Origin of the sequence: Pseudoalteromonas sp. B160 (assembly GCF_037162485.1) — a bacterium.
GTDB classification, from domain to species: Bacteria; Pseudomonadota; Gammaproteobacteria; order Enterobacterales; family Alteromonadaceae; genus Pseudoalteromonas; species Pseudoalteromonas rhizosphaerae.
The window spans coordinates 1-922,746 of record NZ_JARLUX010000002.1 but is presented as its reverse complement, the minus strand read 5'-3'; the positions used below and the strand labels follow the sequence as shown (position 1 = coordinate 922,746).

At 40.0% G+C, this 922,746-nt stretch carries 707 protein-coding genes and 69 pseudogenes; 353 read left to right on the top strand and 423 right to left on the bottom strand.

All coding sequences use genetic code 11. From position 1 onward, the window contains the following. Positions 1 to 275: 275 nt before the first annotated feature. The 3 genes from P4S61_RS22530 to P4S61_RS22520 all read right to left on the bottom strand — a co-directional run bounded on the left by P4S61_RS22530 (position 276) and on the right by P4S61_RS22520 (position 4,571). Entirely contained in the window at positions 276 to 629 is a 354-nt protein-coding gene (locus P4S61_RS22530) for a hypothetical protein (RefSeq protein WP_210798735.1), read from the bottom strand. A 389-nt stretch (positions 630 to 1,018) separates the two neighbouring features. After that, positions 1,019 to 3,973 carry a DEAD/DEAH box helicase family protein gene (locus P4S61_RS22525; RefSeq protein ID WP_337119249.1) on the bottom strand — a complete coding sequence of 985 codons (2,955 nt, stop codon included), beginning with the start codon at positions 3,971 to 3,973 and terminating at the stop codon, positions 1,019 to 1,021. Beyond that, positions 3,966 to 4,571 (bottom strand): class I SAM-dependent methyltransferase, encoded by a 606-nt coding sequence (locus tag P4S61_RS22520; protein WP_337119247.1) that lies wholly within the window; start codon positions 4,569 to 4,571, stop codon positions 3,966 to 3,968. The genes P4S61_RS22525 and P4S61_RS22520 overlap by 8 nt, the downstream gene beginning before the upstream one ends. Before the next feature lie 791 nt (positions 4,572 to 5,362). On the opposite strand from P4S61_RS22520, the gene abiEi reads away from it, so the two are divergent. From abiEi to P4S61_RS22505, 3 genes are all read left to right on the top strand, one after another. Continuing rightward, on the top strand, positions 5,363 to 5,887 hold the full coding sequence (gene abiEi / locus P4S61_RS22515; protein ID WP_145238776.1) for a type IV toxin-antitoxin system AbiEi family antitoxin: 525 nt from the start codon (positions 5,363 to 5,365) through the stop codon (positions 5,885 to 5,887). Further along, positions 5,888 to 6,778 (top strand): nucleotidyl transferase AbiEii/AbiGii toxin family protein, encoded by an 891-nt coding sequence (locus tag P4S61_RS22510; RefSeq protein ID WP_337119246.1) that lies wholly within the window; start codon positions 5,888 to 5,890, stop codon positions 6,776 to 6,778. A 1,161-nt stretch (positions 6,779 to 7,939) separates the two neighbouring features. Continuing rightward, a complete protein-coding gene (locus P4S61_RS22505) occupies positions 7,940 to 8,833 on the top strand; it encodes a tetratricopeptide repeat protein (RefSeq protein ID WP_145238782.1) in 894 nt (297 codons plus the stop codon). Here the strand turns inward: P4S61_RS22505 and P4S61_RS22500 are convergent. The 6 genes and pseudogenes from P4S61_RS22500 to P4S61_RS22475 form a co-directional block, all read right to left on the bottom strand. Continuing rightward, positions 8,822 to 9,142 (bottom strand): hypothetical protein, encoded by a 321-nt coding sequence (locus P4S61_RS22500; protein ID WP_145238785.1) that lies wholly within the window; start codon positions 9,140 to 9,142, stop codon positions 8,822 to 8,824. The genes P4S61_RS22505 and P4S61_RS22500 overlap by 12 nt on opposite strands. Before the next feature lie 50 nt (positions 9,143 to 9,192). Further along, positions 9,193 to 9,801, bottom strand: a complete 609-nt coding sequence (locus P4S61_RS22495) for a nuclear transport factor 2 family protein (protein WP_442961619.1) — start codon at positions 9,799 to 9,801, stop codon at positions 9,193 to 9,195. Between the two features lie 82 nt (positions 9,802 to 9,883). Beyond that, positions 9,884 to 10,018, bottom strand: coding sequence for a hypothetical protein (locus tag P4S61_RS22490; protein ID WP_337119245.1), 135 nt, complete (start codon positions 10,016 to 10,018; stop codon positions 9,884 to 9,886). Between the two features lie 62 nt (positions 10,019 to 10,080). After that, positions 10,081 to 10,822 (bottom strand): annotated as a pseudogene (locus P4S61_RS22485) (ferredoxin--NADP reductase). Positions 10,823 to 11,059: 237 nt separating this feature from the next. After that, a complete protein-coding gene (deoD, locus tag P4S61_RS22480; RefSeq protein WP_145238795.1) occupies positions 11,060 to 11,761 on the bottom strand; it encodes a purine-nucleoside phosphorylase in 702 nt (233 codons plus the stop codon). After that, positions 11,761 to 12,993, bottom strand: a complete 1,233-nt coding sequence (locus P4S61_RS22475; protein WP_337119244.1) for a phosphopentomutase — start codon at positions 12,991 to 12,993, stop codon at positions 11,761 to 11,763. The genes deoD and P4S61_RS22475 overlap by 1 nt, the downstream gene beginning before the upstream one ends. A 191-nt stretch (positions 12,994 to 13,184) precedes the next feature. Between P4S61_RS22475 and udk the strand changes: the two genes are divergently transcribed. The 3 genes from udk to P4S61_RS22460 all read left to right on the top strand — a co-directional run bounded on the left by udk (position 13,185) and on the right by P4S61_RS22460 (position 15,921). After that, positions 13,185 to 13,814 (top strand): uridine kinase, encoded by a 630-nt coding sequence (gene udk / locus P4S61_RS22470; RefSeq protein ID WP_145238801.1) that lies wholly within the window; start codon positions 13,185 to 13,187, stop codon positions 13,812 to 13,814. A gap of 18 nt (positions 13,815 to 13,832) precedes the next feature. Further along, positions 13,833 to 15,056 (top strand): NupC/NupG family nucleoside CNT transporter, encoded by a 1,224-nt coding sequence (locus P4S61_RS22465; RefSeq protein ID WP_182731970.1) that lies wholly within the window; start codon positions 13,833 to 13,835, stop codon positions 15,054 to 15,056. A 193-nt stretch (positions 15,057 to 15,249) separates the two neighbouring features. Beyond that, entirely contained in the window at positions 15,250 to 15,921 is a 672-nt protein-coding gene (locus P4S61_RS22460; protein ID WP_337119243.1) for a substrate-binding periplasmic protein, read from the top strand. Positions 15,922 to 15,972: 51 nt separating this feature from the next. Here the strand turns inward: P4S61_RS22460 and P4S61_RS22455 are convergent, their stop codons facing one another. Together P4S61_RS22455 and P4S61_RS22450 are read right to left on the bottom strand one after the other, a co-directional pair. Then, a complete protein-coding gene (locus P4S61_RS22455; protein WP_145238810.1) occupies positions 15,973 to 16,695 on the bottom strand; it encodes a substrate-binding periplasmic protein in 723 nt (240 codons plus the stop codon). A 145-nt stretch (positions 16,696 to 16,840) separates the two neighbouring features. Next, positions 16,841 to 17,050 (bottom strand): cold-shock protein, encoded by a 210-nt coding sequence (locus P4S61_RS22450; RefSeq protein ID WP_058559473.1) that lies wholly within the window; start codon positions 17,048 to 17,050, stop codon positions 16,841 to 16,843. Between the two features lie 615 nt (positions 17,051 to 17,665). On the opposite strand from P4S61_RS22450, the gene P4S61_RS22445 reads away from it, so the two are divergent. Continuing rightward, complete coding sequence (locus tag P4S61_RS22445; protein WP_145238813.1) at positions 17,666 to 19,831, top strand: M3 family metallopeptidase; 2,166 nt, start codon at positions 17,666 to 17,668, stop codon at positions 19,829 to 19,831. Between the two features lie 188 nt (positions 19,832 to 20,019). On the opposite strand, the gene P4S61_RS22440 is transcribed toward P4S61_RS22445, so the two are convergent. Together P4S61_RS22440 and P4S61_RS22435 are read right to left on the bottom strand one after the other, a co-directional pair. After that, positions 20,020 to 20,733 (bottom strand): M15 family metallopeptidase, encoded by a 714-nt coding sequence (locus tag P4S61_RS22440; protein WP_337119242.1) that lies wholly within the window; start codon positions 20,731 to 20,733, stop codon positions 20,020 to 20,022. 66 nt (positions 20,734 to 20,799) lie between these two features. Next, positions 20,800 to 22,352: pseudogene (locus tag P4S61_RS22435) on the bottom strand (sensor domain-containing diguanylate cyclase). 857 nt (positions 22,353 to 23,209) lie between these two features. Between P4S61_RS22435 and P4S61_RS22430 the strand changes: the two are divergent. Next, complete coding sequence (locus P4S61_RS22430) at positions 23,210 to 23,878, top strand: DUF5009 domain-containing protein (RefSeq protein WP_337119241.1); 669 nt, start codon at positions 23,210 to 23,212, stop codon at positions 23,876 to 23,878. 104 nt (positions 23,879 to 23,982) lie between these two features. Continuing rightward, positions 23,983 to 24,285 carry a hypothetical protein gene (locus P4S61_RS22425; protein ID WP_257326729.1) on the top strand — a complete coding sequence of 101 codons (303 nt, stop codon included), beginning with the start codon at positions 23,983 to 23,985 and terminating at the stop codon, positions 24,283 to 24,285. A gap of 13 nt (positions 24,286 to 24,298) precedes the next feature. On the opposite strand, the gene P4S61_RS22420 is transcribed toward P4S61_RS22425, so the two are convergent. Then, entirely contained in the window at positions 24,299 to 25,063 is a 765-nt protein-coding gene (locus P4S61_RS22420) for a (Fe-S)-binding protein (RefSeq protein ID WP_337119240.1), read from the bottom strand. Next, on the bottom strand, positions 25,027 to 27,162 hold the full coding sequence (locus tag P4S61_RS22415) for an FAD-binding and (Fe-S)-binding domain-containing protein (RefSeq protein ID WP_337119239.1): 2,136 nt from the start codon (positions 27,160 to 27,162) through the stop codon (positions 25,027 to 25,029). The genes P4S61_RS22420 and P4S61_RS22415 overlap by 37 nt, the downstream gene beginning before the upstream one ends. A gap of 373 nt (positions 27,163 to 27,535) precedes the next feature. Here P4S61_RS22415 and P4S61_RS22410 point away from each other — a divergent pair, with 373 nt between their 5' ends. The 5 genes from P4S61_RS22410 to P4S61_RS22390 are packed head-to-tail and all read left to right on the top strand — an operon-like array spanning position 27,536 to position 32,620. Next, positions 27,536 to 29,353 (top strand): glycoside hydrolase family 3 protein, encoded by a 1,818-nt coding sequence (locus P4S61_RS22410; RefSeq protein WP_337119238.1) that lies wholly within the window; start codon positions 27,536 to 27,538, stop codon positions 29,351 to 29,353. A gap of 17 nt (positions 29,354 to 29,370) precedes the next feature. Next, positions 29,371 to 30,168 carry a putative hydro-lyase gene (locus P4S61_RS22405; protein ID WP_149980357.1) on the top strand — a complete coding sequence of 266 codons (798 nt, stop codon included), beginning with the start codon at positions 29,371 to 29,373 and terminating at the stop codon, positions 30,166 to 30,168. A 12-nt stretch (positions 30,169 to 30,180) separates the two neighbouring features. Beyond that, entirely contained in the window at positions 30,181 to 30,912 is a 732-nt protein-coding gene (locus P4S61_RS22400; RefSeq protein ID WP_337119293.1) for a 5-oxoprolinase subunit PxpA, read from the top strand. After that, positions 30,897 to 31,763, top strand: coding sequence for a glutamate cyclase domain-containing protein (locus P4S61_RS22395; protein ID WP_182731975.1), 867 nt, complete (start codon positions 30,897 to 30,899; stop codon positions 31,761 to 31,763). The genes P4S61_RS22400 and P4S61_RS22395 overlap by 16 nt, the downstream gene beginning before the upstream one ends. Then, a complete protein-coding gene (locus P4S61_RS22390) occupies positions 31,763 to 32,620 on the top strand; it encodes an aminotransferase class IV (RefSeq protein WP_145238837.1) in 858 nt (285 codons plus the stop codon). Before P4S61_RS22395 ends, P4S61_RS22390 begins: the two co-directional genes overlap by 1 nt. Positions 32,621 to 32,694: 74 nt before the next feature. Here the strand turns inward: P4S61_RS22390 and P4S61_RS22385 are convergent, their stop codons facing one another. From P4S61_RS22385 to P4S61_RS23065, 3 genes are all read right to left on the bottom strand, one after another. Next, positions 32,695 to 32,829 carry a hypothetical protein gene (locus P4S61_RS22385; protein ID WP_337119237.1) on the bottom strand — a complete coding sequence of 45 codons (135 nt, stop codon included), beginning with the start codon at positions 32,827 to 32,829 and terminating at the stop codon, positions 32,695 to 32,697. A 318-nt stretch (positions 32,830 to 33,147) separates the two neighbouring features. Beyond that, on the bottom strand, positions 33,148 to 33,675 hold the full coding sequence (locus P4S61_RS22380) for a WD40 repeat domain-containing protein (RefSeq protein ID WP_337119236.1): 528 nt from the start codon (positions 33,673 to 33,675) through the stop codon (positions 33,148 to 33,150). A gap of 409 nt (positions 33,676 to 34,084) precedes the next feature. Then, positions 34,085 to 34,216: a MerR family transcriptional regulator gene (locus tag P4S61_RS23065; protein WP_222428961.1), complete on the bottom strand. Its 132-nt coding sequence runs from the start codon at positions 34,214 to 34,216 to the stop codon at positions 34,085 to 34,087. Positions 34,217 to 34,461: 245 nt separating this feature from the next. On the opposite strand from P4S61_RS23065, the gene P4S61_RS22375 reads away from it, so the two are divergent. Together P4S61_RS22375 and P4S61_RS22370 are read left to right on the top strand one after the other, a co-directional pair. After that, positions 34,462 to 35,181: a 4'-phosphopantetheinyl transferase family protein gene (locus P4S61_RS22375; RefSeq protein WP_182735471.1), complete on the top strand. Its 720-nt coding sequence runs from the start codon at positions 34,462 to 34,464 to the stop codon at positions 35,179 to 35,181. Positions 35,182 to 35,280: 99 nt separating this feature from the next. After that, positions 35,281 to 37,305: a S9 family peptidase gene (locus P4S61_RS22370; protein ID WP_337119235.1), complete on the top strand. Its 2,025-nt coding sequence runs from the start codon at positions 35,281 to 35,283 to the stop codon at positions 37,303 to 37,305. Between the two features lie 626 nt (positions 37,306 to 37,931). Here P4S61_RS22370 and P4S61_RS22365 read toward each other — a convergent pair. Next, positions 37,932 to 39,533, bottom strand: coding sequence for an isocitrate lyase (locus P4S61_RS22365; protein WP_145238853.1), 1,602 nt, complete (start codon positions 39,531 to 39,533; stop codon positions 37,932 to 37,934). 256 nt (positions 39,534 to 39,789) lie between these two features. On the opposite strand from P4S61_RS22365, the gene P4S61_RS22360 reads away from it, so the two are divergent. After that, complete coding sequence (locus P4S61_RS22360; protein ID WP_182731980.1) at positions 39,790 to 41,967, top strand: malate synthase G; 2,178 nt, start codon at positions 39,790 to 39,792, stop codon at positions 41,965 to 41,967. 223 nt (positions 41,968 to 42,190) lie between these two features. Here P4S61_RS22360 and P4S61_RS22355 read toward each other — a convergent pair whose 3' ends face one another. The 4 genes and pseudogenes from P4S61_RS22355 to P4S61_RS22340 form a co-directional block, all read right to left on the bottom strand. Continuing rightward, a complete protein-coding gene (locus P4S61_RS22355) occupies positions 42,191 to 42,916 on the bottom strand; it encodes a YebC/PmpR family DNA-binding transcriptional regulator (RefSeq protein ID WP_182761151.1) in 726 nt (241 codons plus the stop codon). A 167-nt stretch (positions 42,917 to 43,083) separates the two neighbouring features. Continuing rightward, positions 43,084 to 43,717: pseudogene (locus P4S61_RS22350) on the bottom strand (HAD family hydrolase). Positions 43,718 to 43,877: 160 nt separating this feature from the next. Next, positions 43,878 to 44,396, bottom strand: a complete 519-nt coding sequence (locus P4S61_RS22345) for a DUF6702 family protein (RefSeq protein WP_145238863.1) — start codon at positions 44,394 to 44,396, stop codon at positions 43,878 to 43,880. Beyond that, on the bottom strand, positions 44,396 to 46,837 hold the full coding sequence (locus tag P4S61_RS22340; RefSeq protein ID WP_337119234.1) for a M1 family metallopeptidase: 2,442 nt from the start codon (positions 46,835 to 46,837) through the stop codon (positions 44,396 to 44,398). The genes P4S61_RS22345 and P4S61_RS22340 overlap by 1 nt, the downstream gene beginning before the upstream one ends. Positions 46,838 to 47,141: 304 nt before the next feature. Between P4S61_RS22340 and P4S61_RS22335 the strand changes: the two genes are divergently transcribed. The 6 genes from P4S61_RS22335 to P4S61_RS22310 all read left to right on the top strand — a co-directional run bounded on the left by P4S61_RS22335 (position 47,142) and on the right by P4S61_RS22310 (position 54,422). After that, a complete protein-coding gene (locus tag P4S61_RS22335; RefSeq protein WP_145238869.1) occupies positions 47,142 to 47,396 on the top strand; it encodes a hypothetical protein in 255 nt (84 codons plus the stop codon). 128 nt (positions 47,397 to 47,524) lie between these two features. Next, complete coding sequence (locus tag P4S61_RS22330; protein WP_145238872.1) at positions 47,525 to 47,764, top strand: hypothetical protein; 240 nt, start codon at positions 47,525 to 47,527, stop codon at positions 47,762 to 47,764. Positions 47,765 to 47,840: 76 nt separating this feature from the next. After that, a complete protein-coding gene (locus tag P4S61_RS22325) occupies positions 47,841 to 49,085 on the top strand; it encodes an exonuclease SbcCD subunit D C-terminal domain-containing protein (protein ID WP_182819654.1) in 1,245 nt (414 codons plus the stop codon). Next, positions 49,082 to 52,723 (top strand): AAA family ATPase, encoded by a 3,642-nt coding sequence (locus P4S61_RS22320; RefSeq protein WP_182819653.1) that lies wholly within the window; start codon positions 49,082 to 49,084, stop codon positions 52,721 to 52,723. The genes P4S61_RS22325 and P4S61_RS22320 overlap by 4 nt, the downstream gene beginning before the upstream one ends. A gap of 9 nt (positions 52,724 to 52,732) precedes the next feature. Beyond that, positions 52,733 to 53,398, top strand: a complete 666-nt coding sequence (locus P4S61_RS22315; protein WP_337119233.1) for a class I SAM-dependent methyltransferase — start codon at positions 52,733 to 52,735, stop codon at positions 53,396 to 53,398. 364 nt (positions 53,399 to 53,762) lie between these two features. Then, entirely contained in the window at positions 53,763 to 54,422 is a 660-nt protein-coding gene (locus P4S61_RS22310) for a hypothetical protein (protein ID WP_182739343.1), read from the top strand. Positions 54,423 to 54,499: 77 nt separating this feature from the next. Here the strand turns inward: P4S61_RS22310 and P4S61_RS22305 are convergent, their stop codons facing one another. Together P4S61_RS22305 and dgt are read right to left on the bottom strand one after the other, a co-directional pair. Next, a complete protein-coding gene (locus tag P4S61_RS22305; RefSeq protein ID WP_337119232.1) occupies positions 54,500 to 56,044 on the bottom strand; it encodes a hypothetical protein in 1,545 nt (514 codons plus the stop codon). A 59-nt stretch (positions 56,045 to 56,103) separates the two neighbouring features. After that, complete coding sequence (dgt, locus tag P4S61_RS22300; RefSeq protein ID WP_145238889.1) at positions 56,104 to 57,567, bottom strand: dGTPase; 1,464 nt, start codon at positions 57,565 to 57,567, stop codon at positions 56,104 to 56,106. A 203-nt stretch (positions 57,568 to 57,770) separates the two neighbouring features. Between dgt and P4S61_RS22295 the strand changes: the two genes are divergently transcribed. Further along, positions 57,771 to 58,982, top strand: a complete 1,212-nt coding sequence (locus tag P4S61_RS22295; protein ID WP_145238892.1) for an alkaline phosphatase family protein — start codon at positions 57,771 to 57,773, stop codon at positions 58,980 to 58,982. A gap of 58 nt (positions 58,983 to 59,040) precedes the next feature. Here the strand turns inward: P4S61_RS22295 and P4S61_RS22290 are convergent, their stop codons facing one another. Then, positions 59,041 to 59,784 carry a zinc-dependent metalloprotease family protein gene (locus P4S61_RS22290; RefSeq protein ID WP_145238895.1) on the bottom strand — a complete coding sequence of 248 codons (744 nt, stop codon included), beginning with the start codon at positions 59,782 to 59,784 and terminating at the stop codon, positions 59,041 to 59,043. A gap of 58 nt (positions 59,785 to 59,842) precedes the next feature. Beyond that, complete coding sequence (locus P4S61_RS22285; protein ID WP_145238898.1) at positions 59,843 to 60,544, bottom strand: hypothetical protein; 702 nt, start codon at positions 60,542 to 60,544, stop codon at positions 59,843 to 59,845. 460 nt (positions 60,545 to 61,004) lie between these two features. Between P4S61_RS22285 and P4S61_RS22280 the strand changes: the two genes are divergently transcribed. Both P4S61_RS22280 and P4S61_RS22275 read left to right on the top strand, forming a co-directional pair. Next, on the top strand, positions 61,005 to 62,006 hold the full coding sequence (locus P4S61_RS22280; RefSeq protein WP_337119231.1) for an ATP-grasp domain-containing protein: 1,002 nt from the start codon (positions 61,005 to 61,007) through the stop codon (positions 62,004 to 62,006). Between the two features lie 239 nt (positions 62,007 to 62,245). Next, the gene (locus P4S61_RS22275) at positions 62,246 to 63,403 is read left to right on the top strand and encodes a benzoate/H(+) symporter BenE family transporter (protein WP_182757826.1); all 1,158 of its coding nucleotides are present in this window, start codon (positions 62,246 to 62,248) and stop codon (positions 63,401 to 63,403) included. A 158-nt stretch (positions 63,404 to 63,561) separates the two neighbouring features. Here P4S61_RS22275 and P4S61_RS22270 read toward each other — a convergent pair whose 3' ends face one another. The 10 genes from P4S61_RS22270 to P4S61_RS22225 form a co-directional block, all read right to left on the bottom strand. Beyond that, a complete protein-coding gene (locus tag P4S61_RS22270; RefSeq protein ID WP_145238906.1) occupies positions 63,562 to 64,605 on the bottom strand; it encodes a DUF2955 domain-containing protein in 1,044 nt (347 codons plus the stop codon). Between the two features lie 12 nt (positions 64,606 to 64,617). Beyond that, positions 64,618 to 65,679, bottom strand: a complete 1,062-nt coding sequence (locus P4S61_RS22265) for an HlyD family secretion protein (RefSeq protein ID WP_182819651.1) — start codon at positions 65,677 to 65,679, stop codon at positions 64,618 to 64,620. A gap of 3 nt (positions 65,680 to 65,682) precedes the next feature. Continuing rightward, entirely contained in the window at positions 65,683 to 66,159 is a 477-nt protein-coding gene (locus tag P4S61_RS22260) for a MarR family winged helix-turn-helix transcriptional regulator (protein WP_145238912.1), read from the bottom strand. Positions 66,160 to 66,256: 97 nt separating this feature from the next. Further along, positions 66,257 to 67,183, bottom strand: a complete 927-nt coding sequence (locus P4S61_RS22255; RefSeq protein ID WP_337119230.1) for an FAD:protein FMN transferase — start codon at positions 67,181 to 67,183, stop codon at positions 66,257 to 66,259. 24 nt (positions 67,184 to 67,207) lie between these two features. Then, the gene (locus P4S61_RS22250; RefSeq protein ID WP_182819650.1) at positions 67,208 to 68,512 is read right to left on the bottom strand and encodes a DUF3570 domain-containing protein; all 1,305 of its coding nucleotides are present in this window, start codon (positions 68,510 to 68,512) and stop codon (positions 67,208 to 67,210) included. Then, positions 68,503 to 68,724, bottom strand: coding sequence for a DUF4266 domain-containing protein (locus tag P4S61_RS22245; RefSeq protein WP_182819661.1), 222 nt, complete (start codon positions 68,722 to 68,724; stop codon positions 68,503 to 68,505). Before P4S61_RS22245 ends, P4S61_RS22250 begins: the two co-directional genes overlap by 10 nt. A gap of 9 nt (positions 68,725 to 68,733) precedes the next feature. Beyond that, complete coding sequence (locus P4S61_RS22240; protein ID WP_182819660.1) at positions 68,734 to 69,207, bottom strand: TlpA disulfide reductase family protein; 474 nt, start codon at positions 69,205 to 69,207, stop codon at positions 68,734 to 68,736. Positions 69,208 to 69,502: 295 nt separating this feature from the next. Then, positions 69,503 to 70,387 (bottom strand): spermidine synthase, encoded by an 885-nt coding sequence (locus P4S61_RS22235; RefSeq protein WP_149980333.1) that lies wholly within the window; start codon positions 70,385 to 70,387, stop codon positions 69,503 to 69,505. Beyond that, positions 70,380 to 71,000, bottom strand: a complete 621-nt coding sequence (locus P4S61_RS22230) for a fused MFS/spermidine synthase (RefSeq protein ID WP_145238924.1) — start codon at positions 70,998 to 71,000, stop codon at positions 70,380 to 70,382. Before P4S61_RS22230 ends, P4S61_RS22235 begins: the two co-directional genes overlap by 8 nt. Before the next feature lie 375 nt (positions 71,001 to 71,375). Next, on the bottom strand, positions 71,376 to 73,442 hold the full coding sequence (locus tag P4S61_RS22225; RefSeq protein ID WP_337119229.1) for a TonB-dependent hemoglobin/transferrin/lactoferrin family receptor: 2,067 nt from the start codon (positions 73,440 to 73,442) through the stop codon (positions 71,376 to 71,378). A gap of 204 nt (positions 73,443 to 73,646) precedes the next feature. On the opposite strand from P4S61_RS22225, the gene P4S61_RS22220 reads away from it, so the two are divergent. Genes P4S61_RS22220 through P4S61_RS22205 form a run of 4 tightly spaced genes read left to right on the top strand, consistent with a single transcriptional unit; the run spans position 73,647 to position 76,958 of the window. Then, positions 73,647 to 74,393, top strand: a complete 747-nt coding sequence (locus tag P4S61_RS22220) for a heme/hemin ABC transporter substrate-binding protein (RefSeq protein ID WP_337119228.1) — start codon at positions 73,647 to 73,649, stop codon at positions 74,391 to 74,393. Next, the gene (locus tag P4S61_RS22215; RefSeq protein WP_145238934.1) at positions 74,390 to 75,436 is read left to right on the top strand and encodes a FecCD family ABC transporter permease; all 1,047 of its coding nucleotides are present in this window, start codon (positions 74,390 to 74,392) and stop codon (positions 75,434 to 75,436) included. The genes P4S61_RS22220 and P4S61_RS22215 overlap by 4 nt, the downstream gene beginning before the upstream one ends. Continuing rightward, positions 75,436 to 76,227 (top strand): heme ABC transporter ATP-binding protein, encoded by a 792-nt coding sequence (locus P4S61_RS22210; protein WP_337119227.1) that lies wholly within the window; start codon positions 75,436 to 75,438, stop codon positions 76,225 to 76,227. Before P4S61_RS22215 ends, P4S61_RS22210 begins: the two co-directional genes overlap by 1 nt. Beyond that, entirely contained in the window at positions 76,224 to 76,958 is a 735-nt protein-coding gene (locus P4S61_RS22205) for a HugZ family pyridoxamine 5'-phosphate oxidase (RefSeq protein ID WP_182717315.1), read from the top strand. The genes P4S61_RS22210 and P4S61_RS22205 overlap by 4 nt, the downstream gene beginning before the upstream one ends. A 126-nt stretch (positions 76,959 to 77,084) precedes the next feature. On the opposite strand, the gene P4S61_RS22200 is transcribed toward P4S61_RS22205, so the two are convergent. After that, the gene (locus tag P4S61_RS22200; protein ID WP_149980329.1) at positions 77,085 to 77,585 is read right to left on the bottom strand and encodes a lactoylglutathione lyase family protein; all 501 of its coding nucleotides are present in this window, start codon (positions 77,583 to 77,585) and stop codon (positions 77,085 to 77,087) included. Between the two features lie 103 nt (positions 77,586 to 77,688). On the opposite strand from P4S61_RS22200, the pseudogene P4S61_RS22195 reads away from it, so the two are divergent. The 4 genes and pseudogenes from P4S61_RS22195 (at position 77,689) to P4S61_RS22180 (ending at position 80,464) form a co-directional block, all read left to right on the top strand. Then, positions 77,689 to 78,559, top strand: a pseudogene (locus P4S61_RS22195) (LysR family transcriptional regulator). Between the two features lie 408 nt (positions 78,560 to 78,967). Further along, positions 78,968 to 79,417, top strand: coding sequence for a GyrI-like domain-containing protein (locus P4S61_RS22190; RefSeq protein WP_145238947.1), 450 nt, complete (start codon positions 78,968 to 78,970; stop codon positions 79,415 to 79,417). A gap of 442 nt (positions 79,418 to 79,859) precedes the next feature. After that, positions 79,860 to 80,069, top strand: coding sequence for a cold-shock protein (locus tag P4S61_RS22185; protein ID WP_145238950.1), 210 nt, complete (start codon positions 79,860 to 79,862; stop codon positions 80,067 to 80,069). A 185-nt stretch (positions 80,070 to 80,254) separates the two neighbouring features. Continuing rightward, on the top strand, positions 80,255 to 80,464 hold the full coding sequence (locus P4S61_RS22180; RefSeq protein ID WP_016706518.1) for a cold-shock protein: 210 nt from the start codon (positions 80,255 to 80,257) through the stop codon (positions 80,462 to 80,464). A 243-nt stretch (positions 80,465 to 80,707) separates the two neighbouring features. Here the strand turns inward: P4S61_RS22180 and P4S61_RS22175 are convergent, their stop codons facing one another. Then, the gene (locus P4S61_RS22175; protein WP_337119226.1) at positions 80,708 to 81,502 is read right to left on the bottom strand and encodes an alpha/beta hydrolase; all 795 of its coding nucleotides are present in this window, start codon (positions 81,500 to 81,502) and stop codon (positions 80,708 to 80,710) included. A 345-nt stretch (positions 81,503 to 81,847) separates the two neighbouring features. On the opposite strand from P4S61_RS22175, the gene katG (P4S61_RS22170) reads away from it, so the two are divergent. Continuing rightward, positions 81,848 to 84,025 (top strand): catalase/peroxidase HPI, encoded by a 2,178-nt coding sequence (gene katG, locus P4S61_RS22170; protein ID WP_337119225.1) that lies wholly within the window; start codon positions 81,848 to 81,850, stop codon positions 84,023 to 84,025. An 84-nt stretch (positions 84,026 to 84,109) separates the two neighbouring features. On the opposite strand, the gene P4S61_RS22165 is transcribed toward katG (P4S61_RS22170), so the two are convergent. The 3 genes from P4S61_RS22165 to P4S61_RS22155 form a co-directional block, all read right to left on the bottom strand. Then, positions 84,110 to 85,936, bottom strand: coding sequence for a metallophosphoesterase (locus P4S61_RS22165; protein WP_337119224.1), 1,827 nt, complete (start codon positions 85,934 to 85,936; stop codon positions 84,110 to 84,112). A gap of 79 nt (positions 85,937 to 86,015) precedes the next feature. Further along, on the bottom strand, positions 86,016 to 87,761 hold the full coding sequence (locus tag P4S61_RS22160) for a TonB-dependent receptor (RefSeq protein ID WP_337119223.1): 1,746 nt from the start codon (positions 87,759 to 87,761) through the stop codon (positions 86,016 to 86,018). Beyond that, positions 87,739 to 88,785 carry a TonB-dependent receptor plug domain-containing protein gene (locus P4S61_RS22155; RefSeq protein ID WP_337119222.1) on the bottom strand — a complete coding sequence of 349 codons (1,047 nt, stop codon included), beginning with the start codon at positions 88,783 to 88,785 and terminating at the stop codon, positions 87,739 to 87,741. The genes P4S61_RS22160 and P4S61_RS22155 overlap by 23 nt, the downstream gene beginning before the upstream one ends. A gap of 219 nt (positions 88,786 to 89,004) precedes the next feature. On the opposite strand from P4S61_RS22155, the gene P4S61_RS22150 reads away from it, so the two are divergent. The 5 genes from P4S61_RS22150 (at position 89,005) to P4S61_RS22130 (ending at position 94,823) form a co-directional block, all read left to right on the top strand. After that, positions 89,005 to 89,544 carry an RNA polymerase sigma factor gene (locus P4S61_RS22150; protein ID WP_335679630.1) on the top strand — a complete coding sequence of 180 codons (540 nt, stop codon included), beginning with the start codon at positions 89,005 to 89,007 and terminating at the stop codon, positions 89,542 to 89,544. 60 nt (positions 89,545 to 89,604) lie between these two features. Next, positions 89,605 to 90,480 (top strand): FecR family protein, encoded by an 876-nt coding sequence (locus P4S61_RS22145; RefSeq protein ID WP_337119221.1) that lies wholly within the window; start codon positions 89,605 to 89,607, stop codon positions 90,478 to 90,480. A 101-nt stretch (positions 90,481 to 90,581) separates the two neighbouring features. Further along, positions 90,582 to 92,612 carry a TonB-dependent receptor plug domain-containing protein gene (locus tag P4S61_RS22140; protein ID WP_337119220.1) on the top strand — a complete coding sequence of 677 codons (2,031 nt, stop codon included), beginning with the start codon at positions 90,582 to 90,584 and terminating at the stop codon, positions 92,610 to 92,612. Next, positions 92,596 to 93,435 (top strand): TonB-dependent receptor domain-containing protein, encoded by an 840-nt coding sequence (locus P4S61_RS22135; RefSeq protein ID WP_337119219.1) that lies wholly within the window; start codon positions 92,596 to 92,598, stop codon positions 93,433 to 93,435. The genes P4S61_RS22140 and P4S61_RS22135 overlap by 17 nt, the downstream gene beginning before the upstream one ends. Positions 93,436 to 93,698: 263 nt before the next feature. Next, complete coding sequence (locus P4S61_RS22130) at positions 93,699 to 94,823, top strand: sialidase family protein (RefSeq protein ID WP_337119218.1); 1,125 nt, start codon at positions 93,699 to 93,701, stop codon at positions 94,821 to 94,823. Here the strand turns inward: P4S61_RS22130 and P4S61_RS22125 are convergent. Next, positions 94,816 to 95,484 (bottom strand): FMN-dependent NADH-azoreductase, encoded by a 669-nt coding sequence (locus tag P4S61_RS22125; protein ID WP_337119217.1) that lies wholly within the window; start codon positions 95,482 to 95,484, stop codon positions 94,816 to 94,818. The genes P4S61_RS22130 and P4S61_RS22125 overlap by 8 nt on opposite strands. A gap of 129 nt (positions 95,485 to 95,613) precedes the next feature. Between P4S61_RS22125 and P4S61_RS22120 the strand changes: the two genes are divergently transcribed. Beyond that, positions 95,614 to 95,811 (top strand): LysR family transcriptional regulator, encoded by a 198-nt coding sequence (locus tag P4S61_RS22120; protein WP_337119216.1) that lies wholly within the window; start codon positions 95,614 to 95,616, stop codon positions 95,809 to 95,811. A gap of 50 nt (positions 95,812 to 95,861) precedes the next feature. Continuing rightward, the gene (locus P4S61_RS22115; RefSeq protein ID WP_337119215.1) at positions 95,862 to 96,047 is read left to right on the top strand and encodes a hypothetical protein; all 186 of its coding nucleotides are present in this window, start codon (positions 95,862 to 95,864) and stop codon (positions 96,045 to 96,047) included. Between the two features lie 583 nt (positions 96,048 to 96,630). Here the strand turns inward: P4S61_RS22115 and P4S61_RS22110 are convergent. The 5 genes and pseudogenes from P4S61_RS22110 to nhaR all read right to left on the bottom strand — a co-directional run bounded on the left by P4S61_RS22110 (position 96,631) and on the right by nhaR (position 100,965). After that, positions 96,631 to 98,031, bottom strand: coding sequence for an AAA family ATPase (locus P4S61_RS22110; protein ID WP_337119214.1), 1,401 nt, complete (start codon positions 98,029 to 98,031; stop codon positions 96,631 to 96,633). Next, entirely contained in the window at positions 97,991 to 98,602 is a 612-nt protein-coding gene (locus tag P4S61_RS22105; RefSeq protein ID WP_337119213.1) for a reverse transcriptase domain-containing protein, read from the bottom strand. The genes P4S61_RS22110 and P4S61_RS22105 overlap by 41 nt, the downstream gene beginning before the upstream one ends. Positions 98,603 to 98,627: 25 nt before the next feature. Then, positions 98,628 to 98,951, bottom strand: a complete 324-nt coding sequence (locus tag P4S61_RS22100) for a hypothetical protein (RefSeq protein ID WP_337119212.1) — start codon at positions 98,949 to 98,951, stop codon at positions 98,628 to 98,630. Positions 98,952 to 99,464: 513 nt separating this feature from the next. Then, positions 99,465 to 99,767, bottom strand: a pseudogene (locus P4S61_RS22095) (alpha/beta hydrolase family protein); the annotation flags it as partial. A gap of 304 nt (positions 99,768 to 100,071) precedes the next feature. Then, entirely contained in the window at positions 100,072 to 100,965 is an 894-nt protein-coding gene (nhaR, locus tag P4S61_RS22090) for a transcriptional activator NhaR (RefSeq protein ID WP_145238972.1), read from the bottom strand. A gap of 108 nt (positions 100,966 to 101,073) precedes the next feature. Here nhaR and P4S61_RS22085 point away from each other — a divergent pair, with 108 nt between their 5' ends. Continuing rightward, on the top strand, positions 101,074 to 101,385 hold the full coding sequence (locus P4S61_RS22085; protein WP_145238975.1) for a hypothetical protein: 312 nt from the start codon (positions 101,074 to 101,076) through the stop codon (positions 101,383 to 101,385). Between the two features lie 190 nt (positions 101,386 to 101,575). On the opposite strand, the gene P4S61_RS22080 is transcribed toward P4S61_RS22085, so the two are convergent. From P4S61_RS22080 to P4S61_RS22070, 3 genes are all read right to left on the bottom strand, one after another. Beyond that, positions 101,576 to 103,918, bottom strand: a complete 2,343-nt coding sequence (locus P4S61_RS22080) for a S9 family peptidase (RefSeq protein ID WP_337119211.1) — start codon at positions 103,916 to 103,918, stop codon at positions 101,576 to 101,578. A 196-nt stretch (positions 103,919 to 104,114) separates the two neighbouring features. Next, a complete protein-coding gene (gene tmpT, locus P4S61_RS22075; RefSeq protein ID WP_337119210.1) occupies positions 104,115 to 104,756 on the bottom strand; it encodes a thiopurine S-methyltransferase in 642 nt (213 codons plus the stop codon). A gap of 9 nt (positions 104,757 to 104,765) precedes the next feature. Continuing rightward, positions 104,766 to 105,257: a DUF2938 domain-containing protein gene (locus P4S61_RS22070; protein WP_337119209.1), complete on the bottom strand. Its 492-nt coding sequence runs from the start codon at positions 105,255 to 105,257 to the stop codon at positions 104,766 to 104,768. 100 nt (positions 105,258 to 105,357) lie between these two features. Here P4S61_RS22070 and P4S61_RS23060 point away from each other — a divergent pair. Next, positions 105,358 to 106,247: pseudogene (locus P4S61_RS23060) on the top strand (LysR family transcriptional regulator). Here P4S61_RS23060 and P4S61_RS22055 read toward each other — a convergent pair. Genes P4S61_RS22055 through rmuC form a run of 3 tightly spaced genes read right to left on the bottom strand, consistent with a single transcriptional unit; the run spans position 106,244 to position 109,225 of the window. Beyond that, positions 106,244 to 106,822: a DJ-1/PfpI family protein gene (locus tag P4S61_RS22055; protein WP_145238987.1), complete on the bottom strand. Its 579-nt coding sequence runs from the start codon at positions 106,820 to 106,822 to the stop codon at positions 106,244 to 106,246. The pseudogene P4S61_RS23060 and the gene P4S61_RS22055 overlap by 4 nt on opposite strands. A gap of 16 nt (positions 106,823 to 106,838) precedes the next feature. Continuing rightward, on the bottom strand, positions 106,839 to 107,750 hold the full coding sequence (locus P4S61_RS22050) for a hypothetical protein (RefSeq protein ID WP_259397117.1): 912 nt from the start codon (positions 107,748 to 107,750) through the stop codon (positions 106,839 to 106,841). A 5-nt stretch (positions 107,751 to 107,755) separates the two neighbouring features. Beyond that, positions 107,756 to 109,225 carry a DNA recombination protein RmuC gene (rmuC, locus tag P4S61_RS22045; protein ID WP_182819645.1) on the bottom strand — a complete coding sequence of 490 codons (1,470 nt, stop codon included), beginning with the start codon at positions 109,223 to 109,225 and terminating at the stop codon, positions 107,756 to 107,758. 215 nt (positions 109,226 to 109,440) lie between these two features. Here rmuC and P4S61_RS22040 point away from each other — a divergent pair, with 215 nt between their 5' ends. Then, the gene (locus P4S61_RS22040; RefSeq protein ID WP_182731205.1) at positions 109,441 to 109,989 is read left to right on the top strand and encodes a hypothetical protein; all 549 of its coding nucleotides are present in this window, start codon (positions 109,441 to 109,443) and stop codon (positions 109,987 to 109,989) included. Here P4S61_RS22040 and P4S61_RS22035 read toward each other — a convergent pair. The 6 genes from P4S61_RS22035 to P4S61_RS22010 all read right to left on the bottom strand — a co-directional run bounded on the left by P4S61_RS22035 (position 109,986) and on the right by P4S61_RS22010 (position 120,490). Beyond that, complete coding sequence (locus P4S61_RS22035) at positions 109,986 to 111,617, bottom strand: tetratricopeptide repeat protein (RefSeq protein ID WP_337119207.1); 1,632 nt, start codon at positions 111,615 to 111,617, stop codon at positions 109,986 to 109,988. The two genes, P4S61_RS22040 and P4S61_RS22035, sit on opposite strands and share 4 nt — an antisense overlap. A gap of 157 nt (positions 111,618 to 111,774) precedes the next feature. Continuing rightward, positions 111,775 to 112,575: a serine/threonine-protein kinase gene (locus P4S61_RS22030; protein ID WP_337119206.1), complete on the bottom strand. Its 801-nt coding sequence runs from the start codon at positions 112,573 to 112,575 to the stop codon at positions 111,775 to 111,777. After that, a complete protein-coding gene (locus P4S61_RS22025) occupies positions 112,559 to 113,548 on the bottom strand; it encodes an FHA domain-containing protein (RefSeq protein ID WP_337119205.1) in 990 nt (329 codons plus the stop codon). The genes P4S61_RS22030 and P4S61_RS22025 overlap by 17 nt, the downstream gene beginning before the upstream one ends. A 1,166-nt stretch (positions 113,549 to 114,714) precedes the next feature. After that, on the bottom strand, positions 114,715 to 117,861 hold the full coding sequence (locus tag P4S61_RS22020) for a DEAD/DEAH box helicase (RefSeq protein ID WP_145239006.1): 3,147 nt from the start codon (positions 117,859 to 117,861) through the stop codon (positions 114,715 to 114,717). A 412-nt stretch (positions 117,862 to 118,273) separates the two neighbouring features. Beyond that, positions 118,274 to 119,236 carry a transcriptional regulator gene (locus tag P4S61_RS22015; RefSeq protein ID WP_337119204.1) on the bottom strand — a complete coding sequence of 321 codons (963 nt, stop codon included), beginning with the start codon at positions 119,234 to 119,236 and terminating at the stop codon, positions 118,274 to 118,276. 15 nt (positions 119,237 to 119,251) lie between these two features. After that, a complete protein-coding gene (locus tag P4S61_RS22010; RefSeq protein WP_145239012.1) occupies positions 119,252 to 120,490 on the bottom strand; it encodes an AAA family ATPase in 1,239 nt (412 codons plus the stop codon). Positions 120,491 to 121,261: 771 nt separating this feature from the next. Between P4S61_RS22010 and P4S61_RS22005 the strand changes: the two genes are divergently transcribed. Further along, positions 121,262 to 122,476 carry a replication protein A gene (locus P4S61_RS22005; RefSeq protein ID WP_145239015.1) on the top strand — a complete coding sequence of 405 codons (1,215 nt, stop codon included), beginning with the start codon at positions 121,262 to 121,264 and terminating at the stop codon, positions 122,474 to 122,476. 57 nt (positions 122,477 to 122,533) lie between these two features. Here the strand turns inward: P4S61_RS22005 and P4S61_RS22000 are convergent, their stop codons facing one another. Further along, positions 122,534 to 123,409 carry a DNA replication terminus site-binding protein gene (locus tag P4S61_RS22000; RefSeq protein ID WP_337119203.1) on the bottom strand — a complete coding sequence of 292 codons (876 nt, stop codon included), beginning with the start codon at positions 123,407 to 123,409 and terminating at the stop codon, positions 122,534 to 122,536. Between the two features lie 1,280 nt (positions 123,410 to 124,689). On the opposite strand from P4S61_RS22000, the gene P4S61_RS21995 reads away from it, so the two are divergent. Next, positions 124,690 to 126,039: a class II 3-deoxy-7-phosphoheptulonate synthase gene (locus P4S61_RS21995; RefSeq protein WP_145239021.1), complete on the top strand. Its 1,350-nt coding sequence runs from the start codon at positions 124,690 to 124,692 to the stop codon at positions 126,037 to 126,039. Between the two features lie 94 nt (positions 126,040 to 126,133). Here P4S61_RS21995 and P4S61_RS21990 read toward each other — a convergent pair. Then, a pseudogene (locus tag P4S61_RS21990) lies at positions 126,134 to 126,875 on the bottom strand (pyruvate, water dikinase regulatory protein). A gap of 220 nt (positions 126,876 to 127,095) precedes the next feature. On the opposite strand from P4S61_RS21990, the gene ppsA reads away from it, so the two are divergent. Continuing rightward, on the top strand, positions 127,096 to 129,471 hold the full coding sequence (gene ppsA / locus P4S61_RS21985) for a phosphoenolpyruvate synthase (RefSeq protein WP_149980298.1): 2,376 nt from the start codon (positions 127,096 to 127,098) through the stop codon (positions 129,469 to 129,471). A 77-nt stretch (positions 129,472 to 129,548) separates the two neighbouring features. On the opposite strand, the gene P4S61_RS21980 is transcribed toward ppsA, so the two are convergent. Beyond that, entirely contained in the window at positions 129,549 to 129,758 is a 210-nt protein-coding gene (locus P4S61_RS21980; protein WP_145239030.1) for a PGPGW domain-containing protein, read from the bottom strand. A gap of 149 nt (positions 129,759 to 129,907) precedes the next feature. Between P4S61_RS21980 and ydiJ the strand changes: the two are divergent. Continuing rightward, a pseudogene (gene ydiJ / locus P4S61_RS21975) lies at positions 129,908 to 132,964 on the top strand (D-2-hydroxyglutarate dehydrogenase YdiJ). A 55-nt stretch (positions 132,965 to 133,019) separates the two neighbouring features. On the opposite strand, the gene P4S61_RS21970 reads toward ydiJ, so the two are convergent. Together P4S61_RS21970 and P4S61_RS21965 are read right to left on the bottom strand one after the other, a co-directional pair. Next, positions 133,020 to 134,210, bottom strand: a complete 1,191-nt coding sequence (locus P4S61_RS21970; RefSeq protein ID WP_182819638.1) for a cation:proton antiporter — start codon at positions 134,208 to 134,210, stop codon at positions 133,020 to 133,022. Next, positions 134,211 to 135,422: a tyrosine-type recombinase/integrase gene (locus tag P4S61_RS21965; protein ID WP_149980295.1), complete on the bottom strand. Its 1,212-nt coding sequence runs from the start codon at positions 135,420 to 135,422 to the stop codon at positions 134,211 to 134,213. Between the two features lie 142 nt (positions 135,423 to 135,564). On the opposite strand from P4S61_RS21965, the gene P4S61_RS21960 reads away from it, so the two are divergent. Further along, entirely contained in the window at positions 135,565 to 136,128 is a 564-nt protein-coding gene (locus tag P4S61_RS21960) for a YSC84-related protein (RefSeq protein WP_145239042.1), read from the top strand. A gap of 711 nt (positions 136,129 to 136,839) precedes the next feature. Beyond that, positions 136,840 to 137,484 carry a DUF4238 domain-containing protein gene (locus P4S61_RS21955; RefSeq protein ID WP_337119202.1) on the top strand — a complete coding sequence of 215 codons (645 nt, stop codon included), beginning with the start codon at positions 136,840 to 136,842 and terminating at the stop codon, positions 137,482 to 137,484. Positions 137,485 to 137,747: 263 nt separating this feature from the next. Here P4S61_RS21955 and P4S61_RS21950 read toward each other — a convergent pair whose 3' ends face one another. Together P4S61_RS21950 and P4S61_RS21945 are read right to left on the bottom strand one after the other, a co-directional pair. After that, positions 137,748 to 138,794, bottom strand: coding sequence for a patatin-like phospholipase family protein (locus tag P4S61_RS21950; RefSeq protein WP_337119201.1), 1,047 nt, complete (start codon positions 138,792 to 138,794; stop codon positions 137,748 to 137,750). A gap of 73 nt (positions 138,795 to 138,867) precedes the next feature. Next, positions 138,868 to 140,273 (bottom strand): annotated as a pseudogene (locus P4S61_RS21945) (alanine/glycine:cation symporter family protein). Positions 140,274 to 140,569: 296 nt separating this feature from the next. Between P4S61_RS21945 and P4S61_RS21940 the strand changes: the two are divergent. Continuing rightward, a complete protein-coding gene (locus P4S61_RS21940) occupies positions 140,570 to 141,217 on the top strand; it encodes a helix-turn-helix domain-containing protein (protein WP_259401935.1) in 648 nt (215 codons plus the stop codon). Between the two features lie 50 nt (positions 141,218 to 141,267). Beyond that, entirely contained in the window at positions 141,268 to 142,134 is an 867-nt protein-coding gene (locus tag P4S61_RS21935; protein ID WP_182819669.1) for a DMT family transporter, read from the top strand. Between the two features lie 83 nt (positions 142,135 to 142,217). Here the strand turns inward: P4S61_RS21935 and P4S61_RS21930 are convergent. The 3 genes and pseudogenes from P4S61_RS21930 to P4S61_RS21920 form a co-directional block, all read right to left on the bottom strand. Beyond that, positions 142,218 to 143,197: pseudogene (locus P4S61_RS21930) on the bottom strand (patatin-like phospholipase family protein). A 239-nt stretch (positions 143,198 to 143,436) separates the two neighbouring features. Then, a complete protein-coding gene (locus P4S61_RS21925) occupies positions 143,437 to 144,432 on the bottom strand; it encodes an LLM class flavin-dependent oxidoreductase (RefSeq protein ID WP_337119200.1) in 996 nt (331 codons plus the stop codon). A 258-nt stretch (positions 144,433 to 144,690) separates the two neighbouring features. Then, entirely contained in the window at positions 144,691 to 145,449 is a 759-nt protein-coding gene (locus P4S61_RS21920; protein ID WP_337119199.1) for a rhamnogalacturonan acetylesterase, read from the bottom strand. A 423-nt stretch (positions 145,450 to 145,872) separates the two neighbouring features. Between P4S61_RS21920 and P4S61_RS21915 the strand changes: the two genes are divergently transcribed. From P4S61_RS21915 to P4S61_RS21860, 11 genes and pseudogenes are all read left to right on the top strand, one after another. Then, the gene (locus P4S61_RS21915; protein WP_145239069.1) at positions 145,873 to 148,587 is read left to right on the top strand and encodes a TonB-dependent receptor; all 2,715 of its coding nucleotides are present in this window, start codon (positions 145,873 to 145,875) and stop codon (positions 148,585 to 148,587) included. Between the two features lie 533 nt (positions 148,588 to 149,120). Further along, the gene (locus P4S61_RS21910; protein WP_337119198.1) at positions 149,121 to 152,144 is read left to right on the top strand and encodes a TonB-dependent receptor; all 3,024 of its coding nucleotides are present in this window, start codon (positions 149,121 to 149,123) and stop codon (positions 152,142 to 152,144) included. Positions 152,145 to 152,369: 225 nt separating this feature from the next. Further along, entirely contained in the window at positions 152,370 to 153,461 is a 1,092-nt protein-coding gene (locus P4S61_RS21905) for a rhamnogalacturonan acetylesterase (protein WP_337119197.1), read from the top strand. Positions 153,462 to 153,535: 74 nt separating this feature from the next. Continuing rightward, positions 153,536 to 154,186 (top strand): hypothetical protein, encoded by a 651-nt coding sequence (locus P4S61_RS21900; protein ID WP_337119196.1) that lies wholly within the window; start codon positions 153,536 to 153,538, stop codon positions 154,184 to 154,186. Between the two features lie 327 nt (positions 154,187 to 154,513). Further along, entirely contained in the window at positions 154,514 to 155,983 is a 1,470-nt protein-coding gene (locus P4S61_RS21895; protein ID WP_337119195.1) for a glycoside hydrolase family 28 protein, read from the top strand. A gap of 22 nt (positions 155,984 to 156,005) precedes the next feature. After that, positions 156,006 to 156,628, top strand: a pseudogene (gene eda, locus P4S61_RS21890) (bifunctional 4-hydroxy-2-oxoglutarate aldolase/2-dehydro-3-deoxy-phosphogluconate aldolase). 91 nt (positions 156,629 to 156,719) lie between these two features. After that, the gene (uxaC, locus tag P4S61_RS21885) at positions 156,720 to 158,168 is read left to right on the top strand and encodes a glucuronate isomerase (RefSeq protein WP_182819674.1); all 1,449 of its coding nucleotides are present in this window, start codon (positions 156,720 to 156,722) and stop codon (positions 158,166 to 158,168) included. A 49-nt stretch (positions 158,169 to 158,217) separates the two neighbouring features. Continuing rightward, a complete protein-coding gene (locus tag P4S61_RS21880) occupies positions 158,218 to 160,767 on the top strand; it encodes a glycoside hydrolase family 88 protein (RefSeq protein WP_182819675.1) in 2,550 nt (849 codons plus the stop codon). A gap of 106 nt (positions 160,768 to 160,873) precedes the next feature. After that, positions 160,874 to 162,088 carry a glycoside hydrolase family 88/105 protein gene (locus P4S61_RS21875; protein ID WP_259401936.1) on the top strand — a complete coding sequence of 405 codons (1,215 nt, stop codon included), beginning with the start codon at positions 160,874 to 160,876 and terminating at the stop codon, positions 162,086 to 162,088. A gap of 3 nt (positions 162,089 to 162,091) precedes the next feature. Continuing rightward, positions 162,092 to 163,758, top strand: a pseudogene (locus P4S61_RS21870) (glycoside hydrolase family 43 protein). A 6-nt stretch (positions 163,759 to 163,764) separates the two neighbouring features. Continuing rightward, a complete protein-coding gene (locus tag P4S61_RS21860; RefSeq protein ID WP_337119192.1) occupies positions 163,765 to 164,721 on the top strand; it encodes an alpha/beta hydrolase in 957 nt (318 codons plus the stop codon). Between the two features lie 69 nt (positions 164,722 to 164,790). Here P4S61_RS21860 and P4S61_RS21855 read toward each other — a convergent pair whose 3' ends face one another. Next, a complete protein-coding gene (locus P4S61_RS21855; protein ID WP_145239096.1) occupies positions 164,791 to 166,218 on the bottom strand; it encodes a pectate lyase family protein in 1,428 nt (475 codons plus the stop codon). Between the two features lie 190 nt (positions 166,219 to 166,408). Here P4S61_RS21855 and P4S61_RS21850 point away from each other — a divergent pair, with 190 nt between their 5' ends. Beyond that, positions 166,409 to 169,372: a TonB-dependent receptor gene (locus tag P4S61_RS21850; protein WP_337119191.1), complete on the top strand. Its 2,964-nt coding sequence runs from the start codon at positions 166,409 to 166,411 to the stop codon at positions 169,370 to 169,372. A gap of 78 nt (positions 169,373 to 169,450) precedes the next feature. Then, on the top strand, positions 169,451 to 175,621 hold the full coding sequence (locus P4S61_RS21845) for a pectinesterase family protein (protein ID WP_337119190.1): 6,171 nt from the start codon (positions 169,451 to 169,453) through the stop codon (positions 175,619 to 175,621). A 610-nt stretch (positions 175,622 to 176,231) separates the two neighbouring features. Here P4S61_RS21845 and P4S61_RS21840 read toward each other — a convergent pair. The 6 genes from P4S61_RS21840 to P4S61_RS21815 all read right to left on the bottom strand — a co-directional run bounded on the left by P4S61_RS21840 (position 176,232) and on the right by P4S61_RS21815 (position 181,890). Further along, positions 176,232 to 177,251, bottom strand: coding sequence for a LacI family DNA-binding transcriptional regulator (locus tag P4S61_RS21840; protein WP_145239108.1), 1,020 nt, complete (start codon positions 177,249 to 177,251; stop codon positions 176,232 to 176,234). Between the two features lie 190 nt (positions 177,252 to 177,441). Then, entirely contained in the window at positions 177,442 to 178,743 is a 1,302-nt protein-coding gene (locus P4S61_RS21835) for a TRAP transporter large permease (protein ID WP_145239111.1), read from the bottom strand. Further along, positions 178,743 to 179,231 (bottom strand): TRAP transporter small permease, encoded by a 489-nt coding sequence (locus tag P4S61_RS21830; RefSeq protein ID WP_145239113.1) that lies wholly within the window; start codon positions 179,229 to 179,231, stop codon positions 178,743 to 178,745. Before P4S61_RS21830 ends, P4S61_RS21835 begins: the two co-directional genes overlap by 1 nt. Positions 179,232 to 179,240: 9 nt before the next feature. Beyond that, a complete protein-coding gene (locus P4S61_RS21825; RefSeq protein WP_259397119.1) occupies positions 179,241 to 180,218 on the bottom strand; it encodes a TRAP transporter substrate-binding protein in 978 nt (325 codons plus the stop codon). Between the two features lie 41 nt (positions 180,219 to 180,259). After that, positions 180,260 to 181,102, bottom strand: coding sequence for a 5-dehydro-4-deoxy-D-glucuronate isomerase (kduI, locus tag P4S61_RS21820; protein WP_145239116.1), 843 nt, complete (start codon positions 181,100 to 181,102; stop codon positions 180,260 to 180,262). 23 nt (positions 181,103 to 181,125) lie between these two features. Beyond that, complete coding sequence (locus P4S61_RS21815; RefSeq protein WP_337119189.1) at positions 181,126 to 181,890, bottom strand: SDR family oxidoreductase; 765 nt, start codon at positions 181,888 to 181,890, stop codon at positions 181,126 to 181,128. A gap of 185 nt (positions 181,891 to 182,075) precedes the next feature. Here P4S61_RS21815 and P4S61_RS21810 point away from each other — a divergent pair, with 185 nt between their 5' ends. Genes P4S61_RS21810 through P4S61_RS21795 form a run of 4 tightly spaced genes read left to right on the top strand, consistent with a single transcriptional unit; the run spans position 182,076 to position 185,978 of the window. Then, complete coding sequence (locus P4S61_RS21810) at positions 182,076 to 183,533, top strand: tagaturonate reductase (protein WP_145239122.1); 1,458 nt, start codon at positions 182,076 to 182,078, stop codon at positions 183,531 to 183,533. Position 183,534: 1 nt separating this feature from the next. Then, on the top strand, positions 183,535 to 185,022 hold the full coding sequence (locus tag P4S61_RS21805; protein WP_145239125.1) for a UxaA family hydrolase: 1,488 nt from the start codon (positions 183,535 to 183,537) through the stop codon (positions 185,020 to 185,022). Beyond that, entirely contained in the window at positions 185,023 to 185,163 is a 141-nt protein-coding gene (locus P4S61_RS21800) for a hypothetical protein (protein WP_337119188.1), read from the top strand. It abuts the gene before it with no gap. A gap of 20 nt (positions 185,164 to 185,183) precedes the next feature. Next, positions 185,184 to 185,978: a sugar kinase gene (locus P4S61_RS21795; RefSeq protein ID WP_337119187.1), complete on the top strand. Its 795-nt coding sequence runs from the start codon at positions 185,184 to 185,186 to the stop codon at positions 185,976 to 185,978. Positions 185,979 to 186,218: 240 nt separating this feature from the next. Here P4S61_RS21795 and P4S61_RS21790 read toward each other — a convergent pair whose 3' ends face one another. Further along, positions 186,219 to 186,971, bottom strand: coding sequence for a siderophore-interacting protein (locus tag P4S61_RS21790; RefSeq protein WP_182759774.1), 753 nt, complete (start codon positions 186,969 to 186,971; stop codon positions 186,219 to 186,221). Positions 186,972 to 187,081: 110 nt separating this feature from the next. On the opposite strand from P4S61_RS21790, the gene P4S61_RS21785 reads away from it, so the two are divergent. From P4S61_RS21785 to P4S61_RS21775, 3 genes are all read left to right on the top strand, one after another. After that, entirely contained in the window at positions 187,082 to 187,501 is a 420-nt protein-coding gene (locus tag P4S61_RS21785; RefSeq protein WP_145239134.1) for a MarR family winged helix-turn-helix transcriptional regulator, read from the top strand. An 82-nt stretch (positions 187,502 to 187,583) separates the two neighbouring features. After that, on the top strand, positions 187,584 to 187,997 hold the full coding sequence (locus P4S61_RS21780; protein WP_145239137.1) for a LexA family protein: 414 nt from the start codon (positions 187,584 to 187,586) through the stop codon (positions 187,995 to 187,997). Continuing rightward, positions 187,985 to 189,247, top strand: coding sequence for a Y-family DNA polymerase (locus P4S61_RS21775; RefSeq protein WP_145239141.1), 1,263 nt, complete (start codon positions 187,985 to 187,987; stop codon positions 189,245 to 189,247). Before P4S61_RS21780 ends, P4S61_RS21775 begins: the two co-directional genes overlap by 13 nt. Before the next feature lie 22 nt (positions 189,248 to 189,269). Here the strand turns inward: P4S61_RS21775 and P4S61_RS21770 are convergent, their stop codons facing one another. The 5 genes from P4S61_RS21770 to P4S61_RS21750 form a co-directional block, all read right to left on the bottom strand. After that, positions 189,270 to 189,734 (bottom strand): hypothetical protein, encoded by a 465-nt coding sequence (locus P4S61_RS21770; protein WP_145239144.1) that lies wholly within the window; start codon positions 189,732 to 189,734, stop codon positions 189,270 to 189,272. Between the two features lie 111 nt (positions 189,735 to 189,845). Continuing rightward, a complete protein-coding gene (locus tag P4S61_RS21765; protein ID WP_145239146.1) occupies positions 189,846 to 190,364 on the bottom strand; it encodes a DUF4240 domain-containing protein in 519 nt (172 codons plus the stop codon). Further along, positions 190,361 to 190,555 (bottom strand): YwbE family protein, encoded by a 195-nt coding sequence (locus P4S61_RS21760; RefSeq protein WP_145239148.1) that lies wholly within the window; start codon positions 190,553 to 190,555, stop codon positions 190,361 to 190,363. Before P4S61_RS21760 ends, P4S61_RS21765 begins: the two co-directional genes overlap by 4 nt. 180 nt (positions 190,556 to 190,735) lie before the next feature. Further along, positions 190,736 to 191,017 carry a hypothetical protein gene (locus P4S61_RS21755; protein ID WP_145239153.1) on the bottom strand — a complete coding sequence of 94 codons (282 nt, stop codon included), beginning with the start codon at positions 191,015 to 191,017 and terminating at the stop codon, positions 190,736 to 190,738. Continuing rightward, a complete protein-coding gene (locus P4S61_RS21750; RefSeq protein ID WP_145239155.1) occupies positions 191,010 to 191,255 on the bottom strand; it encodes a hypothetical protein in 246 nt (81 codons plus the stop codon). The genes P4S61_RS21755 and P4S61_RS21750 overlap by 8 nt, the downstream gene beginning before the upstream one ends. Before the next feature lie 102 nt (positions 191,256 to 191,357). Between P4S61_RS21750 and P4S61_RS21745 the strand changes: the two genes are divergently transcribed. Next, positions 191,358 to 192,164 carry an ion transporter gene (locus P4S61_RS21745; RefSeq protein WP_182731243.1) on the top strand — a complete coding sequence of 269 codons (807 nt, stop codon included), beginning with the start codon at positions 191,358 to 191,360 and terminating at the stop codon, positions 192,162 to 192,164. A gap of 191 nt (positions 192,165 to 192,355) precedes the next feature. Continuing rightward, complete coding sequence (locus P4S61_RS21740) at positions 192,356 to 194,650, top strand: sensor domain-containing protein (protein WP_337119186.1); 2,295 nt, start codon at positions 192,356 to 192,358, stop codon at positions 194,648 to 194,650. A gap of 94 nt (positions 194,651 to 194,744) precedes the next feature. Here the strand turns inward: P4S61_RS21740 and P4S61_RS21735 are convergent, their stop codons facing one another. Continuing rightward, positions 194,745 to 196,703, bottom strand: coding sequence for a methyl-accepting chemotaxis protein (locus tag P4S61_RS21735; RefSeq protein WP_182735185.1), 1,959 nt, complete (start codon positions 196,701 to 196,703; stop codon positions 194,745 to 194,747). A gap of 563 nt (positions 196,704 to 197,266) precedes the next feature. Here P4S61_RS21735 and P4S61_RS21730 point away from each other — a divergent pair. Continuing rightward, the gene (locus P4S61_RS21730) at positions 197,267 to 199,012 is read left to right on the top strand and encodes a PAS domain S-box protein (RefSeq protein ID WP_182731234.1); all 1,746 of its coding nucleotides are present in this window, start codon (positions 197,267 to 197,269) and stop codon (positions 199,010 to 199,012) included. 115 nt (positions 199,013 to 199,127) lie between these two features. Here the strand turns inward: P4S61_RS21730 and asd are convergent. The 13 genes and pseudogenes from asd to P4S61_RS21665 all read right to left on the bottom strand — a co-directional run bounded on the left by asd (position 199,128) and on the right by P4S61_RS21665 (position 216,954). Then, a pseudogene (asd, locus tag P4S61_RS21725) lies at positions 199,128 to 200,269 on the bottom strand (aspartate-semialdehyde dehydrogenase). Positions 200,270 to 200,502: 233 nt separating this feature from the next. After that, positions 200,503 to 203,136 carry a TonB-dependent receptor domain-containing protein gene (locus tag P4S61_RS21720; RefSeq protein WP_337119185.1) on the bottom strand — a complete coding sequence of 878 codons (2,634 nt, stop codon included), beginning with the start codon at positions 203,134 to 203,136 and terminating at the stop codon, positions 200,503 to 200,505. Between the two features lie 78 nt (positions 203,137 to 203,214). After that, positions 203,215 to 206,012: pseudogene (locus tag P4S61_RS21715) on the bottom strand (hypothetical protein). 312 nt (positions 206,013 to 206,324) lie between these two features. Next, positions 206,325 to 207,632 (bottom strand): tetratricopeptide repeat protein, encoded by a 1,308-nt coding sequence (locus tag P4S61_RS21710; protein ID WP_145235570.1) that lies wholly within the window; start codon positions 207,630 to 207,632, stop codon positions 206,325 to 206,327. A gap of 33 nt (positions 207,633 to 207,665) precedes the next feature. Then, the gene (locus P4S61_RS21705; RefSeq protein WP_149980248.1) at positions 207,666 to 208,271 is read right to left on the bottom strand and encodes an energy transducer TonB; all 606 of its coding nucleotides are present in this window, start codon (positions 208,269 to 208,271) and stop codon (positions 207,666 to 207,668) included. 10 nt (positions 208,272 to 208,281) lie between these two features. Next, positions 208,282 to 208,692, bottom strand: a complete 411-nt coding sequence (locus tag P4S61_RS21700) for an ExbD/TolR family protein (protein WP_145235576.1) — start codon at positions 208,690 to 208,692, stop codon at positions 208,282 to 208,284. 50 nt (positions 208,693 to 208,742) lie between these two features. Next, positions 208,743 to 209,270, bottom strand: a complete 528-nt coding sequence (locus P4S61_RS21695) for a MotA/TolQ/ExbB proton channel family protein (RefSeq protein ID WP_145235579.1) — start codon at positions 209,268 to 209,270, stop codon at positions 208,743 to 208,745. A 3-nt stretch (positions 209,271 to 209,273) separates the two neighbouring features. Further along, positions 209,274 to 210,641 carry a MotA/TolQ/ExbB proton channel family protein gene (locus P4S61_RS21690; protein WP_145235582.1) on the bottom strand — a complete coding sequence of 456 codons (1,368 nt, stop codon included), beginning with the start codon at positions 210,639 to 210,641 and terminating at the stop codon, positions 209,274 to 209,276. 9 nt (positions 210,642 to 210,650) lie between these two features. Beyond that, positions 210,651 to 211,403, bottom strand: a complete 753-nt coding sequence (locus tag P4S61_RS21685; RefSeq protein WP_024605229.1) for a DUF3450 domain-containing protein — start codon at positions 211,401 to 211,403, stop codon at positions 210,651 to 210,653. Positions 211,404 to 211,618: 215 nt separating this feature from the next. Continuing rightward, complete coding sequence (locus P4S61_RS21680) at positions 211,619 to 212,236, bottom strand: DsbA family protein (protein WP_337119184.1); 618 nt, start codon at positions 212,234 to 212,236, stop codon at positions 211,619 to 211,621. After that, entirely contained in the window at positions 212,226 to 213,338 is a 1,113-nt protein-coding gene (locus P4S61_RS21675; RefSeq protein WP_337119183.1) for a GGDEF domain-containing protein, read from the bottom strand. Before P4S61_RS21675 ends, P4S61_RS21680 begins: the two co-directional genes overlap by 11 nt. A 33-nt stretch (positions 213,339 to 213,371) precedes the next feature. Further along, entirely contained in the window at positions 213,372 to 215,261 is a 1,890-nt protein-coding gene (locus P4S61_RS21670; protein ID WP_182735191.1) for a methyl-accepting chemotaxis protein, read from the bottom strand. 421 nt (positions 215,262 to 215,682) lie between these two features. After that, positions 215,683 to 216,954: pseudogene (locus P4S61_RS21665) on the bottom strand (sugar MFS transporter). A 650-nt stretch (positions 216,955 to 217,604) separates the two neighbouring features. Here P4S61_RS21665 and P4S61_RS21660 point away from each other — a divergent pair. After that, positions 217,605 to 219,335 (top strand): hypothetical protein, encoded by a 1,731-nt coding sequence (locus P4S61_RS21660; protein ID WP_182819687.1) that lies wholly within the window; start codon positions 217,605 to 217,607, stop codon positions 219,333 to 219,335. A gap of 71 nt (positions 219,336 to 219,406) precedes the next feature. Here P4S61_RS21660 and P4S61_RS21655 read toward each other — a convergent pair whose 3' ends face one another. The 3 genes from P4S61_RS21655 to P4S61_RS21645 all read right to left on the bottom strand — a co-directional run bounded on the left by P4S61_RS21655 (position 219,407) and on the right by P4S61_RS21645 (position 222,320). Next, a complete protein-coding gene (locus P4S61_RS21655) occupies positions 219,407 to 219,907 on the bottom strand; it encodes an RNA methyltransferase (protein ID WP_182819688.1) in 501 nt (166 codons plus the stop codon). Further along, the gene (locus P4S61_RS21650) at positions 219,907 to 220,404 is read right to left on the bottom strand and encodes a YcgN family cysteine cluster protein (RefSeq protein WP_149980241.1); all 498 of its coding nucleotides are present in this window, start codon (positions 220,402 to 220,404) and stop codon (positions 219,907 to 219,909) included. The genes P4S61_RS21655 and P4S61_RS21650 overlap by 1 nt, the downstream gene beginning before the upstream one ends. 95 nt (positions 220,405 to 220,499) lie before the next feature. Further along, entirely contained in the window at positions 220,500 to 222,320 is a 1,821-nt protein-coding gene (locus P4S61_RS21645; protein WP_182819689.1) for a DUF885 domain-containing protein, read from the bottom strand. Positions 222,321 to 222,466: 146 nt separating this feature from the next. Here P4S61_RS21645 and P4S61_RS21640 point away from each other — a divergent pair, with 146 nt between their 5' ends. Together P4S61_RS21640 and P4S61_RS21635 are read left to right on the top strand one after the other, a co-directional pair. Further along, a complete protein-coding gene (locus P4S61_RS21640) occupies positions 222,467 to 223,735 on the top strand; it encodes a Xaa-Pro dipeptidase (RefSeq protein WP_182819690.1) in 1,269 nt (422 codons plus the stop codon). A gap of 208 nt (positions 223,736 to 223,943) precedes the next feature. Then, on the top strand, positions 223,944 to 226,355 hold the full coding sequence (locus P4S61_RS21635; RefSeq protein ID WP_182819691.1) for a TonB-dependent receptor: 2,412 nt from the start codon (positions 223,944 to 223,946) through the stop codon (positions 226,353 to 226,355). A 47-nt stretch (positions 226,356 to 226,402) separates the two neighbouring features. Here the strand turns inward: P4S61_RS21635 and adhP are convergent, their stop codons facing one another. Continuing rightward, complete coding sequence (adhP, locus tag P4S61_RS21630; protein WP_149980237.1) at positions 226,403 to 227,413, bottom strand: alcohol dehydrogenase AdhP; 1,011 nt, start codon at positions 227,411 to 227,413, stop codon at positions 226,403 to 226,405. A 544-nt stretch (positions 227,414 to 227,957) separates the two neighbouring features. Between adhP and P4S61_RS21625 the strand changes: the two genes are divergently transcribed. Next, positions 227,958 to 228,500, top strand: a complete 543-nt coding sequence (locus P4S61_RS21625; RefSeq protein ID WP_182819692.1) for a GbsR/MarR family transcriptional regulator — start codon at positions 227,958 to 227,960, stop codon at positions 228,498 to 228,500. A 373-nt stretch (positions 228,501 to 228,873) separates the two neighbouring features. Here P4S61_RS21625 and P4S61_RS21620 read toward each other — a convergent pair whose 3' ends face one another. Then, a complete protein-coding gene (locus tag P4S61_RS21620; protein WP_182740933.1) occupies positions 228,874 to 229,755 on the bottom strand; it encodes an SDR family oxidoreductase in 882 nt (293 codons plus the stop codon). A gap of 94 nt (positions 229,756 to 229,849) precedes the next feature. On the opposite strand from P4S61_RS21620, the gene P4S61_RS21615 reads away from it, so the two are divergent. Continuing rightward, positions 229,850 to 230,458 carry a TetR/AcrR family transcriptional regulator gene (locus P4S61_RS21615; protein ID WP_145235634.1) on the top strand — a complete coding sequence of 203 codons (609 nt, stop codon included), beginning with the start codon at positions 229,850 to 229,852 and terminating at the stop codon, positions 230,456 to 230,458. Between the two features lie 994 nt (positions 230,459 to 231,452). Further along, entirely contained in the window at positions 231,453 to 231,914 is a 462-nt protein-coding gene (locus P4S61_RS21610) for a hypothetical protein (RefSeq protein WP_257326615.1), read from the top strand. Between the two features lie 270 nt (positions 231,915 to 232,184). On the opposite strand, the gene P4S61_RS21605 is transcribed toward P4S61_RS21610, so the two are convergent. Next, positions 232,185 to 233,201, bottom strand: coding sequence for a lytic murein transglycosylase (locus tag P4S61_RS21605; protein ID WP_182797812.1), 1,017 nt, complete (start codon positions 233,199 to 233,201; stop codon positions 232,185 to 232,187). 4 nt (positions 233,202 to 233,205) lie between these two features. Then, positions 233,206 to 233,487: a YcgL domain-containing protein gene (locus P4S61_RS21600; protein ID WP_145235637.1), complete on the bottom strand. Its 282-nt coding sequence runs from the start codon at positions 233,485 to 233,487 to the stop codon at positions 233,206 to 233,208. A 169-nt stretch (positions 233,488 to 233,656) separates the two neighbouring features. Here P4S61_RS21600 and minC point away from each other — a divergent pair. The 3 genes and pseudogenes from minC to minE all read left to right on the top strand — a co-directional run bounded on the left by minC (position 233,657) and on the right by minE (position 235,445). Then, positions 233,657 to 234,359 (top strand): annotated as a pseudogene (gene minC, locus P4S61_RS21595) (septum site-determining protein MinC). A 5-nt stretch (positions 234,360 to 234,364) separates the two neighbouring features. Next, complete coding sequence (minD, locus tag P4S61_RS21590; protein ID WP_145235643.1) at positions 234,365 to 235,174, top strand: septum site-determining protein MinD; 810 nt, start codon at positions 234,365 to 234,367, stop codon at positions 235,172 to 235,174. Between the two features lies 1 nt (position 235,175). Continuing rightward, on the top strand, positions 235,176 to 235,445 hold the full coding sequence (minE, locus tag P4S61_RS21585; RefSeq protein WP_145235646.1) for a cell division topological specificity factor MinE: 270 nt from the start codon (positions 235,176 to 235,178) through the stop codon (positions 235,443 to 235,445). A 222-nt stretch (positions 235,446 to 235,667) separates the two neighbouring features. On the opposite strand, the gene P4S61_RS21580 is transcribed toward minE, so the two are convergent. The 3 genes from P4S61_RS21580 to P4S61_RS21570 form a co-directional block, all read right to left on the bottom strand. Continuing rightward, a complete protein-coding gene (locus P4S61_RS21580; protein ID WP_182819518.1) occupies positions 235,668 to 236,666 on the bottom strand; it encodes an isoaspartyl peptidase/L-asparaginase family protein in 999 nt (332 codons plus the stop codon). Between the two features lie 116 nt (positions 236,667 to 236,782). Then, on the bottom strand, positions 236,783 to 239,632 hold the full coding sequence (locus P4S61_RS21575; RefSeq protein ID WP_182819517.1) for a discoidin domain-containing protein: 2,850 nt from the start codon (positions 239,630 to 239,632) through the stop codon (positions 236,783 to 236,785). A 158-nt stretch (positions 239,633 to 239,790) separates the two neighbouring features. Next, complete coding sequence (locus P4S61_RS21570) at positions 239,791 to 242,775, bottom strand: TonB-dependent receptor (protein WP_337119182.1); 2,985 nt, start codon at positions 242,773 to 242,775, stop codon at positions 239,791 to 239,793. Positions 242,776 to 243,174: 399 nt separating this feature from the next. Between P4S61_RS21570 and P4S61_RS21565 the strand changes: the two genes are divergently transcribed. Further along, entirely contained in the window at positions 243,175 to 243,915 is a 741-nt protein-coding gene (locus tag P4S61_RS21565; RefSeq protein ID WP_337119181.1) for a copper homeostasis protein CutC, read from the top strand. Continuing rightward, positions 243,908 to 244,783 (top strand): BadF/BadG/BcrA/BcrD ATPase family protein, encoded by an 876-nt coding sequence (locus P4S61_RS21560; protein WP_337119180.1) that lies wholly within the window; start codon positions 243,908 to 243,910, stop codon positions 244,781 to 244,783. Before P4S61_RS21565 ends, P4S61_RS21560 begins: the two co-directional genes overlap by 8 nt. Here P4S61_RS21560 and P4S61_RS21555 read toward each other — a convergent pair. Further along, on the bottom strand, positions 244,780 to 245,505 hold the full coding sequence (locus P4S61_RS21555; RefSeq protein ID WP_145236298.1) for an AraC family transcriptional regulator: 726 nt from the start codon (positions 245,503 to 245,505) through the stop codon (positions 244,780 to 244,782). The genes P4S61_RS21560 and P4S61_RS21555 overlap by 4 nt on opposite strands. A 162-nt stretch (positions 245,506 to 245,667) precedes the next feature. On the opposite strand from P4S61_RS21555, the gene P4S61_RS21550 reads away from it, so the two are divergent. From P4S61_RS21550 to P4S61_RS21515, 8 genes are all read left to right on the top strand, one after another. Beyond that, complete coding sequence (locus P4S61_RS21550) at positions 245,668 to 246,828, top strand: Gfo/Idh/MocA family protein (RefSeq protein WP_337119179.1); 1,161 nt, start codon at positions 245,668 to 245,670, stop codon at positions 246,826 to 246,828. Positions 246,829 to 246,831: 3 nt separating this feature from the next. Further along, complete coding sequence (locus P4S61_RS21545; protein WP_337119178.1) at positions 246,832 to 247,884, top strand: sugar phosphate isomerase/epimerase family protein; 1,053 nt, start codon at positions 246,832 to 246,834, stop codon at positions 247,882 to 247,884. An 18-nt stretch (positions 247,885 to 247,902) separates the two neighbouring features. Beyond that, positions 247,903 to 249,117 (top strand): MFS transporter, encoded by a 1,215-nt coding sequence (locus P4S61_RS21540; RefSeq protein WP_145235670.1) that lies wholly within the window; start codon positions 247,903 to 247,905, stop codon positions 249,115 to 249,117. 37 nt (positions 249,118 to 249,154) lie between these two features. Continuing rightward, positions 249,155 to 249,847, top strand: a complete 693-nt coding sequence (locus tag P4S61_RS21535; RefSeq protein WP_337119177.1) for a 3-keto-disaccharide hydrolase — start codon at positions 249,155 to 249,157, stop codon at positions 249,845 to 249,847. A gap of 2 nt (positions 249,848 to 249,849) precedes the next feature. Further along, positions 249,850 to 251,529: a GMC family oxidoreductase gene (locus P4S61_RS21530; RefSeq protein ID WP_337119176.1), complete on the top strand. Its 1,680-nt coding sequence runs from the start codon at positions 249,850 to 249,852 to the stop codon at positions 251,527 to 251,529. Between the two features lies 1 nt (position 251,530). Beyond that, entirely contained in the window at positions 251,531 to 252,292 is a 762-nt protein-coding gene (locus tag P4S61_RS21525; protein WP_145235681.1) for a gluconate 2-dehydrogenase subunit 3 family protein, read from the top strand. Positions 252,293 to 252,358: 66 nt separating this feature from the next. After that, complete coding sequence (locus tag P4S61_RS21520; protein ID WP_337119175.1) at positions 252,359 to 253,048, top strand: sugar phosphate isomerase/epimerase family protein; 690 nt, start codon at positions 252,359 to 252,361, stop codon at positions 253,046 to 253,048. Between the two features lie 50 nt (positions 253,049 to 253,098). Then, a complete protein-coding gene (locus P4S61_RS21515; RefSeq protein WP_337119174.1) occupies positions 253,099 to 253,230 on the top strand; it encodes a hypothetical protein in 132 nt (43 codons plus the stop codon). Positions 253,231 to 253,314: 84 nt separating this feature from the next. On the opposite strand, the gene rnd is transcribed toward P4S61_RS21515, so the two are convergent. The 3 genes and pseudogenes from rnd to P4S61_RS21500 all read right to left on the bottom strand — a co-directional run bounded on the left by rnd (position 253,315) and on the right by P4S61_RS21500 (position 257,121). Beyond that, a complete protein-coding gene (rnd, locus tag P4S61_RS21510; protein WP_145235687.1) occupies positions 253,315 to 254,445 on the bottom strand; it encodes a ribonuclease D in 1,131 nt (376 codons plus the stop codon). A 49-nt stretch (positions 254,446 to 254,494) separates the two neighbouring features. Further along, positions 254,495 to 256,149, bottom strand: a pseudogene (gene fadD, locus P4S61_RS21505) (long-chain-fatty-acid--CoA ligase FadD). 120 nt (positions 256,150 to 256,269) lie between these two features. Continuing rightward, positions 256,270 to 257,121 (bottom strand): alpha/beta fold hydrolase, encoded by an 852-nt coding sequence (locus P4S61_RS21500; RefSeq protein ID WP_337119173.1) that lies wholly within the window; start codon positions 257,119 to 257,121, stop codon positions 256,270 to 256,272. Positions 257,122 to 257,221: 100 nt separating this feature from the next. On the opposite strand from P4S61_RS21500, the gene P4S61_RS21495 reads away from it, so the two are divergent. Next, positions 257,222 to 258,511: an alkaline phosphatase gene (locus P4S61_RS21495; RefSeq protein ID WP_182819509.1), complete on the top strand. Its 1,290-nt coding sequence runs from the start codon at positions 257,222 to 257,224 to the stop codon at positions 258,509 to 258,511. Between the two features lie 168 nt (positions 258,512 to 258,679). Here P4S61_RS21495 and P4S61_RS21490 read toward each other — a convergent pair whose 3' ends face one another. From P4S61_RS21490 to P4S61_RS21470, 5 genes are all read right to left on the bottom strand, one after another. Then, complete coding sequence (locus P4S61_RS21490; protein ID WP_149980212.1) at positions 258,680 to 259,009, bottom strand: hypothetical protein; 330 nt, start codon at positions 259,007 to 259,009, stop codon at positions 258,680 to 258,682. Positions 259,010 to 259,084: 75 nt separating this feature from the next. Continuing rightward, a complete protein-coding gene (gene tsaB, locus P4S61_RS21485; RefSeq protein WP_182718779.1) occupies positions 259,085 to 259,795 on the bottom strand; it encodes a tRNA (adenosine(37)-N6)-threonylcarbamoyltransferase complex dimerization subunit type 1 TsaB in 711 nt (236 codons plus the stop codon). A gap of 13 nt (positions 259,796 to 259,808) precedes the next feature. Further along, the gene (locus P4S61_RS21480) at positions 259,809 to 261,635 is read right to left on the bottom strand and encodes an ATP-dependent DNA helicase (RefSeq protein ID WP_337119171.1); all 1,827 of its coding nucleotides are present in this window, start codon (positions 261,633 to 261,635) and stop codon (positions 259,809 to 259,811) included. A 191-nt stretch (positions 261,636 to 261,826) separates the two neighbouring features. Continuing rightward, positions 261,827 to 263,692 (bottom strand): M28 family metallopeptidase, encoded by a 1,866-nt coding sequence (locus tag P4S61_RS21475; protein WP_337119170.1) that lies wholly within the window; start codon positions 263,690 to 263,692, stop codon positions 261,827 to 261,829. A 90-nt stretch (positions 263,693 to 263,782) separates the two neighbouring features. Continuing rightward, a complete protein-coding gene (locus tag P4S61_RS21470; RefSeq protein ID WP_337119169.1) occupies positions 263,783 to 265,969 on the bottom strand; it encodes a M4 family metallopeptidase in 2,187 nt (728 codons plus the stop codon). A 585-nt stretch (positions 265,970 to 266,554) separates the two neighbouring features. Between P4S61_RS21470 and P4S61_RS21465 the strand changes: the two genes are divergently transcribed. Next, positions 266,555 to 267,835, top strand: a complete 1,281-nt coding sequence (locus tag P4S61_RS21465) for a cation:proton antiporter (protein WP_337119168.1) — start codon at positions 266,555 to 266,557, stop codon at positions 267,833 to 267,835. Between the two features lie 87 nt (positions 267,836 to 267,922). Here P4S61_RS21465 and P4S61_RS21460 read toward each other — a convergent pair whose 3' ends face one another. Further along, entirely contained in the window at positions 267,923 to 268,156 is a 234-nt protein-coding gene (locus P4S61_RS21460; RefSeq protein ID WP_149980207.1) for a hypothetical protein, read from the bottom strand. Positions 268,157 to 268,517: 361 nt separating this feature from the next. On the opposite strand from P4S61_RS21460, the gene hisG reads away from it, so the two are divergent. The 13 genes from hisG (at position 268,518) to P4S61_RS21395 (ending at position 278,952) form a co-directional block, all read left to right on the top strand. After that, positions 268,518 to 269,417: an ATP phosphoribosyltransferase gene (gene hisG, locus P4S61_RS21455; protein WP_145235723.1), complete on the top strand. Its 900-nt coding sequence runs from the start codon at positions 268,518 to 268,520 to the stop codon at positions 269,415 to 269,417. Between the two features lie 4 nt (positions 269,418 to 269,421). Continuing rightward, positions 269,422 to 270,723: a histidinol dehydrogenase gene (gene hisD / locus P4S61_RS21450; RefSeq protein WP_145235726.1), complete on the top strand. Its 1,302-nt coding sequence runs from the start codon at positions 269,422 to 269,424 to the stop codon at positions 270,721 to 270,723. Beyond that, on the top strand, positions 270,713 to 271,798 hold the full coding sequence (gene hisC, locus P4S61_RS21445; RefSeq protein WP_182732285.1) for a histidinol-phosphate transaminase: 1,086 nt from the start codon (positions 270,713 to 270,715) through the stop codon (positions 271,796 to 271,798). The genes hisD and hisC overlap by 11 nt, the downstream gene beginning before the upstream one ends. Next, the gene (hisB, locus tag P4S61_RS21440) at positions 271,795 to 272,856 is read left to right on the top strand and encodes a bifunctional histidinol-phosphatase/imidazoleglycerol-phosphate dehydratase HisB (RefSeq protein ID WP_145235732.1); all 1,062 of its coding nucleotides are present in this window, start codon (positions 271,795 to 271,797) and stop codon (positions 272,854 to 272,856) included. Before hisC ends, hisB begins: the two co-directional genes overlap by 4 nt. Then, the gene (hisH, locus tag P4S61_RS21435) at positions 272,853 to 273,443 is read left to right on the top strand and encodes an imidazole glycerol phosphate synthase subunit HisH (protein ID WP_149980203.1); all 591 of its coding nucleotides are present in this window, start codon (positions 272,853 to 272,855) and stop codon (positions 273,441 to 273,443) included. Before hisB ends, hisH begins: the two co-directional genes overlap by 4 nt. Before the next feature lie 38 nt (positions 273,444 to 273,481). Beyond that, positions 273,482 to 274,216 (top strand): 1-(5-phosphoribosyl)-5-[(5-phosphoribosylamino)methylideneamino] imidazole-4-carboxamide isomerase, encoded by a 735-nt coding sequence (locus P4S61_RS21430; RefSeq protein WP_149980202.1) that lies wholly within the window; start codon positions 273,482 to 273,484, stop codon positions 274,214 to 274,216. Beyond that, positions 274,198 to 274,977, top strand: coding sequence for an imidazole glycerol phosphate synthase subunit HisF (gene hisF / locus P4S61_RS21425; protein WP_182732287.1), 780 nt, complete (start codon positions 274,198 to 274,200; stop codon positions 274,975 to 274,977). Before P4S61_RS21430 ends, hisF begins: the two co-directional genes overlap by 19 nt. Beyond that, complete coding sequence (hisIE, locus tag P4S61_RS21420) at positions 274,968 to 275,582, top strand: bifunctional phosphoribosyl-AMP cyclohydrolase/phosphoribosyl-ATP diphosphatase HisIE (RefSeq protein ID WP_145235744.1); 615 nt, start codon at positions 274,968 to 274,970, stop codon at positions 275,580 to 275,582. Before hisF ends, hisIE begins: the two co-directional genes overlap by 10 nt. A gap of 276 nt (positions 275,583 to 275,858) precedes the next feature. Further along, positions 275,859 to 276,821 carry an alpha/beta hydrolase gene (locus P4S61_RS21415; RefSeq protein ID WP_337119167.1) on the top strand — a complete coding sequence of 321 codons (963 nt, stop codon included), beginning with the start codon at positions 275,859 to 275,861 and terminating at the stop codon, positions 276,819 to 276,821. Between the two features lie 38 nt (positions 276,822 to 276,859). Beyond that, the gene (locus tag P4S61_RS21410) at positions 276,860 to 277,105 is read left to right on the top strand and encodes a hypothetical protein (RefSeq protein ID WP_337119166.1); all 246 of its coding nucleotides are present in this window, start codon (positions 276,860 to 276,862) and stop codon (positions 277,103 to 277,105) included. A 170-nt stretch (positions 277,106 to 277,275) separates the two neighbouring features. After that, the gene (locus P4S61_RS21405) at positions 277,276 to 278,013 is read left to right on the top strand and encodes a hypothetical protein (RefSeq protein WP_182758276.1); all 738 of its coding nucleotides are present in this window, start codon (positions 277,276 to 277,278) and stop codon (positions 278,011 to 278,013) included. A 184-nt stretch (positions 278,014 to 278,197) separates the two neighbouring features. Continuing rightward, on the top strand, positions 278,198 to 278,710 hold the full coding sequence (locus P4S61_RS21400) for a hypothetical protein (RefSeq protein ID WP_145235753.1): 513 nt from the start codon (positions 278,198 to 278,200) through the stop codon (positions 278,708 to 278,710). 53 nt (positions 278,711 to 278,763) lie between these two features. Beyond that, the gene (locus P4S61_RS21395) at positions 278,764 to 278,952 is read left to right on the top strand and encodes a DUF1289 domain-containing protein (RefSeq protein WP_149980198.1); all 189 of its coding nucleotides are present in this window, start codon (positions 278,764 to 278,766) and stop codon (positions 278,950 to 278,952) included. Between the two features lie 7 nt (positions 278,953 to 278,959). Here the strand turns inward: P4S61_RS21395 and P4S61_RS21390 are convergent, their stop codons facing one another. Next, entirely contained in the window at positions 278,960 to 279,619 is a 660-nt protein-coding gene (locus tag P4S61_RS21390; protein ID WP_149980197.1) for an NADPH-dependent FMN reductase, read from the bottom strand. 151 nt (positions 279,620 to 279,770) lie between these two features. Beyond that, positions 279,771 to 281,042: pseudogene (locus tag P4S61_RS21385) on the bottom strand (O-acetylhomoserine aminocarboxypropyltransferase/cysteine synthase family protein). Positions 281,043 to 281,537: 495 nt separating this feature from the next. On the opposite strand from P4S61_RS21385, the gene P4S61_RS21380 reads away from it, so the two are divergent. Beyond that, positions 281,538 to 283,955: a PAS domain-containing hybrid sensor histidine kinase/response regulator gene (locus tag P4S61_RS21380; protein ID WP_337119165.1), complete on the top strand. Its 2,418-nt coding sequence runs from the start codon at positions 281,538 to 281,540 to the stop codon at positions 283,953 to 283,955. A gap of 150 nt (positions 283,956 to 284,105) precedes the next feature. Here the strand turns inward: P4S61_RS21380 and P4S61_RS21375 are convergent, their stop codons facing one another. Then, positions 284,106 to 286,265 (bottom strand): S46 family peptidase, encoded by a 2,160-nt coding sequence (locus P4S61_RS21375; protein WP_182758273.1) that lies wholly within the window; start codon positions 286,263 to 286,265, stop codon positions 284,106 to 284,108. A 217-nt stretch (positions 286,266 to 286,482) separates the two neighbouring features. On the opposite strand from P4S61_RS21375, the gene P4S61_RS21370 reads away from it, so the two are divergent. Continuing rightward, positions 286,483 to 287,283, top strand: coding sequence for a glycosyltransferase family 25 protein (locus P4S61_RS21370; RefSeq protein WP_182734168.1), 801 nt, complete (start codon positions 286,483 to 286,485; stop codon positions 287,281 to 287,283). Between the two features lie 21 nt (positions 287,284 to 287,304). On the opposite strand, the gene P4S61_RS21365 is transcribed toward P4S61_RS21370, so the two are convergent. Further along, positions 287,305 to 289,089 (bottom strand): M61 family metallopeptidase, encoded by a 1,785-nt coding sequence (locus P4S61_RS21365; protein ID WP_337119164.1) that lies wholly within the window; start codon positions 289,087 to 289,089, stop codon positions 287,305 to 287,307. Between the two features lie 217 nt (positions 289,090 to 289,306). Here P4S61_RS21365 and P4S61_RS21360 point away from each other — a divergent pair, with 217 nt between their 5' ends. From P4S61_RS21360 to P4S61_RS21335, 6 genes and pseudogenes are all read left to right on the top strand, one after another. Further along, complete coding sequence (locus P4S61_RS21360) at positions 289,307 to 290,842, top strand: GGDEF domain-containing protein (RefSeq protein WP_337119163.1); 1,536 nt, start codon at positions 289,307 to 289,309, stop codon at positions 290,840 to 290,842. Between the two features lie 41 nt (positions 290,843 to 290,883). After that, positions 290,884 to 292,227, top strand: coding sequence for a nucleotide 5'-monophosphate nucleosidase PpnN (gene ppnN / locus P4S61_RS21355; protein ID WP_145235807.1), 1,344 nt, complete (start codon positions 290,884 to 290,886; stop codon positions 292,225 to 292,227). Between the two features lie 14 nt (positions 292,228 to 292,241). Further along, on the top strand, positions 292,242 to 293,015 hold the full coding sequence (gene xni / locus P4S61_RS21350; protein WP_145235810.1) for a flap endonuclease Xni: 774 nt from the start codon (positions 292,242 to 292,244) through the stop codon (positions 293,013 to 293,015). Positions 293,016 to 293,084: 69 nt separating this feature from the next. Then, positions 293,085 to 293,468: a DUF3192 domain-containing protein gene (locus P4S61_RS21345; RefSeq protein WP_145235813.1), complete on the top strand. Its 384-nt coding sequence runs from the start codon at positions 293,085 to 293,087 to the stop codon at positions 293,466 to 293,468. Positions 293,469 to 293,478: 10 nt separating this feature from the next. After that, positions 293,479 to 295,029: a hypothetical protein gene (locus tag P4S61_RS21340; protein WP_337119162.1), complete on the top strand. Its 1,551-nt coding sequence runs from the start codon at positions 293,479 to 293,481 to the stop codon at positions 295,027 to 295,029. A 481-nt stretch (positions 295,030 to 295,510) separates the two neighbouring features. Then, positions 295,511 to 296,519, top strand: a pseudogene (locus P4S61_RS21335) (isocitrate dehydrogenase). Positions 296,520 to 296,583: 64 nt separating this feature from the next. Here the strand turns inward: P4S61_RS21335 and P4S61_RS21330 are convergent. After that, positions 296,584 to 299,616, bottom strand: a complete 3,033-nt coding sequence (locus P4S61_RS21330) for an immune inhibitor A domain-containing protein (RefSeq protein ID WP_442961611.1) — start codon at positions 299,614 to 299,616, stop codon at positions 296,584 to 296,586. 541 nt (positions 299,617 to 300,157) lie between these two features. On the opposite strand from P4S61_RS21330, the pseudogene P4S61_RS21325 reads away from it, so the two are divergent. Together P4S61_RS21325 and ilvN are read left to right on the top strand one after the other, a co-directional pair. Next, positions 300,158 to 301,881 (top strand): annotated as a pseudogene (locus tag P4S61_RS21325) (acetolactate synthase 3 large subunit). After that, positions 301,881 to 302,378 (top strand): acetolactate synthase small subunit, encoded by a 498-nt coding sequence (gene ilvN, locus P4S61_RS21320; RefSeq protein WP_149980181.1) that lies wholly within the window; start codon positions 301,881 to 301,883, stop codon positions 302,376 to 302,378. Before P4S61_RS21325 ends, ilvN begins: the two are co-directional and overlap by 1 nt. A 69-nt stretch (positions 302,379 to 302,447) precedes the next feature. Here the strand turns inward: ilvN and P4S61_RS21315 are convergent, their stop codons facing one another. The 15 genes and pseudogenes from P4S61_RS21315 to P4S61_RS21245 all read right to left on the bottom strand — a co-directional run bounded on the left by P4S61_RS21315 (position 302,448) and on the right by P4S61_RS21245 (position 313,689). Continuing rightward, positions 302,448 to 302,723 carry an HU family DNA-binding protein gene (locus tag P4S61_RS21315; RefSeq protein WP_145235830.1) on the bottom strand — a complete coding sequence of 92 codons (276 nt, stop codon included), beginning with the start codon at positions 302,721 to 302,723 and terminating at the stop codon, positions 302,448 to 302,450. 208 nt (positions 302,724 to 302,931) lie between these two features. Further along, complete coding sequence (locus tag P4S61_RS21310; RefSeq protein WP_182758268.1) at positions 302,932 to 303,465, bottom strand: DUF3833 domain-containing protein; 534 nt, start codon at positions 303,463 to 303,465, stop codon at positions 302,932 to 302,934. A 1-nt stretch (position 303,466) separates the two neighbouring features. Next, positions 303,467 to 303,958 (bottom strand): chalcone isomerase family protein, encoded by a 492-nt coding sequence (locus tag P4S61_RS21305; RefSeq protein ID WP_145235840.1) that lies wholly within the window; start codon positions 303,956 to 303,958, stop codon positions 303,467 to 303,469. A 44-nt stretch (positions 303,959 to 304,002) separates the two neighbouring features. Further along, positions 304,003 to 304,515 carry a DUF2878 domain-containing protein gene (locus P4S61_RS21300; protein WP_145235843.1) on the bottom strand — a complete coding sequence of 171 codons (513 nt, stop codon included), beginning with the start codon at positions 304,513 to 304,515 and terminating at the stop codon, positions 304,003 to 304,005. Next, entirely contained in the window at positions 304,493 to 305,755 is a 1,263-nt protein-coding gene (locus P4S61_RS21295; protein ID WP_145235846.1) for an SAM-dependent methyltransferase, read from the bottom strand. The genes P4S61_RS21300 and P4S61_RS21295 overlap by 23 nt, the downstream gene beginning before the upstream one ends. Before the next feature lie 26 nt (positions 305,756 to 305,781). Then, positions 305,782 to 306,516 carry a DUF1365 domain-containing protein gene (locus P4S61_RS21290; RefSeq protein ID WP_145235849.1) on the bottom strand — a complete coding sequence of 245 codons (735 nt, stop codon included), beginning with the start codon at positions 306,514 to 306,516 and terminating at the stop codon, positions 305,782 to 305,784. Next, positions 306,509 to 307,765: an NAD(P)/FAD-dependent oxidoreductase gene (locus P4S61_RS21285; RefSeq protein WP_182734158.1), complete on the bottom strand. Its 1,257-nt coding sequence runs from the start codon at positions 307,763 to 307,765 to the stop codon at positions 306,509 to 306,511. The genes P4S61_RS21290 and P4S61_RS21285 overlap by 8 nt, the downstream gene beginning before the upstream one ends. Beyond that, positions 307,762 to 308,472: an SDR family NAD(P)-dependent oxidoreductase gene (locus P4S61_RS21280; RefSeq protein ID WP_337119160.1), complete on the bottom strand. Its 711-nt coding sequence runs from the start codon at positions 308,470 to 308,472 to the stop codon at positions 307,762 to 307,764. Before P4S61_RS21280 ends, P4S61_RS21285 begins: the two co-directional genes overlap by 4 nt. After that, the gene (locus P4S61_RS21275) at positions 308,472 to 308,900 is read right to left on the bottom strand and encodes a nuclear transport factor 2 family protein (protein WP_182734157.1); all 429 of its coding nucleotides are present in this window, start codon (positions 308,898 to 308,900) and stop codon (positions 308,472 to 308,474) included. The genes P4S61_RS21280 and P4S61_RS21275 overlap by 1 nt, the downstream gene beginning before the upstream one ends. A gap of 1 nt (position 308,901) precedes the next feature. Continuing rightward, positions 308,902 to 310,294: pseudogene (gene phrB / locus P4S61_RS21270) on the bottom strand (deoxyribodipyrimidine photo-lyase). Further along, positions 310,294 to 311,247, bottom strand: a complete 954-nt coding sequence (locus tag P4S61_RS21265; RefSeq protein WP_182758266.1) for a YbgA family protein — start codon at positions 311,245 to 311,247, stop codon at positions 310,294 to 310,296. Before P4S61_RS21265 ends, phrB begins: the two are co-directional and overlap by 1 nt. 8 nt (positions 311,248 to 311,255) lie before the next feature. After that, complete coding sequence (locus P4S61_RS21260; protein ID WP_145235871.1) at positions 311,256 to 311,918, bottom strand: ChrR family anti-sigma-E factor; 663 nt, start codon at positions 311,916 to 311,918, stop codon at positions 311,256 to 311,258. Then, positions 311,911 to 312,534 (bottom strand): sigma-70 family RNA polymerase sigma factor, encoded by a 624-nt coding sequence (locus P4S61_RS21255; RefSeq protein WP_145236307.1) that lies wholly within the window; start codon positions 312,532 to 312,534, stop codon positions 311,911 to 311,913. Before P4S61_RS21255 ends, P4S61_RS21260 begins: the two co-directional genes overlap by 8 nt. A 66-nt stretch (positions 312,535 to 312,600) precedes the next feature. Further along, positions 312,601 to 313,179, bottom strand: a complete 579-nt coding sequence (locus P4S61_RS21250; protein WP_145235874.1) for an LON peptidase substrate-binding domain-containing protein — start codon at positions 313,177 to 313,179, stop codon at positions 312,601 to 312,603. A 213-nt stretch (positions 313,180 to 313,392) separates the two neighbouring features. Continuing rightward, positions 313,393 to 313,689, bottom strand: a complete 297-nt coding sequence (locus P4S61_RS21245) for a hypothetical protein (RefSeq protein ID WP_182758265.1) — start codon at positions 313,687 to 313,689, stop codon at positions 313,393 to 313,395. A 255-nt stretch (positions 313,690 to 313,944) separates the two neighbouring features. On the opposite strand from P4S61_RS21245, the gene trhA reads away from it, so the two are divergent. Further along, positions 313,945 to 314,583 (top strand): PAQR family membrane homeostasis protein TrhA, encoded by a 639-nt coding sequence (trhA, locus tag P4S61_RS21240; protein WP_145235882.1) that lies wholly within the window; start codon positions 313,945 to 313,947, stop codon positions 314,581 to 314,583. 9 nt (positions 314,584 to 314,592) lie between these two features. Here the strand turns inward: trhA and P4S61_RS21235 are convergent, their stop codons facing one another. Together P4S61_RS21235 and P4S61_RS21230 are read right to left on the bottom strand one after the other, a co-directional pair. Beyond that, the gene (locus tag P4S61_RS21235; RefSeq protein ID WP_145235885.1) at positions 314,593 to 314,898 is read right to left on the bottom strand and encodes an MGMT family protein; all 306 of its coding nucleotides are present in this window, start codon (positions 314,896 to 314,898) and stop codon (positions 314,593 to 314,595) included. After that, entirely contained in the window at positions 314,899 to 315,792 is an 894-nt protein-coding gene (locus tag P4S61_RS21230) for a LysR family transcriptional regulator (protein ID WP_145235888.1), read from the bottom strand. Between the two features lie 122 nt (positions 315,793 to 315,914). Between P4S61_RS21230 and P4S61_RS21225 the strand changes: the two genes are divergently transcribed. Both P4S61_RS21225 and P4S61_RS21220 read left to right on the top strand, forming a co-directional pair. Then, the gene (locus P4S61_RS21225; protein WP_337119159.1) at positions 315,915 to 316,997 is read left to right on the top strand and encodes an efflux RND transporter periplasmic adaptor subunit; all 1,083 of its coding nucleotides are present in this window, start codon (positions 315,915 to 315,917) and stop codon (positions 316,995 to 316,997) included. A gap of 1 nt (position 316,998) precedes the next feature. Continuing rightward, positions 316,999 to 320,061 carry an efflux RND transporter permease subunit gene (locus P4S61_RS21220; RefSeq protein WP_145235895.1) on the top strand — a complete coding sequence of 1,021 codons (3,063 nt, stop codon included), beginning with the start codon at positions 316,999 to 317,001 and terminating at the stop codon, positions 320,059 to 320,061. A gap of 60 nt (positions 320,062 to 320,121) precedes the next feature. Here the strand turns inward: P4S61_RS21220 and rluF are convergent, their stop codons facing one another. From rluF to P4S61_RS21170, 10 genes and pseudogenes are all read right to left on the bottom strand, one after another. Beyond that, a complete protein-coding gene (rluF, locus tag P4S61_RS21215) occupies positions 320,122 to 321,045 on the bottom strand; it encodes a 23S rRNA pseudouridine(2604) synthase RluF (protein ID WP_145235899.1) in 924 nt (307 codons plus the stop codon). 304 nt (positions 321,046 to 321,349) lie between these two features. Continuing rightward, positions 321,350 to 322,435: a DUF418 domain-containing protein gene (locus tag P4S61_RS21210; protein ID WP_145235902.1), complete on the bottom strand. Its 1,086-nt coding sequence runs from the start codon at positions 322,433 to 322,435 to the stop codon at positions 321,350 to 321,352. 16 nt (positions 322,436 to 322,451) lie between these two features. Next, positions 322,452 to 323,663: an EAL and HDOD domain-containing protein gene (locus P4S61_RS21205; protein ID WP_182731590.1), complete on the bottom strand. Its 1,212-nt coding sequence runs from the start codon at positions 323,661 to 323,663 to the stop codon at positions 322,452 to 322,454. 118 nt (positions 323,664 to 323,781) lie between these two features. Next, entirely contained in the window at positions 323,782 to 325,329 is a 1,548-nt protein-coding gene (locus tag P4S61_RS21200) for a glycogen synthase (RefSeq protein WP_337119158.1), read from the bottom strand. 31 nt (positions 325,330 to 325,360) lie between these two features. Continuing rightward, on the bottom strand, positions 325,361 to 326,662 hold the full coding sequence (glgC, locus tag P4S61_RS21195) for a glucose-1-phosphate adenylyltransferase (RefSeq protein WP_145235911.1): 1,302 nt from the start codon (positions 326,660 to 326,662) through the stop codon (positions 325,361 to 325,363). Positions 326,663 to 326,676: 14 nt separating this feature from the next. Next, positions 326,677 to 329,203: pseudogene (locus tag P4S61_RS21190) on the bottom strand (glycogen/starch/alpha-glucan phosphorylase). After that, positions 329,193 to 331,252: pseudogene (gene glgX, locus P4S61_RS21185) on the bottom strand (glycogen debranching protein GlgX). The pseudogenes P4S61_RS21190 and glgX overlap by 11 nt, the downstream one beginning before the upstream one ends. Continuing rightward, positions 331,236 to 333,464: pseudogene (gene glgB, locus P4S61_RS21180) on the bottom strand (1,4-alpha-glucan branching protein GlgB). Before glgB ends, glgX begins: the two co-directional pseudogenes overlap by 17 nt. Beyond that, complete coding sequence (gene malQ, locus P4S61_RS21175) at positions 333,465 to 335,462, bottom strand: 4-alpha-glucanotransferase (protein ID WP_145235924.1); 1,998 nt, start codon at positions 335,460 to 335,462, stop codon at positions 333,465 to 333,467. 10 nt (positions 335,463 to 335,472) lie between these two features. Then, positions 335,473 to 335,772 (bottom strand): isoamylase early set domain-containing protein, encoded by a 300-nt coding sequence (locus P4S61_RS21170; RefSeq protein WP_145235928.1) that lies wholly within the window; start codon positions 335,770 to 335,772, stop codon positions 335,473 to 335,475. 645 nt (positions 335,773 to 336,417) lie between these two features. Between P4S61_RS21170 and P4S61_RS21165 the strand changes: the two genes are divergently transcribed. Both P4S61_RS21165 and P4S61_RS21160 read left to right on the top strand, forming a co-directional pair. Continuing rightward, positions 336,418 to 338,331, top strand: coding sequence for a putative bifunctional diguanylate cyclase/phosphodiesterase (locus P4S61_RS21165; protein WP_145235932.1), 1,914 nt, complete (start codon positions 336,418 to 336,420; stop codon positions 338,329 to 338,331). Positions 338,332 to 338,421: 90 nt separating this feature from the next. After that, entirely contained in the window at positions 338,422 to 339,381 is a 960-nt protein-coding gene (locus P4S61_RS21160) for a hypothetical protein (RefSeq protein ID WP_337119157.1), read from the top strand. On the opposite strand, the gene P4S61_RS21155 is transcribed toward P4S61_RS21160, so the two are convergent. Together P4S61_RS21155 and P4S61_RS21150 are read right to left on the bottom strand one after the other, a co-directional pair. Further along, positions 339,341 to 340,366 carry a GGDEF domain-containing protein gene (locus P4S61_RS21155; RefSeq protein ID WP_182758259.1) on the bottom strand — a complete coding sequence of 342 codons (1,026 nt, stop codon included), beginning with the start codon at positions 340,364 to 340,366 and terminating at the stop codon, positions 339,341 to 339,343. The genes P4S61_RS21160 and P4S61_RS21155 overlap by 41 nt on opposite strands. A 211-nt stretch (positions 340,367 to 340,577) precedes the next feature. Next, positions 340,578 to 341,006, bottom strand: a complete 429-nt coding sequence (locus P4S61_RS21150; RefSeq protein WP_145235943.1) for an Lrp/AsnC family transcriptional regulator — start codon at positions 341,004 to 341,006, stop codon at positions 340,578 to 340,580. Positions 341,007 to 341,210: 204 nt separating this feature from the next. Here P4S61_RS21150 and P4S61_RS21145 point away from each other — a divergent pair, with 204 nt between their 5' ends. The 4 genes and pseudogenes from P4S61_RS21145 to P4S61_RS21130 all read left to right on the top strand — a co-directional run bounded on the left by P4S61_RS21145 (position 341,211) and on the right by P4S61_RS21130 (position 345,845). Beyond that, a complete protein-coding gene (locus P4S61_RS21145) occupies positions 341,211 to 342,416 on the top strand; it encodes an aspartate aminotransferase family protein (RefSeq protein ID WP_145235948.1) in 1,206 nt (401 codons plus the stop codon). Positions 342,417 to 342,460: 44 nt separating this feature from the next. After that, on the top strand, positions 342,461 to 343,495 hold the full coding sequence (gene astA / locus P4S61_RS21140) for an arginine N-succinyltransferase (protein WP_149980153.1): 1,035 nt from the start codon (positions 342,461 to 342,463) through the stop codon (positions 343,493 to 343,495). 18 nt (positions 343,496 to 343,513) lie between these two features. Next, positions 343,514 to 344,994, top strand: a pseudogene (gene astD / locus P4S61_RS21135) (succinylglutamate-semialdehyde dehydrogenase). A gap of 47 nt (positions 344,995 to 345,041) precedes the next feature. Beyond that, the gene (locus P4S61_RS21130; protein WP_337119156.1) at positions 345,042 to 345,845 is read left to right on the top strand and encodes a DUF1338 domain-containing protein; all 804 of its coding nucleotides are present in this window, start codon (positions 345,042 to 345,044) and stop codon (positions 345,843 to 345,845) included. Positions 345,846 to 345,992: 147 nt separating this feature from the next. Here the strand turns inward: P4S61_RS21130 and P4S61_RS21125 are convergent, their stop codons facing one another. After that, positions 345,993 to 347,273, bottom strand: coding sequence for a flavohemoglobin expression-modulating QEGLA motif protein (locus tag P4S61_RS21125; protein WP_145235968.1), 1,281 nt, complete (start codon positions 347,271 to 347,273; stop codon positions 345,993 to 345,995). Positions 347,274 to 347,339: 66 nt separating this feature from the next. Further along, positions 347,340 to 348,155: a redoxin family protein gene (locus tag P4S61_RS21120; protein ID WP_337119155.1), complete on the bottom strand. Its 816-nt coding sequence runs from the start codon at positions 348,153 to 348,155 to the stop codon at positions 347,340 to 347,342. Positions 348,156 to 348,401: 246 nt separating this feature from the next. Here P4S61_RS21120 and P4S61_RS21115 point away from each other — a divergent pair, with 246 nt between their 5' ends. The 5 genes from P4S61_RS21115 (at position 348,402) to P4S61_RS21095 (ending at position 352,199) form a co-directional block, all read left to right on the top strand. Further along, the gene (locus P4S61_RS21115; protein WP_149980149.1) at positions 348,402 to 348,659 is read left to right on the top strand and encodes a DUF3081 family protein; all 258 of its coding nucleotides are present in this window, start codon (positions 348,402 to 348,404) and stop codon (positions 348,657 to 348,659) included. 2 nt (positions 348,660 to 348,661) lie between these two features. Then, on the top strand, positions 348,662 to 348,964 hold the full coding sequence (locus P4S61_RS21110; protein ID WP_337119154.1) for a hypothetical protein: 303 nt from the start codon (positions 348,662 to 348,664) through the stop codon (positions 348,962 to 348,964). 106 nt (positions 348,965 to 349,070) lie between these two features. After that, positions 349,071 to 350,669: an AbgT family transporter gene (locus P4S61_RS21105; RefSeq protein WP_182731581.1), complete on the top strand. Its 1,599-nt coding sequence runs from the start codon at positions 349,071 to 349,073 to the stop codon at positions 350,667 to 350,669. Between the two features lie 142 nt (positions 350,670 to 350,811). Then, a complete protein-coding gene (locus P4S61_RS21100; protein WP_145235990.1) occupies positions 350,812 to 351,348 on the top strand; it encodes a fused DSP-PTPase phosphatase/NAD kinase-like protein in 537 nt (178 codons plus the stop codon). 62 nt (positions 351,349 to 351,410) lie between these two features. After that, entirely contained in the window at positions 351,411 to 352,199 is a 789-nt protein-coding gene (locus P4S61_RS21095) for a hypothetical protein (RefSeq protein ID WP_337119153.1), read from the top strand. A gap of 50 nt (positions 352,200 to 352,249) precedes the next feature. Here the strand turns inward: P4S61_RS21095 and P4S61_RS21090 are convergent. Both P4S61_RS21090 and fdxA read right to left on the bottom strand, forming a co-directional pair. Beyond that, a pseudogene (locus P4S61_RS21090) lies at positions 352,250 to 354,480 on the bottom strand (DUF5916 domain-containing protein). 134 nt (positions 354,481 to 354,614) lie between these two features. Continuing rightward, positions 354,615 to 354,938, bottom strand: coding sequence for a ferredoxin FdxA (gene fdxA, locus P4S61_RS21085; protein ID WP_337119152.1), 324 nt, complete (start codon positions 354,936 to 354,938; stop codon positions 354,615 to 354,617). A gap of 165 nt (positions 354,939 to 355,103) precedes the next feature. On the opposite strand from fdxA, the pseudogene P4S61_RS21080 reads away from it, so the two are divergent. After that, a pseudogene (locus P4S61_RS21080) lies at positions 355,104 to 356,713 on the top strand (NAD(P)/FAD-dependent oxidoreductase). 72 nt (positions 356,714 to 356,785) lie between these two features. On the opposite strand, the gene P4S61_RS21075 reads toward P4S61_RS21080, so the two are convergent. Together P4S61_RS21075 and dapA are read right to left on the bottom strand one after the other, a co-directional pair. Continuing rightward, positions 356,786 to 358,087, bottom strand: a complete 1,302-nt coding sequence (locus tag P4S61_RS21075; protein WP_145236005.1) for a DEAD/DEAH box helicase — start codon at positions 358,085 to 358,087, stop codon at positions 356,786 to 356,788. Positions 358,088 to 358,284: 197 nt separating this feature from the next. Next, the gene (gene dapA / locus P4S61_RS21070) at positions 358,285 to 359,205 is read right to left on the bottom strand and encodes a 4-hydroxy-tetrahydrodipicolinate synthase (RefSeq protein ID WP_145236009.1); all 921 of its coding nucleotides are present in this window, start codon (positions 359,203 to 359,205) and stop codon (positions 358,285 to 358,287) included. A 169-nt stretch (positions 359,206 to 359,374) separates the two neighbouring features. Here dapA and P4S61_RS21065 point away from each other — a divergent pair, with 169 nt between their 5' ends. Then, a complete protein-coding gene (locus P4S61_RS21065) occupies positions 359,375 to 360,028 on the top strand; it encodes a DUF6058 family natural product biosynthesis protein (protein ID WP_145236013.1) in 654 nt (217 codons plus the stop codon). 233 nt (positions 360,029 to 360,261) lie between these two features. After that, positions 360,262 to 360,426: a hypothetical protein gene (locus P4S61_RS21060; RefSeq protein WP_182758289.1), complete on the top strand. Its 165-nt coding sequence runs from the start codon at positions 360,262 to 360,264 to the stop codon at positions 360,424 to 360,426. A 21-nt stretch (positions 360,427 to 360,447) separates the two neighbouring features. Here the strand turns inward: P4S61_RS21060 and P4S61_RS21055 are convergent, their stop codons facing one another. From P4S61_RS21055 to P4S61_RS21045, 3 genes are read right to left on the bottom strand one after another with little or no spacing between them, the layout of a single operon-like run. Further along, on the bottom strand, positions 360,448 to 361,062 hold the full coding sequence (locus tag P4S61_RS21055) for a response regulator transcription factor (RefSeq protein ID WP_337119151.1): 615 nt from the start codon (positions 361,060 to 361,062) through the stop codon (positions 360,448 to 360,450). Further along, on the bottom strand, positions 361,040 to 361,177 hold the full coding sequence (locus tag P4S61_RS21050) for a hypothetical protein (protein ID WP_337119150.1): 138 nt from the start codon (positions 361,175 to 361,177) through the stop codon (positions 361,040 to 361,042). Before P4S61_RS21050 ends, P4S61_RS21055 begins: the two co-directional genes overlap by 23 nt. Continuing rightward, complete coding sequence (locus P4S61_RS21045; RefSeq protein WP_337119149.1) at positions 361,165 to 362,184, bottom strand: sensor histidine kinase; 1,020 nt, start codon at positions 362,182 to 362,184, stop codon at positions 361,165 to 361,167. The genes P4S61_RS21050 and P4S61_RS21045 overlap by 13 nt, the downstream gene beginning before the upstream one ends. A gap of 150 nt (positions 362,185 to 362,334) precedes the next feature. On the opposite strand from P4S61_RS21045, the gene P4S61_RS21040 reads away from it, so the two are divergent. From P4S61_RS21040 to P4S61_RS21025, 4 genes are all read left to right on the top strand, one after another. Continuing rightward, on the top strand, positions 362,335 to 363,504 hold the full coding sequence (locus P4S61_RS21040; protein ID WP_337119148.1) for an acyltransferase family protein: 1,170 nt from the start codon (positions 362,335 to 362,337) through the stop codon (positions 363,502 to 363,504). 53 nt (positions 363,505 to 363,557) lie between these two features. Next, entirely contained in the window at positions 363,558 to 363,857 is a 300-nt protein-coding gene (locus tag P4S61_RS21035; RefSeq protein ID WP_145236026.1) for a hypothetical protein, read from the top strand. Between the two features lie 170 nt (positions 363,858 to 364,027). Then, the gene (locus P4S61_RS21030; protein ID WP_337119147.1) at positions 364,028 to 365,146 is read left to right on the top strand and encodes an ISAs1 family transposase; all 1,119 of its coding nucleotides are present in this window, start codon (positions 364,028 to 364,030) and stop codon (positions 365,144 to 365,146) included. Between the two features lie 39 nt (positions 365,147 to 365,185). Further along, positions 365,186 to 365,563, top strand: a complete 378-nt coding sequence (locus P4S61_RS21025; RefSeq protein WP_337119146.1) for a hypothetical protein — start codon at positions 365,186 to 365,188, stop codon at positions 365,561 to 365,563. A gap of 632 nt (positions 365,564 to 366,195) precedes the next feature. On the opposite strand, the gene P4S61_RS21020 is transcribed toward P4S61_RS21025, so the two are convergent. Further along, positions 366,196 to 366,483: a hypothetical protein gene (locus tag P4S61_RS21020; RefSeq protein ID WP_337119145.1), complete on the bottom strand. Its 288-nt coding sequence runs from the start codon at positions 366,481 to 366,483 to the stop codon at positions 366,196 to 366,198. A 224-nt stretch (positions 366,484 to 366,707) separates the two neighbouring features. Here P4S61_RS21020 and P4S61_RS21015 point away from each other — a divergent pair, with 224 nt between their 5' ends. Both P4S61_RS21015 and ykgO read left to right on the top strand, forming a co-directional pair. After that, positions 366,708 to 366,959 carry a type B 50S ribosomal protein L31 gene (locus tag P4S61_RS21015; protein ID WP_145236032.1) on the top strand — a complete coding sequence of 84 codons (252 nt, stop codon included), beginning with the start codon at positions 366,708 to 366,710 and terminating at the stop codon, positions 366,957 to 366,959. A 2-nt stretch (positions 366,960 to 366,961) separates the two neighbouring features. Beyond that, positions 366,962 to 367,105, top strand: a complete 144-nt coding sequence (gene ykgO / locus P4S61_RS21010; RefSeq protein ID WP_149980141.1) for a type B 50S ribosomal protein L36 — start codon at positions 366,962 to 366,964, stop codon at positions 367,103 to 367,105. 72 nt (positions 367,106 to 367,177) lie between these two features. Here ykgO and P4S61_RS21005 read toward each other — a convergent pair whose 3' ends face one another. Then, positions 367,178 to 367,567, bottom strand: coding sequence for a cytochrome b562 (locus P4S61_RS21005; protein ID WP_182718730.1), 390 nt, complete (start codon positions 367,565 to 367,567; stop codon positions 367,178 to 367,180). 269 nt (positions 367,568 to 367,836) lie between these two features. On the opposite strand from P4S61_RS21005, the gene P4S61_RS21000 reads away from it, so the two are divergent. Further along, a complete protein-coding gene (locus P4S61_RS21000; protein ID WP_337119291.1) occupies positions 367,837 to 368,796 on the top strand; it encodes an ABC transporter substrate-binding protein in 960 nt (319 codons plus the stop codon). A 62-nt stretch (positions 368,797 to 368,858) separates the two neighbouring features. On the opposite strand, the gene P4S61_RS20995 is transcribed toward P4S61_RS21000, so the two are convergent. The 5 genes and pseudogenes from P4S61_RS20995 to upp all read right to left on the bottom strand — a co-directional run bounded on the left by P4S61_RS20995 (position 368,859) and on the right by upp (position 375,668). Continuing rightward, a complete protein-coding gene (locus P4S61_RS20995) occupies positions 368,859 to 370,631 on the bottom strand; it encodes a sugar phosphorylase (RefSeq protein ID WP_145236046.1) in 1,773 nt (590 codons plus the stop codon). Between the two features lie 68 nt (positions 370,632 to 370,699). Beyond that, positions 370,700 to 371,919: pseudogene (locus P4S61_RS20990) on the bottom strand (glycosyl transferase). Beyond that, entirely contained in the window at positions 371,912 to 373,654 is a 1,743-nt protein-coding gene (locus tag P4S61_RS20985; RefSeq protein WP_337119144.1) for an HAD-IIB family hydrolase, read from the bottom strand. Before P4S61_RS20985 ends, P4S61_RS20990 begins: the two are co-directional and overlap by 8 nt. A gap of 149 nt (positions 373,655 to 373,803) precedes the next feature. Next, on the bottom strand, positions 373,804 to 375,036 hold the full coding sequence (locus P4S61_RS20980) for a solute carrier family 23 protein (protein WP_149980136.1): 1,233 nt from the start codon (positions 375,034 to 375,036) through the stop codon (positions 373,804 to 373,806). A 2-nt stretch (positions 375,037 to 375,038) separates the two neighbouring features. Further along, positions 375,039 to 375,668, bottom strand: coding sequence for a uracil phosphoribosyltransferase (gene upp / locus P4S61_RS20975; RefSeq protein ID WP_145236059.1), 630 nt, complete (start codon positions 375,666 to 375,668; stop codon positions 375,039 to 375,041). A 199-nt stretch (positions 375,669 to 375,867) separates the two neighbouring features. On the opposite strand from upp, the gene P4S61_RS20970 reads away from it, so the two are divergent. Beyond that, on the top strand, positions 375,868 to 376,713 hold the full coding sequence (locus tag P4S61_RS20970; RefSeq protein WP_145236063.1) for an ABC transporter substrate-binding protein: 846 nt from the start codon (positions 375,868 to 375,870) through the stop codon (positions 376,711 to 376,713). Between the two features lies 1 nt (position 376,714). Here the strand turns inward: P4S61_RS20970 and P4S61_RS20965 are convergent, their stop codons facing one another. Genes P4S61_RS20965 through P4S61_RS20955 form a run of 3 tightly spaced genes read right to left on the bottom strand, consistent with a single transcriptional unit; the run spans position 376,715 to position 378,637 of the window. Further along, positions 376,715 to 377,686 carry a Gfo/Idh/MocA family protein gene (locus tag P4S61_RS20965; RefSeq protein ID WP_337119143.1) on the bottom strand — a complete coding sequence of 324 codons (972 nt, stop codon included), beginning with the start codon at positions 377,684 to 377,686 and terminating at the stop codon, positions 376,715 to 376,717. A gap of 1 nt (position 377,687) precedes the next feature. Further along, positions 377,688 to 378,194, bottom strand: a complete 507-nt coding sequence (locus P4S61_RS20960; RefSeq protein ID WP_337119142.1) for an oxidoreductase family protein — start codon at positions 378,192 to 378,194, stop codon at positions 377,688 to 377,690. Beyond that, positions 378,167 to 378,637, bottom strand: a complete 471-nt coding sequence (locus tag P4S61_RS20955) for a hypothetical protein (protein WP_337119141.1) — start codon at positions 378,635 to 378,637, stop codon at positions 378,167 to 378,169. The genes P4S61_RS20960 and P4S61_RS20955 overlap by 28 nt, the downstream gene beginning before the upstream one ends. 463 nt (positions 378,638 to 379,100) lie before the next feature. Between P4S61_RS20955 and P4S61_RS20950 the strand changes: the two genes are divergently transcribed. Then, positions 379,101 to 379,286 (top strand): DUF6435 family protein, encoded by a 186-nt coding sequence (locus tag P4S61_RS20950; protein WP_145236073.1) that lies wholly within the window; start codon positions 379,101 to 379,103, stop codon positions 379,284 to 379,286. A 128-nt stretch (positions 379,287 to 379,414) separates the two neighbouring features. Here P4S61_RS20950 and P4S61_RS20945 read toward each other — a convergent pair whose 3' ends face one another. From P4S61_RS20945 to dnaK, 6 genes and pseudogenes are all read right to left on the bottom strand, one after another. Continuing rightward, positions 379,415 to 381,670, bottom strand: a complete 2,256-nt coding sequence (locus P4S61_RS20945) for an acyl-CoA dehydrogenase (RefSeq protein ID WP_145236077.1) — start codon at positions 381,668 to 381,670, stop codon at positions 379,415 to 379,417. A 310-nt stretch (positions 381,671 to 381,980) separates the two neighbouring features. Continuing rightward, positions 381,981 to 382,441, bottom strand: a pseudogene (gene ybaK, locus P4S61_RS20940) (Cys-tRNA(Pro) deacylase). An 84-nt stretch (positions 382,442 to 382,525) separates the two neighbouring features. Continuing rightward, positions 382,526 to 384,847 carry a Fe(2+) transporter permease subunit FeoB gene (gene feoB, locus P4S61_RS20935; protein ID WP_337119140.1) on the bottom strand — a complete coding sequence of 774 codons (2,322 nt, stop codon included), beginning with the start codon at positions 384,845 to 384,847 and terminating at the stop codon, positions 382,526 to 382,528. Further along, the gene (locus P4S61_RS20930) at positions 384,844 to 385,077 is read right to left on the bottom strand and encodes a FeoA family protein (protein WP_145236087.1); all 234 of its coding nucleotides are present in this window, start codon (positions 385,075 to 385,077) and stop codon (positions 384,844 to 384,846) included. Before P4S61_RS20930 ends, feoB begins: the two co-directional genes overlap by 4 nt. A gap of 537 nt (positions 385,078 to 385,614) precedes the next feature. Next, positions 385,615 to 386,757: a molecular chaperone DnaJ gene (dnaJ, locus tag P4S61_RS20925; RefSeq protein WP_145236090.1), complete on the bottom strand. Its 1,143-nt coding sequence runs from the start codon at positions 386,755 to 386,757 to the stop codon at positions 385,615 to 385,617. Between the two features lie 187 nt (positions 386,758 to 386,944). Then, entirely contained in the window at positions 386,945 to 388,861 is a 1,917-nt protein-coding gene (dnaK, locus tag P4S61_RS20920) for a molecular chaperone DnaK (protein ID WP_182732509.1), read from the bottom strand. A gap of 243 nt (positions 388,862 to 389,104) precedes the next feature. Between dnaK and P4S61_RS20915 the strand changes: the two genes are divergently transcribed. Next, the gene (locus P4S61_RS20915) at positions 389,105 to 389,920 is read left to right on the top strand and encodes a thioesterase family protein (protein ID WP_337119139.1); all 816 of its coding nucleotides are present in this window, start codon (positions 389,105 to 389,107) and stop codon (positions 389,918 to 389,920) included. On the opposite strand, the gene P4S61_RS20910 is transcribed toward P4S61_RS20915, so the two are convergent. Further along, complete coding sequence (locus P4S61_RS20910; RefSeq protein ID WP_337119138.1) at positions 389,909 to 390,637, bottom strand: substrate-binding periplasmic protein; 729 nt, start codon at positions 390,635 to 390,637, stop codon at positions 389,909 to 389,911. The two genes, P4S61_RS20915 and P4S61_RS20910, sit on opposite strands and share 12 nt — an antisense overlap. 196 nt (positions 390,638 to 390,833) lie before the next feature. On the opposite strand from P4S61_RS20910, the gene P4S61_RS20905 reads away from it, so the two are divergent. From P4S61_RS20905 to P4S61_RS20895, 3 genes and pseudogenes are all read left to right on the top strand, one after another. After that, positions 390,834 to 392,060 carry a paraquat-inducible protein A gene (locus tag P4S61_RS20905; protein ID WP_145236310.1) on the top strand — a complete coding sequence of 409 codons (1,227 nt, stop codon included), beginning with the start codon at positions 390,834 to 390,836 and terminating at the stop codon, positions 392,058 to 392,060. A gap of 9 nt (positions 392,061 to 392,069) precedes the next feature. Continuing rightward, positions 392,070 to 393,724 (top strand): annotated as a pseudogene (pqiB, locus tag P4S61_RS20900) (intermembrane transport protein PqiB). Then, a complete protein-coding gene (locus P4S61_RS20895) occupies positions 393,724 to 394,347 on the top strand; it encodes a PqiC family protein (protein ID WP_182758522.1) in 624 nt (207 codons plus the stop codon). Before pqiB ends, P4S61_RS20895 begins: the two are co-directional and overlap by 1 nt. Before the next feature lie 102 nt (positions 394,348 to 394,449). Here the strand turns inward: P4S61_RS20895 and P4S61_RS20890 are convergent, their stop codons facing one another. The 6 genes and pseudogenes from P4S61_RS20890 to P4S61_RS20865 form a co-directional block, all read right to left on the bottom strand. Beyond that, positions 394,450 to 394,773 carry a GNAT family N-acetyltransferase gene (locus P4S61_RS20890; RefSeq protein ID WP_337119137.1) on the bottom strand — a complete coding sequence of 108 codons (324 nt, stop codon included), beginning with the start codon at positions 394,771 to 394,773 and terminating at the stop codon, positions 394,450 to 394,452. A 41-nt stretch (positions 394,774 to 394,814) separates the two neighbouring features. Beyond that, positions 394,815 to 395,219 (bottom strand): NUDIX hydrolase, encoded by a 405-nt coding sequence (locus tag P4S61_RS20885; RefSeq protein ID WP_149980118.1) that lies wholly within the window; start codon positions 395,217 to 395,219, stop codon positions 394,815 to 394,817. A gap of 84 nt (positions 395,220 to 395,303) precedes the next feature. Next, on the bottom strand, positions 395,304 to 396,329 hold the full coding sequence (locus tag P4S61_RS20880) for a zinc-binding dehydrogenase (RefSeq protein ID WP_145236115.1): 1,026 nt from the start codon (positions 396,327 to 396,329) through the stop codon (positions 395,304 to 395,306). 17 nt (positions 396,330 to 396,346) lie between these two features. Then, positions 396,347 to 397,724 (bottom strand): annotated as a pseudogene (locus tag P4S61_RS20875) (TolC family protein). Further along, entirely contained in the window at positions 397,717 to 400,872 is a 3,156-nt protein-coding gene (locus P4S61_RS20870) for an efflux RND transporter permease subunit (protein WP_149980116.1), read from the bottom strand. Before P4S61_RS20870 ends, P4S61_RS20875 begins: the two are co-directional and overlap by 8 nt. Positions 400,873 to 400,880: 8 nt before the next feature. Continuing rightward, positions 400,881 to 402,047: an efflux RND transporter periplasmic adaptor subunit gene (locus P4S61_RS20865; protein ID WP_149980115.1), complete on the bottom strand. Its 1,167-nt coding sequence runs from the start codon at positions 402,045 to 402,047 to the stop codon at positions 400,881 to 400,883. Between the two features lie 118 nt (positions 402,048 to 402,165). Here P4S61_RS20865 and P4S61_RS20860 point away from each other — a divergent pair, with 118 nt between their 5' ends. After that, on the top strand, positions 402,166 to 403,110 hold the full coding sequence (locus P4S61_RS20860; RefSeq protein WP_337119135.1) for a LysR family transcriptional regulator: 945 nt from the start codon (positions 402,166 to 402,168) through the stop codon (positions 403,108 to 403,110). On the opposite strand, the gene P4S61_RS20855 is transcribed toward P4S61_RS20860, so the two are convergent. Then, positions 403,107 to 404,144 carry a diguanylate cyclase gene (locus P4S61_RS20855; RefSeq protein WP_182734103.1) on the bottom strand — a complete coding sequence of 346 codons (1,038 nt, stop codon included), beginning with the start codon at positions 404,142 to 404,144 and terminating at the stop codon, positions 403,107 to 403,109. The genes P4S61_RS20860 and P4S61_RS20855 overlap by 4 nt on opposite strands. 129 nt (positions 404,145 to 404,273) lie before the next feature. Then, positions 404,274 to 405,140 (bottom strand): DUF6279 family lipoprotein, encoded by an 867-nt coding sequence (locus tag P4S61_RS20850; RefSeq protein ID WP_145236138.1) that lies wholly within the window; start codon positions 405,138 to 405,140, stop codon positions 404,274 to 404,276. A 531-nt stretch (positions 405,141 to 405,671) separates the two neighbouring features. On the opposite strand from P4S61_RS20850, the gene P4S61_RS20845 reads away from it, so the two are divergent. Further along, entirely contained in the window at positions 405,672 to 406,397 is a 726-nt protein-coding gene (locus tag P4S61_RS20845; RefSeq protein WP_145236141.1) for a tetratricopeptide repeat protein, read from the top strand. 40 nt (positions 406,398 to 406,437) lie between these two features. On the opposite strand, the gene P4S61_RS20840 is transcribed toward P4S61_RS20845, so the two are convergent. From P4S61_RS20840 to P4S61_RS20730, 23 genes and pseudogenes are all read right to left on the bottom strand, one after another. Further along, positions 406,438 to 407,868 (bottom strand): coniferyl aldehyde dehydrogenase, encoded by a 1,431-nt coding sequence (locus P4S61_RS20840; protein WP_337119134.1) that lies wholly within the window; start codon positions 407,866 to 407,868, stop codon positions 406,438 to 406,440. Between the two features lie 110 nt (positions 407,869 to 407,978). Continuing rightward, positions 407,979 to 409,454 carry an SLC13 family permease gene (locus P4S61_RS20835; RefSeq protein WP_145236148.1) on the bottom strand — a complete coding sequence of 492 codons (1,476 nt, stop codon included), beginning with the start codon at positions 409,452 to 409,454 and terminating at the stop codon, positions 407,979 to 407,981. Between the two features lie 11 nt (positions 409,455 to 409,465). Beyond that, complete coding sequence (locus P4S61_RS20830) at positions 409,466 to 410,428, bottom strand: porin (protein WP_145236151.1); 963 nt, start codon at positions 410,426 to 410,428, stop codon at positions 409,466 to 409,468. 228 nt (positions 410,429 to 410,656) lie between these two features. Next, on the bottom strand, positions 410,657 to 412,024 hold the full coding sequence (locus P4S61_RS20825) for a sigma-54-dependent transcriptional regulator (protein ID WP_145236154.1): 1,368 nt from the start codon (positions 412,022 to 412,024) through the stop codon (positions 410,657 to 410,659). Continuing rightward, complete coding sequence (locus P4S61_RS20820) at positions 412,021 to 413,757, bottom strand: sensor histidine kinase (protein WP_145236157.1); 1,737 nt, start codon at positions 413,755 to 413,757, stop codon at positions 412,021 to 412,023. The genes P4S61_RS20825 and P4S61_RS20820 overlap by 4 nt, the downstream gene beginning before the upstream one ends. 36 nt (positions 413,758 to 413,793) lie before the next feature. Next, positions 413,794 to 414,609: a TonB-dependent receptor domain-containing protein gene (locus P4S61_RS20815; RefSeq protein ID WP_337119133.1), complete on the bottom strand. Its 816-nt coding sequence runs from the start codon at positions 414,607 to 414,609 to the stop codon at positions 413,794 to 413,796. Beyond that, positions 414,543 to 415,769 (bottom strand): TonB-dependent receptor plug domain-containing protein, encoded by a 1,227-nt coding sequence (locus P4S61_RS20810; protein WP_337119132.1) that lies wholly within the window; start codon positions 415,767 to 415,769, stop codon positions 414,543 to 414,545. The genes P4S61_RS20815 and P4S61_RS20810 overlap by 67 nt, the downstream gene beginning before the upstream one ends. A 118-nt stretch (positions 415,770 to 415,887) precedes the next feature. Then, complete coding sequence (locus P4S61_RS20805; RefSeq protein WP_145236163.1) at positions 415,888 to 416,151, bottom strand: CBU_0592 family membrane protein; 264 nt, start codon at positions 416,149 to 416,151, stop codon at positions 415,888 to 415,890. A 194-nt stretch (positions 416,152 to 416,345) separates the two neighbouring features. Further along, positions 416,346 to 417,155, bottom strand: a complete 810-nt coding sequence (locus P4S61_RS20800) for a PoNe immunity protein domain-containing protein (RefSeq protein ID WP_337119131.1) — start codon at positions 417,153 to 417,155, stop codon at positions 416,346 to 416,348. A 33-nt stretch (positions 417,156 to 417,188) separates the two neighbouring features. Continuing rightward, the gene (locus P4S61_RS20795) at positions 417,189 to 417,554 is read right to left on the bottom strand and encodes a PoNe immunity protein domain-containing protein (RefSeq protein WP_337119130.1); all 366 of its coding nucleotides are present in this window, start codon (positions 417,552 to 417,554) and stop codon (positions 417,189 to 417,191) included. A gap of 200 nt (positions 417,555 to 417,754) precedes the next feature. Beyond that, the gene (locus tag P4S61_RS20790; RefSeq protein WP_182740070.1) at positions 417,755 to 418,588 is read right to left on the bottom strand and encodes an ADP-ribosylglycohydrolase family protein; all 834 of its coding nucleotides are present in this window, start codon (positions 418,586 to 418,588) and stop codon (positions 417,755 to 417,757) included. A gap of 100 nt (positions 418,589 to 418,688) precedes the next feature. Continuing rightward, positions 418,689 to 419,306, bottom strand: coding sequence for a hypothetical protein (locus tag P4S61_RS20785; RefSeq protein WP_337119129.1), 618 nt, complete (start codon positions 419,304 to 419,306; stop codon positions 418,689 to 418,691). A 195-nt stretch (positions 419,307 to 419,501) separates the two neighbouring features. Beyond that, a complete protein-coding gene (locus tag P4S61_RS20780; protein ID WP_337119128.1) occupies positions 419,502 to 420,170 on the bottom strand; it encodes an ISAs1 family transposase in 669 nt (222 codons plus the stop codon). After that, positions 420,139 to 420,618 (bottom strand): ISAs1 family transposase, encoded by a 480-nt coding sequence (locus tag P4S61_RS20775; protein ID WP_337119127.1) that lies wholly within the window; start codon positions 420,616 to 420,618, stop codon positions 420,139 to 420,141. Before P4S61_RS20775 ends, P4S61_RS20780 begins: the two co-directional genes overlap by 32 nt. Before the next feature lie 707 nt (positions 420,619 to 421,325). After that, positions 421,326 to 421,520: a transposase family protein gene (locus P4S61_RS20770; protein WP_182785176.1), complete on the bottom strand. Its 195-nt coding sequence runs from the start codon at positions 421,518 to 421,520 to the stop codon at positions 421,326 to 421,328. Positions 421,521 to 421,608: 88 nt separating this feature from the next. Further along, positions 421,609 to 422,223, bottom strand: a complete 615-nt coding sequence (locus P4S61_RS20765; RefSeq protein ID WP_182717833.1) for a hypothetical protein — start codon at positions 422,221 to 422,223, stop codon at positions 421,609 to 421,611. Between the two features lie 170 nt (positions 422,224 to 422,393). Beyond that, complete coding sequence (locus tag P4S61_RS20760) at positions 422,394 to 422,879, bottom strand: hypothetical protein (RefSeq protein WP_337119126.1); 486 nt, start codon at positions 422,877 to 422,879, stop codon at positions 422,394 to 422,396. Positions 422,880 to 423,705: 826 nt separating this feature from the next. Continuing rightward, complete coding sequence (locus P4S61_RS20755) at positions 423,706 to 423,957, bottom strand: hypothetical protein (protein WP_149980101.1); 252 nt, start codon at positions 423,955 to 423,957, stop codon at positions 423,706 to 423,708. Between the two features lie 43 nt (positions 423,958 to 424,000). After that, entirely contained in the window at positions 424,001 to 424,405 is a 405-nt protein-coding gene (locus P4S61_RS20750; RefSeq protein ID WP_145236169.1) for a DUF1761 domain-containing protein, read from the bottom strand. A gap of 277 nt (positions 424,406 to 424,682) precedes the next feature. Next, positions 424,683 to 425,219, bottom strand: a complete 537-nt coding sequence (locus tag P4S61_RS20745) for a response regulator transcription factor (RefSeq protein WP_337119125.1) — start codon at positions 425,217 to 425,219, stop codon at positions 424,683 to 424,685. Further along, a pseudogene (locus tag P4S61_RS20740) lies at positions 425,216 to 426,456 on the bottom strand (ATP-binding protein). Before P4S61_RS20740 ends, P4S61_RS20745 begins: the two are co-directional and overlap by 4 nt. Positions 426,457 to 426,526: 70 nt before the next feature. Then, a complete protein-coding gene (locus P4S61_RS20735) occupies positions 426,527 to 426,931 on the bottom strand; it encodes a nuclear transport factor 2 family protein (protein WP_337119124.1) in 405 nt (134 codons plus the stop codon). An 8-nt stretch (positions 426,932 to 426,939) separates the two neighbouring features. Beyond that, entirely contained in the window at positions 426,940 to 428,253 is a 1,314-nt protein-coding gene (locus P4S61_RS20730; protein ID WP_337119123.1) for a metal-dependent hydrolase family protein, read from the bottom strand. A gap of 153 nt (positions 428,254 to 428,406) precedes the next feature. On the opposite strand from P4S61_RS20730, the gene P4S61_RS20725 reads away from it, so the two are divergent. Both P4S61_RS20725 and gloA2 read left to right on the top strand, forming a co-directional pair. Next, the gene (locus P4S61_RS20725; RefSeq protein WP_145236180.1) at positions 428,407 to 429,483 is read left to right on the top strand and encodes a ketoacyl-ACP synthase III; all 1,077 of its coding nucleotides are present in this window, start codon (positions 428,407 to 428,409) and stop codon (positions 429,481 to 429,483) included. A 55-nt stretch (positions 429,484 to 429,538) separates the two neighbouring features. Further along, entirely contained in the window at positions 429,539 to 429,925 is a 387-nt protein-coding gene (gene gloA2 / locus P4S61_RS20720) for an SMU1112c/YaeR family gloxylase I-like metalloprotein (RefSeq protein WP_145236314.1), read from the top strand. Positions 429,926 to 429,945: 20 nt separating this feature from the next. Here the strand turns inward: gloA2 and P4S61_RS20715 are convergent, their stop codons facing one another. Further along, positions 429,946 to 431,307: a leucyl aminopeptidase family protein gene (locus P4S61_RS20715; protein WP_337119122.1), complete on the bottom strand. Its 1,362-nt coding sequence runs from the start codon at positions 431,305 to 431,307 to the stop codon at positions 429,946 to 429,948. Positions 431,308 to 431,401: 94 nt separating this feature from the next. Beyond that, positions 431,402 to 431,851, bottom strand: coding sequence for a hypothetical protein (locus tag P4S61_RS20710; RefSeq protein ID WP_145236186.1), 450 nt, complete (start codon positions 431,849 to 431,851; stop codon positions 431,402 to 431,404). Positions 431,852 to 432,013: 162 nt separating this feature from the next. On the opposite strand from P4S61_RS20710, the gene P4S61_RS20705 reads away from it, so the two are divergent. From P4S61_RS20705 to P4S61_RS20695, 3 genes are all read left to right on the top strand, one after another. Then, on the top strand, positions 432,014 to 432,184 hold the full coding sequence (locus tag P4S61_RS20705; RefSeq protein ID WP_145236189.1) for an oxidoreductase-like domain-containing protein: 171 nt from the start codon (positions 432,014 to 432,016) through the stop codon (positions 432,182 to 432,184). A gap of 300 nt (positions 432,185 to 432,484) precedes the next feature. Next, on the top strand, positions 432,485 to 435,061 hold the full coding sequence (locus P4S61_RS20700; RefSeq protein WP_145236193.1) for a TonB-dependent receptor plug domain-containing protein: 2,577 nt from the start codon (positions 432,485 to 432,487) through the stop codon (positions 435,059 to 435,061). A gap of 103 nt (positions 435,062 to 435,164) precedes the next feature. Then, positions 435,165 to 436,622, top strand: a complete 1,458-nt coding sequence (locus P4S61_RS20695; RefSeq protein ID WP_337119121.1) for a tetratricopeptide repeat-containing sulfotransferase family protein — start codon at positions 435,165 to 435,167, stop codon at positions 436,620 to 436,622. Here P4S61_RS20695 and P4S61_RS20690 read toward each other — a convergent pair. Then, positions 436,576 to 437,488, bottom strand: a pseudogene (locus tag P4S61_RS20690) (alpha/beta fold hydrolase). The gene P4S61_RS20695 and the pseudogene P4S61_RS20690 overlap by 47 nt on opposite strands. 123 nt (positions 437,489 to 437,611) lie before the next feature. On the opposite strand from P4S61_RS20690, the pseudogene rlmF reads away from it, so the two are divergent. Continuing rightward, positions 437,612 to 438,558 (top strand): annotated as a pseudogene (gene rlmF / locus P4S61_RS20685) (23S rRNA (adenine(1618)-N(6))-methyltransferase RlmF). Next, the gene (gene ltaE, locus P4S61_RS20680; RefSeq protein ID WP_337119120.1) at positions 438,555 to 439,568 is read left to right on the top strand and encodes a low-specificity L-threonine aldolase; all 1,014 of its coding nucleotides are present in this window, start codon (positions 438,555 to 438,557) and stop codon (positions 439,566 to 439,568) included. The pseudogene rlmF and the gene ltaE overlap by 4 nt, the downstream one beginning before the upstream one ends. Here the strand turns inward: ltaE and P4S61_RS20675 are convergent. The 12 genes and pseudogenes from P4S61_RS20675 to P4S61_RS20620 all read right to left on the bottom strand — a co-directional run bounded on the left by P4S61_RS20675 (position 439,545) and on the right by P4S61_RS20620 (position 454,850). After that, entirely contained in the window at positions 439,545 to 440,135 is a 591-nt protein-coding gene (locus tag P4S61_RS20675) for a thymidine kinase (protein ID WP_145236208.1), read from the bottom strand. The genes ltaE and P4S61_RS20675 overlap by 24 nt on opposite strands. Positions 440,136 to 440,249: 114 nt before the next feature. Beyond that, positions 440,250 to 440,723: a methylated-DNA--[protein]-cysteine S-methyltransferase gene (locus tag P4S61_RS20670; protein WP_145236211.1), complete on the bottom strand. Its 474-nt coding sequence runs from the start codon at positions 440,721 to 440,723 to the stop codon at positions 440,250 to 440,252. Continuing rightward, positions 440,720 to 442,082, bottom strand: a pseudogene (locus P4S61_RS20665) (DNA-3-methyladenine glycosylase 2 family protein). The gene P4S61_RS20670 and the pseudogene P4S61_RS20665 overlap by 4 nt, the downstream one beginning before the upstream one ends. A 78-nt stretch (positions 442,083 to 442,160) precedes the next feature. Next, positions 442,161 to 442,787, bottom strand: coding sequence for a superoxide dismutase (locus P4S61_RS20660; RefSeq protein WP_337119118.1), 627 nt, complete (start codon positions 442,785 to 442,787; stop codon positions 442,161 to 442,163). A gap of 31 nt (positions 442,788 to 442,818) precedes the next feature. Then, entirely contained in the window at positions 442,819 to 443,325 is a 507-nt protein-coding gene (locus P4S61_RS20655) for a hypothetical protein (RefSeq protein ID WP_337119117.1), read from the bottom strand. 90 nt (positions 443,326 to 443,415) lie between these two features. Beyond that, on the bottom strand, positions 443,416 to 443,907 hold the full coding sequence (locus P4S61_RS20650) for a GNAT family N-acetyltransferase (protein ID WP_149980086.1): 492 nt from the start codon (positions 443,905 to 443,907) through the stop codon (positions 443,416 to 443,418). A 27-nt stretch (positions 443,908 to 443,934) separates the two neighbouring features. Further along, positions 443,935 to 448,676: pseudogene (locus P4S61_RS20645) on the bottom strand (PAS domain-containing protein). A 113-nt stretch (positions 448,677 to 448,789) separates the two neighbouring features. Next, positions 448,790 to 450,016: an efflux RND transporter permease subunit gene (locus P4S61_RS23055; protein WP_442961609.1), complete on the bottom strand. Its 1,227-nt coding sequence runs from the start codon at positions 450,014 to 450,016 to the stop codon at positions 448,790 to 448,792. A gap of 11 nt (positions 450,017 to 450,027) precedes the next feature. Continuing rightward, on the bottom strand, positions 450,028 to 451,929 hold the full coding sequence (locus P4S61_RS23050; RefSeq protein ID WP_442961608.1) for an efflux RND transporter permease subunit: 1,902 nt from the start codon (positions 451,927 to 451,929) through the stop codon (positions 450,028 to 450,030). A gap of 11 nt (positions 451,930 to 451,940) precedes the next feature. After that, complete coding sequence (locus P4S61_RS20630; protein WP_337119114.1) at positions 451,941 to 453,161, bottom strand: efflux RND transporter periplasmic adaptor subunit; 1,221 nt, start codon at positions 453,159 to 453,161, stop codon at positions 451,941 to 451,943. A gap of 16 nt (positions 453,162 to 453,177) precedes the next feature. Next, on the bottom strand, positions 453,178 to 454,416 hold the full coding sequence (locus P4S61_RS20625; protein WP_337119113.1) for a TolC family protein: 1,239 nt from the start codon (positions 454,414 to 454,416) through the stop codon (positions 453,178 to 453,180). A gap of 53 nt (positions 454,417 to 454,469) precedes the next feature. Beyond that, a complete protein-coding gene (locus tag P4S61_RS20620) occupies positions 454,470 to 454,850 on the bottom strand; it encodes a hypothetical protein (protein ID WP_182758504.1) in 381 nt (126 codons plus the stop codon). A 166-nt stretch (positions 454,851 to 455,016) separates the two neighbouring features. Between P4S61_RS20620 and P4S61_RS20615 the strand changes: the two genes are divergently transcribed. From P4S61_RS20615 to bfr (P4S61_RS20590), 6 genes and pseudogenes are all read left to right on the top strand, one after another. Next, complete coding sequence (locus tag P4S61_RS20615; RefSeq protein ID WP_145236243.1) at positions 455,017 to 455,880, top strand: cation diffusion facilitator family transporter; 864 nt, start codon at positions 455,017 to 455,019, stop codon at positions 455,878 to 455,880. Between the two features lie 112 nt (positions 455,881 to 455,992). Further along, positions 455,993 to 457,065 (top strand): annotated as a pseudogene (locus tag P4S61_RS20610) (PepSY-associated TM helix domain-containing protein). Positions 457,066 to 457,354: 289 nt separating this feature from the next. After that, positions 457,355 to 457,636, top strand: coding sequence for a hypothetical protein (locus P4S61_RS20605; RefSeq protein ID WP_182730858.1), 282 nt, complete (start codon positions 457,355 to 457,357; stop codon positions 457,634 to 457,636). Positions 457,637 to 457,758: 122 nt separating this feature from the next. Further along, positions 457,759 to 459,897, top strand: coding sequence for a TonB-dependent receptor (locus P4S61_RS20600; RefSeq protein WP_337119112.1), 2,139 nt, complete (start codon positions 457,759 to 457,761; stop codon positions 459,895 to 459,897). Positions 459,898 to 460,119: 222 nt separating this feature from the next. Next, positions 460,120 to 460,593, top strand: coding sequence for a bacterioferritin (gene bfr / locus P4S61_RS20595; RefSeq protein WP_149980077.1), 474 nt, complete (start codon positions 460,120 to 460,122; stop codon positions 460,591 to 460,593). 10 nt (positions 460,594 to 460,603) lie between these two features. After that, complete coding sequence (gene bfr / locus P4S61_RS20590; protein ID WP_145236253.1) at positions 460,604 to 461,068, top strand: bacterioferritin; 465 nt, start codon at positions 460,604 to 460,606, stop codon at positions 461,066 to 461,068. A 98-nt stretch (positions 461,069 to 461,166) separates the two neighbouring features. Here the strand turns inward: bfr (P4S61_RS20590) and P4S61_RS20585 are convergent, their stop codons facing one another. The 6 genes and pseudogenes from P4S61_RS20585 to P4S61_RS20565 form a co-directional block, all read right to left on the bottom strand. Then, the gene (locus P4S61_RS20585; RefSeq protein WP_145236256.1) at positions 461,167 to 461,361 is read right to left on the bottom strand and encodes a (2Fe-2S)-binding protein; all 195 of its coding nucleotides are present in this window, start codon (positions 461,359 to 461,361) and stop codon (positions 461,167 to 461,169) included. Between the two features lie 231 nt (positions 461,362 to 461,592). Next, positions 461,593 to 462,219, bottom strand: coding sequence for a YceI family protein (locus P4S61_RS20580; protein WP_259397088.1), 627 nt, complete (start codon positions 462,217 to 462,219; stop codon positions 461,593 to 461,595). Positions 462,220 to 462,743: 524 nt separating this feature from the next. Further along, positions 462,744 to 463,121 carry a hypothetical protein gene (locus tag P4S61_RS20575; protein ID WP_337119111.1) on the bottom strand — a complete coding sequence of 126 codons (378 nt, stop codon included), beginning with the start codon at positions 463,119 to 463,121 and terminating at the stop codon, positions 462,744 to 462,746. 539 nt (positions 463,122 to 463,660) lie between these two features. Then, complete coding sequence (locus tag P4S61_RS20570; protein ID WP_337119110.1) at positions 463,661 to 465,328, bottom strand: TonB-dependent receptor plug domain-containing protein; 1,668 nt, start codon at positions 465,326 to 465,328, stop codon at positions 463,661 to 463,663. Positions 465,329 to 465,351: 23 nt separating this feature from the next. Next, positions 465,352 to 465,459 (bottom strand): annotated as a pseudogene (locus P4S61_RS23045) (hypothetical protein); the annotation flags it as partial. Then, a complete protein-coding gene (locus P4S61_RS20565; RefSeq protein WP_337119109.1) occupies positions 465,449 to 465,709 on the bottom strand; it encodes a hypothetical protein in 261 nt (86 codons plus the stop codon). The gene P4S61_RS20565 and the pseudogene P4S61_RS23045, both read right to left, overlap by 11 nt. A gap of 103 nt (positions 465,710 to 465,812) precedes the next feature. Here P4S61_RS20565 and P4S61_RS20560 point away from each other — a divergent pair, with 103 nt between their 5' ends. After that, positions 465,813 to 466,670 (top strand): LytTR family DNA-binding domain-containing protein, encoded by an 858-nt coding sequence (locus P4S61_RS20560; RefSeq protein WP_182758498.1) that lies wholly within the window; start codon positions 465,813 to 465,815, stop codon positions 466,668 to 466,670. 293 nt (positions 466,671 to 466,963) lie between these two features. Beyond that, a complete protein-coding gene (locus P4S61_RS20555) occupies positions 466,964 to 467,521 on the top strand; it encodes a TMEM165/GDT1 family protein (RefSeq protein WP_145236272.1) in 558 nt (185 codons plus the stop codon). Between the two features lie 13 nt (positions 467,522 to 467,534). On the opposite strand, the gene P4S61_RS20550 is transcribed toward P4S61_RS20555, so the two are convergent. The 3 genes from P4S61_RS20550 to P4S61_RS20540 form a co-directional block, all read right to left on the bottom strand. Next, positions 467,535 to 468,728, bottom strand: a complete 1,194-nt coding sequence (locus P4S61_RS20550) for a PepSY-associated TM helix domain-containing protein (RefSeq protein WP_337119108.1) — start codon at positions 468,726 to 468,728, stop codon at positions 467,535 to 467,537. Positions 468,729 to 468,745: 17 nt separating this feature from the next. Further along, positions 468,746 to 470,902 (bottom strand): TonB-dependent siderophore receptor, encoded by a 2,157-nt coding sequence (locus P4S61_RS20545; protein WP_337119107.1) that lies wholly within the window; start codon positions 470,900 to 470,902, stop codon positions 468,746 to 468,748. A 99-nt stretch (positions 470,903 to 471,001) separates the two neighbouring features. Further along, a complete protein-coding gene (locus P4S61_RS20540; protein WP_182730866.1) occupies positions 471,002 to 471,565 on the bottom strand; it encodes a hydrolase in 564 nt (187 codons plus the stop codon). Positions 471,566 to 471,744: 179 nt separating this feature from the next. On the opposite strand from P4S61_RS20540, the gene P4S61_RS20535 reads away from it, so the two are divergent. Both P4S61_RS20535 and P4S61_RS20530 read left to right on the top strand, forming a co-directional pair. Further along, positions 471,745 to 474,690, top strand: a complete 2,946-nt coding sequence (locus P4S61_RS20535; protein WP_337119106.1) for a two-component regulator propeller domain-containing protein — start codon at positions 471,745 to 471,747, stop codon at positions 474,688 to 474,690. A 62-nt stretch (positions 474,691 to 474,752) separates the two neighbouring features. Continuing rightward, positions 474,753 to 476,234, top strand: coding sequence for a putative bifunctional diguanylate cyclase/phosphodiesterase (locus P4S61_RS20530; protein WP_337119105.1), 1,482 nt, complete (start codon positions 474,753 to 474,755; stop codon positions 476,232 to 476,234). Between the two features lie 4 nt (positions 476,235 to 476,238). On the opposite strand, the gene P4S61_RS20525 is transcribed toward P4S61_RS20530, so the two are convergent. From P4S61_RS20525 to P4S61_RS20515, 3 genes are all read right to left on the bottom strand, one after another. Then, a complete protein-coding gene (locus tag P4S61_RS20525) occupies positions 476,239 to 476,667 on the bottom strand; it encodes a response regulator (RefSeq protein ID WP_337119104.1) in 429 nt (142 codons plus the stop codon). Next, complete coding sequence (locus P4S61_RS20520; protein ID WP_337119103.1) at positions 476,616 to 479,015, bottom strand: sensor histidine kinase; 2,400 nt, start codon at positions 479,013 to 479,015, stop codon at positions 476,616 to 476,618. Before P4S61_RS20520 ends, P4S61_RS20525 begins: the two co-directional genes overlap by 52 nt. Positions 479,016 to 479,091: 76 nt before the next feature. Beyond that, positions 479,092 to 479,979: a cation diffusion facilitator family transporter gene (locus P4S61_RS20515; protein ID WP_145236287.1), complete on the bottom strand. Its 888-nt coding sequence runs from the start codon at positions 479,977 to 479,979 to the stop codon at positions 479,092 to 479,094. 217 nt (positions 479,980 to 480,196) lie between these two features. Here P4S61_RS20515 and P4S61_RS20510 point away from each other — a divergent pair, with 217 nt between their 5' ends. Both P4S61_RS20510 and P4S61_RS20505 read left to right on the top strand, forming a co-directional pair. Continuing rightward, positions 480,197 to 481,639 carry a sensor domain-containing diguanylate cyclase gene (locus P4S61_RS20510; RefSeq protein WP_337119102.1) on the top strand — a complete coding sequence of 481 codons (1,443 nt, stop codon included), beginning with the start codon at positions 480,197 to 480,199 and terminating at the stop codon, positions 481,637 to 481,639. 101 nt (positions 481,640 to 481,740) lie between these two features. Beyond that, entirely contained in the window at positions 481,741 to 482,772 is a 1,032-nt protein-coding gene (locus tag P4S61_RS20505) for an IS110 family transposase (RefSeq protein WP_337119101.1), read from the top strand. Positions 482,773 to 483,588: 816 nt separating this feature from the next. On the opposite strand, the gene P4S61_RS20500 is transcribed toward P4S61_RS20505, so the two are convergent. The 4 genes and pseudogenes from P4S61_RS20500 to P4S61_RS20485 all read right to left on the bottom strand — a co-directional run bounded on the left by P4S61_RS20500 (position 483,589) and on the right by P4S61_RS20485 (position 486,862). Beyond that, positions 483,589 to 484,464, bottom strand: a complete 876-nt coding sequence (locus tag P4S61_RS20500) for an SMP-30/gluconolactonase/LRE family protein (protein ID WP_182730869.1) — start codon at positions 484,462 to 484,464, stop codon at positions 483,589 to 483,591. Positions 484,465 to 484,503: 39 nt separating this feature from the next. Continuing rightward, positions 484,504 to 485,211, bottom strand: coding sequence for a sulfite exporter TauE/SafE family protein (locus P4S61_RS20495; protein WP_145234128.1), 708 nt, complete (start codon positions 485,209 to 485,211; stop codon positions 484,504 to 484,506). A 99-nt stretch (positions 485,212 to 485,310) separates the two neighbouring features. Then, positions 485,311 to 485,996 (bottom strand): annotated as a pseudogene (locus P4S61_RS20490) (SDR family NAD(P)-dependent oxidoreductase). Between the two features lie 134 nt (positions 485,997 to 486,130). Beyond that, a complete protein-coding gene (locus tag P4S61_RS20485) occupies positions 486,131 to 486,862 on the bottom strand; it encodes a FadR/GntR family transcriptional regulator (RefSeq protein WP_145234132.1) in 732 nt (243 codons plus the stop codon). Between the two features lie 247 nt (positions 486,863 to 487,109). On the opposite strand from P4S61_RS20485, the gene P4S61_RS20480 reads away from it, so the two are divergent. Beyond that, the gene (locus P4S61_RS20480; protein ID WP_145234135.1) at positions 487,110 to 488,738 is read left to right on the top strand and encodes a sodium:solute symporter; all 1,629 of its coding nucleotides are present in this window, start codon (positions 487,110 to 487,112) and stop codon (positions 488,736 to 488,738) included. A 124-nt stretch (positions 488,739 to 488,862) separates the two neighbouring features. After that, a complete protein-coding gene (locus tag P4S61_RS20475; protein WP_337119100.1) occupies positions 488,863 to 492,117 on the top strand; it encodes a glycoside hydrolase family 88 protein in 3,255 nt (1,084 codons plus the stop codon). A gap of 58 nt (positions 492,118 to 492,175) precedes the next feature. Here P4S61_RS20475 and P4S61_RS20470 read toward each other — a convergent pair whose 3' ends face one another. Further along, positions 492,176 to 493,204 (bottom strand): glycoside hydrolase family 43 protein, encoded by a 1,029-nt coding sequence (locus P4S61_RS20470; RefSeq protein WP_145234137.1) that lies wholly within the window; start codon positions 493,202 to 493,204, stop codon positions 492,176 to 492,178. Between the two features lie 102 nt (positions 493,205 to 493,306). On the opposite strand from P4S61_RS20470, the gene P4S61_RS20465 reads away from it, so the two are divergent. Next, positions 493,307 to 494,317, top strand: coding sequence for an arabinan endo-1,5-alpha-L-arabinosidase (locus P4S61_RS20465; RefSeq protein ID WP_337119099.1), 1,011 nt, complete (start codon positions 493,307 to 493,309; stop codon positions 494,315 to 494,317). 96 nt (positions 494,318 to 494,413) lie between these two features. On the opposite strand, the gene P4S61_RS20460 is transcribed toward P4S61_RS20465, so the two are convergent. From P4S61_RS20460 to P4S61_RS20430, 7 genes and pseudogenes are all read right to left on the bottom strand, one after another. After that, the gene (locus tag P4S61_RS20460) at positions 494,414 to 494,848 is read right to left on the bottom strand and encodes an FKBP-type peptidyl-prolyl cis-trans isomerase (RefSeq protein WP_182757385.1); all 435 of its coding nucleotides are present in this window, start codon (positions 494,846 to 494,848) and stop codon (positions 494,414 to 494,416) included. A 10-nt stretch (positions 494,849 to 494,858) separates the two neighbouring features. Further along, positions 494,859 to 497,309, bottom strand: a complete 2,451-nt coding sequence (locus P4S61_RS20455; protein WP_337119098.1) for a glycoside hydrolase family 127 protein — start codon at positions 497,307 to 497,309, stop codon at positions 494,859 to 494,861. Between the two features lie 22 nt (positions 497,310 to 497,331). Continuing rightward, positions 497,332 to 498,275 (bottom strand): annotated as a pseudogene (locus P4S61_RS20450) (glycoside hydrolase family 43 protein). A 14-nt stretch (positions 498,276 to 498,289) separates the two neighbouring features. Further along, a complete protein-coding gene (locus P4S61_RS20445; RefSeq protein WP_145234145.1) occupies positions 498,290 to 499,627 on the bottom strand; it encodes an MFS transporter in 1,338 nt (445 codons plus the stop codon). A gap of 248 nt (positions 499,628 to 499,875) precedes the next feature. Continuing rightward, positions 499,876 to 502,683: a TonB-dependent receptor gene (locus P4S61_RS20440; RefSeq protein WP_145234147.1), complete on the bottom strand. Its 2,808-nt coding sequence runs from the start codon at positions 502,681 to 502,683 to the stop codon at positions 499,876 to 499,878. Between the two features lie 528 nt (positions 502,684 to 503,211). After that, complete coding sequence (locus P4S61_RS20435) at positions 503,212 to 503,883, bottom strand: hypothetical protein (protein WP_337119097.1); 672 nt, start codon at positions 503,881 to 503,883, stop codon at positions 503,212 to 503,214. Next, positions 503,817 to 506,048 carry a TonB-dependent receptor gene (locus P4S61_RS20430; RefSeq protein WP_337119096.1) on the bottom strand — a complete coding sequence of 744 codons (2,232 nt, stop codon included), beginning with the start codon at positions 506,046 to 506,048 and terminating at the stop codon, positions 503,817 to 503,819. Before P4S61_RS20430 ends, P4S61_RS20435 begins: the two co-directional genes overlap by 67 nt. Before the next feature lie 557 nt (positions 506,049 to 506,605). On the opposite strand from P4S61_RS20430, the pseudogene P4S61_RS20425 reads away from it, so the two are divergent. From P4S61_RS20425 to P4S61_RS20400, 6 genes and pseudogenes are all read left to right on the top strand, one after another. Beyond that, a pseudogene (locus tag P4S61_RS20425) lies at positions 506,606 to 507,570 on the top strand (glycoside hydrolase family 43 protein). 325 nt (positions 507,571 to 507,895) lie between these two features. Next, positions 507,896 to 511,321 carry a LamG-like jellyroll fold domain-containing protein gene (locus P4S61_RS20420; protein WP_337119095.1) on the top strand — a complete coding sequence of 1,142 codons (3,426 nt, stop codon included), beginning with the start codon at positions 507,896 to 507,898 and terminating at the stop codon, positions 511,319 to 511,321. A gap of 147 nt (positions 511,322 to 511,468) precedes the next feature. After that, entirely contained in the window at positions 511,469 to 512,329 is an 861-nt protein-coding gene (locus P4S61_RS20415; RefSeq protein ID WP_149980049.1) for a poly(ethylene terephthalate) hydrolase family protein, read from the top strand. Between the two features lie 11 nt (positions 512,330 to 512,340). Beyond that, positions 512,341 to 513,102 carry a carboxylesterase family protein gene (locus P4S61_RS20410; protein ID WP_337119094.1) on the top strand — a complete coding sequence of 254 codons (762 nt, stop codon included), beginning with the start codon at positions 512,341 to 512,343 and terminating at the stop codon, positions 513,100 to 513,102. A gap of 4 nt (positions 513,103 to 513,106) precedes the next feature. Continuing rightward, positions 513,107 to 513,934, top strand: coding sequence for a carboxylesterase family protein (locus tag P4S61_RS20405; RefSeq protein ID WP_337119093.1), 828 nt, complete (start codon positions 513,107 to 513,109; stop codon positions 513,932 to 513,934). 113 nt (positions 513,935 to 514,047) lie between these two features. Further along, a complete protein-coding gene (locus P4S61_RS20400) occupies positions 514,048 to 514,467 on the top strand; it encodes a hypothetical protein (protein WP_337119092.1) in 420 nt (139 codons plus the stop codon). Positions 514,468 to 514,756: 289 nt separating this feature from the next. Here the strand turns inward: P4S61_RS20400 and P4S61_RS20395 are convergent, their stop codons facing one another. The 8 genes and pseudogenes from P4S61_RS20395 to P4S61_RS20360 form a co-directional block, all read right to left on the bottom strand. Continuing rightward, positions 514,757 to 515,521 (bottom strand): substrate-binding periplasmic protein, encoded by a 765-nt coding sequence (locus tag P4S61_RS20395; protein ID WP_337119091.1) that lies wholly within the window; start codon positions 515,519 to 515,521, stop codon positions 514,757 to 514,759. A gap of 415 nt (positions 515,522 to 515,936) precedes the next feature. After that, complete coding sequence (locus P4S61_RS20390) at positions 515,937 to 517,907, bottom strand: RICIN domain-containing protein (RefSeq protein WP_337119090.1); 1,971 nt, start codon at positions 517,905 to 517,907, stop codon at positions 515,937 to 515,939. Beyond that, positions 517,879 to 519,846 carry a glycoside hydrolase family 97 protein gene (locus P4S61_RS20385; RefSeq protein WP_337119089.1) on the bottom strand — a complete coding sequence of 656 codons (1,968 nt, stop codon included), beginning with the start codon at positions 519,844 to 519,846 and terminating at the stop codon, positions 517,879 to 517,881. Before P4S61_RS20385 ends, P4S61_RS20390 begins: the two co-directional genes overlap by 29 nt. Then, positions 519,846 to 520,913 (bottom strand): aldose epimerase family protein, encoded by a 1,068-nt coding sequence (locus P4S61_RS20380; protein WP_246175459.1) that lies wholly within the window; start codon positions 520,911 to 520,913, stop codon positions 519,846 to 519,848. The genes P4S61_RS20385 and P4S61_RS20380 overlap by 1 nt, the downstream gene beginning before the upstream one ends. A gap of 215 nt (positions 520,914 to 521,128) precedes the next feature. After that, the gene (locus P4S61_RS20375; protein WP_337119088.1) at positions 521,129 to 521,719 is read right to left on the bottom strand and encodes an HAD family hydrolase; all 591 of its coding nucleotides are present in this window, start codon (positions 521,717 to 521,719) and stop codon (positions 521,129 to 521,131) included. A gap of 88 nt (positions 521,720 to 521,807) precedes the next feature. Next, positions 521,808 to 523,307 (bottom strand): L-arabinose isomerase, encoded by a 1,500-nt coding sequence (gene araA / locus P4S61_RS20370; protein WP_149980044.1) that lies wholly within the window; start codon positions 523,305 to 523,307, stop codon positions 521,808 to 521,810. Positions 523,308 to 523,329: 22 nt separating this feature from the next. Then, positions 523,330 to 524,032, bottom strand: a pseudogene (locus P4S61_RS20365) (L-ribulose-5-phosphate 4-epimerase). Then, positions 524,029 to 525,681: a ribulokinase gene (locus P4S61_RS20360; protein WP_149980043.1), complete on the bottom strand. Its 1,653-nt coding sequence runs from the start codon at positions 525,679 to 525,681 to the stop codon at positions 524,029 to 524,031. Before P4S61_RS20360 ends, P4S61_RS20365 begins: the two are co-directional and overlap by 4 nt. 238 nt (positions 525,682 to 525,919) lie before the next feature. Between P4S61_RS20360 and tal the strand changes: the two genes are divergently transcribed. Further along, the gene (tal, locus tag P4S61_RS20355; protein ID WP_182739555.1) at positions 525,920 to 526,873 is read left to right on the top strand and encodes a transaldolase; all 954 of its coding nucleotides are present in this window, start codon (positions 525,920 to 525,922) and stop codon (positions 526,871 to 526,873) included. Between the two features lie 107 nt (positions 526,874 to 526,980). On the opposite strand, the pseudogene tkt reads toward tal, so the two are convergent. Beyond that, positions 526,981 to 528,982: pseudogene (gene tkt, locus P4S61_RS20350) on the bottom strand (transketolase). A gap of 879 nt (positions 528,983 to 529,861) precedes the next feature. Beyond that, positions 529,862 to 530,020: pseudogene (cas6f, locus tag P4S61_RS20345) on the bottom strand (type I-F CRISPR-associated endoribonuclease Cas6/Csy4); the annotation flags it as partial. A 389-nt stretch (positions 530,021 to 530,409) separates the two neighbouring features. Between cas6f and P4S61_RS20340 the strand changes: the two are divergent. From P4S61_RS20340 to P4S61_RS20305, 8 genes and pseudogenes are all read left to right on the top strand, one after another. Further along, a pseudogene (locus P4S61_RS20340) lies at positions 530,410 to 531,363 on the top strand (SPFH domain-containing protein). Positions 531,364 to 531,381: 18 nt separating this feature from the next. After that, positions 531,382 to 531,834 carry an NfeD family protein gene (locus tag P4S61_RS20335; protein WP_145234181.1) on the top strand — a complete coding sequence of 151 codons (453 nt, stop codon included), beginning with the start codon at positions 531,382 to 531,384 and terminating at the stop codon, positions 531,832 to 531,834. A gap of 317 nt (positions 531,835 to 532,151) precedes the next feature. Continuing rightward, complete coding sequence (locus tag P4S61_RS20330; RefSeq protein ID WP_145234184.1) at positions 532,152 to 532,826, top strand: ABC transporter ATP-binding protein; 675 nt, start codon at positions 532,152 to 532,154, stop codon at positions 532,824 to 532,826. Then, the gene (locus P4S61_RS20325; RefSeq protein ID WP_182757399.1) at positions 532,820 to 533,791 is read left to right on the top strand and encodes an efflux RND transporter periplasmic adaptor subunit; all 972 of its coding nucleotides are present in this window, start codon (positions 532,820 to 532,822) and stop codon (positions 533,789 to 533,791) included. The genes P4S61_RS20330 and P4S61_RS20325 overlap by 7 nt, the downstream gene beginning before the upstream one ends. After that, complete coding sequence (locus P4S61_RS20320) at positions 533,781 to 534,941, top strand: efflux RND transporter periplasmic adaptor subunit (protein WP_182757400.1); 1,161 nt, start codon at positions 533,781 to 533,783, stop codon at positions 534,939 to 534,941. The genes P4S61_RS20325 and P4S61_RS20320 overlap by 11 nt, the downstream gene beginning before the upstream one ends. Further along, positions 534,938 to 536,134, top strand: a complete 1,197-nt coding sequence (locus P4S61_RS20315) for an efflux RND transporter periplasmic adaptor subunit (protein WP_337119087.1) — start codon at positions 534,938 to 534,940, stop codon at positions 536,132 to 536,134. Before P4S61_RS20320 ends, P4S61_RS20315 begins: the two co-directional genes overlap by 4 nt. After that, positions 536,134 to 537,369: an ABC transporter permease gene (locus tag P4S61_RS20310; protein ID WP_145234192.1), complete on the top strand. Its 1,236-nt coding sequence runs from the start codon at positions 536,134 to 536,136 to the stop codon at positions 537,367 to 537,369. The genes P4S61_RS20315 and P4S61_RS20310 overlap by 1 nt, the downstream gene beginning before the upstream one ends. 29 nt (positions 537,370 to 537,398) lie before the next feature. Then, complete coding sequence (locus P4S61_RS20305) at positions 537,399 to 538,244, top strand: patatin-like phospholipase family protein (RefSeq protein WP_259400332.1); 846 nt, start codon at positions 537,399 to 537,401, stop codon at positions 538,242 to 538,244. Between the two features lie 155 nt (positions 538,245 to 538,399). Here P4S61_RS20305 and P4S61_RS20300 read toward each other — a convergent pair whose 3' ends face one another. Continuing rightward, on the bottom strand, positions 538,400 to 540,025 hold the full coding sequence (locus tag P4S61_RS20300) for a methyl-accepting chemotaxis protein (protein ID WP_337119086.1): 1,626 nt from the start codon (positions 540,023 to 540,025) through the stop codon (positions 538,400 to 538,402). A gap of 140 nt (positions 540,026 to 540,165) precedes the next feature. Here P4S61_RS20300 and P4S61_RS20295 point away from each other — a divergent pair, with 140 nt between their 5' ends. Next, positions 540,166 to 540,924 carry a transporter substrate-binding domain-containing protein gene (locus tag P4S61_RS20295; protein ID WP_337119085.1) on the top strand — a complete coding sequence of 253 codons (759 nt, stop codon included), beginning with the start codon at positions 540,166 to 540,168 and terminating at the stop codon, positions 540,922 to 540,924. Positions 540,925 to 541,176: 252 nt separating this feature from the next. After that, positions 541,177 to 541,647 (top strand): DM13 domain-containing protein, encoded by a 471-nt coding sequence (locus P4S61_RS20290; protein ID WP_145234199.1) that lies wholly within the window; start codon positions 541,177 to 541,179, stop codon positions 541,645 to 541,647. 98 nt (positions 541,648 to 541,745) lie between these two features. Here P4S61_RS20290 and P4S61_RS20285 read toward each other — a convergent pair whose 3' ends face one another. The 3 genes from P4S61_RS20285 to ahpC all read right to left on the bottom strand — a co-directional run bounded on the left by P4S61_RS20285 (position 541,746) and on the right by ahpC (position 544,533). Next, positions 541,746 to 542,150, bottom strand: coding sequence for a GFA family protein (locus P4S61_RS20285; protein ID WP_337119084.1), 405 nt, complete (start codon positions 542,148 to 542,150; stop codon positions 541,746 to 541,748). Between the two features lie 136 nt (positions 542,151 to 542,286). Next, on the bottom strand, positions 542,287 to 543,861 hold the full coding sequence (ahpF, locus tag P4S61_RS20280; protein WP_337119083.1) for an alkyl hydroperoxide reductase subunit F: 1,575 nt from the start codon (positions 543,859 to 543,861) through the stop codon (positions 542,287 to 542,289). Between the two features lie 102 nt (positions 543,862 to 543,963). Next, positions 543,964 to 544,533: an alkyl hydroperoxide reductase subunit C gene (gene ahpC, locus P4S61_RS20275; protein WP_337119082.1), complete on the bottom strand. Its 570-nt coding sequence runs from the start codon at positions 544,531 to 544,533 to the stop codon at positions 543,964 to 543,966. A 244-nt stretch (positions 544,534 to 544,777) separates the two neighbouring features. On the opposite strand from ahpC, the gene P4S61_RS20270 reads away from it, so the two are divergent. From P4S61_RS20270 to P4S61_RS20250, 5 genes and pseudogenes are all read left to right on the top strand, one after another. Beyond that, entirely contained in the window at positions 544,778 to 545,197 is a 420-nt protein-coding gene (locus P4S61_RS20270; RefSeq protein WP_149980032.1) for a DUF3429 domain-containing protein, read from the top strand. A gap of 57 nt (positions 545,198 to 545,254) precedes the next feature. Beyond that, a pseudogene (locus P4S61_RS20265) lies at positions 545,255 to 545,625 on the top strand (hypothetical protein). 8 nt (positions 545,626 to 545,633) lie between these two features. Further along, the gene (locus tag P4S61_RS20260; protein WP_145234211.1) at positions 545,634 to 546,437 is read left to right on the top strand and encodes a class I SAM-dependent methyltransferase; all 804 of its coding nucleotides are present in this window, start codon (positions 545,634 to 545,636) and stop codon (positions 546,435 to 546,437) included. A 2-nt stretch (positions 546,438 to 546,439) separates the two neighbouring features. Then, positions 546,440 to 547,429: a Gfo/Idh/MocA family protein gene (locus tag P4S61_RS20255; protein ID WP_337119081.1), complete on the top strand. Its 990-nt coding sequence runs from the start codon at positions 546,440 to 546,442 to the stop codon at positions 547,427 to 547,429. Between the two features lie 213 nt (positions 547,430 to 547,642). After that, a complete protein-coding gene (locus P4S61_RS20250; RefSeq protein ID WP_337119080.1) occupies positions 547,643 to 549,319 on the top strand; it encodes a methyl-accepting chemotaxis protein in 1,677 nt (558 codons plus the stop codon). 61 nt (positions 549,320 to 549,380) lie between these two features. Here P4S61_RS20250 and P4S61_RS20245 read toward each other — a convergent pair whose 3' ends face one another. Further along, the gene (locus tag P4S61_RS20245; protein WP_337119079.1) at positions 549,381 to 551,456 is read right to left on the bottom strand and encodes a TonB-dependent receptor; all 2,076 of its coding nucleotides are present in this window, start codon (positions 551,454 to 551,456) and stop codon (positions 549,381 to 549,383) included. A 356-nt stretch (positions 551,457 to 551,812) separates the two neighbouring features. On the opposite strand from P4S61_RS20245, the gene P4S61_RS20240 reads away from it, so the two are divergent. From P4S61_RS20240 to P4S61_RS20230, 3 genes are all read left to right on the top strand, one after another. After that, entirely contained in the window at positions 551,813 to 552,109 is a 297-nt protein-coding gene (locus tag P4S61_RS20240; RefSeq protein WP_337119078.1) for a hypothetical protein, read from the top strand. Beyond that, positions 552,106 to 553,680, top strand: a complete 1,575-nt coding sequence (locus P4S61_RS20235) for a PepSY-associated TM helix domain-containing protein (RefSeq protein WP_337119077.1) — start codon at positions 552,106 to 552,108, stop codon at positions 553,678 to 553,680. The genes P4S61_RS20240 and P4S61_RS20235 overlap by 4 nt, the downstream gene beginning before the upstream one ends. Positions 553,681 to 553,811: 131 nt before the next feature. Next, positions 553,812 to 554,675 carry a DMT family transporter gene (locus P4S61_RS20230; protein WP_337119076.1) on the top strand — a complete coding sequence of 288 codons (864 nt, stop codon included), beginning with the start codon at positions 553,812 to 553,814 and terminating at the stop codon, positions 554,673 to 554,675. Positions 554,676 to 554,747: 72 nt separating this feature from the next. On the opposite strand, the gene P4S61_RS20225 is transcribed toward P4S61_RS20230, so the two are convergent. From P4S61_RS20225 to P4S61_RS20215, 3 genes and pseudogenes are all read right to left on the bottom strand, one after another. Continuing rightward, positions 554,748 to 555,611, bottom strand: coding sequence for a diguanylate cyclase domain-containing protein (locus tag P4S61_RS20225; protein WP_182757410.1), 864 nt, complete (start codon positions 555,609 to 555,611; stop codon positions 554,748 to 554,750). 253 nt (positions 555,612 to 555,864) lie between these two features. Next, positions 555,865 to 557,883 carry a hybrid sensor histidine kinase/response regulator gene (locus P4S61_RS20220; RefSeq protein ID WP_145234230.1) on the bottom strand — a complete coding sequence of 673 codons (2,019 nt, stop codon included), beginning with the start codon at positions 557,881 to 557,883 and terminating at the stop codon, positions 555,865 to 555,867. 431 nt (positions 557,884 to 558,314) lie between these two features. After that, positions 558,315 to 560,214: pseudogene (locus P4S61_RS20215) on the bottom strand (TonB-dependent receptor domain-containing protein). Positions 560,215 to 560,334: 120 nt separating this feature from the next. Between P4S61_RS20215 and P4S61_RS20210 the strand changes: the two are divergent. The 3 genes from P4S61_RS20210 to P4S61_RS20200 all read left to right on the top strand — a co-directional run bounded on the left by P4S61_RS20210 (position 560,335) and on the right by P4S61_RS20200 (position 562,039). Then, positions 560,335 to 561,018: a LysR family transcriptional regulator gene (locus P4S61_RS20210; RefSeq protein WP_337119075.1), complete on the top strand. Its 684-nt coding sequence runs from the start codon at positions 560,335 to 560,337 to the stop codon at positions 561,016 to 561,018. Beyond that, positions 560,997 to 561,242 (top strand): LysR substrate-binding domain-containing protein, encoded by a 246-nt coding sequence (locus P4S61_RS20205; RefSeq protein ID WP_337119074.1) that lies wholly within the window; start codon positions 560,997 to 560,999, stop codon positions 561,240 to 561,242. The genes P4S61_RS20210 and P4S61_RS20205 overlap by 22 nt, the downstream gene beginning before the upstream one ends. 107 nt (positions 561,243 to 561,349) lie before the next feature. Continuing rightward, a complete protein-coding gene (locus tag P4S61_RS20200) occupies positions 561,350 to 562,039 on the top strand; it encodes a VC0807 family protein (protein WP_145234236.1) in 690 nt (229 codons plus the stop codon). A 17-nt stretch (positions 562,040 to 562,056) separates the two neighbouring features. Here the strand turns inward: P4S61_RS20200 and P4S61_RS20195 are convergent, their stop codons facing one another. Beyond that, positions 562,057 to 562,662: a TetR/AcrR family transcriptional regulator gene (locus tag P4S61_RS20195; RefSeq protein ID WP_145234238.1), complete on the bottom strand. Its 606-nt coding sequence runs from the start codon at positions 562,660 to 562,662 to the stop codon at positions 562,057 to 562,059. Between the two features lie 170 nt (positions 562,663 to 562,832). Between P4S61_RS20195 and P4S61_RS20190 the strand changes: the two genes are divergently transcribed. From P4S61_RS20190 to P4S61_RS23040, 3 genes are all read left to right on the top strand, one after another. Then, positions 562,833 to 563,882, top strand: a complete 1,050-nt coding sequence (locus P4S61_RS20190) for an efflux RND transporter periplasmic adaptor subunit (RefSeq protein WP_337119073.1) — start codon at positions 562,833 to 562,835, stop codon at positions 563,880 to 563,882. After that, the gene (locus P4S61_RS20185; RefSeq protein ID WP_182819316.1) at positions 563,882 to 566,971 is read left to right on the top strand and encodes an efflux RND transporter permease subunit; all 3,090 of its coding nucleotides are present in this window, start codon (positions 563,882 to 563,884) and stop codon (positions 566,969 to 566,971) included. Before P4S61_RS20190 ends, P4S61_RS20185 begins: the two co-directional genes overlap by 1 nt. A gap of 230 nt (positions 566,972 to 567,201) precedes the next feature. Then, positions 567,202 to 567,594: a GreA/GreB family elongation factor gene (locus tag P4S61_RS23040; protein WP_182757415.1), complete on the top strand. Its 393-nt coding sequence runs from the start codon at positions 567,202 to 567,204 to the stop codon at positions 567,592 to 567,594. Positions 567,595 to 567,899: 305 nt separating this feature from the next. Here P4S61_RS23040 and P4S61_RS20180 read toward each other — a convergent pair whose 3' ends face one another. The 4 genes and pseudogenes from P4S61_RS20180 to P4S61_RS20165 all read right to left on the bottom strand — a co-directional run bounded on the left by P4S61_RS20180 (position 567,900) and on the right by P4S61_RS20165 (position 574,035). Continuing rightward, positions 567,900 to 570,632: a choice-of-anchor I family protein gene (locus P4S61_RS20180; protein WP_337119072.1), complete on the bottom strand. Its 2,733-nt coding sequence runs from the start codon at positions 570,630 to 570,632 to the stop codon at positions 567,900 to 567,902. A 357-nt stretch (positions 570,633 to 570,989) separates the two neighbouring features. Then, a pseudogene (locus tag P4S61_RS20175) lies at positions 570,990 to 571,214 on the bottom strand (alpha/beta hydrolase family protein); the annotation flags it as partial. 71 nt (positions 571,215 to 571,285) lie between these two features. Then, positions 571,286 to 571,510, bottom strand: a pseudogene (locus tag P4S61_RS20170) (alpha/beta hydrolase family protein); the annotation flags it as partial. A gap of 71 nt (positions 571,511 to 571,581) precedes the next feature. Continuing rightward, complete coding sequence (locus tag P4S61_RS20165) at positions 571,582 to 574,035, bottom strand: S9 family peptidase (protein WP_337119290.1); 2,454 nt, start codon at positions 574,033 to 574,035, stop codon at positions 571,582 to 571,584. Positions 574,036 to 574,229: 194 nt separating this feature from the next. On the opposite strand from P4S61_RS20165, the pseudogene P4S61_RS20160 reads away from it, so the two are divergent. The 5 genes and pseudogenes from P4S61_RS20160 to P4S61_RS20140 all read left to right on the top strand — a co-directional run bounded on the left by P4S61_RS20160 (position 574,230) and on the right by P4S61_RS20140 (position 582,776). Continuing rightward, a pseudogene (locus P4S61_RS20160) lies at positions 574,230 to 575,217 on the top strand (LacI family DNA-binding transcriptional regulator). Continuing rightward, the gene (locus P4S61_RS20155) at positions 575,214 to 576,434 is read left to right on the top strand and encodes a glycosyltransferase (protein ID WP_337119069.1); all 1,221 of its coding nucleotides are present in this window, start codon (positions 575,214 to 575,216) and stop codon (positions 576,432 to 576,434) included. The pseudogene P4S61_RS20160 and the gene P4S61_RS20155 overlap by 4 nt, the downstream one beginning before the upstream one ends. Before the next feature lie 117 nt (positions 576,435 to 576,551). Further along, positions 576,552 to 577,778 (top strand): threonine/serine ThrE exporter family protein, encoded by a 1,227-nt coding sequence (locus tag P4S61_RS20150; RefSeq protein ID WP_149980016.1) that lies wholly within the window; start codon positions 576,552 to 576,554, stop codon positions 577,776 to 577,778. Between the two features lie 800 nt (positions 577,779 to 578,578). Further along, complete coding sequence (locus P4S61_RS20145) at positions 578,579 to 581,137, top strand: TonB-dependent receptor (RefSeq protein WP_182730907.1); 2,559 nt, start codon at positions 578,579 to 578,581, stop codon at positions 581,135 to 581,137. 319 nt (positions 581,138 to 581,456) lie between these two features. Beyond that, positions 581,457 to 582,776, top strand: a complete 1,320-nt coding sequence (locus P4S61_RS20140) for a TonB family protein (RefSeq protein ID WP_337119068.1) — start codon at positions 581,457 to 581,459, stop codon at positions 582,774 to 582,776. On the opposite strand, the gene P4S61_RS20135 is transcribed toward P4S61_RS20140, so the two are convergent. Further along, complete coding sequence (locus P4S61_RS20135; RefSeq protein WP_337119067.1) at positions 582,757 to 584,928, bottom strand: winged helix-turn-helix domain-containing protein; 2,172 nt, start codon at positions 584,926 to 584,928, stop codon at positions 582,757 to 582,759. The genes P4S61_RS20140 and P4S61_RS20135 overlap by 20 nt on opposite strands. A 212-nt stretch (positions 584,929 to 585,140) precedes the next feature. Between P4S61_RS20135 and P4S61_RS20130 the strand changes: the two genes are divergently transcribed. The 8 genes and pseudogenes from P4S61_RS20130 (at position 585,141) to P4S61_RS20095 (ending at position 600,056) form a co-directional block, all read left to right on the top strand. Continuing rightward, positions 585,141 to 587,414, top strand: coding sequence for a TonB-dependent receptor (locus P4S61_RS20130; RefSeq protein ID WP_337119289.1), 2,274 nt, complete (start codon positions 585,141 to 585,143; stop codon positions 587,412 to 587,414). 35 nt (positions 587,415 to 587,449) lie between these two features. Next, a complete protein-coding gene (locus P4S61_RS20125; protein WP_337119066.1) occupies positions 587,450 to 587,686 on the top strand; it encodes a hypothetical protein in 237 nt (78 codons plus the stop codon). A gap of 92 nt (positions 587,687 to 587,778) precedes the next feature. After that, the gene (locus P4S61_RS20120) at positions 587,779 to 589,827 is read left to right on the top strand and encodes an alpha/beta hydrolase family protein (RefSeq protein ID WP_182734021.1); all 2,049 of its coding nucleotides are present in this window, start codon (positions 587,779 to 587,781) and stop codon (positions 589,825 to 589,827) included. A 230-nt stretch (positions 589,828 to 590,057) separates the two neighbouring features. After that, positions 590,058 to 590,482 (top strand): annotated as a pseudogene (locus tag P4S61_RS20115) (hemerythrin domain-containing protein). Between the two features lie 307 nt (positions 590,483 to 590,789). Then, entirely contained in the window at positions 590,790 to 593,114 is a 2,325-nt protein-coding gene (locus tag P4S61_RS20110) for a TonB-dependent receptor domain-containing protein (protein WP_337119065.1), read from the top strand. Between the two features lie 249 nt (positions 593,115 to 593,363). Then, positions 593,364 to 594,374, top strand: a complete 1,011-nt coding sequence (locus P4S61_RS20105) for an alpha/beta fold hydrolase (protein ID WP_337119064.1) — start codon at positions 593,364 to 593,366, stop codon at positions 594,372 to 594,374. A gap of 473 nt (positions 594,375 to 594,847) precedes the next feature. Next, on the top strand, positions 594,848 to 596,989 hold the full coding sequence (locus tag P4S61_RS20100) for a glycoside hydrolase family 16 protein (protein WP_145234289.1): 2,142 nt from the start codon (positions 594,848 to 594,850) through the stop codon (positions 596,987 to 596,989). A 73-nt stretch (positions 596,990 to 597,062) separates the two neighbouring features. After that, positions 597,063 to 600,056, top strand: a complete 2,994-nt coding sequence (locus tag P4S61_RS20095; protein WP_337119063.1) for a TonB-dependent receptor — start codon at positions 597,063 to 597,065, stop codon at positions 600,054 to 600,056. A 73-nt stretch (positions 600,057 to 600,129) separates the two neighbouring features. Here P4S61_RS20095 and P4S61_RS20090 read toward each other — a convergent pair whose 3' ends face one another. Continuing rightward, positions 600,130 to 601,602, bottom strand: coding sequence for a S41 family peptidase (locus P4S61_RS20090; RefSeq protein ID WP_337119062.1), 1,473 nt, complete (start codon positions 601,600 to 601,602; stop codon positions 600,130 to 600,132). A 338-nt stretch (positions 601,603 to 601,940) separates the two neighbouring features. On the opposite strand from P4S61_RS20090, the gene P4S61_RS20085 reads away from it, so the two are divergent. Continuing rightward, positions 601,941 to 603,473 (top strand): sensor domain-containing diguanylate cyclase, encoded by a 1,533-nt coding sequence (locus tag P4S61_RS20085; protein WP_337119061.1) that lies wholly within the window; start codon positions 601,941 to 601,943, stop codon positions 603,471 to 603,473. A gap of 24 nt (positions 603,474 to 603,497) precedes the next feature. Here the strand turns inward: P4S61_RS20085 and P4S61_RS20080 are convergent, their stop codons facing one another. Then, entirely contained in the window at positions 603,498 to 603,920 is a 423-nt protein-coding gene (locus P4S61_RS20080; RefSeq protein ID WP_337119060.1) for a VOC family protein, read from the bottom strand. Positions 603,921 to 604,511: 591 nt separating this feature from the next. Between P4S61_RS20080 and P4S61_RS20075 the strand changes: the two genes are divergently transcribed. Then, positions 604,512 to 606,695 carry a fasciclin domain-containing protein gene (locus P4S61_RS20075; RefSeq protein WP_337119059.1) on the top strand — a complete coding sequence of 728 codons (2,184 nt, stop codon included), beginning with the start codon at positions 604,512 to 604,514 and terminating at the stop codon, positions 606,693 to 606,695. 70 nt (positions 606,696 to 606,765) lie between these two features. Here the strand turns inward: P4S61_RS20075 and P4S61_RS20070 are convergent, their stop codons facing one another. Together P4S61_RS20070 and P4S61_RS20065 are read right to left on the bottom strand one after the other, a co-directional pair. Then, positions 606,766 to 607,590 carry a sterol desaturase family protein gene (locus P4S61_RS20070; RefSeq protein ID WP_182734009.1) on the bottom strand — a complete coding sequence of 275 codons (825 nt, stop codon included), beginning with the start codon at positions 607,588 to 607,590 and terminating at the stop codon, positions 606,766 to 606,768. Continuing rightward, positions 607,580 to 608,029, bottom strand: coding sequence for an SRPBCC family protein (locus P4S61_RS20065; protein WP_182759434.1), 450 nt, complete (start codon positions 608,027 to 608,029; stop codon positions 607,580 to 607,582). The genes P4S61_RS20070 and P4S61_RS20065 overlap by 11 nt, the downstream gene beginning before the upstream one ends. Before the next feature lie 96 nt (positions 608,030 to 608,125). Between P4S61_RS20065 and P4S61_RS20060 the strand changes: the two are divergent. Both P4S61_RS20060 and P4S61_RS20055 read left to right on the top strand, forming a co-directional pair. After that, a pseudogene (locus P4S61_RS20060) lies at positions 608,126 to 609,125 on the top strand (AraC family transcriptional regulator ligand-binding domain-containing protein). Between the two features lie 94 nt (positions 609,126 to 609,219). Then, positions 609,220 to 609,975, top strand: a complete 756-nt coding sequence (locus P4S61_RS20055) for a substrate-binding periplasmic protein (protein WP_337119058.1) — start codon at positions 609,220 to 609,222, stop codon at positions 609,973 to 609,975. On the opposite strand, the gene P4S61_RS20050 is transcribed toward P4S61_RS20055, so the two are convergent. After that, positions 609,972 to 610,382 (bottom strand): nucleotide triphosphate diphosphatase NUDT15, encoded by a 411-nt coding sequence (locus P4S61_RS20050; protein WP_145234311.1) that lies wholly within the window; start codon positions 610,380 to 610,382, stop codon positions 609,972 to 609,974. The genes P4S61_RS20055 and P4S61_RS20050 overlap by 4 nt on opposite strands. Positions 610,383 to 610,634: 252 nt before the next feature. Here P4S61_RS20050 and P4S61_RS20045 point away from each other — a divergent pair, with 252 nt between their 5' ends. Beyond that, positions 610,635 to 612,524, top strand: a complete 1,890-nt coding sequence (locus P4S61_RS20045) for an AMP-binding protein (protein ID WP_337119057.1) — start codon at positions 610,635 to 610,637, stop codon at positions 612,522 to 612,524. A 119-nt stretch (positions 612,525 to 612,643) separates the two neighbouring features. After that, complete coding sequence (locus tag P4S61_RS20040) at positions 612,644 to 613,912, top strand: mechanosensitive ion channel family protein (protein ID WP_182739522.1); 1,269 nt, start codon at positions 612,644 to 612,646, stop codon at positions 613,910 to 613,912. Positions 613,913 to 613,915: 3 nt separating this feature from the next. Here the strand turns inward: P4S61_RS20040 and P4S61_RS20035 are convergent, their stop codons facing one another. Continuing rightward, positions 613,916 to 614,800 carry a LysR family transcriptional regulator gene (locus P4S61_RS20035; RefSeq protein WP_149979999.1) on the bottom strand — a complete coding sequence of 295 codons (885 nt, stop codon included), beginning with the start codon at positions 614,798 to 614,800 and terminating at the stop codon, positions 613,916 to 613,918. 110 nt (positions 614,801 to 614,910) lie between these two features. On the opposite strand from P4S61_RS20035, the gene P4S61_RS20030 reads away from it, so the two are divergent. Beyond that, a complete protein-coding gene (locus P4S61_RS20030; RefSeq protein WP_337119056.1) occupies positions 614,911 to 616,053 on the top strand; it encodes an alkene reductase in 1,143 nt (380 codons plus the stop codon). A gap of 82 nt (positions 616,054 to 616,135) precedes the next feature. Here the strand turns inward: P4S61_RS20030 and P4S61_RS20025 are convergent, their stop codons facing one another. Further along, the gene (locus P4S61_RS20025; RefSeq protein WP_337119288.1) at positions 616,136 to 616,657 is read right to left on the bottom strand and encodes a hypothetical protein; all 522 of its coding nucleotides are present in this window, start codon (positions 616,655 to 616,657) and stop codon (positions 616,136 to 616,138) included. A 332-nt stretch (positions 616,658 to 616,989) separates the two neighbouring features. Here P4S61_RS20025 and P4S61_RS20020 point away from each other — a divergent pair. Further along, positions 616,990 to 618,329, top strand: a pseudogene (locus P4S61_RS20020) (L-cystine transporter). 315 nt (positions 618,330 to 618,644) lie between these two features. Beyond that, positions 618,645 to 620,912, top strand: coding sequence for a catalase/peroxidase HPI (gene katG, locus P4S61_RS20015; protein WP_337119055.1), 2,268 nt, complete (start codon positions 618,645 to 618,647; stop codon positions 620,910 to 620,912). Positions 620,913 to 621,059: 147 nt separating this feature from the next. Here the strand turns inward: katG (P4S61_RS20015) and P4S61_RS20010 are convergent, their stop codons facing one another. The 3 genes from P4S61_RS20010 to exaC all read right to left on the bottom strand — a co-directional run bounded on the left by P4S61_RS20010 (position 621,060) and on the right by exaC (position 624,731). Beyond that, a complete protein-coding gene (locus tag P4S61_RS20010; RefSeq protein ID WP_145234329.1) occupies positions 621,060 to 621,257 on the bottom strand; it encodes a CPXCG motif-containing cysteine-rich protein in 198 nt (65 codons plus the stop codon). A gap of 540 nt (positions 621,258 to 621,797) precedes the next feature. After that, positions 621,798 to 622,532, bottom strand: a complete 735-nt coding sequence (gene bla / locus P4S61_RS20005) for a subclass B1 metallo-beta-lactamase (RefSeq protein ID WP_182730757.1) — start codon at positions 622,530 to 622,532, stop codon at positions 621,798 to 621,800. A gap of 678 nt (positions 622,533 to 623,210) precedes the next feature. Further along, complete coding sequence (exaC, locus tag P4S61_RS20000; protein WP_145234333.1) at positions 623,211 to 624,731, bottom strand: acetaldehyde dehydrogenase ExaC; 1,521 nt, start codon at positions 624,729 to 624,731, stop codon at positions 623,211 to 623,213. 189 nt (positions 624,732 to 624,920) lie between these two features. Here exaC and P4S61_RS19995 point away from each other — a divergent pair, with 189 nt between their 5' ends. After that, positions 624,921 to 625,823: an AraC family transcriptional regulator gene (locus P4S61_RS19995; RefSeq protein WP_182733996.1), complete on the top strand. Its 903-nt coding sequence runs from the start codon at positions 624,921 to 624,923 to the stop codon at positions 625,821 to 625,823. Between the two features lie 306 nt (positions 625,824 to 626,129). After that, positions 626,130 to 627,511, top strand: a pseudogene (locus P4S61_RS19990) (Na+/H+ antiporter NhaC family protein). Positions 627,512 to 627,588: 77 nt separating this feature from the next. Here P4S61_RS19990 and P4S61_RS19985 read toward each other — a convergent pair. Together P4S61_RS19985 and P4S61_RS19980 are read right to left on the bottom strand one after the other, a co-directional pair. Continuing rightward, complete coding sequence (locus P4S61_RS19985) at positions 627,589 to 628,005, bottom strand: phosphate ABC transporter substrate-binding protein (protein ID WP_310736407.1); 417 nt, start codon at positions 628,003 to 628,005, stop codon at positions 627,589 to 627,591. Between the two features lie 10 nt (positions 628,006 to 628,015). After that, positions 628,016 to 629,094: pseudogene (locus tag P4S61_RS19980) on the bottom strand (porin). A 446-nt stretch (positions 629,095 to 629,540) separates the two neighbouring features. Between P4S61_RS19980 and P4S61_RS19975 the strand changes: the two are divergent. Further along, positions 629,541 to 631,721 (top strand): OsmC domain/YcaO domain-containing protein, encoded by a 2,181-nt coding sequence (locus P4S61_RS19975; RefSeq protein WP_337119054.1) that lies wholly within the window; start codon positions 629,541 to 629,543, stop codon positions 631,719 to 631,721. A gap of 80 nt (positions 631,722 to 631,801) precedes the next feature. Here P4S61_RS19975 and P4S61_RS19970 read toward each other — a convergent pair whose 3' ends face one another. The 5 genes from P4S61_RS19970 to P4S61_RS19950 form a co-directional block, all read right to left on the bottom strand. Next, a complete protein-coding gene (locus P4S61_RS19970) occupies positions 631,802 to 632,206 on the bottom strand; it encodes a DUF1801 domain-containing protein (RefSeq protein ID WP_182777452.1) in 405 nt (134 codons plus the stop codon). A 150-nt stretch (positions 632,207 to 632,356) separates the two neighbouring features. Then, positions 632,357 to 632,950, bottom strand: a complete 594-nt coding sequence (locus tag P4S61_RS19965; RefSeq protein WP_337119053.1) for a DUF1287 domain-containing protein — start codon at positions 632,948 to 632,950, stop codon at positions 632,357 to 632,359. Positions 632,951 to 632,980: 30 nt separating this feature from the next. Then, positions 632,981 to 633,370, bottom strand: coding sequence for a DUF6768 family protein (locus P4S61_RS19960; protein ID WP_337119052.1), 390 nt, complete (start codon positions 633,368 to 633,370; stop codon positions 632,981 to 632,983). Positions 633,371 to 633,382: 12 nt separating this feature from the next. Further along, positions 633,383 to 633,901, bottom strand: coding sequence for an RNA polymerase sigma factor (locus P4S61_RS19955; RefSeq protein ID WP_182733989.1), 519 nt, complete (start codon positions 633,899 to 633,901; stop codon positions 633,383 to 633,385). A 131-nt stretch (positions 633,902 to 634,032) separates the two neighbouring features. Beyond that, on the bottom strand, positions 634,033 to 636,912 hold the full coding sequence (locus tag P4S61_RS19950; RefSeq protein WP_337119051.1) for an insulinase family protein: 2,880 nt from the start codon (positions 636,910 to 636,912) through the stop codon (positions 634,033 to 634,035). A gap of 154 nt (positions 636,913 to 637,066) precedes the next feature. Between P4S61_RS19950 and P4S61_RS19945 the strand changes: the two genes are divergently transcribed. Beyond that, on the top strand, positions 637,067 to 637,486 hold the full coding sequence (locus P4S61_RS19945; RefSeq protein WP_149979989.1) for an MAPEG family protein: 420 nt from the start codon (positions 637,067 to 637,069) through the stop codon (positions 637,484 to 637,486). Positions 637,487 to 637,536: 50 nt separating this feature from the next. On the opposite strand, the gene P4S61_RS19940 is transcribed toward P4S61_RS19945, so the two are convergent. Continuing rightward, entirely contained in the window at positions 637,537 to 638,280 is a 744-nt protein-coding gene (locus tag P4S61_RS19940) for a peptidylprolyl isomerase (protein WP_337119050.1), read from the bottom strand. Between the two features lie 263 nt (positions 638,281 to 638,543). Here P4S61_RS19940 and P4S61_RS19935 point away from each other — a divergent pair, with 263 nt between their 5' ends. Together P4S61_RS19935 and ushA are read left to right on the top strand one after the other, a co-directional pair. Further along, the gene (locus P4S61_RS19935; RefSeq protein WP_145234351.1) at positions 638,544 to 638,741 is read left to right on the top strand and encodes a hypothetical protein; all 198 of its coding nucleotides are present in this window, start codon (positions 638,544 to 638,546) and stop codon (positions 638,739 to 638,741) included. A gap of 77 nt (positions 638,742 to 638,818) precedes the next feature. Further along, positions 638,819 to 640,453 carry a bifunctional UDP-sugar hydrolase/5'-nucleotidase UshA gene (gene ushA / locus P4S61_RS19930; protein WP_182733985.1) on the top strand — a complete coding sequence of 545 codons (1,635 nt, stop codon included), beginning with the start codon at positions 638,819 to 638,821 and terminating at the stop codon, positions 640,451 to 640,453. Positions 640,454 to 640,531: 78 nt separating this feature from the next. Here the strand turns inward: ushA and P4S61_RS19925 are convergent, their stop codons facing one another. Together P4S61_RS19925 and P4S61_RS19920 are read right to left on the bottom strand one after the other, a co-directional pair. Then, on the bottom strand, positions 640,532 to 641,479 hold the full coding sequence (locus P4S61_RS19925; RefSeq protein WP_182730841.1) for a hypothetical protein: 948 nt from the start codon (positions 641,477 to 641,479) through the stop codon (positions 640,532 to 640,534). Further along, positions 641,472 to 642,366 (bottom strand): annotated as a pseudogene (locus tag P4S61_RS19920) (hypothetical protein). The gene P4S61_RS19925 and the pseudogene P4S61_RS19920 overlap by 8 nt, the downstream one beginning before the upstream one ends. A 221-nt stretch (positions 642,367 to 642,587) precedes the next feature. On the opposite strand from P4S61_RS19920, the pseudogene P4S61_RS19915 reads away from it, so the two are divergent. From P4S61_RS19915 to P4S61_RS19905, 3 genes and pseudogenes are all read left to right on the top strand, one after another. Further along, positions 642,588 to 643,450: pseudogene (locus tag P4S61_RS19915) on the top strand (S1/P1 nuclease). A gap of 31 nt (positions 643,451 to 643,481) precedes the next feature. Further along, positions 643,482 to 646,658, top strand: coding sequence for a TonB-dependent receptor (locus P4S61_RS19910; RefSeq protein ID WP_337119049.1), 3,177 nt, complete (start codon positions 643,482 to 643,484; stop codon positions 646,656 to 646,658). A 274-nt stretch (positions 646,659 to 646,932) separates the two neighbouring features. Beyond that, a complete protein-coding gene (locus P4S61_RS19905; protein WP_182757446.1) occupies positions 646,933 to 650,010 on the top strand; it encodes a carboxypeptidase regulatory-like domain-containing protein in 3,078 nt (1,025 codons plus the stop codon). 63 nt (positions 650,011 to 650,073) lie between these two features. Here P4S61_RS19905 and P4S61_RS19900 read toward each other — a convergent pair whose 3' ends face one another. Beyond that, on the bottom strand, positions 650,074 to 650,505 hold the full coding sequence (locus P4S61_RS19900; RefSeq protein ID WP_149979983.1) for a MarR family winged helix-turn-helix transcriptional regulator: 432 nt from the start codon (positions 650,503 to 650,505) through the stop codon (positions 650,074 to 650,076). A gap of 129 nt (positions 650,506 to 650,634) precedes the next feature. On the opposite strand from P4S61_RS19900, the gene hmgA reads away from it, so the two are divergent. Both hmgA and maiA read left to right on the top strand, forming a co-directional pair. Further along, complete coding sequence (hmgA, locus tag P4S61_RS19895; RefSeq protein WP_337119048.1) at positions 650,635 to 651,936, top strand: homogentisate 1,2-dioxygenase; 1,302 nt, start codon at positions 650,635 to 650,637, stop codon at positions 651,934 to 651,936. 7 nt (positions 651,937 to 651,943) lie between these two features. Then, positions 651,944 to 652,573, top strand: coding sequence for a maleylacetoacetate isomerase (gene maiA / locus P4S61_RS19890; protein WP_182717586.1), 630 nt, complete (start codon positions 651,944 to 651,946; stop codon positions 652,571 to 652,573). Positions 652,574 to 652,579: 6 nt separating this feature from the next. Here the strand turns inward: maiA and P4S61_RS19885 are convergent, their stop codons facing one another. Then, positions 652,580 to 652,813 (bottom strand): TIGR02647 family protein, encoded by a 234-nt coding sequence (locus tag P4S61_RS19885; RefSeq protein WP_145234371.1) that lies wholly within the window; start codon positions 652,811 to 652,813, stop codon positions 652,580 to 652,582. Positions 652,814 to 652,994: 181 nt separating this feature from the next. Here P4S61_RS19885 and P4S61_RS19880 point away from each other — a divergent pair, with 181 nt between their 5' ends. Continuing rightward, positions 652,995 to 653,297 (top strand): DUF1496 domain-containing protein, encoded by a 303-nt coding sequence (locus tag P4S61_RS19880; protein ID WP_182730768.1) that lies wholly within the window; start codon positions 652,995 to 652,997, stop codon positions 653,295 to 653,297. A 65-nt stretch (positions 653,298 to 653,362) separates the two neighbouring features. Further along, entirely contained in the window at positions 653,363 to 653,629 is a 267-nt protein-coding gene (locus P4S61_RS19875) for a VF530 family DNA-binding protein (protein WP_145234376.1), read from the top strand. Positions 653,630 to 653,671: 42 nt separating this feature from the next. On the opposite strand, the gene P4S61_RS19870 is transcribed toward P4S61_RS19875, so the two are convergent. Beyond that, entirely contained in the window at positions 653,672 to 655,297 is a 1,626-nt protein-coding gene (locus tag P4S61_RS19870) for a diacylglycerol kinase family protein (protein WP_145234378.1), read from the bottom strand. Between the two features lie 274 nt (positions 655,298 to 655,571). Continuing rightward, the gene (locus P4S61_RS19865; RefSeq protein WP_182717589.1) at positions 655,572 to 656,573 is read right to left on the bottom strand and encodes a branched-chain amino acid aminotransferase; all 1,002 of its coding nucleotides are present in this window, start codon (positions 656,571 to 656,573) and stop codon (positions 655,572 to 655,574) included. Between the two features lie 362 nt (positions 656,574 to 656,935). Between P4S61_RS19865 and P4S61_RS19860 the strand changes: the two genes are divergently transcribed. The 7 genes from P4S61_RS19860 (at position 656,936) to P4S61_RS19830 (ending at position 663,357) form a co-directional block, all read left to right on the top strand. Continuing rightward, positions 656,936 to 657,475 carry a sigma-70 family RNA polymerase sigma factor gene (locus P4S61_RS19860; RefSeq protein WP_182734204.1) on the top strand — a complete coding sequence of 180 codons (540 nt, stop codon included), beginning with the start codon at positions 656,936 to 656,938 and terminating at the stop codon, positions 657,473 to 657,475. Continuing rightward, positions 657,472 to 658,158: an anti-sigma factor gene (locus P4S61_RS19855; RefSeq protein WP_145234383.1), complete on the top strand. Its 687-nt coding sequence runs from the start codon at positions 657,472 to 657,474 to the stop codon at positions 658,156 to 658,158. The genes P4S61_RS19860 and P4S61_RS19855 overlap by 4 nt, the downstream gene beginning before the upstream one ends. Before the next feature lie 177 nt (positions 658,159 to 658,335). Continuing rightward, positions 658,336 to 659,928 carry a DUF4331 domain-containing protein gene (locus P4S61_RS19850; RefSeq protein WP_337119047.1) on the top strand — a complete coding sequence of 531 codons (1,593 nt, stop codon included), beginning with the start codon at positions 658,336 to 658,338 and terminating at the stop codon, positions 659,926 to 659,928. Positions 659,929 to 659,939: 11 nt separating this feature from the next. Next, positions 659,940 to 660,455, top strand: coding sequence for an Ig-like domain-containing protein (locus P4S61_RS19845; protein ID WP_145234389.1), 516 nt, complete (start codon positions 659,940 to 659,942; stop codon positions 660,453 to 660,455). 51 nt (positions 660,456 to 660,506) lie between these two features. Beyond that, positions 660,507 to 661,514 (top strand): hypothetical protein, encoded by a 1,008-nt coding sequence (locus tag P4S61_RS19840; RefSeq protein ID WP_337119046.1) that lies wholly within the window; start codon positions 660,507 to 660,509, stop codon positions 661,512 to 661,514. After that, a complete protein-coding gene (locus P4S61_RS19835; protein WP_182730773.1) occupies positions 661,511 to 662,629 on the top strand; it encodes a HupE/UreJ family protein in 1,119 nt (372 codons plus the stop codon). The genes P4S61_RS19840 and P4S61_RS19835 overlap by 4 nt, the downstream gene beginning before the upstream one ends. A 140-nt stretch (positions 662,630 to 662,769) precedes the next feature. Beyond that, on the top strand, positions 662,770 to 663,357 hold the full coding sequence (locus P4S61_RS19830; protein WP_182819290.1) for a GNAT family N-acetyltransferase: 588 nt from the start codon (positions 662,770 to 662,772) through the stop codon (positions 663,355 to 663,357). Positions 663,358 to 663,449: 92 nt separating this feature from the next. Here the strand turns inward: P4S61_RS19830 and P4S61_RS19825 are convergent. The 5 genes and pseudogenes from P4S61_RS19825 to P4S61_RS19805 form a co-directional block, all read right to left on the bottom strand. Then, positions 663,450 to 664,065 (bottom strand): annotated as a pseudogene (locus P4S61_RS19825) (TetR/AcrR family transcriptional regulator). A 136-nt stretch (positions 664,066 to 664,201) separates the two neighbouring features. Further along, on the bottom strand, positions 664,202 to 665,611 hold the full coding sequence (locus P4S61_RS19820; protein WP_337119045.1) for an efflux transporter outer membrane subunit: 1,410 nt from the start codon (positions 665,609 to 665,611) through the stop codon (positions 664,202 to 664,204). Beyond that, a complete protein-coding gene (locus P4S61_RS19815) occupies positions 665,611 to 668,742 on the bottom strand; it encodes an efflux RND transporter permease subunit (RefSeq protein ID WP_182757454.1) in 3,132 nt (1,043 codons plus the stop codon). Before P4S61_RS19815 ends, P4S61_RS19820 begins: the two co-directional genes overlap by 1 nt. Before the next feature lie 12 nt (positions 668,743 to 668,754). Then, positions 668,755 to 669,912 carry an efflux RND transporter periplasmic adaptor subunit gene (locus tag P4S61_RS19810; protein ID WP_337119044.1) on the bottom strand — a complete coding sequence of 386 codons (1,158 nt, stop codon included), beginning with the start codon at positions 669,910 to 669,912 and terminating at the stop codon, positions 668,755 to 668,757. A gap of 409 nt (positions 669,913 to 670,321) precedes the next feature. Further along, on the bottom strand, positions 670,322 to 672,022 hold the full coding sequence (locus tag P4S61_RS19805; RefSeq protein WP_337119043.1) for a cyanophycinase: 1,701 nt from the start codon (positions 672,020 to 672,022) through the stop codon (positions 670,322 to 670,324). Between the two features lie 339 nt (positions 672,023 to 672,361). Between P4S61_RS19805 and P4S61_RS19800 the strand changes: the two genes are divergently transcribed. The 3 genes from P4S61_RS19800 (at position 672,362) to iadA (ending at position 678,035) form a co-directional block, all read left to right on the top strand. Beyond that, positions 672,362 to 675,286 carry a TonB-dependent receptor domain-containing protein gene (locus P4S61_RS19800; RefSeq protein ID WP_337119042.1) on the top strand — a complete coding sequence of 975 codons (2,925 nt, stop codon included), beginning with the start codon at positions 672,362 to 672,364 and terminating at the stop codon, positions 675,284 to 675,286. A gap of 163 nt (positions 675,287 to 675,449) precedes the next feature. Next, positions 675,450 to 676,856, top strand: coding sequence for a putative basic amino acid antiporter YfcC (yfcC, locus tag P4S61_RS19795; protein ID WP_182717600.1), 1,407 nt, complete (start codon positions 675,450 to 675,452; stop codon positions 676,854 to 676,856). A 12-nt stretch (positions 676,857 to 676,868) separates the two neighbouring features. Then, on the top strand, positions 676,869 to 678,035 hold the full coding sequence (gene iadA / locus P4S61_RS19790) for a beta-aspartyl-peptidase (protein ID WP_182730782.1): 1,167 nt from the start codon (positions 676,869 to 676,871) through the stop codon (positions 678,033 to 678,035). A 26-nt stretch (positions 678,036 to 678,061) separates the two neighbouring features. On the opposite strand, the gene P4S61_RS19785 is transcribed toward iadA, so the two are convergent. The 3 genes from P4S61_RS19785 to P4S61_RS19775 form a co-directional block, all read right to left on the bottom strand. Further along, positions 678,062 to 679,360 (bottom strand): hemolysin family protein, encoded by a 1,299-nt coding sequence (locus tag P4S61_RS19785; RefSeq protein WP_149979967.1) that lies wholly within the window; start codon positions 679,358 to 679,360, stop codon positions 678,062 to 678,064. 131 nt (positions 679,361 to 679,491) lie between these two features. Next, on the bottom strand, positions 679,492 to 680,184 hold the full coding sequence (locus P4S61_RS19780) for a substrate-binding periplasmic protein (RefSeq protein ID WP_182797638.1): 693 nt from the start codon (positions 680,182 to 680,184) through the stop codon (positions 679,492 to 679,494). Between the two features lie 124 nt (positions 680,185 to 680,308). Continuing rightward, positions 680,309 to 681,421: an arginase family protein gene (locus tag P4S61_RS19775; RefSeq protein ID WP_145234417.1), complete on the bottom strand. Its 1,113-nt coding sequence runs from the start codon at positions 681,419 to 681,421 to the stop codon at positions 680,309 to 680,311. A gap of 429 nt (positions 681,422 to 681,850) precedes the next feature. On the opposite strand from P4S61_RS19775, the gene udp reads away from it, so the two are divergent. Beyond that, positions 681,851 to 682,606 (top strand): uridine phosphorylase, encoded by a 756-nt coding sequence (udp, locus tag P4S61_RS19770; protein WP_149979966.1) that lies wholly within the window; start codon positions 681,851 to 681,853, stop codon positions 682,604 to 682,606. Here the strand turns inward: udp and cdd are convergent. The 3 genes from cdd to ppc all read right to left on the bottom strand — a co-directional run bounded on the left by cdd (position 682,587) and on the right by ppc (position 686,985). Beyond that, positions 682,587 to 683,519, bottom strand: a complete 933-nt coding sequence (gene cdd / locus P4S61_RS19765; protein ID WP_145234421.1) for a cytidine deaminase — start codon at positions 683,517 to 683,519, stop codon at positions 682,587 to 682,589. The genes udp and cdd overlap by 20 nt on opposite strands. 48 nt (positions 683,520 to 683,567) lie before the next feature. Continuing rightward, a complete protein-coding gene (locus tag P4S61_RS19760) occupies positions 683,568 to 683,945 on the bottom strand; it encodes a hypothetical protein (RefSeq protein ID WP_145234423.1) in 378 nt (125 codons plus the stop codon). A 394-nt stretch (positions 683,946 to 684,339) separates the two neighbouring features. After that, complete coding sequence (gene ppc, locus P4S61_RS19755) at positions 684,340 to 686,985, bottom strand: phosphoenolpyruvate carboxylase (RefSeq protein WP_337119041.1); 2,646 nt, start codon at positions 686,983 to 686,985, stop codon at positions 684,340 to 684,342. 220 nt (positions 686,986 to 687,205) lie between these two features. Between ppc and P4S61_RS19750 the strand changes: the two genes are divergently transcribed. From P4S61_RS19750 to P4S61_RS19740, 3 genes are read left to right on the top strand one after another with little or no spacing between them, the layout of a single operon-like run. Then, on the top strand, positions 687,206 to 687,571 hold the full coding sequence (locus P4S61_RS19750; RefSeq protein ID WP_149979962.1) for a thiol-disulfide oxidoreductase DCC family protein: 366 nt from the start codon (positions 687,206 to 687,208) through the stop codon (positions 687,569 to 687,571). A 2-nt stretch (positions 687,572 to 687,573) separates the two neighbouring features. Further along, positions 687,574 to 688,305 (top strand): SDR family NAD(P)-dependent oxidoreductase, encoded by a 732-nt coding sequence (locus tag P4S61_RS19745; protein ID WP_337119287.1) that lies wholly within the window; start codon positions 687,574 to 687,576, stop codon positions 688,303 to 688,305. A 9-nt stretch (positions 688,306 to 688,314) separates the two neighbouring features. Continuing rightward, entirely contained in the window at positions 688,315 to 688,929 is a 615-nt protein-coding gene (locus P4S61_RS19740; protein WP_337119040.1) for a flavin reductase family protein, read from the top strand. A gap of 187 nt (positions 688,930 to 689,116) precedes the next feature. Here P4S61_RS19740 and P4S61_RS19735 read toward each other — a convergent pair whose 3' ends face one another. After that, a complete protein-coding gene (locus P4S61_RS19735) occupies positions 689,117 to 689,494 on the bottom strand; it encodes a fascin domain-containing protein (protein ID WP_337119039.1) in 378 nt (125 codons plus the stop codon). After that, complete coding sequence (locus P4S61_RS19730) at positions 689,491 to 689,925, bottom strand: hypothetical protein (protein ID WP_337119038.1); 435 nt, start codon at positions 689,923 to 689,925, stop codon at positions 689,491 to 689,493. The genes P4S61_RS19735 and P4S61_RS19730 overlap by 4 nt, the downstream gene beginning before the upstream one ends. Positions 689,926 to 690,362: 437 nt before the next feature. On the opposite strand from P4S61_RS19730, the gene P4S61_RS19725 reads away from it, so the two are divergent. Continuing rightward, positions 690,363 to 691,337, top strand: coding sequence for a transposase (locus tag P4S61_RS19725; protein ID WP_182730787.1), 975 nt, complete (start codon positions 690,363 to 690,365; stop codon positions 691,335 to 691,337). A gap of 311 nt (positions 691,338 to 691,648) precedes the next feature. Here P4S61_RS19725 and P4S61_RS19720 read toward each other — a convergent pair. Beyond that, positions 691,649 to 692,733, bottom strand: a pseudogene (locus P4S61_RS19720) (M24 family metallopeptidase). A 665-nt stretch (positions 692,734 to 693,398) separates the two neighbouring features. Between P4S61_RS19720 and P4S61_RS19715 the strand changes: the two are divergent. Beyond that, complete coding sequence (locus tag P4S61_RS19715) at positions 693,399 to 694,250, top strand: GNAT family N-acetyltransferase (RefSeq protein WP_257326912.1); 852 nt, start codon at positions 693,399 to 693,401, stop codon at positions 694,248 to 694,250. 39 nt (positions 694,251 to 694,289) lie between these two features. Here P4S61_RS19715 and P4S61_RS19710 read toward each other — a convergent pair whose 3' ends face one another. Further along, positions 694,290 to 694,481 carry a hypothetical protein gene (locus P4S61_RS19710; protein ID WP_337119037.1) on the bottom strand — a complete coding sequence of 64 codons (192 nt, stop codon included), beginning with the start codon at positions 694,479 to 694,481 and terminating at the stop codon, positions 694,290 to 694,292. A 481-nt stretch (positions 694,482 to 694,962) separates the two neighbouring features. On the opposite strand from P4S61_RS19710, the gene P4S61_RS19705 reads away from it, so the two are divergent. After that, entirely contained in the window at positions 694,963 to 696,183 is a 1,221-nt protein-coding gene (locus P4S61_RS19705; protein ID WP_337119036.1) for a M24 family metallopeptidase, read from the top strand. A gap of 142 nt (positions 696,184 to 696,325) precedes the next feature. Then, positions 696,326 to 696,979, top strand: coding sequence for a DsbA family oxidoreductase (locus P4S61_RS19700; RefSeq protein ID WP_337119035.1), 654 nt, complete (start codon positions 696,326 to 696,328; stop codon positions 696,977 to 696,979). A 74-nt stretch (positions 696,980 to 697,053) separates the two neighbouring features. Here the strand turns inward: P4S61_RS19700 and P4S61_RS19695 are convergent, their stop codons facing one another. Together P4S61_RS19695 and P4S61_RS19690 are read right to left on the bottom strand one after the other, a co-directional pair. Next, positions 697,054 to 697,794: an SIMPL domain-containing protein gene (locus tag P4S61_RS19695; protein ID WP_337119034.1), complete on the bottom strand. Its 741-nt coding sequence runs from the start codon at positions 697,792 to 697,794 to the stop codon at positions 697,054 to 697,056. 168 nt (positions 697,795 to 697,962) lie between these two features. Continuing rightward, on the bottom strand, positions 697,963 to 698,343 hold the full coding sequence (locus P4S61_RS19690) for an AAA family ATPase (RefSeq protein ID WP_337119033.1): 381 nt from the start codon (positions 698,341 to 698,343) through the stop codon (positions 697,963 to 697,965). 376 nt (positions 698,344 to 698,719) lie between these two features. Between P4S61_RS19690 and P4S61_RS19685 the strand changes: the two genes are divergently transcribed. After that, a complete protein-coding gene (locus P4S61_RS19685; RefSeq protein ID WP_337119032.1) occupies positions 698,720 to 700,132 on the top strand; it encodes a YfcC family protein in 1,413 nt (470 codons plus the stop codon). Between the two features lie 109 nt (positions 700,133 to 700,241). Here the strand turns inward: P4S61_RS19685 and ppiC are convergent, their stop codons facing one another. Beyond that, positions 700,242 to 700,520 (bottom strand): peptidylprolyl isomerase PpiC, encoded by a 279-nt coding sequence (gene ppiC, locus P4S61_RS19680; protein ID WP_182730794.1) that lies wholly within the window; start codon positions 700,518 to 700,520, stop codon positions 700,242 to 700,244. Positions 700,521 to 700,573: 53 nt separating this feature from the next. Continuing rightward, on the bottom strand, positions 700,574 to 700,999 hold the full coding sequence (locus P4S61_RS19675; protein ID WP_182730795.1) for a thiol-disulfide oxidoreductase DCC family protein: 426 nt from the start codon (positions 700,997 to 700,999) through the stop codon (positions 700,574 to 700,576). A 793-nt stretch (positions 701,000 to 701,792) separates the two neighbouring features. On the opposite strand from P4S61_RS19675, the gene P4S61_RS19670 reads away from it, so the two are divergent. From P4S61_RS19670 to P4S61_RS19655, 4 genes are read left to right on the top strand one after another with little or no spacing between them, the layout of a single operon-like run. Beyond that, positions 701,793 to 702,605: a hypothetical protein gene (locus P4S61_RS19670; RefSeq protein ID WP_337119031.1), complete on the top strand. Its 813-nt coding sequence runs from the start codon at positions 701,793 to 701,795 to the stop codon at positions 702,603 to 702,605. Further along, positions 702,606 to 703,646: an extracellular solute-binding protein gene (locus tag P4S61_RS19665; RefSeq protein WP_145234493.1), complete on the top strand. Its 1,041-nt coding sequence runs from the start codon at positions 702,606 to 702,608 to the stop codon at positions 703,644 to 703,646. Continuing rightward, positions 703,646 to 705,145, top strand: a complete 1,500-nt coding sequence (locus P4S61_RS19660; RefSeq protein ID WP_145234494.1) for an ABC transporter permease — start codon at positions 703,646 to 703,648, stop codon at positions 705,143 to 705,145. Before P4S61_RS19665 ends, P4S61_RS19660 begins: the two co-directional genes overlap by 1 nt. 14 nt (positions 705,146 to 705,159) lie before the next feature. Beyond that, positions 705,160 to 706,176 carry an ABC transporter ATP-binding protein gene (locus P4S61_RS19655; protein ID WP_149981802.1) on the top strand — a complete coding sequence of 339 codons (1,017 nt, stop codon included), beginning with the start codon at positions 705,160 to 705,162 and terminating at the stop codon, positions 706,174 to 706,176. An 88-nt stretch (positions 706,177 to 706,264) separates the two neighbouring features. Here the strand turns inward: P4S61_RS19655 and P4S61_RS19650 are convergent, their stop codons facing one another. Further along, positions 706,265 to 709,039, bottom strand: coding sequence for a collagenase (locus P4S61_RS19650; protein WP_337119030.1), 2,775 nt, complete (start codon positions 709,037 to 709,039; stop codon positions 706,265 to 706,267). 392 nt (positions 709,040 to 709,431) lie between these two features. Between P4S61_RS19650 and P4S61_RS19645 the strand changes: the two genes are divergently transcribed. Further along, positions 709,432 to 710,493, top strand: a complete 1,062-nt coding sequence (locus P4S61_RS19645; protein WP_337119286.1) for a LacI family DNA-binding transcriptional regulator — start codon at positions 709,432 to 709,434, stop codon at positions 710,491 to 710,493. Positions 710,494 to 710,518: 25 nt separating this feature from the next. Here P4S61_RS19645 and gtfA read toward each other — a convergent pair. Continuing rightward, a pseudogene (gene gtfA, locus P4S61_RS19640) lies at positions 710,519 to 711,990 on the bottom strand (sucrose phosphorylase). Between the two features lie 176 nt (positions 711,991 to 712,166). Here gtfA and P4S61_RS19635 point away from each other — a divergent pair. The 3 genes and pseudogenes from P4S61_RS19635 to P4S61_RS19625 all read left to right on the top strand — a co-directional run bounded on the left by P4S61_RS19635 (position 712,167) and on the right by P4S61_RS19625 (position 717,030). Next, positions 712,167 to 713,396, top strand: coding sequence for an MFS transporter (locus tag P4S61_RS19635; protein ID WP_149981806.1), 1,230 nt, complete (start codon positions 712,167 to 712,169; stop codon positions 713,394 to 713,396). A 167-nt stretch (positions 713,397 to 713,563) separates the two neighbouring features. Next, positions 713,564 to 715,956: pseudogene (locus tag P4S61_RS19630) on the top strand (TonB-dependent receptor domain-containing protein). A gap of 129 nt (positions 715,957 to 716,085) precedes the next feature. Next, positions 716,086 to 717,030: a carbohydrate kinase family protein gene (locus P4S61_RS19625; protein ID WP_337119029.1), complete on the top strand. Its 945-nt coding sequence runs from the start codon at positions 716,086 to 716,088 to the stop codon at positions 717,028 to 717,030. A gap of 199 nt (positions 717,031 to 717,229) precedes the next feature. Here the strand turns inward: P4S61_RS19625 and P4S61_RS19620 are convergent. The 3 genes and pseudogenes from P4S61_RS19620 to P4S61_RS19610 all read right to left on the bottom strand — a co-directional run bounded on the left by P4S61_RS19620 (position 717,230) and on the right by P4S61_RS19610 (position 719,092). Further along, positions 717,230 to 717,630, bottom strand: a pseudogene (locus P4S61_RS19620) (STAS/SEC14 domain-containing protein). A gap of 121 nt (positions 717,631 to 717,751) precedes the next feature. After that, on the bottom strand, positions 717,752 to 718,444 hold the full coding sequence (locus tag P4S61_RS19615; RefSeq protein ID WP_337119028.1) for a cupin domain-containing protein: 693 nt from the start codon (positions 718,442 to 718,444) through the stop codon (positions 717,752 to 717,754). A 27-nt stretch (positions 718,445 to 718,471) separates the two neighbouring features. Further along, positions 718,472 to 719,092: a glutathione S-transferase family protein gene (locus P4S61_RS19610; protein WP_337119027.1), complete on the bottom strand. Its 621-nt coding sequence runs from the start codon at positions 719,090 to 719,092 to the stop codon at positions 718,472 to 718,474. A 179-nt stretch (positions 719,093 to 719,271) separates the two neighbouring features. On the opposite strand from P4S61_RS19610, the gene P4S61_RS19605 reads away from it, so the two are divergent. Further along, entirely contained in the window at positions 719,272 to 719,790 is a 519-nt protein-coding gene (locus tag P4S61_RS19605; protein WP_145234516.1) for a TetR/AcrR family transcriptional regulator, read from the top strand. A gap of 131 nt (positions 719,791 to 719,921) precedes the next feature. Here P4S61_RS19605 and P4S61_RS19600 read toward each other — a convergent pair whose 3' ends face one another. After that, entirely contained in the window at positions 719,922 to 721,385 is a 1,464-nt protein-coding gene (locus P4S61_RS19600; RefSeq protein ID WP_145234518.1) for a carbon starvation CstA family protein, read from the bottom strand. A 244-nt stretch (positions 721,386 to 721,629) separates the two neighbouring features. Further along, entirely contained in the window at positions 721,630 to 724,131 is a 2,502-nt protein-coding gene (locus P4S61_RS19595; RefSeq protein WP_182757475.1) for a S8 family serine peptidase, read from the bottom strand. Positions 724,132 to 724,722: 591 nt separating this feature from the next. Here P4S61_RS19595 and P4S61_RS19590 point away from each other — a divergent pair. Genes P4S61_RS19590 through P4S61_RS19575 form a run of 4 tightly spaced genes read left to right on the top strand, consistent with a single transcriptional unit; the run spans position 724,723 to position 727,876 of the window. After that, positions 724,723 to 726,237 (top strand): curlin, encoded by a 1,515-nt coding sequence (locus P4S61_RS19590; RefSeq protein WP_337119026.1) that lies wholly within the window; start codon positions 724,723 to 724,725, stop codon positions 726,235 to 726,237. A gap of 33 nt (positions 726,238 to 726,270) precedes the next feature. Further along, the gene (locus P4S61_RS19585) at positions 726,271 to 726,672 is read left to right on the top strand and encodes a curli production assembly/transport protein CsgE (protein ID WP_337119025.1); all 402 of its coding nucleotides are present in this window, start codon (positions 726,271 to 726,273) and stop codon (positions 726,670 to 726,672) included. Then, a complete protein-coding gene (locus tag P4S61_RS19580; protein WP_145234528.1) occupies positions 726,662 to 727,102 on the top strand; it encodes a curli assembly protein CsgF in 441 nt (146 codons plus the stop codon). Before P4S61_RS19585 ends, P4S61_RS19580 begins: the two co-directional genes overlap by 11 nt. Further along, positions 727,103 to 727,876 (top strand): CsgG/HfaB family protein, encoded by a 774-nt coding sequence (locus tag P4S61_RS19575; protein WP_145234530.1) that lies wholly within the window; start codon positions 727,103 to 727,105, stop codon positions 727,874 to 727,876. A gap of 584 nt (positions 727,877 to 728,460) precedes the next feature. On the opposite strand, the gene P4S61_RS19565 is transcribed toward P4S61_RS19575, so the two are convergent. Beyond that, positions 728,461 to 729,153: a response regulator transcription factor gene (locus tag P4S61_RS19565; RefSeq protein WP_145234532.1), complete on the bottom strand. Its 693-nt coding sequence runs from the start codon at positions 729,151 to 729,153 to the stop codon at positions 728,461 to 728,463. A gap of 1,185 nt (positions 729,154 to 730,338) precedes the next feature. Between P4S61_RS19565 and P4S61_RS19560 the strand changes: the two genes are divergently transcribed. After that, positions 730,339 to 731,088, top strand: coding sequence for a hypothetical protein (locus P4S61_RS19560; RefSeq protein WP_337119024.1), 750 nt, complete (start codon positions 730,339 to 730,341; stop codon positions 731,086 to 731,088). Positions 731,089 to 731,459: 371 nt separating this feature from the next. On the opposite strand, the gene P4S61_RS19555 is transcribed toward P4S61_RS19560, so the two are convergent. From P4S61_RS19555 to P4S61_RS19545, 3 genes and pseudogenes are all read right to left on the bottom strand, one after another. Then, entirely contained in the window at positions 731,460 to 732,956 is a 1,497-nt protein-coding gene (locus P4S61_RS19555) for a trehalase family glycosidase (protein ID WP_182757477.1), read from the bottom strand. Continuing rightward, positions 732,953 to 734,203, bottom strand: a complete 1,251-nt coding sequence (locus P4S61_RS19550; RefSeq protein ID WP_337119023.1) for an MFS transporter — start codon at positions 734,201 to 734,203, stop codon at positions 732,953 to 732,955. The genes P4S61_RS19555 and P4S61_RS19550 overlap by 4 nt, the downstream gene beginning before the upstream one ends. Before the next feature lie 101 nt (positions 734,204 to 734,304). Further along, positions 734,305 to 735,311 (bottom strand): annotated as a pseudogene (locus tag P4S61_RS19545) (LacI family DNA-binding transcriptional regulator). 256 nt (positions 735,312 to 735,567) lie between these two features. On the opposite strand from P4S61_RS19545, the gene P4S61_RS19540 reads away from it, so the two are divergent. Then, complete coding sequence (locus tag P4S61_RS19540; RefSeq protein ID WP_337119022.1) at positions 735,568 to 737,835, top strand: TonB-dependent receptor; 2,268 nt, start codon at positions 735,568 to 735,570, stop codon at positions 737,833 to 737,835. A 57-nt stretch (positions 737,836 to 737,892) separates the two neighbouring features. On the opposite strand, the gene P4S61_RS19535 is transcribed toward P4S61_RS19540, so the two are convergent. The 4 genes from P4S61_RS19535 to P4S61_RS19520 all read right to left on the bottom strand — a co-directional run bounded on the left by P4S61_RS19535 (position 737,893) and on the right by P4S61_RS19520 (position 743,293). Next, on the bottom strand, positions 737,893 to 739,098 hold the full coding sequence (locus P4S61_RS19535; RefSeq protein ID WP_337119021.1) for a sugar efflux transporter: 1,206 nt from the start codon (positions 739,096 to 739,098) through the stop codon (positions 737,893 to 737,895). Between the two features lie 175 nt (positions 739,099 to 739,273). Beyond that, positions 739,274 to 742,240 carry a M1 family aminopeptidase gene (locus P4S61_RS19530; protein WP_337119020.1) on the bottom strand — a complete coding sequence of 989 codons (2,967 nt, stop codon included), beginning with the start codon at positions 742,238 to 742,240 and terminating at the stop codon, positions 739,274 to 739,276. After that, positions 742,218 to 742,430 (bottom strand): hypothetical protein, encoded by a 213-nt coding sequence (locus P4S61_RS19525; protein WP_337119019.1) that lies wholly within the window; start codon positions 742,428 to 742,430, stop codon positions 742,218 to 742,220. The genes P4S61_RS19530 and P4S61_RS19525 overlap by 23 nt, the downstream gene beginning before the upstream one ends. Continuing rightward, positions 742,421 to 743,293 (bottom strand): ABC transporter ATP-binding protein, encoded by an 873-nt coding sequence (locus P4S61_RS19520; protein ID WP_337119018.1) that lies wholly within the window; start codon positions 743,291 to 743,293, stop codon positions 742,421 to 742,423. Before P4S61_RS19520 ends, P4S61_RS19525 begins: the two co-directional genes overlap by 10 nt. 216 nt (positions 743,294 to 743,509) lie before the next feature. Here P4S61_RS19520 and P4S61_RS19515 point away from each other — a divergent pair, with 216 nt between their 5' ends. Together P4S61_RS19515 and P4S61_RS19510 are read left to right on the top strand one after the other, a co-directional pair. Continuing rightward, a complete protein-coding gene (locus tag P4S61_RS19515; RefSeq protein ID WP_337119017.1) occupies positions 743,510 to 745,021 on the top strand; it encodes a sensor histidine kinase in 1,512 nt (503 codons plus the stop codon). Next, complete coding sequence (locus P4S61_RS19510; RefSeq protein ID WP_337119016.1) at positions 745,015 to 745,689, top strand: LytR/AlgR family response regulator transcription factor; 675 nt, start codon at positions 745,015 to 745,017, stop codon at positions 745,687 to 745,689. Before P4S61_RS19515 ends, P4S61_RS19510 begins: the two co-directional genes overlap by 7 nt. Here P4S61_RS19510 and P4S61_RS19505 read toward each other — a convergent pair. From P4S61_RS19505 to P4S61_RS19495, 3 genes are read right to left on the bottom strand one after another with little or no spacing between them, the layout of a single operon-like run. Next, positions 745,672 to 746,283, bottom strand: coding sequence for a GDSL-type esterase/lipase family protein (locus tag P4S61_RS19505; protein WP_257326878.1), 612 nt, complete (start codon positions 746,281 to 746,283; stop codon positions 745,672 to 745,674). The two genes, P4S61_RS19510 and P4S61_RS19505, sit on opposite strands and share 18 nt — an antisense overlap. 1 nt (position 746,284) lies before the next feature. Beyond that, entirely contained in the window at positions 746,285 to 746,809 is a 525-nt protein-coding gene (locus tag P4S61_RS19500) for a DsrE family protein (RefSeq protein WP_257326877.1), read from the bottom strand. 32 nt (positions 746,810 to 746,841) lie between these two features. Beyond that, positions 746,842 to 747,306 carry a flavodoxin family protein gene (locus tag P4S61_RS19495; RefSeq protein ID WP_145234552.1) on the bottom strand — a complete coding sequence of 155 codons (465 nt, stop codon included), beginning with the start codon at positions 747,304 to 747,306 and terminating at the stop codon, positions 746,842 to 746,844. A 97-nt stretch (positions 747,307 to 747,403) separates the two neighbouring features. Here P4S61_RS19495 and soxR point away from each other — a divergent pair, with 97 nt between their 5' ends. Together soxR and P4S61_RS19485 are read left to right on the top strand one after the other, a co-directional pair. Then, positions 747,404 to 747,871 carry a redox-sensitive transcriptional activator SoxR gene (gene soxR, locus P4S61_RS19490; protein WP_145234554.1) on the top strand — a complete coding sequence of 156 codons (468 nt, stop codon included), beginning with the start codon at positions 747,404 to 747,406 and terminating at the stop codon, positions 747,869 to 747,871. Between the two features lie 237 nt (positions 747,872 to 748,108). Further along, complete coding sequence (locus P4S61_RS19485) at positions 748,109 to 749,962, top strand: S8 family serine peptidase (RefSeq protein ID WP_145234556.1); 1,854 nt, start codon at positions 748,109 to 748,111, stop codon at positions 749,960 to 749,962. A gap of 341 nt (positions 749,963 to 750,303) precedes the next feature. On the opposite strand, the gene P4S61_RS19480 is transcribed toward P4S61_RS19485, so the two are convergent. Next, positions 750,304 to 750,738, bottom strand: a complete 435-nt coding sequence (locus tag P4S61_RS19480; RefSeq protein ID WP_182717645.1) for a GNAT family N-acetyltransferase — start codon at positions 750,736 to 750,738, stop codon at positions 750,304 to 750,306. Between the two features lie 9 nt (positions 750,739 to 750,747). Further along, a complete protein-coding gene (locus tag P4S61_RS19475; protein WP_145234560.1) occupies positions 750,748 to 751,374 on the bottom strand; it encodes a LysE family translocator in 627 nt (208 codons plus the stop codon). A gap of 88 nt (positions 751,375 to 751,462) precedes the next feature. Between P4S61_RS19475 and P4S61_RS19470 the strand changes: the two genes are divergently transcribed. Further along, positions 751,463 to 752,080: a GntR family transcriptional regulator gene (locus P4S61_RS19470; protein WP_337119015.1), complete on the top strand. Its 618-nt coding sequence runs from the start codon at positions 751,463 to 751,465 to the stop codon at positions 752,078 to 752,080. Beyond that, the gene (locus P4S61_RS19465) at positions 752,032 to 752,856 is read left to right on the top strand and encodes an aminotransferase class I/II-fold pyridoxal phosphate-dependent enzyme (protein ID WP_337119014.1); all 825 of its coding nucleotides are present in this window, start codon (positions 752,032 to 752,034) and stop codon (positions 752,854 to 752,856) included. Before P4S61_RS19470 ends, P4S61_RS19465 begins: the two co-directional genes overlap by 49 nt. Before the next feature lie 231 nt (positions 752,857 to 753,087). Here P4S61_RS19465 and P4S61_RS19460 read toward each other — a convergent pair whose 3' ends face one another. The 34 genes from P4S61_RS19460 to P4S61_RS19295 form a co-directional block, all read right to left on the bottom strand. Further along, positions 753,088 to 753,531 (bottom strand): hypothetical protein, encoded by a 444-nt coding sequence (locus P4S61_RS19460; protein WP_337119013.1) that lies wholly within the window; start codon positions 753,529 to 753,531, stop codon positions 753,088 to 753,090. A gap of 145 nt (positions 753,532 to 753,676) precedes the next feature. Beyond that, the gene (locus P4S61_RS19455) at positions 753,677 to 754,153 is read right to left on the bottom strand and encodes a hypothetical protein (RefSeq protein ID WP_337119012.1); all 477 of its coding nucleotides are present in this window, start codon (positions 754,151 to 754,153) and stop codon (positions 753,677 to 753,679) included. Further along, positions 754,146 to 754,715, bottom strand: coding sequence for a hypothetical protein (locus tag P4S61_RS19450; RefSeq protein ID WP_182757487.1), 570 nt, complete (start codon positions 754,713 to 754,715; stop codon positions 754,146 to 754,148). The genes P4S61_RS19455 and P4S61_RS19450 overlap by 8 nt, the downstream gene beginning before the upstream one ends. Before the next feature lie 269 nt (positions 754,716 to 754,984). Continuing rightward, positions 754,985 to 756,052, bottom strand: a complete 1,068-nt coding sequence (locus tag P4S61_RS19445; RefSeq protein WP_182757488.1) for a hypothetical protein — start codon at positions 756,050 to 756,052, stop codon at positions 754,985 to 754,987. Next, entirely contained in the window at positions 756,045 to 756,665 is a 621-nt protein-coding gene (locus P4S61_RS19440; RefSeq protein WP_182757489.1) for a hypothetical protein, read from the bottom strand. The genes P4S61_RS19445 and P4S61_RS19440 overlap by 8 nt, the downstream gene beginning before the upstream one ends. A gap of 151 nt (positions 756,666 to 756,816) precedes the next feature. Continuing rightward, positions 756,817 to 757,800, bottom strand: a complete 984-nt coding sequence (locus P4S61_RS19435) for a hypothetical protein (protein WP_337119011.1) — start codon at positions 757,798 to 757,800, stop codon at positions 756,817 to 756,819. A gap of 103 nt (positions 757,801 to 757,903) precedes the next feature. Next, positions 757,904 to 758,890, bottom strand: a complete 987-nt coding sequence (locus P4S61_RS19430) for a hypothetical protein (protein ID WP_182757491.1) — start codon at positions 758,888 to 758,890, stop codon at positions 757,904 to 757,906. Between the two features lie 103 nt (positions 758,891 to 758,993). Continuing rightward, positions 758,994 to 759,836, bottom strand: a complete 843-nt coding sequence (locus tag P4S61_RS19425; protein WP_337119010.1) for a hypothetical protein — start codon at positions 759,834 to 759,836, stop codon at positions 758,994 to 758,996. 148 nt (positions 759,837 to 759,984) lie between these two features. Further along, positions 759,985 to 760,296, bottom strand: coding sequence for a hypothetical protein (locus P4S61_RS19420; RefSeq protein WP_337119009.1), 312 nt, complete (start codon positions 760,294 to 760,296; stop codon positions 759,985 to 759,987). A 255-nt stretch (positions 760,297 to 760,551) separates the two neighbouring features. Next, positions 760,552 to 761,544, bottom strand: a complete 993-nt coding sequence (locus P4S61_RS19415) for a hypothetical protein (RefSeq protein WP_337119008.1) — start codon at positions 761,542 to 761,544, stop codon at positions 760,552 to 760,554. Positions 761,545 to 761,611: 67 nt separating this feature from the next. Beyond that, positions 761,612 to 762,382, bottom strand: a complete 771-nt coding sequence (locus P4S61_RS19410) for a hypothetical protein (RefSeq protein WP_337119007.1) — start codon at positions 762,380 to 762,382, stop codon at positions 761,612 to 761,614. Beyond that, positions 762,301 to 762,672 carry a hypothetical protein gene (locus P4S61_RS19405; protein WP_337119006.1) on the bottom strand — a complete coding sequence of 124 codons (372 nt, stop codon included), beginning with the start codon at positions 762,670 to 762,672 and terminating at the stop codon, positions 762,301 to 762,303. Before P4S61_RS19405 ends, P4S61_RS19410 begins: the two co-directional genes overlap by 82 nt. Next, on the bottom strand, positions 762,665 to 764,398 hold the full coding sequence (locus P4S61_RS19400) for a hypothetical protein (protein WP_337119005.1): 1,734 nt from the start codon (positions 764,396 to 764,398) through the stop codon (positions 762,665 to 762,667). The genes P4S61_RS19405 and P4S61_RS19400 overlap by 8 nt, the downstream gene beginning before the upstream one ends. 74 nt (positions 764,399 to 764,472) lie before the next feature. Further along, entirely contained in the window at positions 764,473 to 765,714 is a 1,242-nt protein-coding gene (locus tag P4S61_RS19395; RefSeq protein ID WP_337119004.1) for a hypothetical protein, read from the bottom strand. Position 765,715: 1 nt separating this feature from the next. Then, positions 765,716 to 766,834 carry a DUF4150 domain-containing protein gene (locus P4S61_RS19390; protein ID WP_259399512.1) on the bottom strand — a complete coding sequence of 373 codons (1,119 nt, stop codon included), beginning with the start codon at positions 766,832 to 766,834 and terminating at the stop codon, positions 765,716 to 765,718. Further along, the gene (locus P4S61_RS19385; protein WP_182757494.1) at positions 766,834 to 767,739 is read right to left on the bottom strand and encodes a hypothetical protein; all 906 of its coding nucleotides are present in this window, start codon (positions 767,737 to 767,739) and stop codon (positions 766,834 to 766,836) included. The genes P4S61_RS19390 and P4S61_RS19385 overlap by 1 nt, the downstream gene beginning before the upstream one ends. 1 nt (position 767,740) lies before the next feature. Next, complete coding sequence (locus tag P4S61_RS19380; RefSeq protein ID WP_182785200.1) at positions 767,741 to 768,775, bottom strand: DUF2169 family type VI secretion system accessory protein; 1,035 nt, start codon at positions 768,773 to 768,775, stop codon at positions 767,741 to 767,743. Then, the gene (locus P4S61_RS19375; protein WP_145242475.1) at positions 768,765 to 769,934 is read right to left on the bottom strand and encodes a hypothetical protein; all 1,170 of its coding nucleotides are present in this window, start codon (positions 769,932 to 769,934) and stop codon (positions 768,765 to 768,767) included. The genes P4S61_RS19380 and P4S61_RS19375 overlap by 11 nt, the downstream gene beginning before the upstream one ends. 4 nt (positions 769,935 to 769,938) lie before the next feature. Then, positions 769,939 to 770,355 carry a hypothetical protein gene (locus P4S61_RS19370; protein ID WP_145242477.1) on the bottom strand — a complete coding sequence of 139 codons (417 nt, stop codon included), beginning with the start codon at positions 770,353 to 770,355 and terminating at the stop codon, positions 769,939 to 769,941. A 17-nt stretch (positions 770,356 to 770,372) separates the two neighbouring features. Next, entirely contained in the window at positions 770,373 to 772,394 is a 2,022-nt protein-coding gene (locus tag P4S61_RS19365) for a type VI secretion system Vgr family protein (protein ID WP_182719407.1), read from the bottom strand. A gap of 34 nt (positions 772,395 to 772,428) precedes the next feature. After that, positions 772,429 to 775,167 carry a type VI secretion system ATPase TssH gene (gene tssH / locus P4S61_RS19360; protein ID WP_182719401.1) on the bottom strand — a complete coding sequence of 913 codons (2,739 nt, stop codon included), beginning with the start codon at positions 775,165 to 775,167 and terminating at the stop codon, positions 772,429 to 772,431. Between the two features lie 27 nt (positions 775,168 to 775,194). Then, positions 775,195 to 776,178, bottom strand: a complete 984-nt coding sequence (gene tssG / locus P4S61_RS19355; protein ID WP_337119003.1) for a type VI secretion system baseplate subunit TssG — start codon at positions 776,176 to 776,178, stop codon at positions 775,195 to 775,197. Continuing rightward, on the bottom strand, positions 776,175 to 777,893 hold the full coding sequence (gene tssF, locus P4S61_RS19350; RefSeq protein ID WP_145242483.1) for a type VI secretion system baseplate subunit TssF: 1,719 nt from the start codon (positions 777,891 to 777,893) through the stop codon (positions 776,175 to 776,177). Before tssF ends, tssG begins: the two co-directional genes overlap by 4 nt. 24 nt (positions 777,894 to 777,917) lie before the next feature. Next, a complete protein-coding gene (tssE, locus tag P4S61_RS19345) occupies positions 777,918 to 778,325 on the bottom strand; it encodes a type VI secretion system baseplate subunit TssE (RefSeq protein ID WP_145242485.1) in 408 nt (135 codons plus the stop codon). 54 nt (positions 778,326 to 778,379) lie between these two features. Further along, positions 778,380 to 778,865: an Hcp family type VI secretion system effector gene (locus P4S61_RS19340; protein WP_007584479.1), complete on the bottom strand. Its 486-nt coding sequence runs from the start codon at positions 778,863 to 778,865 to the stop codon at positions 778,380 to 778,382. A 243-nt stretch (positions 778,866 to 779,108) separates the two neighbouring features. Further along, positions 779,109 to 780,635 carry a type VI secretion system contractile sheath large subunit gene (gene tssC / locus P4S61_RS19335; RefSeq protein ID WP_145242487.1) on the bottom strand — a complete coding sequence of 509 codons (1,527 nt, stop codon included), beginning with the start codon at positions 780,633 to 780,635 and terminating at the stop codon, positions 779,109 to 779,111. 10 nt (positions 780,636 to 780,645) lie between these two features. Beyond that, entirely contained in the window at positions 780,646 to 781,167 is a 522-nt protein-coding gene (gene tssB / locus P4S61_RS19330; RefSeq protein WP_145242489.1) for a type VI secretion system contractile sheath small subunit, read from the bottom strand. 64 nt (positions 781,168 to 781,231) lie between these two features. Continuing rightward, positions 781,232 to 782,791 (bottom strand): TssA family type VI secretion system protein, encoded by a 1,560-nt coding sequence (locus tag P4S61_RS19325; protein WP_145242491.1) that lies wholly within the window; start codon positions 782,789 to 782,791, stop codon positions 781,232 to 781,234. After that, complete coding sequence (tagF, locus tag P4S61_RS19320; RefSeq protein ID WP_145242493.1) at positions 782,788 to 783,780, bottom strand: type VI secretion system-associated protein TagF; 993 nt, start codon at positions 783,778 to 783,780, stop codon at positions 782,788 to 782,790. Before tagF ends, P4S61_RS19325 begins: the two co-directional genes overlap by 4 nt. A gap of 8 nt (positions 783,781 to 783,788) precedes the next feature. Beyond that, positions 783,789 to 787,505, bottom strand: coding sequence for a type VI secretion system membrane subunit TssM (tssM, locus tag P4S61_RS19315; RefSeq protein WP_145242495.1), 3,717 nt, complete (start codon positions 787,503 to 787,505; stop codon positions 783,789 to 783,791). A gap of 9 nt (positions 787,506 to 787,514) precedes the next feature. Further along, on the bottom strand, positions 787,515 to 788,240 hold the full coding sequence (gene icmH, locus P4S61_RS19310) for a type IVB secretion system protein IcmH/DotU (protein ID WP_261375633.1): 726 nt from the start codon (positions 788,238 to 788,240) through the stop codon (positions 787,515 to 787,517). 10 nt (positions 788,241 to 788,250) lie between these two features. After that, positions 788,251 to 789,591: a type VI secretion system baseplate subunit TssK gene (gene tssK, locus P4S61_RS19305; RefSeq protein WP_145242497.1), complete on the bottom strand. Its 1,341-nt coding sequence runs from the start codon at positions 789,589 to 789,591 to the stop codon at positions 788,251 to 788,253. Further along, on the bottom strand, positions 789,591 to 790,058 hold the full coding sequence (gene tssJ, locus P4S61_RS19300) for a type VI secretion system lipoprotein TssJ (protein WP_145242499.1): 468 nt from the start codon (positions 790,056 to 790,058) through the stop codon (positions 789,591 to 789,593). Before tssJ ends, tssK begins: the two co-directional genes overlap by 1 nt. Before the next feature lie 120 nt (positions 790,059 to 790,178). Next, positions 790,179 to 790,511 (bottom strand): hypothetical protein, encoded by a 333-nt coding sequence (locus tag P4S61_RS19295; protein WP_337119002.1) that lies wholly within the window; start codon positions 790,509 to 790,511, stop codon positions 790,179 to 790,181. A gap of 314 nt (positions 790,512 to 790,825) precedes the next feature. On the opposite strand from P4S61_RS19295, the gene vgrG reads away from it, so the two are divergent. The 19 genes from vgrG (at position 790,826) to P4S61_RS19200 (ending at position 805,310) form a co-directional block, all read left to right on the top strand. After that, complete coding sequence (vgrG, locus tag P4S61_RS19290) at positions 790,826 to 794,422, top strand: type VI secretion system tip protein VgrG (RefSeq protein WP_337119001.1); 3,597 nt, start codon at positions 790,826 to 790,828, stop codon at positions 794,420 to 794,422. Beyond that, positions 794,419 to 794,877, top strand: a complete 459-nt coding sequence (locus P4S61_RS19285; protein WP_337119000.1) for a DUF4303 domain-containing protein — start codon at positions 794,419 to 794,421, stop codon at positions 794,875 to 794,877. The genes vgrG and P4S61_RS19285 overlap by 4 nt, the downstream gene beginning before the upstream one ends. Before the next feature lie 144 nt (positions 794,878 to 795,021). Further along, entirely contained in the window at positions 795,022 to 795,366 is a 345-nt protein-coding gene (locus tag P4S61_RS19280; RefSeq protein ID WP_337118999.1) for an immunity protein YezG family protein, read from the top strand. 392 nt (positions 795,367 to 795,758) lie between these two features. Next, on the top strand, positions 795,759 to 796,136 hold the full coding sequence (locus P4S61_RS19275) for a hypothetical protein (protein WP_337118998.1): 378 nt from the start codon (positions 795,759 to 795,761) through the stop codon (positions 796,134 to 796,136). Between the two features lie 64 nt (positions 796,137 to 796,200). Further along, positions 796,201 to 796,482 (top strand): SMI1/KNR4 family protein, encoded by a 282-nt coding sequence (locus P4S61_RS19270; RefSeq protein ID WP_337118997.1) that lies wholly within the window; start codon positions 796,201 to 796,203, stop codon positions 796,480 to 796,482. Between the two features lie 208 nt (positions 796,483 to 796,690). Beyond that, a complete protein-coding gene (locus tag P4S61_RS19265) occupies positions 796,691 to 797,035 on the top strand; it encodes an immunity protein YezG family protein (RefSeq protein WP_337118996.1) in 345 nt (114 codons plus the stop codon). Between the two features lie 230 nt (positions 797,036 to 797,265). After that, complete coding sequence (locus P4S61_RS19260; RefSeq protein ID WP_337118995.1) at positions 797,266 to 797,391, top strand: hypothetical protein; 126 nt, start codon at positions 797,266 to 797,268, stop codon at positions 797,389 to 797,391. A gap of 13 nt (positions 797,392 to 797,404) precedes the next feature. Next, the gene (locus P4S61_RS19255) at positions 797,405 to 798,265 is read left to right on the top strand and encodes an immunity 49 family protein (RefSeq protein WP_337118994.1); all 861 of its coding nucleotides are present in this window, start codon (positions 797,405 to 797,407) and stop codon (positions 798,263 to 798,265) included. 366 nt (positions 798,266 to 798,631) lie between these two features. Continuing rightward, complete coding sequence (locus tag P4S61_RS19250) at positions 798,632 to 799,426, top strand: HNH endonuclease (protein WP_145242508.1); 795 nt, start codon at positions 798,632 to 798,634, stop codon at positions 799,424 to 799,426. 2 nt (positions 799,427 to 799,428) lie between these two features. Then, a complete protein-coding gene (locus P4S61_RS19245; protein WP_145242511.1) occupies positions 799,429 to 799,902 on the top strand; it encodes an SMI1/KNR4 family protein in 474 nt (157 codons plus the stop codon). Positions 799,903 to 800,001: 99 nt separating this feature from the next. Beyond that, positions 800,002 to 800,334 (top strand): immunity protein YezG family protein, encoded by a 333-nt coding sequence (locus tag P4S61_RS19240; RefSeq protein ID WP_182730839.1) that lies wholly within the window; start codon positions 800,002 to 800,004, stop codon positions 800,332 to 800,334. A gap of 33 nt (positions 800,335 to 800,367) precedes the next feature. Further along, positions 800,368 to 800,703, top strand: coding sequence for a DUF600 domain-containing protein (locus P4S61_RS19235; protein ID WP_145242514.1), 336 nt, complete (start codon positions 800,368 to 800,370; stop codon positions 800,701 to 800,703). A gap of 40 nt (positions 800,704 to 800,743) precedes the next feature. Next, the gene (locus P4S61_RS19230; RefSeq protein WP_337118993.1) at positions 800,744 to 801,592 is read left to right on the top strand and encodes a hypothetical protein; all 849 of its coding nucleotides are present in this window, start codon (positions 800,744 to 800,746) and stop codon (positions 801,590 to 801,592) included. A 121-nt stretch (positions 801,593 to 801,713) separates the two neighbouring features. Then, positions 801,714 to 802,181: a YrhA family protein gene (locus P4S61_RS19225; RefSeq protein ID WP_145242518.1), complete on the top strand. Its 468-nt coding sequence runs from the start codon at positions 801,714 to 801,716 to the stop codon at positions 802,179 to 802,181. 24 nt (positions 802,182 to 802,205) lie between these two features. Further along, complete coding sequence (locus P4S61_RS19220) at positions 802,206 to 802,538, top strand: immunity protein YezG family protein (protein ID WP_337118992.1); 333 nt, start codon at positions 802,206 to 802,208, stop codon at positions 802,536 to 802,538. 61 nt (positions 802,539 to 802,599) lie between these two features. Continuing rightward, positions 802,600 to 802,842 (top strand): hypothetical protein, encoded by a 243-nt coding sequence (locus tag P4S61_RS19215; protein WP_145242522.1) that lies wholly within the window; start codon positions 802,600 to 802,602, stop codon positions 802,840 to 802,842. 263 nt (positions 802,843 to 803,105) lie between these two features. After that, positions 803,106 to 803,450, top strand: a complete 345-nt coding sequence (locus tag P4S61_RS19210; RefSeq protein ID WP_145242524.1) for a PEGA domain-containing protein — start codon at positions 803,106 to 803,108, stop codon at positions 803,448 to 803,450. Between the two features lie 155 nt (positions 803,451 to 803,605). After that, a complete protein-coding gene (locus P4S61_RS19205) occupies positions 803,606 to 804,235 on the top strand; it encodes a hypothetical protein (protein ID WP_259397348.1) in 630 nt (209 codons plus the stop codon). Beyond that, entirely contained in the window at positions 804,225 to 805,310 is a 1,086-nt protein-coding gene (locus P4S61_RS19200) for a rhomboid family intramembrane serine protease (protein ID WP_337118991.1), read from the top strand. The genes P4S61_RS19205 and P4S61_RS19200 overlap by 11 nt, the downstream gene beginning before the upstream one ends. Before the next feature lie 50 nt (positions 805,311 to 805,360). Here the strand turns inward: P4S61_RS19200 and P4S61_RS19195 are convergent, their stop codons facing one another. Both P4S61_RS19195 and P4S61_RS19190 read right to left on the bottom strand, forming a co-directional pair. After that, complete coding sequence (locus P4S61_RS19195) at positions 805,361 to 806,557, bottom strand: iron-containing alcohol dehydrogenase (protein WP_145242012.1); 1,197 nt, start codon at positions 806,555 to 806,557, stop codon at positions 805,361 to 805,363. A gap of 46 nt (positions 806,558 to 806,603) precedes the next feature. Continuing rightward, on the bottom strand, positions 806,604 to 806,963 hold the full coding sequence (locus P4S61_RS19190; protein ID WP_182830860.1) for a DUF1294 domain-containing protein: 360 nt from the start codon (positions 806,961 to 806,963) through the stop codon (positions 806,604 to 806,606). A 52-nt stretch (positions 806,964 to 807,015) separates the two neighbouring features. Here P4S61_RS19190 and P4S61_RS19185 point away from each other — a divergent pair, with 52 nt between their 5' ends. Beyond that, entirely contained in the window at positions 807,016 to 807,543 is a 528-nt protein-coding gene (locus tag P4S61_RS19185; protein ID WP_145242016.1) for a hypothetical protein, read from the top strand. 266 nt (positions 807,544 to 807,809) lie between these two features. Here the strand turns inward: P4S61_RS19185 and P4S61_RS19180 are convergent. Together P4S61_RS19180 and P4S61_RS19175 are read right to left on the bottom strand one after the other, a co-directional pair. Beyond that, positions 807,810 to 809,929 (bottom strand): annotated as a pseudogene (locus P4S61_RS19180) (methyl-accepting chemotaxis protein). A 440-nt stretch (positions 809,930 to 810,369) separates the two neighbouring features. Next, entirely contained in the window at positions 810,370 to 810,798 is a 429-nt protein-coding gene (locus P4S61_RS19175; RefSeq protein WP_145242020.1) for an organic hydroperoxide resistance protein, read from the bottom strand. A gap of 125 nt (positions 810,799 to 810,923) precedes the next feature. On the opposite strand from P4S61_RS19175, the gene P4S61_RS19170 reads away from it, so the two are divergent. The 5 genes and pseudogenes from P4S61_RS19170 (at position 810,924) to P4S61_RS19150 (ending at position 814,857) form a co-directional block, all read left to right on the top strand. Then, on the top strand, positions 810,924 to 811,355 hold the full coding sequence (locus tag P4S61_RS19170; RefSeq protein WP_145242022.1) for a MarR family winged helix-turn-helix transcriptional regulator: 432 nt from the start codon (positions 810,924 to 810,926) through the stop codon (positions 811,353 to 811,355). Positions 811,356 to 811,458: 103 nt separating this feature from the next. Then, the gene (locus P4S61_RS19165) at positions 811,459 to 812,469 is read left to right on the top strand and encodes a zinc-binding alcohol dehydrogenase family protein (RefSeq protein ID WP_337118990.1); all 1,011 of its coding nucleotides are present in this window, start codon (positions 811,459 to 811,461) and stop codon (positions 812,467 to 812,469) included. A 361-nt stretch (positions 812,470 to 812,830) separates the two neighbouring features. Next, positions 812,831 to 813,061: a helix-turn-helix domain-containing protein gene (locus P4S61_RS19160; protein WP_182719062.1), complete on the top strand. Its 231-nt coding sequence runs from the start codon at positions 812,831 to 812,833 to the stop codon at positions 813,059 to 813,061. A gap of 64 nt (positions 813,062 to 813,125) precedes the next feature. Continuing rightward, positions 813,126 to 814,473 (top strand): annotated as a pseudogene (gene astB, locus P4S61_RS19155) (N-succinylarginine dihydrolase). Positions 814,474 to 814,476: 3 nt separating this feature from the next. Then, positions 814,477 to 814,857: a GNAT family N-acetyltransferase gene (locus P4S61_RS19150; protein WP_337118989.1), complete on the top strand. Its 381-nt coding sequence runs from the start codon at positions 814,477 to 814,479 to the stop codon at positions 814,855 to 814,857. A gap of 405 nt (positions 814,858 to 815,262) precedes the next feature. Here P4S61_RS19150 and P4S61_RS19145 read toward each other — a convergent pair whose 3' ends face one another. Next, positions 815,263 to 816,117, bottom strand: coding sequence for a mechanosensitive ion channel family protein (locus tag P4S61_RS19145; protein WP_145242032.1), 855 nt, complete (start codon positions 816,115 to 816,117; stop codon positions 815,263 to 815,265). A 345-nt stretch (positions 816,118 to 816,462) separates the two neighbouring features. Here P4S61_RS19145 and P4S61_RS19140 point away from each other — a divergent pair, with 345 nt between their 5' ends. Continuing rightward, a complete protein-coding gene (locus tag P4S61_RS19140; RefSeq protein ID WP_182733872.1) occupies positions 816,463 to 817,143 on the top strand; it encodes an SDR family oxidoreductase in 681 nt (226 codons plus the stop codon). Between the two features lie 58 nt (positions 817,144 to 817,201). Here the strand turns inward: P4S61_RS19140 and P4S61_RS19135 are convergent, their stop codons facing one another. From P4S61_RS19135 to P4S61_RS19100, 8 genes are all read right to left on the bottom strand, one after another. Beyond that, the gene (locus tag P4S61_RS19135) at positions 817,202 to 819,520 is read right to left on the bottom strand and encodes a family 20 glycosylhydrolase (RefSeq protein WP_145242036.1); all 2,319 of its coding nucleotides are present in this window, start codon (positions 819,518 to 819,520) and stop codon (positions 817,202 to 817,204) included. Continuing rightward, positions 819,513 to 820,454 (bottom strand): PfkB family carbohydrate kinase, encoded by a 942-nt coding sequence (locus P4S61_RS19130; protein ID WP_182732114.1) that lies wholly within the window; start codon positions 820,452 to 820,454, stop codon positions 819,513 to 819,515. Before P4S61_RS19130 ends, P4S61_RS19135 begins: the two co-directional genes overlap by 8 nt. Further along, a complete protein-coding gene (locus tag P4S61_RS19125) occupies positions 820,447 to 821,895 on the bottom strand; it encodes a sodium:solute symporter family protein (protein WP_145242040.1) in 1,449 nt (482 codons plus the stop codon). Before P4S61_RS19125 ends, P4S61_RS19130 begins: the two co-directional genes overlap by 8 nt. Before the next feature lie 161 nt (positions 821,896 to 822,056). Further along, positions 822,057 to 822,440: a RidA family protein gene (locus tag P4S61_RS19120; protein ID WP_145242042.1), complete on the bottom strand. Its 384-nt coding sequence runs from the start codon at positions 822,438 to 822,440 to the stop codon at positions 822,057 to 822,059. Beyond that, positions 822,433 to 823,728: an N-acyl-D-amino-acid deacylase family protein gene (locus P4S61_RS19115; protein ID WP_337118988.1), complete on the bottom strand. Its 1,296-nt coding sequence runs from the start codon at positions 823,726 to 823,728 to the stop codon at positions 822,433 to 822,435. Before P4S61_RS19115 ends, P4S61_RS19120 begins: the two co-directional genes overlap by 8 nt. Continuing rightward, positions 823,674 to 823,904, bottom strand: coding sequence for a hypothetical protein (locus P4S61_RS19110; RefSeq protein ID WP_337118987.1), 231 nt, complete (start codon positions 823,902 to 823,904; stop codon positions 823,674 to 823,676). Before P4S61_RS19110 ends, P4S61_RS19115 begins: the two co-directional genes overlap by 55 nt. Next, positions 823,904 to 824,755 carry a MurR/RpiR family transcriptional regulator gene (locus P4S61_RS19105; RefSeq protein ID WP_145242044.1) on the bottom strand — a complete coding sequence of 284 codons (852 nt, stop codon included), beginning with the start codon at positions 824,753 to 824,755 and terminating at the stop codon, positions 823,904 to 823,906. Before P4S61_RS19105 ends, P4S61_RS19110 begins: the two co-directional genes overlap by 1 nt. Positions 824,756 to 824,767: 12 nt before the next feature. Then, a complete protein-coding gene (locus tag P4S61_RS19100) occupies positions 824,768 to 826,015 on the bottom strand; it encodes an amino acid deaminase (RefSeq protein ID WP_145242046.1) in 1,248 nt (415 codons plus the stop codon). 201 nt (positions 826,016 to 826,216) lie between these two features. On the opposite strand from P4S61_RS19100, the gene P4S61_RS19095 reads away from it, so the two are divergent. Then, positions 826,217 to 829,156: a TonB-dependent receptor gene (locus tag P4S61_RS19095; protein ID WP_337118986.1), complete on the top strand. Its 2,940-nt coding sequence runs from the start codon at positions 826,217 to 826,219 to the stop codon at positions 829,154 to 829,156. A 137-nt stretch (positions 829,157 to 829,293) separates the two neighbouring features. Here P4S61_RS19095 and P4S61_RS19090 read toward each other — a convergent pair whose 3' ends face one another. From P4S61_RS19090 to P4S61_RS19070, 5 genes are all read right to left on the bottom strand, one after another. Continuing rightward, the gene (locus P4S61_RS19090; RefSeq protein WP_145242050.1) at positions 829,294 to 829,830 is read right to left on the bottom strand and encodes a hypothetical protein; all 537 of its coding nucleotides are present in this window, start codon (positions 829,828 to 829,830) and stop codon (positions 829,294 to 829,296) included. A 134-nt stretch (positions 829,831 to 829,964) separates the two neighbouring features. Further along, positions 829,965 to 830,381 carry a hypothetical protein gene (locus P4S61_RS19085; protein ID WP_182732112.1) on the bottom strand — a complete coding sequence of 139 codons (417 nt, stop codon included), beginning with the start codon at positions 830,379 to 830,381 and terminating at the stop codon, positions 829,965 to 829,967. Between the two features lie 272 nt (positions 830,382 to 830,653). Then, positions 830,654 to 831,451 carry a response regulator gene (locus P4S61_RS19080; protein WP_182761786.1) on the bottom strand — a complete coding sequence of 266 codons (798 nt, stop codon included), beginning with the start codon at positions 831,449 to 831,451 and terminating at the stop codon, positions 830,654 to 830,656. Positions 831,452 to 831,476: 25 nt separating this feature from the next. Next, positions 831,477 to 832,193, bottom strand: coding sequence for an SIR2 family NAD-dependent protein deacylase (locus P4S61_RS19075; RefSeq protein ID WP_337118985.1), 717 nt, complete (start codon positions 832,191 to 832,193; stop codon positions 831,477 to 831,479). A gap of 17 nt (positions 832,194 to 832,210) precedes the next feature. Beyond that, on the bottom strand, positions 832,211 to 832,993 hold the full coding sequence (locus tag P4S61_RS19070) for a GGDEF domain-containing protein (RefSeq protein WP_337118984.1): 783 nt from the start codon (positions 832,991 to 832,993) through the stop codon (positions 832,211 to 832,213). A 783-nt stretch (positions 832,994 to 833,776) separates the two neighbouring features. Here P4S61_RS19070 and P4S61_RS19065 point away from each other — a divergent pair. Together P4S61_RS19065 and P4S61_RS19060 are read left to right on the top strand one after the other, a co-directional pair. Then, entirely contained in the window at positions 833,777 to 834,334 is a 558-nt protein-coding gene (locus tag P4S61_RS19065; protein ID WP_145242058.1) for a DJ-1/PfpI family protein, read from the top strand. A gap of 161 nt (positions 834,335 to 834,495) precedes the next feature. After that, entirely contained in the window at positions 834,496 to 834,711 is a 216-nt protein-coding gene (locus P4S61_RS19060) for a ribbon-helix-helix domain-containing protein (protein ID WP_337118983.1), read from the top strand. Here the strand turns inward: P4S61_RS19060 and P4S61_RS19055 are convergent. Then, positions 834,708 to 837,629 carry a TonB-dependent receptor gene (locus tag P4S61_RS19055; protein WP_337118982.1) on the bottom strand — a complete coding sequence of 974 codons (2,922 nt, stop codon included), beginning with the start codon at positions 837,627 to 837,629 and terminating at the stop codon, positions 834,708 to 834,710. The two genes, P4S61_RS19060 and P4S61_RS19055, sit on opposite strands and share 4 nt — an antisense overlap. 162 nt (positions 837,630 to 837,791) lie before the next feature. After that, positions 837,792 to 838,907, bottom strand: coding sequence for an FAD-dependent monooxygenase (locus tag P4S61_RS19050; protein ID WP_337118981.1), 1,116 nt, complete (start codon positions 838,905 to 838,907; stop codon positions 837,792 to 837,794). A 103-nt stretch (positions 838,908 to 839,010) separates the two neighbouring features. On the opposite strand from P4S61_RS19050, the gene P4S61_RS19045 reads away from it, so the two are divergent. Beyond that, positions 839,011 to 839,898: a LysR family transcriptional regulator gene (locus tag P4S61_RS19045; RefSeq protein ID WP_337118980.1), complete on the top strand. Its 888-nt coding sequence runs from the start codon at positions 839,011 to 839,013 to the stop codon at positions 839,896 to 839,898. A gap of 208 nt (positions 839,899 to 840,106) precedes the next feature. On the opposite strand, the pseudogene P4S61_RS19040 reads toward P4S61_RS19045, so the two are convergent. The 6 genes and pseudogenes from P4S61_RS19040 to P4S61_RS19015 all read right to left on the bottom strand — a co-directional run bounded on the left by P4S61_RS19040 (position 840,107) and on the right by P4S61_RS19015 (position 846,378). Continuing rightward, positions 840,107 to 840,824, bottom strand: a pseudogene (locus tag P4S61_RS19040) (SIR2 family NAD-dependent protein deacylase). 25 nt (positions 840,825 to 840,849) lie between these two features. Next, a complete protein-coding gene (locus P4S61_RS19035) occupies positions 840,850 to 841,176 on the bottom strand; it encodes a cyclic-phosphate processing receiver domain-containing protein (RefSeq protein ID WP_337118979.1) in 327 nt (108 codons plus the stop codon). 75 nt (positions 841,177 to 841,251) lie between these two features. Further along, positions 841,252 to 842,349, bottom strand: coding sequence for a cell division protein FtsZ (locus P4S61_RS19030; RefSeq protein WP_337118978.1), 1,098 nt, complete (start codon positions 842,347 to 842,349; stop codon positions 841,252 to 841,254). A 78-nt stretch (positions 842,350 to 842,427) separates the two neighbouring features. Further along, positions 842,428 to 843,402 carry a helix-turn-helix transcriptional regulator gene (locus P4S61_RS19025; protein ID WP_337118977.1) on the bottom strand — a complete coding sequence of 325 codons (975 nt, stop codon included), beginning with the start codon at positions 843,400 to 843,402 and terminating at the stop codon, positions 842,428 to 842,430. 15 nt (positions 843,403 to 843,417) lie between these two features. After that, positions 843,418 to 844,293, bottom strand: coding sequence for an HNH endonuclease (locus P4S61_RS19020; protein WP_337118976.1), 876 nt, complete (start codon positions 844,291 to 844,293; stop codon positions 843,418 to 843,420). A gap of 63 nt (positions 844,294 to 844,356) precedes the next feature. Next, the gene (locus P4S61_RS19015) at positions 844,357 to 846,378 is read right to left on the bottom strand and encodes an AAA family ATPase (protein ID WP_337118975.1); all 2,022 of its coding nucleotides are present in this window, start codon (positions 846,376 to 846,378) and stop codon (positions 844,357 to 844,359) included. A 250-nt stretch (positions 846,379 to 846,628) separates the two neighbouring features. On the opposite strand from P4S61_RS19015, the gene P4S61_RS19010 reads away from it, so the two are divergent. The 15 genes and pseudogenes from P4S61_RS19010 (at position 846,629) to P4S61_RS18940 (ending at position 861,049) form a co-directional block, all read left to right on the top strand. Continuing rightward, complete coding sequence (locus tag P4S61_RS19010) at positions 846,629 to 847,090, top strand: hypothetical protein (protein WP_337118974.1); 462 nt, start codon at positions 846,629 to 846,631, stop codon at positions 847,088 to 847,090. Positions 847,091 to 847,280: 190 nt separating this feature from the next. Then, entirely contained in the window at positions 847,281 to 847,628 is a 348-nt protein-coding gene (locus P4S61_RS19005; RefSeq protein WP_337118973.1) for a hypothetical protein, read from the top strand. Positions 847,629 to 847,663: 35 nt separating this feature from the next. After that, a complete protein-coding gene (locus P4S61_RS19000; protein ID WP_337118972.1) occupies positions 847,664 to 847,870 on the top strand; it encodes a hypothetical protein in 207 nt (68 codons plus the stop codon). A gap of 105 nt (positions 847,871 to 847,975) precedes the next feature. Beyond that, entirely contained in the window at positions 847,976 to 848,215 is a 240-nt protein-coding gene (locus tag P4S61_RS18995; protein ID WP_024611833.1) for an HTH-like domain-containing protein, read from the top strand. Between the two features lie 32 nt (positions 848,216 to 848,247). Beyond that, on the top strand, positions 848,248 to 850,728 hold the full coding sequence (locus tag P4S61_RS18990; protein WP_337118971.1) for a type I restriction-modification system subunit M: 2,481 nt from the start codon (positions 848,248 to 848,250) through the stop codon (positions 850,726 to 850,728). Beyond that, on the top strand, positions 850,725 to 852,092 hold the full coding sequence (locus tag P4S61_RS18985; RefSeq protein ID WP_337118970.1) for a restriction endonuclease subunit S: 1,368 nt from the start codon (positions 850,725 to 850,727) through the stop codon (positions 852,090 to 852,092). The genes P4S61_RS18990 and P4S61_RS18985 overlap by 4 nt, the downstream gene beginning before the upstream one ends. Then, positions 852,092 to 852,592, top strand: coding sequence for an AlbA family DNA-binding domain-containing protein (locus P4S61_RS18980; protein WP_337118969.1), 501 nt, complete (start codon positions 852,092 to 852,094; stop codon positions 852,590 to 852,592). Before P4S61_RS18985 ends, P4S61_RS18980 begins: the two co-directional genes overlap by 1 nt. A 26-nt stretch (positions 852,593 to 852,618) precedes the next feature. Further along, positions 852,619 to 853,557, top strand: coding sequence for an ATP-binding protein (locus P4S61_RS18975; protein WP_337118968.1), 939 nt, complete (start codon positions 852,619 to 852,621; stop codon positions 853,555 to 853,557). 161 nt (positions 853,558 to 853,718) lie between these two features. Next, a pseudogene (locus P4S61_RS23035) lies at positions 853,719 to 854,266 on the top strand (DUF262 domain-containing protein); the annotation flags it as partial. A gap of 42 nt (positions 854,267 to 854,308) precedes the next feature. After that, positions 854,309 to 855,157: a DUF7834 domain-containing protein gene (locus P4S61_RS18965; protein WP_442961617.1), complete on the top strand. Its 849-nt coding sequence runs from the start codon at positions 854,309 to 854,311 to the stop codon at positions 855,155 to 855,157. After that, positions 855,150 to 856,676, top strand: a complete 1,527-nt coding sequence (locus P4S61_RS18960; RefSeq protein ID WP_337118965.1) for a DUF262 domain-containing protein — start codon at positions 855,150 to 855,152, stop codon at positions 856,674 to 856,676. The genes P4S61_RS18965 and P4S61_RS18960 overlap by 8 nt, the downstream gene beginning before the upstream one ends. After that, entirely contained in the window at positions 856,666 to 856,983 is a 318-nt protein-coding gene (locus P4S61_RS18955; RefSeq protein ID WP_337118964.1) for a GmrSD restriction endonuclease domain-containing protein, read from the top strand. The genes P4S61_RS18960 and P4S61_RS18955 overlap by 11 nt, the downstream gene beginning before the upstream one ends. 67 nt (positions 856,984 to 857,050) lie before the next feature. Beyond that, on the top strand, positions 857,051 to 857,176 hold the full coding sequence (locus P4S61_RS18950) for a hypothetical protein (protein WP_337118963.1): 126 nt from the start codon (positions 857,051 to 857,053) through the stop codon (positions 857,174 to 857,176). A gap of 1 nt (position 857,177) precedes the next feature. Further along, a complete protein-coding gene (locus P4S61_RS18945) occupies positions 857,178 to 860,318 on the top strand; it encodes a type I restriction endonuclease subunit R (protein WP_337118962.1) in 3,141 nt (1,046 codons plus the stop codon). Continuing rightward, on the top strand, positions 860,318 to 861,049 hold the full coding sequence (locus P4S61_RS18940) for a M48 family metallopeptidase (protein WP_337118961.1): 732 nt from the start codon (positions 860,318 to 860,320) through the stop codon (positions 861,047 to 861,049). The genes P4S61_RS18945 and P4S61_RS18940 overlap by 1 nt, the downstream gene beginning before the upstream one ends. A gap of 115 nt (positions 861,050 to 861,164) precedes the next feature. Here the strand turns inward: P4S61_RS18940 and P4S61_RS18935 are convergent, their stop codons facing one another. From P4S61_RS18935 to P4S61_RS18920, 4 genes are all read right to left on the bottom strand, one after another. Continuing rightward, complete coding sequence (locus P4S61_RS18935; RefSeq protein ID WP_082355570.1) at positions 861,165 to 861,410, bottom strand: YfhL family 4Fe-4S dicluster ferredoxin; 246 nt, start codon at positions 861,408 to 861,410, stop codon at positions 861,165 to 861,167. Positions 861,411 to 861,420: 10 nt separating this feature from the next. Then, positions 861,421 to 862,824: a prephenate-dependent tRNA uridine(34) hydroxylase TrhP gene (gene trhP, locus P4S61_RS18930; protein WP_182732105.1), complete on the bottom strand. Its 1,404-nt coding sequence runs from the start codon at positions 862,822 to 862,824 to the stop codon at positions 861,421 to 861,423. A gap of 151 nt (positions 862,825 to 862,975) precedes the next feature. Then, a complete protein-coding gene (locus P4S61_RS18925; protein WP_182819795.1) occupies positions 862,976 to 864,301 on the bottom strand; it encodes a methyl-accepting chemotaxis protein in 1,326 nt (441 codons plus the stop codon). Between the two features lie 556 nt (positions 864,302 to 864,857). Continuing rightward, on the bottom strand, positions 864,858 to 865,445 hold the full coding sequence (locus P4S61_RS18920) for a hypothetical protein (RefSeq protein WP_145239686.1): 588 nt from the start codon (positions 865,443 to 865,445) through the stop codon (positions 864,858 to 864,860). Between the two features lie 243 nt (positions 865,446 to 865,688). Between P4S61_RS18920 and ndk the strand changes: the two genes are divergently transcribed. The 9 genes and pseudogenes from ndk to der all read left to right on the top strand — a co-directional run bounded on the left by ndk (position 865,689) and on the right by der (position 876,293). Continuing rightward, complete coding sequence (gene ndk / locus P4S61_RS18915; RefSeq protein ID WP_008111339.1) at positions 865,689 to 866,120, top strand: nucleoside-diphosphate kinase; 432 nt, start codon at positions 865,689 to 865,691, stop codon at positions 866,118 to 866,120. 171 nt (positions 866,121 to 866,291) lie between these two features. Then, complete coding sequence (locus P4S61_RS18910; protein WP_337118960.1) at positions 866,292 to 867,425, top strand: bifunctional tRNA (adenosine(37)-C2)-methyltransferase TrmG/ribosomal RNA large subunit methyltransferase RlmN; 1,134 nt, start codon at positions 866,292 to 866,294, stop codon at positions 867,423 to 867,425. Between the two features lie 112 nt (positions 867,426 to 867,537). Beyond that, positions 867,538 to 869,499 (top strand): type IV pilus biogenesis/stability protein PilW, encoded by a 1,962-nt coding sequence (gene pilW, locus P4S61_RS18905; protein WP_337118959.1) that lies wholly within the window; start codon positions 867,538 to 867,540, stop codon positions 869,497 to 869,499. Next, positions 869,496 to 870,368 carry a RodZ domain-containing protein gene (locus P4S61_RS18900; protein WP_337118958.1) on the top strand — a complete coding sequence of 291 codons (873 nt, stop codon included), beginning with the start codon at positions 869,496 to 869,498 and terminating at the stop codon, positions 870,366 to 870,368. The genes pilW and P4S61_RS18900 overlap by 4 nt, the downstream gene beginning before the upstream one ends. A 5-nt stretch (positions 870,369 to 870,373) precedes the next feature. Then, positions 870,374 to 871,492 carry a flavodoxin-dependent (E)-4-hydroxy-3-methylbut-2-enyl-diphosphate synthase gene (gene ispG / locus P4S61_RS18895; RefSeq protein ID WP_145239699.1) on the top strand — a complete coding sequence of 373 codons (1,119 nt, stop codon included), beginning with the start codon at positions 870,374 to 870,376 and terminating at the stop codon, positions 871,490 to 871,492. 136 nt (positions 871,493 to 871,628) lie between these two features. Next, a complete protein-coding gene (gene hisS / locus P4S61_RS18890; RefSeq protein WP_145239702.1) occupies positions 871,629 to 872,909 on the top strand; it encodes a histidine--tRNA ligase in 1,281 nt (426 codons plus the stop codon). Between the two features lie 16 nt (positions 872,910 to 872,925). Next, positions 872,926 to 873,546, top strand: a complete 621-nt coding sequence (locus tag P4S61_RS18885; RefSeq protein WP_145239705.1) for a YfgM family protein — start codon at positions 872,926 to 872,928, stop codon at positions 873,544 to 873,546. A gap of 9 nt (positions 873,547 to 873,555) precedes the next feature. After that, entirely contained in the window at positions 873,556 to 874,734 is a 1,179-nt protein-coding gene (gene bamB / locus P4S61_RS18880; RefSeq protein WP_182757529.1) for an outer membrane protein assembly factor BamB, read from the top strand. Between the two features lie 93 nt (positions 874,735 to 874,827). Beyond that, positions 874,828 to 876,293: pseudogene (gene der / locus P4S61_RS18875) on the top strand (ribosome biogenesis GTPase Der). A gap of 241 nt (positions 876,294 to 876,534) precedes the next feature. Here der and P4S61_RS18870 read toward each other — a convergent pair. The 7 genes from P4S61_RS18870 to P4S61_RS18840 all read right to left on the bottom strand — a co-directional run bounded on the left by P4S61_RS18870 (position 876,535) and on the right by P4S61_RS18840 (position 883,425). Then, on the bottom strand, positions 876,535 to 877,641 hold the full coding sequence (locus P4S61_RS18870) for a cytochrome-c peroxidase (RefSeq protein ID WP_259401978.1): 1,107 nt from the start codon (positions 877,639 to 877,641) through the stop codon (positions 876,535 to 876,537). A 38-nt stretch (positions 877,642 to 877,679) separates the two neighbouring features. Continuing rightward, positions 877,680 to 877,913, bottom strand: coding sequence for a hypothetical protein (locus P4S61_RS18865; protein ID WP_145239716.1), 234 nt, complete (start codon positions 877,911 to 877,913; stop codon positions 877,680 to 877,682). Positions 877,914 to 877,925: 12 nt separating this feature from the next. Further along, a complete protein-coding gene (locus P4S61_RS18860; protein ID WP_337118957.1) occupies positions 877,926 to 879,476 on the bottom strand; it encodes a TonB-dependent receptor in 1,551 nt (516 codons plus the stop codon). A gap of 61 nt (positions 879,477 to 879,537) precedes the next feature. Continuing rightward, positions 879,538 to 880,428 carry a TonB-dependent receptor gene (locus P4S61_RS18855; RefSeq protein ID WP_337118956.1) on the bottom strand — a complete coding sequence of 297 codons (891 nt, stop codon included), beginning with the start codon at positions 880,426 to 880,428 and terminating at the stop codon, positions 879,538 to 879,540. Positions 880,429 to 880,623: 195 nt separating this feature from the next. Beyond that, complete coding sequence (locus tag P4S61_RS18850) at positions 880,624 to 881,004, bottom strand: hypothetical protein (RefSeq protein ID WP_337118955.1); 381 nt, start codon at positions 881,002 to 881,004, stop codon at positions 880,624 to 880,626. 68 nt (positions 881,005 to 881,072) lie between these two features. Continuing rightward, positions 881,073 to 881,759, bottom strand: coding sequence for a hypothetical protein (locus P4S61_RS18845; RefSeq protein ID WP_337118954.1), 687 nt, complete (start codon positions 881,757 to 881,759; stop codon positions 881,073 to 881,075). Continuing rightward, the gene (locus P4S61_RS18840; RefSeq protein ID WP_337118953.1) at positions 881,728 to 883,425 is read right to left on the bottom strand and encodes an Ig-like domain-containing protein; all 1,698 of its coding nucleotides are present in this window, start codon (positions 883,423 to 883,425) and stop codon (positions 881,728 to 881,730) included. The genes P4S61_RS18845 and P4S61_RS18840 overlap by 32 nt, the downstream gene beginning before the upstream one ends. A gap of 165 nt (positions 883,426 to 883,590) precedes the next feature. On the opposite strand from P4S61_RS18840, the gene P4S61_RS18835 reads away from it, so the two are divergent. Then, positions 883,591 to 883,971 (top strand): VOC family protein, encoded by a 381-nt coding sequence (locus tag P4S61_RS18835; RefSeq protein ID WP_337118952.1) that lies wholly within the window; start codon positions 883,591 to 883,593, stop codon positions 883,969 to 883,971. A gap of 106 nt (positions 883,972 to 884,077) precedes the next feature. Then, on the top strand, positions 884,078 to 884,314 hold the full coding sequence (locus P4S61_RS18830) for a hypothetical protein (protein WP_337118951.1): 237 nt from the start codon (positions 884,078 to 884,080) through the stop codon (positions 884,312 to 884,314). Between the two features lie 14 nt (positions 884,315 to 884,328). On the opposite strand, the gene P4S61_RS18825 is transcribed toward P4S61_RS18830, so the two are convergent. Continuing rightward, complete coding sequence (locus P4S61_RS18825; RefSeq protein WP_145239731.1) at positions 884,329 to 884,835, bottom strand: TFIIB-type zinc ribbon-containing protein; 507 nt, start codon at positions 884,833 to 884,835, stop codon at positions 884,329 to 884,331. Between the two features lie 41 nt (positions 884,836 to 884,876). Further along, on the bottom strand, positions 884,877 to 885,470 hold the full coding sequence (locus tag P4S61_RS18820) for a DUF4202 domain-containing protein (RefSeq protein ID WP_337118950.1): 594 nt from the start codon (positions 885,468 to 885,470) through the stop codon (positions 884,877 to 884,879). A 136-nt stretch (positions 885,471 to 885,606) separates the two neighbouring features. On the opposite strand from P4S61_RS18820, the gene P4S61_RS18815 reads away from it, so the two are divergent. Beyond that, entirely contained in the window at positions 885,607 to 886,245 is a 639-nt protein-coding gene (locus P4S61_RS18815) for a winged helix-turn-helix domain-containing protein (RefSeq protein ID WP_337118949.1), read from the top strand. A 266-nt stretch (positions 886,246 to 886,511) separates the two neighbouring features. Continuing rightward, positions 886,512 to 886,844 carry a hypothetical protein gene (locus P4S61_RS18810; RefSeq protein ID WP_337118948.1) on the top strand — a complete coding sequence of 111 codons (333 nt, stop codon included), beginning with the start codon at positions 886,512 to 886,514 and terminating at the stop codon, positions 886,842 to 886,844. 35 nt (positions 886,845 to 886,879) lie between these two features. Here the strand turns inward: P4S61_RS18810 and P4S61_RS18805 are convergent, their stop codons facing one another. The 3 genes from P4S61_RS18805 to P4S61_RS18795 all read right to left on the bottom strand — a co-directional run bounded on the left by P4S61_RS18805 (position 886,880) and on the right by P4S61_RS18795 (position 888,889). Next, positions 886,880 to 887,191: a mechanosensitive ion channel family protein gene (locus P4S61_RS18805; RefSeq protein ID WP_337118947.1), complete on the bottom strand. Its 312-nt coding sequence runs from the start codon at positions 887,189 to 887,191 to the stop codon at positions 886,880 to 886,882. Between the two features lie 238 nt (positions 887,192 to 887,429). Next, complete coding sequence (locus tag P4S61_RS18800) at positions 887,430 to 887,888, bottom strand: TlpA family protein disulfide reductase (protein WP_337118946.1); 459 nt, start codon at positions 887,886 to 887,888, stop codon at positions 887,430 to 887,432. Positions 887,889 to 888,010: 122 nt separating this feature from the next. Beyond that, on the bottom strand, positions 888,011 to 888,889 hold the full coding sequence (locus P4S61_RS18795) for a LysR family transcriptional regulator (RefSeq protein WP_182732409.1): 879 nt from the start codon (positions 888,887 to 888,889) through the stop codon (positions 888,011 to 888,013). A gap of 284 nt (positions 888,890 to 889,173) precedes the next feature. Here P4S61_RS18795 and P4S61_RS18790 point away from each other — a divergent pair, with 284 nt between their 5' ends. The 5 genes from P4S61_RS18790 to P4S61_RS18770 all read left to right on the top strand — a co-directional run bounded on the left by P4S61_RS18790 (position 889,174) and on the right by P4S61_RS18770 (position 895,961). Continuing rightward, positions 889,174 to 890,745 (top strand): NADH-quinone oxidoreductase subunit L, encoded by a 1,572-nt coding sequence (locus P4S61_RS18790; RefSeq protein ID WP_182732408.1) that lies wholly within the window; start codon positions 889,174 to 889,176, stop codon positions 890,743 to 890,745. After that, complete coding sequence (locus P4S61_RS18785) at positions 890,742 to 893,165, top strand: YbcC family protein (RefSeq protein WP_337118945.1); 2,424 nt, start codon at positions 890,742 to 890,744, stop codon at positions 893,163 to 893,165. The genes P4S61_RS18790 and P4S61_RS18785 overlap by 4 nt, the downstream gene beginning before the upstream one ends. A gap of 5 nt (positions 893,166 to 893,170) precedes the next feature. Next, positions 893,171 to 893,968 (top strand): DUF6671 family protein, encoded by a 798-nt coding sequence (locus tag P4S61_RS18780; RefSeq protein ID WP_182732406.1) that lies wholly within the window; start codon positions 893,171 to 893,173, stop codon positions 893,966 to 893,968. A 12-nt stretch (positions 893,969 to 893,980) separates the two neighbouring features. After that, the gene (locus P4S61_RS18775; RefSeq protein ID WP_182735289.1) at positions 893,981 to 894,988 is read left to right on the top strand and encodes an L-threonylcarbamoyladenylate synthase; all 1,008 of its coding nucleotides are present in this window, start codon (positions 893,981 to 893,983) and stop codon (positions 894,986 to 894,988) included. A gap of 478 nt (positions 894,989 to 895,466) precedes the next feature. Then, positions 895,467 to 895,961, top strand: coding sequence for a hypothetical protein (locus P4S61_RS18770; protein ID WP_145239743.1), 495 nt, complete (start codon positions 895,467 to 895,469; stop codon positions 895,959 to 895,961). Here P4S61_RS18770 and P4S61_RS18765 read toward each other — a convergent pair. Then, positions 895,958 to 897,161: pseudogene (locus tag P4S61_RS18765) on the bottom strand (anhydro-N-acetylmuramic acid kinase). The gene P4S61_RS18770 and the pseudogene P4S61_RS18765 overlap by 4 nt on opposite strands. Positions 897,162 to 897,362: 201 nt before the next feature. On the opposite strand from P4S61_RS18765, the gene P4S61_RS18760 reads away from it, so the two are divergent. Both P4S61_RS18760 and P4S61_RS18755 read left to right on the top strand, forming a co-directional pair. Then, positions 897,363 to 897,497, top strand: coding sequence for a hypothetical protein (locus tag P4S61_RS18760; protein WP_337118944.1), 135 nt, complete (start codon positions 897,363 to 897,365; stop codon positions 897,495 to 897,497). Between the two features lie 56 nt (positions 897,498 to 897,553). Next, complete coding sequence (locus P4S61_RS18755; protein WP_337118943.1) at positions 897,554 to 900,106, top strand: TonB-dependent receptor domain-containing protein; 2,553 nt, start codon at positions 897,554 to 897,556, stop codon at positions 900,104 to 900,106. Between the two features lie 213 nt (positions 900,107 to 900,319). On the opposite strand, the gene P4S61_RS18750 is transcribed toward P4S61_RS18755, so the two are convergent. The 7 genes from P4S61_RS18750 to P4S61_RS18720 form a co-directional block, all read right to left on the bottom strand. Continuing rightward, on the bottom strand, positions 900,320 to 901,837 hold the full coding sequence (locus P4S61_RS18750) for a glycoside hydrolase family 10 protein (protein WP_337118942.1): 1,518 nt from the start codon (positions 901,835 to 901,837) through the stop codon (positions 900,320 to 900,322). A 59-nt stretch (positions 901,838 to 901,896) separates the two neighbouring features. Continuing rightward, the gene (locus P4S61_RS18745; protein ID WP_337118941.1) at positions 901,897 to 904,245 is read right to left on the bottom strand and encodes a TonB-dependent receptor; all 2,349 of its coding nucleotides are present in this window, start codon (positions 904,243 to 904,245) and stop codon (positions 901,897 to 901,899) included. Then, the gene (locus P4S61_RS18740; RefSeq protein ID WP_337118940.1) at positions 904,224 to 904,535 is read right to left on the bottom strand and encodes a hypothetical protein; all 312 of its coding nucleotides are present in this window, start codon (positions 904,533 to 904,535) and stop codon (positions 904,224 to 904,226) included. Before P4S61_RS18740 ends, P4S61_RS18745 begins: the two co-directional genes overlap by 22 nt. Positions 904,536 to 905,078: 543 nt before the next feature. Further along, positions 905,079 to 905,219, bottom strand: a complete 141-nt coding sequence (locus tag P4S61_RS18735) for a hypothetical protein (RefSeq protein WP_182732401.1) — start codon at positions 905,217 to 905,219, stop codon at positions 905,079 to 905,081. 239 nt (positions 905,220 to 905,458) lie between these two features. Continuing rightward, positions 905,459 to 906,301: an SMP-30/gluconolactonase/LRE family protein gene (locus P4S61_RS18730; protein WP_442961604.1), complete on the bottom strand. Its 843-nt coding sequence runs from the start codon at positions 906,299 to 906,301 to the stop codon at positions 905,459 to 905,461. Positions 906,302 to 906,314: 13 nt separating this feature from the next. Further along, on the bottom strand, positions 906,315 to 906,554 hold the full coding sequence (locus P4S61_RS18725) for a hypothetical protein (RefSeq protein ID WP_337118939.1): 240 nt from the start codon (positions 906,552 to 906,554) through the stop codon (positions 906,315 to 906,317). Beyond that, entirely contained in the window at positions 906,551 to 906,739 is a 189-nt protein-coding gene (locus P4S61_RS18720; protein WP_337118938.1) for a hypothetical protein, read from the bottom strand. Before P4S61_RS18720 ends, P4S61_RS18725 begins: the two co-directional genes overlap by 4 nt. 259 nt (positions 906,740 to 906,998) lie before the next feature. On the opposite strand from P4S61_RS18720, the gene P4S61_RS18715 reads away from it, so the two are divergent. The 3 genes from P4S61_RS18715 to P4S61_RS18705 all read left to right on the top strand — a co-directional run bounded on the left by P4S61_RS18715 (position 906,999) and on the right by P4S61_RS18705 (position 910,594). After that, positions 906,999 to 908,030 (top strand): NADP-dependent oxidoreductase, encoded by a 1,032-nt coding sequence (locus P4S61_RS18715; RefSeq protein ID WP_337118937.1) that lies wholly within the window; start codon positions 906,999 to 907,001, stop codon positions 908,028 to 908,030. A 46-nt stretch (positions 908,031 to 908,076) separates the two neighbouring features. Beyond that, a complete protein-coding gene (locus P4S61_RS18710) occupies positions 908,077 to 908,694 on the top strand; it encodes a glutathione S-transferase family protein (protein ID WP_145239764.1) in 618 nt (205 codons plus the stop codon). 277 nt (positions 908,695 to 908,971) lie between these two features. Beyond that, complete coding sequence (locus tag P4S61_RS18705; RefSeq protein ID WP_145239767.1) at positions 908,972 to 910,594, top strand: methyl-accepting chemotaxis protein; 1,623 nt, start codon at positions 908,972 to 908,974, stop codon at positions 910,592 to 910,594. Between the two features lie 16 nt (positions 910,595 to 910,610). Here P4S61_RS18705 and P4S61_RS18700 read toward each other — a convergent pair whose 3' ends face one another. Together P4S61_RS18700 and P4S61_RS18695 are read right to left on the bottom strand one after the other, a co-directional pair. Further along, on the bottom strand, positions 910,611 to 911,279 hold the full coding sequence (locus P4S61_RS18700; RefSeq protein ID WP_149981938.1) for a response regulator: 669 nt from the start codon (positions 911,277 to 911,279) through the stop codon (positions 910,611 to 910,613). After that, a complete protein-coding gene (locus P4S61_RS18695) occupies positions 911,272 to 912,597 on the bottom strand; it encodes a DUF4118 domain-containing protein (protein ID WP_145239773.1) in 1,326 nt (441 codons plus the stop codon). Before P4S61_RS18695 ends, P4S61_RS18700 begins: the two co-directional genes overlap by 8 nt. Positions 912,598 to 912,802: 205 nt before the next feature. Here P4S61_RS18695 and P4S61_RS18690 point away from each other — a divergent pair, with 205 nt between their 5' ends. The 3 genes from P4S61_RS18690 to P4S61_RS18680 are packed head-to-tail and all read left to right on the top strand — an operon-like array spanning position 912,803 to position 916,290. After that, entirely contained in the window at positions 912,803 to 914,257 is a 1,455-nt protein-coding gene (locus P4S61_RS18690; protein ID WP_145239776.1) for a TrkH family potassium uptake protein, read from the top strand. A gap of 12 nt (positions 914,258 to 914,269) precedes the next feature. Continuing rightward, positions 914,270 to 914,923, top strand: a complete 654-nt coding sequence (locus tag P4S61_RS18685; protein ID WP_145239779.1) for a potassium channel family protein — start codon at positions 914,270 to 914,272, stop codon at positions 914,921 to 914,923. A 2-nt stretch (positions 914,924 to 914,925) separates the two neighbouring features. After that, positions 914,926 to 916,290, top strand: coding sequence for a TrkH family potassium uptake protein (locus P4S61_RS18680; protein ID WP_182735296.1), 1,365 nt, complete (start codon positions 914,926 to 914,928; stop codon positions 916,288 to 916,290). A 569-nt stretch (positions 916,291 to 916,859) separates the two neighbouring features. Here P4S61_RS18680 and P4S61_RS18675 read toward each other — a convergent pair. The 3 genes from P4S61_RS18675 to P4S61_RS18665 form a co-directional block, all read right to left on the bottom strand. After that, positions 916,860 to 917,240, bottom strand: a complete 381-nt coding sequence (locus P4S61_RS18675) for a VanZ family protein (RefSeq protein WP_337118936.1) — start codon at positions 917,238 to 917,240, stop codon at positions 916,860 to 916,862. A gap of 88 nt (positions 917,241 to 917,328) precedes the next feature. Further along, a complete protein-coding gene (locus P4S61_RS18670; RefSeq protein WP_089369063.1) occupies positions 917,329 to 917,655 on the bottom strand; it encodes a YkgJ family cysteine cluster protein in 327 nt (108 codons plus the stop codon). 45 nt (positions 917,656 to 917,700) lie between these two features. Further along, positions 917,701 to 919,650, bottom strand: a complete 1,950-nt coding sequence (locus P4S61_RS18665) for a RecQ family ATP-dependent DNA helicase (RefSeq protein ID WP_337118935.1) — start codon at positions 919,648 to 919,650, stop codon at positions 917,701 to 917,703. A 266-nt stretch (positions 919,651 to 919,916) separates the two neighbouring features. Here P4S61_RS18665 and P4S61_RS18660 point away from each other — a divergent pair, with 266 nt between their 5' ends. After that, positions 919,917 to 921,221, top strand: coding sequence for an NAD(P)/FAD-dependent oxidoreductase (locus P4S61_RS18660; RefSeq protein WP_337118934.1), 1,305 nt, complete (start codon positions 919,917 to 919,919; stop codon positions 921,219 to 921,221). 383 nt (positions 921,222 to 921,604) lie between these two features. Then, complete coding sequence (locus P4S61_RS18655; protein WP_337117620.1) at positions 921,605 to 922,723, top strand: ISAs1 family transposase; 1,119 nt, start codon at positions 921,605 to 921,607, stop codon at positions 922,721 to 922,723. Positions 922,724 to 922,746: the final 23 nt, after the last annotated feature.

The window sequence follows — 922,746 nt, the reverse complement described above, 5'->3', positions numbered from 1 at the left end:
TTTATTTTCTAAACCAATTACTTCCCTCGATTCACAATCCGTAATCTTACTTTGAAGCTCCTCAAGTACATAAAGATATACAGGGTTTTCTTCTTTTAATTTTTCATGATCACTAATTAGCTGCTTAAGCGACTCAGCTCCTACAGAAATATCAAAGGAAGGTAACTTTACAACCCCCCTATCACTAAGTCACCGCCTATCTCGTTACTGCATATAGTATTATCTGTGATTGCATTTGCAACTGGATACCCTATAGGCTGGTCTTGAATACTCATTTATTTTCCACCAATACTCATAGAGCCTTTGACTTTATTGCCCTTAATTTTATTTTTTGTAATATTTGTTGATGAACCACCAATACTTAAATTTTCATCTACTTCATTATCTGAAATCGTATTATTGTGGACTTTAGAATCAGTACCTTTATTAACCTCTTGCTTTTGATTTTTAATCCAAAGCCACCCCATCAGAAAGCAAAATAAAAAGATAATAATTAATAGTATGATATTTAGAGCTATGTTTGTTTTAAAAACTTCAGAAAACTCTAAGTACTTATTTATTAAGTGATAAAATACCCAAGCAGCTATAGCTGATGGCCCTGCTACTTTTAACGTACTTTTCAGATCCATAATTTTTCCTCTAAACTATTTAGCAAATATTGTTATAACCATCAATCTACCAGCACACTCCAACTCCCCGTGATCACACCTGAAACGATCGTAATGATGAGTAATTTACAGCATGGATGCTGTAAAAAGCGTAGCTTGGCCATGGATGGCCTATCTACGCTGGTTACGTTCACATCATTAACGCAAGTTGAAGATCAAGTGTGATCCTCGGGCGCGCCGTGGGATTCCAAAGGGCGGTCGGCGGCAGCCGCCCTTTGGTTGCCATCGCCAACGCGATAAAACCTCGAATAGAGGTTATTAATCCCTTTCCCAAACCATGTAAAAATCATGGTTAAAGCGCTTTTCGCGCGATCAAGCTCTGCGCCTACAAGTTAAAGCGCGACTACAAACTACTCAGCAACCACTTGTTTAAACCGCGCAAAGGTTCGCATACTTTCATCTGCAATCATTACTTCGTAATCTGGGTTTTGAGCAATTAGCTCATATTGCCCATTGGGTAATTTATTAACTTTGCGCAGTAAATACTGCCCTTCCCCGCCTATATCATCTCGCTCTATTGCCACTATTTGGCCGCGTAGCGATCCTGCTTTATCGGAGGTTATAAGCTCAAGTAGCAGTAAATCACCATCAAGTATTGGGTGCTTACCGCCATTCATAGAATTACCCGACGCATGCGCTAAAAAGTGTACTTGTGGGTCGAGCTTGCCCGCGCCAAGTGGCGCGTCCATCAATTCCATATCGCTTTCATCCCCTGTTTTAAAATGCCCGCAGGCAATTTTAATATTTGGAAAATACGGCAGCTTTAATGCGTTATCTTGCTCTTTTGCTGTATCGGCAAGAGCTTTAAACTCTAGCTGAGTCACATTGTCAGCTTGTTGCTCGGTATTTTGTTTAGTTGTTGCTATGTTTACTTTTAGCCGTTGGCTGTATTTAGCTAAGCTGTATTCAACCAGCTCTAACACGGCGTTGTTTAGTAATTCGCATTTTTCTGCGGGTACGTCAAACGTGGCTTTTACTGTGTCGTTTTCTAGCGTAAACCACTGCGTGCCATCTTTATTTTTATTGGTGTAAGCTTTGATTGGGTTTTTACGCCAGTAGCTTTGCCATGTTTGTGAATCAGCGGCAGCTTGCTGCTCTTTGGCTGATAAATCGTGTTGCTTTAAATTTGGGTGGCGCGCTAATACTTTAGCACTCATGGCTGCAAGTTCTGCAACTGTTGGGGGAATGGTAAAACCATTTAATGCCACATAAGCTTCAAGCAAAATAGCTTTAAAGCATTTGGTCATACTGGTTGTTTGTATGCCCTTATGTAAAAAGTCATAGAACGGCGCTAGTTGCTCAGCACCTTGTTGTGCCTCATCATCAATGTTTTGTGTTTTAGCAATTAGCTCAAACCAACTAGTGTAATTGCTGTTTACCTTTTTTATATCCCCATAGTGGTAGTAAAACTCACTTAAGGTGGGTAAATGCCCAAGTTGCTCAGCAAGTTGTGTTATATCTTCAAGCGCCGTGGTGCGCTGCGCCTTAGCTAGCTGTTGCCAGAAGTCGGTGGCTTTTAAATCAATATTTATAAAACAGCCATCAGCTAGATTTGGCTTTTTAAGCTTTTTCACTACACCACTTGGCGTAGTTTCATGGAGTAACGCATAAGGCTTATTTAAAAAGCTATGGTGGTTACCAATAAAGTCGAGCACCACTAAATGCGTTTTACCTTCTAGCGTACGCAAACCACGCCCTAATTGCTGTAAAAACAGGATTTTAGAATCACTTGGGCGCAGCATTAAAATAGTATCAATGCTGGGTAAGTCAGTCCCTTCATTAAACAGATCAACGGTAAATAGCACTTCAACTTGGCGTTGTTCTAATTGTTTAAGTGCCTCATTTCTGCGTACTTTTGATTGGCTATGTACTGATAGTGCTTTTACACCCGCTTTATTAAACGCATCAGCCATGTAATCGGCATGTTTGGTGGAAATACAAAATCCCAAGGTGCGTTTTTGTTTATATTGTTGCCACTGTGCAAGCGCATGATCGGCTCGTTTTTGTGTCGCAAATTTGTTTTCTAGTGCTGCAGGATCAAATCGACCATTGCGCCATGGAATGGCTTGGTAGTTTACGTTTTCGTCCCAAATACCATAGTAATGAAACGGCACTAACGTTTTTTGATCAATTCCTTGCGTTAAGTTTCTCTCAAACACTAAATTGTTGTCGCACAATCCTAAAATATCGGCTTGGTCGGTTCGTTCTGGCGTGGCGGTTAAACCGAGTAAAAACTGTGGTTCAAAATAGTTTAATAGCTGACGATAAACACGTGCGCTGGCATGATGAAACTCATCAACAATGATGTAGTCGAACGCCGTTGGTGCAAATTGCTTTAAATGATTACTTCGACCAATTGTTTGAATAGAGGCAAATAAACAGTCAGCGTTTTTGTCTCGCTGTTTACCGTTATAAAATCCCGTTGAAAGCGGCAGTAGTTCAGAAAATGTACGCTGTGCTTGTACAAGTATTTCTTCTCGATGTGCGACGAATAACACCCGTTTAGCTTTGAATTGTTTAACATCAAACGCGCTTAACCATGTTTTACCCATGCCTGTTGCTAACACCACTAAGCCACGTTTAAAGCCCTCAGCGCGAGTTTGCGCTAAAGCATTGAGCGCTTCAATTTGAGCTGGTCTTGGTGTTTTAGCTTCGCTTTGTTCAATAATTTGTTCAGCTGTATCGGTATCGTTTACCGCTACAAACTGCTGTACTTTACGCCTAGCAATGTAGTTATCAATCCATTCATGACTTAAGTGTGTAACAAACCCGTGGTTGAAAATATCGTAAAAAGCATTACGAATACTTAAAAATTGCTGCGCTGCTTGGCTTGTTTTTGGCTGTATGTAATCATGTCTAAAATTCCACTCATGACCTTTAGTAAGTGCGCTGGCGCTAATGTTACTTGAGCCAATAAAGGCACAACCAGACGTAATTTCGTTGGTGTCGTTTGTTTTGACAAAAATATACGACTTCATGTGAAAGCTTTGGTTGCTCTGTGTTTGGTAAATACGCACATCGGCACCACGATCCACTAATACCATTAGCTCTCTGAGCGCATTAGGATGAGTAATATCAAGGTAATCGGAGGTTAACAGCTTTAGTGTTGCGCCACTTTGTAAAGCTTCATTGAGTGGGTCAAATAACAAAGCCAAGCCACTGGGTTGGATAAATGACACTGTGATTTCAATCTCTGTGGCATTATTTATTGCATGTACAAGATTAGGTAATAGCGGGTCATCGGCACCCGTAATAAGCTGCTGCTTATTACTTTGCAATTGGTGCTGTTCGTTAAAGCTATTCATTTATTAATTCGCTGCGCGTTAATAACGCATTGAGCCACACTTCGCTTTCGCGCTCTGGGCGCTGATCAACACTTTGCCATTGTTTTAGTATTTTAAGCTCGGTGTGGTGGGCAATTAATGCGGTTAGGCCATCTTCATTTAAATCGGTAAATTCGCGACCATTGTGCACGCGTTCTTGCGTGCCATATTTAAACGACACATACAAAACACCGTTTGGTTTTAGGGCATTTTGCAGTTTTAAAAACACCTGCGGTAACTCTACTTTTGGTACGTGCAATAAACTGGCGCAACACCAAATGCCATCGTACTTATTGGTACAATTAAGCTGCTGAAAGGTTTTAACTTCTACAGCTTGTTGTAAGTAATTACTGGCTAACTTTGCAATGTTTTCGCTTGCATCAAATGCGCTAACAGTAAAACCTTGCTGTTTAAAATACATAGCATCGCGGGCACTGCCACAGCCAGCATCTAATATATGGCCGTGTTTAGGGATAAGCGGTAAAAACTCAGCGTAAAGCGCCGACATATCAACATTAAGCGTTGAGTCGCTAAAGCTTTGTGCGTTTTGGTTGTAGTAACTGAGTGTTTTAGTAGGCACTAAATCTACCGCTCCGTGGTTAATTAATGGTACTTAATGATTAGATCGTTAAGCTTTCATTAAGTTTAACTCTAACCTAACATGAAAATGTATTAAAAACATAGAGTTTTCCGATGAGTACCAAGTACATAGCGGCTAATTAGCAAAAATTAAGAATTTTGTATTGGTTATATTTATTGAGCGAAGGTGCTAGGTTTTAGGGAAGTGACTAGGTGCTAGGATTAACCCGCCGTCCGTTATCTTCTCTGTGTAGCGCAGCGCCTCGGTGTTCTCGGTGGTAAAATAGCTTTTAAAACAATCACAGATCGAAAAAGCTGCGAGGCTCTAGGGAGTAACAGGCACTAGGATCTAGGAAAGTGACTAGACTCTAGGCTGTATTCGTTACTCGTCGCTCGAAGCCCGATATTCGCAGCTCGTTGCTCGCAACTCGTTACCTTCTCTGTGTAGCGCAGCGTCTCGGTGCCCTCGGTGGTAAAATTAATTTTAAGTGATTTATTCACCACAGAGATTAAGAGGCCTGCGCTTTAGAGAAAAACATAAAGAGTCTAATGTAGGTCGTGCTTTAGCGCGTCAATTTTCAACATTAGACATTGTCGCCATAAATGACGACCTACAAGGAAATGCTAAGATTAGCCCGCAGCTCATTGCCCGAAGTCGGTTTATAGGGTGATATAAGTACGAGGGCTAGATGACAATACAAGTCAAACTAGAGTTAATCTAAACTCTAGTTTGCTTCAACTAAGCTTAAGGTCTACAATTAATAACATTATAAGTATGTAATTGTAGACCAAATGAATAAAGCAGAAAGATTATTAGCAATACTAGCTAGCTCTGTTAAAGCAGGTGGCGGTATTCATACCAGTGCAGAATTGGCTTTTATGATGGCTGAAAAACCCACTCCTGCATTCACTAAGTTTCTGACTGACAATGTTAATAAAGGGCTATTAAGAAGAGTCTGCAATGGTATTTTTGAAAGCACGCTCACGCCACCTGACCCCACCACCGCGATTTATAAAATAGTAAAAAAACTACGTGGCGACGTTTTAAATTACATTAGCTTAGAAAGCCAACTCAGTTACACGGGCGATATTTCGCAAATATTAATGGATAGGTTAACGGTAATAACGAAAGGTCGTAGTGGCACATTTTCAACTCCGTATGGGGTTATTGAGCTGACCCATACAAAAAAACCAATTGATAAATTTGCGAAAAACCTATATTTCGATAAAAGCATCAAGATGTACCGAGCAAATACGCTGCAAGCGATTGCAGATCTAAAAGCCTGCAATCGCAACGTACACATGCTGGAGAACTAAATGCTAACAGAATATATACGCCAAATTATAGCTGCAAATCCAGAGTACGCTGGCGTCACGCCTGTGATTGAAAAAGAAATTCTTCATCACGACATTATGGCTGCAATTGTAAAACAAGGTGTTATGCCTTCGCTTACTTTTATTGGTGGCACCTCACTTCGTTTGTGCCATAACAGTTCTAGATTATCTGAGGATTTAGATTTTAATGGTGGGCATGACTTCAAGCCAAGTAGTTTCAGTGGCTTAGAAGTTGAAATCCAAAAATACATACAAAATAAATATGAGGTGCAGGTATGGGTAAATAAACCAGCTGAAGATAATCAAGCTAATACTTCATCTTGGAAAATAAGTATCGAAAAAGAAAGTAATCGTCCTGATCTTCCCCGCCAAAAAATGCATATAGATATTTGCGCTATCCCGTCATTTGATATCGAAAAAAGGCCATTAATAAATCACTATAATATTGTCGCGCCAACAGAAGGTTTACTGATCCCTGTACAATCATTAACGGAAACGCTTGCAGACAAGTTTATTGCATTAGCCTACCCTGCTAGGCGCATTAAACCGCGCGATGTATGGGATATAGTTTGGATAAAACAAAGAGGTGTTGCGGTATCTAAGCAACTGATCAATAAAAAGCTTGTGGCCAGGGGTAAAACCAACGAAGACTTTATTGAGGCACTGACTATTCAATTAGACAAGCTACAGCATGACGATGAAGTTCGTAAAGACTTCAATATTGAAATGAGCCGTTTCATTCCAAATCAAATCAAAGAAAGAACAATCGATAACCCTGATTATTGGCCATATGTACAATCAGAAATTAGTACTATGTCACTCTCAATCCTTAATAATGGTATTAAAAATAATAAGTTTGATATGGGGAGCTAACTTTAAGGCCTACAAAAAAGCACCTTAAAGGTAATATTTTGTAGACCAATATTCACTGTTCATGTGCAAACGATCTTTAAGTAATTTATTCACAAAGAGGCTGTGAGGCGCTGCGCTGAAAGGGAAGGCTAAAGGCGCTAGGTTTTAGGGAAGTAACTAGGTGCTAGGCTGTTTGCACAAGCTCGCTGCTCGTAACTCGAAGCCGTTATCTTCTCATTTACCCTCACTCACTTCTTTTTGTGCAAAATGCCTTTAAGTGATTTATTCACCACAGAGGTTAAGAGACGCTGCGCTGAAGAGGTGATAGGTTAAAGGTGCTAGGTACTATCGGTGTAAAAACATATTTTTGTGGAAACAGGCTTTAGCCGTGATGCTGTTTTAGGTTATGTGTTAAAACCAATCGGCGCTAAAGCGCTCTCCTACGAAAGTAAAAGGTGCTAGCTGTATTCACAGCTCGCTGCTCGTAACTCGAAGCCGTTATCTTCTCATTTACCCTCACTCACTGCTCCTTGTACAAAAAAGTTATTAACTGACTGATTCACCACAGAGGTTAAGAGACGCTGCGCTGGTGAGAAATAATAAAGACCGCGTCAGCAAGCTTAACGCCTACGGTAGTAAAAGGAGCTTGGTGCTAGGGTGTATTCCGTAGCACCAAACCCCCAGCCGGTTTATAGGTCGCGAGGTAAACTCGCGGCTACAATTTTTAAATCATTTTGATAACCCTGTCACCAGAATATTTACTCAACAATGACCGTATTCTTTACGAGCAAATTGTTTAGTTACCATGCAATATCACCCAACGGTGGCTAAGGTAAATGATCTGCGTGGAATTAATGGGGCCAAAAAGTATTTTCCAATATTTGTAATGCTTTAAATATTAAGACGTTGTTCAGATATATTTGGTTATTATAAACGCTCACTCCTGTTGATATCCCTAACGACTTTAAGTTGTTTAAGCAGTTTGGCCAGCTCTTCTTAGAGCTGGTTTTTTTGCCTGTTTTTACTGGCTTTATTTTCTTCCACTACAGCAAAGCAGCAATTACCCAGCATATTGCTGTAAAAATAACCTCGAAAAATCAACGCGGCCTAGTTACTCATAGGTAGTCATGTTACAGTTTCAGTAATTTACTTAGCACTTTAATTTATCGACTAGGCAGTAGTATGCGTCATTATTTTGTATCAATTTTACTTCTTTTTGCCACTTTTGTGGCAGCTCAGGCACAGGCTGAAGAGTCTCGCGCTGCACCCAGCCCACAACAGCAACAACAGGCACTCAAAAAACTTCAAGAGCCGATGTATAGACCCTTGATGGAACGCTATATTCTTGATGAACTCAAAGCGGTACGCCAAGATCAGCAAAAACTACGTGAAGACGTTACCAAACAAGTCACTCATGCTCAGCTTGATACCGCTGACCGCGCACTGACTTACACCACAGATACAATTAATAATGTATTTTTTATCATCACTGCCACAGCCTCTATTTTGGTACTGGTTGGTTGGAACTCGTTACGTGATGTAAAAAACAAAGTCGAAGATATTGTAAATACCCGTGTCAGCGTGATCACCAATGAATACGAAGCACGTTTGAATACATTTGAAGAAAAGCTACGCGAGCGCTCTGAAGAAATCTTAAGTAACCAACAAAAAATATCTGTGACCAATGAAGTCCACTCTTTATGGATGCGTGCAAATTTAGAAAGCGATATAGCTAATAAGATCGAAATATTTGATGAGATTTTAAAACGTAAACCCGAAGATGTTGAAGCTATCGCTTACAAAGCCGATGCATTACTAGAGCTTAATGAAACAGCTCAGGCGATAGAGTTGTGTAACCAAGCCTTGGATATAGACAGTGACTATGGCTACGCTTATTGGCAACGTGCATGTGCTTATGCGTTGACTCATAAACACGCTGATGCGTTGGCCGATATAAAAATGTCGTTGGAGTATTCACCAAACTTACGTAATGAGCTATTACATGAAAGTGCATTTGCCAGTTTGCACGACAATAGCAGCTTTAATGCGATTGTATCTGGCGACTTAACGTTCTAAAAAGCTTTCGATTGCTTGAGTGAGCAGTTCGTCGAGTTGCTCTTCAAACTCATCTTTGTTGGTTTTAAAATGCGCAAGATAAGCCTGCGCATGCTGATCAGACAACAGCCGAGCATTAATACTGTATTCGCGCTCGGCTTTAGTTTTATCAAACCGTGGGGTAAAGTGATAAAGGGCAAAATAAGGGGCGACCAATTGCTGATTAGCATAATCACAGAAACGCTCAATGGTTTGTGCTCCCGTTGGCCCTAAACAGCCAGGCTCTACACGATAAAGTAACTGAATTTTTTTATCATCACTAATTTGCATGCTAGTCGCGGCCCCTTTATCTGCCTATAAACAATCTGCTTATTAATACTCTATCTAAAAAAGAGTACTTTGGTTATTTTGCCATTTTCAACTTGATAGCTAGAGATTAACTCTCCGCGCTTATCAACTACATTTGGATCTGTTGAACAGGTTTCTGAAAGTTCATGATCGATAACGATATTACCGTGCACAATACGTTTAATTGGGGATGATTTTATACACTTTAATTTTTTAAACATTATTCCGTAACGGGCAATCAGTTTTTCTTTGCCCTTAAAAAGTAACTCGTTTGGAAAGGCATAAAACTCTACATTTTCATCATACATACTAATAAATGCGTCGATGTTTCTGGCATTATACGCCTTAATTAATTGCTCAATAACGGCTAACGATTCGCGTGACTGTTTGGCTTTAACTTGTTGTTTGAGTGTTAGCGCTTCTTTAGCTTGGATCACCGCTTGCTCTGCTTGTGCGACAGCAAGCTGTTTTTCTTGTTGTGTTTTAGGAAGTTCAGCAGGCTTTGCCGCTTCGGTGCCAAGTACCTTACTGGTATCAACTTCAGGCTCGCTTGGTTTGCTGGTGTCTGATTTAATTGGCTGAGTTGGTTCAACGTTTACAGGCTCAGCTGATTGCTTATTTTCTGGCGTTAAGGTGATCACCGCTGGGCTATCTTGTAGTTCAGCCTCAGTTGATTTTGTTGGGGCTTTACTCTGCACTGATTTTTCTTCGCCAGTGCTAGTGTCAGTCGTTTTTACTTGCAGCAGGCAATTTAGCTGCTGTTGTTTCAGTTTTAGTCTGTGGTTCAACTACATCAGCTGCAGTTGCTAATAACTGCCACGGAAATAGCAAACTTACTAAAAAAAATAACGGTTTCATACTGTTCCTGAGTAATTTAAGAAACTCTAAAATAACAAAATTTACCGGATCGCGATAGCTTTTTACCAATACTGCTCAACGGTGATTTGCCCAGGCTCCCTACGACGATTGCGAGTGTAGCCTTGCTCGGTTAATAATGCGCTGGTGTCTTTAACCATTTGTGGATTACCACAGATCATAAATTGACTATTTTGCGGGCTAACTGCGCTATCACAATGCTTAAATAAGGTGCCATCGGCGATTCGATCAGTAATACGTCCATCTAAGCCGACAATTGCCTGCTCGCGACTCACTACGGGCAGATAACTCAATTGCGGATACTGCTGCTGTAACTGCGCAATTTTTGCTTGATAACTTAAATCTGCATTCAAACGCACACCATGCACTAAGGTAACGTGCTTAAATTGCTGCCACACATCAGGCTGCTCTAAAATGGATAAAAACGGCCCAATTGCGGTTCCGGTGCTAAGCATAAATAACTGTTCACTGGCGGGGATTTCATCAATAGTAAAAAATCCACTGGCGCGGCTTTCAATCATCACCGTATCGCTCAGGTTTAAGCTTGGCTAATTGTTGTGATAATAAGCCATCTGCCACGTTAATAAGATAAAACTCTAAATCGGGAGAGCTTGGTGCATTTACGTAAGAGTACGCCCGTGCAATACGTTTTTCATCCATCATCATAGAAAGCTTAGTAAACTGTCCTGCTTTAAACGGCTCCACATCGGCATTCACAATTAAACTAAATAACGTATCAGTCCACCAAACAATATCTTTAACACTTGCCTCAACCCAATTAGACACAATTAACACTCCTTAATTATTGCTTTGTATAACAGTGGCAAGAGTGCACAGCATTGTCAATGTTTGCGAGTTTGCATTCACTTATAAGGAGTGCGAGTTTGCGAGTCTCGCTAGCTTTTCCCCATAAAAAAAGCCGCTTAGTTTAACTAGGCGGCTTTGGAGGTTAGTCTCACATTATTTTGGGCGTGTCTCCAAAATACTGCGAATACGTTACCAAGGAACTTTTGTTTATTACGCTTAGATTGACTCTAAGGCAATTTTAACCATTTCATTGAAGGTGCTTTGACGCTCTTCACTTGGGGTTGCTTCACCGGTGATCACGTGGTCACTCACGGTAAATAATGCCATGGCCTTTGCGCCATATTCAGCAGCAACGCCGTATAAACCGGCTGTTTCCATATCTACCGCTAACATGCCTAGTTTATCAAGTTCTTGATAAAAGCTGTTATCGGCTTGATAAAAGGTATCGGTGGTAAATACGTTACCCACTTTCGCTTTAATACCTAGCTCTTTTGCTGCATTAACGCCGTTTAATAGTAAATCAAAATCAGCAATTGCTGAGAAATCATAACCACGTACACGTGCACGGTTTACATTTGAATCTGTGCTTGCGCCTTGTGCAAAGATAACGTCACGAATTTTAATGTCGCTACCAATACCGCCGCAAGTGCCGATACGAATAAGGTTTTTAACACCGTAGCTGACGATTAGTTCGCGGGCATAAATCGACATTGATGGAATGCCCATACCAGAACCCATAATGCTTACTGGTTTACCTTTATAAGTGCCAGTAAAACCATACATGTTACGAACGCCGGTTACTTTTACAGCATCATCAAGAAAATTTTCAGCAATGTATTGCGCACGTAATGGATCACCCGGCATTAATACCGTTTGTGCAAAATCGCCATTATTTGCGTCAATATGTGGAGTACTCATTATTCGTTTCCTTTTACTTTTAGCGCGTTAAGCTTATCAATAAAGCCATCGCCATATTCAAGTGCAGGTAAGTTAAACCACTGGGCAAGTGTTTGACCTATGTCTGCAAAACTAGCACGTTCACCAAGCGGGGTATTTTCAAGCCCTACCTGATAAGCAAGTACAGGCACATATTCGCGGGTGTGCTCACTGCCCAGGAATGTTGGATCACAACCGTGATCCGCCGTAATAATTAGTACGTCGTCGGCTTTAAGCTGCTTAAGTATCGTTGGTAAGTAATCGTCCAACTGTTTAAGCGCTTTTGCATACCCAACAGGGTCGCGGCGATGACCAAATTTTTCATCAAAATCAACTAAATTAGTAAATATCAAACTGTGATCTGGCGCTGATGCCATTACCTCAGTGGTTTTTGCTAACAAGTTTTGTAAGCCTGGGGCTTTGTGTTTTTGGGTAATACCTTGATGCGCATAGATGTCAGATATCTTCCCTATGCTAATCACTTCACCACCGTCATCTGCTAGTTTGTCTAGCAATGTTGGCGCTGGCGGTAACACTGAATAATCTCGACGATTGCCCGTTCTGGCAAAGTCTTGATTATTGGAACCCAAAAATGGCCGCGCAATCACTCGTCCTATGTTCATTTCATCAAGCAGCGCCCGTGTGATTTCGCAGACCTGATAAAGTTTTTCTAGACCGAAAGTTTGTTCATGCGCGGCTATTTGAAACACGCTATCAGCTGAGGTGTAACAGATTGGTTTACCTGTTTTTATGTGCTCTTCACCTAGCTGTTCTAAAATCGTAGTACCCGAGGCATGGCAGTTGCCTAAAATCCCTGGGATACCGGTACGAGCAATCAGCTCGTCAATTAACTGTTGTGGAAAACTCGGTTGTGTTTTAGGGAAATATCCCCAATCGAATAACACCGGTACACCTGCCATTTCCCAATGACCTGATGGAGTATCTTTGCCGCTAGAAAGCTCTTTTGCGTAACCCCAAGCAGCAATCGGTGTTTGACGGTCGCTAACAAGGCACGGTTCATTGCCTGCAGCTTCACATGCATCAACTAAACCTAATAACGATAGGTTAGGTAGTGATAGCCGTTCGCCGGTTTCTTCAAAGTATGCTTTAAGCAAATGTGCAAAAGTGTTTGCGCCCAAGTCACCAAACTTGTCAGCGTCTGGTGCTGCACCTATGCCTAGGCTATCTGCCATTAATATAATTGCTCTTGCCATACTCACCTCGATTATCCAATGTAGCTACTTTATATTTTTGTGCTTTTTAACGTACAGGACATAAGTCCTGTTTCATAAAACCTAAACATTATAAATTTCACACCTTAAAGCGAAGCAAGAGAGATTATTCGTGTCTTTTTTGCTATTGTGATCTACCAACAATGTATCCTTCTGTGTGGATGAGAACTTTAGTGACACGAACAATAATAGCCATTGCTGGCGCTTCTGCGTCTGGCAAATCTCTTTTTAGCCAAACAATTTACAATGAATTGGTGAATGAGCTTGAACCAGGCGCCATCGCCGTGATTGAAGAAGATGCGTACTATAAAGACCAATCGCATTTGCCGTTTGATCATCGTACGCAAACGAATTACGACCATCCTGATGCGTTTGAACATGAGTTAATGTGTAAACATTTAACACAGTTACGTGATGGCGAAGCGGTAGAAGTACCTACCTATGATTATGCGCAGCATACTCGCAGTGACAAAACACGCACTGTGATGCCAGCAGAAATTCTCATAGTTGAAGGGATTTTATTGCTTAGTGATAAAGCGCTACGTAAAGAATTTGATATCAAAGTGTTTATTGATACACCGCTTGATATTTGCCTGATGCGCCGTATGCAACGTGATATGGAGCAACGAGGCAGAACATTACAGTCCGTTGTTGAACAATATCAAGCTACTGTGAGACCGATGTTTTATCAGTTTATTGAGCCTTCAAAGCACAAGGCTGATTTAGTGGTTACACGTGGTGGTATGAATCGTGTTGCGATTGATATAATTAAAAGTAAAATAAAATATTTACTGCAAAAATAACAACGGGAATAAGCAAAGATGACAACATTTATGAGCTTAGTCGGCATGTGTATGCTGCTAGGCATTGCATTTGCGGCTTCGACAAATCGCAAAGCAATTAGTTTTAGAACTGTCGGTATCGCTTTTGCCCTGCAATTTATAATTGGTGGTTTTGTCCTGTTTTCAGACGCAGGTAAAAATGCATTAGTTGGCATGTCAAAAGCCGTATCATCAGTGATCGGGTTTGCTAATGATGGGATCAGCTTTTTATTTGGACCGTTAGCAAATCAGGATACGTTAGGGTTTATTTTTGCTATTCAGGTATTGCCAGTTATTGTGTTTTTCTCAGCATTAGTTGCTGTGTTATATCACTTAGGCATTATGGATTGGATAATTAGAATATTAGGCGGTGGTTTACAAAAACTGTTGAAAACCTCACGCACGGAGTCGCTTTCAGCAACCGCAAACATTTTTGTTGGTCAAACTGAAGCGCCACTGATTGTTAAGCCGTTCATTGCAACGATGACTAAGTCAGAGTTATTTGCAGTAATGGTAGGTGGCTTAGCAACGGTAGCGGGCTCAGTAATGGCCGGTTACGTGATTATTGGTGTAGAGCTTAAATATTTAATTGCAGCCAGCTTTATGGCAGCGCCGGGTGGTTTCTTAATGGCCAAGATGATTGTGCCAGAGACCGAAACACCAAAAGATACTTTAGCTGATTTAGAGCTTGACGAAGACAAGCCTGTTAACGTAATTGATGCAGCAGCATCGGGTGCAGCAAACGGTATGCATTTAGCCTTGAATGTAGGCGCAATGTTACTGGCATTTGTAGCTTTAATTGCGCTGTTAAACGGTTTATTAGGTGGTATTGGTGGTTGGTTTGATTATCCAACCCTAACACTACAAGAAATTTTAGGTTATATATTTGCGCCGGTTGCCTGGTTACTAGGTGTACCGTGGAATGAAGCAATTATAGCTGGTAGCTTTATTGGTCAAAAATTAGTAGTAAACGAGTTTGTTGCTTATTTAGACTTTATGAATTATCGCGATACGTTAAGTGCGCACACACAAGCGATTGTCACATTCGCGTTATGTGGGTTTGCTAACTTATCATCGATAGCCATTTTACTAGGTGGATTAGGCGGTATGGCGCCTAGTCGGCGAAAGGATATCGCACGCTTAGGGCTCAGAGCAGTGTTAGCAGGATCTATGGCTAACCTTATGAGCGCCGCAATTGCAGGTTTTTTCCTCTCGCTAGCTTAGAAACTTTGAGATGAGCCTTGGTTGCAAAACAATAGGATAAGCCTTTAAGGGGTTAAAGACTTATCTTACTTGAACGATACTTCACAAAGGGCCTTTATGGCCCTTTTATCGTTTTTAATTCACTGTTTACTTTCATAATACTTTTCCTAGTTATTGCTATACTCAAAGTTCTATCGTCAAAAAGAGAAAATAAATGCGGCTATTTATTAATCTGCTACTTCTTTGTATCAGTGTCCATAGTACTGCAAATCAAAACTTAATGGTTGTGACCGAGTTGTCACCGCCGAATCAAGTTTTGCTGAATAATCAGGTAACTGGTTATAGTACTGAGTTAGTAAATATGATTATTTTAGAGGCTAAGCTCAATGCCCCAATCAACATGTACCCTTGGGCACGTGCTTATAAAATGGCGGTTAATAATAGCAACACCTTAATTTACAGTATGGCACGCACAACGGATCGCGAGACACTATTCCATTGGATAGGGCCAGTAGCACAGTTTGAAATGGGCTTTGTAAAACTCTCTGAGCGCAGTGATATTAACTTTGATAATACAGAGCAAGCTAAGCAATATAAAATTGCCGTACAGCGCCATGACCTTGCATCGCAAGTATTAGTAAAACGTGGTTTCGAAGTATTGCTGACCACTGATATTCAAAAGTCATATCAGTTACTACTAGCAAGAAAAGTTGATCTGGTAGTCGACGATGCTAATTATCTAGCTTCAATGAGTGAGCAGCTAGCGATCAATGCTAACGCACTGACGTTCGTACATGCCATAGAAGGACTGGCAGTAGCTGGTTACTTAGCTGCAAATATCAATACTGATGAAGATATTATAAAAGCACTGCAGCAGGCTTTTTAAAGGTTAAAAGTACTGAAAAATACCGTCAATTAATAACGGCTCATTAACTAGCTATTGTACATAACGATGCCGATAAGCGTCAAAGTTATCCACCGCTTTAAGTTTTTCTAACTGCTCATTGAAGCGTTCAACTATTTCAATAGGCATCTCTTTATTAAATACTACGTAGTTACCCTGTAATGTATTTACTGGTAGCTCAACTAGTTTGACGACTTCTTTACCACCATGACCAAATTGCTGCAGTTGGTAATCTAAGGCAAACTCTGAGCCGAGAATTAAATCGATTTTATTTTTAAAAAATAGGTTCATATATTCATAGTGATGAGCTACTTTTAATAAGTTTTTATCTTGTTGGAAACCAATACTCTCCACTAGCCCCTCATAAATATTGCCTCTAACGACACCTAAGGTGTATGCACTAACTTGAGTAATATCAGTTGGATTAATGTGTTTGTTGTCGCGAAGACGATAAAAAAATGTACGTGAAGAAACCAATGGGCCAACCCAGTAAAATAAATCTTCTCGCTCAGCACTGCGAGCGGTTGATACTAGCCCTGAGAGCTGATTTTTTTGCACTAAATCGTATGCCCTTGCCCAAGGCAACAGCTCAAATTTGCACTCCACTTGTGAAAGCTCACACAACGTACGCACAATATCTAAATTAATCCCTTGCAGCTGCCCTTTATTCGAAAAATTATAAGGGGGAAACTGTTCAGTAAAAATAGTAATTATTGGCTTTGCAGCGCAAGTAAAAGTGAATCCAAGGCTAAACACTAGGATAAGTAATCGGTAGATAATCTATCTCGTTACAGAATAATAATAATAGATAAAGAATAGGAGGGGGAGCAAGTTACGTCAATTTTAAAACACAAAAAAGCAAGCCTAAGCTTGCTTTTTTTATTCTACCTAAAAGGTAAAATTATACAGCAGTGATGTTCTCTGCTTGTGGACCTTTTTGACCTTGTGAAAGAGTGAACTCTACACGTTGGCCTTCAGCTAAAGTTTTGAAACCTTCGCTTTTGATTGCTGAGAAATGTGCGAAAACGTCTGGGCCATTTTCTTGCTCGATGAAACCAAAACCTTTAGACTCGTTGAACCACTTAACTGTACCTGATACGATGTTTGACATTGTAATATCCTGATATAAAAATAAAATAATTGCTCTAGTGAGCGGTGTAGCAAAAAATGAGATGGTACTTTAAAAACTTCAGGACGGTACTACAAGTATTACTTATACAACATCGAAATGGAGATTTATAGCTTTCATGCTTTCTTTCTAGCTGCAGCAAACTATACAGGGTTAATAAATTATGTCAACCCCCTTTCGAGTCTTTATTTACCTTAGCCAATACTTAAGGCGCGTTGAGTAATTTTTTCTATCACCGATGAGTGTTACTTTTTTTGTTACAGTTGATTGCTCAGCATCATTTTTTGCAATCTATCACATATTTGAAAACTCACTGAAAAAATTGCGTAAAAGTAAAAATATATTCCATTCTTAGTGAGATTTCACCACTTATCGCAGCTAATAATCGCCTTATCTCAATAGGTGAGATTATTAGTAGTTATCTGCAGTATGCTTGGGCCATTGAGCACATAGTGATATTTGCCCCATTTAATTGCGCTTTGCTGCTATTTTTTGTGCACTTCAACTTTTATGACAGCAGGCACCTGCTGATTTACAAAGCGCTTACTGCGCTTATATCGGCACAATTTAATTTTTAAAAATGATAAGAGAAAAATAATGAAACACTTATTAGCAACCGCGATCAGTTCAGCGTTATTATTAACAGCCTGTTCTGAGCCCCAAACAACAGCAAACAACATTAAAGCCGAACAAACGGCTACAGCTGATCAAGTACAGCAAGCTAATCCACTGTTAGTGAAAAGCGTTTTACAATACGAAACGCCAGATTTCAATGCGATTAAAGACGAACACTTTATGCCGGCTTTTAATCAAGGTATGGCTGAGCAAATGGCTGAAGTACAAACGATTATCAATAATCCTGCTAAGCCTGATTTTGCTAATACAATTGTTGCGCTTGAAGAAAGTGGGGAATTATTAACCCGTACCCGTAGCATTTTCTATAACCTAGCAGGCAGTGACTCAAACCCAACGCGTCGTGAGATACAAAAAGAGCTAGCGCCAAAAATGGCAGCACACAGCGACAACATTTTCTTAAATAAAGCATTATTTGAAAAAGTAGCAACATTACACGCAGAGTCAGACACTCTGGCTTTAACAGCTGAAGAAACTCGCTTACTCGACGTTTACTACAAACGCTTTATCAGAGCGGGCGCAAAATTAAACGCAGAACAAAAACAACAAATTCGTGATATCAATACCAAGCACTCAAGCTTAACCACTCAGTTTTCACAAAACTTACTAGCATTGACTAACAGCAATGTTGTTATCGTTGACGATAAAGCGCTGCTTGATGGTTTATCAGCAGGCCAAATAGAGCAACTTGCCAATGCTGCAACACAAGCGGGTCACTCAGGTAAATATCTGATAAAAATCACTAACACAACGCGCCAACCAATTTTAGCAGCGCTTAAAAACCGTGAGCTACGTGAAAAAGTATGGCGTGCATCATCAGAGCGTGCGCTATCGGGTGAAAATAGTAACCGCGAAATCGTGGCTGAACTAGCTCAGCTACGTGCTCAAAAAGCAAAACTACTTGGTTACGACAGTTGGGCTGCGTTTGGATTAGAATCACAAATGGCGAAGAAACCAGAAGCAGTATTTGATATGTTTGCCAGCATGATCCCTGCGTTGATGCAAAACGTTAATGCTGAAGCTGCTGCGATCCAAGCGAAAATCGATGAGTCTGGCGATCAATTTAAGCTACAGCCTTGGGATTGGCTATTCTACGCAGAGCAAGTACGTAAAGATAAGTACAACTTAGACGAAAATGCAGTAAAAGAATACTTTGAGTTTAATCGTGTACTAGAAGACGGCGTATTCTTTACCATGAACCGCTTATATGGCATTACTTTCAAACCACGCACTGATATTCCGGTTTATCACCCAGATGTAAAAGCATATGAGCTATTTGATGCTGATGGTAAGAGCCTTGCGATTTTCTTTGCTGATTACTTTGCGCGTGAAGGCAAACGTGGTGGCGCATGGATGAGCTCGTTTGTAAAACAATCTGGCTTAAAAGAACAAAAGCCTGTGGTTGTGAATGTAATGAACATTCAAAAAGGCGCCAAAGGTGAACCAACGCTAATCAGCTATGACGAAACAACAACTATCTTCCACGAATTGGGTCACGGCCTACATGGTATGTTCTCGAACGTGAAATACCCAACTTTATCGGGTACTTCAGTATCTCGTGACTTCGTTGAGTTCCCATCAACGTTTGAAGAAGATTGGGCTATGTATCCTGAAGTTATCGCAAACTATGCAAAACACCACGAAACAGGTGAGCCAATTCCTGATGAGTTACTGACTAAAGTAATTCAATCACGTAGCTTCAACCAAGGCTATGACACCCTTGAGTACGTTGCAGCGGCACTTTTAGATATGGAATGGCACTCATTGCCTGCTGATGCCCCGTTACAAGATATTGAGAAATTTGAGCAACAAGCACTAACTAAGCACGGTGTAAATGTGCCATTTGTGCCACCGCGTTATAAGTCTGCGTTCTTCTCACACTCAATGGGTGGCGGTTACTCAGCGGGCTACTACGCATACATGTGGAGTGAAATTTTAGCGGCCGATGCATTTGCTTACGTTCAAGAGCAAGGCGGTTTAACCCGTAAAATGGGCGATAAATACCGTAAAGAGATCTTAGAAGTTGGTAACTCACGTGACCTAATGGAGTCGTTCAAAGCGTTCCGCGGTCAAGAGCCTGACACCTCAGCGTTATTAAAACGCCGTGGTTTAAAAGCAACCGTTCAGTAAAAACAAGCTACGGATGGGAAAGTTAGAAACTAGCTATTTCCTGCTTAACGATCAAGGCGCGAAACTAATTTCGCGCCTGTAACTAGCAATGGCTATATACCGCCTCATTATGAGTGTATAAATTAGTGGGCTGAATAGATGTACTTAGTTCAGCTCACTAACTTTACTGTTTTTAACTCGCTAGCCCCTCACTGCACCACAAAATCAAAATAAGTATTTGGATAGGCTTGTGGCTGATAGGTAAAGTGCCACCACTCCATTGCGTAAGGCGAAAATCCAGCGGCCAACATGATATTTTTTAACTTATATCTGTTTGCTTGTTGATCTTGAGTAATACGCGGATCATCGGTATTTGAGATGGTATCGAACATATCAAACAATGAGCCCATATTTAATGCTTTGCCTTGACTATCAGTCAAAGTTAAATCAATTGTTGAACCACGGCTGTGGCCTGATTTAGCTGCGATATAATCACCGAGTAACTGATCTTTTCCTAAATTAGGGTAATACGCAGCTTTGGTTTTTGTGTCAGTTTCGTCGTTAACCCAACGCACAAAGTGGTCAACGGCTCGTTGTGGCCGATAACAATCATAGATTTTAAAATTATAACCTGCTTGCTCCGCCTGAGAATGTGCTTTTACCAGCGCTGCAGCTGCCGTTTTATGCAATAAGCATTTAGGCGCGTTATAACCTTCGATTGGTTTACCAACAAAGTTTTGCCCACTAAAATAGCGAATATCAAATAATGCGGTCGGTATTAACGTTGCAACATCAACAAACTCACTACGATAGCTTTGAGCTGGGTCGGAAAATGTAGCGTTAGCGTCATGGGCAATTGCTGCACTGCTTAAAGCATACACTCCAAGCAGTGACATTAGTTTAAAACTGATATTTAACAACATTGTAGTAGCTTATAACATTAAAAACAGGCTATTAATATTGCATAGTTAAAAGCCATTGCCAATAAATTATTCCTGCTCGACAAGTTCAGATTGGATAAACTGAGAATCATCAGATTGGATAAACTGAGAATCAATAATACACCGATTACGACCCGTTTTTTTCGCTTTGTATAAAGCCTGATCCGCTTGTTTGAGTATCTCTTCAACACTCAATTGCATCAGTGGCCAGCCAGAAATACCTATTGATATGTTGATACTTCCTACTGGTTCGATGATTGTTTCTGATACACGCATACGTAATCGTTCCGCAAGTTGATAAGCTGATTTGGCGTTAATATTTGGTAATATAACAATAAACTCTTCTCCCCCGTACGTGCAACAAAATCATTTTCACGGGTTACATCAACAATAATTTTAGCCAACGATTGCAAAACAATATCACCAATATCATGGCCAAACTCATCATTAACACGCTTAAAAAAATCAATATCGATAGCAAGCACAGTGAAGGGTGTTTGCTGTAAAGTTAATTGATCTAACATGAGCTCCAGGCTACGTCTGTTATGTAAGCCCGTAAGTGGATCTGTTTGTGCTTCATGCTGTAATAGACCAATCTGGTTTTGTAATAAGCCGACTCCTTTTAGCATAGCTAAACGCAGTTCAGAGCTTTCATAATACCAAGACCGCACTTGCTTTAACTGTTGCGAAGTTGACGGGTTATCAAGTGTTTTAGCCGTTTCTGCAAGTTGCCTTAACGGCTTTGAAATTAACCGAGCTAGCACCCAAATAAATATAAAGGTTGCCAACCCTACTGGCAGGGTTCGATATAAAACATTCATCATTAAATCGTCTAATGGCGCAAATGTAGCGTCTAATGGTCGTTGTGTGACAATGCCCCAAGAGGCACTTTTTAATGGTGCATAACCTGCCAGCATGACAATGTTTTGACTATTAATTAACTGCCTAGTGCCGCTTTCACCTCTTAGCACCGCTTCGATCACTGGATTGCCAAAAACTTGTTCACCGATCCGAGCAACATCAGGGTGATAAAGTAAGCGCCTATTCTTATCAACAACATAGATATATGAGCCGTCTTTATGAAAATGTACTTGCAGTAAGTCGTGTAAAATCCCTTTTTGTTTTAGATATAATGTCCCTCCTATGTAGCCAAGGTATTCACCTTGAGAGTTAAATATCGGATGCGAAATAACTATCACGAGGTTCCCTACCGCAGAAATATAAGGCTCACTGATCATTGGCTTTTTATTCGCTAGTGCTTGTTTTGCACCATCACTTTCTAAAAGTTGACCTTTTAGCTTTAGACTCAATGGTGAATGGGCTAATACCACACCATTTTTGTCAACGACAACCGTTGAGTTAAAGCTATCAGTTTGCAACCTAAGTCGCTGCGCCTCTTGCGCAAGAGTGTTTGCATCATTAAATTGGATTGCAAGAATTTTTGCTGAATAAGCGAGTTGCTGCTGAGCAGCCAGTAGAAACCGGTCAGTGGCAGAGACAAGTTTAGCGGCATACGCATTATGGTTTTTTAAGGTTTGCGATTGTAGCTGCTGTTTTTGTACTTGGTAGCTGGAATAAAAGCCATTTAGAAAGGTGATCACAGTCACTGAAATAGCTAAAAATAAGATTAACTTTTTTAAATCAAGATTGATATTAACACGGCCTAGCAAAATACTTACTTCTCTATGCTGGCCTTGTATTTCCTTGGCAATTATACTAACGATAAATGATAGCAAATAGCTCCCATACGATCCAGCTAAAAGCTCGTAAAGTACTTATTTCTGTTGTTCCCAACGGCTAATAATTTATCTCTATGCAATTTTTAGACCGCGCTCAGCTTGGCTCTCGCGACATAAAAATTTTAAATTCAAATACTTGTAATATTATTTGAATTTTCACTACATGCCAGTTGAACTTATGCAACAACTTGTTGCTGAGCTTGCGCTAAGCGATTGCTGTTTCCCCATAGAAAAATCAATTTATCTGTTTGCGCTTTTAACAAAATAAGCGAAGAAAATTTACCTTGCTCAAAATGAATAAATTATTACAATTAAAAGACAAATAACAAATAAAAGAACGTTATGGTTAAACATCACTGCCAGAATATATTGTCACAATTACCCAGTCATCGTTTGCTCGCCTTAGATGTACTGCGAGGGTTCACTATCACTGCGATGATTCTAGTCAATAACCCAGGAAGTTGGTTATATACCCAAACCACCTCATGATACAGAATTCAGCGTTGCACAGGGGCTTAATATCAAGGCGTTACTTTGCAACAATGGCAGTCCCTTTTAAGAAGTAACAACGATGAGAGTAAGTGCCTGTGAAACGCCCAACGGGTTGGTTTAAAAGCGATTTATACTACGTTATTGATTTTAACAATAGAACCACTATTACTTGCAATCAATGCCTGGCCTACATCGCTTTTAATTCCAACTGAAACTCGGATCTTGAGGTGGTTTGGGTATCTCTGTACTGGCCGCTTAAACATGCTGATTGGCATGGCCTAACACCCACTGATTTAATTTTCCCATTTTTTATTTTTATTGTTGGGATGTCGATCACACTATCGGTTAATGCCATGCTGACAAAAGGAGTGACTAAACAAAGTATACTCAGATCTGGTGTAGTGCGTACGGTAAAGCTAGTTGCATTAGGTTGGTTTTTAGCCCTGTTCTACTATAATTTTCGCGATCCTAATTTCAGCTGGCTAGATGAACGTTTAGCAGGTATTAGGATCATGGGCGTTTTACAACGCATCGGTCTAGTTTATCTGATTGCCTTAGCTTGTTACCTTTATATAAAACCAAAGTATATTGCGCTTACCTTTGTGAGCTTACTCATCGGGTACGGCGCGTTAATGATATATACGCCCTATTCATTGCCTAACGGTGAAATCGTTAAAGGGCTGTGGCTGCATGGTAATAACCTCAGCGCTTGGCTTGATAATTTACTGCTCGGTGCAAATCATGTTTACTATGCCACAGCAAAACCTTTAGCATTTGATCCAGAAGGAATACTCTCAACCTTACCTGCAATTGCAACGGCATTATCAGGAATATTATGCAGATACTATATTAGCACTGAAAAAACCTTGGCAAACAAGTCAGAATATTTACCCTAGTGGCTATTACAAGCATTGTTTGCGGGTGCTTACTTTCACTTTTAATACCAATAAACAAAGCACTATGGACACCAAGCTATGTAATAATCAGCTCAGGACTAGCGATGTTATGCTATGCACTGTGTAGCTATATTCTCGATATTCGTAAAGTTCGCTTGTGGAGTGCGCCGTTTTTAGTGTTTGGCGCTAACGCTATTTTGTTCTTTATGTTTGCTGGCATCGTAGCGCGTATTTTAATTATGATCCCAGTGGCTGATACAAGTTTAAAAGGTGCTATATTTAATCAAGTATTACAACCGCTATTTGGTAATTATTTAGGCTCTTTTAGCTATTCGTTGCTATTTTTACTCGCCTCTTATCTAGTGATGTATGCGTGCTATAAACGCGGGATTTTTTGGAAAGTATAATGTCGAAGCCTCATCAAGAGGCTGCTTGACTCACTTTATCTAATAAATACAGCACAGATTGGTAGTTAATACCGCTGTGCTGAGTTAAGCCAATTTCACAACTGCGGCTATTAGAAATACCGCTACTGCAATTTTGAGGCACTTGGTTACGCAGCGTTTTTAATGCATTAGCATTTAGCTCTGGCAAGTTAAAGCCCTTATCGCCGGCAAAGCCACAACATTCAATATCAGCCGGAATAATTACTTCGTTACTGCATGCTTTAGCTACGGCAACAAGTTGTTGTTCACTGCCACGGCGTTTGCTACTACAGGTAACATGTAACATAACCGGCTCTGGTTGGGCTGTGATGGTCAGCTTAGGCAATAAATATTGATAAGCAAACTCAGCGCTTTCGAGTACTGTTAAACCGCGCTGTTGCGCTGCTTCATTGCTTGTTAATGCACATGGACTGGCGTCAAAAATAATCGGGTAACGACCATTTTCAGACACCTGCTGCGCGATATCGAGTAACTGCTCAGCTTTACTTTTTGCCTGTTCAGGTAAACCTTTACTGGCAAAGGGCATGCCACAACATAGCCCATTAATTTGCATCGGCAGTAACAGTTCAATTCCCGCTTTAGTCGCGAGGCTATGCATAACTTGCATAATTGAGCGGCGATCATCCGCTTGCTCATCGGCTGCAAACACCCTGCTGGCACAACTGGGAAGATAAACCACTTTATCAGGCTGTTGTGCCTGTACTATGCTGTGATTAATTGGCTGCTCCCCCTTGGCCACGCTGAATAATAAAGTGGGGTGCCAATCAGCTTATTAGTAGGTTTGGTTAAAGTACGCAGTGCCTGTGCACCAATGATGTTTCGCACCATCGCCATACTGGTTAAACCAAAGCGTGCTGTATTTGCTAATACCGCAAAATGTTTGACCGCAAAACTGGCTATGCGCGGCGCCACTTTTGCATTGAGTTGCTTTTTTGCCCTCAGGGATTTTATAAATTCACCGGTGTTAATACCAACGGGGCATTTCATGCCACACAGCCCGGTTGCTGCACAGCTATCAATACCTAAATATTGAAAATCTTTTTCGATACTGCTGAGCTGACGATTAATGTGCTGTTTTTCGCTAATATCACCGGTGTTACTAAGTTGATTAACCAATTCAGTGCGACGTCGCCACAGCGTAATACGTTGGCGCGGCGTTAAGGTGAGTCCTTTTGATGGGCATACGGTTTCGCAAAAACCACACTCAATACATTTGTCGATTATATCGTCGCTGCTAGGCATGGTTTTTAAATGTTGAATATGGCAGTTTTCATCGGTATTGATGATCACTCCTGGGTTTAAAATGTGGTCTTTATCAAACAATTGTTTAATACGTTGCATCACAGCAAAACCATCAGTGCCCCATTCAGTTGCCACAAACGGCGCCATATTTCGCCCAGTACCATGCTCAGCTTTTAATGAGCCATTCAGTTCAACCGCCACCAGTTGCGACACGTCCCGCATAAATTGCTCATAACGCGCTACTTGCGCTGGTGTATCGAACGCTTGGGTAAATACAAAATGCAAATTACCCGCTAAGGCATGGCCAAAAATAATCGCTTCATCGTAACTGTATTTATCAAATAATTGATGCAGAGCTTTAACACCCTGAGCTAATACATCCAGCTCAAAAGCCACGTCTTCAATGATCACAGTGGTGCCATTTTCGCGCACTGCACCAACTGCCGGGAACGTACCTTTACGAATATTCCATAATGATGCATTGCGCTTAGCATCTGTTGAAAACGCCATAATCGCTAATTGATGGGCGCTAAAATGTGCGACAAGCTGATCCACTTGTTGTTGTAAATTAACTAATTTTGTTGCGTCTTCTGCACGTACTTCGATTAATAATGCTGCACTATCTGCTGGGTAGTTATGAACATCTTTAGGCATGATGTCATGATGCGCGACGCACAGGAGCGAGCGCTTATCCAATAACTCAACCGCCGCTACATCAAGCGTTGCTAGCTGCTTTACTAATTCACAGACTTGGCTTATATCATCAAAAATAATAAACGCTGAGCTTTTATGAGCATGATCAATCACCGTGTGGTAAGTAATATCAGCAATAAACCCCAGCGTACCTTCAGAGCCAATCATTAAATGCTTAATGATCTCAATCGGATCAGTGTAATCAATTAGCGCGTTTAAACCATAACCAGTGGTATTTTTTAAGCGGTATTTATGAGCGATACGCTGTGCCAACTCAGGATTATTTGTAACCTGCTGGGCAAGCGCAGTGATATCGTTAATAAACGGTTGATGGCTATGTAAAAATTTAGAACGGCTTTGCTCACAGCGTGTATCAAGCACTGTACCGTCAGCGAAGATTAAGGTCATGTCCTTTACTGTATGGTAACTATTTTGTGCCACGCCACAGCACATACCTGATGAATTGTTGGCTGCCATGCCAGCGATTTTACAACTATTGATTGAAGCGGGATCAGGGCCAATTTTACGGCCAAAAGGCGCAAGTACGGCATTGGCACGAGCACCAATAATAGCTGGCTCTAACCGAATGGCAGCGCCGTTATCTTCAATTTGATAACCAGACCAGCAATCACTAAGCAGCACTAATACAGAATCTGTAATTGCTTGGCCTGATAGGCTAGTACCGGCGGCACGAAAAGTAATGGCAACTTTATATGTTGCAGCGGCACTGATGACCTGTTGCGCTTGTTGCTGATCAGCAACCAGTACTATTAATTGCGGCACTAAACGATAAAAGCTGGCATCAGTGCCAAAAGCATAGCGCCTAGGGTAATCTTCAATAAACGCCGAAGCAGGCAGCTTATCACTGAGTTGTTGTTGAAATAGTGTCAGTGCTGTTGCCATTATTTGCCCCTTTGCGTTCTGTTAATTTACTCGCTTGGCGACCCACCAAGCATTATGGAATATATTATTACTTGAAATAAGAGCGAATTACCATTAATAAAAGCTCGTCTAATATTATTTTTTTCATCTAAATAACTATTAACTCTTAATATTTATGTAATGATCAGGCAAGCATGTGATTCGTCGGTGGTTTTTGCAGTTCTGCAAAAAAACCGTTAATGTGACAAAAATATGTTGTATTTTAATCCAAAATGGCATTACCATCAGGAATAAAATATTCATAAATAAAATAAGCAATTCAGCTTTGGAGCCTACTGTGTTAAATAAGTTTGCCATATCATCAATTCTCTTTGGACTAGGGTGTTTATTACCAATGAAATCGACCTTTGCAGCGACCAATTTAACCCTTGAGCAACAGCTTGGCCAAAAGCTGATGCTCGATTTTCGTTATTATTGTGAGCAAGACAGCGAGAACACACCTGAGCAAAAATGCCGTAATGCAGTCACTGAATTACCTGCAGATTTAGCCAAGGTGATCACTAAACATAATATTGGTGGGGTGATCTTATTTGCTGAAAATATCGATAATATTGCGCAAATCGTTAAATTAAATAATGCTATGCAACAAGCTGCTGCAAAGTCGAGCTTAGGCGCACCATTATTTATTTCAATTGACCAAGAAGGCGGACGTGTTGCACGTATTCCTCGTGATATTGCCACTTCATTTACTGGTAATATGTCGATTGGCGCAAGTTATGCGGTTCACGGCACCAAGTTTGCTACACAATCTGCACAAGTGATTGCTGATGAATTAAAAGCCATTGGTGTGAATGTTAACTATGCACCAACTGTTGATGTAAACATGAACCCTGATAACCCGGTTATTAATGTGCGCTCATACGGTGAAGATCCAACACTTGTGAGTATTTTAGGTGGCGCACAAGTTGCTGGCTTTGAAGGTAATGGCGTAATTACCTCACTGAAACACTTTCCAGGCCATGGTGATACAAACGTTGATAGCCACACCGGCTTGCCAAAAGTAATGCACGATAAAGAAACTATCTGGGAAAAAGATTTACCTCCGTTTCAAACTATTATTAAAAAGCAAAACCCTGGCATGATCATGACTGCGCATATTCAGTACCCAGCACTGGATAGCAGCACATTTGTTAGTAAAGATGGCAAAACCATGATCAAACCTGCGACGATGTCGCATAAAATCATCAGCGAATTATTACGCGATGAAATGGGCTATCAAGGTGTAGTGATCACCGATGCGCTAGATATGGCTGGTATTAGCCACTTTTTCGAACCAATTGAAGCCGTTGTAAATACTTTTGCTGCTGGGGTTGATATTGCTTTGATGCCAATTGAAATTCGTAGTCCAAAAGATTTAGTCGTATTAGATAAACTGATCAGCCGCTTAGTGAGCGAAGTTAAAAAAGGTAATTTACAAGCCGACGAAGTCGCTATCTCTGCTCAACGCATCATCAATTTAAAAAGTAAATTTAAACTGACCACAGAGCTTGACGAATCGTTAGCAATGCAAAAAGCACAACTTATTCTCGGTGATAATAATCATCGCAAAGTCGAAGCTGAGCTGGCTCTTGCCGCCATTACCCAAGTTAAAAATGACCAGCACACTTTACCGATTAAACTGACGAAAAATAGTAAAGTACATATCATCATGCCTGATACCCGCAAGTGTTTGGCGCTACAACAGGCAATTGCAGAAAATACTCAGCAACCACTTGCATTTAGCTGCACCAGTTTACAAGGCTTTGAGCCCACTGCGACGTTAAAAGCAATCAATGAAGCGGATATCATCATTGCAGGCAATGCATCACCAAACCAAAGCGCGGTAGAAATTGGCGGCATGGATGACCTTGCTGATAACCCTGCATTTGCAATTGCAAAATCGGCGCAAGGTCCGGCACTTGAAAAACTGCTTCAGCAAGCGCAACAAGCTGATAAGAAAACCGTTTTTGTTAGTTTACGAGCACCATACGATATTGCCACATTTGGCCAATATGCGGATGCAATTTTAGCAACTTATGCGTATAACATAGATGTAGATAATGATGTTAAAGTAGCAGGGCCAGCTTTTACTGCTCTTGCAAAAGTACTAGTTGGTAAAAAGCCAGCGCAAGGTACTTTGCCTGTTACCGTCAGTGGCATTAACAACAACTAAAAGTTTACGAGGATACTATGCAACATAACGCATCACTTACTACGCCTTACGCTATTCGTAATATGATCAGGAATGAAGATTATACCGGTAGTACATCGGGCTTTGTTCCTGGCTTTGTACAGGCTAATTTAGTGATTTTGCCCCAGCGCTATGCGTTTGATTTTTTACAATTTTGCCAAGCAAACAAAAAAGCGTGCCCAATTGTAGCAAGTAGCCGCACGCCTGGAGCTACCAGCATTCCAAATGTTGCTCATGATTTAGATATTAGGACTGACATACCTCGCTATCGTATTTTTAAAAATGGCCAATTGATTGAAGAAGTAACGAATATCAAAGAGCAATGGCGCGATGACTTGGTCACTTTTTTAATTGGTTGCTCGTTTTCATTTGAAGAGTCGTTAAAGTTGGCGGGCCTAGAAATACGTAATATTACGGAAAATAAAAATGTACCTATGTACATGACTAATATTCCTTGCGAAAGCGCCGGTATATTTCATGCTAACATGGTCGTTAGTATGCGACCGATGAAGCCGGCAGATGCGATTCGGGCAATCCAAATATGTAGTCGCTTTCCAGATGTGCATGGAGCGCCAGTTCACTTTGGGGATCCAGCTGCAATAGGTATTAAAGATATTAATCGCCCTAACTTTGGTGAATCTGTCACCATTAAAGACGGTGAAGTACCGGTATTTTGGGCCTGTGGTGTCACGCCGCAAGTAGCCATAGCTAATGCTGCGCCTGATTTTTGCATTACACATAGCCCAGGTCATATGCTGATCACCGACATTCAAAACGCCCATATCTCGGCTTTTTAAACGGGAATAATGATGAAGCTCAATTGTGATTTAGGGGAAAGCTTTGGTGCATGGCAAATGGGCCTTGATGAAGAGGTAATGCCGCATATTGATATGGCTAATATTGCTTGTGGTTTTCATGGCGGTGATAGTGATGTTCTAGCACGCACCCTGATGCTTGCTAAACAACATAACGTCATTATAGGCGCGCACCCCAGCTATCCTGATAAACAGGGCTTTGGGCGTCGCTCCATGGCATTAACACCACAAGAGCTAAGCAATTGCCTGCATTATCAAATAGCCGCAATTGAAGGCATGGCAAAAGTTCAAGGCCTCACTTTAGAGTATGTGAAGCCACATGGCGCGTTATATAACGATATGATGGCCGATAAAACAATTTTGACCACGGTGATACAAGCTGTTGCCAGTTACCCGAGCCCTTTAAAACTAATGCTTCTCGCCACTGCGAAAGCAGAGCAACATCAACAACTTGCTCAACAATATAACCTTGAATTAATTTTAGAAGCATTTGCTGATCGCCAATATACCGATGACGGTCAATTAGTATCACGGAAAATTGCTGGTAGTGTGCATGATAAACCTGCGCTAATAGCGCAAGTTAAACAGTTACTCGCCACCGGCTGCGTAACCACACAATCGGGCAACCAACTGCCTTTACACGCCGACAGTTTATGTGTGCATGGCGATAACGCTGCAGGCATTGCCCTAATTCAAGAGATCAAAGCGTTATGCCACACTCGTTAAGTGATGAACAATTAAGTCAAGCAATCGAAACCATGATGGTAGAACAAAACCTACGTGGTATGCAAAATCTCTATGCCTATCAACAGACAGGGACTTATCTGCGCGCTGCAAAGTCGTTATTTGATGCCAAAAGTACGGTACTCATTGGTACCGGTTTTGCCGTCAAGCAAACCTTTGAAACCGATGGCCCTGTTGGCGCCATTGCTTTATACAATGCTTTAATTACGCTGGGTAAAAATCCTATTTTAGTCTGTGGAAACCCCCTTTACAGTGCACTGAAAAATGAATTTAACTGTTTTGAATTGCCACTGAATAATTTTACTGATGCAATGGCTTTTAGCAAAGCTGCGCTGGCTGAGTTAAAACCAGATTGCGTATTGTCTATCGAGCGCCCTGGGCTGTGTCACGGCAATAAATATTACAATATGCGTGGTATTGATATTTCGGCTGATTGTGGTTGTTTTGATTTTTTTGTCAGCCAAGCACCCTGCCCAACGGTAGCTATTGGTGATGGCGGTAACGAAATAGGGATGGGCAATTTATCACAATATATGACTGAGCTGAGCATTATGCCGTGCCTTACTTGCTGCGATGAACTGCTGTTAGCGGATGTATCAAACTGGGCAGCTTACGGCATTATTGCGTTTTTAAGCCGCTGGCATAGCCAAGACTTACTCGCAGAAGTCGATACTTTAGCAATCCTGCAATATTTGAGTGAACGTGGCAGTGTAGATGGCGTTACTCACAAAAACGAATTAACCGAAGATGGCTTACATGCTATGCATGGCCAACAACTCATCGCAAGACTACGTCAGCTTAGCGATGTTGCCAATCAGAATGAGGATTTATAATGAGTACGGTGTATTTAAACGGCGACTATATGAACGCAGAGCACGCAAAAATATCGCCAATGGACAGAGGCTTTTTATTTGGCGATGGTATTTACGAAGTGATCCCTGCCTATAATGGCAACATGCTTGGCTTTGCAGCGCATATTGAACGCATGAAAAATGGTTTAAATGAACTGGAAATTGTACTCGATTATACAGCTGATACATGGCGTGAAATCTGTCAGCAGCTGTGTGAGAAAAATCACGGCGAAAACCTTGGTATTTATTTGCACGTTAGCCGTGGCGCTGATACTAAGCGTGCTCATGCATACCCGAGTGGTATTACGCCTACGGTATTTGCCTACGCCTTTGAAATTCCAGCACAACCCGTTAGTGATATCGACAACGCCACGACTTATACTGTATCCGTTGAGCAAGATAAGCGCTGGCAGCGTTGCCACATCAAGTCAACCGCATTACTCGGCAACGTGATTCATTACCAGCATGGTGCGGCGGCTGGCAATAAAGAAACCATTTTATACAATCGCTTAGATGAGCTTACAGAAGCAAGCTCAAGTAATGTGTTTATTGTTAAAGATGGCGTGATCAGCACACCACCATTGGATAACCAAATTTTACCGGGTATCACTCGCTGGTTAATTTTAACGATATTACACAGCCACAGTGACTTTAAAGTTCAAGAACGTATTATTACTAAGCAGGAACTATTTGCAGCCGATGAAGTGTGGATCACCAGTGCCACAAAAGAAGTTGGCCCAGTGGTAAAACTCAACGGTCAACTGGTCGCTGATGGCAAACCAGGGAAAATATGGCAACAAGTACAGAGCTTATTTACTGAACATAAGTTTGATTATTAATAGCGCTAAGCGGTAATTATAAAAGCCGTGTTTGTTAAGTAAACACGGCTTTTAAAATCCAATTAAATTGTCGCTTACTTAGGCTGATACGGCCAAACTTCTAGTACTCCATCACTGCTTTCGCTGACAATTGTTTTATTTTCTTTATCATACGCTACAGCTAAAACTGAGCCACGAATGCGCAGTTGTGTCGCTTTATACTCAGCCAATAATGTACCATCTTTTACACGCCATAATTGTATCGTGCTTTTCGGTGAGCCGGTTAAAAACCATTTATCATCATTTACAAACCGCGAGTGGTTAAACTCTATAAAATTAGTAAATATATTTAGCTCAGCTTTTTTAATACCGGTGTTTAAATCAAGAAATATACGATCATCAACAGAATCTATCGCAAAACCTAAACTTGCATTTTCGTTTATACTGACATGATTAACACGAGTCGCTAATTTGAACTCTTTTAAAATAGTGCCATCTTTCGTTGACCATAAATAACTAAACTTATCGCTTGAACCGCTTAATGCTGTTTATCCATCGGCAGATAGTGCTACAGAATTAATATCAAGGCGATGAACTTGAAATAGCGTATTTTGCTTCGTTAGAGAGTTGATCACATCAGCTTCACCGCTACGATAGCCTACCACTATTAACTGACCGTTTGCTGATATTGCAATATCACGAGCAATGTTTTTCCCTGTTGACCAACTACCCAGTAGTTGACCATTTACAACTGAAAATAAATGTACTGACATGCGGTTAGAAATATAAAACTTAGTTTTATCATCACTAAAGCCAAGCAATTCAATATGTTTTGCATCATCACCGGAAATGCAACTAAACAAGATTTTGCTTATCTTATTATCCCATACACATACCTTACCTTGCTCTGAGACAACACTTAGCTGGCCATCATTAGATAACGCTGCTGACTCAACAATTTCTTGCGTATGGCGAAATTGTGATGTTGATGGAGCTTCAAAAACTGGCTCTCCTGAGCAACCAACCAGTGCCGATAAAATCCCTATTAAAACGAGTGTTAAAATACAAAAGCGCACACGTATTCTCACTTATATTATTGTTATTAAACGGTACTTAAAGATCTTACAAGCTATAAAGTAAAGTCTATACTCTCATTTCATCGCCATTTTAGCCATCTGTTTTAAGCACTTAGCCCGCTACTTTGTCGTTGAACTGATGATTGGACCAATATGCGTTATTTTTAGCACTTTAATGCCACACAAGCCTAAAATTGTGTGCTTCAACTGCTTTGTCACACAGTCTCCTTGAAAATAACGATAATAAACGGGGGTATCAAGCGTTAGTACAACCTCTGCGGTAAGTACTTTAAGAAGTTTTTCAGGAATGCTTTTATTAGGTTGATATTGAAAGGCAAAGCCATTAACGCAGGCCAATCTAAGTCATGTCTAGTGACTTTTAGCTGTTTTAATTGAGTTAAACTTAACCCTAATAATTGTGCACGTTTATAAGCGAAACAAATTCCACATCAGCGTTATCATAAATACGGTAACAACCTTGACGTTCTATGTTTGTCAGTAGACCTATACTTTCATAATGCCTAATTGCTTTAATTGACACGCCTGAACGCTTGCCATTTCACGTAGACCGGCTGCGCCCTTATCAGTAGCGCCAAGCTCAATCGCTTTGTTATCCCTGAAAATTTCCGGCTGGGGAGTAAAATAATATTAATGCTAAAATAAATATGTTAGTAAATCTCTTAACCAAAGCTCAGCTTAAATAGTCATAGCCTTTACTTTATTTATGAAGTTATTAGCGTATTATCAAAGTCTTACTAATGACACTAAACAAAACAGCAAAATGTTATGGATTTTTCTCTTTATACTAAACTGAGCCCACAACTTAGTCATAATAGTTATTGTTGTGAGTTTGACAGTAGCAGTTTTATTGACAGTGACTTTTTAAATTATCAGATTGTGTTACCGCAACAACTACAAAAGGCTGTTGTTAAACGAAGAGCTGAATACCTCGCCGGCCGTTTTTGCGCAAAACAGGTGTTAACCGCCCTCAATATCCCCTGTTTTGATATTATCTCAGGCCCCGATCGCGCGCCCATATGGCCTAAAAACATTATTGGTAGCATTACCCACACGCAAGGGATCGCAATGGCTATAGCATGTCAGCACACTGATATCGCTGGAATTGGTATTGATATAGAGCAACTAATGAGTGCCAAACAAGAGCTAGAGCTACAAAAGCAAATTTTGCATCCCGATGAATATCCACTGTTTAGGCGATTGGCTGGGCAGCTTTCACATCCATTAACCGTCATTTTTTCAGCAAAAGAAAGTATTTTTAAAGCACTATATCCAAGCGTAAAGCAATTTTTTGGTTTTGAAGCTGCACAGCTAATTGCTTTTAATCAGCAACAATTGCAGTTTAAAATTACAAAAACGCTCGCAGAGCAAGTGCCTCAAGACACTTACGTAACCGTTTTCTATCAATGTAATAAAAGTGTAGTACTCACCGAGTGTGAATTTACTATCGCAGCTCAACCACTCAAAAATACTAATGTCGGCAAGTAGCCACTAATAATCAATCAGGTATTCATCGCATGATGGTGTACCTTTGGGTTTTGTTATTCTATAACGGTTAGGTGCGATAATTAATAACAAGGAATTAAAATGAAATTGATTGCCCCCGCAGCCCTCCTAACCTCGCTGTGTTTTTCAGTATTAGCCAATGATAACCTGCAAACTTTTCAACTAGAAAATGTATTCGACCTTGAATATGCCAATCAAATTGAAATGACTAACGACGGTAAAACCGTCTACTTTGTTCGAAATCGGATGGACATTAAATCAGATAGTAAAGTTAGTAATATTTGGTCTGTCGACAGTAGTTCAAAGCAATTACAACCGCTTACATCGGGTGTACATATGGATTACTCCCCTGTCTTGTCGCCAGACCAATCACGTTTAGCGTTTATTTCAACTCGTGATGGCAGTAGCCAAATTTATGTAAAATGGCTAAAAACAGGCGCTGTTGCAAAAATTAGTAATCTTACTCAAAGCCCTTCAAGTTTGCAGTGGTCACCTAATGGTCGGCAATTACTGTTTAGCCAATTTGTACCGAGTAAAGTTAGGTCTCCTATTAACTTACCAGGCAAGCCTGAAGGTGCCAGCTGGGCAGAGCCTGCTAAATTTATTGATGACGTATATTATCGTGCCGATGGCGGCGGTTATACCAAGCCTGGTTTTCGTCATTTGTTTACTATTGAAGCCAATGGCGGTAATGCCCGTCAGTTAACCTCTGGCGACTTTTATCATGGCGGGCCAGTTAGCTTTTCTGATGATGGTAACAGCCTTTATTTTTCGGCTAATCGCCATGCTGACTTTAAACTCAAACCAACAAATTCTGAAATATATCAGCTGACATTAAATGATCTACAAATAACAGCGCTTACCGACCGAGAAGGTCCTGATCAGCAACCGCAAATATCACCAGATGGGCGTTATCTTGCCTATACCGGTTATGATGATAAACGTACCAATTATGAAAATACCCAGCTATACATTCGCGATTTAAAATCGGGTGATACCACAAGTTTAACCGCTGATTTTGACCGCAGTGTCGAGCAAATTAAATGGGCTGATAATTCTAGAGGGCTTTATTTTAGTTACGCCAGTGAAGGCCAAACCGCACTCGCTTATCAACCACGTAGCGGCAAACGAAAAGTGATCACACAAAAAATAGGGAGTGTTTCATTCGGTCGCCCTTATTCTGGTGGTGACTTTGATATAAGCGACGATGGTGATGTGGCAATCACGCTTGCTGATACCCAACGTCCTGCTGATATAGCAATAGTTAAAAATGGTAAAACACAACGTTTAACAAAATTAAATGACGACGCGCTTGGTAATAAACAGCTGGCAAAAGTAGAAGAAATTTGGCTGAAATCAAGTTATGACGACTTACCAATTCAAGGTTGGGTCGCCTACCCTCCTGGGTTTGATAGTAGTAAAAAATATCCCCTTATTTTAGAAATACACGGCGGCCCTGTCGCTAACTACGGTCCACACTTTAGCGCTGAAATACAATTATTTGCCGCTAAAGGTAATGTGGTTTTATATATGAACCCGCGTGGTAGTGATTCATACGGGAAGCAGTTCGCGCAAACTATTCATCACAATTATCCTAGTAACGATTTTGATGACTTAATGACTGGCGTTGATGCGCTTATTGGCAAAGGTTTTATTGATCAGTCAAAACTGTTTGTAACCGGTGGCTCAGGTGGCGGTGTACTTACGGCGTGGATTGTTGGCCATACAGACAGATTTGCCGCCGCTGTTGTTGCCAAGCCGGTGATCAATTGGATCAGCTTTGTACTAACTGCCGACTTCTACCCATTCTTTGCCGATTACTGGTTCCCAGGTAAGCCATGGGATCATATTGAGCATTATATGAAACGCTCGCCAATTAGCTATGTTGGTAATGTTAAAACACCAACCATGCTACTCACTGGTGAAGCGGATTACCGCACTCCTATTTCTGAGACCGAGCAATTCTATCAAGCATTAAAGCTACAAGGAGTTGATACAGCAATGGTACGTATTCCTGATGCATCACATGGCATAACAAAACGGCCGTCAAACTTGATGGCTAAAGTAGCTTATATTCAATGGTGGTTTGATAAGCATAGTAAATAGAAGTTAGTTAGCGGCGAGAGTAAAGTTAACAAGTTGCAAGTGTGAAGCTAGAAACCGTAGCTTGGTCCTTAACAACTTTTACTCTCGCTAATTTGTCCCTAGTCAAATCCCCTGTAAACCCCCTTTACAAAAAGTGAGTGCTCATTCACATATTCTAAAGTTTACACAAGTATCGGACTTTGTAAAAAATCGAGTTAGTAAAATTTCGGTTTATGACATTTTTTGGTCATCGAGTTAGTAAAAAATCGGTTTGAGTCACTGTTTATGGCGTTTAAGTTGGTAAAAAAGTGGTTTGTAGTCGGTTAGAGTTGGTAAAAAATCGGTTTATATTTTCTGATTAATGGCTAATAACGGCCATTTTTATCAAAATCCCCCTTTCCAAAGAGCTAAAAGCTGATTAAATCGCTAAATTGATAAAAAATACCGCCAAAAAATTCACTTGATTAAACTCTGATCCAAAAATTGAAAATAAATCTGATGCTAGTTAAATACTGATCCAAGCCTTAGTTAAAATCTGATCTGAGCGGTAAAGTTAGCAAGTGTAAAGCTGTATATCCTCTGTAATTGCTAGCATCAAAAAAAGGGCCTTGCGGCCCTTTGTAACATTGTTGAGTTGGACTGTTATGTTAGAACTGGTTCATAGTGTTTGCTTCGCCGCCAGCTTTAAGCGCATTTTCACCTGAGAAGTACTCTTTATGGGTATCTCCCATGTTAGAACCTGCTAAGTCTTGATGCTTAACGGATGCTTGTTCGCGGCGAATTTCTTGACGCTGCACATCACGTACATAAGCCAGCATACCTAAGTCACCAAAGTAGCCTTCTGACAGAATATCAGTGCTCAATGCAGCCGTGTGATAGGTCGGTAGCGTAATTAAGTGGTGGAAAATACCAGCTTCGCGCGCGCCATCACGTTGGAAGTTTTGTACTAACTCATCTGCTGCGACTGCAAGTTCAGTTGCATCCATCTCTGGTGCCATTAGCGCCTTATTATCATCAATGCTTGGATAAGCAGATAGATCTTTACCTTCGTCTAACCACTGTTGATAAACTTGCTCGCGGAATTTCAATGTCCAGTTGAAAGAAGGTGAATTGTTATAAACCAGTTTAGCGTCAGGAACTTGCTCTTTAACCCGATTAACCAGTTCAGCAATTTGTTTTACATGTGGTTTTTCAGTTTCAATCCACAGTAAATCAGCACCCGATTGCAAGCTGGTAATACAATCTAGTACAACACGGTCTTTTTCTGTGCCTTCGCGGAATTGGTATAAACCATTATCAAGGCGAGTCGGCTTGCATAGTTGGCCGTTCAGCTTCATTGCCGTATCACCTTCATTTAAATCTTCAACACCGTTAATTGGTGTGGTTTCTAAAAACGCATTGTACTGACTAGCAAGGTCGCCAGGTGTTTGTGATACCGGCACTTTTTGGGTCAAGCTGGCACCAAGTGAGTCAGTACGTGCGACAATAATACCGTTATCAATACCCAGTTCTAAAAAGGCATAACGCACGGCGTTAATTTTTGCTAAAAAGTCTTCGTGTGGGACAGTTACTTTACCTGCTTGGTGACCACATTGCTTCGCGTCTGAAACTTGGTTTTCGATTTGGATAGCACATGCCCCCGCTTCAATCATTTTTTTAGCGAGTAAGTAGGTTGCTTCTTCATTACCAAAACCAGCATCAATATCTGCGATGATCGGCACCACATGACTTTCAAAGTTATCTATTTTATCAAGTACCGCTTGTACATCACCACCAGTTGCTTTGGCGTTATCTAAGTCTTTAAATAAATGGTCAAGTTCACGAGCATCGGCTTGTTTTAGGAAAGTATAAATTTCTTCAATCAACGCCGGTACTGAGGTTTTTTCGTGCATACTTTGATCCGGTAGTGGGCCGAACTCAGAGCGCAGCGCAGCAACCATCCAACCGCTTAGGTATACGTAGCTACGCTTAGTGGTTTTTTGGTGACGTTTAATCGCCATCATCATTTGTTGGGCAGTAAAACCATGCCAGCAACCAAGCGATTGTGTGTATTGGCTGGTATCAGCATCATATGCAGCCATATCTTCACGCATGATGTCAGCTGTAAACTGAGCGATGTCTAATCCCGTACGAAAACGATTTTGCAAACGCATACGACTTGCGTATTCAGGATTAATTGCTTGCCATGTTTTACCTTGTGCTTGACAAAGTGTAGCTAAAGTATCGGTTTCACGTTGATAAGTAGTCATAATAAAAAATCCTCTGAACGGGTTAAAACTAAATTTTATTTATATGGTTGTGTGAGAGGCTAAGAGTTAATGCTCTGTAGCGCTTAAATCAACATTAGGCCGATTTATTGGATTTAGTAAATTTATAGTTGTTATGCTGGCTATATATTTAGTGAATGGCCAAAAGAACACCTATTGCGTATTTTTAGGTTATGGTTAACAAAAGATTGCTCACATGCAGTCAATTGCACCGCGACCGTTTAAAAGGATATCGATTATGACACTCTCTCACAGCCAATTTGGATTAACCGTAGATAACCAATTAGCCGATTTTGTTAACCAGCAACTGCTACCCGGTACAGGTATTAGCGAACAACACTTTTGGCAAGGATTTGCTGAAATTATTGATGACCTTAGTCCGCTTAACCGTGCATTATTAGTCAAGCGTGAAGACCTACAACACCAAATTGATAGCTATCACCTAGCAAATAAACACTGGGATGCAGCGCAATACCAACAGTTTTTAACTGACATTGGTTATTTAGTCCCTGAGCCCGATAATTTTTGCATTGAGACAGAAAATGTTGAGCCTGAAATAGCCCGCACAGCTGGCCCTCAGCTGGTTGTGCCAGTAAGTAATGCACGCTTTGCACTTAATGCCGCTAACGCACGCTGGGGGTCGTTATACGATGCCTTATACGGCACTGATGTACTTAGCGAAGAAGATGGCGCTGAAAAAGGCAGCAACTATAATCCTGTTCGCGGTTTTAAAGTAATGGCCTACGCAAGGCAGTTTTTAGATAAAGCGTTACCACTTGAAAATGGCTCACATATTGAAAGTACTAATTATTCGGTAGTTAATGGCCAGCTCATCATCACCTTACGTGATAGCTCACAAACAGGCTTAAAACAACCAGCGCAACTTATTGGTTTTCAAGGTGAAGCACAAAACCCCAGTGCAATTTTATTACTCAGTCATGGCCTCCATATAGAGCTACAAATAGATCATAATCATAGCATTGGTGCAGCCGACAAAGCGGGCTTAAAAGACGTCCTCCTCGAAGCTGCACTTACCACCATTATGGATTGTGAAGACTCCGTTGCCGCCGTTGACGGCGAAGATAAAGTGCAAGTTTATCAAAATTGGTTAGGCTTAATGAAAGGAACTCTCGCTGAGTCATTCACAAAAGATGGCAAAACGATTGAGCGTACACTCGCTAAAGACCGCAGTTATTCAGGTATTGATGGGAAACCGCTAAGTCTAAAAGGGCGTAGTATGATGTTTGTGCGTAATGTTGGCCATTTAATGACAAACCCTGCGATTCAAGATAGCCAAGGCCGCGACGTATTTGAAGGTATCATGGATGCAATGATCACGGTCACTGCCGCACTGCATGACTTAAATGGCAATAGCCCGGTAAAAAATTCAACTGCAGCCAGTATCAATATCGTCAAACCGAAAATGCATGGTCCTGAAGAAGTTGCTTTTACCAATACATTATTTAGTCGTATTGAACAGCTTTTACAGTTACCCAAAAACACCATCAAAATGGGCATTATGGATGAAGAGCGCCGTACATCGGTGAACTTAAAAGCCTGTATTAATGCTGCTAAACAACGTGTGGTATTTATCAATACTGGCTTTTTAGACCGTACAGGTGATGAAATTCATACCTCAATGCAAGCAGGTGTAGTATTACCAAAAGCAGCCATTAAACAACAACCTTGGATCAATGCTTATGAAGACAGAAATGTCGATATCGGTTTGCAAACCGGGTTAAGTGGTCGCGCACAAATAGGCAAAGGTATGTGGCCAATGCCCGATAAAATGGCGTTGATGATGGAGCAAAAAATTGCCCATCCGCAAGCAGGCGCTAACACTGCCTGGGTGCCCTCCCCTACTGCAGCCACCTTACATGCTATGCACTATCATGACGTTGATGTGTTTGCCTGTCAAAAAGCGATTGCCCAGCGACAACAAGCTAGTTTAACAGAACTATTAACTCCGCCTTTGATGGTTGATCCTAATAGTTTGAGCAAAGAAGATATTCAGGCAGAGCTGGATAACAATGCTCAAGGTATTTTAGGTTATGTAGTACGTTGGATTGATCAAGGTGTAGGCTGTTCTAAAGTGCCTGACATTAACCATATAGGATTAATGGAAGATAGGGCTACACTGCGTATTTCAAGCCAACATATGGCTAACTGGTTGCAGCATGGGGTATGCACGCAGGCACAAATAGAAACTACTATGGCGAAAATGGCAAAAGTAGTGGATGGCCAAAATGAAGGGGATCCGGCTTATGTTAATATGGCCGATTCAGTGCAAAGCTTAGCACAAAGTATTGCATATCAAGCTGCATTAGCCCTTGTATTAGAAGGAGTTAAACAACCCAGTGGTTATACTGAACCATTATTGCATGCGTTTCGTATAAAATATAAAGCGCAACAATAGCTCCCCTTCGAGTTTGTTAGTGTCATATTGCCAGCCCTCGGGCTGGTTTTTTTGCTTAAATTATCCTTTAACCATAACTTTCCTGAATAATCAGCATTCAGAAAAATAAGCTATCAACAACAAAAAAGCACATTCCAACAATGAAATGCGCTTTTGCATCTTCTCGAAACTACTAACTTGCTAACTTTATAACTTTATAACTTTATAACTTTATAACTTCAGCCTAATTCACTACCGTGGCGTTATGATAAACGTTTTGTACGTCGTCACAATCTTCCAACATTGCAATAAATTTATCAAAATTAGCGATAACATCGGCATCAGTAATTTCTATATGCACTTGTGGTACAAAGGTGATTTCGTCAACTTCAAAAATAATACCTGCAAACGCCTCTTCTAATGCTGTTTTTGCTTTGTAATATTCGGTATGTGGAGCAAAAACCGATACTTTGCCATCTTCAACTTCTACATCGGTTACATCAACATCAGCCATCATTAAAGCTTCAAGTACCACTTCATCATCGTCACCACTAAAGCCAAGTACAGCTAAATGATCAAACATATGTGCTACACAGCCTGGCGTACCTATTTTTGAATCAGTTTTAGTAAACGGTAAGCGAACATCTTTAATAGTACGATTTGGGTTATCTGTTAAACAGTCAACAATCACCATACAGTTACCTGGGCCATAGCCTTCGTAACGGGCTGTTGCATAATCCTCACCAGCTCCGCCAGCAGCTTTTTCTATCGCTTTTTCGATGACATGTGCTGGTACTTGATCTCGCTTTGCGCGTTCGATTAAGCGTTTTAGCGACTGGTTTACTTCTGGATCAGGTTCACCATTTTTTGCTGCTACGTAAATTTCTTTACCGTACTTAGAATTAACTTTGGTTTTAGCATTGGCTGTTTTCGCCATGGAGCTTTTACGTACTTCAAATGCTCTGCCCATCTTATGCCTCTATTGGAAACTCGATATTGGCAACATTTTAACAATTAGCGCGGTATTGAGCTAGTGATTAAATGACTGCAAAATCACAATTATGACATTTCATTTGACAGTACTCATGTTTATAAAAGTTAAACAACGCACTATTTAACATAACATATTTAATACCTTTAAATGGAGACATTTAAAATACGTGATTGTCGTGTTTGTCCTAAATTATTTATTAAGTTAGGCAATTCAGAAAAATGGTGCAGAATATAATCAGCTTGATCTGCATATGCAGGCACATCACTCGGTGCATATAAGCAAGCACGCATATTGGCATTATGTGCAGCCTGGATATCATAAAGATAATCACCAACATAAAGTATGTGTTGCTGATCTATTCCCCATAACGTTGCAATTGCATTCAAAGCGCTCGGATCTGGCTTAGGGGGCATCACTACGCGTGAGTACTGTTTGAATTGGCAACGGATTATTTTTTAATTTCAGCGCAGTAGCGCGATCGTAATTGCGAGTCACGATTGCCATTGGTATTGCTTGCTCTTTTAAACACGCGATAGCTTGCGCTACGCCAGGTAACAACGTTGCATGTTGAGCATCTATAAGCTCATGTTGATGGACAATATTCATTGCTTCCTCACGCATGTAAGGCGAAGGAAGACCATCAATAAAACTAAGTAGATCAAGCTCGTCAGGACACCCGACTTGAGCTTTGATAAGAGTAAAATCAAGTTCAGATGATACTAAGGTGCCATCTAAATCAAAAATAACCCCAGCTACTGCACTTTGATACGTGTTCATACCACTCCTTGTATATGATTTAATTTTCATCCAAATTACTTACTTTAAGATAGTTTAAGCAATTGGATATGAAAAGAAACATATTCGTATTTAATTAAAAATTAATAAAAAAAGCGCACAAAACCACTGTGCGCGTCGGTTGGGGGACTATTAAACTTGCCTACTTTGTTTGCTCTACCGCTGTATTAGCTGGTTCAAAGCGCGCTTCTAGCCAAGTGTCATCTTGGGTAAAGTGCAGTGTTTTCACTTTGCCTTTACCTTCAACATTAACCATATTCACTTGCGCAGGCCATAAATCGCGCAGCGCGCCGTGACTCATACGGATCCCTTTAATATCCTTTGGGATCGGTGCTTCTTGGTAAACCCAAAAAAACTTACCATCAACTTGCGCACCCACTTCTTTCAACACTAGCGGCTCTCCATCGAGTGTTTGTAAAGCAACATGTGATTCGATGTAATCTACAAAGCGTTGTTGATCTTCTTTATTACTAATAATATCGGCGCCACCGGCAAATAAATGCTCCACAGCATGCTCGGTATCATGTAAATAAAAACGATGCATTAGCTCAATATTGCTAGTACGTTTATTGAATAAAACAGTAGTTACTGATGCTTTAAGTTGATGTGCCGTCGCAGGCATAGCAACTATAAAAGCAAGAATAATAAGCATAAAACGCATTATTCTTGTTCCTTAGCGTCATCTTTTTCGTCATCTGTTTTTAGTTCAGTTTTAATATCGTGCATGATATCGCGGCTGACTTTGGCTTTACTTTGCTCTTTTTTATACACTTCAATACGTGAAGGAATAATACGACGAGGGTAGTTATTATTTTCAACATCTACGTCTGCAGTTTCCCAACGAGGATCAACCGTTACAGATACCAAAGGCTTGTTCTTATCAGTAATAATAAGTTTTTGCACATGTTTGTGGTTGCGACGCCAGATTTCGGCAGGGATCATACGATCTTCTTTAGTACCATCTTCATAGGTAAGCTCAAGTAAAATTGGCATTACTAGGCCGCCTAAATTCGAAAATTCAAGCACGTAATAGTTTTTATCTTCTGCAACTGCGCGATCGAGTACTTTACGCTCCCATGGCTCTAAGCCTTTTAAAAATTTATTATACGAGTTGCGCTCTTTGTTAGTAACAGTGAAGCGGTCGTTTTCATCGTAGAAATCAGTTACGTCGGAGTTTTCTTCAACCCATAGCTTTTTAGCTTCAGCCTTATTGCGTTCCACAAATAGTGGCATAGGTTTAGCCGCTTCAATATCACGTAGGCGATTAAAATCTATATCAGGGTTTTTAGTATCTAAACGTAATTGATAGACTTTATCGAGCGAGATATCAACATGATCAGTGCTATAGAACCAGCCACGCCAGAACCAATCTAAATCAACACCTGATGCTTCTTCCATGGTACGGAAAAAATCAGCAGGGGTAGGGCGCTTGTACTTCCAACGCTGGGCGTACTCTTTAAACGCAAAATCAAACAGCTCACGGCCTAAAATCACTTCACGCAAAATATTTAGTGCGGCCGCAGGTTTGGTATAAGCATTAGGCCCTAAACGCAGTACGCTATCTGACTGAGTCATTACCGGCACTTGATTTTCAGACTTCATGTAGGCAACAACGTCACGCGGTTCAACACCCCATGGAATAGTTGGATCCCATTCACGCCCAGCAACACCATCTAAAAAGCTGTTTAAACCTTCATCCATCCAAGTCCATTGGCGCTCATCAGAGTTCACCACCATAGGAAAATAAATATGACCAACCTCGTGGATCACCACGCCAATTAAAAAGCGCTTTTCAGCTTGTGAATAAGTACGCGAACCGTCATCCTGTAACTCAGTTCGTGGGCCATTAAATGTGATCATTGGGTATTCCATACCGCCTACTGGACCATTGACTGACTGCGCAACAGGGTATGGATAATCAAATGAAAAGCGCGAATAAACTTCCATTGTATGTACGATTGCTTCGGTCGAATACTTCTTCCATAGATCGCCACCTTCTTTAGGGAAAAATGACATAGCCATCACTAATGGCTGATCATTACCTCCTTGTTGGTAACCTTTTGCATCCCACATAAATTTACGCGACGACGCCCATGCAAAGTCACGCACATTTTCCGCTTTAAAGTGCCATGTTTTGGTCTTGTCTGTGCCTTCTTTTTCATTTTCTAAGGCTTCATCTTCAGTAACGATAAATACTGGACGCTTTGTATTTTTGGCTTGTTCTAAACGGTTTCGCTGAGAACGGGTCAGCACGCTACTAGCATTATCAAGCTTACCCGTTGCTGAGACGATATGATCGGCAGGAACAGTGATCTCAACATCATAATCACCAAATTCTAGCGTAAACTCACCACTGCCTAAAAAGGCTTTATTAGTCCATGCTTCGTAATCTGTATAAGCAGCTAAACGCGGAAACCATTGAGCAAGTAAGAATATGTCGTTGCCATCTTTTTCAAAATGCTCGTAACCAGAGCGAGCGCCAACGGCATCTTCTTCGACGATGTTAAAAGCAAAGTCCATGCTGAATTCAGTGTCTTTGCCTGGTTTCAGTGGTTCATTTAAGTCAATACGCATTAGTGTATCAACAACTGTGACTTTTAATTCTTTACCGTTATCATCTTTAACATTAGCAATTGTAAAGCCAAGTTCATTGTCACTCATAAATTGTTGACGACGTAACTGACTTAAACTTAATTTAGTTGCTTTTGGTTGTGGATCTCCCTGTAGGGCAGAGCCGTTAAATGTAGCAGTACGTTCTGCAATAGAGTCGCTTTTAAAAATATTTTGATCGAGTTGCAACCATAAATACTTGAGTGTGTGCGGTGAATTATTTTTATACTCTATGGTTTGACTTGCTGTTAAGCGACGTGCATTTTCATCAAGCTTTACATCGATGTCGTAATTAACATGCTGCTGCCAATATTTTTCACCAGGCTCACCTGCTGCACTACGATAAACATTCGGTGTAGGCAGCACTTCATCAAGTTGGCGAAACTTATCAACATAACTGCCTTTTGTTTGCTCAACTGCAGAAGCCATAACAGTACTTGAGAGAGCTAACGGTAAAAATATAGCCCCTAAAGTTACAACTGCTTTTTTCATAATTAATCCTGTTAATTTTTCGTAAGCATACTTTGTCAAAATAGTGAGATATATTCAATGAAATAGCGATAAACCGCCGCATTTATAGGGTAAAAAATAACTTATTCTTAAATACTGATGATTAACAACAAGGCAATTATTGTAAAGGGGTTTACAGCAACTTTTGTACGAAATTCAGGCTTAATTAATGCAAGTCAATTACAGTTAGCTTTACAGTTTGTAAACACGTTAACCTAAACGATGAGTAGTAAACCCTCTTACCATAGTATTGAATAAGTTAGCTGACAGCTTGCAGGGGTAACCGATGAAATTTTACATTGTAAAAAAAGATAATAGTGTTGCGGCAATTCCAGCTCAGACTGAGCAACTAAATGAATATCAAAAGCGGGGCTTTGAGTTTGTTGAAGTCGTTGCGGCTTGCGATAAAAACGACGCACTCGCTCGCTTTCCAAAACATAGTAAAAAACGTAAAAAGTGGCTTGTTTTATGCAGTAGTTTGGTGGTTATAAGCATAACTTTTAGCTTAATTTCGGCTATTTTTGTATTAATGGCTAAATAATGAATTCTTTAGTTGACCTTTATAGTCATTTGTATTTAAAATCGCCCACTTTTTTGATTTGAGGGGGTTAAAAGCATCGCTTTTCTCCTCAAAAGTGTTTCAACATACTAGTAAAATGCGGTGGGCATATGGATTTTTATATCCTAAAAAAACAACAAGAAGTAATTGCAATTCCAGCAGATGAACAAAGTTGTAAACAGTATTTAGATTCAGGTTATTTTTATATTGATAAAGTAGCTGCCTGTAACGAAACGAATGCGTTAAAAGTACTGCAGGCCAAACAAACCAAAGCACTCAAAGTACCATTAGTGCTGGCATTGTTAGCTTTACCCATGGTGATCTTTGCTTGGTATAACCTAACAAGTTAAAGATTAAGCTTGTGCCCTTGCATCTTAATTTAGCTTGGGTATATTGACGCTCTTAACTGTTTTTTAAGAGCGTGACATGAAAGTCTTACATACCTCAGATTGGCATTTAGGCCAACAATTTTACGAACACAATCGCTGCCAAGAGCATCAGGTGTTTTTCAGTTGGCTGATAGACACGCTCGTCACACAACAAATAGATCTGCTGTTAGTCGCTGGTGATATTTATCACACAGCTACCCCACCTGCTAGCAGTGAAAATCAACTCTACCAATTTATAAAAGATGCCAAAAAACACTGCCCTGCATTACAAATAGTGCTTATTGCCGGTAATCATGATTCTGCAAATCGCATAATGGCCGCCCAGCCGCTGCTTGCTCAGTTTGATACTCAGGTCGTAGGCCGTTTTGATGCGAACAGCCCAGCAGATGTGGTACTGCGTTTAAATAGCAACTCTGTAACAGCTCATATCGTTGCAATGCCATTTTTACGTGCCAGTGATGTTAGTTCGCTTAGTCACACTGAAAACGGTCACGATTACGCTCAAGGCATAGCTAAGGCGTACCAGCTAAGTATTGATCATGCGCTCATTGATAAGCCTGCAACAACGCCGCTGATAGTGATGGGGCACTTACATGCCAAGGGCGGCGATATCTCCAGTGATTCTGAGCGAAATTTGATAATTGGCGGAGAAGAATCAGTCACAGCAAACGTGTTTAGCAATCATGCTGATTACGTTGCGCTGGGCCACTTGCATAAAGCGCAAATAGTCGCAAAGTCCGAGACAATCCGCTATAGCGGTACACCAATACCGATGTCGTTTTCAGAGCGTAACTATAAACACCAAGTATGTGTTGCTGAGTTTACAACCACCACTGATGATACGATTGCAGTGACTGTAAACCCCCTTTACATTCCTCGCCCAACAGAAGTGATTCTATTACCTGAAGGAGAGTGCGTACCTCTTGAACAATTATGCCAACAACTATCGAGCCTAGACCTAAGCCAATATAGCCAAGCTCCGTATTTAAGAGTAAAGCTCGGTGCAGGGGATACCGATACAACTTTTCGAGAGCAAATTGAAAAAGCACTAGAGAACAAAGAAGTGCGCTTTTGCGGCATAGAACGCGTTCGTCAGCAAAATAAAGAGCAGCGTTTAACTGTCTTTGAAGATTTAAGCCAAGTCGAAATGCTCAACCCGCAAATGTTATTAGAGCAAGCGTTTGCCAATAACAAAGACATGGCGGGGCAAGCTGTCCCGGATGAGCTAAAAGCCCTTTTAAACGATGTAATAAGCGAACTTGCGGAGCAAGAACAACTATGAAAATAACCGCAGTACGCATCCATAACTTAGCCTCAATTGTTGACGCCGAAATCGACTTTACCAAAGCACCGTTAAGGGATGCTGGTTTATTTGCCATAACAGGCGACACCGGTGCAGGAAAAAGCACTTTTTTAGATGCGATTTGCTTAGCCCTTTATACCAAAACAGCTCGATTAAGAGGTGATAAAGGTAACTTAATAGATTTTAATGGCGACAGTATAAAGTTAAATGATCCACGTAACTTATTACGTAAGGGTAAATGGGAAGGTTTTGCCGAGGTCGATTTTTTAGGCCAAGATAAACAGCTCTATCGCGCGCGCTATACCATTCAAAGAACTCATAAAAAAATAACCGGCAAGTTAAAAGTAGCTGAGCACAGCCTCTATACTTTGCCAGACGAAACGCTAATAGCTGATAAAAGCAACACCATAAAAGAAGTCGAAAGTAAAATAGGGCTCAACTTTGAACAATTCTCGCGGGCGGTATTATTAGCGCAACATGAGTTTGCGGCATTTTTAAAGGCCACGGGTGATGAACGAGCCCAGCTTTTAGAATGCTTAACTGGCACAGATAAATTTAGCTTGATTGGTAAACGTATTTTTGAGCGCCATAAAGAACAGCTAAATAAACTCGAATTGCTCAAAGCCAGTTTAGCCAGTTATACCTTACTCACTGACGAAGAACTTGCCGCGAAAACTCAACTACTTGATGATTTAAAACAGCAAATTGAAGATACTACAAAAACCTTAGCTGGCATCGAGCAGGGTATAAACTGGTATAAGCAAGCCAATAGTTTAGAGCAAGCACTGAATCTAGCACAACAAAATCAACAACAAGCCAGTACAGCGCTTAAAGCCATTGCAACACAAAGTGAACAGGCTAAACAAGCGCAAAGTGCACTGGAAATTAAAGACAATCGCAATCGTTTTAAAAGCTTAACGGCGCAAAATAATGAACTAAATACCAAGGTAAATGATTTAAAGAGTATTGATCACGCGGCACTCATTACTGATCTTGCCAGCGCACTTGAAAAGCACAACGAGAGCTTGCAAACGGCGAAAAAACAACAAAAAAGCGCAGAACCAATCATTGCTAAAGCACGTGAGCTCGACAATCAACTTGCGATGCAAACACAAACAATAACCAGTATTACAAGGCAAAATGAAAAAGAACAAAAACAACTTACTCATTTACAGCAGCAATTTAAACAAAGCCAAGCAAGTCATCAACAAGCAAAAAAACATTCCGAGCAACATCAGCAATGGCTAACCCAGCATAGTCAACTTAAGCAACTAGCGAGTGATTGGAATTACTATCAGCATAGCTTTAATCAGTTTTTGCACGCTAAGCAGCAATTTGCAACAACGACTGAACAAAGTACACAGTTAGCAGCTGAGCTTATACGGCAAAACGAGCAGCTGGAAACACAAACTAAAAAACTGACGCTAAGCGAACAAACACTTTTAAGCGAACAACAAAAGCTTGATCAACTCAACAAGCAACACGGCCAATTTAATATTGAGCAATGTGATGCCAAACTTAAAAGTATCGATTACTTAAAAGAGCAACGCGAGCGTTACAAACAGTTTAATCAAGAGCTAAAGCAAAGCACGCAACAACAAAGTGTTATTGCAAGCAAACTAAGTCAGGGCGAGCAAACACAAACAACGCTAACCCAGAACCTTGTAACACGAGAACAAACGCTTAAACACAGTGAATACGCACTAAATCAAGCTCGCTTACGTGCCAGCGAAAGTGTCGAACATTTACGTGCTCAACTTACGCCAAATGAACCTTGTTTGGTATGTGGGGCAACCGAACACCCATTCGCAGATCAGCAATTAACTAACTTAATCGCTGCTTTTGAAAATGACTATAAAACTGCAAAACAGCACTACGAAAATGCCCTAGCAGAGCTTCACTCGCATCAAACTCAGCATGCTGTGCTCGTTGCTGAACACACACAACACAGCCAAGCGGTACAGACTGCACAGACTAAACAGCTTGAAATAAAACATACCATGCAAGCGGCCCGCACTGAACTTAATGACTTAACCTCAGAGCAATTGGAGGCCAGTTACATTGCGCTCAATGAACAAAAAACACAGTATTATGCAACACAAAAGCAACAGCGCAACTTGCAAGAGCAAGTAAACCAACTGCAAAGTATCTTTAAAAATGAGCAGCAAGCTCAACAACAGTTACATACACGCCACGTTGAACTAAGCAATCAACAAAGCCAGCTCAATAGCAAGCTAAGTGAGCTAAGCACACAAATTAATGAGCTAACCGCGACCCTTGGTTCACAATTTCAAGAGGCTCAATTTTGGCAACAACTGCAAAATAATACGCTTGATTTAACTGAGTTAAACCAGCAAGTTGAGCAATATCAGCACAACCAAGAGCAGCTTGAGCAAGCGCAAAAACAACTCGATAGCGCTGACCAACAGATGCAGCAGTTTACACCGCTGATCAGTGATGCGGAGCTGATCTTAAAAAACCTAAATGATGATTTAGCCAAAGCACAGCAACAACATAGCAGCTCGCAAAGTGAGCGCTTAGCGCTATTTAATAATGAACACATTAGTGCTGACGACTACCAAACGAAGCTAGCTGCTCAACAAGAGCAATGCCAAGCACAGCTTCAGCACAGCCAAAAAGCGCACGATAACGCGATAAAACAACGCGACGAGCACGCGATAACGCTGCAAGGCCTCGAGCAACGGCTACTTGAAAATGCGCAAGAACAAGCCGACCTCGATACTCGCTATAATCAATGGTTTGCTGAATTTAAAAGCCGCTACAGCGATGCAAGCCACGAACAGGTCACAATTTTACTAACACTAAGTAGCGATGAAATTAAAACGCATTTAAAGCAACATGAACAATTAGCGCAAGCTTTAATAGATGAAAATGCCGCGTTAAAGCAGCACAAACACGCTTACTTACAGCATCAAAACAGCGATAAACCTAAGCAAAGTCATGCTGAGCTTATTCAACAGTTAGCCAATTTAAACGATCAGCAAGCTGCTCAGCACAAAACACAGCTTGCAACCAATACTGTACTTGAACAGCACAATCAAAACCGTCAGGCGCTGCAAGGCAAACAAACTGAATTGGCAACCTTGCAAAAACACGTCGAGCAATGGCATGTACTTAATAAAGTGTTGGGTGATGCAACGGGTAAAACAATGCGTAACTTAGCACAAACGCAAACGCTGAAAATATTATTACACTATGCAAACAGCCACTTACGAACGTTAAACAAACGCTATGAACTTACCGCTATTGAGCAAACCTTGGATATCGCCATTGTTGATAAGGACATGGCCGATGAGCAACGTTCAGTTAATACCTTATCCGGCGGCGAGTCGTTTTTAGTCTCGTTGGCACTTGCGCTGGGCCTTGCATCTTTGTCATCCAATAAAGTAAGTATTAACTCTTTGTTTATTGACGAAGGCTTTGGTACGTTAGACAGTGAAACATTAAGCATTGCCATGGATGCACTTGATTCATTACAAGCGCAGGGGCGCAAAGTGGGCGTGATCTCCCATGTATCTCAAATGACAGAACGGGTTGCTACCCAAGTTCATGTCGCCAAGAAACCTGGTGGCTATTCGACTGTTACAATTATTTAAGGAATAGTAATGCCAACATTTACACAAGACGAAGCAACGCAGTATGATTCTCGCATTCCTCGTTTAGTACCAGGGTATGAATTACTGCACAACAGTACCGCAGCGCAACTACAAGCAACGCTCGGCGATGAAGCACATATTTTGGTAATAGGCGCCGGTACCGGTAAAGAAGTCGCCCTCCTTGCTGCCTTGCAGCCTAAATGGCATTTTACTGCACAAGATACCTCACAAGACATGCTCGATATCGCAAAGCAACGATTTGTTGAGCTTGGGATCAGTGAGCGGGTTACTTTACACTTAGGCTCGCCATCCGAACTTAAACAACAAGCGGATGCCGCATTATGCTTATTAGTGATGCACTTTGTGGCAGATAACGGCGATAAAAAAGCCATGTTGCAAGCAATTAGCACACAGCTAAAAGCACATGGGCAATTATATTTAGCCGATTTAATGCGTCCAGAAACACTTTTTGAGCGTGATGCCCAATTGATACTCAGCAAACAATTAGGCTTAACTAAAACAGGGGTAGAGCGCATGCAGCATAATTTTGAGCATGAGTTTTTCCCACTTGATAGAATTCGTCTTGCCGACTTACTCGATGAAACAGGCTTCAATAGTGGCAAGTTGTATTTTAAAACACTTGGTTTTAGTGGTTATGTGGCACAAAAACGCTAAACGTAAACTAATAATTTACCTTTCACAATGCTGTATTACTTCCTAGACATGCATTAAAGCATTTTTAAAACCGTTAACCCAACGCTGGTTAACGGTTTTAATATTGACACTTTATTTTTCAATATCTTACCCTAACCAAATAGACTCGTATTAGGTCTAATAAAACCACCATTACTTGGGATTGTGTATCATCCCACTAACAACAATGTACTGACACACTTAGAATCAATAATAATTTTTTCATGTGCTTTTAAGCCAAATATAAGCTTTTAACGGTTACCGTCTTATTTGGTTGTACCTATAAAGTTTGCAATAACAAAAAATAATGGTAGGCTGTAAGTTCATCTTTTACAGGACGTAACTAATGAAAAAATGGATTTTTATATTAATCTCCCTCAGTTTCAGCCCGCTATGTACTGCATCCGCTGTTTACTCCCCTTTGACACAACCGCAATTAGAACAACCTGACACAACACTATTAACTCGACTAGCTGATTTTTGTAATCGCAGAGAAAACATCACAACATCAACCGATAAAGACAGCTTCGCGAATATAATTGAATCACCAATAACAGCTGGTTTTTATCTACACTCATATAACAACACGGCAAAACAGACTGCATGGCGCAATTTTTATGAGTTGCCAGCGCGCTGTAAAACTAAAGAAAACGCCACCATTAATGCACTTTGGTGTACGGAGCATCAGCGAAAAAAACGCCAACAGTTTGAGTTACAATGGCAAACAGCGGGCAACTTACAACGTGCCGAAGTACAACCTAATGATCATGTCTATGAAATCATCCTACCCAGAAAAGGCATGCAATCGATTAGTTTAGCTACTCAAAACGTAAAGTCACTCCCCCAAACAAGCTTATTACAACATGCTTCTTCATTAATGGGGATTGTCTGTATTTGTTTGTTTATTACCGTTGTGATTTTATTTTTTAGTTGGCGACATGCTAAAAGGGTGAAGCGGTTCGTAATCTTAACTCATACAAATAAAGTAATTTATAGCAGCAAGTAACAGCCCAGAGCAGGCTGCTACTAAACGAAATAGTCTGAGCTTTGGAGAATAAACAACCCCCAGCGACAATTAATAAATTAATCGTCGGTTTTTAACTGTTTTGCACGCTCTTGTGCTGCAATTAATTTGGCTGATTTTGGCACTGTTTTTTTCGGGACAATCGTCGGCTTTTCTTTTGAATTTGGATCCCAAGTAGGGTCGAGTGATAAATTAGCAAATGGATTAGCTTTACGCTGATTTGGATCTGCTACAGATGCGCCAGATATATCATCTCTTTCATCTTGCTCTGATACACTATGCTGCTCTGCTGCTAATTCATCGTTTAATGCAGCAAGCGCCTGTGCTATTTCATCATCACTGTCAGTTACCGTTAAAGTATCAGCTTGTGGTTGAACATCCACGGTCGTTGATAGCTCAACTTCCCTCATTTGCGAAAGGCCTGATGTGAGCACTTGGCCACTACTATTAACAGCATCCGAATGGACAATTTCATTTGCTACTTCATTCGTTGCGCAATGAATAACGTTTTCATCATCCATTTTAGGTAATAGCTCAGCTTCGCTATCGAGCTCTGTTGTGGTCGTTTGGTGTGGTTCTAAATTAGTATCAAGATCAGCTTCAACATTTATCGTCGCAGACTTTATGACATCTTTAGGTTGTTGTGGTTTCTGACCTGGTAATGGCGCATCAGGATCAAACATACGCACTTCAGGCTCTTTAAAATCATGCTCATTTTTAAAAAGCCGCTGCGTTAGCTCAACTTTTACGTTCACATCGTCTGCACTTATCACTTCAGTTTGTGGAGTTGCAATCACTACTTGCTCTGCTATAACCGCTTTTTTTGGCGCAACAGTGGATTCGCTTGCTACGGGCTCAGCTTTTGCGGGGGTTAATTTTGATACAGCGGCTTCTGTACTTGAAGCCTCATCAGTTGCAGGAATTAGCGGTGCAGTTTCAACTGCTTTTTTGTTAGCCCGTAAGCGCAGCAGCAACATTGCAGCTAATAATAAAACTACTAACAACAATAAACTTGGCATTAATAACGAATCCGACTCAGTGCGCACTGGTTCTGGGGCTGTTACCTTTATCGTCGCAGGTTCGCTTGTTATTACTGCTTCGGGTGTAGCATCAACTACATCATTGTTTTGCCCAAGCGGCTGTTCGACTGTGGTTTCTGCGCTGCTCTTTTGCTCAACTTCAATACTTTGGGCATTCTCAACATTTTCAACATTTTCAACATTTTCAACAATTACAGACGCCTCCCTTTGAACTTCTGCTGGCTCATTTTTGGCTACTGACGAATTGCTGTCAAGGGGGTTTACAGTCGAGTTTTGCGTCTCTAATGTAGATTTTATTTTATTATCAACATGTGTTTTTGGTGCAACCACTACAGGTGCTGGTTTCGCTTGAGACGCTGGAGGTGGGTTACTGCAGTTGTTTTTATAATCTTTTGCCGCATTTCGATAACTACGGCTACTTGTATTATCGCTGTATTGTTGCATTTGTTGTTTATACAAAATGCACATAGCTTCACTGTATTTAGCAAAGCTATTGAAACTAAAAGTAAATAAAATAAATAAGCAAAGTCGTAATACGTGAGCCATCATAAATCTATTAAACAAAATAACACAATAAACCCAGTTTAATAGTTGTGCGCAAATTTATCTAGCAGTGTGTTTTGCTAATCAATTACCATCAAGGTACGGTATTCATCGTAAGCAAATTGATCTGTCATGCCGCTGATATAATCTTGAATAAATCGACAGCGATAATAAAACTCATAAGCGAGTACATGATCGGGTTCTGCTTGCATCGCTTCAATGGCTTGTAAATAGCTATTTAAATGCTTTTTCGAAAGCTTTTTGAGCAACCGTGTTTCAATTAAGAAACGATCATCCCCTTTGATCACCCGTTTAAAGTCATCATGACTTAACAGCAGTAATGGCTTATAACAATCAAGTAATCCATTGATAATTCGATAGCCTTGTAATTCAAGTTTACCGACTTCCTTATGTGAAAACACATACTCAAACGCCACTTGTTTCAAAGTGGTGGTTATAGCGTGTAAATGACTGCGGTCTTCTAACAAGGCCTGATTAAAATCACCATGATAAACCGCTTCAATATTATCTATAAAACGTTTGGCCGCATAATTAACCAGAGGGTGGAGTAGAGTTACCCGTAAATAAATAAAAAACTCGCTATTAAAGTTATAAGGTTGCTGAGCGGCCTTATCGAGGGCATAGTTAACTGCTTTTTCAACCACGTGCTGATGTTCTGCATCGTCAATAGTAAGATTAGTTAACACTTTTTGATAATGCTGTTTGAGTTTATCGCATAATAACTCAACAGTGATAATGCCCTTTTCTACGGCATCTTCAATATCAGCTAAGCAATATGAAATATCATCAGCCGCTTCCATTATATAACTGGCGGGGTGGCGACATTGTGGCTCTATCAATAGCTCTTTTTGCAATCTTTCAACAAAGTTTTTTTCACTGTAGTAAAAGCCTACTTTTTTCATCAAATAATTTTTAGTTCGCGGTATATCTTCTTTAGCCATACTTGCCGGACGCGTGTATTTTAAAATACCAGCCGTTTGGCTATAGGTTAAATTAAGTGATAACAGTGAGTGTACAATACGGATACCTTGCGCATTACCTTCAAAGTTACAAATATCTTGTGCTAAATGTTTAAATATTAAGCCAATTCCCGTGTGTGGATCGGCGCAGCGCTGAGGGGTAAGCGTTGCTAAATTTGCGTTAAACCAGTGATTAATCGCAGCTTCACCAAAATGACCAAACGGTGGATTACCTATATCGTGCATCAAGCAGGCCATTTCAACCAGACTTTCTAGCGGCCTCTCTAACCCTGTTAGGCCATATTCAGCTTGTTGTTTGGCCGTTAAATTCGCAAAGATGCGTTGCACTATAAAACGCCCAACCTGTTGTACTTCGAGGGAGTGAGTTAACCGCGAGCGGACCGCAGCATTGCGCTCCAACGGAAACACTTGCGTTTTTTGTTGTAAGCGGCGAATTGCAGCACTATTGATGATACGGCCACGATCGCTTTCTAACGCCATCTGTAAATTAGGGGTTGAGCGCAGCTCACGCGCTGACGTTATTTTTTTGCTGAAATCGATCATAGACGCTCCTTTTATTGTCTACTTTTAATCTAACAGCTTGTTTACTAAATTAATATCTATGACTGCTGTTCGCACATAAATTTATCTATTAATAATTATCACGGTCATAAAATAGCGGTACACTGCATATTAAACATAAGCATATCGTAACGTATTTGTTTATTTTCTGATTACCAATAACGCCCAACAAAGGTATTAATACAATGAAGCCTATTTTAAGTTTTCTGTTATTAGCATTGCTCATTTATGGCTCTTTTAGCCACGCTAAAGACGATAGAAACTCTGCTAATAATACCGTAGTACTTGTTTCTCTTGATGGATTCCGCTGGGATTACATCGAAAAACACGGTGCTGAAAATTTAGCCGCAATAGCTAAATCGGGAGTTCGCGCAACTAAAATGCGCCCGGTATATCCGACTAAAACATTTCCTAATCATATATCTATCATTACTGGTTTATTGCCAATTAATCATGGCGTAGTAGATAACCGCTTTTGCGATACACAAAGAAATGAATGCTATAGCATGGGAAAAGGGAAAGACGACAGCACATGGTTCAACGGCATTCCACTGTGGAATTTGGCGTCGATGCAGGGATTAAAATCAGCCGCTTATTTTTGGCCCGAATCAGATGCGCGATTTAATGGCATGCTGCCGAATTACTTTTACCATTATTCAAAACACAGTAATTATCAAAATCGTGTTGATCAAATTATTCAATGGCTAACATTGCCAGCAGCGCAGCGCCCGCAATTAGTTGTTAGTTATTTTTCACTGGTAGATAGTATGGGCCATGAATATGGGCCTGATGCTGAGCAAACCAAGCAAGCGGTAAAAGAAGTAGATGTATTAATGGGGCAATTACAGCAACGCCTCAATGAACTAGAGCAAAATGTTAACTTAGTGATTGTCTCCGATCATGGTATGAGTACGGTTGAGCCAAACCAAAGTATTGCTATCAGTAGCTTACCGAAAGACGACAAGTTTATGGTTAAAAATACCGGACCGAGAGTATTGATCTATGCTAATAAAGGCACTACAAAAGCTGAGATCACAGCATATAAACAACACTTAACGAAAGCAGCAAAAGGGCGCTATACCGTACTAAGTGATGAACAACGTAAGCTTTATCACTATGCTAACAATGGCCGAACTGGTGATATTATTTTACAAACCACAGCACCAAGAAGTTTTGCTGATACCGGTAAAGTAAGCTATTTAGGTACCCATGGCTATGCTTATAGCGAAGATATGGCGGCAACCTTTATTGCCAATGGCCCAGCATTTAAAAATTCATTAGTAATCGATGAAGTAAATAACTTAGATGTTTACCCACTTATTGCCAAAGTACTGGGAATTAAAGTACTCAATGCAATCGATGGCGATGGCGCAACACTTTGGCCTGCTTTAAATTAAATAATAAAAAGAGCGCTAATGCGCTCAAAAGGGAAAAACTGTTCACTAAAAATAAACGCTATTTAAAGTTAGCAATACTGTCTTTAGTGGCATTTACTGTACGCCATGCAAACGATTCACCAGTTACACCGTAAGGAATACCATTAACACTCCAGTTCGGGTTAGAAAAATAATCATACTGCGTGGCACTACCAAATACATGAGGGTACGCCATAATACTGGCAAACTGATTTTGTACGCCATGGCCCATACCATCAACATAAACACCACCTGATGTATCACCTTGCTTACGAGAGTGTGCTAAGCCTTGATTGTGGCCTAATTCATGTACAAAGGTTGTTGCTCCACAATCTACCGCTGTAATACTGTACATACTGTTACTTACTGAGCTATATAAATTACCATTACTGCCATTGCCAACCCACGCAATACCACACGAAATTAGGTTACTGCCAGCACTTTGACCAGTACCAAGCACCGCAACCATATCTGCCCCCCAACTATTGCGTAAACCTTGAATATAACTACTGTTAGTGACTGAATTTAGCCAGCTGCTAGAAGGTGTAATTGCATGATTACCTAAGTTTTCGCTGCCTACTAAACGCAGTGAAATATCAATACCATTTTGGCTATAAACCTGATTACTAAAAGCAATATACTGGTTAATTTTAGTATTAATGTTTGCAGTGGCCGCCGCCGCTTGATCTGTATATAAAATCGCAATATCAATAGTCGCGGCGTGGCTAGTTGCAGTCATACCTAATGCACATAATGCAGCTAAAGTAGTTAGTCGTTTATTCATAGTAGTTCCTTGTCAGGTTGTGTTGTATTACTGTGTTAAAGTCTGCTCTGAAAAATTTCTATAAGTTATTACCTTCTGCTTTTGGTGCAAACGGATCCTCACCATTGCTTGGCTCTAATGTGGGTTGATTAGTGACTTGATGTTCCATGTGGTTTTTATAAAGATCTCGCTTTGCCGCAAGCCAACCATATTGCCCTTTACCTTCAAATACATAATTACCGCTTGGTGCAGTTAATTGGCCATATATAGCGTCTGCGCCAATAGTCATCACGGTGGTGTGAAATCGCCCATCAGCACCAAGCACTCGGCCAAAAATACTTTTATCACCATTGCTAGCAGCAATTACATTGGTAACCTCTGCGCTAAAGGTTTCAGCGGTTTGTGGAATAGCTAGATCAAAATTATCGCCTTGCTTTAGCTTTCTGAGCGCAACTAAGTCAAATTCTATATAAACCTCATTATGTAAATCTGTAGGCAAAAATCCTGAGGCTTTGAGAATCTGCTCTGCTTTCTCTGAGAGTCGATTAATAGCATCAAATTCATCATGTGTTTGATTTACAGCTACTTTAGGTTTAGCTAAAACTCTTGGTAACGATATATCTGGTGATGTTTTAGCCCCTAACTTAGGCGCTATAGTCGATAACTGAACGTCACTCGTAGGAACCGAATGGGTTACATTGCTTTCTTTGTAGATAACGAACTCATATAGCAAAAAAGCACTGATCGGAACGATAACAATAAATGCAATAGCCCTTTTCATTTGTCTCTCTTTTAGATCTAAAGGTTAATATATTGTTATTTTTACATCAGAGTAAATTAAATCGCAAGCATAAATTTGTTACCGAAAACAAAAACGAAACTTTCAATATTTATCATATTAATCTTACAGTTAATAAATTAAATATATAAAAGTTATGAATGAATAACTTTAATACTAAAAATACAACGCGTTAAGTTAACATTAACTTATCAATTATACCTTTTGTAGTTACATACTTTATTGCAATAAAAAAACACCTACTATTGATTAACCAAAATGAGATATGAAAAATAATATTATCGTGACGATAAAATTTATTTGTTTTACTGCACATCAGATGAACCTCATACTCCGCGTCTTTTGCCGCAGACTCTCATCATCATAAGTGACTGTGAACATCTATAACGTAGTGAGCCTATTTTTTCTGTGAGCTGCGGATCAATACTCAAGAGGAAATACCATGCGTGGCTGGATCATTTATAAAGACAGTGCTGGATTACTAAAACAAGAGACCTACGAAGTAGAGCGTTTACTGGCCGCAGCAAAAGAAGAAGGTATCGATTTACAAGTTTTCTCTCCCGATCAATTTGATTTAACTATCACCCGCGAAGATGGCAAAAGCATTCTAATTGACGGTGTAACCACAACTTTGCCTGACTTTGTTATTCCTCGCATGGGCGCCAGCACCACCTATTTTGCACTAGCAATTATTCGCCATCTCGAGCGACTAGGGGTGTACTGCGTTAATAGCTCACAATCAATTGAGACGGTAAAAGATAAACTGTTTGCACAGCAAATTTTAGCTGAGCGTAACTTACCTACACCAAATACTATGCTGGTAAAATTTCCAGTAAATATCGACTTAGTAGATAGGCAAATAGGCTTTCCAGTGGTGATTAAAACACTTTCAGGCTCGCAGGGCAGTGGCGTATTTTTATCAAAGTCAAAAAGCGAATTTGACGATTTAATGCAATTAATTGAAGCCGCCAACCCGCAAGCTAATATCATCTTGCAACAGTTTGTTAAATCTAGCCATGGTCGTGATTTGCGAGTACTCACTATTGGTGGCCGTGCTGTCGCATGTATGGAGCGAAACTCTGGCGGTAAAAACTTTAAAGCGAACGTGAGTGCAGGTGGCACTGGTAAACCGCACCCAATTACTCCAGAGATTGAATGGTTAGCTACACAAACAGCTAATGTACTCAATTTAGACGTTGCTGGTATTGATTTATTATTTGATGATAATCACTTTAAAATTTGCGAAGCAAATTCAAGCCCTGGATTTGAAGGCTTAGAAGCTGCACTGGGGATCAATGTGGCTCGTGAAATCTTGCATTTTATTCGCATTCGCTTGGGTATTTTTGACCGCCTAGAGAATTTAAGCTTAGCCTTGGATGAAGACAGTAAAGCAGCGATGGAACAGCCTACTCCAAGCCCCATATTAAGCGCTGTAGTACAGTAAAATTTTAGTCGTAAATAACGACTATTGCTTTGTATACTAAGCTGTCATTGGTGACGTGTGAAAACTGTTACACCGTCGCCATTACAAATCTAACACTTTATCACTACCTCAGAACATCAATACTTTCTCCAACCAGTAAGACCTTAGTCATAAGTAACCTCGAAAGATAAACACGCCCTAGCATCAAAGTAATATTTGTGTATAAATAGAACGATTGAATTCAACGATTTAGGAACCACATGCAACTCTCAAATCAACTATTAAACCGTTTAACTGCGGGCTTAGTTGCGGTGATCATCGGTTTTACCAGCTCTATCGCACTTATTTACCAAGTCGTTATTGTGCTAGGTGGCACAGCGGAGCTCGTTGCAAGTTGGGTACTTATGTTAGGTATTGCGATGGGTGTCACTTCAATTGGCTTATCGTACTACTATAAAATCCCAATTTTAATTGCCTGGTCAACAACCGGTGCCGCTTTACTCATTACCAGTGCCCAAGGTTATAGTTTAAATCAAGCTGTAGGCGCATTTATGTTCAGTGCTTTACTGGTATTTATATCAGGGATCACTGGCTGGTTTGAAAAAATAATGCAACGTATCCCGAGTCAAATTGCTTGTGCAATGCTTGGCGGTGTTTTAGTGACTTTTGGCATAGATGTATTTAACTTTATGGGTGAAAAACCATTGCTAATTGGTGCGATGGTGCTGGTTTATTTAGTCTGTAAGCGTTTAATGCCACGTTTTTCGATGCTTATGGTACTGATTGCTGGGTTTGTAATGGCTGGCGTTACAGGGCAAATAGATACCAGCAGTTGGCAATGGAAAATGAGCGAGTTTGCGTTTATCGCTCCTGAATTTAATTTACAAGCGATGATCAGCGTTGGTATTCCGCTTTATATCGTCACCATGACTTCACAAAACTTGCCAGGCATTGCAGTGTTAAAAGCACATAATTACCCTGCACCCGTCTCTGCAGCGCTCAATGTCACTGGTTTTAGTAATATCCTTATTGCCCCTTTTGGTGGCTATGCCATTAATTTAGCTGCTATTACTGCGGCAATTTGCATGAGTGAAGATGCCGACAGCGACCCTAAAAAGCGTTACTGGGCAAGTATCGCGGGCGGTGGTTTTTATATCCTGATGGCGATTGGAGCAGCGACTCTAGTGGGTTTAGTGGCAAGTTTGCCACAAGCACTTATTTTAGCCTTGGCGGGGATTGCTTTATTCACCACCATTGCCTCGAGCTTACAGCAAGCTTTGTCTGATAGTTACTACACTGAGGCGGCAATGATCACTTTTTTGGTCACCGCCTCTGATCTTACTTTATTTTCTATTGGCTCGGCATTTTGGGGGATATTGTTAGGCGCGCTGACTTTATGGTTGATCCCGCGAAAATAACACTCGCAATAAATCAGCTTAACGCATCGTTGAGTAGCGATTGTGTTAATTAGTGGTTTATAAACTCACGCCTAAAGTGATCATTATTTAAACACAGTTAGTATAACAAAGTAATAACCGCCCTAGTGCATAAGGAACTGACTAAGGCGGTTATTATATTAGTCGAAAGTATGATGACGGGTGACACTAAACCGATTAAGAATATGATGCATAATATACACCGCACATAAACTCACGATTATCGCAACCGATACAGACGAAAACCGATAAAGCGCACTGTAAACCAAGTCTTGCCCAGGTCCGAGAGACTGACCAAATAAAATTCCAAATGTGGTAATAACCCCAAATCCAACACCAGGAATACCGCCACCTAAAATATGATAACGGCTAAATATAAAAGTTAAAATCCACAAGATCAGCGCCGGAAAAATCAGAATATCGGTGTGATTATACAAAAACAGCTGCGATACTAACGCTAAATTACAACCAATTAATGTGCCAATTGCTCGTTGCCAGCCAGCCATGCCAGCGGCTTTCCAGCACAAAGGAAACAAAATTAAGATCGATGCCGCTTGTGCTGAAATTGAATCTTGTAAATCAAATACCTGAAAAATCACAAACGACAGTGTAGCAACTGTAGCGCACAACAGTACTTCGTGGCGAATACTCTCTTTTGCTTTTGTTGGCATCACCCGACCTTGGCGTGGTGCAACATCAGGAAATACAAAGTGCATTAATACCGCCGCTAACACGGTCACTACGACTGCTAAACCATTGCTGATGATCAACGGATAAATACTCGTGCCATTACCAACATAACTAGAAAAGTGCAGTTGAATAGATAAACTAACGACACTTAAAGCACCAAACAAAAAGTTAGCACCACAGCTCATTTGATAAAACAAAAATGCAAACGCTAAAAAGCACAGCAAGGTCATCGCCACTGGTAAATGAGAAAATAAACCCTGTACTATTAATACAAATAACCCACTAAATGCCGCGCTGGCAAAAAACTGACGAATGATATGTGCATTTAAAATCGGCACTAATCCTAATAACAACATAGGATAAACGGTGAAGAAAATACCATTTGGCCAATTCATCAATTTACATAAACTAAATCCCAACGCGCTGCCGCCAGCGATACGCAACGCTTGCCGAAGGCCATTCTGGTCTAGTTTTACAGGGACTGATGCAGACATAATAAAGCCTTATTAGTAAATGTAATGCAGTAAACTGATAAAGCGAATTTGCATGACACCAAACCATTGCCCAATTACTGACTCAGGCAGTAGCTGCACTGTTGCACGTGCACCACTAGGTAGTTTACTTAATAGCTGTGCTTGCTCTAAATCAATGTGAATACGTTGGCGCTGCGCATCACGAACCCAGCGATTACTGCTTTCAGTACTGCTTAATAAGCCATTAGCATTGAGCTGCCCATTACTTACGCCAGCTTCAAAAGAGCTCACTGTAGCTGCAAATACTTGGCCTGGCAGAGCATCAAACGTTACTTTTGCTTTGCTGCCCACTTTGATATTAACTAACGATTTTTCACGAAAATCAGCCACTAAATCAGCTTTATTGGCCACAATAGCTAACATCGGTTGACCTTTATTAGCAAATGTCCCGGTGCTTACTTGCAAGTTTGCGACTTTACCATCAGCATCAGCAGTCACTATGCTGTATGATAAATTGAGTTTCGCTTGTGCCAGTTGGTTTTGCGCATGGCGTAATGCTAGGTTGTCTTCGCCTAATTGCCCACGTGCCAGTTTTGCCTCGGTTAACTGTGCTTCAATAGCTGCGACATTCGCTTTACTTGATTGATAATTAGCGCTAATTGTTTCGTACTCTTGCTCCGAAATAGACCGTTTTTTCAATAACAATTCACTGCGATCAAATAACAACTGTTGCTCATGCAGCTTGGCATTTCCAGCGGCTAGCTGAGCCTGTATCGCTTTAACACTGCTATCTAAGCGCTGGTTTTGCAACTGCGCATCAGCATAAGCCAGTTGTGCTTGCTCTAGTGCTAATTTAAAAGGGGCTGCTTCTATTAAAAATAGCGCTTCACCCGCTTTAATCGCTTGATTATTATTCACCAATACTTGGTTCACGCGGCCACTTACTTGTGGCGTTACTTGTACTACAGGGTGATATACGCGCGCTTGCGGAGTAACCGGTAAAAACATATCGGCAACGACAAAGTAAGCGAACAATAAAATAAACCCAACTAATGATATTTTTACATAGCGGGCAAATTTCTGATCCGGTGTCATGAATTATTTCTCTCCAGAAAAGTGGCTAATACAACGTCGAGCATTGGCTTCCATTTGCACTAAACCATAGGCCATAGTATCAAGCTGCTGCGTTGTAAGTTCTGCATAAAGTTGTGTTTTAACCTCAGCCATAATGTCTTTAAGTGCATCTAATAATAGTAACCCTTGCTCAGTAAAATAGATTTTACGACTACGTTTATCATCGCTGTCAATGCGACGGACAATAATCGCTTGTTGCTCTAACTGTTTAACTGTTCGCGTTAGTGAAGGCATTTCAATCCCCAAACTGCTAGCCAGTTCTTGTTGTGTAACACCTTGTTTTAAATGATGGATATGGATCATCGCAGTCCAACGAGATTGTGTTAACCCTAAAGGCTCAACAGCGAGAGTAACGGCATCGCGACAGAGTCGAAAAACGCGCCCCATGCTACCGCATAAACTTAAATCTAAAGTTTCATGAAAAGGAGGTGATGAAATCATAATAGTACCTAGTTATTTAGCATGCTAACTAGTTTAACATTACTTAGCATGCTAAGTAAATATCAAAATGATCTAAAAAATAACGGCAAAGAGGGCTTTAAAAACGATTTAATATCACTGTGTTGAGCAAATTAGCGAATGATCCAATGGGGAGGGGTTGTGAATCGAGCAATATCTGCGCATCGCGACCTTGTAGCATGGCCAGAGTTGCTAACATGCCTGCTTGTATACATTGCGGCGCAGCGACGGTAACTGAGCGCGGCGCATCAGTGATCGAACAGCCAGTGCGAGGGTTAAGAATATGGCTATAACGAATGCCGTCTTTTAATAAATAACGCTTAGCATCGCCACTGGTTGCCAGAGCGCCGCTGCGCAAAGACACCACCATAGTTTGTTGTTGTACAAAGCCCGGATGTTCAATGCCAATTTGCCAGGCTTGACCGTCACTACGCTCAGTGGTGACAGCTAAGTCGCCCCCTAAATTAACTAACGCTGCAACAGGGCTGTGTGCTTGGAGTAACTGAATGCATTTATCAACTGCATACTCTTTGCCAATCCCTCCAAAATCAAGCTCCATACCTTTAGGCAAGGTAATACTGGACTGATCAAACACAATTTTGTTGAAACCGATATTAGGCAATAATGCACTTATTTGTGCCGGAGTTGGCAGGTTGTCGGAACAATCAAAATGCCATACACGCCGTAAAATACCCGAGCTAATATCAAACAGCCCGTCGCTTAAATAAAAGCATAGCTTGGCAAAATTAAGTAAAGCATAGGTTTCGTTATCGATGGCAAGTGGCAGCCCTTGGCTTTGATTTATAGCAGAGCAAACACTTTGAGTATTGTAACGACTGTATTTCTGTTCAATACGCCACACTTCGTTTGCAACCAGCTGCCCAAGTTGCTCGCCAAGCTGCTGATCGACGCTATCGACTAACAATTCACAAGGGCTGGCCATAGCGTTAAATTTTACACTTAGACCAGCGGCTTGCGGATGGATTGATATTGCTTGTGCAGCCACGTTAGTAACTTAACCTATAACTCGTTAGAATGAATAACTAAATTGTAGCACTACCGCATCCACACTTGGGAATAAATCAAGTGATGCCAGCGCACCAGGTTGCTCAAACCCATTATTGGTAGGCTGCTGAGTGTAATATTCAGCACGTACCGACATACTGTGGCCATTACTAAGCTTAGTACCGTATTCTAAACCCAGCGTGTAAGTATCCATTTCACCAATACGATAATCAGCACTAGCAAACTGCGGTACAGCCGCTGCTGCATTTAAAAATGGCTGATAGAACTCTGCCGCCGATTGCTGATAGTAGCGAAAATGCGGTTCTAGGTAACTGTCGTCCCCCAGTAATAGACGCCAACGTGAATCAACCGTATGCGATGTTATCTCCCAGTCATCCCACATATAACGATATGAAAGGTCAACAATACTGTTGTCAAAATGGTATTTGGTTTGCCAATATAGGCTTTGCTTGGTACGTTCATCAGGGCGGTTCTCGTATTGATAATCTTGTGTTAAACCATCATTATTTACCACACTAAGCACTTTAAACGGATCCGTTTGGTAACCATCCACCATTGAATATGAATAGTTAAACTGCATTAGCATTCTACGGTTGATGATTTGCGTGACACCGACAAGTAAATCGGTGGTCGTTTTATCATCTTGATCTGTGCGTCGCGTATTGTTAAAAGTGTCGTCCCAAACCGCACTTTCACTGTCACCAATTGGCATAGATGCAAATGCTTTCGGGATACCACCTTCGGGGGTAAAGGTATCGCTAAAATAACTGCCGCCCAACGACAAAGTAGTGTTCTTTTTATTAAAGTCGATGGCTAAGTTACCATTAACACCTAACGATAAATAATCATACTCTTTTGAAATATGCACGCCACCACTGACGGTATAATCCTGCGCCAAGGGTTGAGTCCACTGGGCATTAAGCTGTACACGCGTATCACGAAAGGTATCATCCAGCGGTGTTTCACCAGGCTGAATATCATACTGGCCATTGCCTGAAGGACGGGTAAATGTTTGTACATTCGGTTGTGCTACCGCGCCATTTGCTGAGGCACCCGTTAATGTATCTAAGGTGAGCCGTAAATTTAAAAAGTGCTCGTCAGCAAATTCTTTATTGGCGTTGATCATCGCCTCTGTTGCCATAACACGATCTGTTTCACCGTAATACAACACAGCGGTGTCAAACTGCCAATCTTTGTTTATTTGCGCCTCTGCAGGCGCTGTGCCTAGTAATGCGCAAGCAGCCAGCCCTAGTGCTGAAGCAATATTACTGGTTTGGTTCTTTTCGGTTTGTGAGTCGACTAGTTGCATCCGCAGCCTCCACCACCAAAGCTGCGTCCACCACTGGAGGCTTCTTTACTAAAGTAAACATGATCGTCAACCGCAGCATCTAATCCGCCACTGAGTGACATTTCATCTTTAGCTAATAGATCTCGTTGCCACGGTTCTACGCCAATACTGACACACCCAGTTGCAGATAGTATTAACATCGTTAGGAGACTATTTTTTATTAATTTTTTCATCATTACCTCTTAAGGCTGAACGGCTAATAACTGAGTTATTTCTTGCTCGTATTGCGCTTTTTTACTGTTCTTAAAGCCAATATGGCGATATTTTATTTTGCCATCACGGCCATACACATAACTGCTTGGCATACCGAGTAAATCGAATTGTTTGCCTATTAGTGCATCAGGATCATAAATAATGGGAAAATCAGCAGGAGTGTGTGCTAAAAAATCAACCGCATCTTGATGCTCAACATCTAAGTTAACTGCCAACACCGTAAAGCCTTGCGATTGGTATTTTGTTTGCATTTCATTAAGCCAAGGAAAAGACTTACGACAAGGTGTACACCACGAAGCCCAAAAATCTAAAAATACCACTTGGCCTTTAAGCTCTGCTAACTTATCGGTTAGTTGTTGCTGACTGGAGATAACTGGCACAACGGTTTCTTTACTTAACACTGGCGCACTCACCATAGCAGTAAAAAGTGCCGTCACAAGCATAAACCGTGATACAGTTCGAGGAATAATCACCACTTTTTAAGCCCCTAAAAATACCTAGAAAAATAATTAGTTTAACAATAGCAGGCAATTCTTAAGAAATACTTAAGACAAGCCTAACTATAACTTTCGCTCAAAGCACACTATCTATCATTGCAGCAGCAGGAACCTTAAACTAATCTATGAGAGAAGATTCGATTACAAATTTAATCGGGTATTAACTTAAAAAGGGGGAATTAGCAGTTAGCTTTGATGGCCAGCAAGCTGGCCTAAGTGTAGTAACAAATGGGCGTAAACTTTAGAAATTGAGTAAGTTTGCGGGTGAGTACTGATCAGTGAGTACTTTTGTATCGCTAGGCCAGTCTTTATTATCTTTGGTCGAAATCATCCCTTCGCTCACCGCTTTGATATCAACGCGATAGGGGGCTAATAACGGGGTTAGCTTTTCTATTCGCTGTGCTAGCTGCACAGGACTTGGAAATTTATTAAAGCCAGCTAAAATAATTCGATTACTATTTTTCTCAGTGCTCACATTAATAAAGTCACCAAATACCGCTTCATAAGTGGCAGATTCATGCTCATAAAGTTTGCTTGATGAAAAGGTATTTGCCGCTACTACGCCACCATCAGCCAGTACACTTTTCACTTCCGCAAAAAACTCTTTAGTAAGTAAATGCTCAGGGATGTAATCACCATTAAATGCATCAAGAATAATCCAGTCATACTTGGCTTGTTGGATTGCTGCGCGTTTAATAAAAATACGCCCATCTTGAACTTTCGAAGTGACTTTATCGTTCTCTTTAAAAGCAAAATAATCACGCGCCACTTTTATAACTGCGGGATCAATTTCAACATTTTCAATCATGGCGTCAGGGTATAGCTCGCTGATCACATTTGATAAGGTGCCGCCGCCAAGCCCGATAATAAGTACATTTTTTGGATTGTCTATCAGTAGTAAACTGGCAAAAGTGAGTTTGGTATAATTAAACACTAGCTTTTGTGGGTTGCTTTTATATATGCAACTTTGACTGCTTTTACGGGCTTTTTCGTCAAACTTTAAACAGCGTAAATCGCCGGTCTCTTCAACTAAAATATTACGATAAAGCGACCGCTCTTGATGGATCACCTTAGCTTGGCTGCTAAACCCAATTAACAGTAAGGTCACGAGCAAATACTTAAACATTGTGTTTCTCCTTGTTAGCTAATTGATTTACGCCAATTGCCAATAAACCTAATAGCCCTAATGTCGTCGCGAAACCCAAAATAATGGTATTCACATCAAACGCTAGCACCATGTAAAACGAGGTAATAATAGTCCCTAAGGCACTGCCTAAGGTGCTGACAAAATACAAGCCGCCAGCAACTTGGCCGCTGTGCTCGCTATCGGTCACTAATAAACGCACAGAGTAAGGCGAAATCATGCCTAAAATAATAGTAGGGACAAAAAACAACGCTGTAGAGGCCAATAACGAGCCATAACGGCTGTCTTCTATGTGAGAAAAAATATACGCCATAATTGGCTGGGCAAATAATGCAATGGGCAGCACCATAATACTGGCAACTAAAAATATTAAACCGTATTTGGTTAACGAAGGCTGGCGAATTGAAAGCTTTCCTCCCAATAAATAGCCAAACGATAAGCTGAGCATAAACACAGTAATAATACTGCCCCAAATATGCACACTACTACCAAAAAAAGGCGCTAAAATTCGCCCGCCAAGTAATTCTATTCCCATAATACTAAAGCCGCTACTAAAGGCTAAAAAATAAATTAAAGCATTGGTTTTTAAAGTCATGTAATTATCATTTTGTAACTTATTTGAAGCACTATACTAACGTGATGTAAACATAGCCGCCAGTGTAATAATTAATCGAGCCAACATAACTCACAGCTACTTTTATAAACCAAGACAGTCTCACTTTAGTTATGGGGCAACATAAAGTCAGCCATCAGAGAATAGGGATTAATTTCGCTAGCCTGCAAAAGTATTAATGCGCAAATATGATGCGTGTTGTTTAGTAACTGTTAACCCCCTTTACAGCCTTTATTAACTTTAAAACCACGACTCTTTTATATCATCTAGGCAAAGGCTCAATGAATAAGTAAAAAAGCAGTAAGGTTAAAACGCTGCACTTACGCGCAGCGTTGATTACCTTTTAAAACTGATAACTTACGCGGGCAGAAAAGTTACGCCGGGCTGGGTATATTGGCTAAAATCAGCCCCCTGAGATTGCCCTGCAATCAGTTCAAAGGGTACATATTTTTTATCTAGCAGGTTAATTACACCAATATTTAGCTGCCATGTTTGCCATTCATAACTTGCGTATAAATCCACAATACCGTAACCATATCCTTGCGTTGTTTTATCACCACTTGCATCTCGCACTACATCAGACTGTGATTTAGCAAAGCGCCATGCTGCGGTCCAATCAATATCGCCAAGTGCTGTTGTTAATTGTATTGAACCGTTTAATGGACTGATACTGGTTAACGGCTCGTCTGTTTCTTTGTTTTCGCCTTCAACATATGCAACATTTGCCTCAACTAAAACATTATCGCTTACATGCATCAACAAGCTCGCTTCAACACCGCTGATCTGTGTTTCACTAATATTTTGGTATTGGTAAAAAGTTTTATTTACATTCGGTATGAACGTTGGCTCAACAGCTGCAATTGCAACATCAATAAAGTCATCATAAGCGGCGTAAAATGCGCTTAAAGTAACGTTGATATCATTACCAGAAAAGCGCATGCCAAGCTCATATGAGTCGCTGCTTTCGGGTGCTAAATCTGCGTTTGGTAATATTTGATAAAATGGTTCAACACCATGGCTTTGATACGCTTGATCATGCGGGGGAATTTTAAAACCACGTACATATTGCCCATACCATGATAAATTATCATTAACTTGATAAATCATCCCAAGTTTTGGTGAAAACGCAGATTCGGTAATGTCATCAAGCTCAGCATCGCTATAAAGCTCATCATCTTTAGCTGCTAATGAATAATAATCAAAGCGTACACCTGCAATCAAAGACCACGCGCTATTTGCAAATTTAATATTGTCTTGCATAAAAACGCCCACTAAAGAGGTATCAGCGCCAGGAAAAGCTTTTTGTTTTTGATCTGTAAAATCGACTGTTCCATCAGCCAATAAGCGTGTTTTATAACGTGGACGTGTTGTATCGTATATATCTACGTCAGCACCATAAACAAAGTTGTGGGTCGCATCTTGTAAGGCTATTTTTTTATTAAATACAGCCCTTAACCCTAAAATATCTTGTTCAAAGCCATAGTTGTTGTAATCGGTATGCGCTGCTGTAGCACTAATTTGATCACTTTGCTGCTCATAACGACTAAACGATACTTGCCAATGCCATTGATCAAACGCTGCTGTGGCCGCTTTTGAGTCGTAATCCAGCGCTAGCGACCAATTAGTATTTTCGTCTTTAGTTTCTTGGCTCGCTTTGGTGATTACTTGTTCAGTAGTTTGATTAAAATAATCTAAGGTGTATTTTAACGTGCGCTTTTCATCAAGTTGCTGCTCTAGTTTAACCAATAACGAATCTGACTTAGCATCATAACCAGGTAGGTTTTCAGTAAAGTTTTGTACTTCTTCGCTATCTCGGTGGCTATAAACGGCACTAACACCTAAATCTCCCAAATCTTTAGCCGCAGTAATATCTACCGACATTTGATTACTCTGACCCTGATATCCAAGCGCCACTTGAGCAAAACTATTTTCGTTTAATAAATAATCGCTCGGATCTTTAGTGGTGATCACCACAATACCACCCAGTGCATCTGAACCATACAATGAAGACGCGGCTCCCTTGGCGACTTCAACTTGCTTTATCCCAGCGACATCAAAATAGCTACGACCAACCAAATAGCCGTCTCCGCCAGCATAACCATCGTTAGTTCGACGGCCATCTTTAATAAACACCACGCGGTTACCACCGACTCCTCTAATTGAAAGCGTTTGAGCCGCAGAGCCACTGCCCGTGCTTGATATACTGGGGTCATAACGAAACATTGTTTGTAAATCAACAGCCAATTTACGTTCTATGTCTTGCTCTGTAATCACAGTTACAGAGCCTGTTACGTCTTCAAGTTTTTGTTCAAACCGAGAACCGCTGACAACAATATGCTCACCAATTATCTCCTCGGCAATGGCAGAGCCCGAACCAAGTAGTAACGTTGCTAAAGCAGTAAGTTGAAAAGAAGGAAAATTCACATTAACTCCAAATGATAATTGTTGTTATTTAGTAGGGGAGGGATGTTACAACTAACTAAAAACAAGATCAATTATTTATGATAATCATTTTCATTTGCATTTAGTTGAGTATAATAATCGAAAATAATGATTGGAGTTTTTTTATGAGATACCTTTTTATATTGATTTTATTGACTGTTCCCCCTAAGCGCGCAGGAGCGTATAGTGAGTGCTGGCGGTACATTAACTGAAATTATTTTTGCCTTAGATAAGCAAGATACCCTTGTCGCGGTGGATCAATCGAGCCTATATCCAAAACAAGCGACACAGCTCGATCAAATTGGTTATTACCGTGATTTAGCCGCAGAAGGTGTACTTTCGGTGCGCCCAACTAAACTCTTAGCACTTGAAGGAGCAGGACGAGCACAAGCGCTTGCACAAATAGAAGCCACTGGTGTAGAGCTTATCCACTATAAAAAACCCAACTCAATTAATGACTTACTAAATCTTGTTAAACGCCTTGGTAAAGACTTAAATGCGAACGACAAAGCTCAAGCCCTCGTAGCACAAATAAAAAATTCATTACCTCCAAAAGCGAGCACCGAAACACACAGCGCTTTATTTTTACTCTCAGCTAATGAGCGCGGGCTTGTTGCTGCGGGCACTGACACGGTTGCTGACTTATTACTTGATTATGCTGGAGTCACTAATTTAGGCGCTACGCACAAAGGTTTTAAAGTAATAAATAACGAAGTACTTGCCGTAAAACAGCCCGATTTTTTAATCGCACCAGCCCATGTTGTTTATAGCCTTGGCGGTAAAGAGGCTTTTTGTAATCAACCAACACTGCGCTTATTAACAGCTGCAAAGCAGTGCCGATTATTGGTGATGGATAGCCTGCTATCACTGGGAATGTCGCCGCGCATAGCCACCGGTATTAAAGAATTAAGCGACTATAAAGCTACCTTATGAACACATTAACTTTGAGCCGTTTTAAGCCTGTTTCTATAACTGCAAACCAAAAGTGGATGCTGCTAATTACTGTGTGTATTTTTGCTCTAGCACTACTGAGCATAGGATATGGCCCCGCAGGCTGGGATTGGCGTTTAGCCATCGCATGGATTGCCCCAGAGTATTTTAATCAATTTGATGCGCTGCAAATCAATGTGGTCACGCAAATACGTCTACCTCGATTTGTACTAGCTGTATTGGTTGGCTTAGTGCTTGCCCAAACTGGCGCTGCAACGCAAGCTTTGTGTCGTAATCCTTTGGCTGATCCATCAATTATTGGTATTAGCGCAGGCGCTGCCATGGTCGCGGTCGCCTTTATAGCATTTAGCGCCCAGTTTAATTTTAATGCTCAATACTATTTACCTTATGCCGCATTTTTAGGAGCATTGTTAGTGACCTCTTTAGTGTATTTAATTGCTAAGCAGCATAGGCAGGTCAATATAACCACACTAATTTTAGTGGGGGTTGCGATCAATTCTTTATCCTTTGCTGTTATTGGCTTATTAAGCTATTTCGCTGACGATAGTGCGCTTAGATTAATTAACTACTGGACGATGGGCTCATTAGGTGGTGCCAATTGGGATGCAATAACTCAAGCAACACCATTATTGCTACTGAGTATTCTTGGTCTGTGGCGACTCAAAGAACCGATGAACTTACTATTGATTGGCGAGTCTCAAGCACAGTATTTAGGTGTCAACACAGACAAGCTTAAACTGTATGTAATTATACTCGTGGCATTAGGTGTTGGTGCCGTTGTAGCCCTTACTGGCTTGATAGGTTTTGTTGGCTTAGTTGTGCCACACATTGCCCGTTTAATGGTTGGCCCGCATTTACGTAAAATGTTACCGCTGTGCATGTTATTAGGCGTTGTTGTGCTGCTGCTTTCTGACTGGTTAGCACGTTTAGTTGTTATGCCTGCAGAGTTACCCATTGGTATTATTACCGCGCTACTTGGCGCACCTTTGTTTATTTATCTGATCATTAAAACTAAGCGAGGGTAATGATGATTACTTTTAATAACCTAAGTGTTGGTTTTGGCAATCACAGTGTTTTAAAAAACATAAGTGGGCACATTGCAAAAGCTCAACTAGTAGCACTGATAGGCGAAAATGGCGCAGGAAAATCAACACTGCTGCATGCTTTAGCCGAGCATTATGACTTTAAAGGCGAAGTATGGTTTAACAATTATCCTCTGAGTACATTGTCTCAAGCACACTTAGCCACTCAACGAGCAGTAATGATGCAAAGCAATCTTGTTGGCTTTGATTTTAGTGTATTTGAGCTCATTGCAATGGGACGCTACCCCTATGCCGAGTCTCTTAAAATGCAAGCTGAAAAAGTCCACAAGTATGCCGCACTCATGGACTTAACCCAGTACTTATCCCGCCGTGTCAGTAAGCTTTCAGGCGGTGAGCAACAGCGCGTTCATATGGCGCGTACTTTGGCTCAATTAGATGCTTTTTCTACTCATACCAAGCCTAAATTGATGCTGCTTGATGAACCTACATCAGCACTAGATATGCGCCATCAACATGCTCTATTGAGTTGTGTTAAAGCATTTGTAGAGCAGGGTAACAGTGCCATTATAGCTATTCACGATTTAAATTTGGCCAGCCTTTACGCAACCAACGCTATTTTATTACACGATCAAAAAGTACTCGATAGCGGGCCAATAAACACAGTACTTACAGAATCTAATTTACAACAAATGTACGCCATGAAACTGCATGTTAATTCTCATCCATATAACAATGCACCCATGGTTTTTTCTCAACGTCAGGAGTTTTCATGAGAGAGCAAGCATTAAGCGATGCACAAAAGCTGGTTTTTAAAACCCATGCTGGTGTTATGTCGACTATTTCTTACAACTTAAGAGGTTATCCGTTTGGTTCGGTAACCCCTTATATGTGTGATGAGCAAGGCCGCATCTACTTTTTTATTAGCGATATAGCCCAACACACTAAAAACTTAAAGCACGATTCTCGTATGAGCTTAACTATTTTTGATGCCGCTGACCGTGGCGACCAAAACGAGCATGGCCGAGTCACATTGGTGGGCGATGGTTGTGAAGTTGCAGGCCCTCAGGCCGAAATACTGCTTAACAAATACATAGCGTTATACCCAGAAGCTGACAGTTATCGGAACGCCCACGACTTTAAATTATGGCAATTAGATGTTGTGCGAGTTCGCTTTATTGGCGGTTTTGGGAAAATATTTTGGCTTGAAAAAGATGAGTGGCAAAGCGCAGCTAAAAGCTGGGACGAAGATCAAGAACAAAGCATGATCACCCACATGAATGAAGATCATCAAAATGCAATGGCTCTAATATTAGCTCAGCATTATTGCGTATCAGATAATGCACCGGTTATGAGTGGCATACTGCCACAGGGGTTTTATATTCAAAGCCAACAACGTAATTATTTTATTAGCTTTGAAAACGTGTGCGAGACACCACAAGCAGTGCGAAAAGCGCTTGTTGCCTTAACCACAAATGCTCGCAATAGCATAGAAGAGCCAGCATAAGAAAACAAATAAATCACATGTGTGGTTATAACGCTTAGCACTACTAACCCAGTAGTGCATTTTCGGTATCAGAGGTCGCAGTAACTAAGCTGCGGCTGTTACAATTTAACACTGATGCCAATTAATTTAGTATGCACCTGCGCTGTAAATAAGCTCATAACTGTGGCTGTAAATCTCGAGAATGTTACCAAACGGGTCTTCCATGTAGATCATGCGATACGGTTTTTCACCTGGGTAGTAGTAACGGGGTGCTTCCATACGCTTTTTACCGCCAGCTTCAACAATACGCTCAGCAAGGCCTTCTACATCTGGATCTTGAACACAAAAATGGAATATACCGGTTTTCCAGTATTCAAAGTTGTCAGCTGGGTTTTCTTGATTTTTAAACTCAAAAATTTCTACACCAATACGATCACCTGTTGAAAGGTGCGCTATTTTAAATTTTTCCCATTGTTCACCAAATACTTCAGTACACATTTCGCCTATTGGGCTTTTGTCTTCGGTAATTAAAGTCGGCTCCATAATGGTGTACCAACCCATTACTTTGGTGTAAAACTCAACGGCTTTTTCAACATCGGGGACCGAAATTCCAATGTGCGAAAAACTACGTGGATAGGTATGACTCATAATAATGCTCCTGTTTAACTATGCTTAGTTGATGGAGTTAGTTTACGAACCGACCTGTATTAAGTAAAATTATCATTAATCATCATTTTGAGTACGTTTTATAATGATAAATCCTACATGGTTACATACCTTTTGCACCTTAGTGGAAGTAAATCACTTTACCCAAACTACGAGAACGCCTTTATATGACCCAGTCAGGCGTAAGCCAACACATTAAAAAGTTAGAGCAGCAGGTTAATTGCGCATTGCTTGAACGCCATGGCAAGCAGTTTACCCTTACCGCACAAGGGCAAGGCTTATATCAAAAAGGAAGCCAGTTACTAAAAGAGTGGCAGTTTTTAGAGCAACAACTGCATGACGACTCACCCTACAGTGGCAATATAAAGATTCAATCACCAGGCAGTTGCGGGCTTAAGTTTTATAATCAATTACTTGATTTACAAGGGCAACATAAAGCACTCACTATTGATTATCGCTTTGCCCCAAACGAAAGCGTGGAACAGGCCGTTGCTAATCACAATGCTGATATTGGTTTTTTAACTCAAGCCCCAACACTCAGCGAGGTTACCAGCCATAAAATCGGCCAAGATGCACTATTATTAATTACACCAACCGGTTACCAAACTCCAAGCTGGCAAAACTTATGCGAACTTGGCTTCATTGCTCACCCTGATGCAAAACATCATGCGCAATTATTGTTAAGCGAAAACTACGCGGAATTTGAACACCTTGATCAAATAAAGCGCTCTGGTTTTTCAAACCAAATTAATTTAATTCTTGAACCTGTCAGCCTTGGTCTAGGTTTTACTGTGCTACCGGCACATGCTGTGAGTGCATTTAGTAAACCACAGTTGATTAACGTCCATCCATTACAGCACCCGATCAGCGAATCTATTTATGTGTGTTATCACCGTAATCGGCCTTTGGCAAAACGAATGAGTAAAGTGCTCGAGGTGATCAAAGCTGGGCTGTAACTGTTTGCAAAAAAGTGAAGTCGTTGCAACAAAAGGTTTAGGGCGTGTTGACCTTTCGTGATTAATTTTACAGCAGTATGTTTGGTATTTAGGCAAGGCAGAGCCTATGTAGTGTGGTTGTTCCCCATAAATAGGCGATAACGCAGTATAAATTCCAAACATGCGCTGCCCAAAGGGTTCTTCCTAGGGGCGATTAACTCTTTGTTGCTCGATTTTTACTTAGCCCACTAGGTTACAAACCTCGCGCCGCGATTAAATCGCCCCTAGATTGAACAAATTTCAATCCACAAAGGTCAACACGCCCTAATCACCAACAAAAAATAAACCCTCTTTATAGCGTATTTATTAAATACTTCATGCTTTTTCTGTTAAGTTAATACTGAGTATTAATGCTAAAGGATAGTCTCAATGGAAGTAAAACAGCTAGCAAGTAAGACCTTAACCGGCTTAAAAGTAAGAACATGCAATGCCAATGAAATGAATACTGGCACAGCAAAGATAGCTGAGCTTTGGCAAAAATTTGGCGAAAAATATACCTCAAAACTCACAAAAGACAGTAAAGTCTTTGGTGTTTACACTAACTACGAGAGCGATGTGACCGGTGATTTTGATGTCATTGCCTGTAGCGATGAGCAATCAATTAACCTTCGTGATTCAGTAACAGTTACAACGCACGCAGGGAGTTATTTAGTCTTTAGTGGCGAAGGCGAAATGCCCGACGCTATAATTGATTTATGGGGTGAAATTTGGCAATACTTTAGCTCAGATGATTGTCGTTACACTCGTACTTATACCAGCGACTATGAATATTATAAAACCGCAACTGAAGTAGAAATAGCGATCGCAATTGCTGAATAAATAAGGAGTCTGTCGCTGTTCAAATGAGCGCTGAGTTCCTTTTTTCGTGGGGGGAGTGTGGGATTTCGCACTTCCCCAATTAAAAATATTATCTCATTCAACTAAATTTAATCCCACTAAAAATAAGTCTACACTCCATACCTAGATCACTTTAACAAAGCGAATGCAGAGACGGTAAGCATGGCTACGACTCTTCTTATTTAATCAATATATGTTCACAAAATTAACTTGGCTTTAAAAAGAAAAGTAAATAAAGCTTGTTATATGGTTTAAGTAACTGTTATCCTGCTCTGCATCGGGTTGATAGAAAGCCCTGTTTATTTGTACGTACCACGTTGTTATTAGTAATAATCCTTCGCGCTATCCTCAGTTAAATGCTTGTTTTCTTCCTGTTAAATTGCCTAAATTAAGGCACACTTTTATTAATTCTTAGGATACTATTATGTCTAATACAACAACTGGTTCAGTAAAATGGTTTAACGAAGCTAAAGGTTTTGGTTTTATTGAACAAGAGTCAGGCCCTGACGTTTTTGCTCATTTCAGCGCAATCTCAAGCGATGGCTTTAAGACTCTAGCTGAAGGCCAACGTGTACAGTTTACTGTTACTCAAGGTCAAAAAGGCCCGCAAGCTGAAAATATCGTTAGCATCTAATTTTTAATTAATGGGTTAGTAATAACCCGTTAATGCACTATAAGTTTGAAAGAAATTCTGTTTATTTGTACGTACCACGTTGTTATTAGTAATAATTCATCGCGTTATCCTCAGTTAAATACTTGTTTTTTCAGCTAAACCGCCTGATTTTAGGCACACTTTTATTAATATCTAGGATATCTATTATGTCTACAACTACAACTGGTACAGTTAAATTTTTCAACGAAGCAAAAGGTTTTGGTTTTATCGAGCAAGAGTCAGGTCCTGACGTTTTCGCTCATTTCAGCGCTATCAGCGGTGACGGCTTCAAAACTCTAGCTGAAGGCCAACGTGTACAGTTTACTGTTACTCAAGGTCAAAAAGGCCCACAAGCTGAAAACATCGTTTGTATCTAAACGATTGTTTTAGTTAATACGTTTTAACGTATTAAAAACCCACTGATATTAATTTATCAGTGGGTTTTTTTATACCAATCGTGTTAAGTTATTGGTAGTTTATAGCGACGGATAAATAGAGTGATAACAAGGCATAAATTTTGATATGTAGTTGTTCTACATGAAAATTTATAACGCCGTTAGCGCTTTATTTAGCACGCTAGAAAGGCTAAATATTTAAGTCGATTGGTATTAATATCTGCGCTATTTTGCGTATAGCCAATCTAAACCTTGGATCAGCGTGGTTGGAAATGCCGTCGCATGCTTTGCTCCTTCAATGATAGAAAACTCAAGCTGTATATTTTTAGCATCCCCTTGACGTATTTTACTCGCTAACTTATTAGCTCCAGTTATCATATCTTGCCCTTCGCCAAATTCAGGTGTTTCTTTACTACCTACCGATAAGTAAACCCTAACGTCTTGCTTAGCTGTAGTAATCGACTGAGATATTATGCTCTCATTATCAAACCACACCGACGGGCTACCAATAATGTAACTTTCAAACATATTAGGCTGGGTAAAAAGTACATGAGCAGCAAATAAGCCCCCCAATGAATTACCTACTAAAGTACGTTGGTTAGAGGTCACACGGTAATTACTTTGCATATAAGCAAACACATTATCACGAATAAAAGCAGCATGTTGCTCGGCCTTACCCGTTTCGAGCTGCCAATCATTTGCTTTACTTGGTGTGTAATCTCTAATACGGCTTGATGACCCTTTAGAGCCTTGCGAATAACCAATTGCAACGAGTATTGCTTCATTCATGGCGCCACTGTTCATAGCAAAATGCGTCGCCCTGGATGCCACTTGAAACGCATACGAGCCATCAAGGAGGTAAACAACAGGGTATGTTTTATCTTTATTTCGACTGTAACTGCGCGGGAGCTTTATAAATAAAGGATAGCTAAGCTTTGCCTGCTGATCGGTAAGCTCTATAACCGCACTTCTGGGGATTTCAAACGATTGCTCAGCAACGCTGCTAAAAGTTGAAAACAAAATAAGAAAGCAAACTAAACACTTCAAATTAACCATTTTTAATTAATAACTCTTTTTTATAATTAATTCAGACAGCTTACCAAATAACTCAATATACGTGTGGGCATTTTACTGCCACTATTTTTTAACAATAAACATCAGATTAATCGATAGCTGCAATCGCTTTAAATCGTGATTTAGCACTAGTTTTTAATCGTTAATCTTCTATATTGGTACAAAGGATGAACTTAAACAGGGTTTATCAATCAATATATTACATTCAGTAGCAAGTTAATTGTTATGAACTAAGCTTTTAAACACAGTGAGTTATAGACCGAGTTTTATATTCCGATAAAGGAGCTAAAAATGAGCAATTCAGGTGCGGGTAAATGCCCAATCATGCATGGTAGCAACACACAATCGTCTAATTCCAATACTGATTGGTGGCCAAAGGCCTTAAATTTAGAAATTCTTCATCAACACGATACTAAACCTAATCCCTATGGCGATGACTTTAATTACGCTGAAGAATTTAAAAAATTAGATCTTGAAGCCGTTAAAACCGATTTAAAAAATCTGATGACACAAAGCCAAGATTGGTGGCCTGCCGATTGGGGTCATTATGGTGGCTTGATGATCCGTATGGCGTGGCACTCAGCAGGATCATACCGTTTAGCTGATGGCCGTGGTGGTGGCGGTACAGGTAACCAACGCTTTGCTCCTTTGAACTCATGGCCTGATAACGCTAACCTTGATAAAGCACGTCGCTTACTTTGGCCTATCAAGAAAAAATACGGTAATAAGTTATCGTGGGGCGATTTAATTATTTTAGCAGGCAATATGGCTTATGAATCAATGGGTTTAAAAACCTTTGGTTTTGCCGGCGGGCGTGAAGATATTTGGCATCCAGAAAAAGACGTCTATTGGGGCGCGGAGAAGCAATGGCTTGCGCCAAGTGATGAACGTTACGACAACGTAGCAAAACCAGACACCATGGAAAACCCGTTAGCTGCAGTACAAATGGGGTTAATTTATGTTAATCCAGAAGGCGTAAACGGCCAGCCAGATCCACTCAAAACTGCGGCACAAGTACGCGAAACGTTTGCTCGAATGGCGATGGATGACGAAGAAACCGCAGCGCTCACGGTGGGTGGCCATACGGTGGGTAAAACCCATGGCAATGGCAGCGAAGAGAATCTTAGCCCAGAGCCTGAAGCCGCAGATGTATTTGAGCAAGGCCTAGGTTGGAACAACCATAAAACGCGTGGGATAGGCCGCGATACTATGACATCAGGCATTGAAGGTGCGTGGACAACTCACCCAACTAAATGGGATAACGGTTATTGCTATCTGCTGTTAAATTACGAATGGGAGCTTACCAAAAGTCCAGCGGGTGCAAACCAGTGGGAGCCGGTAAACATTAAAGAGGAAGATAAACCTGTTGATGTTGAAGATCCATCAATTCGCCTAAATCCGATTATGACCGATGCCGATATGGCAATGAAGATGGATCCAAGCTATCGCAAAATTATCGAACGTTTTTATAATGATTTTGACTATTTCACCGATGTGTTTGCACGGGCTTGGTTTAAACTCACTCACCGTGACTTAGGCCCTAAATCTCGCTATTTAGGTGCAGATATACCAAGCGAAGATTTGATCTGGCAAGATCCCATCCCAAGCGTCGATTACACCTTATCTGATGCTGAAATTAGCGAGCTTAAAGACAAACTGCTAAATGCAGGCATTAGCGCCAGTGACTTGATCAGCACTGCATGGGACAGCGCCCGTACTTACCGTGGCTCTGATCATCGCGGTGGCGCCAATGGCGCACGCATTCGCTTAAACCCGCAAAAAGATTGGCAAGGTAACGAGCCAGAAAAACTTGCTAAGGTATTAACGGCCCTTGAAAAAGTACAAGCAAGTTTAAGCAAACCGGTGAGTTTAGCGGACTTAATTGTACTCGGCGGTACTGCTGCAGTTGAACAAGCTGCAAAAGCCGCGGGTGTCGATATCACCGTACCATTTGCAGCAGGTCGCGGCGATGCGAGCGACGACATGACCGATGCAGAGTCGTTTGATGTATTAGAACCAATTCATGATGGCTTTAGAAACTGGCAGAAAAAAGATTATGTCGTTTCAGCCGAGGAGCTACTTTTAGAGCGAGCACAACTGATGGGGTTAACAGCCCCTGAAATGGCAGTACTACTTGGTGGGATGCGTGTACTAGGCACTAACCACAGTGGCAGCCAGCATGGTGTATTCACCGATAATGTAGGCACATTAAGCAATGATTTTTTTGTTAACCTAACCGATATGAACTATCGCTGGGAACCGGCAAGTAAAAGCACGTATAACATTGTTGAGCGCAGCTCCGGTAATACTAAATGGACCGCTACCCGTGTTGACTTAGTGTTTGGCTCCAACTCTATTTTAAGAGCACTTGCTGAATTTTATGCGCAAGACGATAACAAACAGCGTTTTGTACAAGACTTCGTTAATGCATGGGTGAAAGTAATGAACGCAGACCGCTTTGATATTTAATTAAAGCAAAAAATGTATAACTTAAGCGCGAGAGTTAATATTCTCGCGCTTTTTTATGCTTGTTTAACTTGATAACAGAATTACTTAATTATCTTTGCAATCATGCAGTGATGTCTTTTTTGACATATCAATGATTAGACATTGATCAGGTAGAGCATTGCTAAGATTACTATAAATAGAGAAAGCTTGCGTAAGTGCTATTTTTAGCTGACAAAGAGTCCCGCCATCATTACTTTTTCTAGCCAATTTATTTTTACATTCAGCCGCGCCATTTAATAATTCTCCCATAGTTTGGTAAGTCTGTTGTGTGGACTCACTTATATCAGCGAAAGCCAGTGAGCCGGCATTACGCACTAAATAAAAATCAGCAATAAAATCCAGTACTGTTTTAGTCTGCAATTGTTGCTGTTGTACTTTTGATAGCCCACTGTCATCACTCAGTAAAGAAATAACCTCTAATAACGACATTTTCTGTACTTTATCGCGAAAGTCCGCGGGCCACTCACGAGGGATAAATCGCCACCTCGCCAATGCTTGTAAGTGTTGCTTACTAAAACTTTGATAGTTCTTAGCCGTTAAAATACGTTTATCCCATACTTGTGCAGGCGCATTCTTTTGTAAATAGTCATGCTCTGTTTGGTAAGCGCTAAATAACGTATCAAAATGAGGCACATCATCAATCGTTATTGTATCGACTTTAGCGAGTTGGTTATTGAGAGTAACTAATTTGTAAGCAGGCCGATAAGCCGCTATCGAAGGGGCTTGTATATTAAATAATGTATTATGCTCAGTTTCAATAATTGCAGTGTCATTCATGTGCATATGGCCACCAATATGCAGCTTTAAACCTGTTTCTGCTAACAACTTACGGGTATTAAGTTCAGGCTCTCGAGCTAGCTGAAATGCAGACTCACCAAACAAAGATTTAATCGACTGCGTTTGGCCATCGTAAAACTCCCCCATCGGAAAATGACTAAACGCAACTAAGGTTTTATGTTGCTCTTTCGCGCGTTTAACAACATTGGTGATCCATTTCATCAAATAAGGTTTTTCAGTCAATACTTTGTTATAACCCGCATTGCCAGATCCTTGAAATACTAACGTGCCATTTTTAAACTCAGGAACATACACATTCGCATCAATTGCCAATAGCCAAAGCCCAGTGACAGGCTCTACTAAGTAGCTGGTATCGGGGACTTGTTTACAACGTGCTTTATTATTCTTCGCGCATTGCGAATAACTACGTTCAACCAGCGATACCTGCTCACCAAATGGCGTTTCCCAGAGTAAGTCGCGGCTATCTGGCTGCAAACCAAACGGTGCCATTATCTCTACAAGCTCTTGATAACCAGCATGCGCGATTTTATCGCTGCATACTAATGAGTGATTATCTTTAGCTACATGTTCACAACGAGGATGATCGGTTGAATAAATACCAATTTGCTGACCTTTAGAACCCAAAAAGTCTGATTTTCCGCCGGCGGTTTTAAATGGCCGAACCGGATCATGATTACCTGGAATAGCAAAAAAACGCATACCGTACTTTTTTGCATAATCGTCTAGTATCGTTTTTAAACCATTAAGATGCACAGGTTGGCCATCATCAGTAAAATCCCCAGGCAGGGCAACTAGCTTTACGCCTTTAGCGGCAATATCATCAAGGGTGGCGATTAACGCAAAGTAGTTTTCATTAAATAAGCGAGTTGAATGAATTTGCGCCTGCATGCTGCGAATGCTCACCGCATCCTTTGCTTTATCGACTGGTATGCCCGCAAACCCCGCATCAGAAAAGTCCCCATAAATATCGTGAAAGTGAATGTCGGGAACAAAGGCTATTTGGGTGTTTGTAGCCGGCGCAGCAAAAAGCGGTGTACTGCTCAAACAAATGAGCAATGAAATGAGAAACTTCATTTTAAATATCCTGTGACTGGAACACTTTAAACAAAAAAACCGGAAGCAAAATGCTTCCGGTTATTAGCTTTATAATATATTAAAATATAGCGCGAACACCTAATGCAAAGCGTCTTCCAGAGAACTCATACATTGATGGGAAAGCTGGATCTAAGGTATATCCTTTAGTTGCTTCATCGGTAATATTGATGCCCTCTAATGTGAATTTTACTGAATCATTAATGCTGTAACCAAATGAGACATCTGTTTGACCATACGCATCACGATAAACTGGATACATATCACGCTCAATGTACTCTACGTATTTGTCTTTATAGTTATATGAAATACGCGCATCAAAGCTTTCATTTTCATAATAAAAAGTCAGATTGTAGGTTTCATCTGCAAGCCCCTCTGGCGGAGTAGGGATACCTAAGTCAGATGCACCCGTTAAGGAGTTATTTAATGTCGTGTAGTTAGCATTGACACCAAAACCTTCTAACATGCTACTAAAACGAGCAAATGGAATTTGTGCAATAAACTCAACACCACTAACATCATACGAGCCTTCGGCATTCACTTTTTGATAAACATCAAAATCATAAACACCGTCAACAGTACCATTATCATTGTACTTAGTTACGCCATTAACAACACCAGTGAGTGATTCACGTACGACGCCTTCAATTTCTTTTTCAAAGTAAGAAACCGCTAATAAACCGCCATCTTCTAAATACCACTCCAAACCCAGTTCCCATTGATCAGCATAGGTTGGTTTTAAATCAGGGTTACCATCGCGATATTTAAACTCACTTAAGCTCACTGTACGTTTATAAGCGATATCCGTTAATGATGGACGCATAAGCGTTTGTGATGCCGCAGCACGTAAAACCAAGTCATCATTAAGCTCAAGGGTAAAGTTAATACTTGGCAGTACTTCAGTGTAACCACCACTTTTAGAGACTGGTGTTGACGTATAAGATGTTGAGCCATTATCATTTTGTACTTGGTGATAACCTGATGAATCAACTTTAGTATCAATATAACGTACACCGGTATTCAAGGTTGCGGGCATATCGCCAATATCAAAAGCAAAATCAGCCATTGCATAAATAGCCGTGGTTTTTTCTGCTACTTGATAATATTGGTCTGGTTCGAAATCAACACCAAAGCCTTCATATCTAAGTTGGTTACGAGCATAACGATTAGAAATTTGACTCCAACCTTGTTTAGACGGTACGTCAGATAGATATTCGCCACCATTAACCAAGTCTGAAATATTAGTTAGTTCACTGTCAGCTAACGTACGCGTGCCTACCCAAGAGGTATCACCTGCTGATGGACCTGTTGCTCGGTTAGTACCATAATTACGCTCTTTTGATTTGTCGGTATACCGCGCCCCAAACTGCAACTTGGTTAACGCAGGGAAGGAATCTAAGCTAAATTGGCGAGAGAAATCCAATTGAGCAGCATATTTATCATCTGAGATTGCTTCGAGATTAACTTCGTTATAGTCAAATAAATAAGCCTCAGGTGAGTTATACATATCAAATGTATCAGGATTATTACTTGGTATAGTTTCTGCGCCTGTGCTGGTATAACGTGAACGTGTTGCACGATAGGCTGTATGTTTTAAATTAGTGGATTCGGTTGTTTTATCTGCGCCACTATAACCCACTAAACCGTATATATCCCAGTCACCTACAACCCAGTCCATTGCAATGCTAAATTGTTGGTAGTCAGTATCACTACTGTGTTCTTTACTTAAAAATTCGTGTTGAGTAGCCGCATAGTCAACGTCGGTTAGAACAGTGATACCGTAATCACCTATCGTAGATTCTATCATATTGATTAATGCGTTCTAAAGAGCTAACACTTGATGCGGCATAAGCGGATGCATCATATTCGTCTTCATGATCATCAAAATTACCCAGTAAGCCATCAAAGGTTAAGCTAAATTCGCTGCTAGGTTTATATTGTAATGATAGTGTTGCACCCCATTTTTCTTGCTCTGTTAAGTATGAACGATCGCCTACTTTATTTAAAAACACCACGCGGCTTGTTTCATCACTATCAAAGCGATCATTAATTGTTATACCGGTATCACGCTCTAATACGTCCGCAGCTTGGTCAGATTGCCATTGCGATGAGCCTTTCTTTTCTAAAAATCGAGAAAGGGGGCGAAAATCGATCCCTGAATTACTATCAGTACGATTAGTCCGTTGAGAGAATGCAAACGAGGCAAGTGCCCCCCAATCACCAAATGTATCACTGGCTAAAAAGGTTAGTTTAGGATCTGATTTTTCTGATATTTCGTTATAAGCCCCTTCGACCGATGCCACTAACTTACGGCCGTCATAATCAAATGGTCTTGCTGTTGTGATTGCGACTGAACCTGCAATACCGCCTTCTTCATCCGCAGCCGTTGATGATTTTTTTACTGTAACACTTTGAATAATTTCAGAGGCAAACATATCAAATTCAACATCACGACCGCCACTGCCAGACGCCGTAGCAAGGTTGTTAATCGACACAAAAGTAAACTCACTCGGCAAACTACGTACATTCACCTTTTGACCTAAGCCTTTATTTCGCTCAATCGTCACACCTGGCATACGCTGTAGTGCTTCTGCAAGGTTTTGCTCTGGAAAATCAGCGATGTCTGAAGCGACAATTGAATCTGAAAAACCAATGTTTGTCCGCTTTAGGTCAATCGCTTTTTCTAAACTTTTAATATAACTACCCGTTACGACGATTTGCTCCATCGCTTGATCTTCATTTTCAGCGTCTTGCGCGTAACTTGGCGCGACAAATAACGCACTTAGTGCCAATGCTAAAGGTGATAGGGTAAAAATTCGCTTAGTCATCATGTTGTTCCTGTTGTATGTATTACGACTTTAAATTGATTTCGCTCCTAATGACGCTGCAAAAAATTAATAGGGGACGTATTTATTCGATGAAGTTTTTGTGTCGGTTTTGCGACACTGCAATCATAAAAGTGTCATTAAATCATCATAAAAAAGGTGTCACCTTTGCTCTAGTATGAGCGTCTATTAAAAATGTAATGTTATAGATAACGATGAGAACTGATGCCTCAAACTCAAACGCCGCCATCTCTAATAAACGCACAAGGTCAACAAAATAGACCCCTCGTTAAGTGCTTTATTGCTAACCAAGATGCACTAAAAAGCTTTTTTCGTCGGGCAGTCGGTGAGCAGGCCGATGCCGATGATTTATTTCAAAAACTGCTGATGAAAGCATTAAAAATTGAATGTTCGGAGCATATTGATAACCCGTTGGCGTATGGCTATCGCATGGCAAAACATTTAGTGATTGATCATCATCGAGAGCAAAATAAATCTCCCGAGAGCTTAGAGCACGAACCTGAAAGTAATGCGCTGTCACTTGAGAGTTTACTTGAGCATGAACAACGCTTGCGCTTATACCAGCAAGTACTCACGCAAATGTCAGCTCTGCGCCGTGATGTGTTTATTCGTCGCCGCTTACATGGTGAAAGCCGTCAACAAATAGCGCAAAGCTTAGGGTTATCAGAAGAGGCGGTAAAAAAGCATATTTCCCGCGCGATGGATATGCTCAAAGACGCAATCAGCGAATTTATTGCTGACTAAGTGTCCCCTTAATGAACGTTAAGTCGTTATATCAATAATAGAGATAGATAGAGAAATAACATGGTCACCTCATCCAAACATGACGATGAAAATAAAGATCCACTCAAGCAAGCGATTTGGCAAGATGCAGCACTTACCGAAGCACTTAAAATGCTAGATACGTCCACTAAAATCGCAGCGCCAACACACATAAAAGCCAACACCCATACTAACTTTTGGCTCTGGGGCAGCGCGCTTGCGGCGAGTATAATCATGGCGGTAGTCGGGGTGGCAACATTAAGTCCTGAGGTTAGCCCAACAACAGCAACTTTCATTGCCACACAGCAATTTACAGCGACCAAAGCAACCGACATTACGTTGTCGGACGGCTCTGAAGTTGCATTAAATACGCAAACTAACCTGCAATTTCATGAAAATGATAAAACCAGACAAGCCATCTTAAGCAAAGGAGAGGCCTACTTTGCAGTTAAGCGCGATGAGCAACGCCCATTTACCATTGATACCGGTAACGCAACAGTTAGCGTGCTAGGCACCGCGTTTAATATTGATAAAACCCTAAGTGGAACAACGATTGATGTATTTCATGGCAAAGTGGCGGTAACCACCCGCGACAACTCACAACGAGTAGAATTAGTAAAAGGACAGCGCGCCCGCGTTGATGCCAAGCAAATTATTGTAACGACCTTTAAAACACAGCAACCAGATTGGCAATTAGGCTGGCTTGATTTAGAAAATGTGACCATTAACGATGCTATTTTTCAACTTAATCGCTATACCGACAAACCACTAGTTCTGAGTAATGTGGATGCGGACCTACGCGTCAGCGGTCGCTTTAAAACGGCAGATGTATTAGGGGCAGCATCATTAATAGCACAGTTGAATCAACTTGAGGTTAATCAATTTGACGACAGTATTGTATTGTCAGCAACGCAATAAAGGTTGATTGGTTTTATTTATAACTTACAGGGCAATGTCATAAAGTGTTCATCTAAATTCTTCACACTAAGGGTTTAATGAAATTGGAAGGCTGTTCATAGATGTTACGTATAAGCTGTTTTTTATGTGTAGCGTTACTCGGTCTTTCTTTTACTGCTAATGCCACAACCACAAGTTTAATAGAGCAACTAACACGTCTATCTGAGCAGTTTTCTACGGCTTTAATTTATGATAACGCGCTATTAGAAGGGCTCGAGGTAGAGCCGGTGCAAGCTACATCCGTGCAAAGCACCTTGAATAAATGGTTAACCCCGCATCAGTTAAGCTGGCAAAAAACAGCGGCTGGCATCGTTATCTTTAAAACCATCACACCTGTAATATCAATATCTAAAACTAACAACACTTCGCTGCTTGAAGAAGTGACTGTAACCGAGCAACTCCCCACATCATCCAACGGTGATGCCTATAACAGCAATTACCAACAAGCGGTAAATTATGCGCAGCAAGTAAAAAGTGATTACGCAGGAGAGAGCGAAGTTGCGCTAGGTGCGATGCTCACGCAACTACCGGCTGAAAACTTAGCTGAAGCTCTGCAAGCAGTACCCGGTTTGAGTATTACGCGCGATCGCGGTGAAGCCCTAAATATTAATGCGATGGGATTGGGGGCTGAGTATCAATTAACGCTATTTAATGGTCATCGCCTTGCAAACACCGAGAACGTGCGAAATTCAAATCAGTATGGGCAACAACACCGTTTTGATATATTTAGCGCTGGGTTATTTTCAAATATCGCGGTTTATAAAACTTCAAATTCAAGCCTTCCTAGTGGTGCCGTGGGTGCTACCGTTAACTTGCTTAGCGATGATCCACTTGCTTATCAAGACAATAACTTACAAGTTATGCTCACTGGTGCAGCGCTTGAAGGTGAGCGGAATTTTCAGCCAAGCTTTGGCCTAACGGCAAATGCTAAAAGCGCAGACGGTGATTTAGGAGTCATTTTTAAAATGAACTATGAGAACCGTCTACAACGTCAGTTTCAGTTTGAAAGCTGGCACTGGGGAGAAAATAACGGCGCACCAAAGCCTTACCAGTGGCCTGATATTAACGAAAACACCTTAGTACCTACAGATGGCTTAGCACTAACCATAGAAAACGAAGACCGTACCCGCGCAACGTATTACGGTGATCTAAGCTGGCAAGCCACTGAGCGTTTAAAAATTAACTCTTTGTGGTTTAGATCAGATACTGACTTTTCGTTTGATGAGCATCGTATATCGATTAACCCACAAAGTCAGTCGGCTCAAGCACATATTAACACTGAAAATAATAGCCTCAACCAATTCATGTTTAACGCTGTAAATGCCAAAACGAGCCGCGAAGAATCCAACTTATATTATGCCAACCAAACCATACAAGTTGATGCCAACTGGCAACCCAGTGTGCATTTACCTTTAACGCTTTCGCCGTTTTACAGTAGCAGTAAAGCAAACAGTAAAACTAAAGAGCCTATCACTCGCGTTCATGTTGCGACTTCACCTATGCAAGCAGACGTAGCTTTACAAAACACATCGGTTGATAACTTTAATTTTACAGGTAACTTGGGGTTAGTAAGTAGCTACTCACATATTAGCCAAATGAGTAAACGCACTATCAATGTGCTTAATGAAATACAAGAGTGGGGCATAGATAGTCATTTCAGTGCTGAAAATAGTTGGGGCCTGCAAGCGCTGGATATCGGCTTTTTACATTCAACACAAAGCTATCACTACGCCCGCAAAGATATCAGTTTATCGCCCTCGGCTTTAGAGCAACTACCTAATTTAGATGGCCGTTGGCTTGAGCCAATTGCCAATCAGTTTTCAGCAGGATTTATGAACGCTGAAGTACAACCTTGGTTAATCCCAAAAAGTGACCTGTTGCAACTTTATGATATTGATTTGCCGTTCGCAGAAATGAGTGAGAGTGACCGATTAAATAGTTACAAAGTAAGCTTTGCATCAAAAGAAGGTTATATCTCTTCACAGTGGCAATTTGAGCAAGTAACGCTAAGCACTGGCTTACGATACAGTAATACATTAAGTGAAACACAAGGATCGCAACTAACAAAAACTGGGGGTGGCGCCTATCAATAGCAGCAATAATGATAGCGCGTGGTTACCGTCAGTTAATTTAAAATGGCAGCCTTCGCAATATTGGCAATGGCGGGCGGGCTTTAACCGCGCTTTAAATCGGCCAAATTACTCAGATTTAAACCCAAAACTGCATGTAAACTCAGGAGGCCTACCATATGCAGAACTTGGTAACCCCAATTTGCAACCGGTTATAGCCAACACCAGTACGCTCTCTGTTAACTGGCAACAACAAAGCGTAAGCGCACAATTGCTGGGCTTTAATCACCACATGAATAACTTTATTGTTGAGCAAGCAGCAAGCTTAAATTATCAAGGCCTGCAATATAACTCATTGCAACGTACTAACGATGGCAAAGCCAAGATAAATGGCTTACAAGCAAGTATTCAGTGGCAGTTACCGATATATAGTCCATGGTTTCTACAAAGCCAATTATCAGCAAGCATAACCCATATAAACAAAGCTGATGTAAGCACCTTCGCTGGCAATCACTTTAAAGTTGAAGGAGTCTCTGACTGGACAGGTAACCTGCGCTTTTTAGTCAGTGATAAAAAATGGCAAGCTGCATTTAATATTAATTACCGTAGTGACTTTTTGGAGCAACGCGACATTAGTAATAATGCCAGTAGTTATGTTGAAGACTACACCAGCACAGATTTAAGCTTTAGCTGGTTTTACTCAGCAAATGCCAGCCTTCGCTTAGATCTATTTAATGCCACCAATGAAACCCTGACCCGTACAGCAAAAACTTACGACGCCAGTTCATTACTCAAAGCCGAAGAATTCGGCCGCCGCGTGGTTGTGTGCTTATCATTAAAAATATAAATTTTTGCATTTGCAACACGCAAGCTAAACTCACTTTTGTAAACCCCCATTACGTTTTGAATAAAAACAATACAACCGACTAATGTCTAAACTCTGTTTATGCAAACCCAGTAGCCGCGCAGTTGAGGACTTGCTAGTATAAAAATAATACAAAACGATAATTACCTCATAATAACGATAACTTAGCCTTTAGGTACTTTGATATGACTCCCTATTTTGTAAAGTGTACAGCCGTATTGATACTAAGCGGTTTGTCGCACTCCGTGATAGCAGCCGATAATTCAACGGCTCCCGCCTTTAAAATGGAAGAGGGATTAATCGATATCACTAAGCCCTCTACACTGGGACTTTCAAAAGCTAACAATACTGAGCACTTTGAGGTATTTAAAGCCATAAAAGGCAAGGCTCAGTACAACCATGGCGCAGTGCTATTTGCATTTAAAGGGCGCTTATATTGCCAATGGCAATCCTCAAAAAAAGACGAAGATGGCCCAAATACTCATGTTTTATATAGCCAAAGTGAAGATGGCCAAGCTTGGCAAACAGCTCAATTACTCGCACCAACACGAGAAAACGCAATAGTCACTAGTGGCGGGTGGTGGAGTGATTCAAAAACCTTAGTAGCCTTTATCAATGTATGGCCTAAAAATGCCAACCCAAAAGCAGGTTATGTTGAATACGCTTTAAGCCAAGATGGTATTAATTGGAGTGACTTTAAACCGGTTTTAAATAAAGCAGGCACAGCGCTAAAAGGCGTTATTGAACAAGATTTAAAAGCCTTACCCAGCGGCCGAGTTATCACAGCGGTTCACCATCAACCAGGATTGGTGGCAAGCCCTTTTTATACTGATGATCCATTGGCGATTTCGGGTTGGCAAGCAGGTAAGTTTAACAACCGACCTTTTAGTAAACACGTTAGCGATGAGCTAGAGCCTAGCTGGTTTGTTAATAAAGCAAACGATGTGGTTATGACCTTTCGAGATCAAGGCGGCAGTTATAAAATTTTAGCCGCCAGTAGCCATGATCAAGGAGCCACGTGGACAGAGGCAATCACCACCAATATACCAGATTCAAGAGCAAAGCAAAGTGCAGGCAACTTGCCAAGTGGTATGGCCTATATAGTTAATAATCCTACTGGTAATAAAACCCGCCTACCGTTAGTTGTAAGCTTAAGCCAAGACGGCTACACCTTTGACCACGCTTATATATTACGAGACCAACACACTCTACCGGCCATGCAATACCAAGGCAAATACAAACGTATTGGTTACAGCTACCCAAAAAGTTATATTTGGCAAAACAGCTTATGGATAAGCTACGCAGTTAATAAAGAAGACATAGCCGTAACAAAGTTAGATTTAGCGCAGTTTCAGGGAGCCGTTAAGTAACAGAGCTAAGGTGCTCAGCAAGCTCTGCTGCTTGCCTATAAGCATTTTCCAGTGATTGTTGATGGCGAGCATCGGCAAACTCTTGATACTCCGAGGCAATTTCATAAATTGTACTCACACCTAAATATTTGCTCAACGTACGCAAGTGCGGCACTAAGTGGCTCATATGTTCACGTATGCCGCCTTGCTCAAAACCAAACTCACCAGTTGAGGTGATCACAACCAAGGTTTTACCGCCAAGTAGAGGTTGTAGCGGAAAGTCACCACGGGAAAGATCAAAATCAAAGGTTTTATTGATCCTCACAACTTGATCAAACCACGCTTTCAGCTGCGCTGGCATACCGTAGTTATACATAGGCGATGAAATCACAATAATATCAGCGGCTGCAATTTCAGCGATTAATGTGTCTGACAACGCTAGCAATTGCTTTTGCTCTGCGGTTTTTTTATTCTCTGGAGTAAATACCGCACCTATCCAATCTTGGGTAATAAAAGGCGGCGGATTCATGCCTACATCGCGATAGATATACTCATCTATAGCTTGGTGCTGTGCAAAGCTATCAATAAATTGCTTAGCAATATTTTTAGAGATTGAATCATGGGCTGGGTTGTCGTTTTTAATAGCTCTTACGCTTGCATCAACGTGAAGTAGAGTAGTCATACTGTTTATCCTGTTAGTAAATGTAGTTGAATCATCTAACTAACAGGCACATTTCACAAACGAGTAAACCTCAGCAATAAGTAAGTTATACTCATCTATAATTAATTTTATTATTTGTGAATATCACTTATGCAAGTTTCACTACAAGCGCTTAAAGCCTTTGAATCTGCGGCGCGTTTAGGCAGCTTTAAAGCCGCAGCTGATGAACTATCGCTCACGCCAACTGCAATTTCGCATCATATAAATAACCTTGAAAGTCGATTAAATGTAGATTTGTTTTACCGGCAAGTTAGAAAGATCACCCTCACACCAACCAGGAATATTTAAGTGCAGCCACGAGTGACGGCTTTAACCGCATCGAGCAAGCTCTGGCAACTGTGCAAGCCACAGGCAGAGCCGTTAAAATAACCACCACCTCATCACTGGCCGCACTGCGCTTAATACCCGCATTGCAGGGATTATCTATAAACCAGCCTAATCTTAAGGTAGATATATCAACCAGTGAAGCCGTTGATAAGCAATTACACACCTGCCTATTCGCTTTAGCGAACGGCACAATATAAACGTTGATGACATTATTAAAACCGAGCAATTTAACGTATTCGGCTCACACAAAGCCGCTGATATCCCATGGCAAAGTGGCCCTGTTACGCTGTATACCACAAAATGGAAAAACAATGCTCTAAGCGAGCCACCACTTAAACAATGGCTTACGCAAAACAACTTAGATCCTGCGTTATTTAGTATTAAGACATTTGATCAAGAGCTATTTGGCATTCAAGAAGCCATGACAGGCTCAGGACTGGTTTTTTGCTCAACCACTCTTGTGCAACGGCTATTAAATACCGAGTTACTTAAACACTTTAATACTCAAACGGTTGAATCTGAGTTTTGTTACTACGTGCCTAATAAACAGCGTTTTCAAACCAGAGATACTCGCCTCGTTTTAAAATGGGTAGAAGGGCTGTTGAATTAGTGATGCTAGTTAGATTAATAGCGGCATAATTTCACAGTTTATTGTGAATTTAGGTGATTCCGAGTCTGTTTTGACATTAATTCACAGAATACTGTGAATTTTGAAAGACCTTAAAAGATAGAGAAATAACTGTACAGATATAGATAGAAGCAATATCCGTAGTTAAATCATTACTCTCTATTCAAAAAGTTTTGTAAATAGTCAGCCAATAATTGCGATTCTTCACCAGCCTGCTCAACTACTTTTTTATAGAGCTCTGCTGGACGAAAAGAAGGACTTCGATCAACAGTTAACCATTTCCAATAAGATTTAGATGCACTTTTAGCCTTAGAAGATTCGGCATAAGGCGGTAAAAAATTATCAGGGAATAATGTTTCTCTGTGTAAGTATATAAATAACTCAAGATCATCAATCCCTGAACTAACAACGTTACTTTCTCCCCTATAAGAGCGCATAAAACGAGGGTATGCATCATTATCTAGTACAGCCAAAACATTTTCTGCATTTGAAAATAACTCATCTACTTCGTTTTTCATTAATAGGGTTTTTAATTGATCCCAGCCACCGACACCAATAACTTTGTACTCATAGTCAGGTTGTATATTAAAACACTGAATAATAAATTGTATGAATCCCTCTAATACGGGGTCTTCTGTAAGAATGTATTTATCAGACCCTTTAAAGCCATATAAATCAGAATTTATATAACCAAATGATTTAGGCTCTAAAACTAACTTACCTTGAATGCTTTCTAAGTAATACAAAGCACCATCAGGTGTTTTTTTCATTAGTGCCAAAGAGTGAGAAATGAGTATTAATTTAGACTCTGTGCCCTGTAGAATCTCAGTCAGTGAGTTATACAAGTTCACTTGTGCGACAGCGTCTAAAGCAATATCAACTTCATCAATAATTATAAATTTTGCGCCTGTTTTGATAAAGCGGAAAAGCTGAATCAGGAAAAATTCACCTGAACTAAAATGATCTTCTCTTAAATAATAATCGTCATCTTGTGGTATAAAATAATACTTAGTTCCCTTTACTCTTGTTTCGCATAAATTTTCATACCTATGGCTTGATGCCTGCCCATACACTGAAACCAAAAATGCTCTGAGCTCATCAGCAACTTTATAGTTTGAGGTAGCAATATTAGTTCTCAAATCTACATCGACAGCTGATACATCCGAATAACGCCTAAAGCGGTCACCAAATGGAACTGGAAGCTCTGCAACCACTGTATTCTTTGCAGGTAGTACATTTTTAGTATCAAGCGCTTTTAAGTGTTTGTTATATTGAAATATTACTTCAGGATGATGACTTAAATGAACCGATATTTCACTTGAATCACTGATAGAGCCTTCACTAGAGGTGTGTGTAAATACTTTAGGGTCATAAATTTGCTTGAGCGCTTTAACAATCGTAGTTTTACCTATACCGTTCTTTCCTGTTATAACGATCATTTGTTGTTCAGAAAAGTTAAATTCCAGCTTTAATGATTGAAAGCTCTTAACATTTTTTATTGATACTTGATGCTTAGTCATTCCACTTATTTTCCAAGAGATCAGTAATTGCATAAGCTCCATATTTGCGTTGCAACTTATTTATATATCTTGGCTCAACAGATTTTGCATAATGAAGTAAGCCAAATAAAGACTGTTCTTTTCCTGCGAAATGCTCTTCCAAATAATCTTGAAAACGCAACTTATCCGTCACGAAATAATGAAGAGCCACCTCCAAATGGTTTTTATGTTTTCGACTAATAGTTAATGTTTGGTACTGAGTAATAACTAATCCAAGAATCGTAAATGGCTGACCTATCGTATATATTCTAGTTTTATCGAGATTAACTTCTAATTGTCCGTTTGTATTTTGTGAAATTAAGCTCTGTAATTGGGTTTGAAGCTCTATTAACGGCTCACGAGTTTGACTTGATACAATTAAATCATCTGAATACCTGGTATAAGTTAAGCTATGCTTTTTACAATAATCAGCCATTGCCGAATCAAAGTGGAATAGTGCGGCATTACTTAATTTAGGGGAAGTTACAAAACCAACAGGCAAGCAGTCATTCCAACATACTAATGTAACTATTCTAGGTATGTAATGCTCAATATCAGCAATTGGGATATTTGAAACATTTGCCACTAATATTTTTTTACATCTTCAGAATTTACGTTTGAAAAAAGCTAACAATATCAGAAACTAAAAAATACTTGCTATCTACATGCGATTGTACAGCTGTCATAGCACTTCTTTCTTTGATATACGAATGTACAACATCATCATTTATTTTTAAGTGTTGTAAAATAATTTTATCGATAAAGCGGAGGAATGTTTTGAATTTGTCAGATACTCGGATTACTTTTCGTGGTTTTTCTTTGCCTATGTAAAACTCTTCCACCTCGTTCGATAAATCTGAACCAAGAAACTCTTCAAATAATTGAGGGTTATGAAACATAGTATTAAAAGCTTTCTCTAAGCTTTTTAAATGCATTAAAATCTCCTTAGAAAAACTATGAATTTACCATGTAAATTAAACATAACTACACATACAAATCGAATCAACTTTATGAGTTTTAGAGGTTAGATTTGAAGCAAGGCGCAAGGCAAGAGACTTATTTCAACTAGCTGCCTTTATCGAACCGAATCGTTGATAAAGGCAACAGAAGAAACATACCTATAGGCATTTAGGGACCAGCATATTGACTGGAGATACTCCGAGTCGCCAGTTCTTTCATTATAAAAGATCCCTATAATTATGCAATCTATTACAACATAAAAGGCGTAACGGTCAGATAATGAGGTACATCTTACTATTTTTATTTATCCAGATAACTGTCATTAACTGGAGCTCCTATGGCTTGGCTCGCAACCCAACAGTTGCCAGAAAGCTTTGTCCTTGAACCTTTCCCCTCAAATTTTGCAAACCCCCGATACATTTTGATTAAAAAAGCCACACACCTTTTGTTAGTCTGTGGCTTTTTAGTATCTAAACTAACTAATCAAATTACTGATTTAATAAGTTCTTTTCAAAAAAATCGGCCATCATGGTGTGATAGTGCAAGGTAGTGCCTTTGCCTTCTCGTAAGCTATGTGAGCGATTTGGATATGAGAAAAACTCAAACTGTTTGTTGTACTTAACAAGTTCGTTAATTAAACGCTCTGAGCCTTGATAATGTACATTATCATCGCCTGTGCCGTGAATAAGCAATAGTTTACCAGTTAGGTTTTTCGCAAAGGTAATTGGCGAGGTGTTGTCGTAACTCTCAGGATCGGTCTTTGGGTTACCTACATAACGCTCTTGGTAGAGCTAAAGTGGTCAGCTAGAGTGGTCAAATCTTGACTTCAGACATTGTAACTCCTGACCGTCTGTAAATGGCACTTTCCAATCCATCGATAATACCTTGCGGCTCGGTTAGGTTTAATTATTTTTGCTGGGTTTGTTGCACTCAATCCAATCAATACTCAACTAACTTAAACCTTTTCCCTAGCACCTTTACCTTTCACCTCGTTGTGTAAACCCCCATTACGACTTGATTAAAAAAGCCACACTTCAGAGCAATTAAAGTCTGGCTTTTTAGTGTTTTAACGCGTGTAAAGCTATTAGCTAAAATTTACGTCATTTGGGCATGCTTAATAAATTCATCGTAAATACTGTCTTTAATTAGCCTGTCGGGAGTAAAGGCATAATAATGCTGATAAACATTATTAATTGTACCAATATAGCTAACGTCATAATGGCGCTCAACTTCGGCTCTGACCAAAATAGGCGCAGGGAAAACCCCAAATCCTTGCTCACCCAATGCTTTCATTAATGCGCTGTCATCAACATGGCCTGCTATTGATACTTCAATACCCTGTTCTTGCAGCCAATAATGAATAGCACGTGTGACTGGGCTTCCTTTTGCAGGGAGAATTAAAGGCTTATTATTAAGAGATTGTGGAAACTGTTTATATAATTGCGAGTGCCATGTTGCATTGCCAAAGAGAGCTATTTGGCTTTTTCCTATTTCATGACAAAAAGCCTTAAATGGTAATGTGGTATCAAGCGGTTTATCAGCTAAAACTAAGTCGAGCTTATGAACCGTCATTTGCGCGAGCAGCTCATCTTGCTGACCGTCAATGCAATGTAAGTTTGTAATACGCTCGTTATCAATTAAAGGGGCTAGCCACTTAGAAACTAATGATTTTGGTAATACATCCGAAATGCCTACTTTTAGTGTTCGTGACAATTGCGCAATATCACCTTGGGTAGTTTCTAGCCATTCATGGGCAATAGCAAACATATCATCTGTGTATTGCTGAGTGACATGGCCAAACTCAGTTAATCTTAGCCCTCTGCCTTGGCGAATAAACAGTGGCTTACCTAATCGTTGCTCTAAGTTGGTAATTTGAGAGCTGACCGTTTGCGGCGTTAAGTTGAGTACTTTACTGGCAGCAGCAATACTGCCGTGCTTACTCACTTGCCAAAAATAGTATAAGTGATTGTAGTTTATGTTGGTTATCATTCGAAAAAACCTGTCTTTAAATCAGAAATAATCAGCTTTATCCTTTGTTACTAAGTTAGTAGATTACATCCATGCCTGCAACACAGGTGCTACTAAAGGTGTAATTGCATGAAGCTAAAACTTACGGTTAAAAACAAAACAATTAACTCAAGTGAAAAAATGTCAATTTTGAAATTAGTGAAAAGCCAGTTGGCAAAACATGCTTTAAATATTCGTAAAGTAGATATTCAAATTAATGATCTATTAAACGAGCGGCTGGGTACTTTGCAGCAATGCAAAATCAATATTCTTCTACCTGGTTTGCCAAGCATAAATGTAAATACCAAAGGAAGGAACATGCTACAAGCTATAAAGCGGGCACTAAAAAGTTTGCAGCAAATTCTCGTTAGTAAGTATCAACCTTCGCAACCAAGCTCTTAATTTTTCTTAATATCGCACTTGTAGTGGCACGGATGCTACTTTTTTATTTGCGTAAAGTACGTTTAACACTAAAACGACTCAAACCTTTGACCTTTAACTTTATTTTATAAACCTCACACCATTTTGATTAAAAAAGCCACACACTAACTGTTAGTGTGTGGCTTTTTAGCATCTAACTTTTTTAAAGCGATTACTTATTCAATAAGTTCTTTTCAAAAAAATCGGCCATCATAGTGTGATAGTGCAAGGTGGTACCTTTGCCTTCTCGTAAGCTATGTGAGCGATTTGGATATGAGAAAAACTCAAACTGTTTGTTGTACTTAACAAGCTCGTTAATTAAACGCTCTGAGCCCTGGTAATGAACGTTATCATCCCCTGTGCCGTGAATAAGCAATAGCTTACCGGTTAGGTTTTTGGCAAAGGTAATTGGCGAGGTGTTGTCGTAACTTTCAGGATCGGTATTTGGGTTACCCGCATAACGCTCTTGGTAAATAGTGTCGTATAAACGTATATCTGGCACCGGTGCTGAGGCAATACCGACTTTGAACTTATCGCCATGGCGGAACAATAAGTTAAGGGTTGAGCTGCCACCGCCTGAGTGACCCCATACACCAACACGGTCGGTGTCTATTACATCCCAGCGTTTTGCCATGGCATCAAGCGCATCAACTTGGTCTTGTACAGTGACTGAGCCGATTTTTTTATAAATCGATTTACGCCAATCACGGCCTTTTGGTGCGCGTGTGCCTCGGTTATCAACCGATGCCACAATAAAGCCTTTTTGTGTTAGCAGTGATTTATACAAGTAGCTGTCGCCTTCAAAGCGGTCTTGCACTGTTGAGCCCCACGGTTCGCCATACACGTAAAAAACGATTGGGTATTTTTTACTGTTATTCATGTTTTTAGGGAACATAATGTAGCCGTCAAGCTCGGTGCCGTCGCTCGCATTCACTTTAAAGAACTCGTGGCTTGGTAAGCTTTGCTCAGCCAGTTTTTCTTTCAGCTCTTTATTTTCAACTAAGGTTTTAACATTACTGTGATCGCTTACTTTAATGATCTCTTTAGTTGGCGGCGTGCCAAATTGTGAGTAAGTGTGCATTGCCCATGAGGTATCTTTAGACATGTAATAGCTGTTTGAACCTTGAAATTCAGCAGGCGTTACGCGTACAGGTTTACTACTACCATCCAAAGACGTACTAAATAAATAACGTTGACCTGCATCGTCTGGCGAAGCTGTAAAATACATCACGTTCTTATCTTCGTTTAGCGCCAGCATATCAACAATATCGTAATCACCTGGGGTTAAATCGATAATGGTTTTGCCATCGCGAGATATACGATAAAGGTGACGCCAGCCGTCGCGCTCGCTGTGCCAAATAAAGAACTTACCATCTTTTGACCAGTTGGCTTTGTAAAACCACTCGATAAAAGCATCGTCTTTATCTTCTAAAATTTTGGTCAATTGCTGTTTTTGCCAATCGAACAGCCAAACCTTGTTGTGGTTTTGCGGGCGATTTAAGTCTTGGATCATTAATTCCTTGCCGGTGCCTGCCCAGCTAATACGAGGAATATAGCGGTCGCGGTTATCGCCTTCAAGTTTGGCCCAACGGGTTTTCTTATCAGCAAGGCTAACAACCCCCACGCGTACTGCCGAGTTAGTTTCACCGGCTTTTGGGTAAGGAAACTCTTTTAAAGTAGGGTAAAGCTCGTCGGTGTTATTGATCATGGTGAAAAACTTAACGCCGCTGGTATCTAGCTGCCAATAGGCGATTGATTTGTTATCTGGGCTCCAACGAAAGCCATCAGCAATGCTGAATTCTTCTTCGTAAACCCAATCAAAGTTACCATTAACGATTTTAGCGCTGCCATCGGTTGTAAGCGCTGTTACTTTGTTGCTGCCAACCGCTTGCATATAAATGTTGTTATCACGCACGTAAGCTACTTTTGAGCTGTCTGGTGAGAATTTAGCAAACATCAGTTTTTTAGGTTCTGGTTGCTCACCGCCGAGTTGCTGTAATTTATTGGTTTCAAGGTTTAAGAGCCAAAAATCACCACGGCTGCGAGAGCGCCACACTTGCTCGCTATTGGTAAATACCATCAACCATTTACCGTCTTTTGACCACTGGTAGCTTTCGATTGCAAATGGCTCATCTGCGCCCTCTGGCAGTAGTTTTTCAAACTCAACTAGAACTTTGCGGCCAGTACCATCGGCGTTGTAAAATACAATGTCGTTGCCTTTTACACCGTGCTCTTTTTCGTCATCTGCTTTGGCATTTTCAGCGTCGTCTTTTTTATCTTTTTCGCTTTCACGTTCTTCAAGCACGGTGTAGCCGGTGCCATCATCAAGCCATTTAAAGTAAGTGCTACGCTGCGCTTTGAAATATTTATCTTTATAGATTTGTTCAAGCGACAGTGGATTGCTAATTTGATTCATCGTTGTTGTAGCCGTGACGTTGTGTGTTACCGAACAGCCTGATAGCGACAGCCCAGCCAATACCGACAGGACAAGCCCTGAGGTTTTGATTATATTCATTATATGATCCTAAAAGTGCTGTTATTAGTTATTGTATTTGTTCAAATGGTTGAGGAAGTGACAAAATGATTCGCTCGTAAAACTGAGCAAGGTTAACTACAGATACTTTAGCAAAGTTTGCATATAAGATCAGAACGTTCATCGCAAGCATTCATCCATTGACCCCAAACATTACATGCAATATACAACATAAAGTTTAATCTTTTTTGTTTAACTGCCAAACAACTATATTTGCCGATACAACGCCTTTAACTCCATTCGCAATAGCTTCACATCTAATTAGTTGTAGCGAATAAGCATGGTGATAGTGATCAAATACCTCTTGAGCGCTAATACTGTATGGTGTGCCATCGCGTTTAGACTGATCATATACACAACAAATAAGTAGCTGTGGTGCTTTTTGTGTGATCATCACTACATGCCTGCTATATTTTTTACGTAGTGTAAAAGGCAGGGCTACTAATGATCCGCGATCATATATAACATCAACAGATCCAAGTAAGTTGGCGGTTAGTGCAAAAATATCTCCCACCCAAATAGCCAAATTATCCGCACTATACAGTTTAAACTTGTCGTGCACCGTTACTGTAGGTGTAACATTTAAAGAGCCAAATAGTTGTTTAATGGCGCTTTCACAGAGCTCAACGCCCACAACCTGTATATTCTGCTCGAATAGCCATGCAATGTCGTTTGTTTTACCACATAAAGGCACGAAAACTCGGCCATTTTGAGGAATTTTCAAGTTAGTAAAATAACGATCTAAGTATGGATTTACTCGGCTTTCATGAAAACCAATATCATTGTTTTTCCAACGATTTAACCAATAATCAGCAGACATAGTAGCTCCTCAAAATAGCAATAAAACAAGCGAGCTGATATAAATTCCTGCACCAAATACACAATGTGATACACAGCTTTTAACTCTGGCCGACGCTGGTCTTGGCGTTTTACTCGCAGCAATACCCAGCCCAAGCGCAGGTTGCATAATAAAAAAAGGCATACATACTGTGGCTAAACCAAATATAAGGGCGGGTATTAGGCGGGGGGATACTAGCCAGTCATTTGACATAACCAATAAAAAAGTAAAACTAAAAATAACGCCTATTACATAATGGATAAACCAACCGATTGCGCATTCGCCTTTTTGCGATGGCGCTTTGTTTATTGCTGTATGTTTAAATTGACCACTTCGAATCAAGCTTATCCAGCGACCGACCATACAAAAGTTTAAAGATGGCACGCCAAACACTTTCGCAAGTAATAGCGACCAACTATCAAGCACTGCTGTTGCGCCTACACCGATAACAATAACAGCTACCCAATTAATACTGTGTTCCATAAAAATACTCTTTAACAAGAAAACCTAAGAGCAATGATATAGACTTACTAAAATGTTAAATATAAAGCTTTAATCAAACTTAAATTGCAAAAGTGGAATCATGCTAGATGATATAGTGCTGTTTGTGCACATAGTACAACAAGGAGGATTGTCTCAAGCGGGGGAGTATTTATCGCTGCCTGCGGCAACAGTTACGCGGCGTTTACAGCGCCTTGAATCTCGCCTTGGGCAAAAACTGCTGCATCGCTCTGCACGCCAATGCACACTCACACAACAAGGACAGGTGTACTATCAAAGTTATGCCAACTTAGTTGAGCAATTTGAACAAACTCGTTATCAACTCAATCAACAAAAAGAACAACTTAGTGGTAAGCTAAAAGTGCTCGCGCCACTGAATATCTGTCATGGTTTTTTAAAGCCGATGTGGTTGTCGTTTTGCAAGAAATACCCTGATATTCAGTTGGAGCTGATTTTAAGTAATCAACTTGACGATATTATTAAAAACCAAGCTGATTTAGCGCTCAGGATCGGCCCTCAAGCTGATTCGTTATTACAGCAAAAAAGCTCGCAGAAGCCGACTCTATCTTAGTCGCATCACCTGAGTACCTAACAAATGCAGCGAAACTTGTTGAACCGAACGATTTAAAACATCACCGTTTAATTGGTACAACACTTAGAAATAAATGGCTATTAACGAACACGCAATCATGTGCTACTTACACACACATGTGCCGCTTTAAAAGCATTTATAACGATACTGGCTTTGTAAAATATCAAGTTGCGGATCATCAAGGTATCGGTTTGTTACCGCGCTTTGAAATTATAAATGAGCTACAAACAAAAGAGTTAGTTAGAGTATTGCCACTATGGCAAAGCCTGCCGCGAGAAATTTATGCCATTTGGCCAAGTGGTCGTTTACTTAGTAAAAAAGCGGTTTGTCTTAGAGATTATATGCATAACTTTATCAGTGAACAGTTACCGAACAGTTAAATTTTTTTGTGCCACTGGTACTGCATTTGTTTTGCCGTAAGCTCTGCAAGCTCAGGGCTCCCCAGCTCAGCAACTAATTGCAAGCTCATATCAATTCCTGCAGAAATACCCGCTGAAGTGGTGAATTTATCTTGTGATACCCAGCGCTTATTACTGATCACATTTAACCGAGGGAACATATTAGCGAGATCCGCAAGATCTTCCCAATGCGTGGTAACCGTTAAGCCATCGAGTAAACCCGCTTTGGCCAGTAAAAAAGCGCCTGTACACACTGAGGCAACTTTAGCAGTAGCACCAGCGGTTTCTCGTATCCAGTTTATTACGGCAGGTTTTTCAAGTTCAACAGTGTGTACACCACCAACAACAATGAGCAAATCAATAGCGGGGTGATCAACAAAACTGTAATGGGGGTTTACACTAAAACCACCGCGCGCCATAACAGGTGTATTGTTTTCAGCAATAAGACACACCTGCCAATCGTTATTAGCGAGTCGTTTAGCGGTACTAAACACCTCGAATGGGCCTGAAAAATCCAGCACTTCGGCATCATCGTAAATATAAATACCAATGTTCATCGCTTGCTTGCCTTATCTACTTTGCTTCATTCACGTCAAACAGTAATTTTAACCACCTTAAATCTTTAGCATCTAAGTGCGCTTGTTTATGTAGCGACGAGTCATCATAAACTTCTTTATAAACATGACAAATAGCTGCTTCAGTCAGCTCTCGCCAAGTATCATTAGCTAATTCAGGAATAGATCCATCAGCTAAGTTAAAACTAGTTAAGGGATCATGTTCCGCTTCGGTTGTTCTTAATGTAAGTGCTAGTTCTTGTAAAATAGGGTTAATAACTTGCACTGTATTCGAGGCTTCAAACTCTTGTATTATACTATTTTGTGCTTCTTTTACTGCTTTTTCGAGCTGATACTGTGATAACTTATCGCCAGATGCGCGTATACCATATTTATTAAATAGCCCAGTAAAACTAGGTAAGACCGCTTTTGCAGCAATCGCCGCACCAATAGCAGGGTTTGCAATGGCAGCAAGGCCGCCTACTAATAACATGCCATAAGTAAGCTTTCGATCTAACGCGTCGATGTCATTGGCAAGTGATTGCAAGGTGTTAGTGCGCTCTGCAGCTTGCTGTAGCATTATTTCATTAGTACTATTTAACATGTACAGCCTAAGCCCAGCTTCAGCATGCTCATTAGGAAAATGAAAAATGCGCCGCTTGGGTAGATTATTCACTTCTGGTACACCGTTAGGTAAACAACGCATAGTATGTAAAGCAAACTTATACTCTGATAATTCAAAAGGAATTACAAAATAGTGCTTTTCGTCAAATGATATCGGACTTACTTTTCCACAATGTTCTAACGATATGAAAATAGGTAATCCATTGACCTTTTCTTTGGCTAAAACATAGCCTTTATTAAGCTCATCAGTAAACTTATCTGATACCGATTTTAGCGTTGCAATTCCTTTGTTTAACAGCTGTTTCATTTTCTCTATTGATCCAATTCAAGGTGAGCTCTCTCAACACTTTCCTGAGGTAACTCTTTTTGCACCGACACCCCTAACTCTTTAAATTCAGATGCTTGTTTAATTAAATTGCCTTTTCCGCGATATAACTGCGAAAACGCTTTGTCATAACTTTCTTTGGCTTTATCTAGTTGCTTACCAACGCCTTCCATACTGGTTAAAAAGCCGTTGAGCTTGTTATAAAAACGTTCGGCGCGGTTTGCCAATTCTTTGGAGTATTTAGTTTGCTCCTCAAAGCGCCATAACTGTTTCACGATATTTAAGCTGGTTAAGAGGGTAGTGGGGGTGGCAACCAGAATGTTCTTTTCTATCGCTTGTTGGTAAATATCACTTTGGTATTTAAGGGCTTCAACAAAAGCTGATTCTATCGGCACAAACATCACCACCACTTCAGGAGAGTTAAGCCCAGGTAAGCGATCATATGATTTACTCGCCAGCTCATTAATACGCGCTTTTACAGCCTCAACATGCTCTTTAATTGCTTGTTGAGCCTGCAGTTCATTATCTGCATTTACGTAGCGAGTGTAAGCGTTTAGCGAAGTTTTAGCGTCAATCACTAAATGCCGACCTTGAGGCAAATACACCACCACGTCAGGGCGCAGGCGGCCTTCTTCGGTATTAAACGATACCTCGCGTTTATAATCAGTACCAGCGCGCAGTCCTGCGCTGTCTAACACGTTTTCAAGCATGAGTTCGCCCCAATTACCTTGGGTTTTCTTTTGCCCTTGCAATGCGTTACTGAGCCTGTCTGCTTGCTCAGTGATTGCTTGGCTTTTCGCTTGTAGATGTAATAACTCTATTTTCAGAGCTTCACGTTGTTTTACATCTTCAACATGAATTGATTCCAATTTATCCCTGAAGCCTTTTAGCTCACCTTGGACAGGTTTTAACAGCTGCTCAATACTTTCTTGATTAAGGACTTTAAATTTTTGCGATTTTTCTTCGAGTATTTGATTAGCAAGGTTTTCAAACTCTTTTTTAAGCTGCTCTTTGCTTTCTTTAATATGTTGTAACTGCTGCTCAAAATGGCTTTGCTTTTGCTCAAGCATAGTGCGCATATTATTGAGCTCAACATCACGGGCATTGTATTCGCTTCGTAGTGTTGTTAAATCAGCTTCAGCCTTGCGCCAATAATGATTGTATTGCTGGCTTTGCTTTTCTTGCTCAGTGAAGCGGGTTTTATAGTGCTGAGTTTCGTCGCGTTGTTCTTGGTGGCTTTGTTTAAGTAAATCGTGTTCATCTATCAAGGCAGTATATTGCTGCTGTTTTTCATTGGACTGTGTTTGCAATAAAGCTAGTTGTTGCTGCTGCTCACTTAGCTCTGCTGTTAATCGCTTACTACGGCTTGCATTAATAACACTAAAAAGCACCGCGCCAACACTAAAACCAATTCCAACACTTACCCAATCAATGTCTGTAAGTAACTGTATATACATAAATAAACTTTAATTAGCCAAAAGACAGTTCATGATAGCCAATCTAAAAATACCAAGATAGGTTTTTTTACTTTTTTATGACCCTAAAAATTATTACAGGACATTACAAAATACTCATCTTAATTCGTTATATAAACTATTTTATTCTACACTCAGAATAATTATAAAAACCAACAAGTGGTTTTTACTTATACAACAATACAAGGACTGAAAAAATGAACGAAATCAATACCCCAAATATTGAAGTGCAATGTAAAGCAGATAACTACTTTTCCGTTAAAACTTTAACTGTTTTACCTCATACTCAAGAAAATTGGTTAACGTTTTTCAATAGCGAAACAAACCCAACTGAATCACTAAGTGTTTTATTTAATAATGCTAAAAATAACGATGCAAAAAGCATTGAGAAAAAACAATATGTAGAGCTTATTATCAGCCTAGATCCATCAGTGGCTGCCGATTGGGAATTTTATGGGAATGGCGTTGAATATTGTGGTGCAGATAGCAATTGCCAATATAATATCTCTACCGAGATCACAGATGGCAACACTTTAGTTTTAACAATTGCTCAAGTAGAACCAACCTACGAATTTTTAGGTGTTGATAAAGACAACCTTGAAAAAGTTGTTGAAGTAACCGAAGGCAAAGAAACTGAGTATTTACCTATTTCGTTTAGGTATACAGCTAAACACGTACCTTCGGGCAAGATTTATATGTCACAAGATCCAAAAATTGTTGTTCGTAGGCCAGGGGCAACTCTTTAATTTAAAACACTAGCACAACTAAAAGAGGAGTCATATTGCTGCAATAACGCAATAAACTCTTCTTTTTGGCACCAAGATTTAAACCAGGGTAAATTAAACCACATCGGGTGATAACCTATCGCTAATGACTTTTCTATATACATTAACGCTGACTGATATTCACCAATCACACTATATACAAGCGCTGCAGTGAACACATATTCATTGTGATCTGACGCAATACTAATTGCCTTATTTAATGCTTGTAAGGCAAGTTTAGCTTCGCCAAGTTGGCTATATGCTTGCGCGACTTCTAAATAACTATCAAGAGTTAGTTTATCTTGCGTAAGCTCAACTACCTTTAAATAATTTGCGGGGTATGATTCACTAAGCCCTAAAGCCTTTTCAATATCAGCTAGGTTAAGGCGAAAGCTGATATGCTCTGGGTTTATATCAACCGCCTGTTGGGCAACTACTAATGCTTGCTCAAACTCTCCTTGTAACGAATACGCAATACTTAAGTTACTTAAATCTATGCTATCAGGTTTAATCTCAATAGCCTGTTTATATTGCTTTATTGCAACTACTAATTCCCCTTCGGTAAGGGCAATATCGGCCAATAATTGATTTGCCATGTAGTTTTGAGGACTTACGTTTATAACTTCATTAAGCAGCTGCTTTGCTTCTTCAATTTGACCTTGCCACCACAGTACTTGCGCCAAATTCTGTTTTATAATTGGGCTGACACGTATTTTTAATGCAAGTTCAAACGCCTGTTGTGCTTCAGGCAACTGATCTTGTTGTAAATATAATAAACCCTGTAACTCATAAAGCGTTAATGTATTAGCTCCAACTTGCTCAGCTTTAGTCAAGTACTGTTTAGCCGCTAACCAATCTTGTCTAGCAACCGCGATCAGCATTGCATTTTTAGCAAATGCAGGGGTGTTTTGATACGCAGTTGGTGAGTTAAAAAGTAACTTATTGGCAATATCTAAATACTCTGTTTGCTGTGATTGCTGATACAAACTCAGTGCGACTTCACGTAGTAACTCATAATTGGCATATAACTGCGGGGTTTGTTCAATAGCCTCTTTAATACGCATAAATAATTGCTCAGTGTAATCACCTACTTGCTGCACTTTTTGATAAAGCTCTATATGCTCAATTTGTACTTCGTCACTAAGTTGCGCCATTGCAATATATTTACTATCAAAATCAGGAAAAAGAGCTGTTAATTGCTGACTGCTTGAATGGTACATTTGACTATAGTTATCAGTAATAATCGGCCATTGCTTGCGCGCTTTTACCGTCCAATTTGGCGCCTCGAGCCGAACTAACGTTAAATAGCATTGTGGTTGCATACAATTAAGCTCAGCGGTCACCACTTCTTGTGCTCCCGTTGCTTGCTTTAATTTATGTAACTTATCTGCAAAAGTAAGTTTAGCCTTGCCGCTTTGTACAATAGGCGCAACCTCATCCTGCGAAATAAGATTTAACTGCTTACTATTAATAATACTTTGCCTAATAGCATCATCAATTGTGGCTTTGAGCATATTTGTATCTGCGGATAACAGTGCGGCTGATTTTACCACCGGAGGTAAAAATGCAACATAGTGCTCTGCTGGTTTATGTACTTGCAGCTTATACATTAATCCTGTTGCAACCACGGCTATGCAAAGCAAAGTCCCTAAAAAAACAGTCTTTTTAGGCGGTTTTTTTGTAATGCGAGTTGCTCTAGTGGAACTGTGTCTTGCGCCAAAATTTCTTGCTGTTTAATAGCTATAATAACGGCTTGTAACTTACGCTCTACACTTTGAGCATCAACAGGGCGGCGGTCTTTTTTCGTTGTAATAATTGATTTAGTAAATCACATAATTCATTAGGTAACTTGGGAATGATCTCATGTGCATTACACGCTTTACCGTTGGCAATATTATTAGCAATCGTTTGCGCAGATCCTTCACCAAATGGATGACGGCCACTAATAAACATATAGGCCAGCATACCAAAAGAAAATAAATCACTGCGAAAATCTAACGGCTGTTTATTAAGCTGCTCAGGGGACATCGCACTAGCACTGCCAAAACTGGATTCATCACGTTGCTCACCAAGCGGCTTATTTTGTAATGTTGCAATACCAAAATCGGTGATTTTCAATTCATTTTTATCAATTAAAATATTGCTAGGTTTTAAATCACAATGCATTACATCTTGACTATGGGCATGGGTTAGACCAGCACACAGTTGTGCTAATAAATTAAGCTTTTCGGAGAGTGTGGTGACGTGCTGATGTTGAAACTGCTGTAATGTTTTACCTTTTAAGTACTCCATTACAATACAAATTTGCTGCTCATACAAAAGTACATCGTGTATTTGTACAATATTTGGGTGATTTAAACGGGCAAGCAGCTGTGCTTCAACCAAGGGATCGCTATGTTCTACTGAGTGCTCAGTAGGCTTTAATAATTTAATCGCAACATAGCGCTTTAAACGTGTATCCTCTGCAAGATACACACTTCCCATTCCTCCTTGGTTAAGTAGCTTAATTAATTTATAGTTAGTGATGACTTTATTAAATTTTAATACTGTTTCATGCTCTAACGACATCCGAGGTACTCTCTAATTCACACCCTTTATAAATCATAAAGGATGCACCAGCAAACCGCACTTTTCGCAATTGTCTTTCGATTATATTTTCAGCATCATGAACATTGACTAGAACTTCTGAAAACTGCTTACGAGCACGATGTATCTGTATATTTAAATAGCGCATGTCGACACCTAAATCTTTCACTAATTGCTCCGTATTTACCCAACCTTGGTTAGCTGGTAATACTCCTTTTTTAGCATCTAAAGCTCTATAGCGCGCTAAATTTAAGGTTAAATAGTGATGGCAGCGAACATGCAAATCAAAATCTTTATTATTATTGTGATGTTGAACTTTTAATTCTGATGTTTCTTCGTCCAAACTTAGGTTAAAAATAAAGTCTAAATCACTTATATACAATTGTGGTACAGAGCTCATCTGGGTTGCAACTTCCAGATGGCTAGAAAGAAACATCCATTGTTTGCCACCTAAGGTAATAATACTATGATCTTCTAAGACTTCTCGTATCGTAAACTCATCATCGTGTAATGATTCTAACAACCATTGGCCGCTACTTTGCTCAAAAACAACCACGCTATCAGGTTGCTGCTCTGGCAATAGGTGGTAATGATTAAGCTTAATTGTCTCGGTTGTTTTACTTTGCTCGTCATCTAACTTAATTAATTGATCTGTAGGTGGACTGAGATCTTTAACTACATAAGTAACCTCTGAATTACCGGCAAAATAAATCTTATCGCCAATACTTAATTCTTCAGAGTCATCCTTCACCAAACGCTTATGATTTAACCAAGTACCATTCAGGCTTAAGTCACGGATATACCACTTCCCATTCAACCACTCAATAATGGTGTGTATTTTCGACACGCTTAGATCGTTGACAAGTGTATCTACAGAATATTGAAACCGCCCAAAACTATGATGCGCATATAAAAAACAATATTCGCTTGTATGTTTATTAATTAAATAAGCCATTATCACTACCTTTAAAGAATGACGAGGTATGTGTCTAACTATTGATATTACAATCAATTCTCCATAATAGACACAACCAAATCAAAATGAAACAAAAAATTAACATTTAATGAATTCATAGATTTATCCGCAAACAATTGCGGCCAGATAACAGTATTTTAGAAATAAAAAGGCAAAATAAACATTACGTACTATTACAGCAATCTTTTATTAAAGGGATAAGTAAAAAGAGTGAAATATAAAAAAAGCCAGCTTAAGGTAAGCTGGCCTAATATTACTAAAATAAGTAACTAAAACTTGGGAATCAACATGATGCCTGCGGAAACTACAATTTAACAACAAGCATAATAGTAGACGCCCCTAAGTTAACTTAGTTCAAAAATAAATTTAAATTTATTGAAATAATGCAGCAGCTCACAATTGCAGGCATAAAAAAGCCAGCTCAAGGTGAGCTGGCCTAATATTACTAAAATAAGTAACTAAAACTAGGGAATCAACATGATGCCTGCGTTGACTGCAATTCAACAACAAGCAAAAGAGTAGACGCCCTCAGGCTGCTTTAGTTCAAAATCAATTTAAAATTGATGAAAACAATACTGCATGCGCCAAATAGCAGGCATAAAAAAAGCCAGCTCAAAATGGGCTGGCTCAATCATTACTAAAATTAGTAACCAAATAGGGAAATCAACATGATGCTTGCGTAAACTGCAATTCAACAACAAGCAAAAGAGTAGACGCCCTCAGACTACTTTAGTTCAAAATAAATTTAAAATTGATAAAAATAATACTGCATACGCCAAATAGCAGGCATAAAAAAAGCCAGCTCAAAATGGGCTGGCTCAATCATTACTAAAATTAGTAACCAAATAGGGAAATCAACATGATGCTTGCGTAAACTGCAATTCAACAACAAGCAAAAGAGTAGACGCCCTCAAACTACTTTAGTTCAAAATAAATTTAAATTTGTTGAAAATAACTCGTGAACCAAATAGCAGGCATAAAAAAAGCCAGCTCAAAATGGGCTGGCTCAATCATTACTAAAACTAGTAACCAAATAGGGAAATCAACAATGATGCTTGTGTAAACTGCAATTCAACAACAAGCAAAGAAGTAGACGCCCTCACGCTAATTTAGTTCAAAATAAATCAGGCTAATTTGAAATAATGCTAACTTTTTATCAAAGAAAGCATTTGTTGTTCGTCAAACTTTGTAAAACTCATTGATTTTTCAGTAAATAATGCATCAACAAGCGCTTGCTTATGTTGTTGCATTTTAAATACTTTTTGCTCAATTGAATTCGCCATTATCAGTTTATAAACAAAAACAGGATTTGTTTGACCGATTCGATAAGCACGATCTGTCGCTTGTTTTTCTACTGCTGGATTCCACCAAGGATCGAAATGGATCACAGTGTCCGCCTGAGTAAGATTAAGCCCTGTACCGCCAGCTTTTAAACTGATCAAAAATACCGACGTTTTACCACTGGTAAATTCTTCGATCACTTTATCGCGATGGCGCGTTTGCCCTGTAAGCAGGCTGAAATTGATCTCCAATGATGCTAACTGCTGCGCAATAATATCTAATGCAGAAGTAAACTGGCTAAAAATAATAATGTTACGACCTTCGCTTAACATCACTGGTAAATGGCTACTCAACCAGTCAAGTTTTGCACTTCTAGCTGAGGTGTGTTCGTCAATCAAACGCGGGTGACAACATATTTGTCGTAACTTTAATAACGCCTCTAAAAAGGCTAATTTGCTCTTTTGCGCGCCTTGGGAAGCAAACAGGTCGACCATTTTCTCTTCTAGAGAATCAGTAATGCTTTGATAAATATCTTTTTGCTGTGCTTCGAATTCAAACTCTTTGATCAACTCTGTTTTCGGTGGTAGCTCTTGTGCTACTTCAGCTTTAGTTCGACGTAAAATAAAAGGCAAGATCAGTGATTTAAGCTCTTTAGCACGATCACTATCAGCGTCACGCTCAATCGGAGTCTGAAAATGCTGCTTAAAATGAGCCTGTGAACCAAGCAAGGAAGGCATTGCAAAATCTAACAATGATTTCAATTCAAATAAATTGTTTTCAATCGGTGTACCACTTAAACATAAGTTAAATTGAGCATTTAAACGCTTAACTAAACGAGATACTTGCGCACTGTCATTCTTTATATACTGCGCTTCATCAAGGATAATATTCTCGAAATACAACGGTGAGTAGTAAGCGATATCACGCTTGAGTAATGGATAAGTAGTAAGAATGCAATCTGCCTGGGCTAAATGTTGTAATTGCTCAATCCGCGCGCTACCAAATAGGGTCGTCACTTTAATACTACTGGCGAATTTAGCCATTTCATTTTGCCAATTACTTACCAAGCTCGTTGGACAGACAATTAACGTTGGGCCTGCTTGCTCTCGTTGCCGTGCGTTAGCTAAAAATGCAATAACTTGTAAGGTTTTGCCTAATCCCATGTCGTCGGCTAGTATTCCGCCTAACTGATGGCGTTTTAAGAACTGTAGCCACTGAACGCCTTGCTGTTGATACTCGCGAAGCCGCACGCCCGCATTCAAGCCATGTAACACTGTAGTGGCAGTAGTTGGTGCATCTAGCTCAGCTAAATAAGACTCTAAGCTGTCGTCGACTAAGTTAACCGCAAAACAGCTCATCTTTATTAAATGCACTAAAAATGATAAAGGTATAAGTAATTCATCGCGTGTTTTTATAAACTCAAAACGATCTTTAAAATCAGTAAGCGTATCAAAAGCTGGTTTTGTTATTACTCCAAACTGTTTACCATTTGCATAATAATAAAAAAGTTCGCTTTGACGATTAAGTGATTGAAATTCTGAATTATCATTTGCTAATACGGTGGCAGCTTTAGCGTTTGAGATCATTATTTTACTAACAATTTGATGACCTTTACCACGTTTAACATCCAAGCTGACATTAGTGATTGATTTTTTAATCACTAGTTTTTTATCAGTTACCTTCCAACCACGCTGACGAAGTTTAGGCAAAACCTCGTATTTAAACCAATGCTGATGAATAACTGATTGTTTATTAAAAACAAACTCATTTTGTAAAGCCCCTTTACATAGTTCAAAGCCTAAATTTGTGAGCTCTGTGATAACGGTATTTTCAAGCGATGCATTGAGAATATTTGCTGGTGCTGAGTTTGGAGCGTAATTACCATCTTGATAGTTAAAGGTAAGCGTAAGCTTTAATTGGTTATTGCTATTACTAACATCAATAACCGCGCAAGTATCTGCTACCCGTTTTATTTTTTTACGTTCAGATGATTGGTAATGGGGTATCACACCGTCACCAAAATTTGCAGCTAATTGCTTATAGACACGATCAAAATTAGCTGTATGAATGGCTGGGATCGCTCTGATATGAGCAACTTCTTCACCACTTAGTGGCGTACGTAAACGGCCTATGCGTAGTGACTCTGTATCAAGGTAAGTTGGTGGTGTGGTTTTAAGTAAGAACCAGGATTGTTTACCCGTTAAACTTACATTTAATTGAATAAGATCTTTTTTGTGTGACCACGAAAAACTCAGATCTTCAGCACTATCAGCTTTAATCGACTGACGAGAACGCCCAAAAAACAAACGCTGAGAAGCAATCAACTGCTGTAATGCGTTAAATCCCCATTGCCCTCTAAGCTCTAAATTACCAAGTGCATTTTGAGAACGGATCCAACTGTATAAACGAAAATCAGTTTCGAGTAAATCGGATGGTGTTACAAAACTATTAAGCTGCTGATCAGTAAGGTTTCTACCGAGGGTATACTGATGTTCTGCAGAGAAAGCGGCAATTTTTGGTGTTAAAATAACCCGATTGTTTTCTACATCAAGCACAAATAAAAGTACATTTTTAGCTTGTGCTGACTGGTTTTGCTTAAGTGTTGTTAGCTCTTCAAACCAATCATTCATTATATAGTCTTGGCCGTAATCACCAGAATGATCAATCTTCAGCTTTAACAATACAGCAGCCAAGTGGCGACAGTTAGTTTTGGCATTACATGAACAGTGTCGATCAACTGCAAAACCATTGGCTAACTTCTTTATCTCTATGTGTTGGGTAAAAGTACTGCCTTGATTTCCAAACACCGAGGCATCAATGACAGAGAAATCATGATTATGCTCTAACCAGTTAATTTGACCATTTGCAACGTACTCTTTTGCTTTACTGAGCACATGAGGCTTAAACAGCTGTTTAATAAATCGTTCAGATAAAGGAAATTGAGTCGCTTGCTCTTGCTTGATCTCTTCAAAAATAGCGAGTAGGTCATTCTTAGATAAGTTAGCAGACATATTGCTCAGGGCAGTAAAAAATAAAAATAATTTTACCAGTATATGATTTATCGGCGTCGAGCTAAAGCATTAAAATGATTAAAAAGACTGGTTGGAGCTGATAAGTTAGTAAAAAAATGATCTCAATACAAAAACAGCTGAATTTAATAGTTAAACACAACTAACCAACAATAAACCCACAAGTTATAAACATATTGCTAATAATTAAGCGCGTTTACAGATCACATTTTTACTAAGCTATAAAAAAATAGCGGTAAGAATGAAAAATATAGCTAATCAGTTAGTAAAAAAATGATCTATGAGCTCAATAGTAAGGTTTATTGATATTTCAGATCATTATTTTACTAACAAAACACAGTTTGGGATCAGAATTTTACTAACAAAAAAAGCCTTTAGATCAGATTTTTATTAACTAGTTAAATGCATTTAATAACTTAGTTAGCTGTTCTAAGCGCTTGTCAGTCATCACTTTATTATCAATTTTGATTGATAAATCACCACTTTTTAAATTACGTTGCAAGCTAATGTAATTATTTTCTAGTAGTGCTTCTCGACGTTGAGTTGACTGTGGCTCAGCGGTAAGCAATTTAGTGATCGCCATTGCACGCTTATCATCACCAATAATCTCATCTAAGCTATTATCGTGTGTCAGATGATTTACTTGCTGATTAAAACTATGCTCATCACGTTCTTTTGCTGCAATCAGTTTTTTAGCTACTTCACGGCCAACATGATTCGCTGTTGGATAAAGGGCAAGTACAGCAGCAGGAAGCTTCTCAAAGGCTTTAATTGCATCAGCAATAGCTGTATGCGATACACCTTCAATGGCGGCTACTTCACGGTAAGAGCCTTTTTTTCCCTGTGCAACTAACTCATCTTTTGTTTGTTGATATGCTTGGCCAAGCTCCCAGAGGCTCGGGGCAATATATTGGTCTGACGATACCGCTAAAATCTTAGCATCTAAATCTGTAAAATCACTCGAACTAAGAACCATGTAGTCAGCATTGCCGATTATACATGCCATACGACGACGTGAGCCGGCTAATACCAGCGTTTCATCACCTTTGTCCCAACATAGGGCGGGGTGTTGGTTACGACCATCCTCGGCTATTGCAGGGAGTATATCAGCGACAGACTTTTTATTGAGTAATATTTGAACACGACGATTTTTTGCGTACACCTTGGTGGTACTTTCTATTTCAGCATGCGGGATCACTTTGCAAACGAGTATGATCTGACGATTAGGATCACTTGGTGCAGGCATTTTGATCACATCGCCTGCGTTTGCTTGTTCTAGTAATTCATCAAGATTGCTATTACCAATTGAAGTAGCAAAAGGATCTAAGCTGGTGTCATTTTTACGTTTTTTAGCCATTTTTTGTTAACTACCTTACTTAGTTTCATTCAATTGAGATTGTGTTGATTGCCAGTTTGAACGGATCAGCATTTCTAATTCATCAACAACATCTTTTATATTTTCTTGAGCTCTGATCAGTGATTCTCTACTTGCTAAGCTGTCAGATGTTTTTTGATCAAAAATAGTATTGAATGACGAAGAGCTCGCTGTAATTGCCGAGCTGTGGTTAATTGGGTAACTCATTACCTGACGACCAAATGCACTGCGTACATCTTTAACGATGTCACGCTGTGAATGATTGCCTTTTACGTAATTAGTTACTAAAAATTGCATAAAGTCCCAGCCTTCATGACCTAAAGATGCAACGGTATGATAGATCTCGCCTAAACGTTTTAAATATTTGTTATTAGCATCGAAATCAACGGCCTCAGGATGCACCGGGATCAGCATTGCCGTAGATGCCATTAAAGCATTATAAAACATGAAGTTAAGAGATGGAGCTGTATCAATTAAAATGATATCGAATTGATCCTTGACCGGATCAATAACTTTTTCTAATAGTTTATGGTAATGACGGGTTTTTTCATAACTTGAACTATCTTTTAGCAACGTTGCAGTTTCATGTTCAAAGTAAAAGTCATCCATACCAGAAGGCAAAATGCGTATATTTGGGATATGCGTAGGCAAAAAAGCATTTGTAACAAGTTGCTGCCAAGTTTCATCTGGATCTAAATCAATGCAATCTCGCATTAAATCACCGACCGTGATCGGTTCAGGTTCACTGGGTGGGAAAAAACTTGATGATGACCCTTGCGGATCTAAATCAATAATACCAATACGGTAACGTTTAATGTTAGTCGTAGCTAGGGCTGCAGCAATATTTACCATACTGGTTGTTTTACCACAGCCGCCTTTTAGAGAGTTGATAACAATAACTTGTAATTTATCGTCAACATTGCGGTGATCTGGCTGAATATCCATTATATCTGCCATAGCAAATATATTTACCAAAGTGTAAGCGTAATGGCCGTTTGCACCGCGTTTGATGTTTAGCTCATCAAAATCACCATTGTCATGGCGGCGTTTTAAGGTACGATTGTTACAGCCTAACAGATCTGCTGCTGCTTTTTGAGTGTAAGTTCGAAGCTCTTTTTCTTCAGATTTTAAGTGGGCACGATAATGCTGAATACGTCCTGCTAATGATTTTTCTGCGACTTCTGCAGTTGCTTTTAAAAGCCGATAGGTGGATAGCGCATTATTATGAATTGACATACTTTATTCCTCAAAGTTAGGTATTAAGTATAATGTCCATTCAATTGACTGTAAACAACTATTTATGACGACATGGCTTTTAATAACAAGACATTTAGAATTAATTTGTAATTTTAAAATTGCTTAGTATAAATAAAGAAGTTTAAAGGTGGTTAAATATATAAGGTAGTAAAGGTTAAGGGCATAAAATACACATCTAAGTTTTTGATATATATAAATAATAGTAAAAAAAGTGGATCAGGTTTATACTTGGTTAAGATCAGATCTTTAGTAACTGACAGATCGTAATTTTACTAACTCTGAATCTGAGACTTAAGTTATGCACAGTTTGAACACAGGTTTACGCACAAAAACCGCTGTTGAGATCAGTTTTTTACTAAGATAATTAAGAACTTATCCACTTACGATCGGGATAAATAGGCTGTTCAATTAGTATAGATCTGATCTGTAGTAGGTATAGATCAGATCTATGCTAACTGATTCGATGATTATCCACAGGCATTAGTAAAAATTAGATTTATGTCGTGTATTTTTGGTTAAAAAACAAAAATAGACGGACAAAAATATGCGTGAGTTAGTAAAATTTAGACTTATAACCGTAGTGTTAGTAAAAAACTGATCTGAAAATCAAGATCATTAAGGTTACTTAGTAAAATAGTGATCTGAACATATATTTTAATCCCAGATCAGTTTTGTACTAACTTAAACATTTAACTTTTTCTGTTTAATGTGTTGTTATTAGCTGTCGCAATAAAATTGGAAATAAGAACAATGAACCGAAAGGTCAACATCTCGGTAGATAACTTACCCGATACATTACGGGGTCAGATCCACGGGGTGGAAAGTGCAATAGATAACGAAAGCCTCGCATTATTTACAGACAATAAAGATGTGCGAGTTTCATTAGAAAATGCAGCGCATGGACTAAGGGCCTATTCGAATACTTTTAATCATTATGATTTGTGGGGACGTTTTGTTCGCTCAGGCCATAAAAAATTACCACTCGAAGAAGCGCCTAAAAAAACCATTATTACTCGAAAAATATCCGAAAAAGTGGATGGCATTTTGTATGATGGTGAAATTAAAATTACTCCAGCGGTAGTAAGTACCCGTAAAGACGGTGAAGATGTTGAATATTTAGTTTGGCCATCAGATCGTGAAGAAAAAGTAGAACGTGCATTAATCCGTTTAGCTTCTAAAGGTAAAATTGTTAAAATCAATTTTAAGTCCGGTATTCAATATGCCGTGGTTTTTTCGATGAACGAATTAGCGCAAGAACTTAAAGCTGTTGGGCAATCAATGCCTTACCCACAAATCAAAGAAGCATTAGAAGCACTGCAAGGTTCTAAGCTATCGTTTAAGTATTCAGCGACAGATACTAAAAATACCAATATTGATGATTCATTTTACGAATCAAATATGAACTTTCTTTCTTCTTTGCACTTTAGTGGTAAAAAAGGGCAGGGCGGTAATGTTAAATGTGTTGCGTGCTTGAATGCGTTTGTCCATAACATGATCGATAACCTTGAATACAAAGGTTACTATTTCAATAGCGCGCAAGAATTAAAGCGCGGATTATCTCGCTGGATGATGTTGCGTCTTTATCATCTTTGGCGCTATGCGGCACCAGGAAAAACATATCATTTTAGATTGTTATCTATCATGGAAAAATATGGCTCAATCTATTCAACTGACGATATCACTGAAAATAAATTAAAAGCATTGCGTCGTGATATGACCACTACGATGAAAGATCTTATCGAAAAAGGTGCTATTTCAGAATATAGCATTACTAATGTTAAAGATGATAAAACTGGCAACATTGTCGATTATACATACGAGATGCATCCTTCAGATCAGTTTTGTGATGAAATACTTACTTTGAATAAGCATAACAAACGTATTGAAATTCAAGGTGGTAAACGCATAGTTGAAAATGCAGTTTTAATCGACGAAGATAAAATTGAAGAAATAGTTAAAGATTAACTTACCGCTTAAGCTTATTCTGACTAAGGCCGCTATATAGCGGCCTTTTTAACATAATTATTTATCAACTTGTTCCAAATATAATCTATCAACAAGAAAATCATACTCTCGTTTACGCGGATGGCTTTGTGGTTTTTGATAATCTGATAACGTACCTAGTTTTACATCCGGTTCAGGGTTTATCAAAATAAAAGGTAGTGCGGCACTAACATGATAACGATTTTGCGCGGTGTATCTCACATTTACTTGTGGGCTAACGCGGGTGGGGCGTCTTATTCGTAACTTATCTTTATCTCCTAAACTAGCGACACGTAATTGTTCTTGAGCAACGAGTGTTTGCCAACTGAGTTGATCTATCATTCTAGGATTGGAATAACCGGCTGATTTTTCGAGCATGGCTAGTGCCATCTTTTTTGTCAGTGTTTTAGTCGCGTGTTTGTGCATCCAGGTAAAACGAACTGAAAAAGGGGAGTTTACTTCAAAATGAATTTTACGGTACGCGGCGAGTGTTATTAAATTTGGTATCGCATTATGAACCGCTTCAAAGCGAGCATCATTATTATCAATGGCTAGAATACATTCTTTAAATGCAGCTTTAGCTTTATTTAATTGTTGAATTCGAGCAACAAGTTGTTTTTGATCCGCATTTTTTATTACCAGTAACCCAGGGTGACGTTTTAAAACACGACTACTTAAGCCTGATTTTTTATAGATATCGTTAAATGAATTTAAAATCAACTTTTGGCCCGTAGCACCTGTAATTTTCGTAACATTGATCGATTGAGGGACTATCTTTTCATCGTTACTATCAATATCAGGCAATTGATAATAATCAGCCTTTGAATAATCGCATTGCATTAAATCATCAATAAAGTGATTAGTTAAATCACTAAGTAAATCGAACTGACTGCGAATTTGTACTTTAGCTACCATAAGAACACATCATACAATATAGATGATAATAGTCTACCATAGCCGCAGTTAAACTAAAAACAAAGCAGCGCAGAATCACCTGTTTATTTATTGTTTAATTTTACCTGATGCTAAGTATATATTATAAATTAATAAAAGTATGATGTGTTCTTTGTTCTTTGTAAGGACCTTATAACGGATAGGTTAATAGTTTTTCTAACTTAAAAGTTCGATCATCTCTAAATAAGTATGTTTAAATATTGCCTTTAAGCTGATGATTAAGTACATCATGTTGCTGCAATTGTATAATCTCCGATGCTATAGAGGTATTTACCTCAAGTATAAGTTGTGTAATTAAAGGGTGAGGACTAACTCTATTGTAGTTTTCAGTTGCCAATGGATACTGGTATATCAATGCAACAATTTACGGGAGCTTATTGATGTGACCAATTCTATAAATTACTCATAGGCACACTATTTCAATTTTGCTTCAGGGGATTATCTAATTTGAAACAGCTTACAAATTATCAGTCGTGCAGTTGCAGTGAGTAAGTTTATGGCTGTGAGCACAAAAACAAACTGCGCTTACAGACTTTATAACCATGAAGCTTAAGTAATCGTCGATATAGTTAAAGAGCTGAACTACAGTGATAACAAGCTGCTAAACCTACCTAGTTTAAGCCAGGCATTATAAAAATGTTGTATGAACGCTGAGAAATAGGCCAATAAGATGTATAGGAGTTGGAGTCAAACCAGCGCTCGAATTTTACAATTACATACTATTGCCTTAATTTAATTGCAGTGTCATTCATGCTTGAATTGACAACTATCAGTAATTTGAGATAAGTGCCAACATGAATCAAACAAGGTAGTTACAAGCGGCATCAGGCAAACTGAATTTCATTTAATTTAGGTATACCTCTTTATTACCCAGCACCCTTAGCACATATTTTAAACTTCAGCCATTTGATATAAAAAATAATCCAATCTCAACTGTAAAGTTAAGGTTACATAGCATTGCAATTCAAGTATGATGTGTTCTTATTTTCAGTTGTAGAGTAGGCACTTAATTTATTTACTAAGGTCTCGCTGTATTATTTAATTTTATGTTTTATATTAATAAGTTAAACAATACCCTGTGCATATTTTAAAAAATAAAAAGGTGGCAGAACAGTGCAAATCATCAATAATATTTATCTCATAACTAAATAATTGATAATTAGCGAATATAGTCCTTGAACAGGGGGACTGCATACGTTAATTTTCATCTATCAGGTAAATGTAGGAATGAGGAAATTAATATGCAGTCGTGGAACCCAAATAGCTGGAGAGAGCTCCCAATACTTCAGCAGCCACAGTATCCAGATCAAGAAGCGCTGAAAACTGTTGAAGGCCAATTAAAGAGTGCACCGCCACTGGTCTTCGCAGAAGAGACCCGTAGTTTATTTAAACAACTAGAAGACGTTTGTGAAGGCCGTGCCTTCTTACTTCAAGGTGGTGATTGTGCTGAATCATTTAGTGACTTTAATGCCGCTAATATTCGTGACACATTTAAAACAATATTACAGATGGCAGTCGTACTAACTTATGGCGGTAAATGCCCTGTAGTTAAGATTGCGCGCATGGCAGGGCAATATGCTAAACCACGCTCAGCAGATTTAGAAACCATTGATGGGGTATCTTTACCTTCATACCGTGGTGATATCGTAAATAATTTTGAGTTCACTGAACAAGCGCGTATTCCCGATCCACAACGCTTAATGACGGCTTATCATCACAGTGCAGCAACATTAAATTTATTACGCGCATTTGCACAAGGTGGACTTGCAGATTTACATCAGGTAAATCGCTGGAACATGGGTTTTGTTGCCGCAAACCCACTTAAAGAAAAATACCAACAACTTGCGGATAAGATTCAAGATGCGCTTGAGTTTATGGAAGTGTGCGGTATTAACTCAACAATTGCTCCAAGCCTTAAAGAGACTGATTTATACACCTCTCATGAAGCCTTATTACTGGGGTATGAAGAAGCGCTTACTCGCCGTGATCATCTATCTGGCGATTGGTATGACTGCTCAGCACATTTTGTTTGGATTGGTGAACGTACTCGCCAACTTGATCATGCACATATCGAATTCTTTAAAGGTATTAAAAATCCAATTGGGGTAAAAGTTGGCCCAGGAATGGATCCTGACGACTTAATTCGTTTAATTGATGCGCTTAATCCAGATAACATCCCAGGGCGCTTAACATTAATTACACGTATGGGTGCTGATGTACTTCCTGAAAAGTTGCCGGCCTTAGTACGTCGCGTTCAACAAGAAGGCCGTAAAGTAATTTGGAGTTCTGATCCAATGCACGGGAATACTGAAAAAGCGACATCAGGGTATAAAACCCGAAGCTTTGACAATATTTTGCGTGAGATCAGCCAGTTCTTCGCAGTTCATAAAGCTGAGGGCTCGTATGCAGGTGGTGTTCATTTAGAAATGACTGGCCAACATGTTACTGAGTGTACTGGTGGTGCTTACGGATTATCTGATGACGATCTAGCACAGCGTTATCGCACACAGTGTGACCCACGTTTAAATGCTGATCAGGTATTAGAACTTGGCTTCTTAGTTGCAGATTTATTAAAAGACGCGCGTAAGTAGAGTTAGTCCAAAAAATCAAAAGCCGCAGATGCGGCTTTTTTAATGTCCGATATTATTTTTATACCTTGTGGAACTATAATTAGCTATATTGAAGTTAGTACTTACGTCGCTCAAGGTTAGTATCAGAAATGATCTTAGCGGAAATTTCTTCTACAGAGTGATGGGTCGAATTTAAATACGCCAGCTTATGTTTTTTATACAGCATTTCAACTTCGCGTACTTCGATTCGACATTGCTTAAGTGATGCGTATTTTGAATTAGCCATACGGCGTTGGCGAATATCAGCCAACCTGACTGGATCAATCGTTAAACCAAACAGCTTATGCTTATAGGCTACTAAGCACTGTGGTAAGTTACCCGAATCTAAATCTTCTTCAGTGATAGGGTAATTAGCTGCTTTAATACCATACTGTAGCGCTAAATATAAACTAGTTGGCGTTTTACCACTGCGGCTTACGCCGACCAAAATTATATCGGCTTCAGCATAGTTACTAATATTAGCGCCGTCATCATTAGTAAGCGCATAGTTCACGGCATCAATTCTAAAGTCATAACTTTTTTCATGCATTGAATGAGTACGATGAATTTTAGGCACCGGCGCTACTTTTAGTTCTTGCTCAATTTTCTCACTAAATGTAGTTAAGAAATCATAAGTAACGGCGGTCGATGAGCGAATAATTTCACTTAAATTGTGATTAACAAAAGTAAAAAACCAATGGTTTTTCGCCTTCGCGTTGTGCCGTTGCATTGATCAATGCTTTTATTTCGTTCGCTTTTTTTTCAGTTTCAACAAAAGGGATAGTTTTATGATTAAATTCAACGGGAAATAATGACAAAGTGGCGTGGCCAAATACTTCAGAAGTGATAGCTGTACCGTCAGAAATATAAAATGCAGTTCTCATATTAACCTTTTTATTACGTTTAATAGTTAAAATAGCCACCCTACGGTTTACGTAAGGTCTATTGCCAGTGTAGAATGAAGGTGACCTTTTTAGAAGGTTTTCTTTCTTAACTCTCACAGTTATTACTACAATTTGTTTTTTTGGAGAAAGATCCGTGCAAGAATACGTTCTCTGGTATCAAGAGCTTGGTATGCAAGATGTTCCTCGTGTTGGCGGCAAAAATGCCTCACTCGGCGAAATGATTTCTAACCTAGCAAACGCTGGTGTACAAGTCCCAGGTGGTTTTGCTACTACCGCAGACGCATTTAATGAGTTTCTTGAGCAATCAGGACTAAATGCAAAGATCCACGACATTTTAGACACACTGGACGTGGAAGATGTAAATACACTAGCAAAAGTCGGCGCTGATATTCGTCAGTGGATTATCGACACCCCATTCCAACCTAATTTAGACCAAGCCATTCGCGACGCATACAGCCAACTCCACGGCAATGCAGCAGACGATGTTTCATTCGCAGTACGTTCATCAGCAACAGCTGAAGATATGCCTGATGCATCATTCGCAGGTCAACAAGAAACCTTCCTAAATGTACGTGGTATCGACTCAGTAATGGTCGCCATCAAGCATGTGTTCGCATCGCTTTTCAATGACCGTGCCATTTCATACCGTGTTCACCAGGGTTATGATCATCGCGGCGTAGCATTATCTGCGGGTATTCAACGCATGGTACGTTCTGATAAGTCATCGTCTGGCGTTATGTTCAGTATTGATACTGAATCAGGTTTCGAAGATGTGGTGTTTATCACCTCAAGTTATGGTCTAGGTGAAATGGTTGTACAGGGCGCAGTAAACCCTGATGAATTTTATGTTCATAAACCAACACTTGCTAAAGGTAAGCCATCTGTAGTGCGCCGTAATATTGGCTCAAAAGCGATTCAAATGATTTACTCTGCCGATCAAGCGCATGGTAAACAAGTAGAAATCGTAGATGTAGATGCAGCCCTTTCAAATAAATTCTCAATTACCGATGCCGAAGTTCAAGAGCTTGCAAAGCAAGCTGTGATCATCGAAAAACATTATGGCCGCGCGATGGATATCGAGTGGGCAAAAGACGGTAATGACGGCAAGCTATACATTGTACAAGCTCGCCCTGAAACAGTTCGTTCAAACGAAGATACGAATGTTATGGAGCGTTTTCAACTAAATGGCAGCAGTGCTGTTGTCGTTGAAGGACGTGCCATCGGTCATAAAATTGGCTCAGGTGTTGTTCGTGTACTTGATTCGATTAAAGAAATGGATCAAGTTCAACAAGGTGACATTTTAGTAACCGACATGACTGATCCAGATTGGGAACCTATCATGAAACGTGCTGCAGCGATTGTAACTAATCGTGGTGGTCGTACATGTCACGCGGCAATCATTGCCCGTGAGTTAGGTATTCCAGCAGTTGTAGGCTGTGGTAATGCAACTGACCTAATTAAAGCAGGCCAAGAAGTAACCGTATCATGTGCTGAAGGCGACACTGGCTTTATTTATGAAGGTATTTTAGATTTTGAAATCCTCACTTCACGTGTCGATAAAATGCCTGAACTACCAATGAAAATCATGATGAACGTTGGTAACCCAGATCGTGCATTTGATTTTGCACGCTTACCACACTCAGGTGTTGGTCTTGCGCGCGTTGAATTTATTATCAACCGTATGATTGGTGTGCATCCTAAAGCATTGCTAAATTTTGATGCTCAAACAGATGAGTTAAAAGCTGAAATCACACAGATGATTGCAGGTTATGAATCACCGGTTGAATTCTATATTGCTAAATTAGTTGAAGGTATTTCGACCTTAGGCTGTGCATTTGCACCAGAGCGTGTAATTGTTCGTATGTCTGATTTTAAATCAAATGAATATGCTAACTTAGTTGGCGGACAACAATACGAGCCTGAAGAAGAAAACCCAATGATTGGTTTCCGTGGCGCAGCACGTTATATTTCGGAAGATTTCCGTGACTGTTTCGCACTAGAGTGTGAAGCAATCAAACGTGTTCGTAACGACATGGATATGGCCAACATTGAAATCATGATCCCATTCGTACGTACCCTTGAAGAAGGTAAACGTGTTATTGAATTACTTGAAGAGCATGGCCTTAAACGTGGCGAAAATGGCTTAAAAGTAATCATGATGTGTGAACTTCCATCAAATGCATTACTTGCTGATGAATTTTTAGAACATTTTGATGGCTTTTCAATCGGTTCAAACGATTTAACGCAACTTACACTTGGTTTAGACCGTGACTCAGGATTAATTGCCCATTTATTTGATGAGCGTAACCCTGCAATCAAAAAACTACTTTCTATGGCAATTCAAACTGCCAAAGCAAAAGGAAAGTATGTTGGTATTTGTGGTCAAGGTCCATCAGATCATGAAGACTTTGCTGCGTGGTTAGTAGAGCAGGGCATTGATTCTGTTTCACTAAACCCAGATACAGTACTTGAAACTTGGTTATACCTTGCTAAAAAATTAGCAAAATAATCGTTAAAGTATAAAAAATGCCAGCGTTATTGCTGGCATTTTTGTTTACTCAATATGTTATAGCCTATTTATAACTTTTATCGGGCTAACTTCTTATCTAAGAACGCGCAAGATTTTGTCAGCGCTTTTTGGCAAATTGCTAAATAATGGCGTGCTTTAGGGTAATAAAAAGAGAAACACATAAGCCCTGCAATAAAAAAGATCAAAGAAGGGCCTGGTACAATAGCAAAAAATAATCCCAGCAACATAAATAAACTGCCGACTAAAACTAATACACATTTTTTCATTTCAATTCCCTCGCAATTAAGCATCTACTATGAGTATAAGTAATCACAGTCTTTTTACGATAAAAAGAGTGTTACAAACTGTAAAATCTTCAATTTCTATTGCTCTTTAGCATGATATAATCGAACAAATGCCTTAATTTACTACCGTCATGATAGCAACTATTAGCCAACAAGATGCCGCGACCGATTTAGTCGCAAGTTACTTAAAAACTATAATTAAACAAGGGTTTACTGGCGACACTGATGCAAGCTATGCCACTCGTATAACTGCATCAACTGATAACAGTATTTACCAGCAGTTACCGCAAAGTGTTATTTTTCCTAAAACTGAAAAAGATATTCAAATTGCTCTGCAAACTGCTGCACAAGACCCTTATCTATCGCTGACTTTTGGACCTCGCGGCGGTGGTACAGGCACCAACGGTCAATCATTAACTCCTGGATCGTAGTCGATTTATCACGTTATATGCGAGAAATCCTCGAAATTAATCCTGAAGAAGGTTGGGTTAGAGTGCAAACGGGCGTGATTAAAGATCAACTAAATGATTTTTTACGCCCTTATGGATTTTTCTTTGCACCTGATTTATCAACGAGTAATCGCGCAACAATCGGCGGAATGGTTAATACCGATGCATCAGGACAAGGCTCACTGGTGTATGGTAAAACTAGCGATCATGTTTTAGGACTTACCACTTATTTAGTCGATGGCACACAAATGTCAACGACACCAATTGACATTGATAAAGCCAAACTAATTGCCGAACAAAACACTACAATCGGTAAACTGTACGCAACAGTGCTTGATATTTGTTTGTCTGAGCGGGATGCAATTTTAGCCAAGTTTCCACGTTTAAATCGCTTTTTAACCGGATATGACCTAGAACATGTGCTAAGTGAAGACTTACAAACCTTTGATATGAGTAGGCTAATAACTGGCTCAGAAGGTTCGCTTGGTATTGTTACTGAGGCTAAATTAAACATCACTCCTATTGCTGAATTCAAAACCTTAATCAACATCAAGTATGATAGCTTTGATTCGGCACTGCGTCATTCACCGTTTTTGGTCGATGCTCGTGCTACCTCAGTTGAAACCGTTGACAGCAAAGTTTTAAATCTTGCACGTGAAGATATAATTTGGCATTCAGTATCGGACTTAATAACCGATGTGCCAAATAAGGATATGCAAGGGCTTAACATGGTTGAGTTTAATGCTGTATCGCCTGATGACATAAAAGACAAAGTTGAATCGCTATGTGCATTACTCGATGATTGCGTTGCACAACAAAAAAATGGCGTAATTGGTTATCAACTTACCAGCAGTAAGGCTGATATTTTAAAAATTTATGCCATGCGTAAGAAATCAGTTGGCTTGTTAGGTAATGTTAAAGGCGCACAAAAACCTTTGGCGTTTGCTGAAGACACCGCCGTACCACCTGAGAATCTTGCAGATTATATTGTTGAATTTAGAGCTTTGCTCGATAGCCATAATTTACAATATGGCATGTTTGGTCATGTTGATGCCGGTGTATTACATGTTAGACCGGCACTTGATATGTGTGATCCCGAACAAGAAAAAATTACTGCGAGTGATCTCTGATGAAGTTGTTAAACTCACAGCTAAATACGGTGGTTTAATGTGGGGCGAGCACGGCAAAGGGTATAGAAGTGAATATGGCCCTGAGTTTTTTGGTGAGCATTTATTTAAGCAATTACGACTTATAAAATCAGCTTTTGATCCTAACAATAGGATTAATCCCGGTAAAATATGTACTCCAATTGAAAGTAAGGACTCACTAGTTAGCGTTGACGATCAAAAGCGTTCGTGGTTCGACAGACAAATTTCGGTTGATGTTAAAACTAGTTTTAATAATGCAATGACATGCAATGGTAATGGTATTTGCTTTAACTATGATGAAAACTCTCCAATGTGCCCATCATATAAAGTAACCGGTGATCGTCGTAATTCACCTAAAGGTCGCGCAAGTTTAATGCGCGAATGGTTACGATTACAAGAAGCAAAAGAGATTGATTTAATTGAGGTTGAAAAAGAACTTAATAAAGGTGAAGTGATCACCTGGTGGGAACGTTTTCAACATAGCCGCGATAAAAAGAAAGGCGTATATGATTTTTCTCATGAAGTTAAAGCCTCAATGGATGAGTGTTTAGCGTGTAAAGCATGTACCACAGCGTGCCCAATAAAAGTTGATGTACTGACTTTTAGATCACGTTTTTTAAATTATTATCACAGTTACTACGCGCGCCCACTTAAAGATTATCTAGTCGGTAATATTGAAGCCAGTGCACCATTAATGGCCAAATTTTCAAATGTAATAAATCCAATTGTAAAAACTAAATTAGTCAGCTCATTAATAAAAAAATCTGTTGGCTATGTTGATACACCCGTGCTTAGTTCACCACGTTTAACAAAACGAATTAATAAAACGCACGAATTTAATTTTGCACAACTTTCAGGCTTATCTCCCGAGCAACAAAGTGAGTATGTACTAATTGTGCAAGATCCGTTTACCAGTTTTTATGAAGCTGAGCTGGTAGAAAGTTTTATAAAAATAATTTCCGCACTAGGCAAGAAGCCAATACTGTTACCGTTTAAGCCAAATGGAAAACCGCAACACGTTAAAGGTTTTTTAAATGAATTTAAGATCACAGCAAAAAATGCAGCAACATTTTTAAATTCATTATCTGAAATAAATGCACCACTTGTAGGTTTAGATGCATCATTAGTAATGTGTTATCGGGATGAATATAATTCTATTTTAGGTGATGAACGTGGTGAATTTGAAGTGCTACTTGCTCATGAATGGTTAGCAACACAATCTTTTAAATCATTAGCTAACAAAGTTGATAGCAATATAACATTTACGTTAGTAAGTCATTGTACTGAAACAACCGCATTACCAAAAGCGGCGAATGTATGGCAAACAATTTTTACTGACTTAGGCCTAAAACTTAATACAACAGCAACAGGGTGTTGCGGTATGGCAGGTACATATGGCCATGAAGCGCAAAACCAAAAAAACTCTCGAGCATTATATGAAATGAGTTGGCAAGGTGTTGTAGAGAAAAATAAACCTGAGCAATTATTAGCAACCGGTTTTTCTTGTCGTAGCCAAGTTAAACGCTATGAAAAATTCAAACCAAAACACCCAATAGAACTACTAGCAGATAAGCTAAGCAATAACATTTAATATAAAAATGCCGCACGCTTTTAAAAAGGATTGCGGCATTTTTTATATCGTTTTTTTATTTTAAATAACTATCAGCAATAGGCTTGGTGCTCATACCATGAATAAAAACACTAAATAAAATAGTTGTCATAGCAATCGTAGCTATAAGGTATTTATTTTCGATGCCGCTATCGATCACCATTAAAGTAAATACAATAGATGCTAAGCCTCTCGGGCCAAACCAAGCAAAAGTAAAACGTTCTTTCATTTTTAATTTAGTAAATTGTAATGACAACATCACAGGGATAATTCGAATAAGCGTTGTACTCAGTAGTGCAAATACAGTAAGTGCCCATGATAATTCTGGCAAAACTAAATAGCTGCATACAAAACCAAATAAACACCAGATCAACAAACCAGTAAAGTCCGCGATGTGTTCACTATCTTCAACGAGTTTTAAGCGTAAAGCCTGATCGGTAAATCTATCAAAAATTAATCCAGCAACAAACACCGCAATAAAACCACTGCTATGCAAACTTTGTGCGATTGAAAAAATGGCCATTGCCATACCAACCACTAAAAATGGGCTACTATTATTTGAAAAATAATGACGTTGCATGGCAAATTTAATCGAGGGAATGATCAATCCCATTGCAGCAACTGCAACCAGAATAGCCACACCTAATTCACGCGCAAAAACAATGACCGTATCAAAAACCGAAAATGTAGATGCAGGCTCTTTTGCTAACAACATCAAGACTAAAAATATTGGCACACATAAACCATCGTTTAAACCACTTTCAGTATTGATCCCTTCACGAATTTTTTCAGGCACCGCGCTGCTATTTAATAATCCTTTACTAAGCGCTGCATCTGTCGGCGTTAATATTATTGCAACTAGTGCAGCTTGAATAAGTGTCAGCTGGGTAAACATTAAACTCGCAATAATAATTCCAGCAAACAAAGTAAGTGGTAAAGCAATAAAAAGTAATAGGCTAGGGTATTGAAAACTGTGTTTTAAAACCATCAGTTTGGTTTTTGCCGCATCAGTAAATAAAAATATGCTCAGTGTTAATTCTATTAAAGGTAATAAGTGATCTAAGTCTCTGGTTAAATATGCCGTTTTACTTGGTAGCATAAACCCGATCAACGCACCGATAATAACAAAAAACATAGGTCCGGTAATTTCAGCTCGCTCTAATTGATGCATAGATAATGAATAAATTAAAAAGGCTAAACCCACTGCAGCTAATACAACATATTCCATTTAGATTTTCCTTTTAAGTCCAGATTTTGCTCGTTCTTTGATATTTGTCTGAATATATATTTGATCGGTGGTGGCAATTTTTGCATGTCCTAAATCTTCTGATAAATGTTTTAAAGGGCGAGTTTGTGCATCATGCGTAGCACCAGTATGTCTGAGCCAATGCGCTGTTGCCGATTCTAGTTGCTCGGCATCATCAGTAAAGCCATCATCAAGTAAAGATTGTTTGGCTAAATCAAAACTTTGTTGAACTAAGCGACGAATTTGTCGAACGGTCATTCCGCCTTGACCACGAATTTTATGCACCAATGGATCAGATTCATCAACGCGGGGCAGGGCTGGTAAACCTCGGTACAACCTATAACGTTTTAAATAAGTTACAAAATCTTCACTGAGTGTGACATCACGTAATTTATTTCCTTTACCCATAATTCTTAAAAACCAAAAGCCATCATTATCTTGCCAAAAATGAGACATAACAGGCGACCATTGTGGTCGCTCTGATAGTTCAGAGATCCGTAAATAAAGACCTTTTAAACACGCTAAGGTAAATAAATTTCTTTCAAGATCAGGTTGTTGCTCACACTTATCACGTGTGACACCAAATACATATTCCCATTGAATATCACTCAAGGTATCAGGAATTTTTATTTGTGATTGCACAACTAAATAAGGGCTATTCTTTTTTACAACCGGTACAAAGTTAGCAAAGGTTTTTTCTTCTAAAATAGCAAACTTGTAAAATACATTTAAAGCAGTAAACATGGCAGCTAATGTTTGTTGGCTAGCAATAGATTCTTTGAGCATAAAAGGGCGCCAATTTTCGTTTAATCTACGGATCCCTTGCTCATCTTTATAGCGCCATTGCACTGAAGTCATCGCCCAGCTTTTATCGGGTTCGACCATAAAATCGACATAGGCTTCTATGTCTTCACGTTTTAATTCAAATACTGATTTTTCTGCGACTAACCAAGACCATAGGTAAAAGCGTTCGAGTTCGTTACGAAAACGATTATAGGTCGCTTCTGATTTTCGACCATAAACATATAAAAATTGATACAAAAATACTAATTCTTGCTTAGATTCAGCGACAGTCAAGCCAACTTGCTGTATAAAGGTGGCAAGTTCTGGGTATTCTGATTGCATTGTATCATCTTCAAGATGGGCAATTTGATACCGTAATTGTTTTAATGTATCGACCAAAGCAACAAGCATAATATAGTTATTTCTAATAAAATAAAGTAGTTACAGTTTAACTTTAAAGTCCGATACTGTCTAGTATTGGACTTAGTGAATGATTATATTGTTAAGCTGATCAGATAATATCAAAGCAATGTTGCTGGTTTAAGGAAGGCATATGAAAAAGTTAATAGTTTTAAGTTTAGTTGCACTAACATTAGTCCTGTCTGGTTGTGCTACAACAGGTAGTGCTTCTCCAACTGAAAAGCGTAATCTAGTGCAAAATATGCGAGCAGATACACTCAGTAAATTATACAAAGAAAAACCAGATGTTAAAGAGCAAATTAAAAATGCCGCTGGTTATGCAGTATTTGATAATGCTAATGTTAATGTTGTTTTAGCCAGCTTTGGTGGCGGCTATGGTGTGGTTAAAAATAATTTGACGGGTAAATCCACTTATATGAATATGGGTGAAGCTGGTTTAGGACTTGGTTTAGGTGTTAAAGACTTTAACGTTGTAATGGTTTTTCATAATCAAGCTGCGTTAAATCGTTTTATTGAAAATGGTTGGGCCTTCGGTGGCAATGCCGATGCAGCGGCAAAATACCAAGATAAAGGCGGTGCACTTGTTGCCGAAGCCATTGCAGATCAAGTAACTGTTTATTCATTAACCGAAAATGGCCTTGCATTACAAGCCGTACTAAAAGGCACTAAATTTTGGGTAGATTCAGAGCTAAATTAAGACCTCAAAACCCTTCTAAAAGTGGGCTAGTTCGTATGATTACGCCCACTTTAATTTATTTCAGCCTATTTAACATAACGTAATTTATGGGGCGTCAGCTATCAGCTATCAGCTATCAGCTATCAGCTATCAGCTATCAGCTATCAGCTATCAGCTATCAGCTATCAGCTATCAGCTATCAGCCAAAAATAACTTACAGCTTAAATTTTTCAATTAGTTTTAATTCAAATTTTTTATAGCTATACTTTTATCAAACGCGTCAGCTAAAGCAAATTTAAATAATTTATCTAGGCTATTTTCTCCTACTCGCCCATGGGCAGATTATAGAATTTGATATCACGACAACAAAATGACTACGCCTTGGGGTATAGTAAAACCATCTGATTTACAGTTAGTACACCGATATAAATGTTCTGCTAAGAAATCAGAGCAAATGTACCAAAACCTCAAAAGACAGACATCTACACAAGATAAGTATTTATTTGAATTACAGAACCAATTACTAGATATTGTTGGTGATATTTCAGAAAAGACAGGAAGTTAATTTTGCTAGAATCTAAAAAATTAGTACCAAAAAAATCATCATTTTGTTTGGCGGCGTTACCTAGAAAATTGGCAGGTTGATAATAAATTAGCTTACTTTGCTACTAAAAAACATATTGCAGCAACTGAAACCGCACTTGGAGTAGCTAAGCAAGATTTTTTTATAAATTGGAACATATTGAAAATTATGAAGATCTATATATTAAGATCATTCTTAAGTTTATATCTGATTCTAATTACGAGATAAACCTTCATTACTACAATTCGTTTAAAGCTGCTTTAAAACAATCCGATAGTGTTAATAACTGGAAAATTAACCTTTTAGAGAATTATCATTCTAAAATAGAGGGTAAAATGCTTAAAGTTTTGCCTCAACTAAGTAATGGTGATTTTAATATCCTTGAAAACTCAGATTACTTTAAAGATTTTATGAATTTTCTTGGTCATCAGGCAACTAGGACTAAAGATTTAAAAGATAGTAGTTTTTCTAAGTTAAATTTGTGGCCTAGATTTTCTTTAAATGAGAATTTTAGAGATGAAAAAGATATTGACATTCTATTGAGTGTATTTAGAAAACACTGGTGGTTTTTTAGTTTTGTCTTTGGGCAAAATTACGCTCTTAATCTCTTAACAAATTGTAATATCGATATTCATATCCCATTAATTAACTCTTCAGACATTTCATTTATTACTTCTGATTCACCAGTAGTAAGTCTTAAAAGTATTACTGGTAATGGTAAAGATCTCTATTTTCCAATCTCACCAAAGTTTGGGTATGTAATCTTACGTGATATAAACACTAAATTTTTTTAATGAGTTATGTACAACAGAAGATGTAAAATTATTTAACCCATTAATTGTTCAAAATTCACATCAAACTTATTTTGCAGATTCAGAATCTTCTATAAATGAATACAGAAAGTTATTTATGAAAACTCAGTAGTGCCATTATATCTTATTGCTAACATTGTAAATAATTGATAAAAAGGACTTTCGCCCTTTCCTTTAATATTACGTACGATAATTTATGGATTATTAACTACGACTCATAAAACTACATTACTTGATAGATTAGATCATTCAATTATTTTCAGCTCAACATTTTCACTATTGAGTTTTTTATCAAAATCATCGGCTAATTTTTCAGTCTCGCTAAATACTGTTCGCCAATATTTTATACGTGTATCCGAATCGAGATCTGTAAAGTCGTTTCTGTCGGGGATTTTTCCGTAAGGTAAGCTGGCGATGAATTTTTTAGAGGGAGTGATCATTACTACGTTATCGTAATTTTTAGCGGCGACTTTACGTTTTAAACTTTTATCAAACCACCCTGCTTTTGGATCTGAATTGAAATGTGGATATAGAATAAGTCCAGGATTGTTAATTTTAAAATCAAAGTGGTAATCAACAATACCACCATCGCGATACATGCCTGCAGGCGCGCCGGCAATATTTTTTATACCTTGCATTACCAGCGGTATTGATCCCGATGCCAGTAACGCATCTTTTAAATTGTCAGTGGTTAAATCTATATGTGTGGTTTTAAATTTATAACTGTCTTTAACTGCCAATTCACTGTTGGGCGCTTGAAAAATAACGCGTTCGTATTGGGTTGTTAAAAATCGTCTGTTTACACGATTGCTTAAATAGCTTTTGGTAAGTCCGAGTAACTGCAATGCTTTTAGTTCACTCGCTACTAAGCCATTGGATTTTGCGACAATAAAATGCGCTTTAAATACGGGGTTATTTATAATTTCGGTGACACCGTTATCGCCAAACACATCTTCGAGTAGTGCGCGGGCTTTAGTGGTAATTTCATTAGGAGTGGGTTTATTACTAGAATATCGGGTTTGCGAATACGATTTTGCTAAGCGTTCAATGGCCGCAACGGGATCGTTTTGTGAAAAACATGCAGATCTGAATGCTCCAGCCGATGATCCAATTAAATTGAGTTGCGATGATCGGTTTTTAAAAAACTCACCAAAAATATACTTATCTAAACCAAATAAAGTAAACCATTTAGGGCCACCGGATGCACCTAAAAAGGCATTAAAAAGGTCGGGTTTAAAACCTTGTTCTGTAATTATTTTTGCCGCAGTTTTACCTGCATATATATCAATCATAAAAATACTTAATCATTTTCAACAACCAGTAAGGTGAATACTTATGCAAAAAACCTCGCGACAATAGTCATGTTTAGTGCCAAATACCCTGCTCGGTTTTACCTTGAATGAGCACATTTTTTGCATTAAATTCAGGCTCAATACCTTCAGCTCGTTGCCTATTATAATCGTCTGTGACATTTAAAATAGTCGGGGTGAGCAGTATTATGGCAATTACATTGACAACTGTCATCAAGCCAAGAGCAATATCGGCTAAATCCCATACTTCTTTTAATGTGGCAGACGCCCCCACATCATCATTGATAGATATAAAAATGTGTAAATGCCGCGCCCTACTTTATTATCGAGCTTAAATAAATGTAGGTTACTTTCGGCGTAAGCGTAATTAGCCACTACCGAGGTAAAGGCAAATAAAGTAATGGCTGCTGCTACAAAGTACACGCCCCCTTGTGCTAAATGTGCGGTCATTGCCGCTTGTGTTAAGCGAATGCCTGCCATCTCACCACTGATATCAATATCAGCCAATAAGATAATCACAGCGGTACAACTACACAATACTATAGTATCAAAAAACACCCCAAGCATTTGAATATACCCTTGCGTTACTGGGTGATTTGGAATGGGTGACGCACTTGCTGATGCATGCGGTACACTGCCTGCGCCAGCCTCGTTTGAATACAAGCCACGTTGAATACCGTTTTTGATTGCCGCGCCCATTGCGCCTGCACCGGCTTCTTGCAGCCCAAAAGCAGATAAGAATATATCCTTCAACATAGCAGGTACTTGGGTGAAGTTAATCAAGGTAATAATCACAGCTGCCAGTACAAATACAATGCCCATCACCGGCACTACTCGCTCAGCAAAGCGGGCAATAGCTTTAAAGCCACCGAGTATAATAGAGCCTGCAAGCAGAGTTATGACTATGCCTGAATATAAGGTTGGAATTTCAAAAGCGAAATTAAGCGCATCAGTAATGGTGTTGGTTTGCATCGCGCTAAAAGTAAAGCCATAACCTAAGAACAAACACAACGCAAACGCGATAGCGAGACTACGGCTGCCTATTCCTTGTTGAATATAATAAGCGGGGCCACCTCTAAATTCGCCTTGGCTATCGCGTACTTTATACACTTGGCCAAGTACGCTTTCTGCAAAACCAGTCGCCATGCCCAGTATGGCAATCACCCACATCCAAAATATGGCGCCACTGCCTCCTAATGATATCGCAACAGCAACACCTGCTAAATTACCAGTTCCAACCCGCGCACTTAATCCGGTGCACAGTGCTTGAAACGAACTAATGTCGTTTTTATTGCATTTGCTACTGCCTTTGAGAAGGCTGAACATGTGTTTAAATTTAAAAATTTGAATCAGTTTTAAGCGTACTGAAAACCAAATACCTGTAAACAGTAAAATGTAGATCAGTATTTGTCCTTCACCCCAAAGCAGGTTATTTATACTGCCTACGATTAAATCAAACATGTTTGCCCTTGTTATTATTTTTCAACACGAAGTAGAATACATATGCTGAATTTAAGAATATTTAGTTAGCAATACTTTATCGTGCTGTTATAAATTAGCAAGTATTGAGTGTATTAAAATAACAAAAAGTTATTTACAACACCCTACAACTCCCTTCATGATTGTTTGTCAGTAGCAATTATTAAATTTAATAGATGAATAGCTTATCGATTCGATACTACACACGAAAAATCCACAGCCACCAGCACCACTATCACCAACTTGTTTTACCACTTTGTGGCTATATAGAACTTGAAATGAATAATTTCGCGGCGCCTGTTGGTGTTGGTCAATGTGTTGTGATCCCTAAAAATACTCTACATGCGTTTAAATCAGATGAAAATGCACGTTTTATAGTGGCCGATTTATTAGAGCTCCCAAATAACTTAACGACGATGAATGCCCCCTGTTTCAGTATTGACGATAAATTAATGAGCTATCTAAGTTTTACCCAAAAGCAGTTGCAAGGTGTAACTAACATAGATGAAGCAGCGTTATGTTTTAATTTATTTTTGGTGTTACTCAGGCAACAAACTACCAATGCGACTATTGATCCGCGGATAAATAACGTTTTGTTATTAATAAAAAAAGATTTATCGATAGACTATACATTGAATGATATGGCAGCGGTTGCATATTTAAGTGTTACTCAATTCAAAGCGGTTTTTAAGCAATGTATGCACACCAGCCCGGTTAAACATCACACGCAATTAAGAATGGAACATGCGCGTTCCTTACTTTGTTACTCTGATTTACCTATAGCAGTCATTGGTGAACAGGTTGGTTATAACGACCCATCAGCTTTTAGTCGCGCCTTCACTTGCTACTTCAAACAATCCCCCACGAGACTTAAAAAAGCAGCTTTAACGTCAACAATATCGCCTTTTAAGCACAGTGTTAGATAGTAAAATTGATAAACTACCTTTATCAATTAATTTTTAATTAAATGTTTGCTATGTCTACAATTTTCGGCGTATTAGCTATTTTTTTATGGGGTGCATTAGCACTGTTGGGTAATTTAACTAAAGCATTACCGGCTTTTCAATTACTATTTATGTGCTTCTTTGTGTCGTTCTTATTGCTGTTTATTAAACGGCTTGTTACCAAGCAGCCTTTGTTAGCTCTGCCGACACTTGGTAAGGCGCAAACAATTATTGGTATAGTTGGCTTATTTGGTTTTCATTTTTGTTATTTTATGGCACTTAAATATGCACCATTGATTGAAGTTAGCCTGATTGTATATTTATGGCCATTGTTATTGGGTGTTTTTGTCGCACGGTCTGAAAACAAAATAAATGCGATTATAGGCGGGCTGGTTAGTTTTATAGGGATCGTGTTTTTAATTAGTGATGGCAGTGGTTTTACTATCAATAGCCAGTACTTTTTAGGCTACCTATTTGCTGCGAGTTGTGCGCTATTATGGTCGAGTTATTCATTGTTCATGACTCGCTTTGATAATCACGTTGATGATATTGGTTGGCTTTCTCTTTATGTAGCTATTTTGGCCTTATTGGCACATATATATTTTGAACAAACAGTCACGCGTTTTTCATTAACGCAGACTGTAGGTATTTTTTTGTTAGGGTTAGGACCTGTCGGTGGCGCATTTTACTTATGGGACATCGCTTTAAAAAGAGGTAATAAAACGTTACTTGCCTCTTTGAGTTTTTTAACACCGTTACTTTCTACCGTGTTACTGGTTATGGCTCAACAAATACATTTTTCATGGGCAATTTTAATTGCATTGGCATTTGTTTTAATTGGCGCAGCGATCAGTAATTATAAATGCAGGCCTCGGAGCGTTAATGCGAGCCATTTATGACTCGCTTATTAATTACAAACTAACAACACCGGATACTTATCCAACTCACATACAACTGATCGGAATAAATTCATCAACACCAATTAGTTAGCCACAGCAACAGGGTGGGTATTGTTTGCTGGGTATTGCTCAGTAAAATAGTTATTACCTGCCAATAAACCTAATTTATAATCATGACGTAGATCACTGGTTGAACTACCAAGTAATTTGCTCGAAAGCTTTTGGTTTGCAAAAATTTGTATTATTTCTACATCTTTCGGAGGATTGGCAATAAATGCTAACTCATCCTCATACGCTTGTTCGTGTTGTAATAAGTAATCTAAGGTTTTTGGGCAATATCCTGATGCACAAACAAACGCTTTTAACTTGTTCACCCATGCCGATTGCGCTTGAAAGTCTTGATCAACTGTGCGGATCACCACAATTTTACGTGCACCACGATTGTAGGCTTCGCGCACTGGTAGTGGCGCAGCAAGGCCACCATCTAGGTAAAAGTCTGACTCAGCGTGTACGTCGGTTTTATCTATTTCATTAGCAGCTAATGCATTTAACCATGGCGTGAGTTTTACACCTTGTTTATATAAAAATGGCAGTCACTCGACGCTTTCAATAGATCTCGCCATTGCTGGCCTTCACCGGTTGGTGATAAAAAATAAGGTTTTCGATCACGGGCATTAGTGGCGGTAATAAGTAACTGTCGTTCACCCAAGCTTGCTTTTGCAGTTTTAAAATCAAGTGCTCTGTTAACTTCGGTAGTTTTATCAAAGTACCAGTCTAAGTCGACTATATGTTTACCAACTAAACCACGGCCTAATTGAAAAAATCGTTTGTGACGCGAAAGCCCTCTTATTAAGCGTTTGGCATACCCTTTTTGGCGAGCTAAATAGCTAGTAAGGTTTTGTGAACCTGCTGAAGTACCAATAAATAAATCGAATGGGTCATATTCATGTTCAAGCCATGCATCGAGTACACCTGCGGTGAAGATCCCTCGTTGCCCACCACCTTCCGCGATCAATGCTGTTTTATCGAAAGTATTTGTGATTTTGGGGTCTTGAGGTTTCAAAATATGCCTTCCTTTGTAATTAATTTACTGGTTTATACCTTCATTTTAATGTGTTTAAATCAAACGTTAAAATTGATTATATAAATCGAATTGATTATAAAAACAGAACACAAGCTTAAATAAGATTAGTGCTGTGTTTTGCACTTTTAAGTAGAGTTCAGAAACTAGTAAACTTTGTGTATTAGCTAGTTTCTGTATTGTAACGGGAGTTAAGTGTACCTTAGCTTAATTTTCAGAGGTTATGCTTTTATTGACCGTAAAATCTCCAACGCGTGATGACGGTCGCTACTTTGGTAAAGATCATTGGTAAAAATGAACTCATCGACACCAAGCTCTTTGACTATCATATTTAGCTTATGAGCAATGGTCACAGGACTCCCTACCACAGATAATCCTAAAAAGTTTTCAACTTGAGCCTGCTCTTGCTCATTCCATAATCCAGCCATGCTTTTAACGGGAGCTTTTAGCCATAAAGGATCACCACGTAACAGTGCTAAGATACGCTGTTTTGACGTGGTTGCTAAAAACTGTGCATGTTCATCGCTATCTGCTGCAACAATCGGTAAGCCAAGCATTACATACGGTTTGTCTAACACATCAGAAGGTTGAAATTCACGGCGGTATAAAGCGATTGCATCATAAACAAAACGCGGTGCAAAGTGGCCAGCAAACACATAAGGGAGGCCTTTTTTAGCAGCTAGTTGCGCACTATATAAACTGGAACCAAGTAACCAAATAGGTACATTGGTATTCTCGCCAGGAATAGCGCGAACAGGGTGACTACCATCGTAAGGGCCTAATAAAGTTTGCAGTTCAGTAACTTCATCGGCAAAGTTTTCAGCGCGTCGTTCATCCTGGCGCAGAGCACGGCTGGTTATATGATCGCTACCTGGTGCGCGACCTAAACCTAAATCAATACGCCCTGGGTATAAACTCTCTAACGTGCCGTATTGCTCTGCAACAATCAGTGGCGGGTGATTTGGTAACATAACGCCACCAGCACCCACTCGTATAGTTTTAGTTTGCCCTGCTATGTGGCCAATTAATACAGAGGTTGCCGCGCAGACAATTCCCGGCATATTATGATGTTCAGCCATCCAAAATCGGTTAAAACCGAGTTCATCAGCTTTTTGTGCATAAGCGACACTATTTGCAAGAGTACTTGAGACGGTGGCACCTTCTTTCATTGGGCTAAGCTCAAGTAAAGAAAACGGTATTGCAGATAACCCAGACATGCGTACTCCTCATTGCCTTTAATTAAGTGATAAAGATAATCAAAATAATTTAACCATCATTACATTAATGGGTCTGTTGGGGGGTAATTCAATCATTAATTTTAGCTAATCAATTAATCCAGTCGATTAAGCTAAGTGCACAAAAGTTATTGCATTGAATGTATTTACATCCATCCAATGCAATAACACTACACTAAATAAACTACATACGTTATTAGCTACATCATGCTTAACCGAAACATTTATAGATAATTACTTTTATTTTAAATGTTTTGGATCAGGTATGCGTAATTGTTTAACGAGTGGGTGATTTATTTTTTTCATTTCAGTTAATACTAATTGAGCAACTTCTCGAGCACCAAGTTCATTGAAATGGGTATTGTCTTCTACGCCCATAGGGTAATTTGGATGTAAGTTAGGTGCTATATGCATAAAACGTAAGCGTGAGTTGATCCCACCAAGCTTTTGGAAATACTGTTGGGTCACTCGTTCCATGTCAATAAAATCGACCCCTGTCTGTTTAGCTACATCTCTTACTATATCAGCGTAAATAGGATGGGTGTCCTTGATCTGACCTTTTTCATCAAAATAACGACGCGTTACCAGGGTCATCAGTAATGGCTGTGCCTGCTTTGCTCTTACTTCAGCAATAAAATTAACTAGGTTTTGCTTATATTGCTCTGGTGTAGTGTAGCGGTCTACTTTCTGTTTTGACTGATCGTTATGACCAAATTGAATGATCACAAAATCATCTTTATTAAGTTCATTTATAATGCCCGCCCACAAGCCTTCACTGATAAAGGTACGTGTACTACGACCATTTTTAGCACGATTTTTAACGTCGATGCTGTCATTAAAAAAGATACTAAAGGGCATTCCCCAACCTGTTTCAGGGTAATCCTTCACTTCTTTAATTGACATGGTTGAATCCCCTGCCATAAAAAGCTGAACTTTAGTAGTTGCTGACATACTTGAAAAACTCACCATGATAAATATTGCTGCTATTAATTTTCCCATTCTACTCGCTCTTTATTGTTTTTAAAAAATCAGTTTAGCTCTTTATAAAATTATCTTTTGTAATTGAGTGAAAAAATAATTTTACTTAATTGTGGTTGTCGTTATAAACATACCACCAACTGCCACCGGTGGCAAATAACAAGTTAAATCATGGTGCTGAATAAAATTAAACCAAGACTTAATGTGCATTTACTGCCAAATAAATGTAAATAAAACATAAAAAATGTAATTTCTTAGGTTTGACAATATGCTTTTTTAGATATAGCTTGACTTGGGTGCCACCGGTAGCAAATATATTTCCCTGATATTGCTACCGTTTCAAATTATATTTTTATGAACTTAAATCATAGACTTATATTTTACTGGCTAAATAAAGTAATAAAAATAAAAACTCAAATCAACAGCATAAAAAAGGAACACACAATGAAGACTGCAAATAAGTTCGTTCTCAAGCCACTTAACTGCATTGTTAGTGCCTTATTACTGGGCACAACATCGTATGCAATCGCAGCCGATGAACAACCACAAACAGAAACTAAAGCCCAAAATGACATAGAGTTAATTCAAGTAACAGGATTTAGATCATCATTAAATAAATCGTTAGCAACTAAACGTTTTGAAGTAAATACCACAGAATCTATCGCTGCTGAAGATATTGGTAAATTTCCTGATCTGAATATCGCCGAATCATTACAACGTATTCCTGGTGTGGCAATTTCCCGTGAAGGTGGTGAAGGTAGGCAAATTACCTTACGTGGTTTAGGTCCTGCATTTACACGTACTACTTTAAACGGTATGGAAGTACCTGCAAGTACCGATGGCACTGACTCTGGTGGCGGCGTAAATGGTGGCCGTGCATTTGATTTTAATATATTTGCATCCGAACTATTTAATCGTGTTGATATCCAAAAAACGCCCACAGCTGCAACTGAAGAAGGAGGTATAGCGGGTACTGTTGATATGTATTCTGCACGTCCTTTTGACACAACAGGCTTTCATGTTGCTGCGTCTGCGCAAGCCGGTTATAACGACCTCACTGAAGAAGTCGACCCACGGATGGTATTTATGATCAGCAACACATTTGCTGATGATACAATCGGGGCTTTATTCTCTGTCGCAAAATCTGAACGCACCGTGCGCCAAGAAGGCTTTGGGACTGTGCGCTGGACCACCCCCGTACTCGATGGTGGCGGTATTTATGCTGACACCTCTAGTACAGAAGTTATTGGCACACCCAATACTGGGGAGTGTGAGTTCGAAGGTCAAACAGTCGATGCTGTGAACTGCTTATATACGCCACGTCTGCCTCGCCCTGATTTTTTTGGTAATGAACAAGACCGTTTAGGCTTTACCGGTTCATTACAATATGCTCCTAACGATGATCTGGTCCTTACGCTAGATACATTACATTCAACCCTCGATAATGATCGTACTATGTACAACTTTTTCGAGATGTTTAGAAACACATTCAGCGAAATTACCCCTGAATCGATTACCGTGGCTGAAAATGGAAAACAGATCCAAGCAGCGACATTTAACGGGGTTAAATCTCGAGTAGAAAGCCGTCAGCAGATTTCAAAAACAAAATTTCAACAATACGTATTCTCAGCTAAATATCATTTATCTGATTACCTTCGATTAGACGCTATGGTGGGCACTGCTGAATCGGATGCTCGCTCTGAGCAGTATCGTTATAACATGACTAATAACGCACCTCATAGAGTATCGATGGATTTTGGCACCAGCAATAATACCGCTGTGATGAATTACGATTACGATACTCTAGATGCCAACTCTTTTGATTTAGCCGATGGGCGCTTACGTGCAACAGATGTACTGCGCGAAAATGACACCGCTAAAATTGATTTATCATACGAGATGGATATGATGAATATCAAAGGCGGTATAGCCTATAACGACAGAACGGTTAGTTACGATGAATCACAAATAAACGGTTTTCCTGATCAAGATTCTGCAGCTGGATTTTCTCAGTTAATGCCCTACGATGATTTTGGCACCGGTTATGACGGCACGTTATCACCCTTTATAGTGGCTGATTTTGATGCAATAAATTCACAGCTTTTAGTTAAAGAGTGGGTGCCACGCAGTGCACAAAGCTGGAAAGTTGAAGAAGAAACAATGGCTGCCTATGTGGAAACTAATTTTGAATATGAAATTTCCGATATGCTACTACGCACCAATGCAGGTGTTCGCTATGTAAAAACTGAAACCACATCAACAGGTTTTATTCAAACTGATGCGGTATCAATCGACAATAGCTATGACAATGTTTTACCGGTGCTAAATTTAGCCCTTGATGCAACCGATGATGTGATTGTAAGGCTGGGTTTATCTAAAACCATGACCCGCCCGAGTTTGAGTTCACTCAATCCTGGTAATCCATCGTTTTCTTATTTAAACGGCACTGTTAGTGCGGGTAACCCATTCTTAGACCCTTTCACCTCTACCAATACAGACGTTGGTGTTGAATGGTACTTTGCAGAAGAGTCGCTATTAGCAGCAACAGCGTTTTACAAAGATATTGGCTCTTTTATAAAAAGTGATAGTGAAGAAAAACTCGTCGATCCTGCTTATTTACCCTTTATTGATAATGATCCGCAATATGATCCATCAAGTGCGCTCGATCCTAGAACTACCCCTTACACACATTTCGTCCCTGTAAATGGACAAGGTACTGTGATCAAAGGGCTTGAACTTATTTATCAGCAACCTTTTTCATTCCTACCTGGGTTGTTAAAAAATATGGGGTTAGTGTCTAACTATACGTATGTCTCTGCAGGTGAAATTACCGGCCTTTCTAAAAATTCTTATAACTTTACCCTGTATTATGAAGAAGAAAACTATGGCGCTCGTGCCTCAGTAAATAAACGCGACAATTACATCACAGATTACACGGGTAACAATGGTAATGCCGAAGAAGCGACATCTGGTCCAACACATTTTGACCTATCTGCTTTTTATAATATTAATGAAAATGTCACTGTAACATTTGAAGCTATTAACCTTACCGACGAGTATGAACGCCTATATACAACAGGTGATGGCAGTTTAGATTTACCACGTGAATATAATCATACCGGCCGACAGTTCTTTTTAGGAATACGCTACAACTTGTAAAACAGTATTTAAATTTTAAACTCCCCTAAGGTAAACAGCTTAATTAACATTTTAATTAAGCTGTTTTTTTACGCACAATACCAACAACTCAATGTTAATTGCCTTTGTTAATTGATAATCAAAAATTACTCACATACTAACAAAAATATTCTTATATTGTTTTTATACGACTAAAGTAGCGCATCCATTATTTATAATTAAAATGCAATGCCACCGGTGGCAAATAATCAGTTAAATCATAGTACTTATAGATAATGTTGCACTTGAATGGTATTCGTACGCTGTTCTAAATGTAAATTAATGATGAATAATGTTATGTTTTTCATTTGACTTCGCATCAATAACGCTATATTTTTCATTTTGTGCCACCGGTAGCAAGCCATTTCATAAAACACTTTGCTACTTGCTTTCTCGTTGTTTTTCCCATTATGGATTATGAGGTTAGGTGCAATAAGAATCAGAACAAGGACATGACAAACACTCTCTTTTAAGTCATGTTAACTTAATAACAATAAGTAGAACGTGGAACCACTATGACAACCAGCACACACAATTTTAAACTTAGTAAGTTAATGACCAATTTAATACTCAGTGGCGCATTGACCAGTGGCTTAGCATATGCAGCCCCTCAAGATGAAGCTGTTGCTGATGATCAACTTGAAGTGATCGAAGTAAAAGGTTTTCGCGGTAGTATCAATGCCGCTTTAATGTCTAAGCGTGAAGCCGTTGGTACACGTGAGACTATCATTGCTGAAGATATTGGTAAATTTCCTGACTTAAATGTTGCTGACTCACTTTCGCGTGTACCTGGTATCTCTATTGAAGAGGATGCGGGTGAAGGTCGTCAAATTACCATTCGTGGTCTAGGTTCTCGTTACGTTAAAACCACAATTAATGGCATGGAGTCGGCATCTGCTGGTGCTGCTACTGATGCGGCTGGTGGTTCTAATACCTCTCGTGCTTTTGATTTTAACGTATTCGCATCTGAACTGTTTACCCAAATAGATATTAATAAAACCGTTTCTGCTGAACTTGAAGACGGTGGCATATCAGGGAATGTAAACTTACAAACGGCGCGTCCATTTCAATATGATGGCTTTAAAGGCGCTTACAATGTCAATGCTCGTTATAGTGATGTTGATGAGGATGTATCGCCTCGTGCTTCTTTTATGCTCAGTAATAACTGGGATAATAAGTTTGGTGTACTTGCCTCTATTGCATACTCAGATGGCACAGTACAAAGTGAAGGCTCTTCAACTGGACGTTGGACTGTAAACAATCCAAGCTTTGTCGAAGATGGTTTACCTGTTGGTCAAGGCGGCTCAAATTATCTTACCGTAGCACCTAAAACATTACTGATGCCAAATGGTAATTACACCAATGAAAATTTAGATGGGCTATATTTACCGCGAATTCCTCGCTATTCATTGTATTCAAAACAGCAAAAACGTCTTGGTGCAACAATTGCTTTTCAGTATGCGCCTACCGATGACCTCTCATTCAACTTAGATGTGCTGCATGCAAGCTTGGATAATGATTCTGAAGAATATCACTACGAAGTATTATTACGAGATCAAAAAGATATCGTCCCTGAAAACATTTATGTCGATGCCAACAACACCATAGTCGCTGGTGCATACTCAAACGCCATTATCCGTTCAGAAACACGCAAAGATACATCTGAATCAGCATTTGACCAAGTTAGCTTTACTGGAAATTGGTTTATTAACGATCGTTTTAAAATGAACTTACTAATAGGCCAAGGTAAATCAGATTTAGACATTCCGAATATGACCACCTTTGCCCTAGATAGTAATCAATCTACCGTGGCCTATAGTTTTGATAGTAATATAGACCCATTATCATTAATTAATAACCTGGGCGGACAAGCGATTGGTAGCGGTGAGTTAAACACTAATATGCCATCATTTGCATTTGCCGCAGGTCAGCCACCTGGCGGGAATTATAGTAAAGATGAAATAGCGTCGGTGATGACAGATCCAACTAATTACACCGCTGGTTTAGTACGTAATCGCTCGCAAACAATTGAAAGTGAAAACAAAACTATTAGAGTTGATTTTACATACGAGATTAACGATGAATATACGGTTAAGTTTGGTGTTGGTCAGCGTAGTTTTGAAACAGAACAACACTATAATTTAAATAACTGGAAAGACATCAATAGAGAAACAAACAAAACATCAGGCGCAATAGCAGAAGAGCGTGTTATATCGCTAGATGCAGCCCAAATTGATGGCAGCTTGTTCAATACCACTTTAGATAAACAAGGTGTAAGTTTTGGTAACAACGCTTCAATTCCTGGTTCATCAACGCTTAACAGTAGTACTTGGTTAGCACCTGATTATAATGCCATGTACAACGCCTTTGCTGGGGCAGACTTTTTTCAAGCCAAAGAAGACTTTAGACGCACTTATTATATTAAAGAAGAAGTTGCTACAGCATTTGTCCTGTTAGATTTCAGAAACTACATATTTGATAAAGAGCTACGTGGTAATATTGGTGTGCGTTATGTTGATAACAAAAACACCAGTCGTATCGTAAATTTAGATCATATTTACAAAGATGGTTTCACTGCGGGACGTGGCGACGGTGCTAACTATGCTGCAGGTTATGGTTGGCGTGAGTCTGTGAGTGAGGGAGATGAATGGCTGCCATCATTAAACCTTGCTTACGATATCACTGAGGACTTAGTCGGTCGCTTTAGTTATTCACACGCAATTACTCGCCCAAAACTATCTGATTTGCGTTCTTCAATCAGTATTAATACGCCGAGTATTGATGATCCGTCAGCGACAATTAAGATGGGTGCAGGCCCGTCACTCAAGCCTTATAAAGCGAAACAATATGATGTTGGTCTAGAGTGGTACTTTGCCGAAGAATCGCTGCTTGCAACATCACTGTTTTATAAAAATATTTCGGGTTTAACAAAAGCAAGTTCTGAGCAAGTTTTATCACAAGCCGATCTTGATAGACTTGGTATCGACCTTGGCGACACAGATCCTAGCACTGTGACTTGGCAAGTATCGCAACTTGTCAATACCGATGCTGAAGGCATGTGGGGCGCAGAATTTATTTATCAACAGCCTTTTACCTTCTTGCCTGAACCATTTAATGCCTTAGGTTTACAAACTAACTACACCTATATTGATTATACACGTGATATAGAAGACCCATTTTATGGCACGCAACTTAACTTAGTAGAAGAAGAAACATCAAAGAATACATACAACATCACCTTGTATTATCAAGTAGACGATTGGTCGGCTCGTTTTTCTTATAACTACCGAAGTGGCTATAACAAACAATATTTAGACGAATATAAAGATGAATCAACCTTTGTGCGTGGTTATGATGCAAAGGCGAAGCTTAATTTCTCTGCCCGCTACAAGTTAACAGAGAAAATGAGTGTTTCATTTGAAGCCGTTAATTTAACAGATGAAAAACAAGATATGTGGAATGATATTTACACGCCACGCCCTTACGAAAACCTGTCATCAGGTCGCCAGTTCTTAGTGGGTTTAAGGGGTACATTCTAACTTTATAAAAGCACAACCTCATTTAACGAGGTTGTGCCTTCTCTAATTGTCTCCCCTGCATCATCGATGGTTTTCAGTTGAGGCTGATAGGCTTGATTTTAACAAAACTTTCAGTTTGCCCCTACTCATAAAGATAAGAACAAGAAACTGAAAATATTGCTCACTAAATTTGCTTGATAGCCATTTGAGTTAACAGTGCGCTGATAATAATAAGGTATTAGAAACATGAAAATTTTTCTCAAACAATTATCCATACTTTTAGTATGCTTCTATTTAAGTGCATGCGGAGGTTCATCAGATGACTCCACTATTGTAGATCCAATAGTTACTGACCCTGTGGTTACTGACCCTGTGGTTACTGACCCTGTGGATCCTGAGCCACCTGTTGAACCTGAGCCGCCTGTTGACCCCGAGGATCCAGTTGATCCTATTGCTGATATCACCATTCATATGATTGGTGACTCGACTATGACTGAGTACGACCAATCGCGTAAACCGCAAGCCGGCTGGGGTGAACTGGTTCCTATGTTCGTGAGTGACAAAGCAACCGTTAGAAATTGGGCCCGTGGTGGCAGAAGTTCTCGTAGTTTTTATTACGAAGATGGTCTTTGGAACTTAGTTAAAGAAACAATAAAAACGGGTGATTACCTAATTATTCAATTTGGTCATAATGATCAAAAATTAGGGGATGCTTATGAAGAGTTTGGCACTTATGCATACTGTAGTGATGGCAGTAGCAATGGTGAGGATTGCCTTGATACCGAACACTCTTATTATCAATTCCTGAAAAAATATATAAAAGAAGCACGTGACTTAGGCGCAGTGCCCATTTTAATGAGCCCTATTGTGCGTAAATATTTTAGCGGCGAAAGTATCAGAAACTCAGGACTACATAATCTTGAAACGGTTAACACTGGAGAGCTTTTTGCACGCGGTAACTACCCTGCGGCTATGAAGGAAGTCGCGGTATTATTAGACGTTCCTATGGTTGATTTAACCGAGCAAACAAAGGAAATTGTTGAAAAGTACGGTGAGCAAGCTGCGACTGAATCACTCTACATTTCAGCAGACAGCACTCACCCTCAAGTACTTTTCGCGACTTTAATAGCAAAAGAAGCCATGAAAAGTTTGCAACAGCAAGAGGTCTTAGCTGATTATATTATTGAAGCGACTTCTTTTATTTCTAGTCCTGAAACACTGCAATGGAACGATCGTTATATTGGCGTCGCTAATGTGAAAAGTTTAACGTTATCAGCATTTGATTTAAGCCCTAACACGGGTAATTTAGTGGCACCGCACCTGATGGATTTTTATTAAGTGATGCTCCCGATTCAACTAACTGGACAACAATATTAACCGTTCCTTATGAAAATGGTGCATTCACTGAAAAAATGTATGTTCAGTTCACTCCTTACTCTGAAAAATCTTTCAATGATAGTATTAGTTTTTTTGCTGGTGGTATTGATTTAGGCACGGTAAATGTTTCAGGTAACGGTGTTGATGTTGGTAATGGTCTCCCCACTTATAGCCGTTGGTTTACTGAAGGAGGGGCATTAGCAGCAATAACGGATGGTCCAATTACAGCACAAGACGCAAGTGTTGTGAATTTAGATACAGGCTCAGTTAAAACATTTGCTGTTAACGAACAAGACACAGGAGTTGCAAGATTTAGGGTTTATGGTCCTGATTTAGTCTCTAAAAATGCTGATAAATATCTAGAGTTTTCACTAACTGCCGCGACCCAAACATTTTCTATCGATACTATTTCGGCATGGATGACTACCAGCGGGGGTTCTACGGTACAAGCAGATATACAATACTCATTTAATAGCGACTTTAGTAACCCTGTATCATTAAATGAGGATCCTATTTCGTTCTCAAAAGACACCATGTTACTCACTGAATATAATGTCACTATACAAGTACTTGCTGAAAACAAACTGTATATACGGATTTACCCATACAATGCGGCTGGTGCAGATACAACAGGTAAATACCTAGCAGTATACGATGTGAAAGTATCCGGACTTTCTGGTGATTAAGTTAATAAAAACTGACCACTATGACGGCATATTATAGAAATTAATTCAATAATAAGCTCATTAACTTCACGATGAGGTTAATGAGCTTGCAGTAATCAACCCTATACCCTCTTATTTAATTCGCTTACTTGCTTTTCACAAGCGTCATTTATTTTTTCCTGCACAAAGTAACACCGCGTTTTGCTATGTTCTGCTAAGTAAATTTTTATAAAATAATAAACTTAACACTATTTTAAAGTTCATAATAAAACACCATTGCCACCGGTGGCAATAACTGCTAATGTTAACCTATTATAATAATTCCAATTACAGCAGCAGGATACAAAAATGAATAATCAACGACGCTATTTTCTTAAAGCATTAGCTTCTAGCACTTTGGTAACTGCAACCTTAGTTGGCTGTAAGTCAGCCCCTTTGCTCAATGTTTTTGACGCACCAATTAGCGCAGATGATTGGCAAATGGCTGAACATATAAAAGCTAAGATTGTCGTCCCAACCTTCCCTGCTAAGCAATTTAATATTAAAGACTTTGGTGCAAAAGAAAATGGCCAACATGATTGTACACAGGCCATTAAAAACGCCATTGAAGCCTGCCACGCACAAGGAGGTGGTCAGGTCTACATTCCAAATGGCACCTACTTGACCGGTGCCATTCATTTACTTTCTAACGTAAATTTACACTTGGCTGATAAGGCAATATTAAGTTTCAGCACTGATCCTAATCATTACTTACCAGAGGTATTTACTCGCTGGGAAGGCTTAGAAATGATGGGCTACTCACCACTGATTTATGCTTATGAACAAGAAAACATTGCCATCACAGGTAAAGGCACACTGCAAGGAAATGGCGATAACCAAACCTGGTGGCCTTGGAAGGGACCACACAAGGAAGGCCATTGGGATTTAATTAAAGATAGCCAAGGTAAAGTATTGCACCAGCGTGAAGCACGTGATCAGTTGATGGTTGATGCCGAAGCTGGTGTGCCTGTCAGCCAACGTATATACAGTACTGGTGCCTATTTACGCCCTCCTTTTATTCAACCGTATAAATGTAAAAATATTTTAATCGAAGGCGTAACAATTAAAAACTCACCTTTTTGGTTAGTGAACCCGGTTTTATGCCAAAGTGTTACGGTTGATAACGTGAATTTTTCAAGCCATGGTCCTAATTCAGACGGCTGTGATCCAGAAAGTTGCGACCACGTGCACATTAAAAACTGTGTCTTTGATACCGGTGATGATTGTATCGCGATCAAATCGGGCCGAAATGCTGATGGTCGCCGTGTTGGGGTAGCATCGCAAAACATTGTTATTGAAAACTGCCATATGAAAGAAGGCCATGGTGGTGTTGTGATCGGCAGTGAGATATCTGGCGGTGTAAATAATGTCTTTGTGCAAAACTGCACCATGGACAGCCCCCACCTAGAGCGCGCTATTCGTATCAAAACTAACTCAGTACGTGGCGGTTTGATCGAGCATATTCGCATACGTAACATCGAAGTTGGCACGGTTAAAAATGCTGTTGTGATCAACTTTTTTTATGAAGAAGGCGATGCGGGACAGTTCGACCCAACAGTTCGTGATATTCAAATTGAAAACCTACATTGTAAAAATGTGTTGAGTAAGGCTTTTTACCTCAATGGCTTTGCACGCGCACCAATGAACGATATCCATTTTATCGACTGTCATTTTGACCAAGTGGGTGATGATTCTATTGTTGCTAATGTGAATAACATGAGCTTAACCAATGTCACTTTAAACAAACAGCCGTTAACTATGGCTCAATTACAAAAATAATAAGTATTAATAGGAAAATTGTATGACCGTGTTTTCAACATTATTAGGCAACCAACCTATATTGCCTATCATCCAAGCAAACAGTAGTGAAGAAGGTGTGGCTATTGCCACTGCCATGTACAAGGCTGGCATTCATTTAGTTGAAGTTGTGCTGCGCACGCCAGCTTCCCTTGACGCATTAATCGCGATTAAAAAAGCGTTGCCCGATTTATGCGTTGGTGCCGGCACGATTACCGATCAAGCATTACTTGCAAAAAGTCTTGCCGTCGGCAGTGATTTTATTGTTACTCCTGCGGTATCACCACGATTATTAGATGCCCTTAGTCAATCTTCTGTGCCCGTTGTGCCGGGTGTTTCAAACACCGCCGATATTTTACTTGCTAAAGAATATGGCTTTACTGAGCAAAAATTATTTCCTGCCTCTTTGTGTGGTGGCGAGCAGTTTTTAAAAGCAGTCAGCAGCGTATTTGCTGATATTCGCTTTTGCCCAACAGGTGGCATTAATGAACAAAACTTTAAAGACTATTTAGCACTTAATAATGTGATGGCTGTGGGGGTACTTGGATTGCACAATCACAATGGGTACAAAGTAAAGACTATGAAAAAATCACGCAAGCCTGCCTTCAGGTACTAAACAACAACTAATTAACATATTGACTGCCATACGTTGTCAGTGTAATTTATCTTTGCATGCCACCGGTGGCAACAAGCAAGCAGAACAGTTAAGGAATCTTCAATGCCGAGCAATATCGAACCTTTAGAATTGCACCCAGATCGTTTATTTTCAAGCGATCCTAGCGTCGTTGCTATCGCTAGAAAGTTATATGAATCAATTAAAGACTTACCGATTATTAGTCCGCACGGTCACACTGATCCTCGTTGGTTTAATGAAAATGAAAACTTTGGCAATGCTACTGAGCTATTTATAAAACCCGATCACTACGTATTTAGAATGCTCTATAGTCAAGGGATCCCAATGACTGATTTAGGAGTACCTGAGCATGGGCTGCAAGGCGATATGGCTCGTTCAAAAGCAGCTGATCCTGAAAAAGTATGGCAAATCTTTGCTGATAACTATCACCTGTATGCCGGAACGCCAAGTGGCTATTGGTTAGATGCGGTATTTAGTGATGTGTTTGGTTTTACAGAAAAACTTTGCTCTGAAAATGGTCAGCACTATTATCAAAAAATTACAGCTGCGTTAGCAACACCCGAGTTCAAGCCTCATGCACTGATGGACCGCTTTAATATTGAACTAATTGCCACAACAGAAGGTGCACTTGATCAGCTCCCGCACCACCGCGCAATTGCAGGCTCTGCAATAGCAAAACGTGTGATCACCACCTTTAGACCTGATGATGTGGTTGATGCTAGCCGTGAAGATTTTATCGACAACGTAATTAAACTTGGTGAGATAACCGACCAAGATACAACGACTTGGCAAGGTTATTTAGCGGCAATTCAAATACGTCGTGATTACTTTCGTATTGAAGGACGTGCAACAGCAACCGATCATGGCCACCCTACTGCATTAACTGCTGACTTACCTACCGCAGAATGTGAAGCATTATTTGAAAAATGTCGAACAGGCCATTCAACAGAGCAAGAGCAAGAATTATTCCGTGGCCAAATGCTCACTGAGCTTGCCGGTATGAGCATTAAAGATGGTTTAGTGATGCAAATTCACCCTGGCGCGCATCGTAATCATAACCAAGCGGTATTTGATCAATTTGGCCGTGATAAAGGCTGTGATATTCCAAGCCAAACTGAATACGTTAATGCACTCAAACCACTATTGAGTAAATACGGAAATCACCCGGATCTTAAAATCATCCTATTCACATTAGATGAAACGACCTATAGTCGAGAACTTGCGCCACTAGCGGGTCACTACCCTAGCCTCAAGTTAGGTCCTGCTTGGTGGTTCCATGACAGCCCCGCCGGTATGCTTCGTTTTAGACAGCAAACAACTGAAACAGCTGGTTTTTATAACACGGTTGGCTTTAATGATGACACCCGCGCATTTTTATCAATTCCAGCTCGTCATGATGTTGCACGCCGCGTTGATTGTCGCTATTTAGCAGAGCTTGTAGCAAATCATCAAATTAGCGAAAGTACTGCCCAGACTCTGGCTTATCAACTAACCTATGGGCTAGTGAAAAAAGCATACAATCTCGATAAATAACGATAATAGAGCCACTTAATTTAAGTGGCTCAACCATTGAGGACACACAATGACTTTAAAAACATCACTGTTATCAAAGCGCATTTTGATGGGAACAGCTCTAAGCTCTAGCCTATTATTGATTGCATGCCAAGAACATGCAGATCTTAAAACACCACTGCAAGCGAGCGAAACTAACTCCCTTGGAAGCGCATTAGTTGCTAAAGTGGACATTGTTAATCCATCTTCGTTTAAACGCCCTGACGAGCCTATCTATCTTAGCTATTACGATTTAGGTCTTAGCCAAACTGCTGCTTTAACTGTAAAAACAGCGCAGCAAGTATTACCAAGCCAAGCAGTAGATATTGATTCAGACGGTGAACTTGATGGTGTGTATTTTATTGTCGATTTAAATGATAAACCGATTGAAGTCACCATTACACAGCAAAGTAGCCCATCAATCACAGCACAAACAAAACGTGTTCAAGCTGATCTTGCCCATAAACAAGGTGGTCAATGGCAGCCCCATTCTCGTCCGCCAAAACACCAAGTTGGCACAGGTAAAAAAGAGTATGTAGGCGGTGAATTTAAAAATGTTGATGAGTTAACACCACCAGATTATTACACCGATCATTCAAATTGGATCCGTTATGAAGGCCCAGGTATTGAGTCGGATAAAGTCGGTTACCGTTTTTATCTAGATTGGCGTAATGGTTTTGATATTTTCGGCAAATTAACAACACAACCTGTGCTACATACTGTCGGCCTTGATGGTTATTCTTCGTATCATGACAAACAAGACTGGGGCATGGATATCCTTAAAGTGGGTAAGTCTTTAGGTGCTGGCGGATTTGGTTTGATGGGTAGTAATGATGAGCTGGAACATGTATCTGATGTTAGCAAACGTACAGCACGGATTATTGAAAATGGCTATTTACGCGCCAGTATACAAATTGAGTATCAAGGCTGGCAAAATAGCTATCAACAGCAAGATTTAATAGCCAATATTAGTATGCACGGCGGCTCACGTTTGGCACATGTAGAACTGAACACTGATAAAGATTTGCCTAATTTAGTGGCCGGTGTGGTCAAACACCCAGATACTGAGTTTATTCAAGGTGATCTGGATGCAATGAGTAATTATGGCTATAGCTATATTGCCAGTTGGGGCAATCAGAGTTTAGATAAATCAGCTTTAGGTATGGCGGTATTTTTTAAAAAAGGTGATGTTATTGATGTACGCCAAGACAAAAATAACTACCTTGCAGTGCTTAAACCTAAAGGGCAAAATACACTGCATGCTGATTACTATTTTGCCTCTGTTTGGCAACCTGAAAGTGGTATCAACGATAAAGAAAGCTTTATTGAGTACCTTGATCAACAAGCTGAAAGATTGACAATTAAACCACGCATTACTTTGCATACCACAGTTACAGCAAAAAAAACGACGCAACCGCTTAATGATAAAATAGCCCTTGAATGGGCCCGCGCCCTTGCCGATTCAGAGCTGAAAAGAAAAGCACTAGGCTATCATGCCAATGGCTGGGATGTGAACCGTAAGCGCAGCCCAAAGTTTGAATACGACATTATCGGCTTACAGCCATATGCTTACTACCAATTAGGGATGGCAACTGATGAGCAAACTTATAAGAATGTGATTGCCCAAGTTACTGGTAGCTTTATTGATCAACAAGGCAAAATCACCGCCTATAAACAAAGCAATTTTAACATTGATAACATTCCGCCTGGGCGTAATCTTATCCAGCTATACCAAGATACCCAGCAGCAACAATATTTATCTGCCGCAAAAGCTTTACGTGCACAATTACAGTTACAGCCACGTACATCACAAGGCGCATTTTGGCACAAAAACAAATATCAACATCAAGTGTGGCTAGATGGCGTTTATATGGGTATGCCGTTTTTAGCCCAGTACGGTAGCTTATTTGAAACGGGCCATCAGCAACAAGAAACCTTCGCCGAGGTTGTAAACGAATTTAAGCTCACTCGTGAAGCACTACGCGATCCAAAAACAGGGTTGTACTATCACGGTTGGGATGAATCTAAACAGCAAGCATGGGCAAATAAACAAACGGGTGTTTCTGCAGAATTTTGGGGCCGTGGTATGGGGTGGCTCGCTATGGCAGTGGTTGATGTACTCGATTACATCCCAGCAAAAAACACAGAGCAACGCGATACCTTACTCGCCATGGTAAAAGAGTTGGCCACGGATATTGCCAAAGTTCAAGATACTGATACCGGCACATGGTGGCAAGTTTTAGACAAACCAACGGCTTTAGGTAACTACCAAGAATCAACTGCAACAGCCATGTTTGCTTACTTTTATGCCAAAGCACTTAATAATGGCTATATCGATGCTGATTATCAAGACACTGCCCTTGCAGCGTATCAAGGTTTACTTAACCAATTTACATTAGTACATAGCGATGGCACGGTAAGTATGACAAACCAATGCTATGTTGCAGGCCTTGGCTTTGGTCGTGATGGTAGTTATCACTATTATATGAGCGAGCCGGTCAGCAAAAATGATCCTAAAGGAAATGGTCCCTTCATTCTAGCAAGCCTTGAAGTAGCAAAGCTTCTAGCTGGTAACAACTAAACAGCCATAGATTATTCAGCCGGAAAGCAAAGTCCATCGCATTTTGCTTACCGGCCAAAACTCACTTCCCTTCAACAACATCAGCACACTAAGCTCATAAGGATTTATGATGCGTATAATCAAAATCAATAAAAACAGCGTAAATAAAAATATTTTTTCATTTTTTCTCTGCTGCTTATTCTGCTCAATAATGAATGTGTCTGCGCAAAATAATAACAACTCACTGAGCTATGCCGTGCAAATGGCTAACTCTGAGATGATCCGTAATCCACAGGCCTACACCATTGATTGGCGCACTGAACCGCGCTGGGATTACACCCATGGCTTAGTGTTACTGTCATTTGCCAAGCTCTATCAGCATCAACCAGAACAACGCTATTTCAATTACATTAAAGAATATGTAGACGCGTTAGTAATGGAAGATGGCAGTATTAAAACCTACGTAATGAGCAAATATAATCTCGACATGCTCAATGCCGGCAAGTTACTGTTTTTTATGTTTGATGAAACAAAAGATCGTAAATATCGTCTTGCCCTCGATACTTTATATGCACAGTTCAAATTACAACCTCGCACAATTGATGGTGGCTTTTGGCATAAAAAACGCTATACCTCGCAAATGTGGCTTGATGGTTTATATATGGCAGCGCCCTTTTATGCCGAATATATCCGCCGCTTTGGAACAGTAGATCAGTATGATGATGTTATAAAACAGTTTGAATTGATTGAACAACATACTTATCGCGGTGACACCGCGCTACCTGTGCATGGCTGGGATGAATCTAAACAACAGCGATGGGCAGATAAAAAAACCGGACAATCACCTAATCATTGGTCGCGCTCTATCGGTTGGTACGCCATGGCAATGGTTGATGTATTAGATCAACTACCGAAGGATTATCCAAAAAGAATCTGGCTGACGCAGCGCTTTAAAACATTGATAGATAACATGTTAAAGCTGCGTTCTGACTCCGCTGTATGGTATCAAGTTACAGATAAAGGTGAATTACGCGGTAATTATTTAGAATCCTCTGGCAGCGCGATGCTCAGCTATGCAATTGCAAGAGGTGCTAATCAAGGTTACTTGCCTGATAGCTACCAAGCAATTGCAAAAACCACCTTTAATGCTGTAGTTAGCAACTTTATTAAACGTGAGGCAGATAACACCTTATCAATACAACAAGTATGTGAAGTGGCTGGGCTTGGCGGAAAACCATATAGAGATGGCAGCTTTGCTTATTACATCAGTGAAAATGTACGTGCGAATGATCCTAAAGCAGTTGGGCCTTTTATTCTTGCCAGTTTAGAAGTGGAGAAATAACCGATGCTAAACAACAAATACAATTTCTTTTTAGCGCTGTTGGTTGTCTGCTTAAGTAGCAACCCGTGTTATGCAAAAGAGTCGCAATTACTATCGCCAACACACTCTCAAAGTCCGTGGCAAGCAGATCTAGGTAATGGCGAATATAAAAACCCAATCCTGCATGCCGATTATTCCGACCCGGATGTAGTTGCCGTTAATGGTGATTATTACATGACAGCATCTAGCTTCAACTCTGCACCTAGCTTGCCTATTTTACACTCTACCGATTTAGTCAACTGGCAGTTAATTAATTATGCACTGCCAATACAGCTGCCACAAGCCCACTTTGCAAAAGTACAACATGGCAACGGCGTATGGGCGCCAACAATCCGTTTTCATGATAATAAATTTTGGATTTTTTATCCTGATCCTGATTTTGGTATTTATGTAACTACAACAGATGATCCTGCTGGAGCTTGGTCAACCCCACAGCTTATTTTAGCGGGTAAAGGATTGATCGACCCTGCACCATTATGGGACGACAATGGTAAAACCTACTTAATACATGCATGGGCAAAAAGTCGTGCTGGCTTTAATAATGTACTGACGCTGCGTGAAATGAAAGATGACGCAAGTTGGGTTAGTGACAAATTTACACACATTGTCGATGGTAAAAATCACCCTGGATATCGCACCATTGAAGGTCCTAAATTTTATAAGCGTAACGGTTACTACTATATTTTTGCGCCTGCTGGTGGGGTAGATTTAGGTTGGCAATCGGTATTTAGAGCAAAAGAAATTACCGGTCCCTATGAAGCCAAGGTTGTTATGGCGCAAGGTAATTCAGTGATAAACGGTCCTCATCAAGGTGCGTGGGTTCACACCCAATTTGATGAAGACTGGTTTATTCACTTTCAAAGCAAACAAGCGTATGGCCGTATCACCCATTTACAACCTATGCACTGGGACAATGATTGGCCAATCATTGGTATAGATAAAAATGCTAATGGAACTGGGCAGCCGGTTTTACAGCACACTAAGCCTCGAAGCAAAACTAGCCCACAACCCACCAGCATAGTGAACAATGATGAATTCAACAGCGCTAAGCTAAGTTTATTATGGCAATGGAATGCAAATCCAAGTAACAGCTGGTATTCATTGACAGACAACACCGGCTTTTTACGCTTATACTCGCAGCCATTTACAACCCAGAACAACACTAATTTATGGTCAACGCCTTCTTTGTTACTGCAAAAGATCCTGCAGAACAGTTTGCTTTTACAACCACATTGCAGGTCAACCAAACAACCTCTGCTAGTTCCTCAGGAGTTATTCTATTTGGTGAAGACTATGCATGGATGGGTATCAAAACATCTTCTACTGGCGAACAACAGCTAGTCTATGTGCACTGTTTTAATGCGAGAAAAGGCTGTACAGAAAGTATCGTAGAGCAACAACCACTGACACAACCCTATCTTGAACTAAAAGTCGTTCTACAACCAGGCGCCACAGCCATTTTTAGTTATAGAACCGCTGCGAGCGCTGAGTTTAAAATTATTGGTGAACACTTCCAAGCTAAAAAAGGCCGCTGGGTAGGTGCTAAGTTAGGCTTATTTAGCCTGTCGCAAACTCCTGGTGCTAGCAACTATGCCGATTTTGACTATGCCCGTTACGACACTTTGGATTAAATGAATATGCTAAAACATCAAACGTTGAACTTTTTTGCCATATTATTGCTCTGTGTTCAGCCATGCATAGCAGCTGATTACACCGTTGAAAATACTTATAAAAAACTAATCAAACACTATCCACACATGCAGGTGCCCGCAACGACACTTCCTGACTCTGTAATCGCTAATAAAGCACTGGTTTACAAACAAACTAAAACCAGTGCACAGACTTTAGATATTTATCAGCAAACACAGCAAACACAAACGGCGCCTTTGATTATGTTGATCCACAGTGGTGGCTGGCAATCAGGCACCCCCGCATTAATGACAGCACTTGCAATTGCGCTGGTAGAACGTGGTTATGTTGTTGCAACACCCAGTTACCGCCTCAGCGACGAAGCGCCTTATCCTGCAGCAGTTGAGGATTTAGTTAGTGCGTTTCATTGGCTTAATAATAATGCTGCTCAGTATAATATAGACAGCACTAAGATTGCTTTATCGGGCGGCTCTGCAGGTGGCCAATTAGCCGCGCTGTTAGCCTACAGCGGCGGAATTGTTGATAGCAGCGACACTAACTCGAAGCGATTTAATGTCCAAGCGCTGATCAATATAGATGGCTTAAGTGATTTCACGTCTCCAGAAGCACTACCTTTTGAAAACAACTCAGCCAAATCCGTCACTTCAGCCAGCAAGTGGTTTGGGGGTAGGTATGAAACTATCCCACAGCGTTGGCACGACGCATCGCCTATTTTCTATATTGATAAAAACGCGCCTGCAACACTTTTCATTAATAGCTCAGTGCCACGCTTTCGTGCAGGTAGAGACAGCGCAATACAAAAGTTGCAACAGTTGCATATACCCAGTGAAGTTTACCAGTTTGATGATGCGCCGCATTCATTTTGGTTATTCCAGCCGTGGTTAACGCCTACGACCAGTGTTATTGATGACTTTTTAACAGCACAATTTGCTAAAACTCGTTGATCATTATTGTTGTTAAAATTAAAGCCTTGATGAGTTAATGGTTATTTTAAGTCATCAAGGCTTTCTTTGTTAGTCGCTAAGCGAATTTAAGTACTGCTGCAAAACCTGCGCTGTAGTAGCATTTTTTAATTGCAGCTGATGCTGTTTGAACCAATCATCCGCAACACCATCTTCATTAGCATCAACGATTGCAGGAACCCCTGTAAATTCCTGTTTATATGCATCCCAATTACCAATTAGCTCAAACTCATGATCAATCAAACCATTTTTCTTTATCGCGACACTATCAGTAAGCTGTTGATAAACAAGCGTATCAATACTGTCATGGAAATAGCCATGTGCATTACGACTTGCTCCTATATGTTGCCCTTTAATGGCATCACTAAATGCTTGCTTTGCACTAACATAAACCATGGTTGTTTGCATGGGTGATGTAATGATTGGTTTATCACTTAACCACTGGCTATTTTCATCACTGATAGTGCGTTTTGCTTTGACTGCTTTGCGATAATTTACACCTAAATAATTATGCTCAGTCAGTTGTGGGTTATTCTCAAGTACATTTCCCATAATATATGCCTGATTTTCTTTGATCTCTGGGGAATACCAAATATCAGCAAACTGCATGATCTTACTTGCTTTACCTGGTTTATAATAATTGTTGATCAAGTTAAAACGACCATTTTCTGAACCATAAACATTATTATGTCCCCAGTTAAAAATAATATTATTGATAAGCTCAACAAACTCTTCATCTTGTGCATACGGTGATTTAAGTCTATGACCATTGAGCCTAGGCGTTCTACTGGCATGATTGGCAATTATATTATTAATAAAGCTCGCATTTGCCCCGCCCCAAATGCCACCATAGCCATGATCGCCTTTAGGGTGAATTGAATGGCTTAAACTATGTGAAATAATGGAATTTTGTAATGTAAAGTTACGGTTATTATAGAAACTCGCAGTTTCATCCACTGACCAACTCAATGAACAATGATCAATAATGACATTCTCACTATTACGTACCGTTAATGAATCATCAGCATAACCAAATGTACCTAAGCGAAAGCGCATATAGCGGATAATCACATTATCTGCGGATGAGACCGTCACAGGTGCACCAACAATGGCAATCCCACCTGGCGAACTTTGCCCCGCGATGGTGATATTACCATGTGAGATTTTAAGTTCCCCTGCCAATTTGATCACACCTGATACCGCAAATACGACAGTGCGAGGATGTTTTTGCACAATTGCATAGCGAAGGCTGCCTGGTTGCGGCTTATCTAAATTATCTTCCAATGTAGTCACTCTATAAAGCGTGCCATTAACTCCCCCTGTTGCGTATTTACCAAATCCTTTTGCCGTTGGAAAAGCCAATGTTGTATTGACTTGTGCAGCGTATAAATTAGTCGAAACAAAAACCGTCAACACAGTAATGATGCTTAGTATTACGATATTGAGATAGTTTAAATTATTATTCTTCAGAACTTGCATAATGTTCCTTGGCTATTTCGTTTTTAATGCTGGTTAAAATAAAAAATTGTCAATATGTAAATTGACAGTTTCATTAATACAGTGTTAACTTCATGTTATTCCATTTTGCCACCGGTGGCAAGTTGGGATTTGAATCAACGGGAATCGCATACCTTGCACACACAATTATAAGCCTGAAAAAGGAACAAAGATGAAGAGCATGAGATTAAGCACGATCGCAGCAGCATTAATGGTAGCTATGCCACTTTATGCGCAAACAACTGATCCTGCACAGCCAAAGGTACAGAATGACAAACCAACAACAAGCGCCGAGAAAACAGCAGCTAAAAAAACCGTAGAAGCTGAAGATGATATTGAAATCATTGCTGTAACAGGCGTTTATCAAGCAGATTTAAAAGCACGTGCCATGGAGCGCGATGCTAAAGCGTTTAGCTCAGTGATTGCCACGGATGACATGGGAAACTTTGTTGATCAAAATGTCGCAGAGTCATTACGCCGTATTCCTGGTGTCACTTTAGAGCGCAGTGAAGGTGAAGGTAAATATATTGCAGTTCGGGGGTTAGGTCCTAAATTCGTATCGGTGAGCATGAATGGTGCAGAACTATCTGGTGCGGGTGATGAACGTAAAATTGGCCTTGATGGTATCACTAGTGATTCATTAGGAGCCATTGAAGTATTTAAAACCCTTACCCCTGATATGAATCTAAATTCGATAGGTGGCGCAGTAAACGTCAAAGCTATCTCAGCATATGACCGTGGTAAAAACACCCTAAAAATGAAGCTGCAAGATTCATACAGTGAAATCAGAGAAGAACACTCGCCGAAGTTTAGCCTTGATGGCACACAGCTATTCTTAGACGAAAAAATAGGCGTTGGTTTTGCACTTTCTTATGAAGATAGGAAAACTCAAGTAGATGAGGTACGCCATCATAGCACTCGAGAATTAAACTTTTTACAAGGTGGCATTGGCCTCAGTGAAGAGCAATTAGGTGTTGCACCAGAAATATTGATCCCCGCGCAACTCGAAAACCGCCGTGAAATTGCTGATCGAACACGTACCACCGCAACTTTAAATGTTGAGTTTAAGCCAACCGCAGACAGTTTTTATTACATACGAGGTAACTACTCTAATTACACTGATGATGACGTTGCACAAAGAGAGTTTTATAACTTTTATAATGGCGACCAAGCCGATGAAATTATTTATGTAAATGCTGATACAAAAGAGTTTGCCCTGTCTGATATCGATATTTATAACCAATTTTTCATTCAGGAAGGTGAAACGACTACAACCAATTACAGTATCGGTGGTGAAAACTATATTACCGACACTTTACGCGTAGATTATGAATATGCGTATTCAAAAACAGATGATAAATCAGTGGGGGATCGCCGAGTTCAGTTTCGTGAGCGTGAGAATATCGTTTACGGTCAAGCAACTAAAAACAATATTGTTGCACAGGTGCTAACTCCTGAAGAAGCTGCTGCCTTAGGTGGTTTTGCGTTAGATCCAGATAATGATGTTTTTGCCGGTGAAGCCGATGGTGATATCAGCGATTTATCAAATATGGAATACGACAACTTATTTATGGAAGACAGTGTCCGCACTGATGAAGTCACCAGTATCAAGTTAAACTTACAAAAAGACTTTGATTTTGAGTACCTTAATTTCATTAAAATTGGTGGCACTTATAACGAACGCGAACACTTCCGTGATAAAGATCGCTGGAGCTATGCAATAAACCCTCTCGATTGTGGAACGGATGAAACCTGCATTACAGTCGCCAACTCAAATGTTACTGATTATAACTTTGCGGTTCCTGAGGGTGGCTTATTTACCTATCCTTTTGTTAGCAACGAAGACCTTGAGTACATAGTTGACTCAACTAAAATTACGCGCGGCAGTGCCACCGGTGGCGAGGTGTCAATTGACAGCACCAAAGAAGACTATACCTTATACGAAGATACCTACGCAGCTTATATTATGACTGAGCTGCAGCTATCAGAGCAGGTCAGTGTTATTACCGGTGTACGCTATGCACATACCGAATTTTCATCAACCGGTTATATGTCATTATCAAATGATGATTGGAATTTTGGCGGTGATCACACCTTAGATATTTCGGTACCTTTACCTGAGGCATCCATTACCTACAGTGAATTTTTCCCAAGTATGCATATACGCTACGAACCAAATCCTGAAATGTTGGTTCGTACATCACTGTGGACTAGTTATACCCGCCCTTCGTTTAAGCAAGCGCGTGGTTATGCGCGTTTTGATAGTGATATTAGTTTATGTGATCCAACGACTAATGAATGCTACAACTCACCAGATGGACAAAGCGCAATTGATTTACAAGGCTATATTTTAGGGCCTGACAATGCGTTACAAGTAGGTAACCCAAATCTAGTAGCCATGACATCTGATAACTTTGACGCTTCGTTTGGCTGGTATCCATCAAAAGAGTTATTTATGGAAGCTGCAGTATTTTACAAAAATATTGATAACTTCATCGTCGATGTCACTGGTATTCAAATGAGCATAGATGAGCTCCCGCTTACTTTACCTGTAAACCAAGTATCTGATTTTGCAATTCCTCAAGATCTTGCTCTAAATCAGGTTGATATCACCCTCAATGGTGATAAAGCCACAGTCTACGGGATTGAGCTTAGTTACAATCAGTTCTTCGAAAATGGCTTATTTTGGCAAAGTAATATGACCTTTGTAAAAAGTGAAGCCGAACTCGACGCCACTATTCGTCAAGACAAAATGCAGCTACCAGGCCAAGCAGATATCACCGGTAACATTGCTGTTGGTTGGGAAGATGAGACTTTCTCGTTACGCCTAATTAGTAATTACCGCTCAGATATCCTTGAAGAGGTTGGCTCTTGTCCCGTATCAGCTTCTGTATCAGACCCACATACCTGTAAGTCATGGGCTGATATATACCAAGACGATATCTTAACCTTTGATATGAAAGTGAAATATGATTTTACGAAAAGCCTCAGCGTGTATTTTGACGCGATTAACTTAACCGATGAAGCAGATTTACGTTATTTCAAAGGTAATGATTTATCCGGTGGTGAAATCCTCTATCAACGTGAAGATTATGGTCGTACGTTCCAGTTAGGTATGAATTATAAATTTTATTAACAGCTACTAATAATGAAAAACGTTAATTTCACACACAATTAACGCGTTAATGACGCGCTTTCATCCTTGGAGGGATGCATGAATAATACAATAAAAATACCATCGTGTTTGCTGATCACCGCGATCTTAGCAGGCTGCGGTGAAGATAGTTCTATCAATGTCAAAGAAGCCCCGTTACCACCAGTGCAAGGGGTATTTGTTGACAGCCCTGTTGCTGGTTTAACCTACAACAGCCCATCAATAAGCAATGGTGTAACAAACGCAAATGGACAATTCGATTACTTTAGAGGTGAAGCTATCGATTTCTCAATTGGTGCACTTACCTTCCCTACGGTCTCTGCCGCCAATGTATTGACTCCACTTGCTTTATTTTCGACAGATACCGTGTTTCATCCTGCTGTTATTAATAGTTTGCGTTTATTACAGTCACTAGATGTTGATGGTGATCCTAGCAATGGCATCACCATCAGCGAGCAAGCAGCACAAGCAGCCGTTATGACTTTAGCCGAAGGACAAACGATTACGGACTATTTTAGTAGCGATGAGTTTGAGGCAAACGTTAATGCGTGGCTCGCTGATGCAGGCTCAGCTAATAATACCTTAATTCCAGCTGATCAAGCGATTGTGCACTTTGTTGATTTTATTTTTAAGCAATACAACAGCACACAACCTTTAGCATTTAATACTGCCGATTTTAGCGGAACATTGTATAACCCGTTAGTACAAGGCAGTGAGGCAAGTATTGCACAGTTGATATTAACGCCCGTTGATGAAGCAAACCTTAGTGGCACATTCAGCCAAGTAGTGGATGGTAGCGAAACAGTAACAGGCAATTATTCGTTTTTATTTGGTAATCGCGTACTTGCACTGACCTCAGGTGAAGGCGAATCAGCTACCATAGAGTATATAATTTCTCGTTCCCATAATACGGTTAATAATACCTATAGTGTTTGTGCCACCAGCGATGCAAGTGCATTGGCAACACTGGTGCTTACTTGTGATAGTAATGATGATGCTAAAAACAATATTTTAGTGTTCTCCGAACAACAAGCTCAAGAAGAGTTAATCAAACTCAACGATTTAGCTCAGCAAGCTGGTTTAGCCTTAATTGAAGAGTTTGATACTGACACTGAAACATTTTTCTCATCGAGCTATAAAAGCTTATCGGATGAGCAAGGCAGCGGCCCGTTATATTTTAAAAGTGGCGGTAGTGCAAAAATTGACGATGTAGCAGGCCACCTAATTCTAGAAGGCGACCGTATTACAATCGGTAATACTCTGCCCGGCAAAGAATCAACAGCGACTGATAGCTCAGGTGTGGGGATTTATAATTTAAGCGAAGGGTTTACCATTAGCTTTGATGTTATTTCTCATAATAGTGCCGGTGGATTATCGCTGTATGTTGATAATAATACTGCCAGTCAAAGTAATTCAGTGCATGGTGGTGCTTCAAAGTTTTATGGTAAAGATATAAACGAAACCAACACCCCTGCAGGTAAAAAGTTCTCTTATACGTACATTCCAGGTGAAGATGTAAATACCGGCCCAGATCTAACTAATATCGATGCCCGTGGTATTTTAAATCCTGAGATTAAAAATTCATATTTCCAAATACGCACTGATTCAGCGGCAATGATTGTCATTGATAACTTAACCATTGAAACAGTTGCTACAGATGTGCCAGATGTTGAACCGCCAGTTGAGCCACCTGTTGAACCACCTGTTCAAGGTGAGATCCCAACAGTAGAATTACCAATTATCACTGACTTTACCGCACTTACTGCGGATATTTTCTCTGTTGATCATCAAAAAGTTATTGATGCTAACGGCGATGAAATCCCCATGTTTAGCAAAACAGGCGGCTCAGTCACTGTGATTGATACTGGATTAGAACTCAATGGAGGACGTTTCACATTAGGTAACACCACACCAGGTATTGAAACAGCAGCAACGGATACCACCACCAGTGGAGCACTGGATTTGTCTCGTCCTTATCAAGTGGTGATGGATATTGTCAGTGTAAGTGACCTTGAAGGTGATAATAAATTCCAAATTTATGTGGATAACAACTCATCAAGCAGTTCTAAATCAATCCATGGTAATGACTCACGTTTTTATAATGAATTGATCAACTCGCTTACCCCTGGTCAAACTTTAACAGTACCCGGAAAGCTTGCGACTAAAAATTCATTTTTACAGTTACGTACCGAAACTGGCGGCACTGTGGTTATCAATAACCTCAGAGTTGAGTATGTTAAAGATCCATCTGTATTTAGCTGCACGGATGCACCTGAACTGTATTTTTGTGATGACTTTGCCAATGGTGATTTAAATAATTGGCAAATTTTAGCCAAGCCAGATAACACAGAAGCCCCAATGGGTGAGTTTGATGTACTCGACATTATGGGTAATAACATGATGCGATACACCGCAGGCGGTGCTGGTGGCGAGCTAATTTTAGCCACTGAAGAAGCTATGGCAAACGTACCTGCGACAGGTAACTACTTTGTTGAAGCGAAAATTCGCCCACGTCAGAACTCTACAACGGCCAATAAGCAGATCTTTCTGATGGCACGCTATTTAAATGCCGGTAATTGGTACGCCGGTGGCTTAAATGTGCAAAACTCATCAAGCAGTACGCAAGTGGAAGTTGCCGTTAGTAGCGAAGGATCAATTTCGCGTCCGGTGCAAACAAAATCACCAATCTTACTCGGTGAAAAAGGCGCTACAGAAGATGGCGTTTGGTACACCACTCGCTTTGAAATGATTGATGACCAACTTACCGTGTACTTAGATGGTGAGAAAATGGGCTCTGCGACTGATACCAGCTATACAGCGCGTGGCTTAATTGGTGTGTTTACGAATAATCGTTCGTTTGAAATTGATGATGTAAAAGTGGGCGACCCTAGCATCAAGCCAATTCAGTTAACCCTTGATTACAAAGAGCCTAATTGGGACACAAGTACCAGTATGGATCCATTGTTGATCAACGTTACAGCAATTAAAAACGACGGTATCACAGCCGACACCTACACGGTCACTTCAAGCAATGAAGCAGTGGTGAGCGTTGCAATCGATGGAAATACGGTCACCCTTACACCGATTGCTGCAGGCGATGCAACGATCACATTTGTATCGGATTCAGACCCAAGTATTACCCGTACTATTAAAGTCTCTGTTGCAGAAGGCTTTGTTATGCCAACCGCTGACTATGGTGATTTAACAGCTAAAGTGATGCCAGCGATTGCTAGCGATAGCCAATTTGTTGATACCCAGTTATCGATTACTTTTGATAACGCCCCTACGTTTGGTAGTTTAGGTGAAATACGTATTTATAAACAAAACGACAACACCCTTGTTGATACCCTCAAAGTTGGTAAAAATGTCGATGTGATTGGTTACACAGGCCAAGATAGATTGCGCTCTGTGTACTACTACCCGCTCACGATTGAAGGCAATACCTTAACCATTAAACCGCATAATAATGTGCTTGAATATGGCCATACTTATCGTGTTGTCATTGGTGATGACGTGGTACTAGGCGCACAACTAAACGGTGCTGATTTTATTGGCCTCGGTGATAATAGCCAATGGACGTTCACCACTAAAGTGACAACGCCGGCAAGCAATCAACTACTGGTTGATGATGACGGTGTAGCTGACTTTAGAACCGTGCAAGGTGCACTTAACTTTGCAATGGCAAATCTTGCTAAAGATGAGCAAACCACCATTTCAGTCAAAGATGGTGTATATAATGAACTGCTATTCTTACGTAATAAAAATAACGTAACTATACAAGGGCAAAGCCAAGACAATACTATTATTCAGTACGAAAACTTCGAAACACTCAATGGTGGCTCAGGTGGCAGTGCGCCTGTAGGTTCTGGCACACCGAGTGGCGGTCGTGGTGTATTCTTAGTTGAAGGTGCGGATATGTTAGTGATCAACAACCTAACATTTAAAAACACGCATTTGCGTAACAAGGTTGATTCAAACCAAGCTGAAACAATTTACTTTAATAGTAATGGTCGTTTAGTGGCTAATAATGCCAGCTTTATTAGCGAACAAGATACCCTATTACTGAAAGGTTATAGCTGGTTCTACAACAGCTTAGTTGCTGGTAATGTTGACTTTATTTGGGGCTACCCGGTCACTGCATTATTTGAAGACAGTGAAATACGCACTATAGGTGACTCTAAAGACAATGACCCAACGAAAGACACCTCTGGAGGCTATGTATTACAAGCACGCGTACCTGTGCAAACAGATCCTGGCTTTATCTTTTTAAACAGTAGTTTTACTCATGGCCCAGGACCAATTGGCAATGATGTGTTAGATAATTCAACCTATATTGCACGCAGTGGTGGCAGTGACACATATTTCGATAACATAACGCTTATCAATAATAAATTTGATACTCACATTGCAACCTCAGGTTGGGCTGTGCAAGGTGTTAACAGTCAACCTGCACCAAATCCAGAAATTGCAACGGCTACCAGTGGCTGGCGCGAGTATGGCAGCATGGATTTAGCAGGTAATGCCCTTGATTTAAGTGCCCGTGTTGGCGGTTACATTATGCAAGACAGCGACGTGGTTAACTTACTTGAGCGTAATGCTATTTTTGCAAGCTTTAATGATGGCCAAGGTTGGACACCTGAACCACTAGCAATCCCAATCTTGCCAGATGAGCCAATTGCAATTACACCGGTGAATAATAGTCTGGGTTTTGCTGGTTATAATTTTAACCTAACCGGTGGCGAAGGTGGAACAGTCGTGACCGTTGATAATGGCACAGCGCTTAAATCGGCTTTAGCACAAGCAAAATCATCAGGTGTTCCAGTGACTATTTATGTCGACGGTGTCATTACTGATGCAAACAGTGGCGGCGATAATTCTTCTATCGAAATTAAAGATATGGATAATATCTCAATCATTGGTGTGGCAGATCGTGGTGAGCTAAGTGGTATCGGCATTGCTATTCGTCGTGCTAATAACATCATTATCCAAAACTTAAAAATCCATGAAGTACTTACCGGCGGTAAAGATGGTATTTCGATTGAAGGTGATGAAAATAAACCTACCGCGAATATCTGGATTGATCATAACGAACTATATTCATCGTTAAATGTTGATCAAGATTATTATGATGGTTTAATCGATTCTAAATCGGGTGCTGAAAACATTACCATTTCATATAACTATATTCACGATAGCTGGAAAACGTCACTCCATGGTCACAGTGATGATGACTCGAGCAGCAACAAGAATCGTCATATTACCTTTCACCATAACCGCTTTGAAAACATCATATCGCGTGTTCCGTTGTTTAGATTTGGTCAAGGTCATCTCTTCAACAACTATTATAACAATATCACCTCTAGCGCGATTAACTCACGAATGGGCGCAGAGCTTCATATTGAAAATAACTACTTTGAGCATACTAAAAATCCTGTGGTCTCTTTTTACTCAAAAGTAATTGGTTATTGGAATACCTCGGGTAACTACCTAGGTGAAGGTGTTACTTGGGGTGATGTGGCTGACGGCGATGTGGTTGCAGAGGTTACTGCTACTGGTATGACACCCACCAGCTCATACCAAGCACCTTATGAGTATAAGTTAACACCAGTAATGGATGTTAAAGCGCATGTTATTGCCCATGCCGGTATTGGTAAAATAGATCAAAGCGATTTAGGCATCCCAGACATTGCAGCGCCAAGTGAGCCACCTGTGCAACAGCCGCTTGGGTTACCCTTTACTGAAAATTTTGCCGCAGCAAATGCTGACGAATTTTTTAGTAATAGCTACCGCGACCTATCAGGTTTAGCGGGTACGGGGACCCCGCTGTTTCATCGTGTCACAGGCACAATCGATGTATCCACTGGGCAACTAACCATGACAGGTGCACGTATTAGCATTGCCAATACCACCCCTGCGGTGAATACCACCTCAGCGGATGCAAGCACAACGGGTCTACTTGATTTAAGTAACAGTTATCAAGTGAGCTTTCAAGTCGCGGCTGTAGCAGGCAATACCGCAAAAAGCTTCCAAATATATGTAGATAACAACACCTCTGGTAGCGCTAATTCAATCCACGGTGGTTCATCGAAGTTCTACTCAGTACAGCTTCAAGACTTAGTCCCAGGTCAAACGTACACCGTCGATGGATTGGTAGCCACAGCTACCTCATTCATCACTCTCAGAACGGAAAGTGAAGCAACTATCACATTGGATGAAATAACCATCCAATAGTTGTAATGAGAGCAGCCAAGCGCTGCTTTCACACAATTTGATAGTTACCAATACCCTTGCCCCGCACAGCAAGGGTATTTTTTTATCCATATCATTCCTTTCTCTTTGCGCAACAAAATCTTCAAGTTAATAATTCACAAAGAGATTAACAGGCGCTGCGGTTAAAGAGCGAGGGCATGAAGTTAACGTTATTAAATTGAGTTAGTAATTTTTCAAGTACGACTGCATAGATGCAGGAGGTAGAGCAATGCAGGAGCAATTGCCAAGAACACCCTATCAAAATTTCTGACTTGTTATCACTGTATTTATCTGTCGCTATAAATGGTCAGTAACTTAATACGATTGACATCAGCCAGGGCTTACAGCGCTCAAAATGTTCCAGATATTAAAAACGAACGCTATGCATTTTATCCTTTAGGCAGCATATCGGCCGTTTCGTTTAACACCGATATTTCATGCTATTTTATCAAAGGTGCTCCTCAAATTTAATTAACTCATGAATTAAATCAAAAAAGTATTTATTGGATTACGGATAGAAGTAAGCGCCCTACTGTCAGTAAGGCGCTTTGTATGTCTGTAACAAAAATATTATGAGGGGGTTTAATCGGTACTATTTAGCGCATCTGTTGGTAGATTCACGCTTCACTAAGTAAGGAGTGACTACGTCATCTAATTTAATTTTTTCACTTTGTGTCGATTGGCTTTTATTGATGAGTTTTTGTACCGCTAAACATGCCATGTTTTGTACAGGTCTTCGAATAGTCGTTAGCGATGGAATGATCCGTGAAGCCAAAATATTATCATCAAAACCTGCTACTGATAGCTGTTCTGGTACTTTGATATTTAAATTACTGGCAACCCGTAATACCCCCGCCGCCATTTCGTCGTTGTTAGCAACAATGGCCGTTGGTCTTGGTTCAGTGCTTAACAACGTCATAGCGCATTCAATACCACTTTCGTAACTATTTTTGCCTTCAATAATACGATTTCCTGGCAGTTGCACATTACATTGTTGCAGTTCAGCTAAAAAGCCGGCTAAGCGTTCAATTGAAGAACGATAAACCTGCGGTCCAGAAATAAAACCAATGTCTTTATGGCCAAGTTCAACCAAATAGCTGGCCATTTCTTTCATTGCTGCGCGTTCGTCTGAGACCACAATGTTATCAGCATCATCTAAATCTACCGATGCTAAGCGCACATAAGGACAACCTGCTTCACGAATTGCTGCAGCTAACTCTTTGTTTTCAGATACTGGCGGTAAAATAATCACGCCATCAAGCTTAGAGCGAGAGATAAATGACAGGCAATCGTCAATAAATTCAGCACTTTTAGAGTAACTAGGATGAACAACCAATTCATAGCCAAGTTCAGAGCAGACGCTTAATGCACCTCGTTGCACCTGATCAATATACAATGCATCGGGGTTATCATAAATTAAACCTAATAAGTAAGAACGACTTGATGCCAGCCCCCGTGCTTGTTTGTCAGGAGAAAAACCAACTTCGCTGATAATTTTAAGCACTCGCTCCCGCGTCGCTTCACCCACAGCGGGAGAGCGGTTGATCACACGTGAAACTGTGCGCTTTGAAACACCGCACAGCTTAGCTACATCATTAATCGTTACTGACATAAAAGTTCCTATTTAGGATGATTGCAAAGTTTAACACTAACCGTAGATCCATAGAAGTAGTTAGTCAGCTCTTGTTATACATTGACTACTTTGATTTAAAAGAAAAATGGAGCTGTTGAGCTCCATCACAGATTTGTTTGATTAAGTTGGCCTAAACGCTGGCAAATAAATTATCCCAAGTTCAGGTTAGTTACTCGATTAAACCAAATAAACGCGGTAACGTTTCACTGATCGCCGGTACATATGTAACCAACATCAATACCAGAAACATCACAGCATACAGCGGCATCATTGGCTTAATTATTTTATGTAACGATGTTTTCGCCACCGCACAACTGACAAACAGCACACTCCCAACTGGCGGAGACACCAAGCCAATTGATAAGTTTAATACAATCATAATCCCAAATTGAATCGGCGACATACCAAATTGCTCAGCTACCGGTAAAAAGATCGGTGTAAAAATCAATACCGCAGGCGTCATATCAATAAACGCGCCAACCAAAATTAAAATCAGATTGATTAACAACAAGATTAAAATCGGATTATCACTGAGTGTTAAAAAGAACTCACTGACCAGCTGTGGAATATGTGTGTATGACAATAACCATGACATGCCCGAAGACGCGGCAATGATCAGCATTACAATAGCCGTTGTTTCACAAGCTTTTAGTAATATAGCAGGCATTTCAGCTATATTGATTTCTTTGTAGATAAATACCGACAGTATTAAAGCATAAATAACGGCAATAGCGCCGGCTTCAGTTGCGGTAAATACACCGCCAATAATGCCGCCAATAACAATAAAAATAAGCAACAAGCTTGGCAAAGCTGCGAGTATTTTTTTCATCACAATGTTAAATGGCAGTCTTGCTGTTACTGGGTAGTTGTTTTTAATCGAGTAAATAGCGCAAACAATCATCAATGCCAGCCCTACTAAAATACCCGGTAAGTAGCCGGCAATAAATAATGCCGCAATCGACACCCCACCACTGGCGATGGCATAGATAATTAAAATATTACTCGGTGGTATTAACATGCCCGTAGTGGCTGCACTTGCGGTAACCGCCGCAGCAAAACTGGCACTGTAACCATGTTTTTTCATTTCTGGCACCATAAAACTACCAATCGCCGATGTGGCTGCAACGGCAGAGCCTGATATTGCACCAAATAACATGCACGACATTACATTTACGAGTGCCAGGCCGCCAGGTAAAAAGCCTATCATCGCCATAGCACATTCAATCAGCCGTTTAGCAATGCCGCCTTGACCCATTATCAATCCAGACAAGATAAAAAATGGGATTGCCAATAATGCGAAACTATCAATGCCACCGGCCATTTGTTGGGCTATGGTCGTAGTGGCAGGCGTAAAATCAATGTGCATTAATAGCGCTGCTAATGTTGATAGCGCAATACACAAAGAAATAGGTACATTAATAAATAACAATACAAAAAAACAAACGATTAAAACAATTGCTGTTAAGTCCATTACGCTTCCTCCGTGAATTTTTGCTGTGCATAATTGATCAGGTTTTCAATGCAATTAATCACAATCAACACCCCGCTCAGCGGTAAAACGATATACACATAACCCATGTTGATCTCAAGCGCCGCTGAGGTTTGCTTTAATTCAAAGCTCAGCATCATCAATTGGCTGCCGCCATACACTAAAATACTTAATGCTGTGATCAGCACGCAGATTTCGATTACAAATGAACACTTATACCTAAGTGACGGGATCATTTTTTGATAAAACAGATCAAGTCCTAAATGTGCTTTAGTACGATACGCATACGAAGCGCCCAAGACACCAATCCAAATCAGGATAAAACGCGCTAACTCTTCGGTGTATGAGCTCGGTGCACGTAAAATAAATCGTGAAAATACTTGCCAACAAACAACGGTTACAATTGCTATCATGGCCAAAATCAGTAATCGCTCTATGATGCGATTTAAGTGTGTGTTGAGTTGTCGCATTGTTTGCTCCTACATGCTTTTTATTTTTTTAATGTGAGCTGCAACCGCTGTATCAGCGAACGAAGCATGAAAATCAGCCACTTTATCTTGAAACGCTTGTTTGTCAGGGTAGGTCACTTGTACGCCTTCTGCGATAACTGCTTTAAGCGCCTCATCAGATGCGTTTTGCCACAATGAACGTTGGTACTCAACAGAGTCGGCCATCGCTTGGGTTAACCACTGTTGTTGTTCGTTGTTAAGTGAGTTCCAAACTTCTAAGCTTGCTAAAATTACATCTGGAACAAAGGTATGTTCGTCCAGCGAATAATATTTAGCGATTTCGTAATGACGAGATAAGTAATAGCTTGGCGGATTGTTCTCTGCGCCATCAACTACACCTTGTTGCAGTGCGGCATATAATTCGCCCCATGCAATCGGTGCTGCAGCGCCGCCTAAAGCCTGCACTGTTGCTACTGCTGTAGGGCTATTTAACACGCGAATTTTTTTACCTATTAAATCATCTGGGGTATTAATCGCGCCATTGGTGGTGTAAAAGCTGCGGCTGCCTGCATCGTAATAGCCCAAACCTTTAAGCCTTGCAGTGCTCACTTTATTAAGTAGATCGGTGCCTAAGTCACTTTTAAGTACACGCCAAAAATGTTCACTATCGCGAAACAAATACGGAATGCCAAACACTTTCATCTCAGGTACAAAGCCTTCCAGCGGGCTTGCCGATACTTTAGTGATTGATAAACTTCCAATTTGTAACAACTCAATGAGTTCACGTTCAGACCCCAACTGACCACCTGGATAGATAACAATTTCCATTGTGCCATTTGAATAAAATGCCAAACGTTCAGCCATATATTCCATTGCTTGATGCACCACATGGCGGGTGTCTAATGTATGTGCCAAAGTTAATCGCACTGTTTTTTTGTCATCAGTGCAACTAGTTAGCAAAAATAACGACAAAACTAGCATTATCTTTATGAGAAGATTTCTATTCATTATTATTTCTTCTTATCGCTATATGATCATTAAAGAGCTGATTATCTCAGCTCGCTTGGTTGATATTTATCCATATCATCATAATCGAGGTTTTCACCAGCCATGCCCCAAATAAAACTGTAGTTTTGTGTGCCAGCACCTGAGTGAATTGACCATGGTGGCGATACCACTGCTTGCTCGTTATGTACCCAAATATGGCGAGTTTCAGTCGGCTCGCCCATAAAGTGACACACCGCTTGCTGCTCTGGCACTTCAAAATAAAAATACACTTCGTTGCGACGATCATGCTGATGAGCTGGCATGGTATTCCAGACGCTGCCTGGTTTTAATTCCGTTAGCCCCATTTGTAGTTGGCATGTTTGTACTACGGTATTGATCAGCATCTGATTAATATCGCGCTCATTGGAGGTTTCAAGCGCACCTAAATGCAATACATTGGCATCATTACGTGTCACTAACTTATTTGGATATTTGTGGTGAGCTGGTGCAGAATTAAGATAAAATTTTGCCGGATTGCCACTGTCATGACTAGTAAACAGCACCTCATTGGTATCTTTACCTAAATACAAGGCATCTTTATAGCCAAGCTGAAAATCTTCTCCATCAGCAGTCACCGTGCCGCTGCCGCCAACATTGATCACACCAAGCTCTCTACCCGTTAAAAAGTTTGCTGCTTTTAAGTTGTCTACCGTTTCTAACCTAAGCGGTGCGCTGGTTGGCACCGCACTGCCCACCATAAAACGCTCGTAGTGAGTGTATAACCAATAAATGGTGTTCTCTTGCATGAGTTTGTCGACCAAAAACTCATCTCTTAACTGTTGGGTGTCATAGCCTTTAACTTCATTTGGACCAACGGCATAACGTGACTCTATTTGTGTGCTCATAACATGCTACCTAAAATTAAAAATTATCGTGCTAACCAGCCACCATCAACCGCGATAATATGGCCATTGACATAGTCACTGGCTGTTGATGATAAAAATATGGCTGAACCAATTAAGTCTTCTGCTTCACCCCAACGCCCCGCAGGGATACGCTTTTCAATTTCACTATTACGAGCGGCATCATCTTGTAATGCTTGGGTGTTATCGGTTCTAAAATAACCTGGCGCAATAGCATTAACCTGAATATTGTGTTGCGCCCATTCGTTTGCCAGCGCTTTAGTAAGACCCGCTACCGCATGTTTGCTCGCGGTATATGCTGGGACTGTCATACCGCCGCTGTATGACAGCATTGAGGCAATATTAATTATTTTGCCAAACCCTTGTTTGATCATGTTTGGCGCAACCGCTTGGGCCAATAAAAAACTGGCATCAAGGTTTACTTTCATCACGTTCTGCCATTGCTCATACGGGTAATCCACCGCAGGGCTGCGAAATATTGTGCCGCCAACATTAACCAAAATATCAATACCGCCATGATTAGCTAAGGCTGTAGCTGCTAAGGCATTCACTGAATCCGTATTACTCAAATCAGCTGCATAATCATACGCCTCACCACCGCGCTCTTTGATCATCTGACACGTTGCTTGGCAGCCGTGCTCTTTACTACTACTGCAAATAACCTTGGCGCCAGCAGCTGCTAAACCCAGTGCAATTTGTTGACCCAGTCCGCGGCTTGCACCGGTGACGAGTGCCGTTTTTGAAGTTAGATCAAACAAAGTGGCTGTCATTTTAAATTCCTGTATAAAGTGTTTATTACGTAATTACTAATTCAATGTAAATTGAATTGACTAAACTTGTTAATACCCATTCTTCGCTACCGGTGGCAATTTGTCAAATATTATTTGCCACCGGTGGCAAATATAGCTAAGATGTAAATATCAATCAGCCCATATAACGTTTATAGGTTCATATTATGCAAGCACTGAATAGAAAAAACTTTAATAAAAACAAATACCCAACAAAAATAATGCAATACGGTGAGGGGAATTTCTTGCGTGCATTTATCGATTGGCAAATTGATAAACTCAATGAAACAAGTGATCTAAACGCCGGCGTTGCGGTGATCCGCCCTATTGATTATGACGCAATTCCTTTACTTAATGTTCAAGATGGTTTGTATACCACTATTATTCGTGGCTTAAACGAGCAAGGTGAAACCGTCGCCGATCACCGTATTATTAGTTCAATTAATGAAGAAATTCCTGTCTATAAAGATTTTCCGCGTTATATGGCATTAGCTGAGAATCCGGATCTGAAAATTATTTTTTCAAATACCACTGAAGCTGGTATTGAATATATTGATACTGATAAACTCGATGACGCTCCCGCTAAAGCATTCCCAGCTAAATTAACGCAGTGGTTGTTCCATCGCTTTAATCACTTTAACGGCTCAGCTGACAGCGGCATGGTGATCATCCCTTGTGAGTTAATTGACTACAACGGCGAGAAACTCAAAGAAATCGTGTTTCAATACTGCCAACTTTGGCAACTACCTGAGGCGTTTTCAAGCTGGTTGAATGAAGCTAACCACTTTTGCTCAAGCTTAGTTGACCGTATTGTCACTGGCTTCCCCCGTGATGAGCATCAACAACTACAAGAATCGTTAGGTTATTTAGATAACTTTATGGTGACCGCTGAGTACTTTCACTTGTTTGTTATTCAAGGACCGCAGCATCTAGCTGAATTATTATGCTTGCAAGACAGTGATCTAAATATAAAAATTGTTGATGATATTTCACCTTACAAACAACAAAAAGTCGGTATTTTAAATGGTGCTCATACGGCTTTAGTGCCACTAGCTTACATGGCGAACATTGATTCTGTGGGCGATGCGCTGGCCGATCCTTTGTTTGAAAAATACCTAACACAATTAATCTTTGCTGAAATTATTCCCACTCTTGATTTACCTGAAGATGAATTAAAGCGCTTTGCCAATGATGTACTGAACCGCTTTAGAAATCCGTATATTTGCCATTTATTACTGGCTATTTCACTCAACAGTATGACTAAATTTAAGACCCGTATTTTGCCGCAGTTGCACACCTATGTGAAAACAAATAACGCCGTACCGAATATGATGGCATTGGCTATTGCAGGGCAAATTTTGATGTATAAAGGCCTACGTAATGAGCAGCAAATTGAATTGAGCGATGCACCACAATGGCTAGAACTATTTAATACCCTGTGGCATGACTTTGATAACAACACCCTATCCTTAAACACGCTTGTTGAACAAGTACTAGGGGCACAATGGCATTGGGAAAGTGATTTAAATGAACTTCCTGAATTAACTGCCACCGTTACAGCTCACCTACGTAATATGCTCACTGAAGGTGTAGCTACTACGCTTACTAACCAGTTAGGCCAATAATATGAAACCATTAATTAAACTACACCCAACTGATGATGTTGCCATTGCAATGCGTAATATCACCGCTGGTGAAATATTGCCCGTTGATGGCGAAGAGATCTTAGTCAATGAGAACATTGATAAAGGCCATAAAGTGGCGCTGCGTGATATTAATAAACAAGAGAATGTTATTAAATACGGTGCCCCCATTGGCTTTGCCCTAGAGAATATTCAAAAAGGCGGTTGGGTGCATACCCATTGCGTTAAAACCACCCTCAATGATGAACTGGATTATCAGTATATTCCTGAGTTTATTGAGCAAAGTGAAGCGACCCCTTCGCCTGAAGTAAATATTTATCGTAGACAAAACGGTGAAATTGGCATTCGTAATGAAATCTGGCTGATCCCTACGGTAGGCTGTGTTAATGGCATGATCAACCAAATGATCAAAGAGTTTAAACTGCGTCATCCACAATTAGAAATTGATGGCATTTATGCGTTTCCTCACCAGTTTGGCTGCTCTCAGCTGGGCGATGATTTAGACACAACACGGATACTGCTACAAAACATGGCACTGCATCCAAATGCTGGTGGCGCTTTAGTCGTTGGCTTAGGCTGTGAAAATAATCAATTACCGGCATTTCGTGATGGCTTAGGGGATTACGATGAAGGCCGAATTAAGTTTTTGATCACCCAACAAGCGGATGACGAAATTGAAGAAGGCGTTGCGCTACTTGAACAAATTTATGCCCAAGTAAAACAAGATAAACGTCAACCAGGTACTTTATCTGAAGTAAAGTTTGGCCTTGAATGTGGTGGCAGCGATGGTTTGTCTGGTATCACGGCGAATCCGATGCTGGGTTATTTTTCAGATTATTTAATTGCTCAAGGTGGCACAACGGTATTAACCGAAGTACCTGAAATGTTTGGCGCTGAAACTTTATTAATGTCGCGCTGTAAAGACGAGGAAACCTTTAACAAGCTCGTTAACATGGTTAATAACTTTAAAGGTTATTACAAAGCTCATAATCAACCTATTTATGAAAATCCGTCGCCAGGTAATAAAAAAGGCGGGATCACTACCTTAGAAGATAAATCATTAGGGTGTACGCAAAAAGCCGGCACCAGTAAAGTACAAGCGGTTTTACACTATGGTGAACGCCTGCAAATACCTGGATTAAATCTATTAGATGCACCAGGTAACGACCCTATTGCCACCAGCGCACTTGGTGCTGCAGGTTGTCATATGGTGTTATTTACCACTGGCCGCGGTACGCCTTATGGTGGATTTGTGCCAACGTTAAAAATTGCTACTAATTCAGAACTTGCCAATAAGAAAAAACGCTGGATAGATTTTGACGCTGGCGTTTTAATTAACGATGTCTCAATGGAGCAAGTCCACGGGGAGTTTGTTGAACTGCTAGTCAACATCGTAAACGGCCAACCAACTTGCAATGAAATAAACGACATTCGTGAAGTCGCTATTTGGAAAAAAGGAGTGACGTTATAAATGACACCTAAGTCCATCGCAATTATTGGCGAATGTATGGTTGAGCTTAGCGGCCAACCATTTACTGCTATGCAACAAAATTATGGCGGCGACAGCATGAATACCGCCATTTACTTAAAAAACTCGCAGGCAATGAAGTAAACGTCAATTACGTCAGTGCCATGGGCACTGATCCACTAAGTCGTGCACTAATTGAAAAATGGCAAGCTCACCATATTAATACTGACAATGTGCTGCTCAGTCATAACAAACAACCAGGTTTGTATATGATTCAAAACGATGTGTCAGGGGAGCGTACTTTTCAGTATTGGCGTAGCGACTCAGCCGCTAAATATTTATTGCAACATACTGATTTTAAAAAAGTACTAACCAGCCTTGCCGAAGTTGATGCTATTTATTTATCGGGGATCTCGCTGGCAATTTTAGCAGAGCAAGATTGCCATACTTTACTCAGCCATTTAGCGTTACTAAAACAGCAAGGGATAAAAATTATTTATGATAGCAACTATCGCCCTGCATTATGGTCAAGCAAAATGCACTGCCACCTTGCCAATAATAAAGCATACGCACTAGCCGATTTAGCATTAGTGACCTTTGACGATGAAGCACAATTATGGGGAGATAGTAATGTTGCGCAATGTACCGAGCGTTTGCACCAACAAGGCGCTCACGAGGTCGTTGTAAAACTCGGCGCAGATGGCTGCCAATACAGTAAAAAACACCTTGATAATTCAATTTCAGTCGAGCTGTTTAATACTGTCGCTGTAGAAAAAGTGATCGACACTACCGCCGCAGGTGACTCATTTAACGCAGGCTTTTTAGCCCAGTGGTTAACAGAGCAACCTATAAAACAATGTGCACAAGCGGGTAATTTACTGGCCGCCCAAGTGATCCAAAAGCGTGGAGCAATTGTCGAGATAGACATTGCGACAATCAAACACACAATAAAGGCTTAGCTATTTTTTCTTGCTCTACATCAAAAACTACTAATACAGTGAGCGCTTTATTTAGCCCGCTAGAATGGTTAAATACTTAAATCGATTAGTTAAGACTCTTTAACGTCTCGACACCGAACCTGAGTGCATACCTAAGTTTACTTATTCTAAAGTAAGTGCTGTGAGACGCTTATTTTGTTTAAGTAAACTTCCTCTCATGGGTATGCACTCTAATTCCCTTACTTGCTGCTAATAATGTGATTAAACCGTTAGCTTGCCATCTGCATCAACACCTTGCTTCCAATACGCTGAGCAGACAATCTTCTCACGCGGTATTGCATATTTATCAATCGCTAAATCTTTAATGGTGCGCACAATAGCAGCTTCTAGCGCCATGAAAATCAATGGTTTTTGCGTATATTGATTCAATAGCACTGAAGCCTGATCAACCACATCTATTTGCGGCTGCATTGTAATTAACCAATTTATAGTGTGTTTGCTGTGTGCTTTGATTGTATCGAGCTCGATAACATCCTGCGCGTCAGCAACATGAATGATCACATCAACATCAGCTGTTGCAGGTAGTTGCTGTAAATACCCGTTAATAGCATTAACTGAGGTTAAATCAGCAATCATCAAATACTGCGACTGACTAAAATCATCAAGCTTTTTAGGGCCAGGGCCTGCAATTGCGAGTTTATCACCAGGCTTTGCTTGTTTAGCCCAATCAGTTGCGATACCACGATGCTGATTGACGACAAAATCAAGCGTAATTGTATGGTTAATAGTATCTATAGCTCTGATTGTATATGAGCGCTTAGGTGCAGGTTCAGCTGCTTTGAGGTCAATTTCAACCTCATCTTGTCCAGCATGTGGTAATAGTACTTTTACGTACGCACCTTGTTGATCCGCAGGAAAATCATGAAACTCATCTGAGCCAACAACCAGACGCTTTAAATGCGGGGCTATCGCTGTTGTGCTTATTACGGTTGCACGACGTACTTTTCTACTCATTTTGATCTCCTCAGAAGGTTTATTTACGTGTTTAATTGCACAACGCCCCATTGGTTGATAAAATCAACTATAGCAATTTAATTGACTTTGTCAACCATTATGGATTTATTATGAACTCTTCATTGGCCAATACATTATTTGCTTTAATGCAAAATTATCGCGTTACCATACGAGAAGCTATTAATGCAGGTGAGCTTGGGTTAAACGCAATGCATGTGCGTTGCCTACATATTATTGCAGCGACAACTCACTGCACTGCTAACGATATTGTGAATCAAACCCAGCGCGATAAAGCGCAAATTGCACGCTTAGTTAAAGAACTAATTACATTAAAGCTGATTGACAAAGATGCCAGTGAGCACGATAAGCGTTGCTTTATCTTATCGTTTACCTCTGAAGGTCATGCTCTTTATGACAAACTATTAAACGCCGAACAGCATGTTAATGAGCAAATGTGCAAAAACTTAAACTCTCAACAAATCAATGACTTTTTAGATACTGCTCAAAAAATGATTAAAAATATGCAGTGATCGCAGATCCATTACTTGGCATAAGTTAACTAAAACACATATACTGTACACTTATACAGCATATGTGTTTGGTTAATTATTTATGTTTGTTATTCCTATTTATATCGAAGCGGGCGTATGCGGGTTTGAATCACCTGCCGCTCAGTATAAAGAACTTGGTTTATCACTGGATCAGCTATTGATCAAACACCCCGATGCGACGTTTATTGGTGTGGCATCCGGCTGCTCAATGCAAGAGGTCGGTATTTTTGACGGCGATTTATTATTGGTTGATCGCGCCGAAGAAGCTAAAAATGGTGATGTCATTGTAGCTAACTTAAATGGTTTATTTGTTTGTAAATTATTAGATAAAACTAATGCACGGCTACTCTCTGCATCGGACTTATATCCCCCAGTGCAACTGACTGATAGTGATGAATTTCAATTAGAAGGTGTGGTTACTCGTTCGATTCGATTACATCGCTCTAGTGCTGAGCTGCGCCAATGTATTGCTTAGTGGATGCAGTGGCGTTTTACGCCAGCGCTGAAAAAGTATTTGATCCAGCGATCCGCTCAAAACCTGTTGTAGTATTAACCAATAACGATGGCTGCATTTGTGCGATATGTCCTATCGCGCGGCGCTTAAATATCCCTAAGTTTCAGCCCTACTTTAAAGTTAAACATTTACTGGCCAAACATAAGGTGGTTATTCGCTCATCTAATTATGAGTTGTACGCGGATCTAAGCGATAAAATGATGAATGTGATCAGCCGTTTTTGCGACACCCAACATGTATATTCGATTGATGAAGCATTTTTGCAGTTTAACGGCTTTACCCCACTCATTAATGACTGGCATCAGTATGGCCAGTTAATTCGTCGCACAGTTTGGCGCGAAACAAAACTCCCTGTTGGAGTTGGCTTTGGCCCTACACCAACCCTTGCTAAAGCAGCTAATCATGCTGCTAAAAAGCTCAACGGTTTTAATGGGATTGCAGTGATTGATAGCGAACAAGCACGACAACATATTTTAGCCGCGATGGATGTAGCTGATGTATGGGGCGTTGGCAAACGTTTAGCTAAAAAACTCAAACTACTTAACATTAACAGCGCGCTTGATTTAGCCAAACAAACACCAAAACGTATGAAACGTTTATTTAGCGTAGTGCTTGAGCGTACAGTTAATGAGCTAAATGGCATTGTGTGTTTAAATTGGGATGATGTACGCCAAGATAAGCGTGAAATTTTTTCGACCCGTAGTTTTGGTGAACGTTTAACTGATCCGGTTGCATTAAAAACAGCGTTGATCAATCACAGTATTATTGTCGCTCGCAAACTACGTCAGCAACGCTCCTTAACTAAACGCCTGTTACTATTTGTGGCAAGCTCGCCCCATGAGTCACATTACTATAAAAAATCATTAGTGTATGAGTTACCCGTATCTAGCGCAGATAGCCGTGTATTTGCTAAAGCAATTAGCGAAATATTTACGCAGCTATATCAACACAACGTCCGTTTTTATAAATGTGGTGTGGGTGCACTCGAGCTTAGTTCACAACAGTTTCAACAACCCGACCTATTTGCTCCTAGCCAAGACAACATAAAACTAATGGAGTGTTTAGATTCAATTAATAAGCGATACGGCTACGACACGCTAACTCTGGCAAGTCAGCAACAAAGCCAAGCATGGCATATGAAGCGTGCATTTTTATCGCCTCAGTACACAACGCGTTGGCAGCATTTACCGAAAATAAGTTGTGATTTATAAAAAACTCACATTATCGTTAAATTTAAAGTTGTAGTTCAAACTGACAACGAACATTACTGCTCTCTACACTGTACGCAAGCGTTGTAGGCGAAATAAAACGCAGCGTTTGGCTCGTGTCTAAATTATCTGTCTCGTTTTCACAGCGAGTATGGCGTAGTGACATGGTAATGCTTTGCGTGGTGTATTTATACTTAGTAGTGACCAAACAAAAGTTAGCGACTTTATTCGTTTGTGTGCCATGGTGTAAGTTATTAAAAATAATTTCATCACCGAGCTTAAAGCCAAGATCAGGCTCATTTGCATCAAGCCATGCTAACTGTCCACCAGCACACATTTTAGCCTCACCTGATACCAATTGATAACTACCAACCTTAGTATTGAATAAATTAATAAACTGACTTTTATTACTTGGCAGCTCAGTTTTAGCACTGACAACTGTAGTTAAACAAACCGACACTAAACACAGTAATACTTTACGATAGCGCATTAAATACCTGACATTTATTGATTTATATACTCAGCATAGCATAGCATAGCTACGGTGATTAAAATAAAAACCAGCCAGTATACTGAATCATGGTTGGTTTTTAATATTATGTTACTGCCAATATTTAGCAAATAGTTGCGGATATGCCAACTTTAAAAATTTAGGCTTATCTTTAAAGCGCTTACCTTTGGGTTGATCAAGGCCTGAAGGAGCAAAGGGTAATTCGTCTTCATTACGCTGTTCATATAATAAACCAGCGATCAAGTCATACTCATCTAAGTAAGGATAAGGCTGCTCGTTTAAATGATAAACAGGTGTGCAATCAGCCAAAGAATCAGCATTTTCAAGCGCAGCATTAAAAGCTGCTTCACCACGAGAAATTAACCAACAACGAAATTCTGAGAAACCGTATTCATCATTGCAACCGGCCATTACAAACGCAGCACCGAATAGCTCCCAAGTATAACTTTGGCGCATACAAATGCTAAATTGCTTATCAAATTCAATGAGCTGTGCATCGCTTAAATCTGTAAGTAAACCTTTTAAACGTTCACTGACTGATTCTGGCTCTGCGGTTCTATCTGCAACGGTAACTAATTGCCAGAATTCGCTTAAAGTAAGTGCACTCATGACAAAATCTCTTTCACTCGCCCTACTTGACCATCCTCTAAGCGCACTTTAATACCATGCGGATGATTGGGTGATTTAGTCAAAAGGCGCTCAACAACACCTTGCGTTAATGTGCCGCTACGCTGATCTTGTTTTAAAACGATATTAACTTCGGTGCCAGGGGTGATTTGTGAACGAGTAGGAACTGCCATAATGGATCTCTTTTACTATTTTGTTGGATTATAGCTGTATGTCATCTTGATACCAAACTAAAGCACCGTAATCGTTGTGTTTTCACGCTCTGATAGTTAACCTGAGCTTTGTTTGTGCAATAAACAATCAGTCTGGATTTTGATTATTGATTACATTAGACACATCGATTTTCCTTAAATTTAATCAGCTAAAAACAGAACCTCTTGAGGGGTTAAGTTAATAACAGCCAGCTCTGTTACTATAATACTTTCGACTAACGCTAGCTGTTGCTTTTGTTTTGCCTGCTCAAGTGCAAGCGCATCAATAAAATAACATCTGACTTTAAGTGATGTAGCTGGTTTTTTTAAATCTATATGATGAGTTAACCAACTAAAGTCTGTTAGATGATCTTTGATCTGCTCGCATGCGCCAGTTAAAGTAGCGCGCAATAATTTATCGAGCTGCTTTTGCGTTTTAGTCATTTTTAGTGGTGTGCTCTTGGCTTAAGTCGTTCTCTGGGACTATATCTTGCTGCTGTTTAAATTCTTTGTAACCGTCTTCTTGGCGCTTTATACATTGATGGTATTCTTTATCTGCCATATGACTACATTCGCCTAAGCGAGCAGCTTGAACTTCGTGATAGCGGGCATCGGTACTACAAGCGGTTAAAAACAGAACCGCGAAGGCACTTACAACCCATTTTAGCCTATTGAAAAGCATTAAAAATTCCTTACATTTTAAACTGGAAAAGTAATTCATCCGTGACGATTTTGCTGTATATTGCAAACGTTTTATATCTATAACCGTTAAGGGCTAATTATGATGTTGTCGCAGTTACAAGAGCTGTTCCAGCGTATCGATAAAAGTAAACTATTTCAATCATTTGTTATCGCCGTTATTGTCGTATCAGCGCTCACTGTTGGTGCACACACTTATTCGTTACACCCCACTGTTGAATTTGCTTTACATTGGATGGACGTTGGCATCACGGTGTTTTTCTTAATAGAACTAATTATCCGCTATGTTGCAAGTAAAGGCTTAAAAGCCTTTTTTAGCAAAGGCTGGAATATTTTTGACTTTATAATCGTCATTGGCAGTTTATACCCAGCTGCAGGTTCGACCATTTTTATAGCCCGTTTATTACGAATATTCCGTGTACTACGTTTAGTCTCTATGGTGCCAGAACTGCGTTTGTTGGTTAATTCATTATTAAAAGCCATACCGCAAATGGGCTACATTGCACTATTAATGTTTGTTATTTTCTATATTTATGCCGCAACTGGTAGCATGTTATTTTCTGATATAAACCCAGTCCTATGGGGAGACGTATCAATTTCAATGTTAACTCTGTTCAGAATAGCAACCTTTGAAGATTGGACCGACGTCATGTACGAAACCATGGCTGTCTATAAGCTAAGTTGGATTTACTACCTTACCTTTATATTCTTAACCGCTTTCGTATTTTTAAACATGATGGTAGGCGCTATTTTAGAAGTTATGTCAGAGGAGCATCGCAATGCCCGCGAAGAGCAAGCCGATGTAGATTCATTGCCCGCAACCCAAGGGCAAATAAATGAGTTAAAAGCGCAAATAGCAGAACTAAAAACACTATTAAAACCCAAAAGCTAAGTATTGATAAACTAGCACCTAAGGATATAAAGGCTTAGGTGCTAACGCCATTATAATTAAGCTGCTCTGTAGTTTCCTTCCCCCTAAACCAAGCATTTATTCTTAGTAAAGGATTTAAAAACTAATAAATTATTGCTTTTAGCTATTTATCAATGGTCTAATAAAAAAATGATAAATCTACACCAACTATAATGCATTACTTAAGTCGCTACTTTTTACTATCAGATCACGTTAATTCAAACGTTCTAGTACCTAACTGGCGTATCAGTGCACTACGCATTATTTTAACCGCTGGTGTAATTTTATGTTTCTCAGTATTTTGCCATACTTTAAACGCCGCAATTGAGTTCAACTTAATATATATTATTGTGCTTGCTGCAAGCTTTTCTGTGACAATGGCCACCTTACTAATTGCTAGCCGTAAATACTTTACTTTATGTGCACATGCCCTGCTATTAAGTATTGTTGCCGCAACAATCTCAATGAATGTATTTTTAACAGACATCAACCTTGCAAAGGTAGGCTCTATGTATATGTATGCATGCCCTATTATTGCATTGATGCTGTTAGGTGTGAGGACCGCGCTAGGTTATGCAATTTTAAATATCGTGCCTTTTTACTTTATAATAAACAACGTTGATATTTCATCTCTGACTTCTATAAATACACAACTACCAAATTCAGACTGGTATATATCAGGGCTATTATTTTTATTCTTTAATATCTGTATTCCGCTCGCAGTTGCGCGAACCATTGTTGCTGCAAAACGCTTAAATCAAACCATGGCAGAATCAAATAGTCATCTAGCAGCAAAAAAAGAGCTTTATAGAACGTTTTTTACTGAATCAAGTATTGCAAAAATAATTATCGATAGTGATAACACCGTTATCGATTTTAACAGCCAAGCGAAAACGTTATTTGGTTTCAAAGCAACAGTTAAAAACAGCACCGTTAAACTCGATAAATTATTACCTAATCTAGTAATTGTAGCTAACCAACATAAGGACCAAGTATTTAAATATAAAAATACCTATAAAACTGTACATTGCCAGCAAGTTACTAACTCTAATTACTGTGTGCTGCGCTTTGATGACTGCACTGAACAACATCAAATAAAACAAAACTTATTAGCAATGGAGCAAGAAAACAAACGTTTACGTTACAGCGATGGTCAAACACACCTCCCCAATAGAGAATGGTTTGAGCTTCAGTGTGAAAGATTTGTAGCAAAGTACCAAGGCGATTTCTATATTGTGGTCACCCAGAGTGCGAATAATGAATATTTAAATCTCAAATACAGTAAAGCAGATGCAAAAGCACACTTAGTATCTGCTTATAAGCGCTTAAAAGACTCTAATGAAGCCCTCGTTCTGTGCGCTCATGTAGGTAATAATAAATTAGCATTTATAATAACTACAAGCACTACTAACGAAATAGAACATAAGCTCTTAAACGAGATTAAACATGTGGTTGATGAACCTTATATAATCCGGGGCGAAAAATACCAACAGTCATTTTTATTTGGTTTTTCCAACTTTCCAAGACAAGGAAAAAGCAGTGCTAATGTATTAAACAATGCAATTGAGGCATTAAAACTTGCTGATAATCATCGCCCTATTAATGGTTATGATGAAAAACGCTCACAAGAATTTTTAGAAAAACACGAAATATCAATGTTATTGGACGAAGCACTTCATAACGGCGAGTTAGAGTTACACTATCAACCTAAAGTAACACATGACGGCAAGTGCATTGGACTTGAAGCATTGGCACGCTGGAACAGTCAAACTCTTGGTGTTGTATCACCCGCGGTGTTTATTCCGATCGCAGAGGAATACCGTATGATCAGTCGGCTAACAGATTTAATAATTCAAAAGGTATGTGCTCAAATTGCAACTTGGAGCAAAGATGAAATCCCACTAGTGCCTGTTGCAATAAATATATCATTGCTTGATTTTGGCCAAAGCGATTTCATGTCAAAATTAGTAAAATACTTAGCGGACTTTAATGTCAAACCAAGTCAAATTGAATTAGAACTGACCGAAACATCATTAGAAGCGAACCAAGAATATTCATTGGCGTTGATGCAAAACCTACAATCATGGGGATTCACAATTTCCGTAGATGACTTTGGCGTAGGCTATTCAAATATTGCGCGCTTAGCCGAATATCCTATAAATAAGCTAAAACTTGATCGCTCGCTAATAAGCCAAGTTACAAGCTCAACAAGGCAGAAGAGCTTAGTAAAAGCAATTCACGTCATGTGTGATGAACTTGGAATAAAATGCGTATCTGAGGGAGTTGAAACACAACAACAAGTCGAAATTATGGCAAATATGGGGTGTAAAGAATTTCAAGGCTTTTATTTCTCAAAACCATTATCTGCCTCCCACTATAACGAGCACATAAAACAACAAGGTTTGAATTTCAACCCAAAAAAATACCAGAAAATTAATGCAGCACATAGAATAAAATCACTATTATAAAGCAGACAACACTCATTAGCATTGCAAAATAATGAGTTCAATTGTCAAAGAATGGCTATATGTTGATTATTCTTTATTTTAGACGCTGTTATTATTACACTTTAAATTTACCAACTAAATCAGTAAGAACGTGCGATAAGGCTTTTAATTTATCTCCATTATTACTGGTATTAGCGGCAATATCGCTAACATCATCAGCCGCATTTTTAATTTCTATAACATTGCGATTTATATCTTCAGCGACATGCTGCTGCTCTTCTGCAGCGGTTGCTATCTGCGTATTTAAGTCACTAATATTAACAATAGACGCTGTTATTTCCGTAAATTGTTGCTGTGCAGCATGGGATAGTTCAACCGTTTTATTAGTGCTGTCTAAACTGCGTTTCATTTCAGTAGTGACTTGACCAGACATGCTACGTAGTTTATCTAATTGCGTAGCAATCTCTTCTGTGGATTCAGACGTACGTTGCGACAGTGCACGCACTTCATCTGCAACGACAGCAAAACCACGACCATGATCACCCGCTCGAGCAGCTTCTATTGCAGCATTTAAAGCAAGCAAATTAGTTTGCTCAGCAATACCTCTTATAACGCCTAAAATCGACATGATATTTTCACTTTCAGTGTCAAGTTGCGATATATCATCCGTTGCTTTACTTATAACTTCGCTCAAAACAACCACGCTTTGAACGGTCTCTGTGATCACTGTTTGACCTATCTCTGATGCCTGTTGCGTTTGCATAGCCAGATCTGCCGCATTAGCACAACTTGAAGCTACTTCGTTGGCTGTCGCAGCCATTTGATTAATTGCGGTTGCCGCCATTTCCAGTGCTTGCTGTTGTTGTGAGGTAGAACAAGTTAATTGCGATGCTTGTGTAGACGTTTGCTCTGACGTACCGCTCACATTTAGTGCACATTCGTTGATCTGTCTTACTAAATCAGCAATCAAGTTTAAGAATAGGTTAAAACTATTGGCCAGCTTAGCCGTTTCATCTTTTGTCTTAATTGTGAGTCGTCGAGTAAGATCACCACCACCTTGTGCAATTTCAGTCAGACCATCACTGACTTCAACTATAGGCGAAGAAATTACTTTTGAAATGTAACTTGCGATTAAAATGAATACAATAATTAGCACCGTACTAATAATTATAATTGTCAATGTCATGGTGTTTGCAGCGCTCATCACCTCTGACTTTTCAACTAAACCAATAAATTTCCAGCCCAACTTAGCTGAAGTATATATATTGGCAATAAAATCTTTGTTATTGATGACAATTTCAAACTGACCTTGAGTATTTGCAGCTAACTGTTTGTATTTACCATCCGCAATATCTGCCAAACGTTTAAAACGAAAATCTTCATTTTTAACATCAACAAGTACATTTCCCGTATCTTCAATCAACATTAAGTAACCGGTTTCACCCAGCTTAATATTAGCAATAATTTCTGTCAGTCCTTGCAAAGAAACATCCATTCCCTGTACACCGATAATTTGTCCATTATCTTTTATTGCTTTTACAGTAGAGACAATAACCATATCGTCAGCTGCCCAATAATAAGCACTAGTGCGAACCGTTTTACCACTTGCAGATTTACCTGTTAAATACCAAGGTCGAGATCGTGGGTCATAATTAGCATTAACTTCTCCCGCTGGCCACTGAATATAACCACCTTGTTCATTACCCATATAAATATAAGCAAGCCCAGGGTGAGTTTGGCCGAAGTGATCAAACTGTTGAAATGCGGCACGCTCAACACTGCTGCCTTGGAGATGTTTCAGCATCACTGGATTATTTGTGTCAACATGAGCTTTGACATCTTGTTTAGCAGCTAAGACCATTTGATGTGAAGCTAGATAATCAACATTTTTTTCTATTTCAGAAAAAAACATAGCAATACCATTATCTATTTGCCGTGCTTCTCTTTCGCTCATTTGCGCAAAGTTATCAAGCGCTTGGTCTCTTGTTTGCGTGATCACTAGCGCCGCAATAATAAAAAGAGGTAAAGCGATAGCTGAGGCAAAAGATAGTTTTAACTTTTTTGATATATTCATAACAGAAGGCCAAATAAATACTCTCATAAATATAGTAAGCTGTTGAGTATTAAGCAAGAAACTATCAAGCTAATTAAACCGTAACAAAACTCAAGCGAGGTAAGACAACAATAAAAACAATGCTAATGGCGAGTTTAATTACTGCGTTTTCGAGAAAGTTAGCTATATATCAATCAAGGGTCTATAATTCAATGAGTGTTTAGAATTTCATCCTCTTGTCCTCTTGATGTCACCATATTGCTGAAAATAATTATAGCTGCGACTGATCCAATAGTTCATTCAGAACGTTCGACGGGTAGGAGTTACGCTAAATAACTCAGACTAATGTTTGTAAAGCTTGTTTAGGATGTATCTACTATCTGAGTAATGTATTTTATAACTAATTTTATTTTCAAATGAATTAAGCTCGTTATATGGCTAACCCTGCTACTTAACTTCTCTTTCTCTTATCTAATATTTCATCGCTCTTAGAAAGCGAATACACACTGCTAATAAACAGCCTGAATACGCCTAATAGCATCTGCAAACTGGTGTGTTAATACACTAAAATGAAAAGGTTTTTCATGTTTTTCAAAAATAATGATTTGTCTAAACGTTCAATGGACCAAACTGTAATCGCAGTTATAACCATTAATGATAATAATGACGTTGTATACATCAACCATGCTGCCGAGACACTCTGGGGATATAAAGCTGAAGAAGTACTTGGTAAAAATGTTCGTATGCTAGTACCAAAAGTTCATCAAAAAAACCATGATAGTTATGTAAATCGCCACCGTGCAACTAACGAAGATCGGATTGTTGGCTCTGCCGTTGAACTGCAAATAGAGCGTAAAGATGGTTCAACAACCTGGATCAATATAACTTTATCTCAAGTAAAAATGGGCAAAAAGCTTTACTACACAGCGTTTGCCCGCGATTGCAGTAAAGAGCGTGATGAGCGCTCAATGACTGAACAAGTTCTAGAGCAAGCTCACGATGGTGTAATAACTATCGACAGTCAAAACTTGATCATTTTTGCTAATCCCGCGGCTGAGAAAATATGGGGCTATAGCCGTGAGGAAATGATCGGTCAAAATATTAAAATGTTGGTAGCACCAGAGCACCGCAGCAAACACGACAGTTACGTCAATCGTAACCGTGATACCGGGGTTAATCGGCTAATTGGTAAGCCAATAGAATTACCAATTCATACTCGCGAAAAGACTATTCGCTGGGGCTTAATTACTTTAGCTAAAGTCGTTGTCGGCGATGAGATTTTATATACTGCGTTTGTAAAAGATGTCACCGATGAAGTATCGAAACGCGAAGAAGTTGAAATGTTATCGCTAGTGGCTAATGAGACCAGTAACGCCGTTGTTATCACCAATGAACAAGGTGAAATTCTTTATGTAAATAATGGTTTTCAAACAATGACAGGTTACCAACTCGATGAAGTGAAAGGGAAAATACCTGGTAAATTCTTGCAGGGCAATGACACCGATCCCCAAACCATTGCAAATATTCGCAATAAGCTTAGCCAAAAGCAGCCCTTTTATGAAGAGATATTAAATTATAATAAACAAGGCAAACCATATTGGATTGCTATGTCAATTAATCCTGTATTTAACGAACAAGGAAAAGTACATCGTTATGTCTCTGTGCAAGCTGACATTACTGTAACTAAACAATCAGCCAAAGACTCTCTTGATCGATTAGCCCTCATTAATGGGTCGTTAATGGTTGTTGAATTTCAGCCTACAGGTGAGCTCGTGAATATGAATAAACTGTTCCTTGAAAAAGTGGGCAGTAACGAGGCAGCAAAAGTAGCAGCGAATACCATATGGCAACAACTTCAAAAGCAGCAGAGCACAACTATCAATCAAGACGAGCAACTAAGTTTGGTCGTTGAATTTACAGATAAACAACAAGTTCAACGTTCGTTCGATGCACAGGTTTGTGAATTGAAGGATTTTTCTGATCAAGTAACACGTTACGTAGTGTTTGGTGTAGATATTACTGATCGTCAAATTGCACTAAAAGAAACACATCAGGCAATGCAAGAACTCTTAAAAGTGGGTAATCAAATCGGTGACATTGTTGGCAGTATTTCTGGTATTGCAGGACAAACAAACCTACTAGCTTTGAATGCCGCTATTGAAGCTGCTCGTGCTGGTGATGCTGGCCGAGGTTTTGCCGTAGTCGCATCAGAAGTTAGAGAGCTGGCAAGTCGTTCGTCAGGATCAGCTGATCAGATCAGTGATTTAGTAGATGCAACACGGACCCGAATTGACCAATTAGCAGACTCACTTGAACGCATTAATCGTTAATTAACATCGTACTATATTTGCTGGCTATTCACGCGCAACTAAGTGTGTTTAAAAGTAAAAGGGCTGGCACATTGCCAGCCCTCCATATTAACTGTAATAAATGGCAGCTAATAAACTAATGTTTATTATCAACAATAATGCGTAGCATACGACGCAGTGGCTCTGCAGCACCCCATAATAACTGATCGCCAACAGTAAAAGCACTAATATATTTAGGTCCCATTGCTAACTTACGAATACGCCCTACAGGAATACTTAATGTACCAGTTACTTTAACTGGGGTTAAATCCGTAGCAGTGATATCACGCTCATTAGGGATAACTTTAACCCACTCATTGTGTGAGGCTAAAATCTGTTCTATTTTCTCGACGCTAATATCTTCACGTAGTTTAATGGTCATAGCTTGGCTATGACAGCGCATTGCACCAATGCGCACACATAAACCGTCAATAGGCACAGGCTGTTTAGATGAACCTAAAATTTTGTTCGCTTCAACTTGCGCTTTCCATTCTTCTTTAGATTGACCCGATGGCATTGGCACATCAATCCATGGGATAAGACTGCCTGCTAACGGCACACCAAATTGCTCTTGCGGTAAATCGCTTGAGGCTATTTGCTGTGTGACTAGTTTATCAATTTCTAAAATAGCGGCTTGTGGATCAGCTAGCTTGTCAGCCACACTTGCATGAATAGAGCCCATTTGCGCAATGAGCTCTTTCATATTGCGAGCACCGGCACCCGATGCAGCTTGATAAGTCATTGGGCTTACCCACTCAATCAAGTCTTGCTCAAATAAACCACCCAATGCTAATAACATGAGTGACACTGTGCAGTTACCACCCACATAAGTTTTAACGCCTTGCTCAAGGCCTTGTTCAATCACATCTTTATTGACCGGATCAAGTACAATAATACTGTCATCGCTCATACGCAGTGCTGATGCCGCATCAATCCAATAGCCGTCCCAACCTGCTTCACGTAATTGTGGATATACAGCTTTGGTATAATCGCCACCTTGACAGGTAATAATAATATCCATGTTTGCCAGCGATTCAAAATCCATTGCATTAAGTAATGGTTTTGCAGGACCTGCTAAATCAGGGCCAAGCTGACCGGTTTGCGAGGTAGTAAAAAAGTAGTATCGATATGAGCAAAATCATTTTCTTGTTGCATACGCTCTAATAACACTGAGCCAACCATGCCCCGCCATCCGACCAATCCTACTTTTTTCATTGTTTGTTCCACTATTTGAGTCATAAGAAATACCTAATACGTTAAAAATTAAAATTCATTGCGTGAGATTTAATTTTTAGAACGAACAATCTAGCACCCTATACCCTGCAAAACTAGTCAATAACAGCTAACTTAAAATTATTTCATATACCTTTTTTATAATTCTGAAATTAAGATCTTAACGACACAAAAAAGCCCTACAAAAGGTAGGGCAATTATTGTAAGTTTTTATATTCGCCTTCCTAGGCTATTTTAAATTAGAACTGATATTTGTACTCTACAGAAAATTCAGTCCCTTTTTCTTTCGAGCGGGTTAATACCCCATCTGCTTCAATTTTTTGCTCTTGGCCTAAAATGTTCAACACTTTAAACTTAATGCTTGAGTTAAAATCAGGGTAATAAGTATAATTTAAGTCAACTGAATGAAAAGGTTGCTCCATCCAATCATCTTGTCCTTCAATACCAGGAATAATAATACGTTCACCAAATACGTTATAAACCAACGTTGCAGCATGCTCACCTGATGGCGCATCGTAACCAAGCTGCATATTTACAACATATTTAGAGTGACCGGTTAAACGCCGCTTCGTATTAGTAATTGCCGCTGATACTCCAGTTTGATCGACTATCACTTGGCGGTCTAAGCTTATCTCAGAATCACTGAGTGTAACATTACCACTCATAAATACATCTTGCCAAAAACCACCTAAGAAAGCGAAATCTTTAAGATAATCAAACTCAACTCCGGCAACATAGCCATCTTCAGCATTGGCAATACGTACAAGTGGCGGTCCATCTTGAGAGGGAGATTGCACCGACTCAATTGGATCGATCATGTCTTTATAAAACAGACCAACAGAGAAGTTTTCACCGGTATCAAAGTAGTTTTCCCAACGAAAATCGTAATTTTTGATTTGAGTTGTACGTAATCCAGGCGTACCGCCAACAGGATATTCAGTTAACGGATCAATGTAAGTAGATTCAGATATCTCACGTAAATCAGGACGTACAACCGTTTCACCGTAGCTTAAACGCCATTGTGTTTGATCGTCTTGAATATAAGTAAATGCAAGCGCACCGTAAATATCATCTTCTTGAAACGCTAAGTTACCTAAATCATCATAATCGATTGAAGGATCTAAGCCACCAGTAAACGGGTCAAGTGGCACTGACACTTGCCTGAAATCTTCCCAACGTAAGCCACCTGTCACACGCCATTTATTATTGAAGAAAAAATCAGCTTCAAAGTAATAAGCATCTGTTTTCTGTGCTGAACGGTAATCATCACCTGCAAACGTTGTATCATTAAGTATGGGTAGATTTAGTTCTGCGTTAGCTATTGCATCATCAGAAAGAATCGTATTCAACTCATTGCCATTTAAATCAAGGTCTTTAAATGCGCGAGTGTTTATGTCAAAACGACGGTTGGAAGCCGAGCGTTCTTTAGAGACATAATCAGCACCTGATTTTAATTCTATATCCACACCATCTAACATGATTGGAAAAGTAAAATTAAACCCGTAGTTTTCTACTTCATCATTAAGATCTTGGAATGTATAACGAGCAGCCGTTGTGGCATTGGTTAATGCGATTTCATTAACTAAATCATAATTACCATCTTCGTTTGCATCATTTACAATGAACCGCGTCTGCATATTTCCTGGTGCATAACGGTTTGAGCGGCCGTTTGAGTATTTCCAATCAAAACCTGCATAGTTAAGAAAATCGAATGTATGCATACCTTTGATTTGGTTAACTATTAACTCTCTTTCTTCATAACTTACATCATATGAGCGTATACGCTTGTTATCTGACTGGTTATTATTTTCATCAATACCTAGGCGATCACGAATTTTATCTTCGGTGTCACGCAGAATAAGGGTACTAAAATCGATACGATGCGCTTTATTGTACTCAATACCAAAGTTAACCATTCCAGACATTTTTACATTATGCTCAGTGGCAGTGATTTGGTCGTAACCACGCACCATAGCAGCACTGTTCTCACCTAAACGGAAGTCTTCGCCTTGGTATTCTTCGCCAACAAAGTATTTGTTATCATAGCTAACCGCTGATAAAAAGCCGTAACGCCAATCACCTGACTCAAAACTATTACCCAGTGTTGCTGTAAACTTAGTATTGGGGTTTACACTTGTTGCTTGCGGGTCATAATCACGGTTTAAATCAAGTGCTAAAGCACGACTTTGCTCTGGTGTGAGATCATCTAATGATTGCCCAGAGTTATAAATATCCATGATTGAATCTGGTATTTCACGGGTGCCATCATCAACACCATACCAGTCGTTCGAGCCGCTATTGTACTCAATGCCATCATCAAAGTTATTGGTGTTATAACCAAGCTGACCTGATACATCAAAAACAAATTGGTCTGGAATGCTTTTTAAGCGTATATCCACATTACCACCACCAAAAGAGGCTGGCATAGAAGGAGAATAAGACTTTTGCACAGACAAACTTTCAATAATTCCTGATGGAAATAAATCAAGCGGGATCACTGAGCGAGTCGGATCAGGACTAGGTACAGCAGCACCATTTAGCTGAGTACTGGAATAGCGCTCACCTAAACCGCGTACATAAATAAATTTACCATCGACTAAGGTTAAACCCGTTACACGGCGTAACGCAGATGCTGCATCACTATCACCACTACGGGAAATTTGCTCAGCCCCCATAATATCAGCAACAAATGCTTGTTGTTTTCGCTCTTCAAGCACAGCTGTTGCAGTGCCTTTTAAGCGACTTGCGCTAACCACAACTTCTTCAAGTACAGCATCGTCTTGTGCTTCAGCAGCATCTGCTGAAACGGTTAAACTACATAAAATTGCTGCTGAAAGTGTGGATAAGCAAAACTTTTTAGAAAACTGTTTCATGTCTACCTCTATCTGAAATAAGTTACAGAAAGTGTTTAAAAAGGTGCTAGTAAAGCGCTAGCACCCATTCTTACTGTGTTATTCCAGACCTACTGTCCAGCCAGCTGTCCAGTCATTATCACTCGATACAGCACCAATATGTGATGTCTTATCGAAGAAGTCATCTACTGCACTTACATCCGTAGGAATTGTTGTATCAATAGTATAGATACCATTTACTACGTCAGTTTGACCTGATGCTACTAAGTTACCTAGCGTTGCTGTCCACCAGTTTTCTACACTGAAATCAACACCGCTTGGGTCTTTAAAGTTCTCAGAACATGCGATAACTGATGACTTAATCATTAAGGTGCCATCTTTTGCATTATTAACAGTTTCACTTTCAGTAAATATTGGTGCACCATTTTCATCTACTGGAATACCTTCAACCTCTAAACACTCACCCATGCCTACTGGCCCTGTTACTATCGTGTTATAGATTTGCGCACCCGTTCCTTCACGGAAGTACATACCTTCACCATCATCTTCACCTTTAAAGGTATTTCCAATAATGGTTAAGTTAGCAATCATTGGGTTTGATTTAGGCATTTTAGATGGTGTTTTACCGTCATTATCGGCTTCTATACCACGGTTAGCATCTGAGTTATCTGCAGCTTGCTTAACAAGGATGTGCTGAAGCTTACCTTGGAAACCATTATCCCAATCGATGCTGTCATCTTGAATACTAGTTAGCACAAGGTATTTAGCCTGAACATTACCACCAAAGAACTCAACACCGTCATCAGCATTTTGATGCACTTGTAAATACTCAACAGTAGTACCAGAACCCACAGCACCAAACGTAATGCCGTTGATTTCGTTACCAATAGATAATTGATAACCACCGTTCATAACGCGAACATATCGTAATGTACCAGAGTTATCAGCTGTATCAGTACCACCAAAAACTGCACCCGCTTCAACACCTTCAACTTGTAGCGCACACTCGCCTGTTTCTGGACATTTATTAGATGGTGCATTACCTAATAGAACTAAACCGCCCCATTGACCTGCAGCTGTTGCTTGACCAGCAACATCTTGTCTTGAGGTAAACGAAATCGGCTTATCTTTAGTACCGTTGGCGTCAATTTTAGAGCCACGGCTAATGACAATATAATCTTTACCGTTACGACCATAAACAGTAACGCCAGGCTCAACAGTTAGAGTTGCAGAGTCAGCATTATCGTTACCAACAAAAACGGCGCCATCTACAGCGTATAAGTTACCTGCTGTTAATGTTAAGTCAGAAGTTATACGGCCTGATATTTCACATGTTGTCGTTACGTTATCCGCTGGTGAAATCGAAGTCGTACCTGCAGGACAACCTGCAACTGCAGCAGGTGCAGTCACTTCACCACCACCATAACCAAATGCCCAACCTTGACGCCAATCATCAGAATCATTCAAAGCACCAATAAAATCAACGGTATCAAAGAATGCATCAACAGTATTAGCAACATCTTGGCCGGCACCTAATAAAGGTGAACCTGCTATTGGTTGGCCATTAACACCAAGCATAGGTTTGTCGTTAATAACGTTGCCTGTTTGATTAGTAAACCAAGTTTCAAGTTCTAGTAACGTAGAACCATCTGCACCCTTAGGATTTTTGAAGTTTTCGCCATTAGTACAAGACATGAAGGTATTTTGCATTAAAATAGTGCCATCATTCGCATTATTAACAGTTTCGCTGTCTGAAAATAATGCATTACCGTCCTTATCTACCGCGATCCCTTCTATTTCTAAACATTCACCCATTTCATCAGAACCGGTGATCACAGTATTATACAAATGCAATCCGGTACCTTCACGTAAGTAGATGCCTTCAGCTTCATCTTCACCTTTAAAGTTATTACCAATAATGGTTAAGTTAGAAATGATAGGTAATGATTTAGGATCTTTTGAAGGCGTTTTTCCGTCGTTATCGGCTTCAATACCGCGGTTAGCATCCGTTGAGTTTTTATCTTGCTCAACATAAACAAACTGCATCTTGCCTTGGAAACCGTTATCCCAATCGATACTGTCATCGTCGATGCTCGTCAAAACAACATGTTTTAAGTTAACTGCACCGCCGAAAAACTCAACACCATCATCAGAGTTATTATGTACTTGTAAGTAATCAACGGTAGTACCTGAACCTACGGCACCAAAAGTAATACCATTTAGCTCATTACCCGTTGAGAGCTCGTAACCGGCATTTTTAACAACAACATATTTTAATGTACCAGAGCTATCAGTATTGTCAGTACCACCAAATACCGCACCCGCTTCAACACCTTCAACTTGTAGAGCACAATCACCTTCAGCTGGGCATTTATTAGATATACCATTTCCAAGTAAAACCATTCCCCCCATTGGCCAGCGGCTGTAGTTTCGCCAATTACATCTTGTTTTGATGTGAAGATGATTGGATCATTTTTGGTACCTGTCGCTTCAATTTTAGAATCACGACTTACAACTAAGTAGTCTGAACCATTATTACCAAAAATAACGGCTCCAGGTTCAATTGTAAGCGTTGCGCTATCTGCTTTATCTTTACCAACAAACACTGCACCATCAAGTGCCCAAAAAGCATCCGTGGTTAATGTCGTATCTTTAGTAATTTCACCTGAAAGCACTTGAACCTTTACTTCACGACCTAAGGCAGCTGAAATTTCAGTAGAAAGACTTTGACTATATTCACCTGGAAGATCAGTATTCACTGGTGGCGTTGTTGGATTAGTAGGTGTTGGTGATGTTACATTTTCTTTAACATTAATATTAATATCACCACCGCCACAGCCAGCGAGTGTAATTGCAGTAGCCACTAGGCTGACCTTAAATAAACCAGATAATTTCATTGTTCACTCCATTAAGATATTTAATTATTTTATTAGCGCATTAAGTAAAAACCCAAGTCACGTTAAAGCACGCAAGACATGCTTTAAGGTCACTTGAGTTTTTCAACGAACACTACCTTACGGGAGCTGTATGACAATACAGTTACACTTTAATAAACATAAAGTGACAATCTAATTTATTTAAATAACAATTTGTTAGGAATATTTAGAACGAAAAAAACCGCCCTGAGGCGGTTTTGGTGTTGCGATTATAAAACGAGTTTTTTAATAAAATCGTTGAAGTTAAAATAGCGTTTCTTAACGCATATTTACTTATAACAAAGCAGTGCGTAATGTTTCAGCATGCAATTTTTCACGTTTCACGTATTTAATCCATTGTTCAGCTAATCGCTGCGATTTTTTATGCTTCTCGGCTTGTTCGAATGCTAAAATAGACGCGTCAAAGTTTTGTAAACTATATTGCGCCATACCTAAAGCAACATAAGCATTTGATTCAAAATCTAGTGAACCTTTATCAAGCGCTTTACGCGCTGCATCAGCTGCATCTTCATACTTTTCAAGATTCACATACACTTCGGCTAAACGTTGCTCGTACTTTCCATGGCTTGAAAGATCAGCTGCTTTTGCAAAATAACTAACAGATTTTTCATCTTCTTTTGCTTGTATCATGGCTTCTGCAATAAATGCGTAATTTTTAGCTGACTTTTCCGCAATACCAGATGCAACAGCTTTACTCATCACATCGGCAGCTTTAAAAGCTAAACCATTGTATAAATAAACTTGTGCTAGTTGACGCAAGTCTGATTTAGAAGTCAAAAAACCTTGCTGGTAAGCGGCTTCGAGTATTGCTAACTGCTGTTTTTCTTTACCTGTTTCGCCATACATACCACCGAGCTGAACCCAATACTCAGGCTTATTGTAAAGTTTGACCATACGTTCAAGTACAGCAACTACATTCTCAGTTTGATTAAGTGAATAATACATAGCACGCAGTAACACTAACCAGTTCTCTTTTGGCTGTTTGCCTTCACTATCACTTTGCGCGATAGCCAAGTTAATGTTATCAATACCATTTTGGTAATCTTTTAGCTGATAGTAAGCTTGCGACTTAAGCACATAGTAAGCATCCGTTTTAGGCTTAGTGTTGATTGCATCCCATTGCGCTAAAAAGTCTAACACTTTGTTGTAATCGCTATTCGCCATTGCAAGCTGCGCTAAACTAAAGCTGGTACTTAATCGTAAAGACTCAGGGATCTCTTCTTCAGCAACGACTTTTTCAAACGACGCGATCGCTTTCGGTAAATCATTCTCGTTGTAATAAATAAAACCATAAAAATTATACATCATGGCTTTTTCATACGAGTTCATACTGGATGAACGTTCATTAATATTATCAAGCGCAGCAAGGCCCGCTTTTGCATCACCATCATCAGCTAACTTTTGCGCACGAGCCAATTGGCTATATACTTTTTCACGCAGTGCCGGCACGCGCTTTGTTTTTACTTCCTCTGCATAGGCCGTTGCTAAATTAACACCTGGCAACAAACTTACTACGCTTGGTAAAGCAACACTAGCACTTAGTGCTAACGAGCAAAATAATGCTGTTTTTAATAATTTCATAATCGCCTCGTTTCTCTATCCATTTATTCAGTGCTAACCATTTATTTGGAAAGAAATTTTATTCTGTACACCCGCAACTTCAACAGCTTCACCGTCTACTACGCGAGGTTTGTATTTAAATTTAAGTGCGGCATCCATGGCTGCTTGATCAAACAATGATTCAGGCTCAGCTTTTACTACCTTTGCATCACGAACAGTACCTTGCTTAGTCACTGTAAACTCAACAATCACATAGCCTTCAATGCCCCGTGACAATGCTCGACGCGGGTAAACAGGTGCCACTTTTACAATCGGTAGATATTCACCGTCGCTTGAATCAAGTGCTAACCCGCCACTAAGACTCACGTCAGCATCAACACTGGCACCAAAGTCAAAGTTAGACGCTGCTGCATTTGGATCACTATTTTGCATTTGCGGTGAATCCATTGGCGGCGGAGGCTCTTTCGGCGTTGGCGGCTTTTGTGGTTTACGTTCTTTCTTTTGTACCGTTTCTTCTTTTTTAAGCCTTACAAAATCAAGTACATTGCCTTTTGCAGGCTCAGTCATCGCCCCTTCACCACCGGTGATAAGCGCTTGCATGCCCAAAAACAACATAAAGGTCACAACACCGGCAACTAATAATGCTACTAAATAACGCATTATGGCTTCCTTAGGCTTCTTGTGCCGCGATAGACACATCAAATACACCTGCGGCGCGTGCTGCATCCATCACTTTAATAAGGGTATCTGTAGTGGCTTTTTTGTCAGCCTGAATAACCACACTACCTTGTGGATTTTCTGCTTTTAAACGCTCAATGTTTGCTTGCACAGCACGCACATCGATTTGACGTTTATTGATCCAAATTTCACCTTGATCTGAAATCGCAACTAGAATATTTGCACGCTCTTTCTTAACGGCTGTTGCCGCTTCTGGGCGATTTACATCGATACCTGACTCTTTAACAAAAGAGGCGGTTACAATGAAGAAAATAAGCATGATGAACACAACATCAAGCATCGGGGTCATGTTTATTTCTTCAGCTTCATCTTCTTGAAAAAGGCTTCCTAATGGGGCTCTCATTTTATTCTCCTGATTGTATGTGGCTTTCGCCACATACTAAAAATTGTTGTTTAATGGTCTAAAACCATGCTGTCTTCAAGTAGGGCTACTTCGCGCTTTGCTTTGCGTTGTAAGTACGTAGAAGCAAATACACCAGATAACGCACCAACCATGCCTGCCATTGTCGGGATAGTCGCTTTCGATACACCTGATGCCATTGAACGCGCACTGCCCGTTCCGGTAATCGCCATCACATCAAACACTTCTATCATACCTGTTACCGTACCGAGTAACCCCAGCAGCGGACACAAGGCAACCATCACATTGATCAGCGCTAAGTTGTTGTTTAACTTCATCCCAGCGCGTGAAATAGTTGCTTGGCGGATTTGCTCAGCGTTCCAGCTATTACGCTCATCGCGCCCTGTCCAACTACTTTTAATGGCATGTTTGTAACTACGAAAACCATTAAAAAAATAAATAAATCGCTCGAGTATCAATAACCACATCGCGAAGATTAACACTCCGATGACCAACAGAACTTGGCCACCAGTGTCGAGAAAATCACGGATAGCATTGATTGAGTCAATCAATAGCACCATGGGTTATGCTCCCTTTTCGCTACGCTCAGCGATAATACCTGCGCTTTGTTCTTGCAAAATAAGCAGCAAGTTCTTAGAGCGGGTATTCAATAAGGTGTATAAAAATACTGTTGGGATTGCCACAACTAAGCCAAGTACCGTAGTAACAAGCGCTTGTGAAATACCACCAGCCATTAATTTAGGGTCACCTGTACCAAACAAGGTGATTGCTTGGAAGGTATTGATCATACCGGTTACCGTACCAAGAAGACCTAACAATGGAGCAACGACCGAGATAATCTTAATGAGCGTTAAGTTGCGGGTGATTTTTGGCATTTCACGTAAAATCGCTTCACTTAATTTAAGCTCTAAGGTGTCGTATGCTACATCAGGGTATTGATCTTTGACTTTCATTACACGACCAAGTGGATTGTCATCACGTGGCACTGAGTCTTTAAGTTGACGACGGATTTTGCTGCCCATTAGCATCAATGAAACAAATCGTTCAATAGCGATAATTAAAGCAAGTAAGCCAACGCCTAAAATAACGTAACCTACTGCACCACCTTGATGTACTTGCTCTGAAGTATCAGGTGCTTGTACCAATAAACCAAGGATAGAGCCACCGGTTGGGTCAAGCGCAAATTGTACAGTGCCTGATTTAGCTTGTTGTAAATCATTCGCCGTTGAGGTGTAACGGCCAACAGGCTGACGGGTAAGCTCGCTTAACGTATTAGTGCTGGTGTTATAATCAAGATACTTACCTTCTGAAATTAAGTTAAAAGCCCCCACTCGCATAACTTCTTGCTTAGCTTTGTTGCCGCCTTCTACAATTACATCTGTTGTAAAACGTGACACTTTACCTTGCTCAGTCATTTCGCGTTGCAGTTCAAACCATACTTTTTCAATGTCTTCGATTGATGCAAGTTTAGAAGTCGAGCCCATTTTTTGAGCCAATTCATCCATAAAAGCACCACGACCAGGTAGCTGTGCAGACACTACTGACGTTGCAAATTTATTACTTGAATCGCCAGCCACTTGTTGCAGCACACCAAAAAGTTCTTTCAATGAACCCATACGCTTAGATAATGTATCGGTTAGGTTAGCAAGTTTTACTTCATTTTCTTCGAACTGTGTTTCAAGACGCTCAGACTCAACCAGCATTTGATTACGTTTTGCTTGAGTGTTTTTAAGCATTTGCACTTGTTCATTTTGACGTGCAGCAAATTCTTGCTCGCGTTGTTTATTTTGTGCTGATTGCTGTGTTTTACCTTGCTCAAGTGTTTTTAATAACGAGTCTAAATCCATAGCTTCAGCAGCAACGCTGTTGCCCGCAAAACCAAGTGTGGCACCAAATAAAGCAATTTTGGTCATTTTTGTAAAAAGTTTCATTTTAACCTCTTAATCCGCAGCGTGTACTGGCAGTGTTAACATATCTGGGGCAAGTTGCTTACGTGCAATACGTAAACCTTTACTAATTTGGCTGATTGTTGAGTCATCCAGGGCAACAAACTGTTTGCTTGTTGTATCCCATGAGCCTGCTTTTTTACCATCGCGAGTAAGGTAAATAAGTTCTAAACGACCAATGCGTAAGAAATCGACTTCACGCTCTTGACCATCAACATCTAATAACGCGGTATAGGCTTCGATGGTACGGCCGTAATCAACTTCAACTTGGTACGCTTCTAAAACACGGCGGAATTTTTCACTTGAATTAATGTCAGCACGGTTCATCATGTCTTTTAATGACGCTAAACGCTTTTCACGTTCATCGGTTAGAAACGGCACATCAAGAGCAACAAATTGCTCAAGCCCTGTGATCATGCGTAGCATTAATGGAGTAATTTGACGTTCAATAATAGACACTTGATCCATAGATAAGTTAATGGCTTCCATTTCACTCACTTGGTTACTAAGCTGTTTGCTTAGTTGTGCGTTATAAACTGTCAAACCATCAATTTCTTTATTAAGGGTTTTAAACTGTTGTAAACGACCCTGCATAGAGTCTGCAATCTTGTCTATTTTTGTTTGTGATTGCGCAGCTGACTGGTTAATTTCACTGCTTTTATCGATAACCTTATTTAAATCACTTGCTTGCACTGTTGCACTCATGGCTACAATACTAGCTAATATCAATGGTTTAACGCCTTTCATCGCATACACCTTTACTCGTTAAATTAGCGGATTTGCTAGTTGCTTAATATCAATGAACGAGATTCTATAGGTGAAAAATGACAGAGGTGTTGCGCTAAAAAGTCCTTTTTATGACAACTGCCATAAATACAGCTTTTTACCTTAGATAAAGCAATAGTTTTTAATATTTAACAAGCGTATACGCTTGAATGATGAGTGAAGTGAGATTAAATAAATTAATCAGCAAGTATGCAATGAATGGTGCTGATCATAGCATTTGCGTTGGTATAGTTTACGGCGATAGCAAAGTACTGCTGTTTATGACAAAGAACTAAAGATGGAAAACCCTGCACGGGTAACTGCTGAACATACGCTAACTCTTGTTGAAACGCCTGTTCAAGTTGTTCACTTTGCAATATAGCTAAAAACTCATCAGCAGCAATACCTATTTGCTGTGCACAGCTAACGAGTGTATTAAGATCCGAAGGATTGTGTGCCGATAAATAATACCCCTGCTGGATAGCGCCAAGCATAACCCGCTCTTTATTGAAATAACGTGCTGCAATAACCGCCCGACACGCAGGATAAGTGCTGCGGCGTGGTTGACAGTTTTGCCAAAAATCAAAGTTAAATTTAGCACCAGTTTGCTGGCCAATACGCTGCCAAGTTTGTTGTAAAAACTGTTGCATACTTACTGTCATTGGCTGATCGGAATCAACAGCAAGGCCACCTACTTTATAAATAATATCAACTTCATTCGCTAAGGCGTCTTGGATTTTTTGCCAGCACTTTTGAAAACCCCAACACCAACTGCACATTGGGTCGTACACATATATAAGCTGACTATTGTTCATTATTGGCCTGTTGCTGTTCACTGGAAACAACGTTATTTCGCCCTAGGCGTTTTGCTTGGTACAAGTATTCATCAGCTAGTTTAACTGTTTGGTTAAACGTTTCGATATGACCAACTTGTGCAGCCCCTATGCTACAAGTGACAGAGGTAGATTGATGCTCATTAAACACTATTACTTGTGCAGCTACGTATTCTCTAAATTTATCGGCTACGGTATAGGCGTCAGTAATTACTGTTTTTGGTAATATCACCATAAACTCTTCACCACCGTAGCGAACTTTAATATCTGATGAGCGTAACTGTGTTTCAAGCATCCTACTAAATTCGATTAATGCTTGATCGCCAAAATCATGCCCAAAATTATCATTAATATTTTTAAACAAATCCAGATCGATTAACAACACTGTAAAAGGTAAATACTGCTCAGAGTTCAATTTTGCAAACGGCAAAAAATGGCTGCTAATAAAGCGCCGATTGGCAAGGCCTGTTAACTGATCAGTATAGGCGTCTTGCTTTTGTAACAAAGTAATGCGTGCAATTTCTAAGTGGCTTTTATTACGGAAATACTCGCCTATAAAAGCGAATAAAAACACCAAAATAAATGAGGCGGTAAAACGAACTTTTTCAGCATTACCATACATCACTTGCCCTATGTCAGGACCATAAAGAAACAAACAGGTAAGTGCTAATAGCGATGACACGGCTAAAAATCCAACTCTTAGGCCGAGTGTAGAAAACGAGACAACTGGGTAAAACATCAGCCAATAAAGCGCTGTATTTTCCTTGCCCCAGGTGTACACCAATGCTAAACATAATACACAAATAACACTCAGTACGAGTATTGCGACCCCAGTTAAACGCCCAGTACGCAAAAAATACACTGCGCATATAAAAAAGGTTAAGTCGGATAGCACTAACATAATAGTCAGAAGTTTTGCATAAACCGAGTAGTTAACTGTGACTAAAGTTGTGATCAATACAACCGCAATGAATATCATAGTAAAAAATGTAAACGCACGACGCTGTTTTTCAGCGCTGTAAACACTGTCTATATTAACTAAGTTAAGCCAACTAGGTTGGCTTTCAGGTGATTCAGGCGTCATTTATTATATCTTTTTAGTTATCGCTGATTGCATTTAGACTTTAAAACGTAGCACCATTTTTTCAAGTTCATCAAATTGCAGTTTTAAACGAGTACACTCAGCTAAGGTATTATTTAAGTTTAGCTGGCCTTGTTGAGATAACTCACTAATTGTATGAATATCATTATCTAAAGATTGTATTACCTGATTTTGTTCAGTGGTTGCATTTGCAACACTATGATTTACATCATCAATTGCTTTTATAGCTTTGGTTACTCCTGCCATTTGCTCACCGGCTGCTTGCGCTTGTTTTACAGTATTTTCGCTTTCAACTAAACTAGCCTTCATAACTGAAACAGCAGTGTCCGAGCCTTGCTGTAATTGGCTAACAGTATTTTCTATTTCTTGAGTTGATTGCTGAGTACGGTGAGCTAACTGGCGCACCTCATCTGCAACAACTGCAAATCCACGACCAGCCTCACCGGCACGAGCGGCTTCAATTGCAGCATTAAGCGCAAGTAGATTAGTTTGCTCGCTGACTCCTTTAATAACTTCGAGTACTTGACCAATACTTGCAGAGTGTTCAGCAACACTACTTATAATTTGTTGTGCTTGTTCCATATTTTGCGATAACACACCAATGGCATTGATATTATCATTTAACGTGCTTTGACTTTGCACTGACTGTGAATTCGCATCGGTAGCAAGGGTTGATGCATGGCTTGCACTGCCTGATATTTCAATCGCACTTGATGACAGCTGATTAATCGCTGTTGCAACACTGTCTGTGCGTTTAGTTTGGTCACTGTACATCGTTAGCGTCGACTCTGTTTGCTCAACTAAGCTTTCCACTGAACGTTCAAGTTCAACCGTGGTCGTTTTTACTTGCTCAATTGAGGTATGAATTTTATCTATAAAGGCATTAAAGTAACCTGAAAGTTCACCAAATTCGTCATCGTTTTCAATCTCTAAACGACGAGTTAAATCCCCCTCACCTTGGGCAATATCTTTAATTGCATCGTTTAAACGCTGCATAGGCCGCATCAAATAACGCAGTGAAAATTGCATCATTAATATCGTCGCGATAACACCCAAACACATATATATTGCAGCCATATTTCTAAATGAAGCAACAGATGAATAAGCAATATCTTTGTTGATCACCACACCTAAATACCAATCTACATTTTCAATACCTTTGATATGTGTAAATGATACAAGATGATCAATACCAGCAATTTCCTGCTCGACAAATTCAGCTTTTAAAGCAAGCTTTTTACCAAACAGCTTCGCCATACTCTGATCGTTTAGTTTGATATCTGGATGGCTCAGAATGCGACCGTCACTGTCTAATAGAAAACCATAACCAAAACCTAAAAAATCAATTTCATTGACTATTTGAGTAATGGTTTGCATATCAATATCGGCACCTGCGACACCACTAAAACGGCCATTATTTAAAATGGGCGCAACCGCTGAAATAGTTAGCTCATTGGTGGTTACGTCGATATAAGGAGTCGTAAACGCTGTGGTGGTTTTATTTTCTACCAGCTTATACCAAGGACGGATTGTGGCATCATAATCAGCAGGTAATACAACTGTTTGATCATTGAGTACAAAAGTACCATCAGGTTTGCCTATATAGGTGTTTTTAAACTTACCTGCCATTTCTGCGCTATTGAGTTGACTAAGAGTTAATTCCTTAGTGTCATTTTGCTGATGCGTTTTCGCAACAGACTGAACAATAGCTAATTTATTATTGAGCCAGTTAGCAATATTTTGTGAAACCGATTGAGAGCTTTCTTGTAATATTAGAGACAGTTGCTGCTGCGTTTGTGAGCGCATTGAAATAAAGTTATTGATGGTAAATAACCCCAGCACCAACACTAATACTACAGATGCTGCGATAGTTACCTTGGTGGTAAATTTTAGCGAGCTTTGCATGACACACCTATTTATCTTTTATCGTTGTTAGCTAACTACTTTTTAACAAAAATAACGCTATTTGTCTTATCTTATCGGCAAAACTTGCTATATCCCAGTCAAAAACAATAATAAAGCATGGTAAAAAATTAAGTGTAGCACTTATTAATACAACAAATTAATAACGTAATTCATTGTCAGTTAAAGTTAGCCAATTTCGTAATTACACAGAAAAATAACAAACTCAAAATTGGAAGCTTCCAATTAATATTATAAGCAATAGCGATTGAATACGTATTCAGTGCATATAAGTCGTTATTTTGTAATGAACATAACTGAGAAGTTTTCACTTTAGAGTGCGGCTAATTAATTGAGAATAATAAGTAGATAAATGCATTAACAGTGCTGCAAATGCATTTATCTGAAGAGGTTTACGATTAGCTTAGTTTATTTTTTGTTGCCACTTGCTCGCAAGTTTTACAACATTTAATCCGTACCAAGCGATAAAACAATAGCAAAGTGCTGGGATGATAAAACTAACTTGAATATTCATTGCATCAGCAACAATACCTTGAATTAAGGGTATTAATGCACCACCAACAATCGCTAAACAAAGCCAACCTGATCCTTTACTAGTTAATGAACCTAGCCCTTGAATGGCGACTGAGAAAATTGTTGGAAACAAAATTGAATTAAATAAACCAATCGACAGTACAGCATACAAAGCAACGTCACCTTCGGTGAAGATTGTAATTAGAAGTAACGCAATTACCGCAAATGCATTAAAAGCAATTGCTTTTGATGGTGCAATTTTTTGTAATGCAGCAGAGCCAATAAAGCGTCCTACCATCGCCCCGCCCCAATAATAGGCAATTAATGACGCGGCGGCATGCTCTTCAAGTCCTGCAATGTGAGCTTCACCAAAAAAGTTAACTAAAAAGCTGCCTATTGCCACTTCTCCACCAACATAACAAAAGATACCTAACACCCCCATAACTAAATGCGGGGCTTGCGTTAAAGAATGATCTTTTGCTTTGCAATCAAGTTCTTCTTTATGTGATTTGATTTCAGGCAGTTTTAAAAATGCAAATACGACCGCAATAGTAAGCAGTGCTGCAGCAAGCATTAAATAAGGGACTTTTACCGATTCAGCAGTCGCCGCAGATGCCGTCAATGTGCCTGCGGCACCAAAGAACAATATACCACCAACATAGGGCCCAATAGTAGTTCCCAATGAATTAAGCGCTTGCGCTAAATTTAACCGAGACGAAGCTGTTTTTTCAGGCCCAAGCGCCACAACGTAAGGGTTAGCTGATACTTGCAATACGGTAATACCACCAGCTAGAACAAATAATGCGGTTAAAAATAGCCAATACTCATGTACGACTACAGCAGGGTAAAATAACATACAGCCGATAGAAGCCACGATAAGACCGCTAAGCACACCATTTTTATAACCAAATTTCTTAACCAATATTCCCGCAGGTAAAGAAACAATAAAGTAAGCGCCAAAGAAGCAGAACTGCACTAACATCGCTTCCAGTATAACTAAGATCAAACACCCCTTTTAAACGCGGGATCAGTACATCATTTAGTACTGTGATAAAACCCCATAAAAAAATAGAGTTGTCATTGCAGTCAAAGGTAACAGGTAATTATTATTTTGCTGCGACTGCTCAGTGACAAACGTTTTATTTGTATTTATTTCACTCACGTGATTTTCACTCCATTAACAAGTTGTGTTTGATTCTACACACTCCAATAAAAAGATCACAAACTAATATTTGGACCGTTCCATACTTTTTATTCAATGGTATCGCTATTTAACGAATTTAATTAACTAGAAATGGACATAGATGCTGGCTAATTTCCAAAGCAGTGATTTTTTTTCAAGGACATATCAAAACCAGTTTAAATTTTTATCACCTAAATTGTGTTGACAAACAAGATCAGGAGGCTTTTAGCACTTCCATAAAGACGATGGCGCCATTTTTGATTTTTTGATAAATAGACTCGCTACTTAGCCTCTTGTACACATTTTATATTTAACTATGCAATGGCCTATTTAGGTGAGATTAACAGTGGCTTTGCTATTGTAGATGATTACCAAGGGCAAAATGCCAACATATATTTATGCGAAGTGTTGCTATTTCGCTGCCATTGCTAGCGCATCTGCATCTTAACCAACTATTGCCGATTTATCGCAGTAAAAATTAATAATTTTATATAATACCGTGCCCTCATTACAACCAACACTAATAGTGCTTTTCCTCGCTAGACTACGCACTTTTATGATATCGTTTTACAAAACATAAATACTACAGAACGTACCGCTTGGTACTGATACAAAAAAGGAATTTCCAAATGAACACCAAACTACTTGCTGGTTGCGCAGTTGCTGTAGCGGCGGGTGCAATAATCTATACACAAACTGACAGTTCAACAGCCTCATTAGAACTTGCTCAACTTGATTACGTCCCTGCTGATACTGCTTTATTTTATGGTCAGCTAAAACCATTTCCCTATAGTAAATATTTCAATTTGATTCCAGATCAAATGAAAGGTGCTGACGATTTTACGCCATTGATCGAAAACTTAGCGGCAAGTAACGATAACAATGCACAGTTTTTAGCGTCTCTATTAGATCAATATCAAACATCATTGTCATCTTATGAAACACTAAAAGCAGCCTGGGGATTCGCCGATGATTATAAAGCTCTAGCCTATACAATTGGTCTAATGCCAGTATTACGCTATCAACTTGAAGATGAAACAGCTTTATTTAATACAATTAATAGCTCAGCTGATAAAGCGGGAATTAACTTCACAACACAAACCATCGAAGGTGTTGACTACAACACGTACCCTTTAGTACTTGAAAATGACATTACATTAAACTTAATTGTGTCTGTTAAAGATAACTGGGCTACCATCACGTTTGATACAAAACTTAATACAATTAAAGATTTACGTCTTGCTTTAGCAATTGATAAACCAACAAAATCATTAACGCAAACCGCTAAACTTGAAAACTATATTACTAATTATTCATTTGATGGCCACTCTATTGCGTATATAGACCATGTTGAGATTGCTAATGCTATTACCGCTAGAACACCATCACGCCTAGGTGAAATGCTTGATGAACTATTAAAAGAATTGGGTGATCCAAATGCTTTAGAGGTAGCTAGAACACCACAGTGCCAAAATGACATTACCAATCTTGTTAGTTATTGGCCTGCATCAGTAACCGGTAGCACGTACATACAAGTAACAAACTCTGATGCTCATTTTAAAGCTGATGCTATTTTCCAAAGCACTGCTACAGATATTATTAAAACATTAAAATCTGTGCGAGGTTTTGTTCCTGAGCATACAACTAAACTTGACGGGCAAATGCTAAGCTTTGCTTATGGTGCGGATATTTCAAAAATTCCACCGCTTTTAAATATACTCTCAAGTACATTTAAAAAAGCTGAATTTGAGTGTGCACCTCTTGTTGCTTTACAGCAACAAACTCAAGACTCAAATTTAGCTGCACTATCAATGATGACCGCTATGGCTAATGGTATTCAAGGTGTCAGTGTAAGTATTCAAGATCTTGCTTTAGAAGCCGATGCAAATCAACTGCCACAACTAAAAGCTTTAGACGCGCTAATCACACTTTCTGCGACAGATCCTGATAATTTACTTTTTACTGCTAAAGGATTTTTACCCGCATTAGCGGAGCTTGAAATACCAGAAAACGGCGATGCAATTAGTGTCAATGCTGCAATTCCTTATCCTTTACCTGCTGGCCTTGATATAAGGTTAGCTAAAAAAGGAAAGCATATTGTTTTATTCACTGGTGAAAAATCAGCAGCTATTGCAAATACATTATCAGAACAAGCGCTTGAAAAAAATGGATTTTTAACTTCCGCAGTTGACCTCAGCTCATTAATGACTCCTGTCATCGAAGTATTTAAAATGACAGGGCAAGTGATCCCGGAAGAACTTGAACAATTAAAAAATCAAACAATGTCTGTGTATTTTGCAACAGATATAAAAGATGAAGGGATTGTTATTAATTCAGAGATCAAAATTACTAAAAAGTAATAACTTTTTTGAATTAAACGAAAAAAGGGGCATTAATTGCCCCTTTTTTCAATTGTTCAATTCAGTTTGTACTATTTCTGCCATATCATTTTATTATTGGTGTCGCGGCTTTGAATAATCGTTTGATCAGAACTTTCTACTCCACCGAGTTTAGCTTGTCGATCGTAAAGAACCACATTACAGGTAGCTGCTAAATTCATACAACCAATTGTTGGGATATACACCACTTCATCGCACCAGTTCAGTACATCTTTGCTAATTGAGCCATCTTCAGGGCCAAAAATATAAAATGCGTTTTCAGGATGAACAAACTCAGGCAAAGGAGTTGCACCTTCTATTAGTTCAATCACCACCACGGTCGCACCTGCGGGCTTTGCTGTTGCTAAATCCTCAACGCAAGTCAGTGGAATGCGTTCAACAACATTTTTTGTGTCGGTATGAAACTTTTTAGCATTTAAATAACGCGTGCCAGTAAAAAATACTTGTTCAGCCCCATAGCAACCCGCAGCTCTTAACACTGCGCCAACGTTAGAGGGACTTTTAGGATTGATCAAACCAATCTTCGCAGTCATTAATCGCAATCCCTCGTTGGCCAATCAGCTTCATACAGATCAAAGTCATCTAGAGCTACATCACAATCTTTTACTGTTTTGTCTTTTACAGAAATACCCAATGTATGCATTAGTTCTTTGCTGCCACCGTTATTTAGTGGATGCCAAGACGCTAAACCACGGCCTTCGTGTAAACGGCGGTAACTACAACTTTGCGGCATGAAGAAAATGCTGTCGAGGTTTTCTTTAGTTAATTTTACACATGACGGGACTAATGTTTGTCGATTTTCATACTCACTACAACCACACGTATTATTATCTAAGTATTGGCAAACAATATTAGTAAAAATGAGTTCTTCACCATCGCGAAGTTGATCTGTGGCGGTAAACTCATCTTCATCTTCGCTGTCTATAAAGGTATTTAAACAGCATTTTCCACAGCCATCGCAAATGGCTTCCCACTCATTTTGTGACATTTGCTCAAGTGATTTCTCAAGCCAAAATTGGTTTTCAAACATGGTATAACTCGGTGCCCCTAATAGCGCGCATTTTAGCTTAATTGAGCACCGCGCGCAAAGCTACATTCAGCTTTGCGCTATTTCAAGTTTAAAAGTTAGCGCTGCGTATCAACCCAACGTTTAATTTTCGCTTCTAGTATTGGCATCGGCAAAGCACCATCAATTAAAATTTGCGTATGAAACTCTTTAATATCAAATTTATCACCTAATGCTTGTTTACAATAATCTCGCAGTTCTTGAATTTTAAATTGCCCTAATTTATACGACAATGCTTGTCCTGGCCAAGCTATATAGCGCTCAACTTCTGCGGTTACATCACTTAAAGCCATTGAGGAATTAGCCAGCATGTAATCAATACCTTGTTGACGAGTCCAGCCTTTAGCATGAAAACCTGTATCGAGCACTAATCGCATAGCGCGTAATTGCTCATCAGATAAACGGCCATACCACATATATGGGTCGGTAAATAAACCCAATTCTTTACCTAGACTTTCAGCATATAATGCCCAACCTTCGGCGAACACTGTGTAACCACCAAATTTTCGAAACTCAGGTAATGACTGAACTTCTTGCTGTAAGGCGATTTGAAAATGGTGTCCTGGGGCTGCTTCATGGATTGACAATGTTTCGAGTAGAAACTTAGGCTGCGCTTTTAAATTAAAGGTATTAATATAAAAAATTCCCGGACGAGAGCCATCCGGTGCTGGTGATTGATAAGATGCTCCTGCCGCAGACTCAGCACGAAAATCTTCAACCGCTTTTACAACGTAATCAGCTTTGGGGACAATGTTAAATAATTTAGGTACACGCGCATCAATTTTTAACTTTACGGCTTCATAGGCCGCAATTAATTGCTCAGGTGTATCAAAATAAAACTCATCAGAATCTCGTAAATGAGTAAAAAACTCACTTAAACTGCCTTTAAAACCAACGGTTTCCTTTACTTTTTTCATTTCATTAAGGATACGCGATACTTCTTTTAAACCAATTTCATGAATTTCATCTGCAGATAAACTCAAGGTGGTGTTTTTCTTTATTTGGTATTCATACCATGCTTTACCATTTGGTAAATCGCTATAACCTACTGTTGCACGGCTATTTGGTATATAAGTGGTTGCTAAAAACTCGCTCATTTTTGTATAAGCTGGGACCAACTTATCCATAATAAGTGCACTATATTGGTCAGTGAGTTGTTGCTTTTGCGCTGCTGTGAATTGCTCTGGAAGCTGCTTTATCGGACTATAAAATAAAGATTGTTCTGCACTGGTAACTATATGAGCTTGAAATTGCGGTAATAACTTTTCAGCTAATGGCTTTGGTAAAACAATGCCTTCATTTACCCCTTGCTGCATAGCATCTTGCACACTGCTTAACCAAGTTACAAAACCTTCAGCACGCGCGACGAAATTTTCATAATCTTGGTAATTTGCAAATGGCTGCGCACTTTGCGCCGATCCAAAGCCTGCAAACGTATTGTGAGCGCCAGACATTTGGTTAATTGGTAATAAGTAACTCGGGAATTGAAAACCTTCGATTGTTAATGCTAAATCCCGTGCCAGTATTTCATAACTTAACAAGGCTTGACCGGTTAACTGCTGCTGGTCAATCGCCGCTAAACGTTGCTGATAATCTTTATAAAAAGCAAGCTGCTGAGCTAGGTTTTGCGCAGTACTCGGTGCTGTAAATTGGTTATTGTATTGATTATAACCAATATAAGTGGCGCCAAGAGGGCTAAATTGCAACGAATCCACAAAGTACTGCTCAACCAAGCTATTTAATTGTTGTGTTGTTGCGCTGGCAGTTTCACTTGTTAATGCTGCTTGTGGCTTATTTAAATTATTATTAGCCGTATTTGAACACGCAGACAAAGCGCTGAGTACACCAGCGACAAGCAAGGTTAACTTAAATTTTTTCATAATGATCCCTGAGTATAAGTAGTTAGCGCAAGTATGCAGCTTTCAAATCGCTAAATAAAGAAAATACGATACTTATCGCGTTTTGTTTACAGCCTAAAAACTGCTTGCTACATTGCTATATTAAATAATCAAAAATTAGAAAATAAATGAATAAATTATCACTTTCTGTCCCTTTGGGCTTACTGTGTGTCAGCGCTTTTAGCGCGCAAGCAACAACATACGTTAGTGCTAAAGCAATGCTAGACGTAAATAATGGCAAGCTTATTAATGCGCCGCTTATTCAAATCGATGACGGTATTATTACTAAAATCAGTAGTGGCACCATGCCAACCCTACAACAAGGTGATGACCATATTAAGTTGCCCGAGTTAACCATTCTGCCTGGCCTGATGGATATGCACGTACACTTAACCAGCGATCCAACAGTCCCTCGTAGTGAACGTATCGGTCAGTCAGTGCCACGTAAAGCGATTAAAGCGGCCTATTTTGCAGAAAAAACCTTAAAAGCGGGTTTTACAACCTTACGTAACGTGGGCGCCGAAGGTTACAGTGTCATTGCAGTACGTGACGGCATTAATGCAGGCGATATTATTGGCCCACGCATCTGGGCTGCTGGTCCCTCTTTGGGTGTAACGGGTGGTCACTGTGACAACAACCGTCTACCTCCTGAAATGAAATACACTGCCGAAGGTGTGGCTGATGGCCCATGGGCTGTTCGTGCAAAAGTACGCGAAAACATCAAGTACGGTGCCAATGTTATTAAGTTTTGCGCCACTGGCGGAGTATTTTCCAAGGGCACAAAAGTAGGTATTCAACAGTATTCATTAGAAGAAATGACTGCCATTGTTGATGAAGCACATATGCGCGGTTTAACGGTTGCTGCACATGCACATGGTACCAGTGGTATTACCGCAGCCATTAAAGCCGGTGTAGACAGTGTTGAACATGTCAGTTTTGTTGACGATGAAGCAATTAAACTGGCTAAAAAACACGGCACTTGGTTTTCAATGGATATTTATAACACTGAATATACCCTCACGTTTGGTGAGCAAAATGGTGTAGCAGAAGAAAACTTAGCAAAAGAACGTCAAGTATCTAAAAAGCAACGCGACAGCTTTAGCCGTGCCGTAAAAGCGGGTGTCAACATGGTATTTGGTACCGATGCCGCAATTTACCCACATGGTGATAATGCAAAACAATTCTCGCGAATGGTTGAGTTTGGTATGACCCCTCTGCAAACAATACAAGCTGCAACAATCAACAGTGCTAAATTGTTGAAAGTTGACACTCAGTTAGGGCAACTCAAAACGGGCTTTGCCGCAGATATCATCGCAGTCAAAGGCAATCCACTGCAAGACATAACCTTGCTAGAAAATGTAGCATTTGTGATGAAAGCAGGTGTTGCTTATAAATAAATGTGTGGAGTTAGCGTTAAGCTAACTCCATCATTAAGCAAGGGTTAAACTAACAGCTAACTAAATACGTTGTTAATATATTAATATTTTGAAAGCAAAAGGTAAGCAGCTTGGGGTAGGTTTAAATAATTGCCTTTTTTAGGTAATTAAAACTTGAAATACAAATGCCACACATTATCATTACGAAAATTTTTTAATGGTAATGACTATGACAACGCATAAATTCTCTCTAATTACCCTAGCCTGTTTAACAGCATATAATGCAACTGCGGCCGAACAATCCGATCTTGAGCACATCACAGTTTATCAAAAACAAAATCATGTTGTATTAAACTCGGGTTTAGCAACAAAATCTGATATGTCGTTAATGGAAACACCTGCGCCTATCGTTATCGTCGATCAGGAACTTATAAACTCGCAAGGCGTTGATAACTTACAAGACTTAGCGCGTAATATCAGTGGTGTAACCCAAGCAGGTAATAACTACGGAATTGGCGACAATTTAGTGATCCGTGGCCTTGGTGCAAATTATACTTATGATGGTATGTATGGCGGTGCGGGCCTAGGAAACACATTCAATCCAACTCGATCACTAACCAATGTGGAGGCCGTAGAAGTATTAAAAGGTCCCGCCACTGGTTTATATGGCATGGGCAGCGCAGGTGGTGTTATTAACTTGATTGAAAAAAAGCCACAGTTTACAGAGCAGCACAACATACAAGCGGAAATTGGTCAATGGAATACCTATTCATTATCAATTGATAGCACCAACGCAATTACCGAAAATCTAGCATACAGAGTTAATGCAAAAACAGCACACAGTGATGGCTACCGTGATTTAAAAGATGACCGCGATGAAATCTACGGCGCATTAAAATATGTGTTCAATGACCGCCAAAATATTATGATCTCAGCCGCTTATATTAAAGATGCCATTGCAGTTGATTCAATTGGCCACCCTATCCGTATTTATAATGCGCAGTCGGTAAATGGCAAAACCGCCGGCCAAGTAACTGCGGATGATTTAGTCAATGATCCAACCACTGCTGGGCTGCAATTATCTGATGCACAGCGCCAACAATTAGCGAATTCACTTGCAGCGTCTGATGGTTTAACACCGTATAAATTTGGTCATCGCGGTATTATCTCACCCATGGCAAAAGATAATAAAGGTGAAGAACTGCGTTTTAAACTCACTCATAATTACTACATAACTGACAATTTATTTTTAAATCAACAGTTACAATACCGTAATTATGAGTCAAGTTTTGCACGTCAAACAGGCGCCTATAATTATGTCTATTGGCAAAGAAATGGCGTGATCAATGCTGATCCTCGTGCGCCATTGGTAGTTGATGATGTACTTTATCCATTTGCTGCACGCCGTCAAGAATATCGCCAAGTAGAGGCCGATGAAAAGTCATGGCAATACTTTGCAGATTTACGCTATGACTTTAGTTTAGGTGATATAGAAAACGAATTTTTAGTCAATGCTAATTATGAAGACCGCGATATACGCTTCACGCAGTATTCTATTTGGGATAAAGACTATATTCTCAAAGATAAAAATGGCGATATAACCTATCAAGGCTCTTTACCCTATATTCTAGATATTCGTACACCGGTTTGGTCAGACGGGCAATTTAGCGACTATGATCCGCTTAAAACCAGTAACTATAGTAAAAAAGTGCAAGCATGGGGCTTAGGACTGCAACATGTTGCTTATATCAATGACAGCTTCACAACCCGTATTGGTGTTGCATACAACGAAATTACTCAAAAATATGAACATTTAGGTGTTGATGCACGTTACCGGGCCAGTGCCGCTGCTGCGACGCCAGAAGCAAGTACCTCGGATAATGGTTTAACCTATAATTTAGGCGCGACATACAAACCGACTGATGACCTGTCTATATTTATAAACCATTCGAAGGGTCGCACTGCGTATAGCGTTTTAGGCTCTGTTTCAGGCAATGAAGCTGACCGTGATGATGCACAGTCTCTTAGTACTGATTTAGGTATAAGAGTAAAAGCCTTTGATGATCAGGTACTCGCCTCATTCGTGGTATTTGACACTGCACGTACTAACTTAGAATATGCAAACCCTGCCTATGATGATACAAAGCCAGATCCATCGGTCCCAAAAAATTACTTTAATGGTGAAGAAAAAACCCGTGGTGTCGAGCTTGATCTAAATGCCTATTTAAATGATCAATGGAAGGTCAATATCAATGGTGTTTATCAAGATGCGCGTGAACAGAAAAACCCTAATGTGAGCACATTTGCTGCGCGTCAAAAAGGTGTGCCTTATGTAACAGCAAGCACATGGTTAACATACAGTGCTCAGTGGTTTGAACTAGCCCAGCCACTAAAATTAAGTGCGGGCGTAAAGTATGTTGATGATCGCAGTACTAATTCGTCATCATTCGGCATTCCTGATGGTTATGTACCAAGCTATACTATTTATGATGCTGCGTTAAGTTATAACACTGATAAATGGGGCTTACAGCTAAATTTAAATAATTTGTTTAATAAAGTTTATTACTCAAAAGCAATGTTTTTAGGTGGTATGCCAGGCGAAGAACGCAATGCGAAGCTAACTTTGAGCTATAAGCTTTAAGTTATAAGCTGTAAAAGCGCACAAAATGCTTGTGCGCTTTTTTACGTTTACATAGTGACTACTATACGGCCATTAATTTCACCTTTGAGCATATCGTCAAATATGTCATTGATATCTTCAAGACGTTTTTCTTCAATAATTGCTTTAACTTTGCCCTGTGCAGCAAACTCTAAACATTCTTGTAAATCTCTACGTGTGCCAACAATTGAGCCAACAACAGAAACGCCATTGAGTACAGTATCAAAAATAGGCAACGGCATATCCTCTGGAGGCAGACCAACTAACACGCATTTTCCACCACGGCGAACACTCTTATAAGCTTGCTCAAACCCTGGCTTGGATACAGCGGTACATACCACAGCATGTGCGCCCCCTACCTGTTCAAATATAGCTTCTGATGGTACACATTCTTTAAAGTCCAGTGTGATATCTGCACCTAACTCTTTTGCTAAAGCCAGTTTTTCAACACCAGTATCCACTGCAATTACATTAAAGCCCATTGCCTTTGCATATTGCACCGCAAGATGCCCAAGCCCACCTACACCAACAATAGCGACCCATTGTCCTGGCTTAGCACCTGACACTTTTAGCGCTTTATAGGTTGTAACACCGGCACAAAATAATGGCGCAGCTTCTGAAAAACCTAAGCCTTCAGGGATCTTTACAACATAGTTCCCATCGGCTAAGCAATATTCTGCGTAACTACCATCAACTGAGTAACCCGTATTATGCTGTGAAAGACATAAGGTCTCTTTACCTTCTAAACAAAATTCACAATGACCACATGCACTGTATAGCCAAGGAATGCCAACACGATCACCAATTTCTAAATGAGTAATATTGCTACCCAGCTGTTCGATCACTCCAACACCTTCATGCCCTGGAACTAACGGCATTTTAGGCTTTACTGGCCAATCACCATGACAGGCATGTAAATCAGTATGACACACACCACATGCGGCTATTTTAACTAAAACATCATTGACTCCAACGGTTGGAATGGGTAAGTCTGAAATTTCTAATTTGCCTTTGTAAGTACTATTAACGGCTGCTTTCATTGCTCGTTCCTTGTTGTTGCGAAGTTGTTATTGAGTAGTTGTTGTTAAGAAATTAGTTGTCGTAATTTAGTGTACACCTTACGCGACTCTAGATGAGTAAAAATTAATCTAAATCAAACTTTAGTGATATAACTTGTTCTGAACGACATTTGGGCGTGTTGACCTTTTGTGATTAATTTTGCAGCAGTGTGTTTGGTATTTAGGCAAGGCAGAGCCTATGTAGTGTGGTTGTTCCCCATAAATAGGCGATAACGCAGCATCAATGCCAAACACGCGCTGCCCTTAGGGTTCTTCCTAGGGGCGATTAACTCTTTGTTGCTCGATTTTTACTTAGCCCCACTAGGTTACAAACCTCGCGCCGCCATTAAATCACCCCTAGAGTGAACAAATTTTAATCCACAAAGGTCAACACGCCCTAGTACCAGCACATAATCCCATAGGCTTGATTCAGCCAAGGAAAATTCAGCGTATTGCGCAGTAAATCTTGCTAAACATATTCAGCGTGCTAGCATTAATTTCATTATTTATTGAAACTTGAGAAGCAATGACATTATCAGATAAGAACTTTGCCTTTGTAATGCACTGTGGCGAAATGGGTAGTCGTTGGGGTTTTAATCGCACCATTGGCCAAATGTGTGGATTATTGATCATCACCAAAGAGCCAATGACAGCGAACGAAATCGCCGATGCCTTAAGCATTTCTCGTGGTAATGTCAGCATGGGGATCAAAGAACTGCAATCTTGGCGTTTAATAAAAGTGCAGCATATTCCAGGTGACAGAAAAGAATATTACGCCCCTGCAGGTACTATTTGGGATATGGCAAACCGCGTATTCGAAGAACGTAAAAAGCGTGAGATTGACCCTACTCTCAGTTTACTCAGAGATAATTTGTTAGAGCCTGCAACCAACGACGATGAAAAGTTTGCCCAGCAACAAATGCATGAAATTCATGATCTACTCGAAACCGTCACTAAGTGGTCTTCAGAACTACAGCGCTTAAGCCCTGAACAGCTACAAAGCTTAATGAAGCTAGGCTCAGGTATTGGTAAAGTACTCGACTTTAAAGATAAGATATTGAAGAAATGAAGAGTTAGCGAGGGACGAGAGTAAAGTTAGCGAGCTTTATGGAGCTAGGTTCTAGGTTCTAGGTTCTAGGTTCTAGGTTCTAGGTTCTAGGTTCTAGGTTCTAGGTTCTAGGTTCTAGGTTCTAGGTTCTAGGTTCTAGGTTCTAGGTTCTAGGTTCTAGGTTCTAAAAGTTTAACCACAGAGTTCAGCAAGAAGTAAATAAAAGTCCAAAAATTTTTACTCTGTGCAGCGCGAAGCGCCTCGGTGTTCTCAGTGGTGAATAAAAAGATAAGTTGTTCCTGTAAGCTCGCAGATAAATAGTTCATTTAATCTTACATTTAATTGTAACTTGATAAGCAAAGGGGCAAAACAACTTGCCCCCTGATGACTAAAATTATACGTCAACACCACCTAGCACCTTGTCTAGTTGCATTTCTGTCAAAACACGATCTTGGATAGGTTGTTTAGCTGCGTTTATTTCATCTACACCCCAAACTAAACCAACTGCTGTGCGTGTTGGGCGTTTACCTTTAGGCATGTCTGCTAGCGCTAAATAGGCATCTACCACCATTTGTGGATTAGGCGCTTGATCGCTCTGCATAAATTTACCGAATTCCTCGAACATAGCGGCAGGAATGTTTGCCAATTCGCCGTAGCTGTCCAGTATGTCTGTGCGTGATGGTTGTTGTCCTGATGCACTTAGACCTGTAGGGAATGGCCCTGGTTGTACGATGGCGACATCGATGCCGAATGGTGCTACTTCGTAGCGTAAACCTTGGAGGTAGCCTTCTAAAGCATGTTTTGTCGCTGCGTAAGTAGAGAAATACGGCGCTGAAATTTGGCCAACCATTGATGAGGTATTGATGATCAGGCCAGACTTAGCTTCACGCATCGCAGGCAAAACTGCCAGAATGGTTCGCATAGCGCCATAGTAGTTGGTTTCCATCTGCTCGCGAGCTTGATCAATGCTAAATGCTTCTGTAATGCCAAGATACATTACGCCAGCATTGTTTAGTAACACATCAATTTTTCCCGCTTTATCTAGCACACTCGCAATGGCGGTTTTGACAGAATCGTCGTTAGTAACATCCATATCAACAACCTGAATAGAATCGCTATACGCTTCTAATTCGGCTTTAACTGCAGCGTTTTTGCCTTCAGGGCCGCGCATAGTAGCGAACACTAGATAGCCTTTATCAGCAAAATCTTTTACTGACTTTTGACCAAATCCACTGCTGCTACCTGTGATAACGATGCTTTTTTGTGTTTCGTTCATTATTCTTTCCTATTTGCTTTGCCTAATTAAATACCAGCCGGTACAATAAACCGTAAAGAACAGCCTGTCAAATTAAAATACCGAGTGGTACAAAATGATTTCAAATACAGTTAAGCCCGTTAGAGGGCGTCCAAAGACCTTAGATCGCGATCATGTTTTAGATGTGGCAATGGATTCTTACTGGAAAGACAATATAGGTAATTTATCCCTTAATGAAATTTGCAGAAGATCGGGTGTATCTAAACCTGGTCTTTACCGTGAATTTTCTAATGAAGATGGCTTGATGAAAGCTGTCCTGATTAGGTATCAGGAGCAAGTGTTAGAGCCTGTGCAGCAGATGCTAAATAGTGACGTTCCATTTAAAGAGGCCCTTGATAACCTTATATCGTTTGCCACTTCAGTTAATTGTCATGATGAATCTCCAAATGGCTGTCTTTTTATAAAAATGCGCGAATCACGAGTACATTTGGGAAAAGAAACACAAGCGCAAATAGATTTTCTTGAAAAGCAGGGATTAGTTTTTTTCAAGAAATGGGTAGAGCGTTCAAAGACTAAGGGAGAGTTTTCTGTGGACATGTCATCGGAATTTGTTGCTACTTATATTGACGCGCAGCTAAGCAATGCATCGACACAGCTAGCTCGAGGTGTGGCCCCTGAAACGGTGAAAAAGATATTATTAGTCGCTTTTTCTGTGCTGGAATGACTACGTCAGCTAGTTCAGTTTTAAGACATTTTTTCAACAAAGGTTGAAAAGAAAACTTTATGACTCAAATCAGCACAATAATTCGCATCAGTATGTGTATTTATTTTGGTTAGTGTCGAATTTGATATTCAGAGCAAAGCTCGGTTGAACTCATAGTGCTCTAACTAAGTTCGGCTGTGAGCAATACCCGGCTATTGATAATAGCTAATTAAGTAGTAAAACGTTGTTTGCTCACATATTCAAGGATATGAGCGACGCGCGTATATTGTTCAATTTAGCTCTACTTGAAGATATTAGAAAACTTTGTGATAGTAATATCTTAGGCAATTTGTTAAAACTGTGTAAAGTATACATGTGAGTGTGGTCGGAGCCGAAAGAGCCGCCCTTCGCGCACTATAAAAATGTTAAGGGGGCTTTAGCTCCAAATCGAAGTGGTATCAACTAAAGAGGAAGTGATGATGGAACGTTATAAAAACTTGGGTGGTAACTCGAATGTGGTTGCATACGAAATTGGAGCAGGCGAAATCACCGTTCAGTTCGGAGATGGATCAGTCTATCTATACACGAATCAAAGTGCAGGTGCAGCCAGCATCAACGAAATGCATAGGCTAGCAAGAGCTGGGCAAGGCTTAAATAGCTATATAGGTAGAGTAGTCAAAAAGGGGTATGCTAGGAAAATCCGGTAAGTAGCCCTTAACAACAAAGGGGTCAACAACAAAGGGGTCAAATCTTGTCTTCAGACATCAAAACAACCAGTAAATATCTGTAAAGCTAAAGTTTAGCTTTTTAAATAATCTGGATGTGATTTGTCCAATAACATTGTTACGTCGTTTTACGGAACTTACGAGCCATAATGCCCGTTAGTTTAATTAACTGTTTACAAAAGTAGTTATTGCTGGAATTATCACGATTTAAAATAATTAGTGTGTTGCCAATTACCCGAATAGGAAGGTTGAGCCGCTAGACTATCTAAGGAATGGTGTTAAATTTAATTATGATATTACCTCGAAATCGAGATTATTTTCAGATATTTTTAGCCTCTCTATCACCAATGATTTTCGTGGTACTTTTACTTGCAGAGCTTGGGTTGGAATGGGTGTATTCATTATCAATTATTACTCTTTGCTACTTAGCTTCATTCACCTTTTGGTTTAAGAATGGAACAAAGCCGGCAGCATGGATTAGCAAAGGGAAACTACATATTCGAGATGGTGTGTTCGGTACTGATGTTATTTATAAAGACCGACTAGAATCCATGCGTTATGAAATTGGCCATAAGCGTGCTGTCGCAGGTAGTAATGCAGAGGAAGCTGAGATGCACATATTGGTTATTAAAATGAAAGGTTTTGATGAATGGACTTTACCTATTAAAGATTTAATAGAACATGGGCCAAATTTAAGGCTTTATAAGTTTATCAGAGATAATTTTTATAATTTGAAACTGGTGAAAAAGTAGTTATAACAAGCTTTTAAACACAACACAGAATAAATATAACGCTTATTAATTAATGCAGTTTTTTAGTTCAGGTTTACAGAGGATTTTTCGTTGGGTTTCGCTGCACTCTACCCAACCTACGCAGTCAAGTTTAACTCCGGACATACAACTTAAAGCCTACCGACCCTTGCAAGTTTATACATTTTTTACAAAGCAAAGCGCGAGATAAACTCGCGCTTTCTGTAAACGCCCTAGTACCTAATTACCTAGAGCCTAGCACCTAATTACTTATTAAATCGCTGGGTAACCAATGCGATCAGACAAGTAACCAACACTGGTGGCAAAGTAATATGAGCGATTCCAATGCATTAACGCTTTGTAATTATCATAAGCTAAATACATACGGCCATTCATATCATCAGGCATAACCAATGCCGCCGTTACATCTACGGCTGGTAAATCAGTACCATCCATTTTACGTACACCTAAAGCTTGCCAATCAGCTAGTGAACGCTCTGAATCAGCCCAAAACTCTAACCATTGAGTACGTGTTTTAGTGCCACGTTGCAATACATAGCTAGGTTCGAAGCTCTGTGGTAACTTAATTTGACGACCCCAAGTAAGATCACTATTCCAGCCAGCTTGCTTTAAATAGTTAGCTATTGATGCAAAGGCATCAACTTGGGTGGTCCAAATATCTTTTCGACCATCTTTATCATAATCTACGGCGTAGGCATTAAATGAGGTTGGCATAAATTGCGTTTGCCCCATTGCACCTGCCCATGAACCTTTGAATTTATCTAAAGTAATGTGCCCTTCCTTTAGAATGTCAAGCGCGGCCCATAATTGGTTTTTATACATAGTTTCGCGACGGCCATCAAAAGCCAGCGTGACTACCGATGAAATAACGTTGTGACCGCCTTGGATTTTACCAAAATTACTTTCAAGGCCCCATAACGCAACAATAAAGCGTGCTTGCACGCCGTACTCGGCTGCAATTTGTTCTAAAATATCTTTATTTTCAGCGTATAGTTTACGTGCGCGGTCAATTTTCCATTGTGGCACACGCTTTGGTAAGTAAGTCTCTAAGGTTTCTTTAACTTCAGGCTGATTTTTATCAGCAGAAATTACCTTTTCTTTAAAGTGTGCTGTAGCGAAAGCATCTTCAATTAATTGACTATCGTAGCCTTTTTGTGCTGCTTCTTGTTTTAAACCTGCAACATATTCATCAAATTGTGCTTGGGTCTTGGCCAGTGCCGATGTACTGATACAAGCACTACATAAAATTGCAGCCAATTTAGTTATTATATGTTTAGTCACTATCAACTCCATTTTGTTTTCTATGCTCAGCTAGTAAGTTAGCTTCAGGTGGCGGTAACTGGAGATAAAACCCGACATCAGTTAATGATTTCTCAACCAAACTTAAATCAGCCCCGCCTAAATGCGTTCGTTTTGCTAAATTAATTAACATTACGTAATGAGGTTGACCGAACATAGCCATCAAAGGTTCCGGTACCTTGCTAAAATCATCTCTTTTTTCTACAAAAAGGAAGGTATCCGCTTTTTTCTTACTTTTATATACCGCAGTCAGCATTATGACCCTATAAAATCTTGCTTAACAGTGCTGCACACTATAACATGAGAGTCATAATAAGTTAGAAAAATTAGATTAGAAATTTCACCTTATCCATATAAACACAGGCCTTATTCAGCCTGCGTTTATCTAAAATTGATTTCTGATCACACTATTCAATTGAGCGTGTATGTCGGACCAAACTTTTGAGCTAAAAGGGAATCTTTTTACGTTATCAGTTTTACATCTTTATAGTACTGATATAAACCTGTTAGCTGAGCAACTGTATATAAAAATTGCCCAAGCCCTCGTTTTTTGAGGGTGCTCCTATTGTTGTTAATTTAATTGAGATAAAAAATAATCTTGTTGATTTTGTTCATCTAAAGTCTTTATTAGAACGAATGAACTTTAATGCTGTTGGAGTCTGTAATGGCTCTGATGAGCAACATACGCAAGCCAAAGCCGCTGGGCTCTCAGTTTTAAATTATTCACAAGACGTTAAGAGTGAACCTGTTACAAAGCAGAGTAATACTTCAATTGTTGAGAAAACAGTTTACTTACCTGCCCAAGTCATCAATGGCACAGTGCGCTCTGGTCAACAAGTGTATGCTAAAGACCGTGACTTAATCGTCATTGGTGCGGTAAGCCATGGTGCAGAAGTGATTGCTGATGGCAATGTACATATTTATGGCACATTACGTGGTCGTGCAATAGCAGGCGCACAAGGTTACAACGAAGCACGTATTTTTTGCCAAAAATTAGAAGCAGAACTTGTTTCTATCAATGGCAACTACTGGATCAGCGATTCTCTGCAAGGTGAGTTCTGGGGCAACGCTGCACAAATCCAACAAAAAAATGAATCATTAGAAATTTCAGCTTTGGTTAAAGGATAAATCTTATGGCAAAAGTCATTGTCGTTACGTCAGGTAAAGGTGGTGTAGGTAAAACTACATCAAGTGCTGCAATTGGCACAGGTTTAGCACTTAAGGGCTATAAAACAGTCATTATAGATTTTGATATCGGTTTACGTAACCTTGATTTGATCATGGGCTGTGAACGTCGCGTTGTCTATGATTTTGTTAACGTTATAAACGGTGAAGCAAATTTAAATCAAGCACTTATCAAAGATAAACGGGTAGATAAATTATTTTTATTACCTGCTTCACAAACTCGCGATAAAGATGCTTTAACTCGCGAAGGTGTTGAACGCGTATTAAACGAGCTGAAAAAAGACTTTGATTATATCGTCTGTGATTCGCCAGCAGGAATTGAAGCCGGCGCTATGATGGCAATGTACTTTGCTGATGAAGCAATTGTAACAACGAACCCTGAAGTTTCATCAGTTCGCGATTCAGACCGTATTTTAGGTATTTTGCATAGCAAATCTAAACGTGCTGAAGAAGGGCTTGAAAACATAAAAGAACATTTATTACTGACTCGCTATAACCCAGAGCGAGTAGCTAAAGGTGAAATGCTGTCAGTTGAAGATGTGCAAGATATTCTTTCTATCGAATTGTTAGGTGTAATACCTGAATCACAAGCGGTATTAAGTGCATCAAACTCAGGCCAGCCAGTTATATTAGATACAGAGTCTGATGCTGGACAAGCTTATGCCGATGCAATTAATCGCTTATTAGGTGAAACAGTCGAATTTCGCTTCTTAGATGTAGAAAAGAAAGGTTTGTTCAAACGGATATTTGGAGGTTAACGTGTCACTACTTGACTACTTCCGCTCAGAAAAGAAAAATACAGCGTCACTAGCAAAAGAGCGATTGCAGATCATTGTTGCGCATGAGCGCTCACAGCGTGGTACACCTGATTACTTACCACAATTAAAACAGGATATTCTTGATGTTATCCGTAAATACGTCAACATCAGTAATGACGCGGTTCAAGTCCAATTCGATCAAAACGAAGATGACTTAGCGGTATTAGAGCTCAACGTCACTTTACCTGACGAAGAGAAAGAAAAGAAATAACTAAAAGGGCGCTATTAGAGCGCCCTTTTCACATTTTATTACTTTATTTAATGTTCAAATTACTCCTGTTCAACATCATTGCCTGTTACAAAAAGCTCAGTCGTTGATTGTTAGTCTAGCTATAGGTATCAATCAAAGGACATTATGATAAATAAAGTTCTATAGTTTGCTGCACATATTTAAAAAAATACCACGCATTATTTAAACTCTTTAATTCGGCACTTAAAGAATACTCGCCGAATCAAGTAATTTACTTCCTGCCTTTGAGGTAACTGCATAATTAAAACCAGGTTGAATACAATAAGAGCCATATTCACCAGATTTACTCAAGGCTAAAAAACCGACTTGAAACTGTTTATAATCACCCAGCCTATGGGCAATTCGCTCAACTGCGGCCTTACACGCTTGAGTAGGTGTCATACCTTGGCGCATCATTTCAACTACTAAATGGCAGCCTACCGTTTTTATCATCAACTCGCCCATGCCCGTTGCCGTTGCAGCACCGACTTCATTATCAACGTACAAACCGGCTCCTATAATGGGCGAATCACCTACTCTGCCTGACATTTTAAAGGCCGCGCCACTAGTGGTACACGCCCCAGATAAATCGCCATTACTATCAAGCGCTAACATGCCGATTGTGTCGTGGTTTTCAATATTGATCACGGGCGCATATTTTGATTCCACCAGCCAATCTTGCCAGGCCTTTTTGGCTTGCGGAGTTAATAAGTTTTCTTCTATAAACCCTTGTGATTTAGCAAATTGCAGCGCCCCCTCACCTACTAACATCACATGCGGGGTGTTATCCATCACTAACCGGGCAACCGAGATGGGATGCTTAATGTGTTGTAAAAATGCAACTGCGCCACAGTTTTGATTTTCATCCATAATGCAGGCATCGAGAGTAACGTTGCCTTCTCTGTCAGGGTAACCACCATATCCTACTGTCATCACATTTGGGTCTGCTTCAGGAATTCGCACACCGGCTTCCACAGCATCAATGGCTTTACCATGCTCAGCAAGTACCTGCCACGCGGCTTTATTAGCCGCTATACCATGTTGCCACGTTGAGACCACTATGGGTTTAAGTTGCGAATTTAAGCTTTTAATTGATTTATTAACGACCTGTTTTTGAGCCAATACTTTTGCCGTCAGTGTACTCGCTCCTACGGCTAGTAAAGCGGTTATCGATTGTCTTAAAAATTGTCTTTTACTATTCATGACTAAATCCTAGTTATTCATTTTAGTAATATCGTTGCAGCTTTATTTAAAGTCCCACTCAGAATCATTAAAAATAAGGCCAGAGGGATAGCCCTCTGACCTGTAAGTAATTAAAACTATTTTTCTAATCCGAGTAACTCGATTTCGGCAATTTGTAGTAATCCGTCATTATTTGCATTTTTGCTAATGCTAAGACGATAGCTTAAAAAAGCAAAACCATTATTGAATTCAAATGAACGACGTTGCAAACGCTCATCCCAGCTTTCGCCTAACCATGATGAAACAACAGTCCAGGTTTGGCCTCCATCATTTGAACCTAATAAACTAAAGTTCTCAGGGTCTCGTTCAGGTGCATCATTGGCGCTAGTTATTGCAAGACCGCTGACCGTTTGCGGATCACTAAAATCAACTTGAATCCATGCTTGATTTTCTTCTGTTGGCGCTCCTTGCCAATCATTATGATCCAGCCATTTGGTCTGTATATCACCATCAAATGCTTTATCTGCACTTTCTGCATCACCAATACTAAAGCGGGCACTAAATACACTACCGGTAAGTGAAGTTAGATCTTTAAAAGCATAGTCAGGACCAATTAAACCAACTTCGGCAATTTGAACTAAACCATCATTATTGGCATTTTTAGTTACAGCAAGTCGGTAGTGGCTATACGCGAGTGTATTTGCCACAGGAAACGTTCTTTTTTCTAGGCGCTGATCAAAACTTTCGCCGACCCATGCACCGATATCGAACCAGTTTTCACCATCCATCGATGCCATTAAAGTAAATGATTCAGGATCGCGCTCAGGGGCATCGCTTGCACTTGTGAGTGTCAGTGTATTAACTGCTTTTGCTTGCGGTAAAATAACTTGCAACCAAGCTGGATCAGCATTAGTTGGTGGTCCCTGCCAATCGTTATGATCAAGCCATTTGGTATTTACATTATTATCAAATGCTTGCGCTGCACCTTCACTATCACTGATACTATTACGTGCGCTGTAGCTTGCTCCTGCAACTTTACTATGATCTTCTCCTGGCAATTCAGGGCCAATTAAATCGATATCAGCTATTTGTAATAAACCATCATTATTCTTATTTTTGGTCACTTCTAAACGATAACTACTAAATGCTAGTTGATTAGAAAAAGAAAACGCTCTGCGCTGTGCTCTAGAGTCGAATGATTCTCCTACCCAAGTTGCAAGTTTTTGCCACGTGGTGCCATCATCGTTAGAAGCTAGTAAAGCAAAGTTTTCTGGGTCACGTTCAGGCGCATCATTAGCACTGACAATTACTAACTGATCCACGGCTACAGGACTTACAAAGTCCATCTGTATCCATGATGGCTTGTCTTCAGTTGGAGCCCCCTGCCAATCATTGTGATCTAACCACTTTGTTGTAGGGTCATTATCAAATGCTTTATCTGCATTTTCTGCATCCCCAATACTATTACTAGCACTTGTAGTACCGCTGGTAATATCAGTATGATCAACACTTGTAAAAACAGGGCCTACCATCTGAATGTCCGAAACTTGCACTAACCCATCATTGTTTTTATTTTTTGTAATATTAACTCGATAACTAAGGTACTTTTGTCCATTAACGAAGCTAAATTCTTGGCGAGAAAGCCGATCCTCGAATGATGCACCAATAATATTTGCAAGCTCAAACCAACTTTTTCCACCATCATTAGACCCCAATATGGTAAAATTCTCTGGGTCTCGCTCTGGCGCATCGTTAGCACTGGTAATGAATACACTATTTACAGCCTGTGGCTTTGCAAAATCAACTTGTATCCATGAAGGTGATGCTTCACTTGGTGCCCCCAACCAATCATTATGATCAAGCCATTTAGTATCTAGGTTATTATCAAAGGCTTTAGCTGCACTTTCAGCATCACTAATTGCGTTTCTAGCTGTAAATACTGCACCAGTTAAGTTCTCTTGTGTGGTGATTTCTTGAAGTGGGCCTGTTGATAATGCTTCATCAAAAAGCGGTAATGACAGATCAACTATCGAATCTGCAGTTAAGCCTAGTTCAGTGGTTAGAGGGTGACTGCTAATGGCATCATAAATACGCTGACGAAAGGCAGCTAGCGCATCTGCGTCATCGTTTAGTGCAGCCCTAATATTCTGCTGCGCATTATCCATCACTGATTTTAAATTATCAGATTCACTAAACTGTGCAAAAGAAGCATTTAACAACGATAGTTTAATTATTGCCTCATCTGCATATTGCGTTGAGCATACTTGTTCTGCGCTATCATTTTCTTCACAACTTTCACCTAGTATGAAGTTGTCGAGCTTGTCAGCACTTATCACTGCCATGTTAAAAACATTAGTATTGCCCGTTTGCCAACCCATAGTTCGCAACAACAACGCAGACATTTGCGCCTGTGCTAATGCCATTAACTCTGCAGTTGATACATTTCGACCATCAGCAATTTGTTGCTCTACAAGTTGAGTCGCCAAAGTTGTTAATGCGTTGGCTTGCAAAGTTGTGTCTGCAACACCATCGGCATCATTGCCATAAGGTACCGTTAATTGCCCTAACGTTGAAAATACACTCCCAGCAATTGCTGCACCACTGGTTAATTGTGTAAATTCAGCATCACCACAGCGCAGCGCATCACATTGCATTGTAGAACTATCCGTGGTTGAAATATTAAGTTTTACGGTGGAATTGATCCCAAAACCTGCCTCACTGCTTAATTCAATAAAAAAGCGGCCCTCTTGATCGGTATTGCTGGCACTGTTTATTGTTAAATTACTACCATTGAGCGCAGTAACGGCGATATCTGCATTTGATAAAACACCTTTGATTATTGTCCCTGCAATTTCAGCATGTGTAACATCAGGTGTTACTGGTACATTATCTACTTTTGGGTCATTACTTGATCCACCACATGCGCTAAGTAAACTTGCAGTTAAAAGTGAGGTCCCTACAAGTTTAAATATATTTAGTGTATTCATAATTTTGCCTTTTAAAATCAGCTGTTGATAACACGCTAACTAACCGTATTCATTTTGTTTTATTAAACGGTTATAACTTGTCACTGAGTACGTAAAAACTCTTTTTAAAAAGTGCTTAGTTAGCCTGTTGATAAAACGTTTTAGCCAAACCTTAACAATTAAAACCGATAGGTTAGTCCAGCATAATACCGGCGACCGCTATAGCTGCTACTGCGAAGTCGCGCTTTACTATCATCACCATAGAATGTTCGTGACTCTTCTTTTGTTAAATTAATAACCGATGCCGAGAGCACTAAATTTTCCATCACGCTGTATGACGCATTTAAATCAACTTGTTGATAAGGTTCTTGGGATACAGTTAAGCCATCAGCTAATCCTAAGGCCATTTTCCCACGGCGGTTATAAGATGTCCGAACACTGTAGTTATCGTCTTCAAAGTAAGCTGAAAAGTTGAATTGATCATCGGCACTGCCCACTAAGGCTGATTCACCTACTTTTTCACCATCAACACTGACATCAGCTTGATTAGTATCATTGAGGGTATAGTTAGCATTGATACCAAAACCATTATCAAAAGCATGTTGAGCAAATAATTCGATTCCGCGAGAAGTGGCATTAGTACCATTTGCAGTGGTGGTAAATGGTGTTACTGTGATGTCTCCAGCTGGAACAATTTCAACGCCAGTAAAAGGATTTGTAAAACCATCGAATGGACGTTCTGAAGTAATGATCAAAGGCACTATGAAATTATCAACGTCCTTATTAAATAATGCGATGCCAACCGCTGAACCAGTTCCATAATAATATTCAGCTGATAAATCGAGTTGCACAGATTCAAATGGCTGTAATGCTTTATTACCACCCGATCCACTCCAACCTTGATCAACTGGGTTACCTCTAAATTCGAGTCGGTCGTCAGCCCACTCTTGTGATATGAAGGTTAATTGTTCCGGTGCACCTAAATCATTAAAAGGTGCGCGTGACATAGTTTTGGCAGCTGCGGCTCTGATAACCAGAGAATCACTCGCTTCCCAGACTAAATTTAAGCTAGGTAGGAATCTGTCATCTTTGACAGTGCGTAATGTGGTAGTTTCAACATCAACCAAACGCTCATCACCAAGAATATCTTCACCGGTCGCATCATTTATATCATCTAAAAAGTAGTTTATTTTGTCTGAAGACATAATTTGTGTTTGCGTTTCTACATAACGAACGCCGACATTGCCGCGAAAATCACCAAACGAAAAATCAGCTTGAAGATAAGCAGCTGTTATTTTTTCTTCAATATCAAAAACAAAATCGGGTTCACGGCGTGTATATTTAACATATTCATTAGTAACAATATCCCGATATTGCTGCCAATTAATACTCGGCATAGTATTAACTTCAAACCCACCCGCAATATTTTGTTCCGATTCATTATTTAATACATCCTCAAGGTTTGGCATGCCACCAATCCACTGATAGGCAACTTCATCTATTGCACCTTGACTGAATGGATCAAGTTCCCCACTAGCAATGCGATCGGCACCATCTTGAGTAATAAAAAATGTATTATTGGTTTCCCGATGCAGACTTGCTTTTCGATGCTTAACTCCCACACGCAATGTATCAACTATGCCATAAGCAACATGGTAATCTAAATCAAGTTGACCATAGTCTTCTTTTAAGTCACTGACAATGAAACTTGAGCCTGTTGAACCTGGATCAGGATCACCTGCAATACCTGCTTGTAAATTCGCAAGTAATGCTGGATCTGCATATAAAGAAACACGTTCACCTAAGCGCCAACCTGCAAACGATGCCGCATTTTCATTTTTTCCTGAATCACTACGACTGCCAGGCTGACCGCTTTTATACGCTGCATTAAATGACTCCGATGGCCCACCGCTTGCCTTCGTACGACCAAATTTGCCTTTAAGGTCAAAGACATCACCTGCATATTCAAATGCAAAGTCATACGTATCTGAAGTATCTTTTTCTTTTGTATAACTACCTATGATCCAAGGAAACTCTAAATTGCCTTCACTACCGCCTGCACCACTGGTGAAATCCATTCCAGTAACAATAGAGCCCGTTTCATCAAGTATTACACCGGTTAAATAGTCAGGGTTATATTTCCATTCAGGGATCATCAGTTGTGAAGTAGTTCTATCTTGACCTAATTCAAAGTGAAAGTGATTAAATGTCAGCTCTAAATTATCTGTTGGTCGCCATTGCATTGTCGCTTGCACACCAACACGTTCGCGCTTTTCCTCAGTAATGCCCACACCGGCAACTTGCGGTGCCCATACACCATCATAGGAATTACCATACGCATCTTCTAACGCCCCAAAACGCCGAGTACTGTCAGTAATTTCATTGCCATTTACATCAGTTGCTGGCTGCTCGCTCCCCGTTGCCCATCGCCAACCACCTCCGCCTGACATATCTCCAGTCAGAGAGCGGTTAGTACGATCTTGCTTAGTATAACCGAGTAAAAAGCCAACGTTTTCATCTTCATTTTTCCAAGAATACACACCGCTAAAATTAGGCTCATACTCTTTTGTTACATCAGCATAAGTGTATTCAACATTAAATGCACCAGAGTTTGCATCCATATCCAATGGCGTACGACTATTTAGAATAACCGTACCACCTACACCGCCTTCATCTAAGCGAGCTTCTGATGATTTAAAAACTTCAACCGATTGCACCATAGTCGAAGGCAGTAAAGAATAGCTAAAAGAACGAGATGGAGAACCCGGTGATGAAGCAATAAAATTACCGTTAAGTTGAGTGAGGGTTAAATCAGATGACAACCCACGAATACTAACATTCTCGCCTTCACCACCACTGCGAGATATCACAACACCAGGTACTCGTTGTAAAGAATCGGCCACATTCTTATCTGGAAATTTACCTATATCTTCTGCGGTGATTGCATCAACAATCGAATTGGACAGTCGCTTAATCGCTAAATTTTCTGCCATCGAGGCGCGAATCCCCCTGACTTCTATTACTTCTAGATCGCTTTCTTGTTCATTTTGTTGATCTTGTGCGTATGCGCCATTACAGCTTGCCATCACCGCTAGAAGCAATGCAGATTTCTTAAATCGCCGAGCAAGACCCGCCGATTCACGACTGTTATTATTATTGGTCATGTTTATCTCCAGTATTATTGTGTGCTATTGATTGTATTTAGTAACTTAAAACCCACGATAATCCGTGCCAATAAACTTTAAGGCGTTTCATATCTGAGTTAATAGCTTGTTAAACTGCTTTTCAAGAATAGGGTTCTGTCGAAGAAAGTGATAATAGAAATTCGGTTGCCTCTAGAACAAAATCGGCGTTAAGGTTAAAAAAAGATCCAATTAGTGCTGAGCTAGTTTATAGTCGTCAACTTAAATTAATGGCATATAAAAACACTTACCATATTCATGAAAAGTTAAAAAACAAAAATAAGAACATGATTTACAAATGAATTTTATTTATTCTATTATAATCTAATATTATTAAATATTTTATTGTTAACAACATCGCGGGTATTTTGGAACGAAACAATGCGTAAAAATTTAGAAGTCTGTTTAAACGCAGATAGTCATATTCAGTTAGCTGATAATGTAAAAACCGCATTTACAGCTGGCGCCTCTAGAATTGAACTTTGCAGCACAATGCAACTTGAAGGTCTCACTCCTAGTGAAACAGCAATGACTTTTGCAGCTCATGCAATGCCCTCAGAAGGCGAGTTGCTTATCATGATACGACCTGTTGCGAATCAATTTATTGTTGATGCAACAATACTGAAGCTAATGCTTACACAAATAGCACACGCGGCGCACGCAGGTGCTACCGGTGTTGTTTTTGGTGCGCTAAACGCCAATGACGTTGATATCGCAGCTACCACAGCGCTTATTGCCTGCGCACATAAATATAATTTAGCAACGACATTTCATCGCGCTTTTGATTGTATAGAAGACAGCGAACAGGCAATTGGCCTATTAACTGAACTGGGCATTGATCGTATCCTCACAAATGGCACTAAATGGACTGATGATAAAGGCGTTATGCAAGGTCTTAATCATTTGCAAACAATCATTAGCCACGCCAATGATCATATAGAAATTGTTATTGGTGGTGGCGTAACCACTGATAATGCAAGTACACTTTGGCAACTTGCCAACAATAATTTAGTGTCACTACATGCCTACTCCGGCGTACACAACAAGGATGGCTGGGTGGATCCGTTATTAATTAACGCAATTTTAAATCAACGAACTAACGAGCAGGCTAAAAATGACTAACCACTTTCAACCGCCGCTGTATTTAGGTATTGATGGCGGCGGTACAAAATGCCGAGTCAGGCTTGAAAACGCACAAGGCACCCTACTTGCTGAGGCAGTAAGCGATGCAGCAAATATTGCAACCTCCGTTGAAGTGGCGCAGCAATCCATTATTGATGCAACAAAACACGCATTACAACAGGCTGGTTTAGGGCTATCAACACTCGGGGCAATTTATGCCTATGCAGGACTCGCTGGCGCTGGCATTGCCGGTGCAAATAAAAAGATGGCACAGTGGCAGCATCCATTTGCACAATTTAACTTTTCAACTGACTTACATATAGCCTGTCAAGGTGCCCATGGTGATAACAGTGGTGCGATTATTATTTTAGGCACTGGCTTTTGTGCTGGAGCAATAAAAAACGGTAACGTTATTGAATTAGGAGGCCATGGATTATTATTAAGTGATGGCGCAAGCGGAGGCTGGATTGGTTTAACTTTATTTCGTTATGCATTAGAGGTTTTAGATGGCTTATCCCCTTCAAGCCCATTAATAAATACCTTATTGGCACAGCTTAGTTGTGATACAAGTAACCAGCTGACAGAATTAGCACTCAATGCCAAACCCGCTTTTTTTGCCGGTTTTGCGCCTTTAGTTTTCGCAATGCAAGATGATCCTTGGGCCATTATTATTTTAGAGCAAGCAGCGCGCTATATTACCCGTTATATCGATCATTTAGTTAGCCACGGCTATTACAACATTACATTAATGGGAGGCACAGCCGAGAAAATTACTCCTTGGTTATCTACCAAAGCACAAGGTTATCTATGTGATGCGCATTACCTGCCCGAGCAAGGCGCTATTCAATTAGCTAAACGGCTGGCTTAGGGCTCAATTTGGTCGCGCATTTGCGAAGGGATCTCACCAAATAAGCGTCTGAATTGTTTACTGAAATAGCTAGGCTCAGAAAAACCGCATTGATAGGCTATTTGTGAAATAGGTAAACGAGTTTCAACAAGTAGCTTACGTGCATTTTCTAAACGTATTTCATTAATAAATTGATTAGGTGTTTTTGCTAAATGTTTTTTAAAACGCCGCTCTAACGCACTTACCGATAAATGAGCAAGCTCGGCAAGTTCTTCAATACAGATATTACGATGATAGTGTTCACGTATATAATTTACTGGCCCTTCAATCGCTCTTACATGCGACAAAGCCTTTGATGTTTTTTGTAAATGCCGTGTAACGCCATAGGTGCCCAGTATCTGACCATCGTCAGTTAAAATCGCTTTTTTGGACGTTGAAAACCAGGCCAATTCACCATTTGAGGTTTGGTTTAGCTCCAAACGATCAATAACCACATAGCCATTCATTACGCGTTTATCGTCATTGACATATTGAAATGCTAAGTGCTTGGATGAAAAGTCAAAATCAGTTTTAAGTAAAATCTGCTCTAATGACTTATACCCTTGATGCTCAATAAAATGTTGATTTGCGTATAAAATTCGGCTATCAGAATCCTTAACCCAAAACAAAATATCAGGTAATAAATCAAATGCCGCGATCAGTTGATTTACGCCCGCTTTATTTATAATCCCTTGTACTTCCATAATAATATATTCTATAAATATCAATTCGCAATAATATATAAAACGCCGATTTTGTTGCATTGTCAACCGAATTTTTATTATCCCTTACGCTGTTCATTCCTTATTATCAATAACATGATATTAACTAAACTCAGTAGACGATTACTGACATGGAGCTTTTTCATGAATAATGCCAAAATCCGCATGGGGATGGTCGGTGGTGCACAAGGTGCATTTATCGGTGCAATCCATCGCATTGCTGCACGCTTAGATGGCTTAATTGAGTTAGTCGCAGGCTCCTTTAGTTCAGATCCAACACGCAGCCAAGCTACTGCTGCAATGCTAGGAATAAATCCAACTCGTTGCTATGACAGCTACCAACAAATGTTTAGCGAAGAAGCTAAGTTACCTGCCGATAAACGAATTGATTTTGTGGCAATAGTGACGCCAAATCATTTGCATTTCCCAATTGCAAAGTGTGCGATTGAAGCAGGTTTTCACGTTTTATCAGATAAGCCAGCCACCCTAAATTTAGAACAAGCGCTGTTATTAGAAAAAACTCTGCAAGCCAGTGATTGTTTATATGGATTAACTCATACCTACACTGGTTACCCGATGATTAAAGAAGCGCGCCAACGTATTACTGATGGCGAGCTGGGCGCTATTCGTAAAATTATTGTTGAGTACAGCCAAGGTTGGCTTGCCACCAGCGAAGATGAAAATGCCAAACAAGCCAAATGGCGTTTAGATGCTGATAAGGCCGGTATTAGTTGTTGTATAGCTGATATAGGAGTGCATGCTGCAAATCTAGCTGAATACGTGAGCGGCCTAGAAATCACCGCACTATGCGCTGACTTAAATCATGTTGTTGCAGGCAGAACACTCGATGATGATGGCACCGTTTTACTGCGCTTTAACAACGACTCTAAGGGAGTTCTTCTTGCTAGCCAAGTTGCATTAGGAGAAGAAAACAATCTTAATTTGCGTATTTATGGCGATCAAGCAAGTCTTGAGTGGTCACAAATGGAACCAAATAGTTTGTGGCTCAAAAGTCATAACGCGCCAACCACCCTATTACGTGCAGGTGTTGGCCTAAAAAGTACTGCGGCACAAAATTCACTGCGAACACCTGCAGGCCATCCAGAAGGATACCTTGAAGCATTTGCCAATATCTATGTCAATTTTGCAAAACAAATTCACGCAAAAAAAGCCGGATACTCAGCATCTAACAGTGACTTCGACGTGCCTGGTATTAAAGAGGCGATTCGCGGAATGGCATTTATAGAAAATGCTGTAGCAGCGTCGAGCAAAGACACTAAGTGGCAACCATTTAAAATTGGATAAAAAATGAAACAAATTAAAGGTCCAGCGATCTTCTTAGCACAATTCATCAGCGATGAAGCTCCTTTCAACAGCTTTGCCACTATTTGTCAGTGGGCAGCAAATTTAGGCTACAAAGCAATTCAGCTACCGACTGCAAATTCTCGTATTTTCGATTTAGAAAAAGCAGCCCAAAGCCAAGATTATTGCGATGAAGTGGCTAGTATTGCTGCACAGGCAGGGCTTACAATTTCAGAGTTATCAACTCATTTACAAGGGCAGCTCGTAGCCGTTCATCCGGCTTATGATGAAATGTTTGACAATTTTGCCCCTCAAGCACTACGCGGTGACCCTATAGCCAGAACGAAATGGGCCATCAATCAGTTAATGATGGCCGCTAAAGCCAGTAAAAATTTGGGCTTGAAAAGCCATGTGACTTTTTCAGGAGCACTACTTTGGCATACTTTTTATCCTTGGCCGCAGCGTCCAAAAGGACTGGTAGAGCAAGGATTCCAAGAACTTGCGAAACGCTGGCTACCAATCCTCAACTACTTTGATGAAATGGATGTGGATGTTTGCTATGAACTTCACCCAGGGGAAGATTTACATGATGGCGTAACGTTTGAGCGCTTTTTAGCTGCGACAAATAATCATCCTCGGGTAAATATTCTTTATGATCCCAGCCATTTCATCTTACAACAACTTGATTACTTATCATTTATTGATATTTATCACCATCGTATTAAAGCATTTCACGTCAAAGATGCAGAGTTTAATCCAAATGGTCGCAGCGGTATTTATGGTGGCTATCAAGATTGGCAAGACCGCCCTGGTCGGTTTCGCTCCTTAGGTGATGGCCAAATTGATTTCAAAAGTATCTTCAGCAAATTAACGCAATATGGTTTTGATGGCTGGGCAGTTCTAGAGTGGGAGTGTTGCATTAAACATCCTGAAGATGGGGCGAAAGAAGGCGCACAATTTATAAAAGAGCATTTGATCCGCCCTACGGCTAAAGCATTTGATGACTTTAGCGCAATGGACACAAATGATCAGCGAAATAAGCGGATATTAGGTATTTAATAAACAGGGTCACACACAATGAATAACAACAATAATCGTATTATTTTTCGGCTTTGCTGCATTGCATTAATTGTCACATCAATGACTTTCGCAATAAGGGCTGGCGTTTTAGGACAACTAGGCGAGCAGTTCGGCCTCACTGGTACACAGCTAGGCTGGGTAAATGCCATGGCATTTTTAGGTTTTCCGGTTGCAACCATGCTCGGGGGCATCATTTATAACGCGATTGGTGCTAAAAAGTTGGTTGCATTAGCGTTTATTTGCCACCTAGGCGGACTTATTTTAACTATCACTGCAGATGGTTTTTGGGGATTATTGATCTCTACCTTTTTAATTGGCTTTGCCAATGGATCGGTTGAAGCCGGTTGTAATCCACTGATCGCCCAAATGTATCCTAAAAACACCACCACTATGTTAAACCGCTTTCATGTTTGGTTTCCTGGCGGGATCGTAATTGGTGCATTAGCTTCAAATGCAATGACATCCGCTGGCTTCAGCTGGCAATGGCAAGTTTCGCTGATCCTTGTGCCCACCATTATTTATGGTGTGATGATGCTTAAAGCGAAATTTCCACAGTTTGATACACAGCAAAATTCAACCACCAGCAACTTAAAACACTTACTCTCGCCGCTGTATTTGTTTCTCATTATTTGCATGACACTGACAGCAGTCACCGAATTTGGCACACAGCAATGGATTGAGCAAATCCTTGGCTCGTCAGGCGCTTCGCCTATGGTTATTTTAGCTTTGATCACCGGATTGATGGCATTAGGTCGGTTTTTTGCGGGCCCGATTGTGCACCGCTTTAGTCCATCGGGTGTCCTACTGGGCTCAGCCATTTTTTCAACACTAGGGATATTTTTAATGAGCCAAGCGCAAGGTAATACCATCTACCTTGCCGCAGCACTATTTGCCGTTGGCGTTACTTATTTTTGGCCAACCATGATCGGTTGTGTCGCTGAGTATGCCCCAAAAACAGGTGCACTTGGCATGTCGTTAATTGGTGGAGCTGGCATGTTTGCAATGAGTATCTGGAACCCCGTCATAGGCCATTGGATTGATAATGCGCGAACACAAGCACAAACAACTAGTGTCAGTGTAGAACAAGTTGAAGTGCTCGCAGGACAAGCTGTATTACAAAATCTACTGGTTTTTCCGATTGTACTGATCATTGTATTTATTGGTCTTCATCTGTTTATAACAAAAAATAAAAACGTTGAGAAATACGTTTAGTCATAACAAGTAACACACAAAAAATAAGGGGTATTATATGCTTAAATCAATCTCGATGTTGTCAATTGCACTGGCTTTTAGTAGCAGTGCTTTTGCTAAGACACCCGATAACCAACTTTCTAAAGAAGAACAATCAGCTGGCTGGCAATTACTGTTCGATGGCAAAGATATGTCGCACTGGCGCAATTTTAAAAGTGAGACACTCAGCCCAAAATGGACCATAGACAATGGCGCAATGTTACTCACTAAAGGCGGCGGCGACATACTCACGAAAAAAGTCTATCGCAATTTTGACTTAAAACTAGATTGGAAAATTAGTGAGGTTGGCAATAGTGGCATTTTTGTTCTTGCCGATGAGCAAGGTAAATATATTTACTCGCACGCCCCTGAAATCCAAATTATAGATAACGAACGTCATTCAGATACGAAAATAGACTCTCATTTATCTGGCTCTATTTATGATTTATTTACGCCACCTACTTCAGCTCACAAACCTGCAACTGAGTGGAACACGGTGCGTATTAGAATGCTTAATGACCATTTACAAGTTTGGCAAAATGATGTCAGCACTGCCAGTATTGTTGTGGGCAGTAGTACTTGGAATACCTTGGTTAAAAACAGTAAATTTGCAACTTGGTCTAACTTCGCAACAGCAAAGGAAGGTCGCATAGGTTTACAGGATCATGGTGACAAAGTGTGGTTTAAAAATATAAAAATTAAGGAACTATAAGCATGTCTACATTTGATCATAAAGTACTGGTTGTTGGCTCCGGCGCAGGTGGCGCAATGGCCGCTTATACCTTAACTAAACTAGGCCATAAAGTATTATTACTTGAAGCGGGGCGTGATTACGATCCAAAAAAAGAAAGCCCAATGTTTCGCCGTAACAGTGAAGCTCCTTTAATGGGCGCAGGAAATAAAGACAAAAACTTTGGCTTTTACGATGCAACCGTCGATGGTGGCTGGCAAGTTCCTGATGAGCCTTACAGTAACGCCAAAGGCACTGATTTTTACTGGTGGCGTGCGCGCATGCTAGGTGGAAGAACTAATCACTGGGGACGTTACTCATTACGCTTTAGTGAACATGATTTTAAAGGTAAGAGCCAAGATGGCAACGGCGCAGATTGGCCTTTCACTTATGATGATATCGCACCATGGTACGACATCACGGAAGAACTAGTGGGTATTTGCGGCACCAATACCGGCCTTGATGATATGCCGCCATCTGCACCTGGGGTATTACAGCCACCACCAACGCCGCGAATTCCTGAGTTACTTATTGCTGCCAGTGCGAAAAAACTGGGTATCGCAGCCGTGCCTATGCACAGAGCAGTATTAACTCGGCCAAAAGATGATCGTATGGCATGCTTTTATGCAACACCTTGTGGCCATGGTTGCTCAATCGGCGCGGCGTTTCAAACTACAACCTCATTATTACCTATGGCAAAAGCAACAGGGAATTTAGAAATAATTACTGATGCAATGGTTAAATCAGTGGCTGTTAATGATGACGGTAAAGTAACGGGTGTTACTTATATAGATAAGCAAACCGTAGCTGAAAAAACACTAACAGCAGATATCGTGATCCTTGCCGCTAGTGCCTGCGAATCCGCACGTATTTTGCTAAATTCAAAACACGCCAAGCATCCCAAAGGTTTAGCTAACTCAAGTGGCCAAGTAGGTCGTAACTTAATGGATTCAACCGGTGCTTGGCTTGGTGCGCAAGTTCCAGCATTAAAAGGTCGCCCACGTTATAACGAAGATGGCCACACTGGGAACCATTTATTTATTCCTTGGTGGGGACACAAAGCACATGCCAAAGGTGAGCTTGATTTTCCTCGTGGTTATCACTTTGAGATCAGTAGCGGTTTTAATCAACCTGGCTCTGGAGTCTCTGGCGATAAACGTGGTTATGGTATTGAACTAAAACAACAAGTTCGTGATGCCTATGGATCTTATGTTGGCTTTGCGCTGCGCGGAGAAATGCTCCCCAACGATGATACCTACATGGAAATTGATGAAAATGTTAAAGATAAATGGGGCATTCCGGTTTCGAAATTTCATTTCAAATGGTCAGATCGTGAGCTAAAACAAATTGAGCACGGCTTAAAAACAGCGAAACAGATCCTTGAAAATCTAGGAGCTACTGTGGACAAATTACCTGCTGCTGAAAAAGCAATTTCAAAAGGTGGCGAGATCATTCATGAAGTAGGCACCACTCGCATGGGTAGCTCAGCAAAGGATTCAGTGACCAATCAATGGGGCCAAACATGGGATTGCGACAACTTATTTGTGATGGATGCAGGGGTATTTGCCTCTAATCCACATAAAAATTGCACATTAACCATCATGACATTGGCAATGCGTAATTCAACCTGGATAGCCAAACAAATAGAACAAGGAGCGCTGTAACATGCATAATGAAGATCGTGTTGACTCATACAAATATATTTCCGGCATGACACGTCGTGAATCGTTAAAGTGGCTTGGTTTATTAGCCGCAGGTTCCGCCGTATCACTTTCAGCAGGGTGTAGTAAAGCGTTAGAAGAGAAAATTAGTGATAAAGGACATTGGCCTGACTTAGATTTACAACCTATAACAGCTAAAGGTTATGGCACTGATCCCAATATGGTTATGCCACCACAATCACCTTGGCCATTGACATTAACTCAAGCACAATTAAATTTAGTTGCGGTGTTAGCCGATTATATCGTGCCTAGCGAAGGTAACAACCCAAGTGCAACTGAGGTAAATGTACCGAGTGTGATTGATGAGTGGGTAAGCTCACCTTATAACGGTCAACAAAAAGACCGCGTTACTATTTTACACGGATTAGCATGGATCGATGATGAGGCTGTGCTGCGTTATAAAGCACCATTTGTCGCATTGAAAAAAGAGCAACAAACAGCCATCTTAAATGATATTGCTTATTTTGATGATGAAACCCCTGCGCAGTTTCAACGCATTGGTAATGCTTTTTTACGCTTTAAAAACCTTGTACTTGGTGCCTACTTTTGTACACCGCAAGGTTGTAAAGATATTGGCTATTTAGGCAATGTGCCTATTGCAGGCGATTACCCAGGACCTACTGACGAAGCAAAAGCCCATTTAGATAGCGTTTTAGCTGAACTGGGTTTGACCGAGTATGCTTATCAAGATTCAGTTGCCAGTTAAGTTATTTTTAGCTAGCCCAGCCCTAAGCAGGGAGCAATTCCCTGCTTTTCCTCCTAGGTGTTTTTTATGTTCAAAATCAAATCATTATTTAATTATGTTATTTCAATTCTGTTTATTTTTTGTGTTTTAAACTCGCTGTCTATCTATGCAAAAACAAGCAAACAACTACTCCCCGTTAGTGTTCAGCTTTGGTCTGTTAAAGATGCCTTAAAAGCGGATTTTGATGGCACCCTTTCATCTATTGCTGATATGGGCTTTCAAGGTGTGGAATTTGCAGGTGACTTTGGGCCTTATAAGAACAATCCAAGTGCACTGAAGGACAAACTCGCGAAGCTAAATTTAGTCGCTAGTAGCGCACATATCGGCTTTGATTCCTTAACGGATGACACCTTAGCAGACACATTATTGTTTTATAAAACCCTTGGTGTTTCGATTTTATTTGTACCTTGGGATGAAAGAGCTTGGCAGCCACAAGGAATCAACTCTCTGACCGAACAACTCACTCAGGTTAATGAAATCGCTCAGCGCTATGCTATGCACATCGGTTTTCACAACCATAATAAGGAGTTTAATCAATTCCAAAACGCGACATACTGGGACGCTATTGCCAGTAATACGCCATATACCCTGCCACTGCAGCTTGATATAGGTTGGGTACATTATGCAGGAAAAGATCCTGAATATTTCATTAAAAAATACCCAGGACGAACCCTGGCAACCCACTTAAAGTTCGCACCCATCCTAACGATGGCTTAAGTCCTATATTAGGTGAAAATGATTATCCATGGCAAAAAATAATAGAAACATTGATTGTTGATGGCGCCACTCAGTGGCTAGTCGTAGAGCAAGAAGAATACCCGAATGGGTTAACACCAATGCAAAGCGTGGCTAAATCTAAAGTTAATTTAGATAAGATCCTCGCTAAAATGGGCGAATAAAGTAACTTTCTCCCTCCTCTGACACAAACAGTAGGGACTAACAATAGTACATTAACTATCTTAGTCCCTATGAACTCTTAATAATTATACATCCCACTCTTTCAGTGTGTCTTTTAAGTATTCATAACGCCATGAGTTAAGTAAATCGGGCTTTGGAGTCTGTTCACGCTCAGCGCTGGTTAACTTCCAATTCCAACTGATCAACTGGTTGATTTGCTTTTTAGATGCAAATACATCTTCTGGAATGCCCTGTTTTTTAGCAACTGCAGTGATTTTTTGTTTAATTTCTTTGGCTACTTTTTTATAACTTGGAAAGTCAATAAGTCGTCTTAGTGGCTCAGGAAAATCTGCAACAGGGATCACTTTAGCTTTTTCAATACACTTTAAGATTTCAACGCCCGAGCGGTTAACTTCGATGCTATCGACTTCTGGGACATTACGCATTGCAGTTAAACTCGTTGGTTTGCGTTTTGCCAATTCAACCAAGCAATGCTCTTTTAATACAAAGTTAAGCGCTAAATTTTTGCGTATCGCTTTGTTACGACGCCAAGCCGCAAGCTCTCTTAATACAGCAAGATCCGCAGGTTTTAATTGCCAAGCATTTTTAATGTCTCGATACAGATGTTCATCCGGTGTTTGATAAGCCCGTTTTTGTGCAATCAACTCACTTTCATTGATCACAATATCAAAGAAACCAGCGTCGTTGATTTGTTCAATAATAATTTTAAAGCACGGTAATAAATGAAATACATCAGCTGCAGCGTAATCGAGTTGTTTAATAGTTAGCGGACGCTGTAACCAATTGGTCCGTGATTCGCTTTTGTCGATTTCAATATCGAGTAAATTTTTTACCATATGAGCAAAGCCCATGCAGTTGCCATTGCCTAATAATTGCAAGGCAAATTGGCTATCAAATAAGGGAGCTGGTACGAAGCCGGCGTATTTTTGAAATACTTCAATATCTTCCGACGGTGAATGCAAGACTTTTAACACCGCAGGATCACGTAGAATCTGCCAAAAATCAAACAATGATAGCTCGGCTAGCGGATCGATTAATGCTAAATGTTCGCCGTCATAAACTTGAATAAGGGCAACTTCAGGATACAAAGTACGACGACGCATAAATTCTGTATCAATTGCTAAGATGGGTTTGTTACGGATCTGCTCTACAAACTCATTTAATTGATTTTGGGTTTGGATCAATTGATATTGCACTTAATCTCCTACAATAAAAAAGCCGACATATGTCGGCTTTTTTAGCTTGCTAATCTTTCAAGGCTCGTCTGAGTATTTTGCCAACGTTTGTTTTTGGCAATTCATCCCTAAACTCAACCAGTTTAGGGACCTTGTAATTAGTTAAATTATCACGACAGTGTTTTATTATATCTTTTTCAGTCAAAGATGGGTCTTTTTTAACAATAAAAACTTTAACTTGTTCGCCGCTAACATCATGAGGGATACCAATTGCTGCTGCTTCTAAAACACCTTCATGCATTGCAATCACTTCTTCGATCTCATTTGGGAACACATTAAAGCCAGATACGATGATCATATCTTTTTTACGGTCAACAATATAAAAGAATCCTTCATCGTCATAAGTGGCTATATCCCCTGTGGCAAACCAACCATCTTGCAAACACTCAGCCGTTGCATCAGGACGATTATAATAACCAACCATCACTTGTGGACCTTTAACCCATAATTCGCCCTAGGCTCACCTTTGGCTGCTTCTTCACCATTATCTAACATCAACTTGATCTCAGTATTAGGTGCAGGTAAACCAATCGAACCATTGTATGAATCTAGATCATAAGGACTGACAGTAACTAATGGCGAACACTCAGTTAAACCATACCCTTCCATTAATTTGCTACTGGTGATCTTTTGCCATTTTTCAGCAACAGGTCGCTGTACAGCCATACCACCACCAAGGGACATTTTCAAACTTGAAAAATCAAGCTCGGCAAAACCCGGTGTGTTCAACAAACCATTAAATAATGTATTTACACCCGTGATCGCGGTGAATTTATGTTGGCCTAATTCTTTCACAAAGCCTTTCATATCACGCGGATTAGTGATCAATAAATTTAATCCGCCATACTTCATAAACGTTAAGCAGTTCGCTGTTAGTGCAAAGATATGATAAAGCGGTAAAGCAGTGACAACAACTTCTTTGCCACGTTCTAACACTTGATCTAAGCAACCAGAAACCTGCTCTAAGTTACCTACCATATTGCCATGGGTCAGCATTGCACCTTTAGATACACCCGTTGTGCCACCGGTATATTGTAAAAAAGCAATATCAGATAAACACACTTCAGGTTTAATGTAATCTTTTTCGTTCGCTGCAAGTAAGGCTTTAAACTTAATGGGGTTAGGCAATGAATAGCTTGGCACCATTTTTTTAATATGCTTAACAACAAAGTTAACCAAGTGCTTTTTAAAGCCACCCACCATATCACCCACTTGGGTAACTACGATGTGTTTTACTTTAGTGTGCGGCAATGCTTTTTCAAGCGTGTCTGCAAAGTTAGCCAGTATAAAAATCGCTGATGTTTCTGAATCATTTAATTGATGTTCAAGCTCACGTACAGTGTAAAGCGGATTAACGTTAACTACGACACAACCGGCACGTAAAATACCGAGTATTGAAACAGGTGTTTGTAATAAATTTGGCATCATTACAGCCACTTTATCGTCTTTTTTCAATCCCAGCTCTTTTTGAATATACACAGCAACACGTTTTGTTGCTTGGTCTATTTCATCATAGCTCAATGTTTTACCCATATTGGTAAAAGCAGGCAAGTCTTTGTAGTCAGTGAAGCTTTTTTCAAACACTTCTAACAACGAGTTGTAGTGCTCAGGATCGATTGTTTCAGGCATACCCTCTGGGTAGCGCTTCAGCCAAATTTTGTCCACTCTTAGCTCCTGTTCTATTTATAATTTATTTTTATTAAACCTTAAACTAAGTAAGGCAATTTCACAATTGAGCAATCACTCTAATTCGCAAATATTCCCACATTTTGTGCAAATATACAATTAACATGCACCAGTTTGCAGCATAAAGGCATGAATCTGCTGTAAACACTGCTCAGGGCTTTGCATATGACAGTGGTGGCCACCTTCAACTTCATTTACTATTAAGCTTTTGTAATAATTAGCATATTTATTTAAATTATCACTAATAAATTGATACCCTTCACTGCCTAGAATTAATTGGCACGGCACATTTAATTCGCTTATTACCGCTATGCATTGTTGCTCATCAAATCTAAAACCTGAATGATTTTTAAGCTTTGGATCAGTTCTTAGCAGCCATCCTTGTTCAGTTTCTCGTATATTTCTGTCCATCAAAAGTGCTATTAAATCCAAAGGTAAGTCACTTTGTACCGCCCGTGCTTGGTGTATTATTTGTTTTGACTCGTACTGTCGGGGTGCTTTTTTATTTACACGACGTCGATTCAAAATTGCATTTCTAAGCTGCTCGACCACTTTTTTACTGGGTGTTGTGACAACTCCCAGTCCTTCTATCATAGTGACCGTATTTACTTTATCAGGAAAACAGCTGGCAAAAAGACCAGCGGCCATTGCGCCCATAGAATGACCAACCAAGTGTACTTTATTAACCCCAAGTTGCTCGATTAAGTTATAAATATCATCAATGTAATCAATGAAATAATAGTGTGCATCGCTTCCACGCCAATCTGATAAACCATGTCCAGGAAAGTCCACACAATACCAAGTTGCAGTTAAGGTGTTATGTTCTAACATGGGTAAAAAACTATGACAATTATCAAGCCAACCATGTAATGCAATGACAACCTCTTTTCCTTGCCCAAATGTTAGGCCATGAAGTGTTAATGCGCCACTTTGAACTGAAAATGGATGCACTGCGTAATTCCCCTTTGTTTTTAGTTTGTTTAACGTAAAAGACATTTATTTATACTACATTGCGTATACAATGGCACTACATAATAAACAGGGTACAAAGATGAAGAAACAAATAAGCCTCTTGGCATTATTATGCTCAGCAAGTGCATACGCAGAGCAAGCACCAAAAAACATAATTTATATGATTGGTGATGGCATGGGCCCCGCTTATACTACAGCATATCGCTACTTTAAAGATGATCCGTCTACCAAAGAAATAGAAGGCACGGTGTTTGATACAATCCTTAAAGGCATGGCACATACTTACCCTGACGACCATACTTATGTAACTGACAGTGCTGCTGGCGCAACTGCTTTGAGCTCAGGCCATAAAAGCTATAATGGTGCAATTGCAGTTGATACCGATAAAAAACCGGTAAAAACAATGCTCGAAATTGCTAAACAAAAAGGCATGATCACCGCATTAGTTGCAACCTCACAAATCAATCATGCCACGCCTGCAAGCTTCGCTGCACATAATGAATCTCGTCGTAACTACGATGAAATTGCCAATGATTACATTGATAATAAAATTGCCGGAAAACTTCCCGTTGATTTAATGCTCGGTGGCGGTACTAAATATTACATCCGCGAAGACCGTAATTTAGTTGCAGAATTTAAGCAAGCGGGCTATCAATACAGTGATGACTTTAGTGCGTTAAAAGATATTAAGCAAATTCCTGCGCTGGGATTATTTGCTCCAGTTGGGCTTGACTTTGCGTTAGATAATAACCCAACACGCTTAGCTCAAATGACCAATAAAGCGCTTGAGTTACTTAATGAAAATAACAAAAGTGGCTTTTTCGTGATGATCGAAGGCAGCCAAATTGATTGGTGTGGCCATGCCAATGATATTGCCTGTGCAATGGCGGAAATGGATGATTTTGCTAAATCAATCGAGCAAGCAAAAGCGTACGTTGATAAAAACCCGGATACCTTATTGGTGATCACCGCAGATCACTCAACAGGTGGTTTAACATTAGGTGCGCATGGTCAATATAAATGGGAAACCGAGGTAGTAAAAGGCGTGAAAGCCACAGCCGTTAAATTAACTAAATTAATGTCAGAGTCTGATGATTTAAAAGCTATTTGGACTGCTAACACGAATATAGAATACACTCCCGAAAACCAGATCAAGCTTGAACAGGCAAAAAAACTAGGCGATAAACCACTTAATCTTGCCATTAAAGATATTATCAGTAGAGCCAGCTTCACCGGTTGGACTACTGGCGGTCACACTGCTATTGATGTACAAGTATTTGCCTATGGTAAAGGTGCTGATAAATTTATCGGCTCACAAAACAATACTGATATTGCCGATAAACTGATCGGCTTTATTGAACAGCAGTAACGTTTAACTGGCATGTTGCTTTTCCTGAGGGTAGAGGCTAACTGCAACATTAAAGGTTAATTATAAAAAGCCCAGTCATAATGTATCTGGGCTTTTTTAATCACAGCTGGAGGTAAACTTTTGCCAAATACTGGCACATCAACACATAGTTAAATTACTGTCTAATTGTTAAGCGTAGATGTCCACACCAATTAAGTTTTGTACTTCAGCTCGGCGTTCTAAATTAGCAAACTCGGTGTAGGTTGAAATAGCACGACTTACTTTGGCTGTCGGTTGGTCATAAATCGTTTGTCGGTAACTAGGTTGGGCAGTGTCACTTTGTAACTTATCAGCCAGCGCAATACCTGCTTGGCTTGATTTAACAAACTCCGCAGACTGTTTATTATCAGCAGCAGATTGCTCCAATAACCCCTGAGGTTTATTAGTGTTGATCTGTCTTGAGGTAATTTTACCGGGTATGTCTCCCGAGTAAAACCCTGAGCCAATAGGTAGATTCAAAGTTGCGTCTCGTTACTTAGGTTATTAAATTATGTGCCAAATTTAATAACCTTGCAAGTTGCTTTATTAATCAGTTTATTCGCGTCCAGGTAATTTTTTCCAGGTTACTGTATCACGTACATATTTAGGTTGAGCTTGCGCAGCACTGACCGTACGTTGCGCACTGAAATCATCGCTAATTGTAGCCAACATAAAACCGGCATCAGGTAATATGATGTCGTTATTGATAGCAATTTGTGGGTTATCTGCCAGTGCCTCAGGGTATGTTTGCCAGCCAGTGCCCACTGCAATCCCTGGTTCGTCTGCAAGAGATAATAATGCGGGTTTTAATACTTGTTCGTCACCTTGTAAGGTCATCACACCATTATCACTGAGTCTGTAATGGGCAAAATATATTTCTCCCATACGCGCATCAATAGCACTAAATACACTTTTTTCACCGGTTTGTTGATAAGCTTGCTGCGCCATCATTTGCAGCGTTGACACACCAACTAGTGGCAGTTTACATGCATAAGCTAAGCCTTGCGCAATGGCGACACTAATACGCACGCCAGTGAAACTACCTGGGCCTTGGCCAAAACCAATAACATCTAAATCAGTTAAACGGCAATTTGCCTTAGCTAACAACTGATCAACCAACGGTAAGATTTTTTGACTATGCTGTTGCGGGCATACTTCAAAATGGTGAAATAACTGACCATTATAATTGAGCACTAAAGACAATGCTTCGGTAGAAGCGTCAAATGCTAATAGATTAATATCACTAGTACTGATTGCGTTATTCATGGTAATTATTTCTCTAGTTAATGTGTTCTAAAAATTCACTGGCCACTTGAAGGCTACGTGTGCGGCGCATCGGCGGCAAGCTTTTTAAAAAGACTTGGCCGTATTGGCGTGTCACTAAACGGTTATCGCAAATCACCAACACCCCTTTATCCTTACTATCGCGGATCAGTCGTCCAACGCCTTGTTTTAGTGCAATCACCGCTTGTGGCAATTGAATATAAGCAAAGGGATCATGTCCTTGTAATTGCGCATCTTGCATTTTAGCTTGGAGCAGTGGATCATCGGGTGCTGCAAAGGGTAACTTATCAATAATAACACAACTGAGTGTGCTACCCCTGACATCAACTCCTTCCCAAAACGACGCAGTACCTAATAATACGGCATTACCATGGCGGGTAAATTTTTCTAAAATAATACGTTTAGACATTTGCCCTTGCATATAAATAGGATAATCAATCTGAGTACTTAGCCCTTCGGCGACTAAATGCATCATCCGATAGCTGGTAAACAATACAAAGCAGCGCCCTTTTGCTGCTTTAATTAAATCGAGGGTAAGCTTAACAATCGCATGAGGCATATTCGCTGCATGTGTTTCAGGTAAATAACGCGGTAAACATAATAAGGCTTGCTGATAATAATCAAACGGACTATCAACCATCATACTTTTGACAGGCTTAAGGCCAAGGCTTGCGTTAAAATGATCAAGTGCATTATCGACAGATAGAGTCGCTGAGGTGAATACAAAGCCAGCCCCCGTGTCTGCCATCATTTGCGCAAATTTAACTGATACGTTAAGCGGAGTTATATGTACGGTTAAATAGCGGCGTGTTGTTTCATACCAATAACTGTTACCTGTTTGGCTTATATCAAACACCCGTTCTAATTGCCCTTTAAAAGCTAAGGTATGCTCAAATGGGTGTTCTATTTTATCGCTACGGTCTAAACAATGTTTGAGTACTTGATACAAAAAGTCTAAATCGCTGATCACCCTATGTAACGCGGCGCAAATTTCTTTACTTGCCAGCATTTGTCGCCAATCACCTCGGCTACCATCTAAGCCAAATTGTAAGCGCAAGTCTGCAACACTGGTTTCAAGCTTATTTAAGGTTTTACCAAGTTGCAACATATCCGGAATGTCAGAGCGATAAATTGCTCGTAAATCATTAATTAAGTCCACCAGCTTTTTAGTGCTGATACTCTCACCAAAGTAATCACTGGCAATTTCACTTAATTGGTGTGCTTCATCAAATATATAGGCATCAGCTGTGGGAATGAGTTCAGCAAAGCCGGTATCTTTTACCGCCATGTCTGCAAAAAACAAATGATGGTTAACCACTACTATATCGGCATCCATCGCTTTTAAGCGGGCTTTGCGAATATAGCAATCTTGAAAATCAGGACACTCTTTACCTAAGCAGTTATCCGCAGTGGAGCTTACATAAGGTAATACTTTGGCATCTTCTTCGATACCAATACAATCAGCCAGATCACCGGTGTGCGTTTCACTGGCAAATTTAGCCACCATGGCCAATTGATGCATCACATCAGAATCATCGGTCGGTACATGGGCAACATGCTGATTAAGCCGATAAGTACATAGATAGTTACTGCGCCCTTTTAGCAGCGCGGTTTTTTTACTCGCACTAAGCGCTTTGACTAATTGTGGTAAATCACGGTGATATAATTGTTCTTGCAGCGCTTTCGTGCCGGTTGAAATTATTGTTTTACCTTTAGACTTTAGCGCGGGGGCTAAATAAGCGTAGGTTTTACCTGTACCAGTGCCCGCTTCAACCACTAATTGCGAGCGGTTTTTTAATGCATCACTCACCGCAACCGCCATATCGATCTGCGGTTGGCGAGGCGTATAACCATCTAAAGATTGCGCTAACGGACCTGCTGCACTAAAAAGCTGTTTGATAATAACGATCGCTTTGCTAAAAATAATAGCGGGATTTTACGTAAGCATAGCCCCAAGGGCAAGTGAATACGCAAAGCAAATAGCAAAGGAGCAATGCCCCTTTGCTATTGTTATTATTGTGCGTTGATCGTTAAAGTAATACCACTTGCCGCAGTATAACCTTGTAAATCAATATACCAAGCACCAGCTTGGGGATTGCTAATAGTACAGCTTTCATTATTACCATTTTTATAAGGTCGACATTGATATGTTGACGTTGATGACGGCGAACCGAAATTCACATACAGATCAGCATCCCCGCTACCACCTAAAATAGAAATATTTAACGACGCGTAACCCGCACTGATATTTTGACTAAAGCGAGTCCAACCTCCTGTTGCCACACTGACATTCGTCTCGGTACGATTAATCGGTGTCGGTACATTATTGTCACCATCATAACTACCCGTTAAGGAAACACCGGTAATAGCGCTCCATGCTTCAACCATGACATGATATATACCTGATTGTATATTACTAATAGCGCATGCTTCATTACTGTTTGAATTAGTGCTGTTACAGTCAAAGTCTTGTAAAGTAGGCGGTGCGCCAAACTTAACGTATAGATCAGCATCGCCACTGCCACCTGCTGTAGTAAAGTTTAAATTACTACTTCCTGCAGGGACTGCTAAGGTATAAAAAACTTGCTCTTTAGCAAGCGCATTAATTCCAGACACTGTGACACCATTTTCCAGTTCATTGTCAGTGGGTGGTACTTCATAGCCGGCATTTTTAGCCAGTTCAGCTAAGTAGCTCACCGCAAGTTTGGCAAATTTACTCGCATGATCAGCATCAAAATTACTGTCGTTTGCAGTATGGATTAGCGGGTTAATATCAGCCATGCGCGACTCAAATGGCATTGAGGCGGCAAAGCCCTGCTGATACCACGAAGCATGATCTGAACAGCCATATCCACACTGATCAAAACCATAACTTAGGGTGGGTAAATAAGTGTCGATCAATTGTCCCAAAAACTGATTTTGGCCGCTGTTAGTATAATCTGTCATCATCACAATATCATCGCTACTGCCATGATTACCGGTCATATCAAATTGCACCATACCTACCACATTTTTGCCCTGTGATTTATACGCCGTTGCAATCGCTTTTGAACCTCGCAGCCCTACTTCTTCAGCTGCAAACCCCATAATTTGGATTGTTCTTTGTGGTTGATAGTTATTATCTACGATTGCCCGAAGCACTTCTGACAAGACCGCAATACCGGAGGCATTATCATCCGCACCGGGCGCTCTGCCATTACTAGGATTTGATTGATTAATTGAATCTAAATGACCGCCAACAATTACTATTTCATCCGCTTTTTCGCTGCCTTGAATAGTCACAATTACAGATGATTGCGACCAACTATGGCTAAAGTAATCAACACTAATATCAGCGCGGTTGCTCGCTAACTGTTGCCAATAATCTTTTAACCATTGAGATGCATCAACTCCACTTTGTACTGAGTAATAGCGATTATTAAAAGCACTCAACGAATTAACGGTATTGGTTAGATCATTAGGACTAATGTTATTGATCAGTGTCTGTACCGTTTGCGCATTATCTATTGTGTAGTTAATAGCCAAACTGTTGATTGACTGATTCTGTACTTTAGCTAATTGCTCAGTATAAAGCTGCGCCTCAAGCAATGATTCATGTGCTACAAAGCCACCGCAGCGATGGTAATTGTCGTGCATAAATTCACTTAAATTAGCCACTTCAGTCTGTTTAATACGCATAAAATTAATAGAAGATAAGCTGGATGCTTGTGGAGCGAGGAGCTCGGTACTGTGTTTATGAGCTGTTTGGTTTAATTTGTAATGTTTAGCTGCTACAGGGTCAATACTTACCCAAATACTGTCAGGCTCTTGTGCTATTACCAGCTGACTTACCAATAATGACACAGTGCCAAGCAGGACGCTTGGTGCAAAGATATTCATAACAGTTTCCTTTTTTTCTGTGTTTACCCAAATTCAGACTCTGAAAATATAAGGGTAAAAAAGGGAGCGAATGCTCCCTTAGGTGAGGGATTAGTTAGCCGTTATTGTTAACGTTACGCCACTTGCCGCACTGTAGCCTTGTAAATCAATATACCAAGTGCCCGCTTGTGGAGCAGTAATTTCGCAACTTTCGTTGTTACCATTTTTATATGGTCGACATTGATAAGACGATGTTGATGATGGCGAGCCAAAATTAACATACAAGTCTGCATCACCAGAACCACCCGCTATAGCAACATTCAATGTTGAATAACCTGCGCTTAGTTCTTGACTAAAACGAGTCCAACCACCTGAGCTAACACTTACATTAGTTTCAGTACGGTTTATTGGTGTAGTACCCGCATCACCGCCATCAAAACTCCCCGTGAGTGAAACGCCCGATATTTGGTTCCAGGCTTCAACCATTACATAGTAAGTACCTGCTTGAACATTGCTGATAGCACAGCTTTCAGTGCTGGTTGAAGTCGTGCTGTTACAGTCAAAACTATTTAGTGTTGGTCTTTGCGCAAATTTTACATACAAGTCCGCATCACCACTGCCACCTACCGTATTAAACTGCAAATTAGTGGCATTAGCTGGTACTTCTAAGGTAAAGAACAGTTGCTGTTTTTCTGTACCACTGATCCCAGTGCGTGGCACGCCATTGCTAAGTGGCTCGTCAATTGGTGGCTCTACTCCTCCACAACTACTGCCAGGGCTTAAATTTGACGTTACACCCACTGCCGCAAGTGCGCTTTGTACATCACCTGGGCTGTAATCTAAATCACATGCCGCATCCATTACGCCATTCCCTGCCAAGTCCCAATTGGTACTAGCGGTCCAATATAATTGGTTTGCACGCGCCATAACCTCAAAAGCTTTTCTAGTATCCCAACCAGCTTTAGTTGCTAAGTTATAGAATGCTTTATTAAATACACCGGAGCTGTAATGTACATCCATCCCAGAATAATAACTCGATTGGTTATCAATTGAACTACCATCTTGGGTCGGGTTATTCATGTAACGCAATGCACCATTGCCTTTGAAAATTTCTTGGCCAACTAACCAATCATTAGTGCCTAGCATATAAAACTCGGCAGCTTCACCAGCCATATCAGAAAACGCTTCATTCAAGCCGCCCGATTTCCCACTGTATACAAGCCCTGAATTTTGCTCAGTAAAACCATGGCTAACTTCATGAGCAGAAACATCTAAACTAACTAATGGATAAAAGGTATTTTGACCATCACCAAAAGTCATTGCTGATCCGTCCCAAAAAGCATTTTCATAATTACTGCCGTAATGAACACGCATTTGCAATTGAAAAGACAGCGGAGGAGAACCAATCCAGTCGTTATACATATTAAAAATGACATTACCAAAGTAGTGCGCGTCATTTAATGGCGAATAAGCGCCATTTATTTCCTTAAAGGTGTTTTCGGGGCAAGTAAAGGAATACGCTGAAGAGCCACTGGTGCCACCATTTAAATTAATGGTTTTAACATTTGCGTTATTCATGGTGCAAGTGTTGCCTGATTGCGACACATCTAAACTACTAAAATCAGTTCCGTAAATGTACTTTCCTGTTTTTAAATTTCCACCAGGGCCTGTAGCATTGGCATGTTGAAGGTTATCAAAGCTATGCAAAACCTCACCAGAATTCGCATCAATGATCTGATAAGGTCGAGAAGGATTAGCACCATAAGTAACATACGATACTTCATACACTAAATGTGCGACATGTTGCGCATCAAGCCAAATCGCTAAACGCGATTGTTCATTGTGTTTTTTAAGGCTTACTGATTTAGCCGCTGCTTGGGAGTTTTTTAACCCCTGTGTAATAGCCATTTTTTTACTGAGTTTTGGCATCACTGAGCTTATATCGCTACTAATATCATATACAGCAGCACCATGAGCGCGTTTTAATTGGCCATTATTATCAAACGTTAAACTCACAGTATCACCAATGACTGGTAATCCTTGATACTGTTGTTGATAACGCCGAGTCGTATCACCATTATTACTTTTTACTTCTTTTAATACGACTAACTCATTACCTGCATCCAAACCAACTAACTGGATTGGGCTTGCCATAAGTACCGATGATGCACTATTTTGCAAAGCTGTAGTTAGGGCTGCTTGCTCATTCAGATATTGTTTATTTGCAGCTACTGCACTTGATACTTGCGTTACCGCAAAAGCAGCAAGAGTTGCTAATGTGATTTTAGATAAATTCACGTTTACGCTCCATTTAAATTGTTATTTATTTAATATTTTTGTATTAAACCGGCACTACCCGTTCCCGATTCAGATTCAGCCTAGACTGTTTTTACTGAAATTGAAAATTAAACAAAAAATTAACAAATGCGAAAGCTGAAACACTCTAAAACAATGACTTAACCTTAAATTGTTAATTAAAAAACAAAAGAAACCCAGTAAATGTAAATGTATGGATACATAAAATTAACATTTACTTGCATTTCATTTGTCTTTATTATTGGTAATGTATTAAATGTCATTTCTGCTCAGACCTATAACTGCAGTGATTATGTTGATTGACAACAGAGCTATATATGTAAATAGCAAACTGCAAATATTGACGATTAGCAAAGAAGCTATTGCGGTTTAAAAGCAGTAATGTCGATAAAGTCTCAAACAAAACCATCAATTAATTTCGTTGTTGCTACGTGAGTAGCAAAAACGCCTCTTAAAAGTGTAATTATCAGCATTGTCGCGGTGACATTTCAAAGTCTCAGGAGTAACATACCCGCGCGAAAGTACATTCCCTTTTGCTCATTCCAATATATTATTTAAGGTCAAACAATGAATGCTTGGTACCTCATTTGTTTTTTATCTGCATTAGCGATTTTTATCGCATTTGCTAACCAGTATATCCTCAAAATGCAAACCACTATTGCCATAACAACTGGCTCAGTAGTGATTTCATTGTTATTAATACTCGCGGTAAAATTATTGGGCGATTCAACCGCACTGGAGATTACACAAATAGTCTCAAGTATCGATTTTAATCAATTATTACTCAAAGGCATGCTCGGCTTTTTACTGTTTGCAGGCGCACTAGAAATTAACCTTGCGGCACTCAAAAAACAACGTTTTGAAATTACCGTACTGGTGTTATTTTCGACCTTAGCCTCCACCTTTATCATTGGCTTTTTAAGCTTTTACTTATTTGTCGCGTTAGGCTTTGCGGTGCCTTTTATCTATTGTTTATTGTTTGGTGCATTAATAAGTCCAACCGATCCAATTGCAGTGCTTGCAATTATTAAACAAATGCGTGCCCTTGAAGGCATTTCTGTGCAAGTTGAAGGTGAATCATTATTTAATGACGGTATTGGTTTAGTTATTTTTACCACTATTTTTGCCGTGGCTTTTCTCGACACTGAAGCCAGTGCAGCAGGCATTGCAGAGCTATTCTTTGTCGACGCACTGGGAGGGATTGCATTTGGTTTAGTGATTGCGTTAGTGGGTCATTATCTGATCATCAACAGTCGTGATGTAAATATTCGCTTGTTACTAACCTTAACTATACCGACAGCAGGATTCGCCGCTGCCAATATATGGGAAATATCTGGCGCACTGGCGATGGTAACTAGCGGTATATTGTTAGGTAATATAACCCGTACTAAAGCGACAGAGCGCACCAGGCCTGAAGACACTCGCTACGTAAAAGACTTTTGGCACGCCACCGATAGCTTTTTAAATGCGTTGTTGTTTTTGATTATCGGTATGCTAATTGTCACTATGCCCATCAGCCTAGCTGAAATTGGTTTAGGACTACTAATGGTGCCTGTAGTATTACTTGCTCGCTTTATCAGTGTTGGCGCACCGTTTGTGGTATTTAAGAAATTTAGAAAATACGACAAACACTCAGTTAAAATTTTAACCTGGGGCGGCCTGCGCGGTGGCCTTGCTTTAGCAATGGCTGCGGCAATTCCTCGTGATCAAGTATTTGTGGGCGGCTCTGATTTACATAACCTGCTTGTTATTGTTACCTACGTTGTGGTGATATTTTCGATTATTGTGCAAGGGCTCACTATTTCGCCGTTAATTCACAGTAGCATTAGTGCCAAACAACAAAACTAACATTTAAACTTACTTCTGGCGCCGCGAGCTAATGCTTACGGTGCTAGAATTAGTTATGCATTTCCTATGCATAAGATCCTATAAATATTACGCCCATGTGTCTAAATGGGTTTCGTCTTCCTCGTCTGTTTTGCGCTCTTTCTTAGCTGTTTCAAGCTTTTCTTTAGGCAGTAGTTCTTTGCGCTCCAACTGACGTTTTTGCCGCTTTTCACGTTCAATTCGCTGCGCGTTCGAATCTTTTAGCCCCGCAATATGAAAAGCGCCTTTCGACTCAAGTTGCAAACGAGTGATCTGCCCTAAATAAGGGATCATAATATCCATACGTTCCTCCTTTGGTTACTCTTATCATCGGCCGTTATAGCTTATTCTTTAATTTATGCAAAAAAAACTTGCCAGCTTCCCCACAAATGTGTTTTTCTATATGTGAAATTTACTTAAACAGATTAAACACTTTTGTTTACATGAAGCAATGATAAAACGAAAGTTATTTAGGATATATTATAATGCGCTTAAACCTGACAACAGTACATCATCACCACCATTCACCGGAATAACCTGTCAGGTCTTTCGCTGAGAGGTTATTCCTAAAAGGAACCTCTGGCGAGTCAACATACAATGATTCATTTTTCGCCCTGAGGTTCCCTCGGGGTTTTTAGTTTTTAAATTAAAGGAAAAATGAATAATGAGTAATAGCAACCGTCTACGTATCGCCATCCAAAAAGGTGGCCGCCTTTCTAAAGATTGCCAAGACTTACTAAAACAGCTAGGTGTTAAACTTAACTTGCGTGAGCAACGTTTGATTGCCCACTCGACCAATATGCCGATTGACGTACTACGTGTGCGCGATGACGATATACCTGGTCTGGTAATGGACGGCGTGTGTGATTTAGGCATAGTAGGCGAAAACGTACTCGTTGAAGTACAAGCTGAGCGCCAGCGCCAAGGCGTACCAAGTGAAGTAACTAAATTGTCTAAACTTGATTTTGGCTACTGTCGCCTTGCACTTGCATGGCCGTCAGAACTTGGCAAGCAAGATAAAAGCTGGTTTGAAGGCAAACGCATTGCTACCACCTACCCTGAAATCTTAACTCAATACTTAAAGCGTGAAGGCATAAACGCCAGCACAGTAATGCTGACTGGCTCTGTAGAAGTCGCACCACGTGCAGGACTTGCAGATGCAATTTGTGATTTAGTATCTACCGGTGCCACACTTGAAGCCAACGGCCTTATGCAAGGCGATACTATTTTAGAATCAAACGCCTGCCTTATCCAAAATAAAGACTTACAAGATGCTGACAAACTAGCACTTATCAACAAACTTATGCCACGCTTACGCGGCGTGAGACAAGCCAAAGAAAGCAAATACATCATGCTGCACGCGCCAAAAGATAAACTGGATGAAATTTGCGATATTTTACCAGGCTCTGGCCAACCAACGGTATTAGCTCTTGCTGGCTCTGATGAGTACGTAGCCCTGCACATGGTGAGCAGTGAAACATTATTTTGGGAAACAATGGAGCAATTAAAAGCGCTAGGCGCCAACTCTATCCTCGTTATGCCAATTGAAAAAATGATGGAGTAAGTCAATGTTGCGCTGGAATGAGGTTTCCAAAGATGCACAAGCAGCGGCGCTAATGCGCCCTGCTGTTAGTGCAAGTGTGGAAGTAGAAGCTATTTGCCAAGCTATTATGGCAAGCGTAAAAGAGCAAGGCGACACAGCCTTACTCGACATGGCTAAGCAATATGATAACCGCGAAAATCCGCGCTTATTAGTGCCGCAAAGTGAGATCAATGTCGCTGAGCAGCAGTTAAGCGCTGAGCTTAAATACGCGATAGACACGGCCTACGCTAATGTAAAACGTTTTCACCAAGCACAGCTACCCAAAGATATTAAATTGTCGACTCAGCCCGGTGTGTTATGTGAACTAAAATACCAAGCCATTGAAGCCGTTGGAATATATGTGCCAGGTGGCAGTGCGCCATTGCCTTCATCAGTGATCATGCAAGGTGTACTGGCGCAGCTAAGTGGAGCGACAACCGTAGTGTTAGCAACACCGGTGCAAGGTGATTTACCGATAAACCCAGCAATTTTATATGCGGCTAAACTATGCGGTATCAAAACAATCGTAGAAAGTGGCGGCGCAGGTGCAATCGCCGCAATGGCTTATGGTACAGACTCAGTGCCCAAGGTGAATAAAATTTTTGGCCCGGGTAACAGCTTTGTGACTATGGCTAAACAACTAGTAGCTCAGACCATACCAGGCATGGCGATCGATATGCCTGCGGGCCCGTCTGAGGTGTTAGTGATTGCCGATGAGCGCGCAAACCCTGAATTTATTGCCGCTGATTTATTATCTCAAGCTGAGCACGGCGCTGATTCGCAAGTAATTTTACTGTGTAACAGTGAACGTATGATTGCCCGCACCGAGCAAGCTATTGAACGCCAATTAGCCAAACTATCGCGTCAAGATATTGCCGCAAAAGCATTGGCTAATTCATCGCTTATTTTGGTTGATTCAATCGAGCAAGCATTTGCTGTATCAGCACAATACGGCCCTGAACACTTAATACTGCAACTGGCTGATGCCAACCCATATTTAAACAAAGTTAAAAATGCAGGATCTGTGTTTGTGGGTGACTACACGCCAGAATCTGCTGGTGATTATGCCTCTGGTACTAATCACGTATTACCAACCTATGGCTACAGTGCCACTTATTCAAGCTTAAACTTACTTGATTTTTTTCGCACTTATACCGTACAAACCATTACTCAAAATGGTTTAAAAAACTTATCAAAAGCAATTTTACCATTGGCTGATGCAGAAGGACTTGATGCCCACGCAAATGCCGTTAAGGTGCGTTTAGAGGCGATGAACAATGAGCAATAATCCTTTATTACCGGCCAATATTGATGCATTAGCAGCATATAGCTCGGCAAAAAGTGAGAAACTAACCGGCACAACGTGGCTTAATGCAAATGAAAGCCCGTATGTTAAAAGTATCGATATCAGCATTAATGATTTAAATCGCTACCCTGATCCGCAACCTATGAATGTTATTAACCGCTATGCTGATTACGCCGGACTCACTGTTGAACAAGTACTTATGACCCGTGGTGCGGATGAAGGTATTGAGCTACTGGTACGCACCTATTGCCAACCAGAGCAAGATTCGGTTGCTTTATTTTTACCTACGTACGGCATGTACAAAGTCACCGCCGACACTCACAACGTAGCAATAAATGGCTTAAGCCAAGCATTATTATTCGATGGTACTGTTGATCAAATAATCAACGCTGTTGGTAATAGCAAATTAGTGTTTATTTGTAATCCAAATAACCCAACAGGCAGCTTAACACCGCTTGAAAAAATAAAGGCTATTGCAACAGCACTTGCCGATAAAGCACTGGTCGTTGTGGATGAAGCTTATATTGAATTTTGCCCAGAGCAAAGTGCAAGCAAACTCATCAACGAATTTGCCAACATAGTAGTACTGAGAACGCTCTCTAAAGCATTTGCGTTAGCAGGCCTGCGTACAGGCTTTACTCTTGCCCAATCGTCAGTACTAGCGCCAATCCGTAAAGTGATTGCACCGTATCCGGTATCAACGGTAGTGGCAAGCATTGCTGCAAATGCACTCAGCCCAGATGCCATTACTTCAATGCGTCGCCAAGTAAGTATTTTAAATGCACTAAGGGCAAAGCTAAAGCTGTGGCTCGAAGCCTCCCCTGCCGTATTACAAGTGCTCAGTGGCGAAGGAAACTTTGTCACTCTAAAGCTCGCCGATAAAAACAGCTTTAATATCGCACTTGAGCAAGGCTTAGTTATGCGTGCTTTTACTTTATACGGCGAAAACGATTGGCTACGTATTTCAATCGGCAGTGAGCAAGAACTAGAACAAGTAAAAATATGGTTAGATGGCCTAAGCCAATCAGCCACTTTTAAAGAGCAGGAAGTATCATGAGCAACCCGTATTTATTTATCGACCGTGATGGCACTATTATTGAAGAGCCAATCACCGACAAGCAAGTAGACAGTCTTGAAAAGTTAGCGTTTTTACCAAACGTGATCCCTGCTCTTTTGCAATTACAAGGCGCAGGCTATCGTTTAGTGATGGTGTCAAACCAAGATGGCTTAGGCACTGACAGCTTTCCAACGGCTGATTTTGATATTGCCCAAGATAAGATGATGGCTATTTTATCAAGCCAAGGCATTAAATTTGACGACGTATTAATTTGCCCACACTTTAATGAGCAAAATTGTGATTGTCGTAAGCCAAAAACAGGGTTGCTTACCGAGTTAATGCGCTCAGGTAAAGTCGATTTAGCACGCTCATTTGTGATTGGCGATCGCCAAACAGATATTGGCCTTGCACAAAACTTGTGTTGTGAAGGTATTTTGTATGACGGTGATTGGAATGCAATTGTCACTAAACTTACCACCGCTGATCGACAAGGCCGCGTGACTCGCAACACTAAAGAAACGCAAATTGATGTAAAACTCAATTTAGATCAAAGTAAAAATGGCGAGATCAGCACTGGCCTAGGCTTTTTTGATCACATGCTTGATCAAATTCGCACCCATGCCAATATTGGCCTTGATATTCAAGCAAGCGGCGACTTGCACATTGACGAGCACCACCTTGTTGAAGATATCGGCATTGCCCTTGGTTTAGCGCTTAAACAAGCCCTTGGTACTAAATCACAAATTGCTCGCTATGGTTTTGCCCTACCGATGGATGAATGCAAAGCAGAGGCACAAATTGACTTGTCAGGTCGTGCTTCGTTTGTATTAAACGCTAACTTTAGCCGTGAAAAAGCCGGTGATTTAGATGTACAAATGGTTGAACACTTTTTCAAAAGCTTAAGCGACAATGCAGCGATCAGCTTAATATTGTCGGTTAGCGACGGTAACTGCCATCACCAAGTTGAAGGTTTATTTAAAGCGTTTTCTCGCGCTTTACGTATGGCCATTGCCGCTGATGCCAGCCAACAAACAGCCAGCTCTAAGGGGTGTTTATGATTGCCATAATTAACACCGGTTGTGCCAACATAAACTCTGTACGCTTTGCTTTTGAGCGCTTAGGGCAAACGCCAGAAGTTATCACCTCACCAGAGCAACTTAAAAACTTTGAACGCGCTATTTTACCAGGTGTTGGCCATGCATCTGTTGCTATGAAGCGCTTGGTAGAAGGCGGTTGGCAACAGGCAATCAATGAATACCAACGCCCTCTGATGGGGATTTGTTTAGGCATGCAGTTACTGTGCGAAAGCACTGAAGAAGGTAATGTGCAATGCCTTGGCAAAATACCTGGGCACGTTAAAGCACTTGATGTGGGTAGTTTAACGTCTCCGCACATGGGTTGGAATAACCTCACCGTTAATCGTGAACATGCTTTAACCAAAGGCCTTGATGCAAACAAGCAAGTATATTTTGTGCATAGTTTTGCTCATACCGTGAATGATGCAACATTGGTTAGTGGCGAATACGGGCAAACCTTCTCAGCGATTGTTGCCAACGATAACTACGCGGGTATGCAATTTCACCCTGAACGTAGCGCTAAAGTCGGCACTCAGTTATTGCAGAACTTTTTAGACTGGCAGCTATAAATAAAGCGTATCAACACAAATTAATAAAGAGAATTCAAGTGATTATTCCAGCATTAGATGTATTACAAAATCAAATTGTGCGCTTATATCAAGGTAAATACGATACTGCACAGTTTTACCCGTTTGAGCTTGGTGCGCGCTTACAAGAGTATGCACAAAGCGGCGCAGGTAAATTACACCTTGTTGATTTAGAAGGCGCACGCGATCCTAATAAAAAACAATGGCAACACATTCAAGCAGCCACCAAAGTACTTAACGTACCGTATCAAGTTGGTGGCGGTATTCGTACTGAACAAGACGTAAGCGACTGGCTTAAAGCCGGTGCTAACCAAGTAGTAATTGGCTCTATGGCGGTTGAAAAACGTGATGAAGTAAAAAGCTGGATTGAAAAATTTGGTGCCAAGCACTTTGTTATCGCCCTCGACGTTAATAAAACCGACAATGGCTGGGCACCTGCCACCCACGGTTGGTTAAGTGAATCAGAATTCGGCTTATTTGAATTAGTCGATTTTTATGTAGCACTGGGTGTAATTGATTTTTTATGCACGGACATCAGTAAAGACGGCACCATGACTGGTCCTTCGTTTGCATTATATGAAGACTTAATAAAACACAACAGCAATATTAAAGTACAAGCATCTGGGGGTGTAAGCTCGCTTGATGACATTAAAAAGCTCAAAGAGCTTGGTGTAGGCGGTGTTATTTTAGGTAAGTCACTGCTTGATGGCGCATTTAATGTAGAGGAGGCGTTGGCATGTTATCAAAACGCATAATCCCGTGTTTAGACGTTAAAGACGGCCAAGTAGTCAAAGGCGTTAAATTTAAAGGCCACGAAGTGGTTGGCGACATATTAACAATGGCTAAAGCGTATAGCGAAGCTGGTGCTGACGAACTGGTATTTTATGAAATTAGCGCCAGTGTTGAAAAACGCCTTCTCGATGTAAACTGGGTAGAGAGCATAGCACGTCATATTGATATTCCATTTTGTGTTGCAGGTGGTATTAAATCAGTGGCTGATGCAGCACGCGTATTAGAACGCGGCGCTGATAAAATCAGTATAAACAGCCCTGCTATTGCCCGTCCTGAGCTTATCAAAGAACTACATGATGAGTTTGGTAAACAATGTGTCGTTGTCGGCATTGATAGCTTTTACGATGAAGTAACTGGCGAATATTTAGTGTATCAGCTTACTGGCGATCCTAATGCGTCAAGCCGCACCCGTTATAAAACCGAAGAATGGGTAAAACGCGTGCAAGACTTAGGCGCAGGCGAAATCGTACTCAACTGCATGAACCAAGATGGCGTACGCAATGGCTACGATAACCAGCAGCTGTCTAAAATGCGTGCTTTGTGTGATATTCCACTTATCGCCTCAGGTGGTGCTGGCACCATGCAAGATTTTGTCGATGTATTTAAACAAAGCCACGTTGATGGCGCACTGGCAGCCAGCGTATTTCACAAAAATGTGATCAACATCGGCGAATTAAAACAATATTTAATAGATAACCAAGTGGCGGCGCGACTATGCAACTAACCAAACAAAACCTTACCCAAGTTGATTTTGCTAAAAGCGAATTGATCCCTGCCATCGTGCAAGATGCCCGTACTGGGGTTATTTTAATGCAAGGCTTTATGAATCAAGAATCGCTGGAAGTCACCTTTGAAAAGCAAAAAGTGACGTTTTACTCGCGTTCAAAAAATCGTTTATGGACCAAAGGCGAAACCTCTGAGAATTACTTAGAAGTAGTGTCTGTCCATACTGATTGCGACTATGACTCTATTTTAGTGCTGGCTAACCCGCTTGGGCCAACTTGTCACTTAGGCACACAAAGTTGTTTTGGTGATGCTGCAAAACCAAGCCTAAGCTTCTTAGCGCAGCTTGAGCAAGTAATTGTATCGCGTAAAAACGACGACCCTGAAAAAAGCTACACCGCCTCTTTGTTTGCTAAAGATTTAAGCCGCAGTTGTCAAAAAGTGGGTGAAGAAGGCGTTGAGGTCGCTTTAGCTGCAATGAAACATGATAACGAGGAGCTAACCAACGAATCAGCTGATTTGTTATATCACTTAATCGTATTGCTACAGCGCCAAGGCCTAGAGCTACAAGACGTCGTTGCATGTTTGCAAGGAAGACATAAGTAACTATTAATTAAAATACTAATTAAGCGCTGAGTTATACTTAGCGCTTTTTAAATATAGTTAAGGAATGAACTCAAAAACATTGCTTAGTGCCGTGTCCGGTTTTAGTGCTGAGGATCATTATCTATAATAGAATAACTTTGCTATAGTATAAATTATTTGTAAATTCGCTATTGGAGGTTGCGACTCAATCAAATTCAATAAAATATTGCGCGGCAACTTCTTATACCGCAGGAATTTTTCTGTTTTTCAATCCTTCATACAATTAAGCTTAACTATATGCCTTACATAAAATTTATCCATATCGCTTTTCTTTTGGTTCCATTTCTTGGCTTTGGTGCGCAATTCGATACGAGTCAGCGAATCACACTCGACTCAACTATCTTGCAAGAAAAACGTACCCTGCAAATTTTATTGCCCGAGAACTACCAAAGTAATACTTCCAGCACCTACCCTGTTATCTATTTACTAGACGGCGATTTTAACTTTCATGGAGTGTCAGGCATGTTGGATATGCTATCCAATAAAAGTGAATTGATCCCGAACGTTATTCTGGTAGCTATTGCCGACAATGGCACCGAAAAATATCGCGAGTATATGACCCCAAACAACTCAAACTCTCCGGGAAAAGGTAACGCGGGTGCAGCAGATATTTTTCTTAACTACCTAAATAATGAAGTACAACCGTACATAGACAGCCACTATAGAACAGCTGAACATAGTACCCTTGTTGGCCATTCTGTAGGTGGGCTTTTTGTACTCAACAGTCTACTCAATGCTCCTGAGTCATTTAATAATTATGTCGCGGTAAGTCCTTCTGTTTGGGTTTCAGATAATGCAATAGTTAGCCAAGCAAATAAGCTTTTAGGTAAAACCCAACATTCACCAGTGTCATTATATTTATCATTAGGTGACGAAATGCAAATGCACCAGTATGACTTTATCCACGAGTTAGATGCCAAACCCATTCCTAACTTAAATTGGCACTTCCAGCATTACCCAGATGAAAATCACGGCTCTGTGATACTAATAGCCCTAAGAGATAGCTTAAAACACATATTCAAAGGCTGGCATGTACCTGAAAGAATACTGGAACAAAATACTCCCTCCGCGACTATTGACTATTACCTAACTATTCAAAAAGAGCTGAAGATAAAACAACCCATCCCTGCATCCGTATTTCACATCGTTATTCGTCAACATTATCGCCAAAAAAAGCAGAAGCATTACCTCAATTTATAGCCAAAGCTATAAAACAATCTCCTGTATCTAAACAAACCTTGCTAATTAAATACGCATCTTTTGTTGAGCACTATGAAAGCCCCAGTGCTGCACTAGCCATACTAAAAAAATCAGAGAGCGAATTTAGTCATTCAATCGATTACTTAAAGGCCATTGCCTCCACCTATAGCCAATTAAAAGACCCAGAAAAAACGAAAAAGTACTACCAAAAAGCACTCGAGTTGGCCAAGGAGCAAAATGTAAACCAATGGCAACTTAATATTCTGGAAGCGAAAATACATTAGAAGAAATGAATCATCCTAAAAATCATACAATAACAGTGGGTTGGGTTTACAAAAACATTTATTATTGTCTTATTATTCTTAGCGACTAAAAAAAATTCCCCCTCTTTAAACCTTTTTAGTCGCTCTATACGACTAAACTAAAAACACCACAAAAATGAAAGGGAATAATAATGATTAACGCATTCACACGATTGACTCTGATTGGCACTGTACTGCTATCAACTCAAGCTTTGGCTTGGAATAACGAGATGACACTACAAGACACAAAAAAGCTTACCCTTGATGCTCAATCACTATCAGCATTAAACGTTGAAGCAGGTTCGGGCTTTTTACATATAGTAGGCAGTAATACCGACACTGTGACGGTAAAGGCTGAAATTTATCAATATGAAGCGCATGACAACTACTGCCTTACTTTAGATAAAAGTGGCAACTCAGCAAAATTAACTGCGAATAATTGTGATAACCACAGTGAAGATCATACGCGCATAGATCTAACGGTGTCGCTACCAGCAACATTCTTGCTTGATATTACCGATGGATCAGGCGAGATCTCGATTGAAAATGCAGCTGAAACTAGCATTCATGATGGTTCTGGCGCAATTATAATCAATAATATTTCGGGTCAATTAACCATTGAAGATGGCTCAGGTGCAATCACTGCGAGCAATATTACTGACAGTGTAAACATCCATGACGGCTCGGGCAGTATTGAACTGGCAAACACTCAAGGTGATGTAATTATTCATGATGGGTCGGGTAATATCGATGTGCAAAACATTGTCGGTAAAGTCACAGTAACCGATGGCTCTGGTGGCATTTATGTTAACAAAGCAGGCAGTTTTACTTTACTTGCTGATGGTTCAGGTAGCGTAACAATAAAAAATGTACCTGTTCAAAATCTATAAGTGGCCGCGTTTGCTTAAAGTAATACTTAGTTTTGAGGCAAAAAATTTAAAAAATTACGCTAAAAACGTTTGATATAAGTCATGCAATGATTTTATTTTCACGTCTTTAATGGCATTTTTTCAAGCCCTTAGGTATCCTTTAAGCAACTTCGAAGGATTAGCTATCACAAAAGGATAGTCCACTATGAAAAAGTATTTATCGGTATTATTAACAGGCCTTATTTTATCGGGTTGTAGCAGCTTAACAACAGAGCAAAAAGCAAGTATTGATAACCTCACGCCTTGTGAAAAAATCAATGGTTTATTAGCCGCCTACGACTCACGTTTTGAAGTGTTAAAGCGCACCCGCGTAAATACAAAGTACGCAGAAACCTGGACCGCTAAATACAATCTCGTTGGTGAAGCATGCCAAATCAGTGCTTTGGATGCCGATACAGTGACTTATCGTTGCCAAGATAATTACCAAGAACAAACGCAAGCGGTGGCCATTCATCAAAAGGCTGTTGACTTCACCCGAGCTTGTTTAGCGCAAAATAACTGGCACGAACAACAAAAAGAATCTGCTGATTCATTACGCACTACCTTTGTACTTGATGAAAAAAACCCAGCTATTTCAATTCATACCGGAAAAACATTATCTCGCTCAACGCCTTGGTCTACCTCATTTGAAGTAGGTAAATCGGTAGCAAATAAATAGCATTAAAACCATAAAACAGGTCAGCAAATGTTGACCTACTTGGCTAAGGATTTATGAATTCAACACCCCAAAAAAGTTCATCGCTATTAAAAACCGACTGCATTGGGAAATGCCACCGTCTCAAAGGCTATTGCAGCGGCTGCGGCCGAACTAGCGACGAAATATTTGACTGGATCATTTTATCAGACCAAGAGAAACAAGCTATTTTAGATACTCCAAGAGAGGATGCTAATACCCCATAGCTTATTATTAAGGTGCATTGCGTTGCGACGGGTCGCGTTTAAAGTCTTTAATTAATTGCTTAGGGTCAAGCTGCTCACGTTGCTTACTTGCTGCCTCAGCCCACCACAGTAACTGATTAAACGACCGCGAAAAATATTCGCGCCATGATGCTTGCTCTGCCTCTTTGTTTGTTTCACCACTTTCAATAAATACATCTTGCGCTTTTGGCACATGGATCATAGCCGACACCGGCAAACACCCAAGTTCACTTAAAAAACTGCGCATCCCAACAGCGGCACGAACGCCACCCCACTGCCCCGCAGAATACGTAACAATAACGCTGGGTTTGTAAGCAAATAAAGAGCTACCAAAATGGTTTAATAGATTAGCCAATGCTGGACTCATTGAATGATTGTACTCAGGGCTGACCATAATAAAACCATCGCTGGCTTTAATTTTTTCCGCTAGGTCATCGAGTTTTTTAGGCACCTCGGCTTGTGAATAAGCAAAGTGCGGTTTAAATATAGGGTCCAGATCGTAGTCTAGCGGATCTATCAGTTCAATATCGTGGTCACTGTATTGCTCAAGCAAACAGCGTTGGCATGCCTTGGCAACTCTTTCACCGAGACGTGCCGGCTTAGGTGGCGAACTTTTTCGAACTGAACCTAAAAAAATTAATAGTTTCATGTACAGGCACTCCATTTTATTTAAATCAATATACGAATATAAACGTAAATTTGTGCGGTAGGTCATAAATAAAACCTACCTTACAAGCAAAACATAAAATGCATGTTTAAACATTAATGTGGATCACGCTTTACCCCTGTAGCTAACATTACTAAGCTTTATCGAGCGCTTGGCTTACATCAGCAATGATATCGTCGATGTTTTCAATACCCACTGATAAACGAATTAAATCGCGGCTAACCCCTGCGTTCGCCAATTCTTCATCATTTAATTGTCGATGCGTGGTTGATGCTGGGTGGCAAGCCAATGACTTTTGCATCACCGATATTTACTAAACGTAAAATCATATTCAGCGCATCAATAAAGCGAGTGCCAGCTTCAAGGCCACCCGCTATCCCAAAGCTTAAAATACCAGACGCTTTGCCACTAGTGGTTGTTTTACTCATTGCGTTATAGGGACTTGACGCTAACCCCGCGTAATTAACCCAAAGCACCTTAGGGTGATTATCTAGGTATTCAGCAAGCTGTTGCGCGTTTTCACAGTGGCGCTGCATTCTTAGCCCTAAAGTTTCAAGACCAATTAAAATGTCAGAGGCGTTTTTAGGCGCAAGTGCCGCACCGGTATTTCTAAGTGGAACAACGCGGCAGCGACCAATAAACGCCGCTTCAGCAAAAGCATCGGTATAAACCACATTATGATACGACGGATCAGGCTCATTCATCATCGCAAAACGAGTGGCATTGGCTTTCCAGTCAAACTTACCCGAATCAACAATCATGCCGCCTATAGCAGTACCATGACCGTTAATATATTTAGTAAGCGAATGCACCACAATATCGGCACCCAACTCAAATGGCCGGCATAAATAGGGCGTTGCAACTGTGTTATCTACAATCAGCGGCACGCCTTTGCTATGGGCTATTTTAGCTAATCGAGCGATATCAACAATATTCCCTGCAGGGTTACCAATCGACTCACAAAAAACCGCACGGGTATTCTCATCAATCGCGTTTTCAAAACCGGCAAAGTCATCCGCTTTAATCATCCGCGCTTCAATACCTTGGCGAGGTAGACTATGGGCAAATAAGTTATAAGTACCACCATACACTTGGCTGGTACTGACAATATTAGTGCCCACTTCACACAAACATTGAATTGCGTAAGTGATGGCCGCCATACCAGAGGCCACAGCAAGCGCACCAATGCCCCCTTCCATGGCCGCAATACGCTGTTCAAGCACCGCATTAGTCGGGTTCATAATACGAGTATAAATATTCCCGGTACTTTTAAATCAAATAAATCAGCACCATGCTGAGTATTATCAAACGTATACGATGATGTATTGTAAATCGGCACCGCCGCCGATTTAGTTGTAGGTTCAGATTCATAACCGTGATGCAGCGCTAAAGACTCAAGTTTCATAATTATTTCCTTCAATTAATTTGCCACTAAGCTAGCATTTATTGGTTATAAAGTGCACATGAAATATATTAAAGGATGTTGAAGTAATTAGATTTAAGTTAAATTCTGCTAAGAGAATTATGTTAGTTTGTTCCACCTTAAACGAACACCTGCTGTTCTTAAGAAAGTGGACATAGCTGTTTATTATGGTTTAGGCTGTGAAGCGTGCATAGACTGATTGAACGTATCTTAACTCCAGATCGTCCTCTGGACTTTTCAGCTATAAAAAATAAAAAGAACAATAATCTGTTGTATTTTTTACTCATCATTACAGGCAACTATAATTATCTTCTCGTAGTTTGTCGCTATTTGAAAAAACATTGATTCTCGTCAAACGGTGCTATAAGGAAATAGCCACTCAATACTCTCTATTTAAAACTTCTGTTTTTACAAAAAATGGACTATAGCTATTGTTATATATAGGAAAAGAAAAAACACAATTAACAGTGAGTTCTTATGAGTAATCCCACAAACGATCTCGAAGCGGAGATTGACCAGCTTAAAGTTCAGCTTGCAAACGCTAGAGCTGGAAATATAAAGTATAAGAAGTTGTTTGAAGTATCTGGGGACGCACTATCAATAATCGACCTGAAATCTGGTAAATTCACAGAATGTAATCAAGCTGCAATCAATATGCACGGCGTCGAAAGTAAAGACAACTTTATTAATTTAAAGCCTTCTGATATCTCACCTGAGTATCAACCATGTGGCAGACGTTCAGAGGAAATAGCCGCAGAACACATTGAAAATACTCTGACTAAAGGGCCACAGCTGTTTCAGTGGGTTCACTCTCGATTAGACGGCTCATCTTTTCCATGCCTTGTATCTCTGACTGTATTAAATGTGGATGGTGATGCTTTTATTTTAGCCATAGGTAGAGATATTAGTGAATTAGTTGAGACGCAAAACAAATTGCATAGTGCTTCAACAGACATAGAACGAATTAGCTACGCTTTCAATGAGGAAAAAGAAAAATTTGAACAGTTTTTTAGCTTAGCGCCGGTAGGCATTGCAATTAATAGGTTAGATAATGGTTTATTTGAGTATGTTAACAAGGAACTGAGTCGTTTTAGTGGTTATGACAAAGACGAACTAAATCAAATGGACTATTGGAAGTTGACACCAAAAAAGTACGAAGAACAAGAAAAAGAACAACTAAAATCCCTCTCAGAAACAGGCCGTTACGGACCTTACTATAAAGAATATATTCATAAAAAGGGTTATGAATACCCCGTACAATTGTCGGGCGTTATAATTAAGAGTGCAAATGGCGATGAGCTGATTTGCTCTGTCATCCAAGATACTTCCCATCAGAAACAGATAGAAACCGAATTACAAATAGCAAAAAACCAAGCTGAAACCAGTTCTCTGAGAATGAAATTGGCAAATGAATCAGCTCAAATTGGTGTGTGGGAGTGGGATGTCATTTCGGGAGAATTAATCTGGGATGAATGGATGTACAAGCTGTATGGCATTACAGAGAATTGTTTTTCTGGTGCTTATGAAGCTTGGACTCATAGTCTTCACCCTGATGATATGGAAGAGTCTAACAAACAATTAGAGGATGCCGTATCAGGTTTAGGTGCTTTTAATCCAGAGTTTAGAGTAGTACATCCAAACGGGCAGGTAAGAACAATCAAAGCTAGCGCAGAAGTTATTAGAGATAATGATGGCAACGCTCTAAAAGTCATCGGTGTAAATTACGACATTACAGATAAAATAAATGCGATAAATGAGCTAGAAGTAGCTAAGCAAAAAGCTGAGCAGGCAACCCAAACGAAAAGTGAATTTTTGTCAAATATGAGCCATGAGATACGTACGCCCATGAATGCAATTTTAGGCGGACTGCAGATGGTCAATACTGAGTATCTCGATGCCAAGTCCAAAGTAATGCTTAAAAATGCAGTATCGTCTTCTAAATCGCTGTTAACCATTATCAACGATATTTTGGATTACTCAAAGATAGAGAGCAATAAACTAAGCCTAGAGCAAGAGCCTTTTTCGATTAGCGATATAATTAAATCTGTGAAATTTGAAGTGGACAGCATAGTCAGTAATAAGGGTATTAAACTTGTCAATAATATTGATGAAAATTTTAATGATCACTGGTTAGGAGACATTGTCCGTGTTAAGCAAATATTACTCAATCTTGTGTCGAATGCTGTTAAGTTTACTGAAAAGGGTAGCGTAAACATTCACTTGAGCGAAACTCTTCACCAAGAAAAGCAGGCTATTAGTCTTGAAGTGGCTGATACAGGAGTTGGAATGAGTGAGGAAGCTCAAGCTCGTATATTTGATCGTTTTTCACAGGCAGACAACTCAACAACACGTAAATTTGGTGGAACTGGGCTGGGTATGTCGATTACCCTCAGTCTTATTCTTATGATGAGAGGCACTATCGATGTAAAAAGCAATGTGGGTAGAGGCACCACTATAAGAGTCATATTACCATTAACTATAACCAATAAGAGTGTCAGCTCTTTCGTACAAAAATCTATGACTCCGCCGCCGTTGAGGGGAAAGAAAATACTGATTGCTGAGGATAACGAAATCAATCAAATTGTCATTCAGTCAATGCTCGAAGGCACTAATGCATCATTAACTATTGTAGATAACGGTAAACAGGCAGTAGAAGCAGCTAAAGAAAAGGACTTTGATTTGATACTTATGGATATACAAATGCCTGAAATGGATGGTGTTGAAGCAATGAAAAATATCATTAATTTCAATAAGCATATACCGATAATTGCACTAACCGCAAATGTAATGATTGATGACGTTGCTGATTATTTAAGCCAAGGATTTGATGCGCATATAGCAAAACCAATTGATATTGCTACCCTATACGGTGTTCTGAGCTCATTTATAAAGTAAGTACTTGCTTTGTTTGTGCTTTATTGCCAGTTCGGCTTCGGCAAATCAACTTCCGCTCATAGCAAAAAGTAGACATAAGTCATTACAAATTATACTTATTAAAAAAGGCGCTTACCGTTATGGTAAGCGCCCTACTATTTTACTCATTACTTATTTTACGATTTTCATTTCGTCTAATAGGTTTTGTGCGTTATCTACTTTATCCATCACCCACAGCATGTAACGTGAATCAACGTGGATTGAACGATTAAGTGCTGGGTTATAATCCCAATCGCCAATAATACTTTCGTACACACCATCAAACAGTAAGCCTACCAGTTCGGCTTTACCGTTAAGTGTTGGTGAACCTGAGTTACCTCCAGTCGTGTCTACGTTTGATAAAAAGTTAACTGGTACGGTATTCATGCCACCGGTGTAATCACCAAATATTTTAGCCTTGATTTGCTGTTGCAGTTTTTCAGGCGCGTTAAATGGATCAACATCGGTGTTTTTTGCAAGTAGCCCTTCAAGTGATGTAAACGGTGTTGCTATCAAACCGTCTTGCGGTGAATAGCCTCCAACAGTGCCATACGTTACACGTAATGTGCTATTCGCATCTGCATACACAGGTTTATTTTGTGCTTCATTAAACGCTATGATAGCACTCATTAACTGTGGACGCGCCGCTTGTAGTTTACCGGCAAGTGCTTTGTCTTTGTCTTCTTCAGCTTTCATTACGGCAAAGATGGCCTTCGCGTATTGCATAAATGCATCTTGGCTTTGTTCAAGTTCAGCAAATGATTGCGTAGATAACGCGATACGAACGTCTTCATTATCTAGCGTTGAATTAGCATACATTTTTGCTAATAGTGCACTGTGCTTGGTTTTATCAAAGCCATTTTCTAATTCAAAAACTTTATCTACTTCTGCAAAACGCTCTTCTTTAGGTAACGCGGCATACAGCTCTAAAAAATGTAATAAAATGGCTTTATCAACGTTTGCATCAAAACGGCGACTCATGCGCTTTAAACCGGCTTCAAAGCGTGGTAAATCGCGTTCTTGATAGCCAGATTCACGTTCGCTATCAGGTTTTTGTTGCTCATAAGCTAGGCGATATAAGCTACGTGCGGTACTGATCATTTGTGAGCGGTGCACATAGCCAAGCATACGATCACGCTCATTGTGCTGTTGCGATTGAGCCACTAACGCCGACAATTCATTTAACACTTTACCGTATTGTTTTTTACGCTTACGGTCACTGTTTATCCACGCGGTTAGATCTTGTTCAAATTGCTTTTTACGTTCATACATCGTGCCTTTATTAAAGCTTTCGATCATTGAACCGTAGTTTTTAATATAGTTATTGTAGCCCGCTATAGTACTTTCGTAGGCGATGCGCGCTTTGCTGCCATCTTCTGAATTTTCTTCAATCAAAGCGACATATTTTGAATTATGCTCGCGTGATTTTGGATAGCTGGTATTAAATACATAATCAACTTCAGCAGCAATGCGGTAACGGTTAGTGCGCCCAGGATAGCCTGCTACCATAACAAAGTCGCCATCTTGGACCCCTTTGGCGCTGACACTTAGATATGAATCAGGCACATAAGGTACATTGTCTTCGCTAAATTCAGCCGGTTTGCCGTCTTTACCTACATATGCACGATAAAATGAAAAGTCGCCGGTATGGCGCGGCCACATCCAGTTATCGATATCGCCACCATACTTACCTACGCCCATAGCAGGCGCATATGCTAAGCGTACATCTTTAATTTCTAGTGATTTGATCAAATAAAACTCTAAACCACCGTGGAATGAATACACATTACAGCGATAATTGTCGTCAGCTTCACATGCTGACACTAACGCTTTTTCATTTTTTTCTAGCGCGTCGTAGCGCGCTTTTGCGCTGAGTTTTTCAGTGCCTTTTATTACTTTTTTGGTCACATCGGTAACTGTTTCAGTTACATACACTCTAGAGCCAGGTGCCGCTGGTAAGTCTTCAGCCGGTGTTGTTGCTAAAAAACCGTTTTCTAAAATATTGTTCTCTGGTGTTGAGTTATATTGAATCGAACCATAAGCACAGTGATGATTGGTAACCACCAGCCCTTTTGGCGATACGAAGGATGCGGTACAGCCACCAAGGCTTATCACAGCATTCATTGGGAACTCGGTTAATTTAGAAATCGATTTTGCGTCAATTTCTAGTCCTTTGGCTTTTAGAATTGATTCTAGATCAGGAAGTTGGTGTGGTTGCCACATGCCTTCATCAGCAAATGTTGTGCCCGATACTACAATAGCAAGTGATGCTATGAGTGGTTTTAAACGCATTTTTTTATCCTTTTTATTGTTTCTATAACAGGTTACGCGTGCAGCCTTAGCAAGGTCAATATTTCTGCGACAAAATAGCTGCACTATTGTGTAACAAAATACTGAAAACAAATACTTCTTCGAGCTCTATTGGCAATAAAAACAACACAACAATGCAATCATTTGGTCATTTTCAATAGCTAGGATTTAAATATTATTAATAATGCACGGCCTAATTATGACTGCTATTTTTTTGATCAACCTCGCTCGTTCAACGGAGCGATTAGCAAACAGCCAGCGACAATTAGCTGCACATGGGCTAAGTTTTGAGCGTATAGATGCAATTGATGGCGCCATGCTTTCACAAGCGCAAAAAGAAATTAATTACAGTCCTAGCCTCAACAAACAAAAATACCATTACCCGCTCAGTGCTGGGCAGATTGGCTGTTACTTGAGCCATCGCAAAGCATGGCAAACCATTGTCGATAGAAAACTTGATTACGCAATTGTGCTCGAAGATGACTTTATCTTAGATACGAGTATTAATAGTGCAATTAAAAATATTGAACAATTACCGCTCACTTGGCAACTGATAAAACTCTCAGCTTATCAAAACCGTACTCGCAAAATCGCCTATCAAGTGCCGTTGCAGTTTGAGCAAAAATTAGTGATCCATAAAAAGTTGATGACAGGATGTTGTGCTTCTGCAATCAGTTATCAAGGTGCGAAACAATTATTAGCAGCTACTAAGACATTTGCCCGCCCTGTTGATTGTGACCTACAACATATATGGGAAACTCAAGTAACAGGCTATTCATTACTGCCGTATCCAGTCTCTCAAGATTGTGAGCAAGTAAGTGATATAAAGTCGCGTAGCAATGCCAGCGTAAAAAAATCATTTTTAGCCCGTAAAGGTCAGCAACTCAGTAGCGCGGTAAATAATCACTTTGCAACGGCGGCATTTATCAAAAAGACTAAGCGTGCTTTACCCGATGATCCTAAGTACAAAAAAGGAGCCGCAGCTCCTTTTTACTCATAACCTAGAATCATTAAATAGTATTTATTTTTTAGCGAGGTTTGGGTGCTCTACACCCATCCATGCTTTAAATAATGCCATTTGCTGTGCAGTTGCCTGTTTGTCAGCAACCAGCTTTTTATCTTTATCGAAGCCTTGTGCTAGCGTTAGCGTGGTACTTCGTAATGCATCACGGCGTATAAAATCAACGGTTACTTTATCCCCTGCTTTAAATGTTTCTAAGCTTGATTTTAAATCTTTACCAACATGCTTTTTGTTAATTGCCACAATTTTGTCATCGCTGGTCAAACCCGCTTGCCATGCAGCGCCATCGCGACGCACATGAGTTAAAGTTAATAACTCACCAGTATTTTTTGCCATCGCATCAACACTGGCAACGGCTTTTGCATCTTTTGGACGCTCTAACATTAAGCCAACTTTTTTAAACAGTGCGTCAAAATCAATATCTGCTGGTGCATCAACATTATTTGCCCACCACTGGCTGTAATCGCGGCCCGTTAAATGTTTTAAAATAGTTTTCACGTCTTTAACAGTGAAGCCATGCGGCATTTTATATTGATTGTAAAGTGCACGATGAACATCACGGTAACTTTGCTTACCTTGGCTGTTCTCAAGTAAATCAATATCAAGGGCCATCGAAATCAATGAGCCTTCGGAGTAAATATTAGTACTGTAGTTACGTGCATGGTCACCACCTTGATTTATCCATTTATCAAAACTGGTTTCGCTGGCACTTTGTACTTCACGCCCTGGCGATAATAAATGACGGTTGACGGTTTTCGTTAACACGTTTAAAAATTCATCAGTCGTGGCAATCCCTGACCGCACCATTAAATGATCTTCAAAATAACTGGTTGAGCCTTCAGCTATCCATAATAGTTTATCGTAATTAATATGCGTGTAATCGTAAGGAACTAAACCTTCAGGTCTATATGCTTTTACATTCCAAGTATGGATAAATTCATGTGCCGCGGTGCTAATAAAAGCAAGGTAATCTTCACGTGAACCAAAACGATCTCGCGGACGTTGGATAATCGTTGAGTTTAAATGCTCGGTGGCGCCACCTGCTCCTGAGGTTGCATGTACCATAAATACATAACGTTGATACGGGTAGGCATCCCAAATAATATTACCAGTAGCGACTAATTTTTTCAGATCGATAAGCATTTGCTCAACATCATAGTTGCCCTCTCCCCAAATCACTAATTCATAATCGCGGCCATCAACTGCAAAGGTGTGGTGTTGATTAATACCCGTTTCAATCGGCGAATCAACTAATACATCGTAATCTGCGGCTTTAAAACTATGCTTTGAGCCCGCACTATCCATACCTGATACTGAGCGCCAAGCTTTCGGCACATCTAGCTTGACCGTTACTGGCTCTTGGCGAAATGATTCACTAAACATAAAAAAGCCTGATGCATCTATAAATGCGTGACTATCATCGATATGACGTGCGCGTTTACCTAACTCATTGGCATACACTTGATAATCAATTTTAACTTCCGTTGGTTTATCTAAATGTACTCGCCATGTACTAGCATCAATTTTTTCCCATCTTAATGCTTTGCCATTCTCACCTGTTGCTTCGAAAAAACGCACACCGTTTGCAAGGTTCAAAATTTCGTAACGGCCTGTTCGCCAAGCTGGCAACTTTACATCTAAATGTGCTTGTGCCGTTTGTGGAAATTCTACGCTAACGTTGCCTAAATGATGTTCAGGTTGAGTAACAGCGAGCGAATAATTAACATCGGCCCATGCCGAGTGAGATAATGCGGCTAATACCGATAATGCTAAAAACTTTTTCATTGCGGCTCTTAATTCATATATCAACTAATTTTATTGTGCCTGAGCGTAACAATGATGATAGAAAATGTGAATTAAAAGCGATAAATACACGTGCAGATAGGTTCAATGAATAAAAATCATCAACAAATGCTAAGTTTTTGACTTACTGACTACATTTGTGCGATTTTTGTTGTAAACTTACAGCAATGAAAGATTTAATCAATGGCGGTAACTATTAGTGTCACAACAGCTCGAAGTTTTAAACAAAAAACTTAAACAAGCCATTGATACTCGCATGGTCGTTGAACATGCACGTAAACATCAGGTAGACACATTGACACACTTTGCAGCTAAGTTATCGTTAAGCTGTAAAGGGATGGATATTGAACTTGATAATCGCTTAGCTAAGTTTCGTAGTGCACTGGCTAAAGGGGTGGATTTTGAGTTATTCGCGCCACTCATAGACGAGATTCTCACACTACTAAAAAACCAAGAAGCACAACAGGCTACACATCAGCGTGAACTTCATAACAGTGTGCTCGATGCTGGCAAGTTACTACAAAAAACCAAAGGGTTACCGGATGATGCACGCCGAACGTTGCGTCATTTACTAGACCATGAACTGAATAATGTGCAATCGACACGGGATTTTATTCCGCTACTTAATCGTTTAGTGACTATTTATCATCAAGCATTACAAGTAAAACTAACTGTTGCAGATGGTCAACAAAGTGCTGTACAACCCAGTTTAGCAAAAGAGTTATTAAATTTAGCTAATGATCTAGTGTTTGAAGATGAATCCGCAGATCAAGTAAAAACTATCAAAAATAATATCTCTGAAACAGATTCAGTTGATGATTTATTGACCTCAGCAATAGATATTATTCGCATCATTGCCAGTAATATCAGTAAAGAGCGACAATCAGCACAAAGTTTTTTAGTGTCATTGAACCAAACGCTCGAAGAATTACATCACTCGATTGTCTCTACAAGTAAACATTCAGAAGCAATGGGAGCTGAATTTACAGCATTAAATAAGCGCATTGAAGGTAAAATTAATAATCTGACGGCACAAACCCAAAATGCCACTTCAATCTCATCATTAAAAGCCTTAGTTGATAACGAATTAAAATCGTTAAGCGAAGACTTAATTGAAAAAGAGCGCCTTGAACAGCAAGACCGTGAAATGCTATTAAGCAGTTTCCAAGAAATAAATCAACGTATTGGCAGCCTCGAAACAAAATTATCTAAATACAAAAAACGCCTGCATGAGCAACGTTTTAAAAGTTTGCTTGATGGACTTACAAAACTGCCAAATCGAGCTGCATTTGACGAACGTTTTCATCACGAGTTTCATTTGTTTGCAGTACAAGAATCAGATGTCACCTTAGTGGTGATTGATGTTGATCACTTTAAGTCTATCAACGACAAATACGGTCACAGCGCTGGAGATAAAACGTTACAAGTGATTGCTAAAGCACTGCAAATGTCAATCCGAAAATCTGATTTCATTGCTCGCTACGGCGGTGAAGAATTCGTTTTATTAATGCCAGGTATGCCCTTAGAGCATGCTAAAAGACCCCTTGAAAAACTAAGAAGAGCGGTGAAAGGAATTCCGTTCAAGTTCAGAGATAAACAAGTAGAGATAACGGTTTCTATCGGTGCCACTCAGTTTAAAAAAGGTGATACCCCATTGGGCGCTTTTGACCGCGCCGATGATGCCCTCTACAAAGCAAAAAATACCGGTCGTGATCGCTTGTGTATCAATGAATAACTACGACCGACCCAGTGCTTTTTATAGCAAGGAGAACGCCTATGTTAATACAGTTAAACCCGACAGGTGTGTTAGATTTACTGTCGCAGCTCGAAGTTGATTTATTAGAACAATCGTCTAACAGTGAACGCTATAAGTTATTTAGAAACTGTGCGCTAGCTGTTCTTAATGTTGGCAGTCATACTGACTCAAGCTCAGAGATTTACAATAAATATCAAGATTTTGATATTCGCTTACTAAGCCGTGAGCGAGGCATAAAAATTGAGCTACTTAACCCTCCGACTACCGCTTTTGTTGATGGTGAAATAATCACCGGAATTCATGAACATATTTTCTCAGTTATACGTGATATTTTATTTATTTGTCAAAAATACGAAAAAGATTTAACCGAACAAAAAGCCATTACACATATGGTTTTTGATATGTTGCGTAATGCCGCAGCGCTTCGCGTAAATAGCGATCCAAGTATGATTGTCTGCTGGGGTGGTCATTCAATTAATGAAAACGAATATAAATACACTAAACAAGTAGGCTACGAGCTTGGTTTACGTGGCTTAAATATTTGTACTGGCTGTGGCCCTGGTGCCATGAAAGGCCCGATGAAAGGCGCAACCATTGGACATGCAAAACAGCGCAACACCAACAACCGTTATTTAGGTTTAACAGAGCCTAGTATTATTGCCGCAGAGCCACCAAATCCGATCGTCAATGAACTAGTTATTTTACCAGACATTGAAAAACGCCTTGAAGCCTTTGTACGCACCGCCCACGCTATAATTATTTTTCCTGGCGGCGCTGGCACTGCCGAAGAGTTATTGTATTTACTTGGCATTTTACTTCACCCTGATAATGCCAAACAGTCGTTACCGGTTATTTTAACTGGGCCGAAAGAAAGTGAAAATTACTTTAGCGAATTATGCCAGTTCATTGAAATGACGTTAGGTAAAGAGGCGCTTGATAAATTTGAAGTTATTATTGATAACCCAGAATTAGTTGGGATCAAACTCAAATCTGCAATGGCAAATGTGCGTGATTACCGCAAGAGTCAGGGCGATGCATATTACTTCAACTGGACGTTAAAAATTGAAAATGAATTTCAGCAACCTTTCGCGCCAACTCATGCCAATATGGCTGGGCTTGATTTACATTTAGACCAAGAAAAGCAATTACTAGCCGCTAATTTACGCCGTGCATTTTCTGGTATTGTTGCTGGTAATGTCAAAGACGAAGGCATTCAAGCCATTAAACAACATGGCCGGTTTATCATTAGCGGTGAGCCGACTTTAATGAAAGCCATGGATAAACTGCTGCAAGCATTTGTTGAGCAAGGAAGAATGAAGCTCCCAGGCAGTCAATATGTTCCATGTTATGAAGTCAAAGCATAAGGGTTAATGTATTCGTGTCAGGTCAGTTACTTTTAATCGATGCGCTTAATTTAATTAGGCGCATTTATGCAGTTGATAGTAATCAAAATAAAGGCAGTGATGAGCAAATGATAAATACCTGCTGCGCGCGGGTAGCTCACGCTTGCGAAAAACTTATAAAGATCACCCAAGCAACACATGCTATTGCTGTATTTGATGGTGATAAAAGCTGGCGTTATCATTATTACGCTCAATATAAAAGCAGCCGTGCCCCCATGCCTGAAACTCTGAAAAATTCATTAGATAAATTTAAACAGGCAATTGAGCAAACGGGTATTGTGGTGTTTGCCCCAGTAAATGATGAAGCTGATGATATTATCGCCACGTTAGCCCATAAAATGGCGCAAAATCAGTTGTATTGTACAATTGTTTCCACTGATAAAGGGTTTCTACCTAGCTTAAATAATTATATTAATGTTTATGATTATTTTAAAAAAGAATATTTAGATCATCACTCTATCGTACAACGTTTTGGTGTTGAGCAAGCTCGATTAATTGATTTTTGGGCAATGGCTGGTGATAAAACTAATGATATCCCTGGTATTAAGGGAATTGGTACTAAAACAGCACAAGAGATTATTAGTAAGCACGCAGATATAACATTCGCAATAGAGGATGAAACGCTCTCTGCAGCAGTACGTAAAAAGTTAGCAACAGGAATGGCTGACTATATTACCTCGAAACATTTGGTTGGTTTACGTACAGATATTAACTTAGGCTTTAGTTTAAAGCAGTTAAGACTCAATTAATCGCATTCACGTAGCACTGAATTTGAACTATGCGTATACTGAATTTAAGTCTCAGCGTAAGAGTGCACAATGTTTAAGAAGTTTTTTCGCTATCTCATATTAGGTTTAGGTGTATATGCCTTAATCGCTACTTTGGTCATTACTTTTTATAAAGATGATCCGCAAGCGATGATATGGCAGGACCGAGAAGCGTTCAATAAACGTTATATCGCTAAATTAAGTATCGAAACACCGACTAACTTAAACACTGTATTAGAGTATTTAGGCAGTCCAGATCTAACATTCGCTAAACGTGATAACGAAGAGGTATGGCAAATTATTTTTTACCGTACTCAACATATCAAATCAGATGGGATCACGACTATGGATGAGTGTACTGGTTTACTGTTTAAAAATGGCGAATTGATTTTGTGGGGACCAAGTGCATTTGATGCATTTGAGCAACGCGGGTAATTGATTATTTATGGATGAACTCTGCGCACAAGATCTTGCCAGCCTATTTGAAAAGACTGACAAATTATTAAGGTTTTATCATAATAGAAGTCAGTGGCCACAAATTTATCCGCTGTTAACACAACTGGCTGAGCAATATTATAAACTCTATGATTCACATCCAAATGCAATACAAGCCCAACTTACTCTATATGCAGAAACACAAGGTTATACAACCAACTTAGTAGTCAATCAATGTGTCATTGTCGCCGCATTTTGTCGCAGTTTAAGTTACGACAGTAAAATCAGCCAATTGCTTATTTGTGTGTGTTTAACTAACTATTTATGTGTGCAAACACAAACCAATAAGTTGGCCCTGCGCCAACCTCTTACCCAACAAGAAAAAAAGCAATGGCAGTCGCGTCATCAGCTAGCAGTTAAGTTACTGCAATCAGCTAACATTGCCACTGATCATATTGCGGGTATTTTAGCGCGCTTAAATAAGTATAAGCAGGCCTTGCTAAGCACGCCAAAAATCATGATCTATGATGGACCAACGACGTTAGTTGCATTAGCAAATATTATTGCGATGAACATTACTTATCGTACCCAAAATGATCATATCGACATCTATAAAGCAGTGGCTGATATTTATATCCGTACTCCCAACCTGTTTGCCCAACAAGCATTAAAAGCATTAATCGGTCATTTTGGCCCTTACCTGCCAGGCTCTTTAGTTAATTATAGCGATCAGCAGCTCACGTATATTGGTAAAAACCACCAGCAACGGGATTTATTAATTGCGTTGCATGAGCAGCAAAAAACCAAATGGTATAGTGTTAAGGCAAAGCTAGAATCGCATTCAAAACAACGCCCAAGTAAAGACAAGCGATTATTGTTTAGCGTATGGTTCAATGAACACATAGCTCCCGCTATTGAAATTGTAAACGTTGAAAAACAACAATTACTAATGTTGATAAGCCAAGTTAAAATACAAAAGGAATACTCATACAGTGCCCTTGCTAAATTACTCAACAATCATCCAGCGACAATAGAGTTACTTCGTGAAGCAGTGAAGCCTTATAATAAAGAGCAGCTAGCAGGCAAAGATTTACGCCATTGTTTATCAATGGTCGGCTTATATAATGCGCCAGCAATCATTCAACGGGTGCTCTTTGAGCAATTAGTAAGCCACCAAGCGCATCCATTAATGCAACATATACAATTACGTTTACAGGCAATAATAAGTTTATTAAACCAACTGGTAAGTCGTGATCAACACAACCAGTTTGAGCACCTCGCTTTGCCTATTTATGGTTACGTTAATTATTTAATTGAATACTGTAGCACCACAATTAGCCGTAAGACAGTGTATGAACACTCACCTAAAAGTGATGTAAGTATGCCCTTTGCATGGTTATTTGGTGTCACAGTTCATGATAGTGGGCATTTATCGGCTTATTTACTTGAATTGCTTGGTGACAACCCATGGACACAAGCGCTTTTAGATGCTGAGCAGCAAAAAACAACACTTATCTGCGGAAGCACAATTATGGGTTGCAATAAAACTCGTCGTTATTAAGGTGTATCAACCCAACGTAATACAAAGTAGTTGGCAAACACACACTTTTGAGCAAGTGTTAAAACGCTTAGATTGGCAGTCCAGCGAGGATTTTTATGCACAGCTACCAAGCCTAGGTTTAAGCAATAGCGTATGAATATTTATTAGACATAGTGACTAATTTAGTGCGTTTTCGTGGGTTTTACTGGCAAAAAGTTGAATAAATTGCTATAAAAGCCGCTTGTATTTTCAAACTCATTCACGTAAATAATCTAACAAGTAATCGCTTAATACCAATCGTGTTAAGTTACTAGCCATTTATAGCGACAGATAAATAGAGTGATAACAAGGCATAAATTTCGACATGTAGTTGTTCTACTTGAGAAATTCATAACGCAGTTAGCGCTTTATTTAGCACGCTAGAATGGTTAAATATTTAAGTCGATTGGTATAATAATGCGTCACATTTACGTGCATTTCTAACTCGTAATAGGAAAAGTTCATGGCCAAACAAACCATCACAGTGATCAAAGGCGACGGCATCGGTCCGAGTATTATTGATTCAGCCCTTGAGATCTTAACAGCCGCAGGGTGCGATTTTGATTATGAATTCGTTGATGCAGGTCTTGCAGCCCTAGAAAAGACCGGTGAATTATTACCACAAGATACCATTGATACTATTGCGCGTAATAAAATTACTCTTAAAGGCCCACTAACTACGCCAGTTGGTGAAGGTTTTACTTCAATCAATGTAACATTACGAAAGCAGTTTGGTTTATACGCCAATGTACGCCCAGTAAAGTCATTTGTTGGCACCAAAGCACGTTATGAAGACATTGATATCATCACGGTACGTGAAAATACGCAAGGTATGTATTCAGGTTTAGGCCAAGTGACATCAGAAGATGGCAACGAAGCACAAGCAATGTCTATGATCACCCGTGAAGGTGCTGAAAAAATCGTTACTTTTGCCTACGAACTAGCCGTGCGTGAAGGCCGTAAAAAAGTGACAGCGGTTCACAAAGCTAACATCTTAAAATCAACTTCAGGTTTATTCTTAAAAGTAGCTCGTGAAGTTGCGGAACGTTATCCTGAAATTGAATCAACTGAAATGATTGTTGATGCAACCTGTATGAAACTGGTAATGAGCCCTGAAGAGTTTGACGTTATCGTTACGACAAACCTGTTTGGTGATATTTTATCTGATCTCATGTGCTGGTCTAGTAGGCGGCTTAGGTATGGCACCTGGCGCTAACATCGGTGAAGATGCAGCAATCTTTGAAGCAGTTCATGGCAGCGCACCTGATATTGCTGGTAAAAACTTAGCAAATCCAACCTCTGTTATTTTGGCATCTATTCAAATGTTAGAGCATTTAGAAATGGGCGAAACTGCAGAGCGTATTCGCAGTGCTGTAGCTGACGTAATTAAATCGGGTGATCGTACCACTCGCGATTTAGGTGGCAGTCACGGTACTACTGACTTCACACAAGCTGTTATCGACCGTTTATAAACCAAATCTAGATTATTAGCATTATAATAAAAGCCAGTATTTACTGGCTTTTTTGTCACTTAGTTTATGCTTGCATCTTTGTTCGAAAACTGAGCGGTAGCAGTAACAATAACCAAAATAGACTTCCACCGCTGGAGCCTGAACTGGCAACTTGTTTTTGCACTGTTACAGTAAGCTTGCTAGCAGGTAAGGTGTTTTTTATGCCATTTTCAGAGGTATCAGTCACGGTCAGTGTCACCACATAACTTCCCGCTTGGCTATAAGTGTGTGTAGGATTAGCCTGTTGGCTTACAGCATTGCCATCTCCAAAATCCCAGCTGTAAGTGTAATTATTAAACCCGCCTTTGGTATCACTGTTAAAATTAACCAGCAAATCTTTTGCACTGTAACTGGCCTGTGTTGTAAGTAATACATCTGCCGACACTTGGGTTGCAAAAGACTGCATAGCGCCATTTGCATCAGTTACAATAACGCTCAAGGTATAATCGCCACTGTATTCATAGCGGTGGTTAATGCTCTGCCCTTTCGCAGTTGAGCCATCACCTAATTGCCATGCATAGTCATAAGGTGCTTGACCCCCTGATACAGTGACTTTTGCAGTTACATTGCCTTTCTCTATATTGGTATCCACACTGGAAATTGATAGCGGCGCAGTAAGCACAAAAGTCATCGATTCTTGAAACTGCTGCCCTTGTTCATTAGTACGAGTAAAACCCACAGTGTAACTACCATAATCAGCAAATGTATGACTTGGATTCAATTCATCACTGCTTTTGCCATCCCCAAACTGCCAGTTAAAACTATCGGTTGGGGTCAACGCCATTCCTTTAATTTCAAAACTCGCTTCGAGATCATTAGTAATTACATTGATCCCAGACTGTGGTGTATAGCCTAAATTCAATTCAATTGAGCTATTATTAATCGCTTGCTCAACAATAGAAAAACTAAAACCAAACTGTGAAACTTTTACACCAGAGGCCGGTTGCGTGGCAAAACTGTAATCATTATTATCATTAAACTCAGTGATTGCTGCTAACTGCGTATCGCCTAAACCTTGGCGCTGATCATAAAGACTAAAAGCAGCATCTCTTAACTGAATCGTAGTACTGGCAGGTACGCTGCTGTTACCTTTTGCAATGGCATTTTGATCGGCATCAACAACCAGTATAAACCCTTCGCCAATATGCTCAGGAGTATTATTATCTGTATACTGTTCATTAGCAGACCAAAGTAATAAACCCGGTGAATACTGCTCAACTTGTAAACCACTATCAATTCCTAAATAACTACGTAACTGTAAATAGTAATTGTGTGGTTTTGTATAGATGTGATCCCCCACTCGGCTAAAGCCATCAAGTTGTGCTTGTGTTGACTGCTCTGCATTATCTTGCCAAACGAAAGTATCACCTTGACTAATGGTCATATCATCAACAACTAGACCAAAATAATGAGTATAAGTGTCCGTTTTATAGTTAAAACTAAGCGTAATTGTTTGACCAGCATAAGCTGATAAATCAAAACGATGCCGTAAATAATTATTCGGCTGCTGAGCGTCATTTACTGAACTTGAAGACCCTGTTATATATGGACCAATGTCTCCATAAAATGGATTAACCGCTTGGGTATATTGCGACGCAATAGGTTGGGCGTTTACTAATACTTGAGCATAATCATAATGCGCTTCAATGCTGTAATAAGCACTTAAATCAAGATAAGTAGGCTGCGTACTTGCAGGTATATTAACTGTAAATGTCATACTTTGTGAAACATTATCGCCACTGCCAGAGTAATATTGCAAGTGCCCTTCTACCGCTTGATAAAACGGCTGTAAATTAGTTGGCAGGGTGATTTTCAACTGGTTTAATTCAGTTGATACCCCACTACTATGGCGAAGTATTTGCTGTTGATTGGTATCGATTTCGTCTAACGATATCGTTGTTTGATTAAGCCAGTTTCCTTGATAACGGTTTTGTAAATATTCGAGTGCATAAGGACTGAACATCACCGGCTGTGAACCGCTAGGTGAGCCTGCCCAACTACCACCAGACATAACTGACCATAATGCCACAGGCTCACCAAGCGAACTGCCGGTTAAATCATATTCATCAGGCAAACCTAAGTCGTGACCAAACTCATGTACCACCACACCAATACCAGCGTCGATAGGATTGATAGTATAACCAAATAAACGAATACTACTGCCTTCAACCGCACTTGGCTGATTGTTTTGATCGTACACATAAAAACGATGTGACCAAATTGCATCTGTACCCAATATACCACCACCGGCTTCCTCACCTATACTCGAGTGGAAAATCATAACATGGTCAATAATGCCATCAGGTTCATTGGTGATCCCATCACCATCACGATCATCCAAATCTGTTAAATCATAATCGGCTAAATTAATATTAAATTTGGCTACGGCTTTTTCTACCGCTTCATGCACTAAACTTGGTGCATCAATATCATTATTTCCCCCTTGGCGAGCCCCATAACTTTTCGCATCATTATCGGCTGTTACCCAGCCATAAACTTGACCCGTAAATGCTAAGCTTTCCCCTGAGGCTTGCTGATAATATTGATATGCTGTTTGCAAAGTTTGCTGCTGAGGTCCTGAGTAACCATCAGTAGCGAATAACATTTGTTGGTAATGCTGCTGACTATAGCTTGAGTAGTACATATCGCTGTCAGCTGCGGCTAAGCCATTATCATCATGAGGTAAGTCAGGAAAATCAACCAATATAGCCAAAACTTTTACGGTATTTTTTTTCGAATTAGGTAACTGCGAAGACACACTCGCTAAGCGCTGAGCCATTTTTCGTTGTTGAGTTAAAACTTGAGGGTTTAGTTGCCGACGTGAATGCACTGATCCACCACGGCCAATATAATCAGATAATAATTTATCATTCGCTATTTTATCGTCAAGCTGCCCGCGTTTATCTAACCAATATAAAATTCGCTCTTTATTAACGACACCAATATCAGTTGGGCTACTATTTTGTGGTATTGCCACACTATGTTGACTTAACAATACCAAAGTCAGTGCACATAACAATTGTGAGTATTTCACAGGATCACCTATCAACAACTTCATAAAGATAATAATAGCTAATAATTTATATACTTACATTACAGTTATAGGTACACCTTGAATACCCCAACAAATCAAAAAGCATAATTTCTTTATTTTCCACGGTTAATAATGCGATCTAAAGCAATTTTTAAGTAGAAAAACAATTAATTTGGAATTTTAATGCAACATTGCCGTTTTGGCTGTTGACATTAGCTGGCAAAACCTTTAAAAATAAGGCTATTGAATTAGTAGACTTAGTGTGTATTTGGCTATTACGGCGCAATAACTCATTAAAATTTACATAACAAATACCGAGAAGAAAAATAACATTATGAAATATCAATTTCACCTAGTCACTGTACTCGTACTGGTCTTAGTTTTAAGCCCAGCGGGGATGTATTAGAAGGTGAAATAGCTTTTTAAAAACCCCCGCCCTAAGCGGGGGTTTTTTTATGCATTTAAATTATACGGTAATTGCACAGAATAAATGGGGAGTGCGTGCAATAGCACATTATTACTCATGATAATAATCAATCGGTAACTGGCACACAGAGGAATGAGGATGAGTACACAACAATATAATGGCTCCGAACTAGTTGTTCAGGCATTAAAGGCATTGAAGGTAAAATATATATTTGGCTACCCGGTGGCTCAGTATTAGATCTTTATGACGCATTATTTCAGCAAGATGATGTTGAGCATATTTTAGTTCGTCATGAGCAAGCAGCAACCCATATGGCTGATGGTTATGCACGTGCCACAGGTGAAGTGGGCGTAGTATTAGCAACATCAGGTCCAGGTGCGACAAACTGTATAACGGGGATCGCTACAGCCTATATGGATTCTATCCCTATGGTAGTGCTATCCGGTCAAGTGCCGACTAACTTAATTGGTGATGATGCATTTCAAGAAACCGATATTGTTGGTTGCTCTCGGCCAATCGTAAAACACAGTTTTAACTGTCGTAGCGCAAAAGATATTCCTAAAATTTTGGCTAAAGCATTTTATATTGCAAGTACTGGACGCCCAGGTCCTGTGGTCGTAGAACTGCCAAAAGATATGTTAAACCCTGCACTTAAATTTGATTTTGAGTTTCCAGCAACCACAGAGCTGAGAACCTATAGTCCAAATACCAAAGGCCACCCAAAGCAAATTCGCAAAGCCGTTGCCGCTATTTTAGAAGCTAAAAAACTGGTCATTTACTCAGGCGGCGGGATTATTATTTCTAACACTTCAGAGCAACTGACTCATTTGGTTGAATCACTCAATGCACCAATAACTAATACCTTAATGGGATTGGGGGGTATTTCCGGTGTTCACCCTAATTTCGTTGGTATGCTAGGTATGCACGGGAGCCTGGAAGCAAATAAGGCGATGGCAAATGCCGATGTGATCTTAGCTCTGGGCGCCAGATTTGATGACAGGGTAACCAATAACGTGAAGAAATTCTGTCCCAATGCGACGATTGTTCATGTTGATGTTGATCCAACCTCTATTTCAAAGACGATCAAAGCTCACATTCCAGTCGTCGGTTGTTTATCAACCGTACTTGAGCAATTACAAACAGCCATAGATAAAAGTCCAATCAAAATTGATCGTAGTGCTCAAGAAGATTGGTGGCGTCAGATCATTAGCTGGCGTGAACAAAAATGTTTAAGCTACAGCACTGCGGGCGATAAAATAAAACCTCAGGCCGTCATTGAAGCAATTTATAAAGCCACCAATGGTGATGCCTATATAAGCTCTGATGTAGGTCAGCATCAGATGTTTGCGGCGCAGTACTACCCGTTTAAAAACCCGCGCCAATGGATCAACTCAGGGGGTCTTGGCACTATGGGCTTTGGTCTGCCAGCGGCAATGGGAGTGAAACTTGCGTTCCCGGATAAAGAATCAGTGTGTGTCACCGGTGATGGTTCGATTCAAATGAACATTCAAGAACTTTCGACATGTTTACAATATAACTTGGCTGTAAAAGTGGTGTCACTGAATAATCGCTCTCTGGGTATGGTGCGTCAATGGCAAGATATGGTCTATGGCGGTCGTCACTCATCGTCGTATATGGAATCGTTACCTGATTTCGTCAAACTTGCTGAAAGTTTTGGCCATGTCGGTATTCGCGTTAATACTCTTGATGAACTACAGCCCGCAATCGATAAAGCCATGTCGATCACTGACCGTTTAGTGTTTTTAGATATTCTTGTTGATGAAAATGAACATGTATACCCAATGCAAATTAAGCTTGGAGCAGTTGATGAAATGTGGTTACGTAAAGGAGTGAAAGCATAATGCGTCGTATATTATCTATTTTACTTGAGAATGAACCAGGGTCATTATCGCGTATTGTTGGCCTATTCTCACAACGAGCTTATAACATTGATAGTTTAACAGTTGGCACAACAGACGATCATTCTTTATCACGTATTACTATCACTACCATGGGTGATGACCGTGTGGTTGAGCAAATCACTAAACAGGTAAATAAATTAGTTGATGTATTAAAAATTATTGATCTAACTGAAATGGCGCATATTGAACGTGAGCTGCTATTAGTAAAAGTATTCGCTCAAGATGAAGCTAAGCGAGCTGCAGTAACACGGGTGGTAGATGTATTCCAAGGTGCTATTTTAGACATGGGTCGCAACAGCTACACATTGCAGCTTGTTAGTAGCACAGATAAAATTGAATCGTTTTTAGATACCTTACGCCATGAGACTGACATAATTGAAGTTGTACGCTCTGGTGCGGTAGGTATTGGCCGCGGTGATAAAGCACTAAAAGCTTAAACCTTAGATTAATGAGCAGATACAAAAAAAGGGCTAATCAGCCCTTTTTTATTTAACCAATCTAATTGATTAAGGATTAACTTGATCTTTAAGACCTTTACCTGCTTTAAAGCTTGGGATAGTTGCAGCTGAAATTTGGATTTCGGCACCAGTTTGTGGATTACGGCCAGTACGTGCAGCACGCTCTTTTACAGAGAAAGTTCCAAAACCAACTAGTGCAACTGAATTACCTTCTTTTAAAGAAGAAGTAACAGCACCAGTGAATGCGTCAAGTGCGCGTGTAGCTGCTGCTTTAGAGATTTCTGCATCAGTAGCGATTTTTTCAACTAATTGAGCTTTATTCATTTGTTAAATTCCTATTCGTTATTATTTTGCCTTCGCAAAACCTATCTTTATGCATTTTTTAAGTATTGGCAACAGCAAAATGCTTTTTTCACGTAAATTCTTAAAAAATGAGTAAATTTTAAATAATTGCCGAAATAAATATTGATTTAAAGATTAACCAACAATGAACTTAAGCACTATTTAGTAAATCAATATGGTAATTTGTTGATCAATCAACTTTTTCGATAACTAAGGTTACTTCCCCAACCTCAATGCCAAACTTATCAATAGCTGTACGGTTAATCAAGCGTGATTGTGTTACCAGATACATCCAATCATCTAAATTAACTTCAATGGTGTCATCTCCATAAGGTAGTTTTAGGGTATATTGCCAATGAAAAACACTGCCATTACTTTTCCCTTTCGCGATACCTATGACATCACCTGCAGTGCCAGTTAAAGTATTGTCTGCATTGAGTGTTATGTTCCACACTCGACGTTGAGTTTCACCGTCATCGTAAACAAAATCTTCCTCTATAACACCGTTATTGCCATCCCAGCTCGCATTCATGTCAACAACCATCTTACGGGTTAATTCACCTTTATAATCTTGGACAACGCCGTAGGCTTTCAATTTGCCACTAAAAAAATGTTTAAAATTAAATTCTGGCTGACTTCCTTGGTAATACTCAACATCTGGCGCAGCACAACTGCTTAATAAAAATGTGCAACTGAGTAAAAATAATGTAGTAATTCGCTTCATGTTATTGCCCTATTAGTTGTTTTCGCATTTGTGGCTCAGAGGTATCGGCGTCAAGCCAAATAGCTAAGAAGTTATCCGCAAAACCATTTTGCTCTATAGCCCCTAACTTTTTACCATTAAAATAAAATGTGCCAATACCATTTTCATCCGTAATGAACGATAGCGATTCACCTTTTTTGATATCTGGCCAAAGCGCAGCTAACTGTGCATCGTATTTACTAATAATCTCTTTTTTACCCAAATGCTGCCATTGTTCGTTTGTCGCTTTGATTATGTCCTTTGCAGCAAAATCGCGTAAATAGGTCAATGTCAGTTTAGTGGGGTGATTACCAAACTGATAGGTCCCAGATGGGGTTGCTAACTGCGCCTGATAGACATCCCAAAATAGATACTCAAAACGAGCCTCACCGACCACTTTAAAATCAGCTGCAAAGCTTCGGCTGCATATCAATACAATTAAAATGATTAGCCCTTTAGTTAATCTTGCTATCATTACCGGACTCCAAATTTCTAAGTTAAATAGTTACACCTGTATGCTCATTTGTGTTCAGAAACTAACAGGTACTTTTTGCTATATGTGTTTATCATCCTGATAAAATTGAACATAAGCGACCAAGCAAAACCATATATAAGCCAAAATTGCCAAACTACAGGATGAACCTCTAACGCCCCAAAGCGTGCACCAGCAATATAACTTGCGGGGGCAAAAACAGCACAGAGCAACATCGCTAAATACCAAGGCGTGCGATGCAAAAATTGCATTGACGTATTGATGGTTAAGAGTAGGGCACACCAAAGTAATATAAACCACAATGGAAAAGGGGATATACTAAAAGATAAAAAGCCAACCTCAACCATCAAATATTCAAAGCTTAACGAGATCATTAAGCCATAGCACAGTAACAGCATATCTTGTTGCTTTTGCTGCGACAGGCATAGCATTAGTATGATGATTAATAAAATCGGTATAATAGCGCGCTGCTCAAGGAATAATGCTAAAAACCACACTCCTTGAAACAGCAAAAAATTAATAACTGAGCGCAATGTCATCGCTTGAATGGTTAAAACGCGGTTTACGAGCAACTAAATGCACTGTACTGGTTACTCGCGCCCTAAATGCGCCTTCACAGTAAGCTAAGTAAAATAACCACAATCGATAAAAACGCTGGTCGAACTTAACTTTGTCGATTTCTGGCCAGCTTGCAATAAACCGTGTGCGCCAATCAGCTAAGGTTCTTGCATAATGAACGCCGATATCGCTAATACTGTGTACCACCATGTCTGATTGATTTTTTATTTGCTTATTCATTTCATCAATACACGGTAAACAACCACCAGGGAAAATATACTGCTGAATAAAATCAGAATTTTTCAGGTAATGTTGATAGCGTTGATCAGCAATTGTGATTGCTTGGATCAGCATTGCACCACTGTCTTTGAGTAAGTCATTACATTTTTTGAAAAAGCTGGGTAGGTATTCATGACCAACCGCTTCTATCATTTCTATTGACACGAGCTTATCGTAACTGCCTTCGAGTAAACGATAATCTTGTTTCAATAAGGTTATCTTATCTTCAAGCCCCAACTGGGTAATTTTTTCTGCCACAAACGCATGTTGCTCATCAGAAATAGTTGTAGTAGTAACGTGGCAGTCATAATGTGTTGCAGCATGAATGGCAAACGCTCCCCACCCTGTGCCAATTTCAATAACCGTTTCACCGGGTTGTAAATCTACTTGTTGGCAGATTAAATCAAGCTTATGGCTTTGTGCTTGCTCAAGAGAAGCATCTTTTGATGGGTAGACAGCACTTGAGTAAAGCATTTCAGTGCTTAAAAATGATGAATACAACTCATTGCCTAAATCGTAATGAGCAACAATGTTTTTCTTTGAACCTTGCTCAGAATTTTTGTTTTTACGGTGGTTTATTCGATTGTAAAGATTACTAATAAACGCAAACTTACGTTCAAATTGGTCCAGTTGAGCCTGATTAATGGCAAAAATTTCAATCAACTGAGTTAAGTTAGTACATTCCCACTGGCCTAAAATATAAGCTTCGCCAGCTCCGACACTGCCAGAGAGCGCAAATGCTTTATACATTGCCGGATTATTAACAACTACTTTAGCCTGCAAGTGACTTTGAGGATCACCAAAGTGTTGAACGTCGTTACCATCAACTAGGGTAATCGCGCCGACTTCAATGCTATCAAACGCACCAATGACTAACTTTTTATACAGCTTACTTAACAAGCTACTTGATGCGTTATCAGCTAAACTGGATACTTTTTCCATCTCATGACCTTCATTATTTTAGCTTATCAATTCTTGCCTGAGTGACCTAAAAAAGGCACTCGCTTACAAAATAGTTTAAACGCCTGTACGTAAATTCCTTTCATCACAGTGATTGTCATAGCAGGAAAACGTTTCAGTAACGCAGTAACCGCAGCACGACTGAGTGACTGGCGTTGTAAACGCAAACTGGCAGTAAATAATAGCGTATTATCTTTTTTATTTTCTATATGGATCATAGTATTGTGCTTTGTTAAACGCACTTTCCAGTGGTAATCCATATCTAAATTCATAAATGGTGATACGGAGAAAGCCTTTTTAAAGTTCACTTTCTTGTGTAAATCAACCAAGTAATAGTGTCGCTCGTTCCAGGGGGTATTACTCACTTCAGCGACCATATAGGGAAAATCGCCATCAGCCGTTTCATAGAAGAAAAAGTTAACTGGGCTAAAATACACCCCAAAACAGCGCAGCTGTCCGAGCATATAAACATTACTAAACGGAGCAGTAATCCCCAGCTCGACAATTTTATCAATTGCTCGTTGTTTGATTGGTTGTTGAGTATCTAAATCACGATTAAGATAATCTGATTGTTTAAATTTAAGTGCTTTAAAGCCTGTTGTTCCAAGCCAAGGGTGAACACCATCAAGTTGCTGAGGAGCATTAAGATCAACCCACATCATGTACAACTGATAATTAAAGCTATGCGCTTTAATTGCTAATCGGTGATGACGAACATCACCGATTAAAAGTGCACTATTCAAATTCAACCCCAAGTTTGCGAGCAACATCTACAGCGCTTTTCACGCCGTCTTCGTGAAATCCGTTATACCAATAAGCGCCACAAAAATAACTGTTGTTGGCTCCATCAATAAGCTGTTTCTGTTGCTGAGCAGCAATAGACGTTTTATTGAATACTGGATGATGATACGTAAATTCTCGGAGTATTTTAGTTTTATCAATTCCCTCACGGTGATTAAGCGTGACACAAAATTGCGTTTTACTTGTTATGCCTTGCAAAATATTCATTTGATAAGTCACAACAGCAGCTTTATCAAGATTATCGGTAAGTAGATAATTCCAACTGGCCCATGCGGCTTTACGTTTTGGCAGCAAAGCAGTATCAGTATGCAAAATCACTGAATTTTCAGTGTAGGGAATGGCTGATAAAATTGCTTTTTCATCAGTGCTTGGGTTTTCAAGTAAAGCGAGAGCTTGATCAGAATGACAAGCAAAAATAACTTTATCAAATTGCTCAACGGTACCATTTTTCAATCGGATCAACACCTGCTCTGGGGTGCGAAAAATAGACTGTATATCCGTGTTCAATTTTATTTTATCTTTAAAACCACTGATCAATGGATTGATATATTCCCTTGAACCACCGGGAATAACATACCACTGCGGACGATTAGTAATATCTAATAAGCCATGATTGAAAAAGAATTTTACAAAAAACTCAACCCCTACATTACTCATTTCTTTAATACTTGTTGACCAGATAGCCGCGCCCATTGGCAAAATATAATGGTAACGAAAAAAATCATTAAAACCGTGTTGGTCGAGCAACTGACCTAACATCTGCTCACTTTGGTAGTCGTTGTCATGATATAGTTTTTTACACAACGTGTTAAAACGCACAATATCACTGAGTAACTTCCAAAAGCGCGGACGAAATATATTGCGCTTTTGAGCAAACAAACTGGCAAAAGTGTGGCCATTGTATTCAAAACCAGTTTGCTGATTATGCACACTAAAACTCATTTCTGTCGGTTGTCGTTCAACGCCGATGCGCTTTAACAGCTTTTCAAAATAAGGGTAAGTGCGATCATTAAAAACAATAAAGCCAGTATCAATAGCATGCTTAACACCATCAACCTGTATATCTATCGTTGCGGTGTGCCCACCAATGTAGTTGTTTTTTTCAAATACCGTAATATCATACTTTTTGTGCAACAAATGCGCGCAGCTTAATCCTGCAATTCCAGAACCTATAATTGCTATTTTTTTCAACGACTTAATCCTTTTGCAAGCATGAGCCAAATTGGCAGCGGCAACATGCGTAAACATTTTAAAATAAGGGTGAAACGATAAGGAAAATGCACCTCTTTGCGGCGCTTAGCGACCCCTTTGATAATATAATTTGCCGCTTTTTCTGCAGTAACTGCCATTGGCATTGGAAAATCGTTTTTTTGAGTCAACGGTGTTTTAACAAAGCCTGGGTGCACTAAGGTTACGTCAATATCAGCTAAATCAATGGCTAAACTTTTTGCTAAGTAACTGACCCCAGCTTTTGATGCGCCATATGCTTCAGAGCGCGGTAACGGTAAATAAGTTACGCTTGAACTGACAATCACCAACTGACCACCGGACTTTATCCTCGGTAGTAAAGCCTCAAGACAATAACCCATCGAAAGCAAATTAGTAGTAACAACGCGGGTAAACAATGCACTGTCAAAATTATGCGCATCATCGATATACTCACAATTGCCAGCATTAAGAATAACGCGATCAAATTGCGTATAAGCAACAGTGCTACTTCGTATTGCTTGTAAATCAGTAGCGTCAAACTGACAACTTTCAATATTCGTTAGTTGCGCAAGTTCGTTTAGTTTTTCTTGGTTACGCCCACAAGCGATCACTGTATCCCTGGCTTGCGCATACAGTTTCGCAAGTTGTTCACCAATACCTGATGTTGCACCTGTTATAAGCGTGATCATTATTCCGCTGCCTTATTATCTATGTATTTAATAATTGAACCGAGAATAGGGATATGTCGATAAAGTAATGCACCAGCATCAAAGTAGTCTTTATGAAGGCTGATTTTGTCACCAGTAAATGTTAACTTGCTATGGCCTGCTACGGCTATTTGCTGGCCATTGCTAAGCTTTGGATGGCGATAATACATAGTCCAGTAAACAAAAGCATTATCGCCTACACTAACAGTGTCACTGATATCAAACGTGCATTCAATAACATTACTATAAAGTTTAGCAAAATATTGATGTAAGTCAGCTAAACCATCGACTTCATGCAATGGATCAGAAAAGTGAATATCTGCAGCATAAATATCACTCAGTAAATGTAGATTTTCTTTACTTAGCTTTTGGTATATCGCGATAAATTTATCTGTTCTGTGGTTGCTCATATCATACCTTAAATGCATCAAGCGCTCGTAAGCGAGCCGTTTTATGATCAACGATTGCTGGCCAATAAACCGCTTTTGCTTTGCCGCTTTTCGCTAAATATTCATGTGGAAAATGAATTTGCTTATTCGGCACATTTTCCAACTCCGGTATATACTTACGAATAAAATGACCATCAGGATCAAATCGCTCACTTTGAGTAATCGGGTTGAATATTCTAAAGTATGGCTGGGCATCGCAGCCGGTACTTGCAGCCCATTGCCAACCACCATTGTTAGACGCTAAATCGCCATCGATCAAATGCTGCATAAAGAAACGTTCACCTTTACGCCAATCAATTAACAAGTGTTTGGTAAGAAAACTGGCAACCACCATTCGTAAGCGATTATGCATCCAGCCAGTTTGAATAAGCTGCCTCATAGCGGCATCAACAAGCGGGTAGCCTGTTTTACCTTCACACCAAGCAGTAAAATCAGCCTCATCAGTTCGCCACTTTACTGGGTCATATTTCTCATTAAAGTTGTTATATTTATTAAGTTTTGGATAAGCCACAATTAAATGACGATAAAACTCACGCCACACTAACTCGTTGACCCAAGTAAATAAATTGCTTTTAGAGCTACTTAAAGCATCGACATATTGTTGCTCTACAAGAGCAATTAATTGCTGAACGCTGACAATTCCTAAAGCTAAATACGGACTTAAGCCTGATGTGCCTTTAATACTTGGAATATCTCGCTGATCTTTATAGCTGAGTAATTTATCGCTGATAAAGCGGGCACAGATTTGACTTAATGACGCATCATCAACTGGCCACTTATGTGAGGAATCGTCACCGGTAAGTAACGCTGAACCTTGCCAAGGTATTGGGCTAAACATTGTCGGGGGCTTGAAAATAAAAATGAGTATCTTGATATTGCTTTAGCCAGGCATTTTTAAAAGGGGTGAACACCTTAAACATCTCACCACTTTGATTCAGTACCGTTCCAGGCGGTGCAACCACGTCACCATCAAACAAGGTAACTGATACTTTAAGTTTATCAGCATGATGTAAAAATGCGTTATCGCGCTCAACTTCATTAATTTCATATTCTTTATTGGCAAATAACTGCGTTACTGAATGTCGCTGGCAGAACTCGCTTAACTGCTGCACACATCCTGCGTAATTACCCGCTTCAATGATATGCAAGGTGATGCCATTATCAGCTAGTAACTGACCTAAGAAGTTTAACCTTCGTTTTAGCAAATCAATTTGTATTGAAGCAACACCATGGCGTTGCCATTGTTGCTCAGTGATAAAAAATATAGCGTCTTTACAACCATTGTCGATTGCTTGATAAAGGGCATGATTATTAAAAAGGCGCAAATCGCGCCTAAACCAAAATACAGTGTTCATTAAATTCCGTAGCGTAATTTTAGTTCGTGAGGATAAGGGTTGAAGTAAACTTGCTTTGCTAAGTATTCGTTTGGATGTACTTTCAAATGATGTTTTAAGAGTGTCAGCGGTACATACAGCGGCACTAAACCTGAGCGATATTCATCAATTGCATCTCGTAGCTCTTCTTTTTCAATTTTGGATAAATGTTTTTTAAAGTAGCCTTGTAAGTGCATTAAAGTATTGCTGTTATTTTTGCGTGATGCAGGTCTTTTCAGCGCTCCCATTAAACCTGCAATATAATCGTCAGCAAGCTGCTCAAAATCATCGCCAACATAGGTGCCCAGTAAATTACCAAGATCTTTATATGCCTGATAATTGTGAGCCATTAACAAATACTTATATTGCGCATGAAACTGCGTTAACCTATGCAGGGTTGCTGGTTGTTGACGCAACAATTGCCAGTTTTTATAAGTAAACACTCGCATCACAAAGTTTTCACGCAAGTGCATATCATTTAAACGACCATTTTCTTCACACGGTAACAATGGGTTGTGAGCCATAATTTGCGCAGCAAAAAAACCCACGCCTTCAGATGTATTACCTGTGCCTGCTTCATTATATATTTTGATCCGTTCCATGCCGCAGCTTGGACTTTTAGCACAAAAAACAAAGCCGCTTAATTGTGCAGCCTGCTCTATGGCAACTTTTTTACCATATTCTGTCAATTGTGGGCCAACATCACCACTGCCGTCAGGACGGCACACTTTAATAGTTGTGCCTACTTTAACTTGTCTAATTGTCGGTCTTGGGATCGGTAGACCTACCGCCACTTCGGGACAAAAGCGTTTATATTCAACATGTTTTGCGAATTCATCCATGCAAAAATTTGATTTTTTATGGCCACTATCAAACCGAACTTTCTCACCTGCAAGGCATGCACTTATGCCTATTTGAATAGTCGATTGCTGCATATACACTCCTAGTAAATCAAATTGCCAATTGGATTGAGTAACTTACTCAGTCCCTTCTTAAAGTGTAGAGCACTACTGACTACTGTGTAACATAAACAACCTTTTTCTGTGATCGGGGTATGTTGATGACGACCGTCGAGCCACATAAAGTCGCCAGGCACATATTGACCCTCTTCATCACTAAACTCGCCATCAAGTAATAAAGTCAATTCGAAACCAGTGTGAGTATGTTCAGGGATTTCTCCACCAGCATCAATGTGCAATAAGCTAGAACGTAACGCACCATCATCTAGATCGATACGAGAACGTGATAATTTCCCCATTTGCATAAATTTGCTATGTGAAATACGGGCAAGAGCACGGGGCAATTGATAATTTTGCTGATTAACAAGGATAGTTTGAGGCGCGACCTTGTATACCTCATCAGCAGTTACATCTGCTGTAATTGCATCAATTAATGATAATTCATCAATAGCTAAATCTGTAGTTTGAGGATGCTCATCATCAGTGCCAAACACATCTACGGCATTGTTTGCTTCAATGCGTTGCACTTTTTCTTTACAGCAACTACACATATCAAGATGAATAGCGACGGCGACGTTTATACTTGCCGGTAATGACGCATTACAATACTGCGCTAATAGCGCATCGCTTGGGTGATGTTTAATCATTGCGGTCTCCCATTTCATTGCGTAATTTTTGTAACGCTAAACGTAAACGTGACTTCACGGTACCAATTGGAATGTTCAATTGTTCTGCAAGTTGCTCTTGTGACATATCTTGAAAATAAACGCCTTTAACCACATCGCGTTGAGCTTGAGGTAATTTATCTAGGTAATTTTTTATTTGTTGATTTTCAAGATGATCACTAAATTCATAGTCAGCATTATCATGTTGCTCAACTAACGGCCAAATATCTTCGCTAATATTATCTTCTTTATTACTTTTCATTTTTCTGAGCATATCAAATGATGCGTTTCGCATTACGGTATATACCCACGTTGTAGCAGCGCCTTTATCATTATTATAGAGATGTGCTTTTCGCCACACGGAAGTTAGCGTGTCTTGTACTAATTCCATCGCTTGTGCTTCTGAGTTAAATTGCTTGATACCAAAGCGTTTTATTTTTGGTGAAAAGTACGCAAATAAATAAGCGAATGCTTGTTTATCGCGATTAGCTGCAACCGCAGATAATGCATCAGCAAGTTCTTTGCTTGGCGTTTGTGGCATGGCAGTGTAATTACCTGTGTTAGGTTCACAACGTGTTGAAAGTTGTTGACTCACCATCATAATATTCCCATTAGTGTTCTTGCTTATTCAATACGCAGGGCAACTAAATTAAGATCATATTAATTAGGAAAATTCGTTATTAATTACAGTATGAAGGAAAGAGTGAATATTCGCAAAGTCTGATTTAAAGGCAAGCTGTTGTTTTTTATCAATTGAAATAGGTAATAATTCAAGCCATCTAGCAATAACCCAGTTCAAATCATCAAAGTGTGTCTGGCGATATAAATCGGTTAATTCTGTATTAACATCAAACAACTGCTCTAAAGCAGTTACTAAATATGTATCATCGCGATCTAAATTATGGGGTTGTTCAAACCAAAAAGGCATTGTAGGTGCTGATAGCTGACCGAAACGTAGCTGCTGCTTATCTTCAGTTACATCAGTTAACTCAACCACAGATTTGGCCACCACATCAATCAGTAATTGCCCTTGTTGATCTTGTGAAAAGTCAATAATATCCACTAAGCATCCATACTTAGGAACGTTGAGATGACTATCAACATCATACTGGCAAAGAACAAATCCATGATCATTTTTAAGTGATTCTTTTACCATATCAAGATAACGAGGTTCGAAAATTCTTAACCGCGTATACCCACTTGGTAAAATAAATACAGGTAATGGAAAGATTGCACGTTTCATAAGGCTCACTACATCAGTTTAACTATGCATTACGTTACGTGCACTGCAGCAAACAAGATCAATGTTACTGATTATTACTTATCGGTATCCCCTTAGCCTATGTTTAGCCACTGCCCTACATTACGTAACAATTCAACTGATGCATACGCACTTAACAAGCTTACAACGGGTGCTAACATTAAAGCTAATAATCCTAATTCGCTGCTCATTACTTTAACCCTCAACTTTTACTGCATTGCTAGTTGCAACGAGTTGTGATGTATTTTCAGCTACACCTACTTCAGCTGATTGCTCGCTTTGCTGAGAAAACAGTTCGGTTAACATTTTTTGCGAATCACTAAACAATGACTGTTTTAATTTGCTTTGTAATTCATTACTCGTACTTTCAATGTATTGTGCAATGCTGTTTGATAGCGTTTGAGTAATATCTAATTGACCGTCATTTGCACTTGCTTGTGTAGAACCAACAACCAAAAGTGCTGCAACAGATAGTTTAATAATGCTTTTCATGATGGTATTCCCTATTGTGTTATTAAGTTAGTCGCTATTACTTAATCAAAGGTTGTGCCAACCACGAAATAAATTCTAACTAATTGTTTTTTATTCACTTTAAATCACACAAGTGCATAACCTTTTGATGATGTGAATTTTAAAACCATTCAAATTGGTTAAAAAAACCAAAATATAGTCAATAAATAAGCATTGAAAGTTTCAGCGTACACTTGTACACTCAAATCCAAATTAATGTTTTATGATGAGTATGTCATGTCGGTTGAACCCGCTTATTCTAAAAAAGAAGAGCAACTTAATAGCCTGTCTCACGGCGCAGGCGTTATATTTTCATTGTTTGTATTGTGGGAGCTGATCAGCAAGACACACACGATTGAAGCAACGGTCAGTGCAATTGTTTATGGCGGTAGTTTATTGTTGCTGTTTTTATCATCTACGCTTTATCACAGTAGTAGCAGCATAGGTGCGCGGGCTTTTTATAAAAAATGTGACCACTGTGCTATTTATATTTTGATTGCAGGCACTTACACCCCTTTTTTAGTACTCTCATTAACCGGAATTTGGTCGATTTTAACGCTGGTATTTATATGGTCTTTAGCACTTGGCGGAGTGTGCTATAAATTAATGGTGAAAAAACAAAACAAAAAGGTGTCTTTATCAACATATTTATTAATGGGTTGGTTTGCAGTTGCAATTGTCTACCCGCTTTATTTAAATGTGCCAGTAAACGCACTATGGTGGTTACTCAGTGGAGGGATTTTGTATAGTCTCGGCACACTCTTTTATAGTGCTAAAAGTCGTCAATATAGCCACGCACTTTGGCATGTATTTGTGATTGCAGGCTGTGTTTGTCACTATATTGCAATCAGCCGCTATATTATTACGGTCGGTTAAATTTTTTAATTAGTCCCACTGAAATTGACGCATATTAACACGACCATTTTTAAAAATTACGCCTTCACTTTGCAGTAATTGATATTGCTTTTGGTACTGCGCTGTCCCTTCAGGAAAAGAAATTTTACCTTGGCTGTTGATCACTCTATGCCAAGGTATGCTTGAATCTTTTGGCATTAACTTTAATAACCGCCCTACTAGCCGAGCATTATTTAGCAATCCTGCCATTGCCGCTACTTGTCCATAACTGGCTACTTTTCCTGGCGGTATATTCGCCATCACAGTATAAATTTTGTCTTCTTTACTGGCTTGCATTTACGACCCTAAAAACGTTTTACTTAACTGCTTAAAATCTTGCCACACGGCTCTTGCCACGGGTCCATGATGAGTGGCATTTTGTCGGAATACTCTGATCTGTGCGCTAAACGTATTTTCTCTGTCTAGTATTTTAATTTGTTGTAATACACCACTTTCAAGTTCATTTTGACAATGCGCTAAACTCATCATTGCCCAGCCAGCTCCCGATAATAAAAACGATTTTAAAGTTGATATATCATCAATTTTCATCATGGTAGAGCCTTTTGAATACGATAAACGATCAGAGTCAAAACTCATATCACTTTCAAACATCGCTAAACAAGGAAAGTTCTGTAATTGTTGATAAGTTACTTTATCTGGCACTAATCCTGTCACACTAACAATACCAATATCGAGCTTGCCAATCGGTAAACTTTCTAAATCGCCTGTAGCATGAAACAAATCAAACCACGGACCAATCCCTAAGTCTGCTTGTCCTTTATTAACTTGCTCAAGAGAAACAAAGCGCTTTCCGCTGGTTACACTAAACTCGGTGCTGGTATGTTTAACAAAAGCATTGCAAATAATATCGTTATACAGTGCTTGGTGACATAACTGCTCATAACAAATTTTGTAATTTGCTTCATTACCAAGTGCAAGTTCACTGGCCAGTTGTGCTAAATGTGCCTGAGCATCTAATAATAATGCTGCTTCGCGATGATAAATACGACCCTTTTCAGTTAATTGCAATCGATAATGGCTACGATCTAACAATTCAAAACCAAGCTCAGCTTCAAGTTTCTTAATAGCTAACGTTAAAGCTGGTTGCGATTTATACAGTGCTAAAGCAGCTTGCGACAAGCTTTGAGTGCGAACAATGGCATCAAGCATTTTTAACTGCACTAAGTTCATAATGGTCCAACTTAAAATCATAAATTTTATTTATGATCTTTTTAAAATTTAATAATTTTTATTTTATATGTTCGCGGCGTATGCTGCATCTAATTTATGTTTTCATAGCCACGGAGAAGACCATGAAACTGTCGCCAGTTTTAATTATATCAACATTAATACTGAGTTTAGTCGCCTGTAAAGAATCAAATACCGACACTCACGTCGAACAAGCTATTCGTCCAGTAAAACTATTTGAAATTGATACTAACTCAGATCAGACAATACGCAGTTTTCCGGCAGAAGTAGTGGCAAATCAAGGCTCTTATTTGGCGTTTAGAGTTAACGGTGAGTTATTAGAGTTCCTGGCATTGGCAGGTCAACATGTTGAAAAAGATCAACTCCTTGCCAAGTTAGACCCTGAAGATTTTCAACTGCAATATGATGAGCGAAAAGCACGTTTTGAATTGGCGCACTCGCAACTTGAACGCGTACAAAAACTATTTAATAAATCAATTACCAGTCAATCCGAACTTGATCAGGCACTTGCCAATAAACAGGTAGCTGAGTCGGCATTAAAAATTGCAAAAACCAACTTAGATAATAGCGAATTACGTGCCCCTTTTAGCGGCACCGTTTCCAAAGTGTTTGTTAAAAACTTTGAGAATATCCAAGCAAAACAAAACATTCTTCGCTTAGAAACCCGTGATTTAATGGATGTGATCATTCAAGTACCCGAAAAACTAATCGCCCGTATTGATAAAGACATTGACTATCAGCCAAGCGTGGTTTTTGACGGTTTCCCAAATAAATCATATACCTTAATGATTAAAGAATTCGACACCCAAGCAGATCCAGCCACATTAACTTACAAGGTGGTATTTTCATTACCAGTGCCTAAAGATTTTAACCTGTTGGCAGGCATGACCGGCAGTGTAGATATTGATCTAAGTAAAGTTACTCACTCGCAATCACACTATATTTTACTCCCTGTTGAAGCGGTGTTCTCTGAACCAACACAGCCTACTAATAACAGCTATGTCTGGCTATACGATCCACAGACTGGCAAGGTGAAAAAGCAAGCTGTTGAAGTTGGCCAATTACATCGACGTGGTATTGAAGTGCTTGCTGGTTTAGAGCAAGGTCAAACTGTGGTCGCGGCTGGTGTTCACTACCTTAAAGAAGGCATGCAAGTACGTCCGTGGCAAAAAGAGCGAGGCTTATAAAATGAGCATTGCTGAACTTGCCATAAAACAAAAGGTCGTCAGTTGGATGTGCGCGCTATTACTATTAATCGGTGGCGTAGTATCTTATTTAGGACTTGGTCAGCTTGAGGACCCTGAATTTACAATAAAAAAAGCCATGGTGATCACCTTATATCCTGGCGCTTCACCACAACAGGTAGAAGATGAAGTTACTTTTCCGATTGAAAATGCAATTCAACAATTGCCGTATGTGGATTACGTAACCAGCATTTCATCTCCAGGGAAATCACAAATTACCGTTGAAATGAAAAGCAACTATCGCAAACAAGACTTACGACAAATTTGGGATGAGCTACGGCGCAAGATTAACGATAACGCTTCATCACTGCCAAGTGGTGTATACCCAAGTACCATTTTAGATGATTTTGGCGACGTATACGGCGTAATGTATGCCGTCACTGGCGATGGTTACTCTTATGACGAACTAAAAAACTATGTTGATTACTTAAAGCGCGAACTGGTACTCGTTGACGGCGTAGGTAAAGTGACCGTCAGTGGTGAACAACAAGCACAGGTGATGGTTGAAATATCGACGCGTAAGCTGGCGCAGCTTGGTATTGCACCAACTAGAATATATCAATTATTGCAATCACAAAATACCGTATCGAATGCAGGTAAAATACGCGTAGGCGATGAATCAATTAGACTGCACCCAACAGGCGAATTCAAAGACGTAAAAGAGCTCGAAAATCTACTGATCTCAAAACCAGGTGAAAATGAACTGATTTACCTCGGTGACGTTGCAACGGTGTTTCGTGAATACGCCGAAGTACCTAATAATGTAATCCGTTTTAACCAGCAGCAAGCCTTGCTCGTTGGCGTATCGTTTAGCAGTGGTGTAAACGTTGTGGATATAGGCGATAACATTAAAGCGCATTTAGCATCGCTTGAATATCAGCGCCCCCATGGCATGGAAATAAATACCGTTTATAACCAACCTGTTGAAGTCGAAAAATCAGTCAATGGCTTTATCATCAGCTTACTCGAAGCTGTCGCTATCGTTATTGTTGTCCTGCTTGTCTTTATGGGCTTTAAAAGTGGCGTACTGATCGGGGCAATTTTATTGCTGACCGTATTAGGTACATTCATTTTCATGAAACTGTTTGCGATTGATTTACAACGTATCTCTTTAGGTGCACTGATCATTGCATTAGGAATGTTGGTTGATAACGCCATCGTAGTCACTGAAGGTATTTTAATAAACCTAAAGCGAGGGCAAACAAAGATAAAAGCAGCGGCTAATATAGTGGAGCAAACAAAGTGGCCTTTACTTGGCGCAACCGTGATTGCTATTACTGCATTTGCGCCAATTGGCTTAAGCTCTGACGCTAGTGGGGAATTTGCCGGCAGCTTATTTTGGGTATTATTTATCTCATTATTATTAAGCTGGATCACTGCCATTACCTTAACTCCTTTCTTTGCTGACTTAATGTTTAAAGAAACAGAGCTCAAGCAGCAAAGCCATGATGAAGACCCATATCAAGGTGTGATCTTTAATCTATATAAAAGTTTATTAAGCACCTCGATGCGTTTTCGTAAAACCACTTTATTGTTGATGGTCGTTTTATTAGCTAGCTCTGTTTTTGGCTTTAAGTTTATTAAACAAGCGTTTTTTCCAGCTTCTAACACGCCAATGTTTTACGTAGATTATTGGCATACACAAGGGGCTGATATTCATGCCACTTTAGATGGCGTCGCCAAACTCGAAGCATTCTTACAAAAAGATGAGCTGGTCGAAGAAGTAACATCAACGATAGGCCAAGGCGCACCACGGTTTATGTTGACCTACGCACCTGAAAAATCATACCCAGCTTATGGTCAATTAATTATCCGTGTAAAAGACCGCGAAGCAGTGGCGACGATGATTGCAAAAGTTCGCGACTATGAATACAACCATGTATTTGATGCCAAGCTTAAAATAAAACGTATGGAAATAGGCCCTTCTACTGATGCTAAAATAGAAGCGCGTTTTTCGGGGGCTGATCCAGTAGTGCTTCGCCAATTAGCTAAACAAGCAAAAGAAGTGCTAGCAAAAGATGCCGGTGCTTATAATATTCGTGATGATTGGCGTGAACGCTCAAAACTCATTCGCCCGCAACTTAACGAACAAAAAGCGCGGCGTCTGGGTATCGCTAAAACAGACTTGGACCAACTATTATTAACCAGTTTTTCCGGTAAAAAAGTCGGCATTTACAAAGATGGTACTCAACAGATCCCAATTATTGCCCGCTCACCTGCACAAGAGCGTCTTAATGTTGAAAGCCTCCGTGACCTACAAATATACAGCCCAGTATTAGGCGTATTCGTGCCAGTTACTCAAGTGGTGGATGAGTTTGTTGTACAGTGGGAAGACAGCCTAATAATGCGCCGCGATCGCAAACGTACTATTACAGTAATGGCCGATCATGACGTAATAGGCGATGAAACACCCGCTAAACTATTTTCAAGAGTCAGGCCAGGTATTGAAGCAATTAAACTCCCTAATGGCTATGAATTACAATGGGGCGGTGAGTTTGAATCATCAACAAAGGCAAAAAAAGCTATTTTTGGCTCGTTACCTTTGGGCTATTTAGCGATGTTTGCAGTCACTGTGTTGCTATTTAACTCAGTAAAAAAACCACTGGTTATTTGGGCCACAGTACCTTTAGCAATCATCGGTGTCAGCGCCGGCTTGCTAGTGATGAACGCCGCATTTAGTTTTATGGCGCTACTTGGGTTATTAAGCTTAAGCGGTATGTTGATTAAAAATGGCATTGTGTTGGTAGATCAGATCAACCTTGAGCTCAGTGAAGGCAAAGAGCCTTATCAAGCAGTATTTGATTCCGGTGTAAGCCGTGTGCGCCCCGTTGCGATGGCAGCAATCACCACCATTTTAGGAATGATCCCATTATTATTTGATGTGTTCTTCCAATCAATGGCGGTGACGATTATGTTTGGTTTAGGCTTTGCAACCGTGTTGACATTAATCGTAGTGCCGGTGCTTTATACCGTGCTATTTAAAATTGAGGTGCCAAAAGCAAAATAACTGAGGTTTAAATAAAACCAGGAGCACCATTTATGTTGTTCCTGGTTTTACAATTTGATCTTATTTTTTAAGGCTTAATGTGCCTGTGCGAGTGGTGCTATTTCTTCTTGCAGGTTTGGCGTTAGTTTGGTCATTTTTAGAATCAAAACGGCCTTGTTTGACATGCTTAGCAAAATCACGCTTTTTATCGTTTTCTTTGTAAGGCGTGCGTGCTTGTTTCGGCTTGCTGATATTCGCAGGTTGTTTGTTCTCATCCACTGATAACTCTTCTGTTTTGCCCGAGTCGGCAATCGAATTATTAATCTCAGCCATTTCTTGCTCAGTTAAATGGCGCCACTGGCCAACATTTAAGCCTTTTAACGTGACATTCATAATACGTACGCGTTTTAAGGTGACCACTTCATAGCCCAAGTACTCGCACATACGACGAATTTGACGATTCAAACCTTGCGTTAATACAATAGTAAATTGTTGCGGTCCTGTTTGTGTAACTTTGCATTTTTTCGTAACTGTATCTAAAATTGGTAAACCACCTGCCATCTTATTCACAAACTGACGATTTAATGGCTTGTCGACTGTAACAACATATTCTTTTTCATGATTATTGCCAGCACGAAGAATTTTATTGACGATATCCCCTTCATTTGTCAGAAATATCAACCCTTCTGATGGCCGATCTAAGCGACCAATTGGAAAAATACGATCTGGGTAGTTAACCGCTTTGACGATATTACTTTGAATTTTACGCTCAGTTGTACAGGTTATACCAACGGGTTTGTTGTAAGCGATGTACGCCCGTTTCGGCACTTTCTTCAGCGGCTTACCATCAATCAGTACCGTGTCAGACAATGCTACTTTGACACCCATTTCCGGTCGTATACCATTGACAGTAACACGACCATCTTCAATATATTTATCCGCTTCGCGTCGTGAACAAAAACCGGTGTCACTAATAAATTTATTTAATCGTTTTAAGTCTGTCATGAGCCAAATTCACATTAATTTTAAAGGCCGATATTGTATACCCAAACCACCTTAAGATGCGAGCGCAGTTGAATTTAAAAGCGATTTAGACAAGGCACAGATTGCAAACAATAGAAGCCACTTGTTAAAATTAATCACGCAGTATAAAGCGCTGTTAAACCAACTATTAGCCTTTTCACAGCAAGCACCTAATCGGTTTGTTTATACTTAAACGATTGCTCTGTTTTACGGCATGTAGGTTTGCGCTAATTTTAACCTACAGTGACAGAGAAAAAATTACCACACTATTTACAGTAGCTTCAACTCAAGCAGCATTTGTATACTTTCGCCAAATAAATTCCATTGGACCTTGCTTAAAATAACGCGAATAAATCACACTAAAGCTAAGTTGAAAAATGACTAAACCACTCACTAATACGTAATATTCTAAATGATTAAAGCTTAGCACCCAGTGCGGATAAAAAACTTTAAACAACACTAACAAGCAAATAGTTTGCATTAGATATAAAGTTAATGCGAGCCTTCCTGCACGCTGCAATGCAATAAAGTGAAAGTCATGTTTTGTCGTCAGCCTTACCACAAAATGAATAATTAATAGGGCTGTGAATAATGCTGCAAACCAGCTTACGGGTTCTTTTAATGCACTAATAAATAAGCTAGATTGATATTCAAAACTGATCCTAATCGCACTTAACAGTAGCGCAATTGACAAAACTCTGATTTTGCTTAATTTAGTTAAACCAGTCTCAAACAGTTTATTTTTATAGCCATAAATACCGAATAGCATTAATCCTGCAGCCATCCACAAAGTGATCAGCGGAAGTGCAATGAGCATCACGATAAACATCACACTATTATTGACAAAAATAGTTAATGCCGATCCTCGTGAAGCATTATAACTTGCTAAAAAATCGGCTGAATCTCGATAGATAGTCAGTGTGGGGTCAATTAAGGCTATCAAAAAAGTTATCGCTGCGGCTAATGATAGAAATTGCCAACCGCGTTTTAATAACATCTCGTCACTCGCATCAAGGTACTGTATGACCAACCAACCTGCGCATGCATAGATAAACAAAATATCACCAGCCCACAACAAAAAGCCATGTAGTAAACCAAACACGGCCAATACTTTTAAGCGTTTTTGCAATTGCTCAACCTGCTGGTAACGCTGCCACTGAATATATAAGCCAGCACCAAAGAGTAAACAAAATAAGCTGCGAAAGCGGCCGTCAATAACACTAAGGCTCACCCATTGAATAACATGATCCGAAAAAGGCGGGGACTGTAATGGTACGTAACCAAATTCAAATAAACCAAAGGAATAGGCATTCATGTACATTAAGCCAAGCACAGCAACACCACGAATAACATCCATATTTTGATTACGCATTATTGGGCTCGACTTATTAGTTGTGCTTATGTATGTTTGACCAGTCTAGCGCATCTCGATAAAACTTCGGCAGTAAATCACTATTTATGTTAATAAATACAACTGCTTGCTCCATAGCCCACCAGCTACCTGATTCATACGCTTTTACTGTTGCAAGGATATAATACAGGGTGTTTTTTTCTTCCATTAGAGCGTCTTTGATTGGTTCTGGAAATGGTAAACGAAGGAGTAATTGCTCCATTGGGCGATCTAATATTGCATCCAACAACGAAAAAAGACCGGTTAAAAAGGCACTATTCGCTTGCGAAGGCGCTATCTTTTTCGCTATCAGCTCACAAAATCGGGCCCGAATGATACACATTTTGATCAATTCGTTAGGTTTCGTTTGTGCAACGTGAGCGGTGATAATCAAGCTAACAAACTTCTTTATATGATCATGACCTAAATAAACTAAAGCCTGTTTGAGTGACTCTATTTCTTTTTGGACAGGAAACACACCGCTGTTGATCAATCTTAATAACTTAAATGCTAACGCTGTATCTAATTGAAACAATCGCGCAATCGCATTGATATCAGGATGCTCTTTCATAACTTGTGCATAGATGGTCAAGGCTAATGCATAGTTTATATCAATATCTCTTTGTTGAATGACTACCGGCTTGGCAAAAAAATAACCCTGAAAATAATCAAAGCCCATCTTATGAGCTATTTTAAAATCATCAATAGTTTCGACTTTTTCGGCAAGCAACTTTAGCTTTTTGTATTTTTGCAGCCGTCGAATAAGCGGTTCAATTTGCTGCAAAGGTGTTATTTGAATATCAAATTTGATTAATTTAACAAGTTTTAAAAACCTTTCCCACTTAGGCTCATATACAAAATCGTCAAGTGCTAACACAAAGTTTTTATGAAACAGCGCACGACATAGCTGGTAGTTTTCTTCAGTCGGCTCAATTGTTTCGAGCAACTCAAGTACCACATCTTGCGAAGGCAAAAATGCACATAAATCCATTTTTAAAGAATCAGGACCGATATTTATCAGTGCTTTTTTACCAGAAGTAATATGTCGAGTGCCAAAATTAAGCTGATTTTCCATGATCAGTTTCGCCGTTGCGACACTTTCTTCAATATCCGGAAAATAATTATCACTACTATTACGAAACAACAATTCGTAGGCAACTACATGTTGACGACGATTGAATATTGCTTGGCGCGCAACAAATACTTGCACTTTTTCACCCTTAAACTCGACTATTGATGGTTAGTTACAAAATAAAAAACAATACTAAGTAACTAAATCATAATGTTATTACAATCCATTATAGCTAGTAAGATGATAAATAGCAGTATTAATTATAAAGTTTACTAATATAGTCCTTTGCTACGTGGGACCATGTAAAGCGAGCAGCCTTTGCATTGCTGACAATTTCGACCCATTGTTTAGGTTGTTCTTGTTTCAGAGTAAGAGTATTAGCAAAGCACGTTACTAGCGCCTCGCTTTGTGTTTGTAATGTGTCACCACTAAAACTAAAACCATTTTCCATATGTGTAATGGTATCCTTTAAGCCACCAACTTGGTGCACTAAACAAGGCTGTCCAGCTCGCATAGCTAGCATTTGGCTAATACCGCACGGTTCAAAGGAGCTTGGCATCAAGAATAAGTCTCCTAACTCATACAGTAATTCGCCAACGTTATTACCATAACCCCTTAAAAACAATAGGTTACTATTACGCGCCATGGCGGCTGTCATGACATCTTCAAGAGCCGCGTCACCGGAACCTAAAATTATCATACGTCCTTGCTGTTCATTTAACTTTTCACACAATGCATCAAGCACTTGCTGGTTTTCGTAGGGTTGGCGCAGTAACAAAGCTTTTTGATCGGTTAGGCGTCCAACACTGGTGACTAAAGGCCCTTTAACTGGCTGCTCAATAAACTGCTGTAACCGCTGATGAGCTATATAGTAACTGCTTTGCAGGTTAACTTCTTTAGCCATCCAAGCAAACAATGCCTGCTCTATTTCAAAGTATAATTGTGATAACGTACTGCTTATCTGCGCATTTTGATTGTGCTCAGTGTACTCACAGCCATTTAATATTCCGACGACTTTATTGTTTGCCATCGCATTATTCAAATCGCGCTCTAAACCTTCGCCACCAAAAAAGCCGTTATGCGGTTCACTGGCTTGCAATACTTCTAGTGCGTAGCTTGGAGATACTAAATGTATCTTATCAACTAAATTGATAGCGCTGCGCATCGGATTAAAGCAATGAGGATAACGCGGATCGCATAATACCTCGCCGTTATAACTTAACGCCGGAAACCATGCTTCTAAACTTGAATCATCTCCTTTGAATGGGCGGATCCCTTGCAGTGCAATATTGTGTACTGTAAATATACTACGCAAAGAAGAAAAAGATGCAAACCGATGATCAAACTTTAACAATACCGCCACACACGCACTGTGCCAATCATGCAAATGCAACACATCGGGACGGGTGATAACACCTTGCAATAGCGCTTCACACACTGCAGCATTAAATAATGCAAACTTAGTGGCATCAGTGGCAAAAGGTCGGTCACCATCATCATTACAGTATACAGCGCCATGGTGCTGGCTAAATAACGGATGTGACATTACTAATTGCCTGACTTGCTGCTGATCTACATATACTTGCGACACTTGAACATCATAAATATATCCTGCAAAGGGCACATGGAGCGTGCCTAATTGCACACGCTCTAACGCGGTAAAACCATAATCTGGAATAACCACGTCAACGGTTAAGCCAAGCTCCGCTAATGCTTTGGGACAATCTCGTAGTACATCTGCAACACCACCCACTTTGGCATTTGGTAAAGCGTCATTTTCGGCCGCAACCATTAATACATGCATCTTTTTCTTACTTCCTACAACTGTATGATATTTAAGCTAACTGTTTACTCTCACGCTCTTGGCGCTCAAGCTTTTTGGAAAGTTCTGTGAGCATTTCACGAGTCACTAATACTATGCCCTTTTTAGACACTCTAAAACCATTTTCCTCGTCGACCTTACGATCAAAACCGATTTCAACACCCGCAGGCACTTCACAACCGCGGTCGATAATAGCACGACGAATGCGACAATTACGTTGAATAATTGCACCTGGTAATATCACCGACTCTTCAATTTCACAGTATGAACGAATATGTACATTAGAAAATAACAGTGATTTACGAACCACCGAGCCTGAAATGATACAGCCGCCTGATACGGTTGAATCTACAGCCATGCCACGTCTGTCGTCATTATCAAAAATAAACTTAGCGGGTGGCAGTTGTTCTTGGTAGGTCCAAATAGGCCAAGTTGGATCGTATAAATCCAGCTGTGGTTCTGGCATCACCAGCTCCATGTTTGCTTCCCAAAATGAGTCCAGTGTACCCACATCGCGCCAATAAGGTTGGCCGTCATGACCAGGCTCTCGAAATGGAAAAGCAAATACATTATGCTCTTCAATAATTGCCGGAATAATATCATGGCCAAAATCACGGCCTGAACCTTCGTTTTCTGCGTCTTTTTTTAGTTGTTCAAATAAGAACTCAGTATTAAATACATAATTACCCATTGATGCTAAGCAAGTCCCCGGACGACCAGGAATTGAACTTGGCATTTTCGGTTTTTCGTCAAAACGACGCACTCGCTTTTCTTCATCTACCGTCATCACACCAAATGTTTCTGCAGCTTCCTCGCAGGGAACTTCTATACAGCACACTGTCATGTCCGCACCAGTTTCTACATGTTTTGCCAATAAGCCACCGTAATCCATACGGTAAACATGATCGCCAGATAAAATCATTACATATTTAGGTAACTCATGACGGATAATATCCATATTTTGGAACACCGCATCAGCAGTGCCGCAATACCATTCGTCACCATAACGCTGTGATGCAGGTAATATCTCTACAGATTCACCCAGTTCCTTTTTAAAATGACCCCATGCACGGTTAACATGGCGGATCAGCGAGTGCGATTTATATTGTGTTGCAATCCCAACACGACGAATACCTGAATTAATACAGTTTGATAGCGGGAAATCGATAATACGATGTTTGCCACCAAAATAAACCGCCGGTTTGGCCCGCCAATTTGTTAATTCATGTAAGCGTGAACCTCTGCCCCCTGCTAAAATCAGTGCGTAGGTTTCTCGTGTCAGACTACTTATGTAGCGATTTGCATAACTTGGCATAATTTATCTCCGTATTAATCTTTGCTATTGCTTACGGCTGTGTCGGCCGAACTAGATGTTGTTAATGCTTCTAAATGCCAAATATCATCACTGTATTGGCTGATCGTTCTATCACTTGAAAAAGTACCACTGGCCGCAGTATTTAAAATACTCATTTGCGTCCAATGCTGTTGATCTTGATAAGCGTGTTCAACAGCTTTTTGAGCTTGTACAAAACTATCAAAATCGTGGGCAACCAACCAAGGATCATGAGGACTTTTGATTGCACCAATAATGTCGTCAAATAAACCAGGTTCGAATAAATTAAAGTGCCCACTTTCAAGTAATTGCATAACATTCAGTAAGTCAGGTGTATTATGAATAATATGTAATGGGTTATAGCTTTGTTTTATTCCTTCAATTTGCTCAGCTTGTGCACCGAATAAGAAGAAGTTATCAGCTCCTACTGCATCGCGAATTTCTATGTTAGCACCATCTAAAGTGCCAATTGTCAGCGCACCATTCATCATAAACTTCATATTACCAGTACCAGATGCTTCTTTACCTGCGGTTGAAATTTGTTCAGACAAGTCTGTTGCGGGGCAAATAGTTTCCATTGCTGTAACATTATAATTTGGTAAAAATGCCACCCGTAAATAAGGCTGAGCAAGTGGATCTTTGTTGATCACATCTGCAACATTATTAATTAGCTTAATAATGCGCTTAGCCATGTAATACCCTGGTGCTGCTTTGCCTCCTAGTAATACACAGCGTGGCACTAAATTGGCGGTATCGCCACGACGAATACGGTCATATAGGTGAATAATGTGTAATACATTCAGTAATTGGCGCTTATACTCATGAATTCGTTTAACTTGCACATCAAATAGCATGCTAGTATCAAATTCAACACCACAACGTGCTTTGACTAAATCAACTAGCCGTTGTTTGTTTTCAAGTTTGACGCTTTGCCATTGTTTATGGAATTTAACATCATCATAATAGCGACGCAGCTGGCTAATTTGCGCAAAATCCCTCACCCAATCTTGACCAATTTTTTCACCAATCAACTGGGTTAGTTTAGGGTTACAATGAGCTATCCACCGCCTTGGCGTTACACCATTAGTTTTATTGTTGAATTTTTCAGGCCACAATTCATAAAAAGTTTTAAACAAACCTTCTTTAAGTAATTCTGTGTGCAATGCTGCTACGCCATTAACTGAAAAACTGCCAACAATGGCTAAATACGCCATTCTTACTTGTGGATCTGAGCCTTCTTCAATTAAAGACAACACTTGTTGTTTTGCAACATCACCTAGGCCATGCCAACGCAACTTGAGCAAGAAAGCGCGCATTTATTTCATAAATTATTTCAAGAATACGCGGTAATAAACGCGCAAATAATAACACAGACCACTTTTCGAGCGCTTCTGGAAGCAACGTATGATTGGTATACGCCATGGTTTTTGTGGTGATCTGCCATGCAGCATCCCAATCCAAGTCATAATCATCAATCAGCAATCGCATTAACTCTGCAACAGCAATACTTGGGTGGGTGTCATTAAGTTGAAAAACATGAAAATCAGCAAAATCACTAAACTTTTCACCATGCTGTGATACCCATAGACCAACAATATCTTGTAAGCTCGCCGACGATAAAAAGTATTGCTGCCTTAAACGTAGCTCTTTACCATTTTCGCTGCTGTCATTAGGATAAAGTACCATGGTGATTTGTTCGGCAAGGTTTTTATGCGCGACGGCTTCTGAGTAACTACCGGCGTTAAACTCACCTAAATCAAACTCATCAGTGGCTTCTGATTTCCAGAGTCTGAGGGTGTTAACTATGTCATTTTTATAGCCAGGGATCGGCACATCATAAGGGACAGCTAATACATCTTCAGTGTCTAACCATTGTCGATGAATGCGTCCGTTCTTATCAGTATAACTTTCAACATGGCCAAAAAACTTAACACGCTTGGCTTGCTCTGGTGCGCTCAGCTCCCATGGATGCCCTTCACGTAACCAATTATCAGGCTGCTCTATTTGATGGCCATTTTCGATTGACTGGTTAAACATGCCGTATTCATAACGAATACCATAACCGGTTACAGGTAATGCTAAACTCGCACAACTATCTAGAAAACACGCAGCTAAGCGGCCTAAACCACCATTACCTAACCCAGCGTCATGCTCTGCTTGCGCAACATGTTCAATGTGAGCGCAATAATTATTAAGTGCAAGTTTGACTTGCTCTTCTAAATCTAAATTTAAAATGGCATTACCTAGTGCTCGGCCCATTAAAAACTCAAGTGATATATAAGCCGTTTTACGACGCTTTTCACTGTGCATTTGCTGTTTTGTTGCTCGACAACGAGCGACTAATCGATCGCGAATTGTCAACGCTAGTGCGTTATACAAATACAGTTGAGACTTTCCGACCTTATCGCGCCCAAGGGTATAATAGAAATGGCGTGATAAATCATCTTCAAGCGTACTTTCATCTATTAAAGGGGCATCTTGCCAACCTTTAGCAACACACATTTGTTCACCATTATTCGCCATTACATTCGTCCTCTAAATTGGCTGTAAAAACCCAACTGCTTTGTGCAGCAACCTCAAACTGTTCTGTATTTTTAACCATTGCTTGATCAACACTGCTAAGCGCTAAACGCCATACCGATAAATCGTGATTAGCAGGTAATTGACATTTAACTGCCACATTACTGGCATTCAAAATAATGAGTAATGCCGTATTTAGTTGTGTATCTTTTAAGCTATACATCAAAAACTGTTTTGAACCATCATGCCAGTCACTTTCTTGCATGGCTTGGCTTTGCTCGGTATACCAATCAACACTAAATCGCTTATCGCTATCGTGTAAAAATACACTGTGTTTAAACACACAGTGTTGCTTTCGTAAGGTCAATACATCGTCAATAAAACGAATGAGGCTGTGGCTACGCTGCGAGTCTTTCCATGCCAGCCAACTAGTGCGGTTATTTTGACAATAAGCATTGTTATTCCCTCCTTGCGAGTGCCCCATTTCACTGCCTGATGACAGCATAGGCACCCCTTTGGAAAGTAGTAAGGTAAGTAAAAAGTTTTTTTGTTGTTGTAACCGCATGGAGGTAACTTTTAAATCATCAGTAAAGCCTTCAACACCGCAATTAAACGAATAATTAGCACTGTGCCCATCGCGGTTTTGTTCACCATTTGCTTCGTTATGCTTTTGTTCGTAACTCACTAAATCGGTTAAAGTAAAGCCATCATGACTGGTTATAAAATTAATACTATTTAATGGCCCACGGTGATTATGATCAAACAAATCAAAAGAGCCATGTAAACGTTTTGCAAGATCAGCCAGCATATTGTGCTGCCCTTGCCAAAAGCGCCTAACAACATCACGGTATTTATCATTCCACTCACGCCAAGGCGCAGGAAATGCTCCCAATTGATAACCACCAGGGCCTATGTCCCAAGGCTCAGCAATTAATTTCACTTGGCTTAACACTGGATCTTGATTGATTGCTTGTAAAAAACTATGGGTTTGGCTAAAGCCATGCGGCGTCCGTCCAAGAATAGTTGCTAAATCAAACCTAAAACCATCAACACCCATTATTTCTACCCAATAACGTAAGCTATCGAGTACCATTTTCAAGCTAAATGGGTCGTCTATATTTAAGGTATTACCACACCCAGTGTCATTGATATAAACTTCAGGGTTATCGTTAACACTACGGTAATAACCAGGGTTATTTAGGCCGCGCCAAGATAACAAAGGACCGTCGCTACCAGCCTCTGCGGTGTGGTTGTAAACCACATCTAAAATCACTTCAATACCCGCTTGATGAAGTTTAGTAACCATTTGTTGAAATTCACCAATTTCATCAGTTACTAAGTAATCTTTATTTGGTGTAAAAAATTTAATGTATTGTAACCCCAGTAGTTTTGCAGGCCTTTGGCGGTTAAAAACTGTTCGCTAATAAAACTATGTACCGGTAACAATTCTAAAGTGGTTACGCCAAGTGTACGTAAATGCTCTATAAAACTGGGATGGCTCAAGCCCAAATAGGTACCTTGTAGCTGACTTGGAATAGAGGGATGTCGTGCTGTGGCGCCTTTAACGTGACATTCATAAATAACCGTTTCTCCCCAACTATGGCCCGGTTTTTTACCTTGATAAGGCTGCAACTGTGTGACTTTAGATTTAGGGATATCAATGGCGTTATTTACCGTACTCAAAGTACCTTTAGGCATTTGCCCATAGTGGCGTTCACTCCAGGTAAACTCACCAAATAAATCTTTTGCATAGGGATCAATTAACAATTTTTGGCTATTAAAAAACAATCCTTTTTTAGGTTGATATTCACCTTCTGCGCGATAACCATATAAAGTGCCCATAGCCAGTGGGGTTATATGTAAACTCCATATCCCCCCTTCATTATTATTCATTGCTAACTTTAAAACTTCGGTATGACCACTGGCATCAAATAAACACACATACAACTGTTTAGCCAATGGCGCATAAACGGCAAAATTTACACCGTTTGTTAATACACTGGCTCCCAGCGGAAAAGTTTGCCCTTTATTTAATTCAATCGATAAACTCATCAGCCACCCTTTTTAAATAAACCGTCGCAAGCGCTGGCAGTGAGAGTTTAATACTATGTTGATGCCCGTGGCATGGAGTTGCTGTACTAGTTGTTTTAGCTGATTGCCCACACACTTGTACTCCAGAACCAAATAACTGTTCATCATCGGTATTTAAAATTACTTCAAATTCACCTGAGCTTGGCACACCAATACAATAATCATGATAAACCGTTGGTGTGAGGTTACTTACCACAACCACGTAATGACTGGCTTTCTTAGCAAAGCGAATAAAACTAAAAATACTCTGTTGAGCATTTTGATTATCGATCCAGCTAAAACCTGACGGTTCAGTATCTAGCTGATGTAAAGCTGGAACTTCGCGATATACTTTATTGAGCTGCGCGATAGTTCGTTGCACACCTTGATGCGATAGATGCTCAAGCAAATGCCAATCAATTGATTGATCATGATTCCACTCGCTACGCTGGGCAATCTCACCGCCCATGAACAGTAATTTTTTGCCCGGATGCGCCCACATAAATGCATAGTACGCGCGTAAATTTGCAAATTTTTGCCAATCATCACCAGGCATTTTTTCAATTAATGAGCCTTTACCGTGCACCACTTCATCGTGGCTCAAAGGTAAAATATAATTTTCACTATAGGCATACACCATCGAAAAAGTTAATTCATGATGATGATGTTGGCGATATAATGGATCGCGTTGCATATAGTGAAGGCTGTCGTTCATCCAGCCCATATTCCACTTGTAGCCAAATCCTAAGCCATCATGATTCACCTGACGGGTAACACCAGGCCACGCTGTTGACTCTTCAGCCACCATCATAATGCCAGGGTTATTAGCATAACAACGTAAGTTAACTTGCTTTAAACACTCAATAGCACCAAGATTCTCGCGCCCGCCAAACTTATTCGGGATCCACTGTCCATCTTCACGACTGTAATCAAGGTACAGCATTGAGGCAACAGCATCGACACGTAATCCATCAATGGCAAATTCTTCTAACCAATACATTGCATTAGCAACTAAAAAGCTGCGGACCTCTGGGCGATCATAGTTGTAGATATAGGTATTCCAATCTGGATGGAAACCTTGACGCACATCGGCATGTTCAAATAAATGTGTGCCATCAAAACGATGCAAGCCATGCGGATCACTTGGGAAGTGGCCTGGAACCCAATCAATGAGTAAACCAATGTTAGCTTGGTGACATTGCTCTACAAAATAACGAAAATCATCCAAACCGCCAAACCGACTCGTTGGTGCAAATAAGCCAACTGGCTGATACCCCCAAGAACCATCAAATGGAAATTCACTGATCGGCATAAGTTGGATATGCGAAAAGCCTTGTTCAGTGACATAATTAATTAACCGCTGTGCTAATTCTTGATAAGTTAAATAACGATCTCCCTCTTCTCGCTGCCAAGAACCTAAATGCACTTCATAGATAGAGATAGGTGCATCAATCGCGTTGCGTTTAACACGCTGACGTTGCATTTTATCAGTTAGTTTAATTGCTGCGGGCCGAGTTTGAAGTACTGGAAGCAGTGCCTGGTGCTTGCTGCATTTTAAATGCAAATGGATCAGCCTTTTCGAGCACTTCGCCACTGAGAGTTGTTATAGAAAACTTATAACACTGACCTTCACTGAGCTCTGGAATAAATAAGTCCCAGACTCCAGACGCAGGGTTAAAACGCATAAAGTGTTGGCTTTGCTGCCAGTGATTAAATTCGCCAATAACTGAAACACTGCTAGCATTAGGTGCCCAAACACTAAAACGTACACCTGAAACACCTTTAAAATCAATAAAGTGGGCACCAAGATGGCGATATGCGTGCTCTAATGTGCCTTCATTAAATAAGTACATAGCACTATCATCTAGGCTGCTATCAAAACTATACACATCTTCACAAATAACCTGACAATCGCTGTAATCTACCACTAGCTGATAAGCTGAAATATCTTGATTATCAAGCTGTGCTATAAATAAATCTGAATCACCATAGCGTGTGCTAACAATCATTTGCTGAGGCAGTTTTATCGTTACTTTTGTTGCCCGGGCATATAACAGCGTATTTCACTGTGCGTGTCAGTAATTGCATGTACGCCTAAAAAACTAAACGGATCTTTAAAACAGCCACGCTTTAAAGCATTAACTTGTTGATCATAGTGCTGTGACTTTGCGGTTTTACGAACAATACTGTTCATTTAATTAGTCCTTATGGAATTAATAGCACTGAGGAATGCACTGTGACGTGTGAATATTTGTTCACTTGAATGCGTTAATACCCGACGCCAATTAGGGTATTCTTGATCCGTTCCAGGAATGTTTACAGGTAACGTTTGCTCATCTAAATCATCGAGCTGGATAGTAAATAACCGCGCTGGTGCAGCGGCCAAGCCTAAGGTCAGCGCCTGATAAACATCACTTGCTGTACTATCTAAAAACAAGGTGTGTGCTGCACATCCTGACAGAAAACGCAGTAGTCGTTGTTTTTCAATATCTCGGTCTGCACGCAGTTGAGTTAACTGTTGTTCATCAATTAATTGATATTTTAATTTCAAAGTAAGATCAAGCCCCTGCCACCAACCAAAGAAAGGCGGTACATCATGGTTTGCAACCATTAACAATGATTGTGGCGCAAATGACTGGGCCGCTAAAAATTCACCTTGATAATCTTTTTCAAAATAGAATAAGCTATTTGAAAATATTGCTTTATCTGCAAGTGCAGCTTTCACCTCTGGTGGAACAACCCCAAGATCTTCACCAATGACAATACATTGATTCAAATGGGATTCTATTGTCAGTACCGCTAATAAATGCTCAAATGGATAATACACATAGCAACCATCTTGTTGCTGTTGATGCTCGAAACACCACCATAAACGGCGAATTGCCATAACATGATCGATACGCAAACCACCGACGTTTTCCATATTTGCACGGATCAATGCTCGGTAGTAGCTAAAATTATTATCACTGAGCTTAATCGGATTCAGTGCTGGCAATCCCCAGTTCTGGCCATGCTCTGCCCATGGATCAGGCGGTGCGCCTACATAAGCAGAATCGGTAAATAACGATTGTTGATTGAGGAATTCGCTACCATCGCCGGCGCAACCCACCGCTAAATCATTGATCAAACCAATACTCATTCCCTGCTCTCGGGCAGTAGTTTGGCATAATTTTAATTGCACATATGCTTGCCATTGCAAGTAGTAAGCAAAGTCGCTGTCAGTAACTTTTAAGGTCGCAAGTGTCGCACCATGTTGTTGACAAAAATCACTAAAGTGTTGTTTGCGGTGCTTACTCCCATGCATACAAAAATGCTGGTATAGCAAGTTAAAGGCTGCGTATTTGAACTCACTCACTGCACTGTAATTAATATACTGCGACTGCAGAGTCCGCTTTTTAAAGTCACTCGCATAGTTGCTTTGTAAATACGCAGTGATATTGGGGTTATTAATGCTGTCATCGCATAAATCAATTGATATATAGAGTGGATTTAATAATGCACGATTATTCGGGCTATATGGACTTGCTCGCTCTGGTTGCTCAGAAAATAATAAATGCAGTGGATTGAGTAAAATATAATCCAGTTTATGACTTGCTGCTTGCTCTGTCAGCGATAATAAATCGGCAAAATCGCCTATCCCTAGTGCTGCATTATTTTTTAAACTGTAAAGTTGAATTGAAAGCCCACTTTGTTTTTTATCCGTCACTTGAAAGCTATATTTAGGTGTCACCCACAGTTGAGTTTCAGCCGTTAAACCTGCAACGTTAATGCTTGCATCATGATAACCAGTAGGCAATGCTGGAAGCGGGAAAATGAGCTCTAAATAAGTGACGTCGTTAAACAAATAATCGCCACTGCATTGTAAATCAGCTAATTGGTGAGTAATGCTGGGCAAATCAAGCTGCGCAAATGAGACTGTACATTGTTGCCCTAACATACGCTTATCAATACGCACTTTAACGGCTGGTTGTTCAGCACATACCAAACTACAATCGGGTACTAATTGCAGCCATTTATTGGCATCTAAGCTGATATTTAAATGAGAAATTTGGGCGTGATCCGTAACATCAACACCACAACAACTGAGTGCCGCACTGCGGGTTGCATCGCTAAAAACCACGTGTTCACCAGTATACTTGGTGTATTCATAGCCAATACCATGTAGATAAAAAAGCTGTGAAAGAGACTCCATTTACCACGCCTTAAATACGTTGTGTATTGACTATGCTATTTTCTGTACCAAAACTGTTTGCTATGTATCCATCGGCATGATGGTCATTGTCCCAAATAGTACCATTAACTAAATACCGAAAATGAAACTGTTGATCGTTCGGTAATCGCTGCTTGAGCTTAAAACATTGTTCTTTTTTATTAAACTTCATTGCAACAGGTTGCCAATCAGTAAATTCAGCGACTAACTGAACTTGCTCAGCCTGAGGATGCTGAAATTCAAATGTTACTTCAGCTTCGTTTTTAGTTTTAAAAAATCGTTTACTTAACATATTGGGCTCCAAACTAAACCTTAAGGTCAATTAATCCTTGCCACAGAAGTGCGTTCAACTACTCAACATACGCAGGGCTGTAAAATATTATTAGTGCGTGTTGACCTTTCAGAGTCAAAATCTTCAACCTTTAGGCTGTATGTTCGATCGGTATACTACGTTATCGCACAATTTATGTAGATAAAACACTACTATGTGCTCTGTCTAGCATAAAAACCAAACATACTGCGGTAAAAGTAAACTCAAAAAATAAACACGCTCTAGTTAAACAAAGTTATATTTATGCTTTATGACAGTGCGATTAAATAAATATTGCACCAAATGTGTGCAAATAAAGCAAAAAACACTCACTTTATGATTACCATCTTAATGACAGCAAGAACTAAACCAAGTTAATCACTGTCTGAATTGTGACCTTTAAAGTAGTTAACAAATAACCACTGGTAAAGTGAATTTATTTAATAGTTGAATTGAGTAAACGCTCAAAAAATACTGATAAAATAACATCTAACTGAAAAGATGTTCCTTATTCAGGGGCGTCATTAAAGAAATGTTTTGTCAGTTAGTCTTACAAACTATATACTGAAAAAAATGTGTAATACCTAATAACAAATTCATATAATTAGGATAAAATGGTTTAATGGAATGACTAAACTTTTTCGCTTACTCAGTATTGCCTTTATTGCTATATTTATTTTTTGCTTTAGCATGAATATTTTATTAACGAAACAAGTCAATACCATTAATCCGCAACAATCTAGTATTGCCACTCGCGCTTTTGATACTGCTACCACCCAACTAACGATGCCCTCTTGGTATAACCCGATATTAAATGGCCACTATATAGTTAGCAAAGACGGTACTGATTACTTACTAATTAGAGCAACAGATACACAGTTTATTACCGCTCAAGCATCATCCATCATCAATGCCACTATTTTATCACCTGTAAACTTTATTCTACTGATTTTAATAGGTTTATTTTTAACATGGTATTTTGGTAAACAATTAAACATAAAGCGTGAAAAACAGCTGATAGAACAACTTAATATACAAACAAAAAAAGTTATCGAATCATTTAATATTCAACTTCCTGAACTTGAGCATGCGACAGAAGTAACTCGTTTAAGCCAAGCAATTAATGCATTAACCAGCCATGTAGCTAATTATGCCCGTGAAACTCAAACCAGCATTTGCCAAGATAAATTGACTTTGTTGATTGACCGTCATGCTTATATCGAGCACCTAGACCGCCAACTCAACGGTGCTGAACTAAAAAATATTCACTGTGCCTTGTTATTTATTGATTTAGATGGCTTTAAGCAAGTGAATGACTCTTTTGGCCACAGTTTTGGTGATGAAGTATTGATTCAAGTAGCCGAACGCCTGGCTAGCGTATTACGCCATCATAAGCTTAATGATATCAATCCCACCAGTCTATTAGAGCAAAATTTAGCGCGTTTAGGGGGCGATGAGTTCTCTATTTTCATTAATAATATTGATTGCAACTCTAAAAGCTTAGATGTGGCACAGCATGTACTAAACGAAATAGAGCGGGACTTTGTTCTGGGTAATAAACTAATTAAGATCAGTGCCAGTGTCGGTATTGCTGTTTATCCTGAAAGTGCATCAACTCCCCATGCTTTGTTGCAAATGGCGGATGTTGCTATGTATCGTGCTAAAACCGATGGGCGTGGTATTTTTAAAGTCTATTCGCCAGAAATGGGTAATAAAATGCGTCGCTACCATTACTTACTCGAAGAGCTGCGTTTAGCCATTGCGTGTCATAATTTTCATTTATCATTTCAGCCTATTGTGCATGTTGAAGATTGCGCCATTGATTACTTCGAAGCGTTAGTGCGCTGGGACCATCCTGTTGAGGGGGCTATTTCTCCAGTGGAGTTTATTCCGATTGCAGAAGAATCAAACCTTATATTAGAGCTTGGTGATTGGATAATGCTAGAATCATGTCGACAAATGGCAGCTTGGCACAATGCTGGTATGCGCAAAGTTAAAATCTCAGTTAATGTCTCTGGCATTCAACTCAAACATCGCCCAATTCATGAATGGGTAATGAAAAAACTAGCCAAGACAGGGCTACCGCCCACTTCATTGATGTTAGAGATCACTGAATCGACATTGATCACCGCTAGCAACACTATCATTAATGAATTAGAGAAATTGCGTAAAGAAGGCGTCACTATTGCAATAGATGACTTTGGTACCGGTTTTAGCTCATTAAGTACCTTAGCTGATCTACCTATTGACGTAATCAAGATTGATAGATTATTCATAGCGCAAGCTAATGAAAACCCGAAATATAACAAAATATTAAATTCAATCAGTGAATTAGGTACTAAGCTTGGGCTTAAAATCGTTGCTGAAGGAGTTGAAGAAATCGCCCAGTTTGAATTAGTGAAACGCATGGGAATTAGTAGCGTACAAGGGTATTTAGTTAGTCGTCCGCAGTCATCTGTGAATGTTGGCAGTAAGGTACTACAAGGGAATGTTAATCATATCGCCGCGACGGGCACTGGCGTTTGGAACCTCGAAACTTAACGATTTGTCATTTAAAATTTTATTACCATGGAAATCTAGCTAAAAATAGATAATAATACTTAATAATTAGTATCCAATCCCCCATCTTACATGCTTAAAAAAAGTCTCTTTTCCTTAATCTCAATCGTAATTTTAGTTAGTGTTATTCTTACTAGCATGTCAATTTATACCTTATACAGCAAAAAGAAACTCAGTGTTGATCCTAAACTAAAAGAAATATCGGGGATCGAATTTGATAAATTCAAGCGCTTATGGGCAATAAATGATGGCGGTAATGAAGCAAAACTTTATCGTCTCAACGAGGACGGCTCTATCGCCAAAGAGGTACTGGTTACTAATGCAAAAAACATTGATTGGGAAGATATGACTCAGAATGATTTTGGGCACTTCTTTTTAGGAGACTTTGGTAATAATAATCAAGAACGTAAATGGCTCACTATTTATAAAATAGAAAATCCCATCGACATTAAAACTGATACCACCGAAGCTGAAATTATCAAGTTCACTTATCCAGAACTCGACGGTAGCCCTATCACTCCAGATAAACGAAACTTTGACCTAGAAGCATTTGTAGCCTTTGGCCGCCACTTATATTTGTTTACTAAAAACCGTACGGAACCGTTTGATGGGATTACAAATTTGTATAAAGTTGGCGATCATGCAGCGAATTTTGATGCGCAGTTAATAGATTCCTTTAAAACTTGTACAACGATGGAAAAGCTCTGTTGGATAACTTCAGCGGCACTTAGCCCCGATCGTACAAAGTTAGTATTACTAGATTCAACAAGCATTTGGTTATTTGAAAACTTTACTGGTGATAAGTTTTTCTCAGGAGACGTATCGCGGATAGATTTGGGTATTGTGACTCAAAAAGAAGCGATTACATTTTATGATGAAAATACCATTGTATTTACCGATGAAGAATTTAAAGGAATTGGCGGTAACGCCTATGTCATTAAACTCGATGAAGTAAAAAAACCATCATTAAGAAAATACCAACGGCGTCAGATTAAAATAAATCTATATCAGTGCTTTTGTCGTTTGAGTTAATTAAGTTATTTTCCATTAACTGTTCATAAAAGCACAGCCTATTGCGACCATTTTCTTTTGCATAATAAAGTGCCTTATCCGCATTTTCCAATACAGTAATAGGGAAATCATAAGGACTGATACGACACATGCCTATACTTACAGTCATATTTTCAACAAATGGAAAATGAGTGTCTCTGATCATCTCCATAAACTCATTCATTTTCTTTTCGATAGATTCAAAGTTAGTAGGTTCAAACACTATCACAAATTCCTCACCACCAAAGCGAAAAATCAAGTCTGTTGAACGCAGGAAGTGACGCATTTTTTGTGCAAGTAACAATAAAACCTCATCACCACAAACATGACCAAAGCTATCATTAATTTTTTTGAAATGATCAATATCAAGCATTGCTAACCAAGATGTTGAACTGAGCTTTCGCTTGCGATTATCATCCGTTTTAACCGTTTTATGCTGTTTAATTACTTGCTTTTCAATTAGCTGCTTTATTTTTTTATCAAATGTTTGCCTATTTAACAGACCAGTCAGTTGATCCCGTTCATTCTCATGCAAGATAAATAAATAATTTTCATAAATACGGCAAAAGGCATTAAGCAAAACCTGATCCGAGCTTTTTAAACCTTTGCAAACAACAGCAATTGCACCTATCGGCTTTTCTTGCAAAGATATTGGTAACCAACGTTTCTCGATACCATCAGCAGACTGTACAGTAATAATGCAAGCTGAGCGCAAACATGACAACAGTTCAGGCTCTGGTGAATCAACAACTTGACGTTGCGCCCACTCAAACTGATTACCATTGATTACTTTTAACGATATACTGCGCTCAATCGTTAAATCACTTTGCACGTCTAAATCCTTATAAACTACAATTTCTGTACAACCAACAAATTCTTGGATCGTCGAGATCAAGCTATATTCCAATGAATCTACATCACGGTTTTTGGTTATTTTAATTAGTGAATTTAATAAGTTTTCTTCCATAAGGATCCTGTATTCAAATAACTGAACATTCTTATTATGACTAATTACCCGTATAAAAGATTATAAAAATATAAATCAAACAAAAACGTCAATAAAGTTTGCTCTCATAATTACATTAACGAGTAAGAAAACCCAGTGCTAGTCGTAAGTGTAGTGTGTAAATACTGTTTAGTCACAATAGAAAGTATGACATTCTGTATTTATCGTCAACTTAGCGTTTAAATTTTGTTTCTAAAATAACAGAAGAAGTCGTACGTTCAACTCCATCTAAATTACCAATATCATCGAGTAAATGGCTGAGTTTTTCTAGATTTTGTGCTTGCACAACTGCAATTAAATCAAACTCACCACTGATAGCATACAATTGTGAGATGGCATCAATCTGCTTGAGCTCGAGGTTAGTTTTAGTGGTTAGTTTTTGCTTTACCTTAATCGATACATGGGCCGATACCATGGCACTTAAGTACGCATCGCCATAGTCAACACTGTAGCCCTTTATCACTCCAGTCTCTTCTAGCTTTAACATCCTACTTTGTACAGTTGAGCGTGATAAGTTAAGTGCCCTGGCAAGATCAGAAATACTCGCTCTGGCATTCGTGCGAAGTATAGAAAGTAGCTTTTCGTCTTGTATAGTTATCATATTGATTATTAACCTCGTCATTTTGTATTTTATTTTAATCATTTTTCACAAAATAGCACTGCAAATTTAAGCTTTGAACTCAGATAATAGCGGTAGTAAATAAGAAAAATTATTAAAGCACATTATTGCAGGGTAATAACGGCTTGATTAACCCATCAAATGCAATTTGTTTTTTTCATATTAAGCCAGAATTAGGTGTAACAAATGCAAGTAACAAGAGAATTATTCAACGACGTAATGGTCCCTAACTATAACCCATCAGAGGTTATTCCGGTGCGTGGCCAAGGTTCTCGTGTTTGGGATCAAAACGATAAAGAATATATCGACTTTGCTGGCGGTATTGCGGTCAACTGTTTAGGTCACTGTCACCCAGCCCTTGTTAATGCGTTAAAAGAGCAAGGCGAAAAAATCTGGCACTTATCCAATGTCATGACTAATGAGCCAGCACTTCGATTAGCTAAAAAAATCACCGACGCAACATTTGCAGACAAAGTTTACTTTGCAAACTCAGGCGCAGAAGCAAATGAAGCAGCGCTAAAACTCGCACGTCGTTTCGCATTGGATGTACATGGTGCTGATAAAAGCCAAATAATCGCATTTAACAAAGGCTTTCATGGTCGTACCTTTTTTACCGTAACTGTGGGTGGCCAAACCGCATATTCTGACGGTTTTGGTCCTAAACCAGCCGCAATTGATCATTGTGACTACAATGATTTAGCTGCTTTTGAAGCACTGATCAGCGATAAAACCTGTGCCGTAATGATGGAACCTCTGCAAGGTGAAGGCGGCATTATCTCTGCAAATAATGAATTTATCAAAGGTGTGCGTGCTTTGTGTGATAAACACAATGCATTGCTTATTTTTGACGAAGTACAAACGGGTGTAGGCCGTACAGGCTCACTATACGCATACCAAGAATTAGGCGTGACACCAGATATTTTAACAACAGCAAAAGCGTTGGGTGGCGGTTTCCCTATTGGTGCGATGATCACCACTTCTGATATTGCAGCACATCTTAAAGTGGGCACGCATGGTTCAACCTATGGCGGTAACCCGTTAGCGTGTGCAGTGGCAGAAGCGGCATTTGATACCGTGAATACCGAACAAGTGCTAAGCGGCGTTAAACAGCGCGAACAACTTTTCCGTGATGGTTTTGCAGCGATCAACGCAAAATACGACGTATTTAGTGAAGTACGCGGTAAAGGTCTATTATTAGGCGCCGTACTAAACAGCAAGTTTGAAGGGCGCGCTCGCGACTTCTTAGTAGCAAGTACTCAACAAGGGCTAATGAGCTTAGTTGCTGGTACTGATGTTATTCGTTTTACGCCTTCGCTGGTGATCCCACTTGAGGACATTAAAGAAGGTCTAGTGCGCTTTGAAAAAGCCGTAGCAGACGTTGTAAACGGTTAACCTAATTTAACGCCCTGTTTAGGGCGTTAATGGAGCACTTTTAAATGCAAGTATTACGTCCTATAACCGCAAATGATTTTGACTCACTAAAACAAATAGCAATAGAGTCAGGCCATGGTTTTACATCATTACCTGTTGATGATGCCTTGTTGCTAGAGAAAATTGAACGAGCAGAAAGGAGCTTTGCAAAAAACATTAATAAGCCTCAAGACGAGGGCTACCTATTTGTATTAGAAGACAGTGAAACAGGTCAAGTCGTTGGCACTACCGCGATTGAAGCGGCGGTCGGTATGAACGTTCCTTTGTATCACTATCATTTAGGTAAAACGGTTCATCATTCACGCACTCTTAACGTATATAACACCGTTGATATTCTCAGCATGTGTAATGATTACACCGGCTGCTCAGAGATATGCACACTATTTTTACGTGAAGATAGCCGCAAAGGGCTAACAGGACGTTTCTTATCGCGTTCACGCTTTTTGTTTATGGCTCAACACAGTGAGCGTTTTGCCGATACCATCATTGCAGAAATGCGTGGCGTTAGTGACGAAAACGGCCATTCTCCATTTTGGCAATGGCTTGAAGAACATTTTTTCAGTATTGAATTCCCACTAGCCGATCATTTAGTCGGCTTAGGCGATAAAGTATTTATTAGTGAATTAATGCCCAAGTACCCTATTTACGCCAACCTGTTAAGCAAAAAAGCGCAAGCTGTAATTGGTAAAGTACACGAGCACACTAAACCTGCACTAAAATTGCTTGAAAAAGAAGGTTTTGAGCATCGAGGTTACGTTGATTTATTTGATGCTGGGCCAACAGTTGAAGCCAAACTTGGCAATATACGTAGCATCCGTGAATCTCAAGTATGCCCTATTACCATAGGTGAACTTGATCATATTAATCAACAAAGTTCCGACACCTTAGCTATTTGTAATCAAGGCGTGAATGACTTCAGAGCCACTTTCACAAAACATGCACATTATAATCATGCTAAACATACCTTGATTATTAGCAGTGAAGTTGCAAAAGCACTTAAATTAAAACAAGGAGATGCAGCGCGGTTTTTCCGTCTGTAAACCTCTGTAGGAGTTTCTATGAGCGTTAATACGCACAACAGCCAACTAATCAATAACCAATGGCAAACTGGCTTAGGTCATGATTTCAGTTCAATAAACCCAAGTAACGGGGATATTGTTTGGCAAGGTAAAGCAGCAAGTAAAGAACAAGTAGACGCAGCGATTAAATCAGCTCGTCAGGCACACATTACATGGGCAAATACCCCAATTACAGAGCGTATTGCGGTTCTTGAACGTTTTGTCAGCCAGCTAAAAGAAAATAGCGAAGAGTTTGCGACTATCATTGCCCGCGAAACAGGTAAACCACTATGGGAAACACGTACCGAAGTGGGTGCTATGACAGGCAAAGTGGCGATCTCAATAAAAGCTCATAATGAACGAACAGGCACTACTGAAAATCCAATGCCTGGCGCTAAAGCTTTTATTCGTCATAAGCCGCATGGCGTAGTGGCTATTTTTGGCCCTTATAATTTCCCAGGCCACCTCCCTAATGGTCATATAGTACCGGCAATTTTAGCGGGTAATACCGTCGTATTTAAACCATCTGAGCTAACCCCACTTGTTGCTCAATACACACTTGAGTTATGGTTAAAAGCAGGCCTGCCAGCTGGGGTGATCAACCTTATTCAGGGTGAAGTTGACACCGGTATTGCACTTGCTAGCCACCAAGATACCGATGGGTTGTTTTTTACTGGCAGCTCAAACACAGGTCATTTATTACATAAGCAGTTTGCTGGACATCCAGGTAAAATTTTAGCGCTAGAAATGGGGGGAATAACCCGCTCATAGTTAAAGATGTGGCTGACGTAAATGCTGCCGTGCATGATATTATCCAATCCGGCTTTATAACTTCTGGCCAGCGCTGTACGTGCGCCCGTCGGGTATTTATTGCAAATACAGCTAATGGTAATGCTATTTTAGAAAAGCTGATCACCGCAACTAAAAGTATTAAAGTTGCAGACAGCTTTAGCGAAGAACAACCTTTCATGGGGGCTATGATCAGCGAAAAAGCCGCGCTTGGGATGGTCGCCGCTCAGCAACAATTGATTGATATGGGAGCTGAACCTTTAGTTGAACTAAAACACTTAAAACCAGGCACAGGTTTTGTAAGCCCTGGTATTATCGATGTAACAAATGTGGCCAGCATCGCAGATGAAGAACACTTTGGCCCATTAATTAAAATTTATCGCTATAGCGACTTTGACAGTGCAATTGTGGAAGCGAACAATACCTCATTTGGTTTATCGGCTGGGCTTTTAAGTGACTCAAGTGAAGATTATGAGCACTTCTTAAAACATATTCGCGCCGGTATTGTTAACTGGAATCGCCCAATTACCGGTGCATCAAGTGCCGCGCCATTTGGTGGTATTGGTGCCAGTGGTAACCACAGAGCGAGCGCCTATTACGCCGCAGATTACTGCTCATACCCAGTAGCCTCTGTTGAAGCACCAAGCGTTAGTTTACCAAGTACCCTTGCGCCGGGCTTAATTATTGAATAATCAGTCTGCAGCTTAACGGTTGCAGAAATTAAATTAAGGAATTAAAAATGCACACAGATGTAAATGCCCTTTTTGACAACTTATGGCAAAACTACCTAGCGGTAACACCGTCAGCTGTAAAAGTTCATGAGCTATTAGGCTCGACACAACAAGATGATGTGATCAACGACCATATTGCACTACGCACTTTCAATCATGAAAAAATTGGTCTGGAAAAGTTAGCCGCCCATTTCTTAGCCATCGGTTATAAAGAATGTGGTGAATATCATTTTGAAGCTAAAAAATTGTATGCTAAACATTATGAGCATACCGATCCAAAGCAACCAAAAGTATTTATTTCTGAATTACTTGTAGAGCAATGTTCTGAACAACTGCAAAACATCGTTAATGAGCTGGTTGCCAGCATAGATGCAGATGACGTAACCGCAGAAAACTTCTTATACTCAGGCACCCATTGGCAAGTAAGCTCTGAAACTTATAAACAGTTACTGGCTGAAAGCGAATATGCAGCGTGGATGTCAGCATGGGGTTACCGTGCTAATCATTTCACCGTGAACATTAATGAACTTGCCAAATTTGATAAAATTGAAGACGTTAACCAAGCGCTTAAAGATGCCGGTTTTGCCCTTAATATTTCAGGCGGTGAAGTAAAAGGCTCACCTGAGGTATTACTTGAGCAATCATCAACCCTTGCCGATGACTTTGCCGTAGAGTTTAGTGACACGACGATGAGCGTACCTAGTTGTTTTTATGAGTTTGCCCTGCGTTATGCGAAACCTGATGGTGAACTATATACCGGTTTCGTTGCTGCATCGGCCGATAAAATCTTTGAAAGCACCAATGCACGTTAATTAATCTAGATTCAGATCATAAGTGCATGTGTTTAAAGCTGGGTGCTTACTGGCTGATTTCATAAAGTACTTAGCTGTACGATAGAAAAAACGCAGTTGTAATGAACAACTGCGTTTTTATTGTTTTTATACTAGGATTATGAGTCACTATATAAATAGTGGTTTATAGTCGTTTTCTAACTGTTCAAATGACAAATCACCAATAAAACGGCCAAAACTAAGCCACGTTGCTAAACCACGTAAATCTTTAAAATGTGGTGGAACAAACTTAGGGTCTTCAATTACACCTAAATCATGTAATTGCGATATTAGTCTAAAGTCATCAATCGAGATTTTACCCACTAACAGCAAAGGTAATTGATCGATGCGGCCAAGTTGTATCGCAACCCGAATTAAATTGTAAACCAATACAAACCCTTTGATATAAGCGATATCTTTAGTAAATGGCAACCCTGTTGCGGTACTGCCACGAAATACTCGCTGGGCCAATGTATAGCTCTCATCTTTACTCAAGCCTTGAGCAACATAATCACGATATATATCAACAAACTCAGCCCCATCAATTACCTTGGTCACCGCTTGAATACGATTTACTAACTTCGCTAAACGTCGAGGTGTTGATTTAAGGGTGATGATTTCGGTTAGTACTGCCAGCCCCTCTTGTGTCACTGTTGAACTTGGCGTGCCTTTACTTAAACAGGTTAAGTATGGCTGAGCTAAACCATTTTGCGTTGTACCGACGTGGATCCAGCCCTCATGTACTTCTAAAATATCAAGCTCTCGTTGAGAAAACTTTACATCTTGATTTAGCTTAATATTATTAGCACCAGCAGCTGCATCACTGACGATCCCATCACTAATGACCACTTCAACATCGATACCTGGCATGCTTAAACGTACTTGTTCAGCTAGAATCCGAACGGCTTCATCAGCATCTATATTTTTAGGATCATCAGGTAAAATATCGGCCGCTAATAGATTTTTGAGCGGTAACTCAAGCATATTTGCAAGCTCTGATAACGATGGCTCACCGGCATGAAATAAATCTTTTGGATGACCAAACAACTCTACAGATAAATCATGAAATTCAGCAGTGCCACGGTATTCAAGCATACTTAATACTGTTTTGTACTCGCTGCACATTTTACTCATATATTGAGCGATAGGATTGAGTTGCCCAAGCTGGCTAATGATATTACGGTTTAGATCAGAAAATGCTTGGCGTAGCTCGCTAGGTACAAAACCTAGATCCCGTTGCTGATAATAGGCTTTATCAACCAGTGGATTTTTTTGACATTTTTGTCTAAAAAACTCTTCTTTTATGCTTTTATCCCAATTTATCGCATCTAAGATACGGATCGGGGTTTGTAGGGCGATTAATCGATCTGATAACTCGCGAGTTTTAAGTAATAACGCCTTATCTATCATGCTCTAAGCTCACTGATGAATGAGCCTAGAGGATAGGCTAGATTTGCTCATTTTCAAAGCAAATTATTACTTACTTTGCAAATTTACAGGGCTAGAAAAATCGCTGATACGATTGACCATGTGTCCATTTTTATAAATGACCAAGGTAGGCACACTACTGATTTTATTATCAATAAATAAATCATTACCGTGATCAATGTACACCGGATGTATGACTTTAAATTTTTCGATATATTCATCAACAGCGGCTTGATCTGTCCATAATTGGCTAACCCTAGCTTCAGTATCAATTCCCTGATTGGTTAATAGATTGATTTGCTTTTGAGCTGCGGCACAGTTTGTTGCCATCTTCGGGCGAGTGTCAGCTAAATACCAATCACACCACGTTGCCGTATATAATATTGCCTTTAAGCCATGCTCTGGAATAACTAAAGCAGTCGCAGCTTGCTTATTACCTTCATCTAACAAGTGGGCCTTTGCCACCATGCCGTCATGTGATAATAATCGCAGTGTATTATCAAGTGCTTTATCTGCTTCATGGCCTTGAAAAATCACTTTGCCCGTTTTATCGAGTAATACATGAAAAGGAGTGCCTATAAATTGATAATGCTGAGCAACTTTTGCGGTATGATCACTCATGATCGGCATGGTTAAATTAAACTGTTTTTTAACAGCTGCAACAGCAGTAGGATCATCATTTAGATCAATGTTAATCGCTATTGTATCAATTGTATCTCCATACTGTTCATAGGCCTGCTGAAAGTGTGGCATTTGCTCCATACACGGTTTACACCAAGTCGCCCAAAATTTTAAATACACAGGCTTTTTGCCAACGATTTTATTCAGCTCGAACAGTTCACCCTGTTGGTTTTTTAAAACCAAATTTGACTCATTTGCTAACAAATGTTGACTGCATGAAAAGTACAAAAAGACCCACAACAGCTTAATATATTTAAACTTCATCATTGTTATCCCTAAAATAAATACACCTTAGCATGGTCGCTTTCTTAGCTGATTGTAATTTTGCGACATCGGTGAACTTTTCGATCATTTATCATTACATGGTATAAACTAAATAGAGTTAGGTTTCGTATCAATTTAATTATCAAAGCAACATTTGGAGTAGTGATGAAAAATGACATCGAAGGAAAACAAATATTAGCTGTCTATGAGCAGATCATCCAACATGGTGAGATAAATAATGAAGGGAAACACTATAAAGGATTAACCGCATTTTCAGATATTGATGGTTATACCATTTATCTTAAAGGCAGTGGCGTATTGCTCAGATTTGGTTTTCACAACACCTATCATCTCGATTATGAACATGAGAAGCATAAAGATGACTTCCTTAAAAAGCTGGAAAATATAATCAATGAGGTGTAATTGTGTATAACAGCAAACCCCGCATTCGCCCAGCTAACAAGCACAACCAACATACAGATTTTATAGCCAAGGTTGTGCAACAATTACGCGACGATGAAAGTAAGCTTGCCATAATTAAAGGTAATCTTGAGGAGTATCGGCAACAACGGTTCCTGAAGCGAGGGTTTTTAACTGCAATCGAACGATTCGACTGGGTGTTTGAAGCTTCTGATAATATTGAAGAAATTTGTCAGCAAATCTTAGCGGATGACTATATTGGCCAGCGATTACGTCGCTATCCATTACTTTTCAAAGGAATTCTATAGCCTAATTGACAGTTTATCGTACCCATCTGGTAAACCACCGTTTATTGATGATAATAATGCTTAAAAATGATAGATTGCGGAAATTTTAAATTTTAAGAGCCTTGCTATGTCAAAAGCCGTCGACACTGCCGACTCATCGAGTGAAGAAAAACAATCGGGATTATTTAACCGATTTTTAGCCTCTGTTGAGTTTTTGGGGAATATGTTACCCCACCCAATCACCTTGTTTGCCCTATTTTGTGTGGCCATTATTGTTTTCAGTGGTATTGCTGATTGGTTTGGATTAACTGCAATTGATCCTCGCCCAATTGGCTCCGCAGGTCGTGAAGCTGACGGCGTTATCGAAGTTGTGAGTCTATTAAGTGCTGAAGGCTTACAACGTATCGTCACCGGTCTTGTTACTAATTTTACTAGTTTTGCCCCTTTAGGCACTGTGCTTGTTGCACTATTAGGTGTCAGCGTTGCCGAACATTCAGGGCTATTATCTGCTGCAATGCGTGGCATGGTAATGGGGGCATCAAAACGCTTAGTTACTTTTATGGTGGTATTTGCCGCTATATTATCTAATACCGCATCTGAACTTGGTTATGTTGTATTAATCCCTTTAGCCGCAATGATCTTCCATAGTTTAGGGCGTCATCCTTTAGCCGGCTTAGCCGCTGCTTTTGCTGGTGTATCAGGTGGTTACAGTGCTAATTTATTGTTAGGTACGATTGATCCATTGCTTGCAGGTATTACGACTCCGGCAGCACAAATGATTGATCCAACTTACCAAGTTGGCGCTGAAGCAAACTGGTATTTTATGATGATTTCAGTTTTATTGATTGCCGTATTAGGCACCATCGTTACTGAAAAAATTGTTGAACCCCGCCTTGGAAAATACAACCCCGACGATGCCAGTGCTGATCTGGCGCAGAATAATATAGAAGGCTTAACTGCTAAAGAAAAATCAGGCTTAAAATGGGCTGGATTTTCTTTATTGTTAGTATCACTACTACTTGCTTGGACAATCGTGCCTGCAGATGGCATTTTGCGCCATCCTGAAACAGGCTTATTTGCCCACTCGCCTTTTTCTAAAGGGATTGTGGTATTTATTTTTATTACCTTTGGTATACCAGGTTTCGTTTATGGCCGTGTAGTAGGCACCATGAAAAATGATAAAGACGTGATCAACGCAATGAGCAAAAGTATGAGCTCAATGGGCATGTACATTGTATTAGTATTTTTTGCCGCGCAGTTTGTTGCCTTCTTTAAATGGACTAACTTAGGGACTATTTTAGCCATAAATGGCGCTGCTATGTTACAAGCCCTCAATCTGACTGGTCCTGAAGTATTTGTGTTATTTATATTAATGTGTGCATTAGTTAATCTAAGCTTAGGTTCTTCATCTGCACAATGGGCAATCACTGCGCCAATATTTGTACCTATGCTCATGTTGATTGGCTATGCGCCAGAGACCATTCAGGCGGCTTATCGGATTGGTGATTCTGTCACGAACTTGATCACCCCAATGATGAGTTACTTTGGCTTGATCCTCGCCGTTGCCACTAAATATAAAAAAGACATGGGAATAGGCACTTTAGTCGCCACCATGCTGCCTTATAGTATGATTTTCTTTGTCGGTTGGGTTGCTCTGTTTTATTTGTGGGTGTTTGTATTTGGTCTGCCAGTAGGGCCTGGCTCACCAATTTATTACACACCTTAATAACCGATAAATAATGCCAGCTGTTGCTGGCATTATTATTGAGTAACTCTAACCTGTTTGAAAAACTAAACTATCTGCTTTAATAATAGTAACTACTTATACAATTGCCACATTACTAGCAACTTCAACGAGATCTAAAATTATGAAAATAGTATTTTTTATTATCACTTTAGCATGTTCTTTGATCAGCATAACAAGTTATGCGCAGCCACTCCCATCAGTAAATATAAAGTCCGTTGCATTAACTAATTATGCGAACCCGCAACAACACATCTATACTGCAGGACAACCTTCTAAAGAGCAATTTCAGCAGCTTGCAAAGCAAGGTATAAAGTATGTGATTAATTTACGCGGGGATGGGGAAAATAATTGGGATGAACAGGCTTTAGTGACCAATTTAGGACTGCAATACTTTTCACTGCCCATTTCATCAAGAGCCGATATCAATATTGAAAATGCAAAAAAGCTGCAGCAATTATTAGCGCAAGCATCTGAGAGCCCAACATTACTGCATTGTGCAAGTGGTAACCGAGTTGGTGCACTGATTGCACTTTATAACGCAATAGAGCTTAACCAACCAATTGAAAAAGCGATTGAAACAGGTAAGCAATGGGGCTTACAAGGTCTTGAACCTGTGGTAAGAGACGCCATAGCAACCTATAAAATAAAAGAGCATTAAAATAACACGTTAGCTATGTTAAAATGTTTAACTATTTTGTTTAACTTTAAATGGATTTAACAATGAAAAATATCTTTCTGTTACTCAGTTTATTCTGCACTTGTAGCTACGCGATAGAATTACAAAAATATCCTCTTGTACTTGAGTCATCAAGTGGCGAGCAAGTGACTATTATTAATACCCTTGATAACAGCCAAGCATTGGTCAAAGTCGTTGGGGTAAATAGTCCTATTGACGAAGTGGTTTTTTTAACCGCTCTGAGACCTCACGGAAGTATACAAGCTTACAAATACACGTTTGACGGGGAACAGCGAGCACTCGTCACGAAAGAGCAAGGTTATAGCTGTTGTAGCTACACACTATATTTGCCAAATAGCCGCCAAGCAATTTATTTGAGTGAACTAAAAGATAAGCGAGCAAAAGGAATAAGCGAAGATACCTATGCACAATATATAAGCCAACTTGAGCAAGGTATTCAGTTAAAACTAGCTAAGTTTGATCGCGATAATGCAATTAAACAATCACAAATCGCACTTACTGACGCTAGTAAAGAGCTAAATTTACAGTGTGAGAAAGACATAGCCACCTCAGTAAATTGGCAAGCACTTGATGATAAAACCTTACAAACTTATGCCGTTGGCGCATATTGTGCACAAGTAGCCAACTCATTAGCAAAGCAATGCCAACAATCAGCTAAATTTAAAGCTAAAGTACAACAATTTAATCAGGTTGATTGTGAATTTAGTAATGAACTAAAACTGCGTCATACCGACTCATTAATCAAATTTACTACAGCGCCAAAAGCACCAAACCAACAACAGTTTGTTGATGCGTATTTTCGTAATTTATAGCAATAAAAAAAGCCCTTAGTTAAATACTAAGGGCTTTTTTAAAATGTAATTTAAAGCTGCCATGCATAACTTAATTTAGTAAAGAAAGTACGTTGATCGCGTTCTATACTTTTTAATGAGTCATCTTGATAGCCTTTATCTGAATAACCCAAGTAAAATAATGTTTGTGCGTTAATTTTATATGAGTAAACAAGCTGACTGCCATAATCTCGGTTGATGTGATTTACAGCAAAGTAATAAGCATTTTGATTTCGGTCGATATCTTCAAACTGTAAAATCAGTTTCAGCATCGAGCGCATATTAAATTTATAATAAATTCGTAAATCGGTTAGATTCGCTGTAAATACATTTTCACCTTGTGGGTTATCTAAACGGCTATAACTGTGTTCAAGCTGTAGTTGCCAATGATCATTGATGTCCCAGGTAAGTTCTGGCTCTAGAGTAAATAAATCACCTAACTGCTCATTACTGTAATCTATTTTACTACCAAACTCACTATAGAGCGTAATACGTAAATCTTTGCTTGGGTTAAAACCACCATAAATAAAGCCGATATTTTGATTATAAAAATCATCTTTATAGCTCTCATTACGATGGATCAAACCAAACTCTAAGGATGACTGTAATTGGCCTTTTAAAAAAATATACCCTTCGTACTCTTCTTCAAGCAAGCTACCATCTTGCGCCCAGGTTTTGTCCCAATCAACATTATAAGAATATTCGGTTATCATCTCACTTGCGTCTAAGTACCAAGTTTGCCCGCCGCCTAGTAACACTTTTTTATAATCTACTTTTCCTTGATAGCCAACATCGGTACGATAATCCTCACCAATATCTTCGTAACTGGCAAGTAGCTTATAATCCCGTTTCTCGCGAGCAAACTCGATCTTATAAGCTTGATCAGATTGATTTTTCTCCAAGCCATAATTATCAGTTAAAAAAGCGGAGTTTTTAGTATCAGAGGTAGCAACTTGATACAACACACTATCTGTTTGATTAAACCAATAACTACCATCTACCGACAGTACGGTATTGTGATAGTCATTCGCTTCACGGTGGGTGCTCATCACCCCAATAGTGCCCTGCTCGCCAATGTCGTATTGATATCGGCCAACCGCTGACTTTGATTTTTCAGCTAAATTAGCAAAGCCAGAACCTTGGTTAGTCGGTAAAAAAGACTGGTATTTTCATCATCGGCATACATAAAAGCATAACTATGTGCATCTGTTTTACCGGTTATTTTGGCGCCAATTTCAGGCTCGGCAATTGTACGAGTATATAAAAGCTCAAATAAACTGCTTTTGAAATACGATGCACCATCTAAAAAGAACGGGCGTTTCTCAGCATAATAAATAGAGTATGTGGTATTGACATCCAACTCTAAACTATCGGTCTCTACTTGCGAGAAATCGGGATTAATTGTGGCATTAATAACCGCATCTTGGCTGATCCCCCAACGTAAATCGAGTCCAGCTTCAGTCTCAATATCACCATTTTGCCAATCCCCTGGTACAGCCTCTTTCACATCATTGCGAAGAGCGGTCAAGGTCGGTGTTAATTGAATATTTTTGCTCGGCTCCATGGCATTAAAGCCTGTTATTTTATCAAACTGGCAAAAACTGCATTTCACGTCGCGGTCAAAACCTACATTGGATAATTGATATAAAACATCTCGAGGATAATTACGCCACAGCGCAACCCCCCATGTCATATCGGCTTTATTTTTAGGAAAACGCAATGCAGTGAACGGGATGCGCATCTCTACGGTATAACCTTGGTCAGTTATTTGCCCTGCACTGTCCCAAATCGCATCCCACGATGGGTCTTCAGTCCAGCCATCGGTATCGGTCATGCGCATATCACCTTGTGCACCGAGTGGATTTACGTAAAACTCATAACCTGTTCGCTCATCGTTAAAAGTATCAATCATCAATGCGACATTATCATCCGACCATAATGTATCGCGATCTCGAAGTGCTGCACGTATTTGACTGGGATCATTATCATAAGCAACAAAACCAAGATATAAATAGTTGCCATCTTCATAGATATAAGCGTCTGTTTTTACAGGTGGTATGCCTTTTTCGTTGGGTTCATTTTGATAGCGTAAAGGGATTAAAGTGGCTTGTTGCCAGTGCGGTTCGCTCAACTCACCATCAAGATCAATACCTTGATCAATGTGCGCTAAACTAAATTGTTGTTGCTCAGCGTGTGCAAACGTACTACATAAAGCGAAAGCTAAAACCCAGACAGGTAACGTTATTAATTTTATATACTGCATAAACATCCATTTAATACTCAGTTACTCGGATGAGTAAGTTAAGTAGCAATTGTAATTCACGCAGGTACATTTGTTAATAGTTTGATTGTAAAAATGTTATTTTAATTAACTAATCAAGACAAAAAGCTGAGATTTTAGGTCTCAATTAACTTTAATTTATCGGCCACACCATTCCAGGTATCGGCATCTTCAGGGGCTGGTTTTACATCAGTGATACGCGGCCAAATAAAAGCAAGTTCGGCATTCAGTTCGGTGAATTCTTGTTGCGAATCAGGTAATTCATCTTCTTGATAAATTGCTTCAGCGGGGCATTCTGGAACACATAAACCACAATCAATACAATCAATCGGACTGATCGCCAAGAAATTAGGGCCTTCATAAAACGCATCTGCTGGACACACTGCTACACAGTCAGTGTATTTACACTTTATACAGTTTTCAGTGACTACAAATGCCATTTTAACGTTTGCCTAACATATCTTAATACAGCTGGAGATCATACCCAACCACAGCCAAAATACAATAAATAATCGCTGCCATCGAGGCATAAATTAACGTAAAATAGTCCGTTATTGTGAGCAACTCGCGTCAGCGACTGCTAAGACACCTAACAGAGACTAAATATGATACGTTTAACAGAAATTAAGCTGCCACTTGATCATGGCGAAGATGCCATAAAGCAAGCAATTATAACTAAACTTGGCATTGATAACAGCCAACTCCATAGCTTTAATGTCTTTAAACGTGGTTACGATGCCCGTAAAAAAACGCAATTTTACTTATTTATACCCTCGACATTGAGGTTGATAATGAAGCGCAATTATTAATTCAGTTTGCTAAAGACCAACATGTAAAACCAGCCCCTGACACCAGCTATAAATTTGTTGCTCAAGCACCAGCAACGATTCAAGAACGTCCTGTGGTAATAGGCTTTGGCCCTTGTGGACTGTTTGCTGGTTTAATACTGGCGCAAATGGGATTTAAACCCATTATTTTAGAACGTGGTAAAGAAGTACGTGAACGTACCAAAGACACTTTCGGTTTTTGGCGAAAACGTACTCTAAATACCGAGTCAAACGTGCAATTTGGTGAAGGCGGCGCAGGAACATTCTCTGACGGAAAACTTTACAGCCAAGTTAAAGATCCAAAGCATTATGGTCGTAAAGTAATCACTGAATTTGTAGCTGCGGGCGCACCAGAAGAAATTATGTATGTCAGCAAACCGCATATTGGTACTTTTAAGCTGGTTACGATGATTGAAAAAATGCGTGCAAGTATTGAAGCGCTCGGCGGTGAAATTCGTTTTAGCACCCGCGTTGATGACATCCTACTTGATGATGGCCAAGTAACAGGACTGAAATTATCCTCCGGTGAACAACTTGATACCCGTCATGTTGTGCTTGCGGTAGGTCACAGCGCACGTGATACATTTAAAATGGTATACGATAAAGGGATTTACGTTGAAGCAAAACCGTTTTCAGTTGGTTTTAGAATTGAGCACAAACAATCTATGATCGATGAATGCCGTTTTGGTGATAATGCTGGTAACCCGATTCTTGGCTCTGCAGATTACAAACTGGTTCACCATTGTCACAGCGGCCGTACTGTTTACAGTTTTTGTATGTGCCCAGGCGGTACTGTGGTTGCAGCAACCTCTGAAGAAGGTCGCGTGGTAACGAATGGCATGAGTCAGTATTCTCGCAGCGAACGCAACGCTAACAGTGCCATTGTTGTGGGGATTTCTCCTGAAGAAGATTTCCCAGGTCATCCATTAGCCGGTATTGATCTGCAGCGAAAACTAGAAGAGCAAGCCTTTGAACTAGGTGGTAGTAATTACGATGCACCAGCACAGTTAATTGGCGACTTCTTAAAAGGTAAAGATTCAAGTGACTTAGGCGATGTAAAGCCTTCATACACACCAGGTATCAAACTCACTGATCTAGCAAATGTGTTACCTAAATATGCAATTGATGCCATTCGTGAAGCAATTCCTGCATTTAATAAGCAAATTCGTGGTTTTTCATCAAACGATGGCTTATTAACTGGCGTTGAAACCCGTACTTCATCACCAATTTGCATTAAACGAGATAAAAGCATGCAAAGTATCAATACCCAAGGCCTATACCCTGCCGGTGAAGGTGCGGGTTATGCAGGTGGTATTCTTTCCGCAGGCATTGACGGTATAAAGGCCGCTGAAGCATTAGCGTTATCTATGCTTGAGAAAAATAGCTAAGTAGTTTTTCACTGTTCACAAAAAAGCCTCATTTATTGAGGCTTTTTGGTGTTAATGACTTAACTTATACCATTATTTCTTTAACGAAAGTTTGGCACCTTTGAGGGTTTTACGTACGTTTGAGATACGTGAACGGTTTTTAGCTCGCGCTTCACCAGTTGCTTGACCTGATGGTTTATTTGAATGGCTACGACGCAAATGCGATGGTTTTTTGCCAATTTTATCAATCAGTACTTCACGGTTACTTACTTCATAACCTGGCAAGTATTCACGCTGAATTTTTTGACCGATTAAGGTTTCAATTTCAAACAACATATTTTCTTCTTCGCGGCTAACAAATGAGATTGCTTGACCTTGTTTACCGGCACGACCTGTGCGACCAATACGGTGTACGTAATCTTCAGCAAGCCATGGTAAGTCAATATTAATTACACGTGGTAGGTCATCAATATCAATCCCGCGAGCGGCAACTTCTGTAGCCACAAGCACACGTACTTTACCCGCTTTGAAATCACTTAATGCACGACGACGGTTACCTTGGGTTTTATCACCATGGCACACAGCAGCCGGGATACCATCTAAGTTTAATTCTTTAACTAGCTCATCAGCCGTTTCTTTCATGTTAACGAACACTAACACTTGCTGCCAGTTTTTCTTACCGATCAATTCAGAAAGCAGCTCTTGTTTACGGCGCTCTTCAACTGGATAAACCACGTGATGAACGGTTGCAGCAGTGCTGTTGGTTTGATCAACACGGACAATTTCAGCTTGCTTGAGTACTTTGCTAGCAAACTGTTTAATTGCCGCTGGGAATGTTGCAGAGAACAACAAAATTTGGCGATCTTCAGCACAGCCATTGATCACTGTTTGCATATCACCAATAAAGCCCATATCAAGCATACGGTCAGCTTCATCGAGCACAAGATGTTGTACGTCAGCAAGGCTTAGATTACCTAAACGAATATGATCCAGTAAACGACCCGGTGTTGCGACTACGATATCGACACCCGCTTTTAAGCCATTAGCTTGACCTACCGTACTAACACCGCCAAATAAACTCACAGTTTTAAGCTTGGTGTACTTTGCAAAATCAGTAAAATTATTTGCAATTTGCTCTGCAAGCTCACGGGTTGGTGCTAGCACTAAGGCACGTGGTGCATTAGTTTTTGTGTATTCAACTTCAGATAATTTTTGAATAATTGGTAAAGCAAAAGCAGCTGTCTTACCGGTGCCTGTTTGGGCACTGGCTAAAACATCTTTGCCTTTACGTACTGCTGGAATAGCATTACGTTGAATGGGCGTAAGGGTGTGATAGTTAAGTTCATCTAACGCCTGAAGAAGTTCAGGGGCAAAACTAAAAGATTTAAAATTCATGCTGTATAACCTGCGGCCACATTATCAAGGGTCGCAAATTATACAGCAATTTAAGGCAAACAGTTAGTTTTTAAATATATAAACCAACTAGAATTACCTTTTCTCTTCTACAGCCATTTTTGTGTTTGACCTTTTCAAAGCATACTTTGCTAAGCAATAACAACAATGGTTGGCGATCTTTTAAAGCCCAAACTAAATTATGGCAGAATAATTGTATTTTCTAAATTTAATGGTGTGGCTTTAGAGCCACCTACAACAGCAACATCATCAAGTTGATTGATCAACGTAACCCCTTGCGCTTGCTGCTGCTCATTTAATGGCACATAAGGTAATCTAAATACAGGCTTGACTGCACCTGTCATCATCAATGCAGTATTAATTGCAATTGGATTTGGCTCACAGAACAACCAACTGATCAAAGGTTGTAATGACGCGTTCAGCGCATCGCTTTTGCTGTCCATTAATTGACGATACAAGCCAGGAATTAAATTAGAGGTTACCGAGATCACGCCATGCGCTTTATAAGTATGGCGAGCATCATGTGCTTCATCGTCATTACCAGACCAACAAGCAATGCCTTGTTGCTCGTAGTGCTCAATGCGTTCATTACCACCACACTCTTTAACACCTATAAAATTTTCGTGTTGTGCTAACGGTTCAATTATATCAGGGGTTAAATCTTGCCCCGTGCGCCCTGCTACGTTATAGATAAACGCAGGACCAATTGCCAGCACTCGTTTGAAGTGTTCAATTACACCGGCAATCGATGTGCGGCCATAATAAGGGTTAATTTGTAGTGCTGCGTCCATACCGCTGGCAAAGCCATACTCAGTCGCTTTAACGGCTTCGCGGGTATTGTTACTGCCAGTGTTACCAACAATCACCAACTTATCTGCATACTTATTAACGCTGTGCGCAATCAGCATTAAATGCTCTTCCCAGTTCATTAACTGGCCTTCACCTGTGGTTCCACCGACCACAATACCATCAACACCGGCGGCGATTTGCTGTTCAACTAAATAATCATAGGTGGCTAAGTCAATTTCACCACTGGCTAAATAAGGCGTTTTAATTGCTGTGATGAGGCTTGCTTGTTTAATTTGTTCTAGGGTGCGCATAAAAAATTAATCTTAAAAAACTTGCCGTAGTTGTAACATAAAAGCAGGCGTTTTCCGAGTGTTGCATAACTAATTAATTAAATTACTTGTGTTGTAGAGGTGCTTAGTCCAAAATAAACAACTGTATAAATAAACAGTATATTTATTTTCTAACCTTGAGTGCACTTTTATGCGTTTATCACGATTTTTAGCAACCCATTTTTATCACAGCGAAGAGCTTTGTCATGCCTTAGCAATCGATGAAGATACTCTTGCAATTTGGCAACAAAACGGGTTATTTCCAAAACCCAGTTACTGTATTAAAAATCAGCTTAGTTGTAGCTCTTACTCTGGTTTATATGAATGCGAAGAATACGACGACTTCTATCCAAGAGGATGCGTTAACTGGGGACAAGGCTTAGCCAAGCAAAAAATTGATTCATCCAGTCAAGCCTTCAACTACTTTGCACAACAATACAGTGCAAGTTTAACGAAGCTAGCTCAACAAGGATTTGAATTTAACGAAGAGCTATTTGGTTGTGAATTAGAAGAGCACCTACAACAAGTATGGCAACAATTTTTATGCAGTAAATACGGTGTGCTAACTCAAAATGGCTTAATTGAAGAAATCGCCGCCGTTGATATTGGTCGCTTAGTTGTAGATGATATAACCGAATTACGCACAAAGCCAAACCTCACACAAGCAGAGCGAAGCAAATTACACCCTGCTTTAAAACTATTAAATCGCGCGCTTAGTCATGGTGCAGAACACGAAAAACAACATACCCTTCGTGCCCGTTATATTGATGCACTAGTGCTTAAATATGATTTGTCGGTTAAGTAAAGAAGAAAAGGTGCGAGGGGAAAGGTTTTAGGTTTTAGGAAAAACAATAGTGCCGTATCACAGTTTTGCATAAATGTAACCGCAATATGATGATTTTTAAGAGTACTGTAACCAAACTTACTGAATGAGTACTTTGAGCGCGAGGCAGATGGCCACTCTAGCGCGTTTTTGGACAGTTATGAGTTAGAGTCGACGGGCGGTTCGGTGCCATGAGCAGACACTGAAGATCTTTAATGTCTGAAATCAAGATTTGGGTGATGCCAATCATACTCATTGCTAGGTCACAAAAAGTGGAACGCCAAGAAAAGCTCGCATGGATAGTCGTCTGTTTGTTTATTAGTTGGTTTTGTTTACTCTTATTTATGTTGATTGCACCACTTAAGCCTAATCAAAAATAGTAATTTGGTGTTGTTCGCGTGTTAAATTAGGTTTTGATTAATGGCTTTTATAACGGCCTGAGTGCGGTCTTTTACGTCTAATTTGGCAAGAATTTGTGACACATGATTACGAATAGTCCCCTCAGAGTTATCTAATTTTTTGGCAATCACTTTGTTTGGCATACCTAAAGACAAACACTGCAATACGGTTTGTTCTTTGTCCGTTAAGCAGAGCTGAGGGCTTAGTTGCTTTTTGAGTAAAAAGTCAGTCACCGCACTTTGCAATACTCGCTCTCCTGCAACGACCTGCTTTATAGCACTAATGAGTTCTTCAAGTTCAATGTTTTTAAGCACATACCCACGAGCACCTAGATTAAGGGCTTTGACTAATACATCACAATCTTCAAATGTGGTAATGATCAGCACAGGGGTTTTATCACCCTTCTCGCGCATTTTTTGCAGCACGCCGAGCCCATCTAAATTCGGCATTCTCATATCGAGTAAAGCAATGTCAAAACTATGCTCAGCTAATAGTGCAACCGCTTGCAAGCCATCTTCAGCTTGGGCTTCTATATTAATGGCGCTATCGAGGTTAAGTAAATTAGCGAGGCCTAAACGAACTAAGGTCTGATCTTCAACTAGTAGGCACTTTATCATGGCTTTTTTCTTCTAAATTTAGTGGTAATGTCATGGTATTGATCAGTGTTTCTTGCTCAAGATGTTGTGAAAATTCACCGCCAAATAGTGTCATTCGCTCATTTAATCCTGCCAATCCGTTCCCTTTTTAGGTAAATGGGTCTCTGGTTGATTGTGATACGCTTTTGCAATTAACAGCGGGTGTTGGCCAACGTGGGAGACATTCACATGCAAAGTAAAATAGTTTGCTTGGGTATGTTTAAGGGTGTTGCTGATCATCTCTTGGGTAAACCGCAATACACACAGGGCGTAGTCTTGAGGGAGCTGCTCTGTCCCCTTACTTAGTTGGAGATCACAGTGTAAATTAGGTGTTAGTTCGCAAATGGCCTCAAGAGCTTGCTTAAGTATCGTTTTGTCATTGCGTTGAGTGGAAACGATTTCGCGTACTTCTGCCAATACTTCTTGGCTAAGTTGGTGGCAAAGAGAGAGGGTTTCAACGGTGGCTTCATTTGCTGCTCTTTTAGCAAAATCTAAATTAATGCTGAGCGCGGTAAGCTTATGGCCGAGTGAGTCATGCAGCTCGCGTGATATATTTTGTCGCTCTTGCGCTGCATGCATCGCCCCCATCATGTGTTGGGTGGCTTTTAACTCTTTGTAGTTTTGGCGGGATTGGTAATGTGTATTTAAACTTTCGACAATACGCCGGCTAACAAACCAATTCATCAAGCAAAAGAAGAACCAAATTGTAAACGTGATCCAAGGAATGCCATTTTCCCAGCGCGAATAATGCGTTAAACCATAAACCAGCATGGCGGCCACAACACAAGCGAGTATTTTAGGAAGCGAAAAATGAGGACTAAAAACCGCGGTGAACATCACTAGGTGGATAAAAACTAAGGACGTTGAACTCAGTTGTATCATAGCCAAAATAAGCAGGAAATAGCCAAGTGCTACGCCGTGAACAAATTTATTGGGTTGTTTTAACACATACAGCAAAATGGCTAAAATGGAACCACTTACTATGATTTGCAAATATAGTGCTAATTCTGAGTTTGCATAATAGGCACACGCCGATGTCACCCCAAGCCACGATGCCAATGTTGAGAAATGCCAATCGGTTGTATGTCGTATAGTTGATTCCATTACTGCGGCCATATTTTTTTGGCTATTATTGCAGAATTCGCGTTGTAAAAACAGTGACATCTGTCATAGATCGGGCTATGAGCTTTGTGACTAGTGCCATTAAACTTCATTCATTTATGCTTTATTAATAAAAGTTAGTTGGGCATATTAATGAATAAAGACAGTCGATTACATTACATTGATAATTTACGCAGCCTCGCGCTATTGCTCGGCATTGTATTTCATGCCGCTTTAGCCTACAGTCCGTTTTTTGGTAATATTTGGTTTACGGCAGACCCAAGCAAACATGGTCTATTTGATTATATTACGCATACGCTGCACTTATTTCGGATGCCGTTATTTTTTATTATTGCAGGGTTTTGCAGTGCGTTATTAATAGGTCAATCGAGCAACGCGCGATTTTTACGTCATCGCAGTAAACATATTCTACTGCCTTTTATTGTATTTTTACCGTTAAGCTTTGTCGTTTACTACCATGCCTTGAGTTTTGGGGCCGGTATAGCTAATTCAATACCGCCGATTTTTGCTGTGTTTAAAGTTATTAAAGAGCCTGTTGTTAGCACTATGCACTTATGGTTTTTGTGGAACTTATTCCAGTTTTGCTTAATTCACTGGTTGTTGAAAACAACTAACTTATTAGGCAATAAATTCGATGCGCTTAGCGTTCACCCTTTATTTATGTGGGTTGTACTTCCCATCGTGTTAACGTTTTCATTAATGGGGCAATCTATTCCATTTCCTGCTCCTGATAAACTCACGCCACAGTTATGGTCGTATGGTTTTTACGGCAGTTTTTATTGGTTAGGAGTGGGGCTTTATAAAAAACAGCAGCTCATTTGGTCATATTATAAGTACTTATGGCCTCTTATTTTGGGTGTTGCAATATCACTGACTGGTTATTTTTCTCTATTACCAGCCGCGCCAAGCTTAGATGAAGTGATTGCCGCCGCAACAACTGGTTATTTTGCCGCAGCAAGAGAGCTACATGTATTGCATGTTTTATCACAAGGACTGAGTGTTATTTTGTTAACCGCCATAACGTTTTTACTTGGGCATCGTTTTTTAAATCACCAAAGTAAGCTCAGTCGCAGCATCTCAAATGCATCATATTGGATTTATTTAATACATGTGCCAGTGCTGATTTATATTCAGATTCCATTGATTAATACTAATTTGCCAGTTTTAGTAAAGTTTATAGCTAGCGTGGTGGTTACATTACTTATAGGTCAAATAAGTTATTTATTATTAGTTAAAAATACGTGGTTGGGCGCACTACTTAACGGTAGGCAAACCAAGAGAAAGATAATACAGTCAGCTTAAATGTCGTCACTTGGTAATGACTTAAAAGCAGCGCTACATAAAGGGATACTATAATGAATGCAATAACAATCAAATCGACAACCGCCACGATTCAACAAGGGGCGATTAAAGCGGACGGCAGATTTTGGCTAACCAACACCGATATTCATTTTGCACCGTTTAATGCACAATTTGGGTTAGGGCCTTATACGTTTTCACGGCGTGAAATTGTAAAAGTGAGTAAGTGCACTGGTAAGGTTGTGGGTATTTTGCCTTATACACATGATGCAATTGAAATCGTATTAAAAGATGACGCTAAATATCAATTCATTGTGTCGAATCCAATTGAGTGGGTTAAATTAATTAACCAATAGTTTAAAGCACAAACGCTGGTAGTCCATAAAAGTAACTATTGTTTTATTAATGTATCTAATAATGCACGATAAAATATGCCACTATTTTATTGGGCATAGAGTCAGGGCAAGATCACGAACTTTACCTTGACTTAAAAGTATGATCTTATACTCCTTTTTAAGGAGCCCCCATGCCTGATATTCAACTATTTAAATATTTCGAATCAATTGCCGACCCTCGCCAGCAGGGTAAAGTTGTCCATAAACTTTTTGATATCATATTCTTAGCTGTCAGCGCTGTCATATCTGGGTGCCAAGGCTGGGAAGATATTGAAGATTTTGGCCATGATAGATTAGATTGGCTCAGGAAGTACGTTCCTCTTGAGCAAGGTATCCCTCGCCATGACACAATCGCTCGTGTGATGAGTCGCATTGATATGACGCAGTTTCAAGATTCTTTTTCTTCTTGGATGAAAGACTGTTCTAAATTAACTCAGGGCGATGTAGTTGCGATTGATGGTAAGCGATTGAAAGGTTCATTTAATCAGTCAGATAGGCGCGATGCACTTTATATGGTCAGTGCATTTGCGTGCGAAAATGGTGTTGTTTTGGCGCAATGCCCTGTTGATAAAAAGTCGAATGAAATAACAGCGTTACCAGAGCTTCTTGAATTACTGGAGATAAAAGGCTGCTTAGTCACGATTGACGCTATGGGGTGTCAAAAATCAATTGCAGAGACAATAGTGGATAAACAAGCCGATTACCTACTGGCAGTAAAAGCGAACCATAAAGGACTGCTGTCACAAGTAGAGAATGCTTTATTACCTGAGGTCACACGACAAGCGTCCGAAGGAGTTTTGTTTAATGAAGCCGATTATCATAAAAACAGAGAAGAATTCAGGTGTTGTGCTGTTAGTCATAACGTAAGTGATTTATCAGAAACGAGCAATTGGAAAGATGCCAAAACAGTGGGAGTTATTGTTTCTTATAGGAAAGAAAAAAACAAAGTAAGCAATGAGTTATGCTATAGATACTACATCAGTTCAGCATATCTATCGGCGGAAGAACTCGCAAGATCCGAACGGCAACATTGGCAAATAGAGAATGGATTACATTGGCGTTTAGATGTCGGATTTAAAGAAGATGATTGCCGAATTAGGCGTGAAGGTGCAGCACCTGTATTTGCGGGGCTGAGACACATCGCATTTAATCAGCTAAAAGCAGAAACAAGCTTTAATAAAGGCATGCCCGCAAAACAGAAAAAAGCTATGCGCAGTACAGATTACCTTGAAAAGGTATTGAAATCATAGACTTTTTTCATGCTCTTGCCCTGGGCATAGAGTAAGCACATGGATTTGATAAAAACGCTTTTGCTTAAGCTCGGATTGGGTAAAAAAGCCGAACCCCTCATCGTTTTAGGGAAGAAACTATCAAACAACAATAACGCGGTAGTTAAGTCGCTTGAGTTATATTGTTTTTCGCCTGATGGGTATTTCGACGATATTAGTGAGTTTGAGAAAGACAATTGTTTTATTGAGTCTTTAGACGATATAACCCCTGTTAACGCATTGATGAGAGCGCTGAGTAGTGCAAATGCCGTTGTTTGTGTTGATAATCGCTCTGAGCCTTTGCTTGTGTTGCCACTATTACAAAAGCTCGTGCCCATTAGTTTTGAAAAAGCCAACGAGGATCAAATCTTGACTTCAGACATCAAAACTTTTGATTGACTGCTTCGCTCAAAGTCGACCTATAGAGTATTTACGTTAACTCATAAAGGGGCAGAAACGATTTACGCTTGAAGTTACGTTTTTGGCACTTTTCTACCTATCAAAAATAGAGCTATTCGTCATTTTCACTGGTTTTTATTCGATGGCTCAGATAACCACCAAACAACACCCTGCTCTTTTCGTTAAAACTTGTTGCTGCTTGTAATTGTTTTCGCATTATCCACCATTAGATCACGCTTATTGTCCAAGGGGTTACGCTGTCGAAATGGTCTATGTGATACCGTACTGGTTTTGTTCTTTGTCGCGCTCTGCTGCGAAGGTGCATTAAAATAAGCTCAAGCTATCTTAACTTTATACCAATCGTGTTAAGTTACTGACCATTTATAGCGACAGATAAATACAGTGATAACAAGGCGTAAATTTTGACATGTAGTTGTTCTACTTGAAAAAATTATAACGCAGTTAGCGCTTTATTTAGCTCGCTAGAATGGTTAAATATTTAAGTCGATTGGTATTACACCTTGCCTACTAACAAGCTGAGTTTGTGCAGCATTTGGACCAGCTATAATAGCAAGAAATGCAAATTGCCTTATAAAGATTAACTCTGAACCAATTTATCCAATATGTAAAAGTTACTCTTGATGCTCAAACTGACCGCGATATACTTCAAATACTTTTAAAACCGTATGTTGTGCTTTACTAAGGCCATCAAACCAAGCATCAAAAACATCATCATCTTCTTGATCACTTAATGCCAAATACTGTGCAAGCAATTCAACAATGTCATTATGGGTGCAGCTTAATGGGTCTATTTGTTGTGCTAGGACACTATGATCACTACTACGTAATGTCTCCATGACGCCCTGATCTATTTCCTGACTTTGTTCACTACTATGCTGTTGCTGGGCTGATCCACTCATAATAATCTGACTCCTATTCTTGATTACTTATTATTTATAACAGGCTAATTCCCAATAGCTAGTTTTTTTAAATCAACTGCTGATTTTTTAACTTGTTTGTGTGAATAAACATCAAATCAGCTACTTTACCAACAACTCAAAAATAGTATTTGCAAAGAATTCTTATTTACTATAAATTATAGTGATAATATCACATAACATTAATTTCCAGTAAAAGGCTATTTATGAAACCTAATATTCACCCTGATTACCAAACGGTTGCTTTTCATGACACGGCCGCCGATAGCTACTTTATTATTGGTTCAACAATTAAAACTGATCGAACCGTTGAGTTAGATGGCAAAACATACCCTTACGTACCTATTGATGTATCAAGTGACTCACATCCATTTTATACCGGTAAGCAAAAATCTGTTGCAACAGATGGTCGAGTTGCTGCGTTTAATCGCCGCTTTAAAAACTTAGGGAGCAAATAATCATGAAAGTCTTGAGTTCATTGAAAAGTGCTAAAAACCGCCCAGGATGTCAAATTGTCAAACGCAAAGGACGCGTTTTTGTGATCTGTAAAGACAATCCACGCTTTAAAGCAGTGCAAGGTATGAAAAAGAAAGGAAGAAAATAAACAACTATCACAGACTGTACACCTTGATATAGGCGTACAGTCTTTAAGGCTAAACTTAAATACAATCTAACACTACTTACCGAACAACAACTCCCAAAACCCTGGTGGCTCATGCAGTTTATGGTATTGCTTACGGAGCCCATCAATGGCTTTTAACGGTCCTTTGGCTGCTTCGAGTCCTTGCTCATTCGCTAATTTTTTTGCAAGTTCAGCTTTTGCGATCACTTTATCTAAACCTTGCAGTGACTGCTCAGCCTCTTTGTGAAAAGTGGCTGTTTTACTTCGCTTAACCAATATCATAAATTCATCGATCGCGGTATTAAACTCCTGTAGTTGTGTTGCTTCAACAGTATGCTTGAACGCAAGCCCCATATTCTTCATGTTGGCTTCAAGATCTAAATCGTCGTTAGCAAATAAACTCGGAACAAACAGCAGTGCCACAAGACACAGAAATACTTTCATAATAATCCTAACAGTTACAACTCAAAAAAGATGAAAAATCATTATACACTCCAGCAGCTATGAATATAACCTTACTCTAAGTGTGGTGAAAATTAATTTTGTGTTAGAATTCGTTTTTGTTGATGAGATGTGTTTTGGGTTTAGAACGAATGCGAAGATTAAAAAAACAATTTCTGATTTTCTTGTTGTGTTTAATAATTAGCCCTTCTAGCTTTGCCAAATTAAACATTACCTTTGTAAATCCCTAGTTTGCAGATTCATCTGATGAAATAAATACAACCGGTAACTTTTGGTTCAAAGTATCTAAGATTATGCTAAATGCGGCGGATGACTTAGATATAAACTTGCACATAAAATACGCGAATCGTAATCATATTTTGATGAAAGAGCTTATCAGGCAGGCAATTAAAGACAATCCTGACTATTTAATTGTGGTCGATGAAAAAAGCGTTGTCAGTAAATACTTAGCAAAATTAAATACTAGAAATATCCCTATTTATTTTTTATATAGCCGACCTGCTATCGGAAAATTGATATCGTTACAACGTGATGGCGTTAATATTATTGGCAGCGTCATACCGGATAATTATGCTGCAGGAAAAGTGCTTGCACAACAGTTACTTATTAAACACTCAAAAACATCGACTCAACCTGCTAATATACTCGCCCTTATTGGCGATTATACAACGCCCGCATCGATAGACCGTGTAGCAGGCTTAGATGAATTTGTTGAGCAACATGAAGATATAAACTTTATAGGAAAAGAGGTTGCCAATTGGTCTGAACAGGAAAGTTACACAAAAACCTTAGCATTTATGGAGTTTGCTCCTGAGATCAATATTATATGGTGCGCCAATGATGCAATTGGGTTTGGTGCAAAAAGAGCATTACAAGCGCACAATAATGCACATAAGGTCATTGTTGGTGGGATGAATTGGGACTCTGTACCAAAAGGTATCAAAGCGTTGGATATAACATTGGGTGGCCATGTGTTATTAGGCGCCTATGCACTCATTAATATCGCTGATCATCATAATGAAAAAACTCGAACTTCACTAAATCATTCATCGTTGGCCATCTTCAATAACCTTAAGGCTGAAACCGTATCACTTGTAAAGCACATAAATGAAACTGATTTGGCTGACATTGATTTTGCTCAATTTAGTAAAATGGCCACAGATCCGCAGCCATTTACAGTAGACAACCTAGCCAAAGCCCTTAATAAATAACACTGTAAAGGGGATTTACAGCCCTTTACAGTAACTCTGCCGTTTTCCAGTAAAATAGCTAACTATTGTCGATTCGATAGCCATAGCGGCTGATAAGGCGCAAGTTCAATACTTTGTTGCCCCTGCTCTATTGCCTGAGCAGAAATAAGTTCAAACCACTGCTCAGTATCAATTAAGTTCAGATCAGCTAATAGCAGAGTCTGAGGCTCATCGCTAATGTTATAAACACAAAAAACACTTTGCCTACGGTCTATGCTTTGACGCCAAAAACCAAATAAAGCACCGGTTAAATGTAAGGTAAATTGCGTCGCATTAGGGTGAAAAGCATCTTGCTGCTTACGAATAGCCAGTAAATTATTGATTTGAGTAAACACGTGATAATGATGACTTGATTGATCGGCAAGCTTTTCAAGTAGTGCCGACTCTTGCCAACGATGACGGTTAATACAGCGGTTATGCTGGCTATTTTCAAAGCGTTCATAATCATTGGTGGTACCAAGTAAACTATGAATATAAAGCCCAGGAATGCCTTCGAGGGCAAACATAATAGCATGAGCACAGGTAAAACGTTGTAAGCCCCACTTATCCACGCCTTTATGAGTGCCTTGTAAGGCATCAAATAACGCAATATTAAGTTCATAGGGTGAGCTGGTGCCATTATTCGCTGTGCGCATTGACACCTTTGCGCCAAAGCGACTAACCGTATTGACCATTTGCCCTAGTTCATCCTCGTCAAGCAACCCTTCGACAGGACGTAAGCCAATTCCATCGTGAGAAGCTATAAAATTAAAGTAGGCAGTACCATTTTGCGCTGGCGGCATGCTCATCATCCAATGTTTGAGCGCTTTACTGTCACCACTGAGCAAGGTATGTAATAACAAAGGCGGCAATGAAAAGTTATAAATACAATGTGCCTCATTGGCATTACCAAAGTAAGATAAATTTTCACGATTAGGAATGTTTGTTTCAGTGATTATAACTGCACTTGGCTCCACATGCTCTATTAGCGTTCGCAGTAATCTGATCACTTCATGTGTTTGCGGTAAATTAATGCAAGAAGTATTAAGTTCTTTCCATAAAAAAGCCACAGCATCAAGGCGAAATATCTTTATACCATTATCCAAGTAATGGCGAATAATACCTACAAATTCATTAAGCACTAATGGATTAGCAAAATCTAAGTCAACTTGATCTGGGCTAAATGTGCACCAAACATGGCGCTCCCCTAGTGCCGTTTGCACTGTATTAAGTAGCGGTGATGTTCTTGGTCGCACAACGTCAGATAGATCGTCATTTAAGCTAGCTGTTTTAAAGTAGCTTAACCCTGGCTCTTTGCCCTGAATAAAGTTTTCAAACCAACGACTGCGACTGGAGCAGTGGTTGATCACTAAATCAGCCATTAGCTTTACATCTTGAGCTATTCCTTGAATATCATCCCAACTACCGAGAGATTCATTCACTTGTACATAGTTCATTACCGAAAAGCCCTCATCAGAGCTATAAGGATAAAAAGGTAATATATGCAGCGCGTTAATCGTTCCCGCACATTGGTTTTTCATAAACCGATGAAGGGTATGTAGCGGTGGTTCACTCGGTACCGCAACTGCTTGTTCGGCATCGCGATAACGCATAATTGAATCGCCATAAGCAATCAGAATTACATCTTGCTGATCCCAGCGGTTTTTATGCGGCGTAGGGTCTCGAACCGGGTCGTCTCTTAACATGGTAGTGATCAACATGCTTGCAAGCGCATCAATACTCATACATAAGTCAACACCCTCATATATACTCGTCAGGTGCTGTTCAACCCGTTGTTCAAATAACGCTTTACTCATTACCCTACCCCGTTGTTTATACTAATTTTTAATTATTTATCTGTAATTACTTCTCTGCTTAAGTATTATTATGAAAACTCTTTATTATCAAGCTCTACTGCTTCTTCTAAACGCGCAAACACATCTGGCATTGCTGAAGCAACTCGGTTCCAGCTAGGCACAAATGGCGCTTCCATTGGATACTGTAAAAAATGCTCACCTGCGTTCATAATGTTTTGCGCAAACATTTCGACTGCTTTTTCTTCTTGATGAATATCGAGTTTTAAGCCGTTCATCATGGCATCGTTATGATAAGTTTCAATAAAATCCAGTGCGATACGATAATAAGTTGCTTTAAGTGACCGGATGGTTTCCGTGGTAAATGTCACTCCTTGCGTGGCTAACTTACGAAACAGCGCTTTGGTGATATCTATCGACATTTTTGATAAGCCAGCCGCTTGATTATCCAGTGACAGCGCTTGGTGTTTATGATCATAGTTATCTGCAATATCTACTTGGCACAAGCGATTGTGTGAGTAGTTACGATACATTTCAGACAGTACGCCAATCTCTAAGCCCCAATCGCTAGGAATACGAATATCGTTGAGCACATCACGGCGAAACGAAAATTCCCCGCCAGCGGATAACGAAATGAATCCATATATTCAAGGTAGTCAGTGCTGCCTAAAATGGTTTTAAATGAACGCAATAAAGGAGTAACGAGTAAACGCGATACACGGCCATTGATCTTGCCATCAGCAGTACGAGGGTAAAAGCCTTTACAAAATTCATAGTTAAAGCGCGGATGAGCAACTGGATAAATTAGTCGCGCTAATAAACTACGGTCATAAGTTAAAATATCACAATCATGCAGCGCTATTGACTCAACTTTTGCCGTTGCCAATTTATAACCCATGCAGTACCACACATTACGGCCTTTGCCGAGTTCACGCGGCGCGACGCCTAACGCTTGCAACTCTTTATCGAGTGCTTGCAAACGTGGCCCTTCGTTCCAAAGCACGCGGTGATGTTGGTCAAGCTCTGCAAAAAATTGTAATGCATGACGATACTGACTCTCATCGGCCCTATCTAAGCCAATCGTAATTTGCGACAAATAAGGAACATGTTTCAATTCTTGCACAATATTTTGTAATGCAGGGCCCTCCAGTTCACTGTACAGGGAGGGTAAAATCAAGCCCATTGGGCGTTGTTTTGAAAAGCTAACGAGTTCAGCTTCTAGATCAGCCAGCGGACGGTCGGCAATATTATGTAATGTTGTTATGATGCCATTTTGGTAAAAATCAGCCATGTGATTGCTCCTGTTTAGACGCTAATTGCGCTTTGATAACACTTAGATCTGCTACTTCATCGAGCCAACCTTGTGGGGCTGGGTGTTCACTAACACGCCATGGTTTGTGGGATAATTTTGCCTTGGCTTTACTGGCAGGATTATTAATTAAAATCGCGATATCTGCGGCATCCAACATCGCCATATCATTTTGGCTATCACCCAGTGCAATAGTGGTGAAAGCATGACGACAATGTTTTTTAAATTGTTCTACTAACCAGTTTTGCGCTTTACCTTTATTGGTACTGCGATTTAAATGAATAAAACGCCCGCCTATTAACACTTCATAACCAAGCGGTTTTATTGCTTCTAAAAAGTCAAGTAGCTGTTGCTCTGTGCCTTGCCAAAAAAGCGGATCTGAATATTCACGAATACGGGCAAGTTCGCTTTGTGCTAGGCTCAAGTCTGTTATTTGACTGACTTCTTGCGCTGATAATTGACTGAACAAACGGTAATAAGCACTAAACTCGCTACCGTATTCAAGTAATTCACTGTACAACTGTTTATTGGTTGGCGACAGCGCATAACGCCAATGTTCATCCAGCTCTTCGCAGCCAATTGGTTTTAATGAAAAATAATTTTTTGGGATATATACAGCCCCGCCATTTTCAATAATAAACGGCTGGTTTAACCCAAGTGATTTTTGCAGTGCGATTACCTCTGCAAACGTTTTGCTGGTATTAAAAACTACAGCGATACCTGCGCGACTCAATTGGCTTAAAAACGGGGCAATCTCAGTACATTGGTAATCGTTATGATCAAGTAACGTACCGTCTAAATCAGTGAAAATAAGTGGCATTGCAACATCATCAGCGCGAAGTTTCATGGCACTAATATCACGTACTTTATCTAAGCTCAGTAATGCATCGACCTGCTCTGGTAACTGAGTTAAATTTTCTCGCGTAATACGTTCAAAATGAGAAATAAATCGCACTAATTGTTGCTCATCGAACGTTCCTTGGCCTCGTCCTTTATGCGACAGTAATTTTTGCTCTTGCTCTAATCGCCACCCATATACATCGGCAAATGACGGTGCTTTTAGCATCACGGTATAATCAATCATTGCAAAAATATCTTGGTATTCATTCGCTAAACAACTATTTACACAGCGTCGCCAAATACCTTCAGGATCCTCATATTGTTCTAATTGATTAACTGTTTGATGTAATTGATAAGGTTGTTGCGCTATGCTACCAACACACCAACCTTCAAAAAAAATGATAGCAACAGGCTGTTTATTAGTAGGCCATAACGCTTGCGTAACTGGATCATCGGTTTGTTTATCAAACTGTGGCAAAGGCACCCCTACTTTACCTGCAAGTAACGCGGTAAAAGTCTGCTGCATAAGTGCTGTATCATGTGTACCTGGCACACCGCGCGTTGCAAATAACGGATGTACATCTTTACTTAGTTGTTGACGATGTGCGTGGCTGTGATAAAAATCATCAATCGACATCGCAATACTATTAAACGCTGTATTACAGTTGATCCAAGTAACTAAAAAATCAGCTAATGTCGTTTTACCTGAGCCTTGGCAACCATTGATTGCCACCAGCATTGGACGATCGGTTGGTTTGCTGTGGAGAATATCTTCAGCGAGTGGGACGAAATACTGTTCACTCAAATACTGATATTTGAGTGGCAGCTGATGTTTTGCTAAAAATGGGGTGATATCCACAATGTTTGTCTCTTGCATTAAACGCTCCTGATCAGTATGGCACTGTTAATGAGGTAAATGCAGTTACTAGACCAGTTTTATAACTTTATATTTTTTAGTTAGTTAAAAAAATAGCGCATATTAAATGCGCTATTTTGGTGCAAATTATTAGCTGAATGTGCAAAATATTACGTTGGCTTATCAGCCTTTGGTAACACTAAATTAAGCACTATGCCTAAAATAGCGCATAGGCTCACGCCTTGTAAGCTAAATTCGTTGCCACCGATATGCATACCACCAATGCCACACACTAAAATGAGTGCCACAATACTGAGGTTACGTGGAGCCGTTAAGTCTTCTCCACTTTTCACTAACGAATTTAAACCCACCACAGCAATTGAGCCAAACAGCAAAATCATGATCCCCCCCATCACAGGTACTGGTATGGTTTGCAAACCAGCACCCATTTTAGCCACAAACGCTAAAATAATGGCGATAATGGCAGTCCACATCATCACTTTAGGATTAAAATTACGCGTAAGCATCACTGCACCGGTGACTTCTGAATAGGTGGTATTAGGTGGCCCGCCGAATATAGACGCTGCAGTAGTAGCTAATCCATCACCAAACAAAGTGCGATGTAAGCCCGGTTTTTTCAAATAGTCTTTATTGGTTACTTGGCTAATCGCCATCATATCGCCAATATGTTCAATAGCGGGGGCTATTGCCACCGGCACCATAAATAACACTGCTTGCCATTTAAACTCAGGCCAAGTAAACGCTGGCATTGCAAACCACGATGCATTAGTAACAGCATCAAATTGCACGATCCCTAAATATAGCGATAAACTGTAACCTGCGATGACTCCAGCTAAAATAGGGATCAGCTTAAATACACCTTTACCCCATACCGCGAAAATTAGCGTCACTAGCAACGAAAATGCCGCCACCCAAATGGCTTGCTCGTACGCAATCAACTGAATTGAACCATCGCCGCTTTTTCCCATTGCCATATTAACTGCAACAGGTGCCAGTGCTAAACCAATTACCATGATCACCGGACCGACCACAACGGGTGGTAATATTTTATGCAGGGTAGCTACACCTTTTAATTTAACTAATAGACTTAACAACATATAAGCCCCGCCGGCAGCCATTAAGCCCCCCATTGTGGCAGGCACACCCCAAAGTTGTACGCAGGCAATAATAGGGGCAATAAACGCAAATGATGAAGCTAGAAATATCGGCACCTGGCCTTTAGTTACCAAATGGAACAGCAAGGTACCAATACCTGCCGTAAAAAGTGCCACATTTGGATCAAGCCCCGTTAATAAAGGAACTAACACCAAGGCACCAAAGGCGACAAATAACATTTGCGCCCCAGTTAAAATTGTTTTAATTGAAAAGGTCGAGTTATTCACTGTTAGACAGTACCAAAAATTTTATCGCCAGCATCACCAAGACCAGGAATTATATAACCTTTCTCATTTAAGTGGCTGTCTAATGATGCTGTAAAAATCTCTACATCAGGATGAGCTGCAAGGGTTTTTTCAACCCCTTCAGGTGCGGCAACCAATACAATCACTTTAATTTCTTTACAGCCAGCTTTTTTCAGCATATCGATAGTCGCAATCATCGAGCCCCCAGTTGCGAGCATTGGATCAATAACGAGGCTCAAGCGCTCATCAATTTTACCGACTAACTTTTCAAAGTAAGGGATTGGTTCTAACGTTTCTTCATTACGTTGCAGGCCCACAACACTTACTTTTGCAGCAGGCAGTAATTGCATAACACCATCCATCATGCCAAGGCCAGCACGTAAAATTGGCACAACAGTAATTTTTTTACCTTTGATGTGCTCAACATCTAATTGATTACCATCCCAACTAGTGATTGTTACTTTTTCCAGTGGCAAATTTTTAGTCGCTTCGTAGGTTAATAATGTACCGACTTCAGACGAAAGCTCACGGAAACTCTTAGTACTTATGCCATACTCTCGCATAAGACCAAGTTTATGTTGAACAAGTGGGTGATTAATTACATGAATAGTCATAAAAACGCCTAAAAGAAAAATAAATTGCGCTTATTTTAGCTTAAAAAAACCATCAGACTTTAAAAAAGCATGATCTGTGCAATAAAAGTATTATTTTATCACTCTGATACAGTGCTTTTATTTCATTTAACGCAATTATTATTTTTTTAAGTAACTAAACTATAATAATGGCTATAGAAGATTTGCTCACAAAGGTTTTATGTCAAAGTTTGCTGTTGGGATCCTGATAGGTATTTTATTTGCGATAATGCCTTCATTTGCGGTGGCTAAAAAACCATTAAAGGTGCAAATAATGACCGACTTTGCACCACAGATTAATGACGATTCACAAAACATAGCCACTAGATTTATGCTTGATATTGAAAAACAGCTCAATGGTGCCATCGCGTTAAACTTTATCCCAGCGAGTAGATTAAGAGAATGGCAACAATTGCACGCAATGAAAGATGTGTGCTTATACAATAAAACCAAAACACCTGAGCGTATTGAAAATGCATTATTTAATACCTACCCAATTATGGCTTTTCCGGCCAACCGCTTAGTGGTGTATAATCATCCAGAATTACCTGAAAATATTAGTTTAAATGATGCCGTAAATAAATATGATCTCACCATCGGCATTGCTTCAGGACGTTCATATGGTCACGAAATAGATGACTATATTGCCAAGCATAACGAATCATTTATGGTTTTAGGCGGCACAACGAGCGCTTATCGCCTTAGCCAAATGTTATTTCAAAATAAGTTCGATGCCATTATTGAATATAGTGCGGTGTTTATTTCGCGTCACTCAGAAGATACCCGAATCGCCAATATACGTTATCTTAGTGTTGATAAAACCCAACAAGCTGTGTTTGGTTATATAGCATGCTCGCAATCGGAGCTAGGCAAACAAGCAATTGCGCTATTTGACCAAGCATTGCAAACACAGGCAGTCCAGCAAATTATTCTTCAGAGCCACTCACAAATATTTGCACCGCCAGAGCAGGCGTTAATGCTAAGCGCATTACAAGATGCTTTTAACGTAGCAATACCGGCACGCTGATTTAGTTGTTTAAAATTTGCTCCATCACCCAACTAGTATGTGTGGCCGAATGACCTGTTGACGGATGTGTAATATTTTCAAGTAATAACGAGGCCATATTTTGCACATGATATTGTTGAACATGAGGCGGATTTTCGATACTTAGTTGTTGCTGACCACTTTCGTTAATAACCGTAATTGCTTGTTCATCAAACACACTAAAGCTGATCTCGCCCTTTTCACCGTACACAGTAACAACATCAAAACGAGAAAAACCACCAAAGTTCCAACTTCCTGAGCCGGTAATACCGTTTTTATGCTGCCAACAAGCAGTGATTGCATCAAAAGCGCCATATAAGTTTTGCTGGTTTGTCGCCAGTCCTTTCACTTGTTCATAATCACCAAATAAGTAACCAAATAAATCGAGACCATGGCTGGCTAAATCATCAAAATAACCTCCTGGTGCAATAGTTTTATCGGTACGCCAATTGTAAACACCTGATCTATCTTGCTCGCTGGAGGCTTTACTTAAGTGCCAATTAATATGTCGCACCTGGCCGATTTCACCGGCATCAATCAGGCTTTTTACTTTATTAAAGCGCGGTAAAGAACGTCGATAATACGCGACGAACAAGGGAATATTTTTACTACTGAAAGCTTCAAGAATAACTTCACTGTGAGCCAATGTAGGCGCCAGTGGTTTTTCAATACAACATGGTTTGCCCGCAGCAGCAACTTTTAGCGCCAGCTCCATATGGCTATCTGGAGGCGTTGCGATATACACGGCATCAATATCAGAACTTACGATCAATTCATCGGCCGTTTTAAATACCATAGGCACGTTATGGCGTTTTGCGTAATCTTCAGCGAGTGCGGTATCTCGTCGAGTAACGCCTTGCAACACAAAACCTTTCGTATTTTTATACGCAGGGCCACTTTTCACCTCGGTTACAGCGCCACAGCCAATCATTCCCCAACGGATCTGTTTCGTCATTCTACGTTACCCCAAAATTTGTTTTTGTAATTTGATATTGCATATAAGCATTAATTTTTACGTGTTCTGGACTCCAGCCCATTAAAAATCGGTAAAAGTCAGCCCATACAACTGGCCATAAGGTTTTCCATTCGTTAATAGCAGCATGGCTATATGCACTTTTATCAAATATGTGCATGGCGTTGGCAAAATATTTAAAGTAGTCGGCTAAGTAATCATCAGCTCTTTGTTGTAATTGCTGTTCATTTAAACAACTACCCAAAAAGTACATAACGTCAATAACACCTACTCCAGCGCCAACATATTGAAAGTCATATCCGACAACATTTAGTGTCGCGTTATTAATAGCAAAATTCGCTATTTTTGCATCACCATGAATAAGCGTTTGATACGGACATGCCCTAATAGTTTGATCGATGCTGTGTGCTTGTTGCTTGATAGCACAATCTGCCATTTTTTCATACTCGTCTGGTCGAGTGGCTAAATGCCAATAACCCCCTGCGACCATAAGCCATCAGCTTTGACTTGAAAATGAAAAGCATGAAAATTCGCCAACCACTTAATAATGGCTGTAACATGTGTATGGATTGGTTTTGCGTTTACAAAGCCACACTCTGTAAAATCAGCAAACACTAAGACTTTGTGCTGCTCATGTTCTATGGCATTAAAACACCTTAAAGCACCTGCTCTAGATGGTAATCGCGACGCATAATACTGATACCAATAAAATTCGACTTCATAAGAGTGACGCTTTCGGTTAATTGCAAACTCAGTTTGCGAAATTCGCGGATGATTTATGTGATCGGGCACACTAATCGCTTTAATGACGCAGACTTTACCGTCTAAACGACAACGCACTATTTCACCACAGCCACTCCATAAAGCAGTGATTGTTTCAGTGATTTTAATATTTTTATAATGAAGACCAATTAATGGCAGATAAAAAGACATACGCACCAATATCCATAAAGCCAGCGCCTAGGGTCTGTTGACCTTTGCGGATTAATATTTGTTCAAACTAGGGGCAATTTAATCGCGGCGCGAGGTTTGTAACCTAGTGGGCTAAGTAAAAACCGAGCAACAAAGAGTTAATTACCCCTAGGAAGAACCCTTCGGGCAGCTCCTGTTTGGCATTGATGCTGCGTTATCGCCTATTTATGGGGAATGACCACACCACATAGGCTCTGCCTTGCCTAAATACCAAACAGACTGCTGCAAATTTAACCTTGAAAGGTCAACAGACCCTAGTATGACATAAACATTTTAAGATTAAAGCGCTTATAGACAACACAGCTCACTACTTAACTACATGTTAGCAATCATTATCTTTTGCCAGCTTACTATTTCAACATAATGTAAACCAATACATTAATTGAAACGTATCAATCTGCACCAGTTACTATACGAGTAATATATGTTTTCATTCTTTAAGAAAGACCCAACTAAAAAGTTACATAAGCAGCTTTCTATAAAACTAGAACAAGCAATGCATGCCCAACGTAACGGCGATATACGCAAATACTCAGAACTCTCCTTTGAAGCCGATCAAATAGACAAACAAATAATAGAGATAGAAAAACAAGCGAAACAAGATGGTTAATTTAAATTCTTAGGCATTAAATTAAGAACAAGTAGCGAATTACGTAAAAAGCCCATACAAAACTGTATGGGCTTTAAATATAAAAGCGCCCGAACTTCTGGGCGCTTACATTGTTGAATTAAAAAATATTACTGATTAACAACACTTTTCAGTGGGTTTATCGGTTTTGCATTTTCGTCTAATAAGTTCATATCAAAATCAAACTCATCAACACGAATTGCGCGTTCACGTTTTTTGTTGTAATCAATCAGTTTAGCGTATTCTTCTTCAGTGATTACATTTGCTACAAGTGCATTATCAAGAGTAAGTGCAAAACGAATACCTGGTTTGATTGTTTTAGCACGCAAGGCTTTTTTCACTTTTGCGAGTAAATCTAAACAGCCCATTTTCGCTTTATACGCTTGCTCGTTAATGTAATGTCCATCACCTTCAATAGGTTTAACTAAGTGCGTGATTTGCTTTTTAAATGCCGTGTCAAGTTGCGCCTGTGTAGCTAATTCGCGAATTAAGTCATCGCTAATTTTTGGCATTTTAGTCGAATAGTTCATGGTAATAAAACGCATAAACTTACGTGTGCCACTTGCAGGGAAGTTGTCTAAAAACTTATGCAATGCTTGTTCGGCGCTTTGTAATGCAAAACGTGTTGCGTAGTGGAAATATGGCGCTGCTTGCTCGCGTTCACTGCTTGCCACTTTTTGCTCATAATATTTAATTGATGCCATTGCCGCATATAAGAAGCTCATTACATCGCCTAAACGGGCTGATAGCATTTCCGCTTGTTTAAGTTTTCCGCCGAGTACCAGTAACGAAAAATCTGCATATACTGCTAATTTAGCTGATAATTTATGAGCTGCTTTTTCATATTCACGTACTTCTGGAAGTGGTGAATTAGCACCTGCTGTAAATGGTAATACGCCTAAACGAAATGCACGTAAACTGTTTGCTACGCTATAACCCACTGTTTTACGCAGAATGCGGTTAAATTCTTTATCTGCATTTTTATCTTCGCTGTGGATTGATTCAACCATCGATTGTAAATATGGGTGACAACGCATTACACCTTGACCAAAGATCATCAAGTTACGTGTAAGAATGTTGGCGCCTTCAACCGTGATGGCAATTGGCTGTGCAACATAGCCGCTTGCTAACGTATTTTGCGGGCCGTTCTGAATTGCTTTACCAGCTTGAATATCCATTGCTGAGTCAAGCACGTCGCGACCAATTTCAGTCATGTGATATTTTGCAATTGCAGTCACAACCGATGGCTTTAAGCCCATGCCTAAACCTTCGGTTGTAAGTACACGCATTGCTTCTTGTAGGTATGTTTTACCAGCAATATCAGCGAGTTTTTCTTGAATACCTTCAAATTGACCGATTGCTAAGCCAAATTGCTCACGTACCGCAGCATATTCAGACGCACCTTTAAATGCTACCTGAGATGAACTAACACCTAATGCAGGTAATGAAATACCACGGCCAGCGCCTAAACAGCTAACCAACATTTGCCAGCCACGGCCGATGTTCTTTTGCCCACCAATAATGAAGTCCATTGGTACAAATACTTTGTTGCCACGCGTAGTACCGTTGTAAAAACGAATCCCCATTGGATCATGGCGATTACCAAGTTCAACACCTGGGTGCTCTTTTGGAATAAGTGCACACGTAATACCGAGGTTTTCCTTACCACCTAGCAAGCCATTTGGATCAACCACTTTAAATGCTAAACCAAGTACGGTGGCAATTGGCGCAAGGGTGATATAACGCTTGTCCCAAGTGATCTCAAGACCAAGTACTTCTTCGCCGTTGTACATGCCTTTAGTCACAGTACCTAAATCTGGAATGCCACCGGCATCAGAACCAGCCTCTGGGCTTGTGAGTGCAAAACATGGAATGTCACGGCCATTGGCTAGGCGTGGTAAATAATGTGCTTGCTGCTCTTTAGTACCAAAGTGCAGTAGTAACTCACCAGGGCCTAACGAGTTAGGAACCATAACGGTTACTGCAACAGCAGAACTTTTAGTGGCGATTGTGCCAACGATAGTTGAGTTTGCGTAAGGGCTAAACTCTAAACCACCAAATGATTTAGGAATTATCAGTGAAAAGAAACGTTCCTTTTTCAGAAAATCTAAAATGTATTCAGGTAAATGAATGCCATTTTGAATTTCTGTATCGTCGATCATACCCAATAGCTCTTGTAATGGGCCGTCGATAAATGCTTGTTCATCTGCGCTCAATACAGCAGCAGGGACTGCGCGAAGTGCGTTGAAGTCAGGCTTACCTTGGTAAATAGAGCCTTCTAACCACACATCACCCGCATCAAGGGCTTCTTGTTCAGTGATAGAAATACTTGGTAATACTTTTTTTAATTTTGTACGTAAACTCATAATCAACTCATCCGACCAGACAATAATACCTACATTACGTCATAAAAAATGGTTTAGATCAATTACTCTAAGCAATTTTTTAACAGTTTTTTCAATTTATTTATTTTTAGGCTATCTAAGCCATTGAATAAAAAGAGCTAACACTTGTACGCTGAAAAGTATTTAGTTGATTTTTTTTACTAAAAAACGCTAAAATAATTAAACCTCAGCAACAATAGAAACAAAATGAGGGAAAATAAAGATATGTTAAAGTTTGTGCAAGGTAAGTAGTGTAAGCTTATCGACTGTTAACTAACACTGTTAATCACCACTAAAAGTCGGCTAATTTGCCATTACATAGTTTTATTAATGTATTGGGATCAAGTGCAATTTCAAGGCCGCGTTTACCAGCGCTTACATAAATAATATCAAACTGCTTTGCGCTACTATGGAGGTAAGTTGCTAAGCGTTTTTTTGCCCTAATGGACTTACGCCACCAAGAATATATCCGGTGCTATTTTCTACCTTTTGTGCAGCGGCCATATGTACTTTTTTAACACCACATGCTTTTGCTAAGAGCTTTAAGTTAACTTGTTGACTCACAGGCGTAATTGCCACTACTAACTGCAATTCATTGGTTTCAAATACCAAGGTTTTGAAAACCTGCTCAGCGGCTAGATTTAACTTTTCAACAGCTTCTAAACCAAAGCTATGTGTACTTGAGTTATGCTCATAACTGAGCAGCTCAAAAGTGGCCTTGTGTTTTTTTAATAATTGTGTGGCTGGCGTCATGACTAACTCCATTGAATTGTTAACTGCTTTAAAATTAACAAAAAAAGAGTACCAAGGTACTCTTTTTTAAACTATATTCACTCGCTAAATTATATTAACAACAGGGATTAAACGACTCTTTGCAGCCATTTTATTACCATAAATCCGCATAGAGCTTATTGCCAATGCAATAACGACAGCGCACCCGAGTAACCAAAATGCCGAAAACATCGGAGATTGCTTAAAGTTACCCACTTGATACACCACAGAGGCTGTGATGTAAGCAAGCCCTGTTGACCAAGTTGCAACAAATAGCATCCATTTCATTCCAGCTTCTCGGTACATAGCGCCCATCACCGCCACACAAGGTGTATAAAGCAATACAAAAACTAAATAACTGAATGCAGCAAGTTGACTGCTAAATAGGTTTTCCATGGTTGCGAAGGTCGATACATTCACTTCTTGATCAATGGCCGCACTACTTTGATCGCTCACATTAGTGACATTTAAACCCAGTGGATCGAGTAAATTACCGAATACGTCTATTAGGTTTGCAGAAATACTCGCGAACGCCTCAGCCAATTTATCGATGACATTAACTGGCTCTTCATTCACAGCCGCTGCGCCATCTAAATTTGAATATAAACTATCTAAAGTACCAACTACTGCCTCTTTAGCAAATACGCCAGTAAAAATACCGACCGTGGCAGGCCAGTTATCTTGCTCTACCCCGATAGGAGCAAACACCGGTGTTGCAATTTTTGAAATTTCACTGAGCATCGATTTATCTGTGTTGTCATTGCCAAAGGTAAAATCAGTACCTATGGAGCTTAATATTTTTAAAATAACAAACACCACAATTATAGTTTTACCGGCGCGCATACAAAAGCTTTTTAAGCGCTCCCATGCTTTGTAAAGTACGCCTTTTGCCGTTGGCATATGATACGCAGGTAATTCGAGAATAAACGGGGTAAGCGTTGGACTAAACAAGGTATTTTTAAGTACCAAACCGGTTAATACCGCCATAACAATACCTAAAATATACAGTGCAAATACTAAGTTTTGGCCATTAGTGGTAAAAAAGGCAGCGACAAACAAGGCATACACACTTAAGCGCGCGCCACATGACATAAATGGTGACATGGCAATAGTCAGTAAGCGATCTTTATGGGTTTCTAAAGTACGAGTTGCCATTACTGATGGCACGTTACAGCCAAAGCCAACAATTAAAGGCACAAACGCTTTACCTGGTAAACCAATGGCGCGCATTAATCTATCCATGATAAAAGCAGCACGCGCCATATAACCTGAATCTTCAATAAAGGCTAAACAAAAGTATAAAAAGCCAATCACCGGGATAAAGGTGGCAACAAGCTGAATACCACCACCTATACCGTCCGCAAGCAATGCGCGTAGCCAATCAGGTGCGCCTAATGAAGTTAATATTTCACCAAAGCCATCGACTAAAATCGCGCCTACAGCAATATCGAAAAAGTCTATAAATGCGCCGCCAACATTTACCGCAACAGTAAACATTAAATACATGATCCCTAAAAATATTGGGATCCCTAAAAAACGATTGATCACTACCGCATCTATTTTATCGCTAATGGTTTCAGAGGCGATGCCTTTAGTATTTTGAGCAAGTTCAGCCAGTTGATGGGCAAACTCATAACGACCATTGGCAAAAAGCACATCAAGTTCATGGTGATCGGCAAACTGTTCAAATTCAGCTTTTGCCACTGCCAGTGTTTGTTTATCAGCATAGCCAAAACAGCTTTCATCTTGCTCTAATAACCGCAATGACAACCAATCAGTGTCGATGTTTTCTATCGGTTTATTATTGGCAGTAAAACTGGCTGCAATGTTGTTGGCCGCTTGCGTTATTTTTTGCTCATAACTAGGGGTATGCATTGATACTTTTTTAAGTTTAAGCCCTTGTGCAATAAACTCTTTTAAACCTGTAATGTCTGTTTTATTATTTGCACTTAAGGCAATCACAGGGCATCCAAGTTGCTTTTCTAGCGCCTTTGGATCCGTTACTAAACCATTTCGTTTTGCCACATCGACCATATTTAGCACGACAAGTAAAGGTACTTTCATCTCAAGCAGCTGAGCGGTGAGGTATAAATTGCGTTCAAGATTTGATGCATCAAGAATATTGATGATCAGTTGTGATTCACCACTGAGTGCATAGTCACGCGCAATTTTTTCATCTAAAGGGGTTTGTGCATTTACATCTAAAGAATAAGTGCCAGGCAAATCAACTAATTCGACAGTCTGATCAGCCACTTTAAATTGACCAATTTTCTTATCGATGGTCACCCCTGACCAGTTACCTACTTTCTGTTTGCTACCGGTTAACGCGTTGAATAGTGTAGTTTTACCACAGTTTGGGTTACCTATTACGGCAATGTTTGGATTCATACTGCGAGTTCCAAATTAATTGATTGTGCCTCGGATTTACGAAGACTAAGCACGGTACCGCGAACTTTAACAATCATCGGATCGCCAAATGGAGAAAAGCGCAATACGTGGACAGGAGCGCCTGGCGTTAAACCCATTGCAAGTAATTTCTGGCGCAACAAACTCGCATTAGGATCGATGCTTACAACAGAGCCATGTTGGCCAATTACTAATTTGTCTAACGTTAACATGCCATCTCATTTCATTTAATACATCAATGGCGCTGATTTTACGCCGATTATTCAATCATGCAAGTGAGACTAATTATCATATCGATAAGTAATGCAAAATAAAGCAGCAATGGCAGAATTATACCTATATTGGATCCTAAATCTCATTTGATAAGATAAAAATAGCCGTTTAGTGACAAGTGCTTAAGAAGCCTAATCGCTCTGTAAAGGTAGCATTATGAATATGTATTATACCAATCGTGTTAAGTTGCTGACCATTTATAGCGACAGATAAATACAGTGATAACAAGACGTAAATTTTGACATGTAGTTGTTCTACTTGAAAAAATTATAACGCAGTTAGCGCTTTATTTAGCTCGCTAGAATGGTTAAATATTTAAGTCGATTGGTATTACTGCGTGGTTTTCAGCAAAGCTGTAGCCAAATAAAAACCTGAACTCTTGAGGGTCAATCTCTTAACCAGAGTTCAGATTAATAAGCTTTTGTTAGCCAATAAAAAATGGCGCTAATTAGCGCCATTATATAAGTAATGAGTGATTACTTAGTTAAATCATCAAAGAACTTTTTTACACCATCAAAAAAGCCTTTTTCTTTTGGACGGTTTTTAGAACCATCCTTACCCATGCTTTGCTCAAGCTCTTGCAATAACTCGCGTTGGCGTTCATTTAACTTAACGGGTGTTTCTATTACCACTTTACAGATCAAGTCACCAACTGCGCCACTACGGACAGACTTAACACCTTTACCGCGCATACGGAACATTTTGCCCGTTTGACTCTCAGCTGGGATCTTCAATTTAGCACGACCATCTAAAGTCGGTACTTCAATTTCGCCACCAAGAGCAGCCGTTGTAAACCCAATCGGCACTTCACAATATAGGTTATTACCATCACGCTCAAAGATACGGTGTTCACGTACCGATACTTGCACATACAAGTCACCAGCGGGTGCACCATGTACCCCTGCTTCACCTTCACCAGATAAACGAATGCGGTCGCCAGTATCAACCCCGGCTGGGATTTTAACCGATAATGTTTTGGTTTTTTCCACACGGCCTTGACCATGACAGCTATTACATGGATCAGAAATTATCTGACCAGTGCCCTGACAGGTTGGACAGGTTTGTTGCACAGCAAAAAAACCTTGGCGCATTTGCACTTGGCCTGCACCATGACAAGTCGTACATGTTTTCGGTTTAGAACCCGCTTTTGCACCGCTGCCGTCACATGGCTCACAGCTTACCCACGTAGGTACTTTAATTTCTACTTCTTTACCACGAACCGCTTCTTCTAAGCTTAAGTCCATGTTGTAACGTAGGTCTGAACCTCGTTGCTGACGCGATTGACGACGGCCACCACCGCCTCCAAAAATATCACCGAACACGTCACCAAATACATCACCAAAGTCACCATGACCGCCACCAAAGCCGCCATGACCACCACCGCCACCGCCTTGTTCAAACGCAGCATGGCCGTATTGATCATACATTTGACGTTTTTGACTGTCAGTGAGGATCTCGTAAGCTTCTTTTACTTCCTTGAATTTAGTTTCAAGTTCTTTATCGCCTGCGGTACGATCTGGATGATATTTCATCGCTAAGCGTTTATACGCTTTTTTTACGTCTCTTTCGCTGGCGTCTTTTGCCACTCCAAGGACTTCATAATAATCGCGTTTTGACATATCTATCACACTACTCTTTTCTTACTGCAGCATTGCTGCGGATAAATCGATAAATCGTATCGATTTATCATCTAATTTACATGCAAAAGGCGCGTCAAGCTTTAGCCCGCGCGCCTTAGTTGTTCATCCTAACTTAAATTGCGATATCAGTCATCGTGTTTTCAGTTAGGCGAAGCGCTAACAACAATTACTTGTCGTCTTTAACTTCTTCGAACTCAGCATCCACTACGTCGTCATCTTTCTTCGCAGATTGTTGCTGCTCGGCACCGGCGTCACCACCTTGTTGTGCTTTAGCTTGTGCGATTTCCATTAACTTTTGTGACTTTTCAGCAAGCGCTTGAGTTTTTGCTTCAATCTCGTCTTTTTTGTCACTCTTAATCGCAGCTTCTAGCTCAACAACAGCCGCTTCAATCGCTTCTTTGTCTTCGCTTGGTAATGCATCACCCGCTTCTTCGATTTGCTTACGCGTACCATGCACTAATGCATCAGCTTGGTTACGAGCTGCAACTAGCTCTTCAAACTTTTTATCGTCTTCTGCGTGTGCTTCGGCATCACGAACCATTTTTTCAACTTCTTCATCGCTTAAGCCTGAAGATGCTTGAATGGTGATTTTTTGCTCTTTACCTGTATCTTTATCTTTTGCCGATACATGTAAGATACCATCAGCGTCCACATCAAAAGTAACTTCGATTTGTGGTGTACCACGTTGTGCTGGACGAATACCTTCTAGGTTAAATTGACCTAGTGACTTGTTGTCGCTAGCACGTTTACGCTCACCTTGTAATACGTGAATAGTTACCGCAGCTTGGTTATCTTCAGCAGTTGAGAATGTTTGCGATTTCTTCGTTGGAATAGTCGTATTTTTCTCAATTAACGCCGTCATTACAGAGCCCATAGTCTCGATACCTAGAGATAATGGCGAAACATCTAGTAATAGTACATCTTTCACATCACCAGCTAGTACACCACCTTGAATCGCTGCGCCTACGGCTACTGCTTCATCAGGGTTAACATCTTTACGTGGCTCTTTACCGAAGAAATCAGCAACTGTTTTTTGTACTAAAGGCATACGTGTTTGACCACCAACAAGGATGATGTCGTCAATGTCGCTTACTGATAAATCAGCATCAGCAAGGGCACGTTTTAATGGCTCTAGTGACTTCATTACTAAATCTTCAACTAGTGACTCAAGCTTAGCGCGTGTTAGTTTCACGTTCATGTGCTTAGGACCAGTTGCATCAGCAGTTACGTACGGAAGATTTACTTCTGTAGATTGTGCAGATGATAATTCAATTTTTGCTTTTTCAGCTGCTTCTTTAACACGTTGCATTGCAAGTGGATCAGTTTTTAAGTCTAAACCTTGATCTTTTTTGAATTCAGCAACTAAATAGTTGATTACGCGGTTATCGAAATCTTCACCACCTAAGTGAGTGTCACCATTTGTAGCAAGTACTTCAAATGTGTGCTCACCTTCAACTTCATCAATTTCAATGATTGATAAATCGAAAGTACCACCACCTAAGTCATATACTGCAACAACGTTTTCGCCTTTGTTTTTGTCCATGCCATAAGCAAGGGCAGCAGCAGTTGGCTCATTGATGATACGTTTAACTTCAAGACCTGCAATACGCCCAGCATCTTTAGTAGCTTGACGTTGTGAATCGTTAAAGTAAGCAGGTACTGTAATAACCGCTTCAGTTACTGCTTCACCTAAAAAGTCTTCAGCTGTTTTTTTCATTTTTTTCAAAACTTCAGCTGATATTTGTGGTGCAGCGCGTTTTTCGCCCCCCGCTTCAACCCATGCATCACCATTATCTGCTTTGATAATTTTAAAAGGCATGATGCCGATATCACGTTGTACTTCTTCGTCTTCAAAGCGACGACCAATTAAACGCTTAATTGCAAATAATGTGTTTGTCGGATTAGTAACCGCTTGACGTTTAGCAGATTGACCTACTAAAGTTTCTCCGTCTTGCGTGTAAGCTATAATAGACGGAGTGGTGCGATCGCCTTCCGCGTTTTCAATAACACGTGCTTTGCCACCATCAAGTACTGCAACACAAGAGTTAGTAGTACCTAAGTCGATTCCGATAATTTTACCCATGAAATATCTCCAACTTCAAAATTCATTAATACGTTCGATGACTAGTAGATAGGGATGCCACAAACTTAATTCAACTGTAAAAATGAAAAAAAAGTGCTTTTTTGTAATTTATTTTGCAAATAACCCTAATTAATGTGTGGATTGTCTTTTTTGCATCATTAGGGGCCATTTCACAATCTGGTCTGATGAGTTTTTATGTGTTATAAAATCACTAATAATTAAAAAATGTCTCAAAGGATCACCATGCATTTTGATCAACTATTAAAGCAAACGGCACTCATAGGCCAGCTGCCCCATTCTGAACAAGCTCACGCAACGATGCAATTTCCTGCAAACTGGTGTCAAGGTCGAACTGCTTTTGGCGGTTTATCAGCCTCACTACTGTATCAGGCAATGCGTCAACAAATAGAACCAAGTCGTCGTTTGTTGTCTATTAGTACAAATTTTGTAGGTCCTTTGTTAGCAGATACTGATTTTTCCCTCTCAGTTGAAATTTTACGGGAAGGAAAAAGTAGCACACAAGTACTGGCAAAAGCGTTGCAGAACGGCCAAGTAAGCGTGGTCGTACAAGCGTGTTTTGCAAAATCGCGAGATTCAGCCATTGAAGTACCAGTGACAAAAACAATGAGCCTAAAACCGGTTAACGAACGTTACACACTGCCATTTAAATCAGGTGCCATGCCGGAATTTTTCCAACACGTCGCGCTTTGCCCTCAGCAAGGTGGAATGCCGTTTTCAGCAGCCCAAACGTCGCATTTAGGCGGATGGATGAAGTTAAAACAATCGCCAGCAGAACTTAGTGAAGCACATATTATTGCCTTAACGGATGCATGGCCGCCTACTTTATTACAAATGTTTAACCAACCAGCGCCCGCCAGTAGTATGTCGTGGTATTTAGAGTTTGTAAAAACACCGCAGTTGGCAGCCGATGAGTGGCTTGGATTTGAAGCAGAAACTCATCACTGTAAAGATGGCTATGGTTTAGAGGATGGTTGTATTTGGTCACAATCCGGCGAATTGCTTGCGCTTACCCGCCAAACCGTAGCATTATTTGATTGAGCTTGGTTCTACAACCTGAGCATAATCACTGCCATCAAAAGCCATTATTTTACTGTATTGCCCATTTTCAATGATATGGGCAAGTCCCATATCAAAAATCTCTTGTAACACTTTACTGTTAAAATAGGCTGGTCGAGGAGCCTCAGGAAATATCGGGTGTACAGTAATAGGCTTGATTGGGTGCGATTCTTTATATTGCTGTAGATAATATAAAAACACCCGTTTTTCTAGTACCACCACATCAACCCACTCTTTCATTAGATGATCCACTTGCGCAGCTTGGTATACGACTTCTTCATAAGCGCTTAATTTAGTCGTTAATGCTTTAAATGGCGGCGGCAGAAATTCGGTGGCGTTTTGAAAGGCAACAACACTTTTCCCCAGTAGATCATAGACAGTATTAATTTTAAAATTATTTTTACGTAAGCTAATTGCCACATTTTGATACGCCAATAAGCTTTGGCTTGGATAAATCGCAGAAGTGGTGAGCCCCGCATAATTCATCGCAATATCGACCTTCATTTGTTCTAAGGATTGCCCTGCACGTTTATTAGACATATAGACTATATCTAGATTTGTTATACCTTGATCTTTAAACGCAGATTTTAAAATCTGCAACTGCAAGCCGGTATCATCCTCACTAAAGACGTAAGGAGGCAAAGAAGGGCTTACAGCAACGGTAATAATGTCGCTAGATTTTGGCGCAGCTAAACTCAATGCAAAAGTGCTATATAAAACAAAAAAAACACTATAAAATACTTCATTCACCACCCACAGATAGATGCTTTTTAGCAACTGTAAAATTACATGACAACTTTCTTATTAGGCTAGCCTAGTTAAACCAATTTCGCATTTGTATTTAGCATATAATTGATGCAAACTTGATCTAAGATACTTCTAAGTGGTTATTAATTTGCAAACTGCCTGCCCTAATTGTGACTTGATTATTGATATCCCGCACATAGTTGCAAAACAAATGGCTGTCTGTCCACATTGTCACAGTAAACTATGCGCAGCAAATATAAATTATGACAGCCGTATTGTAGCACTTAGTATTAGTGCTTTACTCATGCTGCTAAGCAGTATGTTTTATCCATTTATCTCATTTAGTAGTAATGGCATTACACAGACGATTACCTTGCCCGATGCCGCTCGTATTTTGTTTAATTACGACAGCAATTTATTAGGCATTTTTATTGATGTTAGTATTATTGGTTTACCAATGGCATTACTCACTATTTTGATCCCACTGCATTTAGGCTTACTTAAAGTACTTCCACAAACGATTGCCAGACGCTTACTCAAATTCACCTTAGCGCTAGAGCCATGGATAATGTCAGAAATATTTTTAATCGGTGTATTGGTCAGCATGGTAAAAATAATGTCGTTAGCGGAAGTCAGCTTTGGCGTTAGTTTTTGGGCCTATGCCGCGTTTGTACTCTTCTATATTGGCTCATTAGCACACTTGAATCGTGCCCGATTATGGGATCAAGTACAGCCTCAGGCTGAAATTGCAGCCGCAAAACTTTCTTATCGTGCCATAGATAGTAACATTCGAGCCTGTCATGTCTGCCATCAACTAAGCGATAGCGAATACTGTTCTCGCTGTAATAGCAAAACCCATATCAGAAACCCCCACAGCGTACAAAAAGCAACGGCATGGTTAATAACTTCAATTGCCTGTTATATTCCGGCAAATTTATTGCCAATAATGTACACCACTAGTTTGGGGGATGAATCCCCCTCAACATTAATTGGTGGGGTAATAACACTGTGGCAAGCTGGCTCATACCCTATTGCATTAATCATTTTTTTAGCGAGTGTAGTAGTACCATTAGCTAAAGCGCTCATTTTAACATTTTTATGCTTTTTGGTTAGCAAACCCGCTAACGGCCAGACAAAAGGCTATACGAAAGTCTATCAATTAACCGAGTTTATTGGTAAGTGGTCTATGATCGATGTATTTGTTGTCGCGATTCTAGTAGCCTTAGTGCAATTAGGAAATTTAATGTCAGTAACGCCAGGTTTAGGCACTGTATTTTTTACTATCATGGTGATTTGCCAAATGCTTGCAGCACACGCGTTTGACCCTCGGCTATTATGGGATTCGCCAAACAATGATAAAAAGACCATAAATTAGAGAAACAGCATGAGTGAAACGGCTAATATAAAAAAAGAACCTATTATTTCTGCGATTTGGATCATACCGGTTATAGCTTTGCTCGTTGGTGTGTGGATGCTTTACCAATACCAAGCTAATAAAGGCGCAACCATTTATATTTCAATGCCTCATGCTGAGGGTATCGTGGCAGGCAAGACTGAAATAAAAGTACGTAGTGTGAAAATCGGCCAAATTGATCACGTTCGCCTCTCTGATACTAAAAACAGTGTGATTGCTCGAGCTCAAATTGATAAACATTATGATGGCTTACTCACGGAAGACGCCAACATCTGGGTAGTAAAACCACGTATTGATGAAACGGGTATCAGCGGTATGAGCACGTTACTATCGGGTGTATATTTAGAATTTTCACCAGGTGAAAGTAGTAAAACAAAAGAGCATTTTAAATTACAAGAAGAGCCAGCGCTGATTGATAAAGATGTCAAAGGCGGTCGCTTTTCATTACTCAGCTATGATGCTGAGGTTATGGATGTCGGCACCGGTATATTTTTTAAGAATTATAAAATTGGTCAAGTTGAAACAGCGACATTTGATTGGAAGAATCAAGCGATGAAGTATGGTATTTTCATCAACGAACCTTATCAAAACCTGATCACCTTAAATTCTATTTTCTGGGTCAATACGGGTGTTGAAATTGATTTATCTGCCGATGGCATTAATGTAAAAACAGGTTCATTAAGCAGGTTATTAAAAGGAGGGATCTCGGTTGGTTTGCCTGAACAACAATCGCCGGGTGATTTTGCTCAAGAAGGTCATAGCTTTTCGCTTAGTAATAGTTACAAAGATGCTCTTGAGGAACGCTTTTATAATTTTGATTATTACCTAATTGAGTTTGAGCAGTCTATTCGAGGTTTACGTGCCGGCGCACCGGTTGAATATCGTGGCATGCGCGTAGGTACTGTTGTAGAAGCACCTGCGAATGTGATGATCGATGGCAAACCCGCACACTTTAGAACTGATAATACTGCAGTGCCCGCTTTAATAAAAATAGAGTATGGCCGTATTTACCATGACAATGCCTCAGCCAAACAATTTTGGCAAAGCAGTGTTGATGGTTGGATCAAAAATGGCATGCGCGCTTCTTTAAAACCAGGCAATTTGCTTACTGGCGCTGTGTATGTCGATTTTGATATCTACCACGATGCCCCAGCTGCTAAGTTAGAAACACTGTCTCAATATCAAGTATTTCCGAGTGTCTCCAGTGGCATTACCGTATTAGCAGATCAAGTGTCTGACGTATTAAATAAAGTAAATAATTTAAAAATTGAAGACAGCTTAGCGCAAATTGATTCCGCGTTTGCTGATTACCAAGCGCTGGCGAATGAAATGCGTACATTGTTAAGTAAACAAGATACCCAAAATTTACCGGTGATATTAATCGTAATTTTGCTGAAATGACAAAAAGTATGCAGCAATTTGATGTCACCATGAAACAGTTTGAAAAAACCATGGCCAGTTATCAACAAGGCTCCTCATTTCATCAGCAATTACAACAAACACTCTCAGAGTTTAAGCGTTTAAGTGAAGAGCTACAGCCACTCTCGCGTGGCTTAAATGAGCAACCAAATATGTTTATTTTTGATAAATCATTGCCTGCCGATCCAACGCCGAGGAAACAATAATGCGGACATTTTTACGTATACAATTTTTTGCTGTTATTGGGGTGCTATTATTATCAGGTTGTAGCCAATCACTTAATACACCCGTTAAATACTACCAGTTTGAGCAAAGTATTAAACCAATGCAGCGCAGTAGCACTGACACATCAGCTCAATTACGGATCAATACAGTAAGTTTACGAGGCGCATTAAATAACCGTGGTATTGCAATGAAAATGGATAATAATCAGGTCAATGCTGCTAATTATCACTTATGGAGTGAAGCGCCAGATCAAATGCTAACAGCAAGCGCCCATCAAACATTATTTACCACGCTTGATAACTGGATGGTGGTCAAAGGATTACCTGTTATAACAGACAAAGATCAGCAAAGTTATTATGAATTAGAATATGAGCTACATCATTTCAATGGTGATAACCAAGGTAATGCGGATATTTCTGGTTTGTGGCGCCTGTATTATACGTCGTTTGAAAGTGGCCGCTCTTTAAAAGCAATTCATTATTTTAGTGAGGTTAACCCTTTAACTGGTGATGATTACGAAGGCCTTGTCGAAAGCTTAGAGCAAAACTGGCAGAATATTAATCAACAGGTAGCAACCACCCTGAGCGTTCTTATTCAAGAATAAACACCACTAAAGCAGTGCCATCATTATTAAGCACTGCTTTGCCTATATACCCAAACCCGAGTTTATTTAATAACCCATGCGAAGCGGTATTGTCAGCATCGGCTATCGCGGCAATGTAGCTGAACTTACCTTGATACGCGTGTAATAGTTTTGCAGCCGCTTCATAGGCACTGCTAGTGCTTCTCGTTGGAACAAGCCCACCATGCCCATGGCAATGCCTTGTTTATTTGCCGCAATATAAGGTCCAAAACCTTGCTGTTGGTGGCCATCAATAAAGGTTTTTTGTAAATAATCTTCGGCTTGTTGTTTGGTATAAATGCCTTTATCAGCAATATAACGATAAAAACTCGGCTGATTTAATAAACTCAAGATAAACGACGCATCACTTGGCTGGCCATGGCGAAGAATTAAACGTTGCGTATTCATATCTCGTTTTCCTATTAATGATAGTGATCGTTTAAGCTAAATTAAAATGCAGCACTATCAACTGTACCAGTATAATTTAAACAGGCTGCGACTCTATGTTGTTGAACCTTGGAAAGCTCCGACAATTTATAATAACGATGTGCTAAGTGTTCATCGCTGAGCGTGATCACAGCATCTTTTAACAAACTAACTCTAAAAATAAAAGCATGAGAATTAAACGCTTTGTGATAATAAATACCGGTTAAGTGTTCAATTTTCACTTCACAGCCGAGCTCTTCTTGGCATTCGCGTATGAGTGCTTGATGTACAGTTTCACCGACATCTAAGGCGCCACCAGGTAATCCCCAGCTTAGCTCGCCATAGCTTGCCTTTAGCAGCAAAACCTCCCCGCTGGCATTAGTGATCACCCCATGGGCGCTGAGTCGATAAAAATCTGTAAATGCCATCTTTCCCCCTAAGTTGATAACCTTAAACAATAACAAAAAGCCCCGCAATTGCGAGGCTTAAAGATTATGAATCACGGTTAATAATTAATCATGGCTAATTTTCACTACCTGCTTTCCGGTAAAGCCACCAGCAATTTGTTTATTCAGCGCCTGTGAAATACTACTGGCGTTAAATTCAACCTCAATGATCTGCGGTATTTTGATACTGCCACTGGCTAAATTGTCTAGCAATAAATTGCCCATAAAACTCATTTTTTGCTGAGCACATAAACTGTTTGCTAACCACGCTCCACCTAAAGAAACAATACCTATATTTGGCGCACGTCTGAACATCAGCTCCTGCTCAAACTTAGGCAGTGGATTTAAGCACGCAATACGGCCACAAAAACGCATTAATTCAACATTACGCACCGTGGTTTCACCACCAATCGAATCGAGCACCGCATCAAAGCCTTGTGGACCAAGTTCTTTACGAATTTTATCGCTAAGCTTTTTATCGTTGTAATCAAACACCACATCAGCACCCAATTGTTTAACAAGCTTATGGTTGCGTTTGCTCGCGGTGGTAAATACCGTAGCACCACGTTGTTTGGCAAATTGAATGGCGAACTGACCGACGGCCCCCGCACCAGCTTCAATTAAAAGTGAATCACCTTCGGTTAATTGCAGTTTATCAAGAGCTATTAATGCCGACATCCCTGCGCAGGGTAATGTCGCGGCTTGCTGTAACGTAACGCTATCAGGAATTTGCGATACAGCAAAGTTAGGCACTTTAGCGTATTGTGATAACACCCCTTGGTCGCCAACATTACCATGCCACATAACCCGAGTACCGACACTTGGAAATACCCCTTTAGTGGCTTTTACCACCACCCCTACAGCATCAAGGCCTAGGGTATGAGGATAGTGCCATTTACAAAAACCTTGTTTAGCAAAATACGCATCAACCGGATTCAACGCAACATACTCAACCTTTATCAACAATTCGTTGTCTACAACATCAGGCACCGGCAATTCAAGCTCAGATAAATTAATCTGTTCATTAGGTTCAAGTAACGCAATCGCACGCATTGTCGCGGGGATTGTTGATAAAAGATCAGTATGTGGCATCAAAAACTCAACTTAACTTAATTAACTAACGCATAACTCCAACGACCATTAAATACTTGGTAAGTGTCTACTTTAGCAAGTAATGATGAAATCGTTGAGTCAATTGCATTTTCCTGCGCTATTAAAACATCCTGTCGCGCATCTAACAACTCTAAGTAAGGTATTTGCCCTTCTTGGTACATCGCCTGCGCTTGTAAAAAGGCATTATTAGCAAACTCATAACGTGCTTTGGCATAGCCTAGTTGTTGAGTTTGTTTGACTAATAACTGCAAGTGAAAGTTCACTCTGCGCTAATGCCTCCAACACCACTTGTTGATATTGGCTGTAAGCGGCTTCACTGAGATATTGCTGAGCATCACGTTGCGCCAATAACGCAGGGTAGCTCAATAATGACCACTGAATGCGTGGGGCAACTTGCCATTGCTGCGTAGTGTCAGAAAGCTGGTTGTTATCTAAGCTCAATACACCTGCAAACGCCGTTAAACTGATATCAGGTAATAATGCTTTACTCGCAGCCACGCTTAATGAATTAGCTTGGCTAAATTCAAATAATGCTTGGCTAATATCAGGACGCAGTGCAATGGCATCACTTGGGGTGGCTAAACTTACAGTAAATGCATGCTCAAACAGCGCTTGCTCATCAACTAAGGTTAGATCAGCAGGTAACTGCCCTGTTAACGTCGCAAGCGTTGCTAGATCACGAAATTGCGCGTATTCAATATCTGGCAACAAAGCTTGCTGCTGCTTCAATTGTGCTAAGGTTCGATTTAAATCAAGCTCATTAGCGACCCCTTCCTCAACGCGAGCCCGCAGAACCGCAATACTTTGCTCTAATGCTTCAATTTGTAGGTTAATGATCTGCTGTTTTTGCTTATTACCTTGAAAACTGACAAACCCTTTTACCACAGAGGTAACAACTTCAATATGCAAAGCGCGCAATTGTTCCGCTTGACTCATTGCCCCTGCATTCGCAGCATCAACAAGCGCAGTTACTTTACCAAATAAATCAAGTTGCCAATCAAGGTTAACATTGGCTTCCGATTGACGCGTGTTAACGTTACCAGTACTTGAGCGAGTGGCATCAACTGCCACTGCACCTTGGGGAAGATACTGTGCTTTTTGCCCACCTAAACGAGCAAGCGCGCTTTGTAACTGCAACTGACTAGTGTGCAAATCATGATTATTAGCGCGCGCACTGATCACAAGATTATTTAACTGGGTTGAATTTAATTGTTGCCACCAGTTAAGCTCATCTTGACCTTGTAATTGTGCTGCGATTTGTGTTGTTGCAACAAATTCTTGTAGCTGATTTTGCTGTTGCTGCTCATCAATTTTACTGGCGCAGCCACTTAATAAACCCGCCACAACAAGAGCGGTTAACTTATACTTACTCATTAATTTGCTCCTGCGTAGTCACTTTACGGGTTTTAGTTACCAAAATATAAAATACAGGGGTAAATAATAAACCAAACACGGTTACACCAATCATACCCGAGAACACTGCGTTGCCCATTGCATGGCGCATTTCTGCTCCAGCTCCCGTTGCTAATACTAAGGGAATGACACCCGCAGTAAAGGCAATTGACGTCATTAAGATAGGTCGTAAACGCATCCGACAAGCTTCTAAAATAGCGTCAAAATGACTCAACCCATGGTTATTTTTATCGCGTGCAAACTCCACCATTAAAATGGCATTTTTAGAAGCCAAGGCAACCAATACAATCAATGCTATTTGCGTGAAAATATTATTATCAGCGCCAACCAACCATACACCCATTAATGCTGAGAATATTGTCATTGGTACAATAAGAATAATAGCCAGTGGGAGACGTAAGCTTTCATACTGCGCAGCCAATACCATGAACACTAATAACACCACTAATGGGAATACGTAGACCATGGTATTACCCGCAAGAATTTGCTGAAAAGTAACTTCGGTCCATTCGTACTCAATACCCGTAGGTAAATTATCAGCCAAGATCAGCTCAATTGCCTGCTGTGCTTGATCTGAACTGTAACCAGGCGCTGGACTACCATTAAGCTCTGCACTTGGGTAACCATTGTAATGCATCACTCGATCAGGACCTGTTGTAGGCGTTGCCGTTAATACCGAGCCCAATGGCACCATATTCCCTTGGTTATTGCGCACTTTTAGATTCAATATTTGTTCTGGATCAAGGCGGAAATCAGCATCAGCTTGGGCATTAACTTGGTACGTACGGCCAAATAAATTAAAGTCATTAACGTACATTGAGCCCAAATACACTTGCAACGCATTAAATACTTCATCCAATGGAATACCTTGAATAAGCGCTTGCTCTCGGTCGATATCAATATCCATTTGTGGTACTTGAATTCTAAAACTTGAATAGAGCCCCATTAACGCAGGATCTTGCTGAGCTTTAGTAATCACCGTTTGCAAACTGTTAAATAGTGTTTCAAAGCCTTTATTACCGCGATCTTCAATTTGCAGTTTAAACCCACCCGTGGTGCCTAAACCTTGAATTGGCGGCGGTGGGAATACAGCCACAAATGCTTCATCAATGGCACTAAAACGCTGGTTTAACTGTGCCGCAATAGCCATCGCCGATTTACTCGGATCGCTTCGCTCACTAAAGGCTTCTAGCGGTGTAAATACAATGGCGCTATTAGGACTGTTAGTAAAACCATTTACCGACAAGCCAGGAAAGGCAACTGTGTTTGCAACACCAGGTACTTGCAGTGCAATTTCTTGCATTTGCCTAACCACATCTTGAGTACGGTCTAAACTCGCTGCATCAGGTAATTGTGCTATCGCAACTAAATACTGCTTATCTTGTGCAGGAATAAAACCACCCGGCACGGCATCAAATAGCTTAATTGTTCCGCCTAATAAAACCACGTATGCAATCACCACTACCACGCTCATGCGCATTAGTTTTTGTACCAGCTTTTGATAGCCTTTGGCGCCACGGTCAAATACTCGATTAAAGGGTGCAAATAACCAGCGACCAAATAAACGATTTAATAAACGCGTCAGCGCATCCGGTTTAGCATCATGGCTTTTAAGTAATAGTGCCGCCAACGCCGGTGATAAAGTTAATGAGTTAAATGCTGAGATAACCGTTGAAATAGTAATAGTTAACGCAAACTGTTTATAAAATTGACCTGATAAACCACTAATAAACGCGGTAGGAATAAACACTGCACACAACACTAACGCAATCGCGATTATAGGCCCTGTCACTTCAGTCATCGCCACGCGCGTTGCTTCCAGAGGTGATAAACCTTGTTCAATGTTACGTTCAACGTTTTCGACCACCACAATAGCATCATCGACCACAATACCTATGGCAAGTACTAAACCAAATAACGACAGCGTATTGATCGAGACCCCTAACCACTGCATAACCGCAAAAGTACCAATTAGTGAAACTGGCACAGCTATAAGCGGAATAATCGAAGCACGCCAGGTTTGTAAAAATAACACCACTACAATTACCACTAACGCGATAGCTTCAAGTAACGTTTTGATCACCGCATCAATCGAGCCGCGAACAAATACCGTAGGGTCGTAGACAATGTCGTACTCAACACCAGCTGGAAAATCTTTCGATAAACGCGCCATGGTTTCGCGTACTTGATCTGAAAGCTCAATCGCATTAGAGCCAGGACGTTGAAATATCGGCATCGCCAGTGCTGGTTGATTATCAAGTTCAGCTCTAAGTGAGTAAGTATTTTGGCCTAAATCGACACGTGCAACATCGCTTAGACGTGTTAATTGACCTTGTTCACCCACTTTAATGATCACTTGCTGAAACTCTTCAATACTGTTTAAGCGTCCTTTTACATTTAACAATATTTGAAATTGACTGTCTGTTGAAGCAGGTTGTGCACCTAAGCTACCCGCTGCAACTTGTTGGTTTTGCGCACGCAATGCGTTGACGACGTCCATTGCGGTTAATTCTCGTGCCGCTAATGCATCGGGATTAAGCCACACTCGCATTGAATATTGACCACCACCAAATAATTTTACATCGCCTACGCCACTCAAACGTGCAATTTGGTCTTTCACATATAAGTCAGCGTAATTAGATAGATACGCTGTATCATGTGTTTTTTCCGGTGAGAATAAGTGCACCACCATGGTTAGATCCGGTGATGATTTTTCAGCGACGACGCCTAAGCGCTGCACTTCTTGTGGTAGTCGCGGCAAAGCACTGTTAACCCGATTTTGTACTTGTACTTGCGCACGATCTAAATCCGTTCCCAATGAAAACGTTACCGTCAGTGTCATACGCCCATCACTGGTCGCCTGGGAAAACATATACAACATGTTTTCAGTACCATTGATCTCTTGCTCCAATGGAGTGGCCACAGTTTGTGCTATTACGGTTGGATTTGCTCCTGGGTAGTTCGCAGTTACCACAACTGTCGGCGGAACAACTTCAGGATACTCACTGACCGGCAGTTGAAACAACGAAATACCACCGGCAATTAAAATCACCAATGACAGCATGGCTGCAAATATCGGTCGTTGAATAAAAAAGTGAGAAAATTTCATTATTCGTCCTACTTCTTAGCCATAAGTGTGTGCTGCGCCGTTGGCGATAACGTAAAAGCAACACCGGTGGTGTCTAGGGTCACTGTATTAGGTGAAATCGGCATGCCAGGTCCAACACGCGCAGGACCATTAACCGCAATCACATCGCCAGCTTTTAAGCCCGAGGTAATAGCGCGAAAACTGCCATAGCGCTCACCGGTTGTAACCAGTTTATATTCAAGAATATTGCCTTCACCTACAGTGAGCACAAAGCGATTTTTCAAATCGGTGCCAATTGCTCTATCAGGCACAATAACTTGCTCTGTAACGTCATTGGCCGCTAACTTAATACGTGCAAATGAACCGGCGCGTAAGGCGGTATTTTCATCAAATCGTGCACGAACTCGCAAAGTACCTGTTGCTGCATTGATTTGATTATCAATAAAGTCGATATAACCGGTGTGTGCAAAGCCATTTTGACCCACTTTTTGCATGACTACTTGCTGATGAGCAGCGGCGGTTACTTCATCAAATGAACTATTCCAAGTACGTTCATCAACATCAAAGTAAGCATACATAGTTTGATTTGATACGATTGAAGTCAGTACACTTTGCCCTGCAAGCACATTATTACCTTTGGTAATATTTGCACGCGAGATCACACCATCAATGGGTGAACGTATATCTGTAAATTCTAAATCTAAATTAGCTGCAATTAGCTGGGCTTTTAAGGCCGCAAGTTGTGCTTCACGTTGGCGTAACGTTGAGGTACGTGATTCCGCTTGCTCTGTTGAAATCGCTTTTCGCTCGGTTAATCGCACCGCTCTTTTAGCTTCACTTTGCGCTTGCGATAAAGCGGCTTCAGCACTGACTACTTGTGCCTCTAAACTTGCTACAACCGCAGCATATGGGCGAGCGTCAAGTTTAAACAGTAAGTCACCCTGTTTAACCTCGTCGCCCTCATTAAACGCAATATGCTCAATAACTCCGGCAACACGTGGCATAAGTGATACTTCTTCCGGCGCTTCTAAACGCGTAGTGTAGGTGTGCCAGTTTTGCACTGGCTTAATGATCACTGAGGCAACATCTATTGGTTGAAGATGTGGTTGATTGCTCTGTTGAGCAGGCTCTTCTGCACAACCGGTGAGGGCAAGTGATGCCCCTAAAACTGCAATAGCTATTAAGTGTTTGTTCATGACGACGCTCCATTTAGTGTATTTTTCTATGTTACGGAACATTTTTGTGGACAAAAACCATAGATTTTTAAATTCATTAATGCCAATATGGCATCAATTAAATATTGGTGAGTAATTAATGGATACCACAAGTCGCTTATTGATGTTGTTAGAAGTCGTTGAGCGAGGCTCATTCGCTAAAGCAGCAGAAACCCGTAATATTGATCGTTCAGTGATCTCAAAACAAATAAGTCGTCTCGAAGATGATTTAGGAGTACGTTTACTGAACCGCACCACCCGCTCATTTTCACTGACAGCTGCAGGGGCCGAAATGATTAAAAAGGCCAGTGAGTTGAGGCAACTACTAGGTGAAACTGTACGTTTAGCCGAGAATTATCACCAAGAGCCACGCGGTGTATTAAAAATCACTTCATCAACCATTATCGGCAGGCGTTATCTACAACCTGTGATTAATGATTTTCAAAAACGCTTCCCGCAAGTAGAAGTTGAACTAAGACTCGATGATAAGTTAGTTGATCTGGTATCTGAAGGCTTTGATCTTGCTTTTCGGGTCGGTGAGCCAAAAGACTCATCACTGATCGCACGTAAAATTGCGCGCAATAGATTACTAATATTAGCCGCACCTGAGTTCATTCAAACGTATGGATTGCCAAGTAAAATAGAGGACTTAATTGATTTACCCGCAGCCAGTTATTCCAGCACTTCGTTGCGCGTTGAGGGTATTCGTTATGTAGATCAATATGGTCTACCGCAAGAGCAAAAAATTAAGAGTGTGTTTAGAGCCAATGATGCCGAGGTACTGCTCAATAAAACGCTTTCTGGAACAACCTATGTGCTCGCGCCAGCATTTATTATTAATGATGAAATAAAGCAAGGACGTTTAGTGCCCTTATTAACAGACATCAAATTACAAGAATACAGTGCGATGTACGCGGTATATCCACACCGTGATTTACCTGTAAGAACACGATTATTTTTTGATGCGATACGTGATCACTTAGGTAAAGAAACACCACTTTGGGAAAGTAACATTCCCGGTTTCGAGCACATGTATCTAGGTTAAGAAACCTGTTCTAGTTTTGCTGAGTATTTCTGCGAGTCAAAATAAACATTGTTTCGACCATGTTTTTTTGCATAATAAAGTTGCTCATCTGCTGCTTTAATCGCTTGTTTTAGGCTATCGCCATCACGATAAGCAGCTAAACCGATACTTGCTGTTAAACTTATTTCACGCGCACCAACATTGATAGCCGTACTTTGCAAACCGACTCTGATATTTTCAGCAATTTGATAAGACTCTTGTTGATTTGAATCAGGAATGAACAGTGCAAACTCTTCGCCGCCAGTACGAAAAACTCGCCCCTTGTTAAGTGTTTCTCTTAATATAGTGGCAATTTCAACCAGAACTTGATCGCCCACATCATGACCAAATTCGTCATTTACTTTTTTAAAGTAATCAAGATCTAGCACCATAATAAATAAATTAATTTTGTCTACCAACTCAACTTCAAAGTAATGGTTCATTGCTAAACGGTTGCCGGTGTTTGTCAGCGGATCTAACAAGGCAAGGTTTTCTAGTCGCTCTGAAAATTGTGCTCGGCTCGCTTCAAAAATATGCGCAGTAACCCAAACTATCACATAGCTAAAACTCATATTTAGGTACAGGTTAAGCTCTGAAAATGGTGCTAAGGAGGGTTTACTAATAAACACAGCCGTTTGTACACACACTAATAACAACGATAGGTAAAAACCACACTTACAACCTAACAATAAATAAAATAATATAGGTAAAGTAAAAGTCCAGACGAACAGGCCACTCTTAACAACAGCAAGGTAAGTGCCCAAGATTACTAATAGCATAATACAAAGGCACAATAATAACGGCTGCCAAGTCTGAAATTTTCGTGTCCGAGCATAGTTAAAAGTATAAAAACAATAAATAGCAAAAACCCCTTCTAAAATCCCTAATGAGTAAAAGTCATTAATAAAAAGATTAAAATAGGTAAAAACACTCGCTAAAATTCCGAAACAGAAACAAATCCATTTCAGTAAATTTTCACGTAATACTTGAGCGCTATCTAAGGCTGCGATATCCATTGATTAACTTTAATTCGAACGAAAAAAAGTCAGTCTAACGGTTAATTGAAAGAGTACAAGCTCTATTTGTTTTTGATATATTCATTTTTATAAAAAATTTTTAAAATTAAGATCTTAGCAACTAACAGCCTATTCATCATTAATTAATTGTTCTATATCTTCTAACATATCGGAGAACTCAGCATTAGCATGCTGGCGCTGTTTTGCTGTCAACGTGGCTCTTAAACTCACAAGTAAACGCGCATAGCGCTTTGAATTTTCAGCATCTAAGCGAATTAATTCGTCACTCATAAACACCTCTCGCTCAGTAATGACAGCTGATAATTGGCTAATAAACTGATCGCGGCTAAGTTGGCTATCAAAAAATACCTGTTTGAGTTTATCCAGCCGAGTTTGCTTGTAAGCTTGCCTTAATAAAAATGTTGCTTGAAATTCGCTGTTCGCTTGGGTGATCAAAGACACTTGTTGTTCACTCAGTTTACCAAGCCACTGTTTATAAGTATCTAACTGACGTTCAAGGCGATCTTGCTCACGCTGTGTTGGGGTTTGTTCATTATACTCGTCACTTTCTGTTGTTATATCCTCTGCAATGGCAGCAACAAATTCTTCTCTTTGCTCCGTGGATAAACCAATAGCAAGTTCAATAAGATCGTCTCTTACATACATAACTAACGATTGCCAATGTGTTTTAAAGCCTTGAAAATACGTTAATAATGCTTGCTCTGAAGGGTCTTCATCAAGTAGCTTTTGTAATGCCAACAGATCCTGTCGATACAAAGGTAATTGCGTCTTACGATGCCAATCCCGACTTTTCTTAATTAAGTCTTTAGCTTGTTTGCTTTGCTGCTTCGATAAATCAACGTAGTCATCAATCCAAAACGCCGATAACCAGCCTATATTATTGTAGGTAAATGTAGCTGAGCATCCAGTCAGAGCTAATAGAAACACACCAACTACTGCGGATTTATAATTCAAGCACATGTTTTTTATAGACATTTTTATTTTTCTTACGGTTCTTTATAGCACTACGTTAATCAACTTAGCGCATTATGTAAATGAGGGGATTAAAATAAAACCGAACAAATGGAAATAATTATCATTTAGCTATTGACGCACATTCAAATACAAGTAATAATCGATCGCATCAACACCAAGCAGCCAACACGACACGTTTGCGCTTCTTGTAAGAATTGAACGTACCGACCTCAGTGCCCTAGGGAAGATCGACCAGTAAGGATGCTGGGCCCCTTTAGTACAAAGTTGTTGATGAAGATGGTGACGCTTCGAGCATATTACTTACTCGACCCAAGTAATATAATTAAAAGATCACACTCACTTGCTACATTGTTCATATCGGTGACGGTTGATATGACCCAAAAAGCCCCATCAGGGGCTTTTTTTATTCCTTTAAATTTTCTGTAATATCTGTATCTTATGTCTAAGTTTTATCATTTATAGTGCGAAGCTGGGCAATTGTGGTTGTTGGGACTAAAATTAAACAGTAACACGCTAATTGGAGGTATTGTCATGTGGCAGCCGAAGTTTAAGATATTGTTGATGGTCGGTGCACTTAGCATCTGTGGTGTTGCTCATGCGGGACTTGAAGAAGGGATCCGCGCAGCCAATGAAGGTCAATTTGAAGATGCACTTAGAGAGTTTAACTACCTTGCAGAAAAAGGCTTTGCACCAGGAATTTACGAGCTAGGGCAGCTATATGAAGGTGGCCACGGCGTAACGCGCGACTATCACAAAGCTGCTGAACTTTACCAGCAAGGCGTTAAAAAGAACCACGTCGACTCAATGTTTGCATTAGCTGTACTTTACCAAGAAGGTAAAGGCGTTAAACTTGATAAACAAATGTCAGTTTCACTCTTTAAGCAAGCCGCGGCAAAAAACTTACCTGCTGCTCAGTTTAACTTGGGTGTGATGTACGCCAACGGCGATGGCGTTGCGCAAGATTATAAAGAAGCTATTAAATGGTATGAAAAAGCCGCTGGTAATAATTATACGCTAGCACAGTTTAATATGGCGCTGATGTATTTCGAAGGCCATGGAGTCGAAAAAAACATCGAAAAATCATACATCTGGAACACTGTTGCTGAGTATAATGGTAATTTAGATGCCAGTCACAGTCGCAAGCTAGATGAGCGCAAGCTGATGCCTGCGCAAATTGCAGAAGCCAAAGAAAAAGCTGATGCATTGTATGAAAAAATCCAAGCTGGGCTGTATGCGGGCGAAGATCGGATGTTTTAACTGCCAGTTAAAACGCTATTGGATTGTACTTAACGCCAATTTATGGCCGCAAGTACAACCATTTAAGTATTTTAATCAATATCTTATTTTGCGCCAACAACAATCCTAATTTAGGATTAAAACCACTCGTTTTCAATGTATTACGTGCATGGCTAAAGGTTAAAAAGCCTTCTATACCGTGATAGTTTCCCATCCCAGAAGGACCTAAGCCACCAAATGGCGCATCATCAGCAGTCACCTGCATTAAGGTGTCATTTATTGCGAAGGTACCACTTTGTGTTTGCTGTTGAATACCTTCATTGATTTGTTTATCTTGCCCCATTATGTACAAAGCTAACGGCTGAGGACGTTGATTTATGTATGCAATCGCCTGAGGTAAAGCTTGATAACTGACAATCGCAAGAATTGGTCCAAACAGTTCTTCTTGCATCAACTTCATATTGTCATTCACATCAGTCACAATGTGCAAACCAAGACGATGCTTATGTTCGTCGCTTTGGTTTTCATCTAACGGCTTAATTATCTGTGCGCCCTGTTGCTGTGCATCTGCCAATAAATCGGTTAAACGCTGAAAATGGTGGTGATTAATAACCGAGGTTAAATTTTTACCCTCGACACCTAAGTTATAATGTTTTTTATATAAGCTACAGAGACTTCTGACTAACTGATGCTGTAAGTTTTCCGGCACTAAAACATAATCGGGGGCAACACAAATTTGCCCTGCATTGGTCATTTTACCAAATAAAATAGCTTTAGCCGCCTTATCTATATCCGCTTGCGCGGTAATGATAACGGGCGATTTGCCACCTAACTCAAGAGTTACTGGGGTAAGGTTTTTACTCGCAGCGGCCATAACATGGCGCCCTACAGCTGTAGAGCCGGTAAAAAATAAGTGTGCGAATGGCAAACAGCTAAACTGTTGACTTAATTGCGCTTCACCTTCGATCACTGCGCAATGTTCGCTAAGCTCGCCGATAAATAGTTTTTTGATTACTTGATTGGTGTGCGGAGTAAATTCACTGACCTTTAATAATACCCGATTACCTGCGGCAATTGCGGTTATCACCGGCACGATTGATAATTGAATTGGGTAATTCCATGGAGAAATTATTCCCACTACTCCTTTGGGTTGATAGCTCACAGCAACTTTTGATGGCGCTAGGCTCAAACCCGCTTTTCGTGGTGAATTTTTTGCCCATTTAGGTAAATGCTTGATGGTGTGGCTGATCGTTTTGATCGTAGGCAGTATATCACCCAAAATCGTATCAAAAGCAGTGCGAAAGCCAAAGTCTTTCGAGCTTGCAGCTACCAATTCAGCCTCTAATGCCAACAGTTCACGTTTTAAAGATTTTAATAAACGGATCCGCTGTGATAATGCTAAATATGGCTGGGCATCAAAATGCAGCTGCATTTCATTAAATTGCGCTTTTAGCTCAGGGTTATATACAGTGCCAGTGTCAGACAAAAGCATACTCATAAACAAAATAAAGATTTAACCACTATAACTTTGTTTCTTAGCAGGGGCAATATAGAGCGCTATCAACAAACGAATAGCGCTCCGGTTGGGTAACTTTGAATTACTTAAAAATTAAATACCGATGCAGCAAGGGTCATAGTGACAAATGTGATCAGCGCAATTGCAACAATATTTAATGCAAAGCCGGCTTTAATCATATCCCGCATTTGAATTTGCCCAGAGCCAAACACAATGGCATTAGGCGGGGTCGCTACAGGCATCATAAACGCACAACTACAGGCTATAGCCGCAGGAATAACCCAGACCAATGGCGAACCTGTGACTGACTCAGCGACAGGGCCAAGTAGTGGTAAAAATCCAGCTGCGGTTGCTGTATTACTGGTGATCTCAGTTAAGAAAGTGATTAAGGTTGCAATTGCTAATACACTCAATACTAATGGAATGGCGCTGACGCCTTCAATCATATGAGCTATGTATTCAGCCAAACCTGATGACTTTATTTGTGCCGCTAGGGTTAAGCCACCACCAAACAACAATAACACTCCCCAAGGAACTCCAGCCGCACTTTGCCAATCAAGAATACGTTCATCACTGCCTTTATTAGCAGGCAAAACAAATAATAATAATGCAGCAGCAATGGCAATACCGGTATCCGATATTTTTAAACCAGAAAAATCAGCGATCAGAGGTCTAAATATCCAGCACACAGCTGCAAATAAAAACACACATAACACCCCTTTCTCAGCGCGTTGCATGGTGCCAAGACCTTTTAACTGCGAGCTAAATAGTGACTTGGTGTCGACTTTTTTAGATTTTTCATCCGTTTTATCAACTTTGTAAGCAAACTTGGTCAGCCACAACCAACAGATGATCAACATAGTCAGTGACAATGGCACACCCACCATCATCCATTGCGCAAAACCAATTTCAATTTTATAACTATCTGATAAATAAGCGGCCATCAATGCATTCGGTGGCGTACCAATTAATGTTGCAATGCCGCCAATGCTGGCACCATAAGCAATAGAAAGTAACAGTGCTTTACCAAAACCATTATTATTTGGATTAGATTTTTGCACTAAATGGGTGATAGACATAGCAATAGGTAACATCATCACTGCTGTTGCAGTATTTGACATCCACATTGATAAGAATGCCGTTACTAACATCATCGCTAATATCTGCAAACTCGGTTTTGAGCCCGCGTAGAGCATAGTACGTAAAGCAATGCGCTTGTGTAAGCCCCAACGTTCCATCGCAATGGAAATTAAAAAGCCACCTAAAAACAAAAATATTAAGGGGTGCGCATACGGTGCAGCGACACTTTTTATCGCAGCAATGTCAGCCAACGGAGAAAATACCAACGGCAATAGCGCCGTAGCTGGGATAGGAACTACTTCACTCACCCACCATGATGCCATCCAAAATGCTAATCCTGAAGTACGAAGAGCAGCGGTACTCATGCCAGCAGGAGGATCGATCAAACACGTAAGTAACATGACCGCAGGGCCCAATAACAGCAGCAAGATCTGTATCATTGGATTTTTTTCAGGTTTATCGTCTAAAGTTTGTGTGCTCATATTCAACCCCTTTAAAATTTATACTTTAAGCCAAGGGCTAAGCTACTATCCGTTTGCTGTTGCAAATCTAAGTCAGTATAGAATAAGTACGCGGTAGTTTGTTTATCAAATAAATAATCCACACCTGCAGTCCACTGGCTGCCCTTAGTACTTTGGCGAATAGTTGAGTCATCACTGGCAAATTGTAGTTTTGGCTGCCATTTGTCAATGGTATAACTGGCACTCAACACATAGCCGTTTCCTGATTTAGTACCATCTACTGACTCACTGTGCTGGTAAATAGCACCTAGTTGTAAATCATTTTTTTGCCACGCGCCAACGATGCGACTGGCGTTGATATTATTGAGTGAATCAATATGGCTGATCGCCACATAATAATTTTTATTTTTTAAACCACGGTCACCATAAATTAACGTAGCGGCATAACCGGCTTCATTATTGGCACTGTCATCCTTCAAAGCATAGGTAAGTGATAGCTGAGCACCCGCATATGATTTTGAACTATACGTTATGGTATCACCAAGGCGATCTTGACCCGGTAGTAATTGAGCAATATCGGCTTGAGTTTCATTGAAGTTATCAACTTTACCTTCTGAATACTTAAAGCGTGTATCGTTTCGACCAACTACAACTTCACCAAAATTTCCCGCTAAACCTAAATATGTATTACGGGCACTAAATGGCTCATCGGTATCATCGTGCTCAAAGCCCTTTACTTGCACTTCGTATTTAAATACCGCTTTTAACGAGTCAGTGAGTACATGTTGCCCTTTCACACCAATGCGTGAAAAAGGCGCATCGATTTGCGTTCCTTTTTTAGCATAGCGCATTACACCGTTGTCAGTATTAGCAATTTGTACTTCAGCTTTACCATAAATGTCATACTCTGCAGCATGAACACTTTGTCCAAAGCAAGCTGCTGCAAAACTCGTTGCTACAAAAACAGGGGTTAGCTTTTTGTCTATTATTATCATTGTGTGCCCTTATTGTTAGGATCATTTGTTGTTCCCGCTAATAAACGCAAGTTTACTGCCAACTGCTTATAAAAAAGTAAAGTTTAATATATTCAGATAGTTAAATTTAAAATTAAATTATACTTACAATAAAGTGTGCGGGATCCCACACACTATCAAAGCGTCTGTGTCACTGTTTCCACCCATCAAATTAAGCTGAGCAGGTAAATCACTTAAGCAAAGCTCTGGTTAATCAATAAACATGTCACGATTGAGGCCATATTTACTCATTTTGTCATACAAGGTTTTACGAGCAATCTGTAAGGTATTCATAGTTTCTTTAATACTACCTTGGTGGCGCTCAAGGGCTTCTTCGATTAAAGATTGCTCATAAAAGCACACTTTTTCCGCCAAACTCAGATCGGGCGATAACTCACTGCCATTATTATTTTCGGTATTGGCGAACGCTAATTCAGCACCCAGCAGCACCGCTCGTTCAGCTTGGTTTCTAAGCTCTCTGACATTACCTGGCCACTGGTAACTAAGTAAACGCTGTAATATATCGCTACTTAGAGGAGCCGGAGGTTTATGAAAACGAGTCGCGGCAATAGAGCTAAAATGTTTGAATAATAAAGGAATATCAGCTTTCCTATCACGCAATGCCGGAATACTTACCCTCACTAAATTGAGTCGATAATATAAGTCAGCTCTGAAGTCCCCTTTTTCGACCAAGGATAATAAATCAACTTTGGTTGCCGCAACGATACGTATGTCTAAGTCAACCGCGGTATTAGCGCCGACGGGGGTCACTTTTCGCTCTTCTAAAACGCGAAGTAACTTTACTTGTAATGATGCCGGTGTGCTTTCTATCTCATCTAAAAACACCGTACCACCTTGAGCAAACTCAAACTTACCTTGGCGACTGTGTGTTGCCCCTGTAAACGCGCCACTGGCCGCACCAAATAGTTCACTTTCAATCAGTTGCTCTGGTATGGCACCACAGTTAATTGCCACAAAATTACAGTTTGAACGACTGCTTTGATCGTGTAAAAAGCGTGCAACTAACTCTTTACCGGTGCCAGTTTCACCTTCAATCATCACATCTGCGGGAGTGTCGATCACCGCATTGAGCAGATGCATCATTTGCTGCATTTGCACGGTTTCCCCTAAGATCCGCACACCTGGGGCTGACGTTTTTTCTACCGCTAATTTTAAAGCACGGTTTTCCATTACCAAGGCACGCTTATCGCACGCTCTGGCAATGCAATCTAATAACTGCTCAGTGAGAGGTTTTTCAAATAAGTCGTAAGCCCCTAATTGCATTGCTTTAACAGCCACTGATACATCAGCAAATCCAGTCAGAAAGATCACCGGTAATTCGCTATCAAATGCTTGAACTTGTTCTAAAAAAGCCAGTCCATCCATTTTCGGCATATTAATATCACTGAGCACCACCCCGTTAAAACGACGATTAAGTTTTGATAAAGCACTCATTGGATCGCTAAAACACTGTACTTGATAGCCTTCGAGTGTCAGCAATTGGTCAAGTGAATCGCGGATCATCGCTTCGTCATCAATAACAATGACCTGTTTACAATCAGTTGCTAACGTATTCATAACGCTCCTTTAGTACTTGCTAAGGTAATAATGAATTGAGCACCACCGCCAGGGCGATTATGCGCACTTAAACAGCCATTAAATGAATTAATAATTTGCTTAGAAATAGATAGCCCTAAGCCAAGGCCATTAGTTGATTTAGTGCTATAAAAAGGCTCAAAAATAGTCCCAAGCGCATGTAACTCGATACCAGGCCCAGTATCCAAAATAGACAGCTTAACGCGGTCGTCAAACTGCTCTATCTCAAAACTCAGCTCTCGCACTGTGCTGTCAGCCATTGCTTGGCTGGCATTGGTGATCACATTCACTAATACTTGCTCAAATTTAATGCCATCAACCCATACTTTTACAGTGTCAGCAATATCAGCGGCGTTAACGTTGACATCATCCTGCTTTAATTGCGCGGAGGCGATCACCATGGCATTTTTAAGTAGCTGGCTTAAGCTTTGCTCCCTTAACTGTGTTTGTGCTGGTTTGCTAAAGTGCTTTAATTGTCCAACAATTTTATGTACTCGTTCGATCAGCGATTGCACAATAACAATATTTTCAGCGGCCTTTGCAATATCACCTTTGGCAATCAAGCGCTTAGCACTAACCAAATACGTACTCATAGCACTCAAGGGTTGGTTAATCTCATGATTGATACCAGCACTAAGTTGACCTATGGTGGCCAATTTGGCTGTTTGCACCAGCGCTGTTTGTGCTTTTTCGAGTGCATGAGTGCGCTCTATAACTTCTTGCTCAAGGCTATGACGAGAAAAAAGTAATTTTTTATAGCCGGCAAAACGTGCCATTAAACTGTAAAAAAGCATTAACCCCCCAGCATAAATCACACTCAACCAAAACAATCGTCCTAGTTGATTAATATTCACCGACGATATATCAACAAGCACAGTTATTTTTGCATTAAGTCGCTCAATCGGCGCACTTGCAGGCACATATTTACTGCGTTTATTCGCATCATTAACGTATAACAGGGGCATCCCTTGGCTAGTAATGTGCTCAGCAGTGATAACTTTTGGTACATACTCTAGGTAGCGTCGGCTTGTCGTAAAGTGTTGATAATCTGCTGCTGTGAGGCTATGCAACGAATTGAGTCGCCATGATGGGCTATCGGACATAGCAATAATATTATCGTCTAAGCTTAAATAAAAATGGCTAGCGTGGGACGCATTCAGTAATTGTCGATCAGTTTCAAACTTAGATACATTCACTTTTAAGGTGACCACACCTATTACTTGGCCATCGCGATAAATCGGTTCAGAAAAATAAATGCCACGCTCTTTAGATCGTAAACCAAGAGCAAAATAGGCAATTTTGTTACCCGCCAATGCCTGAGAAAAATACGGACGAAATGCAAAGTTATTACCGATATAACTGTAATCAAGTTGCCAATTGCTCGATGCAATAACATCCCCTTCACGATTAAGTACATAGACGTCTGATGCACCACTGGCTTGTTGGATATCAGCCAAGTAATTATTAATAGGCTGCACGGGCTGATCAGTATCACTGAGAAATGCAGTGAGTAACTGGTTATCAGTAACTAAATGAGGAATAGTTGCAAAACGAGAGAGTTCGGTATCAAGATAATTACGCAATTGACCCACTTGGAGTTCAGCTTGCTGCTTTGCTTGACTTAAATCATAGTGTCGGCCAAATAGAAAACTAAGCAACAATACACTGATTAAAATGGCAACAGCGATTAATATTTTTCGGGGAAAACGCAGCATGTTCAACCAAAGGGCACACCTGAGCGTCCCTAAAACTTAAAATTTGATTTGATAGTGTAACGAGTATTCACTGCCGACACCAGCAACAGCACCATCTGTGACTCTTGGATCGTACACACGGTAGTGCTTATCTAAGAGATTATGGGCTTTAAAACTAATTTCACTGCGTGCAGAAAATTGCCAACTCACAGCCCCGCCGAGCAAAAAGTAAGCCGGTTGAGTAAAGTCGCTTGTCATTGTCGGGCCACTGACGGCATCGCGCCAAACACTATTGAGGCTCAGCACCCATTGCTGATGATGATAATTAGCAATCACACTAGCAAAGCGCTTAAACGTTGGCTTAATTGGCGTATCAAAATACTCGCTGTAGGTCGCTTCCACTGATAAATCACTAGTAATGTGGATCATGCTATCTAATTCAACACCACGATTAATGTCATCTAATTGATTTTCAAAGGTAAACTGATTATTGGCAGCTGAATTTGGCACTAGATTAATAAAATCAACAAGTTGATTATAAAAAAGCACCGAATTAATATGCCAATCTTGTCCCTCGTAGCGCCAAACAAGCTCTGTGGTTTTAACATATTCAGACTTTAAGTTTGGATTGCCCTTAGTCACATCATCATCTGAATACAATTCATTCGTCACAGGAGTGCGAAACGATTCACCGTATTGTAATTTAAAAGTATGCGCGCGAGTTGGTGAGTAGATTGCGGAAATGCGAGGCGATAATTTACTGTCTATCGCTTTAACATCATCATAACGTGCCCCTAAAAATAAGGTCAATTGCTTAGCAAAAGGCACTTTGATTTGCCCATAAATACTTCGGGTTTCAAAGGTAGATTGCAAACTCTGAAATGGCGCATAATTACTGATTGTAACAATCCCCCTTGATAAAACGGATCTTCAACAATAATTTCACCGCTGTTAATATCAAAATAATTAACACGTAAGTCCGCTTTATGTTGCTCTGCGTGGCTATATTGCAAGCCTGAATTAATTGACCAACCATTATTAAATTGCTGACTGGCCTCTACACTGACTGTTAAATCCGTCGTATGCCAATCAGGACCAATAAAAAAATCATAACTGGCATTGGGTAAGGCTACTGCAGGTGCGATTAATCCAGCACTTTGTATTTGATGATGTGCATACGCTATTTTTGTAGCCAAAGTACGTGTATCAGTTTCAAGCCAATCATAACCTACAGATAGGAAAGTATTCTCACTACGATGTTGATTACTGTCAGAATAACCACCAAGGTTTAAAAACTCATTCAGTTCAACCTGATTATAACGCGCTCTCAAAGCCAGTTTATTGATATCGACACCCGCTTCAAAGTAAACTGATTGCAGTGGATCGTTTACCCCTTGTGGATAACGCTTACCACTTTTCTGGTTATACGCGCCATTAGCAAATAGATGTGTTTGCTGATTAACTTGATGACTAACCGAGAATGCAGCGCCGGTTTGACCTACATTTCCCACAGCCAGCGACATTTCATTATTTTGGCTTTTAGTCACTATATTCATCACCCCTAAGAATGCATTACTGCCATATAAAGCAGACCCAGGGCCACGTATGAACTCAACTTTATCAATAATTTCTATAGGTATATAAGGGATATAAACTGACGCTTTGCCAAATGATGACTCATTTAAACGTTCACCATTGATCATCACTAAGATATTGCCGCTATCAAGGTAAACACCTCTTGCGTGATCTTTTGGTACAGCGCCTACCCAATCACCACGAGTAGATTGCATACCAGGAACAAAATTCATCAATTCAAACGCATTATTCACCCCAAGCGAGGCTATTTTTTGGCGATTAAAAACTGTGATGGTTGAAGGTGCTGAAGCGAGAGTTTCTAAGGTTTTTGAGGCAATATCGACATGAACGTCAAGTAAATCCTCAAAGCTAAGCGCAAATAAATCCTCAGCCTCGCTCGCCAATAAGGGAGTTGTATAAACACACAAAAAAAGACATGCTGTTTGCTTCAAAATCATTACGCCGCTTTACACCTATATTTTTCATTGGAGTTAGCACATCATAAGTAACGTGCTATTTACAATATTAATACAAATACGCGACGGCGTGAGAGTTTTTCTCTATTAATTTATAAATTTAGGCTACAGCTGAAATCTGCTTAGCTTTTAGGTATTTATATAAACCAATTAATGAGGCTGCGATCCAAAATATTTCAATCACAAAACTTGCTAAATTAAAGTTATAACAAAGACTTATAAGCAACAAAATAGCGCCAGATAAATTCATCATGTTATATAAAAGCCCTGTTGGCGTGGCTTTACCCAGTTGTAGCATAAAAAACGCGCCAACCACTAAAAACGTACCTGTCATACCAACAATATCAAATAAAAGTGCAATCACGGGTGTCCCCTATCCTTTTTAATCATACCCAACAAACTGGCCCATTCCATGGGGAGGGTTGTTTTCAATCATTGAAACAGCAAACCGGGTAAGTTTAGCAGCCTCGCCAAAAGCGCACAGGATAAATGTCCGTATTTGAACTGAATAACCCCATATTTATCAGAGACTCTTGAACTTTAATTCAAATAATTGTGCTATTCATAACGAATCGACTCTAGCAAACGCTCTATTATAGGTAAGCAGTGTGTTTTATCTTTTTCCATAAAGGTAAACGTTAAACCCATGAAATATTTATCAAATTTTAAAGCGTATACCAAGTAAGAAGTGACTTCAGTTTCGCCCTTCCAAACGCCTTGCATCAATTGTTCTTTAACAATGCCAATAGGGAGGTTTCGTTCATTTTCAACTCCAACCCGTTTATACCATGGCATATGTTTTATTAATGCTTCATACCTACCTGACGCAAATGAGTCTAAAGTATTTTCGTCACTTAGATACACTGTACTGGCACACTCCAAACCTTCATCATGGGTGATTAATGATAAGCGTTGTTCACTCTCATTTAGCCAAGCATCATTAAGCGATAGAGTTAGTCGAGTTAAGCCAGGGTAAGTGACTGTATTTAATGCCTGCTCTTTTTGTTGAAGCTCTTTTTTAATGCCCTTTTCTTTCGGTAACTGTTCTGGTAGGTCAAAAAAACCATAAGGAAAATATTTACCAAAATGAGTGTTTTTTAGGCTTATACCACGCATTTTTGCAACAGCAGCAGCTTCTACTGCCCAGTACCCAAAATAACCTATATGATAATCATCATTGTGGCTATTGTACCAATGTAAGCCTTTATAATAGATGTACCATTTTTTAGAATACTTTTTAAGTTCTTCTAAAAATTCATAATCGTCACTAATATTTGAGATAGCCAAAAGTTGACCGAATAAATTATTAACGCACACATCTTGGCCTAGCTGTACATTGTTTGAACGATAACTCAACAATTTTGCCAATATATGGCCATTACTGCCGCTAATTTGCCATTTTTAAGCCAATAATGCCCACGTTTTATCACTAACATCAACCAAAATAGCCAATGAAATAAGTTTGACTAAGGTATATACACTATGTGGATAGCTACTCCACTCATTGTCTGTTTTAAGATAGTAAGTGATAGTCCGCTCTACTGTTTCTCTTATTGTGTCAATACTATGACCGAGTGAAAACTGACAGATTGATAATTCTATCCCACGGTTTATTAAACTATTTGATATTCTTTTCAATTGTTCATATTCAAGCTGTTGCGATCCAAGCATTTTCGATTCAATAACACTTTCATCATGCGCTAACATGCTCATTCTATTCGCATAGAATTGTTTTAATTTTCCTTCACGATTTGGGTAATCCCGCATACATTAGCCACCATTAATTTGAGTCACTCTGGCAGCCTTACCACGAGGTATTTGGGTCTGCCGCCACTAACATGAACAATTTTTGAATAAGTAATTGTTCCATTCTCAGTTGTTCTAGCCAACACAGGATATAGTTGGCTTTTATTGTTTTTCGGGGGATTACTATTTTTTAAAGTGTTTATGTAAATACGTTAGGTTAATCACAAAAACTTATTCTTAAGTTGAATGTCTAAATCTCTGAGGTAATCTAATCCAAAGTTGTCCTTAGAAAAATTAGTAACGAGCTTATTTGGAAGAGTTTTATCAACACCATCATAACAACTTGCTATTCCGCAGCAAATTGACGCGACACTGTCTGTGTCTCCTCCAAAATCAACAGCTGACTTTATCAAAGCTTCATAGCTAAAATGCTGCATTAGGTTAGACATTACTGCGGCCAAAGTATCTTCTGACACTGCACGAACTCTTCCTTGCCAATTAGCATTAAACTTGTAACCTCGAGATGCAAGATACTCCGGCAATGTTTTAAGAGTCGCTTTGCTGTACAAGCCTGCATGTGCAGCAAGAGCAATGCAAACAGCAGCATCGACTGCAATTTGATGGTCATGAGTAACACGTGCTTGTATTGTGGCGTTGCGTATTACTACATCTTCATCTTTAAAAAAACCAATTGGTACAGCTCGCATCATTGCCCCATTGCCAAAGCTATCCGTTTTAACTAACCTTGCAAAATGGTCTGCATTTCTCGCCTCAGAAAATGCCGTTTGTAGTCGCTTTGCGTAGCCATGCACAGGATCACGTATATAGCATTGAAAAAATGCCTCGGCTATATGGGCTTCAGTCCAGTCAACGTCGTTTAGCATTAACTCAGACAGCGCTAATGACATTTGAGTGTCATCAGTATAACACCCAGCAATGTTAGACAATTGATGCGCACGAAAGGTCTCGAGGTTATTTTCGGCTGATATAATTTCCTGATCTACAAACTCAAAACCCGCACCATATGCATCGGCAATTGCTATTTCTACCAACATAATATTTAACTCATTCTAAGTTCGCAAAAAGTGATTATATAATACCCTTTTGGTTGAAAGTAAAAGGAATACTGTTATCCAATAACTTGTTTCTATAAAACTACTTGTTAATGTTTTTAAACATGGCATTAAAAACTTGCTCTGTTGATTGGTTATCTTCACGATGTATGTCATTTGCCGCAATCTTCTTTAAAATTGATATAAAGTCTTCATCAACTCTTAGCTTATTGTACATATCTTGGCTTAAAAACGCATACATAATACCATAGCCGCTTTCACCTACACTTCTGTTATATCGACGAAAACTTCTGGTAAGTATCCCTGTCTTCGTTTCAAAATTTGCAGCAAAATAACGCTCAAAAAAGTTTTGAATTAAGCGCCTCATCGATACCAGTTTGTAATAATTCTTTTGCCCTTTTTGTACTAATTCATATGAAGTATCAAAATTAAAATTGAAGTGATAACCGGGCAGAAGAAACGTGCCTATTTTATCACCTTTTACATCTTTAAGTGCGTATTTTAAAAATTCACAGCCTGTTTCTTTATCAATACTAACTGTCGCTTCTACCACACACCCACAATCAAGCTCATACTTATAAATTTTATTCTTAAGTGAAAGTATTCGCTGTTCAATTGAGACACGTTTTCCGGTAGCACTATCAAAAACATAGAAATTTTTACTTGATGAACCATCTTCGAAATTAACACTTTCTTCCACTACAAAATGAGAGTCATTTTCAATGTAATATACATTAGTTATTTCACCGTACTCTAAGTCAGACCGAAAATCGGCCCGACTTAGAGGTGAATCAAACTCTGAATATTTGAGTTACCTGTTACCATATCAATCTACCTGTTTCATATATAGCACTATCGGGGTCAGACCTCAGGGAAAGAGCATGAAAAAAGTTTATTATTTCAATACCTTTTCAAGGTAATCTGTACTGCGCATAGCTTTTTTCTGTTTTGCGGGCATGCCTTTATTAAAGCTTGTTTCTGCTTTTAGCTGATTAAATGCGATGTGTCTCAGCCCCGCAAATACAGGTGCTGCACCTTCACGCCTAATTCGGCAATCATCTTCTTTAAATCCGACATCTAAACGCCAATGTAATCCATTCTCTATTTGCCAATGTTGCCGTGCGGATCTTGCGAGTTCTTCCGCCGATAAATATGCTGAACTGATGTAGTATCTATAGCATAACTCATTGCTTACTTTGTTTTTTTCTTTCCTATAAGAAACAATAACTCCCACTGTTTTGGCATCTTTCCAATTGCTCGTTTCTGATAAATCACTTACGTTATGACTAACAGCACAACACCTGAATTCTTCTCTGTTTTTATGATAATCGGCTTCATTAAACAAAACTCCTTCGGACGCTTGTCGTGTGACCTCAGGTAATAAAGCATTCTCTATTTGTGACAGTAGTCCTTTATGGTTCGCTTTTACTGCAAGTAGGTAATCGGCTTGTTTATCCACTATTGTCTCTGCAATTGATTTTTGACACCCCATCGCGTCAATCGTGACTAAGCAGCCTTTTATCTCCAGTAATTCAAGAAGCTCTGGTAACGCTGTTAATTCCATTCGACTTTTTATCAACAGGGCATTGCGCCAAAACAACACCATTTTCGCACGCAAATGCACTGACCATATAAAGTGCATCGCGCCTATCTGACTGATTAAATGAACCTTTCAATCGCTTACCATCAATCGCAACTACATCGCCCTGAGTTAATTTAGAACAGTCTTTCATCCAAGAAGAAAAAGAATCTTGAAACTGCGTCATATCAATGCGACTCATCACACGAGCGATTGTGTCATGGCGAGGGATACCTTGCTCAAGAGGAACGTACTTCCTGAGCCAATCTAATCTATCATGGCCAAAATCTTCAATATCTTCCCAGCCTTGGCACCCAGATATGACAGCGCTGACAGCTAAGAATATGATATCAAAAAGTTTATGGACAACTTTACCCTGCTGGCGAGGGTCGTCAATTGATTCGAAATATTTAAATAGTTGAATATCAGGCATGGGGGCTCCTTAAAAAGGAGTATAAGATCATACTTTTAAGTCAAGGTAAAGTTCGTGATCTTGCCCTGGATATATTTCTTGTCGTTATCATGGATATAATGCATTTCAACATAACCTCCATCAAAAATAACCTTATCGTTATATCTCCGATTTGCAAAAAAAATATGGCTCAGTTTGATAGTTATTATACTTAAAAAACACTCCTGAAACTGAAAAGTGCTGCGTTCGACTTGCTCCTTCTTTTTCTACTAAATTTTCAATTTCACCTGTTACAACTCTCTGCTCATGCGACTTTATTTTAGCTATATATTCCATTCTCGAATATATAGAAACCATAGAAACCATAGAAACCATATTATAAATAATAAATATAAAAATAATACGAAGAAGTTAAACTTAAAAAAAGATTTAACATATAAGTCATATAATACTTTTAGCCGCCCAATAAAAACTAGACTCATTATTATTAAAAATATATACGGCATAAATTCAATGCTATTAAAACTAATTGTTGTCTGGTAGTAAGTTATCATCATATTCACTTGAACAAAGGTCTTGTTTCAACTTTAACACGACTAAACCCACCACTGTAGTGGCATAGTTAATTTAGAACAGTCTTTCATCCAAGAAGAAAAAGAATCTTGAAACTGCGTCATATCAATGCGACTCATCACACGAGCGATTGTGTCATGGCGAGAGATACTTTGCTAAAGAGGAACGTACTTCCTGAGCCAATCTAATCTATCATGGCCAAAATCTTCAATATCTTCCCAACCTTGGCACCCAGATATGACAGCGCTGACAGCTAAGAATATGATATCAAGTAGTTTATTGACAACTTTCCCCTGCTGGCGAGGGTCATCAATTGATTCGAAATATTTAAATAGTTGAATCTCAGGCATGGGGGCTCCTTAAAAAGGAGTATAAGATCATACTTTTAAGTCAAGATAAAGTTCGTGATCTTACCCTGAGACCTGACCCCATTATTTTTTACTCTACTGAATATATGGAGGTAACTTCAACTTTATTATCTTTCAAATGAATATTAGCTTTCCACAATTGAGAATTTATATAAACTTTTATAGAGTATGCATTCTTTTCAAATAAGCCTGTTACTACTGGACTCATTGAAACAGCGCCAGGAATACTGGTGAATTTATTTAATTGACTGTCAAAAAACCAGTCAAACATATTCACCCTTTTTTTAATGGCGTTCTCTTTGTTATTTCTCAACTCTTCCATAAACCTCCAGATAACCCCATAATCTTCTATAGCAACGGTAGGCTCTAAACGGATGGCTCCATCAAAGTTACAACTTTGATTAGTCACAGCGACTTCCAATGTGGCAACATAGGGCTCAACTTTATATCCGCCAACCACGCCATAATGTTTTTTGTAGCAAATGCCATCAGTATTCGAAGGCTCTTCTACAAATATTGTATCACCACATTTAAAATGGAATTTGCCCCTTGCGCCATTTAATTTCTTCATTACCATTAGCTTATGCTGGTTATTTAGAACGCTTTCTCCACAGCTAACATGCAAATTACTAGTACTAACAACACTTGCAATAGCTAGAATCGTCGGACCTATCGCGACCACCATGATTTCTCCTCTGGTTTATAACTATCGGGGTCAGATCTTGTTTTTTGCCACTAATTACATAAAGACAAAAAGAAAGACCTGACCCTATTCACTTTGTTACTAAAGGGTGACTCTGTTTACTTTTCTGTTAGTTTAATCATCAGGCAAGGTAAGTAAATCATCAACTATTCCTAACTTACTAAGCAATGAAATGAATCTTGACTTTTTTTATCTATCACATATTGCGCATCCATAACTACCGAAAAAACAACGTACTCAATGCCTTTTTCAAAATTCAATCTATCTCTTTTTATTAGCGTAGTGTAAGTTTTGACTTCAAGAGGTTTAAATATTACATCTCCTTCAAGTGGCGAAAACTCTACATTTTTAAACGATAATGGGTTGTCAAACGGGTTACTCGTTGCATACACGTCTTTTGCTCTATAAAACCTAAAAGCATGCTCAGTAAAATGAGTTTCATCGAAATAATTTGAAATTACTTTAATTTCAAATGCCGTATTATTTCTTAAAACAACACTCGTATTGCAATATACCAAATCGCAAATAGTATATACTACGGCTTCAATAGCTTTAGGTGGTTTTTCAATCGCATTTGAAAAGCATACCTGTGAATTAACTATTAAAAATAATAAAGTTAAAAATCTATATTTTGACATTATATTTCCTTGATGCACTATCGAAAAATTTGTGCCTTTCCTATTTTACTTTACGAGCACTTACTTCCCTCTAAAAAACTTTCCGAATATTTTATATATACAATCAGCAGTATAACTAAAAAGTGTAAGGAAGAAATAAAACAATAACGACAATGGTACTATTATTGTCAAAAACCCCCAATCATTTGAACTATAAGAGATTTGGCAAATTGTCAATGCAACTATTGAAAACACACATAGTAAAGTAAATGCATTTTCTTTTACATCTTCAAAAAGAAAGCTCAAAGAAAAGAAATTGGATTTAGAACGAAAAATATAAAAAATACAAGTGGTTAACGCTATGGCTATCCCATAGTGGTGATTTAAACTAATCACCAATAAAAATTGAAATATAATAAAAATAAAAATTACTTTTTTAATCATTTTTATTCCTTATTGATTCTAAAACTATTTACAAAACGCGACATAACTAGAGTATGTTTTCTTTGTTCCTTGCATATACATTACCCCATATCCAACTTCGTAAGAAGCTCCGAGTGCATCTATAGAAAATGAATCTAGACGATGCTCAATTGCATACGCAGCTCCGTGTACCTTTGCGCTGTACTTCTTAAAACCTCTCAAAAATGCAGCTCCTATTGTTTCAATTTCCGAAGTAGACCAACCTCGGATACCATCAATATCATAAAAAAACTGTGCAATTACTATTTAAAGTCGTATTAAATTAAAGAGTTACGGTTTATTTATAGTTAAATCAGATACAGGAACAATCAGACTAAAAAATGATTAAATCAATAAAATATGAATATACGCTCAAATTAAATGACTACTTAAACGTAACTTTGCCGCCGATCATTTTATACGCGGGTGCGCCTCGGATAATTGCTTCTCGAGCAAAAGGGCGTGAGCAGTTGGGGCATACGCAAGGAATTGTGGTGAAATCTTGACTGATCCGTTCGATAAAACATTTAACCAATGCCCCTTTGCCGCCTTTACGATATTTGAATAGGGGAGCTTTACATTGACTACAAAAAATATCGACCGTTTTAGTAGGGCCTTTTTTATTCGGTTTTGCCATTATTTTGTTACTTTTACTACAAACACGCGAATAGATTAACAGCTTATGGCCAAAGTCCAAAGATTAAGCCCATTAAAGTAAACTGTAAAATATGGTAACCGCTATTGATTAAAAACAGCTTTAGTGGTCGTTGTTCATAAATATAGCTCATTCCTAAGGCACTGCTTACCCAACATAGTCCAACCGCAAAGCCAACGCCTACCGCAACCCCTAAATGTGGATGTGGTCCTAAAAACAGTGATAAGCCAAAAGCGATAAATAAAGATAAAACAAAACCGCCACCAAATACCCATTTTGGATTTGTTGCTTTTAAATCCAGCTCCGTTAATCCACAGCCTTCTAACCAGGCTCGTTGAAACAACCAAGGTGAATACCAAACGCCTCCTAACATAAAAGAAGACATGGCAGCTAATAATACGGCTACAAAATCCAGTTGTGATAAATCCATAATGACTACTTATGCTGATTGCAAAAAATACAATGATATTTTTACTGTAGTTAATGAACGCCATTGCAGCAACTATCTAAACTGCAAAACTATCTATGATGCGTGGCTGGTGCCCAAATATAAATGCACTAAAGTAACCTGAGCTTCATTTCAAGTGACTACAGGCGACTGTATTACTTAGTTGACCGGGTAAAACTTATTACCTAAAAGGCAACAATAAACTTACTGAGCATTACTAAACCGGAAACCGTGATCCGCAATAACGCTCACTATTGCGCTAGGATTTACTGCTGAACTGGTTTTTTTGTAGCTTACGCTGTAAAGTCCGCCGATGCATATTAAGTTGCCGAGCAGTTGCTGAAATATTGCCTTGATTGGTATGCAGCACTTGCTGAATATGTTCCCACTCAAGACGCTCTGGCGACATAGTTACAATATCATCTGCAATTAACTCAGTAGTTGGCTCGCATGTGCCTGTTAAGGCTCGTAATAACGTGAGCATATCAACGGGTTTTGTTAAATAATCATTTGCACCTAGGCGCATAGCCTCTACCGCTGTGGCAATACTGGCATAGCCTGTTAATAATACAATATGTGCGTCTGTTAGTAAGGCTCTCAGTGGTGCGATAAGAGCTAAACCGTTATCGTCAGCTAATTTCATATCTAACAGAATATGTGTCGGTGCGAAGTTTTTAGCTATGCCAATAGCCTCGGCTTTATCATGTGCCAGCTGACATGCAAAACCGTGTTTGGTTAAGCGCCGCGCTAACGTATTGGCAAGATTAATATCATCTTCAATAATTAATAGCTTCATACAGGCTCGACTTGTGGCTCATCAATGGTTAATTGTACTTTGGCAACCGCGCCACCTTGTGGGTGATTAAATAATGTTAAAGAGCCTTGTAAACGCTCAAATGTTACATTTGAAAGCATAACTGCTAGCCCCATCCCCGTTTCACTAGGCATTAACTGACCCCCTAACTCTGCCAATTGTGCTGCGCTAAATCCTTTACCAAAATCACGTATAACTAAACTCACTGTTTTAGGGTTATCTGGAGTCTGTTGCCAGTTCAATTCCAGTGTTTGTTGCTGTGCCTGTTGATTGGCAAAAGCAGCATTTTGCAACAAGTTTAATATCGCTGGCAGTAACATAGCATCATTAGTAACCGAGCTAGCAGGCGCTGCATTTAGCCAATTAAGCTGTTGATCGGGATACTGTAATAGCATTGTATCGCTAATTTGTTGAGCTAATGCGTTTAACGATACAGTCGCTGCAACCGTTTGTGTGCGTAGTTCAGATGACAGGGTACGAAACTGTTTTAACTGCTGTGCGCATTGCAACAAGGGCTGCTGCATGTCTTTCACAATCTCATTATCGGGCTGCTCTTCAAGAAGCTCTTCATACAATAATTGTAAATTGGCGATTGGGCTGGCTAATTGATGAGTAATTTGTGCCGCAGCACCATCAAGCGTGACTAACTGCTCTGCTCGTAATTGTTTTTCTCGCACAGTTGCAATTGTGCGCTCTCGCGAATGCAGTGCACGGTTCATAGTGCCGATAACGAATGCTATAACGCTAGCACTGATCACAAAGTTAACCCACATACCCACAAAGTGACTGGTCATTTGCATATGATGCATGCTGTGCTGAGGCATTTTAAATAGCAGCACGCTATAGGCGGTGATCGCTAATACAGCAATATAAGCTAAGCCGCGAGCACTGACACTCACCGCAGCAATCATTATTGGTAACAACAGTAACGACACAAATGCATTGGTCGCACCACCACTCAAAGACAGCAATACCGATAAAAAAAGCACATCGGCCGTAAGCTGCATTAACATCCCAAGTTCTTTCGCTTTACTGACATTACGATAAGCAATCACGCTTAAAATTTGGAATACGGCTTCAAGGAGATCACTACCAGTAGAGGCAATAAAGGGATTTGGTGCTCAAGTAAAAAATAGACTGCTACAACGGCCAATAGTTGAATTGCAATTGCACCACTGCGTAACATCAGTAAACGGCTAATCGCAGGATCAGTGCGCATTAAAAACGCCATACATAATTACCTAACAAAAAAATACCTAATAAAAAATGCCTAATTAAAGAAGGTTAACCTAATCATCATCCATAGAGATACTAAACACAGCACAGGGCGTTCCTTGATGAAACACCATTTTCCACTGGCCTTCGGTTAATCGCCACAGCGACATCCGTAACGAATAGTTAAACTCAGCGCGCGCAGAGCGCCGATATGCCGCTTGATAACTTAGTTGGGCAATATCATCACTAAGCATTCGGCCTTTAAAATGCTGATTGTAAAACTGCGGCACGACTTCGGTAGGTAACCGCGTTAATACTTGATATTTATTAAATACAGTACCATTAGCGGCAATTTCAATAAAATCATCATCGAGCAAAGCATCCAATGCCTGCTCAGATTGACGGACCTCAGGATCTAATAACTGGCGCTCAGCGTCAATCAAATGATTAAACAATGATGCCTTGATTTTGCTGCCCATACTGTATCCTACAATTGGTGTTTATATATTTGCCCTGCTTTCATCACAAATTGTACATTTTGCAATGTCGTTATATCATCAAGAGGAGAGCCATTAACGCTGATGATATCTGCTTGTTTACCAACACTCAACTGCCCTAGTCGGTCTTGTTGGCCGAGTAACTTAGCGGCATTAACTGTTGCTGACATAATAGCCTGTTTTTCAGTCATGCCATATTTAACTAACCATAAAAACTCATCAGCATTATTACCATGGCGTGATACGCCAGAATCTGTACCAAAAGCAATATTAACATTGTTTTTTAATGCCAGTTTAAATGAAGCTGCAACATTTGGTACAACGGTGCGTACTTTATCAGCAATAGCTGTTGGCATATTTGGGTTACTGAGTACTTCTTGACTGACCGTTTGGCCTGCTAATAACGTGGGCACTAAATAAGCGTTATGTTGCTTAAATAACTTTACAGTCTCTTTGTCTAGGTAAGAGCCATGTTCAATTGAATCAACACCTGCATGTAATGCCGCTTTGATCCCTGATGTACCATGAGCATGCGCTGTTACGCTGCGCCCTAAGTTATGTGCAGTATCAACAATCGCCATCAACTCTTGATCTGTGAACTGCTGATTGACACCCGCTGCGGTATTACTTAACACCCCACCCGTTGCAGTAATTTTAATTACATCAGCACCTGATTTAATTACTTCACGAACCGCGCGGCGACAATCATCAGCACCATCACACACCCCTAACCCTCCACTTATCACATCACTAATATCTTTACGGTAACCGTGCAGATCAGCATGCCCGCCCGTTGGGGTAATTGTATCTCCTGCAGCAAAAATACGTGGCCCTTGAATATCTCCACGCTCAACGGCACGCTGTAGTGGAAAGATCACTTTATAACTGCTACCTAAATCACGTACCGAGGTAAAACCGGCATCAAGACTACGCTGTAAATATTTAATTGAGCGCAGAGCATTGTCCGCTTCATACTCTGTAAGCCATTGATGAGGGTTTGCGTTTGCGTCACGCTCAAATGTAACATGTACGTGCATATCAATTAATCCAGGCATAACAAATTGATTTTTTAAATCAATGATCTTTGCATCGGGCAATGCTAGATCAATAACACTCACATAGCCTTTTTCGATGCGCGTGATGATAGCGTCTTCTATAACAATAGTGCGTTGCTTTTCTAGTATTTGTTCAGCACCTGCTAACATTGATCCTGCGTAAATAACCTGAGTTTGTGTTGCAAAACTCGCCGCAGAATATACCGTCGTACCCAATGCAGCCAAGATAGTAATTAATTTTTGTTTCATGTTTACCTCATTTTTCTACTACCATTAGCCTAAATTACGTTTAATTACCACTATTTACGACGTAAGCTAAGTTATAAACTAGTCTTAGAACTGGATTTTTGGTATAAATCAAACATAGATGACACATGTCTGACCACTTAAAGAGAGCACACTATGACCTACGCACACATAACGGGTTGGGGTAAATGTATCCCACCAGCGCGTATTAGCAACGATGAAATTAGCCAATTAGTTGATACCAATGATGAATGGATTACATCCCGCACTGGTATAAAAGCCCGTAGAGTAAGCCACGTTAGTACTGCAGAGCTTGCCACTGTAGCAGCTAAACATGCAATAGCCTGTGCTGGCATTGATGCTAAAGACATTGACTTAGTGTTATTAGCAACATGTACGCCCTCTACTATGGTGGCAAACACAGCTTCGTTAGTACAAAAAAACATTGGTGCAGTTGGCGCTGCCGCTATGGACACCAATGCAGCTTGCTCTGGTTTTTTATATGCAATACAAGCAGCGACTGCACAAATTCAAGCCGGTATGATCAAAAAAGCTGTAGTAATTGCTGCTGAACGTATGACCTGGTATGTAAACTGGGATCGCCGTGACAGTGCGGTGTTATTTGGTGATGGCGCCGGTGCCGTAGTACTTGAAGCAGCAGACACGCCAGCGGGTTTACTCGCGACAAAAACAGGCTGTGATAGCGAAGACCGTGATATCTTGCATATCACTAACTTTGGTAGTGACTTAAATAAATATGTGCCTATTGGGCCATCTGATTTATTATTTGAAGGTCGCGAAATCTTTAAGCGCGCAGTAAAGGGCATGAGTGAAGCCTGTGACGATGTGCTCACACAAGCAAATTTGAGCCTTGATGATATCGATGTACTTGTGCCACACCAAGCAAATTTACGTATCATTCAAGCCATTCAACATCGCTTAAAAGTGCCAGATGAAAAAGTAATGGTTAACATTGGCGAATACGGCAATACATCGGCAGCAACTATTGCAATCGCATTATGCGAAGCTGTTGAGCAAGGATTAATTAAACCACATGCTAATATCATGTCTGCAGCATTTGGTGCCGGATTAACTTGGGCTGCTAGTTACATAAAATGGGGCGAACGCGTCACGCCAATCAGCGTTAGCGATGCAGCACTACCACCGTGTGATAAAACCGGTTTAGAGTTAGTGGCCCCCGCAGTAGCAGCTTGCAAAGGTAGTGATCAATAACATACTCAATATGGCGCAGCTATACTGCGCCATTTACCACAGATAGCTAAAAATGATGCAATTGCTAGGAATTCACCACGCTGCAATTATATGCAGCGATTACACCCGCTCAAAACATTTTTATCATCAGATCTTACAGCTGCCCATAATTGCAGAGCATTTTCGCCAACATCGCCACTCATACAAATTAGATTTAGCCTTGCCTGATGGTAGCCAAATAGAGCTATTTTCATTTGATAATGCACCAAAGCGACCTAGTTACCCAGAAGCACAAGGTTTACGACATTTAGCATTTAAAGTGGCCAATATTGAGCAAAGTAAAGTGTATTTGCAAAGCCAAGGTGTGGCAGTAGAAGAGATTCGAACTGATGAATACACAGGTAAACAATTTACCTTTTTTGCAGATCCTGATGGGTTACCGCTTGAGCTTTATGAGGCATAACCTCACAAAGCTCAATAAATTTATTTAAAACGACTTTGTAAGTAGTTAAATACGGCACGAATACCGAGTGCTTCACCACCGACTGGACGACCTGGTAATGAGCGGATATTCCATGCCATTACATCAAAATGTACCCATGGTGTGGTTGGCTCTACAAATTCTTTTAAATAAAGTGCAGCAGTAATTGCGCCGCCGAATGGGGTACTTGCACAGTTAGCCATATCAGCAACATCACTTTTTAATAAACTTTTATATTGTTCAAAAAGCGGTAATTGCCAAACGGGGTCGCTTACTGCAATACCGGCGTCAATAATGCCATTGGCAACATCACGCTCAGTTGAGAAAAACCCTGGTAACTCAGTGCCTAACGCAATACGACAAGCACCGGTTAAGGTTGCAAAATCAATGATCAACTCAGGGTTGTCATTTTGTGCTTCCTTGAGTGCATCACATAACACTAAACGCCCCTCTGCGTCGGTGTTATCGATTTCGACCATAATGCCTTTACGTGTTTTAATTACATCGCCAGGGCGAAATGCATTGCGCGATACCGCATTCTCAACAGCGGGTACCAACACGCGTAAACGAATTGGTAAATTTGCCGACATAATTAACTGCGCTAAACCAATTACATGAGCTGCGCCGCCCATGTCTTTTTTCATATTGCGCATACCTGAGCTTGGTTTAAGATCTAAACCACCAGAATCAAAACAAACACCTTTGCCGACTAAGGTGATCAAAGGAGCATCTGCAGCGCCCCAGTGTAAATCAAGTAAACGCGGTTTATTTTCACTGGCGCGGCCTACCATGTGGATAGTTGGATAGTTTTGTTCTAATAATTCATCCCCTATCCATTCATTGAATTGACCATTGTAAGTGTGTGCTAAATCAGCCATCACTTGTGATAAATGCTGTGGCATCATGTCTACGGCGGGAGTATTAACTAGATCTCTAACTAAGTTAATCGCATTTGCTTGGCGTGTAATACGCGCAAACAATGCTTCATCGGCAATTGCTAATTGTGCTTTTACAGCACCTTTGGCTTTATATTCGCTAAATTCATAACCACCAAGTATAAAACCCAGAGCAATCTGTTCTAATTGTTGTTCACACTCTTGAACTTGGTAAATTCCTGCTGGCAGTTTGCTGGCTAATTCACCCGCGAGCCAAAAGTCATCAACGCTATTAACTAAACAATACACCTGACTTAGCGCTCCACTTTGTGGATTGACCACCAAGGCTAAACCTTGTTTTGCAAAATCACAGCTATTTAGCCAGTTTTGTAAAAAAATTGGCTGCTGTGCTTGCCATGTAGCTAAGTCATTTTTAACAATAAAAGATAAAGGAATACCCGTAGAACTATGACGAATTAATGTACTCATTAAATGACTCGTTTAAAATTATATGATGATCAAGCATATCAATAACTCAGCATAAAAGGTATATCACAAAGACTATCCTTTAAACTGCATGGCATTATTTTTTTACAGGTGGTTTTACGTCTGATTTTGCCGTTTTTTCAGCGTGGTGGTGTTGCTGCTCTTCATCAGCGATCTGCTGGTCAATATCTTTAAGTGATTTATTTATATTAAATGAACTTGGCAGTACATCAACTCCAACCCATTGACCCAACTTAACAACCAGTGGAATAGTCACAGGTGCAAAAGGTAAAACAGCAAAAACACCTAAACCCAATCCTTTGAGAATATCAACAAACTGGGCATTCGCTTTTTGCAGATCCTCTTTACTCACATCTCCTTGGGTGTAGCGACGATAAATTGTGAGCATTTCTTTGGTTTCTTGCTTTTCCTGCGCCAGTGCAATTTTAAGTGCTACCATAGCGCGCTTAAAACGCAACTGTTGGCGTTTTGTACTAATTTTTGCCACTCGAATTGGGGCACGATGAATAACTTTATATAGTCGCATAACGCTATTCTCACATAGCCTTAACGCTTCACAAAGCATAATTTAATACAATCACCGATTAACAGATCAACATCATTTCTCAACTAGCAAAAAAGCCATGATTAAGTATAATCACGGGCCAATAAACAGCCCATGCTATTAAATCTGTAAATAATGAATAAAATGCCGCAAAACACAGCCGATATACCATACCGAGTTGACGACACAAAACCAACCAGACCGACTGCTGATCAGTGCTGCGGTGGTGGCAGTTGTTGCCCATGTGTTTGGGATGAATACCGAGAAGCGTTAAAAGTTTGGCGACAACAAAATCCTGAACAAACTGATCATTAATAATTATTGAACTTTATTGAATTTTACTTAGTCTAAAGATTTATTTACAAAATTATTATTTCATTTACTTATAAAAAAATCCCACTTATTACTTTATTTCTAATTTCCCTTTTCAAAATATCATTACTTTTCATATAGGTATGTAAACCTCTAATTTCCTCTATAGAAAAACCAAAAAAAACCAAATCATTTAACACCTTGCACAATTATTTAACAAGTTGTATAACTTTAATAGACTATTTGGCTTTTTAAAAATCATATAGTTACGAAATTACAATAATTCTAACTGGGGAAATTAGAATGAAATTTAGAAATAACATATTAAATCATGCAGTTAAACTTGCATTAACGACAACCACCGCAGGCTTATTTATTTCGGGGACTGCCTTAGCTGCAGATGAACAAGCTGAAGTAACTAAAGTAAATAAAAATGTAGAAAAAATAGCCGTAGTGGGTACTCGCTCTGCACCGCGTTCTATTGGTGATTCACCGGTACCTATCGATATCATCGGTGGTGAAGAACTTGGTAAATCAGGTAATACGGATATGCTCGAGCTATTAAAAGGCTCAATTCCATCATTAAACGTGCATTCAATGCCTATTAGTGACGCAGCATCTTTGGTTCGTCCAGCTAACTTACGTGGCTTACCTTCTGACAGTACATTGATATTACTCAATGGTAAACGTCGTCATCGTGCCTCTGTTATTGCCTTTTTAGGTGGCGGCATAAACGATGGCGCACAAGGTGCGGACATTTCAGTTATTCCAAGTATCGCTCTAAAACAAGTTGAAGTACTAAGAGATGGCGCAGCCGCTCAGTACGGCTCAGATGCGATTGCTGGGGTTATCAACTTTGTACTAAAAGATGCCTCGGAAGGCGGCAGTTTCGAAGTACGCCAAGGTCAGTACTATGAAGGCGACGGTGATACAACACAGATTTCCGGTAACATTGGTCTACCATTTACCGACAATGGCTTCGCAAATTTAAGTTTCCAATACAAAACGGCTGACGCAACTAGTCGTTCAGTGCAACGTTTTGATGCAGCAAACTTAATTGAGGCTGGTGTTCCTGACATTGCCCCGATTACACAAATATGGGGCGCACCAGAAGTTGATGACGATATCTCTATTTTTGGTAATGTCGGCCTTGAGCTGACTAAAAACTCCGAATTTTACATGTTTGGTAACTATTCAGAGCGTGATGTACGCGGTGGTTTTTACTATCGTAATCCTCACACTCGCCCTGGGGTCTATTCAAACGATGGTGGTGAAACATTGTTAGTTGGCGATTTAACTGGCGATATGAGTGGTAACTGCCCTACTAACATCATGATTGATGACAACGTATTAGATAACCCAGTTTACATCAACCAAGTAGCTAATAATCCAGACTGTTTTGCCTTCAATGAAATGTTACCTGGCGGTTTTACGCCTAACTTTGGTGGCAACATTACAGATACCTCGCTTACAATAGGTACTAAAGGCGAGTTCACTGGTGGTATGTTAGAAGGTGCGTACTACGACTTAAGTGGTACGGTCGGCTTTAATGAATCTCGTTACTTTATTTACGACACTATTAATGCGTCATTAGGCCCTGATAGCCCGCGTGATTTTAGCCCAGGTAAATACTCACAATTAGAGAAAAACTTTAATTTTGATTTATCAAAAGGCTTTGATTTTGATCTAGCATACGATGTGAACATAGCCGGTGGCCTTGAATGGCACGAGGAAACATTTACAGTTACCTCTGGCGATGTAGCATCATTTACAGCAGGCCCACTAACGGATCAAGGTTTTGGTATCGGTTCAAATGGTTTCCCTGGCTTTAAACCATCTGACGCTGGTGAATATACTCGTCGCAACTACGCGGCTTATCTTGATATTGAAGCCCCATTTACTGAAGAGTTCTTAATGGGTTTAGCCCTACGCTATGAAGACTATGATACGTTTGGCTCTACTGTTAACTATAAATTGATGGCTCAATATCACTTAACCGATGATTTAAATGTTCGTGGTTCAATCAGTTCAGGCTTTCGCGCGCCTACAGTTGGCCAAGCCAATGTCAGTAACGTGCAAACAAACCTAAGCAGTGGCGTATTGGTCGACTCTGCTTTACTACCACCGACCAATCCAATTGCGGTACAGTTAGGCGGTACAGAGCTTGAGCCTGAAGAGTCGCAAAGTTATACCTTTGGCGCGGTATACACCATCGGTGAAGTATTTCTAACCATTGATTATTACAATATCCAAGTTGATGACCGTATTAGTCAATCTGATAAAATCGAGCTGAGTCAAGCTGATAAAGATACGCTTGAAGCCGCTGGTGTGCCAAACGTGCAAAGCTTAGCGCAAGTAAGCTTCTTTACTAATGACTTTGATACCACAACTCAAGGTATAGACTTTGTAGCAAACTATGCCACAGATTTACTCGGTGGTAGCTCAACATTTAGTTTAGCTTACAACTGGAATGAAACTGAGGTTACTCGCTCAACTAATATTACTGGGGTGTTTAAAGTAAGCCGTTTAGAAAATGACTTACCAAATCACCGTGGTACGCTTAGTTGGTCACAACAATGGGAAAGTTTCTCAATGTTTACTCGTGCAAATTATTTTGGTGAATACCAAGGTGTGCATGTAGATTATGACGATACAGCAAAAATGGCAGATGCGGCAATTACGCTCGACGCTGAAGTAACTTACTTTTTGAATGATTCGATTAGTTTCTCAGTCGGCGCACAAAACCTGCTCGACCAAGAAGCAGAGAAACTTGATTTTACCGTGGCACCTAATAATAACTGGGGTGGTAAATACTATGAAACTTCGCCATATGGTATAAACGGCGGCTTCTATTATGCCAAAGCAACTTATACGTTTTAATCATAATTAAGCGTTGAAAAGAAAGGCGAAATGCTCAAGACATTTCGCCTTTTTCGTGCTATACCCAAATAATAAATATAGTAATTAAAAAATAAAAAAAGTGATGTATGTTGCTAAAAAAGCTAACCAACTACTTGCCGAAAACAAACTCCAAGAAGCGGAGTTTCACTATAAAACCTTGCTTGAAAGTGATCCCCAAAATGGCGAAGCGCTATTTGGTTTGGGCCGTATTGCCCTGCGCTTAGAGCGCTTTGATGCTGCAGTTTATTTATTACAAAGAAGCTGTGAACGTCTACCTAATATGTTGGAGCCACTGCACGCGTTAGCGGATGCATTTAATGGCGTTAATTCGCCAAATGATGCATTAACCGTACTGGAGTATGCAAAAAGCATTGCTAGTCATAACCCAGAGCCACACTATTATCTCGCACAACATTATTTAACCCATGGCGAATTAGATAAAGCACATACCACCTTTGCACAAGCACTAAGTATTGGTTTATATCCGGTCACTGCTTATATTTTATTTGAACTGGTACAACTTGGCCGCTTTGATCAACAGCATAACTACATCAGTAACTTGCATCATTTACTCACACAAACCAATAACTTACGTTTAAAAATGGTTTGTTATTACGCCTTGGCAAAAAGTTATGATCAACTCAATGATATAGAACAAGCTGTAAATTATTATAAACTAGCCAATAAATTGCAGCTGCAATTGAGTAGCTTCAACACTGAACAATTAACGCCGTTTTATCAAAGTATTATACGTTATAACCCAAAACGTTTATTTGCCACTATCAAGCCTGGATTTACTGGTACTGTTACGCCCGTTTTTATTATTGGCATGCCACGCAGTGGCTCAACATTATTAGAACAAATGTTAGCTTCACATAGTGAATTTGCAAGCCTAGGGGAAGATCGCTGTATTAGCTCGCAAGTTGTTGCATTCATAGAACAACAAACCAAGTTGTCCTACCCTGAATGTATCAGCGCACTAACACCGCAACTGATTGAGCAAGCGCGGGCTCTTTATACCGCACGGTTAAAACAAGCAAAACCTATTCGCGCGTTCATGATCAACAAATTGCCCGCTAATTATCAATCGTTAGGGCTTATCTATTTATTGTTTCCAAATGCTAAGTTTATTAACTTGCAGCGCGATTTTAATGCCACAGCTTGGTCCGTTTATAGTAATTACTTTGCAGAAAATGAACCTTATTTTTGCTCATTACCTGAATTTAAACGTTACTATGATTTATACCAAGGTTTGATGACGCATTGGCAACAAGCAATACCTTCGGCTATCTTAGATGTTCATTATGAGCAACTGATCAGCGAGCCGCGCGATACGTTAAAAAGCGTATTTACATTTTTAGGTACCGCATTTGAAGCACAATGTTTAGACTTTTATAAATCAAAAAAACCAGTTACCACGCTTAGCAAAGCAGCTGTACGAAAACCGCTACATAACCGTGCAATAGAACACTGGAAACGTTTTGAAACGCCACTCAGGGCGTTGCTGAATGACGCTCAAACCACGTCACTAGATCCTTAAATTGATCTGCTTTAGCACTAGCGTGCGTTAACATATTAATATGATCGTAATCATATTGATGGCCGTGTTTTTTCCCGTACATTTGCAGGTGTTGAATACCAGTACCTGACTCGGCAATAAATTTTTCAATATCAATTTGTTGTGCAAGCGCTTTGTCTTTCACCCCCTATGTGTAAGGTCGGTGGCAAACTTAAGCCAGCCACAGCTTGCGCGTAATCAAACCCGTCGTCGCTATCTAACCATGGTTTACGTTTAGCCCATTGCATACTTTGATAATGCGACTTTTTAGTTTCATCATCACTGCCCCACTTGAGTCTTTTGGCGGGTAAATAACCATGTTTTTTAGCCAGTATTGGCGCTAAAAAATACCAAATCAAATTTCCTTGAAGGTATTTTTGTGGATGATGATTATAAAGCGAGCGTTTAGTACCAAAGTAAGCACATGCTTTTACATCATTGATATACTGTGGGAAACGCGCAAACACACTGTTCATTAATACACCACCCCAGGAATGGGCTACCCAATACGCTGGTGGTCTACCTTCACGCTCGGTAATTTTAGCAATAAAAGCGGGAATATCTTCAATAATAGCTTCGGTTTGGCCATAGTGAGCATGCTTTGAGATAGCCGGTTTGCTGTCACCACGACCTCGTAGATCAGCCACATAACACACATATCCTTGCTCAGCTAAAAAAGGTGCTAACCCCTTATTTGAATGCGTATAAAATATTTTACCGTTTTCAACAGCACCATGCATAAACAACACAGCTGGCCCAGCGGCTTTGCTGTTATCTGCTATGCGGCGCAAATGTAATGTTTGTAGCTCAGTTAGTTTAATAAATACTGATTCTTGTACGATCGCCATTTCAGTTCCTTGTTGTCATTGTTATGAACCGCAACTCATCCTACCAGTAATTTAAACAAGATCACACGTCAATGTGTTTCTCTGGTAAAATAACTTTTTTGTTTGTTAAGCTAATTATTTGTTATGAAATCAACACCATTAAAATCAAAACTACACCCTCGAAATCGCCATAACAAAGGCTATGATTTAGACTACCTAAGTATTAAAGTGCCCACTTTAAAACCATATATCGTGCTTACTCCCAATGGTACTAAAAGTATTGATTTTAGTGATAACAAAGCAGTAAAAACGCTTAATCAAGCACTTTTGCAAGCGTACTATAACGTTGATTTTTGGGATATACCTGAACACAACCTTTGCCCACCGATTCCAGGACGCGTTGATTACATTCACTACTTAGCCGATTTACTAGCAAACGATAATCAAGGCGTTATACCTCAAGGCAGACAAGTTAAAGTGTTGGATATAGGTACTGGTGCGAACATAATTTACCCGTTACTAGCAAGCCATGAATATAACTGGAGCGTCACAGGCTCAGATATAGATCCGAGCGCTGTAAAATTAGCCAAACAAATCGTACAATTTAATAATCGCAAAATTACCGTCAAGCTACAAAAGCAGTCGCAGCATATTTTTCAGGGGGTAATAAATGCAAAAGAGCTTTTTCATATTACATTGTGTAACCCTCCTTTTCATGCCAGTGAACAACAAGCAGCTCAAAGTAGCGAGCGGAAATGGAAAAACTTAGGCAAAGCCCCTAAATCGGCTTTAAATTTTGGCGGGCAACATAATGAGCTTTGGTGTGAAGGTGGCGAAGCGCAATTCATTTGTACCATGATCGATGAAAGTGCCCTATTTGCTGAGCAGTGTATGTGGTTTACCTCTTTAGTTTCAAAAAAGAAAACTTAGCCACGTTACAAGCACAATTAAAAACACACCCTGTGGCTGAAGTTAAAATCATTGAAATGGCGCAAGGGCAAAAAGTGAGTCGCTTTATTGCGTGGAGTTATTTTGATCAACAAACTCGCCAAGAGATCAGCCAGCAATTTACACAACCGGAGATATCATGATTGATTTTCGTTCTGATACTGTCACTAAGCCCTGCGCTAAAATGCGCGAAATTATGTTCAACGCCCCTTTAGGTGATGATGTATATGGTGATGATCCCAGTATTAATAAATTAGAAAGCGTTGCAGCACAGCGTCATGGCTTTGCCAGTGCATTGTTTTGTAGCTCCGGCACCCAAGCAAACTTATTAGCGTTAATGGCTCATTGCGAACGTGGTGATGAATATATTTGTGGGCAAAATGCACACAATTATAAATTTGAAGGCGGTGGCGCGGCAGTGCTTGGATCAATCCAACCGCAACCTATCGAGAATGAAAATGATGGCAGCCTCTGCTTTGACAAAATACGCGCCGCTATCAAACCCAAAGACTTTCACTTTGCTAATACCCGCTTACTCAGTTTAGAAAACACCATTGGCGGTAAAGTGCTGCCATTAAGTTATTTAGCCCAAGCGCGTGAGTTCACTCACAGCCATCAATTAGCACTGCATTTGGATGGTGCTCGCGTTTATAACGCTGCGGTTGCGCTTAAGGTAAATATTACCGAGATAACCAAACACTTTGACTCCGTGTCTATTTGCTTATCAAAAGGCTTAGGCGCACCAGTAGGCTCATTACTACTTGGCTCTGTTGAACTGATCAATAAAGCAAGGCGTTGGCGTAAAGTACTTGGCGGCGCTATGCGCCAAGCTGGTATGCTGGCAGCCGCTGGCCACTATGCACTTGAGCACAATGTTAGTCGTTTAGCCGACGATCACAGCAATGCGCGTTACTTAGCGCAGCAGCTCAGTGCCATTGAAGGCTTTAACGTTGACTTGTCGCGCGATACAACCAATATGGTCTATGCAAATGTTGCTGATAATGTTGATATTAATGCCATTGCACAGCAACTAAAAGGACAAGGGATAGTATTCAGCCCAAGCAAAACTTTGCGTTTAGTAACTCACTTACAGATCACTCGAGCCGATATTGATCAATTTATAGCAGCGTTAACTTCGGCGCTGCATGTTTAACGCAGCTTTATAGTGTTTGCGGCACACCGACACATAACGGTCGTTGCCGCCAATTTCCACTTGATTACCATCGGCAATCGCTTTGCCTTGCTCATCCGTACGCAATACATGGTTCGCTTTGCGACCGCAATGACACACCGTTTTAAGTTCAACCAGTTTATCAGCCCACGCCAGTAAGTACTGCGAGCCGCTAAATAACTCGCCTCTAAAGTCATTACGCAAGCCATAGCACAACACCGGAATGCCTAATTCATCCACCACATCGGTCAGTTGCATTACTTGCTGACGTGATAAAAATTGACATTCATCCACCAGCACACAGTGACGTTTTTGTTCACTATTAAGCTGTTTGATCAGTTCAAAAACATCTTTGTCAGCATCAAAAATATGTGCATCAGCTTGTAAACCAATTCGAGAAGATACCTTACCAACACCGGCACGATCATCCAATGCAGCCGTTAAAATAACAGGCTCCATGCCGCGTTCGCGATAGTTAAATGCCGATTGTAAAAGCGTGGTAGATTTACCTGCGTTCATTGCAGAATAATAAAAGTACAGCTGAGCCATGAAAATGCCTACCCTGAAAAAAGTGCGCTAATGCTACCTTAATCTTGATTGAACATCACCTTTTTTACCCGTGCTAAAACTAATTCCTGGAGTCTATTGACCCTTTTTTGAAGATTAAATCAACCCTTCGTGCTCAAGTAACCACTGCTTGCGCTCTAGCCCACCCGCATAGCCGGTCAATTTACCGTTGGCACCAATAATACGGTGACACGGCACAATAATACTGATTGGGTTTTTACCATTAGCAGCCCCCACTGCGCGAACTGCCTTTGGATTATTGAGTGCATGAGCAATATCTGAATAACTCTGTGTTTGTCCAAATGGCACCGCGGTGAGCGCTTGCCATACCGCTTGTTGAAAAGCAGTACCATGGGTGGCTAGAGTGACATCAAAGGTTGTTCGCTTGCCTGTAAAGTAGTCATTAAGCTGCGCAGCACAATTTAAAATATGTGGCTGCTCAACCTCTGAAAATGGGGTTTCTGAGCACTCTATAACTGGATAAAAGCCCACATAACTCACTCCGTGTTGGTTACCTTGAATAATAATCTCATCAATTGGGCTGGGTATTCGGGTTTGAATAATAGTCATGTTAGCTGCTGCCATAGTTGAAAGGTTAAATAGGAGCGAAATGGCGCGCACATCTCATCATTAAATGGTTTTGCCCCCGCCTGTGCTTTCTTTACACCTAAATCTCCTGCTAATAAAATATCGGGCTGACTTTGGCCGCGTAATTTTGCATAGTTTACTGTCCAAGGTCCAATCCCTTTGAGTGGCAGCCATTGATCAAGCTGTTGACAATCAGGGTTATCGGCGCAGAATTGCGCTAAATTACGCAGCGCATTCTTTCTCGCTTGAGGCATTTTTAAAAAATGCCAGCTCACTGTTTGCCACTACCTCAGGGGTTGGAAAATACACTCGCTCGCCATCTTGTTCGCCCAGTTCATCCACCAGCTGAGTCACTAAGTTATGCGCGGCAGTCACACTGACTTGTTGGCCAAGTACCGCACGAATACCAGCCTCAAATACCGACCAAATACCTGGTAACCGCAGCCCTTGGGTTAACACAATTGCCCCTTGAAGTTGAGTTGTTAGGTGTTGTTCGATTTGCGCAGTATCGGCATCTAAATCGAGCACCCTGCGAATTTCACTTAAAATAGGCTGTAAAAAGCGTGGCTGATCAATATCAATGCTGACTAAAAAATGATGTTTGTGCTCTACAAACTCAGCCGTAAACTGGCCTTGGCAATGCTGGTTTTTAAAGCTGCGACCATAATATGTCTCACCAAGCCACTCAAGAGGTGAAATTAACCGCTTAGCTAAAAATTGCTGTAACGCAGCCCAATTATAAGGGGGCCGAAAAGGTAATTTAAGCGTCAACATCGCACGTGATTTACTACGCTCACCACGCATTTTTGACGGGCAAATATGTAACTGCTGTAAAAAAGCATCATTAAAGCGACGAATACTATTAAAGCCCGCTGCAAAAGCAACTTGGGATACCGACAGGCTTGTTTCTTGTAATAATTTTTTAGCGAAATGGCATTGATTAAATAACCGATATTGAGTTACTGAGATACCAAAATGTTGCTGAAATAACTGCCTTAAATAGCGGCTACTCACGCCTAGTCGCTCAGCTAACCGTTCACAGCTTTGTTGTGTTGTTAAGTCACTGTCTATCAGATGTTTGGCTCGCAGCGCTGTGGTTTTTGTTCCTTGCCATGCGCTACTTCCAGGGGCGCTATCTGGGCGACAACGAATGCACGGGCGAAATCCAGCCTGGGCAGCATTATGGGCATATTGAAAGTATTCTACGTTTTGCTCTTTTGCAGTAGGGGCAGGACAAATTGGCCGACAATAAATACCGGTGCTTTTAACACCGATGAAAAAGAGTCCATCAAAACGATGGTCGCGGCTTTGTCTGGCAAGTTGCCAATGGCTAGTATCCATAAGGTGCTCTTAACTATACATCTGCTAATAGAGTACGTGAAAAAACACAGTTTACTAGCCATTTTCGGCACTCAACCTTTATTCGCTGATTGATTTACTGGTAGCAGCTAAATAACGACGCTCAACTTCAGCCCAATTAATAACATTATAAAATGCTGAGATATACTCCGGGCGGCGGTTTTGGTATTTCAGATAATAGGCGTGCTCCCACACATCTAAACCTAAAATCGGCGTGTTGCCGTGCATTAATGGACTGTCTTGATTTAAACTACTTTCCACCACAAGCTGGTTATCTTTATTAACACTTAGCCACGCCCAGCCACTGCCGAAGCGACTAACAGCTGCTGCTGTAAATGCCTCTTTAAAGTTATCAAAGCTGCCAAGCTGCTCTATGATCGCATCTAATAAACTCCCTTTTGGCTGACCCCCACCATTGGGGCTCATTACTGTCCAAAACAATGAATGGTTTGCATGTCCGCCACCATGCTCTTGCACTACTTTTTGCAGCTCAGTTGGCAACATGTCAATCTTTACGAGTAACTCATGTACATCAGTATCGCTATACTGGGTATTTTCAAGTGCCGCATTGGCTTTATTGATATATGTTTGATGATGCAAAGTATGGTGGATCTCCATAGTTTTAGCATCTAAATGTGGCTCTAACGCATCGTACTCATATGGTAATGGGGGTAATGTAAACGCCATAATTGTTCCTTGTCGGATTAAGAATAAGTGATCAATGCACAGTGGCACTTTGATCTGGGGTGTAACTTAACGTCTGATTGATTTGTTCTATTAATTGCGGGTAATGACTGTGCAATTTGGCAAACTGTACTAACTCTGTGTAGGTTTTGTGATGATGGTGCACAACCACTGTACGCACCGTATCGCATGGATGCTGGAGCAAATGACTTAAACTTATATGCACATCACACAAACACTGACACGCTTGCTCTGCTTGATTCATCGCTCGATATGTATCCGCTAAATTATGAGCGGCAACAACGAGTGCGGGGCAGCAATGTTCAATTGCGCTAATAACTGACTGGCATATTTTTGCTTGGCTAAATTGGCTTAATAAACGAGCTGCGAGGGTGTGTGCTGTCGTGTATTTATCGCGAGCTTCAATTAAAGCACCGCGTTCAAACGCTGTATTTCCAGCAATAATGTTGGCTTGCCAAGGACTTAATACTTGCTCAACCTGAGACAATTTATTACTGCTGTGAAACTGTGGGTGTGACATAAAAATCACCTGCACAAAATTAAATGATGTGATTAATTTACACAGCCAAACAACTTAATGCAAATGATTTTTATTTATATTTGCGTATTTTTATTTTTCGGCAAAATCAATTAATGCTTGTCCTGTAAGTCGATAAATGATCCACTCATTTTGTGGCTCTGCCCCCATACTATTGTAAAAATCGATCGCAGGTTGATTCCAGTCAAGTACCACCCATTCAAAACGGCCACAATCTTTTGCGATAGCTTGGCGTGCCAAATGTTGCATAATCAATTTACCCGCACCATTACCTCGGCTATCTGGGCTAACATATAAGTCTTCAAGGTACAGGCCATTCTTGCCAAGCCAAGTCGAGTAATTGTAAAAGTACACCGCAAAGCCAATTGGCGTATCGCCTTCAAAACAAATTAAACTATGCGCTGTTGCACCTTCACTAAACAGGGTTTTTAAAATCGCCTGTTCATCGGTTTTAACTGCATCGGGCTCTTTTTCATAAATTGCCAATTCGGTAATAAAATGCAAAATAGTAGCAGCATCCGAAGGCTGCGCATCTCTTAAGGTAATCGTTTTTTGGTCTGTCATAAGCTCTCTTATTTATTACTGCATTGTTTAATACTGATCTAGTTTATCTTTTAATATTTGTAGTTGAATCGGTTTAGCCAAGTAGTCATCCATTCCAGATGCTAAACACAACTGTTTGTCTTCATCCATTGCATTGGCTGTGAGTGCAATAATCGTGATCTGTTGATGTTTAGCACCCGCCTCACCGGCACGAATTGCGCGAGTAGCGTCAAATCCATCCATCACCGGCATTTGGCAGTCCATGAGCACTAAATTAAAGTGTTCTGCAGGTACTTTCGCTAAAATATCAAGAGCTTGCTGACCATTCTCCGCTAGCGTTACGGTAAAATTCAGTTTACTTAACATTAGTTTAGATACTTGCTGGTTAATCGGATTGTCTTCAACCAATAAAATATGGCTATTTGCTCTATGCTGATCACTACGCAGTGAGGATATATAACTTGATGTCACTAAAGGTAAGTCTGTCGAACACTGTTCATCAGCGATCACTGCTATTGTTGAAATCAAATCAGCAGTGGTAATCGGTTTTGGAAAGTACGCTTGAAATCCAGCATCATTAAACCGCTGCGCGCCTTCCATCCCCGCAATACTGGTCATCATTACTAATGGCATAGCTTTAAAATCATCATCAGCTTTTAATTTTCGACACAGCGCTAAGCCATCCATTTCTGGCATTTGCATGTCTAATAACGCTATATCATATAAACTCTGTTGAGCAGCTATACGCTTTTCACACAGCTCAAGCGCCTGCCTTGCATTACATGCAAGCTCTACTTTAGCTCCCCAATGAGCAAGCTGTTGGCTTATCACAATCCGGTTGGTTTCGTTATCATCAACCACCAATATAGTGAGCTTGGTCAGATCTATGGTCGGTATACTGCGTTCGGTTTCGCTCCCCTCTTGTAGCATAATCGTCGCTGTGAATTCACAGCCTTGGCCAACTTCGCTGGTTAAAGTGACAGTTCCGCCCATCAGCTCACACAGCTGCATACAAATTGCTAAACCTAAGCCAGTACCGCCATATTCGCGCGTAGTCGACGCATCAACTTGTGAAAAAGGGCTGAATAAATCTTTTTGCTTGGTTAGATCAATTCCGATGCCAGAGTCTTTTACACTAATACTGAGCTGATATTGTTGTTCAATAGGAGTTACTGATGCGCGGATCACTACTTCACCTTGCGCAGTAAACTTAACAGCGTTACTCAGTAAATTGGTCAGCACTTGGCGAATACGCCCTGGATCGCCTTTAAATTGCACCGGTGTCACAGCCACTAAATCAATAATGATTTCGATATCTTTATCTTGCGCCGCAAGGGCTTGAGATTCCGCCACCTCTCCGAGTAAATTACAGACATTGAAGTTGATACTTTCTAGCTCGATTTTACCGGCTTCAACTTTCGAAAAATCTAAAATATCATTGATCACCGACAATAAAGAATGCGCGCTATTTTTTGCTATCGCGACTTTCGTTCGCACCGGCTTGGTCAACGCTTCAAGTTCGATCAGCTCAAGCATACCCAACACCCCATTCATTGGGGTACGGATTTCATGACTCATGGTTGCTAAAAATTGACTTTTTGCTGTTGCAGCAGCATTGGCTTTGACTAATGCAATTTTCAGCTCTTGGGCGGTTTGCTTCCGCCTTTGCGACATTAACACGCTGCCCACTAATGTCGCTAAAGAGCGTAAATAGGTTTCTTCATTTTGGCTCCAACAGCGATAGCTACCGACACTTTCCGCACATAGCACTCCTAATATACCCTCACCGGTAGATATAACGGCATCGAGCATCGAATTAATATTTAATGGTGTTGTGTAAGTGTCAATCAATTCGGCGGTTGCAGGATGGCTATTAACATCATTAATTGCCACTAAACCTTGTGCAAATATTGCTTTGAAATAAGCGGGAAATTGACTCGCTTTAAGCACTAAAGGCTGCTCAACAAAACCTTGATCATCGATAAATAAACTCACGCACGTCATTTCATCGCTAGCTTCATCAAACACCCACACTGCTGAGCGTTGCACATCAAGTACTTCACACATTGACTGCGTCACTAAATTTTTTACTACATCGAAATTACCTGCCAATAACTCAGGTGAGACGGTTAAACTCGCTAGGTTTTTATTATATTGGTTGGCTTTTTTACTCTCTAATTCGAGATGTTTATAAGTATCAATATTTTGAAATGAACCATACACACGCACGCAACGTTCATTTTTAAATTCAACTTGGCCTATCGACTTAACCCACCTTTCATTGCCTAACGCTGTGACAAGGATTAACTCAATTTCCCAGCTGTTACCATTAAGAACAGCATCTTCAAACAGTTCGCTAATTTTATCACGATGTTCACCTTGCTTATAAAAATCAAGAGCTTGCCCTATTACTGGCTGGTAGTCATCAGCGACTTCATGAATTGCTTTGACTTCATCGGACCAATACATAGTCTGTGCTTCTAAATCCACTTCCCAGGCACCAATTTGGCCTTGTTTACTCATTGCTTCAAGTAAACTTTGTTGGCGATAAAGTGTTGATTGAGTATGATAACGTTCGGTTATATCATGAATAAAACCATCTAAATACAATACTTTGCCAGCCTGATCATACACTGCTTGACCTTTTTCATGTACCCAATGAATACTGCCGTCAGAAGCGACCAAACGGTATTCTAATGACCATGGCTGACGAGCATCAACATCGACTCTCACTTTCTCTGCCACGCTTGAGACATCATCCGGGTGAATTAATTCAATGAAGCTCAGCTTATGATTATCAACTAAATCACTTGGTTCATAGCCGGTAATAACTTTTGTTTGTTCACTCAGATAGAGCATGCTCCATTGGGCATCGTATTTACATCGATACACAATACCTGGAATATTGCCAACCAGAGACACAAATCGGTCGCGACTCAATTGCAATTGTGCTTCTGTTTCTTTTCGCTCTGTAATATCAAGATGAGTACCTATCATTCGTTTTGCAGAGCCATCACTATTGCGCTCAACGATACGTCCTGTGGTCAGTACCCACACCCAATGTCCGAGACGATGCAACATACGAACTTCGCAGACATAATAATCGCTCTCACCCGCAAAATGCTGTTCTAAAAGCTGCCCTGAAGTAACAAGATCATCTGGATGAGTATATTTGTTCCATGTATTAAAATCGGTTGGTTGTAGTTCTTCTAATTTATAGCCGATAATACTCGCCCAGCGGTTATTAAAATATGCTTTGCCGGTATCTACATACCAGTCCCAGATCCCTACTGCAGTGCTGTCCAGCACTAATTGCAATTGTGTTTTATGCTGTTCGAGTTCAAATTCTTGTAATTTCAATGCGGTAATGTCTGTGCGTATAGCAATATAACTTTGCGGTTGCCCATGCTCATCTAAAAAAGGCGCTACGGTGGTATCGACCCAATAAAAGTCACCATTTTTTGCTCGATTACAGATTTGGTCATGCCATACATTGCCTGCGATTAAGGTTTTATACATGCCTTTAAAAAAATCTTTAGGGTGAGTCCGGAGTTTAAAATACGGTGATTTTTTCCTAACAATTCACTTTCGCAGTAACCGCTGATCTCACAAAATTTCTTATTAACAAAGGTGATCGTGCCCTTGATATCGGTCACTGCAACAATTGCATGTTCATCAAGTGCGCTTTTTTGTTCCGCTAGTTGCTTAAGTGCTAATTGCAGTGCTTCACTTTGCATTTGCAACCTTGATTGCTGCTGTAATTTACTACTAACCAGATGATCGAGGTCAATCGACAACTGCTGCAGTTCACTGCTATCCGCTAAAATAGGTATGCGGCTTCGCGAACCATTGCTAATCTCAGTCGATGCCCTAGCAAGCGAAATAAGTGGCCGTGATAGCCGCCGAGCGAACCACCACGACAGCACCAGAATGACTAATAAAGCAATAATATTAACTAACATCGCCGCTTTTTTATAAGTAGTGGCGCCTTTGAGCATAACCACCGCAGGCTTTTCCACCAGTAGTTGCCAATCAGTTGCACTAGCAAAGTTTAATTGTGTAAGTATCGCGTAGTGCTTGGTGTTATCACTTTTATGATAAGTAAAGACATGATCAAACTTTGCTAAATGCTTACTTAACATCTCAGAAAGTGAGGTGTGCGTTGCATCTTGTACAACGCCACTTTTGATAATATGAAAGGTCAACTCTTCATTATTTTCATGAACATGAGCTAAGTTTTCGAGCAACCCTTGAAAATTAACCTCAACCAAAATAATAGAGTTTAATATCTGTTGGGTATTGGTTACTGACAACACCACAAAGTGTCGTTGCGGCTTTGCTTGCGTTGAGATAAATACACTCGCTGCGCCTCGCTCTAAATCGGTAAGCATAGCGTTTAGCTGTTCGCTATCTAACTCAGAGAATGCAGCATTATTAACTAAATTAGTACGATTAAGAGGGTCAATAATAATATCAATGTCATTTACAAAGTCATAGCGCGCAACAAATTCGTTGATTAGTGATTGTTTATCCAACTGCTTATGGCTGAGTTGATCATTTAACAGGTACAAATCTTTAATATGATCTGCAAACCAAATATCAGCAAATTGCTTACCTATACTACTCAATTCAACTAGTTGCACCTCAGCACTTTGCTCCAGAGAATCAATAACATGTTGTAAACTAAACCACGACAGTAAACACAATGGCGCTAGCGCAATGACAATAAAAGTAACAATCAGTTTCGTCCGTATAGATTGGCTTTTATTTTTTAACAGGCTATTCAGCATTGTATTTCCATAATCAACTTTTTATTGTTTTAGACACTTACTTACATATATTAATGCACTAAATAACACAAGACGCAAGTTTATGCGCCTTGTGTAAGGTACTACTAGTAGAGCTAGTTTTTATTCCCATTGACACGATAAAACTGCTGACTAAATTGAGCGTAGAGTACCGGCAATACAAATAAAGTAAGAAAGGTTGCGGTAAATAATCCGCCAACAATAACCGTTGCTAATGGTTTTTGAATTTCAGCGCCGATGCCTGTTGATATCAACATGGGTATCAAACCAAGCGCTGAGGTTAACGCCGTCATTAGTACCGGTCGCAGCCGAGATAGTGCGCCATTAAATGCCGCGCTTTGTAGACTATCTCCCGCTTTAACGCGATTATTAATACTCTCAACCATCACCACGCCGTTAAGCACTGCCACCCCAAACAAGGTAATAAAACCCACAGAGCTTGGCACTGATAAATATTGCCCTGATACGTAAATTGCAACCACACCACCAATAACTGCTAACGGCACATTGACTAAAATCAGCAATGCTTGGCCTATTGAGCCAAATGCAAAATACAAAAGTAATGCAATCAAAGCCAGCGAAATAGGCACCACGATAGATAAACGTTGCTGCGCCCGTTGTTGGTTTTCAAATTGACCGCCGATATTCACACCATAACCTGCGGGTAAATCAACTTGCTCAGCTATGGCAAGGCGAATATCCGCGACGACTGAGCCCATATCGCGCCCTTGTACATTGGCTTGGATCACTACTCGGCGCTGAACGTCATCACGGCGTACTTGTGGCGGACCAGATTCAATATTAACCGTTGCGACATCCCCAACCCTAACCACGGCACCTGTCGGTGAGGATAAACGTAGGTCTGCAATGGCTTCTGGGCTGTCACGAAACTCTGCACCAATGCGCACATAAATATCATACCGCTCATTGGCATTAATAATTTGCCCTGCCGCAGTGCCGCCAATGCCATCTTGCACTATCGACATTAAATCACCCACAGATAAACCATAGCGAGAAAGTGCTAAGCGGTTCGGTTTGATCACTAATTGTGCTTCACCAGCAATTTGTTCCATTGCCACATCTTTAGCGCCAGCAACACTTTTTACAGCTTGCTCAATTTGCTGCCCTTTAGCGACTAACACATCTAAATCAGCACCAAACAGCTTAATCGCTAGTTGCGCTTTCACCCCTGATAGTAGCTCATCCACCCGCGTGGCTATCGGCTGTGAAAAGTTAAACAATAAACCAGGAAACTGCGCTAATTTTTGTTCCATTAACACTTGCAGTTGTGCACGATTAGCAGCTGATTGCCATTCACTCACCGGCTTTAAACCTAAGTAAATTTCAATATTATTAACTGGCTCTGGATCCCCCCGACTTCTGGGCGACCAATTCGGCTAAGTGCATACTCAACTTCAGGAAAGGCCAATAATATCGCTTCCAACTTAGGAGCGACCATTAATGCTGTATCCAAGCTTGCCGAAGGTGCCAGTGTTACCCGTAAGTTAATAGTGCCTTCTTCAAGCTCTGGCACAAACTCAGTGCCTAGTTGCGGCAATAAGATACCAGCAATCACCACTAATATTCCCGCCAGCGAGATCACCGTTTTACGTGCGTCCATTGCCCAGCGTAAACATATTTGATAAGTTTTATCTAACGGCTCAAGTAATACACTGCGCCTAACTATGACACCTTTAGAAAATAAATACACTGCCATTGCTGGCACGATTACTAGCGCAACAATCACAGCAGAAATAATGGCTAACATGATACTTATAGCCATTGGCTGGAATAATTTAGCTTCTACACCTTCAAAACTAAACAGCGGCATAAACACGACTAAAATAATTAGTGCAGCAAAAAATACCGGCCTGGCAACTTCTTTAGCCGCCACAGTAATCAATTTAGCCGGTGAGTGATCAGCATGAGTATTGTTAGTTAAGTGACGAAAAATATTTTCCACCATAACCACCGAGCCATCCACCAGCATACCAATTGCCACAGCAATACCACCGAGTGACATCAAATTAGCCGATAGCCCTAACCACGACATGACACATAAAGCCATACTAATGGAGATTGGTATAGACAATAAAACCAATAATGTGGCGCGTAAATTCATTAAAAACAACGCCAGCACAACCACAATAAATACAAACGCTAATAGCAAGGCATCTACCACAGTATCAACCGCTTTGGTGATCAAATCAGCTTGGTCATATAACGGTTCAAACGTCACCCCCTCTGGTAGTGCTTGATTGATCATCGCAATCCGCGCGCTAATACCATCAATGGTTTGCTTGGTATTTGCACCAATGCGTTTTAATACCACCCCTGTCACCACTTCACCTAATGATTGCACATTACCTTGACCATCTTTTTTACTCATCGTAGCGGCACCTTGGCGAATTTCACTGCCAAGCGTCACCTCTGCCACATCGGCAATGGTGATCACTTTGCCATTGATGGTTTTCAATGGTGTTTGTGCTATTTCTTGCAGCCCTAGTGTGCCGGCATTAAACCAACCTGTTCCACGAATAACTAACTGCTCTTGGCCGCGGTTCATATACCAGCCACCTACATTGGTGTTGTTTTCTTCCAGTGCAGTTACCACTTGTTGTTGCTCGAGCTGATAAGCCAATAACTTATTTGGATTAAGATTTACTTGGTATTGACGCACATCACCACCGAACGACAGTACTTCGGTAACCCCATCAACGGGTAAGATGAGTAACTTCACAATCCAATCGTTTAAGCTGCGCAGCGCCATACTATCCAAGCCAGACTCAGGTGATGCCGCTAATAAGTATTGGTAAACCTGCCCGAGCCCTGACGTATTCGGGCCCATTTCTGGCAAGCCAATCCCGTCCGGGATCAGTTCTTTCGCTGCTTGCAAACGCTCAAATACCAGTTGGCGGGCAAAATAGATATCCACCCCTTCTTTAAACACCACGGTAACACCAGAAAGCCCCGTTTTAGAAATCGAACGAACTTGCTCTACATCAGGTAATGCATACATGACCGCTTCAATTGGGTAAGTGATCAGCTGCTCAACTTCAACGGCAGCCAAACCTGGTGCTTCGGTATTAACAGCCACTTGCACATTGGTAACATCTGGAAAAGCATCAAGGTTGAGTTTTGGGATCACCACAACACTGGTGACAATGAATACACAAAGAGTCAGCAAAACCAGTAGTCGATTAGCAATCGCACTATCTATTATATTATTAAACATAGTGTTAGCTCCTAATGGTTGTGCGGATCAAAACCGCCTTTAGCTTGTTCTGATGCGACAAAAAATGCTCCTTGAGTAACGACTTTAGTGCCCTCAGCTAATCCTTTAATTTCACGAAGCTGACCAAACCGTCGGCCACGTTCAATTTCAGTTGCTATAAGTTCACCGTCTTCATCTTGCACATATACCGCCCAATCACCATCTGGGTTCCTAAGTAGAGCTTGCTCTGGTACTGCCAACACTTGTTGCTCAGTTGAAAATTCAAAATACACGTCACTAAACATCCCTGGGTGTAATTGATGCTGGCTGTTTTGTACACTTAAACGCACAATCCGTGAACGAGTGATCTGATCTATAGTGTGTGCTTCTTGGATCACCTTGGCTGGGTATGTGAATTGATTCACTTTCACTTGCGCTATTGTGCCTGTATCAATATTAATGGTTTGATTTGCCGACAATTGCGCTTCAACCCATAGTAGACTTTCATCAGCAATCAGCATCAGTTCAATTCCCGCATCGACCCGCTGCCCTTGTGCAAAATTATCACTGAGCACAGCCCCTGACGTACCAGCGAATAATGTGTACTCCCCCAGTTTATCGGCTGGGCTGACCGCACTTTGCGCAATTGCTTTAGCCGATAAACCAAACGCCACAAGTTGACTGTGAGCCACTTCATATTCTGCCTTGGCTGTGAGTAAGCGTTTTTCGCTCACCGTACCTTTGCCCATTTTTTGCACCCGCTGCCACTGTGCTTTAGCTAATCGATAAGTGGTTTGTGCACTGGCGACCTCGGCACTAAATAAAGTCACTAACGGTGCGCCTACTTGAATATGTTGTCCTAAGGTTGCGTGACGTTTCACCACAATTGAATCTACTCGTGGCGACAACACATAACTGCTATAACCATTAGCTTTGATTTCACCAGGGGCATACAACTGCGCTTGATAAGTGTGCTTTTCTAATGGGCTGATCTGCACATTTGCTAAACGCATTTGTGTCGGGGTTAAACGTACCCCGCCGGCTTGATCATGTGCAACATTCTCACTCGGTTGTACTGCTGTGGTAGCACTATGATCAAGGGCTGCATCTGGTGTATGAGCGTGCGGTGCTTCTTCACTGTGTTGATGACCTGTTTTTGTATCATCAAACTTTTGTTGTGCAACAGTGGTTGCCTGCCCTAAATTGCTAAAAATAAATAGCAGAGCAGAAAGAATAATTTTTAAGCGCGTCATAGTGCAGCTCCATCAGTTAGGGATCCGTAAAGGTAGAAATATAATGGCTAAGTTGACCACTTTGCGTTAACCAATTCACACTCGCCAGTTGGCTCTGCTGAACAATTTCAATGCCAGCAAGTAATCCTGAAATACGCTGTTGGCGCATGGTTAAGTACTCAGCGGTACTGATATCACCGCTTTGCCATTGTTGCTCTATCAACGCAAGGCTGCTATCTGCATTTGCTTGGTTAATCGACTGCCAACGCTTAACGCGCTGAGCGTACGCTTGCATCACCTCTTTACTGGCTTGTGCTTGAAACGTCATAGTGCGCTTTAAAGCTTGATATTCGGCTTCTTTTGACATCACCGTAAATTCAGCGGCTTGGTATTCATCGCTAAAATTATTCACTATATTCAGCGGCATAGAAAAACTCACAGAGACAAGGTTATCATCACCATTTTTACCTGCTACAAGCCCAATGGTTGGTTTGACGGCTCGTTCTGCTTTGATCACCTTTACTTGCTGACGCTGTTGTTGCCATTGTGATTTCACCAGCAAAAGTTGTGGATGTTGGACCACATTTTCAGTATCTGTAGTGAGTTTAATACCACTGAGTAACTGTTCAGGTGTCAGCTGCCCATCTTCGTGCCACGTTGGTAACAGTGCCTGCACAGCTAATTTAGCATCTGCATAAGCACTGGCTTGTTGGGCGGTTTGATTCAAAATTTCTGATAGTGAGTACAACGCTAATTGTTCATCCAGCAACCCGACTTCTCCGGCCGCTCGACGGCGCTTAACCACGGTAACTAAACGCTCTAATTGCTGCTCTTGCTGTTGCGCTAACTGAAAAGCTGCTTTACTACTGCGCCAATTGATAAGCGCAATCAGGGTTTGTTCAACTAATTGTAAATATGTTAATTGCAAACGCTGCTGCTGTGCAACCAGTGTAAGTAGCGCCGCACTGTGTTGTGCCTGTTGTTGATCATTAATATCAAATGTTTGGCTCAGCCCAATACTAAAATTATTAGCATCGCCTTCTTTTTCAATACTCGACTCAAGGTTTGGATTATATAGAGATTGCCCTGCGGCTCGCACAGATGCAGTGGCACTTTGCAGCTGCTGAAAATCAGCCTGTAAATTTGGGTGTTGTTTTAATTGCGACAACAACCAGGTTAAATCGCCGGTATTATGCGTTGGCGTAGCCAATGCGGATGGTGCAGCTAATACAGTCGCACACAGACAAGCAAACCCAAATGGTTTGTATAAATTCATAACATATACTCTTACTAAATAAATCGGTGACCATAATATTGGCCAGCTAAAAATTAACTTAGTGAGTGAGTAATTGGAGGGCGTAGATCAGGAATAAGCAGACGCGAATTAAATACAGGGGCGTTCAAACTAATAATGTCGTAGCTTGGTAAATTGACATGCTGCTGCCACGGCTCAGTAAAAAATGCAGGGATATGACATACATGACAATGCGCATCATCGGCGTTATCAGCTAAGGCTTGGCTTAATTGCTGATGTTGCAGTTGGTGAATATCATGATCGTTATTGACAGAGCAGTGTTCGTCTAATTGACTTTGTTGATGTAATAATTGCGAGGTTACATTAATAGCAGTGTTATGATCAGCCACGTCAAAACTATCCAGCACAGGCTGAAGTAGTACAAACGCTAAAATAAACAACACTAATTGCTTCAAGCAATATATCCTTTGAACGATTTCCAAGCTAACTTAACACATCTTTTCGTTACTGAGAAGTGCTTAACCGCTCGCGACAGATGCCAACTTTATGCCGCTGGCTAATTCAGCAATGCTCATTTAGTATTGTAGTATCAATATAATAACAACTTAGGCAATACTGAATATGGCTCATCAACATTCTCATAGTCATCACAATGACGACCAAAGTGATCGCCAGCTAGGCTTCGCTGTTTTTATCAATGTGCTACTTACTATTGCCCAAGTTGTTGGCGGTCTTATCTCTGGCAGTCTGTCTTTAATTGCCGATGCATTGCATAATCTCAGTGATGCAGCGGCTATTTTTATCGCATTAATCGCCCGTAGAATTGGTAATAAACCCGCTAACGAGCACTATCATTTTGGTTATAAACGTGCAGAAATTTTAGCCACATTGTTAAACAGCAGCACCTTAATCATTATTGGTGGATTTTTAATACTAGAAGCCATTGACAGCTATTTTAACCCAACCCCAATCGATGGCTGGATTGTAGTGTGGGTGGCAGCATTAGCACTAGTAATTGATGTTGCGACGGCGGTGTTGACCTTTCGTGCGGGGGCAAAAAATAGCATGAATATTCGCGCTGCATTTATTCATAATGTGTCTGATGCTATGGCCTCGATCGTGGTAATTGTGGCTGGTACCTTAATTATTCTCTATCAATGGTATATTGTTGATTTGATTGCCACAGTATTCATTTCGGCATATGTAATTTATCACGGGGTATTACTACTGATTGAAAGTTGCAAAATTCTTATGCAAGCTGCGCCCAATAACTTTAATCGTGAAGCAATCACTAATGCGTTACAAAAGCACTTTACAATTAGCCAAGTACACAGCATTAAAGCCTGGCAAATTGATGAGAAAACGACCTGTTGTGAACTGGTGATCATAGCTACTCAGCCACTTGATATTGACGCAATTAAAGACTATTTACACCATGAATTTGCTATTGAGCAATGTATTATTGAATATAAACAGCCACAATAACAAACCATGATGCGAACTCATAATTGCATTTAATCGGATTTTTATTGAAAACAGCTCGCGTTCTCATTTATCATCGCATCTTTATTTTTATAAATATCATAGGATATCTGTGTTGTTAAAGCTGTGGTTACGCCGTACTCATTTAATACTGACATTAGTTAGTGGGCTGTTTTTGATCTGTTTAAGCATCACCGGCGCTATTTTAATTTACGCAAAAGACATTCAGCAAATCATTAACCCGCAATATTGGACAGTAACCCCGCAATCAACACCACTGGCCTATCCGGTGCTTATCAATACGCTGGCTATTCACTCCAAACAAAATGTCACTTTACTTATGCCAGAGCAGCAGCCCACTGTTGCATGGCAAGCCCAGCTTGCTGATAAAAACTATATCAGCGTTAACCCATATACCGGACAAGTACTGCTCAAATATGATTATTACAGTACAGTATATGGCTTTACCATGGCCGTTCATCGTTGGCTATTATACCAAGATGCAGATGGCAAAAAGCCGCTGCGCAATTGGGTCTCTATCTGTGCGTTAATTTTTATTATCAATATATTCGTTGGCGTATACATGTGGCTTAAACCTAAAAATCGCCTAAAACGTTTAGTGATAAAACCCAAGGCTAAATTACGTATTTTGCTTTACCAACTCCATACAGTGATTGGCATGTATCTGTTTATCCCTCTTATTTTAATTGCCTTTACTGGTATGGCATTTCACTGGAAAGACGAGACCAAAGCAGTGCTTGAGTTTGTAACACAAAATAATGTAGAGGCACGCCCTAAAGCGCCGGAACTCGAGGTGCCAAATATAATCAATGGCGATAATTTTGCAGTGGCTATACAAAACGCATTAGCTGTATTTCCTAAGGCAGAATTATTTCGTATCTATTTACCTAAAAAAGCCAGCGACCCAGTTGCACTTAGAGTAAGAAACCCTGATGAAAGTCATGCTTATAGTTGGGTATGGGCCGATCAATACACCGGTCAAGTCCTGCAATCTTACGATGCCTCAAAGGCCAACCTCACAACTCGCGCGTGGAATTTTAAATACAAATTTCATATTGGCGATTTTGCCGGTTTTTTGGTGCAAATGTTATGGCTATTGGTTGCACTACTGCCTGCTTTTTTACTATCAGCGGGGGTTACTTTTGGTATAAGCGCCATTATAGATAACCCAGCATTATAACGTTTTAATAAATCAGCTCGCACTGGTGATGTTGAACAATAACTTTAAGTTCACACCACCAGTAACACTGTCAGATCAACTCATGCCACCCTTACCTTTCAAATAACTGCCGTTCCTGACTCGATGTAAATGTACTTTTTGCCTTGTAGCAACTCATACTTTAAACAAGTGATGTTGCTTTATTTTTCCTATTTTAGCTCCTAAAATTAATCGTACCAATTACATTAAATTAATCACTTATTAGCGTATCAGGAAAAAAGCTTAAGGACGAGAGCTATGAAAAGTGTTCTATTATTATTTATAATCAACCACTTGTGCTTTTTTATAGCAGCCGAGTTTTTTACTGGCACCTTGAGCAAACCATCAGATAATAGCTTTCTATCAGTGATAGGACTCATTTATGCCTTTGTGGGTTTTCCGCTCCAGTTACTTATTGAGCTACTACTGCTTATTGGCTTTTGTTATCAACTTTTTAATGTCGGAAAATATCAAGCAAGTGCGCCGCTTTGGTTAGCATTTTTTGCAAGCATAATGCTGATGTTTAACTTTTTTGAATAGCAAAAAAACAAAATGCAATTGATAATAACTATCAATACCCTTGCCTTTACACTTCTTTACACTTATTATTGCGCCAATAAAAACAGCAATATCTCATAATTACATAGTCGTAAAGGATCTTCATGTTTAAAACCTCTTTCACTTTATTAGCCCTCGCTGTAAGCACTGCCACTTTTGCCGATGAAGCAATCAATAAAAACCAAATAACCGATACGCAAATGGAGCGTGTGGTTGTCTCTGGTAGCCGTGTTTTTGAAAGCATTGATGAGGTTCCCGCATCAATTACTATTATCAATCAACAGCAAATCGAGGAGCATTTAAAAGTAAATCCAGAGCTACAAAGCTTACTTGCGCAAATGGTGCCGGGCCTTGCCCCTGATACAGGTAGTTCGAGTAATACCGGGCAAACGCTGCGTGGTCGCGCACCACTTATAATTATTGACGGCGTGCCGCAATCAACCCCACTGCGTAATGGCTCTTTAGGTATAAAGAGCCTCGACCCAAGTGCTATCGGCCGCATTGAGGTGATCAAAGGTGCCACCTCTATTTACGGGAACGGTGCATCAGGCGGTATTATTAATTACATCACTAAACAAGCAAAAAGTGATGGTAAAACCGAAGGTGAAATAAGTTTATCGAGTCGCTTTAGTGCGGTAAAACTTGAGGAAAGTGCCGGTGCAAGGCTATCAGCAGCCATTAATGGCCGTGCTGACAAATTTAGCTATTTAGTTACTGCCAGCTATGAAGAAAATGGCGTACAACGCGATGCCCAGGGTGACATACTCGGTTTACAATATGGTTTATCTGACGCAGTTACACAAAACTACTTTACTAAATTGGGCTATGATTTTGATGACGAAAAACAGCTACAATTTAGTTATAACTACTTCAGTTCGCAGCAAAAAACTGACCTTGGCGATGTTGCTGGCGATATCAGCTTAGGCGAAAAAACCTACGCAATCCATGTACCACCTGAATTACAAAAACAAGGTAAACCACAAGGCCCCGAAGGCAACGAAAATATCACCCTAAAGTACATAGACTACGCGCTATTTGATAACACCCAAATGACCTTAGATCTTTATATGCAAGATATAGAAAACGTGTTTTTCTTCTCCCCCAATCTTGCTAATCAAGACGAAAATTATGACGGCGGCCAGTCAATTATAAGATCAGAGAAAAAAGGCGCACGCGCAACATTTAATACCCTAATAGATTTTGATTCTATCGAAGCCTCATTTATTTATGGTATCGATGCATTAACCGATGTGACTTCGCAGCCACTTGTTGATGGCCGTATCTGGGTTCCAGAGATGGATATGCAAAGTGTTGCTGGCTTTTTACAAACCAAATGGGTGATTGCTGATGACCTTATTGTCAAAGCCGGTGTTCGCAAAGAAAGCATTGATTTAACGGTAGACGACTACCGCACACTTAAACTATGTAAAACGCCAACTCAGTGCTCAGTACCTATTAACGTTAAAGGCGACACTATAGATTACGATGCGACAACCTATAATGTTGGTATTAAGTACAACCTTGATGAAAAATTCAGCCCATTTTTAAGCTACTCACAAGGCTCCGATATTTCAGACATTGGCCGTTTGTTGCGTGCTGCCACGGTAAACGATATTGGACAGATCCAAACTGAAGCCTCGATCATCGACAACTATGAAATTGGTTTTAATTCACAATTTGATAATGTACGTATTGAAGTTGCCGCCTATCGTAGTACCTCTGAACTTGGCACAACCAATAAATTTAATGAAGTGACCGGCGTATATGAACCAGTACGAGCACCACAGGAAATTTGGGGCTACGAAACACTGGTAGATTATACAATTTCTGCAAACCTAAAATTACTGGCAACGTATAGCTATGTTGAAGGTAAAAACACCGAAGCAGATGTTTATTTAGGTTCTAAACAGATCAGCCCACCAAAAGCGACAGCTAACCTAAACTGGCAACCCAGTGATGCTATGTCTCTAACATTAAGTTACCTGTATGTCGGCGATAGAAAACGCTTTGCAGCAAATGACGATGGCAAATATGTGGGCGATCAGGGCCCTGTCGAAAGTTATAATATTTTTAACTTAACTGGCCAATACCAATTTGCTGATAACTGGCAAGGGTTTGCAGGTATTGAAAACTTATTTAACGAAGATTACTTTCCAGCCCGCGCTCAGTCATATACATTCGGCGGCTATAACATCAAAGGTTTAGGAACAACAGCAACTGTTGGCGTTAAATATAAATTTTAAGCATCATTAAACTCGTTCATTGCGCTGTGCAATGAACGAGCCTTTCTTAATTTAACCTTTAACCTTAAATATAAATAGCAATCTGTTCATAAAGCAACCAACAATGCAAACTTAAACGAGAATCACACGCAATATTAACCATATGATTTAAAAGGAAAATACTTGCAATTTTGTGGTTTTACACTAAACTTGTCGCAATTATGAATTTCAAGGTAGGCCGTTATGAAAGGTAATCAAAAAGTTATCGACAGCTTTAACACATTGCTTGCAAATGAACTTGCAGCAATCGATCAATATTTCATCCACTCACGTATGTACGATGATTGGGGTTTAGATAAACTTTATGTACGCCTTAATCATGAAATGGAAGAAGAAAAAGATCACGCTGATTGGTTAATTAAGCGTATTTTATTCCTCGAAGGCGTACCGAACATGACCAAACGTCGTGATCTAATTATTGGTCATGATGTTAAATCAATGATGCAAAATGACTTAACCCTAGAGCTTGAAGTCGTTGAGTGTGTTAAAGAAGTAATTGCAGTCTGTGAGCAAGAAAAAGACTATCAGTCACGTGAGATCCTTGAAAAGCTATTATTCGATACCGAAGAAGATCACGTTTACTGGCTTGAACAACAACTTGGTTTGATTGATAAAATTGGTAGCCAAAACTATCACCAATCACAAATGGGCGAATAGGAGCTAAATTATGAAAGGCGATAAAGACGTTCTTGTTGCATTAAATAAAATACTGGCAAATGAATTAGTAGCCATTAACCAATATTTTTTGCATGCCCGTATGTTTAAAGATTTTGGTTTTAGCGCATTAGACAAAGCCGATTACAAAACCTCGATTCAAAAAATGAAAAACGCTGACCGTTTAATTGAGCGTATTTTATTTTTAGAAGGCTTACCTAATCTTCAAGATCTTGGCCGTTTACGCATTGGCGAAAACAGCGAAGAAATGATTGCCTGCAACATGAGTTTTGAACTAGATTCATTGGTTGATCTAAAAGATGCGATCAAACTTGCTGAAAGTAAAAAAGATTATATTAGCCGCGAAGCGCTCGATAACATTTTATCTGAGCAAGAAGAGCAAATTGACTGGCTAGAAACGCAACAACAGTTAATTAAAAGCACCGGTATTGAAAACTACCTGCAGTCGCAAATGTAACGTTTGGTTAATACCAAAAAAGCAGCTTAGGCTGCTTTTTTAGTTTTTATAATACAGATAAATGTCACTGAGTTTAAACGATTACCAATAAGCAATAGCTACGCCACTTGCTCAGTAATATCAGCAATTTGAATAAGCTTACGGTTGAGGATCTTTTTAGTACAGCCGCAGCATTTGCCGCACTGGCTACCGACTTTAAGCTCTTTAGAAAGCTCGCGCATTGTAGTCGCGCCTTCGTCGATTGTTTGTTCAATTTTTTTATCTGTCACACCGTGACATAAACAGATATACATGAATACAAACCACTCTCAATTACATTCGAGCTTGTATATTAATCTAAACGTAAACGGTTCGCAATTAATAATCGCATAAAATTGAGAATTATTTTTATTTGCTTAATTCCATATAGTTTTAGATGCTCACCGCAATCCGGTTAACTGATATGTGCCCTAGCGGTCATTCAGGGATTATATTCTATCTGCAAATTTCACTCATTGACGATTTAGTAGCTATCTACTTACTTCTTATTGCTTACCAACATTAAGAAATTCCGCATAAACTTCTAAGTCAATTTGATCCCCAACAATCGGTATATAACTGTCCATGCCAAAGTCAGAACGTTTGATTTGACCTACCGCGCTAAAACCAATGGTGTATTTTCCTGTCATCCAGTTGTCTGCTCCACCGTGAAATGTGGCTTTAAACGTCACAGGTTTGGTAACACCTCTAAGAGTTAAATCACCTGAGAAATTAAAACTGTTATCAGATATAACTGTAACAGTGTTGCTAGTAAATGATGCCTGCGCAAAACGCTCACTGTTAAACCAAGTGTCATTTTGTAAGGTTTCTGCTAAGTCAGCATTATTAATATCAATAGAGCTAATATCCACCACTGCGTTTAATGACGCGGCAGTCATATTATTAGGATCAAAGTTGAGTTGTGCATCAAATTTATTAAAACGCCCTACATAGGTTGATAACCCTAAATGTTGGATTTTAAATATTAATGCAGCATGTTGACTGTCTAGCTGATATTCGCCCGCTTGAAGCGCTATCAACTCAGATTTAACAGTTGGTGCAATCCAACTCACACAACTTGTCAGTAACAGCGCAGCACACATAACAGAGACCGAATGTATAAATGTTCGCATTGTATTCTTTAACGCTGAGTTCATAGTAGTAAAGCCATTAGTAATGTGTTGAGTGTAGGTAAAATAAAACGTCATTTTTCATAAAATCAAAATATATAATGCCTCATATTTTCCATTTTCACTTCTCTTTTATATTCTGATGGAGTGAAGCCGTGAATTTTTCCTTCACGCTCAAAGCCGAACTACTCAAAAGTGCATTTAGCGGACGGTGGTAACGCCCTAAAAAGTAAAGTGCGTAGCTGAGCGAAACCGAGTCAAACTTTAGCAGTTCCGCCTTAATTAGCTTATTAAGCGCCGTTATTACTGTCTTAAGGTTATCATTTCTTTTGCTACAAGTGCAGCTGAAGGCAAAAACATTGTTGAGATAATACGTTGATCTGCAATCACAGCGTGTTTATCTTTTAATGTTTTTTTATTTTGAGCAATAGCACCATTCTTATTAAGTTGATTTTCAATAAGAAAAGGTAAAAGTGTTCCTTGTTTTGCCCATGGTTTCGATGTTTCAGTAGAGTTAGGAAAACCAGCTATTTTTTTCCTTTCACCAAAAACTCCCCATTAGATAATTTCACGTTTACAATGCCCGCTGAGCCATGACCACCAACACCTAAAATACCACCTGACTCATAAATACTACTGATAATGGATTGGATTTGTTTGTTATCTGTAACGTCAAACATTACTCCATAGCCACCACCTATGAATACGCCCCAATAGTCATTTGGGTCAATTTGAGCAGGTTTGAATGAGCTGTTTGCTTTTTCTAAGAAACCTTCATATTTGATGGTGTAACTACTTATACCTAAAGGCTCCAACATAAACTTAACTTCTCCACCATTAGGTGATACAAAGTCAACTTCAAAGCCGTGGCTAAAAAAATGTGATACGGAGGTGCAAATTCCCATAAATTATTTCTTGCGTCATGCTGTTCAGGATCCCCCATATTTATCATATTAGATGCCACTATCAGTACCTTCTTTTTAGGCTCTGCTATTGCATTTGTGGCTAGCAAAGCGCCTGTTAGTAAAATAATGGATAAGAGTTTCATTTTTTTCCTTTATAAATAATTAAACTATTATTTAGACGAGACAAAAGACGAAAAGGTTTAAATATAGAATTTGTATCGGTACTTAAAAGCGTATTAGGAAGGCCTGCAAGATAGAGGTTTAGTCAAGCCAGATAAAATAGTTATCAATGAACGACCGCTATCCGAACGCAGCCAACTGTAAAAAGAGTGCCTATGTAGTCTTAGTCTTTGCAGCTTATTTTCTGGTTGGGTTTTAAACGCTAATAACTGCTGGCAAATTTCAATTTATCGAAAATTCTTAACCCCTTTAATTTCATTTAGTGCTAGATTTTCTAAATTTTTTATCAACCATAAAACGCTAAATTTATATTTCAGATGCTCAACCCTCTCACACTTAAAGTAAGAGGGTTATCATCTTTAAAAGTTAATTGTGATGCCAATAGATGGTAAAGGCATATCAGGGAACTGGTAGTCTTTTTCAAACTCGCTGTAGTCTTGATTGTATTCTAGCTCCTGTACTGCGCGTGAAGCATAAACATTTAACACTTCAAAATATAAATTAGCATCAAAGCCATAGAGCTGTGTTTTATAATCTGCACGAATGTCTAAACGGTGGTAATTGCTCCATTGTGAACTGTTAAATTCACTGTATTTTGGAATATAAAAGAGCGCATTTTGACTGCCAGTTTCTTTATAAGGCTGTGCAGATAATACTGGCGTATAGCGCCTGCCACTTTGAAATCGCCATTTTGCACCGACTTGCCAGTGATCATTCCATTTATAATCTAAAACCAAGTTTGCAACCCAAGGCAGGTCAAATTCAGAATTAAACGCCTCTGCTGTTAATGGGTTCTTTCGCTCTGTTTTACTATAAGCAATACTTGCCCAGCCAAACCAGTCGTTCGACAGTTGCTTATTTACAAGTATTTCAATCCCATACGCTTCGCCACTGGCAACATCATCAAAAAGCAGATCACTGAGTGCTACATCGTTTTCGCTGCGAGCTTGTGCTTGCGGGTTTGCAACAACGAGGTTTTTCAATTCTTTGTAAAAAAGCTCTGTTCGTAGAGCTATTCCATCAGCTAATTGTGAATCAAGGCCTAAAACCCATTGCAATGAATTACTCGCCTCAAGGCTTGGCTCTCCATATTGAGCGGTTAAAAATTGATAGTCATCTATAAAGGTATGATGGATCCCGTAGTTTAGTCTGAGCGTGTGATTGTCATCGAGGTCGAAGCCAATCCCTAATCTTGGTTCAACATAACTTTGGCTGTTATTGTCTGTGCCAACAACAGCAATGCCGATTTGATAATCAAGTTTAGCAGTGATTTGCCCCGTAAGATGGGTGTAAGCATGATAATCTGAAATAGTTAAAGTCCCTTGCTCATTAAATTTAGGACTAAAGTAGCTAGGTGGGCACATTTCAAATTCGGTATTACACGGCATCAACCGGCCACTGGCTAGATAGTCTACCGACGTGTCTCTATAGATGGCACCAAAATTTAACGTAAAGGATTCTGCTACGTATTGGTTTTCAGTTTTGAAAATCAATTTTGTGATATCTGCATCCCATCTAAAAACCTCCCCTTCACGCTCTTGCTGATTTTGAGTCAATAAATTAACACTAAAATTAGCCTCTATTACATCGCCAAAATGTTGCAAACTCACCGCTTGACTGTGGTAGTAAGTTTGATATCTTTCGCCGCTGGCTAGATCAGGATTTTTAGCAATATCTCTACCGTCTTGATCAAACGCTATTTCGATATAATCTTTTGCGCCACTGGCGGAGAATCGAATAATATTGTTTGCGTCAAAATCCCAAATAAATTTTGCCTGATAGTCTCGATTTCTCGGTGGTACCGCGAAAGAAAAGTCTTCGTCTTCTATAAAATTATCAACATAAGTATGAACTAAGCTTTCTCGAAAAGAAACGTAGAACGCTGCGTTGCTTGATAAGGCCTGTTCATATAAAAACCCACTTCTAAAAAGCTTAAGTCGATCACTCGTGCCGGCTCCACACCATTGGGATCTCTTAAATTGGTTAATATCACTCCGCCATTCGCATTTGCGTATTGACTGCTCCAAGCCCCCGTTTTTAACTCAAAACTCTCAACGAGAAGTGGGTTATAAACACTTAACCCGTCATTATGAAAAACATACCCCATCTCCAAGCCATCGGTAAGATATAAGTTGTCATTGCTCGAGCTACCACGTATTGCAGGCTGCGCAACCGGGCCTCCGGTGGCGGGAGTTGCAAGTACAACCCCTGAGCAGTGCTTCTAAGCCCTTTAATGGATCATTCCCGGTGCCTGGTAATGATAAGAGCTTGTCTGAACTGATCTTTAAACCATCTGGTTTTACTGCGAACACCGTTATTTCTTCGAGCTCTTTTTCATCACTAGCCTGAGCGTTAATGACTGCCAAAGCACAGATTGTTAAAGGTAATAATCGTGTCATTTTATTCATAGTATCCATTCCTTGTATAAATTGTGATGACAACAATTTACGCCATGGATTGAATTTGCTTTAATTAAGTTTGTTGATTTTGAACGAATGGGCAGCTTTTTGTATGAATGGGCATTTTCCGTTAGGTGAGATAAATCCTTGGCGATATTTTTTTATCTTGGGGTTTATTTTAGCAAGCTTATTTACCCTCGTTAACGATGATGAAACGCGTCATGTTGTTGAAGTTTTTTTACAGTGGCAGCTTCAAGTTCATAGCGGATCATTATTTTTTATCGCCACTCACCTATTTTTAACTAGCCGATTATCAGGACTTAACAGTGCTTTAAAGTTGCTAGTGAGCGCATTTATTGCCTCTCTATTTTATGCCCCCGTCTCACTGCTATTTGATGTTTATTGGCTACATGATACTGATTATACCCTCGCAGCTTTAGTCCAAGAATGCAGTGATATGATCCCCACGGCAATGTTTTCTTGGTTAGTTGTAAACCTACCTTGGTTAACTGGGCTTTCTTTGCAAAGAAGAACACCTTTACCAGAAACGCCGCCCGACACGCCAACTTTAGCAATTGCTCACACAATACCGATATCCCCTCCATTAGCGCCACTCAAAGCTGCAGAAGTAATAGAACCAGAAACAAAAAAGCTTACCGCATTTTTACAGCTCGCTACTGTAAATAGCGTGGATGAAATAGTCTATTTAAAAGCCGAGCTACATTATTTAAAAGTCGTTGCACATGATTTCGAAAAACTGATCTTATTTAATTTAAAAGATGCCATATCGGCTTTGGCCGAAGCTGATAAACAGCATACAATGAGTCAAACTCACCGTAGTTATTGGGTCAATCGGGCGTATATTCGCAGTGTAAAGAGTAAAGGTCGCCAAGCAACACTACTCATGAGCAATGATGATAAAGTGTTGGTAAGTAGGAATAATATGCAAAAAGTAAAAGCATGGTTTTAAGCATACGTTTATATTCAATTACAGAGTTCACCCTCAGCTGCACCACAAAACCTATTGTTGTACCTTTACTCTAAAAAAGAAATGTGGCAAAGTGCGCACTTCTCGGGGAGTAGCCTGCTTGATGCCTTTTAACTTAAAGCGCAGCAAGTAAACTTATCAACATAATTGCACCTCATGTGCATGGTAAGTTTGTAATGTAGCAAGCATTATCGGCAAGACCTGGGTAAACACTATCCTCATGGCGGGAGATAGGCGTTTACCTTGGTTTAATGTTCCCGCCTTATAGAAGTAAAATGGATACATTTATCACATCAACCGTCACCGTTGCTTTAGCTGAAATAGGCGATAAAACGCAACTTTTATCCCTGTTGTTAGCTGCCCGCTTTGCCAATAAACCTGCACTTATTTTAGGTATTTTAGTCGCTACTATTATCAATCATGGTTTATCTGCGTGGTTGGGCGATTATTTATCGCAAAGCTTTACCTCTTCGTACCTGCCTTGGATTGTGAACGGCTGTTTTATTGTCGTTGGCTTATGGCTACTGATCCCAGATAAAGATGAAGAAGTAAGCAATAAATACGATCAATACGGGGCTTTTTTAGTTGCCTTGGTGCTGTTTTTCATTGCCGAAATTGGCGATAAAACCCAAATAGCAACAGTATTGCTTGGCGCTCAGTATCAATCAGTGTTGTGGGTAACCATAGGAACCACTGTAGGTATGTTACTTGCCAATGTGCCGGTTATTTATGCTGGCAATGCCTTACTAAAACGTATTCCAATGGCAAAAGTAAGAATGCTTGCTGCAATAGTGTTTGTTGCTTTGGGTTGTTACGGCCTAGTTACTAGCTAACTTTATCTGCACGTTACAGCACCGGCGAATATAGTTTTGCTGGTGCTTGGCGTACACTAAATGTTTGCGTTGTGAGAAGTAGCGAACAACATACTAATAAAACACTTACTGCCCCCATGATACCAAACCATTGCAATAATGAAGGCTGCTTACGCTTTACTCTCAGCCAATTCATATACAATCCAGCCATACATATACAGGTCATTAAACAACCAAACACAGCCCAAATTAACTTCGTACCTAGCCCTGCAAAGTTGCCAAAATGCAAAGGATCTGCGGTATCTTTAATGCGCGCGACAATAGCTAAATCTGCGGCTTTTTGAATTGCCAGTACATCTGCTGAAGCTGGATCTAAATACACTTTATTAGCTCGTAAACGTACTAAAACGTCATCATTATCGCCCAGTACCACAACCGGCTTATTTGCTTTATTTGGGTATTGTATAGCGCGAATCTGTAAACTTGGAAACGCTGATTGCGCCGCGTTTACCATGGCACTTATCGCTGGCGGATGCGCGGCGTCAGTTTGTAGATCCGTAACCTCATTGGGGGTTTTTATATAATGGTCAATTTTGGCTGTTTGTAGGGTGTGTTCAACTAAGTACCACACGCCAGTAATGGCCATGACCACAATAAACCAGTAACTCCAAAGCCCCAGTAATTTATGCCAATCAGCCCAGCTGCTACGATTGGTTGTTTGTAATTGCCGTGGCTTTTTTAAAAAATGTCGCCACCACTGGCGATAAACAATCGGACTGGTAAGCACTAAAATAACCAAGAGAATAGCTAAACTCGTGACGATCAACTTACCGGTCCAACCCATCGATAGATTCATGTGCCAGTTACGTAAAAAACGCGATACTCGCCCCCACTGACCTTCGCCAAGCCATTGCCCCGTCGCACCATCAACATACACAAACAAAAACTGTTGCTGCCACTTAAGCGACACTTCGGTTGCTAAGTAAGGTTGCTGATGGCGCAATATGCTAATGATTTGGCTGCCAGGATAACGCTGGGCAAGTGTATTCTCAATTGCAGCAAAGTCAGTATTAGGGGAATGCGAGAGGGCACGAAATTTATTATCACTAAGATATTCAATTTCGTGGCTCAAGGTTGCCAACGTGCCAGATAAACACGTTATCAATAACAAGCTGCCAACCAAGAGCCCTGCCCAAGCATGTAAGTTAAACCACTGCTTTGCTTTCATAGTGCGAGATTGTCAGTTTAGAATGTGTACTTAGCCGACAAATAGACGCGGCGTGGTTCGCCCGGGAAATGCCCAGCACGAGTTATAAAGCCACTTGATGCATACTCTTTATCAAACACGTTTTTAACTGAGAGCTGCCAAACCCATTGTTGATATTCAGTCTTCCAAGCCATGTTATAAACGGTATACGGCTGTACTTTATCACCGTCTAAACTGACTTGTTCATCAACATAATCAAGACCTGCCGCGATTGATGAGTGCAACTGCGGTAACTCATAACGCGTCCACAACCCTGCGGTATTTTGTGGCGCATTGGCAAATTTATCGCTGCCTTTTGCTTGCGCGGAAAATTTTTCACTTTGCTCAACAATACGCGTGTCGTTGTATGCGTAACTTGCTGTGATCACTAAACGTTCAGTGACATCGCCAACAATCTCAAGTTCAAAGCCTCGGCTATCAACTTCGCCTAACGCTTCCATTTGATCAACGCCGGTGTCTGATAACTTAGTGCTGGCTTGTAAAATATTGTTACGGATAATGCGATAAGTTGCCATGTTCACAGCCAACGAGTCATCAAGTAACTTAGTACGTAAACCAAGTTCACGAATATTGCTGTGCTCTGGTTTAAATGGCCCGCCTACATCTTGATTTTGGTTACTGGCCGATTGTGGCATAAAGCCTGTGCCATAAAGCGCATAAGGGAAAAAGGTATCGTTTAAGTTATAACTTGTGCCAATACGATACGTCACATCGCTGTCTGAAAACTCGGTGTTATTAAGGACATCGGTGTCTTCAAAACGATCGTACCGTAAGCCAACCGTAACATTCCATTTATCGGTAACATCAACTTGGTCTTGTGCATACAGGCCAATACGTGTTGACTCAGTACTTGCTAAACGCGGTGTTACGTTTGCCAAATCATAATCATCTTTTGAAGTCAATCCATACACAGGATTTAATATTGAGATCCCTGGGACTGGGCCGCCTTTGCTGGCTTGTACAGCTGTTCTATATGCAGATTCAAACTCATGCTTATACCAATCTACACCCACCAGCATCACATGTTGCATAGCGGCAAGCTCAGTGTCAGCAATTAAATTGGCAGTAAAACTAAGCCCGGTATTTTCGCGTTGTTGATCACGAAATTCGCGCTCGCTCCAATCCAATACTCCATCGCCATCTGTGTCACTTAGTCCACGCGGCTCATGATAGTTTTGATTGGCATCGTTACTAAAATAACGCGCAGTGATATCACTGCGAAATACCTCATTAAATTGGTGCTGAAAACTTGCTTGAAACACGTCAGCAATAACGGTTTGATAATCCGTTGCTTCATTATGATTCCAGCTAATGTCGGCAATGAAGTTACCGTTTTTATCCACTGGCACGCCACGTAATCTAGCGCCGCCTAAATCTTGATCAACATGGGTATATTGCAATACCAAATTAGTATCGTTACTAAAATCAAATCGATAGCCTAAATCAATAATGGTATTATCTTCACTGGTATTTTCACGAAACGGTTTATCTGAATCTTTATAAACACCAACACGGTAGGCTTGGGTCTGTGCGTCATTGGCACTGCCCGTTGATTCGATTGCGGCACTAAAAAAATCATCATTACCCAGTTCAACTGCAACGGTTGTTTTACTATCATAGCTGGGCTTTTTGGTCATATAATTAATGATCCCGCCAGGGTTACCACTGCCGTACACAGCGCCACTAGGGCCTTTTAAAACAGCCACTTGCTCAATATTAAACAACTGTGGTACCGCAAAACCACTAAATGGGTCACCTTTTACACCATCGTATAAAATTTCATCTTGGCGAAAACCACGAAACGTAACACCTGAGTAACTAAAGCCATTAACACCCGCAATATTGCTGTATAGATCAGTTACTTGACGTGCAGCCTGATCGCTGATTAACGCTTGCGGAATAACCTGGATTGACTGTGGAATTTTCTCTAGCGGCGTATCGGTACGAGTACCAAACGTTGATTCTGTTGGGCGATACAGTGAAAACGCTCGTCCAACGACTGAAATGGTTTCTATGTCGTTTTTTACAACAGTAGACTCATCAGTTGCAGATCCTGCTGCTGTTGTTTGCGCAGCAACGACAACAGGCGCAATGGTAATATAACTTAGGGCTAATGCTATTAAAGAAGGTTTCATTGATATTTATACAGCAATCAAAATAATTTACGGCATGATAATAAAAACCACTATCATTTACAATACTGAAGTGGAATTATTCTCTTCTTGTTGCAAAGCTTATTTAACAATCTTTAAAATCTCTTTAAATACAGGTGTCGCTGCCACTTCGGTCCATTGAAAAATCACACTTTCAGCGCAGCTGATCACAGCACCGGCTTGTCTTAACTGAGCGATGGCTAAATCGCGGTGCAGATCATTACGCGAACTAATCGCATCCATGACTAAAAACACCTGATAACCTTGCGCCAATAAATCTAAACAAGTTTGTAATACGCATACATGCGCTTCCATACCAACTACAATGATTTGCGTGCGCTTATAGCTAGCAATAAGCTCTAAAAAACCGTCCTCTTTACACGCGCTAAAGTGGGTTTTATCAAAGTATTCAGCCTGCCCAATCTGAGCTTTTAATTGCTGATCAGTTTCGCCAAGCCCTTGTTTATATTGTTCGGTGACTAAGATAGGAATTTGCAACAATTGTGCGGCTTTTACTAATTGCACTGTGACCTGTTTTACTTGTTCATAACGAGGCATCGCCGGACTTAATTTGTCTTGAATATCGACAACTAACAGCAGACTTTGCATGGTGTGAGTATTAAATGAGTGAGGCAATGTGAACATCCTATAATCTAAACATAACTAACAGCATAAGTGATTTGTTATATAAAGTTAATTCTTTAATTAAACTGTAAGTTGTTATGCTATATTTACTAACGGATAACAACTATTTTACCTCAGGGAGCTGTATCATAAGTGCGGTTGAATAACTTTTTTTCATTTTATTTAGTATTTTATGCACTTTGTTTAGTGTTAATTCCAGTGCTCAAAGCTATGCTCAGCAATTACAACGCTTGTCCACTGATGAAGGGTTATCACAAGGCCACGTTACTAGCACACTGCAAGATAAACTAGGGTTTATTTGGATCGGAACGATGCAAGGTTTAAACCGGTTTGATGGCTACGAAGTAAAAATATTCTCTGGTGAATACACACTGGATCAACTCTCGATTATTCTGTTGTTTGAAACAAGCAATGGCGATATTTTTGTATCAACTGAATATTCTGGTGCGTTTCTTATAGATCCTGTGACACTTAAAGTCAGTAAAGTTTATTCAGGTAAGTTAAACGCTGAAGATAAACACTTTTCTCCTATTTTTGCCATCGCCGAACATCAGCAGCTGTTTTATTACGCCATTAACCAACATGTGTATGCCTTTGATCCACAAAAAAATACCTATACCCATGAGTTTTCAATCAGTAAAGATGATAATTTTGTCCGCGCAATTACTGTTCATAATGACTTTTTGTATATTGCCACCACTGATGGGTTGTACTCTAAATCATTAATTGATGAACATATAACTAAAATACCTTTAGTTGCCAAGGATAAGCTCAACCTCGATAACAATAATATCAAGTTTTTAACCGTCGACTCGCAGCTTGGCCTGCTGGTTGGCACGGTCGAAGGTTTTTATTCTATTGCATTTAATAACAATGAGTTACTAGACTTCAACAACGTAAAAACGCTGCTTGCAGAACATAATATTTGGGACTACGTTAATACCCCTTATGGTGAATTTATAGTCACCGAGGATGGTCTGTATGAATACCATCGCCATACTGATCACAATGAGTTTCTTTTTCGTTTTGATCAAAGTAAATTCAACATGACCGACAACACGATTTTAGATGTAATGGTCGATAAAACAGGGCTTATGTGGCTTGCCTCGCGCTCACAAGGTGTTTTTACTTGGTCAACTTTAGCAAGGCGTTTTGGCAATATTCAAATCACCAGTAATGATAAATTGCACAGTAATGTGATCTTTGCTGTTTACCAAGACAATCATAACGTTTGGCTGGGCACCGATAATGGTCTTGCCAAAATGCGCCAAGATGGGACAACAGAGAAAACTTACTTAGTCAGCAATGACACTAAAGCGTTTTATGGCCAATTTGCTGTGTATGGCATTGCCTCGGCACACTTAAATGAGCCAGATCGTTATTTGTGGTTACTACTTTATGATGGTCTTGCTTTATTTGACAAAAAAACCGAACAAAAAATAGCTCTACCAATGCAAGGCAATACACAAGCCATTATCGACAGCGGCCCAGCTTATGGCTATCACCAAATCACGACTGATACCTTTGCATTTTTTAGCGAGAATGATTATTTCCTGTATGATGGAAACAGTGGTCAGACTAACGTAATTAAAGGACTCAAAGAGCAGTTAGATCCCGTCAACGTGCACACCTTTTTAAAACCGTTACCTAATAAACCCGATGACTATTTGATCAGCGTATCTGGGGCGTTATATCGTTATAATGAGTCTAGCCAAAAACTCACCTTAATATACAAAGTTGAAAATTATAACCCAATAAATTATGTCACTATTGATGACTGGGTGATCGATTATAACAATACGCTATGGCTTGCCTCTTCCCAAGAAGGGCTAATTGGTCTTGACGCCAACAGCTATGAAGTAAAACACCGTATAAACCTCAGTAATGGCATTAAAACTAAAACAATTGTCGCTTTGCAAATCGACCAATTTGGCTTTTTATGGATCAGCAGTAAAAATGGCCTTTATCGGCTCGATTTAAGTTCAATGCAACTCAATGCATATACTGTTAAAGATGGCTTAACTGTGAATGAATTTAATATCGACTCACATACACTGTTAAACGATGGCCGCTTAGCCTTTGGCAGCACACGTGGCGTGCTAACACTCGCCCCACAAGACTTTTTATCCGTCCCTAATGATCGTGACAGCACTGTGACTGAAATCACCGATATATCGTTACTCTCACGCTCACTTAATTATCATCCATTGCAATACGCCAACCAGCCTTTACAACTGACTGATGAAGACATGGGTTTAGAAGTTAGTTTTTCCAACTTTGATTTTCAAAATGTTGATAGAACACGCTATAAGGTGTCATTAACTGGCCCAAGTAAATTAAGCTATGAAAAGCTAAATAACAATAAAGTCTTTTTTACTAAACTTCCTGCTGGTGATTATCAACTTACAATCGCAGCATATAACTTAAATGACTCAGGCCTCGGTGATGAAAAAACGCTTAACTTTAACGTTGCTTATGCCCCGTGGCGTTCTCCTCTTGCAATAAGTCTTTATTTATTACTTACGTTTTTAGTGCTATTTGTTATTTTTTGGCAATACCGCTCTCGTCAGCGCATTATTAAGCATACTCATGATGAAATACTGCAATCACAACAACAAACTGAGCTTGCTTTAAACAGTAGTAAAAGCGGTGTATGGGAAGTTGATATTGGCGCACATTGGATAAAACAGCAGCGCTTAAAACACGAACTAGGCTATCAAACTTTGCCTCAGAAGTTTAATTTTGACGATTTTTGCGCATTAATACACCCTGATGATAAGCGCAAAATTCTGCATGATTGGCATATATTCATCACTCAAAAAAATGCTCAACAATGGCAGGTCACGTATCGGCTTCAACATGCTAATGGAAACTGGCTTTGGTACCACGACATAGGTAAAGTGATAGAAACGAATGAGCAAGGCTATCCTACAAGATTAGCTGGAATTTATACTAATATTACAGAGCAGCGTGCTACAGCACATCAAGCTGCGGTATTAGGTGAAGCCTTTAGTCAAATAAACGATTGGCTACTTATTTTAGACAGTCAACTCATTCCATTTTCTGTTAATAATAGCTTTGCTGAAGCCTTCTCAATGCAAAAAAACCAGCAAAGCTTGAGCTAAAAAGGTTTTTAGCGGCACTGGGTAAAAAACAATATGTCGACTTCATCAATATTCTAAAATCATTGCAGCCAAAGCAGAACTGGCGCGGTGACGCATATATAAAAACTAAGATAAATCCGTCGCACCCCATTCATATCAGTATTACCGCAGTGGCAAAAGACAGTAATGTGGTGAGCTATTATGTGGTAGTTATTTCTGATTTAACTGAGCAAAAACGTGCTGAAAATGAGCTTCGTTATCTGGCAAACTATGATCCATTAACTAAGCTGCCAAACAGAACATTAATGTATCAAAAGATATCGCATGCGATCAAAGATGCCGATACGCGCGCGAGCCTTGTTGCTTTGCTGTTTATAGATTTAGATAAATTCAAACCGGTGAATGACTCGTTTGGTCATGCGGTTGGCGATCAGCTATTATGTGATATTACCCATCGAATGAATAGCATGCTTGATAATAATGCCATTGTCGGGCGTCAAAGTGGTGACGAATTTTTGTTATTGATTAAAAACTTAGACTCACCACAAAGTTTAAGTAACTTAGTACGTAGCCTAACTGCAGAGCTTGCAAAACGGGTGGTGATCAACGATTTTGCAATTAATATCTCGGCCAGTATCGGTGTGGCACTCTACCCATTTGATGCCGATACCACCGATGAGCTTATTCGTAATGCCGATATAGCGATGATGCATGCAAAACAATCGGGCCGCAACGGCTTTAAGTTTTTCACTGAACAAATGAATAACCAAATCACCCAAAAGCTGCTGCTCGAAAATGCTTTAAAAGACGCCTACAAGGACGATTTGTTTTTTAATAATTACCAGCCAATTGTTAACAATAAAAGTAAAAAAATCAAAGGTGTAGAGCTCTTAATGCGTTGGCAGCATCAGGCTGAATTGATATCCCCAGCAGTGTTTATTCCTATTGCGGAAGAAACTGGTTTAATCGATGTACTCACCGAGCAAGCGCTGACCCGTGCACTTGAAGATCTCGCACCATTATTTAAAGCTAATCCGCGGTTTTACCTATCTTTAAACTTATCACCAGTGCATATTTTAAAGTCTAATTTAGCCGAACGCTTATTACTTATTCTAAATCAGCATCATATAAAACCTGTTCAGTTACGTTTAGAGATCACCGAAAACACCTTGCTTGATGACAAAAACAAAGCGGCTAAGCAGCTGCAAGCACTCAGAAGTGCTGGTTTTAAATTGTTATTGGATGATTTTGGCACCGGGTATTCTTCTTTAACGTATTTAAGTCAATTTCCAATTGATGTGATTAAAATTGATCAAAGCTTTGTGCGTAATATCGGGCGAGATAGCAATAATGAGTCAATTATCAGAACAATCCATACCTTAGCTGAAAACCTAAATCTGTATTGCATTGCAGAGGGTGTAGAAACAATTGAGCAAATACGCTTTTTAAACAGTATCGGCTGCGATGACCTTCAAGGCTATTACTTTGCAAAACCAACAACTGCCGAGATTCTCATTAGCGATGCGTATATCCAAGCACTGCAAGAGAAATTGCAAACTACATAGCTAGTTAACTCAATGTATCAGCCCACTTTTTAAGGCATTGAAAAAGTTGGCCGCGATCCACGGGTTTGGCTATAAAATCGTCCATACCCACTTCTAAACAACGTTTTTGGTCGTCTTCAAAAGCATTTGCGGTAATGGCAATAATAATCACAGGACCAAATTGAGCACTGTTGTTACGGATTTCAGCTGTGCACTGATAACCATCCATAATAGGCATTTGGCAATCCATTAAAATAATATCGGCCATGTTGTGTTGTAAGCACGCCAGTGCTTTTTCACCATCATTAGCAACCTCTAAGGTGCAATGAGTATCACTGAGCATTTTAGCAATAACGATTTGATTGATTTGGTTATCTTCTACCAGTAATACTTTCAATCCAGTTAAATCAGGGATGTTTTGCTGTATGTCAACTTCGTCACTGAGTTGCGCCACCTCAACAGGAATGGTGATAGTAAAGCAACTGCCTTTGCCAATTTCGCTGTGTAATTTAAGCTTGCCCCCATTAACTGAACTATTCGCTTACAAATAGCCAAGCCTAAACCAGTACCACCATATTGCCGCGTGGTTGAAATATCGGCTTGAGTAAACTCACTAAACAACGATGATTGCTGCTGCCCAGAAATACCAATACCGGTGTCTGTTACAGCCACAGACAAATGATTATCAGCATAATCAATGTTCATAGTTATACTGCCAGTTTTCGTGAATTTCCCTGCATTACTCAACAAATTATTGACAATTTGGCTTAACCTTAATGAATCTAACTGCACCACATCTGGTACTGACGGGGCAATATTTAATACAAATTCAACGCCTGGCTGTACGCCAGTATTTGTAAACACCTGCGCTAACTGGGTAAGCAGTTTTCGTACATTAACTATATGAATATCTAGTTTGACCGCCCCCGCCTCAATTTTAGAAAAATCTAAAATATCGTTTAAAATCAATAATAGATTTTTTGCGCTTTGCTGTATCATTTGCAACTGTTCACGGTATTCCAACTTCACGTCATCAGCATTAAGTAAAATATCAGTCAGCCCCATAATACCGTTCAACGGGGTGCGAATTTCATGACTCATATTCGCTAAAAATTGTGATTTAGCTTTACTGGCCTGATTTGCAGTTGCCACAGCTTTAACTAATTCATCTGTTTTTTCATTTACTTGATACTCTAACTCTACATTAAACTGTTTTAAATGCAGATTAAGTGCTGCATTTTCAGTATTTACTTGTTCTAGATCTTTAAAGTTGCTGGTCAATTTAAATGCTAAAGTTGCAAATTGCTGCTGTAAACTCAGTACTTCCAGCCACGCATTATTTTGAGTCTGTAAATCACTGATATCAGCTTTAGGATCAAAGGCATCGATTTGTTCGGTAAGCTCTTCTATTGGCCTTACCAACCAACGGCTCAACTGGGTGATAAAAATACTGATCAAAATAATCACCACAAAAGTCAGTAACAGTGATTGCCCCCACGCACTTGCCGCCACAAGATTAGCGTATTTACGTTTTAATAAGCTTGCCACATACCAGCCTTGATGCTGTGATAAATATATTTTTACGTAATATTGTTCACCATCAATGTCGGTGGTCATAATGGCTTGTTGATCACCTTTTAACTGGGTAAATTTATCTTCAGTGAGCTGAGTCAATACCGAATAATGATTAGGCAAGGTGCTAAATACCACTTGTTTTTTGGCATCAAGAATTATCAATTCACCATCATTATCAAATATGGTTGGCCTAAATTGCAAAAATGAGCCCAACACTAACGAGCCTTCAACAACTCCCCGAAAACGCCCGTTAATATGCACTGGTGCAGCAACACCAACAATAGGTTCATTACCAAATCCTCGGCCCCTAAAAACATTAGAAATATAGCCTGTTGGCGAGTCTTTACCTATTGTAAAGTAATCCCGATCGGCAACCGATAAATCGCTACCTTTTAAGCTTTCTTGTAAACTAAGTGGGTAAAATATCCGCGCAATTGCGTTTTCATCCGTAACCATTGATGTAAGAAAGTTAGGGTATAGTGCCATCAAATGACTCAGTGCTAACTGTTTATCAACCCCCTGCTCTATGGCTTTTGCAGTTAATACGATGCCACGGCGATAGTCATTTAAATACAGGTCGATTTTTTCGGCAATGTCTTCAGATTTTTCAGAAAGCTGCGCCTTCACTTCGTATTCGATACGCGCGTAATGATTGTTGGTAAGTACAATGGAGGTTAATAACACCACTAAAATGATGAGAATGCTTACAATGTAATTAAGAATTTTATACAACGAATTTGGTCGCTTTTGCCATACCTGCTGAATAAAGAAAAAGCTCAATAAATCAATAACACATAAAACAATAGCGGCATTTAAGAAGTACTTAACTAAGGCTGTTACTATAGCAAGTATGGGTAGCTCAATGATAAAATAACCAATTAGCCCCAGCAGTGGAATACCTATTAACAGCCAATAAATAATACCGCGGATAAACAGCAGCCGTGCGGCTTTAAAGCTAAAATGATACAGCCAAAGTACTTCGCCAACAAATACGATTGATGGCCAACAATGCCCCCAGCGATAAAAAATAAAAGCCGCACTGATAGCGCAAGCAATTAACGCGTAGCGTAAGCCAAATAGCAACAAACAAATTAAAACAAAAAGCTGACCAAATAAAAATTCAGAGCTGTCTAGAAACCAAAATGGCAGTAAATTAACAAAGCCGGCCAACACGCCCAAAAGTATGGTGCAGCTAAATGCAAAGTATCGATGCTGAGAAAACGGCAATGTTTGCTTCCGAATAAAATAGACTATATCTAAAAGTAAAAGAAAAAACGCATTTTGCCAAGTTAACTACTTGTATTTAATGCTGACAACCATGGCTTTCGATTTGTAAAACGCTATTACCAACATTAAATTGCTGGGCTAACAATTGCTCAACTTTAAGTCGACATGCTTCATCATGTTTTTCTTTAGTGCAATGTTGTTTAAGTACCACATGCGCCCCTACAACTAACTCCTTATCGCGGCGCATAACCGTAACATTATGTACATTTTCTACGTGCTCAACTTGCCCTATGGCACTTTCAATATCGGCCACATCAGGTAGTTTTGCTTTATTTAAACGCAGACCTTTAACACAACCAACAATTACTTTTACGCCTGTAAACAAAACAAATAACGCAATCAACATGCTTGATAAAATATCAATAACACTCCAACCCGTTAGATAAATAAGTATACCGGCGATAAACGTAGACACGGTTGAAATCAAATCAAAAAATGAATGTAAAAATACCGCATAAACATTAAAGCTGGCCTTTCTACCTTTATATAATACCCATGCTGCGGCACCGTGAAATAAAAATCCAGTGGCGGCAATAACCGACATTAAATAACTATTGACAACTGGCCCTTGTCCTTCATGGTGATGTACAAAGCGCTCGCCGCCTTCGTATAAAATCACCAGGCTGATCGCCAAATATAAACAGCCATTGATCAAACCACCGGTCAACTCTGCTTTTTGATAACCATCGTTGTAGTTTTTAGCTAAATGAATCGCTAAGCTCGATGCGATCAAAGCAATAAATAAAGAACTATTATGAACAAATAAATGCCCTGCATCGGCTAATACGGCAAGAGAGTTTGCATAATAGGCACCAATCACTTGGATAATCATAAATGAGCTAGTGATGGCTAATGCAATTAATAATCTACGTCGTGATGCTTGGTGAGTTGTAATGTCGGTCATGAAAGGCGGTTTTACCTGTGCTTTAGTGTGCTAAGAGTCATCATTCTAAAAAACGTTAAAAGAGTAATGATATACAGTATCAATTGTAGTACTTCCATCAGTCAAACGCACTAAAAACTTAATATCGAGTTAATTTATATATAAAACGGCTAATTAAAGTACCATTTTCTTAAAATTGAATGTAAGCTTAATTTGTTAATAGGAAGTTGGAAATCCAGTGAGACAGTATTCTGTAGACGAAATTTGGCAATCTTTACAAGCCTTACCACTTGCAATCGTATTGTTTGATCAACAAACAGACACGCTGCACGCCAATGCATTGAGCCAACAGTTACTAAATTTAATGCCGGCAATAAGTCCAGTAGAAAAAGCGTTTCAGCACTTATCTATTAAACAAACAGAAAACCACACGATTGTTGATTATCACACCTTTTTAACTCCCCAAAATAACACCGAACAAACCTATAATATCGCCACAAAACACACAATATCCTGTGTAACAGTCACCTACAGTCTAATTGGCCCACAATTAATGATGCTGGTGTTAAAATCACACTCATCGTGTTCTGTGCAAGCTGACTTTGACGAAGTAATAGCAAAAATATCAACGCAACTAATTGATATACAGATAGATAATCTAGACCAACAAATCGAAAGTGCTTTAAAAACCATAGGTACATTTTGTGATGCTGACCGCAGCTATTTATTTCAATTTAGCGAAGACGGCAAAGAAATGAGTAATACCCATGAATGGGTTAATACACAGATCAAGCCATTTAAAGAAAAGCTGCAAGGTATTCAGCAAGATTTACTACCGTACTTTTTTACTATGATGAACGAAAAGCACGTTTTTAAGGTACCGAATGTTAATTTACTCCCTCCAGCCGCTGCAACCGAAAAAGCTGAATTTGAATCCGAAGGGATCAAATCTGTTTTATGCATTGGGCTTCGCTCTGAGAACTCCTTGTTTGGTTTTATTGGCTGTGATTGCGTAACACATATACGCCACTGGACCGACACCGATCTTATGCGGATCAAACTGGTGGGTGAAATTATTGCCAATGCACTCAAAAACGTTCTGTATAAACAACGCTTAGAGCAAGCTCAACAACAATTACTATTGGTCAACCAAGAACTGCAATCACAAGCAAACCTCGACAGCCTAACAAATATCGCCAATCGTCGCTGTTTTGATCAAACATTACTTAATGAAATTCAACGTGCAACACGCTCAAATCAACCATTGAGTTTAGTCATTTGTGATATCGATTATTTTAAACTTTATAACGACAATCATGGCCACCAGCAAGGCGATGAAGCGCTCAAACAAGTTGCCCATGCACTACATAACTTATGTAAGCGACAAGGTGATTTAGCAGCCCGCTACGGCGGAGAAGAATTTGCAATTGTGTTACCCAGCATTGATAAAACCCACTGTTTAAAATTTGCCAAATTACTGCAACAGCAAATCAGTCAACTAAATATCCTGCACCCAAATTCAAACATCGCCGACCACCTCACCCTCAGCATCGGATGTTACAGCTGTACACCAGATAAATACACCACCGCAGATATGATGATCCTCGCCGCGGACAGCGCACTCTACGTAGCAAAAAAATCAGGCCGCAATCAAATTCAAATCTTTGATGAAGAGCATTAGAGCCATGTATTCGTAGCAGATGTATGGACTCCTCCCCATTAACGGGAGAGTACGGTATAAAGAAACTGCAGAGAATCTTTTACCAAATTAGGAGTCCATACATGGCACATTGTAATTTAGTTGCTATTGATTTAGCAAAAAATACTTTCCAAGCGGCGCAGTTTAAAGGCAACAAACTGATGTCCAATAAATCAGTTAACCGTCAAACGCTGCTTGAGTTATTAGTTCAAGCAAAACCGTCGGTTGTTGCTATGGAGGCATGCGCAAGCGCCCAGCATTTTGCGCGCACTGCGCAGTCCTTTGGTCATGATGTAATACTCCTTGACCCTTTGTTCGTGAAAGCATTTAGACAGGGGCAAAAAACAGATGCGAACGATGCAATCGCAATAGCCGTTGCCAGTCGAGCCCCGAATGTTCGTTCGTGTAAAATTCTTACCATTGAAGAGCAGGCTTTACAGTCACTTAGCAAAGTAAGAGCGTTAGCAGATAAACAAAAAATTCAGTTATCAAACCAAATACGCGGGCTACTCCTTGAGTTTGGTATTGTGATTAACCAAAGTGAGGCCGCATTTAAAGCAGCCATACCCGATATTTTAGAAGATGCAGAAAACACACTGCCGCTAGAACTAAAGCATGCTCTCGCGCTCAGCTATTCACTTTATAAACAGCAGTGTGACAATAAGGTAGAGCTGCAAAAACAAATAGAGCGTATTGCAAAACAAAATGATGGCTGTCAACGCTTAATGGCTCTCGAAGGAGTCGGCCCAATCACGGCTATCGAGCTCCTGTCTTTTTTAGGTAACACGACACAGTTTAACGATGGAAGAAGTGCTGCGGCGTGTGCAGGAGTGACACCATTACAGCATTCGACAGGTGGCAAAGCAAAGATAGGGCGCATACCCAAAAGACGAGGTGGTGCATTAAGACGAAACCTATTTTTAGGCGCTCGCTCAGTAGTGAGTAAATTAAAAAACAGAGAAGCCACGACAGAAAAAGAACGATGGATAAAAAACCTTCTAATAAGAAAAGGTGTCAAGTGCGCCGCTATTGCATTAGCAAACAAAACAATGCGAACAGCCTACGCCTTACTCAAAAATGGAACGAGTTATGAAGCAAGATTATTAACCGCGTAAAAATAAAAAGTCAGTAAACAAAAGAATTGAACAAGCCAAGATAGAGCATTAAGTGGTGAGACCCACCCTTGAGAGCCTGAAAAATCGCTAGTGTACGAAGATACCGTGTAGCAGATAAGGCACAAGGGCGCGAAAACATCAAAGTGGCCGAGGTAGCGCCTCATTAGAGCCCGTATATAAGCACGCAATCACATCATTTTAATGTAAAAAGGCTTGTGCAATAGGAGGAGTCCATATAAGCGAGTTTACCTCGCGACAAATCAAAGTGAAATTAATTTCAAATAAACCGCGCTGTTAACAATCCATCCATGGGGCTTGGTTACATCGGTCATTGCCTAAATGGATTTAGGTACTTAGATTTTTTCGGGAACAAAAATCTGCCATGAACTCACGTCCTCAGGCTGCACTCTTTACTAGATATGTCGTTTACTTTAGGCTTCCTGCCCTTCGCCATAAAGGTCTGCTTCGCAGTTCAAAAATATTCCCGATATTTTTGTCGGTCCATCGTCACCTAAGCTGTAAGCTGCCTGCGTTGCAGTGAACAATAGAATATCAGCAAAAAAATTTTAAACGGACAGTTAGATTAAATAAGGTAACTTATCTTATAAAACATGACATATTGTACCCACTGTTTGTATACCATATTTTTAAAGTTCAAAATAAAGGCTTAAGCAAGGTATCGTGTCTGGTTCATTCAAAGCTAAATCGTTGTAGTTATACTCCCCTGAACGGCTTGTTGTAGGTCAAAAATTAAACATGCTTTCGAGTGCGGCCTCTAATGACAAGTGCACACATCGTTTATTTGGATCTACTTAATTACAGTTGTGCTGGGCTTTCTGCGATCCCTTTGACGCTTGCCGTTAAAATAAATACGGCGCCGCTGTAGGGGTATTGTTTTAGTATCTCAGGTTCTAGGCCAGTACGGGCGGAGGTAACGGCGATGGTTGTTAGATCATCGCCAAAAAAAGTGAGGCTGGTGATCCTAGGTGCGGGAAGTCGATAAAAATGCACGATAGTGCCATTTTCACAAAAACGATAAAGGCCGTGGCCATTCCAAGACGCGACCCACAAGTGATTGTCGTTATCGACTGTCATGCCATCGGGAAAGCCCATTGTCTCGTCAAATTTTACAAATACTCGCTTATTGCTAAGCTCACCTTGCTCATTTAAATCAAATTGATAAATAGTGCGGGTGGATGATTCTGTTGAATATAAAATACGGCCGTTTTTACTTATTGCAGGGCCATTACTGATCACATAATTGCTATCAACAATGGTTGGCGTTTGTTGCTGACCAAAGCGATACAACGCCCCAGTATTGTGTTGTTCATGTTTATCCATAGTGCCGAAAAACACATGCCCGTTGCGGTCGGTTTTGGCATCATTTAAACGGTTATTTACTGCAAGAGTAGCCAGTGGATACAACTCACTAGGTTGGAACGTGTTGTTATCAAGGTAATAAATGCCGCGCTCAAAACCTGCGATTAAACGCTGTTCGGTGGTTTCCATTATCCAACAAATAGCCTGCTCCATCGGGTAACGGCACACTGTTTGTTGCTGGCAATCAAAACGGTAAAGTAGTTTGTCTAAAATATCGACCCAAAATAAACACTTTAGCGATGCGCTGTAATATGGCCCTTCGCCAAGTAAACATTGGCAAGGAATGATCATTTTAATCGAGTTAATCGCCATTATTTACCTTAAAACAGCATGTGAGTTTATTGCGCTATTTTAACGTTGAAAGAAAATCAGTGCCAGCCCTGAAAAAGTCGCCACAATAATAATTAAAATACGCGTGGCTTGTTCATTAATTGTATTATTTAACAAGTATGAAAGCCCCCAACCAATTAAAATGGCGGGTAAGCATTCAATAAATAACAGTAAGTCATTAGAGTCTGCGGTGCCCGTAAGCAGCAGCGCAGTGATCCCAAATAAATTAATAAACACGAAGAAAATACTTAAGTTAGCTTTGATTTTATCTTTATTTTGCGCTTGATAAAGTAGTCCCATCGGAGCGCCGCCTGCGGATGTGGTAGTACCAATAAAACCGGATGCTAGTGATGCCAGTACATTAGAGATAAAGGTAAGCTTAGGCGACCAACCTGTAAGTGATAACGCAACTGCAATTAGTAAACAACAACCGAGTAAAATACGATACTGATGGGGATCAACATGCAACATTACCGCTGCAGCAATTAACACTCCTACGGCGCCACCAAAAATTGAATAGCCGGTTTGCTTTAGATCTATTGCGCCACGGTGCTTTATGGCAAGAATTGAGGTGAGTAATAAAGCATTTAAAATCATTGGCCCTGGCACTAACTCTGGCATAAGCCAGTATAAAATAGGTGCGCACAATAAGCCAAGACCAAACCCAATCACGCATTGTAAGCATGCGCCTATTATTAATATAAAATAAACTAATACGATATCGGGCAACGCGTTTCTACCTTATTTAACTAGGTTTGACTAATTTACAGACAAGAATATCCTAATATTATAATATCATTGGCGTTAGGTAAATTTTTTTATTGAGTTTTAAGTCCAACCTGCATCAACAACAAGTGATTGTGCGGTCATCATTTTACTGTCGTCTGCGGCTAAAAATAATGCGGCATTGACAATATCATCCGCCTGTAATGTTTCATTTATACATTGATTATGTCTAACATTTTCAATCATATCTGGAGTTAACCAATGCGTTATTTGCCGTTCGGTCATCACCCAGCCAGGCACTAAGGTGTTAATACGAATATTATCTTTACCATAAGTCGCAGCTAATGAGCGGGTTAGTCCTTCAATTCCTGCTTTGGCGGTCGTATAAGCTGGCATGCCCGTTTGCTTAATACGCCAACTCACTGAGCCCATATTGATAATGCTACCACCACCAATTCGCTGCATTTGCGGAGCTACGGCTTGCGCCGAAAAAAGCATGGCCGTAAATTAACGGCTAACTTATCATCCCAATATTCAACACTCATGGTATCGGCAACGTGGCGAGTATCGTCAGCGGCATTGTTGATCAATACGCTGATCTCACCTTGTGTTTTACCCGTTGTTTCAATAGCGGCTTTTAATTGTTCAATGTCACGAAGGTCACAGTAAATATACTGCGGATCAAAGCGATACAGGCCAGCTAACTGGCTGCACAATTGCTCACCTTGCTGTTTGGCAATATCAATAAAAGTTACTTTTGCATGCTGCTGACAAAAGCGTTTTACCATGACTTCACCGATCCCCGTTGCACCGCCGGTAATAAAAACACTTTTACCAGCGAGACTTGGATAACTTGTTGTGTGTGATGTTGAGACTGGCATGATTTCCTTAAGTATTAAGATAATTCATTAACAAAACATGGTTACTTCGATTCGTTTTGTGACTCTTTTTCAGCTATTTCTTTTTCAATAAATGACATAGCTTCGTCAATCATGTACGTCATCATGTTTTTAGCGCGCTCAGGCTCACCATTTAAAATTGCTTGATACACTTTAAAGTGTTCATCCGCAATGGCTTTTTTATTACCTTTCGCGGGTGTTGTATGCTGAATACTAACGTTAAGAGCAGTACAAATAAAATCACGCAATTGAAAGAAAAAACGATTACCGCTGGCAAACAAAATTGCGGTATGAAAAGCTAAATCACTTTCATGGATTTCGCCATCGGAGGCATCAGCCGCCGCTTGCATTTTTTCAACTGCAATCGCAATCTCTGCAATTGCGCCTTTATCAGCACGTCTTGCTGCAAGTGCCGCTGCTTGCGGTTCAATAGCTAAGCGTACTTGTAAAAATTCTTTTAACACATATAAGGTCGGGCTACTATCGAGCAACCATTTTAATACGCTGGTGTCGTATAAATTCCATGTGTTTGCTGGTTCAACGCGGATGCCTTGGCGTGGGCGCGATGAAATAAGCCCTTTGGCAGCAAGCATTTTTACTGCTTCACGAATAGCAGTACGACTAATGCCATACTCTTCACATAATTTTGCTTCAGTAGGTAAACCCGTTTCAGCAGTGTAATGACCATTAATAATGGCTTTACCTAACTCATTGGTTACCTGTTGCGACAAATTTAAATTTTCAATGCGTGCCATAAACAGTTCCTTTAAAAATACTTATTCTATGATACTACTATAACCTTACCGCGTCATCAGGCAAATCTTTGACAATGCTACTGTAAATACTTTTTTCCGCTGTTTGAACTATGTAATTGCTGAAAACATAAAAATTTAAAGCATTACTAATTTTTAACAAATCTCTTTCATTCACCTCATTTGTATTATAATATTTTTATACTCACAAATAATCCGGATTGATCTCCGGGCTTAGATGGAATTAAAGATGATCGAATTAAGTACACTCGACTGGCTAGTGTTAGCGGGATTTTTTGTTTTGTTATTAGCCGTTGTCGTCGTCTCGATGAGACAAAAAGAAGAAGATACTACAGATTATTTTTTAGCTGGGCGTAATGCGAGTTGGTTAGTTATTGGTGCGTCAATTTTTGCCTCGAATATTGGCTCAGAACACCTCGTTGGTTTATCTGGTGCAGGTGCACAATCAGGCATGGCATTAGCCCACTGGGAAATGCAATCTTGGATTATTTTATTACTTGGTTGGGTGTTTGTGCCTTTTTACTGGAGCAGTAAAGTATATACCATGCCGGAGTTTTTAGAGCGTCGCTATAATTCAAAATCACGCACTTTTTTATCGGTTATTTCCTTGATCAGTTATGTACTGACTAAAGTAGCTGTGACTGTTTATGCTGGCGGCATCGCTTTTAAGACTATTTTAGGAATTGAAAGCATTTGGGGCATTGATTTCTTCTGGATCTCAGCCATTGCTTTAGTGGTGATCACCGGTATCTATACTGTACTCGGGGGTATGAAAGCCATCATGTGGACCTCTGTTTTACAAACGCCAGTACTTATTATTGGCTCTGTGGTGATCTTAGTTGTCGGTTTGGATAAAGTCGGCGGGTGGTCTGAAGTTGAACGCATAAACGATATGAACATGCATTTAATTCGCAGTGCCTCAGATACCGAGTTTCCGTGGCCGGGGATCGTATTTGGTTCATTTATCATTGGTTTTTGGTACTGGTGTACAGACCAATATATTGTACAACGGGTACTGTCGGCGAAAGGCATTAAAGAAGCTCGTCGCGGTACTATGTTTGCAGGTTACTTAAAGCTATTGCCTATTTTTATCTTTTTAGTACCGGGCATGATTGCCTATGCACTAAAAGTTAAAGGCATTATTAGTTATGACAGTGCGGACCAAGCGTTTCCTACATTGGTTGCCGAGTTACTCCCATCCGGCGTCAAAGGCATCGTAATTGGTGGCCTCGTTGCAGCATTAATGAGCTCGTTAGCGTCGTTATTTAACTCATCAGCGACGTTATTTACTATCGATTTCTATAAAAAATTCAAACCCGAATCGAGCGAAAAGCATCTGCTAAAAGTTGGCCGCTTAGCAACCGTTGCAATTGTTATTTTAGGCTTACTGTGGATCCCTATTATGAGCTTAATTGCTGATGTACTTTATGAGTATTTACAAAGCGTTCAATCGTTAATAGCTCCAGGTATTGCCGCCGTGTTCTTGCTAGGTATATGCAGTAAACGTTTTACTCCTGATGCTGGTTTTATCGGTTTAGTGTCTGGGTTTGTGTTAGGTATGATCAGATTAGTACTATTGCCTTTCAAAGATGCTATCAGCGGTACACCGCTTGCGTGGATCACCGACATGAATTGGCTTTACTACTGTATTTTACTGTTTGTAGTGGTGGTAGTGATAATGATTGTGGTGAGTTTTTTCACTAAACCCGCCAGTGAAGAGCAGCTTAAAGGCTTAACCTTCTCAAGTATCGGCAAAGATACTTTAAAAGAAGTGGCTGCCGGATTAGATAAGTGGGATTACATTCATACTGCGGGGATCATCGGTATCACTGCGTTTATTTACTACCGCTTCTGGTAAAACTTAATTAGTTGTTCCCACGTTTATAGGGAGTGTTATCACTCCCTTTTTTGCACACAGATAAAGACACTCATTAATCAGGCTATCTAGCTTCCTCTCGTGTTGTTAGCCTCAGTGCCAATTAATGAACAATCATAAAGAGGTGATGATGAACACTCTGCTTAAAATTGCATCTATAAGTTCTCTAGTATTACTCAGTAGCTGCTCCTCAATAATTCCCCAAAAAAGTGTAGAAGCACGCTTTGTTCCTGAGCGTATGGACGACTTTGCGTTTGAAAATGATAAGGTTGCCTTTCGCGTTTATGGGCCTGCTTTAACAGACTCTGCTGAAAACAACGGTACTGACTGCTGGCTTAAACGGGTTGATTACCCAATTATTAATAAATGGTATAAAGGAGAACGAGAAGGTATCTCTTATCATGAAGATCATGGTGAAGGTTACGACCCTTATCATGTTGGTAATTCATTAGGCTGTGGCTCAATGGCCCTATGGGATGAAAATGCCGATAAAAGCGACAGACTGATACAGCCCAATGTGTATACTGATTATTCAATAATAGAAAAAACCGCTGATAAAGTCGTTTTTGAGCTCACTTACCAGTATAACGATAAAGACATCACCGAGAAAAAACGCTACACACTTGAAAAAGGTAGCCAATTTTATAAAGTACACAGCCAATTTACGCACAATGGTCAACCCATTCAACTTAAAGTTGCTGTGGGTGTCACTACCCATGATGGTAAAGCACAAGCACATGTCAACTCTGAAGGTGATGCAATAACAACGTGGGAAACCATTGACGGTAGCCAAGTGGGTACATCTGTACTATTACCTAAATTTACCCACACTCACTATATTTTACAACAAAGTGATAAGAAAGATCGTTCGCATGCACTGCTTGTTGCGCAAACGAATAAAGCGGGTGAAATTACCTATTATGCTGGTTTTGCTTGGTCAAAAGCGGGTGACATAACAACCTTCAAACAATGGCAAGATTATGCGAGTAACTATTTAGCCAAAGATAAAAACAAACAAGTAACCGCAGAATCTGTAAAGTCATTAACGAAAAAAGTAGCAGACTGGCAAATTGCACATTTTGACGAAGAAGGTAAATACCGCGCGCTGCCACGCAAACCACCACAGTGGATGAATCGCGAGCAATATCATGATTTAGAGTGGCATCATGGTGCCCTTTACGCGGGTATGAACGAATGGCGTAAAATTGCTGATGATGATAAATATACAAACTTTTTAATGGAAATTGGTCAGCGAAATGACTGGAAACTTCACCAGCGCCCTTATCACGCCGATGATCAAACGGTAGGTCAATTTTATCTGTCTTTATACGAAGACTTCCACCAACCAGAAATGCTTGAACCAACACGTAAGCAATTTGATTGGATTTTGGCTCACCCAAAAACCGGCACACTTGATTGGCTTGCCGAAAATACTCATGCCCATGATCGTTGGGGCTGGTGTGATGCATTATTTATGGCACCGCCTGTATGGGCACGTTTAGCTAAAATTACCGGTGAAGAAAAATACTTAGACTTTATGGATCAAGAGTACCACGCCACGTATGACCTATTGTGGAGTGAGAAAGATCAGCTATTTTGGCGTGATTCTAGTTTCTTTGATAAACACGAAAAAAATGGCGAAGACGTTTTTTGGGCTCGTGGCAATGGCTGGGTATTTGGTGGATTAGCTTTGATGATACCTGACTTACCAGTTACTTGGGAAAAGCGCGATTTTTACATTAATTTGTATAAAAAAATGGCGGCACGTTTAATTGAAATCCAACTTGAAGATGGCACATGGTCAATGGGATTATTAGGTGGAACCGAAGGTTACCCAATAAAAGAAACCAGCGGTACGTCGTTTTATGCATATGGTATTGCATGGGGTATCAACCAAGGTTACTTAGATAAAGTCACTTACCGTCCAGCGTTAATGAAAGCATGGCAAGCGCTGCAAAATTCAGTCACCGCTGAAGGCATGCTCGCCTTCGTACAGCCTGTAGGCGCAGCTCCTGGAGATTCATTTCCAGATTACACTGAAGTGTATGGTGTTGGAGCATTTTTAGCAGCCGGTAGTGAAGTGTATAAACTACTTGAAGATGAAAAACCAAAAAAACACGTCGCTCACAATACAATTCAAACGTTAATGCATAATGCAGGGTGGTGTTGGTTTCAAGATCCCCGCGCCATTATCCAAAACGGTAAATTAATTATCGGTAGCGTTGCTGGCAATGGTGTGGGTGACGCTGCGGTAGGTGTCTACGACCTTGATAAAAAGCAACTACTCGGTCGTACCACATTAAAAACTGAATTTGACCATGATGATCATAACTCACCGGTTTTTTATGCGCGTCCTGATGGCAGTGTATTAACCGTTTACGCACGTCATAATAGTGAAAAAGCACATTACTACCGTATTTCAAATTCTGACAATTTTTTAAATTGGGGCGAAGAGAAAACGATACAAAGTCCTGCCAACGTAACCTACATGAACTTATATGACTTATCCGATGAAGGAACACTTTATAACCTTTATCGCGGTATTGATTGGAATCCAACGTATGTTACATCAAAAGACGATGGTGCTACCTGGAGCGATGAACATGTTCATCTCATTCAAAATGAAGTCCCAGGCGTACAAAGACCGTATGCACGCTATGCAGGGAATGGCAAAGACACCATAGGTTTGTCATTTACTGACGCTCATCCGCGTGATTTTGGTAACAGCATTTATTATTCTGAGTTTCGAGATGGTAATTTCTATAACGTGGATGGCACATTGATTAAAAACCTGAAAAAGGAAGGTCCGCTAAAACCCTCCGAAGCAGAGAAATTATTTCAAGGTGGCGGCGGAACCTTCCGCGGTGTTGATTTAAGTGTTGAAAAAAGCGCTTGGACCAGCTCAGTAGCATTTGATGATAAAGGCTATCCACACGTTGCTTATACTTATTATTTAAATAATCAAGATCAGCGCTATCGTATTGCATCTTGGGATGGCAAAAAATGGCATGACCGTGAAGTTGCGTTTGCAGGAAGCCGTTTATATGACCGTGAAGCCAGCTATACAGGCTTAATCACTGTGGATCCTAGCGACCCTTCTCACGTGGTTATTTCAAGTAATGTAAATCCTACGACAGGTGAGTCTTTATCAATGCCGCATCAAATATTTAGCGCACACATTGGGCTTGATGATGATACTAAAAGTATTCAGTGGCAGCAGTTAACACATGATAAGCACAATGAAAATTTACGCCCTATGATAGTCAACTCTGATCAACATAAAGTGATTATGTGGTTACAAGGGCAATATAATAGTTGGACAGACTATTATTTAGATGCTGTAGGGATTATTGTTGAGTAATCAGCCCTAATTCATTAAAAAGGAGCCACAGGCTCCTTTTTTATTATCAGCTCTATAATTAGTCCGGAAACTCTGGCGAAAGAATAGGAAATCCTTGGTCATCCCACTTTATTATACGCGCTCGCGCATGGCGATTTGGATCTGTTAACGGTGTTCCTTTAAGCTCTTTATAATCACGGCTGTGGTAAATTAATAAGTCTGTAACACCGTCCTCTGCTTTTACAAAACTATTGTGACCTGGACCAAAGCGCCCTACTTTTTCGTTACTTGCAAAAATTGGCTGTGGCTTTTTATGCCAGCTTGCGGGGTCGAGTAAATCAGCATCTGCATCGGCCCATAACAAGCCCATTGCATATCGATCATCGGTGGCACTGGCAGAATACGTAAGTAGCACTTTCCCCTCACGGATCATCACTGCAGCTCCTTCATTCACCTTATAGCCTTGTATTTCCCAATCAAGTGTTGGCTCTGAAATATTCACTATTGGCTCTTTTATCGATGTTGGTGAATCCATTTGTGCAATCCACAATGCGGAGTTATACGTTGCGGGTTGGTTTTGCTGTGCCCACACTAAATAACGCTTACCTTTATGGCTAAATGTTGTAGCGTCCAACGAAAAACTATCAAGGTGGGTTTTTAACTGACCCATTTCTTGCCACTGCCCGTTCATCGGGTTTTCACTGTCATTTTTGAGTACATACATGCGGATACTAAACGGCTTTTCTACATCACCCGCTGCAAAATGAATATACCAACTGCCATCAACTTTATGTAGCTCTGGTGCCCAAATATTGGTACTCATTGGGCCTTTTTCATTTTTATGCCAAATCACTTTTGGTTCAGCTAACTTCAAGTCATTAAGTCTACAAGCTTGACGTAATTCAATTTCGTCAAACTTAGGGGATGTACCAATAAAGGTATAACAACCGGTTTTTTCATCGCGGACCAACCAAGGATCAGCGCGTTGCAAAACAATCGGGTTATCAATTGGCATTAATGTTGGGCTATTATTTGCCTCTGCAACACTGTAAAAGCATGACATACTAAGTACGCTTATAATTGCAGTGGCAATCAGATTCTTGGCCATGGTATTTCCTATTTTTATAGTTTAATTTCCATTGTTAATATTGTATTACATATATTATAGTAGCTGATAAGTTTAATGATTAAAATAAAAAGGTAGGCAACTATGAAACACGCAAAAAAGTTCGCTCATACATGTAAACTGCTCGGTGCAAGCACATTACTTTGTTTAGCAAGTAATACCATGGCTAAACAAGTTGAAGTACACGACCCTGTAATGACCAAAGAAGGCGATACCTATTACGTCTTTAGCACGGGTATGGGGATCACGTATTACGAATCCAAAGACATGAAAAATTGGCAGCTTACCGGGCGCGCATTTAAAGACGAGCCGAGCTGGGCAAAACGAGTTGCCAGTGACTTTGGTGGCCACCTTTGGGCGCCGGATGTATACCAAAAAGATGGCAAGTTTTACCTTTATTATTCTGTGTCTGCGTTTGGTAAAAACACCTCGGCGATCGGTGTAACGGTTAACGAAACTCTAGATCCTAAATCACCAGATTATAAATGGATAGATCACGGTATAGTTATACAGTCTGTGCCTGAGCGTGATAACTGGAATGCCATAGATCCAGCGATTGTTGAAGATGACAATGGTACACCATGGATGAGCTTTGGTTCGTTTTGGGGCGGTCTTAAATTAGTGAAACTTGACGATGATATGGTACGTTTGGCACAACCACAAGAATGGCATAGCATTTCAGCACGCCCTAACACTGAACACGGACCTGTAGAAGCACCATATATCTTTAAAAAGAATGGCTATTACTACCTATTTGTGTCGTTTGATAAATGCTGCCAAGGTTTAGACAGCACTTACAATGTCCGTGTAGGGCGCAGTAAAAACGTAGAAGGCCCATACCTTGATAAAGAAGGCCGTGACTTAAATAATGGCGGTGGTTCGCTGGTGATCGAAGGTAATAAAGACTGGGTAGCGCTTGGTCATAATGCCGCTTATACCTTTGACGGTAAAGATTACTTAGTACTTCATGCTTACGAAACGGCTGATAACGGTTTACAAAAATTACGTATTCTACCGATGACTTGGGACGATAACTGGCCAGTAGTTGATAGCAAAGATCTAAACAAGCGCACCACTAAGCTGATTGAGAAGTAACACTTAAGAACAGCCACTAAAAACCTGCATTTTTTGCAGGTTTTTTGTTTTGATATATCGCATTCTCAATACAAAAATTACTGCTCTAGCTCACGATTACTCTTTAAAATCAATGAGTTTAATATCCATAAAAATAAGCTGCTCACTGCTTATCGCTAAAGATTCATTCAGTGCCACACTGTAAATATCGTAGGCAAGATGCGGTAAAATCAAAAGTTCATAACGGCTGCCTTTAGGCATCAGCATGAGTGCTTCTTGCAAACCTTCAATTGCTTCTGCTATCTCATACTCAGCCACTTGCTCGATTTGCCGCGTATCATAAAGCACATGCCCTGTTGCAGTCATCACGCGTTGCTGCACCTTAACAGTAGCATCCCATGAAGGTGGTTCGCCACTTCCCAGTTCAATAATTCGATACATTAAACCCGAGCCGGTTACATGCACACCAGGCTGTGTTATGTATTGCTCTGCGAGCGGGTAGCGCCGAACACTCACTTTAGAATGCACATCGTCATAATGCTGTAAACTCATACTCGTCCTACTAGTTATTATTGATTAAACGAATACCGTAAATACCACCAGCAACCGATCCTTTTATTGCACTAAAGCGCAGTGTTAATGAGCTAGCTTTTTTCATTTCATCAGTTAATGGATAATCAATACTGTAAAATTCTGCACCGGTTTGCTTAGCAGGTAAGCTAACTTTTGCCAGCACCTCACCATTAATTGTGATAGTAAACTTACGTCCAACATCTGCAGTAAAGTAACGGATACGCAGTGCAACTGCCTGCTGCTCTGAGTTAGTTAGCTTATATTCAAACCAACCTGTTGCATCACGCCAATGATGGCCGTTATTAACACCTGCACGGGTATTTTCACCTTTAAAGTCATGCTCAACTTCAGGCTGTTGCTCGCCCGGTGTAATTTGGTCAACGGTCAATAAACGTAATTGCTCTTTTGCTTGTTCAGCCGCTTTTGAATCTTTAACAAATTGAGTAAATTCGGCTTCACTTTGCTGCGGCCAGTAAACTTGATAGCGACTATCATGAAGCCTAAAGAACGGAATTAACTGAGTTGTTTGTGTGCTCCCTATCCCCTGCTGAGCAATGGCGACATTTTTATCTGTGGTAAATGCAAGTTCTGCGCTAGGGGCTCGCTTTAAATCAGCAATAAACTGCTCGGGTTCACTGAGCATGATAGGCAGTGCTTCGGGTGGACAGGTAGGCCCTGCTGCAATATGACCCATGCGACTGTCATCAGCAACAAAGTTTAAATGCTCATTTTTAAACGCTTGTACTTTGGTTGCCATTACCACAGGACCATACAATACCGCATAGTAATCTTGGTCATCAGGCAACTGCTCTGTGTACAGTTTTGGCGCTAAAGAAAAAGTTAATTTATCGCCATCATGCCAGTCATGTTTTATTGCGTAATACCCCTGCTCTGCAGTGGCATTTATTGCTTTGCCATTAAGCTTAAACTGCAATTCATCAGTAACCCAACTTGGTTTACGAATATGCAGCTGCGCTGATGAGTTATGTTTTTTATCTAATGTGTTAATCACTAAGGTTATATTATTAGCATCCGGAAAATGGCTTTGTTGAGTTACTTTTAAGTCCTGTTGCTGCCAATCAAGCGTACTTGGAATAAATAGATTTACCCATAAGTTATCGTCATTTTTACTGTAGATCAGCTCACCGTATTTACTATGATTTTCGATACCCGAACCGACGCAACACCACATTGAATCTTGTACCGATGAATACATACGATAGTGCCCAGGACGCATTGGCGTAAAGTACACAAGCCCACCGTGCTCAGGATGTTGCGACGATAAAATATGGTTATAGGTTGCGCGCTCGTAGTATTCTAAATAGCGAGTGTCCGCGGTTTTCAGAAACAGCAGCTTGCTGAGTTTAATCATGTTGTACGTGTTACAGGTTTCAGGGCCTTCAACGTCTTCAACCATCGCGGTAAAATCTTTTTTGTCGTGAAAATGCTCACGCACACTGTTACCACCAATGGCCACTGAGCGCTCTTTAGTCACTGTTTGCCAAAAATAATCTGCGCCTTGTTGCCACGCTTTATCATCAGTGGCCTCAGCGACCTTCAACATACCAATAATTTTTGGAATTTGGGTATTAGCATGTAAGCCAGTTAGCTTATCTTGTTTTTTTAACAGCGGATCGACAATGCTATTTTGAGTAAACTGTTGAGCTAATTTGAGATAACGCTTATCGCCACTGATCGTCGCCATATCGGCAAATACCGCATTTAAACCGCCATATTCTGAATACAGCATCTGTTGAATCTGCTGCTCGCTTAACTTAGAGGTTAAGTTTAAAAACCATTCGCCTAAATCAAACAGCATGGTTTTTGCTTGTTCACTGCCTGCAATCAAGTAAGCATCACGCAAGCCATGGAAAATTTTGTCTATGTTATAAAGCGGCACCCAACGATCATTTAAACTAAATAAATCGGCTTTAATATTGCCATCATGGATTTGTTGCCACATCGCTTGACCATTTGGTATGCCTCCTAAATAACCGTCATTAACCTGTTGTGCGCGTTGTAGCTCATTTAACATGTAATCTAAACGGCGCTTTAGTTCTTCATCGCCAGTTGCAGCCCACGCAAGGCTTAACGCCGATAAATAATGACCGCCAATGTGACCATCAAGCCCCGAGTCTTCCCAATTACCATAAGATGACGCTTTGGGCTCGATACCAGCTTCACGTAAGTAAGGGGCTAATAATTGATCTGGGTGCAATGCCAATAAATAACGAACGTTAGTTTGCTGGGCATGTAAAAATGGGCTTGCACTTAAGCTAACTTGCTCAAGTGCAAAAAGTTGTTGTGGTGTGCGCTGTGTATGATGCGTATTAACAGTTTTATCATCTGCATTAGGGTGTTCGCTGCAAGCCGATAACAACATTACCGCAAGTGAAAAACTAATAACGTGTGGTAATTTTTTTACTGCTAAAACAAACATACACAGAGTCCTTTTGTTATTTTTATTGTTCGCCAGGCTTACCAAAAACAGGCATACCGTTATCATCCCAATTTAGTGATTTTGTGAAGGTATGACGATCTGGGTTCCACAGTGGATCACCTTCAATTTCAGTATATTGACGACAGTGATAAACCAGCACGTCGTTACCATTTTCATCTTGCGTAAAACTGTTATGCCCGGGGCCAAACATCGACTTAGGCTCGTTACTACGAAATACCGGCTCTTGCACTTTAGTCCAGCTATTTATATCTAATAAATCACTATCTAGGTCCGCATATAGCAAGCCCATAGCATAGTTTTCATCGGTGGCACTGGCTGAATACGTTAAGAATATTTTACCGTTACGTTTAAGTACGTTAGGGCCTTCATTCACCCAAAAACCAATTATTTCCCAATCAAGTTCAGGGATGGTTAAACGGGTGATTTCGCCAGTGATCTCTGTTGGTGATGACATTTTTGCCAAGTACAGATTTGAGTTACCTTTTACACCGGTTCTTTTTGTGCCCAGCAATAATAAAGCTCATCATTATGATAAAAAGTCGTGGCATCTAAACAAAAAGTATCCCATGGGGTTTCAATTTGACCGCAAAACTGCCACTCGCCTTCAATCGGATCCGCATCTTTACAGCTAATTGCATACATACGATGCTGAAATAAATCGTGCTTAATTTCACGACTCGGTGCTGCGGCAAAATAAACATACCAAGCGCCATCATTAAAATGGATCTCAGGAGCCCAAATAAGCTCAGAATATGGACCTGTTTGTGGCTTCATCCAGACCATTTTTGGCGTTGCAGTTGCAAGCCCTTCTAGGGTTTTTGCACGGCGCAGTTCAATGCCATCATAGGCAGGCACTGACGCGGTAAAGTAATAATAACCATCTGTGTGCTTATGAATATATGGATCAGCACGTTGTGGGATCAAAGGTTTAGGTAAAGTTGACATAAATGCTCCTAAAATTATTCTGGTAACCGCTGGTTTTTAACCATATCGGTATAATAGTTATCGGTAATTTTGTATTTAAATAGCACAAAGCCCAAAATGGCATGAAACACACCAGGAATTATGGTCAGCATTAATGCTAATCCAGTCATGGTAAATTGACTTTGTTCAATATTTGGCTGGTAATCAAAAAAAGCTAACAGTAAACCACCGGCAAGACCCGCTAAACCACCACCGGCTTTTTGGCAAAATGAAATCCCGCCAAATGACAAACCTGATGCCCTAACACCGTCTTTAATTTCGCCATAGTCAACCGCTTCTGCAATCGCGGACCAAAACACCGGTGCATGCAAATCAACCACGAAAGATAAAATGATATACAACACAAAGGCCAACCAGATGTCACCAGGTTGCACTGCAAAAAACATTATCAGCGAAATAAACAACACTGCGATTTGTGACCATCTAAATAGTTTTAACTTACAATAACGTTGGGTGATCCACGTACTTGCCACCATAGATACTATTGATGCTGCGATACCGGCACTAGTAAATGTACCCGCCAGATCAGGAGCACCTAAATAGTACTTAGCGTAGTACATAGCCACACTGCCACGAATTGCATAACCTAGAGTACCAAGTACACATGCGGCGCATAGCAGCAACCATTGATCGTTTTTAATCAGCACTTTAAATTGGGTCAGTATACTTTCGGTTTGTGGTTCATGAGTAATACGTTCACGAGTAGTAAAAAAACAAAACAGAAACAATGCTACACCGCAGGTAGACACTAAAATCATTGCCAGTTTATAACCATGAGCGATATCGCCACCGCCCCACATTGACGCAAGTAAAGGTACTGAAAATACAATAATAACATTGGCTATTTTGGCAAAAAACATCCGAAAACCATTCGCTGATAAACGTTCTTTAGGATCTGCGGTTAATACGCCAATGTACGAAATATAAGGAATTGCTACACCGGTAAACATCAAGGTGGCAAATAAATAAGTAAGGTAAGCCCACACCAACTTCATATTGTAATCAAAATCTGGAGTGGTAAATAGCAGGACGATTGAAATACCATAGGGCACAGATAAAAATAAGAACCAATGGCGGAACTGCCCCCAGCGAGTTTTTACTTTATCGGTAATCACGCCCATTAATGGGTCAGTAAACGCATCAACAAAACGTGCAACTAAAAATAAAATACCCATATCAACAGGGTCGAGGCCATAAATGTCGGTGTAGAAAAACGACATAAAATAAAATAATGCAGCAACCATAACGTTTACTGCCATATCACCGGCACCAAAACCGACTTTTTCTACCACTGATAACTTTTGATTTTCCATACAACTACCTGATTTTTAAAATACGTTGTACCTTAATACGCCATATTTAAAAGAATAAAGGTCACCTATTCTTTGTTTTATCACATTGGTGACCATTGTATTGCTTATTATTGTAAATATAATGATAACCTAATTAATAGTATTATCATACTATTTTTAACGCAACCATTTTCGGTTAGACAAAGGTCATATAATAGAAAATAGAAAAGCCTCGGACGATCCGAGGCTTTTATTTGATATAACTGTGATTAGAAAGAGTAACGTACACCTAATGCAAATGTGCGACTATATAGTGCACTATTTGAATTATGTGTCGTTGGATACTCATAATAACTTTGATACGTTTCTTGCGTTAAGTTAGTACCATCAAATGTAACCATCAGATCTTCTGTAACATCGTAGCTTACCTGAAAATCTAAACTCTGTTCTGGGCTACGGTAGATACCCAGTGGGTTAGCAAATTGTGCGGCCTCATAGCTATTTAAGAAATCATCACGCCATAAATAGGCCAAACGCATATCAAAGTCTTCTCGTTCATAGATTAAAACAGTTGAGTACGATGACTTAGACACACCAAACATATCACGCGAATCTGTACCAACTAACTCACCTACATCGTTATACTTCGGTAAATCTTGTTTTGAATCAAGTAAAGTAGCACTGGCTTGAATACCTGCCCCCATTAACCAATCAGGCAAATTGTCAGGGAAATATACAAGACCAAGTTCTAAGCCATCTAATGTACCATTTGACGAATTATTTGGTTGAGTAAGAATGTAATCCTCAGGCTCAGTCGCATCTGGGCCTTGATATTGAATGATACGGTTAGAGCCATAGACAAATCCTTCTATATCGCGCTTAAACAATGTGCCATACAGCGAGCTTGCTTCAGCAAAATACCACTCTAAAGTTAAATCATAATTCTTCGATTCAACGGGTTTTATGCTTGGATTCCCACCATTTGCAGTACCATAACCAATATCTGTGACATCTTCAGTATAATAAATAAACGAGTTTAGCTGTGAAAACTCAGGACGACGAATAGTCTGAGTATAAGCGGCACGAGCAAGTAAATCTTCGCTCAAATGATAACGTACAACAAAGCTAGGTAACCAAGCCGATGAACTATTATCTGCAAAACTAACATCGGTAGGATTTTGATCAATATCGAAAAATGTCATATCAATCTTAGCATTTTCGTAACGAAGGCCAACTTGACCATCAATATCACGACCAAATAATGTGCTTGAAAAATTACCCTGAATATAAGCCGAATAAGCTTTTTCATCAACATCGAATGTTTTTTCTAACACTAAACTTTCTGACTCTATACCATATAGTTCGCGGAAATAGCCTCGATTCGCCTGAATGTAGTGGCCACTTGGAGCAACCCACGATGATGGCCAATTAGCTTTGCCATCAAAAAAGTCTTCATTAACAGCGGCTAATCCAGCATCAAGTGATGAAAAGGGTTGCCCAAGTGTCTCAACGAGGAACTTGGATTCACGTGATGCTTCTGAAGATCCTTTACTATCGTACTTAATACCGAAACCTATTTCATCGAAACCCAAACGGTCTACAAACAGTTCACCATCCAGCGTGAAGGTAAGTGAATCACCTTTACGATTGCCACCATTGTCATACAGTTGAGCAACATTCCATTGCGAGGTATCGGTTAAATCAGCTTCATTCGCTGGGGTATCTGGATTATCAACATATTCTAATGCTGGGATACCATCTTTATCATTAAAATCAACATTTAAGCCATATGCTACCCGATCACTTCGCATTGCCAGGAATTCTGTTTCGTATTGGCTATCTTGATAATAAATTTCAGACGACAAATTAAAGTTATCATTGATAGTCCATTCACCACCTAATGCAAACACGTAGCTGTCGGTTTTACTTACATTCAAATCACCGCTATTAAAACCGTATGGTGCATCAACATAACGTTCTTTAATAATGTTAGTACCGTCAAAGGTCGTCGGTGGATTTTGCGTATCAACATTGCCCCACCAATCTACGAAGGTAAAGCTTAGCGAATTGAATGACTCATTACGGTAGCCATTGTAAAAGGCTTCAAAGGTATATTGTGAATCGCTGTTAGGGCGCCATTGCAATGAAAGATTGGCAGCTGGGCGTTCACGCTTACCAGTTAAGTCATTAGAAAAAACGGCATCGCGTGACAAGTAATATTCAGTTGGCACACCATTGATATTCAATGTCGAACCCGATTGATATGGTAGGCCGTTTTCAAGACCAGGTTCCCATATTGGGCTTTCACTTACATTACCATTGCTTGGGAAAATACGCTCAAACGGTGCAAATCCTGCTGCCGGGTTAAGGGTCATAAATGGCACCATTGCACCTGCAGCCATATTTTGGTCTCGGTAATTAGTCTCTGCGTATGAAAGGTTGATCAAGGCACCAAACTCCCCCATACCAGACTCCCAGCGATTACTCGCTAGTGCAGATAAAATTGGATCAACCTCTTCTGCTTGGTCTTGGTAAACACCGCGGGCAGAAACAACCACTCTTGAACCATCAAAGTTAAATGGGCGCTGGGTTTTGATGTCAATTTGACCGGCAATACCACTACCTACTTGTGAAGCGGAACGCGTTTTGAATACATCAACACTTTCCAATAAAGCTGCCGGAATATCAGCAAGCGCTACATTACGACCAGAAGCTGTAAATACTTGTCGACCATTGACTGTTGTTGTTACGTCCGTTAAACCACGGATAGATACCGTGTTTACTTCACCAGCACCACGGTCAGTAACCTGTATACCGGTTACCCGTTGCAGCGCTTCTACAACGTTATTATCTGGAAACTTACCGATATCTTCGGCAACAATCGCATCAACAACTTGGAATGACTGTCGTTTAATGTTCAGGCCTTTATTTAAGCTACCACGAATACCAGAAACCTGAATAACTTCAATGTCGTCTTTCTCAGCATTTGCTGATGTATTATCTTCTTGCTGTGCATATGCAAACTGGCATGACACTGCCATTAAAATTGCGCTAGCTATGTGTGTTTTTTTGAACATGAGTGGTGTTCTCCATTTGTTTTTCCCCCAGAAGGCTAATTACCCTCTGCTCCCCCTTATGTACAAAGCTTGTTGTCAGAGCCTGTATTAAGGTTGTCTTTTATTATGTTAATTATTTGCTGCCTGACATTGATAATATTGTATGATTAATTAGCAGTCAACTTATAACGCTAAATAAATGTTAATTGAAAAAATCGAAATACAGGCTTTAAAGTTGTGAAGAATAGAAAATAAAACAATAAATAACATAATCTTAGTTATTTTATTATGGAAAGGATTAAGAGCTTAACTATATTTTTGCAACAATTAAATGAATTTATTTTATTTAACATGGCAAATAAAGATACTATATTACAATTTAACCAAGGCAACTTATTGCTCTGTACAACAAGTTCATTTTGATAATCATCATAAAACCCAGTTAAAAATTAACATTTTAGGTACTGCTAGGTAAGAGGTGCCGTTGGATAAAAAAGTCCCAGACAGGCTGGGACTTTTTGGGCTTATACTTTTGGGCTTATATAAATATTAGAAAGTGTAACGTGCACCAATTGCAAATGTACGAGAGTAGATACCGTTGCTAAAGTTAAATAGGTTATCGTTACCTTCACCGTAATAGCTTTGATACACATCATCTAAGATGTTTGTTGCATCAAATGTCACCACAAAATCATCCGTCACGTCATAACTAAATTGAAAGTCTAAACTTTGCTCAGGACGGCTCCAAAATTGTAGCGGGTTCGCAAAAATAGCCGCTTCGTTACCGGTATAGAACTCTGAACGCCATACGTACGATAAACGCATATCAAACGTATCTCGCTCATAAATACCCACAATACTGTATGACTGATCCGACACACCGACCATGCTTGACTCAACATAACCACTAATAGTTCCATCATCATTATATTCTGGTAATTGTTGAGATGAATCTAGCGCAGTAAAACTTGCTTGTACACCAACTCCGTCAAGCATCTCCGGTAAATTATCTGGGAAATATACTAAACCAAGCTCTAAACCAGATAATTCACCTTCACTGGCATTCACAGGCGCACTTAATGCAAAGGGAATAACCTCTCCATCTGACGCTCTAGGTCGCATTACAATTTTACGCCCAGGGACAATCCGGCTATCTATGTCACGTAAAAAGTACGTTGCATATAAAGAGCTCGAATCTGCAAAATACCACTCAAGTGACACATCATAGTTTGTAGACTCCTCAGGTTGTAATTGCGGATTCCCCCCACCCCAGTACCGTTTTTAGTCCCATCAGTTAATGGTTCAGTCCAGTATTGCAAGGCATTTAAATCTGTGAAATTAGGCATACGTAAGGTATTAGTATATGCAAAACGCCCTATCACATCATCGGTTATATTCCAGTTTAGAACTAAGCTTGGCAGTAATTTACTGACATCTGCGCTCGCAGAGCTTGACTCAAACACATTGGTATTTAGCCCTGTTTCAGCAGTAAAATCCATTTCTTGCTCATAGCTCACATAGCGAACACCAAACTCCCCGCTGATATTTTCAGTTAAGAAAAAGTTTGTTGTGGCATATAGCGCATACGAGTTTTCTTCGATATCAAAGGTCTTATATACATCTTCTGCTTCTAGATCATACACGCTGCGAACTGCACCAGCGTTATCTAGCATATAGCCACCATCTGCGGTGATAAAGCTATTAAATGTATCTGCACGGCCATCAAAGTAGTCATCAACTTGGAATACTATTCCAGAGCCATCGCCTGCTGCACCAGCTGCACCAAGTTGTTGGATCAGGCTTTCAACACTTGTACTATTTCCGATCCCACCTTCATTTGTTCGAGTGAATTCTTCAGCTGTGCGTTTTTCGTAACGACCACCAAATTTAATTTTATCGAAAAAGTTACCACCTACTAGATACTCAGCATCAAAGGTAAATGTTGTTGAGTCGCCGCGATTCCCGCCTCCATTATCATAGGCTGTTCCCGCATTCCAGTTTTGTATTGCAGCCATATCGGCTTCATTTACAGCTGTATTAGGATCATCCCAAAATGCGATACCTGGAACACCATCATTGTCATTAAAATCAACATCTAAACCAGTTGCAACACGGTCAAAGCGCATTGCAAAAAAGTCTGTTTCATACTCACTTTCTTGATAAACGACCTCAGTGTTAATAGTTAAATAATCACTGGCTTGCCACTGTGCACCAAGTGCGTATAAATAGCTGTCTGTTTTACCATAAGAGAAATCGCCACTTTGGAAACCACCCACAGCAATTGCTTGCTTTTCTTTTACAACGTTAGTGCCATCAAATACAACAGGCGTTTCGATGAAGCCGTTACCGTTTTCGAACGTATTAGAGAACCACATGGCATTTTGCGATTCATTTTCATAACCGGTGTAAAAGCCTTCAGCGGTAATTTCTAGGGTATCAACCGGCGCCCATTGAAGTGAAATTGAAGCAGCAGGGCGTTTACGCAAACCAGTAAAAGACGTACCAAATATCGCATCACGGGCAATTAAATACTCGGTTGGTTCACCCTCAACATTCAATGTAGAGCCCGGAGCATAGGATAAACCATTTTCTAGACCTATTTGCCAAACTTTATTACCTTGCGAATCATATTCAGGAATACGTGAATAGGGTGAATACATTGCTTGCGGTTTATTGGTAAAAAATGGAAACGCTGCACCCGCTGTTATCGTATCATCTCGATAATGGGTCTCAGAGTACGACACATTAAACAGTGCACCAAACTCACCCCCACCATCAAGTTCCCAGCGGTTGCTTAATAATGCGCTCACATTTGGGTCAACTTTATCAGGTTGATCGGAGTAAATACCACGTGCAGCTAAAACAACTTTTTTGCCGTCAAAATTAAAAGGACGATTAGTTTTAATGTCGATTGAACCGGCAATACCACGCTCTACCTGATCAGCTGAACGTGTTTTATAAACGGTAACACCCGATAATAAGCTTGCTGGGATATCTTGTAGCGCTACATCACGCCCTGCACCAGTAAAAATATCACGACCATTTACAGTGGTATGCACATCCGACAAACCACGAATAGATACTTGGCTCACTTCACCCGCACCACGGCCAGTAGTTTGCACCCCAGTTACCCGTTGCAATGCTTCTACTACGTTGTTATCGGGGAACTTACCAATATCTTCAACAATAATAGCGTCAACGATTTGCACGCTAGCACGTTTTTCATCTAACGCTTTATTTAAACTGCCGCGAATGCCTGTAACCTGAATAACCTCGATTTCATCAACGCTTTCTTCAGGAGTATTAATTGCTTCTTGTTGTGCATAGGCAAATTGACAAGTGAATGCCAACACTATCGCACTTGCTATGTGTGTTCTTTTAAACATTAGCGGTGTTCTCCAAGTTATAGTTATATCGGCGGGCTGAACTATTCCATTTAGCTACCGAAGAGTGACCACTGCATTGTCCAGAGATGTTGTCAAAACAGTACACGGGGATCTACATATTATTTTGTTAATAGATTAGCGCCCGAACTTTGATCATATTGTATGACTAATCAGCGGTCAACTCTAAAATCCAAATTAAAACAATCCGTAAAGAATATATTAAAGTTCTCTCCCAATTAAACCTTACCGGTTTGCTTGCATACGTCCTAAAAATTAAAATAAACAATAAAATACAACAGTATAAACAATTAAAAAAGCGAAACATCTAAATAGTAGTAGGCTGTCGAGTTACAAAAAATAAGTAACCAGATATTTACCTTCGCAATTTTGCTGCTAAGATAATAAAAAATACAATATTACAATAAAGAATTGTTTTTCACTGTTTGTTTACTTTTTTGTACCAATTAAGCTCATTTTCGTACTTTATAATACAATTTGAGTCTGTGACCGTGAAGAGCGTATATTGAATTACAATCATTAATCACAAAGGACACCTAATGAACAATAAATTAACAGCCTTTGCACTGCCGTTACTGCTATCTAGCACTATGGCCGCTGCACAAAACCCATTATTTACCGATGTGTTTACTGCAGATCCTGCCGCATTGGTGCACAAAGATACGGTTTACCTGTATACCGGCCACGATGAAGCCCCCAATAACGATGTATTTTTTGAAATGCATGACTGGCTTGCCTTTTCATCAACCGATATGGTGAATTGGAAAAAGCACGGCCCAATTATGAAAGCCACTGACTTTAAATGGGCGAAAGGTGAAGCTTGGGCTTCTCATATGATTGAACGAGACGGTACTTTCTACTTTTTTACTACCGTTCGCCATGATGATACTAAACCAGGTTTTGCAATTGGGGTTGCCACCTCAAAATCCCCTACTGGCCCATTTAAAGATGCCATCGGTCATGCACTAGTAACCGATGATATGACCAAACATACACCTAATGACTGGGATGATATTGATCCGGCTATCTATGTAGAAGAAAACGGTGATACATACATGTTTTTTGGTAACTTAGTGCCTAAATATGTAAAACTAAGTGATGACTTACTCAGCTTGGATGGTGAAATTAAAACCATTGATTTACCAAACTTTACTGGAAGCACTGTGGGTACATAAGAAAGAAGAATACTATTACGTATCTTATGCGTGTGAATTCCCTGAAAAGATCTGTTATGCGATGAGTAAAAGTATCCATGGGCCTTGGCAGTACCAAAGGTATCCTCAATGAGATTGCCGGTAACAGCGAAACCAATCACCAATCAATTATCGAATTTAAAGGTAAAAGTTACTTTATTTACCATACCGGTGCAGTACCACCAAAAGACGGCAAACCAAGTGGCGGACGCTTTCGTCGCTCTGTTGCGATTGAACCACTGCTCTACAATGATGATGGCACCTTGCAGCGTATCATCATGACCACTGAAGGATTGAGTAAAGGTAAATAACTCAGTCAATAAATGGGCTCTTATTGCAGAGCCCTCATTACTATGATTTATCTTCCCCTACCTGCTAGACACATCTAGTGTTCCCATTAAAACAGCGAAAAAGCAGCACAAACCATTGCTTGATAATAATTAAAACACCGCGGTAATCATTGTAAACAAAGCACTTTTAATTTACATGTTAATTACTTTTGCAAAAGTATTTGCACATCTTAAATAGTACTATAAAATTACAATACTACGTAGTTACTACTTTACGTTAGGTGTACAGCAATTTTATCGACAACATTAAATAACAAAAATCCCCGTTATAAGAGGACACACAAAAATGAAACTAACCAGATTAGCAATGGTGATCACCTGCGCTTTAGCTGTTACAGCATGCTCTGAAGAAGGCACTAAGCTTGAGTCATCACCAGCAGTTGCCCAGCCACAAAGTGCAAAACCAACCGTCAGTGATAGCGTTGAGTACAACGAAGAAGGTAATGTAGCGGTAACTTATGTTGGCGTACATGATCCTTCCGTAATTGAAACTGACGGTACTTATTACATTTTTGGTTCACATTTAGCGGTAGCAAAATCAACTGATTTATTAAATTGGGAAATGATTTCAAGTCTTTCCGCTAATGAAGCCGTGAATGAAAGCCCGCTTTTTGACTTTAATTACACTAGCGAAATCGCCGAAGGTATTGAGTGGACTGATGGATTTACCGGTAACTGGGCTGCTGATGTGGTGAAAGCACCCAATGGTAAGTTTTGGTTTTACTATAACCATTGCGCCCAAGATAACCCTGACACACCTGACGTTGTTGATGAAGTATGCTGGAACCGCTCGTACTTAGGCCTTGCCGAAGCTGATTCTGTAGAAGGTCCATATAAAAACAAAGGTGTATTCTTACGCAGTGGCTATCGCAATGACGAAGAATTTGCGCAGTATCCCCTAGATAATGGCCAAACAACGTGGAATGGTGCGGTTGACCCGAATGCCATTGACCCTGCCGCCTTTTATGATAAAGACGGCCAATTATGGATGGTTTATGGTTCATATTCTGGCGGTATTTTTGTACTGGCAATGAATGAAGAAACCGGTATACCTGACGGTGAGCAAGGCTATGGTAAACACTTAGTGGGTGGTGACTTTAGAGCCATTGAAGGCGCATTTGCTATGTACAGCCCAGAAAGTGACTACTATTACTTGTTTTATTCAGTCGCGGGTTTTGATGTAAACGGTGGTTACAATATCCGTGTAGCACGTTCAAAAACACCAGATGGCCCATACTTAGATACCGCTGGCAACGATATTGCCACTGTAGGTGGTCTAGAAATTGGTGAAAAACTATTAGGTGGCTTTGAGTACACTCAAGAGCTAGGTGAAACGTCACCTGCTTGGGGTTATCAATCACCGGGCCATAATTCAGCACATTATGACGAAGCGACTGGCCGTCACTTATTGATTACCCACACGCGTTTCCCACAAACCTCGTCACCGTTTCCGACAGCGAGTGAAGCTCACCAAGTTCGCGTGCATGAGATGTTTATCAATTCGTTAGGTTGGCCTGTCACCTCACCACAACGTTTTGTACCACTAGAGGGTGATAATTTAGTGGTTGCTGAGCAATTGTACGGATACTACAAATTTATAAATCATGGTACTGATGTTAATACCAGTGCGGTGCGCTCAACTTACATAGCATTAAATGCTGATCACTCAGTGACCGGTGATGATACGGGTATTTGGTATATGGTTGATGATTCAAACGTCAAACTTGAGCTTGGATCTGGTACTTATTACGGTGTTGCTAAATGGCAATGGGATGATAGTAAGCAAGACTTAGTGGTCACCTTCTCTGCTGTATCACTTGAAAACGCCACGGTGTGGGGCAGTAAAATTGCTGAGATTGATGAAACCGCCAGTGTATTAGCAACCGTGAACGATGCGCTAAATATTAAGACTGAGCTGTCAATTGCTGATGAAGGTTATTCATTACCAACCAAAGGGAAAGCGGGTACGACTATTCGCTGGGAATCAAGTAATGAATATTACATTGATGCAAATGGCTCTGTATTTATTCCCACCCCTGATCGTGGCGATCAAGCAGTTACATTAACCGCTAGTATGTCACTTAACGGTGAAACCATCACTAAGAGCTTTAATGTTAATGTTAAAGCTCGTCCGGTATATAAAAATGCGATTGCACACTATAGCTTTGAAAACGGCTTAACAGATAATTTAAGCAACCTTGCTGATGCCGTCACCACAGATAATAACTTAGACAACACAGGTGCTGGCACTGCTGCCTATAGCGTGGGCCAAACAGGCCAAGCATTTAACTTTGATGGCTCAACCGGTGTGCGTTTACCGGATGACATTATCAATTCTGACAGCTACACCGTTTCATTTTGGTCAAAGCCTGACGTTGTAACTGGTTACAGCCCCGCATTTTTTGCAGCAGAAAACGCTGACCGTTGGATTAGCTATATTCCAGGTGGCGCACCTCACTTCACGACTAATACACTACTATGGAGCCGCTACCTTGTTGAGCCTGAAGTAGAGCAGTGGAATCAAATCGAAATGACTCAAGGCGCTACGGCTGGACAGTGGAGTCATGTTACTATCACTTATGCTAACGGCACAATGAAGTACTACTCTAATGGAGCACTTGTTGGTTCAATGCCACGCCCTGACATGTTTAGTAGTGATACGGCCAAGTTTGCACTGGGTGTAAACTTTGGCTGGGATGCACCATTCCAAGGTCAAGTAGATGAATTTATTGTCTATGATTACGCATTAAACAGCTTAGATATTAATGGTGCAGCGATTAACAATCTAACTGATCCAACTAAGTTTGAAACCTTCATTACTGATGCACTTGATTTAGGTGATACAACGGCTATCCGTGAAAGCTTTGAATTACCCCGTGTTGGACCGTTTGTGTCAGGTATTAGCTGGACATCGAATAATGAAGAGTTCTTGAAACCTGTTAATGGCACTGCCGTTGTTAATCAGCCAAGCGCCAATGTTGGCGATCAAGTTGTTACTTTAACAGCAACAATTAACTATAAAGACTTTACAGATACTAAAACTTTTGCAGTTACCGTTAAATCACTTGCCCTTGCAGAATATAGCTTTGAAGGCGATTTAGCAGAGCTTAAAGATGCATACGCAAGTGCTAAACCAACTGGCGACCGTATTGATAACACCGGTGGTAACGCCACTTTTGTTGAAGGCATTAAAGGCCAAGCGTTATTCCTGCAAGGTTCAGGCGTGCGTTTACCAAATAATTTGATCACCACCAACGACTACTCGGTATCAATGTGGTTAAAACCTGAAACATTCTCAGATTACACCACCGCATTTTTTGCAGGGGCTAGTTCATCAACGTGGGTCAGCTTAGTACCCTCAATGGTTGATTCAAATACTACACGTCTATGGGCAAATGGTGGCGGTGCATTCTTTGATAATGGTGATTTAGGCATGCGCATCCCTGCTAAAGAGTGGACTCATGTTGCCTTCACGGTTGATGGCAGCAACGGTGATACGCTGAAAATGTACGTAAATGGTGAACTTAAAATTGAAGCTGGTGGCTTCCCTCGCGTATTCACTGTCGAAGGCGAAACCAATGAATTTGCGTTAGGTGTAAACTACTGGGATACACCGTATAACGGCGCGGTTGATGAGTTAAAAATATTTAACGGCGCAATCGATGCTGACGCAATCAAAGCACTCTACGATGCAGCTACTGCACAAGAGTAAGCTATTTAGGGTGAGCTGCCTTACCCAATAGTTTGTTGTCATAAAAAGCCAGACAAGAGTCTGGCTTTTTTTTAACTTTTTATTTTCAACATACACAACATCATATACAGCAATATTTATAATACAATATTAACTAAGGAAGGAGCTATGCAACGTCTTTTCATCACCTTAATATGCTTGATACCCTCACTATGCTTTGCGAAAACTGCTAACTATAAAGTGATAGACGAAGGTGGCAGTGGCCCATTTAGCGCCATTGCAGCCACTGAAACCTCGTTAAGTGACTATGTTATATACCGCCCGAAGCAGTTAAGCGCTGGGCAAAACCCGTCGCCAAAACTACCCGTTATGGTATTTGCTAACGGCGGCTGTATGGATACCTCCTATCCATTTGAGCATATGCTCTCTGACATTGCTTCGCACGGTTACTTAGTCATTGCTCTGGGCAAAATGCAAAACAGCCTTGATGACAGGCCCTTAAATAAGGCCAGTAATAGCATGATCCCTCACGCGATTGATTGGATCACAGCGCAATCTGCAAATCCATTAAGTGAATTTTACCAAAGCGCAAATCTTGAGAAAATAGCCATTGCAGGCCAGTCATGTGGCGGCGCGCAACTACTTGCCACTGGGGCAGATAAAAGAGTCAGCAGTTATTTAATGTTTAATTCAGGTATTGGTGATATGACCATGGCAAGCGCTGATGTTAAGTCACTGCAAAACTTGCATGCTCCTGTAATCTACCTTGTTGGTGGACCCACTGATATTGCCACTGACAATGCCAAGCTTGATTATCAACGCATAAGTCATGTGCCCGTGATCTTTGCTAATCATAAAACCGCGGGGCATTCAGGAACATTTGAACAGCCGTTTGGTGGTTCGTTCTCAAAGCTAGCTATTAAGTGGCTGGATTGGCAATTAAAAGATAAGCAAACCAATGCAACGCTATTTTTGCAGGGTAAAACAGCTGACTTTGTTAATTGGGATATAAAAGCAAAGCAATTTTAAAAGGAATGATTATGAACACCTCAACACTTAAGCGGCTTTTATGTGCTGCATTTTTTACTGCAACAACCGCAACAGTGACCACTGTCAACGCCGTTCCGCTTACCCAAGTCAGCGTGACACAGGGCAAACTTGAAGGCACAGCGCAGCAAAACTTAGCCGTATTTAAAGGCGTGCCCTTTGCTAAACCCCCCGTTGGTGAATTACGTTGGAAAGCCCCGCAACCGGCTGAAAAATGGCAAGGTGTACGTAAAGCACAAGCGTATGCCCCTGCCCCAATACAAGCAGGCAACCCTGTATCTGGAGTCAGTGAAGATAGCTTATATTTAAATATTTGGACACCGGCAGAATCGAACGCAGATAAACTCCCTGTATTAGTATGGATATATGGGGGCGGCTTTAGCTTTGGCAGTTCATCTGACCCCATTTTTGATGGTAGTGAACTTGCTCATAAAGGAGTGATAGTAGTGTCTATTGCCTATCGTGTTGGTCAATTAGGATTTTTAGCTCACCCAGGGCTTAACAAAGAAAGCCCAGCAGGGGTATCAGGTAATTATGGGTTGCTAGACCAAATTGCCGCTTTAAAGTGGCTTAAGCAAAACATTACTGAGTTTGGTGGTGATGCTAATAATGTCACCATTGCAGGAGAATCCGCAGGCGGTATATCAGTTAGTATGCTTGCAGCTTCACCATTAGCAAGTGGTCTATTTAACAAAGTAATTTCGCAAAGTGGCGGTTCATTCGGCCCTACTCGCATAAAAAATTACCTACGGTGAAAACATGTCGACTCTACAACAAGCTCAAGCAGAAGGTTTCGACTATGTAAAACAGTTTGGCACAACTTCAATTGCAGAGCTGCGTAAAATGAGCGCAGACACCTTTATACCAAAAGGTTGGTCGCAACCAGGTGGCTGGCCTATTGTTGACGGTTACGTGATCGAAGGCGACCAATATAAGCTCTATCAGCAAGGCAAGTTTAATGATGTACCTGCCTTAGTTGGTTATAACTCCGATGAAGGCGTTAGCTTTGTGTGGGACCCTGATGTTAATAATTTTGTTGATGGAGTAAAGACTCGTTTCGGTCAATTTGCGCCTAGCTTACTTGAAGCTTACCCTGTTGCAAAAAATAGCATCCCTCGCAGTGCTCGAAACCTAGTACGTGATGCCGCATTTGGTTGGCATACCTGGAGCTGGGCTAAATTACAAACTCAGTATGGTAAAGCCCCAGCATATCTTTATTACTTCGATCACCACCCTAAACGTACACCTGATGCCAAAGACGAAGATCATGGCTCTGGCCACGGTCATGAAATAGCCTATATGTTTAAAAACCTTAATAAAGCAGATCCGAATGTAACTAAAAATGATTTAAAAATGTCAGATATAATGGCAACCTACTGGACTAACTTTGCCAAAAATGGCAATCCAAATGACGATGCATTACCAAATTGGCCTGCTTTTAATAATGACAAACCCAGCACTATGTATTTTCAACAGCAACCAAAAGTCGGCCCAGTGCCCGACAAACAAGCGCTAGAAACACTTGATCAGTATTTTAAATGGCGCCGCACACCAGCCGGTGAAAAGTGGGCTAACCAAGTTCGCTAGTCTACAACTATCCAAATAAAAGCCAAATTAATATTTGGCTTTTATTTACATGTCTCCCTTTAGTAACGCCTCTTTCAGCCGATAAGTATGATTAAATCACATTATAAAGAGCCATGATGCAGATACATAAACCACTGGGACAGCCAATTGCGTCACCATCAGAGTCTACGGTAAAAAGTAACGATACTACTGGCTATCGTTTATCAGAAAAAGAGTTAGACAATATATCAGGCCAGGAAACTAAAGAGAAAGCAGAAAAAGAGGCCAGTTCAGATATGCCCGATCATATCGCTAAAATGATCGAACAGCTGAAAAAAATCAAAGAACAGATTGAACAACAAAAAGAGCAACTCGAAAAGTTAAAAGCGCTAGATAACCAGCAAGATGAAGCTGTTAAAGCACAAGTCGAAGCGCAAACTAATATGATTGTATCAATGCAAGCTCAAATGGGTTCGTTAGTTCAAACCATCGCTGAAGCGATGAAAGAAGCTGGTATTACCGACACAGGTGCACTTGTCAGTGCCATGGTGTGATCAACTGAAATCGCGATTAGTTGTTACTATTGTAGTACTGCTCATATTCTATTATTAGCAATCGTGTTTTTAGCTATACTTAAATAAGCGCAATATCAACAATTAGGCATAATTATGAGTTATAAAAACTGGCCAATCGCTAGGCAGATTGGTGCACTCGTATTTCCTTGCTACAGCAATTTTTACTGACAAAAGTAAATCGGCCATTAAAATGCCTTCTGCTACCAGGCGCAATAAGCTTTGCAATTTAATCACCAAAATAATTAGTGATTGTTTAATCGATAGATTTTTAGTTAAAGGAACCGCTTTTTATTTGTAGATACTTTTCGATAGTTTTATCTTTCTTATCTGATGCAAGCACTTCATCTAAAGATTTCTGAATTTTTGTTATCATTTCATCTGATGTTTTTTTATTAGCTATCATGTAATAGCCACCTTCGTTCGACAGTAAATAGGCTTTTTCAATTGCTGACTGATCATAGCCCAGCGTTTTCATTTGATAGGCTAAATCTAATGGATCTCCAGGGATCAGATCTGTCCTTTTTTTAAATAAAGCTTTTAATATTTGTTCTGAATTAACAGTAACATAGTAGTCTATATTTTCTTGAAAGTGATTACGTTTAAGGAATTGCTCAACTGAACCGCCCATCAGCACACTAGTTTTATATTGTTTGATATCTGCGATTTTGTTGATCTGCATATCAGATCGGGAATTTAATTTATACAGATATACCTCTCTGGTGTGCAAAGGGCCATTCCATTTATACATATTTTCGAGCTCAGGAATGCGAGCTACTGTAAAAAGCAAAGTGTTAGGGGTTTCCTGGACAGTGTATAAAGCGCGTTTAAAAGGATAAACTAACAGTTTGTATTTGATGTTCGCTTTTTGCAGCGCGGCTTCTACTAACTCTGTGCTAATACCAACTAGCTTACCACCTTTGTTAAAATTATAAGGTGGCCAGTCGTTCAACAAAATTGTAAGCTCAGGCTCTGGGTCCTGAGCATTTGCATTTATATTTGACAATAAACTCAATAAAATCATTCTTAATATCATGAGGCTTCCTATTCCTGTGTCTGCTTCTATCTATAAAAAGCATTATTTTTTAAGTTTATTTTATAATTATCTTTGGCTTTACCTTACATATTAACAGCCTATGCTAACATTACACTTGGTTCACTGTATCTTACAATTATGGACAATCAAATTGTACCTTTGCTGCGTCACCTTACACTAATTAAATTAGCGACAACAGCTTAAAATACAACCACCTTTGATATTGAGTTAATCGCTTAACTTTTGACACTTTATTAAAAATACTAACTGTACAGGCCGCGAGTGCACTTTATTAATGATAGCAATAACACGACTATTCAAATGCAAGTCAATTAAATTAAAACGCACACTACATACGCATAAAAAAGCCACTATCGAAACAGTGGCTTGGTGAGAGTCGAACGCTTATTTACATTTACTTTGGTTCGCGTAAATGGAAAATTTGGCACTTGTTACCTAAATCAGGTTGTTGTGCAAAATTAGTTTTATCTGCAAGGCCACAATCACTTAAACCCAGCGCTTGCTTTGTGTAACGGTTGATCAACATCACCCCGCCACCTGCAACAGGAGTAATGCGCCATTGTGCTGTTTTAGTTTCGCACGAAGCCATTTCAACGTTAGCGCCAGGCACTAAAGCATTGTTTGCCACAGCAGCGCAATAATCGCTATCTAGGTCTTGTTTTAGAGCAACGTAGCCTGTGTCTGTTGGTGCAAAGAACCATTGTTGGGCGTCGCTGTGAGTAAACGCTTGTTGCTCAACATTAGTACCTGCTTTAACAGCTCCTGCAACGCTCAATGCTTTACCACTTTGTTGGCTCATTACCGCGACACTGCCTACAGGCTGTAACTGCCAATCAGCACATGCAGTATCTTTACCTTGTTGTAAAACCGCTTGATTTTGCGCGGCTGAACACCCTGCTACGGCTAATGGTTTTTCAGTGTAGCGATTCGTAATGGTGACATTTCCATCAGTGCTTGGGGCAACTTTCCATTGTTGGCAAAAGTTGTTACGCCATGCCGCAGATTGTGTTTTCGCATTATCAGCATCACTGCAATTAGCCAGCTCTAAAAACTTGCTGTCTTCACGATTTGCTAAACGTACAAAACCATCTGTGGTGGCATCAATCACCCATTGACCATTGGTGCTTGCACATTGGCGTTGCACGGCACGCGCATCTTGAGGATCCGCTGCAATATCTAAACATAAACCGCTGGTTGCATTAACTAAGTTATAACGCTGACCTTGCACACGAGTTACAAGTGGCCCGTATTCACCTGATGGTGGAGCAACTTCAACACCCGGTGTAACAGGTTTTGCAAAGTTTGGCGTGCCATCCTTATTCCAAGTAAATTTTTGCGCACGTAAAGAACGTGTGGCACTACAACCATGCTCTACTGAGTCATTGCCATGGTATACCAACCAGTCTTCACTGCCATCGGGTGAGGTAAAAAAGCCATTATGGCCTGGGCCAAATACTTCATCTGTCCGCTCAAATACCGGCTCGTCAAACTTCTTCCAGCTGTTTGCATCAAGCGGATCATCACCTACAAGTTCTAACATCCCTAACTTGTAGTCTGGGGTGTTACAAAAGCTTGCTGAGTAAGTCATAAACGTGCGACCGTTATGCTGTAAAATCTCAGCGCCTTCGGTAACTTTACGGCCACTGATCTCCCAATCGAGTTCAGGACGTGTGATCACCGTGTGCGGTGAATTCTTTTTCAATGTCCACGGGTTTTCCATTTCAGCAATAATGTTTAACTGTTGATCTCCTTGCCACTGTGAGTAGATCACATACAGTTTGTCTTTATAGTTTAGGTAGTTACCATCGATATTCCATACATCAGGCATGAGTGCGCCTTTGTATTCATACGGACCCATTGGGTCGTCACCGGCACTTTCTAATACATTAAGATGTTGGTTATCTAAAGTACCATCAGTCCCTGCTGTATACATCATGTACCAATGGTAGCCGTCAGGGCCTTTAACACGATGAAATTCAAACGCCCAAAAGTTACAACAACGCGCAGGATCGGTCGCTGACCATACATTTACTGGGGTTGCATCGGCAAGTCCTGCTAAAGTAGGTGATTTACGCATCACCAATTCAGATGTCCATGTTGTCGTCGTTAGGTAATAGTTACCATCCCAGTACTCAAGCCATGGATCGGCACCATTAGGAAATAATGGATTAGTGAATACGCCATCATCTTGCGTGGGTGCTTTTGCGCTCGCGATTGGTGCTGCATCTTGTGTTTGTTGTGTGTCTGCGCGGGTTGTAGATTCACACCCTGTAAGTGAGCTTAATGACAAAGCGAATAAACCTACAAGGCCTGTTGCTTTAGCAGTACGCTTTAATTTAGTGCGCAAGTGATGTTGTGCATTCATTGTTGTTATCACCCTTAGTTATTATAACAAACCCGCTATTGGGGTTTAATTTTATAGAAAACAGTTTTGAGTTGAGCTGTTGCGCCTCAACCTGTGTTAATTTTTTACCTGCGCTAAGTAGCTGGGCTGAACTGAAGTTACTAAAGCTTAAGTCAATATCTAACGTAATAGCTTTATCCTGCGCATTAATACCTGCAACATACCAGTTGCAGCGAGAACGTCTCGCCATCACCACATGCTTACCTGGGCTGCCTTGCAAGAGCCTTGTTTCATCCCACAGAGTAGGCAGCGATTTCAAATAAGCTTTTACTGGTTCTGAAACTTTCGTCATTTGCTCAGGCGTTGTCACTAAGTGCTGTACCCCAGATGTAAATAAAATCGGCAGCGCGAGCTCAAAGGCATTATTGGTTTTGCGTTCAATATTAGGAATATCACCAAGTACCATAGGTGTAAAATCCATTGGATCAAACACGTTCCGAGTAAACACTAAGGTCGCTGCATGCTGCGCTTCTTTATCGGCAAATGCTTGAAAAAAGCTTATCATCTCAAAGCCTTTTACTGCTTCGGAGGTCATTAGATTAGGATAAGTTCGCTGCAAGCCCCTTGGCAAAGTGGTGCCATGAAAATTGACCATTAACTGATGTGCTGCTGCGTCTTTCAGCATAGCTTCGTAATAGGCCATCACAGATGAACCATCACCCGGGAAGAAGTCGACTTTAATGCCTTTAATTCCCATAGCTTGAAGTTTTGCAAAATGTTTAATGCGATCAGCACGCGTTAGTAATGCACTTTTAGGAGAATAAACCGTGTTATTCCACGCGCCTGATGAGTTATACCAAACCCATAAATCAACATTTTTTTGCTTAGCATAGGCTGCCAACTGCTGCATTTTCTCCCAGCCTATTTTTTGATCCCAATCCGCATCAATCAATACATATTGCCAGTGCATATCTGCTGCATAATCAATGAACTGTTTTTGCACAGGAAAGGTTGTAAAGTCATCCTTTAATAACCCCCAACTCCAAGCAGCAATCCCTGGTTTAACAAAATCAGTGTTAGTTAGCTGGTTTGGTCGGGCTAAGTCAGTCCCTAAAGTAGACTCAGTAACCGTTTGCAACGTGCCAATTACCAATAAACGCCAAGGCGATAACAGCGGCAGTGTATGCTCTGGTAAATAGCCACCATTAGAAGTAACTTCACGCTGATCAGGAAAACGAACCTTAAACTGCCCTTGGCTATTATTGGTTAAATTAGTACCACTGTAATAGTCTTCACCACCAGCTTCTGAGATTAAAATATACTGATCTTGGTGCTTAAATAATGCCGGATACACCCAGCCATTATTGGTTATTGCAGGGGTCGTTAATGCTGTCGCTTGTAAATATTCTTCTTCATAAGAAGGGTTAGTGTTCATCCAGCCAGATTGCGCTTGCGCTTTAGGCTGTAACCACGCAACGGTTTCACTTGGAAAGTTAAAACCCGTTTGTTCACTCATAACGACCCGCGTATCCGAGGACACCCCATCTAACTCGTAGCGAAAAGCAACCCCATCGTTGCTCACTTGAAAGCGAACATTCAATGTTTCGTGTTGCTGATTAGTCACGCTAACAACCGTACTGTTAGCCTGGTAATCAACAAACTGTTGCTTACCAGTAAAAAGCTGGTAGCTATCATTCACTGTCGGCTGTTGTTTAACGGCTAATAATCTAAGCTTTTTAGTAAAATCGGTATTATTAAGCGTGATACCTAATAAAGATGGCTCAATTACTTTATCGCTACCTGACTGTACTTGATAACTTAACTGTCCTTGCTCATCTAAATCAACCAATACGGCTAACTGCTGATCTGGGCTATGAATAGTCGCAACCTCAGTCGCTTGCGCCACAGTTGTTATCACTAAGGCTGCAAACAGCAGCCCTATTTGATTAACGAAGTGCATTACTTAGTGCCAAACTCATACACAATACGCGTTGAATAAACCTCACCAGGCATCAAAGTTGTACTTGGGAATGTTGGCTGATTCGGTGCATCAGGAAAGTGCTGTGGCTCTAGGCAAAAACCACTGCGCTGCTTATGAACTAATCCAGAGGCTTGCTTACTGCTTCCATCTAAAAAGTTACCTGAGTAAAACTGTACCGCAGGTTCTTCGGTATACACAGTTAGGGTTCGACCTGAGCTTGGCTCATAAACGTTAGCTGCTTCAATCAAATCATGATTAGGTTTGTTTTTCAGCACAAAGTTATGGTCATAACCTTTACCAAGCTTCAGCTGCTCATCATCCACATTAATTTCTTTACCAATTGCTTTTGGATTTCTAAAATCAAACGGTGTACCCGCCACTTGCATTAACTCACCCGTTGGGATCAAACCGCCATCCACAGGGGTGATTGCGTTTGAGTTGATTTGCATTTGATGATCGAGAATATCGCCCTTACCGGCTAAGTTAAAATAACTGTGCTGGGTCATATTGATGATGGTTGGCTTATTTGTTTTTGCCACAAATTGCATATCTAGAGTATTTTTGTTGGTCAGTGTGTAGGTAACTTGTGTTGTAAGCTCTCCAGGATAACCTTGGTCACCATCAGGGCTCACTAAACTAAGTGTAACACCCGCACTGTTTTCTGTACTAAATGGCGCCATGGTCCAGACTTTTTTATCAAAGCCCTGCACACCGCCGTGTAAATGGTTAGCACCATCGTTAGTTGCTAGCTGATAGTCTGTGCCGTTTAAGCTAAATTTACCATTAGCAATACGGTTACCAAATCTGCCAATGATCGCGCCAAAGTATGTGGTTGCATTAGTGTAATCTTCTAAATTATCCATACCTAAAACAATATTACCCATGTTGCCATTGCTGTCTGGCGTTTCGATACGGGTAATAATGCCGCCATAATTGATCACATCAACGCTCACGCCATTACTATTGGTTAGGGTAACTTGGTTGATCGGAGTTTGGTCTGCCAGCTTGCCATAAGCGTGCAGTAATGCAGAAGGTGAATTGGTCATATTGTCTCCTTGGTGAGCACACGCGGGGTTAAAGCAATCCCAAAGGACACTGCTATTGCAAAGATACCGCGAGATAATTTTTTAATCGATGTTGACGACTGATGAACCGCTGTTAGGCGCTGAGTTACACATTGCAATGACATGACAATAACCTTATTATAATTGTATTTATACTTTTATAATACAATATAGTGATCGATTGCAAATTTATTCGCCTAACTTTTTAGTTGTATTTTGCCGTCTTTGACTAAAATGCAGTCCATACCACCAGCCTGAGCTGCTTGATAGCCTATTTGCGTGTCTTCAAACACCACACAATTTTGTGGTTGAATGTTTATTTGTTTGGCTACGCTTAAAAAAGTTTCTGGGTGTGGTTTACCGTGGCGAACATCACTGGCAGTAACTAATGCGTCTATTTTATCGATTAACCCTGTTTGAGTTAGATGCTCAATGGCATGCGCACGGTCCGCGCCAGTACCTACCCCAATAGGCATTTTGCCATGGTAATAGTTTAATACATCGACTGTCTCAGTAATGATTTCTGGCTGATGGTTTAAGCCTAACCAAAATTGGTATTTTTGCTTGGCAACTTCATCAGGATCATGACTAAGTCCATATTTTTCATTGAGAATATCAACAGTAGCAAGCGTTGGTACACCACCTAAACTATACATATAGTCATAGTCAAACGGATAACCTAATGCATGGCAGGTCAGCTCCCATGCTTGTAAATGAGAGCCCATCGAATCGATAAGCGTGCCATCCATATCAAAAATAATGCCTTGGTATTTTGTGAGATCGAGCATGTGTACTCCAAAGTCTTAGAAAACAAAAGCCAACTTTACTATAAAGTTGGCTTATTTAGTTAACTTAGATCACTGCTGTTATAGGTGATTAAAGCCCACGTTTTAACATGTAATACGCTGCATTGTGGCGTAGCTCTGTTTTGAAACCACGGATGCTGGTATCAGCATCGATAATCATCGTTTCAACACCTGCCATTTCAGCAAAATCAACAATCATATCGGTTGTAACAGCTTGGCTGTACGCAGTATGGTGTGCACCACCTGCATGGATCCACGCAGCAGACGCCACTGATAGATTCGGTTTTGGTTCCCACAATGCTGATGCAACTGGTAAATGCGGTAATTCAGCCGGTGGCGTTACTGTATCTACTTCGTTGATCAAAATACGGAAACGGTTACCCATATCAATTGGCGAAACGTTAATCGCAGCACCGGCTTTAGCAGTAAACAATAAACGGCCCACATCACATTTCACACCGATGGTGTGCGTGTGAACTTCAAGGCGTGGTTTTTGCGCTGCAATCGATGGACATACTTCTAACATGTGAGCACCTAGTACTTGGTCGGTATCACCCATGTTATACGTGTAATCTTCCATAAATGAACAACCGCCTTCACGGCCTTCACCCATTACTTTCATGATGCGTACCATAGCGGCTGTTTTCCAGTCGCCCTCACCGCCGTAGCCATAGCCTTTTGCCATTAAGCGCTGCGTTGCAAGTCCAGGTAAACCAGATAAACCTGACAAGTCTTCAAAACAGTTAGTGAATGCTTTAAAGCCACCTTTTTCTAAAAAGCGTTCCATACCAAGCTCTAAACGCGCTTCGTTGCGTAGCATCGATACTTTGTAGTCATCTTGCAACGTTTCATCGCTGATCACATAGTCAGTTTTGTATACTTCAAGCTGGGCATCGACTTCAGCATCTGTCACGGTATCAACAACTTTAACGAGCTCAGCTACACCAAAGGCGTGTACTTCATAACCAAACGTGATTTGTGCTGATACTTTGTTACCTTCTGTAACCGCAACTTGGCGCATGTTATCGCCAAAACGTGCCACTTTAAGTGTTTGGCTCTCAGCCCACCCTTTAGCTGCGCGGCACCAATCATCAATTTGCTTTTGCACGTCAGCACGTTGCCAGTGACCAGCCACTACTTTACGCTCTTTACGCATTACAGTACCAATAAAACCAAACTCACGATCACCATGCGCACTTTGGTGGGTGTTCATGTAGTTCATATCAATGTCAGCCCACGGTAACGCGGCATTAAATTGTGTATGAAGGTGTAACCATGGCTTACGTAATTCGTTTAAACCGGCAATCCACATTTTCGCGGGTGAGAATGTATGCATCCACAATACTAAACCCACACAGTTAGGATCTGTGTTTGCTGCTTGGCAAACCGCATGAATTTCTTCAGGTGTTTTTACCGTTGGCTTGCATACTAGATTAACTGGTAAATTAGCTTCGCTATTTAAACCAGCAACAATTGCAGCGCTATTATCTGCAACAGTATTTAACACTTTTGGGCCATATAAATGTTGTGACCCAGTTACAAACCAAACTTCTTTCATTGACGACGGCATATATAAATTCCTCTTGTACTGGTTAGCCACGGTTACTTTGGCCGTAGTAGGCATCTTTACCGTGTTTTCTTAAATAATGTTTATCCATCACAGACTTCTTAAGCGCAGCTGCATTTTGATCAAGCGTGCGAGTTAAGTAAGCCATGCGAGCAATTTCTTCTAGCAGCGCCGCGTGATACACAGATTGCGCTGCATCTTTACCCCACGTAAACGGTGCGTGCCCTGCCACAATCACCATAGGTGCTGCTTTTGGGTCGCGGTCTTTATAAGCATCAGTAATTTGAATACCGGTCTCAAGCTCATAATCGCCATTTACTTGCGCATCGGTTAGTTCACGGGTGCAGGTAATGTCACCGTGCACATAATCAGCATGAGTCGTACCAAAGCAAAGGAATGCTCTGCTTTGCTTGTGCCCATGCTGTTGCGTAAGTTGAATGCGTATGGGTAACACCACCGATCTCATTAAAATGACGATATAAGTGAATATGGGTTTTGGTGTCTGAAGATGGGCGCATACTTCCCTCAACAATGTTGTTTTCTAAATCAACAATCACCATGTCTTCAGCTTTCATTTGGTCATACGACACACCGCTTGGTTTAATCGCAATCACGCCTTTGTCGCGGTCAATTTGCGACACATTACCAAAGGTATAAATTACTAAACCACGACGTTGTAATTCCATGTTAGCTTCAAATACTTCACGCTTTAACTCTGTGTAGCTCATGATTTTGCTCCATCAACATACTGTGCAAGGGCTTGATAATTAGCGTATAGCTCATCATAAACAGCAACCCGCTCAGGGTTAGGTAAATATTGATGACACACGGCAGACGCCATAACTTGTTGCGCATCAGCAACCGTTGCATATTCACCTGCAGCAACAGCAGCCATAATTGCAGCGCCAAGTGCACAGCTTTGCTCGCTTTCAAGTACGTCAATTGGGCAGTTCCATACATCCGCACAGGTTTGCATTACGTAATCTGATTTTTTTGAAATGCCGCCAATTACCACTACTGAATCAATCGGCACGCCTTCATTTTGAAAGCGTTCAGTAATGGCACGAGCGCCAAAGGCCGTCGCCTCAACTAATGCTTTAAAGAACTGCGGCGCGTCAGTGCCCATTTTCATGCCCGTCATGGCCATTGCTACGCTTTGATCTGCATCAGGTGTGCGACGACCGTTGACCCAGTCAAGTGCTGTTACATCGGTATTTTTAACCGGTAACGCACTGGCAGCTTTTGATAAATCAACTAAAATTGAGTCTTCAATTTTATTGATCAAGCTTTGTTCAACGTCGTTTAAATTTGCTAACTGGCGAGTTGGCCACAGCATTAGGTTTTTAAACCATGCGTATAAATCGCCAAACGCAGATTGCCCCGCTTCAAGGCCAATCATGCCTGGGATCACTGAGCCATCTACTTGACCACAGATACCTTTAACACAGGTATCGCCAAGTTGCTGTTTTGAAGTAACAGTAATATCACAAGTTGAAGTACCCATTACTTTAGTTAAAACACCTGGACGCACATTGGCAGCAACTGCCCCCATGTGACAGTCAAACGCACCGTAACCTACAACTACATTCTGTGATAAACCAAGTTTATCAGCCCATTGCGCTGTTAATTTACCAGCGACTTGGTCACTTGGTTGGGTTGCTGCATTAAGCGTATCAACCACACCATCTAATAATGGGTCAATATTGCTGAAGAAACTATTTGGTGGGAAACCACCCCATTGCTCATTCCACATTTGTTTGTGGCCCGTTGCACAGCGTCCCAGTGTTAATACTTCTGGGTGAGTGGTGCCACACATCAATGCCGTCATCCAATCACAATGCTCAACCCACGAGTAAGTTGCCGCTTTTACAGCCGCATCATCTCTAAAAATATGTAATGCTTTAGCCCAGTACCATTCTGATGAATAGATGCCGCCCATGTGTGAAAGATAATTAACCTCGTTATTGGTCGCGGCTTTGGTGATCTCATTCGCTTCTTTAATCGACGTATGGTCTTTCCAAAGAATGAACATCGCATTAGGGTTTTCAGCAAATTCTTCAGTCAGCGCTAAAGGCGTGCCTTGGCTATTAATCGCCACTGGCGTTGAGCCTGTGGTATCAAAGCTCATACCTATTACTTTATCCGCAGTTCCCGCAGGTACTTGTTGCCATAGACCATTGACGACCTCAATCAAGCTGTCGATGTAGTCTTGTGGATGCTGGCGAAATTGATCTTTACTTGGATCGCAATATAAACCTTGCGCCCAACGCGGATAATTCACTAAATGGCTAGCCAGCTCTTTACCTGTGGTTACATCAACAAGCAGTGCTCTTACTGAATCAGAGCCATAATCTAAGCCCAATGTATAACGAGACATAAATACCTTTCACTAATTGGATACTAACAATGTTAGTCATTACTGTTATTTGTATGATAATATCAATAATGACGGGTTGTAAAGGTATTATAAAAATATTATTAACAGATTTATTCTGAAATATTCGTGACACCTGTGCCCTTTAAACTAATGTTTTGCACTAATAAAGGGCTTAAACCATGTCATAAGCAATGCTAAAAGCCGTTAATTTATTTTGTATGATGAAAATAGGATGTCTATGTCTAGCCAATTAGAACAATTAAAAACCATGACCACTGTGGTTGCTGATACCGGTGATTTTGAAGCAATCGATCAATATAAGCCGCAAGATGCCACTACCAATCCATCGTTATTGCTCAATGCGATTAAAATTGAAAAATACCGCCCACTGGCTGTTGAAGCCGTTGCTTGGGCTAAGCAACAAACAAGTGACAATGCACTGGTGATCAGCAAAGCTGCTGACAAACTGTCGGTACTAATTGGTGCAAATTTAATGGCTCAAGTGCCAGGGTTAGTGTCTACCGAAGTAGATGCGCGCTTATCGTTTGACACTCAAGCAACTATTGATAAAGCCCTTGAGCTTGTTGCGCTCTATAAAGAGCAAGATATTGATACCTCGCGCGTACTGATCAAAGTGGCGTCTACATGGGAAGGTATTCAAGCAGCAAAAGTACTCGAGCAACAAGGTATTCGCTGTAACCTAACGTTGGTGTTTGCATTTGCTCAAGCTCGTGCGTGTGCTGAAGCAGGTGCTTATTTAATCTCGCCTTTTGTTGGTCGTATTCTTGATTGGTATAAAGCAAACCAAACTGATAGCGATTTTAGCGGTGCTAATGATCCAGGCGTACAGTCTGTTGCACATATTTATAACTTCTTCAAAAAGCACGATTATAAAACCATCGTTATGGGTGCAAGCTTTAGAAACATCAGCGAAATCCAATTACTGGCAGGTTGTGATAGATTAACTATCAGCCCAGGGCTATTATCAGAACTAGCCGCAACAGATGCCCCATTAGCGCGTCAACTGACTGCTGCTACTGAAACAGTTGCCCCGCCAACGCCTATGACTGAGCAAGCATTTCGCTGGGAAATGAATCAAGATGCCATGGCTACAGAAAAACTAAGCCAAGGTATTCGCCAATTTGCAATTGACCAAGAAAAACTAGAAGCCATTCTAGCTGAGCTGATCTAAGCTTCAGTCGTTATATAAAATCAATTCTGCAAATAAAAAAGCCCGCTGATTTAATTAAATCAGCGGGCTTTTTGTTCAGGTAAATTTTTAACCCAAGTTCAAAACAATTAAGCGTCTAGTAACGCATTAGCCTTAGCAACAAGGTTACTCACAGTAAAGCCAAAGTATTCAAGTAGAACTGGTCCTGGCGCTGACTCACCAAAGGTAGTCATACCTAGTACATCGCCATCTTGGCCAACATATTTATACCAAAAATCGCTATGCGCAGCTTCTACCGCAATTTTAGCAATACCAACAGGTAATACACTCTGGCGATAGGCTTTATCTTGCAAGTCAAACTGATTGGTACATGGCATAGATACAACACGAACCTGTTTACCCTGTGCGGTTAGAGCAGCTGCTGCATTTACCGCTAACTCAACTTCAGAACCAGTAGCAATAATGATCAGCTCAGGTGTGTGCTCGCTATCAACTAAGATATAGCCACCTTTAGCAACATTCGCTAGTTGCTCTTTAGTGCGCGGCATTGCTTTAGTGCCTTGGCGGCTAAAGATCAATGCACTTGGGCCAGCTTCTTTGATTAAAGCCTGACTCCATGCAACCGCTGTTTCAACTTCATCACATGGGCGCCAAGTCGACATATTTGGCGTCATACGCAAATTAGCAATTTGTTCAATTGGCTGATGGGTCGGGCCATCTTCACCTTGACCAATTGAATCATGGGTGTACACAAAAATGCTTTGCGCTTTCATTAACGCCGCCATACGCACAGCATTACGCGCGTATTCCATAAACATTAAGAAAGTTGCACCAAATGGGATAAAGCCGCCATGCAGCGCAATACCATTCATTATCGCACTCATGCCAAACTCGCGTACGCCATAAAATACATAGTTACCCGCAGCATCATCTTGCAAACCTTTCGCGTCAGGCCATAAAGTTAAGTTTGAACCAGCTAAATCAGCTGAGCCGCCCATTAATTCAGGTAACTGCTTGGCAAAAAAGGTGATCGCATTTTGTGATGATTTACGCGTTGCGATGTTTTGCATCTCATCTTGGCATTTTGCAATGTATTGATCAGCAATTTCTGCAAAGTTGCTTGGTAATGATTTAGTCGTTACACGGCGGTTAAATTCTTTACTCAGCTCTGGGTGTGCTTTGCTGTAAGCGGCAAAGGTTTGTTGCCATGCGCTTTCTAAATCTTGGCCTTTGGCTTGGCCATTCCACTCATTATATACATCTTGAGGAATTTCAAATGCTGGGTGTGGCCAATTTAGTTGCTCACGAACCGCAGCGATTTCATCGTTACCCAGTGGTGAACCGTGACAATCATGACTACCCGATTTATTGGGCGAACCAAAACCAATCACCGTTTTACAACAGATCAGCGTTGGCTGATCTGGGTTAGCTTGCGCAGCTTCAATAGCACTGGCAATCGCGGCCATATCGTGACCATCAACGCCACTAATAACCTGCCAACCGTATGATTCAAAGCGTTTTGGGGTATCGTCAGTAAACCAGCCTTCTACTTCGCCATCAATTGAGATGCCATTGTCATCCCAAAAAGCGATTAGTTTGCCTAACTTTAAAGTACCCGCTAATGAACATGCTTCATGAGAGATACCTTCCATCAAACAACCATCACCTAAAAAGCAGTAAGTGAAGTGATCTACAATATCAAAGTGTGGTTTATTAAATTGTCCAGCTAAGGTTTTTTCAGCAATTGCCATACCAACAGCATTGGCAATACCAGCACCAAGTGGCCCTGTAGTTGTTTCAACCCCAGGTGTATAACCATACTCTGGGTGACCTCGGCGTTTTAGAATGCAGTTGGCGAAACTGTTTAATGTCTTCAATACTGACATCATAACCACTTAAATGTAGTAATGCGTACTGCAACATAGAGCCATGGCCGTTTGACAACACAAAACGGTCGCGGTTAGGCCAATCAGGATTTAATGGATTGTGGCGGTGAAAGTTTTGCCAAAGAACAGCAGCAATATCGGCCATCCCCATTGGTGCACCTGGGTGACCTGAATTAGCTTTTTGAACGGCATCGACAGCAAGCATGCGAATTGCATTTGCAGATTGAGAACTGGGAAGAGTCATCTGTTACTATTTCCTGTTAATATTATATTATAAATAATATCTCAAAATGTAATATAAATAGCAATCAGAAATCGCCCGAACTCGCTAAAAACAGTTCTTCAGCGCATACAAATGCAGCTCTGCAAATCATTTTCCTAGAACTTAACGATTTTTTGCACAAAAAACAGACAATGAGGGTAAATGAGAAACCATGAAATAATTTGTAGCTCGTGCTTAGCACGTTAAGCATATCGTCGCCGTAAACATCCGTAGTGTGGCTTGTAGAAGAGCGCTTTAGCGCCGAATAGTGATCAAAAAACTCGTTTCACTGCCTCGCCACCTAAGCTGTCTGTGTCGTAGGCGCTAAGCTTACTGGCGCGACAGTACTTCAAATAAACCAAAGGTTTAACAATCCGTCCATGGAGCTTGGTTACATCGGTCATTACCTAAATGGATTTAGGTACTTAGATTTTGTCGGGAACAAAAATCTGCCATGACCTCACTTCCTCAGGCTGCACTCTTTATTCGGTAAGTCGTTTCGGTCACTCATCACCTAAGCTGCCTGTGCAGCAGTGAACTATTGTTAAATTAACATCGGCGTTTGAATCCATCCATGGAGCTTGGTTACATCGGTCATCCATGACCTCACTTCCTCAGGCTGCGAAACTCCGTTTCGGTCCCTCGTCACCTAAGCTGCCTGTCCGGTAGTAAACCTCACAAGTTAAAAATAACACCTGAGTTTTTTTCTAAGCTGCCTGTCCGGCAGTAAACTATAGAATATCAGCATAAAAATAAGTTACAACAAGCCATTAGGTTAAATATTACTATTTTACCTTATCAAAAACGACATGTTATAACCCATTGTTTTTATAGAAAATTTTAAAGAGAAAAAATAAAGGGTTAAAACCAAGGTACGGTAGCGGTTTTGCTTAATCCATAAGAATCAAATTTACCATCAATAGGTTTATCTTTTAAATCACTAAACGCAAAGAATTTGCGATGCACTTGTTCTGTTGAACCACTGAACAAATCTAGGTAAGGATTATCAGCAGCACCAAGTACATATTTACATTGTTTGAAAAAATGTGTACGTTGTTTTGGGCTAAACGTGGCGCGGGTTTTATCATTACATAGAGGTGAGTTTAACCATCTAAGGTATTCACTTTGAGTTTGCTAATCTTAAATTAACTCAGAGGACCACAAGCAGACTTCCTTTTCGGCCTGAACGATTTGCTTTAAATCAAAAATTAAACATGCTTTTGTGCGCATCTTCACAAAACATGACCATAATATTGCTATCGTAATTAACTTACCGACATACTTTGTCACGATTTTTCACTAGCTGGGCTTGCAGCTCAATGGTAATGTAGGGTTAGTCACGTTTATAAGTATATAAATTAAATAAATATGTGACATGCCATATTGGCCACTATTAAAGGAGAGTATCTATGGACCCGATCACGCAAGTTCTCAACATGTTATTCACTGTTGAGGCGTTTTTACTCATTTTGTTTTAGTACTGCTAAAAAGTAGTGTTAAATTTAGTGCCGCAAAACCGTGCGTGGCTCATTGAACGTTTTGGTAAGTATCAATCAACCAAAGAAGCAGGCCTAAACTTTATTGTGCCGTTTGTTGATCGTATTGCCGCTGATCGTAGCTTAAAAGAGCAAGCGCAAGATGTGCCGTCGCAATCTGCTATTACCAAAGATAATATTTCATTGATTGTTGATGGTGTATTGTATTTCCGTGTGATGGATCCATACAAAGCCACTTATGGCGTTGATGATTATGTGTTTGCCGTTACGCAATTATCGCAAACAACGATGCGTTCAGAGCTTGGTAAAATGGAGCTGGATAAAACCTTTGAAGAACGTGATGTACTAAATACTAATATTGTTGCGGCAATTAACCAAGCCGCAGATCCTTGGGGTATTCAAGTATTACGTTATGAAATTAAAGATATTGTGCCACCGCAATCAGTAATGGAAGCGATGGAAGCCCAAATGAAAGCGGAACGTGTTAAACGTGCACAAATTTTAGAATCAGAAGGTGATCGTCAAGCTAATATCAATGTCGCTGAAGGTAAAAAACAAGCGCAGGTACTAGCCGCTGAAGCAGAAAAAGCCGAGCAAATCCTCCGTGCAGAAGGTGAAGCCCAAGCCATTACTGCTGTTGCACAAGCACAAGCTGATGCACTGCGTAAAGTCGGTGAAGCGGCGGATACTGAGCAAGGTCAAAAAGCAATTCAGTTAGACCTTGCTACAAAAGCCATTGCAGCTAAGCAAGCTATCGCCAAAGAGTCCTCTGTTGTTTTACTACCCGATAACGGCACCGATGCCAGCTCTATGGTAGCGCAAGCAATGTCGATTATTAATACCTTAAATACCAAACAAAAAGGTTAAGCTGTAAAGGAGCAAACTATGGAGTTCATTACCAATAATTTAGCCCAAACACTGATGATCTTAGGTGTACTGGCACTGATAATTGAAGTGGCAGTGCTGGGAATGTCGACCTTTATATTGTTGTTTTTGGGTATATCATTATTTGCAACTGGATTAATGATGAACTTCGCGCTGTTAGAAGACTCATTAACCACCGCACTTTGGAGTAACACCTTGATCACCGCCGCATGCGCTGTTTTACTATGGAAACCGCTAAAACGCATGCAAGATAATGTTGATAATAAAGAAGTGAAAAGTGACTTTGCAGAGCTTGATTTTGTGCTCACTAGCGATGTTGATGAGTTAGGTGTTAGTACCTACTCGTATTCCGGAGTGAGCTGGAAACTAAAAAGCCAGCAACCACTAAGTGCTGGCACCCATGTAAAAGTGGTAAAAAAAGAAGTCGGTGTTATGTGGGTTGCAGCAATTTAACCTAGATGTGGGTATAACACTCTGAATATGCTGTATGATTTTACCATAAAGCCAGCCAAGTAGTTTTTTATCGAATTACTTGGCTTTTTTGTAACAAAAAATATTCGCTAAACCCGCACAACTCTTAGCTAAAACGCAATAAATGAAATATAAAACCACGCAATTGTTAACTGATGATGATTTAATTAGCCTTTAAATGTTAAAACAATTAAAGGCTGCAAATAGACGTATATTTAACTACTAGATTTGGACTTGTGTCTCGCTATAAAACTCGCTAGTTTAACCAATCAGATAATAATAAAAACAAAAGTAACTGTATGATCAGGGTCGAAAATCTTTGCCGTACTTATGGTGCAGGCGAAACGCAAGTCATTGCATTAAGTAATGTTTCATTACATATTAAAGAAGGTGAGTTTGTCGCCGTGATGGGCGCTTCCGGTTCAGGGAAGTCGACTTTAATGAATATCCTTGGGTGTCTCGATACACCAACCTCAGGCAGTTATTTGCTCTCTGGTGAAAGTATTAAAGAAATAGATGACGAAAGTTTGTCAGCTATCCGCAATAAAAAAATTGGCTTTATATTTCAAACCTTTCACTTATTAACTCGCCTTAGTGCTCAAGAAAATGTGGCTTTGCCACTGCGTTATACTGACACCCCAAAACAGCAAGCCAGTGAGCGCGCTATGGCGATGCTGGATAAGGTTGGCTTACAAAATCGCGCACACCATAAACCATTTGAAATGTCCGGTGGTCAGCGGCAACGAGTTGCTATTGCCAGAGCACTAGTAAATGAGCCAAAAGTCATTTTTGCTGATGAACCAACGGGTAACCTCGATAGTAAAACGTCTCATGAAATTATGCAGTTGCTTTGCTCACTCCACCAACAAGGACATACTTTGGTCATGGTAACCCATGAAGAAGATATTGCTGCTTATGCTAAGCGAATTATTCGGATGAAAGATGGCATAGTCATAGAGGATAGCGGATGTTAAAAAGTCAATGTTTCAAAGCCTGTTTAGGATTATTACTTTACAGCTTAGCTTTCTCAAGCAATGCGCAAAGTTTGTTACTCAGCGGTGAGCTAAAAGCCAGCGATAAGCAAATTTTTTATGCTCCAAAATCAGACAATTGGCGAGTACAAGTGCAATGGATGATGAAAGAAGGCGAAATAGCGCAACAAGATGATGTTGTTGTGGTGTTTGATAGCGGCTCAATTGCCACTGAAATTGAACAAGATGAAGTAAGTTTGGAGGCCGCCGAAGAAGAGCTGCTTAGGATCACCACTAGCAATCAAGAAAAACAAATAGAAGCTGAGTTTAACTTTAAGCGCACTGAGCTTTTACTAGCGCGTGCCCGTATTGATGCTGCTATTCCACACGCTAACTTAAGTACCTATGATTATCAAAAAAATCAGCTCGAACTTGAAAAAGCCCTGATCAATAAACAAAAATCATCCGAAGAACTCAGCCAAGTTAAAACTGAAAATACCGTTGCGCGCAATAAGCAGTTACTGACTATTGAACAACTAAAAACAGACCTTGCATACAATAAAACGCAACTGGCAAGTATGAGCATTAAGGCACAGCGTACAGGGCCCGTTTTATATGCAAACCATCCGTGGAATGGCGAAAAAGCATTTGTTGGTATGACAGCCCAACCAGGCTGGAAAATTGTCGAAATACCGGCCATGAGTGAACTCTACATTGAAGCCTGGGTACACGAAATTGATTATCAACATTTACAACTTGGCCAACAAGCGCAATTGTTATTTGACGCCTATTTACAACAGCCGCTCAATGCGACTTTAAGCGAAATTTCAACTCAGCCAGAAGAACGCCTTCAGTGGGGCAAAGATGCCTACTTTAGAACTCGCTTTAACTTTAACGCTCAGAATTTAAAACTGTTACCGGGCATGAGTGCAAAATTAACAATCGGAGAAGACTCTGATGAATCATAACGTTTTATGCATAATATTGAGTATGTTGCTATTAACTGCATGTAATGACGATGAGCAACAACATTATCTAGTGAAAAAGAGTGATATTGCTATCACGGTTAATGCCAATGGCGAACTGGAGTCATCAACCAGTGCGATCATTGCCCCGCCGTCAGTTGCCCGTATGTGGCAATACCAAATTAAGACTATGCTAGCGGAGAACACCCAAGTTAAAAAAGGCCAAGTGGTGGTATCGTTTGACGACAAACAAGTTCGCGATAAGCTAATCGACAAACAATCTTCATTAGAGCGAGCAAAAAAACAACTCGAAAATGCGCAAAATAAAGAGCTTATCAAAGAGCAAGAACTGACCCTCAGCGTTGCCGAAATGAAAATGAACTACGATAAAGCTAAACGCAAAGCAGAGATTGTTGATCAATCTCGTTCTGAAGTTGAACGTAAAAAGTCACAAATTGATTTTACTATTGCAAACAACGATCTAACGCTTGCTAAAAGTAAGCAAACGTTTCAGCAACAGAGCAAAGAACTAAACTTAAAAATGGTGCAAAGCAAAGTTGCACGGCTGCAAAGTGAGGTAGACGGGTATTTACAAGATATTGAACGTCTTAAGGTAAAAGCCCCAATTGATGGGCTGGTAATTTATAAAACCAATTATGAAGGTGAAAAGTCATCCATTGGTGAAAGTGTGCAATTTGGTCAGCCTGTTATTGAGCTTGCTGTACTTAAAAATATGCAAGTAAAAGCACAAATCGATGAACCCGACAGCGGTAAAATTGCCCCAGGGCAAACCGTTAAAATAACCATTGATGGCAGTAGCGAACTAGTTGTGTCAGGGAAAATAAAGAGTTTGGGTCGTGTATTTAGAGAAAAGTCATATCAAGATAAGCGTCGGATTGTGGATGCCATTGTTAGTATTGATAATATTGACACCAGTGTTATTCGCCCAGGACTTACTGCGCGCTTAGAGATCACCACAGCTCGCTTACCTCAGGTATTAAGTATTCCTTTAACCAGTTTGCAATATGATCAACAAGGTCCCTATGTTACAACCACTGAAAATAACAAACAATTTATAGAGATAAGTCACTTTACCGATAATCTCGCCGTAGTTAAAAGCGGCCTACAACTAGGCGACGAGGTAAAATTATGAAAACGAGCTTTGCACTTAGCTTAATCGTTACGGCTTTATTTATCAGCGGTTGTTCAGAAGAACATGAAATTCAAAACGCGCTCACTTATACGGTTAGTGAACACAGTTTTAAAACTGAGGTTGAAGCCAAAGGGCATTTGATAGCAGCAAATGAAACCCTAATTGTTGCGCCAGCATCAAGCCGTGGGCCACAAACTTTAGCGTGGTTAATGCCAGAATATAGCCAAGTTAAAAAAGGTCAGGTCATTGCTCGTTTTGATGGCGAACAAATGCGTCGGCAAAGCCAAAAGAACACCAACCAAACGGCTTTAGCTGCGCAAGATTTAGCACAAAAATCAGGAGAAATAGATAAAGATAAGACTATTTTAGAGCACGATATTGTATTGGTTAATGAAGAAAAGCAATTTGCCGAAGATTACTCAATTGAAGATGAACGCATTCGCTCTAAATTAGATATTTTAGAGTCACAACAAAATGTTGAGTTTTTAAATGCAAAACATAACTACTACGACTGGCAAACTGGCCGTTTTGAGCAAAGTGCCACCGGAGAGTTGATGTTATTAAAAATGAAAGAAGACCAATACAAACAAAAATTAGCAACGTTGAACACTAACCTATCATTGCTTGAGATCATCGCCCCTCACGATGGCTTATTAACCCATAGTACTAATTGGCGCGGCGAAAAACCGCGAGCGGGTGAATCCTTATGGCCTGGTCAAAAAATAGCAGCACTGCCTGATGTTAGCCAAATGCAGTTGATGTTATATGTGTCTGAACGTGAAGCAATCGATTTATCCGTAGGTCAGTCACTTACATTCAAACTTATTGCATTGCCTGAGCAGCAATTTAGCGGCGAGTTAATCGCGGTATCGCCGTTTCCTAAATCAATAAAACGCGGCGATCCACAAAAATTTTACGAGCTAAAAGCAACGATAAATCAGCAAAATAACGCTTTACGCCCGGGTTTAAAACTCAATGCGACTATTTTAGTGACACCGCAAAGTGAGCGTTTAGTGGTACCCAAACAAAGTGTTTTTACCGAACAAAATGCGCATTATGTTTATGTTGAAGAAGCTGGCGAATTTGTCAAAAAGACCGTTTTATTAGGCAAACATAACCTTAGTCATGTAGAGATCCTCGCAGGTTTAGCTGCTAATGATGTGATCTCACTCATTGATATAAAGGACATCTGATGAAATATTTAACTTTATTTATCGACACCGCCTTAGAGCTTGCACAGCATAAGTTACGTACTTTACTGACTTTATTAGGGATGATATTTGGTGTCGGTGCCGTCATTGCTATGCTCAATATTGGTGAAGGTGCTGAACGTGAAGCCATGAAAATGATTGACTCTATGGGGTTATATAATTTGATTGTTAATGGCAAAGAGTTCGATGAAAAAGAACTCAAAGAGCAACGTAAGCACTCGGCCGGTTTAAGCCTGCGTGATGCCCAAGTTGCCCACGACTCGCTGCCTTTTGTTACCGATTTTGCCGCACAAAAAACCATCGAGACGTATCATATTTTTAGCCAATACAATAACAGCGACGCCAATGCCGTAGGTGTAAGCGCTAATTATTTTCAGCTGTCACATTTTCAACTATTTGCTGGGCGTATATTAAATAAAAACGATCAACAACGGTTTGCTCAAGTGGCAATGCTTGGCGCAAATACTGCCAAGCAACTATTTCCGTTAGGTGACGCACTCGGTCAACAAATAAAAATTAACCACTTATGGTTTAAAGTAGTCGGTATTTTACAAGCGCCTTATTTAAAGAAAAAAGAATTTCAAGGAGTCAAACTTGGTAACGAACAAAACCAAGTATTTATTCCACTTAGTACTGCATTACACCGCTTTGAAAGTGGCTTACTTGATAGTGAAGTCAGCAGCTTGAAACTAGCCATTGATAAATCGGTTGATCCAATTGTTGCCGCACAAGCACTGGAACATTTACTGCAAAATCGCCACAGTGATATTGATGATTTTGAATTAGTTATTCCTGCCGCGTTATTAGCCCAGCAAAAACAAACCCAGCAAATATTTAATATTGTGATGTCCTGCGTGGCAGGCATTTCACTCTTGGTTGGCGGTATCGGTATTATGAATATCATGTTGGCGACGGTGCTTGAACGCACTAAAGAAATTGGCTTACTGCGTGCTATTGGTGCAACACAAAAAGACATTCGGATACAATTTATTGCCGAGAGCTTTACCATTTCTATTTTAGGTGGCTTACTGGGTGTGGTATTTGGTATTGGCTTGTCTGAAATTATCTCTATGTATTCGCAGTGGGCGGTATCGTGGTCAATGACCGCCATCGTGCTATCGTTTAGTATTTGTGCGTTAGTCGGCCTTATTTTTGGTGTATACCCCGCGATCAAAGCGTCACAGCTTGATCCTATTGAAGCACTGCAAAGTGATTAACTCGAATGTTAGTAGTTAAAGGAGAAGATTTGGTGAGCAACAACAAACACACCCTTGTTGTAGAAGGTGGTGCAATGCGCGGCATATTTGCCACCGGCGTACTTGATGCGTTCTTAGGGGCACAATACCAACCATTTAATCGCTGCTTTGGTGTTTCTGCTGGGGCAACGAATATTGCGGCTTATTTATGCCAACAAGCTAAACGTAATCATAAAGTGATCACTGATTATTCATGCCGACCCGAGTTTATTAATTTAGCGCGCTTTATCCGTGGTGGGCATTTATTTGACTTAGATTGGTTATGGCAAACCACCATGGCTGATATTCGTTTAGATCTTGGCACATTTGCAACACAGAACTGTGAATTTTATATTGTCGCTACCGATATAGACACAGCATCAGCGCAGTATTTAAAAGCGACAGCAGAGCAAATGGAGCAGCAGTTAAAAGCCTCCTGTGCGATTCCTATTGCTTATCGAGATTACCCAGTCATAGATGGTGTTGCCATGACCGATGGCGGTGTGGCTGATTCAATTCCGATCCGAAAAGCCTATCAAATGGGAGCTGAAGAAATCACGGTCGTTTTATCACAACCACTTGGATATCGTAAAAAAACCAGTAAGGCCCCATGGTTTACACGCCGCATTTATAAAAACCACCCGGCACTTGCCAGTGCATCTTTAGCGCGAGCTGATAACTATAATGCCAGTATTGCGTTTATTCATAATCCACCTGCAGACTGTAAAATAAATATCATCGCACCACCGGCTGACTTTAACGTTGGCCGCACCACTAAAAACTATCAAAAGCTCAGCGATGGTTATCAGATGGGGATTGTGGCTGCACAGCAACACTTGCAAAACATGCAGCTATAGAACAATAATTTTATCTATAAAAAGTGTGTGGCAGCTTATTGTTTTTGCTGATGTTGTCACAAAACTGCGCGAACCAAACCTTGTGAAAACGAATAAATTTAGACTGTACCTTGTCATTCGTACTCTATTAATAACAAGGTACACTCATTACAGTGTTATATTTTAAACTCATTTACTTGTTGTTGTAACATACTTGCGAGTAACGCCAACTCCTGTGATGCTTGTGCGTTTTGCTGTGAACTTTCACTCACTGATGCAATACTAGAACTAAACTCGTTGATGTTACTACTTAATTCATTGGCCACCATTTTTTGCTCTTCAGTGGCTGTTGACACTTGCGTGTTCATATCGGCAATTTCGGTTACCTCTTGATTTATTTCAGTTAAAACTTGTGATGAATATTCTGCATGATCAACACTTTCTTGTGCACTACTTTCAGCGTTGCCCATAGCAACAACAGCTTGTTGAGCCATACCTTGTAGCTTGCTGATCATTTCATTAATGCTCGCTGTGGCTTTTTGGGTATTATGAGCAAGCTGCCTTACTTCATCGGCAACAACAGCAAAACCACGACCAGAATCCCCTGCTCTTGCGGCTTCAATCGCAGCATTTAAAGCTAGTAAGTTAGTTTGCTCTGCAACGCCTTGGATCATCATTACAACCTGATTTATATCATTTGTTTGTGTATTAAGATCGTTTATTAATTGTGTATTTGTATTTACTAACTTAGATAACGTTTGGATTGAGCTAATATTATCAGCAACGGCTTGCTGCCCTTGTTGTGCTTTACTATCTGCATTAGTGGCTTTTTCTGATGTGGCCATCGCATTTTGTGCCACTTGTTCAATCGCACTACTCATTTGCGTAATGGCTGTCGCAATCATTGTAGACTGTTGCTCTTGCTCTGTGGCTGTTGAGGCCACTTGCTCACTAATTGAGTTCATTTCTTCTGCCGCAGAAGATAAAGTTAACGTCGCCCCAGATACATCGGTTACTAAAGTATGTATACGTGACAACATATTATTAAAGTTTCGCGCAGTATCTGCAATTTCATCTTCACCAAGTACATTGGCTCGTATTCGCAAGTCAGCATTATTTGCAATTTGCGTAATGGTATCGCGCAGCGCCATCAATGGATTTTGAATTGAACGATAAATAAAATAAGCAATGGCTAACAACAAAAAAATCAACAGTGCTACTGATAATTTCATCACTAGACTTACTAACGCAAAGTTTTCGTCGGCTTGTTTTTTAAAGTGATTCGCTTCGTTTAATTGCAGCTCTATTAAAGCTTGATAGCTCGCACTTAACGGATCGAATACATTATATAGATCAGTAACAAACTGCTGTTGAGAGAGTGACTGGAAATCCCCATTGCGTATTTTATTCAACAAATTTTTGAGGTGCGCTTGAACTGGCTTAAGTTTTTGTTCAACAGTATTTACTAAGCTTTTTTCTTCACTGGTTAAGTCTGTACTAAGGTAAGTATTCCATTCTTTATCGGCTGTATTTTGAGACTGCTGTACTGCCGCTAATAAATCATTTTGGCTTATAGTCCCAGCTCTAAATTTATGAAGTAAATCAACAATATTAACTGCGTAGTTATCTGACACTGTTTTTATCTGTTTCAATGGTACGACACGGTTTTCATATAAACTGTCAATTCCTTTGACTAACCCTCCCATAGTACTAATTGAAAATATGGCAGTAATCGTAAATATTACAACAGGTAAAAGAGCGAGTACGATTAAACGGGAACGGACCAAATAATTATTTAACATAGTATTCCAAAGCTACATCTTTAATATTTACAAGTATAATACGTAATTCAAAAGCCTCTACGTTTTTATAATATTTTTTGCAACAATAAGGTATTATAATTTTGCTATACTAGAGTCATAAACTTTTAAGTTATAGCTCAATGATGAAATTGTATAATTTTGGCGTGCTCTGGTTATTGTTATTGCCTCTAGCGTTTACTAGCTTTGTACACGCAAATGAAGCAATCGTTAATCTTCATTTAGCCAGCCCCAGCAACACCGATACCCCTCGTAATCACTATATTCATGCGCTGTTAACGCTCGCCTTTGCTGAACAAGGAAAACAGGTTAATTTTATATACTCCATTAGACCAATGAATAAAAAACGCGTGGTGGAAGAGTTGTCAAAAGCAAGCAGTATTAATTTAGCTTGGCTATCGCTCCCTGCTAATAGCTACCCAGATTTGCATCATACCTCATTGTCAATTTACCAAGGTTTACACGGCAAGCGATTACTAATAATTAATAAAAATCAACAACCGCGCTTCACTGAAATATCAACTTCAGCACAGCTGAAGCCTTTAATCGCATTACAAAAGCAAAGTTGGTCTGATTATGATGTACTTATCCGCAATGGCTTCACTGTTAATGGTGAGCTAGATTATAAAGGCATGACTAGAGCACTCGAGACAGGTTTGGCAGATTATTTTCCTCGCTCTGTATCAGCTATTGCCGCTGAGGTGACTAAACTGCAGCATCAAAACTTAATGATTGAACCAACGATCATGTTGCAATACCCGAGTCATTATTATTTTTACACTCATAAACAAAACGATGCTTTACTAATGGAGTTAGAGGCAGGGTTACTAAAACTTCAAAAAAACGGTAAGTTTGCGCAGCTTTATCAACAATTTTTTTGAAAAACAACGAGATCTCGCATTATCATCGAGAAAAGTTTTTCACCTAAATTAGCGACACCATAGCTCACATTACTTATTGCGAGCTAACAATTAAGTCAGTTCACAATAGGGTCAAGCACCCTAATAAAGTAAATACTTAAATGAAGATTGAACTCGCCCAATCCAATTTTGTAAGCTAGCTTATAACTATAGATGAAGGCATCCGCTTGTTTTGCCCTATATACTGGATACTCTCATGGATAAGGTCTTATTATGATGCGTAAATTGTGGCAGGTAGTCGTTTATCTGATGATATTTTGTGTTGGCTTTGTTGCGGGGTTATACACACTGCCAATTTTAACGGCCCCACCATCCCCCAGCAAACTTGAGCTAGCCACACATGCTCAGCAAGCACTTTATAGTGGTGAATTCAAAGCTGATCTCGCAGGCTCCGATGCTTTGCATTATGGTAACGGCCAAGTCAGATTAACCAATGCAATGATCTCTTTTGATGGCACCTTGAGCCCAGGCCCAGATTACCAACTTTATTTAGCTAATCGCTTTATTGATAATGAAGCCGATTTTTTAGCCTATAAAGGCACAATGACAAGGGTTGCAAGCATAAATACATTCGATGGTTTTATAATTAAGGTGCCAGCCGATATTAATATTGCACGCTTTAACACTGTTATTGTGTGGTGTGAGAGTTTTGAACAATTTATAACCGCGGCTCAGTACCAATGAACAAGTACTGGGAAACAACTGCTTTAAAAGCAACAGAGAGTTGCGGCACAGACTATTTACCAGTTTACTTATTATAAAAACACTATCAGCCAACGAACTTAGCGGGTCGGTTCAAAACCATAATAGTGTGGGATATCAGCATTTATTTGCTCCCAATTCGCTTTTGAGCTGACAAAATTATGACTAATTGGCCGCTCTGTAATATCACTATCGAGTATACCCAGACGCAACCTTAGTCTGCTTATATCATCAAGGTTTTCACTGTAAATTGGGCTACCGCATGCACTACAAAAATAGCGGATACGCCCTGGTTTAAATTCAAAGCTGCTTAACCACTCATTGCCTTTAATTACTTTAAAATCAGCACGATTAATAAACCCGTTAGTAGCAAATGCAGTGCCACTGGCTTTACGACACAACGAGCAGTGGCAATGAATAATGCTCTGGATCGGGCCATCAATTTGCACTGTGACCTTGTTACACAAACAACTTCCTTGATACATGCTAAAACTCTTTTAAAAAAATAAGTCTAAATACTAGCACAATTTTTTATCCAAAAAAGCCGCCTTTGGAGAGGGCGGCTTGGGTGAACAAACAGCTATGGGTGGGAGCTGTTATATCAAGAGACTATAATTTGATTTATGCTACGCGTTGCTCTTCACTAGGTATTTGACGAATTAAGTAATCAAATGCCCCTAGGCTTGCTGTTGCACCGCTGCCCATCGCAATGATGATTTGCTTAAATGGTGTGGTCGTTGCATCTCCCGCAGCATATACTCCAGCTAAAGATGTCGCTCCTTTTGCATCTATTATTATTTCGCCAAACTGACTGAGTTCAACATTACTGTCTTTTAACCATTCAGTGTTAGGTATTAAGCCTATTTGTACAAAGATACCTGCTAAGTTTAACTGTTTGTTCTCACCTGAGATGCGATCAGTATAGCTTAAGCCCGTCACTTTTTTACCATCACCGAGTACTTCTGTAGTCTGGGCATTCTTAATAATAGTAATATTTTTTAAGCTTTTCGCTTTACGAATAAGCACTTCATCGGCGCGTAACGTATCTGCAAATTCAAGTACCGTAACGTGCTCAACAATATTAGCTAAATCAATTGCTGCTTCAATGCCCGAATTACCACCACCAATAACGGCAACAGGTTTGCCTTTAAATAACGGTCCATCACAATGTGGACAATACGCTACACCATGACCACGGTATTGTTGTTCACCAGCTACGTTCATTTCACGCCAGCGAGCGCCCGTTGCCAGTACTAACGATTTAGTACTGAGCACAGCTCCGTTTTCAAGCGTGATTTCATAACCATTTTTATAACTCAGACCAACAGCTCGTTGATTATGCATGACATCTACATCGTACTCTTTAACATGTTCTTCAAGCTGAGCTACGAGCTTAGGCCCCTCGGTTGCTTTAATAGATATAAAATTTTCGATTGCAAGCGTATCAGCTACTTGTCCACCAAACCGGTCAGCAACAATGCCCGTATTTAAACCCTTTCGTGATGAATAAATTGCTGCAGATGCACCAGCAGGGCCACCACCTACGACAAGCACATCAAATTGTGATTTTTCATTGAGAGAAGCGGCTTGACGCTCTGCCCCTTTACTATCAACTTTATTTAAAATATCAGTTAAGCTCATCGCACCTTGGCTAAATGGCTGGCCGTTTAAGTACACCGCGGGTACTGCAAGTATATTTCGCTGCTCTACTTCATCTTGAAATAATGCCCCATCAATCATAGTTGCTTTAATGTTGCTATTATTAGCGGCCATTAAATTAAGCGCTTGTACGACTTGCGGGCATGTTTGACAACTTAATGAAATATACACTTCAAACTCAAGTGGCTGAGTCAGTGACTTAATTTGCTCAAGATCTGCAGCCGACGCCTTACTCGGATGCCCGCCCGTATGTAACAACGCTAATACCAAACTGGTAAACTCATGCCCCATCGGCACACCAGCAAAGGTAATTTGGCTATCTCGAATAGGTGAAGATACCGTTATTGATGGACGGCGTACGCCACTATCTGGATTATCTCGCACCAAAAATTTGTCGCTCAACGACGCAATATCGTTGGCTAAATTGTCAATTTCTATTGATTTTTTGCTGTCATCCAAGGCGATAAGTAGCTCAACAGGATCAGCAATAGCTGCAAAGTGACTTTTTAATTGATTTTTAATGTTGGTATCTAACATGACTTACCCTTGTTTTAGCAAAAATGCCCATCATCACACTAATGTGCTTAATAAAATTGTGATGATGAGCCTTCAAGCATATTAATGCTTTGTAATAGTGATTTAAATTTTGCCAACTAAATCAAGCGATGGTGCTAATGTTTCTTCACCTGGCTGCCAAGAAGCCGGACATACTTCACCATCATGAGTCGCAATGTATTGTGCCGCTTGTACTTTACGTACTAGTTCTTTGGCACTACGGCCAATACCTAAATCATGTGTTTCAATGATTTTGATTTCGCCCTCAGGGTTCATTACAAACGTACCGCGAAGTGCTAGGCCTTCGTCTTCGATCATTACACCAAAGTTACGTGTAATACGTCCTGTTGGGTCACCGATCATAGGGTAAGCAATTTTACCAATAGTGTCTGATGTATCGTGCCATGCTTTGTGAGTAAAGTGAGTATCAGTCGATACTGAGTAAACCTCTACACCCATTTCTTGTAATTGCGCATAGTGATCTGCAACATCCCCCAGTTCCGTAGGACATACAAAGGTAAAATCAGCTGGGTAGAAAAAGAAAATAGACCACTTACCTAAAACATCTTGTTCTGATAGTTCAACAAAATCACCATTGTGGTAAGCCGTTGCATTGAAAGGTTGTAATTTAGTGTTAATTAATGAAGTGCTCATAGTATTCCTCATTTGTTTATTTAAAGTGTAAACAACGCAGGTTGCTGCGTTGGCTTGAGCAATACAATAAGGTGTAAATAAAAATTAATAAAATTGATTGTTTAGATTAATTCAATCGATTTTATTGACTGAAGCGGTCATTGTCATCTGGACAGATAGGGCTAAAGCTTTTTTGCGTCTAATGTTACAATGCTCACTGAAAAATATCGCGAATACGTATTTTTAGTTAATTTTGGGGTAAGCCATGAATAAATTCATCAATCATATCCAGTTAGGCTATTTAGGCTTATTGCCCTTTTTAGCGTGTGTCGGTTGGCCGTTATTAGTCGGTAGTAATAACTTTAATATGCAGTTTTTTACTTTTTATAGTATTGCAATTTTGGCTTTTATGAGTGGTAACTTATGGCACGCTGGACAACAGAGTTATCGAGATGCGATTAAGGCTATACTACCGATTTTACCGCTTGGCTTTTTAGCTTTTCTACCACAACACATAACCTTGGCTTGGTTAGCGGTTAGTTTTTGGCTGGTATTACTATTTGAAAAAACCAGCCCGCAATGGCAAAGCTACCATGCTGATTATCAAAAAATGCGCTTTGTATTAACCTCAGTGGTGTTTGTTTGCCATATATTAGTAATAGGCATTAGTTTATACCCTAACTAGCTCGCCCTTTAAAACGGATTAATGTACCATCCGTGCACTGCTTTTTGAGGAACTAAAATGATAGACCAATTGCGCCAACAGCTTGATCAACTCGGTGAAAACTATGTTGAGAAAAGCGCTCATTTCAAAATTAAAGTGATCCCTTTTTTTGTGCTATTCAAATCAAGAAAGATCATAAGAGTGAAGGCCGATTATCGTTTTATTCTAATCAATGGCTTGAAATTGCACTCGTGGTACTCTTTTTACTGTTTGGCTTAATGCTCTTCGATCCAGACGCAGGCTTTACTCATGGCCCTATTCATATTGCGTTTGCAGTATTAATCACGTTTAATTTAATTATCAAACAAATCGCGATTGAAGGACTAAAGACTCGCTTAGCGTTTTTACGTTTAATTGATCATGATGCTAAAAACACACCACTAGAATAATTGAATTAATGTATTTAAATCCTAATTGGCGGATCCTTACCGTTGGCGATGGCGACTTATCGTTTTCTCATGCTTTATCTACTGATCTAAAGCCAGCCAAGTTAGTTGCTTCTACCTATGATAGTGCAGCCACGATTACCTTCAAATATGCTGATAACGCACTAAATGCACTGCGAGATCATCACATTACGGTACTTGATAGTTTTGATGTGACTGACCCACAAGCCTGGCAACGCTTAAATGGCGAGCTATTTGATGTGGTGATTTTTCAATTTCCGCTTATTCCTGCTTTTGTCGGGGAGAGTGCTTATCGTGAAAACACCCAAACAACCAGTATGAACACCCTCAACCGAGCTTTGCTACACCAATATATTAAATATGCCACCAGCTATGCTCTTGATAACAATGGCCCAATGTTGTGCTACATCACCTCAAAAGATGTTAAACCATATCGTGAGTGGAATATTGAAGGCAGCTTAAATTATGGCTTAGCATCACGCTATATCGGCCAAATGCCATTTGATATCAGTCCTTTCCCTGGCTATAAAATCCGTAATGTTGATCGTGACAAACACGTAAAAGACACCAGTGGCACCACTTATGTATTCAGCCCCAAAGAAACGACTGAACTCCATAATCGATTAACTATACCAAACTACTTAGCAGTTGATAGCTGTTCGCTGTGCCGAGTAGGTCCATTTCAAGCCAGTGAAGATAAACAAAAACACCTATTAGCTAAAAAGCACCAACAAATGTTAGGCTTTGAGGCAGACTGGCAAGCTTGGCTTGCACAATTCAACAATCAGGAGTGACCATGAATTTTGTGATAGTCGGCACTAATTTTATTAGCGATACTTTACTTGCAGCGGCTAAAACAGTCAGTGAGTTTTCATTATATGGCGTATGTTCGCGAGCCGAGCAAAGCGGTCATGCATTTTTAGCTAAGCACGCTATAAAAAATGCAAAAGTATTTACGACTATTGAGCAAGTATGCAGCGACGACAGTGTAGACGCTGTATATATCGCAGCCCCCAATAGTTTGCATAAAAGCTATGCTGTGGCCTGTTTAAATGCAGGAAAACACGTGTTAGGTGAAAAACCTGCAGCAGCAAATAGCCAAGAATTAGCCGCGATAGTGGACGCAGCAAAACAAAATAATCGCCTTTATATGGAAGCGATGATGACCACTCACTTGCCTAACTTTGCAGTTTTACAACAAGCCATTGCCAAAATTGGCACGCCACGTAAATACATAGGTCAGTATAGTCAATATTCATCACGCTATGATAAATACAAAAATGGTGAGCGCCCTAACACCTTTTTGCCAGCATTCGCTAATGGTGCGCTCGTCGATTTAGGGGTTTATCCGCTATATATCTTGATTGCACTTTGGGGTGCACCAAACACGGTAAAAGCCAGTGGAGTATTACTTGAAACAGGGGTAGATGGTGCTGGTGATGTATTACTAAATTATAGTGATAAGCAAGCAGTGATCAGTTATTCAAAAATATCTCAAGGTGATAATTTTACAGAAATCCAAGGTGAGCTGGGCCGTATTAGAATTGAAGCCGTTTCGTTATTAAAACAGATACAATTTATTGCTAATGATGGCGGTGCTGAAGAATTATCACAGCCATTTGATGAACACTTTATGCGCCACGAAGTTGCCCATTTCATTACAATCGCCAACGCAGGACAACTCGAATCACCTATCAATACCCATCAACTAAGTATCAATGTGATGGCTGTACTTGATAAAGCAAGACAGCAACTTGGTGTTATTTATCCTGCCGACCGGCTATAAGCTACAAAATATTATTCACGCAAAACAACGCCTCAATGCTTTGAGGCTTGCCAATGTTGTTGTCACTTTTATCATACGCTTGCAATCTGCTCACTAATTTAATGCGTATCCAAATCTTCCTAGTTTGCAAATAAAATCCATGAATTCTTTAGTTAATTGAAATTATATTCTATAGTTATTTAGCATTATAATTAAATCGCAGCAGAGGCAATTTTGACAATTAGATTAATGCTTAGAACTGTTTTTGCTCTAGCAATCACAATTGCAGCAGGGCTACTCATTATCATATTACTGTTAAAAACAGGATTATCTGATAGTCAACAATCAGCTCAGCAACGCTATCAACTAAGTCATTTTGCTAAGCTGTCTGCCTCCAACTCTATCAAGCTAACAGAACTTGCCCGACAATATGTTGTCACCCTACAACCTAGCTATAAAAAACAATACTATGAACTTGTAAATCAAATTGAAGGAACTGAACCCTGGTTAGACGGTCGTAAAAAATCTTATATTGATCGCTTAAAAGAATTTAATGTGAATGAACAAGAACTTGCTTTGCTAAATAAATCTAACTCGCTCTCTTTGCAGTTAGTCAGCACTGAAGAACAAGCTTTTCAATTGGTAAGTAGTTTTGCTGGGCAATCACCATCATTATTAAATACGAGCGATTCGAAACAGTGGGTACAGGCAATAGGACTGCTAACCGATAAGGGATATATGGATGAAGTAGCTAAAATACAGACACCGGTGCAAGAATTTTTAGCTGCGGTAGAAAACAGCAGCTTGCAAGAAGTAATGAATAATAACAATCGTGTTGCTAATTTAAGCCTTATTAGTATTGTGATGGTATTAGTTATAATCACTATTTTAATTTTATGCTACTTACAGCTTGAGAAGCGCGTAATAAAGACAACCACGCTATTAGTCAATGAAGCACAACGAATCGCCAATGGTGATCTAACGCATAAAATTGCTCACTCCGGTAACGATGAAATTGCAGAGTTATCAGCCAGTTTTAATATTATGATCGATAAACTATCTACCTTACTGTCAGAAATTAACTCGCAATCCCAACAAGCCCAAATTGCTGCAAACGAGCTAGATTCTATTGCACAGCAGGCAAGACAGCTTAATGACGAGCAGAGTCAAGCAATTGAGGTGATCTCAAGTTCAGTATATGAAAACTCCACCGCCGTCAAAGAAGTATCAAAAAACTGCTCTGAAGCGGCTCAAAACGCAGGAGATGCAGATGCTAAAACACAAGCAGGGATCGATGTCGTTAATCAGAGTATTCATTCTGTCGAATCGGTTGCTGAAATATTAACCGAGTCAATTAATGATTTAAATGATCTCGAATCTTCAGTTAACGAAGTAGCGGTGATCTTAAATGTGATCAGCAATATTGCTGAACAAACTAATCTATTAGCACTTAATGCTGCAATTGAGGCCGCACGAGCTGGCGAACAAGGTCGAGGTTTTGCCGTCGTTGCCGACGAGGTAAGGACATTAGCGAGCAGAACACAAAGCTCAACAGTTGAGATACAACAAAAAATCAATAGCTTACAGTCTGCAAGTAACGCTGTAACCGAACGGATCCGTAGCAGTGATACGCGGGTTAAAGACGCAGTATCAAACTCAGAAAAAGTGGGCTCAATGCTCAAAGAAATAAGCACCCAAGTGCGCTTAATTTCAGATGCAAACCGAACCATTGCAGCTGCATCCGAGCAACAAGCACAAGTAACCGAAGATATAGCTGAACGCTTAACTGGTATTCAAGATGCCAGTATGCAGTCGAAGTCGCAAACCGCACAAATTTCGTCTTCGTCTAGTGAACTCGCGCAAGTTGCGATTAATTTAAATACACAAATAAATAAGTTTAAATTAAGTTAACGGATCTCTGGATTAAAAACCTCAGGCTTTTATACAGCAACAGCCTAAGGTTTTAGAGTAGCTAAAAACGATAAGTAACTGAAGCACCTAATGTTTGTGGGCTAACTACAGAGACATAACCAGTTGGATACCTGCCACTTACAGGCTCTACACTGGTATAACCTTGTTCATCAAAGGCATTATTAATATAAGCGCTAATTAACCAATTCATTGTGTCATAGCTTATTGTAGCGCGAGTAATAGTGTAATCACCTGCCATGCGCTCTTCACTGTTAGTAAGATCACCGTAATACTCATCGACATAATTTGCACTGACATTGATTTTAAGGTTGTCAGTAAACCAATGAGACAGACCTAAACTGGCTGTAAATGAAGGGGCTGAATTAAGTTCGTTACCAACCGCTTCAGAATACGTTGTAGATGCGTCAATTTTTGTTTTTAACAATCCTAGACCAGCATGTAACTGCCATTGCTCACCTAACATACTGTAAGCCTCAAGCTCTAAACCATAACTATGAGCGTCATCGATATTAGTAATTCTACGATCTGAACTTAATGCCTGATAACCGTCAAAGTTATTGTAAAAGACATTTGCACTGATATTAATGTCGCCGTTATTTAATACACTACGTGTGCCTACCTCATAGGTATTAACAGTTTCTTCATCATAGTAATAATAATCTTCAGCATTAAAGTCGAGTGCACCACCGCCGGAATTATAACCACGCCGCGCACTGGCTGATAAAGTAGTTGCCTCGGTAACTTTGTATTGAATAGCTAAGGTAGGTAATTTAATAGTATTAGAATCATCTAGCTGTTCAGCTAAGGTATCGCCTCTAAATGCCATGTTAAAGTTACGAAGTTGACTTTCATGTTCAACCCGCAAGCCACCTGTTACTATTAACTTATCTGTTAGGTTGAAGCTTGCCTCTGAGTAAATAGCTATCGAATCACTGCTATCATCACCAAAATAATCTGTTGCTCCAGTACTGTCGAAATCTTGATCTCGATCGAAATAAGCTAAGCCAATAAAACCTGAGTAAAAATCACTACTAAGACCGAAGTTTAATTTACCATCAATGGTAATATTTTTTTCATCCATAGTAACATCAGATTCTGCTGTTGCTAGCGGCTCATAAGCATCAAACGCCCAATGATAATCCATATATGCCACCAGCAGATCCACAGAGAAGTTCTCATCAATCTTATATTCAAAATCGATTTGTGTTGTATCTGAATCTGTATCCATTATACGTTGAAACAGTGGTATATAATCAGATGGGTTGTCACCTTCATAATAATGACGACCAGAATTTCCTTTTTCACTGTAGTTTGAATAACTTAGTTGAATTGATAGATCATCAAATGGAGTATAAAGTAATTTTGCTCGGGTGCTTGAGGTGTTTAATTTATTTAGATCGCGATCTGTCGGATTTGTTTCATAGACAGTTGGGTTACTGTAAGTTTCACCATCAACATATTGAGTCGATAACCTAAAAGCAAGTACATCTTCAACTAATGCACCGGAAACAACGGCTGCGGTGTCAAGGTAGCTATCTTGATTGCGGTAACCGACTCGCACTGCGCCTTCAAAGTCTTGAGTCGGTGCTTTGGTTGTCATATAAACAGCGCCAGCAATGCTATTACGACCATTACTTGTTGATTGTGGACCTCGATACACTGCTATTTGCTCCATATCCCACAAACCAGTATCACCGGTTAAATCAGCGACAAACGGCTGACTTACACCGTCAACTAACGTTGATACTCGCGATTTAGAGCCACCACTAAACGAATTAAACCCTGTTGCTCCACCGTTACCTGACACACCACGCATATCAGGAACTGACCCCGTTAACACCACTACATTCGCCATTTCTGCAAGCGCTTCTGAAACAGATGCTAGCTGACCATTTTCTAATAACGACTTATCGACGACCGCAACTGAGGTAATAGTGTCTTTAAGTGATTTTGCTATTTTTTCACCCGTAACAACGATAGTATCGATTGATTCGCGATTACCCTCATCATCTGCTAATACCTGAGCTTGAGTAAATAACAGCGCGCTGGCAATAAGCAGTGAAAGCTTATTGCGTTTAAATAAAGCAGCCAAAATAATTTCCTTTTTTTGAGACATTTTAAATTGCGCGAAAAAATACCATATCAACTACAGTATTGCAATTGAGTTTACTTATCATTTAGAATGGCATTAAAAATAAACTATTATTGCTCTTATGTCTCAATTTACCGTTATTGTTATCTTACTCATTGCTATAACTGTGCTCTACTGCAGTAATCGCCATCAAAGATTACTTACTAAACCTATTTCTAAACACTGGCGTACACTTGCGCTAATGCTGTTTATAACTGCAATTATCATTTCTTTTTCTACACTGTCTAAATTAGCAGCAAGCTTCTTTATTATTTTAATACTGATGCTCGCTTTAATGGTCATGCCATTTGCAAGCTTAATTAAAGTGAAAGGGCTAAGAAATGACATCTGAGCAAAGACAAAAAATTCAACCAACTTGGCTTGGTAAAAGTTTAGCTGGTGTATTGCTGGGTTTAGCGCTGGCTTATATTCTGATTGCTTTTTTTGCTTGGTACGGCCCAGGCGGAATTGATGCCCAAGACAAGGTTCAATTTAATATGTGGATGATCCCGATTTTATGGCTCACGCTCTTTAGTTTTACTTATTTATTTAATTCAGCGAGGCAAGTTTGGCTCATACTCGGTGGAGCAAATGTTATCTTGTATAGTTTATTTTTGCTGTTAAGGGGTGGATTATGAAAGTAAGAGCCGATATTTTACGCACCTACCAAGGTGTGCATACATGGACGGGGATCATTGCAGGTTTAGTACTTTTCATCGGCTTTTATGCTGGTAGTTTGACCATGTTTAAACATGAAATCCAACAATGGGCAGAGCCAACTACTGCACCACTTACCGATCCCACTACTACAAACTATCAAAGCTTAGTCGACAAAGCCATCACTGTTTATCCTGAGCAAATGGCAAAAGGTTTTGAACTCGACCTTTTAACAACAGCTGCGCCACTGTCGTGGTATACACAAGGTCAAGCTCGTGGCATGCACCTAGATAATCAACAGCAAACAGCATATCTTGATGAAGATCAAAAGCTGATAATTGCTGATCAAGCAGAACATAAACTTGCTGATTTAATCGATTACCTACACCGTACCGCAGGCTTTATTGGTGAAATTGGCCACGACCAATCTGGCGTTTACATTCTTGGTATTGCTGCAGGACTGTATTTTTTAGCCTTGGTGTCCGGTGTAATTATCCTTTTACCAACACTAGTAAAAACATTTTTTGCGCTGCGAAAAGAAAAAGGCCCGAGTCGCTTTTGGTTAGATAGCCATAACCTTATTGGCGTTGCGAGTTTGCCCTTTCATTTGATCATTGCGTTTACTGTTATTGTATTTGCTTTTCACGACTTAATTTATGATGGTTTGGCCCAGTTTTATGGTGACAAACCACTATTTGAGCGTCCCCCAACCGCAACACACGCTTATAACATCAGCGAACTGAAACGTATTGATACACAAATACTAGCGGCTAAGGGCTATGCTACAGGCTATGAGCCAATACATATTAGCTACAGTCGATTGAATTTAGCGTCCCCTTCCGCTGTATTTAAAATGAGTAATGATTCTGCAGTGGTACGTGGACCTGATACGGATTATTTATTTATGAACCCGTATACTTTAGAGATCAGCGGATCAACTTACCCACAGGGTGAAGAAAGCTTCTGGGGCAATTTTGTCGCGAGTATCTTTTCACTGCATTTTGGAACATATGGCGGTGAGTGGGGTCGCTGGGCTTACTTTATAATGGGACTATTCGGCGCATTGCTTTTTTATTCAGGCAACTTATTATGGATAGACAAACGAATGAAAAAAGATGCAAATAAAACCGGCACACATATTATGGCAAAGTTAACGATTGGCGTGTGTTTAGGATCCATGCTCGCTGTTGTTGCAGTATTATTGTTAGCAAAATGGAGTAACATACTGATAAATAACATTAATCACTATTATATGCAGTGTTATTATGTTGTTTTTTTTATTTCCTTAGCCTACTGCTTTACACTAGGCGCTAACAAAGCAAGCTATACTGGCTTAATAACATTATCGATTTTAACCGTATGTTTACCCATCTCGAGTGTTATTCAAGGCCTGAATAATTTAGCTCTGCTCCCCTATTACGAAAGCTATTCTGTTGATTTTATAGCCACACTTTTCTCAGTTATGTTTTTCTTTATCGCTAAACGCTTAAAGCAAAAACCCATTAAAGATAAAGTAATTCTGGATCACAAAACAATAGAGTTCATAAGGTAAATAAAGGCTCACGCATTGTTTAATACATGAGCCTGCATCACTTAATGGCTGCTATTTATCGCAAATATATTAAATTGTTACATTAATCTGTACACTCTGCAGATAATTTCCTTTTTCATTTTTTATACGTTATGTCTCGAGTTATTTCTCCTTTTTTCATTGCTGTTATATGTGTATTACTTGCCATGGTGACTATTCAGTCAGGCGCTTCAATTGCTAAGCAACTGTTTCCAATAATTGGTCCAGAAGGGACAACCGCACTTCGTTTAGGTTTCTCAGCAGCTATATTGTGCTTAGTGTTTAAACCTTGGCGCGCCTTTCCACCACTGGGTCAACGCATGCCAATTATTGTTTATGGCTTATGCTTAGGCGGTATGAACATTTTATTTTACTACGCCATTGAGCGTATTCCATTGGGGATTGCGGTCGCCCTTGAATTTACCGGCCCGTTAGCGGTAGCGCTGCTATCATCGCGACGTAAGCGAGATTTATTTTGGGTCGCCTGTGCTATATCGGGGATCGTAATGTTGCTCCCGGATATGAAAGGTGAAGAAAGTCTCGATCTACTGGGCGTGATTCTGGCACTGGGTGCTGGTGCATGTTGGGCTGGCTATATCTTATTTGGCAAAAAAACGGGGAATCAAAGCTCTGGCGGGATGACTGTTGCCCTTGGTATGAGTGTCGCGGCACTTATATTAGTGCCTTATGGTGCTATTTCTCAAGGTGGTGCACTACTAAGCTGGGAAGTGATCCCTTTAGGTTTATTGGTTGCTATTATGTCAAGTGCCCTACCTTATACACTGGAAATGGTTGCACTGCGAAATATGCCTGCACAAGGGTTTAGTATTATGATGAGCTTAGAGCCCGCTATTGCGGCACTTGCTGGCTTTATAATTTTAGGCGAGTTATTAACTCTTTGGCAATGGTTAGCCATTCTTTTGGTGATAGTTGCATCGGTTGGCAGTTCAATGTCTACAACTAAAGACAGCAACTAACAAACCAAAAAAGACGTAAAAATATTAGTTATAAAGCTAAATGTTGATTTTGATCAAAGGGGAGTAACGTGTTTAGACAATACGATTACCCCCTGCATTTTTTGCAACATACATTGCTTGATCTGCATGTTGAATAAGTTGTTGTTCATTCTCGCCCATTTCAGGATAACTGGCGATACCGATACTGACTGAAAGCTGTAATGAATGTTCATCTATCACAAAAGCTTGTTCGCACTCTTTGCGGATTTTTTCAGCTGTTTTATGTACGTCTGAGCGTAAGCTAATCCCATGAAGTAAGACTAAAAATTCGTCGCCACCTAAACGCCCAACAGTATCAGACCCTCGAACACACCCTTGTAGCCGAGCAGCAATGGCTTGTAATAATCGATCACCACATTGATGCCCATATGAATCATTAACTTCTTTAAAACCATCAAAATCTATAAATAGTAGCGATAATTCAACCTGCTGTCGGTCAGCTTTCGTTAATGTTGATTGAATTCGGTCAAGTAACAGCATGCGATTGGGCAACCCAGTTAACTGATCATGTCCCACCATATGTTGTAATTGCTTTTCAAATTTTTTGCGCTCGGTGATATCATGAGCAACAGCAATTCTGAACTGATGTGAATCAGACCAGCGGACAGACCATAATATATGCACCACTCGCCCGTCTTTTCTCACCCAACGATTTTCAAAGCGCGGTTTAGAGCCTCCAGATAATAACGTATCTACTGCGTCAAGCGTGATCTCAATATCTTCTTTATAAACAAAGTCGAGCATTGGTTTACCAATTACTTCGCAAGGCTCGTAACCAAAAATGTCTTTAAAAGCCGCGCTCACAAAAACAAATACCCCTTGCTTGTCAACCACGCAAACAGCGTCAAGCATCAGTTCAAGTACATCCGAGAGACAAATCACACCACTATTTTTCATTCAACTCCATGCCTCAAACAGTAAAAATACAGTCTTTATTATTTATTTACAGTACCCATCAGTTAAGCAATCAATCATTGCGTAATAGTGTATAACGTATCTTAGGATACGGTTCATTGCTGTTGAGAGCTATAAAGAAATAATAATATATTGCGATAATAAAACTAATCATAGTGCGTTTTATCAAATACCACATTAAAAAACATACAAATATTAGGCCACGTTATGTTTCTCTGTTAATAAACTAGCTTATTTATTTAGTTTTGCTCTTTCCTACAGCATTAACTACCGCTTCCTCAATCGAATGTAGTTTAAAAGGCTTTGAAATAAACATATCCATGCCAGCTTCTTTGCACGCAACTTTATCGGTAGATGATGTATTTGCAGTTAATGCCACTATTAAGGTATCTGCATAAGGACAAATATGTTGTGCTCGCAAAATTTTAGTGGCCTCAAGTCCATCCAGCTGCGGCATCACGCAATCCATAAAAATAAGATCGTATTTTTTTTGCTTACACTTTAAAATTGCGTCTTCGCCATCAACTGCAAAATCGGCTTTAATATTTAATTTTTCAAGCGAAGCGTCCAGTACCAATCGGTTTATTTGGTTATCATCAACAACTAAAACCGATAAATTAGTTGCCGCTATGACAACGTTTACCCGAGGATTATTTTCGATTTGTACGGCGCCGACTGCAAGTGGGATATCCACGATAAATGTCGTACCCTGATTAAAAGTACTATCAACCGTTATTGTCCCCCCCATAAAATCAATCAATTCTTTTACGATTGCCAAGCCTAAGCCGGTACCACCTTTACTCTTTTTGGCGTCTATTTCTTGTGTAAAAGGTGAGAACAATGAATCTAAAAATGAGTTGGTCATCCCCCTTCCGCTGTCACACACTTCAAGATGCAAGGCTAATTTATCACCGACTACATTCACATCAGCATTAAATTTTACCAAGCCTTCGTCAGTGAATTTTAACGCGTTACTTAATAAGTTTGACGCAATTTGGCTCAGCCGAGCATTATCGCAATAAGCCCAACAGTCATCTGCTATCGTTATATTTGTTTGAAAATCAACCTTACTATCTCTAAACAATGGAATGTACAACGAAGCAAGATCAACAAAAATTGTTTTTAATAAAAAATGATTTGGTTCGAGTTTTAACTCACCGTGGTTTATTTTTGAAAAGTCGAGCACTTCGTTAATTATACTCAGTAAAATATCCGCGCTACGCAAAGCTATCTTTAGTTTTTCAACTCTCTTATCTTCACGACGCTCACCTAATAGCGTAGTTAACATTCCGGTTATGCCGTTCAATGGTGTCCTGAGTTCGTGACTTATTTTAGCTAGTAGCATGCTTCTATCTTCTAACATGCGCTCTGCTTCTGCTTTTTTATTTTTTAACTCTTCGCGAAGCATGACCGATTCAGTCACGTCTTGTAAGGTACCAAATAACCTCACACATCGACCATTTAATAATTCAGCTTCACCAAATGTTGATACCCACAAAGTCTGTCCATTAGCGGTAACAAGTTCGAGGTCGAGATGCCATTTCTCGCCACTTTGTATTGCAGAGTTCACTGCATTAACGATGCTTTCTCTGCTTTCTCCTGCTTTAAAAAATTCAGTCGCAGCATTAAGATCAGGAACATAGCTATCACTAACTTGGTAAATACGTCGTGTTTGCTCGCTCCAAGTGACTTTATCAGTGAGTAAATCAACTTCCCACGTGCCAATATTTGCTACAGCCTCTAATTTTAACAGCGTATTGTTGTTTTTAATAAGCTGTTCATTGGTGATCTTGCGGGCAAACTCAGCACCCAGCCATTGTGCAAATAACTCAACATAGTCATGGGCTTGTTGTGAAAAGGGAGTTGATACAGCCGGTGATGAAAAGTTAACTGTACCGAATACATTTGAACCGACTTTTATTGGCGCCCCAATATAAGATTCGAGCTGGAAATTTAGGTAACATGGGTGGTTTGCAATGCGACTACTCGACGCTTTATGAAAAGTAAGCGCGGCATTTGCTGCGAGTGTATGTACACAATAAGTGCCTTCTAAATCAAACGTTGTACCAGAGGCTAAAGAATTATCAGGTGTTATAACGTAGAGCACGGTATAAATATTTTGTTCAATTTTACTAACAATCGCGATATCTAAATTAAATACATCAAGCCCAAACTTGAGCAAACTATGCGTTTTCTCGTCAAAACTTTGACTTTGATCAGATACAATATCATGGAAGCTTCGAAGGAAATTCAAATAAATACCTCGTATTATTTTGCATAGCGACAGATGCTATAGCTAAAAATCTTATCTAACCACTTCATATTGGTTAATTATTATAGCGTGTAATTAAATATTTACCTTACTAAGGCGACTGACCTTTCGGGATTAAAATTTGTTCTATTTAGGTTTAACACTTAGATCATAGTATGTTTGCCAGTTATGCTGCGTTATCGCCTATTTATGGGGAATTACCACACTACATAAGCTCAGCCTAGCCTAAAAGCCAAACACATTGCTGCAAACTTCGAAATAGAAACACACGCTACCCTAACTTTAGAGTAGAAACTTTTCATCAGCAATAGTTTATTTATATTTTCAGTTAGTTATAAAGCTCCATTTATAAAATAAGGCCTCAATTGAGACCTTATTACTTAACCTAAGCAGGGGTTACTAAGTGGTATGCATTAAAACTGCCACCCGAGCGATGCCCAATAACGGCGTCCGTCTTCGACATAACCATATTCATTCTCAGTGATATCTTTATCAAATAGGTTATAAATACCAAAGCCTAACTTTACGCTTTTAGTCAAAACATAATTACCACCCACATCGGCTAACGTGTAGTTAGGTGCAATTAGGCTGCTTTGTGAAGGTCCTGTGGTTGGTTGACTTTCCTCACCACGATAATGCACACGTAACCACCCCCTAACTTATCGCTTGGCTGCCAGTTTAACGATGTTTGCACTATATGTTTAGGTAACTGATTGAGAGGACTGCCTTTATATTGCCCGGTTTTTTGCTCAGAATCGGTATAAGTGTAATTAGCGCTTAAACCTAAATCGCTGGTTAAGTCGTAAGAAACTGAAAATTCAAACCCTTGAGTCACGGCTTCATCAACATTTACATAGGTTGTCGGATCTGAACCAAACTGATTTTGGCCATCCGTGCATTGCGTAAGTGGGCATGCAATTCGCGTAATTTTGTCATCAAACTCATTGTAAAACACCGTACTTGAGATTGTGTAATCACCACGTGGATCGTAATAAATACCCATTTCATAATTCAATGACTTTTCAGGACTAAGATCTGGGTTGCCATAGATATTGCCGCCTCGACTTACTTGTCCCCAGTCTGCATTTGATTGACGAATATTAGGCGCTCTAAAACCTGTCGAAATACCACCTTTGATAGTGATAGCCTTAGACGCGGTATAAACTCCATATAAACGTGGACTCCAATGGCCTGAAAAATTATCGTCGTGGTCGTAACGCAAACCTGTGGTGAGCTTAAATTTGTCGCTGGTGCTCCACTCATCCTCAGCAAATACCGACCACTGTTTATTTTCTACATGGGTTAACTCGCTGATCCTATTACTCGTGTAATCATCAAGCACTTCTTTTAAGTAGGCTGCACCAAGCGTCGCGTTATGACCGGCAAAAATCGGTAAAGTCCAACTGGTTTGCGCATCCGTGTTTTCAACAAACATTTCACGAGAAGTATTATCGTACTTATCGTATTTTAAATAGCTGCGCGAGTTACCAAAGTCATAATAACCGTTATGGGTTAACGAGTAAGTTTGTTGCTCATACTCTGTTGTCGATGATTCTGGGCAACCTCTTCGGCCACAGCTTTCACCCGGCGCCAATGGTTCAACTGTTTTACCCAGTGTGTTTTCAAATTTTTGCTGCGCGCTGCCAACCTCTAGCATTATTTCGTGATTATCGTTTGGCGTTAAAATAAACTTCGCTTTAAGGTTACTTTGCTCTTTGCCCCTAAAGCCTGCAGTAAAGTTATCTTCGTCACGTTTGGAAAACTGCCCATATAATTGCACACCTAATAATTCTGGGACAAGTCCACCAGCTGCGAAAAAACTACCTTGATTAGTATTACCTGACCGATAGCATCTGAGCCATACAAGGACGACATAGGCCCACGTATCACTTCAATGCGTTCAATTGCAGAGATTGGCGGTGTCCATGCACCTTCAACACCTGGCCCATCACTGTTTGGCCTTGTTTCACGTGATGATTGTCGCTGGCCATCAACTAAAATTAATGTGTATTGGCTAGCCATGCCTCGCAAGCTTATATCTTTGCGATCGCCACCGCCGGTAACCACAACTCCAGGAACATCGGTCATTGCATCGGTTAAGTCACGATAAAAGCGTTTTTCCAGATCTGCGCGATCAATCACACTGATGCTTGCTGGCGCGTCCTTTAACATTTGCTCATAACCTGACGCTGATACCACGATAACTTCCATATCTTGTTTCGTTTCATCAGCTAACACTATTGAGCTGGATAAACTAAGCGCGGTTAAAATGGCGCTAGTTAACGGTATTAACTTACAACTTACCGTGTTCATGATTTTTCTCCGTGACAAATGCAGTTTAAATGATAATAATTAGCGTTTGCATGGTAGTGAGATGTTCCTTTTTCTACAATGTGTATTTTCTTAAAACAGTATTAAGTAAGACTTAACCAAATGAATACAAAATTACTTCGCGCATTAACTGTATTTGTGCGCATTGTTGAAACGGGTAGTATGAGTAAAGCCGCAGTTGATCTTGCCATGACCACATCAGCAATTAGCCAACAAATCAAACAAATAGAGCTTGATATTAAGTTGAGCTTATTTAATCGCAGTCCACGAGAACTGACACTCACCGAGGCTGGCGAGATTTATTATCAAAGCTGTGTAACCATCCTCACCGCTGCAAAACAAGCTGGTGAAAAGCTGCAATTTTTACAAAACAGCCCTAGTGGTCAATTAAAGTTAGTAGCACCGGTTGGATTTGGTGGCGGAATATTAAGTGAACCGCTTAAAAAATTAACCAACCAGTACCCTGATTTTGATGTGCAACTGACTTTATCTGACGAACCCCTTGATATAATAAAGTCGGGCGCTGATTTGGCTATAGCGATTGGCCCGCTGGATGATTCAAGTTTAGTTGCTCGGCCTTTGGCGAAGTGGCCACTCGTATTATGTGTACATAAAAGTCACCCATTGGCTGAGCATTGCACACTGTCGCCTTGGCAGTTAAACCATCATACTCGTATCTCGCATTGCACTGCAGATCACCCACTAACGCATAGTTTAAACAGCCAAAAAAAGCGCTCCCAAAACCACGTATCGTGGTTAATAACATGCACAGTATTATTCAATTAGTGTGTGATGGCGTTGGTTATGCAATTTTACCAAAGCCAGAAGTACAATCATTATTGCTAGAAGGAGAACTCGTTGAGTTATGCACTGACTGGCAACTGCCAACCTACAGTGTGTATGCAATTACCCCAGCAAGAGATATTTTGGCAGGTAAAACCAAAGTGGCTATCGAAATTTTAAAACAGCACTGTGATGAAATCTCAGATTCATTAAAGCAGTCTGCATAAAGCAAATTATCCTAAACTTACTTGTAACTACTGCAACACAGCGGGTCTATATCTTAAAGTAACTTGTGTATATACTTTATGTATTGAATACCAATGATTGATGCATAATGACAACGGCAAAAAAGAAGAGTAATTTTTTCAGTAATATAATTTTTAATATTATTTTACCTGCGGTGATTTTAAGCCGCTTTAGTACACCTGATACGTTAGGCCCGGTATGGGCAGTAGTGGTAGCACTTGCTTTTCCGCTGTTATTTGGTTTGTGGGAACTTAAACAATCAGGCAAAGTAAACTTTTTCTCAGTACTTGGCATTATCAGCGTACTACTAACTGGCGGTATCAGTTTATTTGAACTTGACCCAGCTTATATCGCGATTAAAGAAGCGATGGTACCAGCAATTATTGGTGTGATTGTATTGATCAGCCAGTACACCCCTTATCCGCTGATCCGTAAATTACTAATTAACCCTGAATTGCTTGATATCGATAAACTTATGCATTCGTTAGAGCAACAAAACAACACCGCGGTATTTGATGCAAAAATGCGTCTTGCCGGTTTTATTGTTGCCAGTGCGTTCTTTTTATCTGCAACACTCAACTACTTTTTAGCGAAAAGTATTGTTGTTAGTATGCCCGGCACCACAGCTTATGCCGAAGAGTTAGGACGTATGACTTGGTTAAGCTACCCAGTCATTGTGGCGCCGACTATGGTGCTATTAGGCGGAGCAATTATTTTCATTTTTAAGCAAATAGGTAAATTAACTAAACAACCTATCGATGAATTTATATTGCAGTAAGTGGTTACTCAAAAGCCTTAGCGATACATTTTAATAAACCGCCTTACGCAATCTTCAATATATGCTGCTGGCGGTACATCATTAATTTTTGCGTGCCCAAGTGCATGGCGTAATTTCCAATCACCTGTGGCCATGCCCAGTAACTGTAACGTGGCAAACTTAGGGTTGTCGATATCAAGCAAGCCCGCCTGTGCAATACTACATAAGCAGACCTCTACCTGCTGCATCACTACTTTAGGGGCAGCGTCATAAAACAATAAGGCCAACTCAGGGTATTCATCTTTGTGCGCTACGCACGTGTCGTATACTTTCAATGCCTCGGGTGAAAATACCAGTGTAATAAAATTAGTCACAACACGTAGTAAGTTTTCCTCTAGGCTTTGCGCTGGCTCAAAACGCTCTTTACGTAAGTTTGAGGAGGAACAATGCGCTGTTACAGTTTCAACAAATAGATTATTTTTGTCTTTGAAATGACTATAAACCGTTTGTTTAGATACTTGGGCTAATTTAGCAATTTGATCCATGCTGGTATTAGGAAAGCCTTTATCCATGAACAAGGTCGTTGCAGCTGTAATAATTTGTTGTCGTTTTTGTTCTGACCGACTTAGGGTAGTTATTTCCATTTTCACCTCAAATCAAACTAGACAGTCTAGTTTGATTGATTTATATTTATACAAAATTAGACTCTTGAGTCCAATTCTAAATCATTCTGCGTCTAGCACAAAGCATAACTGTGTTTAATGCACCTGACTAACCACGCTGATTTAACATGGCGATAAATAAGGATATTATAATGAAAAAATATCTGCTAAGTGCATTCATTTTATTCACATCATTTATATGTTATGGCGAAAGTCTGGTTCATGTAGCTGCCTACACAGTACAACAAGAGGCGGGCTATTATCAAACACGTACGCTTAGTGGCAAAGTGGTCATACAAAACGATGCAAAGTTGAGTTTTGAATTTCCAGGAAAAATTGCACAAATTTATTTTGATCAAGGCGAGCAAGTAAAACAAGGCGATATTATTGCACGCCAAAATACGCAGCTTTTAGTTATCGAAGAACAAAAACTCCAGGCGCAAAAACAACGAATTCAAGCACAACTTACCTTCGCTAAACTTGAAAAAAGGCGTTTAGCAGAACTTGATAAAAAGAACTACTCGGCCACCTCGGCACTTGACCAAGTTAAAACCAATATCGCTGTACTTAACGCAGAACTAGCCGCAATAGCAGCAAACTTGAATGAAGTCAGTATCCGCACTGAAAAGGCACATTTAACCGCGCCATTCAACGGTATTTTAGGCCAGCGCTTTGCCTCACAAGGTGAAATTGTTGCAGCCAGTACACCGATTGTGCGTTTAATCGAAAACCAACATGCGCAAGTAAGCATGGGGATCCCACTGACACTGCAAAGCACCATCCAAAATAGCATGGACATTGAGATTGCCGGACAAAACTTTACTGCACAATCTATCAGTAAAGGAGCGAGTATCGACCCACATACACAAACCTTAACAATGCGCTTTGCTTTGCCAAGTAGCGCAGTTGTTTATGCTGGTCAATTAGCAAAATTAACAGTGCAACAATATCAGCAACAAAGCGGTTTTTGGGTGCCTCTTGATGCCCTTGCCGATGGTGTGCGCGGTACTTGGCAGGTTTATCAAATAAAAAACAAGGTACTAAAACCTATCATTGTGCAGCTTTATCATGCCCATGATGGCTATGCGTTTATTGGCGCCCCATTACACAATGGTGCGCAAATTGTTGCCAATGGCATGCATAAGCTGTCGGCCAACATTTCGGTTAATGTTGTTGCAAATCAACCAACCAAGGTGCTGTGATGATCCGCTATTTATTTAATCACGGGCGTGTCCAAGCGCTTTTAGTGGCGTTACTTATCGTTAGTGGTTTAGCTGCGATCAGTGGCTTAGCGCGCAGTGAAGATCCTCGAATAACTAATCGTATCGCTATCGTAACCACTGCTTTACCTGGCGCCAGTGCTGAGCGAGTTGAGGTGCAAATAAGTGAGAAAATCGAACAAAAACTAAAATCCCAAGCTGAAGTAAAGCATTTATCGTCGATTTCTCGTCCTGGGCTCTCAGTGATCACCATTGAGCTAAAAGACGAAGTCACGAACGTTAAACCCATTTGGTCGCGAATGCGTGATTTATTAGGTGATGTCAACAACCAGTTGCCAGTAAATGCTTCATCACCGCTACTGGATGACGAGCGTGGCTATGCTTATACTCGTATCTTATCGCTTAACGCCAATGACGATATAACCACATTAGCAACGGTTAATCGCTATGCAAAAGAACTGCAAAATCAATTACGTAATGTTTCAGGTGTGGAGTTGGTGCATTTTTTTGGCCAAGTTGATGAGGAAATTTTAGTTGCGGTTGATCAACAAAAAGCCAGTTTAGCTGGTATTCCTTTAGCGCATATTCATGCAGCTATTCAAGGTGCAGATGCAAAAGTAGCCGCTGGTACCCTTACAAATGACAAATCGCAAATGCAAATTGAAGTGACCGGTGCGTTTGACTCGATTGCTCGCATTGGCGCAATTCCACTAAGTAGTAATCAAAATGCAGGGCAATATCAACTCTCTGATGTAGCCCAAATTACTCGCTCAGTAAAAACCCCCGTGAACGAAATTGCATTAATTGATGGAAAACCCGGTATTTATATTGCGATCCGCATGTTACCAAACTTGCGTATCGATACTTTTTCTAAGCGTGTTGATGTCGCCATCGATAACTTTAGCCAAGACTTACCAAGCCAAATTTTACTCCAAGATATTTTTGATCAACGCGGTTATACCCAAACTCGTTTAGCCGATTTACTCAGCAATATTACCGTGGGGTTTGTGCTTATTCTAGTGGTATTATTTATCACTTTAGGTTTTAAAGCTGCTCTGGTTGTCGGCACCGCGTTACCTTTAACCGTATTGTTTACGTTAGTAAGTATGCAGCTCTATGGCTTACCTATTCATCAAATGTCGGTTACCGGTTTAGTCGTGGCACTGGGCATTATGGTTGATAACGCCATTGTGATCACCGATGCTGTTCAGCGCTTTCGCCAACAAGGCCTAACAGCTTTAGCCGCAGTAGAAAAAGCCGTGGCACATTTTTGGCTTCCACTGCTTGGCTCAACTCTAACAACTATTTTAGCGTTTGCACCGATTGTGCTGATGCCAGGTGCTGCAGGAGAGTTTATTGGCGGTATTGCCTTAAGTGTTATTTTTGCCTTAATTGGTTCATACCTGATTTCACACTCTTTAGTGGTGGTATTTGCAGGGCAATTTATCAATAACGAACAGCGTACTGGTATCTTTTATCAAGGTATACGCACACCTAAACTCAGTAAACGCTTTGAAGCAACGTTAAAACGTAGCCTAGAAAAACCAATACTCACTTTACTACTGGTCTTTATACTCCCTGTTGCCGGTTTTTTTGGGGCAGGACAACTCACCGAGCAGTTTTTCCCGCCCTCAGATCGCGATATGTTTCAAATTGAAGTGCATTTTGCCCCTCATGTGAGTATTACATCAACTCGACAAGCCATAGAGAAAATGGATCAACTAATTCGGCAATCTGAAGGCATTGAAAAGCTTGATTGGATGATCGGAACTAATTTCCCAAGCTTTTACTATAATATGCTCCAGCGTAATCGCGGCGCCAATAACTATGCGCAAGCGATGGTAAAAGTAACCGACTTTAAACGTGCCAACGAGTTAATAAAAAGCTTGCAAATACAGCTTGATAAAGCATTTCCAAACGCACAAACTTTAGTCAGAAAGCTTGAGCAAGGTCCACCATTCAATGCACCAATTGAAATGCGTATTTATGGCCCAAGCCTAGATACTCTCTCTGAACTGGGCCAACAATTACGCACGCAGCTCATTGCTCATAACGATATAACCCACACCCGTCCAACCTTATTGTCGGGCTCGCCTAAACTATGGTTAAACACCGATGAAGCAGCGCTGACTCATGCAGGATTAAGCCTAAGTAATATGGCAACACAACTACAAAACCAGTTCAATGGTGTCGTGGTCGGCAGTATTATTGATAATACCGAAACCGTTCCCGTACTCGTTAGAGTTGCAGATAAGCACCGAGATGATATTAGCTCGCTATTTAGTACGCAGTTAAATACGCCAGCTAGTTCAAACCAAATAGATACTGCACAACCGCTAGTGGTTGAATCATTTGCCAGTGCAACACTGAGCCCTTCTCGTGGCTCTATCGCTCGCCGTGACGGTGAACGTGTTAATATTATCGAAGCTTATTTAGCAACTGGCGTATTACCGCAAACCGTACTGAATGAAGTGACCGCCACCATTGCACAATCAGGCTTTGTATTACCCCATGGCTACAGATTAGAGCTCGGTGGTGAGTCGCAAAAACGCAACGAAGCGGTTAGTAAATTGCTTGGCCAAGTGGGGATTATTGTCGTGTTATTGATCACCGTACTGGTGATGTCATTTAATTCATTTACCACCACAGGGCTAATCTTAATAAACGCCCTGCAAGCTGCAATGCTGGGCTTGCTCAGTGTATTTATTGCTGGCTACCCGTTTGGTTTTACTGTGATCATTGGTTTATTGGGCTTAATGGGACTGGCCATAAATGCCGCCATTGTCATTTTATCAGAGTTAAATTCACTGCAAGCCCTCACTGATAAAAACAAAATCGTTGCCGCTGTGATGACTTGCTCACGCCATATCAGCTCCACTACCATCACCACCGTTGGTGGCTTTTTACCACTCATACTCGCCGGCGGAGGTTTTTGGCCTCCGTTTGCCGTCGCTATCGCAGGTGGTACTGTATTAACCACTGTGTTGTCATTTTATTTTGTTCCTGTGGCATATTATTTAGTATCAAAACGCACGCTACGCACAAAAAAACATGGAATTAACGCACACTAGTAAATTTAAATTAATATCTTTATTTTTAAATTATAAAACATCATTGATATAATATTTTTATGAGGTATGATTACTTTAAATAAGAGGAACATCATGTTTATATTAATATCTCACCCACAAAAAACAAATCTCACCTTCGACATTTAAGCCGAGTGTAACTCTTACACTCGGCAGTCTCACTGTATTATTTTAAATTTAAGTTCGGTTCAGTTTTCGTGGAGATTTAGTCCGTGTTTGCTTTTCTGTTCGGGTACAAAACCCCTGCTTTTTATAAGTATAAAAACTATTTAAGCCAAAGTTCAGCATTTTTACATCCGCTGAAACTCGCGCATGTGTTGCAAAAAATAGAGTATTCACAACGACCTTGGTCAAAGTTTAGCCCACATGTACAAATTGGCTGTACCGTAGTCATCCAGCATACTGATACGGGTTATAAACGCCGTATAAGCTTAGTTCCGGCTACAGAAAAGGGGCTATGTAATAATGTTGTGTCATTACACTCTTCTATAGGTACTGATCTTTTAGGACATAAAATAGGTCACATTTTTGAGTGTAAAGAATATGGATGTTTTCACTCTTGGCAAATATTAGCAATTAATAGTAAGGAGAATTATATAGAGTAAATCATTTCAATTTTTATTTATTAATTTTTATATATTTAATTGGAGTTATTTATAATGAGTAAAGAAAAAGCTAAAAAACCAGCAAAAATGACGTTAAAAGAAAAGCGAAAAATACGTAAAGAGAAAACAAAGACAACCGAAAAGTAAAGAGTTGTCACTTTACATATAACGTTTCATGGAAACCTTAATAAAGTCCAAAGCTCGGCATTATAAAAATGTCGGGCTTTTATCGTTTAAATATATTAATAAAAAAGGCCTCAATAAAGACCTTTGTTATAGATGAAGTTTAAATAAATCTGAATTAGCTACTGTATTGTTGGCACGGTAATAATTGATACAGAGCCTAGCGGATCTACGTTATAGTCTTCACTCGGTTCGCCTTCGTCAGCGGTGATGATTAATTTACCATCGGGACTGAAAGTTACCATATCTGGCAGTGCTCCGACCGCAGATATCATTTCAAGCTCATAACTACTCGTGTTAAACATAGCAACAACGCCAGTATCAGTTTTCACGCCTGACTCGATCGCAGCGGCAAGTTTTCCGTTTGATACTGCGACAGAATTAACACCTGCACCGTAATAGCTAATATCAATTGCGCCAAGTGTTGCAATGTTATTTGGGTTAGCAAAATCAATCACTTCAATACGAGGAGCGTTAAGCAAGCTGCCGTTATTTACTACGAATAAACGTTTTGTTTGTGCATCATAAGCCGTGATCTCTGCGGCGCCTTCACCACCTTCAATTAACAAGCGTGATGCAAAATCAAACTTGCCTTCGTTGTTTTCACTATAGACGGTGATATTACCACTGTCTTCGTTTGCAACTACCAGCTGCGCTTTTGACGTTGGGCTTTGATCAGCGGTTATAAATAACACCCCTTCTGGCGCATCATCACCTTGGGTAACGAGCATTTGCACAAAACTTACGGCATTAACATCACTAATATCATATACTGCAACCGCATCAGCACGCTCTAAAGCAATAAATGCATAGCGCTTATTGGCAACCATACCTGTTGTTACACTCTCAGGCTCAGTGCCTTTCGCATCACTGCGACCATCTGGGTAAACGCCGGCTTTATTAGCTTCAAAGGCAAGTGATGAACCACTATCAAACACCTGCTCACCGGTATCACCATTGAAGATTGAGAATGAACGTGCACCAAAACTATAGAGTTTATTATGACTTGATGCTGCAGTATCAGAATCAACATATTGCGATACTAATAAACGCCCTAATTCGACGTTGTTTTGTAATATACTTACGTCTGTAAATACCGACTCATCAAGCACGATATCTGCAACTTTCTCACCTTCAGCGAAGTTGCTAAACCAGTCACGTATATCCCCCTCGTTGGCAGTTAAAACGTAATCTATGCCATCTTGTGTAAATGTTGCGATGCCATCAGGTTGATACATACCCACTACGTTTGCGCGAGTTTGTAGTTTGATCATATTATCTTTATCACTGGCATCGATTTCATTGCCAGCCATACCATAATCTTTAAAGCCCAGCGGAAAAATATCAGTGATAGTTTTCGTGGTTAAGTCTATTTTTGCAAGGCCGTTATTCTCTTGCAATGACACCCATGCAGTGCTTGAATCAGCTGATACGGCGACATACTCAGGCTCAACGTCTGCAGCTAAATCTGCACCTTTACCAAATACTCGGAAGCCTTTGCTTTCAAGAGCCGCTTCTTGATCATTAAATGATGTGAAATTTAATGTAGTTGCAGCACCCACATGCATAGGAGTTTTGAAGTTTTTACGTCCAGGGCTGGCATAAAGTTGTGGCGCATTCTCATCAACAAGCTCTATAAATTCCATACCATCAGGAAAACGGCCATAACTATTAACATGGAAATCGCCATAACTGACTTGTTGATGCACTTGGCCTTGGTATTTTAGTTTAATGGTTTCGCCTTTGCCTAAGCCAAAGTCTTCATTATTATTTAAAATAGCCGTTGCGGGTGCACCGTTAGGTAACTGAGCACCCGTAACTAAATTCGGCAATAATACAATAAAGCCGTAGCCAGGAATTTCTGTACCTGCAGGGATAGTTAAACCCGCTTGGTTATTCGCTTCACGGTCTAAATCAACTAACTCCCACTCATTAGCTGCAAAAACAAATGGTTCAGAAGATGTGTTGTACAGCTCAACAAAATCAAAATCGGCGTCATCACGGCCTTTTGAAACCACTTCATTGATCACAATATTAGCGGCAGTTGCACCATCAACCGGCGCTGGTAATTTATTGGCAGCACCAGGCGTTGGCGCGAGCGCTTCATCTTGAGTGTGCCAATTACCACCATCTGGTAAACGCCCCCATGTAGACACATGGCTACCATCACTCCAATGTGCGCTATCTACAATTTGATTGTTGTGCACCAGTAATGCGGTGTCGCCTTTACCTAAACCAAAATCAGTATCGCCAGCAATGGCAACTAAAGTATCTGTTGGTGCATCAAATGGAATGCTAGTTTGATCTGTGGCAATCACTAAAAACCCACCTGCGGCGATGGTTGTACCTTGTGGAATTTTAATGCCCGGCTCTTTATCAATCTCAAAGCCTTTTAAATCATTTACTGCCCAATTAGCGTCACTAAAGGTAAATGCTTGTTCAGAGTTATTAAACAACTCAATAAAATCATAACCGCCTTCATTTGAACGCACCTCGTTGATCACCACTTGCCCTGCTGATGGTGTCTCAGTAATTTGGCTAAATGTTGCAGTAACCTCTTTATGGTTATTCATTGTAAGAGTTAAAGAATTCGCGCTATAGTCTGCGTTACCAATATCGCCAGACCATGAAACAAATTTATATCCTTGTGCAGCCTGAGCGTTTAGCATAACAATAGCACCTTGCTCATAATCAGCACGCTCTGGACTTATTACTACGTTTCCAGCACTTTGCTCTGTGATATTTAATATCAGTTGGTAACGCAAAGGCTCTAAATCATTATCATCATCTGCTAGATCACAGCCACTTAATAGACCTAGCATTAATAAGCTGCCTACTATCGGTTTCAATTTCATCACATTTCCTTGGTATCGTTTTAGTTTTAATTAATCACGATACCCTAAAGCGTAATATTGACAGCTAAATGTAATTATCATGTCAATGGGATGACATTGCGAACGAGAATAAACTATAAGATCATGATTTAATTTATAATTCACCTCATTCTAAATAACCAAAATTCAGACGTGCAGGTAGTAATTTCCAACTCTAACTACGTTGAATTTACTTGCCGTTGCTCTCTAACTAATAGCTGTAGTGATGTACTGAACATCAGATTGTAACTCTGCGCAATAGAAAAAATTTATAAAATGCTTAAAATTGTGAGGGACACTTTTTGGCATAAAAAGCGCAGCATAATCCGCGCTTTCAATTTACTCTGATACAGAAGGTTCAGTATTTGCTTGAGCATCGCTTACAGGAGCTTCGTCAGTTAACAAGTACTTTTCGAGCCATTGCTCTTGCTCCCAAAGCACATGCAGTAAACTCTTGCGAGCACGGTAGCCGTGAGCTTCGTAAGGTAACATCACTAAACGCGCTTCTTTACCTAAACCTTTTAGCGCAGCGTACATACGCTCGCTTTGCATCGGGAAGGTGCCGTGAGATTAAGGGTGGGTCTTCATCCCCATATAATTAAATTAACAAGCGCGGCATAAACCGCGCTTTCAATTTACTCTGATACAGAAGGTTCAGTATTTGCTTGAGCATCGCTTACAGGAGCTTCGTCACTTAACAAGTATTTATCCAGCCACTGCTCTTGTTCCCATAAAACATGTAATAAGCTTTTACGGGCACGATAACCATGGGCTTCGTAAGGTAGCATCACTAAACGCGCTTCTTTACCTAAACCTTTGAGCGCAGCGTACATACGCTCGCTTTGCATCGGGAAGGTGCCGTGAGATTAAGGGTGGGTCTTCATCCCCATATAATTAAATCAACAAGCGCGGCATAAACCGCGCTTTCAATTTACTCTGATACAGAAGGTTCAGTATTTGCTTGAGCATCGCTTACAGGAGCTTCGTCAGTTAACAAGTATTTATCCAGCCACTGCTCTTGTTCCCATAAAACATGTAATAAGCTTTTACGGGCACGATAACCATGGGCTTCGTAAGGTAGCATCACTAAACGCGCTTCTTTGCCTAAACCTTTGAGCGCAGCGTACATACGCTCGCTTTGCATTGGGAAGGTGCCAGAATTCGGGTCTTCTTGGCCGTGGATCATTAACATCGGCTCGTTAATTTTTTCAGCATGAAAAAACGGTGACATATTGGCGTATACATCCTGTGCTTGCCAAAAATCACGTTCTTCTCCTTGAAACCCAAACGGTGTCAAGGTCCTGTTATAGGCGCCACTGCGGGCAATACCGGTTTTGAATAAATCACTGTGAGCTAATAAGTTTGCTACCATAAAGGCGCCATATGAGTGGCCTGCAATGGCGATTTTATCTTTATCTGCAATGCCTTTTTCGACCAGCACATCTACCGCAGCTTTGGCACTTGCAACTAACTGCTTTCTAAATAAATCATTTGGCTCTTTACCATCAACACCGACGATTGGCATCTTCGGATCATCAAATACAGCAATACCTTTTGCGAGGTAAGGCATTGGCCCCCAATAACCTATGTAGGTAAATTCGTACGGCGATTCACGTACTTGCGATGCAACTGCTTTATCTTTATATTCCAGTGGGTATGCCCACATTAATACAGGTAATGGACCTTGCGTTTTATCGTAACCTGGAGGTAAATATAGCGTACCAGAGAGTTCAACACCGTCATCACGTTGGTAACGCACAAGTTCTTTAGTCACCCCTTTAAACGCCGGGTATGGATGCTCAAAGGTAGTGAGCTGAGTCAGAGTGTCGGCATCTAAATCGCGAATAAAGAAGTTAGGTTGTTCGGTCTTAGATTCACGAATAGTAATTAATCGCTCACCTTCATCATCAAGCATGGCACGAACTCGCTCGTAATATGGCGCTTTTGATTGCCATAAACGTTTGGTTGTATTGGTCTTAATGTCGTACTGATCTAAAAATGGCACATTCCCTTGCTCTGACGCACCATCACCGCGCAAAAATATATAACGTCCACCAACCACTTTAATAACGTTTACACCGAGATCATTTCGCTCATAAATAGCGTCGCCCGGATCTTTATAAGCATCGTTATAGCTGCGCTGTGAAAACAATACGCGGTTATTATCCGCATCGCGTGGTTGGATCACATAGGTACGTAACTGGCGATCACTAAAACGCCACTCGGTTAAAAACGCAACGTTTTCATTCGCCCACTCAATACCTGAAAAACGTCGTTCTAGTTTAGCAAATAGTTTTGGTTCACGTTTAAAAGGTGAGCGTAAACTATATAGATGATCATGATACGGCACATCGGTTTTCATATCGCCGCCATCTTGCGCCTGCGCCCAAATGAGTTCGGCACCTTGGTCATCACGCCACTGAAAATCACGACGACCCGTTCGCACACTGTCATAACCTTGTGGAATGTTGTCGGCCAGTGGCTGTTTAGACAATTGCGCTAACGTATAACCACGCATGCCAAGCACCTGCCACGTTGTCGCAAAGCGGCTATAGGGTACTTGATACGAAAATGGTTCGTCGATAGTGGCGACTAAAATATTGGTTGAATCAGGCGAGATCGAAAATGATTTAAATAATGCTGGTTTGCCAATCGATAACGCAACACCGCTCAGGGGAATATAAGTTAATTGACCTTGGCCGTAAAACTTAAACTGCAACTCATCAAACGGGCTGGTTAATAAATTTTGGTAAGTCCGTGCTGGCGCTTTTTGACCGCTACTTTGTTGAATAACCGGCACAACGCTATTTGCATCACTAACTAATTTCGGCTTGCCAAGGTTAACCGCTTGGTTAGCAACAATTGCCGTGCTATCTGGTAACCATTGATAAGGGGTAGCTGTTAGCACTGAATTAAGAGCCACAGTTGACAACTGACGTGCTTGTTTAGTTTCGGCGTTATACACCCACAATTGCGCCTGAGTTGGTTGCTCAACAATAAACGCTAAATATTCGCTATTACTTGACCATTTAGGTGAGCGGATCACCCCTTGAGGTAAATTATTAACGGTAATCACAGCGCCAGTCGCAATATGTTTAACTTGTAACGCACTAAATTTAGTGCGAGGACGTGAGCGTGAAAAGTTTGCCGGGTTTAACTTTATACCCGCCAATTTCAATTCTTCTTTTGCTAAATCATCTAATGTTTCAATACGTTTTCGCTCAAACAGCGCTAACCATTGACCATCAGCAGATAGGTAGCTACTCGGTGCTAATTTAGCATCAACCAGCGCGGCTAAATCACTTGATGGGGTTTGATACCCCTGCGCGCCATGGCTAAAATGACTAAAGCCAACACTCAATAAGAGGGCGAATAAAAGCAGCATGCTTTTCATAGTGTATCCTTGGTATTTTTTATTAATTCCTGTATATAAACATGTTTTACAACATTCATAAAGTTTTTACGATTCTACCTTCAATAACGCCGATAGATGACTTATTAGCTCAAACTGCGTTAAACTGGATCCTTCGTTCAAGCAATTGCTGACGCATACATTAAAATGAAAAAAAAACCGATAAAATAACTATTTTTGACGTTGCCAGAGAAGCACAAGTTTCTAAGTCAACGGTGTCGTTAGTGCTTACACACAGTGACAAAGTCAGTGATAAAAGCAAAGAAAAAGTATTGCATGCCATTGATAAGCTTGGCTATGTATATAATAGAGATGCGGCAGCACTGAGAAGTCGCCGTTCTAATTTAGTGGCGTTAGTTATTAATGACTTAACTAACCCTTACTCTGCGCAAATAGCGGTAGGACTTGAAAACCATATTCATACCCTTGGCATGCTGCCGATGTTAGTGAACACCGCCGAAAGTGTGGAGCGCCAAACACAAGTTGTTAAAACACTCAAAGAATATAATGTTGCCGCATTTATCATGTGCCCTGCCCCAGGAACTACCCAGCAGTGGGTTGATGAACTTATCAATAGTGGTTTCCTGGTCATTCACATTATGCGCGAAGTGCCTTTTTGTGCCGCCCCGACAATATTACCGGACAATAAAAAAGGCACTCATCTAGCCACTAGCCATATTTTACAACAAGGTATTGAGGGTATTGCTTTTATAGGTGGAACTAATGATATTTCTGATCATCATGAACGTTTAAGTGGTTTTCACAGTGCCTTAAAGCAATTTAATATCCATCAAGACAAACCAACGATCACCGCCGCCACGAACCGTCAAGGCGGGCGCGATGCCTTTGCTACGTTGTATGCGCAATACCCTGCGACTAAAGCAATTATTTGTTTTAATGATGTTATTGCATACGGTGTCGTCGAAGCCATTCGCCAACATGGTTTGATCCACTGGTAAAGATATAAAAGTAGTCGGTTTTGATGATTTAGCTGATTCATGTTTAATGTCTCCATCATTAAGCAGTGTCACCATAAATGCAGACGATATTGGTAAGCATACTTGCCAAGTACTGCAAGAATTACTTAATCAAGGCACCCCTGCGGTGCGCACTTTAGTCGATGTTCATCTGCAAGTAAGAGCTTCAAGTCAATGAAAAAAGTCTTAGTAATTGGCTATGTATGGCCAGAACCAAATTCATCAGCGGCCGGCACTCATATGATGTCGCTATTAAAAGCGTTTAAAAATGAAAATTGGGCGGTTGAATTTGCCAGTCCCGCACAAAAAACCGAGCATATGGTTAATCTGGATGACTACGGGATCAGCAGCGCAACTATTGCCCTTAATTGTGCAAGTTTTGATGAATATGTTATCAACTACGCCCCTGATATCGTCATGTTTGACCGTTTTATGATGGAAGAACAATTTGGCTGGCGAGTAGATAAACATTGCCCTAACGCAGTAAAAATCCTTGATACTGAAGATTTACAATGCTTACGCAATGCCCGCCATGAAGCGCATAAAAGCAACCGAGCATTTAATCATAGTGATTTACATTCTGACATCGCCAAACGAGAAATAGCCGCTATTTTACGCTGTGATTTAAGTTTGATTATCTCAAGTTTTGAAATGCAATTACTTGCTGATGTATTTAAAGTCGACAGTAACTTATTGCATCATCTGCCTTTTATGGTCGATTTAAGCTCACTCCCTGAACAAACTAAATCGTTTGAGCAACGCCAACACTTTATGACCATAGGTAATTTTCGCCACGCCCCAAACTGGGATGCAGTGTTGTACTTACAGCAAATTTGGCCGCTGATCCGTAAACAATTACCGCAGGCTGAGTTACATATTTATGGCTCTTACCCACCACCAAAAGCCACGGCACTCAATAACCCTAAAACTGGCTTTTTAATTAAAGGGTGGGCCACTGATGCTTATCAAGTAATGGAAAGTGCGCGTGTGTGTATCTCACCGCTGCGTTTTGGTGCTGGCATTAAAGGAAAGCTGTTAGAGGCGATGATCATGCAAACACCCAGTGTTACAACGACAATTGGTAGTGAGGGCATGCACCATGATTTACCTTGGAGTGGTGTGGTTGAAAATGAGCCACAGCAATTTGCCGATGCCGCTGTGGCACTGTATCAAAATAAAAGTTTATTTACGCAGGCACAAACAGCCGGTAATACGATATTAAAAACGCACTACGACAAACAGCTTTTATCTAATGATTTAATCATTAAAATTCAATCAATTAAAGAGCAATTTCAAGCTCACCGCGAAGCAAATTTCACAGGCCAAATGCTCAAACATCACACAATGCGCAGCACTCAATATATGGCACAGTGGATTGAAGCTAAAAACAAATAAAAAAAACTAGACAGGCGGTGATTAGTGTTTAAAATTCCCGCCAAACTAGGTAGGCAAATTTAGATGTATTGTCTATATTTTTTAACTGAATAATTTAAATTTTGGCTCAATACAAATTTGAAAACCGCAACGTTTACAGAAAAGCGCAAATTTATCGTTAAACTGGGTAAGATGCTTCATAAGTATGGTACCCCAGCTTATCGACTCGAAGCTCACTTAATGGAAGTGGCTACTTACCTTGATCTTAAATCTTCATTTGTAATGTCACCCACTTCCGTAACTTTTGTGATTTGGACAGATGGCCATGAAGATGAATATACTCACGTTGCCCGTGTTGATCCTGGTGATCACGATTTAGGGTCGTTAGCCGATACCGATGATCTGGTTAATAAAATGCTCAATGGCGAACTCACGCTACAAGAAGTTGACGTTCAACTCGACGCCATTTTTATTATGCCAAATCCGTATAATCGCTTTACCACAGGGGTTGCCTTTGCTACCTCAGGCGGCGCATTTGCAATGCTGATGGGCACCAGCTGGAATGACGTATTTTGGTCAGCGCTACTTACCTCTGTCGTTTACTTATTTGTACTGTGGTCAGCGCGTTCAAAACGCGTAGGCCATATGTTAGAGCCATTAGTGGCGATAGTCTCGGCTATTTTGGCCTGCGCTGTAAGCGTGCATTTAGACGTCGGGATTAATATTCGTTTAGTGGTATTGTCTGCGATTATTGTGTTTATACCCGGGCTGGCATTAGCACTGGGCCTAGCAGAACTTGCAGCGCGGCATTTAGTTTCTGGTACAGCGCGTGTGATGGATGCTTTTATGCTGTTGTTTAAACTGTATTTTGGTGCCTTCATCGGCATTGCGATTGGTTTTGCACTATTCGGCCAAGCCGATTTCGTACAACCTGACCCTTTACCTAAATGGACGGCTTGGTTGGCAATCTTTTTACTCTGTAGCAGCTTAATCGTTATTTTTAGAACCAAACTAAAACATGCTACATGGTCTATCGCCTCTGGCTTTATCGCTTATGGCAGCAGTATTGGCTCTGCGATGTATTTAGATTACACCTTAGGAACATTTGTAGGTGCATTTGCGGTGGGTGTATTTAGTAACCTATTTAACCGCGTAGCAAACGCTCCTGCCTCAATTGTTGCCATGCAAGGCTTGATTGTATTAGTTCCAGGTAGCAAAACTTACATAGGTCTAAACTCATTAATTGAAGGGCAAGACTTTGTGTATGCTGAGCACATCGGCCAACAAACCTTCCTAATATTTATGTCATTGGTGGCTGGATTAATCTTTGCCAACGTTGCACTCCCACCGAAAAAGAGTTTATAAAGCAATTAAGTGTCTAGCCTGCTAGGCGCTTAATTTAAAAGTAAACGTGAACCTATTGCTCTTAGTTACTTCCCTATCGTGAAATCTTAACTCGCCGTTAATGAGTTGCTAAAAAACTCTGCGATCAACTCTTCTTAAGTATCAAACCTTAAAGGGTTATAATACCAATCGACTTAAATATTTAACCATTCTAGCGAGCTAAATGGTCAGTAACTTAACACGATTGGTATAAGCACTTTCAATAAATCTAAGATAATCAGATCCGTCCTGCATCAATCTTTATAATTTTCCCACTCATTTTTAGCCACAAAAATACGCTCGTAATTAAACGTTCTAAATAAACGTCGGGTGTACTAATGCCAATAATCTTGTTCAATTACCTTTTTCCTTTCATTTTTTAATCCACTAGTTGTGAATTGTAAAAATTAAAATCAAAAAATAGATTGAGTAAACTTAATTTATTAAAAAACAAAAATAAATAATAAATTTAAACTATTGATATAAATAAATTAAAAAGCAAACTGCATCATTTTATTTTCAATTTTGTCACTTTCACAACTATTCATCCAAATTCAAGACTCTATTTTTAAAAAGGCGTTTAATAGAGGCACAAACAAAGCTGGTACAGGTTACTTTTACAAATAAAGGTAGCCATAAACTAATCTCCCTTAGTTGCCAGCTTAAGTTTGTAGACAGCGTCTTAAATGCAATTCGGATCTTAAAAGTGAATACATAGGTACGAATAACATATACACAATCTGATACAACAAAATAAAGTTTTGATTCAAGGGGAATCGAGGATGTTAAAAGTAAAAATAAATAAGCTATATTTAGCAGTTAGCGCATCACTTATTACATCGGCATTGAGCTTACCGATGGTAGCCCACGGCGCCGAGCTTAAAAGCACAGATGAAGTTGAAGTAATCCAAGTTCGTGGTATTCGTGGCAGCGTTGTTAAATCGCTAAATACTAAACGCTATTCAAATGCCATAGTCGATGCAGTAACTGCGGAAGATATCGGTAAATTCCCCGATCAAAATGTTGCAGAATCACTGCAACGCATAACTGGCGTATCAATTAGCCGTAACTTTGGTGAAGGAGAACGTGTTAGTATTCGTGGTACGAGCGAGAGCCAAAACCGCACATTATTGAATGGCCAAGCTGTTGGCTCTGCCGATTGGTGGACAAACTCTGCCGCAAGCCGTGGTTTTAACTACACGATGCTGCCCTCTGAAGTTGTATCTGGATTAGAAGTTTATAAATCACCTGAAGCCGACATCGATGAAGGTTCTATAGGTGGAACTGTTATAGTACGAACTCGTAAGCCGCTTGATTTAGAAGCGAATAAATTTGCCGGCTCAGTACTTGCTCAATACAGTGAAATTTCAGGCGAAACCGACCCACAACTCTCTGCAATGTACAACTTTAAAACTGAAGACGAAACCTTCGGTGCACTTATTTCATTGGTTCGCCAACAGCGTAATTTGCGCCGTGATGGTATTGAATCATGGAGCTGGGCAAAACGTGATATCACCTTAGAAGATGGTACTGAGTACAAAGACGTATACAGCCCAGGCGGTGGTGGTTCTGCCATGTTTTTACAAGAGCGTATCCGTACCGGTATCAATTTAGCTGTGCAGTATCAACCTACTGAGCAATTAGATTTAACCTTCAATGCCCTTGATTCGACCCTTGAAGCAAATAATGAAAATCAAAACTTTCTTTGGCTGCCTGGTTACGGTGGCTCACAATACACTGATGTCACATTAATAGAAAATGATCAAGTTGGTACTATGCTCGTTGGCGGGACTTTAGGGTTATCACCGACGGCTAATAATATTCTTGATGAGACCAAAGTACGTAACTCTGAAATCAACACTAAGTCATACGATTTAAAAGCGGATTACCAAGGTGATTTATGGTTGACCAGTGTACATGTTGGATATACCGAAGGCAGCGGCGGCTCGCAAGCTGATCGCAGTGTTGGTTGGGAAGGTAACTATATACATAGTTTCGACACCTCAAATGTAGAAGATGTGCGTACTAGCTATGGTGCAGATCCAGCTGATGGTAAAAACTGGGATCTAGGTTTTTTACGTTACGATAATAATAATGCCAAGGATGATGAAACTTACCTACAAGTTGATTTTACGCGCCCAATTGACATCGCTGTCTTTAGTAAAGTTAAGTTTGGCTTAAAGTACCGAGACCATTCACGTTTTAATACTAAACACACCACTGATAACCGCACCGATTTGGGCTGGAACTTAGCAGACTATTCGCTATCAATGCCATCAGATTATTTATCAGGCCTAGGCTCTGACGGTACACTGAGTAATTACGCAATCACCGACTCAGATAAAGTTCGCCGTGAAGGTGATGCTCTTGATTGGAACTACCGTGTACTCAAAGCGAGTACCTTTGAGGTTGAAGAAAAAATTACCGCAGGTTATATCAAAGCAGATATAGATGTTGAAGGTATGCGCGGTAACTTAGGTGTTCGTTTGGTGCAAACTCAGCAATCAACGGCAGCCTATGTAGGTGAAAGTGGCTCGGAAGTATGGACCAATGATGACCGTGACTATTTTGATATTTTACCGAGCATCAATCTAGCAATTGATTTAGATGACGATGTACTACTGCGCTTCAGTGCAGCACGTGTTATGTCGCGTCCAGATTATGCATCAATGACTCCTTCAACCTCTTATAACCTCGAAACACAGACAGGCAGCGGTGGTAACCCTGATATAGACCCATATCGTGCAACCCAGTTTGATACTGGGGTTGAATGGTATTTCAGTGACGCAGGTTTATTCTCAGCTGTTGTATTTTACAAAGATATTCAATCTTTCTTAGATGTTTCACCAAATCTTGAAATACATGAAGGTGTTGAGATCTTAGTAAACCGCCCGACTAACGGTCGTTCGGGTCGTATCCAAGGTCTTGAACTTGGTTATCAACAAGAAATCCTTGATGGTTTTGGCTTAAATGCTAACTACACATTTGTCGATGGTGAAGCAAAAGATGCAGATGGCAATGATACGATTATTCCAGGTAACTCTGAACACACAGTCAATTTAAGTACTTACTATGAAACAGAAACCTTTAGTACCCGTATTTCATATAACTTCCGTACTGGTTACAACTCAGGCCAAGGCCATGGTTATGTTGATGATTATGGTCAGGTGGATGCGAACTTTACCTATAACGTAAACGATAATCTAGCGCTTGTGTTAGAGGCAATTAATTTAACAGACGAGCATACCTTTAGCTATCAAGAAAAAGGTGTGCAACAAGCACTGACCGGTGTTTACGCGGATGGTCGTCGTTTTGTAGCCGGAGTACGTTTTAACTTTTAATATCCATTTTTGTCGAACTCCAAGCTAACACAGGTATTCGACTCTCGCCAAGGACGGCATCGCCCCTATGCCCAGGGGTTTAAAGCAGGTAGTCATTTGACTGCCTGCTTTTTTTCATGCTTAGGAAATTACCATTATTAGTAGCACAAAGGCGCTAGTAATAATAAACAAAACAAGTACAATCAATAGGTAAAAAAGTTACTCGATCAACATCGGCGAAGCATAATACGTGTCAGAAAGCACAGTTAGTCATTACAATAAACAAACAACAAGATTTTGTCGTTACAAATTCTTAATTGTATTGCTTTGCCTATTTTTTGTGTTCCAGACTAAAGCTGACTTACTGAGTGCAACTCTCGATTACCATCAGAGAAACTTCAACGATGCGAAGCGCGAATTCCAACAATTAGCCTATTTGGGTAATGCCGATGCAATTTACAATATTGCTGTTATGCATTTACATGGCCAAGGGGTTGAAAAAAATAAAGCCCAAGCCTATGCCTGGTTTAGTTTAGCGGCAGATTTTGGCTTACTTGATGCACGCGATACTGCAATGCTGATAGCCAGACAGAGTAACAATCAACAACCTCTTGATGATGCCTATAATGCACTGCTAAAACAACTCAGCTTTCAGTGGTATGACCGACAATTACGGCCAGAATTAAACGCCAGTCCAGCCCCTCATGCGAGTCCACAACGTAGCTATACTGTAGAGCCAAAATACCCAGAACATGCCTATAAAAATGGTATCGAAGGCTGGGTCTGGTTAGAGTTTGATATTGATAAAAGCGGCGCAGTAACAGATGTTTCCTTAATTGATTCATACCCTGAAAAAACCTTTGATAAAGCCATTATCAACGCAGTTAAACGTTGGAAATATCAAGGTGATAGCCAAACATTGCCCTATTACAACCGTTCTCTACTGTATCACTTTACGACCTATAAAGGTAAACAGTATGAACAAAGCTTCAAAAGCCAACAACGTGAATACAATGAAAAAATTTCAGACTTAATTGATGCCGCCGAACAAGGTAACGCCTTAGTGCAATATTATATTGCCAATTGGCTAAGTTCTGACGACTACAACGCAACTAGATTATTGAAATATCACTGGCAACAAGCAAATGCTAACAGTGAATTACTACTGCGTTCAGCTGTCAATGGCTATGCTAATTCGCAGTATCGTATTGGCGCAAATATGCTTCGCGGCGAGTACGGTAAAGTTGATCGTGAAAAAGGATTGAATTGGATTGTGCTCGCAGCACAAAGTGGCTTTGCTAATGCGCAATACCGTTTAGGCCGAGAGTTACTCAATAGCCAATATGTGGATTATGCGCCTAATAAGGCCTTAAAATGGTTAAAAGCTGCAACAGAGCAAGGCTTGTTTAGTGCCAAACGCGATCTCGCCTTATTGCTTTTTGAGTTAAAAAAGCCCGCCCAACAAGTAACTGCCGCATTAAATTCAGCACTGATAGATGATAGTGAACACCCACAATTATTACTACTAAAAGCGCGAATTCAAGCTGCTAGTAATAAACCGCAACACGCTAAAAAACTGGCTAATAGTGCTCTAAAAGAAGCGAATGCTCGTAACTGGGATCAAAGCCGAATCAAACAATTTATGGCGACACTACCTTAACTGCTTTGTGTAATAGAATATCAGTTTCAATGCCATCCACTTGACTAAATACCACTTGACGCCCGTCTGTTGAACTACTGATATTTAAATTAATATCAATGTCGTAACCATAAACACCAAGCTCTTTTATAAACACATTACGCTTTTGCTCTGTTAAATAACAATACAGCAATAATTGATGCCCTTGACGGAGTACATAATAAATACCATGTTTAAATACCGCAGGCTTAAATAACTCAAGTGATGGCAATAATTGCGCTAATGGTAATTGCTGCTCTAACACCGCTGATAGATAAGTTCGCACGTGTAAATCATGTTCTAAATACGAGCTATTAAGTTGCCACAATGGATGTTCTTCGTCTAAGGTTTCAAACTTAACGCTATCAGCAACCAATGAGTTACTCATCTGCTGAATATCATAACGCCAATCTTGCCATTGTGCCTGTTCATTCGTGCTTTGTTGCTTTTTAACTTGATAATAAATACTGTGACTATCTGGCGACCAATGCACTGCATTAAGCTGCTCAAAACCCGAAATTATTGGTACTAAGCGCCGCGAAAAAGTATTGATCAAATACACATTTTGTTGCTCGTCAGCCAATAATACGTTGTCACCATTAGGAGAAAAAAGCAGGTATTTTGGCGTAATATCACTGGGCAGAGTAGCGATCAAGTTCGCGGTTTTACGTTGTTTATGCTTAAGCCATACTTCTATATGAGTAAAGCCCGTGATCCCTCTGCGCTGTAATGAAATAAACGCGCTTTGCTGCCCGTCGGGAGATACCGCAGGTAAAATATCCATTCGTGCCGACGATGACAGTTGTACAGCATTACGGATCTGAGGCAAATCCTGAGTAAAATCGAGTTCAATTTGATACAAATTAACGCGCGCTTGTCCTTCAGCATGGGCAATATCGCCTGTTTGCGGGTTAACCGCTAAATCGGCAACAAAGCCTAGCGGTTGGTGAACTAGTTGTTCATTACCTTGATAGTCATAACGGCGTAATGCATCATCCCCGAGCCAATAATAATTGTCTTCACTGTCAAATAATAACGGCGCATGACTATGACGACTGCGCTTTATTTCAGTACGCTTAAGTGATTGTGTTAAATCAACTTCACTAACGCTAAACCAGCCTTGATCTTTTTCCAGTAACAGCATTTTATTATGCTTGTTAATATCAAAAGTGATTGGTTTAAAATCCCCTACGATTTGCTGCTCTAATAAAGTTGGCGTAGGTGTAAATGCTAAGGTATATTTTACTAGCCGTGGCTGCTCATCCTGCCAATGAGTGGTGTAAATCGTATTCTCATCAACCCAATGTAGTTTGGTTGGGCCGTGGCGTTGTTGGCAGCGGGTCAATTTAAACTCGGGACTCAAACGCCACGTTTCAATTGCGTTAGATACAGGGATCACCCGAATATCGCAGCTCAGTGGATCATATCTAAAATATGCCAGCCATTTACCATCCGGAGACCATACTGGCGCTTCTTCAGAATAACCTGAGTTTTTAATACTGTGGACAGTTTTACTTTGTTGATCATAAACCGCCAAATCAAACTGACTTTGCTGCTCGTTTGACTGGCTAAACGCTAAATATCTACCATTTGGGGAATAACGTAAAAATACTTCTGCACCAGGAGCTGAGGTGATCCGTGATTGATACTCATAATTTAAACTCGGCGCTTTAGGTGCAAGTAAATACTGACTAATAAGTGTAATGATGGTGCCAAAAATTAATCCAAGCGTAATAAATAAAACGGATGTACGTGGCGTTACTGGTGTGACTTTGTCTAATAATGTCGGGGCATCGCTTACTTGTGCTATTAATTGATAGCCAACTCGCGGGACAGTTCTAATAAAGAGCGCGGTGTTTTTATCATCCTTTAAACTTTTACGCAGTTGGGTGACCAGCTGGCTCACCGAGTTATCACTGACCACCACTTCTGGCCAAATCTTATCCATAATTATATCACGAGGAACCGCTTGGCCTTGATGCTCAAGTAATAATTTTAGCAACATCAATTGCTTTGCTTCAACCGCGCACCAACGCCCTGCCACTTTCACTTTTAAGGCAGTAAAGTCAACGAGTACATCATTAAGTAATAACTGTTTTAGCTCGGGTGTTGGCATAGTTCGTTTTTTACACACGTTAATCTATGGTTAAATAAGCCAAGAAGGCGTATTATAAGCAAGTACAGTAAATCATAACATAGCCCGCAGCTAAGCACTTATCTTATAAGTACTTAGCTGCAGCATAATTTTTAATGTCGCTTCAACTGGGTCGAATATGCCGATAAAAGCAGTCAATTTTGTTAACATGACGATTCTCTTCACACTCTGCTCATTTATGAGTATGGCAAATCCCCTGTTACCAGCGACGAAAAAAATTAGAAACAATTCAAATTAGGGGCTTTCATGACAGCGCTATCAAAACACTGCAAGATAAACGTGATAGCCAATCAATCATAGAAGCAATTAGTGCACAAGATATTGGTAAGTTCCCAGATAAAAATGTTGCCGAAGCATTGCAACGTATTACCGGAATTTCACTATCGCGTGCACAAGGTGAAGGTGAGCGTGTCGGTGTCAGGGGCACAACACCTGAGCAAAATCGTACTTTTTTGAATGGCCAAGCCATTGCCTCGGCCGATTGGTGGATCTCAACTCAGCCAAACCGAGGTTTTAACTACACATTATTACCTGCTGATTTAGTATCTTCGCTTGAAGTTTATAAAACCCCGCAAGCAGACCATAACGAGGGGTCACTCGGTGGCTCTGTCAATATAAAAACTCAGCGTCCATTGCATACCGAACGTAATCATTTTGTTGCCAACGCACAAATACAATACAATGATTTATCTGGCGAGTTTGACCCACAACTGGCTGCATTTTATAACTGGACTAATCCAGATAAAAATTTTGGTGCTCTGATAACTTTCACGCGTAATCAACGTTCATTGCGTCGTGATGGTCTTGAATCTTGGGGTTGGCATGAGCAAAACTTCCAACAAAATACAGATGGTACGCTCACAGCAAGTGACGATAACACCGCAGATATAAAAAATATTTGGACACCTGGCGGAGGTGGCTCAGCTATTTTCCAGCAACAACGTATTTTGACTAGTGCAACTGCGAATTTTGAATATCAACCAAACTTAGATTGGAATATTCAACTTAATACCTTGTATTCAGTACTTAATGCCGATAACAGTAACCAAAACTTTTTATGGCAACCCAGTAGCGTGTTTGCCAGAGGTGGCCATATCAGTGATGCTCGTATAAGTGATAACACATTAACTTACGCCCGCTATTCACAAGTGCCTGAGCAAAATGCACAAAACCTGCCTTTTAGTACTGCAATGGAAGCTATTTGGCGAGAATCTGAAATAAATACCAGCAGTGTGCATTTAATTGTCAGTCAACAAGCACACCTTTGGCAGAACCAATACCAAATTGGTTTTACCAAAGGCGGTGGTGGCTCTAAGCAAGATCACACATCGCAATTTTCCGCCAATACTGCTTTTAGCGTAAACACCACTGAGCGTAAAAATATTATTGCCAATTATGATGTTTCTCCCCTTGATGCACAGGCTTGGCAACTGACAGAAGCACGTAACGACAGCCAAGATTCCAATGATCAAGAGCTCTATTTACAAGGTGATTTTGAACGCGCAGTTGATCATTCTATCATCAGCGCGATTAAAGTAGGTGCAAAATACCGCGACCATCAACGCGATTTTATTCGTTACCGTTCATTCAATGGCGCATTTGATGGTATAGCTCAACAGCTTGATTGGACGTTAGCGGATTACCCTGCTAGTTTTCCCCATGGCTTTTTGTCCGATATTGGTGATCAATATACCCTCAGAAATTATAGCTTCGCCAATATTAGTGCGTTATCAAAAGACTTCCAAACTATCGACTTTATAAAACAACAAGAAAAAGCTAGCAGATTTGATATTCAAGAACGCACCACCGCAGGTTATGTTAAATTGATGCTAGATGGTGATGACTACCGTGCTAACCTTGGCGTAAGGCTTGTAAATACTAGGCAAGACGCTGGTGCTTATAAACGTATTGGTTCACCGGTTGAACAACAAGAAAGTTTTGCATGGCAGCAACATAATAAAAATTATGTCGATATATTACCCAGCGCCAATATCAGTATTGATTTGAATGAGAACCTGATCGCCCGTATCAGCGCCGCACGCGTAATGTCACGTCCTCAGTATAATCATTTAATGCCTTCAACTAATTACAATGTCACTCAAGCACAGGGTCAAGGAGGCAATCCTGACTTAGACCCCTATCGAGCCAATCAATTTGATTTAAGCGTTGAGTGGTATTTTAATGATGCTGCCCTCCTTTCTGTGGCGTTATTTAATAAAGATGTCGAATCATTTGTTGAATTTAAACGTACCATTGAACAACATGAAGGCATTGAAATGACCATTGACAGACCAATCAATGGCAGTGGTGGTACTATTCGCGGTGTTGAGATTGGCTATCAACAAGAGCTTATCTATGGTTTTGGCTTGATCACCAACTATACGTTTGTTGATGGCGACCGAACAGATAGCACATCAGCGCGCGACGATTATGTACCGGCACCTCAAAACACACTATTAATCTAACCAGTTATTATGAAAATGATTGGCTAAGCTCACGCTTGGCGTATAACTATCGCACACATTTTGCCACGGGTGTGGGAGAGACTATGATGGATGATTTTGGCCAACTTGATGGTAGCGTCACTTTTAAAATATCTGATAGCCTTGATTTTGTTATTGAAGCGATAAACCTCACCGATGAGATCACTTACCTTTATGAGCGTAATGAATATGCGCCAACGGGCATTTATCAAAATGGCCGTCGCTTTTATGTTGGTGTGCGCTACAGCCATTAGCCGACAATGTTTGCGTATTAATCGCATATTTTAGCATTTAAGGTACACCTTGTTATAATCCTTCGATAATTAAAACATGCGAAGGAAAATTCATGATAAAAACTAGCCTAGCACTGGCTCTTGGACTCTCAAGCTCACTGGCATTTGCAGCCACATCGCTTACTGTAGAAGATATCCCTAAAATTCAGTCAGTTATTCAAACCAGCATTAGTCCAGATGGTGACAATGTTGCATTTACCCGCTCAGTGCCACGTGAATTATACGTCGACGAGAATGGCGCCAATTACAGCGAACTCTATGTCGTCGATGATGAAGGTGTCGAGCGTCCTTTCATTACCGGCTCTGTAAGTATCAAGAGTATTCAATGGTCAAACGATAGCAAAACGATCTACTTTTTAGCAAAACTTAAAGACGACAAGTTTACCGCGTTATATCAAATTCCAGTGGATGGTGGTCAAGCGCAAAAAGTACTATCGCTTAAAGACACATCAATTTCTAGCTATCAGTTAAGCCCGAATAACAAACAACTCGCTATTTTAGCTATGCCAGCGGCTGATAAATCTGAAAAAGAGCTAAAAAAATTAGGCTTTATGGCTGAGGTGTATGAGCTAGGCTTAAAAGATAAACAACTATTTATTGTCGATTTAGCCAAAACAGATAAACCTCTGACACCAACAGCGCTTAACGTTGCGAACTATGTAAGTGATGTAAACTGGGCCGCAAAAGGCGATAAGTTATTAGTAAAAACCCAGCCTACAGCGCTAATTGACGACAAATACACTAAATCACAATGGCACTTATTTGATATTGCGACTAATCAAGTGACGATGTCGTTTGCTACTGAAGGTAAATTAGACAGTGCTGAACTGTCTCATGATGGTCGTTACATCGCAATTCTAGGTGCCGAAGATAAGCATGATCCAGCAGCTGGTCGTTTATTTTTAGCTGACACAAAAACAGGTGAAGTAAGTGATTGGTTACCTAATTTCATGGGTCATATCGTTGATTTTGAATGGTCACATAAACGCAACACGCTTAATTTTATTGCCAATGTAGGTACGCAAAGTTTTGTCGCTAGCATTAAAACCGGCTCTAATAAATACAAAAAAATTATTAATGAAGGCCAATTTATTGCATCAAATCTGAGTATTTCTGATTCAGATAAAACCTTAGCGCTACGTGCAAACACTGCAAAGCACCCAAATGAAGTATTCATTATTCGTGGTTCTAAAGCACAACGTTTAACGGATTCAAACAACTGGTTGAATGACAAACGTTTTGCTAAGCAAGAAACTATTTCACTTAAGGCTCGCGACGGTGTTGAGATTGATGGCATATTAGTCTACCCATTAGATTATGATAAAGGCACGCGCTATCCATTGATCATGTCAGTGCACGGTGGCCCTGAAAGCCATGACAAAGACGGTTGGGTAACAAACTACTCGCGCCCAGGTCAAATGGGGGCTGCACGTGGTTATGCTGTCTTTTACCCAAATTACCGTGGCTCTACAGGTAAAGGCGTTGATTATTCAAAGCTTGGTCAAAACGACTATGCAGGTAAAGAGTTTGACGACTTAATTGACTTTAAACAGCATCTTGTTGAAATGGGCTTAGTTGATACTAAACGTGTTGGTATTACGGGTGGCTCTTATGGTGGTTATGCATCAGCATGGGCCGCAACAAAATTAACTGAACACTTTGCTGCGAGCGTAATGTTTGTAGGTGTTACCAACCAACTATCTAAATTTGGAACTACTGATATTTCCAACGAAATGAATCTTGTGCATGCACGTTCATACCCATGGGATAAATGGCAGTGGTATTTAGAGCGCAGCCCTATTTACTGGGCTGGCCAGTCTAAAACACCATTACTGATCATGCATGGTAAAGATGATCCTCGTGTACACCCTGCACAATCAATGGAACTGTACCGTTATATGAAAGTACAAGGCAAAGATGTACGCCTTGTATACTATCCAGGCGAAGGTCATGGTAACCGTAAAGTAGCCGCGCAATATGATTACAGTTTACGTTTAATGCGTTGGATGGATAACTATTTAATTGACGGCAAAAAAGACATGCCAGCATTCGAGATTGACCATGCAGGCAAGTTAAAAGCGGTAAAAGACGCCAATAAATAACTCTCTTATTTTGTGTAAATATGCTTTTAGGCCAACATTCATGTTGGCCTTTTTGCTTTTGAATAACAATGTATATGGATGTAATATAAAGACCTAACTCGGTAATTTTTACAAGAAAACATCCTAACAAGCTAAAATATAAAAATTAAATCAATATATTACAACAACTTAAAAGTTGGCTTCTGTCTTGCAATATTCATTGTAATTAATGAGTAAAGCAAGGAAAACCCATGAATATTTTTGAAGCACTTCGTAATGATCACGATAAACAACGTTCGCTTGTCGATGCGCTGATAAAAACCCAGGGGAGTCACCGAATAGACAGTCTCTTATGGATAATTTAAAACATGAGTTAGTAGAACATGCTAAATTTGAAGAGCGTTATTTCTACAATCCTTTGATGTTTGATGATTTAACCCATGAAAAAGCCCGTCATAGTATTGCAGAGCATCATGAACTTGATGAATTGATTGAGCAACTTGAAGAAACTGATATGAGCTCACCAGCGTGGCTTGTGACCGCTAAAAAATTACATCATCTTGTACATCATCATCTTGCTGAAGAAGAACATGAAGTATTTCAACTAGCCGGTAAAGCGCTAACCGAAAGTCAAAAAGAAAGTCTAGCCGAAAAGTATAATGATGCGATGAGTTAACTGCTATATGTGCCCGCTTTAATTTATAAAGCTCTCTAAATAGCTACAACTCTATACCATTTGCATTTATTAGGCACCTCTAACACGGTCAATACTTGGCTAAGCAAATACTCTTAAATTAACTAAGCCCGGCATCAAACGCTGGGTTTTTTAATGCTCATGCTCCATCCCCACCTTTATTTAATATGAAAATCATTCATTGAATGTATATATTTCGCAATTGAATATACAACTGATAATTGTTATCATACCCACCTTGGTTACTTATTAGATTAATAATCTTTATTCTTGTCATGAAGGAAGTACAATGAAATCCCGCCCGCTTTATCTGGCCTCACTGATCAGTGCATTATTAACATCAACAACACTTATTGCTGATGATGACACAGCTGAAAATATGGAAGTGATGGTTGTCACCGCTTCTGGTTATGAGCAAAAATTAATAGATGCACCTGCAAGTGTCTCAGTTGTCTCTCGCGAAGATCTACAAAATAAGCCATTTACTAGCCTTGCTGATGCGCTTCGTGATATCGAAGGTATCGATGTTGGTGCCGGACAAGATAAAAACGGTAATATTAGTATTACCATGCGTGGTTTACCCGCAAGCTATACTCTAGTGCTTATTGATGGCCGCCGTCAAAGTGACGTAGGTAATATAGGCCCAAACAACTTTGGTAACAGCCAATTTATGTATATGCCGCCACTTGAGGCTATCGAGCGAATTGAAGTCGTTCGTGGCCCAATGTCCACTTTATATGGCGCTGATGCAATCGGTGGTGTAATCAATATTATCACTCGTAAAAATCTTGATAGCACCCATGGTAGCGTCACGGTAAGCAGTAATATCCAACAAGACGATCAATACGGTAACGATAATAAAGTCGATATATATTTGACCGGACCAAGCGGCGTTGAGGGTTTAACTTACGGGATCCGTGGTAGTTTTTATGACCGTCAAGAAAGTGAGCCAACTTACAGCGAAAGTTTACCACTTCCAGATGGCAGCATGTGGGTTGATGATGGTAGTTTTGGCGATAAAAAAATCGTTGCAGCACGTAACTGGAATACCGGCGCAACAATAAACTACCTGATCAATAATCAGAATGAAATCACCTTTGAGTACGACATAGCCAAACAGCGTTACGATAACACCGAAGGTCAAACGGGTACGTTAGATAGCCCAGTCAGTTTATGGCGTGTTAGCAAAGGCATTGTACAGCCACGCGTTGGTTATACTCCATATCAACGCGTTGAACGTGAGCAATTTGTATTTGCACATGTTGGTCGATACGATGTTGGTACGCTGACCAGCAGCATTACCCAAAGCAGCAGTGAAAACTTTGGTCGCTCATTACCTCTTAATGTACAAGAGCGTTTAGGTGTGCAGGCCATTTGGGACCAAGCAGTACAAGATCAAGGCATCGACAAGCCAGAACTAACGGATGCAATTTACGCTCAACTTGATGAGACTTTTTTACCACGCCCAATGCGTACACTAAAACTTGATAACTTAATTATTGATACTAAGTTTGAATCAAATATAGATAACCACTATTTTGTAGTAGGCGCACAATATTTTGATGCCGAAATGGAAGATGGTGTATTTGGTATGTACGGGGATGGCTTCCGTGAAGGTACGACTCAAGATCATCGTCAAACAGCTGTATTTGCTGAAGATAACTGGGAAATTACCACAAATCTAACTGCAACTTTCGGCGCTCGTTATGATCATCATAATATCTTTGGCTCACAAGTTAGTCCTCGCGCTTATTTAGCCTACTCTCCTGCTGATGAATGGACTTTCAAAGGTGGTATCAGCACAGGTTACAAAACCCCTGAGCCAAACCAACTATTCTCTGGTATTACAGGTTTTGGTGGCCAAGGTACTAAACCTTTTGTTGGCACGCCAGACTTACAACCAGAAACCAGTGTAAACTACGAAATGGCTGCTTACTTTAATGGCAGTGATAGTTTTAGTGGTAACGTAACGGTGTTTTACAATGATTTTAAAGACAAAATCATTAACCAAGATAACTTACCAAACTGTGAAGTGGCCATAGCTGATGAACCTTGTGTTGAAATTGGCGAAGGTTGGGCTGGCATCGGTAGCACCACCTTTACGCAAGCTGCTAACGTAGATAAATCAGCTACTCGTGGTGTTGAAATTGCTGCTAATTGGCAGATTATTGAACAGTTGTCACTACGTGGGAACTTTACTTACACCGATAGTGAAGTGAAAAGTGGCCGTGATGAAGGACTACCTTTAGTTAATACACCTAAAAATATGTATAACTTAACGCTTGCATGGCAACCATTGGATGATTTGAGTATTTCACTTATTTCTGAAATCCGCAGCGATCGTTACCGTGGTACGGCAAATGTGTCTGGTCCACAGGGCCCTGAAACACAAAAGCTCTACTACAAAGCCTATGATCTATATCATTTAGCAGCAAGTTATAAAATTAATGATAGCCTAGCATTAAATGCCCGTATTAATAATCTGTTAGATGACGACTTATCAAGCCGTACTTGCTTATTAGCAACCTCAGAGGAAGAGTACGAATGTACATCTGATTACAATACCACCCAAAAAGCACGCAGCTTGTGGGTATCAATGAGTTACAGTTTCTAGAATAAGAAGCTATAAAAATAAAGCCCAGCAACAATGCTGGGCTTTTTTTATTACGATTTAACCGTGCCTTTTATACTTCATCACCCAACACAGATTCGTGGCCGAAGCAGCTTAAAGCGTATACTCAATAAGGGTTACCGATGAATAAGCAAAGGAAGCCTTAACTTATAGTATTAAATTTTAGAGTTTATTCGCTTAGTATGTGAAGATATGTTTTGACAGATTTAATTTAAATCATTGAGGGATCTTATGTATAGAATATGGCTATTAAGTTTATGTTTTGTCTTCGGTATTGCAAATGCACAAGCGCCGCAACCACTGAGCTATGACGCATTATTAAGCAACTATAATTACGATTTTGACGTTGACTATTTTAACCTTGACTCACAAGGGCTGTCGTTAAAAATGGCGTATATTTACTTACCTGCAAAGGCTGGTAAACCCGTTATGACTTTAATGCATGGTAAAAACTTTAACGCTCATTACTGGACTGAAACTGCACTATTGCTACAAAAACTCGGTTATGGCGTGCTGATACCTGACCAAATTGGTTTTGGAAAATCATCTAAACCACGAGATTATCAGTTCTCTTTTGCAGCCTTAGCTAGTCACACCCATGCTTTAATGAGCCAACTTAATATAAATAAATCAATTGTATTGGGTCATTCTATGGGCGGCATGCTGGCAAGTCGCTTTGCGCTTATGTATCCACAAACAACCCAACAATTAATTTTACTCAACCCTATTGGCCTTGAAAATTACCTGCAATTTGTTGATTACAAAGACACTAACTTTTTTTATAAAAATGAGTTAGCTAAAACACCTGCCGGGGTAAAAGCATACCAGCAAAAAAATTACTATGACGGAAAATGGAATAACCAATTTGCTGCTCTGACGAATTTTATCACCGGACAAATTCAAGGCCCAGATAAAGAGCTAGTAGCGTGGGTTAACGCAAAAACATACGACATGATTTTTACTCAACCCGTTATCACCGAGTTTAAAAACTTCACTATGCCTGTTTCACTAATTATAGGTACAAGAGACAGAACAGGACCTGGCCGTAACTGGAAGAAACAAGGAGTAGATTATGAACTTGGCCGCTACGATCAATTAGGTAAATCAGCCGCGGCATTAATTCCTCACAGCCAACTATTTGAACTGACTGATTTAGGTCATTTACCCCATATTGAAGATTTTAAGCGCTTTAAAGCTGTATTGTTAAAAGTCTTAGAAGCAGGCTCAAAGCCACTAGAGTAATATTTAGGCAGTTCAGCTGTTAAAGTTATTAACTGCTGGTTTGATTACTCAACGCTGACCTTTGAAAACCAATTAATAAACATAAATGCCTACTATTAGATACCTTTGAGCGATAACAGAAAAATATTGTTAATTAGCATGTGGATTCACTTTTAATATTTTGATGGCACTAAAAAATAACAACTCACTGATATTATTAGACTAAAACTCTATCTCCATTAATATATTGCTATTCTGAAGTTATTTAAAAATTAAATAACTTTTCAGTTTAAAACTAAAAAAGCAGGTAATGTAAACTTAAAGTTAAAAAAATAAGCAGTCTGTTGTTGACCAAATTACAACCTTAGCATACTCTATGTAAGCGCTTACAACACACACACTGATAAATGTAAGCGCTTACAACTTCGTTCGTAGACACAATAACAACCACAACGAAGTACTTTTAAATTTTTGTCGATACTGGGGTTCAACTAATGAACATGACAACAACCAAAGTAAGCCGCCTTGTTGCGGCAATATCCATGACCATGCTATTTGGCTGTGGTGGAAGTGCTGAGACAAAATCTGACTTCACAAAAGTCGATCCACAAAAGCCGGTTTCTGATTGGCAAATGGTTTGGAGTGACGAATTTGATGGCGCAAGTATTGATTCTAACAAGTGGAACTTTGAATTAAATTGTGCCGGTGGTGGTAACAACGAAAAACAATGTTACACCGACAGTGAACAAAATGCCTTCATTAAAGACGGTGTACTAAACATAGTCGCCTTACCGGCCGATGAAGGTGCCGAAAAGCCTTATACATCGGCACGTTTGAACACCCGCTACAACGCTGATTTTACTTATGGTCGTTTTGAAATGCGTGCAAAGTTGCCTTCAGGGCAAGGTAGCTGGCCTGCTTTTTGGATGATGCCAACTAATGAAGTATATGGTACATGGCCGCGCTCTGGCGAAATTGATATTTTAGAAGCGGTAAATTTAAAAACAGTTGCTGAAGATGGCACCGTTGAAGCTAATATTCATGGCACACTTCACTATGGTCGTGAATGGCCTAACAACTCGAACTCTGGTAAAGCGTACACATTTGCAGAGGGGATGAACCCTGCTGACGATTTTCATACTTACGCTATTGAATGGCAAGAGGGCGAAATTCGTTGGTACGTAGATGACTACTTATATGCCACACAACGTCGTTCTGAAGTTCGTTATAACTCAAAAGACGAAGCTGTTGGCCTAAAACATAAAGGCTGGTTTGCTGAATACTTTGAACAAGGTAATGGCGAGCTTACAACACATTGGGATAATGCCCCCTTTGATAAAGACTTTTACCTTATTTTAAATAACGCCGTTGGTGGTGATTGGCCGGAAAACGTAAATAACTTAGGCGTTGACGCTGCAGCATTTGCAGAGGGTCAAAGCTTTGAGATTGATTACGTACGCGTTTATCAATGTGCAGCTAATACTGACACAGGTAAAGGCTGTGAGACAGTACGCCCAGGTTACGACAACTTAGAAGATGCACTTGTTGAAGGTAAAGCGCCTGTACCTACTCCACCAAGTGATGGTGTTGCAAAAAACCTTGATATTTTTAATGGTAGCTTAGACGCAAACTGGATCGCTTGGGATTGTTGTGGCGGAACCACACCAGAAACCATTACCGACGCTGACAAAGGCGACGTAGTTAAATTTAATATCAACGATAATAACGGTACAGTATTAGGTTTTTCAACCCGTGGCGGTCACTTCCCTGATGGCTTTGCAGGGTCATCGTCTCCATTTGATGCTTCTTTACTGCTTGATTTAAATGGTCGTGTATCATTTGATATGAAAGTAGTGACTCCTCCAACATCTTCAACTACTTGGTTATTAAAGGCTGAAGCCGGTGATGGCGGCCCTAATACGGGCGACGTCCCACTTAGCGAAAGTAATGAAGGTGTAACACCTGTTACTGGCCAATGGCAGACCTATACGTTTCCACTTTCTTTACTACAAGAAAGAGGCCTCGATATAAGTGCTATTGATGTATTAATGGTATTTCCTACATGGCAAACAGGTGGCGGTGCCGAGTACTTAATTACCAATGTAACTATTGAAGGTGACTTACCAAAAGTCGATCTTTTCAGTGATGAACAAAACCTAGATTGGCCAATGTGGGATTGTTGTGGTGGTTCAAAACCGGTTGAAGTAATGGATGATGAAGAACACGGTTTAACGGCTGAGTTTACTATTGGCGCAACAGCAACAGTAATGGGCTTTAATAGCCGCACAGCTGCAGGCGGAAGCGGTGAAGCATTCGATGCTACTTCGATATTAGAAAACGGTGTAATAGCGTTTGAGTTAAAGGTGATCTCAAAACCAAATAATCTTGATTCAGTTTGGAATTTCAAAGTTGAGTCTGATAACGGTAGCTCTGCTGTCGAAATTCCATTAACTGACAGCGTCGAAAGTGTAGAACCTACTATTGGTGAATGGCAAACATATACCTTTACCCTTGCTGATTTAGCGGGTGCAGGTTTAGATGTTAGTGCATTAGATGTGGTGATGATTTATCCAACTTGGGACACAGGTGAAGGCGCTGTTTATCGTGTAGATAACGCATTCATTGGCATTCCATAACTAAGAATCACTTTATGGTAGGTGCGTATAAGCACCTACTTACCGTAAAAAATTTAGTAAAAGCAGAGCAATTATGAACACAAATAAGTTTAAAAAAAGCCAAATAGCGGCTTCTGTGTCACTTATCATCGCTGCAAGCACATTTAACTTCGCTTATGCTGCGCAAGAAAATACTGCCGAACCTGAACTAGAAGTTATTGAAGTAAAAGGTATTCGTGGCTCTCTCATTCGTTCAATGGACGTAAAACGCGATGCATCAGGCGTGGTAGATGCCATTTCTGCTGAAGAAATGGGTAAATTCCCAGATACTAACTTAGCAGAATCACTACAGCGTATTACGGGTGTATCGGTGAGTCGTTCAAACGGTGAAGGTAGCCAAATTACCGTACGTGGTTTTGGCCCATCATTTAATCTTGTAACACTTAACGGCCGTCAAATGGCGGGCACTGGCTTTACACGTTCATTTAATTTTGAGAACTTATCATCTGAAGGCGTTAGTTCATTAGAAGTTATGAAAACAGCGCGTGCTGATACACCAACAGGTGGCCTTGGTGCAACTGTAAATATTGTTACCGCTAAGCCTCTACAAAAGCCGGGTCAGCGCTTTTCATTGATGGCTAAAGGCATTCACGATACATCGGTAGAAGAAGGTGATGAAGTAACACCTGAAATTGCAGGTATTTACAGCAATACTTTTGCTGACGAAATGTTTGGTTTTTCAGCTAACTTTTCATACCACCGCCGTGATTTTCAGCGCCAAGCAGCCAATGTACGCTCTTGGTTAGTTAACCCTAACCTATCGGTTGATGCTGAAAACATAATTGATAACCGTCCAATGGATGCTGACGGTAATCCAGCTAAGCAGTTTTTCGATCCAAATGCTGGGGATAATGGTGAATTTGTATCTGCCGCTTTCTTCCCACAAGAAGTCAGCTTTTCAAAAGATGATATTCAGCGTGAACGTTTGAATGCGCAAGCCACTTTTCAGTTTGCACCAACAGATAACTTAACGTTTACACTAGATCACACAATCTCAAATGCAACAACAGGTAATAACTCACTATCGTGGGGTATTTGGAACGGCTCATTTGGTGGTAATGGTAATGCCTATGAGCTAGATGAAAATGGCACCGCTATTTACTATAACTCAGCTGGTGATGATGCCTCATTCACGGCATTTCGTGAAACTGCCGAGGTAGACTCAAAAGCAACCGGTATTAATGTTGAATGGTTAGCAACAGAAAACCTTAGTTTTAACTTTGATGCGCATACTTCAAAAACCACCACTGATAACGGTAAAGATCCTGGCTTAAACTCTAATGCCCGTATTATTTTGGGATCAGCAGAGCTATCTACTAAAGAATACTTTTTCCGCGAAGGCGATGTACCAGGTTTTAATATTAATTGGAACAACGGCACACAAGAAGTAAGTCCAAATCAAATTGGTTCTAACTTCAGTATTTTTACCAGAACACCAGGTGAGTCAGAAGTTTCTCAAGTACAATTAGACGGTAAATTATTTACTTATACAGATATTGGTCTTGAAACCGTTAAATTTGGTGCGGCTTACACTAAACAAACACTCAGTGGTTGGGGCGGCTCTAATAACGCCAATGCACCTGGCTTTAACAACGGTACATTCGCTGAAATTTTCCCAGATGCGATGTTCGAAAGGGTTGATTTAAGCGGATTCCTTGACGAATTTTCATTTGGTCCTAACGGCGTAGCGCCAGGTTATGCTTACACTTATGACCTTGATGAAGCATTTGCTCGTCAAAGTGCTTATTTGACCGAAGACGTAATTGGTAGTGATTATTACCGAATTGGTAGCTTTGATAACTTCCCAACTAACGAAGTAGAAGAAGAAACCATTAGTGTTTACCTTTCTAGCAACTGGGTATTTAACGTTAGCGACTACGACGTATTTGTAAACTTAGGTCTTCGTTATGAAGAAACTGATATTGTCAGCCCAGCAAAAAGTCGTGTAGCGGAACAAGTTTACTGGGCAGGCGGTTCAGAGTGGTTAACTCAATTTGCCGCTGGTGGCGAATTAGTTGAAGTAGACTATGAAGGACAATACGACTTACTACTTCCTATGATTGATATTAAAGTCGATCTTACGGATGACTTAGTAACCCGCGCATCATGGGGACAAACAATCACCAGACCAACTCTTGGCGATATGTTAGGTAACTTGGCTTTAACACCATCACCTAAATTAAATTCAAGAAGTGGTAGCCGTGGTAATCCAAACTTAGAGCCATTTAAATCAACTAATCTAGATTTAAGCCTTGAGTATTATTACAGCGAAGGCAGTTACGCTGCTGTCGGTCTATTTTGGAAAGACGTAGATAATTGGATTGATAACACCCAGGTAAAAACTACCTTTGAAGGTTTACATGATGTGTATTTAGGTGAACGTTGGAACAATGCAGTAGCCGCCATTGAAGGTCGTGGAGATCAAGCAACTGACACTGCAATTTACAATGAAATTGTAGCTAATGGCGTAGGCATTGGTGAAAACAACCGTATATTACCAGATCCAGCGACTGATCCGCTGATTGAATGGACCATCAATTCACCTGAAAACGTTGGTTCACGTAAAGTAAACGGTTTTGAATTTGCTGTTCAGCACTTGTTTGGCGACTCAGGCTTTGGTGCAGGCTTTAATGCCACCGTTGTTGATGGTGATGTAGAGTACGATAACTACTACCTTGCCTCTCAAGCAGTATTAGCTGGTTTAAGTGACTCTGCAAACATACAAGGCTTTTACGAAAAAGATGGCTTATCGGTGAAAATTACCGGTGCATGGCGTGATGAGTACTTAATTGCGCAAGGTTTACCTGACTCAGGTGCTACGGCTCCTCCACAATACGCAGAAGAGTACTTACAGTGGGATATTAGTGTGAACTACGAAGTTAACGAAAGCACAACGGTATTCTTTGAAGGTGTGAACTTAACCAACGAAACCGAGCGTTCATTCAGTCGTTTCGAAAGCCAGTTCTTAAGTGCGGCTCAATATGGCCCTCGTTATGCCTTTGGCGTTAGATACTCTATGGGCAATTAATACATTGCCCAAATACAGTTTTTGATTACCCCTTATAGTTGAAAAGTCAAAGCCGCTCACTGAGCGGCTTTTTTTATAACTGTTTAATTTTTTCTAATAGCTTATCGGTTGTCCAATCAATATCGTTATAGGCAATATCGGGCTTATAGTAATCGCCCTTTCCTCTTGCTCTATCAACATACACTTTATTAGGGATAATAACTTTACCTAACCCTGAGGGTAACTCGGCTAGTCGAACATCCATATACAATGAGTCAGCACTGCTTGGCGCGCCAAATAACTGAGTGTTTGAAAACTGCTTAAATACATCAATGGCGCCAAGACAGGCACTTGCACACTGTGGCGGCACAATAACAAAAACCTGTGTTTTAAAGTCACTCACTAGCGATGTATTTTCGCTTTGATTTGATTTGCTTTGCTTTGCTTCTATATAAAATGGCTTATTGTTTTCAAGTGACTTTACCATACCTGCAGCTATTTCTTTAATCTCTTTATGGACTTCAGGTTGATCTTTCACCACTTCAATTAACGATTTAACATAGTTAGTATTATCTTTTGACGCTCTCCACCAAACTCGGCTATTTTGTGAGTAGTTATCCATTTTTTGTTCAACAACTTGCTCACCCCACAACGCTTTTGCAAGCTTTAAGCTCCAATAAGACGAGCCACCTTGGTTATGACGAAGATCTAAAACCACCGTTTTTGCACTGAGTAACTTAGAACGTTGATCAGTCACTTTTTTATACAGGTTATTATAATCATGAGTTTGCTTATCGTTATTTGCAAAACTGGGCATAGCAATCCACGCTATGTTTTGCGCAGGCCAAGTTAAATCGGTTGTAAGCTCATCCCCATTATAGGCATGTGTTAAATGCTTACTTACACTCTTTGGCCGAACAGACCAATCAAGAGTTTTACTGTAAGCTTGCCCATTGGCTTTAACAAATTGACATTCTTTTAGAGGTGTTAAAAATGGGTTGCCCTCATCAATTAGTAACCGCCAACCTTGCTGCCACCAATGCCCAGGTTGTGTAACCTGTCCATGAAATTTAAACACTCTTTGTCGCATTAAAGTCTCGGTATTTTGCCCATCGCAACCACTTATCACATCACCTTTATTTATATTATCTGTTTCACTGTAATATACTTTTAATGCATCACCCCGCCAAACGGCACTAAAACCAGGCCAACGACGAGCAGGTCGTTCAACGCTTGAAAACACACCTGCATGACCATCTTGTAGCACAGTACTAAAACGCGCAATTGCCGCAATATGAACCTGCGGCCCGCTCGCTTTGGCAGACAGTGCAAGTGCCTCTGCTTTTGCTTGCTTTAATAGTTCAGGAAAGGCTGGGTTGTTAACATCAAACATACCAGGGTGGTTTTGTACCGATATGCCGTAAGCGGCTTCAATATCACGCTCACTAACACTGCGCCATTGTTCTGGGGTTTGAGGAGAAACCGGTAATTCAGCCACACTTAAGGTAGGCGCAATTAATAAAGCGCATAATAAAGTACGATTAACTATTGTTGTTTTTATTTTCATGAAAATCCTTTTTAATGCGATCAATTACTTTAGATCCACCAAGGGTGATCAACCCCCGATCTCAAGCAAGTAAAAAACTACCAGTTTATTTTAAAGCAATAACTTATCAGAACAACTTAACCCGAAGCCAGTCGAAGTTCAACTAACTGCAGCCTAGGTCACTATTTCTTATCAATATTTACTAGTAAAGCAAACTAGCTTTGCTAGTATAAGGTAATTATTATTTTTATGTCTCACTTATGCGCAATACTACCGTGAAAATAAGGAATAGCTTCCTCTTCCCAAGCTCCCGCTTCCTCAGGTTCAACGGTATCATATTAGCTTTTATTACTCTGCTATTGAGCGGCGCAGCTTTCGCTGAAGATAACTGTTATTTAACAGCTATTGCAAACAATGTATCAACCCCGTTATTGCAAAGTGTTGCATCAGACATAAGACTAGTAAAAGGGGTTAACCAATTTGAATTAGTATGTACACTAAGTAAAAGTGGTGTATTCACTTTTACTCGCCCTGCACTTAAGAGCTTTTCGTGGCAACAAGATGGCGCATTAAAAGCTCCCTTAAAAACAAATCAAATGGCTGTTTTAATGGAGCAAGGCAGCTTTCACGCACAGCTCACTGTAACAGTAACAAATAGCTACACCCCTCGCTTTACGTGGTTAAATACACAGCAGTTTATTGAAAGAGTTCAGTTATATAATTTAATTTTCGGAGTGTTTTATGGCTTGTGTGCCACACTTATTTTTTATGTACTAATAATAGGTTATGGTATTAAAGATGCTATTTTCAAACAGTATGGTGCATACCTTTTTTGTATTGCTAGCTTTATCTTTTTACAAGAAGGTCAACCCTATTTATTTGCTCAAAATCAGTTTTCCGAGCTTATTAGAAACCTTTATTCATTAAGTATTGGTTTAACTGTTGTGAGTGCGACTTGGTTTATGTGTGCAATATTAGCATTGCCGCAATATTGGCCAAAAGTGAGTCACTTATTAAAAATTGCCGCTTTGTGTGTACTTACCTTGTGCTTACAAAGAGTAGCTTTAGATTTACCCGCTATTGCTAATCTCACCTCAGCGATTACAGGCTACTTGTCATTATTGATTGTAATGAGTATTTTTATACTCTCAGCCGTGCAAGCTAAGCAAGGTGTGAATGAGGCAGGCTTAGTTTTTATAGCCTTAAGTTGTGTATTTATTAGCATGACTTTTAGAATATTACTCACCGAATACAGCCCTTTTATTCAACGTTATGGGTTTGTGATTGCTTTTACTCTTGAGTCATTACTACTGGCCATCGCCGTGGCCAAGCGCTTACAAAGACTCAGTTATGCAAAAAAACAGGCTGAACGACACGCTAATTACGACCCCCTTTGTCATATACATAATCGTCGCGGTTGGAGCTTAAAAGCAAACGACTTATTAACTCAACATGCTCAACATGCTCAACAAGGCGGTATCCTGTGTTTTTTATATATAGACTTAGACCGCTTTAAAGCAATAAATGATAGCTATGGCCATGATGTTGGCGATAAAGTGTTAAGCAAAGTAGCGCAATTGATTAATAATCATATGCGCAGTGAAGATGCTGTTGGACGCTTAGGTGGTGATGAGTTTGTTGTAATGGCCTTATTTTCCAATAACGAAAATATTAATCAACGCGTCACTACTTTTGAACAAAAGTTAAATGCGCTTAGCTTAAAGCACCAAGGCAACACCATCGCTATTTACGCAAGCGTAGGGCAAATAAACTATAGCGAAGCGCCTAAAAATTTAGATGAGGTTTTAAAAGCCGGTGATGAAGCAATGTATCAAAAAAAGTCATTACGAAAAGCGCAGGCTAAGCAAACCTACACAAGAGAAAACGCCTAAAGTAATCGTTTAGGCGCATAATCATTACTCGTCTTTTTTGAATAAGACTTCTGGGTTTACCATAGTTTTCATTTCTAAAACATTGCCGTTTGGATCTTCAATAAAAAACGTCTCTTGTTCAAATTCATTACCAACAAAACGACGGTATGGTTTATCTAAATATTCGAGACCAGCAGCCGCAATGCGCGTTTTTAAAGCTTGAAATTGATCTTCTGATAGATGAATGCCAAAGTGAGGGACTGCCACCGCGCCCATATCAACATCATGATGTACCGTTGGTAAGCGCTCTTCGCTTTGGTGAAGCGTTAACTCGTTACCCCAAAAATCAATGTCTACCCATCGCCCTGCTTCACTATTGCCCGTTTTACAGCCAAGTACGTCACAATAAAATGTTTTCGCTTTTTCGAGATCACCTGCCGGTATTGCCAAGTGCAAACAGTTGGACATAAATTACCTTCATTAATAACTTTTAACATATGAAATATGCTGCATTATACATAAATTGCAATTTATATAACATTAACAACATCTGTTTTGTGCTATTAAATGCGAGAGCTATGGTTTGTGATGTGCGCGCTAAAAGTAAATTTTTATTATTAAAATTCGTCAATCCAAAATTATTAATTCCTATCATGGTATCAGCAGCTTTGATAGGCCTTATTGTCTAGTTTATGTCATTCCCGAAGAGTCATAGTAGCAATACTTATTTATCAATATACGCCTAGCCGACAGCTTTGCCATTGGCTTTCTTGCAAGCTCTGTCATCATATTTTATGGTTATTACATCGAGCACAGTGTTGATGACTTTACTGGCGCTTTAGGAATGTGTGTATTCTTCATCCGTGTATATCTGCAGCGTATTTATTTTTATTAGGGGCGCCAAATCCTTAGTAACCTGAATTTTTTCTAAATAGTCTAATAAAATCTTAACGATATCCCAAAACAAAAAATAACAGGCCTTTTTTTGATCAGTTATAGCTTCCCTTACGTAATGTTCACACAGCTATAACACTGTAACATTCAATTAAAGGAAAAATTATGAATAAAGTATTTAAGCTATGCGCAGTCATACTTCCCTTGTTACTGATCCAAGGCTGTAATGACGATGATAACGTACCTGTAAGTACTGACCCACAACCAATTACTACCATTTTTGATGCTGCACAAAGTTCTGATGATTTCACTACACTCGTTGCAGCTTTAGAAGCAACAGGTCTTGACGAGACTCTTGATGATGCAACGAATAGTTACACAGTATTTGCTCCCACCGATGCGGCTTTTGCATTACTAGGTGAAGACAAAATCAACGCTTTATTAGCTGATACTGACAAGCTTAGTTCAATATTAACCTATCATGTTTTATCAGGTAGTGTTGATGCACAAACAGCAATTAGCCTCGCAGGCACAACGGTTGCAACTGTCAATGGTCAAAATATTGCTCTATCTTTAAATGGCGATACGCTGTTAGTAAACACAAGCACCGTTACCATGACTGATATTGAAACTGATAACGGTATTATCCACGTCATTGATGCTGTTTTAATGCCTAAAGAAGTTTCTGAAACTGCGCCAACGAAAAATATTGTTGAAACAGCGCAACAAGCTGGTAATTTTAGTACGTTACTCACAGCGCTTGATGTTGCGGGTTTAACAGCTGCATTGTCGGATAATTCAAAAGAGTATACTGTATTTGCCCCAACAGACGCTGCATTTGAAGCTGTTGGTAGCAAAATGATAAACACCCTATTAGCTAATCCTGATGTACTCGGCAATATTCTAAAACAACATGTGTTAACTGGCTCTATTGATTCAGTAACCGCAATGTCTCTAAACGGTCAATCAGCTGAAACACTGCTTGGTAATACTTTACCTATTTCAATTAACGCAGACACCAATATCTTGATGTTTGGCGGCGCTAATGTGGTAATAACTGATATAAAAACAACTAATGGCATTGTTCACGTAATTGACTCTGTGATTGTTGCTGACGTTGCCCTACCAGAGAGTTTTGGCACAATTGCGGATGTTGCAAGTGAAAATGGCAGCTTTACTACATTACTCGCTGCACTCTCAGCAACAGGTTTAGACGCATTGGTTAGCGATCCAACCAGCACATTCACGGTATTTGCACCTACTGACGCAGCATTTGCTGCCCTTGGTCAAGACACTATTGACGCTTTATTGGCAGATACCGACACGCTTCGTGATATTTTACTTTACCATGTAGTAGCAGATGCAAATGTACTATCTGATGCAGCAGCCACCATTGCAAACAGCGAGAACAACAAAGTTGAAATGGCAAATGGTGATATGGCTGCTTTATCGTATGTAGACAGCTCACTGTTTATTAATGATGCGGCGGTAACTACAGCGAATGTAACTGCTGACAACGGCGTTATTCATGTATTAAACAAAGTGATTATGCCACCCGCTGAAGTAGGCACACCGACCAAAACTATTGCAACAGTTGCCACAGAAACATCTGCATTATCTACACTAGTAACTGCACTGCAAGCAGCAGGGTTAGTGGATACGTTTAACGATACCACTAAATCGTTTACGGTATTCGCACCAACAAATGCGGCATTTAGTAAAATTCCTACCGCTGATTTAAATGCTTTATTAGCTGACACTACTGCACTTACTGGCGTACTTACTCAACATGTATTAGCTGCCCAAGTAGGTAGTACTGATGCGTTTGCTGCTAACGGTAAAATGGTCACTACACTTGCTGAGAATATGCTAAGCGTAAACGTGGTAGATTTTACCAGTACCGAAAATACAGCAACAGACAGCGTAGCTTATGATGCAACTAATAATCGTTTAATAACGGGTATGGCCGATGCAATGCCAGGTAAAACGGTGTATGTATTTGATAACGACTTAGGTGAAGCAATGAGCGTATGTGAAGCAACTTGTGCAACAACGTGGCCACCCGTGTTAGGCACTGCGGCGTCTATCGAAAATATTCCGGGTTTATCCTTGATTGCTCGCTCAGATGACAGCATGCAAGTAGCTTACCTTGGCCGCCCTTTATATACCTTCTCAGGTGATACGGCAGCCGGTCAGAGTAATGGTCAAGCTGTGAACGATATTTGGTGGCAAGTAAGCTTACCGGCTACATCACTACAAGTAGCTGGCAGCAATGTAACAACCACTGATATTTACACTAGCAATGGCGTTGTACACTTAATTGATACAGTGATCACAACGGCCAAATAATTAAATTTTACTGTGAGATAAGCCAGGAGTGATGCTATTTGCTCCTGGCTTTTTTATATAAAAAATAGGCTTACTTATTACTACTTTGAGAGCTTGTTGGGTAACCAAATACTACTTTTAATTTAGCTTTTAACCCGTTTGCCCTGTAGGTACTTTTAAATAAATACTGCCACTGATGAAAGGTAATTTTGATCGGGTTATTACTGTTTAGTTGGCCAATAATGCCGTATTTACAGGGTTTGTTTTCATCTTCTTCGACGTAAGTGCCAAATAATTTATCCCAAATAATTAAAACACCAGCGAAGTTTTTATCTAAGTAGCCATTATTTATAGCGTGGTGCACCCGATGATGCGATGGGGTATTAAATAATGCTTCAAACCAACCGAGCTTTTTTACCACTTGAGTGTGTACAAAAAATTGATAAGCCAAATTAAGTGCCACCACAGCAAAAACAATCACAGGCTCAAAGCCTATTAATATCATCGGCAACCAAAATAGCCACATTCCCGCCAGCGGATACATTAAACTTTGCCTAAATGCCGTGGTAAAGTTCATTTTAGTAGAACTATGATGCACTACATGAGCGGCCCATAACCAATGAATATGGTGTGATGCACGATGAAACCAATAGTATAAAAAGTCTTGCAGTAAAAAAGCGCCTAATACAGTAAATACTGTCAATTCAATATCAAATAGTCGAAACTGATACAGCCAATAAAAAAACGGCATTAATAATAATAACGCAATGGCATCAGCTCCTTGATGTAATAAAGCAAGTAACGCGTTGGCTAAGCTGTCTTTTATATCGTAGTAACGTCTAAATTTTATAAACTCAAACCCTACAAACAGCAAAAAAATAGGGCTCAGTGCCAATAAAATAATTTCAATGCTCATGGCGTTTCTCCTGAAAATAGCTGGCTATTTTTTTAAGTGCTTGGCTAACATCTTTTTTTATAAAAAAAGCCAGTATAAAATTGGGTAACCACAAAGGCGCAATGCAACGAATATGGTAGCTGATCTCGGTGAGTGATGGCTGAGCATTATTGGCTTTTAAGTAAATATCACCACGGTGCTGTGCAACGGGTTTATCCCCTAAAATACGGTAACTAATGTGGCTATTATCGGCCGTTATTATTTGCTCTTTAAATGTTGTACCTTGCATTTTTATTTGTCTAATAGTGCCTTTTCCGCCACTTATTTCACCCGAGTCTTGCGGTGTTAACACTTTAAACTGCGCATTAAAAAAGCGCCCCAAATCAGCATGCGCTAATAATAAGGTGCGTAATTGTTCAGGCGTTGCTGCCACACTATGTTTAACATTTATCTCAATCATTGTGCGCCCCCTATTATTTTTATAGATCTCTAGCATATAAAAATATTGCATGGCAAACTTGCGATTAGATGACTATTTTTTAGCTTTAGGCGACAAATGAAAACCTTAGCCGATCATTACTTTTCTAGCTGTTTGGATTATCTTCAAAGCAAAAAATTAGATAGCCAAGAGATACTAACTACCATTGAATTTGATGAATATACAAATAAGCAAACACAACAATTAGCACCACGTATTAGCTTAAAAAGCTACAATGCGCTGCTTAGTTATGCACAGCAAACGCTAAACGACTCCTTATTTGGGTTTGAGTTAGGAAAACAAATACGTACCGCTGATTTTGGTGTACTTGGGTATTTAATTGAATCGAGTACTAATCTAGCCAGTGCCATTACTGCATTACTGAGTTACGACAGTTTAGTGGCCAACATAGGGCGTGCTGAGTTTGAACAGCAACGAACACTTTGCAAGGTAACCTGGTTAGCAGACCCACAGTGCAGCCCACAGGCCGTATTACGAAATATGACCGCGTGGGTAAGTGTTATACGCCAACTACTTAATCCTCAGCTTTCGCCTAGTTGCGTTTATTTTACAGCACGTTTTTCAGATAGTGAGTTGCAACAATTAGCGCAATGGTTTAATTGCCCAGTAAAAGCTGGCGCTAACTTTAATCAAGTAGAGTTTCCAAGTAGTTACTTAACCCTGCCTTTTAAAACCGATAACTCCCAGATTAACGCTGTGCTTAAGCAAATGTCAGAGCAACAGCTATCCCAGTTTAAAAGTCAGCAATTATTAACAGAAAAAATTAATCATATTTTAATGGCTAAATACGATTTGCAGGACTGCTCACTGATCAGAACGGCTAGTGCTTTAAATATGACCCCGCGCACAGTGCAACGCCACCTAAAGCAAGAAAACACCAATTTTGGTGATCTTCTTGAGCAAGAGCAAAAAACGCCGTTTGTTAACTTATATTCCTCATTATTCGCTCAGCAGTATTGCAACTATGTTGGGGTTTAATGATCAAAGCTCTTTTAATCGTGCCTTTAGGCGCTGGTATCATTGCTCACCTCGCCAATTCATAAAAAACAATAATTAAACACTTTGCTTACTCAAAAAATACATTTGTCGTATACCTTCTTACTAACTTTCTTTACACTAACCTTATGGTGTTGCTTTAAAGACAATTATTTATGCGCTTGGTGTTAGCTGTTTTTGTATTGGTTTTTTATAGTGCGGTCTGTCACGCAAACCTGGTTACCTTCATCGCTGAAGATTTACCGCCTTATCATTTTATAAACCCTCAAGGTGAAACGCAGGGCGCCTTAGTAGATATCGCTAAAGCAGTATTAAAAGGTACGGCTTTAACTGCAAAATTTGAAATAATGCCGATGGCGCGTATGTTTCCACAACAACAAGCCAATCCTAATGCAATCATGCTGTCACTGTTAAAAACTCCAAACAGAAATAGCCAGTTTAAGTGGCTGGGGAAAGTGTATTTTGCAGATGCATACCTAGTAAGTTTACGTAGTCATAACGATGAAGTGATTCACTTAAACTTTGCCAAAAAATACAAAGTAGCCACTATTCGCGGTTATTCTGCACAGGCTTATCTAGAAGCTCAAGGCTTTACTGAAAATGAGAATCTAGTCTTAGTGAGTTACTACCAGCAGCTATGGAAAATGCTGTATAAAAATCGTATCGATTTTGTGGTGACTAACACCCTCACACTTGAAAACGAGTTAAAGCGAACAGGGCTCGACCCAAGCTTAATTACTAAGCGTATACATTTAGATGAGCTACCTTCTTCTCTTCACTTTGCAGCAAGTAAGCAGCTTAACCCGCAAACAGCGAAAATTATTACTGATAGATTAAACGCGATAAAAGAAAGCGGTGAATACCAACAAATTTTAAATAAATGGCAACTCCCTATTCCAACGCGCCTTTAGTATCGAGTAGGTAAAACACCCTGTGTTAAGTAATTTTTTAATGAAGTAAATAAAGGTGAAGGTAAGTTATTAATATCGCACCAACGCCACTGTAAACATTTGTTAGGCTCTTTATTTACAGGCTCGCCACCTTCATACTTTGCCTGCACATATAAAGTAATATAATGCTTGTTCTCAGCGCTAAAAATATCGTTGGTAAAATCGAGTTTACGAATATTAGTAACAGTAAGCCCAGTCTCTTCAGCGACTTCACGCACTGCACATTGCTCTACCGTTTCACCAAATTCTAAATGCCCCCCAGGGGTTGCCCAGGTATTTGCACCATGTGCGCCTAACCGTTCACCGAGTAAAATTTTATTATCATGCATTACTATCACTGCAACGCCTACTCTGACAACTTGACTCATTATTACCACATTAAATAGTTCATCATTTTTATATGTTACCTCATTTAAATCATCAAACTAGTCGTTAGTTCGTTATAAACCATAGCGTTAGCTAAAAACCACACAATCCGTTTATTATTTAACCGACCATAGTCGAATATCACTCCTGATAAAAAGCGCTTAGTTTTAAGGTCTGTTGATCTTTCAAGCTTTAATTTGCAAAGGTCAACAGACCCTAAATAAAGTTATATTAAATTTTGCTCAGGAGCCTTTATGTCAGGTGAATACAAACAACATTACAACGAGTTTAAACAAAACCCGGCAGCGTTTTGGTTATCGCAAAGTAAACGCCTCCCTTGGTACCAGGCTCCCGAAACAGCTTACACACAAGATGAAAACGGTTTATATCACTGGTATGCCGATGGCCAACTTAATAGCTGCTTTTTAGCCGTAGATCAGCATGTTATTGCCGGCCATGGCGATGAAACAGCGTTAATTTATGACTCACCCGTAACCAATACCGCGCGCAGCTACAGCTACTTTGAACTGCAACAAGAAGTCGCTAAATTCGCAGGATTAATGCAGTCTTTAGGCGTAACAAAAGGCGACCGCGTGGTTATTTATATGCCCATGATCCCCGAGGCCGTAATTGGCATGTTAGCCTGCGCTCGCATCGGCGCTATTCATTCGGTCGTTTTTGGCGGGTTTGCAGCACATGAGCTTGCCGTAAGAATTGATGACGCCAAGCCTAAGTTAGTACTCAGTGCCTCTTGCGGTGTAGAAGTGAATACCGTAATTGAATACAAAGAGTTACTTGATAACGCCCTCGAATCAGCCTCGTATAAAGTAGAACATTGTATTATTTATCAGCGAGAGCAAGTAACTGCACCACTTATGCCTGAGCGTGATATTGACTGGGCTGTTGCAATGCAAACAGCTACTGGCGTTGATCCTGTTCCGGTAAGTGGCGATCACCCGCTTTATATTTTATACACTTCAGGCACAACGGGTACTCCCAAAGGGGTTGTTCGTGAAAATGGCGGCCATGCCGTTGCCATGCATTACAGCATGGAAACCGTATACGGAATGAAACCTGGTGACGTGTTTTGGGCCGCTTCGGATATTGGTTGGGTTGTAGGCCATTCGTACATAGTGTATGCCCCGCTTATGTACCGCTGCGCCACTATTTTATTTGAAGGTAAACCAATAAGAACCCCGGATGCCAGTGCATTTTGGCGTGTGGTTGAACAGTATAAAGTAACGGCTTTATTTAGCGCACCAACGGCCTTTAGAGCGATAAAAAAAGAAGACCCCAATGCCGATGGGTTTAAACAATACGATACTTCAAGTCTGAAACGCTTGTTTTTAGCAGGCGAGCGCTTAGATCCCCCCACCTACGATTGGCTCAAAGAAAAAACAGGCCTACCTGTGCTTGATCATTGGTGGCAAACCGAAACTGGTTGGGCGATAGCCTGTAATCCTGTCGGCATTGAGCACCTACCTACAAAAGCAGGCAGTTCAACGGTTGCGACTCCTGGGTTTGACGTACGTATTTTAGATATGAATGGTGACGAATGCGCCCCCAATGAACAAGGTGCAGTCGTTATTAAACTGCCTTTACCGCCAGGATGTTTACCCACTATTTGGCAAAATACCGAACGCTTTAAAGCCGGTTATTTAAGTGAATATGAAGGCTATTATCTTTCTGGCGACGGCGGTTATATTGATGATGATGGCTACCTATTTATTATGGGCCGCACCGATGATGTGATTAATGTCGCGGGACATCGTTTATCAACCGGTGAAATGGAAGAAATTGTAGCCGCTCATCCCGCGGTTGCTGAGTGTGCCGTATTTGGTGTTAATGATGCGCTCAAGGGTCAAAACCCCATGGCCATGGTAGTGTTAAAAAATGATTTTCATGGCTCGCATAAAGAAGTAGAGCAGCAATTGGTGCAAACCGTGCGTAATCAAATCGGCGCTATTGCGTGTCTTAAAAATATTATGTGTGTAGAGCGCTTACCAAAAACACGCTCAGGTAAAATTTTACGCAAAAACTTACGTCAACTTATTGATGGTGAAGAACTGCAAATTCCATCAACCATTGACGATCCGAGTATTTTTGAGGAGTTAACTCTGCAACTTGCTGAAAATAAAATATAAATATTATTTTTAAAACGTCTATTTAAGCGCGGCTTAAATAGACTTTTCTCGCCCCATCTGCTTAACTAGATTTCATTAAATAGATGAAACTCACGCAAATAAATCTCTTGGGAATATAAATGACTGAAATACGATCGCAGCTGCGAGAATTTTTACTGCAATGGTTTAGTCTTTATTTTCCTGGGAGTGCGCATTTATGGTACAACATATTAGTACTGTGCTGGGTTGGCTTATTTGCGCTCATATTGCACCTCATCTTAAGGTCAGTTTCAAAACGACTACTTAAAGGCCGCTTTAGTGATAAAGTTGTTCAAACCGATACCCACACGCCTGCCGACTTAGCGCTTAAATTAACACGTAATATTTCCTTTGTTTTACAAGGTGCTGTGGTTGTTATACAAGCAAGGCTCTGGGTTCCCGAAGGAACGGCTTTTTTACATATCATTGAGATGTTTACTGATCAGTGGATCATTTTATTTGCACTACTTTCGCTGTTCTCTTTGCTCAATATTTTTCAAGCGATATCTGACAGGCAACCCATTGCAGCTCACTTTCCATTACGTGGTTTTTTACAAACAATTAAACTGATCGCCAGCGTATTAACCGGTATTTTAGCGATTTCATTATTAATGAATAAATCCCCGTTAATATTACTCAGTGGTTTAGGTGCGCTATCGGCTGTACTGCTACTGGTGTTTAAAGACGCTATTTTAGGGCTGGTGGCCGGTATTCAGCTCTCAGCAAACAATATGCTTGCGGTTGGTGATTGGTTAGAAATGCCCAAATACGGCGCAGATGGCGATGTGATTGATATAGCCTTGACCACAGTTAAAGTAAGAAATTGGGATAAAACTATTACCACTATCCCAACTTATGCGCTAATTTCTGACTCATTTAAAAACTGGCGCGGTATGTCAGAATCCGGTGGCAGGCGCATAAAACGGAGTATTCACATAGAAATGAGCAGTGTGCGCTTTTTAGATGAGCAAGAGATCACCGCGCTGAAAAAAGCAGATTTATTAAGCCACTACCTCGAAATTACCCTACCGGCTATTAACGAGCAAAATACCACGAAAAAAATAGATATGAGCTGTACGTTAAATGGTCGCCGGCTCACTAATGTTGGCACATTTCGTCATTATTTAGTCGCGCTATTAAAACATCACCCACATATTCATCAGGGAATGACACTGATGGTAAGGCAGCTAGAGCCAACTAAAAATGGCTTACCCATTGAGATTTATGCATTTACCAATACAACTAATTGGGGTGAGTATGAAAATATTCAGTCAGATATATTTGACCATATATTAGCGATATTACCCGCCTTTTCGTTACGTGCCCATGAGGCACCAACAGGGAACGATATTCGTCAACTAATTAAATAGTCACTAAATCCGTTTTAATTGCGCTATTAACCACTGGTGAATATCGCTGTTATTTGAACGTGGATGCCATGCAGCAATCACCTTAAATGGCGGTGGTAATAATTCAACTTCAAGCTGTTTCACTTTGGCGTTTGGCAGTAAACGCGATGGGTAAAAAGCAATTAAGTCAGTACTGCAAAGCAAATCGGGGACAAATGAAAAGCCAGGCACTGACATAACAATATTGCGCGCATAGCCCTTATCAGCAAACCATTGGTCGTGAGAGCCTCGTAAGTTAGCGCGGGACGCCGAAACCACTAATTGAGGGTGTGCCGCCACTTCAGCAAGATTCAATGTCGATGAAGAAAACACCGTGTCTTTCCCTGCAATACAAATATGTTGTTCTTCAAATAATGTGTCATAGATTAAGTTTGCAGGGATAAATTCAGGAAAACTAATTAATAAATCCAGCTCTCCTGCACTTATTAATTGATTAACATTATCAGAGGCAAAGTCACGAATAATCAGCTTTAATCCTGGCGCTTCGCGTCTTGTTATTTCTAATAATTGTGGCAAAAGAGCTGCTATAGCGTAATCAGTCGCACTTATTGTAAATACGCCCTTGTAGCTACTTGGGGTAAATTGTTTAGGTATTAATAACGCTTCTACCTGAGTTAATATTTGATTAACGGGCTTCTCTAGTGCAATTGCTTTAGGTGTTGCAACCATTGTATTGCCTTGGCGAATAAAAAGCCGATCGTCAAATAAGTCTCGCAATTTTCGCAGCTGCTCACTAATAGCCTGCTGGGTTAAGCCCATTTTGCGCGCCACATCCGACACATTTTTTAGTTTAAGTAATGCACTCAATATTCGTAATTGTTTTATATCAAGCCGAGATATACCATTCATAATTGTATCTTAAACAAAAAAGCATTGTTTCAAATTGTACCTTTTAATCCCTATGCTCACCAGCATTGTAATTGGCGCTAAACAGCATTATTAATTTAAAAGGTATTAAAATGAGTCAACCAAGTAAAAATATCGACAGTCTATTTTCATCAATCAATTTAGGTCCACACACGCTTAAAAACCGTATTGTAATGCCGCCACTTACACGTTCACGTAGCACGGTCCCTGGCAATATCCCCAACGAGGTGATGGCCACATATTATGCACAGCGTGCTAGTGCTGGTTTTATGGTTACCGAAGGCACTCAAATTGAACCAAGAGGACAAGGGTATGCCTGGACACCGGGCATTCATTCTAATCAACAAATAACTGGTTGGAAAAAAGTAACTGATGCAGTACATGCAGAAGGTGGAATTATTTTTGCCCAACTTTGGCATGTTGGCCGCGTTTCACACACCAGCTTACAGCCTAATGAAGCCAAACCTATTGCTCCCTCAGCTCTAACAGCTGATAGCGTTAAAGTCTTTATTGAAACAGGACTGGCTCAAGGCGCTTTAGCCGATCCAAGTGAACCACAAGCTTTAACAACCGATGAAGTAAAAGAGCTTGTTGGCATGTATGCACAAGCTGCCCGTAATGCGCTAGAAGCGGGGTTTGATGGCGTAGAACTGCATTGTGCTAATGGGTATTTAGTAAATCAGTTTATTTCTGAGCACACCAATAAACGAGATGATGAATACGGCGGCTCTCTTACTAATCGCCTGCGCTTTTTAAAAGAAATTGTCGCGGCAGTAAGTGACGTAGTAGGCCCGGAGCGCTTAGGGGTTAGATTTGCGCCCTTATTTAGCAGTACTGATGAAACCCGTGTTTATTTAGGGTTAGTAGAATCAAACCCGCACCATACCTACATTGAAGCAATTAAAGTACTTGAACAAGCCGGTATTGCCTACCTCTCAATTGCAGAAGCTGACTGGGACAATGCCCCTGATTTACCAGAACAATTTTATCAAGCAGTCAGAGCTGAATTTTCTGGGCGTATTATTTACGCTGGTAAGTACACCGTTGAAAAAGCAGTGGCGATGTTAGCTAAGGGCTACGGTGATTTATTTGCTTTTGGTCGCCCTTTTATCGCAAACCCTGATTTACCAGCGCGCATAAAAAATCAATGGCCATTAAATGAAGCCGATGCAGCCACCATGTATGGCGGCACTGAGCAAGGTTACAGTGACTATCCTTGCTACAAAAATGATTGATAAAAATAACGGAGTAAGAGGCAGTTTAAGTTAAAAATAAATGACCCAAACATGCAGCCCATGTTTGGGTCATTACAGGGTATTACTGCTTTTTATCTATCACCATTTTTAGTTCATTTAATGCAGCAACCGAAAAACCCCGATCATAAAAGTAAATAATCTTACCGCTACCATCAATTAATACGATGCGGCTATTATTCGGATTTTCGTTACCAGTGAACGCTTGTACTGCATCACCATCTTTGTAAATAGTGATCACCCCGCCCCACAGTTCTTTAGGAATGCCTTTTCTCATACCGCTATCAATAAAAGTACTAAACATACGCGGCACCATGCCTTGAATTGTGGGTAACTCATAAGCGGTGACGTTTATGCCACTCATATCCAAGCCAATAAGCCAGCGATCAATATCAAATTGACTATCTTGTTTATACCCAATTAACAGTAATGTCTGTGCGTTGTTAAAGTCTGTAGGGATAGTAAATTGCTGTTGCTCCAAGCTTTCACCACTGATAGTTGGAAACTGTTTACCGACTAAGTTCTGATTTGGGTATTGACTCGAACACCCACTTAAAAAATAAAAAACATTAAACCAACAACTGATCGCAACATCTCTGTTCTCACTATTAATTAATAAACGATTAGGAAAAATTCTTTTGAATACAAATTTTTGATACGAATAAACACGCTATTAAGATCTAAATAACAACCAAAGAAGTCCATTCATACTGTTTTTTATCATTGCTTAATTTAGCATTTATTATTAGCACCTTTAAATAGAAGCTTAACGGTTATATTTGTGTGCAATAGTATTTTTTATACTCAAATATTATTAGCACATATCAATTTGTTCTATAGCATATCAAAAGTGTATTTTCGTAACCCGATACAAAACGCTAAAGTGCCGCGCTTATTCACAGCTTTAAAGAGGATGCTATGTCGCTTGCTGTTTTATTAATGCTGGCATTATTTGTCGGTTTACTGTTTGCGATTTATCTTTTTTCGCAAAAAAGTAAAACCTTATCTCGCACTGTTTTATTTGGCTTAGTTGTTGGTAGTGCTTTTGGTTTAGCCTTACAATTTTTATTTTCCCACTCCCAGAGTCTATTAATGACGTTTTAAGTTGGGTAAGTGTTGTTGGTAAAGGCTATGTTGGGCTATTAAAAATGATCATCATGCCATTGGTATTGGTGTTTATGATTGCCGCCGTGGTGAAACTAGAAAACCAAGGCTCTTTGGGCAAAATATCGTTCATTAGTATTGCTGTTTTACTCTTTACTACGGCAATTGCAGCCTTAATTGGTATTGCCGTAACCTATGGCTTTAATTTAAGTATTGAAGGCTTAGTTTCGGGAACCCGTGAGGCAGCAAAAATGAGCACGCTAGAGGGTAAAGCAGCTAATGTAGCTGATTTAAGTGTACCACAAATGCTATTGAGCTTTATTCCAGAAAATCCATTTGCTGATTTAAGTAACCAACGCTCAACCTCTATAATTGCCGTCGTTATTTTTGGTGTCCTTGTGGGGATTGCCGCACGCAAGGTGATGCTTGAACGTAGCGAACTAGCAGATCCAATTCGCAACGGTGTTAACGCCTTACAAGCCATAGTAATGAACTTAGTAAGAATGGTGATAGCGCTAACGCCTTATGGCGTCGCAGGGTTAATGGCAAGCGTTGTGGCAAACTCAAGTAGCAATGATATTGTTAATTTACTGGCGTTTATTGTGGCTTCCTATGTCGCTATATTATTAATGTTTATTGCTCATGGTTTATTACTTAGCCTAGTTGGTGTGAACCCTAAGAGTTACTTTGAAAAAATTTGGCCAGTACTGACCTTTGCATTTAGCTCGCGTAGTTCAGCAGCCTCTATTCCTATGAATGTGGATGTACAAGTTAACCAGCTAAAAGTGCCGCCTGCTATAGCTAACTTATCGGCTTCTTTTGGCGCCACTATTGGCCAAAATGGCTGTGCCGGTATTTACCCAGCCATGCTGGCAATGATAGTAGCGCCCAGTGTAGGAATTGATCCGCTGACATTCGAATTTATTTTACCGTTAATTGGCATTGTTGTTATAAGCTCTTTTGGTATTGCCGGAGTAGGTGGTGGCGCAACGTTTGCTGCATTGGTTGTATTACCAACCATGGGCTTACCGGTTGAGATAGTCGCGTTACTGATCTCAATCGAGCCATTAATAGACATGGCACGCACCGCATTAAACGTATCAGGGTCAATGACCTCAGGTGTTATAACGAGTAAATTAATTAAAGTGCACTAGATTTTTTGTAGTCGCCCAGCTTTGGCTGGGCTTTTTTATCTGTATTACTCTCTCCGTCTTAAGTAAAAACAATCCATTTATCTAATCACTACAACAAAATCAATCACATTTATAGATTGTAGTAATCGCTTTATTTCGCACACACATTTCAGCCCGATGCTATATTCTTTTCATTGCTTTGTTATTCAGGCTTGATTAAGCCTCACTTGAGCAAACAAATTTACAACTCAATAATTTTTAAAGCGATTGAGATCTCTGTTTAAAGTAGTAATACGCTTTGTATAACGAAATTCGTTAACTTTAAGGAAGCTGACAATGAAAAACCGTTCATTCAATAAAAAAGCGCTTGTTGGATTTATAAGTATGGCACTTATATCTGGCACCGCTGTTAGCCAAGAAAAACCACAAATGTCAAAGCCACAAGGTGCTGTTGGCATGGGTGAAGCTAAAATGGGCGCAACCAGAACAAACCAGTTTTGGTGGCCAGATCAACTTAACCTTTCACCTCTGCGTGATCATGATGAACGCTCAAACCCTTACGGTGCCGACTTTAATTATGCCAAGGCATTTAATAGCCTAGATTTAGACACAGTAAAAAGTGATATTGATGCCCTACTAACACAATCTCAAGATTGGTGGCCGGCGGATTTTGGTAACTATGGGCCATTTTTTATCCGTATGACATGGCACAGCGCAGGTACTTACCGTACGCTTGATGGCCGCGGCGGTGCTGGTGGCGGTCAACAACGTTTTGAACCACTCAACAGCTGGCCAGACAACGTAAGCCTAGATAAAGCGCGTCGCCTACTTTGGCCTATTAAACAAAAATACGGAGAAGCACTTTCATGGTCAGACTTAATCGTATTAGCCGGTAACGTTGCTCTAGAAAACATGGGATTTGAAACCTATGGTTTTGCCGGCGGCCGAACTGACGACTGGGAACCAGACATGGTTTACTGGGGTCCAGAAGTAGAAATGCTTGCCAGCGACCGTGAAGATGACAGCGGCAAATTAGAACGCCCATTGGGTGCAACTCACATGGGTTTAATTTACGTAAATCCTGAAGGCCCAAAAGGCGTACCTGATCCAATCGGTTCAGCTAAAAATATTCGTGTGGCGTTTTCTCGCATGGCCATGAACGACGAGGAAACTCTTGCACTTATCGCAGGTGGCCACACCTTTGGTAAAATGCATGGTGCGCACAAACCTAAAGATTGTGTGGGTGCAGAGCCCGCAGCAGCAGGCATTGAAGAACAAGGGTTAGGCTGGAAAAACAAATGTGGTAAAGGCCACTCTGAAGATACCGTATCAAGTGGTTTAGAAGGCGCATGGACACAAGCTCCTACTCGCTGGTCATCACTGTACCTTAGCAATCTACTTAACTTTGAGTGGAAACAAACTCGCAGCCCAGCGGGTGCCATTCAGTGGATCCCAACGGATGAATCGTTACATAACGTTGTACCTGACGCTCATATTAAAGGTAAGTTTAACGCACCAGTAATGACCACGGCCGACTTAGCGTTAAAATTTGATCCTGAATACCGCAAAATTGCTGAACGCTTTTTAAACGACCCTAAAGAGTATCAACTAGCATTTGCTAAAGCATGGTACAAATTGACTCACCGAGATATGGGGCCACCACGTAACTTCTTAGGTAAAGAAGTTCCTAAAGAAGACTTAATTTGGCAAGATCCTATTTCAGCAGAGACTCAATCAAACATTGATGCTGGCGCAGTAAAAGAGCTTAAAGCCAGCATTTTAGATTCAGGTCTTAGCGTATCAGAGCTAGTACGTGTTGCATGGGCATCTGCTGCAAGCTACCGTCATTCCGATATGCGCGGTGGTGCCAACGGTGCACGCATTGCGCTTGCTCCACAAAAGGATTGGGCGGTAAATAATCCGGCCGAAACTGCAAAAGTACTTAAAGTATTAAAAGCGATTCAAGCCGACTTTAATGATAGTTTCTTTAGTAAAAGCCAAGTATCACTGGCCGACCTGATTGTGTTAGCTGGTAATGCAGCGATTGAAAAAGCAGCGAAAGATGCAGGCTACACAGTAGACGTACCTTTTAATGCTGGCCGTGGCGATGCTACGCAAGCTCAAACTGACGTTAATGCATTTAGTTTATTAGAGCTGCCTGCCGATGGCTTTAGAAACTACTTTGATGCTGAACAAAGCTACAAATCGCCAACTGAAATGCTAATAGATAAAGCAGATCAACTTGATCTAACAGTGGCTGAAATGACGGTATTAGTAGGCGGATTACGCGCATTAAATGCTAACTATCAAGGTACTGATTATGGTGTATTTACTGATAAACCAGGGACATTAAACAATGATTACTTTGTAAATCTACTTGATATGTCTACGGTATGGAAAAAATCGGCTACCCCAGGTATTTACCAAGGCTTTGACCGTAAATCTGGAGAACAAAAATGGAATGCCACCTCGATTGACCTTATTTTTGGCTCAAATTCAGAGCTTCGCGCGGTCGCTGAAGTATATGCATTCGATACCTCTAAGCAAAAATTTGTTGAAGATTTTATTGCGGCATGGACTAAAGTAATGAACTTAGACCGTTAATAACCATTAAGTAATGCAACCATAGCGCTGCAATTAATTGCAGCGCTTTTTATGTTGGTTAGTCATACTCTTTTATATATTACTGCATTGCTTTGCAGCTAAACATACTGCCCAAACCTTGCTGAGTGTAAGTGCCTATAAAGATAGTCAATAAGCTTCGTCATCACTAAAAACCGTCACTGAAAGCTCTTCATCTATATTTTCAAAAACCAAAAAATTAATAGGCTTACAACAGACTTGGCAGTCCTCAATATATTGTTGATCAACATCTGCCGGATCGAGCAGCACGTCAATATTCTCACCACAATAAGGACATGCTATCGTTTTTTCAGTTAATTGATTCATTGCTATAACCTCACATATTACTTGCTATATCCATTATCATTAGACATATAGTATCAAGGTGCATTTCTTTGTGCAGGCTCTTTGTTGAATTTCTTTGCTGGAGCAATCAGCATACTATATTCACTGCTAGCTGCCCCATCACCTCACCTGATTAAAGGTTTGGTAACAATAATCCAACCAAAGTGCTTAGCCTACCTTAGGTAATAAAATGATTGCTCATTTTATAAAGCTCCTAAGCAAAGTTTAAACCTCCAGCAACCTGGTCATCTTCATTTACAGCAATTTTCGATAATTTGATAATCTTTAATTTCTACTTTTTTGCTAAATTATTTAGTAGTTTTATAAGTTGATAGCTCTAAACGTAGTTTAGTATTTTTTAGATGACAGTAAGAGGTTGGTTTTGGTGGCTTTAAAAAAGTTAACCAATGAGTTTAGGAGGCGTAAGATTAGTTCCTATAAAGGATAATCCTACGTTCTCCCCACATAAAAGGCGCTCTATCAGAGCTTGACGAGATCTTTTATGTGATTATTAGTGTATATTTATTGCGCAGACTCACTTAAAAGCATTAATGTGTTTGAAATTAATGAAAAATCACCTAGCTCACCATGACCTGGGACTACTATCTGTGCAGAGTTATACTCCTGGCTAATATGTTTCATTCCCTGAAGCCATGAACCAATATCACTATGTGCAGTATTGCCTAAAGAGGTTGCTCCTTTAGCGCGAACGGCACAACCACCAAACAGAATTTTTTCTTGTGGTAACCAAATCATCAAGTTGTCCATTGCATGACCTGGACCTGGGTAAATAACATCAATTTTTCCTAAACTAACCATGCTTCCAGGTGAAATAATTGCTTCTAAAGATTGATCTGGTACTGGCAAGCCATACTCAGTAGCAAATTTTTGCGTTAGAGGATGCGAATAAACTGGAATTCCTTTTGATTTTAAAGCATCCGTACCCGCAATCCGATCACCATGAGCATGAGTTACTATTGATGTTTTAATCGGTAGTTTAATCTTCGTTCTAATTTGCTCCATGAGTTCTAACGTAGCAAGCTCTCCCCAAGCAGTATCCACTAAAACAACGCCTTCCCCATCTTGAACTATTAATCCACTTGAAGGAAATTTTACTCCATTTGGGTATGTATAATATGAGGTATGAACCCACACTCCTGAAGCGATCTTTTTTATTTCAACATCAGCACTTGCAAACGCCGACATTGAGATCGTAGAAAATAAAATTATTAAAGTTAGATGTATGATTCTTCTCATACTTTTCCTCAGCTGTTCAAAAAATAGTAAAATAATCGCACATAGTACTGCCGATAACATACTTACACTCAAAGTGTTTTAACAAACAACTTAATTCATTGCTATATTAGACTCATTAAATTTAAGGGGTTGGGTAAAACGAAAAAGCAACAGGCATAAATATCTTTGCCTAAGACAGTGCATATCTAGCCTCACAAAACTTAGGACATTAAAAGGTGTTTGCATAAATATATTCAAATTCATCATCTTTTTCATAAAATACGACATCCCAAAGGGATCCTTTTGCTCCGCCTCGCTTTTTGCAAACTCAATATTTTTGAGCATATAAGAGCTCAAAATATCTAAATGACTTCAAGGAATTTGGATTTAATTTTTAGCAGCTTAGATTGCACTCCAGCCTCTATAAAAACCTAACGAGCCTGAAGAATAATTCGTTTTTAATTTATTTTTTATTGATGTACTAACCACAGTCGAATTCCTATTTTGATTCAATCGGTTACTTCTATTTCACGAAAAATATAAAAAGAGGACTTGGTGTTGTTTTAATTGGCATTTTGGAAGGTATTACAGGTGTTTGAGGATATAAAGCGCAGTGCTTTAGAAAAGTAAAAAAGCGCTGCAACAATACAGCGCTTTCATTACTCATAAAAATTATTTGTTTAAGCTTAACCGCTTTATTTAAAAGAAGCCGAGCGGATCTTCGCTGTAGCTTACTAATAAATTTTTAGTTTGTTGGTAATGGTCAAGCGCAAGCTTGTGGGTTTCGCGGCCGATGCCTGATTTTTTATAACCACCAAACGCAGCGTGTGCAGGATACATATGGTAACAGTTGGTCCATACACGGCCTGCTTCTATTTTGCGGCCAAAGTGATAAGCACGGTTCATGTTGCGGCTCCATACCCCTGCGCCTAGACCAAATTCAGAGCTATTAGCCAGTTCGAGTGCTTCGGCTTCGTCTTTAAAGGTCGACATTGAAATCACCGGGCCAAAAATTTCTTCTTGGAATACCCGCATATCGTTAGTGCCTTTTAACAGCGTTGGCTGAATGTAATAACCGCCATTTAGCTCATCTGTTAGTTGCTCTACATTGCCGCCAGTAAGTACTTGTGCGCCTTCTTTTTTGCCAATTTCAATATAGCTGAGAATCTTATCAAACTGTGCTTTAGACGCTTGTGCGCCTACCATGGTTTCACTATCAAGCGGGTTACCGCGTTTAATTTTTAATGTGCGCTCTAAAATACGCTCAATAAACTGCTCGTAAATATCTTCTTGAATAAATAGTCGCGATGGGCAAGTACACACTTCACCTTGGTTAAAGTACGCAAGTACTGCGCCTTCAATGGCTTTACTTAGGAAGGAATCGTCTTTTTCCATTACATCGTTAAAGAAAATATTCGGTGATTTACCACCGAGCTCAACCGTTGATGGAATAATGTTATCAGCGGCACATTTTAAAATGTGTGAGCCAACAGGAGTTGAGCCGGTAAAAGCAATTTTAGCTATACGCGTGCTGGTTGCCAGCGCTTCGCCCGCTTCTTTACCGTAGCCATTTACTACATTAAGCACGCCTGCAGGCAATAAATCACCAATAATTTCCATCAACACTAAAATAGATACTGGTGTTTGTTCAGCCGGTTTGAGTATCACACAGTTACCTGCGGCAAGCGCTGGTGCGAGTTTCCATGCGGCCATTAGAATTGGGAAGTTCCACGGAATGATTTGTCCAACAACGCCCAGTGGCTCATGAAAATGATACGCGACTGTGGTTTCGTCTATCTCGCCAATACTGCCCTCTTGGGCGCGAATACAACCGGCAAAATAACGAAAATGATCTGCCGCCAGTGGGATATCTGCCGCCAATGTTTCGCGAATGGCTTTACCGTTATCCCACGTTTCTGCAACTGCAAGAAGCTCAAGGTTTTGCTCTATCCGATCAGCTATTTTTAATAATATATTGCTACGAGCCGTTACTGAAGTTGTACCCCAAGCAGCTTTTGCAGCGTGGGCTTTATCAAGGGCAAGTTCAATATCCGCTTTATCAGAGCGTGGTACTTTACAAAATACTTTACCATTAACGGGGCTAATATTATCAAAGTACTGACCATTTACAGGCTCGACCCACTGTCCGCCAATGTAATTACCGTACTGGGATTTAAAGTTAATAAGTGCGCCGTCGCTGCCAGGATTTGCATAGATCATTGTGTGTGTCCTTTATTCAAAATGTTGCTTTTTAAATTTAATCAAATTGACTAAGTTTGACGGGAGATTGTTGTTTATTTATCCGTCACCTGTTGACATTAGCTTATAAGAAGCATAAAAACTTGATTAGCTGTCCAAAAAACATGTCTGTGCGTCCAAACTCTGTTGGTCGTGTTTAAAGGAAATAAAATGAATACCACGTTATTGACTGAAAAACTGACTAAAAAGCGCCAAGCGGTTGATGTACTGATCGAAAATAAAATTACTTTTGCCTCAGACAACGCCGAGCTGAGCATTTACGACACCTACCAAGACGCACAAAAAGTAGCACTGCATTCCAGCGAACTGCTATTTTGCGGCATGATCAGCGGTAAAAAAGTGATGCACGTTGCTGACAGTAACTACCATGAAGAGTTTTTACCCCAGCAATCATTTGTATTAGCACCCGAACAAGGGGTTTTAATCGACTTCCCAGAAGCATCAATGAAGCAACCTACCACCTGTTTGGCTATCGAAATTAGCCGCGATAAAATCAGCCAAGTAGCTGACGCGCTAAATATGCAGCAGCAAATAAGCAGCGATGATTTTTTTCATTACATTCCAAAGCTGGTGCATACCCAACACAATCAACAAACCCAACAATTACTTGAACGGATGATTGGGTTATTTAGCGAAAACGAGCAAGATCGTCATTATCTAATTGATCTATCAGTAAATGAGTTAATCACTCGATTATTACAACAACAAAGCCGCGATTTAATGCTCGCCAATTGCCAACAAACTATTGCATGCCCATTAACCGATGCCCTGCATTTTATTAAAGAACATCTTAATCAAACTTTAGATATCGATACTTTATGTAAAATAGCCTGCATGAGCCGTAGTAAATTTTACCAGCAATTCAAGCTCGCCTTTGGGCAAAGTCCGGCCATGTGGCAACAACAGCTAAGATTAAAGAAATCTCGCCAACTTCTACAATCAGGACAACAAATAAGTCAAGTTTGCTACGATCTTGGCTTTACCAACCCCAGTCACTTTAGCCGTTTGTTTAAGCAAAAATTTGGTGTTTCACCTAAACAATGCAAGCATTAATATTCATCTATTAAGAATTTTTAACTAAATTAAAAGTTTTTATTGACTCGAACGCAATTGCAGATTATTTTCCCGCTGATGTTTTTATCGGCATAACAATAGCGGCATGCATCCCCTGCACCGTCTGGCGCCAAGCCAACGCATTTTACTGTGTCGCAATTGTGCTAAACCCACCGCGAAACCTAACAGTGACTTCTGCGTGCAAAAGCAGTGACTTGGAATATCAGCCGTTGGGCTAACATTCTTTGTTTTTGTTAAGCAGTTTGAGCCAATTACTCAAATGCTTTTTATTTTGTGAATACTTAAATGCTCGAACCTTCTGCGTTAAGTCTTGTGCCGCCAGTTGTAGTGGTGGTTTTGGCGATCGTGCTACGTCGTCCTATTTTATCTTTGCTGATCGGTGCCCTTGTTGGCCTTGCTATGCTAAATCCTGTTGAAATGCTTAGCAACTTTGCTGCGGCATCATTAAAAGTAATGGTAGATGAAACAATCGGCTGGCTTATTTTAGTGTGTGGTGGCTTTGGTGCGTTAATCGCATTACTAGTGCGAACCGGTGGTGCAGCAGCATTTGGTAGTTTTGCGCTGCGTTTTTGTAAAGGCCCACGCTCATCTTTACTCATGACCTTTTTACTTGGTATCGTTATTTTTATTGATGACTACCTCAATGCGCTTACCGTGGGTGAAACCATGAAACGCATTACCGATAAATTCAAAATTAGCCGTGAGATGCTTGCTTACGTAGTTGACTCTACCGCAGCGCCAATTTGCGTATTAGTACCACTGTCTACATGGGCAGTATTTTTGGTGGCTTATTGGTTGATAACAACATCGCCGTCGAAGGCCAAGGTATTGCCGTGTATATTCAAGCAATCCCCTATATGCTGTATGCATGGTTTGCCGTGTTACTTGTGCCATTAGTGGTACTTGGTGTTATCCCTTTATTTGGGCCGATGAAAAAAGCCCAATTACAGGCAATGCAAGAACAACCGCAAGTAGATCCTGCACAGTACAACGAAGTGCAAACTGCCGATGAATACGCAGTAAAAGCCGTTGAAGAAAGCTTTGAAAGCGCAGACAGCCACGGCAAACTGTACAACTTTTTACTGCCTATTTTATTGCTCGTTGCGTTCACTGTGTATTTTGACATTGATGTATACAAAGGGTTATTAGCGACATTCGCCGTGACGCTTCCATTTTATATGCTGCAAAAGCTAATGCCATTTGCCGAAATGATTGAAAAAATGCTCGATGGTTTTAAAAGCATGTTGCCAGCAATAGGAACTGTGATCGCCGCATTTATTTTTAAAGATGTGTGCGACCAACTACTATTACCACAGTTTGTAATTGATTCCTTAAGCCCATTCATGACCGCAGGCTATTTACCTGCAGTGGTGTTTTTAGCAATGGCAATTTTGGCGTTTGCTACAGGCTCAAGCTGGGGTATTTTTGCGGTAACAATTCCTATTGTGATGCCTCTGGCAGTCGCGGTTGATGCAAATATACCGCTGGTGATTGGTGCGCTGTTATCTGCCTCATCATTTGGTAGCCAAGCATGTTTTTACTCAGATTCAACTGTCCTTGCAGCCCAAGGTTCAGGCTGTAACTTAATGAGTCACGCAATTACTCAATTGCCCTATACACTCATCGCAGCTGCCTGTGCATTTGTCGGGTTTTTAGTGATTGCTTAAGGTGCATAAATCTAAAAAAATCGATTACAGTTTCCTGTAATCGATTTTAACGTTTTGCGTTTTTATCTAAATTATTACTAAAACTTCCCAACCGATTTCACTGAATCGGTTAGCGATGCAGCATTAATGTAACCAATCATACTTGGATTTTTACCTACTAAATCAATTACCTCTGCATCATTAGTCACTTCTTTAGGAGGCGAGCCTTTACCTGTAAAAATAAGCTTTGACCAGTATGCTTTTAACTGGCTACCTGATTTTGATAAAACATTCGCATCAAACTCTTGGCGTGCTGTAGAGGCTTCCTCTTGATTCAATGGAACAGCTTGATTGCCATCAGAAAATGATTTGGCCTTGCCTAAAAAGAGCTTTGAAATCTCAGATTGATCAAAACTACTATTATTTGTAGGATGAACAACAACAACTACTTCCGCGTTTACTGAATAACAACTAAGCAATAAAAGTGGTAAAAGTATCTTTTTTAACAACATCATAGCGTATTCCTTAAAATACCAAGTCAATGCCAAGTGTGATCGACTCACTATCACCTGCAACAGCTAAATCAAATGATTTATCATTCACTTTATCAAACTGGACTTTAAAAGCCGCTGAAGAATGAAAATCCCAGCGTATTCCGACTGACGTTGTATTGTGCTGTTCACCATCATCGGCATCTTCTTTAAATTGAGAGTAAGAAACATAAGGAGTAATTGTGTCTAAACGGTAACCTAGCGTAATCATTGAAGTGTCAAGGTTGCCATTCAAATCCAACCGGTTTAACTCTGTTAATATAAATAAACTTTCAAAGTCTAAGTTAACTGCAACACCATAAAACTTACCTGTACGGCTAGTTTCACCGTCAAATAATACTCGCTCACCACTACGGTAGCGCTCATTTTTGTAAGTCATATGGGTTAATCTAACTTCGAACCACTCTTTATTTAATTGCAATACCCCACCTAACATATCACGCCAAATTTCACGTGTTGGCTCTTTGAAAAAAACTCACTAAGGAGCTTATTTTCTGTATCATCCTCTTCTCCATAATAAAGATTGCCCATTACAGACCAATCACCAATTTCACCGCTGTATAGTGCATTTACGCCGTTGTAGTTAAATATTTGCCACGTATAATTATCCGCAGGCGGACGCATCCATACATAGGCGTAACCTACATCATAAAAATCCGAATAATAAAACAGGGGCAATCGTTTTTTACCTGCTTGAACAGTCCAATTTTCATTAATCTCATATGAGAGATAAGCCCATTCAATTTTTGCATCAAAATCATTAGCGCCTCGAGCAACTAGTTGGCCTGTCACCGATAGTCCATCAGCTAAATCAGCGCTAATTTGTAGCCCAAATAAGCTCTCTGGTTTAAACGAAACATCTTCGTCGTAAGACGATACTATTGGATAATCGGCCAAAAAAGTAGGTGGTATATCGTACTGCGGGACCCCACTTCCAGATAAAACTTTACCAGCATTAATACTAGTAAACCCTGATAAGTTGATCTCGCCATAAGAAGCACCTGTAAACAGGATGCAATTTACAGTTAATAACCAATACAGCTTTTTCATCATCTGCGTTACCTTATGATATTAGTCTTTTGCAATATGCATTATTAAAGTTAGACCACAGATGAAAATTTTGCCTACTATACCTAAGCTTCCGCCCCAAATTAATTACAAAATAACAACAAAATTAAAACATCAGTGATAATCGATTTAATTAATTAGTACTAAATTATTTGGAGTTCACGACCTTTTCTACCTCTTATTGTAAAAACTTTAGACTTACTCTGAGTATAAAGTTTACAGCCTCATAAATAGTTCAAAACCAGCGAACCACGTGACTTTTACCAATTTATGCGCTGCAAATAGCATTTATTTTAATTAACCTCGACTATTACTTGTATGTGCTCCCTTAAAAAGCGGATAATTGCAGCTAAATGAAAATACACTGACAAAGTCTGGCGCAAACACCTATTGGCCTTACTTATTAGTGCGCACGAAGGTGGACCAACTCAATGGAAATTAAAGTTAATTTTCTCGATAATCTTAGATTAGAAGCTAAGTTTGACGATTTCTCAGTCATTGCGGATCAACCAATCCGTTATAAAGGCGATGGCTCTGCGCCAAGTCCGTTTGACTACTTTTTAGCATCTTCGGCTTTATGTGCTGCGTACTTTATTAAAGTGTATTGTAATGCCCGTGATATCTCGACTGACGGTATTCGTGTTGCGCAAAACAACATTGTTGACCCTGAAGATCGTTATAACCAAATCTTCCAAATCCAGGTTGAACTCCCTGAAAGTATTTCAGAAAAAGACCGCACCGGCATTTTACGCTCTATTGATCGTTGTACCGTAAAGCGTGTTATTCAAACCATACCTGAATTTAAAATTGATGCCATAGAAAGCTTAGATAACGACGCGCAAGCCATGTTAATGGCAAAATCAGAAGGCAGCGAAAACACCTTTATTTTAGGTAAAGATTTACCGCTTGAGCAAACCATTGCTGATATGACTGCGATTTTGGCTGACTTAGGCATGAAGATTGAAATTTCATCATGGCGTAATATTGTACCAAACGTCTGGTCATTGCATATTCGTGATGCTGCATCACCGATGTGTTTTACCAATGGTAAAGGCGCCAGCAAAGAAAGCGCATTATGTTCAGCCCTTGGCGAGTTTATTGAGCGTTTAAACTGTAACTTTTTTTACAATGACCAGTTCCTTGGTGAAGAAATTGCCAACAGCGAATTTGTTCATTACCCGAACGAAAAATGGTTTCAGCTCACTGATGATGACTCACTACCAGAAGGTATTTTAGACGACTATACCCTGAGCATTTACAACCCTGAAGATGAGCTGTGTGGCTCGCACCTTATCGACACTAACTCTGGTAATGTTGAGCGAGGTATTTGCTCGATTCCATATGTGCGTCACTCTGACGGCGAAACTGTGTACTTTCCATCAAACTTGATTGAAAACTTGTTTTTAAGTAACGGCATGAGTGCGGGTAATAACTTTGCCGAAGCCAAAGTACAATGTTTATCTGAGATTTTTGAACGTGCTGTTAAACGCCAAATCATCGAGCAAGAACTGGTATTGCCAGACGTACCAGAAGCGATACTTGCTAAATATCCTAGTATTGTTGCCGGTATTAAAGGCTTAGAAGAGCAAGGCTTTCCGGTTGTTGTAAAAGACGCATCTCTAGGCGGGCAATTCCCTGTCATGTGCGTAACGTTAATGAACCCGAAAACCGGTGGCGTATTTGCTTCATTTGGTGCACACCCAAGTTTTGAAGTCGCCCTTGAACGTAGCTTAACAGAGCTATTACAAGGTCGCAGCTTTGAAGGTTTAAACGACGTACCTAAACCAACATTCAACAGCATGGCAGTATCTGAACCTGAAAACTTTGTTGAACACTTTATTGATTCAACCGGTAAGATCTCATGGCGCTTTTTCAGTGCTAAACACGATTATGACTTTGTGGAATGGGATTTTTCAGGTACTAACGAAGAAGAAACTGCTAGCTTATTTGGTATTTTAAAAGCCTTAGGTAAAGAAGCTTATATTGCTGAATTTTCAGATCTTGGCATCGCATGCCGTATTTTAGTGCCTGATTATTCAGAAGTTTACCCTGTCGAAGACTTAATTTGGGATAACACCAATAAAGCCCTTAAATACCGTGAAGATATTTTAAATCTGCACAGTTTAGATGAAGACCAACTTGCCGACTTAGTTGAGCGCTTAGAAGACAGCCAGCTTGATAATTACATCGATATCATCACCTTAATTGGCGTTGAGTTTGACGAAAACACCGTGTGGGGTCAGTTAACTATTCTTGAGCTTAAGCTGCTAATTTACTTAGCATTAGGCGATTTAGAAGCGACCATGGAACTGGTTGAAACCTTCTTACAGTTTAACGATAACACTGTTGAACGCGGGTTATTCTACCAAGCAATGCACGCGACTTTAGAAGTTGCGCTAAATGATGACTTAGAAATTGAAGACTACATTCACAGCTTCACCCGCATGTTTGGCCAAAAAGTAATGGATGCAGTAGTCGGCTCTATCAATGGTGATGTGATGTTCTACGGTTTAACTCCAACCAATATGCAACTTGAAGGGTTAGATCGTCATCAGCGTTTGATCGACAGCTATAAAAAACTGCATGGGGCTCGCGCTGCAAGAGCCAAATAACTATTGTCAGCGCGAGATTTGCGTAGGCGGGAGTTTATATCGCGCTGTTGCTCTTTCTGCCGGACAATAACTTCTTAAATTTAAGCACCTAGCAATGGCAGGTGCTTTATTTTTTTATAGCGCAAAGCCAACGATATACAATGGGCTAGCTCTTTAGCTGGCACGGTTTGATTAAGCTTAAACACCAAAGCACGGTTACCTTCATAGCTAAACGTATCACCATAAAGCTCTTTGAAGGTTTCAATAAGTTTAGTTTTACAGTTAAAGTAAATACAAAATTGCTCAGCTGATTTTGGTTTGTGATCAAAACGAATGGTAGTGCCTATTTTTGAAATATAACTCGGCTCTCCCCACTTGAGTGTTTCTTCAAGTTCAGTGATACCATCCTGCACAGCTACCTGCAAAATCAGACTTCTGATCTCATGTAATACAACCGCGATATTTTCAGGGTACATCGTAAATTTTTGTTTAACACTCTGATGCATTTAACGCTCCTTAAAGAGTCGTAAAATTAGGCTATTTCGTTAACTCAAGTATTTTTACTTTGTTTATCTGTGCTGAGTAAATTTTGCCCTGCCACTTCGGTTTTTTAGCAAACCATGCTGGCTTTTCTGAATGTTTCCAGATACCCGCAATCAATTAACGGCTGGCTCATACCGATAATGGCCGGTGATCTTATAACGAAACAGTACATCCTCAAGTTGCGGCCCTGCGCCTATGTTATGCACTATCAATGGGGTTTTGTTATCTGCAGTGTATGTATCTACCACGATACCGATATGCGGCAAATTGCCCGGCAGCATCCACGTGACAATATCGCCTGCTTTATAGGTCTGAGCATTATTAGTTATGGGCAGTACTGTACCGTGGCGTTTAAAAAAAGCCTGTAAATTAGGCACGCGACGATGATCAATATTACTATCGGGTTTAGTAAGCCCCCATATTCTTGTTGATGGATAGACTGAAAAATTATCGCGCATATCTTCATGAACTAACTTTTGTAAATCGATACCCAGTGCTCGGTAGCTGCGAATAATCACATCTGTGCATACTCCAATATTGGCAGGTACATCGCCATTTGGATAGGCAATGCGTTGATAAGCGCCGTCATAGCGCACGCTTTGTGTTGTTCTATCATTTGCAGCGTTTACAAAATCATCAGCAAATGAGTTGCTGCTGTAGCTACATACTGAATACAATAACAACAAAGACCAAGTTATGTATTTCATGAAACTTCCTTTTAACGTTCAGATTAAAACTTAGTTTTTAATCTTTGAAATTGAGTGTTCACTGAACATCAGCCTTATTTCAAATTCACTTCGCTTAATTTCTTTAATAATAGATTGCCTATTCATCTCCATAAACAGCCAGAGTTTAACGGCAATTTGCATCATTAGACTACTTACAAAACACACAGCCCAAAACAGTTGCTGTGCTATCTGCTCAGCATTAAAATATTGATAGACTGATAGTATAAAAATTGCCGTGAGTATAAAAGCCAACATCGTACCTAAAACTGTCCAACTGCGCATTTTTCCGCGATATATACGTGTAAACTGTTTGAATAAACCAGAATCAGTCTCTAAAACAGACTCCAAATTGTGTTGTTCAGCCTGTAAGCTCTCTTTTATTTTCTCATCTAAATTCATCACTCTCTCCAATTATTCACTCAACCATTTTACCAGCTGTGCTCTCGCTCGGTGTAAACGTGACTTAACTGTGCCAACAGCAACATTTGTTATTAAAGCAATGTCGCTAATTGACATTTGCTCTAAATAAAACAAATAAACACTGAGCCTCTCACTATCTGGCAGGTTATTTATTAATTTTGCTAAATCAATAGATTGCTCATTAAAATGTGTAGTATCTATTGATTGTTCATGCTTATCCGGCTGAAAACTTTCTATGTACTTATCTTTACGGGTGACATCAACAAACTTGTGGTATACCACTCTAAATAGCCACGCTTTAAACACGCTTGGTTCTTTTAATTTACGAATGTCTTTTGCTACCACAGTCCACGCTTCTTGCGTTATATCCTTTGCTAAGTCTTTCTGTTTACAAAGTTTCATCGCAAATAGAAAACTAGGATTATACAAATAAGTACATAATGAGTTAAAAGCTGCCTCATCCCCTTGCTGTGCGCTAATTACAGCAAGCGTTATTTGCGTCGAATTCATGCCTCTCCTTAATATCTTTTCTACAAGACGGTTTAGCAATGTAAAAGGTTCGCTGTATTTTTATTTTTTCATAAAAAAACCCAAGCAAATCGCTTGGGCTTTGATCTTTTTCAACGCTTCAATGTGCTAAATTACTTTTGCAATTTAATGCCATTAAAGTGTGCTTGTAAGTCTGTTACCAATGTTTGTTTTGGTAAATCTGCAAACGGTTTGTCGGCAAATTTGCTACCACGAAGCTGTACGTTTAAACGCGCAGCTTGTGGGTTTAACATAGTTTGCTGGTAGTAGTCTTTAATATCTGCAAGCGTGACTTTTTCAACTTCAGCGATTAACTTATCCTTTGAATCAAAATCAAAGTTTTCACGATACCAATCGCCAATAAGTGGGCCCATTTCATCGCTAAGATTTTTAGGCTGCTGTTTAAGCGACACTAATACGGCATTTTTAAGTTGAGCAAACGTTTCTTCGCTCATGTTATCAAGCTCTACTGCATATTGCATTTTGAACTCTTCAAAACGCGCTTGCATGGTTTTTACATCTTTTACTGGGGTTTGAATAAACAAGCCAATCGCTGAGTAATCTTCAATTGGCCGTGCTAAGCCACCAACCGCGTATGCTAATTGCTCTTCAGTACGTAACTTGTCAAACGCGACGGTACTAAAGTGACCTTGTAAGACTTGCGCTTGCGCTTTTTGCTTATAGCCTGCAATCGGGTGTACGGTCATATCAATAATAGCAACATCAGCCACATCAATATCTTTTTGCAATACAATCGTTTCACCTGGTTGCGGTAACCACGCTTTACTGCGCGCAAATTCAGTGCTTTTATGCGCCGCTGGTAAAACTGCCGTTAACTCTTTAGCTATCGCTTCAACATCTGATTGGTTATAATTACCATAAGTGAACACCCGCATTTCGTTATTAGCAAAGGTATGCTGTTTAAGCTGCTCAAAATCTGCAATGGTTAATGCTTTTGCCGTATTGATCAGTGCATCGGTGTCAAAGCTGCCAGTTCGTATTAATTTAGAATACTCACCAAACGCTTGATAATAAGGGAATTGTTTTTGGGCGTTTAATAAATCACGTTGGTAACGATCAAGCGCTTGAGCAAAACCTTGCTCAGTTACTTGCACATCAATATTTGTCAGTGCTTGCGCGAGTAAAACATTTTGTTTATCGGTAAAACCACTCATTGAAAGGATAAGTCCGTTACTTGCTTCAAGGCCAACACTCATACCTGCCACGGCAGCTTCGGTACTTAGCTTGCTTTGTTGTAAGTTAAATAAGTCAGACCATACTGAATAAAGTACTTTAGCTTTGATATCCGTCAAAGCATCTGGGGTATTTAAGTAAACTTCGACCAAACCTTTCGGTTGCTCGGCAAAGTTTTGACTCGCTTGACGCCATACTTTTACGCCATTTTTATCATATACCAGCTTAGGGTGTTTTTGCTCTGCAAATTGTGCTGTTTTAATCGCAAAACTCTCTGGTAATAAACGGTTTACCGTGGGTAATGCTAAGGTAAACTGACTAGGCTTACTCCAGCTGGCAATTTCAGCATCACTGATATCTTCAATGCGGTATTTACCATCGTAAAAATGCAATTGTGAATCGGTTTCTTCTTGCTGTGAGGTATACCAAATACGTAGAGTATCAGCATTGAGTTGCGCAAGTACGTTGTTGATCGCAGCTGCATCAAACTTAGCATAATAAAAAGGCGCATTAATAACGTGGTTTAGTGGATAATCTTGCATGCTACCAGTTAAATTACTGACATAGCCAAATTCATCGCCTTTTTCTAAAAATTGAAATTCATTATTAAGTGAAGTGCGAATTTCATTAAAGTATTTACTATCTACACCTTCTTTTTTGATCAAATCAATATATTGCATTATTGTTGCAACGATCGTTTCACGGTTTTTCATGCCTTCGTCTGTTAATTGCACATTAACCGTCAGCGCACCGTAATTACCATATTGGGTTGGTGCTGCCCCGGCTGAAAGTTGTGAAACCCAGCCTTTATCACGCAAAATTTGCGCCGGGCTACCTTGCATTTCATTGCTTAATAAGTATGCTACAAAACGGTTAGGTTTAACGGCAAACTCATTGCTGTTATCGGTAATAGTAAAATCTAGTTGTAACTCTTTTACGTCTTCATTCGGCGCGTAGTGAACGCGTTTTCCACCTACGTTATCAAAATCTAGCTTTGTGGTAACAGTTGGTTTGTCGATCTTTTTATCTTCAATATCAGCGAAGTATTTTTGTGCTTTCGCTTCCATTTCCGCAAGTGGTAGATTTGAAATCATTGCTACTTTCATAATGTTAGAAGAGTAGTATTTATTATAAAAATCAACGGTTTCTTTATGTAGAGAGCTACCGTCTTTATCACCTAATGTTTCAAGATTACCGATTAAAAAACGATTAGCTGGATGATCGCCCATCATTTGTCGGGCAAGCTTAAACTGACCAAAAAAATCCATCTCGCGACGCATTGACCATTCGGCGTTTACTGCGTTTTTTTCTTTATCGGTGTATTCTGGGTAAAGCTTAGGGGATTTAAAAAAGTCAGCAAAACGATCCAATGCTTCATCGTAAGCATCGTTATTTACTTCAAACATGTAATTAGTAATATCTAACCATGTATAAGCATTGTGGGCGCCGCCGTTTTTAGTCATAAAATCAGAGTAACCCTTGGTATCTGGGTAACGATCTGTGCCTAAAAATAGCATGTGCTCTAAATAATGCGCCATTCCCTGCTGGCTGATTGGATCATGTAATAAACCAACACCCACACTCAATGATGCGGCTGATTTTTCAGCAGTTGGATCCGACACTAAAATTACTTCAATCTCATTCGCAAGTTTAAGGGTTTTATATTGACGAGTATCGTTGGGACTTATTACCAGCGTATCTGAAAGTAATGACGTTTGCTGCTGTACCGCTGTGGTGGTAGTGCCGCAGCCACTTAATACTGCTAAAGCAATAGCGCTTAAAGTAATTATTTTTTTCATATTGAGAATGTGATCCATACTTATTTGTTGTTTGAATGATCGGTAAAATTCAAAACCCTTGCAATCATTTTTCTAAATACTTTGTAACACATTGTGAATTATAAAGACAAACTGCTAGGCTTAAAGCTAGGTTATTTATCAAATGAGACTCTTAATGGAAAAATATGTATTACTCGCGATGTTTTCTCAGGTACTACTCACTTTTACGGTAATGGTAGTCATGGGCCGCCGCCGTTTTAGTGCAGCGCGTAACAAAACGATTACTATGCAAGATTTTGCCACTATGCAATTAAATAATGCGGGTGATGATGTACATATTGCCGGTAGAAACTTTATTAATCAGTTTGAAATACCAGTGCTATTTTTTGTAGCCTGTTTAGCTGCTTTACAGCTCAATGCAGCGGGTTATGTATTTATTACTTTAGCCTGGGGTTTTGTGATTTCGCGCGTCATTCACAGTATTATTCATTTAGGCAGCAATAGCGTAAAACCTCGCTATTATAGCTTTTTGCTTGGCTGTTTACTGGTTTTAACTATGTGGGTGTTATTAGTAATGCGGGTATTTGCACTCTAAAGCGTTACGTTTGCTATCGGGACACATAACCCGATAGCAAGTATATACCTTTAAGCTGCGCTCCGGCGTTTAAAGCCAAGCAATAATAATGGTAGTAACCAGCTCATACTACCACTTGAGCTATCCCCATCATCAGGCTGAGTTGGAGTTGGATCGTCAATTAGCGTATTTTCTTTTGGAGATAAATTTACTGACGAATTTGGATCATTATCCAGTACCACAACACTATTGATCGACACTAAATTAGCAATAGTCAGCGTAGTATCTGCACTTGCACATTGGTCTTTAGTGAGATTAACTACCGGTATTTCACCGCAATGCACTAAAGCAGAGATCTTATCAAGCACTGCATAACTATCTGCTGTAATCTGACCAAATACGGTAAAACCGCCATTTTGCTTATCTAAATTTGCACTATTATCTTTGAGATTAAAAAACCATTGACTGGTGGCGCTATTTTTATCACCGCCGACTTTTGCCATGGCAATCGTGCCTTTTACATTCGATAGTTCTGGCTCATTCACAACAGCTGGTGACGTTGTGATCGCTTTAAAATCATCGGTAAAAGTAAAGCCTCCGCCTTGAATAATAAAGTCCTTGATTGAACGGTGGATCACGGTTTGGTTGTACGCATCACTTTGTATATAACTTAAAAAGTTCTCGACCGTTTTCGGAGTCTGTTGATCAAACAAATCGACCTTAATAGCGCCTTGTGAAGTTTGCATTTCAACTACAGTGGCATGGCTTGCAAATGAGGTTGCGGTTAACAAACCGCACAGTAATAGTTTTTTCATTATTATATCTATCCTGAAGAATGTTGTGGTTATGTGAATTTAATGCAAATAATAAAGAACTCTTGTGGAGATTACGATAGCAAAACGTACCTTTAAACAAATCAAACCGAATTGATTACATTTAAATTACATGTAATTACATTATCTTGTTATTCACTCACGTTATAAATAAATTTTGTTTAAAACGAAATCGTCTTAATAGCCGAGTTTATTTTGTTAGTATTATTTATAACAATAAAACACACACAACAGGATTAACAACTATGTCGTATGAAGAGCAACACATCTGTGATTTTGGCTTACACCAAGGAGAGGCGTACACTAAGTTACCGGCAAGCTTTTTAAACTGGATGGTGGGTAATAACCATGAAAAATCAGCATTAGCAGAACAAGAGTTACAGCGACGTCAATTAGCGGCAACTGGAAAGTTAAATTTCCAAGATGACATTAAAATAGAATAATTACGTTATTTTGCAATAAAACTAGTTTAAACTATGCGCTTAATAAATAGCACAACACTGACAACACGGGTCATATTATGCGCATATTACTTTCATTTTTCCTATTACTAAGCATTACTGCATGTAGTAATCATCAAACCTCCGTTCAACAAGCTGACACAGCAGATATTCACTATCTCACCATTTTACATACCAATGATAATCATGGCCGCTTTTGGCATAACGAAAAAGGTGAATACGGTATGGCTGCACGTAAAACCTTAATCGACCAGTTACGTGCTGATGCGCAGCAACAAGGTCACGCAGTGCTACTTCTATCTGGTGGTGATATAAATACAGGCATTCCAGAATCAGACCTGCAATTTGCAGAGCCTGATTTTAAAGGAATGTCATTAATTGGTTACGATGCGATGGCGATTGGTAATCATGAATTTGATAATCCACTGAGTGTTTTAAAACAACAGCAGCAGTGGGCAAATTTCCCGCTTCTTTCGGCTAATATAATTGATAAAAAAACCGGTAAAAATGCCTTCGAATCCTATAAGATTTTTAACAAACAGGGGCTGAAAATCGCCGTTATTGGTTTGACAACCACAGATACCGCTAAAATAGGCAACCCGCAGTATATCGGCGGCCTTGAATTTCAAGAGCCCGTTGCAGTAACCCAAGCTTTAGCTGAGAAAATCAAAGCACAATATCAACCGGATATCACGATTGCAGTAACTCATATGGGTCATTATGTTGATGCGAATTATGGCATAAATGCACCTGGCGATGTTACCCTTGCCCGCTCTTTACCGGCTCATACCCTTGATATGATCATCGGCGGTCACTCACAAGAACCTGTGTGCATGGCAAGCGAAAATAAAAATGACGATAACTTTAAACCTGGTATGACATGTAAACCAGACCAACAAAATGGTACGTGGATAATGCAAGCTCATGAATGGGGTAAATATGTCGGCAAAGCCGAGTTTAAACAAGAAAACGGCGTATTAACCTTATTAGATTATAAATTATTGCCAGTTAACTTATACGTTGATAAAACGCAAGCTGATGGTTCAATTAAGCCTGAGCTTGCCAACGAATACATCAAACCAGACGCTGCCTTAAAAACATTTTTAGCTGATTACCAAGCCAAAGGTGCAAAACAAATTGAAGGTGAAATTGGTTATGTTGATGCAAAGCTTGAGGGCGATCGCAATAAAGTTCGTTATCAACAAACCAACTTATCGCGCGTTATTGTGCAAGCACAAATGAATGTTGTTGGCGCCGATTTTGGTATCATCAGTGGCGGTGGCGTACGTGATAGTATTGCTGCAGGTGCAGTTAGTTATAAAGATATTTTAAAAGTACACCCTTTTAAAAATCGCATCGCGTATATTGATTGGCAAGGCCAAGAGCTTTGGGATTACCTTGAGACTGTAACTAGTTTCCCACCGGATTCTGGTGCTTATTTGCAATACCACAAATTAAGCTTCGAGCGTAACGATAATGCGCTGACTAAAGTGATGATCAACGGCAAAGCTTTGGATAAAAACAAAACCTATCGCATGAGCATTAATAGCTACAATGCATCTGGCGGTGACGGCTACCCGATACTGATAAATCATAAAGGATTTGTCAGCACTGACGAAACAGATGCACAGGCATTAAAACGCTTCTTTATTGAAAATAGTCCAGTCAAAGCCATTGAATTTGCTCCTAAATAATCAGAGCTTACCTCACACAGTTTAAGTATTAGCAGTGTGAGGTTTTTATTCTGAACTAACTCACTAACCAGGTTAAGGTTATTTGCCTATCACCTCTATATCATCTGCTTTGATATTCGATAAACCATAACTATGTAACCGTGACCGAGAGCCTTCACCATGTGCCTTAGGAGGGTAATATATTTCCTTCAGCTGTGAGTGTTCAATAAGTACCTCATCCAATGCAGCCCTAATTTCACTCAAGGTTTTTTCTAGACTGTTAGTAAAATTAGGCCGTTTACGAATAGTATGGCCAAGTTGTGTTAATCGGTAAAAATACTTATTAGCAAGTTCAATTAACTCATCCGGCACATCTTTGTTTTGATTAAGTGTCACGTCCGGATTCTCAACGCAAAACTCGATTAAAGCCAAGTAAAAACACAGTGGTTTGTTAGCTAAGCCAGCTTTTATCTCAGCGTTATCATTAATAGCCAAAACCTTATCTTGCAAATCAATCACTAGTTTCACTTGTACATTAATCAGTGGAAGTTGCTCTACTTGTTCTTTTAATGCTAAGTGTTTCAGCGATGTTCGGTTAATAAGTTCAGCCCACTTAGAAAATAAAAAAGCCAATAATAACAATACAATAAAGGTATAAATATCGCTTGTATGCCACCAGCGCGTCTCAATTAAAAATGTAATCGCAACTTTTTGATCACTTGTTTCAAGATACTCTATCCGACTTTCGCGGCCATTATTTGTTAATGCCAGTGAGACATCATTGATGGTATTAACTTGAATGGGCTGTTGTATCAATTGCATATTCAAACGTTGTAGATAACCAACAATAGCATCATGATTACCCGAGTGTTTCAAAAAACGATTTGATAAGTCTAACCGAGGTAAATCTAGTGCAATTCGGTTTTCAATATCAGCCATTATTAAATCGTTATGTTGCGCCTGTTGCAGATAACTAGAGAGTTTAAACGTCAATAGCGCCGCACTAAAAATAAGCAGTGTCACGCCAAACAAGCGCTTATTATTCATCACGTTGCTCTCCTAAGAATTCAGCTTTACCCGCTGAACAATGCCAGTATGGTTCAACATGATTAAAATAAGTCGACACTTGCTGCTTAGATAATTGGATTAATTGAGATTGGATAGCGCACAGCAAATCAGTGTTCTCATGCTGCATTTTAAAGTACCAACGTGTGCCTATTACATTATCGCTGATTGGAGTTATATAATTTTTAGAAAAATGCGCCTGATCTGCTTCCTTCCAAAAAGAGGCTATTAAATCAACCTGTCCATTGGCTAATAACTCCCTAAGCTCATTATGTGAACTGGCGTAAGTAATTTTTAAATTTTCAAGGTTGATCCCTAAATCTTTAAACTTTTGTTTAGGTAGTATATGCCCCGATCGGCTTGTAGGATAATCAAGTAAGCCAATCCGTTTCCCAAAAAGTATTGCTTGTTAATTTTTGGCTTTTCTTTAGCTGAAATAAAAACGCAGTATAACTTGGAAAGCCAACCACAGGCTGGTAGTTATAGGTCGATTCAGCTTTGAAGGCTGACATAATGTTGTTTTTTGCTAAAATTAAATCAGCAATACCTTTACCAATGAACTCAATGCTATCGGCAGTACGGTAACCCCATAAAGCGATCACTTCGCCATATTGTTTTGCTACAACGGGATCTTCACACAGGTTTTGTATTAAAGAACGAGCGACCTTTTGCGACGAGGCATAGACAATTAATTGCGATTGGTTTTCTGTTGCCCTCGTCTGACAACGACTAGATGTTTCAATTAAAGGCTTCAAGGTACCCGTTGATGTAACCACACTCAGCTGGCCACTGAGCCAAACCAACAAAAAAAACAGTAACAAAACAGTAACAAAGAAGCTGTGTTGCAAAAGCAGCTGTTTAATTTTCAAAAGTTCAACAATCCAAAACGATTCATCCTCCTATTTGACCAATTTAAATTACTTATTACAACAAGTAATTTTACCCAAAACAGTTAAGCTTATGAATTAAAAGAACTATCAATGGGAAATTATGAATTTCTTTGAGTCCTTCCTATTTATCTCAAAATCAGGACAATTCGCGCCATAGAAGAGGCCGCTCTTGCCAAATAAGATCATTGAGGAAAACACAAATGTTACGCAAAATTACACATGGATTTAGTTATCTTTTAGTCGGCGCAGTACTTTTATCATCACAAAATGTATTGGCTTGGGGACAAAATGGCCACAGAATAGTCGGTAAAATTGCCGAAAATCACATAACAGACGCAACTAAAGCAGAGCTTAAAGCACTTTTAGAAGGGCAAAGCCTAGCGCAAATTGCTACTTGGGCTGATGAAATGCGCTCTGATCCGAGTCCTTTTTGGCAAAAAAATCTTCTCGTTGGCATTACATTAACGCGCCAAGCAACTCATCTACATTTACTCACAACCACGATGAAAACTTAAATAAAGATAATGTAAGCAACATTCTTGAAGGGATGTATTTTGCCATCGATACACTACAAAACAAAAACAGCTCAATAGATGCCAAACGTTTTAGCTTACGCTTTCTTGTTCATTTAGTTGGCGATAGCCATCAGCCGTTTCATGCCGGACGTGCAGAAGACAGAGGTGGTAACCGTGTTAACGTTACCTTTTTTGGCCAGCCAACCAACCTGCACTCATTGTGGGACACTAAATTAATCGAAAATGAGAACCTATCATTCACTGAATTCGCGCAGTTTATTGATACTGATAATGCAGAAATAATTACCGAGTACCTAGCCAGTTCACCAGAGCAATGGGTAACAGAGTCACACAATTTAGCTGACAAACTATACAAGCTAAATAATGACGAGATTGGCTTTAGCTACATTTACGAAAATACACCGATTATTAAAACTCGCTTACAACAAGCCGGTATTCGATTAGCAGGATTATTAAATACGTTATTTGATAGTTCAGCAAAACCGTTAGCAAAGGCACTTAAGATGTCAGCTAACACAAACAAGTAATAAACCTTAACTTTCCACGGGAATCAACAAAATGAATAAGCTTCGCCTTTCGAAATTAACTGGGGCTGTGATCCTAGCCTTAGGTGTTTCTACAAGCGTAATGGCAGCAGATACCTCATCCGCTATGCGTGGTAAAATTACTACACCTTCTGGCACTGCAGCTGCAAATGTGAAAATTAAAGTTATTCACCAACCAACTGGCACTGTAAGCGAATTAACAACCAATGAAAGCGGTACCTTTATTGCCAATGGTTTACGTGTTGGCGGCCCTTACACTGTGTTTATTGATTCAGACCAATTTACCGATACCATGCTTGAAAATATATATTTAGAACTGGGCGATACATATCGTCTTAATTCTCAGCTTCAAGCAGCTAACATCGAAAAAATTGAAGTATCAGGCTATAAAATTATTCAGCAATCTGGTGGTTCAAGCAGTACCTTTGGCGAAGATACAATCAGTAACATGCCAAGCTTTAACCGTGACATTAAAGATATTGCCCGTCTAAATCCTTTAGCAAGTATCAATGGTAATGGCGAGTTAACTTTTGCGGGGAGCAACCCTCGTACTAACGGTCTAACTGTTGATGGTATCGGTCAAAACGATGACTTTGGTTTAAATTTTGGTGGCTACCCGACGTCTCAACCTCCTGTTTCACTTGACGCAATAGAGCAAGTTTCAGTTGACGTATCGCCTTTTTCAGCTTCTAAAGGTAACTTTGGCGGCGGTACAATAAACGCCGTAACAAAGTCTGGTACTAATGAATTCAAATTTTCAGGTTTCTATGAAACATCTACACCGGATATGGCCGGCGATGTTCAAACAATTAACGAAGAAGATACTGATAAAGCCGGTTATAAAACTTATTCAACGAATAAAGTAAAACCGATTCAAACTGAACAACGTTTTGGTTTTAATGTCGGTGGCGCAGTTATTAAAGATGAACTATTTTACTTTGTAAACTACGCACAGTGGTCAAGTGAACAGGATTTAGATTATGGCTTTGAAGATTCAGGTGCAGCGAATGAATTCAATACCTCGGAAGAAAACTTTAATCGCTTTATTGCTATTTTAAATGACGAATATGGTTTAACAGACTCATTAGCAGGGGCTCTTGAAGACACCAATAAAAATTTATTGGTTAAGCTTAGTTGGAATGCCAGTGATGAGCATCGCCTAGATTTCACGTATCAATGGCAAGATGATCAAGATGAGCGTAACTTTAGTAAAGGTGGTAATAATATTGTATTGAAGTCAAATACATATGCTTATGCAACTAAATTTAATAACTTTGCTACTAAGCTTTACTCTGATTGGACTGAAGACTTTTCAACAGAAATTGGTATTGCCTATAAAGATGTAACCTCTGACAGTGTTACTCGCTCAAATTTAGGCAGTATTTCAGTAAATGAAGATGGTCGAAATGGTCCATCTTATAGCTTTGGTACTGACCAATATCGTCATGCCAACAGATCTGAAACTGAAAACTTAACCCTGACACTTGATGCAACTTATCTAATGGACGAGCACGAGATAAACTTTGGTGCTCAATATGAATCACTTCGTTTATATAACCTCTTTGCTGAGAACTCATTAGGTACATGGAAGTTTGATAGCCTAGAAAGTTTTGCAAACCGCGAAGTAGGTGCTTATGATTTCTCTTATCAAAATGCGTACACTAATAATTCAGCAGATACCGCCTATGATGTAACTCGTAGTCAATTAGCTTTATATATTGAAGATACCTTTTATTTAAATGATGACCTAGAAGTGACAGCGGGCCTTCGCTATGAGCGCTTATCATCTGATGATAAACCAACTCTTAATGAAAGCTTTCTAAACACCTATGGTTATAGTAATCAAGAAAACCTAGATGGTTTAGATATTATTCTACCTCGAGTTGGCTTTAAGTATTATGCAACTGAAGCATTAACTATCAACGGTGGAATTGGTCGTTTCCAAGGTGGCATTCCAAATGTCTGGTATAACAACTCATTTCAAAAAGATGGTATTACCCTCGTTTCTGCACCAAATAGTGTAATAAACGACTACTACCAAAATAACCCAGCAGATATCACTCAGGTCCCTGATGTTATTAAAAATTCGTTAGAGAAAGGCGCTGGGAGCACCGCTTACATTGATCCTGACTTCAAGCTACCTTCAAGTATTCGTGCCCAAGTTGGCTTTGAATATGAGTTTGATTCTGAACTATTAGGAAATGGCTTTAAATGGCAGGCCGAAATTGCTTACCACAAAAAAGAAAATGAAGCTGTATGGCATAATACCTCTATCCGTCCTATCGGTTTAGCTGCTGACGGAGAGCGTGTAATTAATGAAACCATCTACAGTGGTGCATTGAAAGATAATGTTGATATTGCAATGACTAATTCAACCGACGATGGTCGCTCTATCATTATCTCTACTGGTATTGCTAAAGAATGGGATAACGGTTTATTTGTTTCTGCAAGTTATGCTCATCAAGATGTTACTGAGTCTTCTGTTGGATCAGCGTCGCAAGTTGAAGGTAACTATAAGCATAATATTACGGCTAATCGTAATCAAGATGTGGCAGCACGTGGCTTTTATGAAGTTGAGCACAGTTTCAAAATTAACTTAGGCTACAATGCTGAGTTTATTGCCGGTTATGCGACTAAATTTAATATGTATTTTGAACGCCGTTCTGGTCGTCCATTTAGTTATACAATGAATATGTATAAAGATGCTCACTTAGGCGACACAAGTTCTTTATTTAGCAACAGTGCTTATTTGGCCTATATTCCAACGGGTGCTGATGATGCGAATGTCAATTGGGCTGATTCTGAAATGAATTGGGCACAATTAGCAGAGCGTTTAGATCGCGCAGGTATCTCTCAACGCGGCGGCATTATCGGTAAAAATACTGGAACGCAGCCTTGGGTTACCACCATGGACATCAGCATTAAACAAGAAATTCCTGGCTTTGCTAACGGCCATAGTGGCGAGCTATACCTAATGATTGATAATTTCGCTAACCTACTTAATAGCGATTGGGGTATAGAAAAGCGCTTAGGCTATTCAGACCAATCAATTTATGATTTTGGTGGTCTTGATGACCAAGGACGCTATATTATTGATAATAGCTTCGGTGGCGCTGATGTAAGAAACTATAGCCAAATAACGAGCTCATCAACATGGCAAGCTAAGATTGGTATCAGCTACAAGTTCTAATTTTTAAAACTCTATGTAAAACCCGCTTTTAGCGGGTTTTTTTATGCATAAAGCACTGGGTTTCATACTTTTGTCATATTTAATGAGTAGATTGACTCATGGGTACTAAATTGCTCGAAAAACCGCAGTTTTGTTCTAAACTACTTTTATTACAAATTTATGTGCAATGTAACTTATTTGTAATGAAATAATAGGGTACAATTTAGCTGCTTGGAAAATCCGAGCAAATTAATACCAAAACTAAAAATATTACACCTTACACGGGAAATTAATAATGAAAATTCAACTACGCAAAACAGCACTTTCACTTGCTATCGCAGCTTGTGTTGGCGTAAGTGGCGCAGCGTTTGCAAATGAAACTGCATCATCTGTAAAAGGCCAAATCACAGGTCCAAATGGCAACCCAGCCACTGGTACTCAAATTACTATTATCCACTTACCTTCTGGTTCAACAAAAACAACAACAGTAAATGAACAAGGTAACTTCTCTACAAAAGGTTTACGCGTAGGCGGCCCATATAAAATCATTGTTGATTCTGATAAATATGAAGATACTCAACTTGATGATGTTTATTTAACACTTGGTCAAACTTACCCAGTAACTGTTGCACTTCGCTCGCAACAAATGGAACAAATCGTTGTTAGTGGCGCGCCAATTAGCGCTCAATCAGGCAGCACAGGTCCAGCTGCTTATTTCACTTTAGATGATTTAGAAAACAAACCAGCTATTAACCGTGACTTAAAAGATATTATTCGCGCTGATCCACGTATCTATATCGATGAAACAAACGCTGGTGCTATCAATTGTGGCGGCGGTAACCCACGTTTTAACAGCTTAACTGTTGACGGCGTTCGTATGAACGATAACTTTGGCTTAAACTCAAGTGGTTACCCTACTGAAAGAATGCCTTTCTCGTTTGATTCAATTGCACAAGTTGCAGTAGAACTTGCACCATTTGATGTTCAATATGGTGGTTTTACTTCATGTAACATTAACGCCGTAACAAAGTCAGGTACCAACGAAATCACTGGTGGTTTCTTCTATGATTATACCAATGACTCAATGTCAGGTGACTCAATTGAAGGCGAGAAACAAGAGCTTGGTGATTACTCAGAAAAACGTTACGGCTTTAACGTAGGCCTTCCTCTTATTGAAGATAAGCTATTCTTATTCACTTCTTATGAGAAGCTTGAAGGCGCACAAATTTTTAATTATACGCCATTTGCTAACGGTCGAATTGATCAAGCAACTATTGATCGCGTTACCCAAATTGCTATCGATAAATATAATTATGACCCAGGTACTATGGTACCTAGCATGCCAGTTGAAGATGAAAAAATCTTAGTTAAGCTAGATTGGAATATTAACGAAGCTCACCGTGCAAGCTTTGTTTATAACTATAACGACGGCTTCAGCCTAGCCCAGTCAGACGCAGATTCTAGCGAAATCGCTTTATCTAATCATTTTTATGAGCGTGGTGCTGAGCTACAATCTTACGTAGCATCAGTATATTCAGATTGGACTGATAACTTTTCAACTGAAGTTCGCGTAGGTTACTCAAAACTTGATAATCGTCAAAATTCACTTGATGCAGCATCTGGTTTTGGTGAGTTTAGAATCGATACTGGTGATATTGATATTTACATGGGTCCTGATGACTCTCGCCAAGCGAACAAACTTAAGTATGATAATTTATCACTTAAATTAGGTGGTACATATTACCTTGAAGACCATGAGCTATCATTTGGCTATGAGCGTGAAGAGCTTGATGTTTTCAACTTATTTGTACAGCATAATGAAGGTGAATACCGTTTTGGTTCTATTGAAGAGTTTGAAAGCGGCTTTGTAGACAGAATTTACTATGGTAACGCTTCAAGCCAAAATCCTGATGATGCCGCGGGTGAATTCAAATATGCACTGAATACAGTGTATTTCCAAGATAAGTTTGCACTTATTGATTATGATGTAACATTTACTGCAGGTCTTCGTTATGACTGGTATACCAGTGATGATACACCAACTTATAATGCTAACTTTGAAGAACGTTATGGCTATTCAAATAGCCAAAATCTTGATGGGGTTGACTTACTTCAACCACGCTTAGGTGTTAACTGGATATATAATGATCAGTTAGAATTGCGCGGCGGTATTGGCTTATATTCAGGTGGTAACCCTAACGTATGGATTTCTAACAGCTATTCAAACGATGGTGTTCGTAATGTTCAAGTTAATCAAAGAAATATCCAAATCCTTGGTCCTGATGCAATAGCATTCAATGGCGCAGGTCAACCTGGTTACGATATTCCACAAGGCTTATATGATAAAGTAGGCCAAGGTGGTGCTGATGCTGATGTAAATGTGACGGATCCTAACTTTGAAATTCCATCAGAATGGAAATTCTCACTAGGTGGTACTTATATCACTGAAAGCGATTATGTGTTTAATGTTGACTACCTTTATACCGATAAGCAAGATTCAGCCATTGTTAAAAACTTAGCATATGAAAAAACTGGTGTAGCGCCAGATGGTCGCCCAATTTACAATGGTGGTTCAGACTTCTTGTTAACCAATGTTAAAGGCGATGATGCTTACTCGCATATTCTGTCTCTTGCAATGAACAAGTCATTTGATAATGGCATCGATTTTGCTATTTCTTATGCATATACAGTGTCTAAAGATGTTAACCCGATGACTAGCTCTGTAGCATTTTCTAACTATCATTACGTTGCGGTGTCTGATTCTGAAAACCCAGGTGTGGCAACATCTAACTATGAAATTCCGCACCGCTTTACGATGAGTTTAGCGTATAGCCATGAGTTATTTGATGGTTACGAGACTAAGTTCAACCTATTTGGTCAAGCACAACAAACAACACCTTACTCATATGGATTTGACTCAAGATCAGGTGGTATGGGATACAACGATGCTGCTCGTCAATTATTGTATGTACCAACACTTGACGACAGCCAAGTTGTTTATGGTGCAGATTTTGATCAAGCAGCCTTTAATGAGTGGGTTGAAAGCGAAGGCCTAACTCGCGGTAAAATCAATAACCGTAACAGCATTGATGGTGATTGGTGGGTTACGTTCGATTTCAAAGTTGAGCAAGAATTTATGGGCTTTACTGATGATCAAAAAGGCTCAGCATACTTTGTTATCAAAAACATCGGTAACATGCTAAATGACGATTGGGGCGTGCTGAAAAGCGGCAGCGCATTACAAAACGCTGTAACGACTGAAATTGTTAATGGTCAATACGTTTACACCAGCTTTAATGATCCAGCAGGTGCAAGTGTAGAAACTAAGCCGTCACTTTGGGAAATGCGTGTAGGTGTTAAATACACATTCTAATTTGCTAAAGTAACTTACAAATTAAATTAATTTTAAAGCCCATCTTTTGATGGGCTTTTTGTTTTATTCATCTAATTTACTAGTTAACTTATCTAAACAACTAAGCAAGGTTTGATACTCGGCTTGAGTTAAAACATCCAACAGATTCTTCTCCCACGCTAAAGCAGCTGGGGCTAATTGCTGATACAAGCCCAACCCTTGCTCACTCAACGCTAACAAGCTGGCGCGTTTATCTGCTGGATCGATTAAACTCACTACATAGTGTTTATCTATCAATGCCTTAATTGCCCGCGATACCGTGGATTTATCCATTGCTGCTTGCTCGCACAATGCTTTCGCGTTGCTTTGTCCAAACTGGGCTAAATTAAACAAAATACGCCACTGAGGAATGCTTAAATCACTTTGCTGTTGATACACGGGTGCAAACTGTTCACTCATTTTACTGGCTAAGTTAGCCAGACGATAAGGTAAAAATGTCTCTAAATCGAGTGCCATAACGGCTATGTCCTCTTAATTTACAATCATGTTTAAGTGTCCATAAATATGTACAGTGACAAAAAGCACGATGTTTGAATTTAGTCTCACTTGAGAGTATCTTACAGTAAAACATAAAGGAGTCGAGTGATGACCAGCGAATTAAAATATATGACAGGATTTGGCAATGAGTTTGAAACCGAAGCTCTGCCTGGCGCATTGCCTATTGGGCAGTTTAGCCCGCAAAAAGTAAAATACGATTTATACGCTGAACAATTTAGTACCACCGCATTTACCGCGCCGCGTGCTGATAACCGCCGCACTTGGATGTACCGTATTCGCCCATCGGTTGTCCAAGGTGATTACAGCGCAATTGATAACGGTTTAATTCGCACCGCCCCAATTACCGAAGTCCCGACTCCACCTACTATGCTTCGTTGGGATCCAATTGATATTCCAACCACGCCAACCGATTTCATTGATGGTTTGATCACTATGGCTGCAAACGGCAGCGCCAATGGCCAAACAGGAATTGGCATCCATGTTTATGTAGCGAATAAATCAATGACTGATCGTTATTTTTATAATGCCGACGGCGAAATGTTATTTGTGCCGCAGCAAGGTCAGTTACTGCTGAAAACAGAATGTGGTAATTTAACGATTAAAGCGGGTGAAATCGCAGTGATCCCGCGTGGCATTAAATTCCAAGTCATTTTGCTCTGTGATACTGCTCGTGGTTATATCTGTGAAAATTATGGTCATGCTTATGTGTTAGCTGAGCGCGGCCCAGTGGGAGCCAACGGCTACGCTAACGACCGTGATTTTCAATACCCTGTTGCTGCCTTTGAAGATAAAGAAGGTGAGTTTGAGTTGGTTGCTAAGTTCAACGGTAATATGTTCCGCTGTGATATAGGCCACTCCCCTTTAGATGTTGTAGCCTGGACGGGCAATAGTGCACCCTATAAATATGATTTAGCACGTTTTAATGTAATGAATACAGTGAGCTTTGATCATCCGGATCCGTCTATTTTCACAGTACTGACATCCCCATCAGGCACAGAAGGCGTTGCTAATATTGATTTTGCAATTTTTCCTCCACGCTGGATGGTGGCAGAGAACACTTTTCGCCCACCCTATTATCACCGCAATATTATGAGTGAATTTATGGGCTTAATTGAAGGCGTGTACGACGCCAAAGAGCACGGTTTTGTACCAGGAGGCATGAGTTTACATAATTGTATGTCACCGCATGGCCCAGAAGCTGATGTATTTGAAAAGGCCTCTAACGCAGAGCTTGAACCGCAACGCTACGAAAATACCCTCGCGTTTATGTTTGAATCACGTTACGTTATTTCACCAACAAAATACGCATTAGAAGGCAAAGAGCGCCAACCTAACTACACTGACTGCTGGCGTACTATTAAAAAACACTACAATGGCCCACAAGGATAATTGAACCATGAAACTTTATACATATTTTCGTTCATCTGCCGCATATCGCGTGCGTATTGCGCTTAATTTAAAAAATATTCAGCATGAGTTAGTAACTGTTAACTTACTAAAATCTGAGCAACAAGCACCTGAATACCTAGATAAAAACCCGCAAGGGTTATTACCTGCGCTGGAAACCAATGACGGTGTACTCGCACAATCGATGGCAATTTTAGAATACCTTGAAGAAACACACCCCGACACACCACTATTATTTGGTGATGCCTGGCAAAAAGCCCAGATCCGTAATTTATGTTATGCCATTGCCTGCGATATTCATCCTATTGATAACCTACGGGTACTGAAATATTTAAGCGGTGAACTTGGTGCTGACGATGCAATCAAAAATACCTGGTATCGTCATTGGGTAGAGGTTGGTTTTGAAAAAATTGAACAGCTACTTGATCATACAAATGAATATTGTGTGGGTGATAAACCTAGCCTTGCTGATGTGTGTTTAGTGCCGCAAGTATTTAATGCTTATCGTTTTAACGTTGATATGACTGCGTATCCGAAAATAGCAGCCATTTATGAACGTTGTAACAAGCTTGATGCATTTATTGATGCTGCACCACAAAACCAACCGGATGCAGCCTGATATTTTTTAATTACCCAACGCACTGTGTAGCACGGTTACGTGCTCTATCAGATCTAAGCCCAGATCGGTTAAGTAACCGCCATCTGGGCTATCTATAATACCTTTATCAAACAATCGTTGTGCTGCGCTTAATAAGCTTTCATCAGCATCACTATGTAACTTAATACCTTGCATTTTACTGGTTAATGGAAATTTTGCTAACAGTGTAAATTCGTCAATCATCGTTTGTTTAAATTGCATGTGCTCACCTTGTCTTTAGAAAATTATTTTTGTGGATTTTACCCTAACACATTTTATGGCCAAGTCACCCTAAAACCCTAAGTGGGCTGGTTTAAACGCATTTAATTGCAACTGAAACTAGTATTTTGGGATAACTTAGGTATAAGCTTAGTGTAGTTATTTTTTAATGCAAAGGCTAAATATGCGAATTATAACGATTATAGGCATCTGTTTTATCAGTGTAATTTACTCGGCTAATAGTTTCAGTAATAATCAAAAACCAGCCTTGTTTCTTGACGCAAAAAATATAGTTAGCGAGCAACAACTCTGTTGGTTTGAAGATCAACGCTACAGCGAAGGTGCGATTATTATAATGGCTAATGTGCGGGTGATTTGTGCAGCAAAAAACCCTCATCACAATAATAGCGCGTTAAATTGGTTAATGCTCAACGAGCAAAATGAAATTATTTACCCAACCGCTCCTAAAACAATTCGCGTTAATTAATAGAATTGGTATCAACGCACAGTTACGTTACAATAGCAGCGACTTTTATCAAGCAATAGTGAATTATGAATCAGCAAGCAAACAACCCGTTACATGGCATTACACTCGAACAAATAGTAGTAAAACTCGAGCAAACACTTGGCTGGAAAGCGATGGGTGAGCATGTTGATATTCGCTGTTTTAAATCAGACCCAAGTGTAAAATCGAGCCTAAAATTTTTACGTAAAACACCTTGGGCTCGTACCAAGGTCGAGCAGTTATACCTCGATAACTGTGTCGATGCACAACCGCAAAACAGTGGCTTTGTGTGGCCTAGTATTAAAAAGAAGTAACAGCCATTGCGCGTTATAGCTTATAACGCGCAACAAGTTCAGTTACTCGACCTGCTCTGCACAGATCACCGCCAGTGATTGCGGAGTAATTTCAATGATCAATTTATCAGCACTTTTAACTTCACCATCAAGTACATATTTTATTTCCTGAGTCGCCGATATTGCAACGCGGCGCGCATTGGTATGATGTGAATTAATCGCAAAATGTGCTTGGGTAATACTGCTAAATACCAGCTCAGCAATACTTAATACATTGGCTGATGCGTCTTGGTTTGGAGTGAGCCAATTAACATCGAGCAAGCCATCATAGTGATCAGGCTGTCCCCCACCTTGCGCTAGTAAAGTAGTAAAAGGTGCAGCATTAGCGACAATTAAACTATTGGTATGTATTTGCTGCGGCTCGTTATCATCTAGCTGTACTGTGAAATCTTGGGCTTTTTGTTCGCCTAAAGCTTGCCAGAAGCCCTGTAAATATGCGAACTGACCAAGCTCGTTTTTAGTATCCCGATCGGCTTTTTCAATCATGTGTTGTTCAAAGCCAATCCCTGCTAACAGCAGCATTAACTCACCATTGCAATATGCTGTATCCATTTGCTTGGTTTGCCCTTCAATAATCAAATCACATGCTACTTCCACAGGGATCAACTTTGACTTAATTCCCATTAAAACATGTGCTAGAGCATTGGCCGTGCCAAATGGGATAATACCTAATTTACAGTCTGTGTTTACCAAAACACTTGCCACTTCTGCCACTGTGCCATCGCCTCCGCAGGCGATGATCATATCTGGCTTATCAGCTATCGCTTGTTTAGCCAACACAATCCCATTTTTCTCGACTGATGTGATCATCACTTTTAAGTTATAATAAGCAGATAAACGCGCAACAATTAAATGCTCTTTTTGCTGCCATAACTTAGTGCCGGAAACTGGATTAGCAATTAATACCGCTTTATTTTTGATTAATAACTCACCCTTTCTATGGCGTTTAACTAGTTGACGTAGTTGGTGTTTATTTAAATTAGCGGTTTCGCGTGTTTCTTTTATTTGCGCAAGCACTTGATGTACATCAGCCTCCTTATTTTGACTGAGTAAATAAGCCGCCATCACAAACACCGATCGACCACGACCCAACGCACAATGCACCACCACTCGACGATTATCTTTAATATGATGGGCAATCCAGTTAATCGCTTGATTAAGCTGCGAACGTGTTGGGACTCGATGATCAAGCACAGGGATATTTAAATAGTTTATGTTTTCTTGTGTTGATGACCATTCAAGTCCATCAAATTCACAGGTTACATCTAAAATCGCGGTAATACCGTTATCTTTTAAAGTATCTATATCTGAAGGGAATAAGCGACAGGCTAAAAATAAGTGTTCGTTAATTTGTTGTAATGGCGGTACTTTATCGTGCTTTCGGCTCCACGCGTTATAAACTTGTGCCCCCAATAAAAAAGGTATGAAAGCCCAACGAATGTAAAACGGGATAACACCGTTTTCTCGTTTACGAAAAATTTTTGCAATATTAAAAAAATAGGCACCGCTTACCAGTAATAAAGATAAAGCCGTCCAATAGAATAGCAGCGAAAAATAGCTAGGACTAACCTGCCACCCCATAATGATAAATACAATTGCCAATAATAAGTAACTTATTGCGGCCCACATAAACGCTCCTTTTGTCGTTAGTTATACCCAAATAGAAATGCAATCTATGCGCCACTAATAAAATTTCACAGAAATAAATATTCATATATATTTCATAGCATTAAGATATCAACTGATTAGTTTAGTGATACTTGCTGTGTTTACATACGTTATTTTTACACACCTTTGCAGCTAACTTACACAGTTGAAAGTATAGATTATTAAATAACTTAGACCATAAAAAAGCCTAGGTTATAAATAACCTAGGCTTTTTATAAAAACATATCGTTTAACTTTACACGTCGATTTTGGTTAACCAGCCATGGGTGTCTGGTGCTTTACCCCATTGAATATCGTTAAGGGCTTGGCGCAAACGCATTGTCGTTGGCCCTGCTTCACCACTGCCCACTTTGTATTCTTTATCATTATGAATAAAAGTACCCACTGGGGTTAATACCGCAGCAGTGCCAGATAAAGCAGCTTCAGTACCCGGTTTTGCAGCACGCTCAAGTAATTCAGTGACTGTAAAATTGCGCTCGGATACTGTCATACCTAAATCTTTAGCGATGGTTAAAATACTGCTGCGCGTCACGCCATGTAAAAAGGTGCTGTCTAGCGCTTTAGTAATAATTTCATTACCATCAATTAAAATAAAGTTTGCGGCACCAGTTTCTTGTACATCACCGCCTGGACAGAATAGAATTTGGTCGGCTTGATGTTGCAAGCGTGCTGCCGTAATGGGTGCTAATGCGCTAGCGTAGTTACCACCGCTTTTGATCATACCCATGTGTGGGGCACAGCGCATACCATCTTCTTCTAACAATACTCGCAGCGCAGTCGCGCCACCAGCAAAGTAATCACCAACAGGTGATAATAGCACATACAATAATGAACTTAATGACGGCACAGCCGCTTTACCAATTGCAGCTTCAGTACCGATATGAGTTGGACGAATATACATAGAGCCCGGTGGTAACGGCGTTTCATCAGCATACTGGCGAACAATATCAATGATCATTTTTTCAAGCTTGGCTCCATCAACTTCAGGTAAGCTTAATAAATGCGAGCTTTGTTTCATGCGGGCAATGTTAGCGTCCATGCGGAAAATATAGACTGAGCCGTCTTCATGGCGAAATGCTTTTAACCCCTCAAAACATGTACTTGAATAGTGAAGAACATGTGCACCAGCATGAAGTTCAATTTTATCTGACGGAACAACAGAGCTTTCGCTCCAAGCGTTATCAGTAAAACGTGCTTGAATCATCTGCGGCATAAATACGGTACCGAATGCGGCCATTTTAATCTCTCTTATGTGGTCTACTTTTACCCCATTGTATGACATTCATGCACTGTTTAACCATAACTAAAACAAGGCATTTATTGGAAGTAACAGGATTTTTTGCAATTTCGTAAGTATTTAACTTTGGTAGGTCCTATTATTCTGCTTTGCGGCGTCATTCCAGCTCTCTAAACGATGAATGTAGGACTGCAGTCTCAGATATAAAACTGATCGCCGCAACTTGATAAGCCGTATTTTGCTGCTAGGCTAACTGGTGGAAAAGCATGAAAATAATAGTAAGCACCCATCATTTAGTTGGTTTTTTGCATCCAATTTACATCCTGAAACGTTTACCAACTGACAATAAAAATAGGAACTTTATGGAAACCGACGAATTATTACCTCTACTAAGTGCAACCGCACAGGGCAATAAACAGGCATTTGCTAAATTGTATAATGCCACAAGTGCAAAGCTGTTTGCGATCAGCTTAAAAATGTTAAGCAATCGTGCACATGCTGAAGAAGCGCTACAAGATGCATTTGTGAAAATTTGGCACAATGCATCTGATTATCAAGTAACTAAAGGCACTGTCATCAGCTGGATGATCAGCATTGTTCGTTATCGTAGCTTAGACTCTTTGCGCTATCATAAAGTCCGTAAAGAGCAAGCCCTAGATGACGACTCAGCAATCTCAGATGATTTAACTGACTCACCTTTAGCTATTGATTACGAAGATAAAAGTAAACTCGTTGATTGTATAGAGCAACTAGATGAACAGCAAAAACAGGCGATCCACTTAGCCTACTACAAAGGCTTGACTCACAGTGAGTTAGTTGATCATATTGATACTCCGCTTGGCACAGTAAAAAGCTGGATCAGACGCGGCCTGCAACAGTTGCAAAGGTGCTTAACGTTATGAATTATGACAATCAAAAACTCATCGATATGTTGGCGGCTGAATACGTGTTAGGAACATTAAAAGGCTCTGCTCGCAAACGCTTTCAACGTTTGATGCTCTCATCAAATCGTGTTCGAGAGGCGACCTGGATGTGGGAGCAACATTTAAATAATTTAGCCAGCTCAATTAAATCTGTGCCGCCAGATAGCCATGTTTGGGAAGCAATTTCACAACGTATTGACCCACAGCAAGTAGTATCGAACAATGTTATTCAACCTAAAACTGGTATTTGGCAAGCGTGGTCGTTAATTGCTACCGCAGCCTGTGTAGTATTAGCTTTGATTATTTGGCAGCCACAAACGCCTGTAGGGCAAAACACTCAGCAAATTGCACTGTTTAAAGATGCCAGCGAAAAACCATTATGGTTTATTGATATCAACGAGCAAGGCTTATCAATAAAAGCCAGCGAGCAGCTTACGGCAAGGACGGATAAAGATTATGAGCTGTGGATGATTTTAAAAGGGCAAGATATACCAATATCATTAGGGCTACTTCCTAAAGATGGCGTTAAATCAATATTGAAAGACGCACGTTTTAACGCGCAAGATATTGCCCTGTTAGCAATTAGTATAGAGCCAATAGGTGGCTCACCAAACGGCTTACCTAGCGAAGTACTTTACACTACTGAATTAATTTTATTGTAGTAAAACAATAAAAGATAGTTGAAAACCAGCGCAAGCTGGTTTTTTATTGTTTTAAAATCAAAACAATACAAATAAAAAGACATTTTATTAACTTTATTTACGTTTCTTTGCATCTAATTACGACCACCATGCGTTATTAACTATGACCACTATTTATTAAAACTAAAGGACAAAGTCATGAAAGCTTTAACTCCGTCAATATTAGCAGTTGTAGTATGCAGTACCTTAGTAAGCGCCCCATCAGAGGCGTCAAGTCACCGTGAAGCTCCAAATATCAGTCGTTTCCCGACTTTAGATTCAACAGATTTTTATGCATTTAACAGTTATGAACAAGGCCGTGGTGATTATGTCACCCTGATTGCAAACTATATTCCACTGCAAGATGGCTATGGTGGACCTAACTATTTTGCCATGGATCCTGATGCAACCTACAGCATCCATATTGATAACGATGGCGATGCGATTGAAGATATTAGTTTCGCCTTTAACTTCAAAAGTATGCTGCCTAATGACAATCAAGGCGTTGCATTAACCATTGGCCCTGAAGGCAACCAACGTACTGTTGCTGTACCACTTAAAAATGTTGGTGGTGTTGCAGCTGGCAATAATGCCGCAGTTAACTTTAGCGAATCATACACTATGACGATGATCGCAGGTGATCAGCGTACAGGTAGCAAAACCATGCTAACTAATACCATGACCAGCAGTAATGAATTCCACAAGCCACTTGATTATATTGGCGATAAAACGTTTTCATCAATGGATGGCTATAAAAGCTACGCAGCGCAATTTGTATATCAAGTAGCGATCCCGGGCTGTGACGGTATGGCAAAAGTATTTGTTGGCCAACGTAAAGATCCATTCGTGGTGAACCTAGGCAAAACCTTTGACTTAGTGAACTATGTGCCGGTAGAAGGCGACAGTGCGCCGGGCGCAGGTGATGGCGAGGGCTTCCCTGGAGGCATTACACAATCGGCAGATAATGATGACTTAGCAGATAAAAATGTGACCGCAATTGCTATTGAAGTACCTAAAAGCTGTGTAGTTGGTAATGGCAATGGCACTATTGGCACATGGACTACAGCTAGCTTACCACAGGCGCGTATTTTAAACCCAAATGCTAAATTTGCTAACAATGCGGTAAACGGTGGTGCGCTTACTCAAGTATCTCGTTTAGGTAATCCACTTGTTAATGAGCTGGTAATTGGTTTAAAAGACAAAGATACCTTCTCAAGTTCACAGCCTAAAGACGATGGTCAATTTATTGATTATGTTACCCACCCATCTTTACCAGAGCTATTAAATATTCTGTTCAAAGATGCGGTTAACACCACCTTAGGGGCAAATCTAGCGACCCTTGCACCAACGAATTTTCCACGTAATGACTTAGTAACTGCATTTTTAACTGGTTTCCCAGGCGTTAATCAATTGGCCACTGTTACAGGCGCTGAAATGCTGCGTCTAAATACCAATATCGCTGCAAAAGCACAAGCAGATCAATCAGCATTCGGTGTTGCTGGCGATGATTTAGCGGGTTTCCCAAATGGCCGTCGTCCTGGTGATGATGTAGTTGATATTGCGCTACGTGTGGTAATGGGTCGCTTATGCTATCCAATTCCAGTAAATGGTACAAATACTGATTTAGGCCTGTGCACATCTGATGATGCCAGTGTAGGTAACGTACCATTTACTGATGGTGCACCAGTGAACGCTACGATGATGGATGCAAGCTTCCCATATCTAGCAACTCCACTTGCAGGGTCTAAATAAGGAGAACACTCATGCAACATTTTAAATTATCACATCTTGGGTTATTGCTTGCTGCGCTTACACTCAGCGGCTGTAGCAATGATGACGACCATAACACCGTCGAGATACCACCGATGGTAAATAAAGCACCCATAGCAACAGCTGATATGGTAACCACACAAACCGAAGTTGTAATTGAAGACATGCTACAAGGTTCTGATCCTGAAGGAGATACTCTTACCTTCAGTCTGGTTACTGAGCCAATGCTAGGCATGGTAGTGGTTAATAGTGATGGTAGTTACACCTATACGCCGAACCTTGAAACGACTGGCTCTGATAGCTTTACCTTTGCAGTCAGTGATGGGGTAAACAGCCAAGTTACCGCAATGGTTGATATCACTATTGAAGCACTTGAAGTCGATTTTGCACAACTAGGCCGTGCAGCATTTAACCAAGCGGCTACCGATAAGCCACTGAGTGTGAACGGCCGTACATTCACAAATGCGGATGAAAATGCCACATTTGACGATTTGTTAGGTAACAACTAAATCACACAATAAAACTTGCAGGCCATGGATGGCCTTTTTAAGGAGAATGCTATGATCACCCGTGCTTTTACTTACCTTTGTTTATTGATCTCTGTTAATGCAGGGGCTGAACCTTATACGCCAGCAGATGACGAGATCATCGCAAAAGCCCGCACAATAAATACCGCACACCTTAATCAAGACGAATTAATGACGTTACTGATAAATAGCCAACAAGTAGGTCAAACTGAGCTTCGCCAAGGCTTATTAAAAAACCAGTTACAGCAGCGCTATGCGCAATCTCCCACACCACAAATTGGCTACATGTATGCACGCGTTTTACAACGTGAACATCAATTTTCAGCAGCCTTAGCAATCACCGATGCAGTACTAAAACGCGATCCTAACCATGTTAACACCCATCTATTACGCGCCAATATGCTAATGATTCAAGGTGACTTTAAAGCCGCCAAACAACAATGCTTAAAACTCTTGGCTCTAACAGCAATGGATGTAATTAATACCTGTACATTTGATGTACTAAGCCAAGACGGTCAATTAGCACAAAGTTATCAAAGTTTAGCAAACAGTATTACAAGTAATAAACAAAGCGATAATACCCGCCATGTATTGGCTGAAATGGCACTGAGACTCAATAAACCCGATGAAGCGCTCGCTCATATCCAGTCATTGCCATTAAAAACAGCCCCCGTCAGCCTTGTAGTGTTATGGGCAGATATTTATTTAGCGCAAGGGAATTATCAAAAAGTGCTTAACACTTTGCCCGCACTGGTAAATGAAAAACAAAATTTAGAGGATGCCTTGTTGCTGCGCTTAGCAATTGCAGAGCAACACTACAACGATACCTCGCTGAAACAATGGCAAAATTTAATGGCGCAAAGAGTGGCGCTGCGTGAATTACGCCAAGACAGTTTCCATGCCAGTGATTTAGCTCACTATTATTTAGACATCAATAAACAGCCAGAAAAAGCCCTATACTGGGCAAAAATAAATTGGCAACAAGCCAAGCTTAATGCCGATCAGCAACTACTTACACGTGCACAAGGAGCCTCTTTATGAACGCATTTGTAACTGCGTTTTTTTGTAACCTGTGTTTATTTTTCATGTTGCAAGGAACAGCTCAAGCACACCAATTAAGTACCAGCTATATTAATTTAAACGCAATTGATGACAGCCATTTTACAGGTAGTTGGCAAATCAACGTTGCCGATTTAGAGCAACAGGTGGCGTTTGATTTAAACCAAGATGGGGCTATCGCATGGCATGAGATCAGTGCAAAACATAGCGCCATAAGTGATTTTGTCCTGACCTCACTGACGGTAACATCAGCGGACGAGCAAGTATGTACGCTTACCAGCGACGCTCCGTTGCAGCTTGATAGTCATTTTAATCAACCCTATGTGGTTGTTAAATTGCAATTATCCTGCCCAGCTCTGGACACGAACCACAGCGCCATAGCATTTCATTATCAGGCATTTTTCGATACTGATGCCAATCATAAAGCAATTGTCACTATCAATGAACAAACTCGCGTGATGAGTAAAAATAATGCCCTTCAAACTTTTGATTTTACTAAAAGCAATTACCTCACCACTTTTAATCAATATGTTTACCAAGGAGTGCTGCATATTTGGCTCGGACTTGACCATATCTTATTTTTAATTGCATTGTTGCTTACCTGTGTATTAGTAAAAAAATCAGCAAAATGGCAAGGTGTAGAATCAAAAGTCACGATCTTCAAACACACCGCATGGATAGTTACCGCATTTACTTTGGCGCATTCAATCACTCTGACCGCCACTGCAATGCAATTAGTTACACCTAACAGTCGCTGGGTAGAATTGGGAATCGCTATATCGGTGTTGTTTGCAGCTCTTAACAATATTTGGCCATTAGTTGTGCGTTTAGGTTGGGTCACATTCGCCTTTGGTTTATTGCATGGCATGGGCTTTGCGAGTGTATTAGGTGAATTAGGGCTATCCAGTGACTATCAATTACTCAGCGTGCTAGCATTTAATTTAGGTGTAGAGATAGGCCAACTGGCTATATTAGCAGTTACATTACCAGTCCTTATTTGGGCAAGAAACTATCACTGGTATCAAAAATGGGTGATGCCTGCAGGCTCACTCGCCATCGCAATAATCGCGGTACAGTGGTCAATGGAGCGGATTTGAGGTTATTGATTTATAGCTGAAATCAACAGATTAATTGTAAAATTCAATGTGTAAGTTGCTATCATTGAATCCTTATAGGATCATCTCTATGTACAAAACGTTGAGATATTAAACAATGGCCCTAGGAGTAAGGGAAATATATGCAGTGGTTAAAACCAATGCCATTGGTTGGGCACTTTATAACGCTTGAGGTGTTAAGCTTACATCATATTGATGAATTAAAACATGCGGTGCTTGATGGAGAGTCTTGGAAATTATGGTATGCCAATGTTCCTTCGCCAGAACAAATGCACAGTTATGTTGAACGGGCAATTATTGAAGCCAAAAACGGCAATAGCGCCTTCGCCGTAAGGTGTAATAGTAGCCATAAAATAGTTGGCACAACTCGATTCTATAACGTAGACGCACAGCATAAGCGCGCATTACTAGGCTACACATGGTATGCCAAGGCTGTACGAAGAAGTCCTGTAAATACTGAATGTAAACTTTTGATGTTGAAGTATTTATTTGATACTCACAATGCCATTGCAGTTGAGTTTAGAACACACTTTTTTAATCAACAGTCGCGAAAGGCAATTGCAAGGCTAGGCGCTAAACAAGATGGTATTTTACGCAGCCATCAAATAACAAGTGATGGATCGATTCGCGATACTGTTGTTTATTCAATTATTGCATCAGAGTGGCCAGCCGTGAAGAATCATTTACTGAATAAACTAAAATATACTTAACTTATAATTTAAAGTATTGCGCTTTAAGCCAAAAATTAACTCAGCAAAGAAGATTAAACGACACCTCTTTGCGGTTAAGGGCTCGGCTCTAATTAGAACGGTACAAGCAACACCCGTATTGCCGGGCGAAGCGCTAATAATAGCGTGGCTTTATCAACATGTGGATTAAGCGTTTTACGTATGGTGATCCCATTTATCATTGCAAACATCACTTCGATACGGCTTTCAAGTTCAGTTGCACTAAGGTCTTTTATCAAACTGCGTTCACTCAATAAAAGATTTCGCATTTTCTCTCTGGCGTAACAATCAGACTTTCGCAACTGCTCTGCCACTTTATCGTTGCGCGCAGCTTCAGCGAACATCTCTAAATCCAGTGCACCTTGGTTTACATCAGTATGATGATCCACTGCGTGGTCTAAACCATCGAGTAGAATCGTTACTAAGTCACCAGGTTGATCTTCATACTCCTGAAAAATAGAGAACAGTTTTTCCATATCCTGTTCTATAATCGATTCAATGATCGCTTCTTTACTGGCAAAGTAATTGTAAATATGTCCTGCGCTCATCCCTGCGGTCTTTGAGATCTCGGCCATTCCTGCGCCATGATAGCCTTTTTCGTCTAAAACAATCGGCCGCAGCACTAAGCACTTGCTCACGGCGTGCTTGCACAAGTGCAGGGTCGGTTTGTCTTTTAGATTTTTCTTTCATAGTAACTCCGAAAAGCGCTGCTTTTCTTTAACCTAATAATTATCACTAGCTTATATGCCCTTTGACATCAACTTTGTCAGTTGCCACAAAAACTTAATAAACTAGTGATAAACTATACAGTGGTGCAGCCTAGCGGCTATTCACTCTGTTGAGCCGACCGTTGCCAACCGCCTCCAACCGCTTTATACAAACTAATTTGGCTCGTAATATAGGCTTTTTTACCGCTAATGAGTTGTTGCCCTGCACTGTACCAATTACGCTGTGCATCCAGCACTTGTAAATAGCTATCGGCGCCTTTTTCAAAGCGAGCTTCAGAGAGTGTAAACGACACTTGATTACTGTTATACAGATCTTCAAGCGCACTTAGCTGCTGCATATAGCCTTCCCTATCGGCAAGCGCATCAGAGACTTCTTTAAATGCCTGTTGAATCGTTTGTTCATAGGTTGTTAGCGCAATCTGTTGCTGAGTTTGCGCAACATCTAAGTTTGCTTGATTACGACCCATATTAAATATCGGTATCGTGATCGATGGCATAAAGCTCCAAGTGCCAGTGCCACTTGAAAACAAATTATCTAGATCACTCGACGCACTCCCGGCATTAGCCGTTAAGCTAATACTTGGAAAAAATGCCGCCTTTGCAACACCGATATTAGCGTTAGCAGCTAATAACTGAAACTCTGCTGCTTTAATATCAGGACGTTGTTCAAGTAACTCGGATGGTAAGCCTACAGGCACGGTCGGGAAATTTAGTACTTCATCTAAACTCTCAACAGGTAACAACTGCGCTGAAACCGGCTGACCTACTAATAAATCAAGGGCATTTTTATCACGCTTTAACAAGCGCTGATAGTTAGCAATATCAACTTTTGCGGTGGCTACAGTGCTCTCAATTTGTGCCAACGTTAACTTTGATGCCGCGCCAAGTGCATAGCTTTTTTCGGTTAACGCCAGTGATGCCTGCTGACTTTTTAGGGTTTGCGTAGCAAGCGCTAACTGCTCTTTATCAGCAGCGTAATTTAGCCACGCACTTACCAACTCAGAAATTAAGCTAATTTTTACACTCGTTTGAGTTTGCTCTGACGCGTACAAAGTTTGCAGAGCTTGATCAGATTGATTACGAATTTTGCCCCATATATCGAGCTCATACGCGGTCATTCCCACGGTAGCTTTGTAGCTCTCGCTAATTTGTGCATTACCGGTTGACGTTAAGTCTCCCGGTAAGCGCTGACGCGTGCCCGACACAGCAAAATCGATTGACGGATATAAGGCAGAGTCTTCTATTTGATAAAGCGCACGAACTTGCTGCACATTAAGTGCGGCAAGTTTAAGGTCTTTATTATGAACTAATGTTTGCTCAATCAAGTGTTGCAGTTTTTCATTCGCAAAAAACTGCTGCCATCTTAAATCAGCTGTATTACCTTGCTCACTCTGTATTGCGTAGCTATCAGGCACCGGCAACACGATATCTTCACGCGGAGGTGCCATTTGGCAAGCACTGAGCACAAATACGCTTAAACTCGCTAAGCTTAACGTTTTGAATGTCATTATGATTGCTCCTGTGACGTTGTTTTAGTTTTGCCTGAGAATGCTCTGCGAACTAAAACAAAAAATAAAGGTACAAAAATAACAACCAGTGACGAGGCGGCAAGTGTTCCACCAATAATTGAAATACCTAATGCATTTTGTGCACCTGAGCCTGCACTTGAGGCGATAGCTAACGGAAGCACACCACACACAAATGCCATTGAAGTCATTAAAATAGGACGTAAGCGAAGTCGCACAGCCGCAATGGCCGAGTCTACTACACTCAAGCCTTCATCCATTTTATGAATCGCAAACTCAACGATTAAAATGGCATTTTTTGACGCTAATCCTATGGTGGTTAATAAACCCACTTGTAAGTAAATATCGTTTGATAAATTACCCATAAAGGCGGCCATAATCGCACCAAAAATACCCAGTGGCACAATCATCATTACTGCAAATGGTACTGACCAACTTTCATAAAGCGCAGCTAAACATAAAAATACAAATAACAGTGATAATCCATATAACAACGGCGCTTGACCGCCACTTGATCGCTCTTGATATGAAATACCTGTCCATTCAGAAGCAATACCTTGTGGTAACTGCTTAACTAAACGCTCCATTTCATCCATGGCTTGGCCTGTACTGTAGCCTGGTGCTGCACTGCCTTGAATTTCCATTGCTGAAAAGCCGTTATACCGCTCCAAACGAGGCGAACCATAAGACCAGTAAGAACTAGCAAATGCTGAAAATGGCACCATATCGCCGTTTGTATTACGCACATACCATTTATTTAAGTCCTCAGGCACCATTCGCGCATCGGCTTGACCTTGCAGGTATACTTTTTTAACGCGACCACGATCGATAAAGTCATTCACATAACTACTACCCCACGCCGTCGAAAGTGTACTATTAATATTACCTTGCGACACACCCAGCGCTTCTGCTTTTGCAAGGTCAATATCCAGCTGTAACTCAGGCATATCTTCTTGCCCATTAGGGCGAACGCCTGCAAGTATTGGACTTTGACTCGCCATACCTAATAACTGATTACGCGCTTTTAATAGCTCATCATGGCCTAAACCAACACGGTCTTGTAAAAACATATTAAAACCATTTGCGGTACCGAGTTCAACAATCGCTGGAGGTGGAAAAGCAAATACAAATGCCTCTTTAATCGTTGAAAAATACCCCATGCCTTTTCCTGCAACGGCTCCCACTGATAGGTCGTCACGTTGGCGCTCATCCCAGTGCTTTAAGCTAACAAAACCAATTGCTGAGTTTTGCCCAGAGCCTGCAAAACTAAAACCCGTTACCGTAAAAATTGAACTAACAGCTTCAGATTGATCTTCTAAATAGTGGTTTTCAACTTTTTTAACCACTTCAAGCGTTTGCTCTGTAGTAGAGCCTGCAGGAAGCATTACTTGGTTAAACAAAATACCTTGGTCTTCATCAGGTAAAAATGCCGTTGGTAAGCTTGAAAAAATAGCCACCATGCCAGCTACAATTAATGCATAGCTTAGTAAGTAACGCTTGGAATGTTTAATCATACGACCAACAAAACCTTGCGCACCTTTATTGGTTTTATCAAAACCACGATTAAAGCCTGAGAAAAAACGACCAATAATGCTACCATCAGTATGTACATGACTAGGCTTTAATAACGTAGCACACAGTGCGGGAGTTAAAATAAGCGCAACCAGTACCGACAGCCCCATCGCCGACACTAAGGTAATAGAGAACTGACGATAAATAACCCCAGTAGAGCCACTAAAGAATGCCATCGGAATAAATACAGCCGACAGCACCATAGCAATACCTACCAGCGCCCCTTTAATTTCATCCATCGATTTTCGCGTTGCTTCAACCGCAGAAAGTTTTTCTTCGGTCATTAAACGTTCAACGTTTTCTACAACAACAATCGCATCATCTACGAGTAAACCAATGGCCAATACCATCGCAAACATCGTGAGGGTATTAATTGAATACCCGAAAGTAAATAGAATACCAAACGTACCTAACAATACGACAGGTACCGCAATGGTTGGGATAATAGTTGCTCTGAAGTTTTGTAAAAATAAGTACATTACAACAAATACCAAAACAACCGCTTCTATTAGGGTGTGCACTACTTTTTCGATTGATAATGCAACAAAAGGAGTGGTGTCATAAGGAACAACCGCCTCTAAGCCCTGTGGAAAAAATGGTTTAAGTTCTTCAAGTGCATCTTTTACACCTTGCGCTGTATCCAAGGCGTTCGCTCCACTGGCTAGCTTCACGCCTAAACCAGATGCTGGTTTGCCGTTGAAGCGCGCAACCACGCCGTAGTTTTCACCACCAAGCTCTACTTTTGCGACATCGACTAAGCGAACTACAGAGCCATCACTGTTAGTTTTAACTAAAATATCTTCAAACTGCTTAGGTGTTTGTAATCGACTTTGCGCGGTAACGGTCGCATTAAGCTGTTGACCTGCTATCGCCGGCATTCCACCAAGTTGACCTGCAGATACCTGTGCATTTTGCGCTTTTATCGCCGCAGATATATCCGCTGGTGTTAGTTTATAGCTTTGTAACTTAGCCGGATCGAGCCAAATACGCATTGCATATTGAGAGCCAAACAATTGTACTTCGCCCACCCCATCAACACGCGCTACAATATCTTGCACGTTTGATGACACATAATCACCGATGTCAATATTGGTCATACTTCCATCTTGCGACACAAAACCCACTACCAGTAAAAAGCTAGATGATGACTTAGCAACAACAACACCTTGGCGTTGTACTTCTTCAGGTAACAACGGCGTAGCTGTTGCTAGCTTATTTTGTACTTGTACTTGTGCAATATCAGGGTCAGTTTCTGCATCAAACGTCAGTGTCAGTGTTGCTGTACCACTGGATTCAGAAGTTGATGACATATACAACAAGCCATCTAAACCTTTCATTTTTTGTTCAATAACTTGGGTTACTGAATCTTCAAGTGTGCGTGCTGACGCACCAGGATAACTTGCGCTAATAGTAATGGCTGGCGGCGCAATTGAAGGATACTGCGCTACAGGCAAGCTCCTTATTGCAAGTATTCCAGCCAACATAACAACAATGGCCAGAACCCATGCAAAAATTGGCCTATCGATAAAAAATCTCGACATTAAAATACTCCGTTATTGAGTTTTAGTAGCTGACTCGGCAGGCACTGCATTAACAGGTGCGCCCGGTGCTATTTTTTGTAAACCTTCAACAATTAGTTGATCGCCGTCGTTCAAGCCACTTGTCACTAACCAGTTAGCACCTACTGTACGGTCAGTTTTTAATACTCGCGCTTCAACAGTATTATCTTTACTCACCACCATAGCTGTAGGCTCACCTTTGCTATTACGACTAACACCGCGTTGCGGCACTAAAATAGCATTAGACTTAACACCTTCAACAACCACAGCTCTGACGTACATACCTGGTAATAGTAGCTTTTCAGGGTTTGGAAATTTGGCGCGTAACGTTACTGAGCCAGTACCTGGATCTACAGTTACTTCAGAAAACTGCAAAGTGCCAGTGTGCGGATACACAGAGCCATCTTCCATAGTGAGTTCAACCTTTGATTGCGCAGTAAGATCTTTATCAAGCTCACCATTAGCAATCGCTTTTTTCAAACGAGTCAACTCACTACTTGACTGGGTAAGGTCAATATAAATTGGGTCAAGCTGAGTGACGGTTGCTAATACGGTTGCTTGATTAGCACTTACCAAAGCACCTACGGTCACGTTCGATTTGCCAATTTGACCACTAATAGGTGATGAAACCTTACTATAGTTAAGATTGATCTGTGCGGTTTTAAGCTGCGCTTGAGCTGTTAATAAATCAGCCTGCGCGCCTTTATAACTTGCGTCTGCTTCATCAAAATCTTGTTGACTGACTGCTTTTATTGCTAGTAACTCAGCATAACGATCTGATTTAGCTTTTGCATTAGCAATGCTTGCTTGTACCTTACTAATAGCAGCTTTACTACTTGCTACTTGCGCATCGAATGTAGCTGGGTCGATTTGATATAAAGCCTGACCTTTTTTGACTTCAGCACCTTGAGTGAATAAACGTGATTGAATGATACCGCTTACCTGAGGACGAATTTGCGCCACTTGAGACGCAGTTACTCGCCCTGGAAGCTCCTTAGTAAGTGTTAATGGTTGGCTTTTTAATGTAATTACGCCAACAGGAGCTGGCTGCGCAGCAGGCGCATTCGCCTGCTGAGTTTGATCGCAACCGGATAAAGCAACTGCACTTGCCAAAGCGGTGACAGTAAAAAGAACGACGCGAGAACGCTGCATGTTAACTACCCTTAATTTAGAATGAACGATCATTCTAAATTAAATTATTACATTTTCCAATGTTAATTGAGAATTATTTTTAAAAGATCTAAGAGCATGTAAAGTGATGTAAAAAGACTTGACGGTGAGCTAAAAAACAGAACAACTCGATTGCTAATTGCAGGTACAAAAAGAGTTAATTTTATCTTTAATGAGCATAACAATGCAGCTGCAGTAAATATTAAAAATAGTCATTTTGTACGTCTGGAACGAAAAGCGACACAGCAAGCAGATGTTCAATCATCGGTTGTGAGATTTGAGGGGAAATGGGTAGCTAATATATCCAAATTGGTGTTGTTGACAATTTAACACATTACTTTGTCATTTAAAGAAGAGCTACTGTGAGTAACAGTAGCTCTACATCAAAGCATCATTGAATCGTCGTAATATTAACGCTAAGTCGTTCAATTGCACAGCCATAACTGCTTGGACTTATTCTCTGATACTGGGTATTTTTGCTGGCATTTAAAGTCACTATAAACTCATCTTGCTGACCTACTGCTGACTGCTCATTAGTTAAACACATTGCCTGAGTAAGCGAGCGCAATTTAGCATCGGTGAGTATGTTATTGAAACGCTGCATTGGCAAAGGTGGTATTTTGATTGCAGGCAAAGCACTGTCTATAGTACGTTGGCTTAATTGGTACCCTTGGGGTGTTACATCTATAATTGCACCAGCTGGCCAAAATGAATAATCAAAACTGTATTTATCTTTGCCCTTATTTAAATGCACTACCCCATGCTTACCTAACACTGTCACAATCGTACTCAGTTGTGATTTTATGATCACCAAGGCTGTCGTTTCATCAACACCAAAGCCATACTGTTGCCCTGTTTTTGCAAGCAATGTCGCTAAACGCACAGTGCGATTTCGCTCACTAAAATGGGTGTCAACTATACCTGCACTAAAGCTGCCCAGCCCACCATTAGTTTGATAGGTTAATGTATCTGCGCTTAGCCCTTGATTACAATCATCTTCACAACGTTCACTCGGTGCAGAAACTGCGTGCGCACCATCGCGCAATGCAGCTAAACTAGTGCCATTAGTGATCATCGCAACACTACCAAACTGGTTACTGCCACCACTTTGAATGGCTGTGCCTGCACTTGTACCTACCAATAGCGGACGTGAACGTATAGCATTGGTCCATGGATACGGCTTGCCCGTATCATCAAATAACACTTTTCGAGTTAAACTTTGATCGCCACCATTGAGCATAATACCTGTTGCAGATTCGATTTTTGCAACTAAATTATCAACACCCGCGTCGCATAGTTGTTGCTCAGCTTGAATACGGTCAGGATAGATTTTGTGGCGATTAAACACCTGCATGTTTTGCTGGCGAAATTGCGCTAGCTTTTCACATTGCCCAGTTGTGATTGCTTGCGCTAATGCCGGAGTTAATGCCAGCCATGAACTTTTAATACGATCAAAATCCAGTAAGCCTTCGTAAAAGTCAGCCGATTCATAAGGGTCGCGACTCGATGCTGTGATAGCTAATAAGCTCGGCTGTTTACTATTTACTTTAGCTGTTGCAGAAATAAAATTAACTATATCATTAGCAGCCGGCTCATTATTTTGTTTACTTTGCACCGTTTCTTTTATGCGCTGGCCTTTAGCATCAACAACCGCCACTTCCAGCATATCAGTGACAAAGTTATATTCTCGATCAGTTAAATTATTGAGCGAGCGGCTATCTAAATCCCGCCAAGCCCATAGCAAAGACCCTTTATCGATAAGATTAGGCTGTTGCTTGGCAATTTTTGATAAAACCCGCAAGGTTTCATTGCGGTTATTAGTACTATCATCAGGCCATTGGCTTTTTATTTCTTTTAGTGCTTTGCCCGTCAATTGAAATTGATTCGCTTTTTTTCCTATTAATGATGTTTTTTCAATGCAATTTTTAGGACTTAAACTTGAACAAGTCGTTAATGCGCCACCAATTAACAGCAAGGTTTGCTCAGTTTGATTTGCAGATATATTCGCCGAAAAAGCGGTCATTACCAGTGTAAAAGCAGCAAAAAAACCACATTTAGGGCTCTTTGCAAGATGTTCCCGAAAGTTTTCCATAATGTTATACTCATGTAAAAAATGATAAAAAATAGCTTGCAGTAAAACTTTATGCTTGCTATAAAAATAAGGAACTTTTAAATCGCGAGTAAGCTAGCACCCAAATACTAGCTTTGTCAAAAACCTTTTGGATTGGAATTATGTTTAAAAACGCAACATCGCTGTGTACATATTTCTACTCTCCTCACTACCTTTCGGAGTGGTTTGACGAGTAGCCACTGCCTCACATTCTCTGTGAGGGGCTAACTGTGTCTATCGATCACGGCCCTGTCTAAATAATCAAAAAATAAGCACTGTACAGTACACCTGTGCTTAAAATAAAGACAAAGGTAAACCAATATGTTTCGTCAATTAACAATTGCAACGGCAATAAGCGCAGTGCTTTGCCCAACTTTTTTGTATGCGCAAGAAAACACTAAAGCTGAAAACATTGAGCGAGTAGAAGTCACCGGATCACGTTTAAAAGGCGTCGATCTTGAAGGAACGATTCCACTAACGGTATTAGACCAAGATGCCATCAAACGCTCTGGCGCCAACACGATTCACGAATTACTAAAGGATTTATCCGTGTTCAAAGGTGGTAGCGGCACTTTTTCCACTTCAGAAAGCGGTGGCACGTCCACCTCAACACCTGCGGGACAATCTGCGGCAAGCCTACGTGGCATGGGCCCATCAGCCACATTAACACTGATTAATGGTCGCCGTGTTGCGCCCAGTTCATTTGCCGCTGGCACGGAAAACTTTGTCGATGTGAACTCAATTCCACTTGCAGCTATCGAGCGTATTGATATTCTTGCAACCGGTGCATCAGCGGTTTACGGTGCAGATGCCGTAGCAGGTGTAATTAACTATATTTTAAAAGATGACTTTGAAGGCGCTGAAGTAAACGCATCCTACGCAAATAGCTTTAACAGCCATGACGAAGGTAAAAAACAGCTTAACCTAGTATACGGTACAAACATTGGTGAGAGTAACTTAACGGTTTTTGCCGATATTTTTGACCGTAACGCATTTAAAGCAACCGATCGAGATTTCACTGCATCATCACCACTGGTGAATAGTTATTCGTACTTACCAAAACTTGAAAACGCGCCAAATATTTATTATTACAGCTCGCGTGATGGGAATGAATTGCCATCGCCAAATTGCCAGACTGAATTAGTTACAACTGAACTTGGTGAACAGATTTGTGCCTATTACCCAAATCAAGACGATTATCTGGATACGCCATTTGAGAGTCTATCGACTGGCTTTATGTTCAATAGCAGCTTAGGCGGTCTTGATTGGCATACTGACTTTTTCTATAGCCAAACAAAGGCAAAAGCGTACTCGTCACCCTCACCGATTAATCAAATAAATGATGAAGATGGCCCTTTCATTTTAGAAGATGCGCTGTTCATTTATGATAATGCAGATGGCAGTAATGATTTGATGGATCAGTTGTATATTGACCCATTTGATACGCAAGCTGGCCGCGAAGTTTATGGCTTTGGCTTTGATGCGCGTTTTAATGCCCCACGTACTGTCGAAGTAGAAACTAAAAACTTCCGCTTAGTGAGTAGCCTTGCAGGTGATGTTGGTGACTGGAGCTGGGAGTCAGGCGTGACCTTTTCTCGCTCAAGCTCTGAGCAAGAAGCCATTGATGGTGTTTACAATCGCTATCAATTTCATGCTGCTATTACTGGTGAGCTATGCTCAGATGGTACATTAGCAAGCTACGACGGCACGAACCTTAACTGTGTATCTGGCGATTTACTGCCATTTTATAATCCATTTGTGCAAGGCGATGCCGCCAACGATGCGGTTTTAGCAACGGCACAGGCACGTCCAACACGCAGTGGCGAAAGCACCGTATACGGCTGGGATGCAAACTTTAACGGTGAACTATTCACCTTTAATGATTTGCCCGCTTATGCATCATTTGGTGTTGAAGCCCGCCGTGAAGAATTAACTGATATTCCATCACTTGACTCACAAGCACGCCCTGAAAACGGCTACTTAGTGGATGTATTTGGTTTTGGCTCGAGCTTGTCAGCGGCTGATCGCACTCAATACGCGGCGTTCGCAGAAATAAGTGTATCATTGACCGATCAAGTTGAGCTACAGGCGGCAGGACGTTACGATCATTATGACGATTTTGGCGGCACCTTTAATCCAAAAATAGGCTTAAGCTATCGTCCTACCGACTCGTTAGTGTTACGTGGCTCATGGTCTACGTCATTCCGTGCCCCTTCACTTACACAAGCTGGTGTTAAGTTAAGAACTACCCAATCAACCTTCGATTGCGGTGCTAACCAAGCAGTATCTGATCTTTATTGTATGGGCCAAGGAACAGAGGTAAGTGTTAACTCACTCGAGCTTGGTAATAAAAATCTTAAAGCAGAAGAATCTGAAGCTATTAGTGTTGGTTTTGCTTGGAGCCCAAGCGCTGATACTAACCTAACCGTTGATTACTGGCAGTTTGATCACGAAGAAGTGATTGATACTAATATGACTGCGGTGCTAGATCGTGCTATTACTGATGCATCACTGCGCCATTGCGGTATTGTCCCAGAAGGTCAACAAGGTATCTCTTACGATAATGAGCTATGTGATATCAGTGACAATAGTGGTTTAAGTATCGAGCAAGATGGTGCCAACCTAAATGAAATTTTAGATAACTATATTACCGAGTTTAACCCACGTGATGATGAACTATTTTTACCATTATTTCGTGACCATGTTATCCCACTTGAAAATACCGGCACACAAACATTAGCAGGGATTGATATTAAGTTTGATCACCGTTTTAGGCTTTCAGGTGGCGATTTAACTTTTGCATTTGATGGCACGCACTATCTTGAATTTGAGCGCAATAAACCAGGCTCTGATGCCATTGAAAAGTTAGTTGGCACGTATCGCTACCCTGAAAACATCGGTCGTATGTCAATCGATTGGGAAGCTCAAAGCTACTACCTAAACCTTGGCGCAAATTACACCAGCAGCTATGATGATGACATTGAAGGACTTAGAGGCCGTGAAATTGATGAACTGGAAAGTTTAGGTAAACTTGACTCACAAGGTAATCATCAAGTTGACGATTGGCTCGTATGGGATTTATCTGCAGGTTACTACGTAAATAAAGCCCTTACCTTAAGAGCGCGCATTGATAATATTTTTGACAAAGAGCCGCCACAGCTATACGGCTCAAGTCGTGGTTTTGATTCTATAAACCATAATGCTTATGGCGCGCGTTATACATTTAGTGTCAGCTATCGTTTCTAAAAATTATACGCGCAGCACTAGTCGCTGTGCGTAACACCATCCAAATTGTACTAAGTGGCTTTGCTTTGTAGAGTAAGGTCACTTATTCAAATAAACTTCGTGTTAAAATAAGCAGGTGTGCGGCTTAGTCTAAGCAACCTATTTCTTTGCGAAAAGTGAAATTATGAAAAACAAACAATTTACTATGCCTGATGCAAGTATCATCTTGTTATCAGTTGCATTAATTGCCTACTTGGCAACCTTGTTTATTACTCCTGGGATGTTTAACGCCCAAAAAGATAGCCACAGTGTTGAACTTTCTCAATACCAAACAGTGGCTGTAAGCGAGCAAACGCCGCTGTTTGCTGAAGGCGGTGAAATTGGCCTGGCAAATGTGTTGTTTGAAGGTTTAGTATCGGGTGACAAGTACGGCGCAACCATCGGTGTCATGGCATTTATATTAATTACCGGCGGCGCGTTCGGTATCATTATGAAAACAGGCGCAATTAATAACGGTATTATGGCGCTTATCAATAAAACTCAGCGAGTTGAATGGCTGTTTCTACCATTATTATTTGTGTTATTTTCGTTAGGTGGCGCAGTATTTGGTATGGGCGAAGAAGCCATTGCTTTTTGTATTGTCTTACTACCGATCATGAAACAGCTCGGCTATGATGCCAAAGTAACGGTTTTAACTACGTATGTTGCCACACAAATTGGCTTTGCAACGTCTTGGATGAATCCTTTTAGTATTGCAATTGCACAATCTATTGCTGAAATACCAGTTTTTTCTGGTGCTGGCTTTAGAATGATCGCATGGGTTGTGTTTACACTATTTGGTTTATTTTTTACTATACGTTATGCCAACTCGATCAGAACCATTAACACCGCGCAAAGCGACTCCCATACTGATATAAAATTAGATACCGCCGATAAACTTATCTTGATTACTTTTATAACGGGTATTACTTGGGTTGTGTGGGGTGTGATGGCGCGCCAATACTATATTCCAGAGCTCGCAGCACAGTTTTTTTGTATTGGTGTGATCAGTGCTTTTATAGCCAGTATTTTTAATAAACAAACAGCCAACCAAAGTGCAGATGCATTTAAACATGGTGCACAAGAATTGTTGCCCGCAGCTATGTTAGTCGCTCTTGCCAAAGGGGTGGTATTATTACTTGGCGGCAGTGATTTAAATGCACCGTCAACCTTAAATACATTACTTTATCATAGTGCTAGTAGTATCGCTGCGGTACCAGACTTTGTTGCGGCATGGGGAATGTTATTATTTCAAAGTGTGTTTAACTTTTTTGTTTCTTCAGGGTCCGGCCAAGCCGCTATCACTATGCCACTGATGTCTCCATTAGGCGATTTACTCAATGTCTCACGACAAATTGTGGTATTAGCTTTTCAGTTTGGCGATGGCTTAACGAATATATTCATTCCAACCTCAGCCAGCTTGATCGGTTGCTTAGGTATTGTAAAGCTTGATTGGAGCGAATGGGCAGCCTTTATTTGGCGTTTCACTTTAGCATTATTTACTTTAGCAAGCGGCTTCATATTTCTTGCTTATTTTATCAATTATCAATAAAAAGACTTCACTATGTTGACATTAATTCGAGGTGCAAACCTTTATACTCCAAGCCCTCAAGGGCAGATGGATGTACTCATCGCTGGTTCTAAAGTGATTGATTTTCGAACCGAGATCAAACTAGAAAGTAATACCGAAGTAAAGATTATCGATGGCCGAGGAAACATTCTAGTACCAGGCTTTGTTGACTCTCTGGTCCATATTACAGGCGGTGGCGGCGAAGCAGGTTTTACTAGTCGAACGCCAGAAATGAACTTAACTGATGCCACCTTAGCAGGTATTACAACCGTTATTGCAGCGCTGGGCACTGACTCAAGCAGTCGCACACTAACCAACTTAGTTGCTAAAGCGAAAGGCTTAAAAGAGCTTGGTCTTAATGTATTTTGCCATACTGGCTCTTATCACTTACCCGCTAAAACACTGACGGGTAGTATTACAAATGACCTAATGTATATTGACGAGTTTATTGGCGTAGGCGAAGTGGCGATTTCAGATCACCGTAGCAGCCAACCCACCGTTCAACAACTCGCAGAGCTGGCAGCAGAAGCAAAAGTCGCCGGCATGCTAAGCGCAAAAAAAGGCACCGTGAGCATTCATGTCGGCCCTGTTAATAGTCACTTAGCGATTCTGCATGAGGTTGATAAAAATACTGATATTTCATTGAGTCAGTTTTATCCAACACACATGAATAGAAATAAAGCGCTGCTTGACGCTGGGATTTTATTTTGTGAAGCCGGCGGTACAATTGATTTTACCACCAGCACAACTGAGTATGATCTTGCCCATGGCGAATATGCTGCCGCGCAAGCGTTAGCTTACTGTTTAACACACAATGTTAAGCCAACACAATTGACTATGAGTTCAGATGGCCATGCCAGCCTGCCAATATTTGACGAGCAATTTAATTTACTCGGGCTTGAAATTGGTAAAGAAGCCTCTCTGTTAGGTGCTTTTCAACAAGCTATACGTCAATATGAGGTGAGTATAGAGCACGCATTAATGGCCATAACCACTAATCCCGCTAATGTACTGGGGATTAAAAAAGGCACTATTAGCAAAGGCTCAGACGCCGACTTAGTTTTACTTGATAGCAACACTTTAGCGCCACAACATGTATGGAGTAATGGCATTCATATGGTTGAGCACGGCTTTGCAATAATAAAAGGCGCTTTTGAATAAATAATGAGGCGCATAGCGCCTCACGTTTATTGTAAGGCTGGTTCTACCGGTAGTATTTTAGACACCAATAACTGTTCAACTCGGATCCCTTCAACATCCACAACTTCAAATTTAAAACCTGCGTATTGAATATATTCTGCTCGTTTAGGAATTCGCTTCATGGTATAAATTAAAAATCCGGCAACAGTTTCATAATGCATTTGATCTGGAAATTCATCCACACCGAGCACTTTTGCCAGCTCAACGGCTGGGGTTAAACCATCAACTAACCATGAATTTGCATCACGTGCGATAATTAATTCATCACCATTATGGGTGATCAAATCTCCCATAAAGCCTTTCATAAGATCTTTAACTGTCACAATTCCCACGACAAGTGCGTATTCATTTACCACCACTGCGAAAGGTTTTGCTGCGCCTTTAAAGGCATTTAATGCCTCTGACAAACTCAGTGTTTCTGGTAGATAAAAAATCTCTTTTTCGAGCATTTCGTCGTTAATATTCGCTGCATCGCCTTTGAGCACTTGGCGAAGAATATCTTTTGATTCAACTGAGCCAATTAATTTATCTAAATTGCCATTGCATACCAAAAAATGATTATGTGGATGATCAATGATTTTGCCCGAAATACTATCGCTGGCTTCGTTAATATCAAAGTAGACTATTTGATCTCTAGGTGACATAACACTCGATAAAAAGCGCGCTTCTAAATCAAATACATTACCAATCAAATCATATTCTTGTTGTTGTAAGCTACCATATTCTGCGCCTGCATCCATCATTGCGACTATGTCTTCGGTAGTTACAATGTCTTCACGCTCTGCCGGCACATTGAATAAGCGTAAAACAATATTAGTTACACCATTAAAAAACAATACCAACGGTGTTAATGCATACGTTACCCAACGCATAATCGTGACTACGCGAACCGCAACAGCCTCTGGTAGGATCATAGCTAAGCGTTTTGGTAATAAATCAGCAAATAAAATAAACAATGAAGTAATTGTCAAAAACGACAGTAAAAAGCTAATTTGCGCCAGTAACGGTCCTTGATAAAACAACACAAGTACACTTTCAACATAAGGTGAAAGCGCTTGTTCGCCCACTATACCGCCTAAAATAGCAATTGCATTGAGAGCAATTTGGATCATGGCAAAAAAAGCACCCGGTTGCTCTTGCAGCTTTAATACTGCAGCCGCTTTAGCATTGCCTTCGTCAGCCATGACTCTTAATTTAATTTTACGTGATGCTGCGATGGCGATTTCCGACATAGCAAATAACGCACTGATCAAGATTAATAAACCAATCCCGATTAAGTCACCCATTTATAACTCCAAAAATAAGCGCTTTTATAAGCAAAAGCAGCTGGATTATAACCCCTTTTAAAGGTTGGGCAATTTAAATTTAACTAATATTAAAAGTAATTAAATATCAGTGCATTACCAACAATAAAAGCTTACTGATACGCGTTGAATGCGTTGCTGAGTTTGGTTTGAGTTGGCTTATCTAGCGCTTTGTTACAAGCAAAATATAATGCCGGTTGCTCAATATTAAGCCTTAAAATAGGTGTTAATTTGTCAGTAACTTGCCTTTTAGCATGCTCATATTTAGCCCGTTGTTCAGGTAATACAACGATATCGATACTGCTTTGACGGCTTTGAACTATTTTAAAAATATTATCAAAACTATTCATCAGCATTAGATTTACACCTTCTTCAAAGCCCTGTGATAATAAAAAGTGATGGCTGTAGTTATCTTTTAATACCGCAATTCGGTATTGCTTTGCTTGCTCTAGGGAATTGATAACAATGTTTTTTGAATTCAATGCATACAGATAAGTATTCAACTTTGCTAATTCTGCAATCCAAATAAATTGCTTTTCACGAGGAGTTGAACGCGTCATAGAAAAAATACACGTTTGCGGATCGCGCAGTGCCATATTAAATGCAGTACTCCAACTATGCACTGAAATTGTATAATCGAGTGTTGAAGAAGCTAACACCATTTGAACTTTATCAGCGATATAGCCAACAAGCTGTTCATTTTCATCAATATATTGAGCAGGCGGAAAGTTTTCTGTAACTATGTTTAATTTAGCTACAGTTTGACTACTTAAGATTATTAATAAAAAATAACACCACTTAGCCACTCTTACCCCACCGATTATTATTTTAAGCCTCTCTTGATGTAAATTAAATATAACGGCAAATAGCTGATTTGTGAATTAAAAAAGCAGCATGCCTCAGCATGCTGCTTATATTAACTGTTATTGACTATGCGCGGTTCATGGCATTAATTAAAAATGCTGAAATTTTTGCACCTTCTCTAAGCGTTGTATCTGAACTCGATTGACCAATCAGTGAACTGTCAGTAAATGGGGCAATTTCCATCATATCAGCGCCAGTGATCGGAAATTCATCAGCCAAAGCAACCAAGATATCCAAAGCATGCTGCGGCGTTAAACCGTTCCCTTCGGGTGTGCCTGTTGCTGATGCAAACTCTTCATCGAGGGCGTCAATATCAAAGCTGACGTAGAGTTCATCAACATTATCAGCTTTAAGCTGAGCAATTACTTCTGCGGCAATTGCCGGCGCGCCTCGTTCGATGATCTCATGGGCCCAATGTTGTTTAACGCCAAAGGTAGATTCCCAGTGTTCTTTTGGCTTACCGCTTGAACGAATACCAAATTGGATCAGATGATGTGGTGCAGGTAAAAACTCTAAAATATGCGTGCACCACGAGCCAAAACATAAATCGATACCTAAACGCTCAACGAGTAAATCGGTATGCGCATCAAAGTGAATAATCGCAGTGCGTTTACCTTGCGCACGCTTTGCCTTCAAATACGCTTTAGTTAACGGGTAACTAATTGAATGATCACCACCAATACCAAAAATGCCTTTATCAGTAAACGTTGCATAAAAGCTATCGCATACATCTTCAGTGATAGACAACGGGCTGACATAATACTCACTGCTTGGATTATCATATAATGCCTGTTGGCAATTACTGATAGTCGCGTCGTTTAAATATTTATCATGCAATAAATGTGGAATAACCCTTACATCACCTAAATCAAACGACTTTGCCTGAGGCTGCTGATCAATCAATGCTGAACGTAAAAACAACGGCCCCCAGTTGGCGCCGCGTAAAATGCCACCACCACAGTCAGAGCTAATGCCTAAAGTCACCGCTTTATGCTCACTTTGACTAAGTGTATCGAGTGATGCACGCCATAGCGTATCGACATTATCTTCTTGTCCATACAGTTTCATACGCAGCGCCGCTTTACGTTCTTTTGCAGTATTAACCGTAAAAACGCCATCGCCCGGCGGACATAAACAGTGCTCAACTTTACTTTTAAATGTGTGCCATTGTGTGCTCATTGCAATTCCTTACTGTGTGCTTTTGCGTAGTTATGCAAAAGAGCGTTGTTGAAAATAAAATTAATAAAAGATTCACGCGCCGATTTTCACTCGCAATTTTATTACTCTCGCCGCTTTAGCTACATTTTAAATAACTATATAAATCTCTATAATAACAATTGGTTATACTTATTCGTCCAACAACGTATAAACTAAAATAGAGTGCCTAGTAGGATTGATATAGTGTCTATGAATACAAGTCAACTACCGGCGATGACACAAATTAAAGTCAGTTGCTTGAATATTCAAAGAGAATGAATAAATTTGATAACGGACATCCGTCCTGTACAAGGCAATGCATTGTAGTAATTATGCTAAATTGACAACAACTCTTTATAAATTAGCGTTATTAACTGACGTTAGAACAAAAGTTATAAATAAGGCCCCGCTATGGAAAAGGTATTTCACTTAGGACTCACCCGCGACGATCTACACGGTGCAAAACTTGCAATTGTACCGGGCGATCCAGATCGTGCAGCACGTATTTCAACTTTTCTCGAAAACCCAACTTGCCTCGTCCAAACCCGAGAATTTCATGCTTACTTAGGTCAACTTAACGGTAACTCTGTGGTTATTTGCTCAACCGGTATTGGTGGTCCTTCAACCTCCATTGCAGTAGAAGAGCTGGCGCAATTGGGAGTTGAAACATTCTTACGAATTGGCACAACTGGCGCTATTCAACCTCATATTAATGAAGGTGATATTTTAATCAGCCAAGCATCTGTGCGTTTAGATGGTGCGAGCCAACATTTTGCGCCATTGAACTACCCTGCGGTGTCTGACTTTTTCGCCACTCAAGCGATGGTAAATGCGTGCGGTAATTTAGGCATTGATTTTCATATTGGTATTACTGCATCAAGCGATACTTTTTACCCAGGTCAAGAACGTTACGACACTTACTCGGGTTATGTACCAAAAGCATTTCAAGGTAGCTGTGAAGAATGGCAAAAGCTGGGCGTGATGAACTATGAAATGGAATCAGCAACCTTATTTACAATGTGTGCAGCACTGGGGCTAAAAGCAGCCTGTGTAGCTGGTGTGTTGGTTAATCGTACTCGCCAAGAAATCCCCAATGTAGATCACGGCGAGATTGAGAAAAAATCAGTCGCCGTGGTACTCGAAGCCGCTAAACTGCTGTTGGCTTAATATTTAAACTAATACTTTGTAGTACTGGCAAATCAGTGTAACTTGCCAGTACTGCTTGACTGACACTCAACTGATTTCCCTTGCCCTGCGTTTGTAGTAACTCAATCCCTTTGACAACATCTTTAGTCATTGCCAAACCGGCTAAATGCAATTGACTCACCGCACTTTGCAGTGGTGATAAGCTCGGGCTATACGCGGCATTTTCCGCATAACAACCATAAAAATTACCATTTTCGAAAGTACTAATTTTCACTGCGCTGTAATTTTCAGAGTAAGGTACATATGCAGCCAACGCATAACTTAACAACGTTTTATCCAGTTCATCAGTTACAACAAATTCATGCTGTTGTGGAGCGGGGTTAAACAAGCTATAAGAATTACCTAAATCTTGCGGACCAAATGAGTGAGGGAGTAAATCAGCCAGCTTGAATTGCTGCTGCGGTAATAAAATATCAAAGCTCTGCGCATCAGCCAACTCATTCATAAATTGACGACAATAACCACATGGCGCATCACTGATAGCAATTTTAGCTATTTTTTTCGCGCCATTGAGCCAAGCGTTATTAATTGCCGATTGCTCAGCATGAACCACTAAGCTTAATGCTTGTTGTGCAAATTCAACGTTAGCCCCAAAATAAAAATGTTGCTCACCGTGTTTATCGTAGCCAACTACAATTGCCCCAACAAAAAAATGTGAAATAGGCACAACTGCAAATTTTGCAGCAATAGGTAAACAGGCACGCAGTATAACCTCGACAGGTTGCTTATATTGCGCGCACAAAGCTGTAATATCAGCGGTATTTAAAATACCCTTGTGCTGTTTTACGTGAAGATATAACTGCTGCTGTTGTTTTTCACTGAAGCTAAAAACGCAGCTAGTTTGAGTACTTACTGTAGGCGTTAATGAAGACATAGACTAGTTTTATGATTTAATGGCTAACTAGTTTAGAAGGTTCAACGCTTAAATGCTAGGTTGATTTACTAACCAATTTTTCGCGCTGTTAAAACAATCAAAGTTTTCTGCCTTTATATCAAAGCGTTGTGCTTTTTGCAAAAACAAATCGTGCATAAAACCATCAAAACTAACGACGCGAGCAATAAAGCAACTAGCTAACCACTGAGATACTGCTGGCATAATAGTCAGCAGTTCACTTGCCGGAAATTTATGCGTTAATTCAGACACATCAACGAGTAACTTATTACTGCCGTAAATAGATACGTACTGCTGCGCGATTTGATAAAAGTTCATCACATCCTGTGCACTTGCCGTCCCTCTTAGCGTCATCATTATTAATGACGTAGATGCATCATACGTGATGCAAGTAGACACATTTGACATATTACTACTCAATTATTAATACACTTACCATTATGGCAAAACAGCCGACATTCTAGATAAAAAAACAGACAGTCAATATCTAGTAGCAAATCAGGTCTGACCAGAGCGTTAATACAGAATAAAGGATGGTTTTTTTGCTAAAATGATACCAAAAAATACCTTGTTGTAACTAAGTTATAACCTGAAACAGCTTAACGATAGGAAGTAACTGTATTCAATACATCTAAGCTGAACTAAGATTAAATAAGATGTTTAATGCGGATAAATATAACTTACTTGGTAATATATGCGCCGAACCTTACCAGCACAGCGCACTGTTAGTGCTCAATTAACTAATTAATGGACCTCTCGCTGCTAAACACAGCAAAGAAGTCCACACTTAATTATTGGATAATCAACCGGTATTACGCATACCTGCGGCAATCCCAGTCATAGTAATCATTAACGCGTTATCAATGTCACCAGAGCTGCCTTCTGCCGCTTCGCGCGAACGTTTTAACAACTCAACTTGAAGCACATTCAATGGATCCGTATACGGGTTGCGCAAACCAATAGACTCTTTTATCCAAGGTTGATCGGCAAGCAAACTTTGCTGTGGACTTAACGATTGTACCAGTGAAATAGCCTGCTTGAGCTCTTTACGCAGTTTTTCACCTAGTGGTTTGTATTGCTCTTCAACTAAAGCGTCGTCGTAATGCGCACTTAACCAACAGTCCGCTTTACTGAATACCATTTCAAGCATTTCTAGACGGGCTCTGAAAAACGGCCAGCGTTGACTCATCTCATTAAGGGTGTCTATGCCGTGTTTTTCAAGTGCAGCTTGTAAACCAGTTAGTGCCCCAAGCCATGCTGGTAGCATTAAGCGATTTTGACTCCAAGCAAAAATCCAGGGAATAGCTCGCAGGCTTTCAACACCACCATTGGGATTACGCTTTGCTGGACGCGAACCAAGCGGTAATTTTGATAATTCCTGCTCTGGTGTTGCCATTCTAAAGTACGGCACAAAGTCTTCATCAAAACGCACTACATTACGGTAATGCTCACATGACTTTTCACTGATCAACGCCATTACATCACGCCATTCATCTTTTGGCTCTGGTGGTGGTAACAAATTACTTTCAAGCACAGCACCGGCATAGATGTTTAGACTTTCCAGCGCCACATTAGGTAGGCCAAACTTAAAGCGGATCATCTCCCCTTGTTCGGTAACACGCAGGCCACCTTTGAGTGAACCTGGTGGCTGTGAACGCAAGGCTTGCGCAGCAGGTGCACCACCACGGCCAACAGTACCACCACGGCCATGGAATAATATCAGCTCAATACCACGTTGCTCTGCCAATTGTACAAGCTTATCCATTGCCTCGTATTGCGCCCACTCGGCAGCCATCATCCCAGCATCTTTGGCTGAATCTGAGTAACCTATCATAACATTCTGTATGCCCTCAGCTTGGCCTCGATACCAGTTATTATCTAGCAATTGAGTAATAACATCGCTGCCTGCATTTAAGTCATCTAAGGTTTCAAATAATGGCGCAACAGGCAGTTTAAAACTACAACCACTTTCTTTTAATAGCAGTTGTACTGCTAATACATCAGAGGCTGTGCGTGCCATTGAAATAATATATAAACCAAACGTCGACGCATCTTGCTTGGCGATTACATCAAAGGTGTCGAGGACTTCTTTTACATCAGCGCTTGGTTGCCAATGTTTAGGAATAAGCGGGCGACGAGAGTTAAGCTCGGCTAATAAAAATGCCTGCTTATCTTCTTCTTGCCATTGGTCGTAATCACCTAAACCTAAATAACGAGTGAGCTCTGAAAATACCTGACTGTGGCGTGATGAGTCTTGGCGCACATCTAGTTTAGCTAAACGAATACCAAAGCTATTAATACGACGTAACACGTCTAATAATAAGCCATTGGCTACCACCGCAATGTTACTCTTAAGCAACGAACGGTAGCATGCCTCAAGCGGCTGCTTTAACTGCTCAATGTCAGTGACGATGTCTTGTGCATCGGTGCGCTTATTCATAATTTTAGCGCCAAGATGAGCAACGGTTTCACTCACTTGCGCTTTGAGTACTTTTAATACCGCACGATACGGTTCAAAATCTTGTCCAGCGAGCTCGACTAGCTCATCACTGGCTTGTGACATAGAAAGCTCAGTGCTTAAAGTGTCGATATCGCGACTGTATAAATCCAGTGCCATCCAGCGCCCATGATCCAGCACTTGCTGCGTCACTAATGCTGTTACAAATGGATTGCCATCGCGATCGCCCCCCATCCATGAGGTAAATTCAACGGGGCTGTAATCGTTTGGTAACTCTAAATCAAGGTGCTCTTTTACTTCTTTATTAAAGTCTCGTAAAAAACGCGGAACGGCATGCCATAGGCTATTTTCGATAACTGCAAAACCCCATTTTGCTTCATCAATTGGGGTTGGACGTGAACGACGGATGTCGTCTGTATGCCATGCTTGGCTGATCAACTGTGCGATACGGTTTAATATATTTTCACGCTCATAAGGCAGGTTATCGGTACGCTCAAGAGCTGCTAAACAATCACTTAATTCAACGTGTTTGTTAATAATTGTACGGCGAGTTACTTCTGTTGGGTGTGCAGTTAAAACTAAATTGATATGCAGTTTAGCTAAACTTTCTGCGATTTCATTGGGATTTATTTTACCCTGCTGTGCGTGGCTAGCTAATGCTTTTAAAGTTTGTGTTAACGGGCTTAGCTGACAAAAACCCACGTCATTAAAACGGGAAATAGTATGAAACTGCTCTGCAACATTGGCTAAATTCAAAAAGTGATTAAAAGCACGTGCTACTGGCAGTAACTCTTCATCGGTTAAAGCATGCAGAACATTAATTAAGGTATGGCGGTCTTGCTCGTTTCCTGTGCGGGATGACTTAGCTAAAGCTCGAATTTCTTCTACTTTATCTAAAATCGCTTGTCCTTGGGCGTCTTTGATTGTTTGGCCTAATAATTGCCCTAATAAATTAACGTTCCCACGCAAGGCGGCATATTGTTCACTCATTCCTGATACTCCATTGTTGATGTTTATACCATAAAGGTACTAATAATAAGCCGTGTTCGATTTTTAAGTGTGGAGTGTAAAATGCGGTAAAAAATCGACACTTTGCTTACCTTTATATTTGTAAGACTCTATTAATATCATCCAAATGGATAATTTAACAGATCCAAGGCTTATTCTATTTCGTAACAAGACATAATAAATCGACGAATTTTGAGTAACTATGATTATTTTTTACGATGGTAATTGCCCGCTTTGTGTTAAAGAAATGGATTCACTAAAGCGTGCAGACACACACAACAAAATAATACTCGAAGATATAAATAAAGATGATTTTGAGCAGCGCTTTAAAAACATAAAACGCCACGATGCCATGGCATTTTTGCATGGCCAGCGTGATAACGGTGAAATGATTTACGGATTAGATGTCACATTTGAAGCATGGCAAACGGTTGGCCGCCATTCATGGCTAAAGCTGCTACAATTACCCATAATACGCTTTATTGCCGATCTAGGTTATCGCCTGTTTGCTAAATACCGCAGACAGATCACACGCATTTTCTGCCAATCAAGTTGTGGGATAAAATAATGATTAACACTTATATTATTTTCGGTGCAAGTAGTGAAATTGCAAATGCGTATCTAAAAGAAATTGCCAAACACGAACCACAGGCTATGGTTTTTTGTGTAAGTCGCAGCTCTATTGACACATCCGCTGTCGGTATTGCTGTTGAACAGTTTGTTTGTGACTATTCCAAAGCAAGCTTAAGTGAATTAACAAACTTACTTAAAGAGCGCGCAATATACCCAACTCAGGTAGTTATTTTTAACGGCCAATTACATTATGCGCAATCTATGCCTGAAAAAAAACTCGACGATATCGATGAGCATTATTTCAATACCTTACTCAACACCAATACTTTAACTCCCATTTTGTGCCTGCAAGCAATCACGCCGCTACTTAGCCACAAAATACCTTGTACCATAACGGCCTTAAGTGCGCGAGTAGGGAGTATTACAGACAATAACTTAGGCGGCTGGTACAGCTACCGCGCCTCAAAAGCAGCACTTAATATGTTATTTAAAACAGCTGCTATTGAACTGCAGCGACGCGCAAAACAAACCCGTTTAATTCTTTTTCATCCAGGCACAACAGATACTAATTTATCTAAGCCGTTTCAAAAAAATGTACCCGCAGGTAAGCTCTTTACACCTGAGTTTGTAGCATCACAACTTTATACTCTTTTACAACAACCTGAACAGCTCACTGAGGTAGGTCAACCCGCCTACATTGATTGGCAAGGTGAGCACATACACTGGTAAGGATAAACCATGCATTTTACAAAAGACGCCATTAATCAGTTAGATAAACACTACCGTACGCATTTAATAAACTCACTATCTGGTTTTAAAAGTGCCAACTTAATTGGTACTCAAGATAGTGCTGGCAACACCAACTTAGCAATTGTAAGCTCGGTGATTCATCTAGGTGCGCATCCACCCTTGGTCGCCATGATAATCCGCCCACATAGTGTACCTCGTCATACTTTCGAGAATATTTTAGCAACCGGTGTTTACACTATTAACCAAGTGAATAGCGAGATTGTAGAACAAGCTCACCAGACTTCTGCCCGTTACGATAAAAATGAATCTGAATTTGATGCTACAGGCCTTACAACCGAGTATCTGGCTAATTTTTCGGCTCCGTTTGTTGCTCAAAGCCGTTTAAAGTATGCAGTTAAATTTGTTGAGCATCAACACCTTGCCGTAAATGGCACTGAGTTAGTAATCGGTGAGATTATAGACTTACATGTTGAAGACTCAGCAATTTTAGAGGATGGTTTTATCGATTTAGAGTCAATCAACACCGTCACCATTAGCGGCTTAGATAGTTATCACAAAACACAGGCTATAACGCGTCTACCCTATGCTAAAAAACCTCGTTAAATAGAGCTGCTGAGCTTTGAAAATGATTGATAAGAGTGTCATATATACTTTAAATAATTAAATATCATACTTTGATACGGTTGTTAACACTGCGCTATGGAGCAAACATCAGCAGCAAGTGCAAACGTATTATATTGAAAGTCGCAACTACCTTACAATAGACTGTTTTGGTAATTGCGACCCACACTTAAAATATTATTTTAAACATTTCTAATGAGCAAGGATACGTTGCATTACAACCTATAACTGTAGGCAGAACATTGGTTCCAAAACCACCATTATTGACCGCTTGTACGTAATAACCATTAATCGATTTAAGCGCGATGTTGTCACCATTTTGAATTAATGCACCAGGGTTATTTGGTAATTCTATAGTGAACGTTTCCCATATGGATGCCGCAGTTCGGTTTGCATTAAGTGCAGCCCCACCACCTTGCTCTGCCACAAAATAGTATCCAGATGTTGTTTGGATATGTATTTCATCACCACTTAGCAAATCACCGCCATTAATATCAATTAAATTAAATTGCTCCCATGGACCAATTGCAAGACGATTTGCATTCACTGTATCCCCCCATTATTCTCAGCCACAAGGTAATATTGGCCACCTGTTTCTAGGGAGATATTGTTTAATATGGTGGGGTTACATGGTAGCGTGGTAAAAGTGAGATCTTCACCTTGCAGTGTTGCTCTAGGCGGTTTTGGATCACCATGAAACCGAAAATGATACTGCGTTCCACACTCTAAATTAACTACTTGCGCACTCACAGGGCCATTAACTCCTGCGGGTGTGACTAAAACACTAATGCCATAGTTTGTGGTTTCACCATAATCAATTATTTCACCACTTAAGCCAATAGTAGATGCCGAATAACCATTTAACTGCGCCGATGTTGTCGTAATATTGCTTGCAGGTTGTGTTGTGTACTGCGTACCAGCATGCGCAATCGATGCCGTACCAAGTAAAACCACAAATAAAAGTTTTGAAGTAATCATTGTCGAGTTCCTGTGACGTTTACGCTGCTAGGATTAACAGCCCTATAAGCGTAAACGTCGACATGAAATAAAACATTACACCTTATTACAAGTCGCATAATGATAAAAAATTTACATGACACCCACTTAAATCTAAATTCAATACATAAACTTACATGACACCCATTTAAATCTAAATTCAGCAACTGATTCCAATTCAATCCCATTATAAAGTTGCAGTCCTATATAAAGTAAAAACTTATATGACACCCACTTAAATCTAAATTCAGCAACTTATTCCAATTCAAACCCATCATAAAGTTACAATCCTATATAAACTTACATGACACCCATTTAAATCTAAATTCAACAACTGATTCCAATTCAAACCCATCATAAAGTTGCAGTCCTATATAAAGTGACTAGTATTTTTATAGAAACACAACATTGGAGGTTTTATGGCAATCGCTCGAAAAAGACAAATTAGCCTAAGTGATACTCGCTACTATCACTGTATATCTCGTTGCGTAAGAAAAGCTTATTTATGTGGCATAGACAAGCATACGGGCCAATCGTATGAGCACCGCAGAGAATGGGTTGAAGATAAAATTATAATGCTCGCTTCAATATTTTGTATTGATGTATGCGCCTATGCTGTGATGAGTAATCATACACATATCATCCTTCATGTAGATAATAATAAAGCTAACCGCCTAAATGATAAAGCCATTGCTTTACGCTGGCACAAAGCATTTAAAGGTACTTTATTAACTCAACGCTTTGTGAAAAATGAGGTGCTCTCTACTGTCGAACTGCAATTAGTAAAGTCTAGCATTGGAGAATATCGTTCAAGGCTAATGGACATTAGCTGGTTTATGCGATCACTTAATGAGTACATTGCTCGCAAAGCTAATAAAGAAGATAATTGTAAAGGTAGATTTTGGGAGGGACGCTTTAAATCTCAAGCTTTACTTGATGAGTCAGCACTAGTGGCTTGTATGGCCTATGTCGATCTAAACCCAATCCGTGCTGGAACCGCTTCATCACCTGAAAACTCAAATTATACAAGTATTAAAAAACGTATTGCAGCAGCACAAAATGCCAAACAACCTAGGTCCTTATTTCGCTTTGCAGGTTTAACGACAAAACACACTGTAAATGGTTTGCCTTTTGAACTAAACTCTTACCTAAACCTTGTTGATAAAACAGGGCGCTGCATAAGAACAGATAAAACAGGTTATATAGATCATTCTTTGCCACCGCTACTAGAGCAACTAAACATATGCCCTGAAAACTGGCTAAAAATCACCAGTAAGTTTACTAAAGTCTTTCATGGTGCTGTTGGTAAACCAGATGCAATTGACCGGTATTGTGAACACCAACACTTTAAACGACGAAGTAACCTCAAAAATTGCGAAAAACTATTAGCGTAATACCATATAAAACAACTCTTTACTTTTTATCAGCTCAAGGCTGAAGCTTGTGCTGCCAGTTATTTGCTATACTCGCCCCAAAATGAACATTTACTATTCTGAGAAGAGTTTTTTAATATCATTAGACACATAAAAACTCATGTAACTGTATTGAACTTGGGTGTCATTTTAATTTTTAAAAGTAGTGGATGTCTTTTAACTTATCTTTTAAATTAAAACTAACCTACGTTGTATCTACAAAAAGTAGTGGATGTCTTTTAACTTATCTTTTAAATTAAAACTAACCTACGTTGTATCTACAATTTACAATATCACAGCTCCAATTCGAATGGTTTGGGAGCATGAGTTAATATTTCATAGCCTGTTGGTGTAATTAAAATATCTTCTTCAAGGCGCACACCACCAAAATCAGGAATATAAATACCAGGCTCGATGGTGATCACATTGCCAACTTCTAATTGATGTTTACAGTTTATATTTATAAAAGGCTGTTCATGTAAAAATAATCCGAGCCCATGACCAAGCCCTTGTCCTGCATATTTACCAAAGCCTGAGGCGTCTAACATTTGTTGCGATACGTTTTGTAAATCAACACAATTAACACCAGGACTAAGTAAATCAATTGCCGCTTGTTGCGCAGTTACAACAGTATTGTATATTTGGGTTTGTTTTGTAGATGCTTTCCCTAACACATAACTGCGAGTCATGTCTGAGCGGTAACCGTTAACAACCGCACCAAAATCCAAAGTAATAAAATCCCCTCTTTGAGCTGGCGGTCACTTGGGCTGCCATGTGGTAAAGAGGTACGTTCAGCAAACATTAAAATGGTCGCAAATGACATCCCCTCAGAGCCTAATTTTTGCATTCTAAACTCAAGCTCTAGCGCTAAATCTCGCTCACTTACACCAGCTTTAAAAAACGGTAATGTTTGTGCCAATGCATCATCAGCAATGGCGGCGGCAGCTTTGATTTGCGTTACTTCCCATTCAGTTTTGACCATGCGCTGACGTTCAACTAGTCCTTGAATTGGTAATAATGTATGACCACTCAAATCATTCGCTACTTGCTGCCAAAGCGCCACATTAATAAATGCAGCATCAAAACCTAAACGGCTGTTAGCTGGTAAAAACCGATTAATACAATCGCCTAAACTTTCGTTATCACGGTCACGGCTGATCACTTCAAAACCATGGCACTCTGCTTGTGCTCGCTCAAAGTAGCGATAATCGGTAATTAGTACACAACTTGTTTGCGTCACTATTGCATACGCGGCATTACCACTAAAACCACTTAAATAGCGAATATTCTCATGACCTAATAGTAAAATGGCGGTTAAATTTTCGCTTGTTAATTGTTGTTTTAAAGTCTGTTGGCGCTGAAAAAGCTGACTGTTCATCGAAATATAAATCCTAGTTTTAAGGGATCGCTTGGCTCAATTAGACAATATATGTTTAGCAATTACAAATACACTTACGCAAACTACTTCGGTGAAAAGCTAATGCAGCGCAAGCACTTACAGATGTACCCGTTGAGCGCTCCTATCCTCAACAAAAATATAAATATCTAACACCTTTACTTAGTTGTCGGAATCAATAAATAACATTTGAGTCATGATTATTTTTTTGTATACAGTATATCCTTGCGTTTTTTGGCGCAATAGCGTTGATAAAAATACCGATCCGCTCCTACTCAGTTTCAAGGCTGGTTCACTTTTTAACAAGAATATGACTTATTATTGCAAAGCAGCTTACTAAATATTTTATGCTCATGATTGCCGCCAATTAGTAAAGCATCAGCCATTAAACTTTATGCATCACTACCATCGGTTTCACCTTAATCCAACAGATATCGGCTGAAAATAGCACCCATAAGTTACAAATAGCTTTGATTTCTTGAAACTAATAAATAGTAACAAATGTGTAACGAGAAATAGACTAAAAAAGAGTTAATTATTTAGGACTTTATTGATACAAAATAGTTGTTCTATTTATAATCATCATTTTAAGTTTATAGCTGCTAGATTAAAAAACTAAGTCGATAGAATAACTAATAGGGGTTAACATGCAAGATCAAGCCTTCACTATCAAAGTAATGACAGAAAAAGAAGTGGGCATTGCCATTGACTGGGCAGCGAAAGAAGGCTGGAATCCAGGCCTGCACGACGCTCATAATTATTATAAAGCTGACCCCAATGGTTTTTTAATCGGCTACCTTGGTGATGAAGCGATCGCTACAATTTCGGTTGTAAAATACGATAGCAGTTTTGCATTTTTAGGCTTTTATATTGTTAAACCTGAATATCGTGGCAAAGGTTACGGCATGCAGATTTGGCAAGCCGGTCTTGCCTACCTTAAACACTGCAATATTGGTCTTGATGGGGTGATTGAACAGCAGGATAACTATAAAAAATCAGGATTTAAACTGGCTTACCGTAATATTAGATTCGAAGGTTCTGGTGGGGGTTATGCTCCTGAGAATTTAGAAACTATAGAACTGGCAACCTTGCCCTTTGCAGATATAAAAGAATATGACAAAACATTATTTCCCGCGGATAGATCTGGCTTTACTCAAAACTGGATAAATCAACCTAACAGTAAAGCATTAGGTATTTTAGAAAATGGTCGGTTAGCTGGGTATGGCGTGATCAGAGCTTGTCGCGAAGGCTTTAAAATAGCTCCACTATACGCAAATACAGCTAAATTAGCAGAGTCTCTTTTTATAGCATTAAAAACATCAACACGTTATGACGAAACGATATACCTTGATATACCCGAAGTTAATCAAGCCGCACTAGCTTTAGCAGAACACCATAACATGAAGCCATCATTTGAAACTGCAAGAATGTACACCAAAGAAAAGCCACATTTACCTCTGGACAAAGTATTCGGTGTAACATCTTTTGAAATAGGCTAAATACTATTTAGCTATGAGTTTATCGCGCAGTGCATTGGTTTAGCCGCCAGCTAATAAAATATACATACAAACATAACATTCTAAATTTTTACTATATATTAAACAACTAACGGGTTTTTGGGCCCTTGCGCGGCTGTAGAGTTTGCCATAAAAGCGGCTATTTAAACCGTCAGTCGCGAGGTGGGTGTCATCTAAACCTGCCTCATCTAAACCGGTCTTATCTGAACCCATGGCAAATTCTAGCCCTGTTAAATAAGTTCAGCATAAATTAAACCTTAGTCGGTTAGACTTTTAATTGAGTGGCTTAGCAGTTCGGCTTTTAGTGATGCGCGCAGGTCGAACATTTCATCAATCTGCGAAACAGACAGTTACGTGGCAGTTACGCCTTTATGAGCTTCAAAAATAACCAATCCTTGAGCTTCACGCACTCGAATGCGAGTACAAAATTGCCTATTATCAAACGGCTTAGTTTTAGGTCATATTCATCGTTATTTGCCGCGAAACCAAATATAAAATCTGTATTTTTATTTTAATACAATAATTTAGAGTAAACAAAAACTCCGTGAGAGTAGAGCTAATAGCCCAAAGAGTTAAAACCATCCACCACAGATTAATTTACAATCCAATTGTATGAGCCGCTTTTCAACGCAACTCGCTTGCAGTACAGCAGTGGCGCAAGCACAATAGCCAAATACAAATAAAGGAGAGCACCATGACAATATTTGGTATTGGTACCCAAACTAAAGAGCAGGCATTAGCCAGCCTAAGTGATATGACAGGCGATTTGACGGCTATTCAAGCTGATGAACACTTAGCACGTATCGCTAATGCACAAATCTATATGCAAGCGAATGGCATTGATGCGATTTATCTAAACGCAGGCACTAACCTTGCCTATTTTACAGGCATGCGTTGGTATGCAAGCGAGCGACTGGTAGGTGCTATCTTACCTGCCAAGGGCGACTTACAATACATTGCCCCGTATTTTGAAATTGGCTCACTTAATGGTTTTAAAGTAATTGATGGACCAATTCGTGGCTGGCAAGAGCACGAAAATCCCTATGCATTATTTGTAAATATAATCACCGAAATGGGCATTGCAGCCAATGGTACTGTGGGAATTGACGAAAGCGCACAATTCTTTATTTTTGACGGTATCAATAAAGCGCAAACAGGCTTAAACCTAGTCAATGCACAACCTGTGACCGCTCATTGTCGAATGCATAAATCAGCCAACGAGCTGGCACTGATGCAACGCGCTATGGATATGACGTTAGCGGTTCACCAAGCAACTGCAAGTATGTTACACGAAGGAATCAGCACCACCGAAGTTGAAGCGTTTATCAAGCAAGCACACCAAAAAGTAGGTGCTCCAGGTAACTATTTTTGCATCGTATTATTTGGCGTTGCAACCTCGTTCCCACATGGTGTGAAAGACCCGCAAATTCTTAAAAAAGGCGATATGGTACTGATTGATACTGGCTGTAAAGTACATGATTATTTATCAGATATTACCCGCACCTATGTGTTTGGTGAGGCCACAGAGCGCCAACGCCAGTTTTGGGATTACGAAAAAGCCGCGCAAATCGCCGCCTTCAACGCCGCTAAAATCGGTGCTCCTTGTGAGGCCGTTGATGCTGCAGCACGCAGTTATTTAGCCGCACAAGATTTAGGTCCTGAATATCAAACCCCAGGTTGTCCGCATCGCACCGGTCACGGTATTGGTTTAGACATTCATGAATGGCCTTATTTAGTTGGTGGTAACAAAACCCCGCTCGCAGCAGGCATGTGTTTTAGTAACGAACCTATGCTAGTTGTACCCGATGAATTTGGCGTTCGCTTAGAGGATCATTTTTACATGACCGACAACGGCCCTAAGTGGTTTACCGAGCCAGCTCACAGTATTGACGACCCATTTGGTTTAGCAGGTTAATTTAACTTAAATTAGCTTATCCCTAAAGCTGCACGGTAAGCCCCCTGCCATGTAGCTTTATAAAAACTAACAATAGCCCCCTTGAATTTACTCCCCCTCGCCTGCATATCCCTGTTACATTTTGTAAAAAATAGGCTCACTGATGAAAAAGCTTAAAATCGACATAGTTTCAGACGTTATGTGCCCATGGTGCATTATTGGTTATAAAAACCTTGAAACAGCCCTTGCGCAATTAAGTGACGAATTTACAGCTGAGATCAGCTGGAAGCCATTCGAACTAAATCCTGATATGCCCGTTGCAGGCCAAGATTTAAATGAGCATTTAGCGCAAAAATACGGTCTCACTGAAGAGCAAGGTGACGAAAACCGTAAACGTATTTTAGAGATGGGCGAGCAAGCAGGCTTTGACTTTAATTTTGACGGCAAACGGATCATGATCAATAGTTTTGATTTACATCGTTTACTGACATGGGCTGCCACTGAAGGCAAGCAAACTGAATTAAAACTGGCATTTTTTAAAGCACACTTTACTGATTTAGTTTATTTAAATGAGCAAGATACGCTGCTTGATGTAGTGCAAAGCGTTGGCCTTGATAGAGCCCGCGCAAAAGAAATTTTAGACTCTGGTGAGTATTTCCAAGAGGTTCGTAGCGAGCAAAGTGCGCTACAACAGATGGGCATTACCTCAGTGCCAACTTTTATCATTAACGAGCAATACGCCCTCACTGGCGGCCAGCCAAGCGACGCATTTGTGCAAGCCTTTAAACAAATCGCCGAGCAAGAAGCACAGCAGTAAAATAAAAAGCCATGTAACAACTATTGGGGGTCACTTCAACTAAGTTAAGTGGCTTTTTACCTTATGTGCCAATCTTAGGGTGCTGTTGAATCAGTGAGTTCTAAATCAAATACTGCACTGACTGATGCCGAAAAAACAATATTTTCCTGCAAGTACTTACCAGGGCTTGTAAATTGCTGAGTCCGATTACCGCTCACTACAATTCGATCAATAGCTTGATTTTCGCCATACCGATTAAAACTATTATTGGCAGCCGAGTTGATACTATAAATACTCCCAAGCTTAGTACCAAATGCCTTGGCTAATGAGCTGGCTTTCTCTTTTGCATCATTCACAGCCATCGCATTGACTTGTGCTTTTAAAGCCTTCGCTGCTGATGATTTTAGCTCTATACTTTTAATTGCATCAATTTTTACGCTCAGTGCAAAATCCAGGAGTGCATTCAAGCGCTTAATATCCGTTGATGTTACTTTAATACTGCGGTTAGCTGTATAGCCTTCCAATTGCTGTTTATCGCTCTCGGTATACGAATAGCTCGGCTGCGTGTTAATGCTTGAAGCAGAAACATTTTTCTCATCAATATTAAACTTAGAGAGGCCAGCTAAAAAACTATTGATCCGATTATCAACATCCTTTTTCGCATCTAAACTAGAGACTTGTAAACTTTCCACCTCGAGGTTAATCACAGCAATATCAGGCTTTGCTTTTAACTGCGCCTCCCTGGTGACTACAATATGTCGGTTATCTGGCAAAGCCGTATTTGCATTGACAAATGAGGCAAAAGCTAAGAACGCAAAAAGACTAACGTAATTCATAATATCCCTTTCAAAAAAACCAGTAAATACGTAAGAGCATGGCAACCTTACAGCGTTTCTTTATCAATTACTTTAATATTGTAAAACTCACTATCGCTTGGCTCTTCGAAATATTGAGTAACGTGATTAAACACAGCTTCAGTGTCAAATGCAGCTCTATTTGGTTGTTCAATGCATCGCTCGGGCAATTTGCTGAAGGCATAACTCATTCGATACTTTTAAGTAAGTAAACTCAATATTAGCTTGTATTTCAGTAGCTAAACTTTTTAACCATGCTCGCTGTTTTTTTGTATTAGCAGGGAAGTCCATAACCACAGTCGCGCCAGCTTGCAGAATATTTTGAACATGAACTTTGAGTAAAGACCTCAATAAACCAGAGTAGTTAATATAATCTTCAAACGACTTGATTTGGTCAGGGTAAAGTGTAGCCAACCAGTCATCTTCACTGATAAGCACGGCATTACGTTCAAGAGCTATTTTTTTAGCTTCGGTTGATTTACCTGCCCCCATTTTGCCACAGAATAACAGTAAAGATCCCGCTACCACCATGAACCGTTCTCCTTGTTGTATTTTGGTTTCTATGCAAATAACTTAACACAAGCTGTAAAGATATAGCACTGTATTAAGTATCACATGAGTCTTAAAAGTTAAGCTAATTTTAAGATGGGTGTCTGCGAAAATAAGCTAATTTTAAGTTGGGTGTCTGCGTAAATATTGTGTTATTACACAACCCAATTTAAAGACACCCACTTTAAACTAATGACTGTTTTTTCTTGAACCAGCTAACTATAAGCATGGCTCTTCCCTGTTACATTCCTTTACAGACTTGCGTGCCTATTTTTATTGTGATTTTACAAGTCGTGGTATTCTTCACAAAAAGTAGCGTCTATATTTTCGCTGCACTAATTATAAAAATGGAGAACGTATGAGTAATTCTTTTAAAGTGCCGCATACTTTAATTTTACTGCTGGGTATGATGGTCACTGCGTTAGTTGCTACGTGGCTAGTACCGCAGGGATTTTTTGATACTACATTATCTGATTCTGGCCGAGAAATGGTGATTGCCGGCACCTATCAAACTGTTGCAGAACGTCATTATTTGACCCCATGGGATTTATTAACCGCTATTCCGCGTGCTTTTGCCGCTGCGCAAGATGTGATCTTTTTTGTATTGATTGTTGGCGGCGTACTTGCCATTGCCCGTGCTACCGGCACGGTTGATGCGTTGATTGGTCGTTTACTTGAACGCCATGGTAGACAACCACAACGACTTATTTTTATGGTGGTATTTTGCTTTGCCTTAGCATCGAGCAGCATTGGTACTGCGGGAGAATACATTCCGTTTGTGCTGATTTTAGTCGCTTTATGTAAAGCCATGCGCCTTGATGCAATGACTGCGGTCGGTATGATTGTGGCAGGTTACGGGATTGGTTATGGGGTATCGGCGTTTAACCCGTTTACGGTGTTAATTGCTCAGCAAATTGCTGAAATTCCAGTGTATTCTGGCTTATGGTTACGTTTGGCGATATTCGTGCCGTTTGTATTAATTGGCTTTCACCATGTGTGGCAATACACTAAAAAAGTCGCAAACGATCCAAGTAAATCCATGATGCTTGATGTACCTTGCCCTTTAGGCGATAAAGCAACACCGCAGTATCCTGTACTTGCGCTGCGCCATAAACTAATTTTAGGCAGTTTTATCATCACTCTTGCTGTCGCTGTGTGGGGTATTGCCACTAAAGGTTGGTACTTATACGAGCTAGGCGGTGTATTTATTGCCTGGGGTGCGATTGTTGCTGTACTGGGGCGCTTATCAGCAGATGAAACTGCCAACCGTTTTATTGAAGGGGTCTCAGACCTCGTAACTACCGCTATTTTAATTGGTGTGGCCCGTGGTATTGCCTTGATACTGGAAGATGGGCAAATTTTGCATAGTTTAGTGCATGGTATGTCGCTACCACTTTCGTATGTGAACGCCGAGATCTCAGCCATTGGAATGTTAGTCATTCAAGCAATGCTCAATACCTTTATTCCATCAGGATCTGGGCAAGCGTATGTAACTATGCCGCTGATGGCCCCACTGGGCGATTTAGTCGGCGTGCCACGCCAAGTGGCTGTACTTGCATATCAATTTGGCGATGGCTTTTCAAATATGATCATCCCAACTAATGCAGTCTTAATGGGGATTTTAGGGATGGCGGGCGTACCTTACGGCCATTGGTTCCGCTTTTGTTTACCATTGTTACTTAAGTTAATGTTAGCCGCATCAATTGTATTAGTGCTTGCAGTAATGTTTGGTTACGGCTTAGATGTACAACCAAGTGCCGTTGGCAGCTAAAGTTACTGGATGCTTAAACGTAAAAACCACCTTTGTAGGTGGTTTTTACGTTTAAATCAAAGTCACTCGTTTTTCTAGCTAACTTTACTCTCGCTAACTTTATTTACTCTTACGTTCTATACAGCACTTTGATAACATGCCAGCCAAATTTGGTTTTAACTAAATGTGGCTCTAAGATCTCAGCACTAAAAGCGACTTTATCAAACTGTGGAACCATTTGGCCGCGTTTAAACTCGCCTAAATCACCGCCTTTTTTACCTGACGGGCAGGTTGAATGCTTTTTAGCGAGCACTTGAAACTTAGCGCCTTTTTTTAATTGCTTGATGATATCTTCAGCAAGTTCTTTATGCTTAACCAAAATATGTAATGCGTGTGCAGTGCTGGCCATTATTTGTCTCTACTCAATTTAACTGCGGCGATTTTAACACAACATTTAATGCCTTATAAGTAATGCTGATCATAGTCACTGTTTGGTATACGACAGTAATCGTACTTGCCAAATAAGCGATATCGATTAAACGCAATGCGATCGTACGCCCAGTTACGTAGGCATTTGGGAATTATTCGCAATATTTTAGCTATCTGCCAAGGCCAACCAAGCTGCGTAACAATATTAATAAATGCATCACTTTGCGTAATACATTGATTATTTTCAACATAAATCATAGTTTTATAATTATCTGTTGCATAGTTAAAGTAACTTAGTATCGCTTGGCCTTTTAAAGACTGCACACTGCATAGTTTAAAATGCAACTGCTTGTCGTGTTTAATAATAAAATTGCACCACGCGCTGCATAGCTTACACTGCCCGTCGAATAAAATGATTTTATTGTGTTGTATTAATTGTTGCGCATTCAATGTTGGCATAAACCGCTCTTATCTTGAATAAGTAAAATGATCTAAACAGGCGCAAGTAGATGCCATAAAGATTACGTTATGGCATGAAATTATTTACTTGACGCTGCAAGAGACCAACGCCAAATCCGACGAATACTCCACCACTGACCTTATTAAGTATCGTCCCCCTTTTTTGCGAGGATAGCTTTGATTTTGCATAAGTAGCACAGAATGCATAGATAGTATTTATTACTATTACTAAACAGCTAAAAGTCACAGCAAGCAGAATATTTAACTCTTCTTTAGATTATAGCTGTGAAACACAAACCATATCCGAGTTGCTATTTTACTACAATTACCTAGTAAATTTTGCCTTTGTATTGTCAACGCATTTAAAAAGTGTGGCAAGTTTAATTAAAGAAAGCATGCGTATTTTATCACTTCATAAATGTACTTGTCTTTTCATCATAATCCTTTTTATCAGCCAAAGACGACTTGCTAGCCTAGGCATGTAATTATTGTTTCCTAGTGCAAAAAATAAATTTGAATTAGTAGCAAGTAACCTGTCGATAGACTCTGTGCTACTGTAAATTCAATTGAAGCAAAGAAAAATGTATTTTTTTGTTACTTTCGCTCATAAACCAACCGCTCTTGCGGTTAAGGTTTATATCGACAAATCATTACAACCGCCCTAATACAAACAAATGCTTTATAAACAAAGATAAAATGGGCATTCAAAGGCTAATTTAGGTATATTGCTTTTAGTCATTTTTATGGATATGATAATGGCTATCATTTACAATTACCTTTCGGATCCTCTATTATGAAAGCAGTATTTAAATCAGCTACCACCTTAGGTGTGAGCCTTCTCTTAGTATCAGCATTTGTTGCGCAACCTGCATTTGCTAATGGCCCTATTGGCGAACATGTAAATCACTTACAAGCAAATATCAAAGATTACTCAGAAGAAGTTGAATGGATGATCGGCAAAGTCGATACCATAGTAAGCGACTATGAAAGCAAAGGCGTAAAAGCAGTAAAAAGCGATGACCTAATCGAGTATTGGGAATCAGTGAAGTTTCACAGCGCGATTGAAACAAATTTTGTGCCGGTATATGCGTCAATCTGGCAAGGTATTTATGGCGTAAAAATGGCCATTGATAATAACAAGCCGGCGACTGAAGCTCGTAAAGAACAACAAGCGATGAATGCTGCCTTGTGGCAAGGTCTTGGCGCAGTTAAACTAGCGGCGCAATTTCAACAAAAAGGTTTGCTTGCAAACGTTAAAGCAACTGCAACCACAAGCATGACTCAAAGTGCTACAATCGATGAAATTAAACATAAACTTGATCGTGTCATTGCCAAATATGCAGAGCGTTTAAGTGATGAAGCAACCAGCATTGTGCACGATACTTACCTTCACCTATTTGAAGGTGTTGAAGGCACACTTATCGAACAAGATGCCAAACTTGTTGAAATATTAGAAAAAGATTTTAACGTGACACTGCCAAAAGCAATTTCAGATAACAAAAGTGTTGATGAAGTACGCGATGTGGTAAGTAGCATGCACACTAAATTAGACCGCGCCAAGGTATTACTCGAAAAAGCCGAAAAAGCACGTAAGGATGTATTTTAAGTGAAGCGTAGGACCTTTATACAAGGCCTAGCTGCGTTTGGGGCAATCGGTGCATTACCATTGCCTCTTTCTCGCGCACTAGCTGCCAACATAGCAAACCCAGTTTCTGTTGATGACTTACCTAAACTTGAAGGTGAGCTGACCTTATACCTAGGTCGTGGTGAAGGTGGTTTGTATGAAAATGTGCTACAAGCAATTCAAGACAGAAACCCCAACTTTAAACTAGGCATTCGTCGTGGTCCTACAGCAGCTTTAGCCAATACCATTGTTGCTGAAGCAAAAGCAGGGGTGCGTAGAGCCGATTTGTTTTGGGCTGTTGATTCTGGCGCTATTGGCTTGGTTTCAGATGCCGGCCTTGCACAACCTATTCCGAGTGATCTATCAGCGCAGTTGCAACCACAGTTTCGCTATAAAGATTGGGCCCCTGTCACCGGTCGTGTGCGCACCATACCCTATAACACTTCGCGTTTGACCAAAGAGCAAATTCCAACCAGTATTATGGACATTGCTGATAGTGACTTAAGCATTGGCTGGGCACCTGCGTATGCATCGTTTCAATCATTTGTAACGGCAATGCGTATTCTCGAAGGTGACGATAAAACAGCGAAATGGCTGAAAAAGATTAAGAAGCGTGCTAAAACCTATGCCGGTGAGTTGGGTGTAGTAATGGCCGTTGAACGTGGTGAAGTGGATATTGGTTTTGCTAATCACTATTACACCTTACGTTTAAAATCAGGCAAACCAGATGCCAAACTTGATTTAGCATTTACCCAACAAGATGCTGGCTGTTTAGTCAATGCATCAGGTATTTTGGCATTGAACGACGACCCTCTTGCCACTCACTTTATGCGCTATTTATTAAGCATCGAAGTGCAAGGTTACTTGGCTCGTGAAGCCTATGAAATTCCGCTGGTAAATGGTGTCCCTCTACCTGAAGGGTTACCATCTTTAGCCAATATTTCACCACCCAAAGTGGACTTAACACAGTTAGCTGATCTTCGGCCAACCATAGCTTTGATGCGAAATAGCGGCGTACTGTAATGCGACTACCAGCTTCTTACCCAATGGCGCTGCTTGCAGCGCTTATTGTTTTATCTCCTATCTTTATTTTAATAACGCTGGCCACTGATGCCAGCTCTTTGTTTGATAATCATAATTTAAGTATTCTCGGCAATACTTTGTCCTTGATGGTATTAACGGTCATTGGTTCTATTTTAATCGGAGTACCGTTAGCATTTATCAGCGCTTATGTGCGTTTACCGTTTAAAAAAGTATGGCTGGTGTTTTTTGCCGCGCCTCTAGCCATTCCCAGTTACATTGGTGCATTTACGCTTTATGCGGCTTTTGGCTCCGGCGGAGAGATACATAATCTACTTGGTATTGAACTGCCATCGATGGATGGACTCAGCGGCGCAGCTATTGTCATGACTCTTTACACATTTCCATTTGTAATGATGACTACCCGCTCATCTTTACTTAGTCTTGATGCAAGCATGGTTAATGCGGCCCGCACCTTAGGTATGTCGATGACCGAAAGTGTATTTAAAGTCATCTTACCCCGTGTAGTAAATGGCATTGCCGCAGGTTCGTTATTGGTCGCCCTGTATACTTTGTCTGACTTTGGCACACCTGCAATGATGCGCCTTGATACCTTTACCCGGGTTATTTATGTCGAGTACAATGCTTTTGAGTTAAGTCGTGCGGCAATGTTATCGTTACAGTTGTTGGTGATTGTGGGCTTTTTACTGTTGATTGAGTCACAAATTAAAACGGCTAGCGAACGCCATGGCCGGCCATTAATTTTGTTTCCTAGTAAGTGGCAACTAGCGGCTATGTTTGCCACTTTTGCGCCTATTTTATTATTAGCCATTGGCTTACCTCTGGCGATATTTTCGCTGTGGTTAGCGCGTGATGGCTTTAGCTCATTTGATTTTAGCATCGCGTGGAATTCAGCGTATGCCTCAGCCATTGCTGCAGTGGTTGCGGTGATTGTAGCTATCCCTGTTGCCCATGCTGCACTTAGCGGTAAAGCGGGTCGTATCATGGAGCGTGTTACTTACTTTGGTTTTGGTATTCCAGGTATTGTAATGGGCACCGCGCTAGTTTACGGTGGTTTGCAATTGCCGTTTTTATATCAAACATTAGGGCTGTTGATCATTGCCTATATGCTGCGTTTTTTACCCTTAGCGGTAGGCTCTGTGCGCACTAGCACTGAGCACCTTGATCCAAGTTTAGTTAAATCTGCGCGGGTCTTAGGCGCCAGTCCGCGCGAAGCATTTACCCGCATAACTTTACCACTCACAATGCGTGGGATCATAGCCGGTGCCGCTTTAGTATTTTTAGAATCCATGCGTGAATTAGAAGCAACCTTATTACTTGGCCCAACTGGTTTTGAAACACTATCGACTTATTTATGGCGTGTTTATGAGGCGGGCTATTTTGGTCGTGCTGCTATTCCTGGGTTATTGTTAGTACTGATTTCTGCGTGCGGTTTAGCTATTATGATGTCTGGCGAAAAACGTAACCAACTCGAACATTGAGGATTTAAATACAAATGCTATCTGTAAGCCAGTTGTCTATAGATTATGGCAGTAACCGTGTAGTAAGCGACCTAAATTTGTTGCTTGGTGAAAGTGAAATTCTCATGCTAGTAGGCCCTACGGGCTGTGGTAAAAGCACAATTTTACAAGCGCTCGCCGGACTAATCCCTATTAGCGAAGGTGAAATTAACTTAGGTAAATGGCAGGCTACCCCAAAATTGACTGTGCCGCCTGAAAAACGCAGCGTAGGTATGGTATTTCAAGACTTTGCGTTATTCCCTCATTTAACCGTTGAGCAAAACATTGGCTTTCGTTTAAAAGATACCGCCGTTGCTGATCATTGGATAGCCCTTCTGGGTCTTGATGATTTTCGTCATAAAAAGCCAGCCACCCTTTCAGGCGGTCAAAAACAACGAGTTGCACTAGCACGTACCCTTGCCCACCAACCTGACTTTGTGTTACTTGATGAGCCGCTTTCAAACCTTGATGCGGCACTAAAAGATATGCTGCGCTGGGATATCCGAAATGCCCTGAAAAAAGCTGGCGTGCCTGCAATTTGGGTGACTCATGATCAAGAAGAAGCTTTATCAATAGGCGATCGTGTGGGTGTGCTCAAGGCCGGAAAAATCCAGCAACTTGATACTCCTGAGCGTTGTTTTAGTGTGCCCAACAATCGCTTTGTTGCACGTTTTTTAGGTGAAGCAAGTTTCATTAGCGGTTTTTTTGAGAATAATCAAGCAACTACAGCCATCGGCAATGTGCCCGCTCTAGCCGTAGATTGCCAACAAGGTGAGGTGGATGTCCTACTTCGCCCCGACGATGTAATGCTAGTACAAGGTGAGATCGGCAACAACGGTGTGGTCGTATGGGTACGCTTTGAAGGAGGGAGTCGTTTATGTGCAGTAGAGCTTGCCTGTAAAACAGTGGTTACTAGCCGCGTAAGCCACGAAGTCGTGGTATACCCTGGCGATAGCGTGCACGTATCGTTAAGTACTTCGCATCCACTCGCGGTGTATAAACGAGCAATCTAAACTCACTTTAACGCTTAAGTTACAACACTAAAAAAGCCCATCTAGATGGGCTTTGCTGTAGGTGCTTTACTTTTTTAATATGATAATTTTAACGACACCCTTGGCTATTAAAATCAACCACTAGACTTGCACCAGTACTATTGCCCGACACCTTTAAATAACCCCAATATTGGCTTTGATCACTAATATAAATACATTCGCTATTGCCGCTATTACTGGACTGAGCCTGTTCATTACTGCCATTTGGCCAGCTGCTGTTTGAATAACTTAGGCTGATGTCGCCACTGCCATTAGCGGTGGTTATCGCCACACCACTTTGACTTTGAACGTCAGCAATACTAAACCACATAGGATCGCTGTTACCCAAACAAATCACTTCACCGTCATTTAAACGGCCATTGCTACGACTACCTTGGGTAGCACATGCATCAGGTATATTACTGCTTGCTCCTGTGTATGAAGCAGTTAATTGCACATTATCAAACATGTTATAGCCACGAACCATTACTTGATAAACACCTGCTTGCGCAGGATTTATTACACATTGTTCACTATTACCACCGACATAAGGACGACAATCATAACTATCCATTGTTGGTGTAGCAGCATAACTCACATATAAATCAGCATCGCCCGTGCCACCACTTAAGCTAAACACTAAGTCGCTGGCACCTTGCGGTACATCAAAGCTGAAATACAACAGCTCATCTTGCTCGCCAGCAATAGTCATTGGTTGAGCGTTTATCAACTCGCCGTTACCAACGCTGCTATCCTCTTCAATACTAGCCAATGTTGATGCGGTTTGGCTGGCACCTTGGTTATCAACAACCGTTAACGATACGCTATATTGTCCTGATGTTGTATAAGTATGCACCGGGTTTGCTTGATTAGAACTACTGCCATCACCAAAGCTCCACTGATAACTAACAATTGAGCCGTCACTGTCAATACTGCCATTGCTCGTAAAATTGATCTCATTGTTTTGCATACCAGCATAAGGTCCATTGATGTATGCGATTGGTGGCGTATTAGTGGTTGTACCTGCAACTAAGTCATCACACCATTGTACAAACTCGTTTTCATAATTATTTGCCCACTGCACAGTTTTCGCTTTATAAGCACTCCAATTACCAATGCGTGTATCTGCAAGCATGGCATTAATTTCACTGTAATGGCGTTCGAACATAAAGCGCACAGCTAAGTAACCCCAGCGATAAATACGGTCTTGATCAAAACCGTCATAGTTAGTGGCAAATACTTGCGCTAAGGTATAACGCGAACCATCACTGATGGTATTTTTAGCGGCGTCATTGTTATCAAGATTAGCAACATATTCTGCAACGCCTTCTGACCACCACACGATATCTTCAGTTGGTGAATTAAAGTTTCCATATAAGTCAAAACGACCATCTAAGTAATGCACATATTCGTGCTCTAGATTCCACACGTAATGCTCAGCATTGGCGTAACTCGCCTCATAGGCAATAAAATTTGCTTGATTACCCACAACTGCGGGGTCACCTTCTAAATACATGCCGCCATTATTGGTGTTAATGCCAAAAATCGCACCTGCGTATTTACTATAATCATCGCTGCTATCAAATATATTTACTTGTAAAAAACTGTTGTTATCATCGGCAACTGGGGTGTTATTGGTGGCAAGTTTAGTGTGAAATAAACCTTCTTCTGCGCCCATTGCAGCACATGCAGCTGTATGTTGTGCTGCAGTCATATTTTGTGAGCGAATTTTAATAGTGCTACTACAGCTATAATTTTGCGAAAGCGCTTGCTGAGTAAGTTCATCAACAAATCCACAAATACCATAGTCATTACAATCAGCGTAATAACTGACAGAATCTGCCGCCGCAAGCCATACTGCATCACCATAGCCAAAGCTGTTATAAGTACTAAAAACCGCTTTTAAGCCAGTATCAACAGTAGCTTGAATAGCAGTGTCGGAATACTGCTTAAGGCGCGCAAGCTCACTGGCTGCATTAACAATTAAATATTGTGCGTCAGAGTCAATCATCCACTGCTTTTGGGTAAATGCATTCAGCTTAGTAACTAAATCAGTATCGCTAGCTACAGCTGTAACAAATGCATCATTCCACTGGCCTCGATAAAGTAAAGTAAAAATACCATTCACCGCACTGCGTATATTCCATTTTGCAGCATAGCTTTCGTTAAAACGCGTTAGCCACTGTTTCACCACATACAAGTAACGATGTTGCTGTTCAGCGCTGTCCATCGTAATGATCACTTCAGAAAGCGTTTTACCATGGCCGTCATTATCGTCATAAAAATGGCTGTTGTTTACAAAAGCATCTATCGCATCAATTACGGCAGGCGTAACCCAAGAGCTAAAGCTCACGTTGTCGTTGTAAAATTCCGCATAAAAACCAGCTCGTAAATATAGGAACAATGCCTCGAGTTCAATGTCACCACCGCCAGCATAAGTCTGTGAGAGTGACTTTGCATGATTAGCAACCGCATACATATTATCAGAACTAAATACTAGGCTCTGAGTTGATGCTGATGCACTAAATAGTTCATTAACACAGCCACTACCTTGATTTTTAAGCTCAGTAATAATGCTCGTTGAACTAGCATTAGCCAGTGCATTTAAATCGCAGCTGACTGTTGCAGCTTGGCTACGCATCATTAACATACTAAATTTTTGGGGTTGTGATTGCAGCTGTGCTATTGGTGCTTTTTCATTATGGCCGTGTTCAACGCCATGATGATGCACACGTTCAACAATCGCAGCTTGTGGCTTGAATACGCGCTGATGGGTCGTATTAGCAAGCGCCATAGAGCTTGCTCCTAATAACGGTAACGCCAAAATCAATCTATTCATTTTCATAATTTACCTTTGATAAATTTTATTATTTCAATCCAGAACGGGTTATCAAGGACGCAATTTGCAACATATAATCGCCATTACATACAATATACTTTGCCTAAAACTAAAAAATTTTTAATTCATTAGTTGTAGCAAAATAGAAAACAACAGCACTTTATCATCAAAAAGGGTACATATGTAAAGATATAAATGATAAGGCGACTTTGTGAAAAATCACCCAAACAGTAACGTGTGAGTTAGTAAGCTAGCAGATATAAAAAAGCCAGTACTTTATTATTAATAACAACCACTTTCTAGTTCATTCTTGTTCCTAATACCTAATTACGTAACTTGCTATACACGCTACAATATAATTAACACTTTGATTTAGCGTGAAATATGGTAATTTATTAGTGAATCGCGTTCACTATCATGAGAAGTCGTATGACCCAAAAAAACATTGGACATTAAAAAGCATCGCCAAAGAATTAGGCGTTTCTAACGCCACCGTTTCAAATGCATTTAATCGTCCAGATCAACTATCAAAAAGTCGTCGCGAGTCTATTTTATTGGCGTGTAAAGAGCTTGGCTATTTTGGACCCAATAAAGCAGCGCAATCATTACGCCGTGGTAAATTTAATATTGTTGCGCTGGTATTACCTGACAGTATTGAGTATATGGTGTCGGATCCTGTGGCCAGTAGTTTTATGCGTGGTGTGGCTTCTATCCTTGAAAAAAACAATATTAACTTATTATTATTTTCGGGAAATAGTCAAAACCTTAACAGCGTATTAGATTTTGTTGATGGCTTTATTTGTTATGGTCGTCCGCGCAATCAATCACTTGTAGATCAATTAAAAATTGTACCCAAACATGTGGTTACCGTTGATTTTGATATTGATCGTAATGCCTCAGTAAACATAGATAACGAACAAGCTAGTTATGAAGTGGCTAAACACGTATTAAAAAGCAGTGCTGATCAGGTCGCTATATTGGGACTGCGGTTATTAGATGAAAATGTATTGTGTCGTGTATATGAGCATCATGAATGCGAAGCCGGTCAATCAATTGCACATCAAAGATTACGAGGTTATCAAAAAGCATTAAGCGAAGTTAACATTACCTTAGGTGACGATAGAACTTGGAATATTCCAGAAAGTAGCGAACGTTATGCGAGCATCGCAGCAAAAGAGGCGCTCAACTGCATACCTAGACCCAATGTATTACTTTGTATGAGTGATCTTATTGCCCTCGCGGCAATTCGCGAAGCAGTTAAAATAGGTATAAAAATACCCCAAGAATTGCGAATTGTTGGATTTGATGGCATTGATGAAGCGCAGCGCTCTATGCCAACATTAACAACAATTCATCAAAATAGTGAAGAAAAAGGATCGTTAGCAGCTAATTTATTTATTAGCAAAGAAGAGCAAAAAGCACTTATCAACTACCAATTACAGTTAGGTCATAGTGGCTGATAAGTGACTGATTGTAAGGTTTAATTTAGTTTAACAAATCATTTAGTGAGGTGAGTATTTGCTCATTCCCAGTGCGTTCAATTATTAACGCTTCGCGACGTGCAAAATTAACTTTTAGGACAATTTCACTGTCGTTTAATAGCCACTTTAAAGCACAACTATTGTCATCACCTTCAACACTAAACTCACCTGCAAAGGCACTGTGAGTATTACGTATCTCAATTAATTTTAGTAATCCCTGTACAACAGGCTTTGCAAGAGACTGCGCAATGATATCAGCATCTAAATATGGACGATTAATATCACGACCTACATTTGATTTTGCTAGTAACGCCATATCATTTTCAGCTGCGAATAAGCCACCGTAGTAAACTTGTGGTACGCCGGTGCAAAAAATTGAATCGCGCGCGCAACTAAATAGTCAAAATCATTTGCACCTAACGCATTGTAATAAGTGCAATTTACTTGGTACAAGTCGACATTACTGGCAGCAGCCCCAGTTGCTTGGCGGCTTTGGTTATTGCTATTTGCATGAATAGTTTCAACTAGATTATCAATTTGCGCTGCATTTAATAATCCTGGCTTATCACCCATTGGACCCGCATCAATAATACCAATGCCATCGTGGGTATCGAGTACTGTTAAGCAATTACGTGGTGAAATATTTAACCACTTTACAAGTGCATCACTATTATTGGTAAATAAGCTGTGCAAAATCAATGGTGGTAATGCAAAGTCATAAACCATATTGACCCGCTTTGCGACGTCAACTTGAGTTTGATAATGGCTGTGAATTTCAGCAATTGTTTCCATACCCAATGCATTAGCTTGCGCCGATAACTTATCTAAATAATCAAACGTTTCATCTAGCATAAAGCAGTTTGTGCCAGCTTGCTTAATCGCGTAACCCGCCGCATCTAAACGAATAATATTAACGTTATTAGCAGAGAACTTTGTTAATACATTATTTAAATACGCAACGCCCGCAGCAACTTTAACATTAATGTCGATTTGATTATCGGTAAACGTGGTCCAAAAATCATACGTTTGACCATCGCCACATGGCATTGGAGTAAAACAACTGCCAGGGCGCGGGCGATAAATCGCTTTTTGCTCGGCGTCACTCATACCATTTGGAAAGACATCTTCTTTAGTTAAAAATAAATCCCAAAACGGTGATGCTTTACCTTTTGCTAGTACATCCTGAAACTGAAAGGATTGCGCCGATACGTGGTTCACAATCAAATCGGCCATCAGATCATAGTCTGCTCCTAACACTTGAATGTCTTGCCAAGTACCGATCCGTTCATCCACGGCACTATGATCAATAGGGTCAAAGCCTGCATCACTACCATCAATTGGATTGTAGAATGGCAATAGGTGGACACCTCCGAACACGCCGTGTAATGGACCATTTAAAAGTGCGGTCAATGCGTTGATATCTTGGCCAGTGATTCGATCAGCATATGTGATCAATTGAACTTTATTCTTCATCATTGTGTGATTACCATGTTGAAACTTAATCGATTAAGATATATCTTTAACTAGCAAGTAAGAATTTACAAGTAATTTTTAATAATTTTACATACAAAAATCGTGGCTCACGTAATACTACAATAAGTAACTAACTGACTTACTAAGTGTTAACTGAGCATTTAACGAGGAAAAAGTACATGACAAAATCACACACACACGTAAGCAGCGATCCGTTGCAACAAATACGCTGGCTTACATATATGATGTTTTTTATGTTTGCCATGACTTCTGATGCGGTGGGCATGATCATACCTGAACTTATTAAAGAGTTTGGTTTAAGCATGACCCAAGCAAGCGCGTTCCATTATGCACCTATGGCGCTAATTGCTTTTAGTGGATTGTTTTTAGGTTTTTTAGCAGACAGTTTAGGGCGTAAAACAACCATCATGCTAGGCCTTTTAATATTTTCGGCGAGCTGTTTCTTGTTTGCGTTTAGCACCAGCTTTACCTTCTTTTTATTGCTACTTTGCTGCATAGGCTTAGCCATTGGTTTATTTAAAACGGGTGCGCTTGCGTTACTTGGTGATATTTCACATAGTAACGAAGATCACACTAAAACGATGAATAAGGTAGAAGGCTTTTTTGGCATAGGCGCCATTGTAGGGCCAGCTCTAGTAGGCGTCTTACTGGTGCAAAATGTAAGCTGGACTTACCTGTACATTATTGCAGGTGTAATGTGTTTAATTCTCGCTTTACTAGCGTGGCGTGCAGACTACCCAGCCGTTGTAAAAACCACAGCAAAGCCCACCTCGCTTGCCACCACCATGAAAATGATCAAAAATCCGTATGCGCTAGGTTTTTCTCTGGCAATTGCCCTTTACGTGGCCACGGAGGTTGCTATTTATGTATGGATGCCTACGCTGTTAAAAGATTACACTGGCTCTTGGCCACTACTTGCAACCTATGCATTGACAATATTTTTTGTACTGCGTGCCGCAGGGCGATTTATTGCCGTATGGTTACTAAACCGCTATAGCTGGCAAGGTGTTATGGCCTATTTAAGCTTAGGCATTGCGCTGTGTTATGTCGGTACATTATTCGGTGGCGTTGATTGGGCTGTGGGTTTATTGCCGCTTTCGGGGTTATTTATGTCGATGGTTTATCCGACTTTAAACTCTAAAGGTATATCCTGCTTTGCAGTGCAACAGCACGGTGCTGTGGCGGGCGTGATATTATTTTTTACCGCACTTTCGGCGGCTTTAGCACCCTTGTTCATGGGTATGATCAGCGATTACTTTGGCCATGTGCGTTACGGTTTTTATTTAGCTACGGGCTTTGCTGTCATTTTATTTTTAGCTATGCTGTTTAATTATTTTAAAGATCCATCAGCAACGGCTTTACAGCAAGATAACCCTGTAACTGAGTAAACCTATATTCTAAGACAATAAAAAATACTTTATAAATCAATGAATGAATAAAAAAAGAGCAAATTAAGCACAAAATAATTTGCTTCTTGTAAAATATTTGTTATTTTTACTTAATCGATTAAGTAAAAATACAAATCCAATTGGGTTCAACATAACGAGGCGTAACCATGACAACACACAACACACCTTTATATTTAATCAGTGCATTAGCACTTGCAGTAAGCCAAGGCGTACATGCGCAACAACAAGATCAAAATTCTCAAGTACAAGCTAACAAAGGTCTTGAAACAATCGTTGTAACTGGTGTACCACGTCGTACAACGATTATGGCATCAAGCGTATCAGTCAGTAGCTTGTCGCTTGAACAGGTTGAAGTGTCTACACCTCGCTCAACCGCTGAGGCGTTTAGAATCATTCCGGGTATTCGCGCAGAATCGACCGGTGGTGAAGGTAACGCAAACATTGCTGTGCGTGGTTTACCTGTGGCATCTGGCGGTGCGAAATTTTTACAATTACAAGAAGACGGTTTACCTGTACTGCAATACGGTGATATCGCTTTTGGTAACGCTGATATTTTTATGCGCTTAGATAATACCGTACAAACAATCGAATCAATTCGTGGCGGCTCAGCATCGACGGCTGCAAGTAATGCACCTGGTGGCATTATTAACTTTATTTCTAAAAATGGTGAAAACGAATCAGGCAGCGTATCAACTACTCTGGGCCTCGATTACGATAGCGTTCGTACAGACTTTGAATACGGTACTTACCTAAGCGATAGTGTACGTTTTCATGTCGGTGGCTTTGTTCGCCAAGGTGAAGGTCCACGCGAAACAGGTTACACATCAAATAAAGGCGGGCAAATTAAAGCCAACCTAACCAAAGATTTTGAAAACGGCTATGTTCGAATTTATTACAAGCATTTAGATGATAAAAGCGTAGGTTACTTACCGATGCCAATGTATGCAAATGGCGATTCTATCCCTGGGTTTGACGCACAATCGGATACACCACACTCGGCATTATTTACAAAAACAGTGCGTCTAAACGGCGAAAACCAAATTAGCAGTGGCGATATTCGCGACGGTATGAACCCTAAAGTTGACTCAATTGGCTTCGAAGCAGTATTTGACTTAGATAATGATTGGCGTATCGAAAACCGTTTTCGTAAATCATCTGTAAGCGGTAACTTTAATTCACTTATTCCTGCTGAAGTAGGCAGTTCAACGTCGATTGCAGAAAGTATTGGCGGCGCAGGTGCAACACTCAGCAATGCAAATACTGGGGCTGCATTTAATGACAATTTAGCAATGCGCATTCATACGTTTGACGTCACAATGAACGACTTTGACTCTATTGTGAACGACTTTAAATTGACTAAATCGCTCGATGACGACACCAGCATTACGTTTGGTTACTACGCATCAACGCAAAACATTGCCATGTCGTGGTTATGGAACTCTTATCTAATGGAGCTTAAGGGCGATAACGCAGCCTTATTAAATGTCACAGCTGCCGATGGTACTGAGTTTTCTGAAAATGGTTTATACGCATACGGAACACCTTTTGGGGTAACTGTTGTCAGCGTGATTACGACACAGAATACGACACTCGCGCCCCGTACGTTGCATTTTCTACAAAACTTGGCGATGTAAGTATTGATGCAAGTGCCCGTTACGATAGTGGCGAAGCTCGCGGTAATTACGCAGGTGCAGTAACCTCTACAGTTGATATGAATCGTGATGGTGAAATATCCGTTCCTGAACAAAATGTTGCAGGCATTGATATTACTAATGCCAGCCCAGTTAACTACGACTGGAACTACACATCTTATTCAATTGGTGCTAACTATCAAATTGACCCAAGTCTGGCAACATTTGCTCGTATCAGTAAAGGCGGACGAGCGAATGCTGACCGACTTTTATTTGGTAAAGTACGTGCAGATGGCTCTGTTGCGAAAGAAGATGCTGTAGATGAAGTTAATCAATATGAGTTTGGGGTTAAAAAACGTTTTGATTCCTTCTCTGTATTTGCAACTGCTTTTTATGCAGAAACTGAAGAGCAAAATTTTGAAGCTACATCACAAACCTTTTTCGACCGTGAATACGAAGCCAAAGGGATTGAGATTGAATCAACTTACTTCATCGATGCGTGGGATTTTCGCGGTAACTTAACCTGGACCGATGCTGAAATCGTTAAAGATGCACTAACACCGGAAGTAGAAGGTAATACGCCTCGACGCCAAGCAGATTTAATTTACTCACTAATGGCGCGTTATAGCTACGAGAAAGGTGCAGCTGGTGTAAGCTTTATTGGTACTACCGATGCATACGCTCAAGACAACAACGACCTTAAATTTGATGGTTACACCCAAGTAAATGGCTTTGTAAGCTACGATTTATCTGAAAACCTTAGCATCGCGCTTAATGTAAATAACCTATTTGATACAGTCGGTATTACTGAAGCCGAAGAAGGTTCTATCCCAGATAATAATATTATTCGTGCCCGCACTATTAACGGCCGTACAACGTCACTAACACTTAAATACCTATTTAATTAACCGAGCTTTAGTATTTTTAAGCGCTGAATAATGTATTTTCAGCGCTTGATCTCCTAACATCTATTTACCTTGAAAGACTCTCCCACTACTTTTGACCTAGCCCTTGCTAGGTTTTTTAGGATTTACAATATGACCAAATTACTTAGCCTTGGCGAGCTGCTTATTGATATGCTGCCGCAAGATTCTCAAAACAGTGCTTATTTGCCCATTGCTGGCGGCGCTCCTGCCAATGTAGCGGTAGGTTATGCCAAACTGGGCGGCAAAGCGGCTTTTTGTGGCGGTATGGGCGATGACTATTTTGCTAAACAATTAAGTAAATCGCTTGCGCAATATAAGGTAAGTACAGAGTACTTATTTACAATTAAAGACTCTCAAACGGCCGTGGTTATTGTCAGTTTGGATGAAACCGGTGAACGCAGCTTTAATTTTTATCGCCACAATACCGCCGATTTACTGTTAACGAGTGAGCATTTAAACCATATCAAATGGGATGAATTGAGTACCCTACACTTTTGTTCCAACACGTTAACTAATTTAACCATTGCGCGCACCACGATCAATGCTTTAAAGCTGGCTAAAAAGAACCATAAGCTAGTCAGCTTTGATGTGAATTTACGCTATAGCTTGTGGCAAAATAGCAATGACATTGAGCAAAATGTACACGCGTGTTACGCCTATTGCGATATTGTTAAGCTATCGCGTGATGAGCTGAACTTTTTAGCTGAGCAAACACAGCAAGCACCTGATGATTATTTACAATCTATTTTAGATACAGGTGTTAAATTGGTATTTTTAACCGATGGCCCTGCACCGGCAACGGTTTACCATAACGTATTTACATTTACTGAAGCTGCACCAATTATTACGGCGGTTGATACCACCAGTGCGGGCGATGCGTTTATTGCCAGGGTTTTGTATTATTTAAATCATAATGATGAAAATATATTGCTCACGGATAAACTCAACAATCAGCAAATAGTAAAACGCGCTTTAAATTTCGGCCTTCGCTGTGGCTCTAAAGCCTGCTTAGCCAAGGGGGCTTTTCCAGCATTACCTACACTTCAAGAGGTATAATACCAATCCGCAATAATACTTAATAATTTTACGGGGCTAAACGTGTCGCTATCTGCGTTAAAAAATTCTCATTTAGAACAACTAAATAGCAAATTTTTTGCCTAGCTATCAACACGTTTTTCCAGCCTCAAAATAGATCACTTAATTAAGCGAATTGGTATAAAATACTTTAAAAATAAAGGCCGATTATGGCCTTTATTTAAGCATCTACTTCTTCATCATTACTTTTTAACCATTCTAAAGCCGCAGTGGCGTTCTCAAAATATTGAATTTCACCTGATACAAACCAACTGCCTAATTTAGCGATGGTTGATTGCCAGTCTTTGTTGCCGTATATGGCTATTTTTTTAAACTCTTTGTTGTGTTTTAAGCCAAGTTTTAAATCATCCCATGCGGCTCTAAGTTCCCAGCCATCAAGCTCAGTTCCATCTATGAGTACATTAACAATAGGATGTTTAACTTCGCCAAGCGCAGAGTCTATCATCGGCGTAATCACTTCATAATCTTTGTGAGTGAGTGTGCCTATGGCTTTTAAGGTTAAAAAAACTCGCAACCAGAGCGCTCAATACCAATAGATAAGCCGTGTGTTAAATTTACCATAACCCGAACTCCGCAATAAAATGAGCATTGAGTATAGGTGATAGCTTAGTAACCAATAGTGAAGTAGATCAAAAAACAGGCACATATACTTTTATTGTGCCTATTTTAATTAAATGCTTAATTATGCATTTTTAAGCCGTGCTATTTGGTTTTCAACATCTGTTAAATGATCGATTTTAAGCCAAACTCTGGCTCCTTCACTGCCTGCTATTGCTTTAATTTCGCTGTTAGGCGGCACTCTTAACCAGCTGTGTTTTACTAATGTATCGCCCTGCTCTTCAAGCGAGCCTTCAAGAACTAAAAGCTCGCCCCCACCCAAGGCGTTTAACGATATTTCACTGTTAGGTGCAAATGCTAAAATACTCACCTCTTCAAAGGCGTCTTTATAAAGAGGAGCTACATTTACATCACTAAACTCAGGGTGAGGAACACCGTGCATGGTATTAGTTTGCAAGCGAACATGCTCTCTGTCCTCTGGCTGAAACTGCCATAATTTTACAAATATAACGCACCCGTTTTCAGAGCTTGGTGTATGTTTTGACTCAGGCGGATTACGAATATAAGAACCCTTGGGGAAATCACCATGTTCATCTTGAAAAACACCTTCAAGCACAATAAATTCTTCACCGCCGGTATGTGTATGGGCAGAAAAATGGCTGTTTGGCGCATAACGTACAATGCTGGTTGCGCGTGCAACCTCATCGCCCACTCTATCAAGTGGACGCCTATCAACACCCGCCATCGGTGAGGCTATCCATTCTAACGATTCGCTATGCACAACAACACGTTCGCTAAAATCAGCTGCAATTTTCATAAGTAGCTCCACATTATAAATTGATAACTAAGCGACAATGCTTGGACGTTGAGAGACCTTTTGTTGCCATGCAATTAAATGTGATAGCTCACTAGGAATAGCAATTTTCGCAAATCCTGCAAACACCAGACCGGCGTACAAAGTAATATCTGCAACACTAAAATTCTCACCGGCAACATAAGCAGAATTGGCTAACACTGTATTAAAATAAACAAAGCCTTGGCGCGCTTTTTCACCTTGCTTTTCTCCCCAAGCAACATTTTGATAGGTTTCAAGTGCTGGGCCTAAGCCATCCGTTGCATGATGAAAGTAACTGGCTACAGCATCAAGGACCATTGACTCCGCACGCTTTTGCACCATATTAATCACCGCGCGTTCTTTTGCCTCAACACCGGTTAATGAAGGGCCAGCAAAAGAACTATCAATGTATTCAGTAATCGCGGTGCATTCTGCTATATATGTCCCGTCATCTAGCTCTAAAACAGGCACGCCTGCTAAGGGGTTTTTAGCTAAAAAGGCTTCAGTACGATGCTCACCATTTAATAAATCAACAGCAACAAATTCTACTTTGTCAGTCGCATTTTTTTCAGCAAGTGCAATACGTACACGTAATGGATTAGGAAAGTTTTCTACGTCATAAATTTTCATAATTATCTCTTTATATTTTTAACCACAGTTTGAACTAATATTGGCAAGATTAAATTACCTACCTACTGATAGGTAATTTATATTAAGATCTCGATCTTTGCAAACTAAAAATAAAAGAGCTTGAAAATAACTACCTACTGGTTGATAATTTTTTGCAGCGATATGAAGGAAGTTTTAAAATGACAAAAAAAGCAGCCCTGTTAAAAGCAGCAGAAAATAAGGTTAGACTTGGTGGCTATAGCAATTTTAGCTTTAGAGAGTTGGCGAATGAAATTGGTATTAAAAGTGCGAGTGTGCATTATCATTTTCCGACCAAAGCTGATTTAGGTGCTGAACTCGCGCATCAATACACTGATGCCTTTATCGCTGTGCTTGGCGAACCGGAGGCACATAAAGCAAACGGTAAAAATCCAATCGATATTTACACGCAATTATTTAGAAATGCGTTAGTGATGGATAAAAAAATGTGTTTATGTGGCTTACTTGGCGCACAAAGTGACAGCCTTCCTGATAAAGTGCGCGATGAAGTAAAACGCTTTTTCATTAAAAATTTAGTCTGGTTAACTCAAGCACATAAAATAAATGGAGAGCTTAATCCTGAACGTGCTGCGATTAAAACAGTGAGTTTATTAGAGGGCGCAATGATGATCAGCAACACCCTTGATGATATTCGCTACTTTGAGCAAGCTACTTTTTAACGGCTAATAGTTTGCCTGAACGGTTAGTGATCAAAAAGTTGATAAAGCTATTAACTAAATTACAACTCGATTAAACATAAAAAAGCGAGCCTTCACAAGGCTCGCTTTTACATTATTAAGATTACGATTTATTAAACTGCACGCACTTTATGCTTTGAATGCACTATCGCTAGTACTATAAAGCCTATTACCGCCACTGCTGCACCAATCGGTTTACCTAAATCACTTGATAAGTTTAACCCTATTGCCGCAGTCATTATGTATGACAAGGTCACTGCTGTAGCGATGACTGCAGGTACACTGGCAATCCAGTGAAATGTTCCACGGTCAAATAAGTACTTGGTCGCAAGCCATAACACACTCGTAGAAAGCAGCATATTTGAGAATGCGAAGTAGCGCCAAATCACAGAGAAATCAAGCTTAGTCATAAAGTAGGCAATCGTTAAAATAGGGATTGCTAGCAATAAACGATTACGCAAACTTTGCGGAATACTAAACGCATCAACCACTGTTAAACGAAGTGAACGAAACGCCGTATCGCCTGAGGTAATTGGGAATACTGCTACTGCAATAATCGCCATAATACCACCAAACACACCTAAATAACTGTTTGCTATATGGTTAACCACCAAACCTGGGCCGCCTAAATCAAGCATTGCTTTCAAACCTGCATAGCCTTCTGGGAAAGCAGCAATACCCGCTAATGCCCATACACAACCAACAATACCTTCACACATCATTGCGCCATAATAAACTGGACGAACGTATTTTTCGTTAGTTAGGCAACGTGCAATAATTGGTGCTTGCGTAGAATGAAAACCACTAATAGCACCACAAGTTATGGTAATAAACAATAACGGCCACGTAGGTAATCCATCTGGATTTGGAGTTAAAAAGTCATGGGCATGATCAGCTTCAAAATACGCTAAAAAATCACCAGCTACCGGTAAATGCGGCGCATTAATTAACAGTGATACAGCAATTGCAACCGTCATCACAATCATTAATAAACCAAAAACAGGGTAAAATTTAGTAATGATTTTATCAATTGGCAGTAAAGTAGCTAAAAAGTAATAAGCCAAAATAGCCAAAACCCAAAAGGTATTATTGGCAAATATAGTATCTTTAAATACGTCTAAGTTACTTAATAATCCAGCGGGGCTCATTATGAATACCACGCCGACAAAAAACAGTAACATCGCCGTAAATATTAACATAAAGCCTTTAAATACAACGTTATAATATTTACCTGCAATTTCTGGTAAGCTTTTGCCATCCTCTTTGATACTCATAACACCTGAGTAAAAGTCGTGTACAGCTCCACCTAATACATTACCGAGTACGATCCAGACCAAAGCAATTGGTCCATATAGAGCACCGAGAATAGGGCCAAATATTGGGCCTACCCCTGCAATATTTAAAAACTGAATTAAAAACGCACGAACAGGATGAATTGCAACATAGTCAACACCTTCGCTAAAACGTTTTTGTGGTGTATCAATGGTGGCGTCCATACCAGCTTGTTTTTCTACAAAGGGACTGTAGAACTTGTAACCTAATATTAAAATAGTCAGGCAGATAAAAAAGATGATCATAAGCACGTTTCTCTTTTTGTAATATAGAGCGCGTTGTCAGTCGCCCCGAATTTCAAACTATGGGTAATCGTTGAACGTTAGCAGAGCCTGTTAAAATCCACAATACGACTATCTGATAATATTATTAGATGTTTGAAGTGCAGAGTTTAACTATCAGGAACAATATAGTAGGCAATAAAAAAGCCTTGCAGGGGAACAGCAAGGCTTGGGACTTCACGGGGAATTATTTAAATGTTAAGTGCACTTATTCAAATGTCACTGTTACGATATTTGAACATACATCTGCTGTAACACAAACTTGGTAATCATAGGCTGGCAAAGTTGCATTACGTAAGAAGTCACGGTGACGGCCGTTATCAGTCGTTGTTCCTACAAACTCACCATTGCGATATACATTAAGTGATTGAGCACCCACTTGCTCCCAGCTAAGATCAACACGCATAGTGTTTAAGCGGGTTTTATTCGCGCGGGTTAAACTCAACGCAATTGCAACATCACTCACAACCACGGTCTGTACTGACGAATCAGTATTACCTTCACTATCGGTTACAGTTAATGTTACTTGGTAGTTACCTGATTGCGCATAAGCGTGAACTGGATTTGCATCTGTTGAAGTTGCACCATCACCAAAGTCCCAGCTCCATTGTGTAATATCGTTATTTGCATCGCTGCTTGAATCCGTAAACGAGACTGTTAAAGCTTGTGCATCATAGTCAAAATCAGCTTGTGGTGGCTGCGGGGTTACCTCACCAATTGCACTAAATGTAAGTGACCAATTATTCAGTGTGCCAGTATCTGCCGCATAGGTATCTTCAACATGTAATACCCAATCACCCGTTGCCACTTCGCCATTAAAATCAGCTAAAGAGTAGCTTTGTACTATATCCTCTGCGCTACCGCCTGACTGACTATGCAATGTAGAACTTGTTCCTCTAGGCGAGGTTAACGTAACGATTAAATCACCAATGTAAGTATGTGAAATATCAATACTCGCTTGAGTTGCAAAAACAGTCAGTGGATCATTTACGGTGATCACAGAATCAACACCGTCAACATTGTTATCGGGGATTGCTACTGCGGTATCATTCGTATAGGTAAAATCATTTAAGCCAACAGGATCAACTAATAAGCTTACTGACTTCTGCTTAGCCAACTCGCCAGAAGATGCATTTACGCTAAAGTCATAGCGCCCCCATTGTGTTGACTCTTGAGTTGGCACACTAAGTATCACCACATCACCAGGCGTTGCAGTGTTTGCTGATAAACTAGCACCAGCTAAATCGCCAATTAATTCAAGGTCTACAACCCCTTGCCACTGGGCAATTGAGCCAATTTCAAATGTATATGTTGCCGTTTCACCGGCAGTGATCTGCTGAGCTGTTGGTGTAACAGATAGTTTAAAGCTTGGTGTAGGGTCTGCCTGCTCAAGAGCTTGATTAGCGTTTAAGCGTTTGCCCGATACGGTCTTCCCTGCCAGTTGTGCATTATCATCGCCACTATCCATAAGCAGCTGTTTAAGCTCACTTGTTGATAAGTCAGGATTGAGTGATAGTACCAAAGCAGCGACACCCGCAACATGCGGTGTGGCCATTGATGTACCAGAGTAAGTGGCATAACCATTACCCGGTACGGTTGATAAAATAGCGCTCCCTGGTGCGCCTAAATCAACACTGGTTAAACCCCACTGTGAAAAGTCTGACATATTATCGTTACGATCAGTGCTGGCCACTGACAACACGCTTTCATGCTCATAATTGGATGGATAATGTGGATTTTGATCATTATCAACGGCGTCATTACCTGCAGCGGCAACAAATAAAATGTCAGCTTGTTCGCTGGCGGTTATCGCATCAGCAAGCGCTTGGCTAAAGCCACCACCGCCCCAACTATTATTTAGTACGCGAACATTTACACCCGCATTTTTCAGACTCACCATATAGTCAATACACTTAATAGCGTCGGATGTAGAGCCACTGCCTGATGCATCTAAGAACTTACAACCAACAATCGCCGCTTCATGATTAACACCCACAACACCATTATTGTTATTACCTGCAGCGCCGATTGTCCCTGAGACATGCGTACCGTGACCTTGGTCATCCATTGGGTCGCCAACATTTGTAATGGCATTAATACCATGGACGTCATCAATGTAGCCATTACCATCATTATCGATGCCATCGCCTGCGATTTCATTCGGGTTTATCCACATATTTGCCGTTAAATCACTATGACTGTGATCTACACCAGTATCGATAACGCCCACAACGACATCTTTGCCACCTGTTGTAATTGACCATGCTTCGAGTGCATCTATATCCGCATCGGCCGTCCCACCAGATTGGCCTTCATTGTGTAACCCCCACAACTTTGAAAAATCAGGGTCATTGGGAGCCGTAGCAATACTCACGCGATAATCTGGCTCAACATATTCAACCGCTGCATGTGTTTGCAGTAATTTAATTGCTTGCTTGGTGCTCATGCCAGTTACTTCAAACTTAGCTAAACGACCAGATAAAATCGACGAATAGTTATCATCAACACCATCTTTATTTAAATCACTCACTTTAGCTTTTACTAAACTGCGGGCTTGACTACGCATTGCCACAGAAGTGCCTTTTTTATACATAACAAGCAATGAGTCTTGAGAAGCTCGTGCTGAAGGCTCTGCAGCAATGGTTGTTACTTGTGCTGCAGCTAAACATGGCAAAATAGCCAAGCTTAAAATAGATAATTTAGTTTTCATATTTTGTATCCATAGTTAGAAATATTAACTTAGCTTTGCTGCTAAGTTTCGCTAACTTCACTACTTTTGAAATATCACTGGCAAGCACCATAAATGACAGAGAAAACCTAAACCAGACAAGAAAAATTCAATAAATTACTAAAAAACCAGTCTTTAACACTGTTTTTAACGGTCAATTTATTAACAACACAATCGTTTTTATGAGTAATTAGCGCTCAGTAGATGCCTTACTCGCCTCATCTTTTATTACCAGATTATTCAACATTCCAAGCTGAATACGGTGGAAAACAAGTAAGCAGTTGAAAAGAAAGTAGATTAAAAATCATAAAAAGAGATGATTTCGAATATTACGTTTACACAATAAAGTTAACCGTCAATTGGTAGCAGTGCGTAAGTAAAAAAGCATTAATTGCATAAAACACAACACTGCATATCAATATAATTCTTCACTCACTTTTGTATGAGTGAGCTTTTTGCTCTTGATATCACAAAACTTAAATCGGCAAGGCATGCCGAACAAACTATGCAGAACATTAAGGTATCCACAACCCATTAATGACTGCTCTAATAATTATAAGTTAAGGAAAAATCATGAAGTTAAATAAATCTTTATTGACATGTGCAATCGCAGTTGCATTAAGTTCAAGCTTTGTTGCACACGCAAATATCGACGATAAAAACCAATCAACCTCTGTATTAGCAAGTCAAGTGTCAACTACTGCGGTAGGCAATGTCCTCACTATTGAACAAACATCATTGCAAGGTATGGGTAACGATGTAATGGTCACGCAACAAGGTGATGGCCTTGAAGCAAACGTAACAAGTTTAGGCGATAACAACAGCATTAATGTTGATCAAAAACAAATTCAAAACTTGTCTTTAACGTACGTAATAGGCGATAACAACACCCTAAGTCACAGCCAAGATGGTGAAGTTAATGGCGCTCTATCAGACATAACAGGCGATGATAACTCAGTCAATGTTGCGCAGTTTGGCACGGGCTTTTTTGGTATTAATAACGAAGCGATTAACGTAGTTCAAGGTGATGCTAACGACATTGCAGTTACTCAGCAAGATGGCGGCCATTGGTTTTATAATTTGGATTTGCAAGGTAATAGCAACAAAATTAGCGCATCTCAAGCAGGCCTTTTAAATGAAGCAACGCTGGCAACTATTAGTGGTGACGAAAACACCATTGAAGTTACTCAAAACGGCTTGTTTAACGCTTTTACACTTACTGAACTCGTTGGTAATACGAATGAAGTAGTAATAGCACAAGAAGGTAATTTCAACGGCGTTACGGTTGCTTCTGTTCGCGGCGATGAAAACAGCTTAGACATCGAACAAGCGGGTGATTCAAATACTGCGACTTTTGCAAGTGTTGAAGGAAACGAAAACACCCTATCAATCGACCAAGAAGGTAATACCAATACCTTCACATCTGAGTTATTTGCCGGTAATGACAATCAAGTTTCGGTTGATCAACAACAAGATAATAATCAAGTTGGGGCTGATGTATTAGGTGATAACAATGAACTCACTGTTATGCAAAATGGCTCAATGAACGAGACCTACTTGGGCACAATTGGCGCTGACAATGAATTCTCAAGCGTTCAAATTGGTAACGAAAACAGCGCTCACATCGCTAATTTTAATGGTCAAGGCAACGACGTTGATTTAGCTCAAGCCGGTGACATGAATACCGCTTTAATTCAATCTTCGTACCCTGACACATCGCTTACTTCAAACGATAATGACATTAATATCAGTCAATTAGGCAGCACAAATGAAGCAACATTAACCTTTGCAAGTGTGCTAAATAGTAATAACAATAGCGTTGATTTTAGCCAAAGTGGCGATCTGAATGCGATTGATTTAGTTATGGAAGGCAGCAACCATTCTATTGATATTTCGCAGCAAGGCGATATGAATATGGTAGCAGGTATCGATACGGGTGCATTTATCGTTGGTGGTGACAACATCAACTTCACAGTCACACAAGTAGGCAATGGCAACTTAGTTGAAGGTGCTATTACCGCTTCTAACACTTCAGTCGTGATCACCCAAGTGGGCGATTACAACACAGCAACTGTGACCCAAGAATAAGGATATTGGGGGGCACGTCCCCCCATATTAAACATGACATTAGTTAGAACGCTTATTACCGCGCTAAGCCTGCTTTTTTTAACTACCTTTAGCCACTTATCTCAAGGCGCTGACGAATTAGAAATAGATGGCCTAGTGCTCGATCGCAGCATTAGTCGCTTTGGTCACCAGTTTTATTTTGAATTTTCAAACCTTTGGCGCGACCTACCCTCAACCGCTGGTTTTAATATAGAAATAAAAGAGACCGTATTTCCTCGGGCTGGCACAAAACTGACCTTAGTAATGAATAATCAAATTGTATATGTAACCTATTTAGGGCGTCGCTTGGAGCCTATTGATGAGCGTGTAGAACACGCTTTATACAGTGTTATGGATGCGATGGCGCGCTCTAATTTACATAAAGCTTCGCCCGATATGGCAAAAAATGGATGGTAAAATGGCCCCCGACTCAAGAAAATATATAACAACAACTATAATGATATTACTCCCCTTATCGGTATCTGCAACAGAGCTTGTGTATACCCCCATTAATCCAAGTTTCGGAGGTAGTCCACTCAATGCCAGTATGCTATTAAATAAAGCGCAAGCGCAAAATAAACATAAAGCACCAATAATTGAACAAAGCTACGCTGAGAAATTTCAAGATTCTCTAGAACGTACCTACTTAAACCGCATGGTAAGAGAGATCACTGATATTGCCTTTGGTGAAGATATAGATGAAAGTATTTTTAACCAAGATTCAATTTTTTTAAGTGGTGATTACGAAATTCAAGTGATCACCAGTACCGTAGATTCAATTACAGTGCGAATAACCAACACCACTGACAACAGTGTCGTGGTCATTGAAGTACCGAGGTTTAGCTAAATGAAAGCGCTATTTATTGCAGTACTTACCCTGGCATTATCCGCATGCAGTAGCATGGGCAATTTGATCCCACCTTCGCAACAGTTGGCCGCAAGTTTAACCCCCACTGAAACCTTTAAAGCACTTCAACAGTTACCAACACCTGCTGGCAGTATCGCCGTATCGGTATATTCTTTTCGTGATCAAACGGGCCAATATAAACCGCAAGGCAATGTTAGTTCATTTTCAACCGCCGTCACTCAAGGGGCTAATTCCATCTTAATACAAGCGCTACACGAATCTGATTGGTTTATTCCGGTTGAACGTGAAGGTTTGCAAAATATTCTGACTGAAAGAAAAATTATTCGTGCCGCCCAAGCCGAACAGCCAAATGCTGTTGAATTACCACCACTGACCACCGCTAAAATCATTTTAGAAGGCGGTATAATTAGCTACGACACCAATGTAAAAACCGGTGGTTTTGGCATGGAATATTTTGGCATCGGCGCGTCAGAACTCTACCGCGAAGATGCTATCTCTATTTACTTACGTGCCGTAGACGTGCGTACTGGGCAAGTATTATTGTCCGTAGCCACCAGCAAAAAAGTGCTCAGCCAAGAAATGCGCGCAGGGTTTTTCCGTTATGTTAGTTATAAACGTTTAGCCGAAGCCGAAGCGGGTTTTAGTGATAACGAACCGATGAGTATTTGCGTAACCCAAGCAATTGAAAAAGCCCTCAGTGATCTAGTCATCAAAGGCATTGATAAAGGCATATGGGCAACAAAGCGTAGTTGATAATTAACGTCTATCAACGCTGGCATAACGATTCTGATTTCTGGTTAGCTTATTCTATAGCTAACCATGAGATACAAAAATAGCAATAACAGGTGTTATATCTGTATACCAGCACCGATATAGCACCAATCAAAAACCAACGTAATGTATGAAGAGTATTAGGGCTGCAATTACCGATTGAGTATTATATAAACAAAGGTTATGCGTACTCTCTGATCTGTTTGGCAAAAGCAGCGAGCTCACTGTCGTCGGCTCTTTCACAATAGTGAGAATATAAATTTCAAAAACATACCTGTTCTCCCCTCCCTCTAGCGCAGAGTCTAAAATAAGAGCAACTTTTTAGTGGCTACAATCAGCTTTGCAAGTACTTCATCAGATTGCGCAAAAGCATAACGACTAAGGTGCTGCTTAGGAATAACCACAGTTGCTCCTTTTGTATTTGGATAGATAGTCAGAAATACTAAATGCTTTCATCCTCCCAAACAGGGTCACAAGGTGCTTTACCTGAAACAATATCACAAAATATGCAGTTACTGATGCTCCATCCTACTGGTTATAATTGGGTGCATATTATGGTTGATCTGTTAGTCATGCAACGGTAATCGTACCGCCATATATCGCTGTGCCCAATTAGATAGCTCAATACGATTTCGTGAATTTGTTTTTTTAAATGCGCTATAAAGGTGTGTTTTTACGGTGTGATCACTGATATTTAACCGCTCTGCGATACTATGGTTATTCGCACCTTGCGCAAGTAAATAAACCACTGATTTTTCTCGTTTAGTCAGGCTTTTTAACACTTGATGTTCACTACCAGCATCACTGCTAGGTTGATGATCATAATGACTTACCATCGCGAGCACTTCATTAAATGTAGAAGAAATAATCTTGCGACTGAACCAGAGCTCATCATTAATGATCCGCATTAATCCGGTAAATACGTCCTCAGGAAGGTCATTGTTATAAAAGACTCCCTTAAAATTATTAAGTAACAAGTTTTTTTCACAAATAGCGTCAGAATGCGCATTAAACACAATCACAGGTTTCACTTTGGCTAAGGCTAATAAGTCTGCTGGTATTAAGTTTTGCCAATTGCAGCCGCTGCTATCAATTAAGAAAAGATCAAACTCATTGCGGTTGTCATTATGGGGTAGACTGTCGTCCATTTTTACTTTACTAAAAAATGCATCTAACGTTTTAATTAAGTATGGATAACACTGCGAACGGACAGGCATTTTAAAAACGGTTTTGATAAATACTGAGGTTGGTTGAATCATTGCATCTCGTCCTTGAAACATTTTGTTTACAATACCTAAAACAACTCCAATGTTCAACCTATTTCACTCAAATCTATTGATTTATAAAGAGAATAAAAAATTTAGACGTCTAGATGCTTGACTATCAAGCACCTTTTAACTAATCCATTTTAGCTATAAAAATGATTTAAATCAAAACTTTATTATTAACTTATGGTTTGATTAAATAATAAAATCGTGAGGTTATAAACCAAAGCCTTGCTGCACTTTGTACTCGCCAGCTCTAGCCTATTTAAAGCCCAATAAAAACTGTACTTTTTTAGAGTAGACAGTGGTCAGTATTAAAAGTACTTTCTAGCACCAGTGAGCATTTGTGGCTATCCCATAGCAGGGAAGTCTCATTGAGGGATGTAATCTTCCTCGTTTTAAAAAGTCACTCATAAGCTTATTATTACAAAGCCAGCAACGACTAAAATCTCAACCATAATCACACGCGGTTCTAATATTTCTATAGTAACTAGCTCGTTGGTGCTCAGGATGTAATTAGGCATACTTTAAATCTTCACGCAATGATTCTGGCCTCTGTGATCCTTTGCTTAGCTGGAAGCTTGGTTGATACGAATGTAAAAATGCTACGTTACTAATTCTGTTAATTTCGCTCTTGTGAGTAGTTTAACGCGAAAGTAAGAGCCACATGCCAATGGTCCTAAAACAAGACGTTTCAGTATCTGTTTATTAAATGTCGGTAGCCAAGGAGTAGATATTTACTTTATTTGCTTCAAACTTGGTGGTAATGTAAATGGAATGTGACTATATGCAGTGCACCATCGTTTTTACGGTGTTGCTAATGATGAAAATGTTCAACAAAAAGATTTAGACTTTAACGCATTGTTTTAAACTATTTCTAAAGGCACTGCAGGTAATTGGAACACCGTATCAAATGATTTTAACAGCGATATAATTTTATCTTTGCTGTTGATTTGATGAGTACAAGTTTATGCATTGTTTATAATGAAGCGAAAAAACACCACATTGAATTGCAAAATGACAACCATAACTGACGAGTTTTATAATAAATTTAAATAAAGTGGCAAAAAAATAGGATACATCAAGCCAAATTCCACACTAAAAAAATAACTATTAACTATCGAGGGAATGATGAGAAAAACCTAATTATTTATTCTGCAATACTTATGCTGTGTGCGTGTGGGGTCGACTCCCACATCAGAAGCAGCCATCCCTGCTGGAAATGGCACTAGTGAGCCAATAAAATCAACGGATAATTTACCAATCCCCAATAACAGAGAATTAAGTAATTATAATATTCTAATTATTGGTAATAGCCATGTAGCCGGTATTGAATCTTTACTAACAGAAATATTTTCTCATGGTGACGCCAATAAAACGGTAAATATTGACACTCGCAATGGAGCATTTCTCGACACGATCGTTAATAACGAAAGCATTATTGAAACAATACAAAATAAACAATGGACCCATGTTATTTTACAAGGGCAAAAATACTCTCAAAGCCAGTCGGAATTTTATCCTATCGATGCCACTGTAACTTGGATACAACGAGCAAAAGCGATAGGTGCCACGCCAATTCTTTTTCCTGAACATCCACTGGCAGGAAAGCCACAAGATGCAATTTACGTACACGGTATTCATGTAGATATTGCTAAAGAGCAACATAGTTGTGTGGCCCCTGTAGGGTTAGCATGGAATCAAGCCTTCGAAATATCGCCTGAGTTAACCATTCATCAGGCTGACGGGAATCATGCAACAATGTTAGGTAAGTTGCTTTCCTCATTGGTGTTGTATGAAACCATAACAGGGAAGTCAGCCGATTTATTAACGTTTAGCGATACCTTACCAGGAGATGCAATAACACAAGCATTATTTGGCCAGGTAGCATCACAAGCGATTATTGACAATATCCCCTGTAATTTTTAAAACCTTAGCTACATCATGCTTTTATACTATTGAAAAGTATGAATATAGCTGGCCGTAACCATGTATATACTCATGAAAAGCTTTTATTTCACGCTAAAAAGAGAGCAGCAACATCGCTAAATATCTTTGCTTAATTGGCTGATAACAATCACTCTTAGCTGTTTTGTAGGAGTGTATTAGCAGACGATTACTCTCTCCTTTAAACCGCTATTCCATGTTCTGTATAAGGAACAAACTTATAATGACACCTATCTTCAATGCTAATAACAAAGATGGGGGTTATATTGCATCTGATTTATCAAAAGAATGAAAATTTAGATGTCTGATGCATAACGACTAAACAATTTTAAAGCCAATCCTTGGCTATTACGTTATTTTATTAAGTGATAAAATCGAGAAGTAACTCCATTGGTCCAGCCAAAGCCTTGCTGCACTTTGTACTCGCCACCTCCAGCTCTATTTTCAGGCTCATAAACATTGTATTTTTCGAGTAGACAGTGGTCGGTTTTAAAACTGTTTTCTATCATCTGTAACCAATTGCTCATGATGGTGTTTGCATCTGCAACAAAGCCATACTGGTGAAATCCGTGTACAGCAAACCACTGCAGTGGTGCCCAGCCATTAGGGCTATCCCATTGCTGGGAAGTCTCATTGAGGGTTGTTACTAATCCGCCTGGTTTTAAAAAGTCACTCATAAGCTTATTTTTAACCAACACCGCCTGCTCTTCGCTAGCACAATTGACAAATAATGGGACGGTGGCGGCAAGCGACAGCACTGTAGATTGTTGCTGGATTTGATAATTAAAATCAACAAAAAACCCCATATCAGTACTGAATAAATACTGATTAATTGCCGCACGTCTTTGAGCTGCTTGTTGCTCAAAATACTGTTGCTTATTTGTATTGTTTAATACCGCAAAGTAATGACCCAGCTGTTTTTCAAGGTAATAAAGTAAACTATTGAGGTCCACAGGAATAATATCCGTGGTTTGAATACTGGTAAGCTTATTATTACCCAGCCAGCGACTACTAAAATCCCAACCAGACTCGCACGCAGCTCTAATATTTCTATAGTAATTAGCTCTTTGCTGTTCAGGAAGTAATGAGGCATCATGCAAATCTTCACGCAGTGATTCTGGCCGTGGTGTTGCTTGATCATCCCAGTAACGGTTAAGTAATGCACCATTTGCCATTTTTACTACACGCTTATGGCTTGATATTTGCTCACTCAGTAGCTCTGCCCCCTGCATCCAAAATGTATATTCTTGCTCAAGGGCAACAACGCAATCAGTTAACCATGCAAAGTCACTATTTTTACAGTATTTTGCTTGCCAAATTAAATCAACTATCAGCGCTAGAATAGGAGGCTGCGAGCGAGAACTATAGTAACTGCGGTTGCCATTGGGAATACAACCATTACGATTTTGCAGATCAATAAAATTAGCAAGCATGGCTTCGATACTGTCTATATCGCCAATATCTTGCAAACCTAACGCAGTAAAATAACTATCCCAATAATATATTTCTTGAAAGCGCCCACCCGGTACTATGTAGCTGTGTTTAAGTGGTAATAAAGAGCTGGCTTTAGCTGTGTCTGCATTGCGATGCAAATACGGCCATAAATTGGCAATATAGCTTTGCACACTATCGCTGTTGCTTTGCTGAGTTGGGAGCTGTGTTGATTCAAACGTAAAATGCTGTGCTACAAATTCTGTTAACTGTGGTGTAGTAAGTGGTTTAACGCGTAAGTAAAGGTCGCATGCTAACTGCCAACTATCATTAGCAATCGCATCAGCAAAAGTTTTACTGTCACTAAATATAGCCGCCAGTTGCACATCTAAAAATAATTGGCTATTTACAAAGTTCATATCGTTCCTTTTTCTGGCACTGCGCCTAAGTTTACTGTCATTTTTTTAAATAAAGTTACACTGATCAACAACAAGCTAATTGGGATCAAGGTAAGATAAAAGGCATGTTGGCCACTAAATTTATCAAAGATGAAGCCGGTAATTACTGAACCAGTGGTGCCGCCTAATGCTGAAAAAACCACGATAAGTCCGGTCATAGCTGCCTGCTGGTGAGCGGCTAACGCACTGAGCATCACAGAGTTAAGTAATGGGTAAAGAGGAGCCATAAAAAAGCCAATGAGCGGCAGCATGTATGCTGCAAAAGGCACATCAAATACACTCGTTACTTGGCTGCCATCAATTTCATGAGTCAGCGGTAAAACTAGTAGCACCAGCACGGCCATAGCAACCAAACAACTTAACAACAAACTATACCAGCCAATAACGCGTAATATCTGCCCCGCCACTAGTCTACCTAGCGCCAGTGCTGCGGCAAACACACTGGCCAGTTGAATACTAATATCAACTGGCAGCTTAAGTACTTGATTATTAAAAGTAGGTAACCAAGTCCCTACCCCTTGCTCAATCAACACATACAAAAATGCACTGATAATAAATATAACCACTAGAGGTTTATAAGTGAGTGTTAGCATGTCAATAAAAGCAGCTAATTGACTGGTACGTAATGTTGCTTTTTGCGGAACTTTTATTGGCGCTATAAGCACTGTAATAAAAGCCATACCCGCTAACAAAGCCAGCAAATAATACACGTTCAACCATGCTGTATTTTGCGCATTACTACTATCAATAAACCATGAGAACACCCAATAGCCAGATAACACCCCAAGCATAAAAATACCTTCAATGGTGTTAAGCAATGCTGAGTGCTGATTGGCGTTATCAGTGACTTGGCCAATAACCGAGTAAACGGATACTTTCATAATCGCAAAGCTGCAACCAATCACAGCAAACAATACTTTGAACGCATAAAACTGTGCAATTGAGGGCATTAACAAGCACATTAAGGCAACCAGCCCCAACGCTATAAGCATGGCCAGTTTATAGCCAAGTCGAGGAATAAATGATGCAACAACAAAAGAAACTATTGCTATGGTAAGGTCTTTATAGCCTTCTAAAACAGAAGCTTGCGTTTTTGTTATGTCAAAACTATTGATGGCTTGTAAAATTACGGTGCCAACACTATTGAGTAAAATAGCGAACACGAAATAGCTACACGCCAACGCTATGGTTATTCTTATTGGGTTCATACACGTTAACCTGATGTTGATTTCTTTTAGCATAGTGTAGCGCAAAATAAAATGCAAACGTTTGCATTTTATTTATAAATTGAGTTAACTCACCCTACAGTTTATCCTTTGCTAGATTGACGATTAATTAATTCTATTTCAACAACTTGCGATTCAGCTGACTGGCCTTGTAACTGCGCTAATAATTTTTCAACCAGTAATACTGAGGCTCGCTGAGTGTTTTGTTTAATGCTCGAAAGTGATGGGTGACTCACATCTGCCATGGCAATATCATCAAAACCAACTAACGCAACATCGTTAGGAATACTGATATAGCGCTCTTTTAACGCTTTCATAGCGCCTAGTGCCACCATATCGCTGCACGCCATAATGCCGTCGAAACATAAACCTTTCGCGACTAGTAATTGGTTGATCCCATGGTATGCTGCGCTACTAGTAATATCGATAGACACTACGTGTGCTATAGCGTTAGCCGTATTTAGAGCCGCTAAATAGCCACGGTAACGTTCGCCAATTTCAGCATGTCCTGGGTCTCCCAAAAATACAATATTTTTAGCACCACCTGCTAATAAGTGTTCAGTCGCAAGACGACCCCCAACAAAGTTATCACTGCCTACAATGGGATAATTACTGGGAGTTTTTGGGTCACCCCAAACAACTAAGGGCACGCCTGCATTAGCGGCGGCTTCAATGTTTGCCGGATCTTTGCCTTGCCCAACCACAATAATGCCATCAGCCCGACGGCTATTGATAAAGTAATTAGCCCAGTCATCACCGGCCATAAATGAGTTTGAGAGTAGAAGTTCTAGCCCTTGTTTATTCAACGCGAGGTTTATCTCTCCGACTACCTTAAGCAAAAAGGGTCGTTAATTGATTGCTCAGTGCCACTGTCGAAATTTATGATCACTGCTACAACATTGGTTTTTTGTGAGCGAAGGCGGCTCGCAGCCGTATTTAAACTGAAGTTATGTTGCTTTGCTAACTGCTTTAATTTATCTCTAGTTTCTTTTTTTATCAATGGGTTATCATTTAACGCACGAGAAACAGTCGAGGTTGATACTCCAGCAAGCTTGGCTAGATCCGCTAACTTTAGTTGTTTGTTATTCATTGCTAAGTACGAAGCCTTCCTTAAATCGTGAAGTTGCAATATACCATCATTATTAAAATTAGGCTGCGCCAAGGCCTAAATTTAGTCATAAACATAACCGTGTATAAAAATAATACAGAAAGTTAAAAAAACAATTGCAAACGTTTGCATAAAGTTCTAAGGTTTAAAAGAACACAGCATTAACATTTCATTAAATTAGTTAGTGCTTTGTTATTTATAGTTTTTTAAATAACGAACAAAAAATGGGAATACCAACATGACAACAACACACACACCAAGCAAACTTGCTTGCGCTATTATTTTAGCGCTATCCAGTCAAACCGTGCTTGCAGATCAACCAGCAACAAGCGCGCAAACAACCACAGATAAAAAAGTTGAACGCATTGTAGTTTCTGGTACACCTGCAGGTATGGGCGTTCGTAAAATTGATGCCAGCTATGCTGTGACAAATATTGATGCTGAGCAAATAATTAAACTATCACCAAAAAGTACTGCGGACTTATTTAAAGCAGTTCCCGGTGTGTGGGTTGAAAGCTCGGGTGGTGAATCTGGCGCTAATGTATTTGTTCGTGGTTTTCCTGGTGGTGGTGATGCGCCATTTTTAACCCTAAGCCTTGAAGGTTCTCCTATTTACCCAGCACCAACATTATCGTTTTTAGAAAACTCATCATTATTTAGAATCGACGAAGCCATTGAAACCATGGAAGCATTACGTGGTGGTCCAAACCCAGTGGTTTCTAACGGCCAGCCGGGCTTAACCACTAACTTTCGTTTAAAGCGTGGCAGCGAAGATACCCAAGGCTTATTTAAATACACCACCTCTGATTACGATTTGCAACGTGTTGATGCTGTAGTAAGTGGTGAAATCAGCGACGACCTATATTTTATGGTAGGCGGCTATGTTAAAAGCTCACCGGGTATTCGTGATGCAGGCTTTACTTCTGAAAAAGGCAGCCAATTTACAATTAACATAACTAAAGAGTTAGACAATGGCGAGCTTAACTTTTATACCCGTCAAACAGACGATCATGGCGCATGGTACTTACCAACACCACTCAATGTTAATGGCATTGATGCTGAATATACCCAACTTGGCACACTTAACCGTCAAGCGACCATTTTTACCGGCCCAAATGCGCAAGCACACGACATTGACCTAGGTGATGGCCGAGGATGGGATGGCCATGTATCCGGCGGTAGTATTAAACTTGAATTTGATAATGGCTGGCAATTTATTGATCGTTTTAACATTACCAAAGGCGATGCTAATACATTTGGTCTAGTACCCAATGGCTCAGCAACGACGGTTGGTGAAGTGGCCGACAATGGCCAAACTGCATTTGGTGCGGTGACTGACACCGAATACGCTAGTGACACCGCGATTCAGCAGCTGGGTCGCTGGGTAGTATTAAAAGAAATAAGCTCGTTTACTAACGACTTAGCTTTTTCAAAACAATTTGGTGACGTATCAGCCACTTTTGGTTATTACACAGCAAGCACATCTGCGAGCGATTGGTGGAGCTTAGGTAATACGGCGTATCATGTGCTGGAAGCCGGTGGTGAATTATTAAATGGTATTGAATGTAACCAAAACACTGATGGGTGTGGTTTTAATTACGATATCAGCTCAACAGGCGATGCACGCACCAATGCCCTTTACTTTACAGGCCAATATAAATTTGCAGATGCATTTACACTTGATTTAGGTGTACGTAAAGAAAACCATGATGTGCAGTACAGTGTTGATGAAGACCTTGACGGTATTATCACTAAAGCTGTTGATTACGATGAAAGTAAAACCTCATGGACAACCGGTTTAAACTATTCAATTAATGATGACATGGGCGTATTTGCTCGCGTTAACCGTGGTTATAAAATGCCATATTTTGATGACTTTAGAGATAATTTTGGCGCATACCAAGGGGGTGAAAAACTAATTAAAGAAGTCACTCAAGCTGAACTTGGCTATAAACTGATCACTCAAAGCACTGACTTTTTTGCCACTTTATTTACCAACGAAGTCAAAGGCGATACCTTTGTAAGTCGCCCGGGTGTGCCAGCTGAAATTTTAACCAACGAAGCGTATGGTGTTGAACTTGATTACAACTTTAATCATGAATCTGGCTTTTCTGTTAATTTAAATACCACATTACAACAAACCGAAATCACTGAAAGTCCAGAAAATAAAGGCAATGAAGCACAGCGCCAGCCTAAATGGCAAGTACGTGTAACACCAAGCTATGACTTTGAAGTAGACGGCATGTACGCCACACTCTATGGTACTGTGTCAGCAGTAGATGACCGCTTTGGTAATAATGAAAACACCGTGACACTTGATGGCTACGAAAAAGTTGACTTAGGTTTTATCCTTGAGCCAATGGAAGGGATCAAACTGCAATTAGCAATTGATAACTTAACCAACGAGCAAGGTATTACCGAAGGCGACCCACGTAATGCTGACGCGCCCAATGGCCGTTACATTATGCCTCGTACAACACGCTTAAGCGTAAGCTACGAATTCTAACCCCCATCTCCCTGGATCAATACCCAAAGCCGTGGTGGTTAATACACTGCGGCTTTTTTAAATCACGTTTTGAGCAAAAATCGGCTCTTGCGACTCGCTCTCTTGGCGCTTTAAATAACTAAATATTATTAAAAAAGTCATAGCAATGCTTGCCGCAATAAGCGAGCCTAGAGTGGCAAAACGAAAACTAAACCACTGCGCAATTAAACCGGTACTGGCAGTGCCAAGCATGACCCCTACTTTAATAGCATTGCCATAAAAAGCAGAGGTAAAACCAATTCGTGATGGCAGTTGCTCTTGCAAAATAGTCAAGCCGATACCCGCAAAGATCCCATAAAAAATAGCATTTACACCTTGCAGTACAAAGAATTGCCATACTTGATCGGAAAAAAATACGCCAATATAGAACAAAATAGCGCAACTAAAAGCAAAACCTAACAAGCCTGTTTTAGTGATGCGTTTACTGAGCTTTGCGCTATACAACATCACAGGGATCTCGATTAATGCCACCATGCCCATAAATATTCCAGGCATATTATTGGCAAAGCCCAGTTCATTAATTGTATAAAGCGGTAAGGCACTGGCGTACATAATATTGCCAATTGAGCCAAAGGTTATAGCAGCACCTAAAGCCCAAAACGATTGATTGATCGGCTGATTTGGCTCAGCTTTCTTAGCTCTGTCGTTAGCATTAACACTGGGCAAAAACTTCATTGCAAAAATTAATGCCAACAACGCAAACGTAGCTGCGGTATAAAATGAGCGACTAAAGGCAACTCCTGATGCAATTAAATAGCCAAGCGGCGGGCCTGCGACCCATGCAAATGAAATAGCCGCTCTAAGGCGAGTATTAAACTGGGTGATATCAATATGATCTTGCTCATCAGCCCACTGGCGAGCAATAGTCATAACTTGCGGTATCGCGGCATTGCCCATCGACAGCAAGAGTACTCCGGCAGCAAATACCTGCCAAAAAGACGTTGCGTTAGCGAATATGATTAACGCCATCCCCATGCCAGAGACCGCAATCATAAACATCTTTTTAGCGCTCACGCCCTTATCGGCCAATCCACCTAACCATTGGCTAAAGAGAATGCCCATCAAAGTGACACCTGTAGTGTATACACCCAAATATATAGGTGGACTTTGTAAGCCTTCAACAATAAACAAACTCATTAGTGGATTAACAAATGCGCCTATTAAGCCCGTTAATAAGCTTAACAAGATAAATACCACACCATATTGTTTGAATATCGACTTCAAAAAACACCATACAGACACTAAAAATAAGCCGCGCATTATACGTGGCTTTAAGTAATATTAAAATACAAATCGGGTTATTTAATAATCACGACTATTTAAAATTCGCACATTTAATCAGCCACTAAGCTAAGCATAAAACCAAGCCACGGTTTGCAAATTATAGCTTTTAGTTCACTTAAACGTCTAAAAACAGCGAATTGATAAATGCAATATGCTGCTCCTCAACCTGTTGTTTCAATGCTCGAATAAAATCCATTGCTGTCGCAGGCCGATTTGGATAAGCATACTCTTGCCATACTGACTTAAGTGCATTAGTTATCGCTTTATCGCCTACTTTAGACCTTAGTTTTGCAAACACGATGGTGGCTTTTGAGTATTGATCATAATTTTTTGTTGAATCAATCAACGCCATTTTAGCGGTAATATCCATGCGCGATGCCTGCTCATAACGCTTTGTTTCATAATCAACTAATGCGTTCATAGCGGTTTTACCGTAGCGTTTTTCTAACACGACTAATTCGATATATTTAGCCATCGATTCCATTAAAAAGGCACTATCTGCAGGCACACTATTACCTATATCATGGCCAAACCACTGATGCGCGGTTTCATGCACTGCACGGCGATAACGCTGATCAAAGCCAGCACCAACGCTTGGACGAGCCCTAAACCCAACTTTATCCTCAATTAATATAATTTGTGGTAAAGCATACCCAGTGCCACCAAATGGGGGAGCTGCAATTAAGCTTAATTGCTTGGCTTTATACGCAACAATATTATTTTTAAACCAATCAAGTGTGTCCATCATTGCTTGAAAGTTAACGGCAATTGCATCTGAACGCTCAATCGGCTCTTGTTTTTTTGCAAATACTTGTAAAGTAACACCATCATGTTTTTTAGTTTCAGCATTAAAAGGCACTGACAGCCAAGCTGGTAAGTTATTAATTGCAGACACTGTTTTAAACTTAAATATTTCACGACCCTGTTCACGTTGATGCGTAATTTGCTTGCCCTGTGTCACAACTTGGTACCCCGTTGCCGTTGATACTGTGCTCGACATCGTTATACGCTCATAGTGTGCTGGTCTATTTTGCCCTTTAGTAACTAACGCTGAAGCTAAAGGGCGAGGCTTTTGTTGCAAACCATATTGAGCTCGTAAGCTTGTATCTGTTAACTCATAGTTGATTTGATAGCCAATGGTTGGCAGCACCGGAACTGCTCGAATATAACTAAATTCAGGCGTAATTATTTGATGTCCACCAGCAGGCCACAATTTCGCTTGATGTACTTCAAATTGTGTTGTTAATTGTCGTGTTTCATGTGGTTTTATTGCAACGTCAAACTCATATACAGCCTGATTTAAGTCAGGATAAAAAGCGATTTGGGTCGCACCTTTAATCTTCACCTTCGCCCACTTATAAAACCCAGCTCTGCCGACTAAAATTTGCTTAATGGCCATTGGATGAGAGTTTTTTAAGGTGTAAGCCAGATCAAACTTTGCAAACTGTTGATGCGGGTAAAAATCAATTTTTGCATCAATATGACTAACCTGAGGTTGCAACTTATGCTGCCAGCCTGCAAAGGTTTTTTCATAATCCGCTTTAAAGGCCTCACGTTTATGTGAATTGGTAAGGGGCTTTTCATCAACTAAACGTAGGTGTAATTGCACAAATAAACCAACACAGAGCAACACAGGCATTATTAGCCATGCATCTTTTCGTACAACCGCACGCCTATCAAGCCCTGCACCGCGGTGACTAAATACGCACGTTAGCAATATAAAACTTACACAGGCAAACAACCACACCTGTATATAAGGCCAATAACTGCTAATACTGGCCCGATAATCCCAAAATTCACTCGGTGGCTGCAATGGCGTCCAAGCTAGGCTCCAAAATGTGTGTGTGAATCCTAAATAAGTCATAACTGGTGTAAATTTGAGTATTAGCATTACAAAAACAACCAGCCCTGAAATCAGTATTGAACGACACAAATTAAACACACACACCGTTACCCATGCAATCATCATTAGGGGCAGTGCCGTTAAACACAGAACATATACATGATCGTACGCGTCATATTGGCTATGAATAAACCATTGTGACAAAGAAGCACCAACAAAGCTCATCGTTGAAAAAATAATAACCAGGGTAGCCAATACCAATAATTGACTATATAAAATAGTGGCCGTTTTGATCGGCGTAGCAGCAATTAGCTCAGCCATGTTAAAGCGCCGTGCATAGCAACTGATTTGCCAGCTCCAAAGCACCATCAGCAAACACCCAAACAGTATTTGCATATCAAAAGCATAGTGACTAATTGCATCGATGCTGGTTGCGCTGATTACACTCAATGGCTCAGCATAAGCAGAAGAAGAGGCTACATTATTAAACACCATGGCTGGCCAAGCTAATAAAATTAACAGTGTTATTGGATGCTTTAAAACATTGAAAAGCGCTACTTTATAGCATGCGATAAATATCGGCAGTTCATGGTTTTTTGCAGCCACAGGTTGGTACGAAGCACTTGCTACTATAACGGATTGTAGATTACTCACTGCATTTTTTACCCGCTTATTGAACGAGTTAAACACATTACTCGCTGCCGCCGTACTAAAGTAGATAGCGGTTGTGAGTAACAGTATCAGCACCCGATTAATGGCTATAACCCAGCCCTGAGGCTCAACAAAGCTACCTATAATTGCAGTGTATGCGAAAGGATCTAACCATATAAACAGTTGATAACTAGTTTCACTGATAATACTACTTCCCGCCAATATGGGATTACCCGTGACACTTGCAAGCAGTAAGTAGCCAATCCATAAAACTGCAAATACAACATAGTTCACCAGAGGGCTGCTGAATTTTTGACAAAACCAGAATGCAATTACACCAAGCAAACAACTATTAGGAAGCAGCACAAAAAGACTATTAACAGCCAGTTGATTAATGATTTGCCAGTCAAACCCTTTGCTGTGTACTTGCATAACCATCATTACTAGCATACTGATAAGCACAATCACAAACACACACAACACCAACGTTCCCACACGTAGCAATGCGCTTTGTTTAAACGTGATAGGTGTCACTGCCACCAGCTCTTGCATATTGTGTATTTGATCACGTAAAAAATGTCGGTGCAAGCGCACCTGTAAGTAAAGCTAGTTGTATCATTTGCAGTGCAACTAGATGTAATTTAAATTGATTTATAGCGTCGCTGCCTTCGACGGCTAAACCTGATGACAATGTAAACGCAAATAAAGGGGCAGTTACAAAGCAAAGCCAAAGCAAAGGCTGGCGAAGTACATAACGTAGTTCGTTGATCAGTAGCATGTGTTACTACCTCGCAATTTCAACTCATAAAAATAGCTATCTTGCAGTGTCACTTCGCCAGGTCTTGCACGCTCAGCGGGAGCCGTTGTGGCATAAACTCGAAATGAAGGCTTGCCGTATCGATAACTTTGGCTTAATACAAAGCTCTCTTGCGGTAACACACTAGGAAGGCTCTCCAGTAGCCATACACAACCATGCAATGGCTTAATGAGTGCTGCCACTTCACCACTTTGAATTAACCGACCTTGGTTGATCATCGCGACAAAATGACACTGATTTTCTATGTCTTCTACTATGTGGGTAGATAACAACACCAAGCGCTGTTTACTAATCGTCACCAATAAATTATTGAGACTTTCGCGCTCAGCAGGGTCAAGCCCTGCGGTTGGTTCATCTAGAATAATCAGCTTAGGGGAGCCTAGCAACGCTTGAGCAATACCAAAGCGTTGTTTCATCCCACCAGAAAAGTGGCTCACCTTTTTGTTTGCAAACTGAGATAAATTTAATAGCGCCAAGAGCTCACTTATTTGCTGCTGTCGGTCTTTTTTATTGAGGCCCTTTAAAATTGCGATATGCTCTAGCAAAGCAATACAACTCATATTTGGATAAACACCAAACTGTTGCGGTAAATAGCCAAGCTGCTTGCGCATCTCATCAGGGTGTTGCAACACATCTAAACCGTCAAAGTTCACCTGACCAGTATCAACGCTTTGCAAACACGCAAGCGTGCGCATTAAGCTTGATTTACCCGCCCCATTTGGCCCAAGTAATCCCACCATACCGGTTGGTAAAGTAATAGATATATCACTTAATGCTTGGGTACCATCTGCATATTTTTTATTAATATTTGTAAGTGTTAGCATCGTTATGTTCCTTAATTGATTAATAATCACATTAAGAAAGCACCGCACAATAAGCTACATAGCAATGATCAACACATTGAATTAAAGGATGAAAGCAAATATTTTGCAGTTGTCATTAAAAAACGACCTTTGATCATTATTTTGCTGAACTAAGTGAAGTAATTCATTTAAACTTAATAACATATATCATTAAGCACGATGAACATGGAGTGTAGTATGCAGGCAGCTATTTCAGCGCGGTGGCAACGATTAAACTTACATTATGTGGTTGTTTTACTACCCGTTATTGCTGCAATAATGCTAGAAGCACACATTCGCTATCTATCATTAAAGCAAGACTCAGCCGAGCTCTACACGCTAATTAATGGGCAACTATTTTTAGAGTGCTTGCCTTTTTTAGCTGCTCACGCTTTAGCATTTAAATTGCCACTTAAACGCTCAGTTGTAGTGTGGCTATTAGGCTTTGTTGCGTATCCTTCTCTTGTCTACCTGGTAAATATAATGTCTTCTGCGTTTGCTAATTGGCAATACCTCGACGCACAATGCTGGATACTCTCTGCATTCGCGAGTCTTATTTGGCTAATGTTAAAGCGAGTGAGTAGCGCAAAAAACTCATTAACTTCAAAGTGGTTTAACTCATTAACATCTCTCGATAATATGGTTATTTTAGTATTAGTATCGTGGTCTTTAATTATGGCTGGCGTACTTAATACGCATACAAACCCGATGCTAAATCAACCTTTAGACCTGATCCTTGACATAAGCAAAGTATTTACCCAATTTAATCAATTCCTAACTTACTTTTGGCAGCTAAGCGTATACACAGCTATCATTTTTTGTTTGTACTTATTTAACCGATACATATTGATCCGCCAAATATTAACAAACCATGGTGTGTTTACTTTTCTCGCTGCATGTTTAATTTTTATTGCTTTGCTTACACCCACCCTCACTGCGGGTGTGCTTTTACTGCCCATCAATGATCTGCCTACAGAGGTTGTAAATTTAACACCAAGTGGAACTCGAAGCCTTTTTAGTAAGTATAACTACCAGTTTATGTTTTTCTTTCTTAGCGTTAGCACGCCAATTATTTTAGCCTTTGAACGCCAACAGCAGCATAATAAATTAAATGTGATTGCCAAGCAGCAAACTGAAACAGAACTGACGTTACTACAACAACAAATTAACCCGCACTTTTTATTCAACACACTAAATAACTTATATGCATTAACACTCACTAAATCAGATAATGCACCGCAGTTGGTGATGCAACTTGCCAATTTACTTCGATACACGGTCTACGAAGGTCAAAAACAACAGGTTTTCTTAACCCAAGAAATTAATTATCTTAAAGACTTTATCGAATTACAGCAGATCAGAAGTGGTGACAAGTGCCAATTTAACCTTGTTTGGCCAAGTAACCCTGGTAAATTAAAAATAGCCCCACTGCTACTCATTATTATATTAGAAAATGCTATTAAACATGGTGTAGAGCCAACATCACAGCAAACAGAAATAACCTTTGAACTCACAGTCAGTAGCAATACACTAACGCTGTATTGCGCAAACACCATCCACCAACAAAAACAACAAAATGATTCTGGCATGGGACTGAACAATTTAAAGCGAAGACTGGAACTTCTGTACCCAAATAGCTATTCTCTGATTACAAATAGTCAACATAATATTTGGCAAACTACACTCACTTTGGAGCTTTCATCATGTTAAACGCATTGATAATCGATGATGAGCCACTCGCACACCTCGTAATTCAGCATCACTTAGCTGCTCACCCTACAATTAATATTGTTGGCCAATACTATAGCGCAAAAGATGCTTTATATGACTTGGCAAAGTTAGACGTCGATTTAGTCTTTTTAGACATCAATATGCCAGAGTTATCGGGGTTAGAGTTACTCAAAGCGCTCGCTAAACCACCGCAAGTAATTATAGTCAGTGCTTATCAAGAGTATGCCTTTGAAGGCTTTGAACTCAATGTAACTGATTATTTGCTAAAGCCCGTATCGGCAGAGAGGCTTGAGCAAGCACTCAACAAAGTTATAATTCGTGAGAATCAGTTTTCAACACAGCCGCAATCAAGCATCATTCTTAAAGTTGACCGTGAAAAACGTAAGATCAACTTAGATAGTATTGAATACATTGAGGCGTATGGAAATTATGTAAGAGTTCACCTAGCTGACCAAGTGATACTTGCAACAAGCACACTTAAGCGGCTCTCAGTACAACTTGATGGCTCATTCTTGCAAACTCATAAATCATTTTTAATCAATAAAAATAAGGTTGTTGCAGTTAGTAATGACTATATTGAGCTAATCTCAGGTACGATTGTAAAAGTTGGCAAGTCATATAAAGAAGTATCACGTTCTTTGCTCTAAAATATACTGATATAAATTATCTGCGAGCTTTTTATGTTCACAAGATGGCCAGTGCACCCCCTCATACTGACAAGGCTTAATAAACAAGAAGGCATCAATAAATTCACACGTGTGACGTTCAGCGGCGGCTTTGAACTCAATGGATAATTGTTCAGCTTTTTTACCTGCACCTGCGTAAATGCTTTTATAACTTCCCACTTCATGAACCTTGGGCGGGCTTATAATGATTATCTTTGGTATTGTTTTACAGTGATAAAAGGCTTTAATGGCTAAAATTAACTCCTCAAGCGCTTTGCCAATATCGATAGCAGACAGTGCAAAACGTGCTTTTAAATCATTGGTTCCAAGCTGAATAATAACAATGTCAACGGTGTGCACTTCAAGGTAAGGTTTTAAATATTTAATCCCTGACTTATCACCATCAAAAGGCGGATTGTTCACTAAGGTTCTATTCGGCTGCCCTGCCTCGATAACCTCATGACCATCACCTAATTGTTGTAGTATACCTGGCCAGCGCTCACATGCAGCCAACCGCTTACCATCAACAGGAGAAATACCAAAGGTATTCGAATCACCAAAACACAAAATATTCATTTTAAAATGGATTCAGCGTGTAGCCTTGTTGCTGTAACTGCGCATGAGCGGTCATTGCAGAAAGCGCCATTTTCACCCCAGGAATAAGCTGCTCTGGTGCTACCTTCATATGCATTGCCGACTGCCCGCACACATACACAACCGTATTATTAGCAAGTAGCTGGGTGATCAAAGACTGGTTTTTATTATCAACATCAAAGCGGCTTTTATAAACGCTGTTTTCCAGCATATCAACGCTCGCGCTACCGTGTACGACTAAGGCCAGTTGGATGTTTTCCGGCTTTACCCCATGGGCAACATGCATATTAATAAAGCGCGCTAACGAATTAATAGGGTTATTTTGCTCGCCATGTTTTGCACCATCCCCCACATCAAAGGCAATTTTAAACTGCGCTTGGCTTAAGTTTGATACATGAGCTGGTACATTGTAAAAATAACCAAAGTCATTGATAACAGGAGTTGGCTCAGCAGCGATCGTTGTTAAGCTAGTTGCAAGAAGGCCAAAGCCTAAAAGTGAAGTTTTCATAAATCATCCTTTTTTGTTTAGCCTACCCGTATTTAACCAGCCTGTACATGTGAATGAGCTTTAAAAGTCATTCCTAAATAATTAAAGGTTTGTTTAAACATGTCTATAAAGGCGTCTGGCGCAGAGGGAGATGAGGCATTAGACAATAGTGAAAACTGTTTTTGACGTAAAGTTCTAAGCTTCGGTTTTAACGCCTCGTCATCCATGTAATCTGTGATCCTATCCATAAATGCTTTCATTTGTGGCGTGGTGTTATACCAGTACACAGGCGATGCGAACACCCAATGTTCGTAGCGAAGTAACACTTCAAACAAATTATAAAAATCATCATTGTGATACTGCTTATCGTAGCGATAAGGTGAAATAACATAATCATCTAAGCAAAAAACAATGCCGCTTTGTTGCTTACTATAGGCATTAACTTGCGCCGTAGTATTACCGTTTTTACGGCCACTTGAATAAATAATAGCGGTGTTATGCATTGGTTTTTCTTGCATTTTATTTCTCCTTTTTTATGGTTGCAAAGAGCGTAAAACCTCAAGTAAGATTGAGGTCAACCTTAAAAATTGATTTTTAATAAAAAAGAAGAAAACTATGACCGATCAACAAAAAAAGCTTGTTGAAGCTAATTTAACTGTGGGCTTTGTAGCTAAACGCAGCGGCGTAAAAGTCTCCGCGCTACACTTTTACGAAACCAAAGGCTTGATCCGCAGCTGGCGGAACAACGGCAACCAACGCCGTTATAAGCCTGATGTACTGCGCCGTGTGGCGGTCATCAAAGCAGCGCAAGCAATGGGCATTACTCTTGAGGAAATCAAACAAACCCTCGCCACTTTACCTGATAAACGAACCCCCACTAAAGAAGATTGGTCAGCATTATCAAAAAACTGGCAAGCACAACTTGATGAACGTATTGCTTTTATGCAGCGCCTACGCGACAGAGTCGACGGCTGCATCGGCTGCGGTTGCCTGTCAATGACAAAGTGCCCGATTTACAATAAAGACGATTACTTAGGCGATACCCAAAGTGGCGCAGTACTTTTGAATAATCCTCAAAAATAATCCTGCCAAAAATAACAATACGCTCAATATTAAAAACACTTAAATTCAAATAATTGCACTAAAAAGCAAGCAAGTGTTAGATTCATAATAAGGCTACAAAAAACCAAAACAGTTACACTTGTTTACATATTTTTACATTTAAGTTAAGTTAAAGTTAACAGAATGTTTACTTATTGCTAATTAAAGCTATCTTTTGGAGTGCGTTTCAAACAATAACTATCCAAAAAGGATTAAACAATGCGTAAATTAAGTACTCTAAGTTTTGCTGTTTTAGTCAGTTTATCAGCGGTGCAAACTCATGCGGCAGAACTTATGTCCGTCGACACAAGCCGCGCGATTGAAGGTAAATATATCGTTGTATTTAAAACTCCCTCCGTTTTAAATGTTCAAAGTAGTGATGCAATAGCTGACTTTGCCAGTTCACAATCAGCGAGTTTAAGTAACCTATATAACATCGATGTGGCTCAGGAATTTGGCGGCATTTTAAACGGTGTTGTTGTCAATGCGTCAGATAAAACAATTCAACAAATGCTTAGCAATCCGAATATTGACTACATTGAACAAGATCAAATGATGTCGATTAACCCTTTGGCACAAACAAACGCAAATCAACCAAATGCAATCTGGGGCTTAGACCGCATAGATCAACAAGACCTCCCTCTCAATTCAAATTACTATTATGATTTTGATGGGTCTGGCGTAACTGCGTATGTCATTGATACAGGTGTACGTATAAGCCACAATGAATTCGGCAATCGCGCATCTCACGGTTATGACTTTATAGATAACGACTCAGATGCAACAGACTGTAATGGACATGGTACGCATGTTGCCGGCACGATTGGTGGTGGTACTTACGGGGTTGCTAAAAATGTCAACATCGTAGGTGTGCGCGTACTAGGTTGTAATGGTTCAGGCTCAAACTCAGGGGTTATTGCAGGTATTAACTGGGTTAAAAATAACGCGACGGGACCTTCAGTTGCAAATATGAGTTTAGGCGGTGGCGCCTCACAAGCAACTGATGACGCAGTAAACAATGCCGTAGCAGCAGGAATAAGTTTTGTAGTAGCTGCGGGTAATGACAATAGTAATGCCTGCAATTATTCACCAGCTCGTGCAGCGAACGCCATAACTGTTGGCTCAACGACTAGCAGCGATAGTCGTTCAAGTTTTTCAAACTATGGTAACTGTTTAGATATCTACGCACCTGGTTCAAGTATTAAATCAGCATGGTATAACTCAAATACATCAACAAATACTATCAGTGGCACCTCAATGGCCTCGCCTCATGTTGCTGGTGCCGTTGCACTATACCTTGATGAAACGCCCTCTTTGAGCCCATCACAAATCGATACTATGCTCAGCCAACGAAGTACTAAAAACAAAGTGTCTGATGCGAAATCTGGCTCACCGAATGAGTTACTTTATACATTAGAAGGTGGCATTATTGTCCCCCCAGAAGAAAATGAACTGACCAATGGACAAAGCGTTAACGTATCAGGCGCTCAAGGTACAAACACTTTTTATAAGCTCGTTGTTCCTGCGGGTTCTGAATCGCTATCATTTGATACCAATGGTGGTTCAGGCGATGTTGATATGTATGTACAGGTAGGGCAAAAACCTTCAACTAGTAGCTACAACTGTAGACCATATAAAAATGGCAACACAGAAAACTGCACGTTCACTAACCCACAAGCTGGCGATTGGTGGGTAATGCTCAATGGCTACAGCCAATACAGTGGTGTAAGTTTAACTGGCACAATTGGCGGTGGCACTAGCTGTGGCAGCAATTGCTTAACAAATGGCGTGCCAATTACAGGGCTTTCTGGGGCACGAAATCAAGAACTTGTCTACACCATTGAAGTACCAGCAAATGCTTCGTTGAATATTAGTATGTCTGGAGGTACGGGCGACGCCGATTTATATGTTCGTAAAGGCGCACAAGCTACAACTAGTGTGTATGACTGCCGTCCATATGCAAATGGTAATAATGAAAGCTGTAACCTAGGCTCAGGACAAGGCGGTAAATATTACATTACACTAAGAGGGTACAATGCATTTTCTGGCGTAAGCATTGTTGCATCTTACTAATTAACTGACTCTAAAAAACTCAATAATACCAATAGTGTTAAGTTGCTGACCATTTATAACGACAGATAAATACAGTGATAACAAGGCAGAAATTTTGACATGTTGTTGCTCTACATAAAAAATGATTAACGCAGTTAGCGTTTTATTTAGCCCGCCAGAATGGTTAAATATTTAAGTCGATTGGTATAATAATATGGCCTATTTTTATAGGCCGTATTATTTATTGATACTCTCTAAAGTGCTCACATTTTTAATAAAACGGCTATAAATAGAGAATAAATAGTTCAGCTGCAAAATAATAAAAGTATTTAACTGCACGCATTAAAGCGTTCAATCCATACTTAATTTTGCCGCTGTAATAATGTTGAGTACCCGCCAACTAAACACTTTTCCATCGCGAGATTGGGGCTTGCTTGGCTTTGAAAACCAAATTGTTGATAAAGTGAATGAGCGTCTTTTGTTGCCAGTGTAAAACGGCGTAATGATTGCAATTCAGGGTGACTCATTACATGATCCATCAGCTTTTTACCCAGCCCTTGACCTCTAAATGGCTCTAACACAAATACATCCAGTAAATTTGCAAAAGTGGCTTGGTCAGTCACCACTCGTGCAAATGCCAATAGCTGTTTATTTTCAATTAATGCAAAGCACAGCGAGTGTGCGAACGCTTTTTCTAACCGTTCGCGACTAATGCCTTGACTCCAATAACTTCGCTCAGATAAAAACTCAAACGCTTGGGTAAATTGTTGTGGTGACAATTGGTGAGTAAATTTCATTTCATTTCCCTACTGAATGCTTGCATTGGAAAGAAAAACTAAAGGAATTGATGCCGCAAGAAACAGTGACATAACCCAATTAAAACGTTTAAAGATATTTGGCTTATTTAGAAATTGGCGCATGTATTTGCCAAAATTCACCCAAAACAAGCCTGAGCAAGCCGCGACAAGGTTAAAAATAATCACGCCCAAAATTGCAGAAGGCCAATAGGCACCTCCTGGTAAAGTAAGTGCAGTACAAAGTGTCATTAACACTGCATATGACTTAGGATTGATCAACTGAAAAAGCATGCCTTGAAAAAAATTTAAAGGCCTTGCTTGAGCATTATCACCTTTTAATTGAGAGCTACTAGCTATCTTGTATGCCAAATATAAAATATAACCACTGGCACAAAGCTGTAGAAAAAAATGCAGCTTTGGCTGTATTAAAAACAATTTACCTAATCCTAGTAGCATTGCCAAATGCATTATCGTCATGCCTACTCGAATACCCAATAAGTGCGGTAGGGTTTTGATCACGCCAAAATGTGTGCCTGAGTGAGTAAGCAAAATATTATTAGGCCCAGGCGTAATTGACGCCGCAAAACAAAATAAAATGAGAGCCGGAGCAAGCTCAAAAACAGTAGCTGTATTCATAATAATTAATTGTATTGATACAATATTGTAGTTGTTTAATAACTATTAATTGTCATACTTATGTAAAATCATCAATATTTTTATTGTTATGAATACAATTTACAAACCGGATCACACTCTATTTAGTAGTTTGTGCAAAACACAGCCAAAATATCGCGCATTAGCCGCTTTGATTGAGCATGCTATCGACAACAAAATGCTGGGTTTTGAGCAAAAATTACCAGCCCAACGACTTCTCGCTGACAGCCTAAGTGTTACACATGGTACGGTAACTCGTGCATATGCTTTACTTGAGCAACGAGGGTTGGTTACTGCAAAACTAGGGGCTGGTACCTTTGTAAGTAAAGTTATTGAGTTAAGTCATTTTGAGGGCGACACAGACTTTGCTTCAAGCATGCAACCGATGATGGGGCAACAACATGTTATGACCAATGCCCTGCAATCGCTGTCAAAGGATCAACGTGCATTAACAGATGTGATGATTTATAAACTCAATGGACTTACCTCACATCAATATTTTTTCAAACAATGGCTAGCGGATAAGGGCTTTGATTGCTTAAACCATCCGTTGATATTTACCCAAGGTGCTCAGCAAGGAATATTCACTACGTTAGCAACCTTGTGTGAAAGTGGCGATACTGTCATTGCAGAGTCAATGTGTTACCTGGTTTTTACCATGCGTGTCATTCGCTTAAACTTTCATTAGCGCAAGTAAACGTGCATAGCGACGGGATTGATCTTGCGCAAATTGAAGCATTGTGTAAGTCGCGTACAATCAAAGCGGTTTACATCACGCCAAACTGTCAAAATCCAACCAATATTTGCTATAGCAGTAACAATTTAAATGCCCTACTGGCGCTGAGTCGCCGATATAATTTTTTCATTATTGAAGATGACGTAAATTACTGTTTGCCAGAGTATTGGCGATTACCATTGTGGCAACAAGCACCGGATCGGGTTTTTTATATTTCAAGCTTTTCAAAATATTTTGCAGGCGGACTACGAGCCGGTTACTTATTACCTCCACGACTTTGGGAGCAACCAATTTTAAAACAAATTCATAGTGAGTGTTGGGCGGTTTCCTCAATGAATTTTGAGTTAATAATGCGCGCCATTAAAAGTAACGAATTTACTTATAATCAAACTAAGCTAGCAGATGAGATACGCTATCGTATTGAACAAATAAAAAAGCTGCTTCAAACTTATGAGATAGATGCTCAGTTTGCCAGTTTAAATGTATATATTCGCTTATCCCAGTCGCAGAATATGTTTGAGTTTTGCAGCGTATTAAAAGCGCATAAGGTAATTGTAAGGACGCTAGATTCCTTTATCCCAGAAGTTCCAGCCCTAAAAGTGGATAATCCAAATGGTGTTCGCCTCACCCTAGGCGGCCCAGCAACTTGGGCTGAGTTTGACTTAGGCATCACCCGCGTTGAAGCCGCTTTACAGCAGTTTAATCAAACATTTGAGGTAGTTATTTAAATTTTATTATTCAATAAAATCGGGGAATCATTATTCCTTTGGGTGATGTGAACTCATACTTTTTTGAGGAAATATAGTGTTTAAAGTTCTGCGAGTTCTCTATTGCTTTTGCATTTAGTTTTGCATTTAGTTTTGCAAATTTATATGAAATTGACATGAATATCCTTTTGCCTACCCAAGCAGTTATTTACTGCTTGGGTTAAATTCCTTTAATTTTATTATGTTATTTAACTATAGATCTACCATCAAAAACGAAGTGAATTTTTGCCACAAGGTTTTACTAAACTTGATCTCGCTTTCAGGCTTAATGTTATCTGCGTATTTCCATGGAAACTTGAAAATATCTGGCGGTGTTAGCTTTTTAATAGGTTTACCCATCAAAAGGTTATCAAGCTGCTCTTCATCATTAAACTCTTTTAAAAGCTCATCATCCGCTTTAGTCATTTCTTTTAAAAATGACTTATCTACTCGATACCAAAAGTACTTAGGTCGACCATTGGCTTTATCAAATTCAGCGGTGGTTTTATCAAACTCTCGATAATATTCAAATTGCGGGATATCTGCTAAGGGTTGGGTGACATCCATAAAGTTTTGTAATAATTCCCAATGTACAAAAGCAGAACTAATTAAGTTAGCACCTGTCCAAGCATAAAAAACATCTTTTTTAAAATGCAATAATGTAACCCCCTTAAAGGAAAGCCACTTTGCGGATTGTTTTGAACTTTATAGTGAGCATTGAACTGTTCAAAAGGTAACTTAATTTTTTGCCCATTACTGCCTTTGTCGGATGACCAAACAAGTCCTGTTTTCCGCTCGAAATTTACACGCGTATGCGTAACTTTTTTCTTACTAGTTTCCACACTGTTAAATTGAAAAGCTTTGATACCCCCCAAGCTAATAAAAATAAAAACAATGCTCTAGTCGCTTCTTCTGTATCAGCAAATAAGAATAAAAATAGCGGAATTGTAAATAAAAAGAGTAAATTAACTAAGTGAGCAACCCCCAAGAAAAGTAATAGTACGTCAGTAACTTTTCTCCCTAAACTAGATAAACTTAGGACATGCGGATCACTACCAAGAATATTTCTATAATGTTGAGCTTTCCCTGATAAATTATACTTATAATCGGAGTTTTGAGAACTGTCAAAGCAATGTCCAAACACTTTACCTCTTGGGTATATTGCTTGCTTACTTTGATAGCGGCAATACATGGTCTCTCGCTCGTCAGTCGCTATTTCATTTCTAAACTTTGCATCTTGCTTACCCCTGTAAGCTGTTTCAGCATACTGCTCAAGCATATTCTATTTCCTTTATTATCCATGCTTTATCTGGTACTTCACCGTTTTCCCAATCATTACGTTCATTTATATCAACGTAAGGCAAGGTCACATTTTTATCTAAGCGATACTGCACTTTTACTTGCCAATCAACGTCAAAGCTTAATGGCCACATTGATAAGATTGGGACAATATATTGAAACCCAGTGATGGCACGGGATTCAGTATTTTCTTTTTGGATTATTTGCCAATTATTATGGTCGTGACGAAATTTATTTTCAAAATGTAAAACTCCCTCATCCTCTATTTGATAAACTTGAACGAATACCTCTGATTGCCCTAAGGCAAAGTTTGGCGTGTCTATATCAATAGTCAATTGGCAATGAGAATCGGTGAGTTTTTTTACACCTAACGTGACACTCGGGCTCATTAATGTGCCTACCAATGCGGCATAACACTCTTTTGGTTGGGTGTGCCATTTTTTATAACTGCCTGTACAGCGCTCATCTGCATCTTTCGCAAAGGGGCCATTTTTAGTCCAAGTTTCTGATTCATTATCGGAAAAATTTAAGATGACAGCCATCTTAACTATTCAAACTGAATGTCGTTTTTATTGTTCAATTTGTGCAGCGTAAAGCCGCGCCTACGCAAATTAAAATGGCTGTTTTCTTAACTGTTTATTATGTCGCCATGTTAGCCAGCAACGTGACGGTAAACCTAGGCAACACTTATACTGCCTAGGCTTGAATTCCTTTTCTGATTGTTAAAGAGCTATGGTCAGTTAACCGATTTGATATTCTGTGTTTTTATGAAAAGCAGAAAGCTGTAGTTTTTTATGTTGACTTCCACTGCTTACAAGTCAACCATCAAAAACGAAGTGAGTTTTTGCCACAGTGTTTTGCCAAACTTAATTTCACTTTCAGGTTTAATGTTATCTGCGTATTTCCACGGTAATTTAAAAATTTCAGGTGGTGTGAGCTTTTTAATAGGTTTACCCATCAAAAGGTTATCGAGCTGCTCTTCATCATTAAATTCTTTTCTCAACTCGTCATCTGCTTTGGACATTTCTTTTAAAAAAGACTTATCAACACGATACCAAAAATACTTAGGGCGGCCATTGGCTTTATCAAATTCAGCGGTAGTTTTATCAAACTCACGGTAATATTCAAATTGTGGAATATCTGCTAAGGGTTGAGTAACATCCATAAAATTTTGTAATAATTCCCAATGTTGAAAACTGCAAGCGATCTCATTGTTGTAAGCAACATCATAACGTTGCTCTTCTTTATAATGAAGAAGAGTAAGCCCCCTGTGTGGAAATCCACTTTTGGGATTATGTGTAGCTTTATAATGAGCATTAAATTCTTCAAAGCTTAAATAAGCAAAACTCTTTGCATCGCTTTTTGGTATTTTAACTACACCTGTTTTACGATCAAAAATAACTGCTAATTTAAAATTAGATCTAAAATATGGCCATATCACCCAATTTAAAATTTTTGAAAAAAACCACACAGATAACAACACAGTGTAACTATCAAATGCTTCTGCAATATCTCCAAGAAAAAAACTAGTAATAGGAAAAGCTATCAAAAGAAACAATATTGATATGTGGAATACTCCCCAAGCGAAAGTTAAAGTGTCTATGAAACTTACAGGATTAGAAGCCAATGGTAGTTCCAGTTGGCTCTCATTTTGAGTAAGAATACTTCGATGCTGATTTGCGGCACCACTTATATTCAATTTATATTCTAATCTTTGAGAGTTATCAAAACAGTGCCCAAACACATCACCTCTAGGAAATATCGCTTGCTTACTTTGATAACGGCAATACATAGAGTCACGCTCATCAGTCGCTATTTCATCTCTAAATTTTGCATCTTGCTTACCTCTGTAAGCGGTCTCTGCATACTGCTCAAGCATATTCTATTTCCTTTATTTTCCAGGCTTTATCTGGTTGCTCACCGTTATCCCAATCATTACGCTCATCAATATCCACATAGGGCAAAGTAACATGCTTATCTAGGCGATACTGCACTTTTACTTGCCAATCAACTTCGAAATGTTTCGGCCACATAGATAATATTGGAATTATATATTTAAACCCAGTGATGGCACCGGATTCAGTATTCTCTTTTTGGATTATTTGCCAATTTTTATGATCGTGACGAAATTCATTTGCAAAATGCAAAACTCCCTCATCTTCAATTTGGTAAACTTGAACGAATAACTCTGATTGCCCTAAGGCAAAGTTTGATGTGTCTATATCTACAGTTAATTGGCAATGGGTACTGGTTAATCGCTTAACACCGAGCGTGACGCTTGGCTTCATTAATGCGCCCACTAATGCGGCATAACACTCTTTTGGTTGAGTGTGCCATTTTTCATAACTACCAGTACAGCGGTCATCAATATCTTTAGCAAACGGACCATTTTTAGTCCACGTTTCTAATTCATTATCGGTGACTAATATAGCAATAATTGCAATGATCAAACCGACTGCGATTATTGCCCACCCTAAAGGTGTAGTGAACAATGCCGCACCAAGATATAAAAACCAGCTGCATATATTTCCGTATTAGCTACCAACGTGGCGGTAAACCTAGGCAGCATATACAGCCTAGATTTGAATTCCATTTTTAATTTTTATCACAATCCTAGTTGCATGCTATATATAAAATCATCTATTAAGGTATTCCCATAAACAACTGCAGTGCTAAACGCTTTGCTTTGTATTTCCATGTCAGTTTTTCGATACGTTCTGGCTCACCTTTAAAATGCAGCCAAGGTTTGGTTATTTCTTTGTTAGGTGTCGCTCTAAGCCAATTAAAATGCGCAGCCTCTTTATTAAATTTCTGCCAAATTTCGACTTGTTGAGCAAGCGAAAAATCACTCCAAAATTTATTGGGTCTGTCATTTTGCTTATCAAATTCAGCTGTGAGTTCATCAAGGTGGCGGTAGTTTTCATACTCAGGCACATCAGGCAGTGGTTGGTTGTTATCCATAAACCGCACTACACGTTCCCAATATAAATAGCAGTTCATCGGGTTATTTGAGTTATCAGGCACCTGAACTGCTATTTTAGTCTCGGGGTATTTATCCTCATCAATATGACTAATAAAAGGTACAAACCCCATTACGCTCGGGCGTGTTGCCACAATATCAAGGTGGCACACAATATCAGCCCATTTAAAACAACAATTACCCAGCTCATCACGCTCTTCACAACCGGGTATCTCATAGGTAAAGCCGACTAACTGTTTTTTTCTGTCAAAATATATTTGCTTTTTAGGGAGGTAACTCTCTGTTATTGGTAATAAGTTAAGAAAAAACAGGTTCCAAGAAAAAGTGAGTATAGGTATCCACCATTGAAATGGCTCATTGGAATAGGTGGCCACAAAGCAACAGATCAACAAGATTAAACTCAAAGTAAATCCGATTATGATTGGGCCAAACAATATAACTCTAATTGGGCTATTTCCGCACATTTCTACTTTATATCGTTCAGGATGTTTTTGTATTTCTTTTTGCTTTCTTGCAGGTAAATTATATAAATAGCATAAGCCTTTGAATTTATCCTTGAGGCTATTTAATCTCTCAGGGTAAAAAAAACAATTAAATCGCGTTTTTTTACCCATGATATCAACGGCTAGGTAGTCATTATTTTGCATTTAATATCCTTATTGTTTAATCAACCTTGGCACTTTAAAGTGCCTCAGTTTGAATTCCTTTTCTGATTGTTAACGTATCATTGAATTTGAAACTTAAGCCGTTTCACGGAAAGCCGATAAAAAGCTGAACCAGTAAACGCTTTATTTTATATTTCCACGTTAATTGTTCTATGCGATCAGGCTCTGCCTTCCAATGCTGCCAAGGTTTCGTTATTTCGTCATTGGCTTTACCTTTTAGCCAATCAAATGGAAAAGCATCTTCTAAAATTTCGTCCCTAATTTCAATTTGCTGTTCAATTGAAAAGTCTACCCAAAAGTCTGAAGGACGATTATTATTTTTATCAAACTCTGCTGTAATTGGATCTAAATGTCGGTGTTGTTCATATACCGGCACATCGGGCAATGGCTTACTTAAATCCATAAAGCGCACATAACACTCCCATAATAAATAACAATGCACTGGATTAGCTGAAAGTTCGACAACTGAACCGGTTACTATTGTTTTAGGGTACTTCTCTTGGTCTATATGACTAATTTCTGGAAAGTAATTCATTACACCCGGCGCGCCCATTTTCGAGGTTAACCTGCAAACAATCTCTTCCCATTTAAAGCAACAGTTACCTAAGTCATCTCGTTGTTCACAACCTGGTATATCAAAAGTAAATCCGACCGTTTGGTTTTGCCTATCAAGATACATCACCCTATCAGGTATATACCTAGCAGTTATTGGTAGTAAATTTAAGAAGAATAAGTTCCAGCAAAAGGTAACAAGAGGTATCCACCACTGAAATTTTTCACCTTCATCATAAAATGGAAGTGATAAAATACTAATTAATGTAATTAAGCTTAATACAGCTCCAATGGCCATTGGACCGAATAATATGGCTTTTATAGGGTTATTACCACAAGGGACAAGCTTGTATTTTTCGCGCTGATTTTCATATAACTTGTTCGTATCAAGCCAATCATATAAAAAACACAGGCCTTTAAATTCGTGATATATACTTTTTATACTACGATATTCAAAAAAACGATTAAACCTCGTTTTCTTTGGCATTATTCCAACACCAAAGTAATTATTGTTTTGCATCAGGTTCCTTTGCTTTAATAAACCTAGGCAGCATATATCGTCTAGATTTGAATGCCTTTTATTAAAAATAAACTTAGCCTAATACTAGACATAAAATCATCTTTTAAGGTATTCCCATAAACAACTGCAGTGCTAAACGCTTTGCTTTATATTTCCATGTCAGTTTTTCGATACGTTCTGGCTCACCTTTAAAATGCAGCCAAGGTTTGGTTATTTCTTCGTTAGGCTTTCCCTCCAGCCAATCAAAGTCACAAGCTTCTTCTTTTAATTTTCGCCAAATTTCTTGTTGTTGCGAAAATGAAAAGTCGAGCCAAAAACCTACAGGTCTATTATTTTGAATATCAAACTCAGCTGTCCGTGGGTCTAAATGCCGGTGTTCTTCATATTCAGGTACATCAGGTAAAGGTTTAGTTAAATCCATGAAACGTACATTACTTTCCCAATACAAGTAACAATATGCTGGTGTTTCTCCATTATCCGCCACCGTACCTAGCATTTTAGTCTTTGGATACTTTTCTAAATCAATATGGCTAATACTCGGGAAGTAGCTTACAACTCCCGGACGCGTAGATGCAATATCAAGTCGACACACTATTTCATCCCAACTAAAGCAGCAATTACCTAATTCATCACGCTGTTCACAGTCTGGTATATTGAAAGTAAAACCCACTGTCTGCTTTAATCTATCAAAATATATTATTTTTTTAGATGTAAACCTAAATGTAACTGGTAATACATTCAAGAAAAATAAATTCCAACTAAATGTAAGTAACGGTACCCACCATTGATAAGGTTCGTCCGAGTAGGTAGCAACAACACAAGAAATGACAAATAGCAAACTTAAAGTAAACCCAATTGCCATTGGTCCAAAGAAGAGCGTTTTTATAGGATCGTTGCCACACTTAAAAGACCGATATCTTTGCGGTTGGGTTTCAACTAAATGCATGTCAGTATCTATCCAATTATACAAATAACATAAGCCTTTAAACTTTTTATATCGTTCTTTGATTTTATGAGGGTAAAAAAACAATTAAATCGCGTTTTTTTAGGCATGATATCAACGGCTAGGTAGTCATTATTTTGCATTACTTTCCTTATGCAATTGCTAATTCAAGTGAGGCATTTTCAATTGGCTTTTCAAACGCATCAAAATCTATCGGTAAAGTTAGACTTTCGTTGTAAATAAGTGTTGATGTTATTTCAACATCAAACACACTAATGTTCGGTGATTCAATTTCAAACTCATAGGTGGCTGCATTTAAGCTCAGGCTATTTTCATCAAATTCAGATAAATACTCTTTAGTGCCTTCAACCCAAGTCGCTTTTTTATAAACATTCAACGTTGTTGGATGCCGCCATGAGTATTTTACATCTAAAAGCAACTCAGATTTACCCACTATGAACATTGGCAATTCAACTTTTACCGTATAATAATTGCGACCATCAAAAAAGTAGGAGTATTAACAGTCACCTTAGGCAAAAACAATACGCTTTGGATATATTTAAAATATTGGTTTGGATCTGAGAAAGTGGGGTCATTGTGTCGCCATGTGACGATAAACCTAGGCAGCATATACCGCCTAGGTTTGAATTCCTTTTCAGATTTTTAAAGAGCAATCGCGTTTAAACACCCGCAATAATTTGCATTGCAAGGGTTTTCATCAGGCGTTTCCAATACGGGGGTTGTCTGGTTGGTTTAGGCTTTCATCTACTGGCCACTTTTCCCACGGTTTGGTGATTTCTTTATTTGCCCAGCGTTTTGGGTTGGTGATGGCACCGTCAAAGTTAAAGCGATAAATATCGTTATCAAGCTGTTCTTCTATCTGCTGCATTTGTTTGTAGCTCATTAAACGCCAGTACTTTTCAGGGCGATTATTTTGCTTATCAAAATCCCGTGTTATCGGGTCTAAATGACGAAATGGCTCGATTTCTGGTGAATCAACGAGCGGTTTGCTTAAGTCCATAAAGCGCACTACGCGCTCCCATGTATACTTACAGTAGTTTGGGTTTTGTGGGTTGTCTTTAACCCGTATTTCACTAAATGCACCATGGTGGTTTTCATAATCTTTATGGGCAATATACATAGCATGGGTCACACCATGGCCCTGTGAATGGTTCGCTTTAGAATAAAACGCTTCTATATCCTCAAACGGAAAAGTCGAATGGCCATGCTCATTTTTTTCGGCATTATCAACCGACCACGTAAAGTTCACTGTTTGGTTTTGGCGATCAAAATATATTTCACGTTTTGGCAAGATATGACGCGCCAAAATGGGGCTGAAGTTGAGAAAGAAAAAATTCCAGCAAATAGTAAATAATAGAAAAGCCCATGGGTATTCCATATTGTCCATAATAAAAACCCCAAAAATAGCCAATATAGATACAAAACTACCTGTTGCCCCTAAAAGAATAGGACCTAATGTTAACCCTAGCGTCCAATCCCCCGCATTATGAAAACCCAAGTAGCGGCTTTCATTATCCAAGCTTTGAGGCTGTACTTTTTTATTATCCTCTTTTTCTAATAAAAATCGGACAATCATTAACCCTTTAGGTGAACTATACTCATACTTTTTTGAGGAAATATAGTGTTTAAAGTTCTGCGATTTTTCTATCACTTTTGCATTTAGTTTTGCAAATTTATATGAAATTGACATTAAAATCCTTTTCTATCCAAGCAGTGACTTACTGCTTGGGTTAAATCCTATTTATTTCTTTACTTAGCTATAAATCAATCATCAAAAATGAGGTGAATTTTTGCCACAGTGTTTTACCAAACTTTATCTCGCTTTCAGCTTTTATATCATCTGCATATTTCCACGGGAACTTAAATATATCCGGCGGTGTTAGCTTTCTGATAGGTTTACCCGTCAATAAGTTATTGAGCTGTTCTTCATCATTAAATTCATTAATGAGTAATAGTTTTTCCTCATTAACTCTCTTCTTGAAATGCTTATCGACCCGATACCAAAAATACTTAGGACGGCCATTCGCTTTATCAAACTCAGCGGTTGTTTTATCAAACTCACGGTAATATTCAAATTGTGGGATATCTGCTAAGGGTTCAGTTACATCCATGAAGTTTTGTAATAATTCCCAATGAATAAATCCACTGCTTATTAAGTTTGCTCCAGTCCTATCATAAGAAAAATCTCTCTGGTAATGTAATAAAGTAATGCCTCTGTAAGGAAAGCCGCTTCCAGGATTATTTTCCACACAATAGTGAGCATTAAACTCTTCAAAAAGCAATTTATCTTGTGTGCTACTTTGTTCATTAGATATGGTTACAGAACCATCTTTACGATGAAATAAAACCCCTGAGGACACTCTAATCCGGATTGCTTTCCAAATAGTTAGATTAAATAATTTAGATCCACTCCAAAATATAAAAACAAATAAAAAAGATTCAAGCGCTAGTTCAATACGACCAAATAAAGTGAAAAAAACGGTAGAGTAAATAAAAAAAACAAAATACCTAAATGTGCTATTATCCAAAAAAAGACCAATGAATCCGTTATCTTACTCCCTTTTGTAGGCAAATTAAGAGTAAAATCATCATTTCCTAAAACTTTTCTATAATATTCAGCTTTCCCTGATAAGTTATATTTATAAGCTGAATCTTGAAAACTATCAAAGCAATGTCCAAACACTTTACCTCTTGGGTATATTGCCTGCTTACTTTGGTAACGACAATACATAGAGTCACGCTCATCAGTCGCTATTTCATCTCTAAATTTTGCATCTTGCTTACCTCTGTAAGCTGTGTCAGCATATTGCTCAAGCATATACTATTTCCTTAATTATCCATGCTTTATCTGGTTGTTCACCTTTATCCCAGTCATTACGCTCATCGATATCCACATAGGGCAAGGTCACATTTTTATCTAGGCGGTACTGCACTTTTACTTTCCAATCAACTTCAAAATGTTTCGGCCACATTGATAATATCGGAATAGTATATTTAAACCCGGTTATAGCTCCTGATTCAGTGTTTTCTTTTTGGATTATTTGCCAATTTTTATGATCGTAACGGAATTCCTGCTCAAAATGTAAAACTCCTTCATCTTCAATTTGATATACCTGAACGAGAAGTTCCGATTGACCTAAAGCAAAGTTTGGTGTGTCTACATCAATGGTTAACTGGCAATGGGAACCAGTTAGCTTTTTAACCCCTAATGTAACATTTGGACTCATCAATGTGCCTACTAATGCGGCGTAACATTCTTTTGGTTGTGTTTGCCACTTTTTGTAACTGCCAGTACAGCGGTCATCTGCGTCTTTTGCAAATGGGCCATTTTTAGTCCACGTTTCTAATTCATTATCGGTGACTAATATAGCAATAATTGCAATGATCAAGCCTACTGCGATTATTGCCCACCCTAAAGGTGTAGTGAGCAATGCCGCACCAAGATATATAAAACCAGCTATAGCGACAGCGCCACTCAATGCATGGAAAAAAGCAGCATCCATATCATTTTTTATTACAGATTTATACACATCATAAGTTGTTACAACTAATGAAATAAACAACCCAAGCGCACCTAGAGCTTTAGAGACAGCAATTGCTTTATTAGCTATAAGTATTGTACCTCCAACAAAGTTGGATAATCGACTTATGCGAAATGATGCAACTTCTACTGATAATGTCGCAAGACTATACACGAGATTTATTGAATCTAAGGCGAACTTTACATCAAACTTGTCCCCTGCCTTAAATTTTTTAATCATCTCGTTGGCATTAAACATTTCAAACGCTAACATCACCATTGGCAAGTTGTGCTCTAAAACTCTCACACCTTTGAGCTTAACAGTATCTACAGCCCCTAGTTTAAAGTCTGGGTTATCGTAATACAGCGCATATCTGTGTGTTTTAGGAACAACGACGAGATCACCATCTATTGAATCATAACGACCAATTAGATCATGATAATCTGTCCAGTTTTTAGGGTTAAAATAACCTTTGTTGCTGCCAAATGCTTTAGGGTCTTCAGCTGCTATTACATTATTTTTACTATCATAAATCGTTACTGCATTTGGTGGCGGATTTTTCACGCTTTCACGTAACATTGCACGCCTTTGCTGCCTATTGTTTTGCGTGCGCTTATAATTGGTTATGGCTATTACTGATGGGTTATCACCTAATACAGCCCCAGCTTGTTTAACATGAATATCTGCAAAGTCACTAATTCCAAGCGCCTTGTTATATGAGACCATTAAGTTTCTAATTTTTACAGTATGTGGTTTTAAAACGCCGTTTTGATATTGACTTGCAACACGCCCCCACGCACCGGTTAAATACCCCACCGCATCTTTTGCTTTACCAAAAAACTCTTTTAAACCTTTATTAGCTAATAAGCTGTCTTGCTCTTGCTTTTCTTCGATCAACTTTTTATGAATGCGCTTAAACTCTTCAAATCTAAATTTAGCTTCGCCATTATTTTTTTCTTCCGGCAACTTGTTTAATACAACACTCCCAGGCTGGTTTATATCGAAGTGCCCTTCTGGGATCATAAAGCAGTCAGATAACCAATTGCCTTGCTCAAACGTTGCTTTTAAAAAGCTTTCTATTGCGCTTGTGGCTTTATTTATATTTTTTTACGCTCGTTTTCAGCAGGTAACTTTTCTTTCCAAGGTCTAAATACACCAGTTGAAACATCGTCGATACTCAACATATTTAATACATTAGTAATAAAATTAAAGCCAAATAAATAATCTACATTTTCAAGGGCTACCCAATCATTCATTACTGGAGCTAAACCAATATAATCACTTTGCTTAGAAGTTAAAGATGAGTCGTTATTTAAGTCTTGTAAAAAATCAACAAACTCTTTTTGTGCTATTGGTAACTCCTTTAAATATTTCTCTAATTTGTCATTTGACAAGTATTGCTCTAGATATTCTTTGTCTAGATGCTTTGCTCCACTACGTAAAAACTTTGCACCAGAACTTAAGTCTGCATATCCCTCTTTTTTGGTTTTTATAGGAGTCATCGAAGTTCGATGTGGGAATATATAATGATCGCGCATCACTTTTTCATGCAAATCATCATTTAGCATCGCTTGATAAGCCAACACACCTGAATCATAATGTTTCTTATCTGTTAGCTTTTTATTCTCAAGCTGTAGCTGTAAAAAAATCACTTGGCACTTATTTAACAGAGAAAGCGCTATGCCACCTGGGTCATGTATTGTAATTTGCCCTTCACGCTCTGCTACTGCTAAATCAATTTGTTGACAGCGAGCGTTTCGTAATGAATCAGCTAATCCCTGGTCTTCAACATGTGTAGGTGAAGTGGCGTTAGCACTTTTTTGTCTTGGATCATCTTTGTACAGTCCGCCGAGGCTCACAATATACAGCCATGACCATTGGGCGATGGAAAAAGCAACTTGTACCGTGGGGTCACTAAGTGAACCTGGCTCACAGTTTAAACCATTTGTTTTCTTAGGCAGCAAGATTGTTTGGGTAACTAAACCCGAATATGAACGCTCGTTTTTGCCAAATTCAGTTGCCAAATCAACTTCAGATAAACAACCATTGTCAACAGCTGCAATTTCACGCCATAAATAACCATTAACGAATATATAGTAAAAGCCGTTTAAGTTACTAACAGGTCGTTCGTCTTCTCCTAACACTTGAAATTGCGCAGGTTTAGCTTTGTTTTTATCAAGGGACGCCTCGGTAAAAACGGTTGGTTTTACCGAAATAAATTGCGCTTTATTGTCATCACTTGGCGGATTATCTAAAGTATAAGGTTGTGTATAGCCGAAAGGTATATATGAACTCCCACATTCACCCTTTATCTCCGAATCTAATTTAATTAATCCCATATTAAGCACCTGCTGTAAAATTAATTGACGCGTTTTTGCCACTGATATTTTGCTTATCTGCGATTGGCACTTTTTGCTCATTTGCTCCTTGGGTTGCTTTTATTGCACCAAGCGATGCGTCATTACTATCAACCCCTTTTACTAAAATACTTGCTCCGTGCGTTGTACCAGCATCACCCAAACTATCCCTCACTTGCACACTCAACCCTCTTGGTGCGGGGCCGCCGGATTGCATAAGTGGCGCAGGTGGGGTGTTTTTAGAATTAGAGATCATCGGGTCACCTTGGCGTACAGCGGGTTTACCTTCAATTAATACATTAAACGAGCCCATGATAAATTCAGCTTCACCGTCGTTTTTCTTACTCGCGACGCCTTTTTTATCACCAGGGGAGTCACCTGAGCTTTGTGAAAAAGTGCTATTTATATTAGCGGCGCCATTGCCATTGACTTTTACTGAGCTGGCAACATCTGTAACGTCACTTGATTGCGCTTTATTTGCGTATGGAATTGGTACAACGCTAGTCCCAATTGTGGTTAAGCAGACATCCACCGTCATAAGTTTACCGCCACTATCTTGATGTACAGCGGTGCGACCATTTATCAGCACATTTTGCCCCGATACAGCTTGTACTTGTGGTGCTTGTGAAGCTGTATCTTTAATAAGCTGCTCTTGGTTACCGGCTTGCCAACCTAAATGCGTTGATACTAAATCTAAGAATGCTTGCGCGTTACTAACGGGTTTATTTACATCCATATTAGTTTGCGGTTCATTCCATGGCAGCCTAGGTTCGTTTTTTTGGCTATCCCATTGTGGCGGTGGAATAATATAATCAGGTATAAAAATATTTACCATTTCACCGAGGGTTTTCTCGCGGTATTTTGGCCTGGCAATCTCAGCTAAAAAGGCGGCGTCACCACTGGCTTTATCTTCAAAAATAGCGATACCGTTAGCTTTACCTAGCGCACCATTACTGCGGGCGCTATTGTTAAGCCCAAGCAATGTTGAGTTGTTATGTCGCCATGTTACTGAGCCACCGGTGCGCACATCAGCGCTCAGCGCATCAATATCATATTGTACGCTGCCTGTTTGTTTGCCTGCTGCGGCGTTAATATAAGGCATTATTTTTCACTCCTTGAAATTTTGACTAGCTGCTCATTAGGTGCATTAAAAATAACAAATACCTGCTCAAGTGAGCGCGTAAGCGGGTTGCATAAATAGCTTTGTGCTAGTGTAAGTGCCGCTAATGAGTTTGCATTACCTTGATGGCCTATCGTCGTTGCTAACTCTGCACACTCAATGAGCGGCTGGCCTTTTTTGTACAATTTTTGTGTGTAAGCAAACCATTTTTTTTGCCAAGTAAGTGATTGTTCGCCCACAAATAAATAACGGTCTTGGCTGGTGCAATTGGCCTGTGCTAATTGAGCCGTCATTTGGCCGTCATATAATTGCGCGGTAAGCTTGCCTTGCGGGTGTATTAACAGTGCATATCCACCTTCGCCATATATAACGCCTGGTGGGCCGTTTAATACTTGCACGGTGCAGCGTTTAGCTTGTTCACTCACATATTGATAGCTATTACATGAATCCACAGCGATTACTAAGGTGTCGTTGTTTATGGTGGTTAAGTCACATGTTGGCATCTGTGAATAGGCGGGTATTTGTTCTGCAATACACTCTTGGAGTAGCTCAGCGAGTGTTTCATCGCTTATCAGTGGCTGTTCAATTTCATCAACGGGCAGTAAAAATACAATTTGGCTAATGCGGTTTGTTTGCCTTAACGTGGCTATATCAACTTGCTCAAGTAGGTGCGAGAGCATTAATAAACAGCGCGTGACTCTATCGAGTTGCGCAAGTTCGTCTATTTCAACAAAAATATACGGCGCATCTAAACTAATATCACATCGAATTAATGCTTTACTTGGTTTAGAAAAAAGCATTTTATTAGCCACTGCAGTATACAAGCTGCTTGATGTACAGCCGGCAGCATTAATATGATAAAGACTGTCAAAAGTAAGTTGTTTCATATTAATTTTCTTTACCGCTATTTTGTTCTGAGGCAACGAGTATTTGACTATTTGCGCCTACTTTTTCAAGACTAATATGACCGCGCCAAAGCAGAGAAAAACACTGGGCGTCGGAATCAATTACTAAGGTGTCGCAGCGCATGGTTAGCCGCTCGCGGGCTAGTGTATTTACCACTTCCACAATAGGTTTTTGGTACGGCAGTTCTATACGTTGTTGTTGTCCGTATTGTTGTAATGGATAAAGCCCTGTTAACTGACACGCCCAGCCTTTGCCAAACTCGGCTGCAACTTGCTGATCAATGGGCGCTGTGTTGTATAAATCTTTTGGCTGTGTTGTTTTAAACGGGTACTCTCCCGCCATAAGTGCTGTTTCGTCTATTTCTGGTAAGCGTTCAACTCGTGGCGACCAATGGCTTGGTATGGCCGAAAAGCTTGCGACCGGTGTGCTGTGGCTAGGTTTTCTAAGTAATGAGTTAGCGTATTCAACACTGGGTAACTGCTGGCCAACCGCGTGCTTATTTTTAAGTTTAAAACCACGGCCGATTGGGTTTTCTAAGAACGTGTTGCTCTCGTTATTTAGCTCTTTGCCACCAAAAGCCTGCATATAATTGAGTGCCACTGGGGTAATAATATCTGGATCTGTAGCGACTGGTCCAAGCAACGAGCGTCGCCAATAACGCGCTCCGGTTACACGTAAACGCTTTTTAAACAAAGGTTGCGAAGGCGAATCAAGACCCAGCTCAACCTCAATAACGCGCGCGTCTTTTCCTTTTGGCGGATAAGCAGTGCAATTACCATATACTTCAAAGCCATACTTAAAAGCCACCTGCTCGTTTACTTCACAAATCGGTGAGCTGTTAGGATCGCCTTGGTAATCATCAGCAATAACAATCTCAGGACCAGGTTCAATGGCTGTAACGTTGCCTTGCTCATCAAACTCAAAGCTTTGTTTTACCACCACCACTTGACCTTCAGTACTGTCTTCTAACCAGCCGCTAAACGTACTGGCTTGCCAAGGAGAAAGATTATGAAGCATGAACGTTCTCCACTTTTTCACTTAACAGTAATTGCCACTGCGATGCACTTTGCTGGACATGAAATAAACCACATGCACTTGTTAAATCAAAATGAGGGGCAATAACACGTTGTACTAAAGAGCCTGCTAATTTAGCGAGTTTTTGTGCGCTATTGGCTTTGGTAAAACTAATGCCCATTAAAAGTTGCTCACCTGCTTGCATTGCAAACGCTTGCCTTACGTGCTCGGCATCATCAAGGTTAATGCCGCTTTGCGGTTTTACTGCATTGTTATCACTGACGACTGACATTTTTTCAGCTTTGGCAAGCGGCCTATCTGTTAATGTGAGCCACGCTGCATAAGCACTTGGTTGTGTTACTGCGATGGTCATTAAATCCATTACCAATGGCAGCGCTTGTTTATAAACAAAATGACTTAATACAAACGAGCAGTGCTCTGGATTTGCTTTGCAAAATAATGCACAGGGTTCGTACCAACGCGTGTCATTAAGTAAACCCGCTAAAGCGAGTAATTGTGCTTTTTGCTGTTCATCTGCGGTTTTTGCAAACACTTTAAATAGCTTATCGCTTACATCGTCATGCCCTGCACAATAACTATTTACTAACGCAGCAAAGGCAATCTCAAAATCTTTGTGTAATACCGCTGCGAGTAATTCACTGGTTGTAAGAGGTTGTGAAAATAATAAGGTTTTAACCACGTTTTGGGGTTTTTCTTTACCCTCAAGTACACTGGTGCGTAGCGCTTTTAAATCGTTAAGCTGCCAATGCTTTAAATTATGTTGAAGTAATTCACACTGCGCTAATTGCTCACTGCCTCTTAAGCTATGAAAGTAGGCAGTAAAGTCATCAATAGCAGTAATGAATAAATCAGCCGCTATTAAACGATATACTTCACTATGTTCGCTATTTTGCTGCGCAAGTTCACACAAAGCCTGCCATGTTAACTCGCTTACTTGGGTTAAGTTTTGCGCTGAAAAATAATCCGTTGGCGCTTCGCCTGCCAACTCACTTAGGGTATATAAATGATTGAGCATTTGCGTGTCGATCACGCTAAAACGTGCCAACGAAAACGCCCCTTGCTGCAACAACTTTTGCCGGTGCTTTAACAAGGTGGTGAGGCGCTGATTATGAAGTTTTACTTTATATACAGGTGCGAACATAGTGCTAATTAAGCCTAATTGGCCAGCCAGCCAAGGTAAGGTCTTGCTCGCTGTTTGCTGTAATATCTTGCCCTTCAAGCACGATAGTGCCGTCTGCATATACCTCAACACTACCCTTGGCCGTTTGTAGGCTAACACTTTGCTGGGCTTCAATAACGATATGCCCTTGCGAATTATTAATTTGCGCGGCAGGTGCTTGATCCGCTTGCGCTAAGAGCGCCGTTACAATAAAGCCTTGTGCGCTATGTACAAGTAATACATTAGCCCCTACTTCTGCGATGCTGACATGTGCGCCTTGCGCAATAACTTGATGTTCAACATTATTAATTAATACCGCTTTTACACGGCCAAAACTGTCGACACGACTCACACACGCTAAACGTTGATCGTGATTGAATATACTTTGGATCTGAGCGCTCATAATAAACTCCTTTTCAACTAGTTATTACTAATTGCACTGCCTTTCACGGCGATATTACTGGCCGATAAAGTAATACTTGTCGCATCAATGGTTAAGTTACCACCGGCATCAATTTCAATACTCGCACCGCCTTGACTCAATTGCAGTGATCCTTGACCATCCGCTTTAATGGTAATATTTGCGCCACTACTAATTTCTATATCGCCATTGGGGGCTTGCAGTTCTAAATTGCCGTCAACCGAATATGCGCTAACATCTTGTTCACCTTGTAATTTAAGCTCTTGATCCGCTTTAAGCTCTAAGCTGCCATCGGTTGCTTCAATACGTGTGTTTGAGGTGGCTTTGAGGGTTAAATCTGCCGCCGATGTTACTGTGATATCCCCTTCGCGGGTTTGCATTTGCAAGTTATTCTCTACCCGCGTAGTAAAGTCATTGGCAACCGTAAAGGTGGCGTCGTTTTCAGCAACAAATTGCAGATTTTCTTTCGCTGATATTTTTACATCGCCATCTACAGACTTAAGCGTTGCTTGATGTGCGCCATTGGTGGCATCGAGTAATAGTTGGTTTTTATTATTTTTATTAGCAAGGCTAATTTTTTCTTCGCCTTTTTTATCATCCATTATTAAACTGTGGCCAGCTTTAGTAACGAGCTTATTCTCGGTCGGATTTTGGCTGGTAACTGGGTTAGGTGCATTTTGGTTGTATAACGCACCTAAAATAATGGGTCTGTCTAAATCGCCATTTTCGCCACAAACTAATACCTCAGTACCTTGTGTAAGCGGAAAGTGCATGCCATGACCACTGCCACCATAAGGTTGCATTAAGCGTGTTGGGCGGCTTTGTTGGCCTTCACCATCTTGATTAAATGGCAGTTTTACTACGTAATTACCATCATCATCAATTTCTTGCTCTACTAGTGCGTTAAAAGTTGCAAATACACGTCTTTCTGGAAGTAACTGTGCTTTAAACTGTTGATCCGATGGGACCAAGTACGCCTGATTTTTATAAGTTAAGCCTTTTACGTTAGCGCCATATTCCACACCTGCTTGCTGGCTACCCTTATGATCAACACGCACAACCAAATATTGGCCATTATGATCTGGATGATCATAAATAGTTAAAATCATTCCTGGTCTAAGCGCCCTGCAATCACTGTCGATAATCAATTGCTCTCGTTGACAATCAAACGCTTGCTGACGCGTTTTAGCAAGCGTATTGCCCTCGCCAGAAGTTGCATAGTTATTACCATAATGACTGTCTTCACCAAATCCTGGTTGCGAAGCGCTATTTTGCGCCGATACCTGTAAATTACCTGGTGCGCGGTAGTTATAATCGTTTAACGCAATACTTTGCGGCTGAAGTTGGGCTTGGCGACTAATTGCGAAGATTGTTTCGCTAGTACGTACTTGCCCAGATGGTGGCACATAACTTAAGTTTACTTCATCAAACAGAGCGGCAATATCTTTGCTGCTATTGCATACTTTAAAAGTGCAATCCGCGTCAGTTTGCTCAACAAAACTATAAACAAAGCCATGTTTACGCATTAAACGCGTAACAAATTCATAATCAGTTTCGTTATATTGCACTGTCATATCGAGGCTAGGGCCGCTGGCTTGCATGCTAAATTTTTGCATTGGGAAGCCCGCTTTATTAAACACACTTTTAATAATGGCAGCGGGATCCATCGCTGTAAAAACACGATTGGAATGTTGATGCTTAAGTAAAGTTAAATAAGAACTCAACACTAACGTGTAATGATAACCTTGGTGACTTTTACCATGGGCTACAAAACGACTTAGTAAACCTGAGATAGTCCGATCTGTCATAGACCACACCAAACTCAAACTGGCATCTTTACCTAGCAACGTTTGCGCAGTTAAATGTTCCTGACTCAATACTTGAATATTAAATTCATAGTCTTCACATAAGCTATCATTAATTGATGTGAAGTCAGTTACCTGCACCATGCCATCAGGTAAGCCTTGTATACTTACGCTAAAATGACTGGTATTCGCTTTATGTTCACTAAAGATGTCCATGAGTCCCATTTTCAATCCTTTTTTATCTATTAAATTAGGCGTTATCGGCAAATATTGCGGTGATTTCGTCTTGCTCATCAACCGTTAACGTTAAAATATCTGGCATATCTTCTTGCGCCATATATTCCAAAATAGACTTAGCAATTCCTGGTAAAATTTGTCGTTCAATGACTGCATTTACCATCCGAGCACCGCTGTCTGAAAGCTGGCATTGCTGAGTTAACTTACTCAATACACTTGCATCAACACGCAGTTGCATTTTATGATTTGTAGCAAGACGCTTAGCAATCGCTTCTAGTTTTAAACTAACAATTGCTTGCAGTGCATCTTGATCAAGCGCTAAATAAGGCACTACTTGCATGCGTGCAAGTAAAGCTGGTGCGAAGAATTGTAGTAACTGTGGCTTAATTAATTCACTTAACGCACCAATTGACGGCACTTGCCATGGGCTACCATCTTCATTAATCGGTGCATCCGTTGGATTGAGTGCGTCATTAATGGCTTGCTGCTGCTCAGTCGGTTGTTCTACATCATCGTCTTGCTCTGGACTCAAATCGATCACTGTTGGTGGTGTGCATGCATCAATTAGCTCTGCTGAACCTAAGTTAGACGTCATGATGATCACGGTGTTTTTGAAGTCAATTTCACGGCCTTCACCATCACGCATATTGCCGCGTTCAAATACTTGATAAAACATGTTAAGCACATCTTTATGCGCTTTTTCTACTTCATCAAGCAAAATTACTGAGTATGGGCGCTGTCTTACCGCTTCAGTTAATACACCGCCTTCACCGTAACCTACATAACCAGGAGGTGAACCTTTAAGCTGCGATACTGTATGCGACTCTTGATATTCACTCATATTGATAGTGGTTAAGAACTTCTCGCCACCAAACAATTGCTTAGCTAAACAGCGGGCTGTTTCAGTTTTACCAACACCGGAGGGTCCGGCAAGTAAAAAGACCCCTAACGGTCCTTGTTCATTACTGATCCCCGCTTTGCTGACACGTAATGCTTGCGCAATTTTTGCCATACCCGCTTGCTGTCCGATCACTTCTTGACCAATTGCCGTTTCTAAATTAATGAGGTTACTGATCTGATCTTTAACCATGGCACCAACAGGTACACCGGTCCACTGAGAAATTATTTGTGCCACTGCATCAGCGTCTACTTCGCTAAATAAGCCATTATCTTGACTGTTTTGCTCTTTTAAAGTTTGGCGCAAGCTAAGTAGTGCAGCACTGTCTTGTTCGCTTGCATTGGTTGCTTGTTTAAATTCGTTGATCTGGCTTAAAGTGGCAATTTGTGACTCACGAGCACTGGTTAATGCAGCAAGTTTATCTTGTGCAGTATTTAACTCTTGCTGTAAGTACAATAACTTATCCATATCGACAGCTAAACCTTGCTCGCTTTCACTGGCAATACTGGCAATCCGAGTTTGTAAATAATTTATATGCTCTCGCTCAGATTCAATTGCCGCAGGGTCAGTTGCAAACGACATTCTGACGCGAGCTGCTGCTGTATCAAGTACGTCAATTGCTTTATCTGGCAATTGGCGGCCTGTTATATAACGAGCTGACAATACAACAGCCGCTTCAATGGCATCATCGGTAATTTGGATATTATGATGTTGCTGATATTTATCTTTTAAACCCGCTAGCATAAGTTGCGCAGCTTGCTCCGTTGGCTCATCGACTTTGATCAGTTGAAAACGACGCTCTAATGCGGCATCACGCTCAAAGTACTTTTTATACTCACTCCAGGTGGTTGCTGCCACTGTGCGTAATTCACCTCTGGCAAGAGCGGGTTTTAATAAATTAGCCGCATCGCTCATACCGGCATCGCCACCCGCACCAATTAAGGTGTGTGCTTCATCAATAAACATAATGATCGGCGTGGTTGAGTTTTTAACTTCGTCAATTACTGTTTTTAAACGGCGCTCAAACTCGCCTTTAACACCTGCGCCAGCTTGTAATAAGCCCATGTCTAAGACTAATAAACGCACACCTTTTAATTCATCAGGTACTTGACCATCAATAATACGCTGTGCAAAACCTTCTACTACGGCGGTTTTACCGACCCCTGGATCACCCACTAAAATCGGGTTGTTTTTACGACGACGACATAACACATCCACCATCATGCGTATCTCGTCGTTTCGCCCGAGTACAGGATCAATTTTTCCTTGCTTAGCTTTTTCGGTTAAATCTTCACAATATTCATCAAGCGCGCCGCCACCTTCACTTTGGCCATTATTTTGCGTTTGCTGAGCTGTTTTTGCCTGTGGGTTTAAACGCTCGCTTGAGTTTTGACAAATTTTATCGAGGTTTTCGGCTAAAAAGCGTGAGTCAATTTTATCTAGCAACGCTGGTAATTGAAGCACAGGGCTATAAGGTAATAGCTCCGTGAGTGCATCAAGCAATGCAGCACCGTTGATCCAATCACTTTTATGCTGCACATTAGCGCTCAACCATGCGCGTTCTAACCATTCATATAAACGACGAGAAAACACCGGCTTACTTTGGTTACCCGCAGGTTGGCGATTTAAAAAGTCAAGCAACTCATGCCATACCGCATCTTGATTAATATTAAAAAAGTGAAATATTTGTTCTAAATCACCACTACTGCCCTCTTCCATCAACTTAATTAGTAAGTGTTCAGGCAGCACTTCAAAATGACTACGACTGCTAGCAAACCCTGCAGCAGACTCAAGCGCGGTCGCGGTATGGCCATTTAGCTTGTCGATAAGTTGTTTAATGCCTTTTGCATCCATTGTTTTGTCCTTAAATCTGGTTTCTTACTAATGTTGATATTGAAGATGGGTATAGCTGTGTACGGTTGTGTTTGCCGCAGCACTACCTAAATAACTGTTGTGTCCAAGTATTAACGGTGACACACCGATTGCCTGTTGCTCTACAGCTTCGTTAGCCACTTTGATTTGGCATAACCACTGCACATTACTTGGTAAGTGAGTGCTTAATAACGCCGCCATTTTTTTACCTTGCTCATGCAAAGGGTTCAAACTAATGGCAGTTTCACTGTCTACAGGGCCGATGGCAATTGTTAAAATACTGCCACTTACTAATACTTTGCTACCTAATACCGCAGAACCACCGAGTACCATCTGAGCATCATCACCAAATGTACTTGGGGCATCAATTGTTTGCCAATTAGCGCGGGTATCGTCAACATGCAGCTCTTTCACTGCAAGTGTATGTTTCAGTAATTGAGTTAAGCCTGCTGCACTGGTTTGTTTTAAGCTAGCAATGCCGCATTGTACTTTTTGATCTGTTTTTGTAGATAAAATGGCTTCAATTAAATGATCAAATTGATCTGCACCACGTCCTGCAACATTGATTTGTGACTTTTTCCACGCCTGAAAAAGTTGGCAATATAAAATATGATTAAACATATCTAAAAATTGCCGAACCCTGTCACCACTTTCGTCATCACTTGCTGCTTGCTCTAACAGGTAATGCGGCATCGGCGCATCAACCCCATACAAACCCAAGAATGACGTTGATAAACTGAGTCGCCCGCGTCCTTGGTTATCTAAGCTACACACACGTACATCGGTTGCTGGAAAGCCAAGCTCTTTATAGGGCTTAAACATCACCCGCTCACTAATGCCTTTGTCAAGTTCGTGAGGCGTTGCCCAATGCTTTTCAATTAAGCTCATCGCTTTAAATAAATTAAACTGCCAAGGCTTAGCAATTAATTGCTCAATCGGTTTGGGCAATTTAGCCCAAACGGGATGCTTTATGGCTGGTTCATGCACACTCATAATTGATAACTCTTGCCCGGCTCAATATCCCAACACCAGGTTTTATAGCTAGGAATAGCATTAACGCGAGTCTGCACACTTTCATTAATTGGTGCGTACATTAAAAAGAATTGGTGCAACATATTACAAAAATGATAAAGATCGGCATCGCACACAAACTTACTTTCATCGATATCAATTAATACATCTACGCCTTTAATAAAAATTCCACGCTTTATTTGGCTGATCGGAGTAGCCGTTATTTTTTGAATGCTCTCAATACGCAAGCGATTCTCAGCTTTTTGCGACCAATCAAATAGCACTAATAAACGTTTAAGCTCGGTTACTTGAGTTATTTGGGAAAACTTAACATTAAGTAAGCTGATCAGCTGCCAATGTTTTGGTTGATCTGGGCACGGTAAATAATTAGTAGGCCTAATAACATTCTCAACCTCGGCAATACTTGGCATATCGCGCCCGCCAATATTTAAATCACCTTCTTGCAGTAGTTGCCGAGGCCAACCTGCATTAAAAGCAGTTAAATCAACAGATAGTGTTTCTTTTTCATCATTTAGATTGAAAGGCAACTGTAAGTAATGAGTTGGCGCAGCTGCACCCACATCTTTAGTTAATACGGTAAATAGCTTTTTCTCATCTTCAAATACACTTTGATAACGAGGTGTATAATCATAGGTTTTACCACTGAGCGAGTTGCGCCCCATTACCGAATCGACGGTGTAACTGAAAATATGATCGGTACGATTTTGATCTGCGGTGATCATATAGTCGGTACGATTGGGTTCGATTCTGATTGGCTCTGCCGCTTGGGAAAATAAATTAATTGCAGGCACGCAGTTTATCAGTAGGTTTTCACGGGATAATTGGTGTCCGGGTGGTAATTTACTTGAGCCACGAAAAACTATTTCAAAGCGGTCTATATGATCTGCAAACTCAACGTCTTGCAAACCTGTAAAAGTTAAAAAGTAAAAACGATCTTTGGCATTAAAGTAATCTAGTAATAATGCATAGCCTGGATGGCTTTGCTCAGCACTCGGTAAAAGAGCCCCATCAATATTTAAATAACTGGCACTGCAACCTTTTACTTTAAGCTTTTTATTATGCTCAAAATGCGCAGGGCCAAAATCAAGTTCAGCATGTTTCTCTGCCGTTTGCAGCAGCTTAAATAAAGAGCTACATAACGGGGTATCGCCGCGTAAATAAAACTGCAAGTTTGATAAGTCATAATTTTTACGCTCACCTTGGCATACAAAACGTAAACCAATGCGCAGCTCTGCACCTAAATGTGATTCTTGATAGCGCACATGCTCAACATCGAATGGTGCTACTGTTAGATTATGCGTGGTGGTAAAAGTAATATTTTTATGATCAACAACAGCGGTATCTGCTTTTAATGTGAGACCCTTTTCAATCATGTGAGTCTTTTGCATTGCCAGCTTAGGGCTAAATTTCACTACCGTACTCGAAGGGTAATAACTAAGCAGAATAGGACATAATTGACGCAGCACTTGCTCTGACACTTCTGGTACTGATTCATCCAAGCGTTTTTGTGTGTGCGCAGTTAAATACGCCATACCTTCGAGTAAACGCTCGATATGCGGGTCGCGATCTTTTAAGGCATCAATATTTAACATGCCCGCATGCTCAGGATAATGTTGTGCAAACTGTTTACCGGCCTGCGTTAATAAACGCATTTGAGCATCAAAATATTGCTGCATTAAAATATCCTTTTCATTGAAATATTAATCACCATTTTTAGCGTGCTGCATTACATCAGCCTTACCGCCTGATTCAAACCGCGTGTTTAACTTAATACATTGGCCACTGGTTAGAAATGCTTGAATATCCAGTCGGATCACGCAATTTTCTTCACGTATTTCCATTGGAATAACATTGGCATAACGCACTCTTGGCTCATATTTCTCAATCAATTTTTTAACCTCAAACGCCAAAGTATGTTGCGAATAAGGCAAACCTTCGTAAATATCTTCAACATCGGGCAAACCATAATCAGCCAAATGCTTTAACACCCCACGGCGAGCATTAAGCAGCTCATTAAGATGGTTACAGACACTATTTTGCTCATCAGTCTGAAAACCTTGATGTCCATTACGAATGACAGGTTGAGTTAAAAAATCGAATAACGCCATGAACTTACCTCTGATAAAAGGATATGCTTGCGCATATCCTTTAAAAATTCCGACTTATCGACCTTCAGTCCAAGAGTCAGAGAACTCGATGTTGCCATCAAGGTATGTCCAAGTAATGCGCTTATAACGTAAACATACTGTTTCAAGGTGCGGATAACGCTCCTTGTCTAAGTCTTTTACGTTGTGCATTGTTGGTGAGATTGACGTAATTTTTACATCTTCCAACTTGTGGCAGAAATACTCACGCTCAGTCCCTGTGTCATCGATACGGTACCATTTAAGCTCAAGTTGCTTAAGTGTTTGACCGTTCGAGCACGCTTTATACAGATACGGTGTAGCTGCATCTACCGCTTTAGTAATTACAAACGGTTCATGCTTACGTGTACCTGTAAGTTCACCCGTGTCGTTATCTGTAGGAATGCGAAGTTCATGATCAAAGTGTAGGATCTCAATTGAACCTTCACGCTCTGCAACAGTTACAGAACCTTTGATGTCATTACCTTGGTCATCCTTTAACCACATATACGCTGGAATTGCCATTTCATTATTCTCCTTTTAGAATGAAGTGTTTCCTGTTAGTTGGCATTGGCATAAACAACCATGTTTATGCCCCCCAAAAAGCCCTCTGCTTCATGCCACTGGGGAACATGTCCCAAGTTGGATGCAACCAACTTGGGGCAATTTTTTCCATCTACATTTTTACACCAACCAGCTACTCACCAAATTGACGTATTTACACTTTAAAAGCCTGCGTTAAATGCGTTTCATCGGCGGCTTGGCAGTTCATTTTTCGCCAGGCATCTGCCCTACTAATGCCAAACGCACATCAATACCTTCCACTTGGAAATGCGGCACTATGTAAGTACTAACGCGGTAATAACCAGGGTTACCCGGAATTTCAGCAACAGTCACTTTGGCATCTTTTAATGGATGCGTTGCAATTAACGACTCATCAGGGTTATTCATTTTAGTAACTAACGCACCTAACCAATCGTTAAGCTGCTGCTCTAATTCATGGCGAGGTTTACTCGAACCTATGTTTTCACGCTGCAACACTTTTAAGTAATGCGCAATGCGCGATACTAAGAAGATATACGGTAAACGCGAGTTAATACGTGCGTTTGAGGTTGCTTCTGGCGTTTCAAGCACTTGTGGCTTTTGCGCACTATTAGCTGAGAAGAAACACGCAAAGTCTGAATTTTTATAATAACTAAGTGGAATAAACCCTTGGTTAGCAAATTCAAGCTCTTTAGTCTCTGAGATCAATACTTCTGTTGGGATCTTAGTTTCTGAGCCTTTACCTGCTTCGAATGAATGAAGTGGTAAATTCTCAACTTTACCGCCCGACTGTGGGCCACGAATGTTAACTGCCCAACCATTATCATGGAAACTGCGAATAATATTGGCGGCAAAAGCAAACGTTGCGTTACCCCATAAATAGCGCTCATGGTGTTCACTGTTTACATCTTCTTGGTAGTTAAAGTTACGCAGTGGATTAGTTTCACCATACGGTAAGCGCAATAAGAAACGTGGGAACGCTAGGCCGATATAGCGTGAATCTTCTGATTCACGGAAGTTTTTCCAACGTAAAAATTCAGCACGCTCCATGTACGAACCAATATCTTGAATTTTAGATACTTCATCAAGTGAGTCTTTCAAGAAAAACTTAGGTCCTACGCTGCCCATAAATGGGCAGTGCGCCGCAGCTGATACGCGTGAAATTTCTTGTAGTAATGAAACATCTGGCGCTGAACAATCAAACTCAAAGTTCGATACCATAGTCGATACTGGTTCGCCACCTGGGGTGTCGTAATCTGAGGTATAAACATGCTTGTACAATGCTGATTGCGTGGTATCAGGTGCTTCTTCAAAGTCATCACGCAGGGTTTCTTTATCAACGTCGAGCATTTCGATTTTGATGTTGGCATTGTTTGGCGTGCGATTAATTAAATAACGCAATGAACGCCAAGCTGATTCCATTTTTTGGAAGTTTGGATTATGTAAAATCTGGTCTAACTGCTGTGAGATAATCGTATCAACTTTCGCAATATAGTCATCTAACAACAACTTATCGATACGCGTAACTTCTTGGCCGCTGCTGCCAGCCATATCTAAAAATACATTGATTGCCGCTGTTAAACGCTCATTCGCACGGGTTTCAGCAAGGTTGCTGGCATCACGAAAAGTGTCTAATTTGATCTCATCTGCAACTGGGGCAATATCGACCAAGTTACAAAGGCTTTCGTAGGTTGATACCGGAGCTTGCTCAATTGAATGAGCTGCAACGTTTAATTGTTCTTGCATTGACATGGTAACGTCCTTATTCAGTAACTGGGTGTTTTTCGTCTTCAGAAGCAAGCGGGGCAATTTCATCCAGCTTAGCTTTTAACTCATCAAGTTCTGGCTGGTTTTGTAATACCCGCTCTAGTTCTTTACGTAATGATGAGTTATCCAAAAGATTCGATTTCAAGTCACGCAGTAAGTTACGCATTGCCATCATTTTATTTAACTCAGGTACCTGTGAAGCAACTGATTCTGGATCAAACGATTTAAACGAATCAAACTGTAAATTCACGTTGATCTCGCCATCGCCTTTGATCTTATTAGCAACTTGAAAGTTTGCCTTTGGTGCCATATCTTTTAACACTTGCTCAATATTATTTTTATTGATTGTTACGCGTTCACGCTCAGCAAGGTCTTGGGTATTTAAACCATTAGAGTAATCACCAATTACCAGCATTTTTAGTGGCAATTCGCTTTTTTGCGATGCGCCATCCGTATCAAGCTCTAAAGAGATATTGATCCGAGCTCTTGGGATCTCTTTTTGAAATGTATCTGTCATGTTTCTTCCTTTGCAGTTTGTATCAATTCCAATTAACCTCGACCCATTAGTCAGGCTCTTGTAACTAAATCCAAGCTATTGCTTGAGCCGGATTGGTTACCATCATTCGCTGACTAATTTGCTTAGCAGCTAAACTCATTTCATCACTTTCTGCCAACGACAGATTGGCGTAACATTGTTTGGCAAAACGCCATACTTCCATGCAAAAATGTTGTTGCCACTTCGCTAATTGAAAAGTTTCAATTTGCTCAAGTAATTCGGTTAAAATTGCCAAAGCGTGTTCATAATGCTCCGCTTTAAGTAACAACTTGGCTTTTAATAATTGGCTTTGTGATTGGTCAAACCCGGTAGGAGTACTTAATTGCTCAACCTTGCTAAGCGCAGCACTGAGTTGTCCTTGCACTACTTCATCAGCCAATAAGCTATAATGTTCATCAAAAATATTGCCTTGCGAATTATTGCTTGCTGGTGTTTGTGCATTGCTAATTTCAAGTAACGTTTCTTTATTGGCTGGGCTGCATAACCCTGTGCCATCGTCGTACTGTAAATGAGTTAAAAGCGGAAACTGACTAGTTAAATTAATCAATTGCTGCTCAAGCCAGTAACTTAGCTTGCCTTTATTTAATTGTTTTAACGCACTTAATACCAACATTTGTAAGTTGAGATTAAATTGCATCGCACCTTCCATAAATAAGCCTTCAGCAAGCATGAGTGCCTGCTCTGGTTGTTCACTGGCAAGTGCATTTTCAATCGGTGCAAAAGCCGCAGCTCTTGGTGCTGGTAAGCGTGTTTTACCATTTTCATTAGCCGGTATTTTCAGCCCAGACCAACGTGCAGCACGTGATAATTTAATCACCCGCTCGATGTTATTTTGTTCTTTATCAAAATTCAGTAATTCACGAATAGCTGATAAATAAGCCGTGTCACTGCTGAGATCACCAACCGTAATACTTGCAACTTGACTTACAGAGCTGTGCACTGATGATGTTGAATTTGTTGCCGGTGTACCGTCGCTTGGTGCTTGTTCAGTATCGTCTTTACTAACAACTGACGGCTCGACTGCCTTTGCAACTGGGTTGCGTTTCATTTGCTCGTCAGTCCACTCGTTTAAAGTAGATAAAGGACCTGATTCACTATCTAATAATGGTACTGAGTGTTGGTTGTAATCGGTTAATACCGCATCTAGTTCAGCCCATTGTTCTGCGGTTGCCGAATGACTTTGCGAAATCCCTTTTAGACGTTCTTGTTGCTGTAAAAACCAGGTATTTACAGCACTGCGCATGCGCTCTTTAAGTGGGTGTACGTCGTTGCTAAAATCAGCCAATATCTTATTAAACAATTTGATTGAACTAATTAACCCCTGCACCCCAAATTCACTGGTTGCAGCTAAGCATAAGTAACTAACAATACGTAAATCTTTACTCTTATTCTGTAATAAGTCAGTTGCTTGAATAAACATCACTTTAAAATCAACCTCACCAACACCCGATGAAGATGCTTTGAGACTTTTAAATGTTTCTTCGTATTTTAAATCTTCGCCACACGGCAAACCTTGCAATGGTGCAGCAAGTTCATCCAGCCAAAGTTGCCAGCTATTGTGAGTATGTGGTTGCTTTAAACTCATGCTTTACACCATCGTCTTAGTGCATCGTATACACTTACGTTATCCATATCGGCAAAATTAATACTGTAGTCACTTGGCACTTTGCTCAATGGTAAATTCGTCAAATCAATAATTTGTGTTGATTTGTCTTCATTTAACCAAATCGAGCTAAAATAGGATGCCGATACAGGACGACAAAACACCGTTAAACTAGGCGCATGATCTTCACATCCTAGTTGATAAAAGAACCACGGTTGCCAGTTGTGATCAGCAACCACAGATGCTATTAAATGCAGCCAAAACCCAGCGACCAAGGCGCTCTCATGACTAAACTGTGGCATTGGTAAACGAATACCAAATTGACTGCGTAGACAGCCTCTATTTGCAATCGACTTCAATACTGCAGATAGTTCTTCAATTAATACAGCACGCTTATGCACATCATTCATCTGGAGATGCTGCCACAGCACACTCATCGGTATCATGCGCAGTTTATCTAGCTCTTGATTTAAATTTGGTTGTTGCTTCAACGCATCAGCAACCTTGTTATAAGCATGAGCTTGTTCCGCCATCGCATCAATTGATGGCGCTTCTTTAATGCGATCATTCACACCAATTAAGTGCTCAATCACATGACTAGCATATAAAAACAAAAATGCTGGATGGCGTTTATAAGTTTCTAATCCGCTATGTATAAAAGAGCTAAAAGGGTAAAAACGGCCACTACTATCTTTACTTGGTTGTAAAATACCAAGCAAACTACTGTCTTCACTGTTCCCAGATACAAAAAACAACGATTTAACACCATTAAGTACAGCAACATTATTCGCCTTTCGACCACGATTAAGGTGAGCAAATCCTTCTTGTAACCAATGATCAAATGCCACTGATTCACGCGATGAAATATTTAACTTCACAAAATCAGGTCGTACTGGTGTTTTCCCCATATAACCGTAAGAAAACTGTTTTACTAGTAACGGCGATTTCTTTTTAGAAAATAAATTAAACATATCCGCCCCTACTGTACCGAATTATTATTCGACTGCGCATATTGCGGCGATTTCGAAAACAACGAGTTCGGTAAAGCAAACGAAGTCAGCATATATTTTGAGAAAATACCGCTATTACGCCCTGATTTTAAGGAAAACTGTACTGTTAATTGCTGTTCTGACTTATCGGTTAGTTCCCATGTAGCTAAGAACTCAGTGCCTTTTATCCATTTTACATTAGCATTATTAAGCACTTTAAGTAGCGCCCACGGACCATCTTGCTCAATCGAAATTCGATTGCCTTTATTATCTAAACCATAAAGAATCGCTTTTTCTGCAGCACCACGACCAGGCCAAGAAAAGTTACGCCACTCCTCCGGCTCATTACGATAGCGATAACCTTGCTCTGAAAAGCCTAAATAAGTTTCACGAATGCCTCTTTGTGGTACTGGCATCATCTGAAAATTAAAGCCCGCAGAATCTGCGCCACTAGTAAATAGTGAACGTGTTACTTTATTTGCTTTTGTTAAACCATCGAGTAATTCTTTACTAAAGCCAATACCAACACCATTCCACTGTTTTTCTTCCCATACGCCACGACGTACTTTCATAAAAGGTTTCAGTTGAGTGTTAGTAAAGTTCCATAATATGCCCGACTCAGTGTTTAAAAACTCCGACACATCAGCAATCGCGGCATCAGGTCCATTTAGGTTAAATGGGTACTTTCCTGCGATGCTGTTGCTGTACATTGTATAAACTTGGTTTTCCCACTCTTCATTTAACTGGCTTCGTGCTTTGGCCATAATTGTGGCTATACCCGCTTGTAAAGGCGCTTTGAAAAGAGTATCCAACGTTTCTTTTGTTTGTGGGTCTAAAGCACGTGTTTGGCTTTCAATGATGATCCATGAAGACTGCAAAGCATTGGTTTGATTATTACCTGAGAGTAAATCTTGGACAAAAATCATAGCTTGGCCATCATCTTCATTACTCGCCGCCATCGCTTTTATGTCTGAGTGGATGCTGCTTAATGAACTAATGTACTGGCCCATGTAATCAGAACTGCGCTTATTATCATCGTTTTGTGTAAAACGGCGTAAATCAGCAAAGCGAGATTCCAGCTCTGGCGCTCTAACCGTACTCATTTGTGAAAAATCAGGGCTGTTCATAGCTTGTTTAGCTAGCTTTCCTTTTGCTGCTTTTTTCTGCGCAACGTCGGCAGCACCGGCAACTAAGGTCGCAATTTTGTCATTATTCGCGGTAACGGCTGAAGGTTCGTCAGCAACCATTATGTTATTGTTCACCAGCATCATTAAATCTATCAATGGGCCATCGTTTGATGAAAGGCGAGCAAAATCAATACTTGCATCGTTTAAGTCTCTAAACGCTGGGACTTGAATACTATTTAAGAATTCGAACCAAGTATTACCGTAATCCTTAAAGTAATAAGCACGCATTGCTTTGGCTAACGACTCAGCTTGTGCTTCATCTACAGCATTTTGCCCTTCGTCATTACTGGTGCCCATAACCCAATCGCCTGAGAACACTAAACGTGAAATACGTTTAATTTCAGGATATACATATTCTTGCCAACCAGCATTGGTATATACATAAGGAATTGCATAGCTACTTTTTAATACATCACGGTTATTAGCCGACATAAACTGATTAAGCTGTAATGCTTTTTTGCGCTCAGCAAAGCTTGTTATCACTTGCTTATACAGAGGCTCAGCTTCAGGTTGAGTATTTAAACTTTCGCGCGCAGTATAAATTGCGGTTTCATTTGCTTGCCAAAAATTAATCTTCCCAGGATGCTCTAGATCAGTACCTAAATTAGCTAAGTACACATCTAACAACGCAGTTAATTGACTATAAATGGGTGTATCTTGTTGCGCTGTTAAATCAATATTAAAGTGATTACTAATAAAACTAAGTAGCTGCTGTTTAGCAAATTCATCATTTTTATGTTCGGGGTGTGTGCTTAGCATTAAATGTAATTTAAGTGCTTCGTAATAAGGTTGTCGAATACCTACGCGTGACTCCGGCTCATCAGAGTTCCAACGGCTTTCATACTGTTTTAATTGTGCTAACACCTGTTTTTCAGCAGGAAGTGTGATCAATTGGTTTAACTGGTTAAATAATACATTCGCGACACTTTGAGTTGTTTCGTCACCTTCGTAAATACCAAAAATAAAATACCAAGGTAAGCTTTTTTCATAACTTACAAGCTCCTGATAATGCTCAAATAATGCAAGTGTTGCAGCTAGCTTTTGATCCGCCTTCGCCTTATTTACATTAACTTCAACCACCGCTTTCACGCGTGCTTCGCCTTGGTTAAGCAATAACTGATTACTGGTGTATGAGGTAATCAATAACGCTGTAATCGCCGCTATTGAGGCAAGCCCCGTGGTTACAGTTAAACCTTTTAACCAACGACCTACTAAGCGCTTTTTACGATTACCCCGAGTTAAATCTTGTAGTTTAAAAACAACATCATTAAAAACGCGATTAATAAAATAGCTTTGGGTGATTGTTTCTTGTTTTTGTTCAACCACAACCGCGCCAAATTGATCGCGTACACCGTTGGTGATTCGCTCAATTGGTGTGCCCTCTTGTGTACCTGAGGTAAAATACACGCCTGCAAACCAAGGAACTTCTTGGTACGGATTCGCTTTAAATAGCAAGTTTACAAATTCGGTTAGTTTTGTTGAGGCCGATTTAAACTGATTAGGAAAATCAAGGATCAACTGTTTACGATGCTCATTTCGTTCACGGGCCACTTTACTTAAACGTTGCTGGCACAAACGTTCGTATAATTCATCCATTCTGAGCTCGAACATTTCAGCCGGATCGGTTTTTTGGTCTTCACTAATATCAAGTAAATATGCGCCCCACACTTGCTCGCGCTCTTTTTCAGATAAGTCATTAAAAAAAGGTTCAAAGCCACTAATTAAATCGGTTTTTGTGAAAGTGATATAAACAGGGAAAATAACACCTAGTTGCGTGATCAACTCTTCAATACGTTCACGGACTAACTTTACATGCTGGCGAATTTCTTCACTGTCAGAGGTTAAAACATCAGCCACACTAATTGCGACCATTACGCCATTGATAGGTAATTTTGGACGGTACTTTTTCAGTAAATTTAAAAATGATAACCACTCTTTGTTTTCTGATTGCTCAGTTGTGTAACGTCCTGCGGTGTCAATTAAGATCGCTTGATCTGAAAACCACCAATCACAGTTACGTGTGCCACCAAAACCTTGAATATGCAGTTCGCTAGAGTTTGAATACGGAAAATGTAATCCAGAGTTAGCAAATAAAGTACTTTTACCGGTCGCTGATGGACCAATGATCATATACCAAGGTAGTGCATAAAGAGCCGTATTACCACGATAGCCAGCGCCTAAGTGCGATGCTTTTAATGAGCCTAACGCTTCTTGCATTTTTTCTTTTATTTCATCAAGCTCAGCACTTGAGCCCGCATTGTGATTTGCAAGTTCAGAAGCTAACTTATCGCCAGAACGCTTAGTCCATAACCAACGAGTAAAAATAAATAAAATGAATACCGCCGTAACTGCTCCCATAGCAATCAGCTTTTTATCAGTCGTGTCTAAGCCCACCATGCGCCCAGCAAACCAAACAATGCTCAGCACTGCAATTAGACCGATCAACTGTCCTGTGGCGCGAGATGACACTAAGCCCAGTAAAAAATGCACTAGGCCACTTTTATTTACTCTTCCTTGCATGGTATTGCCTTATCGTGTCTCGTTGGTTTTATTCAATTGAGTGAGTACTTCCACCTGATTACTTATGGTTTGCGTACTCTGTGTAGCCTGCTTGTTGATCACAAAATGAAAGCCTGCAAATAGGGAAGCGATTGAGCCTAAACAAATCGACAGAATAACCCAATAAGGGACATTACGACCGACTTTCATAGCAAACCCTTCAGCAGGTACGCCATTATCAGAAAGCAGTGCATTAGGCGTGCCTTTGACATCTTCAATTTGTGCACGAATGTCAACTATCAAAGCTTTAAGCTGTTCTATTCCTTTAACTTTATAGATACCTTCAAAACCCAATTGCAAACAAATATAGTACACTTCTAACGCCGCAAATTTATTTTCACCGCCATTACGCAAAGTCGCTAAACGCTCAAAAAACTCTTCACCTGCACGGTTATTGCCAAAAAACTCTAACTGCAGCGGTCGTGACATCCAGTCCATACGAAAATGCGCTCCGGAGCTCATTACAAACTCATCACACATTGCAGTAAGAGCAAATTTTACTTCTTGCATCACACTAGTCGTCACTTGTTGGGCATAACAATTACGCTCAAACTCATCAAAACTATTTAATAACTGATCACGAAAATCGTTCAGCTCAAGATCGGTTGATTGCTTGAGCTTTAATGGCGATAACGCATTTATAACCGGTGATATACAGGCGATTAAATCTTGTTGTTGTGATTGTTGTTGCATCATTTCACCTAACTTAATTGCGTGCGACAGTAACTATTTCGATTTGCGCAGCTTGCAAACCAAATGGAATAAATAAACTTAACGACTGCTCTTCGATTATTTGCTGCCAAATGTAACCATGTGATTCAAGACGGAAATATTCATATCCACTCTTTATTGCTAATTTATTTGGCGGCCGTTGGCAGTGAGTTAGCTGAACACCTGCAAGGGCTGATGAAATCATAATATCGAGTTTTTCAGTTGCGCCAACTTTAACTTGGTCGCTAAATGTTTCAATCCACTTAGTATCCTCAGCTTCAAAATAAACCGCGAGATAGAAGTCGTTATGCTCAAAAATTGCTGAGTCAATAGTCGCAACCTGATGAATAGCATTGGAAATTTTTTCAAGTTTAAGGCCAGCCATTTTCTTAGGCACAACACCTTCAAGTAGCTTAGTTAGCAACTCATCTAACTTACCAAATACATGGCTGAGTTGTTTATGCTGATAAGGAGGGACTTGGTTTACTAAATCACTGTGTTCAAACATCGATACAGAGCTGATCAAATCAACCAATTCACAGTACAAACGCTCTGGATGAACTAATGACAAACTTTTTAAATGATCCAACCGCTTTGCTGAAGGTGCCATCGCATTAAGTAATAAAAAGCTATTCATCTCGTTTGGACCAAAGTCAGTCACTGAACCAAAGTTTTTCCTGCGACTAAGCAACACATTGACTTTCGCATTCACTAAATTTGCGGTGCGATTTAATAGCTCAGTTAAATATACCGAAGCACTGATATTTAACAGTGGTGGTACAAAGTGTTTATTAACAACAAAAGAGCCGTCTTCTGCGCGGACTATTTTCAAACACGCTAAAGTATCAAAATAAGTTTTTACATCACTATCTGTTAGTAATATAAATTTAGGGTGCGCTATCAGCACTTCACGATTACGTGCAGCATCATGATCATCATTTAACTCAATATAGTCTGCATGATAGGCACTGAGCTGACCGGTTGTTGCATAACCTTCAATATTACTAACGATTTTATTGGCAGCAATCGCGATGTAAATAATCACTTCATCTAGGTTAGGATCTAATTCCAGCTTTAATTCGTCATGTTGTTGGCGATCAAAATCAAGTAATCGACCATTTTCAAGTAACAATTTGAAGCTAGTAATTTTTAATAGCCCACGTGATAACGCTGACTCATCAATTGCAAGATGCTGGATACCAAATACCAATGGAGAAATAAGTCGCTGTCTTACAATTTGATTTTGCTCATGATACTCATCAAATAACTGAAAATGGTGTTGTGCTAATAATACACCTTCAGCCCAGACGGGTTTTACGGGGGCTTTAGTACTCATTACTGTGCCTCATCCACGTCAGGCAACTGCACTTCATTATTTGTGATCAGCACATCTAATGCAGTCGATAATTTAACCGGACCATCACCTAATTGATAATACGTTTTCCATTTGTCTCCTTGGCGATCTCTGAATAACGCAACAATTGCCACAAAACGAGCATTTTCAGCTTGTTCAAAAGCGATCGTTGTTTTTTCGGCAGGATTAATAGTGCGTTCTTCTAACGTGATCAATGAATTTGCTAATACTGATTTATCTGACTTCCAAAGTTCTTCAAACGTCGCTGTTTTAAAGCTCTGAATATCAGACAATTGATACACTCTGAGAACCACTGGAAGTGCTTCATCAAATTGATTTAAATTTAAATTATCTGTTGCTGTAATGTCTAACTCTACATTAGTGCTCATGCACGCAGTGAGTGACATTAACAGCACAGCTAAGATTACTTTATTTATTGCAAAACGCATTTAATACCTCATTAGATATTTTAAAATTGATTATTCAGTTTTTACAAAGGATCTCTTCATAAACAGGGCAAATAACCCTGTTAAAACGCACTGACGCACAATCTGACCAGCGATTGTCATTTAAAATTCTAGAAAAAAACCTGAACTTTTATTTTCTTGATTTTCAACAGCTAGAGACTTGATGACAACATGATCGATTGAAGATATTAATTTAGAATTTAAAACTATTAACTCTTGAATATAACTAGATATATTTTCATTAATTAAAATAATATTTCCATCGTTCTTTGGAGGATTATTCAAAAAGAAGAAAAACTGATCTATAACAGATTCAGAAAAAACACGATGTGCAGGAATACCTGTTTGATCAAGTAAAGAGGAGATGTTACAGGTTAGAGACCAAGCCAAGGAGTAAAGGCTATCAACCTGATTTATAAAATCTTTTTTTCTCATTTTATCATCCTTGATTTAACATAGTCAGCTTAAAGTTGCACTAAAGCGGTAATTATTCAGTCCTTAGAATTAGCGCATGATACAAACATAATTGTTAAAATGTCAACCGAATTCAGTGCGAAAATACAACTATTTCTAACTTAAAGTTGTTCCCAATAAAAGCGACCACACCATATAATTTTAAAAATGAACACATTATGAACCTATTTTCATATAATCTAAATATCGTTGATTACAAATATTTCATTGATTATCGCTAGATTAATGTGTATTTTTACACGCATTATCGACCAAGGTAGCAAAAGGACAAGGAAATGTCTAAATCACGATTATTGTTAGATATTAATAATAAAACAATGAACGTAACTCAGGTAAAGGGAATTGAACGCTTAAATAAAAGCTTTGAGTTTGACCTGATTTTCGACACCCTCACAGATGAGCCTTTAAACGATTTATTATTACAATCGGCCTTAATTACATTTGTAAATAAAGACAATTACTATCGCCACCAAGCAGGCCTCATAACACAAAGCACCGATCTTGGGTTATTCAATAAAAAACGCCGCTATCATATCGTCATTAAAGATCGATTGAGTACGCTAAAAAACACCTCAGATAGCAAAGTATTTATCGGGGTTAATTTAAAAGATGTTTTACACTACCTAGCATCACAAGCCGGATACTCTCAAGGTCAAGTAGATTTCAGAGTTACCCAACCGTTTGCTGATATGCCTCAGTGCGTACAAGCAATGGAAAGTAACTGGCAGTTTTTTCATCGTTTACTGGCTTCCCATGGTTTATTTTATTGGTTTGAAAGCAAAGACTCGGCTGAAATACTGGTGATAAGCGACAGTAATTTAAATAGTCCCTACCTTGAGCGCGGCGTTTTAGAAGTTACCAGTAGCGCTGGAATGAATAACCAACACAGAGAGCAATTTGTTGGCTTTATGCATGCTCAACTTACTGAGTCTATTTATAACAATACTGCAAACAGTGCAGCCTATGGGCAATTTAATACCATTGCCAGCAATAGCCAATCATTCTTTGAACCCTGTGCGTTATCGCAATCCGCCGCAACTAATCAAGCACAAAATTTTAGTAATGCACTAGCGAGTTTAAATAAAGTTATTAGCTTAACTGGTAACGTATGTGATTTATTTGCGGGATGTTCGATTTCATTAAGTGATAACACCGGCATTGGTAGCAGTGGTGACTTGCTCTGTATCGCAGTCGAGCACTACAGCGAGCAACCAAGTGACGAAAGTAGCCATGAGGGTTTAACTAAATACAGTTGTACAGCGCAATTTATTGAGCGAGGCACCCCCTTTAAGCCACTCCCTATTCCCCATCAAGCAAAACCGATGGTATTCCCTGCGAAAGTAGAATCACTGACCGGCAATGCATTTATTGATGACAACGGGCAATATCGAGCCCGCGTTGATTTTGACAAAAATGCCAGACCAATAACGCAGTCAAGCCCTGCCTTGCAAAAGTTAGCTCTGTATGCATGCCAAAACCAAACTCAGGCCACTGGATGGCACTTTCCACTCGTCGGTGGTTCAGAGGTACTAATAGGCTGTATTAACAACGACCCTAATCACGCCTACATTATGGGCTTTGCACTAAATAGCGATCAACCAAGCGTAGTAACCGCCGCCAATCCAACGCATAACCGATTATTAACCGCAGCCCACAACGAACTACTATTTGATGATGACGACAATGAGCCAAAAGTTATTTTACAAACCCTTGCCAGTGAACATTACTTTGAGCTAAACGCCAAACAGTCTGGCCGCCAATTCATAGAATGGATAAGCCAACTAGGCACTATAAACTTGCACGCAGGAAAAGACCTCTGCCTAGAAACCGAGCAAAGCAATGTACAGTTCGTGATAAAGAACAATCAATTTATTGATGTTAAAAATGAACTCAAACAACAAACTAACAACGGCAATATAAATTACCAGAGTGCCGGCAACAATGCGTTCATAGGTAAAAAAATCGATGTTAAAGCTGACCAAGAGCTATCATTAATTTCGGGGCGTGCGGTTAAAATAAACGCGCAAAGTGATATTTTACTAAAGACTAATAACAGTGATTTAAAGCTCAACGTACCAAATGGCTCAACGTTTTTACAAACCAGTAAGTCAATTAACATCACAGGCTCTGGGCAAGGCGATTTAATCATTCATAACGCAGGCGGCGAAATTAAACTCGATAGCCAAGGCAACGCCACCATCATCGCTACCAATATACTCACCCTCGACAGTAACATTGTCACCTTTGATGGGCCAGTTGATTACGATATAGAAAGCCCGCAAACAGCCAGTAGCCCAAGTGCATCAAACCCTTCGAGTATTAGCCGTATTAATGATGTAACCATAAATGATGCAGGCGTTGCTGCAACTACCGCCAGTGTGGTCGATTTAGAATACGTTTACCAAGACGGCAGCCCGGTTAAAAACGCTCCCTACACCATTACCTTTGATGATGGAACGCAAGCGACCGGGCAACTAGATGACAGTGGACAAGCACAACTCAGCAATATTCCCAGCGGTCAGTTCAGTGTTAAATACGGCGAAGACAGTCGCGATTTTCAGCCTGAAGATAACACCACACCAAACCCGTTGTATGGGCAAATAACCACCGCCGATGCTTTGCACATGATCAATAGCGGTAACACTGCAAAACTGGAAGAGGCTGGCAATTTAGCCAACCAAGCAGGCGATTGGTTATGGGGCACACTGCAAGGTGACTTTAATAGAAACCCGAGTACATCACAAATCGTTGTGGGTACAATTATCTCGATGATACCGGTGGTTGACCAAATCATGGATATTCGTGATATTTGTGCAAATACCGTGTTACTCACCGATGATGACAAAGCCAATGACAGCGACGGTTGGATAGCCTTTACCCTAACCGCCATTGGTTTGGTTCCATTATTAGGCTCTGCTGTAAAAGGTGTGGGTAAAGTCGTGATTAAAAACAGCGGCGAATCGATGGAAGCCGCTATTGCAGTGTTACGCAAGATGGGCAAAGGCGACCCAGTAAAATACTTACGGGAGATAAACTGGCAAGACTTAGGCAAACAAGCCGCCAGTGAAGTCAAAGCAATTATTAAAAGCTTTAGAGATACCTTGCAAGATATTTCAACTAGCTGGAAATACGACCTTCTGCTACCAGACTCGGCCATTGACGGCATGCAAGCCATGGTCAAACAGCTTGATGAAGTCACCCCGCAAATAGACCAAGGCGTTAAAAACGCCGCAAACGAAATTGGCAATCGCGTAAACAAAGCCCTCGATGAATTTGAGCCACCGGCAAGCACGGGTATAGTAGGCAAACCGAAGAAAACCGTTGCCAATGAGCTTGAGCCGCCGAAAGGGAATGATTTGAAGGGGGCTAAGAACAAAGCAAATAAGCAGCTTTCTAATAGCTTATTAATTGAAAAGTATGCCAATGAGTTCTTTACGTTAAAACGCAAAGATTTTAGAGCATGGAAAATAAAGCTTGCAAATGAAGGGTTATCTTCAAACGAAATACAGGATGCTATATATTTCGGCTCTTTAAAAAGTGGTAAAAACATGTGGGGAGACAATTGGAAAAAATATTATGAAGAAATATCAGGAACTAAATATCCCGGACCTCCCAATCATGCTCACCATTTAGTAGAGAAGAAAGGAGGTGGTAAATATGGTGTTTCAAATCGGAAAATTCTTGAAGATGTAGGTATTAATCCTTTATTATCTAAGGAGAATTTTGCTTGGGCGCCTCTCATAAAAGGACAGCATGGATTAGAGCCTCAGGCTCAACTAAATGAAATGTTGAATACATCTCGGGGCAATAAAAAAGCGATACTCAAAGTATTAGAGCAATGGGCAACAATATCGAAAGGTAGAACAATATGAATCTTGAACAAGAAAAAAATCAACTTGTCGAAGATCTAAGTAATATTTATAAAGCGCTCTTAAAAAAGTTGATTCACAAGTATAAGGATATAAATTCAATAGCTATTCATTGTGATTCAGGCTTTAGTGCATTTGGCTTTTCTTGGAACTCTAATGATTATTTGGAAAAGAAAAAAGAAAAATTTCCTGAAAGCGATTGGCTAATAATCAAATACTCTGTATCTGAGTGGAATAATATTTTTTACGAATATGAGGCATTTAACGACATTAATGAAAGGATAGAAGAAATATTTGATGACCTTTATGATGAAGATCTAACAGATGAGCAGATAACTCAATTTTTTTGCGAGATAATCCATGGAGTACTATTGGAACTTACGAAGGTATTTTTGATCATCGTGCTCCATTTATTTCATTACAATTTAACGATCCTAGTGATAAAGAGATTGACGTAATGCTAAAAATAAATCAACTATTAACAAATAAGCATCGGAATCTTGAATTTGAAAATTATTTAGAAAAAATAAAGTAATTTAAAAATCCCTCATGAATTAAGGAGCTCTCCCTAATTATGACATTTATAATGCTAAGGACAGCATATGCAACCAGATATTAAAAACGTTCCACAACACCTAGGTCAGTTCCTTTACGAGCAAATAAAAGAGCCGTGGCTTGAAGCCCAACTCATTTTAAATTGCGAAGATAAAGGTTTACTTGAATGCCAAGCTCACTTTAAAAAAGCCGATGACTCTAGCGAACAGCCGATTACCGTGACAGACGAGATAGTCGATTTATTCAACACCCTTTTTGAGAATGCCACTAAACACCAACCAGAAAACTGGACGCGCGCCATTTTTACTATTACACGGCAAGGTCAGTTCAACCTGAACTTTGAGCGTGATAATAATGATGATGACGTTATCACTGCACAGCAAACTTATTAAACAATATTGATTTACCCGCTCTTTAACAACATGGATGTTGTTAGGCTAGGCGCTAGAATCTTTTAAGATTAGCGCCCTAGCCTTTCATTAGCTTTTACTCCATAAACGCTTTAATACTCTGCTGTAAAAGGCGTGGGAAAAGTCGTGATTAAAAACAGCGGTGAGTCCATGGAAGCCGCTATTGCAGTATTCCGGCTCTTTACCCAACGAAAGTAGGCAAAGGCGACCCTGTTCAGTATTTACGTAAAATAAACTGGCAAAATTTAGGCAAACAAGCCGCCAGTGAAGTCAAAGCAGTTATTAAAAGCTTTAGAGATACTCTTAATGACATTTCAACCAGCTGGAAATACGACCTCCTACTGCCAGACTCGGCCATTGACGGCATGCAAGCCATGGTCAAACGACTTGATGAAGTCACCCCAAAAATAGACCAAGGCGTAAAAAACGCCGCAAACGAAATTGGCAATCGCGTAAACAAAGCCCTCGATGAATTTGAGCCACCGGCAAGCACGGGTATAGTAGGCAAACCGAAGAAAACCGTTGCCAATGAGCTTGAGCCGCCGAAAGGGAATGATTTGAAGGGGGCTGAAAGTAAAAAACTCTCTAATTCAACCGACAAAAAATACAGCTCAAATTTAGTTAATAATCGCAAGATATATAAAACCGATCTTGACTTTGCGTCAGGAATACCTACACATGTTGATTCAAGTATTAAAGATAAAATTGAAGATGATAATAGCTTTAGGAATAACCCTTCGCTCCAATATTAGTATGAAAAATTTAAAAAAGAGTACTGGAAACTTAGAGCAAAAGATTTTGAGTAGGTAAATCTGTATGAATAAATATAGTGAGTTAATCAAACAACTTGATTTGAGTGAACACGAAACCTTTTGGCAAGGTTCGGCTGACTTGAAAGAAATAGCACTACTTGAACAGCTAATTTCGATAAAACTCCCGCCTTCATTAGTTGGTTTTTTAAAAGAATGTGGTGGAGGTGGAACAATCGATGCGGAGGTATCTGGTATTGAAGATAATAATGCTACTTTGAAGCGTGGAGGAACGATATTAGGTGACACACTAGATTGCAGGGAAACATTTGAATTACCCCCCATTTAATTGTAATTTTTTATAAAGAAAATGAAATTTGTTGGTGCTTAGATTCTAATACCCAAGAAAAAGAATACCCACTGGTTAATTATAATTTATTTAAAAGACAAGTTGACGGAGTAATAGCTGATTCCTTCCTCTCATTCTTTTGTGATTATGTTGAACTTAGAACCTCGTAGAATCTATTAAAGCTAATTGAACACGCTAAGGACAGCACATGCAACCAGAAATAAAAAACATCCCCCAACAACTTGGTCAGTACCTTTATCAGCAAATCAATGAGCCGTGGCTTGAAGCACAACTCATTTTAAATTGCGAAGATAAAGGTTTACTTGAATGCCAAGCTCACTTTAAAAAAGCCGATGACTCTAGTGAACAGCCAATTACCGTGACAGACGAGATAGACGATTTATTCAACACCCTTTTTGAGAATGCCACTAAACACCAACCAGAAAACTGGACGCGCGCCATTTTTACTATTACACGGCAAGGCCAGTTCAACCTGAACTTTGAGCGTGATAATAATGATGATGACGTTATTACCGCACAACAAACACATTAATTCATAACCTAGATTCAAATAAATAATTACCTGCTCTTTAACAACATGGATGTTGTCAGGCTAGGCGCTAGAATCTTTTAAGATTAGCGCTCTTGTCTTGCACATAATGATCACTTTTTCTGGTTTTCTTCCTCATTTACTGCTCATTCTTAGATACGCTCACAAAAGACCCTCGCTATGGTAAAGTCGGCGAAAAAGCCTTTACTAAGCAGGTTGAAGGTATTCAAGATATGTTAGATTCACTAGAAGACGCAAAACTAGATGGAACGCTAGAGTATATTGGCATACAACAAAAAGCCAATGACAATGGACTAATTGACGTTATTGATGTGTCTATTTTTGATATCGGATTTTAAGGAGATTTTTTAGATGATTAAAAGCCATTACAGCTTTGCAAAAGTAAGTTATGAACACATGTGTGAGCGATATAAAAAACACGAAGAAAAAAACATTCCTCGCATCCAAAAAAACCCAAGTTTAGGGCTGCAAACTCAATTTAAACGAAATTTAATTGAATCATTCCCAATGGAAGCCATTGAAAACCCCAATGGGTATCATGCTTGGCTGTACTTGCTACGCGCATCGCAATTAGGCCTCGGTATTTTTCAAAGTAACGCCAATGATGGTCAAGCCTTTCCATTTTTTTATGACGATGAATACCTAGAGGTGGTTGGCAAGAAAAACCCTGAAAACGCAGAGCACCCTGTTTGGCTACTTGCTTTATATGCCGCGATTATCGTACGCAACCAAGAGGCCATAGATTTTTTAACCACCATCGACAATGAGGTGTTTGTAAACTCTAATTACGGCAATCAACTCAAACCGTTTGATTATGCCTTAGCTGATTTACTCAAAGGACTGTTCGCCCCAAGCGCCGACTTAGCGCACCTGCTAGAGCAAGCGTATATCACCTCTAACCCGGATGATTACCCTATTGATGAAGCGTATTTGTATGCCAGTCGTCTCAAGTGGCCGTTGGTCTCTGTTATCGAAGCGATTTTCACCGAAAATGGTGAGCAAGCCTACAACAGCACCATGGAAAAAGCTTTATTACTGCACCAAGAATATTACAGTGATGAAGAGCGCATGTGGAATGACCGTGGCGCCATTTCAATACCACTAACCGCAATGGCTGTTATCGCTAAAGAAGTCAAAGGCTATCAGCTCAGCGTTGAAAATGAGTATATTCCTGATTGGTTAATTAATGTAAACCCACCAAAACCAGAATAAACTGAACGTATTAATAATTACTCGCTCTTTAACAACATGGATGTTGGTAGGCTAGGCGCTAATACAGCCGCTGATTAGTGCCCTGCCTTTCATTTTTGCACAAGTAAATTCGAGTCTACGCATTCGTAGCAGCGGGTTTACCCCGCGACATAATTCCCCCGCAGCCCACAACGAATTATTATTTGATGATAAAGCCAATGACAGCAACGAATCGATGGAAGGCGCTATTGCAGTATTCCGGCTCTTTACCCAACGAAAGTAGGCAAAGGTGACCCTGTTCAGTATTTACGTAAAATAAACTGGCAAGACTTAGGCAAACAAGCCGCCAGTGAAGTCAAAGCAATTATTAAAAGCTTTAGAGATACCTTGCAAGATATTTCAACCAGCTGGAAATACGACCTCCTACTGCCAGACTCGGCCATTGACGGCATGCAAGCCATGGTCAAACAACTTGATGAAGTCACCCCGCAAATAGACCAAGGGGTAAGAAACGCAGCGCAAGAAATTGGCAATCGCGTAAATAAAGCCCTCGATGAATTTGAGCCACCGGCAAGTACAGGTGTAGTAGGGAAACCGAAGAAAACAGTAGCCAATGAATTAGATGCGCCGAAAGGGAATGATTTAAAGGGGGCTAAAACGGTTAACAGAAACACCGCTATTGACCCTAATAGTTTGGATAAAATAAATGATCTTGCCAGAAAACCTAAATTAACTCCAGATGGGAAAGTTATCCCTATTGGTGGACAACCCTCTGATGCAATTACAATTAGAAATAAGAATAACCTGGATGAAAATGGGTACTTACATCGAAAAGGCAAGAAATTACAGTATGATTCGAATGGTTTCCCCATATTTGACAGTAAATTTGATACCCACATACCTGATCGTCATATAACTTCGGGTAAAGCTACTGAACATTTTAAAGCAGCAAATAAAAATCTTGCTATGCAATTAGAAAGAAACCCAAGTTTAGCCAAGACGCTAGGATTAAGTAATGAACAAGTAGTACATATTATGAAAAAACCACCATCGAAAGATCCAGCAAAGGGTTTAACATGGCATCATCATCAAGATACTGGCAGAATGCAGCTTATTGATAGAACAACACATGACACTTTTAGGCATACTGGTGGTATGTCTATTTGGGGAGGAGGGTATTAATTATGTTAAAATGTGAACCGTATTTGTGGGAAGAAAATAAGCCAACTTACAATCCCGATTACTTAAAGGAACTTGAATGCGAACTTCAGATTAAATTCCCGTCAGAGTTTTTAAACTTCATAGAATTACACTTTGGAGATAAGCCATTTTATTCATCTTTTAAAGTAGGGAAAGGGCAAAGCTCAATCGCACACTTCCTTCATTGCCAAGAGTTAATAGATGATAATTTTGACATTTATAGCATCTCCGAACAAAAAGAAGAAATAGATGAATTTTTATCGAATAAAATAGTGCCTATCGCTATAACTTTTGATTCAAATTTAATCGCTTTTGATTTTCGTCATAAACTGACTGAGCCCGAAGTTATATTTATTATCTCTTCACAACTCGAAGATGGTGATAAAGCAATAAGAAATATTAGCGTAAATTTCCATGAGTTTTTAGCTATCCTAGAAGAAAATGACGACGAATTATGACCTAACAAAGCTAAAGCTAGCTAATGATGCTTTCTTGGATTCAATAATTAAAACAACTCCATCAAAGTAATTTTTTATTGCTATAGGGGGTTAATTATAATGAATAATGTTGATAATATTTACGAGAATATTGCAGAATATCTAGTACAGCAAATCACTGCTGATTGGAAAGAGTGCAAGGTTGAGGTTGAGTTTTTTGGTGATGCTGCTGAGTTTGATGCAACATATACAAATTTTGAGGATAAAAGCTTTGATTTAGAATCAGGGTATTACTTATTTAAAGAGTTCCAAAGTCTCTCTACGATAATGTCAGATAACCCAGAAATTAAATGGAATAAGGCTACCTTTACACTTGAGCCATCAGGCGACTTCAATATTGATTTTGAATGGGATCAAGAGCTGGCTGATGAAATTGAAAGTTATGATCACTAATAGATTCAATTTATCTATGGCTAAGGACAGCACATGCAACCAGACATAAAAAACATCTCGCATCACCTAGGTCAGTACCTTTATCAGCAAATAAATGAGCCGTGGCTTGAAGCACAACTTATTTTAAATTGTGAAGATGAAAACGTACTTGAATGCAAAGCCCATTATCAAACTGCTGCTGATACAAGCGAACAGCCGATTACCGTGACAGACGAGATAGTCGATTTATTCAACACCCTATTTGTGAATGCCACTAAACACCAACCAGAAAACTGGACGCGCGCCATTTTCACGATTAATCGCCAAGGCCAATTTAATCTCAATTTTGAGCGTGAGAATACCGTTCATGACATCATCGTTACTTCGTAAATGCACTAGAAAGCCAATTTAAAATTTAAGGATGAATGAAATGAAAAAGCTCAATGTGGGTTCTACATTACTAAACAAAATATTTAAGTCAAAAAAATCTACCCTTGTATCTAAAATCCTCGAGTTGGGTAAAACGATAGAAGACCCTGAACGTATGTTTAGCTTCTCTGGAATGCGAGAGGATTTAAGTGAATTATTAGCTAGTTCGCAAACAAATGAAGAAAAGCTATACGCAAATTACTACTTATCAATGATTTACTCTAAGAGTTATGATTATGAATCTGAAATTATTAGTCACTCAACGATAGCTTTGGAATTAAATGCAACTTTAAAAAAGTTAAATCAAGAGCAAGTATTTTCTTTAAATCACCGTTTATACGAAGCATATAGTGAATTCAATGAACATCAAAATGCACTTGAATACTTACAAGCAGCAATCGCTAATGCTAACCACCGTACTCAAAACGAAGTGTCTAATTTAATTGCGTTAAAAGCGGCTTGCTTCCATGAGGTTGGGCGATATAAAGAAGCGTTGCAGCTTAATAAAGAAATTTTGAGTAATCCTGATTTAGAAGAAATAAAACATCTCATTTTAAATAATTTAGCAAACAATAGTTACGAACTTGGTTTGATGGAAGATGCTGAGCATTACCTAAAAGAAATGTCAAAAACAGACTGTGGTTACCCTGAAGATACTTTTATAAATAAGTTTAACAGCATATTCCAGCTAGCCGTGCTTAAATTTGAATTAGGCGAAATTGAAAAATCAACCAATCTATTTCAGCAACGACTGAAGCTTGCCATTGGTTATGGTGACTGTGACTATATTGAAGAAGCCGAAATAGACATTCAGCAATTATATGAAAAACAGCTATCTCAGCAAAATTAAACTTGATTTGAAAAGGCTTTAGTAGCGCTAGCTTAGCATGCAAAAATGTTATGGGTTAAAGCCCTTTTATTAGATCTCTTTGACCTTTTAAGTTTCTATGTAGGGGCAGACCAAAGTTACTATGAGTGATATAAAAAAGTTAATTAATTACCTGATAGAGAAAAACTCAGAAGAGCAAACTCATTTTGGCGAAGGCTTTCTCCTAACACCAATTAGTTTAGATGAGTTAAAAGCTTTTAATGCGCATTTCACAAAAGCTTTCAACTTTCAACCCCCAAATGAACTTTTAGATATATTAAAGATATCAAATGGCTTTTCTGTAAATGGATTAAATGTCTATAGTGCTAAAGAACAAAATGAACCATATTACTTAGCTGGAATTATTGAAGCCAATCAAGAATTTCATACGGAAGAATCTTTACGTAATTTCGTCGCTTTTTGTGATGAAAGCAGCTCCAGGGTGGTTTATAACTTAAAGGTGAATCAATTTCAGATTGTAGACTCTTTCACGTGGGAAGAGCTAGAAAGTTTCCCGACTTTAACTTTGGCGATAAGCTCTTTACTTAAAACAGCAAATATTTTTGAATAAATCAAACAACGCTAAGGACAGCACATGCAACCAAATATTAAAAACATCCCACAACAACTTGGGCAATACTTGTACCAGCAAATAAATGAGCCTTGGCTTGAAGCCCTGCTCATTTTAAATTGCGAAGATGAAAACGTACTTGAATGCAAAGCCCATTATCAAACTGCTGCTGATACAAGCGAACAGCCGATTACCGTGACAGACGAGATTGTCAATTTATTCAAACAAGTATTTGATAAAGCCACAAAGCACCAACCAGAAAAATGGACGCGCGCTATTTTTACCATTAATCGCCAAGGCCAATTTAATCTGAACTTTAAGCGTGATAATAATGATGATGATGTTATCACTGCATAAAATACACACTAATTTAAACGCGTAAATTACGCTAATACAAAAAACACTAAGGACACAAAACATGGATGTTAAGAAAAACACCCGCAGCAAGCTAAGCCTAACCGCCTTACTTTTTTCAAATAGATTTATCAAAAGCCCTATTATTCGTATCGCGATCATCTTCGCCATTATTATCGCGTGTTTACTAATGATCAAAGTGGCCATAATGGCCTTTTACATCACTGTATTTATGCTAGTCGCTTTTTTAATATTGGGTACGTGGCAACGATTTACCAAGCTTAAAAAGAGCAAAACCCTAAACTAATATTTATTATAGTCATAATGAAACTGTTTCTTTTATTGCTATAAACATAATAAAATAAGGAAAACTGGTATTTTTTGCAACTATGATTTGAACCTCATCCTTATACATACTAAAATGCCATTTGATTTATAGTTAAAGTAAATATAAAAGTCATGGAAGACTCTAGTAAATACATAATCCTTCCTATTGTTATTCCATGATTTTTCGTTGCTAAAAGTGATATAAACAAAGATGTTTATAATGAACAATTTAATGGAGTAATTATGAAAAAATTAAGTGCGCTGGTTGCTATAGTGATGCTATCAGGTTGTTCAAGTAACCCTAAAGTTGAACAACAGACGGCTTCTGCTGAGCAATCTGTTGTCACCACAGAAGAAGTAAACAGTGCAATATCACTGACCGTTATTACTTCTCCTGATGATGCCCGTATTCGCATAATGAATATAAAGCCGAAATACCAAGCAGGTATTGAACTCGATGAAGGTAAATACGACATCGAAATTACTAAAGACGGTTACTTAACCTATAGAAAGTGGGTTACTGTTGATAAGAAAACGATCCTGACTATCGAGTTAGATCAAATTGAAGCAAGCCAATCTGCATTATGACACCACTGATGGCAAGTTTATTCTTGCCATCACCAATTTGTATTGCCTGTGTTAAAAATTAAGTATAGTTTCCATAAAAAGTAATTGTCGTATTAAAAAAATCCCCGTATCCTGTTGCGCTTATTAAATGGACCGTAAAAATAAGGATATGAATTTTGGAGTCATCACAAAACCACTCTGACCAAGCAAATACACCTCCTCGAATACCTAACGTACTGAAAAAAGTTGATAATAAAGAGCTAAAAAGTACTAGCTTTTGGTTGAACCAAGTGTTTTTAGTACTTTCAACTATTTTTGGTGTTTACTTAGCTGCGCAAAGCGGTTTAGAGCAAGCACTAAAATTTGATTCATATAGTAAAATGGAGGATAACTATTATTTGCGTACTTCATTATATGATGAAGTAAATGATAATTTAGAGAATATAAAACGCTATTCGTTACTTTTAGCCAAAAGCCCACACACAAGTGAACTTGAATATAATAAACCCACGCTTGAAAAGTATATTTGGCAAACTATGCAGTACTCACCAACAACTCTTGAAACTCCGAGTATATTTCTAACACAAATTCGTCGTTTTTATAGTCGTGCTGAGTTTGTCATTGATGCGGCGTTAAAGCGTAAAATGTCTGCGCGCCAAGCGTCAATTGAACTAAATCAAATTGCCGATATTATTGAGCAACAAACATTACCTCAACTAAAAGCTAGTGCATTAAATTTACAACAAGAATTACAACAAAACGATATTATTATCGGCTCATTGAAGGAGGCTGATAATGCCAACTAAACGCTGCCCTCACTGCAAAGATCACCCTTTGGATGTTACTCATTATCAAGGTGAAGAGATAGATATCTGTCGCGAATGCGGTGGCTTATGGTTTGAAAAAAACGAAGTTAACCGGATGATTGCCGAAATCAACGAAGGTCCTATTGGTGAAAAATACGAGACTCATTTTGGTGAGTCATTAGGTATTTCTAAGCTAGACTGTCCCGATTGCAGTAAGAACCTTGAGCGCTTTCATTTACTCGAAGATTTTCATACCGAAATTGATGTTTGCCGTCATTGTGATGGCAGTTGGATTGAAAAAGGTCAATTAGAAAGCGTTGAAAACAGCCCCGAGCTCAAAGCAAGCCTAGACAAGCTAAACCAAAAAGTTAGTTGGAAAACTTATCTGTTTCAATTTTTAACGCAAATGCCCGTTGAATATAACCTAAAACCAAAACAAACGCCGTGGGTTACTCGCGGTTTAATTGCACTCAATGCCATTGTTTTTGCCTTGTATTTTTTCAATTCAGACGCATTCAGTGCCACCCTCAAATTATTTGCAATGAATCCAAGTAAGATCTCTCAAGGCGAACATTTATGGAGCGTGATTACCTGTGTTTTTTTACACGGCTCAGTAATGCACCTTATTGGTAATATGTACTTTTTATACATTATTGGTGATAACCTCGAAGACGTATTAGGTCATAAAAAGTTTTTAATATGGTATATGGTATGCGGTTTGGCAGCGTCTTTTGCTAGCTTTATCGTTGATCCCAGCTCGATTATTCCAAGTGTCGGGGCTAGCGGCGCAATTGCAGGGCTATTTGGTATGTACTTAATGTGGTTTAGGCACGCCAGCCTAACTTTTATGTTTATCATTTATCAAAAGAAATTATCTGCAGTGTGGTTTTTTGTAATTTGGTTAGGGATCAATATTTATGGCATGATTGCAGCACCTGATGGTATCGATTATGGCGCTCATATAGGTGGCTTTATCGCAGGGTTATTGATCGGCTTTGCTCTTAAAGCAAAAATCACTGCACAAAATCCTATAATTGAATTATTAAATCAACCTGAAGCACAGTTAAAACGCTAATTTAACGCTTAAACCTTCCCTATCTGTGCTGATGGGAAGGTTTTCATTAATTACGTATCACTCACTACTTTATGAATAATGGCTTGGCATTGAGCTACGTTCATAAATTTTGGTACTGGATAGTCCCAGTTAGCCTCTACAATTGCAGCATCAGCAAGCTTAGGTATATCAGCTACTTTTAGCTCTTTTAAATGACGAGGGATAGCTAGATCAATAAGTAACTGCTCTAAGGTGTTTAATAGTATTGCTGCTTTTTCTGCTGGTTTTTGGTGTGATTGTGTTAATTGGCAATGATCAGCAATAGCCGCCAGCTTTTTATCTATACTGGAACCATAAAATTTCAGCACATGCATCAATACCACACTATTTGCTAAACCGTGAGCTGTGCCGTATTGCGCGCCAAATTGATGCGCTATAGCATGCACATAACCTACAGATGTTCGGGTAAACGCTTGTCCTGCATAAAATGAAGCGAGTAACATATTTTCCCGCGCAACTAAGTCATTACCATTTTTATACGCTGTTAATAAATTTTGTAAAATAAGTTCGATTGCCCGCAATGACTTGTCATCACTAAAAGCAAGGCCATTAGTGCCTATGTATGCCTCAAGTGCATGCGTGAGTGCATCGATACCTGTAGCTGCGGTAATAAAATCAGGCACCGTTTGTGTTAGCTCAGCAATTAAAACTGCATCACTTGGTACAAGAGCAAAGTCAGTGGCGGCATATTTTGTTTGCATTTGCGGATCGTTTACCACCGCAGCAACGGTCGTTTCTGAGCCAGTACCTGCGGTTGTTGGAATAGCACATAATGGGGGAAGTTTTTTCAGTACTTTAAACAAGCCTTTTAACTGCTTAACTGATTTATTAGGTCTTACTGCACGTGCGCCAATTAATTTGGCACAGTCAATTACTGAGCCGCCACCAACGGCGATAATACTATGACATGTGTATTGCTGATAAAGTGCTAAACCGCTTTCAACATTGCTAATCGTTGGATTAGCATCAACGTCACTAAACAGCTGCCAAGAGATTGCCTGCTCATCCAGCAAAGCTAAAATGGGAGCAACAACGCCTAAATTTTTTAACGTATTGTCAGTTACAACTAACACAGGTTTATTAGGATTAAGTAATGCAAGCCATTGCTTAAACCCGCTATAACCTTGATACAAACGCGGATCAGGAATACCAATAAAAATAACAATACATTTTAAAATAAAATGATAGCAGCGATATAAAAAATACATAAAATCAGACTTTTGTTATTTTTAGGTTACCTGATAGTGCATCAATTTAAAGCAATTGCCAATAATAGGCAGCCCCTAATACAGAAGTATTTATAATGATAGTGAGCCAAAGTACCGCAATAAATGCACGTTTTTGTGATTTATGTCTTAACCATTGCTGAGCGATCAGTGCTCCCGGCCAACCACAAATTAATGCTAAAATATGTAAACTACGTTCCGGCACTCTAATAGGCTGATCTATTGACTCTATCGCCAAACGCTTATCCCATTTATAAACTAAAAACGTAATACTGCTCATAGTACAGTAAACACTGGCGACCAAATATGGCCAATAATCAAGCAGCCCACCAATCACTAATACAACTAGAAAACTAACAGAAAAAAGCAATAATGTTTTTTTAATCAACGGACTCTCGCCTATACTACAATTTGAAAAACTAATAATGATAGGCACGATTATGTCATACCTAAAAACACTTTTACTATCTTTTTGCTTTATCTACGCTGGTGCTATTAGTGCACAAACGATTGACTTAGCACCAGAGCTTGAAGTATTTAAACCTTACCTCGGCACATGGCAAGCTGATTTCAATGTTGCCGATAATAAGCCAAAGATTCAGGATGTAAGTCGCTGGGAGCGAGCCCTCAATGGGAAAGCAATTCGTACCCTTCACTCAATTAATGAAGGTGAATATGGCGGCGAATCAATGATATTTTGGGATAGTAAAAAGCAGTCATTAGTTTTTTATTATTTCACTACAGCAGGCTTTTATACTCAAGGGACATTGAAAGTATTGAGCCCTACGCAGTTTGTAGCATACGAAACCGTAACAGGTTCAAAAGAAGGCATTACAAAAGTAAAATCAACCAGTGATTTTAAAGATGAGCAGTTTGTTGTCTCTACCTCTTATTTAAAAAAGGGTGAATGGACAAAACCTGAAAAACGTATTTACACTCGCAGTAACAAACAGGTTATTTTTAAATAGAAACGGCATAAAAATAGTCGAGTAAATCGATTTGCTGGACTGATGATTTACGTATAAAAGCCATACCTAATTTGAAAGAGGTAGCGCGTTGAAATATTTTGCCGCTCTTTGGTTTGTATTATTTTGACAGCTGAATTAGGGTGGACCTAGTTTAGAGTTGATAATGTAACTCAAACTAACCACGCCGAAGTGGCGTGGCTAGTTTGTGAGCGACAGGTTAAGTTATACCGGTTTTATACAGAACCAAGTTAATCACATTGGAGGTATTATGTTTTCAATTTATTCAATTCATCGTCTTGTTGTGCAACAAGCTGATTGAGCATTTGACTACCATCGCCAGCTTGAGTTGATAAATCAGCAAGTTGTGATGCAGCATCGGAGATCAACGTTAAATTACGATTAATTTCTTCAGTTACAGAACTTTGCTCCTCTGCAGCCGTCGCTATTTGGGTGATCTGATTAGTTATCTCTTCCACTTTAATTACCACACTGTGTAAAGCATCAAAAGCAACGGTAGTTTCATCAACTGCAGTTTGTGCTCGCACAACTCCTTTTTCAATCACTGTTGAGGCATTACCCACTTCAAGCTGTAAGTTGTCAATTAAGCCACTAATGTCATCTGTTGACGCACGAGTTTTAGATGCCAGAGCACGCACTTCATCGGCTACGACAGCAAAGCCTCGCCCCTGTTCACCAGCGCGAGCTGCCTCAATCGCAGCATTAAGTGCGAGTAAATTAGTTTGCTCTGAAATAGTGCGGATCACATCTAAAATTTGTGTAATATCGTTACTACGCGCCGCCACCTTGGCTACGGCTTGATTGGCTTGCTTTATTTCTTCAGACATAGTTTTCACTTGTGATACCGCAGACGATAAACTCGCTTCGCTACTGACCACTAATGAATTGATTTCATCCGCTTGCTGCGCTGATTGCTCTGAAGCACGGGCAACTTCAAGTGCAGTGGCACTCATTTCATTCATTGCCGTTACGACACTTTCAATTTCTTGAAACTGAGCTTGCACATTTTGCTTAGTATCAACGGCTACATGTGCGGCAATTTGTGCCTGCTCCTTAGTTTGCCCTGATACATCTTTTAATTGCGCAATTAAATCACGTAACTTTTCCAAAAACGCATTAAACCCAACAGCGAGCGCAATTAACTCTGCATGAGTGTCAACCGTTAACGTTTGTGTTAAATCCCCTTCACTACTGGCTAAATTATCAACCCGTAACTGAATTTGTTGCAGCGGCGCCACGATGCTTTTGACAACTAAAGTCATAATAATAAATGCAGCGCCAGCAATCACTAACCCAGATATTAAAATTAACCCACCAAGAGTGTTGGCATTATCTTGCATACTTGCACTGAGCTGCTGTGGTCCTTGTAGTGCAAGCTCTGCAGGTACTTCTACTAGCAAAGTCCACTGACGACCAGCAAGTTTAATATCTATTGGGTAATTGACTAAATATTCATTTTCGCTCTTTTGTACTCCAGAGCTTTCTTTCAAACTAGTATAATTTTTTAACACCGAGGCAGAGACTGCTTCTTTTAGCGGACGACCAAGTTTGTCTTTGTTATGACTGCTACCCACAATTAAATCCATCGAACTTAATAAGGTAACTCGCGCCTGACCATTATATAATTCTTTTGATAACTGCTCGGTCATAGTTTGAAAAACTGGCAGTGTAATATCAACGCCACTGAGGCCAATAAACTTACCGTCGCGCAGTATTGGCACAGTCAAAGATGTCATCATTTCCGAATTGCCGGGGAGATTTCGTACAAGTAGGGTTCCATAATGCACGGTTTTTTAGTGTCTTTAGCACATAAGTACCACTCAGCCTCACGTTGACCAAATTCGTTTAAAGTCGTAACGTATTTTTCTGCTGCATCTTCAACAACTTGCTGTTCAATCACACCTTCACGGCTGCGAGTGAAGTAAATCTCTAAGGTGCCTTGGCCTGCGACTGAATGATCAAAACCACTTTTATATTGTTGATCGTTACCATCAAAACCATTAGCTTCAAATTGCGAGTAGATTGAAGAAAGTATCGAATTACCTTCTATAATAGAGCGATTAAGCTGTACCACCGAATCACGTGTTAAAGCATCTTTAGCCGATTCATTACCAAGTATCGCAGCGAGTGAAAAAGGCACTCGATATGCTTCGTTGATAAACCCTGCGATTTTTTCACCGTACACTGCAGCATTACTGGTGAGCTTTTCTTCTACCTCTGTAACTATCAATTTTTCAGCTTGTGCTGATAACACTTTATTGCTGCTTGATAATTGCCACCAAAGCACACTCGATAGCACTACAACGGTGATAAAAATACTACCTAAAGTAAGCCATAGTAACTTTTTCGCCAACGCTAATTGCCGCATTCCACTTATCCTCGAATTAAAACTACGTTTACATTCTAGTTCAATTATTCATAAGTTAATCAATTTTGTTGAAAAAAACCGTATTAATGGATATTCCTAGACCACTCAACCTAACCAGTGGTTAATAAACTTTCCCGATAACAAAGCCAATTTAGACATCGAGTTGATCATTACTGAACTATTTGTGTTAATGCTTGGCAATGACATACATGGTTTAACATACTGAAATAGTATTAATATACAATGATATAAGTGAGGATATTGATTGTCGGGTAGCGCAAACTAAGGATTACAAATTTTAGTACAGATTATCACAATTGCGCTTCTTGGTTATAAATGGCGCTCTAAAAAGCTCATGGTTATAAATAAAAGCCACAAAAAAGGCGCATTTAAAATAAAAATGCGCCTTTAAAAATATAAATTATTAAATTTACAATAAGTTAGATAACCGACAATTCAATTGCGATATTACCACGAGTAGCATTTGAATATGGGCAAACTTCGTGTGCTTTAGCCACTAACGCTTCTGCGGTGTCTTTATCTACATCACCGACAAAAACAGCTAATTTTACAGCGATACCGAAACCACCTTCGATTGGACCAATCGATACTTCTGAATCAATGCGGGTATCAGCAGGTAACTTAACTTTTGCTTGGCCTGCAACTAATTTTAATGCGCCAATAAAACACGCTGCATAACCCGCTGCAAACAACTGCTCAGGGTTAGTGCCTTGACCATCATCGCCACCTAACCCTTTTGGAGTTGAAAGTGCCACATCTAAACGGCCATCGTCTGATTTTGCAGTGCCCTCGCGGCCACCCGTTGCAGTTGCTTTAGCTGTGTAAGCGACTTGTAGTAATTCTTTCATAATGTTTTCCTTATTTAAGGTTGGGACTGAATTTATTTTGCATGCAAAATAATAAAGTAGTTTATTGAGCATTGCAAATATTTTGCATGCAAATTAAAATGCAGTGTCATCATTCGAGAGCTACTATGAAATATCCACAATTGAAATTAGATAATCAAATTTGTCATCGTCTGTATATGGCCTCCAATTCAGTGGTACGTGCCTATCGAGATGCACTAAACGAACTTGAACTGACCTATCCACAGTATGTGGTGATGATGGCGCTCTGGGAAGAAGATGAGATCAGTATTGCACAGCTGCTGGAAAAAACCGCAATAGATGGCGGCGCTATGACACAAATTTTGAAAAAAATGACCGATAAAAGCTTATTAGCCGTGGTTAAAGATGAAACAGATAAACGTAAGCGAGTCGTAAAGTTACACAAACAAGGCATACAGCTGCAACAACAAGCAGCGAATATCCCTGAGCAAATTCGTTGCCGTTTTCCATCTATTACGCAGCAAGAAGCCACACAACTAATTACTTTACTTGATAAACTCAATACTGACTTAAGTTAATTATCAAAAATTTTGAGAGAGATTCGTGTATATACCCCCACTCTTTTTCTATTATAAAACTGCGTTATAGTGGGTGCAGCAAAACAATTTAACGGAGCAACTCATGAAAGCCATTGGATACCAAACAGCAACCAAAACACTTAGCAATCATTCTTTCGAAGCCATCGAGTTACCTATTCCAACAGCATCCGGTCACGATTTATTGGTCGAAGTAAAAGCAATTTCAGTTAATCCTGTCGATGCGAAGATCCGCGCAAATGTTAGCCCTGAACAAGGTCATAAAGTCATTGGTTGGGACGCTGTTGGGATCGTAAAAGCTGTTGGTGATAAAGTAAGTTTATTTAATCTGGGCGACCAGGTTTATTACGCCGGTGATTTAACTCGCTCAGGCAGTAATGCTGAATTTCAACTAGTTGATGAACGTATTGTTGGCCGTGCGCCTACTACCTTGAACGATGCCCAAGCTGCTGCGTTACCGCTAACCAGTATTACAGCCTGGGAATTACTGTTTGATCGTTTGCAAATATCACGTTCCAACAATGCAAAACCAGCTTCATTATTAGTTATTGGTGCCGCAGGCGGTGTTGGCTCAATTTTAGTGCAGTTGGCCAAACAGCTAACCAACTTAACGGTGATAGGTACAGCATCACGCGTAGATAGCGTTAGCTGGTTAAATGCGCTAGGTGTTGATCAAGTGCTTGATCACTCACAAAGCTTAAATGCACAACGAATAGAGCATAATCTTGCTGAATTTGATTATGTAATTAGCCTCACTCATACCGATCAACATCTTGATGAAATTATTAAAGTGATCAAACCACAAGGTAAATTAGCTTTAATAGACGACCCAGCAAGTTTTGATATTTTAGCGCTCAAGCGTAAGAGTATCTCACTGCATTGGGAGTTTATGTATACTCGTTCAATGTTCCAAACTGACGATATGATAGCGCAACATCAGTTACTTACTGAATTAGCAGAGCTAGTTGATAACGGCATCATTAAAACTACCTTAGGCCAACATTTAGGGAAAATTAATATAGAAAACCTGCTCAAAGCGCACGCAATATTAGAATCTCATCAATCACGCAGTAAGCTGGTACTTGAAGGGTTTTAAACTTACTTAATATTATTGCGCGCTCATCTGAACGCACAATAATTCCCCTTCTGCTCCAGCAAAGTGCAAAGCCATCATTATTTTTCACTACATTAGTGCTTATACTCAATCATACAACAACGAAAAAACCTTAAGCTATTGATTTGTTTTAACTAAAAATAATTATTCAGACTGGCACAGATCTTCCTTACAAAAGAGTAACTCACTAATCTGAGTTTTATCTTCATTTACCTCGTCTACAGGGAGCGAGCTATGACTAATATTTATCATATGTTGTATTTACTATGGCGCTTAGATATAAGCATTTGGCATATTCACCATGCCAATGATCCTCACACCACCGCAGAAAAGGAGCGTGAATATGTTAAGTAACTACCCGCACTTAGATGAAGCGCTTAAAAAGTTGTCGGTGCATCAATTAACAATTAGCCAAGCCTCCGAGCACTATGATTTACCCAAACGAGTGATCTATAAAGCACTGCGTCAACAACAAGCAAAAATAGCACAGCAAAAAAGCTACCTACTCGCAGCACAAAAACGTTTGCAACAAAACTTGCAGAGCGTAGAACTAGAATTAGCTAATTTTAATTAACCTACTACTGATTATTTTCTGTATAGTTTAAATACACTAAAATTAGTAAAATTGCAGGATAACTATGACAGCTGTAGAAGTTAATTTTGATGGCCTTGTAGGCCCGACTCATAACTACGCGGGATTATCATACGGTAACGTAGCATCATTAAATAATGCGGCAAGTTACTCCAATCCAAAAGAGGCGGTACTGCAAGGCTTAGCGAAAATGAAAGCTATGCATGACTTGGGACTAACTCAAGGGGTATTTGCCCCACATGCCCGCCCTGATATAAATGTATTGCGTCGTTTAGGATTTACAGGCACTGCTGAACAAGTGATCAGTAAAGCGTTTAAAGCTGATCCTGTTTTAGTTCGCGCATGTTATTCAGCATCATCAATGTGGACTGCCAATGCCGGCACTGTATCACCATCAGCCGACACACTTGATGGCAAAGTTCACTTTACTGCTGCTAATTTGAATAACAAATTTCATCGCTCCCTTGAGCCTCAAACAACAACACGATTACTTAAAGCCATGTTTAATAACGAAGGCTACTTTAGTCATCATACCCATTTGCCAGATCAAGGTTTTTTTGGTGATGAGGGCGCGGCTAACCATACTCGCTTAGGCGACGAGCATGGTGTTCAAGGTTTGGAGCTGTTTGTATATGGTGCCAGCGCATTTAACAGCGCACTGCCTAAGCCAGTTAAATTTCCTGCAAGGCAGACACTTGAAGCATCACAAGCAATATGCCGACTACATCAGCTAAAACCATCTAGCCAATTAATGATTCAACAAAACCCTGAGGTGATTGATCAAGGGGTGTTCCATAATGACGTAATCGCGGTGGGTAACGCCAATGTATTACTCTGTCACGAGCAAGCTTTCTTAAATCAGCCTATCGCCCTACAACAAATAAAAGATGCATATATTGGCGACAAAACACTGCATATTATTGAGGTGCCAACAGCCAAAGTAAGGCGTGCAAGATGCTGTAACTAGCTATTTATTTAATAGCCAACTAGTTAGTTTAAACAATGGCAAAATGTTACTAGTTGCTCCACAAGAATGTAAAAACAATCAGGCAGTTAACAGTTATATTGAAGAAATGATCCTTGCAGACAATCCAATTGATCAAGTGCAATTTTTTGATTTAAAACAAAGCATGCAAAATGGTGGTGGCCCTGCTTGCTTACGTTTACGTGTAGCGCTAAATCAACAAGAACTCGCGGCAGTCAACCCTGCGGTTATTTTAAACGATAGTAAGTACCAACAACTATGTGATTGGGCGAATAAGCACTATCGTGACAAACTTAGCAATGATGATTTTGCAGATCCAAACTTGTTACGTGAAAGCTGGCAAGCGCTGGATGAATTAACTCAACATCTGCACCTAGGCTCTGTGTATCCATTTCAATTAGAAGGATAAACCATGCAAGATACAAGCGTTGTAGATACGCAAATACATAAAATCAGTTCACTAGCGGGATATCAGCAATCGCTAAATCATTTACTGGTTGATAGCGTTAACAATGGTGCATCGATTGGTTTTATCGCGCCATTGACGCGCGCACAAGCAGATCACTACTGGTACAGTATTGAATGCGATTTATTAAATGATAGCCGCGAATTATTTGTTATCACCGAAGGATCTGAGGTAATTGGTGCAGTGCAATTAGCGCTGTGTCAAAAAGCTAATGGCGCTCACCGCGGTGAGGTTGAAAAGCTAATGGTACATAGCCAATACCAAGGCCAAGGATTTGCAAAACAACTTATGCATATCCTTGAAAAAGTGCGCTACAGCAACAATTAAAACTACTGGTACTGGATACCCGCTTAGGCGATATTGCCTCACTTTTATATGAAAAATTAGGCTATATAGAAGCCGGTGAAATACCACAGTTTGCCCTTAGTTCATCGGGCGAATTACAAAGTACTGTGCTGTTTTATAAATTACTTAAGTGAGTTAAATTCGTCAATCGCTTACAACCTTATAATGTTATCAGCAGTCACTTCGCTTTTGTAACCTACCATAAAGGCATTTACTATAACGTTTAAATCGCTGCTAATACGTTGACAGAACAGATAAAATGGGATCAAGTAGACGAACTTATCAGCATGTTTTCAATGAGCACAAAAAGAAAACGCCAGTCAATATTAATTAACTGGCGTTAAGCTGACAGATTGCTATTTAATATATTAAATCACTATCTGTTATTTACACATCCTTGTTAACGGTTATTGCCGATGCCATCGACTCCGATATATGTAACGTACGCTGCGGAAATGGAATTGTCAGCCCTGCTTGCTCAATAGACTCTTTTACACGTTTATTAAGATCCCAGACTGTTTGCCAATAATCACCGTTAACTGTCCACGCACGTAATTGAATATTCACTGAGCTTTCAGCTATCGATGTCACCATCACCTTAGGTGCTGGATCCGCTAATAATCGGCTTTCTGATGCGGCTATTTCTTTAAGTACATTTAAGCCATCATCTATTGAGTCAGCAAACGAAATACCTACCACAATATCCATGCGTCTTTTACCATTGCGAGTGAAATTTTTAATATTACCACCCCACACTTTGCCATTTGGCGAAGCGATATATAGGCCATCATTGGTTTTAAAAATAGTTGTAAAGAGGTTAATTTCACTCACAGTACCCGTTGTGCCACTGGCATCAACAAAGTCACCAACTTTAAATGGCCTAAGTATTAATAACATAATACCTGCGGCAATATTACTGAGGGTATTCTTTAGCGCAAGGCCAATCGCAAGGCCAGCCGCCCCCATAAGTGCTATTAAACTGGCTGTATTAACACCAAAAATATCTAAAATAAACAACCCTGCAATGATATACACCAAGTAGCCCAGCACACTCGATAAAATTGGTAGTAAGGTTTTATCCATTTTCTTAAGAGGCGACTTAGAGTTTTGGATCGCTCTTTTAACAGAGCGCGCAATTAGAGCACCAGCTATAACAATAGCCAACGCTAGAATCAGTTTATAACCTAGAGTCATTATGGTTTCTGAATGATTTTGCCAAAACACTAATAACTTATCTTTCACTGTTTATTTCCACTAAGTAATTGCTGCAATTGAGCAAGGTTTAACATAGCTTACACAAGGTTAAAACCACATTGTTATAAGCCAATAAGTGTGAGCTGCTATAACCATTTGCGATTTGTAGCCTGCTAAAAATAAGCTGGCCTCAAAGCGAAACCGCGCGATTATATAGCATAATAAATATAAACCTAACTTTTTATTTTAATCTTTAAAAACAATTAAAAATCATATAGTTAAACCAAGCCAGCAAGTTGGTGTAATAAGCATTCAATGGAGGTTAATCCTTCACTGTTACCATCACCACTAAGAGTATCAAACCTAGTCTCAGATTTAATCGAGGAGCAAGTCATGAGTAAAGAAAAAGTTGTACTTATTACAGGCGCTTCCAGTGGTATTGGTGAAGCAACAGCAAAAACCTTAGTCGCAAACGGTCATAAAGTAATTTTGACCGCTCGCAGTGAAGACAAACTTAATGCGCTGGTTGAAGAGTTCGGGGCTGATAACGCATTAGCAGTTTGCGCAGATGCCACTGATTTTTCATCGCTTGAAAACGTAGTTAATACAGGTATAAAACACTTTGGCCGCCTTGATGTTGCATTTGCCAATGCCGGTATGGGTGTTCAAACGCCAGGTGTTGAAGAGGGCGATCCTGAGCAATGGCAAACAATGATTGATATTAATATCAATGCACTGCTTTACACCGCAAAACTCACTCTGCCACACCTAAGAAAAACCACAGGACACTTTATTTTAACCAGCTCAGCCGCAGGACGGATTGCCCTTAAAGGCTCTGTTTATGGCGCAACAAAATGGTTTGCTTACGGTTTTGGACAAAACTTAGCTGAAGAAATGAAGCCATGGCAAGGACGCTGCACCACTATTGCCCCAGGCATGGTCAATACGCCTTTTTTTGATGAAGCAAAACCCGACAAACTCGACCCAAATGATGTAGCCGAGGCAGTACTATTTGCTATAGAGGCAAACCCACGTTGCAATGTACGAGAGTTATTTTTGATGCCGAGTAATTAACGGACTCGACAGTAATAAATGCCCTTAACAGGGCATTTAATTTGATCCAAGCAGTAAATTAATTACTGCAACTTAAACGCGCCTGTTTTAATCGGTTAATTGATGCGATAACTTGCGCAATCGTACCATGATTGATCTCGATAACTTGCGACTCACTTAACGCATCTTTATTTTGCAGAGCATCAACAATTGCCAAATAGCTTGCTTGCCACTCATTAACCGCTAAAAATACCTGCGGATTATTAGTAAGTACTTGCTGCCACATTACTAGCTGACTTTGCAATGCGGTAAGTTGTTGGCGATCACATTGTTGTTGGTAATCATCCACCGCATAATCAAATTGTTTTAAGGTTAAACTCTCTACCGGTAAAACATCCACTAATTTATCCAGTGGCGCTAACTGATGGTAATCATCGCTTAGAAACGCTAAATGATGCAACGTGTAATAGTGTGCGGGCTCTATCAGCTGACTAAAAGTAAGTAACGCGTTAAGCGCACTGCTTGAAACCTCTGGTAGCTGCTCTAAACGTTGAATAAACTGCTGTTGATGTAGTAAGCCTAACTGTTCATCGGCGTATTGGTCCATTAGCGCAAGCCGAGTGTACATGCTGCGCTCATCCGTTAAGCTAGTAGGTGACCAAAAACGTTCTCCTATTGCATAGAGTCTTGGCCAAATACGCGTATCTAAATTATCAGAGGTGATAAGCTCAGCCCAAATAGTTGCTTCACCACCCAATACATTACCTAGCTTGGCTCGTTGCTGCTGATGTTTTAGTTGTTGGTTCAACTGCACCAGAGGTATCTCACCACCGACATTTGCCCTAAACACATAAGGAGTATTACCCACGAATGCGGGATCTTTGCTAGCCTGCGTTAAACTAAATGTCAGCTGAGTTGGCCCAAGCCAAGTATCAATAAGCACCTGATAGTTATTCGCTATTTTAGTCACTTTATCAGTGATGAATGCCCCTTTACCCGCGATGTTGACAATTGCTTGCATACGAGACTGATCACTTGCAAAGACAGTAATATCGCCAGTCACCGCGCTGCCTTTTATGCGTGTGAGGGTAAAATCAACATGTCCGATTACAGTCTTCGCCGTTACTGCGGGTTTCGCCGGCGGCAGCGGATGATTACGATAGTGATAGCTCGTCCACTGCGGCTGATCAATATAAAACCCGCTTGATAACAAACCATCAAAACCGGCCTCAGTGATCGCCGCCAATGAATGATGACCACGCCATGATTGCACTAAGGTGTTGTTAGGCAAATTAGGATGTAATACCTCATCCCAACCAATCATTTTCTTATTGTATTTTGCTAATATTTTAGCAACCCGTTGATTGAAGTAGGCGTGTAATGCATGGCTATCAGCCAGTTTTTGCTTATGCATATAAGCTTGAATATGACTATTGGCTTGCCAATCAGTATCATCAATTTCATCGCCACCAATATGCAAATACGGATCAGGAAACAAACCCGCAAGCTCGGCGACTACTGCATCAACAAATTTATAAACCTCAGGGTTGCTTGGATCCAGTAACGGTTTAAATACGCCCCAACGTCGCTCCATCTGAGTTAATTGAGTTCCGCTACCAAGTTCAGGATACGCAAGTATAATCGCGCTGGCATGACCCGGAACGTCAAACTCTGGCACCACCCGAATACCTAACTTTGCCGCATAGCTAACCACCTCTTTAATTTGTGCTTGAGTATAATAAAGACCATCGGATGCCTGCTGGTGTAGTTTAGGGTAACTATTTAGCTCAATTCGCCAGCCCTGATCATCGGTTAAGTGCCAGTGAAACACATTAAACTTGGCTGAAGCCAAGCCACGTAATGTCCGTTTTACATCTGCAATTGGCAAAAAGTGACGCACGCCATCAAATAATAAACCACGCCACGGATAAGTTGGTTCATCCGTAATAATTAGATTATTAACTTGTAGCGGCTGCTTAGCACTAAATAATAGCTGCGATAAAGTCGCCAATCCTCTAAGCATGCCGTATTGATTAGCACTCGTTAGGTCAATTTTATTATCTGCAATAGTTAGCGTGTAACTTTCATCCATATTTAAATAAGGTAACTCGCTCACTGTTTGCGTGATATTAATGTGTAATTGCGCAGCCGCTCTTGGCGTAACTTGTAGATGCTGAAATTGGGTAGCAAACAACGAACTATTTAATAAAGGCAGGACGATTGCGTGCTGCATTTTAGGTATAAATACCTTAAGAGTTGCTTCAAAGGTAGTACTCCCAGCCAATGATTGCACCTCTTTAGGCATTGGCATCAGCGCTTCGGTGGCGGGCGCAGAAAAAGCATAACAAGAGCTGCTCAGTAGCATTGCCCCCATCATAAAATGAATAATTTTATGCATTGTTTAATTCCTGTTGTTTGCTTGCTTTGAGAGTCACTGTTGTAGCGACAATTGCCCCTGCGGCGGTGATCACTTGAGCCGCAAGTTGCTGGGCAGTCTGCACTGCAATTGCACAAGGACTCGCTAATATTTGTTCAGCTAAAAAACCCGCTGCAAACGCATCTCCAGCCGCGGTAGTATCAATTACCTTCGCGACTGCGGTTACTGGATAGTAATTAATTGTTTGTTGCTGTAACACAATGGTGTCATCCAGTCCTTGCTTAATCACTCGCAACGCTTGTGGGTATGCCCGATAAAAGTCGACCAACTGCTGTTGTTCACAATCACCAAACACACCAAAGTGATCGTCGTTGGTAACAAAAATGATATCTGCAACTAAAAAGGCTTGGCGAAACCAATAGTGTGCTTGCATATTACTTTGCCAAAGCACTTGGCGATAATTACTATCAAAAATAACGATGCCACCAGCTTGCTTAAACTGTGCAATAGCAGTCATTAATAGCTGTTTAGTTGGGTCATCATAAATTGCTAAACTTATAGCTGAAAAATAAAGGTAATCAAACTGTTGCTGCTGCAATGCAGTTAAGAATTGATGTTGACTATCAAGCTTAAAATACTCTCTGGCAGCGCTATTTTTTCGATCATAATGAAAAACTCGCTCGCCATTAGCATCAAGCGTAATACCATAAGCGCCTAAAGTATGATTTGTTGCATATTGTAAAAAATCGAGTTTAAGCGCTTGCTGCTGCCACCTAGCCTTAGCTTGCTTACTTAGTTCGTCGCTACCAATGGCAGATATAAAATAAACATGCACCTGTTCTCCCATAAGACGTTTAAAGTAAACTGCCGTATTGTAGGTGTCCCCCCCAAAATTAAGCTCTTGATTTGTAGATAGTTCATGCATCGCTTCACCAAAAAATGCAATCTTAATCATGTTGCATTTCCTCGCGTTGAGCTTTTAAAATAGCTAATGCTTGTGCAGATGTGCACACTTGAACTGGGGTAAACAAAGTTACCATAGCAGCTAATAAAGCGGAGCCTAAAGTGGCCGGAATAATTGGGTTACTCCAATAAGCCAGCCAATTTGGCGTTAAAATAATCGCCAACGAAACCAACAGCGAAACCAATAAAGCAGTAATGGCCCCCTGCCAATTAAAGCGTGGCCAAAAATGACCAAATAACACGCATACACATAGACCCGACATTAAAGTGGCGATCATATTTGTAATGTAACCAATCACATCGTTAGTTAATAACGCCAATAATAACGCAATGCCTATCGTCATCACTAAGCCCATCCGCGAAAGTAATACAACATCTTTAGCGTGGGGCATTCGTTTGAATACTAAACTATACAGATCACGTATTAATACACTCACAGCTGCAATCGCATCTGAGCTAGCACTGGAGATCGTGGCTGAAAGGCCAGCAATAATAACCAGCGCTGCCAAGCCAAAAGGTAATAATTCAAACGCCATAAAAGGGAAAGAAAATGCACTGTTCTCTAAAGCAGGATTCAGTGCATAAGCTGCCATACCGATAATGGCAGGTACTATGGCAAATACTAAATACAAGCCACCCGATAAATAAAACGATTGACGAATACTTTTAACATGCTTGCCAGAATAAATACGTTGGCGAAATGATGGCGCAACCAAGACGCCTATTAACACCGCGAAAAACAATGATAAGCCATGCACTGCACCTATTTTATCCAATGATAAAAAGCTTTGGTTAAGCGCAGGTTGCGCATTGGCCATATCAGCCAAGCCACCCACTTCATAAAGAGCGACCCCAGCCATCAAGAAAAAGCCAACAAATAACACCAATGCTTGAATAGAGTCGGTCCATACCACAGCAACATAACCGCCAATCACCACGTAAATACTAAAGCCCAGTGCAATAATAAGTTTTGCCGAAAATGGCGATAACCCAGTAAGCCATGCTAAATACATACCACCGCCCAGAATATGCGCTCCTAACCAACCAATACTGGCGACAAAAATAAATATTGCGATGGTATTCTTAACGAGTGGATGTGCTCCCACATAGTATGATACTTCTTCACTCATAGTCATGAATTGGTGTTCACGCACTGGCGCAAATAATTTTGCTAATAATAAAATTCCCGCAGCACCACCAAGGCCATAGATCATCCCAGCCCAGCCATTTAAATAAGCAAATCCCACAGCCCCCATTGATGATCCTGTTCCTACCATAGTGGCAACTGTAGTACCTAACGTAAGAAAAAACGGTAAATTACGTCCCCCCAGTAAAAAGTCATCGCCACCTTTAGAATTTCGGCTTACCCACCAACCAAACCAAATCATAAATCCTAAGTAGCCTAAAAAGGCCATTAATAATTGCCACTTCATAAGACACCCTGCTCCACCAATCCACGCTGCGCTTTGTAACAGCACTTCTAATTATTAATTACGTGGTTGATGTTAGTTATTATTCTGACCTAAGAGCGGTTATTATTTTGTGTGCTCTTAGGTGTAAATGTCAGCGCTGTCATTCAGCTACTGACAAAATCTTAAGGCGCCTTATAACAGGTAACATCCACCTCAACTTTACAATCGACGACTAAATCCGCGACCGCACAAATACGTGCCGGTGGATTAGCGCCAAAATACTCTTTAAACACTTTATTAAACGACTGAAAGTAACGAGAATCAGTTAAAATAACAGTAACATGCACCACATCTTTGAGCTCATAACCGGCCTCTTTCATAATCTCGAGGCAATTTTCAATCGCCAGTGTTGATTGCTCAATAATCCCCCCTTCAACCACTTCTCCATCTTTCATTGGGGTTTGTCCAGATACCATCAGCCAACCACCCGCTTCTACTGCGCGTGCAAACGGTAAGTGCTGACCACCGGTACCTTTACCGCCTTCAATACCAATTCGTCTAATCATCTTTACTTGCTCCTAGGGATGTTAAAAATTTACCTGAATATGCAGGTAGAATATGTTTATCTATAAGGGTTGCTTGGCCATTGGTCCAGACACGATGAATTCCTGAAGCCGCCAGCTCTGGATCAACAAATGTTGCGTTATCAATAATCTCATTGGCATCAAATAACACCAAATCGGCAAAGTTGCCTACTTTGATCACTCCACGATTTGCCAACCGATAGTTAGCCGCGCTTAAGCCTGTCATTTTATGAATCGCAGTTGCTAATGAAAAAATTCCTTGTTCACGGCTGTAATGACCCAGCACTCGGGGAAATGAGCCCCATAACCGAGGGTGTGGGTGTGGATCGCACGGTAAACCATCTGAACCAATCATGGTTTTATCAAACGCTAAAATAGTGTTTACATCGTCTTCATTTAACCCATGGTACACAGCACCAGCTGGCTGCAGTTTTTCAGCAGCATCCAGCAAACTGACGTCCCATTGTTTAGCAATATCAGCAAGTAATTGCTCGGCCATTGCAGGGTGGGCATCAGACCAAGTGATAAAAATATCGAAGTCGTCAGTCACTTGGTTCAAATCTAAGGTACTGGAGCTGGCCGCATACGGGTATGCGTCGCAACTACATTTTGAGTGCTCGCCTTGTGCTGCAAATTTTGCTAACAGCTCTGGGGCGCGTCCCCAGTTATTTTTACCTGCACACTTCAAGTGGGAAATAATCACTTTAATGCCAAACTTTTGCTCCATAGCAAACGCTTCATCCATCGCCTCAAGCACGGCATCAAACTCGGTGCGTAAATGGGTGGTATATAAAGCATCATGCTTTTGTAAGATAGCGCCAAATGCCTGTACCTCTTGTTCAGGTGCACACTGTGCATTGCGATAGGCAAGCCCAGAGCTCAAACCGAGGGCACCTTGGGTTATGGCTTCATCCAATTGCAATTGCATCGCGGCAATTTCGTCAAGCGTCGCTGGACGTAATAAGTCATCCATCACGTTATTGCGCAATGTGGTATGCCCTACCAATGCTGCAACATTCACATTGGCTTTTTGTACATTAAATGCATCGATATAATCGCGCATCTGTGCAAAAGTAAACTCTGCTTTTTCACCCAGCAGATTCATTGGATCCGGCGCATCTGCAGTTAGTTTTGCCGGCGCCGCGCTGATCCCACAATTACCGGTGATCACCGTTGTCACCCCTTGACTTATTTTCGCTGCCATCGCTGGGTTTCTTAACAACTCAAGATCATCATGGGTGTGTACATCGATAAACCCAGGGCTAGGCATAATCCATTGGCCATTATTGTGTGTGTTGCCTGCCACTGTGATAACTCGCCGAGTGCGACAATATGTTCACCTTTAATTGCGACATCCATGTACTGAGGCGCATTGCCTAAACCATCAAATACTTTTGCTTGATAAATGATTGTGTCTGCTGATTGCGAGATATCGTGCCGCATCATTAATCTCCTAGTGGTGCTCTGTCTGGTCCTTGACGATACTCATCTAACTCATGTTTGATGCGACGAAGTTTTTCGCGAGATTTTTTCTGCGTTAAAATAGCCACTTCACTTGCCAATATGTCTACTGCAGCAAGCATCGCGTAACGGCCTGTACTGGGCGTAAAAATGTAATCTGATTCGTTAGTTTTAATTGGTAAGTGAATCGTTGCGATATCAGCAAGCGCACTCTCTGGGCAAACCGCAATCACTTTAGCGCCATAATCTTTGGCAATATTTGCCGCATCAATTAAGTCATTTGCTAAGCCTGTAAGCGATAACACCACCACCACATCACTGATATCAACACTGGCGGCAGTCATTCTCATCATCACCGGATCACTGTAAGCGTTACTGAGTACATCCAGTCGAAACAAGCGGTTATGGCATTCTTGTGCAACTACAGAGCTACCCCCACCAACGCCAAAAATTAACGTATGACGGCTTTCAGCAATACAGCGAGCTGCTTCTTCAATCTGCGACTGTTCAATTAATCCGGCATTAATATCGAGAATATCGTGTATTGCTTTGTATATAGCTGGAATATCTTCACGTACAGAGGCATTTTCACTAATAAAGCGCTCTCCTACTGCCAGTGATTGTGCAAGCTGTAGTTTCATATCACGCACATTATCGCAGCCCAGCGCTTTTGCTAGCCGAGTGATAGATGCGTGACTGACTTTTGCGCGCTGTGCTAAATCACTTATACTTGCCGATGCTGCATATTGCAGATCGGCTAAAATTAATTGTGCAACGAGTTGCTCTGATTGCCGTAAATGGCCTAAACGCTCTTTAATTCGTGAAACAATATCCAATTAACTACTCTCCTAAAAATACGTATCAAAGATACCAACAACGTTATAATTATCATCGATAACATTAATATAACGCCATTTATCAAATGTCAGGCAAGGATGTGAAGTCCCAAAGGCAATAATATCACCGACTTTTAAGTGGCTATTTTGATCAACACGCAGCATGGCATGCTGATCCATTATTTTTTCAACTTGCCAATCAGCACCTGCTTTAGTAACAACACCGTGTTGGTCAATATGTAAATTCGCAATAGGTAGCCCGGCATCAAATGCCACATCGCGCTTACCCATACCAATAATTGCTCGTCCCGGTTCTGGCAATGACTGTACATATGCCCAAACCTCTAAACATGATTGTAAATCGCTACCAATATTACACGCCAACGGATTACGCGCTAGAATCTGTTGCTGCGCATGGCCATAAATCCCTTGATCATGAGCGACATAACAGCCAGGGCGGATCACAGGCACCATGTTATCGAGCATGTTACTAGGTGCAAAAGCATCGCAGACTAAGTCGTACCACGCTGAGCCACCTGCGGTAATAATTACTTGTTCGGTGGCAAAAGCCTGCTGCTCAATCAACTCTTTACATGTTGTTACCGCATCCGTTAAAAATGCAGTCACTTCACTTTGTGTACTCAACACTCCTTCATACACTTCAATGCCCGCAAGCTGTAATGAAGAAAACTGCTTTATATGCGCAACCAATTGTTGGAGCTTTTGTTCATCAACTACACCACAACGTCCACCAGGCACACCTAACTCAATAAATAATTTAACTTGTATGCCTTGCTTACTAAAGAACTCGCCAAGGCTTGTTACATTGCTAACATCATCCACTAAACAATAAAAATCAACCTGATACTGTTTTAATAAATAGCTAAGCTGCTGCATGTTGGCTTTACCAACTAATTGGTTCGCCATGATAATGCGCTTAGCGCCAGCTTGTGCTGCTACCACTGCTTGTTGCACAGTTGCAATGGTGATCGCGTAAGCACCTGCATTTAATTGCTTTTTAAAAATATCCGGTGCCATGGTGGTTTTACCATGCGGTGAAAACTCCACCTGACTTTGTTTGGCGAACTCAGCCATCCATGCAATGTTATTATCTAAACGCGTTTGATAAATACACGCACAAGGAAGACTCACCTGCTGCTTAGCAACATTGCAATCACCTTGTATGATCGTTTCGCTGTTGCCTAAGCCTTTATTCATAGTATAAATTTTTGCGGCGCGTTTCATGGCTAACTTTTCCATAAATAAAACTCTTATTTTAAATCATTACCTTAGATAGCAACGTTGGATTAAAAATCAAAAAATTATCAAATGTTAATGTAATTGTTATTGCATTTTGTTTGAAAGCGATGTTAATTAATAACAAGCAAGTAGTCAACACTTGTTACAAATTAACAGGAAATAATAATTAACTTTTAAATCTACAGGATGAGGTATATCAGCATGAGCATTAAAAACCGTCACCAACCCACTTTAAATAGGAGCCTAATAGCAAAAACCGTCGCCGCTATTGTATGTGGCTATACCAGCTTTGGCGTTTTTGCCGCAGACCAAGCACAGACAGCAAATGACGACATAGAAACTATTGAAGTGCGCGGTATTGCCGCCAGTAACAAACAAGATATTAACAACAAACGCTTTAGTACTGGAGTAATGGATTCTATTACCGCGGAAGATATTGGTAAATTGCCTGATGTAACCATTGCCGATACGCTGCAACGTATCCCTGGCATACAAATTCGCCGCTCTGCGGGTGAGGGCTCAACCATTAACGTTCGCGGTATGCCGCAAGTAACCACTTTGCTCAATGGCGAACAATTCTTAAGTGCAGGTTCAATTACAACATTACAACCAGACTTCACTGATGTCCCAGCGGCGCTGCTATCAGGGATTGATGTGCTTAAATCACCTCAAGCCGACACCTTGGCCGGTGGCATTTCAGGTACTTTAGATTTAAAAACACGTAGGCCATTTGATCTTGACCAAGGCACAACCTTCTCACTCACAGGAGAAGCAACCCGTGGTAGTTTATCAGAGCAAACCGACCCTAAACTGGTAGCCTTTGCCGGATATAACAATGACAAATTTGGCATTATTGTTACTGCCGCTTATGACGAAAGCACCTTAGCGAATTACCGTAATGGCACAATTTTAACCTCTTCAGAAGTGCAAAATGAAACCGACCGCGATTTTAACGGTGATGGCGATTTTAACGACAGCTTTTACAGCCAACGTTTTTATGGCGTGATGGACCGAGAAACAGAGCGTGATCGCCTTGGCCTAAACACTACCATTCAATATCAAATTGCCGACACACTTACTTTTACTGGTGACTTGTTTTATACAAAAATGGATGACGCCGATCGTAAGCAAGGGGTGATGGTTGATAATGCCCGTGGTTCTATTTGGGCGTATTCTGATAACTTTATTCCTCGCTTAGATAATGATCGGGGCGGACAAATATACACAGTCAACGATGCTAACTTAAAAGTTCGTCGGGTTAGCGCCTACTCTGAAAGTTTAACTAACGACCGTGAATCAACCAATGCTAGCTTTTTATTCGAATACCAAGGTGATGGCCCACTCTCTGGTGAATTTAGGTATATTCATGGCTCTGCAAAGCGAAGCCATACTGAAAATGTGGCCCACGGCTTTTTAACCTCAGGCGCACAACATGGTTTATTAAAAAATCATGGTGATGGTATTACGCCAGTTAACCCCAATGGCTATGGCCCAGAAGAAGTTGATGTGAGCTTTTCTCGCAGCGGCGAATATTTAACCCTTGGTTTTGCAGAAGGCTTTGGTAATGATATAAGCCAATATAATCTCGTTTCAACCTACTCTGAAAATAACTTTGAAGAACAAGCCACACTTGATGTTGCCCGTATTGATGGCCATTATGCCTTTGAGACAGATCACCTACAGAATCTTGATTTTGGTCTGCGGGCATCAAAACGAGACGTAGAGCGCGAAACCTATATTCTCGTTGCACCATTTACCACCGGCAATATTAGTGCCGATGTGATGTGGAAAGATTCCGGCGCATCATTAGGTGATACCAATGGCGACGGTGAAAATAGCGTAGCAGGTGGTGATTTAACCATAGGGAAAACCAACTTCTTTAGTGATATGCCCGATGGTTGGGTCAACCAAGTCAATGGTTTAGGGCCAGGTGGCGCTGGGCATAGTTTTTACTTAATCGATCCTAAAGTAATGGACGATCCAATGGCATTTCAAAATGCAATTTACCCGAGTAACAAACGATTAGCTAATCCGTCACGTACTTACCAAGTAAAAGAACAAACTCAAACAGCTTACTTTAAAGCAAACTTTGCTGGTGAATTGGGTGATTTGAGCTATACCGCAAATATCGGCGCACAATATATTAAAACCGAACTCGACATGCTGCAAAATCAACTAGGCTCTGCGCGTCCTTGTTCGTTGTGTACTGCCAGTGAGAAAACCGGTGAAAAATGGTTAAACAGAGATTACTCAGATTTTTTACCATCAATGAACTTTAATTTAAACCTAACCGAAGATGTGATCCTACGTGCAGGTTACGGTAAAACAATGACCACGCTCGATATTGGAAAGCTTGCTGGTGGTATAAGTGTTGGTCGTACCCGAGCCGGAGATGTACTTGCCGCTGAGCTTGGAGTAAGCCCTGACTTATTAGTGGCAGTACAAGGTCGCCAAAATGGTAATCCTGATCTAGAACCATGGCGCGCAACTAACTATAACCTATCTGCTGAGTGGTATTTTAATGACAGCGGTTTATTAAGTATTTCAGCCTTTTTAATGGACATAGAGTCATTTGTTGAAAACGGTATTGTCATGCAAGGCTTGCCTGATATTGATGGCATTATTCGCCGTGAAGTACCTGTAACCACTGAAATAAATGGCCAAGGTGGTGACATAAAAGGTTTTGAAGTTGTTTATCAGCAAGCATTTGACTTTTTACCAGCGCCATTTGATGGCTTAGGCTCATCACTAAACTTTACTTATGCGCCAAGTGACAGCGCTAACGTTGATGTTTATGGCAAAAGTTTACCAATTCAAGATAACTCAGAAAAATCAGCCAATGCTGTACTTTGGTACGAAAAAGGCCCATTACAACTACGTCTTGCAGCTAACTACCGTAGTGATCGCTTAGACAGCTTAAGCTCGCCAATGGGCGAAGGGGTAATGCCATTTTGGACCGATAGCACTTTGTACTTTGATATGTATGCCGGCTATGAATTTGCTGAAGATATGAGCATTTATACCTCAGTGAGCAATCTAACCGAAGAAAAAGAAGATATTTACGCACAGTGGTCTGATCATGTGATCACCCAAAATATCTTTGAGCGTCGTATTACGTTTGGTATTCGTACCCGTTTTTAACGCTTAACAACACATTTGGCACACTTCTGCCCAGGAGATAAAAAGACTTAGCATTATTTAAATAAGCTTTTTTGCCAAATAGCAAACCAGTACAGCTAATTAAGCTGTACTGGTTTTTTATACCTAAGTGGATTCATCTAGGCTGATTGCCGATAGTGATCAACAGCAAAACTAAATAAAACTTTGATCATAAAAAATAGACTCACCATCAAAAACCACGTTGGCAGCGATAAGTAAATCAACAAAAAGATGCCATAACACATTAAGTTTGCAGCAATAAAACCCTGGATTGATTTACCATGTAACGCATTAACAACAGATGCTGCCACTATCGTATATGCCCACATAAGCAGTGCAGTATCTAGTGGCTGTGAAAGTAACCACGCAATCACTATTATATGAACGTGAATGGCAATAAAAATCAGCCTATTTTTAGGACGCTTTGTGTAAAACTCATTGGTACCAAGAGTGAAATTAGCAATACATCCTGCTAATACGTCAGCAATTAATATAAAAGCTAAGATTGCTCGCCAATTATCGAGTTTAATCTCCGCAACCGAATAAATAACCCAACTGCCGACTAAAGCAAACAAAATAGTACCGGTGATCTCTAAAATCGATTGTTTTTCGCCAAACACTTCATGCAAAAATTCAGGGGTTTTAAAATACTTCATTGTTAAACATTTCCTTATTTAAATTAAATTAAATTTTTGAACAACGACTTTCCATGTTTTTAACTATGCGAGTAGGTGACAAGATAAGCACCACTAGCAGCCAACGAAATAACATTATCTATATAGACACGGCATTAATTAAAAAAACACCGTAAAGGTAGCAGGATATGCTCAGGGATCTGATCAGAAATCACATACTTTTTTGCATCAACTGTGACTTCAAATAAAAGATACTCTGAATTTCTGCCAATATAACGCTCACCTATATTTGGCGTTATCTTATATATATTTCCTGTAAGAGTAAGCTGACTAGAGGCTGATATCTTTTCAAACCCGCCGTAAGGGCTGAGATGACCCTCTACGTTGTGATCTTTTAAGTAGTCGTTTCGAGGATGGCCAAACCATATAGGTTCGACACGAATTTCACTACTTTGAAATAATTTATTTGCTTGATAATGAATGGGCTCAAAGCACTGCTTCTCTATTTTAATATCACTGCAACCACTGATAAATATCACGGCAAGTATTGTAGTATACTCAATGTATTGCATATCAACGTATTCCTTTACATACACTTGGAGCTAGCTATTGGCAGCACTGCAATACCAGCATTCTTTATAACTCACATTTGCGCTGACGCTGGAGCAAACATATAACAAGGATATCGTAACTGCCTGCAACTTCCAGTGTAATTTGATGAATATTGGCGCTTAAACATGACTTGATTAGCAAAGACAACAACTATGTCTTTTTAGTGTTCAGAATTACTTTTCTTAATTACGAGACTTAATAGCAGCCTAGATTACTATTAAGTAATTAATATCTAAGACATTATTTTAAATAGTAGCTCTCTGACTGTGGCAGGTTCAAATGGCTTGTCACATATGGCGTCTACACCAGCTTGAGCAATATTAGCTAAATGAGTGTCGTTTGCCTCAGAACTCACCATCAAAATAGGAATATGCGAGTAAGCATTCGAGCTTCTTACGGTCTCCGTTAGCTCTTTGCCATCCATTTCTGGCATATTGTAATCAGTAACAATTAAATCAAATGATTGGGTGTTAAGGTGTTCAATCGCTTGTTTGCCATTTTCTGCTTCTACAGGCGTCGGTATTCCCATTCCAGCCAATACCCTAATAATATGCTTGCGTGCAAAACGACTGTCATCAACCACAAGTACACGCAATAGCGTTACATCAAAATGCTCTAACTCAACTTCTTCTTCAGTGATAATATCTAAGGTTGCCTTTAACGCACGCGTAATTGCCTCAGCGCTAAATGGCTTTGGTAAAATAGCTAATACCCCTGACTGCCTTAACTGTTCAAGATAGGTTTTATTGCGCTCTGTTGATACCAGCATAAAAGCTTGATGCTCAATACCAGGGGTTACTCTGATTTTTTGCAATAAAGAGTCAGCGCTACCGTCAGAAAAATACATGCTGCTAATAACCAAATCCGGCTGATAATTCTCCAGCATTGTTAACGTTTTCGCTTGAGAAGTGGCAGTTTCAATTTGTGACACACCGCATTGAGTAAGTGACTTTATAATAAGCTTTTGCTGAACATCTGAAGGCTCTACTAATAATATTGATAAATTGGCTATTGCTGTTAAATCTTTCATTTAAATCTCTTCAGTGTTGCTATGTTTAGTTACGTTGAATATAGTCTAATGCAGTCATTTTATGATAACTCACATTACTATACATAACATGCGCAGGTTCTGGATCAACGATTTCGATTGGGATATCGTAATTGCGTGCCACTTCTAGCGCCATTTGGGTAATATTAACGCTAAACGAAGTGCCAATAAAAACGATTTTATCGGCATCAAGCATCCGCTGTTGTGCTTCGCTAATACGATAAAGTTCAGTGTAGTATTCATCAAATAACAACACAAAAGGCTTTAAAGATTGATCCACCACTGGCTGCTGGTTTTCAATGTTAAACAGCTCAAGCAGTGACTCATGTAAGCGGCTTTCGTCTACATTATTCCACGGTGTCGTATGCGCTTTCACATCATCGCCTTGATGATGAAACAAAGTCATTTGATCAAGCCGGCCATGAATGGCGATATAGTTTTTATTGCCTGCTTTGCCATCTAGCCCGTCAATATTTTGTGTGATCAGGTTTTTATCGCTCAACCACTGATGAACTTCGTTAGGACCATGGTTGCGATAAGTAGCAAAGCGATGATAATACCAAGCTAAAAACTCCCGTGGGTTGTTTTCATACATAGCACGCGTAGCCATTTCCATTGGCGTATAGTTTTTACTACCAATAGTCCAAAACCCATCTTCACCTCGAAAGGTAGGAATGCCGCTGGCGGCACTCACACCGGCTCCGGTTATATATAATGTATTCATAGCGTTCCCAATAAGCGCTAAACACACGTTTGATTTTTGCCTTGCTTTTTTGCTTGATAAAGCAATTCATCCGCTTTGTGCATCGCTTTATCAATCGGCACATCCGCAGTTAGTTTACTGATCCCCATGCTCACTGTAACAGCCAGCTGGTTTACACCAATATCTAAACGATTTTGTGATAAAGCATAATGAATATCGTTGGCAAATTGTGTCGCTTGTTGTTTATTTTTATGACGTAGAAAAAATAAAAACTCTTCACCGCCCCAGCGCGCCACCATATCATTTTCACTTAACTGAGCAACAAATAATTCAGCAAGGTGTTTTAGCACTTCATCGCCAACTGAGTGACCATATTGATCATTAATATCCTTAAAATTATCTACATCCGCAATAATGATACTCGCCGATTGCTGCTGTGCTTCAAATTGCTCGAGCTCTTCCATAGCATAACGTCGATTGGGTAGGTTTGTTAAAGGGTCACGAGTCGCTAAATATTCATTTTTTTGAACAAGTTCAATCAAACGATGGCTGTACATTTGCCGAAAATATTCATAAAAGCCACTCAACAGAGCAACAATAATAAAAGAAGCAATAATGCGAATTGGAAAATAAACCGAGTAGCCGCTGTAAAATTTAAAGTAGCTCGATAAATAAAAGGCGCCAGTTACGCAAATTACAAAAATAATTAAATCAATGATTCCCCGTTTAAAACCACGCACAAAAAAAGTAACCGGAGATACAATAAAAATCCAAATCGGCCCAGTGCCATGGCTCCCACCTGTAAGTACTAAATAAATCATTAAAGCATATAAAGTATACAGAACAATTAAAGAGGAAATCTCAACTCTATCGCCAAGAAAAAAGAGGAGGCAAATAAAGCCGATGAGCCTAATAAAGGATAAGCCAAAATAGGTTGATTATTAAACAAAGCTATCATCGCCATACAAAGCGTTGTTACCGTACCTATTGCGGCGAATAACCTAATAATAAGTTTTCGCTCGGCCATATCGGAATAGCTAATCATCAATACAATGCATCACTTATCAATAGTAAAGGCAATCTTTGCATACAAAAGCTGATTGTAAGATTGCACTAAAATTAAAATAATTAATCAGTTACCAGTTCAAATATAGTCTAGACATAAGATCATTGTAAAAGTGAAGTAGGAAATAATTACTAAAAGTCAACTTATACACGGATAACATCTTCGTATTACTAAGCTGAGCAAATAGGTTTTTGCACCTCATTGCATAAAAAATTCGCCTGCTCATTAACAATAATCTTCAGTCTTATCTAAGTTGCAACAGACTCGGTAAGACTGGAAATATTGCTAAAGCAGAGGATAAAAGCGGCCTCAAAAGTATCATTTAATAATTATATTTTGTTTTTTATAAGCCTAGCGAGAAAACCTTAAAAACATATGGTCAGAGCATTTATTGATTTTTTACCGTAGCGATTGCAGCATGATATTACCGATCAGTTGATAAATTAAAGCTGTAGTATTCCCATACTACCCTTACTTACTGTGAGCATGTTTAACTGGACAAGCAGTAAATACATTAACAAATCGTAAGGAGCAGCAAATGGCTAAAGTACTAATGATCACTGGTGACTTTGTAGAAGACTATGAAAATATGGTGCCGTTTCAGGCATTACTGGCAATGGGCCACGATGTGGATGCAGTCTGCCCAGATAAAAAAGCAGGCGATATGATTGCCACCTCTATTCATGATTTTGAAGGGGATCAAACCTACAGCGAAAAGCGCGGTCATAACTTTGCGCTCAACGCGACATTTGCCAACATTAATGCCGCTGATTACGATGCGCTTTACTTACCAGGAGGACGTGCACCTGAATATCTACGTTTGAATGCTAAAGTAATTGAGATCATTAAGTATTTTGCAAATAACAATAAACCTATCGCTTCGGTGTGTCATGGCGCGCAATTACTCACCGCCGCAGGTGTTATTAAAGGTAAAAAAATCTCTGCTTACCCAGCTTGCCAACCAGAAGTGAAAATGGCCGGTGCCGAGTACGTTGAGTTACCAATGGATGGTGCAATTACCGATGGTAACTTAGTTTCAGCACCAGCTTGGCCTGCGCATCCGGCTATGTTAAAACAGTTTGTCGCTTTGTTTTAACTAAAATTACAGGGAAAGGTCATGTGCCAATTATTTATAAATGCTCACAGTGAATTATGGAGTAATAAAACGAAGTCTTTACGTATTGATGGTGTCGTCACTTCAATTCGGTTAGAGCAGTTTTTTGGCACACTTTAGAAGAAATTGCCGCACGCGATAACATGAGTATTAATCAGATGATTTGTAAACTGTATCGCGAATCCCTGCAAGCAAAACATGACGTGAGCAATTTCACCTCTTTTTTAAGAGTTTGTTGCTCACGTTATCTCGCGCTGATCGCCAATGGCGAGATCTGTCGTGATCTTAGCCAACCATTGGCGAGTGTTGATGTACAGCAAGTGCTCAACCGTGAGCAAAGCCGGTACTTTTCAAATTAAAAGCTGTAATTAATCCCAGCATAATAACGGCGGCCTGAATAACTAGTATTAAGTAGCCTCGCATCGGTATCTTTACCCAAACGTGTTACCGACTCCGATTGCGTTAAGTTAATTACCGCTGCGGTAAAGCTTAAGTTATCGGTAACGTTATATGCTGCATTTACATCTACTTGCTGGTATGGGTCTTGGTAGACATTTAAACCACTGTTAATACCGAGCACCGTTTCACCTCGTTTATTGTACGAAGCGCGAATGTTAAAACTATCCCCTTCATAATAAACGGAGGTGTTATATTGATATTCAGCACTGCCTATTAATGGCGACTCTGCTAACTTTTCACCTGCAACTGTTACATCGGCCTGATTGGTGTTGTTATACGTGTAGTTTGCGTAAATACCAAAGCCATTATCAAAGGCGTGTTGAATAAACACTTCCACCCCTTTTGATACCGCATCAGTACCATTACCTACGGTGCTATACGGGGAAATGCTAATAGTACCAGCATCAACAAGACCTGCTTGCCCTGCAAATTCACGCTGTGAATCAATCACCAGTGGCACGATAAAGTTATCGACCTGTTTATGAAATAACGCTACACCTAATGCAGAGCCTGGCGCGTAGTAATACTCAAGAGATAAATCGGCTTGTACTGACTCAAACGCTTTTAAATTTTTATTGCCACCACTGCCACTAAATCCGGGTTGTTCATTAAAAGCGGCGCGATCATCTGCCCATTCGTCCGACACATAAGTAATACGCTGTTGACTACCCAAATCGCCGTAATCGGGGCGCGACATCACTTTAGCAAGCGCACCACGGATCACCACATCATCACTGGCATCCCACGCAATATTTAAACTCGGCAATACGTGGGTGTCTGTTGTTTGCTGGGTGATCAACTGGTATTGCTCAACTAAACGATCATCACCGGTGATTTGCTCGCCCGTTTCGTCATCGGTTTCATCCAATAAAAAGGTATAGAGATCGGTTGAAGCACTGCTAGTCTTGGTTTGTACAACCCGCACACCAAAATTACCGCGTATATCTCTGTATTCAAAATCACCTTGTAAATAAAACGCACTGATCTGCTCGGCAATATCATAGACAAAGTTATCTTCAATTCGAGTATACGGCACGTAGTTGCTGTAAATATAATCGCGATATTTATGCCAATTAATAGTTGGCATTAAATTGATATTAAAGCCACCAGCAATATTGCTTTCACCTTCCACATTAAACACATCTTGTGCCTGTGGCATACCATTATTCCATTGATAGCTATCAAATTGCGTGATACCCCCTGCGCTTGCCTCGCCTGCGGCAATATCAAAACTCGGATCAAGGAAAAAGTTGTTGCCCGTTTCGCGATGCAGTGATGCATCACGGTATTTTGCACCAGTGCGAATGGTGGTCAATATGCCCCAATCAACATAAAAATCAACGTCGCCTTGGTAGTACTTTTCTTCTAAGGTGCTACGTACAAAACTTGAGTTCGATGATCCTGCATCACGACCTCCGCCAACACCTGCGAGTAAGTTATTGAGTGTATTTGGGTCTATCAGCATCGAAATACGGTCATCACTGATTGACCAAGCGGCACTTTGCGAGGCGTTCTCAATATTACTTTGCCCCTCACCCGCGTTTGAGCTTTTATACGCTGCTTGCCAACTTTCTTTTGGCCCGCCTTTAGCTTTAGTTTTACCGACGACAAAGCGTGCTGTAAAGTTGTCGCCTTCGTAGCTTAAGTTAAAATCAAAAGTATCAGAGGTTGACTCTTCATCCACATAACTGCCGCGCAACCACGGCAATTGCATATCTTTTTCAACGCCACTGGCCATGGCACTATAGTCCATGCCATTGACAATTGTGCCACTTTCATCAAGTGTAATACCTGTTAAAAAGTCAGGATTTAACGCCCATTCCGGCATATCAACAACCGAGTCGCTGCGTTGTTGCTTTAAACTAAAGCCAAAGTAATTAAAACCTAGTTCAATGCGATTAGTTGGTCGCCACTGAGTCGAAAACTGCACGCCTTCACGTTCACGTTTTTCATTCACAACAGAGCTGCGCACCACCTGCGGAAACCACATATTCTCATAACGTTGCCCGTTGGCATCAGTCACTGCGCCCCAGTCATTACTGTTATCAACCTCGTTGCCATTTATATCAACGGCTTGCTGGCCTGTGTAACGCCAAACATTGGCATCTGTGCCACCAGAGAGCGTACGGTTGGTGCGCTCTTGACGGGTATAGCCAAGTAAAAAACCAAAGCTATCGCTATCGTTTTTCCATGAATACAAACCAGTAAACTGAGGTTCATAATCTTCCGTTACATCTGCATAAGTACTTTCAACATTAAAAACGCCCGAATTAGCATCCATATCCAGTGGTTTGCGGCTATGCATTAACACTGTACCACCGACGCCACCTTCATCTAGTCGCGCTTCAGGTGATTTAAATACTTCAACGCTTGCGATCATCGCTGATGGGAGTAAAGCATAATCAAATGAACGAGATGGCTCCCCTGGTGAGGAGGCAATAAAATTACCATTTAACTGCGTGTAAGTAAGATCAGACGATAAACCACGAATACTTACCGTTGATCCTTCACCGCCGTCACGTTCAATCACTACACCCGGCACACGGGCTAGTGAATCAGCCACGTTTTTATCCAGGAATTTACCAATGTCTTCAGCGGTAATGGCATCAACCACAGAACTCGATAAACGCTTCACCGCTAAGTTTTCAGCCATGCTAGAGCGAATACCTCGCACTTCAATCACTTCTATATCTTTTTCTGTTTGAGTGCCTGTTAATTGCTCGGCAGCCGCCGCATTCATTGCACTAAAAACCGACAAACTAATAACTGAAAAACGCAGCGATGCTGCTAAAGGCGAGTAACACGTTGAGGTTGACATTGAATGTACGAGTCCATTACTGGTTAACAATTGTAAAGGCGGCAATTGTACACAGCCAGACTTAATGGATTGTTAACCACAACTTACAAGTAACTGAATAAGCGAGCAAATAACCACCTCATAAATAGCCTTGCTCGCACCTAAATAACAGAGCTCGATAGGTTAATTACTCAAGCCTTGCATCCATAAGGTTACTAACTGCTGAGCACAAATACCTAGCGCTGGGGTCTCATTAGTGTCAGCTGCTGTAGTAAAAATTTTCTGCGCAACTTGCCGACCAACAAGTTGAGAGGCTGAGGTTTTATCTATACGTTGTTGATAAAAAGCCGTTAAGGCGTGCTCTAAATCATCATACTTTTCTAACACCCGTACAAGATGCAAAGCATCTTCTAGCGCCTGACATGCCCCCTGCCCTGAAGTAGGTAAAGGAGCATGAGCCGCATCTCCCATAATCAGTACGTTACCTTGATGCCAATATGGCAAACGGTCAATATCGTGCACAAATATTCGTTTCAGTGAGTTTTCATCATAAGACTTAAGCACCTGCTGTACTGCATCTGGCCAAGTTAAAAAGCGTTGGTGCATTTCTTCATACCAAGCAGATAGCGGCCGCGCTTTATCAATATTTGCACTCCAACCCGCAGCCCAATAACAAAGGTCTGCTTTAACAGGCACAATACCAAAGCGCTCGCCACGGCCGCGAAAATCATGGATCACGTTATCTAAAGTGCCCGGTTTTAACTGGCTAATAGCAATAATATTAATAAACCCCTGATACTGAGGAGTGATTTTTTCAGCATATAAGAATTGCCTTACCACCGAGTTCATCCGCCCATCAGCACCCACAACTAAATCAAAATCTTGTTTTAGTTGAGCAATCTCTGATACGGTTATTGCGCTGTTAAAATGTATGTTTGCTCCTAAATCAGCTAATGTGCGGCCCAACACACTCATAAGATCACGGCGCAATATACTGATACTAGAAAAACCACTGAGTGTATTTACTTTTGCAATATCAAATTCACTTTGCACCGTGCCATGCTGATCACACAGACGCATAAACAAAGGCATACCGCCCAGCGCTTGGATATGTTTATCCAAGCCCATTTGCTGTAACACAAACATTGCATTCGGCCATAACGTTACCCCGGCACCTATAGAAGAAATCTCACTATCGCGCTCAAATATGCTCACCTGATAACCTTTTCGTGCTGCAAGAATGGCCAGCGCTATTCCCCCGATGCCCGCACCCACAATGGCAATTCGCTTGCTGTTCATATTCTTTACCTCAATAATTAACTGAATAACCATTATCACAAAGTCATTTTTTAAGATAAATTAGTAATAATTGCGTTATTAATCCCATATTTTGAGTTAATTAATGATTGATAAAATCGAACTTCAGTGGTTACTCAGCTTTCAGTGCGTATATGAACAACTGAGCTTTAAACTCGCAGCCGAACAACTGCAATTGCCTACATCTAATGTTAGCCGCCATGTCGCGTTATTAGAGAAGCAACTTAATTTAAGGTTATTACAACGTACCACCCGAAAAATGATTGCAACGGTTGCAGGAAAACAACTTTATCAATCTATCACCCCACTGATACAAGCAATGAATGACTCGCTAGAAGAGGTGTCTGTGTATGGTGATTCTCTTGCCAGGCACCTTAAAATCATCATGCCTGATCTGCCTTTTTTAGCCGAAATAAGCGCAGAGTTTTGCTCTGTGCATCCACAAATACAACTAAGTTGCGATACGCAATTAAATCCAACCGAAGGCTTGTTAGAGGGATTTGATCTGGTGCTACGCTTTGGCCGTGGGCCATTGGACGATTCAGGTTGGATTGCTAAAGAACTGCTGCGCTGGCCCAGTTGCATTGTTGGCGCGCCACAACTGATAAACAATGCGCCACCGCCTCGCTCGCTAGATGAGTTAAGTAAAGTTCCTTGTATTACTAGCTTATCAGTACTGCAAGGTATGCCTTGGCGTTTTAAACAACAACAAGCAGTGCAAGTAAAATCTAATTTTAAAGTAAACAGTGGCAACATGGCCAAAGCCGCTGCACTAAAAGGGCTCGGCTATGCCATTTTACCCATTCATGCATGCCAAGAAGATATAGACAACGGCTCATTGATCAATATTAAACTCGACCATGAACCAGAAGATCTGGTGTTATACGCATTTTATGCAGGCAGAAAATACCCGCTAGAAAAGGTAAAAGTATTTTTAGAATTCTTAAAGTCTAAATGCATTGAGCTTACCTAAGATATCAATGCAGTTAGAATTAGATGTACAAGTAAGCTAGAAGAAGGAAAGTATTAGCCCTCATACTCTGGTTTGCTAAAGATAACTTTTAAAACTCAAATCATCGAGGCGTTTAACCTCTGTCCAAAAAGTAATAAATGGTTTGATTATCCTCACCACAGGGCAATTAATCATTTACTAATTAATTGCCCTGTGCGACGAATAGAAATCATCCCATTTTTTGTATATAGTCGATTGCCGTCATTTTTTTATATGTGATGTTTCCAATTGAGAACGCCACAGGATCAGGATCTACAATTTCAACTAGCTTGTTATACTCTGCTGCTATCTGAAGCGCCATATTGGTAATGTGCCAACATTAAAAGAGGTACCAATAAACACCATTTTATCTGCATTAAGCATGCGTTGTTTAGCTTCACGAAAACGGTAAAGCTCAGTGTAGTATTCATCAAATAACAACACATACGGTTTAAACGAACGGTTCACCTTCGGATTTTTGTTTTCAATGTTAAACAGCTCCAATAACGAATCGTTTAAGCGGCTTTCATCAACTTTATACCATGGTGCGGCTATTGGTTCTGGCAAACCATTTTTTTGATAGAGAGTCATTTGATCAAGGCGACCATGAATAGCGATGTAGTTTTTGTTACCCGCTTTGCCATCAAGCCCATCAATATTTTGGGTGTTCACATTTTTATCACTAAGCCATTTATGTACTTCATTTGGCCCATAATCTCTATAAGTCGTAAATCGATGGTAATACCACGCTAAAAATTCGTGAGGATTAAATTTATACATCGCGCGAGTGGCCATTTTCATCGGTGTATAATTTTTACTGCCAATGGTCCAATAACCGTCTTGCCCCTCAAAGTCGGTATGTCACTGGCTGCACTTACACCTGCGCCAGTGATATATAATATCGTCATAAATAATCCTGTTTAATTGTAAGATTTACGACTCGTTATTGCAGCGTTTAGAACCCTGTTGATTTCTAGCCAGTAAGTTAATTTGTGTAATTGCGCATTCCATTTTAATTCGTGCTGAGCTATTGGCTGAATGAACGGCTATTGTCGGTGGTACAAAACCATCAATAAACACTGCCCGCTCAATCCAAAGTAAAACGTCATAGCCAGTGCCTTTATTATCATTTCCTAAATCATGATCAAGGCTGAGCTGTTTTACTTTGCCGCTCTTCAAAAATGCAATCACTTCGTCAGGCCAATAGGCTCGTAACCAACCGGCTGGTGCTTCTCTTTCATCATCTAAATATACATTCATAGGTTTATCTCACTGAAAAATGTATTCAGACTCTGAAAGCAATAACTAACAACCCTTTAAGCTATATAATAATAGTTATTTTTCAGATGGTGCTGGAACTTGATTACGTATAAACGCTGGTATGTCAAAAATATCAGAAGTTTGGGGTTTAGAAATTACAGCTTCTGGCTTTTTTAGTTCACTATTAGGCGCTTTATCATTAGGTTCAACAAGCATCTTAGCGCTTGCGCCAGTTGCTATGATCAACAGCTCATAATTAGTTGCTAAGCTCTCAATTTTAGACACACCACAGATCACTAACGCATTAGGGCTAACTTGCTGGCGAACCGTGTCGGTGATGAGATTATAACTACCCAGTGAAATCTCATCTTTACAGTTTACTTGCACAATAACGCCGGTACTTGATGACATATCAACTTGGTTAACCAGCGGATTATTAAGCGCCCCATCAAGCGCGTTTGCAAGTTCATCTTCAAGATCGCACTTGCCTACACCTAATACGGCATCGCCTTGGCAATCCATAATTTTAGCAAAGTCGTTTAAATCAACGTTAATCAAACCTTGATAACACAGCATATCGATTAACGATTTTATTAATGAATGCAATATTTGGTTGCTGTGTTTAAAGGCATCAAACAAGCCAACATCATTACCTAACACTTCAATAAGTTGATCATTAGGTAACGTGATCACCGCATTAGCATACTCTTTTAAGGTATTCAGCCCTGCTTGCGCTATGTTGCTTCTAAACTGCCCCTCACTGCTAAAAGGCAATGTCGCTACAAATATCACTGGTTTATTTTGCTCACGCGCAAGCTGCGCTATAAATGGGCTTGCGCCAGTGCCGGTGCCACCACCAAGCCCTGTTGCACACAATAAAATATCGCAGCTATTTATTAATACTAACAGTTGCTCTTTACTCTCTTGAGCAGCCTGCAGGCCAACCTCAGGATCGGCCCCAGCGCCATAACCATGAGTTAACTCAGCACCGATAAGCACGGCATCATCACTTTGTGTATGTTCGAGCACCACTTTATCGGTATTAACACTAAATAACTTAGCCTGCTTACTCTCTCGCTGCTCATAAATACTATTTAACGTATTACAGCCGCAGCCACCAATACCAAATACACCAATAGATAAACCATCTTGCTGCTCAATTAATTGAAACATAACCACTCCTTTCATCTTTAAAAGAAGCATAGCAAACAGGTGCGTCAATTTTTGACGCACCCAGACTAGCTAAGGTCATTAGAGGTAGTTTGTAGTAGCAGCTTTAAGCTTTGTAATGATTCTTTTTCGGATACGCTCAGGTTTTATGACCTCGAGCCAATGAGCACATTTAAATAGCTCATCGTTTAGTTGCTCGGTATCAATAGTTTGGTAGGTGAGTAATACGCTTTTATCATTAATATGTTGTTTGTCAGTCAGCTCGCCAAGTTCAATAAAACCTTGATTAACCGCCGAATGGTTAGGTACTTTCACAACTATCTCAATCGCTTTTTGCGTCATACCTTTATTAATCGCACTGCGCAACGACTTTAGCTGCTCAGTGCTTGGCTCACGTCGTGTTTTTTGCAGTACCTTTACATTACGAATACGGTAAACCGGCATTTGATAGCATTTATCGTGAAGTTGCCCCACCATAAACTGCGCCATCAACACACCGCCTTGCTCCACCAAATTATAAAAACTCAACTCAGCAAACTTTAACCAATGTGCCTCATCGTAAAGCACCCTATAAAGCTCAGCACTCACTGCACGCTTATGCTTAATCGCATGCTCAATTTGCGCCACTAACTGAGTATCAATATTCACTTTTAACGAAGGCTTAGGCTGGGTTGAAAGCCAGTCAGGCACATGCCCATTAAAACGCTTAAGCGCTTGCTCGGCTTTAATGCGTACAGACTGTTTAACCTCACTCGGTACAGATTGCGGTAATAACTGCTCCAACAACAAATAATGCTCAGCCACTTCACTGCTCATTATTTTAGCGCTACCACCTCGCCACTGCGCATTGATAGACCAGCCATACGGTTTACTCCGCATGTCTTTTTCAAGCCCAAAGCAACCTTGTTCGAATAGCGATTGCAGGTCGCGTTGGAGCATGCGGGTTGAAATCTCCAACCCACGTTTAATCAGTTTTTGCAGTAGCTGTTGAGTCGAGATAGAGCTTGGCGCTATTGGCACAAGCTCTAAAATTGATAAATGGCGGTGTGAATTCATTAATAAACTTTCATATCAAGATTCAAAGTTATATTTGTCTCGATGGTGCTCCATATACTTTTGCGTTTCTGGGTGCATGTTAAGTTGCATACTTTTATCAATCGATAACTTATTTAAATCTGATTCACTTATAGAGTCAGCTATCATGATAAAACCTTCTGAATCAAAGCTAATCAAACCTCTATCAAATAGTGCATCTAAATGTGCTGAAAGCAACAAACCGTTAAACGGGTCTGTCCTTTCACTATCTTCAGCATCGCGCCAAGCTTTGATATGTGAAGCTCGAAGTAAATCTCTACATTTTATACCTGTTAGTGCGCAGCCTTTCCAAATATCATCTAAAGCTGCTCTATATCTCCCTTGCCCTATTCTTGCTTTTATAAGCGAATCTTTTTCTGTTTTGCTAAACCCCTTAGCTTGAGCTATTTTATTGATGAAGCTAGTCAATAAGATTTTTGATTCTTTAGAAAAATTAACCTCGCTATTACAAGATAAAGGAGTTAATAAGTTTGTAGCAATCACTTCCATCAAACGTCTATAATTGTTTTTATTATCAATACCAACTTTAAATTTCAGAGTCAGCCGACTAAGTTCTGGCTTTCTTTGGCATTGTTCAAAACCTAACCTATCGGGTATGTTCTGTTTATTTAAGAGAGTAGCAACTACTACACATTCTTTCAAATTACAACTAATCCCCAATCTTGGTCCAACAGAATCCCTACCAAATTTAAAAATATTATTATTATACCAGCCATATTCAAAGTCAGGATTACGGTACGGCTCACAAAACTCCAGTATTTCTTTTACTAGTAGAAAAACTTTAGGGTTGTCCTGTAACCATTTTTTAGTGTTTTCTTTTCCTGATAAATCCGGTGTTCTTTTTTTACCCATAACATTAATCTCTCTTAATAAATTTAACAAAATTAAATTTTTTATAAATAGCTAATTTTAAAACTACAAAACAAATCCGATTTTTTGCTTCCCACCTTCTTTTAAATCGTTTTGTTCTTGTAAGATTGATAACATTCGCTCTTGAGTTATTCGTTTCTTTGAAAATTTCATTTGCCTTTTTACAATCGCAAAGTCACCTGGTGTTAACTTCGACAGTTTGAATAGCTTATGCATTAGGTCCTTCTTTAACACCCCTTGGCCCAATGTATCTTTAAATAATTGCTTAGCTTGAACCGAAGTTAAGTAGGTTAAATTTAAATTAAAATCAAATCGCCTCATTACCGCTTTATCTAAGTTTTTAGCAAAGTTAGTCGCAGCAAAAAGTGGGAGTTGAAATTGCTCCATCTGGCATAATAATTCATTAACTGTTTGTACCTCCCAATTTGCCGTTGCTTGTTCACGGCTACACAACAAGCTATCAGCTTCATCAATAAATATTGCACTTCCTTCTTGTGTAGCTTGTTTAAATAGTTGAGCAATGTTTTGCTCATTTTCGCCAACCCACTTGCTTAGTAAGTCAGATGCTTTGATCGAAATAAGTTTAAAGTCAGCTTTTTCGCATAAATAATTCACAAAGGCTGTTTTACCTGTGCCTGGCGGGCCAGTTAGCAATGTACGTGAACTTGAATACTCTATTACAGCCTCTTCCACCTGTTCGAGTGATGCATACTCAGACTCTACGTTTACCATTTGTGGATTAAACTTTTGCGCTGCTTGATAAGTTAATTCATATGTTGAAAAGCCGCATGCAGTTAAGGTGTCTTGAATATTCTCTTCAATACATTCACGTGCTTCTTGAGCTTTAAACCCACATAACCTCGCTACATGTACTGCTTTAGCAATATGAGCTGGCAGCAAATTCTTTTGAGCAGCTAACTGACTTATAAAGCTGTTACCAACACTCAAGCCTTTAACATATTTGCCAATCATTTTTTCTTTAGTTGCTTTGTTTAGCTCAGGAATTTCGTAAACAATATTAAATCGTCTAATAACGCTCTGTGGTAAATCCTCTAAATGGTTGGTGATCCAAATACTCACTACCGGATGATTTTCAATATAAGTATGAAGTAGCTCCTTTGAGAAGCTTTTAGAGAATAAATCACGCTCAAAAATGTTTTCACACTCATCCAGTAACAATATTGACTTTTTACGTTTTGCTACCAGCTTACTCACCACATTAAAGTGTTCTAAACGCAGCTCAGAGCTTGCGCTTCGACTATCGAGCTCGTTCGTTGGGTTTATTAAGTTGCTACCTTTAGCTTGCACCTTAAGCAACTGCGAGTCACACGCTTGCGCTAAATATTTCGCCAATGAAGTTTTACCCGAACCTGGCACACCATAAAATAAAATACTCAATGGTTGTCCACCGGTCTTAGTCGCATTTTGTGTAGCTTTTAGTAAAGTATTTAAATCTAAGTGCGATAAATCAGCAGCGCTAAGTTCAGAAGCTTCACAGGCAGTGACCAAGTTAGATAAAATATCACTTTCACTATTTAACTTACCCTCGAGCAGGCTTTTAGCAATTGCGTTTGGTAATATTAAAAACTCATCTTCCCCAGCAAATATCTCCATATCCATTGAATACATGCCAGATTCAATAATTAACCCAATTTGCTTGTTAAGCAGTGCCTCATCAATACTAAGCACGTAAGCTATTTTTTCTAAAATAACGCTCGCGTAATCGTCACGTAAGTATTCAACAAGTTCGCGCAATGGTTTACTGAGCGTCATACAGCACGAAAAAATAACTAAAGGAGTAACCACTTTTGGCAGTGAAAACGCTTTACAAAATATATACACATTTTTTTGTATCGTTTTTGACATTGTGTTGATTGCTAAATGATCTAATCTCGAGGTCAAATCATCAACATCTAAGCCCTGTAAATTTGTATAGCTGAAACCAGAAATGCTACATAAAGCCTTTTTAAATAGCTTATCTTGCCAAAGCTCTTCTGTGTCGAACTCTTCTAATAATTCAGTGGTAAAGTGTGCCACAATACGTTTTAATTGAGGGGTTGTGTTCATGCTATGTACCTAGTTGTTTGTAATCAATGGATACATAGTAGCAAGGCAAAAAATTTTGAGACCACGTAACAATAAAACTAAATTTACAATATAAAACAACAACTTAAAAACATAAAAACGACTGAAATTTAATTTTTTAAATGATTTTTGACTTTAAGCTCTATAACAACTTGTTATATATGATGTTTATTGTCTAATTTGAAGATGTAAAATTAACTAATAGCTCTAAAAGGCACGTGTGAGGATTTATATGGAAATATTGAATAAAAAACCAGGTTCATCTGATAATCCTATTATCATAAAGAATAAACATCAAAACATAGAGTTATCTAAAGAGTATGCACGCCGTGGGGAGTTATATATCCATCGCACTTTTCTACAAAAATCTACAAAACATAACTACGGTGATGAATTTGCATTTGATAAGGCGCCAGAAGGAGACGAACATTTTGCTTTAAATGTAATCTCCAACCCTAATTTACAGCCACTTGATATTAAAATAGCCTTAGCCTTATTTGAAATACTTGAATGGCGTCACAAAGCTGAAGGCATGGTTTACTTATGTACCTCAAAAGAGTTAGACCTCGAAAACTATGGTGAATTCGGGGAGGATATTGTTTTTAGCGATGGATTTGAGAGAGAAATAGACCCCACCCCCTTGCCGACCAATTATCTGCGTTATTTAAAACTTCAATTTCTACCGACGCTTTAAATAAAGTACTTAACCGCTTGGATAGCTTCCACTATATAAACGTAACCCCAGTTACAATGGCAAATTCAAAACTCGCTAAACCAGAACAAAAGGCTAGTAAGAATAAAGCTTATTTAAAGCTAATTGAAATTAACGAAATGATGGATACAAAAAACCTCACCAATATTTGGGTTGTAAATAAGGAATTAAAATGAATAAACATAATTATTGCCGCAGAATTATGGAAGTGTACGGTGTTATTGTCGACTTTGAAGGGAATATTGCTAGAACTAATGTACCAGGCCCTATAGATGAAAATGAAACACTTAAAGGTTGGACTAATCGAGTTTTAGGTGATGACGTTGATGATGTCTCATTTAGTTTGCAGCACACTTATGCACCACAAACTAGAATGAGCACTATTATTGATGACTCCCATGATGCTGCACAGCAAGCCAAAAAGATACTAAAGAACACAGTTAAAAATAAAACTGACCGCTTGAAGGAAGAGCTGGAGCAGGAATCTTTAAAACACCAGAAAAAATTAAAAAGCTTTTAGCTAAGCAAAAAGCTAAAAAAGAAATCCCCTTAGAAGTGTCCTCCCCAAAAGCCGATGATTTAGATCTTGAAGAAGTTTATGGCTTAGCAAAAGATTTAACTCTGCATCCAATAACTGAGCAATTAATAGACTCCGCATTTAATCGTGAAAGTTTAACTCCTGAAGAGTTAATCTTAAATTTAGTGATGTCGTTAAACTTACGTGTAGATGAACTCGATAAACTCAGAGACCTTAATCCTTAATATCGACTTATAGAGTTAGCATTGTTGACTATAAACCCAATCTCCTCTTGCTTATTTAGCTAATTTATATAAATTAGCTAAATACTCTTCTCAAAGTACACTCTTATGAACGAGCAAGTGATATTCGATAATATCAAAACAGCGTTAAACAACGCGCCACGCAATCAGTTTACTGTCGAAATGCACCTACAAATGATTAAATACGCTGATAATCTAAAAAGCATAACCGCTAAAGAATTTTGCCAAGGTGTAGGGTTAAAAGACAGTTTCGGCACTGAATTTTCAAAAATGCGCAACCTCACTCAACGACTCAAAGCCGCAGGCTTAAGCACCGACTTGCTCTAATAACGCTTTCACAAGGATTAAACGAAACTCCAATGGCTATTAAAAAAACAGAACTCTATTCATCTCTTTGGGCAAGTTGTGACGAACTACGTGGTGGTATGGATGCCAGCCAATATAAAGACTACGTACTGACTATGTTATTTATGAAGTACGTAAGCGACAAATTTAAAGGCGACCCTTACGGCATGATAGTCGTACCAAAAGGTGCAAGCTACGACGATATGATTGCCGCTAAAGGCGATAAAGAAATTGGCGATAAAATTAATAAAATCATTTCAGCCCTTGCTGAAGAAAACGACCTTAAGGGCGTGATTGATGTGGCCGACTTTAACGATGAAGACAAGTTAGGTAAAGGCAAAGAGATGATCGACCGCCTCACTAAATTAGTCGGCATCTTTCAAGGGCTCGACCTATCCGCCAACCGCGCCGCTGGCGATGACTTATTAGGTGATGCTTACGAGTATTTAATGCGCCACTTTGCTACCGAGTCAGGTAAATCCAAAGGGCAGTTTTATACCCCCTCAGAAGTCTCGCAAATTTTGGCCAAAGTGGTAGGAATAACAAAAGATACCCCGCAAGATGCCACCGCATACGACCCAACTTCTGGCTCAGGCTCGTTATTATTAAAAGCCAGTGACGAAGCACCCCGAGGGCTGTCTATTTACGGGCAAGAAATGGATAACGCGACTAGCGCACTCGCTCGTATGAACATGATATTGCACAACAATACAACGGCTAAAATTTTCAAGGGTAATACGCTTTCAGAACCACACTGGAAAGATGCAGATGGCCAACTTAAAACTTTTGATTTTGCAGTCGCTAATCCACCTTTTTCTAACAAAAACTGGACTAGCGGCTTAACGCCGGAAAACGATTTATATAACCGTTTTACGTGGGGCATACCACCAGAAAAAAACGGCGACTACACCTTTTTACTACATATTATTAAAAGTTTAAAAAGTACAGGTAAAGGGGCAGTAATATTACCACACGGAGTATTATTCCGTGGTAATGCCGAAGCCACCATTCGAGAAAACCTAATCAAGCAAGGTTACATCAAAGGCATTATTGGCTTACCCGCTAACCTGTTCTACGGTACGGGTATTCCTGCTTGTATTATCGTGATCGACAAAGAACACGCGCAAAAAGCGGTTACTAATTTTACTGAAGACGATAAAAATCTACCGACCATTGAAGGTCGCTCTATTTTTATGATTGATGCTTCCAAAGGCTTTATTAAAGACGGCAATAAAAACCGCCTGCGCAGCCAAGACATTCATAAAGTTGTTGATGTATTTAACAAAGGTTTACAGCTTGAACGCTTTAGCCGTTTAGTACCTCTTGACGAAATCGCCAAAAATCATTACAACCTTAATATTCCGCGTTATATTGACTCATCTGAGCCAGAAGATTTACACGATTTAAGCGCTCATCTGCAAGGCGGTATTCCTAACCGTGATATTGATGCCCTTGAGCATTACTGGCAGGTATTTCCAAGTATTCGAGCAACTTTATTCAAGCCAGCGCCTGACCCTAAACGAAGCGGTTACAGCCTCTGTATGCTGGAAGCCAGCCAAGTTAAAAGCAGCATTCTTGCGCATCAAGAATTTAAAGACTTTGCCAGCCGCAGCTTATTGCCATTTAAAAATTGGATACCAGAAGCTAATTTAAAAGAGATTAAAGTAGGCGATAATCCAAAAGACTTTATCTTTAATATTTCAGAAAACTTGCTTAGCGCCTATGCCAATAGCGAACTACTCAGTAAATACGATATTTACCAAATACTAATGGATTATTGGGCTGATACCCTACAAGATGATGTTTATGTAATAGCGCAAGACGATTGGCAAGCAGGTAATACCTTACGGGAGTTAATCGCTAAAAAAGGCGAAAAGCTTAAAGAAACACCTGATTTAATTATCAATAAAACAAAGTACAAAGCTGAGCTCATTCCGCCAAGCTTAATAATTGCTCGTTATTTTGCCGATAAACAAGCCAAAGTTGATGCGCTACAAGCCAAGCAAGATGAAGCAACTCAGTCCCTTGAAAACTATATCGAGGAGAATGCTGGCGAAGATGGTTTATTAGTTGAAGCACTCAACGATAAAGACAAAATCACCAAAGCCAGCGTTGCTGCAAGAGCCAAACTGGCAACTGACATTGATGAAGTTAAAGCGCTGAAACAAGCAACCAAGCTATTTAATGCTGAAGCTGCTGCTAAAAAATCGGTGAAAGAAGCGCAAGAGGCTTTGGATTTAGCCGTATTTAACCAATATCCAAAACTGACTATTGATGAAATCAAAACCCTGATTGTTGATGATAAATGGTTAGCAACTCTGCAAGCCAATATTATTAGTGAGATTGAACGTGTCACTCAACAAATGGCAAACCGTGTTAAAGAATTGGAAGAACGATACAGCACGCCATTACCAACACTCAGCAAATCAGTCGATGAACTTAATGACAAAGTCGCAGGTCACTTAAAAGCAATGGGCTTGGAGTGGTCAGTATGAGTGCTTTAATGCAAGCAATACCTGAAGGTTTTAAGCAAACAGAGGTTGGAATCATTCCTGAGGATTGGAATGCAGCACCATTACACGAAGTTTGTAGCTTTGGAGGAGGAACAACTCCACCGAGATCACAACACGATAGGTATTTCGTTGGTGGTAACAATAACTGGATTAAGACTACCGATCTTAATAACTCATTACTTGAGATATCTGAAGAGCAAATTACTGATTTAGCTATAGCAGAAACAGGACTTAAAAAACATCCAGTTGGTAGTGTGTTGGTAGCTATGTATGGAGGTTTTAATCAAATAGGTCGCACAGGCTATATCACTCAACCTTCATCCATAAACCAAGCATTAGTTGCTGTAAAGCCTAAACCTAAAAAGCTGCACTCGTATTATTTATTGTCTGAATTAAATTACAATGTTGATTATTGGAAAGGTGTTGCTAGCAGTAGCCGAAAAGACCCTAATATTACCAGCAATGACGTCAAAAATTACAAAATTGCTCTACCGTCCGTAGAAGAACAAACCGCCATTGCCAATGCCTTGTCCGATGTTGATGCGCTATTAACGGAATTGGAAAAGCTGATCGCCAAAAAACAAGCAATTAAAACCGCCACCATGCAGCAACTGCTGACAGGCAAAACCCGTCTACCTCAATTTGCCACTTACACCGAAGGTGAAAAGCAAGGCCAGCCAAAAGACACAAAACCCTGTGAACTAGGTGAAATCCCTGAGGATTGGGATGTTGTTTCTTTTGGTGAACTATTTGAGCAATCTATATCAAGAAAGTCCTTAAAAGCTGATATGACGACTACCTTTATCAGTATGCAAGATGTGAGTGAAAGTGCTCGATTGATCAAGCAGACGCCCGTCAAAATTAGTAAAGTTAAGTCTGGTTTTACATATTTTGAACGTGATGATGTTTTAGTTGCCAAAATTACTCCTTGTTTTGAGAATGGAAAAGGTTGCCATACCAAACAATTAGATACGGAGCATGGCTTCGGTAGTACTGAATTTCATGTGTTAAGAGCAAAGTTAAATGCTGATTCAGATTTTATATATTTTTGGACAACAAGAGAGATATTTAGACAAGAGTTAGAAAGTGAAATGGTAGGAAGCGCAGGTCATCGAAGAGTTCCATTTTCAGCACTCCAAAACTATAAGATTCCTTGCCCAGACTCAAAAGAAGAACAAACCGCCATCGCCACTATTCTCTCAGATATGGATAACGAAATCCAAACCCTTGAACAGCGCTTGACGAAAACGCGCCAAATCAAACAAGGCATGATGCAACAGCTACTCACAGGCCGCACAAGATTGCCATTTAAAAAACTTGAGACTAAACAGGATGGAGGTAGCTGATGCCGACAGAACAAAGCCTTGCCCAGCTGCGAGCTCTGTTAAAAGAGTTATGCCATTTACCCGATGAAACCGAATGGGTGGAATTTAAGCATAATGTTGATGTGATTAAAATTGGCGAATATATCTCTGCACTCGCAAACTCAGCCGCGCTACTTGGCAAGCAAACTGCGTACTTAGTTTATGGTGTAGATGATAAGACCCATGATGTAATTGGTACGAACTTTAAACCTTCAACTCAAAAGCATAAAGGGCAAGAGCTAGAGAGCTGGTTGTTACAAAAAACCGCACCCAAAATACATTTTCAGTTTTACGAATTTAGCCATGTTAACGATTTACCTGTTGTTATTTTGGAGGTGCAGGCAGCAGCGCATACACCTGTGCAATTTGATGGTACAGAGTTTATTCGTATTGGCTCTTACAAAAAAAACTACGTGAATACCCCGAAAAAGAACGTGCGTTATGGCGCGTATTTGATAACACCCCGTTTGAGCAACAATTAGCAGCAGAAAATTGCAATGTTGAAGAAGTGCTAAAGCTTATAGACTACCCCTCTTATTTTGACTTAGTTAATTTGCCTCTACCTGAAGGTCGCGAAGGGATTTTAAACGCACTTGAAGCTGATAAACTCATTAGTGCAACGCAAGCGGGTAAATGGCATATTACCAATTTAGGGGCGATATTATTTGCTAAAAAGCTGCAAGATTTTCAGCATCTAGCTCGCAAAGCCGTACGGTTAGTACAGTATAAAGGGAATAGCCGAGTAGAAACAGTACGAGAACTCGAAGGTAATAAAGGCTATGCCGTTGGCTTCGAAGGACTTATAGATTATTTAAAGACCCTACTGCCTTCTAATGAAGAAATTGGCAAAGCATTTCGTAAAGAAGTACCTATGTATCCAGAGCTAGCGATACGCGAATTAGCGGCTAACGCTATTATTCATCAAGATTTTTCGTTAACAGGCACAGGACCTATGGTTGAGCTATTCGATACGCGCATGGAAATAACCAACCCTGGTATTCCGCTAGTTGATACAGACCGATTTTTAGATTCTCCACCCAGAAGCCGTAACGAAGCGCTAGCGTCTTTTATGCGCCGTATTAATATTTGTGAAGAGCGCGGTACGGGTATTGATAAAGTTATTTTTCAAACTGAGTTATATCAATTACCTGCCCCTTTATTTGAAGTAACAGAGCACCATACTCGTTCTGTTTTATTTGGTCATAGGGAGTTTGCTGAAATGGACAAAGAAGATCGTATTCGTGCCTGTTATCAGCATTGTTGTTTAAAGCATGTAAACAGAGAGCATATGAATAATAAGTCGCTACGCGAGCGCTTTGCTATTGCAGAAAAGAATAGCGCAATGGTAAGCAGAATAATAAAGGATACAGTCCATGCGGGCTTAATTAAACCTTATGATGCCGATGCAGGAACCAAAGCAATGCGCTACGTACCACACTGGTATTAATTTGCTTGACCGTTGCTTGACTAGAGAATCAATTAAGTGATTTTATAAAGCAAAAAAACATAACAAGCTGTAATTTATAAACTTTATTTAAATCAATTTGCTTGATTACTTTATAAATAAAGAGTTTTAATAATCTAAAATGTGAAGTTGAAATAATAACTATGACAGGAAAACTTAATAAGGACATTATATCGGTTAGCACATTACTCAAAAAGAGTAATTTAGCTATACCTAACTATCAACGCCCTTACAAATGGACACAAGCTAACCTTGCTGATTTGCTCGGCGATTTAAAAATTTATAGAGGTAAATTAGCTTACCGCCTTGGATCTATTGTATTTCATAAACATTCAGAAAAAAACAAGAAACGCTCGACATTGTTGATGGGCAGCAACGTACGCTCACACTTGTGCTATTGGTAAAAGCCTTGCTAGATGAACGGCTCAATACAAGTGACTCCAATGCACAAATTAAACGTCAAGATGTAAAAACATTGCTGCTCTCACTTGAGCAACCAATTAATAATTTTTTACAACGTCAAACCTTTAATAGTGATATATCGCATCGTAATTTACATCAAAATTTTATGGCAGCTAAACGCGCGGTAGCACGAAATGATTTTACCGAGGCCGATATTGAGTTTTTATTGAAACGCTGTGAAGTGGTTACTTTTGTACTTAATGATGTATCTGAAGCCTTTCAGTTTTTTGATTCACAAAATGCTAGAGGCCGAGATTTAGATCCGCACGATTTGTTAAAAGCCTTTCATTTACGTGAGTTTTCAGACGCTGAAACCGAATTAAAAGCCGATTCTGTACGCCATTGGGAAAGCTTAGAGAGCGGACAGCTAGCACGATTGTTTGCTAACTACTTATTTCGTATTCGCAACTGGGCACAAGGGAAATCGGCACTGTATTTTAACAAATCACAAGTGGGATTATTTAAAGGGGTAAATCTTGACCAGGTTGGACTTTACCCATATGTAGAACCACTTCGCATTTCCCATCACTTTGTTGATGACTATAACGCGCAATATCAGCGCCATATTGATCATCAACGTATGCGTTTTCCTTTCCACCTTGATCAAATGATTATAAACGGTAGGCGCTTTTTTGAAATGACGAGTCATTATCAGCAAAAAATTGCTGAGATAGTGAGCGATGAACGTAATAGCAAAAATAACGACCCTAAGCAGCTTATTCGCATATTAGATAACGAACTAGAACCACGTGCTTGTAAGATTTTATACACACTTAACAGCTACAGTTCACGTACACGAACAGGTGATGGCTATATACGTAATCTATTTGATTGCGCGGTGATTTTTTATTTAGATAAGTTTGGCTCACATGAGCTATCTCAAGCCATAGAAAAGCTGTTTATTTGGGCTTATAGCTGCCGCTTGAAAATGCAGGTTGTTGGTATTGAGCGCATGAATAAACATGCACTCACCCATAATGTGTTTGAGCGTATAAAACAAGCAGTACAACCAAGTGATGTATTAAATTGGCCTTTACCAACATTGAAAAAGTCTGAATGTAATGGAACTAAGCTTACCGAGATCGCTAATCTGTTTGAGGAAATGAAGTACTATGAATAATGTCCAAGCACTCAAGGTGCAAAGCAGTAATGTCAATGCGAACAATCAGATACATAGTTACAACGTTAAAGGGTTATTAAGTGATACTAACCGATATTTAGTCCCTATGTATCAACGTAATTATGCATGGGGTGAAGGCGAAATTAATCAATTGATTCAAGATGTGTTGGATTATCAGGAAAATAAACCAAATCAAACCTATTATATTGGTACATTGGTGGTGTTTAAGCGCAAAGATGACAGCTATGAAGTCATAGATGGTCAGCAGCGCTTTACGACCCTTACCTTATTGTCTTTTGCGCTTAAACGTATGGTCACTAAGTATCAAACCTTTGATATGGATTGGTATGACGTAGTAAATCTCAGTTTTGAAAGTCGTCAGAAGTCATCTGACACTTTTGCAAGTTTGATTCAGGGCGTTGCTTTAGAGCACCTAAACACAGATGACTATAATTTAGATGTAATTAATGGTTATACATTACTTGAAAAGGGCTTATTAGCGCTTGGAGCTAAGCTAGAAGGGTTTTGCTCTTACTTATTCGATAAAGTAGAAATTACTCGTGTTTGTGTACCAGCAGATACCGATTTGAATCATTACTTTGAGGTAATGAATAATCGTGGTGAACAGCTTGAAAAGCATGAAGTGATTAAAGCAAGATTGATGTCGGTGCTAACCGATGACAATGATAAAAAATTATTAAGTAAGGTCTGGGACGCTACCGCTAATATGGAACGTTACATTCAGTATGGTTTTAACACAGATGAGCGCCACTGCATATTTGGTAAAGACGACTGGGGGCAATTTACGCCAATAAATTATGCTGATTTAGCTGCGTGTATTGAAAGCGTAGCCAAAACAAAACAGAGCGGAAAAGTTGAAAGCGCCTCTCTTTCGCTAAATGACATGTTAGCCAAGCCACCACCGTCGTCTTTAGGGACAGATATTACGCTTACACCTGAGCGCTTTAATAGCGTGATTAACTTTTCAAACTTCTTACTTCATGTGTTACGAGTTTTAACAAAACAAGACATCGCATTAGACGATAAGCGCTTACTAGAACAGTTTGATAGATATTTAAAAGACAGCAACAATAAAGTTAAAGCAGTAAAAGACTTCGTTTATGCATTATTAAAGTGCAAATACCTTTTTGACCAATTCATCATCAAACGTGAATTTAGTGACGGTAAAGATAAATGGAGCTTAAAGCGTCTGCATTTTTATAATACAAAAAGCCAAAGCTATATAAACACTTTTGGTGGCAGTAATGAACTAGATGATGAAGATGGCTTTAAGGGAGAAAACCGAGTATGCCTAATGTTGCTGTCGGCTTTTCATGTTTCCACTCCGACTTTGGTTTATAAGCATTGGCTCAATGCTGCTCTTTATTATTTATACAACGCAGAAGAAATTGATTTTAAAGATTACTTGAAGCACCTAAGGCGGGTAGCTAAACGCTTTATATTTGACCGTTTTCTCTCTCACCAAGAGGGTAAAACGTACTTTGAAAATGATTTATAAGTCGAAATCAAACGACTATCCAAAAAATTTAACCGCAAATGATATTAATATTGATAAGCTGTGTTTTGGGAAAATAGAGAATAACTTTGTTTTTAACTATCTTGATTATTTGCTTTGGCGAAAAAAACGTAATTCAACAGCTATTATTTCTGAGTTCGAATTTACATTTAGAAGCTCTGTTGAGCACTTTTATCCGCAACATCCAATGAATGACTTCGAACCACTTAAAGGTGGTTCGCTTCATGAGTTCGGTAACTTGTGCTTAATAAGTCATAGTAAAAATTCACGTTTAAGTAATTTCCCCTAAAACAAAACTTAATCATTTTACCGCTGGGTTAAAGAAAAATCAGATCGATAGCCTAAAGCTATATGAAATGCTACAACTAATGGAGCAAGACGATAGCTGGGAAGAAGCCCAAATAATAAAGCATGGACAAGAAATGCTGTCTATTTTATGTGGTTCAACAAAAACAAAAAAGAAAACGCAAACAAGGAAGTAGTATGAGTAATGTCGGTCAATTAGAACGAAAAACCCAAAATCGAGCGGTTACATTTATTAAAGAGCAGCTAAATTACGACTATTTAGGTGATTGGGAATACCGCGAAGGCAACAGCAACATTGAAACGGCATTACTTACTAAATGGCTTAAAGCCCGTGGAACACCTGAAGCGCTTATTAAGCGTGCATTACGAAAATTAGACGCTGCCGCTGCGCTGGGCGAAGGTAAAAAACTTTATGATGCCAATAAAGAAGTTTATCGCCTGCTGCGTTATGGCGTAAAAGAAAAAGAGGGCACAGGCGAGCTCAACCAAACCGTTTGGCTGATTGACTGGCAAAACCCTGCTGCCAATCATTTTGCCATTGCTGAAGAAGTGACGGTAAAAGGTGAACTTAAAAAGCGCCCCGACATTGTGATTTACGTTAACGGTATTGCCCTTGGCGTGATTGAGCTTAAACGCTCATCGGTATCGGTTGGTGAAGGCATTCGTCAAAATCTCGATAATCAGAAAAAGGACTTTATTCGTAACTTTTTCACCACCATGCAACTGGTGATGGCGGGTAATGATACCCAAGGGATACGCTACGGCACCATTGAAACCTCTGAAAAATATTACTTAGAATGGAAAGAGCCAGATAGCGCACAAGGCTTACCAGCTACGGGTATAACAGCTGATACCTTACTAGATACTCATCTTGCTCAATTATGCGATAAACATCGATTTTTGCAGCTTATACATGATTTTATTGTGTTTGATGCCGGCGTTAAAAAAACCTGCCGGCATAATCAGTTTTTTGGTGTTCAAGCCGCTAAAAAACATGTAACAGCAAAGCAAGATGGTATTATTTGGCATACTCAAGGTTCGGGTAAAAGCCTGACTATGGTGTGGCTAGCTAAGTGGATACGTGAAAATATAACGGACTCGCGAGTATTAATAGTGACGGATAGAACCGAACTAGATGAACAAATTGAGAAGGTATTTTCTGGTGTTGATGAAGAGATATATCGTACCCAAAGTGGTCAAGATTTAGTTGCCACCTTAAACCAACCTAACCCTTGGCTACTTTGCTCATTAGTACACAAATTTGGCCGTAATGGTGAAGCTCCAAACGATGAAGACGATGAAGAAGCAACAAAAGATTATCTTGAAGCACTGACTAAAAACTTACCAAGTGACTTTGCTGCTAAAGGCAACCTATTTGTGTTTGTGGATGAGTGTCATAGAACGCAATCGGGTAAGTTACACGAAGCAATGAAAGCGCTTTTACCTGATGCTATGTTTGTTGGTTTTACTGGTACACCATTAATGAAAAAGGACAAGAAAAAGTCTTTAGAAGTATTTGGCCCATACATTCACACCTATAAGTTTGATGAAGCTGTAAATGACGGTGTAGTACTCGACTTACGGTATGAAGCTAGAGACATCGATCAGCATTTAACTTCAGAGAAAAAAGTAGATCAATGGTTTGAGGCTAAGACTAAAGGGCTTTCAAACCTAGCCAAAATGCAGCTCAAACAAAAATGGGGCACCATGCAAAAGGTGCTTTCGAGTAAATCTCGCTTAGAGCAAATTGTTAGTGACATTTTGATGGATATGGAGATCAAACCTGCACTTATGACCGGCAGAGGTAATGCCATGTTGGTTTGCGCAAGTGTGCACCAAGCCTGCGTTGTTTATGACTTATTTAGTAAAACGGATCTTGCTGGCAAATGCGCTGTTGTGACAAGTTATCAGCCTTCTGCAAGTAGTATTAAAGGTGAAGAATCAGGTGAAGGTTTAACTCAAAAATTATTTAAGTACGACACCTACCGAAAAATGCTGGCGAACTATTTTGAGCTACCCGAACATGAAGCTGCAAAACGCGTAGAAGAGTTTGAAAAAACAGTTAAAAAGCGCTTTATTGATGAACCTGGTCAAATGCGGTTACTTATTGTGGTAGATAAGCTATTGACCGGTTTTGATGCTCCTTCTGCTACCTATTTATATATTGATAAAAAGATGGCTGACCACAATCTGTTTCAAGCAATTTGTCGTGTAAATAGGCTTGACGGTGAAGATAAAGACTATGGTTATATTATCGATTATAAAGATTTATTTCGCTCATTAGATAAAGCGATTAAAGATTTCACCGCTGAAGCTTTTGATGGTTACGATGAAGAAGATGTCGCTGGTTTATTAAAAGATCGCCTCAAAGAATCTAAATCTGATTTAGACAATGCATTAGAAGCTGTTAGAGCTTTATGTGAACCAGTAAAAGCACCAAGAAATACTAAAGACTTTATTCATTACTTTTGTGGTGAATCAGGAGTTGAACCAACAGATGAAAACGAACGCAATGAAAAAGAAGCACTACGTTTAACCCTTTATCAAACCGTTGCCAAACTTATACGTGCGTACGCCAATGTTGCAAATGAGATGGATCAAGCTGGTTATTCACTGACTGAAGCTGAAAAAATAAAAAAAGAAGTCGCTTATTTTGAGAAAGTTCGTGACGAAGTAAAACTAGCCAGTGGCGACTTACTCGAAATGAAACGCTTTGAGCCTGCAATGCGGCATTTGCTCGATATGTATATTCGTGCTGATGACAGCGAAATACTCATGGATTTTGAGGAACTTGGCTTAATAGATTTAGTGGTAAATAATAACGGCGCAGGACTTGATTCATTACCTGAAGGCATTAGAAATAATGAAGAATCGATGGCGGAAGCGATTGAAAATAACGTTAGAAAAACCATTGTTGATGAAAATCCTGTAAACCCTAAGTACTTTGAAAGCATGGCTACATTACTTGACGCTATTATTGCGCAGCGCAGAGAGCAAGCTATAAGCTACCAAGACTACCTAGAACAAATTAAAGCTTTAGCTAAAAAAGTTGTGAACCCGACAGGCAATAATGCCCATAACTACCCTACTTCAGTAGATAGCCCTGCCAAACAGGCTATTTACGATAATTTTGGCAATGATGAAGTACTTACAAGTAAAATTGATACCGCAGTGCGCTACACAAAAAAAGCTGAGTGGCTTGGCGATAGGTTTAAAGAGCGTGAGATTGTTAATGCAATTAGGCAAGAGACAGCAAGTTATGAAGTCGATATCAATGAAGTTATGGAGCTTGTAAAAGCCCAAAAGGAATATCATTAGTGAATAAGGCTAATACTGAGGTAATACAAGTTGGCGGTATTGATATTGAAATTAACCGACGAGACATTAAGAACATCCATTTAAGCGTTTTACCGCCCAATGGCAAAGTTAGATTATCGGTACCTAATAAAACAAGTGAGCAATCCATTCGGCTTGCTATTGTTAACAAACTTGCTTGGATTAAAAAACAACAAGTTGACTTTGCAAAACAAGAACGACAGTCAATCCGTGAAATGGTCAATGGTGAGTGTCATTATCTTTGGGGAAAAAAATACCGGCTAGCAATAAAAAAGCCTGAGGGTAAATTTACCGTTACCGCGAAAGGTAGCGGTCAGTTAGAGTTAAAAGTGAATGAGAATACATCACCCGATAATTGCCTCAAGTTATTAAACCGTTTTTATCGTGATGAAATGCAACGATCAATTGAAAAGTTACTGCCTTCATGGCAAAAAAAGCTTGGCGTAAAAGCAGACTCACTTAATATCAAAAAAATGAAAACCAAATGGGGCAGCTGTAATATTCAAGCAAAGCGGATTTGGCTCAACCTTGAACTTGCTAAAAAGCCACCTGAATGTTTAGAGTATATTTTAGTACATGAGCTAATCCACTTACTTGAACGACACCACAATGAACGCTTTAAAGCATTGATAGATAAACACATGCATAACTGGCGCGAGCGCCGAGACTTACTAAACAGCTTGCCTTTAGCTTACGAGGATTGGCAATACTGATAAACATAAGAGAGTTATTTTGAAGCTTGAAATAACCACATTTCATAAAAACTAAAAACGAGAGACATTGCCTCTCGTTTTAAAATCACGCTCGTTGAATAACAAAAAAACTAAACTAACCCGTCAATCTCACATACTTCTCGGCCAGTTCATCTATACTTTCACGATGATTCGGATCGGGCTTTATACAATCAATGGGGCATACGCTCACGCAGGTCGGCTTGTCGTAGTGGCCTACGCATTCGGTGCACTTTGCAGGGTCGATTTGGTAGATTTTAGCGCCCATATAAATGGCTTCGTTAGGGCACTCTGGATCGCACATGTCGCAGTTAATGCATTTGCTGTTTATTAGTAATGCCATGATTTACCCGTTAAACAGCTTGTTTGAAAGGATTGCGAGTGTCTTGGTTTTCATCCAAGTTGCGCATAAGTATGGCGTGCTCTAAATCGATAGTATCAGGCAGTGGAATTTTTACTATGTGGCCTGAACCTTTAGCATCGGTAATACTTTCGCCTTTTTTGTTTTCCATGCATTCAAGGGTAAAGCTAATATTACCTTTAGGGGTCATCAGCTCTAATGAATGACCCACACAGAATTTGTTTTTAACATCAATCTCAACTAAACCAGTGGCATTTCGCCCTAATACTTCGCCAACAAATTGTTGCTTGGTAGAAACTGAATGGCCGTATTCGTAGTTTTGATAATCTTGATGGGCGTGGCGCTTTAAAAAGCCTTCGGTGTAACCGCGATGGGCTAGGTTTTCTAATGTTTTAAATAAATCAGCGTCGAATGGTTTTCCTGCTGCGGCATCGTCGATTGCTTTACGATAAACCTGTGCTGTACGCGCAACATAATAAAACGATTTAGTACGGCCTTCTATTTTTAAGCTATGCACGCCCATTTTTGTAAGCTGCTCTACGTATTGCACGGCGCGTAAATCCTTTGAGTTCATGATATAAGTGCCGTGCTCGTCTTCAAAAGCGGGCATATATTCACCTGGGCGGCCTTGCTCTTCAAGCATAACAATATCGTTACTTGGTGCGCCGTCGCCAAGAGTAGGAATAATCTGCTGAGGATCAAATTTATGTACCATTTCACCGGTTTCGTTTTCAACACCCGGTTTTACATCGTATTCCCAGCGGCATGCATTGGTACAGGTGCCTTGATTTGGATCGCGTTTATTAATATAACCTGACAACAAACAACGGCCAGAATACGCCATGCATAATGCGCCATGTACAAATACTTCTAGCTCTGTTTCTGGGCAAAGCGTGCGAATTTCACTTATTTCTTCAAGTGATAGCTCGCGGGACAAAATCACCCGTTCAATACCTTGCTTCGCCCAAAACTGTACGCTTGCGTAGTTAACTGCGTTTGCTTGTACTGATAAATGAATAGCCATATCAGGCCATTTTTCACGTACTAGCATGATTAAACCCGGATCTGACATGATCAGCGCATCTGGCCCCATAGCAATTACCGGTTCAATATCGCGTAAATACGATTTCACTTTGGCATTGTGCGGGGCAATGTTTGATACTACATAAAACTTTTTATTCAGCGCATGCGCTTCATCAATGCCTATTTTTAACGTTTCCAGATCAAATTCATTATTACGCACTCGCAAGCTATAACGAGGTTGCCCGGCATACACCGCATCAGCCCCATAAGCAAAGGCATAACGCATGTTTTTTAAACTGCCTGCTGGTGACAATAACTCTGGGATAAATGGTTTAGTTGAAAAAAACTCTGAGGTATTAGTGGCTGACGGCATGTGCGCTCCATACATCGAACCGAGTACAAGTCGGTTGCATGAATAGTTAAGGTAAATAAAGCGCGCAAGTATAAGGATTACGATTAACCGCAACCTTGATCAAGATCATAAAAGACTGTAATCAACTAGCAGGATCCTTCTGCTCGTTAAATCAATTTTTACTCCCGAGCTGGTTTGCAAACTGACTAACAGCATCAACGACTTGTTGCGCACCTTTTTTAATTTTGCTCATTACAATGCCAGACTCGTTGGACAGCTCTAAGCCTTGTTGTGCTTTAACTTTGCCTTGTTCAATAACCGCCACTGTTGATTGCGTTAAACTTTGATTTTGTTGTACCACATCAACAATCTCTTCGGTTGCTTTACTGGTTCTTGAAGCTAATTGGCGAACTTCATCGGCAACTACTGCAAAACCACGGCCTTGATCGCCCGCTCGGGCGGCTTCAATCGCGGCATTAAGCGCTAATAGATTCGTTTGGTCGGCAATGCTACTAATACTTTGTACTATATTTGCTATAACCTGAGACTGCTTATCTAGTGCTGAAATCTCTTTGCCGGCTTGCTCCATTTGAACGGCTAATTCATTCATAACTTGTACTGTTTGTTGTACTACTTGCGCACCTTGATCGGCGATATTGTCGGTCTCTGTTGATGTGCTATGGGCAATACTTGCAGCAGCTGCAATAGCCTGCTCTCTTTCTACCTGTTCGGTGATCACAGTGGCAAATTTAACTATTTTATAAAGCTCATTCGCCTCATTAAAAATAGGATTATAAGACGCTTCTAACCATACAGTATTGCCATATTTATCAATGCGTTTAAAACGACTTGCGATGTATTCGCCCTTGCGTAATCGCTTCCAAAACGCATCATATCCGGCTGAATTGGCTTCATCCGACTCACAAAAAATACGGTGATGTTGACCGACTACTTCTCGCTCAGAATACCCCATACCTTTTAAAAAGTTATCGTTTGCTCTTAATACGATTGCATTGGTGTCAAATTCAATCACAGCTGTAGAGCGGTGCAGTGCTTTAATTAAATCTTGATTTTCACGGGAAGTTTCTATGGTTCGTGTTAACAAAGTGCAGTGCAAAGTAAGATGAATAAACTGCCCATGCTGATCGGTTATTGGGTGTAAAATGCTCCGCAACCAATCGCGTTTTCCACCTTGGCGTGTAAATTGAATTGCCCCAGCCCAATGTTTACAGTCCTTTATCGCTTTTTTAAATGAGTTAAAATCAGGATTTTGTCTGGCATTTTCAGGTATAAAATTAAGTACACTTTGCTCCAATAACTGTCTATCTGAGTAGTTAAATTCGCGTTCAAAATTAGTGTTCTGTCTGATCACATGGCCCTGTTTATCGAGCTCTAGAACAAGCATTTCGCTCTCTAGACTTTGCTTTACCTGCTCGCCAATAGCAAGCATGCCTTCTAATTCGGCAATTTTATTTTTAAAAGATTGGTTAAAAAACATATGTTACCCTAGTTATTTAGTGTGCACGGTATACATTTTTAGCCAGAAAACGTATCTAATAAAATGAAAACGACTAAACAATATAAAAAAAGTGTAGCTTAAAGCTAGTATACTATTGTACGTAATATAACTATTTATAGCTCAAAAAGAGTTAAAATATTTCTTTTTCTGTGATGGATAAGAATTTTTTACCTAAAAAGAAAATGAAAATACCAATTCCACTAAGATAAACTTAAATATAATCAAAATAATGAAAACATTGCTCATCAATTCTTCCGTCACAAAGGCGGGGCATGACTGCTGATTATTCAGCTTTTAGTTGTTTTAAAAAAGTATATCTGGCAGCAACAAAGCGAGCCTAAGTGAATAGTTAAAGTGGTTACTTTTTACATTTTTGTAATCTTTGCCTAGATACTTTTTCGTTAGAACAATATGTCGACCACTTCATTCTACAAACTGTAGATAATCCAGTAAGGTAGATGGGAGCACATGTTAATTAGCTGCAATGGCATTTAAACCTTGCAGCCAATCGTTCTTACAAGCTATCACCAAAGAGTTACTTAGAAAGTAACACCTCAGGTGTTTGTAATAAAAATTGCTTGCCATTATCTAAGCTTATTTCGATATAAAACACATGGCTGCTTTCAAATTCAGGCGCTGTATTGAGCGTAAAATTAAAGTATCTTTGCATCATAACGGGTAGTAACTCTTGCACTTTTGCAACTGTAATAGCTTCTTGGCTGTTCTCAATATTAAATTCAATGACACTAAACACATCATTTAAACTGCTGCCAGATGTTAAATCAGCACTAAAGTCAGCGGACGAATAAATATTAAGCTTGGTTAATTTATTATTAGCCGGAATAACAACAGGCAAAGTTACGCAATTTTCAGCATAAGTTTTGCCTTCATCAAGTTCGTTACCGTCGCTGTAAACATTGGCTCCTGAAGCTTCAAATGATAAGTCAACTTTATCATAAGAAATTAAAGTATTCGCTTGGTACTCACCACCATTAACCGCTAGTTCAATCTTATTTATATCAATTGCAATAGCTGTAGGCGGGCACTCTAATACAGCCTCGTTGTCTGAACCACACGCTGTAATAAAATTGGCTAACAGCACAATCACAAATAACTTTTTCATTATTATTTCCTTTTTAGATATTCAATTTTCTAATTACAACTCAAATGTATGAAACAATTACGACACAGTAATAATTTCCTGCTAATAAAGCCCTATTTCCTATACTCGGTCCACGGTTATTTAAATATCGCACAATTGTCATCAAGCTAGTTTTTAATAAAACTAGGCATTGCCTACTAAAACGCGTATAATTCGCGCCCGTTAATATTCACACTTTTACTTAAAAATTATTGGAGCATAAAGATGGCTTTAGAGCGTACTTTCTCAATCGTAAAACCTGATGCAGTTGCTAAAAACCACATCGGCGCTATCTACAACCGTTTCGAAACTGCTGGCCTTAAAATCGTTGCAGCTAAAATGGTTCACCTTTCACAAGAGAAAGCGGAAGGTTTCTACGCAGAACACAGCGAGCGTCCTTTCTTTGGTGCTTTAGTATCTTTCATGACATCTGGTCCAGTAATGGTTACAGTTCTTGAAGGCGAAAACGCTGTTCTTAAAAACCGCGAAATCATGGGTGCTACTAACCCTGCTGAAGCACTAGCTGGTACTTTACGTGCTGACTACGCTGATAGCATCGACGAAAATGCTGTTCACGGTTCAGACGCTGTTGAATCTGCTGCTCGCGAAATCGCGTACTTCTTCGCAGACGAAGAGCTTTGCCCACGTACTCGTTAATTCGAACGCGCTAAGCAAAAGTAAAAAGGGCTTTCGAGCCCTTTTTTAGTCATTAGTTAAAGTATTAATTATCTAATTTATGATGTTTTACTTAATGATTAAAGTGAGTGGATTGTGTACAATTCGCCTTTGTAAATTTTTATCACCACCGTCACTGATTAAGGTTGTTTCATGACCACTGAGCAAAAAAAGATTAACTTATTAGATTTAAACCGAGATGCAATGCGCGAGTTATTTGTATCGTTCGGTGAAAAGCCATTCCGTGGCGATCAGGTGATGAAATGGATTTATCATTTTGGCGTTGATAACTTTGACGAAATGAGCAACGTTAACAAAAAGCTGAAAGAAAAACTAAAAGCAGAATGTGAAATTGTCGCGCCTGAAATCACCGTACGCCAACAAGCCAGTGACGGTACAATCAAGTACGCGCTGATACTTGAAGGCGGCCAAGAAGTTGAAGCCGTGTGGATCCCAGAAAAAGAACGTGCCACCTTGTGTGTATCATCGCAAGTTGGTTGTGCGCTTGAATGTACATTTTGCTCAACAGCGCAGCAAGGGTTTAACCGTAACTTAAAAGTATCTGAAATTATCGGCCAAGTTTGGCGTGTGGCCAAAGACATAGGCCTTGATGGCAACAGTGAAAAGCGTCCGGTCACCAACGTCGTTATGATGGGCATGGGCGAGCCATTGCTTAATCTTAAAAACGTAGTTCCGGCAATGGAATTAATGATGGACGATTGGGGTTTTGGTTTATCTAAACGCCGCGTTACTTTAAGTACCTCTGGTGTGGTGCCTGCACTTGATTTATTGAAAGAAAAAATCGACGTTGCATTGGCTATTTCTCTACACGCACCTGATAACGCATTACGTGATATTTTAGTGCCAATCAATAAAAAATACCCAATTGAAGAGTTTTTAGCGGCGTGTCGTCGTTACATTGATGGCTCTAAAGCCAATAAAGATGTGACCATTGAGTATGTGATGCTAAATGGTATTAACGACAGCACAGATCAAGCCCATGAATTAGTTAAAACACTCAAAGGCACACCATCTAAAGTGAACCTTATCCCGTTTAACCCATTCACGGGTAACGAATATACACGCTCTAGCAACAGCCGTATTGACCGCTTTTCAAAAGTGCTACAAGCAGCAGGTATTACCTGTATTGTTCGTCGTACTCGCGGTGATGATATTGATGCAGCCTGCGGCCAGTTAGTTGGTGATGTAGTTGACCGTACAAAACGTTTAGCGAAAAAGAAAATGCGCGACGATAATGCGATTGCGGTTAATATCCACCAAGCATAATCTGTTGTCGTGAATCAAAAGCCCTTAGCGCTGCTTTATTTTTAAATAAATGATGCAAGATAAGGGCTTTTCGGTAATATAGGTGCATGGACAATAATAAAGAGAAGAAGTAATGCGATCTTTACTTGCTTTAACTATCAGTGCACTCGCTTTAACTGGGTGTGTAACTGAAAATAGTTATGATGGCAATGACAAACCAGTCGTTGAAAATAAAATCAATAATACCGGCGCAGCACGTACCCGAATAGCCTTAGCATTAGAATATTTAAGCACTGGTAATAGCTCGCAAGCAAAGTATAACCTCGAACGCGCCGCGTCTTTCTCTCCTGATCTTCCTGAAGTCCATTATTCATTTGCTTATTATTACCAACAAGTCGGCGAAAACGTACAAGCCGATAAAGCCTATCAAAAAGCAATAAAAATTGATCCCAATGATCCTAATACCCGAAATAACTACGGGGTATTTTTATGCGGTATTGACGAGTACGACCGCGCCACAGAACAACTACTCAAAGCCATTGCCATCCCAAGTTATATACGAGTAGCAGAAAGTTATGAAAATTTAGCTCTGTGCGCCATTGAGTTTGATGATTTTGATAACGCTGAAAAATATTTCAAATCGGCCATTAATCACAGTTCAATGCGTGCCTCATCACTGATCAGTTTAGCCGCTTTGTATTACGCTAAAAGTGATTTACATAGAGCAAAAGAAATACTCGAACGTTATGAGAATAGTGGTCAAGTATCGTCTCGCTCATTGCTATTAAGCTATTTAGTTGAGCAGCGCATGGGCCACATTGAAAAAGCCGAAACCACTGCGGCTATGATATTGCAAACCTACCCAACCTCAAGTGAAGCGGGGATCATTCGCGAGCAAAAAATCAAACGTAGTGAGTTTGAAATACTGCGCTCGCAATACCGCCAAGCAAAATTAGATGAGCTACAAGCAAATAGCCCTGCGGGAGAGGTGATCTCGGCACCCAAAATACGCATTGTAAAAAAGAAAAAAGCGCCAGCAACTAGTACGTCGGCGCAAAGTATCACAACGCCAACAATGGCCGTTAAAAATAACAATGCAAGCAGCAATGAATTAACTGCCGCGTTGCTAACCTCACCGGTTGCGCCAACGCAAAGCACCGCATCACAAAGTAGCCAGCAAAGCCAAGCAACAGTATCAACAGCTGTCGATACGAGTGGTATTTTGGCGGCTTTAAGTACCACAGCAATAACAACGCCAGTGCAAACAAACGTTGATACTACCGCTGTACAGATCAGAGCTCCAGCAAACAATAATGATCCTGCCGCAGTAATGTCTGCTCTGGTGGTCGCACAAACACCAAACAATCCAGCTGTAACTTCAACTCAAGCGACGGACATTGCATCATTAGCCTCTGAGGAGGCAGTTGCTAAAGCATTAGCAATACCAACTGTGCATTTAGCAACAGCGCCCACAGCGACTGCCGCAACGCCTCCCCAAACGCTTGCTCGCAGCAACAAAGCACAAGATGGTGTAAAAATTGTTTCTTTTGGTGCGCCCACTGATAGCCAAGCCGTTGCAAATAACAGCCAGGCTTCAACCCCAAGCCAAGCACAATTTAGTGATCAATTAACGGATGAAGAAAAGGTGGTTTTTTACCAGCCAAAACGCAACGCCGCCGTCTTCGCAGAGTCAGGATATAGCTTTACACCTGAAATCCGTTTTCAAGATCCGCAACAAAATACTCACGCACCGTTGCTAAATTCGCGGATCCCACAATTAACGACGCCTTACCATGTTTTGCAAGATGGTGAAAACCTATTTAGCATTTCAGTACGATACAATGTTAAACTACAGAAATTACTCCAATGGAATGGTCTGAAAGAATCTGATCGGGTGGTCAATGGGACGAAAATTTATCTCAACGATCCCAACATTTATTACGAAATTAACGTCGGTGATACTTTGTATAGTATTGCCACCAAGCGTCGCTTGTTAATTGATCAGTTAATGCGATGGAATAAATTAAGCCCGGATGTTGCACTTAAACCTGGGCATAGACTGTTACTAGTGGACCCTGAATCATACTCATTATGAATGATGAAAATACGGAATCAACAACGCTCACTCTTGGCCAAACTTTAAAAAGTAGCCGCGAGCAAGCGAATGTCAGCTTAGAAGAGTTGGCAAAAAATTTAAAATTATCGGTGTTGCAATTACAACGTCTTGAGAATGACGAACACCAATTAATCGGCCCTGCTACCTTTGTTAAAGGTTATGCAAAAAGTTATTGTCGCGCCTTTAATTTAGATACTGCGGCCGTTTTAGCGCTGTTCCCTGAACCTCAGGAAACCGTTAAAAAAACCAACATGCAAAGCTTTTCTAGACGAACAGAAAAAGAAGCCCATGATAGTCGGTTGATGCTGGTGAGTTACGTTATTCTGGCAATTGTTATTGGTTCATCCGCATTATGGTGGTGGCAAAATTCAACCCCTCTTGACGAACAAGTTGTAACGCAATCTTTAAATAGCTTTGCCGAAGAGACAGTTGCAGTCGCACAAGCAGAGCCTGACGTGGCGTCAATCAGCCAGCTAGAACAAGCTGGCCCTGATGAATCGATTGATGACCCCACTGCGGCGCAAATTATGGAGCAACAAGCCGATACCACCGAACTAGACGTTGTCCCGAGCGAAGCGTCAAGCGAGCCACAAAATGATGGCCTTGGCACCATAGTTATGCATTTCAATGAAGAAAGTTGGGTTGAAATTCATGACGGCAAAGGTGATAAAGTGGCATTTGGTGTTAAAAAAACGGGTTATGATATGACTGTATCAGGTCATCTGCCTTTTTCTATCGTGCTTGGTAAGCATCAAGCTGTTGATATCACTCTTGACGGTGAAAAGATTGATATTTCCAGTTTCCCAAAAAATCGTTTAGCTAAATTTAATTTACCGTTAACAGAGTAGTCACTATGTTTTCAGAATCTCCTATTAAACGCAGAAAATCTACCCGCATCAATGTGGGTAACGTACCGATCGGTGATGGCGCCCCTATTGCAGTGCAATCAATGACCAACACCGATACCATGGATGTTGATGCAACTGTTGCACAAATTCAAGCTATTCAAGATGCCGGCGCCGATATAGTGCGTGTTTCCGTGCCGACTATGGACGCCGCCGAAGCATTTAGAAGCATAAAAGAACAAGTCACCATTCCACTGGTTGCAGATATTCACTTTGATTATCGTATTGCTTTGCAAGTAGCAAAGTATGGTGTTGATTGTTTACGTATTAATCCTGGCAACATTGGCAGTGAAGAGCGTATTCGCGCGGTAGTCGATGCTGCCCGTGAGCACAACATTCCAATTCGTATTGGTGTTAATGGCGGCTCATTAGAGCGTGATTTACAAGAAAAGTACGGCGAACCAACGCCCGAAGCGTTACTTGAATCAGCTATGCGCCATGTGAATATTTTGCGCCGTTTAGATTTTGATCAATTTAAAATATCAGTAAAAGCTTCTGATGTGTTTTTAGCTGTAGGAGCATATCGCTTACTTGCTAAAGAAATCGACCAACCTCTGCACTTAGGGATCACAGAAGCAGGCGGTATGCGTTCAGGCTCAGTGAAATCAGCTGTAGGCTTAGGTATGTTACTTGCCGAAGGTATCGGCGATACGCTGCGAGTATCGTTGGCGGCTGATCCAGTGCAAGAGATCAAAGTCGGTTTTGATATTTTAAAATCACTGCGCATTCGCTCTCGCGGGATTAACTTTATTGCCTGTCCGAGCTGTTCACGTCAAGAGTTTGATGTGGTTAGTACCATGAACCAACTTGAAGAGCGTTTGGAAGATATCATCGAACCGGTATCAGTATCGGTTATTGGTTGTGTGGTCAATGGCCCTGGCGAAGCGTTAGTGAGTGATATTGGTTTAGCTGGTGCAAATCGCCGCTCGGGCCTTTATATTAATGGCGAACGTCAAAAAGCCCGAATTGATAACAACAATATTGTTGATCAACTCGAAGGCTATGTACGCGACTTTATCGCACAAAAAGAAAAACAGACCCCTATCGACATTAAAATCGTCGAATAAATACAATATAGTCGGCAAACAAAGCCGTTTGCCGTTTACCTTTATAGCTAGAACGCTATAATGACGGGTCAATTTTTAGCATTCTTGTTGTGTAGTCATCTTTTATTACGCAAAAAACAGTTTTTAGGATTTAGCAGTGGCAAAACAAATTCAGGCAATACGTGGAATGAACGATTGTCTGCCGGGCGATACCCAAGTTTGGCAGAAAGTAGAAAACATCTTACGCGAGACAGTAGCATCGTTCGGTTATCAAGAAATTCGTTTTCCAATTGTAGAATCAACCGATCTTTTTAAACGCTCAATTGGTGAAGTCACCGATATCGTTGAAAAAGAAATGTACACCTTTGCCGACAATAATGGCGACAGCTTAACACTTCGTCCTGAAGGTACAGCTGTATGTGTACGTGCTGGTAATCAAAACGGCTTACTGTACAACCAAGAGCAACGCCTTTGGTATATGGGCCCAATGTTTCGTCATGAACGTCCGCAAAAAGGTCGCTATCGTCAGTTTCACCAATTTGGTTTAGAAACCTTTGGTATTGCCAGCGCTGATATTGACGCTGAAGTGATTTTACTGACGGCACAATTATGGCAACAATTTGGCATCAGCGAACATGTTCGTTTAGAGCTTAATTCTTTAGGTTCAAACGAAGCTCGTGCGCAATACCGTGATGCACTTGTGGCATATCTTGAGCAACATATTGATGCACTAGACGAAGACTCAAAACGTCGTATGTACAGCAACCCACTGCGCGTGCTAGATAGCAAAAACCCTGATGTACAAGCGGTTTTAGTTGATGCACCAAAACTGTCTGAACACTTAGATGCTGAATCAAAAGAACATTTTGAAAATTTATGTGAACGTTTAGACGCCGCAGGCGTCATATACACGGTTAATGAAAAGTTAGTCCGTGGCCTTGATTACTATAACCGCACTGTTTTTGAGTGGGTTACAGATAGCCTCGGCTCACAAGGTACTGTATGTGCAGGTGGCCGTTATGATGGCTTAGTTGAGCAATTAGGTGGCAAAGCAACGCCAGCTGTGGGCTTTGCTATGGGTCTGGAACGTTTAGTGTTAATGTTACAAGCATTGGAATGTGTTGGTGACATTCGTCGCAACGCTGATGTATATTTGGCAGCGATGGGCGACAAAGCCAGCATTCAAGCCCCTATTATCGCAGCTAAATTACGTGCTGAAGTACCTGGATTACGTATCATGGTCCATGCCGGTGGCGGTAACTTTAAGAAACAACTTAAACGCGCAGATAAAAGCGATGCACTCGTTGCACTGATTATCGGCGAAGATGAATTAGAACAAGGCGTAGTGACAGTTAAGTATTTACGTGAGCGTAAAGAACAGGTCACCTTAGAATTAGAACAAATTAAAACGCTTTTAGCTGAGCTAATAAACAGCTAAAAAAGACGAGGTAGTAATGGATATTTATTCAACAGAAGAACAACAAGCTGAAGCGATCAAACGTTTTTTTCGTGAAAATGGTGTATCACTGGCGCTAGGTGTAGTGCTTGGTTTAGGTGGCCTGTATGGCTGGAAAGCATATAACCAAAATCAAATTACAACTGCTGAAAGTGCCTCTGATGCATATACTCAGCTGGTTGAAGGTGGTGAAGTATTAGGTTCGGCAGATACATTTATCGCAGAGCACAAAGATACTAACTACAGCGCACTTGCAGCCTTTGTTGCTGCTAAAGAAGCCGTAGAAAAAGGTCAACTTGATGTAGCCAGTGAAAAGCTCAGCTGGATAATGAATAATGTTACCAATGCAGATTTAAAAGCAACGGCGACCACCCGTTTAGCTCGCGTGCAAATAGCACAGCAGCAATACGACCAAGCTTTAACAACGCTTAACGCTAAACTTGCAGATTCATTCACTGCAACAGTCGCTGAGCTTAAAGGTGATATATACACAGCTCAAGGCGATGCAAATCAAGCTCGCACCGCTTATCAGACTGCTGCAGATGCGGGCGGTCTGGAGAATAACCCATTATTGCAAATCAAACTTGATGACTTAGCAGTAACTAGCCCAACGGCGTAAGGGGTTACCATGAAAAAATTAACAGCGGCAACCATAGCGCTATGTATGGCAACCTTAGTCGGTTGTTCATCAAGCGATGACGAAGACGAACTGGTATTGCCTGAAATCGTTAATCAGTTTGAAACCAAAGTAATTTGGCAAGAAAGCATTGGTGACGGTGTTGAACATTACTTTTCTCGGCTAACACCGGCGGTATATAAAGACCGTGTTTTTGTAGCAAGCCGCGCTGGTAAAGTCGAAGCGCTATCGCTTGAAAACGGTAATACTCTTTGGGAGACTGATGTTCGCGAAAATTTGACCTTTTGGCCATGGCAAAGCGACATTAGTGCAAAATTATCCGGTGGTATTTTACAAGCTTATGGTAAAATTTTTATCGGTTCTGAGCATGGTTATTTAGTTGCCCTTGACCGTGAAACGGGTGATGTTGTTTGGCGCAAAAAAGTTCCCGGTGAAGTGTTATCAAAACCAGCTGCCGGTGATGGCCTTATATATGTTAACCTAGGCTCAGGTAAATTATTAGCCCTTCACCCAGATACCGGTGAAGAGCGTTGGAGCCATGAGCAAGAAGTACCCGCATTAACACTACGCGGACAAAGCTCTCCGACCGTTGCTAACGGCGGTGTATTAGTTGGCCTTGAAACAGGCAAGTTAAGTGTACTTATCTCTGACAGTGGTTACTCTGCGTGGAGTGCTGAAATTGCTACGGCAAAAGGCGCATCAGAATTCGAACGTTTAGTCGATGTTGATACACAACCTCTGATCAGTGGTCCTTATGCGTATGCTATTGCCTATAATGGTAACTTAGCAGCTGTAGATATTCGCTCTGGTAATGTTGTCTGGAAACGCGAATACAGCAGTTACCGTGAAATTGCCATGGATACCCAAACTATTTACGTAGTAGATAGTAATGGTGTTGTTTATGGATTAGATAAAACCTCTGGCATTGAACGCTGGAGTCAGCCAGCCCTTCGTGGTTGGTACTTAACAGGGCCTGCGGTAGCAGGAAATTACTTAGCCATGGGTGACCAAGAAGGTAATCTACATTGGCTGAATAAAGAATCAGGCGAACTTGTATCGCGTGAAGACTTCGACAGTTCAGGCTTTTTTATTGAGCCAATTGTTGCTGACGACAAACTGATTTTATACACCCGAGATGGTGAAGTTAGTGCGGTAAAAATACCGGACTAATTTGCTAAATAACTATAAGTTATTAATAGTTAATTTATTTTTTTAAGGCTTCGCTATGCGAAGCCTTTTTGTTGTTTTTTTAAGAGGTAGTTTATGCTTCCCGTGATCGCTCTAGTTGGGCGACCCAATGTGGGCAAATCCACATTATTTAACCGTTTAACACGTACGCGTGATGCACTCGTTGCCGATTTTCCAGGCTTAACGCGAGATCGAAAATATGGCCAAGCTAATTACGATGGCTATGAATTTATCGTGGTAGACACGGGCGGTATTGATGGCTCTGAAGAAGGCATCGAGATCGAAATGGCTGATCAATCGCTACTGGCGATTGAAGAAGCCGACATCGTATTATTCTTAGTTGATGCACGCGTAGGTATGACAGTAGCTGATCAAGCTATTGCCAACCATTTACGTAAACAAGAAAAGAAAAGCTTTGTTGTTGCCAATAAAACTGATGGTATTGATGCTGACTCAAATTGTGCTGAGTTTTACCAATTGTCATTGGGTGAAGTACATCATATTGCAGCCGCTCATGGCCGTGGTATTACCTTGTTACTTGAACACACCTTACAGCCTTTGCTTGCAGAGCTGAGTGCCCAAAATGATGATGGTAAAGGCGATGACGACGAGTTAATCGATTTATATTCTGAAGATGATGAAGATTCTACAGCGCATGAAGCATTTGCAGATAAGCCAGTAAAACTTGCTATTATCGGTCGTCCTAACGTAGGTAAGTCAACACTGACTAACCGTATATTAGGTGAAGAACGCGTTATTGTTTATGATATGCCGGGCACAACCCGCGATTCTATTTATATTCCAATGACTCGTAACGAAAAAGAATACGTGCTGATCGACACCGCTGGTGTACGTAAACGCAAAAAAGTCAGTGATGTGGTTGAGAAGTTCTCAGTGATCAAAACCCTCCAAGCAATCGAAGATTGTAACGTGGTGCTATTGGTTGTAGATGCCCGCGCTGGCATTTCGGATCAAGATTTAAGCTTACTTGGTTTTGCCTTAAATTCTGGCCGCTCACTGGTTATTGCTGTGAATAAATGGGATGGCCTTGATGATTACGTGAAAGATCGTATTAAATCGGAACTTGACCGTCGCTTAGGCTTTATTGACTTTGCACGCTTACACTTTATCTCAGCTTTACATGGTACAGGTGTTGGTCATTTGTTTGAGTCAATTGACGAAGCTTATGAATCAGCAACTAAGCGTATTAGCACTGCTATGCTGCGCCGTATTATGGATATGGCACAAGCTGATCACCAGCCGCCACTGGTTCGTGGCCGTCGTGTTAAGCTAAAATACGCGCATGCGGGGGTTATAACCCACCACGTATCGTGATTCACGGTAACCAAGTACATGATTTACCAGATAGCTATAAACGCTACCTAATGAACTACTACCGTAAAGCATTAAAAATTATGGGCACCCCTATCAAAATCGAATTTAGAGAAGGTGATAACCCATTTGCAGGACGTACTAATAAAGTGACTCTTTCGCAAAAACGTAAGATCCGCGCATTTAGTAAAGAAAACCGCAATAAATGATATAGCTGTAAGCTGTAAGCTGTAAGCTGTAAGCTGTAAGCTGTAAGCTGTAAGCTGTAAGCTGTAAGCTGTAAGCTGTAAGCTGTAAGCTGTAAGCTGTAAGCTGTAAGCTGTAAGCTGTAAGCTGTAAGCTGTAAGCTGTAAGCTGTAAGCTGTAAGCTGTAAGCTGTAAGCTGTAAGCTGTAAGCTGTAAGCTGTAAAAATTAAACCTTGTTGGGCACGCCCTTACAAGGTTTTTTGTTTAGCTTTCAGATAAAAATGAAAAATGAGGTCCATTTGCAGGATGGGCTGTGATTGAGTGCAAGAATGCCTCTAACGCCATTTTTTCATCTTGTGTTAGCGCCAAAGGCTTTAATAAAGTTGATGTTTCTGGCGAAAACACATCATTTTCATCTTTTAATATTCTGACCCCACCAGCATTATAAATATTTATTACACCTGCCATGCTGATAAATAAACCATTGTGCATCCAAGGCTTTGTATTCATCACTCCACGTAAACTCGGTGTTTTAAATTTGCCAACATCAGCGGGGTTTCCAGTATAGTTAAATAAACCTAAATCTTCATATTCCCTTTTATAGTATGTCAGGCCTATATTATGAAATTTATTATCCGAAAACAAAGAGCCTGAGTGACAGTTTATACATCTCGCTTTGGTTCTAAACAAATGCATCCCCCACAAAGCTTGATCTGTTAACTTTTGCGATAAAACACGCTTACGTTTAGGGTCTGATTGTTTTGCTGCAAGCAAGAAAAAATCAAAATCAGATTTTCGTGAACGAATAGTGCGCTGAAATGTCGCTAATGCTTTAGCAACATCTTCAGCAGAAATGTATTCCTTAGCAAAAGCTTGTTTAAACTTCTGTTTATATTGATAAGTGCTATTTAATTTCAATTCCAACTCATAAATAGTCAAACTCATCTCATTACCAGCTTGAATAGGGATTAACGCTTGTTGTTCCAACGACCTAGCCCTACCATCCCAAAACAAGCTTTGCCATAAAGCAGCATTCTCAATACTAGGTGCATTTCGCTGACCTACTTGACGATCATGACCAAACGAAACTCTCCTTCCATCTGCCCAACCTAAATCAGGGTCATGACAACTTGCACATGCTATTTGTCCAGATCGAGATAAAATAGGATCAAAGAATAGAGCTTCACCTAATCTCATTTTGGCTATGGTAAAGGGGTTTTCAACTGGAAATATCACCTCAGTTAATGCACCTATTTCACTATGTTCCACTCCCTCTTCAAGCCAAGGCTCAGGCCAGTTTTCTGAGGTTTGTTCATACTGTGCACGTAATTGTAAAAAGTTAATAGGTTCAGCATGTAAATTAAAAACCAAACCTACAATAAAAACTATAAATAGTTGCCGTGCTTTTGTCATTTGTTACTTTCAACAATTGAAAAAACACGCTCATCAGTTGCAACTAGTCGTTTTGCGCTTACTAATTGATGACTTTTAAGGTCAATACAGAGGTCTTTTTCTTCTTGGCGCGCCACTTGTAATTCGGTAGCACCTTCAAAAAATTCTTCAAATTTAATTGCGTGTGTATCAGCACTTGCGTCATAACATAGTTGCGTTGTTATAAGCGCTAAAGCATAAATGGTTGTCATAATTGTATCCTCTTAATAATCAAGTTGTAGGCCTAACCAAAAACGCCGTCCTAGCTCCACCCCTGTACTATAAGGGCTCACTTGATACGTACGTTTATTTAAAATATTTTCGCCTTCAAAGCTTAAAGTGACTCGATAATCACGTGCGACTGCCAGTGTGTACTTTACACTGCCACTTAATAACCAGAAACTAGGCCTTTTCTCTATGCGGTAAACTGGATATTCTCGACGATTTGGTGAGCAGCCATCACAAATAGATGTCGCCTCTTTTATCGATTGAGTTGTTCCTGTGGCGTAAATAGCATCTTGCTCACCATTAAAGCGGGCATAAGCTGATAGTTGCCAATTATCAAAACGCCCACCCCAACTCAAATTGGCAATAATTGGGCGATTAAAATCTTGCTTTTCTAGCTCCATATCATGTCGTGTCATTAAGTTATATGTCGAATCGTTTTCACGGCTATTTAAGTCATAATTATCACCTCTAATATAAACTAACTCATTATCGTCATAGGAAAAATTTAAGAAGTAATCAGTGCTGTTGACATAGGTTTGCGTACTACCATCAAATTGCTCTGCACTTGTTGTATTACTGGCGTGAGAAACATTAAACTCAACGTGCTGAGTATCAAAAGTAGCCATCCAGGATAAGCTAAGACGCTGATATTCACTACTTCCAGAGTTTGCACCATATAAAATTGCTTCCCCTAACTCATTTGTTCCTTTTACGCGGTTAATACTTTCATGCTGTTCACGGTATAACCATTTTAACTCTAACGTCCCACCTAGTACTTGGTGACGATATACTGCTGAAAGCTCATCACTGTATGGTGTTTTTAAATCTTTATAAACATAACGGTAACCACGATTAGATAACTCGGCCTGCCATTGTTGTGGGCGGTGCTGATAAATCGCTCTCACCTCTGTAAACGTAGGTACCATAGCTTCATTAAGCTTATAATTGATTGCATCGCTTGCGTAATATCGATTTGCACCAAAAATAAATTTACCGGTATTTTCAAACAACGAGATACTACCTCGTAATCTTGGAGCCACATTATGGTTTTCAAAAAAGTCGTTATAATCATACCGGGCACCAAGTGTTAATGAATATTGTTGCCATTCAAATTCATTTTCTACATAAGCTGAAAAGTTATTCACACTGGCTTCAGCTCGTGCTTTTGGTGTAGTTTGTCGATATTGAAAATACTGCCCAGTCTGACTTATGTTGCTTTGATACAATAAAAAATCATCTCCGTTTGACAAATCCAAAGGGCGACCTAATTCAGCTTCAATATCAGCTATCGGCTGGTTGAAAACAGTTTCAACACAGTCAATTTGATACCCGGCACAATCGATCATAGGTGACACGATAGCGCCGTTATAAATAGTCGCGTTTTCTAAACGATCAAAGACTGAAACCTGATGATCTATTGCATAACCCAGTGATAACTGAGAGTCTGCAAACAATACTTCCCCTAATGGGAGTTCGAAATCTTGCTTTGCTGTATAGGTTTCTTGTGTTTTGGTAATATCACCGAAACCACCTTCATTGCTCGTCATTGAGCCATCATAATCACCCCAGTTTTTACCAGGAATATTTATCCAGTTATACCAAGCTGAACTAGCATCTTTTTGAGTTTCTACTGCTACGCCAACTAATTTGCGAGTCCATGTAGCCCCAATGACGATTAGCTTGCCAGGTTAAAATGGCGGTACTTCCCCCACCTTTCACTGTGTAATCACTATTTATGGCATTAACATCAAAGTAATTTCCTTCGTAAGGTGCATATAAATAATTAAATGAAATATCGTCATTGGTGGTTACAGCATAATCAAACTTAACCATGCCGTTATAATTAGTTTGCTCTTGTAAACGTAAATAACCTAATTGTTCGAGTGACTCTTGGGACTTTAAATATTGAAATTGCGCAATCACTCCAAGCTTATCTGTCAGAGGTGCCGCGATATGAGTACTAAAACTACGCTTTTGAAACACGGCATTATCTAAGGTGTCTGAGCCATCAAAATCTGGAGCATAAAAATTATGATAATCCACCCAGTCGTCAGCTGTTTGCCGGTAGCTAATCCCAAGCGAAACCTCATCCCTTGCTTTACGCGTTTGTGCCTGCACTAAACCACCATTAAAATTGCCATACTTAGCGGGAATATTGCTATCGTAAACCTCAATACTCTCAACTAAATCAAGATTAAGAAATAACTCTTGGCTATGCCCTGACACATCTTGCAGCAAGTTTCTATCGGTATTCCCTAGTTGATTGTTTAAATTAGAGTTATTCGATACACCATCAATTAAATAAGCGGTTGCCTTACCTTCAGTTCCAGAAATAGACACTTCAGATGGTTTAATATTACTTACTTGCTCGGCTGAGTAAGCAGCTTCGCCATACTGAACTCCTGGCAAAATCCCCAACAAATCATTTAAATTACCGTTACCAAAACGATAATCTTCAATCATTTTTCTATTTAAGGTATACACACCTTGACTACTCACTGAAATTGGATTAGGCTGCTGCCCCTCACTTCTATTACTTCAATGTTTTTAATACAATCTGGCTCTTTTTTCTCACAAGTTTCATAACGACTCTTTGTTATTTCTTTCTCAAGCTGTTCACTTGGTTCGGCTGAGGATACAGGCGCAGTCAGCATCATGCTGAGCAGCCCAAAAGTAAAATATCGTATATTCATTTTACTGACGAGTCTCATCCAAAGGATAAGTGTCAGCGTCATCATTTACACCGTCACCATCACTGTCTAAATCAAGTTCGATGCCAGACTGAGCAATCATTTCATCACTAGCATAAGGTGCAAAGAAGTTAGCCTTACCGTCATTATCAGTATCAACTGTCGCGATAGTCACCCTTGTAAAAGCATCATATTGACTCAGATAATTAATGACATCTGTAACTATAGAGTCATGCTCTACCACTCCTAATGCGGCTTTATCTTTTAATGCTAATGCCGCATCAAATTGACCTAACATTAAATATTGATTAGCGAATTCAGGGTAATACTGTAATTGTAATTGTAGCGAAGCTTCATCCAACCGATTGATGTTCCAATTAATCAAATCAACCCAAATTGCCGTTGCATCACTAATAAGTTGCTGGTAATTATTGATTCTTCCGGCTTGTGATTTTAGCGTTCGGTAATACTGCGAAAAGTTGTAAGTGCTTCGGCTTGATGCATCAAAAAATCTTGTGTCACTGCAAACTGGCTGTCTACTGTCACCGCCTCTTCAACTTGTTTAATTAGATTTGCGTAGTCTGAATAGTATTGGTTTGCTAATTCAAATTGGCCACCTTTACCAAACGCAGCAGCTAATTGGCCTGTATCTGAAACCTTTCGTGCAAGATCTTCTTCACCATAAGTTGCTAAAAAGCTTTTAGCTACTTCGATAAGTGGCGTGGCAGCTTCATTTTGTCCCAATGGGTTGTGGTATTTAATAAGATCAACACTCGAAGCAACGACATCCTCTTTTGTTACTTCTGTGCCATTGACTTGTGCATAGTTATTTAGTGATATTTCACGACATGTAGTCAGTGTTTTATTCGCTTGCTCTCGATAGCTTTGTTCGCCAGTTAAACGAATAACTTCGAACAGTTGCTCAAGCAATAGCTGGCACCCAGTAGTACCTGTTACGAAAACTTGATCCCCAATGTTTTGCGCTATATATTGCTCAGAACTCAATAATTTTAAGCCTTCCGCGATATACTTTGCAGCACCAGCATAGCGCCCCTGGTCGATTAAAATACGTGAGCCACCAGGATTTGAACTATTAAACGCAATGATATTAGTAAATAATCGTCTTAGAATCGCTATCATCTTTTGCGGCCAAAATTAACGCTAAGCTTTCATCTGCATCTTCAATATTTCTAACGTACGCAAATAACCGCGCGTCTTCAGCATCTTCCTTAGCCCAATCGTAATATGTACTTCCTTGTTCAAATGGGGTTAAAAAGCTCGTTTCTAAGTCTAAATTTGGGTATAAGTTTACAAAGGACTCTGCAAAGTTTATCAAGCCAAATGGATATTCGACCATTGTAACGTCAGCATATTCATCTTTTTCGCGGGTATAAGCTTCGTCATAATTGACTACACCATGAAGCGCCAATGCATCAGCAAGCGCACTTTTAGCTTTATCAAGTTGCCCTAGTAAACGATAGTTTTCAACCACATCACCTAATGCAACTTGGCGGGTACTAAAATAAGGTTTTCCTTCATTACCATTTCGGTCATTCGATACGTATCGGTAACCTATCATGTTAGCAAATTCATAAAGCCTGTCGGCCATGCTAAGCGCATAGTCAAAATCAGCTTGCTCTCGACTGGTTTGCCATGTTGCTATCACTTCATCAACTGAGTTTCTAAAACCAAAGAACAGCCGTAATGCTTGTGTTGTTTGCTCGGCTTTAAGGGCTGAACTTAATAATATATCTAAAACATTATAGCTTTGTAGTGCAAGTGCAGGCTCACCGGCATTTAAATAAGAATCAGCAAGCTCATAAAAGAAATCTTGATCTTCAACCGCAAATGCAGAAATGCCTTTGGCAGCGATGTATTGCGAATACAAATTACTCGCTTCTAAGCGGAGCTCATTTGCTCGCTCAAATTTACCTTGCAAATTGTACTGATTTGCAACATTAACAAGTGCAACAGCACGTAGGTCATCACGAATAATACTGTCAGCAGTGATGAAACGTTCAACTTCATTATCTAACCCTGCTTCAGCGTATCCGGTAGCTAAAGCTGTATAGACACCACCAAGATTAATATCATTTTCGATATTGGCAGCAAGAACTTCAGAACGTTTAAGATGAGATTGTTCAGAAGCATAATAATAGTAAGCACGGTCAGCATTAGTTGCCAAGTTAGTGGCTATTTCTAGCGTTTTTGCTACAACACCATTATTTCCATCATTTACGGTCAATTCAAAGCTATCAATGGCATTTGTTAATGTTGAAGGGGTATAAGTTAATTCTCCACTTTGCGCGTCTATAACGAGCTCGCCATTAAATGGTTGTTTTGTTATAGAATAAGTGAGTGTATCGCCGTCAACATCACTGGCGCTAACTTGACCAACTTTAACTTCTCCACCACTAACCTGAACTTTATCCATGGTAATGACAGGGAAGTCATTGATCGCTGCAACAGTTGCACTGACAGTTGTAGTCGCTGTATCTTCGCCATCAGATACCGTTATTGCAAAAAAGTCCTCTCCATTAAAGTTTGTATCAGGCGTATAAATCACTTCGCCTGAACTAGCACTTACTGAGACCGAACCGTTACTCGCAGCATTTGCTAAAGAGTAAGTCAAACTATCATTGTCTTTATCAGAGGCGTTCACTAATAAACTTGCACTAGCATCTTCATTTAAAAATACAGAATACTGAGCTTGTGAAAATGTTGGTGCTGAGTTCGATTCACCGCTAGAGCCACAGCCAGCGAGCACTACTGCACTAATCGCAATAGATAAAAGTTTTAATTTCATGTCAATTCCCCGTTAATAATTATCGGGATCATAATGCAAAGAATTATCATTTGCAATATGATTAACAATTGAAATTCCAAAAACTATTCAAGCTATTAAATAAATTATTAAGTGTTAACCTAATAATCATCTATTATTAGGTTAAATATATTCAAAGAGGTGTTAATGGAATACATAAGCCAAATAATCTACGTTGATAACGTTGAAGAAACCTTAGACTTTTATTTTCAAGCATTTGGCTTGAGTACCTCATCAATCAGTGATAATGCCGAATATGGTGAGCTTGCTACTGGCGATGTAAAAATTGCTTTTGCGAATCACCCGTATGCTCAAGCCCATTTTAAACAAGGTTATATCCGCGCTCACCCAAAGCAACCAGCGCTAGGTTTTGAGCTGCGCTTTAGCTGTACTAATCTCAGTGAAAGTTACGATAAAGCGGTGCTTGCTGGCGCAGAGCCTCTTTGCCCCCCTAGCTGTAGAGGAACTCAATATTATGCCTACGTAAGAGCCATTGAAGGTACTTTGATCTGCTTAGTGCAAGCCTAGCCCTTCATCAAAACAGCATTAAAGTTTAACTTTGTAGCAATATAAGCCACACGCAACTGTCATCTAATTTCCTTATCTTAGCGGTAATTTAAATAAGGAGATTAATATGAATACATTACTACTAACATTGATGCTACTAAGCCCAACTGAAGCGCTAGTGACTGAACAAGTAAAATTACAAACCGCTGAAACACTTAAAGTTATGCAAATTGAACAGCAGACAGAGTTGAAAACACAAGTCATCGCCACATTAGAAAATATAGAATTGGTATTGCCTGTGGTTGTTGATAAGCAAACTTTAGCGAAAGTACAAAACGTAAAACAACAACTTAACCAAGATTAAGTTGCTCTGCAGAGTTAGTCCAAAAACGAAGCTAAAGCGATTTCAACTAAACTCTCGGTATTTTTGTTGTGGTTTTTCTTAATACCTCGCTGGCTAAATCGATTAGTCGGTATTTCAAAATGTATAAAACCATGATTATTGGCTTGCTGGTTCACTAGTAATTGTTTTTCTTTCGCTGTTAAGTGATTGTCGTGAATTTTATTAAGTTCTTTTGGATCTAGCCAAATACCCGCACAACTTGGGCACTCATCAATTTCGACCACATGAAGAGGTGTAAAAAAGCGCCGCATCATCACGATACTCGGGCACTTAGGACAATTAATTCGTGCCGTTAAATCAACGTCTGTGTCAGGTAAAGCAGCCAAGTGCTCAGCAAGCACCAGCGCTCTTTTTAAAGATGGATCACTAAAATTAAAAATCTGGCGATTATCAAAAAATACCCCGCCATTGGCGGATGAGAAAACCTCGATCCCCCCGACCATTAGTTTAGTGAGTTCTATATTTGTCCTTGGGCAGCGCATATCCAGTTCCTTTGCATTTTATTACTCATCGCAGTGAGATATTAACTCGGTGCAAGCGCCTTTTCAATTAGCGGTACTAACGGCGCTGGTAAAGTAATATTACCCGCCAACACAAAGTCATGTGCCTCAGTAGACATTTTTTGCCACGTACGTTGCAAAATCCCAATCCACTTTTGCTCATCGTAGTCTGGTTTTGTTTGCACAAATGCCAACATGTAATACTCAATAAACACTAAACTTGCGATATCTTCCACCAATTGACTATCAGGATTACGCTTGATTTGTTTTTTCGCAACCGCTGCATATACTCGTTGCTGATCAACGTCAGAACAACCAGCTTGCTGCATTAATTCAACCACAGTACTAGCATGAAAAATATACAACGCACTGCGCCACTGATGATAGCCTTGTTTACCCATTGGAAAGTGACTTCGCGGCGAACACCAACGCTTTATGTGTTGTGCTCTCACAGCAATATGCATTAGCTCATCAGCATCAGGTTTAAAACGGTTTAATATCTGCGTCATACGCTCTGAATATAAACGCTCTTTAGGCCACACTTTACCTGCATAGTGTTCTTGATTAGGATCCTGACTATTTGCTTCATCAATTAACGCGATTACATGCTCAAACATTTGGCTAGTCACTACAATTAAATTTATAAGCTATTTTAATCAGCTCAATAGTAATTAGCTAGTTGAAAGAAAGACAAAAGCAAACCTAGCTTGGTACAATTAGCCAAAAATGCTCTCATGATAAAAAAGGACTTTTATGCTATACGCCCTTATAACTTTGCTACTCTTTTTTGGTTTTAGTTTTAACGCTGATGCCACCTGTTTTGACCTTGCATATTTCGTTGAAGGGGTTCGTATTGGCTCGTGCAGTGAAGATAACGCAAAGGATGTGCCCGTTACTCTTTACCTTCTAGTATGGCTATTAATAAACACGGCTTTCGCTCAGCTAATATTAGCGCCGCGATGTCACCTTGTCGTGAAGTGTGTGCTTTTCATTTTAGCGCTTCCATTAAGCCCACTTGTGCTAGGGGTGACCTACCTAGGACTGGGTATTAATAAAGGATTAGAAACGTTACGCGAACGCAATAAACCGGCGATACCCACTGCAGACACAACCACAGCGTTACCACCAACAACTGCATCAGCGCAAACATCGGCAGCATTACCACAATTATTCATCGGTCAATTTCAATTTAATCAAACAGAACAAAGTTTGTGTTATGGCCAACACAGCACCATTTTAGAGCCCAAGTGCTTACAAGTTCTAAGCTATTTAATTGAGCAACAACCGCGCATTGTTAGCTTAGAGGAATTACACAACAATATTTGGCAAAATCAGATAGTAACTGATACGGCAGTGCGCCGAGGTGATCAGCAAACTGCGTCTAGCGTTTGATGATGCTGATACAAAAAACCCTAAATATATAAAATCAATTATGAAACGCGGTTATCAGCTTATTGCCGATGTTAAACAACAAGACACTGAATAATAACAAATTATATTTTACACACTTAGTTATAATCATAGTTATAACCATGATTATAACTAAGTCATGATTAATGAATGACTTAGTTATCGTGCTTTTTCTCACTTAAACGTACTTTGAATTGGTCAGGTGCAAAGCGCCCTATTCAAACTTACAAATTTAAAAAGGAAAAACCATGAAACAATTAATTCTGATCAGCGTCGTTTTAATTTTAGTTATTTGTAGTGTATTACTGAGCCTAAATGAGCAGTGTATGATACTGGGTGAACAATTGTCATTTAGTTTACAAGTAGGACACTGTGATTTATCAACCGCAACTAATGTGCCTGTTTCGCCTATGGCACTAGTCTTTTGGATAATAATGAATGTGCTCTTTGCCTACTTTTACCCAAAACAAAATGTGGAAAATGGCTATAAAGTTGCAACGTTTGTACTTGGGTTTCCGGGCACTTTATTTGTTTATTTAATTGCGCAAATAGCTCGTTCAACCCAAAAGCAAAAAGCTTAAAGGGCGCCCGTAGAGGTGTAATAACAATGAAACCGCTACGGGTTATTTATTGTGACTTTATTACTCAGGATTAGCGAATTAAGAACTAAATGACGACAGCCATCGGTCTGTAAAGTAATATATCTGAGGTTTAAATCGCCCACGACACCTTTACAGCTCGCGACCTCGATGTTGTCGCCTAATTTAATTGGACGGTAAAGCACAATCATTATCCCTGCAACGAGATTTGAAATTGCATCTTTAAGCGCAAACCCTAACGCAAACCCTGTTAAACCCAAGCCAGCGACTAAACCAGTTACATCAAAATCAAGCTTAGAGAGCGCTAATATAGTGCCAATAAAAATCAAAATCGCTTTTTGTGAGTTTGAAATTAAACGAAACGATTCCGCGGCATGGCCATCAAAACGACGTTCAACCTTCTTCCAGTGCCAAGTGAAAAACTAAGCTTAAAACAAAACAGCCAACAAATACCAAAATAGCAGCAATAATTTTTTCGTTCATAGATAAGCGCCATATTAAATAAACCAGCTCTTTAGTTAATAGATTTACTAACAGATTAATTCATTGAGCAAAGCTGTGTCTAAATTAGTTAAACTGAGTGAGATCAACTGCTAATGAATGCTTGGGCTTTTCAATCATGCGGGCAAGTTCTATATCACCCTCTTTTACTATAATTGTCGCGGTGTACTTTAACTGATGTGCTTTTGCAATGCCTTTATCATCTCGCTTATCGAATCCTACCGCCACTAATTTTAAACTTTTTAATGTTAACTGAGATTGCTTAATCAGCTTTAACAATCTTGGTACTTCACGTTCGCTGTCATGGCACCAAGTACCAAACAGCACTAGTATATCTTTACCAGCTAGTTTCTTGATTGTATTTAATTCGTGTTGAGACGGTTTAAAACTATCGTACTGCTGCTCGAAGCCGTTGTAATTTTTTAATAAATTAGCAGCACTGATCTGCCCGACTAAAGGCTCTTGTGCAGCAAAACTAACACTGCATAGCAACAAAAACCCTATCATTACAACCTGTTTCAACATACTTTTCTCTTATTGATTGAGCACTTAAAAATTGACTAAATTTTCAGAGATGTGGATAAATTAGCAACTAAGATACCGTTATTGAAAACCTAATCACGCAGCATAACGATGCTTGAGTAATATTAGCACTTTACTGCGAGTAATTGCTTTAAACTATCGGGAACAAATTTACGCTGTGCTGTAATGGCATAAAAATGCTCGTAAGCATCAGGTAAGCGCTGGTACTCAATTAATACCCCTTGCTCTATTTCATCTTTTACGACCACCGATGGTAATACCGATAATGCCCCACTATCACGTGCCAGTAATCGCAGCATCGCCATATCATCGGCTTCTGCTTTAATTTCTGGTTTGTATTGCCAGCGAGCACACAATGCATTAAATGAGTCCCTTATTGCCGACGTTTTACTGGGTAATACCCATTGTGCGTTTTCATAGCCAATTGGAAACTCACTACTGATTTTACCATCAGCAGGCCCTACGATAGCCAACGGTTGACGCGAAACTAACTGGCTTTGCCATAACTCATTATGATGCTCTGTTCCTACGGGTTTATTTGTCAGTACTAAATCTAATTCATGCTCCGCCAAACCATTTAGCAAACCATCCATACGCCGTGCGGTTAAAGAAAAAGTGACCGAGGAAGAGCTTAACAATGGATTGATAAATTCTTCAATAAAATTTCGCGATAGCGTATTTAAGACTCCAATAGAAAGGTGTTGTTTTTCAGCAATTGCACCTTTGCTCAAAAACGAAGATAACTCTTCACCAGTGCTAAAAATGTCGTTGGCATAGGCTAATACACGTTTACCCATATCTGTAAGCTCTAAGCTTCGGCCTTTTCGCTCAAACAAATTAACGTTAATCGTGTGCTCAAGTTGCTTTATTTGGGTTGATAGAGCCGATTGCGAAATATGCAGCTCTTTAGCAGCTTGCGTTAGATTACCTAGCAACGCGACTCGCCAAAAATAATAAAGATGATGATAATTAAGTCGGCTCATGAATAGTTAACTTAAATAGAACGTTTAGATAGATTATATCTATTTTTTTCGCCTTTCAACTTTGTCATACTAGGTCCTGTTGACCTTTCAGGATTGAAATTTGTTCTATCTGGGCAGAATCCTTCGGGCAGCGGGTGTTTGGCATTTACGCTGCGTTATCACCTATTTATGGGGAATAACCACACGAGATAGGTTCTGCCTTGCCTAAAAGTTAAACATACGGCTGCAAAAGTAACCTCGAAAAATAAACAGCCCCTAATTGCATCAATTAAAAGGAGCAGTAAATGAGTGAGTTAATTATTTCACTGTTAATGTTGGCTATCCCCCTTAGCATGCTGCTAACGGCTTACATTATCGGTAACAAAACCACGGCCAATAATGGCAAGGCCATCTTTTATGTACTAATCGCAAATGCTCTGTTACTTATAGGTGCGTTAACTGCTCAGACTACTTTCTCCCTGTCGTTAATATCAGCCCTTTCTTTCACAACCACTCGAATCATTATGCTGGCGCTAATCGTGTTTATCGGCATTTGCTTGGTAAGGTTTTGTCAAAACTATATGGCTGGTGAGCCACGTATTAATTACTTTTGGCGATGGTTATTGACGACCTTATCGGCTGTTACTCTGGTTGTATTAAGTAATCATTTAATTCTATTTTGGCTGGGCTGGCTATCAATTAGTCTCGCGCTACATAAGTTATTAATGTTTTATCCTAACAGGCCACGTGCAGCACTGGCCGCACATAAAAAATTCATTGTCGCCCGTTTAGCTGAAACATGTTTGTTCATCGCTTTTGCACTGCTATATAACGTACACGATACCTGGTTGATCACTGAGATCACTGCGGCCTACATAAATAATACCGTCGAGCTAACATTGAGTGAACAACTCGCTGGCAGTCTTATTGCACTGGCTGCGCTGATCAAGTGCGCACAGCTTCCGTTACATGGTTGGCTTATCCAAGTTGTTGAAGCGCCAACTCCTGTCAGTGCGCTTTTACATGCAGGGGTGATTAACCTAGGTGGTTTTTTATTAATTTTATTTGCGCCACTGTTTATGCAAGCAACAATTGCCCAGTGGTTAGTGCTGGTCGTAGCAGGGTTAACCACTGTAATTAGCGCCTTAGTCATGACGACTCGGGTCAGTGTTAAAGTTCGACTCGCATGGTCAACCAGCGCACAAATGGGTTTAATGCTCTTAGAATGTGCATTAGGACTTTTCGAACTGGCGCTCATGCATCTAGTGACGCATTCTATGTATAAAGCATACGCATTTTTAAATGCAGGTAACGCAATTAATGAAGATATTAATCGCCGTCATGCACCAAAACATACTCCCTCATTAGCTGATTGGCTCAGAGGCATGATTATTTCAACAGTTATTGTTTCTTCGGCATGGTTTATCAGTGGTTACAGTGGCGCTATCAGTGTTTGGTTACTACTAACATTAGCACTCACAATACTGATTGCTACAAAGCACGGTATTGCAGGGAGGAGTATGCTAATACCCATCACTTTTATCGCTCTTATTGCGACCTTAAGCTACGTCGGATTAAAAACACTATTTGGCTTAGCTGTCGATACCACAGCATGGCGTGAAGCGGCATTTAGCATCGCTGATATCTGGGCTATCGTACTGATTACAACATTAATGGCATTAAGTTACTTTCTTCGCAATCAAAGCCAACACCCTAAAGTAAAAGCACTCTCAACCATGTTATTTGCAGGGCTGTATCTTGATGAATGGTTCACTCGGTTAACCTTAAAACTTTGGCCTATTCGCCTTCCCGTTGATAAGCAAACAAATACGAAGCACCACAACCAGACGTTTATTGCAAAGGAGTCACAATTATGAATACCGCTACCTCCTGTAACACTGAGCAAGCACTTAACAATACAGAAAAAGCGATATTAGCAAAAGTATGTGGCTACATTGCACCCAGTTGGCCACTTGATCAAATGATTGCTGTGAATCCCTTTTGGCACATGCGCGATATGCCCATCGAGCAAGTCAGTGCTCGCATAAGCGTATTGACCAATGCCAAACTACAAATGCCTAAAGCTTATTATCAAGCAAAATATCAACAACAAGCAATCACCGATGAAAACTTACGTGATGCAACCCATATATTAGGAGTTGTTTTAACACTTGAACAGCTAAAAGAGTCACTGAAAATTGATTTACCACTGATGCACTGGCATAACATTTCTGACTTGCTTGATACTCAACGAGATCCACATAAGATGGCTTGGCACGATGAAATTATTCATCAAATCAGTCAATTTTGTGCGGCACATTATCAACAGCTTGGCCCTATGCTACATCGTAACGATATTTCTCAAGTCAGTGATCTCTACCATCATTGGTTAACAGTGATCAAAGCAGACAAAGGGGTTAGTATCATCATGGATGAAAAACACCTCAACAGCTATTTTGCTCAGTTACCTGACTCAGCTGACCAATTAATTGTAGAAACAATCAATACGTTAGGAATTGACGAGGACTGCTTAGAGTATTATGCCCATGCCCTGTTACTCGATATTAATGGCTGGGCTTCGTGGCTGGCGTATTTACGTTGGCAAGGGGACTTATATCAACAGCCCCACGATGAAATGTACCAATTATTAGCGATACGTATGGCGTGGGATTTAGTTATTTGGCGTTACCTTAAGGACCATGATAAGCCAAGTTATGCGTTGTTAAGCAGTCAATGGCAGCAAGAAAAAGCACAAATATCCGAGCGTTTAAATAACCATAAAATTGCTCAGCGTCCAATATGGGTGTGGGCTAAAGCAGCAGAACTAAATTATCAACAAACACTGCAACAAAAGCTCATTAATGCTGATAAAAAAACCGTTACTAAGACACAATTACAGGCGATATTTTGTATTGATGTTCGCTCAGAAGTGATGCGCCGAGCATTAGAATCACAAAGCCAAACCATTGAAACATTCGGCTTTGCAGGCTTTTTTGGCCTGCCTATTGAATACCAAGCCCATTCTAGTTCCCTTAAGCGGCCACAACTTCCTGGGTTATTAAAACCGATAATTCAGGTCAGTGAACAACATACAAACAATAAAACGTTATCAAAGCGAAAGCTTACAGCGGCTTGGCAGAGCTGGTCTAAAGCCGCACCAGCTGCGTTTTCAATGGTTGAATCCGCGGGTTGGTTATACGCGTTTAAACTGCTAAAAAATACTTTTTTAGCAAGCCGTGATGGCATACAGTCAAGCCATAACGAGCAATGGCAATTAAACAAAAATGATCAGCAACTTAATGTTCAAGATAAAGCAGAACTTGCATATACGGTATTAAATGCCATGGCGATAGAACACTATGCTGAGACTATATTGTTGGTCGGTCACGGTAGCCATACTACCAATAATTTACATGCAGCTGGCCTTGATTGCGGAGCCTGCGGAGGACAAACAGGCGAAGTTAATGTGCGTGTGTTAGCGTCATTACTAAATGATCAGCAGGTTCGCCAAGCATTAAAAAAACGCGGATCCACTGTCCCCACAAACTGCCAATTTGTTGCCGCGCTACACAACACCACAACCGACCACATTACAATTTTTGATGAACCACTGAACGACACAACTAAGCAATGGTTATCAGCGGCGACTCAACAAGCTCAGCGCGAAAGAATACAGCATATCGAACCAAGCCTAGCATTGAAGTCACACCAAGAAATAAACAAAGCCTATCAGCAGCGAGCAAATGACTGGTCACAAGTTCGTCCTGAGTGGGGGTTAGCTAATAATGCCGCATTTATTGTTGCTCCGCGAAGCTGGACTCGCGAGGTGGATCTACAAGGCCGCAGCTTTTTACATGATTACCAGTGGCAACATGATACTGATTTTAGTTTATTAGAGCTCATTATGACTGCACCGATGATCGTCACCAACTGGATTAATACCCAATACAATATCTCGGTCACAGATAACTTTAAATATGGTAGTGGTAACAAAGTACTGCATAATGCAGTGGGAGGAAATATAGGCATCTTTGAAGGTAATGGCGGTGATTTGCGCATTGGCCTTGCTATGCAATCATTACATAATGATGAAAAATGGATGCATGAACCACTAAGATTAAGCGTCTATATTGCCGCTCCACAACAGGCAATTGCATCGATATATGAAAAACATAGCATGATCAAAAACCTGGTAGATAACGACTGGCTAAGCTTATTTCGGTGGGGTGATAACAATGAAATCGAGCGCTTTTTTAAAGGAAGGTGGCATAACTGTATTCATGCCAATGAAGGTTAACAACAATGCCACACATCGTTCTTGCGACTAAGCATCAAAAATCACGCTGGATTGCTCCTTATCTTGAGCCTTTAGGCTATCAGATTAGAGAGTCTGACGCATTTGATACCGATTCATTGGGCACCTTTAGTGGTGAAATTGCTCGTACATGCTCACCTGAACAAGCAGCATTAACTAAAGCAAAACAAGCGTGTGAATACAGTAATGCTGCATTTGGCTTAGGCAGCGAAGGAAGTTTTGGTGGTGGTCCTTATTTTGGCTTAGTTAACTTCAATACTGAATTACTTTGCCTGTATCAGCGTGATACAAACACAGCTATTTATGGCCATGCTGCTGGGCCATTTTCACCCATTAGCTTACCCATTGAACATCATACAACCGCACAAACAATAGCCGAAAAGCTAGCCAAGTTTGAACAGCAACATTGGATATTAACATTGCCGCATACGCTTGAAAAAGGCCTAAGCCTAGATGAATTGCTAGCAAGGTTTACTTATCATTTACCATCTTCGGGGAAAATCATCCCCGATTTAAGAGCCATGCATAGCCCTGAACGGCAAACTATGATCGCAAACGCAGCGAAAGATTTAGCAAGACGCTTAACGTCATTTTGCCCCCAGTGTAAGGCAGCTAATTTTGTGATTAAAAAGGCAATAGCCGGGCTAATTTGTAGCCAATGTTCATTACCAACCAAGCAAGTTAAGCATCATCTAATCGCTTGTGATCATTGCCAACATAGCTGTGTTGTTCCAAGCAACAACGCGTTGGCTGATCCAACTTATTGTCAAATTTGTAACCCATGAGACTAACACTAAATGACACCATTTAATTCAACTAAAATGTTATCAGGCGAGCAAGGTATCGTAGATGCGATCAGCTTGCTTAAGTCGGGGCAATGTGTCGCACTGCCAACCGAAACAGTATATGGGCTTGCCGCAGATGCAACAATTCCTAGTGCCGTATTAAAAATTTTTGCTGCTAAAAAACGACCTGAAAGCCATCCCCTGATTGTACATATTCCTGATCAAAGTCATTTAACCCGATGGGCAGAGCAATTACCGGCCTGTGTAAAACCACTTGCAGATGCATTTTGGCCAGGCCCCTTAACGATGATCCTTAAAGCAAAAACAGGATTAAATAATCCTGTTACAGGTGGTTTGCATACTATTGGTTTACGAGTACCAGCAAATGCTTTATTTTTAAAAATATTAACCGAACTTGATACCGGTTTAGCCGCGCCGTCAGCAAATAGCTACAAACAATTGAGTCCAATAGCACCAGAGCAAGTTATCAACGACCTAAATGGTCGTATTGCGGCGGTGTTAGATGGCGGGAAATGTTCCTATGGCATTGAATCAACCATACTGGAAGTTACTGATCAAACTCTGCGTATTTTGAGGCCAGGTCCTATTAGCGCAGTAGAAATTGAGCAGGTAACAGGACTAACCGTGGCAGTACCTTTAAAACATAACGAAATAGTGCCAGGCAATGTCAGCGCCCACTATCAACCGAATACTCCTACAACATTGATATCGCTTGAACAATTAATCACTGAGATTAATGAGCATGACAACGATAAAACACATTATTTAGTGTATTCAAAAACTGCCATCGATGCGCTGCTATTTAAACATGTGCCTATTAACAACATCACATGTTTAGCAGAAGAACCTCATGATTACGCAAAAAATCTCTATGATTCGCTGCATCAAATCGATAAACACTCATGTTTAACTATTCTGGTAGAGCAACCACCACAAGAGCAAGCATGGTCAGCAGTAAACGACAGACTCTCACGTGCAGCATCGACGTATATCGGCTAAGTAAATATTTAACTTAAAACTTTGCAAGTCATTTGATTTAACCCTAGGCTTGCAAATCACAGTCACTATCCATTGTTTTATCCTATTTATGAGACCCAAAACCTTGCTTAAATTATGATAAATATCGATAACACTGAACATGTAGAATCACAATATATTATTTTTAATCACACCTAAGATTTCGCCACAGTAGCAAGACTATTTGATCAGTAAATGTTTGATAGCAAGTTGAGCCGCCAAAAAATTAGTTAAGAGTAAAATACCAAGCCAAAAACTTAACATCCTCCCATCTAAGCACATATGACTCTCTATCCCTTATGAATGGGGAAACAATTTGAAACGAAATGAGAAAGTACATTGTTTTAGCACGGCTAAGTTGAAAATGATGAAAATACGTTCAATTAGTCATAAATCTGCAATTAAACTATAGGATAATTTCCATTCGATTTAATTAACCTAGAAAAGACGACTGACCTCAATGACCACTCCTTTAGTGCGCTTGAACTTTGCACTGCAATCTTTTGAAGATCCGCTATCAGCTGCCATGGCACATACTATGGAGTACGATACGCTGCATCTAAATGCAAACGCAGAGCATGAAATTACACTGCTTTGTGTATTACCTGAAGATGCGCATGAAGGCGACACTATTTCGTTAAGTGCAACACATATAGCAGCGCGTGATGCACGTTATTTTATGCAATACACACTGCGTCTGAGCGATATAGAAGCCGGTACGGTAACGCTGACACTTGAAAAAATAACTCTCAGTGATGAAAGCGACGAATATGTGCTGCAATTAATGTTGCATGGTTTACATGCCACCCTCAAAGACAGTGCTGAATTTGATGTCGCAATCAAGGAATATGGCGCAGGTTATATACCACAATACGAGCCGGCTCTAGTTTCTAAAAGTCATTCACTGCGCCAATATATGACAAGTTTTAGTAGTTCATTTTTATCATTATTTTAATCCGCAAAGCTGACTTTACCCATAGTAATGGTAGGTATGCCCTGCGCTTGATTACCAAAACGTTGCTGGCCACCCACTAAACATTCGTTTGCTAAAATCGCAAACAAAACTGCTTCTTTCGCATCTGGGTCGATACCTAGAGCATGGGTGTTTTTAATCTCATGTAACTGTGGACACAAGGATAAAATATGCTTCATCAACAGTGGATTATGTATTCCCCCACCACTGGCATAAACTGTAACATCGGCTAATTTTTCACTGCATTGATTAATAGCCTGTGCAATCATCATCGCCGAAAATCGATTTAGTGTTGCCATCACATCTTCGTGACTTAGCTGTAGGGTGTTGGTTGTCGTTTGTGCTTGGTGTAAATAAGCCAAATTGAAAACTTCAGGGCCTGTCGTCTTAGGAAAGTCTAAATTAAAAAATTCATCTTGGCATAACTCATTCAACAGCGGCTGATTTATTTGGCCTCGGTTAGCAATTAAACTATCTTTGTCATAATGAAGCGGCGCAAAATAACGCTGTATATAAGCGTCCATAATGGTATTACCTGGGCCAATATCAGAGCTAAATACAGCGCTCGCATCAGCAAATTGTGGTAAAAAAGTCAGGTTAGCAATGCCACCCATATTCAGTAATATACGATTTTCAGTTAAGCTGCTAAAAAATAAATAGTCGCCATATACCGCAAGTGGTGCACCTTCTCCCCGCTGCAATGTGCTTTTGTCTAAAATCGCCAATCGTGGTAATACCTGTCGTAACCGCTAAATGGTCGCTATCACCTATTTGCAAAGTACCATGATTAAAATCGCTCTGGTTATGCTGACTTTTAGGGCAGTGATAAATAGTTTGCCCGTGACTTGCAATCACATCAATATCAGCTGCAACAACTTCCCATTTAGCTAAACACTGCAATACCATTTTGCCATGTAATTGCCCCACCCAAGGATGAAGTAAAGTAACTAACTCCAAATCACATTCGCGTTTGGCAAATACTGTTTTTATTTTTTGTTTATAGTCATCATCATAATCAACAGTGTCAAAGGCTAACACATCAATTTGGGTGTTCATGCCATGACCTGAGACTTTGCACAATGCAACATCTAACCCATCTAATGACGTTCCACTCATCAGACCAATTATTAATCTGTGTTGTTTTTTAGCGCTGTTATACAGTTGTAATATATGCTGATGCATTCTTTTTACCCTTAAAAATCAAAATACTAATTAATGTATATGCATTTCAAACTCAAGAATACTTTATACCTTAACTTTAAATATTGAAAGAATAATTATTGCAAACAAGTTAAAAATGCTTTAAAACTTACCAACACACTGAGTGTACCGACAACGATAAAATTCATAATAGCAAAAAATACATAACCACGGGAACTGACCATGAAACACTGCAAACCTAACTCAATGCGCCCACTCCACCTGCTATCTCCAATTGCACTGGCAATTATTGCTACTACTAGCCCTGTTTTATTGGCCGCTGAACAGCAAGAAGTGCAGCAAAAAAACCTGAAGTAATTACTGTTACTGGCTCTCGAATTCAGCGAACGGAATTAGTTTCAAGTAGCCCAGTAGTGAGTGTTGACGAAGCACAAATACACCTAGATCGCGCGGTGAATGTAGAAGATATTACCGCAAAGTTACCACAAGCTGCAGCGGGAGCTAATAGTACAGGTGCAACGGTAGGTGACTCATTTGGCTCATCGACTATTGATTTACGTGGCCTTGGTCAAAACCGAACTTTGGTATTAATTGACGGTACGCGCGCTGTGCCATTTAGTTTTCGTAACTCAGTTGATGTCAATACAATTCCTGCCGGTTTGATCAAACGTGTTGATGTTTTAACAGGCGGTGCAGCTGCTGTTTATGGCGCCGATGCAGTAGCTGGCGTGGTTAACTTTGTGCTTGATGATGACTTTACCGGCGCTGAGTTTTCAAGTAGTTATGAAACAGCTGATGGTGGCAATGAAAAACTTAATTTTGAAGCCATTTTTGGTGGCGATATAGCTGATGGCAGTGGCCATATTACTGGCTACCTTGGTTATTCTGAACGTAAAGAGTTACTTGCTGGTGAACGTGATTATGCCTTAGAGAATGGCGCGACTATGATTAATAGCGGCGGGTTATACACCGATGTTGCCAGTGGTAATAGTTTAGCGATTAATGATGCAGGCCAAGTCGTGAGCGATCGTCAAACCAATGACTTTACCGGCGACCGCTATTTAACTCAGCCTATGGACAGATTTTCTGCTGGTTTATTATTTGATGTGGATGCCAGCGACAGCGCAATCATTTATGGCCGTGCGATGTATTCTAAAGTAACCGTTAATGGCGCCGGAGCCAGCGGCCAAACACCTATTTTTGTTAATGAACAAGTAACTCTCACACAAGATAACCAATACATTCCTGATGAACTTCGCCAACAACTCACCTTTGATGCTGATGGTAATGCGCTAGTCAATGTTGAACGTAATTTAGGCCTTGGCGTACAGCATACTGAAGCCGTGCGAGATTCATTGCAATTTCAACTGGGTTTAAAAGGCGATATTAACGATTATTTACGTTACGATATTTATGGTCAGTATGGTCAAACCGATGAAGTAGCAACGATCTATAAAAATGCTTACAAAACCGATAAAAGTGGCAATAGTCGCTTTGCCAGTATAGCCAATACCATGGATATTTTTGATCCTAATTTAGATCTAGGCGAATTTAGCGACCCACTACTTTATACCACTCGCGAGCGAACGCAGAGCGTGTTTGCTGCCACCTTATCAGGTGATTCAAGTGCCATATTTGAACTACCTGCCGGTTATGTCGATTTTGCAATTGGTTATGAATACCGCAAAGAAACGGGCAAGCAAACACCGGGAGATGCATTTAGAAATGGCACTAGTTTTGCCGCTGTTAGTGCCTTTGATATGGATGCCAGTTTTGACAGTAGTGAGTTCTATGCAGAACTATTAGTGCCGATCTTAGTTGATATGCCATTTGCAAAAGAGCTTAGTTTTGAGGGCGCGTATCGTATTTCTGATTACTCAAACACTGAAGCAGAAGACACCTATAAACTGGGCATAAACTGGGCAATTAACGATGATATCCGTATCCGTGCGAATAAACTTACGGCATTTAGAGCACCTAACTTAGGTGAATTTGCCAGCCCAATCACCTCTCTTTCACTGGCATTGTTTGATCAAGATAGCGACCAATTCGTGCCACGTTTAGCAGGTCGTTTTAATGGCGATCCATGTTTGCTAGGTACGGGTGACGCAGCACAATGTGCCGCATTTGGCGCACCTGCAGTTGGTACTGAATTTGATAGCAGCTCTGCCGCTTATACTTACGGTGGTAACCCAGATATAAAACCAGAACAAGCTGAATCAGATACTTTAGGCGTGGTTTACACACCCAGTTATATCGATGGCTTCGATGTATCTATAGATTATTACAGCATTCGCGTAACTGATGCAGTAAGCCAAATCCAGCCAGGTGCAGCATTACAGAGCTGTTATATTGACGATCCAAATCCTAATAACCCATTGTGTGGCGCAGTATTACGCGATCCAAACACAGGCTTTATTAGCACCGCGATCGTAAATGACTTTAACCTTGCAGCGATTGAACAAGCTGGTATCGATTTAGCAGCCAACTATGTATTTGATGCACCAATGGATTTAGGCGGTCGCTTTAGGCTCTCATACCAAGGTAACTTTGTAACAAAACAAACTCGCCAAAATAATAGCACCGTAGCAGAAGTTGATTGTAAAGGTACTTATGGTAGTGCTTGTTCAGGCGATTTTGCGAGTATCTTACAAGCCGATTATAAACACCGCGCCACCTTTGATTGGCAGCTAGATACCATGAACTTCCAATTAGGCTGGCGCAGAATCGGTGAAGTAGACTACGCTGTAGATAGAACAGAAACAATTTCAGCACAAGACTACATGGACTTTGCTGCATCGTGGCAAGCAACCGACACTATCGCCGTTAACTTTGGTATCGATAACCTGTTTGACAAAGCACCACCAACACCTGAAATTGGCGCTAACCACTTTAATACTGTGAGTGATTACAGCGTTATTGGCCGTACACTAGGGGTTGCAGTTCGTTACTCACCGAGTTTTTAGTTAATCCCCTATTGCCTATAGAAGCACAGGATTAAACCCTTAAAGCGCACCCTGCTCGGTGCGCTTTTTCTTGGTTCAATGTTAATCAAACCTATGCAGCGATAGAAACCGTAATTTTAACGGTTAAGTAAAGATGCTGTATAGTTGCTCAGTGCTCGCGTGAGATTTGCTAATAGTGATTGTTGCATTACACTTTGCTTGCTAAACAAGGCATTACTCAAACTGTATCTCTATCGGCTCGCTAAGCATTTCATCACGGCTTACAGCAACAACTCGGATATGTGAAAGCGCAAGTCCATTGTTGTTATTCTCAACTGTGATTGAGCGCATTATTGATGGGTAAATTTTATATTGCCAATCATCGCCATATTTAAGATAAACAAGCGTTTTAAATACATGCTCAGGTTGCGCATGATGCCAACTCAGTTTTGTCACCTGTGCATATTGGTTATAGCTCACTGCAGGTTTACTCACCTCCTGAACTGGTAACCAATTTGATAGCGGCAGTAATGCTTGATGTTGAAACACGCCCTTTTCTATCACCTGAGAAAAGTCAGCGTTTTCTAATGATTTTACATTCCAAAATACAACGCCTGGCGAGTTATTAAGCATCGCCCGATTGATCATAATTTGGTTAACGATTTCGTCGATTCCTGCATCCGTATTTGCTATCAGTGTGTTGATACCTGGCCATAAATGACGATTTTGAGTATTTTGCGATTGCCACCACGCAATTAACAATGGATAGCTTTGCGAGTATTGGTTGATAGGCCAATATAATTGCGGAGTAAAATAATCAAGCCAACCTTCATTTAGCCATAGTTTGGCATCGGCATAAAGCTTTTCATACTGATCTAAACCACGGATCGTGGCCGGTTGCTTTGGACGATATATCCCAAATGGACTAATACCTACTTGTACATGTGGCTTCAGCTGTTTTACTTGCTCATAGAGCGTTTTTGTAAATTGATTCACGGCAGCTCGACGCCAATTACCTTTACTTAATTTACCTCCTTGTTTTTGATAATCTAAATATTGGCTTTGATCAGGAAAATCTTCACCTTCATTATAGGAAGGATAAGGGTAAAAATAATCATCATAGTGAAGGCCGTCAATATCATAGTTTTCTACCAACTCTAGTAACGTCGCAATACTATAATCGATCACTGACTGATTAGTTGGAATGAACCAATGCATACCATTTTTAAGCTGCACGACATCTTCAGCCATTTGCATACTAATTGATTGTTCGCTGACAATTCCACCTGATGGGTGATGAACTCGATAAGGATTGAACCACGCATGTAGCTTTAAACCTCGCTGATGCGCTTGTTCAATCCAAAACTGCAAAGGATCATAAAATGGTTCTGTGGCTTTCCCCTGCTCACCGGTTAAATAGTAAGACCATGGCTCAGTAGAGCTTTGATAAAGTGCATCAGCTTGTGGCCGTACTTGAAAGATAACTGTATTAAAATTATTCGTTTGCAGCGTATCTAATATTTTTATTGCTTGGCGTTTCTGCTCTTCGACAGGCAGGCCTGGTTGCTGCGGCCAGTTTATATTTACAACAGTCGCAACCCATGCTGCACGAAATTCACGGACAACCTCTTCTGTATGAATAGTTGCAAGCAGTGGATTGGCCTGCTGTTTGATAATAGGGGTTAAAGGAGCGGACTGGCAAGCGATTAAAGTAACAGATATGAGCAGAGAGAAAATTACTCGGACCATCATATATTTCCTAACAAGTGAAAAAATATAGCCGATAGTGAGGACTATCGGCTATGGGGAAATTAAAATTTATACTGGGCGCCGAGTAAGAATCTACGGCCATAATTATGAATAGCAAGTGGACGATTGCTATCTGACATACCAGTGCTGTTACTTGACATTGAACGCTGGTCTTCATCGGTTAAATTAATGGCTTGAAATAGCACATTCAGATTATCAGTCACATTGTAGCTAAGGTTCAAATCATATTGACCAAAGTCATCAATGTACTGGTTGAGTCCTAAATAAGTTGTATAAAAGTATTCAGAACGATAAGTATATGAAACCCTTGCACTAAAGCCCATATTCTCGTAATACACTGTGGCATTGAAGGTATCTTCTGAATTATTAGGCAGAACGGCTTCTTCTCCTGCAGCGACCTGCTCTGCGGTTTGCTCTAACTCAGCATCTGAGTAAGTATAGTTAGTTTGAATACCAAAACCATAACCTAGCTTTTGCGTATAATTAACTTCAAAGCCTGAGTTTTCGCCGCCTAAACCATTTAATGGTTGAGTGATCAAGAAAGTACGCAGTTCTTCAGCACCGGTATCTGGATCAGTCCACATCCACTCTTTATCAACAGTGCTATTTGTAATGTATGAATCGATATCTTTATAAAAGTAAGCTAATGATAAGATAGATGACTCATTAAAATACCATTCAGCTGATAAGTCATATTGCGAAGCACGATATGGTTTTAAATCAGGATTACCTTCATTACCCTTACAGCCTGTTGCTGCAGTGCAATAACCACTTTTACGAGCGGATAAAAAATCATAATCAGGACGAGACATAACTTTTGCTGCAACAAAACGCAGGATGATCTCATCACTGTAATCATAAGCGATATTTAAACTCGGTAGAAAGTCGTCATAACTAGTAGAAAAACCAACTTCTTCGATATTTTGCGGATCAAAACTACGGCCCGTATATTGTAGTGACTGCGAGTCAACATCGGTTTTGACAGCTCGAACACCTAAGTTACCGCGAATATCACTGAATGAAAACAATGCTTTTACGTAACCGGCAGTAATGGTTTCTTGCAAGTCATATGTATAATCTAGATGTTCATAAGGCGCTGTTGATGGTTCGGTAGAAGCAATCCAATTACTATAAGCGGCATTATCAAATTGCCATAAAATGGCATTCTCACCACCCATAAAATCATTAACTGTGGTAGTTGCAAACTGGCCTAAATTATTCGTACTGCCATCAGCCCCCTTTTTAGGATAATTTGCTTTAATTAAGTTTGCGGCTTTACTGTGTTCTCGGTATTTGACCCCAGTTTTTATCGCCGTAAAGTAATCATTATCGAGTCGATACTCAAAATCAAATTGCACATATTTCTCATCGGAATCATTCGCGATATCATTTTTATGATTGTAGTCTAAGCGATAATCGGCAGGCGTAAGAGAATCTGATAATTCAACTTCTGGCATGCCATTTTCGATGCTGTACGAAGCGTCAGTGTCTGCGTAGTACTCTGAATATACGTCACTTACTGCGCCTTCAGCTTTACTATAGCCAAACTGTGTTGTCAGAGTGTAGTTATCTTTTGCATAGGTAACTTTAATATCGTGAGCTTGAGTTTTAAATTCACCTTGGTATCCGGCATTTCCGTAATAGCCTAAATTATTATGGGCAGGTAAAGTCCCAGCAATCACAGTCCCATCGACAATATCGGCCTGCTCAATATTGCCGATGTTTTGTAATATAAAACCACTCGAATAAGTACCGTAAGACTCATGCTCAGATTTTGAATACAAGTTATTAAATAAAATATCTAAATTTGCTGAAGGTGCGTATTGTAAGGTAGCCGTAATGGTATTTAAATCCGAGTCACTGGCATAGCGATTATAACCTACCGCCCCAGGGTAATACTCATTATTGCCATCACCGTTGGCATCAACACTACGGTAACCAAATCTTACTTCTTTACTGTCTCTTTGGGTTGTGAGTTCTTTGCGCACAAAGCCCACATTAAAACCAAAGTCTTCATCTTCATTTTTCCAAGAGTATAAACCTGAAATATAAGGCTTAGTTTCATCCGCATTTTCAAAATGAAATGCTTTCACTGACAATGCGGCATAGTTAGATTCACTGTCTAGTGGCTTGCGTGTTCTAACCACCACAGTGCCGCCAATTGAACCTTCATCAACATCAGCCTCAGCTGACTTAAACACTTCTAAAGTATCGACTAACTCTGCAGGCAAAAGTGAATAGTTAAAACCACGTGATGGACGAGTGATAGACGCCGATGCCGTCGCTGAAGCAACACTCTGACCATTTAATAAGGTAATGTTTAGATGGGGTGCTGTACCACGAATACTTACTCGGTCACTTTCTCCGCCTAAGTCTTTTTCAACTTGCACACCGGAATACGTTGCAGGGCATCGGCTACCGTTTGGTCAGGGAATTTACCGATATCTTCTGCAGATACGGCATCAACAACACTGTTAGCAAACCGTTTCATATTGAGACTCTTCTCGACAGAAGCTGCGTAGCCTTTTACCTCTATACGTTCGATATCTTCTTTTGTTAAGTTTTCTTTGTCTAATTGCTCTGCATCATTAGCAAAAGCCGTACTAGAAGCTGAAATAACCAAAGTGGCGAGTAATGATTTTTTGAATTGAGCTGTAATTGTGTGGAATTTATTATTCATAGTATAAGCATTTAACCTTTTTATATTGCAAAGTACTTGTACGGCTTCAGCTAATTTAAAATAGCTAAATCAAGACATATTTTATAGTTTTGTTACCTGCTGTTAACTTAGTCAAAAAAACACACAAGGTCAATATAATTTATTCCAAAATAAATAAATATTTACAATTTATAATTCCAAAAATATACAAAATGTCCTTTAGTCGCTATCTAAATAAAGCACTTAAATTTATGAAAAATGAGAGCCTTATAAATAAGTGCAATTAAAACAAAAGATTAACGATATAGTGAACTTCGAGGTTAATTTAAATTACGCAGTAGTAAGATACCGTAATTTAAATTAGGTTGGCGCAGAATTGGCAAATTGGACTACTTTGTCGATAACTTAGGGGGCCTTGTAAGCAAGTAGTACTGATCTGTTATTGTAGCTACTGAGGTTTTTGCTGGTTTTCGAGCTTCAGTAAATATTTAGCAGCTCGACGGCTCCCGCGTTGCTGGTTTTTTGGCTAATTGCAGCGCATGATAAATAATATGTTTAGTTGCTTTACTCAACGCCACAAAACATTTTAGCTTGGGGTTTTGCATCTAACGCTAATAAAAAATCATCAGGGAACTGCATTTCGTTTGATATCGAATACGCTGTATCCCAGCGCTCATAAGCTTTTGCCAAACACACTGGGATCATTTGGGCTTATTACATTAAGCCCGATTCAATTAACTGTGCCACATAGTTTTAGTTTTTGACCAAACACTGTTAGATCTGCGAAGAGTAAAACATGGTAAGTACGAATCACCATCTAAGGATTTTTTAATGCCATCAATCCATAGCTCTGCGCAATCAAAATGATTTTCTTCAAGCCAAGCATATAACTCTCTGTTGATGCAAAAGACTTGATATTAAATGGTTCAAATTTTCCAATTTACTTAAAACTCAATCACTTCAATCGCACCGCGTTTTTGCATAGTTACAAACAGCTTGGTTTGCTGGTCATTAAATGCCACATTGGTTGGATGCTGCCCTGTTAAAGTATAGGTTTGCAATATCTTACCTGCGGGGCTAATTTTTAAAATAACACCTGCGCCATAACGGGCAACATACAGGTTACCTTGGTTATCAACACGCATGCCGTCCATACCATGGTCGTCAAATGTGATCAGCGGCTGCTTATTGCTGATGTTTAGCTCACTATCAAGATCATACTGCCAAATAACCCGCTGCACGCTTTCGTTTACGTAGAGTTTACTATTGCTGTTATTAACCGCCACACCATTGGTGGTGCCCATATTATCTTCTAATAATTGAGTACTGCCATCTGTATTTATACGCCATAATTTGCCGGTAGCATCAGCCCAATTAGGGTCGCTGGCAAATAATACACCGCGTTTGGTAATCGCAATATCGTTTGGTTGATTCATGGTTTTATTATGAGCAAAAACCTCAACGCTTTTACTATTAGCAGGCACTTTTAAAATATTATGATGTACATAATCCGCAATATAGAGATTACCTTGGCTATCAAATTGCAAACCATTACCAACGCTGTCATTTGGCAGCTTTAAAAATAAGCTGGCTTTACCATTGTTATCAACCTTACCAATGGTGCCCTGCTCAGCAAAATTAACTGCGTATAAATGCTGCTTATAAAAAACAGGTCCTTCAACGCCTTGAGTAAACACATTATCAGGCACAAACTCCTTACTGTGCTGCGCAATACTGGTGGCACTAAAAAGTGCTGCACAGCTCAATCCACAGATCATCGCTTTCATTTTATTATTATTCCTAATTTAAATTATTACTGGTGAAGATGCTCAAAATAGGGAAATTGTCTTCGCCAAACGACAGCGTTAATGAGCGTTGCTCGCCATCCTCTAGTTTAATGTTTTCAGCCAAGGAAATCGGGGCAACTCGCCGCCCATCAGCAAATAACGCCATAATATGTTCCGCTTGTAAAATGCGTGAACCTGACGCGTCATTACGAATTGTCACCACTGCGACTCGTCGGCCTTGCTCACTACTCATAAAAACGGAATTAACCACTGTAAAATCACTTTTTTTGGAGTAATTTTCGCATCATTTTCAAAACTAAACTGCATTCCCTGTAACGCAACTTGATCGACCGACAATACTTCATCATTTGCCTTTACCAAACCGCTCACAAAAGCACTGACTAGCAGTGGCAGTAAAACCAACAGTTGTATTTTCATTTCATTCCCTCGCTAACAACATCTATCTAAAGGTTATTTTTAACACAACTTGTTCTTAAATGGCAGAACAAATCACCACTATTGCACTGCTGCAAAAATGATTCTCTGCACAGCGATAAACTAATCCATACGCAGCATTGAATTTGCTCACCTTAGCCCTAAGTTCATACGTTAAGCATTTAACTCGCTGCAGACAACTAAGCATTTAGATTTACAGTACTTATACGCAGCTCTTTTTAACTGGATACGGAAAAAAATTATGCAATCTATTACCAATAAACAGCTTACGCTTAAATCTCGTCCTCATGGTGCGCCAACACTTGATAATTTTGCTATTAAAAGCGTACAAATGCCTGAATTACAACAAGGCGAAGTATTACTACGTACCATTTATTTATCACTTGACCCTTACATGCGTGGCCGCATGAGTGATGCGAAATCATATGCTGATCCGGTAGAAATTGGCGATGTCATGGTTGGCGCAACCGTATGTCAAATTGAGCAATCAAATAACGACAAGTTTGCAAAAGGCGATTGGGTACTAGCCTATACAGGCTGGCAGGAATATGCGATTTCAAATGGCGAAGGATTAATGCCATTAGGCAAAGAGCCAAATAATCCATCGTATGCATTAGGTATTATGGGTATGCCTGGCTTTACTGCTTATATGGGGCTGCTGGATATTGGCGCACCGAAAGAAGGTGAAACAGTGGTCGTAGCTGCTGCAACAGGCCCAGTAGGTGCAACTGTTGGGCAAATTGCTAAACTCAAAGGTTGTAAAGTAGTCGGTGTGGCAGGCGGCAGTGAAAAATGCCAATACGCAGTCGAAAAGCTTGGTTTTGATGCCTGTATTGATCACCATAGCGATGACTTTGCCAAGCAGTTAGCTGAGGCATGTGATACGGGGATTGATGTTTATTATGAAAATGTGGGCGGAAAAGTCTTTGACGCCGTATTACCACTATTAAACACCGCTGCTCGCATACCATTATGCGGCTTAGTGTCGCAATATAATGCGACTGAGTTACCACAAGGACCCGATCGTATGGGGGCTCTGATGGGGCAAATTCTCTCTAAGCGCATTCGTATGCAAGGCTTTATTATTTTTGACGATTATGGTCATCGTTATGATGAGTTCGCCACAGATATGCAAAAATGGCTCAGCGAAGGGAAAATTCAATACCGTGAACATTTAATAACCGGGCTTGATAATACAGTGTCTGCTTTTAACGATATGCTGGATGGCAAAAACTTTGGCAAAACTGTAATACAAGTTAACCAGCCACTATAAACTTTATTTTTCAAGCGCAGTTATTACTGCGCTTACAAGGAACACTATGATCAAGTTACATCATTTAAATAAATCACGCTCTAAACGTATTATTTGGTTACTCGAAGAGCTAGACGTTGACTACGAAATTGTGGCTTATCAACGCAACCGTGAAACCTTTTTAGCTCCTGATGAGCTTAAAGCGATTCATCCACTGGGCAAATCACCAGTGATTGAGGACAATGGCCAAATAATTGCTGAATCAGGTGCGATCACAGACTATTTGATCAGTAAATACGGTAACGGTAAGTTTGCGCCAAGCAGTGACAGTAAAGACTATATTGACTACCAGCAATGGCTGCACTTCGCTGAAAGCTCAGCAATTTTACCGCTATTATTAAAAATGTTTGTGCAAAAAGATGGCGCTAAAACGCAATTTTTAGAAGGCTATGCCGATGCAGAAACCGCAAAAGTTATTAGTTACTTTAATGACCGCTTAGAAGGGAAGCGTTACTTAGTAGGTGACTCTCTAACCGGTGCTGATTTTATGATGTCATTTATTGTTGAAATTGTTAAAAATGCAGGCCAACTAGCACATTTTAAAAATCTCGTTAAATACGATGAGCAATTACAAACTCACGAGAAATTTCATTCCGCTAATGAGTTAGAAGCAAAGTACGACTAAATTAGTTTTGTTTTGGCTGTTGAAGGTGGTTTTACAGCCAAGCGATGCACCCATTGCGGTTCGGTCTATCGAGATAGATTTTTTAAAGCATTATAATTCAAAAAGTGCAGTTGCTCATTAATTTGACTACTGCACATTAATTGCTAAGCATTAACATTATTTATACATAACTGATTATTAAAAAAGTAAATTCGTTTTATAAGTCATTCCACTTAACGAATTACGTTGAGTTATAATCAGCCAATATAAAATCGCACCAAATAATACTGGAAAACATATGACCATAAATATGCGCCTCGCCACTGGTTTTGGAGTGATCTTATTAATGATGCTCACATTAACCATTATTGGCACATCTCAAGTAAATCAAATTGACAATAATATAACTGAAATTAACGATATAAATTCTGTTAAGCAGCGTTATGCTATTGATTTTAGGGGCGCAGTACATGATAGGGCAATAGCAATACGGGATGTGGTGATATTAACAAATGCTAGTGATTTAAGCGATACGATTAGCTTAATAAATGAGCTCAATAACAATTACCAAATATCGCATGAAAAAATGGCGAGCTTGGTTGATCAAATGACTGATCACGAGCGCTCCCTAATGAAAAAAATTGATAAAATAGAAGAGCATACCCTCCCCTTAGTGGAAAATATTATCGCCGCTAAACGTGCTAATAATATAAAGCACGCAACTATGCTATTATTAACCGATGCGCGTCCCTCATTTGTAGAATGGTTGGACAGCATTAATCAATTCATCAATCTGCAAGAGCAAACAAATCATAATTTAACGGATAAAACACGTGAGATAACCAGCTCATTTGAGCTATGGATGATTTCATTAACTGCACTGGCTGTTATTATTGGCGCCGTAATTGCCTATATTATTAGTTCAAAAATTAAAAATGCAGTAGGCGGTGAACCACAAGAAGCGGCAGAAGTAATTGCACGTATCGCTAAAGGTGATTTAACCACTGAAATAAATTCCTGCTGCCCTAATAGTATGATGGCATCAGTTCAAGTAATGCAAAAAGAATTGAAAGCTATCGTCAATAGCATTATTGATTCTTCACAAGAGCTTTCATCTCATTCAGCAAGTGTCGCCTCAGGCTCACAACAAGCACTTTATGCTGCAGATAATCAAGTTACGCTAACTAACTCTGCCGTCACCAATTTAGCCAATATGAGCCATAGCATTCACTCAGTTGCCAGCGCAGTAAAACAAACTGAAGATAATTCAAAAATTACCGCACAATTATCACAACAAGGTAGTCAATCGGTGCAAAAAGTAGCAACCGAAATTGGCGGCATATCAACCACAGTGAAAGCAACAGTCAAACAAGTAAACATACTACAAAATCATGTTAAAAACATTGGTGATATATTAAGTGTGATACGTAGTATTTCAGATCAAACTAACTTGCTAGCGCTAAATGCAGCTATTGAAGCCGCTCGTGCAGGCGAATCTGGACGTGGTTTTGCCGTTGTAGCTGATGAAGTTAGGCAACTCGCCCAACGTACAGGTGATGCGACCGGTGATATTGAGAAAATGATTTTACAGATCCAAGATAATACCCAAGCATCTGTCACTGCGATGGAAACCACAGTACCACAAGTAGAAAGTGGTTTATTATTGATGGATGAAGCCAATCAACTACTGCAAGAGATACAACAACAAGCCAATGATTCCTTGGAAAAAGTACTTGAAATTGTCGACTCAACATCAGTGCAAGTTGCCACAGTGTCAGAAATTAGTTCTGGTGTAGAGGAAATCGCTAACATGTCCAAGGAAACCAGTTTATCCTTAAAAAACAATGCACAAGAAGCAGTCGCATTGGCTGAGTTATCAAAAACACTGAAGCAGTACATTAGCTATTTCAAAGTGAACTAAAGAGCGCTTTAATACTTTAATCTACTAATCTATATCCTACCGCAGGCTCAGTAAGTAAATACTTTGGGCTTGCGGGATTTGCCTCTAATTTTTGCCTTAGCTGCGCTACATGCACACGCACATATTCAGGGCGGTTTATATATTGCTCTCCCCATATATGGCTTAATATTGCATTATGAGTCAATACCTTATCTTTATTTTGAAATAATAACAGTAAGATTGCATATTCCTTTTTAGTCAGCTTAACCTCATTGTCACCAACACGTACAATATGCTTATTTGGGTCGATACAAATGTCGCCACATTGCAACGCAAAACTGACTTGATTATTAGTACGCAGTAACACCCGAATACGCGCTAATAGTTCATTGGCGCTAAAAGGTTTAGTCAGGAAGTCATTGGCCCCATTATCAAGCGCCGTGACTTTTTCCACTTCACCATCACGGGCTGAGAGTACTAATACCGGTAACTGGCTCCATTGCCTAAACTCCACTAGCCAGTCTTGACCATCCATATCCAAAAGCCCTAAATCTAATAATACAAGGTCATAACTTTGCTCACTTAAAAGTGCAAAACCATCCAGCCCTTTATCACAAATACTCAGCTCATAGCCACTGGCTTGCAGTAAGGTTTTTAAAAAGCTTTGCAACGGCGGAGAATCTTCAAGTATTAAGATTTTAGTCATTATTTTTTATCCAGATTAATTTTGCCAAGGCCATTTCTGTATCGTTATCTATCGTCAGTGAAAATGTGCCTTGATGAAACTTAGCAACTACATCGCAAATTACACTGCCAAGCCCTACACCTTCATCAGCACTTGCCTGTGGCTTGCTAATTAATTTATTGCTCAATAGTAATTGATAACTCACCGCTGACTCGTAACGGCTTTGGGTAAATTCAACAACCACCTCACCATCACCATAACGCCATGCATTTTCGAGCATATTTGCCAGTGCTATTTCTAACAGTGTCACATCGCCTTGGCAGCTCGAATTGGCATCAATATTTGTTGTTACCACAAAATGCGCTAATTGCTGCTGCCTACGTGCTTTTGCTTCGCTTAGCAAAGCTTGCAAGTTAATTGTTTGCCAGCACAGGTTTTCGCCCATTTTATTTACTCGGCTAAGCTCCATCACCTTGTCAAAATGCTGATTAAGAATTTTACTTTGCTCATAAATATTACCGGCCTGCTCTTTTATTATCGCTTCACTGAGTGTGATCTCATCATCGGCCAACATGCTTGAGGCGCCCATAATAGTTGCCAGTGGCGTGCGCAAGTCATGAGATAAACTGCGTAATAATGCATTTTTAGCACGCTCGAGTTCAGCTTGAACTGAAATTGCCGCCGACTGCTGCCTCAGTAATGTTTTCTCATGTACCTGATACAACAATGAAATTGCGGTATTTACGAAGCTCTTTTGTCCTTCAGACAGTAACGTTGCAAAAGCAAACCCCCCCATACTTCGCTCTTTATCACTTAATAGCATAAATTCGCCTGCCACTTGCTGACGCATTTGTTGAAATTGGCAAGTAATGGCCAAATGCTCGCTAATAAGCTGCTGAAAGTACTGCTTTTGCTCATCCAGTGTGTCTAAACTATTTAATCCTTTAGCCAGCTCATACAGTGTTCGACTATTACTCGCGTGTAATTGTACATCTCGCACCTTAGTGTTTAATTCGCCCGCTAACTGGCTGATCATCAATCCCACAATGAGCATCACGATAAAAGTAACTAGATACTCAATATTTTCAATATGAAAAGTAAAATACGGGGTAACAAAAAACCAATCGGTACACGCTACACTGACCAAGGTGGTAATGGCTGCAACGCGTCGGTTACTGCGAACTGCAACCCAGGCGACCCATAACAGCTGTAGCATCACGATGTCGGTGGTCGAAAACCAATCTCGTAACGGATAAATCGCCATAACCACAATGATCGGCATTATCACCGCCAAAAAAAATGCTTTATATTTGCTTGGTTTGCCCTGCACTTGATTCATTAACGATTCCTCTGACAATTAACTACATAGGTTACTGCCTTTTCAATATTGCCTCTATAAAGTTTTTATAAAGTTTTTTATCTCATTTATAAAATCTTTATAAAGCTTTGCAGTGCAGCGCTGACTTTACTATTTGATCCCGTATATTCAACTCAACTTTAGTGATTGCGTGTTACCTGCTATAGGTATTTGATAAGGCGTATTGATGATAAATTGGAAAATCACCTTAAGACTACTCGCCTTTCCTATTATTTGGATGGGAGTGGTACAACTGGTCTTTGCAGCGCTCTCATTATTTATTTTTAAAGACCGAGTTATTAGCGCGTTTCTTATTCCTGGCGCAACGATGATCTCTGTGGCTTTAGTGCTACTTATCAATTTACGTAAAACTGATCTAACCGCCGCAACATTCAGAGACGCACTTATTTACGCCACAGTAACGTGGATTATAGCCGGTATGTTAGGCGCCATTCCTATTCTAGTCATCACTGGCGTTAACTTTAGCGACGCGGTATTTGAGTCAATCAGCGCCTTAACCACCACTGGCGCAACGGTGTTATCAGGGCTCGATAACATGCCTGCTAGCTTTTTATTGTATCGACAATTCTTACAATGGATGGGCGGTTTAGGCATTGTAATTTTTGTAGTGGCTATTTTACCTATGTTGAATATTGGTGGTATGAAATTATTAAAAGCAGAAACACCAGGCCCCATTAAAGACGAAAAATTAACTCCGCGCGTTGCCAGTACCGCTCATTATTTATGGGGTGTTTATTTAGCAATCACCGTACTTTGTACTTTAGCCTATTATGCTGGCGGAATGAGTTTTTACGATGCGATCGCACATGCCTTTACCACGGTTTCAACTGGGGGCTTTTCAACCCATGATGCCAGTATGTGGTATTACCACAGCCACTTACTGCTGTGGATAGCTAATGTATTTATGCTTGCAGGAGCGATTAACTTTGCCTTGCACTTCAAAGTAGCGCATAAAAGAGCCATTACTAGTTATTATCATGATGAAGAGACGCGTTATTTTATTTATATAGTGGTGCTTTTATCGGTTCTTTTAACCACCATGCTACTGCTTAAAGACAGCTACTCAAATGTACTTGAAGCATTTAGTTTCTCTACATTTCATATTATTTCTTTTATTACCAGCACCGGGTATGGCGCGGCAGGCTTTACTGACTGGCCAGCTGAGGCTGGGTTTTTACTGGTTATTGCCGGCTATCTTGGTGGTTGCGCAGGTTCAACGGCTGGCGGAAATAAAATAATTCGTAACATTATTGTTGGCAAAATGATTAATAACAATATTAAACAGCTACTTCACCCAAGAGCGATATTTACACTTAAATATCAAGGCTCGCCCGTTAAAGAAGATGTACGCCATGCAATTATGGCATTTATGACCTTTGCTGTTTGTTCAAGCTTACTGTTTACAATGTTGCTTATGGCAACAGGTCTTGATTTTTGGAGTGCATTTACTGCGGTAGCTGCATGCGTCAATGTACTTGGCCCTGGGTTTGGTAAAGTTGGCGCTAACTTTCAACCAGTTTCAGACACCGGTATTTGGATACTCTCGGTCGCTATGATCGTAGGTCGGTTAGAATATTTTACTGTTTTTGCACTTTTTACTCATAGCTTTTGGAAAAAGTAACGAAGGAATACTATGGCACATTTTACAGTTATTGGTTTAGGCCGCTTTGGCATTGCAGCAAGTCTTGAGTTGATTCATTTAGGGCACACAGTGACTGGCGTTGATAGCAACCCAAAACTCGCCGAAAAGTATGTTGAGCACTTATCAGAGACAGTGGTATGCGATTCAACAGATGAAGCGGCGTTAAAGGAGCTCGATTTAGCAAATAGTGAAGCGGTCTTAGTCGCAATTGGTGAAGATATGCAGTCCAGCATATTATGTACCTTAGCACTAAAAAATTTAGCGGTTAAACAAATATGGGTTAAAGCCAGCACCAAAGCGCATCATACGATTATATCAAAGTTGGGTGTCTCGCGTATTATTCACCCAGAAGAAGAAATGGGAGTGCGCGTTGCACAAGCGCTAAACTACCCAATAGTGAATGATTATATTTCCTTAGGTAATGGTTTATACGTGGTAGAAGTGAGTATCAAAGCGCATTTACATCAAACACAATTAGGCCATTTACTAAAAGAAATCAAAGCGTCAATTGACCCGCTACTGGTTAAACGAGGCAAACAAACATTTGTAAAATTAACGGATGACTTTGAATTGCTCGAATACGACACGCTGCTGTTATCTGGTAACCGTGTACAATTAAACTATCTTGCGCCAAGGCTGTTATAACCATGGTTTTATGGCATCCACTAAAAACTGCTATCGAACGCAGCCCTAGCGGCAATAAAAAAATCAATGCTGCACCGCCGCTTATTTTGTGCTGCAGCTTTTTGATATTAATCGCACTAGGGGCTTTAGCATTAAAGCTGCCTTTTGCCACCAATGAACCTATTTCGTGGATACAAAGTGCCTTTACTGCAACATCGGCGGTAACCGTCACCGGATTAGTTGTGGTAGACACAGGCTCCACATTTACCCCTTTTGGCCAAGGGGTGATCGCGCTATTAATTCAACTTGGTGGCTTGGGTTTGATGACATTTGCAGTGGTAACCTTGCTGGCACTGGGTAACAAAGTTGGCTTTATTCAAAAAACAGTGACTAAAGCCGCTTTTAATCAAACAGATACATCAACACTTTTGAGTACGGCAAAATCAGTGCTGCTTTTTGCCATCATTGTAGAGTCACTCGGTGTTGTTATTTTAACGCTGTACTGGCTCCCTGAGCTGGGCTTACAAACCAGTTTTTTCCATGCGTTGTTTTATACCATTAGTGCATTTAATAATGCGGGATTTGCGCTTAGCCCCAACAGCCTAATGCAGTATGTTGACGATCCCGTGATCAATCTTACCATTACTGGTTTGTTTATTATCGGTGGCCTAGGTTTTACGGTACTTATGGATGTGTATAAATCAAAACGTTGGGCAGCCCTTAGCACCTATAGTAAGTTAATGCTGATCAGCACGGTTATCATCAATATTGTAGCGCTGGTGCTGATTTACGTTATTGAATATGACAATCCAAAAACACTGCAACCCTTGTCAGAAGTCGGTAAATGGCTAGCTGCTTGGTTTCAAGCCGTAACACCGCGTACAGCTGGATTTAATACCATTGCTATAGAAGAGCTGAGAAATGCCAGTACCGCATTAACAATGATGTTAATGTTTATTGGTGGCGGCTCACTCAGTACCGCAAGTGGTATAAAAGTAGTGACTTTTGTGGTGTTGATTTTAGCAACTTACAGCTACTTACGCCGCGATAAAGGCGTTACTGTGTTACGCCGAGAAATCGACAAAGAATCTGTTTATAAAGCACTGGCTTTAACCCTTGTTTCAGCGGGTATAACATGGCTGGCTATTTTTACGTTACTGATTGTTGAAGATGCGCCTTTTTTAGATGTCGCCTTTGAGGCTGTGTCCGCACTTGGCACTGTAGGATTGTCTCGGGGTTTAACTGCTTCTCTTTCTCCGCTGGGCGAATTTATCATTATGTTTTTAATGTTTATGGGAAGGATTGGCCCCTTAACCATTGCCTACTTTTTAGCGAGTCCTCGCAGTAGGAAACTAAGATATCCAAGCGCACAATTATCGATTGGCTAAATAGCAGAGCTGGGAGAATCTCAAACTAAATCCCAGCTAATACTCGCTCAGTGACGTACTAGCTTGATGCCATTTAAAATTCGCCACATACTAACAGACGATTTTCATAGGTTAAAAACACAGATAATAACGCAGACACCCATCTTAATTTCGTAATAGGTAGACTAAAAATTGATTGGAAAATAACAAGAAAATAACAAAGACACCCATTGTTAATTTATGGAATACAGCCAAAAATTAACCATAATGGTTTAAGAGCTTGCATAAAGATAATAACACAGACACCCATCTTAATTTCGTAATGTGTAAACTAAAAATTGATTGGAAAATAACAAAGACACCCATTATTAATTTATGGAATACAGCCAAAAATTAACCATGATGGTTTAAGAGCTTGCATAACGAATATGAGGTTGGTTAATGGTTCTGAATTGAATTGAATTGAATAAAATTTAACTATCGATACATTAATAAACTAACGACAAAAAAACCTTCAAACCAGCGCTTGCTATGCAGGAGAAAAAGCTGTTCATTTGCAGTAATCAACTAATGTAAGCTAACAAAACTCGTCAGCGCGAACCTTTATTTATCAGCTTGGTTATCAAACTAAAAGTGAGGATACCTAAAGCATCAGCAATTAGATCAGCGATGTCTAAGGTTCTACTAGGTATGAAGTATTGGCTTAGTTCTTCCAATAAAACGAATAGAAACACGACGCTCGAACCAACATACAAATTGCATGACAATACTGAATATGATTTTAGCTTAAACGCAAAATTAGCACCTAGAGTAAGCAAACCAAATAAACAAAAGTGCCCTACTTTATCGCCATAAGGAATAATTTTAACAAGCTCAAAGAAAATACTATGTTGCCCCGTATTAGCTTGATATATAACCCATATAATAAAGCTAAGAAAAGTAACTGACACAATAGTGATTAATTTATGCATGATTGTTTAATGTTATTGTTGAGTTACCAACCATAGCCGAATAGTGATTATGATTCAATCACTTAGTGTTCTACTGCTAAAGCAACCATCAGATCCCTGCAAGGTCACGCTCGGTGATGCACTCGTCCGATGCCATTTCAAATTCGCGGCATACTAACGGGCGGTTTTCGTAGATTGAACACATTAAGGTATTGCGGTCGAGTGCTTGGCACCAACCATCATCGGCGCGTTTCATCACTTCGCTGCCCCATTTATCATATTCAATATAATGAAACGGCACGCCAGTATCGGTCACAATACGCACTTCTAACTGACAACAACATGCTTGGCAATTAGCACAAGTAACAGGCTCAGGGGCTGATGTAATATTTTTTACTGCAATGACGGTTTCATCGGGGTGAACAATCTGGGGCATAAAGGCTTACTTTTAAGAATAAGCCCCTAGCATACCTGAGTGAATTTAACGCGCCAGTAGTTTCGCTTTTATTTCGCTGTAACGCTGCTGCTCACACAAACCAAAACCACTGAGTTGACGCACTTTGTTACGCGCAAATAACGGCACGCTCATTCCCGCTAAAAAGCGGCATTGGGTTTCAATACCTATATTATGTATACCTTTACTGGCGAGGTGACTAAGTAACTCATCAACCTTTTGATAAATTACAGCATCGTTAGCAAAGCTATGAGCGAGTGAATATTCAAGTGTTACAGCTTGGCCTCTACATACTGAGCAATGGCCGCATTGCTGTGGCGCTTGATGGTCGTCAAAATAACGAGCAAGGTTATAGCTCAAACATGTTTTAAGCTCGAAAAAGCGAATAAGTGCCGCAATACGCTTAATTTCAGCTTGCTCTTTATCAACAAAATAGCTGTGTAATTGCTTAGCCAGCTCAGGGTTATTGATTACCTCATTATGTACTTGATAGACTTGGGTGATTCGCTTTGTTTCAAGTGCTATTAAATTCTTCTCTGCTAAATAATCAAGCGCTGCAACAACGCGTTTGCGATCCACCTGAGCGGCTTGGGTAAGCGTGTCAAAATTTAGTGTGCCCCAGATTTTTTTAAATTGGGTATGGCTAAATATTAACTGTAAAAATGCTTGTCTATCAGCATCAAAGTGACCAAGTAAAGCGGCTTTATCAACCAAGAACTTATATTTAAAGTCGGCGTAATAAGCATAAAGTGGTGTTATTGCACCTTGCATTTCCAATTGTACTAACAAGGTTTTAAGCGCTAATTGGCGAATATTACTATCACTTGAAAGGCTGTATTCTTGCATTTCCCATTGCTGACTTTCTTTTGAGTGATCGCTTTGGTGTTGGCGAATATCGTTGATCACATGCTCAATACCGCTAAGCTCTGGGGTATCGCCATAAACAAAGTTTTCAACCGTGTTTAAGCCATCTAAATTAGCCAATGTAAAACACTGCGATGGTTGTCCGTCTCTCCCTGCACGACCAATTTCTTGGCTGTAGTTTTCAATCGACTTTGGTAAATCATAATGAATAACAAAACGGATATCTGATTTATCAACCCCCATACCAAACGCAATCGTGGCCACTACGACATTAATTTTACCCGCCATAAAATCATCTTGGATACCATAACGCAGGGTATCTTCAAGCCCAGCATGATAAGCCACAGCGTGTAAGCCTTTACGGCTAAGCGCTTCTGCGACTTGCTCTGCACTATGTTGTAAGGTCACATAAACAATCCCTGGGCCCGTTTGCTCGCGCACAATATTAGCCAATGTACTTGCTTTGTCAGCGCTTTTCACGCTGAGTATCGATAAGTCTAAATTAGCCCGATAAAACCCAGTTTGTACAATGCATTCTGGGGTAATTGCAAAACGTTCACTCATATCACGCTTTACTTTTTTAGTGGCGGTGGCCGTTAATAATAATACCAAGGGAATATTGAGCTCATCACGATAGCGCGGCAGTTTTAAATAATCAGGCCTAAAATTATGGCCCCATTCGGAAATACAGTGAGCTTCGTCAACCACCAGCATTGAAATAGCCACTTGATTAATAAATTCACGAAATCGCTCGTTTTTAAAACGTTCTACCGACACCATTAAGATTTTCACTTTACCGGCACGCACATCGCTCATTACTGTGTGACTTTGCTCTGTAGTTTGGCTTGAATCAAGGCTTGCGGCATAAATTCCCTTGTTATTTAAAAAACCAATTTGGTCTTTCATCAGCGCAAGTAATGGCGAAACAACCAGCGTTAGATTAGGTAAATGCAATGCAGTTAACTGATAACACAATGACTTACCAGATCCAGTGGGGAAAATTGCCAATGATGATTGGTTATTTAGCAGTTGCTCTATGGTTTGCTGCTGACCTTGACGAAATTGACTAAACCCAAAGTGTTGCTCAAGTGAAGAAAGTATCGATCCGCTCATAATATTTCCCTTTATTCATATTCCCTAATAAAGGAAATCATAGTTTGAAAATGCAATGTTTGCCATGGTAACTTTTTTTGCTTTATTTTCTTGGCTTATCTATTTGTTCCTATTAAATTTTACTGACAAATCGTGGGAAAAGGCGCATTATAAATGCGTTGCTTGAAAAGGTATTTTGAACATTTTTGTTCAGCTCAATACCTAAGTGTTCTATACGTTTCATCATCATAAGAGCATTTAGGTATAATTCTTTTGAGGGCAATGAAATGATAACCACACATCCTAAAATCGTGATCATCGGTGGCGGTGCCGGCGGCCTTGAGCTCGCAACGCAATTAGGGCATAAACTAGGGAAGAAAAAACACGCCGACATTCTATTAATTGATAAAAATCGCACCCATATTTGGAAACCTTTACTGCACGAAGTAGCAACGGGCTCTATAGATGCCGATTTAGATGGGGTAGTTTACTCAGCACACGCAGCAAAACATCATTATAACTTTCAACTTGGCACTTTTTGCAACCTTGATAACGCTAATAAAACCATCACACTCAGTGCCTTTAATGACGAACTTGGCCATCAAATTTTACCACAACGCACCGTTCATTATGACTACTTGGTGATTGCCATCGGCAGCGTCAGTAACGACTTTAATACACCCGGTATTAAAGAACATTGTTTTTATCTTGATTCAAACCAACAAGCGGAACGCTTTCAGCACGCGCTACTCGATAACTTTACTCGGCTACATCAAGACGACAACCCACAGCATGCATTAAATATTGCCATTGTTGGCGGTGGCGCAACAGGCGTTGAACTCTCAGCTGAGCTGTATCATGTTTCTGACTTATTAAAACTTTATGGTTTGACAAATATGTCGGCAAAGCGCTTACACATTCACTTAATCGAAGCAGGCCCGCGTATTTTACCCGCCCTACCAGAGCGTATAGCAAACTCAGCGAAAAGAGAGCTACTAAAGCTTGGTGTTAACGTTCGAGAAAACACCCAAGTAAAGCAGGCAACAAATCAAGGATTCATCACTAAAGATGATGAACAGATCGATGCCGACATTATGGTATGGGCAGCGGGTGTAAAAGCCCCCGATTTTATAAAAGATCTCGGGATTTTTGAACTAACTCGTAATAACCAAATCATGGTGAACGACTATTTGCAAAGTAATAGCGATGACACCATTTTTGTATTAGGTGACTGTTGCGCGTCTACACAAAAAGATGGCAAATTAGTACCGCCTCGTGCGCAATCAGCCCATCAAATGGCACAATGTGTTGAAAAAAACCTAATTGCGACAATGCGCCAACAGCCGTTAACTGGCTTTGAATACAGCGATCATGGTTCGCTCGTCAATTTGTCACGCTACAGTACCGTGGGGAGCTTAATGGGCAACCTCACTAGTAATAGCTTTTTTATTGAAGGCAAGATAGCCCGCTTTATGTATATTTCGCTCTATCGCATGCATCAACGCGCTATCCACGGCAGCGCCAAAACCTTTGCATTATGGATCAGCGAAAAAGTGCTCCGGGTCGTTAGACCAAAGATGAAATTACATTAAGCAACTAACAAGAGTAAGTGGAGCCGCCGCTTCACTTACACACCTAGAAATAAAATAAAAAATGACACCCATCTAGAAATTATAATGACACCCATCTATATATATCTAAAAAAATGCAAACTTACATTTTAAAACAATGGATTGAAGGTAAATAAAAAAGACACCCATCAAAAAATTGCAATGATAAAAATTGCAATGACACCCATTCTAAATAAAAATGAAATTACAAACATCCAGGTTAGGGCAATAAACGAAACAATTAAAAACCGTAGTTATTTTCAAAAAGGACTTTTATACAAATGGCAGATAAATATCCAGGGCAAGATCACGAACTTTACCTTGACTTAAAAGTATGATCTTATACTCCTTTTTAAGGAGCCCCCATGCCTGATATTCAACTATTTAAATATTTCGAATCAATTGACGACCCTCGCCAGCAGGGTAAAGTTGTCCATAAACTTTTTGATATCATATTCTTAGCTGTCAGCGCTGTCATATCTGGGTGCCAAGGCTGGGAAGATATTGAAGATTTTGGCCATGATAGATTAGATTGGCTCAGGAAGTACGTTCCTCTTGAGCAAGGTATCCCTCGCCATGACACAATCGCTCGTGTGATGAGTCGCATTGATATGACGCAGTTTCAAGATTCTTTTTCTTCTTGGATGAAAGACTGCTCTAAATTAACTCATGGCGATGTAGTTGCGATTGATGGTAAGCGATTGAAAGGTTCATTTAATCAGTCAGATAGGCGCGATGCACTTTATATGGTCAGTGCATTTGCGTGCGAAAATGGTGTTGTTTTGGCGCAATGCCCTGTTGATAAAAAGTCGAATGAAATCACAGCGTTACCAGAGCTTCTTGAATTACTGGAGATAAAAGGCTGCTTAGTCACGATTGACGCGATGGGGTGTCAAAAATCAATTGCAGAGACAATAGTGGATAAACAAGCCGATTACCTACTTGCAGTAAAAGCGAACCATAAAGGACTACTGTCACAAATAGAGAATGCTTTATTACCTGAGGTCACACGACAAGCGTCCGAAGGAGTTTTGTTTAATGAAGCCGATTATCATAAAAACAGAGAAGAATTCAGGTGTTGTGCTGTTAGTCATAACGTAAGTGATTTATCAGAAACGAGCAATTGGAAAGATGCTAAAACAGTGGGAGTTATTGTTTCTTATAGGAAAGAAAAAAACAAAGTAAGCAATGAGTTATGCTATAGATACTACATCAGTTCAGCATATTTATCGGCGGAAGAACTCGCAAGATCCGCACGGCAACATTGGCAAATAGAGAATGGATTACATTGGCGTTTAGATGTCGGATTTAAAGAAGATGATTGCCGAATTAGGCGTGAAGGTGCAGCACCTGTATTTGCGGGGCTGAGACACATTGCATTTAATCAGCTAAAAGCAGAAACAAGCTTTAATAAAGGCATGCCCGCAAAACAGAAAAAAGCTATGCGCAGTACAGATTACCTTGAAAAGATATTGAAATCATAGATTTTTTTCATGCTCTTGCCCTG

Coding starts and splice junctions, on each gene's coding strand:
- P4S61_RS22530 (WP_210798735.1), bottom strand. CDS start 629: ATGGATCTGAAAAGTACGTTAAAAGTAGCAGGGCCATCAGCTATAGCT.
- P4S61_RS22525 (WP_337119249.1), bottom strand. CDS start 3,973: ATGAATAGCTTTAACGAACAGCACCAATTGCAAAGTAATAAGCAGCAG.
- abiEi (WP_145238776.1), top strand. CDS start 5,363: ATGAATAAAGCAGAAAGATTATTAGCAATACTAGCTAGCTCTGTTAAA.
- P4S61_RS22510 (WP_337119246.1), top strand. CDS start 5,888: ATGCTAACAGAATATATACGCCAAATTATAGCTGCAAATCCAGAGTAC.
- P4S61_RS22505 (WP_145238782.1), top strand. CDS start 7,940: ATGCGTCATTATTTTGTATCAATTTTACTTCTTTTTGCCACTTTTGTG.
- P4S61_RS22500 (WP_145238785.1), bottom strand. CDS start 9,142: ATGCAAATTAGTGATGATAAAAAAATTCAGTTACTTTATCGTGTAGAG.
- P4S61_RS22490 (WP_337119245.1), bottom strand. CDS start 10,018: ATGAAACCGTTATTTTTTTTAGTAAGTTTGCTATTTCCGTGGCAGTTA.
- deoD (WP_145238795.1), bottom strand. CDS start 11,761: ATGAGTACTCCACATATTGACGCAAATAATGGCGATTTTGCACAAACG.
- P4S61_RS22475 (WP_337119244.1), bottom strand. CDS start 12,993: ATGGCAAGAGCAATTATATTAATGGCAGATAGCCTAGGCATAGGTGCA.
- P4S61_RS22465 (WP_182731970.1), top strand. CDS start 13,833: ATGACAACATTTATGAGCTTAGTCGGCATGTGTATGCTGCTAGGCATT.
- P4S61_RS22460 (WP_337119243.1), top strand. CDS start 15,250: ATGCGGCTATTTATTAATCTGCTACTTCTTTGTATCAGTGTCCATAGT.
- P4S61_RS22450 (WP_058559473.1), bottom strand. CDS start 17,050: ATGTCAAACATCGTATCAGGTACAGTTAAGTGGTTCAACGAGTCTAAA.
- P4S61_RS22445 (WP_145238813.1), top strand. CDS start 17,666: ATGAAACACTTATTAGCAACCGCGATCAGTTCAGCGTTATTATTAACA.
- P4S61_RS22440 (WP_337119242.1), bottom strand. CDS start 20,733: ATGTTGTTAAATATCAGTTTTAAACTAATGTCACTGCTTGGAGTGTAT.
- P4S61_RS22425 (WP_257326729.1), top strand. CDS start 23,983: ATGTTATGCTATGCACTGTGTAGCTATATTCTCGATATTCGTAAAGTT.
- P4S61_RS22415 (WP_337119239.1), bottom strand. CDS start 27,162: ATGGCAACAGCACTGACACTATTTCAACAACAACTCAGTGATAAGCTG.
- P4S61_RS22410 (WP_337119238.1), top strand. CDS start 27,536: ATGAAATCGACCTTTGCAGCGACCAATTTAACCCTTGAGCAACAGCTT.
- P4S61_RS22405 (WP_149980357.1), top strand. CDS start 29,371: ATGCAACATAACGCATCACTTACTACGCCTTACGCTATTCGTAATATG.
- P4S61_RS22400 (WP_337119293.1), top strand. CDS start 30,181: ATGAAGCTCAATTGTGATTTAGGGGAAAGCTTTGGTGCATGGCAAATG.
- P4S61_RS22395 (WP_182731975.1), top strand. CDS start 30,897: ATGCCACACTCGTTAAGTGATGAACAATTAAGTCAAGCAATCGAAACC.
- P4S61_RS22390 (WP_145238837.1), top strand. CDS start 31,763: ATGAGTACGGTGTATTTAAACGGCGACTATATGAACGCAGAGCACGCA.
- P4S61_RS22375 (WP_182735471.1), top strand. CDS start 34,462: ATGGATTTTTCTCTTTATACTAAACTGAGCCCACAACTTAGTCATAAT.
- P4S61_RS22370 (WP_337119235.1), top strand. CDS start 35,281: ATGAAATTGATTGCCCCCGCAGCCCTCCTAACCTCGCTGTGTTTTTCA.
- P4S61_RS22365 (WP_145238853.1), bottom strand. CDS start 39,533: ATGACTACTTATCAACGTGAAACCGATACTTTAGCTACACTTTGTCAA.
- P4S61_RS22360 (WP_182731980.1), top strand. CDS start 39,790: ATGACACTCTCTCACAGCCAATTTGGATTAACCGTAGATAACCAATTA.
- P4S61_RS22355 (WP_182761151.1), bottom strand. CDS start 42,916: ATGGGCAGAGCATTTGAAGTACGTAAAAGCTCCATGGCGAAAACAGCC.
- P4S61_RS22345 (WP_145238863.1), bottom strand. CDS start 44,396: ATGCGTTTTATGCTTATTATTCTTGCTTTTATAGTTGCTATGCCTGCG.
- P4S61_RS22340 (WP_337119234.1), bottom strand. CDS start 46,837: ATGAAAAAAGCAGTTGTAACTTTAGGGGCTATATTTTTACCGTTAGCT.
- P4S61_RS22335 (WP_145238869.1), top strand. CDS start 47,142: ATGAAATTTTACATTGTAAAAAAAGATAATAGTGTTGCGGCAATTCCA.
- P4S61_RS22330 (WP_145238872.1), top strand. CDS start 47,525: ATGGATTTTTATATCCTAAAAAAACAACAAGAAGTAATTGCAATTCCA.
- P4S61_RS22325 (WP_182819654.1), top strand. CDS start 47,841: ATGAAAGTCTTACATACCTCAGATTGGCATTTAGGCCAACAATTTTAC.
- P4S61_RS22320 (WP_182819653.1), top strand. CDS start 49,082: ATGAAAATAACCGCAGTACGCATCCATAACTTAGCCTCAATTGTTGAC.
- P4S61_RS22315 (WP_337119233.1), top strand. CDS start 52,733: ATGCCAACATTTACACAAGACGAAGCAACGCAGTATGATTCTCGCATT.
- P4S61_RS22310 (WP_182739343.1), top strand. CDS start 53,763: ATGAAAAAATGGATTTTTATATTAATCTCCCTCAGTTTCAGCCCGCTA.
- dgt (WP_145238889.1), bottom strand. CDS start 57,567: ATGATCGATTTCAGCAAAAAAATAACGTCAGCGCGTGAGCTGCGCTCA.
- P4S61_RS22295 (WP_145238892.1), top strand. CDS start 57,771: ATGAAGCCTATTTTAAGTTTTCTGTTATTAGCATTGCTCATTTATGGC.
- P4S61_RS22290 (WP_145238895.1), bottom strand. CDS start 59,784: ATGAATAAACGACTAACTACTTTAGCTGCATTATGTGCATTAGGTATG.
- P4S61_RS22285 (WP_145238898.1), bottom strand. CDS start 60,544: ATGAAAAGGGCTATTGCATTTATTGTTATCGTTCCGATCAGTGCTTTT.
- P4S61_RS22280 (WP_337119231.1), top strand. CDS start 61,005: ATGCGTGGCTGGATCATTTATAAAGACAGTGCTGGATTACTAAAACAA.
- P4S61_RS22275 (WP_182757826.1), top strand. CDS start 62,246: ATGCAACTCTCAAATCAACTATTAAACCGTTTAACTGCGGGCTTAGTT.
- P4S61_RS22270 (WP_145238906.1), bottom strand. CDS start 64,605: ATGTCTGCATCAGTCCCTGTAAAACTAGACCAGAATGGCCTTCGGCAA.
- P4S61_RS22265 (WP_182819651.1), bottom strand. CDS start 65,679: ATGACACCGGATCAGAAATTTGCCCGCTATGTAAAAATATCATTAGTT.
- P4S61_RS22260 (WP_145238912.1), bottom strand. CDS start 66,159: ATGATTTCATCACCTCCTTTTCATGAAACTTTAGATTTAAGTTTATGC.
- P4S61_RS22250 (WP_182819650.1), bottom strand. CDS start 68,512: ATGCAACTAGTCGACTCACAAACCGAAAAGAACCAAACCAGTAATATT.
- P4S61_RS22245 (WP_182819661.1), bottom strand. CDS start 68,724: ATGAAAAAATTAATAAAAAATAGTCTCCTAACGATGTTAATACTATCT.
- P4S61_RS22240 (WP_182819660.1), bottom strand. CDS start 69,207: ATGCTTGTGACGGCACTTTTTACTGCTATGGTGAGTGCGCCAGTGTTA.
- P4S61_RS22235 (WP_149980333.1), bottom strand. CDS start 70,387: ATGTTTAAGTATTTGCTCGTGACCTTACTGTTAATTGGGTTTAGCAGC.
- P4S61_RS22230 (WP_145238924.1), bottom strand. CDS start 71,000: ATGACTTTAAAAACCAATGCTTTAATTTATTTTTTAGCCTTTAGTAGC.
- P4S61_RS22215 (WP_145238934.1), top strand. CDS start 74,390: ATGAACACATTAACTTTGAGCCGTTTTAAGCCTGTTTCTATAACTGCA.
- P4S61_RS22210 (WP_337119227.1), top strand. CDS start 75,436: ATGATGATTACTTTTAATAACCTAAGTGTTGGTTTTGGCAATCACAGT.
- P4S61_RS22205 (WP_182717315.1), top strand. CDS start 76,224: ATGAGAGAGCAAGCATTAAGCGATGCACAAAAGCTGGTTTTTAAAACC.
- P4S61_RS22200 (WP_149980329.1), bottom strand. CDS start 77,585: ATGAGTCATACCTATCCACGTAGTTTTTCGCACATTGGAATTTCGGTC.
- P4S61_RS22190 (WP_145238947.1), top strand. CDS start 78,968: ATGGAAGTAAAACAGCTAGCAAGTAAGACCTTAACCGGCTTAAAAGTA.
- P4S61_RS22185 (WP_145238950.1), top strand. CDS start 79,860: ATGTCTAATACAACAACTGGTTCAGTAAAATGGTTTAACGAAGCTAAA.
- P4S61_RS22180 (WP_016706518.1), top strand. CDS start 80,255: ATGTCTACAACTACAACTGGTACAGTTAAATTTTTCAACGAAGCAAAA.
- katG (WP_337119225.1), top strand. CDS start 81,848: ATGAGCAATTCAGGTGCGGGTAAATGCCCAATCATGCATGGTAGCAAC.
- P4S61_RS22165 (WP_337119224.1), bottom strand. CDS start 85,936: ATGAAGTTTCTCATTTCATTGCTCATTTGTTTGAGCAGTACACCGCTT.
- P4S61_RS22160 (WP_337119223.1), bottom strand. CDS start 87,761: ATGATAGAATCTACGATAGGTGATTACGGTATCACTGTTCTAACCGAC.
- P4S61_RS22155 (WP_337119222.1), bottom strand. CDS start 88,785: ATGATGACTAAGCGAATTTTTACCCTATCACCTTTAGCATTGGCACTA.
- P4S61_RS22150 (WP_335679630.1), top strand. CDS start 89,005: ATGCCTCAAACTCAAACGCCGCCATCTCTAATAAACGCACAAGGTCAA.
- P4S61_RS22145 (WP_337119221.1), top strand. CDS start 89,605: ATGGTCACCTCATCCAAACATGACGATGAAAATAAAGATCCACTCAAG.
- P4S61_RS22140 (WP_337119220.1), top strand. CDS start 90,582: ATGTTACGTATAAGCTGTTTTTTATGTGTAGCGTTACTCGGTCTTTCT.
- P4S61_RS22125 (WP_337119217.1), bottom strand. CDS start 95,484: ATGACTACTCTACTTCACGTTGATGCAAGCGTAAGAGCTATTAAAAAC.
- P4S61_RS22120 (WP_337119216.1), top strand. CDS start 95,614: ATGCAAGTTTCACTACAAGCGCTTAAAGCCTTTGAATCTGCGGCGCGT.
- P4S61_RS22110 (WP_337119214.1), bottom strand. CDS start 98,031: ATGCAATTACTGATCTCTTGGAAAATAAGTGGAATGACTAAGCATCAA.
- P4S61_RS22100 (WP_337119212.1), bottom strand. CDS start 98,951: ATGCATTTAAAAAGCTTAGAGAAAGCTTTTAATACTATGTTTCATAAC.
- nhaR (WP_145238972.1), bottom strand. CDS start 100,965: ATGATAACCAACATAAACTACAATCACTTATACTATTTTTGGCAAGTG.
- P4S61_RS22085 (WP_145238975.1), top strand. CDS start 101,074: ATGAAGCTAAAACTTACGGTTAAAAACAAAACAATTAACTCAAGTGAA.
- P4S61_RS22080 (WP_337119211.1), bottom strand. CDS start 103,918: ATGAATATAATCAAAACCTCAGGGCTTGTCCTGTCGGTATTGGCTGGG.
- tmpT (WP_337119210.1), bottom strand. CDS start 104,756: ATGTCTGCTGATTATTGGTTAAATCGTTGGAAAAACAATGATATTGGT.
- P4S61_RS22070 (WP_337119209.1), bottom strand. CDS start 105,257: ATGGAACACAGTATTAATTGGGTAGCTGTTATTGTTATCGGTGTAGGC.
- P4S61_RS22055 (WP_145238987.1), bottom strand. CDS start 106,822: ATGAACATTGGTATTTATATTTACGATGATGCCGAAGTGCTGGATTTT.
- P4S61_RS22050 (WP_259397117.1), bottom strand. CDS start 107,750: ATGAAACAGCTGTTAAACAAAGGAATTGCAACGCTAAAATCGGTATCA.
- rmuC (WP_182819645.1), bottom strand. CDS start 109,225: ATGTATATACAGTTACTTACAGACATTGATTGGGTAAGTGTTGGAATT.
- P4S61_RS22040 (WP_182731205.1), top strand. CDS start 109,441: ATGAACGAAATCAATACCCCAAATATTGAAGTGCAATGTAAAGCAGAT.
- P4S61_RS22035 (WP_337119207.1), bottom strand. CDS start 111,617: ATGTATAAGCTGCAAGTACATAAACCAGCAGAGCACTATGTTGCATTT.
- P4S61_RS22030 (WP_337119206.1), bottom strand. CDS start 112,575: ATGTCGTTAGAGCATGAAACAGTATTAAAATTTAATAAAGTCATCACT.
- P4S61_RS22025 (WP_337119205.1), bottom strand. CDS start 113,548: ATGGCTTATTTAATTAATAAACATACAAGCGAATATTGTTTTTTATAT.
- P4S61_RS22020 (WP_145239006.1), bottom strand. CDS start 117,861: ATGTCTGCTAACTTATCTAAGAATGACCTACTCGCTATTTTTGAAGAG.
- P4S61_RS22015 (WP_337119204.1), bottom strand. CDS start 119,236: ATGGCTAAAAAACGTAAAAATGACACCAGCTTAGATCCTTTTGCTACT.
- P4S61_RS22010 (WP_145239012.1), bottom strand. CDS start 120,490: ATGTCAATTCATAATAATGCGCTATCCACCTATCGGCTTTTAAAAGCA.
- P4S61_RS22005 (WP_145239015.1), top strand. CDS start 121,262: ATGAACCGAAAGGTCAACATCTCGGTAGATAACTTACCCGATACATTA.
- P4S61_RS22000 (WP_337119203.1), bottom strand. CDS start 123,409: ATGGTAGCTAAAGTACAAATTCGCAGTCAGTTCGATTTACTTAGTGAT.
- P4S61_RS21995 (WP_145239021.1), top strand. CDS start 124,690: ATGCAGTCGTGGAACCCAAATAGCTGGAGAGAGCTCCCAATACTTCAG.
- P4S61_RS21980 (WP_145239030.1), bottom strand. CDS start 129,758: ATGAAAAAATGTGTATTAGTTTTAGTCGGCAGTTTATTTATGTTGCTG.
- P4S61_RS21970 (WP_182819638.1), bottom strand. CDS start 134,210: ATGGAATATGTTGTATTAGCTGCAGTGGGTTTAGCCTTTTTAATTTAT.
- P4S61_RS21965 (WP_149980295.1), bottom strand. CDS start 135,422: ATGCTTGTTGCTTTGGTCGATACATTAAAACAATTACGGTATCAAATT.
- P4S61_RS21960 (WP_145239042.1), top strand. CDS start 135,565: ATGAAAAAGTTAATAGTTTTAAGTTTAGTTGCACTAACATTAGTCCTG.
- P4S61_RS21950 (WP_337119201.1), bottom strand. CDS start 138,794: ATGATTGATATATATGCAGGTAAAACTGCGGCAAAAATAATTACAGAA.
- P4S61_RS21940 (WP_259401935.1), top strand. CDS start 140,570: ATGAATAATTTCGCGGCGCCTGTTGGTGTTGGTCAATGTGTTGTGATC.
- P4S61_RS21935 (WP_182819669.1), top strand. CDS start 141,268: ATGTCTACAATTTTCGGCGTATTAGCTATTTTTTTATGGGGTGCATTA.
- P4S61_RS21925 (WP_337119200.1), bottom strand. CDS start 144,432: ATGTCTGGGTTATCTGCAATACCGTTTTCTTTACTTGAGCTTAGCCCA.
- P4S61_RS21920 (WP_337119199.1), bottom strand. CDS start 145,449: ATGGGAAAATTAATAGCAGCAATATTTATCATGGTGAGTTTTTCAAGT.
- P4S61_RS21915 (WP_145239069.1), top strand. CDS start 145,873: ATGAAGACTGCAAATAAGTTCGTTCTCAAGCCACTTAACTGCATTGTT.
- P4S61_RS21910 (WP_337119198.1), top strand. CDS start 149,121: ATGACAACCAGCACACACAATTTTAAACTTAGTAAGTTAATGACCAAT.
- P4S61_RS21905 (WP_337119197.1), top strand. CDS start 152,370: ATGAAAATTTTTCTCAAACAATTATCCATACTTTTAGTATGCTTCTAT.
- P4S61_RS21900 (WP_337119196.1), top strand. CDS start 153,536: ATGTATGTTCAGTTCACTCCTTACTCTGAAAAATCTTTCAATGATAGT.
- P4S61_RS21895 (WP_337119195.1), top strand. CDS start 154,514: ATGAATAATCAACGACGCTATTTTCTTAAAGCATTAGCTTCTAGCACT.
- uxaC (WP_182819674.1), top strand. CDS start 156,720: ATGCCGAGCAATATCGAACCTTTAGAATTGCACCCAGATCGTTTATTT.
- P4S61_RS21880 (WP_182819675.1), top strand. CDS start 158,218: ATGACTTTAAAAACATCACTGTTATCAAAGCGCATTTTGATGGGAACA.
- P4S61_RS21875 (WP_259401936.1), top strand. CDS start 160,874: ATGATGCGTATAATCAAAATCAATAAAAACAGCGTAAATAAAAATATT.
- P4S61_RS21860 (WP_337119192.1), top strand. CDS start 163,765: ATGCTAAAACATCAAACGTTGAACTTTTTTGCCATATTATTGCTCTGT.
- P4S61_RS21855 (WP_145239096.1), bottom strand. CDS start 166,218: ATGCAAGTTCTGAAGAATAATAATTTAAACTATCTCAATATCGTAATA.
- P4S61_RS21850 (WP_337119191.1), top strand. CDS start 166,409: ATGAAGAGCATGAGATTAAGCACGATCGCAGCAGCATTAATGGTAGCT.
- P4S61_RS21845 (WP_337119190.1), top strand. CDS start 169,451: ATGAATAATACAATAAAAATACCATCGTGTTTGCTGATCACCGCGATC.
- P4S61_RS21840 (WP_145239108.1), bottom strand. CDS start 177,251: ATGTCAGTAACGATTAATGATGTAGCTAAGCTGTGCGGTGTTTCAAAG.
- P4S61_RS21835 (WP_145239111.1), bottom strand. CDS start 178,743: ATGGACTTAACAGCAATTGTTTTAATCGTTTGTTTTTTTGTATTGTTA.
- P4S61_RS21830 (WP_145239113.1), bottom strand. CDS start 179,231: ATGCGACAACTCAACACACACTTAAATCGCATCATAGAGCGATTACTG.
- P4S61_RS21825 (WP_259397119.1), bottom strand. CDS start 180,218: ATGAATAGAAATCTTCTCATAAAGATAATGCTAGTTTTGTCGTTATTT.
- kduI (WP_145239116.1), bottom strand. CDS start 181,102: ATGAGCACACAAATAGAGTCACGTTATGCCGTTGGTCCAAATGAAGTT.
- P4S61_RS21815 (WP_337119189.1), bottom strand. CDS start 181,890: ATGACAGCCACTTTGTTTGATCTAACTTCAAAAACGGCACTCGTCACC.
- P4S61_RS21810 (WP_145239122.1), top strand. CDS start 182,076: ATGCAAGCACTGAATAGAAAAAACTTTAATAAAAACAAATACCCAACA.
- P4S61_RS21805 (WP_145239125.1), top strand. CDS start 183,535: ATGAAACCATTAATTAAACTACACCCAACTGATGATGTTGCCATTGCA.
- P4S61_RS21800 (WP_337119188.1), top strand. CDS start 185,023: ATGACACCTAAGTCCATCGCAATTATTGGCGAATGTATGGTTGAGCTT.
- P4S61_RS21795 (WP_337119187.1), top strand. CDS start 185,184: ATGGGCACTGATCCACTAAGTCGTGCACTAATTGAAAAATGGCAAGCT.
- P4S61_RS21790 (WP_182759774.1), bottom strand. CDS start 186,971: ATGAGTAGAAAAGTACGTCGTGCAACCGTAATAAGCACAACAGCGATA.
- P4S61_RS21785 (WP_145239134.1), top strand. CDS start 187,082: ATGAACTCTTCATTGGCCAATACATTATTTGCTTTAATGCAAAATTAT.
- P4S61_RS21780 (WP_145239137.1), top strand. CDS start 187,584: ATGTTTGTTATTCCTATTTATATCGAAGCGGGCGTATGCGGGTTTGAA.
- P4S61_RS21775 (WP_145239141.1), top strand. CDS start 187,985: ATGTATTGCTTAGTGGATGCAGTGGCGTTTTACGCCAGCGCTGAAAAA.
- P4S61_RS21770 (WP_145239144.1), bottom strand. CDS start 189,734: ATGCGCTATCGTAAAGTATTACTGTGTTTAGTGTCGGTTTGTTTAACT.
- P4S61_RS21765 (WP_145239146.1), bottom strand. CDS start 190,364: ATGAGTGCACTTACTTTAAGCGAATTCTGGCAATTAGTTACCGTTGCA.
- P4S61_RS21760 (WP_145239148.1), bottom strand. CDS start 190,555: ATGGCAGTTCCTACTCGTTCACAAATCACCCCTGGCACCGAAGTTAAT.
- P4S61_RS21755 (WP_145239153.1), bottom strand. CDS start 191,017: ATGACTAAAACGCAAAAGCAGCTCGATAAATTATTGCGCGCTACTTTA.
- P4S61_RS21750 (WP_145239155.1), bottom strand. CDS start 191,255: ATGCTTTTCAATAGGCTAAAATGGGTTGTAAGTGCCTTCGCGGTTCTG.
- P4S61_RS21745 (WP_182731243.1), top strand. CDS start 191,358: ATGTTGTCGCAGTTACAAGAGCTGTTCCAGCGTATCGATAAAAGTAAA.
- P4S61_RS21740 (WP_337119186.1), top strand. CDS start 192,356: ATGCATTACTTAAGTCGCTACTTTTTACTATCAGATCACGTTAATTCA.
- P4S61_RS21735 (WP_182735185.1), bottom strand. CDS start 196,703: ATGAATATATCAAAAAAGTTAAAACTATCTTTTGCCTCAGCTATCGCT.
- P4S61_RS21730 (WP_182731234.1), top strand. CDS start 197,267: ATGTTTTTCAAAAATAATGATTTGTCTAAACGTTCAATGGACCAAACT.
- P4S61_RS21720 (WP_337119185.1), bottom strand. CDS start 203,136: ATGAAACAGTTTTCTAAAAAGTTTTGCTTATCCACACTTTCAGCAGCA.
- P4S61_RS21710 (WP_145235570.1), bottom strand. CDS start 207,632: ATGAAATTATTAAAAACAGCATTATTTTGCTCGTTAGCACTAAGTGCT.
- P4S61_RS21705 (WP_149980248.1), bottom strand. CDS start 208,271: ATGCGTTATTTAGTAGCATTATTAGTTGCCGGTGTTGTGACCTTTATG.
- P4S61_RS21700 (WP_145235576.1), bottom strand. CDS start 208,692: ATGAGAGCCCCATTAGGAAGCCTTTTTCAAGAAGATGAAGCTGAAGAA.
- P4S61_RS21695 (WP_145235579.1), bottom strand. CDS start 209,270: ATGGTGCTATTGATTGACTCAATCAATGCTATCCGTGATTTTCTCGAC.
- P4S61_RS21690 (WP_145235582.1), bottom strand. CDS start 210,641: ATGAAACTTTTTACAAAAATGACCAAAATTGCTTTATTTGGTGCCACA.
- P4S61_RS21685 (WP_024605229.1), bottom strand. CDS start 211,403: ATGAAAGGCGTTAAACCATTGATATTAGCTAGTATTGTAGCCATGAGT.
- P4S61_RS21680 (WP_337119184.1), bottom strand. CDS start 212,236: ATGAACAATAGTCAGCTTATATATGTGTACGACCCAATGTGCAGTTGG.
- P4S61_RS21675 (WP_337119183.1), bottom strand. CDS start 213,338: ATGACGCCTGAATCACCTGAAAGCCAACCTAGTTGGCTTAACTTAGTT.
- P4S61_RS21670 (WP_182735191.1), bottom strand. CDS start 215,261: ATGCAAAGCTCGCTAAAATTTACCACCAAGGTAACTATCGCAGCATCT.
- P4S61_RS21660 (WP_182819687.1), top strand. CDS start 217,605: ATGAACACCAAACTACTTGCTGGTTGCGCAGTTGCTGTAGCGGCGGGT.
- P4S61_RS21655 (WP_182819688.1), bottom strand. CDS start 219,907: ATGACTGCGAAGATTGGTTTGATCAATCCTAAAAGTCCCTCTAACGTT.
- P4S61_RS21650 (WP_149980241.1), bottom strand. CDS start 220,404: ATGTTTGAAAACCAATTTTGGCTTGAGAAATCACTTGAGCAAATGTCA.
- P4S61_RS21645 (WP_182819689.1), bottom strand. CDS start 222,320: ATGAAAAAATTTAAGTTAACCTTGCTTGTCGCTGGTGTACTCAGCGCT.
- P4S61_RS21640 (WP_182819690.1), top strand. CDS start 222,467: ATGAATAAATTATCACTTTCTGTCCCTTTGGGCTTACTGTGTGTCAGC.
- P4S61_RS21635 (WP_182819691.1), top strand. CDS start 223,944: ATGACAACGCATAAATTCTCTCTAATTACCCTAGCCTGTTTAACAGCA.
- adhP (WP_149980237.1), bottom strand. CDS start 227,413: ATGAAAGCAGCCGTTAATAGTACTTACAAAGGCAAATTAGAAATTTCA.
- P4S61_RS21625 (WP_182819692.1), top strand. CDS start 227,958: ATGACATTATCAGATAAGAACTTTGCCTTTGTAATGCACTGTGGCGAA.
- P4S61_RS21620 (WP_182740933.1), bottom strand. CDS start 229,755: ATGAACGAAACACAAAAAAGCATCGTTATCACAGGTAGCAGCAGTGGA.
- P4S61_RS21615 (WP_145235634.1), top strand. CDS start 229,850: ATGATTTCAAATACAGTTAAGCCCGTTAGAGGGCGTCCAAAGACCTTA.
- P4S61_RS21610 (WP_257326615.1), top strand. CDS start 231,453: ATGATATTACCTCGAAATCGAGATTATTTTCAGATATTTTTAGCCTCT.
- P4S61_RS21600 (WP_145235637.1), bottom strand. CDS start 233,487: ATGCTGACTGCGGTATATAAAAGTAAGAAAAAAGCGGATACCTTCCTT.
- minD (WP_145235643.1), top strand. CDS start 234,365: ATGGCAAAAGTCATTGTCGTTACGTCAGGTAAAGGTGGTGTAGGTAAA.
- P4S61_RS21580 (WP_182819518.1), bottom strand. CDS start 236,666: ATGAATAGTAAAAGACAATTTTTAAGACAATCGATAACCGCTTTACTA.
- P4S61_RS21575 (WP_182819517.1), bottom strand. CDS start 239,632: ATGAATACACTAAATATATTTAAACTTGTAGGGACCTCACTTTTAACT.
- P4S61_RS21570 (WP_337119182.1), bottom strand. CDS start 242,775: ATGACCAATAATAATAACAGTCGTGAATCGGCGGGTCTTGCTCGGCGA.
- P4S61_RS21565 (WP_337119181.1), top strand. CDS start 243,175: ATGCGTAAAAATTTAGAAGTCTGTTTAAACGCAGATAGTCATATTCAG.
- P4S61_RS21560 (WP_337119180.1), top strand. CDS start 243,908: ATGACTAACCACTTTCAACCGCCGCTGTATTTAGGTATTGATGGCGGC.
- P4S61_RS21555 (WP_145236298.1), bottom strand. CDS start 245,505: ATGGAAGTACAAGGGATTATAAATAAAGCGGGCGTAAATCAACTGATC.
- P4S61_RS21550 (WP_337119179.1), top strand. CDS start 245,668: ATGAATAATGCCAAAATCCGCATGGGGATGGTCGGTGGTGCACAAGGT.
- P4S61_RS21545 (WP_337119178.1), top strand. CDS start 246,832: ATGAAACAAATTAAAGGTCCAGCGATCTTCTTAGCACAATTCATCAGC.
- P4S61_RS21540 (WP_145235670.1), top strand. CDS start 247,903: ATGAATAACAACAATAATCGTATTATTTTTCGGCTTTGCTGCATTGCA.
- P4S61_RS21535 (WP_337119177.1), top strand. CDS start 249,155: ATGCTTAAATCAATCTCGATGTTGTCAATTGCACTGGCTTTTAGTAGC.
- P4S61_RS21530 (WP_337119176.1), top strand. CDS start 249,850: ATGTCTACATTTGATCATAAAGTACTGGTTGTTGGCTCCGGCGCAGGT.
- P4S61_RS21525 (WP_145235681.1), top strand. CDS start 251,531: ATGCATAATGAAGATCGTGTTGACTCATACAAATATATTTCCGGCATG.
- P4S61_RS21520 (WP_337119175.1), top strand. CDS start 252,359: ATGTTCAAAATCAAATCATTATTTAATTATGTTATTTCAATTCTGTTT.
- P4S61_RS21495 (WP_182819509.1), top strand. CDS start 257,222: ATGAAGAAACAAATAAGCCTCTTGGCATTATTATGCTCAGCAAGTGCA.
- tsaB (WP_182718779.1), bottom strand. CDS start 259,795: ATGAATAACGCAATCAGTACTAGTGATATTAATCTATTAGCATTTGAC.
- P4S61_RS21480 (WP_337119171.1), bottom strand. CDS start 261,635: ATGGCGGTTGCGGTGAGTGATGCATTAAAAAACCGCTCGCAATTAGTG.
- P4S61_RS21475 (WP_337119170.1), bottom strand. CDS start 263,692: ATGAATATCTTTGCACCAAGCGTCCTGCTTGGCACTGTGTCATTATTG.
- P4S61_RS21465 (WP_337119168.1), top strand. CDS start 266,555: ATGAATGCTTGGTACCTCATTTGTTTTTTATCTGCATTAGCGATTTTT.
- P4S61_RS21460 (WP_149980207.1), bottom strand. CDS start 268,156: ATGGATATTATGATCCCTTATTTAGGGCAGATCACTCGTTTGCAACTT.
- hisG (WP_145235723.1), top strand. CDS start 268,518: ATGAGTAATAGCAACCGTCTACGTATCGCCATCCAAAAAGGTGGCCGC.
- hisD (WP_145235726.1), top strand. CDS start 269,422: ATGTTGCGCTGGAATGAGGTTTCCAAAGATGCACAAGCAGCGGCGCTA.
- hisC (WP_182732285.1), top strand. CDS start 270,713: ATGAGCAATAATCCTTTATTACCGGCCAATATTGATGCATTAGCAGCA.
- hisB (WP_145235732.1), top strand. CDS start 271,795: ATGAGCAACCCGTATTTATTTATCGACCGTGATGGCACTATTATTGAA.
- hisH (WP_149980203.1), top strand. CDS start 272,853: ATGATTGCCATAATTAACACCGGTTGTGCCAACATAAACTCTGTACGC.
- hisF (WP_182732287.1), top strand. CDS start 274,198: ATGTTATCAAAACGCATAATCCCGTGTTTAGACGTTAAAGACGGCCAA.
- hisIE (WP_145235744.1), top strand. CDS start 274,968: ATGCAACTAACCAAACAAAACCTTACCCAAGTTGATTTTGCTAAAAGC.
- P4S61_RS21415 (WP_337119167.1), top strand. CDS start 275,859: ATGCCTTACATAAAATTTATCCATATCGCTTTTCTTTTGGTTCCATTT.
- P4S61_RS21405 (WP_182758276.1), top strand. CDS start 277,276: ATGATTAACGCATTCACACGATTGACTCTGATTGGCACTGTACTGCTA.
- P4S61_RS21400 (WP_145235753.1), top strand. CDS start 278,198: ATGAAAAAGTATTTATCGGTATTATTAACAGGCCTTATTTTATCGGGT.
- P4S61_RS21395 (WP_149980198.1), top strand. CDS start 278,764: ATGAATTCAACACCCCAAAAAAGTTCATCGCTATTAAAAACCGACTGC.
- P4S61_RS21390 (WP_149980197.1), bottom strand. CDS start 279,619: ATGAAACTATTAATTTTTTTAGGTTCAGTTCGAAAAAGTTCGCCACCT.
- P4S61_RS21380 (WP_337119165.1), top strand. CDS start 281,538: ATGAGTAATCCCACAAACGATCTCGAAGCGGAGATTGACCAGCTTAAA.
- P4S61_RS21375 (WP_182758273.1), bottom strand. CDS start 286,265: ATGCGTTTAAAACCACTCATAGCATCACTTGCTATTGTAGTATCGGGC.
- P4S61_RS21370 (WP_182734168.1), top strand. CDS start 286,483: ATGACTGCTATTTTTTTGATCAACCTCGCTCGTTCAACGGAGCGATTA.
- P4S61_RS21365 (WP_337119164.1), bottom strand. CDS start 289,089: ATGAAAAAGTTTTTAGCATTATCGGTATTAGCCGCATTATCTCACTCG.
- ppnN (WP_145235807.1), top strand. CDS start 290,884: ATGTTAATACAGTTAAACCCGACAGGTGTGTTAGATTTACTGTCGCAG.
- P4S61_RS21345 (WP_145235813.1), top strand. CDS start 293,085: ATGTTTAAGAAGTTTTTTCGCTATCTCATATTAGGTTTAGGTGTATAT.
- P4S61_RS21340 (WP_337119162.1), top strand. CDS start 293,479: ATGGATGAACTCTGCGCACAAGATCTTGCCAGCCTATTTGAAAAGACT.
- P4S61_RS21330 (WP_442961611.1), bottom strand. CDS start 299,616: ATGAAGTTGTTGATAGGTGATCCTGTGAAATACTCACAATTGTTATGT.
- ilvN (WP_149980181.1), top strand. CDS start 301,881: ATGCGTCGTATATTATCTATTTTACTTGAGAATGAACCAGGGTCATTA.
- P4S61_RS21315 (WP_145235830.1), bottom strand. CDS start 302,723: ATGAATAAAGCTCAATTAGTTGAAAAAATCGCTACTGATGCAGAAATC.
- P4S61_RS21310 (WP_182758268.1), bottom strand. CDS start 303,465: ATGAAGCGAATTACTACATTATTTTTACTCAGTTGCACATTTTTATTA.
- P4S61_RS21305 (WP_145235840.1), bottom strand. CDS start 303,958: ATGATAGCAAGATTAACTAAAGGGCTAATCATTTTAATTGTATTGATA.
- P4S61_RS21300 (WP_145235843.1), bottom strand. CDS start 304,515: ATGACATTGCGCTCAGTTATTAATTTTTTGCTGTTTCAAGGAGTGTGG.
- P4S61_RS21295 (WP_145235846.1), bottom strand. CDS start 305,755: ATGGAAAAAGTATCCAGTTTAGCTGATAACGCATCAAGTAGCTTGTTA.
- P4S61_RS21280 (WP_337119160.1), bottom strand. CDS start 308,472: ATGATCACGCTTATAACAGGTGCAACATCAGGTATTGGTGAACAACTT.
- P4S61_RS21275 (WP_182734157.1), bottom strand. CDS start 308,900: ATGAGCAACCACAGAACAGATAAATTTATCGCGATATACCAAAAGCTA.
- P4S61_RS21265 (WP_182758266.1), bottom strand. CDS start 311,247: ATGCAGCAATCGACTATTCAAATAGGCATAAGTGCATGCCTTGCAGGT.
- P4S61_RS21260 (WP_145235871.1), bottom strand. CDS start 311,918: ATGATTAAACATCACCCAAGCGATGCGCTATTAGCGCAGTATTGTAAT.
- P4S61_RS21255 (WP_145236307.1), bottom strand. CDS start 312,534: ATGGTGAGTCAACAACTTTCAACACGTTGTGAACCTAACACAGGTAAT.
- P4S61_RS21250 (WP_145235874.1), bottom strand. CDS start 313,179: ATGAAACGTGCAATCTTTCCATTACCTGTATTTATTTTACCAAGTGGG.
- P4S61_RS21245 (WP_182758265.1), bottom strand. CDS start 313,689: ATGAAAAGCATTATTAAACTATCTGTTGCAGCACTTTTGGTTGTTGGT.
- trhA (WP_145235882.1), top strand. CDS start 313,945: ATGTCGGTTGAACCCGCTTATTCTAAAAAAGAAGAGCAACTTAATAGC.
- P4S61_RS21235 (WP_145235885.1), bottom strand. CDS start 314,898: ATGCAAGCCAGTAAAGAAGACAAAATTTATACTGTGATGGCGAATATA.
- P4S61_RS21230 (WP_145235888.1), bottom strand. CDS start 315,792: ATGAACTTAGTGCAGTTAAAAATGCTTGATGCCATTGTTCGCACTCAA.
- P4S61_RS21225 (WP_337119159.1), top strand. CDS start 315,915: ATGAAACTGTCGCCAGTTTTAATTATATCAACATTAATACTGAGTTTA.
- P4S61_RS21220 (WP_145235895.1), top strand. CDS start 316,999: ATGAGCATTGCTGAACTTGCCATAAAACAAAAGGTCGTCAGTTGGATG.
- rluF (WP_145235899.1), bottom strand. CDS start 321,045: ATGACAGACTTAAAACGATTAAATAAATTTATTAGTGACACCGGTTTT.
- P4S61_RS21210 (WP_145235902.1), bottom strand. CDS start 322,435: ATGCGTAATCAAAATATGGATGTTATTCGTGGTGTTGCTGTGCTTGGC.
- P4S61_RS21200 (WP_337119158.1), bottom strand. CDS start 325,329: ATGCATGTATTAATGGTTGCGGCCGAAAATGACGCTTTACCAAATGCC.
- glgC (WP_145235911.1), bottom strand. CDS start 326,662: ATGCCAAGTTATGCAAATCGCTACATAAGTAGTCTGACACGAGAAACC.
- malQ (WP_145235924.1), bottom strand. CDS start 335,462: ATGGAGTCTCTTTCACAGCTTTTTTATCTACATGGTATTGGCTATGAA.
- P4S61_RS21170 (WP_145235928.1), bottom strand. CDS start 335,772: ATGTTAAGTAAACGATTTTTTAAAACTAAAAACGAAGCTGAAGTAACA.
- P4S61_RS21165 (WP_145235932.1), top strand. CDS start 336,418: ATGACTAAACTTTTTCGCTTACTCAGTATTGCCTTTATTGCTATATTT.
- P4S61_RS21160 (WP_337119157.1), top strand. CDS start 338,422: ATGCTTAAAAAAAGTCTCTTTTCCTTAATCTCAATCGTAATTTTAGTT.
- P4S61_RS21155 (WP_182758259.1), bottom strand. CDS start 340,366: ATGGAAGAAAACTTATTAAATTCACTAATTAAAATAACCAAAAACCGT.
- P4S61_RS21150 (WP_145235943.1), bottom strand. CDS start 341,006: ATGATAACTATACAAGACGAAAAGCTACTTTCTATACTTCGCACGAAT.
- P4S61_RS21145 (WP_145235948.1), top strand. CDS start 341,211: ATGCAAGTAACAAGAGAATTATTCAACGACGTAATGGTCCCTAACTAT.
- astA (WP_149980153.1), top strand. CDS start 342,461: ATGCAAGTATTACGTCCTATAACCGCAAATGATTTTGACTCACTAAAA.
- P4S61_RS21130 (WP_337119156.1), top strand. CDS start 345,042: ATGCACACAGATGTAAATGCCCTTTTTGACAACTTATGGCAAAACTAC.
- P4S61_RS21125 (WP_145235968.1), bottom strand. CDS start 347,273: ATGATAGATAAGGCGTTATTACTTAAAACTCGCGAGTTATCAGATCGA.
- P4S61_RS21115 (WP_149980149.1), top strand. CDS start 348,402: ATGAAAAATGACATCGAAGGAAAACAAATATTAGCTGTCTATGAGCAG.
- P4S61_RS21105 (WP_182731581.1), top strand. CDS start 349,071: ATGTCAAAAGCCGTCGACACTGCCGACTCATCGAGTGAAGAAAAACAA.
- P4S61_RS21100 (WP_145235990.1), top strand. CDS start 350,812: ATGAAAATAGTATTTTTTATTATCACTTTAGCATGTTCTTTGATCAGC.
- P4S61_RS21095 (WP_337119153.1), top strand. CDS start 351,411: ATGAAAAATATCTTTCTGTTACTCAGTTTATTCTGCACTTGTAGCTAC.
- fdxA (WP_337119152.1), bottom strand. CDS start 354,938: ATGGCATTTGTAGTCACTGAAAACTGTATAAAGTGTAAATACACTGAC.
- P4S61_RS21075 (WP_145236005.1), bottom strand. CDS start 358,087: ATGAATTTTAAATCTTTTAGTTTTGCCCCTGAACTTCTTCAGGCGTTA.
- dapA (WP_145236009.1), bottom strand. CDS start 359,205: ATGCGCACCCTAGAACAAATTAAACAAGCAAGCCTCATCACAGCAATT.
- P4S61_RS21065 (WP_145236013.1), top strand. CDS start 359,375: ATGCGTTTATCACGATTTTTAGCAACCCATTTTTATCACAGCGAAGAG.
- P4S61_RS21060 (WP_182758289.1), top strand. CDS start 360,262: ATGTCTGAAATCAAGATTTGGGTGATGCCAATCATACTCATTGCTAGG.
- P4S61_RS21055 (WP_337119151.1), bottom strand. CDS start 361,062: ATGATAAAGTGCCTACTAGTTGAAGATCAGACCTTAGTTCGTTTAGGC.
- P4S61_RS21045 (WP_337119149.1), bottom strand. CDS start 362,184: ATGGAATCAACTATACGACATACAACCGATTGGCATTTCTCAACATTG.
- P4S61_RS21040 (WP_337119148.1), top strand. CDS start 362,335: ATGAATAAAGACAGTCGATTACATTACATTGATAATTTACGCAGCCTC.
- P4S61_RS21035 (WP_145236026.1), top strand. CDS start 363,558: ATGAATGCAATAACAATCAAATCGACAACCGCCACGATTCAACAAGGG.
- P4S61_RS21030 (WP_337119147.1), top strand. CDS start 364,028: ATGCCTGATATTCAACTATTTAAATATTTCGAATCAATTGCCGACCCT.
- P4S61_RS21025 (WP_337119146.1), top strand. CDS start 365,186: ATGGATTTGATAAAAACGCTTTTGCTTAAGCTCGGATTGGGTAAAAAA.
- P4S61_RS21020 (WP_337119145.1), bottom strand. CDS start 366,483: ATGAGTGGATCAGCCCAGCAACAGCATAGTAGTGAACAAAGTCAGGAA.
- P4S61_RS21015 (WP_145236032.1), top strand. CDS start 366,708: ATGAAACCTAATATTCACCCTGATTACCAAACGGTTGCTTTTCATGAC.
- ykgO (WP_149980141.1), top strand. CDS start 366,962: ATGAAAGTCTTGAGTTCATTGAAAAGTGCTAAAAACCGCCCAGGATGT.
- P4S61_RS21005 (WP_182718730.1), bottom strand. CDS start 367,567: ATGAAAGTATTTCTGTGTCTTGTGGCACTGCTGTTTGTTCCGAGTTTA.
- P4S61_RS20995 (WP_145236046.1), bottom strand. CDS start 370,631: ATGAGTAAAGCGTTATTTGAACAACGGGTTGAACAGCACCTGACGAGT.
- P4S61_RS20985 (WP_337119144.1), bottom strand. CDS start 373,654: ATGCAAGAGACAAACATTGTGGATATCACCCCATTTTTAGCAAAACAT.
- upp (WP_145236059.1), bottom strand. CDS start 375,668: ATGACTATTCATGTAATTAATCACCCACTTGTTCAACATAAACTTGGT.
- P4S61_RS20970 (WP_145236063.1), top strand. CDS start 375,868: ATGTCAAAGTTTGCTGTTGGGATCCTGATAGGTATTTTATTTGCGATA.
- P4S61_RS20965 (WP_337119143.1), bottom strand. CDS start 377,686: ATGACGAAACAGATCCGTTGGGGAATGATTGGCTGTGGCGCTGTAACC.
- P4S61_RS20960 (WP_337119142.1), bottom strand. CDS start 378,194: ATGGTCGCAGGGGGTTATTGGCATTTAGCCACTCGACCAGACGAGTAT.
- P4S61_RS20955 (WP_337119141.1), bottom strand. CDS start 378,637: ATGTCTTTTTATCTGCCATTAATTGGTCTTCATTATAAAAATATTAAA.
- P4S61_RS20950 (WP_145236073.1), top strand. CDS start 379,101: ATGTTTTCATTCTTTAAGAAAGACCCAACTAAAAAGTTACATAAGCAG.
- P4S61_RS20945 (WP_145236077.1), bottom strand. CDS start 381,670: ATGAGTTTACGTACAAAATTAAAAAAAGTATTACCAAGTATTTCTATC.
- feoB (WP_337119140.1), bottom strand. CDS start 384,847: ATGAATCCAAACATTGCCGTAATAGGTAACCCAAACTGTGGTAAAACT.
- P4S61_RS20930 (WP_145236087.1), bottom strand. CDS start 385,077: ATGTTAACGTTAGACAAATTAGTAATTGGCCAACATGGCTCTGTTGTA.
- dnaJ (WP_145236090.1), bottom strand. CDS start 386,757: ATGTCAAAACGCGATTATTATGAAGTCCTTGGAGTGGCAAAAGACGCC.
- dnaK (WP_182732509.1), bottom strand. CDS start 388,861: ATGGGTAAAATTATCGGAATCGACTTAGGTACTACTAACTCTTGTGTT.
- P4S61_RS20915 (WP_337119139.1), top strand. CDS start 389,105: ATGCATTTTGATCAACTATTAAAGCAAACGGCACTCATAGGCCAGCTG.
- P4S61_RS20895 (WP_182758522.1), top strand. CDS start 393,724: ATGCGGACATTTTTACGTATACAATTTTTTGCTGTTATTGGGGTGCTA.
- P4S61_RS20890 (WP_337119137.1), bottom strand. CDS start 394,773: ATGAATACGCAACGTTTAATTCTTCGCCATGGCCAGCCAAGTGATGCG.
- P4S61_RS20885 (WP_149980118.1), bottom strand. CDS start 395,219: ATGGCATTTACAGATTTTTATCGACTCAGCGCCCATGGGGTGATCACT.
- P4S61_RS20880 (WP_145236115.1), bottom strand. CDS start 396,329: ATGCCACATACTGATCTTTTATCAACAATCCCCGCGACAATGCGTGCG.
- P4S61_RS20870 (WP_149980116.1), bottom strand. CDS start 400,872: ATGAAATTTTCTCACTTTTTTATTCAACGACCGATATTTGCAGCCATG.
- P4S61_RS20865 (WP_149980115.1), bottom strand. CDS start 402,047: ATGAACAAACACTTAATAGCTATTGCAGTTTTAGGGGCATCACTTGCC.
- P4S61_RS20860 (WP_337119135.1), top strand. CDS start 402,166: ATGGATACCACAAGTCGCTTATTGATGTTGTTAGAAGTCGTTGAGCGA.
- P4S61_RS20855 (WP_182734103.1), bottom strand. CDS start 404,144: ATGGATATCGCAGCCTTAGATAGCGCTCAAGTATTACGTGAAAATTTA.
- P4S61_RS20850 (WP_145236138.1), bottom strand. CDS start 405,140: ATGTCTATAAAAAACATGTGCTTGAATTATAAATCCGCAGTAGTTGGT.
- P4S61_RS20845 (WP_145236141.1), top strand. CDS start 405,672: ATGTGGCAGCCGAAGTTTAAGATATTGTTGATGGTCGGTGCACTTAGC.
- P4S61_RS20840 (WP_337119134.1), bottom strand. CDS start 407,868: ATGCTTTTGTCTGACACTGGCACTGTATATAACCCTGAGCTAAAAGCG.
- P4S61_RS20835 (WP_145236148.1), bottom strand. CDS start 409,454: ATGAGCACACAAACTTTAGACGATAAACCTGAAAAAAATCCAATGATA.
- P4S61_RS20830 (WP_145236151.1), bottom strand. CDS start 410,428: ATGATAATAATAGACAAAAAGCTAACCCCTGTTTTTGTAGCAACGAGT.
- P4S61_RS20825 (WP_145236154.1), bottom strand. CDS start 412,024: ATGAATACGTTAGCAACTGATTGTAAACAGGTCATTGTTATTGATGAC.
- P4S61_RS20820 (WP_145236157.1), bottom strand. CDS start 413,757: ATGCTGCGTTTTCCCCGAAAAATATTAATCGCTGTTGCCATTTTAATC.
- P4S61_RS20810 (WP_337119132.1), bottom strand. CDS start 415,769: ATGATTTTGAAGCAAACAGCATGTCTTTTTTTGTGTGTTTATACAACT.
- P4S61_RS20795 (WP_337119130.1), bottom strand. CDS start 417,554: ATGCGGGATTACCCAAATCGTGAAGGAAAATTAAAACAATTCTATGCG.
- P4S61_RS20790 (WP_182740070.1), bottom strand. CDS start 418,588: ATGTTGGTAGAAATAGCAATTGCCGATGCATATGGTGCGGGTTTTGAG.
- P4S61_RS20780 (WP_337119128.1), bottom strand. CDS start 420,170: ATGGAATTAACAGCGTTACCAGAGCTTCTTGAATTACTGGAGATAAAA.
- P4S61_RS20775 (WP_337119127.1), bottom strand. CDS start 420,618: ATGCCTGATATTCAACTATTTAAATATTTCGAATCAATTGACGACCCT.
- P4S61_RS20770 (WP_182785176.1), bottom strand. CDS start 421,520: ATGCCTGAGATTCAACTATTTAAATATTTCGAATCAATTGATGACCCT.
- P4S61_RS20765 (WP_182717833.1), bottom strand. CDS start 422,223: ATGGTGGTCGCGATAGGTCCGACGATTCTAGCTATTGCAAGTGTTGTT.
- P4S61_RS20760 (WP_337119126.1), bottom strand. CDS start 422,879: ATGTCAAAATATAGATTTTTAACTTTATTATTTTTAATAGTTAATTCA.
- P4S61_RS20755 (WP_149980101.1), bottom strand. CDS start 423,957: ATGGCAAAACCGAATAAAAAAGGCCCTACTAAAACGGTCGATATTTTT.
- P4S61_RS20750 (WP_145236169.1), bottom strand. CDS start 424,405: ATGGATTTATCACAACTGGATTTTGTAGCCGTATTATTAGCTGCCATG.
- P4S61_RS20745 (WP_337119125.1), bottom strand. CDS start 425,219: ATGAAGCTATTAATTATTGAAGATGATATTAATCTTGCCAATACGTTA.
- P4S61_RS20735 (WP_337119124.1), bottom strand. CDS start 426,931: ATGGGCAGCAAAATCAAGGCATCATTGTTTAATCATTTGATTGACGCT.
- P4S61_RS20730 (WP_337119123.1), bottom strand. CDS start 428,253: ATGAAACAAAAATTAATTACTATCTTGGCTGCATTGGGTACGACGGTA.
- P4S61_RS20725 (WP_145236180.1), top strand. CDS start 428,407: ATGACCTACGCACACATAACGGGTTGGGGTAAATGTATCCCACCAGCG.
- gloA2 (WP_145236314.1), top strand. CDS start 429,539: ATGCAATTGCTAGGAATTCACCACGCTGCAATTATATGCAGCGATTAC.
- P4S61_RS20715 (WP_337119122.1), bottom strand. CDS start 431,307: ATGAGTACATTAATTCGTCATAGTTCTACGGGTATTCCTTTATCTTTT.
- P4S61_RS20710 (WP_145236186.1), bottom strand. CDS start 431,851: ATGCGACTATATAAAGTTATTCATCGTGCCCCAATTCGAGTGGCAAAA.
- P4S61_RS20705 (WP_145236189.1), top strand. CDS start 432,014: ATGCCGCAAAACACAGCCGATATACCATACCGAGTTGACGACACAAAA.
- P4S61_RS20700 (WP_145236193.1), top strand. CDS start 432,485: ATGAAATTTAGAAATAACATATTAAATCATGCAGTTAAACTTGCATTA.
- P4S61_RS20695 (WP_337119121.1), top strand. CDS start 435,165: ATGTATGTTGCTAAAAAAGCTAACCAACTACTTGCCGAAAACAAACTC.
- ltaE (WP_337119120.1), top strand. CDS start 438,555: ATGATTGATTTTCGTTCTGATACTGTCACTAAGCCCTGCGCTAAAATG.
- P4S61_RS20675 (WP_145236208.1), bottom strand. CDS start 440,135: ATGGCTCAGCTGTACTTTTATTATTCTGCAATGAACGCAGGTAAATCT.
- P4S61_RS20670 (WP_145236211.1), bottom strand. CDS start 440,723: ATGACTATTATTCAAACCCGAATACCCAGCCCAATTGATGAGATTATT.
- P4S61_RS20660 (WP_337119118.1), bottom strand. CDS start 442,787: ATGGCGTTTACATTACCCCCATTACCATATGAGTACGATGCGTTAGAG.
- P4S61_RS20655 (WP_337119117.1), bottom strand. CDS start 443,325: ATGTCACACCCACAGTTTCACAGCAGTAATAAATTGTCTCAGGTTGAG.
- P4S61_RS20650 (WP_149980086.1), bottom strand. CDS start 443,907: ATGACAGACCAAAAAACGATTACCTTAAGAGATGCGCAGCCTTCGGAT.
- P4S61_RS23050 (WP_442961608.1), bottom strand. CDS start 451,929: ATGTTTAATAATATAATAGATAGTGCGATTGCTAATCGACTACTGGTT.
- P4S61_RS20630 (WP_337119114.1), bottom strand. CDS start 453,161: ATGACGCGCTTAAAAATTATTCTTTCTGCTCTGCTATTTATTTTTAGC.
- P4S61_RS20625 (WP_337119113.1), bottom strand. CDS start 454,416: ATGAATTTATACAAACCATTTGGGTTTGCTTGTCTGTGTGCGACTGTA.
- P4S61_RS20615 (WP_145236243.1), top strand. CDS start 455,017: ATGGCTCATCAACATTCTCATAGTCATCACAATGACGACCAAAGTGAT.
- P4S61_RS20605 (WP_182730858.1), top strand. CDS start 457,355: ATGAAAAGTGTTCTATTATTATTTATAATCAACCACTTGTGCTTTTTT.
- P4S61_RS20600 (WP_337119112.1), top strand. CDS start 457,759: ATGTTTAAAACCTCTTTCACTTTATTAGCCCTCGCTGTAAGCACTGCC.
- bfr (WP_149980077.1), top strand. CDS start 460,120: ATGAAAGGTAATCAAAAAGTTATCGACAGCTTTAACACATTGCTTGCA.
- bfr (WP_145236253.1), top strand. CDS start 460,604: ATGAAAGGCGATAAAGACGTTCTTGTTGCATTAAATAAAATACTGGCA.
- P4S61_RS20585 (WP_145236256.1), bottom strand. CDS start 461,361: ATGTATATCTGTTTATGTCACGGTGTGACAGATAAAAAAATTGAACAA.
- P4S61_RS20580 (WP_259397088.1), bottom strand. CDS start 462,219: ATGCGAACATTTATACATTCGGTCTCTGTTATGTGTGCTGCGCTGTTA.
- P4S61_RS20575 (WP_337119111.1), bottom strand. CDS start 463,121: ATGGGAATTTGCACCTCCGTATCACATTTTTTTAGCCACGGCTTTGAA.
- P4S61_RS20565 (WP_337119109.1), bottom strand. CDS start 465,709: ATGAATAAAATGACACGATTATTACCTTTAACAATCTGTGCTTTGGCA.
- P4S61_RS20560 (WP_182758498.1), top strand. CDS start 465,813: ATGAATGGGCATTTTCCGTTAGGTGAGATAAATCCTTGGCGATATTTT.
- P4S61_RS20555 (WP_145236272.1), top strand. CDS start 466,964: ATGGATACATTTATCACATCAACCGTCACCGTTGCTTTAGCTGAAATA.
- P4S61_RS20550 (WP_337119108.1), bottom strand. CDS start 468,728: ATGAAAGCAAAGCAGTGGTTTAACTTACATGCTTGGGCAGGGCTCTTG.
- P4S61_RS20545 (WP_337119107.1), bottom strand. CDS start 470,902: ATGAAACCTTCTTTAATAGCATTAGCCCTAAGTTATATTACCATTGCG.
- P4S61_RS20540 (WP_182730866.1), bottom strand. CDS start 471,565: ATGTTCACATTGCCTCACTCATTTAATACTCACACCATGCAAAGTCTG.
- P4S61_RS20515 (WP_145236287.1), bottom strand. CDS start 479,979: ATGACCGACATTACAACTCACCAAGCATCACGACGTAGATTATTAATT.
- P4S61_RS20505 (WP_337119101.1), top strand. CDS start 481,741: ATGGCACATTGTAATTTAGTTGCTATTGATTTAGCAAAAAATACTTTC.
- P4S61_RS20500 (WP_182730869.1), bottom strand. CDS start 484,464: ATGGCGATTAACTCGATTAAAATGATCATTCCTTGCCAATGTTTACTT.
- P4S61_RS20485 (WP_145234132.1), bottom strand. CDS start 486,862: ATGGCACGCATTGAAAATTTAAATTTGTCGCAACAGGTAACCAATGAG.
- P4S61_RS20480 (WP_145234135.1), top strand. CDS start 487,110: ATGATCGAATTAAGTACACTCGACTGGCTAGTGTTAGCGGGATTTTTT.
- P4S61_RS20475 (WP_337119100.1), top strand. CDS start 488,863: ATGAACAATCATAAAGAGGTGATGATGAACACTCTGCTTAAAATTGCA.
- P4S61_RS20470 (WP_145234137.1), bottom strand. CDS start 493,204: ATGGCCAAGAATCTGATTGCCACTGCAATTATAAGCGTACTTAGTATG.
- P4S61_RS20465 (WP_337119099.1), top strand. CDS start 493,307: ATGAAACACGCAAAAAAGTTCGCTCATACATGTAAACTGCTCGGTGCA.
- P4S61_RS20460 (WP_182757385.1), bottom strand. CDS start 494,848: ATGAGTTTACAGCATTATGACGATGTGCATTCTAAAGTGAGTGTTCGG.
- P4S61_RS20455 (WP_337119098.1), bottom strand. CDS start 497,309: ATGTTTGTTTTAGCAGTAAAAAAATTACCACACGTTATTAGTTTTTCA.
- P4S61_RS20445 (WP_145234145.1), bottom strand. CDS start 499,627: ATGGAAAATCAAAAGTTATCAGTGGTAGAAAAAGTCGGTTTTGGTGCC.
- P4S61_RS20440 (WP_145234147.1), bottom strand. CDS start 502,683: ATGTTCAAAAAAACACACATAGCTAGCGCAATTTTAATGGCAGTGTCA.
- P4S61_RS20430 (WP_337119096.1), bottom strand. CDS start 506,048: ATGTTTAAAAGAACACACATAGCAAGTGCGATAGTGTTGGCATTCACT.
- P4S61_RS20420 (WP_337119095.1), top strand. CDS start 507,896: ATGAAACTAACCAGATTAGCAATGGTGATCACCTGCGCTTTAGCTGTT.
- P4S61_RS20415 (WP_149980049.1), top strand. CDS start 511,469: ATGCAACGTCTTTTCATCACCTTAATATGCTTGATACCCTCACTATGC.
- P4S61_RS20410 (WP_337119094.1), top strand. CDS start 512,341: ATGAACACCTCAACACTTAAGCGGCTTTTATGTGCTGCATTTTTTACT.
- P4S61_RS20405 (WP_337119093.1), top strand. CDS start 513,107: ATGTCGACTCTACAACAAGCTCAAGCAGAAGGTTTCGACTATGTAAAA.
- P4S61_RS20400 (WP_337119092.1), top strand. CDS start 514,048: ATGATGCAGATACATAAACCACTGGGACAGCCAATTGCGTCACCATCA.
- P4S61_RS20395 (WP_337119091.1), bottom strand. CDS start 515,521: ATGATATTAAGAATGATTTTATTGAGTTTATTGTCAAATATAAATGCA.
- P4S61_RS20390 (WP_337119090.1), bottom strand. CDS start 517,907: ATGAATGCACAACATCACTTGCGCACTAAATTAAAGCGTACTGCTAAA.
- P4S61_RS20385 (WP_337119089.1), bottom strand. CDS start 519,846: ATGCACTTCGTTAATCAAATAGGGCTGCTGTTTGCAGCCTTAGTGATA.
- P4S61_RS20380 (WP_246175459.1), bottom strand. CDS start 520,913: ATGACCAATTCACCTTCTGCATTACTGCACGCTTATGGCAAGCTGGCA.
- P4S61_RS20375 (WP_337119088.1), bottom strand. CDS start 521,719: ATGCTCGATCTCACAAAATACCAAGGCATTATTTTTGATATGGATGGC.
- araA (WP_149980044.1), bottom strand. CDS start 523,307: ATGCCGTCGTCAATGAAAGAAGTTTGGTTTGTAACTGGGTCACAACAT.
- P4S61_RS20360 (WP_149980043.1), bottom strand. CDS start 525,681: ATGTCTCGTTATACATTGGGCTTAGATTATGGCTCTGATTCAGTAAGA.
- tal (WP_182739555.1), top strand. CDS start 525,920: ATGTCTAGCCAATTAGAACAATTAAAAACCATGACCACTGTGGTTGCT.
- P4S61_RS20335 (WP_145234181.1), top strand. CDS start 531,382: ATGGAGTTCATTACCAATAATTTAGCCCAAACACTGATGATCTTAGGT.
- P4S61_RS20330 (WP_145234184.1), top strand. CDS start 532,152: ATGATCAGGGTCGAAAATCTTTGCCGTACTTATGGTGCAGGCGAAACG.
- P4S61_RS20325 (WP_182757399.1), top strand. CDS start 532,820: ATGTTAAAAAGTCAATGTTTCAAAGCCTGTTTAGGATTATTACTTTAC.
- P4S61_RS20320 (WP_182757400.1), top strand. CDS start 533,781: ATGAATCATAACGTTTTATGCATAATATTGAGTATGTTGCTATTAACT.
- P4S61_RS20315 (WP_337119087.1), top strand. CDS start 534,938: ATGAAAACGAGCTTTGCACTTAGCTTAATCGTTACGGCTTTATTTATC.
- P4S61_RS20310 (WP_145234192.1), top strand. CDS start 536,134: ATGAAATATTTAACTTTATTTATCGACACCGCCTTAGAGCTTGCACAG.
- P4S61_RS20300 (WP_337119086.1), bottom strand. CDS start 540,025: ATGTTAAATAATTATTTGGTCCGTTCCCGTTTAATCGTACTCGCTCTT.
- P4S61_RS20295 (WP_337119085.1), top strand. CDS start 540,166: ATGATGAAATTGTATAATTTTGGCGTGCTCTGGTTATTGTTATTGCCT.
- P4S61_RS20290 (WP_145234199.1), top strand. CDS start 541,177: ATGATGCGTAAATTGTGGCAGGTAGTCGTTTATCTGATGATATTTTGT.
- P4S61_RS20285 (WP_337119084.1), bottom strand. CDS start 542,150: ATGTATCAAGGAAGTTGTTTGTGTAACAAGGTCACAGTGCAAATTGAT.
- ahpF (WP_337119083.1), bottom strand. CDS start 543,861: ATGTTAGATACCAACATTAAAAATCAATTAAAAAGTCACTTTGCAGCT.
- ahpC (WP_337119082.1), bottom strand. CDS start 544,533: ATGAGCACTTCATTAATTAACACTAAATTACAACCTTTCAATGCAACG.
- P4S61_RS20270 (WP_149980032.1), top strand. CDS start 544,778: ATGAATAAATTCATCAATCATATCCAGTTAGGCTATTTAGGCTTATTG.
- P4S61_RS20260 (WP_145234211.1), top strand. CDS start 545,634: ATGTATTTAAATCCTAATTGGCGGATCCTTACCGTTGGCGATGGCGAC.
- P4S61_RS20255 (WP_337119081.1), top strand. CDS start 546,440: ATGAATTTTGTGATAGTCGGCACTAATTTTATTAGCGATACTTTACTT.
- P4S61_RS20245 (WP_337119079.1), bottom strand. CDS start 551,456: ATGTCTCAAAAAAAGGAAATTATTTTGGCTGCTTTATTTAAACGCAAT.
- P4S61_RS20240 (WP_337119078.1), top strand. CDS start 551,813: ATGACATCTGAGCAAAGACAAAAAATTCAACCAACTTGGCTTGGTAAA.
- P4S61_RS20235 (WP_337119077.1), top strand. CDS start 552,106: ATGAAAGTAAGAGCCGATATTTTACGCACCTACCAAGGTGTGCATACA.
- P4S61_RS20230 (WP_337119076.1), top strand. CDS start 553,812: ATGTCTCGAGTTATTTCTCCTTTTTTCATTGCTGTTATATGTGTATTA.
- P4S61_RS20225 (WP_182757410.1), bottom strand. CDS start 555,611: ATGAAAAATAGTGGTGTGATTTGTCTCTCGGATGTACTTGAACTGATG.
- P4S61_RS20210 (WP_337119075.1), top strand. CDS start 560,335: ATGAATACAAAATTACTTCGCGCATTAACTGTATTTGTGCGCATTGTT.
- P4S61_RS20205 (WP_337119074.1), top strand. CDS start 560,997: ATGCACAGTATTATTCAATTAGTGTGTGATGGCGTTGGTTATGCAATT.
- P4S61_RS20200 (WP_145234236.1), top strand. CDS start 561,350: ATGACAACGGCAAAAAAGAAGAGTAATTTTTTCAGTAATATAATTTTT.
- P4S61_RS20195 (WP_145234238.1), bottom strand. CDS start 562,662: ATGGAAATAACTACCCTAAGTCGGTCAGAACAAAAACGACAACAAATT.
- P4S61_RS20190 (WP_337119073.1), top strand. CDS start 562,833: ATGAAAAAATATCTGCTAAGTGCATTCATTTTATTCACATCATTTATA.
- P4S61_RS20185 (WP_182819316.1), top strand. CDS start 563,882: ATGATCCGCTATTTATTTAATCACGGGCGTGTCCAAGCGCTTTTAGTG.
- P4S61_RS20180 (WP_337119072.1), bottom strand. CDS start 570,632: ATGAAATTGAAACCGATAGTAGGCAGCTTATTAATGCTAGGTCTATTA.
- P4S61_RS20165 (WP_337119290.1), bottom strand. CDS start 574,035: ATGCTGCTTTTATTCGCCCTCTTATTGAGTGTTGGCTTTAGTCATTTT.
- P4S61_RS20155 (WP_337119069.1), top strand. CDS start 575,214: ATGAAAAAAGTCTTAGTAATTGGCTATGTATGGCCAGAACCAAATTCA.
- P4S61_RS20145 (WP_182730907.1), top strand. CDS start 578,579: ATGTTAAAAGTAAAAATAAATAAGCTATATTTAGCAGTTAGCGCATCA.
- P4S61_RS20120 (WP_182734021.1), top strand. CDS start 587,779: ATGATAAAAACTAGCCTAGCACTGGCTCTTGGACTCTCAAGCTCACTG.
- P4S61_RS20110 (WP_337119065.1), top strand. CDS start 590,790: ATGAAATCCCGCCCGCTTTATCTGGCCTCACTGATCAGTGCATTATTA.
- P4S61_RS20105 (WP_337119064.1), top strand. CDS start 593,364: ATGTATAGAATATGGCTATTAAGTTTATGTTTTGTCTTCGGTATTGCA.
- P4S61_RS20100 (WP_145234289.1), top strand. CDS start 594,848: ATGAACATGACAACAACCAAAGTAAGCCGCCTTGTTGCGGCAATATCC.
- P4S61_RS20095 (WP_337119063.1), top strand. CDS start 597,063: ATGAACACAAATAAGTTTAAAAAAAGCCAAATAGCGGCTTCTGTGTCA.
- P4S61_RS20090 (WP_337119062.1), bottom strand. CDS start 601,602: ATGAAAATAAAAACAACAATAGTTAATCGTACTTTATTATGCGCTTTA.
- P4S61_RS20080 (WP_337119060.1), bottom strand. CDS start 603,920: ATGTCCAACTGTTTGCACTTGGCAATACCGGCAGGTGATCTCGAAAAA.
- P4S61_RS20075 (WP_337119059.1), top strand. CDS start 604,512: ATGAATAAAGTATTTAAGCTATGCGCAGTCATACTTCCCTTGTTACTG.
- P4S61_RS20070 (WP_182734009.1), bottom strand. CDS start 607,590: ATGAGCATTGAAATTATTTTATTGGCACTGAGCCCTATTTTTTTGCTG.
- P4S61_RS20065 (WP_182759434.1), bottom strand. CDS start 608,029: ATGATTGAGATAAATGTTAAACATAGTGTGGCAGCAACGCCTGAACAA.
- P4S61_RS20055 (WP_337119058.1), top strand. CDS start 609,220: ATGCGCTTGGTGTTAGCTGTTTTTGTATTGGTTTTTTATAGTGCGGTC.
- P4S61_RS20050 (WP_145234311.1), bottom strand. CDS start 610,382: ATGAGTCAAGTTGTCAGAGTAGGCGTTGCAGTGATAGTAATGCATGAT.
- P4S61_RS20045 (WP_337119057.1), top strand. CDS start 610,635: ATGTCAGGTGAATACAAACAACATTACAACGAGTTTAAACAAAACCCG.
- P4S61_RS20040 (WP_182739522.1), top strand. CDS start 612,644: ATGACTGAAATACGATCGCAGCTGCGAGAATTTTTACTGCAATGGTTT.
- P4S61_RS20035 (WP_149979999.1), bottom strand. CDS start 614,800: ATGAATGGTATATCTCGGCTTGATATAAAACAATTACGAATATTGAGT.
- P4S61_RS20030 (WP_337119056.1), top strand. CDS start 614,911: ATGAGTCAACCAAGTAAAAATATCGACAGTCTATTTTCATCAATCAAT.
- katG (WP_337119055.1), top strand. CDS start 618,645: ATGAAAAACCGTTCATTCAATAAAAAAGCGCTTGTTGGATTTATAAGT.
- P4S61_RS20010 (WP_145234329.1), bottom strand. CDS start 621,257: ATGAATCAATTAACTGAAAAAACGATAGCATGTCCTTATTGTGGTGAG.
- bla (WP_182730757.1), bottom strand. CDS start 622,532: ATGAGAAGAATCATACATCTAACTTTAATAATTTTATTTTCTACGATC.
- exaC (WP_145234333.1), bottom strand. CDS start 624,731: ATGATCTATGCAAATCCTGGCAGCGACGGCGCACTTATTAACTTTAAA.
- P4S61_RS19995 (WP_182733996.1), top strand. CDS start 624,921: ATGAATACCACGTTATTGACTGAAAAACTGACTAAAAAGCGCCAAGCG.
- P4S61_RS19985 (WP_310736407.1), bottom strand. CDS start 628,005: ATGATGTTGTTAAAAAAGATACTTTTACCACTTTTATTGCTTAGTTGT.
- P4S61_RS19975 (WP_337119054.1), top strand. CDS start 629,541: ATGGAAATTAAAGTTAATTTTCTCGATAATCTTAGATTAGAAGCTAAG.
- P4S61_RS19970 (WP_182777452.1), bottom strand. CDS start 632,206: ATGCATCAGAGTGTTAAACAAAAATTTACGATGTACCCTGAAAATATC.
- P4S61_RS19965 (WP_337119053.1), bottom strand. CDS start 632,950: ATGAAATACATAACTTGGTCTTTGTTGTTATTGTATTCAGTATGTAGC.
- P4S61_RS19960 (WP_337119052.1), bottom strand. CDS start 633,370: ATGAATTTAGATGAGAAAATAAAAGAGAGCTTACAGGCTGAACAACAC.
- P4S61_RS19955 (WP_182733989.1), bottom strand. CDS start 633,901: ATGAATTCGACGCAAATAACGCTTGCTGTAATTAGCGCACAGCAAGGG.
- P4S61_RS19950 (WP_337119051.1), bottom strand. CDS start 636,912: ATGAAAAAAATAATTACTTTAAGCGCTATTGCTTTAGCAGTATTAAGT.
- P4S61_RS19945 (WP_149979989.1), top strand. CDS start 637,067: ATGGAAAAATATGTATTACTCGCGATGTTTTCTCAGGTACTACTCACT.
- P4S61_RS19940 (WP_337119050.1), bottom strand. CDS start 638,280: ATGAAAAAACTATTACTGTGCGGTTTGTTAACCGCAACCTCATTTGCA.
- P4S61_RS19935 (WP_145234351.1), top strand. CDS start 638,544: ATGTCGTATGAAGAGCAACACATCTGTGATTTTGGCTTACACCAAGGA.
- ushA (WP_182733985.1), top strand. CDS start 638,819: ATGCGCATATTACTTTCATTTTTCCTATTACTAAGCATTACTGCATGT.
- P4S61_RS19925 (WP_182730841.1), bottom strand. CDS start 641,479: ATGAATAATAAGCGCTTGTTTGGCGTGACACTGCTTATTTTTAGTGCG.
- P4S61_RS19910 (WP_337119049.1), top strand. CDS start 643,482: ATGAATAAGCTTCGCCTTTCGAAATTAACTGGGGCTGTGATCCTAGCC.
- P4S61_RS19905 (WP_182757446.1), top strand. CDS start 646,933: ATGAAAATTCAACTACGCAAAACAGCACTTTCACTTGCTATCGCAGCT.
- P4S61_RS19900 (WP_149979983.1), bottom strand. CDS start 650,505: ATGGCACTCGATTTAGAGACATTTTTACCTTATCGTCTGGCTAACTTA.
- hmgA (WP_337119048.1), top strand. CDS start 650,635: ATGACCAGCGAATTAAAATATATGACAGGATTTGGCAATGAGTTTGAA.
- maiA (WP_182717586.1), top strand. CDS start 651,944: ATGAAACTTTATACATATTTTCGTTCATCTGCCGCATATCGCGTGCGT.
- P4S61_RS19885 (WP_145234371.1), bottom strand. CDS start 652,813: ATGCAATTTAAACAAACGATGATTGACGAATTTACACTGTTAGCAAAA.
- P4S61_RS19880 (WP_182730768.1), top strand. CDS start 652,995: ATGCGAATTATAACGATTATAGGCATCTGTTTTATCAGTGTAATTTAC.
- P4S61_RS19875 (WP_145234376.1), top strand. CDS start 653,363: ATGAATCAGCAAGCAAACAACCCGTTACATGGCATTACACTCGAACAA.
- P4S61_RS19870 (WP_145234378.1), bottom strand. CDS start 655,297: ATGTGGGCCGCAATAAGTTACTTATTATTGGCAATTGTATTTATCATT.
- P4S61_RS19865 (WP_182717589.1), bottom strand. CDS start 656,573: ATGGCCGCATTCGGTACCGTATTTATGCCGCAGATGATTCAAGCACGT.
- P4S61_RS19860 (WP_182734204.1), top strand. CDS start 656,936: ATGGAAACCGACGAATTATTACCTCTACTAAGTGCAACCGCACAGGGC.
- P4S61_RS19855 (WP_145234383.1), top strand. CDS start 657,472: ATGAATTATGACAATCAAAAACTCATCGATATGTTGGCGGCTGAATAC.
- P4S61_RS19850 (WP_337119047.1), top strand. CDS start 658,336: ATGAAAGCTTTAACTCCGTCAATATTAGCAGTTGTAGTATGCAGTACC.
- P4S61_RS19845 (WP_145234389.1), top strand. CDS start 659,940: ATGCAACATTTTAAATTATCACATCTTGGGTTATTGCTTGCTGCGCTT.
- P4S61_RS19840 (WP_337119046.1), top strand. CDS start 660,507: ATGATCACCCGTGCTTTTACTTACCTTTGTTTATTGATCTCTGTTAAT.
- P4S61_RS19835 (WP_182730773.1), top strand. CDS start 661,511: ATGAACGCATTTGTAACTGCGTTTTTTTGTAACCTGTGTTTATTTTTC.
- P4S61_RS19830 (WP_182819290.1), top strand. CDS start 662,770: ATGCAGTGGTTAAAACCAATGCCATTGGTTGGGCACTTTATAACGCTT.
- P4S61_RS19820 (WP_337119045.1), bottom strand. CDS start 665,611: ATGACATTCAAAACGTTAAGCTTAGCGAGTTTAAGCGTATTTGTGCTC.
- P4S61_RS19815 (WP_182757454.1), bottom strand. CDS start 668,742: ATGTCGAGATTTTTTATCGATAGGCCAATTTTTGCATGGGTTCTGGCC.
- P4S61_RS19810 (WP_337119044.1), bottom strand. CDS start 669,912: ATGCAGCGTTCTCGCGTCGTTCTTTTTACTGTCACCGCTTTGGCAAGT.
- P4S61_RS19805 (WP_337119043.1), bottom strand. CDS start 672,022: ATGGAAAACTTTCGGGAACATCTTGCAAAGAGCCCTAAATGTGGTTTT.
- P4S61_RS19800 (WP_337119042.1), top strand. CDS start 672,362: ATGTTTCGTCAATTAACAATTGCAACGGCAATAAGCGCAGTGCTTTGC.
- yfcC (WP_182717600.1), top strand. CDS start 675,450: ATGAAAAACAAACAATTTACTATGCCTGATGCAAGTATCATCTTGTTA.
- iadA (WP_182730782.1), top strand. CDS start 676,869: ATGTTGACATTAATTCGAGGTGCAAACCTTTATACTCCAAGCCCTCAA.
- P4S61_RS19785 (WP_149979967.1), bottom strand. CDS start 679,360: ATGGGTGACTTAATCGGGATTGGTTTATTAATCTTGATCAGTGCGTTA.
- P4S61_RS19775 (WP_145234417.1), bottom strand. CDS start 681,421: ATGAGCACACAATGGCACACATTTAAAAGTAAAGTTGAGCACTGTTTA.
- udp (WP_149979966.1), top strand. CDS start 681,851: ATGGAAAAGGTATTTCACTTAGGACTCACCCGCGACGATCTACACGGT.
- cdd (WP_145234421.1), bottom strand. CDS start 683,519: ATGTCTTCATTAACGCCTACAGTAAGTACTCAAACTAGCTGCGTTTTT.
- P4S61_RS19760 (WP_145234423.1), bottom strand. CDS start 683,945: ATGTCAAATGTGTCTACTTGCATCACGTATGATGCATCTACGTCATTA.
- ppc (WP_337119041.1), bottom strand. CDS start 686,985: ATGAGTGAACAATATGCCGCCTTGCGTGGGAACGTTAATTTATTAGGG.
- P4S61_RS19750 (WP_149979962.1), top strand. CDS start 687,206: ATGATTATTTTTTACGATGGTAATTGCCCGCTTTGTGTTAAAGAAATG.
- P4S61_RS19740 (WP_337119040.1), top strand. CDS start 688,315: ATGCATTTTACAAAAGACGCCATTAATCAGTTAGATAAACACTACCGT.
- P4S61_RS19730 (WP_337119038.1), bottom strand. CDS start 689,925: ATGATTACTTCAAAACTTTTATTTGTGGTTTTACTTGGTACGGCATCG.
- P4S61_RS19725 (WP_182730787.1), top strand. CDS start 690,363: ATGGCAATCGCTCGAAAAAGACAAATTAGCCTAAGTGATACTCGCTAC.
- P4S61_RS19715 (WP_257326912.1), top strand. CDS start 693,399: ATGCAAGATCAAGCCTTCACTATCAAAGTAATGACAGAAAAAGAAGTG.
- P4S61_RS19710 (WP_337119037.1), bottom strand. CDS start 694,481: ATGGGTTCAGATAAGACCGGTTTAGATGAGGCAGGTTTAGATGACACC.
- P4S61_RS19705 (WP_337119036.1), top strand. CDS start 694,963: ATGACAATATTTGGTATTGGTACCCAAACTAAAGAGCAGGCATTAGCC.
- P4S61_RS19700 (WP_337119035.1), top strand. CDS start 696,326: ATGAAAAAGCTTAAAATCGACATAGTTTCAGACGTTATGTGCCCATGG.
- P4S61_RS19695 (WP_337119034.1), bottom strand. CDS start 697,794: ATGAATTACGTTAGTCTTTTTGCGTTCTTAGCTTTTGCCTCATTTGTC.
- P4S61_RS19690 (WP_337119033.1), bottom strand. CDS start 698,343: ATGGTGGTAGCGGGATCTTTACTGTTATTCTGTGGCAAAATGGGGGCA.
- P4S61_RS19685 (WP_337119032.1), top strand. CDS start 698,720: ATGAGTAATTCTTTTAAAGTGCCGCATACTTTAATTTTACTGCTGGGT.
- ppiC (WP_182730794.1), bottom strand. CDS start 700,520: ATGGCCAGCACTGCACACGCATTACATATTTTGGTTAAGCATAAAGAA.
- P4S61_RS19675 (WP_182730795.1), bottom strand. CDS start 700,999: ATGCCAACATTGAATGCGCAACAATTAATACAACACAATAAAATCATT.
- P4S61_RS19670 (WP_337119031.1), top strand. CDS start 701,793: ATGAAAGCAGTATTTAAATCAGCTACCACCTTAGGTGTGAGCCTTCTC.
- P4S61_RS19660 (WP_145234494.1), top strand. CDS start 703,646: ATGCGACTACCAGCTTCTTACCCAATGGCGCTGCTTGCAGCGCTTATT.
- P4S61_RS19655 (WP_149981802.1), top strand. CDS start 705,160: ATGCTATCTGTAAGCCAGTTGTCTATAGATTATGGCAGTAACCGTGTA.
- P4S61_RS19650 (WP_337119030.1), bottom strand. CDS start 709,039: ATGAAAATGAATAGATTGATTTTGGCGTTACCGTTATTAGGAGCAAGC.
- P4S61_RS19635 (WP_149981806.1), top strand. CDS start 712,167: ATGACAAAATCACACACACACGTAAGCAGCGATCCGTTGCAACAAATA.
- P4S61_RS19625 (WP_337119029.1), top strand. CDS start 716,086: ATGACCAAATTACTTAGCCTTGGCGAGCTGCTTATTGATATGCTGCCG.
- P4S61_RS19615 (WP_337119028.1), bottom strand. CDS start 718,444: ATGAAAATTGCAGCTGATTTTAGCGAACGTGTTGTTGTGCATAGCGAA.
- P4S61_RS19610 (WP_337119027.1), bottom strand. CDS start 719,092: ATGAAAATTTATGACGTAGAAAACTTTCCTAATCCATTACGTGTACGT.
- P4S61_RS19605 (WP_145234516.1), top strand. CDS start 719,272: ATGACAAAAAAAGCAGCCCTGTTAAAAGCAGCAGAAAATAAGGTTAGA.
- P4S61_RS19600 (WP_145234518.1), bottom strand. CDS start 721,385: ATGATCATCTTTTTTATCTGCCTGACTATTTTAATATTAGGTTACAAG.
- P4S61_RS19595 (WP_182757475.1), bottom strand. CDS start 724,131: ATGAAAACTAAATTATCTATTTTAAGCTTGGCTATTTTGCCATGTTTA.
- P4S61_RS19590 (WP_337119026.1), top strand. CDS start 724,723: ATGAAGTTAAATAAATCTTTATTGACATGTGCAATCGCAGTTGCATTA.
- P4S61_RS19585 (WP_337119025.1), top strand. CDS start 726,271: ATGACATTAGTTAGAACGCTTATTACCGCGCTAAGCCTGCTTTTTTTA.
- P4S61_RS19580 (WP_145234528.1), top strand. CDS start 726,662: ATGGATGGTAAAATGGCCCCCGACTCAAGAAAATATATAACAACAACT.
- P4S61_RS19575 (WP_145234530.1), top strand. CDS start 727,103: ATGAAAGCGCTATTTATTGCAGTACTTACCCTGGCATTATCCGCATGC.
- P4S61_RS19565 (WP_145234532.1), bottom strand. CDS start 729,153: ATGATTCAACCAACCTCAGTATTTATCAAAACCGTTTTTAAAATGCCT.
- P4S61_RS19555 (WP_182757477.1), bottom strand. CDS start 732,956: ATGAACTTTGTAAATAGCCAATTATTTTTAGATGTGCAACTGGCGGCT.
- P4S61_RS19550 (WP_337119023.1), bottom strand. CDS start 734,203: ATGAACCCAATAAGAATAACCATAGCGTTGGCGTGTAGCTATTTCGTG.
- P4S61_RS19540 (WP_337119022.1), top strand. CDS start 735,568: ATGACAACAACACACACACCAAGCAAACTTGCTTGCGCTATTATTTTA.
- P4S61_RS19525 (WP_337119019.1), bottom strand. CDS start 742,430: ATGCTACTGATCAACGAACTACGTTATGTACTTCGCCAGCCTTTGCTT.
- P4S61_RS19520 (WP_337119018.1), bottom strand. CDS start 743,293: ATGCTAACACTTACAAATATTAATAAAAAATATGCAGATGGTACCCAA.
- P4S61_RS19515 (WP_337119017.1), top strand. CDS start 743,510: ATGCAGGCAGCTATTTCAGCGCGGTGGCAACGATTAAACTTACATTAT.
- P4S61_RS19510 (WP_337119016.1), top strand. CDS start 745,015: ATGTTAAACGCATTGATAATCGATGATGAGCCACTCGCACACCTCGTA.
- P4S61_RS19505 (WP_257326878.1), bottom strand. CDS start 746,283: ATGAATATTTTGTGTTTTGGTGATTCGAATACCTTTGGTATTTCTCCT.
- P4S61_RS19500 (WP_257326877.1), bottom strand. CDS start 746,809: ATGAAAACTTCACTTTTAGGCTTTGGCCTTCTTGCAACTAGCTTAACA.
- P4S61_RS19495 (WP_145234552.1), bottom strand. CDS start 747,306: ATGCAAGAAAAACCAATGCATAACACCGCTATTATTTATTCAAGTGGC.
- soxR (WP_145234554.1), top strand. CDS start 747,404: ATGACCGATCAACAAAAAAAGCTTGTTGAAGCTAATTTAACTGTGGGC.
- P4S61_RS19485 (WP_145234556.1), top strand. CDS start 748,109: ATGCGTAAATTAAGTACTCTAAGTTTTGCTGTTTTAGTCAGTTTATCA.
- P4S61_RS19480 (WP_182717645.1), bottom strand. CDS start 750,738: ATGAAATTTACTCACCAATTGTCACCACAACAATTTACCCAAGCGTTT.
- P4S61_RS19475 (WP_145234560.1), bottom strand. CDS start 751,374: ATGAATACAGCTACTGTTTTTGAGCTTGCTCCGGCTCTCATTTTATTT.
- P4S61_RS19470 (WP_337119015.1), top strand. CDS start 751,463: ATGAATACAATTTACAAACCGGATCACACTCTATTTAGTAGTTTGTGC.
- P4S61_RS19455 (WP_337119012.1), bottom strand. CDS start 754,153: ATGCTTGAGCAGTATGCTGAAACAGCTTACAGGGGTAAGCAAGATGCA.
- P4S61_RS19450 (WP_182757487.1), bottom strand. CDS start 754,715: ATGGCTGTCATCTTAAATTTTTCCGATAATGAATCAGAAACTTGGACT.
- P4S61_RS19445 (WP_182757488.1), bottom strand. CDS start 756,052: ATGCTTGAGCAGTATGCAGAGACCGCTTACAGAGGTAAGCAAGATGCA.
- P4S61_RS19435 (WP_337119011.1), bottom strand. CDS start 757,800: ATGCAAAATAATGACTACCTAGCCGTTGATATCATGGGTAAAAAAACG.
- P4S61_RS19430 (WP_182757491.1), bottom strand. CDS start 758,890: ATGCAAAACAATAATTACTTTGGTGTTGGAATAATGCCAAAGAAAACG.
- P4S61_RS19425 (WP_337119010.1), bottom strand. CDS start 759,836: ATGCATTTAGTTGAAACCCAACCGCAAAGATATCGGTCTTTTAAGTGT.
- P4S61_RS19420 (WP_337119009.1), bottom strand. CDS start 760,296: ATGTTCATAGTGGGTAAATCTGAGTTGCTTTTAGATGTAAAATACTCA.
- P4S61_RS19415 (WP_337119008.1), bottom strand. CDS start 761,544: ATGTCAATTTCATATAAATTTGCAAAACTAAATGCAAAAGTGATAGAA.
- P4S61_RS19405 (WP_337119006.1), bottom strand. CDS start 762,672: ATGCTTGAGCAATATGCTGACACAGCTTACAGAGGTAAGCAAGATGCA.
- P4S61_RS19400 (WP_337119005.1), bottom strand. CDS start 764,398: ATGATCCCAGAAGGGCACTTCGATATAAACCAGCCTGGGAGTGTTGTA.
- P4S61_RS19395 (WP_337119004.1), bottom strand. CDS start 765,714: ATGGGATTAATTAAATTAGATTCGGAGATAAAGGGTGAATGTGGGAGT.
- P4S61_RS19390 (WP_259399512.1), bottom strand. CDS start 766,834: ATGCCTTATATTAACGCCGCAGCAGGCAAACAAACAGGCAGCGTACAA.
- P4S61_RS19385 (WP_182757494.1), bottom strand. CDS start 767,739: ATGAAACAACTTACTTTTGACAGTCTTTATCATATTAATGCTGCCGGC.
- P4S61_RS19380 (WP_182785200.1), bottom strand. CDS start 768,775: ATGCTTCATAATCTTTCTCCTTGGCAAGCCAGTACGTTTAGCGGCTGG.
- P4S61_RS19375 (WP_145242475.1), bottom strand. CDS start 769,934: ATGTTCGCACCTGTATATAAAGTAAAACTTCATAATCAGCGCCTCACC.
- P4S61_RS19370 (WP_145242477.1), bottom strand. CDS start 770,355: ATGAGCGCTCAGATCCAAAGTATATTCAATCACGATCAACGTTTAGCG.
- P4S61_RS19365 (WP_182719407.1), bottom strand. CDS start 772,394: ATGGACATCTTTAGTGAACATAAAGCGAATACCAGTCATTTTAGCGTA.
- tssH (WP_182719401.1), bottom strand. CDS start 775,167: ATGGATGCAAAAGGCATTAAACAACTTATCGACAAGCTAAATGGCCAT.
- tssG (WP_337119003.1), bottom strand. CDS start 776,178: ATGAGTGTGCATGAACCAGCCATAAAGCATCCCGTTTGGGCTAAATTG.
- tssF (WP_145242483.1), bottom strand. CDS start 777,893: ATGCAGCAATATTTTGATGCTCAAATGCGTTTATTAACGCAGGCCGGT.
- tssE (WP_145242485.1), bottom strand. CDS start 778,325: ATGGCGTTATTCGATTTTTTAACTCAACCTGTCATTCGTAATGGACAT.
- P4S61_RS19340 (WP_007584479.1), bottom strand. CDS start 778,865: ATGGCAATTCCAGCGTATATGTGGTTAAAGGATGACCAAGGTAATGAC.
- tssC (WP_145242487.1), bottom strand. CDS start 780,635: ATGTCAATGCAAGAACAATTAAACGTTGCAGCTCATTCAATTGAGCAA.
- tssB (WP_145242489.1), bottom strand. CDS start 781,167: ATGACAGATACATTTCAAAAAGAGATCCCAAGAGCTCGGATCAATATC.
- P4S61_RS19325 (WP_145242491.1), bottom strand. CDS start 782,791: ATGAGTTTAAAGCAACCACATACTCACAATAGCTGGCAACTTTGGCTG.
- tagF (WP_145242493.1), bottom strand. CDS start 783,780: ATGTTTAATTTATTTTCTAAAAAGAAATCGCCGTTACTAGTAAAACAG.
- tssM (WP_145242495.1), bottom strand. CDS start 787,505: ATGCAAGGAAGAGTAAATAAAAGTGGCCTAGTGCATTTTTTACTGGGC.
- icmH (WP_261375633.1), bottom strand. CDS start 788,240: ATGATGCAACAACAATCACAACAACAAGATTTAATCGCCTGTATATCA.
- tssK (WP_145242497.1), bottom strand. CDS start 789,591: ATGAGTACTAAAGCCCCCGTAAAACCCGTCTGGGCTGAAGGTGTATTA.
- tssJ (WP_145242499.1), bottom strand. CDS start 790,058: ATGCGTTTTGCAATAAATAAAGTAATCTTAGCTGTGCTGTTAATGTCA.
- P4S61_RS19295 (WP_337119002.1), bottom strand. CDS start 790,511: ATGAGAAAAAAAGATTTTATAAATCAGGTTGATAGCCTTTACTCCTTG.
- vgrG (WP_337119001.1), top strand. CDS start 790,826: ATGTCTAAATCACGATTATTGTTAGATATTAATAATAAAACAATGAAC.
- P4S61_RS19285 (WP_337119000.1), top strand. CDS start 794,419: ATGAATCTTGAACAAGAAAAAAATCAACTTGTCGAAGATCTAAGTAAT.
- P4S61_RS19280 (WP_337118999.1), top strand. CDS start 795,022: ATGCAACCAGATATTAAAAACGTTCCACAACACCTAGGTCAGTTCCTT.
- P4S61_RS19275 (WP_337118998.1), top strand. CDS start 795,759: ATGGTCAAACGACTTGATGAAGTCACCCCAAAAATAGACCAAGGCGTA.
- P4S61_RS19270 (WP_337118997.1), top strand. CDS start 796,201: ATGAATAAATATAGTGAGTTAATCAAACAACTTGATTTGAGTGAACAC.
- P4S61_RS19265 (WP_337118996.1), top strand. CDS start 796,691: ATGCAACCAGAAATAAAAAACATCCCCCAACAACTTGGTCAGTACCTT.
- P4S61_RS19260 (WP_337118995.1), top strand. CDS start 797,266: ATGTTAGATTCACTAGAAGACGCAAAACTAGATGGAACGCTAGAGTAT.
- P4S61_RS19255 (WP_337118994.1), top strand. CDS start 797,405: ATGATTAAAAGCCATTACAGCTTTGCAAAAGTAAGTTATGAACACATG.
- P4S61_RS19245 (WP_145242511.1), top strand. CDS start 799,429: ATGTTAAAATGTGAACCGTATTTGTGGGAAGAAAATAAGCCAACTTAC.
- P4S61_RS19240 (WP_182730839.1), top strand. CDS start 800,002: ATGAATAATGTTGATAATATTTACGAGAATATTGCAGAATATCTAGTA.
- P4S61_RS19235 (WP_145242514.1), top strand. CDS start 800,368: ATGCAACCAGACATAAAAAACATCTCGCATCACCTAGGTCAGTACCTT.
- P4S61_RS19230 (WP_337118993.1), top strand. CDS start 800,744: ATGAAAAAGCTCAATGTGGGTTCTACATTACTAAACAAAATATTTAAG.
- P4S61_RS19225 (WP_145242518.1), top strand. CDS start 801,714: ATGAGTGATATAAAAAAGTTAATTAATTACCTGATAGAGAAAAACTCA.
- P4S61_RS19220 (WP_337118992.1), top strand. CDS start 802,206: ATGCAACCAAATATTAAAAACATCCCACAACAACTTGGGCAATACTTG.
- P4S61_RS19215 (WP_145242522.1), top strand. CDS start 802,600: ATGGATGTTAAGAAAAACACCCGCAGCAAGCTAAGCCTAACCGCCTTA.
- P4S61_RS19210 (WP_145242524.1), top strand. CDS start 803,106: ATGAAAAAATTAAGTGCGCTGGTTGCTATAGTGATGCTATCAGGTTGT.
- P4S61_RS19200 (WP_337118991.1), top strand. CDS start 804,225: ATGCCAACTAAACGCTGCCCTCACTGCAAAGATCACCCTTTGGATGTT.
- P4S61_RS19195 (WP_145242012.1), bottom strand. CDS start 806,557: ATGTATTTTTTATATCGCTGCTATCATTTTATTTTAAAATGTATTGTT.
- P4S61_RS19185 (WP_145242016.1), top strand. CDS start 807,016: ATGTCATACCTAAAAACACTTTTACTATCTTTTTGCTTTATCTACGCT.
- P4S61_RS19175 (WP_145242020.1), bottom strand. CDS start 810,798: ATGAAAGAATTACTACAAGTCGCTTACACAGCTAAAGCAACTGCAACG.
- P4S61_RS19170 (WP_145242022.1), top strand. CDS start 810,924: ATGAAATATCCACAATTGAAATTAGATAATCAAATTTGTCATCGTCTG.
- P4S61_RS19165 (WP_337118990.1), top strand. CDS start 811,459: ATGAAAGCCATTGGATACCAAACAGCAACCAAAACACTTAGCAATCAT.
- P4S61_RS19160 (WP_182719062.1), top strand. CDS start 812,831: ATGTTAAGTAACTACCCGCACTTAGATGAAGCGCTTAAAAAGTTGTCG.
- P4S61_RS19150 (WP_337118989.1), top strand. CDS start 814,477: ATGCAAGATACAAGCGTTGTAGATACGCAAATACATAAAATCAGTTCA.
- P4S61_RS19140 (WP_182733872.1), top strand. CDS start 816,463: ATGAGTAAAGAAAAAGTTGTACTTATTACAGGCGCTTCCAGTGGTATT.
- P4S61_RS19135 (WP_145242036.1), bottom strand. CDS start 819,520: ATGCATAAAATTATTCATTTTATGATGGGGGCAATGCTACTGAGCAGC.
- P4S61_RS19130 (WP_182732114.1), bottom strand. CDS start 820,454: ATGATTAAGATTGCATTTTTTGGTGAAGCGATGCATGAACTATCTACA.
- P4S61_RS19125 (WP_145242040.1), bottom strand. CDS start 821,895: ATGAAGTGGCAATTATTAATGGCCTTTTTAGGCTACTTAGGATTTATG.
- P4S61_RS19120 (WP_145242042.1), bottom strand. CDS start 822,440: ATGATTAGACGAATTGGTATTGAAGGCGGTAAAGGTACCGGTGGTCAG.
- P4S61_RS19115 (WP_337118988.1), bottom strand. CDS start 823,728: ATGCCTAGCCCTGGGTTTATCGATGTACACACCCATGATGATCTTGAG.
- P4S61_RS19110 (WP_337118987.1), bottom strand. CDS start 823,904: ATGATGCGGCACGATATCTCGCAATCAGCAGACACAATCATTTATCAA.
- P4S61_RS19100 (WP_145242046.1), bottom strand. CDS start 826,015: ATGGAAAAGTTAGCCATGAAACGCGCCGCAAAAATTTATACTATGAAT.
- P4S61_RS19095 (WP_337118986.1), top strand. CDS start 826,217: ATGAGCATTAAAAACCGTCACCAACCCACTTTAAATAGGAGCCTAATA.
- P4S61_RS19090 (WP_145242050.1), bottom strand. CDS start 829,830: ATGAAGTATTTTAAAACCCCTGAATTTTTGCATGAAGTGTTTGGCGAA.
- P4S61_RS19085 (WP_182732112.1), bottom strand. CDS start 830,381: ATGCAATACATTGAGTATACTACAATACTTGCCGTGATATTTATCAGT.
- P4S61_RS19080 (WP_182761786.1), bottom strand. CDS start 831,451: ATGAAAGATTTAACAGCAATAGCCAATTTATCAATATTATTAGTAGAG.
- P4S61_RS19075 (WP_337118985.1), bottom strand. CDS start 832,193: ATGAATACATTATATATAACCGGAGCCGGTGTGAGTGCCGCCAGCGGC.
- P4S61_RS19070 (WP_337118984.1), bottom strand. CDS start 832,993: ATGATTTATTTAGTACTTACAGGTGGGAGCCATGGCACTGGGCCGATT.
- P4S61_RS19065 (WP_145242058.1), top strand. CDS start 833,777: ATGGCTAAAGTACTAATGATCACTGGTGACTTTGTAGAAGACTATGAA.
- P4S61_RS19060 (WP_337118983.1), top strand. CDS start 834,496: ATGAGTATTAATCAGATGATTTGTAAACTGTATCGCGAATCCCTGCAA.
- P4S61_RS19055 (WP_337118982.1), bottom strand. CDS start 837,629: ATGTCAACCTCAACGTGTTACTCGCCTTTAGCAGCATCGCTGCGTTTT.
- P4S61_RS19050 (WP_337118981.1), bottom strand. CDS start 838,907: ATGAACAGCAAGCGAATTGCCATTGTGGGTGCGGGCATCGGGGGAATA.
- P4S61_RS19045 (WP_337118980.1), top strand. CDS start 839,011: ATGATTGATAAAATCGAACTTCAGTGGTTACTCAGCTTTCAGTGCGTA.
- P4S61_RS19035 (WP_337118979.1), bottom strand. CDS start 841,176: ATGAATGTATATTTAGATGATGAAAGAGAAGCACCAGCCGGTTGGTTA.
- P4S61_RS19030 (WP_337118978.1), bottom strand. CDS start 842,349: ATGTTTCAATTAATTGAGCAGCAAGATGGTTTATCTATTGGTGTATTT.
- P4S61_RS19025 (WP_337118977.1), bottom strand. CDS start 843,402: ATGAATTCACACCGCCATTTATCAATTTTAGAGCTTGTGCCAATAGCG.
- P4S61_RS19020 (WP_337118976.1), bottom strand. CDS start 844,293: ATGGGTAAAAAAAGAACACCGGATTTATCAGGAAAAGAAAACACTAAA.
- P4S61_RS19015 (WP_337118975.1), bottom strand. CDS start 846,378: ATGAACACAACCCCTCAATTAAAACGTATTGTGGCACACTTTACCACT.
- P4S61_RS19010 (WP_337118974.1), top strand. CDS start 846,629: ATGGAAATATTGAATAAAAAACCAGGTTCATCTGATAATCCTATTATC.
- P4S61_RS19005 (WP_337118973.1), top strand. CDS start 847,281: ATGAATAAACATAATTATTGCCGCAGAATTATGGAAGTGTACGGTGTT.
- P4S61_RS18995 (WP_024611833.1), top strand. CDS start 847,976: ATGAACGAGCAAGTGATATTCGATAATATCAAAACAGCGTTAAACAAC.
- P4S61_RS18990 (WP_337118971.1), top strand. CDS start 848,248: ATGGCTATTAAAAAAACAGAACTCTATTCATCTCTTTGGGCAAGTTGT.
- P4S61_RS18985 (WP_337118970.1), top strand. CDS start 850,725: ATGAGTGCTTTAATGCAAGCAATACCTGAAGGTTTTAAGCAAACAGAG.
- P4S61_RS18980 (WP_337118969.1), top strand. CDS start 852,092: ATGCCGACAGAACAAAGCCTTGCCCAGCTGCGAGCTCTGTTAAAAGAG.
- P4S61_RS18960 (WP_337118965.1), top strand. CDS start 855,150: ATGAATAATGTCCAAGCACTCAAGGTGCAAAGCAGTAATGTCAATGCG.
- P4S61_RS18955 (WP_337118964.1), top strand. CDS start 856,666: ATGATTTATAAGTCGAAATCAAACGACTATCCAAAAAATTTAACCGCA.
- P4S61_RS18950 (WP_337118963.1), top strand. CDS start 857,051: ATGCTACAACTAATGGAGCAAGACGATAGCTGGGAAGAAGCCCAAATA.
- P4S61_RS18945 (WP_337118962.1), top strand. CDS start 857,178: ATGAGTAATGTCGGTCAATTAGAACGAAAAACCCAAAATCGAGCGGTT.
- P4S61_RS18935 (WP_082355570.1), bottom strand. CDS start 861,410: ATGGCATTACTAATAAACAGCAAATGCATTAACTGCGACATGTGCGAT.
- trhP (WP_182732105.1), bottom strand. CDS start 862,824: ATGCCGTCAGCCACTAATACCTCAGAGTTTTTTTCAACTAAACCATTT.
- P4S61_RS18925 (WP_182819795.1), bottom strand. CDS start 864,301: ATGTTTTTTAACCAATCTTTTAAAAATAAAATTGCCGAATTAGAAGGC.
- P4S61_RS18920 (WP_145239686.1), bottom strand. CDS start 865,445: ATGAAAAAGTTATTTGTGATTGTGCTGTTAGCCAATTTTATTACAGCG.
- ndk (WP_008111339.1), top strand. CDS start 865,689: ATGGCTTTAGAGCGTACTTTCTCAATCGTAAAACCTGATGCAGTTGCT.
- P4S61_RS18910 (WP_337118960.1), top strand. CDS start 866,292: ATGACCACTGAGCAAAAAAAGATTAACTTATTAGATTTAAACCGAGAT.
- pilW (WP_337118959.1), top strand. CDS start 867,538: ATGCGATCTTTACTTGCTTTAACTATCAGTGCACTCGCTTTAACTGGG.
- P4S61_RS18900 (WP_337118958.1), top strand. CDS start 869,496: ATGAATGATGAAAATACGGAATCAACAACGCTCACTCTTGGCCAAACT.
- ispG (WP_145239699.1), top strand. CDS start 870,374: ATGTTTTCAGAATCTCCTATTAAACGCAGAAAATCTACCCGCATCAAT.
- P4S61_RS18885 (WP_145239705.1), top strand. CDS start 872,926: ATGGATATTTATTCAACAGAAGAACAACAAGCTGAAGCGATCAAACGT.
- bamB (WP_182757529.1), top strand. CDS start 873,556: ATGAAAAAATTAACAGCGGCAACCATAGCGCTATGTATGGCAACCTTA.
- P4S61_RS18865 (WP_145239716.1), bottom strand. CDS start 877,913: ATGACAACCATTTATGCTTTAGCGCTTATAACAACGCAACTATGTTAT.
- P4S61_RS18860 (WP_337118957.1), bottom strand. CDS start 879,476: ATGACGAGCAATGAAGGTGGTTTCGGTGATATTACCAAAACACAAGAA.
- P4S61_RS18845 (WP_337118954.1), bottom strand. CDS start 881,759: ATGATAGCGATTCTAAGACGATTATTTACTAATATCATTGCGTTTAAT.
- P4S61_RS18840 (WP_337118953.1), bottom strand. CDS start 883,425: ATGAAATTAAAACTTTTATCTATTGCGATTAGTGCAGTAGTGCTCGCT.
- P4S61_RS18835 (WP_337118952.1), top strand. CDS start 883,591: ATGGAATACATAAGCCAAATAATCTACGTTGATAACGTTGAAGAAACC.
- P4S61_RS18830 (WP_337118951.1), top strand. CDS start 884,078: ATGAATACATTACTACTAACATTGATGCTACTAAGCCCAACTGAAGCG.
- P4S61_RS18825 (WP_145239731.1), bottom strand. CDS start 884,835: ATGCGCTGCCCAAGGACAAATATAGAACTCACTAAACTAATGGTCGGG.
- P4S61_RS18820 (WP_337118950.1), bottom strand. CDS start 885,470: ATGTTTGAGCATGTAATCGCGTTAATTGATGAAGCAAATAGTCAGGAT.
- P4S61_RS18815 (WP_337118949.1), top strand. CDS start 885,607: ATGCTATACGCCCTTATAACTTTGCTACTCTTTTTTGGTTTTAGTTTT.
- P4S61_RS18810 (WP_337118948.1), top strand. CDS start 886,512: ATGAAACAATTAATTCTGATCAGCGTCGTTTTAATTTTAGTTATTTGT.
- P4S61_RS18800 (WP_337118946.1), bottom strand. CDS start 887,888: ATGTTGAAACAGGTTGTAATGATAGGGTTTTTGTTGCTATGCAGTGTT.
- P4S61_RS18795 (WP_182732409.1), bottom strand. CDS start 888,889: ATGAGCCGACTTAATTATCATCATCTTTATTATTTTTGGCGAGTCGCG.
- P4S61_RS18790 (WP_182732408.1), top strand. CDS start 889,174: ATGAGTGAGTTAATTATTTCACTGTTAATGTTGGCTATCCCCCTTAGC.
- P4S61_RS18785 (WP_337118945.1), top strand. CDS start 890,742: ATGAATACCGCTACCTCCTGTAACACTGAGCAAGCACTTAACAATACA.
- P4S61_RS18780 (WP_182732406.1), top strand. CDS start 893,171: ATGCCACACATCGTTCTTGCGACTAAGCATCAAAAATCACGCTGGATT.
- P4S61_RS18775 (WP_182735289.1), top strand. CDS start 893,981: ATGACACCATTTAATTCAACTAAAATGTTATCAGGCGAGCAAGGTATC.
- P4S61_RS18770 (WP_145239743.1), top strand. CDS start 895,467: ATGACCACTCCTTTAGTGCGCTTGAACTTTGCACTGCAATCTTTTGAA.
- P4S61_RS18760 (WP_337118944.1), top strand. CDS start 897,363: ATGAAACACTGCAAACCTAACTCAATGCGCCCACTCCACCTGCTATCT.
- P4S61_RS18750 (WP_337118942.1), bottom strand. CDS start 901,837: ATGATGGTCCGAGTAATTTTCTCTCTGCTCATATCTGTTACTTTAATC.
- P4S61_RS18740 (WP_337118940.1), bottom strand. CDS start 904,535: ATGAATAATAAATTCCACACAATTACAGCTCAATTCAAAAAATCATTA.
- P4S61_RS18735 (WP_182732401.1), bottom strand. CDS start 905,219: ATGATCCCAGTGTGTTTGGCAAAAGCTTATGAGCGCTGGGATACAGCG.
- P4S61_RS18730 (WP_442961604.1), bottom strand. CDS start 906,301: ATGAAAGCGATGATCTGTGGATTGAGCTGTGCAGCACTTTTTAGTGCC.
- P4S61_RS18725 (WP_337118939.1), bottom strand. CDS start 906,554: ATGAGTAGTGAGCAAGGCCGACGAGTCGCAGTGGTGACAATTCGTAAT.
- P4S61_RS18720 (WP_337118938.1), bottom strand. CDS start 906,739: ATGAAAATACAACTGTTGGTTTTACTGCCACTGCTAGTCAGTGCTTTT.
- P4S61_RS18715 (WP_337118937.1), top strand. CDS start 906,999: ATGCAATCTATTACCAATAAACAGCTTACGCTTAAATCTCGTCCTCAT.
- P4S61_RS18710 (WP_145239764.1), top strand. CDS start 908,077: ATGATCAAGTTACATCATTTAAATAAATCACGCTCTAAACGTATTATT.
- P4S61_RS18705 (WP_145239767.1), top strand. CDS start 908,972: ATGACCATAAATATGCGCCTCGCCACTGGTTTTGGAGTGATCTTATTA.
- P4S61_RS18700 (WP_149981938.1), bottom strand. CDS start 911,279: ATGACTAAAATCTTAATACTTGAAGATTCTCCGCCGTTGCAAAGCTTT.
- P4S61_RS18695 (WP_145239773.1), bottom strand. CDS start 912,597: ATGAATCAAGTGCAGGGCAAACCAAGCAAATATAAAGCATTTTTTTTG.
- P4S61_RS18690 (WP_145239776.1), top strand. CDS start 912,803: ATGATAAATTGGAAAATCACCTTAAGACTACTCGCCTTTCCTATTATT.
- P4S61_RS18685 (WP_145239779.1), top strand. CDS start 914,270: ATGGCACATTTTACAGTTATTGGTTTAGGCCGCTTTGGCATTGCAGCA.
- P4S61_RS18680 (WP_182735296.1), top strand. CDS start 914,926: ATGGTTTTATGGCATCCACTAAAAACTGCTATCGAACGCAGCCCTAGC.
- P4S61_RS18675 (WP_337118936.1), bottom strand. CDS start 917,240: ATGCATAAATTAATCACTATTGTGTCAGTTACTTTTCTTAGCTTTATT.
- P4S61_RS18670 (WP_089369063.1), bottom strand. CDS start 917,655: ATGCCCCAGATTGTTCACCCCGATGAAACCGTCATTGCAGTAAAAAAT.
- P4S61_RS18665 (WP_337118935.1), bottom strand. CDS start 919,650: ATGAGCGGATCGATACTTTCTTCACTTGAGCAACACTTTGGGTTTAGT.
- P4S61_RS18660 (WP_337118934.1), top strand. CDS start 919,917: ATGATAACCACACATCCTAAAATCGTGATCATCGGTGGCGGTGCCGGC.
- P4S61_RS18655 (WP_337117620.1), top strand. CDS start 921,605: ATGCCTGATATTCAACTATTTAAATATTTCGAATCAATTGACGACCCT.